Annotated in this window: 808 protein-coding genes, 11 tRNA genes, 3 rRNA genes, 3 other RNA genes, 6 pseudogenes and 1 riboswitch (2 of these 832 only partly in view); of the genes and pseudogenes, 442 read left to right on the plus strand and 389 right to left on the minus strand. The window is 39.5% G+C overall.

Annotated elements, in window-relative coordinates; all coding sequences use genetic code 11:
* Both xerD and U5907_00570 read left to right on the plus strand, forming a co-directional pair.
* Positions 1-91 carry the 3' portion of a site-specific tyrosine recombinase XerD gene (xerD, locus tag U5907_00565; protein WRQ33157.1) on the plus strand. The gene continues 818 nt to the left of window position 1, outside the view, so 91 of the gene's 909 nt are visible here — the last part of the coding sequence; its start codon lies beyond the left edge, outside the window; it ends in the stop codon at positions 89-91.
* Positions 92-128: 37 nt separating this feature from the next.
* Entirely contained in the window at positions 129-2,009 is a 1,881-nt protein-coding gene (locus U5907_00570) for a TonB-dependent receptor (GenBank protein WRQ33158.1), read from the plus strand.
* Between the two features lie 17 nt (positions 2,010-2,026).
* On the opposite strand, the gene guaA is transcribed toward U5907_00570, so the two are convergent.
* Positions 2,027-3,556: a glutamine-hydrolyzing GMP synthase gene (gene guaA / locus U5907_00575; protein WRQ33159.1), complete on the minus strand. Its 1,530-nt coding sequence runs from the start codon at positions 3,554-3,556 to the stop codon at positions 2,027-2,029.
* A 66-nt stretch (positions 3,557-3,622) separates the two neighbouring features.
* On the opposite strand from guaA, the gene typA reads away from it, so the two are divergent.
* The 7 genes from typA (at position 3,623) to wzx (ending at position 10,132) form a co-directional block, all read left to right on the plus strand.
* Entirely contained in the window at positions 3,623-5,428 is a 1,806-nt protein-coding gene (gene typA / locus U5907_00580; GenBank protein ID WRQ33160.1) for a translational GTPase TypA, read from the plus strand.
* Positions 5,429-5,475: 47 nt separating this feature from the next.
* Positions 5,476-6,000 (plus strand): DUF177 domain-containing protein, encoded by a 525-nt coding sequence (locus U5907_00585; protein ID WRQ33161.1) that lies wholly within the window; start codon positions 5,476-5,478, stop codon positions 5,998-6,000.
* 19 nt (positions 6,001-6,019) lie between these two features.
* A complete protein-coding gene (gene rpmF, locus U5907_00590; GenBank protein WRQ33162.1) occupies positions 6,020-6,202 on the plus strand; it encodes a 50S ribosomal protein L32 in 183 nt (60 codons plus the stop codon).
* A gap of 122 nt (positions 6,203-6,324) precedes the next feature.
* Entirely contained in the window at positions 6,325-7,317 is a 993-nt protein-coding gene (locus tag U5907_00595) for a beta-ketoacyl-ACP synthase III (GenBank protein ID WRQ33163.1), read from the plus strand.
* A 13-nt stretch (positions 7,318-7,330) separates the two neighbouring features.
* Positions 7,331-7,405 (plus strand) — tRNA-Arg (locus tag U5907_00600).
* A 105-nt stretch (positions 7,406-7,510) separates the two neighbouring features.
* Positions 7,511-8,776 (plus strand): DcaP family trimeric outer membrane transporter, encoded by a 1,266-nt coding sequence (locus U5907_00605; protein WRQ33164.1) that lies wholly within the window; start codon positions 7,511-7,513, stop codon positions 8,774-8,776.
* A gap of 9 nt (positions 8,777-8,785) precedes the next feature.
* On the plus strand, positions 8,786-10,132 hold the full coding sequence (wzx, locus tag U5907_00610) for an O-unit flippase-like protein (GenBank protein WRQ33165.1): 1,347 nt from the start codon (positions 8,786-8,788) through the stop codon (positions 10,130-10,132).
* Positions 10,133-10,164: 32 nt separating this feature from the next.
* On the opposite strand, the gene U5907_00615 is transcribed toward wzx, so the two are convergent.
* Entirely contained in the window at positions 10,165-10,296 is a 132-nt protein-coding gene (locus tag U5907_00615) for a hypothetical protein (protein WRQ33166.1), read from the minus strand.
* 123 nt (positions 10,297-10,419) lie between these two features.
* On the opposite strand from U5907_00615, the gene hydF reads away from it, so the two are divergent.
* Positions 10,420-11,649 carry a [FeFe] hydrogenase H-cluster maturation GTPase HydF gene (gene hydF, locus U5907_00620; GenBank protein WRQ33167.1) on the plus strand — a complete coding sequence of 410 codons (1,230 nt, stop codon included), beginning with the start codon at positions 10,420-10,422 and terminating at the stop codon, positions 11,647-11,649.
* Complete coding sequence (hydE, locus tag U5907_00625; protein WRQ33168.1) at positions 11,646-12,692, plus strand: [FeFe] hydrogenase H-cluster radical SAM maturase HydE; 1,047 nt, start codon at positions 11,646-11,648, stop codon at positions 12,690-12,692. Before hydF ends, hydE begins: the two co-directional genes overlap by 4 nt.
* 1 nt (position 12,693) lies before the next feature.
* Here the strand turns inward: hydE and U5907_00630 are convergent, their stop codons facing one another.
* From U5907_00630 to purL, 4 genes are all read right to left on the minus strand, one after another.
* On the minus strand, positions 12,694-13,215 hold the full coding sequence (locus U5907_00630; GenBank protein WRQ33169.1) for an FMN-binding protein: 522 nt from the start codon (positions 13,213-13,215) through the stop codon (positions 12,694-12,696).
* Between the two features lie 84 nt (positions 13,216-13,299).
* Positions 13,300-16,017: a pyruvate, phosphate dikinase gene (gene ppdK / locus U5907_00635; protein ID WRQ33170.1), complete on the minus strand. Its 2,718-nt coding sequence runs from the start codon at positions 16,015-16,017 to the stop codon at positions 13,300-13,302.
* A gap of 55 nt (positions 16,018-16,072) precedes the next feature.
* The gene (locus U5907_00640) at positions 16,073-17,404 is read right to left on the minus strand and encodes a PhoH family protein (protein WRQ34107.1); all 1,332 of its coding nucleotides are present in this window, start codon (positions 17,402-17,404) and stop codon (positions 16,073-16,075) included.
* Positions 17,405-17,419: 15 nt separating this feature from the next.
* Positions 17,420-21,130 (minus strand): phosphoribosylformylglycinamidine synthase, encoded by a 3,711-nt coding sequence (gene purL / locus U5907_00645; protein ID WRQ33171.1) that lies wholly within the window; start codon positions 21,128-21,130, stop codon positions 17,420-17,422.
* A gap of 66 nt (positions 21,131-21,196) precedes the next feature.
* On the opposite strand from purL, the gene U5907_00650 reads away from it, so the two are divergent.
* The 3 genes from U5907_00650 to U5907_00660 all read left to right on the plus strand — a co-directional run bounded on the left by U5907_00650 (position 21,197) and on the right by U5907_00660 (position 23,628).
* A complete protein-coding gene (locus U5907_00650; GenBank protein ID WRQ33172.1) occupies positions 21,197-22,534 on the plus strand; it encodes a Mur ligase family protein in 1,338 nt (445 codons plus the stop codon).
* A gap of 51 nt (positions 22,535-22,585) precedes the next feature.
* Positions 22,586-22,660 (plus strand) — tRNA-Val (locus U5907_00655).
* Positions 22,661-22,806: 146 nt separating this feature from the next.
* Positions 22,807-23,628 (plus strand): aldo/keto reductase, encoded by an 822-nt coding sequence (locus tag U5907_00660; GenBank protein ID WRQ33173.1) that lies wholly within the window; start codon positions 22,807-22,809, stop codon positions 23,626-23,628.
* Positions 23,629-23,652: 24 nt separating this feature from the next.
* Here U5907_00660 and U5907_00665 read toward each other — a convergent pair whose 3' ends face one another.
* Genes U5907_00665 through U5907_00690 form a run of 6 tightly spaced genes read right to left on the minus strand, consistent with a single transcriptional unit; the run spans position 23,653 to position 28,963 of the window.
* Positions 23,653-25,071 carry a glycosyltransferase gene (locus tag U5907_00665; GenBank protein WRQ33174.1) on the minus strand — a complete coding sequence of 473 codons (1,419 nt, stop codon included), beginning with the start codon at positions 25,069-25,071 and terminating at the stop codon, positions 23,653-23,655.
* A gap of 1 nt (position 25,072) precedes the next feature.
* A complete protein-coding gene (locus U5907_00670) occupies positions 25,073-26,173 on the minus strand; it encodes a HEAT repeat domain-containing protein (protein ID WRQ33175.1) in 1,101 nt (366 codons plus the stop codon).
* On the minus strand, positions 26,170-27,357 hold the full coding sequence (locus U5907_00675; protein WRQ33176.1) for a YaiO family outer membrane beta-barrel protein: 1,188 nt from the start codon (positions 27,355-27,357) through the stop codon (positions 26,170-26,172). Before U5907_00675 ends, U5907_00670 begins: the two co-directional genes overlap by 4 nt.
* 10 nt (positions 27,358-27,367) lie before the next feature.
* Positions 27,368-27,730 (minus strand): response regulator transcription factor, encoded by a 363-nt coding sequence (locus U5907_00680; protein ID WRQ33177.1) that lies wholly within the window; start codon positions 27,728-27,730, stop codon positions 27,368-27,370.
* A gap of 3 nt (positions 27,731-27,733) precedes the next feature.
* A complete protein-coding gene (locus U5907_00685; protein ID WRQ33178.1) occupies positions 27,734-28,081 on the minus strand; it encodes an Hpt domain-containing protein in 348 nt (115 codons plus the stop codon).
* Between the two features lie 39 nt (positions 28,082-28,120).
* Positions 28,121-28,963: an alpha/beta hydrolase family protein gene (locus tag U5907_00690; GenBank protein WRQ33179.1), complete on the minus strand. Its 843-nt coding sequence runs from the start codon at positions 28,961-28,963 to the stop codon at positions 28,121-28,123.
* A gap of 79 nt (positions 28,964-29,042) precedes the next feature.
* Between U5907_00690 and U5907_00695 the strand changes: the two genes are divergently transcribed.
* Positions 29,043-31,037: an HDIG domain-containing metalloprotein gene (locus U5907_00695; protein ID WRQ33180.1), complete on the plus strand. Its 1,995-nt coding sequence runs from the start codon at positions 29,043-29,045 to the stop codon at positions 31,035-31,037.
* An 18-nt stretch (positions 31,038-31,055) separates the two neighbouring features.
* Here U5907_00695 and ssrA read toward each other — a convergent pair.
* The 3 genes from ssrA to U5907_00710 form a co-directional block, all read right to left on the minus strand.
* Positions 31,056-31,454: a transfer-messenger RNA gene (gene ssrA / locus U5907_00700) on the minus strand.
* Between the two features lie 34 nt (positions 31,455-31,488).
* Positions 31,489-32,136, minus strand: coding sequence for a LysE family transporter (locus tag U5907_00705; GenBank protein WRQ33181.1), 648 nt, complete (start codon positions 32,134-32,136; stop codon positions 31,489-31,491).
* A 5-nt stretch (positions 32,137-32,141) separates the two neighbouring features.
* Positions 32,142-34,418 (minus strand): TonB-dependent receptor, encoded by a 2,277-nt coding sequence (locus U5907_00710; GenBank protein ID WRQ33182.1) that lies wholly within the window; start codon positions 34,416-34,418, stop codon positions 32,142-32,144.
* Positions 34,419-34,454: 36 nt separating this feature from the next.
* On the opposite strand from U5907_00710, the gene lnt reads away from it, so the two are divergent.
* Complete coding sequence (lnt, locus tag U5907_00715) at positions 34,455-36,080, plus strand: apolipoprotein N-acyltransferase (GenBank protein ID WRQ33183.1); 1,626 nt, start codon at positions 34,455-34,457, stop codon at positions 36,078-36,080.
* On the opposite strand, the gene U5907_00720 is transcribed toward lnt, so the two are convergent.
* Genes U5907_00720 through surE form a run of 7 tightly spaced genes read right to left on the minus strand, consistent with a single transcriptional unit; the run spans position 36,025 to position 45,899 of the window.
* A complete protein-coding gene (locus U5907_00720; protein ID WRQ33184.1) occupies positions 36,025-37,755 on the minus strand; it encodes a menaquinone biosynthesis decarboxylase in 1,731 nt (576 codons plus the stop codon). The genes lnt and U5907_00720 overlap by 56 nt on opposite strands.
* A 1-nt stretch (position 37,756) precedes the next feature.
* A complete protein-coding gene (locus U5907_00725; GenBank protein ID WRQ33185.1) occupies positions 37,757-40,576 on the minus strand; it encodes an FAD-binding and (Fe-S)-binding domain-containing protein in 2,820 nt (939 codons plus the stop codon).
* On the minus strand, positions 40,573-42,102 hold the full coding sequence (locus U5907_00730; protein WRQ33186.1) for a redoxin domain-containing protein: 1,530 nt from the start codon (positions 42,100-42,102) through the stop codon (positions 40,573-40,575). Before U5907_00730 ends, U5907_00725 begins: the two co-directional genes overlap by 4 nt.
* Positions 42,092-42,586, minus strand: coding sequence for a pantetheine-phosphate adenylyltransferase (gene coaD / locus U5907_00735; protein ID WRQ33187.1), 495 nt, complete (start codon positions 42,584-42,586; stop codon positions 42,092-42,094). Before coaD ends, U5907_00730 begins: the two co-directional genes overlap by 11 nt.
* 2 nt (positions 42,587-42,588) lie before the next feature.
* A complete protein-coding gene (gene dapF / locus U5907_00740; protein ID WRQ33188.1) occupies positions 42,589-43,455 on the minus strand; it encodes a diaminopimelate epimerase in 867 nt (288 codons plus the stop codon).
* Entirely contained in the window at positions 43,452-45,092 is a 1,641-nt protein-coding gene (gene lpxB, locus U5907_00745) for a lipid-A-disaccharide synthase (protein WRQ33189.1), read from the minus strand. Before lpxB ends, dapF begins: the two co-directional genes overlap by 4 nt.
* A gap of 21 nt (positions 45,093-45,113) precedes the next feature.
* The gene (gene surE, locus U5907_00750; protein WRQ33190.1) at positions 45,114-45,899 is read right to left on the minus strand and encodes a 5'/3'-nucleotidase SurE; all 786 of its coding nucleotides are present in this window, start codon (positions 45,897-45,899) and stop codon (positions 45,114-45,116) included.
* A gap of 137 nt (positions 45,900-46,036) precedes the next feature.
* Here surE and gap point away from each other — a divergent pair, with 137 nt between their 5' ends.
* From gap to U5907_00775, 5 genes are all read left to right on the plus strand, one after another.
* The gene (gene gap / locus U5907_00755; GenBank protein WRQ33191.1) at positions 46,037-47,041 is read left to right on the plus strand and encodes a type I glyceraldehyde-3-phosphate dehydrogenase; all 1,005 of its coding nucleotides are present in this window, start codon (positions 46,037-46,039) and stop codon (positions 47,039-47,041) included.
* An 84-nt stretch (positions 47,042-47,125) separates the two neighbouring features.
* Positions 47,126-47,896 carry a hypothetical protein gene (locus tag U5907_00760; protein WRQ33192.1) on the plus strand — a complete coding sequence of 257 codons (771 nt, stop codon included), beginning with the start codon at positions 47,126-47,128 and terminating at the stop codon, positions 47,894-47,896.
* On the plus strand, positions 47,893-49,335 hold the full coding sequence (locus tag U5907_00765; protein ID WRQ33193.1) for a potassium transporter TrkG: 1,443 nt from the start codon (positions 47,893-47,895) through the stop codon (positions 49,333-49,335). The genes U5907_00760 and U5907_00765 overlap by 4 nt, the downstream gene beginning before the upstream one ends.
* Positions 49,336-49,339: 4 nt before the next feature.
* Positions 49,340-50,773, plus strand: coding sequence for an AAA family ATPase (locus U5907_00770; protein ID WRQ33194.1), 1,434 nt, complete (start codon positions 49,340-49,342; stop codon positions 50,771-50,773).
* Between the two features lie 9 nt (positions 50,774-50,782).
* Positions 50,783-52,882 carry a DPP IV N-terminal domain-containing protein gene (locus tag U5907_00775; GenBank protein ID WRQ33195.1) on the plus strand — a complete coding sequence of 700 codons (2,100 nt, stop codon included), beginning with the start codon at positions 50,783-50,785 and terminating at the stop codon, positions 52,880-52,882.
* On the opposite strand, the gene U5907_00780 is transcribed toward U5907_00775, so the two are convergent.
* Both U5907_00780 and U5907_00785 read right to left on the minus strand, forming a co-directional pair.
* Positions 52,879-53,823, minus strand: coding sequence for a hypothetical protein (locus U5907_00780; protein ID WRQ33196.1), 945 nt, complete (start codon positions 53,821-53,823; stop codon positions 52,879-52,881). The two genes, U5907_00775 and U5907_00780, sit on opposite strands and share 4 nt — an antisense overlap.
* A gap of 83 nt (positions 53,824-53,906) precedes the next feature.
* Positions 53,907-54,779, minus strand: coding sequence for a YicC/YloC family endoribonuclease (locus tag U5907_00785; GenBank protein ID WRQ33197.1), 873 nt, complete (start codon positions 54,777-54,779; stop codon positions 53,907-53,909).
* A gap of 80 nt (positions 54,780-54,859) precedes the next feature.
* On the opposite strand from U5907_00785, the gene U5907_00790 reads away from it, so the two are divergent.
* Positions 54,860-56,530 (plus strand): glutamine--tRNA ligase/YqeY domain fusion protein, encoded by a 1,671-nt coding sequence (locus U5907_00790; protein WRQ33198.1) that lies wholly within the window; start codon positions 54,860-54,862, stop codon positions 56,528-56,530.
* A 6-nt stretch (positions 56,531-56,536) separates the two neighbouring features.
* Here the strand turns inward: U5907_00790 and U5907_00795 are convergent, their stop codons facing one another.
* Genes U5907_00795 through recG form a run of 4 tightly spaced genes read right to left on the minus strand, consistent with a single transcriptional unit; the run spans position 56,537 to position 61,834 of the window.
* On the minus strand, positions 56,537-57,904 hold the full coding sequence (locus U5907_00795; protein ID WRQ33199.1) for an MATE family efflux transporter: 1,368 nt from the start codon (positions 57,902-57,904) through the stop codon (positions 56,537-56,539).
* A gap of 44 nt (positions 57,905-57,948) precedes the next feature.
* Positions 57,949-58,845: a bifunctional methionine sulfoxide reductase B/A protein gene (locus U5907_00800; protein ID WRQ33200.1), complete on the minus strand. Its 897-nt coding sequence runs from the start codon at positions 58,843-58,845 to the stop codon at positions 57,949-57,951.
* A gap of 12 nt (positions 58,846-58,857) precedes the next feature.
* Positions 58,858-59,703, minus strand: a complete 846-nt coding sequence (nfo, locus tag U5907_00805; GenBank protein ID WRQ33201.1) for a deoxyribonuclease IV — start codon at positions 59,701-59,703, stop codon at positions 58,858-58,860.
* 22 nt (positions 59,704-59,725) lie between these two features.
* The gene (recG, locus tag U5907_00810) at positions 59,726-61,834 is read right to left on the minus strand and encodes an ATP-dependent DNA helicase RecG (protein WRQ33202.1); all 2,109 of its coding nucleotides are present in this window, start codon (positions 61,832-61,834) and stop codon (positions 59,726-59,728) included.
* A 64-nt stretch (positions 61,835-61,898) separates the two neighbouring features.
* Between recG and pdxA the strand changes: the two genes are divergently transcribed.
* Entirely contained in the window at positions 61,899-62,960 is a 1,062-nt protein-coding gene (gene pdxA, locus U5907_00815) for a 4-hydroxythreonine-4-phosphate dehydrogenase PdxA (protein ID WRQ33203.1), read from the plus strand.
* Complete coding sequence (rnhA, locus tag U5907_00820) at positions 62,953-63,423, plus strand: ribonuclease HI (protein WRQ33204.1); 471 nt, start codon at positions 62,953-62,955, stop codon at positions 63,421-63,423. Before pdxA ends, rnhA begins: the two co-directional genes overlap by 8 nt.
* On the opposite strand, the gene mqnC is transcribed toward rnhA, so the two are convergent.
* Positions 63,387-64,493, minus strand: a complete 1,107-nt coding sequence (mqnC, locus tag U5907_00825) for a cyclic dehypoxanthinyl futalosine synthase (protein WRQ33205.1) — start codon at positions 64,491-64,493, stop codon at positions 63,387-63,389. The two genes, rnhA and mqnC, sit on opposite strands and share 37 nt — an antisense overlap.
* Before the next feature lie 126 nt (positions 64,494-64,619).
* Between mqnC and U5907_00830 the strand changes: the two genes are divergently transcribed.
* Genes U5907_00830 through U5907_00845 form a run of 4 tightly spaced genes read left to right on the plus strand, consistent with a single transcriptional unit; the run spans position 64,620 to position 72,734 of the window.
* The gene (locus U5907_00830; GenBank protein ID WRQ34069.1) at positions 64,620-65,621 is read left to right on the plus strand and encodes an NAD(P)H-dependent glycerol-3-phosphate dehydrogenase; all 1,002 of its coding nucleotides are present in this window, start codon (positions 64,620-64,622) and stop codon (positions 65,619-65,621) included.
* Between the two features lie 2 nt (positions 65,622-65,623).
* Entirely contained in the window at positions 65,624-66,967 is a 1,344-nt protein-coding gene (locus tag U5907_00835) for a glucose-6-phosphate isomerase (GenBank protein WRQ33206.1), read from the plus strand.
* On the plus strand, positions 66,967-69,705 hold the full coding sequence (locus U5907_00840) for a PD-(D/E)XK nuclease family protein (protein ID WRQ33207.1): 2,739 nt from the start codon (positions 66,967-66,969) through the stop codon (positions 69,703-69,705). Before U5907_00835 ends, U5907_00840 begins: the two co-directional genes overlap by 1 nt.
* A gap of 2 nt (positions 69,706-69,707) precedes the next feature.
* A complete protein-coding gene (locus U5907_00845) occupies positions 69,708-72,734 on the plus strand; it encodes a UvrD-helicase domain-containing protein (protein WRQ33208.1) in 3,027 nt (1,008 codons plus the stop codon).
* Here U5907_00845 and U5907_00850 read toward each other — a convergent pair.
* On the minus strand, positions 72,727-73,623 hold the full coding sequence (locus U5907_00850; protein WRQ33209.1) for a DUF5106 domain-containing protein: 897 nt from the start codon (positions 73,621-73,623) through the stop codon (positions 72,727-72,729). The two genes, U5907_00845 and U5907_00850, sit on opposite strands and share 8 nt — an antisense overlap.
* A gap of 40 nt (positions 73,624-73,663) precedes the next feature.
* Here U5907_00850 and gnd point away from each other — a divergent pair, with 40 nt between their 5' ends.
* The 7 genes from gnd (at position 73,664) to U5907_00885 (ending at position 82,952) form a co-directional block, all read left to right on the plus strand.
* A complete protein-coding gene (gene gnd / locus U5907_00855) occupies positions 73,664-75,112 on the plus strand; it encodes a decarboxylating NADP(+)-dependent phosphogluconate dehydrogenase (GenBank protein WRQ33210.1) in 1,449 nt (482 codons plus the stop codon).
* Between the two features lie 11 nt (positions 75,113-75,123).
* Positions 75,124-76,623, plus strand: a complete 1,500-nt coding sequence (gene zwf, locus U5907_00860) for a glucose-6-phosphate dehydrogenase (protein ID WRQ33211.1) — start codon at positions 75,124-75,126, stop codon at positions 76,621-76,623.
* On the plus strand, positions 76,620-77,333 hold the full coding sequence (pgl, locus tag U5907_00865; GenBank protein WRQ33212.1) for a 6-phosphogluconolactonase: 714 nt from the start codon (positions 76,620-76,622) through the stop codon (positions 77,331-77,333). Before zwf ends, pgl begins: the two co-directional genes overlap by 4 nt.
* 39 nt (positions 77,334-77,372) lie before the next feature.
* Complete coding sequence (locus U5907_00870; protein WRQ33213.1) at positions 77,373-77,747, plus strand: response regulator; 375 nt, start codon at positions 77,373-77,375, stop codon at positions 77,745-77,747.
* A complete protein-coding gene (locus tag U5907_00875) occupies positions 77,744-80,170 on the plus strand; it encodes a prolyl oligopeptidase family serine peptidase (GenBank protein WRQ33214.1) in 2,427 nt (808 codons plus the stop codon). The genes U5907_00870 and U5907_00875 overlap by 4 nt, the downstream gene beginning before the upstream one ends.
* Positions 80,171-80,248: 78 nt before the next feature.
* The gene (locus tag U5907_00880) at positions 80,249-80,620 is read left to right on the plus strand and encodes a hypothetical protein (GenBank protein ID WRQ33215.1); all 372 of its coding nucleotides are present in this window, start codon (positions 80,249-80,251) and stop codon (positions 80,618-80,620) included.
* Positions 80,621-80,651: 31 nt separating this feature from the next.
* Positions 80,652-82,952, plus strand: a complete 2,301-nt coding sequence (locus tag U5907_00885) for a TonB-dependent receptor (GenBank protein ID WRQ33216.1) — start codon at positions 80,652-80,654, stop codon at positions 82,950-82,952.
* 8 nt (positions 82,953-82,960) lie between these two features.
* On the opposite strand, the gene U5907_00890 is transcribed toward U5907_00885, so the two are convergent.
* The 11 genes from U5907_00890 to mscL all read right to left on the minus strand — a co-directional run bounded on the left by U5907_00890 (position 82,961) and on the right by mscL (position 94,236).
* Positions 82,961-83,725 carry a patatin-like phospholipase family protein gene (locus U5907_00890; protein WRQ33217.1) on the minus strand — a complete coding sequence of 255 codons (765 nt, stop codon included), beginning with the start codon at positions 83,723-83,725 and terminating at the stop codon, positions 82,961-82,963.
* 5 nt (positions 83,726-83,730) lie between these two features.
* Positions 83,731-84,987: a response regulator gene (locus U5907_00895; protein WRQ33218.1), complete on the minus strand. Its 1,257-nt coding sequence runs from the start codon at positions 84,985-84,987 to the stop codon at positions 83,731-83,733.
* Positions 84,984-86,051 carry a chemotaxis-specific protein-glutamate methyltransferase CheB gene (gene cheB / locus U5907_00900; protein ID WRQ33219.1) on the minus strand — a complete coding sequence of 356 codons (1,068 nt, stop codon included), beginning with the start codon at positions 86,049-86,051 and terminating at the stop codon, positions 84,984-84,986. The genes U5907_00895 and cheB overlap by 4 nt, the downstream gene beginning before the upstream one ends.
* Before the next feature lie 7 nt (positions 86,052-86,058).
* Complete coding sequence (locus U5907_00905) at positions 86,059-88,194, minus strand: response regulator (protein ID WRQ33220.1); 2,136 nt, start codon at positions 88,192-88,194, stop codon at positions 86,059-86,061.
* 4 nt (positions 88,195-88,198) lie between these two features.
* A complete protein-coding gene (locus U5907_00910) occupies positions 88,199-89,692 on the minus strand; it encodes a methyl-accepting chemotaxis protein (protein WRQ33221.1) in 1,494 nt (497 codons plus the stop codon).
* Between the two features lie 2 nt (positions 89,693-89,694).
* Positions 89,695-90,198 carry a chemotaxis protein CheW gene (locus U5907_00915; protein ID WRQ33222.1) on the minus strand — a complete coding sequence of 168 codons (504 nt, stop codon included), beginning with the start codon at positions 90,196-90,198 and terminating at the stop codon, positions 89,695-89,697.
* Positions 90,195-91,646, minus strand: a complete 1,452-nt coding sequence (locus U5907_00920) for a CheR family methyltransferase (protein WRQ33223.1) — start codon at positions 91,644-91,646, stop codon at positions 90,195-90,197. The genes U5907_00915 and U5907_00920 overlap by 4 nt, the downstream gene beginning before the upstream one ends.
* Positions 91,636-92,103 carry a chemotaxis protein CheW gene (locus U5907_00925; GenBank protein ID WRQ33224.1) on the minus strand — a complete coding sequence of 156 codons (468 nt, stop codon included), beginning with the start codon at positions 92,101-92,103 and terminating at the stop codon, positions 91,636-91,638. Before U5907_00925 ends, U5907_00920 begins: the two co-directional genes overlap by 11 nt.
* Before the next feature lie 328 nt (positions 92,104-92,431).
* Positions 92,432-93,580: an iron-containing alcohol dehydrogenase gene (locus tag U5907_00930; protein WRQ33225.1), complete on the minus strand. Its 1,149-nt coding sequence runs from the start codon at positions 93,578-93,580 to the stop codon at positions 92,432-92,434.
* Between the two features lie 108 nt (positions 93,581-93,688).
* Positions 93,689-93,761 (minus strand) — tRNA-Lys (locus U5907_00935).
* A 49-nt stretch (positions 93,762-93,810) separates the two neighbouring features.
* Positions 93,811-94,236, minus strand: a complete 426-nt coding sequence (mscL, locus tag U5907_00940) for a large-conductance mechanosensitive channel protein MscL (GenBank protein ID WRQ33226.1) — start codon at positions 94,234-94,236, stop codon at positions 93,811-93,813.
* Positions 94,237-94,303: 67 nt separating this feature from the next.
* Here mscL and U5907_00945 point away from each other — a divergent pair, with 67 nt between their 5' ends.
* Positions 94,304-95,971, plus strand: a complete 1,668-nt coding sequence (locus U5907_00945; protein WRQ33227.1) for a putative transporter — start codon at positions 94,304-94,306, stop codon at positions 95,969-95,971.
* A 3-nt stretch (positions 95,972-95,974) separates the two neighbouring features.
* On the opposite strand, the gene U5907_00950 is transcribed toward U5907_00945, so the two are convergent.
* On the minus strand, positions 95,975-97,597 hold the full coding sequence (locus U5907_00950) for a WG repeat-containing protein (GenBank protein WRQ33228.1): 1,623 nt from the start codon (positions 97,595-97,597) through the stop codon (positions 95,975-95,977).
* A gap of 166 nt (positions 97,598-97,763) precedes the next feature.
* Positions 97,764-97,836 (minus strand) — tRNA-Lys (locus tag U5907_00955).
* Positions 97,837-97,930: 94 nt separating this feature from the next.
* Here U5907_00955 and U5907_00960 point away from each other — a divergent pair.
* Entirely contained in the window at positions 97,931-98,719 is a 789-nt protein-coding gene (locus U5907_00960) for a hypothetical protein (GenBank protein WRQ33229.1), read from the plus strand.
* Here the strand turns inward: U5907_00960 and U5907_00965 are convergent.
* Entirely contained in the window at positions 98,675-101,200 is a 2,526-nt protein-coding gene (locus tag U5907_00965) for an ATP-dependent Clp protease ATP-binding subunit (GenBank protein ID WRQ33230.1), read from the minus strand. The genes U5907_00960 and U5907_00965 overlap by 45 nt on opposite strands.
* Positions 101,201-101,321: 121 nt before the next feature.
* Here U5907_00965 and gyrA point away from each other — a divergent pair, with 121 nt between their 5' ends.
* Positions 101,322-103,814, plus strand: coding sequence for a DNA gyrase subunit A (gene gyrA / locus U5907_00970; protein WRQ33231.1), 2,493 nt, complete (start codon positions 101,322-101,324; stop codon positions 103,812-103,814).
* A 37-nt stretch (positions 103,815-103,851) separates the two neighbouring features.
* A complete protein-coding gene (locus U5907_00975; GenBank protein ID WRQ33232.1) occupies positions 103,852-105,165 on the plus strand; it encodes a tetratricopeptide repeat protein in 1,314 nt (437 codons plus the stop codon).
* Positions 105,166-105,243: 78 nt separating this feature from the next.
* On the opposite strand, the gene U5907_00980 is transcribed toward U5907_00975, so the two are convergent.
* A complete protein-coding gene (locus U5907_00980; protein ID WRQ33233.1) occupies positions 105,244-106,347 on the minus strand; it encodes an AI-2E family transporter in 1,104 nt (367 codons plus the stop codon).
* A gap of 89 nt (positions 106,348-106,436) precedes the next feature.
* On the opposite strand from U5907_00980, the gene U5907_00985 reads away from it, so the two are divergent.
* Positions 106,437-108,560 (plus strand): S46 family peptidase, encoded by a 2,124-nt coding sequence (locus tag U5907_00985; GenBank protein ID WRQ33234.1) that lies wholly within the window; start codon positions 106,437-106,439, stop codon positions 108,558-108,560.
* A 71-nt stretch (positions 108,561-108,631) separates the two neighbouring features.
* Here the strand turns inward: U5907_00985 and U5907_00990 are convergent, their stop codons facing one another.
* Both U5907_00990 and U5907_00995 read right to left on the minus strand, forming a co-directional pair.
* Positions 108,632-108,889, minus strand: a complete 258-nt coding sequence (locus tag U5907_00990; GenBank protein WRQ33235.1) for an RNA-binding protein — start codon at positions 108,887-108,889, stop codon at positions 108,632-108,634.
* Between the two features lie 93 nt (positions 108,890-108,982).
* Complete coding sequence (locus U5907_00995; protein ID WRQ33236.1) at positions 108,983-110,392, minus strand: amidophosphoribosyltransferase; 1,410 nt, start codon at positions 110,390-110,392, stop codon at positions 108,983-108,985.
* An 80-nt stretch (positions 110,393-110,472) separates the two neighbouring features.
* Between U5907_00995 and U5907_01000 the strand changes: the two genes are divergently transcribed.
* Positions 110,473-111,354, plus strand: coding sequence for an EamA family transporter (locus U5907_01000; protein WRQ33237.1), 882 nt, complete (start codon positions 110,473-110,475; stop codon positions 111,352-111,354).
* Here the strand turns inward: U5907_01000 and U5907_01005 are convergent.
* A complete protein-coding gene (locus tag U5907_01005; GenBank protein WRQ33238.1) occupies positions 111,347-112,768 on the minus strand; it encodes a ComEC/Rec2 family competence protein in 1,422 nt (473 codons plus the stop codon). The two genes, U5907_01000 and U5907_01005, sit on opposite strands and share 8 nt — an antisense overlap.
* A 113-nt stretch (positions 112,769-112,881) precedes the next feature.
* Here U5907_01005 and U5907_01010 point away from each other — a divergent pair, with 113 nt between their 5' ends.
* Genes U5907_01010 through buk form a run of 3 tightly spaced genes read left to right on the plus strand, consistent with a single transcriptional unit; the run spans position 112,882 to position 116,088 of the window.
* A complete protein-coding gene (locus U5907_01010; GenBank protein ID WRQ33239.1) occupies positions 112,882-114,084 on the plus strand; it encodes an acetate kinase in 1,203 nt (400 codons plus the stop codon).
* 22 nt (positions 114,085-114,106) lie between these two features.
* Positions 114,107-115,012: a phosphate acyltransferase gene (locus U5907_01015; protein WRQ33240.1), complete on the plus strand. Its 906-nt coding sequence runs from the start codon at positions 114,107-114,109 to the stop codon at positions 115,010-115,012.
* A gap of 5 nt (positions 115,013-115,017) precedes the next feature.
* Positions 115,018-116,088, plus strand: a complete 1,071-nt coding sequence (gene buk, locus U5907_01020; protein WRQ33241.1) for a butyrate kinase — start codon at positions 115,018-115,020, stop codon at positions 116,086-116,088.
* 60 nt (positions 116,089-116,148) lie between these two features.
* Here buk and U5907_01025 read toward each other — a convergent pair whose 3' ends face one another.
* The gene (locus U5907_01025) at positions 116,149-117,240 is read right to left on the minus strand and encodes an ABC transporter substrate-binding protein (protein WRQ33242.1); all 1,092 of its coding nucleotides are present in this window, start codon (positions 117,238-117,240) and stop codon (positions 116,149-116,151) included.
* 51 nt (positions 117,241-117,291) lie between these two features.
* On the opposite strand from U5907_01025, the gene U5907_01030 reads away from it, so the two are divergent.
* On the plus strand, positions 117,292-118,566 hold the full coding sequence (locus U5907_01030; protein WRQ33243.1) for an aminoacetone oxidase family FAD-binding enzyme: 1,275 nt from the start codon (positions 117,292-117,294) through the stop codon (positions 118,564-118,566).
* Here the strand turns inward: U5907_01030 and U5907_01035 are convergent.
* From U5907_01035 to dnaN, 3 genes are read right to left on the minus strand one after another with little or no spacing between them, the layout of a single operon-like run.
* Positions 118,533-119,105: a hypothetical protein gene (locus U5907_01035; protein WRQ33244.1), complete on the minus strand. Its 573-nt coding sequence runs from the start codon at positions 119,103-119,105 to the stop codon at positions 118,533-118,535. The genes U5907_01030 and U5907_01035 overlap by 34 nt on opposite strands.
* Positions 119,083-119,856 carry a 3'-5' exonuclease gene (locus tag U5907_01040; GenBank protein WRQ33245.1) on the minus strand — a complete coding sequence of 258 codons (774 nt, stop codon included), beginning with the start codon at positions 119,854-119,856 and terminating at the stop codon, positions 119,083-119,085. The genes U5907_01035 and U5907_01040 overlap by 23 nt, the downstream gene beginning before the upstream one ends.
* Positions 119,857-119,869: 13 nt before the next feature.
* Positions 119,870-120,997, minus strand: coding sequence for a DNA polymerase III subunit beta (gene dnaN, locus U5907_01045; GenBank protein WRQ33246.1), 1,128 nt, complete (start codon positions 120,995-120,997; stop codon positions 119,870-119,872).
* An 80-nt stretch (positions 120,998-121,077) separates the two neighbouring features.
* Here dnaN and U5907_01050 point away from each other — a divergent pair, with 80 nt between their 5' ends.
* The 10 genes from U5907_01050 (at position 121,078) to U5907_01095 (ending at position 136,210) form a co-directional block, all read left to right on the plus strand.
* Positions 121,078-122,508: a Do family serine endopeptidase gene (locus U5907_01050; protein ID WRQ33247.1), complete on the plus strand. Its 1,431-nt coding sequence runs from the start codon at positions 121,078-121,080 to the stop codon at positions 122,506-122,508.
* Positions 122,509-122,560: 52 nt separating this feature from the next.
* On the plus strand, positions 122,561-123,421 hold the full coding sequence (locus U5907_01055; GenBank protein WRQ33248.1) for an RNA polymerase sigma factor RpoD/SigA: 861 nt from the start codon (positions 122,561-122,563) through the stop codon (positions 123,419-123,421).
* 31 nt (positions 123,422-123,452) lie between these two features.
* Positions 123,453-125,561: a M3 family metallopeptidase gene (locus U5907_01060; protein ID WRQ33249.1), complete on the plus strand. Its 2,109-nt coding sequence runs from the start codon at positions 123,453-123,455 to the stop codon at positions 125,559-125,561.
* A 68-nt stretch (positions 125,562-125,629) separates the two neighbouring features.
* Entirely contained in the window at positions 125,630-126,847 is a 1,218-nt protein-coding gene (locus U5907_01065) for a potassium/proton antiporter (GenBank protein ID WRQ33250.1), read from the plus strand.
* 46 nt (positions 126,848-126,893) lie between these two features.
* Positions 126,894-128,252 (plus strand): alanine/glycine:cation symporter family protein, encoded by a 1,359-nt coding sequence (locus U5907_01070; protein WRQ33251.1) that lies wholly within the window; start codon positions 126,894-126,896, stop codon positions 128,250-128,252.
* 5 nt (positions 128,253-128,257) lie between these two features.
* Positions 128,258-130,036 carry an arginine--tRNA ligase gene (argS, locus tag U5907_01075; GenBank protein ID WRQ33252.1) on the plus strand — a complete coding sequence of 593 codons (1,779 nt, stop codon included), beginning with the start codon at positions 128,258-128,260 and terminating at the stop codon, positions 130,034-130,036.
* A gap of 3 nt (positions 130,037-130,039) precedes the next feature.
* Entirely contained in the window at positions 130,040-131,770 is a 1,731-nt protein-coding gene (locus U5907_01080) for a YgiQ family radical SAM protein (GenBank protein ID WRQ33253.1), read from the plus strand.
* A gap of 70 nt (positions 131,771-131,840) precedes the next feature.
* On the plus strand, positions 131,841-132,233 hold the full coding sequence (locus U5907_01085; GenBank protein WRQ33254.1) for a hypothetical protein: 393 nt from the start codon (positions 131,841-131,843) through the stop codon (positions 132,231-132,233).
* Positions 132,234-132,297: 64 nt separating this feature from the next.
* Entirely contained in the window at positions 132,298-134,073 is a 1,776-nt protein-coding gene (locus U5907_01090; protein WRQ33255.1) for a chloride channel protein, read from the plus strand.
* Positions 134,066-136,210 carry a Tex family protein gene (locus U5907_01095; GenBank protein WRQ33256.1) on the plus strand — a complete coding sequence of 715 codons (2,145 nt, stop codon included), beginning with the start codon at positions 134,066-134,068 and terminating at the stop codon, positions 136,208-136,210. The genes U5907_01090 and U5907_01095 overlap by 8 nt, the downstream gene beginning before the upstream one ends.
* Here the strand turns inward: U5907_01095 and U5907_01100 are convergent.
* The 3 genes from U5907_01100 to U5907_01110 are packed head-to-tail and all read right to left on the minus strand — an operon-like array spanning position 136,098 to position 139,175.
* Positions 136,098-137,111, minus strand: a complete 1,014-nt coding sequence (locus U5907_01100) for a DMT family transporter (GenBank protein ID WRQ33257.1) — start codon at positions 137,109-137,111, stop codon at positions 136,098-136,100. The two genes, U5907_01095 and U5907_01100, sit on opposite strands and share 113 nt — an antisense overlap.
* Positions 137,104-138,441 (minus strand): dihydroorotase, encoded by a 1,338-nt coding sequence (locus U5907_01105; protein ID WRQ33258.1) that lies wholly within the window; start codon positions 138,439-138,441, stop codon positions 137,104-137,106. Before U5907_01105 ends, U5907_01100 begins: the two co-directional genes overlap by 8 nt.
* The gene (locus U5907_01110; protein WRQ33259.1) at positions 138,441-139,175 is read right to left on the minus strand and encodes a polyprenol monophosphomannose synthase; all 735 of its coding nucleotides are present in this window, start codon (positions 139,173-139,175) and stop codon (positions 138,441-138,443) included. The genes U5907_01105 and U5907_01110 overlap by 1 nt, the downstream gene beginning before the upstream one ends.
* Before the next feature lie 366 nt (positions 139,176-139,541).
* Between U5907_01110 and U5907_01115 the strand changes: the two genes are divergently transcribed.
* The 6 genes from U5907_01115 (at position 139,542) to U5907_01140 (ending at position 147,173) form a co-directional block, all read left to right on the plus strand.
* Positions 139,542-141,065: ribosomal RNA gene (locus U5907_01115) — 16S ribosomal RNA — on the plus strand.
* Between the two features lie 246 nt (positions 141,066-141,311).
* Positions 141,312-144,186 (plus strand): 23S ribosomal RNA (locus U5907_01120).
* A 98-nt stretch (positions 144,187-144,284) separates the two neighbouring features.
* Positions 144,285-144,397, plus strand: a 5S ribosomal RNA gene (rrf, locus tag U5907_01125).
* The 16S, 23S and 5S rRNA genes sit together here, the layout of an rRNA operon.
* A 117-nt stretch (positions 144,398-144,514) precedes the next feature.
* Positions 144,515-144,970 carry a phosphate-starvation-inducible PsiE family protein gene (locus U5907_01130; protein WRQ33260.1) on the plus strand — a complete coding sequence of 152 codons (456 nt, stop codon included), beginning with the start codon at positions 144,515-144,517 and terminating at the stop codon, positions 144,968-144,970.
* Positions 144,971-144,981: 11 nt separating this feature from the next.
* A complete protein-coding gene (locus tag U5907_01135; protein WRQ33261.1) occupies positions 144,982-145,983 on the plus strand; it encodes an isoaspartyl peptidase/L-asparaginase in 1,002 nt (333 codons plus the stop codon).
* A gap of 5 nt (positions 145,984-145,988) precedes the next feature.
* The gene (locus tag U5907_01140; GenBank protein WRQ33262.1) at positions 145,989-147,173 is read left to right on the plus strand and encodes a dicarboxylate/amino acid:cation symporter; all 1,185 of its coding nucleotides are present in this window, start codon (positions 145,989-145,991) and stop codon (positions 147,171-147,173) included.
* Here the strand turns inward: U5907_01140 and U5907_01145 are convergent.
* Positions 147,151-149,817, minus strand: coding sequence for a 4-alpha-glucanotransferase (locus tag U5907_01145; protein ID WRQ33263.1), 2,667 nt, complete (start codon positions 149,815-149,817; stop codon positions 147,151-147,153). The genes U5907_01140 and U5907_01145 overlap by 23 nt on opposite strands.
* Positions 149,818-150,309: 492 nt before the next feature.
* Here U5907_01145 and U5907_01150 point away from each other — a divergent pair, with 492 nt between their 5' ends.
* The 12 genes from U5907_01150 (at position 150,310) to U5907_01205 (ending at position 168,901) form a co-directional block, all read left to right on the plus strand.
* Entirely contained in the window at positions 150,310-151,350 is a 1,041-nt protein-coding gene (locus tag U5907_01150; protein ID WRQ33264.1) for a histidine kinase, read from the plus strand.
* A complete protein-coding gene (locus U5907_01155) occupies positions 151,347-152,105 on the plus strand; it encodes a LytTR family DNA-binding domain-containing protein (protein ID WRQ33265.1) in 759 nt (252 codons plus the stop codon). The genes U5907_01150 and U5907_01155 overlap by 4 nt, the downstream gene beginning before the upstream one ends.
* 113 nt (positions 152,106-152,218) lie before the next feature.
* The gene (locus U5907_01160) at positions 152,219-153,559 is read left to right on the plus strand and encodes an MFS transporter (protein ID WRQ33266.1); all 1,341 of its coding nucleotides are present in this window, start codon (positions 152,219-152,221) and stop codon (positions 153,557-153,559) included.
* A gap of 29 nt (positions 153,560-153,588) precedes the next feature.
* Positions 153,589-156,585, plus strand: coding sequence for a TonB-dependent receptor (locus U5907_01165; GenBank protein ID WRQ33267.1), 2,997 nt, complete (start codon positions 153,589-153,591; stop codon positions 156,583-156,585).
* A 13-nt stretch (positions 156,586-156,598) separates the two neighbouring features.
* Complete coding sequence (locus U5907_01170) at positions 156,599-158,218, plus strand: RagB/SusD family nutrient uptake outer membrane protein (GenBank protein ID WRQ33268.1); 1,620 nt, start codon at positions 156,599-156,601, stop codon at positions 158,216-158,218.
* 11 nt (positions 158,219-158,229) lie between these two features.
* Complete coding sequence (locus U5907_01175) at positions 158,230-159,321, plus strand: SusE domain-containing protein (protein WRQ33269.1); 1,092 nt, start codon at positions 158,230-158,232, stop codon at positions 159,319-159,321.
* Positions 159,322-159,396: 75 nt separating this feature from the next.
* Positions 159,397-161,055, plus strand: a complete 1,659-nt coding sequence (locus U5907_01180) for an alpha-amylase family glycosyl hydrolase (protein ID WRQ33270.1) — start codon at positions 159,397-159,399, stop codon at positions 161,053-161,055.
* A complete protein-coding gene (locus U5907_01185) occupies positions 161,052-163,157 on the plus strand; it encodes an alpha-amylase family glycosyl hydrolase (GenBank protein ID WRQ33271.1) in 2,106 nt (701 codons plus the stop codon). The genes U5907_01180 and U5907_01185 overlap by 4 nt, the downstream gene beginning before the upstream one ends.
* A 14-nt stretch (positions 163,158-163,171) precedes the next feature.
* Positions 163,172-164,524 carry an alpha-amylase family glycosyl hydrolase gene (locus tag U5907_01190; protein ID WRQ33272.1) on the plus strand — a complete coding sequence of 451 codons (1,353 nt, stop codon included), beginning with the start codon at positions 163,172-163,174 and terminating at the stop codon, positions 164,522-164,524.
* A complete protein-coding gene (locus tag U5907_01195; GenBank protein WRQ33273.1) occupies positions 164,521-166,353 on the plus strand; it encodes an alpha-amylase family glycosyl hydrolase in 1,833 nt (610 codons plus the stop codon). The genes U5907_01190 and U5907_01195 overlap by 4 nt, the downstream gene beginning before the upstream one ends.
* 39 nt (positions 166,354-166,392) lie before the next feature.
* A complete protein-coding gene (locus U5907_01200; GenBank protein WRQ33274.1) occupies positions 166,393-167,169 on the plus strand; it encodes a nitrilase-related carbon-nitrogen hydrolase in 777 nt (258 codons plus the stop codon).
* Positions 167,102-168,901 (plus strand): bifunctional UDP-sugar hydrolase/5'-nucleotidase, encoded by a 1,800-nt coding sequence (locus U5907_01205; protein ID WRQ33275.1) that lies wholly within the window; start codon positions 167,102-167,104, stop codon positions 168,899-168,901. The genes U5907_01200 and U5907_01205 overlap by 68 nt, the downstream gene beginning before the upstream one ends.
* Here the strand turns inward: U5907_01205 and rny are convergent, their stop codons facing one another.
* From rny to U5907_01255, 10 genes are all read right to left on the minus strand, one after another.
* On the minus strand, positions 168,902-170,437 hold the full coding sequence (gene rny / locus U5907_01210) for a ribonuclease Y (protein ID WRQ33276.1): 1,536 nt from the start codon (positions 170,435-170,437) through the stop codon (positions 168,902-168,904).
* Between the two features lie 229 nt (positions 170,438-170,666).
* Complete coding sequence (locus tag U5907_01215) at positions 170,667-170,963, minus strand: cell division protein ZapA (GenBank protein ID WRQ33277.1); 297 nt, start codon at positions 170,961-170,963, stop codon at positions 170,667-170,669.
* 4 nt (positions 170,964-170,967) lie between these two features.
* A complete protein-coding gene (locus tag U5907_01220) occupies positions 170,968-171,261 on the minus strand; it encodes a hypothetical protein (protein ID WRQ33278.1) in 294 nt (97 codons plus the stop codon).
* A gap of 107 nt (positions 171,262-171,368) precedes the next feature.
* Entirely contained in the window at positions 171,369-171,920 is a 552-nt protein-coding gene (locus U5907_01225) for a 2-oxoacid:acceptor oxidoreductase family protein (GenBank protein ID WRQ33279.1), read from the minus strand.
* Between the two features lie 13 nt (positions 171,921-171,933).
* Positions 171,934-172,695 carry a thiamine pyrophosphate-dependent enzyme gene (locus U5907_01230; protein ID WRQ33280.1) on the minus strand — a complete coding sequence of 254 codons (762 nt, stop codon included), beginning with the start codon at positions 172,693-172,695 and terminating at the stop codon, positions 171,934-171,936.
* A gap of 11 nt (positions 172,696-172,706) precedes the next feature.
* Positions 172,707-173,786, minus strand: a complete 1,080-nt coding sequence (locus U5907_01235) for a 3-methyl-2-oxobutanoate dehydrogenase subunit VorB (protein WRQ33281.1) — start codon at positions 173,784-173,786, stop codon at positions 172,707-172,709.
* Between the two features lie 24 nt (positions 173,787-173,810).
* On the minus strand, positions 173,811-174,032 hold the full coding sequence (locus U5907_01240; protein ID WRQ33282.1) for a 4Fe-4S dicluster domain-containing protein: 222 nt from the start codon (positions 174,030-174,032) through the stop codon (positions 173,811-173,813).
* A 249-nt stretch (positions 174,033-174,281) separates the two neighbouring features.
* Positions 174,282-176,333, minus strand: a complete 2,052-nt coding sequence (locus tag U5907_01245; GenBank protein ID WRQ33283.1) for an acetate--CoA ligase family protein — start codon at positions 176,331-176,333, stop codon at positions 174,282-174,284.
* Positions 176,334-176,377: 44 nt separating this feature from the next.
* Positions 176,378-178,039, minus strand: a complete 1,662-nt coding sequence (locus U5907_01250; GenBank protein ID WRQ33284.1) for a radical SAM protein — start codon at positions 178,037-178,039, stop codon at positions 176,378-176,380.
* A 22-nt stretch (positions 178,040-178,061) separates the two neighbouring features.
* On the minus strand, positions 178,062-178,226 hold the full coding sequence (locus tag U5907_01255; protein ID WRQ33285.1) for a rubredoxin: 165 nt from the start codon (positions 178,224-178,226) through the stop codon (positions 178,062-178,064).
* Between the two features lie 102 nt (positions 178,227-178,328).
* Between U5907_01255 and U5907_01260 the strand changes: the two genes are divergently transcribed.
* From U5907_01260 to U5907_01285, 6 genes are read left to right on the plus strand one after another with little or no spacing between them, the layout of a single operon-like run.
* A complete protein-coding gene (locus U5907_01260) occupies positions 178,329-179,582 on the plus strand; it encodes an amidohydrolase (GenBank protein ID WRQ33286.1) in 1,254 nt (417 codons plus the stop codon).
* Between the two features lie 2 nt (positions 179,583-179,584).
* Entirely contained in the window at positions 179,585-180,406 is an 822-nt protein-coding gene (locus U5907_01265; GenBank protein WRQ33287.1) for a purine nucleoside phosphorylase I, inosine and guanosine-specific, read from the plus strand.
* An 11-nt stretch (positions 180,407-180,417) separates the two neighbouring features.
* Positions 180,418-181,089, plus strand: coding sequence for a class II aldolase/adducin family protein (locus tag U5907_01270; GenBank protein WRQ33288.1), 672 nt, complete (start codon positions 180,418-180,420; stop codon positions 181,087-181,089).
* Positions 181,082-182,143: an S-methyl-5-thioribose-1-phosphate isomerase gene (gene mtnA / locus U5907_01275; GenBank protein WRQ33289.1), complete on the plus strand. Its 1,062-nt coding sequence runs from the start codon at positions 181,082-181,084 to the stop codon at positions 182,141-182,143. Before U5907_01270 ends, mtnA begins: the two co-directional genes overlap by 8 nt.
* Positions 182,144-182,168: 25 nt before the next feature.
* The gene (locus U5907_01280) at positions 182,169-182,783 is read left to right on the plus strand and encodes an HAD family phosphatase (protein WRQ33290.1); all 615 of its coding nucleotides are present in this window, start codon (positions 182,169-182,171) and stop codon (positions 182,781-182,783) included.
* The gene (locus U5907_01285; GenBank protein ID WRQ33291.1) at positions 182,777-183,601 is read left to right on the plus strand and encodes an MBL fold metallo-hydrolase; all 825 of its coding nucleotides are present in this window, start codon (positions 182,777-182,779) and stop codon (positions 183,599-183,601) included. Before U5907_01280 ends, U5907_01285 begins: the two co-directional genes overlap by 7 nt.
* Positions 183,602-183,611: 10 nt before the next feature.
* Here U5907_01285 and U5907_01290 read toward each other — a convergent pair whose 3' ends face one another.
* From U5907_01290 to pckA, 3 genes are read right to left on the minus strand one after another with little or no spacing between them, the layout of a single operon-like run.
* Complete coding sequence (locus U5907_01290; GenBank protein ID WRQ33292.1) at positions 183,612-185,282, minus strand: M2 family metallopeptidase; 1,671 nt, start codon at positions 185,280-185,282, stop codon at positions 183,612-183,614.
* 6 nt (positions 185,283-185,288) lie between these two features.
* A complete protein-coding gene (locus tag U5907_01295) occupies positions 185,289-186,005 on the minus strand; it encodes a peptidylprolyl isomerase (protein WRQ33293.1) in 717 nt (238 codons plus the stop codon).
* Between the two features lie 2 nt (positions 186,006-186,007).
* Entirely contained in the window at positions 186,008-187,600 is a 1,593-nt protein-coding gene (pckA, locus tag U5907_01300; GenBank protein WRQ33294.1) for a phosphoenolpyruvate carboxykinase (ATP), read from the minus strand.
* Between the two features lie 75 nt (positions 187,601-187,675).
* Between pckA and U5907_01305 the strand changes: the two genes are divergently transcribed.
* Complete coding sequence (locus U5907_01305; GenBank protein ID WRQ33295.1) at positions 187,676-189,598, plus strand: RecQ family ATP-dependent DNA helicase; 1,923 nt, start codon at positions 187,676-187,678, stop codon at positions 189,596-189,598.
* Here U5907_01305 and U5907_01310 read toward each other — a convergent pair.
* From U5907_01310 to U5907_01330, 5 genes are read right to left on the minus strand one after another with little or no spacing between them, the layout of a single operon-like run.
* A complete protein-coding gene (locus tag U5907_01310) occupies positions 189,579-190,184 on the minus strand; it encodes a Maf family nucleotide pyrophosphatase (GenBank protein WRQ33296.1) in 606 nt (201 codons plus the stop codon). The two genes, U5907_01305 and U5907_01310, sit on opposite strands and share 20 nt — an antisense overlap.
* Positions 190,181-190,711 (minus strand): HAD hydrolase family protein, encoded by a 531-nt coding sequence (locus U5907_01315; GenBank protein WRQ33297.1) that lies wholly within the window; start codon positions 190,709-190,711, stop codon positions 190,181-190,183. Before U5907_01315 ends, U5907_01310 begins: the two co-directional genes overlap by 4 nt.
* On the minus strand, positions 190,704-191,525 hold the full coding sequence (locus U5907_01320; GenBank protein ID WRQ33298.1) for a DUF2520 domain-containing protein: 822 nt from the start codon (positions 191,523-191,525) through the stop codon (positions 190,704-190,706). The genes U5907_01315 and U5907_01320 overlap by 8 nt, the downstream gene beginning before the upstream one ends.
* 7 nt (positions 191,526-191,532) lie before the next feature.
* Positions 191,533-192,894 (minus strand): M28 family metallopeptidase, encoded by a 1,362-nt coding sequence (locus U5907_01325; protein WRQ33299.1) that lies wholly within the window; start codon positions 192,892-192,894, stop codon positions 191,533-191,535.
* 14 nt (positions 192,895-192,908) lie between these two features.
* The gene (locus U5907_01330; protein ID WRQ33300.1) at positions 192,909-194,183 is read right to left on the minus strand and encodes a hypothetical protein; all 1,275 of its coding nucleotides are present in this window, start codon (positions 194,181-194,183) and stop codon (positions 192,909-192,911) included.
* 109 nt (positions 194,184-194,292) lie between these two features.
* On the opposite strand from U5907_01330, the gene U5907_01335 reads away from it, so the two are divergent.
* Complete coding sequence (locus U5907_01335) at positions 194,293-195,168, plus strand: cation diffusion facilitator family transporter (GenBank protein WRQ33301.1); 876 nt, start codon at positions 194,293-194,295, stop codon at positions 195,166-195,168.
* Positions 195,169-195,218: 50 nt separating this feature from the next.
* Here the strand turns inward: U5907_01335 and U5907_01340 are convergent, their stop codons facing one another.
* Genes U5907_01340 through U5907_01355 form a run of 4 tightly spaced genes read right to left on the minus strand, consistent with a single transcriptional unit; the run spans position 195,219 to position 199,187 of the window.
* Positions 195,219-196,946 carry an acyl-CoA dehydrogenase family protein gene (locus U5907_01340; protein WRQ33302.1) on the minus strand — a complete coding sequence of 576 codons (1,728 nt, stop codon included), beginning with the start codon at positions 196,944-196,946 and terminating at the stop codon, positions 195,219-195,221.
* Between the two features lie 2 nt (positions 196,947-196,948).
* Positions 196,949-197,968 carry an electron transfer flavoprotein subunit alpha/FixB family protein gene (locus tag U5907_01345; protein ID WRQ33303.1) on the minus strand — a complete coding sequence of 340 codons (1,020 nt, stop codon included), beginning with the start codon at positions 197,966-197,968 and terminating at the stop codon, positions 196,949-196,951.
* 16 nt (positions 197,969-197,984) lie between these two features.
* Positions 197,985-198,860, minus strand: a complete 876-nt coding sequence (locus U5907_01350; protein ID WRQ33304.1) for an electron transfer flavoprotein subunit beta/FixA family protein — start codon at positions 198,858-198,860, stop codon at positions 197,985-197,987.
* A gap of 18 nt (positions 198,861-198,878) precedes the next feature.
* Positions 198,879-199,187: a DUF3467 domain-containing protein gene (locus U5907_01355; protein WRQ33305.1), complete on the minus strand. Its 309-nt coding sequence runs from the start codon at positions 199,185-199,187 to the stop codon at positions 198,879-198,881.
* Between the two features lie 81 nt (positions 199,188-199,268).
* Between U5907_01355 and U5907_01360 the strand changes: the two genes are divergently transcribed.
* The 7 genes from U5907_01360 to rlmB are packed head-to-tail and all read left to right on the plus strand — an operon-like array spanning position 199,269 to position 208,303.
* Positions 199,269-201,923: a valine--tRNA ligase gene (locus U5907_01360; protein ID WRQ33306.1), complete on the plus strand. Its 2,655-nt coding sequence runs from the start codon at positions 199,269-199,271 to the stop codon at positions 201,921-201,923.
* The gene (locus U5907_01365; GenBank protein ID WRQ33307.1) at positions 201,923-204,280 is read left to right on the plus strand and encodes a PCMD domain-containing protein; all 2,358 of its coding nucleotides are present in this window, start codon (positions 201,923-201,925) and stop codon (positions 204,278-204,280) included. The genes U5907_01360 and U5907_01365 overlap by 1 nt, the downstream gene beginning before the upstream one ends.
* Before the next feature lie 2 nt (positions 204,281-204,282).
* Positions 204,283-204,696: a thioesterase family protein gene (locus U5907_01370; GenBank protein WRQ33308.1), complete on the plus strand. Its 414-nt coding sequence runs from the start codon at positions 204,283-204,285 to the stop codon at positions 204,694-204,696.
* Positions 204,697-204,706: 10 nt separating this feature from the next.
* On the plus strand, positions 204,707-204,913 hold the full coding sequence (locus U5907_01375; protein WRQ33309.1) for a twin-arginine translocase TatA/TatE family subunit: 207 nt from the start codon (positions 204,707-204,709) through the stop codon (positions 204,911-204,913).
* Between the two features lie 8 nt (positions 204,914-204,921).
* Positions 204,922-205,662 (plus strand): twin-arginine translocase subunit TatC, encoded by a 741-nt coding sequence (gene tatC / locus U5907_01380; GenBank protein WRQ33310.1) that lies wholly within the window; start codon positions 204,922-204,924, stop codon positions 205,660-205,662.
* Positions 205,649-207,547 (plus strand): ABC-F family ATP-binding cassette domain-containing protein, encoded by a 1,899-nt coding sequence (locus U5907_01385; GenBank protein WRQ33311.1) that lies wholly within the window; start codon positions 205,649-205,651, stop codon positions 207,545-207,547. Before tatC ends, U5907_01385 begins: the two co-directional genes overlap by 14 nt.
* Positions 207,548-207,556: 9 nt before the next feature.
* The gene (rlmB, locus tag U5907_01390; GenBank protein WRQ33312.1) at positions 207,557-208,303 is read left to right on the plus strand and encodes a 23S rRNA (guanosine(2251)-2'-O)-methyltransferase RlmB; all 747 of its coding nucleotides are present in this window, start codon (positions 207,557-207,559) and stop codon (positions 208,301-208,303) included.
* Here rlmB and U5907_01395 read toward each other — a convergent pair.
* Both U5907_01395 and U5907_01400 read right to left on the minus strand, forming a co-directional pair.
* Positions 208,260-208,997 carry an RNA methyltransferase gene (locus U5907_01395; GenBank protein WRQ33313.1) on the minus strand — a complete coding sequence of 246 codons (738 nt, stop codon included), beginning with the start codon at positions 208,995-208,997 and terminating at the stop codon, positions 208,260-208,262. The genes rlmB and U5907_01395 overlap by 44 nt on opposite strands.
* Positions 208,997-210,388, minus strand: coding sequence for an arginine decarboxylase (locus U5907_01400; GenBank protein WRQ33314.1), 1,392 nt, complete (start codon positions 210,386-210,388; stop codon positions 208,997-208,999). Before U5907_01400 ends, U5907_01395 begins: the two co-directional genes overlap by 1 nt.
* 146 nt (positions 210,389-210,534) lie before the next feature.
* Here U5907_01400 and U5907_01405 point away from each other — a divergent pair, with 146 nt between their 5' ends.
* Positions 210,535-212,808, plus strand: coding sequence for a BamA/TamA family outer membrane protein (locus U5907_01405; GenBank protein ID WRQ33315.1), 2,274 nt, complete (start codon positions 210,535-210,537; stop codon positions 212,806-212,808).
* Positions 212,809-212,810: 2 nt separating this feature from the next.
* Here the strand turns inward: U5907_01405 and rmuC are convergent, their stop codons facing one another.
* The 4 genes from rmuC to rlmD are packed head-to-tail and all read right to left on the minus strand — an operon-like array spanning position 212,811 to position 217,716.
* Entirely contained in the window at positions 212,811-214,178 is a 1,368-nt protein-coding gene (gene rmuC, locus U5907_01410) for a DNA recombination protein RmuC (GenBank protein WRQ33316.1), read from the minus strand.
* A 35-nt stretch (positions 214,179-214,213) separates the two neighbouring features.
* Entirely contained in the window at positions 214,214-215,650 is a 1,437-nt protein-coding gene (gene mnmE / locus U5907_01415; protein ID WRQ33317.1) for a tRNA uridine-5-carboxymethylaminomethyl(34) synthesis GTPase MnmE, read from the minus strand.
* A gap of 4 nt (positions 215,651-215,654) precedes the next feature.
* A complete protein-coding gene (locus U5907_01420; protein ID WRQ33318.1) occupies positions 215,655-216,314 on the minus strand; it encodes a DNA alkylation repair protein in 660 nt (219 codons plus the stop codon).
* The gene (gene rlmD, locus U5907_01425; GenBank protein WRQ33319.1) at positions 216,307-217,716 is read right to left on the minus strand and encodes a 23S rRNA (uracil(1939)-C(5))-methyltransferase RlmD; all 1,410 of its coding nucleotides are present in this window, start codon (positions 217,714-217,716) and stop codon (positions 216,307-216,309) included. Before rlmD ends, U5907_01420 begins: the two co-directional genes overlap by 8 nt.
* 73 nt (positions 217,717-217,789) lie before the next feature.
* Between rlmD and U5907_01430 the strand changes: the two genes are divergently transcribed.
* The 10 genes from U5907_01430 (at position 217,790) to U5907_01475 (ending at position 230,491) form a co-directional block, all read left to right on the plus strand.
* Positions 217,790-219,037, plus strand: coding sequence for a carboxypeptidase-like regulatory domain-containing protein (locus U5907_01430; GenBank protein WRQ33320.1), 1,248 nt, complete (start codon positions 217,790-217,792; stop codon positions 219,035-219,037).
* A gap of 22 nt (positions 219,038-219,059) precedes the next feature.
* Positions 219,060-220,367 carry a replication-associated recombination protein A gene (locus tag U5907_01435; GenBank protein ID WRQ33321.1) on the plus strand — a complete coding sequence of 436 codons (1,308 nt, stop codon included), beginning with the start codon at positions 219,060-219,062 and terminating at the stop codon, positions 220,365-220,367.
* Between the two features lie 39 nt (positions 220,368-220,406).
* On the plus strand, positions 220,407-222,305 hold the full coding sequence (locus tag U5907_01440) for a glucosamine-6-phosphate deaminase (GenBank protein ID WRQ33322.1): 1,899 nt from the start codon (positions 220,407-220,409) through the stop codon (positions 222,303-222,305).
* A 115-nt stretch (positions 222,306-222,420) separates the two neighbouring features.
* Positions 222,421-223,512: a pyruvate dehydrogenase (acetyl-transferring) E1 component subunit alpha gene (pdhA, locus tag U5907_01445; GenBank protein ID WRQ33323.1), complete on the plus strand. Its 1,092-nt coding sequence runs from the start codon at positions 222,421-222,423 to the stop codon at positions 223,510-223,512.
* A 27-nt stretch (positions 223,513-223,539) separates the two neighbouring features.
* Entirely contained in the window at positions 223,540-224,517 is a 978-nt protein-coding gene (locus U5907_01450) for an alpha-ketoacid dehydrogenase subunit beta (protein WRQ33324.1), read from the plus strand.
* 4 nt (positions 224,518-224,521) lie between these two features.
* Positions 224,522-225,811, plus strand: coding sequence for a dihydrolipoamide acetyltransferase family protein (locus tag U5907_01455; GenBank protein ID WRQ33325.1), 1,290 nt, complete (start codon positions 224,522-224,524; stop codon positions 225,809-225,811).
* A 17-nt stretch (positions 225,812-225,828) separates the two neighbouring features.
* Positions 225,829-227,181, plus strand: a complete 1,353-nt coding sequence (gene lpdA, locus U5907_01460) for a dihydrolipoyl dehydrogenase (protein WRQ33326.1) — start codon at positions 225,829-225,831, stop codon at positions 227,179-227,181.
* 48 nt (positions 227,182-227,229) lie between these two features.
* A complete protein-coding gene (locus U5907_01465; GenBank protein WRQ33327.1) occupies positions 227,230-227,871 on the plus strand; it encodes a hypothetical protein in 642 nt (213 codons plus the stop codon).
* A 38-nt stretch (positions 227,872-227,909) separates the two neighbouring features.
* Positions 227,910-229,823 carry a PAS domain S-box protein gene (locus U5907_01470; GenBank protein ID WRQ33328.1) on the plus strand — a complete coding sequence of 638 codons (1,914 nt, stop codon included), beginning with the start codon at positions 227,910-227,912 and terminating at the stop codon, positions 229,821-229,823.
* Entirely contained in the window at positions 229,823-230,491 is a 669-nt protein-coding gene (locus tag U5907_01475) for an SOS response-associated peptidase (GenBank protein WRQ33329.1), read from the plus strand. The genes U5907_01470 and U5907_01475 overlap by 1 nt, the downstream gene beginning before the upstream one ends.
* Before the next feature lie 15 nt (positions 230,492-230,506).
* On the opposite strand, the gene U5907_01480 is transcribed toward U5907_01475, so the two are convergent.
* The 7 genes from U5907_01480 to U5907_01510 all read right to left on the minus strand — a co-directional run bounded on the left by U5907_01480 (position 230,507) and on the right by U5907_01510 (position 237,497).
* A complete protein-coding gene (locus U5907_01480) occupies positions 230,507-230,950 on the minus strand; it encodes an Hsp20/alpha crystallin family protein (protein ID WRQ33330.1) in 444 nt (147 codons plus the stop codon).
* Positions 230,951-231,089: 139 nt separating this feature from the next.
* Positions 231,090-232,451 (minus strand): alpha/beta fold hydrolase, encoded by a 1,362-nt coding sequence (locus tag U5907_01485; protein WRQ33331.1) that lies wholly within the window; start codon positions 232,449-232,451, stop codon positions 231,090-231,092.
* A 54-nt stretch (positions 232,452-232,505) separates the two neighbouring features.
* The gene (locus U5907_01490) at positions 232,506-232,676 is read right to left on the minus strand and encodes a hypothetical protein (GenBank protein ID WRQ33332.1); all 171 of its coding nucleotides are present in this window, start codon (positions 232,674-232,676) and stop codon (positions 232,506-232,508) included.
* 21 nt (positions 232,677-232,697) lie between these two features.
* Positions 232,698-234,014 (minus strand): carboxypeptidase-like regulatory domain-containing protein, encoded by a 1,317-nt coding sequence (locus U5907_01495; GenBank protein ID WRQ33333.1) that lies wholly within the window; start codon positions 234,012-234,014, stop codon positions 232,698-232,700.
* 176 nt (positions 234,015-234,190) lie between these two features.
* A complete protein-coding gene (locus tag U5907_01500; GenBank protein ID WRQ33334.1) occupies positions 234,191-234,919 on the minus strand; it encodes a YjbH domain-containing protein in 729 nt (242 codons plus the stop codon).
* Positions 234,920-234,940: 21 nt separating this feature from the next.
* Entirely contained in the window at positions 234,941-236,257 is a 1,317-nt protein-coding gene (locus U5907_01505) for a carboxypeptidase-like regulatory domain-containing protein (protein ID WRQ33335.1), read from the minus strand.
* Between the two features lie 28 nt (positions 236,258-236,285).
* Positions 236,286-237,497, minus strand: coding sequence for a hypothetical protein (locus U5907_01510; GenBank protein ID WRQ33336.1), 1,212 nt, complete (start codon positions 237,495-237,497; stop codon positions 236,286-236,288).
* Positions 237,498-237,669: 172 nt separating this feature from the next.
* Here U5907_01510 and umuD point away from each other — a divergent pair, with 172 nt between their 5' ends.
* Genes umuD through U5907_01525 form a run of 3 tightly spaced genes read left to right on the plus strand, consistent with a single transcriptional unit; the run spans position 237,670 to position 239,761 of the window.
* Entirely contained in the window at positions 237,670-238,110 is a 441-nt protein-coding gene (gene umuD, locus U5907_01515; protein WRQ33337.1) for a translesion error-prone DNA polymerase V autoproteolytic subunit, read from the plus strand.
* A complete protein-coding gene (locus U5907_01520) occupies positions 238,111-238,521 on the plus strand; it encodes a VanZ family protein (GenBank protein WRQ33338.1) in 411 nt (136 codons plus the stop codon).
* Positions 238,499-239,761, plus strand: a complete 1,263-nt coding sequence (locus U5907_01525) for a Y-family DNA polymerase (GenBank protein WRQ33339.1) — start codon at positions 238,499-238,501, stop codon at positions 239,759-239,761. Before U5907_01520 ends, U5907_01525 begins: the two co-directional genes overlap by 23 nt.
* Here the strand turns inward: U5907_01525 and U5907_01530 are convergent.
* A complete protein-coding gene (locus U5907_01530; protein ID WRQ33340.1) occupies positions 239,742-241,364 on the minus strand; it encodes an alpha-amylase family glycosyl hydrolase in 1,623 nt (540 codons plus the stop codon). The two genes, U5907_01525 and U5907_01530, sit on opposite strands and share 20 nt — an antisense overlap.
* 4 nt (positions 241,365-241,368) lie before the next feature.
* Positions 241,369-242,604 (minus strand): 6-phosphofructokinase, encoded by a 1,236-nt coding sequence (locus U5907_01535; protein ID WRQ33341.1) that lies wholly within the window; start codon positions 242,602-242,604, stop codon positions 241,369-241,371.
* 68 nt (positions 242,605-242,672) lie between these two features.
* Here U5907_01535 and ligA point away from each other — a divergent pair, with 68 nt between their 5' ends.
* From ligA to ispG, 9 genes are read left to right on the plus strand one after another with little or no spacing between them, the layout of a single operon-like run.
* A complete protein-coding gene (ligA, locus tag U5907_01540; GenBank protein WRQ33342.1) occupies positions 242,673-244,700 on the plus strand; it encodes an NAD-dependent DNA ligase LigA in 2,028 nt (675 codons plus the stop codon).
* A gap of 50 nt (positions 244,701-244,750) precedes the next feature.
* The gene (locus U5907_01545) at positions 244,751-245,923 is read left to right on the plus strand and encodes an FprA family A-type flavoprotein (GenBank protein WRQ33343.1); all 1,173 of its coding nucleotides are present in this window, start codon (positions 244,751-244,753) and stop codon (positions 245,921-245,923) included.
* A 1-nt stretch (position 245,924) separates the two neighbouring features.
* Complete coding sequence (locus U5907_01550) at positions 245,925-246,296, plus strand: thioesterase family protein (protein ID WRQ33344.1); 372 nt, start codon at positions 245,925-245,927, stop codon at positions 246,294-246,296.
* The gene (locus tag U5907_01555; GenBank protein WRQ33345.1) at positions 246,293-247,240 is read left to right on the plus strand and encodes a YihY/virulence factor BrkB family protein; all 948 of its coding nucleotides are present in this window, start codon (positions 246,293-246,295) and stop codon (positions 247,238-247,240) included. The genes U5907_01550 and U5907_01555 overlap by 4 nt, the downstream gene beginning before the upstream one ends.
* Positions 247,224-248,642 carry a [FeFe] hydrogenase H-cluster radical SAM maturase HydG gene (hydG, locus tag U5907_01560; protein WRQ33346.1) on the plus strand — a complete coding sequence of 473 codons (1,419 nt, stop codon included), beginning with the start codon at positions 247,224-247,226 and terminating at the stop codon, positions 248,640-248,642. The genes U5907_01555 and hydG overlap by 17 nt, the downstream gene beginning before the upstream one ends.
* 6 nt (positions 248,643-248,648) lie before the next feature.
* The gene (locus tag U5907_01565; protein WRQ33347.1) at positions 248,649-250,946 is read left to right on the plus strand and encodes a RelA/SpoT family protein; all 2,298 of its coding nucleotides are present in this window, start codon (positions 248,649-248,651) and stop codon (positions 250,944-250,946) included.
* Positions 250,947-250,952: 6 nt separating this feature from the next.
* Positions 250,953-252,758 (plus strand): Ig-like domain-containing protein, encoded by a 1,806-nt coding sequence (locus tag U5907_01570; GenBank protein ID WRQ33348.1) that lies wholly within the window; start codon positions 250,953-250,955, stop codon positions 252,756-252,758.
* The gene (locus U5907_01575; GenBank protein ID WRQ33349.1) at positions 252,755-253,378 is read left to right on the plus strand and encodes a hypothetical protein; all 624 of its coding nucleotides are present in this window, start codon (positions 252,755-252,757) and stop codon (positions 253,376-253,378) included. The genes U5907_01570 and U5907_01575 overlap by 4 nt, the downstream gene beginning before the upstream one ends.
* The gene (ispG, locus tag U5907_01580; protein WRQ33350.1) at positions 253,375-254,733 is read left to right on the plus strand and encodes a (E)-4-hydroxy-3-methylbut-2-enyl-diphosphate synthase; all 1,359 of its coding nucleotides are present in this window, start codon (positions 253,375-253,377) and stop codon (positions 254,731-254,733) included. The genes U5907_01575 and ispG overlap by 4 nt, the downstream gene beginning before the upstream one ends.
* Here the strand turns inward: ispG and U5907_01585 are convergent.
* Positions 254,687-256,030, minus strand: a complete 1,344-nt coding sequence (locus U5907_01585) for a nodulation protein NfeD (GenBank protein WRQ33351.1) — start codon at positions 256,028-256,030, stop codon at positions 254,687-254,689. The two genes, ispG and U5907_01585, sit on opposite strands and share 47 nt — an antisense overlap.
* Positions 256,031-256,094: 64 nt before the next feature.
* On the opposite strand from U5907_01585, the gene U5907_01590 reads away from it, so the two are divergent.
* The 8 genes from U5907_01590 to U5907_01625 all read left to right on the plus strand — a co-directional run bounded on the left by U5907_01590 (position 256,095) and on the right by U5907_01625 (position 267,392).
* Positions 256,095-257,702, plus strand: a complete 1,608-nt coding sequence (locus U5907_01590) for a C69 family dipeptidase (GenBank protein WRQ33352.1) — start codon at positions 256,095-256,097, stop codon at positions 257,700-257,702.
* Positions 257,703-257,773: 71 nt separating this feature from the next.
* Positions 257,774-258,844 carry a glutamine-hydrolyzing carbamoyl-phosphate synthase small subunit gene (gene carA / locus U5907_01595; GenBank protein WRQ33353.1) on the plus strand — a complete coding sequence of 357 codons (1,071 nt, stop codon included), beginning with the start codon at positions 257,774-257,776 and terminating at the stop codon, positions 258,842-258,844.
* A 2-nt stretch (positions 258,845-258,846) separates the two neighbouring features.
* Positions 258,847-262,074, plus strand: coding sequence for a carbamoyl-phosphate synthase (glutamine-hydrolyzing) large subunit (gene carB / locus U5907_01600; protein WRQ33354.1), 3,228 nt, complete (start codon positions 258,847-258,849; stop codon positions 262,072-262,074).
* 47 nt (positions 262,075-262,121) lie between these two features.
* Positions 262,122-262,571, plus strand: a complete 450-nt coding sequence (locus tag U5907_01605; GenBank protein ID WRQ33355.1) for a MarR family transcriptional regulator — start codon at positions 262,122-262,124, stop codon at positions 262,569-262,571.
* A complete protein-coding gene (locus U5907_01610) occupies positions 262,561-263,400 on the plus strand; it encodes a formate/nitrite transporter family protein (protein ID WRQ33356.1) in 840 nt (279 codons plus the stop codon). The genes U5907_01605 and U5907_01610 overlap by 11 nt, the downstream gene beginning before the upstream one ends.
* 4 nt (positions 263,401-263,404) lie before the next feature.
* Positions 263,405-264,676, plus strand: a complete 1,272-nt coding sequence (locus U5907_01615) for a cysteate synthase (protein ID WRQ33357.1) — start codon at positions 263,405-263,407, stop codon at positions 264,674-264,676.
* Between the two features lie 57 nt (positions 264,677-264,733).
* The gene (gene sulP, locus U5907_01620) at positions 264,734-266,473 is read left to right on the plus strand and encodes a sulfate permease (protein WRQ33358.1); all 1,740 of its coding nucleotides are present in this window, start codon (positions 264,734-264,736) and stop codon (positions 266,471-266,473) included.
* Positions 266,466-267,392 carry a DMT family transporter gene (locus U5907_01625; protein ID WRQ33359.1) on the plus strand — a complete coding sequence of 309 codons (927 nt, stop codon included), beginning with the start codon at positions 266,466-266,468 and terminating at the stop codon, positions 267,390-267,392. Before sulP ends, U5907_01625 begins: the two co-directional genes overlap by 8 nt.
* On the opposite strand, the gene U5907_01630 is transcribed toward U5907_01625, so the two are convergent.
* The 20 genes and pseudogenes from U5907_01630 to U5907_01725 form a co-directional block, all read right to left on the minus strand.
* Positions 267,372-267,833, minus strand: coding sequence for a low molecular weight protein-tyrosine-phosphatase (locus U5907_01630; protein WRQ33360.1), 462 nt, complete (start codon positions 267,831-267,833; stop codon positions 267,372-267,374). The genes U5907_01625 and U5907_01630 overlap by 21 nt on opposite strands.
* A 17-nt stretch (positions 267,834-267,850) precedes the next feature.
* The gene (locus U5907_01635; protein WRQ33361.1) at positions 267,851-269,056 is read right to left on the minus strand and encodes an acetyl-CoA C-acetyltransferase; all 1,206 of its coding nucleotides are present in this window, start codon (positions 269,054-269,056) and stop codon (positions 267,851-267,853) included.
* Between the two features lies 1 nt (position 269,057).
* Complete coding sequence (locus tag U5907_01640) at positions 269,058-269,717, minus strand: 3-oxoacid CoA-transferase subunit B (GenBank protein ID WRQ33362.1); 660 nt, start codon at positions 269,715-269,717, stop codon at positions 269,058-269,060.
* 17 nt (positions 269,718-269,734) lie between these two features.
* Positions 269,735-270,532, minus strand: a complete 798-nt coding sequence (locus U5907_01645) for an OAM dimerization domain-containing protein (GenBank protein WRQ33363.1) — start codon at positions 270,530-270,532, stop codon at positions 269,735-269,737.
* A 1-nt stretch (position 270,533) separates the two neighbouring features.
* Positions 270,534-272,087 (minus strand): lysine 5,6-aminomutase subunit alpha, encoded by a 1,554-nt coding sequence (locus tag U5907_01650; protein ID WRQ33364.1) that lies wholly within the window; start codon positions 272,085-272,087, stop codon positions 270,534-270,536.
* Positions 272,088-272,096: 9 nt separating this feature from the next.
* Positions 272,097-273,449 (minus strand): hypothetical protein, encoded by a 1,353-nt coding sequence (locus U5907_01655; protein ID WRQ33365.1) that lies wholly within the window; start codon positions 273,447-273,449, stop codon positions 272,097-272,099.
* Positions 273,439-274,461, minus strand: a complete 1,023-nt coding sequence (locus U5907_01660; GenBank protein WRQ33366.1) for a hypothetical protein — start codon at positions 274,459-274,461, stop codon at positions 273,439-273,441. Before U5907_01660 ends, U5907_01655 begins: the two co-directional genes overlap by 11 nt.
* 3 nt (positions 274,462-274,464) lie before the next feature.
* Positions 274,465-275,712: a lysine 2,3-aminomutase gene (ablA, locus tag U5907_01665; GenBank protein ID WRQ33367.1), complete on the minus strand. Its 1,248-nt coding sequence runs from the start codon at positions 275,710-275,712 to the stop codon at positions 274,465-274,467.
* A 6-nt stretch (positions 275,713-275,718) separates the two neighbouring features.
* Positions 275,719-276,753: a zinc-binding dehydrogenase gene (locus U5907_01670; GenBank protein WRQ34070.1), complete on the minus strand. Its 1,035-nt coding sequence runs from the start codon at positions 276,751-276,753 to the stop codon at positions 275,719-275,721.
* A gap of 7 nt (positions 276,754-276,760) precedes the next feature.
* A complete protein-coding gene (locus tag U5907_01675) occupies positions 276,761-277,801 on the minus strand; it encodes a zinc-binding dehydrogenase (GenBank protein WRQ33368.1) in 1,041 nt (346 codons plus the stop codon).
* A gap of 24 nt (positions 277,802-277,825) precedes the next feature.
* Positions 277,826-278,650 carry a 3-keto-5-aminohexanoate cleavage protein gene (locus tag U5907_01680; protein ID WRQ33369.1) on the minus strand — a complete coding sequence of 275 codons (825 nt, stop codon included), beginning with the start codon at positions 278,648-278,650 and terminating at the stop codon, positions 277,826-277,828.
* 16 nt (positions 278,651-278,666) lie between these two features.
* Complete coding sequence (locus U5907_01685) at positions 278,667-279,053, minus strand: hotdog fold domain-containing protein (GenBank protein ID WRQ33370.1); 387 nt, start codon at positions 279,051-279,053, stop codon at positions 278,667-278,669.
* A 10-nt stretch (positions 279,054-279,063) separates the two neighbouring features.
* Positions 279,064-279,714, minus strand: a complete 651-nt coding sequence (locus U5907_01690) for a CoA transferase subunit A (protein ID WRQ33371.1) — start codon at positions 279,712-279,714, stop codon at positions 279,064-279,066.
* Between the two features lie 137 nt (positions 279,715-279,851).
* Positions 279,852-280,994: a 1-acyl-sn-glycerol-3-phosphate acyltransferase gene (locus U5907_01695; GenBank protein WRQ33372.1), complete on the minus strand. Its 1,143-nt coding sequence runs from the start codon at positions 280,992-280,994 to the stop codon at positions 279,852-279,854.
* A 43-nt stretch (positions 280,995-281,037) separates the two neighbouring features.
* Positions 281,038-281,976: a hypothetical protein gene (locus tag U5907_01700; GenBank protein ID WRQ33373.1), complete on the minus strand. Its 939-nt coding sequence runs from the start codon at positions 281,974-281,976 to the stop codon at positions 281,038-281,040.
* Positions 281,969-282,469 (minus strand): annotated as a pseudogene (locus U5907_01705) (IS1595-like element ISBbi1 family transposase). Before U5907_01705 ends, U5907_01700 begins: the two are co-directional and overlap by 8 nt.
* Before the next feature lies 1 nt (position 282,470).
* Entirely contained in the window at positions 282,471-283,286 is an 816-nt protein-coding gene (sul2, locus tag U5907_01710; GenBank protein ID WRQ33374.1) for a sulfonamide-resistant dihydropteroate synthase Sul2, read from the minus strand.
* Between the two features lie 71 nt (positions 283,287-283,357).
* Positions 283,358-284,266, minus strand: coding sequence for an IS1595-like element ISBbi1 family transposase (locus U5907_01715; protein ID WRQ33375.1), 909 nt, complete (start codon positions 284,264-284,266; stop codon positions 283,358-283,360).
* A 19-nt stretch (positions 284,267-284,285) separates the two neighbouring features.
* Positions 284,286-284,843 carry an exonuclease domain-containing protein gene (locus tag U5907_01720; GenBank protein ID WRQ33376.1) on the minus strand — a complete coding sequence of 186 codons (558 nt, stop codon included), beginning with the start codon at positions 284,841-284,843 and terminating at the stop codon, positions 284,286-284,288.
* Positions 284,844-285,077: 234 nt separating this feature from the next.
* The gene (locus tag U5907_01725) at positions 285,078-286,244 is read right to left on the minus strand and encodes a tetracycline-inactivating monooxygenase Tet(X2) (protein ID WRQ33377.1); all 1,167 of its coding nucleotides are present in this window, start codon (positions 286,242-286,244) and stop codon (positions 285,078-285,080) included.
* A gap of 357 nt (positions 286,245-286,601) precedes the next feature.
* Between U5907_01725 and ere(D) the strand changes: the two genes are divergently transcribed.
* A complete protein-coding gene (ere(D), locus tag U5907_01730; GenBank protein WRQ33378.1) occupies positions 286,602-287,828 on the plus strand; it encodes an EreD family erythromycin esterase in 1,227 nt (408 codons plus the stop codon).
* Between the two features lie 200 nt (positions 287,829-288,028).
* Here ere(D) and U5907_01735 read toward each other — a convergent pair whose 3' ends face one another.
* Complete coding sequence (locus U5907_01735) at positions 288,029-288,892, minus strand: aminoglycoside 6-adenylyltransferase AadS (GenBank protein ID WRQ33379.1); 864 nt, start codon at positions 288,890-288,892, stop codon at positions 288,029-288,031.
* Between the two features lie 455 nt (positions 288,893-289,347).
* Here U5907_01735 and erm(F) point away from each other — a divergent pair, with 455 nt between their 5' ends.
* Positions 289,348-290,148 carry a 23S rRNA (adenine(2058)-N(6))-methyltransferase Erm(F) gene (gene erm(F), locus U5907_01740; protein ID WRQ33380.1) on the plus strand — a complete coding sequence of 267 codons (801 nt, stop codon included), beginning with the start codon at positions 289,348-289,350 and terminating at the stop codon, positions 290,146-290,148.
* Between the two features lie 202 nt (positions 290,149-290,350).
* Here erm(F) and U5907_01745 read toward each other — a convergent pair whose 3' ends face one another.
* The 5 genes from U5907_01745 to U5907_01765 all read right to left on the minus strand — a co-directional run bounded on the left by U5907_01745 (position 290,351) and on the right by U5907_01765 (position 295,564).
* A complete protein-coding gene (locus U5907_01745) occupies positions 290,351-291,175 on the minus strand; it encodes a class D beta-lactamase OXA-347 (GenBank protein WRQ33381.1) in 825 nt (274 codons plus the stop codon).
* A 220-nt stretch (positions 291,176-291,395) separates the two neighbouring features.
* A complete protein-coding gene (locus tag U5907_01750; protein ID WRQ33382.1) occupies positions 291,396-291,941 on the minus strand; it encodes a BRCT domain-containing protein in 546 nt (181 codons plus the stop codon).
* Between the two features lie 69 nt (positions 291,942-292,010).
* Positions 292,011-292,919: an IS1595-like element ISBbi1 family transposase gene (locus tag U5907_01755; protein WRQ33383.1), complete on the minus strand. Its 909-nt coding sequence runs from the start codon at positions 292,917-292,919 to the stop codon at positions 292,011-292,013.
* Between the two features lie 36 nt (positions 292,920-292,955).
* Positions 292,956-293,693, minus strand: a complete 738-nt coding sequence (locus U5907_01760; protein ID WRQ33384.1) for a M28 family peptidase — start codon at positions 293,691-293,693, stop codon at positions 292,956-292,958.
* Positions 293,693-295,564: an AMP-binding protein gene (locus U5907_01765; protein ID WRQ33385.1), complete on the minus strand. Its 1,872-nt coding sequence runs from the start codon at positions 295,562-295,564 to the stop codon at positions 293,693-293,695. The genes U5907_01760 and U5907_01765 overlap by 1 nt, the downstream gene beginning before the upstream one ends.
* Before the next feature lie 34 nt (positions 295,565-295,598).
* Between U5907_01765 and U5907_01770 the strand changes: the two genes are divergently transcribed.
* Positions 295,599-297,344 carry a DUF255 domain-containing protein gene (locus tag U5907_01770; GenBank protein WRQ33386.1) on the plus strand — a complete coding sequence of 582 codons (1,746 nt, stop codon included), beginning with the start codon at positions 295,599-295,601 and terminating at the stop codon, positions 297,342-297,344.
* Here the strand turns inward: U5907_01770 and U5907_01775 are convergent.
* Positions 297,330-298,541, minus strand: coding sequence for an S-adenosylmethionine:tRNA ribosyltransferase-isomerase (locus U5907_01775; protein ID WRQ33387.1), 1,212 nt, complete (start codon positions 298,539-298,541; stop codon positions 297,330-297,332). The genes U5907_01770 and U5907_01775 overlap by 15 nt on opposite strands.
* Before the next feature lie 522 nt (positions 298,542-299,063).
* On the opposite strand from U5907_01775, the gene U5907_01780 reads away from it, so the two are divergent.
* The 4 genes from U5907_01780 to U5907_01795 all read left to right on the plus strand — a co-directional run bounded on the left by U5907_01780 (position 299,064) and on the right by U5907_01795 (position 303,031).
* Positions 299,064-299,519 carry a helix-turn-helix transcriptional regulator gene (locus U5907_01780; protein ID WRQ33388.1) on the plus strand — a complete coding sequence of 152 codons (456 nt, stop codon included), beginning with the start codon at positions 299,064-299,066 and terminating at the stop codon, positions 299,517-299,519.
* A 37-nt stretch (positions 299,520-299,556) separates the two neighbouring features.
* A complete protein-coding gene (locus U5907_01785; protein WRQ33389.1) occupies positions 299,557-300,600 on the plus strand; it encodes a quinone-dependent dihydroorotate dehydrogenase in 1,044 nt (347 codons plus the stop codon).
* Positions 300,594-301,841, plus strand: a complete 1,248-nt coding sequence (locus U5907_01790) for a CinA family nicotinamide mononucleotide deamidase-related protein (protein WRQ33390.1) — start codon at positions 300,594-300,596, stop codon at positions 301,839-301,841. Before U5907_01785 ends, U5907_01790 begins: the two co-directional genes overlap by 7 nt.
* A 119-nt stretch (positions 301,842-301,960) precedes the next feature.
* On the plus strand, positions 301,961-303,031 hold the full coding sequence (locus U5907_01795; protein WRQ33391.1) for a serine hydrolase domain-containing protein: 1,071 nt from the start codon (positions 301,961-301,963) through the stop codon (positions 303,029-303,031).
* A gap of 5 nt (positions 303,032-303,036) precedes the next feature.
* On the opposite strand, the gene U5907_01800 is transcribed toward U5907_01795, so the two are convergent.
* From U5907_01800 to U5907_01820, 5 genes are read right to left on the minus strand one after another with little or no spacing between them, the layout of a single operon-like run.
* The gene (locus U5907_01800; GenBank protein ID WRQ33392.1) at positions 303,037-303,798 is read right to left on the minus strand and encodes an SDR family NAD(P)-dependent oxidoreductase; all 762 of its coding nucleotides are present in this window, start codon (positions 303,796-303,798) and stop codon (positions 303,037-303,039) included.
* Positions 303,799-303,805: 7 nt separating this feature from the next.
* Positions 303,806-304,885, minus strand: coding sequence for a dipeptidase (locus tag U5907_01805; GenBank protein WRQ33393.1), 1,080 nt, complete (start codon positions 304,883-304,885; stop codon positions 303,806-303,808).
* Positions 304,886-304,918: 33 nt separating this feature from the next.
* Positions 304,919-305,794, minus strand: coding sequence for a DUF2807 domain-containing protein (locus U5907_01810; GenBank protein WRQ33394.1), 876 nt, complete (start codon positions 305,792-305,794; stop codon positions 304,919-304,921).
* 60 nt (positions 305,795-305,854) lie between these two features.
* Entirely contained in the window at positions 305,855-306,388 is a 534-nt protein-coding gene (locus tag U5907_01815) for a hypothetical protein (GenBank protein ID WRQ33395.1), read from the minus strand.
* A complete protein-coding gene (locus U5907_01820; protein WRQ33396.1) occupies positions 306,351-306,890 on the minus strand; it encodes an RNA polymerase sigma factor in 540 nt (179 codons plus the stop codon). The genes U5907_01815 and U5907_01820 overlap by 38 nt, the downstream gene beginning before the upstream one ends.
* Before the next feature lie 81 nt (positions 306,891-306,971).
* Between U5907_01820 and pruA the strand changes: the two genes are divergently transcribed.
* The gene (gene pruA, locus U5907_01825) at positions 306,972-308,597 is read left to right on the plus strand and encodes an L-glutamate gamma-semialdehyde dehydrogenase (protein ID WRQ33397.1); all 1,626 of its coding nucleotides are present in this window, start codon (positions 306,972-306,974) and stop codon (positions 308,595-308,597) included.
* Here the strand turns inward: pruA and U5907_01830 are convergent, their stop codons facing one another.
* Both U5907_01830 and U5907_01835 read right to left on the minus strand, forming a co-directional pair.
* Entirely contained in the window at positions 308,598-309,578 is a 981-nt protein-coding gene (locus U5907_01830) for a D-cysteine desulfhydrase family protein (GenBank protein ID WRQ33398.1), read from the minus strand.
* 1 nt (position 309,579) lies between these two features.
* A complete protein-coding gene (locus U5907_01835) occupies positions 309,580-310,146 on the minus strand; it encodes a TlpA disulfide reductase family protein (GenBank protein ID WRQ33399.1) in 567 nt (188 codons plus the stop codon).
* A gap of 76 nt (positions 310,147-310,222) precedes the next feature.
* Here U5907_01835 and U5907_01840 point away from each other — a divergent pair, with 76 nt between their 5' ends.
* From U5907_01840 to U5907_01860, 5 genes are all read left to right on the plus strand, one after another.
* On the plus strand, positions 310,223-313,264 hold the full coding sequence (locus U5907_01840) for a xanthan lyase (GenBank protein ID WRQ33400.1): 3,042 nt from the start codon (positions 310,223-310,225) through the stop codon (positions 313,262-313,264).
* A 7-nt stretch (positions 313,265-313,271) separates the two neighbouring features.
* Positions 313,272-314,582 carry an L-serine ammonia-lyase, iron-sulfur-dependent, subunit alpha gene (locus U5907_01845; protein WRQ33401.1) on the plus strand — a complete coding sequence of 437 codons (1,311 nt, stop codon included), beginning with the start codon at positions 313,272-313,274 and terminating at the stop codon, positions 314,580-314,582.
* A 101-nt stretch (positions 314,583-314,683) separates the two neighbouring features.
* The gene (gene htpG / locus U5907_01850; protein ID WRQ33402.1) at positions 314,684-316,735 is read left to right on the plus strand and encodes a molecular chaperone HtpG; all 2,052 of its coding nucleotides are present in this window, start codon (positions 314,684-314,686) and stop codon (positions 316,733-316,735) included.
* 128 nt (positions 316,736-316,863) lie between these two features.
* Entirely contained in the window at positions 316,864-317,514 is a 651-nt protein-coding gene (locus U5907_01855; protein WRQ33403.1) for a DUF47 family protein, read from the plus strand.
* Position 317,515: 1 nt separating this feature from the next.
* On the plus strand, positions 317,516-318,544 hold the full coding sequence (locus U5907_01860; protein ID WRQ33404.1) for an inorganic phosphate transporter: 1,029 nt from the start codon (positions 317,516-317,518) through the stop codon (positions 318,542-318,544).
* On the opposite strand, the gene U5907_01865 is transcribed toward U5907_01860, so the two are convergent.
* A complete protein-coding gene (locus U5907_01865; protein WRQ34071.1) occupies positions 318,541-319,170 on the minus strand; it encodes a uroporphyrinogen decarboxylase family protein in 630 nt (209 codons plus the stop codon). The two genes, U5907_01860 and U5907_01865, sit on opposite strands and share 4 nt — an antisense overlap.
* Positions 319,171-319,256: 86 nt before the next feature.
* Between U5907_01865 and U5907_01870 the strand changes: the two genes are divergently transcribed.
* The 7 genes from U5907_01870 (at position 319,257) to U5907_01900 (ending at position 329,447) form a co-directional block, all read left to right on the plus strand.
* Positions 319,257-320,036 (plus strand): enoyl-CoA hydratase-related protein, encoded by a 780-nt coding sequence (locus U5907_01870; GenBank protein WRQ33405.1) that lies wholly within the window; start codon positions 319,257-319,259, stop codon positions 320,034-320,036.
* Positions 320,037-320,059: 23 nt separating this feature from the next.
* Positions 320,060-320,905, plus strand: a complete 846-nt coding sequence (locus U5907_01875; protein WRQ33406.1) for a 3-hydroxybutyryl-CoA dehydrogenase — start codon at positions 320,060-320,062, stop codon at positions 320,903-320,905.
* Between the two features lie 12 nt (positions 320,906-320,917).
* The gene (locus U5907_01880) at positions 320,918-323,884 is read left to right on the plus strand and encodes a PEP/pyruvate-binding domain-containing protein (GenBank protein ID WRQ33407.1); all 2,967 of its coding nucleotides are present in this window, start codon (positions 320,918-320,920) and stop codon (positions 323,882-323,884) included.
* Positions 323,885-323,890: 6 nt separating this feature from the next.
* Entirely contained in the window at positions 323,891-326,281 is a 2,391-nt protein-coding gene (locus tag U5907_01885; GenBank protein WRQ33408.1) for a TonB-dependent receptor, read from the plus strand.
* 22 nt (positions 326,282-326,303) lie between these two features.
* Positions 326,304-328,133 carry an amidophosphoribosyltransferase gene (locus tag U5907_01890; GenBank protein ID WRQ33409.1) on the plus strand — a complete coding sequence of 610 codons (1,830 nt, stop codon included), beginning with the start codon at positions 326,304-326,306 and terminating at the stop codon, positions 328,131-328,133.
* A gap of 73 nt (positions 328,134-328,206) precedes the next feature.
* Positions 328,207-328,947, plus strand: a complete 741-nt coding sequence (locus tag U5907_01895) for a helix-turn-helix domain-containing protein (protein WRQ33410.1) — start codon at positions 328,207-328,209, stop codon at positions 328,945-328,947.
* Between the two features lie 23 nt (positions 328,948-328,970).
* Positions 328,971-329,447 carry a GNAT family N-acetyltransferase gene (locus U5907_01900; GenBank protein WRQ33411.1) on the plus strand — a complete coding sequence of 159 codons (477 nt, stop codon included), beginning with the start codon at positions 328,971-328,973 and terminating at the stop codon, positions 329,445-329,447.
* A gap of 843 nt (positions 329,448-330,290) precedes the next feature.
* Here the strand turns inward: U5907_01900 and U5907_01905 are convergent.
* From U5907_01905 to U5907_01920, 4 genes are all read right to left on the minus strand, one after another.
* Positions 330,291-330,364, minus strand: a tRNA-Arg gene (locus U5907_01905).
* Positions 330,365-330,395: 31 nt separating this feature from the next.
* On the minus strand, positions 330,396-331,295 hold the full coding sequence (locus U5907_01910; GenBank protein WRQ33412.1) for a DUF368 domain-containing protein: 900 nt from the start codon (positions 331,293-331,295) through the stop codon (positions 330,396-330,398).
* 19 nt (positions 331,296-331,314) lie between these two features.
* Positions 331,315-332,589 (minus strand): tetratricopeptide repeat protein, encoded by a 1,275-nt coding sequence (locus tag U5907_01915; GenBank protein ID WRQ33413.1) that lies wholly within the window; start codon positions 332,587-332,589, stop codon positions 331,315-331,317.
* A gap of 6 nt (positions 332,590-332,595) precedes the next feature.
* Positions 332,596-333,099 (minus strand): hypothetical protein, encoded by a 504-nt coding sequence (locus U5907_01920; protein WRQ33414.1) that lies wholly within the window; start codon positions 333,097-333,099, stop codon positions 332,596-332,598.
* 134 nt (positions 333,100-333,233) lie between these two features.
* Here U5907_01920 and U5907_01925 point away from each other — a divergent pair, with 134 nt between their 5' ends.
* Complete coding sequence (locus U5907_01925; protein ID WRQ33415.1) at positions 333,234-334,853, plus strand: AMP-binding protein; 1,620 nt, start codon at positions 333,234-333,236, stop codon at positions 334,851-334,853.
* Here the strand turns inward: U5907_01925 and U5907_01930 are convergent.
* On the minus strand, positions 334,850-336,982 hold the full coding sequence (locus U5907_01930) for an AAA family ATPase (protein ID WRQ33416.1): 2,133 nt from the start codon (positions 336,980-336,982) through the stop codon (positions 334,850-334,852). The genes U5907_01925 and U5907_01930 overlap by 4 nt on opposite strands.
* Positions 336,983-337,099: 117 nt before the next feature.
* Between U5907_01930 and U5907_01935 the strand changes: the two genes are divergently transcribed.
* Genes U5907_01935 through U5907_01955 form a run of 5 tightly spaced genes read left to right on the plus strand, consistent with a single transcriptional unit; the run spans position 337,100 to position 342,848 of the window.
* Positions 337,100-337,723, plus strand: a complete 624-nt coding sequence (locus tag U5907_01935) for a 7-carboxy-7-deazaguanine synthase QueE (protein ID WRQ33417.1) — start codon at positions 337,100-337,102, stop codon at positions 337,721-337,723.
* A 53-nt stretch (positions 337,724-337,776) separates the two neighbouring features.
* Positions 337,777-338,970, plus strand: coding sequence for a C1 family peptidase (locus tag U5907_01940; protein WRQ33418.1), 1,194 nt, complete (start codon positions 337,777-337,779; stop codon positions 338,968-338,970).
* Positions 338,971-338,974: 4 nt separating this feature from the next.
* Positions 338,975-340,090, plus strand: coding sequence for a C1 family peptidase (locus U5907_01945; GenBank protein ID WRQ33419.1), 1,116 nt, complete (start codon positions 338,975-338,977; stop codon positions 340,088-340,090).
* A gap of 19 nt (positions 340,091-340,109) precedes the next feature.
* On the plus strand, positions 340,110-340,856 hold the full coding sequence (gene pssA / locus U5907_01950) for a CDP-diacylglycerol--serine O-phosphatidyltransferase (GenBank protein WRQ33420.1): 747 nt from the start codon (positions 340,110-340,112) through the stop codon (positions 340,854-340,856).
* A gap of 6 nt (positions 340,857-340,862) precedes the next feature.
* Entirely contained in the window at positions 340,863-342,848 is a 1,986-nt protein-coding gene (locus tag U5907_01955; protein WRQ33421.1) for a PAS domain S-box protein, read from the plus strand.
* Here U5907_01955 and U5907_01960 read toward each other — a convergent pair.
* Positions 342,826-344,568 (minus strand): phospho-sugar mutase, encoded by a 1,743-nt coding sequence (locus tag U5907_01960; protein WRQ33422.1) that lies wholly within the window; start codon positions 344,566-344,568, stop codon positions 342,826-342,828. The two genes, U5907_01955 and U5907_01960, sit on opposite strands and share 23 nt — an antisense overlap.
* Before the next feature lie 75 nt (positions 344,569-344,643).
* Here U5907_01960 and U5907_01965 point away from each other — a divergent pair, with 75 nt between their 5' ends.
* The 3 genes from U5907_01965 to U5907_01975 are packed head-to-tail and all read left to right on the plus strand — an operon-like array spanning position 344,644 to position 348,888.
* A complete protein-coding gene (locus U5907_01965; protein ID WRQ33423.1) occupies positions 344,644-345,993 on the plus strand; it encodes an MATE family efflux transporter in 1,350 nt (449 codons plus the stop codon).
* A complete protein-coding gene (locus U5907_01970) occupies positions 345,993-347,609 on the plus strand; it encodes a glycosyltransferase family 39 protein (protein ID WRQ33424.1) in 1,617 nt (538 codons plus the stop codon). Before U5907_01965 ends, U5907_01970 begins: the two co-directional genes overlap by 1 nt.
* A 1-nt stretch (position 347,610) precedes the next feature.
* The gene (locus U5907_01975; protein ID WRQ33425.1) at positions 347,611-348,888 is read left to right on the plus strand and encodes a hypothetical protein; all 1,278 of its coding nucleotides are present in this window, start codon (positions 347,611-347,613) and stop codon (positions 348,886-348,888) included.
* Here U5907_01975 and U5907_01980 read toward each other — a convergent pair.
* Entirely contained in the window at positions 348,843-350,396 is a 1,554-nt protein-coding gene (locus tag U5907_01980; protein ID WRQ33426.1) for an Rne/Rng family ribonuclease, read from the minus strand. The two genes, U5907_01975 and U5907_01980, sit on opposite strands and share 46 nt — an antisense overlap.
* 207 nt (positions 350,397-350,603) lie before the next feature.
* Positions 350,604-350,888 carry an HU family DNA-binding protein gene (locus tag U5907_01985; GenBank protein ID WRQ33427.1) on the minus strand — a complete coding sequence of 95 codons (285 nt, stop codon included), beginning with the start codon at positions 350,886-350,888 and terminating at the stop codon, positions 350,604-350,606.
* A 284-nt stretch (positions 350,889-351,172) separates the two neighbouring features.
* Here U5907_01985 and lon point away from each other — a divergent pair, with 284 nt between their 5' ends.
* On the plus strand, positions 351,173-353,581 hold the full coding sequence (gene lon / locus U5907_01990; GenBank protein WRQ33428.1) for an endopeptidase La: 2,409 nt from the start codon (positions 351,173-351,175) through the stop codon (positions 353,579-353,581).
* A gap of 1 nt (position 353,582) precedes the next feature.
* A complete protein-coding gene (gene ung, locus U5907_01995; GenBank protein ID WRQ33429.1) occupies positions 353,583-354,251 on the plus strand; it encodes a uracil-DNA glycosylase in 669 nt (222 codons plus the stop codon).
* A gap of 7 nt (positions 354,252-354,258) precedes the next feature.
* On the opposite strand, the gene U5907_02000 is transcribed toward ung, so the two are convergent.
* The 3 genes from U5907_02000 to U5907_02010 are packed head-to-tail and all read right to left on the minus strand — an operon-like array spanning position 354,259 to position 358,595.
* Positions 354,259-354,918: a YggS family pyridoxal phosphate-dependent enzyme gene (locus U5907_02000; protein ID WRQ33430.1), complete on the minus strand. Its 660-nt coding sequence runs from the start codon at positions 354,916-354,918 to the stop codon at positions 354,259-354,261.
* On the minus strand, positions 354,915-356,750 hold the full coding sequence (gene yidC, locus U5907_02005) for a membrane protein insertase YidC (protein ID WRQ33431.1): 1,836 nt from the start codon (positions 356,748-356,750) through the stop codon (positions 354,915-354,917). The genes U5907_02000 and yidC overlap by 4 nt, the downstream gene beginning before the upstream one ends.
* A 9-nt stretch (positions 356,751-356,759) precedes the next feature.
* On the minus strand, positions 356,760-358,595 hold the full coding sequence (locus tag U5907_02010) for a DUF349 domain-containing protein (protein WRQ33432.1): 1,836 nt from the start codon (positions 358,593-358,595) through the stop codon (positions 356,760-356,762).
* 83 nt (positions 358,596-358,678) lie between these two features.
* Here U5907_02010 and trmD point away from each other — a divergent pair, with 83 nt between their 5' ends.
* Entirely contained in the window at positions 358,679-359,365 is a 687-nt protein-coding gene (gene trmD / locus U5907_02015) for a tRNA (guanosine(37)-N1)-methyltransferase TrmD (GenBank protein WRQ34072.1), read from the plus strand.
* 18 nt (positions 359,366-359,383) lie between these two features.
* Here the strand turns inward: trmD and U5907_02020 are convergent, their stop codons facing one another.
* Complete coding sequence (locus U5907_02020; GenBank protein ID WRQ33433.1) at positions 359,384-360,901, minus strand: 4Fe-4S dicluster domain-containing protein; 1,518 nt, start codon at positions 360,899-360,901, stop codon at positions 359,384-359,386.
* A 5-nt stretch (positions 360,902-360,906) separates the two neighbouring features.
* A complete protein-coding gene (locus U5907_02025; GenBank protein ID WRQ33434.1) occupies positions 360,907-361,836 on the minus strand; it encodes a DUF362 domain-containing protein in 930 nt (309 codons plus the stop codon).
* A gap of 81 nt (positions 361,837-361,917) precedes the next feature.
* On the opposite strand from U5907_02025, the gene U5907_02030 reads away from it, so the two are divergent.
* The 3 genes from U5907_02030 to U5907_02040 are packed head-to-tail and all read left to right on the plus strand — an operon-like array spanning position 361,918 to position 364,908.
* A complete protein-coding gene (locus tag U5907_02030) occupies positions 361,918-362,136 on the plus strand; it encodes a DUF4492 domain-containing protein (protein WRQ33435.1) in 219 nt (72 codons plus the stop codon).
* Positions 362,137-362,157: 21 nt separating this feature from the next.
* Positions 362,158-363,732 carry a cytochrome ubiquinol oxidase subunit I gene (locus U5907_02035; protein ID WRQ33436.1) on the plus strand — a complete coding sequence of 525 codons (1,575 nt, stop codon included), beginning with the start codon at positions 362,158-362,160 and terminating at the stop codon, positions 363,730-363,732.
* A gap of 27 nt (positions 363,733-363,759) precedes the next feature.
* Positions 363,760-364,908 carry a cytochrome d ubiquinol oxidase subunit II gene (locus tag U5907_02040; protein WRQ33437.1) on the plus strand — a complete coding sequence of 383 codons (1,149 nt, stop codon included), beginning with the start codon at positions 363,760-363,762 and terminating at the stop codon, positions 364,906-364,908.
* Here the strand turns inward: U5907_02040 and U5907_02045 are convergent.
* Together U5907_02045 and U5907_02050 are read right to left on the minus strand one after the other, a co-directional pair.
* On the minus strand, positions 364,905-365,762 hold the full coding sequence (locus U5907_02045) for a hypothetical protein (GenBank protein ID WRQ33438.1): 858 nt from the start codon (positions 365,760-365,762) through the stop codon (positions 364,905-364,907). The two genes, U5907_02040 and U5907_02045, sit on opposite strands and share 4 nt — an antisense overlap.
* Positions 365,759-367,357: a M28 family peptidase gene (locus U5907_02050; protein WRQ33439.1), complete on the minus strand. Its 1,599-nt coding sequence runs from the start codon at positions 367,355-367,357 to the stop codon at positions 365,759-365,761. Before U5907_02050 ends, U5907_02045 begins: the two co-directional genes overlap by 4 nt.
* A gap of 113 nt (positions 367,358-367,470) precedes the next feature.
* Between U5907_02050 and U5907_02055 the strand changes: the two genes are divergently transcribed.
* The 4 genes from U5907_02055 to U5907_02070 all read left to right on the plus strand — a co-directional run bounded on the left by U5907_02055 (position 367,471) and on the right by U5907_02070 (position 372,006).
* Complete coding sequence (locus U5907_02055; GenBank protein WRQ33440.1) at positions 367,471-368,301, plus strand: ABC transporter ATP-binding protein; 831 nt, start codon at positions 367,471-367,473, stop codon at positions 368,299-368,301.
* Between the two features lie 6 nt (positions 368,302-368,307).
* Positions 368,308-369,114: a hypothetical protein gene (locus tag U5907_02060; GenBank protein ID WRQ33441.1), complete on the plus strand. Its 807-nt coding sequence runs from the start codon at positions 368,308-368,310 to the stop codon at positions 369,112-369,114.
* A gap of 5 nt (positions 369,115-369,119) precedes the next feature.
* Positions 369,120-369,455, plus strand: a complete 336-nt coding sequence (locus tag U5907_02065; protein WRQ33442.1) for a GntR family transcriptional regulator — start codon at positions 369,120-369,122, stop codon at positions 369,453-369,455.
* Positions 369,456-369,609: 154 nt separating this feature from the next.
* Positions 369,610-372,006 (plus strand): TonB-dependent receptor, encoded by a 2,397-nt coding sequence (locus U5907_02070; protein WRQ33443.1) that lies wholly within the window; start codon positions 369,610-369,612, stop codon positions 372,004-372,006.
* A 51-nt stretch (positions 372,007-372,057) separates the two neighbouring features.
* Here U5907_02070 and U5907_02075 read toward each other — a convergent pair whose 3' ends face one another.
* From U5907_02075 to lysA, 4 genes are read right to left on the minus strand one after another with little or no spacing between them, the layout of a single operon-like run.
* The gene (locus U5907_02075; GenBank protein WRQ33444.1) at positions 372,058-372,927 is read right to left on the minus strand and encodes a tetrahydrofolate dehydrogenase/cyclohydrolase catalytic domain-containing protein; all 870 of its coding nucleotides are present in this window, start codon (positions 372,925-372,927) and stop codon (positions 372,058-372,060) included.
* Positions 372,928-372,947: 20 nt separating this feature from the next.
* Positions 372,948-374,282, minus strand: coding sequence for a signal recognition particle protein (ffh, locus tag U5907_02080; GenBank protein WRQ33445.1), 1,335 nt, complete (start codon positions 374,280-374,282; stop codon positions 372,948-372,950).
* 21 nt (positions 374,283-374,303) lie between these two features.
* Positions 374,304-374,921 (minus strand): TetR/AcrR family transcriptional regulator, encoded by a 618-nt coding sequence (locus U5907_02085; protein WRQ33446.1) that lies wholly within the window; start codon positions 374,919-374,921, stop codon positions 374,304-374,306.
* A gap of 25 nt (positions 374,922-374,946) precedes the next feature.
* The gene (lysA, locus tag U5907_02090; protein ID WRQ34073.1) at positions 374,947-376,095 is read right to left on the minus strand and encodes a diaminopimelate decarboxylase; all 1,149 of its coding nucleotides are present in this window, start codon (positions 376,093-376,095) and stop codon (positions 374,947-374,949) included.
* Between the two features lie 94 nt (positions 376,096-376,189).
* Between lysA and U5907_02095 the strand changes: the two genes are divergently transcribed.
* Positions 376,190-377,263: a deoxyhypusine synthase gene (locus U5907_02095; GenBank protein WRQ33447.1), complete on the plus strand. Its 1,074-nt coding sequence runs from the start codon at positions 376,190-376,192 to the stop codon at positions 377,261-377,263.
* A 199-nt stretch (positions 377,264-377,462) separates the two neighbouring features.
* On the opposite strand, the gene U5907_02100 is transcribed toward U5907_02095, so the two are convergent.
* The gene (locus U5907_02100) at positions 377,463-377,870 is read right to left on the minus strand and encodes a hypothetical protein (GenBank protein WRQ33448.1); all 408 of its coding nucleotides are present in this window, start codon (positions 377,868-377,870) and stop codon (positions 377,463-377,465) included.
* A gap of 96 nt (positions 377,871-377,966) precedes the next feature.
* On the opposite strand from U5907_02100, the gene U5907_02105 reads away from it, so the two are divergent.
* Entirely contained in the window at positions 377,967-378,527 is a 561-nt protein-coding gene (locus U5907_02105) for a sigma-70 family RNA polymerase sigma factor (GenBank protein WRQ33449.1), read from the plus strand.
* On the plus strand, positions 378,520-378,918 hold the full coding sequence (locus U5907_02110; protein ID WRQ33450.1) for a hypothetical protein: 399 nt from the start codon (positions 378,520-378,522) through the stop codon (positions 378,916-378,918). The genes U5907_02105 and U5907_02110 overlap by 8 nt, the downstream gene beginning before the upstream one ends.
* Here U5907_02110 and U5907_02115 read toward each other — a convergent pair.
* Genes U5907_02115 through U5907_02130 form a run of 4 tightly spaced genes read right to left on the minus strand, consistent with a single transcriptional unit; the run spans position 378,915 to position 382,893 of the window.
* A complete protein-coding gene (locus U5907_02115) occupies positions 378,915-380,411 on the minus strand; it encodes a DUF4301 family protein (GenBank protein ID WRQ33451.1) in 1,497 nt (498 codons plus the stop codon). The two genes, U5907_02110 and U5907_02115, sit on opposite strands and share 4 nt — an antisense overlap.
* Entirely contained in the window at positions 380,398-381,504 is a 1,107-nt protein-coding gene (locus U5907_02120) for a 4-phosphoerythronate dehydrogenase (protein WRQ33452.1), read from the minus strand. Before U5907_02120 ends, U5907_02115 begins: the two co-directional genes overlap by 14 nt.
* Positions 381,505-381,517: 13 nt before the next feature.
* A complete protein-coding gene (locus U5907_02125) occupies positions 381,518-381,808 on the minus strand; it encodes a DUF721 domain-containing protein (GenBank protein ID WRQ33453.1) in 291 nt (96 codons plus the stop codon).
* Positions 381,805-382,893: a DNA replication/repair protein RecF gene (locus tag U5907_02130; protein ID WRQ33454.1), complete on the minus strand. Its 1,089-nt coding sequence runs from the start codon at positions 382,891-382,893 to the stop codon at positions 381,805-381,807. The genes U5907_02125 and U5907_02130 overlap by 4 nt, the downstream gene beginning before the upstream one ends.
* 98 nt (positions 382,894-382,991) lie before the next feature.
* On the opposite strand from U5907_02130, the gene U5907_02135 reads away from it, so the two are divergent.
* The 18 genes from U5907_02135 to U5907_02220 all read left to right on the plus strand — a co-directional run bounded on the left by U5907_02135 (position 382,992) and on the right by U5907_02220 (position 400,199).
* Entirely contained in the window at positions 382,992-383,660 is a 669-nt protein-coding gene (locus U5907_02135; GenBank protein WRQ33455.1) for a tetratricopeptide repeat protein, read from the plus strand.
* 31 nt (positions 383,661-383,691) lie between these two features.
* Positions 383,692-384,405 (plus strand): YebC/PmpR family DNA-binding transcriptional regulator, encoded by a 714-nt coding sequence (locus U5907_02140; GenBank protein ID WRQ33456.1) that lies wholly within the window; start codon positions 383,692-383,694, stop codon positions 384,403-384,405.
* A gap of 128 nt (positions 384,406-384,533) precedes the next feature.
* Entirely contained in the window at positions 384,534-384,956 is a 423-nt protein-coding gene (gene mce / locus U5907_02145; protein ID WRQ33457.1) for a methylmalonyl-CoA epimerase, read from the plus strand.
* Between the two features lie 26 nt (positions 384,957-384,982).
* Positions 384,983-386,536, plus strand: a complete 1,554-nt coding sequence (locus U5907_02150) for an acyl-CoA carboxylase subunit beta (protein WRQ33458.1) — start codon at positions 384,983-384,985, stop codon at positions 386,534-386,536.
* 20 nt (positions 386,537-386,556) lie between these two features.
* Positions 386,557-387,462: an OadG family transporter subunit gene (locus tag U5907_02155; protein ID WRQ33459.1), complete on the plus strand. Its 906-nt coding sequence runs from the start codon at positions 386,557-386,559 to the stop codon at positions 387,460-387,462.
* A gap of 21 nt (positions 387,463-387,483) precedes the next feature.
* Complete coding sequence (locus U5907_02160; protein ID WRQ33460.1) at positions 387,484-387,900, plus strand: biotin/lipoyl-containing protein; 417 nt, start codon at positions 387,484-387,486, stop codon at positions 387,898-387,900.
* 1 nt (position 387,901) lies between these two features.
* Positions 387,902-389,062: a sodium ion-translocating decarboxylase subunit beta gene (locus U5907_02165; protein WRQ33461.1), complete on the plus strand. Its 1,161-nt coding sequence runs from the start codon at positions 387,902-387,904 to the stop codon at positions 389,060-389,062.
* An 83-nt stretch (positions 389,063-389,145) separates the two neighbouring features.
* The gene (locus U5907_02170) at positions 389,146-389,760 is read left to right on the plus strand and encodes a hypothetical protein (protein ID WRQ33462.1); all 615 of its coding nucleotides are present in this window, start codon (positions 389,146-389,148) and stop codon (positions 389,758-389,760) included.
* A gap of 2 nt (positions 389,761-389,762) precedes the next feature.
* Positions 389,763-390,401, plus strand: a complete 639-nt coding sequence (locus U5907_02175) for a DUF2764 family protein (protein ID WRQ33463.1) — start codon at positions 389,763-389,765, stop codon at positions 390,399-390,401.
* A gap of 27 nt (positions 390,402-390,428) precedes the next feature.
* Positions 390,429-392,180: a V-type ATP synthase subunit A gene (locus tag U5907_02180; protein WRQ33464.1), complete on the plus strand. Its 1,752-nt coding sequence runs from the start codon at positions 390,429-390,431 to the stop codon at positions 392,178-392,180.
* A complete protein-coding gene (locus U5907_02185; GenBank protein ID WRQ33465.1) occupies positions 392,170-393,492 on the plus strand; it encodes a V-type ATP synthase subunit B in 1,323 nt (440 codons plus the stop codon). Before U5907_02180 ends, U5907_02185 begins: the two co-directional genes overlap by 11 nt.
* Positions 393,493-393,501: 9 nt before the next feature.
* Positions 393,502-394,104: a V-type ATP synthase subunit D gene (locus tag U5907_02190; GenBank protein WRQ33466.1), complete on the plus strand. Its 603-nt coding sequence runs from the start codon at positions 393,502-393,504 to the stop codon at positions 394,102-394,104.
* Positions 394,105-394,112: 8 nt separating this feature from the next.
* Positions 394,113-395,903, plus strand: coding sequence for a hypothetical protein (locus tag U5907_02195; GenBank protein ID WRQ33467.1), 1,791 nt, complete (start codon positions 394,113-394,115; stop codon positions 395,901-395,903).
* A gap of 29 nt (positions 395,904-395,932) precedes the next feature.
* Positions 395,933-396,391 (plus strand): V-type ATP synthase subunit K, encoded by a 459-nt coding sequence (locus U5907_02200; GenBank protein ID WRQ33468.1) that lies wholly within the window; start codon positions 395,933-395,935, stop codon positions 396,389-396,391.
* Positions 396,392-396,487: 96 nt separating this feature from the next.
* The gene (gene glmM / locus U5907_02205; GenBank protein WRQ33469.1) at positions 396,488-397,882 is read left to right on the plus strand and encodes a phosphoglucosamine mutase; all 1,395 of its coding nucleotides are present in this window, start codon (positions 396,488-396,490) and stop codon (positions 397,880-397,882) included.
* A gap of 1 nt (position 397,883) precedes the next feature.
* Positions 397,884-399,107 (plus strand): DUF1343 domain-containing protein, encoded by a 1,224-nt coding sequence (locus tag U5907_02210; GenBank protein ID WRQ33470.1) that lies wholly within the window; start codon positions 397,884-397,886, stop codon positions 399,105-399,107.
* A gap of 26 nt (positions 399,108-399,133) precedes the next feature.
* The gene (locus U5907_02215) at positions 399,134-399,886 is read left to right on the plus strand and encodes a Bax inhibitor-1/YccA family protein (protein WRQ33471.1); all 753 of its coding nucleotides are present in this window, start codon (positions 399,134-399,136) and stop codon (positions 399,884-399,886) included.
* A 61-nt stretch (positions 399,887-399,947) separates the two neighbouring features.
* Positions 399,948-400,199: a type B 50S ribosomal protein L31 gene (locus U5907_02220; protein WRQ33472.1), complete on the plus strand. Its 252-nt coding sequence runs from the start codon at positions 399,948-399,950 to the stop codon at positions 400,197-400,199.
* A 75-nt stretch (positions 400,200-400,274) separates the two neighbouring features.
* Here the strand turns inward: U5907_02220 and U5907_02225 are convergent, their stop codons facing one another.
* Positions 400,275-401,546, minus strand: coding sequence for a M56 family metallopeptidase (locus U5907_02225; protein WRQ33473.1), 1,272 nt, complete (start codon positions 401,544-401,546; stop codon positions 400,275-400,277).
* A gap of 2 nt (positions 401,547-401,548) precedes the next feature.
* Positions 401,549-401,926 (minus strand): BlaI/MecI/CopY family transcriptional regulator, encoded by a 378-nt coding sequence (locus U5907_02230; GenBank protein WRQ33474.1) that lies wholly within the window; start codon positions 401,924-401,926, stop codon positions 401,549-401,551.
* A 107-nt stretch (positions 401,927-402,033) separates the two neighbouring features.
* Here U5907_02230 and U5907_02235 point away from each other — a divergent pair, with 107 nt between their 5' ends.
* The 6 genes from U5907_02235 to U5907_02260 all read left to right on the plus strand — a co-directional run bounded on the left by U5907_02235 (position 402,034) and on the right by U5907_02260 (position 406,604).
* Entirely contained in the window at positions 402,034-402,723 is a 690-nt protein-coding gene (locus U5907_02235; GenBank protein WRQ33475.1) for a DUF2400 domain-containing protein, read from the plus strand.
* A 31-nt stretch (positions 402,724-402,754) separates the two neighbouring features.
* The gene (locus tag U5907_02240; GenBank protein ID WRQ33476.1) at positions 402,755-403,336 is read left to right on the plus strand and encodes a zeta toxin family protein; all 582 of its coding nucleotides are present in this window, start codon (positions 402,755-402,757) and stop codon (positions 403,334-403,336) included.
* Positions 403,317-403,472, plus strand: a complete 156-nt coding sequence (locus U5907_02245) for a hypothetical protein (protein WRQ33477.1) — start codon at positions 403,317-403,319, stop codon at positions 403,470-403,472. The genes U5907_02240 and U5907_02245 overlap by 20 nt, the downstream gene beginning before the upstream one ends.
* Positions 403,473-403,500: 28 nt before the next feature.
* Positions 403,501-405,018 carry a M14 family zinc carboxypeptidase gene (locus U5907_02250; protein WRQ33478.1) on the plus strand — a complete coding sequence of 506 codons (1,518 nt, stop codon included), beginning with the start codon at positions 403,501-403,503 and terminating at the stop codon, positions 405,016-405,018.
* 27 nt (positions 405,019-405,045) lie between these two features.
* A tRNA-Gly gene (locus tag U5907_02255) sits at positions 405,046-405,118 on the plus strand.
* A gap of 151 nt (positions 405,119-405,269) precedes the next feature.
* Positions 405,270-406,604 carry a site-specific integrase gene (locus U5907_02260; GenBank protein ID WRQ33479.1) on the plus strand — a complete coding sequence of 445 codons (1,335 nt, stop codon included), beginning with the start codon at positions 405,270-405,272 and terminating at the stop codon, positions 406,602-406,604.
* Positions 406,605-406,774: 170 nt separating this feature from the next.
* Here the strand turns inward: U5907_02260 and U5907_02265 are convergent, their stop codons facing one another.
* From U5907_02265 to U5907_02275, 3 genes are all read right to left on the minus strand, one after another.
* Complete coding sequence (locus U5907_02265; protein WRQ33480.1) at positions 406,775-407,101, minus strand: hypothetical protein; 327 nt, start codon at positions 407,099-407,101, stop codon at positions 406,775-406,777.
* Between the two features lie 7 nt (positions 407,102-407,108).
* A complete protein-coding gene (locus U5907_02270) occupies positions 407,109-407,276 on the minus strand; it encodes a hypothetical protein (GenBank protein WRQ33481.1) in 168 nt (55 codons plus the stop codon).
* Positions 407,277-407,378: 102 nt separating this feature from the next.
* Complete coding sequence (locus tag U5907_02275) at positions 407,379-407,750, minus strand: hypothetical protein (protein ID WRQ33482.1); 372 nt, start codon at positions 407,748-407,750, stop codon at positions 407,379-407,381.
* Positions 407,751-408,121: 371 nt separating this feature from the next.
* Between U5907_02275 and U5907_02280 the strand changes: the two genes are divergently transcribed.
* The 32 genes from U5907_02280 to U5907_02435 all read left to right on the plus strand — a co-directional run bounded on the left by U5907_02280 (position 408,122) and on the right by U5907_02435 (position 426,592).
* Positions 408,122-408,448: a hypothetical protein gene (locus U5907_02280; GenBank protein WRQ33483.1), complete on the plus strand. Its 327-nt coding sequence runs from the start codon at positions 408,122-408,124 to the stop codon at positions 408,446-408,448.
* A gap of 113 nt (positions 408,449-408,561) precedes the next feature.
* Positions 408,562-409,389 carry a phage antirepressor KilAC domain-containing protein gene (locus U5907_02285; GenBank protein ID WRQ33484.1) on the plus strand — a complete coding sequence of 276 codons (828 nt, stop codon included), beginning with the start codon at positions 408,562-408,564 and terminating at the stop codon, positions 409,387-409,389.
* A gap of 2 nt (positions 409,390-409,391) precedes the next feature.
* Positions 409,392-409,670, plus strand: coding sequence for a hypothetical protein (locus U5907_02290; protein WRQ33485.1), 279 nt, complete (start codon positions 409,392-409,394; stop codon positions 409,668-409,670).
* A 96-nt stretch (positions 409,671-409,766) separates the two neighbouring features.
* Positions 409,767-411,683, plus strand: coding sequence for an AAA family ATPase (locus tag U5907_02295; protein ID WRQ33486.1), 1,917 nt, complete (start codon positions 409,767-409,769; stop codon positions 411,681-411,683).
* Between the two features lie 2 nt (positions 411,684-411,685).
* Positions 411,686-412,582 (plus strand): recombinase RecT, encoded by an 897-nt coding sequence (locus U5907_02300; GenBank protein WRQ33487.1) that lies wholly within the window; start codon positions 411,686-411,688, stop codon positions 412,580-412,582.
* A gap of 19 nt (positions 412,583-412,601) precedes the next feature.
* Complete coding sequence (locus U5907_02305) at positions 412,602-412,772, plus strand: hypothetical protein (GenBank protein ID WRQ33488.1); 171 nt, start codon at positions 412,602-412,604, stop codon at positions 412,770-412,772.
* Positions 412,773-412,775: 3 nt separating this feature from the next.
* Complete coding sequence (locus U5907_02310) at positions 412,776-413,510, plus strand: MBL fold metallo-hydrolase (protein ID WRQ33489.1); 735 nt, start codon at positions 412,776-412,778, stop codon at positions 413,508-413,510.
* A gap of 1 nt (position 413,511) precedes the next feature.
* On the plus strand, positions 413,512-413,898 hold the full coding sequence (locus U5907_02315; GenBank protein ID WRQ33490.1) for a hypothetical protein: 387 nt from the start codon (positions 413,512-413,514) through the stop codon (positions 413,896-413,898).
* 49 nt (positions 413,899-413,947) lie between these two features.
* Entirely contained in the window at positions 413,948-414,223 is a 276-nt protein-coding gene (locus U5907_02320) for a hypothetical protein (protein WRQ33491.1), read from the plus strand.
* A gap of 3 nt (positions 414,224-414,226) precedes the next feature.
* Positions 414,227-414,658: a hypothetical protein gene (locus tag U5907_02325; GenBank protein ID WRQ33492.1), complete on the plus strand. Its 432-nt coding sequence runs from the start codon at positions 414,227-414,229 to the stop codon at positions 414,656-414,658.
* Positions 414,659-414,670: 12 nt separating this feature from the next.
* Positions 414,671-415,408 (plus strand): hypothetical protein, encoded by a 738-nt coding sequence (locus tag U5907_02330; protein ID WRQ33493.1) that lies wholly within the window; start codon positions 414,671-414,673, stop codon positions 415,406-415,408.
* Between the two features lie 53 nt (positions 415,409-415,461).
* Complete coding sequence (locus U5907_02335; GenBank protein WRQ33494.1) at positions 415,462-416,265, plus strand: hypothetical protein; 804 nt, start codon at positions 415,462-415,464, stop codon at positions 416,263-416,265.
* Complete coding sequence (locus tag U5907_02340) at positions 416,262-416,927, plus strand: hypothetical protein (protein ID WRQ33495.1); 666 nt, start codon at positions 416,262-416,264, stop codon at positions 416,925-416,927. Before U5907_02335 ends, U5907_02340 begins: the two co-directional genes overlap by 4 nt.
* Before the next feature lie 120 nt (positions 416,928-417,047).
* Positions 417,048-417,473 (plus strand): single-stranded DNA-binding protein, encoded by a 426-nt coding sequence (locus U5907_02345; GenBank protein WRQ33496.1) that lies wholly within the window; start codon positions 417,048-417,050, stop codon positions 417,471-417,473.
* A 194-nt stretch (positions 417,474-417,667) separates the two neighbouring features.
* Positions 417,668-418,228 carry a hypothetical protein gene (locus U5907_02350; protein WRQ33497.1) on the plus strand — a complete coding sequence of 187 codons (561 nt, stop codon included), beginning with the start codon at positions 417,668-417,670 and terminating at the stop codon, positions 418,226-418,228.
* Entirely contained in the window at positions 418,225-418,650 is a 426-nt protein-coding gene (locus tag U5907_02355; protein ID WRQ33498.1) for a hypothetical protein, read from the plus strand. Before U5907_02350 ends, U5907_02355 begins: the two co-directional genes overlap by 4 nt.
* A 2-nt stretch (positions 418,651-418,652) precedes the next feature.
* Positions 418,653-419,339 (plus strand): hypothetical protein, encoded by a 687-nt coding sequence (locus tag U5907_02360; GenBank protein ID WRQ33499.1) that lies wholly within the window; start codon positions 418,653-418,655, stop codon positions 419,337-419,339.
* A 2-nt stretch (positions 419,340-419,341) separates the two neighbouring features.
* Positions 419,342-420,976, plus strand: a complete 1,635-nt coding sequence (locus U5907_02365; protein ID WRQ33500.1) for a DNA cytosine methyltransferase — start codon at positions 419,342-419,344, stop codon at positions 420,974-420,976.
* Entirely contained in the window at positions 420,973-421,605 is a 633-nt protein-coding gene (locus U5907_02370; GenBank protein WRQ33501.1) for a hypothetical protein, read from the plus strand. Before U5907_02365 ends, U5907_02370 begins: the two co-directional genes overlap by 4 nt.
* A complete protein-coding gene (locus U5907_02375; protein WRQ33502.1) occupies positions 421,566-421,748 on the plus strand; it encodes a hypothetical protein in 183 nt (60 codons plus the stop codon). The genes U5907_02370 and U5907_02375 overlap by 40 nt, the downstream gene beginning before the upstream one ends.
* A 13-nt stretch (positions 421,749-421,761) precedes the next feature.
* Entirely contained in the window at positions 421,762-422,157 is a 396-nt protein-coding gene (locus U5907_02380; GenBank protein ID WRQ33503.1) for a hypothetical protein, read from the plus strand.
* A 24-nt stretch (positions 422,158-422,181) separates the two neighbouring features.
* On the plus strand, positions 422,182-422,673 hold the full coding sequence (locus U5907_02385) for a hypothetical protein (GenBank protein ID WRQ33504.1): 492 nt from the start codon (positions 422,182-422,184) through the stop codon (positions 422,671-422,673).
* A gap of 1 nt (position 422,674) precedes the next feature.
* Positions 422,675-422,926, plus strand: a complete 252-nt coding sequence (locus tag U5907_02390; GenBank protein WRQ33505.1) for a hypothetical protein — start codon at positions 422,675-422,677, stop codon at positions 422,924-422,926.
* Positions 422,923-423,459: a hypothetical protein gene (locus U5907_02395; GenBank protein WRQ33506.1), complete on the plus strand. Its 537-nt coding sequence runs from the start codon at positions 422,923-422,925 to the stop codon at positions 423,457-423,459. Before U5907_02390 ends, U5907_02395 begins: the two co-directional genes overlap by 4 nt.
* A 2-nt stretch (positions 423,460-423,461) precedes the next feature.
* On the plus strand, positions 423,462-424,262 hold the full coding sequence (locus U5907_02400; GenBank protein ID WRQ33507.1) for a radical SAM protein: 801 nt from the start codon (positions 423,462-423,464) through the stop codon (positions 424,260-424,262).
* Positions 424,263-424,271: 9 nt separating this feature from the next.
* The gene (locus U5907_02405; GenBank protein ID WRQ33508.1) at positions 424,272-424,481 is read left to right on the plus strand and encodes a hypothetical protein; all 210 of its coding nucleotides are present in this window, start codon (positions 424,272-424,274) and stop codon (positions 424,479-424,481) included.
* Positions 424,450-424,626: a hypothetical protein gene (locus U5907_02410; protein WRQ33509.1), complete on the plus strand. Its 177-nt coding sequence runs from the start codon at positions 424,450-424,452 to the stop codon at positions 424,624-424,626. The genes U5907_02405 and U5907_02410 overlap by 32 nt, the downstream gene beginning before the upstream one ends.
* A 12-nt stretch (positions 424,627-424,638) precedes the next feature.
* Positions 424,639-424,983 (plus strand): hypothetical protein, encoded by a 345-nt coding sequence (locus U5907_02415; protein WRQ33510.1) that lies wholly within the window; start codon positions 424,639-424,641, stop codon positions 424,981-424,983.
* A 38-nt stretch (positions 424,984-425,021) separates the two neighbouring features.
* Positions 425,022-425,192, plus strand: a complete 171-nt coding sequence (locus U5907_02420; protein WRQ33511.1) for a hypothetical protein — start codon at positions 425,022-425,024, stop codon at positions 425,190-425,192.
* A gap of 130 nt (positions 425,193-425,322) precedes the next feature.
* The gene (locus tag U5907_02425; protein WRQ33512.1) at positions 425,323-425,730 is read left to right on the plus strand and encodes a hypothetical protein; all 408 of its coding nucleotides are present in this window, start codon (positions 425,323-425,325) and stop codon (positions 425,728-425,730) included.
* A gap of 92 nt (positions 425,731-425,822) precedes the next feature.
* Positions 425,823-426,164 carry a hypothetical protein gene (locus tag U5907_02430; protein WRQ33513.1) on the plus strand — a complete coding sequence of 114 codons (342 nt, stop codon included), beginning with the start codon at positions 425,823-425,825 and terminating at the stop codon, positions 426,162-426,164.
* Positions 426,161-426,592 carry a hypothetical protein gene (locus tag U5907_02435; protein ID WRQ33514.1) on the plus strand — a complete coding sequence of 144 codons (432 nt, stop codon included), beginning with the start codon at positions 426,161-426,163 and terminating at the stop codon, positions 426,590-426,592. Before U5907_02430 ends, U5907_02435 begins: the two co-directional genes overlap by 4 nt.
* Before the next feature lie 134 nt (positions 426,593-426,726).
* Here the strand turns inward: U5907_02435 and U5907_02440 are convergent, their stop codons facing one another.
* The 13 genes from U5907_02440 to U5907_02500 form a co-directional block, all read right to left on the minus strand.
* Positions 426,727-427,179: a hypothetical protein gene (locus U5907_02440; GenBank protein ID WRQ33515.1), complete on the minus strand. Its 453-nt coding sequence runs from the start codon at positions 427,177-427,179 to the stop codon at positions 426,727-426,729.
* A gap of 199 nt (positions 427,180-427,378) precedes the next feature.
* Positions 427,379-427,795 (minus strand): M23 family metallopeptidase, encoded by a 417-nt coding sequence (locus U5907_02445; GenBank protein WRQ33516.1) that lies wholly within the window; start codon positions 427,793-427,795, stop codon positions 427,379-427,381.
* Positions 427,796-427,853: 58 nt separating this feature from the next.
* Positions 427,854-428,606 carry a hypothetical protein gene (locus U5907_02450; GenBank protein WRQ33517.1) on the minus strand — a complete coding sequence of 251 codons (753 nt, stop codon included), beginning with the start codon at positions 428,604-428,606 and terminating at the stop codon, positions 427,854-427,856.
* A 37-nt stretch (positions 428,607-428,643) separates the two neighbouring features.
* Positions 428,644-429,081, minus strand: coding sequence for a hypothetical protein (locus U5907_02455; protein WRQ33518.1), 438 nt, complete (start codon positions 429,079-429,081; stop codon positions 428,644-428,646).
* Positions 429,082-429,133: 52 nt separating this feature from the next.
* Complete coding sequence (locus U5907_02460; protein WRQ33519.1) at positions 429,134-429,394, minus strand: hypothetical protein; 261 nt, start codon at positions 429,392-429,394, stop codon at positions 429,134-429,136.
* Between the two features lie 8 nt (positions 429,395-429,402).
* Complete coding sequence (locus U5907_02465; protein WRQ33520.1) at positions 429,403-429,891, minus strand: hypothetical protein; 489 nt, start codon at positions 429,889-429,891, stop codon at positions 429,403-429,405.
* Between the two features lie 6 nt (positions 429,892-429,897).
* Positions 429,898-430,980: a hypothetical protein gene (locus U5907_02470; GenBank protein WRQ33521.1), complete on the minus strand. Its 1,083-nt coding sequence runs from the start codon at positions 430,978-430,980 to the stop codon at positions 429,898-429,900.
* 32 nt (positions 430,981-431,012) lie between these two features.
* Positions 431,013-434,756, minus strand: a complete 3,744-nt coding sequence (locus tag U5907_02475; protein WRQ33522.1) for a hypothetical protein — start codon at positions 434,754-434,756, stop codon at positions 431,013-431,015.
* A 15-nt stretch (positions 434,757-434,771) separates the two neighbouring features.
* Positions 434,772-436,577, minus strand: a complete 1,806-nt coding sequence (locus U5907_02480) for a hypothetical protein (protein WRQ33523.1) — start codon at positions 436,575-436,577, stop codon at positions 434,772-434,774.
* A gap of 2 nt (positions 436,578-436,579) precedes the next feature.
* Positions 436,580-437,191 (minus strand): hypothetical protein, encoded by a 612-nt coding sequence (locus U5907_02485; protein ID WRQ33524.1) that lies wholly within the window; start codon positions 437,189-437,191, stop codon positions 436,580-436,582.
* Between the two features lie 3 nt (positions 437,192-437,194).
* Positions 437,195-437,752: a hypothetical protein gene (locus U5907_02490; protein ID WRQ33525.1), complete on the minus strand. Its 558-nt coding sequence runs from the start codon at positions 437,750-437,752 to the stop codon at positions 437,195-437,197.
* 97 nt (positions 437,753-437,849) lie between these two features.
* Positions 437,850-439,181, minus strand: a complete 1,332-nt coding sequence (locus U5907_02495; protein WRQ33526.1) for a hypothetical protein — start codon at positions 439,179-439,181, stop codon at positions 437,850-437,852.
* Positions 439,182-439,201: 20 nt separating this feature from the next.
* On the minus strand, positions 439,202-439,993 hold the full coding sequence (locus U5907_02500; GenBank protein ID WRQ33527.1) for a hypothetical protein: 792 nt from the start codon (positions 439,991-439,993) through the stop codon (positions 439,202-439,204).
* Positions 439,994-440,143: 150 nt separating this feature from the next.
* On the opposite strand from U5907_02500, the gene U5907_02505 reads away from it, so the two are divergent.
* Together U5907_02505 and U5907_02510 are read left to right on the plus strand one after the other, a co-directional pair.
* Positions 440,144-440,434 carry a hypothetical protein gene (locus tag U5907_02505; protein ID WRQ33528.1) on the plus strand — a complete coding sequence of 97 codons (291 nt, stop codon included), beginning with the start codon at positions 440,144-440,146 and terminating at the stop codon, positions 440,432-440,434.
* A complete protein-coding gene (locus U5907_02510; GenBank protein WRQ33529.1) occupies positions 440,409-442,442 on the plus strand; it encodes a hypothetical protein in 2,034 nt (677 codons plus the stop codon). The genes U5907_02505 and U5907_02510 overlap by 26 nt, the downstream gene beginning before the upstream one ends.
* A gap of 46 nt (positions 442,443-442,488) precedes the next feature.
* Here the strand turns inward: U5907_02510 and U5907_02515 are convergent, their stop codons facing one another.
* The 6 genes from U5907_02515 to U5907_02540 all read right to left on the minus strand — a co-directional run bounded on the left by U5907_02515 (position 442,489) and on the right by U5907_02540 (position 459,454).
* Positions 442,489-443,022, minus strand: coding sequence for a hypothetical protein (locus tag U5907_02515; protein WRQ33530.1), 534 nt, complete (start codon positions 443,020-443,022; stop codon positions 442,489-442,491).
* Between the two features lie 67 nt (positions 443,023-443,089).
* A complete protein-coding gene (locus U5907_02520) occupies positions 443,090-443,590 on the minus strand; it encodes a hypothetical protein (protein ID WRQ33531.1) in 501 nt (166 codons plus the stop codon).
* 1 nt (position 443,591) lies between these two features.
* Positions 443,592-445,580 (minus strand): hypothetical protein, encoded by a 1,989-nt coding sequence (locus tag U5907_02525; protein ID WRQ33532.1) that lies wholly within the window; start codon positions 445,578-445,580, stop codon positions 443,592-443,594.
* A gap of 2 nt (positions 445,581-445,582) precedes the next feature.
* Positions 445,583-457,714: an LPD38 domain-containing protein gene (locus U5907_02530; GenBank protein ID WRQ33533.1), complete on the minus strand. Its 12,132-nt coding sequence runs from the start codon at positions 457,712-457,714 to the stop codon at positions 445,583-445,585.
* 4 nt (positions 457,715-457,718) lie between these two features.
* Positions 457,719-458,777: a hypothetical protein gene (locus U5907_02535; protein WRQ33534.1), complete on the minus strand. Its 1,059-nt coding sequence runs from the start codon at positions 458,775-458,777 to the stop codon at positions 457,719-457,721.
* Between the two features lie 2 nt (positions 458,778-458,779).
* Positions 458,780-459,454, minus strand: coding sequence for a hypothetical protein (locus tag U5907_02540; GenBank protein ID WRQ33535.1), 675 nt, complete (start codon positions 459,452-459,454; stop codon positions 458,780-458,782).
* A gap of 105 nt (positions 459,455-459,559) precedes the next feature.
* Between U5907_02540 and U5907_02545 the strand changes: the two genes are divergently transcribed.
* From U5907_02545 to U5907_02565, 5 genes are all read left to right on the plus strand, one after another.
* Entirely contained in the window at positions 459,560-459,973 is a 414-nt protein-coding gene (locus U5907_02545; protein ID WRQ33536.1) for a hypothetical protein, read from the plus strand.
* The gene (locus U5907_02550; GenBank protein ID WRQ33537.1) at positions 459,954-463,433 is read left to right on the plus strand and encodes a hypothetical protein; all 3,480 of its coding nucleotides are present in this window, start codon (positions 459,954-459,956) and stop codon (positions 463,431-463,433) included. The genes U5907_02545 and U5907_02550 overlap by 20 nt, the downstream gene beginning before the upstream one ends.
* A 314-nt stretch (positions 463,434-463,747) precedes the next feature.
* Positions 463,748-464,803 carry an adenine-specific methyltransferase EcoRI family protein gene (locus U5907_02555; GenBank protein WRQ33538.1) on the plus strand — a complete coding sequence of 352 codons (1,056 nt, stop codon included), beginning with the start codon at positions 463,748-463,750 and terminating at the stop codon, positions 464,801-464,803.
* Complete coding sequence (locus U5907_02560) at positions 464,800-465,894, plus strand: DUF262 domain-containing protein (GenBank protein WRQ33539.1); 1,095 nt, start codon at positions 464,800-464,802, stop codon at positions 465,892-465,894. Before U5907_02555 ends, U5907_02560 begins: the two co-directional genes overlap by 4 nt.
* Before the next feature lie 165 nt (positions 465,895-466,059).
* On the plus strand, positions 466,060-466,419 hold the full coding sequence (locus U5907_02565) for a hypothetical protein (protein WRQ33540.1): 360 nt from the start codon (positions 466,060-466,062) through the stop codon (positions 466,417-466,419).
* Here the strand turns inward: U5907_02565 and U5907_02570 are convergent.
* From U5907_02570 to U5907_02710, 29 genes are read right to left on the minus strand one after another with little or no spacing between them, the layout of a single operon-like run.
* Complete coding sequence (locus tag U5907_02570) at positions 466,416-466,673, minus strand: phosphopantetheine-binding protein (GenBank protein WRQ33541.1); 258 nt, start codon at positions 466,671-466,673, stop codon at positions 466,416-466,418. The two genes, U5907_02565 and U5907_02570, sit on opposite strands and share 4 nt — an antisense overlap.
* A gap of 16 nt (positions 466,674-466,689) precedes the next feature.
* Positions 466,690-467,964, minus strand: coding sequence for an ABC transporter permease (locus U5907_02575; protein ID WRQ33542.1), 1,275 nt, complete (start codon positions 467,962-467,964; stop codon positions 466,690-466,692).
* The gene (locus U5907_02580) at positions 467,957-468,718 is read right to left on the minus strand and encodes an ABC transporter ATP-binding protein (protein WRQ33543.1); all 762 of its coding nucleotides are present in this window, start codon (positions 468,716-468,718) and stop codon (positions 467,957-467,959) included. The genes U5907_02575 and U5907_02580 overlap by 8 nt, the downstream gene beginning before the upstream one ends.
* Entirely contained in the window at positions 468,711-469,721 is a 1,011-nt protein-coding gene (locus tag U5907_02585; GenBank protein ID WRQ33544.1) for a BtrH N-terminal domain-containing protein, read from the minus strand. Before U5907_02585 ends, U5907_02580 begins: the two co-directional genes overlap by 8 nt.
* A 1-nt stretch (position 469,722) precedes the next feature.
* Complete coding sequence (locus U5907_02590; GenBank protein ID WRQ33545.1) at positions 469,723-470,124, minus strand: hypothetical protein; 402 nt, start codon at positions 470,122-470,124, stop codon at positions 469,723-469,725.
* 2 nt (positions 470,125-470,126) lie between these two features.
* Complete coding sequence (locus tag U5907_02595; GenBank protein WRQ33546.1) at positions 470,127-471,263, minus strand: beta-ketoacyl-ACP synthase III; 1,137 nt, start codon at positions 471,261-471,263, stop codon at positions 470,127-470,129.
* A gap of 3 nt (positions 471,264-471,266) precedes the next feature.
* Positions 471,267-472,193 carry a hypothetical protein gene (locus U5907_02600; protein WRQ33547.1) on the minus strand — a complete coding sequence of 309 codons (927 nt, stop codon included), beginning with the start codon at positions 472,191-472,193 and terminating at the stop codon, positions 471,267-471,269.
* A 3-nt stretch (positions 472,194-472,196) separates the two neighbouring features.
* Positions 472,197-472,808, minus strand: coding sequence for an outer membrane lipoprotein carrier protein LolA (locus U5907_02605; GenBank protein WRQ33548.1), 612 nt, complete (start codon positions 472,806-472,808; stop codon positions 472,197-472,199).
* A 36-nt stretch (positions 472,809-472,844) separates the two neighbouring features.
* Positions 472,845-474,140, minus strand: coding sequence for an AMP-binding protein (locus U5907_02610; protein WRQ33549.1), 1,296 nt, complete (start codon positions 474,138-474,140; stop codon positions 472,845-472,847).
* A 1-nt stretch (position 474,141) separates the two neighbouring features.
* Positions 474,142-475,812 carry a C45 family peptidase gene (locus U5907_02615; protein ID WRQ33550.1) on the minus strand — a complete coding sequence of 557 codons (1,671 nt, stop codon included), beginning with the start codon at positions 475,810-475,812 and terminating at the stop codon, positions 474,142-474,144.
* Positions 475,809-477,251 (minus strand): NAD(P)/FAD-dependent oxidoreductase, encoded by a 1,443-nt coding sequence (locus tag U5907_02620; protein WRQ33551.1) that lies wholly within the window; start codon positions 477,249-477,251, stop codon positions 475,809-475,811. Before U5907_02620 ends, U5907_02615 begins: the two co-directional genes overlap by 4 nt.
* Positions 477,244-481,113 (minus strand): 1-acyl-sn-glycerol-3-phosphate acyltransferase, encoded by a 3,870-nt coding sequence (locus U5907_02625; protein ID WRQ33552.1) that lies wholly within the window; start codon positions 481,111-481,113, stop codon positions 477,244-477,246. Before U5907_02625 ends, U5907_02620 begins: the two co-directional genes overlap by 8 nt.
* Positions 481,110-482,252, minus strand: a complete 1,143-nt coding sequence (locus tag U5907_02630) for a DUF2062 domain-containing protein (GenBank protein ID WRQ33553.1) — start codon at positions 482,250-482,252, stop codon at positions 481,110-481,112. Before U5907_02630 ends, U5907_02625 begins: the two co-directional genes overlap by 4 nt.
* Complete coding sequence (locus U5907_02635; protein WRQ33554.1) at positions 482,237-482,626, minus strand: beta-hydroxyacyl-ACP dehydratase; 390 nt, start codon at positions 482,624-482,626, stop codon at positions 482,237-482,239. The genes U5907_02630 and U5907_02635 overlap by 16 nt, the downstream gene beginning before the upstream one ends.
* Positions 482,616-483,191: a hypothetical protein gene (locus tag U5907_02640; protein WRQ33555.1), complete on the minus strand. Its 576-nt coding sequence runs from the start codon at positions 483,189-483,191 to the stop codon at positions 482,616-482,618. Before U5907_02640 ends, U5907_02635 begins: the two co-directional genes overlap by 11 nt.
* A complete protein-coding gene (locus U5907_02645; GenBank protein ID WRQ33556.1) occupies positions 483,169-483,753 on the minus strand; it encodes an outer membrane lipoprotein carrier protein LolA in 585 nt (194 codons plus the stop codon). The genes U5907_02640 and U5907_02645 overlap by 23 nt, the downstream gene beginning before the upstream one ends.
* A gap of 46 nt (positions 483,754-483,799) precedes the next feature.
* A complete protein-coding gene (locus U5907_02650; GenBank protein WRQ33557.1) occupies positions 483,800-484,480 on the minus strand; it encodes a polysaccharide deacetylase family protein in 681 nt (226 codons plus the stop codon).
* Complete coding sequence (locus U5907_02655; protein ID WRQ33558.1) at positions 484,477-485,346, minus strand: beta-ketoacyl synthase chain length factor; 870 nt, start codon at positions 485,344-485,346, stop codon at positions 484,477-484,479. The genes U5907_02650 and U5907_02655 overlap by 4 nt, the downstream gene beginning before the upstream one ends.
* A 3-nt stretch (positions 485,347-485,349) precedes the next feature.
* Positions 485,350-486,537 (minus strand): beta-ketoacyl-[acyl-carrier-protein] synthase family protein, encoded by a 1,188-nt coding sequence (locus tag U5907_02660; GenBank protein ID WRQ34074.1) that lies wholly within the window; start codon positions 486,535-486,537, stop codon positions 485,350-485,352.
* The gene (locus U5907_02665) at positions 486,527-488,263 is read right to left on the minus strand and encodes a beta-ketoacyl synthase N-terminal-like domain-containing protein (protein ID WRQ33559.1); all 1,737 of its coding nucleotides are present in this window, start codon (positions 488,261-488,263) and stop codon (positions 486,527-486,529) included. Before U5907_02665 ends, U5907_02660 begins: the two co-directional genes overlap by 11 nt.
* The gene (locus tag U5907_02670; protein WRQ33560.1) at positions 488,245-488,691 is read right to left on the minus strand and encodes an acyl-CoA thioesterase; all 447 of its coding nucleotides are present in this window, start codon (positions 488,689-488,691) and stop codon (positions 488,245-488,247) included. The genes U5907_02665 and U5907_02670 overlap by 19 nt, the downstream gene beginning before the upstream one ends.
* Positions 488,691-489,137, minus strand: a complete 447-nt coding sequence (locus U5907_02675; protein WRQ33561.1) for a hydroxymyristoyl-ACP dehydratase — start codon at positions 489,135-489,137, stop codon at positions 488,691-488,693. The genes U5907_02670 and U5907_02675 overlap by 1 nt, the downstream gene beginning before the upstream one ends.
* A complete protein-coding gene (locus tag U5907_02680) occupies positions 489,113-490,480 on the minus strand; it encodes a lipid biosynthesis B12-binding/radical SAM protein (protein ID WRQ33562.1) in 1,368 nt (455 codons plus the stop codon). Before U5907_02680 ends, U5907_02675 begins: the two co-directional genes overlap by 25 nt.
* Positions 490,477-491,373 carry an acyltransferase gene (locus tag U5907_02685; GenBank protein WRQ33563.1) on the minus strand — a complete coding sequence of 299 codons (897 nt, stop codon included), beginning with the start codon at positions 491,371-491,373 and terminating at the stop codon, positions 490,477-490,479. Before U5907_02685 ends, U5907_02680 begins: the two co-directional genes overlap by 4 nt.
* A complete protein-coding gene (locus U5907_02690) occupies positions 491,351-491,611 on the minus strand; it encodes a phosphopantetheine-binding protein (protein WRQ33564.1) in 261 nt (86 codons plus the stop codon). Before U5907_02690 ends, U5907_02685 begins: the two co-directional genes overlap by 23 nt.
* A gap of 19 nt (positions 491,612-491,630) precedes the next feature.
* Complete coding sequence (locus tag U5907_02695) at positions 491,631-492,848, minus strand: beta-ketoacyl-[acyl-carrier-protein] synthase family protein (protein ID WRQ33565.1); 1,218 nt, start codon at positions 492,846-492,848, stop codon at positions 491,631-491,633.
* 6 nt (positions 492,849-492,854) lie between these two features.
* The gene (gene fabG / locus U5907_02700; GenBank protein WRQ33566.1) at positions 492,855-493,583 is read right to left on the minus strand and encodes a 3-oxoacyl-ACP reductase FabG; all 729 of its coding nucleotides are present in this window, start codon (positions 493,581-493,583) and stop codon (positions 492,855-492,857) included.
* Position 493,584: 1 nt separating this feature from the next.
* On the minus strand, positions 493,585-495,105 hold the full coding sequence (locus tag U5907_02705; GenBank protein WRQ33567.1) for an aromatic amino acid ammonia-lyase: 1,521 nt from the start codon (positions 495,103-495,105) through the stop codon (positions 493,585-493,587).
* Positions 495,106-495,161: 56 nt separating this feature from the next.
* Positions 495,162-496,061 (minus strand): WYL domain-containing protein, encoded by a 900-nt coding sequence (locus tag U5907_02710; GenBank protein WRQ33568.1) that lies wholly within the window; start codon positions 496,059-496,061, stop codon positions 495,162-495,164.
* Between the two features lie 66 nt (positions 496,062-496,127).
* Between U5907_02710 and U5907_02715 the strand changes: the two genes are divergently transcribed.
* The 4 genes from U5907_02715 (at position 496,128) to U5907_02730 (ending at position 500,917) form a co-directional block, all read left to right on the plus strand.
* Positions 496,128-497,549: a TldD/PmbA family protein gene (locus U5907_02715; protein ID WRQ33569.1), complete on the plus strand. Its 1,422-nt coding sequence runs from the start codon at positions 496,128-496,130 to the stop codon at positions 497,547-497,549.
* A 1-nt stretch (position 497,550) separates the two neighbouring features.
* A complete protein-coding gene (locus tag U5907_02720) occupies positions 497,551-498,891 on the plus strand; it encodes a TldD/PmbA family protein (GenBank protein WRQ33570.1) in 1,341 nt (446 codons plus the stop codon).
* 5 nt (positions 498,892-498,896) lie between these two features.
* On the plus strand, positions 498,897-500,321 hold the full coding sequence (locus U5907_02725; GenBank protein WRQ33571.1) for a Na+/H+ antiporter NhaC family protein: 1,425 nt from the start codon (positions 498,897-498,899) through the stop codon (positions 500,319-500,321).
* Positions 500,322-500,386: 65 nt separating this feature from the next.
* Complete coding sequence (locus U5907_02730; GenBank protein WRQ33572.1) at positions 500,387-500,917, plus strand: FKBP-type peptidyl-prolyl cis-trans isomerase; 531 nt, start codon at positions 500,387-500,389, stop codon at positions 500,915-500,917.
* Between the two features lie 69 nt (positions 500,918-500,986).
* Here U5907_02730 and U5907_02735 read toward each other — a convergent pair whose 3' ends face one another.
* From U5907_02735 to tsaD, 6 genes are all read right to left on the minus strand, one after another.
* On the minus strand, positions 500,987-502,489 hold the full coding sequence (locus U5907_02735; GenBank protein WRQ33573.1) for a RagB/SusD family nutrient uptake outer membrane protein: 1,503 nt from the start codon (positions 502,487-502,489) through the stop codon (positions 500,987-500,989).
* A 15-nt stretch (positions 502,490-502,504) separates the two neighbouring features.
* The gene (locus U5907_02740) at positions 502,505-503,584 is read right to left on the minus strand and encodes a TonB-dependent receptor (protein WRQ33574.1); all 1,080 of its coding nucleotides are present in this window, start codon (positions 503,582-503,584) and stop codon (positions 502,505-502,507) included.
* Between the two features lie 29 nt (positions 503,585-503,613).
* Positions 503,614-503,835 carry an integrase core domain-containing protein gene (locus U5907_02745; protein WRQ34075.1) on the minus strand — a complete coding sequence of 74 codons (222 nt, stop codon included), beginning with the start codon at positions 503,833-503,835 and terminating at the stop codon, positions 503,614-503,616.
* Positions 503,836-503,844: 9 nt separating this feature from the next.
* Positions 503,845-504,369 (minus strand): DDE-type integrase/transposase/recombinase, encoded by a 525-nt coding sequence (locus tag U5907_02750; protein WRQ33575.1) that lies wholly within the window; start codon positions 504,367-504,369, stop codon positions 503,845-503,847.
* Between the two features lie 50 nt (positions 504,370-504,419).
* Complete coding sequence (locus U5907_02755; protein ID WRQ33576.1) at positions 504,420-504,725, minus strand: transposase; 306 nt, start codon at positions 504,723-504,725, stop codon at positions 504,420-504,422.
* 135 nt (positions 504,726-504,860) lie between these two features.
* Positions 504,861-505,892, minus strand: coding sequence for a tRNA (adenosine(37)-N6)-threonylcarbamoyltransferase complex transferase subunit TsaD (gene tsaD, locus U5907_02760; protein WRQ33577.1), 1,032 nt, complete (start codon positions 505,890-505,892; stop codon positions 504,861-504,863).
* A gap of 17 nt (positions 505,893-505,909) precedes the next feature.
* Here tsaD and U5907_02765 point away from each other — a divergent pair, with 17 nt between their 5' ends.
* Positions 505,910-510,448, plus strand: a complete 4,539-nt coding sequence (locus U5907_02765; GenBank protein WRQ33578.1) for a hypothetical protein — start codon at positions 505,910-505,912, stop codon at positions 510,446-510,448.
* On the opposite strand, the gene mtaB is transcribed toward U5907_02765, so the two are convergent.
* From mtaB to U5907_02780, 3 genes are read right to left on the minus strand one after another with little or no spacing between them, the layout of a single operon-like run.
* A complete protein-coding gene (gene mtaB, locus U5907_02770) occupies positions 510,441-511,715 on the minus strand; it encodes a tRNA (N(6)-L-threonylcarbamoyladenosine(37)-C(2))-methylthiotransferase MtaB (protein WRQ33579.1) in 1,275 nt (424 codons plus the stop codon). The genes U5907_02765 and mtaB overlap by 8 nt on opposite strands.
* Positions 511,716-511,724: 9 nt before the next feature.
* The gene (folB, locus tag U5907_02775; protein ID WRQ33580.1) at positions 511,725-512,096 is read right to left on the minus strand and encodes a dihydroneopterin aldolase; all 372 of its coding nucleotides are present in this window, start codon (positions 512,094-512,096) and stop codon (positions 511,725-511,727) included.
* Positions 512,093-512,797: an SAM-dependent methyltransferase gene (locus U5907_02780; GenBank protein WRQ33581.1), complete on the minus strand. Its 705-nt coding sequence runs from the start codon at positions 512,795-512,797 to the stop codon at positions 512,093-512,095. Before U5907_02780 ends, folB begins: the two co-directional genes overlap by 4 nt.
* Before the next feature lie 42 nt (positions 512,798-512,839).
* On the opposite strand from U5907_02780, the gene U5907_02785 reads away from it, so the two are divergent.
* The 3 genes from U5907_02785 to U5907_02795 are packed head-to-tail and all read left to right on the plus strand — an operon-like array spanning position 512,840 to position 516,633.
* Entirely contained in the window at positions 512,840-513,646 is an 807-nt protein-coding gene (locus U5907_02785) for an MBL fold metallo-hydrolase (GenBank protein ID WRQ33582.1), read from the plus strand.
* 17 nt (positions 513,647-513,663) lie between these two features.
* Positions 513,664-514,527: a TIGR01777 family oxidoreductase gene (locus U5907_02790; GenBank protein WRQ33583.1), complete on the plus strand. Its 864-nt coding sequence runs from the start codon at positions 513,664-513,666 to the stop codon at positions 514,525-514,527.
* Positions 514,528-514,551: 24 nt separating this feature from the next.
* Positions 514,552-516,633, plus strand: coding sequence for a KamA family protein (locus tag U5907_02795; GenBank protein WRQ33584.1), 2,082 nt, complete (start codon positions 514,552-514,554; stop codon positions 516,631-516,633).
* Here U5907_02795 and mnmA read toward each other — a convergent pair.
* The 3 genes from mnmA to cdd form a co-directional block, all read right to left on the minus strand.
* A complete protein-coding gene (gene mnmA, locus U5907_02800; protein WRQ33585.1) occupies positions 516,630-517,832 on the minus strand; it encodes a tRNA 2-thiouridine(34) synthase MnmA in 1,203 nt (400 codons plus the stop codon). The genes U5907_02795 and mnmA overlap by 4 nt on opposite strands.
* Before the next feature lie 17 nt (positions 517,833-517,849).
* An RNA gene (gene ffs, locus U5907_02805) (signal recognition particle sRNA small type) lies at positions 517,850-517,949 on the minus strand.
* Positions 517,950-517,986: 37 nt separating this feature from the next.
* Positions 517,987-518,469, minus strand: coding sequence for a cytidine deaminase (gene cdd / locus U5907_02810; GenBank protein ID WRQ33586.1), 483 nt, complete (start codon positions 518,467-518,469; stop codon positions 517,987-517,989).
* Positions 518,470-518,530: 61 nt separating this feature from the next.
* Here cdd and U5907_02815 point away from each other — a divergent pair, with 61 nt between their 5' ends.
* Together U5907_02815 and mltG are read left to right on the plus strand one after the other, a co-directional pair.
* A complete protein-coding gene (locus U5907_02815; GenBank protein WRQ33587.1) occupies positions 518,531-519,469 on the plus strand; it encodes a glucosaminidase domain-containing protein in 939 nt (312 codons plus the stop codon).
* 3 nt (positions 519,470-519,472) lie between these two features.
* Positions 519,473-520,492 carry an endolytic transglycosylase MltG gene (mltG, locus tag U5907_02820; protein ID WRQ33588.1) on the plus strand — a complete coding sequence of 340 codons (1,020 nt, stop codon included), beginning with the start codon at positions 519,473-519,475 and terminating at the stop codon, positions 520,490-520,492.
* Here the strand turns inward: mltG and U5907_02825 are convergent.
* Genes U5907_02825 through rpsA form a run of 3 tightly spaced genes read right to left on the minus strand, consistent with a single transcriptional unit; the run spans position 520,479 to position 524,903 of the window.
* Complete coding sequence (locus U5907_02825) at positions 520,479-522,062, minus strand: S41 family peptidase (GenBank protein WRQ33589.1); 1,584 nt, start codon at positions 522,060-522,062, stop codon at positions 520,479-520,481. The genes mltG and U5907_02825 overlap by 14 nt on opposite strands.
* A gap of 4 nt (positions 522,063-522,066) precedes the next feature.
* Positions 522,067-522,993: a ribonuclease Z gene (locus U5907_02830; GenBank protein WRQ33590.1), complete on the minus strand. Its 927-nt coding sequence runs from the start codon at positions 522,991-522,993 to the stop codon at positions 522,067-522,069.
* Positions 522,993-524,903 (minus strand): 30S ribosomal protein S1, encoded by a 1,911-nt coding sequence (rpsA, locus tag U5907_02835; protein ID WRQ33591.1) that lies wholly within the window; start codon positions 524,901-524,903, stop codon positions 522,993-522,995. The genes U5907_02830 and rpsA overlap by 1 nt, the downstream gene beginning before the upstream one ends.
* Positions 524,904-525,034: 131 nt before the next feature.
* On the opposite strand from rpsA, the gene U5907_02840 reads away from it, so the two are divergent.
* On the plus strand, positions 525,035-526,321 hold the full coding sequence (locus U5907_02840) for an MFS transporter (GenBank protein ID WRQ33592.1): 1,287 nt from the start codon (positions 525,035-525,037) through the stop codon (positions 526,319-526,321).
* A gap of 6 nt (positions 526,322-526,327) precedes the next feature.
* Here U5907_02840 and U5907_02845 read toward each other — a convergent pair whose 3' ends face one another.
* Genes U5907_02845 through U5907_02885 form a run of 9 tightly spaced genes read right to left on the minus strand, consistent with a single transcriptional unit; the run spans position 526,328 to position 535,363 of the window.
* Positions 526,328-527,287, minus strand: a complete 960-nt coding sequence (locus tag U5907_02845; GenBank protein ID WRQ33593.1) for a CorA family divalent cation transporter — start codon at positions 527,285-527,287, stop codon at positions 526,328-526,330.
* Between the two features lie 60 nt (positions 527,288-527,347).
* Complete coding sequence (locus tag U5907_02850) at positions 527,348-528,115, minus strand: menaquinone biosynthesis protein (protein WRQ33594.1); 768 nt, start codon at positions 528,113-528,115, stop codon at positions 527,348-527,350.
* 11 nt (positions 528,116-528,126) lie between these two features.
* Positions 528,127-528,699 (minus strand): manganese efflux pump MntP family protein, encoded by a 573-nt coding sequence (locus U5907_02855; GenBank protein ID WRQ33595.1) that lies wholly within the window; start codon positions 528,697-528,699, stop codon positions 528,127-528,129.
* A 2-nt stretch (positions 528,700-528,701) separates the two neighbouring features.
* Positions 528,702-530,201 (minus strand): sodium:solute symporter, encoded by a 1,500-nt coding sequence (locus U5907_02860; protein ID WRQ33596.1) that lies wholly within the window; start codon positions 530,199-530,201, stop codon positions 528,702-528,704.
* A 16-nt stretch (positions 530,202-530,217) separates the two neighbouring features.
* Entirely contained in the window at positions 530,218-530,841 is a 624-nt protein-coding gene (gene recR / locus U5907_02865; GenBank protein ID WRQ33597.1) for a recombination mediator RecR, read from the minus strand.
* Complete coding sequence (gene murQ / locus U5907_02870) at positions 530,841-531,665, minus strand: N-acetylmuramic acid 6-phosphate etherase (GenBank protein WRQ33598.1); 825 nt, start codon at positions 531,663-531,665, stop codon at positions 530,841-530,843. The genes recR and murQ overlap by 1 nt, the downstream gene beginning before the upstream one ends.
* 21 nt (positions 531,666-531,686) lie before the next feature.
* Positions 531,687-532,523, minus strand: coding sequence for an ATPase (locus U5907_02875; GenBank protein ID WRQ33599.1), 837 nt, complete (start codon positions 532,521-532,523; stop codon positions 531,687-531,689).
* A 45-nt stretch (positions 532,524-532,568) separates the two neighbouring features.
* Positions 532,569-533,144: a nicotinamide riboside transporter PnuC gene (gene pnuC / locus U5907_02880; GenBank protein WRQ33600.1), complete on the minus strand. Its 576-nt coding sequence runs from the start codon at positions 533,142-533,144 to the stop codon at positions 532,569-532,571.
* A complete protein-coding gene (locus tag U5907_02885; GenBank protein ID WRQ33601.1) occupies positions 533,144-535,363 on the minus strand; it encodes a TonB-dependent receptor plug domain-containing protein in 2,220 nt (739 codons plus the stop codon). The genes pnuC and U5907_02885 overlap by 1 nt, the downstream gene beginning before the upstream one ends.
* 34 nt (positions 535,364-535,397) lie before the next feature.
* Positions 535,398-535,490: riboswitch (TPP riboswitch) on the minus strand.
* Positions 535,491-535,550: 60 nt separating this feature from the next.
* Between U5907_02885 and rnpB the strand changes: the two genes are divergently transcribed.
* An RNA gene (gene rnpB, locus U5907_02890) (RNase P RNA component class A) lies at positions 535,551-535,879 on the plus strand.
* A 175-nt stretch (positions 535,880-536,054) separates the two neighbouring features.
* On the opposite strand, the gene U5907_02895 is transcribed toward rnpB, so the two are convergent.
* From U5907_02895 to nusB, 10 genes are read right to left on the minus strand one after another with little or no spacing between them, the layout of a single operon-like run.
* A complete protein-coding gene (locus tag U5907_02895) occupies positions 536,055-537,029 on the minus strand; it encodes a DUF6340 family protein (protein WRQ33602.1) in 975 nt (324 codons plus the stop codon).
* A gap of 3 nt (positions 537,030-537,032) precedes the next feature.
* Positions 537,033-537,848, minus strand: coding sequence for a M55 family metallopeptidase (locus U5907_02900; protein ID WRQ33603.1), 816 nt, complete (start codon positions 537,846-537,848; stop codon positions 537,033-537,035).
* 25 nt (positions 537,849-537,873) lie between these two features.
* Positions 537,874-538,620 (minus strand): 3-oxoacyl-[acyl-carrier-protein] reductase, encoded by a 747-nt coding sequence (gene fabG, locus U5907_02905; GenBank protein WRQ33604.1) that lies wholly within the window; start codon positions 538,618-538,620, stop codon positions 537,874-537,876.
* Between the two features lie 30 nt (positions 538,621-538,650).
* Positions 538,651-539,973, minus strand: coding sequence for a 30S ribosomal protein S12 methylthiotransferase RimO (gene rimO, locus U5907_02910; GenBank protein WRQ33605.1), 1,323 nt, complete (start codon positions 539,971-539,973; stop codon positions 538,651-538,653).
* Complete coding sequence (locus U5907_02915) at positions 539,973-540,392, minus strand: DUF5606 domain-containing protein (protein WRQ33606.1); 420 nt, start codon at positions 540,390-540,392, stop codon at positions 539,973-539,975. Before U5907_02915 ends, rimO begins: the two co-directional genes overlap by 1 nt.
* Positions 540,393-540,411: 19 nt before the next feature.
* The gene (locus U5907_02920) at positions 540,412-541,146 is read right to left on the minus strand and encodes a TerB family tellurite resistance protein (protein WRQ33607.1); all 735 of its coding nucleotides are present in this window, start codon (positions 541,144-541,146) and stop codon (positions 540,412-540,414) included.
* On the minus strand, positions 541,146-541,748 hold the full coding sequence (gene coaE / locus U5907_02925) for a dephospho-CoA kinase (GenBank protein WRQ33608.1): 603 nt from the start codon (positions 541,746-541,748) through the stop codon (positions 541,146-541,148). Before coaE ends, U5907_02920 begins: the two co-directional genes overlap by 1 nt.
* 5 nt (positions 541,749-541,753) lie before the next feature.
* A complete protein-coding gene (locus U5907_02930; GenBank protein ID WRQ33609.1) occupies positions 541,754-542,740 on the minus strand; it encodes a YbbR-like domain-containing protein in 987 nt (328 codons plus the stop codon).
* Between the two features lie 15 nt (positions 542,741-542,755).
* Entirely contained in the window at positions 542,756-543,079 is a 324-nt protein-coding gene (gene yajC, locus U5907_02935) for a preprotein translocase subunit YajC (protein ID WRQ33610.1), read from the minus strand.
* A 32-nt stretch (positions 543,080-543,111) separates the two neighbouring features.
* Positions 543,112-544,059: a transcription antitermination factor NusB gene (gene nusB / locus U5907_02940; GenBank protein WRQ33611.1), complete on the minus strand. Its 948-nt coding sequence runs from the start codon at positions 544,057-544,059 to the stop codon at positions 543,112-543,114.
* Positions 544,060-544,154: 95 nt separating this feature from the next.
* On the opposite strand from nusB, the gene U5907_02945 reads away from it, so the two are divergent.
* Positions 544,155-544,502, plus strand: coding sequence for a DUF3276 family protein (locus U5907_02945; GenBank protein ID WRQ33612.1), 348 nt, complete (start codon positions 544,155-544,157; stop codon positions 544,500-544,502).
* Between the two features lie 69 nt (positions 544,503-544,571).
* Here U5907_02945 and U5907_02950 read toward each other — a convergent pair.
* From U5907_02950 to U5907_02990, 9 genes are all read right to left on the minus strand, one after another.
* Positions 544,572-544,642, minus strand: a tRNA-Cys gene (locus tag U5907_02950).
* A 44-nt stretch (positions 544,643-544,686) separates the two neighbouring features.
* Positions 544,687-545,586 carry a DMT family transporter gene (locus U5907_02955; protein WRQ33613.1) on the minus strand — a complete coding sequence of 300 codons (900 nt, stop codon included), beginning with the start codon at positions 545,584-545,586 and terminating at the stop codon, positions 544,687-544,689.
* Positions 545,579-548,017 carry a M1 family aminopeptidase gene (locus U5907_02960; GenBank protein WRQ33614.1) on the minus strand — a complete coding sequence of 813 codons (2,439 nt, stop codon included), beginning with the start codon at positions 548,015-548,017 and terminating at the stop codon, positions 545,579-545,581. Before U5907_02960 ends, U5907_02955 begins: the two co-directional genes overlap by 8 nt.
* Positions 548,017-548,508 (minus strand): GAF domain-containing protein, encoded by a 492-nt coding sequence (locus U5907_02965; GenBank protein ID WRQ33615.1) that lies wholly within the window; start codon positions 548,506-548,508, stop codon positions 548,017-548,019. The genes U5907_02960 and U5907_02965 overlap by 1 nt, the downstream gene beginning before the upstream one ends.
* Before the next feature lie 23 nt (positions 548,509-548,531).
* Positions 548,532-549,731, minus strand: coding sequence for a class I SAM-dependent rRNA methyltransferase (locus tag U5907_02970; protein WRQ33616.1), 1,200 nt, complete (start codon positions 549,729-549,731; stop codon positions 548,532-548,534).
* Positions 549,709-550,329, minus strand: a complete 621-nt coding sequence (locus tag U5907_02975) for a 3'-5' exonuclease (protein WRQ33617.1) — start codon at positions 550,327-550,329, stop codon at positions 549,709-549,711. Before U5907_02975 ends, U5907_02970 begins: the two co-directional genes overlap by 23 nt.
* Positions 550,319-551,677, minus strand: a complete 1,359-nt coding sequence (locus U5907_02980; protein ID WRQ33618.1) for a hypothetical protein — start codon at positions 551,675-551,677, stop codon at positions 550,319-550,321. Before U5907_02980 ends, U5907_02975 begins: the two co-directional genes overlap by 11 nt.
* Entirely contained in the window at positions 551,652-552,839 is a 1,188-nt protein-coding gene (locus U5907_02985) for an AIR synthase related protein (protein ID WRQ33619.1), read from the minus strand. Before U5907_02985 ends, U5907_02980 begins: the two co-directional genes overlap by 26 nt.
* Positions 552,840-552,857: 18 nt before the next feature.
* Positions 552,858-555,044: a glutamine synthetase III gene (locus U5907_02990; protein WRQ33620.1), complete on the minus strand. Its 2,187-nt coding sequence runs from the start codon at positions 555,042-555,044 to the stop codon at positions 552,858-552,860.
* 104 nt (positions 555,045-555,148) lie between these two features.
* On the opposite strand from U5907_02990, the gene dacB reads away from it, so the two are divergent.
* Both dacB and U5907_03000 read left to right on the plus strand, forming a co-directional pair.
* Complete coding sequence (gene dacB / locus U5907_02995) at positions 555,149-556,609, plus strand: D-alanyl-D-alanine carboxypeptidase/D-alanyl-D-alanine-endopeptidase (GenBank protein ID WRQ33621.1); 1,461 nt, start codon at positions 555,149-555,151, stop codon at positions 556,607-556,609.
* 19 nt (positions 556,610-556,628) lie between these two features.
* The gene (locus tag U5907_03000; GenBank protein WRQ33622.1) at positions 556,629-557,828 is read left to right on the plus strand and encodes a pyridoxal phosphate-dependent aminotransferase; all 1,200 of its coding nucleotides are present in this window, start codon (positions 556,629-556,631) and stop codon (positions 557,826-557,828) included.
* 8 nt (positions 557,829-557,836) lie between these two features.
* Here U5907_03000 and U5907_03005 read toward each other — a convergent pair whose 3' ends face one another.
* Both U5907_03005 and purD read right to left on the minus strand, forming a co-directional pair.
* Complete coding sequence (locus U5907_03005; GenBank protein ID WRQ33623.1) at positions 557,837-558,820, minus strand: DUF6427 family protein; 984 nt, start codon at positions 558,818-558,820, stop codon at positions 557,837-557,839.
* 1 nt (position 558,821) lies between these two features.
* Positions 558,822-560,105: a phosphoribosylamine--glycine ligase gene (purD, locus tag U5907_03010; protein ID WRQ33624.1), complete on the minus strand. Its 1,284-nt coding sequence runs from the start codon at positions 560,103-560,105 to the stop codon at positions 558,822-558,824.
* Between the two features lie 84 nt (positions 560,106-560,189).
* Here purD and U5907_03015 point away from each other — a divergent pair, with 84 nt between their 5' ends.
* From U5907_03015 to U5907_03045, 7 genes are read left to right on the plus strand one after another with little or no spacing between them, the layout of a single operon-like run.
* A complete protein-coding gene (locus U5907_03015; GenBank protein WRQ33625.1) occupies positions 560,190-560,825 on the plus strand; it encodes a DUF4296 domain-containing protein in 636 nt (211 codons plus the stop codon).
* Entirely contained in the window at positions 560,749-561,951 is a 1,203-nt protein-coding gene (locus U5907_03020; protein ID WRQ33626.1) for an amidohydrolase family protein, read from the plus strand. Before U5907_03015 ends, U5907_03020 begins: the two co-directional genes overlap by 77 nt.
* A 12-nt stretch (positions 561,952-561,963) precedes the next feature.
* Complete coding sequence (locus U5907_03025) at positions 561,964-562,740, plus strand: radical SAM protein (protein ID WRQ33627.1); 777 nt, start codon at positions 561,964-561,966, stop codon at positions 562,738-562,740.
* A gap of 2 nt (positions 562,741-562,742) precedes the next feature.
* Complete coding sequence (gene dtd, locus U5907_03030; protein ID WRQ33628.1) at positions 562,743-563,213, plus strand: D-aminoacyl-tRNA deacylase; 471 nt, start codon at positions 562,743-562,745, stop codon at positions 563,211-563,213.
* Positions 563,200-563,994 carry a deoxyribose-phosphate aldolase gene (gene deoC / locus U5907_03035; protein ID WRQ33629.1) on the plus strand — a complete coding sequence of 265 codons (795 nt, stop codon included), beginning with the start codon at positions 563,200-563,202 and terminating at the stop codon, positions 563,992-563,994. The genes dtd and deoC overlap by 14 nt, the downstream gene beginning before the upstream one ends.
* A 1-nt stretch (position 563,995) precedes the next feature.
* The gene (locus U5907_03040) at positions 563,996-564,460 is read left to right on the plus strand and encodes a hypothetical protein (GenBank protein ID WRQ33630.1); all 465 of its coding nucleotides are present in this window, start codon (positions 563,996-563,998) and stop codon (positions 564,458-564,460) included.
* A 7-nt stretch (positions 564,461-564,467) separates the two neighbouring features.
* Positions 564,468-565,820 carry a dipeptidase gene (locus U5907_03045; protein ID WRQ33631.1) on the plus strand — a complete coding sequence of 451 codons (1,353 nt, stop codon included), beginning with the start codon at positions 564,468-564,470 and terminating at the stop codon, positions 565,818-565,820.
* Between the two features lie 48 nt (positions 565,821-565,868).
* Here the strand turns inward: U5907_03045 and U5907_03050 are convergent, their stop codons facing one another.
* A complete protein-coding gene (locus U5907_03050) occupies positions 565,869-566,825 on the minus strand; it encodes a nitrilase family protein (protein WRQ33632.1) in 957 nt (318 codons plus the stop codon).
* Positions 566,826-567,138: 313 nt separating this feature from the next.
* Here U5907_03050 and U5907_03055 point away from each other — a divergent pair, with 313 nt between their 5' ends.
* Positions 567,139-568,113, plus strand: a complete 975-nt coding sequence (locus U5907_03055; protein ID WRQ33633.1) for a BF3164 family lipoprotein — start codon at positions 567,139-567,141, stop codon at positions 568,111-568,113.
* 15 nt (positions 568,114-568,128) lie between these two features.
* Here U5907_03055 and U5907_03060 read toward each other — a convergent pair whose 3' ends face one another.
* The 7 genes from U5907_03060 to tpiA all read right to left on the minus strand — a co-directional run bounded on the left by U5907_03060 (position 568,129) and on the right by tpiA (position 574,676).
* The gene (locus tag U5907_03060; protein ID WRQ33634.1) at positions 568,129-569,439 is read right to left on the minus strand and encodes a TonB-dependent receptor plug domain-containing protein; all 1,311 of its coding nucleotides are present in this window, start codon (positions 569,437-569,439) and stop codon (positions 568,129-568,131) included.
* 200 nt (positions 569,440-569,639) lie between these two features.
* Positions 569,640-570,875, minus strand: coding sequence for an ATP-dependent Clp protease ATP-binding subunit ClpX (gene clpX, locus U5907_03065; protein ID WRQ33635.1), 1,236 nt, complete (start codon positions 570,873-570,875; stop codon positions 569,640-569,642).
* The gene (gene clpP, locus U5907_03070) at positions 570,876-571,547 is read right to left on the minus strand and encodes an ATP-dependent Clp endopeptidase proteolytic subunit ClpP (protein WRQ33636.1); all 672 of its coding nucleotides are present in this window, start codon (positions 571,545-571,547) and stop codon (positions 570,876-570,878) included.
* A 10-nt stretch (positions 571,548-571,557) separates the two neighbouring features.
* Positions 571,558-572,886 carry a trigger factor gene (locus U5907_03075; protein WRQ33637.1) on the minus strand — a complete coding sequence of 443 codons (1,329 nt, stop codon included), beginning with the start codon at positions 572,884-572,886 and terminating at the stop codon, positions 571,558-571,560.
* Between the two features lie 69 nt (positions 572,887-572,955).
* Positions 572,956-573,037 (minus strand) — tRNA-Leu (locus tag U5907_03080).
* A gap of 29 nt (positions 573,038-573,066) precedes the next feature.
* The gene (gene prmA / locus U5907_03085) at positions 573,067-573,918 is read right to left on the minus strand and encodes a 50S ribosomal protein L11 methyltransferase (protein ID WRQ33638.1); all 852 of its coding nucleotides are present in this window, start codon (positions 573,916-573,918) and stop codon (positions 573,067-573,069) included.
* Entirely contained in the window at positions 573,918-574,676 is a 759-nt protein-coding gene (gene tpiA / locus U5907_03090; GenBank protein ID WRQ33639.1) for a triose-phosphate isomerase, read from the minus strand. The genes prmA and tpiA overlap by 1 nt, the downstream gene beginning before the upstream one ends.
* An 88-nt stretch (positions 574,677-574,764) precedes the next feature.
* Here tpiA and U5907_03095 point away from each other — a divergent pair, with 88 nt between their 5' ends.
* Positions 574,765-575,787 carry an iron ABC transporter permease gene (locus U5907_03095; protein WRQ33640.1) on the plus strand — a complete coding sequence of 341 codons (1,023 nt, stop codon included), beginning with the start codon at positions 574,765-574,767 and terminating at the stop codon, positions 575,785-575,787.
* Positions 575,784-576,542, plus strand: a complete 759-nt coding sequence (locus tag U5907_03100) for an ABC transporter ATP-binding protein (GenBank protein WRQ33641.1) — start codon at positions 575,784-575,786, stop codon at positions 576,540-576,542. The genes U5907_03095 and U5907_03100 overlap by 4 nt, the downstream gene beginning before the upstream one ends.
* Here the strand turns inward: U5907_03100 and U5907_03105 are convergent.
* The gene (locus U5907_03105; protein ID WRQ33642.1) at positions 576,539-577,753 is read right to left on the minus strand and encodes a PLP-dependent aminotransferase family protein; all 1,215 of its coding nucleotides are present in this window, start codon (positions 577,751-577,753) and stop codon (positions 576,539-576,541) included. The two genes, U5907_03100 and U5907_03105, sit on opposite strands and share 4 nt — an antisense overlap.
* A 161-nt stretch (positions 577,754-577,914) precedes the next feature.
* On the opposite strand from U5907_03105, the gene U5907_03110 reads away from it, so the two are divergent.
* From U5907_03110 to U5907_03145, 8 genes are all read left to right on the plus strand, one after another.
* Complete coding sequence (locus U5907_03110; protein WRQ33643.1) at positions 577,915-578,355, plus strand: 6-carboxytetrahydropterin synthase; 441 nt, start codon at positions 577,915-577,917, stop codon at positions 578,353-578,355.
* Positions 578,356-578,362: 7 nt separating this feature from the next.
* Complete coding sequence (polA, locus tag U5907_03115) at positions 578,363-581,014, plus strand: DNA polymerase I (protein ID WRQ33644.1); 2,652 nt, start codon at positions 578,363-578,365, stop codon at positions 581,012-581,014.
* Complete coding sequence (locus U5907_03120; protein ID WRQ33645.1) at positions 580,986-581,582, plus strand: sigma-70 family RNA polymerase sigma factor; 597 nt, start codon at positions 580,986-580,988, stop codon at positions 581,580-581,582. The genes polA and U5907_03120 overlap by 29 nt, the downstream gene beginning before the upstream one ends.
* On the plus strand, positions 581,551-582,195 hold the full coding sequence (rsmG, locus tag U5907_03125; protein WRQ33646.1) for a 16S rRNA (guanine(527)-N(7))-methyltransferase RsmG: 645 nt from the start codon (positions 581,551-581,553) through the stop codon (positions 582,193-582,195). The genes U5907_03120 and rsmG overlap by 32 nt, the downstream gene beginning before the upstream one ends.
* Positions 582,196-582,274: 79 nt before the next feature.
* Positions 582,275-582,427 (plus strand): 50S ribosomal protein L34, encoded by a 153-nt coding sequence (rpmH, locus tag U5907_03130; protein WRQ33647.1) that lies wholly within the window; start codon positions 582,275-582,277, stop codon positions 582,425-582,427.
* A gap of 89 nt (positions 582,428-582,516) precedes the next feature.
* Positions 582,517-583,572: a CofH family radical SAM protein gene (locus U5907_03135; protein WRQ33648.1), complete on the plus strand. Its 1,056-nt coding sequence runs from the start codon at positions 582,517-582,519 to the stop codon at positions 583,570-583,572.
* A 23-nt stretch (positions 583,573-583,595) separates the two neighbouring features.
* On the plus strand, positions 583,596-584,417 hold the full coding sequence (locus U5907_03140; protein ID WRQ33649.1) for a PASTA domain-containing protein: 822 nt from the start codon (positions 583,596-583,598) through the stop codon (positions 584,415-584,417).
* Positions 584,414-585,481, plus strand: coding sequence for an RluA family pseudouridine synthase (locus tag U5907_03145; protein WRQ33650.1), 1,068 nt, complete (start codon positions 584,414-584,416; stop codon positions 585,479-585,481). The genes U5907_03140 and U5907_03145 overlap by 4 nt, the downstream gene beginning before the upstream one ends.
* Here the strand turns inward: U5907_03145 and U5907_03150 are convergent.
* The 4 genes from U5907_03150 to U5907_03165 form a co-directional block, all read right to left on the minus strand.
* Positions 585,478-588,294: an outer membrane beta-barrel family protein gene (locus tag U5907_03150; protein WRQ33651.1), complete on the minus strand. Its 2,817-nt coding sequence runs from the start codon at positions 588,292-588,294 to the stop codon at positions 585,478-585,480. The two genes, U5907_03145 and U5907_03150, sit on opposite strands and share 4 nt — an antisense overlap.
* An 89-nt stretch (positions 588,295-588,383) precedes the next feature.
* Positions 588,384-588,935, minus strand: a complete 552-nt coding sequence (gene ruvC, locus U5907_03155) for a crossover junction endodeoxyribonuclease RuvC (protein WRQ33652.1) — start codon at positions 588,933-588,935, stop codon at positions 588,384-588,386.
* 14 nt (positions 588,936-588,949) lie between these two features.
* Complete coding sequence (serS, locus tag U5907_03160) at positions 588,950-590,218, minus strand: serine--tRNA ligase (protein WRQ33653.1); 1,269 nt, start codon at positions 590,216-590,218, stop codon at positions 588,950-588,952.
* 87 nt (positions 590,219-590,305) lie between these two features.
* Positions 590,306-590,473 (minus strand): 4Fe-4S binding protein, encoded by a 168-nt coding sequence (locus tag U5907_03165; GenBank protein WRQ33654.1) that lies wholly within the window; start codon positions 590,471-590,473, stop codon positions 590,306-590,308.
* Positions 590,474-590,579: 106 nt separating this feature from the next.
* On the opposite strand from U5907_03165, the gene U5907_03170 reads away from it, so the two are divergent.
* Genes U5907_03170 through U5907_03180 form a run of 3 tightly spaced genes read left to right on the plus strand, consistent with a single transcriptional unit; the run spans position 590,580 to position 593,955 of the window.
* Positions 590,580-591,674, plus strand: coding sequence for a DUF1573 domain-containing protein (locus tag U5907_03170; protein ID WRQ33655.1), 1,095 nt, complete (start codon positions 590,580-590,582; stop codon positions 591,672-591,674).
* Between the two features lie 11 nt (positions 591,675-591,685).
* Positions 591,686-592,783, plus strand: coding sequence for a methylmalonyl Co-A mutase-associated GTPase MeaB (gene meaB / locus U5907_03175; GenBank protein ID WRQ33656.1), 1,098 nt, complete (start codon positions 591,686-591,688; stop codon positions 592,781-592,783).
* Positions 592,780-593,955 (plus strand): putative manganese transporter, encoded by a 1,176-nt coding sequence (locus U5907_03180; GenBank protein ID WRQ33657.1) that lies wholly within the window; start codon positions 592,780-592,782, stop codon positions 593,953-593,955. The genes meaB and U5907_03180 overlap by 4 nt, the downstream gene beginning before the upstream one ends.
* 21 nt (positions 593,956-593,976) lie before the next feature.
* On the opposite strand, the gene rho is transcribed toward U5907_03180, so the two are convergent.
* The 3 genes from rho to U5907_03195 all read right to left on the minus strand — a co-directional run bounded on the left by rho (position 593,977) and on the right by U5907_03195 (position 599,106).
* A complete protein-coding gene (gene rho, locus U5907_03185) occupies positions 593,977-595,878 on the minus strand; it encodes a transcription termination factor Rho (protein ID WRQ33658.1) in 1,902 nt (633 codons plus the stop codon).
* 121 nt (positions 595,879-595,999) lie between these two features.
* A complete protein-coding gene (locus tag U5907_03190; protein ID WRQ33659.1) occupies positions 596,000-596,380 on the minus strand; it encodes a RidA family protein in 381 nt (126 codons plus the stop codon).
* 38 nt (positions 596,381-596,418) lie between these two features.
* Positions 596,419-599,106 (minus strand): putative LPS assembly protein LptD, encoded by a 2,688-nt coding sequence (locus U5907_03195; GenBank protein WRQ33660.1) that lies wholly within the window; start codon positions 599,104-599,106, stop codon positions 596,419-596,421.
* A gap of 58 nt (positions 599,107-599,164) precedes the next feature.
* Here U5907_03195 and U5907_03200 point away from each other — a divergent pair, with 58 nt between their 5' ends.
* The 5 genes from U5907_03200 to rpe all read left to right on the plus strand — a co-directional run bounded on the left by U5907_03200 (position 599,165) and on the right by rpe (position 604,891).
* Positions 599,165-600,277 carry an N-acetylmuramoyl-L-alanine amidase gene (locus U5907_03200; GenBank protein WRQ33661.1) on the plus strand — a complete coding sequence of 371 codons (1,113 nt, stop codon included), beginning with the start codon at positions 599,165-599,167 and terminating at the stop codon, positions 600,275-600,277.
* Positions 600,278-600,283: 6 nt separating this feature from the next.
* A complete protein-coding gene (locus U5907_03205; GenBank protein ID WRQ33662.1) occupies positions 600,284-601,201 on the plus strand; it encodes an MlaD family protein in 918 nt (305 codons plus the stop codon).
* A gap of 167 nt (positions 601,202-601,368) precedes the next feature.
* Complete coding sequence (gene dnaA / locus U5907_03210) at positions 601,369-602,784, plus strand: chromosomal replication initiator protein DnaA (GenBank protein WRQ33663.1); 1,416 nt, start codon at positions 601,369-601,371, stop codon at positions 602,782-602,784.
* Positions 602,785-602,792: 8 nt separating this feature from the next.
* Positions 602,793-604,229 (plus strand): aminoacyl-histidine dipeptidase, encoded by a 1,437-nt coding sequence (locus U5907_03215; GenBank protein ID WRQ33664.1) that lies wholly within the window; start codon positions 602,793-602,795, stop codon positions 604,227-604,229.
* A gap of 5 nt (positions 604,230-604,234) precedes the next feature.
* The gene (gene rpe, locus U5907_03220; protein WRQ33665.1) at positions 604,235-604,891 is read left to right on the plus strand and encodes a ribulose-phosphate 3-epimerase; all 657 of its coding nucleotides are present in this window, start codon (positions 604,235-604,237) and stop codon (positions 604,889-604,891) included.
* Position 604,892: 1 nt separating this feature from the next.
* On the opposite strand, the gene U5907_03225 is transcribed toward rpe, so the two are convergent.
* Positions 604,893-605,639 carry a biotin--[acetyl-CoA-carboxylase] ligase gene (locus U5907_03225; GenBank protein ID WRQ33666.1) on the minus strand — a complete coding sequence of 249 codons (747 nt, stop codon included), beginning with the start codon at positions 605,637-605,639 and terminating at the stop codon, positions 604,893-604,895.
* 71 nt (positions 605,640-605,710) lie between these two features.
* Between U5907_03225 and rsfS the strand changes: the two genes are divergently transcribed.
* Genes rsfS through U5907_03245 form a run of 4 tightly spaced genes read left to right on the plus strand, consistent with a single transcriptional unit; the run spans position 605,711 to position 609,580 of the window.
* A complete protein-coding gene (gene rsfS, locus U5907_03230; GenBank protein WRQ33667.1) occupies positions 605,711-606,136 on the plus strand; it encodes a ribosome silencing factor in 426 nt (141 codons plus the stop codon).
* Complete coding sequence (gene ftsH, locus U5907_03235; protein WRQ33668.1) at positions 606,133-608,073, plus strand: ATP-dependent zinc metalloprotease FtsH; 1,941 nt, start codon at positions 606,133-606,135, stop codon at positions 608,071-608,073. Before rsfS ends, ftsH begins: the two co-directional genes overlap by 4 nt.
* 1 nt (position 608,074) lies before the next feature.
* Positions 608,075-608,905, plus strand: coding sequence for a phosphatidate cytidylyltransferase (locus U5907_03240; protein WRQ33669.1), 831 nt, complete (start codon positions 608,075-608,077; stop codon positions 608,903-608,905).
* Positions 608,906-608,908: 3 nt separating this feature from the next.
* A complete protein-coding gene (locus U5907_03245; GenBank protein ID WRQ33670.1) occupies positions 608,909-609,580 on the plus strand; it encodes a phosphatidylserine decarboxylase family protein in 672 nt (223 codons plus the stop codon).
* A 1-nt stretch (position 609,581) separates the two neighbouring features.
* On the opposite strand, the gene pyrF is transcribed toward U5907_03245, so the two are convergent.
* The 4 genes from pyrF to hcp all read right to left on the minus strand — a co-directional run bounded on the left by pyrF (position 609,582) and on the right by hcp (position 614,030).
* Positions 609,582-610,376, minus strand: a complete 795-nt coding sequence (gene pyrF, locus U5907_03250; protein ID WRQ33671.1) for an orotidine-5'-phosphate decarboxylase — start codon at positions 610,374-610,376, stop codon at positions 609,582-609,584.
* Between the two features lie 12 nt (positions 610,377-610,388).
* Positions 610,389-611,474, minus strand: a complete 1,086-nt coding sequence (gene prfA / locus U5907_03255) for a peptide chain release factor 1 (GenBank protein ID WRQ33672.1) — start codon at positions 611,472-611,474, stop codon at positions 610,389-610,391.
* A gap of 54 nt (positions 611,475-611,528) precedes the next feature.
* The gene (locus U5907_03260; GenBank protein ID WRQ33673.1) at positions 611,529-611,993 is read right to left on the minus strand and encodes a hypothetical protein; all 465 of its coding nucleotides are present in this window, start codon (positions 611,991-611,993) and stop codon (positions 611,529-611,531) included.
* 387 nt (positions 611,994-612,380) lie between these two features.
* A complete protein-coding gene (hcp, locus tag U5907_03265; protein ID WRQ34076.1) occupies positions 612,381-614,030 on the minus strand; it encodes a hydroxylamine reductase in 1,650 nt (549 codons plus the stop codon).
* A gap of 137 nt (positions 614,031-614,167) precedes the next feature.
* Here hcp and U5907_03270 point away from each other — a divergent pair, with 137 nt between their 5' ends.
* A complete protein-coding gene (locus U5907_03270) occupies positions 614,168-614,845 on the plus strand; it encodes a Crp/Fnr family transcriptional regulator (GenBank protein WRQ33674.1) in 678 nt (225 codons plus the stop codon).
* A 104-nt stretch (positions 614,846-614,949) separates the two neighbouring features.
* A complete protein-coding gene (locus tag U5907_03275; GenBank protein WRQ33675.1) occupies positions 614,950-615,651 on the plus strand; it encodes a peroxiredoxin in 702 nt (233 codons plus the stop codon).
* 155 nt (positions 615,652-615,806) lie between these two features.
* Here the strand turns inward: U5907_03275 and nuoE are convergent, their stop codons facing one another.
* The 15 genes from nuoE to U5907_03350 all read right to left on the minus strand — a co-directional run bounded on the left by nuoE (position 615,807) and on the right by U5907_03350 (position 628,257).
* Positions 615,807-616,286 (minus strand): NADH-quinone oxidoreductase subunit NuoE, encoded by a 480-nt coding sequence (gene nuoE, locus U5907_03280; protein ID WRQ33676.1) that lies wholly within the window; start codon positions 616,284-616,286, stop codon positions 615,807-615,809.
* A 5-nt stretch (positions 616,287-616,291) separates the two neighbouring features.
* A complete protein-coding gene (locus U5907_03285) occupies positions 616,292-618,055 on the minus strand; it encodes an NADH-dependent [FeFe] hydrogenase, group A6 (GenBank protein WRQ33677.1) in 1,764 nt (587 codons plus the stop codon).
* Positions 618,056-618,066: 11 nt separating this feature from the next.
* Positions 618,067-619,860, minus strand: coding sequence for an NADH-quinone oxidoreductase subunit NuoF (locus U5907_03290; protein ID WRQ33678.1), 1,794 nt, complete (start codon positions 619,858-619,860; stop codon positions 618,067-618,069).
* 6 nt (positions 619,861-619,866) lie between these two features.
* Positions 619,867-620,268: a (2Fe-2S) ferredoxin domain-containing protein gene (locus U5907_03295; GenBank protein WRQ33679.1), complete on the minus strand. Its 402-nt coding sequence runs from the start codon at positions 620,266-620,268 to the stop codon at positions 619,867-619,869.
* A 103-nt stretch (positions 620,269-620,371) separates the two neighbouring features.
* Positions 620,372-621,058 (minus strand): NAD-dependent deacylase, encoded by a 687-nt coding sequence (locus U5907_03300; protein WRQ33680.1) that lies wholly within the window; start codon positions 621,056-621,058, stop codon positions 620,372-620,374.
* A gap of 11 nt (positions 621,059-621,069) precedes the next feature.
* Positions 621,070-621,612, minus strand: a complete 543-nt coding sequence (locus U5907_03305) for an ATP-binding protein (protein ID WRQ33681.1) — start codon at positions 621,610-621,612, stop codon at positions 621,070-621,072.
* Positions 621,609-622,343, minus strand: a complete 735-nt coding sequence (locus U5907_03310) for a PHP domain-containing protein (GenBank protein WRQ33682.1) — start codon at positions 622,341-622,343, stop codon at positions 621,609-621,611. The genes U5907_03305 and U5907_03310 overlap by 4 nt, the downstream gene beginning before the upstream one ends.
* The gene (locus tag U5907_03315) at positions 622,340-622,672 is read right to left on the minus strand and encodes a DRTGG domain-containing protein (GenBank protein ID WRQ33683.1); all 333 of its coding nucleotides are present in this window, start codon (positions 622,670-622,672) and stop codon (positions 622,340-622,342) included. Before U5907_03315 ends, U5907_03310 begins: the two co-directional genes overlap by 4 nt.
* Positions 622,673-622,696: 24 nt before the next feature.
* Positions 622,697-624,025 (minus strand): [Fe-Fe] hydrogenase large subunit C-terminal domain-containing protein, encoded by a 1,329-nt coding sequence (locus U5907_03320; GenBank protein WRQ33684.1) that lies wholly within the window; start codon positions 624,023-624,025, stop codon positions 622,697-622,699.
* Positions 624,025-624,435 (minus strand): ATP-binding protein, encoded by a 411-nt coding sequence (locus tag U5907_03325; GenBank protein ID WRQ33685.1) that lies wholly within the window; start codon positions 624,433-624,435, stop codon positions 624,025-624,027. The genes U5907_03320 and U5907_03325 overlap by 1 nt, the downstream gene beginning before the upstream one ends.
* 1 nt (position 624,436) lies before the next feature.
* Positions 624,437-624,781, minus strand: coding sequence for a hypothetical protein (locus U5907_03330; GenBank protein WRQ33686.1), 345 nt, complete (start codon positions 624,779-624,781; stop codon positions 624,437-624,439).
* Positions 624,782-624,791: 10 nt separating this feature from the next.
* A complete protein-coding gene (locus tag U5907_03335) occupies positions 624,792-625,907 on the minus strand; it encodes a hypothetical protein (GenBank protein ID WRQ33687.1) in 1,116 nt (371 codons plus the stop codon).
* A 40-nt stretch (positions 625,908-625,947) separates the two neighbouring features.
* On the minus strand, positions 625,948-626,691 hold the full coding sequence (locus U5907_03340; GenBank protein ID WRQ33688.1) for a tRNA threonylcarbamoyladenosine dehydratase: 744 nt from the start codon (positions 626,689-626,691) through the stop codon (positions 625,948-625,950).
* Positions 626,691-627,497, minus strand: coding sequence for a nucleoside triphosphate pyrophosphohydrolase (gene mazG / locus U5907_03345; protein WRQ33689.1), 807 nt, complete (start codon positions 627,495-627,497; stop codon positions 626,691-626,693). The genes U5907_03340 and mazG overlap by 1 nt, the downstream gene beginning before the upstream one ends.
* Complete coding sequence (locus tag U5907_03350; GenBank protein WRQ33690.1) at positions 627,475-628,257, minus strand: SAM-dependent chlorinase/fluorinase; 783 nt, start codon at positions 628,255-628,257, stop codon at positions 627,475-627,477. The genes mazG and U5907_03350 overlap by 23 nt, the downstream gene beginning before the upstream one ends.
* A gap of 108 nt (positions 628,258-628,365) precedes the next feature.
* Here U5907_03350 and U5907_03355 point away from each other — a divergent pair, with 108 nt between their 5' ends.
* Positions 628,366-629,670 (plus strand): acetyl-CoA hydrolase/transferase C-terminal domain-containing protein, encoded by a 1,305-nt coding sequence (locus U5907_03355; protein WRQ33691.1) that lies wholly within the window; start codon positions 628,366-628,368, stop codon positions 629,668-629,670.
* Between the two features lie 102 nt (positions 629,671-629,772).
* On the opposite strand, the gene U5907_03360 is transcribed toward U5907_03355, so the two are convergent.
* Complete coding sequence (locus tag U5907_03360; protein WRQ33692.1) at positions 629,773-630,750, minus strand: FKBP-type peptidyl-prolyl cis-trans isomerase; 978 nt, start codon at positions 630,748-630,750, stop codon at positions 629,773-629,775.
* A gap of 45 nt (positions 630,751-630,795) precedes the next feature.
* Complete coding sequence (locus U5907_03365; GenBank protein WRQ33693.1) at positions 630,796-631,821, minus strand: bifunctional oligoribonuclease/PAP phosphatase NrnA; 1,026 nt, start codon at positions 631,819-631,821, stop codon at positions 630,796-630,798.
* 107 nt (positions 631,822-631,928) lie between these two features.
* Between U5907_03365 and U5907_03370 the strand changes: the two genes are divergently transcribed.
* The 8 genes and pseudogenes from U5907_03370 to U5907_03405 all read left to right on the plus strand — a co-directional run bounded on the left by U5907_03370 (position 631,929) and on the right by U5907_03405 (position 637,285).
* Entirely contained in the window at positions 631,929-632,534 is a 606-nt protein-coding gene (locus U5907_03370) for a hypothetical protein (protein ID WRQ33694.1), read from the plus strand.
* 2 nt (positions 632,535-632,536) lie between these two features.
* Positions 632,537-633,346, plus strand: a complete 810-nt coding sequence (locus U5907_03375; protein ID WRQ33695.1) for a DUF3822 family protein — start codon at positions 632,537-632,539, stop codon at positions 633,344-633,346.
* The gene (locus tag U5907_03380) at positions 633,343-633,897 is read left to right on the plus strand and encodes an RsmD family RNA methyltransferase (GenBank protein WRQ33696.1); all 555 of its coding nucleotides are present in this window, start codon (positions 633,343-633,345) and stop codon (positions 633,895-633,897) included. The genes U5907_03375 and U5907_03380 overlap by 4 nt, the downstream gene beginning before the upstream one ends.
* Positions 633,898-633,954: 57 nt before the next feature.
* Positions 633,955-634,028, plus strand: a tRNA-Asp gene (locus tag U5907_03385).
* A gap of 298 nt (positions 634,029-634,326) precedes the next feature.
* Positions 634,327-635,499: pseudogene (locus U5907_03390) on the plus strand (site-specific integrase).
* A gap of 278 nt (positions 635,500-635,777) precedes the next feature.
* Positions 635,778-636,308, plus strand: a complete 531-nt coding sequence (locus U5907_03395) for an ORF6N domain-containing protein (protein ID WRQ33697.1) — start codon at positions 635,778-635,780, stop codon at positions 636,306-636,308.
* Positions 636,298-636,732, plus strand: coding sequence for a hypothetical protein (locus U5907_03400; GenBank protein ID WRQ33698.1), 435 nt, complete (start codon positions 636,298-636,300; stop codon positions 636,730-636,732). Before U5907_03395 ends, U5907_03400 begins: the two co-directional genes overlap by 11 nt.
* Before the next feature lie 25 nt (positions 636,733-636,757).
* A complete protein-coding gene (locus U5907_03405) occupies positions 636,758-637,285 on the plus strand; it encodes a hypothetical protein (GenBank protein WRQ33699.1) in 528 nt (175 codons plus the stop codon).
* Positions 637,286-637,742: 457 nt separating this feature from the next.
* Here the strand turns inward: U5907_03405 and U5907_03410 are convergent, their stop codons facing one another.
* Complete coding sequence (locus tag U5907_03410; protein ID WRQ33700.1) at positions 637,743-637,919, minus strand: hypothetical protein; 177 nt, start codon at positions 637,917-637,919, stop codon at positions 637,743-637,745.
* 38 nt (positions 637,920-637,957) lie between these two features.
* Here U5907_03410 and U5907_03415 point away from each other — a divergent pair, with 38 nt between their 5' ends.
* The 5 genes and pseudogenes from U5907_03415 (at position 637,958) to U5907_03435 (ending at position 640,838) form a co-directional block, all read left to right on the plus strand.
* Positions 637,958-638,950: a fusion protein gene (locus U5907_03415; GenBank protein WRQ33701.1), complete on the plus strand. Its 993-nt coding sequence runs from the start codon at positions 637,958-637,960 to the stop codon at positions 638,948-638,950.
* A gap of 43 nt (positions 638,951-638,993) precedes the next feature.
* Positions 638,994-639,587, plus strand: coding sequence for a hypothetical protein (locus U5907_03420; protein WRQ33702.1), 594 nt, complete (start codon positions 638,994-638,996; stop codon positions 639,585-639,587).
* Positions 639,588-639,607: 20 nt separating this feature from the next.
* On the plus strand, positions 639,608-640,087 hold the full coding sequence (locus U5907_03425; protein ID WRQ33703.1) for a hypothetical protein: 480 nt from the start codon (positions 639,608-639,610) through the stop codon (positions 640,085-640,087).
* A gap of 14 nt (positions 640,088-640,101) precedes the next feature.
* Positions 640,102-640,308: pseudogene (locus U5907_03430) on the plus strand (DUF3873 family protein).
* Positions 640,309-640,475: 167 nt separating this feature from the next.
* Positions 640,476-640,838 (plus strand): hypothetical protein, encoded by a 363-nt coding sequence (locus U5907_03435; protein ID WRQ33704.1) that lies wholly within the window; start codon positions 640,476-640,478, stop codon positions 640,836-640,838.
* A 139-nt stretch (positions 640,839-640,977) separates the two neighbouring features.
* Here the strand turns inward: U5907_03435 and U5907_03440 are convergent, their stop codons facing one another.
* From U5907_03440 to U5907_03465, 6 genes are all read right to left on the minus strand, one after another.
* Complete coding sequence (locus U5907_03440) at positions 640,978-641,148, minus strand: hypothetical protein (GenBank protein WRQ33705.1); 171 nt, start codon at positions 641,146-641,148, stop codon at positions 640,978-640,980.
* A 124-nt stretch (positions 641,149-641,272) separates the two neighbouring features.
* Positions 641,273-641,632, minus strand: coding sequence for a helix-turn-helix domain-containing protein (locus U5907_03445; protein WRQ33706.1), 360 nt, complete (start codon positions 641,630-641,632; stop codon positions 641,273-641,275).
* An 80-nt stretch (positions 641,633-641,712) separates the two neighbouring features.
* The gene (gene tet(36), locus U5907_03450; protein WRQ33707.1) at positions 641,713-643,632 is read right to left on the minus strand and encodes a tetracycline resistance ribosomal protection protein Tet(36); all 1,920 of its coding nucleotides are present in this window, start codon (positions 643,630-643,632) and stop codon (positions 641,713-641,715) included.
* Between the two features lie 432 nt (positions 643,633-644,064).
* Positions 644,065-644,931, minus strand: a complete 867-nt coding sequence (locus U5907_03455; GenBank protein ID WRQ33708.1) for a pirin family protein — start codon at positions 644,929-644,931, stop codon at positions 644,065-644,067.
* Between the two features lie 48 nt (positions 644,932-644,979).
* A complete protein-coding gene (locus tag U5907_03460) occupies positions 644,980-646,323 on the minus strand; it encodes a permease (GenBank protein ID WRQ33709.1) in 1,344 nt (447 codons plus the stop codon).
* Positions 646,324-646,327: 4 nt separating this feature from the next.
* Entirely contained in the window at positions 646,328-646,561 is a 234-nt protein-coding gene (locus U5907_03465; protein ID WRQ33710.1) for a thioredoxin family protein, read from the minus strand.
* Between the two features lie 293 nt (positions 646,562-646,854).
* On the opposite strand from U5907_03465, the gene U5907_03470 reads away from it, so the two are divergent.
* The 7 genes from U5907_03470 (at position 646,855) to U5907_03500 (ending at position 651,443) form a co-directional block, all read left to right on the plus strand.
* Complete coding sequence (locus tag U5907_03470; GenBank protein WRQ33711.1) at positions 646,855-647,604, plus strand: LiaF domain-containing protein; 750 nt, start codon at positions 646,855-646,857, stop codon at positions 647,602-647,604.
* 12 nt (positions 647,605-647,616) lie between these two features.
* Positions 647,617-648,387, plus strand: coding sequence for a LytTR family DNA-binding domain-containing protein (locus tag U5907_03475; GenBank protein WRQ33712.1), 771 nt, complete (start codon positions 647,617-647,619; stop codon positions 648,385-648,387).
* 31 nt (positions 648,388-648,418) lie between these two features.
* Entirely contained in the window at positions 648,419-648,733 is a 315-nt protein-coding gene (locus U5907_03480) for a metalloregulator ArsR/SmtB family transcription factor (protein WRQ33713.1), read from the plus strand.
* Positions 648,734-648,825: 92 nt separating this feature from the next.
* Positions 648,826-649,248 carry an arsenate reductase ArsC gene (locus tag U5907_03485; GenBank protein WRQ33714.1) on the plus strand — a complete coding sequence of 141 codons (423 nt, stop codon included), beginning with the start codon at positions 648,826-648,828 and terminating at the stop codon, positions 649,246-649,248.
* Entirely contained in the window at positions 649,245-650,288 is a 1,044-nt protein-coding gene (gene arsB, locus U5907_03490; GenBank protein WRQ33715.1) for an ACR3 family arsenite efflux transporter, read from the plus strand. Before U5907_03485 ends, arsB begins: the two co-directional genes overlap by 4 nt.
* A 9-nt stretch (positions 650,289-650,297) precedes the next feature.
* On the plus strand, positions 650,298-650,726 hold the full coding sequence (locus U5907_03495; protein ID WRQ33716.1) for a nitrophenyl compound nitroreductase subunit ArsF family protein: 429 nt from the start codon (positions 650,298-650,300) through the stop codon (positions 650,724-650,726).
* Positions 650,727-650,747: 21 nt separating this feature from the next.
* A complete protein-coding gene (locus tag U5907_03500) occupies positions 650,748-651,443 on the plus strand; it encodes an aromatic aminobenezylarsenical efflux permease ArsG family transporter (GenBank protein WRQ33717.1) in 696 nt (231 codons plus the stop codon).
* A gap of 25 nt (positions 651,444-651,468) precedes the next feature.
* Here the strand turns inward: U5907_03500 and U5907_03505 are convergent, their stop codons facing one another.
* On the minus strand, positions 651,469-652,326 hold the full coding sequence (locus tag U5907_03505) for an SDR family oxidoreductase (GenBank protein ID WRQ33718.1): 858 nt from the start codon (positions 652,324-652,326) through the stop codon (positions 651,469-651,471).
* Positions 652,327-652,516: 190 nt separating this feature from the next.
* Here U5907_03505 and U5907_03510 point away from each other — a divergent pair, with 190 nt between their 5' ends.
* The 3 genes and pseudogenes from U5907_03510 (at position 652,517) to trxA (U5907_03520) (ending at position 653,395) form a co-directional block, all read left to right on the plus strand.
* The gene (locus tag U5907_03510; GenBank protein ID WRQ33719.1) at positions 652,517-652,756 is read left to right on the plus strand and encodes a DUF6132 family protein; all 240 of its coding nucleotides are present in this window, start codon (positions 652,517-652,519) and stop codon (positions 652,754-652,756) included.
* A complete protein-coding gene (locus U5907_03515; protein ID WRQ33720.1) occupies positions 652,725-652,988 on the plus strand; it encodes a heavy metal-associated domain-containing protein in 264 nt (87 codons plus the stop codon). The genes U5907_03510 and U5907_03515 overlap by 32 nt, the downstream gene beginning before the upstream one ends.
* 38 nt (positions 652,989-653,026) lie before the next feature.
* Positions 653,027-653,395 (plus strand): annotated as a pseudogene (trxA, locus tag U5907_03520) (thioredoxin).
* A gap of 19 nt (positions 653,396-653,414) precedes the next feature.
* Here trxA (U5907_03520) and U5907_03525 read toward each other — a convergent pair.
* Both U5907_03525 and U5907_03530 read right to left on the minus strand, forming a co-directional pair.
* Complete coding sequence (locus U5907_03525) at positions 653,415-653,999, minus strand: acyltransferase (GenBank protein ID WRQ33721.1); 585 nt, start codon at positions 653,997-653,999, stop codon at positions 653,415-653,417.
* A gap of 29 nt (positions 654,000-654,028) precedes the next feature.
* Positions 654,029-655,084: a DUF6359 domain-containing protein gene (locus U5907_03530; GenBank protein ID WRQ33722.1), complete on the minus strand. Its 1,056-nt coding sequence runs from the start codon at positions 655,082-655,084 to the stop codon at positions 654,029-654,031.
* Between the two features lie 148 nt (positions 655,085-655,232).
* Between U5907_03530 and U5907_03535 the strand changes: the two genes are divergently transcribed.
* The gene (locus tag U5907_03535) at positions 655,233-658,466 is read left to right on the plus strand and encodes an FAD-dependent oxidoreductase (protein WRQ33723.1); all 3,234 of its coding nucleotides are present in this window, start codon (positions 655,233-655,235) and stop codon (positions 658,464-658,466) included.
* Positions 658,467-659,242: 776 nt separating this feature from the next.
* Here U5907_03535 and U5907_03540 read toward each other — a convergent pair.
* Positions 659,243-661,678 carry a UvrD-helicase domain-containing protein gene (locus tag U5907_03540; GenBank protein ID WRQ33724.1) on the minus strand — a complete coding sequence of 812 codons (2,436 nt, stop codon included), beginning with the start codon at positions 661,676-661,678 and terminating at the stop codon, positions 659,243-659,245.
* Between the two features lie 57 nt (positions 661,679-661,735).
* Between U5907_03540 and U5907_03545 the strand changes: the two genes are divergently transcribed.
* The 6 genes from U5907_03545 to nqrF are packed head-to-tail and all read left to right on the plus strand — an operon-like array spanning position 661,736 to position 667,569.
* A complete protein-coding gene (locus tag U5907_03545; GenBank protein ID WRQ33725.1) occupies positions 661,736-663,118 on the plus strand; it encodes a Na(+)-translocating NADH-quinone reductase subunit A in 1,383 nt (460 codons plus the stop codon).
* Positions 663,119-663,129: 11 nt separating this feature from the next.
* Entirely contained in the window at positions 663,130-664,290 is a 1,161-nt protein-coding gene (locus U5907_03550) for an NADH:ubiquinone reductase (Na(+)-transporting) subunit B (protein ID WRQ33726.1), read from the plus strand.
* Between the two features lie 15 nt (positions 664,291-664,305).
* Entirely contained in the window at positions 664,306-665,046 is a 741-nt protein-coding gene (nqrC, locus tag U5907_03555; GenBank protein ID WRQ33727.1) for an NADH:ubiquinone reductase (Na(+)-transporting) subunit C, read from the plus strand.
* 3 nt (positions 665,047-665,049) lie between these two features.
* Positions 665,050-665,670 carry an NADH:ubiquinone reductase (Na(+)-transporting) subunit D gene (locus U5907_03560; GenBank protein WRQ33728.1) on the plus strand — a complete coding sequence of 207 codons (621 nt, stop codon included), beginning with the start codon at positions 665,050-665,052 and terminating at the stop codon, positions 665,668-665,670.
* A gap of 15 nt (positions 665,671-665,685) precedes the next feature.
* Positions 665,686-666,303, plus strand: coding sequence for an NADH:ubiquinone reductase (Na(+)-transporting) subunit E (gene nqrE / locus U5907_03565; GenBank protein ID WRQ33729.1), 618 nt, complete (start codon positions 665,686-665,688; stop codon positions 666,301-666,303).
* 15 nt (positions 666,304-666,318) lie between these two features.
* On the plus strand, positions 666,319-667,569 hold the full coding sequence (gene nqrF, locus U5907_03570; protein ID WRQ33730.1) for an NADH:ubiquinone reductase (Na(+)-transporting) subunit F: 1,251 nt from the start codon (positions 666,319-666,321) through the stop codon (positions 667,567-667,569).
* A gap of 422 nt (positions 667,570-667,991) precedes the next feature.
* Here the strand turns inward: nqrF and U5907_03575 are convergent, their stop codons facing one another.
* Genes U5907_03575 through pyrE form a run of 4 tightly spaced genes read right to left on the minus strand, consistent with a single transcriptional unit; the run spans position 667,992 to position 672,252 of the window.
* Positions 667,992-669,386, minus strand: coding sequence for a hypothetical protein (locus U5907_03575; protein WRQ33731.1), 1,395 nt, complete (start codon positions 669,384-669,386; stop codon positions 667,992-667,994).
* A gap of 15 nt (positions 669,387-669,401) precedes the next feature.
* A complete protein-coding gene (locus U5907_03580) occupies positions 669,402-671,168 on the minus strand; it encodes a beta-N-acetylhexosaminidase (GenBank protein ID WRQ33732.1) in 1,767 nt (588 codons plus the stop codon).
* Positions 671,168-671,587, minus strand: coding sequence for a hypothetical protein (locus tag U5907_03585; protein WRQ33733.1), 420 nt, complete (start codon positions 671,585-671,587; stop codon positions 671,168-671,170). Before U5907_03585 ends, U5907_03580 begins: the two co-directional genes overlap by 1 nt.
* Before the next feature lie 29 nt (positions 671,588-671,616).
* Positions 671,617-672,252, minus strand: a complete 636-nt coding sequence (gene pyrE / locus U5907_03590) for an orotate phosphoribosyltransferase (GenBank protein WRQ33734.1) — start codon at positions 672,250-672,252, stop codon at positions 671,617-671,619.
* A 49-nt stretch (positions 672,253-672,301) separates the two neighbouring features.
* Here pyrE and U5907_03595 point away from each other — a divergent pair, with 49 nt between their 5' ends.
* Positions 672,302-672,922, plus strand: coding sequence for an NUDIX domain-containing protein (locus tag U5907_03595; GenBank protein WRQ33735.1), 621 nt, complete (start codon positions 672,302-672,304; stop codon positions 672,920-672,922).
* A 524-nt stretch (positions 672,923-673,446) separates the two neighbouring features.
* On the opposite strand, the gene U5907_03600 is transcribed toward U5907_03595, so the two are convergent.
* From U5907_03600 to U5907_03635, 8 genes are all read right to left on the minus strand, one after another.
* Positions 673,447-673,965: a GNAT family N-acetyltransferase gene (locus tag U5907_03600; GenBank protein WRQ33736.1), complete on the minus strand. Its 519-nt coding sequence runs from the start codon at positions 673,963-673,965 to the stop codon at positions 673,447-673,449.
* Positions 673,966-673,998: 33 nt separating this feature from the next.
* Positions 673,999-674,862, minus strand: coding sequence for a hypothetical protein (locus tag U5907_03605; GenBank protein ID WRQ33737.1), 864 nt, complete (start codon positions 674,860-674,862; stop codon positions 673,999-674,001).
* Positions 674,863-674,976: 114 nt separating this feature from the next.
* The gene (locus U5907_03610; GenBank protein WRQ33738.1) at positions 674,977-675,630 is read right to left on the minus strand and encodes an outer membrane lipoprotein carrier protein LolA; all 654 of its coding nucleotides are present in this window, start codon (positions 675,628-675,630) and stop codon (positions 674,977-674,979) included.
* Positions 675,631-675,807: 177 nt separating this feature from the next.
* Entirely contained in the window at positions 675,808-678,363 is a 2,556-nt protein-coding gene (locus U5907_03615; protein ID WRQ33739.1) for a DNA translocase FtsK, read from the minus strand.
* A gap of 40 nt (positions 678,364-678,403) precedes the next feature.
* Entirely contained in the window at positions 678,404-679,870 is a 1,467-nt protein-coding gene (locus U5907_03620) for a UDP-N-acetylglucosamine 1-carboxyvinyltransferase (protein ID WRQ33740.1), read from the minus strand.
* Positions 679,871-679,887: 17 nt separating this feature from the next.
* Positions 679,888-680,568: a DUF4290 domain-containing protein gene (locus U5907_03625; protein ID WRQ33741.1), complete on the minus strand. Its 681-nt coding sequence runs from the start codon at positions 680,566-680,568 to the stop codon at positions 679,888-679,890.
* A gap of 33 nt (positions 680,569-680,601) precedes the next feature.
* Positions 680,602-681,135, minus strand: a complete 534-nt coding sequence (locus U5907_03630) for a UpxY family transcription antiterminator (GenBank protein WRQ33742.1) — start codon at positions 681,133-681,135, stop codon at positions 680,602-680,604.
* Positions 681,136-681,144: 9 nt separating this feature from the next.
* Positions 681,145-682,512, minus strand: a complete 1,368-nt coding sequence (locus tag U5907_03635; GenBank protein ID WRQ34077.1) for a nucleotide sugar dehydrogenase — start codon at positions 682,510-682,512, stop codon at positions 681,145-681,147.
* Positions 682,513-683,522: 1,010 nt separating this feature from the next.
* Between U5907_03635 and U5907_03640 the strand changes: the two genes are divergently transcribed.
* The 3 genes from U5907_03640 (at position 683,523) to U5907_03650 (ending at position 685,902) form a co-directional block, all read left to right on the plus strand.
* Positions 683,523-683,960, plus strand: coding sequence for a hypothetical protein (locus U5907_03640; protein WRQ33743.1), 438 nt, complete (start codon positions 683,523-683,525; stop codon positions 683,958-683,960).
* The gene (locus U5907_03645; GenBank protein ID WRQ34078.1) at positions 683,957-684,817 is read left to right on the plus strand and encodes an IS3 family transposase; all 861 of its coding nucleotides are present in this window, start codon (positions 683,957-683,959) and stop codon (positions 684,815-684,817) included. Before U5907_03640 ends, U5907_03645 begins: the two co-directional genes overlap by 4 nt.
* Before the next feature lie 269 nt (positions 684,818-685,086).
* On the plus strand, positions 685,087-685,902 hold the full coding sequence (locus U5907_03650; protein WRQ33744.1) for a transposase: 816 nt from the start codon (positions 685,087-685,089) through the stop codon (positions 685,900-685,902).
* A gap of 601 nt (positions 685,903-686,503) precedes the next feature.
* Here the strand turns inward: U5907_03650 and rpmA are convergent.
* Positions 686,504-686,779 carry a 50S ribosomal protein L27 gene (gene rpmA, locus U5907_03655; GenBank protein WRQ33745.1) on the minus strand — a complete coding sequence of 92 codons (276 nt, stop codon included), beginning with the start codon at positions 686,777-686,779 and terminating at the stop codon, positions 686,504-686,506.
* A gap of 33 nt (positions 686,780-686,812) precedes the next feature.
* Entirely contained in the window at positions 686,813-687,121 is a 309-nt protein-coding gene (rplU, locus tag U5907_03660; protein ID WRQ33746.1) for a 50S ribosomal protein L21, read from the minus strand.
* 220 nt (positions 687,122-687,341) lie between these two features.
* On the opposite strand from rplU, the gene U5907_03665 reads away from it, so the two are divergent.
* Entirely contained in the window at positions 687,342-688,388 is a 1,047-nt protein-coding gene (locus tag U5907_03665; GenBank protein WRQ33747.1) for a hypothetical protein, read from the plus strand.
* Between the two features lie 402 nt (positions 688,389-688,790).
* Here the strand turns inward: U5907_03665 and U5907_03670 are convergent, their stop codons facing one another.
* From U5907_03670 to U5907_03690, 5 genes are all read right to left on the minus strand, one after another.
* Positions 688,791-689,204 (minus strand): hypothetical protein, encoded by a 414-nt coding sequence (locus tag U5907_03670; GenBank protein ID WRQ33748.1) that lies wholly within the window; start codon positions 689,202-689,204, stop codon positions 688,791-688,793.
* A 6-nt stretch (positions 689,205-689,210) separates the two neighbouring features.
* Positions 689,211-689,621 carry a helix-turn-helix transcriptional regulator gene (locus U5907_03675; GenBank protein WRQ33749.1) on the minus strand — a complete coding sequence of 137 codons (411 nt, stop codon included), beginning with the start codon at positions 689,619-689,621 and terminating at the stop codon, positions 689,211-689,213.
* Positions 689,608-690,114, minus strand: coding sequence for a hypothetical protein (locus U5907_03680; protein ID WRQ33750.1), 507 nt, complete (start codon positions 690,112-690,114; stop codon positions 689,608-689,610). Before U5907_03680 ends, U5907_03675 begins: the two co-directional genes overlap by 14 nt.
* Before the next feature lie 423 nt (positions 690,115-690,537).
* The gene (locus U5907_03685; GenBank protein WRQ33751.1) at positions 690,538-691,200 is read right to left on the minus strand and encodes a UbiX family flavin prenyltransferase; all 663 of its coding nucleotides are present in this window, start codon (positions 691,198-691,200) and stop codon (positions 690,538-690,540) included.
* A gap of 4 nt (positions 691,201-691,204) precedes the next feature.
* On the minus strand, positions 691,205-693,268 hold the full coding sequence (locus U5907_03690) for a PQQ-binding-like beta-propeller repeat protein (protein ID WRQ33752.1): 2,064 nt from the start codon (positions 693,266-693,268) through the stop codon (positions 691,205-691,207).
* Positions 693,269-693,444: 176 nt separating this feature from the next.
* Between U5907_03690 and U5907_03695 the strand changes: the two genes are divergently transcribed.
* The 13 genes from U5907_03695 (at position 693,445) to wecB (U5907_03755) (ending at position 709,864) form a co-directional block, all read left to right on the plus strand.
* On the plus strand, positions 693,445-695,436 hold the full coding sequence (locus tag U5907_03695; GenBank protein WRQ33753.1) for a nucleoside-diphosphate sugar epimerase/dehydratase: 1,992 nt from the start codon (positions 693,445-693,447) through the stop codon (positions 695,434-695,436).
* Between the two features lie 4 nt (positions 695,437-695,440).
* Positions 695,441-696,241 carry a polysaccharide biosynthesis/export family protein gene (locus U5907_03700; GenBank protein ID WRQ33754.1) on the plus strand — a complete coding sequence of 267 codons (801 nt, stop codon included), beginning with the start codon at positions 695,441-695,443 and terminating at the stop codon, positions 696,239-696,241.
* A gap of 2 nt (positions 696,242-696,243) precedes the next feature.
* Positions 696,244-698,613: a polysaccharide biosynthesis tyrosine autokinase gene (locus U5907_03705; protein ID WRQ33755.1), complete on the plus strand. Its 2,370-nt coding sequence runs from the start codon at positions 696,244-696,246 to the stop codon at positions 698,611-698,613.
* On the plus strand, positions 698,604-699,041 hold the full coding sequence (locus tag U5907_03710; protein WRQ33756.1) for a hypothetical protein: 438 nt from the start codon (positions 698,604-698,606) through the stop codon (positions 699,039-699,041). The genes U5907_03705 and U5907_03710 overlap by 10 nt, the downstream gene beginning before the upstream one ends.
* Positions 699,042-699,045: 4 nt before the next feature.
* Positions 699,046-700,215, plus strand: a complete 1,170-nt coding sequence (gene wecB / locus U5907_03715) for a UDP-N-acetylglucosamine 2-epimerase (non-hydrolyzing) (protein ID WRQ33757.1) — start codon at positions 699,046-699,048, stop codon at positions 700,213-700,215.
* A 6-nt stretch (positions 700,216-700,221) separates the two neighbouring features.
* Complete coding sequence (gene wecC / locus U5907_03720) at positions 700,222-701,421, plus strand: UDP-N-acetyl-D-mannosamine dehydrogenase (protein WRQ33758.1); 1,200 nt, start codon at positions 700,222-700,224, stop codon at positions 701,419-701,421.
* A gap of 37 nt (positions 701,422-701,458) precedes the next feature.
* Positions 701,459-702,784, plus strand: coding sequence for an oligosaccharide flippase family protein (locus U5907_03725; protein WRQ33759.1), 1,326 nt, complete (start codon positions 701,459-701,461; stop codon positions 702,782-702,784).
* Between the two features lie 16 nt (positions 702,785-702,800).
* The gene (locus U5907_03730) at positions 702,801-704,042 is read left to right on the plus strand and encodes an O-antigen ligase family protein (protein ID WRQ33760.1); all 1,242 of its coding nucleotides are present in this window, start codon (positions 702,801-702,803) and stop codon (positions 704,040-704,042) included.
* Between the two features lie 798 nt (positions 704,043-704,840).
* Positions 704,841-705,932: a glycosyltransferase gene (locus tag U5907_03735; protein ID WRQ33761.1), complete on the plus strand. Its 1,092-nt coding sequence runs from the start codon at positions 704,841-704,843 to the stop codon at positions 705,930-705,932.
* Positions 705,933-705,935: 3 nt separating this feature from the next.
* A complete protein-coding gene (locus tag U5907_03740; GenBank protein WRQ33762.1) occupies positions 705,936-706,577 on the plus strand; it encodes a CatB-related O-acetyltransferase in 642 nt (213 codons plus the stop codon).
* 3 nt (positions 706,578-706,580) lie between these two features.
* Positions 706,581-707,603 (plus strand): polysaccharide biosynthesis protein, encoded by a 1,023-nt coding sequence (locus U5907_03745; protein ID WRQ33763.1) that lies wholly within the window; start codon positions 706,581-706,583, stop codon positions 707,601-707,603.
* Positions 707,600-708,715, plus strand: a complete 1,116-nt coding sequence (locus U5907_03750) for an NAD-dependent epimerase/dehydratase family protein (GenBank protein WRQ33764.1) — start codon at positions 707,600-707,602, stop codon at positions 708,713-708,715. The genes U5907_03745 and U5907_03750 overlap by 4 nt, the downstream gene beginning before the upstream one ends.
* Positions 708,716-709,864 (plus strand): UDP-N-acetylglucosamine 2-epimerase (non-hydrolyzing), encoded by a 1,149-nt coding sequence (gene wecB, locus U5907_03755; GenBank protein ID WRQ33765.1) that lies wholly within the window; start codon positions 708,716-708,718, stop codon positions 709,862-709,864.
* Here wecB (U5907_03755) and U5907_03760 read toward each other — a convergent pair.
* Complete coding sequence (locus U5907_03760; GenBank protein WRQ33766.1) at positions 709,861-710,325, minus strand: hypothetical protein; 465 nt, start codon at positions 710,323-710,325, stop codon at positions 709,861-709,863. The genes wecB (U5907_03755) and U5907_03760 overlap by 4 nt on opposite strands.
* A 525-nt stretch (positions 710,326-710,850) precedes the next feature.
* On the opposite strand from U5907_03760, the gene U5907_03765 reads away from it, so the two are divergent.
* The 4 genes from U5907_03765 to U5907_03780 all read left to right on the plus strand — a co-directional run bounded on the left by U5907_03765 (position 710,851) and on the right by U5907_03780 (position 715,168).
* Positions 710,851-711,714: a GNAT family N-acetyltransferase gene (locus U5907_03765; protein WRQ33767.1), complete on the plus strand. Its 864-nt coding sequence runs from the start codon at positions 710,851-710,853 to the stop codon at positions 711,712-711,714.
* Between the two features lie 148 nt (positions 711,715-711,862).
* Positions 711,863-713,059: a glycosyltransferase family 4 protein gene (locus tag U5907_03770; protein ID WRQ33768.1), complete on the plus strand. Its 1,197-nt coding sequence runs from the start codon at positions 711,863-711,865 to the stop codon at positions 713,057-713,059.
* Positions 713,060-713,240: 181 nt separating this feature from the next.
* The gene (locus U5907_03775; GenBank protein ID WRQ33769.1) at positions 713,241-714,350 is read left to right on the plus strand and encodes an ATP-grasp domain-containing protein; all 1,110 of its coding nucleotides are present in this window, start codon (positions 713,241-713,243) and stop codon (positions 714,348-714,350) included.
* Positions 714,347-715,168, plus strand: coding sequence for a polysaccharide deacetylase family protein (locus U5907_03780; protein WRQ33770.1), 822 nt, complete (start codon positions 714,347-714,349; stop codon positions 715,166-715,168). The genes U5907_03775 and U5907_03780 overlap by 4 nt, the downstream gene beginning before the upstream one ends.
* Before the next feature lie 204 nt (positions 715,169-715,372).
* Here U5907_03780 and U5907_03785 read toward each other — a convergent pair whose 3' ends face one another.
* Entirely contained in the window at positions 715,373-715,762 is a 390-nt protein-coding gene (locus U5907_03785; GenBank protein ID WRQ33771.1) for a transposase, read from the minus strand.
* A gap of 187 nt (positions 715,763-715,949) precedes the next feature.
* On the opposite strand from U5907_03785, the gene U5907_03790 reads away from it, so the two are divergent.
* The 16 genes and pseudogenes from U5907_03790 (at position 715,950) to U5907_03865 (ending at position 737,145) form a co-directional block, all read left to right on the plus strand.
* On the plus strand, positions 715,950-717,125 hold the full coding sequence (locus U5907_03790) for a glycosyltransferase family 4 protein (GenBank protein WRQ33772.1): 1,176 nt from the start codon (positions 715,950-715,952) through the stop codon (positions 717,123-717,125).
* A 164-nt stretch (positions 717,126-717,289) separates the two neighbouring features.
* A complete protein-coding gene (locus U5907_03795) occupies positions 717,290-717,901 on the plus strand; it encodes a sugar transferase (protein WRQ33773.1) in 612 nt (203 codons plus the stop codon).
* Between the two features lie 6 nt (positions 717,902-717,907).
* Positions 717,908-719,137 carry an ATP-grasp domain-containing protein gene (locus U5907_03800; GenBank protein WRQ33774.1) on the plus strand — a complete coding sequence of 410 codons (1,230 nt, stop codon included), beginning with the start codon at positions 717,908-717,910 and terminating at the stop codon, positions 719,135-719,137.
* Positions 719,138-719,196: 59 nt separating this feature from the next.
* Positions 719,197-720,264 carry an NAD/NADP octopine/nopaline dehydrogenase family protein gene (locus U5907_03805; protein WRQ33775.1) on the plus strand — a complete coding sequence of 356 codons (1,068 nt, stop codon included), beginning with the start codon at positions 719,197-719,199 and terminating at the stop codon, positions 720,262-720,264.
* A gap of 117 nt (positions 720,265-720,381) precedes the next feature.
* Positions 720,382-722,244, plus strand: coding sequence for a hypothetical protein (locus U5907_03810; GenBank protein ID WRQ33776.1), 1,863 nt, complete (start codon positions 720,382-720,384; stop codon positions 722,242-722,244).
* Between the two features lie 231 nt (positions 722,245-722,475).
* Positions 722,476-723,578 (plus strand): IS3 family transposase gene (locus tag U5907_03815; GenBank protein ID WRQ33777.1). Its coding sequence is split into 2 segments (ribosomal slippage): positions 722,476-722,737 and positions 722,737-723,578, totalling 1,104 coding nucleotides; the frame shifts between segments, so codons are not numbered across the junction.
* A gap of 114 nt (positions 723,579-723,692) precedes the next feature.
* Positions 723,693-724,889, plus strand: a complete 1,197-nt coding sequence (locus U5907_03820; protein ID WRQ33778.1) for an aminotransferase class I/II-fold pyridoxal phosphate-dependent enzyme — start codon at positions 723,693-723,695, stop codon at positions 724,887-724,889.
* 370 nt (positions 724,890-725,259) lie between these two features.
* On the plus strand, positions 725,260-726,390 hold the full coding sequence (locus tag U5907_03825; protein WRQ33779.1) for an ATP-binding protein: 1,131 nt from the start codon (positions 725,260-725,262) through the stop codon (positions 726,388-726,390).
* An 8-nt stretch (positions 726,391-726,398) separates the two neighbouring features.
* Positions 726,399-726,749: pseudogene (locus U5907_03830) on the plus strand (sugar transferase).
* A 766-nt stretch (positions 726,750-727,515) separates the two neighbouring features.
* Positions 727,516-728,580, plus strand: a complete 1,065-nt coding sequence (locus tag U5907_03835) for a hypothetical protein (GenBank protein ID WRQ33780.1) — start codon at positions 727,516-727,518, stop codon at positions 728,578-728,580.
* 332 nt (positions 728,581-728,912) lie between these two features.
* Entirely contained in the window at positions 728,913-730,193 is a 1,281-nt protein-coding gene (locus U5907_03840; GenBank protein WRQ33781.1) for an ATP-binding protein, read from the plus strand.
* A gap of 2 nt (positions 730,194-730,195) precedes the next feature.
* The gene (locus tag U5907_03845) at positions 730,196-730,813 is read left to right on the plus strand and encodes an RloB domain-containing protein (GenBank protein WRQ33782.1); all 618 of its coding nucleotides are present in this window, start codon (positions 730,196-730,198) and stop codon (positions 730,811-730,813) included.
* A 12-nt stretch (positions 730,814-730,825) separates the two neighbouring features.
* The gene (locus U5907_03850) at positions 730,826-732,409 is read left to right on the plus strand and encodes a plasmid pRiA4b ORF-3 family protein (protein ID WRQ33783.1); all 1,584 of its coding nucleotides are present in this window, start codon (positions 730,826-730,828) and stop codon (positions 732,407-732,409) included.
* Positions 732,384-733,403 (plus strand): hypothetical protein, encoded by a 1,020-nt coding sequence (locus tag U5907_03855; GenBank protein ID WRQ33784.1) that lies wholly within the window; start codon positions 732,384-732,386, stop codon positions 733,401-733,403. The genes U5907_03850 and U5907_03855 overlap by 26 nt, the downstream gene beginning before the upstream one ends.
* Before the next feature lie 449 nt (positions 733,404-733,852).
* The gene (locus U5907_03860; protein WRQ33785.1) at positions 733,853-736,789 is read left to right on the plus strand and encodes an alpha/beta fold hydrolase; all 2,937 of its coding nucleotides are present in this window, start codon (positions 733,853-733,855) and stop codon (positions 736,787-736,789) included.
* A 20-nt stretch (positions 736,790-736,809) separates the two neighbouring features.
* Positions 736,810-737,145, plus strand: coding sequence for a hypothetical protein (locus U5907_03865; GenBank protein ID WRQ33786.1), 336 nt, complete (start codon positions 736,810-736,812; stop codon positions 737,143-737,145).
* Positions 737,146-737,248: 103 nt separating this feature from the next.
* On the opposite strand, the gene U5907_03870 is transcribed toward U5907_03865, so the two are convergent.
* The 6 genes from U5907_03870 to U5907_03895 all read right to left on the minus strand — a co-directional run bounded on the left by U5907_03870 (position 737,249) and on the right by U5907_03895 (position 742,273).
* Positions 737,249-738,508 (minus strand): hypothetical protein, encoded by a 1,260-nt coding sequence (locus U5907_03870; GenBank protein ID WRQ33787.1) that lies wholly within the window; start codon positions 738,506-738,508, stop codon positions 737,249-737,251.
* A 45-nt stretch (positions 738,509-738,553) separates the two neighbouring features.
* Complete coding sequence (locus U5907_03875; GenBank protein WRQ33788.1) at positions 738,554-740,008, minus strand: toxin-antitoxin system YwqK family antitoxin; 1,455 nt, start codon at positions 740,006-740,008, stop codon at positions 738,554-738,556.
* Between the two features lie 50 nt (positions 740,009-740,058).
* Positions 740,059-740,577, minus strand: a complete 519-nt coding sequence (locus U5907_03880; protein WRQ33789.1) for a hypothetical protein — start codon at positions 740,575-740,577, stop codon at positions 740,059-740,061.
* Positions 740,578-740,589: 12 nt separating this feature from the next.
* Positions 740,590-741,114 carry a hypothetical protein gene (locus U5907_03885; protein ID WRQ33790.1) on the minus strand — a complete coding sequence of 175 codons (525 nt, stop codon included), beginning with the start codon at positions 741,112-741,114 and terminating at the stop codon, positions 740,590-740,592.
* A gap of 270 nt (positions 741,115-741,384) precedes the next feature.
* Positions 741,385-741,987, minus strand: a complete 603-nt coding sequence (locus U5907_03890; protein ID WRQ33791.1) for a YiiX/YebB-like N1pC/P60 family cysteine hydrolase — start codon at positions 741,985-741,987, stop codon at positions 741,385-741,387.
* A complete protein-coding gene (locus U5907_03895) occupies positions 741,968-742,273 on the minus strand; it encodes a hypothetical protein (protein ID WRQ33792.1) in 306 nt (101 codons plus the stop codon). The genes U5907_03890 and U5907_03895 overlap by 20 nt, the downstream gene beginning before the upstream one ends.
* Before the next feature lie 157 nt (positions 742,274-742,430).
* On the opposite strand from U5907_03895, the gene U5907_03900 reads away from it, so the two are divergent.
* On the plus strand, positions 742,431-742,856 hold the full coding sequence (locus U5907_03900; GenBank protein WRQ33793.1) for a hypothetical protein: 426 nt from the start codon (positions 742,431-742,433) through the stop codon (positions 742,854-742,856).
* Positions 742,857-743,699: 843 nt separating this feature from the next.
* Here U5907_03900 and U5907_03905 read toward each other — a convergent pair.
* Both U5907_03905 and U5907_03910 read right to left on the minus strand, forming a co-directional pair.
* Positions 743,700-745,160: a RagB/SusD family nutrient uptake outer membrane protein gene (locus U5907_03905; protein WRQ33794.1), complete on the minus strand. Its 1,461-nt coding sequence runs from the start codon at positions 745,158-745,160 to the stop codon at positions 743,700-743,702.
* A gap of 19 nt (positions 745,161-745,179) precedes the next feature.
* Positions 745,180-748,221 carry a TonB-dependent receptor gene (locus U5907_03910; protein WRQ33795.1) on the minus strand — a complete coding sequence of 1,014 codons (3,042 nt, stop codon included), beginning with the start codon at positions 748,219-748,221 and terminating at the stop codon, positions 745,180-745,182.
* A 1,175-nt stretch (positions 748,222-749,396) separates the two neighbouring features.
* On the opposite strand from U5907_03910, the gene U5907_03915 reads away from it, so the two are divergent.
* The 5 genes from U5907_03915 to U5907_03935 all read left to right on the plus strand — a co-directional run bounded on the left by U5907_03915 (position 749,397) and on the right by U5907_03935 (position 751,800).
* Positions 749,397-749,969 carry a hypothetical protein gene (locus U5907_03915; GenBank protein ID WRQ33796.1) on the plus strand — a complete coding sequence of 191 codons (573 nt, stop codon included), beginning with the start codon at positions 749,397-749,399 and terminating at the stop codon, positions 749,967-749,969.
* Positions 749,962-750,240: a transcriptional regulator gene (locus U5907_03920; GenBank protein WRQ33797.1), complete on the plus strand. Its 279-nt coding sequence runs from the start codon at positions 749,962-749,964 to the stop codon at positions 750,238-750,240. The genes U5907_03915 and U5907_03920 overlap by 8 nt, the downstream gene beginning before the upstream one ends.
* A 152-nt stretch (positions 750,241-750,392) precedes the next feature.
* Complete coding sequence (locus U5907_03925; GenBank protein ID WRQ33798.1) at positions 750,393-751,073, plus strand: fibrobacter succinogenes major paralogous domain-containing protein; 681 nt, start codon at positions 750,393-750,395, stop codon at positions 751,071-751,073.
* 108 nt (positions 751,074-751,181) lie between these two features.
* Positions 751,182-751,391: a DUF5320 domain-containing protein gene (locus tag U5907_03930; protein WRQ33799.1), complete on the plus strand. Its 210-nt coding sequence runs from the start codon at positions 751,182-751,184 to the stop codon at positions 751,389-751,391.
* A 16-nt stretch (positions 751,392-751,407) separates the two neighbouring features.
* Positions 751,408-751,800: a DUF134 domain-containing protein gene (locus U5907_03935; GenBank protein WRQ33800.1), complete on the plus strand. Its 393-nt coding sequence runs from the start codon at positions 751,408-751,410 to the stop codon at positions 751,798-751,800.
* Positions 751,801-751,824: 24 nt separating this feature from the next.
* On the opposite strand, the gene U5907_03940 is transcribed toward U5907_03935, so the two are convergent.
* Together U5907_03940 and U5907_03945 are read right to left on the minus strand one after the other, a co-directional pair.
* Entirely contained in the window at positions 751,825-752,091 is a 267-nt protein-coding gene (locus U5907_03940) for a hypothetical protein (protein WRQ33801.1), read from the minus strand.
* Positions 752,092-753,145: 1,054 nt separating this feature from the next.
* A tRNA-Ser gene (locus U5907_03945) sits at positions 753,146-753,236 on the minus strand.
* Positions 753,237-753,775: 539 nt separating this feature from the next.
* Here U5907_03945 and metH point away from each other — a divergent pair.
* The 4 genes from metH (at position 753,776) to U5907_03965 (ending at position 761,059) form a co-directional block, all read left to right on the plus strand.
* The gene (gene metH, locus U5907_03950; protein WRQ33802.1) at positions 753,776-757,552 is read left to right on the plus strand and encodes a methionine synthase; all 3,777 of its coding nucleotides are present in this window, start codon (positions 753,776-753,778) and stop codon (positions 757,550-757,552) included.
* Positions 757,553-757,606: 54 nt separating this feature from the next.
* A complete protein-coding gene (gene metF / locus U5907_03955; GenBank protein WRQ33803.1) occupies positions 757,607-758,521 on the plus strand; it encodes a methylenetetrahydrofolate reductase [NAD(P)H] in 915 nt (304 codons plus the stop codon).
* 77 nt (positions 758,522-758,598) lie between these two features.
* Positions 758,599-760,002, plus strand: coding sequence for an adenosylhomocysteinase (ahcY, locus tag U5907_03960; GenBank protein ID WRQ33804.1), 1,404 nt, complete (start codon positions 758,599-758,601; stop codon positions 760,000-760,002).
* Between the two features lie 16 nt (positions 760,003-760,018).
* Positions 760,019-761,059 carry a sugar phosphate nucleotidyltransferase gene (locus U5907_03965; GenBank protein WRQ33805.1) on the plus strand — a complete coding sequence of 347 codons (1,041 nt, stop codon included), beginning with the start codon at positions 760,019-760,021 and terminating at the stop codon, positions 761,057-761,059.
* A 5-nt stretch (positions 761,060-761,064) separates the two neighbouring features.
* Here U5907_03965 and U5907_03970 read toward each other — a convergent pair whose 3' ends face one another.
* Positions 761,065-762,507, minus strand: a complete 1,443-nt coding sequence (locus U5907_03970; protein ID WRQ33806.1) for a hypothetical protein — start codon at positions 762,505-762,507, stop codon at positions 761,065-761,067.
* A 169-nt stretch (positions 762,508-762,676) separates the two neighbouring features.
* Here U5907_03970 and U5907_03975 point away from each other — a divergent pair, with 169 nt between their 5' ends.
* On the plus strand, positions 762,677-763,549 hold the full coding sequence (locus U5907_03975) for a restriction endonuclease (GenBank protein ID WRQ33807.1): 873 nt from the start codon (positions 762,677-762,679) through the stop codon (positions 763,547-763,549).
* Here the strand turns inward: U5907_03975 and U5907_03980 are convergent.
* Entirely contained in the window at positions 763,546-766,995 is a 3,450-nt protein-coding gene (locus U5907_03980; protein WRQ33808.1) for a hypothetical protein, read from the minus strand. The genes U5907_03975 and U5907_03980 overlap by 4 nt on opposite strands.
* Before the next feature lie 88 nt (positions 766,996-767,083).
* Between U5907_03980 and U5907_03985 the strand changes: the two genes are divergently transcribed.
* The 3 genes from U5907_03985 to sucD are packed head-to-tail and all read left to right on the plus strand — an operon-like array spanning position 767,084 to position 770,391.
* Positions 767,084-768,328, plus strand: a complete 1,245-nt coding sequence (locus tag U5907_03985) for an MFS transporter (protein WRQ33809.1) — start codon at positions 767,084-767,086, stop codon at positions 768,326-768,328.
* Between the two features lie 39 nt (positions 768,329-768,367).
* The gene (gene sucC / locus U5907_03990; GenBank protein WRQ33810.1) at positions 768,368-769,498 is read left to right on the plus strand and encodes an ADP-forming succinate--CoA ligase subunit beta; all 1,131 of its coding nucleotides are present in this window, start codon (positions 768,368-768,370) and stop codon (positions 769,496-769,498) included.
* 26 nt (positions 769,499-769,524) lie between these two features.
* The gene (gene sucD, locus U5907_03995) at positions 769,525-770,391 is read left to right on the plus strand and encodes a succinate--CoA ligase subunit alpha (GenBank protein ID WRQ33811.1); all 867 of its coding nucleotides are present in this window, start codon (positions 769,525-769,527) and stop codon (positions 770,389-770,391) included.
* 551 nt (positions 770,392-770,942) lie between these two features.
* Here sucD and U5907_04000 read toward each other — a convergent pair.
* Positions 770,943-771,458, minus strand: a complete 516-nt coding sequence (locus U5907_04000; protein WRQ33812.1) for a ferritin — start codon at positions 771,456-771,458, stop codon at positions 770,943-770,945.
* A gap of 122 nt (positions 771,459-771,580) precedes the next feature.
* Between U5907_04000 and U5907_04005 the strand changes: the two genes are divergently transcribed.
* The 7 genes from U5907_04005 to U5907_04035 are packed head-to-tail and all read left to right on the plus strand — an operon-like array spanning position 771,581 to position 777,497.
* Entirely contained in the window at positions 771,581-772,603 is a 1,023-nt protein-coding gene (locus tag U5907_04005; protein WRQ33813.1) for a patatin-like phospholipase family protein, read from the plus strand.
* Positions 772,604-772,622: 19 nt separating this feature from the next.
* Positions 772,623-773,501: a glucose-1-phosphate thymidylyltransferase RfbA gene (rfbA, locus tag U5907_04010; protein ID WRQ33814.1), complete on the plus strand. Its 879-nt coding sequence runs from the start codon at positions 772,623-772,625 to the stop codon at positions 773,499-773,501.
* Between the two features lie 15 nt (positions 773,502-773,516).
* Positions 773,517-774,083: a dTDP-4-dehydrorhamnose 3,5-epimerase gene (gene rfbC / locus U5907_04015; protein ID WRQ33815.1), complete on the plus strand. Its 567-nt coding sequence runs from the start codon at positions 773,517-773,519 to the stop codon at positions 774,081-774,083.
* Position 774,084: 1 nt separating this feature from the next.
* Positions 774,085-775,020: a dTDP-4-dehydrorhamnose reductase gene (rfbD, locus tag U5907_04020; protein WRQ33816.1), complete on the plus strand. Its 936-nt coding sequence runs from the start codon at positions 774,085-774,087 to the stop codon at positions 775,018-775,020.
* Entirely contained in the window at positions 775,017-776,114 is a 1,098-nt protein-coding gene (gene rfbB / locus U5907_04025; GenBank protein ID WRQ33817.1) for a dTDP-glucose 4,6-dehydratase, read from the plus strand. Before rfbD ends, rfbB begins: the two co-directional genes overlap by 4 nt.
* 13 nt (positions 776,115-776,127) lie before the next feature.
* The gene (locus U5907_04030; protein WRQ34079.1) at positions 776,128-776,532 is read left to right on the plus strand and encodes a WbuC family cupin fold metalloprotein; all 405 of its coding nucleotides are present in this window, start codon (positions 776,128-776,130) and stop codon (positions 776,530-776,532) included.
* Positions 776,529-777,497 carry a Gfo/Idh/MocA family oxidoreductase gene (locus U5907_04035; GenBank protein ID WRQ33818.1) on the plus strand — a complete coding sequence of 323 codons (969 nt, stop codon included), beginning with the start codon at positions 776,529-776,531 and terminating at the stop codon, positions 777,495-777,497. Before U5907_04030 ends, U5907_04035 begins: the two co-directional genes overlap by 4 nt.
* Here U5907_04035 and U5907_04040 read toward each other — a convergent pair.
* The 6 genes from U5907_04040 to U5907_04065 are packed head-to-tail and all read right to left on the minus strand — an operon-like array spanning position 777,494 to position 784,979.
* Complete coding sequence (locus U5907_04040; GenBank protein WRQ33819.1) at positions 777,494-779,428, minus strand: HAMP domain-containing sensor histidine kinase; 1,935 nt, start codon at positions 779,426-779,428, stop codon at positions 777,494-777,496. The genes U5907_04035 and U5907_04040 overlap by 4 nt on opposite strands.
* Positions 779,425-781,644: a heavy metal translocating P-type ATPase gene (locus tag U5907_04045; protein WRQ33820.1), complete on the minus strand. Its 2,220-nt coding sequence runs from the start codon at positions 781,642-781,644 to the stop codon at positions 779,425-779,427. Before U5907_04045 ends, U5907_04040 begins: the two co-directional genes overlap by 4 nt.
* Before the next feature lie 7 nt (positions 781,645-781,651).
* Positions 781,652-782,176: a DUF1858 domain-containing protein gene (locus tag U5907_04050; GenBank protein WRQ33821.1), complete on the minus strand. Its 525-nt coding sequence runs from the start codon at positions 782,174-782,176 to the stop codon at positions 781,652-781,654.
* On the minus strand, positions 782,173-783,447 hold the full coding sequence (locus tag U5907_04055) for a DUF438 domain-containing protein (protein ID WRQ33822.1): 1,275 nt from the start codon (positions 783,445-783,447) through the stop codon (positions 782,173-782,175). The genes U5907_04050 and U5907_04055 overlap by 4 nt, the downstream gene beginning before the upstream one ends.
* Before the next feature lie 21 nt (positions 783,448-783,468).
* Positions 783,469-783,786 (minus strand): GNAT family N-acetyltransferase, encoded by a 318-nt coding sequence (locus U5907_04060; protein ID WRQ33823.1) that lies wholly within the window; start codon positions 783,784-783,786, stop codon positions 783,469-783,471.
* Positions 783,787-783,803: 17 nt separating this feature from the next.
* Positions 783,804-784,979, minus strand: a complete 1,176-nt coding sequence (locus U5907_04065) for a proline dehydrogenase family protein (protein ID WRQ33824.1) — start codon at positions 784,977-784,979, stop codon at positions 783,804-783,806.
* Between the two features lie 91 nt (positions 784,980-785,070).
* Between U5907_04065 and U5907_04070 the strand changes: the two genes are divergently transcribed.
* The 8 genes from U5907_04070 to U5907_04105 all read left to right on the plus strand — a co-directional run bounded on the left by U5907_04070 (position 785,071) and on the right by U5907_04105 (position 795,623).
* Positions 785,071-785,805: a glycosyltransferase gene (locus tag U5907_04070; GenBank protein WRQ33825.1), complete on the plus strand. Its 735-nt coding sequence runs from the start codon at positions 785,071-785,073 to the stop codon at positions 785,803-785,805.
* The gene (locus tag U5907_04075) at positions 785,805-786,440 is read left to right on the plus strand and encodes a lipid-A-disaccharide synthase N-terminal domain-containing protein (GenBank protein WRQ33826.1); all 636 of its coding nucleotides are present in this window, start codon (positions 785,805-785,807) and stop codon (positions 786,438-786,440) included. Before U5907_04070 ends, U5907_04075 begins: the two co-directional genes overlap by 1 nt.
* Entirely contained in the window at positions 786,412-787,998 is a 1,587-nt protein-coding gene (locus tag U5907_04080; protein WRQ33827.1) for a hypothetical protein, read from the plus strand. The genes U5907_04075 and U5907_04080 overlap by 29 nt, the downstream gene beginning before the upstream one ends.
* A 12-nt stretch (positions 787,999-788,010) precedes the next feature.
* The gene (locus tag U5907_04085; GenBank protein WRQ33828.1) at positions 788,011-789,018 is read left to right on the plus strand and encodes an NAD-dependent epimerase/dehydratase family protein; all 1,008 of its coding nucleotides are present in this window, start codon (positions 788,011-788,013) and stop codon (positions 789,016-789,018) included.
* A gap of 88 nt (positions 789,019-789,106) precedes the next feature.
* On the plus strand, positions 789,107-790,420 hold the full coding sequence (locus U5907_04090; protein ID WRQ33829.1) for an OmpA family protein: 1,314 nt from the start codon (positions 789,107-789,109) through the stop codon (positions 790,418-790,420).
* Between the two features lie 4 nt (positions 790,421-790,424).
* Entirely contained in the window at positions 790,425-791,342 is a 918-nt protein-coding gene (locus U5907_04095) for a hypothetical protein (protein ID WRQ33830.1), read from the plus strand.
* 8 nt (positions 791,343-791,350) lie between these two features.
* Positions 791,351-792,520 (plus strand): hypothetical protein, encoded by a 1,170-nt coding sequence (locus tag U5907_04100; GenBank protein ID WRQ33831.1) that lies wholly within the window; start codon positions 791,351-791,353, stop codon positions 792,518-792,520.
* Between the two features lie 61 nt (positions 792,521-792,581).
* Positions 792,582-795,623, plus strand: a complete 3,042-nt coding sequence (locus U5907_04105) for a GH92 family glycosyl hydrolase (protein ID WRQ33832.1) — start codon at positions 792,582-792,584, stop codon at positions 795,621-795,623.
* Here the strand turns inward: U5907_04105 and U5907_04110 are convergent.
* Positions 795,574-798,498, minus strand: a complete 2,925-nt coding sequence (locus tag U5907_04110) for a M64 family metallopeptidase (GenBank protein ID WRQ33833.1) — start codon at positions 798,496-798,498, stop codon at positions 795,574-795,576. The genes U5907_04105 and U5907_04110 overlap by 50 nt on opposite strands.
* 216 nt (positions 798,499-798,714) lie before the next feature.
* Here U5907_04110 and U5907_04115 point away from each other — a divergent pair, with 216 nt between their 5' ends.
* Both U5907_04115 and U5907_04120 read left to right on the plus strand, forming a co-directional pair.
* On the plus strand, positions 798,715-798,963 hold the full coding sequence (locus U5907_04115; GenBank protein WRQ33834.1) for a GyrI-like domain-containing protein: 249 nt from the start codon (positions 798,715-798,717) through the stop codon (positions 798,961-798,963).
* Positions 798,964-798,979: 16 nt separating this feature from the next.
* Positions 798,980-799,441 (plus strand): hypothetical protein, encoded by a 462-nt coding sequence (locus U5907_04120; GenBank protein WRQ33835.1) that lies wholly within the window; start codon positions 798,980-798,982, stop codon positions 799,439-799,441.
* Here the strand turns inward: U5907_04120 and U5907_04125 are convergent.
* Both U5907_04125 and U5907_04130 read right to left on the minus strand, forming a co-directional pair.
* Complete coding sequence (locus tag U5907_04125) at positions 799,422-800,195, minus strand: class I SAM-dependent methyltransferase (GenBank protein ID WRQ33836.1); 774 nt, start codon at positions 800,193-800,195, stop codon at positions 799,422-799,424. The two genes, U5907_04120 and U5907_04125, sit on opposite strands and share 20 nt — an antisense overlap.
* Positions 800,196-800,936: 741 nt before the next feature.
* Positions 800,937-801,021 (minus strand) — tRNA-Ser (locus U5907_04130).
* A gap of 382 nt (positions 801,022-801,403) precedes the next feature.
* Here U5907_04130 and U5907_04135 point away from each other — a divergent pair.
* Positions 801,404-801,895, plus strand: coding sequence for an RNA polymerase sigma factor (locus tag U5907_04135; protein ID WRQ33837.1), 492 nt, complete (start codon positions 801,404-801,406; stop codon positions 801,893-801,895).
* Between the two features lie 100 nt (positions 801,896-801,995).
* Here the strand turns inward: U5907_04135 and U5907_04140 are convergent, their stop codons facing one another.
* From U5907_04140 to ileS, 4 genes are read right to left on the minus strand one after another with little or no spacing between them, the layout of a single operon-like run.
* The gene (locus U5907_04140) at positions 801,996-802,616 is read right to left on the minus strand and encodes a lipoprotein signal peptidase (protein WRQ33838.1); all 621 of its coding nucleotides are present in this window, start codon (positions 802,614-802,616) and stop codon (positions 801,996-801,998) included.
* Positions 802,617-802,619: 3 nt separating this feature from the next.
* Positions 802,620-803,027: a TraR/DksA C4-type zinc finger protein gene (locus U5907_04145; GenBank protein ID WRQ33839.1), complete on the minus strand. Its 408-nt coding sequence runs from the start codon at positions 803,025-803,027 to the stop codon at positions 802,620-802,622.
* A gap of 60 nt (positions 803,028-803,087) precedes the next feature.
* The gene (locus U5907_04150; protein WRQ33840.1) at positions 803,088-803,561 is read right to left on the minus strand and encodes a nucleoside deaminase; all 474 of its coding nucleotides are present in this window, start codon (positions 803,559-803,561) and stop codon (positions 803,088-803,090) included.
* A gap of 10 nt (positions 803,562-803,571) precedes the next feature.
* Positions 803,572-806,967 carry an isoleucine--tRNA ligase gene (gene ileS / locus U5907_04155; protein WRQ33841.1) on the minus strand — a complete coding sequence of 1,132 codons (3,396 nt, stop codon included), beginning with the start codon at positions 806,965-806,967 and terminating at the stop codon, positions 803,572-803,574.
* Between the two features lie 66 nt (positions 806,968-807,033).
* Between ileS and U5907_04160 the strand changes: the two genes are divergently transcribed.
* The 7 genes from U5907_04160 (at position 807,034) to tsaB (ending at position 813,597) form a co-directional block, all read left to right on the plus strand.
* The gene (locus U5907_04160) at positions 807,034-807,534 is read left to right on the plus strand and encodes a CvpA family protein (GenBank protein WRQ33842.1); all 501 of its coding nucleotides are present in this window, start codon (positions 807,034-807,036) and stop codon (positions 807,532-807,534) included.
* Positions 807,535-807,741: 207 nt separating this feature from the next.
* Positions 807,742-809,811 carry a peptidase domain-containing ABC transporter gene (locus U5907_04165; GenBank protein ID WRQ33843.1) on the plus strand — a complete coding sequence of 690 codons (2,070 nt, stop codon included), beginning with the start codon at positions 807,742-807,744 and terminating at the stop codon, positions 809,809-809,811.
* A 65-nt stretch (positions 809,812-809,876) separates the two neighbouring features.
* The gene (locus tag U5907_04170) at positions 809,877-810,065 is read left to right on the plus strand and encodes a hypothetical protein (protein ID WRQ33844.1); all 189 of its coding nucleotides are present in this window, start codon (positions 809,877-809,879) and stop codon (positions 810,063-810,065) included.
* Complete coding sequence (locus tag U5907_04175; GenBank protein WRQ33845.1) at positions 810,050-810,280, plus strand: hypothetical protein; 231 nt, start codon at positions 810,050-810,052, stop codon at positions 810,278-810,280. Before U5907_04170 ends, U5907_04175 begins: the two co-directional genes overlap by 16 nt.
* 68 nt (positions 810,281-810,348) lie before the next feature.
* On the plus strand, positions 810,349-811,671 hold the full coding sequence (locus tag U5907_04180; GenBank protein WRQ33846.1) for a TolC family protein: 1,323 nt from the start codon (positions 810,349-810,351) through the stop codon (positions 811,669-811,671).
* Positions 811,672-811,673: 2 nt separating this feature from the next.
* On the plus strand, positions 811,674-812,906 hold the full coding sequence (locus U5907_04185) for an efflux RND transporter periplasmic adaptor subunit (GenBank protein ID WRQ33847.1): 1,233 nt from the start codon (positions 811,674-811,676) through the stop codon (positions 812,904-812,906).
* Positions 812,890-813,597 (plus strand): tRNA (adenosine(37)-N6)-threonylcarbamoyltransferase complex dimerization subunit type 1 TsaB, encoded by a 708-nt coding sequence (tsaB, locus tag U5907_04190; protein WRQ33848.1) that lies wholly within the window; start codon positions 812,890-812,892, stop codon positions 813,595-813,597. The genes U5907_04185 and tsaB overlap by 17 nt, the downstream gene beginning before the upstream one ends.
* Here tsaB and U5907_04195 read toward each other — a convergent pair.
* The 12 genes from U5907_04195 to xseA form a co-directional block, all read right to left on the minus strand.
* The gene (locus tag U5907_04195; GenBank protein ID WRQ33849.1) at positions 813,578-814,720 is read right to left on the minus strand and encodes a TlpA disulfide reductase family protein; all 1,143 of its coding nucleotides are present in this window, start codon (positions 814,718-814,720) and stop codon (positions 813,578-813,580) included. The two genes, tsaB and U5907_04195, sit on opposite strands and share 20 nt — an antisense overlap.
* Before the next feature lie 8 nt (positions 814,721-814,728).
* Positions 814,729-815,127, minus strand: coding sequence for an HIT family protein (locus tag U5907_04200; protein WRQ33850.1), 399 nt, complete (start codon positions 815,125-815,127; stop codon positions 814,729-814,731).
* Position 815,128: 1 nt separating this feature from the next.
* Positions 815,129-815,602 (minus strand): transcription elongation factor GreA, encoded by a 474-nt coding sequence (gene greA, locus U5907_04205; protein WRQ33851.1) that lies wholly within the window; start codon positions 815,600-815,602, stop codon positions 815,129-815,131.
* 78 nt (positions 815,603-815,680) lie between these two features.
* Positions 815,681-816,070 carry a hypothetical protein gene (locus tag U5907_04210; GenBank protein WRQ33852.1) on the minus strand — a complete coding sequence of 130 codons (390 nt, stop codon included), beginning with the start codon at positions 816,068-816,070 and terminating at the stop codon, positions 815,681-815,683.
* 1 nt (position 816,071) lies between these two features.
* A complete protein-coding gene (locus U5907_04215) occupies positions 816,072-816,986 on the minus strand; it encodes a bifunctional riboflavin kinase/FAD synthetase (GenBank protein ID WRQ33853.1) in 915 nt (304 codons plus the stop codon).
* Complete coding sequence (gene glgP, locus U5907_04220) at positions 816,977-821,215, minus strand: alpha-glucan family phosphorylase (GenBank protein WRQ33854.1); 4,239 nt, start codon at positions 821,213-821,215, stop codon at positions 816,977-816,979. The genes U5907_04215 and glgP overlap by 10 nt, the downstream gene beginning before the upstream one ends.
* 21 nt (positions 821,216-821,236) lie before the next feature.
* On the minus strand, positions 821,237-822,481 hold the full coding sequence (locus U5907_04225; protein WRQ33855.1) for a glycoside hydrolase family 57 protein: 1,245 nt from the start codon (positions 822,479-822,481) through the stop codon (positions 821,237-821,239).
* A gap of 6 nt (positions 822,482-822,487) precedes the next feature.
* On the minus strand, positions 822,488-823,771 hold the full coding sequence (locus U5907_04230; protein ID WRQ33856.1) for a glycosyltransferase family 4 protein: 1,284 nt from the start codon (positions 823,769-823,771) through the stop codon (positions 822,488-822,490).
* Positions 823,768-825,702, minus strand: a complete 1,935-nt coding sequence (locus U5907_04235; GenBank protein ID WRQ33857.1) for a glycogen debranching enzyme N-terminal domain-containing protein — start codon at positions 825,700-825,702, stop codon at positions 823,768-823,770. Before U5907_04235 ends, U5907_04230 begins: the two co-directional genes overlap by 4 nt.
* 52 nt (positions 825,703-825,754) lie before the next feature.
* Positions 825,755-827,737 carry an alpha amylase C-terminal domain-containing protein gene (locus U5907_04240; protein WRQ33858.1) on the minus strand — a complete coding sequence of 661 codons (1,983 nt, stop codon included), beginning with the start codon at positions 827,735-827,737 and terminating at the stop codon, positions 825,755-825,757.
* Position 827,738: 1 nt separating this feature from the next.
* Entirely contained in the window at positions 827,739-827,948 is a 210-nt protein-coding gene (xseB, locus tag U5907_04245; GenBank protein WRQ33859.1) for an exodeoxyribonuclease VII small subunit, read from the minus strand.
* Positions 827,932-829,131 carry an exodeoxyribonuclease VII large subunit gene (gene xseA, locus U5907_04250; protein WRQ33860.1) on the minus strand — a complete coding sequence of 400 codons (1,200 nt, stop codon included), beginning with the start codon at positions 829,129-829,131 and terminating at the stop codon, positions 827,932-827,934. Before xseA ends, xseB begins: the two co-directional genes overlap by 17 nt.
* Positions 829,132-829,206: 75 nt before the next feature.
* Between xseA and yihA the strand changes: the two genes are divergently transcribed.
* From yihA to der, 5 genes are read left to right on the plus strand one after another with little or no spacing between them, the layout of a single operon-like run.
* On the plus strand, positions 829,207-829,803 hold the full coding sequence (yihA, locus tag U5907_04255) for a ribosome biogenesis GTP-binding protein YihA/YsxC (protein WRQ33861.1): 597 nt from the start codon (positions 829,207-829,209) through the stop codon (positions 829,801-829,803).
* Between the two features lie 10 nt (positions 829,804-829,813).
* On the plus strand, positions 829,814-830,764 hold the full coding sequence (locus U5907_04260; GenBank protein WRQ33862.1) for a ribose-phosphate pyrophosphokinase: 951 nt from the start codon (positions 829,814-829,816) through the stop codon (positions 830,762-830,764).
* 2 nt (positions 830,765-830,766) lie between these two features.
* The gene (gene nadE / locus U5907_04265; GenBank protein ID WRQ33863.1) at positions 830,767-831,612 is read left to right on the plus strand and encodes an NAD(+) synthase; all 846 of its coding nucleotides are present in this window, start codon (positions 830,767-830,769) and stop codon (positions 831,610-831,612) included.
* Between the two features lie 5 nt (positions 831,613-831,617).
* Positions 831,618-831,884, plus strand: coding sequence for a hypothetical protein (locus U5907_04270; protein ID WRQ33864.1), 267 nt, complete (start codon positions 831,618-831,620; stop codon positions 831,882-831,884).
* 8 nt (positions 831,885-831,892) lie between these two features.
* Positions 831,893-833,203 carry a ribosome biogenesis GTPase Der gene (gene der, locus U5907_04275; protein ID WRQ33865.1) on the plus strand — a complete coding sequence of 437 codons (1,311 nt, stop codon included), beginning with the start codon at positions 831,893-831,895 and terminating at the stop codon, positions 833,201-833,203.
* Here der and U5907_04280 read toward each other — a convergent pair.
* Positions 833,175-836,750 (minus strand): ATP-binding protein, encoded by a 3,576-nt coding sequence (locus tag U5907_04280; protein WRQ33866.1) that lies wholly within the window; start codon positions 836,748-836,750, stop codon positions 833,175-833,177. The genes der and U5907_04280 overlap by 29 nt on opposite strands.
* Positions 836,747-837,223 carry a 23S rRNA (pseudouridine(1915)-N(3))-methyltransferase RlmH gene (locus U5907_04285; GenBank protein WRQ33867.1) on the minus strand — a complete coding sequence of 159 codons (477 nt, stop codon included), beginning with the start codon at positions 837,221-837,223 and terminating at the stop codon, positions 836,747-836,749. The genes U5907_04280 and U5907_04285 overlap by 4 nt, the downstream gene beginning before the upstream one ends.
* Positions 837,224-837,296: 73 nt before the next feature.
* Here U5907_04285 and U5907_04290 point away from each other — a divergent pair, with 73 nt between their 5' ends.
* Positions 837,297-837,710 carry a DUF4783 domain-containing protein gene (locus tag U5907_04290; protein ID WRQ33868.1) on the plus strand — a complete coding sequence of 138 codons (414 nt, stop codon included), beginning with the start codon at positions 837,297-837,299 and terminating at the stop codon, positions 837,708-837,710.
* Positions 837,711-837,786: 76 nt separating this feature from the next.
* Here U5907_04290 and U5907_04295 read toward each other — a convergent pair whose 3' ends face one another.
* Together U5907_04295 and U5907_04300 are read right to left on the minus strand one after the other, a co-directional pair.
* Entirely contained in the window at positions 837,787-838,950 is a 1,164-nt protein-coding gene (locus U5907_04295; GenBank protein WRQ33869.1) for a sigma-54 dependent transcriptional regulator, read from the minus strand.
* Positions 838,951-838,954: 4 nt separating this feature from the next.
* Positions 838,955-839,878 (minus strand): hypothetical protein, encoded by a 924-nt coding sequence (locus tag U5907_04300; GenBank protein WRQ33870.1) that lies wholly within the window; start codon positions 839,876-839,878, stop codon positions 838,955-838,957.
* A 37-nt stretch (positions 839,879-839,915) separates the two neighbouring features.
* On the opposite strand from U5907_04300, the gene cmk reads away from it, so the two are divergent.
* From cmk to U5907_04335, 7 genes are read left to right on the plus strand one after another with little or no spacing between them, the layout of a single operon-like run.
* Positions 839,916-840,626: a (d)CMP kinase gene (gene cmk / locus U5907_04305; protein ID WRQ33871.1), complete on the plus strand. Its 711-nt coding sequence runs from the start codon at positions 839,916-839,918 to the stop codon at positions 840,624-840,626.
* On the plus strand, positions 840,623-841,504 hold the full coding sequence (locus tag U5907_04310) for a 4-hydroxy-3-methylbut-2-enyl diphosphate reductase (GenBank protein ID WRQ33872.1): 882 nt from the start codon (positions 840,623-840,625) through the stop codon (positions 841,502-841,504). The genes cmk and U5907_04310 overlap by 4 nt, the downstream gene beginning before the upstream one ends.
* Positions 841,505-843,499 carry a primosomal protein N' gene (gene priA, locus U5907_04315; GenBank protein WRQ33873.1) on the plus strand — a complete coding sequence of 665 codons (1,995 nt, stop codon included), beginning with the start codon at positions 841,505-841,507 and terminating at the stop codon, positions 843,497-843,499.
* A gap of 59 nt (positions 843,500-843,558) precedes the next feature.
* Complete coding sequence (locus U5907_04320) at positions 843,559-844,329, plus strand: AAA family ATPase (protein ID WRQ33874.1); 771 nt, start codon at positions 843,559-843,561, stop codon at positions 844,327-844,329.
* Between the two features lie 5 nt (positions 844,330-844,334).
* Positions 844,335-845,234: a ParB/RepB/Spo0J family partition protein gene (locus tag U5907_04325; GenBank protein ID WRQ33875.1), complete on the plus strand. Its 900-nt coding sequence runs from the start codon at positions 844,335-844,337 to the stop codon at positions 845,232-845,234.
* A 44-nt stretch (positions 845,235-845,278) separates the two neighbouring features.
* Positions 845,279-846,160, plus strand: a complete 882-nt coding sequence (locus U5907_04330; protein ID WRQ33876.1) for a DUF5683 domain-containing protein — start codon at positions 845,279-845,281, stop codon at positions 846,158-846,160.
* 1 nt (position 846,161) lies between these two features.
* Positions 846,162-847,787, plus strand: a complete 1,626-nt coding sequence (locus U5907_04335) for a LysM peptidoglycan-binding domain-containing protein (GenBank protein ID WRQ33877.1) — start codon at positions 846,162-846,164, stop codon at positions 847,785-847,787.
* Positions 847,788-847,795: 8 nt separating this feature from the next.
* Here the strand turns inward: U5907_04335 and U5907_04340 are convergent, their stop codons facing one another.
* Both U5907_04340 and purE read right to left on the minus strand, forming a co-directional pair.
* Positions 847,796-849,724, minus strand: coding sequence for a hypothetical protein (locus U5907_04340; GenBank protein ID WRQ33878.1), 1,929 nt, complete (start codon positions 849,722-849,724; stop codon positions 847,796-847,798).
* Between the two features lie 33 nt (positions 849,725-849,757).
* A complete protein-coding gene (gene purE / locus U5907_04345; protein ID WRQ33879.1) occupies positions 849,758-850,276 on the minus strand; it encodes a 5-(carboxyamino)imidazole ribonucleotide mutase in 519 nt (172 codons plus the stop codon).
* Positions 850,277-850,346: 70 nt separating this feature from the next.
* On the opposite strand from purE, the gene hpt reads away from it, so the two are divergent.
* Genes hpt through U5907_04370 form a run of 5 tightly spaced genes read left to right on the plus strand, consistent with a single transcriptional unit; the run spans position 850,347 to position 854,088 of the window.
* Positions 850,347-850,898 carry a hypoxanthine phosphoribosyltransferase gene (hpt, locus tag U5907_04350; GenBank protein ID WRQ33880.1) on the plus strand — a complete coding sequence of 184 codons (552 nt, stop codon included), beginning with the start codon at positions 850,347-850,349 and terminating at the stop codon, positions 850,896-850,898.
* Positions 850,898-851,482 carry an adenylate kinase gene (locus tag U5907_04355; protein ID WRQ33881.1) on the plus strand — a complete coding sequence of 195 codons (585 nt, stop codon included), beginning with the start codon at positions 850,898-850,900 and terminating at the stop codon, positions 851,480-851,482. The genes hpt and U5907_04355 overlap by 1 nt, the downstream gene beginning before the upstream one ends.
* Positions 851,475-852,473, plus strand: a complete 999-nt coding sequence (gene obgE / locus U5907_04360) for a GTPase ObgE (protein ID WRQ33882.1) — start codon at positions 851,475-851,477, stop codon at positions 852,471-852,473. The genes U5907_04355 and obgE overlap by 8 nt, the downstream gene beginning before the upstream one ends.
* Before the next feature lie 12 nt (positions 852,474-852,485).
* The gene (locus tag U5907_04365; GenBank protein WRQ33883.1) at positions 852,486-853,115 is read left to right on the plus strand and encodes a phosphatase PAP2 family protein; all 630 of its coding nucleotides are present in this window, start codon (positions 852,486-852,488) and stop codon (positions 853,113-853,115) included.
* Positions 853,099-854,088: a lipoate--protein ligase gene (locus U5907_04370; GenBank protein ID WRQ33884.1), complete on the plus strand. Its 990-nt coding sequence runs from the start codon at positions 853,099-853,101 to the stop codon at positions 854,086-854,088. The genes U5907_04365 and U5907_04370 overlap by 17 nt, the downstream gene beginning before the upstream one ends.
* Positions 854,089-854,096: 8 nt before the next feature.
* Here the strand turns inward: U5907_04370 and U5907_04375 are convergent, their stop codons facing one another.
* The 3 genes from U5907_04375 to rpsU all read right to left on the minus strand — a co-directional run bounded on the left by U5907_04375 (position 854,097) and on the right by rpsU (position 855,612).
* Positions 854,097-854,390, minus strand: a complete 294-nt coding sequence (locus tag U5907_04375; protein ID WRQ33885.1) for an HPF/RaiA family ribosome-associated protein — start codon at positions 854,388-854,390, stop codon at positions 854,097-854,099.
* 1 nt (position 854,391) lies between these two features.
* The gene (locus tag U5907_04380; GenBank protein WRQ33886.1) at positions 854,392-855,291 is read right to left on the minus strand and encodes a tyrosine-type recombinase/integrase; all 900 of its coding nucleotides are present in this window, start codon (positions 855,289-855,291) and stop codon (positions 854,392-854,394) included.
* Positions 855,292-855,420: 129 nt separating this feature from the next.
* Positions 855,421-855,612: a 30S ribosomal protein S21 gene (gene rpsU, locus U5907_04385; protein WRQ33887.1), complete on the minus strand. Its 192-nt coding sequence runs from the start codon at positions 855,610-855,612 to the stop codon at positions 855,421-855,423.
* A 106-nt stretch (positions 855,613-855,718) separates the two neighbouring features.
* On the opposite strand from rpsU, the gene U5907_04390 reads away from it, so the two are divergent.
* A complete protein-coding gene (locus U5907_04390; GenBank protein ID WRQ33888.1) occupies positions 855,719-857,758 on the plus strand; it encodes a urocanate hydratase in 2,040 nt (679 codons plus the stop codon).
* Here the strand turns inward: U5907_04390 and U5907_04395 are convergent.
* Positions 857,708-858,223 carry a lipocalin family protein gene (locus U5907_04395; GenBank protein WRQ33889.1) on the minus strand — a complete coding sequence of 172 codons (516 nt, stop codon included), beginning with the start codon at positions 858,221-858,223 and terminating at the stop codon, positions 857,708-857,710. The genes U5907_04390 and U5907_04395 overlap by 51 nt on opposite strands.
* 79 nt (positions 858,224-858,302) lie before the next feature.
* Between U5907_04395 and U5907_04400 the strand changes: the two genes are divergently transcribed.
* A complete protein-coding gene (locus U5907_04400; protein ID WRQ33890.1) occupies positions 858,303-859,202 on the plus strand; it encodes a 4Fe-4S dicluster domain-containing protein in 900 nt (299 codons plus the stop codon).
* Between the two features lie 9 nt (positions 859,203-859,211).
* Here the strand turns inward: U5907_04400 and U5907_04405 are convergent, their stop codons facing one another.
* From U5907_04405 to trxA (U5907_04420), 4 genes are read right to left on the minus strand one after another with little or no spacing between them, the layout of a single operon-like run.
* Positions 859,212-859,640 (minus strand): DoxX family protein, encoded by a 429-nt coding sequence (locus tag U5907_04405; protein ID WRQ33891.1) that lies wholly within the window; start codon positions 859,638-859,640, stop codon positions 859,212-859,214.
* A 7-nt stretch (positions 859,641-859,647) separates the two neighbouring features.
* Positions 859,648-860,040 carry a DUF302 domain-containing protein gene (locus tag U5907_04410; protein ID WRQ33892.1) on the minus strand — a complete coding sequence of 131 codons (393 nt, stop codon included), beginning with the start codon at positions 860,038-860,040 and terminating at the stop codon, positions 859,648-859,650.
* A 6-nt stretch (positions 860,041-860,046) separates the two neighbouring features.
* Complete coding sequence (locus tag U5907_04415) at positions 860,047-860,403, minus strand: winged helix DNA-binding protein (protein ID WRQ33893.1); 357 nt, start codon at positions 860,401-860,403, stop codon at positions 860,047-860,049.
* Positions 860,400-860,897, minus strand: a complete 498-nt coding sequence (gene trxA / locus U5907_04420) for a thioredoxin (GenBank protein WRQ33894.1) — start codon at positions 860,895-860,897, stop codon at positions 860,400-860,402. Before trxA (U5907_04420) ends, U5907_04415 begins: the two co-directional genes overlap by 4 nt.
* Positions 860,898-861,035: 138 nt before the next feature.
* Between trxA (U5907_04420) and U5907_04425 the strand changes: the two genes are divergently transcribed.
* The 4 genes and pseudogenes from U5907_04425 to U5907_04440 all read left to right on the plus strand — a co-directional run bounded on the left by U5907_04425 (position 861,036) and on the right by U5907_04440 (position 865,397).
* Positions 861,036-861,389, plus strand: coding sequence for a winged helix DNA-binding protein (locus tag U5907_04425; protein WRQ33895.1), 354 nt, complete (start codon positions 861,036-861,038; stop codon positions 861,387-861,389).
* Positions 861,390-861,392: 3 nt separating this feature from the next.
* Positions 861,393-863,042 (plus strand): annotated as a pseudogene (locus U5907_04430) (FAD-dependent oxidoreductase).
* Between the two features lie 63 nt (positions 863,043-863,105).
* Positions 863,106-863,666, plus strand: coding sequence for a 1-acyl-sn-glycerol-3-phosphate acyltransferase (locus U5907_04435; GenBank protein WRQ33896.1), 561 nt, complete (start codon positions 863,106-863,108; stop codon positions 863,664-863,666).
* Between the two features lie 36 nt (positions 863,667-863,702).
* Positions 863,703-865,397, plus strand: coding sequence for an AMP-binding protein (locus U5907_04440; GenBank protein WRQ33897.1), 1,695 nt, complete (start codon positions 863,703-863,705; stop codon positions 865,395-865,397).
* A gap of 32 nt (positions 865,398-865,429) precedes the next feature.
* Here the strand turns inward: U5907_04440 and U5907_04445 are convergent, their stop codons facing one another.
* The 7 genes from U5907_04445 to U5907_04475 form a co-directional block, all read right to left on the minus strand.
* Positions 865,430-866,272, minus strand: coding sequence for a metallophosphatase (locus U5907_04445; GenBank protein ID WRQ33898.1), 843 nt, complete (start codon positions 866,270-866,272; stop codon positions 865,430-865,432).
* Positions 866,262-867,029 (minus strand): 5'-nucleotidase C-terminal domain-containing protein, encoded by a 768-nt coding sequence (locus U5907_04450; protein ID WRQ33899.1) that lies wholly within the window; start codon positions 867,027-867,029, stop codon positions 866,262-866,264. Before U5907_04450 ends, U5907_04445 begins: the two co-directional genes overlap by 11 nt.
* 5 nt (positions 867,030-867,034) lie before the next feature.
* Positions 867,035-868,381, minus strand: a complete 1,347-nt coding sequence (locus U5907_04455) for an ABC transporter permease (GenBank protein ID WRQ33900.1) — start codon at positions 868,379-868,381, stop codon at positions 867,035-867,037.
* 15 nt (positions 868,382-868,396) lie between these two features.
* Entirely contained in the window at positions 868,397-869,302 is a 906-nt protein-coding gene (locus tag U5907_04460; protein WRQ33901.1) for an ATP-binding cassette domain-containing protein, read from the minus strand.
* A gap of 50 nt (positions 869,303-869,352) precedes the next feature.
* On the minus strand, positions 869,353-870,030 hold the full coding sequence (locus U5907_04465) for a helix-hairpin-helix domain-containing protein (protein WRQ33902.1): 678 nt from the start codon (positions 870,028-870,030) through the stop codon (positions 869,353-869,355).
* Positions 870,031-870,144: 114 nt separating this feature from the next.
* Entirely contained in the window at positions 870,145-870,816 is a 672-nt protein-coding gene (rsmI, locus tag U5907_04470) for a 16S rRNA (cytidine(1402)-2'-O)-methyltransferase (protein WRQ33903.1), read from the minus strand.
* Positions 870,809-871,501 carry a hypothetical protein gene (locus tag U5907_04475; protein WRQ33904.1) on the minus strand — a complete coding sequence of 231 codons (693 nt, stop codon included), beginning with the start codon at positions 871,499-871,501 and terminating at the stop codon, positions 870,809-870,811. The genes rsmI and U5907_04475 overlap by 8 nt, the downstream gene beginning before the upstream one ends.
* A 39-nt stretch (positions 871,502-871,540) precedes the next feature.
* On the opposite strand from U5907_04475, the gene U5907_04480 reads away from it, so the two are divergent.
* Entirely contained in the window at positions 871,541-872,107 is a 567-nt protein-coding gene (locus U5907_04480) for a thymidine kinase (GenBank protein ID WRQ33905.1), read from the plus strand.
* 3 nt (positions 872,108-872,110) lie between these two features.
* On the opposite strand, the gene U5907_04485 is transcribed toward U5907_04480, so the two are convergent.
* Positions 872,111-872,572 (minus strand): hypothetical protein, encoded by a 462-nt coding sequence (locus U5907_04485; GenBank protein ID WRQ33906.1) that lies wholly within the window; start codon positions 872,570-872,572, stop codon positions 872,111-872,113.
* 114 nt (positions 872,573-872,686) lie between these two features.
* On the opposite strand from U5907_04485, the gene alr reads away from it, so the two are divergent.
* Entirely contained in the window at positions 872,687-873,781 is a 1,095-nt protein-coding gene (gene alr / locus U5907_04490) for an alanine racemase (protein ID WRQ33907.1), read from the plus strand.
* Here the strand turns inward: alr and holA are convergent.
* Positions 873,778-874,827 (minus strand): DNA polymerase III subunit delta, encoded by a 1,050-nt coding sequence (gene holA / locus U5907_04495; protein WRQ33908.1) that lies wholly within the window; start codon positions 874,825-874,827, stop codon positions 873,778-873,780. The two genes, alr and holA, sit on opposite strands and share 4 nt — an antisense overlap.
* A 40-nt stretch (positions 874,828-874,867) precedes the next feature.
* Here holA and U5907_04500 point away from each other — a divergent pair, with 40 nt between their 5' ends.
* Both U5907_04500 and U5907_04505 read left to right on the plus strand, forming a co-directional pair.
* Complete coding sequence (locus U5907_04500; protein ID WRQ33909.1) at positions 874,868-875,314, plus strand: type I restriction enzyme HsdR N-terminal domain-containing protein; 447 nt, start codon at positions 874,868-874,870, stop codon at positions 875,312-875,314.
* Positions 875,301-876,701, plus strand: coding sequence for an HD domain-containing protein (locus tag U5907_04505; protein ID WRQ34080.1), 1,401 nt, complete (start codon positions 875,301-875,303; stop codon positions 876,699-876,701). Before U5907_04500 ends, U5907_04505 begins: the two co-directional genes overlap by 14 nt.
* Before the next feature lie 15 nt (positions 876,702-876,716).
* On the opposite strand, the gene U5907_04510 is transcribed toward U5907_04505, so the two are convergent.
* The gene (locus tag U5907_04510) at positions 876,717-878,216 is read right to left on the minus strand and encodes a hypothetical protein (protein ID WRQ33910.1); all 1,500 of its coding nucleotides are present in this window, start codon (positions 878,214-878,216) and stop codon (positions 876,717-876,719) included.
* Positions 878,217-878,244: 28 nt separating this feature from the next.
* Entirely contained in the window at positions 878,245-881,034 is a 2,790-nt protein-coding gene (locus U5907_04515; protein WRQ33911.1) for an outer membrane beta-barrel protein, read from the minus strand.
* 129 nt (positions 881,035-881,163) lie between these two features.
* On the opposite strand from U5907_04515, the gene U5907_04520 reads away from it, so the two are divergent.
* Positions 881,164-881,883 (plus strand): response regulator transcription factor, encoded by a 720-nt coding sequence (locus U5907_04520; protein WRQ33912.1) that lies wholly within the window; start codon positions 881,164-881,166, stop codon positions 881,881-881,883.
* Between the two features lie 7 nt (positions 881,884-881,890).
* The gene (locus U5907_04525) at positions 881,891-883,309 is read left to right on the plus strand and encodes a HAMP domain-containing sensor histidine kinase (GenBank protein ID WRQ33913.1); all 1,419 of its coding nucleotides are present in this window, start codon (positions 881,891-881,893) and stop codon (positions 883,307-883,309) included.
* Here the strand turns inward: U5907_04525 and folE are convergent.
* Entirely contained in the window at positions 883,278-883,877 is a 600-nt protein-coding gene (gene folE, locus U5907_04530) for a GTP cyclohydrolase I FolE (protein WRQ33914.1), read from the minus strand. The two genes, U5907_04525 and folE, sit on opposite strands and share 32 nt — an antisense overlap.
* 49 nt (positions 883,878-883,926) lie before the next feature.
* Here folE and mqnB point away from each other — a divergent pair, with 49 nt between their 5' ends.
* The 8 genes from mqnB (at position 883,927) to U5907_04570 (ending at position 892,098) form a co-directional block, all read left to right on the plus strand.
* Positions 883,927-884,604 (plus strand): futalosine hydrolase, encoded by a 678-nt coding sequence (gene mqnB / locus U5907_04535; protein WRQ33915.1) that lies wholly within the window; start codon positions 883,927-883,929, stop codon positions 884,602-884,604.
* The gene (locus tag U5907_04540) at positions 884,532-885,455 is read left to right on the plus strand and encodes a 1,4-dihydroxy-6-naphthoate synthase (GenBank protein ID WRQ33916.1); all 924 of its coding nucleotides are present in this window, start codon (positions 884,532-884,534) and stop codon (positions 885,453-885,455) included. Before mqnB ends, U5907_04540 begins: the two co-directional genes overlap by 73 nt.
* A gap of 29 nt (positions 885,456-885,484) precedes the next feature.
* Positions 885,485-886,192 (plus strand): ABC transporter ATP-binding protein, encoded by a 708-nt coding sequence (locus U5907_04545; protein ID WRQ33917.1) that lies wholly within the window; start codon positions 885,485-885,487, stop codon positions 886,190-886,192.
* On the plus strand, positions 886,192-886,737 hold the full coding sequence (locus tag U5907_04550) for a cob(I)yrinic acid a,c-diamide adenosyltransferase (protein WRQ33918.1): 546 nt from the start codon (positions 886,192-886,194) through the stop codon (positions 886,735-886,737). The genes U5907_04545 and U5907_04550 overlap by 1 nt, the downstream gene beginning before the upstream one ends.
* A gap of 85 nt (positions 886,738-886,822) precedes the next feature.
* Positions 886,823-887,044, plus strand: coding sequence for a DUF2795 domain-containing protein (locus tag U5907_04555; protein WRQ33919.1), 222 nt, complete (start codon positions 886,823-886,825; stop codon positions 887,042-887,044).
* A 10-nt stretch (positions 887,045-887,054) separates the two neighbouring features.
* Complete coding sequence (gene trkA, locus U5907_04560; GenBank protein WRQ33920.1) at positions 887,055-888,404, plus strand: Trk system potassium transporter TrkA; 1,350 nt, start codon at positions 887,055-887,057, stop codon at positions 888,402-888,404.
* Between the two features lie 100 nt (positions 888,405-888,504).
* Positions 888,505-889,935 carry an aspartate ammonia-lyase gene (locus U5907_04565; GenBank protein ID WRQ33921.1) on the plus strand — a complete coding sequence of 477 codons (1,431 nt, stop codon included), beginning with the start codon at positions 888,505-888,507 and terminating at the stop codon, positions 889,933-889,935.
* A 294-nt stretch (positions 889,936-890,229) separates the two neighbouring features.
* Entirely contained in the window at positions 890,230-892,098 is a 1,869-nt protein-coding gene (locus U5907_04570) for an ABC-F family ATP-binding cassette domain-containing protein (protein ID WRQ33922.1), read from the plus strand.
* Here the strand turns inward: U5907_04570 and ettA are convergent.
* On the minus strand, positions 892,088-893,764 hold the full coding sequence (gene ettA / locus U5907_04575; protein ID WRQ33923.1) for an energy-dependent translational throttle protein EttA: 1,677 nt from the start codon (positions 893,762-893,764) through the stop codon (positions 892,088-892,090). The two genes, U5907_04570 and ettA, sit on opposite strands and share 11 nt — an antisense overlap.
* 30 nt (positions 893,765-893,794) lie before the next feature.
* A complete protein-coding gene (locus U5907_04580; protein ID WRQ33924.1) occupies positions 893,795-895,060 on the minus strand; it encodes a peptidoglycan DD-metalloendopeptidase family protein in 1,266 nt (421 codons plus the stop codon).
* Between the two features lie 145 nt (positions 895,061-895,205).
* On the opposite strand from U5907_04580, the gene U5907_04585 reads away from it, so the two are divergent.
* The 14 genes from U5907_04585 to gltX are packed head-to-tail and all read left to right on the plus strand — an operon-like array spanning position 895,206 to position 911,906.
* Positions 895,206-895,652: a hypothetical protein gene (locus tag U5907_04585; GenBank protein ID WRQ33925.1), complete on the plus strand. Its 447-nt coding sequence runs from the start codon at positions 895,206-895,208 to the stop codon at positions 895,650-895,652.
* A gap of 12 nt (positions 895,653-895,664) precedes the next feature.
* Positions 895,665-896,576 carry a 16S rRNA (cytosine(1402)-N(4))-methyltransferase RsmH gene (rsmH, locus tag U5907_04590; protein ID WRQ33926.1) on the plus strand — a complete coding sequence of 304 codons (912 nt, stop codon included), beginning with the start codon at positions 895,665-895,667 and terminating at the stop codon, positions 896,574-896,576.
* A gap of 1 nt (position 896,577) precedes the next feature.
* Positions 896,578-896,898: an FtsL-like putative cell division protein gene (locus U5907_04595; GenBank protein WRQ33927.1), complete on the plus strand. Its 321-nt coding sequence runs from the start codon at positions 896,578-896,580 to the stop codon at positions 896,896-896,898.
* A gap of 2 nt (positions 896,899-896,900) precedes the next feature.
* Positions 896,901-899,018 (plus strand): penicillin-binding protein, encoded by a 2,118-nt coding sequence (locus tag U5907_04600; protein ID WRQ33928.1) that lies wholly within the window; start codon positions 896,901-896,903, stop codon positions 899,016-899,018.
* Complete coding sequence (locus U5907_04605; GenBank protein ID WRQ33929.1) at positions 899,005-900,462, plus strand: UDP-N-acetylmuramoyl-L-alanyl-D-glutamate--2,6-diaminopimelate ligase; 1,458 nt, start codon at positions 899,005-899,007, stop codon at positions 900,460-900,462. Before U5907_04600 ends, U5907_04605 begins: the two co-directional genes overlap by 14 nt.
* Positions 900,463-900,465: 3 nt before the next feature.
* The gene (gene mraY / locus U5907_04610) at positions 900,466-901,746 is read left to right on the plus strand and encodes a phospho-N-acetylmuramoyl-pentapeptide-transferase (protein ID WRQ33930.1); all 1,281 of its coding nucleotides are present in this window, start codon (positions 900,466-900,468) and stop codon (positions 901,744-901,746) included.
* Positions 901,747-901,748: 2 nt separating this feature from the next.
* Positions 901,749-903,083, plus strand: coding sequence for a UDP-N-acetylmuramoyl-L-alanine--D-glutamate ligase (gene murD / locus U5907_04615; GenBank protein WRQ33931.1), 1,335 nt, complete (start codon positions 901,749-901,751; stop codon positions 903,081-903,083).
* Positions 903,084-903,088: 5 nt separating this feature from the next.
* On the plus strand, positions 903,089-904,306 hold the full coding sequence (locus tag U5907_04620) for an FtsW/RodA/SpoVE family cell cycle protein (protein WRQ33932.1): 1,218 nt from the start codon (positions 903,089-903,091) through the stop codon (positions 904,304-904,306).
* Positions 904,303-905,418: an undecaprenyldiphospho-muramoylpentapeptide beta-N-acetylglucosaminyltransferase gene (gene murG / locus U5907_04625; GenBank protein ID WRQ33933.1), complete on the plus strand. Its 1,116-nt coding sequence runs from the start codon at positions 904,303-904,305 to the stop codon at positions 905,416-905,418. The genes U5907_04620 and murG overlap by 4 nt, the downstream gene beginning before the upstream one ends.
* On the plus strand, positions 905,415-906,788 hold the full coding sequence (murC, locus tag U5907_04630; protein WRQ33934.1) for a UDP-N-acetylmuramate--L-alanine ligase: 1,374 nt from the start codon (positions 905,415-905,417) through the stop codon (positions 906,786-906,788). Before murG ends, murC begins: the two co-directional genes overlap by 4 nt.
* Entirely contained in the window at positions 906,781-907,602 is an 822-nt protein-coding gene (locus U5907_04635) for a hypothetical protein (GenBank protein ID WRQ33935.1), read from the plus strand. Before murC ends, U5907_04635 begins: the two co-directional genes overlap by 8 nt.
* Positions 907,603-907,606: 4 nt before the next feature.
* Entirely contained in the window at positions 907,607-908,950 is a 1,344-nt protein-coding gene (gene ftsA / locus U5907_04640) for a cell division protein FtsA (protein WRQ33936.1), read from the plus strand.
* A 6-nt stretch (positions 908,951-908,956) separates the two neighbouring features.
* Positions 908,957-910,351, plus strand: a complete 1,395-nt coding sequence (gene ftsZ / locus U5907_04645) for a cell division protein FtsZ (GenBank protein WRQ33937.1) — start codon at positions 908,957-908,959, stop codon at positions 910,349-910,351.
* Between the two features lie 4 nt (positions 910,352-910,355).
* Positions 910,356-911,906: a glutamate--tRNA ligase gene (gene gltX / locus U5907_04650; GenBank protein ID WRQ33938.1), complete on the plus strand. Its 1,551-nt coding sequence runs from the start codon at positions 910,356-910,358 to the stop codon at positions 911,904-911,906.
* On the opposite strand, the gene galE is transcribed toward gltX, so the two are convergent.
* Together galE and U5907_04660 are read right to left on the minus strand one after the other, a co-directional pair.
* Positions 911,890-912,936 carry a UDP-glucose 4-epimerase GalE gene (gene galE, locus U5907_04655; protein ID WRQ33939.1) on the minus strand — a complete coding sequence of 349 codons (1,047 nt, stop codon included), beginning with the start codon at positions 912,934-912,936 and terminating at the stop codon, positions 911,890-911,892. The two genes, gltX and galE, sit on opposite strands and share 17 nt — an antisense overlap.
* Complete coding sequence (locus U5907_04660; GenBank protein WRQ33940.1) at positions 912,936-914,060, minus strand: DegT/DnrJ/EryC1/StrS family aminotransferase; 1,125 nt, start codon at positions 914,058-914,060, stop codon at positions 912,936-912,938. The genes galE and U5907_04660 overlap by 1 nt, the downstream gene beginning before the upstream one ends.
* Before the next feature lie 57 nt (positions 914,061-914,117).
* On the opposite strand from U5907_04660, the gene rpiB reads away from it, so the two are divergent.
* The 11 genes from rpiB to U5907_04715 all read left to right on the plus strand — a co-directional run.
* A complete protein-coding gene (rpiB, locus tag U5907_04665; GenBank protein WRQ33941.1) occupies positions 914,118-914,549 on the plus strand; it encodes a ribose 5-phosphate isomerase B in 432 nt (143 codons plus the stop codon).
* A complete protein-coding gene (gene truB / locus U5907_04670; GenBank protein ID WRQ33942.1) occupies positions 914,546-915,298 on the plus strand; it encodes a tRNA pseudouridine(55) synthase TruB in 753 nt (250 codons plus the stop codon). The genes rpiB and truB overlap by 4 nt, the downstream gene beginning before the upstream one ends.
* Positions 915,299-915,373: 75 nt before the next feature.
* Positions 915,374-916,423: a tRNA preQ1(34) S-adenosylmethionine ribosyltransferase-isomerase QueA gene (gene queA / locus U5907_04675; protein WRQ33943.1), complete on the plus strand. Its 1,050-nt coding sequence runs from the start codon at positions 915,374-915,376 to the stop codon at positions 916,421-916,423.
* Positions 916,424-916,538: 115 nt separating this feature from the next.
* Complete coding sequence (gene dprA / locus U5907_04680; protein WRQ33944.1) at positions 916,539-917,648, plus strand: DNA-processing protein DprA; 1,110 nt, start codon at positions 916,539-916,541, stop codon at positions 917,646-917,648.
* A gap of 14 nt (positions 917,649-917,662) precedes the next feature.
* Positions 917,663-918,439 (plus strand): TatD family hydrolase, encoded by a 777-nt coding sequence (locus tag U5907_04685; GenBank protein WRQ33945.1) that lies wholly within the window; start codon positions 917,663-917,665, stop codon positions 918,437-918,439.
* A gap of 14 nt (positions 918,440-918,453) precedes the next feature.
* The gene (locus U5907_04690) at positions 918,454-919,485 is read left to right on the plus strand and encodes a type I asparaginase (protein WRQ33946.1); all 1,032 of its coding nucleotides are present in this window, start codon (positions 918,454-918,456) and stop codon (positions 919,483-919,485) included.
* A 104-nt stretch (positions 919,486-919,589) separates the two neighbouring features.
* Complete coding sequence (locus tag U5907_04695; protein ID WRQ33947.1) at positions 919,590-920,360, plus strand: MotA/TolQ/ExbB proton channel family protein; 771 nt, start codon at positions 919,590-919,592, stop codon at positions 920,358-920,360.
* A gap of 5 nt (positions 920,361-920,365) precedes the next feature.
* Entirely contained in the window at positions 920,366-920,776 is a 411-nt protein-coding gene (locus U5907_04700) for a hypothetical protein (protein WRQ33948.1), read from the plus strand.
* A gap of 29 nt (positions 920,777-920,805) precedes the next feature.
* Positions 920,806-921,381, plus strand: coding sequence for a biopolymer transporter ExbD (locus U5907_04705; GenBank protein WRQ33949.1), 576 nt, complete (start codon positions 920,806-920,808; stop codon positions 921,379-921,381).
* A 19-nt stretch (positions 921,382-921,400) separates the two neighbouring features.
* Positions 921,401-921,877, plus strand: a complete 477-nt coding sequence (locus U5907_04710; protein ID WRQ33950.1) for a biopolymer transporter ExbD — start codon at positions 921,401-921,403, stop codon at positions 921,875-921,877.
* A gap of 87 nt (positions 921,878-921,964) precedes the next feature.
* Positions 921,965-922,746: the 5' portion of an alkaline phosphatase gene (locus U5907_04715; protein WRQ33951.1), read on the plus strand. Its footprint extends 439 nt past the window's final position; 782 of the gene's 1,221 nt are visible here — the first part of the coding sequence; it begins with the start codon at positions 921,965-921,967; its stop codon lies off the right edge, out of view.

Below are 922,746 nucleotides of genomic sequence, written 5' to 3' on the forward strand. Positions count from 1 at the left end.
GCACTCAAGTATTCTAACTACTGAGATATATACACACATAAATAGCGAGAGGTGGAGAGAGGGAATTTTAAAAGCACATCCCAGAAGATAGAGGAATTTCATATATTTGCCTATCAAAATATTTTTTAATGCGTATACTGACAATTTTTATTGCCATTCTCATGTCACTCTCTTCCGGGAGTTTATTTTCTAAAGACACAACATCCCAAAGGAATATTGATTCTCTTATAATAACCACCTCCAGAGTTTTGTTAAAACGGACACTCGTTCCAAACTCTGTTAATATTGTAAATAAATCAAAACTGGAGGCTTCTGCTAACTCAGCACTACTCCCCTCACTTGGAAGAGAGGTTCCGGGTCTGTTTGTTACTCAAAAAGGTGTTACAGGTTTTGGAGTATCTGAAGGCTCTGCCGGTGTTGTTAATATCAGAGGAATTGGGCAGGGAAACAAAGTTCTTCTGATGATGGACGGACAACCTCAGTTTGCGGGGATTTTTGGTCACGCTCTGCCTGATGTATATGTTGCCTCTGATGCAGAGAGAGTAGAGGTAGTAAGAGGGCCAGGCTCTTTGATTTATGGATCAAATGCAGCAGCTGGCGTAATTAATGTAATTACTCACAGACAGATGGAGGAGGGAGTCTCATTAAGAGGCCGGTTTATGTTTGGCTCTTACAATACTCAGAAGTATCTCCTTAACAGTGGTTTTTCAAAGGGCAAATTCTCAGGTTTTGTATCGTTAAATCATGATAGAACTGATGGTCACAGGGAGAATTCTGATTTTAGAATAACTAATGGATTTATTAAGACTGCTTATAATTTTAGCAAAACTTTTAAGTTACTGGCAGATTTCTCTGTTGCCAAAACAAATTCACAGAATCCGGGAAGAGCAGACAAACCAATTTATGATAATATAATAGATATTCTCAGAGGAAATGCCTCAATTTCCCTAGAGAACTCAAACGGAGATTTTACCGGCGCTCTTAAGGGGTTTTATGGTTTTGGAGATCATTACATTAATGATGGATATTTTACCGGAGAGCAACCCAGGAGTATGATGTTTAAGTCTATTGATCATAATTACGGATTGATGCTCTATCAAAGCTATTCAGGATTAAAAGGCACAACCGTGACTGTTGGCCTGGATTACAAAAACTGGGGGGGAAGAGCCTCCAATGTCCCGATACCAACATCGTCTGCTATAGAGGTTGAGCTTGTAAACAAAAGTGTATCAGAATTTGCCGCATATATAGTTGCTCAGCAAGAGCTGTTTAGCATACTCTCAATTAATGCCGGAATAAGGTATGAGAATAATTCTGTATTTGGAGGTGAGTGGGTTCCTCAGGCGGGTGCTAATCTCAATATTTTTAAAGGCACCACTGTTAAGTATATTTTTTCTAAAGGGTTCAGAAGCCCTAATATAAGGGAGATGTATATGTTTCCTCCTCAAAATCCCAATCTGCTGCCGGAGAGATTTTTTAACAATGAAATATCTATACTTCAGAACTTTTGGGGTGGAAGATTGACTGCAGAGGCTGCTGTGTTTCTGATTACAGGAGAGAACTTGATACAGTTTGCAATTGTTGATGGAAAACCAAGAAATATTAATTCCGGGAGAGTAAACAACAGAGGTTTTGAATTAGAGTTAAGAGGCAGAGTAACTGAAAATTTTGAGATCTCCTCAAACTACTCCTTTTTAAGTATGAAGAATCCTGTTTTAGCTGCTCCGGAGAGGATGTTTAACGCGAATATTCATTATTCTCCCGGGAAGTTTAAACTCTCAGCAGGAATACAGAGTATCAAAAATCTCTATCTTTCAATTGCTCCTGTACTTGAGATGGAGAGCTATACTTTGTTAAATGCATCAGTCTCCTATAGTGATAAAATTAAAAGATTAGGCTACACACTGTTTATAAAAGGAGATAACCTTACAGGTGCAAAATATTCAATTAATCCGGGATTCCCTATGCCGGGAGCAATGGTGTTTGCAGGTGTGAACCTGGATATTTAGCGATTAAGATTTTGGAGCTATTCCCACTCAATTGTAGCTGGTGGCTTGGAAGAGATGTCGTAAACAACTCTGTTTACCCCTTTAACCTTATTTATTATATCATTAGAAACTTTTGCAAGAAACTCATAAGGAAGGTGTACCCAGTCTGCTGTCATTCCATCTGTTGATGTAACAGCCCTGAGGGCTATTGTATATTCGTAAGTCCTCTCATCTCCCATTACGCCTACACTCTTTACAGGAAGAAGAATTGCAGCTGCCTGCCAGACTTTATCATAAAGTTCGCTCTCTTTCAGTGAGTTTATGAAAATATAATCGGCCTCTTTAAGTATATTAAGCTTCTCTTCATTTATTTCTCCCAAAACTCTGATACCTAGACCAGGACCGGGGAATGGGTGTCTTGAAATAAGAGAGTGTGAAATTCCAAGTTCTCTTCCAACCCTTCTTACTTCGTCTTTGAACAGGGACTTGAGGGGCTCTACAACTTTCAATTTCATATAAGCAGGGAGACCGCCCACATTGTGGTGAGATTTTATTGTTGCTGAGGGGCCGTTTACTGATACCGATTCTATTACATCCGGATAAATTGTCCCCTGAGCGAGCCAGCTTACATTCTCTATTTTATGTGATTCTGTGTCAAATACATCAATAAATGTCTTACCTATTGCTTTTCTTTTCTTCTCTGGGTCAGAAACGCCTCTTAATGACTCCATAAATCTTTCACCAGCTCTGACTCCAATGACATTTAGTCCCATATGTTTATATGAATCAAGAACTGACTCAAATTCATCTTTTCTTAAAAGGCCGTTATCTACAAATATGCAATACAAATTTTTCCCGATTGCTCTGTTAAGAAGAACTGCTGCAACAGTAGAGTCTACACCTCCGGATAAGCCTAATATAACTCTGTCGTTTCCCAGTTGTGATTTAAGGCTGTTAACGGTTGTTTCGATAAATGATGCCGGAGTCCAGCTTCCGGTACATCCGCAAATATTCATTGCGAAATTTCTAAGTATATCTAGTCCGTTTGTTGTATGATAAACTTCCGGATGAAACTGAACTGCATATGTCTTCTCTCCCTCTATTCTGTATGCTGCTGTTGCAATATCCTCTGTTGTGGCTACAGGTATTGCCCCTTTTGGCAACCTGGTGATTGTGTCGCCGTGTGACATCCAGACTTGAGAGCCGGATTCAATTCCACTGAAAAGGGGGCAGGTGGGATCGTCAATATTCAGGATTGCTCTGCCATACTCTCTTGTTACAGATGCATTTACATCTCCTCCGTAATGTTTTGCCAGATATTGAGCACCATAGCATACTGCAAGGAGGGGCAGGGTTCCCTTAACCAAACTCAGGTCCACCCGGGGAGCCATCTCATCTCTTACCGAAAAAGGGCTTCCGGACAAAATAACACCTTTAACATCTGAATCCAGTTGAGGAATTTTGTTAAAAGGAAATATCTCACAATAAACATTTAGTTCTCTTAATCTTCTGCCTATCAGTTGTGTAAACTGTGAGCCGAAATCAACGATAATGATTTTTTCTGTCATGGGGAGGAGTTTTTCTTGAAATCGGGGGCAAAAATAATATTTTATATCTACTTTTGCGGCCACTATATGCAAAAAATACGAAACATAGCCATCATCGCACACGTCGATCATGGCAAAACCACATTGGTGGACAAGATGATACAGCAGGCAAAGATTTTCCGTGATTCGGAAAAAGTTGTCGACCTTATCATGGACAACAACGATCTTGAGAGAGAGCGAGGAATAACGATACTTGCAAAGAATGTATCAGTACCATACAAGGATTACAAAATTAATATTATTGACACTCCCGGGCACGCCGATTTTGGAGGTGAGGTAGAGAGAGTTCTCAATATGGCAGATGGAGTTCTTTTACTGGTTGACGCCTTTGAAGGGACAATGCCTCAGACAAGATTTGTACTTCAGAAGGCTATCCAGATGGGCAAGAAGCCTGTTGTGGTAATTAATAAAGTTGATAAACCTAATTGCAGACCGGATGAGGTTAATGAGCAGGTTTTTGACCTTATGTTCAGCCTGGATGCTACAGAGGAGCAACTTGATTTTAAAACAATTTATGGTAGTGCAAAACAGGGGTGGATGTCCAGGGACTGGCGAAATCCAGCCCAGGATATTACTGCACTTCTGGATACTATTATAGACGAAATTCCCGAACCGGAAGAGCTTGAGGGAACTCCTCAAATGCTTATTTCTTCACTTGAATACTCTCCCTATGTTGGCAGAATAGCTATCGGCAGACTTCACAGAGGTATTCTAAAGGCTGGTATGAACCTGACCCTTTGTAAAAGAGACGGAGTAGGGATGGATAAGGTTAGAATAAAAGAGCTGATGGTCTTTTCAGGGCTTGAAAAAGCTAAGGTAGACTTTGTTAAAAGTGGTGATTTGTGCGCTGTGGTTGGAATTGAAGGATTTGAAATAGGTGACACTCTTGCAGATGCTGAGAAACCTGAGGCACTTCCTCCTATTGCAATTGATGAGCCAACAATGAGTATGCTCTTTACAATAAATGATTCCCCATTTTTTGGGAAAGAGGGTAAACTTGTTACATCAAGACACCTAAAAGAGAGGCTTGAAAAGGAGCTGGAGAAAAATCTTGCTTTAAGAGTTAAAGATGGACAGACTGCTGATTCATTTATTGTTTACGGCAGAGGTGTTCTTCACCTTTCAGTTCTTATTGAGACAATGAGACGAGAAGGTTTTGAGGTTCAGGTTGGCCAGCCAAAGGTTCTGGATAAAACAATTAACGGACTCAGATGTGAACCTGTGGAGCATCTTACTATTGATCTTCCTGAAGATATGGTGGGCAGGGCAATAGAGATGGTTACAAGGAGAAAGGGTTCACTGCTTCACATGGAGCACAGGGGAGAGAGGGTTCATCTGGATTTTGATATTCCATCCAGAGGTTTGATAGGGTTGAGGAGCAATCTTATGACTGCTACTCAGGGAGAGGCTGTTGTTTCACACAGGTTTAAGGCGTACGAACCATTTAAGGGAGAAATTGAGAAGAGAACAAATGGTTCTCTTATAGCAATTGAGACGGGTACTGCAATTGCATACTCGATGGATAAACTCCAGGATAGAGGTAAGTTTTTTATTCATCCGGGAGATGAGATATATGCAGGCCAGGTTATTGGAGAGAATTCCCGCGGAGACGATATGGGGGTAAACCTCTGTAAAACTAAAAAGCTTACAAACGTTAGAGCTTCAGGAACAGATGACAAGGCAGTTTTAACACCACCAATCATATTTTCACTTGAAGAGGCGCTGGAATATATTCAGGAGGACGAACTGGTTGAATTAACACCAAAATCTATCAGACTTAGAAAGATATATCTTGATGAGAATGAGAGAAAGAGGAGAAAGAATCAACAATAGGTTTGAATTTTGAAAAATTAGATTAACTTTGCAGGCTCATTTTGGACATGAGTAAAGCAGTTCATAACGATTTTTTGATACCTATAAAGGGACTTTCAACCGGGAAACACAATTATAATTTCACGCTTGATACTCCGTTTTTTAGTCAATTTGACAACTCTCTGGTATCAGAGGCTCTTTTAACTGCAGAAATTGTGCTTGACAAACAACCTTTGTGGATAGGGATTTCGGGGAGAATAAAAGGAGATGTTTTAACTGAGTGCGACAGATGTCTTGATGAGCTTAGAGTCCCTTTAGATGCTGAAGTGAAGCTGATAGTTAAGTTTTCGCGTACAGAGGGAGAAGAGGATAGTGATGAGGTGATGATTCTGGAACCTGGCGAAGCAGAGCTTGATCTGGAACAGTTCTTTTACGATTATGTTTGTTTGAGTCTCCCTTTACAGAGAGTTCACCCTGAGGGTAAGTGTAATGGAGATATGGAGAGAAAACTAAAGGCTCTTTCAGGCAGTAATAAAGTAAAAGAGGCTGATGATTATTCACCTTTTGGTAAACTTAAAGATTTGTTGAATTAAATAGATAAAAGATAGAAAAATGGCACATCCAAAACACAGAATTTCCAAGACACGCAGAGACAAGCGCAGAACTCACTATAAAGCTGAGGTGCCTACGCTGGGAACTTGTTCAAACTGTGGCTCCGCAGTACTTTATCACAGAGTATGCCCAGAGTGTGGCTTCTACAGAGGTCGTCTTGTAATGGAAAAATCAAACGCGTAACTACCAGGTAGTTCAAAGTTGCAGTGTAATTTTGTTAAGCGCGGTCGGTCTTTTGGCACAAATTATGTGCAGATTCACCAGACCACTTATTAATTTACACTACAAACCTAAACCTGAAATTTATGAGTACCAAAAGAGCAATCATAACCGGAATTGAGGCTTTTCTGCCTGAATATATTCTTACAAATGATGAACTTTCCACAATGGTTGATACAACCGATGAGTGGATAATGACTCGGATTGGAGTAAAGGAGAGGAGAATACTCAAGGAGGATGGACTCGGTACTTCATATATGGGTGCTGAAGCTGTCAGAAAACTACTTGAAACAACAGGTACAAATCCGGATGATATTGATATGGTGCTTTGTGCAACCGTATCCCCTGATATGTTATTCCCTGCAACGGCTAATATCATTTCTGACAAAGTTGGTATTACAAATGCGTGGGGTTATGATATAAATGCAGGTTGTTCAGGTTTCCTCTTCTCATTTGCAACAGCGGCTGCCTTTGTTCAATCCGGACAAGCTAAAAAAATGATTTTGGTTACCGGTGAAAGGATGTCGGCAATGACCGATTATACAGACAGAACTACTTGCCCTCTGTTTGGAGATGCTGCAGTAGCAATGCTAATAGAGCCATCTGAGGATGATAGTGTAGGTCTGTACGATCAGATTTTGCGTGTAGATGGAATCGGAAGGCATTATCTCTACCAAAAGGCTGGAGGTTCTGCTTTTCCCCCTTCTCCGGAGACTCTTAAAAACAGAGAGCATTATATTCATCAGGATGGACAGACCGTCTTTAAGTATGCAGTAAGCAGAATGGCAGATGTCTCAGTTGAGATAATGGAGAAGCACTCTTTAAAAGCTGAAGATATTGCATACCTGATTCCTCACCAGGCTAACCTGAGAATAATTGAGGCTACAGGAAAAAGAATGGGGCTAACACCTGAGAAGATTTTGATTAATATTGAAAAATACGGAAATACTGCCGGAACTTCAATCCCGTTAGTCTTATGGGAGTCCAGTAAACTCTTTAAAAAGGGAGATATATTGGTATTTTCAGCCTTTGGAGCGGGATTTACCTGGGGCTCAATGCTCTATAAATGGGCTTATTAATAGTAAAATTGCCGGCCCTATAGTTCAAGGGATAGAACGGAAGTTTCCTAAACTTCAGATTCGCGTTCGAGTCGCGGTGGGGCTACCAAGGAGTGAAGATTTATCACTCCTTTTTTTCTGCTTCTAAATTAGTAAAAGGTGATACTTTCTTTTAAATAATGTATATTTGAATTATAATTCAAACTTTCCAACTATGAAAAAATTTCTAATTGCTTTAAGTTTACTGCTTTTTGCAGGTTCCGCACCGGTGAAAGCTCAGGAGAATAAAATCACCTATAAATTCGGGGGCTTTATCGAGTTTAAAAGCTATTTTGATGATTACAGATCGAGGGTCTCCAGGTATGATCATATTTATTTCTATCCACTTGCTCCAAAACTTAATACAAGTGGTACAGATATGAACAGTACAGGCTCTCTCAATTTTTCAGTTGCTACTTCCCGCCTTACTTTCACTGTGTCTGGAATGCGTCTTCTTAATGCAAACATAACATCATATATTGAAGCTGATTTCACGGGGTCTGCAGAGAACTATATAGGAATGCTCAATCTCAGACACGCATATATAAATATGGAGTGGGAGAAGAGTTCTCTTCTCTTTGGTCAGACAGATCACCTTAATAGCGTTAAAGAGGTTGTCGGGCAGACAGTCGGCTTTGGAGCAGGTTACCCCTTTAATCCTCTTAACAGAAATATGCAAATTAGATTTACCCATAAACTTGCTAAAGGTGTTGATCTGATACTTGCAGCCCATATGTTTAGCGGCCATAACTCATTAGGCCCTGCAAAAGCTCAGGCTCAGGCAGGACTCCCGAATCTGCAGGCACAACTTAAATTTGGTAATCCCGATAAGATATTCGGTGGGGTTACATTTGGGTATAAATTATTAAAACCGAGAGTCTCTGATAATTCAAACTTCTATAAAGAGACTATCGGCTCTTATGATATAAATGCCTTTTTCCGGGCAAATATCGCAAAAGGTTACACTCTCCGTTTGTGGGGTATTTATGGTGAAAACCTGTCTCATTTAGGAATGATTGGTGGATATGGTAAATATGTTGATTATCTCTCAAGTTCAACATCTCCAATAGGTGATTATCCTTACGCAAATATTAAGGCATACTCTACATGGATAGATTTCGAGACACCATCTTTTAATAATTTCAAATTTGGAGTTTTTGCTGGTTATCAGAAAAATCTTGGTACAAGCAAGAGTATGGATATGACATTTGTTGGTGGTGACTATGCCTTTGGTTTTTATAAAGATCCTAAGCTCAACTGGTTTTCCAGAATTTCTCCACGGGTGACATATAGTCTCACAAAGAAGCTTATCTTTGGTCTTGAATACTCTCTTTCTCATGCCAGATGGGCAAAGAGTGTAGATATGTACTTTAAACCTGTTGAGCAGTTTGATGTTAATCATAACAACAGGATAGAGTTCATGGCAAAATACCTGTTTTAGTAAACAAGAATGGAGTTAGGCAGGAGAGACTTGCTTTGGAATTACGGCGCCAGTTTTATGAGGGTGGCTTCTGCCCTCATAATTCTGCCGCTTATTTTAAAGATGCTCTCCACTGAAGATTACGGTTTGTGGAGTATAATGCTCAGTATAAAGGCAATAACTGAGCTTTTAGATTTTGGCTTTTCACCAACATTTTCCAGGGCTGTCACTTATATTTACAGTGGGGCAAAAAGTCTAAAGGCAGTTGGATTTGATCCTGTTGTTGATGGAGGAGAGGTTAATTACTCACTTCTGGGTGGTTTAATAAAGGCAGTTAAAAGGTTCTACGGTGGCGTTGCAATAATACTGCTTCTCTTTCTAGGGAGTGCAGGTATCCTCTATTTGGAACATCTCCTTTCCGGATACGGAGGCGATTTAATGATGGCAAGGATCTCATGGTATGCATACGGGGCACTCTTGTGCTATCAGTTTTATACATACTATTACGACTCTATGCTGGTTGGCAGGGGAATGATCAGAAGAGCCAGGCAAATTGTTGTTTTATCCCAGACATTACATATTGTCGTTGCATCAATTATGCTAAGTTTGGGTTATGGAATTATATCAATGGTTGCAGGCCAGGTTGTATCTGTTTTAGTAAACAGAATATTAGCATATAAAGCATTTTATGATAACCAGACATTGTCTGATTTGCGATCGGCTTCACCTTATGATTGGAGGGTTACCCTAAGAAACTTGTGGAGTACTGCTTATAAATCCGGTCTTACTGGGCTCAGCTGGATTATTTCAAACAGAATGCTTGCTGCATTTGCCGGTTTGTATATTCCTCTCTCTGTTATTGGAGACTATGGTCTAAGCAAACAGGTAGCAGAGATTACCTATACTCTCAGTGTTGTATGGTTTGTTACTTTTTACCCCAAAATTACTCAGCATAAAATTTCAAATAACAAACAGCAGTTAAGACGGATGTATTTTAAAGCTCTTTTTATTGCCTCTGCTGTTTTTATAGTTTGTCTCTCAGGAGTTCTTCTTCTTGGAGATTTTCTGCTGAACTTTATTGGTAGTCAGACTCATTTTATTTCATTATGGCTTCTTATTTTATTGATGTTTTCTGCACTATTTGACGGATTTACCTATATATCAACTTCACTTCTGCTGGCAGGGAATGAAGTCCCTCATTATAAGGCACAACTGTTAACAGCAATTTTTACGGTTATCTTATTGTTTCTGTTTTTACACTTTACGGATCTTGGAATAATCGCAATTGTACTGGTTCCATTTGGCTCCAATCTTTTGTACAATCACTGGAAATGGGCATCTGTTGTAATTACTTCTTTTAAAAAAGAGACCGATTAATACAAGATTAACCGGTCCTCTCATTCATTTCATTATTCAGCCAGAGTTCTGCCGGCGTCAAATCCCGAGAGAAAAGCCTCCCAGTTGAAAAGTACAAACAGAACAATAATTGCTGCAAGAGCAATAGCTACCCATAGTAATACCATTTTTTTGCTGGTTCTCATAATTTTTGAATTTGTTAATCCATGTCAAAATTAACTCTCATATTACCATTTGGGTAAATTGGTTAACTTTGAAGTGACGATTTTTCCAAAAACGGAGAATATATATTCAATTCTGGAATTACTATGAACAAACCTAAATATATTGGTGTCTTTGGACGACGAAATTCTGGCAAAAGTTCAATTATTAATAAATTGACAGGAGAGGAGGTGGCAATCGTATCTGACACTCCCGGAACAACTACAGATCCTGTTAAAAAGAGGATGGAAATTTTTGGGCTGGGCCCTACCGTATTGGTTGATACAGCCGGAATTGATGATGAGGGGGTATTAGGTGTAAAGAGGGTGGAGAAATCCAGGCAGATTATTAAACAAATTGATTTAGCTCTTCTTATATATTCAAATAATCAGTTTGAAAAATTTGAAAAGGAGCTGGCCTATAGTTTTATTAACGCCGGAATACCCTTTATTATTATTCATAACCAGTCAGATATTGTCCCTATGGAGAGTGATATTGCTCTTGAGCTTACAACAAAGTTCAAATGTGATATCATAGAGTTCTCTTGTGCTGTTCTGGATGATAAGGAACAAAAAGAAATGGTTGAAAACCTAATCTCTTTATTGGTCAAAAATTTGTCAGACAGTGCTTTAGTTAAAAGAGGAATGTTTGATTATTTAGTTAATCCGGGGGATAATATATTATTGGTAACTCCTATTGATAGTGAGGCTCCCGAGGGAAGACTCATACTTCCACAGGTAAATGCATTGAGAGAGATACTTGATTTGGGCGGGGTGGCAACTGTTCTTCAACCAGACCAACTTCAGAGTTTTTTTAGTTCTAATAAAACAGTTGTTAAACTTGTCGTTACAGACAGCCAGGCATTTCAGAGAGTAAATGAGGTTATACCTCCTAATATTCCACTGACCGGCTTTAGCATTCTGTTGGCTTACAGTAAATCTGATTTTGAAAAATATCTTGTGGGTACTCCTGTGATAGACAAGCTGCAAAATGGAGAGAGAGTCTTAATTCTGGAATCATGTTCTCACCATAGTTCCTGTGATGATATTGGAAGAGTAAAAATTCCCTCTTTACTGAAAATGAGGAGTGGCGCATCTATAGAATTTGATGTAGTAGCCGGGCTTGACCAGATAGTAAAACCGGTAACGGATTATGCGCTTGTTATTCAGTGTGGGGGATGTATGGTTACTCAGAGACAGTTAAGGGCCAGACTTAAGGATGCAATTGATGCCGGTATCCCTGTTACAAACTACGGGATGACTCTTGCTTGGTGTATGGGTATTTATGAGAGGGCTATAGAGCCGTTGATGACAATTATTAAAAGAGATCAACAATGAAATTAAGGGGAATTTCCACCAAAGAGGAGATTATTGAAATATTAAACCAGAGGGAGCCTGATGTAATTAACCAGATAACACAAGAGGCTTATAAGGTTAAAGTTGAAAATATCGGGAGTAAGGTTTTTCTGAGAGGGTTAATTGAATTGTCAAATATTTGTGTTAAAAATTGTCTCTATTGCGGAATTCGCAAAGATAATAATCATGTTCACAGATATGAACTTACTGAAAACCAGGTGCTGTATGGAGCTGAGTTTGCAATGAAAGCCGGTTACGGATCATTAGTTCTTCAGGCAGGGGAGAGAACATCTCCTGAGTACACAAGGTTTGTAACAAAGCTTCTGCAAAGGATAAAAGAGATTTCAGCCGGTAAACTTGGTATTACACTTTCACTTGGGGAGCAGAGTATTGATACTTACAAAGAGTGGTTTGATGCGGGAGCTCACAGATATTTGCTCCGGATTGAGACATCAGATCCGGTTCTCTATTCAAAAATCCACCCAAACAATAGTACTCACTCTTGGGAGAGAAGGGTCCGTGCAATTAAGGATCTTATTAAGGTGGGCTATCAGACAGGAACAGGGGTGATGATTGGCCTGCCCTACCAGACTATAGACAATCTTGCAGACGATCTTCTGTTTATAAGAGATATGGGTGTTCATATGGTTGGAATGGGACCCTATCTCAAACATTCAGAGACCCCTTTAGGGCAGTTGGGTGTGAATTCTACTGATCTGGATATGACTTTGAAAATGGTATCGGCTCTAAGATTGCTAATGCCAAAAATTAATATTGCCGCAACTACTGCAATGCAGGTTATTGATCCTTACGGAAGGGAGAGGGCGGTATTGGCCGGTGCCAATATTATAATGCCTAATATGACAATAACTGAGGTTCGTGAAGATTACCAAATTTATGAAAATAAACCAGGCATAAAAGATGATGCAGATATCTCAAAGAGTAAACTTGAGGAGAATCTGTCAAAAATGGGTATCGAAATTGGATGGAATGAATGGGGAGATTCAAAAGCGTTCAAGAGCTGATTTAAAATCTATTTTCGTAAGCTTTTCTTAGAATTATATCAATGTTTCGCCTTATGGAAACGGCTGTGATAGTGGCGCCGGAGTAACTGTCGGGAGATGCCTTAGCATTCATGGCATCCTTAATGGTCTTACCCTCCCATGAGGCAAAAAATTTATTATGTTTGAGCATCTCAACATAGGATTGGGTTTCATAATGTGATAAAAGGGTAACTCGTTTGATTGTTTTCTCCTTATCCAGTATTATCAATACAGGAGTTGCTGAGTGATAACCTTTTATCCCTTCTGAGTATGGCTTACTGGAAATACAATAGCCAAGAGTTTGTTTTTGGTTATCGACTATTTTATGCCAAACATCGTTAATTTGAGCCAGCTCATGTGCTTGAGGAAATATTTTTTTAACCTCCTGGAATCCTGAAATCTCTTTTAATACAGGAATTTCATTTCCGTTTCCTCTGTGCTGAGAAAAGATAGGGTTAATAGATTGAGCTAAAATAAAGAGATAAAGCAGAGCGATTTTTTTCATTTTAATATTCATTTAGTATAGTTTTGACTAAAAGAGCCGGCAAAGGTTTACCCGGCCGGCTCAATTATTCAATAAAGAGTTCTTTTATTTGTACTCTTTGATAGCCGCCTGTGCAGCTGCCAGTCTTGCTATTGGAACCCTGAAAGGTGAGCAGGATACATAGTTCATGCCAATCTTATGGCAGAACTCTACAGATTCGGGATCTCCACCATGCTCTCCGCAGATACCTATCTTGAGTTTAGGATTGGTATTCCTGCCTCCCTTGATACCCAAATCCAGCAACTTACCTACAGATGATTGATCAAGAGTCTGGAATGGATCTGCAGTAAGCACTTTCTGAGACAGGTAACCTCCCATAAATGATCCAATGTCATCTCTTGAGAAGCCAAATGTCATCTGAGTAAGGTCATTTGTACCAAATGAGAAGAACTGAGCTGTTTTTGCCATTTCATCAGCTAGAAGAGCCGCTCTTGGAATCTCAATCATAGTACCATAGAGGTAAGAGATTTTAACTCCAAACTGTTTCTCAACTTCAGCGTGAACTTTGTCACATATAACTTTTTGATGATCAAGTTCGTTAACTGTAACAGTAACAGGAACCATAATTTCCGGCTGAGGATTGAATCCCTCCTTCATAAGTTCAGCAGTTGCTTCAAAAATTGCTCTGAACTGGATTTCAGAAATTTCAGGATAGGTAATCCCAAGGCGAACTCCTCTGTGACCCATCATTGGGTTAACTTCGTGAAGTGCCTCACCTCTTTTCTTAATCTCCTCAACAGTTATTCCAAGCTCTTTTGCAAGTTCTGCCTGCTTTTCACCTGCCTGAGGCACAAACTCATGAAGTGGCGGATCCAGTAACCTGAAGGTAACAGGTTTTCCGTCCATAACTTTCATTGTCCCTTTTACAGCTGCCTTAACATAAGGCTCAAGCTCTGCAAGAGCAGATTTGCGCTCATTGATGTTGTCAGCAAGAATCATCTTGCGTAATTTTGAAAGAGGAGCTTCTGAATTTAAACCGTAGAACATATGTTCAATACGGAACAGACCAATTCCCTCTGCACCAAAATTGATTGCATTCTGTGCATCCTCCGGAGTATCTGCGTTGGTTCTTACACCAAGAACTCTGTATTTATCTACAATATTCATGTATTCAACAAAACGAGGATTCTCGGTTGCAGACATTGTCTCAATCTTCTGATCATAAACAAATCCTTTTGATCCGTTAAGACTGAATACATCTCCCTCTTTATATGATTTACCGGCTATTGTAAGTGTCTTCTTGTGAAGGTCAATGTGAAGCTGATCGCAACCAACGATACAGCATTTACCCCATCCGCGTGCAACCAGTGCAGCGTGTGAAGTCATACCTCCGCGGGCTGTGAGCAGACCATCGGCAGCTCTCATACCCTCAACATCTTCAGGATTAGTCTCCTCGCGAACAAGTATTACATTTTTACCTGCAGCAGCCCATTCAACAGCATCTTCAGCTGTAAATACAATCTGACCCACTGATCCGCCGGGACCTGCAGGAAGACCTCTGGCAATTACTGTTGCTCTTTTTTCTGAAGCAGGGTCAAGTATCGGGTGAAGAAGTTCGTCAAGCTGAGCAGGTGCAACTCTCATTACAGCTGTCTTCTCGTCAATGAGTCCCTCGTGAAGCATGTCCATTGCCATATTAAGGGCAGCCAGACCTGTTCTTTTACCTACACGGCACTGGAGCATCCATAGTTTACCGTCCTGTATGGTAAACTCTATATCCTGCATATCACGGAAGTGTTTCTGAAGGCTGAGCTGTATTGTGTCGAGCTCTTTGTATACAACAGGCATTCCTGTCTCCAGAGACTGAAGGTGCTTGTTCTGATCGTTCTTTGTTGATTCGTTTAGTGGGTTTGGTGTGCGGATACCTGCAACCACATCTTCTCCTTGTGCATTAACAAGCCACTCTCCGTAGAATTTATTTTCACCGGTAGCAGGGTTTCTTGAGAAAGCAACACCTGTTGCAGAGTTATCACCCATATTTCCGAATACCATTGCCTGAACATTAACGGCTGTTCCCCACTCATCAGGAATATTTTCAATTCTTCTGTATGAGATGGCTCTCTTTCCGTTCCATGATTTGAAAACTGCACCAACACCACCCCAAAGTTGCTCGTATGCATTGTCAGGGAATGGCTTTCCAAGAACCTCAACTACACGGCCTTTAAAAGCATCACATAGCTGAACAAGATCCTCTTCTGTCAGGTCGGTATCGCTCTTGTAGCCCTTCTTTGCCTTCACATCGTGAAGCATTCTGTCAAGCTGAACGCGAATTCCTTTTCCCTCTTCAGGCTCCAGACCCTCTGCCTTTTCCATTACCACATCTGAATACATCATAATGAGGCGACGGTAAGCATCATACACAAATCTTGGGTTTCCTGTTTTTTTAATAAGGCCTGGGATAGTTTCTGAGCAGAGACCAATATTAAGAACAGTCTCCATCATCCCGGGCATTGAGCTTCTTGCACCGGAACGGCAAGAGAGAAGCAGCGGATTCTCCTTATCGCCGAATTTCATCTCCATCACCGCCTCTGTTTTTGCAAGGGCCTCATCTACCTCTTTTTTAAGTTCGGCAGGGAATTGCATGTTGTTCTTGTAAAACTCAACACAAGTCTCTGTTGTAATTGTGAAACCTGCAGGAACCGGAATATCCAGTTTGCACATTTCTGCAAGGTTTGCTCCCTTGCCACCAAGCAGATTCTTCATTGAGCCGTCTCCTTCAGCATCTTTGCCTCCGAAGAAATAAACTCTTTTTAAATCAGACATATTTATAATTATTTGGGTTATTTTTCATTGGGGGTGCAAATATAACAAAAAATCCTTACAATAGTTTGCCCGCTAGTTCTGACAGCTCGCTTCTCTCTCCTTTAGTGAGGTTTATGTGGCAGAAGAGTTCCTGACCATACATTTTTTCGCTTAGGTGAGTGAGACCATTTGAGTGAATATCGAGATAGGGTGAATCTATCTGATGAATATCACCTGTAAATACAAGTTTGGATCCCTCACCGGCTCTTGTTATAATTGTTTTTATCTCGTGAGGTGTAAGGTTCTGTGCCTCGTCAACAATAAAAAATACATTTGAAAGGCTACGACCTCTTATATATGCCAGAGGAGATATCAGAAGCTTCTCTGTTCTTAACATCTCTTCAATTCTTATAACCTCTTTGCTTGTGTCTCTGAATGAGTTTTTGATAACACTAAGGTTATCAAAGAGTGGCAGCATATAGGGTCCCAGTTTCTCTTTTATATCTCCCGGTAAAAACCCCATGTCCTGATTTTGTAAAGGGATTACGGGCCTTGATAAAAGTATCTGGTCATATCCCTGCTCCTGCTCAATTGCTGCAGCAAGTGCAAGAAGGGTCTTCCCTGTACCTGCCATACCAGTCAGAGAGACTAGTTTAATGTCAGGATTTAAGAGAGCTTCCAGTGCAAATGCTTGTTCGTCATTTCTTGGTTCAATTCCGTATGATTTGACTTTTTTGACTCCAATCAGAGAATCGGACTCATAAGAGTATCTTGCAAGAACAGGGTGAGAACCCTCCTCTCTCTCAATTTTGAAAAGCTGATTTGGAACCACCTTTTTGATTTTGAAATCTTTCAGAGGTGCTCCTCCTCCGTAAAAAAGTTTATCAACGGCAGTCTGTGGTATATCTTTCAGAGTTATTACCTCTTTATGAATACTGGCAACCTGCTCTTCAGTTACTTTGTCTGTCAGGTAATCCTCAGCCATTATCCTGAGAGCTTTGGCCTTCATCCTGAGATTAATGTCTTTGGTTACAAGAATAACACTCCTCTCAGGATAGCTCTCTTTAAGCCATTGTGTTGTTGCAATTATTCTGTGATCAGGTGTATCATCAAAAAAAGATTCGGCCATCTGTTCGCTAAAGGGGTGTCCAAGCTCAATCTTGATTAAACCTTTGCCTTTACCTATTCTTACTCCTTTGTCAAATAACTGGTTGTCAGTTATTTTGTCCATCTCTCTCACAAATTCTCTGGCATTGTAATTGATTGTATCATTACCCTTTTTGAATTTGTCAAGCTCTTCAATTACAGTAATGGGAATTACAATGTCGTTTTCCTGAAAATTGTGAATGGATTTGAAGTCGTGCAAAATCACATTTGTATCAAGCACAAAAATTTTAGGCTCTTTAATCTTTTTCATTTCAAACTATTTTTTATTCTCAATCCACTTTCTTGCATTGATAAACATTTCAAACCAAGGGGTTACCTCCTCCATCGATTTAGATGACGGGTAGTGTGCCCAATTATGAGGATGAATACAGCGTTCCGGATGAGGCATCATTGCAAGATGTCTTCCATCAGGGCTGCACACACCTGCAATTCCGTCAGGAGAACCATTAGGATTAGCAGGATAATCTGAATAGTTATATTTTATTGCAGTGACAAATTTATCCTTGCCTGCCGGAAAGGAAAATTTTCCTTCACCATGAGCAACCCAAATGCCAAGGGAGCATTTTTCAAGTGTTTTAAGCATTACTGAAGGCGACTCCTCAACAGTGACTCCTACAAAAGCACTCTCGTATTTGTGGCTGTCATTGTGAAGCATCTTTGGTGACTTCTCTCTGTCTTCAGGAGTGATAAGACCAAGCTCTGCCATTAGCTGACACCCATTACATACACCGAGGCTCAATGTATCCTCCCTTTTGTAGAAGCTGTCTAAAGCCTGTTTTGCTTTTAGATTGTACAGGAATGCTCCGGCCCACCCCTTTGCTGAGCCAAGGGTGTCTGCATTAGAGAATCCGCCAACAAACACAACCATATTCACCCCTGAAAGATTCTCTCTTCCTGTGATAAGGTCAGTCATGTGGACATCCTTTACTTTGAATCCGGCTTTATAAAGCGCCCACGCCATCTCTCTGTCTCCATTAGATCCTTTTTCTCTTATGATTGCAGCTGTTGGGGCTCCTTTCGCTGGATTTTCCGATATATTGTATTGTAGTGTTTTACCGGTAAAATCTTCAGGAAATTTATAAATAAGAGGCTGAGTTCCGTAGTTCTCATATCTTTTTAGAGCCAGTCTCTCTCCGCTCTGCCTGATATCGTGCAGATATGATGTTTTCATCCACAAGGAGCGCATATGCTCTATGTCAAAAACCTCTTTTTGTTTGAAAATAGTGACTCTTCCCTCTCTCTCATCAATCCGGCTTCCAATATTATATATCACAACACCATTATTATCAGAAATCTCTTCGATGCTTTCCAAATCTGAGTTAAGAACCTGAATGATTACACCGGGCATTTCAGAGAATAGGACTTTAACCGGATCTTTCTCTTCAAGAGCATTAAGATTCACTTCAAACCCACCATCTGTACTGGCAAAAGAGATCTCAAGAAGAGCTGTAACCAAACCACCTGAAGATATATCGTGTCCTGCCAGAACTACTCCTTTAGATATAAATTGCTGTAATGTCTCAAAACATTTTGCAAAGTACTCTGAGTCAATAATGTCAGGAGTGTTGTTTCCCAGTTGACCTGTAACCTGAGCAAATGCAGATCCTCCCAGTTCAAAGGATTTTTCGCTGAGCTGATTGAATGGTATGTAAACTATTGCAGTACCGGCCTCTTTAGCTAAAACCGGTTTTACTGTTACTCTTATATCTTTTGACTCTGCAACTGCAGATATTATTACTGTCCCCGGAGATATCACTCTCTCTCCGTCAGGGTATTTCTGAGTCATTGATAGAGAGTCCTTTCCTGTTGGGATATTTATCCCGAGTTCTGTTGCAAAATCACTTGCAGCCTTAACCGCTTTATAGAGCCTTGCATCTTCACCGGGGTTCCTGCAGGGCCACATCCAGTTGGCCGATAGTGAAACCCCTTTTAGCCCCATCTCAAGAGGGGTCCATACTATATTTGTCAATGCCTCGGCAATTGCAAGCCTGCTTCCTGCTGCTGCATTAATTATAGCAGGTGCAGGAGCATGTCCTATAGATGTGGCTATTCCCCTGTAGTCTTTATAGCCTATTGCTGTGACCCCCAGATTGTTCAATGGCAGCTGTATCTCACCTGCTGTCTGCTGAAGTGCAATAAGTCCGCTAACAGATCTGTCAACTTTATTGGTAAGCCAGTCTTTTGAAGCCACGGACTCAAGTTGCATAACCTGCTCAGTATAATATTGAATTTCTTCCGGATCATACTCAAGAGGATCAAATCTCTCCTTTAGATCAATATCCTCCATAACTGTTTTGGGAGTTGATCCCAGCAGATCTTTTACCTCCAGATCGAGTGGCTTCTCACCAGTTTCAGAGTTTACAAATGTAAAATTATTATTGCCTGTTGCCTCACCCACAACATACATAGGGGCCCTCTCTCTATCAGCTGCCCTTTTTGCTGTCTCAATGTCCTTCTCTTTCATTATCATTCCCATCCGCTCCTGAGATTCGTTGCCGATTATCTCTTTTGCGGAGAGGGTAGGGTCGCCTACAGGAAGTTTATTTATGTATATATCTCCGCCGGTCTCCTCAACCAGCTCAGAGAGTGAATTTAAATGTCCTCCGGCTCCGTGGTCGTGTACAGAAACAATAGGATTGTTATCACTCTCTGCAAGAGCCCGGATAGCATTATATACTCTTTTCTGCATCTCCGGATTTGAGCGCTGAACAGCATTTAATTCAATTGCATTTTCAAATTCACCGGTGGCAACAGATGATACAGCACCGCCACCCATTCCAATTCTGTAGTTGTCGCCACCCATAACAACAACTTTATCTCCCTTTTCAGGAGAGTATTTTAAGGCCGACCCCTTTTTTGCGTATCCAATACCGCCTGCAAGCATTATAACCTTGTCATAGCCGTAGTTTTTCCACCCCTCAGTATGCTCAAAAGTGAGCAGACTTCCGCAGATAAGCGCCTGTCCGAATTTATTGCCAAAATCACTTGCACCGTTAGATGCTTTTGTCAGAATCTCCTGAGGTGTCTGGTAAAGCCACTCTCTTTCCGGTGTTATCTCCCAGTCTCTCCCCTCAATCTCAAGTCTTGGATAGGATGTCATATATACTGCAGTTCCGGCAACCGGAAATGATCCTCTTCCGCCTGCCATTCTATCCCTTATCTCCCCTCCGGATCCTGTTGCTGCTCCGTTAAAAGGCTCTACTGTTGTAGGGAAGTTATGAGTCTCGGCCTTAAGAGATATAACGGTATCCTCCTCTTTGGTTATGAAGAGATCCGGTTTGTCCGGAGAGGCAGGATGGAACATATGAACTCTCGGCCCCTCAAGAAATGCACAATTATCTTTATAAGCTGATACAATCCTGTTTGGATTCTCTTTTGATGTTCTTTTAATAAGCTGGAACAGGGATGACTCCATTTCAACCCCGTTAATTATAAACCTTCCGTTAAAAATCTTATGTCTGCAGTGCTCTGAATTAACCTGGGAAAACCCAAAAATTTCACTGTCAGTAAGTTTTCTGCCAATTCTCTCGGATAGTTTCTCCAGATACTCAATCTCTTCACTATTGAGTGCAAGGCCCTCTTTATCATTGTATTCAGAAATATTATCCACAGAGATTATCGCTTCAGGTTTGTGTTCAATTGTAAATATCTCCTGGCTGATTCCGTGATAAACTCTCTGAAGCATTTTGTCATAGACAATTTCATCCTCTGAATTGAACGGGAAGAACTCCTCCATTCTTGAGATTCCCGATATATTCATATTTTGGGTGATCTCAACAGCAGTTGTGCTCCAGGGTGTGATCATCTCCCTTCTGGGTCCGGCAAAGAGACCCTCAATGCTCTCTGTTAAAATTTGTTCGGCCTCTCCAAAGAGCCATTTTAAAGCCTCTAACTCATTAGTGGTTAGTTCTTTGCCGGTTGAAACTGCAATAACTGTTTTCTGATTGGTTCTGAAGAATAGAATCATTTGATTTATAGATGATATGAATTGAGGCCATAAAATTACTGCTTTTTAACCAATGTGTAACAAAATATGACCATTTTTGTACTAATTAAATACCCAATGGATATGTTTGATATTGATATTTACAACAAAGAGATAGAGTGGATTTTTAATAAATTCCCATCTTATCAGAGGGTTGGAAACAGAGCCTATAAACCGGGATTGGAGACTATGAGTGAATTTGACTCCAATCTGGGGCATCCTCATAAAAAATATATGATTGTCCATATTGCAGGGACAAACGGAAAGGGTTCTGTTTCACATATGATTGCATCTGTTTTCGCAACAGTGGGTCTAAAAACGGGTCTCTATACATCTCCCCACCTGCTGGATTTCAGGGAGAGAATTAAGATAAACGGAGAGATGATTTCTAAAGAGGCAGTTCTGGAGTTCCTTTCAAAATGGAAACCATTTATGGAGGCGAGGAGTCCCTCGTTTTTTGAGATCACTACTGCCATGGCATTTGACTTTTTTGCCCGGGAAGGAGTTGATATTGCTGTTATTGAGACCGGGCTGGGAGGTAGGCTTGATTCAACTAATATTGTCTCTCCTGAGTTAAGTATTATTACAAACATTGCACTTGACCATTGCGAATACCTTGGTTATACTTTACCCGAGATTGCCGCTGAAAAGGGAGGAATAGTTAAAGCCGGTGTCCCGTTTGTAGTTGGTGAAGTGTTGAATAATACCAGACCTGTTTTTGATAAAATATCGGTTGATAAGGGCTCTCCTCTGTTCTATGCACAAGAGTCAAGATTCAAAGGGGTGATGCCCGGTGAATACGAAATTGATCTTAAGGGAGACTATCAGATACATAATATCAGAACAGTACTAACCGCTCTGAATGTTTTGGGCCATAACACAAGGTTCACAGCAAAGTGCGGAGTGGGCTGGAGTGATAAAAATATAAAGGAGGGTATTAAGTGTGCAGCCGGAAATACCGGTCTCAGAGGAAGGTGGGAGAGACTCTCAGATAGCCCTGAGATTATTTGTGACACAGGTCATAATGCTAATGGTCTCCGTATTGTTTTTTCTCAGCTAAGGAAGCAAAAATTTAAAAGGCTTTTTATTTTACTGGGTTTTGTTGCAGAGAAGGAGTTGGAGAAGATCTTGGGTTTTATGCCTCTTCACGCATATTATTTGTACTCCAAAGCAAATACAGAGAGGGCACTTGATCCCAATACCCTTATGACAAAGTGCAAATCTCTTGGTTTCCGGGGAGAAGTTCATAATTCGGTTGAGTCCTCACTGATGAAATTTAAATCTGTTCACAGGGAGGGAGACCTGCTCTTTATTGGAGGCTCTACCTTCATTGTAGCTGATGCAATAAATTTTTTAGAAAATAATTCTGATTTTTTTGCAAAATAAAAAAATGGGTATATCTTTGCACTCCCAAACGAAAAGAATGGGGCTTCAAAAGGGAGCATAGCTCAGTTGGTTTAGAGCATCTGCCTTACAAGCAGAGGGTCGGGGGTTCGACTCCCTCTGCTCCCACAAAGAGAAGATAAAGAGGTTGATCAATTTGGTCAACCTCTTTGTCTTTTTGAAACACAATTATCACACAATTTAATTAAGTATATTCCAGCTAAACCAGACGACCTCTGAATTGTTATAGTTAATAAAAATTAAAATTTAACTATATGTCTATACTTAATGAATCATATACTCTCAATAACGGAATCAAAATTCCTAAAATAGGATTTGGAACATGGCAGATTCCTCAGGATGTTGCAGAGAGAGCTGTTGCCGATGCCTTATCTGCCGGTTACAGACATATTGATACTGCACTAGCATACAACAACGAAGCGGGTGTTGGCAATGCTATCAGAGAATCTGCTCTTGACAGGGGGGATATATTTGTAACATCCAAACTTCCGGCTGAGATTAAGGGCTATGATAATGCTCTCTTTTCATTTGACAAGACTATGAAAAATCTGGGTCTGGAGACTCTTGACCTCTATCTGATTCACGCACCATGGCCATGGAGTGAAATGGGAAAGGATTATACAAAGGAGAATATTGAGTCATGGAGAGCATTTGTGAGAATTTACAAGGAGGGAAGAGTAAGGGCAATTGGTGTTTCAAATTTCTCAGTAAAAGATATTAAAGCAATTGAGGAGAGTTCTGATATATCCCCAATGGCAAATCAGATTGCATTTTATGCCGGAAGGACACAGGATGAGATCGTAGATTATTGTAACGAGAAGAATATTCTTGTGGAGGCCTACTCTCCTTTAGCTACAGGAAGAGCATTAAAAGATCCTCTGTTAAATCAAATTGCAGCTTCATACGGAGTATCAGTCGCTCAGTTGCTTATAAGATTTACACTTGAGAGGGGAACACTTCCTCTTCCTAAAACTGTAACAAGAGAGAGAATTATTGAGAACTCCAAAGTAGACCATTTTGAAATATCCAAATCGGATATGGAGAGGCTTAGTGCAATAAAAAACGAATACAGATAATCTGACTCTAAGGTTTTTAATAATTTACTTTTTTGCAAAACCCTTTCGCTCCATCTTACCCCAGGAGCGTACTCCTGTCATGTAATGATAGTTTCCTTTAAGTGAAAACCAGACATTCATGGGGTGATTGAAAAATGGTTCAATAAGCGAGATTGCAATAAGTTTTATTAAATCTGAGCTTTTTTTGTATTTAGGGTAAGAGAACTCCTCAAATACAACGGCCCAGACAGAAAAAAGTATTGAAAAAAGATATGTAAAACCAAAAAGGATTAGAAATATATTTATATCCAGCTGGCCTATCGCAATTTGAATAATCATATAGATTATACCTGCAGCCTCAACTATTGGTGTAAGCCATTCAAAAATAATCCAGTATGGTAATCCTAACATTCCAAGGTTACCATATTTATAGTCAAAAATGAGTTTTCTGTGTTTTTTTAGTGTCTCTATAGTCCCTCTGGTCCATCTGTTTCTTTGCCTTGAGAGTATCTTTACCGGCTCAGGAACCTCTGTCCAGCAGAGAGGATCAGGAATATATACAACTCTTGCTATCTCTTTCTGCTCAAACATATACCTTCTCATTCTAATTACCAGCTCCATATCTTCTCCAACTGTTCCGTGGTCATAACCCCCTGCCTTTAAGACTATCTCTCTGTCAAAAAGGCCAAAAGCGCCTGAAATCAGCATCAATCCATTTATTCTGCTCCACGCCAGCCGTCCCATCAAAAAGGCCCTGCTGTACTCAAGAACCTGAACTCTTGCTATCAAATTTTCAGGCAGGTTTACCTCAACAATTTTCCCATCTTTCACCTTGCAGGAGTTTGCAACCCTTATAACTCCACCAACTGCTATAACCCTCTCTTTGTAATCCTCCATAAATGGTTTAACCATTTTGAGGATTGAGTCCTCTTCAAGGATACAATCAACATCTATACAGGCTATAAGATGCTTTGAACTTATGTTTATTCCTGCGTTAAGTGAATCGGCCTTGCCCCCATTCTCCTTATCTACAACCGTTAGTTTTGAGAATGCCTTATTAGTTGATTTATAGACTCCTCTTACGGGTTTTGTTTTAATGTTATATACAACATGAAAATCTACTTTAACAAGGCTGTAATGGGCAATTACCTTCTCCATAGTGTTATCTTTACTGCCGTCGTTGATTATTATTACTTCAAAATCTCCGTAATGGAGCGATAGCAGAGAGCGGATATTCTCTATAATAGTATTGCCTTCGTTGTATGAAGGTGCCAAAATCGATACAGAGGGAGATATTGGAGAAGAGATAATTTTTGAGTAATCTGCAAAGCTGTTTTTTCTTTTGTATTTAATCAGTTCAAAACCTGACATCACTGACAATATGGTGTAGGATGAAAAAATGGCCATAACATAAATGAAGACACCATTTACAAAAAAGTCGTTAATTATGTTGATGATCTCCATGTTATATTCTGGTGTCTTTTGCGTGTGAGATAATTGAAAGTAATTCAGGATCTGCAGAGAGGGCTATCTGATCTAATGCCTTCTCTCCTGTATCTCCTTGCTTAATTATTGCCTTGGCGATTAATATCCTCAGGATAGAATCCTCCTCATAGAGCAGCTGAGACTCATAGAAATGCAGAGACGACGAATCGGAGATTGAGATCATTGCTTTAATAATCTCTCTTTTTATCTCATTACTCTCTTCTTCATAAATTGCAGTAAGCTTTTGAAGTGCCTCAGGTAGTGCCAGCATCTTTAAAGCTTTTACTGCCTCTTTTTTAATACCGGAGTCATTAGATTTCAAACAAAAGATTATTTTATCAAGACTCTCATATTGTTTGAACAATCCGCACATTCTTACTGAGAATTTTATCACATTTGGATTGCTATGCTCAATCCAGTTACCAAACTGAGGGATGACCCTGGTAGCTTTAAATACATCAATCGCATTAACTTGCCACCAATCAGATAATGTAACATTTGGCAAATCAAGAAAAATTTCAGGATTTCCCGGGTGTAAGTAGATCCAGGCGATTTGTGAGTGTGAAATAAGATATTTGTTTTTTGAACGCAGATGTTTTTTAATAATCTCTTCCCCATCCTCAATTTTCATTTGAAGAATTTCAGAAAACCCTTTAACCTTTATATCCCATCTTAAGGATTTTGCTTTTTTAATTGAGTATTTTTCAAGGCCTGCCATTTTAAATAGTACCTCCAGCCTTAATGCGCTGTCTCCGGATAACCCGGAGTGAAGAAGCAGTAACTCTTTAGTGAAAAAGTCCCGTTTTACTCTGCTTCTCAGATGTTTTGACATAATAACCGGGATTGATTCCCCAATATAAAGATTATATGCCCATTCAGTTATGAAATCGACACAGTATTCACTGAACAGATTCTCTTTTCTGATTTTTACTATTTTGGAGAGACGGTTAATTGTAACAACTAACGCAAGGAATATGGAACTGAATATAAATAGTATGCTAAGTAATATAACGCTCCTCACCAGTAATGGAGAGGTTTTGACATAGTCAACCAATTCTGCAGGTATAAATTCCGGCATCATAGTATAAATGTGAGACCAGCAATTAGTGTGAATCTGTTTTTTGCAATATTATTCTGAAACTCTTCTCTGGCATAGCCTGCACCCAAATTAAAAATGTACCAGTTTGCAAATTTTTGTTGATAATCTAATTGTAATCTGTTTGATTTAAGATATTGTAAATCAGGGTTATATGCATATTGCTGAAGGTCGGGTGAGAAGCCGGTACCTAAGTTAAGAGATATGAATGAGTCAGGATCAGAGAGATATCTTCTTGTCGTTAATGTGGCAGATGTGGACCAGTTATTGTCAGAGTAAGAGAAGTATGGTCTTACTGAAAACCACCAGTTACCAGAATACTTTCCTATGGTACCTGTTAATATAATAACCTCACCCTCTTTAAATGAGAGAAGACTCTCCTTTACGAAACTCATATATCTTATTCCGGCTGATGCTTCAAATCCGGCAGGGAGTTTTATATATGGTTCAACAGCTGCTCTCAGAAACGGGAAGTTTATGCTGTTTGAAAGACCGGCATTGAGATAAAGATAGATTCTCTTGCTTAAAATTGGATATGCATCTGCTTCAAACTGATGTCCGCTTTTTTGATATCTGTTAGCGTAATTGTACCTTAATGAGAGAGAGCCAGATTTTTTAAATTTTTTTGTGTAGGTGAAGGACCCAAATAGCCAGGGGTCGTTTCCCTCAATAAAATCACTCCAGAACTGAAGATGAATTCTGTTTGATTTTTGACCCCTCTTTAATTCTAAATCAGCACGAATCTCTTTACTCTTGAAAACCTCTTTATCAGGGAAGTGTTTCTGTGCAATTTTTGCGTATTCAATGGATGATTTATATCTGCCTGCAGCAAATTCATTGTCTGTGGCTGCTTCAAGGGCATCATAGCTGTATGGGTGCTTTTCCAATATCTCTGATATGATAGTTGCCGCAGAATCGTATTGTGCATTCCATGAGTATATTCTGGCAAGCAGAATAGCTGCATCTGTATTTAAACTGTCTAATGAGAGAATCTCTTTGCAATTTTTGGCCGCAAGTGTGTAGTTGTTCTCTGCGGCAAGCTCTCTGCTTTTTTCAAAAAGATACAGAATTCTTGACTCTTTATCGGCATTGTATTCTTGAGCCTTTAACTCAGAAAAGAGGAATAATGTTAATATAAAGAAAGATATTTGCCAGCTTAAAGACTTCATGATTAGTGTTTTATCTTTTAATTAAAAGTCTCTTTACTCTTATTGATAATTCATTTGGGCTGAATGGTTTTGAAATATAATCATCTGCACCTAACTGAAAGGCTTCAATAATTGTCTCCTCATTCCCTATTCTGCTTAACACAATTATTGGTGTACTAAGTTTTAGGTCATTTCTTACTTTGTTTACCAATTCCAGACCACTGCAGAAAGGCATCAGCATATCTGTCATGATAAGGTCATATTCGTTTGCCGATACCTTTTCAGAAGCCTGATTCCCGTCTGTGGCAACATCTATTGAGTAGCCATCGTTTTTTAATCTGTGTTCGATTGCTTTGGAAATAATTATATCGTCCTCGCAAACAAGAATCCTCATAAGCTATAGTTTTTTTAAATCTGCAATGCCCTGGTTGATCATCTCCTCTGCCTCCACAACCATCTCAGTTTCGATAATACCATTTGCTGCACTTTTTTCAATTTTTTCAACCACAGGAACTGCGTAGTTTAATCCAACAACAAATAGATCTGACATTATTTTATGAGCTGCAAACCTAAGTGCTGGTGCGTCATTAGCTTTTGCACTATCTGTGATTGATTTTAACATTGATGGGGCATTATCAATAAAAAGATTGACAATCTCCATAAAAAACTCATGATTTCCGTCTGACATCTCTTTTAAAAGAGACATATCAGGTTGAGGGTAAATTTTGTTTTCTGTCTGGGACATAATATTCTGTTTTAATCGTATAAATTTAAGAAATCTCTTTTAATATCCAAGGTGTTCACCCTGTGCAATTCTCTTAAAATGGAAAAGATGCAAGTCCAGTGAATAGACCCAGTGAACCCAGGTGTGGTTACCGGGACTTAAGAGAAGAATGTTCTTTATGTCTAAAGAATCACATTTGTCAGTAAAGTCGCGGGAACTTTTTGCCAGAGCATCACTTTTACCGCAACTTATCAAGATTATCCTCTCCTTTAGAAAGTTATTTTTTTCAGTCTGTTCTTTAAAACCATTAAGTCTGTTAAGAGCTGACTGCTTTGAATAGTTGTCGTTTTCCACAGAGTATGGCCCAAGGACTTTGGGAATGTCACTTGTTTTTAATCTGGTATCCTCAAGATTCAATACTCCGGACATACTTCCGGCAGCCCTGAATTTTGAAATATCATCCAGGAAAACATTTACAGCCCCGTGTCCACCCATACTTAACCCGGATATAAATGTCTTTTCAGGATCAAGGGAATAATCTTTCATTATCAAAGGATAAAGCTCTTCGTGAAAAAATGTTCTCCATTGCATTCCTCCGGAGACAGTGCTATTGACATACCAGCTGTTATAGAAACCATCAGGAGTAATAATTATAAATCCATATTTATCACTCATTTTTTGAAGGTCTGCTTTGTCATTCCAGTTGCGCCAGTTGCCACTCCATCCGTGAAGAAGGAATAGTGCCGGGATGCTCTCTCCTGAATAACCTGTAGGCGTATGAACAAGGATAGTATCATCGCAACCAAGGTGCTTAGATTTAATTATAATCTCTCTTTTTGAAGCATGTATCTGTGTGCAAAATCCCACTAACAGGAGAGTAATCAGAAGTTTTAGACCTTTCATTTTTTTACATTAATAATTATTATCCAAAATTAGCCTAAATTTGTACTAGTCACACATTTTTTTATTTATTCGCTATCAAATGATTTTTTCAGAGTGGTATAAAAAATATTACAGTATACTCTTCTTTGTTCTTGCAGCATTTACCGGCATGCTGATGCTCCCGGCAGAGGGGAAATTTAAATATGAATATCAGAAGGGCAGACCCTGGCTCTATGAAACTCTGATAGCCCCTGTTGATTTTCCCATATTAAAGAGCGAGCAGGAGTTAAGGGCCGAGAGAAGTATGGCTGCCTCCAAAAGTCCTGCATGTTATAATGTAGAACAGGAGGCCATGATTAGCACTAGAGAGGAGCTCCTCACTTTTTTTTCAAGCCTTTCTTCAGATTCTCTGATTTTACTTGATAGCAGAGTAGCATATCTTTACGACAAGGGGATAACTGAAAGAATGGATGGGGGAAATCCTCTTTCAAGAGTACTTATCTCAGATAATAATTTTACCCTGAAAGAGAGACCTGCGGCAGAGATTTTCTCTATTGAATCAGCGATAGCTTTTATTAACGAATTTGCCACACTCTCCAGAGATAAGTTAACCAAACTGGAGTCCCTGATTAAGCCTAATCTGATATATGACAAAGAGGCTACCGAGTTGGCAAGAAGAGAGGCTGTTCAAAAGATATCTCCAACAAAAGGAGTCCTTTATGCAGGCCAGGTAATAGTAGCCCAGGGGGAGACAATTACAGCTGAGATAGAACAACTTCTTGATTCATATAAAGCGGAATATGAAATTAGTATGGGCTTTTCAGGAAGCTTACTTGTGTTGAAATCCGGACAACTTCTTATCTGTTTAGCGCTGTTCTTGTTACTATATATTACTTTATACTTTACAAAAAGAGAGATTTTAAAAGAGAAGAGAAAACTTCTGTTTGTACTAATGCTGGTGCTTTTCTCAATTCTCGTTACAGTTGTTGTAAGAGGGATAAGCCCCTCATATCTCTTTATCATTCCTTTTTCTGTTTTTGCTCTTTATCTCTGCTCATTTTTCAATACAAAGATGGTATTGCCGGTATATATTGTAATAATACTTCCGGTTGTGACAATTGCACAGAATGGAGCCGAAATATTTATGCTTAACCTCTTTGCCGGCAGTATTACTATACTTGCATATACATACTGGGATAAAGGGTGGATGCAGTTTGCTGTTGCATTTGCAGTTTTTATGACACTTTCCTTGTCATATATAGCATTCAGAATGGTAGAAGATGGAACTCTGGTGGAGATCAGCTGGAATACAACGGCTTATTTTGCCTGGAATGCAATCCTTATTGTTGCAGCTTATCCCTTAATCTATCTCTTTGAAAAACTATATGGCCTGGTATCAAACCAGCGACTTAAAGATTTGGCGGATACTGACAGTAAATTACTAAGGGAGATGTCTGATAAAGCTCCGGGCTCTTTTCAGCACATTCTCCAAGTCGCAAGTCTTGCAGAGAGTGGTGTCTCTGCCATAGGAGGCTACTCTCTTCTTGCAAGGGTAGGTGCTCTTTATCATGACATCGGGAAAATTGAAAACCCTATGCTCTTTATTGAAAACCAACCTACTGGAGCTAAAAATATTCACGAAGAGCTTGAACCGGCAGAGAGCGCCAGACTTATTATTAAACATGTTCAGGATGGTCTTGATATCGCAAAAAGGGAGAGATTACCACAAATTATAAAAGATTTTATTCTCTCTCATCACGGAAAATCAAAGACACTATATTTTTATAAAAAGCATATTAATTCAGGCGGAGACCCCTCTGATGCCCATCTCTTCACTTATGAAGGGATTATGCCCAAATACAAAGAGCAGGTAGTAGTAATGATGGCAGATGCAGTTGAAGCTGCATCAAGATCGCTGCGGGATTACAGTGAAGAGTCAATCTCAGGGCTTGTTGAGAGGGTGGTGGAGGAGAGAATTTCAGATGGTCAGCTTCTGGAAGCAGAGATCTCTCTTAAAGAGATAAAGATGGTAAAGGATGTCTTTAAGCAGAGACTTTCAGGAATGTATCACAGCAGAATGGTCAAGCCTTTATAAGACCTGACCATTCATTTTTTGTGGAGATGGGCGGACTCGAACCGCCGTCCAAACAAACCATCCAAAAGCTTTCTACACGCTTATCCTCTCTTTAATTGTGGGTAATGAGCTGCCGGGAGGCAGGCTACTCAAAACTTATCCTCTGTTTCTTAAGACGCCTTAGAGGAGTAAACGCCGGCATCCTGTTTGTTTGATACCCCATATACAGAACATAACAGGAATAAAGTTCTGCGGGATACTCGTCACGGCCGGACCTAGCCGGCGGCGATAAAGCGATTAAGCATGGCTTAATTACGCAGCGAGTGCATAGTTGTTGTTGCCAGTTAAGGCTTGAGTTCCGGGATTTACGAGCCGGCTTCACGACGCTCGACGTGCTTACAATCCGATTGAGTATGCTGTCAAAACCAAAACATCCCCAATTAATAAGTTCGCAAACTTACATATAATTAATCTAATTCAAAAATGGAGCCAAAAATCTCCATACTCCTTCAAAAAAAGAGATCAGACCAATTACAATAATGATAATGCCTGAGATCCGGTTTATCATCAGAAGCTGACGAAGTCTGAATTTCTTTCTGAATATGTTAATACCTGTACTTAGTGCATACCACCAGGTTGCTGCCCCTACAAATACACCGCCAAGAGCGGCAGTAATCATCCTGTTAGCAGCCTGGGAGTCAACATCCAAACCAACAAAGGCAAACATTCCCAGAATCAGGAAAATAGCTCCGGGGTTGGTAATTGTCATTAATATAGCAGAGAAGAGATCTTCCATATGTCTGTTGTTACCCTGGGCTTTCTGTCTGATCTGTTTTACAGGGTTTGTCAGGTAAATCTTAAGACCAATCAGTCCAACCACTACGCCACCAAAGAGAAGTACACCTCTTTCGTAATCTTCAATGAAACTTTGGATATAGGCCAGCCCCAATATGGCAAGAGCAGCGAATATTGTATCAGTAATTGCTGCTCCTAAACCGGTAATGAATCCTGAATTTCTTCCTTTGCTAAGTGTTTTTTGCACACACATAACCCCCATTGGTCCAAGAGGTATGGAAGCACCCAATCCAACGAGAAAACCCTTAACAAAGTCAATAAGCATCTATTCTAAAATTTAATTTTTAATCCAGCTCCTACATTAAAGGGAACACCAGCCTGGGCAAAACCTTTTCCTGTTGTCTCAAAGTAGAATGTGTTATACTCACTGTCTGTGAAATTTCTCATCCAGACAGATATTTCAAAAATAGATATTTTTACTGAACTCTCAATATCAACTGTAGAGTAAAATTTCTGTGCAACATCATTCTGTTCAGTCCAGTATATCTTTCCGGCTCCATTATATCTGATAGCTGCATTAAATTGCCTGAAGTTGCCTCTGTTTATTTTTACAGAGTATAATATGCCGGCATTCAGTGTGTTACGCGGAACAAAAGGAACAAATTTTCCTGAATAGTCATTCTGATTGTCTGTATAATGAGTAAATTTTGAGTAGGTGTAACCCCAGTTTAAGAAGGCTTCCAGCTCTTTGGAAATTTTGTAACTGGATGATATTTCTCCCCCTGTACTATATGATTTACCAGCATTTTTTGCGACTCTTCCAAGTCCTGTTGCTCCTGCAAACTGAACCACCTGTTGGTCTCTGCTGTCAATATAAAAGAGAGATGCATTAAAGTTGAATTTTTCCGGAATTATCCATCCACTAAAGCCAATCTCATGATTCCAGTTATATTCAGGTTTATATGAAATTTTATCAGATATATCTCCTTCGATCTGAGCACCACCCGGCATTCCTCCCATAATTTTTGACTGTACTATGTCAGAAAACATTTGAATGTTGTATCCTCCTGCTTTGTAGCCCCTTGCAGAGGTGTAAAAGAGTTTCAGATTATTGTTTTTGCTGTATTGAACAGAAAATTTTGGCAAAAACTGACCGAATGACTGATTTTCGTTTCCGGTTACTTCAGCCGGTATTTCCATAGAAATTGGTCTGGGTACCCCGGGCCTTACAAAAGACAAAGAGAGATTCATTGCACTGTTGTAATCCAGTCTCTGTTTCTCATATTCGTATCTTAAACCAAGGGTTAGAGAGAGCCCTTCAGTAAATACTTTCCTCAATGTTACCTGATGAAATGCTGCAGCTCCCCATGATCTCTGATCATATTCACCACTTACAGGAATTGTGTTGTTTCCAACCTTCATATGAAATGGCATTACTCCGGTTGTGTAGAGCCTGTCAAAATTATCCTGGAAGAATCTCTTGACACCATCTTCTCCAAATAGCACAGGTGCATCTGTATAGTTATTCTGAATGAATGCAGATATTCCGGAAACAAACTGATAATTTTTATCATTTTCTGATTTGAAGACCACCTCCTGAGTAAAGTTGCCAAACTTCTGAGATTGACTCATAGTATAAACAGATTGTGGTGTGAAATCCTGATCAAGTCTCATTGTATCTTTCAGATACTGGTATGCCGATATTAGATTCATCCTCCATCCGGGTGCGTTATGAGTAACAACAAGACTAGTTGTGTTCAGAACACGCTTGTATGAAGAGGTGTCGTTGAATGACGGTGCAGCACTCTTTCCGGTCCCTTTATTGTACAAACCATATGGGTAAGCGCTGTGGTCGCTGAATTCAAATTGATTTGCAGCCTCTATCTTCCATCTTCTTGCAATATTATAAGCAACTCTTAACCTGCCTCCGGCTGAGTATCCATTGCCAATTCTCTTTCCGGTAGATTCGTTTTTAAAGAATCCTCCGTCACTGTTTAGAAATCCGCCAAGTGAAAATGCCAGTCTCTCATTTATCCTGTTTCTGGTAGTAAAACTTCCCCTGTACTGGCTAAATGTTCCTGCTTTTAGAGAAATTTCTGTGCCGGGATCAGAAAATGGTGATTTTGTTCTGATATGTACAATTCCTCCAAGAGCGTTTCTTCCATAAAGAGTACCCTGTGGTCCTCTTAAAATCTCTACTCTTTCAACATCAAGGAATTCAAAATCGAATGCACTTTTATCAATAAATGGAACATTATCTTCATATAGTCCGATAGATGGTGATGGAGAGAATCTGGAGCCAATTCCCCTTATATATATAGCTGATGTTATTTTTGATCCGTAATCCGGGATAAAAAGATTAGGCACGGAAGAGGAGAGTCCTTTAATTGAGTTTTTTCCTCCCGATTCAACCTCTGCTCCACCAATTATACTGGTTGATGCAGGAAGCCGGTTTAGAAAGTAAGTCTCTTTGGGAGCTGTGATTATTGTCACACCTTCAAGTTGATAATTCTTAATTGTAGTATCTTTGTCCGATACTTGACCATAAAGGTTTAGAGCTGAGAAGAGCAAGATAATAAGAGCTGCTCTTTTTGAAATGGTACTCATGTGTAATAATTGTTACAATATTTGATCGGCGAAATTATGCATTTTAGTGTTAATAAAAAAACAAAAAGCGTTATCAGGCTTATTCTGGCAGCGGTTACACTTCTGTCGCTTCCATTTCTTGTAAAGGGAGCTGGGATTTTGATACTATTTGCCCTTACTCCTCTGCTAATGCTCGAAAATTATATTGAGAACAATAAAATTCCCTTCAGCTGGCTGATTATTTTTGTGGTGTTTTTTATCTGGACAGCAGCTACAACATACTGGGTTGCTTATGCAAATTTTAAAGGTGCAATAGCTTCTATGTTGATGTACTCTTTTGCCTTAACAGTGATTACAAAATTATACGGGTGGTTTAAAAGTAGACAGGGAAGGGTCGTAGGGTATGCCTTTTTCATAACTGCCTGGCTATCCTGGGAGCATATAATGGCAGACGGGGAGATTAACTTACTCTGGCTTGCACTGGGTAATGGATTTGCTTCTCTGCACAGAGTTGTTCAGTGGTACGAATTTACCGGTGTAGCAGGAGGCTCTCTGTGGGCGTTGCTCTTCTCTGTTTTAGCCTATGATACAATTATTTCCAGAGGTAACTGTGCAGCACCTCAAATGAGAGCCAGAAACATAACACTTGTACTCTTGCTGATTGTCCCGGTATATATATCACATGCTTTGTATATTACATATGAAGAGAGTAGTGAGAATGCATCTTTTCTGATTATCCAGCCAAATATTGATCCATACAACGATAAATTTGGGGGTATGACACAGAGAGAACAGGATGAAATTCTTATTAACCTGCTTAATGAGGGCTATGACAAATCGTTAGACTTTGTTATTGGTCCAGAGACATTTACTGCAGGCATAATTGAAAACAATCCTTACGAAAGTGACTCCTTCACCAGATTTGCAAATGCAGCAAAAGGGCTGGGAGAGGCAAAAATTATAATAGGTGCCTCTACTCACTATCTCTACCCAAAAGAGGGTTACTCCCCTGATATTAAACCATTATCCTCTTCGCGAAAAATTGGTACAGGCTGGTACGACTCCCATAACTCTGCAATTTTACTTGATAGTTCAGGTCGTTATCAGTTTTATTACAAATCAAAATTAGTACCACTTGTTGAGTATATGCCTTTTCAGAAATATATGGATGGCTTAAGAATGTTTGTGATTGAGCTTGGTGGGTACTTTGGCAGTTATGGTGTACAGAAGGAGAGGAGTGTTTTTCATTCTTCTGACAGCGGGATAAGAATAGGAACAGCAATCTGTTACGAATCTGTATATGGTAACTTTTACAGAGAGTTTATACTTAAAGGAGCCAATGTTATGTCTATTATTACAAATGACGGCTGGTGGCTTAACTCTCCCGGATATAAGCAGCATTTATGGTTTGATAAACTAAGGGCAATAGAGACAAGACGGTCAATTGCAAGGTGTGGTAACACCGGTGTAAGTGCATTAATTAATCAGAAAGGAGATATTGTCTCACAGACAAAATGGTGGAGCAGGGGGTGGCTTAAGGGAACTCTCTCTCTAAATGAAAAAATCACCATATTCGTTAAATATGGTGATTATATTGGAAGGGCTGCATACTACTCTATGCTGATTTTTATTGCTCTTGCAATTTTTGTCCTGACAAATATTTCAGCGAGGGTGAGGCGATAAAGGGGCCTATACCCAGTTTCTCCCATTTTTTGTCAACAATCTCAATTGTCTCAGGAGAGGAGAGGGCTTTCTCAGGCCACTCTCTTTTGAACCCATTTTTCCCTTTATATTTTCGTCTGCTATCTGCAACAAGACGCCCGTCTGAAAAATCAGTGTCTCTTACCGGATCCCAGTTGCTTCCCCATAACCATAAACCGGAGTAAGAGTCATCTGTATCTTCCCATCTATCAAGTATAATATTGATGATTCCCTTTAAATCTTTTCCTGAGTGTGTAAAATGGATTGCTTTGTTAGACAGTGGAGTGTGAGCGCCTCCCTCCTCAGGTAGTTTTTTTGTAGCATCAATAAGAATTTTTCCGCCATATCCGCAAACCGGTGATGTGTGGTCAAGAACATCCATAGGTCCCCGGCTAAAATGAGTATCTCTTTCCGGATGATAGTTTCTGATTATTACCTCTTCTACTTGATGAATGTCTCTGATGTCAATATCTTCGTCAGTGATTATGATCGTTTTGCAAAACATCATCTGACCGGCACCCCATAGTGCGTGTCCAACTTTAATCCCCTGTCCCGGGTAACTCTTTTCAATTTTTACTATTGCCAGATTATGACCAATTCCCTCTTCCGGGAGGTAAAGATCCTTTAATTCAGGTACCATAGTAAACTGTATAGGTGTCAGGAATATACTCTCTGTTGCCATTGCAATATATTTGTCCTCCTGAGGTGGAATTCCAACTATTGTTGCCGGATATATTGCATCTTTTTTATGCGAGATGCAGGTAATATGCATTTTTGGATAAAGATCTTCAAGAGAGTAAAATCCGGTGTGATCTCCAAATGGTCCCTCGACTACCGGTGCCTCTTTTGTATCTATGTATCCCTCTATAACAAAATCACAATCGGCAGGAACCTGCAGAGGCTGTGTCAGACAATCTGTCAATGAGACCGGTTTGTTACGGAGAAATCCTGCAAGCATATATTCGTCAATACCCTCAGGCAGAGGAGCAGTAGCAGCGTATGTGTAGACAGGATCTCCTCCCAGTGCAACAGCAACCGGAAACTTTCCCTCTTTGCATCTTGAAAATTGTCTGGCCCCTGTTTTATGTCTGTGCCAGTGCATGCCGGTTGTGTTCTCACTGAATACCTGCATCCTGTACATCCCGACATTTCTGGCTCCGGTTACAGAGTCTTTTGTGTGAACCAGCGGGAGAGTAACAAAGGGTCCGCCATCCTGAGGCCAGCACTTCAGTACAGGCAGTCTGCCAATATCGGGCTGATGTAATATTACCTCCTGACAGGGGGCAACACCTTTATGAGCCTTTGGCATCCAGGAGGCAGCCCGGCCTAAAAGAGGGATTGCTTTAAGCTTCTCCTGAATAGTCCCTCTCTGCCTGGTGACCTCTTTTATCAAATCCCTCATAGATTCCGATATCTCATCAAACGAGGTTGCTCCTAATGCATAGAGAATTCTGTTTTTTGAGCCCAGCATATTGGTCAGAACAGGATATGCTGTTCCTGTATTTTCAAAAAGGAGTGCTTTGCCTCCTCCGGGCTGTTTACTTACTCTGTCTGTTATTTCGGTGATCTCTAATAAAGGGTCTGTAAACTCTTTAATACGAATGAGCTCTCCCTTTGATTCCAGAAATTCAATAAAATCTTTTAAACTTTTGTACATCTTATTCTCTGGTTGCCTCCTCAAGAAGGTAAAAAATTGATTTGTATGATATACCGCTATGTTTTGAGAGTCCTATTTCGCAGGTTCTTGATGTAGCGTATCCTTCTGAGCAACCTGCGCTCTGCTCCTTTATATTCCTCAATCCGTGCTTGTTAAGTTCAGGAAGCAAAAAACCTCTGTCCCCTGCAAATCCACAACAATTGCTGTCTATAACAACAACCTCCTCTGCACAAAGTTCTGCCAGCTTCTTCAGATGTTCTTCAACCTCCATCTTCTTAGCACTGCAGACAGCAAAAAGAGAGATCTTCCGGTTGAGTTTACGGATTTTCAATTTATCCACGAGGAATTGAGTTGCGAATTCAGCTGGTTCATATAGCTTAATTCTCTCTCCAAAGTTACTCTTCATTGTGTAAAGACAAGGGCTCATGTCGCACAGAACAGGGTGTTTACCATTTTCAGAGGCTATTCTAAGTGCCTCTTCAAGTTTGTCAGAGGCTAGTTTACCTGCTTCAACAAAGCCTTTGGAAGAGAAGGCCATACCGCAGCATAAAGAATCAAGATCATTTGGATAAATCACCTCCATGCCTGCTCTTTTTATCAGCATATCAGTTACTTTAGTAACTTCCATTGCATCTGCATACTCCTTTGATACCCCCATACTTCTTGTTATACAAGATGGAAAATAGACAACTTTCTGAATATCTGAAGATACATTAGGATGAGTCGGTTTGATTTTTGTTGCACCCTTTGGAAAGTATTCATTCCAGAGCGGGACTAAACCGCCGGTGGCTTTGTGCATACCGGTTGCTACGGCTCCAAAGAGTTTTTTTCCTGTAATAAGCCTCAGATAGTAAAGAGAGCTAAGCCCTATTCTCATTCCAGAAGTGACTCCACCCATACTTGCAGCAATTGATTTTGCAATCTTTTCTGCCCTCTGAGAGTGCCCTTCGTGTCTTAGTTCTTTGACAAGTTTTCCTGTGTCAATTTTTACAGGGCATTTCAGAGCACACAGCCCATCTGTTGCACAGGTGTCCAGCCCGGCATAGCTGTACAGTTTAGAGAGTTCTGCGGCAATATGTGGCTGTTCTCCACTCTTCTCAAGTCTGGATATCTCTCTGTATACTGTGATTCTCTGTCTCGGTGACAGGGTAAATCCTTCAGATACACAGCCACCTTCACAAAATCCGCACTCCATACATTTGTCAACAATCTCTTTTGATTCCGGAAGAGGCTTGAAATTTTTAAGGTGAATCTCAGAATCATCATTAAGTATAACACCGGGGTTGAGAATACCTTTAGGGTCAAAAATTTGTTTTATCTCCTTCATAATGGAGTAAGCCGTTGATCCCCACTCCATCTCAACATACGGTGCCATATTTCTGCCTGTTCCGTGCTCAGCCTTGAGGGAGCCGTCATAGTCGTTAACAACCATCTTTGCAATATCGTCCATAAAGGCTCCATATTTGTCTATATCCTCTTGTTTTGAAAAATCAGGATTAAACATAAAATGAAGATTTCCCTCCAGAGAGTGGCCAAAAATTACAGCTTCAGGATAATTATATTTTTCAAAGAGAGATTGAAGCTGAAGTGTACCTTCGGCAAGTCTTTCAATTGGAAAACAAATATCTTCAATAATTGGGGTTGTGCCACTCTCTCTCATAGCGGCTACTGTAGGAAGAGTCTCTTTTCTTATCTTCCAGAGTGACGCCTGAAGCTTTGGATCTGTTGTAAAAGTAAGGGGAAGCTCTGTGATTATTGAGGAGATGCTATCGGTGATTATTGATACATTCTGTTTAAGAAGCTCTTCATTTTCTGCTCTGGTCTCAACAAGGAGGGCAGCAGCCTTTTCTGAAATAGTCTTAATATAATCCGGTACCCCTTTAGTTGACTGAACAGACCTTACTGCAGCCCTGTCCATTATCTCTGCTGCATTAACCGGTTGTTTTTTAAGAATCTGTACTGCTTTACAAGCACTCTCAATATCCGGATAAATAATTAAAGCAAGAGCTTTGTATTTATGGTCAACAACAGTGTTATATGTGATATCTGAGATAAATCCAAGTGTCCCCTCAGATCCTATCATGAGGTGCTTAATAATATCAATGCCATCAGAATAGTCTGTAAGTGCATTAAGACTATATCCTGTTGTGTTTTTTATTTTGAATTTCTTTATAATCCGGTCGCTTAGCTCTTTATCTGCTTTTACTCTGGCCGATAGCTTCTCAATTCCACCGAGAAGCTCTTTGTGTGTTTTTCTGAAACTGTCACAACTTGATTTATCAGAGGTATCGAGTATTGTTCCATCGTGAAGAACTATTCTAATGTCTGCAATAGTTTTATATGAGTTTTCTGCTGTCCCGCAGCACATTCCAGATGCATTGTTTGCAGCTATTCCTCCTATCATCGCAGCATCTATTGATGCCGGATCGGGACCAATTTTTCTTCCGTATTTTACAAGTCTGTTATTAGCCTGTTGACCGCGAATACCACTCTGAAGCCTGATTTTGGTACCAGAATCAAGTACTGACCAATCTCTCCATCCGTGGGTGGCAACAACCAGCACAGAGTCAGTTATAGCCTGTCCGGACAAAGAGGTTCCCGCAGCCCGGAATGTTAACGGGATATTCATTTCTGAGGCAATTTTTATTGTGGCTGTTACCTCTTCTTCATTATATACTTTAACTATCAGCTTTGGAATAAGTCTGTAGAATGAGGCATCTGTTCCAAAGGCAAGGGTGCTCAGCGAGTCGTGGAGTAGCCTCTCTGCGGGTATCGCTTTAGAAAGGAGATTATAAAACTCCTGATATTTACCGGTAATCATTTGATTATATTTTTTAGGGTTGCAAAATCAAAATTCTTTGCCACTATCCGTCCTTTTCTGTCCAGAAGAAGAGTGTAGGGGACACTCTCTGTTTCATACAGCTGAAAGATTGAGCCGTTGTCGTTTTCTAAAGGAGAGAGTACATGCCATTTTATGTTTTCCAAAATTTTGTATTGGTTGGAGGAGGCAGGTGTCCCCATTGTATTAACTGCAATAATTTTTACCCCTTTTTTTCTGAGGTTTTTATACTCTCGCTTTAATATTTCTGTATATGTTTTACATGTGGCGCAGTGTTGGTCTGTGAAATAAATGAGTGTAAATTTTGAGCATTTTTTGCCAAGTGTTATTCTCTTTCCTGATGTATTTAACATTGTATGTTCAGGAAAGAGGGAGCCAACCTGGTTCATTTTAGTCCGTTTTACCATTGATGGTACCCATATTGCCGGATACTCTTTATTAATCCAGAAATCAGGATAGGGAATTATGAAATCCTCAGCAACAATAACAGAGGCCTCTCTCCGTTTCTCACTCTGAGAGTAGAGGAGCTCCTCATAAATATATGAAAATACACTACGGTAAAGCTCTTTGTCACTCGCTGAAGATAAATTTGAAAATAGTGATGAGATTGAAGTTTTCACAGATACTGAATCTTCAAAGTCTATTGCTTCAATATATGCAGCGGCAAATCTGGATGCCTGTTCACTGAATTCCTTATCATTTTCATACAACTTAGAAAGAAGCTCATCTAATGAAGATGAACTGAGATTTCTGCCTCTTATTTTCCCGGAGTTGTCTATAAGAAAAATCTGAGGTGTTTTAACAACATTATAAAGCCTGGGAAAATCTGTAGAGTAAGCCGGATCTGATACAAATGTCCAGTTTATTATGTCATTAACAGGCAATCCTGCTATAAAATTTCTAAGTCTGGATGTATCGGGATGTGTAAAAACTGCAAAAACAGATAAACCCTCATAATCTGCGAATTTTGAAATCTTTAGCAGCTCCGGAAGCTCTGTTTTGCAAATTGTGCACTGATCATCAAAAAACAGCAATACTGTATATTTGGAACCGAGACTCTCTTTTAAGGATTTGTGAATACCTGAGGGGGTTGTCATAACAAGATCAGGGGCATCCATCCCTATCAGTGAATGCTTGTTGAATTCAACGAATAGTAAAATCTCGGATTTATTTAAACCATCAGGAGGGGTAAGAGTGTCGCTAAGAAAATATTTCTGTGCTATATATACCGATACACTCTCAAGACCCATTATCCCGGAATCTTTGAAAATCATAAATAGTCTTCCGGCTATATATGAGGAAAGATTATTGCTTTCGCCAGCAGCTATCAGCCTGTCTGATGCGGCACTGAGAGAATCGGGATGAATCGGAATAGTGGACAGAAAGCTTGATATATGGCTGTCAACCTTTTGTCTTAAGGAATCGGCACCACTAATCTGCCTGGTTTGTGAAAAAAGACCAAGTGATATTGTAAGAAGTAAAAATAAGAGGGTTGCTTTAATGTTCATTCTTCTCTTCTCTCCTTAATCTGCCGGTTAGATCCACTCCGGGAGCCAGGAATATCCGGGCATCTCCGCCATTTAAGAGAAGGTCTCTTACAACAGTAGAGGTAATAAATGAGCACTCGGCAGAGGATGGGATAAAAACGGTCTGAATATTTGGAGATAATTTGTAGTTAGCTTGTGCAATAACCTGTTCAAAATCAAAGTCAGTGGTTGATCTGATTCCCCTTACAATAAAATCTGCTCCACAGGAGTTGCAAAAGTTTATAGTTAGTCCTGTGTAAGATTCTACCTCAACATTATTAAGATTTTTAACCGACTCTTTTATTATTTCTATTCTCTCTTCAATTGTAAAGAGTCCGCTTTTATTAATGTTGTATCCAACAGCAACAACAACTTTGTCAAATACTCTGAGAGATGACTGAAGGACATCAAGATGTCCTTTTGTGAAGGGGTCAAAAGATCCCGGAAAAACAGCTTTTCTCATCATATTCAGCACTCAATTACGCAACTGAAAACATAAGTTGCAGGGCCGGTTAGTTTAATGTCTGTATAGTTATCCTCTCCAGTATATGTGAATTCTACAGTTAGCTCTCCTCCTTTGGTCTCAATAATATTCTTTACAGTTTGAGGGATCTTAATATCTACTTTACTGTATGAAAACTTATTTCTGGTAAGCAGTTTATGATGAGCAATAGCCGATGCCGTTACTCCGGTTCCGCAGGAGAGGGTCTCGTCCTCAACACCTCTTTCGTATGTTCTTACTGATATTCTCTGCTCCTGCTCCTCATCAAATTTTGGTATATTGAATCTGCCCCAGCTTCCCTGAACAAAGTTAACATTAGTGCCTCCCGGAAAATGGGGGTGGTGTCTCCAAAGCTTCCCCTGCTCTCTTACATCATAATCACTTACATTCTCAACAAAAATCACCAAATGTGGTGATCCTGTATTTAACATATAGCTTTTTGGGGAGTAGTCCTTAACGCTTGTTACATCAGATATGCCAAGTTTAACTATGCAGGTTGAAGGTGAGTATTTAATAATTTCTGCCTCGTGAATACCATCAACAGCCTCAAAAGTAAAATCTTTAATTCCCTTATGTGCTGCAAAAGCCACTAATGAGCGTCCTCCGTTTCCGCACATAGTCCCCTCTCTTCCGTCTGCGTTGTAATAGACCATTGAAAATGAGTATTTTTTACTTCTATTGAGCAACATCAATCCATCTGCTCCAACTCCAAATCTGCGGTCACAAAGATGTTTAATCTGACTTTCGGTCAGTTCTAGCTGGCCCTCTCTGTTATCCAGGATAACAAAATCATTACCTGTTGCCTGGTATTTATATGCTGTTATTCTCATCATTTTTTCTCCTCTTCTTGAAAGAGGTTATTATCTGTTGTTAAATATGCTTTTTCCAATTCCAGTAAATAGCTCTTTTTATCTATTCCAATTGCAAAACCAGTAAGTTTATTATTTGCACCAACAACCCTGTGACAAGGGATTACAATTAAAAGGGGATTCATTTTACATGCTAATCCTACAGCTCTGCTGGCATCTCTGGATTCAACTATAGAGGCGATCTCTCCATATGTTTTTACCTCTCCGTATGGTATATTACTTAGCTCATGCCATACCCTTTTTTGGAATTCTGTCCCGTTTAATTTTACAGGGAGTTCAAAATTCTCTCTTTTCTCCTGAAAGTATTCGTCAAGTTGTCTTGCTGTCTCAGACAATATGGGGTGAGAGCGATTTGTCTCCTCAGAGAGGTTTTGTTCATCTTCACCAACATATTCTACTCCGATTAGATTTGAATCGTCACAGATTAGCTTTAGCCTTCCCATAGGGGTTTCGTGAATAGCCGAGAAAAGATTGTCCTCTTTATGAGATTTTATCTCTTTTAGCATAGATTTAGCCACTTTTTCAGAGGCTCCCTCACCACCAAGTAATTTTCTTACTCTTTTATATCCCGATAGAATCCTCTTTCTGTCTCTTCCAATAAGGATTTTTCCAATTTCTGCCGATATGTTTTCAGGAGTGCAATCCCATTGAAGGAGCTCCTTTACAAGCTCTTTGTCAAGAATTAAATTGACCAGGCTTGCGTATTTTACTTTGATAATTAATTTACCAAGCCATACAGTTACTGGATTCATTCCGTAACAAACAACCTGAGGAGTGTCAATTATTGCGCACTCAAGGCTGGCAGTACCTGAAGATACTGCTGCTGCATCAGAGTGTTTAAGAATGGAGTATGTCTCTCCAAAAAAGAGTTTTATTCTGCTGCCACTAAGATATTGCTGGTAGTATGATGGCTCTATCGAGGGGGCTCCGGCAAGTAAAAACTGATATTCGGGGTAATCATCCTCCAGCCCTCTTAACTTGGGAAGAAGATATGAAATTTCGTGTTTTCTGCTCCCGGCCAGCAAAGCAATAGTGGGTTTATTATCAATATGAAGACGAGAGGTAAATTCCTCTTTGGATTCTGAAAGTGCTTTGTCTGATATTATGCTGTCATATAATGGATTCCCAAAATATTTAACATCCATATTATGGCCTTTAAAGAACTCTTGTTCAAAGGGAAATATTATATATGTTTTATCAGTGTACCTTTTTAGTTTTTCAATTCTCGATTCCCCTCTGGCCCAGACTTTGGGCGGGATATAGTAAAATACTCTAAAACCTCTCTCTTTTCCAAATTTTGCAATACGCAGGTTAAAACCGGGATAGTCAATTAAGATAATAACATCAGGCTTCCAGTCCAGAATATCTTTTTTACAATGTGAAAGATTTTCTCTTATTTTTCCAAGTTTTGAAAGAACTTCAACTATACCCATTACGGCAGTATCGCTATAGTGTTTAACAAGACCATCATAAACAGATCTCATCAAATCACCGCCCCAGAATCTGAATTCAGCAGAAGGGTCTTCTTTAAGAAGACTTTTCATCAGATTGGAGCCGTGCAGGTCCCCGGACGCCTCCCCCGCAATGAGGTAATAACGCATATTGGTTTATTTAGAAGTTCATTACATTTCCCAGAGCCCGGATAATCTCTCCACCTCTGAGTAATCTGTTGTGTCAATTTTGTGAGGAACAATGCTAATGTATCCATCCTCAACCAAATTATGATCAGATTCCCTGTTATCAGGCTCCAGATTAAAAAACTCTCCAGTCATCCAGTAATAGTGGAACCCATAGGGATCTGTTCTCTCTTCAAACTCTTTTATCCACTGACCCTTTCCCTGATGACAGAATTTAATCCCCTTTATGGAGTTCAATGGTTTGTCCGGGAAATTTACATTTAAGAAAATCTCAGGTTTTGGAGGATTTTTCAAATATTGGTCAATTATAATTTTCCCGTAATGAATTGAAGCGGAGAAATCTGCATCTCTGTGATGAGATGAGAGAGAAAAGCCGACAGAGGGAATTCCGTAGACTGTCCCTTCAGCAGCGGCACCAAGTGTCCCTGAATAGAGAGAGGCAACCGAAGCATTTGATCCATGGTTAATTCCTGAAACAAGAAGATGTGGAGGATTTGATGAAAAAAGCTGATTCATAGCCATTTTTACACAATCTGCAGGCGTACCGCTGCATGCAAAAATCTTCAACCCCTCTTCTGACTTCAGCTCTGTAAGCCTTAAAGGTTTGCCTATAGTAAGTGCTGCTGACATACCTGACATTGCCTCAAATGGCGCTACGACTGTAATATCACCATATGGTCTCATCATATCAATAAGAGCAGAAATCCCTTTTGATTTTACTCCATCATCATTAGTTATCAGTATATTAAGCTTTTCTCCTGTAGTCTCCATAAAAAGATGAGTATATATTTGTCCTTACAATCCACAAAGTTAATAAATTTGGCACGATTTTGCATAAGTTCTATTTTTTGTAACTTTGTGCCGAAATTCTTTTGAAGTTTTATCAAACCAAAAATATTTTAAACAAAATGAGTAAAATTAAAGTAGGGATCAACGGTTTTGGCCGTATCGGAAGACTTGTCTTTCGTGCTGCCCAGGAGAGAAATGATATCCAGGTTGTTGCTATCAACGACCTTATAGATGTTGACTACATGGCATACATGCTTAAATACGACTCAGTTCATGGTCGTTTTAAGGGAGATGTTGAAGTTAAAGACGGGAAACTTATTGTAAATGGATTCCCAATCAGAGTAACTGCTGAAAAGAATCCGGCTGATCTGAAATGGGGTGAAGTTGGTGCAGAATATGTTGTAGAGTCAACAGGACTTTTTTTGACAAAAGAGAAATGTGAAGCTCACATTCAGGCAGGTGCAAAAAGAGTTATTATGTCTGCCCCATCTAAGGATGATACTCCAATGTTCGTATATGGAGTTAATCATAAGAAGTATGCCGGCGAACAGTTTGTTTCCAATGCATCTTGTACTACAAATTGTCTTGCACCTATCGTAAAAGTGCTTAATGAGAATTTTGGTATCATTGAAGGTCTAATGACAACAGTTCACGCTGCAACAAACACTCAGAAAACAGTTGATGCACCATCTGCTAAAGACTGGAGAGGCGGTCGTGCAGCTGGTGCTAACATAATTCCTTCTTCAACAGGTGCAGCTAAAGCTGTAGGCAGAGTTCTTCCGGAGATGAACGGTAAACTTACAGGTATGTCTTTCAGAGTTCCTACAGTTGATGTATCAGTTGTTGACCTTACCTGCCGTCTTGAAAAACCTGCAAGTTATGATGAGATTAAAGCAGCCATGAAGAAGGCTTCAGAGGGTGAACTTAAAGGTATCCTTGGTTACACTGAAGATGCTGTTGTTTCAACTGATTTTATAACAGACCCTCGCACATCAATTTTTGATGCTGAGGCTGGTATTTCCTTAAACCCTCATTTTGTGAAGGTGGTTTCATGGTATGATAACGAGTGGGGTTATTCAAACAAGGTACTGGATATGCTGGCACACATGGCCACTGTCAAGTAGTTTTCAGATTTCAAAATTTAATGAGGGTGGCTTTCGTATAGCCGCCCTTGTTTTTTTCATATATTTGTTTTCAAAACTTAAACTATGGGAATAAGAAAGAAAATCTCTCTTGGTTTCGTTGTCATTGGAGCCATTCTGTTTCTTTCAAGCTTGATTGCCATCTTTGAATTTAACAGAATGCGACATTCAGTTGCCGCACTTATGACAGACAATATAAACAGTATCAACACTTCAAGACTCCTTCTTGAACTGACTGATGAGTATAATTTTATGTTGCTGAGCAGCGTGATTCTGGATTCAACAATGAAGTCAGAGAAGATTGTGTACGATAACAGATTTGAAAGTTATATCTCTAACATAAAGAAGAAATTCGTCTCTTCAGCTGAAGCCTCTGTTGCCGACTCTCTGTCATCCGCTTACTCGGCCTATCTGGAGGTTATTGGAAAGGCCTCCGGTATAATGACTCTTAATAAAGCAGGAAGAGAGAAGTGGTACTCAAATGAACTGGTGCCGGCCTATTCTAATCTAAGGCGATACAAAGGTGAACTTGGCCTCTTAACACAGGGAGCTCTTGCCGAGAATACAGATCAACTTCAGGAGGGATTCTACCGGAGTATTATGCCGGGTGTAATTGCTGTTGCTGCAGGAATACTACTTGTTCTTCTTTTTAATTACTTTATCAATTTATATTTTATTTCACCACTTTTGTTGATTTCTAGAGGATTAAAGAGCTATAAGGAGTTTAATAAAAGTTACAATGTCCATTTTGATAACGATGATGAACTTCAGGATTTAAATGGTGAAATAAAAACATTGATTGACGAACATAAAAACATGAAAAAATCCAGAGAATGAACCTCAAATTAGTCAGTAGAAATATAGGCCTGGCTCTTTTGCTGAATGCAATATTTATGTTCATTTCAGCTGCTGTTTCCATTCTCTATGGAGTTGATGATTCATTCTCCCCTCTCATTCTAAGTGGAATTGTAACCTCTGTGGTTGCATCATTTCCACTTATCTTTGTCCATAAATCAGGCGAAATCAACGCTAAGGAGGGACTTGTAATAGTAGTCTTCTCATGGATCCTCTCCTGCCTTTTTGGTATGCTGCCTTATATATTATACGGTGGAGAATTTTCAATTATTAACTCCTGGTATGAGAGTGTATCGGGATACACTACCACAGGTGCAACAATTCTGGTTAATGTAGAGGCACTTCCTAAAGGGCTCTTATTCTGGAGAGCCTCCACACACTGGCTTGGAGGTATGGGGGTAGTTCTTTTTATGTTATTGATTCTTCCATCAATTTCATCTTCAAGAATGTTGAGCAAATTTGAAATTTCATCTTTATCAAAGGATAATTTCAGGTTTAGGGCACAGCAGACAGTAAGGGTCATTTCTACAGTATATTTGGGATTGACAGTGGTTGAAACTATCCTTCTTAACCTTGCCGGAATGTCTCTTTTTGATGCTGTATGTCATTCATTTTCAACTATTGCGACAGGAGGCTTCAGTACTAAAAATTTATCTCTTGCTTATTATGATTCAGTTACTATTGATATTATAGTGATGGTTTTTATGCTATTTGCAGGGATGCATTTTGGACTTCTTTATACTGCCTTTACAGGAAAAGTGCAATCATTATGGAGGTCACCTGTTGTCAGGTTTTATCTCTCTTCTATCATAATTGTATCATTAGTAGTATCTTTAAATATTAAATTTGCCGGTATTGAAACCGACTGGATTCATGCGTTAAGACACGCATTCTTTCAGGTTATCTCTGTGGGTACAACGACAGGATTTGCAAGTGCAGACTCCAGTATCTGGCCCTCCTTTTCAATTCTTCTACTAATATATTTTACTTTACAATGTGCCTGCTCCGGATCCACATCGGGTGGTATAAAAGTTGACAGAGTATTGATTTTCTACAAGGCTTTCAAAGCTCAAATTAAAAAACAGATTCACCCGAATGCAATTGTCTCTGTTAAATTGGGAGGGCATACTCTTGATAAAGAGATGGTAACCTCTACAGCACTTTTTATTGTTCTCTATCTATTTATTGTCTTTATTGTAACTGTAATTCTAACATTCCTAGGAGTAGAACTCTTTGATGCTTTTACCGCATCTGCTGCTAATATGGGAAATGTTGGCCCGGGGTTTGGGAGTGTTGGGTCTCTTGGTAATTATTCACAAATACCTGCACTGGGGAAGTTTGTCCTCTCTGTCCAGATGCTTTTGGGTCGTGTTGAAATTTATTCAATGTTATTAATTGTTCTTGTCTTCAGAAAAAGATAAACATATGTCACTTGCTGATTTTCTGGAGAACAAAATGATTGAAGGGCTCGGCTTTGAACCCACATCTTGCCAGTCTGATCTTATAAAAACTCTCTCAGATTTCATTCTCTCTCCCGGTGCTGTCTCTCTGCCTTCCTCAAGAGAGATTATGGTTGTTAATGGTTATGCCGGCACGGGTAAAACATCGGTTTTGTCATCCCTTGTTAAGGTATTAGAGTCATTTGAAAGAAAGTATGTACTTCTGGCACCAACAGGAAGGGCCGCAAAAGTATTATCCGGATACACATCCAGAATAGCATATACTATCCACAAACATATTTACAGACAGAAATCAATGAGTGACGGGATAGGCCTCTTTACACTCAATGTAAATCTTAGCAATGAAACTGTTTATATAGTGGATGAGGCCTCATTAATCTCAAATTATAGCGATACCTCTTCATTTGGATCAGGTCATCTTTTAGACGATCTGATCCAGTTTGTATACAGCGGAGAGGGTAATAAGCTTATTCTGGCAGGAGACTCTGCTCAGTTACCGCCTGTTGGACTCAACCATTCTGAGGCACTCGATGTTGATTCAATGAAAAGATACGGTCATATAATATTTTCCCGGTTAAGGAGTGTTGTGAGGCAGGCTGAGAGTTCCGGAATTTTGTATAATGCAACCTTAATAAGGGAGTTGATTGAAAAAGAGGACTCCTCAATTCCACAATTTGAACTGAATGGGTTTAATGATATAGTCAGAATCTCTGGGGGTGATCTTCTGGAGGAGCTGGAAAGCTCTTTTAGTAAATGGGGAGCAGACGAAACACTTGTTTTATGCAGATCAAATAAAAGGGCAAACAGGTATAATAAAGGGATAAGATCCACTGTGCTCTTCAGAGAGGAGCGCTTAAGCAGGGGGGATAAACTCATGATTGTTAAAAACTGCTATCAGTTTTTAGAGGATGCTCAGGGCATTGGCTTTATAGCTAACGGAGATGTGGCTGAATTGGTGAAGATTTCTAATTATGAAGAGAGGTACGGATTAACTTTTGCTGATGCTGTTCTTTCATTTCCGGATTATAATAATTTGGAGATAAAGGCAAAGGTGATTCTTAATACTCTGGAAAGTGAGACTGCCTCTCTGGGATCAGATCAGCAGAGGGAGCTCTTCACACAGATTATGGAGGACTACAATCATATTAAAACTAAAAGAAAAAGAGTTGCGGCTGTAAGAGAGGATAAATATTTTAATGCATTGCAGATTAAATTTGCTTCGGCAATTACTTGTCATAAATCTCAGGGTGGACAATGGTCTTCCGTATTTGTGGATAATCCGTTCTGGAGTGATGAACTAACCATAGATGATTTAAAATGGCTATATACTGCTATGACCAGAGCTACAGAGAAAATCTATTTTGTTAACTTTAAAGACTCATTTTTTAGAAAAACTTAACATTCAATTATGAAGAATTTTATCAGAAAGAGTATCGTAACATTGTTGGCAATTATCTTTATTGTGCATGTTAATGCGCAGGATATTAAGCAACTATCTATGGTTTTGTCGTGGAAAGATAATTCCACTCTTTTAATGGCAGGCTTTGATAAAGATAAGCGTATTTACAAAGAGTATAATATTATTACAGGAGTTTCTGCTGAAGTGGAGAAACCATCAGAGGTAAAGAGGGCTACAGTTTTTATTAAAGATGGTGATATAGTATATTCAGATGAAAACGGAGCTGAAAGCATAATTACAAAAACATCTTATGAAGAGAGGAATCCGGAACTTTCACCAGATGGAAAAAGGATTGCTTTTACCAGAGAGAATGATCTTTATTCTATTGCTATTGATGGAGCAGGGGAGATGCGTTACACTTTTGATGGCACTGAACTTATAATGAATGGCTGGGCCTCTTGGGTCTATTACGAAGAGATTCTTGGCAGACCATCCAGATATAAAGCTTTTTGGTGGTCTCCGGATAGTAAGTCAATTGCATTTATGAGATTCGATGATACCAATGTTCCGATGTTCCCAATTTACGAGGCATCAGGCAAACATGGAAAAATAGTTCAAACAAGATACCCTAAAGCAGGTGATGAAAATCCTCGTGTGAAGATCGGTTTTGCAGATGTTGATGCAGGAGGTGTAATATGGGGAGATTTTAATGATAATGAGGATCAATATTTTGGGACTCCATACTGGAATAGTAATTCCAACGAACTTCTGGTTCAGTGGATGGACAGAGATCAGAGTAATTTTGTTCTTTACTCTGTGAAAAAGGTTAGTGGAGAAAAGAGAGTAGTTTATAAAGAGCACCAGAATAGCTGGATTGACTGGCTTGAGGAGGTTAGATTCGGGAATGAGGGTTTCTATTTTGTAAGAGACTTTGAACTTTGGGAGCAAATATACTTCCAAAGTTATGACGGAAAAAAACTTATAAAACTCACAGATGGGAAAAACTGGGGTATTAGGTTTACAGATTTTAATGAACAAGAGAGAGTTTTATACTTTACTTCAAGAAGAGAGACATCAGAGAGAGGTGACTTTTATCAACTAAGCTGGAATAAGGGTATGAATAAAAGAGAGATTAAAAGACTCTCTAAAGGGAGCTGGAATTTTACATCTGTAATTCTATCTCCAGATAAAAAGCATTATGTTGCCAATGTGTCATCAGTTTCTGATCCAACATCAACTATAGTTGTATCTCTTTCAAAAAAAGGAGTTGTAAAGGAGGGAGAGCACATTGTAATTCAGGATGCTGCTGAAGGGGCAGATTTGTCAAAAATTCCAATAGCTGAAATGCTATTTATAACAACTGAAGATGGTTACAGATTACCGGCTTCCGTTATCTGGCCTGAAAATATGGATAAAAACAGGAGATATCCGGTTATTGTCAATATGTATGGCGGACCAAATTCCGGAACAGTAATGGATACATGGAGGAACCCGTCTGATGAGACAAAATTCTGGTATAAAAAGGGTGTGATTCAAATCAGTATTGATCACAGAGCTTCCGGTCATTGTGGAAAGGAGGGTCTAAATTTCATCCACAGAAACCTGGGTAAGCAGGAGATTGAAGATTATATACTATGGGCGAAGTATTTGCACTCGCTTCCATTTGTTAATAAGGAAAAAATCGGCATAACCGGCTTCTCTTACGGAGGAACAATGACTCTTCTTGCATTAACAGAAGGAGCTGAATATTTTAGATTTGGAGTTGCAGGAGGTGGTGTTTATGACTGGCATCTTTACGATTCTCATTATACAGAAAGATATATGGATACTCCTCAAGCCAATCCGGAGGGTTATAAAAACACATCTGTACTGGGAAAGGTTTCCAAGTACAGAAGTGAGTCTGGTTCAAGGTTGTATATTACTCACGGAACTTCAGATGATAATGTTCATTTTCAGAATACTCTCCAGTTAATTGATGCACTTCAGAGATCCGGCAAACAATTTGAACTTATGATTTATCCTGGAGGAATGCATGGTTACAGAGGAGCTCAGTCAATTCACGACAGAGAGGCTACAAGATCATTTTGGTTAAAGAATCTTTTTGATTAAAGCATTGCAAGAAGCATCATTTCGTCATATAGCTCCCATATCAGAGACTCTTCTCCGTTGATTTTTTTATCTGCGAGTATCTCAGATGCTTTAATTAGTTCTCCATGAGGGGTGGTTGTTAAAGGGTTATAACTTGTAACAACCAGCCCTGATGTGATACAAAAGTTATTGTTTGTACCTGTCTTCTTGTTTCTTACTTGCATGGATACATCTGATCTTGAAAAGTCATAGTACCATTTACCGTTATACTCTTTGTATCCAACTACATATTTGGCATTGGTAATTTTTACCTTAATATGAGATGGTTTGTTTTTAATAAATGAGAGGTATCCATCTCCTCTATCTTCAATATTCATATTGAACTCTACTTTGGAGATAGCGCGGGATTCAGATTCAATGTAAATTTTCCCTCTGTAAAGTATTTCATAACAAGCTACTTTCTGATCAAACTTTACAACATACATTATCTTTCCATCTTGTTCAACAGGAGTGTCGTATTCAAATGTATATAGATCTTCAATTTTCTTATTATCGCATCCCGGGAGTGAGTGTTTTACAACATCAAGTTTTGCTATATGGACAGGGCCCCCCTGAAGTTTAAATTTCAAAGGCTCCGGCATATTTGTTTCATTCTTTCTTATTTTCTTTACAAGAATCTTGTCATTTTTACCATTGAGGTATGAAGCCTTTTCGATATCAAGTAAAGCTTCGTTTAAAGAGATTGTTTGATTGTTCTTTGAAACATTCTCTTTGTAATAGGCTGAGACAAGTGATTCGTCATTAGAATAGTTCCTGGATATTTTGCTAAAGGCTTCTTTAACAAGTATATCAGCACTATATTTAGGGTTTTGAACATAAGGTGCATCAGTTGCTGCATATGCAGTCAGAGATGCTGAGGCCATCAAAATGGCTAGTGAAAAATTTGAAATTGTTGTTTTCATTGTAATGGGTTATTAATTGCATTTTTTTTCTGCAATATAGACGACCCCTTACTTGAAAAAGTTGCAAAAAACTATATGATATTTTATAATATGTTAAGAGTCTGCTCTTTAATCTTTTCGAGTTCCTCTTTCATCTCAACAACCAGCCTTTGAATTTCTGCATGATTTGCTTTAGATCCAAGAGTGTTAATCTCCCGGCCGATCTCCTGAGCTATAAAACCAAGTTTTTTTCCTGGCATTGATTCAGTCTTAATTGTTTGAATAAAGTACTCGCAGTGTTGTTTAAGTCTAACCTTTTCTTCAGTTATATCAAGTTTTTCAAGGTAGTAAATAATCTCTTGTTCAAATCTGTTCTGGTCTGCCATGAGTCCGGACTCTTCAAATCTGCTTAATAATTTGTTTCTGACAGATTCATTTCTTGAAGAATCCAGCTTCTCAGTCAACGACAGTGATGACAGAATATTATTTATTCTCTCTCTTATCTCTATCTCCAGTTTAGCCCCCTCAGAAGATCTGAATTCATCCATTGCAAGTGCTGCTCTTTTGATACAATCCGATAAATCTGACCAGAACGAGTCTGTTTCAAGAGGTTTTCTTGGTTCAGTTACATCTGGCATCTTCAGTACAATAGGAAGAAGATCTTCTTTGCTGACAGGAATATTCATATCAGATGCCAGTTGTTCAATTTGAGACCAGTAAGTTTTGAAAATCTCTCTATTCAGATGCTTTCCGGTATTTTCAACAGAACTTTCCAGAGATATGTATAAATCTATGCTACCTCTGCTTAGCATTGCTGAAAGTAGTTGCTTTGTTTCAATCTCCTTCTCTCTTGGAATAAATTGAGTCTTGAGATTAATGTCTGCGTTTTTTCCATTGACTGAACGAATCTCAACTGTGAACTTTCCCACTGAAGTAATTGTATCGGCTTTACCGAAACCTGTCATTGATTTAAGCATTGTATCTACTTTTATCTTGAGTTAACCTTTCGCAAAGTTACGCAAGAAATCTTATATTTGCGGTTCAAAATCTAAATAGTATGGAAGAGACAAAGGCAGCTGCGGCAGAGGAGAGACAACTTAATTTTATTGAGGAGATTGTTGAGAGGGATTTGCAAGAGGGAAAACATAAATCAATATTAACCCGCTTCCCTCCTGAACCCAATGGATATCTGCATATTGGACATGCAAAAAGTATTTGTCTCAATTTTGGACTTGCAAAAAAATATGGCGGAAAGACAAATCTTAGATTCGATGATACTAATCCCACTAAGGAGGATGTAGAGTATGTTGATTCAATAAAAGAGGATGTTAAATGGCTCGGCTTTGATTGGGCAGGTGAGTTTTATGCTTCCGATTATTTTGAGCAGCTTTATGAATGGGCTGTTCTTATGATTAAGAAGGGTATTGCATATGTAGATGATCAGACTCAGGAGCAGATAAGAATTAACAGGGGTACCGTAACTCGTCCCGGAATACCCAGTCCGTGGAGAGATAGGGCTGTAGAAGAGAACCTTGATCTTTTCCGCAGAATGAGAGATGGAGAGTTTGGTGATGGAGAGAGGGTTCTCAGAGCAAAAATTGATATGTCTCACAGCAATATGCTAATGAGGGATCCAATATTATACAGAATTATTCACACTCATCACCACAGAACAGGTGACTCCTGGTGCATATATCCAATGTATGACTACGCACATGGACAGAGTGACTCAATAGAGAAGATCACACACTCAATATGCACACTAGAATTTGATGTTCATCGCCCGCTTTATGACTGGTTTATTGAAAAGCTGGAGATTTTTCCGTCAAGACAGTATGAGTTTGCCAGGCTCAATCTTACATATACAGTTATGTCTAAAAGGAAGCTTCTTGAATTGGTGAAAAATGGTTATGTAACAAGCTGGGACGATCCAAGAATGCCTACTATATGTGGTTTGAGAAGAAGGGGGTATACTCCTGAAAGCATTAGGCTCTTTGCCGATAAGGTTGGCGTAGCCAAAAGGGACAATATTATTGACCTTTCACTGCTTGAGTGGTGTGTCAGAGAGGATCTTAACAAACGAGCCAACAGATATATGGCTGTAATCGATCCTGTTAAGCTAACCATTTCAAATTATCCTGAGGGAGAGACTGAGATTTTTAAAGCTCCGGTAAATCAGGAAAATAGCGAAGCAGGTTTCAGGGATGTCCCTTTCTCTAGGGAGCTGTTTATTGAAAGAGAGGATTTTATGGAGATCCCTTCAAAAAAATATTTCAGACTAAAGCCGGGAGGAGAGGTGAGACTTAAGTACTCTTATATAATTAAATGCGAAGAGATTGTTAAAGACTCAGAGGGCAATATTGTTGAAATTATTTGTACTTACGATCCTCAAAGCAGACCCGGAACCGGAGAGTGGAGATCTGTTAAAGGTACAATTCATTGGCTATCCGCTTCTCACGCAATTGAGGCTGAGGTGAGACTTTTTGACAGATTGTTCACTGAAGCTGAGATGGATTCAATTCCTGAAGATAAGAGCTACATAGATTTTTTGAATCCTGAATCCCTTGTGGTAAAGAGAGGATATGCCGAACCTTCGCTTAAGGAGGATATCTCTGAAATTGCCGTCCAGTTTGAAAGAAATGGCTATTTTGTTAAAGATTCAGATTCAACACCTGATAAGCTGGTTTATAATAAAACTGTGGGTCTTAAATCAACCTGGGCTCAATAACAATTTCTAACTCATTGCTGTCTTTACCCTGTGCTTTTTCCAAAGGCCTGAATTATAGTAAAGTATTGCTCCAATACATCCGATTGTCCAACCGGCCGGGATTGACCACCAAATCCCTTTTGCCCCAAAATAGTCTGACAGAATGTAGGCAAGAGGGATTCTTATAATCCATAATGATAATGTTGTTATAAGCATAGGAACAAATGTGGCGCCTGCTCCTCTGGTTACTCCATTTACCACAAACATTGTTGTAAAGAGGATGTAGAATGATGTTACTATTATCAAATACTCTTTACCGGTCTTTATTATCTCATCATAGTAAGGTGACCCTGAATCAACGAAGAGATGCATTATGTTTTCTCCAAAGAAGACAACAATAAGAGTAAGAAAAATACATATTACTGTCGAATATTTAAGGGTTGCCCATAATCCGTTTCTTATCCTGTCAAATCTTTCTGCACCAAGATTTTGACCAACGAATGATGAGAGAGCAGCTGCAAGATTCATTGCAGGCATTGATACGAACATATCTACCCTTCCCGCCGCTGTATAGGCCGCCAGAGTAGCTACTCCAAAGGGAGATACTATGCCGAGAAGTGCCATATTTCCCAGCCCGACTAAGGTTTGCTGAACTCCGGACGGAAGACCGATTTTTAAAGAGAGCCTGAAGTTATCCCAGTCAAATTCCCATTTTTTCCAGTTAAGATTAAATTTTATTATGTTTTCCTCTCTTTTATTCAGGTGATACCATAGAGCCAGCCAAGCCAAAACAGATGATATTCCCGTTGCCCAAGCTACTCCCTCAATTCCCCAATTGAACACAAGCACAAAGAGAAGGTCAAGTATCATATTGAGTATAATTGAACCAATGGTAAAATATATTGGGGTAAGAGAGTTTCCAACACCTCTTAGTATGGCTGAAATCCCAAAAAGCATAAAGGAGGGGAGCGTGGTTGTTACTATTACAATATCAAAATATCTTACTGCGTCAGGTAATACCTCATCAGGAATTGATAAAAATTGAAAAATGGGCTTACTGAATATGAAAAAAATAATTGTAAGTATAATAGAGCTTATAAGCAGAAATATCTGCAGAGTATCTGAAGTTATTTTAACTTTTTTTAAATTTTTTGCCCCAAAATATTGTGAAACAAGTACAGATCCTCCAATTGTAATTCCTGCTACAAGTGCAGAAAGTGTGAACAGGATGGGGAAACTGGCACCAACCGCAGCAAGAGCAACTGACCCCACAAATTTCCCAACGACAATACTATCTACAATATTGTATAGTTGCTGAAAAATATTACCAATAAACATGGGGATGGCAAAGAGTAAAATTTGTTTTCCCTCTTTCCCCTGTGTAAGATCCTTCATTTGCGAAAATTTGTGCGCAAATATAAGAATTTATAACGAACAGGCTAGAACCTTTTTGTATAGGTATGACAGTATGGCTGTGTCCCCTTTCTCAAATAGTAGTCCTGATGATACTTTTCTGCAGGATAGAATTTTTCTGCTTTAGTAATCTTTGTTGCAACTCTGTACCCTTTTGTCTTAAGCTTTTCAACTAGAGATTTTGCAACCTCTTTCTGTTGTTCGGAAGTGTAAAAAATTTCCGATCTGTATTGTGTCCCTATATCCGGTCCCTGACGGTTTACCTGGGTAGGGTCGTGAATTTCGAAGAATTGCATAGTAAGTTTTTCATAACTTATCAGAGAGGCATCATAAATAACCTCAACAGCCTCTGCATGACCACTTGTGCCACTGCTAACCTCTTCATATGTTGGATTTGAGAGACTCCCTCCTGTATATCCGCTCTCTACTGAGATTACTCCCGGAAGGCTCCTCAGAAGATGCTCTACACCCCAGAAACATCCTCCTGCAAAAATTGCTCTCTCTCTCTTCATTGGAAGAAACTCCATTGATATAGAGTTTACACAGTGGCGTATGTTTTTAGAAGTGAATCTTTCACCCAAAAAAACATGACCAAGATGCCCTCCACAATTTGAACATACAATTTCTGTCCGTATTCCGTCTGCATCTCGTTTTCTGGTTACTGCACCCGGGATCTCTTCATCAAAGCTTGGCCAGCCGCATCCAGCATCAAATTTTGATGTTGAATTGTAAAGTGGATTTCCACATTGCCTGCAGATATAGGTTCCCTTCTCCTCATGTTTGTAAAATTTCCCCGTAAAGGGAGCTTCAGTCCCTTTATGGATAATAATTTTTTTCTCCTGTTCTGTAAGCGGTTTCATATTCTGTGAGTCCATAGTGCTTGAGAAAATTATAAAAATCAATAATAGAGATAATATTTTCATGGCTTTAGTCATTTATATAATGCTCCAGCCTTTGAGCTGAGCAATCTCTTCTGGCCAGATCTCCTCGTCTGGGGTTTCAAGTATCAGCGGGATATTGTCAAATCTTGGATCTTTCATTAATAGTTTGAATGTCTCTTCGCCCAGCTGGCCTTTACCAAGTGAGTCATGTCTGTCAACCCTGGAGTTGAGACCTTTTTTTGCATCGTTTAGATGCATCCCCCTGAGATATTTAAATCCAACAATTTTATCAAAATGTTCAAAGGCCTCTTGAAATCCTCTTTCGTTTGAGAGGTCATATCCTGCAGCAAATGAGTGACATGTGTCAATACATACACCAACTCTTGATTTATCTTCAACCTGATCAATTATCTCGGCAATCTGTTCAAAAGTATGACCAAGATTACTCCCCTGACCGGCTGTATTCTCAATCACAGCTGTAACTCCTCTGGTCTTGTCAAGTGTAATGTTAATAGATTCAGCAATTCTGGAGAGACATTCACTAATTGATATTTTCCCAAGGTGGCTGCCAGGGTGAAAATTTAGTCTGTCAAGACCAAGTTGTTCACATCTCTGCATCTCATCCAGAAAAGCAGCTCTTGATTTATCAAGCCCCTCCTGTTCAGGATGTCCCAGATTAATTAGATAACTGTCATGAGGAAGAATCTGGAATGGTTTATATCCTAATTCAAGACATTTACTCTTAAAATTTTCAATGCTTTTTTGTGACAGAGGTGCCGAAACCCACTGCCTCTGATTTTTTGTAAATAGTGCAAAAGCAGTTGCTCCAATTTTATTTGCATTTACCGGAGAGTTTTCCACTCCCCCTGATGAGCTTACATGTGTGCCAATGTATTTCATTTTTTGTATGTTGTCAAAATTTTTAACTAATTCTGGAGAAATCCTCCTGTGCACCTCTGAGTTTAGCTAACTTATCGCGAAGCATCTGATTTGCCGGTCTCTCAATAAAAGGATCAGAGTCCAGGAGAGAGAGAGCAGTTCTTCTTGCCTCCTCCAGTATCTGTGAATCTTTTGCAAGATCTGCCAGCTTAAGATCTATAGGAAGTCCACTCTGCTGAGTTCCCTCTATATCCCCCGGACCGCGCATTCTCATATCGGCCTCAGCCAGCTCAAATCCATCCTGAGTGGAGCACATAAGGTCAATCCTTTGTTTTGACTCTTTTGTTAGTTTATGTCCTGTCATCAGGATACAATATGAGCTTTCTGCTCCTCTTCCCACTCTTCCCCTAAGCTGATGAAGCTGAGAGAGACCAAACCTCTCGGCACTCTCTATCATCATAACTGAGGCGTTAGGCACATCAACTCCAACCTCTATAACAGATGTTGATACCAGAATGTTTGCTTTACCTGAAGCAAAAAGTTCCATATCGTATGCTTTGTCTTCATTTTTTTGCTTGCCGTGAACAACAGCTGTTACATATTCAGGTGCAGGAAACTCGCGTATAATGTTTTCGTATCCCTCTTGAAGGTTTTTATAATCAAGCGTCTCGCTCTCATTGATAAGAGGATATACAATAAAGATTTGCCTCCCTTTTGAAATCTCCTCTTTCATGAATTCGTAAATCTTTTTCCTGTATGACTCGGTTGAGTGTATTGTCCTTATACTTTTTCTTCCCGGAGGTAGTTCATCAATTACTGAAACATCAAGGTCTCCGTAAAGAGTCATTGCAAGTGTGCGCGGTATAGGGGTGGCTGTCATCACAAGGACATGGGGAAGAGTATCGCTGTTTTTACTCCATAGCTTTGCTCTTTGTTCAACACCAAATCTGTGCTGTTCATCAATTACGGCAAAGCCTAAATTTCTGAACTGGACACTCTCTTCAATCAGTGCATGAGTGCCAAAGAGTAAATGTATTGTGCCATTGGTTAGCCCTTCAGCTATCTCTCGTCTCTCTTTTGCTTTAGTGCTACCAGTCAGGAGTGCTGTCTTTATTCCGGTATTTTCTAAAAGTTTAGCAGAGTTGTTATAATGCTGATTAGCAAGGACTTCAGTTGGAGCCATTATACAAGACTGATATCCGCTGTCAGCAGATAGAAGTGAACACAGTAATGCAACCATTGTTTTACCGCTACCAACATCTCCTTGTAGCAATCTATTCATTTGTCTTCCTGACTTGAAATCTTCACGAACTTCACGAATAACTCTTTTTTGTGCATTAGTGAGTTCAAAGGGGATATTGTTATAGCATTTATTAAAGAAGTCTCCAACTTTGTGCATGATTATACCCCTTGCATTTCGCTCTCTTATACTTTTTTGCCTTAGTAATGAGAGTTGGAGATAGAACAACTCTTCAAACTTGAATCTGAATTGAGCAGATGCAAGTTTTTTCATGTCAGAAGGAAAATGAATCATCTGAAGAGCCTCTTTTACCGGCATTAATTTTTTTTCGGCTGAAATATTCTCTGGAAGAGTCTCCTGTATTCCCTCAATACATTGCTTGAGAAGAGTGGCTTGCATTCTTGCAATAACCTTGTTCCCCAGTCCGCTGCTTCTGAGTCTCTCTGTCGAGGAGTAGACTCCTATCATATTCCCTATATAAAACGGGTTCTCTTCGTTAACGGAGTCAATCTCTGGATGGACAATGTTAAGACTTTGATTAAAAATTGTAGGTTTCCCAAATATTATATATTCATGATTTGTTTTAAGCCTCTCTTTTGTCCATTTAATTCCTTGAAAGAAGACAAGATCTATGGCACCAGTAGGGTCTGTCAGTGTTGCAACTAGTCTTTTTGCAGGCCCTTTTTCACCAAGCAGAGTAATTCTGGAAATTTTCCCCCTCAGTTGAATATAGCTCATAGAGGGTTCAATTTCGCTGATTGTATAGATTCTGCTGCGATCAATATATCTGAAAGGGAAAAAATAGAGCATGTCACTAAATGTTTTGATATTTAGCTCCTTCTCCAAAAGGGTGGCTCTTCTTGGACCAACACCACTGAGGAATTTTATGTCACTTTCAAGAATACCAGGCATATCGCAAAGTTAATAATCTTGACAGATTTTTGTATCTTGCGTCAAATTTGTTGAGATACATATTATGAGCAATAAAATCGTAGTTGGAATAACCCAGGGAGACAGTAACAGTATATCATACGAGGTAATTATCAAAGCACTTACAGATGCCAGAATACTGGAACTTTGCACTCCTGTAATTTACGGTTCCTCTAAACTATTTGGTTATTATAAAAAACAGATAAATGATGCAGATGGTATTGTCCCAAATGTTATCTCAGCCCCATCTGAAATTCATCATAAAAGGGTAAACATAATCAATTGTGTTCCTGAAAGTGTTACCGCAGAGCCAGGAAGATCAACCACAGAGAGTTCAAGAGGCGCTTTTCTATCTCTTGAGAAAGCGATTAACCATATAAAAAACGGAGAGATTGATGTTCTGGTTACAGGACCATTTAATAAAGCATCTATGAAAAGTGATGGCTTTATTTTTCCGGGACATACTGAGTATCTTACTAAAGAGTTCCAAAAAGAGGACTCTTTGATGTTTATGATATCTTCATCACTAAAAGTGGGCGTTGTTACAAATCATATACCTGTAAGCGAGGTTCCTCAAAATATTACAAAGGAGAAGATTGCAAAAAAGGCCAGACTGATGATAGATTCTCTAAAACGGGACTTTGGTATTGAGTATCCAAAGATTGCGGTTTTATCTCTCAATCCTCATGCAGGGGAGGAGGGTATGCTTGGCAGTGAGGAGATTGAAATAATCAGGCCATCAATAGCAGAGTTAAAAGAGGAGGGGCATCTTGTATTTGGTCCATTTGCTCCGGATGGTTTTTTTGCATCCCCTTCAATAAATAAATTTGATGCTGTGCTTGCAATGTATCACGATCAGGGTTTAATCCCTTTTAAGGCTCTCTCTCCTGATGATGGTATAAACTATACAGCGGGATTACCAATTGTCAGAACCTCTCCTGATCATGGAACGGCTTACGATATTGCCGGAAAAAACATTGCAAATCATACCTCTATCTTAAACGCAATATATAGTGCAGTTGACATTTTCAGAAAGAGAATTGAGTATGAGGAGTTAAGAAAGAATCCGCTTAAAGTAGAAATACCTGCTTCAAGAGGCAATGATTGAGCTTTACACAGATGGTGCATCCAGGGGTAATCCCGGTCCGGGAGGATATGGAGTAGTCCTTAAGAGTGGACATCACAGAAAAGAGCTCTCCGGAGGTTTTGAATTGACTACCAATAACAGAATGGAGCTTCTTGCTGTAATTACAGGCCTTGAGACTCTTCGCAAAGCTGGTTCTGAGGTGACTGTTTATTCAGATTCATCATATGTTTGTGATGCTGTTAATAAAGGTTGGCTTTTTGGTTGGGAGGCAAAAAATTTTTCAGGGAAAAAAAACAGCGATTTGTGGCTAAGATTCTTGAAAATTTACAGAAAACACAAAGTGAAGTTCGTTTGGATTAAAGGTCATGCAGGGCATCCGGAAAATGAAAGATGCGATACTCTGGCTGTAGAGGCCTCCAAGGAGCCCTTACTCAAAAAAGATGAAGGTTATATTGTTGAAGTTGTTAATACCCTGGGGTTATAATCCTGATCTCGCAGCCAAGGCTCAAAGCCAGCTTCTTTTATTGTATTAACCATTTCAGCCGAATCCAGTTTATGCTCGGCTCCTGCAGAAGAGACTACATTTTCTTCAATCATGATTGATCCCATATCATCTGCTCCCGAATGAAGCGCAAGCATTCCCGTCTCTCTTCCTGTTGTCAGCCAGGATGCCTGGATATGAGCAATATTATTAAGCACTATCCTGCTTATGGCTACCATCTTAAGATGTTCTACAATTGAAATCTCGCGGGTTTCATATCTTTCGACAAGCTTTGTGCCTTCTGTCTGCATTGGCCAGCATATAAATGCTCTGAAGCCGGGTGATTCTTTTGGACGCTTTGACTGGAGATCTCTGATTTTAATTAAGTGGTCAACTCTCTCTTCAATAGTCTCAATATGTCCGTATACCATTGTAGCAGTTGTTCCAAGTCCCATTTTATGAGCAATCTCCATAACTTCTAACCATTGTGAAGTGGTTGGTTTTCCAGGAGATAGCTGTTTTCTTACCCGATCTGTCAGGATTTCGGCGCCGGCACCCGGAAGAGTGTTTAAACCAGCATCTATAAGTCTTGTGAGGGTCTCTTCTATTGTAAGAGAACTTAATCTGGCAATATGCGAAATTTCAGGAGGGCCAAAGGCATTAAGTTTAATCGAAGGGTCAATGGATTTTATTGTTTTTAAAAGTTTTTCGTAATATGATATGTCATAGTGCGGATGAAGCCCTCCCTGAAGAAGTATCTGGTCGCCTCCCAGTTGCCGGAGATGTTTTATCTTCTCTTCTAACTCTTGAGAATTAATTGTGTATGACCTCTCTTTATCTGAAAGTTTACAGTGAAAATTGCAAAAGAGGCACCCGGATATACAGACATTTGTGTAGTTTATATTACGGTCAATTTGCCAGCTTACTCTCTTTTCCGGTATTTTTGCAAATCTGATTTTCTGAGCCAGTGAAAAAAGTTGAAAAGGGGGAGCTTCGTTAAAAAGCCTTACACCTTCATCTATTGTGAGATTAGTGAGAGAGAGGGCTTTTGTATATAATGTATTTAAAGTCATATTGTTAATTCTCTTATTGAATATTGCAAAAGTAAAAGAATTATTTAAGAAGTGTCGCAAAATAGGTATATTTGTATAATGATTTGTTGCAAATTAATTCACATTCAATAATAAATGGAAAATATTTTGGAGAGAGAGGGGCTGCGCTTTGCTCTTATAGGAGGTGGAAGCTGGGCCACGGCGCTTGCAAAGCTGCTGCTCAATCATCAGGAGAAGATTTCATGGTATATCAGAGACGAGGAGTCAATTGATATTCTAAAGAGTACAGGTCACAATCCGTTTTACTTGCAGGCGGTGCAATTTGATCCTAAAAGACTTGAACTCTCAACAGATATAAACGAGGTTATCTGTAATGCTGATGTACTGTTATTCGCAATTCCTTCCGCCTATTTTATGGATATGGCTGTCAATATCAAATGTATTCTTGATAATAAATTCATTATTACAGCCATTAAGGGTATGGTTCCGGTTGATAATATTTCTATTGCGGAGTATTTTCATATAAATCACAAAATTCCTTTCAGCAGAATTGGGGTTGTAAGTGGTCCTTGCCATGCAGAGGAGGTTGCTATGGAGAGACTCTCATATTTAACTCTTTCAAGCAAGCATATTGAGGTTGCTCGTAATCTGTGTGATATTTTTGCCTGTAGTTATATAAAAACTATACCGGGAACAGATATTTACGGAGTAGAGTACGCTGCAGTACTTAAGAATATCTATGCTGTAGCTGCAGGTGTATGTCACGCACTTGGTTATGGTGATAATTTTATGGCTGTATTAATCACTAACTCTTTTCATGAGATGAGAGATTTTCTGCATGCCAGTCATCCTGATAAAAACAGGCATACATCTACATCGGCATATCTTGGCGACCTCCTTGTAACATGCTATTCACAATTCAGCAGAAACAGAACTTTTGGTTCTATGATTGGTAAGGGATACTCAGTTCAATCTGCACAGCACGAAATGAATATGGTTGCAGAGGGTTATTATGGTACTAAATGTATTTATGAAATAAACCAGAAATATAAAATACATATGCCCATTGCAGAGGCTATGTACAAGATTTTGTATGAACATAAATATTCGGCATATATAATTAAGCAATTAACAGAACAACTGCAGTAAATATGAATAATATAATTAATATTGAATATCCCTCAGTTACTACTTTTCTTGGTGAGAAAAGTTTGTCAGACTCTTTGGACAGAGCTTTATCGGCTTTGAAAAAGCTGAATGGCAGGATGGGAGAGGGGAGTGAATTTCTTGGATGGATGGATCTGCCATCTTCTCTTGAAGAAGATGTAATTATTAATATTGAAAATATTGCAAAAGAGTGGAAAGAGAAGTGTGAAGTGGTAGTCGTAATAGGAATAGGAGGATCCTACCTTGGTGCAAAATCTGCATTGGAGGCGCTTTCTAATCCATTCAGGAACTTCATGGATAGGGGTTTGTCTCCTCAAATTCTTTTTGCCGGTCAGAATATGTCTGAAGATTATTTGTCTGAACTCCTGGAGCTATTGGATAATAAAAACTATGGAATAGTGGTTATATCAAAATCGGGAACCACTACAGAGCCGGCTGTTGCATTCAGGATTTTAAAAACCCATATTGAGAAAAAGTACGGAAAATCAGAAAGCTCTTCCAGGATCATTGCAATTACAGATAAGTCTAAAGGAGCTTTAAGAAGGCTTTCAGAGATTGAGGGGTACAGATCATTTGTTATTCCGGATGATGTGGGAGGCAGATTTTCTGTCCTCACTCCTGTGGGATTATTACCTATTGCTATTGCCGGTTTTAATATAAGAGAGTTGCTAAACGGAGCAAATAACGCTAATAGCTACACATCTTCAAGTGATAGAAATAATCCAGCCTTACAATATGCAGCAGTTAGAAATGCGTTATACCAAAAGGGAAAAAAAATTGAGATAGTTGTTAACTATAATCCAAAATTACAATATTTTGCTGAGTGGTGGAAACAACTGTACGGCGAGAGTGAAGGAAAAGACGGAAAGGGTATATTTCCGGCCTCTGTTAATTTTACAACTGATTTACACTCTATGGGTCAATATATTCAAGATGGTGAAAGGACACTTTTTGAAACAGTTATAAGTGTGGATAATTCAGATAGATTACTCACCATTGATAATGATCCCCAAAATTTGGACGGGCTCAATTTCCTTTCCGGGAAAAGGGTAGAAGAGTGTAATAAAATGGCTGAATTGGGGACGAGAATTGCCCATGTTGACGGGGGAGTCCCAAATATCAGAATATCAATAGAGAAAATTGATGAATACAATCTGGGATCGCTATATATGTTTTTTGAAAAAGCTTGTGGTATAAGTGCTTATATGCTGGGTGTAAATCCTTTTGATCAACCTGGAGTAGAGGATTATAAGGTCAATATGTTTGCACTCCTTGGTAAACCTGGTTTTGAAGAGAAGGCAAATGAGTTAAGATCAAGGAATATCTGATGAAATTTCTTGGAAACATAGCTAAAGCTTTCTACGAGAGAGAGAGAGAAGAGATTTCAAAAATCTGTTTTGTATTTCCGGGCAGGAGGGCTTCACTGTTTTTCCAAAGAGAGTTAAGTGCTTTAATTGATAAACCCCTTTTTTCTCCATCACTAATTACAATCAGTGATCTTTTTTCTGAACTGTCAGGGCTTAGAAATGCAGATAAACTTGATTGTGTATACAGATTGTATAGGTTATATTGTGATATCAATGAGAACCCTGAACCCTTTGATGATTTTGTTTACTGGGGAGAGACTCTTTTATCCGATTTTGACGACACAGATAAATTTCTGGCAGATCCTTACAGGCTTTTTGCAAATATTAAGGAGTTAAAAGAGCTTGATACAGACTACTCCTTTTTGTCTGAAAGGCAACTTAATTCAATTAAGAGCTTTTGGGCAAGTTTTCACAACGGAGAAGAGAGTGACAAGAAGTCAAAATTTAAGTCTCTTTGGTCATTGATGCTTCCGTTATACACAAACCTAAGGGTGAGTCTTGAGTCAGATGGGGCCGGTTATGAGGGGATGATATACAGGAAAATCGCAGAACAAATCAGTAACGGGGATACAGTAAATGTTGATTCACTTCTATCTAAATACAGTTATGTTGTATTTATAGGTTTTAATGCATTAAATAAGTGCGAGAAAACTTTACTCAACTACATCAAGCAGTCAGGGAAAGCTGATTTTTATTGGGATTATTGCGGAACTATGGTTAATGACCCAGATAATAAATCATCTTTTTTTATTAACGAAAACTTATCATCATATCCATCATCCATGGATATTGACTTCAATGAGGAGAGAATTGCTGAAATTGAGCTTATTGGCGTTCCCTCCGCTGTTGGTCAGGCTAAAATAGCAGGAGATATATTAAGTTCTTTGCCTACAGGCATAAATAGTGCTGTGATTCTGCCTGATGAATCACTTCTCACATCTGTAATAAGATCTTTAGATTATAATAAAGGAGAGATTAACATTACAATGGGCTATCCTTTAAGAGAGGCTTCGGTCGTCTCTTTTGCAGAGAGTTTGGTTGAGCTGCAGGGAGGCCCCTTCTATTTCAGACGAGTTCTTCCGGTTTTAAGACATAATTATGTAAAAGGTATTACAGGTGAACTCTCTGTTAGTCTTGAGAATAAGATAGTAACAGCAAACATGTTGTATGTAAGTCAGGATCTTTTTACGGGTAATCATTTGTTAGAAATGATTTTTAGGAGAGTTATCAAAGATGATGATTCAAATGTTGATAAAATCTCCAAAATTTCATCATATATTCTTGATGTACTTGATTACATAGTTAAGAATAAACAGGTTAATAAGTTTGAAAAGGAGCTGATTTACTATTTCTATACTCTTGTTGTAAGGATTAAGGATTTACAGATTCCAATGTCCGTAAAGACATATTTAAGGTTGTTAAAACAACTTGTAAATTCAACTTCCGTCCCTTTTAAAGGAGAACCACTAGCGGGTCTTCAGGTTATGGGAGTTCTTGAGGCTAGATGCCTTGATTTTGATAATATTGTAATATGTTCAATGAATGAAGGTGTTTTTCCCTCACGAAATCTCAGCACCTCATTTATCCCTTTAAATTTAAGAAAAGGCTTCTCTCTTCCTGAAAATGAGTATGCCGATGCAGTTTCAGCATATAGCTTCTATAGAACAATTTACAGGGCAAAGAGGGTCTGGATGCTTTATGATACCAGAAGCGAAGGCTTGTCTAGTGGAGAACAGAGCAGATTTATTTTACAGTTAAGATATCACTACAAGATTCCACTAAGAGATATGGTCTCATCCGGAGTTGTAACCAGAAACCAGAAATCTCCTATAATAATTGAGAAAAAAGGGGTGGTAGCTCAAGAACTGGAGAAGTTTAGAAGCGGTACGAAATTCTTTTCAGCATCTCTGTTATCAACCTATATCCTCTGTCCGTTGAAATTTTATTTTATGCATATTGAAGGTGTAAAGGATGAGGAGATAGTAAGCGAATCGGTGGAATCAAGAACTTTTGGTACCATATTGCATAACTCAATGGCAATTCTCTACAGGAGATTTGAGGGAAAAGATGTCTGTAAAAAAGATCTTTTGGCCATTCTGAATAATCAAAGTCTTATTGATGATATAATTTACAAAGAGTTCAAAAAGGAGAAGGGAGTTGAAGATGTTAAGGGGTATAATTATATAATATGCAATCTTATACAAAGATATATAATCAAAATTATCAAATATGATTTGGGCTTTAATTCATTTAGATATATCCAGTCAGAGAAGGATATAAGGAGCTCTTTAAAGCTTAGGGATGGTACGGAGGTTAAATTAAAAGCATATATTGACAGGATTGACAGAGTTAACGGTAAATTAAGGATTATTGATTATAAGACAGGTAGAAAACCTGATACAATGAAGAGTTTAAACCAACTATTTGAACAAAACTCTTCAAAGAATCTATCTGTGTTTTTTCAGCTATATCTATATGGTTTGATGCTCTCTCCTGAGGGGGAGTCGCTTCTCCTTCCATACTTTCTCAGAGAGTTGGATCAAAAATATCAGATAAACTGTACCGTTGAGGATTTAAATTCCTTCAGAGAGCTTCTCTCTTCAAAAATATCAGAGATACTTAATATAGAGATGCCTTTTATACAGACTGCCAGTCAAAAGAGTTGCGAATATTGTATTTTTAAACAAATCTGCAGATAACTATGGGAGAGGTTAAGATATTCAGAGCCTCTGCCGGCTCAGGAAAAACTCACAGGTTAACACTTGAGTATTTAAATCTTTTGTCCAGGGATGAAAGAGCATACAGGAGAATTCTTGCTGTAACTTTTACAAATAAGGCTACAGAGGAGATGAAGAGAAGAGTAATTGAGCATCTTCACAAAAAGTCATCTCAAGGTGATGAGAGAGCTTCTAAATTATTAAAAAATATTCTTCACGATTACTCCTCTTTTAATATCAGTACTATTGACCGATTCTTTCAGCAAACTCTTAGAGCATTTGCAAGGGAAATAGGCAAAAGTACTTCATACGGAGTTGAGTTAAACGAGGAGATGGTCAGGGCTCTGGCTATTGACAAAATCCTGTTTAACCTGGATACTTCAGATGATAATCGCCTCCTGGACTGGATAATGGAACTCTCTGTGCAGAGAATCGATTCCGGTAAAAGCTGGGATATCAGGTCTTCAATAAATAGTACCTCTTCTCAATTATTTAAAGAGGCATACAGGACAGCAATAATGGGAGAGGATTTAAACTTACTCAGCAAAGAGAGTATTGAAGAGTACTCTGGAATTATTGCAAACATTATCTCTGAATATGAGAAAAAGATGGTTGAGTTTGGAGAGAGAGGGGTTGAGATACTAGCTAAATCTGAATTGTCTCCATTTGATTTTTCTAATAAAAAGAGCTCTTTTGCTCAAAGATTCAGAAAACTTGTTGATGGAGATTTTTCGCTGTCAAATGTGACTTTCATTGATGCCGGAAAGGGAACGGAGAGATGGTTTTCTAAAAGTGCGTTAAAGGAGTCTCCTGACTTATTAGTAAAAGGTGCTAAGGCCGATTCTCTCTCTTTACGCTCCCTAATAAAGGAAATTGTAGATTATGAAGAGTCTTGTTCAAGAGACTACATTACTGCTGTTACTATATCAAAAAACTTGTATGCTCTCGGATTAATGTCAGACATACAGAAAAGTATACAGGATGTTTGTGCAGAAAACGGAGTAGTGCTTCTAGCGGAGACTACAGAATTGCTAAACGGAATTATTGATGGAAGTGATACTCCTTTTATTTTTGAAAAAATTGGAGCCAGAACTGATCACTTTATGCTTGATGAGTTCCAGGACACATCTCTTTTGCAATGGGAAAATTTTCGCCCCCTGATAAAAAACAGCCTCGCCTCAGGTTGTTCAAATCTGATTGTAGGAGATGAAAAGCAAAGCATATACAGATGGAGAGGTTCAGACTGGATGTTGTTAAACAAGAGGGTTTTTAGTGAATTTAATGAGGAGGAGATAAACTCATCGGCTTTACTGGAAAATTGGAGATCCGGAAAAGAGGTTGTTCAATTTATAAATGATTTCTTCCCAAGGGCTGCTGAAGCTTGTGATAATCTGTTAGAGAAAAATAGAGTTTTTGAAACAAGCGTGGCGTCAATATATTCTTCAGTTATTCAGACAATTCCAAAGCTCAATGAGAGTAAAAGTAGTTATGTTGAATTAAAATTCGGCACTAAGTCAGAGGAAAATAGTGATGAGAGTGAAGATATTCAAGACAACGAATCCTGTGAAGAGTCAGTTTTAAATTTTGTCAGGGAGAAAATTGAGTTACTTGTTACAAATGGTTCAAATTTATCAGATATTGCTGTTCTTGTGAGAAAAAACAAAGAGGGGGCAATAATTGCAAATCATCTAATTAAGTCAGGAATTAAGGTAATATCTGGAGATTCATTGTTTATTAAATCCTCCTCCTCTGTCTCTTCAATAATATCTCAACTCAGATATTTAAGTAACCCCCTGGATAGTGTTAATAATATACTAGCCCGGTTCTCAGGTATAGAGAATGTTACTAATAATAAAATATCTGCACTTCCACTATACGAGTTATGTGAATCTCTGATTGAGACTGTTCCTGAGGAGATAAAGAGAGCAGAATCTGCTTATATTCTTGCTTTCATGGATAATGTCAAAGAGTTTGTTAAGCAAAACAGATCAGATCTTTACGCCTTCTTAGAGTGGTGGGATGATTATTCAGAAAAATTAACTATCCCTGCTCCTGATGGAGAAGAGGCTGTAAGAGTAATGACTATTCATAAATCAAAAGGGCTTGGTTTTTCTTCAGTTATAATACCATTTTCTGATTTTGAATTTAAAGGTAAGCAGGATATTTTATGGTGTAAACCTGAAACAGCACCTTTTAACATTATGCCGGTTGTTCCGGTTAATTTATCAGAAAAATTGTCAAATACTCATTTTTCTCGTGATTATGAAAATGAGCGTTTTCTGGCAGTGGTTGATAATTTGAATTTGGCTTATGTTGCTTTTACAAGGGCAAAAGATAATCTCTTTATTTATATAACTGAGCCTTTAAAATCAAGCAAAAAGGCCAAGGGAGTAGGCGATATTCTCTCGTATGTTTACTCTGATAAAGCTATTGACAAAAGCCTCGTTTTTGGAGATTGTGTTGTTACCCCAAAACGAGATACTTCAATTTTATTAGAGAGAGAGATGCCTCTTATAAGGTCATACGATAATTCAGATAATCTAAGACTTACATTAAGATCTGAAGAGTTCTTCAATGAGAATGATAATTCCCGCACAAGAGGTGTGGTCATACACTCAATTATGTCAAAAATAATGAGACCTGATGATGTCTATGCCGCAGTCAATGATGCAGTAGCATCAGGAGAAATTGAACAGAGAGACAGGGAGAGCACAACGCAATTTATTCTCCGGTTAGTTAACGCTGTTGAAAAATATGGATGGTTTTCGAATAATGTCACAGTGATGAATGAGATAGGAATTATTCTGCCCGGGGGAGAAATTTACAGGCCTGACAGAATTGTAAAAGGAGAAGAGTACTCAGTTATTGATTTCAAGACTGGAAAACAGAGGAGCAGTTCCCACATTAAACAGATAGAGAGATATACATCATCAGTAAAGGAGATGGGGTTTGAAAATGTACACGGATACCTTTGGTACCTGGATGAAAATATTATAGAGAAAGTTAATTGATTTTTTCAATAATTTTCTCTGCGGTCGCTATATCTCCATCTTTAAGTAATACTCTTTTCTCTTTATCAAGCAGATAAACAGATGGAGATGCTCGTCTGTCGTAAAGTCTCTCTCTGGTAATCATGCTGTTGAGATCGCTCCCTACCCTCCATTTTTTACTAAAAAGAGACCCTCCTCTTTCTAAATAATATGAATCATTACCGGTATATATTGCCAGTGAAATATATCTCTCTTGAAATTTTTTAATAATTGCGGAGTTTTCTGCAAAGGATATGCTCTCTTTACATGCGTTGCAATCGGGCTCAAAAAAAAGTATCATTATAAAATCAGACTTAATATTATGTAGATTTGAAGAGGAACCATCTGAAAATAATATTGTGAAATCTTCTGAGATTTCTCCGATACGGTTTTTTAGAAGAATCTCTCTCTCTTCAATAAGTCTTTTTCTCTCTTCGCTATCTGCAGGAAAATATTGAATGTATGCATCGACAACATTAAGATAAAGAGCATCGTGTCTCATTGGAGAATTTGGATGGTTAAGGCTCTCTTCAAAAAGGATCAGAAAAGCGGATGAAATTGACGGTGTCGATTGTGAACTTTTTGATGCTAAATCATTTAGTAGTTTTCCAGCTTTTGAAACACCTAAGTCATTAATCAACTCCAAATATTCATAATAGGGTATCCGCAGATGCTTCTCTGTAATGTTCACCGTTGAGTCATCCCAGGGTAAATTATCCCAAAAATGAAGAGATAAATATTCTCTCTGCTCAGATTTTTCCTGAATAACTGATGGAATATGAGGATATTCAAATCTGTATTGCTTTACATTCTCTTTACAACCTGTTAAAAGGAGAAGCAACAATGGGATTGTAATTAAAACTTTTTTCATTGTTTTATGTCTATATTTATACAAAAGTAAAGAAATTAATATGGAAAAATCTGATATAGGATTAATCGGTCTTGCCGTGATGGGAGAGAATCTTGTGCTTAACATGGAGAGTAAAGGATTTAAGGTTTCAGTATATAATCGAACTTTCGAAACAACAGATAAGTTTATTAAAGGAAGAGCATCCGGTAAAAAAATAGAGGGCTTTCAGTCAATGGAGAGTCTGGTATTATCACTTAAATTACCTCGCAAAATTATGCTTATGGTGAGAGCGGGCTCAGCTGTTGACTCTGTGATAGAGCAACTGATTCCTCTCTTATCTCCCGGAGACATATTAATTGACGGTGGAAACTCTAATTTTAAGGATAGTGAGAGGAGAGAGAGTTACCTGGCTCACAAAGGACTTCTCTTTGTTGGATCAGGAGTATCAGGAGGAGAGGAGGGGGCATTAAAAGGCCCATCTGTTATGCCTGGAGGAGCTGAGGAGGCGTGGAGCCATATTAAGCCGATTTTTACATCTATAGCAGCTGTAGCAGAGGATGGAGAACCTTGTTGTGCCTGGACAGGTTCCGGAGGAGCGGGCCATTTTGTGAAGATGGTCCATAATGGGATTGAATATGGTGATATGCAGCTTATTTCAGAGGCTTATTCTGTTATGAAGAGTATGATGGGTATGTCTAACGAGGAGATTTCCAAAGTATTTGATGAATGGAACAGAGGAAAATTGCAGAGTTATCTTATAGAAATAACAGCTAATATTTTAAAACATAAAGATAGCGACGGGGGGTTTCTTTTGGATTACATTCTGGATGCTGCAGGGCAAAAAGGGACGGGAAAATGGAGTGTCGAGAGTGCTATGGATTATGGTGTCCCTCTTAATCTTATTGCAACCTCTGTTTTCGAAAGATCTCTATCGGCCTCAAAAGATTTAAGAATAGAGGCATCAAATCATTACTCAATTGACAAGATTTCAGATTCAAACCTTGTTCCCTCACTTGATGAAATAAGTGATGCGCTCTTTGCCTCTAAATTGGTTTCATACGCACAGGGTTTTGATTTGATGAAGAAAGTATCAGATGAGAAGAGCTGGAACCTGGACCTCTCTTCAATTGCAAAAATATGGAGAAATGGCTGTATCATCAGATCAACATTCCTAAATGATATAGCAAAATCATATTATGCCGGCCAAGAGCATAAATCTCTTCTTCTGTCGAATTTTTTCACAACAGAGTTAAAACTTGCTCTCAAAGGATGGAAATCACTGGTTTCAAAGGCATCTCTTTATGGAATTTCATTACCGGCTTTCAGCAGCGCACTAAACTATTTCTATTCATTTACTTCTGAAAATTTACCTGCAAATCTTATACAGGCTCAAAGAGATTATTTTGGAGCACACACTTTTGAAAGAAGAGATTCTCCAAGAGGGGTTTTCTTTCATGAAAACTGGACAGGTGAAGGAGGGGAGACAAAATCAGGAGTTTATAATGCTTAATCCTTCTTACTATGAAGAGTAATGTAATGGTGATTTTTGGAGGTTCAGGAGATTTGGCAAAAAGAAAGCTAATCCCGGCTCTGTATATGCTTCATAAACGCTCCCTCCTCGAGAATGATTTTAAGATTATCGCAACAGGAAGGAGTATATTGACATCTGACCGGTTTAGGGAGAGAGCAGAAGAGTCTCTGAGTAAATATATAAACAAAAGTGATTTTGAAAGTGGCTGGGTTGAATCATTTCTTCCAAGACTCTCATATTTTGTTTCAGACCCGGAAAGTATTAATGATGTAATGTCTCTTGGAGAGAATATCAAGGAGCTGGCTGGTAATGACTATAGAGTGCTATTTTACCTTGCTACCCCTCCATCATTGTACGAAATCATACCTGGTAATCTGAAAGAGGCAGGCTTGGTATCATCATCAACACGAATTATTGTTGAGAAACCATTTGGATATGATCTGGCTTCGGCAAAGAGAATGAATGATATTCTCAGATCTGTCTTCAAAGAGAAGCAAATTTTCAGAATAGACCATTTTCTTGGTAAAGAGACAGTCCAGAATATACTGGCTCTTCGTTTTGCTAACGGAATTTTTGAACCACTCTGGAACAGAAATTTTATAGAAAGAGTTGAAATTACAGCCGTCGAAAATATGGGCATTGAAACCCGTGGGGGATTCTATGACAATACCGGTGCTCTCAGAGATATGGTTCAAAATCATCTCATTCAGCTACTTGCACTTGTTGCTATGGAGCCACCCATTGCATTTAATGAAAAGGAGTTCAGGAATGAGGTTGTTAAAGTGTACAGATCCTTGAAGCCACTCTCTGAAGAAGAGATTGAAAGAGATGTAATCAGGGGACAATACATTGAATCACACTTAAAAGGAGGGAGGAGAGTTCTCCCTTACAGAGAGGAGAAAAATGTAAATTCTCAATCTATGACTGAGACTTTCCTCGCAATGAAGGTAAATATTTTAAACTGGAGATGGGAGGGTGTGCCATTTTACATAAGAACTGGTAAACAGATGCCAACAAAGGTGACTGAAATTGTAATTCATTTTAAGCCAACCCCGCACAGATTATTCAGTAGCAGAGATGAGTGTCCTGAACAAAATCAATTGATTATCAGATTACAACCCAACGAGGGAGCAGTTTTAAAATTTGATGTAAAGCTTCCGGGATCTGGCTTTCAAGTAAAACAGGTACCAATGGAGTTTACTTATGATAAACTTGGAGGTGTCCAGTCAGGAGACGCATATTCGCGACTAATAGAGGATTGCCTTAACGGAGAGTCGGTTTTATTTACAAGAAGCGATGCTGTAGAAGCCAGCTGGAACTATTTTGATCCAATATTAAAGCATTGGAGGGAGAATCCAGTAACTCCATTATACGGGTATCCTGCCGGAACATGGGGACCTGATATAAGCGACAGAATTATTGACGGAGGCAAAAAATGGAGCAATCCTTGTAAGAATCTTACAGATACTGATAAGTATTGTGAATTATGAAAACTCCTTCAGAATTACTTAGTGACAGGATAGTATCCTTGCTTGCATTAGAAGAGTTTCTCAATAGAAACCTCAATATAGCAATATCCGGAGGAACTTCGCCGGATAGACTTTTTGCACTTTGGGCTGGTCCCTACACTAATACCATTGACTGGCGAAGAATCAATATTTTCTGGGTTGATGAAAGGTGTGTGCCGCCGGATCATCCTGACAGTAATTATGGCAGGGCTTATCAAAAATTTCTAAAAGAGATCCCCCTTAATGAAAATAACATATTCAGAATAAAAGGTGAGATCAATCCAACAGAAGCAGCCTCCTCTTATGAAAAGATTGTTAAATCAGTATTGGGAGAATCAGGAGGATTTGACCTGGTCATCCTCGGTATAGGTGATGATGGACATACATCCTCTGTTTTTCCTGGACAGAGTGATCTATATTTTGCTCAAGAGCTATACAAAAACTCCGTAAACCCATATACCGGTCAGAACAGAATAGCCCTAACTTTGCCGGGTATACTTAAATCAAGAGAGATTATTTTCTATCTCAATGGATCCTCTAAAAAGAGTGTTTTGGAAAAAATGGAGGATAATATATCAGATAACCTTCTTCCGGCTGAATTCATAATTAAAAATGCAATTAAGAGCTTTGTTTACTGGGACAATGCTCCCGGAATTGCTTTTGTCAAATTAAATTCTATATTTGTAAAATAGATAGTCCAGTTTGGTAACATCTAACATAAATCATTTGAAATGGATACCCATATGAGAATACTAGTTGCCGAGGATGAAGATACAAATTTCCTATACCTCTCCGCTCTTCTCAGGAGATTTCACCACGATGTCCTCAGAGCATCCAACGGACAGGAAGCCATTGATATTGTTAAGACTGACAGTACACTGGATTTAGTACTTATGGATATTAAAATGCCAATTTTAAATGGCTTTGACGCTCTTAAACAAATTAAAATCATTAAACCGGCACTACCTGTAGTTGCACAAACAGCCTACGCCCTTTCTGATGATGAGCAGAATATCAGAGCAGCCGGGTTTGACGGCTATATTGCAAAGCCGATAATGAAAAATCAACTACTTAATATTTTAGAAACTATAACGAAGCATCTATGAAACTTTCCAATCTTAAATGGTTAATATTGCCATTACTTATTCTGTTTTCATCACTAAGTGGAAATGCACAAGAAAACATCAAGTACCAGACACCTCCAGCAGAGATAATGGAACTTGCCGATTATGAAAGAACTCCTTCTGTAATGCTTGATTCTCGTAACGAGTTTATGATTTTTACTTACAGAAGCACCTACAAAAGTCTGGATGAATTGAATCAGCCGGAGTTCAGACTTGCTGGTCTTAGAATTAATCCTGTTGTGAATATCTCATCTACAACCACATATGTAAATAATATTAAGATAAGAAAGGCCAGTGAAACTTCTGAGGTGCAGGTTACAGGTCTTCCTGATAATCCAAAAATTACAAGTCTCCAATTTTCACCAGATGAAAAAAACTTGATTTTTACCCATACTTCTGATAAGGGAGTTGAACTCTGGGTAGTAGATGTAGCAGGTAGATCAGCCAGAAAACTTTCAGACAGATATCTCAATGCTAATATGGGTAATCCGGTAACCTGGTCCAGAGATGGATTATATGTTCTGGTAAGACTTCTGCCTGAAGAGAGAAGAGCTCTTATTGACGAATCTAAGAGCCTGCCTGAAGGACCGATTGTTTCTGTTAGTGAGGGAAAGGTATCACAAAACAGGACATATCAGGATCTGCTTAAGAATAAAAATGACGAAGCAAATTTTGAAACTCTTGCCACTTCAGAATTATGGATAATTAATCTGGATGGGTCTAAAAGTAAGTTTCTTGATCACGCAATATTTGCAGGCGAGAGCTTTTCTCCTGATGGGGAGTATGTTATGGTTACAACAGTTGAGAAGCCTTTTTCATATATTGTCCAGCTGAACAGATTTCCACAGGTTACTAAAGTTTATACAAAACAGGGTGCATTGGTAAAAGAGGTAAATAATGTTCCATTAATTGAAATTCAACCAAAAGGTTTTAGCTCTACAAGAGTAGGTAAAAGATCAATGGACTGGAGAGCAGATAAACCAGCTTCACTCTATTATGTTGAGGCACTTGATGGCGGAGATCAGTCTGTGAATGTTGAGTTCAGGGATATGCTATATACCTGGGATGCACCGTTTAACAACGAACCTAAACCACTTGTAAAGGTTCCTCAAAGATTTGCCGGTGTTACATGGGGTGATGAGAATACTGCTGTTCTGAGAGATATGTGGTATGACACAAGAATGACATCTGTTTATCTTTTTTCTCCTTCACAAATGTCATCAGAACCTAAACTGATAAATAAGAGAAACAGACAAGATATCTACTCGGACCCTGGCTCTTTTGAAACAAAAAAGAATGAGTTTGGCAGATATGTTCTAGCGATTGAGAATGGCAATCTGTTGCTAATAGGAGATGGATATTCAAAGGATGGACAGTTTCCTTTTATTGATGAATTTAATCTAAAAACCTTAAAGACAAAAAGACTCTATCAATCATCATATACTGATAAAAAAGAGGATCTGGTATCAATAGTAGATTTTAAGAAAGGAACAGTATTAGTTCGTATTCAGTCCAAAACAGAATATCCAAACTATTTTATTAGGAATTTTAGAAAAAAAGCAGACTTACAAGTTCTTACAGATTTCTCAAACCCTTTTAAAAAATTAGAAAAGGTCCATAAAGAGGTTATTAAATATCAGCGAGCAGATGGAGTTATGCTGTCAGGTACACTATATTTACCAGAAGGTTATGACAAGAGCAGCGGGAAAAAGCTACCTCTTCTTATCTGGGCATACCCGGAAGAGTTCAAAGATGTAGCCTCTGCAAGTCAAAGCACTCACAATCCAAACGAATTCACAGCTCCTTCATACGGCTCATTTCTATACTGGGTTGTAAGAGGATACGCAGTCCTTGATGACGCTTCGTTCCCTATCATTGGCGAAGGTGATGCAGAGCCTAACGATACTTTTATTGAACAATTGGTTGCAAATGCAAAGGCAGCAATAGATGCTGTTGATGCTCTCGGTTATATTGACAGAACAAAAGTGGGAGTTGGCGGGCACTCATATGGTGCATTTATGACAGCTAATCTTCTTACTCACTCAAATTTATTTGCAGTTGGAATTGCAAGAAGTGGTGCATACAACAGGACTCTGACACCATTTGGATTCCAGAACGAACAAAGAAATTACTGGGATGCACCAGCCGTTTACAATACAATGTCACCATTCATGAATGCATCCAGGATGAAAACACCTATGCTCCTTGTACATGGTGAGGCTGATAATAATCCCGGAACATTTACCCTCCAGACAGAGAGGTATTTTCAGGCTCTGAAAGGTTTGGGAGCTCCTGTAAGAATGGTTATTCTTCCAAAAGAGTCGCACGGCTATGCTTCAAAACAAAACATCCTTCATCTGCTATGGGAACAGGATCAGTTTTTTGAGAAGTACCTTAAGAGGTAAATTTCTTATAAAAAAATTTTTTAAGGGCAATACCAAAAGTATTGCCCTTTATTATTATTTTTGCAGGCCGATAAGAAGATGGAGAGAGTTAGAAAAGGGGTTTTTAAATATTTGGTGTTAATCTCATTCGTTGCATACTATAGTGGTGCAACAATGTTTTACCATACACACAAATCAGACGATTTTGTTATCGTTCACTCGCATTTCTATTTTGGAGGAGAAGCTGCAGCACCAAATCATTGTCACAGCTCCTCATCAATAGCTTTAATTTCCCTTATTTCTGCATCTCTGCACTTTCTGGCAACCAGTTTAATTCTATACGCATTTATTTCCAAGCTGCTCTCTGTTTTACAATATTTAAATGATTGCAGTTTCATTGATCATACAATATTAAAAAGCTCTTCCAGGGCTCCTCCCTCAATCAGTTTTTCTTTTTATTCCGCATATTAGAAATAAATTAAGACTAACTGATTATTATTAAATGAATAAAAAATATTGTTCTGCAATTTTTATATTGCTAGTTCCTTCGTTACTGTTTTCACAAGCTACTTCTATTGGAGAATCAATTTCAACTATTAAGGGTCATATTCTTGAAAAAGAGACAGGGCTACATATTCCGTTTGCGACAATACATATTGAGGAGGCCAATATCTCTTTCCCGGCAGACGCAACAGGCCACTATCATAAAACAGGGATAAATTCGGGAAAATATAGAATTAAAGCATCCTCCCTTGGTTACATTTCAAAAGATACTCTGGTTGAATTAAAAAAGGGTGTGGGATATGTTATAAACTTTGAACTTGATGAGAGTTCTCTAAATATGAATGAAATTGTTGTAACAGCAACACGGAATGAATCTAAAAGAAGGGAGTCTCCGTCTGTTATCAATGTAATTGGAAAAAAATTATTTGAACAATCAGCATCAAATAATTTAAGTCAGGTATTGAATTTTCAGCCCGGTGTCAGGGTTGAAGTAAGTTGCCAGAATTGTGCAGTAACACAGGTTAGAATTAATGGTCTGGAGGGGCAATATTCTCAGATTCTTCTTGATAGCAGACCTATTTTCAGCTCGTTGGCAACAGTATATGGAGTAGAGCAATTGCCTTCAAGTATGATTGAAAGGGTAGAGGTTCTCAGAGGGGGCGGCTCTGCCGTTTTTGGATCAAACGCAATAGGGGGAGTAATTAATATTATTACTAAAGAACCTATCAGAAATATTGTATCTGTATCTAATCAGACAACCTCTCTTGGAAATGGATCAATGGATTACTCTACTTCTCTTAACAGCTCCTTTGTATCTAAAGACTTTAATACAGGAGTCTATTTATTCGGGATGATAAGAGACAGGGACGCATATGACAGAGATGGAGACGGATTCAGTGATATGCCTGTCTTAGAGGCTAGTACATTAGGCTTCAGAGGATATCATAAGTTTAATCCTAACGCAAAACTAACTTTGGAGTATCACCACATGAATGAATTCAGAAGAGGGGGGGATTCATTGAACAGGCCTCCACACGAATCAAATGTTGCTGAGCAGGTGAAACATAAAATCAATGGCGGCAGTGTTAAATTGGATCTTAATTCCAGTGATTACAGACAAAGGTTATCAATATTCTCTTCTGCTCAGAAAATTGGACGAGACAGCTATTTTGGAACAGATATGGACCTGAATGCATATGGGAGAACTGATGATATTACTCTCTCTGCGGGAGCACAATATTCACTTAATATCAAAAAGTTCCTTCTGTTACCGGCTGAGTTTACTGCTGGTTTTGAGTATAATCTTAATCATCTTAATGATGTTATGCTAGGATACTCAAGAACAATTGACCAGAGAGCAGTTACATATGGAGGATACCTTCAGAATGAGTGGAAAAATGAGAAAATCAGTATCTTACTTGGAGCAAGACTGGATAAAAATAATCATGTAAAGAATCCGATATTTTCTCCCAGATTAAATTTAAGATACTCACCTAAGGAAAATATTGCTTTCCGAGGGAGTTATTCAAGTGGTTACAGAGCCCCTCAGGCTTATAGTGAAGATTTACATGTTGAGGCTGTAGGAGGAAATGTAACTCTTATTGTTATAGATCCAGAGTTAAAACCAGAATATTCCAATAGTATCAGTGCCTCTGCAGATTATTATTTTTTTGCAGGAGCAGTGCAAATGAATACACTAGCAGAGATCTTTCATACAAATCTAAAGGATGTTTTTGCTCTTAAGCCTTTTGGGAAAGATGAGGCAGGCAATACTCTTCTGTTAAGAAAAAATGAGAGTGGTGCAATTATTTCAGGTGCCAATCTGGAAATAAAGGCAAATTATGGTAATTCACTATCTGCACAAGCAGGGCTTACTTTACAATCCAGCAAATACAAAGAAATCTATAAATGGTCAGACAATGATGACGTTATTGCTGACAGGAGAATGCACAAGACACCAAATATTTATGGTTATATAACACTATCCTGGAATCCAGTTTCTGCGATCAATCTGTCGGCAACCGGTGTTTATACAGGAGCAATGCTAATGCCTCATTTTGAAGGTTATATTCCGGAGGACAAGCTTGAGACTACACCATCTTTCTGGGATTTGGGATTAAAAATTTCCTATGATATTAAAATTGGAGTGGAACATACAATTCAAATTAATGCAGGTGTTAAAAATCTTTTAGACTCATATCAGAGAGACTTGGATAAAGGATCTTTAAGAGATGCCGGCTATGTTTATGGTCCGGGTACACCCAGAGCCCTCTTTGCAGGGATTAAGATAGACCTTTAATTTAAATGTTAATCAGTGAGCAGCGGATTCTTCTTGAGTTCGCTGCTCATCGCTTCATATCCCATTTGGAAAATAATGTCAACCTTGTTTAAATCAAAGGTTTTAAATTGCATTACACTTTCCACTTCAACAAGTATATCGCACATTCTTTTATCCTCCATTGTGTTAGCTCTGAACATAAAATGATAGGTTCTCTCTGCAATACCAACTATATTTTTTGAGTATTTCTCTGTAACAAGCGGACTGGCATTAATCCCTATTACCTTTTTGCATTGGTCTCTTATTATTGATACAGGAAAGTTTTTAAATATTCCTCCATCAGCATAAAGATGACCATTAATCTCAATTGGATTAAAAATCACAGGGACACATGCAGAGGAGGTAACTTTCTTGATTAGATCTCCTTCAGAAAAAACTTCATATCTACCCTCGTCAAGATTTGTAGAGACAACTTTTATGGGTATTTTTAATTCTTCAAATGTCCTGGCTTTAATATTAGATTTTAGCAGTTGGATGAATCCGGTAGGTTTGAATAGTCCGTTTTTTGGGATATTAAGTTCAACAAAATTATTGAAGGCCTTATCATTGAAAAGATTAACTATTTTTTCTGGAGAATTCCCTCCGGCATACAGAGCCGCAACAACTGCTCCGGCACTGGTTCCGGCAATAATATCCGGAATTATTCCTCTCTCTTCTAGTGCTTTAAGTGCTCCTGCGTGTGCAAAGCCCTTTACACCACCTCCTGATAACGCTAATCCAATATTGTATTTCATTATACTTAACTTAAGGTAAAAAAGAATTTTGCACCCTCTCCCTTTTTAGATTCTGCCCAAATTGCTCCTCCATGTCTGTCGATTATCCTTTTAACAGTAGAGAGACCAACTCCAGTCCCTGAATATTCTTTACCGTGATAACGGACAAAAGGCTTAAATAAATCATCTGCTTTCTCAGAGTCAAATCCGGAGCCATTATCTTCAATGCAGTACACTCTACTTCCAAATGACTCTTCAGCATAGAACTTAATAGCGGGTGAAGGAGTATTTGCACAGTATTTAAAGGAGTTACCGAGCAAATTATCAAGTACAATTCTCATTAAACTTTGGTCTGCATTTGCAACTATCCCATTCTGAATCTCCAGCCTTGGATTAAAACCTGGATATCTTAACAGAAGATTTTCAGTTTCCTCTCTTGCAATTTGAGATAGATCTGCACTCTCTTTTTGCAACACAACTATCCCGGATTGAGAGAATGCAAGCAAGTCTTTAATGAGTTGTGACATCTCATTGGCAGATAGTCTTATATGTTCCAGATACTCTCTCTCCTCACCATTAATTGAACTATCAGGATTGTCAAGTATTGCAGCTGCAAATCCCATAATAACAGATAAGGGAGATTTCAGGTCATGTGAAACAGATCTTGAGAATGAATCAAGATCATTGTTAGCTTGTTTAAGCTCTTCGTTAGATTTTTCAAGTTGCGACTTAATCTCTGAAAGTTCTGCATTTCTATTGGTTGCAGTTTCATATACTGAAATCAGCAAATCGATTATTTGCCTTTTGGAAGAGGAGATAAGATATTCATTACCCCTGAATTTCAGTTTAATCTGAGACCTGTCTTCAGTTTCATTAGATATTAATCTATTTTCAAGTAAATGTTCTACCCTAAGAAGTATCTCCTCCTCTTCATATGGCTTTGTAATAAAATTGTCTGCACCTGATTGAAGGCCTTTAATAATATCATCAGGATCCTGGAGTGCAGTAAGCAATATCACCGGTATATCTTTTAAATATTCATTAAGCTTAATTTTAGTGCAAAATTCAAATCCGCTTATACCTGGCATTATAACATCACTGATAATAAGTGCAGGCTTTGACTCCAGTATTGAGGAGTAGGCATCTGATGCATTATGATACATCTTGTATGCCATCCCATATTTCTTGAACAGATATTCCAGCCTTTTTGCTTGAACAATAGAATCTTCACAGGCAACTATATGTCTGTTATTAAGTAGCGTGGAAATCTTATTTTGGATCATTTCGTGTATATTAAATTTAATTTTTTTGCTATATCTACTGGCGAAAGTATCGCACAAGCTGCTCCCAATTTTTCTGCCTCGCCCGGCATCCCATATATAAGTGCACTAGTGCTATCTTGAATAAATGTAAAAGCTCCTGCGTTTTTCATTCTATTGAGCCCTTCCGCACCATCCTTTCCCATACCGGATAAAATTATTCCAATTGATTGTTCTTTGTAATATTTGGCAACACTATAAAACAGAACATCAACAGATGGTTTATGAAGGGTACTTATTTCGCTCTCTGTAATAATTGAAATCCTTCCATTTTTAATAATCATATGCCTATCAGGCGGAGGCATATATATATTACCTTTATATGGCTCCTCTCCCTCTTCTGAAATTACTGCTTTCAGACTTGAAAATGAGTTTAGCCAGGCAGTAAAACCGTGTGTGAAAGAGGAGTCTATATGTTGAACAAGGAGAATTGGCAGAGGGAAGCTTGGAGATAGTTCTGAAAGGAACAATTTTAATGCTTCAGGACCACCGGCTGATGAACCAATTGCAACAACCTTAGCATCAGTGCAAAATCTGCATACATCTTGTTTTAATGTAGTTTTAACATGAGAGGGGTTATGATTGTAGCCATTGTTCCTTCTTACTACCTTAACTTCTGCCATTAATTTTACTGCGTTGAGGTATTTATTGGCTGATGGCTCAAATGTTTCGTGACCGGGGCCATGAGGTTTTGGCAGCACCATAACAGCTCCTGCCTCCAACTCTTTTATAGCAGTCATAACATCGGCATCTCTGTAGATTGAACTTACTATAATAACGGGAACAGGATTGAAGCTCATTATTCTTTTTGTAGCCTCTATACCATCCATTACAGGCATATTGATGTCCATGCTCACAACATCCGGCTTGTGTTTTATAGTCATTTCAAAGGCCTCTTTGCCATCTGAAGCCATTGCTACAACCTCTATTGAAGGATCATCTGAAAGAATACTTGCCAAAAGTCTTCTTCCCACAGAGGAGTCATCCGCAATAAGCACTCTTATCTTTTTTCCCTCTCTCTTTTTCATAACAGTTTCAGATTAGTCGTCGGATTGTGTCGGTCAAGTTACTTTTCTCAAAACTTCCCTTTACAATATATGCATTAGCTCCTGCCTCCAACCCCTTCTGCATGTCCTTAGGAGACTCAAGAGTAGTAACAAGGATTACCGGCAGATCTGCCAGGTTTTCATCATCTCTGATTTTTCTGGTTAATTCAAAACCATTCATATTAGGCATTTCAATATCTGTAACAACAGCATCAAATGTATCTCTCTGAAGCTTTTCAAATGCGTCTGCTCCATCAATTGCTACATCAGTTTCGTATCCTGAATTTTCTACAATGCTTTTTAACATACTTCTTACAGTGATAGAGTCCTCAACAATAAGAATTTTTTGAATCTTATTAACTGGACCAACAACGGAAGAGGCTTCTCTGATCCGTCCGGATTCACCACCTAAGGTGCTTTCAATTAGTTCAGAAACATTGACTACTGGTATTAAAATACCATTGCCAACCATTGTTACACCGGTAATTTTATGAATGTTTTTCAATTGTTTGCCAAGAGGTTTAACAATCCCTTCAACCTCTTCAAGAATCTCGTCAACAACAAAGGCCATTTTCTTATTGTTTGAGTTTAGGATAAGAGATGGTTTCATTGATGACTCAACAATGCTCTCATTGTTCAACCCCAGAGATCTCCCCAAATCCATTAACCCAATATGCTCTCTGTTAATTATTATTGTTGACCTGCCTCCTGAAGTTATTACATCGGAGTCAAGTACCCCGATAACTTTATCAATAAAAATAGAAGGAATTAAAAACTTACCTGACCCGCAACGGATAAGTAAGCCTCTGAAGGTAGCAATGGTTTGAGGTATTTTAATATTAAAAGAGGTGCCAACTCTCTCTTGAGATGAAATGGTTACAGAGCCGCCTAGATTACATATTTTTTCAGCAACAATTGCCATTCCTAAACCCCTTCCTGATATTTCTGTAATCATTTCACTTGATGAAACTCCTGACGCGAAAATAAGGTTCATCTTCTCTTCATCGCTCATTAGCTTAACCCTGTCAGAGTCAATTATGCCATTTTTTATTGCAGACTTAACAACTTTGTCAAGTTTTATCCCCCCTCCGTCATCAGAAATAACAATATTCAATTTAGCATCAGCTCCTTTACTTACAATAATTCTTATCTTACCTGATGAGCTCTTACCTGCGGAAATCCTCTCATTTGTGCTCTCAATTCCATGATCTGCACAGTTTCTTATAAGATGTACCAAAGGGTCTTTAAGCTCCTCAAGTATTCTTTTGTCAATTTCAAAGTGATCCCCGGATATTTCAACAGTGATCTCTTTGCCTTTTTCCCGGGAGAGGTCGCGTACAATTCTGGGAACAATATTAAGTATTGTAGAAAAAGGCATTAATAAAGTTGATCTGACATCAATAATCAGATCATCTATCATTCTGTTTGCAACCTTTATAAACCGGGTGAGATCCCCATAAAGAACCTCCAGTCTCTCATTGAAATGAACTGTTTTAGCCTCCTCCAACTCATTTTTATAAAAGGCCAGTGTTGTTTTTATTGCTATCAGATCCTCTGATTGAGATAATATTCGGTTAAGCTTATTTAAAGATACTCTGATTGTCTCAGTTTCATTTTCGGAAACTTTGACAATTTCACGATCAAGAGCAGGCTCAGGTATAACCGGATGTTTCTCTTCTTTTTTATTAAGAGAATCATTGGACTTTCTGGAAATTGAGTCTTTTTGAACAAATTCGAGATTCTTAATTATTTGGACTAGATTTGGCAACTTCCGTTCATTACCGGTAGATTTGAGGTTTGAAAGCATAAACCTTAAGGCGTCGACAGATTTATGCATAACATCAAATAATGAGTCGTAAAGCACCCCATCCCCATTTTTAATAATACTCATTACACCCTCCATGGCCATGCATACCTTTTCTGTTTCAGAAAGATTTACAGCTCTTGCTGCACCCTTAAGAGAGTGAGTGTCTCTGTATACTCGCTCAAGAACAGAATAATCTGGCGCATGAATACTCTTTTCGAGTTCAATCAAGCCCTCATCTATAGAAGAGATGTGCTCATCTGCCTCCTGTCTGAAATCCTCAAGTAGCTCTTTAAGAAGATCGTCCTGATTTATTGCCATTAAACTATAAATTATACTTTAAAATAATTGTCTTAAGATTTCTGCCAAGCAGGTGAATCTTTTGAGCAGTATCTTGTGTATGACTGATACCTGTTACATTTTGCTCACTTGCACGCTTAATATTTTCCATAGCAGGAACAATCTGATCCATACCAGCCATTTGCTGTCTTGTTGATGAAGAGATCTGTATTGCCGCCTCAACTGCATCTTCAACATTATCAGCCAGTATGTCAATAACCTCCCCGCTCTCTTTAACTCTTCTAATACCCTCTTCAACGCTTCTCGCACCCTGATCAGTTACACCAACGGTAGAATTTACAGATTTGTTTATTTCATTTAGTATCTCTTTAACTTGCTGAGTTGCTTTTTTTGACTGATCTGCAAGTGATCGTATCTCCTGCGCAACAATTGTAAAACCTCTTCCGTGTTCTCCTGCTTTGGCCGCTTCAATAGCAGCGTTTACAGCTAAAAGATTAGATTGATCTGCAATATCGGCAACAGTAGAAGTAATCTCAGCAATAGTTCTGTTTTGATCAGAGAGCTTTACAACAGTCTGAGAGATAAGATTCATTTGATTGTCAATATGCTGAATAGCTTCAGTAAGCTTCTTAACAGATCCTCTTCCCTTGTCGGCAGAATCGGATGCCTTTTGAGAACTTTCCATTAGAGACTGAGCTTTCTGATTTGAAACCATAGCAGTCTGTCTGACCTCCTCTATAGTTGTAGTTGTTTCTGTTACTGCAGTAGCTGTTTCAGCAGCTCCTGCCGAAATTTCTGTAACAGCACTTAAAATGTCAGATGATGCATTTCCGAGAATCTCAATCCCTGCTTTAATTTCGTATGATATTTTCCTTACAATTCTGAGAGTCCATATTGCCATGGCTATTACCAAAAGAACAAGAATAGATCCAAGCACCTGAAGTTGCCATACAACTATCCTCTCTGCTTTTTTTGTCAGAGTCTCAATCATAGCTTTCTTTTCCAGCAGATTGGTCTCAATTGCAATAGATTTACTCCTTATCATTTCATAAAGAACATTCTGCTCCTTATCTACCAGTTGTTTTGCTTCAAGATTTTTTCCGTTAGACAAAAGATCTACCATAATATTCCGGTTTGAGACATATTTATGTACATCTTCTGTAAGATCTTTCATCATCTCTTTCTCTGCAGTGTAAGGAGTTAAAAGACTATCAAGCCCTTTAGTCTTTTGAATAATATCAACCTGCTTTTGTTCAATTTGGTCAATTATATCAGTTGTTGAAATTTTTTCAGGGTTAAAAAGAGCATCCAGACTAAGTGCTCTGAGTCTGTTTTCATCAGCTCTCAGGCCGGTTAGTTCATATGCAATGGTATCAAGAAGAGAATTCTCAACTATTACATTGGTCATTCTTTTATGATTTGTGTATGAAATTACAGAAAATAGTACAGTAGATACAACTATAACTGTAAAGCCAATGATCATCTTGCCTCTTGTTTTTAATTTAAAAATGTTTTCCATAGTTATTCAATAATTATCAATTTACTTTCTGTTAATGCTACACCATTAAGAATCAAAGCCCCGTTTGGACATATACCTTCAACAAACTCTTTGTATAGTTCACTGTAGTTATCAGGTATCTGAGATTTTAGTGAGATTAAACTCTCAGTAAATCCCATAACTTCATCAGCAATTAAGGCATATTCTATATCTCCGTTAGAAATAAGAATTAGCTTGTTCAATTCAGATAAACCATAGTCCTTTTGTGCCAAAAAGCTACTAATGTTAACAGTAGAATATATGTTACCTCTTACATTTACTACCCCCTTGACAAAATGGGGTACTCCGGGTATATCAGTGAAAGATGATGCTTTAACAACCTCTTTAACCCATTTCTGTTCAATTGCATATAATTGCTTTACTACTCTGAATAACAAGTATTTAGTCTCGCGTTGAGCTGTTTGATCAGAATGTACTAGAGCATTCTTAACAGCTCTTTCTCTCAATATATTTCGTGACTCTTTCATAGGCTATTATCAATAAATTTACTTATAAACTCACGAAGTCTCTTAATATTCATTCCGTGGAATAATCTTTCAACCTCCTCCTCTTTGATTCTGCCTGTTATATCCATTGCGTTTCTGTAATGTATCATTGCTGCTTTTGTATTCCCCTCATCTTTCAGAATATTACCAAGCATAAAATGAGAGAGTAAATTATCAGGATTTATATAAAGACCTTTCTTAAACATTGTTTTCGCTTTGTTAATCTCATTGTTTTCTGCCAGAATTGTCCCATACAAATAGTATGTGTCATCAGATGCAGGATTTTGAGATATAATCTTGTCAAGCACATCTGTAGCCAATTTATATTGGCCAGAATTTGCATAGCTTTTTGCAAGAATATTTAGTATGGTGAGATCGTCATTACCCTTATCAATCTCAGTGAGAGCTATCTTTATACACTCAATATACTTGCTCTCATTAAACAAGAGTTCAAGTTCATGAGAAACAGGTCTTGAGTAAGTTAACTCTTCTTTAACATCTCTTAATTGTCTCTTTTTATTTTTATCTAATGGGATTTTATTACTTACGCTCTCCTGGATTCTTTTACTAATTCTTTCATTCTGATTTTTCTTAATCAGATCACCTTTTCGGTAAAATATTCCATCATCACTGTATACTTTTGAAAATTGAGCAAAAAGTTCATCATTTAACTCTACTTGACTTGAAATAAACCAACCATCATCTTTAAGAATTTTATGGAATCTCTTAGAAATATTTTTAATATGATTATGGTTTAAGTACATAAGTACATTTCTGCAAAATATTATGTCAAGATTCTGGTATCCATCTGATTCTCCGGGATACATGTCAGAAACTAGATTCAGAATATCAAATTTCACACACTCTTTTATCTTGTCGGAGATTCTGAAATTTTCACCCTCTTTTGTAAAATATTTTTTTGTATATAAGTCCGGGATCTCTCTAAAAGACCATGGAGTATATAGCCCGTTGCGAGCTTTGGTTATAACATTAGGGTTTATATCTGTTGCAATAATTTCAAAGTCATTTTTTCTTAGTTGAGGAAAGTGCTCATTAATAATAATAGCTATAGTGTATGGCTCTTCTCCCGAACTGCAACCAGCACTCCAAATCCTAATCTTATCTTCTCTTTTATTTTTTATTAATTGAGGAAGGATTGTGCTAATAAACATAGACATGGCAGGTTTCTCCCTAAAGAAATATGTTTCGCTTACAGTCAGGTAAGCAGCCAATACCCTCTTCTCTTCTGAAGATAGTTTATTGCCAGATGCAGATACCTTTTCAGAAAAAGATTCAATATCTTCAAATCCAAGAGTAATAGCTGCTTCTCTCAGATTTTTAGAGTACTCTTCGAATTTTTTTTCTTTAAGAGAGAGTCCCAGAGTCTCCTCAATAATCCCTGTAATGCTGGTGATTTTATTATTTAACATCTTCAACAATCATCTTTCTAACCTCCTCTTCTTCAGCTTGAGAAAGAAGATTTTCTGTGTTGTAAATATAATAGATGCCCTCACTGTCAGAATAGAATTCAAGCTCACTCATCCCCGGCACAATCTCCTTATAAGTACGAATTGACCCCTTTTCAACGCTCTCTACACCAAAAATCATATCAGCAATTATCGCAATTTTAAGATGTTTAAAGGCCAGTATCGTAAAGAAATTCTCTGAAAGGATATCTCTGTCAGGTAGTGAGAATCGTCTCCTGAGAGAAATAACAGGAATAATTTCACCACGGAGATTTATAATGCCACAGATAAAGCTTTTAGTATTATCACCAGGGGTAACCTCTTGTGCCATAATTATACTATCTACCATCTTAACAGGAAAGGCAAATTTTAAATTATCAAGCCCGATAACAAGAACGGTAATATTCTCTTTGTTCATCATATTAATCAATTCAATTGTAAATATAGCTAAACATTTGTAAACTTTTCCTCCTGTCAGAGGTTGTTATTGTGTAAAATAATTTATGATATATATATATTTACTAATGATCAGAATTTGTCTTTTGTAACTTAGAATAATTTAAAGATTATATAATCCTTGAACCATTGGGAATTTGACCTGGTTTTGGTGAAAATGTATTAAAGATGTTTGTCTCTCAAATGATACTGTGATGTCACATAGAAAGAATAAAATTAAGAAGGCCGGAATAAATAGTATTTCCGGCCTTACAGTTTATGCACTTATTAATGGATTTATTGATAAATAGAAATTATAACACCCATTCAAGAATTTTTTTTGTGGTTTCAGATGTTACACTTCTGTTTTCTCCGTATTTTACGCCCCTTTCATTGAATCTTCTTACAATTTCTTCTATTGTTGCAACATCTCCTCCATTCTCTGATAGTTTAATTTTGAGGCCGAGTGATTTAAAAAACTCTTCTGTCTTATTTATAATTAGTTTAATAGTCTCTTCTTTGTTCTCGCCTTCAATATCAAAAACTCTTTTTCCATACTGAAGAATTTTGTCACCTTTTTCATCCCTTAATACCCACATTGTTCCAGGTAATACTATTGTAAGTGTATGACCATGTGTAAGGCCAAGAAGGGCTGTTAGTTCGTGCCCAATCATGTGAGTAGCCCAATCTTGAGTAACACCCATGGAGACAAACCCGTTCAGTGCCATAGTAGCTGACAACATGAATGATGACATAGCATTGTAGTTTGTCTGATCATTAAGTGCAACAGGAGCTGTTTCAAGAATAGTCTGAAGAATTCCCTCTGCCCAGCGATCCATCAAAGGAGATTGATCAGGAGTAGTCAGATATTGCTCCATTACATGTATAAAGGTATCAGCAAGTCCGCATGCAATCTGATGTTTGGGTAAAGTAAAGGTTGTTTCAGGATCAAGAACAGAAAAGACCGGATGCTTTGAATAGAATGCAAATTTTTCCCTTTTTTCCCTGTTTGATATGACTGCACCACTATTCATCTCTGAGCCGGTTGCAGGTAGAGTAAGAACAGAGGAAAGCGGAAGAGCGGGCTGATTTGTCCAGTCTCTTTTTAGCACAATATCCCATGCATCACCTTCATAAACAATCCCTGCAGCAATTAATTTTGAACCATCAATAACAGATCCGCCTCCAACAGCTAAAACATAGTCGCACTTTTCAATTTTGCCAAATTCAATTGCTCTTCTTAATGTAGAAATATCAGGATTTGCTTCAATTCCCCAAAATTCAACGAAATTATGCTGATCTAAGGCATTCACAACTTGATTGTACACCCCGTTTGATTTTACACTGCCTCCTCCAAATGTGACAAGTATTTTCTTCTCTTTGTTAATTTCATCTTTTATGGAAGAGATGGTTCCTTTTCCAAAAATTATTTTTGTTGGATTTTGAAATATAAAATTATTCATAATTGATTTTTGTATAGAACAGATGTAATGAGTCATTTGTTCATTAAAAACAGAGGCCTACATTTAGGTGAAAACACCAAGTAGACCTCTGTTTTAATATTTAATTTGTGGTCCCGGTGGGGATCGAACCCACGACCCCAACATTAAGAGTGTCGTGCTCTACCAACTGAGCTACAGAACCTTTTTACAGGCTGCAAAGGTAGATAAAAAAAGCTCTTAATGTCTCTTTTTTATTGTTTTTTTAGGAGATCTCTAATCTCTTTAAGTAACTGTATATCTTCCGGCGGAGGAGGAGGGGTGGCAGGAGCTGCAGGTTCAGCCTCTTTTTTCTTGCTAAGATTGTTCATAAATTTTATCATCATAAAAATAGCAAAAGCAATAATAACAAAATCAAAAGTAACCTGAATAAAGTTTCCGTAATTAATTGTTACCGCAGGAATAATCTCACCTGCAGCATTTACTATTTGCTCCTTTATTGTAATCTTCAGATCAGTAAAGTTTACTCCGCCAACAAGAAGTCCTATTGGTGGCATTATTACATCAGAAACAATTGAAGATACTATTTTCCCAAAGGCTCCGCCAATAATTATACCTACTGCCATGTCAACTACATTGCCGCGCATTGCGAACTGTTTGAATTCATTAAGCATTTTCATAGTCTAAAAAATTAATATTCATTTCAAATATAGATAATTAAATCCTATTTTTGAAAAAAAAGTCGCTATGGAATGGATAAGCAAACTTCTTTCCAGTGAGGGTATTGCTCAATCAGTATTAGTTTTGTCATTAGTTATCTCTGTTGGTATTATTCTCTCCAGAATTAAGATAAAAGGGATTTCTTTAGGCATTACCTGGATTCTTTTTTCAGGAATTATTTTTTCCAATTTGGGTTTTTTACCATCAAAAGATATATTGCATTTTGTAAAAGAATTTGGGCTTATCCTATTTGTTTATTCTATTGGCCTTCAGGTTGGACCCGGTTTTTTTTCATCGTTTAAAAAGGGTGGCTTAAAACTGAATATGCTTGCGGCTGCAATTGTTGTAACAGGTGTAATAGTAACAATTATAATTCATATTTTTTCAGATATACCTCTCCATACTATGGCAGGGATAATGTCAGGGGCAATCACAAATACACCTGGTCTTGGAGCTGCCCAACAAACATTTTTTGATCTGAACGGTGTAAGTGACCCTTCAATAGCAACCGGTTACGCAGTTGCTTACCCTCTTGGTGTTGTAGGGATAATATTATCAATAATATTTTTAAAGTCAATTTTTAGAATTGATTCAAAAGGGGAGTACGAAAAGTATATAAGCAATGAAGGGGATAATCCTGAGGAGACTATTAAGCAATCTTTTAAAGTGGCTAATCCGCAGCTGTTTAATTTAAAAATTAACCAATTAAAAAAATATTCAGATAAACCATTCGTGATTTCAAGATACAAAACTCCGGATGGCAGCATTACTATAGCAGGAGCCGATACACTGCTGATGAGTGGAGGGGAGGTCCTGGTAATACTTAGAAAATCAGATAAAGATGCCTTCTCTGCTCTTTTTGGAGGGGAGTCACTGTACAATGATGACGAGTGGATGACATATGATATGAATGTAATTCCAAGAAGAGTTCTTGTTACAAAAGAGGCAGTCCATGGTAAAAGTCTTGCCAGTTTAAAACTTGGAAAGGCATTTGGAATTATTGTAACAAGAATAAACAGGGCAGGAGTGGACCTTGTTCCCAGGCCTGATTTGAGACTTCAAATTGGAGACCGTCTTACAGTAGTTGGTTCTGCCGATTCTGTTGAAGCTGCTGCAAAAGTTATTGGGAATTCTCAGAAGAGACTTCGGGAGCCGAATCTTGCTGCAATTTTTATTGGAATTGCTGCAGGAATTCTTTTGGGGAGTATCCCATTTCTGATACCGGGAATTCCCCAGCCTGTAAAACTCGGACTTGCAGGAGGCCCCTTAATTGTGGCAATTTTGATAAGCAAATTTGGCCCAAAGTTCAAACTTGTAGCTTTTACAACAATGAGTGCAAATCTTATGTTGAGGGAAATAGGAATATCTCTTTTTCTTGCATGTGTCGGCCTGGAAGCAGGTAAAGGGTTTGTAGACACAATCCTTAATGGTAACGGATGGTTGTGGATGGTTTATGGTTTTGCAATAACAGTACTGCCAATTCTCATTGTTGGGTTTATTGCGAAAAGGTTTATTAAGCTTAACTTCTTTTCAGTAATGGGGCTAATTGCCGGAAGTACTACTGATCCCCCTGCACTGGCCTTCTCAGGAAAAACGGCAGGGAATGATATCCCCGCCGTGACTTACGCAACTGTATACCCGCTGACTATGTTTTTAAGAGTTCTTTTTGCGCAGTTGCTTATTATGTTCTCCTGATAACTATCTTAAAAGAAGGTTTAATCCTGCGTTTCTGGCATATTTCAGACTTAAAACCCTGTTGTTTCCGGCAGTGAGTATCAAAACACCCTCCTCCTGAGATTGTAATGTAAAACCTGACGCCTTTGCAATTTCAAGAATTGAATTAGCTACCTCCCTCTCTTTACCGGCAAGATCTCCAAATATCTTAATATTTGCACTTATGTCCTGCAAATATGAATTTTCATTAAATACATATCCTTTAACAACATTCTCCCAGTATGCTCTCCCCCACATATCTCTCAACATCTCTCTTTCAGTTATAGCAACCCCCATCTCAGAACTAAAGCCCAGTGAGATGATAGATTCCATGTCTGTTACTGATCTTTTAGTGCTTAGGGTTCTTGAAGATTTAAGCGTCTCCGCATTTCCTGAGCCTAGTAATTCTGCAACTTGTGATGCAGGGGCTTCAATTGAAAATTTCCATAATTTACCAGGAGCAATAACCTGAAAGAGTTCAGCAATATTTCTTTTAAAACTTTGAACTCCAAAAGAGACTTCAGAGGGTGGTATGTTTGCAACAACCTCAAAATAATCCTGCTCGCCTACTCGCTTTCCTTTAGAGTCTATTAGTATAAACCTATCCCTGACCTTTGCGAATATAAAGCCTTGATTATTCCCGGTATGATCTGTAAATTCAACATTTGAAGATTCTCTGTTTTCTGAGTCGATAACAAACCAGACATCTCCCTTTTTCACAATAAAAAATCCTTTGCCTGAATTCAGAATATTGTCGAATTCAGCAGGAATTATCCGTTTTCCTGTAATATCTGAAACACCCCATTTAGTACCATCAAAGTATGTAAATGTTTTAAATTTAGGGGGTGTTACTGAAACAAACTCTCTTGAAGGTTTAATTAATTCTTCGTTATTCTTTGAAACAAATCCCCATGCTCCATCATCAACAGATTTTAAAATTCCAATCAAACCTCCTGAAATAGATCCTGTTGTCTCTTTTATTTCATCATCAAGTTTTTGAATCTCCTCTCCCTTGTTATTTATAAGCAACCATTTACTTCTCTCTCCCTCATCAGATTTCACGATAGCCAGCCCTTCACTGAATGAAAAAGCTTCAGAATACTGAGGAGTTACAGCTATGTTGCCCTTTTTGTCCACATATCCTTTAAGTCCATCTTCATTTTGAATTACTGCAAGTCCTTCTGAAAAAAGTGAGCAGGATATTATCCTTTTACCACTCACTTTTTCAAGTTTAAAGACTACATCTCCTTTTGTATTAATAACTGATATAATCTCTTCATCTTCCATTACAGGTGCCATAGACTCTTTAAATGCAGCTGCCTTGTAATATTGAGATCCTATCCTCACTGGTTTTGGATCTGCTTTATAATATTCAAACAGACCATTCTCTTTTTTAACAATATATATGCCCTCCGTGGCAGCAAAAGGTGGAGAGGAATATTCATCAGAGATAATGGCTTTCCCATCTGCGGTTAACACTCCCCAAAGACCATTTTCGCTTTGGCGGAAGGGGAGATGAGTGAATGAATCATCCTTTGAAGAGGTACATGATATTGACAGCACTTGAGTAATTGCTGCAAGTACTGCCCATTTTAATAAATTTTTCATAACTAAGGAGTTTAGATATTCAAATTTAATAAAAAATTAAATATAATGATTTTAAGTTCCGGCTGTCGTGATTTGAAGCCCTGTCGGGCTAATGCGTAGTACACAATATCTTTTATCTTACCCACACAAAAACAGAAGCCAAGCTAATGCTTGGCTTCTGTTTTTGTGATCCAGCTGGGGCTCGAACCCAGGACCCCAACATTAAAAGTGTTGTGCTCTACCTGCTGAGCTACTGAATCTTCCGTTTTGGGAGTGCAAAGATATGCCAACAGAATTATATTTCCAAATTTCTTTTACAAATAATTGAGGAAACACTTAACTTTGCTGGCTGTTATGGATATTTTCTCTTTAGAATTCAGTAGTTTTCTTGAAGATAGCAATATTTGCTATCATATGGAAAATGAATCTCTTTTTTATCTCAATAAGGGGATGCTATGCATTAAACTAGTTCCTCTGGAAGATTATAGTATTATTCATTATACTCCTGATTTCACCGGAAGATATATCATACTTCATCAGGATCGATGGGTTGACAGGCGTGATATTGTTAAGAGTATTATAATGGGTTTGTCCGGTAAAAACAGAGTAATCTATGCAAGAAACACTATTCTGGAAAAAATTAACAGGGATGTGGCAGCTCAGTTTCACTCTACTCACCATCTGATTGGCTACACCAAAGCAAAATTTAACTATGGACTTAGAGATGTCTCAGATAATTCTCTGCTTGCTGTCTCTTCTTTTTCGTCATCAAGGAAGATGCTTAGGAGTGGGAGATATGTAAATTCGTACGAGTGGGTAAGATATACATCCGCTTTAGGTTTTAGAGTTGTTGGAGGGATGAGCAAAATGCTGTCACTATTTCTCAAGGAGCAAAATGTGGAAGAGGTTATGACATACTGTGATGCCGATTGGTCAAATGGAAAATCATATGAGAGCATGGGCTTTTCTTTAGAATCTAAAACTGGAGAGATAGAATATTTCATTGATAAATTGACTTATCAGAGAACAAGCTTAAAAAAAATCCGGAGAGATGAAAAATTCAACTCTCCGGATCTATTCAAACATAACGGCTATTTACTAAGAACCCAGGGTAACCTCAAGTTTATTGCCAGTTTCGAGTAGTTTCTCATCTTTCACTACATCAATTCTCAGCCTGTCACCTTGCTTGAATCTTCCACTGATAATTGCCTCTGCTACCAAATCTTCCAGATTTCTCTGTATTGCTCTTTTAAGAGGTCTAGCTCCAAATTGAGGATCATATCCCTCTTCAGCTACAAATTTCTTTGCTTCATCAGTTATATCAAGTTTGTAGCCGGCCAAATCAATCCTTTTAAGGAGATCGTCAAGTTCAATATCAATTATTTTACACAAGTCTTCTCGTCCAAGAGTGTTGAAGAGTATCTGCTCATCAAGTCTGTTCAGAAATTCGGGAGAGAATGTTTTCTTAAGAGCTTTTTCGATAATATGTTTGGTATTGTCGTTAATATTTCTCTTTGTAGCATTCGAGAATCCCAGACCGGCTCCAAAATCCTTGACCTCTCTGCTGCCAATGTTTGATGTCATAATCATGAGAGTATTTCTGAAATCAATATGTCTTCCGTTACTGTCAGTAAGTCTTCCCTCATCCATCACTTGCAGAAGAAGATTAAAAATATCCGGGTGGGCCTTTTCAATTTCGTCAAGAAGAACAACTGAATATGGTCTTCTTCTTACCTTTTCACTTAACTGACCACCCTCTTCATATCCAACATAGCCCGGGGGAGCTCCAATCAGCCTGCTTACTGCGAATTTCTCCATATATTCGCTCATATCAATTCTAATTAGATTATCAACCGAGTCAAACAGGTATTCAGTTAGTATTTTGGCAAGTTGAGTCTTTCCAACACCGGTGGGTCCAAGAAACAGGAAGCTCCCTATAGGTTTGTTGGGATCCTTTAGTCCTGCTCTGTTACGCTGAATAGCTTTTACGACTTTGTCAACGGCATCGTCTTGGCCAATTAACCTCTTTTTAAGATTCACTCCCATTTTGGCAAGTTTATCTCCCTCTTTTTCAGCTAACTTATGTATTGGGACGCTTGTTATCATCGAGAGAACTTCTGCAACATCGTTCTCGTCAACAAGCTGGGGATGAAGATTTTGTTCTTCATTCCATGCTTTTTGAGCAAGTTCAAGCTCTTCTAGTTTTTGTTTTTCAAGATCTCTTAGTTGGGCGGCCTTTTCAAATTGGCTATTGCTTACAGCCAGCCTTTTTTCAGTTTTTATAGGTTCAATCTCCTTTTCAATTGCAGAGATAAAATCTGGAACCTTAAGATGCATAAGGTGAACTCTGGATCCGGCTTCATCCAGAGCATCAATAGCTTTGTCAGGCAGACATCTGTCTGTGACATATCTCTGGGATAATCTGATACATGCTATGAGAGCCTCATCGGTGTATTTTACATTATGGTGCTTCTCATATCTCTCTTTTATGTTCTGTAGTATTATATGAGTCTCATCAAAGTTGGTGGGTTCAACCATTATTTTTTGAAACCTTCTCTCTAATGCCCCGTCTTTTTCAATAAACTCACGGTACTCATCAAGTGTTGTTGCTCCAATACACTGAATCTCTCCCCTCGCTAAGGCAGGTTTAAGCATGTTTGCGGCATCAAGAGAACCAGAGGCACCTCCTGCTCCAACAAGCGTGTGAAGTTCGTCTATGAAAAGAATAATGTTGGGATTTTTTGTCAATTCATTCAGGATTGACTTCATTCTCTCCTCAAATTGACCTCTGTATTTTGTCCCTGCTACAATTGAACCAATATCAAGTGATATAATTCTTTTATTCAGAAGAACTCTGGAGACCTTTCTCTGTGCTATTCTCAATGCGAGACCTTCCGCAATTGCAGATTTTCCTACTCCAGGTTCTCCTATCAAAACAGGGTTGTTCTTCTTTCTTCTGCCTAAAATCTGAGCCAGCCGTTCTATCTCTTTATCTCTGCCTACCACTGGGTCTAGTTTCGCTTCAAGTGCAGCTGATGTAAGATCAAATCCAAAACTGTCAAGAACCGGAGTGTCAGAAGTTGATTTTACTGCTCTGGCTGATTTAATTTTGGAATCTGCTTCGTTTTCATTATTTACATTATCATATATCTCACCATCAAATTGGGATCCTGATATCGGTTTTGCTGAGTCTTTGCCCTTTAATATTCCCTGTACTCTATCATAAGACAGGTTAAACTCTTTTAGGATTGGTATTGAAACCCCCTCATCGCTTCTTAATATTGCGAGAAAAAGATGAAGAGGGCCTGGTTTGGATTCCTTCAGAGATCGTGCCTCCAGGTACATTATCTTAAGTGAATTCTCGGCACCTTTAGATAAATTAATTTTATCTGCCTGATCATATGGAACCATCTGGCCATTTTTTAACTGCCCTTCAATCTTTACTTTAAGATCTTTATAGTCTATTCCAAAATTCATTATTATCTCAAAAGCAGCATTGTCCTGATGCCTGATTATTCCTAAAATCAGATGGTCAACACTTATTGTGTAGCTGCCCATTCGCATGGCCTCTTCTCTGCTGTAAGAGATTATTTCATTTAGTTCGTTGGAAAGTATAAGATTCATTTTGATTTGTGAAATTATTTGCAAATTTACTCAATTTAGACAAATAGAATTTCAATTTGTTCAATCTATTTTTTATTCCTAATTTTACACCTCTTTTTTTAAAAGGAAAGTTGAAGATATAATGATACAAGAATCTGAAAACAACCAAAGAATAATCAAAATTAACATAGAGGACGAGATGAAAAGCGCTTACATCGATTATTCGATGTCTGTGATTGTCTCTCGTGCCCTTCCGGATGTTAGAGATGGACTAAAACCTGTTCACAGAAGGGTCCTTTACGGCATGTCTGAATTGGGTCTTACATCAGGTGCCTCTTACAAAAAGTCCGCCCGTATTGTGGGAGAGGTACTGGGAAAATTCCACCCTCACGGGGACTCAAGTGTTTATGAGGCAATGGTTAGGATGGCCCAGGAGTGGAGTATGAGATACATGCTTGTTGATGGTCAGGGTAACTTTGGCTCAATTGACGGTGACTCTGCTGCGGCAATGAGGTATACCGAGGCCAGGTTTAAAAAGATTGCGGAGGAGGTACTGGCAGACCTTGAAAAAAACACAGTTGATTTTAAACTGAATTTTGACGACTCTCTTCAGGAGCCAACCGTTTTGCCTGCAAAGGCTCCTCTTTTATTACTAAATGGTGCTTCCGGAATTGCTGTAGGTATGGCAACAAATATGCCTCCTCATAATTTATCGGAGGTGGTGGATGCAATATCGGCATATATAGATAATAATGAAATCTCCACTGAGGAGCTTTTACAATATATAAAGGGACCCGATTTCCCTACAGGAGGTACAATTTTAGGGATGCAGGGGATCAAAGATGCTTTTGAGACAGGCAGGGGAAGAGTGGTAGTGAGAGCTAAATCAGAAATTGAGGTATCAGAAAGTGGCAGAGAGACTATTGTTATTTCCGAGATACCTTACATGGTTAACAAGAGGGAGTTAATTGAAAAAATTGCTGAACTTGTTGAGGAGAAGAGAGTTGAGGGCATAGCGTATATAAATGACGAAAGTGACAGAAGGGGAATGCGCATAGTGATTAAGCTAAAGATAGGAGCAGTTGCCAATGTAATTCTCAATACTCTCTATAAATACACACAACTCCAGTCTAGTTTCTCTGTAAATAATATTGCATTAGTTGACGGAAGGCCGAGAATGCTTAATTTAAAACAGCTTATTAAGTATTTTGTACGCCACAGGCATGATGTTGTTATCAGGAGAGCAAAATTTGAACTGGAACAGGCAGAGAAGAGAGCTCATATTCTTGAGGCACTTCTTAAAGCGCTGGATCATATTGATGAAATAATCAGACTGATAAGAGAATCTAAAACCGTTGACGAGGCAAAAAACAGACTTATTGAAAGGTTTGCTTTTTCTGAAATTCAGGCAACAGCAATTGTTGAGATGAGATTAAGGCAGTTAACTGGTCTTGAGCGCTCCAAACTTCAGGCAGAATATGATGAACTTGTTAAGTTGATTAATCACCTTAATGAGGTTCTGGCAGATCTCTCTCTGCAGATGCAAATCATTAAAGATGAATTGGCAGATTTAAAAGCAAGATTTGGTGATAACAGACGGACAGAGATTCAACCATCTGCAGAAGATTTTAATCCTGAAGATTTCTATCCAAACGAAGATGTCGTTATTACCATTTCTCACCTGGGATATATAAAACGCACTCCACTTGCTGAATATAGAATTCAGAACAGGGGAGGAGTTGGGGCAAAAGGCAGTACAACCCGCGAAGAGGATTTCATACAGCATATTTATGTTGCAAACATGCACAGTACAATGCTGTTCTTTACTCAAAAAGGTAAATGTTTCTGGCTTAAGGTTTACGAAATTCCTGAAGGGACTAAGGCCTCCAAAGGAAGAGCTATCCAGAATGTTCTTAATATTGATCCGGACGATAAGGTTAAGGCATACATTAATGTCGGTAAATTAAATGATGATGAATATATTAATTCAAACTTCATAATACTGGCTACCAAGAGGGGAGTTGTAAAGAAGACCTCTCTTGAAGCCTACTCAAGACCCAGGACTAATGGCGTTAATGCAATTACAATCAGGGAAAATGACGAATTACTGGAAGCTGTGCTTACTAATGGTAAGTGTGAAATACTATTGGCTGCAAGAGGTGGAAAGTGTGTCAGATTTAATGAAGAGGATGTAAGAGCCATAGGCAGAACTGCTTCCGGGGTTAGAGGAATCAACATATCAGAGGATGATGAAGTAATTGGTATGATTTGTGTAGATATCCTAAACAAAGAGACGGAAAAGAGGCATATTCTGGTAGTTAGTGAAAATGGATATGGAAAGAGATCTGATCTGGATGACTACAGAATAACCAGCAGGGGAGCTAAAGGCGTTAAGACGATAAATATTACAGAGAAAACGGGTTCTTTGATAGCAATAAAAGATGTTACGGATGAAAATGATCTTATGATTATCAATAAATCCGGAATTACCATCAGAGTTGCGGTTGCCGATATAAGGGTTGCAGGTAGGGCTACTCAGGGAGTGAAGCTCATTAATCTCAGAGAGGGAGATATGATTGCAGCTGTCTGTCGGGTTAATAAAAGTGAAGACAAACCTGTAGAAACCGAAGAATAAATAATTATTTAAGATTAATCAAATTTTCGAAATTCAAATGAAAAAATTATTACTTGCCCTTTCATTGATACTTTCTATCTCGTTGGGCGCACAGAACAAAGACGCAGAAAAGGGGATAAAGGACTTGGAAAAAGCACAAAAAGATGCAGCCAATCCTAAAAAGGCCACTAATCCTGCAACCTGGTTAAAAGTTTCCGATGCGTACGCAACTATCTATGACGCTCCAATTAAGTCAATTTGGCTGGGTGCATCTCAGCTGGAGCTTAAGGTAATTCTAAAAGATCAAAGGATTCTATCATCAGAAGCTAAATCTGTAAACGGAGTTCCTTACAATATCGATACCTATTCAGATAAGGATCTTTATTATGGACAAGATGGTACTCTTGCTGCATGGGTGGTTACAAAGCCATACCTTGGAGGAGACTTACTTAAACTGGCTATGGAGTCACTTGATAAAGCTGCAGAGACTGCAAACGGATCAAAGAACAAAGATATTGCTGAGAGGTTAACTCTTATGAAAGGACGCTACTTTAACGAAGGTATGAATAGCTACACTTTGGGAGATTTCAAAGCTGCATCATTAAATTTTGAAGAGGCAGCCAAAATCAGCGTTAACCCACTGGTAAATGCACCGGATACTACAATTATGTATTATGCAGGTATTACTGCAAATATGTATGGAGATTCAGACAGAGCTATCAAGTTTTTTGAAATGTCTCTTGCCAATAACTTTGATTCAAAAGGTGATTTGTTTTCCAATCTTTCAGAGTCATACAAAAAATCCGGTAATCTTGAGAAGGCAAAAGATGTTCTTTTGGCAGGTTTTACAAAATATCCTTTGAACCAAAGCATTCTTGTTTCTCTTATTAACATCTATCTTGAAACTAATGATGATCCAAATAAAGTTTTAGATTTGATAAGAAAAGCTCAGGAGAACGAGCCAAAGAACGCTTCACTCTATTACGCAGAAGGAAATGTTTGGAAAAAACTTGACAACATTGAGAAGGCAATTGAATGCTATAAGAAGTCTGTTGATGTAGATCCAAACTATGTATTTGGTTCATTTGCAGTTGGAACAACATATTATGATAAGGCTGTTGATATACAGACAAAGGCTGCAGACGAGATGGACGACAAGAAATACGAGGCTATGGTAAAACAACTTGAAGAGTATCTTGAACTTTCAATTGCTCCTTTTGAAAATGCATTCAATACAGCTCAGGATCAGGACATAAAAGCAATCGTTGCAGAGTACCTGAAGAACATTTACTTCCGTTTCCGTGAAAAAGGAGATAGCTTTATGGAGGGCTATAAGAAATACAACGCAATATTTGAAGCTAATAAGCAATAGTATTTACAAGTAAATATTTCAGAAGGAGGCCGACTGAAAGCAATTTTTAGTTGGTCTCTTTTTTTCTTGTATAATAATTTAGTCTATTTTCTCAGTTAGTTTTTGAACAAGTTTAAAGTTCGAAAAGAACTCTCTTGCGAATACCCTTATAACAGTGTAAGCAGGAATTGCTACAAGCATGCCAATAATGCCGCCAATACTTGAGGCAATAAGGATTACAATAAAAATTTCCAGAGGATGGGCCTGAACACTATTTGAATATATGTAAGGTTGAAAGAGAAAAACATCAATCATATGTGTAACAAAGAATATCATTCCCAGAGTAAATATCATAACACCCGCATCAGGAATATTTAAACCTATGTCAGTCATAGAAATCAGCACACCTATTATTCCTCCCAACCACGGTCCTATGTATGGAATGACATTCAATATCCCCGAAACTAACCCTAGAATGATAGCCATTGAAAAGTGTACACCCCCAATAAAATAGAGGCCAAATCCATTTAAAATTGTGATTAATACCGTCTCAAGAGAGATACCAATAAAATATCTGGCCAGAAGATTGAAAATTGATTCAAGTGCACGCTTAACATTACTCTCATATTTATCAGGAAATAAAGCAAGAACCATATTTGAAAACATCTCCTGCTCTTTGAGGAAAAAGAAAGTGATAAAAGAGACTACAAAAACACCAATAGCAAAATCAAAGAGAAAAGATGTAATTGATGTAAAAAAATTAGTTAAGGTCTCGGCGTTAATTAAGTTTTGGAACTCTTTGAAAATTATGTCCTCTATTTTAAAGTTTGAGGAGAGTCCGGGAAAAGTTTCCAGCATATAGCTGTTAAAATTTGCAAGCGGTTCACTGATCTTTTCATTAAGAGTATCCATATTCATGGAACTGACAGTTGAAATTAAATCTCCTGCAAGTGGGGCGATAAAGAAGAAAAAGCTGAAAAATATACCAAGAAGAGAGATCAAAGTTACTGAAGCGGTCACATTCTGAGGAAGAGTGTGACCTTTTATCCTGATTTTTGACATATAAATCATTAATGGCTTGCCAATTAATGAAAGTACTGCAGAAATAAGAATGTAAATTAATATGTCTGCAAAAAACCAGGCAAGAAATGCAATAATAACAGCACCTGCTATACCTGCTATATATTTAGCCAATTTATTCATAAACTCACTTTTCTTCAAAAGTAAGAAAATTTCGTAAGTTTGTAATTAGCGAAACAAGCATAATAATAATTTATAACTAATATTAAAAGATGAAGAAATTATTGCTATTTGTAGTTCTATTTTTTGTATCAATCTCAAACCTCAATGCAGATGAGGGTATGTGGTTACCCTCTCTAATCAAAGAGAGGATACCTGATATGAAAAAAAACGGATTCAAGCTTACTGCTAAAGCCCTGTATGATATTAATAAAGCTTCTTTGAAAGACGCAATTGTCCATTTTGGAGGCGGATGTACAGGAGAACTTATTTCCCCTGATGGTCTGCTAATTACAAATCATCATTGCGGATTTGGCCAAATTCAATCACACAGTAGCGTGCAAAATGATTATCTAAAAGATGGGTTTTGGGCTATGACAAGAGAGGCTGAATTGCCAAATAAAGGGCTAACTGTAAGGTTTTTAGTAAGAATGGATGATGTTACTGAAACCGTTTTAAAAGGTGTATCGAATAGTAGTGATGAGAAGGAGAGAGATAAAATAATCAGAGCTAATTCTGAAAAACTGATAGAACAGGCAAAAAAGGGAACTCACTATGATGCAAGAGTGGAGGGACTATATTACGGAAATCAATACTTCATATTCATTTATGAAACATTTACTGATGTAAGACTTGTTGGCGCCCCTCCTTCATCGATCGGAAAATTCGGCGGAGATACAGACAACTGGATGTGGCCCAGGCACACAGGAGACTTCTCTCTTTTCAGAATTTATGCTGGAAAAGATAACAAACCTGCTCCTTACTCAAAAGAGAATGTTCCGTATAAACCTAAAAAATTCTTTACACTTTCTGTTGCTGGCGTAAATGAAGGTGATTTTACTCTTGTATATGGTTACCCAGGAAGAACTCAGGAATATTTGCATAGTGAAGCTGTTAGGTATATATCAAATATTTCAAATCCACATAAAATAAATCTACGAACACTAAGACTTAATATACAGCAAGAAGAGATGTCTGCCAGTCAGGAGGTTAGGATTAAGTATGCATCTAAAAATGCCTCAGTTGCTAACGCTTGGAAAAAATGGCAGGGAGAAGCAAAGGGGATTTTAAAAATGAATACAGTTGAGACAAAGAGAGGTTTTGAGGCCGAATTTGCAAAATGGGCCGCTGACAGACCTCATTATAAAGGATTAACAGACAGCTTATTCAATATTTATAAAGTTTTGGAGCCTTACGCTTTTGCTAATGACTACCAGATGGAGGCTGTTAATGCCAATGAAATTATAAGATTTGCCGGAGTTATTAAGAATGCAATTCTTAGAAATTCAAAAATGAGCCCTGAGGTAAGTGCAAGAAATATCCAGGAAATAGTAAATGATCATTTTAAAAATTATCACTCTAATATTGATAAGAGATCATTTAAGGCTCTCATTAATGAATACAGCAAGAATGTACCCGCTGATTTCCAGCCGGAATATTTTAAAGATCTTTTAAAGAGACACGGCTCTACTGAAAAGATTGTTGAATCTATTTTTGAAAACTCTCTCTTTGCTTCTCAGGAAAAGATGAATGAGGCATTGAAAAATGGTATTGATGCCGGAGAGTTTGACAATGATCCGGCTCTTGTTTTTCAACAAGCATTTAATGACTTTTTCAACGAAATAATAAGGCCTAAGCTTGATAGTTATAATTCAAGACTTGCATTGTTGTACAGATGCTATATGAGAGGACAAATGGAATTTGATACAGAGAGAGATTTTTATCCTGATGCAAATTCAACACTAAGAATAACCTATGGGAAAGTTAGCGGCTATTCACCTTCAGATGCTGTATACTATAAACATAACTCCACTTTGGATGGGATTATGGAGAAGGATAATCCAAATATTTATGACTATGATATTCCTCAAAAATTGCGAGATGTATATAAAGCTAAAGATTTTGGCAGATGGGAGGTAAATGGAACAGTACCGGTTTGTTTTATTGCAACTAATCATACTTCAGGCGGAAATTCAGGAAGTCCAGTATTAAATTCATCCGGAGAGCTTATTGGAATTAATTTTGACAGGGTGTGGGAGGGGACAATGAGTGATATAGTATATGATCCTGAAATATGCAGGAATATATCACTTGACATCAGATATGTTCTGTTTGTTATTGATAAAGTAGCAGGTGCTGGACATCTTATTGAAGAGATGAAACTGGTTAATAATTGATTTAAAATCAATAGTATAATAAAAGGGGGAAGTTTTTACTTCCCCCTTTTATTTCAGATTGACAATATTTTCTATTCTTCTCTGGGTGGCCTTTCGTTTGCAATAGCAACATTGATTGTTCTACCCATATGCTCAGAACCGTTAAGTGCCGCAATTGCTGCATTACCCTCTGATTCGTTAGGCATTTCAACGAATCCGTAGCCTTTTGAGCGGCGGGTTTCGCGATTGAATATTATTCTGGCAGATATAACTTCGCCAAATGGTGCGAAAAGTTCGGCTAAATCCTCTTTTTTAGCTCGGAAACTCAAACTTGAAACAAAAATGTTCATAAGAACCGAAGTGAATAAGGTTAAGAAATTTAATTTTGTGCATAACAAAGATAATTAAAAATCTTAAATGCCAAAATTTTACGAGAGTTATTCTCAATCCCCACAACTTGTTCCGTCAAAACAATGAGTGCAAACCGAGGATTTATCAAGTCCTATTGATTTTATTAAATCATTAATGGAATTGAATTGAAGACTTGACAGTTTTAACTCTTTTCGAATGTACTCAACCATCTCTTTATATTCTAAGGAATTTTCATTTGAATATTTATCCAGATTTACCTCGTGTGATCCCTCTTTCTCCTGTATGTATCTTCTGGTAATTAATTCAAGTGGTGACCTTGAAGCAGAAAAATTTAAAAACGGACATGGGTAAACTAGTGGTGGACAGCTAATTCTAATATGGATTTCTCTTGCACCATAGTCCAGAAGTGTTTTAGCATTATCACCCAGCTGTGTACCTCTTACAATTGAATCATCGCAAAAAGCAATTTTCTTTTCCCTTAGTAAACTCTTATTTGGGATAAGTTTCATTTTTGCCACTAAGTTTCTGACAGACTGGTCAGATGGCATGAAACTCCTTGGCCATGTAGGTGTATATTTAACAATTGCACATCTGTACGGGATCTTTTTTCCTGAGGCAAAACCAATAGCCATACAAGTACCTGAGTCTGGAATTGCAGATGAAATATCTAGTTCTGTTTTATCTTTAGATCCTAATAAATAGCCCAGAGAATATCTCACATCGTCTACATTAATTTTTTCGTACGAACTTGTTGGGTAACCATAGTATACCCATAAAAATGAGCATATTTGCATTTTCTTTCCGGGAGGTGAAAGCTGTTTGTAACCATCTTCTGTTATTAAAACAATCTCTCCCGGGCCGAGATAATACTCCTCTTCATAACCAAGGTTTAAAAATGCGCATGTCTCTGAGGCAACAGCAGTAGAGCCATCTTTTCTTCCAATCACCAAAGGTGTTCTGCCATATTTGTCTCTTGATGCAATAATGCCATCTGAGCACAATAGTAATATTGAAGATGAGCCTTTGATTTTATCCTGAGCCACTTTAATCCCTTCTGTAAAACTCTTCCCTTCTGTTATTAAAATGGATGTAAGTTCTGTAGGATTAGTTTTACCTGAGCTCAGTTCAGTAAAATTTCTTCCTTTGTCAATGAGCTGTGTCTCTAGATCAATTATATTATTAATTTTCCCAACTGTGGCAATTGCAAATTTTCCAAGATGGGAGTTAATAATCATTGGTTGAGGGTCTGTATCGCTAATTACACCAATACCTGAGTTTCCGTCAAATTTTTTGAGTTCATCTTCAAATTTATTTCTGAAGTGAGAGTTCTCCAGATTATGTATTGACCTTGAAAAGTGACCCTCACTGTTTCTTGTAGCCATGCCTCCTCTTCTTGTACCCAAGTGGGAGTGATAATCTGTACCGTAAAAAAGATCTGTTGTACATCTCTCCTTTGAAACTACACCAAAAAGTCCGCCCATTGTTCTGAATTTTATTAGACGGTCACAAAAGTATATAATTTAAGTTTTATCTTCGTGCTTTATTTTTACAAAAACAGACAATGAATATTATATACCTGATAATCCATATTTTATTTGCAATAGGGATGTTTCTATCCCTAAAAATAATTAATTCCAAGAATGTCAATAAGTTTCAGGCAATAACTATTAACTACATTGTTGCATTTATAATGACATCAATTACTTATGACAAACCGGTATTGGATGCATTTGGAACGATGACACAGCCTTTGCTGATATCCTCTTTGTGGGTTGGTTTTTTGTTTATACTATCGTTTATTCTGATGTCATTCTCTACTGTCAATGCTGGTATCGGCATAACTACAGCATTAAATAAAATGGCTGTTGTAATACCTGTACTGGTAGGAGTATTCTATTTAGGACAAAGAGATAATATTATTCTAAAGACTACAGGTATATTCCTTGCTATAATCTCATTTATATTAATCCTTTTTAAGGAGAACGAAAGTAGAATAAAACTTAAATCCCTGTTATTACCTCTCTCTGTCTTTCTGGTTTCAGGTTTGATTGATACCTCAATGGAAGTGGTAAATCACAAATTTGTTAACACCGGGAATCCCCAGGAGCTCTTTCTTATGGGTATTTTTGCAACTGCAGCATTACTGGGAGTTGGCACTGTTATTTATGACTTAATGATAAACAGAAGTCACATGAAATTGAATTTTAAGCCAAGTTTATGGGGCTCGGTTATGGGAGTCTTTAACTTTCTTGTATCCAAAATGATCCTTGTAAATGTTGGATTAATGGGAGGGTCAGTCGTATTTCCTGTTCATAACGCATCAGTAGTAATGCTCACAGCACTTGCCGGAGTGTTTTTCTTCAAGGAGTACTTCACAAAAAAACAGTGGATTGGAGTTGTAGTTGCAATAGTCTCTGTCTTGATGATTGCAGTAACTATTTAATATAAATTGTTGAGAAGGGTAACCTTTCTATGTTTTTGACAGTCCAGATTAATACACTACTGGAGCTCTCAAGCAATTGCGCTATATACGGAGTTAATAGAGTCCCATCTGTCAGGATCAGCAAAAATGTCAGAATTATTATTATTGCGCTAAGCGGAATGGCTAAAAGATTGGATAACATAAAATACGACGGTATAAACCCAAAATAGAGGATTGACAATGGTAATGTTCCTAACTGACAACTAAGCGAAAGAGATATACTATTCCATATATACCCCCTGATTTTCCCGGCATCTGTTATAAGTTTTAAGAGAAGAGGATTAATTATCAATATTGATAGGGTAGCAGCAAACGATAACCTAAAACCGGGGTTAAAAAATGATATGGGGTTAAATACACAGATTAGCAGAAATGAAAAGCACAAAGTATTCAATCCAAAACTTCTTCTGCCTGTAATTCTTGATACTTCCGAGCAACTTATCATTATTGAAGCTCTTAAAATACTCTCCTGCATTCCGGTAAAAAAGGCATAATTCCACATGAAGTAAAGGATTGTTAAACATCGTATTCTTTTCATTATTTTAAAATTCCCCATCCACATCAATGAATAACTTAGAATCAGATGGATAAAATTTAAATGTAATCCGGAGACCGCCATCAAGTGCATAGCCCCTGATCTTGAAAATGCCTTAGTTGTCTCAAGTTCCATATCTTTCTTATAACCGGATGTTAATGCAATAATAACCGAAGATCTTTGTTTATTTGGAATTCTTTGGTTTAATAATTTTATAAATCTGTTTTTCAAATTTTTGAGATCTCTTTTTTCTCCGGAATAATTAGATGCTTTAATAGAAAAAGAACCAGAATACATATAGCATAGGGAGTATATACTCTTTAATGCCAGATACTTTTTAAAGCTTCTATTTGATCTGCTATCATTAACTGGATAAGAATAGCATGTGCCGGTTAATGTATCTCCGGGAGAGATGTCATTTACAAACATTTTAATTTTTAGTCGTTGTTTTTCATTGAATCTTAAGTTTATAACATTTAATGTTATTGAGCCCGAATCACTAGAGAGAATCTCATCAACAATCAATTCAGCATATTTTATTTTCCCTGAAGGAATTGAAGTTATTTTTGTAATTTTGTAGTGATAACCACTCAAATTTAGATTAAGCAGTGCCAGAAAGTAGACTGAAACAATTATTGACCAATTGTGAATGATTGATATATAATTATCTGCTTTTAAAATTGGGCTCTTTAATCTATAGTAATATATACCAAGGAAGGCGATTAGTATTGTTGATGTAGTTATAATTAACAGGGTGGAATCAGGAATGAATAAGGACCCCGTTGCAAGTCCTGCAAGATATGCGAGAGAGATTTTTAATAGCGGGTTTCTTCGACTCATTTGTAAGTAATAATTGCGAAATTTATTTCAAATTATAACTTAAATGAGCCTATTGTTGCTATATTTGTGCGATTTTAGATGATGATTTAACAAATTTATAAATATATCGAATAATGATAATTCTAGTATTGAACTGCGGGAGCTCATCCCTGAAGTATCAGGTGCTCGACATGCACACTGAAAATCAGTATCAATTGTTGGCTAAGGGTTTAGTTGAGAGGATTGGCCTTGAAGCCGGAATCCTGTCTCACAGAGCAGATGGTAAAGATAAATATGAGGTAGAAACTCCAATTCCAAATCATACAGTAGGTATTAAAAAAGTTTTAGATATTCTTGTTGATTCTAAATTGGGAGTTTTAAAATCTCTTTCTGAAATTAATGCAGTTGGTCACAGAGTTGCTCATGGAGGTGAACTTTTCAAGAAAAGTACTTTAATCGACAATCAGGTAATTGAAGGAATTAAACAATTATGTGAGCTTGCACCTTTGCATAATCCAGCAAATTTGCTTGGAATTGAAGCAGTTCAAACACTAATGCCGGAAGTGCCTCAGGTAGCGGTATTTGATACATCTTTCCATCAGACAATGCCTGAGTATGCGTATATGTATGCAATACCATATGAATATTATACACAGCATAAAATCAGAAGATACGGATTTCACGGGACAAGTCACAAATTTGTGGCAAAAAAGGCGTGTGATTTAGCCGGACTTGATTTTCATAAATCTAAAGTAATTACTTGCCATTTAGGTAACGGAAGTTCGATTACTGCTATAAAAAATGGAGAATCTATAGATACCTCAATGGGTTTTACTCCTCTGGAAGGATTGATTATGGGAACAAGGAGCGGTGACCTGGATGCGGGAATTATATCATATATAATGGAGAGAGAAAAACTTGATGCTGCTGGAATTAATGCTCTGCTCAACAAGAAGAGCGGATTCCTTGGTGTTTTTGGAAAGTCTTCAGATGCCAGGGATATTGAATCAGCTGCTTCTCAGGGAGATAAAAGAGCAATTCTTACATTAAATCTCCTGTACTATAGAGTTTTAAAGTATATTGGAGCATACACAGCTGCAATGAATGGATGTGATCTTATAGTCTTTACCGGAGGAATTGGAGAAAACGATCCTCATATCAGAGAGATGGTTGGAACTCACCTTGAATATCTGGGAGTAGATTTTGATCTGAATGCAAACAAAGGAGTAAGAGGTAAGGATGTAATTCTTACAAAACAAGGCTCAAGAGTAAAAATGGCAACTGTCACTACAAATGAAGAGCTTGTAATTGCTCAGGACACTATGAAATTAGTATAATTGATTATTTAATACAACATATATGATTACAACATTTGAGCAAATTTATGATCAACTTAGGAGTAAGCCAAAGAAAAGGCTTATTGCTGCCTGGGCTGTTGACGATCACACAATTAACGCAGCAAAACTCGCTGTTGAGGCTGGTATTGTTGAGGCAACACTGGTAGGAGATGAAAAGATGATTCGCCAAGTATGTGCCCATGAGAAGATAGATCCCTCTATTTTCAGAATTGTCCCTAATGATGATGAGATTAAAGCCGTTGCTATGGCAGTTGATTTGATTAATTCAGGCGAAGGAGATATTCTGATGAAAGGTTTGTGCAGTACTGACAAGTACATGAGAGCGATCTTAAATAAAGAGAAGGGTTTGCTTCCTCCAAAAGCTGTTCTAAGTCATGTTACTGTTCTTTCAAACCAGCAATATCATAAACTATTAGTTTTAGGGGACATTGCGGTTATACCGGCACCTGATCTTTCTCAAAAAATTGCTATTACAAACTATGTAGTTAAAACTGCTCACTCCTTAGGTATCCCCAAACCAAAAGTTGCTATAATTGCTGCAACTGAACAAATGCTACCAGGAATGCAAGCGTGTGTTGATGCCGCAATTATTTCAAAGATGGCTGACAGAGCCCAGATTGCAGGCTGTTTTGTAGACGGACCACTAGCATTAGATGTTGCCATTTCTCAAGAAGCTTGTGCTGTTAAGAAGCTTGTAAGTCCTGTCGCTGGGGATGCAGATTGTCTTGTTTTTCCTAATCTGGAATCTGCAAATGTATTTTATAAAGTTAATACTCAGTTATGTACAGGTAGTCGTCAGGCAGCTATTGTTGCTGGTGCAAAAGTTCCATGTGTTTTATCAAGCAGAGCAGATAGTATAGACACTAAGCTTAATTCAATCGCACTTGCTGCTTTAACCGCTAAATAATTTTTATGGGATACAAGATATTAGCCATTAATCCTGGATCAACCTCTACTAAAATTGCTGTTTTTGAAGGTCATAAACAGATATTCACGCATACTTTAAGACATACATCGGAGGAGATTTCTCTTTTTGAAAAGATATCTGATCAGTATCAATTTAGAAAGGAAGCAATTTTAAAAACTCTGGAAGATAATAATATTCATATAGGAGACCTCTCAGCTATTGTTGGTAGAGGCGGTCTTTTAAGACCAATAAAATCCGGTGTTTATGAGGTAAATTCTAAAATGATTGAGGACTTAAGAGTTGGGATATCAGGAGAGCATGCCAGCAATCTTGGAGGACTTATTGCTGCAAATATTGCTGAATCTGCTCCGGGATGCAAAGCCTATATTGCTGACCCTGTAGTTGTCGACGAGCTTGAACCAGTAGCCAGAATTAGCGGACACCCTCTATTACCCAGAGTATCCATTTTCCATGCTCTTAACCAGAAAGCTATAGCAAAAATGTATGCAGGCTCTGAGAGTAAAAGGTATGAAGATCTCAATTTAATAGTTGCTCATCTTGGAGGTGGTGTCTCTGTAGGTGTCCATAAGAATGGACGAGTAATTGATGTAAACAATGCTTTAAACGGCGAGGGCCCATTTTCACCTGAGAGATCCGGGACATTGCCGGTGTTAGCTCTAGCAGAACTTTGCTTCTCAGGTAAGTTTACTTTGCAACAAATTAAAAAAATGATTGCAGGGGAGGGTGGAATTGTTGCTCATCTGGGCACAAACTCTTTTAACGAAGTCGAAAAAAGAGTATCTGAAGGTGATGAACATTTTACTTTAATTTCAGACGCATTCGGTTATAATGTTGCAAAAGCGATTGGTGCTGCTGCAGCAGTTTTATCCGGAAAGGTGGATGCTATACTTTTAACCGGAGGTGTTGCATACAATACAAAACTTATGGAAAAGATATCAGATATGGTCTCTTTTATTGCCCCTGTAAAAATATATCCAGGTGAAGATGAGATGTCTGCGTTAGCAATGAATGGTTTAGCTATACTTGAAGGCAAAGAACAGCCGGCTGTATACTAGTTTGACACTTCATAACAATGACTCTCTGTTATTCTTTAACAGAGAGTTTTTTTTGGAAAATCATTGAAGGTTAAAATAGTATTTAAGTTCATGACTTTTAATTAAATCTGGATGGATTATTTTAATAAGATCCTTTAATATTATATCAGGCTCAATAACTCCCTTTTCCCAAAACTGGCTTCCTCCACCGGGAGTACTAAGTTTCGTATTATTGAATACTTTATGTTCAATAACTGGACTGATATTAGCAAAAAGTGGATTTACAGATTTCAACTCACTCATAGTCGCAATCGAGTTAGGATTTAACCAAATATCAGCATTAGATGAGAGTATAAAGACCTCTTCGATACTTAATGCTTTTGTATATGCAGATTTCTCAGTTGAACCAAGAACCCTTCCTCCTGCATCCTCAATAATTATATTCATATAACTATTTTTTCCGGGAATATACCAAACCTCTTTCCATGGAGCGTTAATCAATATATTTGTCTTATTTCTGTTTTTTGTTAATTCCTTTAGTTCTAAATATCTTAGCTTAGTAGAATTATATATTGAGTCTGCCAAATCCCTCTTATTTAACAACTGTCCAAAAAGTTTTAGGTATTCAAGTTTCCCGAGAGGATGATTTTCCAGGTAATCTCCCAGGGCTATAACTGGAATATTAAACTGTTTTATTTTCTCGATATATTGGTTGTTTTCTCCTTCAATGCCATAGGTAAGTACAAGGTCAGGCTGCAGAGATATTAGTAACTCATAATTAAGTGACCCCTCAAATCCAATATCAGATATACTCCCTTCATTTAAGCCTTTTTTAACCACTTCACTAGAAACATATTGACCTCCGGAAACTCCTACAATACGATTGGATTCACCAAGGGCATCAATATATGAAATATGACTTGTTGACATACAAACAATTCTCTTGTAATCTTTGTCTGAGGGAAGAACTAACCAACTGGACAATGAGTCGGCAGAATTTCTGCCAAATGGATTAATAAGTATTTTAATCCCATCTCTCTCTTCTTTGATTCCAAAAAAAGAGGCATATTCACATCCGGGAGCTGGTTCAAAGATTGTCAATTGATTGTTGTCACTTTTACATGAATGGAGTATTAAAGTGATTAACAATATATACAATAGGCTAATTCTCATATTGATTCATGAATTTTTACAAAGTTACTAATTATTGCCTTTCTTTGCATTATGGATAGATTTGATGTAGCAATAGCAGGAGCAGGTGCCTCGGGACTTATGGCAGCAATCTCTGCAGCCCGTAAGGGGATGAAAGTACTCCTTATTGAGAAAATGGAACGAGCTGGAAGGAAGGTCTTGATAACAGGTAAGGGTAGATGTAATATCACCAACACAAAAGACTGGAATGAGTTTTCAACCCATATCTATCCAAATTCAGGGTTTTTTAGATTTGCTTTTAGGGCTTTCTCTAATCTTCAACTTATTCAATTTTTCGAGGAGATTGGCCTAAATACTAATATTGAGAGAGGAGACCGTGTGTATCCGGAGTCAGGCAGGTCTTCTGATGTAGTAGATATAATGCTTAAAGAGGCATCAAGACTCGGTGTGAAATTTTTGTATAAATCAAGAGTAATTGATTTGGTGATAATCAATAACAAGGTTGATTCAATTACCTGTGAAACCGTATCCGTTGTAAACAGAATTTATGTGAATTCGCTAATCATTGCAACAGGTGGCCTATCTTATCCATCAACTGGTTCAACAGGTGACGGATATCTTTTAGCTGACAAAGCAGGACATAAATTATCAAAAAGATTCCCTTCTTTAACTGCATTAATGCCTGTAAAATATGATTTAAATATTAAAGGACTTATATTAAAGAATATTGGTCTTAAGCTGTTTGTTGGTAAGGATTGTGTTCAGGAAGAATTTGGTGATGCTGAATTTACAAATAACGGATTTGAAGGACCATTGGGGCTGCGAATAAGCAGGAAAGCTGTCCGTGCATTAATTGATGGAAATAAAGTATCCCTGAGAATCGACCTTAAACCGGCTTTATCAAACGAACAAGTTATTAACCGGATTGTAAGGGAGTTTGGAGATAGTGACACTTTGATAATAAAGGATCTGCTTAAAAAGCTGTTACCACTGCAATTGATACCATTAATTTTGAACGAATTAAGATTTAGTCCATCTAAGATATTATCAAAAAGACTGCCTGGAGAAATATATGCTGTTTCTGATTTGATTAAAAATTGGGTAATAAATATTGAAAATTTCACCGGATTTGAGAGGTGTGTAATAACAGCTGGTGGAGTAGAATTGAATGAAATTTTTCCTAAAAGTATGGGTTCCAGAATTATTGAGAACCTCTATTTTGCAGGAGAAGTTGTTGATCTTGACGGAGATACAGGTGGCTATAATTTGCAAATTGCATTTTCAACTGGATATCTGGCAGGTGTGTCGGCATCTTACCTGATTGAAAAATCCAGGAGTTTAATGTAATTATTGTCCAGCGCATCAATATACATTTTGAAACAGGACCCTTTTTGAGATTTTTGGTTTACCTCTGAAGTAACTGCAACTATATCTCCGCTCTTTAAGCTTATTTTTCTTGAAATCTCTTCGATAGCTGAGTCAATAATATTTTTTGGATCTGTGTAGGAAGGAGATATAACAATATCGTTTTCGGTATCCATGCTAATAATAAAACCTGTTGACAGTTCTGATATGTTTTTGTTATCAATTAAATAAAAGCTTTGCTCCATTGTGGAGTTTAAAGAATATTCTGTGACTGTAATTTTATCACTGTAAAAATTATCTGAAACGATATTTAGAGCAATATAAATTTCTGAATAGTATCTCTGAGCGAATTGAGAAGAAATATATTTCCCTGCCCTGTTAATTTTAACAGCAATTGCAGGCTCAATAATTATTGAATCAAAATTATCCGGAATATAGAAGTCCGAATTATCGCGACAAAGAGTCAAATCTGTTTTTACAAACAGAGATAATCCAAATTTATTTAGAATGAAAATATTCATTGTAAAGCCTTGTTAAAACTTGTTTTGTGTCCAGAGTAAAATCTCCGTTCATCATCCATGAGTAATAACTTGGATCACTTTTGAAAATTGAGAAAACAGTTTTCCCTTTGTGTTTGCCAAAATTAAAAACCGGTTCATCTTTATCGTTAATGGCAATTCTTCCTGCATAATCCAGTGAATTGTTTCTGATTGAAAACTTGGATAAAAATTCTACGCTGTTTTCTAGTTTGTCTGAATATTTGTCGAGCTGAGATTCTAGTATTTCAAATGTGGCGACTGTATCAGCTTCAGCTGAGTGAGCATTTTCAAGATTTTTATTGCAATAAAATGAATAAGCAGCACTCAGAGTCCGTTGTTCCATTTTATGAAAAATATTCTGGACATCAACAAGCTTCCTTTTGCGAAAATCAAAATCAATACCTGCCCTTAAAAATTCCTCAGCAAGCATAGGGATATCGAATTTGATAGAATTATATCCGGCAAAATCACATCCCGTCATCCAGGTCGAAAGACTTTTGGCAATCTCTTTAAAAGTAGGGCAATCTTTTACATCTTCATTTGATATTCCATGTATGGATTGGGCTTCAGGAGATATGGGAATGGTAGGATTTAATCGTCTGGTTTTAAGCTCCTGGTCGCCATTAGCCATTATCTTGAGTGCACTGAGCTCTACAATCCTGTCAGAAGCTATATTAAGCCCCGTACTCTCAATATCAAAAAATATAATTGGATTCTTTAGTTTAAGTTTCATTATAAATGATGGTTTATGCATTTACCATCATAGGCATAATTAAAGCAAGTATCTCCTCTTGAGGATCTACAGGTCCTGCTGCAAGAATCAGTGCTGCTCTTGACGGATCTGATAATTCAAGTGAAATATCAGTGTATGGTAAATTAGAAAGGATTTCAATAAGGAATGTAGATTTGAACGCAATCTCCATATTATCTCCCTCGTACTGACATATTAGATTTTCATTGGCAGAGATTGAGAAATCAAGATCTTGAGCAGATAGTGTCAGTGTATTATATGTAAGTTTTAACCTTACCTGGCTGCTGGCTTGGTTTGAACAGACAGCAACTCTTCTTGCAGAATTTAAAAGGTCTAGTCTGTTAATAACAAGTTTATTAGTATTGTTCTTTGGAATTACTGATTTGTATGCCGGGTAATTACCCTCAACAAGTCTGCAAATTAAATTGAAGGACTCAAACTCAAAAGTAGCATTTCTTGAGTCAAATCTGATTACCACATCTTCATCACCTTTCCCAAGTATGTTCTTTAAAACAGAGGATGGTTTTTTAGGGAGAATAAAAGATGATTTATTATCTGACTTTATGTCATGTCTTGTGTAACATACTAGTTTATGGGCATCAGATGCTACCAGGGTAGAGCTGCTATTGTCAATGTCAAAAAAGATTCCGTTCATTACAGGACGAAGCTCTTCTTCAGCAGTTGCATAAAGTGTTCTGTTAATACCCTCAAGAAGAACATGAGAATTAATACTTATAGTTGTGTAATTTTCACTGAGTTCAGGAACTGAAGGATAGTCGTCTGAGGTGGTACATGGTAATTTTGCATTTCCACTTGCCCATGTTATATCGAGAATTGAGCAACTATCATTTGTTTTAAATTCCAGTGGCTGGTCTGCAAATTCTCTTAACGAGTCAACAAGAAGTTTTGCAGGAACAGTAATCTCACCCTCTTCAGAAATGTTTTCAATTAACATTTTGGTTTTTAAGGTTGTCTCAAGATCAGAGGCTGTAATTGACAAAGTTCCATCTTTAAGAATGAACAGAAAGTTGTCAAGAATCGGAAGGGAGTTTTTGGTAGAGATGACCCTTGAAACCGATTGTAATCTTGTAAGAAGTTCAGTGCTCGATACAACAAATTTCATATGTTTTCAATTTTGAACAAAGATAATAAAAAATAGTTATGGCATATAATTTGATTTTGGGGTAAAAAAACATTAAGTGTATGAAAAAAGTATTTGTTTATTTTTTAGCTACAGCACTTGTAAGTAGCTTGACAGCATTTGCAGTTGTTAAACTAACAGACAAAGAAAGAGGAGATTATAATGAAAATTCAGCAACATTGCCTCTTCGTAATGTTACATTATCAGATCAGCTTTATCCTGATTTTACATTTGCTGCCGAGACCGCTGTTAAGGCAGTCGTTCATGTAAAAGTCACAAAAAAAGGGATGGAGCAACCATTCACAATTTATGATTTCTTTTTTGGCTATGGCAATCCAGGTATGTCGCCAAGGAATCAGGTCAATTCAGGTTCGGGAGTTATCATAACATCTGATGGATATATTATTACAAACAATCATGTAATTGAGGGAGCAGATGAAATTGTGGTTACTCTGGAAGACAATAAATCGTACAAATCCAGATTGATAGGAAGAGACCCGGTTACAGATATTGCACTTCTCAAAATAGACGCAAATAATCTTCCATATTTGACATTTGGAAATTCCGACTCTTTAAGACTGGGAGAGTGGGTTATAGCAATAGGTAATCCATATAACCTCAGATCAACAATTACTGCAGGTATAGTTAGTGCAAAGGGACGAAGTATGCCCGCAACCGGAGAAGAGTTCAAAATTGAGTCTTTTATTCAGACCGATGCTGCTGTTAATCCTGGTAATAGTGGAGGTGCTCTTGTAACTACACGGGGAGAGCTTGTGGGAATTAACACAGCCATTGCTACAAGGACAGGCTCATATACAGGTTACTCATTTGCAGTACCTTCATCAATTGCAAAAAAGGTGGTTGAAGATCTTATTGATTTTGGCAGCGTACAGCGTGCCCTATTGGGCATATCTATGCAGGAGATTGATGGAGATCTGGCAAAAGAGAAGGGTCTGGAGGGTACCAATGGTATCTATATAGCTGAAGTAGTCAGGGATGGTGCTGCAGACAGATCAGGCATTAAAGTGGGTGATGTGCTTCTTTCAATAAATGGGGTAAAAGTAAATTCGGGCCCGGCTGTTCAGGAGCAAATCAGTAAATACAGGCCTAAAGATAAAGTTGATATTGAGTTATTAAGAAACGGTAAACAAATTTCTGTATCTGTTGTTTTACAAAGCAAATCAGGAGATGATTCAAAAACTGATAATACAGGTAACGGAGTAATTAAAATATTCGGGGCTGAATTGAAAGAGGCACCAAAAGAGTTGTTGGAAAAATTATCTCTTAAAAGTGGTGTAGAGGTTTTATCGGTCTCAGAAGGGAAATTTAGGAGTACGGGTATAAAAAAGGGTTTTGTTATCACTTATGTTAATCAGAACCAAGTTTCAAAAGCAGCAGATATAAGTGCAATAATACAAAGTAGCAGAAGGTCAGTCCTTATAGAAGGAGTTTACCCTGATGGTACAGTAGTCTATTATGGTATGGGACTTTAAAATTTTGCTGCAATGCTCAATTTTTTATAGCTTTGCAAGATAATATGTATACATGAGACAACTTAAGATTACAAAATCAATCACAAACAGGGAGAGTGCCTCTTTAGACAAATATTTACAAGAGATTGGCAGAGAGGAGTTGATAACTGTTGAAGATGAAGTAGAATTAGCACAAAGAATAAGAAAGGGAGATCAAGAGGCCTTGGAAAAATTAACCAGGGCCAATCTTCGTTTTGTGGTTTCTGTTGCAAAACAGTATCAAAACCAGGGACTTAGTTTGCCTGATTTAATAAATGAGGGGAATCTCGGCTTAATAAAAGCTGCTGAGAAATTTGATGAGACCAGAGGTTTCAAGTTCATATCTTATGCGGTTTGGTGGATAAGGCAGTCAATTCTTCAGGCTTTAGCAGAGCAGTCCAGAATCGTAAGATTACCACTTAATCAGGTAGGATCTCTCAATAAAATAAACAAAGCTCTTTCAAAATTTGAACAGGAAAATGAAAGACTCCCTTCCCCGGAGGAGCTTGCTGTAATACTGGATATACCAAGAGAAAAAATTGCAGATACACTGAGAGTATCAGGCAGACATGTATCTGTTGACGCTCCTTTTGTTGATGGGGAAGATAATAATTTGCTTGATGTCCTTCCAAATACAGACTCCCCAAATGCAGACAGAGGTTTGCTAAATGAATCTCTGAACAAAGAGATTGAAAGAGCACTTTCAACACTTACGGAGCGAGAAAGAGACATTGTAAAATATTTTTTCGGAATAGGGACAACAGAGATGACTCTTGAAGAGATTGGTGAGCATTTTGGACTAACCCGAGAGAGAGTCAGGCAAATTAAAGAAAAAGCAATAAGAAGACTTAGGCATAGTGCTAGGAGCAAATTACTTAAATCTTACCTGGGCTAATTTTAAAACACCATAACCTGAATTAATAACTATGAAAAAATTTCTTTTTGCAATGATTGCTGCAGGTGCGATATTTACATCGTGCGGTCAAAAGACAGAATCTGGAAATCCATTACTGGAGGACTGGAATACTCCATTTGGTATTCCACCGTTTGAGAAGATTAAGATTGAGCATTTTATGCCAGCGTTTGTTGAGGCTATGACCCAGCATAAAGCAGAAATTGACTCTATTATAAATAATACAGAAGAGCCTACATTTGAAAACACCATTGTCGCTTATGATAATGCAGGTGCTTTACTGGATAAAATATCTCCTGTTTTCTCACACATTAGTGGCACAGACTCAAATAACGAAGTTCTTGCTTTGGAAAAAGAGCTCTCGCCAATCAGAAGCAAGCATTATAATGAGATAAGTCTTAATCAAGGCCTTTTTGAAAGAGTTAAAGCGGTCTATCTTAAAAAGGATTCACTTGGACTAAATCCTGAACAGATGAGGCTTCTTGACGAAATGTATAAAGGATTTGTCAGAAGCGGAGCAGATCTGCCGGAAGATAAAAAAACAGAACTGAAAAAGATCAACGAAGAGATCTCTGCCCTTCAACTTCAATTTGGACAGAATTTACTTGCTGAAACAGGTTCCTACAAACTGGTAATTGATAAAGAAGAGGATCTTGCAGGGTTGTCTGAAGCCTTAAAGACATCAGCATTCGCAAGGGGAGAGAAAGACTCTTCCACAACTGGAAAATGGGTTTTTGGACTTGATAATCCCAGTATAATTCCATTTTTACAACAAGCTGAAAACAGAGAGCTAAGAAAAGAGATTCTTAATGCGTATCTAAACAGGTGTAACAACAACAATGAATTTGATAACAAAGAGGTTATTAAAAAGCTAATTGATTTAAGACTTAAAAGAGCAAAAATACTTGGTTTTGAGAATTTTGCACAATATCAACTAGAGACCAGAATGGCGAAAACGGAGGAGAATGTTTACAACCTCCTAAATCAGCTTTGGAAACCGGCTTTAGAGTCTGCAAAAAAGGAGCTTGCTGATATGTCAGCAATAGCTAAAGAGAGTGGACTTGAAGGTGATCTTGAGGCAGCTGACTGGAGATTCTATTTTGAAAAGGCTATGGCGAAAAAATTCGACCTTAGTGATTCTCAGTTAAGACCATATTTTAAGTTGGAAAATGTAAGAGATGGAATCTTCTATGTAGCTAACAAACTTTATGGAATTACATTTACACAGCTGGATAATGTACCTATGCCTCATGCTGAATCAACTGTTTATGAGTGTAAAGATGAAGATGGTTCTCACCTGGGTATTATTTATATGGATATGTTTGCACGCCCAGGTGCTAAAAGAGGTGGCGCTTGGTGTAGTGGTTTCCGTTCACAAACATATAAAAATGGTGAGAGAGTTGCCCCACTTGTACTTATTGTTGGGAACTTTACAAGACCTAATGGTAATGAACCTGCTTTACTTAGTACAGATGAAACAGAAACTTTCTTCCACGAGTTTGGGCATGCTCTGGCGAGTCTTCTTAAAGATGTAAATTATTATGGTGTTGGCGGAATGACAAGAGATTTTGTTGAGTTGCCATCTCAAATTATGGAGCATTGGGCATTTGAACCTCAAGTTCTCAAAGAGTATGCAAAACACTACCAAACTGGTGAAGTAATTCCTCAGGAGCTTGTTGATAAAATTGTAAATGCTGGTAAATATGGTCAGGGATTTGCAACTACTGAATATCTTGCAGCCTCTCTGTTAGATATGGATTTCCATATTCTTAAAGAGATTCCTGCAGATTTGGATGTTAATGCATTTGAATCTAAAGTTCTTGGAGATAGAGGCCTTGTTTCTCAAATTCCACCTAGATACAGAAGTACTTATTTCAGCCACACATTCGGTGGTGGATATACTGCTGGATATTACTCATATATTTGGGCTGAAGTTCTTGATAGTGATGCTTACCAGGCATTTGTTGAGACCGGAGATATTTTTAATAAGGAGGTTGCAACTAAATTCCGTAAAGAGATTCTTGCAAGAGCAGGTCAGGATGAAGCAATGACCCTTTATGTTAATTTCAGAGGAAAAGAGCCGGGTATTGACCCACTTTTGAAAAACAGAGGTTTAAAATAATCAATTTTTATACTGGAAAAAGGGGCTGATAAAAAAATCAGCCCCCTTTTTTTTGTATATTTGCCTATATGCAATTGACAGCTGATAATATTTTACTGATAGGCTCAGTTTTGATATTTGTAAGCATAGTTGCCGGAAAAGCTGCTTACAAATTTGGAGTCCCGCTATTGTTACTGTTTCTTACAGTTGGTATGATATTCGGTAGCGATGGAATAGGTATTAAGTTTGAAAGTCCGTACATAGCTCAGTTTATTGGGAATGTTGCTTTAAGTATAATCCTTTTTTCAGGAGGTTTGGATACTAAGATTAAAGATATCCGTCCTGTCCTTGCACCTGGAATATTACTCTCAACACTAGGGGTTCTTTTGACCACACTTTTCACTGGGCTGCTCATATATCTGATTACTTCCGTCTTAACGGGCTTCCCTGGTCTGACAATTGCGGAATCAATGTTACTTGCTTCAATAATGTCATCAACTGATTCTGCATCTGTATTTTCGATTTTAAGGTCAAAAGGTATAAAATTAAAGGAGAACCTTAAGCCTCTTCTTGAATTAGAGAGCGGAAGTAACGACCCAATGGCATATATGCTAATGCTTATTTTTTTAAAGATGGTTATCTCTGGTGAATCTTCTGCATCATCATTTTTAATCTCTTTCCTTATACAATTTTCTGTTGGTGCTGTATGTGGATATGTTTTTGCACAAATTGCCATTTTTTTTATCAGACGATTAAATACCGAGAACAAATCTCTTTATCATGTACTTCTGCTTGCAACTCTTTTCTTTACGCAATCTGCAACAGGGCTAGTTGGAGGTAATGGATTCCTGGCAGTTTACATCGCTGGTCTTATTATTGGAAATCACAAAACACAATGTGATCCAACCGCTTATACCTTTTTTGACAGCATAGCCTGGTTAAGTCAACTTGTTCTTTTCCTTACTTTAGGCCTTTTTGTTAATCCTAATGAGTTAATTGACATTGCCCTGCCTGGTATTTTAATCGCTATTTCATTAACCGTAATATCAAGACCGTTAGCTGTATTTATCACTCTTACCCCATTTAAAAATTTCTCAAATAAGGCCAAACATTATATCTCCTGGATTGGTTTAAGAGGTGCTGTGCCTGTAGTATTTGCAACTTATCCTCTAATTGCCGGTATAAAAAATGGTCAAGCGATGTTTGATATAGTCTTCTTTGTCACAATTGTATCATTACTTCTTCAGGGAACTTCAGTCAGCTTATCTGCAAGAAAGCTATCTTTGTCAGATGAGGTTGAGAAATGATTGAATTCTTAATATTATCTTTGCAAAAATCTAATAAATCAAAAGTATGTCTCATTTCTTACACGAGGTAGGAGAGTTCATTGTTACCTTTGGCAATTGGCTCTGGGGGCTTCCCCTTTTTTTATTGCTTATCGGGGGAGGTTTCTGGTTCCTGGTGTATTCTGGATTCGTACCTTTCAGATACTTTGGAAGAGCTATTAAATCATTACGAAAGAAAGAGGATGATGCGCCAGGTCAGATAAGCTCTTTTGAGGCATTAGCAAGTGCGATTGCATCAACGGTTGGGATGGGTAATATTTCAGGTGTAGCAGTTGCTCTGACTATGGGTGGCCCGGGAACAATATTCTGGATGTGGGTTAGTGCTATTGTTGGTATGGCAACTAAGTTTTTTGAAGGGACACTTACGATAATGTTTAAAGGCAAAGATACCTCTGGAGAAGCACAAGGCGGACCGATGTATATGATAACAGAAGGTCTCGGTAAATCATGGAGACCACTTGCAGTTTTCTTCTCAGTTTTTGGTTTGATTGGAACACTTTGTCTGATGCAGGCTAATCAACTTACAGAAGCAATAACTACTGTTATAACTACACCTATGGGAATAGAAAACACAGGCTTCCTAAGATTTTCGATAGGTCTGGGCATGACCTTGATAGTTGCGGTTGTTGTTTTAGGAGGAATAAAAAGGATCTCCAGGGTGGCATCAAGATTAGTCCCCTCTATGGTTTTGTTATACTTTATTTTAGTTGGATATATTCTTATAACTCATATCAGTGCTGTACCAGAAGTTTTTGCTTCAATATTCAGAGAGGCATTTCAATTTAAAGCTGGCCTTGGAGGGTTAGCAGGGTCTGCAATTGTCATTGGAGCCAGAAGGGCTGCATTTGTTAACGAGGCTGGGGTCGGAACAGCATCAATGATGCATGGAGCATCAAAGAACAGTGAGCCGGTCAGAGAGGGACTTGTCGCAATGCTGGGCCCTTCAATTGATTCTGGGCTGGTTTGTACTCTTACCGCTTTAGCCATTCTGGTAAACGGGAATTATGAGGTTTCACAACTTCAGGGGATTCAGATGGCAATGAACTCATTTCAACTCTCAATCCCTGGAATGGGACACTATTTACTTTTAGGAATGGCATTTATTTTTGCATTTTCCACGATGTTCTCATATTCATATTATGGGGTAAAATGTACTAATTTTCTGTTTGGAGCTAAATATGCTCATCTTTATAATTATTTCTTCCTTGCAATGCTGGTTGTAGGCGCAATGATATCACTAGATGTTGTAGTTGGAGTAATTGACAGTGCGTATGCGTTGATGGCAATTCCTACAATGTTTACACTCCTTGTATTATCTCCAAAAGTTAAGAGGGAGATGAAAATTTATTTCAATAAACAAAAATAGATAGAATGGAACTAGAATTACTTATAAAACATAAGCTTGGTGAAGCAGTAAAAGATCTTTATAATTCAGATATACCGTTGACAGATTTACAGATACAGTCAACCAGAAAAGATTTTGAAGGTGATCTGACGGCTGTTGTTTTTCCATTTTTAAAGATTTCAAAAAAATCCCCCGAAAAAACGGCAGAAGAAATAGGCAAATATTTAGCAGATAATGTAAGAGAGATCTCTTCCTATAATGTAGTAAAAGGGTTTTTAAATATTACAATTTCTGATGATTATTGGATTGATACATTAAAATTAATTTCATCATCACCTGACTGGGGTGTTTTTCCAAAGTCAGGCAGAAGGGTGATGGTAGAGTTCTCCTCTCCAAATACCAATAAACCGCTGCATCTTGGTCACATCAGAAATAATCTGCTGGGATGGTCTGTTTCAAAACTTCTTGAGTGTAATGGTCACGAAGTAATAAAAGTAAATCTGGTAAACGACAGAGGTATCCATATTTGTAAATCTATGCTTGCATGGAAAAGAGAGTCTAATGGAGAGACCCCTTCAAGTACTGGTTTAAAGGGTGATCACCTTGTTGGAAAGTATTATGTTATCTTTAACGACCTGCTAAAAAAAGAGATTGAAGGTCTCGTAGACTCCGGAATGGAGAGGGAAGAGGCAGAAAAATCAAGTCAGATAATGAAAGAAGCACAGGAAATGTTACTTCAATGGGAGCAGGGAGATAAAGAGGTTGTAGATCTTTGGAGGAGGATGAATGGATGGGTATATGAAGGTTTTGATCAGACATATAAAAGAATGGGCGTTTCATTTGACAAAACATATTACGAATCAAACACCTACCTTCTGGGTAAAGAGTTAGTCAAGGAGGGGCTTAAAAAAAATGTATTTTTCAGTAAGGAGAATGGATCAGTATGGTGTGATCTTACACCCGACGGGCTTGATGAAAAATTACTGTTAAGATCTGATGGGACATCAGTATATATGACTCAAGATCTTGGAACAGCTAATCAAAGATTTTCTGAATACTCCTTTGACGAACATATTTATGTAGTAGGAAACGAGCAAAATTACCATTTTCAGGTACTGAAACTAATCTTGAAGAAATTGGGATTTGACTGGGCCGATTCAATTTATCATCTCTCTTATGGAATGGTTGAACTTCCTCAGGGGAAGATGAAATCTAGAGAGGGTACAGTCGTTGACGCAGATGACCTGATAGATAGTATGGTCTCTACTGCAAAAGAGACTTCCATTGAGTTGGGGAAGCTGGATAATATGAACCAGGAAGAGCAGTTTCGGCTTTTTGAAATGCTCGGTCTAGGAGCCCTGAAGTATTTTATACTTAAAGTAGATCCAAGAAAGACAATGCTTTTTGACCCCAAAGAATCTATTGATTTTAACGGTAATACGGGACCTTTTATACAGTATACTCATGCCAGAATCAAATCAATTTTAAGAAAAGCAGAAGAGCAAAATATTTCATCTCGTTTTACTAATGCACATTTGAATCCTGTAGAAGTTGAGATAATCAAAATGCTGAATTACTTCCCGGCAAAAATTTCAGAGGCAGGCGAGGCTCACTCTCCGGCCCTCGTAGCAAATTATTGTTATGATTTGGCTAAAGAATTCAACCGCTACTATCACGAAGTACCAATATTAAAAGAAGAAAACGAGTCAGTAAAGTCTCAGAGACTTATTCTGATTGATTCAATTTCAAGAATTTTATCCAGAGGAATGGGAATTCTTGGCATTGAGTTACCGGACAGAATGTAAGAGATGCAAAGCAATAACACATTTCCAATTCCTACGACAAAGAAAGAGATGGAGGCTCTTGGCTGGAGTAGTGCCGATGTTATCCTCTTTTCAGGAGACGCATTTGTTGATCATCCATCTTTTGGTACAGCTGTTATTGCCAGAGTATTACTTAATAATGGCTACAAGGTAGCAGTAGTTCCTCAGCCAAACTGGAGGGATGATTTGCGAGACTTTAAAAAATTGGGTGTGCCAAATTTGTTTTTTGGTGTAAACTCAGGTGTAATGGATTCTATGATTAATCATTACACTGCAAATAAGAGACTTAGAAGTAATGATGCTTACACACCCGGTGGAGAATCTGGAAGGAGACCAGATTATGCTGTATCTGTATATTCAAAAATTTTAAAACAATTATTCCCTGAAGTTCCCGTAGTAGTAGGTGGAGTTGAGGCCTCTCTAAGAAGATTTACTCATTATGATTATTGGCAAGACAAATTATTACCATCGATTCTTGTAGAATCCGGAGCTGACTGGCTTGTATATGGCATGGGTGAGATGCCGGTACTTGAACTTGCATACAAAATCTCTATTGGAGAGAGTGTCGAGATGATAAGAAGAACAAAGCAGATAGGGTACATTACAAATACAAAATCATCATTTTTTACCGATTCATTATTACTAAATTCCTATGAAGAGTGTTTAAAAAGCAAGGAGGCATTTGCGGCCAATTTTAATATTATCGAGTCAGAGTCTAACAGCTGGAGTTCCAAACATATTATTGAGCCTGTAGGAGATAAGTTTGTTCACATAACCTCCCCCTGGCCTTTATTAACTCAGCAAGAGCTGGACTCAGTCTACGATCTCCCATACACAAGAAAACCTCATCCCAGATATGGAGTTAAACCGATATCTGCATATGAAATGATAAAATTTTCAGTTAATACACACAGAGGCTGCTTTGGCTCATGTACATTTTGTACAATATCTGCTCATCAGGGGAAATTTGTACAATCAAGATCTGAAAATTCAGTTATTAAAGAGGTTGAGAAGATTGTCAGTATGGAGGACTTTCGAGGTAATATTTCAGATTTAGGCGGACCATCTGCAAATATGTATAAAATGGAGGGAAAAAATCTGCTTCAGTGCCATAAATGCAGAAGAGACAGCTGTATCTATCCCAATATTTGCAATAACCTTAATAACTCTCACACACCATTGCTTGACCTCTACAAAAAAGTTGCAGTTGTAAAGGGTGTCAAAAAAGCTTTTATCGGAAGCGGAATCAGATATGATCTTTTTATTAACGAGAGAGGATATCTGAACGATTCAGGAAAAACATATCTTGAAGAGGTAATTACAAAACATACTTCAGGAAGATTTAAAGTTGCTCCGGAACATACATCTGACCATGTTTTAAAAGCAATGGGAAAACCATCATTTAAATTATTTGAAAAGCTTAAGAGTGAATTTAAAATTATCACAAATAAGCATAACTTAAAATATCAAATTGTTCCATATTTCATTTCCAGCCATCCTGGTTGTAAAATAGATGATATGAAATCACTTGCTCAAAACCCACATTTAAAAGATATTAGTTTAGAGCAGGTGCAGGATTTTACACCAACACCTATGACACGCTCATCAATATCATTCTATACCGGAATAGATCCAAAAACAATGAAAAAAATCTTTGTTGAGAGAGATCCAAAAATGAAACAAAAACAAAAATCATTTTTTTTCAATAAAAAGTAAAAAAGCTTGTAGAAAACTTATTTTTTTGCACTATAATTGCAGCCCGAATTTTAACTCGAACATTATTTTTATGGAGAAAAAACCAAATACAACTAAAGACACATCAGTTAGCAAGACAGGCCCTTCTCAGTCAAAGCGCAGATCGGTAGTTAGTTATAATAATCTTAGTCCTGAACTTCTTGCTATTCTTAAAGAGAAGTATCCCAGAGGATATGCAGATTATATGGGAGAGATATTCAAGGTTGATAAGCCTGATGGATCTTTCTTCTACGCTATATCATTAGAAGTACCTGATGCAGTATATCTGGTTAAGGTAGATGTTAAAATTGACGATTATGAAGAGGCTGCCGATGAATTATTTGGTGGTGGATCATCAGAGGTAGACGGATCTGAACCGGACGAATTCCCGGAAGATGATTCGGTAGGTTCTTTCTCTGAAGAGCAAGAGGATTCAGACGAATAAATCGGATCTTAATTTCTTAAATTTTACAAGGCTGATTTATCAGCCTTTTTTTGTATTTTCGTGTATGTTTAAATGTAACTCCATTCAGAACAGGTTCCTTTGTAAAATCAGAGAGCTCCCGGAGAATAAGCTGCTTTTTATAATGTCTTTTGTTGTGGGCGTTGGAAGTGGTTTAGCTGCGGTTTTGCTGAAACACTCAATACATTTTGTAGCAGGATTGCTTACAAGCTGGTTTAACACTCCTGCTGAAAGTATCCTTTACATTCTCTATCCTGGTCTTGGGATGCTATTATCTTTACTTTTTGTTAAGTACTTAATCAAAGACAATATAGGACACGGGGTCACTAAAGTTTTGACTGCAGTTTCCAAAAATGATTCACGAATTAAGCCGCATAATATGTGGAGTTCCGTCTTCTCCAGTTCTCTTACTATTGGTTTCGGAGGCTCTGTAGGAGCTGAAGCCCCTATAGTTTATACAGGAGCAGCAATTGGTTCAAATGTAGCCCGATGGATGGGACTCTCGCCAAAACACATGACAATTCTTTTGGGATGCGGTGCAGCTGGTGCAGTTGCCGGAATTTTTAAGGCTCCATTGGCAGGAATACTTTTTACCCTTGAGATATTACTATTTAACATCTCAATGACCTCTATACTCCCTTTACTGGTTTCTGCAGTTACAGCCACGACAATATCTTATCTTTTTCTTGGAGATAAGGTTGTATTTGCAAATTCAATATTGCCTTTTTCAATGGGCAATATCCCTTTTTATGTTGCTTTAGGGATTGTATGTGGTTTTATTTCACTATACTTTATAAGAATGACCCTCAGAATGGAGGATCGAATCTCCTCAATTAAAGGTGACTACAAAAGATGGGCAATTTCTGCAATCTCTTTGGGATTATTGATTTTTATTTTTCCTCCTTTATACGGAGAGGGATATCAATCATTAACATCGCTGTTAAATAATGACACACAGGGAGCTATCGGTCCAAGTATTTTTTCGGTCATTATTGAATATAAATGGTTTATCCCACTTTTTTTTACTGCAATAATATTCTTTAAAGTTTGGGCGATGTCCTTTACAAATGCGGGTGGGGGTGTTGGAGGAACATTTGGACCAACACTTTTTATTGGTGGAGTGACAGGATTTGTCATATCCAGGGTGATTAATCTGACCGGTCTCTATGTTTTACCGGAAGCCAATTTTGCATTAGTTGGAATGGCTGGCCTTATGGCAGGGGTAATGCAAGCACCAATGACTGCAATTTTTTTAATAGCTGAGATTACCGGAGGATATACCCTCTTAATTCCTCTGATAATTACAGCAGCAATTTCATTTGCTACAATAAGAACATTCGAAACTTACTCAATCTATACAAAAAGAATAGCAAAAATGGGTGCTCTGCTGACTCATAATAGTGATCAGGCTGTATTAACTTTACTAAAGACATCTGATCTTGTTGAGAAAGATTTCATGCTTTTATCCATAAATGGATCTCTTAGAGATATAATTGAACAGGTAAGAAAATCTACAAGAAATATATTCCCTGTTATTGACGAGGATGGAAAGCTTCAGGGAATAATTCTACTAGACAATATTCGACAAATAATGTTTGATTCAGACAAATATGATAGTACTAAGGTTTCTCAATTGATGATATCAGTAGAACAACCTGTTTATGAAGAGGATTCAATGGAAGTTGTTATGGACAAGTTTGAAAAGAGCTTATCATGGAATCTTCCGGTAATATCATATGAAGGATTATATAAAGGATTTGTATCTAAATCAAAAATTTTCTCTGCCTACAGAGAACAATTGCAAAAAGTATCTCATGAATAAGTTATATATTGATTTTATAAGCAAAGAGCTCTCAATCCATAATTGGCAGGTAGAACATTGCACAGAACTTCTGGAAGAGGGGGCAACAATACCTTTTATATCTAGATACAGAAAAGAGAGAACAGGATCATTGGATGAAGTTTTAGTATCTCAGATAAAACATTATCATTCAAGATTTTCTGAGCTTGATAAAAGAAAAAAGGCAGTCCTATCATCAATAGATGAACAGGGCAAGCTTTCTAAAGAGCTGGAAGTGGAAATTTCAACTTGTGTAGACCAACAAAAGCTGGAGGATTTATATCTGCCTTACAGACCAAAAAGAAAAACCAAAGCATCTGTTGCCAAGGAGAGAGGTTTAGAGCCTTTAGCATTGACTGTTTTTTCGTTTAAAACAGAGGATCCATATTATGATGCTGAAAAATATTTGAGTGAGGATGTAAAGAGCCTGGATGAAGCACTTTCCGGCGCAAGAGATATTATAGCAGAATGGATTAGTGAAAACATCAAGATAAGAGAATTACTCAGAGAGCAATATCTAAAGTTTGGAAAGCTTACAGCAAAAAAACACAAAGATCTAGCTGATAACAATGAGAGTAAGTACAGTAATTATTTTTCATTTACGGGCTCTCTAAATAATATGCCTGCTCATAGAGTTCTTGCGCTTTTAAGGGGAGAGAGGGAAGGAGCTCTTAGTATTAAATTGGAGATTGATAGTCTTTATTCAATAGGATATATAAGAAATGTTTTGTTTCCAAACGGCGTTAGAGTTTCAAAAAAATGCAGAGAACAAATAGAAGAGGCAATAGATGATTCATATAAAAGACTTCTTCACCCCTCAATTGAGAATGAAACTCTCAATAGTGCAAAAGCCAGAGCAGATATAGAATCAATTAAAGTTTTCGGTAATAATCTTACTGCTCTTTTGCTGGCACCACCTGCGGGGCAGAAAAGAGTTCTTGCGTTGGATCCGGGCTTTAGAACAGGATGCAAAGTAGTGTGCTTAGGAGAGCAAGGCGAGTTACTCCATAATGATACTATTTATCCGCACCCTCCTCAGAACGAAAAAATCCAGGCGATTAAAAAGATATCAAATCTTGTAGAAGCCTATAAGATAGAAATCATAGCTATTGGAGATGGAACTGCTAGCAGGGAAACGGAGTCATTTATTAAAAAAATTCCTCTGCCAAAAGGAGTTCAGGTCTTCTCTGTTAGTGAAGATGGAGCATCAGTTTATTCTGCTTCTCCTGTTGCCAGAGAAGAGTTTCCGGACTACGATGTTACTGTTAGAGGTGCAGTCTCTATAGGCAGAAGAGTAATGGACCCATTGGCAGAACTTGTGAAAATTGACCCAAAATCCATAGGTGTAGGTCAATATCAGCACGATGTGGATCAAAATCTTCTTAAAGAGATGCTTGACAATACGGTTATAAGCTGCGTAAATAAGGTTGGAGTAAATTTAAATACTGCAAGCAAGCATCTTTTAAGTTATGTCTCAGGAATTGGACCATCCTTAGCTCAGAATATTGTGGATCACAGATCAGCTAACGGCCCTTTTAAATCCAGACTTGAACTATTAAAGGTTAAAAGGCTAGGCGAAAAGGCCTTTGAACAATGCGCCGGTTTTTTGAGAATTCCAAATGCTGCGAACCCTCTTGATAATACTGCTGTACATCCGGAAAGGTATCATCTTGTTAAGAGAATTGCAGATGACAGACGCGTTGATTTAACAGTTTTAATTTCTGACAGTAAATTGAGAGAGGGGATTACAATTGAAAATTACATTTCTGAGGATGTGGGTTTACCAACACTAAGGGATATAGTTGAAGAGCTCTCAAAACCGGGGCGAGATCCTCGAAGCATCGCAAAAGTTATGGAGTTCTCTCAGGAAATTCATTCAATCGATGACCTTAAACCAGGAATGATTCTTCCGGGAATTGTTACCAACATTACCAATTTTGGTGCTTTTGTAGATATAGGTATAAAACAAGATGGATTAGTCCACATATCTCAGATGTCAGATAAGTTTATATCCTCTCCGCAGGAAGTTGTGAAACTTCATCAACAGGTAATGGTAAAAGTTCTTGATGTTGATTTGAGAAGGTTGAGAATTCAGCTTGGTATGAAGTTGGTGGATTAGAGGATGTAGGTTTTTTCTCCCTCTGAGCAATAATTACTCCAGTTACCACTATTGTAATCCCTGCAATCTTGTATGTTCCAAGCCCCTCCTGGCCAGCCATATATGCGCCAAATGCAGAAATAGCAGGTACTAATGATGTGAAAATATTTGTTCTTGCTATTCCTAGTTTCTTGATTGAATTTATAAACAAAATAAAAGCAACACACGAGCATAGACCGGCTAAAAATAACAGTGGCTTTATTGAATCAAAAGTAAACATTGAGATACTGAATTCATTTAAGTCATAAATTATAAAAAGAGGCAGAAAATAGAGAGCACCAAGTAGGTGCTGATAAGTCGCAATTGTGTAACTATTATAGGTAAACGCAAGTTTCTTCACTACCATAGAGTATCCAACAGCTGAGAATACACCCATAAAGAGCAGAGCTATACCCCAGTAGTGATCAACAGATATTTTGCCACCATCAAATACAACTAGCAGGATACCCGGAAGAGTTATAAAGACTCCTATTATATTTATTGTAGTTATTCTCTCCTTATATATTAGAATACCGGGAATCAATGCAAATATTGGAATTGTAGCAATAATTATAGAGCTTAAGGTAGGAGAATTCACAATCTTAAGACCAAATGTCTCACCGATAAAATAGATAAATGGCTCCAATAATACTAGTAACAGAAACCATTTAATATCTTGCTTTTTTACCTTTTGAATTTTTCTTGCACTTATAGAAACCAGTATAAGAAATATAGCAGCAATTGTCATTCTGAAAAAAACCAACGCCATCGGAGGGAAATCCAGAATTAGCAATGAATTGGTCCATATAAATGAAAACCCCCAGAAAATAACAGCTGTAATAATTGATAAATAGACGATTATCGCCTCTGCTCTTTTATTCATATGTGAAAATTAATCGTTCTCCGGCTTTTAAACCTGTAAGTTCGCCGTTAGAAACAGCGTGCACACCATTAATGAAGGTGTGAATTATTGATGAGTTAAAAGTAGTGCCCTCAAAAGGAGACCATCCACATTTATATTTAATATTATTTTTATCAACCTTGGTTGGCTGATTTGGGCTGAAAATCATTATGTCTGCGAAAAATCCCTCTTTTATAAAACCTCTCTTTTCAATTCTGAATCTTCTGGCTGGTGAATGAGCCATCCTGTCCGCTATGTCAGTAATTGAAAAGAGTCCTTTTAAATGTAGCTCCCACATAATTTGAAAGCTATGCTGGATCAGAGGCAATCCTGAAGGAGCAGCGTTGTATCTGTTATTTTTCTCATCAATTGTATGCGGGGCATGATCAGTTGCAACAATATTAATGGTACCCTCTTTGACGGCTTCAATTATAGCATCTCTGTCAGATTTGCTTTTTATAGCAGGATTACATTTCATCTTGGATCCATAATCGCAGTACATTTTGTCATCCATTACCATATAATGAACACAAACCTCTCCTGTTATATTCGGATTAATTCTCCTCGCATTCTTAATCATCTCAACTTCCTCTTTTGTTGAGATATGGAGTATATGAAGAGAGGAATTATGTTTAATCGCAAGATTTATAGCTTTTGCAGTAGATTCTATACATGCCTCTCTGCTTCTTATTACAGGGTGTAAACTAAATGGAATCTCCTCCCCATACATTTCCACAGCACTAATAAGATTGGCTTTAATTATATTCTCATCCTCACTGTGAATGGCAATTAACATTTTTGATTTTGAGAAAATGAGATCAAGGGCTTTTTGATCATCAACTAACATATTTCCTGTAGAAGATCCTAAAAATAATTTAAGTCCACATATTTTTGAGCGGTCTGCTTGTTCTATTTCGTGGAAATTCTCATTTGTCCCTCCCAAGTAGAAAGAGTAGTTTGCAAAAGAGGTTTGTGAAGCAATACTGTACTTATTTTCTAATAAGGCTAAGGTAGTCGCTGGAGGATTTGTATTTGGCATCTCCATAAAAGAGGTAACCCCACCTATAACAGCAGCTGCACTTTCAGATTCTATATCACCTTTATGTATGTTTCCCGGTTCTCTGAAGTGAACTTGGTCGTCGATTAACCCCGGCATCATTATCAGTCCCTCTGCCTCAATGATCTTATCTGCCTCAGGAAGAGTTTCATTATCTCTAAATATTGCTGATATTATTTTACCGTCAATTAAGAGAGAGCCCTTGAAAACTTCTCCCTCATTAACGATCAAAGAATTCTTAATAAGAGTTTTCATTATAACGAGGTTTGTCTCGGTTTAATTCTCCTCAATCTCATTTTAAGTACCCCCCAAAATGCCTCTCCAAAGATCCCGCTACTCATTTTAGAAGTTCCTTCTGTCCTGTCTACAAATATAATAGGTACCTCCACAATTTTGAATCCCAATTTAAATGTGTTGTACTTCATCTCAATCTGGAATCCATATCCCTTCATCCTAATTTTGTCAAAATCAATTTTTTCTAGAACCTCTCTTCTATAGCATTTAAAACCAGCAGTAGTGTCAAAAATTTTCATTCCAAGAACTTTCCTTACATACGCCGATGCATAGTATGACATTATTACCCTTCCAATTGGCCAGTTTATTACGCTTATTCCTTTGCAGTACCTAGATCCTATTGCAAGATCAGCACCATTTGAACAGGCTGCGTATAGTTTAGGTAAATCCTGTGGATTGTGGGAAAAGTCTGCATCCATCTCAAATATATAGTCATACTTATGTGTAATTGACCAGTTAAAACCGGTTATGTAAGCTGTGCCAAGTCCCTGTTTTCCTGCTCTTTCAATGATATGCAAAGAGCCATTAAAATCATACTGAAGGCGCTTAACAATGTCTGCAGTTCCATCAGGGGATCCATCATCAACAACCAGTATGTGAAAAGATTCATCCAAAGAGAGTATCTCTTTGATTATTTTTTCAATATTCTCTTTTTCATTATAAGTAGGTATAATGACAATTTTTGAAGAATTCATTATGTGAAATTTCTATCCTGCAAAAGTATAAATAAATCCTCATATTATTTTTGGTTTAATTCAAAATCTGAATACCTTTGCAAACCCAAAAAACGGAGCAGGACTATCAAAAAAAAGAAAATTTTCTGCATTTTTTTTGGAATTGTAAAAAAAGTGCCTACCTTTGCACTCCCCAAACGGAACACCGGTTAACGAGGGGCAGGGACAAGAGCGATTAGTCCCGTTTTTTATCGGTAAGTTCATTGACATTTTGGAAGACAAGTACAATTTAAAGTAGTACGATAAATAGAGTAGAGCGTTAATTCTTTTATAGAATAAATGATAAATCAACAGTAGCAGGGAAAGCTTAACATTTAAAAAATTTTTACAATGAAGAGTTTGATCCTGGCTCAGGATGAACGCTAGCGGCAGGCTTAACACATGCAAGTCGAGGGGCAGCACGGGTAGCAATACTTGGTGGCGACCGGCGCAAGGGTGCGTAACGCGTGAGCAACATGCCCGTATCAGGGGGATAATCCATGGAAACGTGGTCTAATACCCCATAGTAAATTTTTGGGGCATCTCAAAGATTTTAAAGCTTTGGTGGATACGGATTGGCTCGCGTGACATTAGCTAGATGGTAAGGTAACGGCTTACCATGGCTACGATGTCTAGGGGTTCTGAGAGGAAGGTCCCCCACACTGGAACTGAGACACGGTCCAGACTCCTACGGGAGGCAGCAGTGAGGAATATTGGACAATGGATGGAAATCTGATCCAGCCATGCCGCGTGCAGGAAGACGGCCCTATGGGTTGTAAACTGCTTTTGTATGGGAGCAATAAGATCTACGTGTAGATTGATGAGAGTACCATACGAATAAGCACCGGCTAACTCCGTGCCAGCAGCCGCGGTAATACGGAGGGTGCAAGCGTTATCCGGATTTATTGGGTTTAAAGGGTGCGTAGGCGGTTTGATAAGTCAGCGGTGAAATATTTCAGCTTAACTGGAAGGGTGCCGTTGATACTGTCGAGCTTGAATTTAGTTGCTGTGGGTGGAATGTGTGGTGTAGCGGTGAAATGCATAGATATCACACAGAATATCGATTGCGAAGGCAGCTCACAAAGCTAATATTGACGCTGATGCACGAAAGTGTGGGGATCAAACAGGATTAGATACCCTGGTAGTCCACACTGTAAACGATGATAACTCGCTGTCGGCGATACACAGTCGGTGGCCAAGCGAAAGCGATAAGTTATCCACCTGGGGAGTACGACCGCAAGGTTGAAACTCAAAGGAATTGACGGGGGCCCGCACAAGCGGAGGAACATGTGGTTTAATTCGATGATACGCGAGGAACCTTACCCGGGCTCGAACGGTGCATGAATAGATCAGAGATGGTTTAGTCCTTCGGGACATGTATCGAGGTGCTGCATGGTTGTCGTCAGCTCGTGCCGTGAGGTGTCGGCTTAAGTGCCATAACGAGCGCAACCCTTGTCGTTAGTTGCCATCAGGTAATGCTGGGAACTCTAGCGAGACTGCCACCGTAAGGTGCGAGGAAGGGGGGGATGACGTCAAATCAGCACGGCCCTTACGTCCGGGGCGACACACGTGTTACAATGGCAGGTACAGAGGGCAGCTACCCAGCGATGGGGTGCGAATCTCGAAAGCCTGTCTCAGTTCGGATCGGAGTCTGCAACTCGACTCCGTGAAGTTGGATTCGCTAGTAATCGCGCATCAGCCATGGCGCGGTGAATACGTTCCCGGGCCTTGTACACACCGCCCGTCAAGCCATGGAAGCTGGGGGTGCCTGAAGTTCGTTACCGCAAGGAGCGACCTAGGGCAAAACTGGTAACTGGGGCTAAGTCGTAACAAGGTAGCCGTACCGGAAGGTGTGGCTGGAACACCTCCTTTTTGGAGCATAACTGTTACGTTGATTTTCTCTGCTCTATTTTGTCTTCCATTATTATATAGGCTGTTTACTATGATTTTGCTACGGCGGGATGGATAGTCTAAGGGTTCAAGTCCCTTAACAGTTCAGCAACGGAAGTTGTTAAAGTTCATTGACATTTTGAGAGAGATAATAGAGGTAAAGAAAAGAATTAAATATAAATTTAGTCTGTTAATTTTAGGATTAAGGGACTACAATTTCGAGCGTTTTAAGAAGTTACTTAAGGGCGAACGGAGGATGCCTTGGCTTCTATGGGCGAAGAAGGACGTGGTAAGCTGCGAAAAGCTGCGGGGATTTGCAAACTAGATTTGATCCGCGGATATCCGAATGGGGCAACCCGGCTGGCTGAAGGCCAGTCACGCAGAGATGCGTGCCAACGCAGGGAACTGAAACATCTTAGTACCTGCAGGAAAAGAAAGAAAAATCGATTCTCTGAGTAGTGGCGAGCGAAAGGGGAATAGCCTAAACCGGTTTTGTTGAGGCAAAACCGGGGTTGTAGGACCGCGACATTTGGTATAGATACGAAGTGGAACCATATGGGAATATGGGCCGTAGAGGGTGACAGCCCCTTACACGTATTTATCTGTACTGATAGCGGTATCCTGAGTAGGGCGGGACACGAGGAATCCTGTCTGAATCTACGGGGACCATCCCGTAAGGCTAAATACCAATAGAAGACCGATAGTGTACCAGTACTGTGAAGGAAAGGTGAAAAGTACCCCGAACAGGGGGGTGAAATAGAACCTGAAACCGTTCGCTTACAAGCGGTCGGAGTCCCGTAAGGGATGACGGCGTGCCTTTTGCATAATGAGCCTACGAGTTGTTTCTCACTAGCGAGGTTAAGTACTTCAGGTACGGAGCCGAAGCGAAAGCGAGTCTTAAAAGGGCGACTAGTTAGTGGGAACAGACGCGAAACCTTGTGATCTACCCTTGACCAGGTTGAAGGAGCCGTAACAGGCTGTGGAGGACCGAACCAGTTTCCGTTGAAAAGGATTTGGATGAGTTGAGGGTAGGGGTGAAAGGCTAATCAAACTGGGAGATAGCTCGTACTCCCCGAAATGTCTTTTGGGACAGCCTCAAGTAATAGCTTAACGGAGGTAGAGCTACTGATTGGATGCGAGGGCTTCATCGCCTATCAATTCCAGACAAACTCCGAATGCCGTTAAGTGTTTCTTGGGAGTGAGTCATCGGGTGCTAATGTCCGGTGGCGAGAGGGAAAAAGCCCTGACCAACAGCTAAGGCCCCCAAACGTGTGTTAAGTTGAAAGAACGATGTGTGGTTGCAGCGACAGCTAGGATGTTAGCTTGGAAGCAGCTATTCATTTAAAGAGTGCGTAACAGCTCACTAGTCGAGCGACCGTGCGTGGATAATAATCGGGCATCAAACACACTGCCGAAGCTATGGACTTTAGGAATAGAGTGGTAGGGGAGCATTCCATTCAGCGACGAAGGTGAACTGTGAGGTTTGCTGGAGCGTATGGAAAAGAAGATGTAGGCATAAGTAACGATAATGCAGGCGAGAAACCTGCACACCGAAAACCCAAGGTTTCCTGATCAACGTTAATCGGATCAGGGTTAGTCGGGTCCTAAGGAGTATCCGAAAGGAGAATTCGATGGACAAATGGTTAATATTCCATTACCTGTATATTGAGAGCGGGAGAGACGGAGTAGTGACACACACGCCAACTGACGGAATAGTTGGTTAAAGGCCGTAGGTATAGGAACTGGTTAAGAGCTGGTTTTTGCTGATGGTTTACAGTACACTGAGTCTTCGGATGAAGTGATAGTTGTGGTAAACAGACTTCCAAGAAAATCTTCCAATCGTTAATTGATATACAGCCCGTACCGTAAACCGACACAGGTGGGTGAGGAGAGAATCCTAAGGTGCTCGAGTGAATCATGGCTAAGGAACTCGGCAAATTAACCCCGTAACTTCGGGAGAAGGGGACCCTAGCGATAGGGCGCAGAGAAATGATCCAGGCGACTGTTTAACAAAAACACAGGGCTTTGCTAAATCGAAAGATGAAGAATAAGGCCTGACACCTGCCCGGTGCTGGAAGGTTAAGAGGGGATGTTAGCGCAAGCGAAGCATTGAATCGAAGCCCCAGTAAACGGCGGCCGTAACTATAACGGTCCTAAGGTAGCGAAATTCCTTGTCGGGTAAGTTCCGACCTGCACGAATGGTGTAACGATCTGGATACTGTCTCAGCCATGAGCTCGGTGAAATTGTAGTAGCGGTGAAGATGCCGCTTACCCGCAACGGGACGGAAAGACCCCGTGAACCTTTACTGCAACTTAGCGCTGATTTTGGGTAACAAATGTGTAGGATAGGTGGGAGACTGCGAAGCGGGTACGCTAGTATTCGTGGAGTCACTGTTGAAATACCACCCTTTTGTTACTTGGAATCTAACTTCGCGAGAAAGACACCGCTTGGTGGGTAGTTTGACTGGGGTGGTCGCCTCCAAAAGAGTAACGGAGGCTTCCCAAGGTGCACTCCGCACGAATGGTAACCGTGCATAGAGTATATTGGCAAAAGTGCGCTTGACTGTGAGACCGACAAGTCGAACAGGTACGAAAGTAGGGCAAAGTGATCCGGTGGTTCCGCATGGGTGGGCCATCGCTCAAAGGATAAAAGGTACTCCGGGGATAACAGGCTGATCGCTCCCAAGAGCTCAAATCGACGGAGCGGTTTGGCACCTCGATGTCGGCTCGTCACATCCTGGGGCTGGAGCAGGTCCCAAGGGTTCGGCTGTTCGCCGATTAAAGTGGCACGCGAGCTGGGTTCAGAACGTCGTGAGACAGTTCGGTCCCTATCTGTTGTGGGCGTAGGAAGTTTGAGGGGGTCTGACCTTAGTACGAGAGGACCGGGTTGGACGCACCGCTAGTTTACCGGTTGTGGCGCCAGCTGCACCGCCGGGTAGCTATGTGCGGTTTAGATAAGCGCTGAAAGCATCTAAGCGCGAAGCTAGCCCCAAGATGAGACTTCCCTTGAGGGTCGTGGAAGACTACCACGTCGATAGGCTGCAGGTGTAAAGGCAGTAATGTCAAAGCCGAGCAGTACTAATAACCCGATAGGCTTCTTATAAATGCGCGTGCGATACTTTAGTATTGCATATGACAGGACAGAGTCTTTATTGACTAAATCTCTCTCTTAATTATATACGCTGAAGAGCGCAACCTTATTAAGGTGGCTATAGCGGCGGGGTTCCACCTCTTCCCATTCCGAACAGAGAAGTTAAGCCCGCTTGCGCCGATGGTACTGCTATACCAAGTGGGAGAGTAGGTAGCCGCCATCTTTTACAAGAGTCTGATGATTTAATAACCATCAGACTCTTTTTTTTTGTCAAATTGTTTACAGATATAACTTTTAGAGGAATTTTTATTACTTTTATTAAATCTAAACAATAATGGTAATGACAAACTTTATTAAAAAATACGAGAGATATGTCTTTATTCTTCTCTCTGTAATTCTAATGCTTTACATTGCAGTAGAAATTTTTGAACTGGTTTATCAGTTTTTCTTTTCAATACTTTCACCGGAACAATCAAACGGAAGATTACTTGTTTCAAATTCTCTTCTTAAGGACTTTCTTCCGATATTCTTTAATATTTTAATTGCAATTGAGCTTATTGATACATTTCTTGTCTATATGCAGAAGCACACTATCAAAGTATTAAATATTCTTCTGATAGGCCTAATCGCAATTGGCAGAAAATTAATTGCTTTTGATTTTAATGATTTATCCGGGCTTTCAAATTTGGGATTAGCTGCATTAATTATTGCGCTTGCCGGTGGGTATTACCTAATTAAGACAGATGAATACAAAGAGAGGGAGTGTAAAGATAAGTTTGACAACAAAATAGATTAATCAATAAATTTATGAATTCAAAAAAAATTGGCCTTACAGCTTTAGCTGTCGTGGTTTCTCTTTTACTATCAGCCCAGCAAGCAGGAAAATGGACCTTGGTTATTCATGGAGGAGCAGGTGGAGCTCCTAAAAATCTGACAGAGGCAGCGAAAAAGAGCTACGAGAAGCATCTTGAGGAGGCTTTGAGAATAGGTGTTCTTATGCTTAAAAATGGAGAGTCTGCACTCAATGTTACACAAAAAGTCGTTAACTACATGGAGGATTGTCCGTTGTTCAATGCTGGAAAAGGTGCTGTAATGAATATCGATGGTATTCATGAACTGGATGCTGCTATAATGGACGGTTCGAATCTTAAAGCGGGTGCAATAGCCGGTGTAAGGGATATAAAAAATCCTGTAAATGCAGCCAGATTAGTTATGGATAGTACATCACATGTTCTTTTAATTGGTTATGGCGCATCGGTGTTTGCAAAGGAGATGGGTTTGGATATTGTTGATAATTCTTATTTTACAACAAATTCTCGTTCAAAACAGTTGAATGAGATTAAAAAAGGAGAAACAAAAAGTGATCCAAGAGGAACTGTTGGGTGTGTTGCGATGGATGTAAATGGAAACTTAGCAGCAGCAACATCTACAGGAGGAATGTCAGGAAAAAAATGGGGAAGAGTTGGTGATGTTCCGGTAATTGGTGCCGGTACATATGCAAATAATGCCACTGTTGCAGTCTCTGCAACAGGTCATGGAGAGTTATGGATAAGAAGAGTAGTTGCTTATGATATATCGGCTTTAATAGAATATAAATCATTATCCCTAAAGGATGCCGCTAACGAGGTAATATTTAATAAAATTGATCCTATGGGTGGATCTGGAGGAGGAATAATTGCTGTTGATAAGAGTGGTAATTTTGTAATGACTTTTAATACAGGTCTTATGCACCGTGCATGGGCAACATCTGAAGGAGATTCAGGTGTAGGAGTACTAAAAGGAGAAGAGAAAAAAGTTATTCTAAATTAATAACAATGAAGAGAATTAAAATTGGACTTCTTACAAAGGTCATTATTGCAATTATTCTTGGTATTACTTCATCTTACATAATACCTGATTCTATTGTAAGAGCTTTTGTTACATTTAATTCAATATTTAGTAATTTCCTTGGCTTCACTATACCTCTGATTATTTTGGGTCTTGTTGCTCCCGGTATAGCAGACCTGGGAAAAACGGCAGGAAAATTACTGGCAATAACTGCATTAATAGCATATTTATCAACAGTATTTGCTGGATATTTTTCTTTTTTTACTACTGAGTGGTCATTACCCTTATTAATTGACAAAAATGAAAATTTTCATGATTTAAGTCAATTATCATCAAATCAGATATTACACTATTTTACTGTTGATATGCCTCCTGTTATGAGTGTTACTTCTGCTCTTATTCTTGCTTTTGTAATTGGATTAGGTGTGTCAGGGATGAAAACCAATAATATAAAAAATATTCTTTCTGAATTTAGGGAGTTAGTTACTACGATAATAGTTAAGGCAATAATTCCACTTTTACCAATTTATATTTTTGGGATTTTCTTAAAAATTGCGTCAGAGGGACAGGCAACTATGATCCTGAAACTTTTCTTTAAAGTGATAATCGTAATTTTTGTCATGCATATTATTCTTCTGCTCACTCAATTTATTATTGCCGGATTTATTACGAAAAAAAATCCCTTCAGAGCATTAATTAATATGCTACCCGCATATATGACAGCTTTAGGCACTCAATCTTCCGCTGCAACCATACCTGTTACCCTTGCACAAGCAAAGAAAAATGGAGTGGATCCGGAGTTGGCTGATTTTGTAATACCACTCTGTGCAACAATCCATTTGTCAGGTAGTATGTTAAAAATAGTATCCTGTGCATTTGCAATAATGTGGATGATGAATATGCCATACTCTGCGGAGATGTTTTCAGGGTTTATTTTTATACTTGCCATAACAATGGTTGCTGCTCCCGGTGTTCCGGGAGGAGCTATAATGGCAGCAATTGGGGTACTGCAATCAACTCTGTTGTTTGATGAGCAAGCTATAGGTTTAATGATTGCATTATATATTGCAATGGATAGCTTTGGTACTGCATGTAATGTAACCGGAGATGGGGCGATTGCTATGATTGTAAATAAGATAAACAGAAAAATTACCGTCCGGAATCCAGTATAAGTGTTTTTAGTGTAGATACCAGATTTTTGTTACTGTTCATCTCTTCAATATTTAGGTGCATTCTGTATCTCCAATAGTGTTTTGGATTAGATGGAATGTTAATTCTTTCAGAATTTGGATTCTCTTTTCTCAACTCTGGAAATATTGATAACCAATCTTGTAATGGAAGGACTGTAAGCATTGAAGGCGAGTTGAGATGGTTTTTAATTATCTTAATGCATATCCATGGCTCACAGAAGATTGGTGACTCTCCTTTTTCATTAAGTATGTTATTATAATACTCTTGTGTAACCGAACGATTCTCTTCCCACCATCCTCTGAGTGTGCTTGTATCATGGGTTCCCGTTGTGCAAACTGACAGATATGGATATTCTGATGTTTTTCCAAACTTTGAATTTGGATCCTTAGGCATTCTTTCAATTTCAAGTGACAGGATGCTTAATGATTTCATTGCTGTAGGAACACAAGATGGGATCATGCCAAGATCTTCTCCGCAAACAAGCATATCTGTTGACGAAATTAGTGAGGGTAGTTTTTTCATAGCACTATTAAACCAATAACCATCATTTCTGTGATAAAAGAACAAATTATAAATCTTGTTGTATGATTCTTTTAACCACTCAGGGAGACTTTGATATGATCTGGTGTATTGTGCAGATATTCTGGGATGATATTTATTATTATCATAAGGATCCTGAATAAAAAGCACCTCTGTTATGAGAGAAAATAGAGACTCTTTGTGTCTAAGCAATCTGTGATTTGGGTTTGAAACGAAGTAATTATCAATTTGTCTTTGGTTGGAAAATTGGGGTTTAAATCTATAGACATCAAACTCAATATGGTCAAAAAAGCAGGAGATAATTTCAGTTGAATCATCTTTGAAATACTCTTTGATTATTGATTCTCTGATATATGGTGTACAGTCCCTTTCAAAGTTAAAATCGTAACCAAGTATTCTAATTTCATCTGCAGTGAATGGAAGAGATGGATTGAAAAATCCCATAAGTCCTTCAATTGAACTGGATGGGACCTCCCAAATTCTGAAAAAACCAAGTATATGGTCAATTCTGTATGCATCAAAGTATTCAGCCATTTTTTGAAATCTTCTTCTCCACCAATCATACCCCTCCCTCTCCATGTAATCCCAATTATAAGTTGGGAATCCCCAGTTCTGACCCTTAACTGAGAAATCATCAGGTGGTGCTCCTGCTTGTCCGTTAAAATTAAAGTATTGTGGCTCACACCATGCTTCAACAGAGCATCTGTTAATTCCGATAGGGATATCTCCTTTTAAAATGATGCCTTTGCTATTTACATATTCGTGTGCTATTTTTAACTGTCTGTCCAAATGATACTGTATAAAGTAATATAGTGAAATATCATTGTATGAATCACTTTCAGAAGATGTTAATATTTCAATGGCTAGTTTATCATAAATTGAATATTTATTCCAACTTGAAAAATTAGCTGTCCCATAAAGGTCGCGCAAGAATGAAAATGCGGCATAAGGCTTTAACCAAGATGAGTTATTGTTAAAAAACTGGTTAAATTCTTTTGAGCGGAGTGTTTTTAAACCATCTTGTATAAATAATTGTTTTAAATATCTCCATTTTAGTTTTGAAACTAAATCGTAGTCAATTTCTTCAAGTGCATTTATTCCCTCAATATCTCTGTTGAAATCTTGCATAAATTCATTATCCTTGATAGTGCCTGCCTCTTTAAGGTTGATGTAGAGAGGATGTAATGCAAATATTGATACTGCTCCGTAAGGATATGAATCCTCCCAATTATTGTTTATAGTGGTATCATTAACTGGAAGTATTTGAAGCACCCTCTGTCCGGTTTTAGATAAAAAATCGGCAAATGGAATGAGATCCATGAATTCTCCTATTCCACAGCTGTTAGTGCTTCTCAATGAAAATACTGGAATAGCTGTACCTGCAAATCTGGGTTTAGGTGATGAAAGGTTAATTGAGTTATTTAGTATCAATGAATAATTTTGAGCACTTAGTAATTTATAATCAGGTAAATTTCTGTTAATGCCATTTTCCCAGATGTAATAATTATCCCCTTTTCTTAGTATGAATTTATACTCTGAATATGGGGCCAGCTCTTCTCTTTTAAAAGTTAGGTACCAAACTCCGGGTGATTGAAGTTTCATCTCTAATGCTCTTTTTTCATTCCAATTGCCTAATTTATTGTTGTTCCCGGAAATTAAAACAACATCATTTTCACTTAGGTTGAATGCTGTACATGTAATTAATATTTCGTCATATTCAAATGATTCTATTGACTTAGTTCTGCAGAGAATCTTTTTAAATGCATCAGAATCAAAAGGAGTCTCATCATTGAAAGGTCTCCAGTTATCAAATAAGTAGTATGAGTCAAATGATCCGGGAATGAATGGTCTTACAGACCCTGCCTCTGGAACTATTTGACTATACTCATCTTTTAGAAAGTATGAATAGGTAAAACTCTCTTTCTTTTTTAATTCAATTTGAGCTTTCCATTTCCCTTCAAAATATTTCATTTCCATTGAGTTTTCTATTTTTCCGGAGCCTAATTGAGGAATGGTTCCAATAATGTGAATATTTTCTCCGGGTCTTGTGTTATAATGTATCTCAAAAGAAATTGTAGTTTTCATAACTGTAAATTATTTATTCTTTCATTATAGCAAACCTAATTTAAATTTTTGAAATAACCATATTCGGTAATATTTTGTATATTTACATATACCAGTAGATTAAATGAAATCATCTATACTTAAATCAAATGGAGACAAGAGACGAGATATACTTTTCGTTCATTTAACCATACATCTCTTTGCCCTGATTCATTCGTTTTTATGTTTTATTTTAAGACTTAATAATATTGATGATGGAATATTTTTAACTGTACTTACATTGTTAATGATATTGACATTAATCAATTTCTTTAACGGAACAACTGATGTTTTTGTATCACTATCCTTACTCTCTTTATTAGCTGGTTTTTATTTGGGAACAAAAGGGGCAGATTTGATTGGTTTGATAATTCCTAATTCACAAATTCTGACGCATGTTTTAGCGACATTTCTAGTCACTGAGTTTTTGGGGTGGCTGGTCTTTTTTGTCCTAAGGAAAAGAATAATTTGGCGATGAAGAGGTTTGGGTTAAAAAGAGTTGTTGAGTTTACTGCTTTAGCCCTATTTGTACTTGGCTTTAGAGTCCTTTTTCAAGAGTTAATACCTCTTTTTGAAGAGAAATTGAATTTAACATTTGGCAGGTTCCTTGTTAAACTTCTCTCAAATTATCCACTAACTCTCTTAATGTTATTGCTGGATCTGGGTGTTGTTTTTTCTCTTAACAGATTCTTCAGGAACAGAAATTCTTTTGAAAAAATAGTTATAACATTTTTCTCTTCTGCTTTGATTGCTTTAATATCTGCGCTTTGGATAAGAATTCCTGTGTGGACATCTTTTCAGGGATTAAGATTCTTCTCAGATATTTATTTCAATTTTACATTATTTACAAGTTTTGTTTTCAATCTTGTTATATTGTCATTGTTGCATCTTTATGCATACAATAATAATAAACAACAGAAAGCACTAAATATTGAAATTGGGAAGAAGAACAAGGCCAGATATCAATATATACAGTTAAAAAATCAGCTAAATCCACATTTTTTATTCAATAGTCTTAATGTTTTAGATTATTTGATATTTGAGGATCAAAAAAGAGCAAGTGAATTTGTCAGAAAACTCTCTTCTGTATACAGGTATTTACTCAAAAATGAAGAACTTAAATCTGTGAGTTTTGAAAAGGAGATCGATTTTGTAGTTCAATATTATGACCTTTTAAAAGAGAGGTTCTCTGACGGATTATTTCTGTATGTTGATATACCAAATGAATATTTTAACTACAGTATTATTCCTGGTGGCATGCAAATGTTGGTGGAAAATGCTGTAAAGCATAACAAAATTTGCATTGAATGCCCGTTGAGTATTAATATATATATTGAGGGTAATTTTATTGTTGTTAAGAATAACTTACAACTTAGACTAACAACAATTGAATCAGCAGGTTTTGGTCTTAAAAGCATTAGATCTCAATATCTTTACTTATATAAAAAGGATATAAAAGTAGAATCGGGTAAGGACTACTTTAAGGTATCTCTTCCAATAATTGATAAATTATGAGAATACTTATTTTAGAAGATGAAATTCCTGCTCAAATGCAGTTGAAGAAGCTAATTGAGAAGAATTTTCCTGAATTCGATATTGTTGGAGTTATGACTTCTGTCACTTCTGCTGCTGATTGGCTTAGGGATAATAGTGCAGATTTGATTTTTATGGATGTGGAACTTTCTGATGGAACTTGTTTTGAACTTTTCAAACTTGTAGAGATATCTTCTTGTGTCATAATAACAACTGCTTATGAAAGTTATGCTATTGAAGCCTTTAAAGTAAACAGTATTGATTATCTTCTGAAGCCTTTAAATGAAAGTGCGTTTATTAAGTCTGTTGATAGATGTATGAAAATGCGAAGTAATTTCGTAATCACAAAAGATGTTATTAATAAAATCACATCATCATCAAAAGTCTTCAAACAAAGGTTTACAGTTAAGTTAGGTGCTCAAATATTTGTTATTAACATAACCGATATAGCATATGTATTCTCAGAGAACAAATCAACATATTTTGTTACAAAGGATTCAAAAAAACTTCTTACTGACTTATCCTTGGACTCTATTGAAGAGCAGCTAAATCCAAATCTGTTTTTTAAACTCTCCAGATCCTGTATTGCCAGTATTAATTCGATTGAGCATATTACAAAACATTTTAATTCAAGGTTAAAGGTCCATCTTAATCCACCTCATTACGAAGATATCTTTGTAAGCAGGGCAAAAGTAACAGCATTTATGGATTGGCTTGAAGGTTCCATCGATAATTAATAATTCTATTCATTTACATATTATTGCTATTCGTCCTGTAAATTCAGCAGTTCGTCGGCAAAAAGGCTTTTATTATTATTGATTAATCTATTTTTATAGAAATAATTAATAATATGAAGCAAAAAAGAATGTCCTTCTGGGATATCTGGAATATGACCTTCGGATTTCTTGGTATTCAGTTTGGATTTGCACTTCAGAACGCAAATGCAAGCAGAATATTACAAACTTTTGGTGCTGATGTTGAGCATTTATCTTGGTTTTGGATTGCAGCTCCGCTTACAGGAATGATTGTTCAGCCAATAATAGGATACTACAGCGATAAAACCTGGACCAAACTGGGAAGAAGAAGACCATTCTTTCTATTTGGTGCAATTTTCGCCTCCCTGGCTTTGATCTTTATGCCAAATTCAGAGATGCTTGCACACATTCTGCCACCAATGATGGTGGGTGCAGGGATGCTGATGATTATGGATGCCTCAATTAATGTAGCAATGGAGCCATTCAGAGCTCTTGTTGCAGATCTTCTTCCTTCTGATCAGAGGACTTTAGGTTTTTCAATTCAAACATTTTTAATAGGTACAGGTGCTGTTATAGGATCATGGTTGCCATATATACTAGCCGAGTGGTTTGGTGTAGAAAAATCGGCTTTAGAAGGAAGTGTCCCGGACAATGTGGTCCTCTCTTTTTACATAGGTGCTGCTGTGCTTATAACATCAATAGTATGGACTATTGTTAAAACAAAGGAGTACCCGCCGGAAGATGGGGCATTTAAAGAGGAGAAGATTAAGAGAAATGGGTTAGTGGAAATTTTTAGTGATTTTATTGCAATGCCTAAGACCATGAAACAGCTTGGTCTTGTGCAGTTCTTCTCTTGGTTTGCCCTGTTTTCTATGTGGGTGTTTTCAACTCCTGCAGTAGCAGTTCATATTTATGGGACAGATATAAACGATACATCATCTCTAACTTATCAGGATGCAGCTAATTGGGTAGGAATTATTTTTGGAATATATAATTTGGTTGCTGCAATATATGCTCTATTCCTGCCTGCAATTGCAAAGAAAATAGGAAGAAGACTTACTCACTCTCTCTCTCTGTTATTTGGGGGGATAAGTCTGATATCATTCTATTTTATTAGTAATCCTACGATGTTAATTATTCCGATGGTAGGTATCGGAATAGCTTGGGGTAGTATTTTAGCGATGCCGTATGCAATTCTGGCAGGTTCGTTACCTGCAAAAAAAATGGGCATATATATGGGAATATTTAACTTTTTTATAACACTTCCTCAAATATTAAATGGTGTCATTGGGGGCCCAATTGTTAAAAGGCTCTATGATTCTCAGGCAATTTACGCGATAGTATTTGCAGGTGTTGCCCTTCTTATTGCGGCAATATCTGTTGTGTTCGTTGATGATAAAGACGACTTAGTACAAATAAAAATATTTAAAAAATAACCAATTATTAATTTCTTAAACTAAAATTTATGAAGCGATTACTATTGTTAATATCCATTCTGTTTATTATGACAGAGTCGGATATTATCGCTCAGCAAAGATTCTCGGTATCGGGAACCGTTGTTGACTCAAAAAACGCTCCATTGATAGGTGTTGCTGTAATAGAAAAAGGGACACTTAACGGAACTGAAACTAATCTGGATGGTAAGTTTTCAATCAATGTGAGTTCACAAAATTCAATATTGGTATTTACCTATATGGGTTTTATAACAAGGGAAGTACAGGCTAATCAGTCTGCAATTATTCAGATGGAAGAAGATGCCAGATTCCTTTCTGAAATTGTAGTTATTGGCTATGGACAAGTTAGGAAGGAGGATGCTACAGGATCAATAGTAGCTATTAAGCCTGAAACACTGAACAGAGGTGCTGTAACTGCACCTCAGGAGTTGTTAATAGGAAAAGTAGCAGGTCTTCAGATTACGCCGGGAGATGGTAGCCCTGGATCAGGCGCACAGATTAGAATTAGGGGAGGAGCATCTCTCAGAGCGAGTAATGACCCTTTGATTGTAATTGATGGTGTGCCTACTTCTAACGATGCATCACCTGGTATGAAAAATGGACTTGCTTCTATCAATCCGTCGGATATTGAGACATTTACAGTATTAAAAGATGCATCTGCCACTGCTATATATGGCGCGAGAGCTTCTAATGGAGTTATTATTATTACTACAAAAAAAGGAACAAAGCGATTCCAGGTTAATTATAATTCCACATATTCTGTAAACCAAAACATTAGAACGATTAACTCTCTTAATGCAACCGATTTCTCTTCAAAATTACTTCAGGCTTTTCCATTAAACACAACAGCAGGAGCAACTGCACGAAGTTTAATGGGGACTTATGATACAGATTGGCAAAAGGAGATATATCAACTTGGATTATCAACAGATCAGTCTTTATCATTATCGGGAACTCTGGCATCAATCCCTTACAGAGTTTCTCTTGGGTATAACAACCAGAAGGGTACTTTAAAGACATCTTCGTACGAAAGATTAACTGCTGGTGTAAATTTAACACCTTCATTATTTGATGATCACCTTAAGGTTACAGCGAATGTAAAGGCAGTCTTAAATAATAATGTTTATGCTGACGGTGGTGCTGTAGGGGCAGCTGCTTTCTATGATCCTACACAGGCTGTATATAACTATAAAAATGATAAATCCATAGATTATAACATTTTTAATGGTTTCCGTAACTGGGGAACTGCTCAGTTGCCAAACACACTTAGTGGAACTAATCCGCTCTCTTTGCTTTATGATAAATACGACTCAGGAAGATCAAACAGATTAATTGGTAACCTTGAACTTGATTACAAAATGCATTTTCTGCCAGATTTAAGAGCTCATATAAATCTTGGTTTTGACTATGGAGAAGGGAAAGGGACAAACGGAGTCAGACAAAACTCTTTCCAGGCCTGGAAAGATGCTGATTTTAAAGGAATCGGCAGAAAAACCGAGTGGAATAACAAAAGACAAAATACTGTTCTTGATTTCTATTTGAACTATTCAAAAGAGATAGAATCTATAGATTCAAAAATTGATGTGATGGGTGGTTATTCATGGCAACACTTCTATTCAAAAGATTATAGTAAAGAGATATCAAATCACGATACCAATCCTGTTGTAAAAAAAGAGACTACATATCCTACTGAGAGTTATTTAGTATCATTTTACGGAAGGCTAAACTATACTTTTAAAGATAGATATCTTCTTACATTAACTCTAAGAGACGATGCTTCTTCAAGATTTTCTCCGTCAACAAGATGGGGTCTCTTTCCATCAGCAGCATTTGCATGGCAAATTAATAAGGAGTCATTTCTGGCAAACTCTAAGACAATTAGCGATATGAAACTTAGAATAAGCTACGGAGTAACTGGTCAACAGGATTTGGGGCTTAATGACTACCCATACATAGCTCTCTACAATCAATCAACAGTCTATTCAAATTATATGTTTGGAACAAATTTTTATTCTCTTCTTAAACCAACAGGTTACGATGAGAATATTAAATGGGAAGAGACTGCATCATACAATATTGGGCTAGATTTTGGTTTTCTTAAAAATAGAATAACGGCCTCTGTTGATGCATATATGAAGAAAACAGACGATCTTTTAAATGAAATAGATGTAGCTGCCGGAACCAATTTTGCAAACAGAATAGTTACTAATGTAGGAAATCTTGAAAATAAAGGTGTTGAGTTAAATATTAACGCTATACCTGTTGATAATCCAGACTTTGTATGGGAAATTGGATTTAACGGAACCTGGAATGAAACTAAGATTACAAAGCTGACTGCAAATAATAATCCGGACTATGTTGGAATTCCTACTGGTGGGGTCTCTTCAGGAACTGGAGGTACAATTCAGATGCATAGTGTAGGACGCGCTCCAAATACCTTCTATACTTATAAACAAGTATATGATGTAAATGGTAATCCAATTCAGAATCTTGTTGTGGACCTTAATAAAGATGGACAAATTACTGAAGCGGACAGGTACTTGACAGATTATAGTCCAGCACCAAAATACTATTTTGGATTTAGTAATATGTTTACGATTCGTAACTTTGACCTGGGTTTCAACCTCAGAGCGAATCTTGGCAACTATATGTTTAACGATTTTGCAGCTGGTAACTCTACAACGTACAACTTCTCAAATCAGGGGTTCCTGACAAATATGGTTGATGTTGTAAACAGAACAGGGTTTACAAGAAGTAATTCTCCGCAGCAGATAAAATCTGACTACTTTATTGAAGATGCCTCCTTTATTAAAATGGATAACATAACTCTTGGATACAATTTCAACAAAATATTCAAGTCTTCAATCGCAGGCAGATTTGCATTCTCTGTACAGAATGTTTTTGTAATTACAAATTATACAGGTTTAGATCCTGAAGGTTGGGGAATTGATAATAATATATGGCCAAGACCTCGTATCTATACATTAGGAATGAATTTAACTTTCTAAAGCAAGATTTAAAATGAAAAAATTGAATATAATAATAGCAGTTTTGTCACTTTCAATCCTGGCTACATCATGTCTTAAAGATCTTGATACAAGGCCTTTGGATGAAAAAACCTTTACGGTTGACAAAGCATATGCAGACCAGGCAGCCTATCTGCAAGGCCTTGCGAAAATATACTCTGTTATGGCCGTATCTGGCCAGGATGGAGCCGGTAGTACTGATATAACAGGGTTGGACGCTGGTAACTCTCAGTTTCTAAGGAGTCTTTGGAATCTACAAGTTGTAACAACTGACGAATGCAAAAACGGCTGGGGAAATGACTCTTGGGTGCCTGAGCTTAATAATAACACTTGGAGTGATATCAAAAATGAATCTATTGATGGTGTATATTACAGGTCAATGTTTATTGTAGCTCTTGCAAACGAGTATCTTAAACAGACAACAGAAGAAAAACTTGTTCAAAGAGGTCATACTTCAATTAAAGCTGAAGTAGATAAATACAGACTTGAAGCAAGATTCATGAGAGCATTGGCTTATTCTATTCTCATTGATACTTACGGAAACCCTCCTTTTATTACCGAGGAGCATCCTATAGGCGGCTATCTGCCTGAGCAGATTGGAAGAGTAGAGATGTTTAAGTATATAGAGTCAGAATTGCTTGATATTGAGTCGAAAATTGCAGCCCCAAGAACAAATGAGTATGGAAGGGCAGATCAGGGAGCTGTATGGACTCTTCTGGCAAGATTGTATTTAAATGCAGAAGTTTATACTAAGACTGCAAAGTGGACTGAGGTAATTACTTATGCTAAAAAAGTAATTACTGCAGGATATACCCTCTCTAATCAGTACTCTCATCTTTTTATGGCTGACAATCATTCATCTGGAGCAAAAAATGAGATAATATTTCCAATTATTTTTGATGGTAATAAAATTCAGACATATGGTGGTATGACATACCTGGTTGCCTCTTCAAGATCCGGAAGTGAGAAAGACATAGTAGATAATGGTACTCAACAGGCTTGGGATGGTAACAGGGCAACAGAAAAACTTATTGATAAATTTACATATACAGATGTATCAGGAGATTATCCGGTGAGTGCAGATAAGAGAGCAATCTTCTTTAAGAAAGGTAGGAGTAAGGAGATTACTAATCCGCTTAACACTTTTACAACACAAGGTTGGTCTGTATTTAAGTTTACAAATAAGACCTCAACCGGAGGGAAGGGTTCTCATAATGATTTTCCTGACACAGATTTTCCATATTTCAGATTGGCAGATGTTTACCTTATGCTAGCTGAGGCAGTTGTCAGAGGTGGTTCCGGATCATCAACAACTGAAGCTATTGGATATATAAATCAGCTTAGAAGAAGAGCGTTTGGAAATAACTCAGGGGATGTAGCTTCGTTAACTTTGAATTTTATTATTGATGAAAGATCAAGAGAGTTATATTGGGAGGGTACCCGCAGATCAGATCTTATCAGATTTAATATGTATACAGGGTCTGCTTATAATTGGCCAATGAAAGGCGGTCAACCATCAGGAGTATCAATTGATACAAAATATAATTTGTTCCCGATTCCTGTGGCGGATTTAATGGCAAATCCTAATCTTGAACAAAATCAAGGTTACAATTAATAATAATGGTTATGAAAATTATAAAATATACATTATCTCTTCTGGTGTTGGTACTTGCAATTGTCTCTTGTACCAAGGATGAAAGCACAAATGTTGTTTTTAATCCATCTGATGCTCAGGCCGGAACTTTAGTTGCACCATCAGCAATTATTTTAACTGATGAAACAAAAGGAAATGATCTTCCTCCTTTCACATGGACAAAAAGCAATTTTGGCTTTGATGCAGCTGTGAATTATGTTGTTGAAATTGCTCTTGAAGGCACAAATTTCTCGAAATTAAGGGTTATCGGCTCTGTAACAACTAATAAGCTAGTTGTTAAGCAGCAGGAGCTACAAACTGCTGCTGAAAAATTAGGTGTTATTCTTGGAAACAAGGCAAATATTGAGATGAGAGTTAAATCTCAAATTGCAGATCAATTAGATCCAATAATTTCTAATGTTGTAAAATTTAGTTTAACAACATTTAAACCAGCAGAAAAGGTCTATCCTAAAGTATGGATTATTGGAGATTATTGTGGATGGAACCATTCTAAATCCCAATTTCTTTATGATATTAACGAGGATGGCCAGTATTTTGAGGGATGGATTGCTTTTAACGGAAAAGCTCAAAATGGGTTTAAAATTACCTATACAGGTGGGTGGAACGGAGATGATATCGGATCAAATGATGCTAATGTCGTAAATAATAAGATTAAGGTTGAGCCGGGCTCTAACATTAGTTTATTTGATGGTAAAATAATGTATCTGAAACTTGATAACAGAGATAAAAACAACAGAACATTAGAAAGAGTCAAAACAATTTCCAGAATAGGATTAATTGGATCAGCTACTCCAAACGATTGGAACAGCCCGGATACTGAACTTCTGTTTAACGAAAATACAAATAAGTTTGAAACAACAGTTACTCTTAAAGATGGCGAAATTAAGTTCAGAGCTGATAATGACTGGGGACTTAACTGGGGTAAATTTGATCCTTCTGAAGGGAAAAATCCGGATCAGCTAAAGCCTGGTGGTGCAAATATTCAGGTTTCAGCCGGTAAGTACAAGATCTCTTTTAACTTGAATAAAGTGGTACCTACATACGAATTGATTTCAGTAGAATAATTTGAAATTAAATGAAATATGGGGAGGGGTCATATTTGATTACTCCCCATTTTTTAATCACTTATATATTGATTTATGAAAAGGATAATAATACTAGTTCTTCTTTTTGTAATAATTTCTTGTAATAAAGATAATAATTCTATTCATGGAACAGATCCTAATCCTCCGGGCATAGAAAGAGATGATATATCTCAATACAATGCAAAAGAGTGGGATGGTATTAAAAGAGGAGGGGTTTTCTATGAAATATTTGTCAGATCATTTGCGGATAGTAATGGTGATGGGATAGGAGATCTTAATGGTATAACAGCAAAACTGGATTACCTTAATCAAATTGGAATATCGGGTATTTGGTTAACACCTATACATCCCTCTCCCTCGTACCACGGTTATGATGTAGAAGATTATTTATCTGTTAAACCGGAATATGGTACAATGAATGACTTTGAAGAGTTAGTTAAAAAAGCTAAATCTTTAAATATTAAAATTATCCTGGATCTGGTTCTAAATCACACCTCAAAAACTCATCCATGGTTTATTGATGCAATTAGTTCTCAGGAAAGCAGATACAGGGATTATTATTTGATCTCTCCATCTGATTTGGTAAGCAGTAATATCTCTTCCGGAAAAATTCCGATGACCCAGTCCTATATATCATCGCAATGGCATAATATTTCACAAGGCACAAGCGGTTATAACTATTTGGGCATGTTTTCAGATTGGATGCCAGATTTGAATTTTGGATCTATTGATACTTGTGAGGTTTCAGCACCATTTAAAGAGATGGTAGAGATTTCAAAATTTTGGATTGCTAAGGGAGTATCCGGGTTTAGACTTGATGCTGTTAAACACATTTATCAGAATGAAATATCAGAAGAGAATCCTCTTTTCTTAAAGAAATTCTTTGATTCTATTAAAAAAGAAAGAAATGATATATACGTAGTCGGAGAGAATTTGTCTGGAGACTACAGAGAAGTCTCTCCGTATTACACAGGACTTCCTGCATTATTCAACTTTGATGCTTGGTATAAGTTAATTTATGCAATTGAAAATTCTCATGCAAAATGGTATCCTAAGGATATTGTTGAGATGGAAGCCAGTTTCAGGTCATACAGAAATGATGCAATAAATGTAACTAAACTATCCAATCATGATGAAGACAGAACATTATCAAGGCTTGGAGGAGACATATCCAAAGCAAAAATAGCGGCTGCCATTTTACTTACAATATCAGGCTCTCCATATATTTACTATGGAGAAGAGATAGGAATGCTCGGTATGAAAAATGGTGGAGATGAAAATGTCAGAGAGCCTTTCCTGTGGTCATCAATTCAGTCTGATAACTATAGAACAAAATGGAGAAATCCTCTCTTTTCAACTGAAAGCTCAGTAAGACCTCTTGAATTGCAGAGAAATGATAAAAATTCAATTTTCAGGGTATATGAAAAATTTCTTAAGTTAAGAAACACTTATCAATCATTAGCTTATGGAGAGATGAGATATCCATCTAACTTAGATTCATATGATAAGAATTTTATGGTATTTTTCAGAGAGTATTCAGGAGAAAAATTAATGATAATACACAATGTCTCCTCAAATACTTCTACTATAGCAATCTCTGATCCAATTGTCAGGGCAGTTGCAGATATGGGCAGTGTTACCTATTCAAAAATTAATACTCAAAGTCACTCTGTTACAATGCCTCCATATTCAACTATAATATTTGAATTATGAAATATTTACGCATTATAATAATATCTTTTATTTTATATTCGTGTAGCAATAAAATAGAGATCAGCAAATTTGATAATTATGATATTGCTACAACAGTGAGACTATCACAAGATACTACTACAATTATTATTAAAGATTATTTCCCGCTTTGTGACAATTTAGATTCTGTAACATCATCATCATTAGAGATTATTGGTGATAAGACAATGGACACTATTCAAATAGTCAGAACAAAAAAGACGAAGAAATTGAATTTAATCAATTTAAGTACTAATAAGGGAGAGGGTGTTATTGTAGTATTAGATTATTGTCAACATAATAACTCCGGGAATCAAGTATATACTGTTACAAAAGAGTTTAACAAAAGCAAAGTAACTGCAGAGATTTTTGGCAATAACGCTGAATTTATTGTACTATGGCAAAATAGAGTTATAGATCCCTTTTATATAGAGGTTAAAAATGAAAACAAAAAGACCTCTTTAAATATTGAAATACCCTCTTCATCAAAAAATTTTGAAAGGTCTTTCATAAGAATATTTTCTTCGGGATCTGAACAAATTGCCAATGATGTATTAATTCCTCTAAACTTTGGAGAGGTAATTGAGTCATCTTTTAAAATAAGAAGAGAAGATAAGCATGCTCAGGTAATGTACTCTCTCTTGATTGATCGTTTTTTTGATGGAGACCCAAGTAATAGTAAGAAGCTTAATTCACCAAATGTTCTTCCAAAAGTTGATTATTTTGGAGGTGATTTGAAAGGAGTTCTGGAAAAAATTAAATCAGGCTTCTTTAACAATCTTGGTATTAATACAATCTGGCTCTCACCTATAACTCAAAATCCATATGATGCATGGGGTCAATATTCTGACCCTTCAACTCAATTCAGTGGTTATCATGGATATTGGCCAATATATCTGACAAAAATCGACAGGAGATTTGGAGATGAAAAAGTTTTAAAAGAGTTGCTCTCAGAGGCGCACGCCAGAGACATAAATGTAATACTGGATTATGTTGCCAATCATTTACATATTGATAGTCCTGTTTTGAAAGAAAACAAAGATTGGACAACCTCTCCCATAACACCTGACGGTAGACCAAATTTTGAGCTTTGGGATGAATTCAGACTAACAACTTGGTTTGATAAACATATTCCTTCTCTTGATCTAGAGAAAGAGTATGTAAATGAACCTTTGACTGATTCAGCTCTGTTTTGGATGGTTAATTATGACTTTGATGGATTTAGACATGACGCAACTAAGCATATACCTGAAGTATTTTGGAGAAAACTTACACAAAAAATAGCAAATTCACTACCAGATAAAAATATTTATCAGATAGGTGAAACATATGGCTCTCCATCACTTATTAATTCATATGTTAGAAATGGAATGCTGGATGGACAATTTGATTTTAATGTATATGACTCATTTATTTGGAGCGTTATTAATAATGATGGCTCATTTGTTAATGTAATGACAACTCTGATTGAGAGCCTAAATACTTATGGATATCATAATCTTATGGGTTATATAACTGGTAATCATGATAGGCCAAGATTCATATCTCTCGCAGGAGGAGCACTTCTGCCAGATGAAGATTGGAAAAAAGCCGGATGGAATCGCGAAATTGGAGTCGGAAAGAATGAATCGTATGATTATCTCTCAATTCTTCATGCATTCATATTCACTATACCTGGTATTCCTACTGTTTATTACGGAGATGAGTTTGGTGACCCTGGAGCAAATGATCCAGACAACAGAAGATGGATGCGTTTTGATAACTATAATGAACATGAAGCTAAATTGTTAAATAATTTTGTTAGCTTGTCAAAGTTCAGAAGATCTTCTATACCACTAATATATGGAGATTTCATTCCTTTAAAAGCAGAAGAGGATATTCTTGCATATTTGAGAGTATATATGGGTAAAATTGTTTTGATTGCTATTAATAAATCAAATGATATAAAAGAGGTAGAGATAAAAATACCCTTTGATTTTGAGGGGAAAAAATTCCAGTTACAATCAGGTAGAATTCTATCTTTAGATGACTATACTATAACAGTGGAAATAGAGCCAAGAAATTTTGTTTTGATTAATAATTAAATAATAATATTTATATGAATAAGCTTATTATAAGTCTGTTAACATTTGGATTAACTCTGTTTGTTTCTTGCACAGATAAAACAGAATTAAAATTAATTTCAAATGTAGAAAATCCTGAGTGGGTGGCTGATGCAGTTATTTATGAGGTTAACATAAGACAGTTTACAGAGGAGGGTACTTTTAATGCTTTTTATAATCATCTTCCAAGGCTTAACGAGATGGGTGTAAGAATTCTATGGTTTATGCCAATACATCCAATCGGGGAGGTTGAGAGAAAAGGTGCTTTGGGAAGCTACTATTCTATTAAGAATTATAAAGCAGTCAATCCTGAGTTTGGTAATATTGAAGATTTTAAGAGAGTCGTTGATAAAGCGCATGAATTTGGAATGAAAGTTATAATTGATTGGGTTGCAAATCATACATCAAGAGATGCTGAATGGATAAATAATAATCCCGAATGGTATATTATTGACAGCGTTACAAATAAACCTGTTGCCCCATTTGACTGGACAGATGTTGCTAAACTTGATTTCAATAATCAGGAGATGAGAGTTGCAATGATTGATGCTATGAAATTCTGGATTGAAAATGCAGATATTGATGGTTTTCGATGTGATGTTGCATCCGAGGTACCTGTTGACTTTTGGGAAAGTGCGGTAAAAGAGCTATATACAATTAATCCAGCTCTCTTCATGTTAGCAGAAGCTGAAGATCCATCACTTCAAATTAATGCATTTAATATGTATTATGGATGGAGATTCCATCATATAATGAATGGAATTGCATCAGGAAAATATAATACAGATACATTAAGAGCATATTTTTCCAGAGATATTCATAAGTTTCCCAATAATACAATACCTATGAATTTTACATCTAATCATGATGAAAACTCTTGGAATGGTACAGAGTTTGAGCGATTAAAGGATTATACCCGTCAAATGGCTGCATTAACATTTGTGATGCCAGGTATGCCTCTAATTTATAATGGGCAGGAGGTTGGATTCAACCGTAGATTAGAGTTTTTTGAGAAAGATATAATTGACTGGAAAGATAGCAGTGATTATACAGTTTTTTATAAAAAATTAATTGATTTGAGGAAAGAGAATCCGGCTTTAAGTGCGATAAAATTTAATGGTTTATCTGAAATTAAGACTTCTGCACCAGACAAAATTTTTGCTTTCATTAGAGAAGCTGGTGATAATATTGTTATTTCAATTTTTAATTTTTCTCAAGAATCTGTTGATACAAAATTTTTGAATTCAAAAATGGATTTTCAACTAACAGAGTTTTTTTCAGGTGAAAAGATTAATTTTTCTGACAATATTCAAATGAATCCAAATAGTTTTAAGATTTTAATAAGATGATTAAAGAATTGAAATTCACTATATCTATTTTTTTATTACTCTTTATATCAGTAAATCTATATGGTATAGAGATTTCTAGGGTAGAGCCACCAAGCTGGTGGATTGGTATGAACAATCCCAATCTGCAGCTATTGATTTATGGCAAAGATTTAAAAGACACAAAAGTTAAAACAAAAGAAAAAGGTATTAAGATATTGTCAGTAGAAAATGCAGATTCTCCAGATTATATTTTTGTAAACATAGCAATTTCATCCAAATTAAAACCTGGTACATTCGAGCTTACTTTATTTAGGGGAGATATGTCAAAAACAATTAATTATGAATTCTCCAAAAAAGGTCAGTCAGGAAAGTATACAGGGAAGGGGTTTGGGCCAGAGGATCTGATATATCTTTTGATGCCAGATAGATTTATTAATTCCGATATATCAAACGATAATCATCCAGAGGCAAAAGAGAAGGCTAATTATCTCCATGCATATGGCAGACACGGAGGCGACTTAAATGGTATGATTGAATCCCTTGATTATCTCAGTGAATTAGGAGTTACTGCCATTTGGTCTACTCCATTGCTTTTTGATAATGAGTCAAATGCATCTTATCACGGATATGCATGTTCTGATTATTACAGAATAGATCCCAGATTTGGAGACAACAATCTTTTTCGAGAATATGTCAGTAAGGCTGCAGATAAAGGAATAGGGGTAATTATGGATATGGTGCCAAACCACTCGGGCCTTGAACACTGGTGGATTAAAAATCTACCCTTTAATGATTGGATACATCAATTCCCTGCCTACACACAGTCGAATTATGCTATGTCCACACATGCTGATATTCATGCTTCAATTGTTGATAACAATAGATGTACAATGGGTTGGTTTGACAGAGCAATGCCAGATATGAACTTAAACAATCCATATTTACTTACATATTTTATTCAAAATGCAATTTGGTGGACAGAATGGGCAGGTCTTTCCGGTATTAGAGTAGACACATATCCATATAGTGACAAAAATGCAATTTCTCAATGGACAAAAGCAATAATGAATGAATATCCAACAATGAATATTGTAGGAGAGTGCTGGTTCTCAACACCACAGGAAATTGCATATTGGGAGGGAGATGCTAATAATAGAGATGGATATTCAAGTTATCTTACAAATGTAATGGACTTCTCCCTTCAAGAAGCATTTGGAAGAGCATTAAAGAATGATGGTCAACCTGGTTGGGGTGAAGGAATGTTCCAGATATACAAATCAATCTCTCTTGATTTTATTTACTCCAATCCTTTTGAACTTATGATTTTTTCCGATAATCATGACACAAACCGATTTTCTGAAGTAGTTAAAGGAGATAAAAAGAAGTTTAAAATGATGTTGACAATGCTTGCTACATTAAGAGGTATTCCACAACTCTATTACGGTACTGAGATTATGATGAAAACAGAAGACGGTAAATTGGGACATGGTGAAGAGAGAATGGGCATGATTAAAAAAGAGAGGTTTACAGAGAATCAAAAGGAGATTTTCAACTATACTTCTGAACTTTTTAACTGGAGAAAAAACTCTAGAGCAATTGCTTCAGGTAGCATGAAACACTACTGGCCGTACGATAATTTTTACATCTATTTTAGAATCCTTGACGATGAAAAGGTAATGGTTGTGATTAATAACAATACCAAACCGATTGAGGTTGACTGGAATAAAATCTCAGAATCAGTAAATACTGGTGAAGTTGGAACTGAATTATTTTCAAAGAATCAAGTAATATCAGGTAATATACTTACTGTAGAGCCTCAAAGCTCAATAATTGTAGAGTTTATGAATTAATTCAAGGTTTTAGTATATTTGTGCGCAGAATTTTTTATAATGAAAATTGCGCTTTGTAACATACCTATTCATTGGGAGCAATTTGATAAAAATTTAATCCTATCAGAAACTGTACTTAAATCTGTCTTTAATAATAATTCCGGCGTAGAGCTTTTGCTCTTGCCGGAATTTTTCACTTACGGCTTTAGTGTTGATAATAAGAACGCAGAGTCAATTGATGGTAATTCTCTCAAATGGTTGAAATATTCCTCTTTGTTTTACGGATCAGCTATATACGCATCTGTACCAGTTAAAGATGGATTGAATTTCTCTAACAGAGGATACTTTGTAAGACCAGATGGAACATGTGAAGTTTATGATAAAAGGCATCTCTTCTCGTATGGTGGTGAAGATAAAATCTTTACACCGGGTTCAAGAAGGGTTATCGTAAACTATCATGGATGGAAAATACTATTGCAGATCTGCTATGATCTAAGATTCCCCGTGTGGAGCAGGAATGTTAATCTTGAGTATGATCTTATTATTAATATTGCAAGCTGGCCTTCAAAAAGGGCAAATGTGATTAACCCATTAGTAAGATCAAGGGCAATAGAAAATCAATCATTTTATGCTTTCCTAAACCGATCTGGTTCAGATCCATATTCAGATTATAATGGAGAGTCCTTAATAATAAAACCTGATGGGAGTAGTTTAGAATCAATTCAAGAGAATAATAAAGACTACTATTCTATTTATAGTCTTAATATAGATGAACTATTATCATACAGGTCAAAATTCCAGTTTTGGAGAGATTCTGATAATTTTAAAATCATTTAATATTGACAAAATGAGGTATAGATTTCTATTTATAATTATTATATCATTTTTCATTCACTCTTGTGATTCAGATAAGTTAGCTGACGGAACTTACGAAATAACTATATTTTCAACAAATGATATACATGGTAAATTTTTCCCTTATGATTATGTTGACTCGCTTCCAATAAGATACTCATTATCTGCTGCTTCAACGGTTATCAATAACAAGAGGGAGGAAATAGGAAAAGAGAGAGTACTGCTTATTGATAATGGGGATCATCTGCAAGGAGATAATTCGGTTTTCTATTATAATTTTGTGGATACAACTTCTAAACACATTTTCTCAGAGATAGTATCATGGCTTGACTATGATGCAGTTGTTGTTGGTAACCATGATATTGAAGCAGGTCATCCTGTTTACGACAGGCTATATAAAAATGATGGAGTACCTTATATTGCAGCTAATATTATTAATCTTAAAAAGGGATTACCCTATTTCAATCCCTATAAAATTGTAGAAAAGAACGGATTAAGAATTGCTGTTATTGGCATGACTAATCCAAACATTAAGAAATGGTTGTCAGAAGATTTATGGTCTGGGATGGAGTTTGAAGAGATTTTGCCCTCTTTGCAAAATTGGGTTGATAAAGTTATTAAAGACGAGAAACCACACTTAGTTATTGCAGCTATTCATGCCGGACTTGGAGAAGAGAGTAAATATGAAGTTGAAAATCCAGCAAGATATGTTGCTGCTAATACAAAAGGAATTGATATAGTATTTGCTGCTCATGACCATAAAACAACATCAGAAAAAGTGTTTAATGGTAAAGATTCTGTCTTGATTATGGCTGGAGGAGGAAGAGCGGCTTTCCTGTCAGAAGCAGATGTCCGTATAGTAGTTAACAGTGGCGAAATTTCAGAAAAATATATTCAAGGTAATTCAATTTCTCTTCAAGATTTAAAGCCAGATAAAAACTTTCTTAGTTATTTCAAGAGTTATTATGACTCAGTCAGTTCTTTTACAAACAGAAAAATTGGGAGTCTGTTAAACAGAATAGATTCAAAAGATGCTTTTAAGGGCCCATCTGGATATATTGATATGATTCATAATATCCAGCTTGCAAATTCTGGTGCCGATATCTCTTTTGCTGCACCTTTAACTTTGAATGTAACAATTGAACCAAAAGAGCTCAATTTTCAAGACATGTTTAATATATATCCCTTTGAAAACCAGCTTTATGTGATAGCTATGACGGGGATTGAAATTAAGAATTATCTTGAGTATTCTTATTCAAAATGGATTAATAAGATCCCATCTGAGTCCGGACATCTGTTAAAACTTAACACAACAGGTAAAGGAGATAGAGGCAAATTTCAAAATCCATACTTCAATTTTGATTCAGCTGCAGGAATTATATATGAGGTAAGTACGGATAAGGGTGATGGAGATCGTATATCAATAAAATCATTGGCAAACGGAGAAGACTTTGTACTGGAAAAACAATATTTAGTTGCACTCTCCTCATACAGGGCAAACGGAGGAGGAGATCTCTTACTTAAAGGGTCCAATTTATCTAAAGATGTTGTTGAAAAAAGAGTTATTAAAAAGCTAGGTGATATCAGAGAAATTCTTTATGAACAAATAAAAAGGGACGGCTTTGTTAAAGCAGTCCCACTTAATCACTGGAAGTTTGTCCCAGAGAAAGAATCATTAAATCATCTTAATAGTGATTTAAAGTTACTATTCTGATTATTTTGCAAAACTTACAGATCTGGTTTCTCTGATTACAGTAATTTTTACCTGACCAGGATAAACAAGCTCCTCTTGTATCTTCTTTGCAATGTCAAGTGATAGTCTCTCTGAGTCCTGATCGCTAACTTGCTCGCTGCCAACGATTACTCTTAATTCCCGGCCAGCCTGTATAGCGTAAGTTTTGGTAACTCCTGGGTAAGAGAGGGCAAGATCTTCCATCTCTTTTAGTCTTTTTATGTAGGACTCAATAACCTCTCTTCTTGCTCCAGGGCGAGCACCAGAAATAGCATCGCTGACCAAAACCAGAGGAGCTATTAATGAATTCATTTCAACCTCTTCGTGATGAGATCCTATAGCATTACACACTTCAGGTTTCTCCTTGTATTTCTCAGCAAGCTTCATCCCGAGAACTGCGTGTGGAAGTTCTGGATCTTCGTCTGAAACTTTTCCAATATCGTGAAGAAGGCCGGCTCTTTTAGCTACTTTAGTATTCAATCCCAGTTCGGAGGCCATAGTGGCGCAAATATTTGCAACTTCTCTAGAGTGCTGAAGAAGATTTTGACCATAGGAAGATCTGTATTTCATTCTACCAATAAGTCTGATAAGTTCAGGGTGAAGTCCATGAATTCCAAGATCTATGCAGGTACGCTTTCCGGTCTCCATAATCTCATCGTCAAGTTGTTTCTGGACCTTAGTTACAACCTCTTCAATCCTTGCTGGGTGTATTCTGCCATCTGTGACTAGTTGGTGTAAAGCTAATCTCGCAACCTCTCTTCTTACAGGATCAAAAGCGGACAATAAAATTGCTTCAGGAGTATCATCTACAACTATTTCGACACCGGTCGCTGCTTCCAGTGCTCTGATGTTTCGTCCCTCTCTACCAATTATCCTCCCTTTAATTTCATCGCTTTCAATATTAAATACAGTTACTGCATTCTCAATAGCTGTTTCAGGTGCTATCCTCTGAATAGTATTAATTACGATTCTTTTAGCCTCTTTACTTGCTGTAAGCCTTGCTTCATCCATTACTTCACTTATGTAAGACATTGCCTCAGATTTTGCCTCTGATTTCATGGTATCGATCAGTTGATTTTTGGCATCTGATGCAGAAAGACCAGCAATATTTTCAATTTTCTGGATAGCCTCTTGTCTTAGCTTTTCATAATCTTCAACTTTTTTCTCAAGAATTTCTTGTTGAAGTTTTAATTGTTCTTTATGGTTGTCTAATTCTTTGTGTTTTTTTAGTAAATCTTGATTCTGCTGATTAAGGGAGATCTCTTTTTGCTTAATTCTATGTTCCTGTTGAATAATTACATTACTTTTCTCCAGTATTTGTTGTTCGTGCTCCGTTTTGAGTTGGAGAAATTTCTCTTTTGCCTGAAAAATCTTCTCCTTTTTGATATTTTCGCCGTCCTGTTCGGCACATTTTAGAATTTCTTCTCTTTTTCTTTTAAGTACGATATTGTTTCCTACATAATATGCTAAACCAAAGGCAACAATTGCAGGTAGAATAATTGATAGAATTATGTCCATTTGTATATATGTTGTTGAGTGTCAGTAAAAAGCCGTTGGTTGCTGTTTAGACAAAACCTTAATAAATTAAGATTTGAGCTCCGGCATATTGTCGCAAACTTCCAACGTCCTGTAAACAGAATCCCCCTTAGGGTAACCCAGGCCTGTTTTTGACAGCCGAGTAGGCTCGGTATTGTTTTAATGTTGATTTTGGCAAAGAGCTAAACCAACGGCATAATGTTGTGCTGTCTCACGAAAGATTGACACTTATATACTCATCTAGAAGATTACTGATGTTCTGTATCTCTTCAACAATTCTTGACGACTCTTCTCTCTGCTCGGCCTCAATCAATCTAATAACAAACTGTAAAAGCGTTATAGAGAGGGCATCCTGGATGTCTCTGTTTGTAAATCTTCTTCTGTAAAGATCTACTTTCTCATTAATAATTTTCACGGCAGCCCTAATCTTCTCTTCATCCTGAAGGGATACTTTCAGAGGATAGTATCTGTCTGCTATACTTATTTGTATTGACTGCTGGTCGCTCATTGTTTTAGTCGTTCAAAAGTGCTATACACTTATCTATCTCCTTGACTATTTTGCCAATCTTCTGTTTTGCCTCTTTAACATCCGTCGAAGATGTTTTAAAAGCTTCAGCAAGTTGTAAATTACTTATTCTTTGTTCTAGTTCTTTAACTTTGTTATTACTATTTTCCAATGCATTCTTTGTTTCAGTAAGCTCATCGACAAGACGAGAGTTATCAGAAGAGGCTTGCTCATATTTTGAGATTATTATCTCAATTTTCCTCTTTAGATTATTTAACGCTGATTGATAGTCTCTACTCATATTGAATGCACTATTGCAAAGATAGTAATTTATTAAAATCTCTTGCAAAAAAAAAGAACTCGCCAGAATATACTGTCGAGTTCAATTGTACAATTTATCCTGTTAAATTAAATAGTATTGTGCATCACAATTTTATTCATGCCTGCATCAATTGCCTTTTCATTCATAGGTATAAGTGAGTGGTGTCTCTCAGGAATAGATTTTTTTAACCCCTTTATAACATTCTCTAATGTAACAATTGGCCTTAATTTCAAATATGCACCTAGTACAACCATATTGTATGCCTTAGAATTTCCTAAATCAGCTGCAATATCTACTGCAGCTATTGAGCAAACTGTAATATCTTTTCTTTCAGGCAGTCTTGTGATTCCATTTGGATCGTATATAAGTAATCCGCCAGGTTTTACGCCAGCTTCAAACTTGTCAAGAGACTGCTGATTAAGAATAATCGCTACATCAAACTTGCTTAAAATTGGAGAGCTGATCTTCCTGTCGCTTAATATTACTGTAACATTAGCTGTTCCTCCTCTCATTTCAGGTCCGTATGAAGGCATCCAGGTCACCTCCTGTCCTTGCATAATACCGGAATATGCTAGTATTTTACCCATTGACAGTACACCCTGTCCTCCAAAGCCTGCAATTATTATCTCTTCTTTCATATTATAATCAATTTTATCTGTCCTTTAGATCTCCAATTGGGTATTCCGGAAACATGTTTTCTACCATCCATTCGTTAGCTTTAACAGGGGAGAGTTTCCATCCTGAATTACATGTACTAACAACTTCGACAAAGGAGGTACCCTTTCCTAGTGCAGAGTTTTCAAATGCCTTTCTGATAGCTCTTTTAGTTTTTCTTGCAGAGGCTGCATTGTGAACAGATTGTCTGGTTACAAAGCATGTGCCCTCTAACTGAGCTATGAGATTAGTTATTTTCAATGGCTGTCCGTGAAGTTTCGGATCTCTTCCATAAGGACTTGTTGCAGTTTTCATGCCGATAAGGGTGGTTGGAGCCATTTGCCCACCAGTCATCCCATATATAGCATTATTGATAAAAATTACAACTATATTTTCACCTCTGTTACATGCGTGCATAATCTCTGCTGTCCCAATAGATGCCAAGTCTCCGTCTCCCTGGTATGTGAAAACATATTTTTCAGGATGAAGCCTTTTTGTCGCTGTTGCAAGAGCCGGAGCCCTTCCATGAGCTGCCTGTTGCCAGTCAATATCAATATAGTTGTATGCAAATACTGCACATCCAACAGGTGAGATTCCAATAGTTTGTTCTTGAATGCCCATCTCTTCGATTACCTCAGCAATCAGTTTGTGAACAGTACCATGAGAACAACCAGGGCAGTAGTGCATTGTAGTACTTGTGAGAACAGGGGATTTTGAATAGACCCTGTTTTCTGGTTTGATTATATCTTTTACATCCATAATTGCTAAGGTTATTTGTTAATAGACTTCTTGAATGCCTCGTATACCTCTTCAGGAGATGGAACAATTCCTCCAAGCCTTCCAAAGAAGTTAACAGGTATTCTGCCGTTTACAGCAAGTTTCACATCTTCCAGCATCTGTCCGGTGCTTAGTTCAACAGACATCATTGATTTAAGATTTGGCACCATTCTGTCAATCTCTTTTGTAGGGAATGGGAATAGAGTTATAGGTCTGAGGAGGCCTAATTTAATGCCCTCTTTTCTTGCCATTTCAATTGTGCTTTCACAGATTCTAGCCATACAACCGTATGCTACAATTACATGTTCTGCATCTTCACATTGAATAGTTTCAAATCTTACATCTTCATCTTCCATCCTTTTATACTTTTCAATAAGAGTATGGTTGAGTCTTTCATGAACAGCTGCATCAAGTGCTAGTGAAGTAATTACATTCTGCTTCCTGTCTGGAGTCTTTCCCGTTGTTGCCCAAGGCATATTTTTAATAATCTCTTCATTCGTCCACCTTGGTTTCATAGGTCTCAGTTCAACTTTCTCCATCATTTGGCCTACAACACCATCTGCAAGTATCATTGCAGGATTACGATATTTGAAAGCAAGTTCAAAACCCAGATCTACGAAATCATACATCTCCTGAGCTGAAGATGGTGCCAGTACAACCATTTTATAGTCCCCGTGACCACCGCCTTTACAAGCCTGGAAGTAATCTCCCTGACCAGGCTGAATTGTACCAAGTCCAGGACCTCCTCTTACGACATTAACGACGAGACATGGTAGCTCTGCACCTGCTAAATAGCTTAAGCCTTCACACATTAAACTTAATCCTGGACTGCTGGATGATGTCATAACTTTTTTCCCGCAAGAAGCACCGCCATACAACATATTTATTGAAGAAGTCTCGCTTTCTGCTTGAAGGACAACCATTCCTGTTGATTCCCAAGGCTGTTCATCCATTAGTGTCTCCATAACCTCAGATTGTGGAGTAATAGGGTACCCAAAATATCCATCACAACCACACCTTATTGCGGCATGAGCAATGGCTTCGTTCCCTTTCATCAAAATTTGTTCTGCCATATTATTTCTCTTTATATTATATTCTCAGACTTTAATCCTGTAAACAGTTATACAGGTGTCAGGACAAACTGTTGCACAATTTGTACATCCGGTGCAACTTTCCGGAGACGCCATATAAGCGTAGTTATAGCCTTTGCTGTTTACCTCTTTTGCTAAGGCAATAGTATTAGTAGGACAATTGACAACACAAACGCTACAGCCTTTGCATTTCTCAGTATCTACTACAATAGCTCCTCTTAATGCCATATCTTGATTTTTTTAGTTTTTTGAATTTCTACAAATTTAGATGAAAATATTTTAAATTGAAAGAAAAAAGTAATGAATATTATAAATTTAGTTTGAAAAGTAGCGAAATCCTTTTATAATGTTATCGATAATGTAATTCCATCTTATGATAATACCGATAATTAAAATAATAATTAGCAGAAAATAGCCTTGTTGTGTCTGACTTAAGCTACTAAACCATTTATAAGATTTCTTAATTATATTTTTCATCTATTTCTCTATTCTGATTCTTGCATCAACCGCTATTACCTGCCTTGAATTGCCAAGCAGAGGATTAATGTCCATTTCAAATATCTCCGGTGCAGCAACACAAAGAGCAGATAACCTTCTAATTGCATCTCTGTAGATAGTTTCATTTACACCATCTTGCCCTCTTGTCCCTTTAATAATTTTATACCCTTTCAGAGAGGTAATCATATCGTTTGCCTCTCTGTTTGAAACAGGAGCAAGTCTGGAAGTAATATCACCCAATGCTTCAACAAATATTCCTCCTAATCCGCACATAATGATGTGACCATAATCATCTTCTCTTTTTGCACCTGCAAACAGCTGAGTTCCTGTAAGCATAGGCTGAAGCAGAACAGAGGTGGTATCGGGAATTTTCATCATTCTGTTAAATTCAGACACAAGAGTTTCATCATCAGTAATATTAAGTGCGACTCCTCCTACATCTGATTTGTGAACAGGGCCTATTACTTTCATAACCAAAGGATAACCAATTTCTCTAGCATACTTTCTCAAATTGTTCTGATTATCGGCGACAGCCTCTTTCGCCCTCTCAATACCTGCAGCATCAAGTAATTTCTGGACATCATACGGGGAAAGATATCCATTAGAAGAGTTATTTATTATCTTACGAATAAGCTTGTGATCTACCGGAGGTAACTCAATTTCTGACTCTGGTAAGTCTACAGCTAGAACTTTTGCTAAAGCAGACCCAAATGTAACTTCATCAGAAAAACTAATTCCTCCTTTTTCCTGAAATTGGGCAATCTCCTCTTTAACATTTACTATTGATGGTAATATAGGATAGATTGGCTTCGCTGAAGTCTTAATTTTTTCCAGCAGGATATTGTATACATCGTATACTGATGTGAGTCCGGGTGAACCAAAAATTACAGCCATTGAATCAACATCAAAATCTGTTTGACAACTGTCTATTATTGCAGAAAGCTGATCAGCTGTCCCGGTTGCAAGAAAATCAATAGGGTTTGCAACAGATGAGCCTGGGTAGAGTTGGCTTAATAGTAATTCGGCCTTAGCTCCTGAAAAGGATGGAATTTCAAGGCCATTCGATGATAAAATATCTGTTAACATAACTGCAGGCCCACCGGCATGAGTAATAATTGCTACTCTTTTCCCTTTTGGTCTGGGATACATTAAAATCGATCCAACGGTAACAAGTTCGCTTCTGCTGTTACATCTAATAATTCCAGCTTTGTTGAAAAGTGCTGAGACAGCTACATCAGGACTTGCCATAGCACCGGTATGAGAAGATGCAGCTCTGCTCCCGGCTTCACTTGATCCAGATTTAACAGCTGCAATTCTGGCTCCTTTTGAAATTAGAGATTTTGAGTGTTTAAGGAGTAGATCAGGTTTTGATATATTCTCTATATACAATAATTTTACTGGAGCGCTAATTCCATGGATATATGTTTCATCAAGGTGCTTTAGTAAGTCCTCGACTCCAATTTGAGCACTATTACCTACAGAAAACACAGATGAGAATTTTAAACCCATCTGCATTGCTGCCTCAAGAATAAAGACAACTGTTGCGCCCGAACCGGATATAATATCAACACCATCTTTACTTAGTTCTGGTATAGGTTGAGTAAAAAGGCCTGCATAATCAGGTGTCAGTACTCCAATACAGTTAGGCCCAATTAAAGATGCACCAGCTTGCTTTACCGACTCAACAATTTTTCTCTCCAGTATCGCCCCCTCTTCACTATCTTCATGAAATCCTGCTGAATAAATTATTACAGCTTTACATCCTTTATTTGAACATAGATAATCAACTGTTTGAGGACAAGCTTGTGCTGGAATTGCCAGAATTGCCAAATCAACTTGAGGTAACTCCTCTAGAGTCTTAAAGCTGGTAACTCCCTGAACAGTACTAGCCTTAGGATTTACTACCATTAGTTTTCCGCTGTAGCCGGTATTAATAAGGTTTCTCAGGGCGCTCCCCCCCGTTTTTTTTGTGTCGTCCGACCCTCCAACCACAACAATACTTTTTGGTGACAGTAGCTCTTTTGTTATCATTTGAATTAATAATTTTGATGCAAATATAATATAAAGTAATGTTTTTAATCAAATATCTTACTTTCTGTAATCATATTTAGTGATTTAGATAAAGAAATGTAATGTTTTAGTCTTTTTGAACTTTTGTTAAATGAATACCAATATGTATAATTTTGTTTGTCAATATAGTAATAAGAGTAATCCTCAAAATTGCTCTTCTCAAAAGGGAAATAGATACCCGTATAATATCGTTCAAATCTGTTTGCAATTTTCCCTGGCTCTTTATTAAGAGAGTAGCCATTTTTTAACCATAAATTTGAAATATCTTTAATATATTCCGGTAGAAACTTTTTAATAAAGTTGTATAGAATAAGTCCGCATTTTTCTGAACTTATATTTGATATGTCGATTTTAGAGATGTATTCAATAAAATTATCAAGAAACTCGCTTTGATTATTTATTAATAACGAAATCAAATATTTCCACTCAGAATTATTATACCATAAATCAGAGAATCTTGAAAGTGTCATAGCTTTTCTTGTTTGGTCAAAAGTCATAACATCTGATTCAAGGATTTCATATGGAGGAACTGGAGAGAATTTCAACCCATATTTTTTGTAATTAATACGGAACTCAGTTCCCGGTAGTAGTTTCAACAACTCTACCTGTATCTCATCAACATCCATTTTAACAAGAAATTTATAATCATTGAATAGCTCGTTGAGATTATATCCGGGTAGTCCAATAATAAGATCAGTGTGAATTTCAATAGTACCTAATGATTTTAGAAACCTGAGGCCTTCAATAGACCCCATGGAAGAGCCTTTTCTCCCGGATGTCTTTAAAACATTGTCATTTAAACTTTGAATGCCTACTTCAGCATGTATCAGACCAGCAGGGATTGTTTTTAATAAGCTCTTTAAAGAATCTGAGAGGAATGCAGGATGAACCTCAATATGAAAAGACAAGGAGCCTTCATATTGTTTCATAATTGTTAACAGTTCGCAAGCATGTTGAGAATGTGCATTAAAAGTTCTGTCCAGAATTCTTATGTGTCTGACTCCTCTTTTTTTTAGATTATCCAGCCTCCCTTTTAAAGAGTTATAGTCAATATAGGTAACCCTCTCTTTTAACCCGCTGACACAGAAGTTGCAAGTGTTAAAACAACCTCTAGATGTTTCAATCTGCACAAATGGCTTGCTATAATTAAAATAAATTGACTCTTCAGGGATTTTTAAGTGTGAAACAGAATCTGTAAATGCCCTTTTATTGTCGTAATAATTATCTTCAAAAAAGGTACAAACCCCTTCTAATTTATAAACAGGAATATTATTGATTATAGAATTAACTAATTTTGGGTAAAGTATCTCACCATCTCCTCTTACTACAGCTTCAATTTCAGGATTATTAAGAAGAAAATGATAGTTGTCTCCCAGAAATTCAGGACCGCCTATTATAATCCTTACTTCAGGGATTAATGCTTTAAGTTTTTTTAAAACAGTTAGGTTATAGTGAGAATTAAAAAGCCAGAATGTAGAAAAAATTACATCTGGCTTTCTAGTAATGACTTTATTAATAATTTCATAGTAATTGGCAGATAATGTGCCTGATACAACATCCCAAAAGGCTTTATCTCTGATACTGGATTCTAATTGAGCGTCAAGAGAGGGGATTGCCAGAGAGGAGTGGGAATATGAAGAGTTTATATCTAACCAAATAAATCGCATTTTTTGCGACAAAAATAGACAATTAATCTTCAATGGGTTCAAAATCCTCTTTGCCTACACCACAAACCGGACAAAGCCAATCTTCAGGAATATCTTCAAAAGCAGTTCCCGGTAAAATACCTCCATCCGGATCACCTTTTTCCGGGTCGTAAACATAATCACAAACGACACAAACATATTTTTTCATAAAATCAAATATTAAGTTATTTCTCCTTACAATAATAGTACTTTTTTCCGTTAAAATCTATTTTTTATCGTATAATTGTAAGATAAATTGAAACAGAGTAATATGAGATCTTTATTGATTAAAAATGCAATAAACGAGGGGAAAGAGGAAGATATTCTTGTTATTGATAACAAAATTCACAAAATAGATAGTGATATTATTTATCAAGCTGATAAAACTATTGATGGTAAAGGTAAATGGATAATACCTGGATTTATTAACATGCATACTCATGCTGCTATGACTCTCATGAGGGGAATAGGAGAGGATATGTATTTAAAAGAGTGGCTTGAAGATAAAATTTGGCCTGTTGAGCAGAAACTTGACGATGAATTAGTCTATTGGGGGACAAAACTTGCTTGTCTTGAGATGGTTAAAACTGGAACTACTACCTTTAACGATCAGTATTGGCGTGTCCCTGCAGCTATAAAAGCTGTTGAAGAGGCTGGGCTAAGATCTGTTCAGCCTTTTGTAATCTTAGATTTATTAGATTTATCAAAATCTTCAAAAATTAAAGAAGATTGCGAGGCTTTATTTCAAGAATCTAAAACATGGAGTGACCTCCATAAATTTGCCATTGGTATACATTCACCATACAGTGTATCCGAGGAGATGATTGTTTGGGGATCTGAATATGCCAGGAGCAGGGGACTGTTGCTTCATATTCATCTTTCTGAAACAGAATGGGAAAATTCTGAGTCAATAAAGAAACATGGTGTTTCTCCGACAGCATATCTTGACAAGCTTGGTGTTTTAGGACCAGAAGTAATAGCTGCCCATTCGTTATGGCTCAGTGATTCTGATATTGAAATACTTGCTAACAAAGGTGTTACAGTGGTGCATAATATTAATTCAAATTTAAAAATTGCATCCGGCTTCAAATTCCGATATAATGAAATGAGAGATGCCGGCATTAATGTAACTATTGGTACTGATGGATGTGCATCTTCAAATAATCTTGATATGCTAGAGGCTATGAAAACAGCTGCGCTTGTCCAAAAAGCCTGGAGATATGATCCAACATCTCTTCCAATTAATGAACTTATGAAATTATCCACAACAAATGGCGGAAAGGCTCTGGGTATAAAAACCGGAAAAATTGAAGAGGGTTGGCTAGCTGATTTCAGTCTGATAGATATTGATAATTATGCATTTACTCCCAATATAAATTTTTACGCAAATCTTATATACTCTGCGAACAGTTCATGCATTGATACTGTTATTTGTGATGGAAAGATTGTCATGGAAAATAGAATTGTCCCCGGTGAACTTGAGACAATTAATAATGTTAACAGATTATATAAAAAATTATTATAACTATGGACTTACTGAAGCGAATTGATGAATCATCAGAATATATTAAACAGAAATCGAATAATTTTTTGCCGAATATTGGTATAATTCTTGGCAGTGGACTTGGTGAATTAGCTGAAAAAATTGAAAACAGAATAGTAATCCCTTACTCTGAAATTCCAAATTTTGCAAAATCTACTGCTATTGGCCACAAGGGAAACCTTATACTCGGTCAACTGGGAGGTAAGAATGTGATTGCAATGCAGGGCAGATTCCATTATTATGAGGGATACGGAATGGATTTAGTTACTATGCCTGTCAGAGTTATGCAGAGACTTGGGATATCATTCCTGTTTGTATCAAACGCCGCAGGTGGTGTTAATCCAGCTTTTAAAGTAGGAGATTTAATGATTATCAGAGATCACATCAATCTTATGCCAAATCCTCTGATTGGGAAGAACATTGAAGAGTTTGGACCTCGCTTTCCTGATATGACAAGACCTTATGAACCGGAATTAATCAGACTTGCCGAGGAGACTGCAAACAGCTTAGGAATTAAATTAAAAAAAGGTGTTTATCTTGCAGGAACTGGTCCTACATATGAAACGCCTGCAGAATATGCTTTCTTTGGTAAAGCCGGAGCAGATGCCGTAGGCATGTCAACAGTTCCTGAAGTAATTGTTGCAAGACATTCTTCTATTCCTGTATTTGGCATGTCTGTTATTACTAACGAAGCTCACTCTTTTGAAGATGATTTTGTAAATGACGGAGAGGATGTTGTTAAAGCTGCAAATGAAGCTTCCGGAAAAATGACCCAATTATTTAAATTAATGATTGCTAAATTATAATTATTAAAATTATGACAGAATCCAGACCAATACCAAAATTATATTATGATCAAGCATTTGCCTTGTCATACTACTCAGAGATTCTGTGGCAGAAATCTTTTGTCGAGGGTAATGGGGGTAACCTCTCCATCAGATTAGACGAAGACCTGTTTATGATTACTCCATCAATGCACTCAAAGAGTGGATTAAACGAGACTGATTTTGTAATAGTCGACTCAAAAGGAAATACAATTTATGGGAGTAAAAAACCATCTACAGAGTTATTTACTCATTTGGCTATATATAGAAATAATCCGGAAACAGGTGGTATAGTTCACTCGCATCCTCCTTACACCTCTTCCTATGCTTTCAGTGATTCAGTTCCGGCAATTCCAATGAGTGCCGAATCTGTTATTTGGATGGGGCAATTAACTTTAGCACCTTACAATACCCCGGGGTCTGCCGAGTTGCTTGAACAAGTTGAAACTCTTTCAAAGGGAAGAAATGTACTTGTTCTTCAGAATCATGGTCTTCTTTCCTGGGGTAGGAATATTGAGGAGGCCTACTGGAGAACAGAGGTGGTAGAGGCACATTGCAAAATTTCCCACATAATGGAATCCAGAGGGGCAACACCTCGTCACTTTACATATAAACAGATGACTCAGCTCAATGAGCTTAGGGGCAAATTTCTGAAAAATGAATAGTATACCATTAGGTTACGATTCTGTAGAATTTCCTGTTGATTGCAGTTATATCAAGATTATTGATCAAACTAAACTTCCAATTAAAGAAGAATTTATCTACATCAGTTGTTACGAGGGATTGGCAGATGCTATTAACTCTCTGAAGGTCAGGGGTGCTCCCGCTTTAGGTGTAATTACAGCAGCGGGGATTGCTATGCTATTCAGATCATGCACAATGAATTCATTTTCAGAGGCCTTGCTTTTCCTGAAAAAAATATCACACTCCTTTGTCTCTTTAAGGCCTACAGCATTTAATACTAAGTGGGCAGCTGAAAGAATGCTCAGCTGTTTTATTTCAGAGTTTAACCCAGATTATTTTAATCTGGAAAAGAGTAAAGTAAGATTGGCTGAAGAGGCTAACAATATTAAAGCTGAAGATATAAGCATGTCTCTTGAAATAGCAAAAAACGGACTATCATTGCTTAAACCAGGAGATAAACTTCTTACTATATGTAATGCGGGTCATTTAGCAACAGCAAGATATGGAACAGCGCTGGCCCCGATATATATGGGAAACGAGATGGGATATTCATTTTCTGTTTATGTTACAGAGACAAGACCTTTGTTGCAAGGATCAAGACTAACTGCTTTTGAATTGTCAAAGTCTAATATTGATGTAACACTGATCTGTGACAATATGGTTGCTACTTTGTTGAAAAATGGCGAGATAAACGCAATTTTATCGGGTTGCGACAGAATAGCATTAAATGGAGATACGGCTAATAAAATCGGAACAAATTCTTTGGCTGTTCTTGCAAATTTCTACAAAGTGCCGTTTTATGTATTAGGTCCCAGGAGCACTATAGATAATAAAACAGAAAATGGGAACTTAATACAGATAGAAAATAGAGATGGGAGGGAGATAACCGATTTATGGTATAAAGAGAGAATGGCGCCTAAAAACATAAAAGTTTATAATCCAGCTTTTGATGTTACTGACTCTGCTTTGATAAGTGCAATCATTACTGATTTTGGTATATACAGATATCCTTATGATTTTTCTGTTGAAGATTAATAGACGATATTTACAAAAAAATTGAATGATAAAAAACATAATATTTGATCTGGGAGGTGTATTGGTTAGGCTTGATAAAGACCTATGCATAAAAGCTTTTGCTGAGATAGGACACCCGGATTTTGGCAGAATTATAAATGAGTATTTCCAAGAGGGATTCTTTATGGATTATGAGAAGGGTCTTATTTCAACAGAAGAATTCAGAGATAAGGTAAGAGAAAACATGGAAACTTTTGCTTCCGATATCGAAATTGATAAGGCTATGGCTGCTTTTTTACCGGAGTTACCACTAAATAAGTTGAAAGCTCTTCAAAATTACTCTAAAAACTATAGAATATTCCTTCTGAGTAATACAAACCCTATTGCAGTTGAGACTGTGAAGCCAATGTTTCTTCTAGGAGGTCAAGAGATGAGTGATTATTTTGAAAAAATGTACCTCTCATTTGAAATGAAGTGTGCTAAACCAGATCCTAAAATATTTTCAATGCTCCTGGAAGACGCTGGAATTAACCCCGAAGAGTCTCTTTTTGTTGATGATTCCATTACTAATCTTGAAGCAGCCTCTGAATTTGGAATTAAGACAGCTCATATAATCCAGGAAAATGATCTGATGAACGATCTTAAACCATTCTTATGTTAATTGATTATTCAGAAAAGAAAAATGTCAAATTCATCTCCCTTGCTAGTGGAAGCAGTGGAAATTGTTATTTTTTTTCTAATGGAGTTGTAAGCTTTGTAATAGATTTTGGGATAGGTTTAAGAACAGCCAGAAAGCGCCTTGCAGAGTATAATATGAAGCTTGAAGATATAGATTTTGTATTAGTAACTCACGATCACATAGATCATATTAAACATTTAGGGACTTTCGCAGAGAAGTTTAGTAAACCTGTTTATGCGACTGAATCGTTACATAATGCATTGTCTAATCATTTTGCAACTCGAGGAAAATTGACCTCATCAAGAGTATATATTGAATCTGAAAAAGAATTTTGTTTCAATGATGTATCAATTACTCCTTTTCAAGTCCCTCACGATGGAACAGATAATTATGGATATTTTATAAATATGTCCGGAGTTAAGATTGTTGTAGCTACAGATGTAGGCAGAGTTAATTCAAGCCTAATAAAATATGCATCAATATCCAATCATTTGATATTTGAATCAAATTACGACAGAACCATGTTAGAAGAGGGTCCCTACCCAAAGTCTCTTATTGACAGAATCAGTAACGGTAAAGGTCATCTAAGTAATGATGAAACTGCAAATGCAATTAAGGAATTTTATCATCGTGAAATTAAGTCTCTTCTTTTATGTCATTTGAGTGCTAATAATAATACTCCGGCTCGAGCGATTGAAACAGCAGGGATGGCTCTTCTTGAAGTAGGAGCCATCCCTGGAGTTGATTTATTACTTGAATGCCTTCCAAGAGGAAGTGCTTCAAAATTATATCAATTTTAAAGAAGCTGAATTACTCCACAAACTGTTTAGCATAGTATTTGGCAGTTAGTTTCTCACCGGTTGCTTTTTCTATCATTTCATTCCATTCAAGTTTCATTCCTATCTTGAATATGTTATCACTCATCCACTTCCCAATTGCTGGATTGCCAATATAGCATTCGTTTTTATAATCGCCGGACTTTGTTATATTATCGACTATATAGTAATGTATTTGAGAAGCCAGTAGTTCTCCAAGTTGATAATTATGATAATAACAAGGGTATAGTGCTATATGAATTTTTGTAGCCCAGTCTGGCATATCTCTGTTATGAGGTTTCTTTAACATCTGATATTTCTCAGCAAGATTCCACCATAAGGCATTTAAGTCTTGTTCAGGATTAGAATACATCTCTTTTTCAAATCTGTAAACTACTTGCACCCATCTGCTGAAAACAAGTTGTTGAAGTTTTAGAGATTTATAACAATCCTCCTCTATTTCACTTTTCTCAATGTCTGTAAGGCCCAAACTCAATCTCATCCACTCTGGGTTTCTAGATAATCTGCCGAATATCATAGCTATAGCTTCTGTAGTGAATGTATGTGCAGCATTCCTTAGGAAAAAAGGATTTGATGGATCATCATGCCCTAATGCATACACCGCGTGTCCAAACTCGTGAAGCATAGTACCCATCCATGATTCGTTGTCAGATATATTTGCCAATACTCTTACATCTCCATTTGCATTGATATCAATGCAATATGCATGTTGATTCTTTAGGGGTTTTTCATAAAGGTCGCTACTCTTCATTATTGAAGAGACATTCAGTCCTATACCTGAATAAAACTCTTCAGTAAGTTTCTCAAGATTCTTACCTTTATAGAATTTGTCAAGATCAACCGGATACAGTTTTGGCGACTCTTGAAAATATCTGCCTTGAAAGTGCCATGGCATTAACTCATTTTCAGAGATTCCGTATCTTTTTGAAAAGGCAATATCCATTTCTCTTTTTAATCTTTCAAATTCATCTTTGGTAAGAGAATCCAATTCGTCAAAAAGAGCTGATATCTCCTCCGGATTTTGCCCTGAAAGTTCAAGTGACATGGTATGAAAATTATCATATCCAAGAGAGTAAGCGAGTTTATTTCTTAATTTGATAATTTCCAATACATCATTTGCAACAAAAGTTCCAATTTCTTTGTGAGCTTTCCATACCTCTTCCAAGTCATTATTTTCAGTAGAATTCTGCAAGATAGACTCAACTTCATTATCAGAAATTGGTTTCCCTCTGAAATTAGCCCTGAACTCAGCATATTTTTGTTCAAGAGAAGTGGATTTGCTGATTATTTGTTCAAGTAACGAACTATCAGCCTGATTTGACAAAAAGGAGTTATAAACAACATCTAATTGTCTCTTTAATAAAGGGTCAGTAATATTGCCTCTTTCTTTAATGGCTTTTAGTTTTTCAAATACTTCAGTATTAGAATAGATCCTGGACATTGCAATATTTGCTTCTGAGTACTTTGCAAATTCGTCAGAGTCTCCAGAGATTGTACCATTCCAGTAAGCATTTGATGATTGAATGTAGAGTGGATGTATGCTACTCTCTGTACTGCTTAATATATCCTTTAAAACTTTTTCATCGTTATTATTGCAACCTGCTATCATAAATGCAAAAATTAATAAACAAATATACCTGTTCATAAAGTCTCATTTTTTTAATCGTTTCTTATATACTTGCGTTGAAATTATATAAACATCCTCAAGAGGCCTGTCGTTAGAATCTGTTTTTGACTCAGAGATCTTGAAAACTACATCCATGCCGGAAATCACCTCGCCAAAGACAGTATACTGAGTGTCTAAATGAGGAGTTCCGCCGTGTTTCTTATAGTATTCACGAATATGTTCAGGAAATCTATAAGAAGACTTCTTACCTATAGCTTCGTTTCTGTTATTTAACTTCTTTTCTGCTGATATAAGTGACTCCTCATCATGAATTTTCCCCTCAACAATATAAAATTGTGATCCTGAAGATTCTCTGTTGGGGTTTGTAATATCACCCTCTCTGGCTGCAGCAAGAGATCCTCTTTTGTGAAAAAGTTCAGGAACAAACTCTGCAGGGATACCCTTATCCGGACCACCATCCCCGTATAGTTTTCCAGGTTCTCTCTCTCTTGAGTCAGGATCTCCAGATTGAATCATAAAGTCGTTTATAACTCTGTGGAATAACACACCATTAAAGTATCCCTCCTTTGAGAGTTTAACAAAATTATCACGGTGGAGAGGAGTTTGATTATACAATAGAAGAATAATCTCCCCTTTGTTTGTATTCATCCTTATATGGAAATATCTTTGAGAAGAGTATCCACTAGCAGACGAAAGCAGCAAAGTAGAAATTACTAACATGATATAGTTAATCCTTTTCATATTTATAATTGTGGACCTGAAGAGATAAGAGCTTTTGCGGCATCGTTATCGCAATATTGATCAAAATTCTTAATATACTTTAATGCTAAAGATTTAGCCTTATCTTCCCATATCTCAGGTTTTGAATATGTATCTCTGGGATCAAGTATACCATCTGAAACATCATGCAGTTTAGCAGGAATAGTCAGATTAAGAATTGGAATATGCTTTTTTTCAGAATTTTCAATTGTTCCGTCAAGTATTGCATCAATAATAGCCCTTGTATCTTTAATGGAAATTCTTTTTCCTGTTCCGTTCCAACCTGTGTTAACAAGATAAGCTTTCGCTCCATGTTCGTCCATTTTCCTGGCTAGAGTGTTTGCGTAGACTGTTGGGTGAAGAGTTAAAAAAGCTTCACCAAAAGCAGGCGAAAAAGATGGTAAAGGCTCAGTTATACCTCTCTCAGTACCTGCAAGTTTTGATGTGTAACCACATAGAAAGTGATATTGAGCCTGATTTCTGTCTAATATTGATACAGGAGGCAGAACACCAAAAGCATCGGCAGAGAGGTATATAATTTTCTTTGGATGGCCTGCTTTAGAGGGTAATACAATCTTATTAATATGATATATAGGGTAGGAGACTCGTGTATTCTCTGTAACAGAGGAATCGTTAAAATCAATACTGCCATCTTCTCTTACGGTAACATTTTCTAATAGAGCATCTCTTTTAATTGCCTGCCATATATCAGGCTCATTCTCTTTGCTTAAATTAATGGTTTTGGCATAACAACCTCCTTCAAGGTTAAATACTCCATGATTGTCCCAGCCATGTTCGTCGTCACCAATGAGGTATCTTTTTGGATCTGCCGATAAAGTAGTTTTTCCAGTTCCTGAAAGACCAAAAAATATTGCGACATCTCCTTCTTTACCAACATTTGCAGAGCAGTGCATAGATGCAATCCCCTTAAGAGGAAGATAATAATTCATCATTGAAAAAATACCCTTCTTCATCTCTCCCCCATACCAGGTGCCTCCGCAAACAGATATTCTTTCTGTCAGATTAAACAACACAAATACATCTGAATGTAAGTTGTGCTCTTTCCATTTAGGGTTTGTTGCTTTTGAAGCATTAATAAAAACAAAATCTGGTTCTCCGTAATTATTTAACTCATAGTTAGATGGCCTTATGAACATATTTGTTACGAAATGCGCTTGCCATGCTACCTCCATTATGAAGCGGACCTTCATTCTGGTATCTTCATTGGTTCCGCAAAAGGCATCAACTACATAAAGAACATCCTTATTTGAAAGCTGATTTTGAGCAATTTCCTTACAATCATTCCATACATCCTTAGTAATTGGTTTATTAATTGTACCATCCCACCAGATTGTATTTTCGGTTATTTCATCTTTAACTATATATTTGTCCTTAGGAGAGCGTCCGGTAAAAACTCCGGTCATAACAGCCACCGAACCTGTATCTGTTAGTATACCTTTATCGTAACCTTCATTTCTTTCATCCATCTCTGCCTTGAACATCTCCTCATAGGTGGGATTGTACATAACCTTACCAACATTGGTAATGCCGTACTTTAATAAATCAGAAGTAATCATGTTTAGTTTAGTTAGTTTTATTTAAGTTTTGTATATTGAAACAAATTTAATGAATTATTTCTACAAAGTTCAAGAATGTCAAAATCATTGGAGATACTTGAGCGTTACTGGGGTTACACATCTTTCAGGAAAAACCAGGAAGAGATTATTAACTCTGCGCTTTCCGGAAAGGATACAATTGCATTGATGCCCACCGGGGGAGGAAAGTCGCTTACATTCCAAATTCCGGCTTTATTGACAGATGGAATTGCATTAGTTGTAACTCCATTGATTGCCCTTATTAAAGATCAGGCAGAAAATTTAAGAGCAAAGGGAATTCCTGTCATTGCAATCCATTCTGGATTAAGTTATGATGAAATTGATGCGCTACTTGATAATGCTATATTGGGTGAGTACAAATTTCTATATCTCTCCCCGGAGAGACTCAATAGCGACTTATTCAGGGCAAGGGCATCAAAAATGAAAGTTAATTTTCTGGTTATTGATGAGGCACATTGTATTTCACAATGGGGACATGATTTCAGACCGGACTATCTGAAAATTAAAGAGATAAAGAATATAATAGCCCCAATTGCAACTATAGCAGTTACAGCAACAGCAACTTCAGTAGTTGTGGAGGAGATTTCAAAAAATCTTGGAATGACTTCACCAAACATATTGCGCTCTAGTTTTTCAAGAGATAATTTATCTTATGTGTGCAGGGAGGATGAAGACAAGTACAGCCAACTGCTCAAAATTGCAAGAAATGTTAACGGATCTGGGATAATATATGTCAGAGAGCGACGGAAAACATTTGAAGTCTCTGATTTTTTAAAAGCTCATGGGATATCTGCAGAAGCATATAATGCGGCAATGCCTTCTGCATCAAGAGCACAAAGACAAGATGAGTGGAAAAACGGAGAACTCCGGATAATAGTTGCCACAAACGCTTTTGGAATGGGGATTGACAAAGCTGATGTTCGTTTTGTTTGTCATCTTGACCCTCCAGAATCGATTGAAGCATATTACCAGGAGGCTGGAAGAGCAGGTAGAGATGGTATTAAGTCATACGCAGTATTGTTATGGAATAAACAAGACTCTGGCAGGCTTAGAAGAATATTATCAACTACTTTCCCTGATGAAGTTTTTATCAGCACTGTCTATCAAAAACTATTTGTATATCTGGGCATTGCTTTTGGAGCTGGGAAGGGGAAGGTAATAAATTTTAGTCTTAAAGACTTTTGCTCAAATCTCTCTCTTCACCCTGTACCAGCATATCATGCATTAAAATATATTGAAAAGGAGGGTTATATAGAATTAACTGATGAGTTGGATAACCCATCCAAAGTCAGGTTTATCATTGGACGAGACGAACTTTATAATGTTCAGCTTCAGAACTCTTCACTTGATGCCTTTATTAAAACATTACTTAGATTGTATTCCGGACTCTTCTCCCTCCCTGTTGCAATTGATGAAGAGCATATTGCTAAAGTTACCAGAAACAGTAAAGCAGCGATTTCATCAAGTTTAATGAGGCTGTCCAGAATGGGAGTTATTTCATATCATCCGGCTGTAAGGTCTCCTCTTTTAATATTAAAGGAGGAGAGACTAGATGAAAAGAATTTCAGAATTGACAATACTCGTTATCTTGAGATGAAAAGTAGTATGGAATCAAAAATTGAAAGCGTCATCTCATATTTCCAGTGTAATACCTCCTGCAGAGAGAAGATTTTGTTAGAGTATTTTGGTGAGATTATTAATACAGATTGTGGAAGATGCGATTATTGTCTTAGTGCCGGAAGAAAAAGAGATAATTCTAACTACTATTACTCTATTGAAGAAAAAATATTTGAAATACTGGAAGGAGGGCCTAAGAGTATTGCAGAAATTTCTTTGGAAATTGATGATGACAGCAGACTATATATTGAGATACTAAGTGATTTAACTGACAGGGGAGCATTAAATGTAAAGGGTGATATTTTTTCACTTGGAGATAACATTAGTATCCCTGATCAATAAAAATCTGAAGCTCATTATATAATTTCTGGACAGGCAACCCCATCACATTAAAGTAGGAACCCTCAATTTTCTCAATAGCAATATATCCTATCCACTCCTGGGCTCCGTATGCACCAGCCTTATCATAAGGTTTATAGTGTTCCACATAATAATCTATCTCCTCTTCAGATAGGGTTTTAAAATAGACGACAGTGGAAGCCGAAAAACCTTTTTCTCCTTTAATGCTTCTTAAATACACTCCTGTAATTACATTATGAGCTTTACCTGAAAGTTTCATAAGCATTTTTGTAGCCTCCTCTCTGTTAGATGGCTTTCCCAGTATTTCACCTTCACAAATAACAAGAGTGTCTGCCGTAAGAAGGATCTCTTCTTCTTTAAGTTCTCTGCCAAAATAAAATGATTTCATTTTAGCAAGATAGAGAGGGACGCTATTAATATTAACAGAAGTATCATAAACTTCTTCAGTATGACCAGATATCTCAACATTGTAAGGAATATCAAGACCAGCAATCAGCTGATGTCTTCTGGGAGATGCGGATGCAACAATTAGGATGCGATCGGTCATCATATGAACTAAATTTCTCATCCTGAATATGCTTCAGGAGAGTCAGCCCACAAACCATGTACCTTTAGTGTCTGCTCAATGACATCTCTTGCACAGCCTTTACCACCACCTTGAATTGAAATATAATGGCAAACATCTTTTACTTCGTTCACAGCGTCAGAAGGGCAGGCTGCAATCCCGCATGCTTTAAGAATTCCGATATCAGGTATGTCGTCTCCCATATAAAGCACCTCATCTGGCGATAACTTGTATTTATTTATGAAATGTTCGAAATCGGGCATTTTAAAAATGGACTTTAAATATATATCCTCCCTGGGCACACCAATTTGCATAAATCTAAGTGCAATTGATTCTGAGGAACCGCCAGTTATAATTGCTACGGGGAATTTTTTTAGAATAGCAACTCTTACTGCATACCCATCTTTAGCATTGTGTGATCGAAGAAGATCACCGGTTTCTGTCGCTAAAACCTGACCATCAGTAAATACGCCATCAACATCAAAGGCAAATGCTTTGATTTTATGTAATTTAGCCTTAAAATTAGCCATTATTATTAATCTGTTTATTTTGATCAAGTATAAAATTGGATAGTAGTTTATAAACCGCTAAGTGCTCCTTAGTATCATTTAAAATTTCAAAATGCTTACTGATCGTTTTTAAGTCGCCTCGTGCAGCAGGTCCAGTCTGTACCATTTTGGGATTTCCGTAAAGAAACGCCTTCCTTATTGTTTCTATCGCAAGTGGCAATAAGTAAACATGGTGAGGAGTTGCAATGTCATAAGATAAAGAGGCCAGATAATTAATAAAATTACTGACGAAGACAGCCGACACATGCATCCTTAATCTTTCAGATGAGTCAATTACAGAGTACTCTGATCCCAATTTTTTACAGAGAGTAGACAACTTTTCAAAAGCAGCAGAATCTGATGATTCTAGTAAAAAAGGGACAATACTCATATCAACTGGTTTATTTTTACTAAAAGACATTAATGGATAAAATACACCATGTGATTTAAATTGATTCAAAACATCAACAGATGTAGCTCCACTGATATGACATACAGTTGAATACCCTGACTTAACTGATTGAATATTTAACAGATTTGGCAGAACAGTTTCCAAAGCATCATCAGATATTGCAACAATTATTATATCGCTGCCCTCCATTTTATCATAATTAACTGAAGGGTGTGTGTCGGGCAGATTGAAATGGTTGTATTCAGGCTTATTTAATATTGAAGATAGTTGTTTCGCAGATTGAAGAGACCTGTTAACTACAAATGGGATCTCAAATCCAGCTCCTTTTAATGCGATAGCAATTCTAAACCCTGCATTGCCTGTGCCCCAAATTGATATCTTCATATTATACTTATCTTGAGCCACCTAACGCAAGTACAGGAAGACTTTCGTTTCCCTCTTTGCTCACACTTTGAACAGAGAAGAGATGATTATCCTTACTAAATGGTAATTCAACTGAATTCCCTGTAATTAATATCTTTTTCTCCCACATTGATTTATCAGTCTCTCTAATCAACACATAATACCCTGCAGGGGCAGTTCCTGATTTTGGGGCCTCCCAGGTAAGATATGTAGATGATGAGAGTCCGGAGATATCAATCTTTACATTTTTTGGAACATCCGGAGCAAAAGCAAGATTTAATATTGTTGATAAATTTGCTTGCGTATTTTTTCTTACATATTCAATATCGACTCCTTTTATCAAATCACCATACTCAATTCCATCTTTTGTTTCCGGAATCTGGTGTGTTCTGTTATAATTTTCATAATATTCACACAACCTTACTGAAGGGAAACCCTCTTTGTTAAAAGGGGTATGGTCGCCACCTCTTCCGAATCTGTCATTTCTATAAATAAGTTTGATGAATAGATTGTCAACATATCTTTCTGAAACCTCTTTGATATATCGTGCAATCTGTCGAGACTCACTATCATTCTCTCCTGAATTAAACTCTCTTATTCTTCTTTTTTGATCATTTTCTGTGTAGGGAATATTTTCCGAAAAAACTCTTAATTGAGTATTTCCTGAAATTTCTGTTCCGCTTGATCGAGAGTTACCAATCATATCATTATTAATTACGGTAACAATATTCCAAGATTCTTTTTTTGCCATTTTTGCCATATGGGTAGCTCCAAGTAATCCATGCTCCTCTCCGGATAGGAAAACCAACTTAACAGAGATAGGAAGTGGTTTGACAGATAAGATTCTGGCAATCTCCATCAGGGCTGCAACTCCACTACCATTATCGTTAGCTCCTGGTGCAAAGGCCAGAGAATCGTTGTTATCATAAGATCTGCTGTCAAAGTGAGCCAATAGGATTATTTCTCTGTTATCTGAAGGATTATCACCTTTGAAATTGGCAACAATATTCATCAGTTTTACTTCACGATGTAGTCTGGAACCTTTGCCACCTGCAGGGTAGATAACACTCTGCACACTCATATGATTAGAATTCTTTGCAAAATCATCAAGTTTCATCTTAATGTACAGTGAAGCTGCTCCAATACCTGTTTTGGGCTCATTTTGAGTGCTTAGATTGTGTCTTGTGTAGAAAGATACCAAATCTTCTATTGTTTTGGTAATATTCTCTGATTTTACAAGTGACAAACAATCAGTAACTCTTTGATCTCTCACTATAATTTGTTGTCCGTTGAGATACAATGGAGAGAAAAATATAAAAGATATTAAAACTAAAAAATATTGTTTTTTCATTTTAGAAATATATTTCAATATAATTCAAAAAAAGCTTGAAGATCCTTTTTGTGGTTTCCTGGTAATAATACCACATGATTACCAAGGTGAGATGTTAAGAAAGAGTTCAGTTCTGATTGTGTATCAAACAAAAATTTAACTTGGGTTCTGCATCTCTCTTTTACGGAAGTATTGGCAATAATTTTTCCACTTGCGCAGAACATTTGATCAAGGCTCTCTCCGCCTAACTTAAATAGGGTGTATTCACCTTCTGAAAGAATAGCAGCAACCCCAATCCCAATGCCAGATTCATAATGCGATGGAAGAGTATAACTTTTTGCAAAAGATACCGGTGATGTACAATGCGCAAAATCAACAGTGTTTTCATTTTTATCAATTGAGGATGGATTAGCCATGAACACAGGTTTATTTAGAAGCGACCTGGCAATTATCATAGACCATAATGTTGGAATGTCTCCTTCGCAACCGGAAACCAACCCATTGTCATTTAATAATGATAAAGCTAAACATGCTGTTGTTTTACATGTACCAATAATATCAAAACACTTTATTGAAAGTGAGTTAATTTCATTGTCCTGAATTATTTGTTTAATTACATTGTATAATTTAACCGCATCAACTATATCTTCTTGAGTTCTGTCTTCTGTAGCCAGTTTGGAAAGATCATCAATTAGTTTCAAAGATTCATCTGAATTTAAGGTGTACTTACCATTGTATGATGAAATATTCTGATATCTCTCTTCAAGAGAAGAGATAGGTATGTCAATAAACTTAACTCCTAGTCTTGAAGATAGTGAATACTTATCAACATCTGAAGCAATAAGCCACGGAGAGGCATCCCCAATAAGGCCTATTTTTGTATTTGAAATCTCTTTAAAAGCTCTGTGGATATTATATAGAGATGAGATTTCAATATGTAATTCTTTCATATAAATTTCAGACGGGCTAATAGGAAAATTTAAATGCTTATGCTTTATATTCCTGAAATTAAGCCAGCTAGATATCTCCAATGATGCAGCCAGAGAGTTGTGAAACGAATCGCTTAAAATAACAAGTGGCCGTGAAATTTTTTGCCAATTGTTTAAAAAAATTTGTTCTGTTCCTCCTGTTGCAATAAAAGCAATAGCAAACTCTTCCTGCCCTTTGATTGGTTCGTACTCTTGAGCACTGACAATTTTTAGAGCGTATCTCTTTTTAAAATCATTATAGAGAGCCTCTCTGGATTTTGAGACTGAGTTGTTATCATGAAGATTTGAAGCAAAAACTATTAGAGTAAGATTAGGTTCCATAGAATAATTATATTGATGCAAAGATAGAAATTTTCATTAATATGAATTTTTGAAAACAATTTGTAGTAAAATCCGTTAATTATTTAACATACTTAATTACTATTATAAGATGAACAATGAGAATAATTCAGAAAGAAACATAATAACTGCATTTATTCTTAATCTTTTATTTGCTGTTATTGAACTTGTCGGGGGATTGATAACAAATTCTGTTGCAATTCTTTCTGATGCAATCCACGATTTTGGAGACTCACTCTCCCTTGGAGTTGCTTTATATTTACAAAAAGTATCAAAAAAGCGTGGAGATGATAAGTATACTTATGGTTATAGACGCTTTTCGCTTTTAGGCTCAGTCTTTATTTCTGTAATACTTTTATTTGGCTCTCTATATATGATTAAAGAGAGTTTAATCAGATTATTTCACCCACAAGAGGCAAATGCGGATGGGATGATGATTCTGTCAGTTTTAGGTATAATTGTCAATGGTATTGCCGTGCTTAAACTCAGAAAAGGGAGTACTCATAATGAAAGAGCTGTGACATTACACATGATGGAAGATGTACTTGGTTGGGTGGCGGTGTTAATTGGAAGTATCGTGATGAAATATACTGAGATATTTTATATTGATCCGATACTTTCAATATTAATTGCAATCTGGATTCTTTTCAATGTATACAGAAATCTAAGAGAGACACTTTCAATAATGCTTCAGCACTCTCCGGTAAATGTTAATATTTCACTAATTGAAAAACAGTTAAGGGGAATAGAGGGGATTGTTGATATTGCTGATTTACATATTTGGACTATGGATGGAGAGAAGAATGTTTCATCACTCCATGTCATTATAAAAGATAATGTTGATCAATATATTATCAAAAATGAAATTAGAGGGATTTTTGAAAAATTTCTGATCGGACACTCAACTATTGAATTTGATATGGAATCTAATATCGATAAATCCTTAGGGTCAGAGGAGTGCCGTTAAAAAATGCCGGACAAGATATTGTCCGGCATTAACTTAAATGAAAATGAAATTTAAGCCTCTATTGAAGTCTCGCCTTTAACAGACAAAAAAGAGCCTAATTTATAGTCTGTAAAATCATTAACATAGCTAAATCTTTCGTTATTCCAAGATTTTGCTTTATCAATAAAGATCTCCATTGAAGCTGAGTATGACTCATCTCTCTGAGTGTCTATTAAAAGCAGATATGACATTATAATATGCGAAGCCATTTCAACTAATCTCCTGGCATGGAAATCAATATATTCAGAATCTTTTCCATTTAGTAGTTCAACTGCTTTAGCGTACTGCTCTGTCATCTCAATAACCTCTTTTTTGTATGGTTCATATTCTGGTTTTACCGGAATAAGTTCATACTCTCTCATCTGAGCTAGATATGAACCATTGGTTACATACCTTTGGGCTGCAACAACCTGAAGCTGAGATGTTCCTTCATATATTGTTGTTATCCTTGCATCTCTGTATATTCTCTCAATAGGGTAGTCTTTCATAAAACCAGAGCCGCCATGTATTTGAAGAGAATCATATGCATTTTGATTACAATATTCGGAAGACATTAATTTAAGCATAGGAGTAAACATATCTGCCAGTTTCTGGAATTTTTTTGACTCATTCCTCTCTTCAGGAGATAATTTTCTCTCTTCAGCTAAAAATCCATAAGATTTATAAACATCTACAAATCTGGTTGTCTCATACAAAAGTGATCTTGATGCCTGCAGTTTGGCCTTGATAATTGCCAGCATTTCATATACAGCTGGAAATTGGATTATCGGTTTGCCAAACTGTGCTCTTTCGTGAGCATATTTTAATGCTTCTCTATAAGCTGCTTCTGAAATACCAACAGATTGAGCACCCACCCCAAGTCTGGCACCATTCATTAATGACATTACATACTTAATAAGCCCCAATTTTCTCTCACCAACAAGTTTTGCAGGAGCATTATTAAATACAAGTTCACAAGTAGGGCTTCCTTTAATTCCAAGCTTATTTTCAATTCTCCTGACAGTTACGCCTCCCCACTTTTTATCGTAGACAAAATATGATAGACCTCTGCCATCTGTGGTGCCCTCTTCAGATCTGGCCAGTACTAGCTTTATTTCAGCGTCTCCGTTTGTTATAAATCTCTTAACTCCATTTAAATACCACCTGTTTTCACTTTCGTTAAAGGAGGCCTTAAGCATAACAGCCTGAAGGTCTGAACCGGCATCTGGTTCTGTTAAATCCATAGAGCATGTTTCGCCACAGTTAATTCTTGGCAGAAACTCTTTCTTTATCTCTTCTGACGCATATTCATTAATGGTCTCGGCACAATCCTGCAATCCCCAAATATTTGCAAATCCAGCATCTGCTCTGGCAACCAACTCTGCCGACATAACATATGGTACCATTGAAAAATTGAGCCCCCCAAATTCCCTGGGAAGTGCCATTCCATACATTCCAGCCTGAGTTAAAACATCCTGATTTTGTTTTGTTCCTGATGCATAATAGACTCTGCCTTCATGATGAACCGGACCAGATTTATCAACATTTTCTGCATTTAGTGCGATTATGTTGCCGCAAATATCACCCATGATCTCCATTACTTTATCGTATGAGTCGATGGCGTCATCTGCTGTGCAGGGAGCATAATCAAATTGTCCTGAATCCTTAAAATCCTGCTCTTTCAGAGCAACAATCCTTTTCATAAGAGGATGATCGAACTGGAATCTAAGATCTTTATTGTCTTTATAAAAATTTGCCATCTCTATTTGCTATTGTTTTTATATGCTTTTATCATTCTAGGAATAACCTCTGTAAAATCTCCAGTAATAGTATAGTCTGCAATTTGGTTAATAGGAGCCAATGGATCTGTGTTAATGGAAATTATCATTGCTGACTGATCCATCCCTGCAGTATGTTGAATTTGACCAGAAATCCCTATAGCTATATATAATTTAGGTCTAACCGTAACACCTGTCTGACCGATTTGTCTTGCATGGTCTGCAAAACCAGCGTCAACTGCGGCTCTTGATGCACCAACTTCTGCACCCAAAACCTTAGCAAGATCAAAAAGCAGCTCAAAGTTTTCTTTTGAACCTACACCAAAGCCACCTGCAATGATTATTGACGAAGATTTAATATCAATTTTTCTCTCTTCAATATGTCTTTCAATTATTTTGACAACAAATTGGGAGTCATTTAGAATTTTATCTAAATCAACTTTTTGAGTTTTACACTCACCAGGGCGGGGTAGTGGTTCGCTTTTCATTACTCCCTCTCTTACTGTAGCCATTTGTGGTCTGTGATCGGGATTAATGATCGTTGCTATAATATTTCCTCCAAATGCAGGTCTTATTTGATAAAGAAGATTATCATACGTTTTTCCGGCTTTGTTATCAGAGTGAGAGCCAATTTCTAGAGAGGTGCAATCTGCAGTTAATCCACTGTTTAATGCACTTGAAACTCTTGGTGCTAAATCTCTGCCAATACTGGTTGCTCCAAAAAGAGCAATTTGGGGGTTCTCTTTTTTAATAAGAGAGATGGCTATTTCGGAATATGGCAGTGTTAGATAATTATTAAGTCTTTTGTCATCTGCCAGGTAAACTTTTGATGCTCCATAGCTTGCGAGTTCAGGTATCAAAGGTTCAACTTGATGGCCTATTAACATAGCTTCTAGCTTACATCCAAGTTGAGATGAGAGAGATCTTCCTTTTGTCAGAAGTTCCAAACTTACATCACATACCTTTCCGTTGTCTGTTTCTATATATACTAATATATTGTTCATATTACCAATTTAATTATTAACCAATAGTATGTGAGGCTATCAACTCTTTCATAAGTGAATCAATATCTGGCAGTGAAGAAGATAATTTCTTTGCCTCTTTTGCGTGAAATACAATGTTTTCTATCTTCTTAACCTTTGTAGGGGAGCCTGATAAACCATAGTTTTTTTCATCACCACCAATTTCGTTGACACCCCACTCCTCAATTTTTAAATAGTCCATTGTGTAAAGGGGTAAATATGAATTGTGTTCATTGTCGTGCTCCTCAGATGCTGTTCTTGCATGTTTGAATTTCATTAATGATTTTGCATTTCTGGGACGGCAATCCGCAGCAGTAGCATGAACAGTAATAACAGCAGGTAAATTTGACTCAACAATTTCAATACCTCTTTCGAGTCTCCTTTTAACCTTAATAGTGGAGTCGTTAATTTCCAGAACCTCCTCAGAATAGGTTATTTGAGGAATGTCTAATTTTTGAGCAACCTGAGGACCCACCTGGGCTGTATCACCATCTATAGCTTGCCTCCCGGCAAAAATAATATCAGGTTGCATTTTTTTCAGTGCCATTGAGAGAGCATAAGATGTTGCCAATGTATCAGCACCGGCGAACTTCCTGTCTGTTAGCAGAATTCCACCGTCAGCACCTCTGAAAAGGCCCTCACGGATAATATCTGCAGCACGACCAGGACCCATAGTAAGTAAGTATACTTTACTATTTGGGAATTTGTCTTTAATCCTTAGTGCTTGCTCAAGAGCATTCATATCCTCAGGGTTAAAAATTGCAGGAAGAGCCGCTCTGTTTACGGTTCCATCCTCTTTCATTGCATTTTTACCAACGTTTCTCGTATCTGGCACTTGTTTTGCCAGAACAACAATTTTAAATGCTTTATTCATACTTGTTTATTAGTGTTATCAGGCTTCGGCCGAATTATTGCCGAATGCCATTGGAATAGCCCCATCTTCATTAGTGTGAATCTCAATTTCTCCAAATTGGTTTTCAAACTTCTCTACATTATCTCGTAATGCCATTAATAACCGTTTAGAATTTTCGGCAGTCATAATAACCCTGCTGCTTACTTTTGGTTTTGGAACACCAGGCATCATTCTGACGAAATCAATAATAAATTCACTGCTAGAGTGAGTAATAATTGCTAAATTGGAATAAGAGCCCTGAGCTATATCTTCACTCAGTTCTATATTAAGCTCATTTACAGTATTCATATTAGTTCATCTATATAAATGGTACGCAAATATAAGATAAAAATTCATACATTTGTGGTTCGTTTAATCTTATAATATTATATGGACATTCCTGCAAAATACGATCCCGCCGGAACAGAGGATAAGTGGTACTCATACTGGCTTAGTAATAAATTGTTTCACTCGGAACCTGACCAAAGAGAGCCATACTCTATTGTAATTCCCCCGCCAAATGTAACAGGGGTTCTTCATATGGGGCATATGTTGAATAATACTATTCAGGATGTGCTTGTCAGAAGAGCAAGAATGCTTGGGAAGAATGCCTGCTGGGTACCCGGTACTGATCACGCCTCAATAGCAACAGAGGCAAAAGTGGTTGCTAAGCTCAAGGCCGAAGGGATTGAAAAAAGTGACATCTCAAGAGAGGAATTTCTTGAACATGCATGGGAGTGGAAAGAAAAACATGGAGGGATTATTCTTGAACAGTTAAAAAAGCTGGGTGCTTCCTGCGACTGGGATAGAACAAAATTTACAATGGATCCTGAGATGAGTAAGAGTGTTATTAATACTTTTGTTCATTTCTATAATAAAGGGTTAATATACAGGGGCGTCAGAATGGTCAACTGGGATCCTGAAGGGCAGACAGCTGTTAGTGATGAAGAGGTTATACGAAAAGAGACAAAATCAAAACTATATCACTTAAAATACTTTATATCTGAAAACGGATTGCCATCAAACAACTTTATTGTTGTTGCAACAACCAGACCTGAAACAATTATGGCAGATTCAGCAGTCTGTATACATCCTCAAGACGAAAGATACAAACATATTAAAGGCAAGAAAGTATTTATCCCATTAATTAACAAAGAGATCCCAATTATTGAGGACGAATATGTTACAATGGATTTTGGGACAGGATGTCTTAAAGTAACTCCGGCTCATGATATTAATGACTATGAGATTGGACTCAGACACAAATTACCAGTTACCGATATTATTGACAAATGGGGAAAATTAAACGAAGATGCAATCATTTTAGTAGGGACTGAACGATTTGAAGCCCGGAAACAAATTGTTAAAATGCTTTCAGAAAAGGGATTTCTGGAGAAAGAGGAGGATTACATATCACAAATTGGATATTCTGAAAGGACTAACGCCGTTATTGAACCTAAATTGTCACTTCAGTGGTTTATGAGAATGGAAGATTCCGCTTCTAAAGCACTAAAATATGTAGAAGAGGATAAAATCAAACTTATCCCTGAAAAGTTCAGGAATACATACCGCCATTGGATGGAGAATGTAAAAGATTGGTGTATTTCAAGACAGCTCTGGTGGGGTCAGAGGATTCCTGCCTGGTATTTACCTGATGGCAGCTTTGTAGTGGCTTGTGATGAAAACGAAGCATTAACAGAAGCAAGAAAAATTGATAAATCAATTGAACCAAATATGCTTAGTCAGGATCCTGATGTGCTTGATACCTGGTTCTCTTCTTGGTTATGGCCAATTTCCGTTTTTGATCCTTCAAAGCCCGGGTTTCCCGATAAAGAGCCAAACAAAGATCTTGCTTATTACTACCCAACAAATGACCTGATTACTGCTCCTGAAATTTTATTCTTCTGGGTTGCCCGAATGATAATGGCAGGTGACGAGTTTTGTGGAGAAATGCCTTTCAGAAATGTTTATCTTACTGGTATTGTACGAGATAAACTAGGTAGAAAAATGTCAAAATCTTTAGGCAATTCTCCTGACCCTATAGAGTTGATGAAAATATACGGTGCAGATGGTGTAAGGGTTGGGATGCTTTTATGCAGCAATGCAGGTAATGATGTATTGTTTGATGAAAGTCAAGTTGAACAGGGGCGGAATTTTTCAAATAAGATCTGGAATGCATACAGACTTGTCTCAGGATGGAAGTATAATAATGATATCAATCAAAGTGAAAGATCCGGGGCTGCTGTTAAATGGTTTGATTTTCTTCTGTCCAGCACAATTGAAAAAGTAGATGATCATTTTAGCAAGTTTAGGATATCTGATGCACTTATGACATTATACAAACTCTTCTGGGACGATTTCTGCTCATGGTATTTAGAAATAATTAAACCTGGCAGAGATGAAGAGATTGATAATCAAACATACAGGTCAACAGTAGAGTTTTTTGAAAAATTATTAAGACTTCTCCACCCGTTTATGCCATTTATTACAGAAGAATTATGGCAAAATCTTGACATCAAAAGTTCTGAAAAGAGCATAATGATTTCCAAAATGCCTTCTCCCTCATATTATGAACCAGAGTATATTAACAGCGCTGAAATCTGTAAAGAGGCAATTGTTAACATCAGAAGTATAAGACAATCAAAAAACATATCTCCAAAAGAGTCTCTTTTGTTATTTGCTAATAAAGATGCAGTACCTGCTGAATTGTTCTCCTTTATTAATAAAATGGCTAACATTAAAGAAATCCTTCCAATCTCTCAGAAAGAAGTAAACGGTGCAGGAGCCTCTTTTATGATTGGAACAATAGAATTTTTTATACCTCTTGATACTTATGTAAATAAAGAGGAGGAGATAGTCAAAATTGAGGAGGAGTTAAAGAGATTAAACTCATTTCTCAATGGTGTAAATAAAAAACTTGAAAATCAAAAATTTGTAGAGAGTGCTCCTAAAGATGTAGTAGAATTGGAATACAAGAAGCAAAAAGATGCAATAACAAAAATTGAAAAATTATTATCCTCAAGGGAAGAACTTATTAAATCCTGATGTTTCATAACATTGTCATATATAATAGAGTATTGCAGATGGTTATATTATCTGTACTCCTCTTCTCTTGTGATAAAGTCTCAAATCTTAGTGATTCAAATCAAATAGAAGAGGTTATAATTGAAGATGTACTACCGGCTCACGTCATTCTGGATAAACCTGCTCTAACAGAAGGGTTAATCACTATTCCCGTAAAACTAGGTAAATATTACTTTCCCATAAAAGTTAAGCTTGATATTAAAACAAGTCATAATGGTATAAAAATTTTAGGAATTGACAATGATGGATACATTGAATTTCAAGAGTATTCTTCGGTTAAATCAGTTTATGTTGTTTCTGAAAGTGGACTAACTAAAAGCTATGATATTAAACTGGATGTGTTACCATCAAACGAGATATCTGAGATTATAAGTTTCTATACAGGTGAAATTGCCGGCCCTGTCGGAACGGAAATTTCAGAAGAGGGGTATCCAAATCCAACGAACTCCACAGTGACATTGTTTTTGACAAGCTCACAGTTCCCGTTAACAATCAAGCCTTTAATTAAAATCTCAAAAGGAGCCAAAATTACGGGTTGGAGTACAGGTGAATCAATAACATTTATGTTACCCGAGGAAACAAAGAAATTAAAATTAATAAGTGAGAGCGGACGAGAAGAAGAGTGGAGAATCATAATAAAAAATGCCGTCCCGGACTACAAAGCAAACAAAGAGGAGCTGTTAACTGTATACGAAAAGCTTAATTCTCCTTTTATATCTTTGAATGCTCAATCTCTAAATGAAAATTTTCAAATTGATTCAGTTCATAAATCATCTGCTACTAATGAAATTACTATATTTTATAATGATATAAAACGATCATTTCCCGCAGATGTAAAAATTGACTTTCAGTTAAAAAATCAATTGTCCCTTTTGGGGACTCCACCCAGCAAAATATTTAAATTTCCTACTGATACTTCAACATTTTCGTTTAATATTATTGATATAATTAATGGAATTTATACAGACTGGAGGATTTGTTTAAAACCAAAGTCTTATAAGAATATTTTAAACAGTTTTGTATGGAATAACTATACCAGTAGTGACAACTTAGTAACTTTAGAGGGTGCTTATATTGATAATTCTAATAAGATAATTTCTATTCCGGTTATCTCTAACGGATCTTTCCCTCTTACCATTAATGGGATTACGGTATCTTCGGCAAATAACATTTCTTCCAGCATCCCTTCTACTATTACTTTCGCATCTATAGAGGATTTTAAAGTTTACTCGATAGAATATCTAGGATTATCCGAGTTTTGGAGAATAGAGTTAGTTAATAATTTTTCACCAAAATCCAATAAAGCAGATATAATTGATTTTGAATTAGGAAATACCTCTTATGGATATAATATTTCTGAAGCATACATTGAGCCGGAGAATTCTGAAATTGTCATATTAGCTGATAAGTTTATACCAAATGAGCCTTTAAAATTATCAGCCAAGATTAAAATTTCAGAGAATGCTATAATTGAAGATTTTACTGTTGGAGGTGTGCTTTCATTGTATTCTGGTACTCCTGTCAAGTTAAATGTAATTGCTCAGAACGGAGATGTTAAAGAGTGGCAAATCAGACTTGTTATTGCGCCTCAAATTCCAAATTCTGATATGGAGATATGGAGGGTACATCCTCAGTACACCACAATAAACACAATATTTCCAAGTGACGGATCTGGCTGGAACAGCTCAAACAATCCATCATTAACAGGGGTATTCAAAACTGAGGGATTCAATTCACAATATGCAGCAAAAGTTACCACAACTCTTTCTTCGATTAACTTTGCAGATATAATCAAGGTAACATCACTTGCATCAGGTAATCTTTTTCTGGGTAGATTCAGATACAGTACACTCGCTTCTGATGTTTACAATCCATCAAGCATGACATTGTTTGGCATTCCATTTTTATTTGAAGAGATACCCTTGCAGATGAATTTTATGTACAAATATCATAGAGGAGAGAAATTGCAAAGAACTACTCCGAAGATTTCTTCTACAATAATTCCGGCATTTAATCCTGTAGAGGATTTGCCAGGAACAGACAGAGGAAGGGCATTTATTGAACTTTGGAACGATAACAGGAGCCAACTTAACGCCTCCGGAGAAATTCTTCTTGATCAAAATAAAGATGAGTGGACTTTAGGTCAAATCAATATAGCAAATTATAATTATTTAAAAAAACCAAATTATATAGCTGTCGGTTTCACAGCTAGTAAAGATGGCGAGTTATTTACCGGTGCCGATGGTAGTTTTATAATAGTTGATGAGATTAAATTGATTTATCATAAACAAGGTAAAGGGTCCATTAAAATCAAGTAATTATGTTTATTTCCGAAATTACATTTGAGGTAAGATATTATGAAACAGATATGATGGGCATTGTACATCACTCTAATTACATTAGATATTTTGAAACCGCAAGAAGTAAAGCACTGAAAGATTTGGGATTGCCAATAGAAAAGATTGAAAGTTCTGGAATTATGATGCCAGTAATTCACATTGAATGTGATTATAAGATTCCTTTAAAAATGGGAGATGAGATTAAAATTATAAGCAAAATTAAAGAACTTCCTAAAGTTAAGTTTACTATAGATTCTGATATATTTAACGAAAAAGGAGAAAAAGTTGCCTCCGGAAGTGTAACTTTGGGTTTTATACATTCAGGCAACAGGAGACCAACGCGTGTTCCTGATTTTGTTCTTAGTGTATTTAGCCCATATTTTAAGAATAATTAAATTTTATTTTATGAATCATTTACTTTTTCTGGGTTCCATAGGAGCTACCGAGATTATTATCATTGCTCTTATCGTTGTCTTACTTTTTGGTGGTAAAAAAATCCCGGAACTGATGAAAGGAATTGGTAAGGGTGTGAAAAGCTTTAAAGATGGTGTTAAAGGAGTAGAAGATGAGATTAACTCTTCTGATAATGATAAAGATAAAGAGAAGAAGTGAGTATTGAGATGACCTTTTGGGATCACCTGGATGAACTGAGGAAAGTTCTGTTCAGATCTGTCATAGCAATATTTATCATTGCTGTGCCAGTTTTTCTTTGTAAGGAAATCCTATTTGGAGATATAATCTTTGCCCCAACAAAAGAAGGTTTTATTCTCTACAAATGGCTAAAAGGAACTTTTCCGGGAGATTTCAATTTAGAGTTAATCAACATTGATTTATCCGCTCAATTTTTTATACATATATCTGTATCGTTAACAATTGCCTTTATTCTGGCTGTACCCTATATTCTGTATCAATTCTGGTCATTTATCAAGCCAGGATTATATATAAATGAGCAGAAAGCTACGAAAAAAGCATTTTTATTTGGAGCCTTTCTATTTATTGCGGGGGTTATTGTAGGATATCTGTTTGTTTTTCCTCTGACACTCAGGTTTCTTGGTACATATCAAGTTAGTGAATCAGTTCCCAATCAAATTTCTCTCCAGTCATATATCTCAATGTTTACAAGATTGATACTCATTATGGGGATAGTATTTGAAATGCCTGCACTTGCTTTAATTTTATCAAAAATTGGTATAATTAATAAAGGAATGCTAAAAAAATACAGAAAGCATGCCTTCACAATTTTGTTGATTGCAGCTGCAGTTATAACCCCTAGCGGAGATGCTTTTACACTTATGGTTGTTGCCGCTCCTCTATATCTTTTATATGAATTCAGCATACTGATTTGCCGTGATATCAATTAATGATCTTAATGTATCCTTTGGTGGATATGACCTATTTAGTGATGTAAATTTTCACGTAGGAGACAAGGATAAAATCGGACTGGTTGGAAAAAATGGATCAGGCAAATCAACAATTTTAAAAATTTTAGCAGGTATTAACAAACCATCGTCCGGGAGAGTAATGATTCCTTCTACAGAGAAGATTGGCTATCTTCCTCAGGAGATGGAGCATAATAGAGATAAAAGTGTCATTGATGAAGCAATGATGGCTTTTTCGTACATTGACAAAATTAAGGCAGAAATAGAGTACATTTCATTACAATTAGCAGAAAGAGAAGACTATGAGAGTGATACATATCATAAACTAATAGTCAGCCTAAATGATTTTCATGATAAACTATCAATTGTCGAGACAGGAAATCCAAGAGGTGATGCTGAAAAAACACTTTCTGGACTTGGTTTCAGATCAGATGAGCTTAACAGACCAACCTCTACTTTTAGTCAGGGATGGAATATGAGGATTGAATTAGCAAAAATCCTTTTATCATCCCCTTCTACTCTTCTTTTGGACGAACCTACCAACCACCTAGATATTGAGTCTATCCAATGGCTGGAAGAGTACCTGATATCTTATCAGGGGGCCTTAATATTAGTCTCTCACGACAGAAGGTTTTTAGACAGAGTAACGAATAGAACTGTTGAACTGATGCTTGGGAAAATTCATGATTATAAAGTCCCATACACAAAATATCTTGGGTTGAGAAAAGAGAGGATGGAGCAACAGTTTGCTGCTTACGAAAATCAGCAGAGAATGATTGAAAAGAGTGAGGAGTTTATTGAACGATTCAGATATAAGGCGACTAAATCAAATCAAGTACAATCCAGAATAAAACAGTTGGATAAAATTGAGAGAATAGAGGTAGATGAAGAAGATACTTCATCAATTATTGTAAAATTTCCACCGGCTCCAAGATCAGGAAATGTTGTTGTAAAGACTAAAAATTTAACAAAATCTTACGGAGATAAGATTGTTTTTTCGAATGCAGATATTGTAATTGAGAGAGGAGAGAAAATAGCATTAGTGGGAAGAAATGGAGAAGGAAAAACAACCTTTATGAAATTATTGTGTAAGGACATTGATCCCACAAGTGGAAATATTGAACTTGGACATAATGTTAACTTAGGTTATTATGCACAGAATCAAGAGGAGCTCTTGGATTTGAATGATACTGTTTATGAAACACTTGATAAAATTGCTGTTGGAGATATCCGGACTAAATTGAGGGATATCTTGGGTGCGTTCCTTTTTAGAGGAGATGATGTAAATAAGAGGGTTTCTGTGCTCAGTGGTGGAGAAAAGTCAAGACTGGCTATGGCTAAATTAATTTTAAATCCATATAATCTCCTTGCATTGGACGAGCCAACAAATCACATGGATATTAGATCAAAAGATATATTAAAACAATCTCTCTCAAAATATAACGGAACTTTAGTTGTCGTTTCTCACGACAGAGATTTTCTGGATGGGCTTGTTACTAAAGTTTTAGAATTTAAGGAGGGAAGAATACGAGAACATATAGGTACTGTATCTGACTATCTTGACTCTTTGAAAAAAGAACAAAGTAATATAGATAAGCCTGTTCAATCGGCTTCAAAACCGAGCCATATTAAAATTGGAGAGAGTAAACAGAGAAAAGAGGAAGACAAAGATTCCCGAAGAAAAAAGCAATTGATTGAACGCTGCGAGTCAGTAATTGAAGATACAGAGAAGGAGATAAAGCTGGTTGAAATTGAATTAGCAGAATTACCCGATAAAAATAAACTTGCTGAACTAATCAATAAATATGATGTTTTAAAGGAGAAACTCTCTAAATTGATGGAAGATTGGGAGAAACTTCATAATTAATAATTTATAATGGAAAATAAAAACGAGTATCTCTTTGGAATGCATCCTGTTTTGGAGGCTTTGGAAGCTGGAAAGAGAATTGAAAAAGTAATGTTTCGTCAAGGGCTGGAGGGTCCTCAATTTCATCGCCTCTTAAAATTACTCCAAGAGGCAGGTGTAAATGTCCAGTTTGTTCCAGATGAAAGGCTAAACAGATTTACAAAGGGAAGACATCAGGGAGTTGTTGCAATGATATCCCAGGTAGAGTACACATCTTTGGAGAAGATGGTAGAAGATGCTCTCTCTTCCGATTCTGCGCCAATTATACTATTACTGGATGGCGTAAGCGATGTGAGAAATTTTGGAGCAACAGCCAGAAGTGCTGAATGCGCAGGAGCAAAGGGAATAATACTTCCCGCCAAGGGAGGAGCAGCAGTTAACGCAGAGGCAATAAAAACATCAGCAGGTGCCCTGTTAAGAGTTCCTGCAGCAAAAGTCCCAAATTTAAGAGCTGCAGTTTATTTTTTGATGGAGAGTGGTTTCCAGATTGTTGCCGCTACAGAAAGAGGAGACGAGAGTATTTACGAGATTAATTTTAAACAGCCAACTGCTGTAATTATGGGATCAGAAGAGAGAGGGATATCTGATTCTCTTCTTGCAATATCAGAACATAAGGCCAAAATACCTCAGGCAGGTAAAATAGGCTCACTTAACATATCAGTTGCTGCTTCTGTTATAATGTTTGAGGCTTTGCGCCAAAAAGCGATAACCGTCTGAACTCAGAGCATACTACAGCTGTTGCAACTGCAACATTTAGAGATTCACTTCTTTTAGAATCAGATGGAAATGGAGGTATTGTGATTTTATTTTTGATAAATCTCTGAACCTCTGTTGATATACCATCGGATTCACTTCCCATTACAATAATCCCTCGGGGTTCAAGATTTAAATCGTAAATTGATGGTGATCCCAGAAATGTTCCATACACCGGCATTGACTTGAAACAATTTTCTATAAGCTTGGAAAGATTTACATAATGTACCCTTACTCTGAATAATGCACCCATTGTTGATTGAACACATTTTGGATTATATACTTCAACAGATTCTGACGAGAGATAGATATCATCAATTCCAAACCAGTCAGCTATTCTGATTATTGTGCCCAGGTTTCCGGGATCCTTAATATTATCAATGGCAAGTTGCAGTTTCTCGGGATTTGGAGGTACTTCTGAAAAAGAATCATCCATTTTTACAACAGCCAGAAGAGGCGGGGGAGAAGATAGCTGAGATATTTTGGCCATATTATCAACTCCAATTTGGTCTCTGTAATAAACTTTAAGAATAGCTGCCCCAGACTTCTCTGCTTCAATCAGCATCTTCTCGCCCTCAATAATAAACATTGAGTTTTCATCTCTGAATTTCTTCTGAGAGAGAGATCTTACAAACTTAAGCTCCTGTTTTGAAATCATCAATAGCCTAAAATTTTCAACATTGATTTATATGTCTGCTCTTTGCTGAAAAGTTTTGTAAAATACTCGCCATTTTCATCAAGGTCAATAATTATATGTTTTGGGGCAGGTTGTAAACAATGTTGAATCCCTCCAAAACCTGCAATAGACTCCTGGTATGCTCCTGTATGGAAGAAGCCGATATAAAGCGGACCTTCTCCGTTAATTACAGGAAGAAAGATTGCATTGGCATGGGCCTCTGCATTATAATAGTCCTGACTATCACATGTTAGCCCCCCAAGAAATACTCTCTGATACTCGTCGTTCCACTTGTTGATTGGCAACAGAATAAACCTCTGTTTTAAACCCCATGTATCAGGTAAAGTGGTCATAAAAGAGCTATCTACCATATACCACCTCTCTCTGTCGTTTTGTTGCTTTTGACCCATTACCTGATATATTGTTGCCCCGCTTTCACCAACGGTAAAGCTCCCGAATTCTGTAAAAATATTGGGCTCCTGAATATTCCTTTGTTGACAAATACTCTTTATTTGAGCAATAATTTCCTCAGCCATATACTCATAGTCATAATCCTGCGCAAGAGAATTCTTTATCGGAAAACCACCACCAATATTAAGGGAATCAAGCTCAGGACAGATAGCCTTTAAATCACAGTATACAGAAACACACTTGCTTAATTCATTCCAGTAATATGCATTATCTCGGATCCCTGTGTTTATAAAGAAATGAAGCATTTTTAGCGAGAATTTCTTGTTCTTTTTGATTTTACTTTCGTAAAAAGGTATTATGTCACTGTACCTTATACCTAACCTGGATGTGTAAAATTCAAATTTAGGTTCCTCTTCTGCAGCTATTCTTATGCCTATCTTAATATTACTCTCTATGGCAGCATCAAGTTGGTCAAATTCGTTCATATTATCAAGTACCGGAATTGTGTTTTTCCACCCGTTAGTAATAAACCCGGCAATGTTCTCGATGTAAATATCCTTTTTATATCCGTTGCAAATAATATAATGGTCTTTACTAACGATATTCTGCTCTTGCAGAGCTTCAATGAGATTCAAGTCAAATGCTGAAGATGTCTCTATATGGATATCGTTTTTGAGCGCCTCCTCCATAACAAATGAGAAATGAGAGCTTTTGGTACAATAGCAATAGTTATAATCACCCTTATAATCCACCTTTGCCATAGCTACATTAAACATTCTTTTAGCTCTTTGTATCTGCGATGATATCTTAGGAAGATATGTGATTTTTAATGGTGTCCCATATTGCTCAATTAAATCCATCACGGGAATATTGTGGAAGTAGAGTTCTCCATCTTCTACTCTAAATTCGTCTTGAGGAAACTCAAATGACTGCTCAATCAAATCAATGTATTTGTTCTTCATTCTTATAATGTAACTAAGTTAGATTGGTAAAATATACCTAATGTAAGTAATTTGGATTTACATGCTGCAAATATATTTCTTTTTTATATTTTCTCTATCGAAAAAAATATAAATTAAGTTAATTTTGCATAAAATTGATTTCCAGAATGAAGTGCTGTTTTTTTAGAGTTTTCTTTACATTTATGATAATTATCTCATTATCATCGTGCAGCACTGTAAAAGTAGTTCCTGAAGGAGAATATCGGTTAAAGAAAAATTCAATTATTATTCCAGTAAATTCAAGGGTTAAAGAATCAGAATTAGTGCCATATATAAGACAAAAGCCTAATAGTGAATTTCTGTTTGGATGGAACCCTTTCTTAAGCATATATAACTGGAGTAACGGGACTGGTAATGGCTGGGATAGATTTGTAACCAGACTTGGTCAAGCTCCAGTCTTGTATGACAGTACTTTGGTTGATAAAAGCAATGATAATATTATAAGTCATCTTGAATCACTCGGTTACTATAATAGCACAGTGAATGATTCGGTAAGATTAAAAAGCAAACTAGCTGATGTTACATATTATGTATATCCAGGAAAAAGATATTCTATATCAAGTATATCTTACGATATAACTGATGACTCTCTGAGATTATTTATTTTATCAGACTCAATTAACTCTCTGGTTAAGAAAGGGAATTATCTCTCCGAAAAAAACCTGGAAGCAGAAAGTGAGAGAGTTACTCTACAACTCAGAGATTTAGGATACTATAATTTTACAAAAAGTTATTTCTCTTATATTGCAGACACTCTGATTCATTCAGATTCTGCAAGGTTAACAATAAAAGTTTTGAATTATACAAGAAACGAAAAACCTGAAGATTCCAGAAAGCATAATAAGTATTCAATCAGAAAAGTTAGAATCTACCCCTCTTACGATCCAACAGAGATATCATCGGTTATGTCAAGCATTAGTGACACAGTAATAATTAATGGAGTAGAAACAATAACGCCTAAAGAATCAATAATTAAGCCTTCTGTCCTATATAAGATGAACCAAATAAGGCCCGGAGACCTTTATAATGAGCATAAAGTTAATAGCACCTATGACAGGTTGGTTGCATTAAGACTATTTTCGGGTGTAAACATTCAATTTGACGAACTGGCTGAAAAAGAGAGAGATTCCCTGGGAAATCTTGGAGTAATCAGCACAATCAGGCTTACTCCTTCAAAAATGCAAGGTTATAAGATAAACATAGAGGCATCAAGTAACTCGAATGGTCTTTTAGGTATATCTCCCGCCATTTCATATTATCATAAAAATATTTTCAGGGGTGGAGAGTGGCTCAATTTAGGATTTATGGGAAATTTTCAGTTTAAATTCAATGATCCAATAAAATCAACAGAATTAGGTGTTTCAGCAGGTATTTCAACTCCAAATTTTTTGTTACTTCCAGATAAAATATTTAAATATTCAGTTCCCAGAACTGAAATAAACCTAAGTTACAATTATCAAAACAGACCTGAATTTACAAGGAATTTGATTTCAATTAATTACGGATACAACTGGAATAATGGAAAAATGTATTATAGAGTCAATCCGGTTCAATTGAATATTGTTAAACTTAATAATGTTTCCGAACAATTTTATAACAATCTGACTGACCCCTTTTTAAGAAATTCATATATGAATCACTTTGATATGGGTGCAGGAGCTACATTGTACTACACAACAGATCCCTCTCCATATCCTAAACAATCTTTCTTTTATATCAGATGGATCAACGATATATCAGGAAATCTTCTTAGTCTATTTAACAATAAATTGCCTGTTGACACAACTGGTGCCAGAAAAATTTGGAATACTCCATATTCTCAGTATTTTAGAACTGATTTAACTATTTCCAAAACCTGGAAAATTGATGATAAAAACGCTTTTTCAGCAAGATTAAATGGTGGTTTAGGAGTGGCATATGGTAACTCAAAATCCTTACCTTTTGAAAAACTCTTTTATGCCGGAGGTGCCAATAGTTTAAGGGGCTGGCAGGCAAGATCGGTAGGTCCTGGATCTTCTGTTGTTGATACAACTTTTTCAATTCCAAATCAAACAGGAGATATTAAACTTGAATTTAACGCTGAATTTCGTTTTCTAATGTTTTGGAAGGTAGAGGGTGCTCTTTTTACGGACTTGGGTAATATATGGACAATCAAAGCAGAACAGGGCAGGGAAGAGGGTTTGTTCAGAATCAATAACTTTTATAAAAGCATCGCATTTAACTGGGGATTCGGAGCAAGATTGAATTTAGATTTTGTAATTCTTCGTCTTGATTTAGGGATGGTTGCTTACGATCCTATTAAGCAAAACTGGATTAAACCATTTAATTGGTTTAAAAAAGATACATATAGTTTGCAGTTTGGTGTTGGCTATCCCTTTTAGAACTAATCTGATTCGTCTGAATCATACTCTTCAATATCAAATTTAATCTCTTTTTTTGTTTTAAGACCCAGTTTCTTCAGCTTCTCAGTCTGAAGGACCAAATTATCTTTACCTGTTGTTAATTGTTTATATGATTCATCGTATTTTTCAACAGCTTTTTCAAGATATACTCCCATATCCTTGAGATTGTCTACAAAACCAACAAATTTATCGTATAACTTTGCCCCTCTTTCAGCAATAGCAATCGCATTCCTGTTTTGATACTCTCTTTTCCAAAGATCAACGATGAGTTTCAATGAAGTTATAAGATTAGTAGGACTCATTATCAGGATTCTTCTTTCATATGCAAAACTCCACAAATCCGGGTCTCCTTTTATTGCAGCAATATAAGCAGGCTCGCTGGGAATAAACATCATTACAAAATCAAGAGATTTTTTATAATCATCATATCCTTTATTGCTTAATGCAATTATATGATTTTTAACGGCATTTATGTGGTCATCCAACTCCTTTTGCTGAACAAGTGGATCCGATGCTTCAATATGCCTTATGAATGCATTTAACGAAACTTTTGAGTCAATAATTACATTTCTGTTGTCAGGATATTTAACTATTGCATCTGGTCTCATTTTTGAGTCTAATGATTCTGATCTTAATGGCTTACCGGAATCATCGGTAAGTTGCTCTTCAATAGTGTACTCTTCATCTTTTCTTAAACCGGACATCTCAAGAATTTTCTCAAGAATCATTTCGCCCCATCTTCCTTGTGTCTTAGCTTCACCCTTTAATGCTTTAGTAAGGTTTTTAGCCTCTTCACTGATTGTCTGATTTAATAGAGCGAGCTCTTTGACTTTTTCACCAAGAGAGAATCTCTCTTTAGATTCCTTATCGTACACTTCGGTTACCTTTGACTTAAACTCATCTATGTTTTTTCCTAAGGGGTCAAGTATCGCTTTGAGATTTGTCTTATTTAACTCTGTGAATTTCTCGCTCTTTGTTTCAAAAATTTTATTTGCAATATTTTCAAACTCGAGATTGAACTTTTTTGACATCTCATCCATTTCAGTTTTTTGGTTCTTGAGCTTGTCGTTTAAAGCACTATTTACTGCCTGGGATGCGGCAAGTCTCTCATTTGTTAAGTATAGCTTCTCTTTTACTTGGTTAATTTCCTCTTTTAAAAGGGCTAAATCATTAATTTTATCGGTAATTATTTTATCAGCAGCTTCAAGCCGGACTCTGTTTTCAGTAACTGATGAAGCTAACTCCTGTTCAAGTTTATAGCATTTATTTGAAATATTATTATTTCCGAGAAACCAGCCGATTAAACCGCCAAGAAGTATTCCGGATAATATAAACACAATTATTTCCATAATAATGATTTTAAAGAGTCTGTTAAAGTTATCAATTATTTCCCGATACAAAATTTACTGAAAATATTGCCTAAAATCTCTTCCGAATTAATCTCACCAACAATCTCACCCAAATGGAAAAGAGACTCTCTTATGTCTTGTGTTAAGAGGTCAGTCGATATATTCATCAGTATGCCCTCTTCAACTCTTACTAAAGCATCAAGCGCTAAAATTAACGCCTGATGGTGGCGAATATTTGTTACTAAAAGTGAATCTGATGGCATATTTTTAATTTCGCCGGCAGAGGAGATAACCTCTTTAAGTTTGTCAATTCCTGTTTTATTCTTTGCAGAGAGAGGCAACACCGATACAGGTAATAACCCAATTTTTTTTGAGATTCCAATTACATTATTAATTATATGTTTAGAGGCCTCTTCATTTTGTAAAGAGTCAGTCTTATTAATAGCAATTATTAGTGGTTGTGACAGAGAATCTAAGGATTCTTTTATTTTAAGTAAACTATCATGAAACCCGTCAGGTCTCTCTGAATCAAGAAGCAATACAACTAAAGCAGCTCTTTTTATCTTCTCAAAAGTTCTTTCTATGCCAAGTATTTCAATTTTTTCTTCAGTATTTCTTATTCCTGCTGTATCAATAAACCTGAAAGATGTACCACCTATGTTAACAAGATCTTCAATGAAATCTCTTGTTGTTCCATGTATATCTGAAACTATGGCTCTATCCTCACCAAGGAGTGAGTTTAAAAGTGTACTTTTTCCTGTATTTGTGGCACCAACAATTGCAACAGGTACACCATTTTTAATTACATTACCTAAAGAAAAAGAGTCGATAAGTTTTTCGAGGTGATTCTTAACATCTTTTAAAAGATTATTTAAATGATTTCTGTCTGCAAATTCAACATCTTCTTCGCTAAAATCAAGTTCAAGCTCCATAAGCGATACTAAATTCAATAAAGAGGACCTCATTTGAGATAGTTCTTTTGAAAACCCACCTTTCATTTGATTTATTGCAACTTTGTGAGCAGCTGAAGTTTCAGATGAGATTAGGTCTGCAACAGCCTCTGCTTGTGAGAGATCCATCTTACCATTAAGAAATGCTCTTAAAGAAAATTCTCCGGGATCAGCTTGTCGTGCACCATATGAAAAGAGCAACATCATTATCTCTTTTCTAATATATGGAGATCCGTGGCAATAAATTTCCACAAGATTTTCTCCTGTGTATGAATTTGGAGAAGAAAAGAAAACAATAAGAACCTCATCAATTAATTCTTCTCCCTTTACAATTTTCCCAAATCTCATTTTTCTGGGCGCACTGTTAGTTAAAGATGGGCCGGAGATAGGTCTGAAAATATTATTCGAAATATCTATCGCTAAATCTCCGCTTACCCTGATTACTGATATAGCTGTGCTACCGCCAGAGGTAGCAATAGCACAAATTGTATCACCCTTTTTTAAGTTATTATTGTAATCCATAAAACTATCTATTAATAATTCTTAAAGCCTCTCTCTCACTTAAGTTACTTAATTTATTACTCTTAACAAATTCGAAAACCCATGAGGGATTGGTTTTTGAATATTCTCGCAGTGCCCAGCCGATGGCTTTATTAATAAAAAACTCATTACTGTTTTTATTATTAAGTATTGATTTAGATAATAATTCTATATTGGTATTATTCTTGTATTTAAGTTGAAATATAATTGATATTCTTATAAGCCAAAATATATCAGAGTTCATCCATTTATTGATAAATTTTTCAGAATAAATCGGATATTTAAGATAAACAAATCCAATCAGCGGAGACAAAGAGTCAATACTATCCCACCATGGACGGATTAAAGCTATTTGTTCAAACTTAGAAAGATCTTCCGGTAATATATTCTTTTTCAGTTTATCCAGATAACTAATCGCTAAGTAAGTGAACTCTCTCTCAGGAAGATTAAAACAGTAACACACAAACTCCCAGTCAATTTCCTCCTTTTTATCAATTTTTGATAAAAATATTCTGGATAAATCTGCTCTTTTTTGTGATCCAATACCTAAAAAAGGGAAATGATTTCTCATATATGCAGACATTTCCCGCCCTCTGTCAGCATCTTTATTTTTATAGAATAGCGAAACAATCTCTTTTTTATCCATTTTTCAACTCAAGTAAAACGACATTTTCTAAATGATGAGTGTGTGGGAACATATCCACAGGCTGAACTTTAGTAATTTGATAAAGATCCTTCATTATTGAAATATCTCTAGCCTGAGTAGCAGGGTTACAGCTTACATACACTATTTTAGAAGGTCTTACTTTAACTATTACATCAACTACATCCGGATGAACTCCAGCTCTAGGTGGATCAAGAATAATCACATCTGGTTTACCGTTTTGTTCTATAAATGACTCTGAAATTACATCTTTCATATCTCCTGCGAAAAAACGGGTGTTGTTTAAATTATTAATTGAAGCATTAATTTTCGCATCTTCAATAGCTTCGGGGACATACTCTACACCAATTACTTTTTTAACTTTAGAAGCTAAGAAAAGTGCAATTGTTCCTGTTCCAGTGTATAAGTCATATAAAATCTCACTACCATTTAATTCAGCAAATTCTCTGACAACACAATAAAGCTTATATGCCTGTTTGCTGTTTGTTTGAAAGAATGATTTAGGTCCAATTTTGAATCTTAACCCCTCCATCTCTTCATAAATTGAATCTCGTCCACAATATTTAACAACATCAAGATCATTAATAGTGTCATTCTTTTTACCATTAATAACATAGTTTAGTGATGTTATTTCAGGGAAAGTTGATATGAGGGCTTCCATTAAACTGTCTATCTTATCTTTATCAAAATAAAAAAATACAACAATAACCATTAATTCACCTATTGAAGATGTTCTGATTATTAAAGTACGCAGCAAACCATGCTGCTCTCTAAGGTCAAAAAAAGTATAATCGTTCTTGAAAGCAAAATCTCTTATAAAATTTCTAATATCGTTTGAGGGCTCCTCCTGCAAGTAGCATTTGTCAATATCAACTACTTTATCAAACATTCCGGAAATATGAAAACCTAATCCATATCTCTCTTTATCTGATAGTTTATCAGCCTCAGCCAAAGAATTAATCCATCTTTTGTTAGAGAAAGTAAATTCTAACTTATTTCTGTAATTGATTGTTTTTTCTGAGCCAAGTATTGGAAAAATCTCCGGCAAATCAAGATCTCCAATTCTTTTTAACTGATCAGCAACCTGTTGATGTTTAAATAAAAGCTGAAGGTGGTAGGGTAGAGGTTGCCATTTACAGCCTCCGCAAAGGCCATAATGAGAACAAAATGGATCTATTCTATCTTGTGATTGTTTAACAACTCTTTTAACAACACCCTCCATCCACCCACTCTTTTTTCTCTGTATCTCAACATCAACAACATCTCCCGGAATGGCAAAAGGGACAAAAAGAACTTTCCCGTCTATTCTGGCAATGGATCTTCCCTCAGCAGCAACAGATTCAATTACCACTCCTTCTAATACCTCTCTAACTTTTTTCTTCATTGTTTGTTAATATATGTCGCGAAATTAAGGTTTTTCGTAAATTCGTGAAAGAAACATTTAATAATAATTAAATATGAAGGCTTTTTACAGACTAATAACCATAATATTGATATTTAGTTTCAATATTATGAACGCCCAGGAGTTTTACTCCGTTTCAGGCAAAGTGCTGGATGCCTCCAGCAAAAGACAATTAAGTTATGCTTCTATACAGTTGATTTCAACAAATATCAGCAATGTAACAAACTCTGAAGGTAATTTTATATTAAAAGTGCCTGTAAATCTTAAGTCGGATACACTACTAGTATCATACCTTGGATATAAGACGCAGAAAATTGTTTTAAAACCTGGTATTGATCAAAGAATCAATATAATGCTTAATCCATCAGAAATAGATCTTAAACCAATAACGATAAGACCTCAGGATCCGTATGAGTTGGTAATGATGGCTATAAACAGAATTGACCGAAACTATCATGTTGATCACATGCAGGTAACTGCGTTTTATAGGGAGATGATTAAGAAAGGGGGGACTTATGTTTCAATAAATGAAGCTGTTCTGGATATCAATAAATCTGCTTATGGTAGTTTTAGAATGGATCAAATTGGAATATACAAGGCAAGAGGTAACTATGATTCTAACAGAATAGATACTCTGATGGTAAAATTTCAGGGTGGACCTCATTCAGCACTTGAGATAGATGTTGCAAGTGACCCGTTTCTAGGAGTGGAACCAATTGTTATTAAAGAATATTATGATTTTAAGATGGTAGCTCCGGTAACAATCGATAATAAGTATTTTTATGTAATTGAATTTGACCAAAAACCATATCTCACAGATATTCTATTCAGAGGCAGATTATATATTGAATCAGAGTCCATGGCCTTTGCAAGAATTGAATTCAATATGAATGTAGAGGATAACCCAAGAGCTAACTCATTTTTTATCAGGAAAAAACCATCAAATCTAAAAATGGATGTTGTATCTGCGGCATATCTTGTAAATTACAAAGAGATAAATGGAATATGGCATTTTGATTATTCAAGAACAGAAGTGAAATTTAATGCGAAATGGGATAAAAGATGGTTTCGTAATACTTATACAATTACCTCAGAACTAGCATCTACAGAAATTTCGGACAGGCAAAGAAAAATTGAAAATCTAAACAGGATTAAATCAAAAGACATTATGTCTAATAAAGTACAAGATTTTACTGATGAAAATTTCTGGGGAGCATATAATATCATTGAACCCGATGCTTCAATTGAAAGCGTTATATCTAGAATCATCAGACAGTTAAATAAAAGAGATAAAGATCTCTAATAACTGTAATACAATTTATATTATGTTAAATAGCTCCGAAGAAAATCAAAACTTTGTTACAGCACCACTAGCAGAGCGCTTGCGCCCTACTTCTCTTGACGAATATGTCGGGCAAGAGCATTTAGTTGGGAAAGATGCTGTGTTAAGAAAAATGATTGAGAGTGGAAATATATCTTCATTTATTCTATGGGGACCTCCTGGTGTTGGTAAAACAACCCTAGCCAAGATAATATCACATAAACTTGAGAGGCCATTTTATACCCTTTCTGCTGTAAATGCCGGTGTTAAAGAAGTGAGGGAAATAATTGATAAATCCAAATCAAAATCTCTGTTTACCAAAGGCAGGCCTATACTGTTTATTGATGAGATACACAGATTCAGTAAATCTCAGCAAGATGCACTTTTAGGTGCAGTTGAAGATGGAACAATTGTTCTGATTGGAGCAACAACTGAAAACCCCTCTTTTGAAGTTATTACTCCCCTCCTTTCAAGATGTCAGGTTTATATTCTAAAATCTCTGGAAAAAGATGATTTAATTAAGCTGACTGACAGAGCATTAAAGGATGATAATATTACTAAAAATTTTAAAATTGTCTTAAAAGAATCTGATGCTCTGTTTAGATTTTCTGGGGGAGATGCAAGAAAACTACTTAATATAATTGAGTTGATAACCTCGTCATACAATAAAGATGATGAGATTATAATCACAAATAGTCTTGTTACTGAAAAGCTACAGGAAAATATTGCTATTTATGATAAAAATGGAGAGCAGCATTATGATATAATATCTGCATTTATCAAGAGTGTAAGAGGTTCAGACCCAAATGCTGCAATTTACTGGCTTGCAAGAATGATTTCCGGAGGCGAAGACCCCTTATTTATTGCAAGGAGAATGATAATTCTGGCATCTGAGGATATCGGCCTTGCAAATCCAAATGCATTAATGCTTGCAAACTCCTGCTTTGATGCTGTAAGTAAAATCGGAATGCCGGAATCAAGAATAATTCTTTCTCACACTGTAATTTACCTTGCCACATCACCAAAAAGTAACTCTGCATATTTGGCAATTGACGCAGCGTTAGAAGAGATAACAAAGTATGGCTACAGGCCTGTCCCTTTGCATCTTAGAAATGCCCCTACAAAATTAATGAAGAGCATTGGATATGGAGAGGATTACAAATATGCCCACTCTTACGAGGGAAATTTTACAGATTTGGAATTCCTCCCAGAAGAGATGTCCGGAAGAAAATTTTATACTCCCGCTAACAATCCCAGAGAAAGAGAGATAAGTTCTACACTTGGCCGTCTCTGGAAAAAGTATGAATACTGATTACAATTTTAACTATTTTTGCAGTTCAATTCTAATGTTATGATAATTCACGGTGATTTCACAAAAAGGTACGAGAAGATTCCTGTAGATATCTACGAAGACTCTTCCGCAGCTTCGGTTCTCGTTGCAGAAACTATTGCAGAATTAATAAGAAGCAAATCAAGAAAAGGACAGAATTGTGTTCTGGCACTCAGCGCAAGTTCTTCAGCCATCCAAGTTTACGAAGAACTGGTTAACATTCATAAAACAAAAGATCTCTCTTTTAAGAATGTTCATCTTTTTTCCGTAGAAGAGTACTGGCCTCTGAATAAAAATGAATTACAAAGCCACTACCGTTTTTTTCAGGAATATATTCTGGAAGGCATTGATATACCAAAAGAGAATATCCATTTTTTAGATGGAGAAGTCGCAAAATCAAAAGTTCATGATTACTGCGAAAACTATGAATCCTCAATAAAAAAACTAGGAGGTATTGATGCCCTTATTACTGGCGGAATGGGGTTCAACGAGCCTGGATCTCCTTATAACTCAAAAACAAGGCTAATTACCCTCAACTACTCCTCCAGAGTCTCGGCAGCGTCAGAGTTCTTTGGTGTTGAATATGTGCCTTTCCATGCGCTCACAATGGGTATTGAGACTATTCTTTCCGCAAAAAAAATATTCTTCCTTGCATGGGGAGAAGGTAAGGCACCATCTATTGCTAAAATGGTAGAGGGACCGATAAACGAACAGACTCCCCTATCCTATTTACAGCAGCACGATAACCTGGAGGTGATTATTGACTTGCCTGCTGCTGCTGAATTAACCAGGGTTAAAACCCCTTGGCTAACCGGTTCTGTAGAGTGGACTGATTTTATGATAAGAAAATCAGTATTTTGGCTCTGCAAAAAACTTGATAAGCCAATTCTAAAATTAACTGACCGAGATTACAATGACAATGGGATGAGTGATCTTGTAACTGAAAATGGACCAGCCAGCAAGATTAACATAAAGGTATTTAATGATCTTCAGCATACTATATCCGGATGGCCGGGAGGAAAGCCAAATGCCGACGACTCTACCAGACCGGAAAGAGCCAAGCCTTTTCCTAAGAAAGTAATAATTTTCAGCCCTCATCCAGATGACGATGTAATATCAATGGGTGGAACAATGGCAAGGCTCTCTGAGCACGGCCACGAGGTTCATATAGCATATCAGGTTTCAGGAAACATCGCTGTCTTTGATCATGATGCTGTCAGATTCCTGGATTTTATAAGAGACAGCTCTAAGATATTTGACTATGACACTGTTAAAAGTGAAAATATTTACGAATCTGCTCTTAAGGAACTTAGTGTTAAACACCCAGGGCAACCAGACACTCCTAATATAAGAGCTGTAAAGGGTGCGATAAGAAGAGGTGAAGCCAAAGCCGCCTGCAGATATCTTAAAATTCCAGAGAACCGAGTTCACTTCCTTGACCTTCCGTTTTATGAAACCGGTGGAGTTAAGAAAAAACCAATCAGTAACGCTGATATTGAGATTGTGAAGAATCTCCTTCAACAGGTTAAACCTCATCAGATATATGCTGCCGGTGATCTGAGTGACCCTCACGGAACACATAGAGTTTGCCTTCAAGCTATACTTGCTGCTTTAGATGAACTTAAGGACGAAAAGTGGTTGAAAGACTGTAGAGTATGGCTATATCGCGGTGCATGGCAAGAGTGGGATGTTGCTGATTCCAATATGGCAGTTCCCCTTAGTCCGGAAGAGGTATTCATTAAAAGGGAGGCAATCTTCAAACACCAGTCTCAAAAAGACAGACCTCTTTTTCCAGGATCTGATAAACGAGAATTCTGGCAGAGGGCAGAAGAGAGAAACCATAACACAGCCTTGCTTTTTGACAAGTTGGGAATGGCAGAATACCAGGCAATAGAACTATTCGTCAGACACGATCTTTAATATTGATTAAATTGATAACCGGGGTGGCAAATTGCCACCCTTTTTTTTTGATTAATTGTTAAGTCAACAATATGTACAATTATTTGTTTTATAAAGACATCAATAATTAAAACATATGTTTAACGAATATAATCCAATCAAAAACAAGGAGTTTCAGATCATGGACCACAAGGGAAAGATAGTGGCTAAAGATCTGATGCCTGCTATAGATGATGATAAGCTTCTAAAGGCATACAAGGATATGCTTTTTGCAAGGACTGCAGATCTGCAGATAGTCTCATATCAAAGACAGGGAAGAATTTACACTTATCCTCCAAATTATGGTCAAGAGGCTATTTCAGGGGCTGTTGGAGCACTGATTCGAGAAGATGACTGGTTAGTACCTGCCTTTAGAGAGATGGGTGCTATGCTGGCAAAAGGAGTGACATTAAAAGAGCTGTTTTTATATTTTATGGGATACGAAGATGGCTCAAACTATAGTAAGGCAAAAAAAACATTACCTATCAGCGTCCCTATTGCATCTCAGTTTTTGCATGCTGCGGGACTTGGTTATGCTATTAAATACAACAAAGAAAAAGATCTTGTCTATGCTTTTGTAGGTGATGGAGGAACATCAGAAGGAGATTTTCACGAAGCAATAAACTTTGCAGGTGTATGGAAAATTCCGGTTATTTTTATCATACAGAATAATCAGTATGGTATATCTACCCCAACCCGGATGCAGACAGCATCTGAAAACCTGGCTGTAAAAGCAGTTGCATATGGGGTAAAAGGCATTAAAGTAGATGGTAATGACTACTTTGCTATGTACAAAACTATTCAGGAATCAATTAGAATCTGTGAAGAAGGTGAAGGTCCCGTGCTTATTGAAGCAGTTACTTACAGAAAGGGAGCACACACTACATCAGATGATCCTACTAAATACAGAACCAAGGAGGAGGAGGAACTTTGGGATATTAAGGATCCGTTAAAGAGGCTTAAGAGTTATCTTATTACCAAGAAACTGTGGAGTGAAAAAGAAGAGGAGAAGATTGTTGAACAGTTTAAGATTGAAGTTGACAGACAATTCATTGAAGCAGAAAATTATGGTCCGTATCCTAAAGAGGATATATTCAAGTATATGTATGCCGAGATGCCCGATGATTTGAAAGATCAGGAGAGGGAGTATGAAAGGTTTCTGGAATGGAAGGCATCAAAAGTTAAATAATAACATACCTAAAAAAGAGAAAGAGTAATGAAAATAATGAATATGGTCAATGCTATTAATGATGCATTGGATATTAAGTTAAGTGAAGACAGGAGCGTTGTTGTTTACGGAGAAGATGTTGGTGTTGAAGGTGGTGTTTTCCGGGTTACAGAGGGTTTGCAGCTAAAGCATGGTGCAGAGAGGGTGTTTGACTCTCCTCTGGCTGAGTCAGGTATAGTGGGTACTGCTATCGGTATGGCAATTGCCGGAATGAGACCAGTTGTTGAGATGCAGTTCTGTGGATTTATTTATCCAGCTTTTAATCAGATAATCAGCCATGCATCAAGAATGCATAACAGATCAAGAGGGCAACACAAAACTCCTATGGTAATCAGAATGCCATATGGTGGAGGAATAAATGCACTTGAACATCATAGTGAGAGTATGGAAGCAATTTTTGGTCATATTCCCGGGCTAAAAGTTATTGCCCCTTCAACTCCGCATGATGCCAAGGGTATGCTGATTTCTGCCATAGAAAGCAATGACACAATTCTCTACATGGAACCAAAGAGAATATACAGAGCTATTAAACAAGAAGTTGCGGAAGGCAAATTTACTATTCCTCTTGGAAAAGCAAATGTACTTTCTCAAGGGACGGATGTTACAGTAGTCTCATTTGGAGCGATGATAAGAGAGGTTCAGAAAGCAATGGTAATGGCAAAAGAGGCTGGGATAAGTGTTGAATTAATTGACCTTAGATCAATCTATCCAATAGATAAAGAGACAATTGCCAAATCGGTTAAGAAAACAGGACGGATTATTACAGTCACAGAGGGGCCAAAGTCGTTTGGGTTAGGGGCTGAGATAAGCCAGATTGCGATTGAAGAGGCATTCCTTCACCTTGAGGCACCACCTGCCCGGGTATCAGGTTACGATGTGATTGTACCACTTCCTAAAGGAGAGCATCACTATATGCAGGATCCTCTTAAAATTTTCTATGAGATTGAAAAAATTGTAAAATATTGAAATTATGAGATATATATTCAAATTTCCCGATATAGGCGAGGGTCTTGAAGAGGGGACTATTGTTGAATGGCATGTAGAGAAGGGACAGAGAGTTAAAATGGGAGATTCATTGGTAACAATGGAGACCGATAAAGTAGTCACAGCCATCCCCTCCCCCAGAGATGGTGTAATAGCTGCCAAATTCGGCAAAGTTGGAGAAACAATACATGTTGGCTCAGCTCTTGTTGAGATTGATATTGCAGGTGTTGAAGGAGAGGCCGCGGTTGAAGAGGCAGCTAAAACAGAAGCTGTTAACGAAGAGGGGGCTGGAGTAGTAGGTACTCTTGAAGTAGCAGGCAATAATGCCGTTCTATCGGCAAGTAAAGAGGGTGTAGAAACTTCATCTGCAACCTTATCCAGAAGCCAAAAAGTATTGGCTACACCAGTTGCAAGAGCTTTGGCAAAAGATAGTGGCCTGGATATCAACAATGTGAAAGGTACTGGTCCGGCAGGTCGTGTGACAAAAGATGATATTTTAAGAGAACTTTCGGATTCATCCAAGTCAAAAATTTCTTCTAAAAACTCACCGGTTAATGACAAAGCAGTATTAACAGAGCCTTTAGTTGAAATTGAACCTTTATCTCAGATTAGAAAAACTATTGCAAAGAACATGATTCAAAGCAAACATAATGCAGCTCATATGACTGTATTTGAAGAGGTTGAGATAAGTGAGCTGGATAAAGTAAGAAAGAGATATAAGGAGGTATACTCTCAAAATGGTGTAAAGCTTACATACTTAGCTTTTATAATTAAAGCTACAGCTTTGTCTCTCAAAAAATTCAGAGCTCTCAATGCAGAGATGGATATGGAGAGAGGAAATATGATCTATAAAAAGTACTATAATATTGGAATTGCAATAGATACCGCAAAAGGACTGGTTGTTCCAGTTATTAGAAATGCAGACAAGTTAACTATTAAAGAGATTGCTTTAGAAATTCAAAATTTTTCAGACAAAGCTAAAGATGGAAAACTTACTCTTGATGACATGAAAGATGGTACATTTACAATAACAAGTTATGGCAGCATTGGAGGATTATTTGCCGTTCCGGTAATAAACTATCCACAAGCCGGAATTCTAGGCATTGGAAGAATTGATAAGAAACCTGTTGTAAAGGGAGAGAATGTTGTCCCAGGACTCGTTCTTCCTCTTTCGCTAAGTGTAGATCACAGAATAGCAGATGGAGGAGAAACAGCAAGGTTTATAAACACAATAATGGGTTATCTATCAGATCCTGTAAGTATAATAATGGAATAACCAAAGAGGATATAATTATGTATGATTTAATAATAATAGGTTCAGGTCCTGCAGGTTATGTTGCAGCCATTAGAGCCGGGCAAGTTGGCCTTAAGACAGCAATCATAGAAAAGAACCAGATTGGAGGTATGTGCCTGAACTGGGGATGTATCCCCTCTAAATCCATGATGGAAAGCGTAAAACTATATCAAAGAATAACAAAAGATTCTGCAAGATTTGGTATTGAGGGTATAGATAAAAAGAGCGTATCTTTCAACTGGAGCAAGGGAATTAAAAGGGCAGACACTATTGTCAAAAGACTTACAGGAGGAGTTGAATTTCTGTTAAAGAAAAATGGAGTTGACATTATCAACGGAGAGGCAAAAATCATCTCCTCTAAATCAGTACTTGTAGACAATAGATTACTGGAGACTAAAAATATAATAATTGCAACCGGATCCTCTTCTCCAAAAATCGAAACAGAACACGATGATTTAGTAATTGAACCAAAAAAGCTATTCACAGAAAGGGAGGTCCCTCAGAATATAGTTGTACTGGGCAAATCTCCAGTTGCTATTGAGCTTGCACAACTCTTTAACATGATGGATAGAAAAGTTACTCTGATATCGGATACCACTTTTATCATGCCTAAAGCCGATACTTATGTCAGAAATTATATGGAGAGCAAATTAAAAAAAGATAGAATTGACATAATATATAACACTTCAATCTCCTCATTATCTGAAATATGGAAAGACAATAAGCTATTCCTTGCAGGAAAAGAGATTGACTGCGACCTGATAATAAATGCAAATGACAGAAAAGGCAATATCATTCCAACTGAAATTGATATCTCTGTCAAAGATGGGTTCATATCAGTAGACGAGAATTGTGAAACATCTGTTGAGGGTATATTTGCAGTAGGTGATGTAAACGGAACTGCTATGTTTGCCCATATTGGATCTGCTCAGGGTCTGTTTGTAATAAACAGACTTAAGGGAATAGAGGGGAAACTTGATATAAACAAGTTACCAATGAATATGTATACTGTTCCGGAGGCCGCTCAGATTGGTTTTACAGAAGATAAACTGAAAGAGGACGGAGTAGACTACAAGGTTAGTGAATTTCCTCTATCTGCAAATGGAAAGGCTCAAACAGAGGGATCTGCTGAGGGCTTTGTAAGAATCTTATCAGACAATAAACTTGGAGAGGTTTTAGGAGTACAGATTGTTGCCCCAAATGCGACAGATATGATTAATGAAGCTGCTGCATACATTCAACTGGAATCAACTGTATACGATATAGCTCAAACTGTCCATACTCATCCAACTGTTTCTGAAGTATTTATGGAAGCTGGATTTGAAGCAGTAGACAGAGCAATTCATAAATAGATAATAACACTTTTAGCAGGCCCACTTTTAGGGCCTGCTTGATTAATGATGCCAAACCAAATCACAGCACTCCCCTACTCTCTGCCTGATGCAGATATATTGTTGCCTGACAATAGCAACAGATATAAGATATGGGTACCGGATAGAATTTATATTGTTCTTGGTCGGTCAAACAATGTTGAGAATGCACTTATTAAAGAAAATGTATTACAAGATGATCTCATAGTGATGCAGAGGCCATCAGGAGGTGAAACAGTTATCCTTACTCCTTCAACATTGGTATTCTCAATAAAATTCCCCTTGTTAAAAAGGGTTGATCCGCAGATACTATTTAAGACAATTAATAACTCTCTTATTGAGGAATTCATATCAGCTGGAGTTGAGGGCGTATATTCAAAAGGGATCTCTGATTTGTCAATTGAAAATCAGAAAATCATGGGTTCATCAATGTATCTAAAAGATAATCAGTATTTTTATCATGCCGTTTTAAATATTTCTGAAGACCCGGCACTTTTTTCAAGGTATCTTAAGCATCCAGGCAAGGAGCCCGATTATCGGAAAGGAAGAAGCCACTCTGAATTTGTAACATCTCTGTGGAAAAAGGGATATATAATTAATGAAGACAAATCTATTGAAATTATAAGAAGAGCAATTGAAAAAACACTGAGAGTCATATCTTTTACAGAATAATTTTATACATTTGGCGCCGGATATCTCTTTTGCGCAGTATGGATCAAATAGCATTATCAAAATTTTTATTTGAAAACAATCCACAACCCATGTGGATTTATGATATCTATACTCTCTGTTTCCTGGAAGTAAACAATGCAGCAATAGCAAAATACGGGTACTCAAGAGATGAATTCAGTAAAATGACTATCAAAGATATCAGGCCCCATGAAGATGTTAACTCTCTGATTGAAGATATTCAACAATCCTCTGATGAAATTAATATTTCCAAAAATTGCTGGAGACATAAATTTAAGTCTGGAGAAATAATTTATGTTGAAATCAATTCACACAGATTATTATACAATGGGAAGGAGTCTAGACTCGTTATTGCAAATGAGATCACTGAACTTCTTGAGGCAAAAGCTAAAACAAAACTTCTCTCTAAACTATCTGCAGCTGTTAATGAGAGCAACTCATCCGTAATAATTACTGATGAGAATGGCTCTATAGAATATGTTAATCCTGCATATACAAAAATATCTGGTTTCGATATTAAAGAGGTAACAGGTAGAAAGCCATCCATAACCAAATCCCACCTTCATTCAGATAAATTCTACAGTGATCTCTGGGAAACTATTTTATCCGGAAAAAGCTGGAGAGGTGAAATTGCAAATAAAAACAGAGAAGGAAAAATATTTTGGGAAAATGTTACAATTGCTCCTATTCTAGACGATAAAGGTAAGATTTCAAACTTCGTTGCGATTAAAGATGATATAACTACCCAGAAACAGCTAATTGAGGATTTAATAAATGCTAAGAACAGAGCAGAAGAGAGCGACAGAATAAAGACCAGATTTCTCGCAACTATGTCCCATGAGTTAAGAACACCACTCAACGCTATTATTGGCTTTTCAGATTTGCTGTCTGATGATCTTACAAAAGATGATATTGATTCATATGCAACAACTATAAATAAAAGTGGAAGGCACCTTTTGAGTTTGATTGAAGAGCTGTTTGATATCAGCCTTATTGAGTCAGGACAGATAAAGCTTAATTATGAGGATGTAGAACTCGCTGATTTAATCAATCAAATATTCGCTGTTATATCAAGAGAGCAGAAATTAATGGGGCGGCAATCTGTTAAGCTATGTATCTCTACTCCATCAAAATCCAGGAGGGACAAAACAATTATTTCAACAGATCAGAAGAGGTTAAAACAAATTCTTGTAAATCTGCTTAAAAATGCACTTAAATTTACAGAAAAAGGATCTATCGAATATGGATATGAATCAATAATAGATAATGACTCAGGATTACTTAAGTTTTTTGTAAAAGACTCTGGGATTGGTATACCAAAAGAGAAGTTGAATTTAATCTTTGAAGAGTTCCAGCAAGGAGATACTTATCATACAAAAGCATTTGCAGGAGCTGGTCTGGGATTGGCTATCGCAAAAAAATTGGTAGAGAGTCTTGGAGGAAAGATATGGGTTGAATCTGAAGAAAATAGAGGCAGTATTTTCAATTTTACATTACCCTTAAAAAAGAAAAATTATTTTTATAAAATTGAGGAGGACAATATAGTGAACGAACGAATTTATGATTTTTCAGGAATAAGTATCCTCCTGGCAGAGGATGACGATCCTAGCTTTTTACTGATAAAGGCAATAATGAAGAAAACTAATATTGACATTTTTAGGGCTAAAACCGGATCTGAAGCTTTAAAAATTGTCCAGAATAATGAACATATTGCTCTAGTGTTGATGGATATTAACATGCCTGACATGAATGGTTATGAAGCAACAAGAGAGATTAAGAAATTAAAACCAGATATTCCTGTTGTTGCACAAACTGCATATTCAATATCAGGAGACAGAGAAAAGATTTTAGACTCAGGCTTTGATGACTACATTTCAAAGCCTATTAAGAAGGAGGATTTATATAATTTAATTGAGCGTTTCACAATTAAATAATGTGTTTCTACTTTAAACAATCTAAAGAGGCTCTAGAGGTGGCAAACAGGTTTAAACTCACTATTCCTGAAACTGATACTTATGTTAACCCTATAATTTATAATGCATTTTCTCATCCACTTTGCGAAACTATAACTTCAACTAATCCTTCTTGCATTACCCGGCTGTCATGGGGGTTAATTCCTCAAGGGGCTTCAGATAAATCAATCAGAGAGAAAACTCTAAACGCAAGGATAGAGACAGCAGATATAGTCAAATCTTTTAAAAATCACATAAATAACAGATGTATTGTTATTGCTGATGGATTCTTTGAATGGAAGCACTTAAAAACATTGGCAGGTAATAAATTACAGAAATTTCTGATTACATCTGCTGATGATACCCTATTTGCATTTGCAGGTATCTACTCTTTCTGGTATAGTGCTGAAAGTAATGAAAATATTGGTACATTTTCGATTTTAACCACAGCTGCAAACGAGCTAATGAGCGAAATTCACAATACAAAAAAAAGGATGCCGGTTATCCTGAAAAAAGTGGATGAGCAGAGTTGGTTACAGGGCACTGACCTCAGAGAGTTTGCATACCCATATTCCGTTAATTTGATAGCCAGTCAAGTTAAAGATGATTATAAAATAAAAAGAGGAGACAACAGCAGCCTCCTCTTCTAAAGTTTTATAATTTAATTACTTAATATCTATCAATCTAACAGGCTTAGGCTTAGCCTCTTCCCTTTTAGGTATAACAACTGATAATATCCCATTTTCATATTTAGCTTCAATCTTCTCGCTGTTAACAGAAAGCGGCAAGCTGAAAGATCTGCAAAAAGATTGGTAACTGAACTCCTTTCTGGAATAAGATTCTTCATTATTATCAGTTTCATTCTTTTTCTCCGATGAAATCTTAAGAGTACCTTGATTAATTTCAATAGAAAAATCCTTTTTGTCAAATCCGGGAGCTGCTACTTCAATTTCAAAATCATCAGAAGTCTCCTTAATGTTAACTGATGGAATGGTAGTATTTGTTTTGGAGTAATTTTTCAAACTCCAGTCGTTCCAGTCATTGTTTAAAAATTCATTAAACAAATTTGTCCAAGCCGGAACTGTTTCATTTCTTCTTATTAGTGTCATAGTAATACCTCCTATTAATTAATTGTTCTTTCATAAATATATCAAATGAAATACCAATTGTTATAAATTAATAAGATTAAGACATATTGTCATTTTAAGAATAAAAAATATGACAAAAATTCAGCTATGCAACTGACTGTCAGTTGTGTATAATCCAATTAACGATTGATTTCAATATCTCATCAGAGATTGTTGTATCAATTTTTGCATACTCTGCAGGTGAGCCTGAATCTGATGGCTGCAAAAGATGATTAAGGCCGGGTTCCCTAAGAATGGAGATTTTATTTTTGTCTCCGTACGAGTTCTTTATTATTTCCAAATTCTCCGGATCAACCTGCAGGTCCATTTCACCATTGATTGCAAGGGCCGGAATAGTACAATTTTTTAATGCAGGAACAGGATTATAGAAAAGAAACTCCAGCATCCATGGGTTTACTAAACTCCTTGCCTGAGCTTCTATTGCTGGTTTTTCTTCACCTTGAGATTCCCTTTGCATAAATTGATAAACCAGGTTGTATAACTCCGGATTCTCTTTGTTTTCTTCAACCAGCTCAAAAAGTTTTGAAGAGGTCATCTCATATTTATCCAGCTCCTCTTTAGTAACTCCGGCAGCAGATGCAATCATCCGTTGTTGCTTAAGAATAACATCTTTACCTCTCTGCGCAGGTGCTGCCAGCAGAATCATTAAATCGGCCAGATCTGTTGAGGAGGCAACCAGCGGGGCAATGAGCCCTCCTTCGCTATGACCAATCAATCCAAATTTTGAATTTGAAAACTCCTTTCTGCCTTTTAAATAGCGTAGAGCACTGATAACATCTTTTGCATAATCTTTTGTTGTAGAAAGTGCCGGATTACCTCCTGATTTGCCAATACCTCTGTCATCAAACCTAAGAGTTGCTATACCATTTCTTGCAAGATAATCGGATAAAACCAGAAATGGTTTATGACCAAATATCTCACTATCCCTGTTCTGCTGACCACTACCTGATATTAATACAAATACATACTTAATTGGATCTAAGCCGGGAGTAGACAATGTCCCTCCAAAAGTAATACTATCTGCAGAATTAGTAAAAGTCACCTCTTCAGTATTGTAAGGAAGTGGATCTTTGGGTTCTTGCGGCCTTTTAACGCGCTCAAATGGCCTTCTTGACAAATTCAACGGGAATGATAATCCGGCTTGTTTAAAAGTCCCCATAATTCTGTCCCCGGTAAATAATCCTGTATATTCAATTTGAGCATTAACAATTTCAATTTTTAACATTGAATTTCTGTATAAGACAGAACTAACTGGTATTCCAAATGCCTGCTGGTCCGGACTATCCATAGTTGCAATAAAAAGGGAGTCCTTTTTAACTACGTGAAATGCAAGTTTAATTCCAAGGCCTTGTGCATTAATAATACCAAACCAGGATCCTTCAGGAGTAGTTTTATCCTGAGAGAAACTTATTGACGAGCACAATAGTGATAAAAGGACAATGAATAGAAATTTAATTTTCATAAACAAAAGATAGAAATTCCAACAAAGGAGAGAGAGGTGATATTGATAAAGAAATTAAAGGAAATTACCCCCTGTTTTCACTGTCTTGTCCGATGACATTACAGCATTAGGGCTGTTTAACAAACCTGAGACACCTAAAGTGGTCTGAGAGTATAAAAAAGAAGATGTCAGGAATAAGAGAACTACTCCCAACATCTCTCTTTTAATAGTTAAAAAGACTCTCATTCAACTAATATAAGCGAAAACCTATATTGATCCACCGCCACCAAGTCCACTATCATGGTTATAATACTTGCCGTGAGCATGATTATCGTATGCTTCAGGTGTAAAGGTAAGCACTACAGATCCGGCTTCAATTATTTTGATTGGAATAAATGTAAACTTTTCTTTTCTACGATCGTAAAGAGTTATAGTAAAATCAATAGTCTTGAATGTTTGTTCTCCTTTTACAAAAAGCATTGTCATACTAGGAATGTTTTTTTGATTAAGGGCTGTTTCATCACTCAGTGCAAACGAGGTTCCGGATGATAAACCGTATGTAAGCATATTTGCTACTCCATTTATGTATAGAACTAGTAGATCTTTATCAGAGCCTGTATATCCCAGGTTTGTTAAAGTAGTTTCAAGCGGTTCTGAAAATACCCATCCGGATTTTTTTTGATATTTCCAGTTACTCCATGTTGCATTGGTAAGTCCCCTATTTATTTTAAGGCTATCATAAACTTTTAGTCCAGCAACTGAATATGAGCTTTTAAGTATATCTTGAAAAGTCAATCTGTATTTAGAGAAGTGAGAGATTGATGTAACATAATCATTGGAAACAGGATCATAAGTGACAGGTGTTGACTGAGTCTCCCAGGCATTGTTCTTAAAATACTGAAGCACTATATTTGAAAAATAATAATTTATGAGTGGATTGTCAACTTTTAGCTGAAGCGGAGGGGAGAATGTGTAACCATCAGGGCCAAAATTAAACACTTTAAATGGGATGTTATTGTCTGTCCCGACACCCGGATCATTTGTCTGAACTGCCTGAATCTGGAAAGAAGTCTTAATAGTTGCTCCTGATTCGTCTTTGGCAACTGTATTGGGAGCCATCACTAAATTAGCATCTGTTGCTCCTCCCTCAATAAATAATGTACCTCCGGTTGAAGGAGATATAAATGCCCCTCCGGGAACATAAGGCACCATCATTGCGCTTACAGTGAAAATATGAGCCTCATTAGGTCTTCCGGCAGGGAATTCCAACGATACAGTAACAGGCATAAAACCGGTTTTTGTGAGCTCTATTGTATATTTGCCGGCTGTTGTAAGATTTGCAAACTGGAACTTTCCGGCATTGTCGGTTGTCCCTGTTAATGTACCTATTTTAACAGCAACCCCTGAAATTGCCAAACCTGTATTATTATTATAAACTTCACCTTTTATTGTATAAGTTGCCGGATCCGGATCAGGTATAGGAATTGGTTCGTCTACTTTAGTACATGCTCCTGCAAAAAGAGAAGCCAGAAGAGTAGCTAAAGCCATTCCCCTTAGTTTTATAAATAATGTTTTTGCTTTCATAATTTCATGGTTAATTGTTAATATTTGGTTAATTTTCAAAGATTTGACTTAAATGAGTTATATAGATAAATAGTCACCGGATGTAACTCTAACAAATTTATTTCTATTATGTTTATATAAAGGTAGTGAAAAGCAAAAAAATCCTCCGTTGAGAGATAAATCGTTCGCAAGAAACTTCAAATTGTAAACTGAATGTGCATACCAAAAACAGGATACTTTAGCTCATTCATAAAAAACTGAAAATAGAGATGATTGAAAAGCAAAATGTTTGCTCCAATATTAAAGTCCCTTGTATCATATTCTGCTATTATGTTTAAAGGCTTAAAGAATGATGGAGAGAAAGAGATACCGCCTGAGACAGGAAACTCTTGTTTTACATGAACACTTACTGGGATATTGTATGCAGCATGAATACCCAAAGTGCTCTGCCCGATAGGAAAGTGCTTAGAAAGCGCTAAATAATGTGTCCCAAAATATTTATTACCTTCAGCATATCCAAATAGGCTTGTTGTAGAAATTATATCGTTTGAGCCTAAAACAACTGATGGCCAGTATTTTCCCTCTTTAATAGGTCTTACTCTAAGAGAAATAGACCTGTCGACATTGCTGAAATAATTCTGATTCCAAAGATCAAAAGCAGTGTTATTCATAGAAATTTCGACAAAAGAGAGAAAAGTGATATTTATGAAAAAATTGAAGGTATGGTAATCCCAGGTATCAGTAGTAAATTGCTTGGGAAGGAAATTACCCCCTATTTTCACTGTCTTGTCCGGTGACATTACAGCATTAGGGCTGTTTAACAAACCTGAGACACCTAAAGTGGTCTGAGAGTATAAAAAAGAAGATGTCAGGAGTAAGATAACTACTCCCAACATCTCTCTTTTAATAGTTAATAAGACTCTCATTCAACTAATATAAGCGAAAACCTATATTGTTCCACCGCCACCAAGTCCACTATCATGGTTATAATACTTGCCGTGAGCATGATTATCGTATGCTTCAGGCGTAAAGCTAAGCACTACATTTTTGGCTCCAGTCAATTTGATTGGAATTGATACTTTAGTATTACTATTTCTATAATAAACATTTAAGTTAAATGAATAAGACAGGAATGATTGTTCTCCTTTCACGAAAAGCATAGTCATGCTGGGAATATTTTTTAGATTAACTGCTGTTTCATCGCTCAATGTAAATGAGGTCCCCGGAGTGAAACCACCAGATAGTAATCTTCCTATTTGATTTATTACATCAGCTAATTGATCTTTATCAACGCCTGTAATTCCCAGGTTCGTTAAAGTAGTTTCAACCGGTTCTGAAAATATCCATCCGGATTTTTTTTGATATTTCCAGTTACTCCATGTTGCATTGGTAAGTCCCCTATTTATTTTAAGGCTGTCATAAACTTTTATACCTGCTGTAGAAGATGATTCCACTCTAACAAAATTAACAGCCAATCTGTAACTAGAGAAGTGAGAGATAGATGTAACATAATCATTTAAAACAGGATCATAAGTGACAGGTGTTGATTGAGTCTCCCAGGCATTGTTCTTGAAATACTGAAGAGCTATATCAGCAAAACGATAATTGGTCATTGGATTGTCTACTTTTAGCTGAAGCGGAGGAGAGAATGTGTAACCATCAGGTCCAAAATTAAACACTTTAAATGGAATGTTATTGTCTGTCCCGACACCCGGATCATTTGTCTGAACTGCCTGAATCTGGAAAGAAGTCTTAATAGTTGCTCCTGATTCGTCTTTGGCAACTGTATTGGGAGCCATCACTAAATTAGCATCTGTTGCTCCTCCCTCAATAAATAATGTACCCCCGGTTGAAGGAGATATAAATGCCCCTCCGGGAACATAAGGCACCATCATTGCGCTCACAGTGAAAATATGAGCCTCATTAGGTCTTCCGGCAGGGAATTCCAACGATACAGTAACAGGCATAAAACCGGTTTTTGTGAGCTCTATTGTATATTTGCCGGCTGTTGTAAGATTTGCAAACTGGAACTTTCCGGCATTGTCGGTTGTCCCTGTTAATGTACCAATTTTAACAGCAACGCCTGAGATTGCTAATCCGGTATTATTATTATAAACTTCACCTTTAATTGTATATGTTGCCGGATCCGGATCCGGTATAGGAATAGGTTCGTCTACCTTAGTACATGCTCCTGCAAAAAGAGCAGCCAGAAGAGTAGCTAAAGCCATTCCCCTGAGTCTTAAAAATAATGTTTTTGCTTTCATAATTTCTTGGTTAATTGTTAATATTTGGTTAATTTTCAAAGATTTGACTTAAATGAATTCTATTAAAAAAATTATATGATGAGTTTTCGTCAGGTGATGTTGTAAAATATCTTCCATATTGTCCGTAAGGTCTGGCAATATATTCCAGAGAGAAATAGTCACCGGATGTAACTCTAACAAATTTATTTCTGTTATGTTTATAGGGAGGTAGTGAAAAGGCAAAAAAGAATCCTCCGTTTACCGGATAATCCGGAATAGCCATAGATTGAACATAAAATCCCACCGCAGAATTTTTGAAATATCTGGTTACTTCTCCTCTTACAGATAAATCGTTCGCAAGAAACTTCTGAACAGATAAATTGAATATCATTTTCAATGGTTTATATGCATAATTAGCACCCACTTTCCATGTAAATTTATCTATTCCGGAGTAGAGCCAATCGTTAAACATCGGGAAAGAGTAAGAGGTAAGACTTGCCTGAGCATAAACCCCAATTTTTTTTGAGAGAGATTTATATAATTTTAAATCTGCGCCTCCCCTGAAGGTATTAAAATTGCCAATAGTTAAATTAGCATATATGTTGGATGGAAGTCTAAACTGTTGAGAAAGTGTTATAAAACCGGGTCTTATTGTTCCCTCCTCTACTGAATAATCATTTACAACAGGAAAAATAACCTGCGCAGTCATTTTAGCACCTCTCCACAAAGATATTTCTAATGTAGGGTTAATATTGAACTGGAGCAGATACATTACATCCAGCCTAGCATTCTTAAATCTGAAAACAGGATAAAATTTTAAATCAATCTTACCGAATGATTCATATTTAAAAGAATCATAATTATTAGATTTCAATTCATGCATCCCTTCATCAAAAACAAAATCAGACTTCCATACAGGTGTATTCTCTATTTTGTTAATACTGGTATACATCCTCAGTATCGGAATTTTTCTGTCAAGTAAAATCACATCAATATTTTGTGACTTGAACTCACTTGAAAGAGCTAAAACATCTTCTCGCAGTTTAAGTATTGATTTTTGAATATTAAGAGATGACCCGTTTTCAATAAATATAATCTCTTTTCCCGGTTTTGATATATGTCTCAGATTTTCATATCCTTCATTGTACAATGCTCTCTCTACAGTGTTCTGCGCACCAAGAAAATTTGATGCTGCTAACAGAATAGAAGTAGCTACAAATTTAATTAAACAGGACTTTAATATGAAATGCGTTGATTCCATTAGGATTAGCTGTTTTTTGCTCAGACTCACAAATTTAGCATTTTTAAATTATCAATCAAATTATTTTGAACCAATTATGAATTATTTAACAAAAATTTAACGAATAATGTTTTAATAGTAAATTTGTAAATACAAATTAAAAAAGAAATTGCAACACTTATATTACAGACCAATGACAAACAGAGATAAAACAATATTTGAGTTATTCCATCCGGAGGATAAAAGCACTTTAAACATTACAATTTCTGACTCTCCGGTTCATGCAGGTTTCCCCTCTCCCGCAGATGATCATATTGAACAAAAACTTGATCTGAACAAAGCTTTGGTAAAAAACCCCTCTACGACCTTCTTTGCTCGTGTCAAAGGAGAGAGCATGCTTGGTGATGGAGTTGATGACGGAGATATTCTTGTAATTGACAAATCACAGGATCCATACGAAAATTGTATTGCAGTTTGTTTTTTTGATGGGGAGTTTACTCTTAAAAAGGTTAGGATTGAAGGGGATAATATTGTATTAATGCCCTCTAACCCAAAATTTAAGCCGATAATTATTAAAAAAGAGAATGACTTTTATATCTGGGGAGTGGTTAAATATCTTATCAAAAAGCTTTAGATGAAAATTATAAGAGTAGTATTCAAAATATTGTTCATAATATATCTGGCTCTGGTCTTTTTTTTCTGTCTCTACTCCTTTAAAGATACAGGGGTCGATTTATCAAGTACCATATTCGGGATAAGAGCAGACAGAGTAGCGCACTTTATTATGTTTTTCCCATATCCTCTTTCTGCCTGGCTGGCTGTTAAAAAAGAGCTGAGGGAGAAGATGGGCAGATATTCACATCCGGTTATTCTGGGGTCGGGTATTTTGGTTGCAATCCTGGCTGAGCTTTTACAATCAACAACTCCCACAAGAGACTCTGATCCGTTTGATTTAATTGCTAATATTGCGGGGCTAATTTTAGCATCAATATTGATTTTCACATTGGAGAAGTATATCGACTATGTATGGCCTGACAGATTGTAATAATTTTTATGTAAGTTGTGAGAGGATTTTTAACCCCTCACTTGAGGGGAAGCCTGTTGTAGTGCTCAGCAATAACGATGGTTGTGTTATATCAAGATCATCAGAGGCTAAAACAATTGGTATAAAAATGGGAGCTCCCTTTTTTAAAATAAAGGAGTTAATTAATAATCACGGTGTAATAGCATACTCTTCAAACTTTCCTTTATACGGAGATATATCTGCAAGAGTAATGGAGATATTAAGACAATCCACACCTGCAATAGAGGTATATTCTATTGATGAAGCTTTTATTGATTTCAGAGGATTACCGGACAAAGAGATTCCCTGCATTGGCCACTCTCTAATTAGAAAAATCAGGAAAGGCGTAGGGATACCTGTCAGCATCGGCGTATCAAAAACCAAAACCCTTGCTAAAGTTGCGACAAAACTTAGTAAGCAATACCCTTCAACAAAAGGATTTTGCCTTATGAGCAAAGAGTCTGATATATCTCGTGTATTGAAAAAATTTCCAGTTGAAGATGTATGGGGGATTGGTCGCGCTCATTCAAAAATGCTTGCCTCTTATGGAGTATCTACTGCATATGAATTCATTTTGAAAGATGAAAAGTGGATCAGGGCAAAAATGGGAGTCACTGGTCTTAGAACATGGAGAGAGTTGCAAGGGGAGAATTGTATTGCTCTTGAAGATGGTGCTCCAGATAAAAAACAGATATGTACAAGTAGAAGCTTTGCTTCAGATTTGTCAGATTTTGAGGATCTATACAAAGCAATTGCGACTTTTGCATCCTCTTCTGCGGAAAAGCTTAGAAAACAAAAGGGTGTATGTCGAGAAATAGTAATTTTTATCCTGACAAATCCTTTTAAAGAATCCGGTTTAACACATAATCAGAGCGTATTGATTTCCTTGTCTGAATATACTGACAACTCTATGGTAATTGCATCAAATGCCTGCAATGGATTAAGAGCAATATTCAGAGAGGGTTATCAATACAAAAAATGCGGTGTGATTTTATCATCAATTATAAGAAAATCAGACCTTACTCCTACTCTATTTGAATCAATAGATGAACTCAAAAAAGAGAGTTCGCTAATGAGTGTAATGGACGAGATAAACTCAAAGTATGGAAATAAAAGTATTGTAACAGCTGCGGCAGGTATAGAAAGAATAAAGGCCAATCAAAATTTATTATCTAAAAGATATACAACTTCCTGGGATGATATTATTGAAGTGAAAGTTTAAATATTTTTACAAAATTTTGTTCTACTTTCAGAATTAACTTGTCGGTTGGACTCAAATCTGCTAAAAATTCTTCTCCACTCCACAAATCAATAAATTTCTGATTTGCTTTTTTTTGAATTTTCCAGTGAGTAAAAAAATGTTCGGGAATATTAAGTGCAAGGTTCTCTGTATGGACAGAGAAGTTGACAATAATAAATATAATATCATTGTTGTAATATCTTGCAAATGAGAATAATTTACTGTTATTGTAATTGTCGTTGGAAATGTTTGCATATTGTAAATCATAAGTTTCTCCATATTTAATCGCTTGCTCATTTAGCGAAACATTTAGGAGAAATTTATATTTATTATAAAGTGCATAGTCGTATATTCCTTTTCTGTAATTATTAAAAGATTCTAACGACCAGAAATCAAATATTGATGTTCTTCCGTCTAAACTACTGAAACCCTCACAATTCATACCCCTTTCCCCTATCTCCTGACCAAAATATAATAAAAAAGATGATTTATTAAGTAGAGCCGAAACTGCAGTTGCTGGTAATCCTCTCTCCGGCGACTTTGCAACAAAATCTGAAGCTACTCTTTGTTCATCATGATTCTCAATGAAGTTCAGCATGCAATCCTGAATATCTCCTAATGATTGCCAGCATTTTGTTATACTATCAGGAGTACTCTCTCCTTTTATGATTTCTATTAGTGTATCATAAAGTCCAACTTTATCATAAAGAAGGTCAAATCCTGAATTAAGATAAGTTCTGTATGAATCCGGATTGTATATTTCAGCTATAAAAACAAGTCCGGGAAATTTGGTTTTAACTTTATCTGTTAAATACTTCCAGAATTCAGACGGGACCATCTCCGCCATATCGCATCTAAAACCATCTACCCCTTTACCCGACCAGTATAAGATAATATCAACCATTTTGTCCCATAAAGGGGGTACCGGATCAAAGTATTTAGTACCATGATTAAAATAATCTACTCCATAATTTAGTTTTACTGTTTCATACCAATCTTGTAATGTCGGATTCTCGGTAAAACAATTGTTTCCGGTTGCCCTGGCGGGATACTCTTCGTAAATGTGTTTGATATTATTAACCGGCGATTTAAAATACTTTCCGGGTAAATAATAAAAATCATTTTCTCCAATATCCGGAACTAATCCCGGATTTTTATCTGACTTATATACTCTTGAAACATGATTTGGCACAAAGTCAATAATTACTTTAAGACCAGCATTATGACATCGAATAACAAGCTCTTCAAATTCTTCGACTCTTCTCTCATGATTATCTGCCAGATAGTGAGCTACATCATAATAGTCTTTTACTGAATAAGGTGAACCAGCAATCCCTTTTACAATTTCAGGCGGGTCAGGGACGCAATTACTACTTAAACACTGACTTTGGGTTGCATGCTCTAATATGCCTGTAAACCAAATATGTGTACATCCTAAGCTTTTAATTTCCGATAAATTAGAATCAGTAAAATCTGAGAATTTGCCGGTACCATTGATATCATAAGAATTTCCGGGAACAGGCTTAGAGACTCTGTTCCCGGAAATTCTTGGTAAAGTTTGATATATAATAATTTTCCCGCTCATGGCCCTATTGCCATTTGAGAATTTTTCTGAAATCGTATTCCTCCGGATCAGAGAGGTATTTTGATGCCTGTTCGTAATCCTCTTTAGTAATATATTGCATTATATTATTTATAACTGCCTGTACTCTGTCAGATTCAAGTGAGACAAGTCTTGGAGGTATCTTTCCTGTTTTAGGGTCTTGTATATCCTTGAGGTACAATGGTTCAACTTTTCCCAGATTGTCAATATAGACCATGCATCCGGTTTTACCTTCATCAAACAGCTGGTGTACAGCAATTCCAAGTTCAGTACAATATACCAAATCATAGGCAACAGGTGGCTGGCATCTTAGTTCATACCCAAGCTCTACGGGTCTGCATTTTGTTTTGAGACCCAGGTTACGAAGCTTAGTCTCTAAGAGTTCGTTAAAAATATGCGCCTTAGATACTTTTCCAAGCTCGGGATGGCCGTGGTCATCATATGAAAATATAACTCCGGACTCTTTTAATTCCTTCTCATCAAACTCATGGAAAACACCTTCAGAAATCATAACTGAACCATATTCAATTCCCATTATTAACCTTTTTACGATAGAGGAGACTGCAAGTCTTATGATTTTGTCAAGGGTAATAGTTGTTTTGTTGAACATCTCAGGAATAACAATCATTGGATAGTGAGCAGCAGAACCTATACCAAAAGCAAGGTGCCCTGCAGACCTTCCCATCGCACAAACAACAAACCAATTATTGCTTGTTCTCGCATCTTCATAAACTGTTGTGGCAAGTCTTGCTCCTTCCGATTTAGCCGATTCGTAGCCAAAAGTAGGTCTTGCTAACGGAAGTGGAAGATCATTATCAATAGTCTTTGGAACATGAATATTAGATATTGGAAAATTATGTTCAGTTAAAAATTTTGCTACTCTGTTAGCTGTAGATGCAGTATCGTCACCGCCAATAGTGACAAGAAGTTTAATATTATTCTCTTTAAAAAATTCAATATTGAAATTTTGTGCAAAATCCTCAGGAGTAGGTTTATACCTGCTCATAATGAGAAAAGAGCCGCCTCTGTTAAAAATAGAATCAGCAAGCAGAAAATCAAGTTCTGTATATTTTGGATTTTGAGAAAACAGTCCTTTATAGCCACCATGCAATCCAATAACACGATAACCATTTGCTATGAAGGTTTTTGCAATACTGCCCACTACAGTATTCATTCCTGGTGCGGGACCTCCTCCCGTTAAAATTACAATCGATTTTTTCATCACTTTACTTTATTGAGCCCGCAAAGTTAACAATAATTAAAAAATATGTAAATTTGTTGATTAAGATTATGAAGAAAATAATATCTGATGTCTCCAAAAGGATAACGGAGCTAAGAGAAGAAATCGAGAAACACAATAGGTGCTATTATATTGATAATCAGCCACTAATAACTGATTTCGAATATGATTTACTCATCTCAGAACTTCAGGCTCTTGAAAAGAAATACCCCCTGCTAATCGACTCTGACTCTCCAACTGTAAGGATTGGAAGTGATTTAGACTCTGAAAGCTCAAAAAAATCATTTGATCAAAGAGAGCATCAATTCCCAATGTTATCTTTAAGTAATACCTATGATAAAGTTGAGTTAATCTCTTTTAATGAGCGAATTATAAAAAGTTCTAACCATCCTGTTAACTATGTGTGTGAACTCAAAATCGATGGTTCTGCAATATCTCTTACATATCGTAATGGAGTTCTCGCCCATGCGGTTACCAGGGGAGATGGAGAGAAGGGAGATGACGTAACAAAAAATGTTCTTACAATAAAAGCTCTGCCAAAAATACTTAAAGGTAGCGGCTATCCTGAGGAGTTTGAAATCAGAGGTGAAATATTTATGCCTTGGGAAGCATTTGACAATCTTAACATTATACGAGAGAAAAATGAAGAGCAATTGTTTGCTAATCCAAGGAACGCAGCAGCAGGCTCTCTTAAACTAATTAACACATCCGAAGTATCACAAAGAGGACTGGACATTATTTTATACCATTTTGTCTCAAATCAAAATATCTTCCCTACTCATTATGACTCTCTGAATGCAGTTAAATCGTGGGGACTACCTGTATCTGAGCACATTAAGAGATGTTCTTCTATAGAAGAGGTTTTTGATTATTTAAACTATTGGGAAATTAACAGGAAGAATCTTCCGTACCCTACTGATGGTGCTGTAATAAAAGTAGATAGCATTCCACTCCAAAAGGAACTCGGTTTCACTGCAAAATCTCCAAGATGGGCTACAGCATATAAATTTAAAGCTGAATCTGCAATGACAAAACTTTTGTCAATTGATTATCAAGTAGGAAGAACCGGGGCAATTACCCCTGTCGCAAATCTTAAGCCTGTTCTACTTTCAGGAACAATTGTAAAAAGAGCCTCGTTGCATAACATGGATCAAATGTTGTCTCTTGATATCCATTTTGGCGACTATGTATATGTCGAGAAAGGAGGAGAAATAATTCCAAAAATAGTTTCTGTTGAATTATCTAAAAGGGAGGAATCTGCAGAAAGACCTGTTTTTCCGGTTTTTTGCCCTGACTGTAATACTTTATTAGTTAAAGAAGAGGGCGAGGCTAAACACTATTGTCAAAACTCAACCTATTGTCCAACTCAGATTAAGGGTAGACTTATCCATTTTTGCAGTAGAAAAGCGATGGATATTTTGGCTGGTGAAGCAACTGTTGAAATGCTATTCAAGGATGGGTTGCTCAAAACTCCTGCTGATTTTTATAAATTAAAAACAGATGATCTCATTAAATTTGAAGGATGGAAAGAGAAGTCAGCCGAGAGATTACTGAAGAGTATTGAAAAATCGAAGGACAAGCCTCTTTACCAAGTTTTATTTGCACTAGGTATAAGACATATCGGAGAGACAAGTGCAAAATCCCTGGCTAATCACTTTGGAAGTATTAAGAAGATTTCATCTGCTACAATTGAAGAGCTGACAGAAATTAATGATGTTGGTGAAATAGTCGCAAAGTCAATTCACAAGTTTTTCAATGACCAAAAGAATATTGAGCTAATTTCCCAGCTTGAAGAAGCTGGTGTTCAAGTGGAGGGGGGAAATGGATCTCTTAAGAACAAATTCTCAGAAATACTAACAAATAAAAGTTTCGTTGTTTCAGGAACCTTTTCTGTATCAAGAGATAGCATAAAAGAGATGATTGAGAAACATTCCGGAAAGATTATCTCATCAATTTCCTCAAAAGTCAATTTTTTGATTGCTGGTTCAGATGCTGGTCCATCTAAACTAGAAAAGGCAAAAACACTTGGTATTGAGATTATCACAGAAGAACAGTTCTTTAAACTAATTGAAAAATAATTGACTATTTTTACACTTTTAATAAATAAAATAACTAGAAATAAATATTTATGAAGCAAGTAGTTATAAGCAATAAAATCAATTATCTGGGAACTAATGACAGAAAAAAATCTCTTTTTGAGAATAACTGGCCTCTTCCCAAAGGTGTTTCTTACAACTCATATCTCATATGCGATAATAAAAGCGCCTTAATTGACACTCTGGAATTTGGTTCAAAAGATGATTATCTTGATCAGATAGCTGAAATTCTTGATGGGAATAATCTTGATTATTTAATAGTTAATCACATGGAACCTGATCACTCCAGTATGATTGGGATCCTTTTAAAATTCTATCCCCAACTAAAAATTGTTTCCAACATAAAAGCTTTTAAGATGCTTGAGGCCTATTTTGGGCTTACACAGAATAATTTTCTGGAGGTAAAGGATAATGAGATTCTTGACCTTGGTTATCATAAACTCTCATTCCATATTACCCCATGGGTACACTGGCCAGAAACAATGATGACTTACGATACAACTGACAAGGTTCTCTTTTCATGTGATGCCTTTGGAAGTTTTGGCACACTTGACGGGGGTATATTTGACGATGAAATCAATTTTGAGTGGTATGAAGACGAGATGAGGCGTTATTACTCAAATATCGTTGGTAAATACAGCAATATGGTTCAAAAAGCATTTGCTAAACTTAAAGATATTGACATCAAAATGATTTGCCCATCACATGGCCCTGTCTGGAGATCAAATCCTGTAAAAGCAATTGAACTGTATGATAAATGGAGCAGATACGAATCTGAAGAGGGAGTAATTATTGCATATGCATCTATGTACGGAAATACAGAGAAGATGGCGGATTATCTTGCCAGGCTTATTTCTGAAAAAGGGATTAAAAATATTCGTATCTATGATGTTTCTAAAACCCATGCATCATTTATTTTAAGCGACATATGGAAATATAAAACAGTTATTCTTGGCTCCTGTGCATACAACGCTGGTATGCATCCAATGATGGAACATCTGTGCCATGAATTATCAGTGCTCAATCCAAAGGATAAAAATTATGCCCTGTTTGGCTCGTATAGCTGGAACGGAGGTGGATTAAAATCTCTCCTTGCTTTTGCAGAGAAGATGACCTGGAATAAGATTGCAGAGCCAGTTGAATTAATGGGAGCGCCAACTCTTTTAAAAATGGAGGGATTTCAAAATATAGCTGAAAAGATCTGAAATGAGCATAGGTAAAACACTAAGAGTTGAGAAAACCGTTAGAACTGAGGATTCAGCGGCAAGTTATGGTTCAGGATTGTTAGATGTATTCTCTACGCCTGCAATGATAGCCCTTATGGAAAAAAGTGCTCACCTGTTGGCAAAAAGTATCCTTCCATCTGATCAGGATACTGTTGGTATAGAAGTTAATATAAAGCATTTGAGAGCGACACCTGTTGGAATGAAGGTATATGCTGAGGCAGAAATTTCAGAGATCGATGGCAGAAAAATAACTTTTTCTGTTACGGCTTATGACCAAAGTGGTGAAATTGGAGTTGGGAAACATACCAGATTTATAATAGATCCAAATAAATTCATGAATAAACTGATTTGAAAAAGTATAAAGAGATACAGCACACATATCAGAGAATCTTAAAATTCCTGATTAATGACATTTGGAGGCAGGACCTTTCTGAACTAAGCATAATGAAAGCCAGAATGGTACGCTATCTCAAGGTCTTAATTATTACTATTAAGGGATTCTCCAATGACAAGGTTGGCTTGCAAGCCGTCAATCTAAGTTTTTTTTCTGCAATGTCTGTTGTTCCTTTTGTTGCTTTGATGTTCACTATTACAAAAGGTTTTGGAATGGCAAAAAAACTGGAAGATTTATTACTCACTTATTTTGCTGAAAACGAAGAGATTATTGAGTACATTCTCCATTTCGCTAACAATGTTCTTAAATCTGCTGAAAATGGATTGTTTGGAATACTTAGTTTTCTTTTCCTCCTGTGGTCTGTGATTTGGCTAATGCTTAGTATTGAGAAATCATTTAACGATATCTGGAAGGTCGAAGACAGGAGATCATTCGGAAAAAGGGCACTTTATTATCCACTGTTACTTCTGGTATCTCCATTAATTATCCTGATATTTTTATCTCTTGCTCTGATATATACTAATACACTAAAATCGGTTGGCCTCCAGATAGATAAATTTATTCCAATTACATCTATTTTCACTTGGCTTACTTTTTACGGAATTGTAGCTTTAGTTTTTTCTGTCATGTACTATTTTATACCAAATGTAAAGGTAAAATTTGCTGCTGCGTTTAACTCCTCAATGGTAGTCTCTTTCGCATTTGTAGTAGTACAATTTTTTTATCTGGAGACACAGATCCTTGTCTCAGGATTAAATGCTGTTTATGGGGTTTTTGCTGCGATACCCCTATTTTTGGTCTGGATGAATATAAGCTGGACTATAATATTATTTGGAGCAGAACTTTCTCACGCTTATCAAAATGTAGATAAATACAAAATTCAAAATGAAAACGAATCTTGAACTAACTAAAGATGCTGTTGACTTCATAAATGATGATAAACTGCACAATCTAATAAATAACACCAAAGAAGATCCGGCAAAGATCAGAGACATATTCCAAAAAAGCAAATCAAAGCAAGCATTGACAGTTGAGGAGACTGCAGAACTACTTGCAATCAAATCACCGGAAATGCTTGAGGAGTTATTTCAGACTGCCCGAGACCTAAAGAGATCAATTTATGGTAACAGGATTGTCTTGTTTGCTCCCCTTTATATTGGGAACTTCTGCGTAAATAATTGTCAGTACTGTGGTTTCAGAAGCTCTCTTACCAAGGCTGTAAGAAGAACCCTCTCAGATCAGGAGTTGATTGCTGAGGTTGCTCAACTTGAGAAAGAGGGACACAAAAGATTAATTCTTGTTTATGGAGAACATCCTAAATATACCCCTGAATATATTGCACAGACTGTAAAAACCTGTTATAATGTAAAAGTTGGAAATGGAGAGATCAGGAGGGTTAATATTAATGCCGCTCCAATGACTATTGAAGGATTCAGAACTGTTAAAGAGGCAGGAATAGGAACTTTTCAGGTTTTTCAAGAGACTTATCATAAAGAGACTTACGCTAAATTCCATCCAGGGCCCGGTGTTAAAAGTAACTATATGTGGAGACTAAATGCAATGGATAGAGCATTTGAGGGGGGACATGACGATGTTGGTATTGGAGCTCTTTTCGGTCTTTATGACTGGAGATTTGAAGTGCTTGGACTTGTTGAACACGCTCATCATTTACAAAACCGTTACGGAGTGGGGCCTCACACAATTAGTTTTCCCAGAGTTAAACCTGCTTATGGTTTAGAACTTCACCTTCCTTATCAGGTTACAGATGAGCAATTTAAACAACTTGTGGCCATTTTAAGAATTGCGGTTCCTTATACAGGATTGATTATGACAGCAAGAGAGAGCGCTGAAGTAAGAGACGCTGTTATTGAATTTGGAGTTTCTCAAATTGATGCAGGGACAAGATTAGAAATTGGGGGATATCAGGAGGAGAGAGGGAAAAACCAAGAGCTTGACAGAGAGCAGTTTGAAGTTGGCGACAGAAGAGAATTAGACCAAGTAATTGAATGGCTTCTGACTAGGGAATTCATTCCAAGTTTCTGTACATCTTGTTATAGGGTCGGAAGAACCGGCGAGCATTTTATGGAGTATGCAATTCCGGGTTTTATCGGAAGATTTTGTACACCAAATGCAATGCTTACACTTGCCGAATATTTAGAAGATTACTCATCTGAGCAAACAAAAAAAGCTGGTTATGACTTGATAGAGAGGGAGCTCTCTTTTATCTCAGATGAGAAAAAAAGAAATGACGTAGCATCTAAACTGGCATTAATAAAAAGCGGAAAAAGAGATTTACTTTATTAATCAACTATGTTTACAGATAAGGATAACGAACTCATAGACAGAGAGTTTGAAGAACTAAGACTGGCAAGTTTAAAACGCTGTGCAAATCAGTCAGAATATGAAATTGTTCTTAAAGCTTTCGAATTTGCCAGAGCAGCACATAATGGTGTTAGAAGGCGTTCTGGTGAACCATATATATTGCATCCAATATCTGTTGCAAAAATTGTTGTCCAGGAGATTGGCCTTGGATACAAATCAATCGTCTCAGCTCTGCTTCATGATGTAGTAGAAGACACAGAGTATAATACTGATGATATTGAACGGTTATTTGGAGCAAAAATTGCCTCTCTTGTTGACGGGCTTACAAAAATCAAAAGTGCCTTTGATAGTGGAACAAGTAGTCAGGCAGAAAATTTTAAAAGAATTCTGCTTACTTTGAACGACGATGTGAGGGTAATACTGATTAAGCTTGCAGACAGACTCCATAATATGCGTACTATTGAGTACATGCCTGAGCATAAAAGGTCTAAGATTCTCAGCGAAACAATGTACATTTTTATTCCTCTGGCACATCGTCTTGGATTATACAGCATTAAATCAGAATTGGAAAATATTTGGCTAATGCATACATTGCCTTCAGAATTTGAGAGTATTCAAATAAAAATTTCTCAAACTATTGCCGAAAGAGGCATAGCAATGGATAGCTTCATGGAGCCCATTTCAGAGAGCTTAAAAAAGGCCGGGTATGAGTTTTCTGTCTCTAAAAGGACAAAAAGCCCCTACTCTATTTGGAGAAAGATGAATGCTAAGTCAATCCCTTTTGAACAGATATATGATCTTTATGCTGTAAGAATAATTTTTGAAGCCAAAGAAGATCAGCCGGAAAGGATTCAGTGCTGGCATATTTATTCACTAATTACAGAAATCTATCTTTCAAAAACAGACAGAATACGGGATTGGGTAAGCACACCTAAAATCAATGGTTATGAAGCTCTGCACTGTACTGTAATGGGGCCGCAGGGCAACTGGATTGAGGTCCAGATCAGGTCATCCAGAATGAATGATTTGGCTGAGAGAGGCGTTGCTGCACATTGGAATTACAAAGGATCATCACCCTCTGAAGGAGATATGGACAAATGGTTGAATCTTGTCAGAGAGGTTCTGGAGAATCCAGATGTGAATGCCTTAGAATTCCTTGATAAGTTTCATACCGGACTACTCTCGTCTGAAATATATGTTTTTACACCAAAAGGAGAATCGAGAGCTTTACCAAAAGGTGCAACCGCACTCGATTTTGCTTATGCGATACATACTGAAGTTGGTAATAAAGCGATTGCTGCAAAGGCTAATTTTAAACTAGTGCCACTTACTTACGAACTAAGAAATGGAGATCAGATTGAGATAATAACAGCCGAGTCACAAAGACCTCAAAGAGATTGGCTGGAATTTATTGTAACTCCAAAAGCAAAAGGACTAATACTTGATGCTTTAAAGTCAGAAATTAAGGACTCTCAGAAAAAAGGACAGGAGATCCTTGATGAAAGGCTTAAAGGGATGGGGATTAAGCCACAATCCAGAGTATACAGAAAACTTTCGGAAAATTATAAACTAAATAACAGAGAAGAGCTTTTTAGTAAAATTGGAGCAAATATTATCGACTTAACAGATCTATCCAAAGTTCTTAAGAAGAATACAACTAGTAAATTTGTTCGTTACTGGAGCTTACAATTCTCAAAGATTACAGGCGGTGATTCAGATGGTAGTGTTGAGTGGAAAGGAGAAGAAGAACTTTCGGACGAGTCATCAAATTTGAATTCTGCTGTTAAAGAGGAAAAGAGATCTAAGATTGACATAAAAAAGGATTTCCTTCTTAGGGAGAACCCAATTGAAAAGACTCTCTCATACCAGGTGGCAACCTGTTGCAGGCCAATCCCCGGAGATAAAGTTATTGGGTTTATTGACGACAATGATATCGTAATAGTTCATAAAAACAGCTGTCCCGAGGCAATTCATCTTGCAGCCCGTGATGGTGACCGTATTGTAAAGGCTAAATGGAGTAAGCATACAGTACTATCTTTTTTAGCCCGAATAAATATGAGGGGTATAGACAGACTCGGAATACTAAACGAATTGACTCAGTATATTACACTTGTTCTAAGCGTAAATATCAGAAAGATATTCATAGAGACCCACGATGGTATATTTGAAGGTTATATTGATTTGTATGTCCACAGCGTAGAAGATCTTGACAAATTAATGAAGCAGATGTCAAGTGTTAAAGGAGTTATGAGTGTAGTCCGCTCAGAGATAAAAGATAACCAATAAAAAAAGATGCAGATTAAAATTTTAAGAAGAGTACTATTAGGAATACTATTTTTATTTACAGTTTCCCAGTTACTTCCCTCTTGTGCCAATACAACAGCTCCCCCTTCCGGAGGAGAAAAGGATACTCTTGCACCTATTCTTTTAAAAGTTAATCCGGATACTAACAAGATTAACTTTCCTGTTTATGGTCAAAAAATAGAGCTAACATTTAACGAGTATGTAGTTCTTAAAGATGCTGAAAAAAATATTGTTGTCTCTCCTCCCGTTAAAAAAAGAATTGAGACTAAGGTAAGAGGAAAAAGTATTATTGCAGAATTTCCGGATTCACTTAAATCTGAGACAACATACAATATTGCATTCAATAGTTCAATTGCCGACAATAACGAAGGGAACTTGTTGCCCCCCTACAGGTACTCTTTCTCTACGGGTGCAAATATTGACTCGTTGATTGCAACTGCAGAAATACTGGATGCTTTTACTCTTTTACCTATTCCCAATGCGACTTTGGCTTTTTACGAAAATCATTCGGACTCTGTGCTTTACAACACTTTACCTTCTGCTATTGCAAAAAGTGATAAATGGGGCTATTTCACTATCACAAATTTAAAGCATGTTCCCTACAGAGTCATTGCATTCACCGATGACAATGGGAATAACATATATAATCCGGAAAACGAAAAGCTTGCTTTTCTTGATACGCTTTTCTCTCCTGTCAAGGTAATGAAGAGAGGGATGGAGGAACTTAAATATGTTGATCCAAAAGATACTACTGCCTCTCTGGCTAGAAAAAGTGATTTCAGACTATATCTTTTTAAAGAGGAGAATGACAAACAGTTTATAAAAAAACACGAAAGAGTATCTGAAAATTCTGGTTATGTTAAGTTTAATGCATCTGATGTAATGATTGATTCGTTAGGCTTTAAAGAAATTGACTCTGTTAATCTTATAAAGCAATTTAACATAAAACGCGATAGTCTGGTTTTGTGGATTAAAGGAGACATTAAAAGAATACCTGATACATTAAACCTTGATATTAAATATTATAAAACAGATTCAACAGACAAGTTAACATTGGCCAGAGAATCTCTGAGATTTCCTTTACCAAGGAAGGCCAAACAACAAGATCAGAGAGTTAAAGACAGACCGGAAAAAAGATCAAATCTTCTTGAGCTGAAGCTTGATGCAACTCCTGCTATGGTAGAGAAGGATGGTTACCAGATTATCTTTCCTGCTCCTATTGAAATAGTTTCCTCTGACAGCATAAAGTTTACTTCTTTAACGACTAAAGGAGTGGAAAAAGTAGAAAAATACAGAATAATTCCTGATAGTATTGAGATCCGAAAGTACATCATCAAGCCTGAAATAACTCTTCAACAGGGATTTGATTACATATTGTCATTAGGGAAGGGTGCATTCAAAGATATATCAGGTAATACAAATGACTCAACTGCCAACAAAATAATGCTTCCAAAAAGCGAACAGCTGGGAAGAATCGATTTAGATGTTTCTGGTATTAATAGTGGTTCTTTTGTTATTGAGCTGATAAATCAATCCAGGGATAAAATATTCAGGTCATATAAAATCTCATCCGATTCAAAAATTGAATTTAAATATCTGGACCCCGGTAAATATTCAATAAGGATATTCAGAGACACAAATGGAAATGGTATATTGGATTCCGGTATCTTAAAGGAGAGAAAACAACCTGAAATGGTTAGATTATATAAAATGCCATCCGGATCAGAAATTATTGACTTAAAAGAGGGAATGGAAATTATGCAGAGTATAAATCTTAATGAGATCTTTAAATGAAACGGATTGGGCTGGTTATTTTTTTAATTATTTCCATATCTGTGAATCTTCAATCTCAGAACAAGGTTCATATGGCCGGTGTTAGAATGGGCTATAATATAAGTAATGTTAATTATTCCCCTCCTAAAGATCACAGTCCTGTTAACACCATTAAAAACTACTCATTATTATATACTTATTATCATGATCTTTGGGGGGCTTCACCATATTTTGGATTTCAGACAGGGGTGTCTCACCTGGAGACAGGATTTGAAATGGGAGGAACCAGATATATCACAGAGATGTATCAAATTCCTTTAGTTTCACAGTTTCATATAGATTTCTGGAAAATGCGCCTTCTTTTAAATATTGGAGGATATGGTGCATACAGAAATAAAAGGCTAGAACCTGAATCATATACATTTGAACCTGATGATTACAGAATGGAGTTTGGAATAATTGCAGGAGGAGGATTAGCTGTTGTTTTAAAGCCCTTTGAAGTTCATCTGGAAGCGAATTATAACTACTCTTTTACCTATCTGCACGATCCAAGAAAAGGAGATTCTGCAAGACCTCTCTACTCCTACCCTAATCAGTTCATAATTAGTGCATCTCTTTTCTTCCATATTAAATCAAAATGAAAAAAGTAATTGTTAAAGTAGGTAATATCTATTTTGGAGGAGATTATCCAATTGTGGTTCAAACAATGTGCAACACTCCTACTCAGGATATTGATGCTTCTTTTAAACAGTGCGTAAATCTCTCTAATTCAGGAGCTCAGTTAATTCGCCTTACCACACAAGGGATGAAAGAGGTGGAGGCTTTATCGGAAGTTAAAAGAAGGCTCAGAGATTCAGGAATCACTACACCACTATCTGCCGATGTCCATTTTACTGCCGATGTAGCTATTGCCGTTGCCGAATATGCAGACAAGGTGAGAATTAATCCGGGCAATTTTGCCCGTGATATAAATGTAGCTAAAGAAAAATTCTCCAAACTTATTGAAATATGCAAAAAAAGAGGAGTTGCAATTAGGATTGGTGTTAATCACGGATCTCTGGGACCAAGAATAATTGAAAAATTTGGAGATTCACCTCTCGGCATGAAGGAGTCTGCAATGGAGTGGATAAAAATGGCTGAAGAAAATAATTTTGATCAGATTATTATCTCACTTAAGGCGAGTAATACTTTGATTATGACACAAGCATATCGCCTGCTCTTTTCCGAGTTTAAGGAGAGAGGAGTCTCCTATCCTTTACATCTTGGAGTAACAGAGGCTGGTAACGGAGAATCCGGAAGAGTGAAATCTGCTGTAGGATTAGCTGCCCTTTTATCTGAAGGAATTGGTGATACTATAAGAGTATCACTTACAGAAGATCCTGTCAGAGAGATTCCTGTCGCTGATTATATTGCAAAATATTTTTCAACCAGAAAAACAAATTACAGATATCATCCATCAAATTTTTCAGGCGAGAGCTTACCTGTTATTATTAGTGAGAATTATAGTGAAAGATCTTGGGATGAATTCATTATAAAAGCATCCTGCGAATTAGGACCCCTTCTTCTTGACAAACTGATTGATGATGTAAAATTGTCAGTAAATGTAGGCGGAAAAGAGGTATCAAGAGAGAGAGTGTCAAGTTTTCGTGATGAACTTCTTCAGGCTGCGCGGAGGGTGTTCACAAAACCAGAATATATAGCCTGCCCGGGTTGCGGAAGAACTCTTTTTAATTTAGAATCTGTTTTTGAGGAGGTAAAACGCAGAACAGCACATCTTAAAGGTTATAATATTGCCGTAATGGGATGTGTCGTTAACGGACCTGGTGAAATGGCTGATGCTGACTACGGTTATGTTGGTGAGGGTAAGAACAAAGTGAGTATCTACAGGGGAAAAGAACCTGTTTACAGATCAGTTCCACAAGAGGAGGCAATTAACAAATTGCTTGAGCTTATTGAGGAAGACGCTCGCAATAAACTCTTCCGCCCTCGAATTTAGTTACCACAAGTTCTTCACCTTTATCTGCCATCCCAAACTCAATTGTAGCGTCATACCATTTCCCCTCTATTTCAATCTTCCCGGCGGGACGAAGGCAGCTTGCAGCTATTCCAACCTTTCCAATTAAGTTGTTATTAATATCTTCAACGCCTATATAGCCTTTACTGGAATCTAATTTTGTCCTTAGTGCAAGATGGGAAAAACTTTTTCCGGGAAAAACTCTTCCTGCAAGCCATATTGAGACAACTAATGAAGATAGTGCAGAAACCATTACTATCGAGAGTGGCTTAACAATGACTATAAAATTCAAATTTCCTTTGAAGTAAAAAAGGTTATTGTCAATCATTGCAAAGACAAGTGCTAATATTGTTAAGGTTATTCCAGATATTCCTGCAATTCCAAACCCGGGGATTATAAAGATCTCTGCAATAATCAGCAGGATCCCTGCTGCAAAGAGAAGAATTTCCCAATTTTCAGCTAAACCCTCAAGATATAGTGGCGCAAAATATAGCAGAGCAGCAATAACTGCAGCTGCAGATGGAAAACCAATTCCGGGACTTTGAAGTTCAAAATAGAGCCCTCCTATTATAACCATAAGTAACAATCCCTGAATAACCGGTGAGAGCAGAAATGAAATAACTTCATCAGTAAATGAAATTTCCATCTCCTCTAAAATATAATTATCACCATTTGTGAGAAGGGTGGCTACATCCTGAATCTTTTCAGCAAATCCTTCACAGTAATTATTTTCAATAGCTTCTTCCATTGTAAAACTAAGTACTTTAAGGCTATCATCTCCAGTGCTTGATGCAACAATTGTGGGGTCAACCATTGCCTCTGCAATCTTTGGGTCCCTCCCGTTTGCCTGTGCTGTGGACCTCATCATTGCCCGCATAAATGACTGATATTTATCAGGCATTGGCTCTCCGTTCTGATTCACGACTGTAGCAGCACCAATTGTGCTCCCTGTTGTCATATAAATGGAATCACACGCTATACTAATTAAAGCTCCGGCCGATACAGCCTGATTATCAATGAAAGCAGCTATAGGAACAGGGAATCTGAGGAGAGCACTTCTCATACTATCTGCTGAAGCCACTGCACCACCGTATGTGTTTAATTGTACTATTACAAAGTCATAACCCTTTTCATCAGCTTGTTGAAGACCTTTAGATAAGGTACGCTCTGTTGCCTTAGAAATCTCTCCTTTTACAGGTATAACAAATATCCTCTTCTCCTGACTACTCGAGATGAAAGGAAGAAATATAAGAATTACTGAGAGAAGAACTTTAAACATAATATAGGTATTGGATTTGGTAAAGATAATGCTATTTTTGCATAAACAACAAACCTGAATTTCTATGAATTTTAAGAGACTATCCCTAATGTTGTTTGTAGTTCTGTTGAGCGGAATTACAACTGCACAGACACAATGGATCCCGGTTAATCCGGATGATGAGAATTTTGCAGAGAGTTGCACATCTATTATGGTTGGCAAAAAAGCGAGCACAGATGGATCTGTTATGACTGCCCACACTTGTGACTCTAACTATCGGACTTGGGTGGAGATGACAGCCAGAAAAAAGTTTAAACCGGGAGAGACAGAGCCTGTATATTGGGGGGTACTTCATAATGAAGAGCCGTGGGATACCAGAAATGTTACAGAGAAGGGCAGAATCCCAGCTGTTGAAGAGACTTTTGCTTTTTTAAATACAGCGTACCCTTGCCTGAACGAGAAACAGCTTGCAATGGGTGAGACAACAATAACAGGCAGAGATGTTCTGGTAAACAAGAACGGTCTGTTTCTTATAGAGGAACTGGAAAGAGTAGCCCTTCAAAGATGCAGTACGGCAAGAGATGCTATTAAACTAATCGGAAAACTTGCTGAAACATATGGATATGGTGATTCAGGTGAGTGCCTTACTATTGCTGATAAAAAAGAGGTTTGGCAACTGGAAATTTTTGGTTCCGGAGCCGGGAAACCATCTGCTATTTGGGTAGCACAAAGAATTCCCGATGACCATGTTGGAATATCGGCCAATATTCCACGAATCTCGAATGTTAATTTTAATGATCCCGAGAACTTCATGTATAGTTCAGATATCAAAGAGAGATGTATCAAACTCGGACTATGGGATGGAAAAGAGGAGTTTAAATTTTGGAAAATTAATAATGGCAGAAAGCCGTTCTCTATAAGAGAATTTTTTGTACTGAACTCTGTTGCTCCGTCATTGAGTCTTAAATATGATTCAGAAGAGCTCCCGTTCTCAGTAAAACCTGATAAAAAAATATCCGTAAGAGATGTTATGGCATTTTACAGACATACTTATGAAGGTACTGAGTGGGATCAGACAAAGAATCTGGTAGCAGAAGTTACAAGAAGAGATGCTAAAGGGAACGAGTACAAAGAACAGATCAGGCCTGTTTCAAATTTTATGAGTAATGAAATGAGAGCTCTCCTCAATACTATAAAACCTGGAGTTACTGAAAGAGTTAGGGGGATTGCCGTTATACAGTGCTCTTACTCTCATATAATACAATTGAGAGATTGGCTTCCAGATGAAATTGGTGGTGTTGCCTATTTCTCATTTGATAATCCAGCGCAAAGTCCTAGAATCCCAATTTATTCGGGAACAATTTCTCTTCCAAAGTCATTTCATATATGCGGACAACACAGGTATCGTGAAGACGCTGCTATATGGGCGTTTAGAGAGACAAACAGAATTGCAACAATAAACTGGGATAAGACTAGAGGAATTCTTGAACCAGAGATTGCCAGATTTGAAGAGGAGATGTTCAATAGTGCTCCATCGGTAGAAAAGCAAGCTGAAAAGCTTATAAAAGAGGGTAAAGTGGACAAGGCAAAAGAGATCCTTACAAACCACACAAACAGTTTTGCTCTCTCGACAATGAAGAGATGGCAGGATATGAAAGCCCAACTATGGTCGGTATTTGCCAGGGCAATGTAATTGATTAATGTTTTTTTGAATTTTATACATAACTTTGCACACATATAATTAAAGAAATTTAAGAAAAAGAGATGCACAAATACAAATCCGCAACACTCTTTCTTGAGGATGGAACAGAGTTTTCCGGCTACTCATTTGGAAACGACCAAGCCATTGATGGTGAGGTCGTTTTTTCTACAGCTATGGTTGGCTATCCTGAAAGTTTGACAGACCCCTCCTATTCCGGTCAAATCCTATGCGTAACTTATCCACTTGTAGGAAATTACGGAGTACCCGAAGAGACTATAACAAATAACCTATCTTCATTTTATGAATCAGAAAAAATTCATGTGAGAGGGTTAATCATATCTGATTATTCATTTTCCTACAGTCACTGGAATGCCTCAAGAAGCCTTGATGAGTGGCTAAAAGAACAAGGTATCCCGGGTATATTTGGCATTGACACAAGGGAGCTCACAAAAGTTCTGAGAGAAAAGGGATCAATGTTGGGTAAGATTGTTCCGGAGGGCACAACCTTGAACACATTAGAAGATCCTAATCTAATCAATCAGGTTGATGTAGTAAGCTGCAAAGAGGTACTCAAGTATGGGTCAGGATTAAAGAGAGTCGTGCTTGTAGATTGCGGAGTTAAACATAATATAATAAGGTGTTTTGTAAACCGGGGTGTTGAGGTTATCAGGGTTCCATGGAATTACGATTTCAGCACTATTGAATATGATGGACTGTTTATCTCTAATGGTCCGGGAGATCCCAATCATTGCGTTGAAGCTGTTATAAATATCCAAAAGGCCATAGAAAAAGAGAAACCTATTTTTGGTATTTGCATGGGTAATCAACTCTTGTCAAAAGCTGCTGGAGCATCAATTTTTAAACTTAAATACGGGCACAGAAGTCATAATCAGCCTGTAAGAATGTTTGGTACAAACAGATGTTATATTACATCCCAAAATCACGGTTTTGCAGTTGATGATTCTACATTGGGCAGTGATTGGGAACCATTGTTTATCAATATGAACGACGGGACAAATGAGGGGATTAAACATAAGAGTAAACCATTTTTCTCTTGTCAGTTCCACCCGGAAGCATCCAGCGGACCTACAGATACAGAATTCCTTTTTGATGACTTTATAAAACTCCTTTAGAGATGATTGACAATAACATAAAAAAAGCTTTAATTCTAGGATCCGGGGCTCTTAAAATTGGAGAGGCCGGTGAATTTGACTACTCAGGTTCTCAGGCTCTTAAAGCGCTTAGAGAGGAGGGAATTGAGACTGTATTAATAAACCCCAATATTGCAACTGTCCAAACCTCTGAGGGGGTTGCAGATAAAATTTATTTTCTTCCGGTAACACCATACTTTGTTGAAGAGGTAATAAAAAAAGAAAAGCCACAAGGAATTCTTCTGGCCTTTGGAGGTCAAACAGCACTTAATTGTGGTGTTGAATTATTCAGGTCGGGAGTTTTTGAAAAATACAATATTAAGGTACTTGGCACACCGGTTCAATCTATTATTGACACTGAAGACAGAGAGTTATTTGTTAAAAAACTGGATCAGATTGATGTCAAGACTATAAAAAGTCATGCAGTTGAAAATTTTGACCATGCTAAAACAGCCGCAGAAGATCTCGGATACCCGGTCATAATCAGAGCTGCCTATGCTTTAGGCGGTTTGGGAAGTGGTTTTTGCAACAATGAGCAAGAGCTTAAAGTCCTTTGTGAGAAGGCATTCTCTTACTCCCCTCAGGTCTTGGTTGAAAAGTCATTGAAAGGATGGAAAGAAATTGAGTATGAAGTAGTAAGGGATAGGTTTGACAACTGCATAACTGTTTGCAACATGGAGAATTTTGATCCACTTGGAATTCACACAGGTGAAAGCATAGTGGTCGCTCCTTCTCAAACACTTACAAATAGCGAATACCACCTGTTAAGAGAGCTTGCTATAAAAATTGTAAGGCATATAGGTATAGTTGGAGAGTGTAATGTACAATACGCTTTTGATCCATATTCAGAAGATTACAGGGTTATTGAGGTTAATGCAAGGCTAAGCAGGTCTTCTGCTCTTGCATCAAAAGCGACAGGATACCCACTTGCATTCGTTGCTGCTAAACTAGGTTTAGGATACGGATTATTTGACCTTAAAAACTCCGTCACTCAAACAACACCTGCTTTTTTTGAACCTGCACTTGATTATATTGTCTGCAAAATTCCAAGATGGGATCTCTCAAAATTTCAAGGTGTTTCAAGAGAGATTGGATCAAGCATGAAAAGTGTTGGTGAGGTTATGGCTATTGGAAGGACCTTTGAAGAGGCAATTCAAAAGGGACTGAGGATGATTGGACAAGGAGCTCATGGATTCGTTGCAAACAGGGAGATTTCTGTTCCTGATATTGACAAATCTTTAAGAGAACCTACTGACAACAGAATTTTTGTAATTTCAAAAGCTTTCAAAAAAGGCTATACTGTGGACGAAATTCACGAATTAACCAAAATAGACAGATGGTTTCTTGAGAAATTATACAATATTCACAATACATCTATTGAACTAACTGAATATAACAATATATCCCAATTACCTGTTGAACTCCTTAAAAAATCAAAACAACAGGGTTTTTCAGATTTTCAGATTGGCAGACTATTATACAAAGAATCTATAGATGTTGACGATGCTTCATCAATTGTAAGAGTCTTCAGAAAGGAGCACGGAATAGTGCCTGTTGTAAAACAAATTGACACATTAGCGGCTGAATTTCCTGCTGTTACAAATTATTTGTACCTGACATACAATGGTAAGTTTAACGATGTTAAATATCTCGGAGATAAAAGATCTATTATTGTTCTGGGCTCAGGAGCATATAGAATTGGGAGCTCTGTCGAGTTTGACTGGTGTAGTGTAAATGCTTTGGAAACAATTCGAAAGCAGGGATGGCGAGGAGTTATGATAAACTATAACCCAGAGACAGTATCAACTGACTATGATATGTGTGACAGGTTATATTTTGATGAACTCACTTATGAAAGAGTTATGGATATTTATGAGCTGGAAAATCCTGAAGGAATGATAATTTCAGTTGGTGGTCAAATTCCTAACAATTTAGCTATAAGATTAGATAAGAGCGATGTTAAAATCCTGGGGACAACTGCAAAAAGCATAGATAATGCAGAAGACAGGCATAAATTCTCATCTATGCTTGACAGACTTCAGATTGATCAGCCAAGATGGAAAGAGTTGACAACATTAAATGATGTATTTGAATTTGTCTCCATAGTAGGTTATCCGGTTCTTGTCAGACCATCATATGTCCTTTCCGGGGCTGCAATGAATGTTTGCTCAAATGACTCAGAACTGGAAGAATTTTTAAAATTGGCAACAAACGTTTCCAAAAAACATCCTGTTGTAGTATCTGAATTTATTCAAAACGCAAAAGAGATTGAATTTGATGCAGTTGCACAAAACGGAGATGTTATTGCTTACGCAATCTCAGAACATATTGAATTTGCCGGGGTTCACTCAGGAGATGCAACCATCCAGTTCCCTCCACAAAAACTATATGTTGAAACTGCCCGAAGAATTAAGAGAATTGCCAGAAAAATTGCAGGAGAGCTCAATATTTCCGGACCATTTAACATACAGTTTCTGGCAAAGGAGAATGACATAAAAGTTATTGAATGTAATCTGAGAGCATCCAGAAGTTTTCCATTTGTATCTAAGGTTCTTAAAATTAACTTTATTGAATTGGCAACAAAGGTGATGATTGGAGAGAAGGTAGAGGCGCCAAGTAAAAGTGCATTTGACTTAGATTATGTCGGTATAAAAGCATCACAGTTTTCCTTTACAAGACTTCAAAAAGCAGACCCGGTTCTGGGGGTAGATATGGCTTCAACTGGTGAGGTTGGTTGTATAGGAGATGATACAAACGAGGCAATCTTAAAAGCAATGCTTTCAGTTGGATACAAGCTCCCTCAAAAAGGGATTTTACTCTCAACAGGAGATGCAAAGCAGAAGGCAGAACTTCTTATGGCTTGCAGACTACTAAGGGAAAATGGCTTCCAGCTTTACGCTACCGGTGGAACTCATAAATACCTTGTTGAAAACAACATTGAATCAACCCTTGTATACTGGCCAAGTGAAAAAGAGAGTAAACCTCAGGCAATGGATCTTCTTCATTCAAGAGTGGTTGATTTTGTTGTTAATATTCCTAAAAACCTTACCCAGGAGGAGCTTGACAATGGATATAAAATAAGAAGAGCAGCGACAGATCTGAATATCCCTTTAATTACCAATGCAAGGTTGGCAACAGCTTTTATCAGGTCATTCTCTGCAATTTCAATAGATCAGATCCAGATTAAGAGCTGGGATGAATACAAATCATAATTATAATTACCTATATTTGTAGAGATTGGACAAATATTATTACTAATATGATTCTGAACAAACAGGTTGGAGTTTTTCTAAATCTTGTTCACTGTAAGTTCAAACAGTTTATGAATTCGATTTTTGCCGAACACGGATTCAATCTCACTGCTGAACAATTTTTGGTGATGGATACTCTTTGGGACGAAGGGATAATGTCACAGCAAGAGATAGCAGATATAATCCTGAAGGATAAAAATTCTGTGACAAAACTGATTGATGCCCTTGAAAAGAAGGGGCTTGTAATCAGAATAGCTGGAGAAGAGGATAGAAGACAGAAGATGATTCATCTTACTGAAAAGGCGGTTGAAGTTAAGGAGGCAATCACAAAAATTGCGCTTGAATCCACAGATCATATTATTAAAGATATACCAAAAGAAGAACTAATAAGTTTTATAAAAGTTCTTCATAAAATGGCAGACAATATTGATTCACTATCTTTAAATAATGAGCAATAACTATTTAACACCATCAGAGATTGTTGACTACACTGAGGAAACAGGGATAAAAAAGGCAGGAATGCCAGTTTTAAGAACTCTCCTTCTTGCATTCTTAGCAGGTGTTTTTATTGCTCTTGCATCTGTAGGGAGCAATATCATATCACATAATATTGAAAATATAGGGGTAGCTAAATATCTCGCAGGACTGATCTTCCCAACAGGTCTGATTCTTGTGGTTATTGCCGGAGCAGAACTATTCACCGGAAACAACCTTATTTCCATTGCTGCTCTATCTGGCAAGGTAAAATGGAGCAAATATTTTTGGAATTTAATAATGGTATGGCTTGGAAATTTAGTGGGATCAGTTTTTATCGCATTACTTATCTATTTATCAGGACAATTAAATTACACAGATGGTCTGCTTGGTGCATATACTATTAAGGTAGCAGCATTAAAAACATCTCTATCATTTACTGAGGCTTTTGCATCTGGTATTCTATGTAATTTATTGGTATGTCTAGCAGTATGGATGTCATATTCAACTAAGGATATCGCTGGAAAAGCCCTTGTAATATTTTTCCCCATATGGCTCTTTATTGCATCCGGATATGAACACTCGGTCGCAAATATGTACTATCTCACTGCCGGCCTTTTAGCTAAAAACAACCCTGACTTAGTTTTAAAAACAGGTGAGTTGATGAGTTTCTCCGCTGAAAATCTTAATAATCTTACAATATTAAATGCCTTTATGGACAATCTCGTCCCGGTGACCATTGGAAATCTTGTGGGCGGGGCTCTATTTATTGGAGCCTGGTACTGGTGGGCATATAAAAAGGTATCCAGATAAAATAATGACAGACTACAAATTAAGAAACCTTATAACAGGTAGAGTATTTGATGACACAGGATGGCTTCTCTCTGATCCTCTATATGAAAAGCCTACATTGATTAGAAGTGAGTATTCCGTAAAGCAAATTGATTTTTCAAATGAAAGTAGTGGTTTTTACAAGTTTTCTGATTGGCTGCCTGTTAACAGAAAACTAAAAAATTCTTCGTCTCCTGTAACATACAAAGCTGAAGAACTGGGAGATATTCTTGGTCTTGACAATCTTTGGATTACTTTTAACGGATACTGGCCAGAAAAAGGCGTCGGTATGACAACATGCTCCTTTAAGGAGACTGAAGCTTTTTCAGTTTGTGCAAGATTGGTTCCTTCAGATAAAGTCATGGTTGTTGCTTCAGCCGGTAATACAGCGAGAGCTTTTGCCAGGGTATGCTCTGATAATAATATTCCTTTATTGCTTGTTGTTCCTGAGGATAACCTGGATGCTCTGTGGTTTGATTCAAAAATTGAAGAGTGCGTAAAATTAATTTCAACACCAAAAGGTAGCGACTATTTTGATGCTATTGACCTCGCTTCAAAAATTTGCAAGTCCGGTAAGTTTTTTGAAGAGGGAGGTGCTAAGAATGTGGCAAGAAGAGATGGAATGGGTACTACAGTTCTGTCGGCAGCTACAACTATTGGAAGAATCCCTGACAATTACTTTCAGTCTATAGGGAGTGGAACTGGTGCTATTGCAGCATGGGAGGCTAATCTCAGGTTAATAGATGATGGCAGGTTTGGGAATAATAAGATGAAACTCCTTCCTTCACAAAATTATCCATTTACCCCAATGTATGATGCCTGGAGAGCTCATAGCAGATCTTTGCTCCCGTTTGACGATAACCTTGAACGAGAAAAAGCTCTTTTAATTAAAGCGAAGGTTCTATCCAACAGAAGGCCACCCTACTCAGTTCCCGGGGGGTTGTATGATGCATTAAAAGATACAGAAGGTGATATTGAAATAGTAGACAATCTTGAACTTGATGCTGCGTGCAGACTTTTTGAAGAGGTTGAAGGTATTGATATTCATCCTGCAGCAGGCGTTGCTCTGGCAGGAATGATGAAGAGCATTGAATCAGGTAAAGCTGATAAATGTGCATTAAATATGCTGAATATAACCGGAGGAGGTGAGCAGAGATTTAAAAAGGAGAATTCTATTGTCAATCTTAAACCAAATTTAATATTGGACAACAACACAAATATAGCCGATATTATAAATATGGCTGAATCTCTTTTTTAAATTGTATTGAAGCTTTTATTTTCTAAATTTGCAGCCTCTTATAAATTTCTCGGTGCAATGGATATTAAATTTGCTTCGACCTTCCGGCCGAAATTTTTCTCTCTTTTTAATAAGGGAGCCTATAATAAAAAGACTTTTACTTCAGACCTGATTGCAGGTATTATAGTTGGAATAGTAGCCCTTCCTCTGGCAATTGCATTTGGTATTGCTTCCGGAGTAACACCACAGCAGGGTTTAATTACAGCCATTGTTGCAGGATTGCTAATGTCTCTTTTTGGTGGCTCAAACTTTTTAATTGGAGGTCCTACAGGTGCCTTTATTGTAATAGTTTATGGCATAGTATCTCAATATGGAGTTTCAGGACTGATAATCGCAACAGTGCTTGCCGGAATTATCCTGGTTGCAATGGGTATTTTTAAATTAGGGAACATAATTAAGTTCATCCCCTATCCTATTGTCGTAGGCTTCACAAGTGGTATTGCTCTTGTTATTTTTTCCACACAAGTCAAGGATCTTCTGGGCCTTCAAATTGAAAATGTTCCTTCAGAATTTATTCCTAAATGGATTAGTTATTTTGAAAATATTTCCTCCATTAATTTCTGGGAGGCAGGTATGGGGATATTCAGCTTAATGGTTATTATATTTTGGCCAAAAATTACAGCAAAAATACCTGGATCACTTATAGCAATATTTGTGGGAACAATAGCAGCACTTCTTATCAGCAAGTTTGGGGGAGTGGAATTTGCAACAATTGGCAGTAAATTTCCAGAATTAGCCGGAGGAATTCCACTTCCAAAACCAGAGGCACCAAACATTGATTTTGAAGCAATAAAAATGCTTTTTCAACCTGCATTGACTATTGCTTTATTATGCGCTATCGAATCTCTTCTTGCAGCAATGGTTGCAGATGGAGTAACCGGCAAAAAACACGATTCAAACACAGAACTTATTGGACAAGGTATTGCAAACATAGTAACTCCATTTTTTGGAGGGATACCTTCAACGGGAGCAATAGCTAGAACAATGGCCAATATAAATAATGGTGGTAAAACTCCGGTTGCGGGTATAATACACGCTGTTGTTTTACTGTTAATCTTCCTCTTTCTTATGCCTTACGCTGTATATATACCATTGTCAGTACTTGCTGCTATATTGGTTATAGTAGCATATAATATGAGCGAGTGGAGGACATTTAAATATTTATTAAAAGGGCACAAAGCAGATGTTGCTGTTCTGCTCCTTACCTTCTTTCTTACGGTAATTATTGATCTGACTGTTGCTATAGAAGTTGGAGTTCTTCTTGCGATTATTCTTTTTGTCAAACGGGTATCAGAAACTTCAAGTATAACTCAGGTAGAGAAGGATTTCCTTCCTGCAACTGAAAGAGGTGAGTACACTTCTGATGTTGAAATTCTGGATATTCCAAAAGGGGTAGAGGTATACGAAATAGATGGTCCGTTTTTCTTTGGATTGGCAAGTAAACTTGATGAGATAGATGCTGCATCACATAACATAGTCAAAGCAAGAGTTATTCGAATGAGGAAAGTTCCGTTTATTGATTCAACAGGTTTGAATAACCTTAGAAATCTATGGAAAAGATCCAATAAAGAGAAAATACAAATGATTCTCTCCGGTGTTAGTGACAATGTAATGGATACTTTAACTAAATCCGGTTTTGCAGATGAAATGGGGAAAGAGAACATATATCCTCATATTCAGCTAGCATTGGAAAGAGCAGCAGATGTTGTCAGACAGCAGAACGAGCAAGCCTTAAGAAAAGGAGTTAGAAATGGGTAATATTCAACTTTCTCCCAAAACAAAAGGAGTTTTACTTATTCTGGCAGCAAATATTTTTTTCGCAATTAATATGCCTGTATCAAGAGAGCTCACCCCGGAGTGGATTAATCCTTTTGGACTCTCTCAATTCAGGATATCTTTTGCATTTTTATCGTTTCTACTACTATCTCTTTTTATAAAAGATAATTCAAACGGCTTTACACTTAAAGAGCACCTAATACTTATTCTGGCTGGATTGATGGGTACAGCTGCAAATCAACTCTCTTTTCTTGCCGGGCTATCAATGACATCACCTGTTGATGCTTCATTAATAATAACAATAACACCAATTATTACAATGCTCTTTGCAGCATTGATTATTAAAGAACCTATATCTTTCAAAAAAGCATCCGGAGTAATTATTGGAATGTCAGGGGCTGCAATTATATTATATACAGCCAGATATGGCCATTTTGAACAGAGCGGAACCTTAAAAGGTAACCTGGTAGTACTGATAAGCTGTTTTGTATATGCACTTTACCTAGTAATAATCAGACCTCTAATGGCTAAACACTCCCCTGTTCATATTATGAAATGGACTTTTTTCTATGGAGCAATTATAGCACTGCCTTTTACATTTGATAAACTTAGTATTAATCAGGGCGCATCAACAACTGAATGGATGCAGCTTGGATATGCTCTTGTATTTGGCACTTTCGCAGCCTATCTTCTTGTTGCTTTCTCATTAAAGTTATTAAGACCTACTACAGTTAGTATGTTTAACTATATCCAACCATTAATAGCCTCCTCTATAGCTATAGTTTTTGGTCAGGATATTCTAAACTGGACAAAACCGGTCTCTGCGTTTCTGATATTCATTGGTGTTTACCTGGTAATAACTTCTAGGTCAAGAGCTGATTTAGTAAAGAGAGGTAATTAGAGAAGGCATTCCATCTTCCAGGATATCAAGTACATTTTCAAAACCAGCATCTCCACCATAATATGGGTCAGGAACCTCTGTAAAAAGAGGATTTGTGCAATAGTGTGTAAATAACTCTATTTTACCTGAGGACAAACTATCAGGAGCTAATGATATAAGGTTTCGCTCAACACTTTTATCCATAGCTATGATAAGATCAAAATTATAAAAATCGTCTTTTGAAATCTTTCTGGAAAGTGATGTTATATTATAACCTCTGAGAAAGGCATGGGATCTCATTCTGCGGTCTGCATGCTCACCGGAATGGTAATCATGAAGGCCTGCTGAATCTGAGTAAGGAATTAAGAAATCCCCTTTTGCAGAGACCATCTTATTAAAGATAGCCTCTGCAGCAGGAGATCTGCAAATATTTCCAAGGCAAATAAAAATAACCTTTTTCACCAAGGGCTTTTATTAAACTATGCTCTTCTGAGAACAATTGCAGTACCCATTCCTCCGCCTATACAGAGCGATGCTAATCCAAGCTTTTTATCTTCTGCTATCAATTCATGAATAAGGGTTACAATTATCCTGTTTCCTGATGCACCAATCGGGTGTCCTAAAGCAATTGCTCCTCCATTAATATTAGTTACTTTATCTATCCATTCTTTTGTAACACCATGCTCATCAATTAGTTCTTTAATAACACCAAGTGACTGAGCAGCAAAGGCTTCGTTAAGTTCAACCAATTCCATATCAGAAAGAGACATTCCTGCATTTTTAAGAGCCTTTCTTATAGCCGGAACAGGACCCATACCCATTATTTCAGGCTCAACTCCCCCTTGACCAACTGCAACTATCTCAACCATTGGATTTAATCCAAATTTTACTACAGCCTCTTCAGATGCTACCATAACAAATGAGGCTCCGTCATTAACTCCTGAAGCATTTCCAGCTGTAACTGTTCCGTCTTTTTTAAACGCAGGTTTAAGCTGAGCAAGCTTTTCAGGAGAAGATGTTCTGTTAGGGAATTCATCTTTTGAGAAAATGGTTGTCTCCTTTTTTGTAACAATCTCAACAGGTACAATCTCTTTATCAAATTTTCCTGAATCAACTGCTTTAATGGCTTTTTGCTGAGAGTTGAACGCGAATCTATCTTGCTCTTCTCTTGTAAGACTATATTTTGATGCAATATTCTCTGCAGTTATCCCCATATGGTAATTGTTAAAAGCATCAGTAAGACCATCGGCTACCATATGATCCAGAGCCTGAATATTACCCATTTTGTTGCCGGTTCTTAGGCTTCCATTCATTACGAAACCAGCGTTTGTCATTGATTCAGTACCTCCGGCAATTATTATATCTGCCGAACCTGACAGTATCTCTGCGTAAGCGTTCATGACAGCCTTCATTCCAGATCCACACACCATATTAAGTGAATAAGCAGGAATTTCAACAGGAACTCCTCCCTTAACAGCTGCTTGCCTTGCAACTCCCTGAAGTTGACCTGCTGACAGAATATTACCAGCAATAACAGAGTCTATATTACTGGGTGAAATACCACTCTCCTTAATAATCTCTTTGATTACTAATGCGCCTAGTTCGCCCGGATTAAAGGGAGAAAGAGAGCCCATAAATTTCCCGATAGCAGTTCTTTTAGCTGCTACAATGTAAACCTTTTTCATATTAAAGTCTCATTTTAATTAAGTTGTCCGGAATAATAAGTTTGGCACCGGTTGCTTCCTGAACTTGTTCGACAGAGAATTCTGGATGTATCTCTCTTAGAACAATCCCATCCGGTGTTATATCCATTACCCCCATTTCAGTAATAATCATATCTACTTGTCCAGCCGCAGTCAGGGGTAAATTACATTTTTTCAATATTTTATGTGATCCTTTTGCAGTATGTTCCATTGCAAGAATTACTCTTTTTGCACCTGCAATTAAATCCATTGCCCCTCCCATTCCTGGCGTTTTCTTCCCGGGAATCATCCAGTTAGCAAGATTGCCCTCCTCGTCAACTTCAAGTGCACCAAGAAAAGTAACATCTACATGGCCTCCTCTGATAATTGAGAAAGACATAGAGCTGTCAAAAGCAGATGAGCCTGGAAAAAATGTTATATATCCACCACCTGCATTCGTGAAATTTTTATCTTCCTTGCCTTGTTCGGGCTCAGGACCCATCCCAAGCAAACCATTCTCCGACTGGAGAGTAACTTTTACCCCATCCGGAAGATAATTTGGGATTAATGTAGGCAACCCGATTCCCAGATTGACAACATCTCCGTCTTTGAGTTCGAGAGCAGCTCTTCTGGCAATAACCTCTCTGATCTGATTCTTGTCCATATAGTAAATTTTGAAATTTATAAATTCTTTGTTGAAGCTCTTTTTACATACTCTTGGGCAATAAAAGAGGCAACATCATCGGCATAACTGTTCATCCCAAATCCGGCATCATAGCCGAGCTCTTTTGCCAATTCGTGAGATATTCGGGGGCCTCCGCAAACCAGAATAACCTTATCTCTCAGACCCTCAGCTTCCAATAGTTCAACTAATTCAACAAGGTTTTTAACATGAACATCTTTCTGTGTAACTGTTTGGGAAACAAGCAGTGCATCTGCCTTAAGTTCAAGGGCTTTTGCAATAAACTCTTCATTAGGAACCTGAGATCCTAAATTATATGCCTCTATCATTTCATACCTCTCTAATCCATAATGACCTGCATACCCCTTCATGTTCATAATCGCATCAATTCCAACGGTGTGAGCATCTGTACCGGTACTAGCTCCTACAACAACCAAGGCTCTCCCAACATTCTCTCTGACATAACTGTCGGTTTCGTGCATGTCCATTACTCCTGATTCAACCTTAGGTACAGATATTGATGTAAAATCTACATTGTGAGTACAACTTCCGTAGCAATTAAAAAAAGTATATCCCGGCATGAGCTCTTTGTAAAAGACAATCTGAGGATTTTCCATCCCCATTTTTCTAATGAGCTGTTTGGCAGCTTCAATAGCTTCGTCTCCAACAGGAACAGGTAAAGTAAAACTAAGTTGAACTTTTCCATCATTCATTGTGTCACCGTAAGACTTTACACTCTTAAGATCAAGCGTTTTATCAAATTCTTTTGATTGCATTGAATATAATCCGCCACTCATTTTATTTACCTCCCATCATTAATTTAACATATGGATTCAAATAATTTGAACCCTTCTCTACAACTCCTTCAAGCCCCTTCCCGCCAGTTCTTGGTCTTTTAACATTTCCAAATATTCCCTTCTCCAGTGCGGAGAAAAGTCCTTCCTGATTAATTCTCTCAAGTAGTTCAATAGACATATTAACAACCTCCTCCGCTCTCTTTCTTGCAATACCACCCTCTTTAAATTCCATCTCCTCACCAATCTGTCTCATATTATTGAAAATGTATTTTGCATTCTCAATTGAAAGATATCTGTCTGACATAAATGGTGTATGTATAGCCTCTGTTGGCATACCCAACAACTGGATTCCCTGACCGGTCCAAATTCCAATCATATTAAAAAGAGCATCCTGAATGTGCCCTCTAAAAATATTACCAGTCATAAATTTTGTTGGAGGCATATATTTAAGAGGAGCATCAGGGAATATTTCCCTTGTCATCTGTGCTTGGGCAAGTTCATATATAAAACCATTTTCAAGATCAGGGTCCATCTCAAAGGCGTGGCCTAGTCCCATCTGTTTTTGAGGCAATCCTGCAATAAGAGCAAGTTGTTCATTTATTAAATCTGATGCAAGAACAGTATGAGCCTCTTCAAAAGCATCGGCAGTTGTAAGATAATTATCTTCTCCGGTATTTATTATAACTCCTGCAAATCCGTTAATTACTCTTGAAAAGAACTGATCAACAAGCGTTCTTTGCATATTAATATCTCTGAATAAGATACCGTAAAGCGCATCATTAAGCATAACATCAAGCCCTTCAAATGCACCCATCACTGCAATTTCAGGCATACATAAGCCGGAACAGTAGTTGCAAAGTCTGATGTATCGGCCTAATTCCTCACCTGTTCTATCAAGAGCAGATCTCATTATCCTGAAATTTTCCTGAGTCGCAAAGGTTCCTCCGAAACCTTCAGTAGTTGCTCCATAAGGGACATAATCCAGTAATGACTGACCGGTAGTTCTTATAACAGCAATAATATCAGCTCCCTGCCTGGCAGCAGCTTCTGCCTGGACAACATCTTCAAATATGTTACCTGTAGCGACTATGACATATAGATAAGGACGAGGCCCCTCTCCCATTGTTTTAAGATAGTGCTCTCTTCTATCTCTTCTATCATTAATTCTACTTATACTCTGCTCAATAACAGGTTTCAACACAGCCTCAATTTTCTCTTTTGAAGATAAGGCCAGTTTTGTAATATCAAGTTTACCCTCTGAAACTTTCTCAGCTATCTCCTGAGGTGTTAATCCTTCAGAAATCATAGCATTTCCAATGAAAAAAAGGATTCCTTCGCTTAAAAGTCCTCTCTCTTTTATAAAATCAACAAGAACATTGGGAAGAGGAACCATATTCTCATCAACTCCATCAATACCAACAAGTCTGCAAAGGGTTCTCTCAACTGCGACAGTTGAGTATCTCTCTACAAACCCCTGGACATCAACTGCGATTTTACCAGCCAATTTTCTGGCATGTTCCACTTTTTTGAAATCCAATCCTAATTTGCTCTGCATATCATTTTATTATATAGTTTCTTTGTAATTGTCCAATAATCTGGAGGCCTCCTCCAGCCATTCACTATCTATCCCCAGGGATTTAGCAATGTTTATCGCCTCTCTCGGTGCATCTGAGTCTTCTGTATGGATAAGCTCATAATTCATCTTTCCATTAACAAATCCCCTTACTCTCAATTTAAAACAACCTTTAGCAGTTACATTGTAATGAGAGGCTATCAATGTAAGAAGTTTTCTGCTTTTAAGCATTGTAATTAAAGACTCAACTAGTACTCTTCCTTCGTATGGATTTGTCGTTCTGGCGGGTTCATCCAGCAGCGCCAAAATTGAAGCTGTCTCTGTTGATTGTTTTAATAAGTTGTCAATCTTCCTCATTTCTGCTGCGAAGGATGAAAGACCCTTATTAACATCCTGATAATCCCCGCTTAAATAATGAATAAAATGGACCGGAACTATCTCTGCAGATCTTGCAGGTACTCCAAATCCAAATTGAAACATATATTGTGACAGGGCGAGTGTTCTCAATGTTACACTTTTACCGCCCATATTGGCCCCCATTAATACAACAGGAGACTCTCTTTCAAGAGAAACATCCACCGGTTGGTACTCCAGCCCCTGAAGGCTAAGCGCAGATGAAATCTCCGGATTAAATAATCCTTGATAACTTGTTCTCTCTTTGGAGATAGCAGGAATCGTAAGATTCCATTTTCTCACTAGCTCTGCTTTTGCAATAATAATATCAATTTCTGCAAGATTGTTCAAAGCTTTAACAAGATCAGGAAGTCTTCCCTTTAAACTATTCCCTAACTCTTTTCTAATCCTGTCTTCAATTAAGGAACACCTGGAGTGAAGATCCTCATCAAAAAATTCCAGCGACTTAAGCTTCTTTCTTAATTTTGAAAGTTCAGAGTCATAGCTGTCATAAATATAGAAAGAGGGTATTCTCTGTCCTTCAGGATCAAGAATAGTTACAACATCAGAAAGATCCGGTAATTTTGGGAAAGAGTCAGAGAATATTCTAATAACCGGTATTAGTGAATCTGATAACAGGGCAAGATTTTTAATTTCAAATAACTCAATGTCGTCTGGAATTTTTCCTTCCATCAGAGCATTCAGGGTATTCCTAATATCTCTGACTCCAAATAGAGATTCTTTAAGCTGGCTGACTTTTTTATAATTATCCGCCAGAGATAGTGAATTTAAGGTCTCTTCAAGCTGAATATATGTAGAAGCTAACTTACTGATTGAAAGAGACATCTCTCTCTCCAGCAGGATATGAGTAGATATAGATGAGGATAGCTCAAGGTTTGCAAAAAGGCTCCTCATACCTATTGGTAACTCTGTAACAGTTCTAAGCTTCATTTCTGATTCTCCTTATATCATAAACCGGTAAATTAATTGCTGAGGAGAGCCTTGAACATAATCTCTCTGAATCAAGTATGTATCCTTCCGGGGAAACGGGATTAGCACAAACTGCCAATAATTTGCTTCTGTTTAATACTGACAATCGCCCTCCTGATTTTTTAAAAGAGGAAAAATTGGAATGAGAGATAAAGGCTTTCGAGAAGTCTCTAATTATTATTTCAATGTCTTTATCCAAACACAAAGATCTTACCTGATTCAGGAATCTGTCAGTCAATGCACCGGAAATAAATATAGCCTTAGTATCAGATACATCGTCAGGATGTATTGAATCAGAATTAAACACCCCTCCTTTTAACAACAGAGAGAAATTGCTATTTGAATCTACACTCCATATTCCATTAGCCGGAATGCTATCTTCATTGTTACCAACAACTGATGTTCTTTCAAGATTAATAAGTTCAACCATAAAAGCTGTTTTAAAAACAAGATTATCAATGCTTGCAGATATGGCTGCTCCTGTGGATAATATAAGCCCTTCTGTTACAGCTGGTGATGCAATGCTAACTCTTGAAAGTGCTCCATCAATAATTGCAAGATCTGCCCCGAAGACCTCCATGGCTCTCTCTATCCATCTTTTAAGAGCATCTGTTGTAGGATGGCCGGATAACTGGCTTTTCCCATGTGATAGGGCTCTTGCTGTTACAACTCTTCCCAGGGATGTTTTTCTGTTGGAAATATCAATAAGTTCAGATAAGATCCTCCTCTCTCTGTAATGCTTTTCACTTGTAGCAAAAAGAGTCCCTCTTCTCAGAAAAATTTCAGGTTTTGAAGTGCCGGTTACTAAATCAAGTGTTTCACCATCAATGCCTGCAGAGCTTACGGCAACCGTAAAACCTTCTGCAGGCAACCGATTTAGAATATAGTTAAGACACTCCGTTTTGCCTGTGTTTTTTCCGAGACCTACAACAGAAATACTTCTGCAGTTAAGAATCTCCTGAACGAACGGCATATATTAATCTTTATGAGATCTCTCTTTTCTTAAAAGGTGAGCAGGTTCAATTGAAAGCCTTTGTCCTTTATGAAGAGATGCTACCCCCTCAACAGGATTGTTTGCCTTGCAATCTTCACAATCACAATGATTCGAGTAATTTTCAGGTTCTGAATAAGTTGTTATAACTCCCTCAAAATTCCTAAGAACAATTTTTCCAGGTGATTGTGAAATTATGTAAGTAGGCATAACAGGTGTTTTACCACCTCCTCCTGGTGCGTCAACAACAAAAGTAGGGACAGCATAACCTGATGTATGGCCTCTTAAACCCTCTATTATTTCTATACCTTTTGATACAGGAGTTCTGAAGTGTTCAAGACCCATAGAGAGATCACACTGGTAAATGTAATAAGGTCTTACTCTCATCTTTACCAGGCTGTGAACCAGTCTCTTCATTATATTCACACAGTCGTTAACTCCTCTTAGTAGTACCGACTGATTACCTAATGGAATACCTGCATTTGCCATTCTTTCACAAGCAGCGATTGACTCCTTGGTAATCTCATTAGGGTGGTTAAAGTGTGTATTAAGCCAAATTGGGTGGTATTGTTTGAGCATATCAACCAGTTTGTCAGTAATTCTTTGTGGGCAAACAACAGGTACTCTTGAGCCAATCCTGATGATTTCCACATGTGGAATAGCCCTAAGTCTCTTAATAATTGACTCCAACTTGGCATCCGATACCATAAGTGCATCTCCTCCTGAAAGTAGCACATCCCTTACCTGTGGAGTAGCAGCAATGTAATCAATTGCTTTCTGGATATAATCAGCCGGTGTTTCGTCATCTTTTTGTCCTGCGAAACGCCTTCTGGTGCAATGCCTGCAATACATTGAGCACATATCGGTAATCAATAACAAAACTCTGTCCGGATATCTGTGAGTCAGCCCCTTAACAGGTGAATCCTCATCTTCATGAAGAGGATCAAGTAGGTCTGCCGGAGATATATGTGTCTCTGAACCAGTGGGGATAGCCTGTTTTCTTACAGGATCATTTGGATTTTCAGGGTCGATCAGAGTTAAATAATAGGGTGTTATAGCCATTCGTAAAGTTTGAAGTGAGCGGCTTACCCCCTCCTCCTCCTCTTGAGTAAGAGGAATATATTTTTTTAAATCCTCAAGGGTCTCGATTCTGTTCTTGACCTGCCATTTCCAGTCGTTCCACTGTTCATCTGAAACTTGAGGAAAGAGAATTTTCCTTCTGCTTTCTGCCATAATTATTTAAATATATAGTTTTTCAAAAAGTTCCCTAATGGGTTTTGACTCCCTGATAATATTCAGGGTAAGATTTGCATGTCCCTTTGCATACCCGTTACCCACGATGAGATTAATATCTTTACCAACCCCCTCGGCTCCAAGAGCAGCCTTTGTAAAACTGGTTGCCATTGAGAAGAAGTATACACTACCCTGCCCCTTAGTAATAAGGATAGAGGTCATCTCAGTAGAGGGAACATTAACATTGTTAACAGTGACATCGCATCCCCTACCTCCGGTAATAGCCATTACCTTTGTGTAAACATCCATTACATTTGTTGCATCTGCTACAACTACATCAGTAGCAAGTCCAAGGTCTTTTATGCGTTGAGCATTCTCTTTTGAGTACTCAACAACAATAACCTTCCCCGACTTTCCTGCATTCTGCATAGCCTGATAACAACACAATATTCCGGATTTTCCGCCACCTCCAAGTATACATACAATATCACCCTCTGTCACCAATCTGTCAACCTGAGCCGGAGCACCTGCAACATCAAGCACGGCTAGTGCTAGTTTCTCGGGAATGTCATCAGGTAAAACAGCAAAGAGGCCGCTCTCAAATAGAATGGCCTCAGCCTGTACATCTATCTGGTCAGATTCAGGAGTAAGTTTTAATATTTGTTTAATCTTTAAAGGTGTAAGTGATAGTGAGACAAGTGTAGCAATTTTATCACCAACTTTAAGCTTATTTACAGGAAAAGCACTGCCTATCTGTTTTACAGTACCAATAAGCATCCCACCGGACCCGGTTACAGGATTTTGCATTTTACCCCTCTCTTCAACAATTGAGAGAATCATTTGCTTCATCTTCTCAGCATCAGATCCACAACTCTTCTTTATTTGAGTATACGAAGCTGAATCAATATTCAGTGTAGATACTTCAATGAGAACCTCGTTGTCGTATATCTCCATTGTATTATCGAGGCGATTAGCCGGCTGGGGAAGCGTCCCCGCCGGCTCAATTACCCTGTGAGTTCCGTATCTGCAACCTCTCTTCATCTGAAAATCAGGCATATAGTTCTTCAAAAACTTTTCTTAATTTATCTGATTCACGGAGTAGCTGAAGAGTGATCTCAGCGTGTCCTTTTGTGTACCCGTTTCCAACTATCATTGTTACATCGCTTCCGACACCCTCTGCTCCTAGTGCTGCTTTAGTAAAACTGGTAGCCATAGAGAAAAAGTAAACAAGTCCAGTATCTTTTGTACAAAGTATACTAGTCATCTCTGTATCTGTAATATTTACATTATTGATTGTAACATCACACATTTGCCCGCCTGTTAACTCCTCAATCTTCTCGAGTACAGAGACTGGCTGAGTAGCATCAGCAGAGAATACATAGTCACAGAAACCAAGATCCATAAGTCTTTTTGTACTTCTCTCACTATGGCACAGACCAATTACCTTTCCAGTAACTCCGGCTCTTTTTTTAGCTTCGTAACAGCATAACATACCTGATTTTCCTCCGGCACCTATTATCAGAACAGTATCTCCGGGTTTAACCAGTTTTGCGGTCTGTGCAGGTGCTCCGGCAACATCAAGAGCAGACAGAGCAAGATTTGCAGGCATATCATCAGGTATCTTGGCATAAATACCGCTTTCGAACAGAATTGCTTTTCCATCAATATCAACTTGATCAATGTCTGGACGGATATCCTTTATTTTATCAATCCTTAAAGGTGTGAGAGAGAGGGAAACAAGTGTAGCAATCTTATCTCCTACTTTAAGATCAGTTTTCCCAGCAAGAGCATCACCAATTTTCTCAACTGTACCAAGAAGCATTCCGCCTGAACCAGTAACAGGGTTTCTGTGCTTTCCTTGTTTCTCAACAATTCCCAACATTATTTCAGCGATTTTTGCTTTGTCTCCACCGGCCTGCTCCTCAATCTGAGTAAAACTGGCTGAGTCTATGTTAAGCGTCTGAACATCAATGAGAATCTCATTATCATAGATCTCATCCATATTATTATCAATCTTGTTTGCCGGCTGAGGAAGTACACCTTTAGGTTCAATCACTCTGTGAACACCGTATTTATTGCCTTTTTTCATATTAAAATTTGTTTGTTTGTTTTATTATCTTGGTTTTAAACCTAATATTTCACGAGCTTCAGCAGGGGAAGCAATATCTCGGCCCAGCTCTTTTGCCAATCTTACTACTTTCTCAACCAACTCACCATTAGATTTAGCGAGGACCCCTTTTGACAGAAACACATTATCTTCAAATCCTACCCTGACATGGCCTCCATCAACTATTGCAGCAACAGCAAGCGGGAACTCAAATCTTCCAACTCCGGCAACAGTATATGTTGCATCCTGAGGAATTGAACCCCTTAGGAAAACAAAGTCTCTCAGCTCACCCGAAATACCTCCGTTTACACCCATTACAAAATCAAAGTGCATTGGTTTTTGAATGAACCCTTTTTTATGAAGCCTTAAGGCCATATCAATCATACTCTTATCGAATACTTCAAGTTCTGGTTTAATTCCCCTCTCTATCATTCTTTGACCAAAGTATTTAATAGTGTTTTCAGTATTCATAAATACCTCATCACCACCAAAATTTAATGTTCCGCAATCAAGAGTAGCCATCTCAGGATTCAATTCTGTAGGCTGAAGCCTTTCATCATCAGTCATGCCGACAGCTCCGCCGGTTGATGGCTGAATTATTACATCTGGACACACCTTATAAATAGCGTCCATAACATCCTTGAATCTGTTTTTGTCTTGTGTCGGGGTACCATCATCCAATCTGACATGAAGGTGAATTATGGAGGCACCGGCATCGTATGCACTTTTTGCCTCTCTGACGCACTCTTCAATGGTATAAGGGACTGCCGGATTGTGCTCTTTGAGCACCTCGGCTCCGCATATTGCAGCAGTAATAATTAGTTTTTCCATACTATCTTGATTATAATTATTTTCTTTGACAGTTTTTTGGTGTCACACAAGTTCCGCTCGCTTTGCAAACAATTATTGGCTCTTCAAGAATATCCGCCGCAGATGGAGATATGTCAGGACGGGGAACAATAACCTTTTTAGCAACAAAGTTCATCTTTCTGGATGAGTTACCCTCTGAGACTATTTCACCGCTTGCTTCAATATAATCACCCGCATATACAGGAGCCATAAATTCTACATTATCATAAGCTTTAAAAAGTCCCTCATCTCCATCCCTTTGAATTAAAAGTTCTGTTGCAACATCTCCAAAGAGTTGAAGCATCTTTGCTCCATCCACGAGGTTTCCTCCATAATGAGCATCGTGAGAACTCATTCTCACTCTGATTTGTGCTGATTTTGACATATCAATTAATTTACTGGGTTTTACAAATAAAGTCAACAAGTATTGCAGGTGTATGAACATTCTCTGGAATAAAAGTTCCTACCTTAACAATCTCTTCTGTCTCAACAATTACATTGTCTGCAGCCATAGCAACAATTGGATTAAAATTTCTGGTTGTTCCCTTATAATAGAGATTCCCGGCCTCATCTGCTACAGACGCACCAACAAATGCTAAATCCGCATTAATAGGTTTTTCAAGAATATATTCCCTGCCATCAATCTCAATTACTCTCTTTCCCTCCTGAACAACAGTACCTAATCCAGTTGGAGTGAGAACTCCTCCCAGACCGGCTCCTTTAGCCCTGATTCTCTCGGCAAGAGTCCCCTGAGGAGAAAACTCAACTTCAAGCTCTCCTGCATTCATTTGATCTATTGCTGCAGAATTTGAACCTATGTAGGAAGTTACGATTTTTTTCACCTTCCTGTTTGCAATAAGTTTCCCAAGACCTTTGTCGGGATATGCAGCGTCATTACAAATAATTGTAAGATCTTTCACATCAGATTCTGCAATAATGTCCATAATTTTATTTGGACCACCATTTGTAAGAAACCCTCCAACCATAATAGTCATACCGCTCTTTACTTTTGATGCGGCATCCTGAAGAGAGATTAATTTATCCATGAAACGAATGTTTAATAAATTTTGTAAGCAAGAATGTAATTCTGCAAATTTATGAATTATATTACCTCCAAACAATACCTTAGTAGTAATAATAAACCCTGCTTTTGCAGGGTTAATTATAATTTGATATAAATTACTTATAACTTGATACCAAGCTTCTCTTTACTTATAATCGGATTTGCGTAAATTGAAAGAAATATCTCCTCTAACTCTTTAATATCACCTTCTGAATCAGCTATTTTAAAGGCAACATACTCTTGAAATTTTTGTTTTTGAATTTCTGTATATCTATCTGAAAATCTACTGCAGGAATTTAACAAATCATAAGCAATGAAATTATTAGGCCAGAGGTGAAATGTAGATAAAATCTTCCTGTCCATTATCTCGCCTAATGATTTAAATCTTTCGTTTTTCTCCATCAAAGAACAACCTTGTATCTCTTCTTCACTAATTAATTTACAGAAATTAAAATGGATTCCCCCCTTATATTGCATAATGCCTGTAAGTATGCTATTCAGATCTTCTCCCTCACTTTTTATGTATTTCTGTCGTTTGCTTATATAAAGTTCCCTTGCCTTCAGGATGTCACAAGGCTCATATTCATAAGATACAGAAACAGGAACAATTGATAGTTCAGAAAAGTCTTTTGTGAAGTTACCATTACCACTCATATCCAGCATCTTTAAAAGACCCTGTTCGGTTAGGTCAAACCCATCCTTTGTGCGTCCGTTTCTCTGGGCAATCCATACAGAACTCTCTTCGTTTGAAACCCTTTTTCTGATAAATTCAGATAGTAAAACAGAAGATGCATAGATTTCTCTTGGATTGGTATTTCTGACTACCTTAATCATCTTGTTTACCCTTGCAATATCCTCAAGAAAGGGATCTGTAATCAAGTTATCTCCAACAGCCATCTCAGAAGTACTCAAACCTGTCTCAAAGAGAATTGCCTGTAATATTGCAGAATCCAGCATTATATCCCTGTGGTTGGATATAAAAAGATACCTCTTCTCCTTATTAAGCTTATCAATGCCGGTATGGGTTAAGGTAGTAGATGTATCAGACAATATCTTTTTTATTGCCATCAACATAACTCTACCCTGAAAATCATAAACGCTGTCAATAGTTGAAATTAACTTTCCAAGTTCTGACTGATCTTTTCCCGGGAAAAGAAAAGCAGAGATCTTTGAAAGAACCGGATGTTTTGAAATTCTAGCCAAGGCTAAAACCGCCTCCTGATCATTGTATGGTCGAATATCTACATACTTATCGTCGTTCATTACTTTCTCTTTAGTTAAACAAAGTTACTAAATATTAATCCTATTAAGCAAGTTTTGTACTAACAGAGTAGAGCGCAGGGAGAATAGAAAACAGCAACAAAGTAAATATTGCTAATGGGATAAATATTGAACCTGTGTAAAGTGCAATATAAAGCGAATAAATAAATGGTATTACGATAAAAAGTAATAATACAACAAGGAATACTGTTGTAACAAGTTCAAATTTATACCCTTTAAGTGCTCTTGATATCAATGAAAAAATCAAAGGAAATAGCAGAAAAAAGTTCTCCCCTGTTATTGAAAAGATTATAATTGAAGAGACTAGCAGAATGAGCTCTGATGAAATTATATACTCTTTAAGCCTGTATATATTGTCTTTTATAATTTTTTTAAATGTCATTATTATCAGCAAGAATGTCAATATTAAACAAATTATTGAGAAAACCTCATCAAACCTTAAGTGCGCCAATCCAATAAGCTTGTATGAGGCTCCATTGATTAAAGCGATCAACCAGGAACCAGTCCAGGAGAATGCAACTACAAAAAATAATACTATGAGGAGCTTAATTATTGTTTTTAATACATTAAATATCCCAATTTTATTTGTTTTAAGTAAATATATAAAATTGAAGACGAAACATAATAATACTATAACATTCAATGTGTTATATCCTATAGCAGAAAAAACAACAATTCCAAAGAGAGGAAGTGTAAAGTAAACACTATCGGTTGATGATCTTAGGTAATTAATATCAGAATACCTATTCTCTTTCAGGTAGCTTTTTAGAATTGGAGTTAATTGCTCTCCATAATGCTGTATTGACGAAAGGGAAATATTTTCAAAAGAGTCCATTTCAGTATGGTAGTAATCAAGATTGTCAATTACAGCAATGTTTATTCCAGAGTACTCTTCTTTAATTAGTGAAAAGTCAGAGTAATTAGGAAGAATATTATAAACAAATCTGATTATCCGTTTATGCACCTGTTATATTCGCAATTACTAGTCTGTCAAAGAGTTTGTCTCCAAAATACCGTCTGTTTAATTTGTAAATAAACTCGTTGAGATACAACTGTAAGTATTTCCTTTTGATTTTATGGTAGTTGCCCAGCAATGTCCGTTTTGCATTACTGATTGCGATATGCACCCATTTGAGTGTTTCCTTGGTGGTTTTGGCGTCTGATTTCTCGGTGACGTGCAATTCCACCAGATCGGAGATGTCAACGTAAGAAGTGCTTTTGTCCGAAAATACGATGGCATCATCCTCCATGCAGTCCCTGACCACGCCGTTGATTCCTTCACTTTGATGGCTATCCAGTACCCTGGCCTTGAAATAACGCACATGCTTCTCCTTTTTGCCCGTTTCGATATCTTCCAACGGGGTGCTTTCGGCCATCACCGCAACGTTCTGCTTTCCCTCGGCTCCCCGGCCACGTGTACCCTTGCCTCGCTCGATTTCCTTACTGGCCACCGAAAAGTTAACGAATTCTTGCGGTTTCTTTCAGCGCCGCCAATACCGCCAGCCCGTCGCGCAAGGGGCGCGGCTCGTGTGTGCGGATGAAGTCAGCTCCACCTGCGGCGGCGGCAAGCTCTGCAGCGAGTGTCGCGGCCCCGACATCCCCCGGACCACGGCCTGTGAGCGCGCGCAGAAAGGATTTGCGCGAAACAGACAGAAGCACCGGCAAATCGAAGCGCAGCCGCAATTCATCGAACCGCGCCAGCACCGAGAGCGAGGTTTCGGGAGCAGCCCCCAGAAAAAACCCCATGCCGGGATCAAGGACAAGGCGGTTGCGTTTGATACCGGCACCCGTCAGCGCCGCGATGCGCGCGTCAAAGAACGCCGCAATGTGATCCATGATGTCGCCAGCGGGTGCCTCGCGCCGATCTGCCTGCCCGTCTTGCACCGAATGCATAACGACGAGTTTGGCAGATGATTTCGCCAATTGCGGATAGAACGCAGCGTCTGGAAAACCGCGAATATCATTGAGATAGGCCACACCACGCGACAAGGCATAGGCTTGCGTCGCGGGTTGATAACTGTCGAGCGAGACGGGAATGCCATCTGCCTTGAGCGCGTCCAGCACCGGCGCGATACGCGCGATTTCTGTGTCGGACGAAACAGGCGCGGCGTCGGGATTGCTGGATGCCGGACCGAGGTCGATCACATCTGCCCCCTCGGCCATCAGCTTACGCGCCTGCGCAATGGCTGCGTCTGGCGCCAGATACCGGCCTCCATCGGAGAAACTGTCCGAGGTTATGTTGACGATGCCGAAAATGATGAGCGATTTATTCATGGGGGCTTCTATAATAATACCTAAAATCCGCAGGTAGTTAATTAGGATGTTTAAAGATTCTGATTATCCGTTTATGCACCTGTTATATTCGCAATTACTAGTCTGTCAAAGAGTTTGTCTCCAAAATACCGTCTGTTTAATTTGTAAATAAACTCGTTGAGATACAACTGTAAGTATTTCCTTTTGATTTTATGGTAGTTGCCCAGCAATGTCCGTTTTGCATTACTGATTGCGATATGCACCCATTTGAGTGTTTCCTTGGTGGTTTTGGCGTCTGATTTCTCGGTGACGTGCAATTCCACCAGATCGGAGATGTCAACGTAAGAAGTGCTTTTGTCCGAAAATACGATGGCATCATCCTCCATGCAGTCCCTGACCACGCCGTTGATTCCTTCACTTTGATGGCTATCCAGTACCCTGGCCTTGAAATAACGCACATGCTTCTCCTTTTTGCCCGTTTCGATATCTTCCAACGGGGTGCTTTCGGCCATCACCGCAACGTTCTGCTTTCCCTCGGCTCCCCGGCCACGTGTACCCTTGCCTCGCTCGATTTCCTTACTGGCCACCGAAAAGTAACCCTCATCCAGTTCTATCATCCCTTCCAGTGTATACCTTGCATCCCGGTTGCCCATCGCCCTGCGGAGTTTGTGTACCATCGCCCATACCGGTTCGTAACGCTTCAATCCTAATTGCTTCTGGAGTTCGTTGGTGGAGAATCCCTTTTTTGTGCAACTCATCAGGAACATCGTTTTGTACCACACCAGAAACGGCAGCTTGGAGCTCTCCATGTTCGTACCGCTGCGCAACGAGGTGCGGAAACGGCAACCTTTGCATTCATAACTCCATTTACCCTGTAACCAATAATGGGAAGTGCCCCCGCATCGCTTGCAGACAACCCCTTCCTTATCACGCTGCTCCTTGAAATGCAAACGACAATCTTCCTCCGAACCGAAATGAGCCGTAAAACTGAATATGTTCATAATCCCTGCTTTTTGAGCGCTAATATACTAAAAATATTAGGTGTGTTTGCGGAGAATCAGATAGATTTTTCAAAACACTCAAGTCCATACTCGCATTATGAAAAATTAATAAATTAGATGAAAGATATTTAGAAAGTTCGTCTTCCCATAATTCTTGAAAATTAAGGGAAAATTCTACATCTTCATATGAAATTCCGTGTATTGAAGTATGAGTTTTTAAAAACTTTTCTGATTTTGGTGGATTTATATAGTGTTTTGTCGAATAAACTATTGTGTCATTTTTCACGAAGCATAATCCGATTGCACAAGCACTTAATCTACTGTTATTTGCTGTCTCAAAGTCAATAGCAATAAAATCAAATTTATTTTCAAAGTACTCAGGGAATGTATGAGGATTTTTAAATTGATTGAATTTCAATTTTTGCAAAATCGCTTGTTCGTATTGAGGTTTTACTTTATAACCAACTTGTTTTGCTTTTTTTAGCCAAGGTTCAAGAATATAGTTTGGTGTATTTTCGATAAAATTATAGAATAGAAATTCATTGTTTGTTTCAGGATTTATTCCCGAAACTTCCATTTCAATTTGATTTTTTGGTTTAGGTTTAAAAAAGTTAAACATAGTTCATTTTGTATAATTCAGACGAGTTTTGGTGTAATATGGCATATAACGTTTGGCAAATTGGCGATGGAGCCGACTTTTAGCACAAATGTTGAATAGAATTACTAATCTTCAACATTGCACAAAAGTTCAATAGAAGTACTTCACCGGCTCTATTGCCAATTTGTTTGTTATGTGCCGTTTTATTCCATTTTATACATTTAACAATTGCTGAAACGTAAAGTCGGGTTTAAACATTTCAATTTCGTTTTGAGTTGATTCTTCTTGTGCTTCTTTGCCATAGATAAACATTTGCTGTTCATAATTTTTAACAGCCTCTTCAATGCTATTAAATTTTCCATCGGCTAGATTATCAGACAATATCAAGGCATCCACCAACCCACTATTTACTCCCTGCCCTGCAAAAGGCGGCATCAAATGTGCGGCATCCCCAATCATTGTTATGGGTAATGGGCGCTTGCTTTTCCAAGGCTTTTCTAAAGGAAATATCCGTGTAGCCAATCCTACAAATGACAACGTCGTATGAATCAATTCTTTGTAGCGTTCGTCCCAATCGGAAAATTCTTTCAGAAGAAAATCAACGACACTATTTCTGTTTTGAAAATCTACCTGCGTTTGGTTTTTCCATTCATCAGGTGTTTTAAAACTTATTCCAAAATGCAATGCACCATTATTATTGGGGTTAGCAAATAATAAATTACCTTGGTGAGATGCCATTAGCCGGTTTCCATTGCATAGCTGAAAAAATCCAGGACAGTTTATCTCTGGTTGATGAATATCGGCTTGTATATTGAAAGTACCTGTTTCTTCAACTTCCGTGTCGGTAACAAATTTTCTTACCTTGGACATCCCGCCATTGGCAAGAATAACCAAATCTGCTGTTTCACTCGGTTTATTCTCAAAAGTTAGTGTCCACTTCTTCTTACCAGGTTCAAGCATAACAAGTTTTCTATCCCAAATAACCGTGTCGTTTTCTAAACTATTCAACAAGATAGCCCTTAAGTCATTTCTGTTTATTTCAGGATTGTCAAATCGATTTTCGGGCTTTACATTTTTTGTGGATAAAATATTGCCTTTTTCATCAGCAATATTTACACCCATTGGTAAGGCTAAGTCATAATAAGTTTGTAACAATCCCGCTTTTTTCATTGCTTCCTGACCTGAACCTTTGTGTAGGTCAAGGGTTCCACCAAAAATTCTTGCCTCTCGGTCGTTGTCTCTTTCGTAAACTGAAACGTCTATGCCGTTTTGCTGTAATAATTTTGCCATAGTCAGTCCAACGGGTCCACCACCAATTATTGCAACGTTCTTATCACTAAGTAAATTCATTTGTTTGTCTGTATCTATTCGCATTGTCATTCAAAAATGGCACATAACGGGAAACGCATTGGCGAAGTGGCGGATAAATTGGACAAAAAGTTCAATTTAGCGAGAACGTAGCCGATGTGTTTCCACAGAGCTAACTTACAAATAAAAAGCGAATGTGGAACACATTCGGCGGAATAAAATGCAGAAACTTTCAATTTAGCACTTAACCTGCCATTTTGCCAATGCGATGTTATGTGAAGGAATTTTTAGTATCTTTGTATTCAAATAATTCACATTTTATGTATTTCAGCAAGCCTTGGTAATTAAAAATTAAAGTAAATTATTAAATCGTCTTTTTGAGACGGTTGCTATTTGGTACGTTAATTTTTAATTTAAAATAAGGTAATAATGAAAAATATAAAACCCTTAACTTTTCCGTTTAATTCGGAAAATAATACATCCATAAAACAAAGTCTTTTTCGATTTCGAGAATATTTTGATTCTTCTACAATTGTTGGTTTAGGCGAAAACGCACATTTCATAAAAGAGTTTTTTACATTCAGGCATCAAGTTATTGAGTTTTTAGTAACTGAATGTGATTTTGACACCTTGGCATTTGAGTTTGGTTTTTCTGAAGGATTAGAAGTTGATAAGTGGATAAAATCACAAATTCCATTCGACGATTTGGATAAGTTACTGTCACACTTTTATTATCCAAATGAGTTTAAAGATACTTTGCTATGGCTTCGTCGGTATAATCAAGACAATAATAATCAAATTACCTTTTTAGGTGTGGATATTCCTAAAAATGGAGGTTCTTATTTTCCAAACTTTCGTATTGTATCTGATTATTTGCAAAGACTTTCAATCGTTTCTTCTGATGTCTTACAGAAGATTTTAAATCTTGCTGAGAAATTTGATTTCTATTCGACTTCTCAGCTTGCGTTAAATTTATCGCTTTTTGATGAAGCTGAACATAATGAATTAAAAGCATTGCTATTAAAAGTTTACATTCGTTTGATTACTCTTCAACCAAAATTAGAAAGTTTAGAATTTCAATCGATAGTTCATCAAGTTAAAGGCTTGATTTATATGAATTATAATGCTGATGCTATGGAAAGTTTCATTACTGAAAGGGGAATTGAAGGAGATATGGGAGCAAAAGACCAGTATATGGCAGAAAGCATTGATTGGTTTTTGAAAAATTCACTTGGTAAAAAGATTATTTTGGTTGCCCACAATGCTCACATTCAAAAAACTCCGGTAGATTTTGATGGATTTATTAGTTGTTATCCAATGGGGCAAAGACTTTCGATGACTTTTGGAGAAAAATATAAAGCATTTGCAATAACTAATCTACGTGGAGAAACTGCGGCATTGTATCCTGATAATGATTATCAATTTGGCTTTAGGGTTGATAAATTTCCACTTGATTTTCCAGAGTCGGATTCTGTTGAATTTATTATGCAAGAATTTGGAGGAAAAGAATGCTGTTTACTAATGAACAGAAGTACGGAATTAAAAAATTGTAATAAGATTCGATTTGATTCGATGTGCCTAAAAACTGAAATAGAAGAAGCTTTTGACGGAATTTTTCTAATAGAAAAATCAACTGTTTCAGAAGTAGTGGATTGAGAATTTATAAATTTAATTTCGAAACGGCACTTTCTTTTTGGAGGTGCCGTTTTATTCTTTCACATAACGTGCCGCGTATTGGCGATGGGCGGGATTTTTAGCACTGAACTTTAATCGAAGAACAGAAGTTGAATTTTGCACTTCCGTTGATACGAAGCCGTTCAGCCCGCCTATTGCCAATACGATGTTGTACGACGTAGTTATGTTTTGGGTTTTAGTCCAGCTAAATATTTTCGTATGTCATTTTCTAATTTATCCGGGTATTTGTACTCTAATTTTTTTGACAATTCAGTTCCTATTTCTGAAACTAAATCAGTCATTGAAAATAGAGCAGTCCAATTTTCCTTTATATCGCTCCCTGAAAATGTTTGTTCTGTTTTAGCCCACATTTCCTGGTTAAGATACTTTTTGAAAAGCCGTCCATATTTATTGGTCGTTATGTTCCAATTGTGTTCACTTGCAATGTGCCATTCAATTAAAGGAATTAAATATTCTGTGCGAATAACGGTTTCCGACATAAATTTCGCATAGAATATTTCATCTCTCACAAGACACTTTGCCACGTAAGTTGTGTCCCACCAAAAATCGTTTATTAGATTTTGAAACTCTTTTTCAGACGGTTTTTTGATAATGGAAATTTGATAAGTTGGTTTCAGCATTTGCTTTGTAATACCATCTTTATCAATTAAAATTTTATAACCAATATCCCAATCTTCTGGTAATTCTTTCTCTTGCGTTTCCTTTATAAATTTTGATTTGCTGTAAAGTTTAAAATCTACTTTCACACCGTCTTCATAAAGTAGCATTTTCATTGCGTGTTTATGGTTAAAACAACTTTCGTCTTCTTCAATCATAGCAATTGGATTTCCGAATTTAAGCGTCCAGCTTTTGTCTGAAATGTAATTTGTATTATCCTCAAAAACAAATTCAATGTCTAAATCACTAAATTCGTCAACAAGTGCTAAAGGATTTACAAGTGAACTTGTCAGAAGAAGAACTCTTACATCTTCGTTTTTCTCCGACCATTCTATAATTGTTCTTAACTTTTCTTCTCTGACTTTCATTTTGTTTGGTTCGGTTTTACTATGTCGTACAACGGTTCTCAGCTATACGCAGGCAGGGATTTTAACCACTGAACTTCCTACGAAGAACTGAACTTTAAATTTACCACTTAACTGTCCTACGAAGCACGAAACCCCTGCTTGCGTATAGGTGATGTTATGCGGTCGGTTTTCATTTTCTCTTCTTTCTCGTTAATTTGTCAAGCAAAGTTACTAAATTTGCAGTCAAGCAATTTCAATTTTTGAATTATGTATTTCAGCAGACCTTGGACTTCTATCTAAGTGATAGGCAGTCCTGAAAATTCCAATCTCTTTTAGGTCAAGACAATTAGTCTATGGGTTTCGTGTACCGACTTTTTTGTAAAGGCGTTACGTTGTCATAGTTGCTCTGTCGGGTAATACTGTCTATTCACTTCTCCACGATTTGAATTCAAGTATTCACCTGTAAGAAGTTACTAATGACAAAAAAGAAATTGCCCGTTCGTTTTACGGGTCAGCACTTTACTATTGATAAAGTGCTAATAAAAGATGCAATAAGACAAGCAAATATAAGTAATCAGGATACGGTTTTAGATATTGGGGCAGGCAAGGGGTTTCTTACTGTTCATTTATTAAAAATCGCCAACAATGTTGTTGCTATTGAAAACGACACAGCTTTGGTTGAACATTTACGAAAATTATTTTCTGATGCCCGAAATGTTCAAGTTGTCGGTTGTGATTTTAGGAATTTTGCAGTTCCGAAATTTCCTTTCAAAGTGGTGTCAAATATTCCTTATGGCATTACTTCCGATATTTTCAAAATCCTGATGTTTGAGAGTCTTGGAAATTTTCTGGGAGGTTCCATTGTCCTTCAGTTAGAACCTACACAAAAGTTATTTTCGAGGAAGCTTTACAATCCATATACCGTTTTCTATCATACTTTTTTTGATTTGAAACTTGTCTATGAGGTAGGTCCTGAAAGTTTCTTTCCACCGCCAACTGTCAAATCAGCCCTGTTAAACATTAAAAGAAAACAGTTATTTTTTGATTTTAAGTTTAAAGCCAAATACTTAGCATTTATTTCCTGTCTGTTAGAGAAACCTGATTTATCTGTAAAAACAGCTTTAAAGTCGATTTTCAGGAAAAGTCAGGTCAGGTCAATTTCGGAAAAATTCGGTTTAAACCTTAATGCTCAAATTGTTTGTTTGTCTCCAAGTCAATGGGTAAACTGTTTTTTGGAAATGCTGGAAGTTGTCCCTGAAAAATTTCATCCTTCGTAGTTCAAAGTCGGGTGGTTGTCAAGATGATTTTTCTGGTTTGGTGTCGTCTTTTAAGCTGCCGCATAACGAAAAATGGTAGCCGTAGTTGCCGGATTTACAGCACTTTCGTATCAATTTAGCACTTCGGTTCGTTAAAAGCACCAAAGTATCAAGTTGGCACGAAAGCCGGCAATTATCGGCTACCATATGTTAGTGGCATTTATCATTTCATTATATTCATTTGCTTTAACGCATTTTTTGTTACATTAATTCTCGATGAAATAAAATCATCAACATTCAATCCGTCTGTCGGAATTACATTTGTTGCAAAAAAATAAACATTAGATTTTGTTTCAACATAACCAACAAACCAACCATTATATTTTTCTTCTATCGAACTTAATCCAGTCTTACCGCTTAAAATGTAATTTTCAGTTCGCTCAATTTCCATAATATTTTTGACAATCTTTATTGTCCTATCAGAAATTGGAAATTTTGAAAAATAGAATTTCCTTAAAAAGTCGATTTGTTGTTTTTGAGATATTTTTGAATTTCCTTCAAGCCAAAAATTGTCAATCGTTAAACTGTCAAAAATCATATTTTTATACTCAAATTTTTCTAAATATTCTTTCATTTTAATTGTTCCGATTTTCCTTGCAATTTCCTGATAGCAAGGAACACAGGAAATTCTAAAAGCATCTTTAAATGATAAATCTTTTTCCCAAATATCCATTTTTCTCTGCTCGCCATTCCATTTTAAAATAGTTGTATCATTTTCAATAATGCCTAATTCAACAGCAATTATAGAATTTGGAATTTTGAATGTTGATGCAGGTAATTTTCCGTTTTTAGCCCAATCAAAGTCATTTGAGTAAAAAGTATTCTTGTCGTTATCATAAATTAGAATTGAACCATTTACTTGAAAACTATCTAAAATTTTGTCAAAATCAGAAATTTCTGTTTCAATTATGTTTTTATTCGTTGTTGTGTTACAGCAAACAAATAAAAATATCATTGAAATAAAAACTACAAATAAAATATTTTTCATTTATTGTCTAATTATCGTTTGTTTTTGTTGCCACTAACGGGAAACGCATTGGCGAAGTGGCGGATAAATTGGACAAAAAGTTCAATTTAGCAGTGACGTAGCCGATGTGTTTCCACAGAAGCTAAATTATTAAAAAAAGCTGAATGTGGAACACATTCGGCGGAATAAAATGCACAAAAGTTGAGTTTGGCACTTAACCCGCCATTTTGCCAATGCGATGTTATATGCCGTATTTTTTGATAAGATAATTTAAGTCAGCTTCGTTTAAAATTCTAATGTTTGCTTTTTTTGATTGGTTTAAGTCGTTTATTTTTTGGATTTTTGACCAACCACAATCTTCACCTGCAAAAACAAAATCTACTTTACCTGTTATTCCTGATTTTATTTGTCCACCAATTTTCATTAGAAAAGTTTTTATTTCTTCTCTTTCTATTGAAAAGTTGCCCGTAATAACTATTCCTTTTCCTATTAAATCAATGTTTTCAAGTTCGTTTTGAGTTATTTGATAATTTGATAAATGCTCTTCATTTTCTTCTAAAACATCTTCACTTGGTTGATTGAAATAATTATTATTTGTTTTAGGCTGGTCATCAATTTTTCTTATTAGTTCTTGATAACTTGGATACTTGTCAGTCAATTCGCCAAATATTAAAGCACAAAGTTTTGCATCGAATTCTGGGTCGTGATGATTTGTTACTTCTAAGTCCAAACTCTCTGCTAAATCTTTTATTTTTTTAGGCATCCCAAGTTTATCTGCAAATAACATTGTGTCAATATAACTTATGACATATGGTTTTAAATTATAATGTTCATATAGATTTTTCTGATTATCCGTTTATGCACCTGTTATATTCGCAATTACTAGTCTGTCAAAGAGTTTGTCTCCAAAATACCGTCTGTTTAATTTGTAAATAAACTCGTTGAGATACAACTGTAAGTATTTCCTTTTGATTTTATGGTAGTTGCCCAGCAATGTCCGTTTTGCATTACTGATTGCGATATGCACCCATTTGAGTGTTTCCTTGGTGGTTTTGGCGTCTGATTTCTCGGTGACGTGCAATTCCACCAGATCGGAGATGTCAACGTAAGAAGTGCTTTTGTCCGAAAATACGATGGCATCATCCTCCATGCAGTCCCTGACCACGCCGTTGATTCCTTCACTTTGATGGCTATCCAGTACCCTGGCCTTGAAATAACGCACATGCTTCTCCTTTTTGCCCGTTTCGATATCTTCCAACGGGGTGCTTTCGGCCATCACCGCAACGTTCTGCTTTCCCTCGGCTCCCCGGCCACGTGTACCCTTGCCTCGCTCGATTTCCTTACTGGCCACCGAAAAGTAACCCTCATCCAGTTCTATCATCCCTTCCAGTGTATACCTTGCATCCCGGTTGCCCATCGCCCTGCGGAGTTTGTGTACCATCGCCCATACCGGTTCGTAACGCTTCAATCCTAATTGCTTCTGGAGTTCGTTGGTGGAGAATCCCTTTTTTGTGCAACTCATCAGGAACATCGTTTTGTACCACACCAGAAACGGCAGCTTGGAGCTCTCCATGTTCGTACCGCTGCGCAACGAGGTGCGGAAACGGCAACCTTTGCATTCATAACTCCATTTACCCTGTAACCAATAATGGGAAGTGCCCCCGCATCGCTTGCAGACAACCCCTTCCTTATCACGCTGCTCCTTGAAATGCAAACGACAATCTTCCTCCGAACCGAAATGAGCCGTAAAACTGAATATGTTCATAATCCCTGCTTTTTGAGCGCTAATATACTAAAAATATTAGGTGTGTTTGCGGAGAATCAGATAAACAAAAGATGTAAGTGAATATCCTGCGGGGAATCTGGCTTTACTATACAGATTTACCAATTTTGAATTACCAGGAGATGTTTCAAATAAAAGAGCTGGCCCTTTAACTCCTCTTGCCTCAATGTTTATTATAAATCCAACATCTGACAAAAAATCGCCTCTTTTTGCAACGGCCATTTTTATTCCTTCAAGATTAGTCTCCTCTGCATCAGTAAAGAGGATCTTTACTCCCTGTGACCAATCATCTCTGTACTTAACAACACCTTTAGCCAACTCCAAAATGACTCCCAAGCCATATCCGTCATCAGCCGCTCCCTTTGAATAATGGGTTTTCCCATTTATGATATTCGCATGTCTGGAATCCAAATGAGCCATCAAGAGAACATATGTTGGTTCCTCGCCGGAAACTGAGTACAGCGGAGGTAATGATGCATAAATATTTCCTATAGAATCATAGTATTCAACTTCAACATCAAAGCCAATCTCTCTGAGCCTCTCTGCGAGAAATGAGCGAACTCTCTCCCTCTCCGCAGGGTGCTCTGAAGAGTGAGGCTCTTTACTTATAATTTTAATATCATCTGAGACTCTTTTTGCTGAGAAGCCGGATGATGATTGTGAATCGGGAACGGGTAGGATAAAATTACTTATTGAGAAATACGAAGTGATTAACAACAATAGCGTTATCCAGACAATCCGTTTATTACTTACCATTACCCTAGATTATATTTATTGTAGATATTTTTACCCTCTGGAGTATAAGCAAAGTTAATCTCCTCTCTGTATCTCTCTTCTACTTTTCCTCTGACCATCTTCATTGTTGAGTTAATCATCCTGTTATTTTCACTAAAAGGTTCAGATGTCAAAATAAAAGTAGATGGCAGCCATCTCTCAGGAAACATACCTGAGTATACCCCCTTTCCTTTATATTTTTCTATCTCATCCCATACGGCCTTAACAAGCTCTTTTCCCAAGAGTCCCGTGCTTCTATCGGCAGTAATTATTGCTATTGTATAAGGCGACTGATTGTTGTACAACATTACCTGTTGAATGATTCTTGATTGAGAAACCAGCATCTCCTCTATCTCCTCAGGAGCGTACTTCTCTCCATCAGAGCCAATAAGTAGGCTTTTGAACCTCCCCTTTACATAAAGGAATCCTTCAGGAGTCATATAACCCATATCACCGGTGTAGAGCCACCCATCCTTTATAGTTTCAGCTGTAGCTTTTGGATTTTTCCAATAGCCTGCCATTACATTTTCTCCTTTGACAACCATCTCACCCGGCACACCCATTGGAAGTTCTTTACCATCATTATCAACAATCTTAATGTCAAGTGGTTTTACCAATATTCCTGAAGAACCCAGCTTGTGTTTATGATCAGTATTTGTAGAAATTACAGGTGTAGCTTCAGAGAGACCATAACCCTGGTACATAGGTATTCCTATTGCATAGTAAAACCTCTGAAGTTCTTTATCTAACAATGCACCACCTCCAACAAAAAAATCGAGCTCTCCCCCCATTGCAAGTCTTACTTTTGAAAAGAGAATTCTATCAAAAAGGGCTTTAATTGGATAAAGAAGAATTTTAAAACCCTTCCCTCTGTCCCATCCCTCTCCATTATAGGAGTATGCAATCTTAAGGGCAAATTGATAAAGATTCCAGCTGAACTTTCCCTTTATTTTAACAGAGTTCTCTATGTTTTTTCTGAAACTTTTTGCCAATGCAGGTACTGAAAGAATAAGATTAGGCTTCACCTCCTTAATGTTAAGAGGAATATTTTTTAATGTCTCCATTGCACTCTTACCCTGCTGAACCGTAGCAACAATTGCACCGCTGGCTATCATTATATAAAAGCCGACAACATGAGCAAAACAATGATCCAGAGGAAGAATTATGAAATTTTTGTAACCAACAGGAATTGTCATGCAAGTCAAAGATTGCTCAACATTTGCAGTATAATTCCTGTGAGTAAGAACAACTCCTTTAGGATCAGCGGTTGTACCAGAAGTATAAGTAATAGTAGCAATATCATTGTTTTGAAGGCTTTTCCCAATTTCCAGAAAACTGGTATAATTATCTTCAAGATATTTTTTTCCAACTTCAAAGATATATTCAGAACTAAGTTCACCAATCTGAAGTTCACCTTCCGGTTCAAAAACAATAATATGCCTTAACATAGGCAACTTATCCTTTATTGCTCTGATTTTTGACAACTGCCTTTCAGTTACCATAAGCAATACAACATCTGCGTGGATGAGGCGAAATGACAAATCAGAGCTCTCCTCCAGCTTAACCGAGAGTGGAACATTAATACCACCAGCATAAAAAATTGCCAGTTCACCAATAATCCACATATTGCAACCTTCTGCAAGTATTGAAGCATTTTCTCCCTTTGAATAGCCCAGTGAACAAAGGCCTGCACCAAATTGTTGTGCTAGCAACTTGGTCTTTGAATAGGAAGTTGGACGAAATTCTCCATCCCTTTTTTCAAGAAGAAATGTTTTTTCTGAAAACTTGGCAACAGATTCTTCAAACAGATCCAGGAGAGTTCTTTTGGGAACTGAGTTAACTTCATTTTTCATAGCGGTGTATTTTTTATTACAAATTTAAAATTTAATGTCTAAGATTTGCTCTCCATATTTAAAGATATTGTCTGGCAAAGGAATCAACTGGTATTTTGCTTTGTCGCCAGATCTGATTGCAAGAGCAAAAAATGAGGACAGACTAATTTTCCTGCACATAGGATATCTTAGCAATGTAAGAGTTAGAGAGGAGTCTAAGAGGCTCTTTTCTGATCCGGAAGTAATTAACACTCTGAATAACAATTTTATATGTATTGCCGAAGATAAAGATGATAATCCAGAGTCATTCCTTGTTGCACTTGATATGCTTCTTATGAATCAGGATTATTCTTACGGACCTATAAATCTCTTTATTATGCCTGACAGAAGGCCTATCCTGTGCTCATCAGAAACTGACCCCGAACAATTTCTCAATGTAGCCAATAAAATTCTTAACGCAAAATCTACCCGGAGGGATTTGCTGGATAAGCTTGCTGATGAATTATCACACAGGACAAGATTATCAGGAGTTGTAACAAATATTGGGGAGAGAGAAAACAACGAGGCTGAGACACTTCACAAATATGTTAATAATTGGTATAATACAATCTTTCATTCTGATTTTACAAAGAATCTTAAACCATATACACCTAATCCCGGTAGTCTCTTTACCATAGTTGAATATTTAAGATACTTTCCTGATAAAAATATTGAAAACTCACTTATTTCTCTATTAGAATATCTTCAATTTTCCCCACTGTTTGATCCAATTGACGGAGGATTCTTCAGACAAGCTGACGACTACACGTGTGAAAATCCACTTTTTGAAAAGAATCTGGAAGATAACAGTCAATATTTGATACTCTACTCAAGTGCCTGGAATTTATTTGGCAAAGAATCATTCAGAGAGACAACTTACCATATTTCACATTTTATAAACAGAGAGCTCTCTTCTCCGGCAGGTGGTTATTATAGCAATACAACTATAACAGATAATATTCACGACGCTGTCTACTTTTCTTCATCTATAAATGAACTTAGAATACTATTTCCATCGAGATATCAGGAGATATCGCTTGCATTGGGGCTGGATACCAGAGAAGAGGGCAATAAGCAACAGCTGCCAATCAGAAATCAGGACACCTTTAGCATTTTAAAACACGATGAATTAGAAACACTTAGAGCCAGAAGAAAAGAGCATCGAGGATATTTAAAAGACACCAGGGTTATTACTTCTTATAATTCTCAATTAATAAAAGCCTTAACAATTTCATACAACTTTACCGGTGATGAATATATGTTAGAGGAGGCATCTGCTCTGTTTGATTACTTACTAAATCATAATATCAACTCAAAAGGCAGGTTATTAAGATATACATGCTGTTCTAATGGATGCCGGTTTGGATTTCTCTCTGATTACGCATATTTTATTGAATCATCTATCTCTTTATTTATCAGCACAGGAAAATCAGAGTATAAAAAGATAGCTGTTAATTACATGGATTTTGTAATAGACAATTTTTACAAACCTGAAAATGGCATGTTCAGTAAATCTGAAAAGGGATCGGAAGTACCTGTTGTGCCATTCAAAAGAGAGTCAAATATTGATCTGATAAAACCATCAGCCAATTCAATAATGGCAGGAAATATGGTTGAAATGTACAAGATTACAAAAGATGAGAGATATATTCAAATTGCCAGTCAGCAAATTGGCAATATTATACCATCACTCGGATTTTCAGGACCATTACTTTCCAGCTGGGCTCACAAAATAATGCTGTTTGCGCTACTTCCTAAATAAAATTGAACTGTCTCCATAGCTTAAGAATCTAAAACCATTATTTAAAGCATAGTTATATATATCCATCCACCTATCACCAACAAAGGCAGCAATTAAAAGCAAAAGTGTACTTCTTGGCTGATGAAAATTTGTTATAAGCACATTAATAATTTTAAAAGTGTAACCAGGGACAATAATAATACTTGTTCTGGAGCTGAATTGATCAATGGATCTGCTCTCCATCCAATCAGCAAGAGCATTAATGGCTTCTAATGAGGATAATGCGTATTCCCGCACATAGGGCTCCCACTGATCAACCTCAGAAGGATATGCTCCCTCATAACACTTTACACCTATATAATACAGACTCTCTAATGTCCGTGCTGATGTTGTACCCACAGATACAATTGATTTACCAGCCATTCCGGATGCCAGTTCTCTTAAGAATTTCAACGAAACAGAGAAGGGCTCTGAATGCATAGGATGATCTTTAATTGAATCGCTTTTTACCGGTTTAAAAGTACCTGCCCCCACATGCAGAGAAAGTTCACCTCGAACAACACCTTTAAAATCCAACTTATTCAATACACTATCAGTGAAATGCAACCCAGCGGTAGGTGCAGCTACAGAACCTCTGTAGCGAGCATATACAGTTTGATATCTTTCAGTATCACTCTCCTCGGTTTCTCTGTTCAGATATGGAGGTATTGGGACTTTTCCGCACAATTCCAATAAATGGGCAAATGAGAGGCCACCCTCCCACAAGAACCTGATTATTGAAGTCTCACCGTTATTAGACTCTCTTATAGCAGTAAATTTATAATCTTCAAGTTCCGGATGGCCGGTTGAGTCAAATAATATAACCCCGGACTTCCATTTTTTACTGTTACCAATGACACATTTCCATGTACATTGAGAAGTAGATTCAAATGAAGTGGTATAATCCGATGGGATTTCCGGTTCAATACAAAAGATTTCAATATGAGCACCGCTATCTTTCCGGAAAAAAAGTCTTGCAGGGACAACTTTTGTGTTGTTAAATATCATCAGAGAATTCTCAGGAACAAACTCTGCGAGATTTGAAAATTTATCATCTGAGACAACATTGTCTTTAAATATTAAAATTTTGGAATCATCTCTTGAGGGTAAGGGATATTTTGCAATTTTTTCTTCAGGTAGATTATAAGAAAAATCATCAATCTTAATTTCAGGCTCCACAATCAATTATTTTTTGCAAAGCTATATAATTATAGGTTTAAAGAAAAATGATCGGTTTTTGAATAATTGTTTACAAATGTGATTCACTTATCTAAACCAGCACAGAGACATTTGTAGATGCGCTAAATAGAATGTTGATTACATCCGTAATTATACATAAAGATCGAATATAGATGTTATTTATGAACCCTTTTCAATCATCTTTATAATTTGATTATCTGCACTTTATGCTTTTTATTTAAAGCTATATATAGCTATTTGTCACTTAAAACCAATAATTTCTTTATACAATCAATACCTATAATCATTTATCAGTCTTATTTGCTTTATATCCAAGCTTTTATAACGATTTTCTAAACTATATATTTAATTACTTAAGAATTATATAAAAATTTCTTAATTAATTGAATTAAAGTTGTATACACAAATAATAATAAATCAAGATTACATTTGTATAATTCGAATAATTAACTTATGTAAACAATATTTATATTACATTTGTAATTACTGAAGTTTACATTTATGAAAAGTCGTTTACAGCAATTTTTAGAGGTAGAGCAGCTCTCTCCGGCTAAACTGGCAGACATTATCGGCACTCAACGATCTGGCCTCTCTCACATATTATCAGGGAGAAATAAACCAGGTTTCGATTTTATTCAGAAGCTTCTTTTAAAGTTCCCTGCCCTTAATGCAGAATGGCTTATTACAGGAAAAGGAAAAATGTACAAAGAGAGTACTGAACGACCTCAACCAGACAAATCAACATTTAAAAGCAATCAAAGACCTGCTGATGAAGAACTCATATGTTCAGATAATGAGGATTTTACAGGTGATTTTCCGGAATATGAACTCACTGAGAATTCCGTAAATGATAAAATTCAGGAGATTCCCCGCGAAAAAAAGAATCTCAAAAGGATATTGCTGATTTATTCTGATAACACTTTTCAAGAGATAAGGCCTGCTAAAGTTGGTTTCTAGGTTTTATAATTTATATCTTTGTGCAAACAAAAAAATGATGTTCCGGTTACTAATCAAACCTCTTCTTTTTTCATTTACACCAGAAACAGCGCACAACATAGTTGCTAAATTGCTTCTGTTGCTTTCATACATTCCATTGTCAAAATATATAGTAAGAGCACTCTTTCATTTCTCCTCTCCCGCACTTGAGAGAGAGGTTATGGGTATAAAATTCCCTAATCCTGTAGGATTAGCAGCTGGATTTGACAAGAATGCAGAACTGTACAATCCTCTTTCTGATTTCGGATTTGGGTTTATTGAAATTGGATCAGTGACTCCTGTAGAACAACCCGGCAATTCAAAACCCCGAATTTTCAGGCTGGTAGATGATAAAGCTCTGATTAACCGCATGGGGATTAACAATAAAGGGGTAAAACATACCGTATCCAGATTAAAACAGATTAAGCCGAGGGTCATTATTGGAGGTAATATTAGCAAAAGTACAGCAAGCACTAATGATCAGGCGGCTCTTGATTACGAAAAGAGTTTTGCTCAACTATACGACTTTGTAGATTATTTTGTTGTTAATGTATCTTGTCCAAATGTAAAGGGATTAACCAAACTTCAAGATATAACTTCTTTATCAGAGATAGTGGACAGACTGACTCTTTTAAGAAAGTACTACGATGATTACAGACCTATATTACTAAAAGTATCTCCTGATCTATCAGAAGAGCAACTTGACGAAATTATTGAACTTATTTTGGTGTCGGGGTTGGACGGAATAGTTGCAACTAATACGACAATTTCAAGAGATAATCTTATTACAGAGAGAGCCAAAGTTGAGGTAGTTGGAGAGGGAGGTTTAAGTGGGGCCCCTATTTTTAACAGAAGCCTTGAGATGGTAAGATATATTAGTAAAAAAACCGGAGGTCAATTACCAATTATTGGGGTGGGTGGAATTATTACCCCTCACCAGGCAAAAATGATGCTGGATGCCGGTGCAAGTCTGGTCCAAATATATACTGGCTTTATATATAATGGTCCTGGTTTTGTCCGTCGAATATTAAGATACCTTAATAAACAAGAGCCAAAATGCTGACAGCCTCGATATTAACAATTGGAGACGAAATTTTAATTGGTCAAATTGTAGATTCAAATAAATCCTATATATCAGGGTTACTCAATTTAATTGGAGTAAAGGTAATAAGTCATCAATCAACCGGAGATGATGAGTTTACCATTGAAAGCTCAATTGTTAAGTTACTTAAAGAGAGTGATATCATTATAGTTACAGGAGGTTTGGGCCCCACTAAAGATGATATAACAAAAAAGGTTTTGGGAAAAATTTCCGGGAGCAATGATTTTAAGCTTGATAAAAAGCAACTTGAAATTATAAAGGCGATATGTTTGAAGAGGGGAATAGAACTCTCTTCATTAAATAAAGATCAGGCTCTTGTTCCTGAGAAGTGTACTGTGCTTGAAAACACACAGGGAACTGCTCCCGGGATGATGTTTGAGATAAATGGAAGACTTTTGTTTTCATTGCCAGGAGTGCCATATGAGATGCAATATCTTATGAAAGAGGTGCTTAATAAGATAAGTAGTTTACGCCAAACTGAAACAATATTTCATAAAACTATAAACACATTTGGAATTCCTGAATCAGAGCTTGCTACAAAAATATCAGCCTGGGAGGATTCACTGCCTTTCAACTATAAACTTGCCTATTTACCCAACCCTGCCAGAGGGGTCAAACTTAGACTCTCAGTGTATCAGGGTGTGGATAATAGTACGCCTGATAAAGTAAAACAGTTGTTTACACAGCTATATTCAATTATTGGTGATTCAATATATGGAGAAGAGGAGGAGACTTTAGAATCTGTCGTTTTTCAATCGCTGACCAAAAGAGGTGAAACATTGTCAATAGCAGAATCTTGTACAGGTGGTGAAATATCATCAATATTTACCACTTTACCAGGAGTCTCATCTGTTTTCAAGGGCGGAGTAGTTGCATACGATAATAAAGCAAAGATCAATATTCTGGGCGTATCTAAATCAATAATAGAGGAGTCGGGAGCAGTGAGTGAAGAGTGTGTAGTTGCTATGGCAGAGGGAGCTAAGAGATTATTTGGCACTGACTGGGCAATTGCAACTTCAGGAATTGCAGGTCCCAGTGGTGGTTCAGAAGAAAAACCTGTTGGCACATTATGGGTAGCAATATCGGGCCCGGGAATTACGACAACTAATAAAGCTATATTTTCAGGCGACAGAGAGCGAAATATTATCAGATTTTCGTCTGCCTCAATCAATTTACTGAGAAAGGCATTACAAAATTTATAAAAGCTTAATTTCCTTATTAAATTTGACTATAACATATTTGTTTGTTAATAACCTTAAAAAAAACTATCTAGTTATTTTATCTTATTATGAAGTATTTAATATTAATAATTTCGATATTTATGAGTTTTTCCTGTGCAAACAATAAGGCATATAATGATGCTGAAAAAATATGTAAAGATGTTGATTCATTGTTTAGTTCTCAATATCCTTCAAACGAACCGGGGGTCTCGGTTTTAATTATGAAAGAGGATTCTGTTATTTTCTCTCAAGGATACGGTATAGCTGATTTATCCACCGGGTTAACAATTGATGATAATACATTCTTTAACATCGCCTCCGTCTCCAAGCAATTCTCTGCTGTAGCAATTATGATGCTTGCAGAGGAGGGAAAACTATCTCTTGATGATAATCTAAAAAAATGGTTTCCGGATTTTCAGGCAGATTTTTTTAATGATATTAAGTTAAGCCATTTGCTTTCACATACATCAGGAATTCCTGATTCCAGGGATAGGAGTAACCGAGAATTTGTAACAAAAGCAACAGATGTGGAATCATATAGCTATATAGCAAAACTTGATTCATTAAACTTTAAACCAGGATCAAAATACGAATATATGAATCCCACATTTCAATTAATGTATTCTATTATTGAAATGGCCTCCGGAATACCGTTTGAAACATTTATGAAAGAGCGTATTTTTAATCCTTCCGGAATGGAGGAGACTCTATACTTTGAAGAGGGCCGGTTTATTCCCAGAATGGCTCATGGATATTTGCAAAATGGTGATACAAAAGTTTTTGAGGAATTTGATTATGGAGAGGAGAGTTTCTTTGCTACAAAGGCCGACGGTGGTATTTATACATCAGTCCGAGAATTCATCAATTGGGAAAAAGTTCTGCGTAAAAACATCCTTATAAGTGAGAAAATGACCAATGATGCTCACTCACCAAAAATTAAAATTGAGGAAATTGTTGATAACTATTATGGATACGGCTGGTTTATAGAGAAAAGAGCTGACTACCCTACCAAAATCTACCACACAGGAGATAATGGCGGCTTCCAGATATACGCAGCAAGATACCCTGAAGAGAACATTCTGATTCTTATCTTTTCCAATAGAAATGACAAGAACAGAGAGGAGAATGCATACTCTATAGATCAAATACTTAAAAAGGCAGGATGGTTGTAATTCTATTATTGCTTTCTATCAATTATTGATACACCTGCCTGAGCAAGTGGCATAACAGTAACATCACTTATGTTTACATGAGGAGGGGCAGTTGCAACAAAGAGCACGACATCTGCTATATCCTTAGCAACAAGAGGTTCAAACCCCTTATAAACATTGGTTGCCTTATCAGCATCTCCTTTAAAGCGTACCATTGAAAACTCAGTTTCAACAGCACCGGGACAAACCTGAGATACTTTTATGTTATGCTTATGCAGGTCCATCATCATTCCTCTTGAAAGTGCATCGACTGCATGCTTGGTAGCGCAATAGACATTACCATTAGGATATACATCTTTGCCGGCTATTGAACCAATATTGATTATCTGTCCGGAGCCTCTCTTTATCATTAGATTGGCAACAATTTTTGAAACATATAGCAGCCCTTTTATATTTGTATCAATCATCCTCTCCCAGTCGTCAATCACACCCTGCTGAATAGAGTTCAATCCTACAGCTAGTCCTGCATTATTAACCAATAGATCAATTTCCTGCCACCTTGACGGGAGGGCTCCCAAATAGTGTTCAACCTGACTAAGCTCTCTTACATCAAAACTAAGTGGCAATACTTTGTTTTTAAAATCATTCTCAATGTATTTGGCAACTCTTGTAAGTTGAGCTACTCTTCTTCCAGTAATAATAAGATCATACCCGGCACGAGCTAATGAAACAGCAACAGCCTCTCCTATTCCGGAAGTTGCTCCGGTTACCAACGCAATTTTACCCATATTCTATTTAATCTAATAATCTTAAGAAATTATCTCCCATTATTTTTTTAATATCTTCATCACTATATCCCCTGTTTATCAGCTCTTCAGTTAGAACAGGAAGTTTATCCACACCCTCTAACCCCTCCGGAGTCACCTCAATCCCATCGAAATCAGTCCCAATTCCCACATAATCAGCCCCAACAAGTTTAACAACATGATCAATGTGATCTGCAACCTCCTTATATGAAGGCCGTTTAAGGGCAAACATTTCCATTTTTGCCTTCTCGTAAGCATCATTGTGTTGATCAGGATTATCTTTCCATAGCTTCTCAACCTCTTCAAAGGCATCACATAATGGCCAGAATTCCTTTGCATATTCACTATTCAGGAACGGAGGATAAAAATTAATCTGGACAACTCCACCAGTAGCAGCGATATCTTTAATCATCTGATCTGTGAGATTTCTGGGATGATTAGCAATAGCCCTGCAACATGAGTGAGTTGCAACAACGGGTGATGAAGAGTATTTTATCACATCTCTAAACGAATCATCTGAAATATGAGAAACATCAATAAGCATACCCAACCTGTTCATCTCTTTTACTACCTCTATTCCAAAAGGACTAAGGCCGTTCCACCTCTTTTCCTTTGTAGCACATGAGTCGCAAATATTATTGTTTCCGGCATGTGTTAGTGTCATATATCTAACACCCATATCATAGAAAAGCCTCAGCAAACTAAGATCATCCTGTATTGGAAGCCCATTCTCCATTCCCAAAAAGACAGAGAGAACGCCGGTTTCAAAATTATCTCTTGCATCCTGAGCTTCAAGAGCAACTGCAACCTTCCCTTCACTAGCCTCGACGGCATCATATGTTCTGGCAATCATCTGCATAGCTCTTCTGGTTGCAGTATCGGCATTTATTGTATTTGGTGTATATATAGCAAAGAAGGCAGCATTGAGGCCGCCCTCTCTCATCCTAATGAAATCAAAATGTCCCTGATTAGATTTAATATTAATGTCAGCCCCCCCTAAAAGTCTGATTGGAGTATCACAGTGAGAATCAAGTACAAAGATACTTTCGTGTAAAGGTTTATTTTGCATGATATTTATGGAAATTTTCCATAAATATAGCAATTATTTTATTCTCTGAATTGAAGCTTGTGAGCTGGTTTCAATGTTTTTCATCGTTGGGTTACCCGCATATCTGAGTACAGAGCCCCCGGAAATTTCTGCAGATATAGTTCCTGTTACATTTGTTCTGATATTACTCACCCCACTAGCCTCAATCTCAACATCACGAACTATAAAATACTCAGCATCAAGCTGTGAGGCACCAGAAGCTTCAAAAGAGGCAGTTGTGGCAGAGCCTTTCAATTTTACATTGGTTGCACCTGAAATAGAGATATTAGCAATAGTTGAAGTGCCTGTGTATTCCATTTTTGATGCTCCACTTCCTCCTACCTTAATGTCTGTAGACTCATGTTCAATTGTTACAACAGAAGCTCCTGAAATATCGTATTTCACATTTTTAAACTTACCCTTAATTTCAACTTTTGATGCGCCACTAACCTGAACAGATGACTCTTCCGAGTTAATGACAAGACCATCTGCAATAACTGCTCCGCTGAAATCTCCTCTAAAAGTGGCAGGGTAAAAAGCTCCTGAGGATTTAAGTTTTGCCGCTCCTGATAAAAAAACTCTATCCAGTTGATTAATAGTGATCTGAGCTTTAATATATTTCGTATTTCTTTTTAACATAGCAGGCATAGAATCAGTATCCAAATCAAGTTTCAATATCCCGTTTTTGACACTCACATTAATATATTTGGCAATTTCCTTATTCGATGTGGTTGAAACCGAATTTAGTGATGACTTTGTAAGTGTGATATCAAAAATTCCTCCAGCTTCAATACCTGTAAAAAGGGGGACTTGATAGCTTCTGTTTATCTCCTGGCCAAGCATTAAAACTGAGACAAAAAGGGATAACAGTAATGTTAATATTTTTTTCATTTTTTTACTTTTTATTAGTTAGTTGTTTATAATTAAGATATTATGCATAATCTAGTTGTTCTATTTCCCGACTAATCCCAAAACATATTTTTCAAGCCTCTCAGCCCCATCAATCTTTTCAGTATAGTACTCCTTTAATATTTCTCTCCTCTCTCTTTTTGATATTGAATTAGGAAGTTGATCTGCAAGAGGAACTGACTCTTCATTAAGCTGCCTGAGTGTAGATTCAATATTTAGTTTTTCATAATCACCAAGATTTGAGGATAACTTCTCAATCTCCATGGTTTGTTTAGCAAGTATTTCAATATAGTACTCTCCAGAATCCAGCTTTGAAGACCTTTCAGATATAACGGCCGGCAAAGCAATCATGATAATTATTGATGATGCTACAGCCAATTTTGTCCAATAAGGCATTTTACGTAAAAGAGTCTTATTATTACCTCTGGAGATTTTGTTCATAAAACGCTCTTTGCTACCTTCAGGCAACAGATCCCTCTCGAATTCTGCTCTGTTGTGTTCAATATATTTTTTTAAGCTATCCATCTTCATCTCTCCTTTAATAATTGTTAATTCTGCCTTTTTCCAATTCTTCAATTACTCTTGCTTTTCCCCTAATAAACTGAGTTCTTACCGAAACCTCTTTTAATCCTGTTATCTGGGCAATCTCTTCGTAATCATAACCCTCAAAAAGAACCAGAGAAAGAACAAGTCTGTATCCATCTGCCAGCCTATTAATTGCCTCCTTTACCTGATTAACAGAGATTCCCTTAAATGAGTAGTCTTCATAAATATCATTATCATAACTTTGATTTCTTAACTCTTCGCTGTTCATTAAGTTATCGTTGGATTTTCTTTTTCTAAGCCTGTCAATTGATAGATTTATACACACTCTTGAAAGCCAGGAATCTCTCTCGTTTATACTATTGAATTCCTCTCTTGAAAAATATTTAAGAAGGGTATCGTGCATAACCTCTTCAGCCTCCATACTATTATTAAGTATTCTTAAGCTTATATAAAAGAGCTTTTTATGGCACTCATCATAAATCTGCTCCTCTTTGGATCTCCTGTGTTTAAAACTTTTAAAAATCTGAGTCATTTTCTCATTTTCCTATCATTTAAACGAAATCAATTTTTGATTGTTGCACGATTATAACTAATATTATTGAAAATTTACATAATGAATAATTCAATCTATAATTTTAAACTACCGGAAAATGAGCCGGTACTGGCATATCTGCCTGGCTCGCCAGAGAGAGCTGAGCTTGAATCAGAGCTTGAAAAACAGAGTAACACTAAAATTGAAATTCCATTAGTTATTGGTGGTAAAAAAGTATTTACCGGAAATACCGGAAAAGTTGTAATGCCTCACAACCATTCTCATACCCTTGCAATTTATCATAAAGCAGGAGAAAAAGAGATAAAGATGGCAATAGATGCTGCACTAGATGCTCATTCTGACTGGAATTCTCAGCACTGGACCACAAGGGCCTCAATAATGCTGAAAATTGCAGAATTGATAACCGTTAAATACAGGGCAAAACTCAATGCAGCAACTATGCTGGGCCAGAGCAAGAATATTTATCAGTCTGAGATTGATGCAGTTTGCGAAACAGCTGATTTTCTAAGATTTAATGTGTCATTTGCCTCCGAAGTATACAAAACTCAGCCCCTATCTTCTTTCAATCAGCTAAACAGGATGGAATACAGAGCACTTGAGGGGTTTGTGTTTGCCGTAAGCCCTTTTAATTTTACGTCTATAGCCTCCAATCTAAACATGGCACCAATCATGATGGGCAATACCACATTATGGAAACCGGCAACAACAGCCCTGTTATCCAACTATTATTTAATGGAAATTTTTATGGAGGCCGGGGTTCCTGCCGGAGTTATAAATTTTGTCCCGGGAAGCGGAGCTCTTATCGGCTCAACGGTAACTTCTGCCAAAGAGTTGGCTGGCATCCATTTTACAGGTTCCAACGGAACCTTCAATACACTTTGGAAGAGTGTAGCCAATAACCTGGAGCATTACAAATCATATCCAAGACTGGTTGGTGAAACAGGAGGGAAAGATTTTGTTTTTGTTCATCCAAGTGCTGATCCTGAAGAGGTTGCTGTTGGTGCATTCAGTGGTGCATTTGAATATCAGGGGCAGAAGTGTTCTGCAGCCTCAAGGATGTATGTACCTGAATCTTTATGGAATGAGGTAAAACAGAAAATGGTTGAATTAAGCAATTCAGTAAAGATTGGTGATCCAAGAGATTCGTCAAACTTTATAAATGCTGTTATTGATGAATCATCGTTTGATAATATTGTCAGCTATATAGAGTATGCAAAAAACTCAGAAAATGCAGAACTTGTTTTTGGTGGTTCATATGACAAGTCAAAAGGATACTTCATCTCTCCAACAATGTTTAAGACAAACGATCCAAATTTCAAAACTATGGAGGAGGAGATTTTTGGGCCTGTTTTAACTGCATATGTGTATAAAGATTCAGAGGTTGATAAAGCATTAGAAATGTGTGATTCAACATCTCCATACGGCCTTACAGGAGCAATATTTGGAAGAGACCGCATGGAAGTTGTAAAGGCTTGCTCAAAACTTCAGTACGCTGCAGGTAACTTTTATATAAATGACAAACCAACCGGTGCAGTTGTCGGGAAACAACCGTTTGGAGGGTCAAGAGGGTCAGGAACCAATGATAAAGCTGGTGGAGAGTTCAATTTAATAAGATGGGTTAGCCCCAGAACCGTAAAAGAGACCTTTATACCACCAAAGGATATTTTTTATGGTTATATGAAATAATCAAAACACAAACTGATCCTGTTTAGGGAAGAGCCCAAAAAGGCCTCCTGTATGAATAAAGAGGACATTGGACCCACAAGGTACTTTGCCCTCTTTTATTTCATTATAAAGCCCGTACATAGCTTTACCTGTATAAACAGGATCAAGTATTAAAGCCTCTCTTGATGCAATATGCCTGATGAATGCTAACTCTTCAGGACGACTGAGTGCATATCCAATTCCAATATATTTATCGTTTATCTCAATATCATCCTCTGTGAAAACCGATTTAAGACCGGCTATTTCTCCGGCTTCAACATTAATATTGTGTATTTTATTTGTAAAATACTCTCTGTCAGAAGCAACTGCAAAACCCAATACTCTCTTTCCAAGACTAAGTTCCTTATTAGCAGTACACAATCCTGAGTAAGTACCACCTGATCCAACAGCAACAACAACCGTGTCGAACACTGTTCCTGTAAGTTTTTCTTGTTTAGAGATCTCTGACATGGCCTCATAATAACCAAGACTACCCAATGCATTTGAAGCACCTTCAGGAATAATAAAACATTTACTGCCCCTCTCCTTAAATAGCCTCTCTCCTATTTTATTCATAATTTCATCCCTGGAATCCCTGTACTCATCGGCATTACAGAAATTAATCCCTGCACCTAAAAGCCTATCAATAAAATAATTTCCCTCAATTTTTGGATTATCTCCTGATCTTAACAAAAGCTCACACTTCAGACCAAGCATTGTAGCCGCAACAGCTGTTGCTCTGCAATGGTTTGACTGAATACCACCTGTAGTTATAAGAGTATCGTAATTGTTGTCAATTGCATGTTTCAGCAAATACTCCAGTTTTCTTATTTTATTGCCTGAGAGTTCAGATCCTGTCTGATCATCTCTTTTAATAAAAAGATTAATACCCCAATCTTCTGATAATCTTTCAAGTTTGTCTATCCTGGTAGGCAAATTGGCCAGAGAAATTTTTTGTATCATATTAAGAAATCTTATTAAGTTCGCTTGCAATCAGCTCAACCATTTCATTAAACTCCTCCTCTTCAAAGAGTCTGGTTAACATAATTATCTTTCCATCAGGAGCTACAATGATATTCCTTGTAACACCTGCATCAGGCCCGCAAAACAGAGAGAAGCGCTCTCCCTCTTTATCAAGGGTCAGTGGGTAGGTAATATTCATATCCCTGGAAAACTTTTCAGTTGTCTCTTTATCCTCTTTATAGTCTACCCCTATGAGCATAAAATTTGGATTGCCGGAGAATCTCTTCCATATCCTCTCTTCAATGTGAGGCATCTCTTTTCTGCAAACTCCACACCAACTTGCTGTAAATTGAATCATTATAATTTTCCCTTTATGTTCTGAAAGAGATTCAGTTTTACCATCTAAATATTCAATTTGAAAATCTGGGACACTATCACCCACTCCAACGATGTAGCCCCTGCTATCAGCTACTGGCTCCTGTATACTCTCAGGAGAGTTGATAACCCGGTTTTTGCAAGAAGAAATAATTGAAACTGCCAGTATTATTAAAACAAGACCTCTCTTCATAATTCTGTATTTATTGGTTATGGTTTAATGCAAATTTACTCTTTTATGATTACTTTTGCGTTCCAAAATTACAAAGATGAGAAAAATATTTTCCTTGTTTCTGGCCATAGCATTTTGCATAATATCCTTTTCAACACATGCACAAAGGCTGGACTCCAGGCTTTTTACTCCCGCAGCTGATTCTTTGCAATCTTTTTATAAAAATCAAGCTTATGTTTTAGGTAAAATTACTGTTTCAAAGGTAGTAAAGAGCGGGAACACATTAACTATTACATTCTCCTCGGCTTTATCTGAGTATCCTATGAGAGAAGAGAGCGTAGCCAAATCATATGAGATTGTAAGAGCCAGCATCCCTGAGCAATACAGGCAAATGGCTTTAATAATTGAATCTAATAGGTCTCAAATTGAGAATTTGATTCCACCATCATACAAATCATTGAGAAGAGTTGAATCTAAAAAGGATATAAGAGATCACCAAAAAGGATTACACGAATCTCCTCTTGTAAAAAAAGCATCTTCAATTGTTGAATTTCCTCACGGATTGGAGGGTAAACATATTGCTCTCTGGCAAAGTCACGGATTCTACTATGAGCAGAAATTACTTAGATGGGAGTGGCAGAGAGCAAGAATTTTTCAAACGGTGGAGGATCTTTACACACAGTCATATGTCCTTCCCTTCCTTGTCCCAATGCTAGAAAATGCAGGCGCCTATGTACTGATGCCCAGAGAGAGAGATACTCAATTAGAAGAGATAATAATTGATAATGATATACCAGGCTCCGGATACAGAGAGACAAATGGTTCAAGGAGATGGAACAATACAGATTCGATTGGATTCAACTCTCCCAAGGAGGTTTATATTTCAGGTGAAAACCCCTTCAGACTTGGAAGTGCAAGATTAGTAAGGAGCGTTGACAGTAAGGAAGAGGAGAGCAAAGCCATTTGGAGTGCACATATTGAAGAGAGCGGAGAATATGCTGTCTATGTATCCTACCAATCTCTGCCAAAAAGTACATCTGCTGCAAAATACACTGTATCACACTCTTCCGGAGAGACATCATTTATAGTTAACCAGAAAATGGGAGGTGGTACATGGATCTATCTTGGCACTTTTTATTTCAGTAAAGACAAAGAAAATCAGTTTGTATCGCTTACAAACAATACCGGGAATAATAGAGAATATATAACTGCCGATGCCGTTAAAATTGGTGGTGGCTTTGGTAATATTGCCAGAAAACCTTCAGAGGAGGGCTCTCAGCTGAATGTTAAAAGTTCTTCAACCGAACCTGTAGAGAAGATAAAAATAGATCTTGAAGTTGAACCAATAGTAAGCGGTTATCCAAGGTTTACAGAAGGAGCAAGGTATTGGCTCCAATGGGCAGGTTTTTCTGATACTATTTATTCACCAAACAAAAATGCCAATGACTATAACGATGATTATATGTCAAGAGGTAAATGGGTAAATGTTATTTCCGGAGGATCAAAAGTTAATCCGGATGAAAAAGGGTTGAAGATTCCTGTAGACTTATCATTTGCCTTCCATACGGATGCCGGCACTACCCTGAATGACTCAATTATTGGCACACTGGGTATATATACAAGGGCTTCCAACGGCTCTGATCTTCTTCCTGATGGCAGAGACAGAATAGAGGGAAGATACCTTACAGATTTGATTCAAACTCAAATTGTAGAAGATATTAAAACAAAATATGAACCCATCTGGCAACGCAGAGGTATTTGGGACAGATCATATTCGGAATCCAGATCTCCACAGGTTCCTTCAATGCTGCTTGAACTTCTCTCTCATCAAAATCTTGCAGATATGAGATATGGTTTGGATCCTGAGTTTCGTTTCACTGTTTCTCGTGCTATTTACAAAGGAATGTTAAAGTATTTAGCTACCTCACAAGGTAGAGAGTATGCAGTTCAGCCTCTGCCAATAAAAGATTTTTCAGTTTCGCTCCATAGTGATGTTGCTCTGCTAAGGTGGAAAGGTGTTGAAGATCCTTTGGAGATTACTGCAAAACCTGAAAAATATATCGTATACACAAGAAAAGGAGATAATGGATTTGACTCAGGAAGAGTAGTAGAGGGGAACTCTCTTGCTCTTGATGTTGAAAAGGGAGTATTGTATTCATTTAAAGTAACAGCAGTGAACGGCGGAGGAGAGAGTTTTCCTTCTGAAATCCTTTCACTCTACAATGCAAAGCAATCAAGAGGAACATTACTAATAGTAAATGGTTTTAACAGAGTATCTGCTCCGGCAAGCTTTGCAACACCTGATACAACTATGGGTGGTTTTATGGATTGGGATGACAATGGAGTTCCCTATAAAAAAGATATATCATTTATCGGAAGTCAGTACGAATTCAGGAGAGAAATTCCATGGATGGATGATGACTCTCCCGGATTTGGTGCATCATATGCAGATTATGAGACCAGAGTGATTGCTGGAAATACTTTTGATTACCCTTCTCTTCATGGAAGATTGTTTGCAAATCAAGGGTATAGTTTTGTTTCAGCAAGCCGGGAGTCTGTAGAGACCGGTAGTGTGGACTTAAAAGCCTATCCGATAGTGGACTTTATAATGGGTAAGCAGAGACAATACAGAATGGGAAGAGGACACGGAGATGTTAAATTTAAAGTATTCACACCAGGTATTATCAAAGCTATTGAAGAGTACTCAAAAGCTGGCGGAAATATTCTTATAAGCGGATCTTATATTGCTACTGATGTTTGGGATAGTATTGAAACTGACGACACAACTAAAAACTTTGTGAAAAATGTGTTAAAATATGAATGGAGGACAAATAAAGCCAGTAAAACAGGATATGTAAAAGCAGTCCAAAGTCCTTATAAATTTGGCGGAGAGTTCTCGTTTCACACAATTCCCAATGAGTACTCTTACACTTCTGAATCACCGGATGGAATTGAACCCTCAGGAGAGGGAGCATGGACAATATTCAGATATAAGGATAATAACATCTCTGCAGGTGTTGCATATAAAGGGAGCTATAAAGTAGTATCTTTTGGCTTTCCTGTAGAAACTATCAAGAATAAAACAGAGATGGAAGAGCTGGTTAAATCTGTTCTATTATTCTTTAATGAGGATAAATAATAAAAGCATGACTAAAATTAGTGATAAATCAATAATTGAACTTATTAAAAGGGAGGTCAAACCAGCTCTTGGTTGTACCGAACCAATTGCTGTCTCCCTTGCTGTTGCGATAGCATCTGAAGAGCTGGAGAAATTACAACTCAAGGTTGACAAGATTGATGTAGAAGTAAGTGCCAATATTCTCAAGAATGGTATGGGTGTAGGGGTACCGGGAACAGGAATGGTTGGGTTACACATCGCCGCAGCTTTAGGTGTGACCTGCGGAAAAAGTGCTTACAAACTTGAAGTACTTAGGGAAATTGATGCCGACTCTATCACCCGGGCAAAAAAGATGCTGGAAGATAACACTGTAAATATTTCTCTATCTGACTCTGAAAAAAGGCTTTTTATTAAGGCTATATGCTATTCCGGCTTGCATAAATCCGAGGTTACAATTGAGGATAATCACGATACTGTTACGAAAATCATAGTCGATGGAAAAGTGTTGTTTGAGAATTTTAAAATCGATAATAGTGATAGTAATAATGTAGAAGATAGTTCTACCAGTGGTGCCAGATACAGCCTTACAATAAAAAGAATATGGGAATTTGCATTAAGTGTAAATTACAGCGATATCTCATTTATTCTTGAATCTGTTACAATGAATCGGGCTCTTGCTAAAGAGGGGCTTGAAAACAGATATGGACTTAAAGTAGGAAGAACAATCCAGGATAATGTTCACAAAAACATCTTTGGCGATGGATTGCTAACCTACTCCATGGCTATAACAGCTGCAGCCTCTGATGCCAGAATGGCTGGCTGCACTCTGCCTGCAATGAGTAATTCAGGCAGTGGCAATCAGGGAATCACAGTAACTATGCCGGTCATAGCAGCTGCAGACAAATTTGGCTCAACAAATGAGGAACTGGCAAGAGCACTCGTTTTAAGTAACCTTGTGGCTATACATATAAAACATTATCTTGGTAGATTATCAGCGCTTTGCGGATGCGTGATAGCATCTACAGGTGCCTCATGCGGAATAGTATTTCTTAAAAATGGTAACTATGACCAAGTTACATATGCAATCAAAAATATGATTGGTAACATTACCGGAATGGTTTGTGACGGGGCCAAAGTGGGATGTGCCCTAAAGGTTGCATCCGGAGTGTCATCTGCAGTTCAGTCCTCAATTCTGGCTCTGGATAACATATGTATTTCAGAAAATGATGGTATAATTGATAAAGATATTGAAAAAACAATCAGAAACCTTGGTTCAATTGGATCTGAGGGTATGAGACATACTGATACTATGATTCTCGATATTATGGTATGTAAATAGCTCTTTATGACGAATTGTCAGATGAAGGCATACATTTTTTAAATGGTATGCCTTTTGTTTTTTTAGTTAAAGTAAATATTAACATTATAACAATAAATATTATGCAAAAAGGGACTATTGGTGTAACCAGTGAAAACATCTTTCCAATTATTAAAAAGTTTCTCTATTCAGATCATGAAATCTTTTTAAGGGAACTTGTTTCGAATGCCGTAGATGCAACTCAAAAACTAAAGGCCCTATCCTCCTCAGGAGAATTTAAAGGTGAGACAGGAGAGTTGAGGGTAAAAATATCAACAGATACAAAGAAGGGGACAATTACCATTAGTGACAATGGTATTGGAATGACTGAAGAAGAGGTAAACAAATATATTAACCAGATAGCCTTTTCAAGTGCAGGTGAATTCCTTGATAAATACAAAGATCAATTAAACAATATCATTGGCCATTTTGGACTAGGCTTTTATTCTGCGTTTATGGTCTCTAAGAGAGTTGAGATTCAAACACTTTCCTGGAAAGAGGGCTCTGAGGCTGTAAAATGGAGTTGCGAAGGAGATCCAAATTATGAAATTTCAAAGGGAAAAAGAAAAGAGAGAGGAACAGATGTTATACTATACCTGGATGATGAGTCTAAAGATTATGGTACAGAAGAGAAAGTAAATTTTCTTCTGAATAAATACTGCAAATTTTTACCTGTTGAGATTACATTTGGAAGAGAGACAGAGTGGAAAGATGGTAAACAGGTTGAGACAGGAAAAGATAAAATAATTAACAATCCGGCACCTTTGTGGACCAGAAAACCATCTGATTTAAAAGAGGATGATTATCTCAACTTTTACAGAGAGCTATACCCTATGCAAGAGGATCCTCTCTTCCATATTCATCTGAATGTTGATTATCCTTTCAATTTAACAGGAGTACTCTATTTTCCAAAAATTAAAGATAAAATTGAGGTTTCAAGAAATAAAATTCAACTCTATTGTAACCAGGTATTTGTTACTGATTCTGTTGAAAACATAGTGCCGGATTTCCTTACCCTGCTGCATGGAGTAATTGACTCACCGGACATTCCATTAAATGTATCAAGAAGCTACCTCCAGTCAGACTCAAATGTAAAGAAGATTTCTTCTCATATAACCAAAAAAGTAGCAGACAGGCTGGAAGAGATTTTCAAAAACGACAGAAAATCACTTGAGGAAAAGTGGGATAATCTTAAGATATTTATTGAGTATGGAATGCTCACAGACGAGAAATTCTATGAAAGAGCAGAAAAATTCTCATTGCTCAAAAACAGTGATAATAAATTTTTCAGCTATGAAGAGTACAGAAAATTAATCGAGAGTGAACAGACCGATAAAAATAAAAAACTGATCTATCTCTATACAACTGATTATCAGGAGCAGTTCTCATTTATTGAGAGTGCTAAAAACAGGGGGTATGATGTATTAATATTTGACAGCCAGCTGGATTCTCACTTCGTGAATCTTCTTGAATCAAAATTCAAAGACTCATCTTTTATGAGAGTCGATTCAGACCACATTGACAAGATTATTCAGAAAACAGAAAAAGAGAAACCATCAATTAGCGAGACAGAAGAGAGAGATATCGCTGCAATTTTTGAGTCAGTTCTTCCTTCAGGTAACCATTACAGCTCAAGTATTGAAAATCTTGGAGAGTCAGAGCAGGCAGTACTCATTACCAGAAGTGAATTTATGAGGCGTTACAGGGAGATGTCTGCACTAAACGGAGGGATGAATTTTTATGGGTCATTACCTGAATCGTACAATCTGATAATCAATTATAACCATCCGGCTATACAAAAGATAATTGAACAGAAAAACAAGAAACTCTCTGATGCACTTGCTGAGTTAGATTCAAAAATTGCTGTTCCTGAAAAATCATTAGAGGAGATAAAAGAGCGTCTAAAAGGGAAGAAAGAGGAAGAGATAGATATTTCAGAGAAAGATAATAAAGATAAACTGGAAAGGGAGGCAGAGAGTATTAAGGAAGAGAGGAGATCACTACTCTCAACTTTTGGAAAAGATAGTGATTTATTAAGACAGGTTTGTGACCTTGCACTCCTATCCAACGGAATGCTTAAGGGTGAGGAGCTTGATAAATTTGTAAAAAGGAGCCTCTCTCTACTAGGTAAATAATCTATTATACAAGCACTTCACAAAAGCGTAGCATAAAATGTTACGCTTTTGTTAATTTTTACCCAATTAAACAAGAATATGTAACAATTCATAAATTCTTGAAATAATTTTGCAGGAAATTAAATCATATGAAAATTGACAGATTTCTCCAACTATTTGTGGTAAAAGAAAAAAAATTCTACCCTTTGTATATCTCTCAAACAGAAAATATTGTTGTTGCAGCCGAGGAGCTGAAAAGACTTTATCTTGAAAGTAATTATGAACTTCAAAAAGAGAGCTACAGAAAGATTAAAGATCTGGAAACAAAGGGAGACCAAATAACTGCAAAGATTTACGAAGAGCTTAACAAAACTTTTGTCACCCCATTTGACAGAGAGGATATTCATGTCCTTGCTTCAAGAATTGATACATTCCTTGATTTTATTCATGACTCTGCCAGGAAACTGGCAATGTACAAACCACTATCCCCATCTAAAGATCTTATCACTATTGTTGATCTTATACTTGAGGATGCAAAGCTCATCAATGAAATAGCCAGAAACTTAGAATTTCTGGTAAAGAGAAATGGAGAAATTCTAAAACTATGTAAACGAATTAAGGAGATAGAGCATAAAGTTGATGAACTTTATGAAGACTACAATATCTTCTTATTCCAGAACGAGAAAGATGCAATAGAACTTGTTAAAAACAAGAACATAGTACAAAGTCTTGAGGATACAACAGACAGGGCTAAAGAGATTTCTGACAGTATCAGATCAATAATTGTAAAGCTTGCCTGATATGTTAACTGTTGTTATTGCGGGAATTATTATCGCTTTGCTGTTTGACTTTTTAAACGGAATGAATGATGCAGCAAACTCAATTGCTACTATTGTCTCAACAAAAGTACTCTCTCCCGGATTAGCTGTTTTATGGGCAGCTTTCTGGAATTTTGCAGCCTTTTTTATTTTTGGAATCCATGTTGCAAATACTATTGGGAAAGGCATTATCGATCCAAACATAGTAAATCCACAACTAATTCTGTCTGCTCTTATAGGAGCTGTAATCTGGGTATGGGTTTGTACTCATTATGGATTACCCATAAGTGTATCACATGCCCTTATAGGAGGCATGATAGGACCGGCATGGTTTGTTTTTGGAAGTAATGCACTTGTTACAACAGGAATATTAAAAATAGCACTTTTTATAGTTCTCTCTCCACTTATAGGCTCTCTTCTAAGCTTTATAATGATGACTTTAACTCTTTGGATTTTCAAGAGTAAAAATCCATTTAAAGTTGAGGGCACTTTTAAAGTGATGCAACTATTCTCATCAGCTGTTTTCTCACTGGGACATGGTGGAAATGATGCTCAGAAGACAATGGGTATAATTGCAATTTTACTTTTTAGTGTATCCGGAACAAACAGTTTTATAGACACCTATCTTTACGAAAATACAGGTGAATTCCATGTACCTTTTTGGCTTATTATAACCTGTTACTCTGTTATTGCCCTGGGAACAATTACCGGGGGTTGGAAAGTTATCAGAACACTTGGAGATGGGTTAGCTAAATTAAAGCCGGTTCAGGGATTTTGTGCAGAGACAGCAGGGGCAATGACATTAATTGGAACTGCATTAGGAGGTATTCCGGTAAGTACAACTCACACTATTACAGGATCAATTATTGGTGTAGGACTTACTAAAGGAGTATCTTCGGTAAAATGGGCCACTGCTAAGAATATCGTGGCTGCCTGGGTACTTACTATTCCAGCCACTCTGATAATATCAGGTCTTATTTATCTATTTATCTCATCGGTTTTCATGGCTTAAGGCCGATAGATTCCATACTTACCGACCAGGCAGGAGAGGAGTTCAATCCTTTTTGCGGTTACCATAGGGGCAATTGAACAGGCAGTGCTGAGGATGAATCCATCTCCTCTCCTGCCTGTCTCTATTATTTCCAACACATCTGCCTCTGCCTTTGCATCGTCTCCATAGAGAAGTGAGTATACCGAATCTATGTTTCCCTTGATGAACATACTCTTGCCAATTCTTTCAAAGGCATTCTTCAGGTCAACATTGCCAACAGGTGCAGGATCGAGACACTCGAGCCCCGATGCTCCGGAATCTCTCATAAGTTCAAGCCTGTCGTCAATATGTCCGCAGGTATGGATGTACACATGTTTTCCCTTCGCGCGGATTCTTGAAATGATTGCCCTTTCATAAGGAAGTACAAACTCTTCATAGTGTTCAGGAGAGATAAAACCCATTCCGGCAAACGGAGAGGATATCTTAATCGCGTCAATATCACAGCCACACATCTCCTCTGCAAGGTCACCAATGCCCACGGCAAATTTCTTAAGAATTATCTTACATTTATCCGGGTTCATTATCAGAGATATAAGTCCCTGTTCATATCCCAGCAAATCGAGCAGATAATCGAAAGGTGAAGTTATTTCTCTGTGAACTCTTCCATCATGCTTGTGTTTTCTACAAAATTAACTTAAAAGTGTTAACTTTATCCTTTAAATACTATGTTAAAATGAATCTCAAATTTGTTACACTTTCAGCAGAAAACCATGTGGGCACTATCAGAATAAATAACCCCACATCTCTCAATGCTTTAAACTCACAGATAATTTCAGAACTCTCCGCTGTTGCGCATCAGGCAGAAAATGATGATAATATTTATGCAGTTATTCTGACCGGTGAAGGAAGAGCATTTGTTGCCGGTGCAGACATATCTGAGATGGTCTCTCTCAGTGGTCAGGAGGGTGAGGAATTCGGCAGGAAGGGAGCAGAGGTGTTCAGGAAAATAGAGCAGATGAAAAAGCCCGTAATTGCCGCAGTAAACGGATTTGCACTGGGAGGCGGATGCGAGCTGGCAATGGCTTGTGATATACGCATAGCTGCAGATAATGCAAAATTCGGCCAGCCAGAAGTTGGGCTGGGAATCACTCCCGGTTTTTCAGGAACAGTAAGAATGACAAAACTTATTGGAGCGGCAAAGGCAAAAGAGCTGATATTTACCGGAAGGGTGATTGATGCTGCAGAAGCCCTCTCAATTGGGCTGGTTAACAAGGTGGTACCTGCGGCTGAGCTTATGCAGAGTGCAATGGAGATGGCATCTGCAATAGCTTCCAAGGCACCAGTTGCTGTAAGGTTCTCAAAGGAGTGCATCAATTTTGCAGTTGACAACAATACAGACGATTCAAATCATAAAGAGAATGTACTCTTTGGGAAATGCTTCGAAACCAGGGACCAGAAAGAGGGCATGGAGGCTTTCCTTGGAAAAAGAAAAGCAGTTTTTGAAAATAGATAAAAAATAAATAAACATATAAAAACATGAAAATTGCAGTAGTAGGAACAGGTACAATGGGCAGCGGAATAGTACAGGCGTTTGCTCAGGCCGGTTTTCCGGTAGTTATGAAAGGATATAACGACAGGGAACTGGAGACAGGAAACAAGATAATTGCTAAGAATCTTGCAAAACTGGTGGAGAAAGAGAAGATCTCTTCTGCCCAGAGAGATGAGATCATTGCAAGAATTGAGGGTACAACCTCTTATGAACCTTGTGCAGATGCAGATATTGTTATTGAGGCTATTCTTGAGACAATGGAGATCAAGAGAGAAGTTTTCGGAACTCTTGACAAAATTTGCAAGCCTGAGACCATTCTTGCATCAAACACATCGTCGCTTTCAATTACTGAGATTGCCTCTTCTACAAAGAGACCGGAAAGAGTTATAGGAATGCACTTCTTTAACCCTGCACCGGTTATGAAACTTGTTGAGGTAATCAAAGGCCAGCTCACATCTGATGATGTTCACTCATTTGTAATGGGACTTGCTCAGAAGGCAGGCAAAACCCCTGTAACAGTTAATGAGGCTCCAGGTTTTGTAGTGAACAGAATCCTTATTCCGCTGGTTAATGAGGGAGTATCAATCCTTGCAGACGGAGTTGCAACAAAAGAGGAGATAGACGAGGCCATGAAACTTGGAGCAAACCATCCTATGGGACCTCTTGCACTGGGAGACTTGATTGGCCTGGATGTATGTCTTGCTATCATGGAGGTGCTCTATAATGAATTTGGTGATTCAAAGTACAGACCGCATCCGCTCCTGAGAAAAATGGTCAGGGCTAACCTGCTGGGAAGAAAGACAGGTAAGGGTTTCTACGATTACTCCCGATAAATACTAACAGATATGCCTCATAACACCACAAATCAGAAAAGCACAAGGACCAACTACAAAGGTCTTATGCAGAGAAGAGTCCGCAGAGTACTTATGATTTGCAGTAGTTATGATGCATATACATTGGAAGAGGACGGAAGAATTGAGGTTCAGATTTATAAAGAGTATGTAGATTTGAACCTCAGTAATCCGCCATCATTTACCTGGGTTACATCTTCAAGTGCCGCAGCAAAAATACTCGCAGGAGAACATGACTTTGATTTAATAATAAGTATGTTCAATGTGGGTGAGCTGGATGTTTTCAGGTTTTCAAAGCAATTAAAAGAGGGAGGAACAAATATTCCCTTTGTACTTCTCACACATTTCTCAAAAGAGCTATACCGAATAATTGACAGTCAGGATAAGTCAGGTATTGACTATATATTCAGCTGGCAGGGAAATGCAGATCTAATACTAGCTATTATAAAACTGTTTGAGGACAGGATTAATGCCGATGATGATATTCTCGGGGCGGGGGTACAATCAATTCTCCTGGTAGAGGATTCTGTCAGGTATTACTCTACATATCTTCCTGCCCTATACAAGCTTGTACTGCAACAAAGCGCAGAATTTCTCAAAGAGGCACTTAATGAACAGCAGCAGAAGCTGCGTAAGAGGGCCAGACCAAAAATCCTACTTGCCACCAATTATTCTGAAGCAGTTGAGTTATATGAAAGATACAAGAAGAATCTGCTTGGAATAATATCTGATGTTGCTTTTGTAATTAATAAAAACGACCCCTCTCATACTGAAAAGATGGATGCCGGAGTTGATCTCTGTAAAATGATAAAGGCGGATGACCCTCATATGCCTATACTGATGCAGTCTTCTCAGGAGAGTATGAGGGATGTGGCAAAGGAGCTTGGTGTTGGTTTTATCCTGAAATACTCCAAAACTCTTCTGATAGAACTTAGCGATTATATTAGCGAAGAGTTCCTGTTTGGAGACTTTGTATTTAGAAATCTTGAAACCGGAGAGGTCATTGGAAGAGCGAGAGATCTGAGAGATTTACAAGATCTTGTGATGGATATCCCGGAGGAGGTTCTTCTATTTCACGGCTCAAGGAACAGACTCTCTAAATGGATGTATTCAAGAGGGCTTTTTACTCTGGCTTCAAAGATAAGGCGGGCCGATATGAGCCATTTTAAGGATACGGAACAGGTAAGGAAGTATATAGTACAATCAATTATTGACTACAGAATTCTTCTGGGACACGGAGTAGTAGCGAGATTTGATCCGGCATCTTACAGCAAGTATATATGGTTTGCCAGGATTGGAGAGGGCTCACTGGGAGGGAAGGCCAGAGGCCTTGCGTTTATTAATAATATGCTCCAGAAGTACAATCTGTTGAACAAGTATCCGGGTGTAAAAATTCTTATACCAAGGACTGCCGTTATAGCCACTGACTATTTTGATGAATTCATAAAGGTAAACGGACTACAGTATGTCATTAACTCAGATATTTCAGACGAAGAGATTCTTTCTGAATTTGTAAGTTCAAGACTTCCTGAGCCTCTTGTCCAGGATCTCAGGGTTTTTATTGACAACGCAACAAGCCCCATCGCAGTAAGATCAAGCTCAAAATTAGAAGATTCACACTATCAGCCCTTTGCCGGTATTTACTCAACATATATGATTCCACTTACACACAATAAGGATCAGATGTTAAGGCTCTTGGGAAAGGCTATAAAAAGCGTTTACTCTTCTGTCTATTTTTCTGCAAGTAGATCATATATTCAAGCTACCTCCAATCTGCTGAGTGAAGAGAAGATGGCCGTTGTTCTGCAGGATGTTTGCGGGACTGAGGATTCCGGACACTTCTTCCCCACCCTATCCGGCGTTGCAAGATCTATTAACTTCTATCCAATTGGGTCTGAAAAATCTGAAGATGGGATAGTTAACCTTGCATTCGGTCTGGGAAAACTTGTTGTTGAGGGAGGAAAGACTTTGAGATTCTCCCCAAAACATCCAAAGCATATTCTGCAACTCTCTACACCAACACTTGCACTCAGTGAGACTCAGAATGAGATGTATGCCCTTGATCTGAAGCCGGAGAAATTTAAAACATCTATTGATGATGCCGTTAATCTGGATAAGTTCAAAATTAACGATGCTAAACATTTCAGAAATATGAACAGGGTTGCCTCAACCTGGGATATGAATAATCAGAGAATAGTTGACAATAACTTTGAAGATGGCAGAAAAATCATAACATTCTCTCATATACTTAAATATGACACAATCCCTCTTGCCGGTATGCTGAGCGACCTGCTTGAAATTTGTCAAAAAGAGATGAGATCAGCAGTAGAGATTGAGTTTGCAGTTAATATGGATCTCCCTGCCGGAGAGGATGTAATTTTTAATTTTCTTCAGATAAGGCCAATCACAGAAAGTCTCGACAACAAATCACTTGAATGGGAAAAGATTGATGTATCTGACTCGATAATATATTCTGAAAAAGCTCTCGGAGCCGGATTGATAGAAAAGGTAGCTGATATTGTATATGTCAGAGAGGAGAATTTTGACAGTGCCAAAACAAATGAGATGACGAGTGAGATTGATCTGATAAATAAAAAATACCGGGATGAGGGTAAAAGTTACATTCTGATTGGCCCTGGAAGATGGGGCTCAAGCGACCCCTGGCTTGGGATTCCTGTAAAGTGGCCGCATATCTCTGAGGCAAAAGTGATCATAGAGTGTGGAATGAAGAATTTTCAGATAGAACCTAGTCAGGGAACCCATTTCTTTCAGAATCTGACATCATTTGGTATTGGTTATCTGACAATCAACCCCTTTAAAAAGGAGGGCATTATGGACTTTGAAAGACTCAACTCCATGGAACCGATATATGAGAGCAAATACCTGAGGGCAGTCAGGTTTGAAAAGCCTCTGTATATATTTATAGACGGCAGAAAAAGCAAAGGTATAGTCAGAAACTAGTAAATTATGAGATCCTGTTATAAACGGGTCATTCTCTATGCAATTCAATTGACAATATTATTGTTAATTTCATTTTCCTTTTACGGTCAGACATTCTCCTCTCTTCTTACAGGCATGGTAACTGACTCTGAGAGCAGAGTCCCTCTAAGTGGTGCTTTGATAAAACTCGCCAGCCATACTAATGGAGATAAAACAACTGTAACAGATTCACTCGGCAGGTTCAGATTAAACCTGCCTCCCGGGAGGCATACCATAAGTATTGAATATATGGGATATGACTCCAAATCTGTAAACGACATCTTGATTGGAACAGGAAGTGAGGTCTCTGTAGTGATTATGCTTACAGAGAGAGCCCGGCAGATTGGTGAGGCATATATTGGAGCAGATTCAAGAAAGACTCATAACAGTATGGCATCTGTAAGTGCCAGGAGACTTAAGAGTCAGGATGCAGCAAGATTTGCTGCAGGTTATTTTGACCCTTTAAGAATGGTGACATCAGTACCAGGTGTCTCTGCCGGAAATGATGATGATAATAATCAGATAATTATCCGTGGAAATTCTCCAAAAGGGATGCTTTGGAGAATTGAGGGTATTGAAGTTCCAAACCCCAATCACCTCTCCGCCGGAGAGGGTGGAACTGGCGGAGCATATTCGGTTATTACTACAAATTCCCTTTCAGGCTTTGATTTTTACACAAGTGCCTTCCCCGCAGAATATGGAAATGCTACATCAGGAGTTATGGATCTTAACCTAAAAACCGGAAGTAGTTCTAAACGCTCTTTTGCAGTTGGTCTAAGCGTTGTGGGTGCGGAAGCGTCTGCAGAAGGGCCTTTTGTGAAAGGGGGATCAGGCTCCTGGTTTGTGAATTTAAGGTATGCCAATTTTGACATCCTAAAGAGGTATGGTATAATCAGCAGCGATGAAATCGGCATTATACCAAGCTCATACGACTGGGCTGCAAAGGCTTCTTTAGTATCAAAGAGAGCTGGGACTTTTGAGTTTTTTTCTGCCGGAGGTGCCAGTCAGGTAGGAGACCTTGCATCGGAAAACAGAGACTCTCTTATTGCAGGAGCCGATAATGATGAATTTCTTGACAAACACCTTTTTGCTGTCGTGGGTGTAAAACACCTGCTCTCCTTGCCAAATGAAAAGACATATATAAAGACAACGGCCGGATTAACCTTGCAAAGATTGATATCACAGGAGAATTCCATAGACACTCTTTTAAATAAATCAGAGAATTCCTCCGAGAAGTTTTTATATCCGGCTTTAAGAGTATCGGTTCTGCTAAACCATAAATTCAACTCTTCAAACAGCTTAAGAATTGGAACTAATATAAATATTACCTCAGGAGATATGTTTGCCCGCAAAAGAGTCTCAAATGGCAAATACGACACATTGGTTAATAGTTTTGATAGTGGCTGGTATAATAGCTATTATGCACAATGGAAATATAAACCTGCGTCAAATATTGAGATTAATACCGGCCTCCATCTCTTCCATTCAGGTATTACATCTCAATTAATTCCTGAACCAAGGGTGGGTGCTGTACTCTATTTATCAGGCGATAGAAAAATAAGTTTTGGTGCAGGATTGCATTCCAGGCTCGAGCCTCTATCTATATATAATTACAGGGTCAAGATTTCAGGTAACGAGCGAGTTATTGCAAATAAAGATCTTAAAGCCACACAGGCCTTACATTTTGTTTTAGGATTAGGGAAAAAACTGACTGATGATTTAAATTTAACCATAGAGGCCTATTACCAATATCTTTTTAATGTCCCATCTGCAAAAGATAAAAAGAGCCAGTATTCAGTACTGAACGCATCCTATGGTCTGCCCGATATTCTCCTCGACAATAAAGGGAAGGGTTATAACTACGGAGGTGAGTTTATGATTGAGAAAGATTTTACAAAAAACTGGTATACAGTTATGTCTGCCTCTCTGTTTGACTCAAAATATAAATCTCCTGACGGAAAGGTATACCACACTTACTACAACGGAGGATACATATTCAACTTTACGGCCGGCAAAGAGTTTGCAGTTGGAAGAAAAGGGGTGAATTTCCTGGGGTTTAATGTTAAAGCTCTATTGCGAGGAGGATTCAGGTACACTCCCGTAGACTATCTTTTATCAAAATCCAGGAAAAGGATTGTTTATGATATCGGTGAGACCTATGGCAAAAATTTACCTGAATACAGAAGAATAGATGTAGGTATGAGTTATAAACTTAACACTTCTGCCAGTTCCCTGACAATATTGCTTGAGATCCAAAATATTACAAACAGACACAATATTGTGAGAAAGAGGTTCTCATACAGCAAAGGTTCTATTATTGAAAGAGAGTCATACAGTGTAGGGATTGTGCCTGTTGCCTCTTTGAGATTTGAATTCTGATCAATTTACCTATTTTTGCAATATGAGCGACATAATAAACCACGAATGCGGCATCGCATTAATAAGACTTAGAAAACCTCTTGAATATTACAAAGAGAGATATGGATCAGCTCTTTACGGGTTGAAGAGGCTCTATATTTTAATGGAAAAACAGAGAAACCGGGGTCAGGAGGGTGCGGGGATTGTTGGAGTTAAGCTTGATATGAACCCTGGGCTAAAATATATGGACAGGGTGAGATCCTGTGGATTAAATCCGATTCAGGAGGTATTCAATACTATAAACAATCAGGTTGACTCCTCTTTACTTACGGGATTGACAATATCCGAAGCCAAAGAGAGGTTCCCTTTTGTTTCTGAACTTTATCTTGGTCATTTAAGGTACTCAACATTCGGGAAAAATAATATTGATCTGGTCCATCCTTTAAAGAGATCCAGTAACTGGAGGAGTCGAAACCTTGCCCTGGCTGCTAATTTCAACCTTACAAATGTTGATGAATTATTTCAAAGCCTTATTGAAGTTGGACAACACCCCAGGAATTATTCTGACACAGTAACCATTCTTGAGAAAGTGGGTTACTATATGGACGATGAAATTCACGACAAATACAGATATTACAGAGATCTCGGTTTTTCCAGGGAGGAAATTTCAGTCCAAATCGAGAATAATATTGACTGGCAGAGTATCCTTTCAAAAAGCAGTTCTAACTGGGACGGAGGATACTCTGTAGCTGGAGTAGCAGGACATGGAGATGCGTTCGTAATGCGTGATCCATGGGGAATAAGACCGGCATTTTATTATCAGGACGATGAAATAGTTGTGGTTGCATCAGAAGCATCAGTAATAAGGACAGCTTTTAATGTTGATGATCTTGGCATTAAGGAGATTGAACCAGGTCACGCCCTCATAGTAAAGAAATCTGGAGAGATATCAGATTTAAAAGTCAGGGAGCCGTTTGAAAAGAGAAGCTGCTCGTTTGAGAGAATCTATTTCTCAAGAGGTAATGACCGGGAGATTTACAAAGAGAGGAAAAAACTTGGAGAGCTTCTGGCTCACCAAATTGTTGAATCGGTAAATGGTGATACAGAAAATACAGTTCTTACCTACATACCCAATACTGCTGAAACCTCATTTTTGGGAATGGTAGAGGGTATGGAATCTTTGTTGAATCAAGGGGTTATAGATAAGAAACCCAGAGTTGAAAAAATCGTTATCAAAGATGCAAAACTAAGAACATTTATCACATCTGATTCTGACAGAGACGAGATGGCAGCCCATGTTTATGATGTAACATATGGCGTAGTCAATCCGGAAGAGAATCTTGTTGTTATTGATGATTCAATTGTAAGAGGTACTACTCTTAAAAATAGTATTCTCAGAATACTGGATGGGTTAAACCCCAAACGAATTATAATTGTATCTTCTGCTCCTCAGATAAGGTATCCGGACTGCTATGGCATAGATATGACAAGAATGGGTGAGTTCATTGCCTTTAACGCTGCAATTGAATTATTAAGGGAGTGCAATAGAGAGGAATTAATTCAGGCGGTTTATGAAAAGTGTAAAAAACAGCAGTTCAACATAAAAGAGGATATACAAAATTTTGTAAAAGAGATTTACGAGCCCTTCAGCGATAACGACATATCCCATAAAATTGCTCAGATGATAAGAAACTCTTCTGTTAAAGCTGAGGTAAAAATTGTGTTTCAGACACTCAATAATTTGCATAAAGCGACACCTAATCATGTCGGAGACTGGTATTTTTCAGGAGACTACCCAACTCCTGGCGGCAATAAAGTTGTAAATACTGCATTTATAAATTGGTTTGAGGGAAGAGATATAAGATCATATTAAAAATTCAAATCCTATGGAGGTGAGTTTTAAAAAGCCATTATCAAATTATTCCTGGCTTGTCAAACAATACGAGATGATTAAGTCCTCCGATAGTCCGGATATTCTTGAGAAGTTTATTCCAAGGGAGGATCTCTCAATTGTTTTTCATTTTGGAAATCCTCCGTTTATGCTTCATCCTCATTATGGGGAGCTGCCTCCCTATTTTATTGCGCCGGTGGTTTCTAAACCTCAGCATATGAGAGTTAGTGAAACAAATATCTCCTTTATTGTAACCTGCAAACCATCCGTCTTTACCAGAATTTTTAACATCAATCTTCAAGTTTGCAAATATTCATATGTAGAACTTCCAGCGATACCTTTTGAAGCTCTTTGGAAGCAATTGTCAATATACAGCAATCTGGAAGAGTGGATAAAATGCTTTGAGGGCTTCATTAATAACTTTCAGGGTTCAGAATATGAAAAAGATCATATAGATATACTTTATGACAGAATAGTATCTCAAGACATTAATCAAGCGATTTCAAAAATTGAGATGGAGTTTCCTGTAAGTCAAAGAACTCTTCAAAGACAGTTTATCAGGAGGGTTGGGACATCTCCAAAGAGACTTGAGAGAATTAGCAGAATAAATAGAGTATGGGATTTAATAAGCTCTGATAAAATTATTGATTATCAAAATCTTGTTATTAAAGGATGTTATTATGACCAGTCTCATTTCATCAAAGAGTTTAAAGAGATAGTTGGAGAGACTCCTGATAATTTCTTTAAAAGAGACCTTGAGAATGTAAAGATAATGTCAGGAAAAACAGAGAGATAAAACTAAGTTTATATAGACTGAATATGGGCAGTATAGAAATACGATTAATCGGACAAAATGATATTGAAATTCTAACAAAATACAGAATTGATTACCTGACTGAAATGCAAGGTGATATATCTGATGAATACAAGTTAAGGCTTCATTCAGAATTATTACGATATTTTTCTGAAGTAATTAGAACGGATACATTTTTTGCATTTATGGCTGTTATTGATAACAGGGTGCTTGGGTTTGGCGGAATGATAATTAAAAGGATTCCGGGAGATATAAACAGGCCGTTTTATCTGGAGGGAGAGATTCTGAATATGTACACATTACCTGATGAAAGGAGAAAAGGATACTCATCTTTGATTTTAAAGGAGCTCCTTAATGAGGCTGAAAGGAGGGGAATAAGTAAGGTTTCTCTTCATACATCTAAAGATGGTGAGGCTTTATACAGAAGTTTCGGATTCAGTGATCCTATCTACCCAGTATTAGAGTTGGGATTACCTCGCTAAAGCTCTAAAGTTTCCCACATGTGCATTATGATATTATTCCTATAATTTACAGGTGAATTTATCGCATGACATATCACATGTCAAGTAAAAGTGCTTTTTGCAGATCTACTGAGAGTTACAGCGGTGCGAGTATGTCGTATAACCGGCCAGGAACCGGTAGTATAAACTGCGAAGTACCTTTTAGACTTGGCAGGAGGCGGTGGTTTGACAGGGATATTTGTTTATCTAACAGTAAGTTAGGTATTTAAAAATTGGTTTTATTAAAAGTTTTTCAAAAAGCAATTTCCAGTTACTTATCTTTAAAGCACATATACGAATATCCCTGTCAACCCGTGCCGGGCATGAGGCTTGGTGGATACCCGCCCGCCCGGCCTGAGTTGGCCATTCGGCAAATGATTTTTGCGAAACCCGTGCGGTTCTAAGTCTCAGATTATAAATGTATAGACAATCCACCTGTCAGGTCACCTGACAGGTGGATTGCTTATGTTTATGTAATCAGCATGTTACAGCAGTGCGGGTATATAGTTTACTTCTGGTCTTTGACGTGGGAAACTTTAGTAAAGCTCGGTGATCCCTGGTGGGGCACACACCATTTCTTTTTCTACCGTTGGGATTACCTCGCTGAAGCTCGGTGATCCCTGGTGGGGGGCATACACCATTTTTTCACCGTTGGGATTACCTCGCTAAAGCTCGGTGATCCCTGGTGGGGGGCTCTTACAAAGAAAAAACTAAATGGCTTTGCCATTTTTATTTACCGGTGAAGCCGCAGCAAATGCATTTGCATGCGGGCAGCACCGGTAAATAAAAAAAGCTGTGCAATGCACAGCTTTAGTTTTTTCTTTGTGATTCGGTTGGGATTCGAACCCAAGACCCACAGCTTAGAAGGCTGTTGCTCTATCCAACTGAGCTACCGAACCCTATTGAGGAGTGCAAAGATAGCAAATTTTTTTATTTCTTCAAGGATTTAGCCATAAATTCAATTATAAACACAATGGAAAAACCAATAGCTATAAAGAGAAAAGCAAGAGTGAGCCGGGCTGGTTCACCGGTAAGAGTTTCAAAATGACCGGGAAGAATAGGTCTGTCTATGTGAGAAGCTTCATCAATAACCCTTTTCCAAGGCCAAACTTTTACCAGGGAGCCAATCATAAACCCGGCAAGAATACATAAAGTTGGTTTATAATATTTTTTCAAAAGCCAGGTAAGGAAGTGGGAAAAGCTAATTATTCCAATTGCAGCTCCGGCGGCAAATGTTAATAATACTGGAATATTTAATTCTGTAACAGCTTTCATGATAAATGCGTATTTGCCCATTAGAAGCAGAATAAAGCTTCCGGAAATTCCGGGAAGTATCATAGCACATATAGCTATTGCACCTGACAGGAAAATAAACCAGTACGCCTCTGTTGTTTGGCTTGGAGAGACAAGGCAAATCCAGGCCGCAACAGCAATCCCTGCAATAAGAGACAAATAATGGGATAACTTCCATTTTCCTATCTCTCTTAGTACATATATTGCAGATGCTGCTATCAATCCCATAAAAAAGGACCAGAGAGGTATAGGTTGATGAACAAGCAAATATTGCATCAGTCTTGCTAATGAGAATATGCTTAATAGTATCCCCCCTCCCACGGCAAGCAGAAACTTTAAGTTTATTGATTCTGAAAACTCTTTAAACCTTCCGTTTAGAAGAAGCTTCAAATTTGTCCAGCTTATTGATTTAATTGAGTTTAACAATTCAGAGTAAATACCTGTAAGAAAAGCAATTGTTCCACCGGACACGCCCGGTATTACATCTGCTGCACCCATTCCTACTCCTTTAAGAAAGGTCAAAAAATATTTTCTCATTTATAGTTTTTGATAGAGGTTATTTTATTAGATACTTCCGCATTATTGCGGAGTAGTGTTTGTCACTTTTAAGCTTTGGAACTAGTTCTGTAATTTTTCTTACCCACAATTGATCAATTGAGGCAAGTCTTTCAACACTGATATTAAATTGCTCTCTGTTTCTGAGATAGTATTGTGAGATTGCATAAAAAAGAAGAAATTCCGGCAGGGAAGTTCTCTTGAATGTAATATTTAGCTGATGTGCAAGAAAGTTATAATCAGTCTCCTCTCTTCCAATGACTCTCCTCAGGAAGACAAGAGAGCTGAATTGATCGTGTCTCAGCATACTTATAAATGCAAGGCCGGTGTTTGCCTCATTATTGTCTTTATCGATTACCAGTGCCTCTCTGAAAAATTTATCGGCATCAACAAGATTATCCATAGCAAGAAAGGCATCTGCTATTCCGATAAGAGCGAATAAATTTCCAGGTTCCTGCGAAAGGAATTCTGTAAAAGTTTCAATCCCTTTCTGAAAGTTATCAGTATTGACATAAACGATTGCTTTGTTGTAAAGCACAGAAGAGTTGGATGGATTCAATGCTATTGCATAATCAAATGCCTCAATTGCCTTCTCAAACCTGAGATCTCTGGCATGAATCGTTCCAACATTGAACCAGACATTGTCATTAAAGGGATCTTCATCCAGATATCTCTCATAGTATCTGAGGCTTTTTGAAAAATCGCCCATTCGTTCATAACAAAATGCAATATCATTCAATAGTTCAGGAGTCTCTCCATCTATCTCTGCTGTTGATTTCAGATAATTGAGTGCACTTTGAAAATCATTCATATCGATACAGTCTTGTGCTGCTGTATGATACATATCTGAGGCATCCTCAGGTGATAAATCAGCTGCTTTCTTTAAAGAGATTGCTGCAAGGTCTGAGTTGCTCTCTCTAATAAATGCTCTTGCAAATAAGAAATAGATATCACCATTATGAGGTACTTTGTCAATTAAAACAGAGAGAATCTCTTTTGCCCTCTCTGTCTCCCTGTTAACAATAAGGACATCGGCATATTTCATTCCTATGTCTGCTGAGTAAGGATGTTGCTCATAAGCCATCCTTGAAAGTTCATAGAGAATCTGATCCTCAGCTTCATTAAGGAAGTGATTTATTAACAAATCAAACTCCTCTTCTGTAAATTTAAGAGAGTTAAGAGACCCTGAATTAAATGCCTCCACACAAAGATCCACTAACCGGGTTATATCCTCCAGCTCATCGTCTCCCCCAGTATTAAAAAAATCGTCAATCATACTTGATTATGCCGGTTTAATAGATTCTAGATAATGTATTGTTTGTTTAAGAAAACTTAATGGCGTTTGATCTGATGTTTTTGTAATCAAATCAAAAGGTGAGTCATCCCCGGAACAATATCTTCCAATCTTGAATTTAGCTGACACAAAGCGGGAAATATAACTTGAAGTAAACTCATTTTCAGTTGAGAAATCCAGCAAAATATCATACTCTGTATCTGCCGGAAATAGTTTTTCAATGTTTCGGGGAACACCGTTAAACCCAATCTCTTTCTTTGACACAAGAATAAAATCAGCTCTTGGAGAAAAATCAGCTCCCCTTTTATTACTTTTATCCAGTATTATACCTTTCCAGTTAATCCCCCTGCCTTTTAAAATCTCTTCAAGATAGTTAATGGCATCCTCAATACCCGTCTCATCAGGATCAAATATAAAAACTACTGATTTAGCTTTATTAAAAGGGGTAAAGCAAGAGACGCCTCTTTTTGGAAGCCTCCCGATTGCCTTCATTTGTAATTTCTTTTTAAAAAACATCCCCTCTTATAAATTATAATCCGAACAAATTTAACAAAAATCGGACCATTGGCAACCATTCTATTATATTGCTTTTTTCTATCTTTGTATAGATTCTAAAAGATGATGTTATGATAAGTGAGGTATTAGGAATGAGCCTGGCAGACATCTACACAAAAAGTTTAATAGACTTTAAAGAGAGAGATGCTTTTTCAACAATTAGAAAAGAGAGACTTACATATGGTCAGTTTGGTGAGAGAGTAGAGAGACTGACAGAACTTCTAAATAAACACGGGATAAATAAAGGTGAGAAAGTTGTAATTCTGGGAAATAATATGCCCAATTGGGCCGTCTCATATTTCGCAATTACTACCTCTGCAAGGGTTGCCGTTCCCATTTTACCCGACTTTACAGCTTTTGAAATCGCAAATGTTATTGAACACTCTGAGGCAACAGTTATAATAGTATCAGAAAAGCTCCATTATAAATTATCCAAAAACATTCTGGAGAGTTTTACACTAGTGGTTAATATGGATTCCCTTGAAGTGGTTTCGGCAAAAGATGACTTAAAATATGTTGTTAACGAGCTTCCTGATCCATCAGATGTAGCAACTATTATTTATACATCGGGGACTTCCGGTACATCAAAAGGTGTAACTCTATCGCACAGAAACCTGGTATCCCAAAATTATATGGCAAACAGATTACTGCCTATGTTTAAAGAGGATGTTTTCCTTTCAATTCTGCCTCTTTCTCATGCATACGAATGCAGTCTGGGATTAATTCTACCCTTCAGCAGAGGCGCTCAGGTTGTCTACCTCGACGGTGCCCCTACTCCATCTTTATTATTGCCGGCCCTCGCTGAGGTTAAGCCGACAATAATGCTCAGTGTACCGCTTATTGTTGAAAAACTGTATAAGAATAAGATCAGGCCAATGTTTACAAAGAACTGGATTATGCAGGTTCTCTATTCTATCCACTTTATCAGAAGAGCATTTCATAAAATTGCAGGGAAAAAACTTTGCCAGACTTTTGGGGGCAGACTAAGATTTTTTGGTATAGGCGGATCAAAGCTTGACGGTGTTGTTGAGCGATTTCTGGCTGACGCAGGATTCCCTTACGGTATAGGATATGGCCTCACCGAAACATCTCCACTTCTTGCAGGGGCAATACCGGGTAAGGTTACCTGGCAATCAACCGGACCTCAGCTTCCGGATATTGAGATGAAAATTCTTAATCCCAACAAAAAGGGTATTGGCGAAATAGTAGTTAAAGGGCCCAATGTTATGATTGGTTATTACAAAGATCCTGATACTACTGCAACTTGCTTTACAGAAGATGGATGGTTCCGCACAAAGGATTTGGGCTATATAGATAAAAAAGGGAACCTATACATAAAGGGGAGGAAGGACAACATGATTGTTGGGCCTAATGGAGAGAACATATACCCTGAGGAGATAGAGGCTGTTATAAACGAGCACGATCTGGTACTTGAATCTCTCGTTATAAATACAAAAGGGAAACTGACAGCTATGGTCCACTACAATTATGAGCAAATTGAAAAACTACATACCTTTAATGATGAGGCAATCATCAATATGGAACAAAGAGTAAGTGAAGTAAAAAAAGAGCTCTTAGAGTACGTAAATTCAAGAGTAAATAAATCATCAAGAATACTTGATATAATTGAACAAGCCGTCCCTTTTGAAAAGACGGCTACTCAAAAAATCAAACGATATTTATACTCTTAGTTTCTGAAAACCAAAAGATCGTCAAAATAGTCAACTATAACTGGTTTATCTTTATTTAGATCACCTTTAAGAATCTCTTTTGCCAGTTCATTAACAAGCTCTTTTTGAAGTACTCTTTTAACTGGTCTGGCTCCATATGCAGGGTCATAACCTTTACTGCAGAGGTACTCCATTGCATACTCGGAAAACTCTAGTCTTAACCCTTTTTCCAACATCATTGCACTTATACCCTTCAACTGCATCTTCACTATCTCTCTTATATCTGATTTGGTGAGAGGGTGGAACATGATGATTTCATCTATCCTGTTAAGAAACTCTGGCCTGACATTACTTTTTAATAACTCCATAACCTCAGCTCTGGTCTTATCTAAAAGCTCCTCCCTGTTTAAATCATTTAATCTGGAGAGGTTGTCCTGAATAATTACAGAACCTGCATTTGAAGTCATTATAAGTACAGTATTTCTGAAATCTGCCGTCCTGCCTTTATTATCGGTTAGCCTGCCCTCATCGAGTACCTGAAGAAGGATATTGAATACATCCGGGTGAGCCTTCTCTATTTCGTCAAGAAGAACAACAGAATATGGTTTTCTTCTCACAGCCTCAGTCAGCTGTCCGCCCTCATCATATCCAATATACCCAGGAGGAGCTCCCACAAGTCTTGAAACAGAATGTCTCTCCTGATATTCACTCATATCAATTCTTGTAATCAGATTTTCATCATTAAACATAAATTCAGCCAAAGCCTTGGCAAGTTCGGTCTTACCAACCCCTGTGGTCCCCAGAAAGAGGAATGATCCAATGGGCCTTTTAACATCCTGGAGGCCCGCCCTGCTCCTTCTTATTGCATCTGAAACAGCTTCTATGGCTTCGTCCTGTCCAACTATCCTCCTGTGCAGTGCATCCTCCATTCTAAGAAGTTTCTCCTTTTCACTTTCAAGCATTCTTCTGACGGGGATACCAGTCCATTTGGAGACAACCTCGGCAATATCCTCTGCCTCCACATATTCATTAATCATAGATAATTCAGATGCCGATTTTTCCTTCATCAAAGTCTCTATCTCTTTTTCTGCAGCCACTATTTTACCATACCTTAATTCTGCAACTTTTCCGTAGTCCCCTGATCTTTCTGCCTCCTGTGCCTTAAATCTCAGCTCCTCAATCTCAACTTTCTTCTTCTGTACCTGCTCTATCAACCCCCTCTCCTTTTCCCAAATTGCATTTTTAGAGCCCCTTTCTGCAGATAATCCATCTATCTCTTTGGTAAGCTCAGCAACTTTCTCTTTATCTCCCTCTCTTTTAATAGCCTCCCTCTCAATCTCCAGCTGCATTATCCTTCTGTTAAGTTCATCAATCTCTTCTGGGACCGAATTCATTGCCATCCTCAGTTTTGAAGCAGCTTCGTCAATCAAGTCAATAGCTTTATCCGGCAAATATCTGTTTGTAATATACCTGTGCGACAAATCCACTGCGGCAATTATCGCATCGTCTTTAATTTGTACTTTATGGTGGTTTTCGTATCTCTCTTTAAGTCCTCTAAGAATCGAGACAGCCTCTGAAGGAGATGGTTCATCAACCATTACTGTCTGAAAGCGTCTCTCCAAAGCCTTATCTTGCTCAAAATACTTTTGATACTCATTGAGTGTTGTTGAACCTACAGCCCTAAGTTCACCCCTGGCTAATGCAGGTTTCAGGATATTGGCCGCATCCATTGCTCCGTCGCTTCTACCGGCACCTACAAGTGTGTGAATCTCATCAATGAACATAATTACCTCGCCGGCACTTTCAATAACCTCTTTTACAACAGATTTAAGCCTCTCTTCAAACTCTCCTTTATATTTTGCGCCCGCTATCAAGGCACCCATATCCAGTGAGTAAATCATTCTTGACTTAAGGTTTTCAGGGACATCTCCCCTTACAATTCGTTGTGCAATTCCCTCGGCAATAGCTGTCTTTCCCACTCCCGGCTCACCTACCAGTATGGGATTATTCTTAGTTCTTCTGCTTAAGATCTGGAGTACCCTTCTGATCTCTTCATCCCTCCCTATTACAGGGTCAAGTTTGCCTGATGCAGCCTGTTTATTTAAATTTACAGCATATGTATCAAGCGCATTATAATTTTGCTTGTTCATTTTCAATTCTCCTCTGTTTTATTATCATTTATTACAACAAATCTGCCACCTGACTGTTTCTGACAAAACGGCACATATAATTATTCCATAAATATTAACTTTGCAAAAAAAATGACAATGAAGTTCCCGATACTTGAGGATGGAGCCCTTTTGCCACTTGTAGAAAGCTTTTACACTATTCAGGGAGAAGGCTTTAATACTGGCAGAGCAGCCTTTTTTATAAGACTTGGAGGATGCGATGTAGGGTGTAGCTGGTGCGACGCAAAAGAGACATGGAACCCGGCTCTTCATCCCCCGGTGGATATAAGAGATATCGTAACCCAGGCCTCCTCTTTCTCGGCTAAATCAATTGTATTAACAGGCGGAGAGCCTCTTAATTACCCTTTGGACAAACTATGTGACTTACTAAAGAAAGAGGGAATGGAGATTTTTCTGGAAACATCCGGTTCTTCACCTCTAAGCGGAACTTTTGACTGGATCTGTCTCTCTCCAAAAAAGAAGAAACCTCCTGTTGGAAATATTCATCAAGTGGCATCTGAGCTAAAGGTTATAATTGAATCAGAAGAGGATTTTGAGTGGGCAGAATTTAACAGGAAACGGGTAACTCCGGAGTGTCATCTCTATCTTCAGCCTGAATGGAGCAAAAGCCACAGCATGCTCCCGGTTATTGTGGAATTTATTAAATCTAATCCGGTTTGGAGAATATCACTCCAGACTCATAAATTCATGAACATTCCTTAATTCTTTTGTTGTTTTTTCATAACTTTGAGAGTTAAACAAAAAACTTACAAATTGTGAAAAAATCATCATTTTTACTCATCTTTTCATCTGTATTTATAATATTCTCAAACAATATTTACTCACAGATAAAAGGTTCCACAGCCTATGAGTTCTCCGTAATTAAAGAGCTCCCTGTAACATCCGTAAAAAATCAAAACCGCACCAGTACTTGCTGGAGTTTCTCAACAATCTCTTTTATTGAGTCAGAAATAATCCGTTTGGGGAGAGGGACTCATGACCTCTCTGAGATGTTTGTAGTATCAAACTCGTACTTTGATAAAACAGAAAAATATATCAGAACAGGAGGAAATATCAATATGGCTCCCGGAAGCTCTTTTGGTGATGCACTTTATGTTTGGAAAAATTATGGTATCGTTCCGGAGGAGGTTATGAATGGTCTTCAGTACGGAGAGGAGTCACATGTACATAACGAACTGGATGCAGCCTTATCCGGTTATGTTAAGTCAATAGTTAGAAACCCAAATGGAAAACTGTCAACAGCCTGGAAAAAAGGGGCAAAAGGGATAATTGATGCCTATTTGGGCGAGGTTCCAAAAGAATTCACTTACCAGGGGAAAAAGCATACACCTTCAAGCTTTGCCCAATCTCTGGGGATTAATGCCGATGATTATATTTCTCTGACCTCTTATACTCATCATCCTTTTTATTCATCATTTGCCCTGGAAATTCCGGATAACTGGAGATGGGACAAATCTTTTAACCTCCCTTTAGACGAGCTTATGTCCATTATAAACAACTCATTGGAAAACGGGTACACTGTTTTATGGGCATCCGATGTAAGTGAAAAAGGGTTCACAAGGAAGGGTATTGCTGTTATTCCCGAGACTGACACAAAAAATATGTCTGGATCAGATCAGGAGAGGTGGCTTGGGATGAGTAAAAATGAGATTGATTCAAAAATCTACTCTCTTGAGAATGTAGTTAAGGAAAAAATTATTTCTCAAGATTTAAGGCAAATTGGATTTGATAATTTGCAGACAACTGATGATCACGGAATGCATATCTATGGAGTTGCTAAAGAGAAGAGTGGCGATAAATTTTACATGGTCAAAAACAGCTGGGGCGAGGCAGGTGACTACAAAGGGTTATGGTTTGTATCAGAGACTTTCCTTCGCTATAAAACAATGAATATTGTTGTTCACAGAAATGCCATACCTAAAGATATACTTAAAAAACTTAATCTCTAATCAAATGAAAAAACTTCTTATTGCTGTTAGTATATTATTACTATCATCAGCTTTTACATCTTTTGCACAAGGTTATATTTTCACAGATGTAGTGAAAGTACCTGCTACGCCGGTTAAAAATCAAGCCTCAAGCGGGACTTGCTGGAGTTATGCAACCGCAGCCTTTATTGAATCTGAGCTCCTGAGAAATGGTAAAGGAGAGCACGATATCTCAGAAATGTTTGCTGTGCGAATTAACTACTTAAATAAAATGAACGATAATTACCTTAGAAGAGGGAATGGTAATCTTGGTCAGGGAAGCCTTGCCCATATGTTTACAAATATCGTAAAGAGACATGGTATGATTCCTCAGGAGGCATACAATGGGATTAATTATCAATCAGAATTAAATAATCACAGAGAACTTAATAAATATATCACTGCCTTTTCAGCAGCAGCTGTTGAGCTGAAACAGAAAAGCCCTCAATATGACATTCTTGCTGAGTCAATACTTGACACATATTTGGGTAAGGTTCCTGAAAAATTCAACTATAGAGGTAAAGAATACACTCCACTCTCATTCGCTTCAGAAATGGGATTAAATATGGATGACTATGTTGAAATTACATCTCTTTCTCATATTCCTTTCTATGAAAAATCCGTAATAGAAGTTCCTGATAACTGGGATTTTGGAAGATTTTGGAATGTACCTCTTGAAGATTTTATGGCAATAATTGACAACTCTCTGTCAAATGGTTATGCTGTTTGCTGGGATGGTGATGTAAGTGAGAAAGGATTTTCTCATAAGAACGGAGTTGCAATTAATCCAGTTCAGGAAAATATTGAAGAGGCTCTGAAGTTTGAAAAAATATGTAAAGAGATCTCTGTTGATCAAAAAATCAGGCAAACCGGTTATGAGAATTTCACAACAACAGATGATCACCTGATGCTTCTTACAGGTATAAGTAAAGACCAGAATGGGAATAAATACTATATCACTAAAAACTCATGGGGAACAGAAAGAAACTCAATGGGTGGCTATCTTAATATGTCAGAAAGTTTTGTCAGAGCAAAAAGTATTTCCATTATGGTTCACAAGAACTCAATTCCAAAAGAGATCAGAAAAAAACTCAATTTCTAATTAAAAATATTTCAACATAATGAAAATAAGGGGTTCTATACCAAACTTTATCACATCTCTTAATCTTTTATGCGGAGTATTAGCCGTCACTTTTTCTTTCAGGGGGGAAGAGATTTGGGCTGTATATTGTGTTTTAGTTGCCGCACTATTTGATTTCCTTGATGGGTTTTCGGCAAGATTATTAAAAGCATACTCCCCAATGGGAAAAGAGCTTGATTCTTTAGCCGATTTAATAAGTTTTGGTATGGTTCCGGCCGTTTTGATTATGAATCGCTATGAAAGAATTTTGGGAGTCGTAACTGATGGCTCTGCTTATCAAACGGCTCTCTCTTTTCTTTCTTATATTCCTGTGATAATTGTACTTTTTTCAGCTTTAAGACTTGCAAAATTTAATATAGACACCAGGCAGAGTTCGGGATTTATCGGATTACCTACTCCGGCAAATGCACTGCTTATTATTGGACTTATTCATTTTACAAATGTTAATAATGTTTTTGAAAATATTGAATACGACCTCTGGTTTTGGCCTCTTCTTTCATTAATACTATCCACATTGCTAGTTGCTGAAATTCCAATGTTCTCTCTAAAATTCAGGTCCTTGAAGTGGAGCGAAAATAAAACCGTTTACAGCTTTATCATCTTTGGTTTTATCTCTGCTGTAATATTTGCTTTTTTGTCTGTTATCTGGTCCGGATGGGTAGTTCTTATCTTCATCTCATACATTATATTTAATCTTCTTAACTATCTTATATCCAGAAACATCTGATTTATTGTGAAAGAACTAAACGCTGAATTGGAAAACATTAAACTTCTTATGAAGAAGAGGGAGTTAATGTCCATCCTGGACAATAGCTTCAACATGATTGCAAATATTGATCTTGACGGCAAGATAATCTTTTGCAATGAGGCATACCATGAAATCCTTGGTTTTCAGAAAGATGAACTAATTGACACTTCATTTTATAACCTTCTCCACCCATCTGAAAGAAGCAAGATTAAAGAGCAAATATTCACTCAGCTTATAAACGACAGCAAAGGCAGGGCAGAATCTTTACTCCTTACAAAAGAGGGTTACTATAAATTCGCTGAACATAAATACAGGCTCTTACCGGGAGGTACTAACGGAAAGGATACAATTGTAGTATCATCTCAGGATAATACTGAGAAAAGGCGTTCTGATATGGTTCTGAAGGTACAGAGAAATCTAGCAAACTCTGTGGTCTCGTCAAACTCATTCACTGACTACTACAACACAATTGTAAGAGAACTTAATACTGTAATGGAGGTAAATAATCTCTTTATTGCATTTTACGATGAGGAGAGAAAATTACTTAAGGTTGCAGGAATGACTGATGAAAATGAGAGAATTGAGTCTTTTCCCGAGAATATGTCTCTAACCGGATACATGTTAAGAGGTAAGAAAGCAGCAATATATTATTATGACGATATTATTGAACTTAGTAACGAGGGTAAAGTAGCTCTTATGGGAACCGTATCTCAGGTATGGCTTGGCTCACCAATTAAATGCGGAGATACCATAACTGGGGCTATTGTCATACAGAATTACAATTCAAAAGATGCATTTTCCAAACTTGACATTGAGATTATTGAAATTGTAGCAAATGAAATTGCAAATTTCATGGAAATTAAATCTGCAGAGGAGGCATCACACAAACTTAACATTGCTGTTATTCAATCTCCCGCATCAGTTTTAATAACTGACGCCTCAGGAAAAATTGAATTTGTTAACCCAAAATTCTCCGAACTAACAGGATATGAAATAAACGAAGTTATTGGATCAAACCCAAGGATTCTTAATTCAGGAACGCACTCAAAAGAGATGTATCATAATTTGTGGAGCACTATTTCTTCCGGGGGCGAATGGAGAGGAGAGATTAAAAACAAGAAAAAAAATGGAGAGTTCTATTGGGAAGATGTATCCATCTCTCCAATTTTTAACGATGAAGGTAAAATTATAAACTATGTAGGAGTTAAAGAGGATATTACTGACCGGAAAAAACTAATTGGAGACCTGATTGAGGCTAAGGAGAGAGCAGAGGAGAGTGATCGTCTGAAAACAGCTTTTCTTCAGAATATAAGTCACGAAATAAGAACTCCAATGAATAGTATTATGGGATTTATTGAACTACTTCAGGATCCGGATACCACTGGCGATGAGAGGAGGGAATATATTGAGATTATTGAAAAAAGCGGAAACCGAATGCTTGGAACAATAAATGATATTATTAACATTTCAAAAATTGAGGCAGGAATAGTATCCTTAAGTATCGGAGAGGTAGATATGAAAGGACTGTTATACGAAATAGCAGGAGTGTTTAAGCCCGAAGTTGAAAAAAAGGGGATGCATATTTTCACAGATATGCCAGATCTTTCACAAAAACATATTATCAGTGGAGATCAGGAGAAGATATATGCAATATATAGTAACCTTGTAAAAAATGCAATTAAATACTCTTGTGAAGGCACAATAACTGTTGGCTACAGGATTAAGAGAGATTATGCTGAATGTTTTGTCAGAGATACAGGGATTGGAATATCCAAAGACAAACAGGAGAAGATATTTGAGAGGTTCACAAGAGTTGATGAATCAAAAAGCGTTGAAGGTGCAGGTATTGGATTATCAATAGTAAAGGGATACCTTGATCTTATGAAGGGCAAGATATCCCTTAATTCAGTTCCCGGAACAGGTTCAGAGTTTATTTTTACAATCCCGTTCAGAGCTTCTCAATTTGACTAACCATTTTATTAAGTCTATCTTCTAAATTTTTACTTACTAAATCGTAGTCTTCAATTTTACTGAGGCTCTCTTTTACGCCAAAGTAATATTTTATCTTGGGCTCCGTACCTGAAGGTCTTACTGAGACAATGCTGTTATCTGAGCTAACATACTGCAGAACATTGGATTTTGGCAGATTTATCTTGAATCTTAAATCACTGATCATATCAACACTCTCTGATTTTAAATAATCATGAATCAAAACTATATCAGAATCCACAAGTTTTTGAAGAGGGCTCTCTCTCAGGCTTTTCATAATTTCAGAAATCTGCTCTGATCCATTTATACCCTTCTTGGTAACTGAAAGCAATCTCTCCTTATAGAGTCCAAACTTCGTGTAAATTTCCAATAATATATCATACAGATTTAAATCTCTCTCTGCTGCCCAGGCAGCAGCTTCAGCAATAAGAACGGCAGAGATGACAGCATCTTTGTCTCTTACGAATTCTCCAATATTGAAGCCATAACTCTCCTCTCCTCCACATATAAATGTCCTCTTTCCTTCGTGCTTTCTTACCACTTCAGCAATGTATTTGAAACCGGTGAGAACATTGAAAATTTCCACACCATAGTGGTCTGCCATACTCTTTAAAAGATCAGTAGTTACGATGGTCTTGACCATGTAAAAATCAGGATTATCTCCCTCTTTCAGTTTACCTGTATCACGCCACCTCTCCAAAATATAGTATGACAAAATTGAAGCCATCTGGTTTCCGTTAAGGAGAATCATCTCCCCTCTTTTGTCTCGCACTGCTATTCCAATTCTATCGGCATCAGGATCGGTTGCCATAACTAAATCAGCTCTCGTTTTCTCTGCCATTTCCAGAGCCATTTTAAGTGCTGAACTCTCTTCGGGATTTGGTGATTTAACTGTAGGGAAATTTCCATCACTAACATCCTGCTCCGGAATTGTTACGATATTTCTAAAACCTGCCTCTCTCAATGCCCTTGGAACAATCTTTACACCAGTTCCGTGCAAAGGAGTAAAAACAATTTTAATATCGCTATGCCTCTTAACCATCTCCTTCGATAAAGTGAGTGACAGAATTGATTTAAGGTAAGCCTCATCAAGTTCTCTGCCCACCAGGTGAATTTCAGAAAGAGGACCGGAAAATTTCACTTGTGAAATATCTGTAATCTTCTCAACTTCTTTAATAATATTTGTGTCATGAGGTGATGTGATTTGAGCACCATCCTCCCAGTAAGCCTTGTATCCGTTATATTCAGACGGATTGTGAGATGCTGTTATCATTACTCCTGCAACGCACGAGTAGTGTCTTATTGCAAAACTTAATACAGGCGTAGGTCTTATATCATCACAGAGAAAGACTTTGAACCCATTTGCAGCAAATACAGAAGCGGTTATCCCGGCAAACTCTCTGCTGTTATTCCTGGTATCATATGAGATAGCCACACTCAGATTTTCTCTTCCTTTTACAACACTCTTTATGTAATTGGCAATACCTTGTGTAGCCATACCTACAGTGTACCTGTTCAATCTGTTGGTCCCCACTCCCATTATACCTCTCATTCCTCCTGTCCCAAACTCAAGAGACTTGTAGAAGGACTCTTTAAGTTCCTCCGGGTTATCTTTCATCAATCTCTTGATCTCGCCCTTTGTCTCTTCGTCAAACGAGCCATCCAGCCACTGTTTGACTTTATCCATATAATTTGTCTCCATACTATTCATTTTCTAACAAATTTAATGATTACCATCCGATAATAAAAATAAGATAAAGAAGAGTATCTTTGCTGTATGTTTTTCAAAGAGTATATTCCCTATTATAAACGCAATCTTAGAGTTGCAATTCCTGTTATGCTTACTCAGGCAGGCCAAATCACAGTCAATCTCGCGGATAATATAATGGTTGGACATCTTGGTACTGCAGAATTGGCCGGTGTATCATTTGCGAACTCAATTTTTATACTGGGAATGGTATTTGGTATCGGATTTACCCAAGGTCTTACACCACATGTTGGACAATCATACGGGAGAGGTGATCACTCAAGGGTTGGCTTGTTACTTGAAAACTCACTTACACTTAATTTCATTGCCGGATTGCTCCTCACTTCAGCAATGTTTGGGATGGGGTTTCTGATGAACAATATGGGGCAAACAGAAGATGTAGTCATACAGGGGAAGCTCTACTATAATACACTTCTCTTTTCACTTTTACCCTTTATCGTTTTTTTTGGTCTCAGGCAATTTTCAGAAGGGATAGGCATTACAAAATATGCAATGTATATTACTCTTTTTGCAAATGCAGTGAATATTATCCTAAACTGGGCACTTATATACGGGCATCTGGGATTCAGTCCAATGGGCGTAAAGGGGGCAGCATTAGCTACCCTTATTAGCAGAGTAATAATGCTTATAGCATTTTTAGCTCTTTTTGTCAAGCTTGAGCCATATAACAGATATCTAAAGCATTTTTCGAGGAAGTTCATTAACAAAGAGATTCTCTCAGATGTTCTTAAAACCTCAGTACCCCTCTCCTTCCAGAATCTTGTTGAGATTACTGCATTCAGTCTTAGTGCAATTATGGTTGGCTGGAGCGGAAAGGTTTCACTTGCCGCTCATCAGGTGGCAATGAGCATGAGCAGTTTCTCATTCATGCTTGCTTTAGGAGTTGGAGCAGCATCAACAATCAGAGTATCTCACCAGTATGGTTTTGGAGATTATGTTGCAATGAGAAAGGCTGGCTTTGCTGCTGTACATTTAAGTGTCGCTTTAATGTCTGTAAGCGGGATTGCATATATTCTACTGAGAAATTACATTCCAATAATATATACAGAAGACATATTAGTAAGAGAGCTGGCGGCAAAACTACTTATAATAGCAGCACTCTTTCAAATTTTTGATGCAATGCAACTCTCAGGTCTTGCAGCATTAAGAGCCTTGGCAGATGTTAAAATTCCTCTAATTCTTTCAATTATATCTTACTATTTTGTATGTCTTCCTCTTGGATATTTTTGTGGGATTGTGCTGGGATTAGGAGCCATAGGAGTTTGGATTGGACTTTTACTCGGGCTTGTTTTTACAGCTGTACTATTTCTCTGGAGATTTAACAAGATTAGCAATAAAATAATTTCTGCAAACTCATAATGAAATCATTTTTACTGGAGAGCAATTCTATTAAGAAAAATTTATTCTGGTTAATGGCATTGTCATTTTTAATAAGAACAATGCTTGCCTGGATTTTGGATTTAGGTTCTAACGAAGCCTATTACTGGACTTACGGCAAATTCCCTGAATTAAGTCATATCGATCACCCTCCAATGATAGGATGGATAATACAGCTCTTTACTGTAAATCTTGCATACGAAAGTGAGTTAACCCTTAGGCTGGCATCAATTATTATTGGCACAATAAATACATGGATTGTATTTATAATTGGGAGGAGAATTAAGAATGACCGTACAGGATTATACGCAGCAATTTTATATACAGCCTCATTCTATTGCTCCATTTTTGCCGGAACATTTATTAATCCGGACACACCTCAGACACTATTTATACTCCTGTCAATATACTTTTTACACGAGGGGATAATTATTAAATATGAAACGTGTGAAGAGACCAGGACTCTTTGCAGACAGGCATTACTCTTAGCCGGAATTTTTCTTGGACTCGCAATGCTGTCTAAATACTCCTCATTTTTAATCTGGGCCGGGGCCTTTGTCTATATACTCTCGTCCAACAGGAAACTTCTAAAAGAGCCATTTCTCTATTTAGCTGTATTTATCACATCCCTTTTTCTGTTTCCGGTGTTGATATGGAATATTGAGACCAATTTTATTAGTTTCGAATTCCAGAGCTCTCGTTTGCCAATGAATATCAACAATTTCAATCTTTTACAATTTTTGAAAAGTATTGGTCTTGTGATGATTTACAATAATCCCGTAAGCATAATAATATTCGCATTTGCTATTGCAAGATTCAGAAAAGATAAGTTTATGACTGAATCTCAATATAAATTACTTTTATCTCTTTCACTCCCTTTTATCCTGTTTTTTACAGCTGTATCCCTCTTTTCTGAGGTTAAATCCAATTGGTCAGCACCCGGCTTCTTCCCACTAATGTTTATTGCAGCTGCATATTTAGAGAAAAACAGGAAACAGGATTTTGTTAATCCTAAAACTATCCCGTCACCTCTATCAAACTCATTGTTGTTTCTTCTTTTAACAATGTTTCTTTCATTTACACACTATTTTAGTGGTCTTCTTGTTCCAGATTTTAAAGTTGATAAAACAGAGAGAATTGGAAATCATGACTTTACATTGGAGTTTTTCGGATGGCGAACTCTATCAAATGAGTTCAGGGAAATAAGAGAGAGAGATCTTAAAGATAATATCATGTCTGAAAATTCATTTATACTATCCTCTGACTGGGCTAATGCTGCTCACTCTGACTTCTACCTTGCCTCCCCAAATAAAATGATTGTTAAGACAATAGGAGAAATTGAGGATACACGAAAGTATGCTTGGATTACAGGCGAGCATGGGACATTCAAATACGGCGAAAGCGCATATTATATTGAATCATCAAGAGATTTTCCCAATGCCGAGAATCTCGCCGGTCAGTATTTTTCTGAATATCAAAAGATAAAATCCATTTACATAAAAAAACTCGGTAAGCCTGTATTGCGATTTAATATTTATCGTTTAAAAAATCTAAACAGAATTCCTGACAGAAAGCTATCGTCATTCACAAAATATTAGTATGAGCCGATATAGCGAACGATTACTTGACTTTATAAATGAAAATCAGGATTGCGAACCTGACAAGCTCTTACTTACGCATTCCGGTAAACATGAGTTTGATGTAAAGCTTGCAGTTAACACAATTGAGGGGAGAAAAAGGATGTTAAAGAAAATGCCTGAATGGGCAAACAGAGAGATGATTTATCCCACTTCAATCTGCACCGAACAAAGCAGTTCATACCATACAGGTTTATTTAAACAAAAAATATTTCAAAATGCTTCTGTAATTGCTGATTTAACAGGGGGAATAGGCGTAGACTCATATTATGCATCTCAGGTGGCTGAGAGGGTTGTTATATTTGAAAAGAACAAGATTCTGGCAGAAGCAGCCGGTCACAATTTTAAAATATTAAAGAGAAATAATATTAGTGTACATAATACTGAAATTTCACAGTCAAATATTAGTGATCTCCTGAGCAAGGCCTTTGAAGGAGATACACAAAAAGAGAATAGGCTTGTCTTTGTTGATCCTTCAAGAAGAGGTGCTGAAGGCCAGAGGAGCTATTCAATAACCGACTATGAACCTAATATACTGGATATTAAGGATACTATTTTAAAATATTCTTCTCGACTTTTAATAAAAGTCTCCCCAATGGCTGATATTACAAAAACTTTAAATCAACTTGGAGAATGCAGTAAAGTTTTAGTTGTTTCTGTTTATAACGAATGCAAGGAACTGCTTTTTTATATAGATATAAATGATTATTCATTAAATACGGAAAATGTTCCCATAGAGGCGTGGAATTTAACTAAGTCAGGCAACTGGCAAACCCTCAGTTTTAGCATTAACGAAGAGAAGAACACCGGCATTGAATTTCAAAATCCATCCTCAGGTCAGTTTCTTTACGAACCTAATACTTCAATAATTAAAGCCGGAGGGTTTAAGATTACAGCAAAGAGGTTCTCTCTTTCCAAGATATCAGTTAATTCTCATCTCTATCTTTCTGATGAATATACAGCAGATTTTCAGGGAAGAGTATTTAATATTCTCGAAATATTCAATTTTGACAAAAGAGATATTAAAAAGATAACCAATTCATATCCTAAAGCCTCTGTAGCTGTAAGGAACTTTCCTCTGAGTGCTCAGGAACTCAGGGAGCGTCTTAAAATTGAAGAGGGAGATGAGTTCTTCCTTTTTGGTACTCATCTCCCTAACAATCAACGCAAAATTATTATTTGCAAAAAGCTTGATCAGCCCTCTATTTTCTCTCCGTTTGAGTCAAACCAGATTACTTGAAGTATCTGATTATCTGAAGACTCCTTCAGTTTTAATGTACATTTATACTTCATTGCTAGTTTAAATCTTAAACTGGCGAAACCCTTGGTCAGATAAGCTCCAAGTATTGGATTAACTTTTATCATAAGGGATTTGTGTCCTTTTTCTTTTACAAAATAGGCTAACTGCCTTTCAATAGTCTCATCTATCAGGAGTGATGATGAAATTTTTCCGGTCCCATTGCAAGATGGACAACTTTCTGAGGTATTAATCTCCATCGCCGGTCTAACCCTCTGGCGGGTAATCTGCATAAGACCAAATTTTGTAATAGGGAGAATATTGTGTTTAGCCCTGTCATTCTGCATTAGAGACTGCATATGCTTAAACAACTTAATTTTATTCTCATTACTATCCATATCGATAAAATCGATAATGATAATTCCTCCCATATCCCTTAGCCTTAGCTGGCGTGCAATCTCTTCTGCCGCATTCATATTGACATCAAATGCGTTTTGTTCCTGATCTGCACCTGACTTAGCGCGAATTCCGCTATTTACATCTATTACATGCAGGGCTTCAGTGTGCTCAATGATTAAATATGCACCTTGCCTGATTGTAATTACTTTTCCAAAAGAGCCTCTGATTTGTTTTGTAACATCAAAATTATCAAATATCGGAAGAGAGCCTTTGTATAATTTTACAATCTTCTCGTGCTCTGGAGCAATTATTGAAATGTAACCTTTTACCTCTTCGTAAATAGACTCATCATTTACATATACATTACTAAACGAATCACTCAGAAGATCCCTCAAAATTGTTGTTGTTCTGCTGTTTTCGGTGAAAAGGAGCTGAGGAGCACTCCCTCTGGCCAGTTTGACCCATGAATCTTCCCATTTTTTTATGAGAGATTTTAATTCACCATCAAGTACCGCAGCCTTTTTACCCTCTGCGGCTGTTCTGATAATCACACCAAAATTTGGTGGTAAAATACTATAAACTAAACGCTCTAACCTCTTTTTCTCCTCTTTGGAAGTGATTTTTTGGGATATGCTTACTTTATCGGAAAATGGCATTAATACCATATTCCGTCCAGCAATCGATATCTCAGAGGTTAATCTTGAGCCTTTGGTAGAGATAGGTTCCTTTACAATTTGTGCAACTATAAGCTGCCCGGGCTTAAGAATATCTGCAATTTTACCCTCTTTTTCGAGTATATCTCCAAGCTTAACACTTGAAAATAACTCACTGTGAGATAGCTTACTCTGGCCAATATGCCGTGTAAACCAATCCAAAGCCTTAAAGGCCATACCTAAATCAAGGTAATGGATAAACGCATCTTTGTTGTCTCCAATATCAACAAATGCCGCGTTTAACGCAGGCATTATTCTCTTAACCCTTCCCAGGTAAACATCTCCTACCGAGTAGTGACCATTGTTCTGCTCCTTATTAAGCTCCATGAGCCTATGATTTTCAAGAAGAGCAATCGAAACTTCGGTGGTGTTTACATCAATAATAAGATCTTTCTCCATCGACCATTCTTAAATAAATAAATCTAAAGCAAATCAATTGATTTGCTTTAGATTATCACGCACTCTAGACTAAAAAAGCAACTCTATTTTTTCTTTTTGTGCCTGTTTTTACGCAGACGCTTTTTGCGCTTGTGAGTAGCCATTTTGTGTCTTTTCCTTTTCTTTCCGCTTGGCATAATTGTTTATTTTTTACTTACTAAAGTAATATTACTTTACATTGTTCTTAACCTTGTTCATAAACACCTTTGCAGGTTTGAACGAAGGAATGAAGTGCTCAGGAATAACAAGAGTTGTGTTTTTTGAAATGTTTCTAGCAGTTTTCTTTGCACGTTTCTTAACAATGAAACTTCCAAATCCACGTAGATAAACATTTTTCTCTTTTGAAAGAGAATCTTTTACACTGTCCATGAAGCTTTCAATAACATTCTGTACAGCGATTTTTTCCATTCCGGTTGCTTTTGCAACTTCGTTAACGATATCCGCTTTTGTCATAATAATTAAATAAATTAAAGGGTTAGTCAATTTTTTGACGAACAAAATTACTATTATTTTATTGATTTACGCAAACTTTGGGGATTTTTTTTGCTTTTTGCACCAAAACATCAATATTGCTTGTCATTTTTTTATTATATTATGGTGTAATCAATTACATCTTCAGCAAAAATAATACCATTAAAGGAACTTGGCATAGAGATTGACACATTATATTAATGCGGAATTGTACCTTTACTAAGGATAATTCTCGTGACAAATTGACATAAACCAGCAACCATTATATGAAATTTAAAGATTTGATATTTCAGCAATCCATGGGAGATGATGTAAATATAATACCGGTAATGAGTTTTGAAGGCAATCAGGAGATTCGTGATATTAATATGCCTGACACTCTTCCAATACTGGCATTAAGAAATGCTGTTCTCTTTCCGGATACTATTATACCAATTACAGTGGGACGGGAAAAATCGGTTAAACTAGTAAGAGATGTATATAGTAAAGATAAAATTCTTGGAGCGGTAGCCCAGAAAGACGCAAGAGTAGAGGACCCCTCTCCGGAAGACCTTTTTGAGACAGGAACACTTGCACGAATTATTAAGATAATTGAGATGCCTGATGGAGGGACTACAATTATTCTGCAGGGGATAAAGAGATTTAAAATTCTTGATATACTTTTTACTAAACCCTATTTTACTGCAAGCGTTAAATATCTGGAAGAGGAGATTAGTAAGCGTGCCTCAAAAGAGCTTGATGCTATTGCCAGTTCAATCAAGGACAATGCCCTTCAGATTATCAAACTCTCACCCAATCTTCCTCAGGAGGCTGCATTTGCAATAAAGAATATTGAGGGACATAGTTTTCTTGTCAATTTTATTGCATCAAGTATGGAGATTGAAAATCCGCTTGACAAAATGTCGCTTCTCAGGGAAAATAAGCTCAAACAGAGGGCACTTAAACTTCTTGAACTTTTAAATAAACATATTGATCTGCTGAAAATTAAAGACGATATTCAACAAAAAGTAAGGACCGAGATTGATCAGCAACAAAGAGAGTACTATCTTAACAATCAGCTCAAAACAATTCAGGAGGAGCTGGGTATAAACAATAATATTCAGGAGTTCAATGATCTCAGACAGATGGCAAAAGATAAACTCTGGCCTAAATATGTTGCTGAGACTTTTGATAAAGAGTTGCAAAAACTTGAACGAACAAATCCCAACTCTCCAGATTACAACATTCAGCTCTCTTATGTAAAGTTCCTGATTGAACTTCCCTGGAATGAGACAAGCCAGGATAATCTGGACCTGCCACATGCAAAAAAGATACTGGATCAGGATCACTTTGGCCTGGAACAGGTAAAAGAGAGAATTATTGAGCACCTTGCTGTGCTCAAGCTTAAAGGTGATATGAAGTCACCAATCCTTTGCCTTTATGGCCCTCCGGGAGTAGGCAAAACCTCTCTCGGTAAATCTATAGCAAAGGCACTCGGAAGAAAATACGGGAGAATCTCTCTTGGAGGTCTACACGATGAATCTGAAATAAGAGGACACAGAAGAACCTATATAGGAGCTATGCCGGGCAGAATTATTAATGCAATTAAAAAATCCGGCACATCAAATCCCCTTATTGTATTAGACGAAATTGACAAAGTAAGCAGTGACTTCAGAGGAGATCCTGCATCTGCTTTACTTGAGGTATTGGACCCGGAGCAAAATACTACATTCCATGATAACTATCTGGATTTGGATTATGACTTGTCAAAAGTACTATTCCTTACAACAGCCAACAATATCCAGTCAATTCATCCAGCCTTAAGGGACAGAATGGAGATGATAAATGTAAGTGGCTATCTTGCTGAAGAGAAGAGATATATTGCTAAGGATCACCTATTGCCAAAACAGCGGGAGTCACATGGTCTCACTAAAGATCAGTTAAAAATTAGCAGTAAAGGACTTGATACCATAATTGATGAATATACAAGAGAATCCGGGGTTAGAGGTCTTGATAAACAGATTGCAAAGATTGCACGGGTTACAGCAAAGAAGATTGCGTTTAACGAGGAGCTCTCTCCAATTTTAGGATCTGCTGAGGTAAGGGAGATTCTGGGTATCCCAACAAATCAACATGATATGCAAAAAGGGAACGAAGCGCCTGGTGTTGTAACTGGATTAGCCTGGACACAAAACGGCGGAGAGATTCTCTTTATTGAATGCAGCACAAGTAAAGGCAAAGGAAATCTTTCCTCTACAGGTAATCTTGGTGATGTAATGAAGGAGTCTTCGGTAATTGCCTATCAGTATCTGAAGTCACATCCGGATCTGCTTGGAATGACTCACAAAGAGTTTATAGAGAGAGATCTTCACATCCATGTACCTGAAGGTGCCATCCCTAAAGATGGACCTTCTGCAGGCATAACAATGGTCAGTGCAATGGCCTCTGCCCTTATGAAGAAAAAGACCCGGAGCGGGATTGCAATGACTGGTGAAATAACATTAAGAGGCAGACTCCTTCCGGTAGGTGGAATAAAAGAGAAGATACTTGCGGCAAAAAGGGCCGGGATAAAAACTATTCTGCTTTCTGAGGAGAACGAAAAAGATATCAAGGAGATAAAAGAGATCTATATAAAAGGTTTAGAATTTAAATTTTTCAAGACTATACAAGAGGTTCTTGATTTCATATTCGTTTAAAATGTTTGTAAAGATTGAAAAATCCTGGGCTGACGCTCTTAAAGATGAATTTGAAAAGGAGTACTTCCAGAAAATAACTTCATACCTGAAGCATGAAATTGCCTCAGGTATTGTTGTTTATCCTAAAGGAGGAAATATATTTAAGGCTTTTGATTCCACCCCGCTTAACAGGGTTAAGGTGGTAATATTGGGGCAGGATCCATATCACGGAGAGGGACAGGCTCATGGTTTATCATTTTCAGTACAGGAGGGAGTTCATCAACCACCTTCACTACAGAATATTTTTAAAGAGCTTAGGGATGATTTAGGGATACCTTTACCAAATACCGGTAATCTGGAATTATGGGCCCAAAGAGGCGTATTTCTGCTTAATTCTGTATTAACAGTAAGAGCAGGATTACCTGCATCCCACTCAAAAATTGGATGGTCTCTTTTCACAGACAGGGTCATCAGTATTTTGTCTGAGAAAAGAGAGGGAGTGGTTTTTATGCTTTGGGGCAATTATGCAAGAAGTAAAAGAGAGCTAATTGATCATAATAAACATCTGGTACTTGAAGCTGCTCACCCTTCACCACTGGCCAGAGGAGCATTTTTCGGATGCAGACATTTTTCTAAAGCAAATGAGTACCTTATTGCTAAAGGTAAAGATCCTGTGAACTGGAGTCTCTAGCAAAAAATCACTCTCTCTCTCCAAAAATACTGGTACCTATTCTTACAATGGTACTCCCCTCCTCTGCAGCAATTTTGTAATCCCCTGACATCCCCATGGATATTTCACAAAACTCGGCATCATCTAAAAAGTACTTACTTTTTAACCTTTCAAATGTAGATTTTAATCGGCTGAACTCATCTCTGACTTTGTCAGAATTCTCTGTCAATGAGGCCATTCCCATAATACCCCTGAGCTTGATATTACCAAATCCCAGAGTTAATTCTACAGCTTCTTCCATCTCTGAATCAGAGAAACCCTGTTTGGAATCCTCGTCAGATATGTGCTGCTGAATAAGAATAGAGGGTTCTAATCCTCTTTTTGTTGCCTCTTTAGAAATTTCAGAAATTAGTTTAAAGCTATCGACAGAGTGTATCAAATATACTTTATCAATAATCATCTTAATCTTATTTGACTGGAGACGCCCAATAAAATGCCATCTGATATCTGAGGGTAATCGCTCCATTTTTGCCGAAAGTTCCTGTGGCCTGTTCTCACCAAAATCTCGTTGACCTGCATTGTAAGCCTCTAATATAAGGTTGTCAGGTTTAAATTTGGAAACTGCCACCAACTTAATTGTTGACGGCAGCTCCTCTCTAAAATATTTTAAATTATTCTCTACGCTCACTTCTTCCCTTTTATTTGTTGTTGCTGAGCTTTGTATGCTGCATCAAGTCTCTCCTGAAATTTTGACTTTTTCTTTGGTTGGGCAGCCTTTTCCTTAAGCTTTGCATATATTTTCTCCTCATCCACAAAGAACTTTCTTATTGCCCAGGTTTGAATCATTGTAATAAGATTTGAAAGCAAGTAGTAATAACTTAGTCCGCTTGAGAAGTTATTTCCCAGGAAAAGTAAAAACAGAGGCATAAAATAAAGTGTCATATACTTCATCCCTGCCATTTGAGGGCCAGAATTCATCTGGTCTATGTTCATCCTGGAGTAGAAGAAGGTTGAAACAGCCATCAATAAAGCGAAAAGACTAAGGTGATCCCCAAAAAGAGGTATCGTAAAACCAAAATCTAGTATTGAATCGTATGTACTTAAATCCTTTGCCCATAAAAAGCCCTCCTGCCTTAACTCAAATGAAGCAGGGAAGAACCGGAACATCGCAAACAGTATTGGAAACTGAAGTAGCATTGGAAGACATCCCCCAAACATACTCACACCTGTCTTGCTGTAGAGAGCCATAGTCTCCTGCTGCTTCTTCATTGCATCCTCGCTCTTAGGATACTTAGCACTGATTTTATCTATCTCAGGCTTGAGGACTCTCATTTTCGCAGATGAGATATATGACTTGAATGTCAGCGGAGATATTACCAGCTTAATGAGTAATGTTAGTATAAAAATAATCAGACCGTAATTACCAATGAATCTGCCAAGAAAATCGAATACTGTAATGATTATATATCGGTTTATCCATCCAATAAGCCATCCACCCAGTGGAACAATCTTCTCAAATCCCTTATCATATGATTTTAAAGTTTTGAAGTGGTTAGGACCAAAATAGAGACTTAAAGGTACTGAGACTTCATCTCCTTCAGAGTATGGAATTTGCATATGAGATTCACATCTCATCAAGGTATTGTCAGGATCTCCCTCCGGAACAAACAGGTAGTTCATTCTTGCATTACTAAAGCTATTTTCTGCAACAAGAATAGCTGAGAAAAACTGCTGCTGGAAAGCAACCCATTCAACCTTTGTTCTTATATCCTCTTCCGATTCATCCTTTCTAAGGCCAAGATCCTCTACTCCATTAACATTTGGAAATTTGTACACAATCGTAGAGTAGTTCTTTTCATTGTCATACCCCTTCTCAAGTCTTGGAATGTCCATTCTCCAAAACAGGTCCAGAGATGTTACATTTCTTGCAATCAAGCTCTTCATCCCAACGAATTTGACATCAAGAGATATCATATAACTATCCTCAGGGAGAGTATATTTGTATTGGATGAATGCAGAAGAATCCAGATGGAGTCTGTATGTAAGAGATGTATCGTCTCTCTCAGTCAAATCAAACGAGAATTTGTCGGTATGAATCTCTTGTCCTGCAAAAACGCTGATGGACAAGTTTCCAGACCTCTCTCTCAGGAGTACCAAATCTTGTTTATCATGAGTTGTAAAACCCTTTATAGTTGCTTTGTATGGCTGAGCTCCCAAGCTGGAAAAGTCAACATTGATCTTATCGTTCTGAAGGGTGGCAAATGTCTCCTCATTTGTACTGGCTTTGATAAGCATTGAGTCTTTGTATGGAGATGCATTTACAGGAGATATGCCTGTAGCAGTATCGCTTAAGACAATTGTGTCAGAAAGCGCATCTGTTTGAGTCTGTGAACTTACATTTGCAGAATCAGCTATGTTTTGCAGCTGAGTCTGATCGCCCATTATTTTTGAGTTATACCAGCTGAAAGCAATAAGTATGACTCCTATTATTACGAAGCCAAGAATGGAATTTTTGTTCATCGTGAAATTTTACTCCTGTTGGTTGTCAATTACTTTAATCTTCTCCTCTATCTGTGCAAGCTCCTCTTTTGCCCGGGCTATTTTCTTGTCAAGCTCAAGCAGCAAAGCATCTGCATTTTTAGATTTTGCAAAGAATCCCATATTATTCTCCCAAACTGCAATATCATTTTCCATCAGACGGAATTTCTGAACCAGCTTGTCTCTTTCGCTTCTTATACCTCTGTCACCTCTTCCGGAATTTTGAAGCTCCTTAATATGTTTCTTATACCTGTCTATCTTATGTTCATTTTCAGAAGATCTTATATCAGCAAATTTTGTGTCAATTGCATGTCTGTAAGCCGCCTGAACCCTCTCCTTCTCTTTGATGGGCACAAATCCCATTTCAGACCATCTTGTCTGAAAATCCTTAAGAGCATCAATATTTTCAGATGTCTTAGTGTCAAATTTATAGTCATTTATCTCCTGAATAAGGTCAAGTTTCTTCTTTAGATTTTCATCATATGATTCATCTACAGAGCTGAAATGTTTTGATTTATTTGCAAAAAACTCATCGCAGGCAGCACGGAATCTTTTCCATACTACATCAGATTGTTTTCTGGCAACAGGTCCAATCTCCTTCCACCTCTTCTGAAGATTAATTAACTGATCTGTAGTCTTCTTCCAGTCGCTACTATCTTTAAGAGCTTCAGCCTGCTCACAAAGAGCAATTTTCTTATCCAGATTATCCTGCATCTGAACCTTAAAGCTGGAGTAGAACTCTCTTTTTGCATCGTAAAACTTATCGCAGGCAGCACGGAACCTGTCATATATCTTTTGGTTCTCTTTTCTTGAAGCAAAACCAATATTTTTCCACTCTGTCTGAAGGGTCTCTATCTGTTTTGAGAGGCTGTTCCAGTCTTTTCCATCAACATTTTCCATAACAGCAATAGCCTCTGCCTTTTCGCAAATTTCTGCCTTCAATTCAAGGTTGTGCTTCTGGTCCTCTTTAAGCCTTTCGAAAAATTCCTGTTGTCTTTTATTAATGGCCGATGTAGCCTTTTTAAATCTCTCCCATATCTCCTCTCTCAACTCCTTTGGAACCGGACCTAACTCTCTCCACTCTTCGTGAAGCTTCTGTAGCTTTCTGAACGCCTCAACTACATTATTGTCATTAATTAGCTCTTCGGCTTTTGAGCATAACTCAATTTTTATTTCAAGATTCTTTTTTAAATCAAGATCTCTCAATTCATTATTGATTTTTACGAAATCGTAAAATTTCTCAATACTAAACTGATAACTTTCCCATACATCTTTGTTTGCAGACTGAGGAACCGGACCGGTTGCCTTCCACCTGTTTTGAAGCTCCCTAAAAGCAGGGAATGTATGATTAAGATCCTCTTGTTTTTCTAACAAGGATTTAAGTTCATCAATTATCTCAAGCTTAATCTTAAGATTCTCCTCTTTCTGCTTTTCAATGTTAAGGATAAAAGAGGATCTCATAGTCTTGTAATTCTGATACAACTCCTTAAAGCCTCTCTCGAGTTCAGCAAAAGGATTGTTGGAAACCAGATTCTCCTCACCCTCCTCTTCTGAGACTTCAGGAGAGTCAGACGGAGGTAAAAAGCCGGCTGCAATCTTTTCTCTTTTAAGGACTTTATAAAAAGCTGCCTTAATTATGTCTGCATTTTTGTAGAGCTCCTGCTGGTCTCCTCTTTCAAGCATCTGTTGAAAAATCTCAACGATCTCCATCAGACTCTTTGCAGAATAATCATGATAATCAGATACAGATTCCTCCTGTGTGATTTCAGTAAGGTTCTCTTCGCCTATTTGCTCGTTAAGAGCAGATGTGTTCAATTCCTGGTTCATTATTACAAGACTATTATGTTTAATAACCCGCAAATATAAAAAAAAATTTGCCAACGCGGTGATTTATGTAAATTTGCGACATGATACGAATTGATATATTATCTGTAGTACCGGAACTGCTTATAAGTCCGCTGGGTCACTCTATAGTTAAAAGAGCAGCAGACAAAGGTTTAGCACAAATAGTTGTTCACGATATCAGAAATTACGGGAAAGGAAATTACAGACAAGTTGATGACTACCCTTTTGGAGGAGAGGCAGGAATGGTTCTTATGATAGAACCTATTTTCAGATTAATATCAGATCTTAAATCTCAGCGGGAATACGACGAAATCATTTTTATGACACCGGACGGAGATTTGTTAGATCAGCCAATTGCCAATAAATTATCATGCAAGTCAAATTTAATTATCATTTGCGGCCATTATAAGGGAATTGATCACAGAATAAGAGAACATTTGGTTACAATGGAGATTTCAATTGGAAACTATGTTCTCAGCGGAGGAGAGATCCCCGCTGCTGTACTGGTTGACTCAATAGTAAGGCTAATTCCGGGTGCAATAGGTGATGAAATGTCTGCTCTAAGTGATTCATTTCAGGATGAGTTACTTGCACCTCCCGTTTATACAAGGCCAGCTCTTTTTAATGGTTGGAGCGTCCCTGAAATACTACTCTCCGGAAATCCTAAACTAATTGAAGCCTGGAAAGAGGAACAATCTGTCGAAAGGACAAAAAAACTTCGCCCCTCATTACTGAAGGGCGAAAAAGATTAATCAGAATAGGTTTGTGAATTAAAATCCAAATTCATCCACCACTACTTTCTCCTGTTTTTCTACTTTTGGCTTATCAGCCAATTTATGAACTGCTCTTGGTTCAACTATCATGGCCTTCTCAGCTGCAGGGCAAACATACTCACAACCTCCGCAACCAATACAGATATCTCTGTCAACAACCGGAATGGTAAGACCCTCATCATTGTATGTAACCATTGTGATTGCTTTTGTTGGACAGTGTTCATCACACGCTCCGCAAGCAGTGTTATCGGTTACTACAATACACTTCTCCTTATAGAATCTAACCTGCCCTATCTGAGTCAGCTTTTTCTCCTCAAGAGAGTGAGGGATAAGTGCCCCGTTTGGACAAACCTGAGCACACACATTACAATCATAACCACAGAAATGCTTTTCAAAACTCAAGACAGGCATCAATAAACCGTCAAAACCGTATTCTCCGGTTGCGGGCTTGATAATTCCGTTTGGACAGGCCGACACACAAGCCTGACAGGCAGTACAGTTACTTTTTAAATTCTTCACACTTATTGCACCTGGAGGAGCAATGCCATTTTCGCTTTCGTGAGGAATAGAAGAGCTCTTCCTTCCAATGGCCCTTGCAGCAACAAAAGAGCCGAGAAGCCCCATTGTCAGCAGGGCCTCTCTCCTTCCGTCTACGACTCTCTTTTCATTCTCGGATTTTATACCCCAAACTAATTTATATGAAATAGCATTTCTCTTACAAACAGTCATACAGTTAAAGCAGGTCACACATCTTGAAATATCAATATTTCCATTTTCTATATCAATGCACTCAGATTTGCAATTTGACACACAAAGTTTGCATTTGTTACAATTATCAATATTAATTACAGGTCTGAAAGCAGAAAATTTAGATATAAAACCAAGTGTTGTTCCAACCGGACATACTGAATTACAGTATAACCTACCTCTGAATGCACTCATAAAAATTACAATAAGAAGAAAGAAGAGTGCGAAAAAGAATGAAATTGCTATAAACTGGGAATAACTTCTGAAGAAAATAGTGTCAGGAAAAACAGAAGAGAGAATATTATGAATGAATTGCTCGCTCCTGCTTATAATTTCTGAAGAGATTTTTCCATAATTTGAGTATGGATCAAGTAGCGAAATTACAAATGATGATCCAAACAGAAGAGGAATTGCAGCAACAGATAGAAAGGAGTATCTGAGAATGTTATTAGCCTTGGAGAAGCTGAATCTTCTGTTTTTTTTGCTTCTGAACAGAGAGGAGATTCGCCATACAGAATCCTGCAATGTCCCTAATGGACAAATTGTTGAGCAGTACAATCTGCCAAACAAAAGCGACATCAGAACTAATAAAGCCAGGATTATTGCTGATCCTGTAAATACTCCAAGCAAAGCAGGAATAAATTGATATTTAAGCAGAGACGAGAAGAAAAAATTATCTCTGTTTGAAAAGAAAAGGAAAGCAAGGGTGATTAATACTGTTATTGTCAGTGACACAATCACCCTTCCCCGTTTTAACCACTTATACATTATTGTCAGATTTTAATTCTCTCAACTTTAATAGCATCCAGATTTGTAGTACCTATCTTAGCTTTTTCTGCTTTCTGAATATGGGAAACATCTTCAATTCTCATCTCTTTAAACTGATTGAAAAACCTAAGAGCAGCAGTATCTACAGCAACTATATCTGTTGAAAGGAAAAGTGCTTTAGCCAAAACCACATCCTCTGTTGTTTTCCCTTTAGGACCATTCTGTGTCATAATTCTGTATGCATCAACAATATTCAGAGATGGCATTTTTGAATAGGTAGAACAGTCTGCAATACATTGCTGAAGGTCATTTGCATGCCAGAATCGTCTGTCCCATACAATACCCATGAAATTCTTCATAGACATTGTCATCTTGGCTCCTCCGTGATTTTTCAAAACCGGAACATTTATCCACAAATCGCAATCTATAATAGACTCATGTATTTTAGCGCTTTTTAGTCTGACACCTCTTGGAAGAGATACCTCCCTGTAATATTTCTCGTCATGGGCAAATGCTATTTTAGCACCAGCAGCTTTAGCAGCAGCTTCTATACCACTATTCTTATAGCAAGCCTGCCACTCATCACATGTATGGTCAAAGACAACCACCTCTGAAGCTCCGGCAGATAGACAATCTTTTACAATTGCTGCAACCAGATCCGGATTAGTATTGGCAGCATACTCAGGTCTCTTGTCCCAGCCGATATTTGGCTTTACAACAACTTTATTACCTTTCTTGACAAATTTTGACATACCACCCATAGCAGAGATCCCCCTTTTGTACATCGCCACAGGTTCACCCCCCATAACTGCTACAAGGTCGTTTGATTGCTGAGCCTCTTTGCTTTCAGCTGCAAAAAGATTACCTGGCTTAAGTTGAACAGCCCCTGCTATACCTCCCAGAAGAGCCGATTTTAGAAAATTTCTCCTTTCCATATGTTCTGATTATTTAGACAAATATACCTTTTCACTTTTGCTCAAGCAAAAAATAAACTATATTAGAGCAAATTTTCATCTATGAGGGACAATATTTTCAAGAGAATTTGGAATTTTTACTACGAAGGGTTTAAAAATATGACCACACTTGGAAAAACTCTATGGATAATTATTGCAATCAAACTCTTCATAATGTTTTTTGTGCTGAAATTGTTTTTCTTCAAGTCAGATCTCAGGGAATATGACACAATAGAGGAGAAGAGCAATAAAGTAATAGAGAATTTGACTAATCCTAAATAATCTAAACTAATACCTTAAACCATGATTTTAGCTTCACTTGTTGATTTGTCAAGACTCCAGTTTGCCTTAACGGCAATGTACCACTGGATTTTTGTACCTCTCACCCTAGGGCTCGGGTTCATCATAGCAATTATGGAAACATACTATGTCAGAACCGGCAACGAATTTTGGAAAAGAACAGCAAAGTTCTGGATGAATATTTTTGCCGTAAATTTTGCCATAGGAGTAGCTACCGGCATCATCCTTGAGTTTCAATTCGGAACAAACTGGTCTAATTACTCCTGGTTTGTCGGTGATATTTTTGGAGCCCCACTTGCGATAGAGGGAATACTAGCCTTCTTTCTGGAGAGTACATTCTTTGCTGTAATGTTCTTTGGATGGAACAAAGTGAGTAAAAAAGCCCACTTAATTTCCACATATTTAGTAGCCATCGGCACAAACCTTTCTGCCCTGTGGATTCTGGTTGCAAATGCATGGATGCAATTTCCAACAGGAATGCAGTTTAACCCGGATACTGCCAGAAACGAAATGGTTGACTTCTGGTCAGTAGCCTTGTCTCCTGTTGCTATCAATAAATTTATTCATACCACAACAAACGGATATGTTCTTGCAGCTGTCTTTGTAATTGGAATTTCTGCCTGGTTTCTGATGAAAAAAAGGGAGGAGGAGTTTGCCAGGAAAAGCATTAAGATTTCTGCAATATTTGGTTTAATCTCCCTGATAATCCTGATTTGGTCCGGTGACGGATCGGCTACACATGTAGCTAAAAAACAGCCTATGAAACTGGCTGCTATGGAGGGACTGTATAAAAGTCACAATGGAACAGCAATTGTTGCATTTGGGGTACTAAATCCGGGAAAGAAAATTGAGGATTATTACGATAATCCATTAAAATACCAAAACGAGAAACCTTTCTGGATAAATATCTCCATACCTCAGGGGTTGTCACTGCTTGTAAACAGAAAAATGGACACATATGTTCCAGGAGTTGAGGACATTCTTGAGGGAGGATACATATATACAGATAGAAACGGCAATGAAAAGATTGCTCCTCCTGTTCAGGAGAGAATGGCTATGGGAAAACTGGCTATTGAAGGGCTTGCAGAGTACAGGAAGGCCAGTAAAGCCGGTGATGAAGAGGGAAAGGAGATCGCATACAAAAAGTTAATGGATAACTTTGACCACTTTGGTTATGGTTATATTGAAAAACCTGCTGATATAGTTCCCAATATTCCACTTACATTTTATGCTTTTCATATAATGGTTATCCTGGGTGGCTTCTTCCTCCTGTTCTTTGCGATAACAATTTACATGGAACAAAAGGGAATAATTGGCAAACACAAATGGTACCACTGGCTCGCACTGGCAAGCATACCACTCGTATATATTTGTTCTCAGGCCGGATGGGTAGTTGCCGAGGTTGGAAGACAGCCATGGACAATTCAGGATCTGCTCCCGGTTAATGCGGCGGTCTCAGGGGTTAGTACCGGTTCTGTACAAACTACATTGATAATGTTTTTTGTTCTCTTTACAGTTTTGCTCATAGCTGAGATTGGTATTATGATAAAAGTAATTAAAAAAGGGCCAGGAGCCTGAAATCACAAAATCTAAAACGAAAAAACCATGATATACATACTACAACAATACTGGTGGATTATTGTGTCCCTTTTAGGTTCTCTGCTTGTATTTCTTATGTTTGTTCAGGGAGGGCAATCTCTCCTCTTTGGAACTGCAAAAGAGAAAGATGAAAAGACCCTTCTTGTTAATGCACTAGGTCATAAATGGGAACTTACTTTTACCACACTGGTAACTTTTGGAGGTGCAATTTTTGCATCATTTCCCCTTTATTATTCAACTAGTTTTGGAGGAGCGTACTGGCTATGGATGGCTATCCTCTTCCTCTTTGTAATTCAGGCGGTCTCTTTTGAATTCAGAAGTAAAGCAGGAAATCTGCTTGGTGCCCGCACATATGAAACTTTCCTTTTTCTGAATGGTACATTTGGAACAATATTACTTGGAGTTGCAGTTGGAATGTTCTTTTCAGGTGGTGCGTTTGTTATGAACAAGAGCAGTATTGCAGACACTTTCCAGCCAACAATATCCTACTGGGCAAACGGGTGGCATGGATTGGAGGCAATAACCAACCCTTTTAACCTCCTTCTGGGAATAGTTGTTTATCTTGCAGCAAGGACACTTGGACTAATGTATGTTATGATGCAGATCGATTCTGAATCTCTGAACAAAAAATGCAAAAGTCAGATTAAGATTACCGGTCCTGCATTTGTTCTGGGGTTTGTTGCCTTTTTGATTGCTCTCTTTACAATGACAGGGTATCATGTAACACCTGAAAATGGCTTAATTACTCCTGTAAGGTATAAATACTTCTTTAATATGATTGAACTTATCTGGCCGCTTGTAATGCTTCTTGCCGGTGTATTACTGGTTCTGTCCGGACTGGGATTGAATATATTTGGGAAAAAAGGCAGAAAGAGCAGTTTCTTTCTTACAGGCGGAGGAGTTGTACTTGCAGTCTGGAGCATTCTTATATGCGCTGCCTTTAATAATACAGCATTCTTCGTATCTACCGTTGATCCGCAGTATTCACTGACGCTTGCAAATAGTTCTTCCAGCGAATTTACTCTTAAAACAATGGCATATGCATCTCTGATGGTACCATTTGTATTTGGTTACATCTACTATGTATGGAGAGCAATGACCAAAGTAAAAATGAGTACGGAAGATCTTTCAAAACCAGACACTCACAAATATTAACGACCTGTAACAACCTCCCCTTTTGTATGATCATATTCAGATCCTGCAGTACTGTGAGGAATAGAGTAAACCAGTAACATAACAAGGGCAGCGATTATATACATATATTTTCTGCTGCCCTTTTTCCTGTTTAACAGCCAGGCAACAACCCATACTATAAAAGCAACTAATGTTTTATTATCTGTCAGATCCTCCCCAAATGGCCAGCCTGTCCAGTATGCATCAAAAGCATATTTTTGAACCATAGGGCCCAAAATCAACCCTCCTACACCCAATAATATTATAACTGCCAAAGCATATCTCTCTATCCTGATTTTCTTAAAATATGCTGCTATCCCTGTAAAGTTTGAGAAGAGCATAGCAATAAACATGAACAAAATATGAGGGATCAAAACAGCTGCCGGAACAGGAGCCTTAAATCTCAGTATAACATCACCCTCTCCTATTAAAGTTTTGGTCTCTGAATCTGCTATTAATACAGAATACTTGATTTTTGAAGCGGCAGGCAGAGCCGGAACCTCAAAAGTAAACATATCATCCAATCTTGCAGCGACCAAAGTATCTGATTGCCAATCTCCAGGATAGAGAGAATATACCATCTCAAGAGATACATCCTGAGGGATATTTGAAATTTTTACGCTTAACGGAGAAGTTTTGTCTGTTTTTTTGTAATCACCGGAAGCCTCTTTATGTGTAAGAGTTGTCTCTGTACTTCTGAGGAGGAGTGCTGAACACTCAGCACCATTGTAATTAAAAGTAACATTTACAGGTTTTGTTGGGCCGGTTACTCTTTGAAAATAAACAGCAGATAATGTCACACAAATTGCTGCAATCCACAATAAAACTTTTTTCATAACTGTATCTCAAGTTTAATCAAATCCCCATCTCTTTCAATTTCAACAATAAGCTTTTCACCTTTTTTAAGTTCACCCAGCATTGCCATATATTCATAAATATTTAAGACTGGCTTATTATTCATCTTCTTTATAATATCTCCTGCTTTCATTCCAGCTTTATCAGCCGGTTTAGCATCGCTTACAGAACCGACTCTGAAGCCATCCCCCTTTTCATATGTAAAATCCGGGATTACCCCAAGGGTCACCTTGAAAGCAGCTCTGGACATAGTTGGAGGAGACTCAGTCTTTATATATTTTGGTGCTTCAGATGATGAAATAATAGTTATAACAGAGGCTACATACTCAGAAATTGAACCAATTCCATCAAAATTAATTAATTCTATATCATCATCAGGAGTATGATACTGTTTATGTACTCCAGTCGTAAGGTATAACACAGGAACCCCAACTGTATAAAAAGAAGAATGATCAGAGGGGCCAAATCCATCATTTGTCAGTGTCAGCACAAAGTCTCTCCCTTCATTTGCCTTTTTAACAATATCTGCGGCGTGAGCAAAAGTACCCACTCCACCAATCTGCAGTTTATTTTCCGATAGTCGTCCAACCATATCAAGGTTAATCATAAGATCTGGCAGAGTGCCCAATTTATTTAGCGTATCTGCAGCTGCTCTGGATCCGATAAGTCCCCTCTCTTCGGCTCCAAAAGCACCCACAATAATCCTCAGACCCAACGAGTCGGCATATGCCGATAGCAGCCTTCCTATTTCCATTGCTCCCGCAACTCCACTTGCATTATCGTCGGCACCATTATGAACGGCCATCTCTTTTGGTTTCATGCTTCCGGAACCGGCTCCCCCCATTCCCAGGTGGTCAAAATGGGCACCTACTATAACAGTCAAAGGGGCATCCTCTTTTCCGTAACTCATTAAAACATTATATGAATCTCCCTGAACTGCATTCGTAACTGTCTTAATATCCACATATTTACCAGATTTAGTTATGAGATCCGAATATACTTCATCAGATATCTGAAGCACCGGAATTGAGAGAGCTGTTGTTCCTCCAATTCTTGAATCAGAGATAGGCTCACCTGTGTTAACAAGCAATGCAGAAATCCCCCGGGATTTAAACATTGCAGCCAGTAATGGTATGCTATCCTGAGAGGTCTTGATGATAAGAACAGGATTGGGATGTTTTTCAGGATTACCGGATGGGTAAGTACATACACCATTTAGACTAAAAGATGGAGATTGTGGAAGAACTTTATAGTCCTTCCACTCTATGTACTTAATATTATCAGCAATAAGGTGAGAACCATATCCAACCTCTCTGTAAAAAGTAAGATTAAAGGGGACCAAAGGATTTTCACCCACTAAAGGCTTAAAGCCATAATCAGACAAGGTTTCAGCAATAAACTCTGCCGATTTCCTATCCTCGGCAGAGCCAGTCTCTCGTCCCTTCATTCTGTCATCAGCCAGATGGATTAAATTCTTTCTTACCTCATCAATATTATTAACAAATTTTTGAGAATATAAATTTTCAGCAAAAAAAAGTGAGAGAATAACACTCAGATATACAGGTAGTTTTTTCATTAAGTTTAAAATAATCTATTACAAAACTAACTTTTTTTTGGTAGAAAGAAAAAACCAATTACATTTGCAGTGCACTACTTCACTAATACACCAAGACGAAACAAAACCAAATAATGATGGTAACAATTGATAATCTTCAGTTTAATTATTCAAAACACATTGTGTTCAATGATGTTTCAATGAAACTAGAGGCAGGAAAGATATACGGCCTGCTAGGTCAGAACGGAGTTGGGAAAACTACTTTGCTCAAAATAATGAGCGGTTTACTAAAACTTAAAAGCGGAAGCTGCAGAGTTAACGGTTATAATCCCTATCTCAGAGAACCGGGTTTTTTAGGAGAGCTCTTTTACATTCCGGAAGATTTTATGGGTCCGGATCTGGTTGTTAATAAATTTGCCAGGCTAAGAGGAGAGTTTTATCCTAACTACGATCATAATAAATTCAGCAGACTAATGACTGAATTTGAAGTTAACGGAAACAGCAAGTTTACAAAACTCTCGTTTGGTCAGCAGAAAAAAGCAATCATTGCGTTTGCTCTCTCTACCAACACCAAACTTATTCTTATGGATGAACCGAGCAACGGACTGGACATCCCTTCCAAGGCCCAGCTAAGAAGAGTTATCTCACAAGCATCTACAGATGAGACCTGTATCGTTATCTCTACACATCAGGTAAGAGATCTTGAAAATCTTATTGATCCGATAATTATTCTGGACAGAAATGGAGTACTACTAAATGCATCAATAGATGAAATAAGTCAGAAATTGTGTTTTGAATTCAGTCCAACTGCCTCAGAAAATGCAATCTACAGTGAGCAAACATTAGGCGGATTTATCAATGTTAACAGAAATATCACTGGACGAGAATGCAAGGTTAATATTGAGGCTTTATTCAATTCTGTGTTGCAAAACAGAGAACTAATCAAGGATATTTTTAAAAAATAAAAAGAGATGAAAGAGTTTTTTAATATAAACAGATTTTTTAAACTGGTTCAGAAGGAGTCCTCTGAGAGATTTCATATGATGCTAAAGATTGCTGCAATTTTCGGAGCACTTCTGGCAGGATACTGGCTCAGTATTATTGTGTTCAGCTATGGGGAATCAACATCAATTGCGAGTAGCAGAGCAAGTTTCATATTTTTTGCTGCAATGTTGTCAATGCTTATTGCCCCTTTTAATTTGTATAAAAGTTACAATCACAAGAAAGGTGGTATAGACTATGTACTACTTCCGGCCTCTGTAATGGAGAAATACCTCAGTATGCTAATTAACTGTGTAATACTTCTTCCTGTTTTCACTTTTTGTACTGTTTTATTAACAGATACAATTATTACAACTGTAACACCTCAGATATTCAATGGTTATGCAATTTCCAGCTTAAATCTTGGAGAAAAATTTGCCAAGGGATATGCAGAGGCGCTTATAATGCAGCTAGGATTCATTTACTGTAATCTTCTTTTCAGAAAATATAAAGTAACCAAAACCCTGCTCTCGACAATAGGGCTATACATAGTATTTGCCATGACACTGGTATTTCTGGTCACAGTGGTTTTTAAAGAGGATTTCCTGATTATGGAGAAGATGAATATCAATATCAGCATAGATAAAATCAGTGATATATCTAAACTGGAAGAATTTGGTAACTTCTCCGCTCTCTTTAAAACTTTGTACTATACAAGTCAGATATTCTTTTACGGTGTACTCCCTGCCTGGTTCTTATTTGGATCATACCACAGGATGAAAACTCTCCAATACTAACTATTATGGAATTTAACGAACACAAACCGATATATCTTCAGATTTCCGATACCATTTGTGATCTAATTCTCACAAATGAGTGGAATGAGGAGGAGAGAATACCATCCGTAAGGGAATATGGAGGGATTCTGGGGGTCAATCCCAATACAATTATGAGAACATACGACCATCTGCAGGAGGCAGAGATTATTTACAATAAAAGAGGAGTTGGATATTTTGTTAAAACTGGTGCAAAAGAACAGATTATCACAATTCAAAGAGAGCAATTTATTCAGGAGGAGTTACCAAAAATTAAGCGCAGACTTGAACTTCTTGGATTAAATCCAACTGAAATATTCTGATTATTATAAAGATTTCTTGATTTTTTTCGTGAAGAGTGCAACTAATCAAGCTTAGTCTTCGTCTAAAGGTGTGAATAATATATTATGCTTTACAATGTATTCAATTTTCACAACAACTATGTATAACAAATTTCTTTCGGTTTTATTGATCTTAATGATCTCAATCAGCGCAACAGCTGCAAAAAACAACGGTATTATCACAGGTAAAGTCTCTGAAAAGGGGAATGGCTCTCCTTTATCATTTGCGACAATAAGCATTCAGGACAAAGAGAACAAAATCCTGGGGGGTGCTACATCTGGTGATGATGGTAAATTTCTTATAGACAAAGTGATCTATGGTGAATGTAAAATAAAGGTATCTTTCATAGGTTTCAGAGATACAACATTTACAGTTAATATCAATCAAAGCTCAAATACTGTAGATCTTGGTGAGATAAAGTTAGCAAGCAACTCAGTAACACTATCTTCAGCTATTGTTACTGCAAAAGTTCCGGTTATTGAGCAAAAACTTGATAAAATAATTTTCAATGTTTCAGAAGCAGTCTCTACACAGGGGAGCAATGCCCTTGATATTTTGAGAAAGGCTCCGGGTGTAAGTATTGACCCGGATGGCAATATCCTTCTCAACGGATCTGCGGTTCAGATTTGGATAGATGGAAGGCCCTCAAATATGACTGGTCAGCAGCTGGATATGCTTTTAAGCGGAACAGATGCTGCAACTATTGATAAAATTGAGATCCTTGCTCACCCATCTGCAAAATATGATGCTTCAGGTTCAGGTGGTATCATTAATATCAGGACAAAAAAGAATTTCGTTAAAGGGATTAACGGATTTGTAAAGGCCGGATACTCAGCCTCTCCATATTACAGTAAAAACTATGATGGAGTTGATGGAACTCTTAATCTCAACTACAGAGGTGAAAAGACAAATACATCTTTGTCGTACAGCCCAAGATTCGGAGAGAGGTTCAATGACTTTTATTCAACAACAGATATGGGAGGAGGCCTTATTTTGGATGGTTCAACAAAATCAGATGTTGCACAGAGATATCATAATCTGAGGCTTAGCAGCGATTTCTTTATCAACAAAAAGAATGTTGTAGGAGTAATTATATCAGGTCTTGACAGATCCGGTGAAGATATTACTGATGACAACATAACCGGAAACACTTTATTCAGGAACGGACAGATTATTGAGAAGACAGCAACTTCAATAGATAATTCAGATATGTTCAGAACATGGTCAGGTAACATTAACTACACCCATACAATTAAAGATGGTCAGGAGTTTACTCTTAACGCAGACTACGGCAGATATAAAACAGGTCAGTACAGCTTCCAGGAGAATCTTTTTACAGATATCAGCGGCCTTCCAACAAGAGAAGCAAATATATTCAGAAGCAACTCAGACCAGGTTATTGAGATTATCTCAGCAAAAGCAGATTATGAGCAAATAATGTTCAAAAATTACAAACTGGAGGCAGGGGCAAAATTTGCCAGAAGTCTTACTGACAACAACCTGCTCAGAGAGGATAAAATTGATGGTATATGGAGTCCTAATCAAAACCTGAGCAGTATATTCGGGTACACAGAAAACATCTCTGCTGCTTATGTTTCAGTTGCACGGCAATTTGGCCCTAAATGGAGCCTTAAAGCGGGTCTGAGAGGAGAGATGACAGATGCAACAGGTAACTGGACAAGTGCAGATACAACCACTCATAAAACTTACACAGACCTCTTCCCTACCCTTTTTGTAGGATACACTCCAAACAAAGATTTCAGATTTGGACTCTCTTACACAAAAAGGGTTAACAGACCAAGGTTCTTTCAACTTAATCCATTCAGAATTTATGTTGATGCAAACAGTGCTGTTGAGGGAAATCCGGAACTTATGCCTCAGTACAGCCATATGATGGGTCTTACGCTAGGTTATAAACAACACTATTCAATAAATCTTGTCGGACAGATAAACGAAGGTGTAATTATTCAGAATCCATACTTTAATCCGGAGACTGGTGAGAAATTATTAATATGGCAAAACTTTGGCACACAAGCATTTTTTGGAGGCTCATTTTCAATCTCTGAACTCCCTTTAACAAAATGGTTTGTACTGAATGCTAATGCAAATTTGTTAACAGTTACAAATACGACAGAGAATTTTAACAGCGGCTCTCTCTATGCAAACGGATATCTTAACGCAACATTCCTTTTACCAAAGGATTACAAAGTTGAACTAACAGGATCAATCCAATCTGGAATCCCATATGGATATTTTAAGATAAAACCTTCCGGAGATGTAAATATTGGTGTAAAAAAGAGCCTTTTTGCGAACAAAGGTACAGTTGCCCTTAATATTTCAGACATCTTCAATACCAGATCAAACAGGGCTGAATTGAATACTGATGTTGTTAACGGCTATAATTTCCATTCAAACTACAACAGTCGCCAGATTACAATTAGTTTTCAGTACAGATTCGGACAGAGTAAAGCAGTAAAAACAAGAAAAGTGGGCAATAACGAAGAGGCTTCCAGAACAGGAGCCGGAAATTAGTTTGAAATTTAGGTAGCCTCACTTTAGGCCGGTCTTTTAAGACCGGCTTTTTTATTTTTTTGACGCAGCTTTGAGAGTATTTTTCATAAGGGCTATTATTGTCATCGGCCCTACCCCACCCGGTACAGGAGTTATATAAGAGCACTTTGGAGCTACTTCGTCAAATTTAACATCCCCTAAAAGCCTGAAACCGATTTTATTCTCTGCCGGAACTCTTGTAATTCCAACATCTATAACAACAGCTCCCTCTTTTACCATATCTCCCCTGAGGAATTCGGCAACACCCAAAGCGGCAATAATTATATCAGCCTTTAAAGTGTGTTCCTTCAAATCTCTTGTCCTGCTATGACACATAGTAACAGTACAATCCCCGGGCTTTGCCTTTTGAGAAAGAAGGTTTGCCATGGGTCTTCCTACGATATTGCTCCGTCCTATTATTACACAGTTTTTCCCTGATGTTTCAATATTGTATCTGTTAAGCAGCTCAATTATTCCCCATGGAGTTGCAGATATAAAAGATGGAAGTCCAAGAACCATTTTACCAACATTCACTGGATGAAATCCATCAACATCCTTTTCAGGGTCAATTGCTTCAGTTACTAATTGTTCATTTATATGACCAGGGAGAGGCAGTTGAACTATAAGACCATCAATGTCATTGTTTTTATTAATACTATCAATTTCTGAGAGCAGTCTCTCCTCTGAGATATCAGCAGGAAATCTAAGCAGAGTCGATTTAAATCCCACCTGAGCACATGCCTTCTCTTTGTGTCCTACATATGTTTGGGAGGCACCGTCATCTCCCACAAGAATTGCTGCAAGGTGCGGAATTTTCCCTCCTTCAGAGGCGATTTTTTGAACTTCAATCGCTATTTCATTTTTAATTTTGTCAGCTGTTGCCTTACCATCCAGTAATTCCATCTCAGATTTAAATTATAGGTTTATCTTCTTCTTAAAGCAGCCATATTTCTCATCGCATTCTTACCACCTCCGCCGGCTACTGTCTTCATAACTTTTCTCATGTCCTCAAACTGTTTAACCAGTCTGTTAACTTCAGCAATTGAAGTGCCGCTACCCATTGCTATTCTCTTTCTCCTGTTTCCATTTAGTATAGCAGGATCGTTTTTCTCCTCTTTTGTCATAGATTGAATAATTGCCTCTATACTTTTAAATGAGTTATTATCCATATCCACATCTTTGATTGCTTTGCCTACACCAGGTATCATTGCAGCAAGATCCTTAATGTTTCCCATCTTCTTGATTTGCTGAATCTGAGAATAGAAATCTTCAAGTGTAAACTGATCCTTTGCTAGTTTCTTCTGTAATCTTCTTGCCTCCTCTTCATCATACTGCTCCTGAGCCTTTTCAACAAGTGAGACAACATCCCCCATTCCTAAGATTCTATCGGCAATTCTCCTTGGATGAAATACATCAAGGGCATCCATTTTTTCCCCCGAAGAGACAAATTTAATTGGTTTGTTAACAACAGCTCTGATAGAGAGAGCAGCACCACCCCTTGTGTCTCCATCCAGCTTTGTAAGAACAACTCCGTCAAAATTTAGTCTTTCATTGAATGTTCTTGCTGTTTCTACTGCGTCCTGTCCAGTCATCGAATCTACTACAAATAGAGTCTCGGTAGGGTTAACCGATTTTTTAACCGATTCTATCTCCCTCATCATCTCTTCGTCAATAGCAAGTCGGCCTGCAGTATCAATTATTACAAGCGAGAAGCCCTCTCTTTTTGCTTTTGAAATAGCATTCTTAGCTATTGATACAGGATCTTTCACCCCCTCCTCTGAGTAAACTTCAACTCCAACTTGCTCTCCAAGTACCTTTAACTGATCTATCGCGGCTGGTCTGTAAACATCACCTGCAACAAGCAGCGTTTTAAGCCCTCTTTTATTTTTACTGTTAAGAGCCAGTTTTCCGCAGAATGTTGTCTTACCTGAACCTTGAAGACCAGCTACCAGAACTACCCCCGGATTACCTTTAAGATTTATATCTGTCGCTTCATTACCCATAAGGGCCGTAAGCTCATCGTGAACAATTTTAGTCAGCATTTGTCCGGGACGAACAGCTTTAAGTACATCCTGACCCAGAGCTTTCTGCTTGACATCATCGCAAAAAGATTTTGCAATTTTGTAGCTCACATCTGCATCAAGTAAAGCTTTTCTGATATCCTTCAATGTCTCTGCAACATTTACCTCTGTTATCTTACCCTCTCCTTTTAAAAGTTTAAAAGAACTCTCCAGACGATCAATTAAATTCTCAAACATCTTTTATAATAATTTATAATATTACTTCCCTCTTTTATGAATAATCTCTCTCAGCACCTCTCTCCCCTGATCATTGACTATTGACTCCAAATGATATCTGACTAACTCTGAATGAAATACATAAGGATCTTTTAAAAATTTATAGGCTCCATTCCATGAGTAAATTCGGGACATAGCAGATGTAAAAAAGAGAGTTACAAGCTCTTTATTAAAATCTGTTCTGTAGAAACCTTCAGAGATACCCCTTTCGATATTTTCTGCAATGATCCTTGAGTAAAATGACATTCTGTTTGTATGATCCAGCAACTTAAGATCCGGGAGATAAACAGAGGAGTCACTTAAGAGCAATGGCCCAATTTCGGAGAGAGATTTGTTCATCATATCACTAGTATGGTAAAGGGCCTCTATGGCATCTCTTCCCTGTGACAGAGCCATGTTTATTTTGAATTCTATCTCTCCGAGAACATGCTGCATAACAGTCCTCATCAACTCGTCCTTACTGTTAAAGTTATTGTAAAGAGTCTTTTTGGTCAATTTGAGATGATCGGCAATTTCATCCATAGTCATTCTCAGCCCCTTCTTTCTGAAGAGCTCGTAAACCTCAATAACATACCTCTCTTTAGAACTTACTCTGCTCATAAAAATTAAGTTTCTTGATTAATAACTATCCGGAATAGTATTCAGGTGCCAAATCTCTCTGGTTATATTTCATAGCCATAACTTGTCCGTATGCTCCTGCTGATCGTATTGCAATTATATCTCCCCTGGATGTTTCAGGTAACAATATTGAACTGCCAAATCTGTCACTTGATTCGCATACTGGTCCAACAACATCGTATCTCATTTTTCTGCCTTGTGAGGTCAGATTGTCTATCTTATGTTTTGCCTGATAAAGAGCTGGTCTGATCAGATCATTCATTCCTGCATCAAGTATCGCAAATTTCTTCCCTTTACCAATCTTTACATAAAGTACTCTGGTAATCAAAGATCCACACTGGGCAACTATTGTTCTTCCCGGCTCAAAGTGGACATCCTGATTTTCACGGACTTCAAGCCCTTTATTTATTATTTGGAAATATGTGTCAAAGTCAGAGATTGGATTTGCATCAGGGTTTTCGTAATCAATTCCTAATCCTCCTCCAAGATTAATATTTCTTACCGGCAGACCATTGTCAAAAAACCATCGCTGAATATCATTAACCCTTCCGGTTAGCATCTCAAAAACATTTAGGTCTGTAATCTGAGATCCAACATGAAAATGGAGTCCGGCAAATTTAAGATTATCAGATTTCCTTAAAGTCTCTCTCACCTCCTGAAACATCCAGGTACTTATTCCAAATTTATCCTGTGATCTGCCTGTACTGATATATTTATGTGTATGCGCATCAATATCCGGATTAATCCTTAATGATACGGAGGCGATTTTACCCATTGAGGCGGCAAGAGAGTTAATAATCTCCAGCTCGGGCACAGATTCACAATTAAAACTAAAAATTCCTCCTTCAAGCGCGGTTTTGATCTCTTTATCTGACTTTCCCACACCTGCGTAGACTACCTTAGATGGATCAAAGCCAGACTTCAGTGCAAGGGCAACTTCATTACCGCTTACACAATCTGCTCCAAGTCCAAAGCTCCTGATTATTTCAAGAATTCTGTCATTAGCATTAGCCTTTAGCGCATAATGAGCGTGGTAGTTGTACCTCTTCAGGTTTGCAGTGTAATTTAAAAGGGTCTTTTTTAACAATTCAAGATTGTAATAGTAAAAGGGTGTATCCAGTTGCTGGAATTCGCGAATCTCTTTAGTATTGAACATCACAAATATCTATTGGGGTTTGAACCTGCAAAATTAGTAAAAAACTTGTACTTAATTTAAATTATCTATCTTTGCAAAAATTAAATATAAAAGGATGAAACCAACTAAAAAGGATCTCCTTCAGGAGACAATAAAGCACATTGACATTACAAAACTGGACTCTACCTATCTGATAGATTCCATGAGAGAGATGTCTTTTTCTTCCAGAGACACAGCTTCTGCAGCAGACATCCTTCAGCTGATGATTAACGATAAAGAGTCCACCAACTGGTTGATTCTTGCCGGAAGTACATCTGCAGGCGGATGCATGCAGGTTTATGTAGATATGGTCCGATTCAATATGATTGATGCGATTGTTGCAACAGGAGCCTCAATCATTGACATGGACTTTTTTGAAGCTCTTGGTTACAAACATTATAAGGGGACACAATTTATAGATGACACCCATCTCAGGGGCAACTATATTGACAGAATTTACGATACATTTATAGATGAAGAGGAGTTGCAAGCATGCGATTCAACAATCAAAACAATTGCAGACTCTCTGGAGGCAAGACCTTATTCATCAAGAGAATTTATACACGAAATCGGAAAGTGGCTCACTAAAAATTCAAAAAAGAAAAATTCTCTTATTCAGACTGCATATGAAAACAATGTTCCTATTTTCTGTCCTGCTTTTACAGACAGCAGCGCAGGCTTTGGACTTGTAATGCATCAGGTTGAAAGAATGAAACAAGGCAAACCATATCTTACAATTGACTCCATAGCAGATTTCAGAGAACTCACAGAGGTAAAGATGTCTGCAAAAACAAGCGGTCTCTTTATGGTAGGCGGCGGAGTGCCTAAAAACTTTGCACAGGATACAGTTGTTTGCGCAGAGTGCCTGGGATTTGATGTTCCAATGCACCAGTATGCTATTCAGATTACTGTTGCCGATGTCAGGGATGGTGCCTGTTCATCATCCACGCTTAAAGAGGCTAACTCATGGGGTAAGGTTAATACCGCACATGAGCAGATGGTTTACGCAGAGGCTACAACTGTTGTTCCGGTTATTGTCAGCTATGCATTCCACAAAGGAGACTGGAAAGCCAGAGAGGCTAAAAATCACTCACTTCTTTTTAAAGATGGCACACAAGGCACAGGCCTTCTTCTTCAAGATCCTGAGTAATAATTTATTGCATCATTATAATAAGAGGCCGACTAAAAAGCAATTTTTAGTCGGTCTCAATTTTTCTTGTAATTATCAGCTATCTGTATCAGCTAAGGAAAACATTGGCTCCCGAAGAGGGAGGGGACCCACCACATGGTGGGGAGGATTTTCCGTGCTGATACAGATAACTGATATAATAAAAAAGAGTAGTTTGATGCTACTTTTTCTTTAGTCTAATCTCCGCAATAAAACCGGCAATAAGACCCATACCACCAAACAACAGAGTTGAGGCACCATAAATAACACTTTGTGTTTCCCTTATCATCCAGGTGGCATCAGATACATTTCCCATTGTTGTGTTAACAATTATATAACCTATTAAAAGCCCCAAACCCAAGCCCACCAGTAGAGATCCAATTCTAAGGGTTAAATACTGGTTCTTAAACAACTTACCCTCTCCAAAAATTTCAGAGAGATTAATATTAGTGGTATTTACATTTTCCAGAGAGTTAAGTTTGTCAATAAGCAATAAGCGCTCTCTCTTTCTTACAAATAGCTCTATTACCTTATAAAAAGCGTATGCACCAACTCCAAAAGTAACAGGTATAGAAATAAAATCCATCATGGTTATAAATTTTTATTGTGTTTGCTCTTTTGACGAGTCTTTGAAATAAAGGTTACACAATGTAACTTTGAAACTTAGTCTGCGTCTAACAAAGTGATGAAAAGAGAGGAGGAATTAAGAATAATTGAGCGAATTAAATGTGGTGAAACGAGCTTGTTCAATCAGCTGGTTTTAGTGCATTCCCCTAAAATTCTTTCAATTGTAAGAGGAGTGGTCAGTAACAGAGAAGACGCAGAGGAGGTTGCTCAGGATGTGTTTGTAAAAGCATACTTCTCCCTATCAGGATTCAGGGGAGAGTGCTCATTTTCAACCTGGCTGTTCAGGATAGCATATAATATGTCAATCTCAAAAACAAGAAAACAAAAAAGAATAAATATTCCATTTGAAAATGCCGGGCAGATACCGGACACATCAAATGATGAGAGAGAGCTGATTTCAGAAAGAGAGAGAGTTACAAAATTATTGTATAATGCTATAGGAGAGCTTGACACAGGAGACAAATTCATTATTCTCTCGTTTTACAATCACGAAAAAAGCATTAGGGAGATTTCAGAAATCAGTGGTTTATCTGAATCAAACATAAAGGTAAAATTACACCGGATTAAAAAGAGGCTGAGTATATTAATTGGAGATAAAATTGATTTGTGCTATGGATGAACAGGATATAAATATTAAGAACTTACTCTCACAGATTGATGACCAATCTGTCCCATTCGGATTTGAAACTAAAGTTTTTGACAAGATAGAGAAGAGATCTATACAGCTTGAATCCACGAGAGAGACAATAAAAAACATAGTGATTGCTATGGTAACAGCTGCTGCTCTCTTCGCTTCCCTCTTCTGTATAAACCACTATTTTTTTAAAATAGATTTCTCATCTAACATAAATTTTTCATTTTTCACGAAAGCCCTCAACAGCATCTCGTCTGTATTTAAAACCGAAGGCTCATTTACATGGATGATCCTTGGAGCAAATATTGCTATACTCCTTATATGTGAAAGAGTTATCTCAGAAAAAATTAGTAAAAAGAGGAGTGACAAAAATTAAACTCTCTCCCCTGTATGCTGAGGTCTCAGTAGATCGTTTACTGTTTTTACCGGATTAAATGTAGATACGGGAACCTCAACGAAGATTGAATTCCAGTTGCTCATAGCACCATTCCACAAACCTGGGAGCTCAAGTGCTTTTAACGACTTACCCTTCAGACTCTTAACTGAAACGAATCCGGTCTCAACATCAATAAATTTATTAAGATTAAATTTATTGCCCTGATAATCAATTATAGAACACACGATATCCACCGGATTAAAATGAGTAGATTCCATACTCCATCTTCTGAAATCCGGATGTGATTTATCTAGCTGAGCAGATTCCAAAATCTGAAGAGATGTAGAACCATCGGCATCTCTTACTATAAAAGGTCCGCCACCTGGCTCTCCCTCATTTTTAACCATCCCGCATACCCTTATAGGTCTGTTAAGTTTAGCATACAAAAAGTCTCTTGTCAGCTCTTCTGGCAAATCAGGTATCTCAATACAAAACTCCTCCTTTAGATATTTTATAATTTCAAGATGAAGAGCTGAATCAAATTCTCCATCTAGTTTATTCAAATAGCCGAAACATTTCTCACGGGCTTGAATTAGCATTCCTGCCAGAGTTTGCTTCCAGGTAGTTGTATCATCCAACAACTCCTCTCTGGTAACATTGTCTATATTTTTAATAAAAATAATATCACTGTTAATCTCCTGCAGATTCCCTATCAGAGCTCCATGTCCTCCCGGTCTGAAGAGAATTGAGCCATCTTCGTTTCTGAATGGATTTCCCTCTAAATCAACGGCAATAGTATCTGTAGATTTTTTTTGAAGAGTAAAATCAACAGTCAAATTAATGCCTCTCTCCTTCAATATCTTCTCTTTAAGCTTTAAATAAAGATTGTTAAATGATTCAAGATGCTCCGCTGAAACTGTAAGCATCAACTTTGCTTCACCATCATTATTAAAAGCATATTTTACACTCTCAACAATTTGTTCTTCAAAAGCAGTCCTTGATTCTCCTGAGTAACGGTGAAATTTAAGCAACCCTTTAGGCTTGGAACCATAACCCAACCCATGATCCAATAATAGGAGCCTTATTACTGACAAGTAATCACCGGAATTAAATGATGGTAATCGTTTGAGGTCATCAATAAAAGGGAACCTGTCAAGGGAGGAGAGAAAAAGTGAGACAGGTGAATTGGGCTCCGGTTTCTCTCCTCTCTCCAGTAATTCGGCAGCCTCATATAGATCTTTAAACATTCTGGTAGCAGCGCCTGAGGCAGGGACAAACCTGGAGACAGAAAGGCGGGACGATTGGTATTTAGAAATATATCGGCTTTGCATCTCTTTGCTAACCATCCTTATCCCTTTTCCCGGAACAGACGGAGCTACAATATTTAAAAATGGGAATCCTCTGTTAATTGACTCTATTTGAGATTCAACCTCGGATACAGATATCTCCTGTCTATTAAATTGATCCAAATCGCTTTTACTAAATCTGCTCATCTCTGATTATTTTATCAAACATATATTTGACCTCCTCTGAATACTCCTCTCTGTATGCATAACCATTTCTTAAACTTTCAAACAATAGCGGAGACTCTTTCAGAGCTTTGGAATCTTCTCCGATATCATAAAGTGTAAAAATCAGATTACTCAAATTTATATAAGGATCACAATCCTCCATTGGCATAAAAGTTAACCTTGGAGGCTCTGTATGCTTATAAGTATACCCCGAGAGCGGATCAATATTAAAGAAACGCCCCAGATTATTAATTGAAATTACAGATGCATTAATCTTTCCCTGAATAGAATAACCGGCTATATGAGGTGTAGAGATATCGGCTTTATAGAGTATATCTCTGTTAATGTTTGGTTCATCCCTCCAAACATCAACAACTAATCCAGACAGATTATCTATTGCCTTTATTAAAGCTTTTTCGACAACCACCTCTCCTCTTGAAGTATTGATTAAAACCGCTCCATCCTTTAAACTACTGAAAAACGAATCGTTTGCCATATCTCTGGTAGATGAATCAAGAGGCACATGAAGTGATACCACATCAGAGTTTCTTAAAACATAATCCAAATCATAGTACTCAATTTTTGACAGAGAAGAGTCATGAGCCATCTTTAACGCTAACGGGGGGTCACATCTTAATACATTAAAACCCAGCTTTGTTGCAAGAGTTGCTAACCTCTCCCCTACATTTCCTGCTCCTATAACACCTAATGTTATCCCTTTGGGACTCTCCCCCTTTTTATCAAAAAGATAGAAAATTGATGTAATAACATATTGAACCACACCCCATGCGTTGCAACCGGCAGCATTTGTAAAATGAATTCCGTTTTCTCTGCACCAGTCAAGATCAACATGATCACTTCCTATAGTCGCTGAAGCAATAAACTTAACATTGGTATGTTCCAGCAGCTCTCTGTTGCATTTAGTTCTTGTTCTGATAATCAGAGCATCGCTATTTGCGATTTTCTCATTTGAAAATTCACCTCCCTTAAGATACTCAACTGAGGCATAAGGTTCAACAATACCTCTTATGAATGGGATGTCAGAATCAATAATCACTTTTATTGCCTTTTCCATGCAACTTATGTTATTACCTGAATACTATTTCTTTAACAATCTCCTCTCCAACAATTGAATTAATCCTCTCTTTTAGAGCGGTTTTGTACAAGGACAAAGAATCTCTTGCAACAGAAGAACTTAGCGTACAAAAAAGCTTGCCATTACTAAATTCTCTGCTAATTATATATTTGGTAAATCTGTTGTCTAATGCCTGATCAAAAGCAGTACAAACTGAATTTCCAACCAATCCCCTGGCAATACCCATTGATTGAATGTACTCAGGTATCAGATCTCCAATTTTCATATAATCCTTTCTTTTCATAGAATAACCCCTCCCTCTATTTCAACTGTTTTACTTTCGTTGCCTATCTCTGACAATATATTCTCTATTCTTACTTTGTTACTGTCAGTTATGAATATCTGACCAAAAGTACTGGAAGAGACAAGATTTAAAAGGAACTCAACCCTTTTTATATCCAGTTTATCAAAAACATCATCAAGTAACAAAAGTGGATTATGTTTAGTATTCTCCTTAAAAAGTGAATATTGTGCAAGTTTCAGAGATATTAAAAAAGATTTCTGCTGACCCTGAGATCCAACTTTTCTAATCTGTTCGCCATCCATTCCAAAAAGCAGTTCATCTCTGTGCACTCCCACAGTTGTATAGCCGAGACGGGATTCTCTTTCGAACGACTCATTTAAGAGTTCAATTAAGCTCCCTCTCTCCAGATCTGATTTATAATCAACTGATACCTTCTCTCTTCCACCTGAAATATCTTTGTAAAATTTGGTTACAAAAGGGACAAAATCTTTAACAAACTCACATCTGCAATTATAAATATAGACCGCATTCTCCTGCATTTTCTCAGAAATTGTATCCAATAGAAGTCTGTTCCTGAAATCTGTCTTTAAAAGTTTATTTCTCTGAGCAAGGAGGTTATTATAATTCTGAACCCTTCTTAGATACTCTCTGTCCAGCTGAGAAATGACTGCATTCAGAAACTTTCTTCTCTCATCTCCTGATTCATTAATTAAACAAGTATCGTATGGAGAGACCATAACGATAGGTATGATTCCGATATGATCTGACAATCGCTTGTAAAGTTTTCCGTTCCTCTTCATCTGCTTATCTCCGGATCTGTTAAGAGAGAGGGATATCTGGTCTGTAGAGCTGTCATCGTTCTTATACTCTCCCGATATAAATGCCACATCCTCTTCAAAAGAGATAGCCGTCTGGTCCTGTGAGGAGAGATAGCTTTTAGTCATTGAGAGATAGTATATGGAGTCCAGAAGGTTGGTTTTGCCTGCTCCATTCATTCCGGTAATGCAATTAAGCTTTTGCGAGAAGTTAACAGTAGCCTCGCCAAAGTTTTTAAAATTACTTAAGGAAATCTTTTTAAGATACATTTATTCGCTTTTCTTATACAAAGTTACTACTTTTATCTATTAATAATTTGTGATTAGACAAAATATTGTAAATTTGCACCCTGCTAAAAAAATTAGAGATGTCAAAGAAAAACCAACACCAGGATCCTGAACAATCTGTTGAACAGGCACTGAATACAACAGAGCATTTTATTGAGAAAAACAAAAAAACGCTTTTGTACTCTGCAATAGCAATTATAGCAATTGCAGCTATAGGATTTGCCTATCAGCACCTGTACCGCAAACCGCTTATTAATGAAGCTCTTGCTCAAACTTTTATGGCTGAACAACATTTTCGTTCAGACTCTTTTGCTCTGGCTCTTAACGGAGACGGCAATTCTCTCGGATTTGCCCAAATAATTGATGAATACGGAAGTAAGGCCGGCGAATCAGTTTATATGTATGCAGGCATCTCTGAACTCCAGCTTGGAAACTATGAGAATGCCATCTCATATCTAAAAAAATATGATGGTAATGATCCAATCATGAAAGCAAGATCAATAAGTAATATTGGTGATGCTTATGCAGGACTTGAAAATTACAAAGAGGCTCTCTCCTTCTATTTAAAAGCTGCCGACTTTGCTGATAACACTTTTGCTGCAGGATATCTTCTCAAAGCCGGAATTATGTACGAAGAGCTTGGAGATACTGCCAAGGCTGTTGAGACATACAAAACAATCAAAGATAAATATCCTCAAAGCGTTGAAGGTTACGATATAGACAAATATATTTCAAGACTTACTTTATAAGAGGTTTTGCAGCATCCAAAAATTACAGACTATGGGCAGAGCGTTTGAATTCAGAAAAGAGAGAAAGTTCAAGAGGTGGGGAAACATGGCAAAAATCTTTACTCGTTTAGCTAAAGAGATTACCATGGCTGCTAAATCAGGCGGAACAGATCCCGATAATAATCCCAGACTCAGAGCTCTCATTTCTAATGCAAGAAGTGAGAATATGCCTAAAGACAATATTGAAAGGGCTATTAAGAGATCTGTTGAAAAGGACCACTCTGACTATAAAGAGGTTGTTTACGAGGGATACGGACCTCATGGTATTGCTTTTCTCGTGGAGACAGCTACTGACAACACCACTAGAACGGTTGCCAACATTAGAAGTTATTTCAACAAATTCGGAGGATCACTGGGTACATCAGGAAGTGTTGAATTTATGTTTGAACGCAAATGCGTATTCAAAATTAAGACTAATGAAATTGACCTTGATGAACTGGAACTGGAGTTGATCGATTTTGGTGCAGAAGAGGTATTTGCAGATGAAGATTGCATATTGATTTATGGTGCATTTGAATCCTATGGATCTATTCAGAAATTCATTGAAGAGAAGGGATACGAGATGGTCTCAGGCTCTTTTGAGAGAATACCTACCGTAGAGTTAAAGAGTTTGCCCGACGATCAGAGAGCAGAGCTTGAAAAACTTATAGAACGATTTGAAAATGACGATGATGTACAAAATGTATATCATACTCTGGCAAACTAATATTAAAGTTTTTAATGAGTTAAAAAAGTAGTCAAAATTGGCTGCTTTTTTTTTGTTAAAACTCTTATTAATGCATACCTTTGCCTGATATTTACTTACAAATTTCAATCATCTAATTATAATTCGTTATGAAACTGTCGCATATTGAGCACATCGGTATTGCTGTAAAGTCATTAGAATCAGCCATTCCCTTTTACGAAGAGATGCTCGGTCTTAAATGCTATGCTGTTGAAGAGGTAGCAGATCAAAGAGTAAAAACTGCATTTTTTAAAATTGGCCAGACCAAGATTGAATTACTGGAGAGCACAGATCCGGAGGGGCCTATAGGTAAATTCATAGAGAAAAAAGGAGAGGGAATTCATCACATTGCTTTCGCAACTGAAGATGGAGTACAAAAGTCTCTTGAAGAGCTTGCTGAGAAAGGTGTTCAGCTAATTGACAAAACTCCTCGCAAAGGAGCTGAGGGGCTCAATATTGCTTTCCTTCATCCAAAATCTACAATAGGCGTACTCACTGAACTGTGTGAAGATCCTAAAAAAGCTAACTGCTAATAATAAATATCAAACATATAATACAAATGAGCCAGCAACTTGAACAGGTTAAGGCGCTTATTCAGCTTCGTGAAAAAGCGCGTCTGGGTGGAGGTCAAAAAAGAATTGACTCTCAGCATCAGAAGGGTAAATTCACTGCCAGAGAGAGAATCTCAATGCTATTAGACGAAGGAAGTTTTGAGGAGTTTGACATGTTTGTCACACACCGCTGCACAAACTTTGGTATGGAAAAGGAGAGATTCCTAGGAGATGGTGTTGTAACAGGATATGGTACAATTGAAGGCAGATTGGTCTATGTATTTGCCCAGGATTTTACTGTATTTGGAGGGTCACTATCAGAGAGCTTTGCAATGAAAATTTGCAAGATTATGGATCAGGCCATGAAAATGGGTGCTCCTGTAATTGGTGTAAACGACTCAGGAGGAGCCAGAATTCAGGAGGGTGTTAACGCACTTGCCGGATATGCAGAGATTTTCCAGAGAAATATTCTTGCTTCAGGTGTAATCCCTCAGATATCTGCAATTTTTGGTCCATGCGCGGGTGGTGCTGTTTACTCCCCTGCCCTTACGGATTTTAACATCATGACCAGAGGAACGAGTTATATGTTCCTGACAGGTCCTAAGGTTGTTAAGACTGTGACCGGCGAAGATGTAACTCAGGAACAGCTTGGTGGTGCGTCAGTTCACGCTACAAAGAGTGGTGTTGCTCACTTTGCAGTTGATACAGAGGAGGATGGCATCAGAATTATTCGTGAACTTATCAGCTTCCTCCCTCAGAACAATCTTGAGGAGGCACCTATTGTTCACACTAATGACCCAATCGACAGATTAGAGGACTCCCTTAACGAAATTATTCCTGACAGCCCTAACAAACCATACGATATGTATGAGGTAATCGGTGCTATTGTTGATGATGGAAAATTCCTTGAGGTTCACAGAGACTACGCTACAAATATTATAGTTGGCTTTGCAAGATTCAACGGAACATCTGTTGGTATAGTTGCAAATCAGCCTAAGGTTCTTGCAGGAGTTCTGGACAACAATGCATCCAGAAAAGCAGCAAGATTTGTTCGTTTCTGCGACGCTTTCAATATTCCTCTTGTAACACTTGTTGATGTACCTGGATTCTTGCCCGGAACACAGCAGGAGTATGGCGGAATTATTCTTCACGGAGCAAAACTGCTTTTTGCATACGGAGAGGCAACAGTTCCAAAAGTCACTGTTACTCTTCGCAAATCATATGGTGGAGCTTACTGCGTTATGTCCAGCAAGCACCTTCGCGGAGACATCAACTATGCATGGCCTACAGCTGAAATTGCTGTAATGGGACCTTCAGGAGCAATTGAGGTTCTCTACGGAAAAGAGGTGGCAGCTGCTGAAGATCCAGCAGCACTGTCAGCAGAGAAGGAGAAAGAGTACAGGGATGCTTTTGCAAACCCATACAATGCAGCTCGCTTTGGATATATTGACGATGTTATCGAGCCTAGAAACACCCGTTTCAGGATCATCAGATCACTCCAGCAGCTGGCTACAAAGAAGGTTACAAATCCGCCGAAGAAGCACGATAACCTTCCTCTATAAAAATCATAATCCGGAACAATATGAAAAGATTATTAAAGATATTTCTGTTGTCTGGGCTTATGTTAGCCGGCATCCAGCTGAATGGACAGAGCCAGGCCGATATGTGCATTAATGAATACCTTGTATACAATACAGATGACTTTGTTGATGACTTCGGACACAAGAGCGGATGGATTGAACTTTTCAACTCATCTTACGGCACTGTAAACATTGGCGGATGCTATCTGACTAATGACCCGAACAACCTTACAAAATATGTAATCCCAAAGGGTGATGTACTAACTAAAATTAAGCCCAGACAGCACATACTATTTTGGGCAGATAACCAGCCATACAGAGGAACATTTCATATAAATTTCACTCTTGAAGATTCAGACGAAGTTTTATTAGTCGCTTCTGATGGCAGAACCATAATTGACAGAATCAAAATCGTTAGGGATCTTGATACAAATGTTACTTACGGAAGAATAGAGGATGGAATCGGATCAAGAGATGGTAGCGATGGCTGGCAGGTTATGGCCAGAACCTCCCCCAGTACAAATAACTCAGGAGTTGACAAAGAATCTGCATCTGCAGTTTTCAAAAGAATTGACCCCTATGGAGTAATTATGTCACTTACCGCAATGTCTGTAGTATTCCTCGCACTTATTCTTCTTTATGTTGTATTTAAGCAAATTGGCAAATACAATGTAAAAAAGAATATGGAGAGAGCAGAGAAGACTCACGGAAAGAAAGCTGCACGGGCAGAAGAGGAGACATCTGCAGAGATATATGCGGCAATTGCGGCAGCAATGCATATGTATGCTATGGATGACGAATCTCACGACATAGAAAATACAATTCTAACCATTGCACGAGTTACTAAAAATTACTCACCATGGAGCTCAAAGATTTACACACTTCGTGAGAAACCTTGTAAAAAATAACCACATTAAGTCAATACAATTATGAAAGAATATAAACTAAAGATTAATGGTAACGACTATGCCGTAACTGTAAACGACATAGACGATACAATCGCAGAAGTAGAGGTGAACGGAATTCCATTCAAGGTTGAAATTGAGCGTCCTGCGAAGAAACAGGTAGTTGCAAAACCAAACAAACCAGCACCGGCTCCGTCAAATGTTGCCAAACCTACAGCATCAGGTTCTGAAACTGCTGTTACATCACCACTTCCGGGTGTTATTCTGGAGGTTGTCGTGAAAGAGGGAGATGTGGTTAAGAGAGGTCAAAAACTGATGGTACTTGAGGCTATGAAGATGGAGAATGTTATTGAGGCAAGTGCTGACGGAAAAATTATTTCAATCAAAGCAAACAAGGGCGACTCTGTACTGGAGGGTGCACCACTAATAATCATTGGATAAAATGGAAAATCAAGGATTATTTTCTCAATTAGGAGATAACCTGACACAATTCCTGCAATATACAGGTTTTGCCAATGCAACATGGGGTCACATCCTCATGATTGCAATAGGCCTTGTGTTTATTTATCTCGCTATAAAGAAGGATTGGGAGCCACTGCTCCTGGTGCCTATAGGGTTTGGTATTATTATAGGTAATATCCCTCTCTTTCCCGGGCTAAGTGTGGGTGTGTATGAAGAGGGATCTGTACTGAACATACTTTATCAGGGGGTTCAGCAGGGCTGGTACCCGCCTCTGATTTTTCTCGGAATTGGAGCAATGACAGATTTTTCTGCATTAATTTCAAATCCTAAATTACTCTTGATTGGTGCTGCTGCACAGTTTGGTATTTTTGGAGCTTATGCAATAGCTCTTTTAATGGGCTTTTCTGCTGCTGAGGCTGGTGCAATTGGTATAATCGGCGGTGCCGATGGTCCTACAGCAATCTTCCTGTCTTCCAGACTGGCTCCGGATTTGATGGGGGCAATAGCTGTATCTGCTTACTCCTATATGGCACTTGTACCTGTAATTCAACCACCGGTAATGAGACTGCTTACATCTAACAAAGAGAGACTTATAAGAATGAAACCTCCAAGAGCCGTCTCTCAGACCGAGAAAAAACTCTTCCCTATCATCGGTTTCCTTATGACGGCCTTTATTGTTCCCTCAGGTCTTCCTCTGCTTGGTATGCTATTCTTTGGAAACCTTCTTAAAGAGAGCGGAGTTACCAGAAGATTGGCAGAGACTGCCCGCGGACCGCTAATTGATGTAATCACCATATTGATTGGTGTTACAGTAGGTTGTTCAACTCAGGCAGACAAGTTTTTGCAATGGAAATCTGTCTACATATTTGGACTTGGAGCTTTATCATTCGTAATTGCCACAGCAGCAGGTGTAATGTTTGTTAAACTCTTCAATGTATTCCTTAAAGATGGAAACAAAATTAATCCACTTATTGGAAACGCAGGGGTTTCTGCAGTTCCGGACTCAGCAAGGGTATCAAATAATGTAGGTCTTGAATATGATAAAACAAACTATCTTCTTATGCACGCTATGGGGCCAAATGTTGCCGGCGTAATTGGAAGCGCGGTTGCCGCAGGTATACTTTTAGGATTTTTATCATAAATTATAGCATTTTTTTTAGAGAGCACCTGGTTCAGGTGCTCTTTTTTTTTGTAAATTTGTGAATTCACATTAATTTACATGGTATGCAAAACAAGTTGCAAGAGCTAACAGACAAATTGTACAACGAAGGTCTGTCAAAGGGTAAACAGGAGGCCGAGGAGATGGTGGCCAAGGCAAAAAAAGATGCCGCCGCAATTCTTGCAGATGCAAGAGCAGAGTCTGACAAAATAGTATCCGCAGCACAAAAAGATGCTCTGGATATTAAGCAGAAGATGGAGACCGAAATTAAAATGGCCTTCAGGCAGACAATAACCACCCTTAAAAATCAAATTGAGAATACCCTTATCTCTAACTCAATCAACAAACCTGTGACAGCAGTTTCAGACAATACCTCTTTTCTGAAGGAGTTAATTATGTCTGCAATATCGGCCTTTAATCCAAAAGGCAGCGATATGGTCTCTCTGTCACTTCTTCTTCCGGAAAATAAAAGGGCAGAGTTGGAGTCTTTCTTTAAAAGCGAAGCAACAAAACATATACAAGAAAGTGTCGAGATTAAGTTTGATAATAAAATCCAAAACGGATTCAAGATAGGACCTGCAAAAGAGGGCTATCATATAAGCTTTACCGATAAGGATCTTCAGCATCTTTTCAGTGAGTTTCTTAAACCAAAAACTCGTGAGTTTTTATTTAATGAATAGTTATGAATAACTATCCTTATCTTATAGCGGGACTCCCTGAAATTTTTCCTGATTTTGAAAAAAGCAGCCATAATATTGATCTACTTTTTGATCATATAAAAGAGAATATCAATCCAAAAGAAAAGAAGTATCTTGATTGGCTCTTGTTTGGATTAAAAGGTGAAAATCTCACTTCTCATTTCTACAGAGAGGTTTTTAAAACCCGCAACCGGTTTCTGAATGAATTTTTCAGATTCGACCTGGATATGCGTAACATCCAGACAGCCTATGTTTCTAAGCAAATGGGCTTAGATGTATCTGAATATCTTATTGGAGAGAACAACCTTGTTAACTCAATAAAAAGCAGCAGAGCCTCAGATTTTGGAGCATCAGATTTTTTTGGAGAATCTGCAAAACTTATTTCTCTCCTTTCAAGTTCCAATATTCTTGAAAAGGAACAGGGACTTGACCTTATGAGGTGGAATAAAGCCAGTCAAATAACAACATTCAACTATTTTGACATAGACTGGATTCTCTCATTTGCCACACGCCTTACACTAGCCAAAAGATGGGATGCACTTGACAAAAAGTTAGGTGCCGAACTTTTCAGAAAGCTTGTGAATGAGGTAAAGGAAACATATAAAAATGAGGATAAGGAATAAAAAGAGAAAAATAATATATTACAAGATATGAAAACCAGAGGAACAGTAAAAGGGATCATCTCAAACCTTGTAACCATTGAGGTTGATGGTCCCGTTTCCCAGAATGAGATCTGCTTTATTGACCTGGCGGGAACAAAGCTTATGTCAGAGGTGATAAAAGTAAATGGCAAAAATGCTTTTGTTCAGGTGTACGAAAGTACCCGCGGGATGAAGGTTGGTGATACTGCAGAATTTAATGGCCATATGCTGGAGGTCACTCTTGGCCCGGGTATTCTCTCTAGCAACTATGACGGCCTTCAGAACAACCTTGAAACAATGGAGGGGGTTTTCCTGACCAGAGGAGAGTACACCCAGCCTCTTGATCTTGATAAGGAGTGGGAGTTCACTCCGGAAGCCAAAGAGGGTGAAACAGTTACTGCTGCCTCGTGGTTAGGAGAGGTTAAAGAGGGATGGCTTCCTCACAAAATTATGGTTCCGTTCATTATGAAGGAGAGCTATATATTAAAATCTGTTGTGCCGGCCGGTAAATATAAAGTTACAGATACAATCGCTGTTGTTAAAGACGAGGCAGGAGTTGAGCATAAAATTACGATGATGCAAAAATGGCCTGTAAAAGTTGCAATTACCGCATATAAAGACAAACCCAGACCATTCAGAATAATGGAGACAGGTGTAAGAACAATTGACACATTTAATCCAATGGCAGAGGGTGGCACAGGATTTATCCCAGGCCCTTTTGGATGTGGCAAGACAGTTCTTCAGCACGCAATATCAAAACAGGCGGAAGCAGATGTAATAATAATGGCAGCTTGCGGAGAGAGGGCAAATGAGGTTGTTGAGATTTTTACAGAGTTCCCCGAGCTTATTGACCCAAGAACCGGCAGGAAGTTGATGGAGAGAACAACAATAATTTGTAACACATCCAACATGCCTGTTGCTGCAAGGGAGGCCTCTGTTTATACAGCAATGACAATAGGTGAATATTACAGAGCAATGGGTCTGAAAGTTCTTCTTCTGGCAGACTCAACTTCCAGATGGGCGCAGGCTCTCAGAGAGATGTCCAACAGAATGGAGGAGCTTCCCGGAGCAGATGCATTCCCTATGGACCTGCCGGCAATTATTTCAAGCTTCTACGCACGGGCAGGTATTGTTAATTTATACAATGGCAAAACAGGTTCAGTAACCTTTATCGGAACAGTTTCTCCCGCAGGAGGTAACTTGAAAGAGCCTGTTACCGAATCTACAAAAAAGGCAGCCAGATGCTTCTATGCACTAGCACAGAACAGGGCTGATAAAAAGAGATATCCGGCTGTTGACCCTATTGACTCTTACTCAAAATACCTTGAATATCCTGAGATTATTGAAGATCTTAAGAGAAGATTCAGTGATGACTGGGTTGAAAAAGTTTTAAAAGGGAAAAACATAGCCCTCAGAGGAAAAGAGGCTTACGACCAGATTAACATTCTCGGAGACGATGGAGTTCCTATTGAGTACCACACAAGATACTGGAAATCTGAACTATTAGACTTCATTATCCTTCAACAGGATGCATTTGACAAAATAGATCAGTCTACTCCTCTGGACAGACAAAAATTTATGTACAATCTGGTAATGGAGATTTGTGATCTTGAAAAGGAGTTTGACAATTTTGAAGAGTGTGCGGACTACTTTAAAAAGCTGATTAACACAATGCGTCAGATGAACTACTCTGAATATCAAAGCACAGAGTTCAACAAATATCTTGAACAACTTAAAAAAGAGATTGAAGATGGCAACTAAAGCATTTCAAAAGATATATACCAGAGTGGAGGCTATTACAAAAGCCACCATCTCCCTCAGAGCCTCCGGTGTGGCAAACGAGGAGCTTGCAACCGTTGCCGGAAGGTTGGCTCAGGTTGTTAAAATAAAAGATGATTTAATTACCCTTCAAGTATTTGAAGGTACTGATGGTATCGCTACAAATGCAGAGGTTGTTTTCTTTGGAGAACCTCCTACAATTCATGTTAGTGAAGAGCTTGCCGGAAGATTCTTCAACTCATATGGTCTTCCTATTGATAGCAGGCCTCCTGTAGAGGGAGAAAAGAGATATATTGGAGGTCCATCTGTTAACCCTTTCAGAAGGAAACAACCATCAGAGCTAATACCAACAGGTATTGCAGGAATTGACCTGAATAACACACTTGTATCCGGACAAAAGATTCCATTTTTTGCAGACCCTGACCAACCTTATAACCAAGTGATGGCTCAGGTTGCACTTAGGGCAGATGTTGACAAAATTATTCTTGGCGGGATGGGTCTTACAAACGATGACTATCTCTATTTTAAACAAATGTTTGAGAATGCCGGTGCACTTAATAAAATCATAAGTTTTGTAAACACTACGGAGCAGCCTCCTGTTGAGAGGCTTCTCATTCCCGATATGGCCCTGGCTGCTGCCGAATATTTTGCTGTTGATAAGAACGAAAAGGTTTTGGTTCTCCTGACAGATATGACGCTTTATGCCGATGCTTTAAGTATTGTAAGTAATCGTATGGATCAGATTCCATCTAAAGACTCTATGCCCGGCTCTCTCTATTCTGACCTGGCAAAAATCTACGAGAAAGCAGTGCAATTGCCAGATGGCGGCTCAATAACTATTATTGCTGTAACAACATTAAGTGGAGGAGATATTACACACGCTATACCTGACAACACTGGCTATATCACTGAGGGACAGTTATTCCTGAGGTCTGACTCTGATACAGGAAAGGTAATTGTGGATCCTTTCAGATCTCTGTCAAGGCTTAAACAATTAGTAATCGGCAAAAAGACTCGTGAAGACCACAATCAGGTGATGAACGCAGCCGTCCGTCTTTACGCGGATGCAGCAAATGCCAAGACCAAGCTGGAAAACGGATTTGACCTTAGTGACTATGATGTGAGATGTCTGGATTATGCAAAGGCATACTCAAGCAGACTTCTTGCTATTGATGTAAATATAAACACAACTCAAATGCTTGACACTGCCTGGGAACTATTCTCAAAATATTTCACAAGAGAAGAGCTTAGCATTAAAGAGGATATTTTGAATAAATACTGGAAAACCGCATAGATTTCTGTTATGGCTATAAAATTCCAATTTAATAAAACCTCTCTTAACGACCTTAACAAGCAGCTTAAGGTGCGCACAAATGCGCTGCCTACCCTTAAAAATAAGGAATCTGCGCTCAGAATGGAGGTTAAGAGAGCAAAATATCGTTCAGACGAACTTTTGGAACAATTGGCCTCTTCACTGAAATCTTACGACTATCTGGCAGGGTTATGGACTGAATTCGAACCCGGTTTAATCTCAGTAAAGGATGTGGAGTTAGAAACGGTAAAAATTGCCGGAATAAAAACACCATCTTTGAAAGAGGTTATTTACGATGTAAAGCCCTATAATTTTTTCAAAAAACCTGTCTGGTATGCAGACGGTATAAAAATACTTCAGCAACTTGCCCAGTTGGGCATTGAATCTGAAATATATCTTGAAAAGATGAGGCTGCTAGAGTTTGCCAGAAAGAAGACCACTCAGAAGGTTAACCTCTACGAGAAGGTCCAGATTCCAGGTTATAAAGAGGCTATTCTTAAGATTAAACGATTTATGGAGGATGAGGAGAACCTCTCCAAAGCCTCACAAAAAATCGTTAAAAACAGACAACTACAGGAGGAGGCTGCCTTATGATTACAAAAATGACAAAATACTCTTTTGTCCTCTTTCACAAAGAGGTATTACCATTTCTAGAGAGGGTACAGGAATTGGGAATGGTAGATATTACAAGAGAGAATAAGGCTGTTGATGAACACTCAAAGGAAAAATTTTCACTGCTTGAAAGATATGCCTCTGCCGAGAAAGCTTTAAAAGCTCTCTCCGAATCAATCCCTTCCAAGAGTATTTCATTAACAAATGACCTTGACTCTCTCTCCTCTGAAGAACTTCTTCAACTCGCAGAAAGAGCAATAAGCGACAGGGAGAATCTCTCTTCTGATCTTAAACTTCTTATCCGGGAAAGAGATGATGCATACCAGTGGGGAGCATTTACCAAAGATGATATTGACAAAATAACCTCTTTAGGATATCAGATGCACTTCTACATTATCTCTGAATCCAGTTATAATCCTGAATGGGAGAGTCAGTATATTATTCATACATTATCAGTTGAAGGAGGTAAAAGATATTTCGTTCTGCTGGTCCAAAACAATGAAGAGCTTCACTTCAAATATCCTGAGAGCAAATTCCCTGCTAATTCCTACAATTCAATTGATAAAGTAATAGAGAGCACTAAAGCAAAAATTGACTCAACAGAGGATCTGCTGCTCGCCCTGATTGCAAGGATTGATAAAATACACTCAGGGGCTGTGGCTGAAAGAGCAAATCTGGAATTACACCTTGCCGGTGTCTCCTCAGTAAAGGAGGCAGAGGGCACCATCGCTGTAATGACAGGCTTTTCTCCTGCAGATAAAAGAGATGAACTGCATGAATTCTTTGAAAGCACAGGAGTCTATTTTCTTGAGGAGAAAGCCAAAGAGGAGGACAATCCTCCAATAAAGCTGAAAAATAACTTCTTTACAAGACTATTTGAACCTATTGGAGAGCTTTATATGCTTCCAAAATATGGAGAGCTGGATCTAACCCCCTACTTTGCTCCGTTCTATATGTTATTTTTCGGGCTCTGCCTGGGTGACATTGGGTATGGGATTGTACTTTTTACAGCAGGTACAATTGGAAGATTCAAACTTCCAAAAATGAGGGGTTACATGATGCTGATTCAGTTTCTTGGAATAGGTGCCATGTTGATGCCTATGCTCAATGGCGTTTTCTTCGGAGCTAAGCTTCAAGATATAATCCCTATGCCTGACTCCATAAAAGAACTCTTCTTTTCTGACATCAAGATGTTCTGGTTTGCTATAATATTTGGTCTGTTCCAGATAGTAGTAGCCAGATTGGTTAATGCAATTGACTCTATGATAAGAAAAGGTTGGCAGCATGGTATGCACAATATTGGCTGGTCTATTCTTATAATATGGTTTTCAATAATTTATGCAGGGACTATGCTTCCTGATCTTGTTATCCCTGAATATGTAAGCTACATTGGTTACGCCGGTCTTGCTATGATTATCCTGTTCTCAAGTACAGAGGGTAATATTTTAAAAAGAGTTATGAAGGGTGCATTTTCTCTCTATGACATTACCGGTATTTTTGGAGATATGCTCTCGTATATAAGGCTGTTTGGTCTGGGTACAGCGGGTGGAATTTTGGGGCTGGTTGTAAACTCTGTTGCAATGAATATGTCAGGAATTCCTTATGTTGGATGGTTTTTTACCGGTTTAATGTTGCTTGTAGGCCACACTGCTGTTTTACTTCTTAATAGCCTTGGTGCTTTTGTACACCCTATGCGTCTTACATTTGTAGAGTTTTACAAAAATGCAGGTTTCGGCGGAGGAGGCAGAGCCTTCAGACCACTTACAAAAAATGAGAATTAATAAATTAAAACAATAAAACACAAAAAATTATGGAACAATTATTACCATTGACACTAGCCTATGTTGGTATGGGCATAATGCTTGCTGTATCCTGTATTGGAAGCACTATAGGGGTAACTATGGGCGGTAACGCAACTATTGGTGCTCTAAAGAAGAATCCGGATATGTTCGGCTCTGCAATGATTCTTTGCGCACTCCCTTCTACTCAGGGTCTTTATGGATTTGCCGGTTTCTTTCTTATGCTTAACAGGCTTCTTGAGATGCCGGTATTAAGTCTGGGACAAGGATTTGCAATTTTTGCGGTAGGTGTTGGTCTTGGAGTTGTTGGTTATTTCTCAGCCCTAAAGCAGGCATCTATTGTTGCAAACGGTATTGTTGAGATGAGTAATGGTCAGGATGTATTTGGAAAAACCCTTATTCTTGGAGTATTCCCTGAATTATATGCAATCCTTGCTTTTGCAGCTGCATTCCTTGCAATTCCTGCATAATCCTGTAAAATACACACTTAAAGAGAGTCTGAATGCTTATTTTCATTCAGACTCTCTTTTTTTGTATATCTTTGGTGAGAATAATAATTGCACAAAATGACACTAATTAAATCCATTTCAGGCATAAGGGGTACTATTGGCGGTGAGCCGGGAACTGCACTTACCCCTCCGGATGTAGTAAAATTTGTCTCGGCATACTCATACAGACTTAAGCTAAGGCTGCCCGGCAAAAGCCGGTATAAGGTTGTTGTGGGAAGAGATGCAAGGATATCCGGAGAGATGGTTGAAAATCTGGTCTGCGGAACATTAATGGCTTGTGGAATCGATGTTGTCAATGCCTCTCTTGCATCTACTCCTACCGTTGAGATGGCTGTTGTATTTGAAAAGGCTGATGGTGGGATCATTCTTACTGCCTCTCATAATCCAAAGCAGTGGAATGCTCTTAAACTACTTAATGAGAAGGGGGAATTTCTTGATGCAAATGAGGGTGAAAAGCTGCTTAAATTTGCAGAGGAGGGACTTTTCAATTACGCCGATGTTGACACACTGGGGATAATAACAAAAAGAGACTTTTCCAAACAGCATATAGAGGCGGTTCTCTCCCACCCTCTGGTGGATACAGAGGCAATCTACAGAGCCGGATTTACAGTTGCTCTTGATGCTGTTAACTCGGTTGGAGGCGTTATAATGCCTCAGCTTCTGGAGGCGCTGGGGGTAAAGTGTATAAAAGTAAACTGTGATCCTACGGGCAGATTTGCCCATAACCCTGAGCCTCTGCCGGAACATCTCACTGAACTCTCATCTGTTGTGGTTAAAGAGGGTGCAGATTTGGGAATTTCAGTTGACCCTGATGTTGACAGGCTTGCACTGATTTGCGAAGATGGAAATCCATTTGGAGAAGAGTACACACTGGTTGCTGTTGCTGACTTTATTCTAAGGAGCAGAAAAGGGGCGACAGTATCAAACCTTTCATCCTCCAGGGCATTGAGAGATGTTACTGAAGCTGCCGGATGTGAATATTTTGCTTCTGCCGTTGGAGAGGTAAATGTTGTAACAGAGATGAAGAGAGTTGGAGCCGTTATCGGCGGAGAGGGCAATGGAGGAGTTATTGTACCTGATCTTCATTATGGCCGCGACTCACTTATCGGCACAGCACTTTTCCTTAGCCTGCTGGCAACAGAGAGGTGCAGCGCCTCAGATCTTAAGGCAAAATATCCTCCCTACTCTATTTCAAAAAATAAAATTGAGCTCTCACCATCAATTGATGTAGACAAAATCCTGTCAGAGGTAAAAACCAGATATTCTCACAAAAGGGTAACTGATATTGATGGTGTAAAGGTTGATTTTGATGAGGAGAAAATGTGGGTACACCTCAGGAAATCGAATACTGAACCCATAATAAGAATATATGCAGAGGCCTCCACAGAGGAGAGAGCAGCAGCCCTGGCTGACGAGGTAATAAATTTAATTACAGAGATAACCGGAAAATAATATGTTTTCATTCAGAACAACATCTTTAACTGAACAACCGGATCTGGTGCTTAGGAGCGGTAAGATTGCCCTTCTATGCAATCAATCATCCTGGCATCCTGAGAGAGGAGAGTATCTGATAGAGACACTCTACAAAAAAGGGGTGTTAAAAAGAGTATTTATACCTGAACACGGATTATTTGGAGAACTGCAGGATCAGGTAAAACTTGATGAGGGCTCTGAGTATGATAGTATGGCTCCCGGTTGTGAGTTTATATCACTGTACGGTAGTAGTGAAGAGAGTCTTTCAGTTAAAAGGGATAAACTTGAAGATCTTGATGCTCTTATAATTGACATCCAGGATGTAGGGGCAAGATACTATACCTATCCTGTTACAATCTTTAACCTGTTTAAAGTGTTAAAGGCAGAGTCTGTCAATTTGCCTGTTTATGTAATTGACAGAGTAAATCCGATGGGGAGACAGATTGAGGGGACAATGTTAAAGGAGGGATACTCCTCTTTTATCGGAGAGACAGGTATACTTCATCGTCACGGTCTAACTCTTGGAGAACTGACAAATTACTTTTACAATGAGATAAATGCAAAGTTTCCGCTTCATATAATCTCATATGTTGCCGAATCGGTCAACAGAGAGATGCTTCCATGGAGCATACCTCCTTCACCAAATATCCCAGGCCTCTTTACCTGCCATTTTTACAGCGGGCAGTGCCTTTGGGAGGGAACCAATGTCAGTGAAGGAAGGGGAACAACAAGGCCTTTTGAAATATTTGGAGCCCCATTTATTGATGTATTGGCCGATTTTAACAGCAAAGAGGGTTACGAAAACTGGAATGATCCAGGAAATCCAATCTCAGATCCAAGTGTTTATATCAGATGGACAAGGTTTATACCTCAGTTCCATAAATTCTCAGGAGAGGTGTGCAGCGGATTTCAGCTTCATCCGGTACCCGGAAAGCAATACCATGCACTGGCACATAATTTGAGAATAATGAGGTTCATCAAAGAGAGCTGTGAAGGCTTCAGCTTCCGTCACGGCAAATATGAGGCAGGGAATGATAAGAGAGCAATTGAACTCTTGTGCGGAGACCCTCTTCTGGTAGATTATCTTGAAGGTAACACAGATTGGGATTCGGTTAGGGAGGAGATGAAGCACGAGGAGCAAAAATGGATACGAAAAGCGAAAAGGGTACTCCTGTATGATGATCAGCTCTTTCGATGTAAATAAATTAAATTTAAAAGAAAAAAGAGATTATGTCAAATCCGGTACTAAGCGAAAAAATTTTCAGGAGAGAGGCAGCTGCATCTTCCACAGGGGTAATGACAGTAAAGGGAACAGCAATGAAGGCCCTGGTTCTTGTACTTATGGTGCTTGCAGGTGCAGCATATACCTGGAAAATTTTTTATGAATCAATTAACCCTGCCTCTATCCAGCCTTGGATGTGGGGTGGAGTAATAGGTGGATTTATTGTAGCCATGATTATATCATTCAAACCAAACCTGGCACAGTATCTGGCTCCTGTTTATGCAGTTCTTGAGGGTCTGTTTTTAGGTGCAATATCGGCTATGTTTAATGCTGCTTTTGCAGAGAGTGCCCCCGGAATCGTTATGAATGCTGTTCTGCTTACTATGATGACAGCCTTTGTGATGTTCCTTCTATACAGAAGCAGATTAATTAAGGTGGATCAGAAATTTATGAGAATCATTACAGCTGCTGTTGGTGCTGTAGCTCTCTACTATTTTATTACAATCATACTGTCACTCTTTGGGGTGAATCTTGTTATGCTTCATAACAGCGGCCCTCTTAGCATAGGTATAAGTCTGGTGATTATAGGCGTTGCCGCATTCAGCCTTATGATGGATTTCCATTTTATTGAACAGGCATCGGCTGCAGGAGCCCCAAAACACATGGAGTGGTACGGAGCATTTGGCCTTATGGTAACACTGATTTGGCTATATCTTGAGATCCTTAAACTCCTTGCCAAATTTGCCGGTAACAGAGATTAATTTTGGATTCTTGAATTATATTTGTACTTTTGCAACCCCATAATAATTAACAACAATAGTAATGAAAAAAGGAATACATCCCGAAACCTACCGTCTTGTAGCTTTCAAGGATATGTCAAATGACCATGTATTTATCACACGCTCGTGTGCAAATACAAGAGAGACAATTGAGCACGAAGGAGTTGAATACCCTGTAATCAAAGTGGAGATTTCAAACACTTCACACCCATTCTACACAGGTAAGATGAAACTGGTTGATACAGCCGGCCGTGTTGATAAATTCCTCAACAGATACAAAAAGGTACAAAAATAATTTGTCCATAAAGTACACACACTTAAAAAAACCATCTGAATCATTCAGATGGTTTTTTTATTTAAATCTTTCTATTTATTTTTTCTTAGATGATAGGAAAAATATAACCGGAAATGTATATCTTACCTTTACAGGTTTTCCATCTTGCAAACCCGGTTCCCAGTCAGGAGATTGAGAAACAACTCTATGTGCCTCTTTATCAAGCAAGTTATACACTCCTTTCACTACCTTAACATCCTCAACTTTCCCCTTCTCAGATACAACAAATTGCAAAATAACACGTCCCTGAATGCTATCTTTTACTGCCAGCTCTGGATATACAAGTTGACTGGCTACCCATCTTGTAAAGTGATTTTCGTCTCCCCCCTGGAATTTTGGTTTGACATCAACAACTGTAAACGGGACAATTTTAGTGGTGTCTTGAGGTAATGCCACTGTAGAAGTCACTGCTTCATTGACTTTAGAATCATTTTTCTGAATCTTGATATCTGCTTTGCTGAATGAAGTTACAGAGAATAGCAGAAGAGCGGCAACAGAGAACAAGGCAATAAGCCTGGCTCCCACTTTTGATTGTTTTAGATTTTCCATTTTAATAAATCTTTTAAAAGTTAATGACTTGTGGAGGCTGTTTGATATATCCGGGGCTGAAGAAAATTGGGATGAAAAGATTAGCTCTCGGTACTCTGATATGTCTGCTCCGCAATTTAGAACATCCATATCTGCCTGAAACTCATGAATCTCAATCAGCTTAGATTTTAATATATATATAAAAGGGTTAAACCACTGAACAGAAATCAGAAGGTTAATAAAAATAATATCTGCAGAATGATTTCTTTTTATGTGAGATAGTTCGTGCCTGACAATCATCTCCCTATCACTGGAGTTAAAAGAATCTGGCAAGAATATCGATTTACCAAAAGAGAATGGTGTATCTATCTCTTTCTGCTGGTAAATTGAGTAAGATTTTGATTTGAAAACAATTTCAGATCGACTCTGGAGTATAAATATCATTACGAGTTCAATCAGGTATTTGAAAACAAAAAACAACGATATTAATCCAAAAAATAAAATTGAGTAGCTCATTAGATTGGGTCCACTCGTCTCCGTTGTCAGACCTGAAGAATAATCGCTGATTACATATGCCGGATTTAAAAGATACCCAGGAACAACAGCGTTTGAAACCGGAATACTAATTAGTGGAAATATCGCTGCCAATAGCGATGATACCAGTATTGATACTCTTTGAAATGAATAGTTATTCTCCTCTGAAAAAATCAATCTGAAAAGCAGAAAAAAAACGGCTCCGCAAATTAGCGATTCAACCATATAATTTATTATAGCATTCATGATTAATTACTTTTATTCTTAATAATTTTCATGAGTTTATCTGCCTCTTCAACTGATAATTGCTCTTTTTTAGACAGGAAAGAGACCATATTCGCAACAGATCCTGAAAAAAAAGAGTTTACAATTCCATGCATCAACGAGTTCAGATAAGAGTCTTTATCAACTACAGGAAAGTACTTATGAGTATTGCCATGAGATTCATGAGAGACAAACCCTTTTTTCTCAAGTATCCTAACAATAGTGGATACAGTATTGTACGCCGGCTTAGGCTCCGGCATCTCCTCCAGCAGGTCATTTACATATGCTCTCTCCTTGTCCCAAAGCAGTTGCATAATTTGCAATTCAGCTTTTGTCAGCTCTTTAACTTTTCTCTTATCCATATTCAACTATTTTAATAGTTATATAACTAATCTTTTAGTTGCAATATTTGTGCCAACATTTCATTAGCGATAAGATATTATCTTTGCATTTGATAATACAGACTCAAATGCCCACATTAAAAGAGTTAGCTCATAAATACAATCACACTGATTACTTCAAAAGTGATCCTGTAATATTTCCCCGTCATTTTAAAGAGTTATGGCAGAAAGGAGAAGCCTCTTTTATGGACATCGAGATATCAGGTATTCTCTGTGCCCATCTTGCGTGGGGAAGAAGGGAGATGATCGTCAGAGATTGCAGGAGATTGATGGATGAAATGGAATGGAGGCCATACGAGTATATTATGGCCGGTAAATACAGAAGTGATTCCGTTTCCCTCCACAGAACAATAAAGTGGTGTGAAATGTCGTTGATATTTCACAATCTCAGAGCATATTATTTATCAAATGACTCCTTAGAGACACTCACTCCTGAGGAATACAGAGTCAAAATATTTGGAAGAAAGCCGGACCCCAAAGCTGCTAACAAAAAGATCCATATGTTCAGAAGATGGATGGTAAGAGATGATGGAATTGTTGACCTTGGTGTCTGGAAACGCACATCTCCCTCATCTCTGATTATTCCGCTTGATGTTCATGTGCACAGAGCTGCTCTTGAACAGGGAATCACAAAGAGAAAGAGTTCAGATATCACTACTGCAATTGAGATTACAGAATTTCTAAAATCGGTATTTCCAGATGATCCATGTATGGGTGATTTTGCCCTCTTTGCATATGGCGCTTCCCAAAAAAAATAGTTATATTTGATAGATTCAAAAAAATCTGCCAATGCCTAATCTATATATTATTTCCGGCTGCAACGGGGCAGGTAAAACAACTGCCTCTTATACAATTCTTCCGGAGATGCTTGATTGCAAAGAATTTGTTAATGCAGATGAAATAGCAAGGGGAATTTCCCCTTTTAAACCGGAAAGCGTATCAATTCAGGCCGGGAAGATAATGATTGAGCGTATGGATAATCTTATGTCCAACGGCACGGATTTTGCGATTGAAACTACACTAGCCACAAGAATATATGCGAAAATAATTAAATATGCTCAGGAGAGAGGATATCGTGTTACACTTCTTTTTTTCTGGCTTTCTATGCCCAACCTTGCTGTTGAGAGAGTTAAGATGAGGGTGGCTTCAGGGGGTCATAATATTGAAGAAAAAACAATCAGAAGACGATACGATATTGGAATAAAAAACTTATTTTCGCTATACATTCCGCTATGTGAATACTGGATGATAATAAATAATTCAACCATCCCTCAGGAGCTGATTGCAGAGGGTGGCAAGAACATGGAACCTAAAATTTACAATAAACCTACCTACAACAAACTAATTAATTATGAGCGAATCAGAGACTAAAGAGCTACGACAAAGCATACTCAATGGTTTAAACCTCGCATTTCATAGACTTATTCAGGAGAAGAAAAAAAACAATTCTGAACTGGCCTTTTCAAACAAGGGAAAAGTGGTAAAAGTTAAAGCCACAGATCTCTAACAACTAACCCCAAACCATGGTAAAAAAAATGACTTTATTACTGCTGCTGGCATTGCTAAGCAGCAGTAATATTTTTTCACAGATAAGCTTCTCGGCAGAATTTGAATCGGGAAGCCTTGGTAAAACTACTCTTATTGATTCTGTATGGTTCAATACGGGAAAGGGAGATTCTACACTTTACATATCCTACAGGATAGATTCACGATTTGACCCTTTAAACCCTGTTGACACTTCATTAAGACCGAGTGCAAGATGGTACTACTTCAGAATTGAGGGTGTCAAAGAAAAAATGGTTCACCTGGCGGTTAATAACTCAGAGGCGATCAGACCATTCTACAGTTATGACGGAGAAAACTTCGCCAGGTTTTCACAAGGAGAGAATCCGGAAAAGGGTCTGATTGTGAAGAAATTTCAAAAAGACACTGTCTATATTTCTCACTTCATCCCTTATACATGGAGCAGGCATAAATCTAAGCTTGATGAATGGAGTGTTAAGCCTTTTGTAACCAGGGAGATTATTGGCTATAGTTCTAAGGAGTTACCAATTGAAATGATTACAATAGATGAATCTGATCTCCATAATAATGATAAAGAGAAGAGACAAATATGGATTCATGGTCGCTCCCACCCCAGTGAGCAGCCGGCGAGCTGGCACCTTGAGGCACTAACTGACCTTTTATTGTCAGACACTCGAGAGGCTAAAGATCTTAGAAGAAACAGCACAATCTATATTATCCCATTTATTAATCCTGATGGTGTTTACGGCGGTTTTTCAAGATCAACATCAACAGGGGTAAATATTGAGATTAACTGGGACAGGCCGGATTCTTTAACAATGCCGGAGGTTCTGGCTCTTAAAAGGACTCTTGAAAGGGTAACCGCTCAAAAGCCACTTGATATTCTTCTAAATATGCATTCTCAGATTGCAAATTACGCCTCTTACTGGATACACAATGCAGAGTCAACAACAAATAAATTTCTTGACAATCAGCTTTTACTTTCTGCTTTGACTATGGATGACAGGCGTTTCTACAGAGAGGAGGATCAGCAATTTTCTGCTGTAGCTTCCAGATATGCAGAGGGATGGATATGGAACAGATTTGGGGAGAGGACACTTGCAATTACATTTGAAACTCCTTATACATTCTATAAAGAGAGTCATGATGAAGAGTGGGTATCCCCGGATAACCTCAAAGAGCTTGCTGAGGATACATTCTATGCGATTTATGACTACCTTATGATCCCGGGAGAAAATCGCATTATAATTGAACCTGAGAGTTTAAAAGGAAAGGGATGGAGAAGAGGAGACAGAACATTAAGAACTTTTTTTGGTGATAACTATTACATAGACGAAACCGGAAATGGAAAAGCTATATTTAGAATTAACAATTTAGAAAAAGGCAAGTATCGTGTATTTAACTACAAATCTAACAGGTGGATGGAGATTGACAGCATTGTTAAAAAGAGATCCGGAAGATTTGTATACAAGGTAAAATCCTCTCTTTTGGGAGGAGAAGCAGATGCTATAATGCTGCAAAAGCAATAAATTAGTTATATTTGCAGCAGGATTTATGCGGTAGTAGCTCAGTCGGTAGAGCATCAGCTTCCCAAGCTGAGGGTCGTGGGTTCGAACCCCATTTACCGCTCAAACATAAAGCCCCTTAATTTCAAGCATCTACGAGAAATAAGCAACCTCGTAGGTGCTTTTTTCGTATCAAAAAATAACACATATAAACAAATATATTTGCTTATATTTGCACAAGAGTTGTACCAAAGTTGTACCAAGATTTCTAGGTTATGGCAAAAGCATCAATAGTTATTCTTGAAAAAAACAGAAGAGCTGACGGAACCTACCCTGTTCAGGTGAGAATCTTCAATAATGGCAAACATGCCTATATGGATACTGAGATTTCAGCGAACAACTGGGAATTAACGATTCAGAAGGATAGCTCTGTGCTGGGGATTAGTGACAGAAGGTTATACAGGAGAGCGGATGACTTCCTTAAGAGAGTAGAGGACGTGATGAACACCCTCGCTCTTGATGATCTCACTGCAAGGGAAATAAAAGAGGCTGTTATACTTGAGATACGGAAGAGTAAGCGCTCTGCAACGGGTATTAACCTAATTGATTTTCTTGAGATGCGAATCGCCGTTCTTAAAGCAAAGGGGAAAAGCGGGATGGCTGCTAATGTAAAAACTCTGAAAAACTCTCTCGTTAAATTCATTGAGCGCCCTATATTGTTTTCAAACGAGATCAAACCACGCTTCCTGGAGAAATATCAAGAGCATCTGAGGAATCAAGGATTAAACGAGACAAGTCAATACAATATGCTGAAAGAGTTGCGTACAACTTTCAATGCGGCAATAGAGGAATACAATGACGAAGACGAAGGCGATTTTGTAATTAAGAATTATCCTTTTCGGAAATACAAATTAAAGCAACCTCAAACAGAGCACCGAGGGCTATATGCGGAAGATATTATTCCACTATACCGGCAGTATGACAATTATAACAGTCTCTCAAGCAGAGAGCGACTGGCCCTTGATGTGTATTTCTTATCGTTTTTCCTGATTGGGATAAACTCTGTAGATCTATACAACCTTCAAGCAAATAGCCTTAAATCCGGAAGGCTGATATATAACAGGACAAAGGTTAAGAATAGAAGAGAAGATAAGGGGCGGACGAGTGTCCTAATTGAACCGGAAGCAATGAAGATCTTAAAAACATATCTCGCTAACAAGTCTTCCGGCATGCTGTTGCGTTTTTCAGAGACATACTCTACCCCTGCCAACTTCAATCACGCCATTTCTTCAGGTCTTAAGGGATTATGTGAGAAAGCGGGCATCACCCGTATTACTTACTACTCAGCCCGACACTCATGGGCAACTATTGCAAGAAATAATTGTGAAGTTACAAAAGACGACATTAACCTAGCACTAAATCATATCGAACAAAACAGGGCAATGCGAACAACGGATATATACATTAGACCGAGTTACACCCGCATTGACCAGGCGAATAGGAAAGTCATTGATCATTTCTTCGCTGAGCTGCAATCGTCTTTGGAGAAAGCATCTCCCCCTCCCCTATCAGAAGCCACCGTTCCTCAATCTCCGGAAGAAAAACAATAATTTTCTGCACCATTTCCAGATTAGCCGGCCGTATGTCATTAATACAAGCGTATAAACTTGCATAAGGAATATCGGCTACCCTTGCAAATTCCTTAATAGTTCTGCCTGAATATTTTACCACGCCTCTAATCCTCTGATTGATGCTATTCATTGTTTTGACTGTCGTGAATTTATATTAGCTGCATAAGTGAGTAGAAAATACTAATAAATAGCAAGAATGACAGCACCACAATCGGGACTGATGATGGACTTTCTCCTAGCTTGCGCAAATGCACAAAATTGATAATCACACCGGATAAAACGGCAGCGAGAAGACCTCCGCCGACAGCTGTTCCCTGATAATTACCAGGTACAACAGCAGTAGAGAGCAACACAAGGGCGATAAGCGCGAAGAGTGGAATAAAGATAGCTAACAATCGTGTTGTTTTTTTTGATTTTGGTTTAATGAGCAGGGTTGCTATCAGCGTGACCACTGCCAAAAATGGTATTGATATCATATTATTATTAATAATTACCGTATGGAGTAATGCTTTTTCCCTCCCATTTATCAAACGTTATGCCCATTGTGTTCGTGGGCTCGTGTCTGTTTAGTCTGACATATACATATAGCGATATGGCAAACATGAGTACAACAACCGCAAGACAGGTCCATTTAAACGCATCTCTTTTCATATCATTTAGTCTTTAATAGTTCCTCTTTTCTCAACGGGGAGCCCCTGATGTTGAATTTAATCACATTGACGTCTATGTGCTCCAGCTTCAGGGGCTCATAGGTTATGCGCTCTTCGCTTTTTTTGACACTTCAACAAGTGCCTCTATTGTCTTCTGTTGTGAAATAATCGTATCCGCCTGTCTCTGTATAAAAGTCAAGGCGTCTAGGTAGAGTTTTTGATAATTACTGTTTGTTTGATTTTCTTCTAACAATCTTTCGCCACGATCCATCCGCTCATAGGCTACCTCCTCGCTTTTCAATAGCTGTTCTGGAAGCGAAGTGTTTAATAGCTTCAAAAAATCATCAATCTCAATTAGGATTTTTTGATAACGGGACAGCGTGCGATTAACATTTGCGCGCTCTATTCCCATTTTTTGAGCGATTTCAGTTTTTGAAATCACTTTTTCTCTTAGGATCGCCTCAAAATTAATCATCTCAATATCTGTTTATTGCACAAGTGTATCAGATCTTTTCACAAATATTAATCACTTTTTGATACATGGTATCTATTTTTGATATATATTTGTTCTTAGGTAATCAAATATGATACACTTTGTACATTTATTTTAATTACTGACAAATCTATATTAAAAAATTGATATATGCGCATAAAGAGGTCAAAAACTTTATCCGAAAACCTCCGCTCCCTCCCCTTAGATGAGTGGGTGGTCATAAAAGAACAGGATTACAAAATAAATTCTGTGAAAAATATTGTCACCCGATTACGCAGGGAGGGCGTTAATCTTAAAACGAACCAGAGGGGGTGCATCGGATGTATTAAAGTTCAAAGGACGGAGGCGTAACCATGGACAACAGCGAACTCCTATCTGCAATATTCAAGCTGCAAAAAGAAGCGACAAAAGTAGCCCTGGCAGAGGTGGGGCTTGTTTCTCCTGTTATTAACAAGAGTCAGGCGTGTGAAATATACACCAGGACACAAGTTGAGGAGTGGGCTGCTAAAGGGCTTCTTAAGGCAACAAATAAAAAGAAAGGAAGGAGCTCAACAATATACTATTCAAGAGAAGACTTAGTAAAACTATCCCTTGGGGTTGCTGAGCATATGAACGTTTCGCCAAGCGGGGCGAAGGGTACGCGCAGGAATAAGTTGACAAAGGGCCCTCGGGGAACATGATATCTCTTTGCAACAGAGTGGCGACTTAGCGTAAAGTTATTCAAAGCCATTCCCGCGAATCGCTGACAGCCCGGAAAGACGGGCAATTTTGAAAACACTAAACACACAACTATATGAATACACAATTAGACAGACCTGTTCTCTCAACTTTTGAATACCAAGGCCATTTGGTGTCATTTTCAAAGTTTGATAATGTTATGATCAACGCAACTGAGATGGCAAAGGTGTTTGACAAAGAGCCAAAGTTTTGGTTGTTAAATAAATCTACATCGGAATTTCTCAACGAATTGGCCAAAGTAAGAAATCTAACTTTGGAAAAATTAGTAGTAGTAACAAAAGGTGGTGTTAACTCCGGCACGTGGATGCAAGAGGATGTTGCTATTGAATTTGCGCGATGGCTTTCTCCGGCTTTTGCCATATGGTGCAATGATCGGATTAAAGAGCTCGGGAAGTATGGCCTAACTGCGACACCTGAAAGACTTGAGGAACTAATCAACAATCCTGACCTCCTCATTAAAATTGCAACCGAGTTGAAAAACGAGAGGGCAGAGAGAGAGCGTATTTCAAAAGTCAATGAGTCTCTTAACGCCACTATACAACATCAGGCTCCGAGGGTACTATTCGCCAGAGCGGTTGAAACATCACAAAGATCTATCCTCATTGGCGAGCTTGCCAAAATCTTGAAACAAAACGGAATTGAAATAGGTCAGAACAGGCTCTTCACAGAGCTGCGCAACACCGGTTATCTATGCAGAAAGGGAGACTACTACAATACGCCTACACAACAAGCAATGGAGTTAGGCTTATTTGAGATCAAGAAGACCTCTATTACAAAGCCGGATGGAACGACCCTGGTTACTACTACCACAAAAGTAACCGGTAAAGGGCAAATATACTTTGTCAATAAGTTCCTCAAAAGAAAACAACATCAAACTGCATAATCATGACAGAACTTACATTAAATCAACAAGAAACGCTTATCTCAATAAGAGGGGATGTTATAAGCTCAATCGAGGATCAACTTAACTGCGAAATAAGGCTACTGATGCTCACATTCTATCCTATATCAAGACAATACGGATGCTCTGTACTGCTTAAGGACAGAGTTTACTTCGGCAAAGGGGAGAGTGTTGATGCAATGATTAATGACCTAATCAGGTCTAAGACAACAGAGGTATATATCCTCCCCTCAACGACAATTTTTGAGCGGCAAAGGGTATAAACACAAGGGCCGCGAGTACACGACAAGCAGCCCTTTAACACAACTATGAACACAGAACTAACTGCGAACACAGAACACAGCACAAATATAGCAATTATGAAACAAATCAAACTACGATCACTTGAACTATTGAATTTCAAAGGAGGGACAATGAGTATTAACTTCAGTGAGACCACTACTATTGAGGGTGATAACGGAACTGGTAAGACAAGGGTATTTGACGCATTTACCTGGCTACTATTCGGCAAAAACTCAGCCGGAGACTCTGTTTTTGACATTAAGACACTTGATGAAAACAACGAACCAATACACAGGCTCACACACGAAGTGAAGGGGCTGCTTGATGTGGATGGAAAAGAGGTTGTCCTATGCAGATCCTACGCAGAGAACTGGAAGAAGCCTCGCGGAAAAGAAGAATTGGTTATGGATGGTCACTCAACGACCTATTTTATCAACACAATTACCGTCTCTCAGGCGGAATATGAAAAGTTTGTCAGCGATATGTGCCTTGAATCTCAATTCAAGCTGTTGACTAATCCACTAGCCTTTAATTCTCTTTCTTGGGAAAAACAAAGAAGCGTGCTCTTTGATATGGCCGGGGGTGTTGATCCTAGAATGGTGCTAATAGGGAAGAATAGCTACCTGGACCTATTGGAGAGAATGGGAGATATGGAAGATAAGAGGTATCGTGAAATGCTAAGAAATAAAATCAGCAAGTGTAAAGAGACCCTAGAGAAGATAAATCCGGCCATAGAGGAGCTCAATCGTATGATGCCATCAGAGCTGAATTGGGCATCACTTGAACAATTGGTTCAGGACAAAAAAAAGGATGTAGAGACAATTACCGCATCCCTCTCCTCTTATACAGAGAAAATGAATGTCAGGAACCAGTCCATAATGGATAGGTCTAACAAGGTGTTAGAATTGAGGCAACAAATGGCAGAGATGGTGGCGATAGCTAAGAACAGAACGATGCAATCTTTCTACGAAGAGATGGATAAATGGACCAGATCGAAAGGGGAGCGCGATAAAGAGGCTATAAGAGCACAAGAATTAAAGCAGCAACAATCAAGCTTAGTTGCTATGATTGATGAAAAGCAAAAAGCAATAGAAGCAAAGACCCAGGAATGGTATAAGGTTAATGATGTCAAAGTGATTATTGACAAATCCAAGTTCGCTTGCCAGTATTGCGGGACTGAATTCACTCCGGATAAAATAATTTCAATTCAAGAAAAGGCTCTTGAGACATTTCAGCAAGAAAAAGCAATCAAACTAGAAAAGATCACAAAAGAAGGGAAAGCCCTAACTGCAGAAAGGGATGCCCTGAAAGAAAAGCTTGCAGCAATCGTATTAGAGCTAGGAGGGGTCAAACTCACTTCAGAGCTTCCTCCAAAGCCGGTGCAACCAGAGTTTGAATACACTCCTGACGATGTATACGCAAACCTTAAACAGAGAATTGAAGAATTATCAGCAGAAAACGACGAACAGATAGACACTGAAGAACAGTCAATGCTCAAAAAAAGGCTAGAAGAGACAATCGCTCAAATACAGGATCTAAACAAGACCCTACAGGATAAGGGACTGATAACTAAATATAAGTCTCGCATCAGGGAGTTAGAAGAGCAAGAAAAATCAATCAATCAGGAGTTATCAGGACATGAGGGAGAAGAGCAATTACTTCTTGAATACTCAAAACTAATGATGGAAGCTGTTGAGAGCGCTGTATCATCTAAGTTTGAATTTGTCAAATTCAAGCTGTTCAATAAGCAAATCAACGGAGGAGAAACACCTACTTGCCAAGCGATGGTAAATGGCGTCCCGTTTCAGTCGCTAAACAATGCAATGCGTATCAATGCAGGATTAGACATTATCAGAGCATTACAAAATCACATAGGCATAGCAGCCCCCATCTTTATTGACAATAGGGAGTCTGTAGTTAAGATTACCCCTATGAATTGTCAGATCATCAACCTAGTAGTCAACAAGGAATTTAAAACACTTAATATATCTTAATCATGGCAGAAAACACACCAATAAAAAAAACACGCGCTGACATAATCAAAGAGGCTATGAGCGCACAATCTGTTCAAGAACAGTTTAAAAACGCTCTTGATAAAAACGCAGGACCGTTCACTGCTTCTCTCATTGATCTTTATGTGGGAGATAATAAATTACAGGCTTGCGACCCTAAGGCTGTTATCATGGAGGCCCTGAAGGCTGCTGTGCTAAAACTCCCTATAAATAAGGCTCTGGGATTTGCATATATAATTCCATTCAATATAAGCGTCAAAAATCCCGACAACACCTATACATCAGTCCCTACTCCAACCTTCATTGTGGGCTATAAAGGTTTAATACAACTAGCAATGAGAACCGGTCAGTACAAGCACATCAACGCAGATGTTGTGTACGAGGGAGAACTTGGAGTGAAAAATAAACTCACCGGGGAAATTGACCTATCCGGAGAAGCCATATCAGACAAGATCATTGGTTACTTCTGCTATTTTGAATTGCTGAATGGTTTCTCAAAGACCCTGTATATGCCGGTTGAAAAGATGGCCGCATATGCTAAGAAGTACGCCCCTACAATTAAGTATAGCACAGATATCACTGTTGAAAAGCTCATAGCCCTTGGCACTTCGGGAGTTAGCGGCGGTTCGGTTGGATGGACCGGAGATTTTACCTCTATGGCTTTAAAAACTGTCACTAGGAACCTGCTTTCAAAATATGGCTACCTCTCTATTGAGATGCAACAGGCTATTGTCGAGGATAGGGACTATGATTATGAAGACGAACCTCGTACTAACAGACTGAACGAAGCAGGGAGTAAGGTAATTAACACTAAAAGCATTGAGTATACAGAGGAGGGACAACCCACTCAGTCCGAACCAGAAAAACCCAATTTTGGCTAATCAAAAAATACAAATACACATGAAGCGGAACGATCTTATAAATTTATTAATGACCCTGCCTGAGAATGTAGAAATAATTCTTGCGGATGCGAGTCGCGAAGACAATGCTCCAATCGAAATAACAAGCGTTGAGGAGATTGAGTGCGAAAAAGAACCAGGATCCATAGGTGTAATCTTCTTTAACAACTAGAAAATGAAATTAAATATACTCGGTAGCTCGTCAGCCGGAAATTGCTACATACTTCAATCCGATTCAGAGGCTCTTATTATAGAGGTTGGCTTAAGAATGACCGATATAAAAAAGGTCATTGGCTTTAACCTAAATAAGGTTGCCGGGTGTATTGTTTCTCATCTTCATAACGATCATGCGAGAAGTGTTGAGGGCATGTTGAAGGCTGGAGTTGATGTATATGCGCATAGCTCTGTATTTGAAGCCAAGGGTATTGAGCATCGTAGAGCAAAAATAATTATCCCTGAGAAGGGATTTGCGGTTGGACAATTTAAGGTTTACCCATTCCCTGTTGCTCACGATGTTCCTACTCTTGGTTTTTTGATTAATCATAGTGAAACCGGTAATATCCTTTTTTTAACCGACACGTTTACCTGTGACTATCAATTTACAGACCTGTCTCATATACTCATTGAGGCAAACTACTCAACAGATATACTTGATAAAAATATTGGTTCTGGGAGGACTAATAATGGCATGAAAAGAAGATTGCGCTACTCGCACATGGAGTTGCAGACAACAAAGAAGCTACTCTCTGCTCACGACCTATCTAATGTTAAAACCATAACTCTCATCCATCTCTCTAGTGACAATTCGGACGAGAAGAGATTCGTTGAAGAAGTAAGGGCATTAACAGGGATTGTGACAAGAGCCGCATCATCAGGTTTAGAAATTGAATTACTCTCAAAACCTTTCTGATATGATAACATCGTATGACGACCTACTGCAAGAGGCTCAGGCCCTGCAAGATTTTCTAGAGAGCGAAATCCCGGAGGATATCAACATTGTAGTTGAGAGAGGAAATCAGCTTTCATCATACCTGGCAAGAAGTGGGAAAATGACTGCAGACGCAAAATATTGGATGAACATCCATCAGAAGCAGTCAGCAGAGAGAGTAATTGACTTATTAAGGGAAGACCTGAAATTGTCCGCAACAGCTCAAAACAGCCTTGTAGAAGCCTATTCAGCAGACCAACGATACCTATACAACTGGACTGAGAGACTGAATAGGGCGTGCACCCATCAATTAGACTGGTGCAGAACACTTGTATCCAAGGCGAAGGCTGAATTACAAGCCGGAATATAGGCGATATATAAAACACTAACAATTAAATTAATTAAAACAAATTATTAAAATGAAAAACGCAGAAACAACAAGAGAAAGCAATAGCACTAGGTTGATGGGAGGCCTTAGTGAAATGCTTGAGTGCGCATCGGTTATGGAGGATAAGCTCAGAGACGCTGTCGCAAGATTTGACAACGGATGTCTATCTCTTGCTCCCGGCGATCCAGAGGAGGCAAACTCTAATGCAACTGGGCTTTTCCCAGAGGCTCAGCGCATTATTTACAGGACACGAAAAAGGCAGGACGAAGTACACCGGCTCATTAACATACTTCTAGAAATGTTGTAAGCTATGATTGAAAAAGATCTTGCAAGGGGAGCGAAAAACCCTATTGAAGTCAAGCAGATGCTTGAGGCAAACTGCTCCGGAGTTGAGAGATACGGCTACCATCAGGACCTGACTCAGGAAGAACTTGACGATTGTCGCACACAGCTCTCAGATGTGGCAATTGAACTCTCTCGTCTTGAGGATGAGAAAAAGAGGATTACAGACGAGATTAAGGCGAAAATTAAGCCAATATCCGGAGAGTACGGAAGACTACTATCCCTCATTAAAGAAAAGTCAATTTTCAAAGAGGAGGAGTGCTTTAAGTTCTTATACGAAGACCAGAAGATAATTGCCTATTACAACCAAGAAGGCAAGCTCGTGGGTCAAAGAAGAGCTAGAGCGGACGAATTACAAGGAAATATTTTCCGATTCAAGAAAGAAGGTACTAATGACTAATTAATACTAACAATGAACAACAATAACGAAAACAAATTTAACATCACACTAGCACCCGGCACAGAGAAGGCCGAGTTGATTATCAGGCAACTTGACGAGCCAAACGAGGTTCCGGTAAAAGCTCCTTTAGCACTATCTATAAGCGGAGTAATAGGTTCTGTAAAAACATTTCTTGAAACAAGAAAAATCCATGTTCCCAAGTCTCACATTCTTGTTGATCGGGAGAATATGACAATAACTCTCATTGTCAATGAGGACAACCACTACGAGAAATGTCAGATAGTTGGCAAGGTTGAGGTTCACCCATCTTTTCAAGCCTTTGGTATCAACACAGGCAAATCCTGGACTCCTGCTAAGCTAGGACTGTTCTGCAAGATGAACAGGGCTTTCTTCGCCAGTAAGGAAGATAACATGAGACTTGTAAAAGAACTCATGAACTTCAATGGCAAAGTCAACAGTAGTATTGAGACTTCTTTGAGAGAGAATGGTAGCAAGACAGACAACTTTGAACAGGTTGTAGAATCCAACATACCAGCGGCCTTTACTCTTAAAGTTCCCATTATCAAGGGCGGATCCGTTGAGACTCTTGAAATAGAGACTTTCGCAGATATTGATGGTCGGGATGTGTCATTCACACTTCTATCTCCAGGTGCTAATCAGGCAATAGAGGAAATCAGAAATGAGGTAATTGACCAGGAACTTGCGGGAATAAGAGCCCTCAACCTCGGGATTACAATCATTGAAGTATAAACAACAACAAAAAACCCTCTCTGAAAGAAGGGAGGGTTTAATACTAAACCACGATGGCACTAAGAGACCAACCATATTTACCACTATATGTTCAGGATTATCTGACCGATGAGAAGCTTAATATGTGCAGTACAGCCACTCAGGGCATATACATTAAAATCATGTGCCTTATGCATAAGTCGGAGCAATATGGTAAAATTTTGCTACGGCAAAAGTTCCAGCAACACGACAACTTTTGCTTGGATTTAGCTTCGCAACTTGTTAAGAATTTGCCGTTTTCTCAAGAGGAGATCTATGCAGCTCTATGTGAACTAACAACAGAGGGTGTTTGCTATATTGAAGATGGCTCCCTTTGTCAAAAACGCATGATTAGAGACAATTATATAAGTGAACAAAGAGCAAAGGCCGGGTCTAAAGGTGGTGTTAAAACTCGGTTTGCTAGAGCAAAAGAACAAGCAAACAATGTAGCAAATAATGCAGCAAACACTGAATATGAAAATGAATATGAAAATGAATATGAAAATGAATATGAAAATAATTTATCTAAAGGGGGTAAGGGGGGGAAGCGCTCTGCCAGGTTCAAGCCACCTACTCAGCAAGAGGTAGAGAGCTATATTTCTCTCAAGGGACAGTTTAAGGCTGAGGAGTTGACAATGCTCGCAACCCGGTTTATAAATTTCTACGAAAGCAAAAACTGGTTTGTAGGTAAAAACAAAATGACTAATTGGAAAGCAGCCGCCACTAACTCGTTGGCATGGGATAGGTCATTTGCTAGACCCACATCTCAGTCTCAGCAGCGCGGGACATCAATCGTACAGGTACAAGAAATATTCAACGAACTAAACGGAAAACAATGAGAGCAACGGACATCATAGAAGTACTTAAAACTGACAAACTGAAAGACCTAAGCACTGCCAGTATGATGGAGGTGGTAACATCGGCTATGCTAAGGATTTTCACCCTTTCCGGAGCCGCTAAGGGGTATGACAAACAGCAACTCAAAGAAGAGATTGGAATATTTTCAAGCACTTTGCTTTCAGATCTTCGCAATGAATTCAGCGAACTCCACTCAGGAGAGATAGGATATGCTTTCATGTGTGGACTAAAGGGCGATTTTCAAGAAAAGACCTTTGGGTTGAATTATAAGACTTTTTACACATGGTTGAGTTGCTATTACTTTTCTCCGGAAAGAGCAGAAGCAATTAATAACGCTAAGCGACTTTCTGCTTCAAGGCAGATAGCGCCAACTTCCTCGCTAACAGAATACGAGAAAGAGGAGATAATCAAGAATAACATACAGGCATCCTATCAACTATTCCTTGCTGGACCATATCAAGCCAGTGCGGGAACGATGGGCAGTGTGATAGCAGAGCATTACAACATCCAAGACCTAGGCGGAGCAATGAAGAGATACTTGGTAAGAGTTGGCAAGATGAATATCAGTGAAACAGTTGGAGGGTTCTTTATTCGGATGAAAAAACAATCAGTTAAAAACATATTTGAAAATGAGCGAGATTGACAAAGAGGCTGTAAGACTAGGGATTATCTCTCTAATATGCCTCGCCGGGCTTGTAGCCATATACTGTATAGGAAAAAGAAACAAAACAAACTATAAATAAAAACTTAACAACACACAATCATGCATTACGCAACGATAATTGGAAGACTAGGCTCAGATGCCGTTTTAAAAGAGATTAATGGAAGGCAATTCGTTTCTATGTCTGTGGCTAGAGACGAGGTAATTGGAAAGTCTGCAAGCGGAGAGCCGGTAAAAGAAGCTGTTTGGTACAATGTAACCCTATATGGCAATGGAGGAAACAGGTTGTCGCGACTTCTTAAGGGGACAATGGTAACAGTTATTGGAAGAGAAAGGGTGAATGTGTACCAAGATAGAAATGGTGCATGGAGAGCAGGGTTTAATATTAGTGCTTTTGATGTTTACCTATGCGGAGGACAGAAGCAAGAGCAGGTAGTTCCAACACAACAGGCCTCGGATGAAATAAGAACCGTAGAGATATTCCCTGGTAATAATTCATCAGACGGAATTGATGATCTGCCAATGTAGGAAATGGCGAAGAAACCAATTAGGGCCGAAAGCAAAAGAGAGTACTTCTGTCGGGACTGCAAATTATATTTTGGAGAATACTCCCACCCTGTTGTCAACGGGAAATACGACACAACACGATTCATCCTCTGCCGATGCCCTTACACTACGGATGCCAAGTTATTAGACCATGAAAATTGTAAAAGAATTGAACTATGAAAACAGGAATTGAACTTATTGCCGAGGAAAGGCAAAGACAAATTGAAGTTGAGGGATGGACAGTGGAGCGCGATAAAGAGGAGCACGCAATAGGAGAGTTGGCACTTGCGGCGTCTTGCTACGCCATGACCCCAGATCTTAGGCCAGCAGAACTACCTCCGTCTCACTGGCCATGGGTTAATTACTGGAAGCCTAGTCCTAATGACCGCATACGGGAACTGCAGAAAGCAGGAGCGTTGATTGCGGCAGAGATTGACAGATTGCAGGCGTTAAAAGAGGAGGGCGAGGAAACAAGAACAAAGGAGTCGCTACCAATAAAGCCTCTTAAAAAACGGGTGTTTGAGATTTTAGACGAGATGAATCTCGATGATGTGAAGAACAGCACGGGGCTCGTTAGAGTGAGCAATGCTTTTATCTCTGCTGATAAAATAAAGCAGGGAGGAAAGGTCTCTGTGGGTGTTGATGAGCAGGCTATGATTGACTTATTGTCTGGCAAGGTAACTCCCGTTTTAATATTAGTCAATAAGGATGAATTTTTCAAGAGAAAGGAATTATGAAAGCAACTGAATTAAGAATAGGGAACATAGTGTTCTACAACAGCGAAAATGACAATAACGAGCCAGTAAGATATTACTGCACGATTAACGGAGCGGACTTAAGGATTATGCAGGACGATGAAAACTACTTAAAGTCTCACGAGCCTATTCCGCTTACACTCGAATTGCTTGAATATTGCGGATTTTCAGATAAAGCTTATAAAAACGGATATGTTGGTATTGATATCAAGGCAGGAGGAATGATAACAGACTTTGTTTTAACAAAACCTCAGGTTCTTGGAGAGTTTCAGAAGCAATTTTGTTGGGAATACAGAGCCGGAAATATTCCCTTTTTTCTAAAATTAGAATACCTCCACCAACTCCAAAACCTCTATTTCGCTTTGACGGGTGAAGAATTAGAGATTAATCTTGAAGAGAAATAACTATGAAAGGAATATGTTTTATAGAACCCTTATTTCACAAGGTAGTGAAAGGGGAAAAGACTCAAACGAGAAGAATTATTGTGTCGAGAACAGGATATTTTCAGGTAGAAAGAGACTGCGTAAGTAGAGACATAATAGACATTTGGCAAACAGATGATAATGAATGGTGCGGGGAAAATCTCATTCCTGTTAATCCAAAATACAAGGTAGGCGAAAAGGTTTATTTGAAAGAGCCGTATGCTGAAACTTGTGATGAGTATGGAAGCCCTCTAATTGCATATAGATTTGATAATGCAGCTTTCTATTTGATTAGAAAGGATGAGAACGGAGACTATTATCAATTAAATACAATCAAAAAGCCTGTTAGCACAAACTGGACTCTTGATAATTTCCCTGCGTGTGGTGAATGGAAAAACAAACTCTTCATGCCTCAATGGGCAGCTCGTTACTTCATTGAGATTACAGCAGTCAGAGCAGAGAGGTTGCAAGACATTTCAGCGGGGGATTGTATGAAAGAGGGCATTCATACTATGACTGGAGGTCTTTTGTTTGTGAATGAGATTAATAACATAGTCTACCCTACTCCTCAAAGAGCCTATGCAGCCCTCATCAACAACATAAGCGGAAAGGGCACTTGGGAGAGAAACCCTTTCGTATGGGTGTATGACTTTAAATTAATTCAGGAGTAATAATGAACCAAGAAAACATCAAATTACTATACATTGACCTCTTCTCAGGAGCAGGCGGAACATCTACGGGGGTTGAGTTTACACAGGTGAACGGCCAAAAGTGTGCGAGAGTTGTCGCTTGTGTCAATCACGACATAAACGCAATTCTGTCACATTCCGAAAATCACCCGGAAACACTACATTTTACCGAGGATATTCGCACCCTTGAACTCTCCCCTATGGTTACTCACCTGAACGCAATGAGGGTGAAATATCCTGAAGCTCTTGTGGTATTATGGGCCAGTTTGGAATGTACGAACTTCAGCAAGGCTAAAGGCGGACAATCAAGGGATGCAGACTCCAGGACACTTGCTGAACACCTGTTCAGATATATTGATGCCATTGACCCCGATTTTGTACACATTGAGAATGTAGAGGAGTTTATGAGCTGGGGCGATGTGGACGAGAACGGGAAACCCATCTCTATGGATCGTGGGAGGAGCTATCTCCGTTGGGTAAAAAACATCTGCAAATACGGATATAGCTACGATTGGAAGATTTGCAACTCTGCTGACTATGGAGCCTACACAGCAAGAAAAAGATATTTCGGACAATTTGCAAAGAAAGGACTTCCTATCTCGTGGCCGGAACCCACTCATGCAAAGGTTGTAACAGGAGGAGGTCTTTTTGGTCGTTTAGAGAGATGGAAAGCAGTGAAGGAGGTCCTTGACCTCAAAGACGAGGGAGAGTCAATATTCACCCGGAAAAAACCTCTTTCCGAGAAGACTCTGGAGAGAATCTATGCCGGGCTGATAAAGTTTGTTGCGGGCGGAAAGGATAAGTGGATATTGAAGTATAACTCAATAAATGGAAAGACAGGTAAGCATATTCCCCCGAGCATTGAGGAACCATCTCCGGTTATTTCATGTCAAGGGAGACTAGGGATTGTTTCAGCAAATTTCCTTTCTGCATATTACGGAAATGGAGACAATGTTTCTGATATTGAAAGTCCGTCTCCTGTTGTTACCACAAAAGACAGACTGGCTTTGATATCCTCCCAATTTCTCTATTCGTACAACTTCAAAGATGCAGGGAAAGATATCAATGCACCTTGTCCCACTTTGCTCACAAAGGACCGCCTCGCACTTGCTACGCCTCAGTTTCTTGATATGCAGTACGGAAATGGCAGCCCTGCTCCGATTGACACTCCGGCCGGTACTGTTACCACAAGTCCAAAGCATAACCTTGTCACCCTGAAACCTTGGATAATGAACACCAACTTCAATAATGTTGGAGCATCTGTTGACGAACCATCACAAGTGATTACAGCGAACAGAAAGTGGCACTATCTGATGAATACTACCCTTGCAGATGGCAATGAGCTTTACATTAAAGTTTTTGAAACCGATACTCCGGCAATGGTAAGAATCAAAGAGTTTATGGCTCTGTACGGAATCATTGATATTAAGATGCGTATGTTGAAAATTCCTGAACTGAAACAGATTATGGGCTTTCCGAAGACCTACAAACTTATCGGAACGCAGGCGGAACAGAAAAAGTACATCGGCAACGCTGTTGAGGTGAATATGTCAAGAGCTTTATGTGCCGCCCTAGCAGAGGATATTTACAAATATGAACTTGAAAAAGTGGCTATATGACTATGATTGAAGTAGACATCATACAAGGCTTTAAGCAGAAACATCTGTTCATTTCAGACAAGGGAGTAAGCTCTGTTGTGTACCTAATGGACTGCATGGATGGTATGAAGCAGATGCCTGAAAATTATTTCTCTCTTGCAATAGTGGATCCTCCGTATGGAATTAATGCGCCAAGTATGCAAATGGGACACAACCCTAACCGCAAAGGGAAAGGTCAATATCCCGGAGAAAGCACAGCGGTTAAGATTAAAAGGGGAAGACTTAATTCAGGAGGAGGACACATGAAGAATTCAACTCTTGTAAATTCTGATTGCAGTTGGGATAGCGAGCCACCGACACCAGAATACTTCTCTTCGCTCATGTCGATATCGGAGAATCAAATTATTTGGGGAGGAAACTATTTTTCACTACCTCCGACAAGGTGCATGATATGTTGGGATAAACTTCAACCACGGGATAATTTCTCTCAGTTTGAACTTGCCTGGACCTCATTTGATAAACCAACTGCAATGTTTCGCTATTCAAACACAGGAGGATTGAACAATGAGAAAAAGATTCACCCAACACAAAAACCCATTAAATTATATGAATGGCTGATTTCCAAATACTTAATGGGGGGGGTATTTTAGACACTCATCTTGGAAGCGGTTCAAGCAGAATTGCAGCTCACAAGGCAGGAGTTCCTTTTATGGGATTTGAAAAAGATGAGAAATACTTTAAAGACTCAGTGAAGAGATTTGAAACATATACATCACAACTAAGATTATTTTAACACAAACACAACTATGAACACAAAAGAAGTACAAACGATTGATTTAGCTCCTCTATATAAGGCACTAAGGGAGTGTGGATTTGAGGACAAACTTTCCGAATGTAGGGAGCCGGTATTTGCATACTTTGAAATGAGAATGTATCACGGAACAGTCAAGGTATCATTAACAATACGCCGTGATAGTAGGGTTATTCTAGAGGTGGAGATTGGAAAGAAGATTTCAGGGGTATCAATAATCCAAGAAAGTGTTATTGCCTCAGTCACCCGCAGGGACCTAGTGAGGATGATCTACAAGACTACAAACCGTCTGATTGACGACACACGCAATGCTATCAACGGAGAGCTAGAGCACAGGTTGAGTAATCAGTCGCTACCAAAGACTGATTCAGTAAACTGGAAGGGCAGATAGATAATTATAAACGAGGTGAGAGGCATGGGAACGAGAGCTACATTGAAAGCATTACAGAAGTACAGGAATAAAATACCCAAGGAAGTATATCGCAATCTTAGAATGGCGGTTTTAGAGGCTGATTATGCATACGAGGGACCGTTTTATAATCACAACCCAATAACATGTGTCGCATCATTTAAGGCAATTGATAAGATAGTTACTAGATACTTTGGGTTTGAAGATGGAGTAATTATCAAGAGGGGAAGAAAGGGGCCAATAGTAGATGCTAAAACAATACTTATTTACGAAACATGGCAAAGGGGAATTTTCCAGTCACTTTATGGAATTGCAGAAATGTTCGAGGGGTTTAGTCATGTCGCGATAATTTATCACCTATCCAGATACAAAGCATTTATTGAAAACGATAAGAGGTTTAGAGCAGATGCAATTAAAATAACACAACTAATAAACAAGCATTATGAAAAAGTCGCAAAAAAAGAACAGTTGGTTCAGGACAACAATTTTGAAGATTAGGATGAATAGAATCCTGAAAGATGTAGAAAATGAGTTTAAAATTAAAAGGGGGGAGATCTCACAGAGGTTCCGCAACAACAAGACAATTGAATACGCAAGGTATGAATTTGTCCTAGACTGCTATCTCAGAGAAATCCCTGCCGACCTTGTCGCAAAGAGACTGAATATATGTAAAAAGTACCACGGAGAGATTCTTCGTCAAGCTCTTTGCTCATCAGATTGGCACAGAGAACTATTTATACAAACCCGATGAAAAAGTACAAGTACATAATAGGCATAGACCCGGATGCAAAGGCCTCCGGGGTTGCTAACCTTGATGTTGAGGGCAGGAAGCTCATTCGATGTGAAGTAATGAAATTCCCGGAGCTGATAAACTATGTAACAAGAGAATACACATTTCGAAGCGTGTTAGAAACGCCGTTAATAGTAGTTATTGAGGCTTCTTGGCTAAAAGAGAGCGCATCCGGAAACTCCTACAATTGGCACATTAAAGAAAAGGACTCAAAAAGAGTAGCTGCTGCAAAAGGAGCTGGAGTAGCAAGAAATCAGGAAACAGGCAGAAAGATAGTTGAGATGCTCAAATATCACGGTGTTGAAGTGGTGGAGATATACCCTTTACGCAAGTGTTGGAGCGGGCCTGATGGCAAGATTACGCAAGGCGAGATTGAGCAGTTCATACCTGAATTCCCTAAAAAAAGCAATCAGGAGACAAGGGATTCTGCTCTATTAGCGTGGAATTATGCTGAGTTACCAATAAGGATTAAAGTACAACCAAAACTGAAATAATCATGAAGAACTACAACGGAAAAGCAATTTATCAGCCAAAAGGCAAAGCTGCTGAGTATGCGAAATGGGCCTGCAATTTTTATGTTGGCTGCTCAAACGGCTGTACTTACTGCTATTTGAAAAAAGGCAGGGGGGCGAAGATCCTGGGGGGTGATAAGCCGACATTAAAGAAGTGTTTCAAAGACGAAAAACATGCAATAGAAGTATTTAATAAAGAACTCCAAGCGAACCTTCCGGAGCTGCAAAAACATGGCCTGTTTTTCAGTTTCACAACCGATCCGATGTTGCCGGAGACAATAGGACTTACCGAATACGCTATTGATATGGCAACAGACTTTCGTGTTCCCGTTAAAATACTAACCAAGCGAGCAGACTGGATAGATTGCCTATTACCAAGATTGCCGGTAAATATGCATAATATGTACGCTTTTGGTTTCACCCTTACCGGCCATGATGAGCTTGAGCTATGTGCGTCAACCAACCAGGAGCGTATTGAAGCAATGAAAAAGCTACATGATGCTGGATTTAAAACCTTTGCTTCCATTGAGCCGATAATTGATTTCAAGAGCAGTTTTAAAATGGTTCAACAAACAAAAGGGTTTTGCGACTTGTACAAGGTGGGGTTAGAAAGTGGGAAAAAGTACGATATAATTGATGCGCAGACATTCGTTGAGCGATTAAGTGAGATAGCGGAAGAGCCTAAAATATATCTCAAGGAGTCCCTGCAAAAGCTGACTCGGTATGCACCCGGAATGCTTGGAGAAAATTTCGTTTCAAAAGACTACAACATTTTTAATCAATAATAATAACCAATGAAAACCAAATACCGAGTAAAGCGAACAGCTATAAATGTATATCAGCCTCAGAAAAAATGGATGTTCTGGTGGGTAAACCTAGACAAAGCATATACAAGCCTGGGAGAGGCAACTAAAGCAATTAATATCCATCATGCCAAAATAATGGCTAAACACAATAAAAACACTTATAACAATGAACGCAAAAGTATTAATAACAGATTATAGAGACGGAAGGAAACCTATGCCTATCAGGGTTTATATGGAGAAAGACTTCTCTCAGGCAGAGAGAGACTTGCAATTAATGAAAACCTTTGGGGACGAATCAAGAAACTGGTTTCTTGAGGACGCTGAAGTTTATGGGACAGAATAACACTATAAAACAATGGAAGAGAAACTAACTATTTTGATTGAAAAACTGGCTGCCCAACTAGGCGAAACAACAGAGGCAACTTGGGGAATCCTAGTTGCACAGGCGAAGATAGCTGCAATAACAAATTTTGTTGCAGGAGGAATATTCATTTTACTAGCAATCGTTAGCATATGGCTTGGATATCGTATTCAGAGAGCGGAGAAGGTAAATAATGATCCAGAGAAGGTCGGAATTGGAATTGGGATTTTATTTGCATTAATTTTCCTCGCTCTTTCGCTTGCTTTTATTATTCCCGCAATTACAGCAACATTTAATCCCGAATATTGGGCCTTGTCTAAGCTGATTGGCTTGGACTGATTAGGGTCGTTTAAAACATACTTACAAACAAAACTATTATGACAACAGAAGAAATAATTAATGCAGCCATTGAATTAGTTGATTACGGAACTGGTCAACACAATGCAGATAGTCCAATTGAGTGCTTCAAAAAAGGGGCAGAATTTATGGACAACCACTGGCAAGAAAAACAAGGTGGATTCCAGTTGAGGAAAGATTGCCTGATATAAGAGAAAATGAGTACCCTATTTATGCAAAAAACGAGAAAGAAAAAAATGACTATGCCATTCTTGTAATTGATGACCAATTATCTCTTGAGTATCTTAAAAAAGTTTTTACCCATTGGAAAGAAATTGAATTATGAGTAAGCCAATCCAAATCCATAAGTTTGAACAACCCATTTACCCTTATACAATATGGGTTGCGATTAATAAAACACCGCAATTCATATCTGAGACATTCACTGAGGAAGATAAGAGTGAAATCGTGTTTATAGAAGAGGACAATCACAAAGCCCATGCGTTTACCATGACTGTAATGAGTAAGGATAAGAAAGAATACGGCACTTTGCTATATTTCAGAAGCAAAATTAGTATGACAAGCAAGGTTATCGCACATGAATCTGTTCATGCAGCGAAGAACCTCTTTAAACACATTGGAGCCGATATAGCCCCACATGAACCATTTGAATATATTGTTGGATGGATCGCCGAATGTTGCGATGTAGTAAGAAAATGGAAAAATAAAACAAAAGTATCTAGTGATTAACTAAAGAGCAAGGGCGGCCAAAATTATTGTTAAGTTTTGTGTATATGTTTAACCAGGTCGCCTTTGTTTTTGATATAAGAACAACAGTAACTATGAAAGAAAATTTAAAAAAGTTAATTGAAAAAATTCAAAGCCACATATACTTATATGATTGGCTTAAACCTATTGTATGCAGGTTTTTTGGCCATGATGTTATGGCTAGATACATGGTTTACCAGCAAGAGAAAATAATCAAGAATCACGACAAAACTCACATCAAGCTGATAAAGCACAGGTACGATCCGTATTTTGTATACTCATGTAAGAGATGTGGTAAGAAACTTGGATCTAAGAAACTTGCAAGACAACTAACCAGAGAGCAGGCTGAGAAATTCAGTAGAGAAAAATTACAACAAATAAAAGCGTACAAAGAGTATAAAAAGGAGGGGAAGTGAATACAGTAATAATTCCCGAATTCCTTTATCATATAACACCGCACAAAAACCTTGATAAGATTTTAGTAGAGGGGCTATTACCCGACACGAAAAATAGAGGAATATGTGTTTTAAATAGCAGAGAGCAGAAGCGGCGTTTGGCAAAGAAATATGGTATGCAACCCATATTTCTAACAACTAACCCCAAACTAGTAATAGGCACACAAGCTGGGTTGAAATGGGTAAAAACATACAATCCAGTGCTCCTTAAAATTGATACTGCAAACCTAATACTTGAAGATGAATTTGATTATCTTAAAGAGAAGTGGGACAAGCAATATATATCATACGAGGCAGCAATCAAGGCGCACCCGCTCGGAGTTCACTATATTTGCAGACATCCTATTCCCAAAGAGTCTATTAAGCAAGTGACGCCTATTTCGCTTTAACCACACCATTCCTGACAAAACGATTGTAGAGCTCCGGAAACGAAATCAAACCCGACAAGTGATTGTTAAGCCAAAAGCGATACAATTCTTGCCGGGTTATTTCTTTAATCTTTCCATCGGGGCCAATAACCATATTACAATGGTTTTTTAAACTTTAAATAAAACCTGATGACAAAATACACTGCCTGAGCAATAAAAATACCTAGTAACCACCAACACCATTCAGGCACAACCTCCCTTATAATCGTATCTCCCTTAACCGGGTATGGCCTATCAACACTATCAATCTGCTTAATGATTTTGTCTTTATAAGGGACCTTAAACGGAACATCCTGCTTCTTCTCTTCTAGGGAGTGATTTAAATACCCCGCAGAATCAACAGAAGCGGTTGTTTTTGCCCACTTATTCTCTAGGACAGATGTTGTGTCCTTTACTCTGTTGTATTGAATATTGCCCTCAATGGGCACGTAAATAGTTGTATCTCTCAGAACCTCCTTTTCAATATACTCAGTCCTGACTCTCTCGATCAGCTTTGGGCTACACCCTATTAGGAGTAAGCTAACTATAAACAAAATTATTTTTTTCATTACATGCACCATCTACAGGCATCCTTCTTATCTTTTTTGATTATTCTCATAGCTTTTCGCTTTGAGATATAGTGGCAGTTGCGCATAGTTTCAAATTGGCAACTTTGATGAATATTTTTGGTGTCATGCACCTCTCCTGTTTTCTTGTTATAAATATATCTATAACCAAGCGCTTCAAGCAAAATGTTATGTTTCATAATTATTTAATTTCAATTTTAGCAGTAGGATCCAAATATTTAAATTCAAGGCAAACGCCATTTTTCCAATAGCCGCCTGTTCCATAGCTGAAATGCAAGTGTGGCCCTGTGGATCTTCCGGTATTGCCGCTTTTAGCAATCAAGTGTCCTTTCTTAATAACTACTCCGGTTCTAACCAGTATCTCCCCAAGGTGGCAAAAGCCAAACCTGTCATTAGTAGCTATCTCTCTTAGGATTATAGTTTTACCTCCTGTTTCGTGGTCGTAAGTTTGTGCTACAACACAATCACCGGGAGAAAAAACAGGTGTTCCAATGGGACACGCAATATCAACTCCATTGTGAAAAGAGCTTTTTACTTTTGTGACCGGATGAACTCTATATCCAAACTTGCTCGTTATCCTCCCCTCGCAGACTTTCATAATCGTAAATATTAAGTAGGGGCCTATGGTTTAAACAGGCCCCATCGTCAATTATAAATTACTCCCATGTAGCAGTTACAAGGGCGGCTCTTTCCCATGTATTATCAGCAACACAATGGTATATAAACCCACCTCCAATGACAATTTGGCCAGCCTTTCCTGATGCTGTAGCAGATGCCGGCACAGGGGTAGCTATGTCTGGTTTCTTTGCTAGCTCAGCCTTTAGAAGTATTAAGTCAGGGTATTCATTCCCAGTAGGTTCTGCTGGCATCTCAGATACCTTGTTATTCAACAATTCTCTGTCTCCCAAGGTTTCCTCTTCAAAATTCTCTGCAAAGTCTCTTGCCGGCTTCTGTAGGAAAGCAAGGAATTCAGCCTGTGTGCCATCTGGGTTATCTTCAAGCCACATCTCAAACGGACTTAGAGGAACCTGTTTAAGGTCCAAGTTGAACGATATTGCTCCCACTCCCATATTTAGCACCATTTGGCCAGGATCATCAAGCTCTTCAACCGGAAGGGCAAACTTAGGATCTATACAAACTAAGTCAGAGTTTCTTCCAATCTTAGTAGTGCTATCCTTTCTCATGTAGATAACGATTGGGCAGGATGTGGTTATTAACTTCTCAGACTTCGCCTCTGGTAAAAAGAGCCTGAAAGTGTACTCGTCTATGGCCTCAATGACGGGAACCTGTCCCTGTATTGTTGCCTTGATGTCGTATCCTGTTATCTCCTGTCTTACTGCAGGGGCTTCAACTGTTGGGGTTGCAAAAACAATATTTAAGCTCTCCCCTCTAAAAAAATACTTGCTCATCTTATTTTAGTTTAAAAATTAATGTGTACTATCATTTTTAAGGCTTAAAAGTTCCTAGCTTTGGTTTTCTGACTCTGCACCCGGTGTTTATACATAGATTTTCCTCCGCATACTCAGCACGACCAAGTGTTTCGTTTAGCCTTTTCTCCATTTCTTTTACCTGATTTTTTAGCTCAGTAAGAGCGTCATCGTATTCCTCCATCTTTGCCCGGAGCTCGTCGTTAATAATTGAGATGGCCCTATTTCTTTGCTCGGACGCAACTAACTGCTCGCCTTGCAAGTCGAGGAGATTCCGGATATTGTCAAGGTTCAGACCGTCAGCTCTGGCTCCCTCCTGTTCTGCTTCCGCGCTTACCTTGTTTGCCTCCGCCCTTAACTTCTTCTTCATTGATCGAAGTGAGAAGAATTGGAAAATTGTTGTCCCTGCGAATAGCGACGAAGCTATAATTGAGATGATTGTTATTGTTGTCTCCATAACAGTGTTCAAATTAAGTACCCTACCATTAGGGATAGGCACAGATTTATAATTAGAGCATTACAATCAACTGTATTAAGAGTCCTCCTAAAATTGTTGCAACCAGGCCTGGCCAATTGTGTTTGCCGTTTCTTTTGGTAAATGCAATAACAATTAACCCCATCATCAAAGCCGGGAACAATGCAAATTCAATTTCCAACAAGACTCCAAACAGGAGAGAAATGTAGGTTGAGATAATAAAGCACCACAGTGTTCTTGACTCGTGAAGCTCTTTGACAAATGCCTCTAAAAAATTTAAAATAAAATTTTTCATGTTATTTATTAATTAGTGTTTGTAATATGTGATAGTGCGCTTAGATGCTCTGAGCTTAGGCGATTTTGCGCTACTATCTCTTTCTTCCCGCCTGTATCGATAATATCTTTTTTTGGCCTTAACAATAAATACAGTTCATCTGATGTGAGCAACTCAATACTGATAGGCTCCTCTTCCATGAGTATGTCCTTTTCGGCCTCACTATACCTGTTATTCCATATTTGAGATACTATTTTTATTCTGGATTGTAGATTGAGAACCATTTTGTCGTCTACTCGTTCTTGACACAACTGAGCCTGTAATTCGGCCTTTAACTCTTCCAGATTGCTAGGCTTAAGAGTTGCTGAAATCTTTGATAGTTGTCTGCTAATTCTATCTGCAGCGTCCTCAATTGCTATCTTATTTTTCATCATTTTTAGAACCAAATCAATAGGAGCGCTATCATAATTAAATAAGTTTAGCGCATCGTTTAATCTTAGTATATTCTTTTTGTTCATATATTATTAGTTTACTGTACATTCCCCTTGGATACTAATTGTTTGCCCCGCTTGATTATCAACAATCACCTGTATGATATACTCTATTAAAGCAGTGTCTGCTATGTCTTCATTCCTAAATATTGGAGTACCACCCGAATCAGTATTTGTTCCGTCACCTAGAGGGACATCAATTTGTTGATTTGCCAACACGGACCCTGAGCCGATATTCTGCATGGAAGTAATAAGGCCTCCCGAAGAGTTCTTCACATTGACATAAACAGTGTATGTATAGCTTCTTGGTTGGTTTTTTTCATCCTTAAGAGTGAGGCCTATATAAACATTTTTGCTTCCTGCTGTATAATGCCCACTCCCCCATGCTCTGAATAATAATACTTCTTGATTTGAGGCTTTTTTAACTTCCACTGTCCGATATGAATTTGGAACCAAATAAAATCTGTCGTTTGGCTTAAAAATAACCGCACATAATTCGATTGTCTCCAGGGAGTATGTCACTGGAACGATTATCTCGATGTCGGCCACTTGGCTTATCGGATAAATAACATTGAGATCATCAATTTCTCTACCTACATAATTTATTTGGGAGTCGTTTAACTTCCTCCATAATATACCCCATGAGCAATTTTCGTTAAACAGATCAAGGTCCTCAACATATATTTCACAATTAGCGCTTACCCTATTTTGGTCAATTGTATAATATATATAAGCATTTGGATTGTTCTCTGTCCCATTTGTCCCGGTACAGTTAATCGAAAACGGAGGCTCTGCATCATGATTGTAGTAGCTAAAATCATGGAGCCTACAAACATCAATTCCCGACCGAGGCTGTAAGTATGGCCAGTCCTTGTCACCAAATAGATCTGAAAGAACCGTGCTTGCTAATGACTCATTGAGTCTTAAATCAAATCCAAAGTCAACATTTTTATAATCACCTTCTGTCATCTCCCCTATCTTCTCATGTCTCACTGGTTTGATCCTAGACCATTTATTGACCTTGAAATGCGAACACAACACCTCAGCACTATCTGTTGAGAAGACTCCAAGTGCCTGCTTCACATTTGCAATTGATGGGATTTTTGGTAGTTTCATGGCAATTTTTACCCCCTTTCTTTTTTATTAGATTATGATAGTTGAGTTATTTCAATCAAACTTATTCCTGGGCGGCCTAACGCAACATTGCTATAGAAAGCAACTACTACATTGTCATTTGCAGTAGTAGCAACATTCAACGAGATTTCAGCATTGAAGCCAACATTATTAACTCCCGTGAACCCTGATGGGCCGCAAACGACCGGAGTCCCTTTAACCCCCCCCACATCAACTCTATAAAACGACTCAATACGAGAAGCCTCATCGACAGAGGCAGCAACTGCAGTAGACATGATAAACTTCATGACGAAAGAGCCAGCAGGCAATGTAAGAAATAGACGAGCCTTTTTTCTCGCTGAACTTACCCAGGTAGGGATCATAACCTTTGATATGAAAAGATCTTCGTATGGTCCTGTATTCCCTGACAGGGTTGGGTTGTAAGAAGCCCCATCTGTTATCTGAGACCCAACATCTGTGAACTCATCGTCTGTTGTCATTATATCTGTGTCAAAATTGATATACCACGGAAGGGCAACGTTTGACAAAGATTTGAGCTGCTTCGGTGTATACGAGGCATTGTGTCCTTTAGCGTTACATGTGTTGATGGTCTTCCCTGTTGAAGTGTCGTATACAACATTCCCATTTGCGAAGTTGTAACTAAAGGATAGTACAGCCTTAGTTTGCTGCGCTACTTCAAGAGTAATTGAATCATTGAGTATACTTGATTCAGAAGTAGCATCTTTTACTTGAACATAAACAGTTTTAACCCCTGTAGATTCTGTTAATGTAAAGCTAATAGGTGACGACACAAAAGCAGTCCAGGCAACTCCTGATAAGTCCGCTACCTCTCCCATTCTGTAGTGCGTTGGGGCTTTACTTGTTGCTATAGCCACACTTACCGTTCTACTTGTAGTAGATGCCACACCCGCATTAATACTTACTGAATTCAACACAATTGCTGCTACTGCTTCAAGAGTTATTGAATCATATTTAGAAGCTGATTCATTAGTAGCGTCTTTTATTTTCACATAAACCGTTTTCGCTCCTAATGCTTCTGTCATCGTAAAGGATAATGACGGACTAGAGTAAGTGAGCCATGAAGCTTCGGCGAAGTCAGAACTTTCTGATATCATATAATGAGTTGGAGAGCCAGTTAGGTTTAATGCTATGCTAATATTTCTGTCTGTTGTTGTCTCATTACCAGAGTTGATAATAATCGAATTTAAAACAACCGTAGTTGGATTAATTAATGTAATAGAGCCGGTTTTTGACAGACTTTCTCCAAAGCTATTTTTGATTTTCACATAGAATGTTTTACTTACAAAGCCTTCGCTACAAGTGTAATTTACAGTATTGCTACTGTTCTCTACCCAGGCAGCTCCGGAGAAGTTGGAAGTCTCGGATACCATTACATGCGTATGTACCCCTACCTTATTGAGCTGAATAGTTACATCTCGCGAACTAGTCTCACTATCTCCATTGTTAATCACAATGGAGTTTAGAACCGGCGATGCTCCAAACACATCTAACCTTGCCTGGTATGGAGCTCTTAGGTCATTTCTTATCTGCTGAACAAAATAAGCAGCATCATCATAAGCATGCTCTTGATTAGGATTTGTTTCTAGAATTGTCAAATACCTATTAGCACGCTCGATAACTGATTGACTTAAATCAAAATTAACAAGTAGTTTATTGTCGCTTATACCAAATGAACCTCCATAGCAGTTGTCAGAAAACGCAACTGAAACTCCGGTCAAATCTGAGATCCCGGAAGCTAATACTGATGCCGATTTAAACCAAAAATTATCACTAAAAGGCAAGTAGATTCTGAATTTGATAGTTTGACCAGTTATCGATTTGTGTATTGCACCATATCTGGTCATAAACCAGTACTCAAAAAACTCATCTAGAGATGGCATCCACATTGAGTCGTCTCCGCTCACACCGTATAACTCCTCCAGGTCAACTAATAATTGCCTTGTGTTTGCGGTTGGTCTGTGGATACCATAAATGCACCATTCTTTGTCTGCATCTGCCTTTGCCTGGTTGGTTGCTATAAAGTTTTTGAACTCAGCTTCTCCTGTATTATAAAATAGTCGACGAGTAATAAACTTTTGAAGTACTTTGTCATTCAAAACAATGTCTGAATTGTATTTAAAATACCGATTGTCAAACACTGTCGCCTCTGCATCCGGGAGTATAGCTGCTGCAACTTGATATTGTATTTCAGGCAACAGCCATGAGAGCTTAACGTAATTAGGATCTCCATTCGGAGTTACAATTACCTTTGGGGCGTAATCTATCAACGACTTACTAAGTGCAGCAGTGTCTTTTACTGCCTGAGCAAAAAATTCTTGCGATACATTTGTATTCCCGTTAGCTGTTTTGTATGCTTCGACTGCCTCTAAATCATGGTACGCCATTGTAGAGCCAAAATCAAAAGCCATCCTTGCCTCTGGAGGTGTTATCCAAGGCCACGCCCATGTACCAATATAGTCTCTCGCTCCCATCTTCCAAGGCCAGTAGGCGTTTGTGAAAGCTAGTCTCTTTCTTATCCCTGCTCCATCAGTGTATTCAAGTGCCTTGGTTGGATAAGCACCCTCAGACTTGTTGTATGTTACCCCTCCTGCAGTATAGGCGAAATCTTTATGATAGAAGAAGCTTCTTTCGTCACCAGGAATAAAGAATGACAGTAATTCATTATCTACCCATCTTTTGTTTATTGGTGAGAATACATTATTCCATGTTGAATAGCAATCGTCAACGGTAAGGGATATAACCTTATTCTTGTTGTATTTTAGCTTCGGAAAGGCTAGCGAAACATCTTGTGGGTTAATTGTTTCAGGTATGGTAATACTTAACTCTAGCATATCCCCGAATCCTTTAATGTATTCGGCCTGTATATACGCTACAACATCAACAGCTACTGCCTTAATGCACTTAATTGTGACCTTTGTTTTAAGATCTTCGTCTACAAACAGCTTGCTAATCTCATACGAGCTATTAAAATACTCAGAGACTATGCTTGATTTCTGAGCTACAACCAAAGAATCTACCTTAAGATACATATTCATGCCAACCGGTATGTCAGCGATGGTTACAGTAATTTCTTCATTAAGCACTTTCGGGATACCGCTTATTTCTATCCCTATCCTAAACAAGTCATAATCACTTCCAAGGATACCTATTTGCCCCACTTTTGTTTCAACCGTCTTTACAGAGTATTTATACGCCTCAATACCTGCTGCCAGCTGATCAAGCTGCTCCTGCGTAAAATCGGAAAATGTGAATGGCTCGCCTTTTAAATCTTGAAGAGGAACTAGATCTAGCCAGTCCCCGCTCCCCTCTGCTCTCCATTGAATATGTGTTGCTGATTTTTGTAATTGAATATTTAAACCTGGCTCTCCTTTCAAGTCAGCAATACTTACTAAATTTGTCCAACTTAAGGTTCCATATACTCTCCATTGTATATAAAGGTCAGTTTTTTGCATCTCAATGCTCGGCCCAACACCACCTTCTATTTCGGCTAAAGAAATAAGCTGATTCCATGTTCCTGTTCCTACAGCTCTCCATAGAATATGCGTTTCGTCTGCGCTCAGTTCTATAGGCACAGCAGGAGGCGCCTCCCCTCCAATTCCTCCAATCTCTTGAACAATATAACTGACAAGAGAAGCAATCGGAATAATAACATTCCCGTTGCTGGTTTCTATGCCGGCAAGAGATACATTTGCTATTGTATTAAATGCATTGAATTCGCTTATTTTTTTTAGTGCCATTGTCTGATAGTTTTATTAATTATAACCTAGGGCTGAAACACCTTTCTCTGAGTAGAAGTTAACTGTAGTATACAGGAAGCCTTCCCCTATTTTTAGTATATTCATCAAGCTAGCCAAATAGCTCTTTTCTGTGGATGATAAATGACTAGTATCGCCAATATGCTCTGAGAGAACATTTCCAGTCAGGTTCCACAAGCTTTTTTCTGAGTCTGACACAAATCTTCTAGTAGAGCTCTCTTCAATCATCGAGGCCGGATGACTTGATGGATGCGAGTAAGGAGCAACCCAAGACCTTGTACCGTATAACGAAGAAGACAATAAGTACCCTTCACCAATAGGGTTGCCCATATGTGGCTCTTTTTCTCCAATTAGGCTTAGTATTGTAGTCGAAAAATTAGGGTCATTACCAAGGGCTAGGGCCAGTTCTTTAAGAGTATCTAGTGTTCCGGGAGCCGAATTGACTAATTCACTTATCTTAGTAGTAACCCACTCTTCAGTTGCATAGCCCTCTCCTGGTCCACTTCCTGCAGACTGATAAAGAGCATATGCTAGTCCCGCAGATAGAACCCACCCTGCCCTTTCAGGGTTATATTGGTCCCACGAATCAAGTCTGTCATATCCTCCGCTGCTAGAACCTGCGCTAACCCCATTCCCCAAGGCAGACACTCCGCCAAGTGAATAGAGAGAATGTTTTGCTTCAATAAGGTAGGGATCCTGCTCAGTGCCTGCTCCCTTTCTTTCAAACATACCCAATAGAATATCAAGCGCACTCATTTTACTTGCTTTAATATGTCCAAGTGTTCCTCCTATTCCGTCTTCAATCGAATAGTCAGGGTGAGTATATGGGGTAAATGAGTCAATGTCTCTTATGTGGTGCCTGTGGCTGAATGGGGCGTAGGTATCTGGCGGGATAGCATCTTGCTTCCCCTGAACAGTTGTGTACAATGAATATGCTAGTCCTGCAGACAATACCCAATTAGACCTCTCAGGCAGATAGTCTGCCCAATCATCTAGCAAATCATACACAGCCCCTCCTGAACCCGGTTCTCCGGTTAAGGAGCCTGCACCAAGCGCTGCGACTCCTTTTTCAGAGTAGAAGTCAATTATTGAATACAGGTATTTTTCGTCCGGAGACACCTTCAGATACTTCTTTAGCATCTGCACATATGCACTCTCGGTGCTCTCTCCTCCAGTCATTGAGTCCCATTTTTCAATCTGAGCAGTAGAAACAAATCTCTTTTCTATTGTTTGGTCAATGGCGTCAGCCGAATGTCTATGATTTAAGATTAAATTATTGAGCCTTGCCAACTCTTCATCTAGGCCCGGATATCCCTCTGGAATCTCTTCGTCTTCACGAAAACCCAAGGCAGACACTCCACCTACAGAATAGAAAGAATAATTGGCTCTAATCCTTTTTTTAACAGGGTCAAATGTAAACATATGAGAGAGAGATACGGCTTCATCCCCTTTGTTAAGTATATCGTCAAACAAGCATATCACATTGTGCTTGTATGCCTCTGTAGGAGAAACAGAAGTCCACGTACTTCCTGTAAGAAGAGTTATTTCAGGAACAATGTTTTCATGCAGTGGATTGGTTGACGAGAATCGTACATCAATTTGCCACGAATCTCTATCTTCCTGAACCCGTAATTCAATGTAAAACTCAGGTGCTACATCCTGGCTTATCAACACGATGCTTGCTCCTGAATAGTCCACCAAGACATTAAATAAAGCGGTAGAGGTGTCAAATACAAAATTAATATCCCCCTGAGCGGGAATATTAACTGCCTGAGCAACCTTATACCACTTGTCTCTTATCATGGTTACATCATTAAACTGATTGCGTTTTTCTCTGCCATTTCTACTTTGCTTGTTTCGCCAATCGCAGCACAAACCCTGGAAGCACATATCCAACACAAAGCATCCTGTAATTGAACAGGAATATTTTCAGCCACATCTTCCTTGATATAAAGAAATCTACTTATAGAATGAGAATTATTAACAGAATAATATTCAATTACTTTCTTCCCCTCTCTGTGCGACAGGACTGCGACAGGCTTTGAGAGCCCTCCCCTGAGATATTTATTGGATTGTATTTTTGCTGTATAGCTACCTTGCAGATTCAGCTCTGTTACGGGTCGCTGCCATTCGAGCATCTTCAATTCAACAAGGCGCAAGAAGTCAGCGGGGAGATCTATTGTCCCTGTCTTTGGGTCTGTGCTTGAGGCTACCGCTTGCGTTGCACTAGAAGCAGGAGACAGTTTATATACAGGAGCCTTTAATAGTATCTCTCTAGCGCTCTCATCAAGTAGAGAAGTAATAATTGTATCAATAGGGTTGTTGTCGTCAACCCCTACATCTATAATTACAGAATCAGGTGCCGATATCTCGTCAATGATTGACTTTACTTTGTTTATAAGAGCTTGCCTGTTCATAGCTTAGCGTTCAAATTTTACAGATATATTCAGAGTCTCGGCAAGAGAGATTATACTAGCAGATGAACGCAATTTATACTTAGGGATATTGTAAGGCTCTTTCCCAAAATAATCCTGCGCCTCGGTTAGGTTTCTAAATACTATCCCCTCTTGCTCAGAAGTGCTTTCTATCACTACTTCCTTTGCTTGAGTCTCGGTAACGGTTGCCTCGGGATTGGGTGTTAGATTCGCTGGATCTTCTGATACTACCGGAGCATGTGGGCGAGGGCTATTTTGGCCTGACATTAAGTTATTATCCTTATAATCTTGGCCAAGGATAGTCCCTTCAATAGCTATCCCCGGGCCAACAAGTGGCGACTTCTGCTTAGGCATTAATATAGTCTTAAGTTTGTACAGCCTATTATACATGTCGCTTGATTCAAGCATGTGCTGTATTTTTGGATCATCTGTATGATAAACACCATTGTTGTTGGCGTCAGCTCCCGTAAATCCTATTCTATACTCTATATCACCCACATATAAGGAAATATATAGGTTTTTATCATATAGAGCTTGATACATCTTCATCATAATAAATTGATTTATTAATTATTAAAAAAAGGGGAACGAGCAGAAATACCACTCATCCCCCTGCTCTTTTATAGCGATTGAATATTATTTATTGAGGCTTAATTCTACGGTGAACATCAAGATTCTCTACAAACAGAGCATAGTTCTCAAGCAAACGCTGGGCCTTAACCCTCTTTTGTCCGGTATCGTCAAGAAGGAGGTCTTTAGTTTGTAGTGGCTCAAATATATATTTCACTATATATGACATATCAAGCACCATCCCGCACTCTGAGAAAGGTCCCACAAACAGACCGCTCATTGACTTAACCAAGAGCTCTCCAAAGTTGGTTATGATTCTATTGAAGCGTACACCATGCACTATTTCAACGGATGTGGCCTCAACTTGCTTACTGTAGGCATCAACCTGAGATAGCCATTTGATATAATCAGGCCCAGCAAGGAGCACTCTTCTTTCAGAGCCATTGTTGCCATCAAATATCTCCTTGGTAAGCTGTACAAATTCCTTATTTGTCGGAGTTTTCGATTTATCATAAGTAGATGTACCTGTAAGTTGATTCCATACACCATCAGAAGTATATATCCTCTCACCTGTAACAGGGTCAACAAATGTTGATTTTACTCCAAATAAGTTAGTGTACTCCATTGATCTCTTCATGTCCCAAATGGCGAGTTCCTTATGTGTAGAGAAGTCAAGGTTGACTTGTTTTTTAGCAAGCTCGGCAATAACACTCTGTTCAATTTGAGTCATATGTATTTGAGTGTAATTCTTCCTAGTGATAGGCAGAGCAGCAAAAGCATCTGTTTGAGCAGCAGTTTCACTCATGGCCTTACCAAGTCTCATAAGAGGAGCATTTTGGGCTATCACCGGAATCTTATCATTTACAGGATTAACAGCAACAACTTGCAAAGTCCCGGCAGCACTATCTTTTCCGGCTATATAAAGCATTAGAGGCTTACCGTCTCCGCCAAGTACAGTAGGCACAGAGATAGTGTCTTTGATTTGCCACATGCCTTTTTTACCTACAGCAATATTCGCAACATCAGAAAGTCCGTCAGTAGCAACAAGAACAGCGTCAAGTACATCTCGCGTACCTACTTCATAGCCACCGCACTCATTACTCTTTACTTCTCTCACATTGTTCAACTCTCTTGTTAGAGTATCCAGAGGAGTATCTGAAGGTCTTACTTTGACAATGAGTTTATTCAGATCATCATCCAGGATCTCGCCTGCTTCTTTGAGTGTTTCAAATGTTACAGCTCCCTCAGCAGCTGTCCCTGGTCCCACTATAGCCCCTGCCATAGCAAAGACTGTTGATCCTCCAATTAGGAAGTCGGCCATATTTTCAAGACCACCTCCAATCCCAACAGCCATAAGCAATACGGCCGTGATCATTAAAAATAATTTGATTTTTGTTTTCATTTTAAAAATGGTTTTTAATGTTATATTTTTGGTCTATTGCCGATTCCTTCAAAGAATTGATTAGTGCGCTTCGCAACTACATCCTTGGATTTTACACCAGCCGGAACAGGTACGCCATCTCCTTCCTTTTTGTCTTTATCGGTCTTTTTCTTCAAGTCGATTGACTCATTTCTCCCTTCAATTTTGCCTGCCTCTTCAGCTGCAAGTACCTCTTGATCGAAATTCATCATCTTGTGGAATGACAGTAGTAGCTCAGGAGATATCTCCTTCATTATTAACTTGTCAAATGTGTCGTTGATAAGAGAAATGAGAGCTCCTTTTTGATCTTCTGAATAGCCGTTTTCTTGAGCGAATGCGTCAATAGTCTCTAGTGTCTTTGCCTCATTAGCCTCGATTTGCTTATTACGCTCTTCCATTGCCTTGCTTTGAGACAGCCTTTCTGAGCGAACTTTCTGAAACTCTTCGTAATCAGGGTCTCCTTCGCCTGGGATAAGATCTTCTTGTGACAGGTGCTTTACAATTGCAATCCTAAAAGGCACCTTGTTTACGGCTATATCGTACGCAATTTCAGCGAATTCCGGCTCTGCCTTCATTGCCTCTGTCAAAGCTTCGTCAACTGATTTATATTTTCCGAGGTCGGCCTCTACCTCCTCGGCATATCGATCTTCCAAGTCATACCAATCCTCCTCTTTTTCAGGATTGACATCAGGATATCTAGCCTTTATCCTCTCCCTGTATTTTCTCAGAGATGGAGCTGGCGCTTGCTCAGCAATGCCTTCCCCTGTTTCTTTATCAATATTGTCCTTTTTCATTTGTCATAAATTTTACTTCCGTAAACTTTTTGTTTGTGACAAATGTGTTTATTTAAACATCAATAAATTGGTCATATTGCTCATATTTTAGGATTTTTAGAGTATATTTGCAATGAGCGAAGGATTGACTGTTGTAAATCGGGATTGTGGATGAGAGATAGCGACATCATAGAGGTGAGGAATTATGAAATCCGCGAGATGTACTTCATTGTTTACAAAAAAGCAATGAGCCTAGGGAAGAAATCCAAAGACGCAAAAATTGATGCCTACACAGCAATAGAACTTAGGTATTGCATATCTAGTGAGAGAGCAAGAAGAATTGTTAATGCGAGAATAAAATACAACACAACCAGACTCAACATTTTATTCAAAGAGAGGACAGAGCAGTTAATAGATCTGTTGAAGGAGGTGAGTGATGAGATCTGCAGAAAGCCTAGTTAAAGAAAATGCTCGAAGAAAAAAGCTCTACTTCCGCGATTACTCAAGATTAATTGGAGACAAAGAGTTTGAGGTCATTCCAAGAAGACAAATACTCATCAACAGAACAAAGTTTTATTTTCCGGAAGAGATGTTTTCTGTACCAGTTATCCCCAAGCTGGCTCAATACAAAGGGTCTATTAGTTCATTTTTAAAATCTTATAAGTATTCAGGTGATAAAGCAGAATGTATTTCCTTCCTAAATTCATTACACAAGGAGAGATTTAGGTACGACTTTGAATTTTGGTGCCTGCTATGTGTCAAGATACAGGACAAACAGACAAAAAAAAGAATCTCTTTTCGACTAAACAGAGGGCAGCGAAGATTAGTCTCTAAATATGAAAAAGCAAGACTTGCCGGAGAGCCAATAAGAACAATTCTTGTTAAAGCAAGGCAGTGGGGAGGCTCAACTGTAACTCAGGTATATATGTTATGGCTACAGTTATTTCATTACGAGAACTGGCATAGTGTAATTATATCCCAACTGAAAACTCAGTCTGTCAACATCCGGAACATGCTCAGCAAAACGATAAGTTATTATCCAAAAGAGGCGGGCGAATTTTCTTTTACCGCTGTTAGTGGAACACAGTCAATAAGACAGATACCACAGAGAGGGTGCGAGGTTCAGATTGGATCTGCTGAGATGCCAGACGCAATTCGTTCATTTGATATCTCAATGGCTCATTTATCTGAGATAGCACTCTGGCCGGAGACTCAATCGAAATCAGGTGACGATTTGGCGCAAGCATTATACGCAGCGATACCCAGCCATCAGCCAGGCACATTTATATGCCTTGAATCTACAGCAAAAGGGATAGGAAATTATTTTCACGAAAGCTGGTTAGCTGCTGAATCTGGAGAATCTGAACTCAAACCGGTATTTGTGTCTTGGTTCGAGATAGAGTTATATGTTAAGCCCATAAACAATCTTCAAAAGTTCGTTGATAGTATGACTCCTTATAACTGGTGGCAATGGGAACAGGGCGCAACATTCGAAGGGATAAACTGGTATAATTGGTATAAAAAAAGTAGAAGATATTCAGATTTTCAGATGAAATCTGAGTACCCAACTACTTCAGAGGAAGCCTTTCAAACCAAATCAGGGAGGTATTTCTCTCAGGAATACACCTCTCTTGCGCGCAAATCATGCAAGCAGCCAATATTCGTAGGAACTATCAAGGGTGATTCACACACAGGCCCGTCATCCCTTAAGAATATTAGACTGGTCGCGGGAGATACCGGTGCCTCAGAGTTGCTGAAAATATGGCAATACCCAGAAATCTACAGCGAAGAAAGAGTTTTGTATAGATACCTTGTTATTATTGATATTGGAGGGAAATCGTATACCTCTGACAACTCAGTAATATCTGTTTTTGACAGGATCGGTTTAATGGACCCTTTTGGGGCCTTAGAAAGGGTGGCTTTATGGGTTGGGCATGTTGATCATGATGTACTGGCTTGGCTTGGTGCGCAAATAGCCACTCTTTACGACAACGCTCTACTGGTTATTGAGAGCAATACAATAGACTCAAGAGATAAAAAAAAGAAAGACAGCATTACATTCGAAGGAGACCACTTTTATACTGTCATTGACGAGCTAGCAGAAGAGTACGACAATCTATACGCAAGAGGAGCTACCCCTGATAAGGTAATAGATAAAGGCGCAGAGGTTAAGTATGGATGGCACATGAATAAAAAGACGAAGTATCAGGCGTATGACAGATATTCTAATGCAATTAGAGACGGTGAATTTGTTGAAAGGGCACATGATGCTGTAAACGAGATGGAGTGGCTAGAAATTGATAAGTCAGGACTAATTAATGCAATTACCGGCAAGCGAGACGACATCCAGGATACAAATGCGATTGGTACTTACATTGCTTTTGAAGAGATGCCTCTGCCTCAGATTATCAATATCAATAAGCCTCGGAAATCAAAAGGCAGAGTCAGTTATGGTACAGCTACAATATAAAAGCTCGGCCTTTTTCAAAGCCGAACTCATATTTTATCAAGCTATTTTATGCATTATTAAGAGTGGCGACAAATGTTCTACGCATCTTTAGGGTAAACATTCTGGCTTTAAGTAACTCTTTTTTATCCTTAAATTTTGTTGTAACAAATGCTGTTAACTCACCTTGTGCGCGCAATCCAAACCACCCCTGAAGACAGCCATCAATAATGCAATCTTTAATTGCCATATCAATAAGGTCTAGGTCATTATCATTATATGCCGCATGGTCATTAATAGACATTGATATTTCACTCTCTGTTATCTTATAAGAGTCAGATATTCCATTTGTATGCTTTTTAAACACCTCGAATACTTCGCTTAATACCATCTCTAAGATGACTTCAAACGCGCTTTTTTCATCTGCAGAAAGAGCATATTCCTCTCCAATAACCTCCCCTTTCTCATTCTTCATGGACTTTGTCATAAAGCTTGAGTGCAGGGATACTGTGTCAAATAACTTATCTTTGGACTGTGTGAAAATAATCATCGCAGGAGACTCCGATCCCGGAGTAGTCACTGCATTTTGTTTTGTGTACGCCATTTTTTTTATTTTGTTTTTGTTAAAAATATAGTCTTGATTATCTTTTGCATGGTTATGTTAGCCATATCTACAAAAGCGGGTCGATCGGTAGTCTTACGCTTTTCTTTCTGTAATGGATGGAGGAGTTAAGCTTGTCAACAGCAGCCTCATATTCTAATCGCACTCCAATTAAATCAGCATCCCTCCCGAACCATTTGACGAGACAATTTTTCTCAATGACTTCCATTATATACCCAGCCATGGCGTACGAAACGGAATCCTTCATTTGCGGGGTTGGATGAATAACTATACTAAAGTCGCCGTCATCATTCATGCTTGAGGGAGTAATCTCATCTTGAAAATATCTTGCAAGAAGAATAATCAAGTCAGATATTGACTCCCTGTAATACTTGTTGAACATAGCCCTGTCCGGCTCTAATAGTTCTCTCCTTTCTCCTCTCTGTTCCTCGGGGAGACTATTGTTAATATACACAGTAGAAACGCTTACTCTTGCAAATACCTCTTCTTTTGGTATTGTAACTTTCCATGTCTTGATCTGAGCAGTTTCATCAATCTTAATCTCGATCATGTTATAATTGATTTATTGGTTGTTTTTGTGATCCTGTATAAAGCCTCTCCATGAGAGCTAGGTTTTGAGGAGAGGATTGAGGGATTTGCCCCTGTAGTTCTTGTATCATGTCAGGAGACATTCCTTCAGGCATTTGTCCCTGTTCAAGCTGCTCTTTCTGCGTTTTTATTGACGCAAGAAGCTTGTCAGAGAATGGGAAAGAGGAGTGTTCTAAGAACATCTCTATTGTTATAAATCTTCCATTAAGCATCTGCCAAAGCATATCATCTACAATCATTCGATATGTAGGGGTATCTGTACCCTTTGATATCTCATTATCAAACTCAATATTTCTAATCTTATCCGGATCATACCATTTAGCATCCTCAGAAACATTCTTATTGCCTGCAACTTGGTAATGCCTATCCTTATAGAACTGCTTAATTATTTGTATAATTTTATAATCTCTTCTTTTACAGAATGACGCAAATGTTTCTAAGTAGTCAAGGATATTGAGAGAAGCATTAGCTGTTTCTTGCGCATATAGCGCTGCAGGAGTACCGGCGGATGCTTGCTTACCTTGTATAGCAGAATGAACACCTGTGATATCCTGCATGAATTTTATCTGCAGGTTGATCATATCGTGTATACCAAGATTAGTCGCATTGGCAACAATTTGCTTAGGCAGCTGAATTCCCTTTTTTGTTTTGACTTTTATAACACCGTTATACTTAACCCATTCTTCAGCAAAATCTTCAATTGTCATATCATCAGGTATAGCTTCCTCAGGAACCAAGAGAACACCTTTTGCTGATGCCGATATGATGAAGTCCTGCAGAATAACCATTCTATTAACCATTTTTTGCTGGTCAATCATGTCTTCTACCATGCTCCATACAGCACCATCAAGCATAGGATAGAATTCAAATACATATGGATGGGAGTTATGATAATATGGATTTTCTGACTCCCATAGACAATGGCCAAATGGGGATAAATGATAATATTTCCATTCTTCTGAAAATACCTCTTCGTATTCAATAGGAGGAATTTCGACTCCACTTTCATCAGACAGCGCTTTTCTGGATATTGCCTCAGCATTAAGCAGTTCTTTCTCCTCTAATGGATAGAGTTCATATGTACCATCTGCATAGTCATGTACGCGAAGTTTCCATGAACCCTCTTTTACGCATACCTTTATTACCCGGCAAAGGCTAGACGACTGGGGGATTAATAAGGATATCGTTTCAAGTTTACTCTCGTCAAATGTTTGACCGTTGACAAAGTCTCTTACACTAGCATATATGTTTCGCAGTTCCTCTTCGTCTTTTTTAGTTTTTGCATATGTAGATATCAGTTCAAGCAGAGACATATCAACAGCCTCGCCAATTATCTTTATATCCTCTCCATTCACATCCTCCATGTTTGCATCACAGAAGAATCTATTAAGCGGAACAGATCTAAACTTAGGAATCGGCCTCATTCTTTCGTGGTCAAAAGAGTAGGAAGTATTGTATATTGCTGCTGACTTAATCAAAAAAGACTCAAGCATTCTTGCATCCCTTTTTTTCCCGTCATTCATTGAATATACCCCCTCAAGAGCAACCGTCATCATTTCAGAGGCAGCCTGATCCTCCTTATTTCTTGCATAAACAACAGATTTGAAAGGGGAGCTCCTGTATTGGCCGATTATATTACGAACTGGAGGACGGATTAGATTCTGTTTAAGAGGAGCCCTCCCCTGTAGTCGCAGGTACTGCTCCTCTGTCATCTTTGTTCCATTAACCTCAACTATATCTGACCACTGGTCTCCTCGGTAATATCTTTTATTCCTAGCAGAGCGCAACCTAAGATCTAACAGAGCATCATAATTAGCCTGTGACTGCTCAAGTATATTCAGGTATTTCTTACTGCTTTTAAAGGAGCCGTCATAAAGCGACGAGCTTCCGGTGCTAACCTTCGTTCTTACTTTGCTGACAAATTTGATGTCTGCTTTGCTTATTCTCTTCATGCCTATCTCCTCTTATTATGATTTGCATCAATGTATTTTATCTCCTCGTTAAACTTGTTTACGAGTTCATCCATTGCCTTCTCCGCCTGCTTTCTCATAGGGCTTTCTTCCGGCAATTGCTTAATATTGCTTGAGATATTTTTCATTATATCATTATATATCTCAAAAGTTGATATTAGAGTATTGTTATAGTAGTTATTCAGATTCATGTACTCCTCCATCATCCCCTCTTGCTTTGCTGCTTTCATGGCTTTGGTGATATCATTCACCCTGGATCTAGTCTCGTAATATTTTTGCCAAGCCAAGCTCTCGTATGGCTCTTGGTATAAACGCCGCACTACAGGGATATTTTGCTTTTCAGGAATATTGCCCTGAATTGCACTCCTGGTAGTCTTATACATATCGTTGATAAATCTGCCAAGGCCCCCAAAGTAACCTTCAAGAATATGCTCTGTGTATGCAGGACTTACATCTAATAACTCCCCGACTTTAGACCTGGATACATTGCCATCTTTATCAACTTTGACGCCGGCGCTCCTACTATCATTTCCTCCTCCTAATCGGTTTAATTCTTTTGCAAGGCCTACAAGGATAGGGTTTGTGCTTGAATAAGCATTCCGGAATCTTGGTAAATATCCATTGTCTGTCGCGAGGAAATTACCTCTTTCTATTGGCCTTGACATAAAGTCCATGTTGAGAGCTGTTTCAGCAAAAGGCCTTACAACAGTTGGCAGCATTGTCAACAGAACCTCGTCTGCTTTCCTTGGTATGAAAGCACTCTTGTCTAAGCCAACCAGGTTGATTGGAGACAACTCGGATATAATATTCTTAGAATATGTGTCCATTGCTTCAGCTGCGCTCTTCTTACCCATGACAACATCAAGTGCTAGCGGCCCAATATTGGTTAATGCTCTTGCTCCATGAGGCAGTGGAATGGTAATAAACTTACTATCTCCCGCCGGTATAACGAAGTTATTCTCCTTGATATAATCTGATAGGGCTAGATAACCTTTTTCATCATCGTCGTCACCAAAGAGAGAGAGACACCATGCTGCTAATGCCGTACGGATAGACATCATTGCCATGTTGTACAGAACAAATCCCTTTGGATTCTCCTTGGCTAGCTTGATATAGTTTGCGGAACCCTGAACAGATGCATTAAAGAAAGCATAGAAGGAGTTTACCTGAGAACTCCACTTTCCTTTTCTATTGAAGTTTGTTGTAACCTCTTTTGCCGCTAATGCGGCCTGTTTTTTCATTGTCTCGCTAGGCTGTTTGGTCCCTGCCTCTTTCGTTAGTCTTTCAACTTCTGTTAGATAAGTCGCAAACCTTACTGCATTTTCAGACATATGAGCAAGATAATCCAGACCATGATTAAGCACTTTGATTGTTTTCTTAGCATACACAGTCGGGCTTACACTTCCTGCTTTATTGGCCTCCTTAACAAGCTTCTCAACTTTTCTCTTATAATCTTGCTCTCCTAGCATATGAACATACCCGGTTTCACCACCACTCATCTTAAAGTCGTCATACATCTCTTTCAGGTAAGAGTCTTCCTTCCCTTTTGTGAAGTCTTTATGTATTGCAATCCATGCCCGACCAAGGTTTTTTGTCATTGTTAGTGAACTTCCTCCTCTTGCACTATAAGCCATTGTCCCAAAAAAGTAGTCGCGCAAAAAGTTTGTCAACATGAAGTCTGGATTCTTAGATGTCTTCAAAGCTGCCATTATTCTTGTCAGACGAGCAATACCCTCTGTTCTCTTCCATCTTACAACATCGTCTCCATTAATTGCAGCTGCTATTCTTGCGCCAATTGGCCCCTTAAATTCAATTAAAACCCTGCTCCCATCAATTAGTACTGGTACTTGATGCTTCTTGATATCTCCTCTTGACTTATGCCATTCATAGGTTTTATTGGGACTAAGCCTTCTTGCCATGCCGGCATCAATTAACTCTTGTGTCGGTGGCTCATATGTAGTCTCCCATATTGGCTCATCACCAATATCTGCTATGTTGACCTCCCACGCTTGTTTAATCAGGAACAAATCAGTCATGTGGTCATTGTTCTTAATCAGCCTCCATGCGTTTCTCCTGACTTCGTTTTTGCTTCCGGCAACAATAGATGTCTCAGCCATAGAAGCAATAAAGCCTAGCGGATTGTCAGCAAGAGAAGTACGACCCTCGGCATGCTTGTTGACAGGATTGAGTATCTCATGGCCCAAATAGTTGTCTCCAAACACGTCTTGATAGTCAATGTCCTCTTTCTCAGCCCAGCTCCTTAGTGGAACGTAAAACTCATACATATTAGACGTTGCAGCATGAACCTCCTTGCTTATAAGTCCATATTTCAAACTCTTGTCAAGCGAGAATCGGGTTGCTTTTCTAATATTATCCCAGAACATAACAACATCCTTAACCTCTTTCAATCCTTTCTCAAACTCATTGACGATATCCGCCGCCTCTTCATCTGACAGACCTGAGCGATTATTGCTCAACTCTGATTCGGCAACCTTGCTCAACATACTTATTGCTCGCTTCTGTATGTTTAGCGCAATCATATAGCTTAAAGAGTCCATTCCTTCAGGGAGAGGAGACCTGTTATCATGATTAAATGCAACATCATAGGCATTTCTCATTATCTCAGCAATAAGCCCGGCGTTTTCAGCAGAATTAATAAAATCAATCTGGCTCTGAATGTTTCTTATTGACTCGTCAATGGCTTTTATATCCTTTTCAGCGGTTGCACTCCTCCTCTTACCCTCGGCTTTGCGCAAATCCTTGTTAAACCCATAGAGGATTGATTCTCTTGCGTCCCTTATTACTATGTGTCTGTTGCGCTCTGGGGCGTGTTTTGCCATCATGTAGAGCGAAATCTCGTCTGCGGACTTGCCCTCCTTGGCCCACTTTGCAACTATATCAAGGATTGGTTTATAGTAGTTATCTTCAAAGTCATCAAGCTCAGCTTTTGCCCTTGATGAAGACCTGTTTTCCTCGGAAACGAAGTTTGAGAACACGCCTACCTTACCACCTCTTTTTTTAATCTCTTCAATAAGCTTTTTCCCGGATACCATCCTGTCCTGTAGTGCTTCAATTGTCTTTTCCCACTTGTTAAGAGTAATGTCATTGCTATCAAGAGTGAATGGCTCTCTCTCCTCTCTAAGTAGAACATCCGCCTCTGAGCGGAGTCTTGATTGTTTCTCCCTGCTCTTGACTATATCCGTCATTACCTCAATTGATGTAGCTTTCGCCTGGTCTTGCAATCTGTTTTTAGATCTCCAAAGCATGTATTTCATATCAGCATCACTCATATTAATGAAGACACCTACACTCCTAAGAGCATCACGAATAATTCCTTTTATCCTTTGCCACAAAGTTGGGTGTATATCGTACTTTGTAAGCTCTGAAAGATACTCTTCTGCAGCTGTAACTCGGTTATTGTACCTTGCAAAGTAATCAGCCTGAACACTCTTTGGCAGTGAAATAAATACCCTTTGCATGGTTTTCTTGAAGGTGTCTCCAAGTAAGTTTCTTAGGCCTTTATGCCCAACAACTTCATGAAGAATAGTTGTTTTAAGATCATTAATACTATTGTGTTTGCTAAGCACTATTGTTACCTCTCCACTTATTGGTCTAAACCACCCCTTGGCGCGACGATATCTACTATTGCTTGGATATTGCTGAGTATCGTATATAATTTTAACTTCTGTGTTAAGACTCCTGGCAAACTCTCTAACGGTATTAACAACTGTCTCAAGAGGTAAGCCCTTATAATCTACCTGTTCCATACCTGATTCAGGCATATATAAAGGCATTCCTATTGCAGCCTGTTCTTTAATTGCAGGAGTAATAGGGATGGATTGTACTGAGTATACCTCGCCCTTATATGTTTTCTTTAGATCTATTGGATACCCGGTCTCACTAAGCACAACTTCATAGCCAATATTCTCCATGTCGGAAACATATTGTTCAATAGGGTAAGAGCCATCGTCCTCTGCAACGGAATCCATATACTTTTGATACAATTCTTCTGCCTCCGGGGTAAGGTTTCTTTCTCCAGCGTCTTCATCATAAACTTTTTTGCCAATTGCTGGAATTTCAGTAGTCTCAACCTTTGCTCCAAACTTTTTACCAATCTTGTTAACCTGAGCCGGAATAATGTTGTCATAGAAAGCCTTCATGCCTGAACCGCCTACTTTGAGGTCGTTGCCTTCAAGCCTTGCTGGGTTGTGTTCTGTTGGATTTGATTTGTCATTTATTATTTTATTCGCTATATCCTTTCCTAAATAAGACTCTAATTCTGATTCTGTTAATTCAGACGGCTTGTTAAATTCAATAGATAATCCGAAATCATATGTTCCATTATCGTTTTTCCAATAATCAATAAAATCTGTTTGCTTACTCAGGTTATACCTATCAGCCTGCATCTCACCATTAGTCCACGCAATCCTGTCAAAACCATTCTCAGCAGCGTAAATCATCATTCTGCGGAGAGCGAGGTTTACCCATTGGTCGGTATTCTTGAAAGGCATATCGGGGACACCTTGTTCTTCAAGAATTGGATTTGTCTTAATTATTTCCTTTGCTTCTTCCTCGGTTTTAGCGTCAAGAAAAAATACACCAGCACCATCATAAACCTTATATATATCACCTTCTTTTTTATAATTAGGTTTGCCTGCAAACCCCTCTTTCTTCCCCTTCTGTGCCCAATCGGATTGTATCTCTTCAATAAACAGTACTCTCTCCCCTGATGGGGTTGTTCTCTCATTGAATCGGACATGAGCGAGGATGTTGGGTTCGTCGAAGTGGGAGGATTTGAATTGACTTTTATTGTCATAAGAATCCCTTCCTTTCTGCATTAGCACCCTAAATCTATCAAGGTCTTTTTGTGGAAAATCAATCTCATTATTCATTCTTCTTTGTAACACTTCTAACTCTTCCTTTTCAGCAATAGTAATCGTGTTTCCTTTAACCGGCATTGTCAACAACAACTCCTTGTAATTCTCTCCGCCGGGGAGTTGGTATTGGGAGTATTTGGTGTCTCCTTGTGGATAATAACCTTTGTAAATTTTGTTTTCAATATAATTTTTAGCTTCCTCAAACGTATTTTCCGCTGATAATTGTTTGCTTGTTAAGTCATTATATATTGCAAAATAATTATCTCTTTTGCGAATTGAATATAAAAAATTCATACCTGCCTTAGATGCGGAACCAATGGTATTACCGTCCTTTTCAGTCCACTTTATTTCTGGTTTTTCTGACTTCTCCACCTCCTGCACTTCAATCCTGTTCTGGTTTATCCAATCCTGTATTTCGGATTTGGTGATGATTAGCTTTACTCCCTGTCCTCCAATAGTCATTTTTGGATCAATATGGGCTACTCCAAATCGTTCCTCCCATCCCATCCACTCCATTTCAGCCTCTTTTGCGCCATTTTTCAATAGCATGGCCTTCCATTGTTCCGGAGTACCTTTTTCCTGTTTGATTGAATTCAGGGCCTGTTCTGTTGGGGAATAGAAGTAAGGTTGGCGGAACAACACAGTATTTCCAGTCTCTTCGTCAATTTTCTCGTCAATAGTGCTAAAGAAAGTATCAAAAGCATTGTTTATATCAAGCCTCTCCTGTCCTTCAGGGTATGGTTTAGCATCATATAAGGCTACATACACAGCGTTATTTACTGAGTGAACTAAATAGTCATTCTTAGCTCCTACTGCTTTTAGTTTATCATCAACATACGCCTCAAATCCCCTAGCGGCCATTTCAAGATTAGTGCTCCAATATGCGCTAGATCTTGATGCGTCCATGTCTTTACTCCCGTTATAGAATGTAGTGTTGACCTTCTTTAAATAGGTCTGGTCGCTCTTTGCATTCTCTAACTGGTCCTTTGCCATAACAACCCTATGGAAGGAGTAGAAATCAGCCCCTAGTGCGCTTCTGCCTGATATTACCTTTGTCAGCTCAGACAGTTGTTTTTGTACTTCATAAACGCTTTCAAATGAGTATTTCTTTTTTGTCTCGGCTTTTGAGGTAGGGCCAAAGTCATAGTTATTAACCCTTTCAATAAGAGCATCCCAACTCTTTAACTGTTCTGGGGTGGCTGCCTTTTTTCGTAGCCCCCACTTCCTGTCAACGGCTAACCATCCCCTAGTGTTCTGAAGAGCTCTAACTAAAGAATCCTTACTGCTCTCAAGTTTGTTTTCAAGCCTGGTAATGTCATATTCTGCCATTTCCTCCTTGTAGCGCATAGCTTTCCACACGCCATTCCAAGCTTTCACAACTTCATCTCTAACCTTCTTGTTATTATAGTAGTCTCCACTCAGGTAATCCCTGCTAGGGTCTGGCGATTTGATAACACCTTCTTCATTTGGAACAAATCCTTGATTCCCAAAAACACCAAAGTATGAATCCATCGCGTGAAACCATTCGTGCGCTAGTGCTCCGGCTCCGTTTATCTTCGTGAGGTTAATAACACCTCTATCTGCTTCAAAATGTGCAGCTGCATTAGACAGACCCTTACCCCTACTACCAAATCCAATTGCAAGTCTGCCTCCTAGCGACAGGGCTCTTGGAGATATATTTATTACTGCCGCTAGATCCACAAGCGCATCGTATGCATAATTGAGCATAGACTGTCTCTCATCGGAGGCCACCCAGTTGCCAAACTCTCCTCCTCTGAAGCCAAAAGTGTCCATAAACTGCTCTGGAGTAATATTGCCTTTGCGTATCTCTATGCCAATTCGTTCTATGTTGTCAAGGTGCGGCCTCTCAACTTTGACGTCCTTTGCTTCAATGATACTTACTGCGTTTACAGCCATGTGCAACATAGCCTCATCTCTTGACTTAAAGCCTTTTTTAATCTCCCAGAGCTTCCCGCTGCTCCATCTGCGATATATAGAATACTCATCATTGCTAGCTGACGAAGGGCGCACGTAATGATTTCTTGCAACCTCTAGTAATGGTATTGCGGATGCCGCCGCCTCAGGCGTGTCAAAGTTTTTCTGTACTATTTTAAAGAAGTTTCCGCTTACAATAGCAACTTCATACTTCCCATCTTTTGTGTCCCAGTCTGCGTAACTTGTACCTTTCTTTTGCTGAAATACTTTGTATTTTTTAGCCCATCCCGGTAATTCACTATCTTTTCCGGTACGGGTAAACCCTCTTTCAGCTACATCTTTACGGGCCATGCCAATTTTCTGACCAAAGTCTTGCAACTTCTCAGCAGTCTCTTGACTCTCTTTCAACTCAGCTTCTGACATCTCAGCACCCGGTTCTCCAGACTCGTTATCAACATCGGGCTGTAATACACCCTCCTCAATAGGAGTATCATTTTCAAGTTGCGCAAGTCTTTGCTTTCTCTTCTCTTCGACTCTTAGCTTGGCCTCATCTGCAGAAATAGTATTTCGCCTTTGTAGTTCGCTCGTTAGAGCAGTGAATTCTGAAAATTCAGCCTCGGTAAGGGTTCCTACCCCTGTATTACTCCCAGTTATAGGGGTGTTTGAACTCTTTAAATTCTCCTCCCTTTCATTTATTATGGATTCATACTCCGACACTCTTGACTCAATCTCCTCAATAGGAGCATCAACAAATGGCTGCTCAGATCGTATTTGCTTATACTCTGCAAACGGTTTAATCTTGCGAGTCTTATTCTCGGTCCACTTCTGGAAATCGTCAATAGATACCTCGGTGATATTACCAAGGCCCTGCCACCCCTCTTCGTAGTTTGCATTATAGGCCTTTGAAGCATCCTCAATAGAGTCAAATCCGAACATTACCTTGTGTTCATCAAATGAACCGTCCTGATTGACCTGGTCAACGACATATACTTTTTCAGATAGTGGATTCTCTCCCACGAAAACGTCTATATGCTCCCCATCCTTGCCTTTTGTACCAAGAATATAGCCATAGGTGTTATTCATAGTCACGCTCCACTCCTTGCCACCTTTGTCAACTCCTGACCTTGTAGATCCTTTTGGTTGCTCAATGGTAACATCGTAGCCAAGGAGCTTGATATGTCCCTTCTGATAATTACCTGCCTCTTTCTGTTTTTCGGTAGGCTCTGTGTTGACTCTTGCTTCTTCTTGCGCAATTTCCTCAATCTTCAACTGGCCCTGAGCTTCTCTCTCTCCTTGCTCAAGGTTTTTTGTTAAGACCTCAATTTTACGGTCTAATTCTGCAATGATTTTGTTTTGATTGTCAACAAGTGGCTGTGATGCTGATGGATCAAACCCCTCTCCCCCGAATAAGTCATTGGGGTCTTGTTTTGTGTCACCAAAGAGGCCGACACGTTCTGCACTATTAGCTATGAGTCTGTCTCTCTCTGCGATTGCTTCTTTCTTGGATTGATTGAGAGACTCTATCTCCTTTCTTAAAGGATTTACAGATTGTTCAGACTGTGCCAGCGCAGCACCTTGGAGAATAGTTTTATCCGTTCCTGTTCGTCCTCCTGGGCCTTCGTTGCTTCTTCCCTCGTTATTATACTGGCTTTGATTGCCAATGGCAGGGCCTCCCGAAACATCTGTACCAGCTCCTCGTTGGTATACTCCTTCTGCAATATTTCTTCCGGTTTCATCTTCAGGTAAATCTTCTGATTCGTTAATAATTCTCCATCTCTCCTCATCCTTTACAGAATCAGCTATTAAATTCAAGATGGTAGATGCATCTTGCTCTGATAAAGGTAGGTATTTTTCTGAGAAATAATCATCAATTATTTCTTCATATTCCTCTTCTGTGAGCTCTTCTTTAGAAGCTATATTTGATTTTATTTCCTCTGATTCATAGTAATCCTCTTCGTTAAAGCGTCGCTCCTGGTCCCTTCTGCTTGTCTCAATTATTTCAAAGAGAGTCCTTCTAGAGTATGCTTTTCGCATAACCTCTAGAACATCTGTAAATATATCAGAGTCCTCAAGGTTAACGAACAGACCATCATCGTCCATCTCTTTAATATAAAGAGCTAGATGCTCAGGGGACATCCCTGTTTTTTCATTTTGCAGACCAAAATATTTCCTATATTCCTTTCCTCCTTTCTTTAGACCTAGATGCCCGGCAAGTCCTTTTATCCCCTCGGCTTTATTGTCGTTCATCCTGAACTTAATACCGTCTCTTAGGATTGTCATTGCTATTGCCTCCTCTCTTGTAGTTGGCTCTCCAAATTTCATCAGGTCTTGCTGCATTGGTGTCAGCCTCTTTCCTCCAGGTCGTCTTGTTGGTTTCTGGATAGGCTTTGGATTGGAGATCTCTTGTGCTGATTCTTGTGCAACTTGTACAGAAGAAATATCTTGTTCAGGAGAGAGCATGGTTTTAGCTTGATTTAGTTTCGCAAGCTCTGTGTTAACAATCTTTATTTTTCTTCTGCGCTCAATTGCGTTTGTAGTCTTCTCAGCCTTTTTAAGGGCCTCCTTTTGCTCTGCTATCAAATCCTCAAGGACAGACAACGATTCGTCTGCAAACTCTGATTTAAGGGCCTCTGCGTACATCTTTGGCTCTGCTATCTGAGAGTAATCAATCTGACCTTGCTTGTCAACAGGAATTGATATGCCTCCGGTAATAGAATTGCCTGCTTCTGCTTGCTGTGCCTCTTCTATTGTTGCTGCTGATTCAGGCTCTTGGACTGGCTCAATAGGTAACTGCTGAACATCCTGAATTGGCAAATTGACTGCGTTAACATCTGCAGCGGGAGCCTCTTGTGTTACAGGAGGGACTCTCTGCAGGGACTCAATTTCAACTCTGTGTTCGTTGCCATCTCTGTCAACAACAAATATATCCTCCTCTGTTGCATCAATGACGGTTACTATCTCCTCTCCTATTGCAAACTCAGCTCCAGGTATTACCTCTGAAAGGTTTACTGGCTGACTCTGCGCACTCTCTTGTTGCTGAGCTACTTCATCGGCTATTTCTTGAGATTGAATGGCTGATTCAATAGGCTTAAGAGCATCCCTTGTTTTCAACCAATCATCTAGCCACGCTTTTGAATCAAATGTGCGAATATCTTCGATCTCATCTGAAAGGATGGTTTTTGATTCTCCGGTATTGACATTGCGAACAACCATCAATTCTTTTCCCAACTCAGACTTCAAGACATCGGTAATATACATTAACTCCTCGTTTGCGTTCTTGCCAATCGCAACTGTATCAGGAGACTTTCTCATTGTCACAGGGCCACCCATCTCTGCCTCTGCAACTGATAACAGACCCTCATATGCTCCTGCTCTCTCAGCGTTAATCAAAACAGCTTTTGATGCCGCGTCAATAACCGATTCAAGATCTTCATTAACCCCTTTCTTATTGATGACTTCTCTTAGATTTTGAAATGCTTGAATAACTGCACTCTCAGACTTATCTTCGTTGAAATATCCGTTTGAGTTTATTGAGTTCTGGACTCCTTCTATTGCTTGAATTATGTCCTGGTCATTAAGCTCTGATGCCTTAGTAGCCAGGTTTGCATTAGCGGTTTTTGCAGCAGAATTCAACCTCCCTTTTTCTACTGCATTAGCCACTCCTCCGGAGACTAATTGGGTGCCTTTGAAAATACCATTCATCAAAGCGGTATTCACTGCTATTGTGCCATAAAATTCAGGGTCTGCGAGTTGTTTATAGTCGTCTGAGCCTGTAAGAAGAGAGGATAAAAGAGCATTTGGAACCTCCTCAACGAAAATCTCTGTTGATATACCATGTATCTGAGCTTTGTCAAGAACACCACCCACCTTCTTATAAACAGGGTTAGCGGTAACTTTTTCAAGCGCACTCACATACTTAGACATCGGCCCAAGAATTCTCTTCTTTGCCAATAGGCTAGTAAGCGCACCCCTCCCAACAAGGTCACCAAACCCCTCTGTCATGTATTCAAGGGTGTTGGTTACATAGGACTTATAAAGGTCTCCTGCAAGCGTGTTGTCTCCCTTTTCAATTTGTCCATGTTCGTCTTGTGAGAAATTTCCGACTCTTCGTTTAGCCAGGTCTGTATAAAAAGTAGTCGTTAGAGGCGAGCGCAACATATTCCCTAGTACAATTGACCCTGTTTTCCTTACTGCATAATCAACAGCCTGTCTCTTACCCCCTTTAATGGCAGCCTTGAATGTCTCGGCTCCTGCTGCCTTACCAAGATTAACAGCCCCTGCAACACCTCCAGTGGCCATAATGTTGACGATAAAAGGGACCATCATCCTTCCTTGCGCTCCTGCCTTATACCAAAACCCATTATCCTTTGACTGCATCTCCTGCAACTTCATGTAAGAGTCAATGAGTTTTTGCTCTTCCGGGTTGATTGAGTTCTTATCCTTACTTGCCTTCTCAAGCAACTCAATCATATAGACATCATCCCTCATTGTCGATAGACCCATTGTCAGGAAGTCTTTGACGGTTCCTGATTTTGTCAGTCCATCCCAAAACTTTTTGATTCCCGGACTATTTGGATCTAGTGACTCTTGTTGTTCGGCAAGGTTAGCAACATCCCTACGGATAAGCATAGCCTTCATCTGTTTTTCTACATCTTCAAGCCTTTCCTTGTTCTTTTCATAGAACTCTCTCTCTTCCTTTGAAATTTTTGCCTTGCTCAGTAGTCCACCCAGCCCCATCATTCGACTTTCTCTTGCGTTATATCCTGTGAACGAATCCACATCGGGGATATTCATCTTCTGCTTAATTGCATTGAATTTTGCAAGCTCCTCCTTATGTCTATCATTCAGTTCCTTTAGCTCACCCTCAACATCACTAACAACGCTGTCTGCAGCTATAGGACTTGCCTGCTGAGCTACTTGATCAACACTCTTCGCAATAGGAGCATTCGCCTTGCTCATCAACGGCGCAGGAGCCTTATCTTGAATAACAAACGGATTCTGAGGCGCAAATGTAGTTTCCGCAGGCGATGGAAGTGGGAGGTTTCCTCCTGGTCTTCCGGCTGGAAATGGCCCGGTAATGTCTCTTAGAACATAATCGGTAAATTTCCTCTCATCCCCTATCTCCTCTTCGTCAAAAATTGTTTTGAGATTCTTGTACAAATAGGCTGCATCTGAGGCGCTTGTAATTGAATTCAGAAAGTCCTCTTTTTTGCCAAGCTCCTTTTCTGAAACCCTCCCTGTGCCTATGAGGTTGTTATACAACTTCTCCCTGCTATCAATTTGCTGAGCTTTTGAGTCTGTCATATCCTTATTCTTCTAAGAGATTTTTCTTTTGCTGTACTGACTTGCGAGGCAAAAATGATCCTGCTGATTTATCTGTGCTTTCTACCCCTGTATTTTCTGCGTCAAAATAATGTTGAAAATCTGCGTGGCCATCCTTCAGATACTTAAGCGCAACTGCACGAATGAGATTGTCTGTTGCTTCAAAATTACCTGTTCCCATCGCCCTGTTGATGTTAGAAATGTCATTCTTAATAGATCTCTCTAGTGGGGTCAGCTGATCATCAGGTTTAGTTTCAAGCCCCTTGTATCTGTCTGCGACATCATTGATTATCTGTTGAGCCTGCGACTTACCCATTGACCTCTGCTTCCCGGATGGGTCGGTATATACAAGAAAATTATTCTTTTTGACAGCTGTTTTGTCGGCTGTTGCTCTTGCCATTGAAGCATTTGCAGAAGTGGTAGATGCATTTGCTGATTGTTGTCTAATAGCCTGGTCTCTTGCTATCCTGTCAGCCTCAAATTGAGTGATGCCTTTTTCTTGAACTGTTGAAACATTAGCATTGAACTCATCTGATGCAGCAGAGTTAAGAAATCTGTTATTTTCTCTCTTGCGATTTTGATTGAGTGTTGCAAGTTTCTCTTGTTGCTCAATGTGATTTTTCAGCTGATTTTGATAATCCTCTTGCTTTGTCTTGCGAGCCAGCTCTTGATAGTACAGGTCTGACTTATATTTCTCATCTTGTATATTTGACAACTGAGATAACGACTGTTGAACAATAGGGAGGTGTTGATGCCTTGTCTGTGTATAGCCCCCTCCTGCCAGATTAGCAAGTGCGGAAAGGAAGTTTGTCCATCCCGCCATTTTCGCTGTTCTCGCTGTTCGTTGCTCCTTGTTTTCGAGCACGCTCTTATGCTGTCTTGCTTGCGCAATAGCATCTATGACTGATTGTCCCTCCTGATAGCGGAATGGCTGAAATTGCACCTGCTCATCATCAGTGAACACTTGTCTCTGCGCCCCTGGTTGCTTGCGTGTAATTGTAGCCTCAACCGGAATAATGCCTAGTTTTTCCTTATCTGTGCTCATAGCTATTCATAATTAAGTCTTCCGTTTGACTGATTGACATATACAGGTCCGTTGCTTGCCCCTGATACAGGTGTATTGAATAACTTCCCGTCACTCATCATATATGCAGAAGCTAGAGATCCGGCAGCAGAAGATATGCCTTGCGCTGTGTCTGCCCACGTCTGAGCCCTCTGAGAATTCATCCCCATCTGCGCACCTATCAGCCCTTGTTTTCTATTCAGGTACCCCTGCTTCACAGATTGTTGCCTAGTATCTTCTCTCTCAACAAGCCCCGCAATAGCATCTGACATTACGCGATTATTCGACTGCTTAGCCGCTAACACGTTTTCATGTGTTGCTCCTGTTGCTGCGGCTGTATTCTCAGTTGCTTTCGTATTATCCTCCATCACCGATTCCATCCTTTTCAGATAGGCTTTAGACCCTGGATTATCAAGTGCTCCTCTGTTATATTCACGAACATAGTCTGCATTAGCTTCGCTCTGCATATTATTAAGCAGCCCCTGATTTTTCTTGTTTTCCTTAGCTGATTTGACTGCTCCGTAGGCGGTTGAGGCAACTGCAAGTGCCCCTAAAATGATAGGAATAGCAGCTTGATTTGTCTGAATGTGTTCAGGGGAGATCAGATCTAAGACAACTGACAGGACGAGTAACATTAGTAATTGCGCAATTGCTTTCATATGTAATCATTTTGCACAATAGTAATAATTACGAGCTCCGCAAACTGTGCACAATGACCACAATTGCAGCTCTCGGGAGGCTACATTTGTTGAAAAATGGTCAGTATGGCAGTCAAACAACTAGGAGAGCCGGGCTTCAAGTACACAGAAGAGCTGAAAATAAATATTGTCTACTTATTATTTTCTCGATACAATGGAGATATAGATAAGTGTTCAAAAGGGGTTCTTGTCAATAAGGCATTACTTGCAAAATGGAGAGACGAGTTGCAGTCGCTGGTGAAGGGAATGCTACCCGGTGAAGACGAGGCAATAAATTCTGAACTGATATACAAGAGGGGGATGAAGAGACTTGAAGAGGTAATCAAATCTTCTAAGGATCCTCAGAAAATAACAAGTGCTCTCAAAATAATGAGAGAGCTTGAAGCCGGGAAAGAAGACAGAGAGAGGGAGAGTATATTCGCAGATATAAACAAAATGATATTAGAGGAGGAGGAACATGATGAAGAGAATAATAACTAATTTTCAAGGCATCAATAGAAATAACTCAGGACAATCAGCTGGGGATGGTGCGTGCGAAGAGCTAATTAATGTGCGTAATGACGGGAATATGCTTAGGGTTGTGCGTAAACATAAGGCTATACTGCAAAACTCTGATGCAATTGAATATTTTGAGCACCGGGTTGGAACTGTTAATAATCGTATATCTGTTGGTTTTGACAAAACTAATAACACCTACTATATCAGAGTATTTGAGATTATATACAATGGCAGCGAGGAGATAGTGACCGGTGCCTACACTCAGCTATATACATCAAGCGCAAGAATCAGCGTGAAGACATTAAATAATATGCTGATTATTAATGATAACGCAAGAGATAATACTATTGTCTATCATTACCTGAATGGAGAGTATAAGTTGCAATATGATGGGCTCCCTTCTCTTCCTGCTTTTTCTATTACTAAGAAAGATTATGATGGAGGCCTCCCTCCTGGATTATCAACGACCTATTACACATTCGCTGGGCAGCAGAAACCTATTGTAACGAGAATTGAAGATCTTAAATATGAAACTCCTGAAGGTCGCAAATATCTATACTCAACTCCATTTTCTCCAAAAAAAGAGGCATATCTCTCAGAAGAGGTATTTCGTGAAACTATCCTCTCTGCTATCAATGAAGCAAGGCAAAAGTCAGATAATTATTCAGAAGGGTATTTCTTACTATCACTTAATTATACGCTTGTGAATGGGGATGAAACAAAGATGACAGCTCCGGTTATGATTGAAGTTGGCAAGGCAGAACTATCTCCTATCATTGAACAGGTCGTTAATTTAAACGGGGGCGCTCTTGAGAATATAATTGCTGCGATCAAGGGGCAGGCTGTGGATATCACGCTATCTAATGTTGATTATTCTCAATACAAAGACTTGATTAAGTCTGTGAACATCTACACTACGGAGATAATGTCGCATTTGGACCTTGACGTAAAAAAAATGACACCTGCGATTACTCATCCTAATCATCCTTTGCAGTATACATACGAACAGCGAGAGTCCTTTGTGGTTGATAATAAGATAACGCATGAAACTCTTAAGAATAAGCTATTTTTCAGGCAAAAAGAATTACTTATTGAAAACCTCAGTGAAGTAGTAAGTCTTGTGTTCAATACAGGCAAGCTGACAACAGAGAAGACGATGAAAGTAGATAGCTCCGGATGGCTGCGCACTAAGGGAAAATCGTTCATCTACAATAATAGATTACACCTGTATGATTACGAGAGAAAATTCACCCCTGAAGCTTCTATTTTCAGCAACATGAATTATGTCAAAGGGGTTGCAAATACAGTTGCAGGAGCTCATGTGAGAGTAAGTAATTCAGACGGTAAGGCAATGTATATCAACGGGAGCGTGCAGATCTATTTTCTCCTAGACGATTTCACAGAGGATATGAAGGTGTGGCTTGCAGATCTAGTCTCTTTTCCTGATAGTAGGGCCGAGTATCTGTATATCTATTTCGGTTTTCAAGGCAAGAAATATGCTGGGAAATTATCCCTCTCCCCTTCCTCTACATATAACTATGCGTACAGCGTTAACATTACTAACGAGACAACTCCTACTATGATTTGCAAGGAGGTTGTAAGCTATGATCTAGTTGATGAGGATGTTGACGAATCTGTTCAAAATGCAATTATTGTTTCGTCACCGGGTGCTCCTTATCATTTCCCGGTTGAGCACTCTTACAGAATAAGCGGAAAGGTCAGGAATCTATGCGTTATGGCTGAGGACATCTCTGCGGCGCAAGTTGGTCAATACCCTCTGTTTGTTTTCACAGATGCAGGCATTTTTGCGCTGCAACAAGGCAGCGGGACGGTCCTATATAGCAACCTACTCCCTATTTCAAGCGATATAGCAGATTCTGTATGTCAAACAAAATATGGCATTGCATACAGCTCAGGAGGCAATGTATACTTCCTGAGCGGGAGGAATGGGAGTCTGCTCTCTCACGCTCTTGATGCAGTTCCGGATACCTCTGTACGCAGTGCACAGGGTTATAACGTAGCACACGGATCTATTGAGTTATATAGTGTTTCTTCATTCTTGTCTCATTCTAACTTCAAACTCTACGCAAAGCGAGCAAATCTGGTATATGATGCGATTGAGGAAGAGCTGATTGTCAGTAATCCTATTTTCAGCTACTCTTATGTGTTTAACCTGAGAAACAAGGCATGGCATAAGGTATCAGATACATACTTGAAAAATGATAGCTCAAGCAGGTATGTTACAAGAAGAAGTTGGGTGAGCTTCTCTCCATCTCAACCGGCGCGAGCGAAAATAAGTATCAATGCAATGACAGTAAGGCCTGCTATGACATTTGCATACCTCAACAGGTGTGAGTTTGCAAATGCGAATACGATTATCCCTGCTGGTAATCAAATGACTCTTGTAATAGGCACAAATAGGCTTGCTAGTTATTATACACAGACGGCAATGCCTCTGTATCTTGTAATAGAGATGATTTGCGCTTCTGTAAGCTTCATTGAACAGGAATATAATAGTTTCGAGAATGTATGCTACATATATACTAATCAGAAATCATACGACAATAAGATTGTGTTCGTGAAAAATGCCGATTCTACTATACTACACTCAGATGGACTAGTTGAGATGGTCGGCAATGTTATTATTGAGAAAAAAGGCATTGATGAACAGGTTATGATTAACATAGCGGGCAGAAGCATACCGGTTGTAATTAACTCTAATGACACTTATGTTAGTCTTGCCGGCAGGATTACAGACATGATTAGAGCAAGTGCAAGCGACATCGTAAGCGCTGAAAAATCAGGCAATATTATATATCTTACTAGCCGGGCGTATGGAAGTCAAGCGAATGATATAATTCTTACCTCTCAATCATCTCTATATTGTATCATTAATTCTTCTACCTTCACCGGAGGACAGGATGTAGGCGCTACAGACAATATACAAACTCAGCTTATAGACATATATCTTGCAACAGAAGCGGGCGAAATGGTCACTACAGAAGATGGCTATTATGTAATTCTAGAGCAGGTTCTCAATAACGAATATGATGACACAATAGGTTACTCATCGACAGATATTATTGATCTACACGAGCGAGAAGGAGAAGAGGACGATCAGGTGATGATACATATACAGTCAAGGCCTGTAATCCTAGGCTCGGCAGCCTATAAATCAATTAGGAGAGCATCTCTGAGGGCAGACATCCTTACATCCGGGAGGCCGTTTGGCGCCTACCTCTACGCCTCGAATGACCTGAAAAGCTGGAGACTCGTAAGCTATAAGCAGGTAGGCAAGGACACAGCAAACATAAGACTTGACAGGGTGCACACATCTTATAGGTATTACATAATCGCAGCTGGAGGATATGTCAGAGCGAATAGTAATATATCTTATTTCGAAATTGAAGCTGAAGAAAAATTATCAGGAAAAATCAGATAACAAAAGGCCCTGTATGCGAACTACAGAGCCTTAATGAACCTAAACTTAAACTATGAGAATACAATTGCAAATGTAATTGATGCTTCTGTTAATATGCGATTTCTTGTGTAATTGTTATTGACGAGTTATTTACAGCCATTATATTTTTGCTATCTATCTCATTATCTTTTATTTATACGAAACACATAAATTAGTATCCTTTGATTTACAAGCACTTATAATTCTTGTTAATTAAACTTAAAAGGTATTATTTAATATTGTCGCCTACTCATTTAATTTATAACTTTACAGTTTACACATATAAGTCATTAAAGATGAGTAAAACAAAGGCTCAAAATAAGAGTTTGCAATTAGCTAAAGAGCATAAAAAAGACGAGTTCTACACGCAACTTTCGGACATAGAAAGAGAGTTAAAGTATTACAAACATCACTTTAAAGATAAGGTTGTGTATTGTAATTGCGATGACCCAAGAGTGAGTAATTTCTTTCATTATTTTTCTTACAACTTCGAGAAACTTGGGCTAAAAAAGCTTATTACCACCTGCTACAAAAACCAAAACATGGATTTGTTTAGCCAAAACGACAGCGAACAAGCCATTTATTTGGAATATACAGGTGATAAGAATGGTAATAATGTTCCTGATCCAAATGAAATTGGGATTAAATACTTGAAAGGTGATGGTGATTTTCGTAGCAAAGAAAGCATCGAACTACTCAAACAAGCTGATATTGTTGTAACCAATCCTCCATTCTCTCTATTTCGTGAGTATGTTTCGCAACTTATAGAATATGATAAAAAATTTGTAATTGTAGGACACCAAAATGCAATAAAATACAAAGAAATTTTCCCTTTAATCAGGGATAACAAGATTTGGTTGGGTTACGGTTTTAAGGGTGGTGCAGGGCATTTTATCAATGAACATTATGAAGATTATGCAACTGCAACAGACCGAAAAGAAGGAATGATCAGAGTTTCAGGGGTTCATTGGTTTACAAACCTTGAAATCAATAAACGGCACGAAGATTTGATTCTCTATAAAAAATACACGCCTGAAGAATATCCTAAGTTTGAAAATTATGATGCGATTAATGTCGATGTTACCAAAGATATTCCTGTTGATTATGATGGAATGATAGGCGTTCCCATAACTTTTATGGATAAATACAATCCAGACCAATTTGAAATAATTGGAGTAGGCATAGCAAACTTGGGTCTTGAAATAGGAATACAGCCATATAAGCCTGAACATAAAAAATATAGAAAAGAAATTCAGAAAAGAGGTGCTGTTGATGGGGATTTATATATGATGATAGACGGTGTTGTTACTGTTCCGTATTCTCGCATAATTATTAAAAGAAAGAAGAAATGAAAATAGAGTTAAAAGAAATAACGGTTCGTGAGCTTACCAACGGTTATCAGGATAACGAAGAGAATGGAGTTGTCGGATTTGGTGGAAAATTAGATATACGCCCGCCTTACCAAAGAGAATTTATATACAAAGACAAGCAACGTGATGCTGTAATAAATACAATTACAAATGATTTCCCATTGAACGTAATGTATTGGGCTGTTCGAGAAGATGGCGGCTTTGAAGTAATTGACGGGCAACAACGCACCATTTCAATCTGTCAGTTTGTCGAGGGTGATTTTGCTTATAACAATCGCTATTTTCACAATCTACAACAAGATGAGAAAGAACAGATATTGAATTACAAACTGATGGTTTATTTGTGTTCAGGAACGGACAGCGAAAAATTAGATTGGTTTGAAACAATAAATATTGCAGGCGAAAAACTGACTCCCCAAGAATTGAAAAACGCAGTATATTCTGGCTCGTGGGTTTCTGACGCAAAACGCTATTTCAGCAAAAATGGCTGTGCAGCTTATAGCTTAGGAAGCGACTATCTAACAGGTTCACCAATACGTCAAGATTATCTGGAAACTGTAATCGGATGGATTTGTGGCAATGCTAGTGATGACGGTATAAAAAACTATATGGCAAAGCAACAGCACGAGCCAAATGCAAATGAATTATGGTTGTATTTTCAAAACGTTATAAACTGGGTAAAAGTTGTTTTTCCAAAATACCGTAAAGAGATGAAAGGAGTTGAATGGGGTATTTTATATAACCAGTTCAAGGAGAAAAAGATTGACCATATAAAGTTAGAGGAAGAAATCACTACACTAATGCAAGATGAGGACGTAACCAGCAAAAAAGGTATCTTTGAATATGTTTTAACTCGCAAAGAAAAGTACTTGAATATTAGAGCGTTTAGCGACAACCAAAAACGTGAGGCCTACGAACGGCAAAAAGGCATTTGTCCTGTTTGCACCGAAAACTATAAAATAGAACAGATGGAGGCAGACCACATCACTCCTTGGCACAACGGAGGCAAAACGATTACAGAGAATTGTCAATTACTCTGCAAAGAAGACAACAGAAGAAAATCCGGAAAGTAATTATTTATTAAAAAGCTAGTACTAGCTACACCAAAGTTGTACCGTGCGGATTTTGATACACACCTATATACCTTGTTATTAATTACTTATGTTGTGGTATCTTACAGCTTCCCAAGCTGAGGGTCGTGGGTTCGAACCCCATTTACCGCTCAAATTTTTAAGAGCATGAAAAGATTTGTTATTTATACGATCTGTATTCTTTTATGCTCAGTTTATGGTTTTTCCCAGAAACGCCAGATTGGACCTCAGTTTCCTGGTGGTATACAAGAGTTAAGGAAAGAGCTTAAAGAGAATCTCAAAAAAGAGTTTAAAGATTATAAGGAGCATCCTGCCACAGTAAGGATTAATTTCTCTGTTACAAAAAAAGGCAGACCTTTTAATGGCTCTGCCCCTGATTTAACCGATCCAAATGTTCAGAAAAAAATTGCCAAGGCTGTCCGTAGACTTCCACGATTCAAACCCGGAAGTGCAAACGGAGTGGCAATTCTAAGCGACATCAGCATTGAGATTGATTTGAAAAACTAAGCTTTCCTGTTCTGTTCAATAAATTCTGCCAGTGTTCTTACTGATCTGAAAACCTCCTTGTTTGCTTTTGGGTCTTCCATTCTTATTCCGTACTCTCTTTCCAGCAATATTACCAGTTCAAGAGCGTCTATTGAGTCTAAGCCAAGTCCTTCACCAAAAAGAGGAGCATCTGTATCAATATCCTCAGGAGTTATCTCCTCCAGATTGAGAGCTTCAATTATCTGCTGCTTTAGTTTGAGAATGAGTTCTTCCATAATATTGAGTTGTTAATTAAGAGTATATTTTTAATTTTTTTCTTGAGTATAGTGCAATAAGAAAGCATGTAAGACCAAAGATTAACAGGGCGATACCTTCAGGCAAAACCGATAAAAACCCTTCGTCTCTCAAAAAGATGCTGTAAAAGCCTGACATCCCCCAGTTCATAGGAGATAGTTTACTAATAAGCTGCATTTGAGGAGACATCAGAAAGAGAGGAATCCATACCCCTCCAACTGCAGCAAGGATAACAACAGAGACTGCACCAAAAACAGAGGCCTGCTGGTATGTCCTGGCCAGATTCCCTATGGCTACTCCATATCCAATAGCAGCAACAGCAACTGAAAATCCCATAAAGAAAAGAGCACTGTATGAATGGCCCAGTTCCAGAGATGGCAATCCTGTTAGTGGTAAAATTTTAACACCAATAAACAGCATAAGGGAAAATTGGGCAAGAGCTACAACTAAGTATACAATAGACTTGCTGATAAGATATTCGGCATATGTGCATGGCATTGTAAGAAGTCTTGTAAAACTTCCTCCCTCTCTCTCCTTAATAATATTTCCTCCCAGGGAGATAACAATAAAAAAGATTGCAAAGAGGCTCCAGGCAGGAACATTATGCTGAACCGAGTTTGGCATAATATCACTTCCCTCTCTGGTGACGAACTTGTCAACTATAGTAAACTGCTCTCCGGAAAAGTTTGAGGTATTAACTGCGACCGGAGAAATGTCATTTACCTGATTTGATATCTCTCTCATTATGTACTCAAACTGTACCTTTTGAGACCTCTCTCTCAGAGTACTCATAAGTACAGAGTGGAACGAGCCTTTGGCAGCAGGATCAACAAGTACATTTATGCTTACTATTTCATCCAGAGGAATCTCTTCAATACCATTAAAGGCCCCTACAACAAATTTCTGTACATTCCCCCTAATCCTCTGAGTTGCATCCTCTGGTATAAAAATTCCTATCATATTGTCACCCGGTGAGATTCTCCCCTCCATCATAACAGGGCTCTGATACTGAGAAGCAGAGTCATGCTCAATGGCAAATAATCCGGATGACTCTATCTCTTTAACAACGGCCGCCCCAAGTTCGCCGGAATCACGGTTAACGAGCAAAAGGGGGATTTTGTTCCCTTTTACAAAATTAAGTGTGCTGTCCTGCAAATTTGCCATTAAAATGACTAGCAGAACAGGCATAAGGAACATTAGGATAATCCCTCCTACATCCCTTTTTAGCATAAGGTAATCCTTATAGAGCAGGTATTTTATCCTTCTATTCATATGTGTCTCGCATCTGTTTTCCGGTTAACTTAAAATAGAGGGCTTCCAGATTTTTACACTCTGGATTTGATTTTCCAAGTTCAGCTGGATTCCCCTCAAGTACAATTTTACCTCCGTCAATAAGACCAACAGTATCGCATATACATTCAGCCTCTTCAAGATAGTGAGATATAAAAAGAACGGTTGTGCCTTCACGATTGATTCTGATAAGCTCCTCCAGTATTAAATTCCTTGACTGAGCATCAACTCCAACCGTTGGTTCGTCTAGTATCAGAATCTTTGGTGTGTGAAGGAGCCCTGCAAGCAAATTTATTCTTCTTTTCATTCCCCCTGAGTATTGACTCAAAGGTCTATCAGCACTGTTCTCAAGGCCAAATCTCTCTAACAACTCATCAACCCTGTCATTGAGGATTTTACCCTCAACCCCGTACATTCCACCAATAATTCTCAGATTCTCTTTACCGGTTAACATTGGGAAAAGAGCTATCTCCTGCGGAACTAAACCAATTATTTTTTTAATTTCAGAAAGTTCAGCAGGTACACTTAACCCATCAACCAATACTCTGCCGGAATCAAACCTCTTAAGTCCACACAAAATATCAATTGTTGTAGTCTTACCGGCTCCATTTGGAGCTAACAAACCATAAAGGGATCCCTTTAAGATTTTAAGATTGAGACCATCCAGAGTAGGATTGGTTTTTCCTTTATACTTTTTTATTAGTCCCTCTGTAAATATTGCATGTTTTTCAGGCATTCTTCATAAGTTTTTCAAGTCCCCTGAATATTGACTCCTCTTTGTCTGCAATATTCATCAGTTTATCTGCCAATAAATTATAAGTCATTGTATCTCCGTCCCTCTTTTTAAACATTCTGGCGGCATTATACGAAAAATCTCGCCATAAATCTCCGGCTGCTGTCATCTCTTCAGAGTAATGCCTAAGTTCCGGCTTGTTCATAACTGAGGCAGCCTCCTGCAGAAATGCTGCATAGATAAATCTGAATCCGGCACCTCCTGTTCCAATCTCTTCGTTCATCCTTATTACCTGTGCAAGATTTAGTGCTGCCCTCTTCTTACCCATGCTCCTCTCCCATCTCCTCATTCTTCTTGCAAGAAATCTTATCCCATTTACACCAAACATAGGAATGGGGATTTTTGTCATTCTGTTGCAGTTAAGCAGTATTGATTTGCGTATTGTCTCACTGTCAACATCTTTCTTATGGCTTACATCTGTTATGTGATACATCCTGCCACTGGGGGGATAGGTACCCTTGGCAAACCGGACTGTTTTAAGTTCTTCGTATGTTAAAGTGCATTTCTCTACTACAACCGGATCAGAGACAGTGTATAGATCTCCCTCCTTGCCTATTACACATATATTGTGAGCGTTGAAATGAAACCTGTATTCTGCAGGAAAGTAAGGAAGATTGTAAACCCCCACTAACATACCAACAGGAGTACCTGAGAACAGAACCTTGTCCAAAGCGGCCATCGACTTCTCTTTATCCCGAAATTTATAGCGCTTCATCTTTATTCCTAGCAGGGACATCACTCTTGAAAATATAGCTCCGGGAAGAGGTCTGAATGAAGTGACAGCCATTCCGTGGAGCTTTATAAATGGCATATGGGCAAAAAATAGTCCGGAGCCCAGCCCAAAAACCATTGCCTCACTAATATTTATTCCGTAAAAACCCAGTAAGTTACTTACTACACCATTCTCACAATGTCCGGAGGGTTTGTGTTTAAAATCAAGTTGCATATTAATCAACGGTAACTAATTTTTCCAAATCCATTTTTAACACCTGAGCAATTATTTCTAATTTCTCTTTATCCAACTTATTAAAATGCCTCGGTTTACACCATCTTTTAATCTCCCTTTTTGTAAAACCTGTATAGGAGGCAAGTATCTCCGGTGTCATTAGATTTTTGTGTATATGATAGGCCAGCGGGCTTAATTTACCTGCTTTAACATTACTTTTAATAGCCTCAGCCTCCTCTTCAATAAGGCTCCATGCAAATTTTATCGCCTCATTTTTAGGCTCCCAGCCAACGCTTATTATCTGCTTGTATTCACCATTTTCATCAACAGCATAGCAGACATCTCTTACCTCTCCGCTCTTCTCCAGTATATTGCCATCCTGTGGAACCTCATTTATCTTCATAATCAGCAAACAGTTAAATAGACATAAGCGTATGAAAATCTGGCACTTTCCGGAACCATAACCAGTATTTTCTCTCCCCTCTTAAGCCTTCCGCTTTTGAGCAGTTCATCAATCATAAGGAAAGCCGATGCTGCCGCTACATTTCCGAGTTTAGGTAGATTTACAAACCACTTCTCCTCAGGAATAGGGAATCCCAGATTTGAGAGTTCATCAAAAATCTTCTTTCTAAAATACATAGAAGAGAGATGAGGCAGAAACCAGTCAATATCATCAGGTTTAAGATTCCTTTTAGCTGAGATATCCATAAGAAACTTTCCACCTAGCTTAACAATATTAGCTCCCAGCAGTTTTGTATCCTGTTTTAGAGAGAAAAGGGATCTCTCAGTCCACTCTCTTTCAGGATATCTGGTCCAGCCCAGAAGCGTATCTCCATCATACTGAGCTCCTGCATACATACAGGCAGGCATTGTGTTAGCATAAGATGTCAGCTCTACCCATTCAACTTTAAGAGAAAGCCCTTCAGTGGCCGGCTTGCTGTTAATAAGAAGAGCCGATGCTCCGTCTGAAAGCATAAATCTTAAGAAATCCTTCTCAAAGGCAATCATTGGATCCTCCATAAGCCTTGCCAGGCTCTCGTACTCGTCATTAAAGAAAGAGGCTCTCATCCAGGCAGAAAACCTTTCAGAAGCAACTGCCACCGCATTCTCTCTCTCTCCTGATGATACTGCCATTAGACAATACTTAAGAGCATGTATACCACTGCAGCAAGATCCCGCGAATGAGACAACCTCAATATCCTTTACTCCGCCCATCTGTCCATGTATCTGAACAGCATGAGATGGCATTATCATCTCCTGAGAAGCAGTTCCGGCAGCAAGGAGATCAATTGTATCTGCATCCACTCCATTGCCGTATAGCCCCTCTATAGCCTCAACAGCCATATCAAATGCAGAGTGGGTAACTCTCTGCTCTTTGTCAAGTGCGTAATATCTTGTTTTAATTTGATTATTTCGTAAAATGAGCTCTTTTGCTCTGGAAGGTTTGCCGCCAATCATTCCCAAATACTCCTCAATCTCATGATTTTCAACAGGAGAATTGGGCATGAAGGAGGATGTCTTAGTTATATAAACAGGGCGCATAATTTATTGGTTAGGTTTTAAAAAAAGAATATTGCTCTTTATAGTCTCATATGAACCTCTTCTGAGAGGCCAGGTGAGCTTAAAGAAGAGCGAACCAAAGGGTGAGATGGCAAATATAAGAGTTAGTAAATACCACTTAAAAATTTTAAGTCTGGCAGCTCTTGCAGGATCTCCATAACTGCCCTTCTTGAGGACCCATCTTGCCCAGGCTCCCCATATTTTGTTACCGTTATTTTCAATAAAGTAGATATTTGGATTGAATTTTAATCCACCTTTATTAACAATTGACCTCTGCATCTCCTGAAAATCTTTAGTTTTCAGGGCCAGGCAGATATCCTCAGATATATTGGAAAGAGAGGCTATGTCTGCATCAGAAACACCGGCAGCCGGAAGAAATCTTGTTGCCTCCTTTTTGTTCCCGATAAGCCATCTGAATATTGTTAGAACACTCACAAGATTATTATGTTTGTCCTCAAGTGCTATGTGGCCGGAGAGTCTGGCACCCGAGCCGGCCAGGCTTTCTCTTATACTTTTAATAGCAGAAACCCACATGTTTCTTGTTCCCCCGACAGCTATAACATCTCTTCCCCTTAGATAGGCTTTAGTCTCCTCTAATCTCAGAAAAGAAGCGACAGGGATTGACGGTGCAAGAAACCAGGGCTGGTAACCTAGAACAACAAGGTCAGCATCCAGAATATCTGAAAAATCCATCGGAATAAGAGGAAAGGGAACTTCTGCTCTGGACTCGGGAAAGATGTCATAAAATTTCTCAGATGTCCATGGAAAATCGAATGGCTCAACAGGGACTATTTTTTTATAAACCAACTGGCATCCCATCATTTCCAGTGGTGAGAGAAGCGAACTAAGAATCTCAAAAAGCTGTCCTGTTTGAGTATAATAAAAAACTGCTATTTTGTATTTTCTCTCCATAAGTCAGGGTTTGAACATATTAGAGGCAAATCTGCTGTTTGTTGAGACTCCTCTGAATCTATAAATTGTTACATCATCATTTTTCTCATATAGGTGCAGCTCCTCAATTGAGTAGTCTGCAACAGACAGCCTGAGCTCAATTCTCTTATAAGGGTTGTTCTTTGATTTTGTTTTAGGCTCTATTACCAGAGAGTGGCTACCCTCTCCATCAATATAAACAACTCCATAAGAGTCAGGTATTGAAGATATATCACCACCCATACAGGCCTCCATAACTTTGGCTAAATCAGACAAAGCTTTCTGTTTGTCAAGAGAAAATGAGGTGGTTCCACTTTTAGACAAAATATGGATATTTGACGATGTCATAATAATTGACATCATCTTTGGAGAAGTATAGTCAAACCGGACATTCCCCGGTTTACTGAAGAAGAAATTACCTGAAGACTTAACTTTCTGATTAAGAACTTTAATCTCTTTCTCTTGCTCAAATGTTCCGGAGACTGTTTTAATTGATGCTGTATGACGGGCCATTGCAGAGAAGAACCTCTCGCCTGATTCGGGAGAGAACGAGCAGATAAAGAGATATAATATCAGTAACCCGGTAATCTTTTTCATACGCAATTAACTACAAATATAAAGAAAAAAGGGGTACTATCTAACATCTAAAAATTTAACAGCCTTTCTGCTCTGCAATGGCATTATGGCTTTTGAAAGAAGCTCCACAGGTTCAAAACTAATCTCCGGAGCAACTCTTATTCTTGCTCTGAAATGCTCTTTAATTCTGCGCTCAAATGAGTCAGTTGGGGTCTCTGTTCCTATCTTTATAAGTATTGAGTCTGTTCCAAGTGAATTTGTATAAACCTGAACCTGATAATTAATTATTCCGTCAATATTGTCAAGAATGTCATAAAGAGCAGAAGGATATAGTGTTGTCCCTTTATATTTAATCATCTGACCTTTTCTTCCCAAAATTGGGCTAAGTCTGGTGCTGTTTCTGCCACAACTGCATTGTTTATTAAATGCCCGGCAAAGATCTCCGGTTTTAAATCTTATCAAAGGCATCCCCTCTACGCCCAGAGTTGTGACTACCAACTCTCCTATCTCTCCTTCCTGTACCGGCATTTCATTTTCATCAAGTATCTCAATAATAATAAGATCTGGCTGATGGTGAGCGCCGCATAAATGTTCACACTCTGTAAAAGAGCTTTGCATTTCAGTTGATGCATAAGTTGAGTGAAGAGAGAGATTTGGCCAAAGTTGTTTAATCTTTCTGGTCAGAGTGTTATCTGACAGATCAATATCCCTTAGTGGCTCTCCAATACAGATCGCTCTTTTAAGAGATGCATCTCTGCACTCAATGCCATTCTTTGCAGCATATTCAGCTAACTTTATCAGAAAAGAGGGGACCACAATGCAGGACTCTGGTTTAACACTAAGAATCGAGCTCCATTGGAGTTCCGGTATTCCGTTTCCAACCCTTACTATTCCGGAACCAAGCGACCTTGCACCCAAAAAATAGGCGAGTCCAGCCATAAACCGTCTGTCAAGAGTGGTCATTATCTGTAACACCTCATTACTCTTCAGTCCTGCAGTTGTAAATGAGACCATTTCATTATATGCCAGCCTGTCCAGATCGCTCTCTGTAAGCATAAATGTAACCGGCTCCCCAAGCGTTCCTGAAGTTGTTACATAATCGATAACCCTCTCCCTTGGAACACAAAGAAACATTTCATTATGCATCTGCAGGTCCTGTTTATCTGTAGTAGGGAGCAGTGAGAGGTCTGATATGGATTTAATTTTTAAAGGGTCTACTCCGCAATTTTTAAAAAGATTGATGTAGTAGGGTGAACTGGATGCAACATTTGCCAGAGTCTCCTGTAACGAGCTAATCTGAAATTCTGCGATCTCCTCACGGGACTTGAATTGTATTTGAGGATCTCTTTTCATGTTATTTTAATTTTTCAAGTTTATTTATAATGTATCTCCTTGTCTCTTCAGACGGGAGCTTCATCTCAAGTGCTTTACTGAACATTGCTGAGGCTGAACTATAATCTCCTGAAGAGAGAAAATTCTCCCCCAAATTAGTATATGTCTGAAAAAAATATGGATTTATCATGATGTAAGAAGAGACAAACTCCTCATCAGCAGATATTTTTTCCGATGTTTTTTGAGATAATAATTTTGACATTTTTCTAAAATCTCTGACTTTAGGCTCAAATTCATTTATCTGAACTGAATCAGCAGGAATATCTTTAAAATCATCTTTTATATTATTGGCAGAGAGGTTAAAAAGCTCGTTTAAGTCATATTTAACCATCTTGCCCAATTGCCAGGGAGCTGTGCTAACCCAAACTACCCTTTGAACCGGTTTAAAAATTACTGAATGGTGAGATATATACTGGTTTATTGACATCTCGTTTCCCAATCCCAGCTCTTCATCTGATATACCATTTTTATTACGCAAAATCCGGGCAGATCTCTCTGGAGAGAGTGGTTTCATATCAGCAATAAGCTGTTTAAGTCTGTTATATCTATACTGAGAGTGACTCCCCTCAATTGCCTGTACAGCCTCTTTGTTCTGTTTGTCATTAAAAAAGCCTGCTGTCTGGAAGTGGTTAGTAGATATAATCAATTCCCCCTGAGTTGTGAATAATCGTGTATTGTCCGGGCTCTTTTCAATAATAGCAGCACGATTTTCAAGACCAGAACCAATTAAAAGAGACTCTGATACAAATGCATCTCTTTTTGATGCTATAATATATGCCTCTTCAATATTTGAAGCATATTGCAATATCTCTCTTGCAATTATTGAGATTGGAGTATTAGATCTTACCGGAGGTGAAGATTTTGCTGCATTCATTGTAATTGTCAGCCCCTTTTCATTCATCCCTGAGAGTACACCGGACATTCCTGCCCAGCCAACAGATAAAAACTTATAGCCTTTATCCGGCTCCATAATAGTTACTACCTTGTTTTTCGCAAAATCGTCACCAACCCAGAAATCAAAATTTCTGCCAATTATAAGTGTTGAATCGTCACTTTCAGAACCCCACGCAGCAAAGGAAGAGCAACCTACAAGCATATACTCCTGCATTGCATGGCCTAAATCATGTGCAGCGTGATAATTTAATTGTCTGTCATACGGAGATCCTATATAATCGAACTCACTGCTACTCCCAAGAGATGTCGCATATATCTCTTTTCTGAACTCCTCCTCAATATTTGACCGGATATTTCTGTTGTAAATAATTGTCAGATATTTCAGGAAAGATAGGTATCTCTCATTGGGAATGATAATTTTTATCTGATCAACAAATGCTCTCTCCTGCTCATGCATTAAAGATTTACACAACTGCCCAAAAGCAAGGCCTCTCTCCTCAGCATCACCTCTCAGCCTTAAATTCCATAAATCACCCTCACCCTTTTCAAGTGAAGATCTCCCAAAAAGCAAAACTCCTGCTGAGTCTCGGGTAGATGGTATTACCACTGGTAATGAATTATCCGGGATGCTCCTGTCAGCAGTTACATATAGTATAACTCCCGCAGCAGCCATCAAAAGAATCAGAGAGAGAATTGTCGCTGCAATATATTTTAAAATCTTCCCAAATACTTTTGTCATAATCCCATCTTATTTATAAAACCTGTACCAATAATCTCAGAGCAGGTGAGTAATGATGTAAATGTCACACCCATAACTCCATGAAGATTAACGCTCTGCCCTGCCAAATACAAATTTCCAACCTTTGTCTTTACCGGCAAAAATGTTGAAAGTGGTTTTTTGTAATCCTTCATAATTCCATATATTGAACCATCCGGAGATTTTACATAATCTCTGTATGTCAACGGAGTGGCAGAGCAGCTAAAATCCACAGACTCTCTGAATCCCGGCAGAACCTCCTCCACCCTTTCAATTAAAATATCAGAATATCTATTTTTAAACTCAAGGTAATCATCGCCCCTGTTACCCCGGGTGGTTTGGGACCATTTACCTACCTCGTCAATAGTCATTGGAGTCAAAAGAGTTATAACCTCTGCGAACTCACCTTTACCCTCAGGAGCCTGAAATGCAACCATAAGAGGTCTCTCGCCCTGTATATGCAAATTGCTGTTTATATACTTCATATGGTTAGGCTTAAGAATCAGATAAAGGGAGAACATACTGCAAGAGTTGTGTAATTGGTTAACCCTTCGCCTGTATGTCTCCTTAATACCTGATTCACCGTCAAGCATTCCCACAGTAAGGGATGGATGAATTGTAGAAATAACTCTCTTTGAGTAGAATCTTTCACCACTTTCAAGCTCAACTCCACTTACACAGCCATTTTCTGTAATAATTCTTTTAACATTTGCCCCACACCTTACCTCTCCACCATAGGACATAATAATTCCAGACAATGCTTCTGTGATTTTATAAGCCCCTCCCCTAACTCTCCATGATGATTCGATATATGAATTATTTGCCATTGCATGTACATAGTAGGGGGTAACTGCAGACTCTCCGCAATATATTATTGAATTGCCTGTTAATATACTTTTTAACCTTTCACTCTTTATAAATGCCGATATTGAAACCTCCACAGACTTGGTAACAGATTGCAGAGACTCTGCAGAGAATCCGTTACCCATTCTTACACTATCAACAGAGAGCATTGCTGTTCTCTTTATTGAATCCGCATATGCCTCCAGACCCACTCTCTCTTCCGGGAAAAAATCAGATAATTTATCTACAAAATTACTGTGCTCCATTGCAATTGGATAACTCTTACCATCAATGTAAACAACATCAAATGAGTCCGGATTCATCCTGACAAAGCCAACCCTGTCCATCAGATCTAAATAAGAGAAAAACCTCTCCATAAACTGACCCTTATCCAGACTTCCAATGTAGTGAACAGAGGAATCAATTACGACCCCCCTCCTTTTAAATGGTTGAAAATAGCCCCCCGTACTCTCCCCCTGCTCCAGAACAAGAACACCCAGACCCTCTTTAGCGAGAATTGCAGCGCATTCAAGTCCTGCAAGACCACCACCAATTACAATTGTATCAATTTTATTCATATGATGTATTTTTGGGCCTAATTGTAAATATTGTATTTGATGTTAAATTATCATTTCTTGTCTCCTCCACAACACAGTTTAACCTGCTGCTAATCTCCCTTATTTTACTGCCACTGGTGAAGCAGGGTGAGTGGCTTGCCTTATTGAATTTTAGAATTTTTATGGAAAACCACTCAGTAAGTTTTGTAATTCTATGGTCCCTCTCTCTCTCAGAGTCACCATCTCTTAATATAATAAATCCCCCCGGTTTTAATGAATTAACAGATCTTATGATTAAGGACTCCTGCTGTTCAGGGAGAAGATAATGCAACACATCATTAATAACAATTACATCACTCAACGGTAAATTGCAAGTGAGTGCATCTGCACAGGTAAAGTTTATATTACCTCCTGATATCCAAGAACTTTTGGCCATTTCAATCTTTTCCGAATCATAGTCTATCCCATTCACAACTCTGTCAGGAGAGAGGAGACCAAGCATAAAACAGAGAGGACCATATCCGCATCCTATATCAGTTACAACTGCCTCAGCAGGAATAATTGTATGAAAAGGTTTGTAGTAGTTCTCCATTCTCATTTTTATCCTTAAATACCACTCAGTGACAGGCCCTTTATAAATATATCCGGACATAATTTTTTGCATAAAAAAGAGATTGGATGGAGCATCATTTACTGATCTTAAATCTCTGTACTCCTTACGCATAAGAGCAACAACTGATTTACTGCGCTCTCTGTAGTCCAGACCAAAGCGAACATCTTGGTAAGAGATTCTCTCCAGAATTTTATAACCAATAACCCCTCTCTTGACATAAAATGGTTGTCTTTTTGAAACCAGATTACCATTACCATATATAATTATTGGAATTATATCCAGAGACAACTCCTCGGCAATTTTAAAGGCCCCTTTGTGGAATCTGTGAATCTCCATATCGGCAGAGCGAGTACCCTCAGGAAAGACAAGAAGGGAATACCCCTCTGAAATCTTTGGCTTTATATACTCTATATGATTTTCCACCCCATCCTTGTGATAAAGAAAGCCTGCAAACCTGACAATATGACCAAATACAGGAGAATTCCACACCCACTTATTTGTCATCATAATTATTTTTGGATGGAGGGAGAGTAACATTAAAATATCAATAAATGACTGGTGGTTTGCAACAATAACTGCAGGACGGTTAAAATCCTCATTAAATGGGTTCTCTCTGAATATTCTTACTGTTGGAGAGAGCTTCACCGGAAAAAATACCAGTACCCTCAGGATCTTTCTAAATAATAGAACTCTTTTGGAATGGTTAACCGGCAGAAGAGTTAAGATGGGTATAAAAGCAGCAGCAAAGAGACAGCCTGTTGCAAAGGCTGAGAATGTAAGCAACATCTGAAGCACCCCTGAGAATGTGTAAGGGTGTAATCCCCTTGAAGCCGGAGATGTGATAAAGAACCTGTAAACCAGAGGCTGTATTGTATAAGCAACTAACCATACAGCCGAAATGCCAACAATAGAGACAAGGGCAATTGATCTTAAAGCAGGATGAGTTGCAAATGCCATTGAGCCCACACCCGCAAGCACAGTAAACGTCGAAAAGAAAATTGCACTTTTATGTGATTCTAACGCGCCCTCTCTCCCCTGATATTCAGCAGATAGACCATCTAATACAAAAATACTGAAGTCATCCCCTATTCCAAATATAAATGTAGCCAGCAGAATGTTAAAAATATTAAACTCAATGGAAAAAACATTCATTAATCCCAGTATTATAACCCAGCTCACAGCCATTGGAAGAAAAGCCATAAGAGCCAGTTCAACTCTTCCGTACGAGATAAGAAGAGTAAGAAATACAAGGAGAGAAGATATAAGAAGGATTATGTTAAAATCCTCCTTAATAGTTATTGCCCAAACAGAAGAGAAATGGGCTCTGTCAAGAATCCCGAATGATGTCTCTTCCAGGAGCTCTTCATACAACTTCTCCTTTTGGACATCCTCAGAATGGAGCTGTGTTAAGAAAGTGTACAAACCATCCCGCTCCTCTGCCCACTCTTTAAAAAAATGCGGCAATGACTCTATTCCACCGGAATAATCAACAGGAGTGTACTCCTTCTCAAGTATTGAAATAAAACTGTCAAAGGCATCACTTGAAAAACCAATTTCTTCTCCATTTTGTACCAGGTCAGTTTTCAGTCTTTGGGACTTACCGTCATCCCAGAATTTGTTCCATCTCCCTATCCGCTCGGTTTGAATTGATTCAGGAGGAAGAAGCCAGGAGAGAGAGGCACTTCTTATTGATTGGCCGCTATTCCTGAGTGAGTCAAGTATGAGATTATCTATGTAATATGATTCTGCTGCATTTTTAAGACTTCCGGATGATGACAAGAGAAAAACCCTTGCATCTCCCCCTCCAAAATCCACGGAGAAACTCTTCTGAGCTTTTGACAGACTCTCCGGCTCATATCCCAGATTTGAGAAATCACTATCAAATTTTACTCCCGAAGCAAGAAAAATACCAGCAACAGCCATAGCAGCAATAAGCCATCTTAACCATATTACCTTTTCATATTTAAATGATGTTATTTTAACAATTGCCCTGTATAATCTAGTCTCTCTCTCCTCATTATTTACTTTTATAAAATGAGGTAAGAAAATAAGAGAAAAGAGGGTGGTTCCAGTTAGAGTCAAGGCGGAAAAGAGGCCAAAATCCTGTAAAAGAACTGAGTTTGTAAAAAGAAGCCCAACAAAGGCACCAATTGTAGTAAAACCTCCAACAGTTAGTGGATAGGCAAGCTCATCTATCAACTGTTCAATAGTCTTAACATGCTTTAAATGTGAAATAACATGTATAGAATAACTCAAAGCAATACCCATTACTGTCGCTCCGGCTCCAATTGCAATTGCAGAGACCGGTTCCCCTCTTAAAGCCATTATAGAAATGGCAAAAAGAGCACCAAAGAGGGCAGGCGCTATCAATATTGCCAGTGTTCCGGGATTTCTGAAAGAGATCCAAAAAAGCAAACCAATTATTATCAGAGCAATAAGACTTGTTGCCAGTGTATCTCTTTTTATAATTCTTGCATTGTAAACAGAGGCAAAAGGTGCACCTGAGAGCATTACATCAAGCTCCGGGAACTCTGCTTCAATTTTAATCTCTGCCGCTTCAAGTTGAGATACCAGATAATCGTTATTACCAGAATCTGAAGACTCTGCTGATGGTGTAATAATAAAAAACAGAGAGTACCAATTTTCAGAAAAAATATAATCTCTGTAGTTATTGTATGACACCCCCATTCTGAGAGAATCGAGTTTTGCAATCAGGTGTGTACCCAACGAAAGAGGATCTCTGGAGATCATCCCGGATACGGCTGTTCCGGCCGGAGAGTTTATAATTGCAAGTGAATTCTGAAGTTTTTCAAGTACTCTCTCACTCTCAATATTATCATCAATTCTCTTATAATCTGATTCCTCCAGAAACAGTGGAAGATTATTATATATATAGCTGATAAATTCGCTCTCTCCCTCATAGGCCGATTTTTGCATCGGCTCTATCGCTCCCCTCTCAATAAGAGGAATTATTTCAAGATTTAAACTGTCAGCCGCATCTGCAAGAAAATCAGGTGATATAAAAGCAGAGGTATCCCTGAATTTTATTAATGCAATGATTTTATCTTTTGCCTTTAGCCTTGAAAATGCTTTAGCACTTCCCGCACTCTCTCCCTCTGTGGGGAATAGCTGCAATGGATCTTCAGTAAATCTGATGTTAAGAGAAGTAATTGCCATTGAAACAGTAAGAAGAGAAAGCAGAATAAATAATAACCACCTCCTTTTCTTAAAACCACTATACAAAGCAACAAGAATTTTTCCAAGACTCATTTTTCACTCCTCCTGAAAATTTTTAAAATAGTATATGTTACAACCATTCCAATAAATCCGACACAAATTGCCAGAATTATACTGCCGGCCAGATATTGAGTCAGACTTCCCGATATTGCATCAAAAGTCAGATCAGATGGTATAACCTTCATTGACTCCCCAAGCAGAAGAGAACCTGCATAAAAACTTCCGTAAAGAATAAAAGGAATCATTGGAGGGATACTTATATTGGAGGAGACCAGAGTGAGCACTTTGTTCAGTTTGAGCAGATGTGCAGTTGCTACAGCTGTAATCATCTGATAGCCCCACAGAGGAGATACCCCAAAGAAGAGACCCAGTCCCACTGATCCGGCAATTTTAAAATTACTGTCAGATGATTCTGTAATATGATCTTTTATAAATGATTTTATATTCTCCTTGGTGAACCATTTAAAAAATTTATAGGGCCACCACCAAATAAGAGCGATCAGGACCAGAATAGAGTTGAGTATTGAAATTCTTGTAAAATCCAGAAACGGTTTAAAATGCGAAACTCTCTCTTCTTCAGGCGGATAATAGACCTTAACCGGAGTGTTCTTTACCGGGATACCCATCCAAACAGCTCTTACCAATATTTCCAGTTCCCACTCATATCGTCCGGAAAACATCCTTATTCCGGCTAACCTCTCCAGAGGATAGACTCTAAATCCCGATTGAGTATCTGATAATCTTATACCCGTTTCTGCCCAAAACCAAAAGTTTGAAAACTTGTTTGCAAATGTATTTCTCTCAGGCATATTCTCACACCCCATCTCCCTGGCACCAACCCAGAGTACATTTGGTTCGTTCTCAGACACTCCGGCCAGATTTTTAATATCTTCCGGATAGTGCTGACCGTCTGCATCAATTGTAACGGCGTGAGTAAAGCCAAGCTCCTTAGCTCTGATTAAAGCGCTACCCAAAGCAGGACCCTTTCCAATATTTTTATTATGTCTTATAAGGAGAACCCCTTCTAAATTCCCGGCAATATCTGCACCTTCAGGATCAGATCCATCATCAACTACAATAATATCTCTGCAAAATGGTTTTACCCCCTCAACTACATCTTTTAGAGTTAAAGGATTGTTATAAGTAGGTATGATTGTTACAAGGTTGAACATTTTCCCTTAAATTTTAGAATAATCCTGTCACAATCAGTAACTGATACTGTTGCATTAATAAGCAGAAGAGATTCAGAAATTTTCTTCTTTGATATATTAACTGATAATTTTTCATCAGCACAAGGATCCACCATTCCTGTGAATTTACATTGAGAGATATCACTAAACAAAAGAGATTCTCCTGTTAATGAGAAGAGACAATCTTTTAAAATCTGAAGAGTGCACACTCCCGGCAGCACAGGAGTTCCCGGAAAATGGCCGGTAAATATCCTGTGAGATTTATCAAGAGTTACCAGAAAACAAGCGGCAGATGATAAATCACTTTCATGTGAAATCTCTGATTTATCAATTTTGTATAAATTGTCAATTTTCATCTGATTTGCTTTTGGTCAATTTTAGTTTAATCTTGAGCCATGGATGAGTAATTAGCACCTCTTCCGGATACCCTTCTGAATATTTTCCAAATCTCATTAAAGTTCTGGTGATTCCATTACCCTGTTCCAAAGCAGCAATATTTCCGTTACTTTCAAACAGATACTTTGTTATAGGAGAGTGGTCCGGTTTAAAAAGAATTTCAAAGTCCTTCTTAAGGAGTAAAATTACCTTCTCTCTGTTTAACTGCTCTATGCAGTAATTTATCTTAATTGTTGCCCCATTTAACTCAAAGTCCAGAAAAGTCATTCCAAAAAAGGAGGTCATAACTACTCTTTTAGATGTATGACTGTCCGACTTTATAACAACTGTTCCTTCAATAGAGTCATCCCTTCTGGTAAGGATAAAATCAAAAAGAGTTATCTCCTTACTATGATTAAAAACAGATGGAATACCTCCTGTTGCATACTGAGTTGAGTGTAGCCAGACACCCTCTTTTAAGGAGGAGCATCCCGCCATTGAAATGAGTAAAACCACAAATAGGCTAATTAATCCTGAATATCTCATTATCAATATTTTGGTTAATTGTCTGATCAAAGAATCTGTAATTTGTGGTACCTCCTGATCCCTCCTTTACAGAGATTTCCAAAATGTCACCTGAATCTTTACTAAACACAATGTTAATAATTGATATTACTGATTGCAATCTGGCTGATTTAGGTTTTACAGAAGCGTTAATTTTATCGGCTGCCATGCTAAACACAATGTCATAATTGGCCGATTCCTTTAGCTCTCCGGTAAAGACAGCAGTTATGAGCTCCTGCATCTGCTTCATCACCGGATTTGCCGACAAATTCATTGTTGAAGTGCCGGAGGCTGTTACCATTTTCATATAAGAGCCGTTCATAATCATCGAATATTTACCTGGCTTCTCGTACATAAATGCTATTTTATTCTCCTTTGAATAGAGAAATTTACCATGAGAGACTAACTCTCCCTTTATCATCTCCATCCTTTTAACCTGTTCAAAACGGGCAGAGAGAGCAGTAACCTCTGAAGCCCTCTTAGCTAGCACATCAAGGAACACGGCAACTTCTGTATTACTAAGTATTCCATTCTGTGAGCGCATAGTATTTACATTTGTGATTAAAACTATAGCAGTTAATAATATTAATCTATAAAACCCTCCTGTACAATTTTGCCTCATATCCTGTTGTTTCTAAATAATCAAGTATTTTTTCAATTAGTTTTGCACTGAAAGGCAGACGATCATGCAAAAGAATAATTGCTCCATCGTGCATCCCCCTTTTAATCCTCTCCATAACCTTTTCTGTGTCTGAGTCAGCAATTGTATCAAAGCTTCTCAAACTCCAGCCTACGCTTAAAAGTCCCAAATCTTTAACTGCTCCTCCTATTGATGGATTAGTAACACCATATGGAGGTCTGAATAGTTTAATTTTCCCACCTGTCAACTCTTCGAGAATTTTTATTGTAGCATTAAGATCCCTTTTAACCAGCTTTTTTGATGATATGGTAAATTCCGGAGTGTGTCTTAATGAGTGTATACCTATCATGTGCCCCTCATCTGCAATTCTTCTTACTATCTGAGGATTCTCAATTGCATTCTCACCTATCAGAAAGAAAACTGCCTTTACACCTCTCTCCCTTAGAACATCAAGAACCATTGGAGTATAATCCGGATGAGGACCATCATCAAATGTAAGCATAACACTCTTCATCCCCTCGTTTCTCTCCCTGCAATAGGATCTTAGATATATACCCATATCCATTCTGAAAATTGCAGTAATCAGAAAGGAGAGAACCAGAGTAACAATTACTATCAGAAGGTATATCATTTTGTAACTTCAATCAGTGTGGCTGGATCCTTAACATATTTATTCACTAAAATTACTTTGGAGCATGATCCTGAAGATAGCCTTTCCAATGCTATTAAAAGAGCATATGCAGAAGCTGTCGGGTACTCCCCTGTAATCTCTTTGTAATTTTCAGTTTTACACCCTTCACTCTCTAATAACCCCCTTATTACCTCATTTCCACACATATAAAGAGCATCGAGATCCCTCACGGAGATTAGAGACTCAAAAATCTCTGTTTCGCTGTAATGCATAGGGAATATCTCAATGGATCTAATTATACCCCTGATATTACCCTCCGGAGAAGAGCCGAGCAGAAAGAAGGCAGCCCCCTCTCCCCCTTTATTATGCCTCCACATACCCATTCTGCCCAGAAGATGACTTTTGGTTGGAGTTAATTCATCAAAACCACCTGTCAAAACGCATCCTTTTCCCTCGTTTATCAAAAGCGAAGAGTCAAAAAGAGCAGATTCAAAAGAACTGCTCCCGTGAACATAGGTACTGTTATAGTGTTTATCTCCCCTCATTAACGCAATTTGAGCACCAACCGTATTTGAAGTGCTTTGAATAAAGGCAGATGGGTTAAGCAGTCTCTCCTGATTCTGTATAATTGATATAAGGAACTTTTCAGTATCGGCAAGGCAACCCCATCCTGTCCCTGTAACTATTGCATCAATTTTATCAATACCAGCATCCTTAAGTGTCATTATTGCAGCTGCAACACTCATCCGTATCACCCTGCTCATCCTTCTTCTCAAACCTGCATCCAGGATAAACTCCTTGTAATCAGGCTCAACTGAAGAGACTCCGGCTGCTCCGTGTATAACAAGATTTGTATCTATCTTCATAATCTAAACCTTATCAAAAATTAGCGTAGTACAATTCCCTCCAAAGCCAAACGAATTAGTCATCGCAGATCGGATGTGCACCCCTCTCTTAAGAGTTGTTTGAGGCGGAACATCACACTCATCCATCATCTCTGAGAAGTTTAGATTTGGCCATATATACCCCCCGTAAACTGAGAGAACGGTAAAGAGTGACTCAATACCGCCTGCTGCTCCAAGAGTGTGTCCGGTAAATCCCTTTGTAGAACTATAAGGGGGTATTTTATCCCCAAACAATCTCTTCATTGCTATTGCTTCAGAAGAGTCGTTGTTAGGAGTTCCTGTTCCGTGAACATTGATATACCCAATGTCACATTTATCAATATTACTCATCTCAATAGCTCCGCTCATTGCCATATAGGCACCCTCACCACTTGCAGAAGAGGCTGTTTGATGAAAAGCATCATTTGCATTTGAATAGCCAGCTACCCTGCTGTACCTTTTAACACTCATAATTTTCTCAGATACCAACAATAGATAACCTGCCCCCTCTCCAAGATTCAGCCCCTCTCTGGTTGCATCAAAGGGCCTGCAGTTTTTGCTGTCAAGAATACCCAACGATGAAAACCCATTTACTGTAAATCTGCATAATGCGTCTGTGCCACCTGCAATTACAGCATCCAGCATACCAGCCTTAATCATTCTGGTTCCCAGCATTATGGCATTATTAGCAGAAGAGCAGGCTGTATTAATTGTTGTACAAAAACTGTTAAGGCCAAGATGGTCATAAATAAACTGAGTTGATGCCCCGCAATCGTGTCCTATAAGCTGCCTCAATCTTCCTCTTCTGTTGTCCGGCAGGTACTCCCTGTAAAATTGCTCACTGACATCCATACCACCTACAGAGGTAGCAGAGATAAGACCGATTCTGTGTTCTGAAGGGTTCAGACCAGAATCTTCCAGCGCCTCTTTTGCTGCGGTAAGTCCCAGCAAAGTAGTTCTGGAATACTCCTTTCCGGGAGATAATCCCAGCATTTCACTAAGTTCTGTATTTGATAAAGCCACCTCACCGGCTACAACCTCATGCATAGTTTCAAAAAGAGTTAAAGGGACAATGCCACTCTCCCCTGAAACAAGAGACTCGATTTGCTTTCCTACTCCACAACCCAGTGCAGAGATGCATCCTAAACCTGCAACATAGACATTATTTACCATAAATTTCCCTTTTGAAGAGTTTAAAAGAGAGATCATAGCTCCCCCGGAGATACTCACACCATCCACACACTACCATTTCAAGTCTGGAACTCTCTGCCAGTTTAAGCTGGTAATCAAAAAGAGACTCCTCTCTCATATTATTACTTACAAAGAAAAGATTCTCCCCTTTGAATTTATTTCTAATTGAAATTTCCCCAATAACAATGTTTGGCAAGGTGTAAACAAAAACTGCAGGACTGGCGGCAAGATCTCCCCCCTGATCAATAAGTTTCTGATGTTTTATATCAGTCTCAAGAGATGAGGAGTTATTAGAAAGCATAAAACCAATATTAAAAGGGTCTGTTTCAGACAGATCTCCGGCAATTCTCAGGAGTGAAGCAGCTCCAATCACCCCAAGTCTTGACATACCATCCATTTTGAAGAACTTAATATCTTTCATATCAAGCTCCTTATATTTTTCACGGATAACAGTATCAAAATCGCTGTCACCACTAAGTTCAAAAGCGGCAATCTCCCTCCACCCGGATGCACCTGATCTGTATTTATTTACAGAAGATGACTCAAGAGCCATCACAATTGCTGCATTGCATCCTCCAAAACCCGAAGCGCTCTTTACACATCTGTACAAGGGCAACTCCTTATGGTGAGCAGTTAGTCTAAGCTCCATAGGAACCCCCGGTTCGCTGAATCCCAGAGTCCCAAAAAGCAGCGAGTTTCTGATTTGCCAGGCCGATGCAATAGCCTCCACCACACCTGAGGCACCCAGTGTATGACCAAAAAAAGGTTTCAGGCTCTGTACAGGTACATCTTGCAAAGATGCAAAATGGACTGCCTTAGACTCCATTTCATCATTATAAAGGGTTGATGTGCCATGAGCATTTATAAATGATATATTTTCAGGTGACACACAGGCATCCTCCATTGCCCTTATCATAGCTGTGCCAAGGCCATCTCCGCTTCTGGAGGGAGCAGAGAGATGATTTGCATCATTTGTAATCGCCCCCCCCTCTACTATCACAGGATCTGAATCTCTGCACAAACCCCTGTCAGATGAGAGTATGACTACTCCCACAGCCTCTCCCAGATTCAGCCCATCTCTGTTTATGTCATAGGGACGACAAATCTTAGAGCTAACAGATTTAAAAGATTCAAACCCAGAGATAACAAATCTTGTCAGGAGATCAGCTCCTACAACTACTACATTATCAGATAAATTATTCTCAATCAGCCTTGAGCCCTCTATAATTGCATTGACACCGGAAATACAGGCACTGGAAATTACTATCGGCTCCCTCTCCATCCCAAGCCATCCGGCTATTCTCTTTGCACTGTATCCCAAAAATGCCCTTTGATCTAAATCCTCTTCAATACCTGAAATAACATCAATATTGCCTTTTGTTGTAGCAAAGATTAGCTGGGAACGGGGTAGAATTTCATCACCTTTATCTGAAGAGAGCAATGAAGAGGCATTGTACACAGCTGCAATTACTCTCTTTTCCAGAATAGTTGCATCATCAGGAATTCCATCAACATTAAGGGCATTAGAATCATCAATTATCCTTGCAGCCATGAAGGGAGATGAGTAAAGTGATTTATCATCAATCTCCGTCACCCCGGACTGATAGAGTGAGACCCTTCTCATATTCTCATCGGTTCCCAAACCTAACGGAGAGAGAATTGAGTCAGATACGATATATGCCCTGTTTGTTACTCTTCCTTTATCCATTTTCTCTTCCAATTTAGGTAGAATTCGGGGTTATTCCACTCCAGATTACCATCTTTATCAAGAAAAACCTGCATGGAAAATCCCGTTGCAACTAATGTATTATCACTCTCTCTGAAAATATCATACTCAAACCTTACCTTAGCTGAGGGGAGATTAATGAATCTGGTCTCTATTACAGCAGAATCACCATATTTTAAAGGCTGAATATATGCACACTGCAACTCCACTACAGGTGCGGTATATCCTGCTGCGTAAATATCTAGATAACCAATACCATAGTGCTTTCCAAATGACTCTCTGCCATCTTCAAAAAACTTTACATAATTGCCATGCCAGACAATGTTCATAGAGTCAACCTCGGAGAACCTAATCTCAATTCTATGCCTGTGAATAAGCGCAGGCTTGTTGAGACCTCTGTTTTTTCTCATTATTCCTTTTCTTTATCAATAAATATCTTCAGTTTACCTTTTGCAAAGGTCTCACCATTCTGAAAACTCTCAGCCTCCACCAGTGATATACCCCCAAACTCTCCTGAGAATCTTATGTTTGTTCTTATCTCTGCACCACAGACTGGTAAATACTTCAATTCAAAATCGGCAACTGCACCAATAAAACCAACAGGGATCTTCTCCCCTCTCTCCCTGTAACTCCATCCGCTTGAAGCAGCGGCAGACTGCGCCATATGCTCAATAACTCCCGGCTCGGTAAGATATCCATCCACTACAAAGTAGTTACCCTCATCCGGAGTAAAACCAGCCTGAAAGAGGGTATTGTTCTCCCCGTAAAAAGCATCAACAAACACAAAAGGAGTTCTTTGCGGAATAAGTTCAACCATCTGCTCTCCAAATACTACGGCTTTCTCAAATACTCCCATATTAATCCCTTTTTCTTCTTAACAACTCTCATTCTCTCAATATCATCCGCAAGTGGATCATCCGGAAATATCCACGCCTTACCTGTCTCTGCTGCCATCCTTCTGCACTCTGCAAGATTAAAATCATCTGACAAATAATAGGTTGGTTCAAGCAGAGTATCCTCTGCCAATATCTTCCCATCTGCAATAGCCATCCTCTGAAGTGGAGTTCCGGGGTAAATTCTCATACCAATATAGGGAAAGAAAACGGAGTATTTTATCTTCAACGAGTTTTCCATAGTCTCCCTCAGCGTCTTATCAGTCTCACCAATTCCTCCAAGAATCAGAAAATGCGCATAAAAAACATTGTGTTTAAGGCATAATTCTGAGCTGAATAAAACATCATCAAATGAGAAATTTTTCCCATATCTGTGCATCTGCTCAGTACATAGAGATTCAGTGCCAAATTCAATATGTTTGAGGCCGGATCTTCTGAACAGCCCCATAAGATCATCTGTGAGATTATGAGGTGAGAAATAGGCCCCCCAGTTTATCTTTATTTCACTTTTAATAATTTTCTCTGCCAGTTCGGCATTATAACTGTTATGGATATTAAAAACCGAATCTGTGAAAAAAACATAGTTTATACCCTTCTCTTTATAGAGCCTAACTAAAGTATCTACGATAAGATCTGTATCAAGGGTTCTTACTTTTCTGCCGTCAATTATTGGATAAGAGCAGTAAATACAATTGTAGCAACACCCTCTTTTTGTTTGAATATTGAGCATCCCGCTCTTTTCCCAGTAAAAATCAGAGAGCCTTTCATCAAACGATAAATTAAGAGAGCTGAGGTACTTTGTGTGAGGATGCTGCACCTTTCCGGATGTACCGGCAGAGATAAGCCCCTCAATTCCATCTTTTGACCCTCCACTCTCTATAGCCTCAAGCAGTAACCTTAGACTCTCCTCTCCTTCACCAACAATACCATAGTCAGGAGAGAGAATTTTAAAAAGAATCTCGGGATATACAGAGAATCCTGCTCCACCGATAATTAACGGAGAATCCGATGTTTCCCTTACTGCTTTGACAATTTCACTGTAACCGGGGATGAAACTTGTTCTGTCCAGAGAGTTTGCCCCGTCAATATTTCTAAAAGAGATTCCAATATAATCCGGAGAGTACCCGGTTATCCTTTTTTTCAACCCTTCAATATCTGTCAGGTTCATATCACACAGTTCTGTCTCAATCCACGGAGCCCTCTCTTTGAGATAGGTTTGAAGGTATGATAATCCTATCGGGTAAACCGGATAGGGGTCTGCAAGTCTGTTTGCAGAGATAAAGAGTAATCTTTTAATCTCTCTCATAGCCAAAATTTATAAAAATTATACCACTGTTCCGGAGCAGAAATTACTGCCCTCTCCAGCTCATCCACATAGGCATTGAGGATAATCCTCTCACCACCCCTCTTTCTGCTCATCTCATCTCCTTTGAACAGCCTGAAAATGAATCTGTACTTTTTAAAACCCTCCCTGACAGCAAAATAAAAAATCACCGGAGAATCAGTTCTTGATGCCAGAACAAATGGTCCCAAAGGGAAATGCGCTCCCTGTCCAAGAAACTTTGCCTCCATATTTTTACCATTAGGTGTAAGCCTGTCACCCTGCATGGCAACATACCCGCCGCCTGAAATTGCATCTCGTATATGAAATATATGATCCAGAGAGTCTTCAGAGACCGGAATTACAGAGAAGGCTCCCAGTTTGTTCTCTCTATCCAGAATAGATTTAATATTTCTATACTCTTCATCCATCATAACCACGCTCATCTTTTTTCCATATTTGCCAAAATATGGCGCACCCACCTCCCAATTACCAAAATGGGCTCCAATTATTAATGCTCCTGAATCTCCGGACAATATCTCCTTCACATCATCAGGTTCATCAAAAAGAAAAGTGAATTTACTGTACAATCCTGAAGATGCCGCTGTTTTATCAATCAGAGCAATACCAAGATTGAAATAATTAAGATACAAAAACTTAAGGGAGGCTAATCTGCTTTTATGCAATATATGTCTGGAATAAAACCAGACCCATTTTGTTGATGAGGGTGCAAAGGGAATAAAATAGAGAGCAACAAATGAAAGTAATACATAAGCTGCCCCGAGACCAAATCTTTTTATCAGAAATACAAAGATAAGGTATCCGGCTGCTCCGCCACGGGATTTTCCATTCCAATCATTCGGGTGCCCCTTTTTCATTTAACCTGTTGTTGATAAAGTGATAAAAATCATTGAAGGTCTTAATACCAACAAAATCCTTGGCAACGACCGTAAAGCCAAAGTTATGCTCAATGAGAACCACCATATCCACTAAGTCCAGGCTGTCCAGATCAAGGGTCTGCATCAGGGGAGCCTCAGGTGAAATTGTTTCAATATCTACTTCAAACTCCTCTGCCAGTACATTGTTTATTTTTTCTATAAGGGCTTGATCTATCATCTTAGTTTAGGTCTATTACTTATAATTTCTTAATAATGAGCGACGAATTAGTTCCTCCAAAGCCAAAAGAGTTTGAGAGAAATGTTTCAAACTCAAAGTTAACTATCTTATTGTTAATATTAAGCTTTTCCGATGCTTCATCCGGATTTTCAAAGTTTATTGTTGGTGCTATAAATGAGTTTTGCATCATTAAAATGGAATAGACTACCTCACTTGCACCTGCCATCCACATCTCGTGGCCGGTCATACTCTTGGTTGAACCCACATATGGCCTCAAATCTCCGAACACCTCAGAGATTGCTTTTGCTTCATTAAAGTCACCAACAGGAGTTGAAGTAGCATGAGCATTTATATACTGAATATCAGAAGGATTAAGGCAGGCCTGTTTAAGTGCCATCTCCAGAGATCTTCTTGGTCCGTCAATATTTGGAACAGATATATGATCTCCATTCGAGGAGAAACCATAGGCAGTAATTTCTGCAAGAATAGGGGCACCCCTTTTTATGGCCGACTCGTAACTCTCCAGCACCAAACTTGCCGCTCCTCCGCTTGGAACAAGGCCATCCCTCTCAGCATCAAATGGTCTTGATGCTTCCTGTGGCTTATCATTTCTTACTGAAAAGGCATTTAAACCATCAAAGCTTGATACGGCATAAGCATTCACCTCCTGGGCTCCTCCACATATAATGCAATCCTGGAGACCATTCTTTATCATAATGTACCCCATGCCGATAGCATGAGAACCACTGGCACACGCTCCCGCAATTGTAAGATTAATACCTTTTAGCCTGTAAATAACAGAGAGATTCATACTCACTGTTGAGTTCATTGACTGAAAAACAGAACCTGATCCAACAAGCGTTGTGTTCTTCTTCTCCCTTATTATATCTACCCCATCTATCACTGCCTGAGCGCTGCTATCGTTTCCGTAAAGTATCCCAACCTCTCTGGAATTAAGAAATGCATCATCAATTCCTGCGTTTTTAAGCGCCTCCTCTGTCGCTAAATAGGCGTATGAGGCCTCTTCTGACATAGAGAGCCTTTTTCTTCTGTCTAATCTTTTTGTAAGATCAGGTTTTGGAAGGATTCCTGTAAGGTATGACCTAAAGCCCATCTCTTCCCTGGCAGGGTCAATCCCCACTCCTGATCTTCCACTCTTAAGAGACTCAAGTACAGTATCCAAATCCTGACCTATACAAGAGTAAATCCCCATTCCTGTTATAACAACTCTACTCATATTCAATTAAGTATAAAGCCCGCCATTAATGGAAATAATCTCTCCGGTAATGTAAGAGGCATCCTTTGATACAAGAAAACCCACAAGAGAGGCAACCTCTTCAGGTTTGCCGAATCTCTCTGCAGGAATTTGTTTTTTTAAAGCCCCCTCATCCAGATCTGCTGTCATGTCGCTTTTAATAAACCCTGGAGCAACTCCATTCACTGTGATTCCTCTTTTTGCAACCTCCTGGGCCAGGGCCTTGGTTGCAGCAATCACCCCGCCTTTAGCGGCCGAGTAGTTGGTCTGTCCCGGCAAGCCCTTTATTCCGGACAAAGAGACAACATTTATTATTCTGCCATATCTCTTCACCATCATATCCTTAACCAAAGGTCTGGTAACATTGTAAAACCCGTTCAGGTTTGTGTCAATTACCTCACTCCAGTCGCCGGCCTCCATCCATATTAATAAATTATCTTTTCTGATTCCGGCATTATTTACAAGCACTTCAACAGTGGCATCGTTATTTCTGCTCTTCCATTCACTTAGAGCTCTCTCTGTTTCCAATCTGTCAGAGACATCAAATTTCATTAATTCTGCATCTCCTCCCCTCTCTCTTATCTCCTTTAATGTATCCAACGCTGCATCACTATTAGAGCGGAAGTTAACAAGAACAAAATAGCCCATCTCTGCAAGTTTTAAAGAGATGGCCCTACCTATCCCCCTGGCGCCTCCGGTAACAAGAGCATATTTCATATTAATTATTTTTTAAATAATCAGTAATCCTTTCAATATCTCCGCACAATGGAGAGTCATCCACAAAGAGCGGAAATATCTCCCTGATCTCTGAATAGACTTTTTTGCTCTCAACAGAGATCTTATCTTTAATTTCAAGATAGTCAATCGCCTGCAAAAGCGCCATATACTGAATTGACATCACTTGGAATGCATTTTCAATAACCTTAGCAGTCATAAGAGCTGCGTTAGTCCCCATACTCACTATGTCCTGGTTGTCGTTGTTGTTTGGTATTGAGTGAATATACACAGGCATGCAAAGAGACTGCGATTCGGCTGTGGTTGAAGTAGCTGTAAACTGAGCAGCCTGAAGACCATAATTTAAACCAAGAGTTCCAAGATTGACAAAAGGTGGAAGAATTCCGTTTATTCTGTCGTGGAACAGATAGTTCAGTTGCCTCTCTGCCAACATTGTAAGCTTAGTTACAGCAATTTTTACCTTATCCATCTCAAGACTTACATAGTCTCCGTGAAAATTCCCGCCATGATATATACTTCCTGTATCAGGATCCACAACAGGATTGTCGCATACACTATTAAACTCTCTCTCAACTGTTGAAATCGCGTATTGTAATGTGTCATAAACGGGGCCCAGTACCTGAGGAACACATCTGAGAGAGTAATATCCCTGAACCTTATGCTCAAATATTCGCTCATCATTCTTTCCATTATAGAGAGAGTGCTCCCGTTTTCTAAGCCTTGATGATGTTGCAAAATGATCTCTCATTAATGATGCAACATAAACCTGACCCGGATGCGGCCTGCTCTCAGCAAGAGGTTCAGATACAAAATCATCATATGATTCAGCAATCTCATTCATAATAACAGATGCAAGAAGAGACCATCTGAATAATTTTTCTGCCATAAAAAGATTTACAGATGCAATTCCTGACATTACACTGGTCCCGTTTGCTATTGCAAGTCCCTCTCTTATTTTTATTTCAAGTGGTTTTAATCCGCAATCCTCCATTGCTTTTGAGGCTGGAACAACAAACCCCTTATAGGAGACATTTCCTTCACCAATTAGTGCCAGTCCTATGTGAGCCATCTGAACAAGGTCTCCGCTCGCTCCAACTCCTCCGTGCTCAGGAACAACCGGATAAATTTCGTTGTTTAGAAAATCTACAAGGAGCTCTGCAAGCTGTATTGTAATCCCTGATTTACCCTCTGAGAAATTTGCGAGTCTTGCAAGCATTGCAGCTCTTACAAACTTATTGTCAAGAGGCCTGCCCGCTCCACATGAATGAGATCTGATAATATTGAACTGAAGCTCCCTCAGATGATTGTCGTCAACTCTGTACTGAGCCATTGGTCCAAAACCGGTGTTAATACCGTATATTACTTTCTTCTCAGCAAATGAACCAAGAAAATTAAAACTCCGTAAAATTCTTTCAGACGCCTCAACGCCCAGCTCTACAAGTTCATTCTCTTCGACTGCTCTGGCAATCTTTTCGAATGTTAGTCCTTCAGATATATTTATCACCGTTTACAAATCATTTTAATTTGGCAAATTTATAAAAAATAATCGTTTGCAAATAATTAAAACTTACTGCTAAGGCGTTTTTCATTAAGGTATTTCAAGAATTCATCACTTTCAATAATTTCGATTTCATTACACAACCCCAGAACGAATCTCGCCGCTCCCTGATAATCAAACAAATCACACTCAAGTACAAATTCATTGTCGTTTAACTGAGTTAGATACTGTTCGCTTAAAGGAAACTCCTCTGTAAGAAGTGTTGCTGCCACCATGCTTAATTTAAGTTTAACCGGTTTAGGACTCTCTCCGGAAAACCTAAAGATATCTGTAGCCACACTCCTGTGTTGCCCTTTGTTCTGCCAGGAGACTTCAGAAACATCTACAGAGCCTATCCTTTCAACCCTGAAGTATTTGCACAAACCGGTTGAAACCTCATAACAAAATATACTAACCATATTCACTGAGAAGGAGATGGGTTCAACCAGCCTGTCAGTTACACCCCTGGTATTTATAGAGTGATAATCTTTGAGAGTGACCTGCCTCTCCTCTGCGATTGAGAAGAGCAAGCTGCTTATTACATTTTCACGGCCGGGCCTTGTTAAAAGTGTTGCAACTTCTGAGAAGTCATAGATATTGGCAAGTTTTCTTTTAACAGACTGAACAGCCTGACTATCCGGAGCAAAGACCTCCATAGCTCTCTTTATAATATAAGCCTCCTCTTTATTAAAATATGCAAGCTCAGATATCATTCTGAAATATTTCGAGTCTCTAGAGAGAGAGATTCTGCCACCCTCCCGCTCAAGCAAAAGACCTGCAGATTCAAATGTGTCAAGATACCTGTATGCTGTTCTCTGTGAAATATCCAGCGAATGTGCAAGAGTTTCAACAGTACAGACTCTGGACCTGTCTGTTAAAAGTTGCATTACTCTGAGAAGTCGTTCAATTTTGGGCTGATCCATAGGTTTGGGGATTATTCATTTTGCTAATTTAGCCATTTTTAGGTTACTTTGTCAAAAAGAGAGCCAATGAGCAAAACAGAAAAGATGTTGGCAATTTTCGGCGTAACTACAGATGAACTGAGGAGGCTGCTATCTGTTGCGCTGTCAAAAGGGGGCGACTACGCAGATATCTATTTTGAACACAGTATATCAAACGAACTTAACCTCAGGGATTCTGAGGTTAACGGAGCCGGCACCCATATAGACTACGGCGTTGGAATACGCGTTATAAGCGGAGAGGGAACAGGATACGCCTACACCGAGATTACAACTATGAAAGAGATGGAGAGAGCTGCCAGGACTGCTGCCGCCATCGCGACGCAAGGGATTGTAAAGAGTATACCTGAAGAGATAAAATCTCCCCTTTTTAAGGAGAGGTACAGAGCGGAGATACCATGGGAAGGGATAAATTTTTCTGACAGAATTCCCACACTTCTTGAACTGGATTCACTTGTATTTCAATCAGACAAAAGGGTTATCAAGGTTCTTGCAAAGATAACTGACTCAAACACTAAAATTCTATTTTTCAACTCAGAGGGACTACTTATATCAGATGAAAGGCCAATGGCTTCTCTTACTGTCACCTGTATAATGCAGCATGAGGGCAAAACAGAAAACAGCAGCTCATCCAGAAGCTTCAGGATGGGATACGAGATGCTCTCTAAAGAGATGGTAAAAGAGATGGCCGGTGAAGTAATTGCCAGAACATCTCTGCTTTTTGAAGCCGGAAGACCTCTTGGTGGCGAGATGCCTGTAGTAATGGGAGCAGGTAGCTCCGGAATACTGCTTCACGAAGCAATCGGGCACGCATTTGAGGCCGATTTTAACAGGATGGGGACATCCATATTTTCCGACAAACTTGGGAAAAAGATATGCTCAGAGAATATATCTGTAGTGGATGACGGGACTATTTTTGCAAACAGGGGGTCTATTACCTTTGATGATGAGGGGATAGAGTCACAAAAAACCTATATGGTTAAGGATGGAATCCTCAACTCATATCTTCACGACAGAATAAGTGCCTCATATTACAAAACCGCCCCTACCGGAAACGGGAGAAGAGAGTCGTTCAGATTTATGCCTCTGCCCAGAATGAGGGCAACATATATGGAATCCGGAAAATCAAAAGAGGAGGATTTAATTAAATCAGTAAAAACAGGTATTTTCGTTAATAATTTCTCAAACGGGCAGGTTCAGATTGGAGCTGGAGACTTTACATTTTTTGTAAAATCGGGTTATCTGATAGAGGGAGGAAAACTGACAAGGCCAATAAAAGATGTTAATATAATTGGTAACGGGCCGGAGGCTCTTGCAGATATTGTAGGTATTGCGGATAACTCTTTTATTGATAATGGAACCTGGGTATGTGGCAAAGAGCAATACTGCGCTGTCTCCTGCGGAATGCCATCAGTACTTGTAAACAAACTTACTGTAGGAGGGGTATCCTGATATGGAGGAGAATCTGAAAAACATAGTAAATATTGCACTGGAGCTGACAAAGGCTGCAGGATGCAATGCGACAAGGGCAGGAGCAGAAATATCTGTTCAAAGTTCATTCTCGGTAAGAAATAATACGCTTGACAGACTCCAGAGTTCAACAGGATCTACTCTTTTTATTCAACTTTTTATAGATGGCAGATTCGGTTTTTATTCAACAAACAGAACAGAAAAAGACGAACTTAAAGAGTTTATAAATAAAGCAGCTGAAGCAACAAGATTAATTGCGCCGGATCCTGACAGAATACTCCCTCCCAGGGAGCTGCTATTTTACGGAAAAGAGGAGGATTTAGGTCAGTTTGATTCAAAATATCATGACATTACTCCAGAAGAGAAGAGAGAGATTGCATTCGCCTGTGCTTCAGAAATTCACGGAAAAGATACCCGGATAATTTCATCAAACTGCGAATACGGAGATACCCTTGAATTATACTATATGGCAGATAGTGAAGGATTCTCCGGAGGATCATGCCAGACTTCATTTACCGTGAGTGCAGAGTGCTCTGTAAAAGACAAAGGCGGTTCCAGACCTGAAGCCTGGTGGTACGAGAGCTCAATGAAACTGGAAGATTTAAAAAGAGAGGGGTGTGGAGCGAAAGCTATGGAGCGTGCGCTTGCCAGGCTTGGCCCAAAAAAACTGAAATCGGGAAAATACAACATGGTTTTAGAGAACAGCGTAGCAAGCAGGGTTGTCTCTCCAATTATATCAGCCCTTAATGGTGGTGCAATTCATCAGAAAAACTCATTTCTTTCAGGCAAAATTGGAGAGAGAGTTTTTCCCGATAATCTTTTCATAATGGACAGGCCTCACCTTTTTGGTTACGAAGGCTCCCGATACTTTGACAGCGAAGGAATTGCAACAAAGTCTATGAATATTGTGGACAAGGGAGTTGTTACAAATTATTATCTGAGTACATATAATGCCAGGAAGCTTGGTATGACACCCACAATTGAGGGGCCTTCACTACTCTCAGTTTCAACTGACGGTAAATTCCCGGGTGATATTCCTAATACCAATCTTGAAAAGATTCTCAATCTTTCCGGAAAAGGGATTTTTGTAACAGGATTCAACGGTGGCAACAGTAACTCCTCAAGTGGGGATTTCTCATTTGGAATTCAGGGCTTCTATTTTGAGAACGGAATTATACTTCATCCTATTAAAGAGATGAATATTACCGGAAATATAATCGACCTTTGGGAGCGCCTTGCAATGGCAGGTGATGATCCAAGAAGAGCGAGCAGATGGCTGATCCCTACCCTCTTTTTTGAATCTGTAATATTTAACGGAAACTAAACTATATGAAAAAACCCGGACTTGCCCTCTCCCTTTTACCAATATTGGTGCTGGTTTCTATGATTTCTCTGGGAGTCAGAATATTTGGGGAGGAGATCTCTTCAGGAACATCTCAGATATCTCTTTTACTTACAACGGTCATTACTGCTGTAATCTCAATTGTTATACTAAAAATTCCCTGGAAGAAGATTGAGGAGGGGATGATGAATCATCTCTCCAAAACAGGTTCTGCTATTTTTATTTTACTAATGATTGGGGCACTTACAGGATCATGGATGATTAGCGGGGTTGTTCCTGCAATGATCTATTATGGCCTGAAATTAATACACCCATCCGTTTTTCTGACTGTTACATTTATCCTTACTTCAATTGTCTCCCTAATGGCAGGGAGCTCATGGACTACAGTGGGTACCATTGGGGTGGCTATGCTGTCGGCAGGGCAAATTCTTGGCATCCCTGCTCCGTGGCTTGCGGGTGCGATTATTTCAGGAGCCTATTTTGGTGATAAGCTTTCGCCTCTCTCTGATACAACAAATCTTGCTGCCGCAGTTGCAGAAGTAGATCTCTACACCCATATAAGATATATGCTCATTACTGTTACACCTGCCTTTCTTATTTCCCTTGTGATTTATACTGTAGCCGGATTTGTGATGCCTCTTAACAGCTCTGTTAATGTAGATGCAAATCTTGGTTCAATTTCATCTATATTTAATATTTCCCCGTTCCTGCTTCTTGTACCTCTTTTTACTATTGCAATGATTGTAAAAAAGGTATCACCATTTATTACCCTTTTTCTTTCTGCAGTTGCCGGTGCAGTTGTTGCCTGCCTCTTTCAACCCGGTTTATGCAGCCAGATAGCCGGAGATGGAAGAGCCGGAGGTGTAATGTATCTGGTTGCATCATTAAAGATGATGTATGGAAGTGTCTCTCTTGAGACTGGTGATGCAATTTTAAACTCTCTTACTGCAACAAAAGGTATGGCAGGAATGTTAAATACAGTATGGCTGATACTTTGCGTGGTGACTTTTGGAGGGGCTATGGAGGCCAGCGGAATGATACAGGTTATAACAGAAAGGATGGTTAAACTGGTTAAAAGCACATTCTCTCTGGTGGGTTCAACTGTTGCTACTACACTGTTCTGCAATATTACACTATCTGATCAGTATATGGCTATTCTGCTGCCGGGAAAAATGTTTGCATCAACATATAAAAAAATGGGGTACGAGCCGCAGTTGTTGAGCAGAACCCTGGAAGACTCTGGTACAGTTACCTCAGTACTTGTACCATGGAATACTTGCGGTGTTGCACAGTCAGGGGTATTAGGAATAGCAACATTAGCTTATCTTCCATATAGTTTTTTCAATCTTCTGACACCTTTGATGACTCTTATAGTTGCTGCAATTGGCTATAAGATAAAGAGAAAACTCTAGCATAATTTTTGCATAAAGCAATTTTTTTTATTAAAAAACAAACTATTCACATAATTAAATAAATAATGAAAATCGGTAAAGACAAAGTAGTATCTCTATCCTATACACTAACAGTAGATGGTGATGTAGTTGAAACTGTAACATCAGACAAACCAATGGACTTCATTTTTGGAACAGGATATCTTCTTCCTAAGTTTGAGCAAAATGTTGAAGGCAAAGAGGTTGGCGACACTTTTGATTTTATGCTTACTGCAACTGAAGGATATGGAGAGGTTAGCGAAGAGGCAATAATTGAGCTCCCAAAAGATATGTTTATGGTTGACGGTAAGGTAGAAGATGGTCTGCTTACAGTTGGCAATGTTCTTCCAATGCAGGATTCTGATGGGAACAAACTTAACGGAACAATTGATGAGGTTAAGGATGATGTAGTTGTAATGAATTTTAACCACCCGCTTGCAGGAGCAGACCTCAACTTTAAAGGAGTTGTAGTAGCTGTTCGCGAGGCTACCCAGCAAGAGATAGTTGGCGGTTTATACGGAGAAAAACTTCAATCATCTTGCAGCAGCGGAAGCTGCTCAGGTTGCAGCGGCTGCTAATCAAATTTGTATATAGAAAAAAAAGAGGATGGCAAATTGCCATCCTCTAATTTTTTGTATTCGTAAGAGTTAAGCAGGATTCTGCTCAAGTTCTTTGTTAGTGTCAACCTCAGCCTTTGGTATCATCCATACCCAGTTATTACTTCCTGCAGGTTCTGTTACCTTAACTGCAAAAGATTCAACATGTGATCCCTGACCTGCATTTGCAGCAGTTGGGCGTACCAATGGAAGATTTAACCTCTTAAGATCTGTCCAGTTTCTTCCTTCACCCCAAAGTTCAACTCTTCTTTGCGTAAGAATTTCATCAATAAGAGCCTGACCGCTGTTTGAAGACAATGTATACTGAGGGTCTCTGTTTTTAGCAAGAAGGAAAAGGACATCTCTAGCTTGAGCCTCTTTTCCGGTTTGCCTTGCCAAAGCTTCAGCCTCGATAAGGTACATTTCAGCAACTCTTAACCAAGGGAAGTCACCTCTACCATCAGCAGATGAAACTGCCTGGAACTTAGAGTTCATATAATTAAATCTAACACCAGTTGGTTGAACAAACGGCTGTTTATCTGCTACTGCATTTGGATACCAAAAGCCCTTCCTGATATCTGTAGAAGAGATCTTGTCATATAGTTCTTTGTTAATGGACTTAGGACTCTGACGGATTGCCGTAGAGTTAAAGTTATTTGACATATATGCGTAGAAGGAGTAGAAGTACATTGTCTGATCCTCCTGAACATAAGATGCCCACAGATTTTCAGGATTGTTCTGTTTGCTGTAACCCTCAAGGTGCTGCGCGGCTGACATAAAGCTGTAACCTTGTCTTGCCGCATTTGCAGATGTGGCAGCCTGTGCCCAGTTACCCTGAACAAGAGCAACTTGTGCCTGAATACCCTGTGCAACTGATTTGTTAATATGAGACTTGTTAGGTCTTGAATAGCCATCCAAAAGTGCAATCGCTTCAGTCAGGTCAGTGTTAATCTTAGCATAAACCTCAGCAACAGTATTTCTTTTCTGACCTTCAAATGTAACAGTCTCCATATACGGAACTCCCGGATGTGAATTTGCTCCACCCGGAACAAATCTTTGAGCATAAAGCTGTACCAACATAAAGTGTCCCCAGGCTCTGTAAGTAAGAGCCTGCCCTTTAATTGCTTTTTTCTCGGCATCAGCTCCCGGAATAGCATCAATCTGAGTAATTATTTGGTTAATATTACTCATCATTCTGTAAATGTTAGTCCAGTATAAAACCATAGAAGACCTGTCATTTCTGTGGTCTACCCACTGGTAAGCACTTCTGAACCATCCATTTGCGGTTGTGTTAAAAACAATATCTGTACCTAACATATCAATATACAAATACATTCCGGCCATTCCCCCGTGGGCCTGGCTACTGTTATATTGTATGTACATTGTTCTGTGAACACCATTCAGGGCTCCCCAGGCTCCCTTGACAGAGCTGAACACTAGATTTCCTGAAAGCTGGTCTGTAGGTGCAGTCTCCAGGAACTCTTTTGAGCAGGACTGAGGTACCATTAGTAAACCTGCAGCTAGCGTCAATATAAATAATTTAATTTTTTTCATCTCAAAAAATCTGAATTAGAAGTTAACATTTACACCCAAAGTTACTGTACGGTTGAATCCAACATCGTTGAATACATCACCATTAAAGCTCTGAGAAGGGTTCATACCCTTGCGGGCAGAGAATAGTGCAAGATTTTCAGCAGAAATATAAGCTCTTAAACCTTTCACATTAAGGGTTTTAAGAATATTCTCTCCAAAGTTGTATGAGATATTCACATTTCTGATTGCAAGATATGATGCATTAACAAGCCATCTTGTTGAGGCTGCGTTGAATGCAGTAGTTTTGGAGTTGTCCATTCTAGGAACATTTGTAACCTGTCCCGGAGTTGTCCATCTGTCAAGTATTTCAACAGCTTTAGCAGTACCAAATCCACCAGTAGACATTAGAGCGGCCCAGTTATAATCGTAAGCTTTTCCACCAATTGAATAGTTTAACTGCACAGAAACATCAACCCCAAAAATTTTAAATGAAGGGGTAACTGCACCAAACACCTTAGGAATACTTGTTCCTGCCCAGTCATATTTAGCTTTGGCCTGATTCGAAGTAACCTTGGTACCATCAGCAAGAGTTTTACAATCTGTATCAGCCCAAACCTGAGCATCATCAAATATATAAAGTGCATTTCCATTATCAGGATCAACTCCATGCCATTGACGAAGCCAATAGTCATAAATTGAACCACCTTCAACTCGTTTGAAATTACCAGAGATTATTCCACTCTCTCTGTTCTCTTCTGGAAGCTTGGTTATCTCATTTTTATAAGTAGTAGCGTTTAAATTTAGTGCTGCCTCAAAATTTTTGCATGAGTATATAACACCAGTCAAATCAAGTTCCAAACCTCTGTTAAACAGGTTACCAATGTTTCTGTCTTGTGATACATAACCAGTAGATGGTGAAAGTGGAACAGAGAAAATCAGATCTTTAGACTGTTTGTTGAACCAATCAAGAGAACCTCTTAACCTATTTCCAAAAAGGTTGAATTCAAGTCCAATGTCTGTCTGAACTGTAGTCTCCCATTTCAGGTTAGGGTTGCCTGGAACTGTTGACTGTATAAAGCCCGGCTCAGCAGAGTTATAATACTCCCCATCTTTCAACCACCGGGGATGTTTTTTATGTTTAAATCCTATGCTGCAATTTCATACCAGTCATAAGGTGTTTTTCTGTCCAGACCTTGGTGGGTTCTCTGATTATTGTAATAGTTCATGTATTCCTTTATACCACTTACAAGTGTGTTTCCATCCACAGCCGGCCAAATGTAAATGTACTCTTGTTTAATTGTTCTCCAAAATCTTTCTATATAAATGTTATCAAGTGCCCTGCCTCTGCCATCCATACTAATCGTGATTCCTTGTTCTTAAAGATACTCTGTCCACAATGGGCAGGTAAATTGCGATCCCTGGTCAGAATTTATAATCTCTGGATTTCCACAATCTTTAATAGCCTGCTTGAGAACTTTAAGAGTGCATTCGGCATTAAGAGTATTGGAAAGATTCCAGCCAACAATATAACGGCTGTAAACATCAATAATTGCTGTAAGATATAGAAACCCGCGCTCCATTGGAATGTATGTAATATCAATGCACCAAACCTGGTTTGAATGTGTTATGTCTAACCCTTTGAGTTTGTATGAATGAATGTATTTTGCCATCCCCAACTTGCTGAGATTTTTCCCTGGATAAATGGCCATAACTCCCATTTTTCTAAGGAGTCTTCTTACTTTCTTGGGACCAATCAATATGCCAAATTTCTTTATAAAGTCTACCATGCCAAGAACTCCTTTAGTAGGATATTGATGATACTCCTTATCCATCTTGAGCATCAGATCAAGATCTTCGGCACTTTCTTCAACAGGTTTATAATAAATAGAACTCCTGTTCAAACCAAGCAGTTCGCATTGTCTGCGGACACTAAGTTTACAATCTGGAGAGACTATTTTTTTGAGGACTTCAGTATCCCCAGTTTTTCTAAGGCCCTCTTGCAAAAATCCACCTCTACTTCCAATCTTCCTATCTTTTCATACAATGCCTGCTCTCTCCTTTCCGCCTCCTCATCTGGAGCTTTTGTTGAGAAGATCTCAGGACTGCGAGAGAGAAACTCTCTCTTCCAGTTTGAAATCATTTGCGGGTGGATCCCAAAGCGTTTAGACAGATCACTAAGAGTCTCCTGTTCCTTAATAGCTTCAATGGCTACTTGCGCCTTAAACGCGGCACTGTGTTTTTTCCTGCTTGTGTTCATACGAGTAAAATTAATCATTTTATTAAATTTACCCAGTGGTCTGAATTTGCGGGAGTATTATATTTGAATATTCAAAACATCTTTTTTCTTAACACAAATAAAATAGTCTGCAGACAAAAAAAGAGAAATAAGAAGCTACAAAAGGTAATCCATTGACCTGGAAACTGGTACAATATCAAGAGGTGATCTGTACCCGGATATATATTTATAGTATCCTGCTATTGCAATCATAGCGGCGTTATCAGTAGTGAACCTTAATTCAGGAATATGGCTTCTCCATCCCCTCTCAATCCCCTCACTAATTATACGCTCTCTAAGTCCGGAATTTGCAGAGACTCCTCCGGCAATTGTAATCTCATTAATACCTGTCATTACTGAAGCTTTGACAAGTTTATCCATAAGTATATCAATTAAGGTACTCTGGAAAGAGGCACATAAATCGGTTTTATTCTTATCAATAAATGCAGGATCCTCAGCGATTCTCTCTCTCAGAAAATATAGCAGAGATGTCTTGACACCGCTGAAACTATAATTCAATCCATCAACTCTGGGTTTAGAAAATTTAAAAGCAACCTTATTCCCCTCTTTTGCCAGTTTGTCAACAACAGGCCCCCCCGGGTAGCCGAGCCCCATAATTTTTGCACATTTGTCAAATGCCTCTCCCACTGCATCATCAATTGTCTCGCCAATAACAGTAAATGAAGAGTAGCTCTCAACCCTTACAATCTGAGTATGCCCGCCGGAGACTAAAAGAGAGAGAAATGGAAATGATGGCTGAGTGTTAACCTTCTTTTCAGGAACTTTTATAAAATGTGATAAAATATGCCCCTGAAGATGGTTTACATCAATAACCGGAATGCCGGTTGCAATAGATAAACCCTTAGTAAATGAAGTACCAACCAGTAGTGAACCCAGCAGGCCCGGGCCTCTTGTAAAGGCGATAGCATCAATATCCCGGATTTTTACTCCTGCAATTTTTAAGGCACTGTCAACTACCGGAAGAATATTCTGCTGATGTGCCCTTGAAGCGAGTTCAGGGACTACTCCTCCATACTTCATGTGAACATCCTGATTTGACATAACATTGGAAAGCAGAAATTCATCTCTGATAACTGCTGCAGAGGTATCATCACAAGAAGATTCAATTCCCAGAATAGTAATGCTCATTTTCAAATTTTAAAACTTTGCAAAATTGGCTTTTTTTTAACAAACTCCTTGATTTAATTGTTTATTTTTGCGCAAAAGGAGACACTATTAGAATCTTAAGAAAAATATTAACTGTATTGCTCTTCCTGGTGGCTCTGGCACCGGTTGCGGCGTATGTTGCCCTGCAAATTCCTGCTATACAGACCTATTCTGCCCGTAGAGTGGCCTCTGTACTCTCTGAAAAATTTAGTGCCGATGTTTCTATTGGAAGGGTCTATTACATCTTTTTTAACAAGCTCATTGTAAATGATTTCCACATTCTATATTCAGAGAAGGATACACTGGTCAATTGCGATAAACTATCCGTTTCAATATCAGCTACAGACCTGATAATGAATTCAGAAATAACTCTTAAAAGACTTCATTTACACGACGGGATAATAAATTTGGTCAACGAAACAGATTCATCAACAAACCTTTCTCGCATTTTCAATTTTAAAAAAGAGAAAAATGACACATCTGGTTTTAAACTTCCCGATTTCATTGCAGGAGAGGTTAAACTTCACAATTTCAGATTTAGTTACAGAAACCCTTATTCCGGAACAGAGACTAAAGATGGAGTGATAAATTTTTCCAACTTATATTTAAATAAAATCAATATTCATATAAGAGGTATCGAATCTCACAGTGATACCCTATACGCAGAGGTTAAGAATATATCATTTGAAGAGAGAAGTGGTTTCAATATAAAAAGTTTACAAGCCTCACTTAAATTCACATCTAATAATATTTTGCTGAGTGAGCTTGATATAGCTGAAAGTAATTCTCGGCTCACAGCACATAGCTTTAGTATGGGGTTCAACTCTTTTAAAGATTTCTCATCATTTACAACAAGCGTAAGGATGGAATCTGATTTTGACAAAGCTTTTCTTGACTTTGTCACACTATCCAAGTTTGCACCATCACTAAGTAAAAACAGACTCTCCTTCTATATAACTGGTTTGGTAAGTGGAACATTGTCAAACCTAAAAACTGACAATTTAAAAATCTCATCCCGGTCAGGGCTCACCTATCTTGACATTAAAGCAAGAATATCAGGATTGCCGGTAGCTGATGAGACGATGGCATTTGTAGATGTAGAATACTGTACAACAACATCAAATGATATTGCACAGATTGTTGCTTCAATAAACAGCACCCGCCCGGCAAAGTTTTTCTCTAACCTCTCTCCTCTTGTTAAATACAACTTTAGGGGAAGGCTGGCAGGACTGCTTGACGATTTTGTTGCAAATGGAAATATTACAACAAATATTGGAAATATATATATGGATGTATTGCTAAAAGGCAATGAAAAGCAGGGAGGAGTTTATCTTCAGGGAAATCTCAGGGCAAATGAGTTCAATGTTGGATCTCTTATAAAGAGTAAAGAGCCTGGCAGGCTCACCTTCAACAGCACTATGACAGCCCTGCTTAAGGAGGAGACAAAAGGGGGAAATGAGTTTTATATTGACAGTATATCTGTAAAATTGCTCGAATTCAATAATTATCCATATACAAACATCAGTGCTACCGGAAGTTATTTAAATGACAGATTTGACGGAAAGATTATTTGTCACGACCCAAATCTGGATTTCCTATTTCAGGGAATAGCCGGACTCTCTTCAAAGAGTGATTCATATTATGATTTCTATGCAGATGTCATGTATGCAAATCTCTTTAACCTGAATCTTGATAAAAGGGATTCTGTATCCTCTGCAAGCCTGAGGACACTTGCAAAATTTACACAGAAGATTAGCGGCGAGATTCTGGGTGATATACAGGTAAGAGATATGGAGTACACAAACAGCAACGGGAAATTTGACATTGGTGACATATTTGTAAAATCAAGCTCAGGAAGAGATATTTATGAGGCCTCCCTATCATCATCCTTTGCCAGAGCTACATACAAAGGGAGTCATTTTATAGACCGGTTCATAACAAGACTGACAGAGGATTTGATATATAAGCATATTCCAAATCTTGATTCAAGAGATGAAGAGGAGTTGGCAAAGAGAGGTGATAACAGAGGAAGTTATAATCTCAATCTTATTTTATCAGATACAAGATCAATTTCACAACTTCTTCTTCCTGGTTTCTTTATCTCCCCCGGAAGTAAATTAGACATCAATATAGCAAACGAAGGACCTGTGAAGATTAATCTCTTCTCAGGGACAGCCGGCTATATGTCAAATATTGCCAATACCATCAATATATCTGCCACTTCAGGAGAGGAGGGTGCTACAGCATTAATTAAGGCAGACCGAATAAAATCAGGTGGTCTGGAGATTAACAATCTAATGGCAGATGCAGAAGGGGTGAACAACTCAATTGGGCTTAGAATAGAATATAGCAATCAGACAAAACTTAAAAACAGTCTCTTGTTTGACTCAGATATATTTATAGGAAAAGGGGCTGACAATAAAAGTAATCTTTTCACCATAAACATAAACCCCTCTGAGCTTTACTTTAATGATTACAAATGGATTCTGGATAAATCTTCCGTTACAATCTCAGATTCTCTTTACAGCATAAAATCTTTTCTTGCCCACAATAACAAACAGCTACTTCATATTGATGGGACAATCTCTGATAATCCTGACGATTCACTCACTCTCTCCATGGCAAACCTGGACATCTCCCCTCTTAACTACTTTATAAATGGGGGACTGGGTGTAGAGGGCCTGTTCACCGGCAAAGCAACAGTTACATCCCTTTATTCAAACCCCAGAATCCTTGTCAATATAACAGGAGATAGTGTCAGGGTAAACAAAGCAAATGTTGGAGAGTTAGATTTATACAGCGAATGGGACAACTCCAGGCAGATATTCAATCTAATGGCGAGAAGCAGGTTGGAGGGGTCAATCCCGATGTATGCTACCGGGACTCTCTCTCCTTCAAAAAACTATCTTGACTTAAGTGCAAACCTTGACAGATTTCAGGTTAAATATTTTGAACCATTCCTCGATGATATAATTGGAGAGTCATCCGGCTCTCTATCAGGACTTCTCAGGTTAAACGGCACAATGGACAGATTGGTATTGTCAAGCAGCAGGGGTATGCTTAATAATGTCGGATTCACTGTGCTTTTCACAAAAGTTCCATATATACTTAACGGGCCCTTCTCAATTGAAGAGAGCAAACTGATTGTTGAAAATGCAACAATCAAGGACAGAGCAGGAAATAGTGGCAGAGTTAACGGGGGCCTAAGCTTTCCATACTTTAGTAATATTGCTTTTAACACAAAAATTGATTTTTCTAATCTGGAGTGCATAAATACAACTGAAAAAGATAACGAGAACTTTTACGGATTGGCTTACGGAACAGGAAATATATCTATTACCGGACCCGTTCAAAAAATACTGATGGATATATCTGTCACAACAAACAGAAATACAGCAATCCATATACCTCTTCCAAACACATCTGTAGCTTCAAGAACAAACCTGCTAAGTTTTGTTGCCCCTCCTGAGGAGAAGATAGAGAACGAGTATTATAACGAGTATGGCTATGTAATACCTGTAAAGAGTAAGGATGAAAAGAGATCTTCTGAACTGGAGGTCAAACTTAAAACCAGAGTCAATACAGATGCGGAATTGCTGATTGAGATTGATAAATCTGTAGGGGATGTTATCAGAAGTTACGGAAACGGGTTAGTTAACATTGATGTTAATCCTTCCAGGGATATTTTCACTGTTCACGGAGACTACATTATTAACAGGGGATTCTACACATTTGTTCTTCAAGGGATATTTAAAAGAGATTTTAGTATTAAGGATGGTGGTAACCTCTCATTTAACGGAGATATTCTTAAAACGAGACTAGATCTTACTGCCATTTATAACACTAAGGCATCTGTAAATACCCTTATTGCCGATACAAGCTCCGTAAGCAACAGAAGGAATGTTGAGTGTTCAATCACGATGCAGGGCGAACTGCTCAATCCAAGACTGGGATTTGGTATAAACATACCGGATATAGATCCATCTACCAAAGCAAGGGTGGATGCTGCCCTGAACACAGATGACAAAGTTGTAAAACAGGTAATGTCTCTTCTCGTATCCGGAAGTTTTATTCCTGACATTCAATCCAGCATTGTAAATAACTCCACTCTCCTCTATTCCAATGCCACAGAGGTTCTTTCCAATCAGATAAACAACATTTTCAATCAATTGGACATACCTCTTGACTTCAGCTTTAACTATCAGCCGGGACAAAACGGAAGAGATATATTTGACGCTGCTATTTCTGCTCAGCTCTTTGATAACAGGGTTATTGTGAATGGTAATATTGGCAGTTCCAGGTATACCAATCAGAATAGTGATGTTGTTGGTGACATTGATGTTGAGATAAAACTGGACGATAAAGGCAGATTCCGGGCTAAGGCATTTTCTCACTCGGCAGATCAATACTCAAACTATCTTGATAATAGCCAGCGAAGCGGTGTAGGCCTTGTTTACCAGGAGGAATTTAACTCATTCCGTGAACTATTCAACAGACTCTTCAGAAGCAAAAAAAAGAGAGAAAAAGTTACTAAATAACTACATCACAAATCTTCCCTATCAATGTCCTGTCATAGGGGGTCTCTATTCTAATATAGTTTCCTGTATAACCAAACATCTTACCACCCTTTACAGTGCTTTCATAGAGCACTTTCTCATCCCTTCCCCTGTTTTTTTCAACAAAACTATTGTAAAGAGAGTCAGAGAGGGCTGTTAATCTCTCTACCCGCTGGTGTTTTTCGCTCTCTGCAACCTGTCCGTTAAATCCGGCGGCAGGGGTGTTAGCCCTTTTTGAATAGGGAAAAACATGGAGAAATGATGGTGACACTCTCTTCAGAAAGTTGTAAGTCTCCTCAAACTCCTCATCTCCTTCACCAGGAAAACCTACAATAACATCTATTCCCAGAAATGCATAGGGCATTTTTTCTCTAATCAGCTCTATCCTCTCTTCAAAAAGTCCTGTATTATAGCGTCTTCTCATTAAAGCAAGAATTTTGTCGCTTCCGCTCTGCAGCGGGATATGGAAATGTGGGAGGAATTTACTTCCGGATGATATCCAGTCGATAATCTCGGGAGTTATAAGATTGGGCTCTATAGATGATATTCTGTATCGTTCAATACCCTCGACACTATCAAGCCTTTTTATCAGATCAATAAACCTCTCTCCGGTAGTTTTTCCAAAGTCCCCTGTATTAACACCTGTAAGCACCACCTCTTTAATCCCTCTGCCGGCTATTTCAGAGGCCTCTTTTACTATAAAATCAATTGTATGATTTCTGCTTTTTCCCCTTGCAAGTGGGATTGTACAATATGAGCAGTTGTAGTCACATCCATCCTGGACTTTAAGAAAGGATCTTGTTCTGTCATCAGATGAGTATGCAGGGAAGATTGTCTCAATGTTTGAGATTTCGCATGAGAAAGCCTTAGGGGCCGGTTTTGTTCCTGATTTATCTCTTAAATCAGAGACTCTCATAAAGAGATTCTGCTTTTGATCAGCACCTAGCACCAGATCAACACCCTCAATATCTAGTATTTCCTGAGGCTTAAGCTGAGCATAGCATCCGGTTACAGCAACTATCGCCTCCGGATTTTGTTTGTGCAGCTTTCTTATAGCATTCCGGCATTTCTTGTCAGCATGCTCTGTTACCGAACATGTATTGATAACATATATATCGGCCTCTTTTCCGGAAGGTACCTTCTCAAATCCGTGTTCTACAAACTGCCTCGCTATAGATGAGGTCTCAGAATAGTTCAATTTGCAACCAAGTGTAAGAAAAGCTACCCGGTTGCCTCTGTTTTCATTCATCTCCATTGATTAGTATGATATGGTTACTCTGGATGCCTCAACTTTGCCTCCTATTGGCGGATTCATCTTGGCAACAGAAATTGTTGCCTTTTGTATCTGCGGAAAAGTTGTTTTAGCTCTTTTAATAACTCTTAAAGCTACATTCTCCAGCAACTTAGAAGGAATTTCCATCTCCTCTTTAATGATGGTGTACAAATCCTGATAGTTAAGCGCATCCTCAAGTCTGTCCGACTCTCCGGCTTCATAAACATCGCATTCGGCAGAAAAGTTCACGATGAATTTGTTCCCAATAATTTGCTCCTCGCGGAAATGTCCGTGATATGCATAAAATTCCATGTTCACCAACTCTACCAATGATCTTTGAATATCCTCTTTTTTCATAATATAAATACACAGGGTTTTTTATTAAGATCAGGCCTCTCTGCCCTCCACTGAGATATTGTTCTAGTTACAACAAATGAATCTGGCAATGTAATATTTGCAGCAATACACAATTTTGTGTTTGAAGAGCAAACATCAAGAATATCAGAAAGTATTGAGTTATTTCTATATGGAGTCTCAATAAAAATCTGGCTGGCTCCTGTTGAGAGAGAGAGAGACTCAAGTTTTTTTATAGCTGTCCTTCTCACTTCAGATTTAACAGGAAGATAGCCATGAAAATGGAAAGACTGACCATTCATTCCGGAACCGGCAAGTGCCAGAATTATTGATGATGGACCGCTCATTGGAATTACCCTGATCCCTCTGCTATGCGCAAGCGCAACCAATGAGGAGCCTGGATCTGCCACGGCAGGAATTCCTGCCTCACTTAACAGCCCTGCATCATTTCCGTCCAAAAGGACTTTTATATAATTCTCAATTTGATCCTCTTTTGTGTGTTCATTAAGCTCATACAGGTTGAGACTCTCAACAGAGCCTTTGTGACCTGCAGCCGAAAGAAATCTTCGGCCACTCCTTAGCTCCTCTACAAAAAAGTGGGTTAGGCCGGGAATAACTCTTAATACTCCCTGGGGAATAACTTCATTAAGTTCCATACTTCCCAGAGGGGTTGGAATAAGATATAGTACTCCACTACTCTGCATCTTTTTTTTCGCAAAGGTATGAAAATTTTGTACCTTTAGGGAATGGAAGAGTTCAACACTGCAAGGCTCTCTTTTCTTGGAACCGGTACATCGCAGGGAGTTCCTGTTATAGGCTGCGAGTGTAAAGTATGTAAATCAGAGAATTCAAAAGACAAAAGACTCAGATCATCAGTTCTGATAGAGTATTTGGGATTCAAAATTTTAATTGACGCAGGACCGGATTTCAGGCAGCAGCTTTTGAGAGTTAAGATTAAAAATCTTGATGCAATCCTTTTAACGCATGAACACAAGGATCATACAGGGGGGCTTGATGATGTAAGGGCATTCAATTACATTAACGGCAGGGCACTTCCCATTTATTGCGAGGAGAGAGTTCTAAGGTCGCTGGAGAAGGAGTATTCATATGTTTTTGAAGAGAACAGATACCCCGGTGTCCCTGAGTTTGACATAAGAGTTATTGATGAGAACATATTTGAAATAAAGAGAGAGAATGGCAGATCAGGAGAACCTGGTGTGAAAGTTATTCCGGTAAGGGTAAGTCACTATAAACTACCTATTTTGGGGTTTAGAATAGGAGATATCACCTACATAACAGATGCAAATAAAATTGAAGATAAAAGCTACAAACTTCTTGAGGGGTCAAAAATCCTGGTCCTAAATACAGTCAGACACGCAAAGCACATATCTCACTTTAGTCTTGCTGAGGCCATTGAGGTAGCAAAAAAGGCAGGAGCTGAAAGAACCTTTCTTACACACTTATCTCATCAGATTGGAACCCACGAAGAGCTCTCTGCTGAGTTACCACCCGGTATATTTGCATCTTACGACGGTCTTACTGTTGAGATCTGATTAAAATATTAACATTTATGGCTACAATTAAGATTAAGACCGCAGGTATAAGAGGAGCATCCGGCCTTGTTGGTGTCGCTGTAAAAAGGGAGCTGGAGAGTGATGGGTGGATTGTTAAACAAATTCCAAGAAATTTCTCTTCAGAAGATTTTAAAGGTCTTGATGTTGTGATAAATCTTGCCGGTCATTCAATTAACTGCAGATGGAGAGAGAGTGAGAAGAGAGAGATAAGGGAGAGCAGGATTAATACAACATCAAAGATAGTAAATGCTATTAAAGAGTGTGGAGATGAGGCTCCTGCCCTGCTGATTTCTGCCTCAGCCGTGGGAATATATCCAGCCTCAGAGATTGCCTCTCCTGATAATGCATATGATGAATATTCAGAAGAGAGGGGATCCGGATTTCTCTCTGAGGTGTGTATTGGCTGGGAGACCGAAGCTTTAAAAGCCTCCTCATTTACCAGGGTGGCGGTAATAAGACTTGGAGTTGTAATCTCATCTTCAGGGGGAGCATTCCCAAAGCTATCTCTGCCATTCAAACTAGGACTATCTGTCAGATATGGGAGTGGTAAACAACCACTAAGCTGGATCTCCCTTGAGGATGTTACAGGAGCCGTTAAGCTAATAATCAATGATTCATCCATTAAAGGAGCGGTGAATTTGGTAGCACCACAGATTATTAATATGAGTGACGTAAAAAGCTTATTATCCGGCATATATAAGACGCTAATCCCTCTTCATCTTCCAGATTCTATTCTAAAAATTGCAATGGGAGGGTCTCACAAACTCGTAACTGAGGGTCAGAATGTTAAACCATCAGTACTGTTATCAAAAGGGTACAATTTTAAACACAAAACACTGGGAGAGACTCTCCGCAGGTGATACATATTTAAATAAACAAAAGAAATGGCAAAGACTTTATTAAACAAGTTCGTTAAATCTCTGCCAAATCTTTATAAGGCAGCAATTCAAAGCAACGACGAGGACAAATTTTTAAGTTCAATCCGCGCCTATGCTTCTTTGAAGATTGAAGAGAATATCTCTGCAGAATCTGTAAGGTGTGCTAAAACAATACTTACAATTGCAGAAAACGAAAACAAAACAATTTATGAACTATCCAAGGGTGAGAAGATCTTTATAGAGACCTTCTCTCTGCTATGGAGTTTTTTAAGAGAGAGTGGAGATTATCCATCCAATACTGATATTTACGAAGATTTGCTAAATCTCTTTCTTATTGCCGAGGGAGCTAAAATTATAAAGCAACCATCAGAGAAAAAAGTAAGAGAATGGATGAGGAGATGGCCCTCCGGAATTGAGAGAGAGGTCGCAGATAAAAGAGATGAGGTAAAGAGAAGATTAATAGTTCAGCTGGTTAAGAAAATTGAGAAGAGAGGAGCTGTTGGTTCAAGATACACCTTTTCAGAAAATATGACATATCAGGAGAAGGTTAAAATGGTGGAGATCTGGTGGAGTGACTTCCGTTTTCACCTCTCAATGGCAGCCAGGACACCTGGTGAATTAAACCACTATCTTGAGGAGTCACTACCGGTTAGAGTCATCAAAAACCTAAGCAAAGCCAGGAATAAGGGGATTCCCTTTTTTGTCACTCCATACTATCTCTCTCTGCTAAATACGGATGAGTCCGGTTTTGACGACAATACAATAAGGAGTTACATAATTTACTCAGAGGCTCTTGTTGAAACCTACGGTAATATAAAAGCCTGGGAAAAGGAGGATATTGTCCAGGCAGGAAAACCAAATGCTGCCGGTTGGATTTTACCGGAGAGCCATAGCATTCACAGAAGATACCCTGAGGTTGCCATAATGATTCCGGAGACCAGGGGAAGAAGTTGCGGAGGCCTCTGTGCATCTTGTCAGCGAATGTACGATTTTCAGAGAGAGCGTTTGAATTTTGAACTCGATGATCTTAAGCCCAAAGAGCAGTGGGAGGTAAGGATGAAAAAGCTTATGAACTATTTCAGGTCTGACTCACAGCTTAGAGATATTCTTATAACAGGTGGAGACGCTCTAATGACAAGCAACAAAAATCTCAGAAAGATACTTGAGGCTGTCTTATTAATGGCAAAGGAGAAGAGGGATGACAACAAAAACAGGGAACATGGCAAGAAGTACGCAGAACTCCAGAGAGTAAGACTCGGTTCAAGACTCCTCGCCTATCTTCCATCCAGAATTGACCAAGAGCTCATAACTATACTCAGAGAGTTCCGGGAGAGAGGCTCCGAGGCCGGAATCTGCCAGTTTGTTGTACAAACACATTTCCAATCGCCCCTTGAGGTTACTCCGGAAGCAAAAAAAGCTGTTAAAATGATTCTCTCAGCAGGTTGGACTATTTCAAACCAGCTTGTATTCAATGCAGCTGCATCACGGAGAGGACACACTGCAAAGCTTAGACAAGTTCTTAACTCTATTGGCGTTATAACATATTATACATTTTCAGTCAAAGGATTTGCTGAGAACAGAACTCTTTTTTCACCTAACAGCCGCTCAATTCAGGAGGCAACGGAGGAGAAGAGTATCGGAAAGCTATCCCCCTCTCAGGCAAAGGAGCTTAATCAGCTATTTCTCTCAGGTAAGAATTTTTCAAAAGAGATGAAAGAGTTTATGAGAAGAGACGATATCCCTTTTCTTCCAACCGACAGGAACGTTTTGAATCTTCCGGCCATTGGTAAAAGTATGACATTTGAGATGGTTGGAGTAACAAAAAGGGGTGAGAGGATACTAAAATTTGATCACGACAGGACAAGAAAACACTCCCCTATAATTGATACAATGGGTGATGTCTTCATTGCCGAGAACAGATCAGTTGCCTCATATCTTAGGGAGATTGAGGGTATGAGAGAGAACAAAAAAGAGTATGAATCAATCTGGAGCTACACAACAGGTGAAACTGAGCCGGTCTTCTGGCTATTCAAATACCCAAACAAAGGGCTTGGCTTTACAGATGAAATGACAAATATCGCTATTTAACTGATTACCCCTGAGCCGATTAGTTCGTCGCCATCATACCAGGCGGCGAATTGACCGGATGTTATCCCTCTCTGAGGTTCTTCAAAAATTATATAGATCCCCTCCTCTCTTCTGAAGAGACGGGCTCTCTGCAGGGGTTGTCTGTACCTTATCCTTACAAGATAATCTCTAACCTCTCCGGAGTACATTTTAAGATCTTCCCTTATATTATGGATTTCAGATGAGGAGATAAAGAGCCCCTTTCTGTATAGACCCGGGTGATTTTGCCCCTCTCCTGTAAATATAAGATTACTGTTTATATCGGTAGATATTATAAAGAGAGGCTCAATATGGCCCCCTATATTAAGCCCCTTTCTCTGACCAACAGTATAGAACTGAGCTCCCTGGTGTTTTCCTATCTTTTTACCTGATTTTTTATCGTATTGAAAAGGTTTGGACATCTCAGGAATATTTTCCTCGTCAATAATATCGTATCCCTTCACATTATAACCTGCAAGCCTGTTTCCCTCATAAAAATCTCTGAACACCTCAATTACATCTCCCTCGACAGAAACCAGTTTCTGCTGAAGAAAAACCGGCAGATCTATCTTGCCTACAAAGCATATACCCTGAGAATCTTTTTTATCGGCAGAGGGGAGTCCGGCTTTTGCTGCCAACTCTCTAACTTGTGGCTTAAGCAATTCTCCTATTGGAAAAAGGGCTTTTGAGAGCTGATTTTGGCTTAACTGGCAAAGAAAGTAACTCTGATCTTTATTAGGGTCTGTGCCTGCCAATAACCTGTGAATCTGGTTGCCGGAGGCATTAATTATTGTCTCTTTTCTGCAGTAGTGACCTGTAGCAACACAATCCGCTCCAAGTTCCAAAGCCATCTTGAGAAAGGCTTCAAATTTAATCTCCCTGTTACATAATACATCAGGATTTGGAGTTCTGCCCTTTGAGTATTCACTGAACATATAGTCTACCACCCTCTCTGAATAGGTAGCACTTAGATCCACAAAATGAAATGGAATATCAAGTTTTTTTGCAACCAGCTTTGCTATAGTAAGATCATCTTTCCAGGGGCAATCACCGTGCAGAGTACCTGTAGTATCATGCCAGTTCTGCATAAACATACCTATAACATCGTGCCCTGCCTCCTTCAGAAGAAGAGCTGCGACACTGGAGTCCACTCCTCCTGAAAGTCCCACTGCTATCTTCATAACTATTGAAAATAAAAAAGGGGCAAGCTGAATATATCGCACCGCTACAACCACCTACCCTTGCTGCCTTCCGGCCCTGGGGGAGTTCAGTGGGAGCTGGTCGTATATGACTTACCCCGGCACAAAGATAATACAAAAATTCAAAATGGTGAAATTATCTCTCAGGCAGATTGTCAAAAGAGAATGGAAGGAGAGATGAGACACTATCCATAACTTGTGTAATTCTATCTCCTCCAATAATAATCTTTATAGGCTTACCGGATCTGTTTTCAGACTCTGCCATCACCTGACGACATGCTCCGCAAGGATATGTGGGATCTTCACACAAATGTCCATCAACAGAGGCTGTAACAGCGATTGACTCTATATTTGAATCCGGATATCTGGCGTGTGCATAAAATATTGCCACTCTCTCTGCACACAACCCGGAAGGATAAGCAGCATTCTCCTGATTACTTGCAGCTATAACCTCTCCATTAGAGAGTCTCACGGCTGCACCCACATTAAAATTTGAATAGGGAGCATAGGCTGATTTTGCCGCATCTGCTGCCTTTTTGAGAAGTTCACTGTCCTGTTGTTCAAGTCCCGCCCCCTTGGGGAACTCCTCGTATGTTATGCTGATTTTCTTCTGACTCATCATTGAATTGTTTAGAATCACGCAAATTTAGTAAATTTGTGCGACTGAGAGATTTCCTGAAATGAATTATTTTAAAGGCTGTTTGCTTGTTCTTCTTTTCTCTGTGTTTTGCACTGCAGGTTTGCTGGCTCAAAAAGAGACAAGATTAAGATATATTGAGACATACAAAGAGCTGGCAATAAAAAACATGTCAACCTACGGAGTTCCTGCCAGCATCACACTGGCACAGGCTTGTCTTGAGTCAGGAGATGGAAATTCAAAACTCGCAAAAGAGGGCAATAACCACTTTGGAATTAAGTGTCACAACTGGGAGGGTGAGAAAATTTTCCACGATGATGACCAAAAGAATGAGTGCTTCAGGAGTTATCCAAAAGCCGAGGATTCATTCAGGGACCACTCAGAGTTCCTTAGATTCAGAGAGAGATATAAATTCCTCTTTGACCTTGATCCAAGAGATTATAAAGGGTGGGCCTATGGTCTAAAAAAGGCAGGTTACGCAACAAATCCGGCCTATCCTCAGCTTTTAATAACTATCATAGAAGATTACCAGCTCTACAAGTACGATTTATCCGGAGAGACCTTGCCTCCTCCCCCATCTGAGCTTGAGAAAGAGAGAGAGTATAGTGCTCCCGCAGGTACAAACCTGTTTCAAATTTCTTTGTCAAGAAAAATTATGGAAAGGAATGGCGTTCCGTACATAATTTCTGAAGTTGGGGAGACCTGGGAGTCTCTGTCAGAAGATTTCAATCTCTTTACCAGAGAGCTTCAGCGGTTTAACGATGCTGATAGAGAGACCACTTTAGTACCTGGTTCGGTTATATACATTGAGGCTAAGAAAAACAGGGGGGAAAGCCTTATAACAAGCCATGTTATTGAAGAGGGTGAAACAATAAAAGGGCTCTCTCAGAGATACGCCATAAAAGAGAGGTCTCTGCGAAAACTTAATAACCTAATGCGAGATGAGGAGCCTGTTCCGGGCGTAATCATAAAACTAAGATAATTGATGAAGAGAAAAGCGATTTACATAGCCGCAGCCATACTTCTGTTCTCTGCCTCCGCTGCCGTTTTTACAGTGTGGCATATTATGTACAGAAACAATACAATTAAGGAGAGCGTAATATATATAAATGAAAAATCATCTCCTGATGAGTTTTTTCAAATTGCAGAAGCATCCGGTTCTGTTAAAAATCTCACCACTCTTCGCTATACTTCAAAAATTGAAAAATTATCCGTTGCCGAACCCGGAAGATATATTATTAAACCGGGGATGGGCAACAGAGAGATTGTGAGGATGGTAAAATATGGCTGGCAAACTCCGGTAAAACTCACAATATCCGGAAATATAAGAACTAAAGAGAGATTAGCAGGTATTCTATCCAGGAACATAAGGCCTGATTCATTAAGCATACTGAATATGCTTAATAATGATTCTCTTGCAGAATCATTTGGGTTTAATAAGGCGACATTTATTGGAATGTTCATCCCTAATACCTATGAGGTCTTCTGGACAATCACATCTGAGGATATTGCCAGGCGTTTTAAGAGAGAGTTTGACTCTTTCTGGAGCGGTGAAAGAGTTGAAAAGGCAAAAAATATTGGTCTCACTCCTGTGCAGGTAATAACTCTTGCCTCAATAGTTACAGAAGAGAGTAATGTCAGAGAGGAGTATCCGGTAATAGCCGGGGTGTATCTAAACAGAATAAAGAAAGGTATGCCTCTCCAGGCAGATCCTACTGTTAAATATGCTGTTGGTGATTTTTCGCTAAAACGGGTATTGCATAAACATCTTGAGAGCAACTCTCCCTACAATACATATAAACATCCGGGGCTCCCCCCCGGCCCCATTACAATTCCCTCTGCTGAAGTGATTGATGGGGTTTTGAATCGTGCAAAACACAACTATCTCTACTTTTGCGCCAAAGCTACACTTGACGGAACACATGCTTTTTCAGAGACTCTTGCCCAGCATAACAGATACGCAAAGGCATATCAGGCGGCCCTGAACAGACTCAAGATCCGCTGACACTCTCGAGTGCTTTTTCAAAAACCGGATCACCTCCAAAATTGACAACTTTGAAATATCCCTCAGCGCCAAAGAGAGCTCTTGCTGCAAGGGCTTTTACAAAAATTTCTATTTCACCTCTTGAGACAGAAATCTGTTCATCATTTCTGGCAACACCTCTCTTTTGAGCATACTCAATAAGGGATTCAGTAACGGAGCCGTCTGAATTGAACATTTTTACAAAAGAATTAAAATCCGGATATTTTACCCTCCATTTCTCTCTGTTTTTGTCTGCCTCTTCATTCATGAAGTCAAGGATTATACCCTGTCTTGCAATAGTGCCGTAATATACTGAGTAACCTGTTGTATCGGCAGGGATAAAGATGTCCGGCATTATCCCTCCACCACCATATACAGTCCTCTCCTTTAGTAGTGTCTTATATTTAAGAGAATCAGGAAACTGAATACTGTCCCTGCTAAAATACTCACCCCTTGAGTATCTGTCGTATATGGCTTTGTAATATTTATCGGCAGCACCCTCCTCGTAAGGTGACTGGATTACTCTTCCGGATGGAGTATGATATCTTGCAATCGTAAGCCTGAGCTGAGATCCGTCAGGCAAAGGCATCATCTGCTGCACCAATCCTTTACCAAAGGATCTTCTTCCAATAATCACCCCTCTGTCCCAGTCCTGAACAGCACCGGCAAGGATCTCACTTGCTGATGCAGACCCCTCATCAATAAGTACCGCAAGATTGCCTTGTCTGAACACTCCGCTGCCATTTGCTCTCTCTGCCATTCTTGGTACATTTCTTCCCTCTGTGTATACTATCATCTGCCCCCTGTCAAGGAACATATTGGTTATTTCAAATGCTGTTCCCAGGTACCCTCCTGCATTTCCCCTGAGGTCGAGTATAATCCCTTTCCAGCTCTTTCTGCCCCGTTTATTAACTTCATCTGTAATCTCTTTTGCAGAAGTAGCTGAGAATCTGCTTAATTTAATATAAAGAATATCTTTTGAGGGCTCATAAATAACATCAACACTATTTATCGGAATCTTGTCCCTTATTACCTCAAAAGAGAGAACCTCATCAACCCCTTTTCTTGAAATACCCAACTTTACCCTTGTGCCTTTTGCTCCTCTCAGGTATTTATAGACTCTGTCATTAGTAAGATTAGTTGATGCGATAAACTCATCTCCAACTGAAACAATTTTATCGCCCGCTCTTATGCCCACTCTTTCACTCGGCCCTCCAACTACAGGATTTACAACTGTCAGAGTATCCCTGATTATTGAGAACTCAATTCCAACCCCTTCAAAATTTCCTTCAAGAGGTTCATTCATTGCTTTTACATCTGCTGCTGATATATATGAGGAGTGTGGATCCAGCTGACTAAGAGTCTCCTTAATTGCATTACCAACCAATTTTTCATTATTTACGGTATCAATATAATATTGGTTTATATAAAACAGAGCCTGTCCAAATGTATTAATATGATTACCAAGATTAGAGAGATTCTGAGCTTGTAAAAAAGTGCCGGATAAAAATGTTAAAGTTCCAATTATAAGAGAGATGTATCTGATTTTCATTATTTCAATTTTTCTTTAGTTCTATTTCAATAACCATGCCCTCCCTGGCAATATGACTCTCCGGGAAAATCTCTCTTGCCTCTTTCAGCGAAAGTTCGAGATCTTTATATCTGGAAGAGAAGTGTCCCATTAAAAGTTTTGCAACTCCTGCATCCAGTGCAATTGCTGCTGCCTGTCTGGCTGTGGAGTGAAATGTTGCCTCTGCTGTTTTTATATTATCTTCCAGAAAAGTTGCTTCGTGATAAAGGAGGTCCACATTTGCAATCCATTCAGGCAGTTGTTTAAATGGAGCAGTATCTGTACAGTAAGCAAATGACCTGGGGGTATAAGGGATGTAAGAGAGTTCTTCACAAGAGAGTAAATCTCCGTTATCTCTTACAATATCACTCCCCTCTTTAAGCCGTGCAATCTCCCATAATGAAAGAGAATATTTATCAATCAGATGTTTGTGAATATTTCTTTTTGGGCTCTTTTCCCTGAATAGGTAACCATAGCAAGTTGTTCTGTGATTAAGGGGAAATGATAGAACCTCACAGCTTTTTGTTTCAAAAATCTTTTCCGGGCTATTACCTGAGACTATTTTATGAACTACAGAATACTTAAACTGAGCTCCAAAATGGGTTAACAGTGAATTAAGAATCGGAGAGAAGTTCTCCGGAGCATATATAAACAAATCACTGCTTCTCCCGAGCAGGGACATTGTTGATAACAGACCAAACAGACCAAAAATATGGTCTCCGTGTATATGAGTTATAAATATCTCGTTTATCTTAAGAAAGGAGATCCCCTGTCTCCTCAGCTGCATCTGACAACCCTCTCCGCAATCAATTAAAAACAAGCGCTCATGAACATTCAGAACATGAGCGCTTGGAAACCTGTTCACCGTGGGAAGTGCCGAGGCAGTTCCCAAAGTTGTCAGTGTGAAATTCATTAATTGTTAGCGGCTTCTTCTTTGCTTTCCATCTCGCTCTTAAGAGCTGCAAGTTCGCTGATGTCGCCGAGAGTTGTCTTTTCAAGATTTGCTTTAAGCTTCTTTACCGCTTTTTGTGTAGAGTCGCCCTCATCAATTTTCTCTTTTACCTCTTCTCTGCGTGCCTCTTCGTTGATTCTTGTGTGTGAAAGCACAATTCTCTTTGTTGACTTATTAAATTCAAGAACCTTGAAATCTAATTTATCCTCCAGTTTTGCAGGTGTTCCATCCTCCTTTACAAGGTTTCTGGTGCTTACATAACCCTCTACACCGTAAGGGAGTGCAACAGCTGCACCTTTGTCAACAAAAGCAATCACAGTTCCTTCGTGAATTGAACCGGTTGTGAAAACTGATTCAAATACATCCCAAGGATTCTCCTCTAATTGTTTGTGTCCAAGGCTAAGACGGCGATTCTCCTGATCAACCTCAAGAACAACAACCTCAAGCTTCTCTCCTACTGCAGTAAATTCTGAAGGGTGTTTAACCTTTTTAGTCCATGACAGATCACTAATGTGAACAAGTCCGTCTACACCCTCTTCAAGCTCTACAAAAACGCCAAAATTGGTGAAGTTGCGAACTGTTGCAGTACATTTTGTTCCAACAGGATACTTTTCTGCGATGGTTGCCCAAGGATCATTCTTAAGTTGTTTGATACCAAGAGACATCTTCCTTTCATCACGGTCAAGAGTGAGGATAACTGCCTCAACTTCGTCACCAACTTTAAGGAAGTCCTGCGCGCTGCGTAGGTGAAGTGACCATGACATCTCAGATACGTGAATAAGACCTTCAACACCTGGCTGAATTTCAATAAACGCACCATAATCTGCGATGACAACAACTTTGCCTTTAACCTTATCACCAACCTGTAGCGTCTGATCAAGAGCATCCCAAGGATGTGCATTAAGCTGCTTAAGACCAAGAGCAATTCTCTTTTTAGTATCATCAAAGTCAAGAATAACAACATTGATCTTCTGGTCAAGCTGAACTACCTCTTCAGGGTGATTTATTCTTCCCCATGAAAGGTCTGTAATATGGATAAGTCCATCTACACCGCCAAGGTCAATAAATACACCATATGATGTGATATTCTTAACAACTCCCTCAAGGATCTGACCCTTCTCAAGTTTGCCAATGATATCGGCTTTCTGAGCTTCAAGTTCTGCCTCAATAAGAGCTTTGTGAGAAACAACAACATTACGGAACTCGTGATTGATCTTAACAATCTTGAACTCCATTGTTTTGTTTACAAATATATCGTAATCTCTGATAGGCTTAACATCAATTTGTGAACCAGGAAGGAATGCTTCAATTCCAAATACATCCACAATCATACCACCTTTGGTCCTGCACTTGATGTAACCTTTTACAATTTCATCTTTATCAAACGCTTCGTTTACTCTGTCCCATGAGCGGAGTGAACGCGCCTTTTTGTGGGAGAGGATCAGCTGACCCTTTTTGTCCTCTGCGTTTTCAACATAAACTTCTACTTTATCGCCTACAGCAAGGTCCGGATTGTAACGGAACTCATTGATGCTTATAACACCTTCACTTTTGTATCCGATGTTAACGATAACCTCTCTTTTGTTGAATGTAACAACAGTACCTTCAACTACCTCATTTTCGCTTACCTTTGAAAGAGTCTGGTCATACATATCTGAAATGACACTTTTGTCATTATCATAAACGTTGTCTGTTTCAAATGCATCCCAGTCAAATTTGTCAACAGGTACAGAGATATTACTCTTCTTTTTCTTTGGAGCAGCCACCTCTACAGCAGCATCATCCTCAATGAAAGCATCCAGCTTTTCATCATTTTTTGCGACGATCTCAATCTGATCTTCGTTTTCGATTTCTTTAATTTCTTTAGACATGTTAAATAAGTGTTTGTTCTACAAGTAGTTAGACTTTATTTATAATCCTGTTAAGGAAGACGCAAAATTATGAATTTTTTTTGATAAAAAGCACTTATCTTTGGCATTTTAACAAAATAACCAGTAAAGAAATGAAGAAAGAGAAAACATCTTCCATCAAATCATTCACCGGCAATTTCTGGACAGCTATCAGTATGGAGTTCCTTGAGAGGGGTGCGTACTACGGAGTAATGTCTGTTCTGGGTGTCTTTTTAATTCTTACCCCACTTGAGGGGGGGCTCGGATTCAGCAAAGAACAGGCGGGAGCCATACTCGGCACAATACCTCCTCTGCTTTATCTTTTACCCATTATTGCAGGAGCAATTGCAGACAGATACGGATACAGAAAGGTGCTGTTTTTTGCCTTCACCTGTATGATTCTTGGATATGGTTTCACCGGACTGTCAAACTCATATTTCCTTGTTTTCCTCTCCCTTATTCTTATGGCTCTGGGAGCAGGATTCTTTAAACCTGTAATTTCAGGGACTATTGCCAGAACAACTAATGAAAAAAACTCAGGTCTTGGTTTTGGAATATTCTACTGGTCAATTAACCTTGGTGCATTTCTATTTCCGCTTATTCTTGTTCCGATACTTAAGGCTCAGTCATACAGCTATATTTTTTACATGGCTTCTATTACAGCAATAGTGCTCTTTCTGATAAACTTATTTGTTTATAAAGAACCGGAAAGGGTTAAGAGCAATAAAACCATTGGAGTAGTATTAAGCGAAATGCTTATGGTACTTAAGGACTGGAGGTTTATACTTATGATTTTCCTTTACTCCGGATTCTGGATTCTTTACTTCCAGATGTTTGGGACTGTCCTCTGGTATGTCAGAGACTACCTGGATATGACACCGGTAAATAATGCAGTCAACTCTTTTCTTGGACTCTTCGTTGACAACCCATCCTGGAAGTTTGATGTTGAACATGTTACCGTTATTAATGCGGGTGTAATTATACTGCTTCAGCTTGTAATATCTTCCATTGTTAAAAACAGGCCCGCTCTCCCTACTATGATTACAGGTATAGGTTTGGGGACTATTGGCATGCTTATTCTGTCAGTATCAAATACACCGTGGATTTTTATACTTGGTATTATGACATTCACAATTGGAGAGATGACCACTCATCCAAAATTCATTTCATACATCGGACTGATAGCCCCTCCTGACAAAAAGGCTCTATACCTGGGTTACTCATTTCTCTATGGAGTAATCGGAAGCAGCATAGGTGGCTTCCTTGGGTCAAGATTATATATAAAATATGTTGACGAACTGGGAAATCCATCTGCTCTATGGACAATTCTCTCTGCAATCGGGCTGTTCAGTATGATTTCTCTATGGCTCTACAATAAATTTATTGTAAAGAAAAGCTAGAAAATGCTAGTATCTTCCACCCTTTCTTCTCTTCATCCTGAAGAGAAGAGAGGCGAAGAGTACTGATATTAGCATCACAACAATTAAGAGGATAAAATCATACATTCCCCCAAGTACAGGAAGCTCAATGTTCATCCCGTAAATACTTGCAATTAATGTAGGTGGCATTAGGAGAAGAGATACAAAAGTAAAAATCCTCATCAGTTTGTTCTGCTCCAGATTAATAAGACCGATAACAGTATTCTGCAAATATTCGAGACGCTCAAAACTGAAGTTAGTGTGATTAATCAGAGAGCTAACATCTCTCATCAGAATGTTGAGTTTGGTAAATACATCCCTGGGGAATTTGTCGCTTTTAAGAATACTTGATATCATCCTCTGTTTATCCACAATATTCTCTCTTACAAGCATTGTATTCTCTTGCAACTGAGTTATCTCAAGGAGGAACTCCTCATTCACAGCTCCCCCAAGGGAGACTGTTTTTGAATATTGGGCAATCTCCTTTGACATCAGCTCTATCATGTCGGCATCAAGGTCAATTCTGTTTTCAAGGATACCCACCAGAATGTGATAACCGGTTGGCATCAACCTGTAGTTGGCCATAAGTTTCCTCTGAATATCAGTGAAACTTCTGAGAGGAACATTTCTTATTGTCACAATAATTCCCTCGCAGAGAATAAAGGATACGGCCTCCATGCTGTAGTTATCCGGACCAGGAATCAGAAAGTTTGTGTTTGCAAATATAGATGTCTCATTTTCAGAGTATCTTGATGAACTCTCAATCTCCTCTGCCTGAGCACGACTCTGAATAGTAGTGTTTAGATAGGTTTCAATAGCACGCTTCTCGTCTCCGGAGGGAGACCAGAGGTCTATCCACAAAACATCATCATAACCAAGCTGGTCAAGTGCTGTTATTTCAGAAGTGGTTGTTACCTGTCCTTTGTTCTTGTAAAATATTTCAAGCATGATCTCATCCCTTTAATGGTTTTTAACTTCATTCAGATCTCCCTGTTAAAGGGAGAGAATTTAGCCAAACCATCGGACTCGGGATTTAAGTTCGTCAGGGGCCAGACTCCAGAATTCCGATAGTCCCTTTCGCTTATCTGCCGTTAAATTATATGAGATATTGTTTTTAAGGTACTCAAGAGCATATTCCCTGCTAAACTTGTCAGCAAAACGCTCTACACTCTTTTCAACATTATTGACTCCTAATGTCAGCGCTTCATTAAACATCTCTATGAAAGAGTCAGGAAGAGTTTTATTTGCCGTCCAGCAGGCAAATACAAATGGAAGATTTTTATACTCCATCCACACCTCTGCCAAATCATATACAAATTCAAATCGGCTGGCATTAAGAAGAGCTTTATCACCAATAAGTATATATGAGGAGCTATTATCAAGTGAACTATCTGAAAAATTAAAATCTACAAACTCAGGAGATATCATCCAGTAATTTTTACATAAAATTCTGGTAAGAATAACAGATGTTCTAGATTCGCTATCCAGGAAAATTCTCTCAATTTCGCTGATTCTCTTTCCACTGCACAGCAGAACTGAGGCTACTCTTCCCTCTGCTCCTATGCAATAATCAGATACAATTTGCGGATTTGTAATATATGGGATTGCAGCAACCGGAACCAATCCAAGGTCTGCATCTCCTGAAATCAGTTTAGATGCGGTAACAGCAGGTGGAACAAACTCGAGATCAATCAACCCGGATACAGGATGATTCTCAAGTCCGTAAACAAACGGAGCTGTATTGAGATAGGATATGGCGGAAACTCTAACCTTCATATCCTGCAAAGTTAGGTTAAAATTTCCAAATGCTCAACCAAAATCTTAAATCCTATAAAAATGAGGATTATACCCCCTGCTACACCCGCTCTTTTACCTGCCCTCACACCAACATACCTTCCCCACTTAATACCTGCAATTGAGGAGAGAAGTGTAAAAACAAATATAACTGAAGCTGTTACTGAAATATCCTTTAAGCTAAGGGTTGCCATTGCAAGCCCCACACCCACTGCAAGTGCATCAATACTTGTAGCAACTGCTGCTGTAATTAATACTTTTGGTTTTCTTATATCAAGACACACCTCCTCTGGATTTGCCAGACTATCCTTTATCATTTTAACTCCTGTGTATACAAGTATAACAAAAGCAATCCAATGATCAACAAATACAATAAGTGACTGCAGCCCTATACCGGCCAGCCAACCGGCAAATATAAAAAGAGACTGAACCACAGCAAATGTGGATACTATTCTGATAAAAGAGAGTCTTGGAATTTGAGGAAGGCACATTCCTGAAGACAACGACACGGCAAATGTGTCGAAACAGAGACCTAAGGCCAGAAGTATAAGTTCCGCCCAGGACATTGTCAGGCTCTCTTACCCTCTCTCAGAAGATACATTCCAATGAATGTAAAGAGACCATTAGCTATTAGTATCGTAAAGCCAAAACCAAAGCCAAGAAACTCCTTACCAACATAATCCAGTACAAAGCAAAGAATTGGTGATGCTATTGCTACTAGTGGCATATATCTATCCTTAACAGTATAATTTGTAAGAATTCCAAAGAAGAAGAAGCCCAGAAGCGGACCATAAGTGTATGCTGCAAGCAAATATACCAAGTCAATAACCGCCTGATTATTTACTTTATACAGTATCAAAATTATCAAAAAGAAGAGTATTGCAAATCCAGCATGAGCCTTTTGTCTGATGCTCTTTTTTCTCTCTTCAGACAAATCCGTTCTTTTACCAAACCCAATAAAGTCAATACAAAAAGAGGTTGTCAACGATGTTAAAGCACCTCCTGCACTTGGGTATGAGGCAGAGATCAATCCAATAATAAAGAAGAGACCAACACCAAGTCCAAGGTACTGGCTGGCAATTGTTGGAAACAATTTATCTGTCTGAGCTTTCGTAAATTCACCTAACTCATTTGCAAGTCCGATACCCTCCATTCCGCCTAGCTTTGAGCTTACAAAAATGGCGAGTACTGCTCCCATCAAAAGGAAGAAGAAGTTTACGACAACTATTGTTATACTGGTTGTATATATATTTTTTTGTGCCTCACCAATATTTTTGCAGGTAAGGTTCTTTTGCATCATCTCCTGATCAAGTCCTGTCATTACAATGGTGATAAAAATACCGGCTACAAACTGTTTGATGGCATTAGTAGAGTTGCTCCACTCCCAGTCAAGCCACTGAGCATAATCTGTGCCTGCAACTGCTCTTGCCATATCACCAATCCCCCACTGCATCTCTTTGGCAACAAAATATATAGTCAGTCCTACTGCCAGTAACATAAAGGTTGTCTGAAGAACATCTGTCCATATGATTGTCTTTACACCACCTTTAAAAGTGTAGAGAAATATCAGAAACATAAATATAAATGCAACTAACCAAAATGGGACAGAATCCTGAGGCAGAAATGTATGAAGCACTAAAACCACAACAAATATTCTTACAGCCGCCCCTAATATTCTTGATACCATAAAGACAGAGGCCCCGGTCTTATATGTAAAGAAGCCAAACCTGCTTTCAAGGTATCCGTAAATTGAGGTAAGATTCATCTTGTAATAGAGAGGGATCAGCACCTTGGCAATAACAAGGTAACCAACTACAAATCCTAATACAAGCGGCATATAGTAGAAATTTTGATTAAGAACATTTCCCGGTACAGAGATAAAAGTCACACCGGAAATTGATGTTCCAACCATTCCGTAGGCAACGATATACCATGGAGATTTCTTATTTCCGAGAAAATAGGAACCGCTGTCGGCCTTTCTGGATGTCAGCCAGGATATAAAGAAAAGAAGAGCCGTGTAGAGCGTAAAGGCTATCAGAAGCCACGAAAGTGGAAAGTCATGTTGCATATGATTTAATGTTAGATTATTTGCTTAATGGCACAAAAGGCTGCCTGTTCTGGATTGAACGCCCCAGAGTCACTTCGTCAGTGTACTCAAGATCATCACCAAAACCAACACCCCTTGCTATTGTACTTATTTTAATATCAAAATTGTTAAGTTTCTTGAACAGATAGTATGCAGTTGTCTCTCCCTCCATAGTTGTACTAAGGGCAAGAAAAACTTCATTAACCACTCCGGCTGAAACTCTGGAAATCAGATGATCAATCGATAAATCTGAGGGTCCTGTACCATCCATAGGTGATATTATTCCTCCCAGAACATGGTACAACCCATTGTACTGACCTGTGTTTTCAATACTTATAACATCTCTGATGCTCTCAACAACACACACAAGAGTCCTCTCCCGTGATGGAGAAGAGCATACCGGACAAATATCCGAATCTGAGATCATATTACACTCTTTGCAATATTTAATCTCACTCCTCATTCTGAGAATTGATTTACTGAATCGCTCCACATTCTCTCCCGGCTGCCTCATAAGATGTAGCGCAAATCTCAGCGCACTCTTCTTCCCTATTCCGGGAAGAGAAGAGAGTTCATCAACAGCATCCTGTAAAAGTGTAGATGTAAGGTTACTTCTGTACATTAATTTTTTGATTGAGTCTTTCCAAGATGAAAGTCAACTGCCTTTCTCACAGATCCGTGTTCAAGCAAAAGCGAGTTAGCCAGCTCGTAGTCTGTTATGCCGGCCTCCTCCATAATCATCAGGGTTCCTCTGTCAACAAGTTTGGCATTTGTAAGCTGCATATCCACCATTTTATTCCCCTTAACACGACCAAGCTTAATCATAGAGGTTGTAGATATCATATTCAACACCAGTTTTTGAGCAGTTCCTGATTTCATTCTTGTGCTGCCTGTTACAAACTCCGGCCCCACAACAACCTCAATTGGAATCTCAACCTCTGCTGCAAGTGGAGAGTTTGGGTTACAGGTTATACAGCCAGTAAGAAGACCTCTCCTTCTGGCCTCTCTTACTGCTCCAATGACATAGGGAGTAGTTCCGGAAGCTGCTATGCCAATTACCACATCGTTTTTATCAATCCCAAATTGCTGCATATCGCTCCATCCCATATCCCAGTTATCCTCAGCAGCCTCAACAGCTCTTCTTATTGCAGAATCACCGCCGGCTATCAGACCTATTACCAGATCATAAGGAGCTCCGTATGTTGGCGGAATTTCAGATGCATCCAATATACCCAGCCTGCCGCTTGTACCGGCTCCCAGGTAAAAGAGCCTTCCACCCTTTTTCATCCTTTCTACAATTCCGTCAACTATCTTTTCAATTTGAGGGATGCACTTTTCAACTGCTACAGGAACTGTTTTATCCTCTCTGTTCATATTCTGGAGCAAATCCAGGGTAGACATCTTGTCAAGGTCGCTATACCTTGATGGTTGTTCTGTAATCTTCATTATAGAGAATATTAAATACTTTTACAGTGATTTATGATATTGAACAAGCCCCTCAATAGGAGACTTAAGTATTGTGCCAAGTTTGACTCCAAGCTTTTCTGCCACCTCAGATATAATATCCTGATAGTAGTATGCAACTGACCCTACAAGATTTACCTTATACTTTTTATAGTCATACTGCATAATATTTCTGGTAAAAAACTCCTCAAAACTATCTCTCAGGAGTTTGTCAATATGTGGATGGTTCTTGTTATCATTTAGAAATACAGAGAAGGTTGCAAGGTATCTGTTTGGAAAAGGCTGGCGATAAACTCGTTCAATTACAGAACCATAAGTAAGGCCATATTTTTGATCAAAGATATCATTAAGATCTTTTGGTAATTGCCTCTTTAAATAATCTGAGATAAACTTTCTTCCAAGGACTGCACCACTCCCCTCGTCACCAAGAATATAACCGCACGCCGGAACATTATCTGCAATATTCTCACCATCGTAATAACAGGAGTTTGCACCGGTACCCAATATGGCAGCTATTCCCGGCTTGCGCCCGCAAAGAGCCCTTGCTGCAGCAAGAAGATCAGTGTAGGCGTTTGCACGAGATTTTGGGAAAACCTTTCTGAAACAATTCTGGAGCACCTGAATTTTTTCAGGAGAGGCCACACCAGCACCGTAGAAATGAATCTCGGTAACAGTAGCACTTATATCAGGAAGAAGATGTTGCTCCAGTTCATAAATTATCTGCTCTTCGGTTTGAAAAAAAGGATTAATACCTGCTGTTGTGATTTTCTGGACCGAACCGTCGCTGTGAATAGCTCTCCAATCTACTTTGGTTGAGCCGCTGTCTGCAATTAAACGCATATGAATGGGGTTTATATAATTGGCAAAGGTAACTATTTTGCCAGACTATTTCAACACCACAGGGAACTTTCTCCAATGCTTATAACCCGCCGCAGCAGCTATCAGATATACAAGATAAAGCAATGCAGTAACATAAAGACCTTGCCAGAAAAAGAGTAAGGCAGCAGCAAGGTCTGCTATAATCCAGAGTATCCAGTTTTCAATATGCTTACCTGATACCCACCAGGTTGCCAGCATACTTATAATTGCGACAAAGGCATCCATAGCCGGATATGGATCTTCACTATAATTTGAAAGAATATAATAAACAATGAAAAAACCACCCAGTGAAGCAATTGAGGATACAACACCCTTCCTGAAATCCAGCTTTACTGTTACCTCTCCTCCAATACTCTTAATATTTGAAGCGCTCTCCCCTCCCCATTTTCTCCATCCGTAAAAACTAACAATCAGGTAATATAGCTGCAGCAAAGCTGCAGCATTAAGTGAGGCCATGTAAAAAACGATAATATACATCAAGGCAGAGAGAGCACCAACTATCCACATTGCCCTCTTCTGCCTGATTTCAAGAATTACGTAAGCAAATCCTGTAATTGCCCCAACTATTTCAATCCAGTTCATTAAAATCTGAATGATGCTTTTAACATAAAATTAATACCTGCCTGAGGATATAACCCCTCCTCAATATAGGGAGATGAGCCATCTGCAAATTTAGCCATATACACCCAGGCATTTGAAAAATATTTTCTGTTAAGAATATTATCAATAAACAGACCAAGTTCCAGCTCAGAAATATCTTTTATTTTAAAACTCTTTATCCCTTTTAAACCCATTATAAAATAGGCCGGGACAGATCTTTCAACACTGGATGTATTGTCATAATACTGCCTGCCTACATGTTTACCATAAACCGATACTGATGACGACAGAGATGGCATAAAAGTAACCATACCCATTCCAACAGTAGACGGTGAGTACGGAAGATTGGTGATTTTGTAGAACTCACTCATTTGAGGAAGAGGAGTCCAGTCATCCTGATTGTCATACAAATCTGTCCAGTGAGTGTAGTCTTTAATTCTGTTAATACTTAATGACAGATTCCCGTCCAGTTTAATAAATGAAACAGGAGACCAGGAGGCAATCAGTTCTATCCCTCTTCTGAAAGAGAGGGGAACATTCTCCTTTATAACATACCCGGTTTCACTCAATCTTCCTGTGGGAACAAGCTGGTCCTTATACTCCATGAAATAAAAATTTGCAGAGAGAGCAACACTTCTTCCGGTGAAAGTATACCCTGCCTCAATGTCAATTAACCTCTCAGGCTTAATAAGGTCCGCCTTACCCGCCTTTATTGACTCTTTTATATCGGCCCTCCCCGGCTCCTTTCTTCCTACTGAGGCCGATGCAAACACTCTGCTGCTGCCTGAATTATATGTTATTCCAGCCTTAGGATTAAAGAAGTTGTATTTGTTGTCATTGTTTAACTTTATAAAATCCTTATCCTCCCCTCTGAGGCTATATGATATGTTTCTGTACTGAAGATCCGCAAAGGCTGTTATCTTCTCAGATATATTCAGCTCCGCCCTTGCAAACAGAGAGAGATCTCCTTTATATCCGTCATTCAGATACCACTGGTAATTTTCAGGAATATTTTCTCTCCATTTTGACCATATCAGATTGCCAAAATGTGATCCGTCATAATATGAATATGATATACCTCCTGTTGCCTTCAGGCTCTTCCTGTTTAATTGCAGTGTAGATGAAGCGGCATAATAATCATTTGCCAGCGCCTGTCTTATTATCACATCTGATCTTTTATACTCTTTTGAATCTATTATCTGGAGAGGTAATCCATACTCAGAAAATTTCCTGTTCATTTTATAATTTTCATAATAGCCCTCGCCGGCTGTATAGTGAAGCACACTATTCCATGTAAGGCCATCTGCAAGCTCTCTGGAAAAAAGAGCCTGAATATGATGCTGAGTGTAGTTATCGGTTTCATTATCATAGTACCTCTCGTTACCGGCCTCGTCATAGTAGAGACCTGCAGGGTTGTACCTTCTGTCAATCTCCATCATCTCCCTTGAGACACCCTCCCAGGTAATACCAGTTTTTTGGTCTCCATAAATGTAGTTTACTCTAATTGCACTCTTCCCGTGATACCATCCGGCAGTAGCAAAAAGAGAGGTTAGGTCACTCTTTGCATTCCTTATGTAACCCTTTCCCATATTTTTTGAATACCTGATATCAAAGGAGAATCCTTTTGAAGTTAGCCCTGTTCCGGCACCGGCGGTTGTAGTAAAACTGCTGTAACTCCCCACTCCCATCTCCGCCATTCCATAAGCCTCCGGAGATGTAAAGAGTGTTCGCATATTTAAACTCGCTCCAAAAGCACCCGGTCCATTTGTAGATGTTCCCACCCCTCTTTGCAACTGAATATCCTGAACAAAAGCAGAAAATGCAGGTATATTAACCCAAAATACCTCCTGTGATTCTGCATCGTTGATTGCAATTCCATTTACTGTAACATTTGTTCTTGATCCATCACTGCCTCTTACTCGCATTGATGAATACCCCAGTCCATTTCCTCCTTCCATAGTAGAGACAACAGAAGGCATCAGGGAGAGAGCCATTGGAATTGACTGAACAGGAGAGAGCCTTTTAATCTCCAATGGGGTGAGTTCTGAATGGCTTACAGGAGTATTCTTACCTGCACGCCAGGCCTCAACAACAATACTGTCCAGTTTATTGAAAACTGTCTTCTCTTTTTGCCCCTCTTGCTGGGCAAGTGCGATAAATGGTGAAAATAATACCCCGCACAATAAAGCTAATCTTTTCATTTAAAAGTTATTTTATATGCAGGGGGATACAGAGACACAGAAGAAGCGCTTTCCCTACGCCGGCATTATCCGGATCAGGTGAAAAGGGTGTGATCTCAGCCCGTAAAGGGCACCCCCAAGCATTTGTTAATGCATTGCAAATATAAATAAAATTCTGCCTGTGGAGCAAATATTCGTACATTTGCACCCGGTGGGTCGCTTTGTCGCTCTTCTTTTTGAGGGGAGGAAAGTCCGGACAGGGCAGAGCAAGACTCTGTGGAAATCACAGCTGGGGGTAACTTCAGGTAAATCGTAACAGAAAATAACCGCCCTTTAGGGGGTAAGGGTGAAAATGCGGGGTAAGAGCCCACAACAGATTATGGCGACATAATTTGGGTACGACCAGTCTCCTGCAAGGCCAAGTATACCGGCAGTCAAGAGCTGCTCGCTCGTTGCCGGGGGGTAGGCTGCATCAGATAAATGACAGAGGCCTCTCTTTGAGAGGTACAGAATCCGGCTTACAGACCCACCTTTTTTTTAGAATAGTGTCGGATGATCCTCGTCGAATCTTTTAAGTATAGTAGAGATTATTGCCTCTCTGCAGAATTTTGCATGAGAGCTTACTTTATAGCGTTTACAATAGAGCTGTATCGCCTCTAACTCCTTATCGTTAAACAATATAGTTTTCCTATGGCGTCTTACAGCCTTTTGTCTATCTTTTTTCAACTCTGGTCTCAAGTAGTGATTTATACCCCGGTATACCCTCCAAAGGATAATTCTTTGCTGCATAATCTATCCACTCCAGAGCAAGTTTATACTCATCCATCATCTCCAAAGCAACAGCAATATTGAATGCAGCCGATGCCCTCTTTACAGGGGTAGCTTCATTTGTAAGAGTCATCCAAATATCCATTGCCTCTTTCCATTTGAACTCCTGAGAAAGCCTGTATGCCTCCAGCCAGGGTCTGGATTCATAGTTATAGAGATATCGCTCAATTGGTTCCCAATTATCAAAGAATCTTGAAGAGAATGAAGCTCCAAGTTTTTTTGAGATCTCATACATTGAGGAGTAGAGTCTTGAGGCTATTATCTCATCTTTCATATCCATTCTGCTGATAACCTCCCAGTATATAGTATCAGCTACCTCCCTTCTGAACTCAGGTAATCCTGTGATCCCGTTATACAGACCAACCTCCATTGTGAAGGGGAGAGAGACATATGAGATATCGGAACTTCCGGGAAGGCCGTCACTGGCCACCTTATAAATAGTCATTGTGCCCATATCCAGATACTCAATGACAAACAACATATCTGCTGAAGAGTTGAGCGCTAGTCCCCTGACATATTCAGGATTATCGAGTTGAGATCTCTGAGTACCTGTTTGATTAAATACCATAATTGCTCCGGTGTCAAGCGACAAATTTGACTCAAGTCCCTCGGCAAGTCCTAAAGCCATATTAAGCATCAGAAGAGAGTCTGTTGTAAATCTCTCTTTGTCCAGACTGGCTGAATCCTTAATTGCATCAGTAGAAGAGAAAACAGATATACTCTTGTCTGTCAAATCTACCGGAAACTCAGCAGGTACACGCTGATCTATGTTAAAATACTGGATTACCGGGCCGCACGAGTTAAGCAATAAAGCAGCCATTAAGCCGGATACGGCAAATAGGATTAATTTTCTTTTCATAACCTACAAATATTCCCAGAATTTTTTCATTACATCGTAAAGCACATCTGACTCATATTCTACGAACAGAGGCTCAGCACTCTCCTCCTGAGTAACAATCAGCTCCATTTTATATGGCCCCTTCATGCTGAATACACAGCCATTCTGAAGATTATTAAGGGCGCGCTCTACGCTCTCCCTTATCTCTCCATATACAACCTGAGGAGATTTACTCATAGCGCAGTTTCTCCCATACGCAAACTTAGTCTCAACAGTCTCAATTGCTCCGAAATTCTCATGTGCCTCCTTACAGGCCATATTGTCACCTGCAACAAAAACAACAGGAACTCCAAACTGAGAAGCATACAAAGCATTAAAGGCCGGTTCAAAGAGAGGTTTCCCGTTGATTTTAAAATCTATTACTTTTAAAGACATTGTATGAGAGAGAGTTCCCATCATCTCACCTGCCCTTGCATGAGCACCAATGAACAGAAGAGCGTCAAATGTTGAGTCAATTCCTAGTACCATTGTGTGAGGTGTACCGGGTACACGGCCCTTGGTTAGCCTGGCTCTTGGATCGAGTAACAGTGGATTAACATTTATATTTCCAGAATGTCCGTCCCTGACAATAATCTCAGTTGCTCCTGCCGCTACTGCACCCTCAATTGCCGAATTTATCTCACCGGTAAGGATATCACAATTTCTGTCAAAATGAGGGTGCCCGGGGTATATCTCATCCCAGTTTACAACATTCGTGACACCCTCAAAGTCTACCTGAATCATTATTTTAAGACCATTTCCGCTTTTTCCGCGATTTAGAAATTCTTTTGAAGTACTCATGATTCCGGTTTATTTATTATTAAAATTACATTTTCATACCCCCGCAAACGGAGATAACCTGACCTGTTACATAAGAGGATAGATCAGAGGCAAGGAATGTACAAACATCTGCCACATCTTCCGGCTTTCCTCCTCTTCTAAGTGGAATCTGATCTGCCCATTGCTTCTTAACATCATCAGGCAATTTGCCTGTCATCTCGGTAATAATAAACCCCGGAGCAACGGCGTTAGCTCTTACTCCCCTTGACCCAAGCTCCTGAGCTATGGATTTTGTCAATCCAATCATACCGGCTTTAGAGGCCGAGTAGTTTGCCTGTCCTGCGTTTCCTCCAACTCCAACTACAGAGCTCATATTAATAATACTTCCACCTCTCTGACGCATCATTACCGGAGTAACAGCATGGACAAAGTTAAAAGCACTCTTAAGGTTAACATTGATAACTGCATCCCACTGCTGCTCACTCATCCTCATCATCAGACCATCTTTTGTTATGCCTGCATTATTGACTAATATATCAAGTTTTCCAAATTCCTTTACAACCTGCTCAACAACAGCGTGTGACTCTTCAAAATTTGCAGCGTTTGAGGCAATTGCGAGAGCCTTAACACCAAATGATTCAATCTCAGACTTTGTCTTTTCAGCATTTTCATCAATTGTAAGATCTGTGAATGCAATATTTGCACCCTCGGAGGCATATTTTAGAGCTATAGCTTTTCCGATTCCTCTTGCAGCTCCAGTAATAAGGGCTACCTTTCCTTCAAGTAATTTCATTACTTATCAATAAATTACGTTAATATTCATTTAAATTATCCGTGCAGTAAGATCATACTCCCCCGCACTCTCTATCTTTGTGTCAACAAATGTACCAATAATATCTTTTGTTGAAAAACCTTTTGGCATCTCTCCTTTTCCAATCAATATCTCACCATCAACCTCAGGGCTCTCTCTTCTGCTTCTGCCAACATAAACATCTTTGTCTTCGTAGTCAATAAGAACCTTTTCAACTGAACCAACTCTGGATAAATTATGTGCCATAGATATCCCTGACTGAAGTTCCATCAACATCTCATACCTCTCCTGCTTCTCTCTGTTCCTGATGGTATCTTTGAGATTTGATGCACCCCAGGTACCCTCCTCCTCTGAATAGGTAAATGCCCCCAGTTTCTCAAAACGGGCCTCCTCTACAAAACCTAACAGCTCCTTAAAAGCTCTTTTGTCTTCACCCGGATGCCCCACAATCATTGTTGTTCTCAAAGAAATTCCGGGAACGCTTTTTCTGAATTTCTCAACAAGTCTTCTTGTTTCTGCTCCATTAATTGATCTTCTCATATTTGACAAAACCTTGTCATTTACATGCTGAAGAGGAATATCAAGATACTTGCATATTTTATCGTTTGAGGCCATTACCTCCAGGACATCCTCCGGAAAACCGGCAGGATATGAATAGAGCAATCTTATCCACTCAATGCCCTCAACCTTGGATAAACTCTCCATAAGAGGTGCTAATGCCCTCTTTTTATATATATCAAGTCCATAATAAGTAGTATCCTGAGCAACAAGAATAAGCTCCTTAACACCCATTGAAGCGAGGTTTGACGCCTCTTCAACAAGCAGCTCTGAATGGACAGACTTATGAGATCCCCTGATTAATGGAATAGAACAGTAAGAGCATACCCGGTCACAACCTTCAGAAATTTTCAGATATGCATAGTGAGAGGGCGTGGTAAGAAATCTATGATTATCAAAAGATGAGTTCCACTCTTTACCAAGAGCCCTTAGCACAGACTTTGAGTCAAATGCTCCATAAAATCCATCAACCTCAGGTATTGACTCCTCTAATTCCAGCAGATATCTCTGGGAGAGGCACCCAAATACATGTATCTCCTTTATATAACCCCTTTTTTTTGCATCAACAGCAGAGAGTATTGCATCAATACTCTCTCTCTTGGCATCTTTAATAAAACCGCATGTATTGATTACAACAATATCTGCATTTGCAACAGTTAGGTCCTCCCCTTCAGGAGAGATAATCAACCCTGATTCAAAGATCTGTTTTAAGAGGTGTTCTGAATCGACTCTGTTTTTTGAACAACCCAGGGTTACAAGCTGAATCTTCTTTACCATTATTCAGCAACTTCCTCTTCCCCCTCCTGGAGAAATTCAAGAGTGGCAAACTCCTTCAGGTTATTATACCAGTCAACAACCTTCTTCATATGAGATGTGTAAAAACGATCTCTGTCATAGTCAGGAAGTACCTCTTCAAAAAAGCTCTTTAGTTTTGCAGCATCAGATTTACCGGATGGTGCACTCTCCTCTCCAAGTTTCTCCCTCATCTTTTCCAGTAGTTGTTGTAATTTCACCTCCCCTTCATCAGTAAAAACTGATATATCAGAAAGTGACGAGAGTTTGGCGCTCATTCCGCAAACCATTCTCTTGTTATCAGACAAGGATTCTACAACAACTCCTGCATTTGCCTGTGCTACATATTTATAAAGCCCCGGATAACCGGAAACCGTTAGAATTTTCTGTAAATTGGTTTTCATATTTTTTCAATCTGTTTATTTATACTATTCCTCTCTCCTTTTTAATCTTTTCGTAGGCAACACTTATTTTCTTGAACTTCTCCTCGGCTGCTCTCTGAACATCCGGACCCAGGCTTGAAACTTTATCAGGATGATGTTTAACCGCCATCTTTTTGTAAGCCCTCTTTATCTCATCGTCTGTTGCATTTTTATCTACCTCAAGAATCTGATAAGCTGCATCAATTCCTTTGTCAAACATAGCAAATACAGATTCGCTGTCCTGCAAAGGGATTGAGAGTGCTGCAGATATTCTTTTAAGCACAGCAATCTCATCGCTGCACACATCTCCATCTGCTCTTGCAATGCCTGTCAGATAGTGAAGCAACTGAAGCCTTGTTGCTGCGTTTGTGTTAATTCTGATTTGTGCGCATACAGATTCAATATTGACCTCTTGTTTTAAAAGGTCTCTTAAAAGCAGTGCTGCTTCAGAAGCGGCATCTTCTCCAAAATTTTCTGCGATAAACCTCTTAACATAATCAAGTTCACTTTTAAGAACTCTTTTATCTGCATTCATGATGGCAGAGGAGAGTACAAGAAGAGAGACCAAAAAACTATTCCTTTGTTCTACTCCGGAATAGACTCTTCTTCCTCTTCCTCCCTCTGTTACAACCTCGCCTTTATCAAAAATTGAGCCTACTGCAAAACCAAGTATTCCGCCAATCGGCCCACCAAGCGCCCATCCAAGCGCTCCTGTTATCCATTTTCCGTAACCCATCAAATTTCAGGTTTAAATCCGGTTTGATTAAAAATCTCCATCAGCTGGGGCAAGATTGCCCGCTTTCCGTCTGCAAATATAATGAAATCTGCCATTCTGATTCTCTCCTCATCACTCCACTGTCTCTCCATCCTTGCTCTGACCTGCTCCTCTGTTATTGAATCCCTCTTTATTACCCTTCTGATTCTCTCCTCTTCCGGAGCAACCACCACTATTATTTTGTCCGCAATTCCCCTGAATCCGGGAGTTTCAAGAAATATAGCCGATTCATATATTACAGCTTTATGTCCGTCCGCCTTAATACTCTCTCTCCATAAGAAAAAGTCCTTAAGAACCTCAGGATGAACAATATTATTAACCCTCTCCAGAAGAGATGGATCAGAGAATATCTTTGATGCCATAATATCTCTCCTTACACCATTTTCAGATAAAATATCATCACCCAATAAGTTTGCAAGTTTGGTTACAAGAAGCCGATTTGTGTTATACAGCTCTTTTGCTCTGATATCTGCAATATAGGCAGGTATACCCAGGGCAGACATAAGCCTCACCAGGTAGGACTTTCCGCTTCCGATACCTCCGGTTACCGCAAAACAAAACATAGAACTTATTTTAAAGTATCAACTGACGCAACGGAAACCTCAACAAAAGGGGGATCAGCTCTCCATGAGAGAACACCTTTATTGTTTCCGCTCAACAGAACCTTTACAACACCATTTATTGAAGTCTCAAAATCATGATAATCAACTTCCATCGTAACAGATGCAGCATCATTGGGAGCCTCCCCAAACTTCTCACGGAAATAGAGAGTCACCTCAGAGGGATTAGATTTTAATATTATACCATCGGGGACATTTACAAATGAGAGAGGCAGCTGAATGCTTTTTTCAACATATCTAACTATATCCATGGAGTATGATATATCTCCGGAAGAGAACCTTACACCCTTTTCCGGGATAAGCTCAACAACCCCCTGAACAGACTTGTCAAGATTTTGAAACTTCAGCTGTTTGGTAAAGACAGAGTCAATCTTTGAGAGGAGAGTACTCTCTCCATATAAAGTTACTGAGTCCGGTGACAGCTTAGGAGTTGAATTGAGAGTGTACTGTGGTGCATAGGAGATAATAAAATCCGGTTTGACAGGAACCCTTTTATTTGTCTGACCGGGGAAAAAATAAAACAATGTATCTGTAGCAAATGATTCAACAAAAAGAGTATTCCCGAATGACTGGATTAACCTGTCGTTAACATCCTTTACCAAAACATAAAAACCATCCGTAACACCTGCCCTCCTTCTGATCTCCCTCCTTTCCGGTGATATATATATTTTATTAATTGTTCCACTGTAACGATGCTGCAATATGTAAAACCCGGTTGCTTTACCCCTTACAATTAAATAATTTTCCGAATCAGCCTCTCCGCTTCTCCCTTCAAGGCCTGCTGATGCAGTAACTTTATACTGTAAATATACAGTGTAACTCTCTGACAACTTATGAATTGACCATATGACAAAAGCAAGAAAGAGACAGAACAAAAACAGTAAGATTTGTCTGCCCCTTTCGTAGGAAATATTGAAAATCCTGAGCTTTATCATAATAAAGCCAATGATTTATTTTTGAGGGATATCAGTAATATCCTTTACAATTGAAGATTTATCAACTCTTATCTTTACATTGTTGTCAATCTCAAGGAAGATAAAAGTGTCTTTGTCGTTAACCTCGGCAACTCTGCCATAGATACCGCCGGCTGTAATTACCTTATCGCCTTTTTGAAGTGACTGGCGGAACTTAACAAGCTCTTTCTGCTTCTTTTGTTGTGGTCGTATCATAAAAAAATACATCACAACAAAGATTAGACCCATCATTATAAGGAAACTCCAGTTACCCGATCCGGCACCTGCAGGCTGCGCCTGTAAAAATGTTAGAAAATTCATTTCTCTTTCTGTTAAAATTTATACAAAATTAATCATTCTGACGAGCCTACCAAACCCCGGCCCCTCTTCTCTATCTGCCCATCCTTCATAAGGGATGCTATTACCTTATCCAGAATTCCATTTACGAATACTTTACTGTTGGGTGTACTAAAGTATTTTGAGAGCTCTACATACTCATTTATAGTAACTTTAACGGGGATATCCTGAAATTCAAAAGCCTCTGCAATGCCCATTACAATCAAAGCAGTATCTGTTGCAGCAAGCCTCTCAATATCCCAGTTTTGTAAATGTTTTCCCATTAACTCCATATATTTATCGTAGTGAATCATGGACTTTTCAAGCAATCTTACTGCATAATCCCTGTCGTCCTCTTTAAGAAACACAGCAGGATGCTTAATTTTGGATGACTCTTTAAGAGTACTCAACCTTTTTGTTATAACATTTACAACATATTCAAGGTCATCAGTCCAGAATAGCGATAAATCCTCCAGAACATCATGAAGTTCGTCATTCTCCTCAAACTCCTCCTCAAAAAACCGGATAATTAGATTCAGATCATTCTCAAATGAGTTTTCTGAAGACTCCATATACTCTTTAAAGTATTCAGAAGCAGACATAGAGAGAAAAAACTTTTTCACCAATGACTGATAATCATTCCACAGAAGCCCCCTTTTTTCACAAAAAGTGAGAAGATCCGTGTTTTCTTCAAGCATAGCGATAACCCTGTTCTCTGCAAATCTCATATTCGGATTGCGCTCCTCATCACTGGGATGAAACTTCTTAAGACCTGTCTCAATTTTTGACTGTGCAATCTTCCTGACTGCAACGGGCAGGGTGAGCATAAAATAATATAATTCAAGACTCTTATCACAACTCATCATAAGATCACTCACCGCTCCGGAGAGAGAGAGAGTCTCTGAGTTTACTTTTCCGAAAAGAATTTTGAAAACCTTAACCCTAATAAGCCTTCTGTTAATCATAAAATTTTGTTGAATAAGCAAATATTTTACAAAGATAGGTTTTTGTGCACAAAAAATAATTTTATCTTTGTCAGGCAAATCTAAATTGAACTAAAATGTACTTCGAAGACTTTGACATTAATGATTCACAGGAGAGGAACGGGGATGATGTTTTTTCAAAACCGGTGAGAGCCGGAAAACGCACCTACTTCTTTGATGTAAAGGCAACCAAGAACAACGATTACTACCTCACAATAACAGAGAGTAAAAGAAGAGTTGACCGTGACGGCAGATTCGTTTATGATAAACACAAGATATTCCTTTACAAGGAGGATTTTGAAAAATTCTCTCAAGGTCTTGAAGATATTATTAAATACATAAAAGAAAATGCTCCTCAGACTCAGGAAAAACCTGTCAGAGAGGGTGCGGGCTCATTTTCTGATGTGAATTTTGAAGAGTTGTAAATAAACAATTTCAGAAAAAAAAAAGAGGCCAACTAAAAATTGCTTTTTAGTTGGCCTTCTCTCTGTTTGAGGTACCAAGCAGATTCGAACTGCTGTACACGGTTTTGCAGACCGCTGCCTAACCACTCGGCCATGGTACCGGTTAGGGGATGCAAATGTATGAATTTTTTTCATACATCCAAAATCAGCTATGTTGTAACACCTTTTTATGTTTCATGTTGCTCACCAGTATTCCTGAAACAATGAGGGCTAATCCTGCAATTGTCAGGAGTGTAATTCGCTCACCTAAAACACGGTTAATAATTAAAAAAGAGAGCATTGGTGCCAGATAAATCATCTGAGTTACAACAATCCTGTTTGTTGCAATATTAAGGGCCTTATTCCATAATATAAAAGTTATTCCCATCTCAAACAGCCCTACATATACAGCTGCATATAGAGGAACACCAAATTCTAAAGGTTCCGGTGATATAAGAAATGCTATAAGAAGGAAAACAGATCCGGCTAGAAAATTTCTGAAAAGCTCCTCAACCGGCTCTTTTGAATTGTCAATTTTTAACATCCAGTATACAGCCCAAATCACTGTGCTGGCCAATATAAATATAATACCGGCAATTGAAAGTGTGCCGGAAGAATCAGCACCATCATTAAGTGAAAGCATAACTATTCCGGCAAAGCTTATCAGCACACCCAATGCCTGAATAACTCCTATCTTTTGTTTCATAAAGATTGCCATCAGCAAAATGAGAACAACCTGCCAGGAAAAATTCATAGGTTGTGCTATTTGAGCAGGGAGGAGAGAATAACCCTTAAAAAGTATGAGATAATATATAAAGGGGTTCATTGCACCTTGCCAAAGAGAATTGAGAACAACCCTCTTATCTTTAAGAGTTTTAATAGTATTAATCAAATTTCGGGTGTACCCCAGATATATTGTGAATACAATTAAAGCAGTAAGAGATGAAATTAAAAGCAGTGTTACTGCAGCCATTCCGGCAAGTGCAAGCTTGAATGCAGTTGCTACCGTGGCCCAAAAGAAGACCACAAAAGAGGCCATAATAACAGCTTTTTTCTGCCTACTCATCTCTTTTTGCCTTATTAAACAAATGGTCTGCCTGCTGAAGTAACTTACCCTTCAGTAATGGGTGAATGTCTGCGCTGTTTGTGTAGTTCAAAACATAGTAAGCAGCCCTATCCCCTCTCTGTCCGGATAGCAACGCCTGGAGCCAGTTTCTTGGGAAAAAGATATCCCCGGTTCTCTGAATCTCCGGAAGAATCTCCAAAGCAGGAGTAATATATTCAACAGCATCTTCTGACCTGGAGTAGTGACACAGATAGCTGAGTGCATTTATTGTCCGCGGCTCTATTACTCTGTTCTCTTTCATTAAAAGAGCTCTGAACATTGAATCTCTTACAGATTTATCTGGTGAAATGGATTTGAATACAAAGTTGAATTCCTCTATTCTGTCCTTACCATTTATATAAGTGAGTGCAACCCTACCTATCTCATCATACAACAAAGGATTCCTGAGTGCCGTTTCGTATGCAAGATTGATAAAATCTCTCTCGCTGAGATTAAGTTCAGAATATTTAGCCGGATTTTTCAGAATATCATTAAGAAGCTTAGCCCAACTTTCACCCCATGCAAAACGGATAAGTGACCTGAAAGCTGTTAATCTTAAGTCTCCCTCTTTTGCTGATAAAGAGATCTTCCACAATAGGTCTGAGGCATGTTGAGATGCAATAGTTCCATGAAGATACCTGACATTTGTTGCGGCAAGGTAATTAACAGCCCTGTTAAAAACAATCCTGTCACTTTCAACAGGAAGAATATTGCATATAGCCTCTGAAAATTTCTCAGGGTTGATATAGCCTGCAACCATATTCTCGTATAGAGTTATTAAGAGAGAACCTCTTGTTAATGGGGTAAAAAGAGGCAATCTTTCCAGCAAAATATCATTATTAAAGGAGTTTGTTATAAAAAGACCATAAGCCTTACCGTCTACATTGGGATATATAAATCCATCCTCAGATACTATATTGAGTATCTCTTGCTCCCACTCTAATCCCCTGTTAAAAGGATCTTTCTGTAATAATTTAACACCCCCGTTCTCAGCCGCAGATATTTTATATTCAGGTCTGCCTCTCTCCTTAATCCATACATTGCTCCACATATTAAGGTCTGCCTCGGTATAGCTATCCAGTATCTCAATTAGATTATCCCAGGTGGCATTTGAGAAAGCATATTTCCTGAGATACTCCTGTATCCCCTTCCTGAAGTTCTCTTCACCAATCATCCTCACCATCATCTCCATAACGACAGGTGCCTTGTTATAGATTATATTTCCATAAACCAATCCGGCATTATTAAGGTTATCCAGAGGTTGTTGTACCGGATTTGCCCCAACAGTTCTGTCCTCTTCATAAGCCGGAGGAAAATAGCTATCTGTAAATGCAAGTTCATGGTCCATCTCCGGGAAAAGCGGAGTTACCATACGGGCAGCAAACCAATTGGCAAAGACCTCTTTTGTCCAGACATCGTCAAACCATTTCATAGTAACATAATCTCCAAACCACATATGAGCAGTCTCGTGAGCTATAAGTTTAGCTCTTGCAAATCTCTCGGCTACTGTGGGATTCTCGCTTATAAACAGAGTCCTGTCTGCATAAAGAGTTGCCCCGGCATGCTCCATCCCTCCATACTGGAAACCCGGAATAATAGCTATGTCGTATTTTAAAAAGGGGTAGTCAACTCCTGTATAATCCTCAAGCCATTTGACAGAAGAAAAAATCTGAGAAGCTATTGTATCGCACTGTGCAATTCTGTAAGGAAGAGTCTCTTTGTGAAATATCGAAATACTCCTTTCTCCTGATTTTACTGAATGCTCGTTAAAAAGACCCGCAACAAATGAAAAAAGATAGGTAGGCAGAGGATCAGACGGGGCAAATCGTATAAAATCTGCCTCTCTTGATGCCGATGGTGCATTTGACATAGCAACCCAACCTTCAGGCAAATCAAGAGAGAGTTCATATACTGCCTTAATATCAGGCTGGTCAAAACAAGGGAAGAGTGTTCTGGCCCTGTCCGGGACTAAAAGAGTGTACAAAAAGTCCTCTCTTCTGTTTAACGATTGTTCCCCGGCAAGGAAATCAACTTTAACCTCATTTTTCCCCTTTTTAAGTACCCTTTTGCTTAAAACAAGGTGCTCTTCAACAATCTCCGGCTTAACTTCTGTGCCATTAACAACTATACTTTTAACAGGATTGATTGAATCGTGAAAAAAATCGAGCCAGAGAGTCTCCCGGTTCTTGAGTTCAAAATTGATTTGAGCTTTACCATGCACTAAGGAATCAATATGGTCCGGTATTGAAAAATGGAGTTTGTATCTTACCTGGGAAATATTGTTAAATCTATTATCTGCCAACTCTTTGCTCACACCTGTACCTGGCCCTATTAAACCAGATGTACATCCGGCCAGGATAGTTACAATAAGTATGAGAAAATATCTGATCATCAGAGAGAGATATCAGAGGAGAGAAGCAACTCAAGCCACCTTTTGTCTCTTTCATCAAAATCCCCGAGCTTATCTGAGTCAATATCAAGAACAGCTATCACTTTTCCATCCTTCATTACAGGAAGAACTATTTCAGATTTTGACAGAGAACTGCAGGCTATATGACCAGGGAATTTATCCACATCGGGAACTATAATAGTCTCTCCCAATTTCCAGGAGGTTCCACAAACCCCTCTGCCATTAGCAATCCTTGTACAAGCCACAGGACCCTGAAAGGGACCGAGCACAAGTGAGCTGCCAAATGGGGAAGAGTCCTCCTTTACAATATAAAAACCAACCCACCAAAAGCCAAATGCCTCTTTAAGGGCAGCTGAAATATTGGCCATATTCGCAATGGGGTCCTGCTCCCCCTCTGTAAGTGCTAAAATTTGAGGCAATAGTGATTCGTATACCGAGTCTTTATCTCCTTTTAATATTGTCAATGATTCCATAAAAACGAACCTCTTTTATCAGTTTATTCAACATAAAGAACCAATCCTTTAAGGTACTCCCCCTCCGGATGATATATACTAACCGGATGATCTGCCGGCTGAGTAAGTCTGTGCAGAATTCTTACAACTCTGCCGGTAGCAGCCGCAGCAGAAAAAACAGCCTCGGCAAATGCAATTTTATCAACAACCTGAGAGCAGCTGTAAGTAAATATTATTCCACCGGGAGCGACTCTTGAAATCGCAGCTGCATTAAGTCTTTGATATGCCCTGAGGGCATTTTGCATAGCGCCTCTGTGTTTTGCAAAGGCAGGCGGATCAACAATTATTAGGTCATAGCGGTTGCCGGAAGATTCCCTTAGAAAGTCTATAGCATCTTCTGTAAACGAATTATGTACAATATCTTTGTCAATTAATCCTGCCTCTCTGTTAATTTCGATATTTCTCTCAAGCATCTTCATAGCTTTTGCAGAGCTGTCAACAGAGTCAACAGATTTTGCACCTTTAGCCAGGGAGTAGATTGAGAAACCTCCTGTATAACAGAAGAGGTTAAGAACCCTTTTTCCTGAGGAGTATTTACCTAACAATTCACGATTGTCTCTCTGATCAAGAAAAAATCCTGTCTTCTGGCCATGAATCCAGTCAACAGAGAAGAGCAAACCATTCTCCTTTACAATCTCTTCACCCTCCCTCTTTCCATAAAGATACTGATCCATCAGATCCAGAGAGGCTTTAAAAGGAGCAGTTGAAGAACTTTTATCGTATACCGCTGTGAGTTTATCTCCGTAAAGAACTCTAAGAGCCTCGGCAATCTCCTCCCTGGCAAGAAACATCCCTGCAGAGTGTGCCTGCATTACAGCAGTTTTGCCATATATATCCACAATAAGACCCGGCAACATATCACCCTCTCCGTGGACAAGTCTGTATGTTGTATTATCAACCCTGACAACACCGGCACTCACTCTCAAACTATAAGCTGCACTAAGTTTCTCTGTCCAGAATCTCTTTCCCGGTACATTTTCACCAAATGAGAGCATTCTTACAGCAATTGAACCAACCTGAAAATGGCCATAACCAAGTGTTCCACCCGCCGCAGATACAACCTCAACAATGTCTCCCTCTGCAATCTCACCCTCACTCCTGACAATAGCTCCGGAAAAGACCCATGGATGGAATCTCAGTATGGACTCCTCTCTTCCCCTTCTAAGTATTACTCTTTTTTTCATCTTCATTTTCCGGTTTAGGAGTACTCAGCAATTTCAGATACATCTGCCTGCAAACCCAGGCATCAATTGCAGCATAATTAACCTGCGCATCAGAAAGCACATCGGCCTCCCAGTTAGAGAGCTGCTGAGATTTGGATACTCTGACACCCAGTACTATCGCTGCCATCTTTCTCACACTCTTCTCTTTTATAAGCCAGTTATTACCTATGGTCTGAAGATCTACAAATCCCCTGGGAATAAACTTTGTATATCTCTGAAGCCCCCGAATATCTTCATTTACAGCGGCCCCAACCTTTATTATTTTTTTCGTCGAAAGCACTTTACACAAAGAGTCGGGCATTCCCAGTTCTGTGAGCCTGAATATAAAGGCCCTTGTTCCGCTTGCAAGCTGTAGTAAGGCAACACTGTTTCTTTTTACATTAGCCTGAAAAACAGGTTTGGTCTCTGTGTCAAAACCAATTATCTTCTGAGATGCAAGATATGCAATTGCACTCTCATACGATTCGTCATTTTTATCTATTATAGTCACCTCTCCGGTGAATTCTGCATTTTTTAGTTTCTCTATCTCCTCCGGAGAAATTGTGTTCTTAAAGATCATTTTTATCAGATAGTTTCATTATGCCAAATGTTGCAGGCAATCTTTTCTCAATTCTTTCAAGGCTCTCAGCCGGGATAAGATCTTTTGAGAGCTCCTTTATTACATAGGTCTCTCTTAAGCCTTCAAGCTCCCTCCCATATTTAAATTCAAATGTAAAACCTCCCCTGGGATCAAGTTTATCTGCAGGAAGAGCAGGATTTGGCAAACTTATAAAAGTTTTAAGAGATCCGTTATTACCCCTTTGAGAGAGCAATCCGGACTCCTTTAGAGCCTCGTATGTTTCAATAGCAACATATTTTGACGGGTCAATAAATCTAACCTCATCAGCCAGCAAATCTCTGTATGGATAGACATTACCCTCTTTAAAATCTCTCAGTTCAGTTATCATCAATTTCATTGTATCCAAAAGGTATGGATAGTGAGTACAACCTAGTATGATATTTTCAAGCTTTACTCCTGATTCCATTGTCCTGAACTTCTCAAGAAGCGATACAAGATGATATCTTGCATAGTTTCCGGAAGAATTAAGCTGAATATCAACTATTTTGCCATTCTCCACCTTTGTTAGTAAAGCATTTCCGGAATTATCAAAATTATAGGCACCAAGCAGCTTCAAATTAATGAAACCATCACCTTCGCCCATACGCGGCCCTCTGTAATTCTCTCTAGGCTCAAAAGCCGAGAGGTCTGTATAATCCCTTTCAAGATCAACAGATTCAGCAAAACCGGAGCCGGCCTGATTCACCACTACAGGAACCACAGCGCCGCCGGCTGAGAATATCTCATTTATTGTTCTTTCATAACCTCCGGATGCAATTGTCCCCTCCGTGGCCATAATACCCACTGCCGATAGTCTCTCTCCGCCTGAAGCTGAGAAAAGCTCCTCTGCTGCTGCATTAATAACCCCGATAACCCTTGTCCCCTCTCTCTCACTGTCAAGATATCCGGCAACCTCAGTTAAAGCATTTGCAGTAGCTGTATTACAGGCAATTACAATAATTTTTGAATTAAAAGGATCTGAGGCAAGAAATCTGGCATCATTAACCACAAGCTCTTTAAGGAGCTCCCCTTTCCCCTGAGAGTTGTATATACCATATGGCATATTGACCTGATCTGCAAGGAATACAAAATCCTCTTTAGAAAAGTCAAGAACTCCGTCAGCTCCGCGCTCGCCTGTTATATTGTTAAACTCATCCAAAGTAAGAAATGCCTCAAGCACTGTGAGTCCACCTGTGCCTGAATCAAACATTCCCACAGGATTGTTCCGCTTTCCGGAACAAGCCGGAAGTACAAAAATCAGAACTAAAATAAGAGTAATAACTCTACTTAACATACCTGAATGTACCATATTGTGAAATTATTGTAGTTTCAGTCTCGTCAGATGCCTCTACCCTTCCTATCACCCTGGCCTCAATTCCAAATTTTTCAGAAATTGAAATAATCCTCTCAACAGACTCGGGAGTTGTATAAATCTCCATCCTGTGCCCCATATTGAACACCTTGTACATCTCTTTCCACTCAGTCTTTGACTCCCTCTGAATCGCACGGAAAAGAGGAGGTACCGGAAACATATTATCTTTAATTACTGACAAATTTTTAATAAAATGCAGAATCTTTGTCTGACCACCACCTGAGCAGTGAACCATTCCGCTAATCTCTTCACCTGAAGCAAAAAGAATCTCTTTAATAACAGGCGCATATGTTCTTGTTGGAGACAAAAGCAGTTTCCCATATGTCATTCCGCTCTCCGGCTCAATATCGTCCAGTTTCAGAGAACCTGTATAAACATACTCTTCAGGAATCTCAGCATCATAGCTTTCCGGGTAGGATTTTGCCAGATAAGAGGAGAAGAGATCGTGTCTGGCGGATGTCAGTCCGTTACTGCCTGTTCCTCCGTTATACTCATCCTCGTACACAGCCTTTCCGTAGGAAGCCAGCCCAACTATAACATCCCCTGCCTTAATGTTTGAATTATCAATAACCTTAGATCTTTTAATCCTGGCACAAACTGTAGAATCAACAATAACTGTCCTTACCAGATCGCCTACATCAGCTGTCTCTCCTCCGGTAAGCCTTATATTAATTCCATAAGAGGCCATAAGTGATGCAAAATTTTCTGTACCCTTGATAATTTCAGAAATTACCTCTCCCGGAATTTTATTTTTATTTCTCCCGATTGTTGAAGATAGCACCATCTCATCTACTGCTCCCACACATATAAGATCATCTGTATTCATCACTACAGCATCCTGTGCAATCCCTCTCCAGACACTAAGGTCACCAGTCTCCCTCCAGTAAGCATAAGCAAGAGAGCTCTTGGTCCCTGCACCATCGGCGTGCATTACAAGTGCATACTCATCATCCCCGGTGAGATAATCGGGTACAATTTTACAAAAAGCACCAGGAAACAGGCCCTTGTCAATCTTTTCAATTGCCTTGTGAACATCTGATTTTGATGAGGATACCCCCCTCATTGCATATTTTTTAGCCTCTGTCTCTTCTCTGAGCATATTTCAAAATTAACATAATTATCTTAAAAAGAGGAGCTCTCTGTATTTAGGCAACGGCCAGAGCTCATCATCTACAACCATCTCAAGTTTATCCACAATCTTTCTGATACTCTCCATGTAAGGTAAAACCGTATTTGAATATATCATTGCCCTTTCAGGATAACTCTCAATTTTATTGGCCTCCTTCCTCGCCTCAACAAGATAATGAAAATCCTCACGCAACTGCTGAATATAACCTGAGATCTTTCTTATAGCCACCAACTGCCTTTCAGACATCACCTTGTACTCTTCAGGACCAAAAAGATCCTTTATCCCCCTTACATTATCGATTAAAGTATTCTGGAATTTAATTGCGGTTGGTATTATATGATTTACGGTAAGATCTCCAATCACCCTTGCCTCAATCTGAAGTTTCTTTATATATATCTCGTTCATCACCTCGTACCTGGCCTCCACCTCTCTCTCTGAGAGCACATCCATATCCTTCATAAGGGCAATACTCCCCTTCTCAAGAAAAGCCTTAAATGCCTCAGGAACATTTGATATACCCCTTAATCCTCTTCTCGCAGCCTCCTCCTGCCACTCCTTGCTATATCCGTTACCCTCAAATCTCACCGGAACAGACTCTGCAATAAACTCTCTTATTGTCTCAAGAATAGCCTCTTCACAAGTAGCTCCGCCATTTATCCTTACTGAGGCCCTCTCTTTAAATACAATAAGCTGCTGAGCCACGGCAGTATTTAAGATATACATTGAAGAGGCAACATTTACAGATGATCCAACTGCACGGAATTCAAACCTGTTGCCGGTAAATGCAAAAGGGGATGTCCTGTTTCTGTCTGTGTTGTCCGGAAGAATCTCAGGGATTTTCCCAACTACATTAAGGCTGCTGCTAATCTCTTCTGCCGAAATATTATCTGAAACCATTTTTTCAATTGAGTCCAGCACAGATGAGAGTGTTCTCCCCACAAAGACCGACATGACTGCAGGCGGAGCCTCATTTCCCCCGAGTCTGTGAGAGTTGTTAAGACTGGCAACACTAGCCATCAGAAGATGGTGGTGTTCATAAACTGCTTTTATAACCGACACAAAAAAGCTTAAAAACTGAAGATTTTTACCCGGTGTCTTTCCTGGGGAGAGAAGGTTAACCCCTTTGTCAGTTACCAGAGACCAGTTGCAGTGTTTGCCGGAACCATTAATTCCTGCAAAGGGTTTTTCATGAAACAGTACTTTAAGCTTATGTTTTTTTGCAATCTTTCTCATCAGAATCATCATCATAAGATTCTGATCAACAGAGAGATTTGCCTCACCGTGATAAGGAGCGAATTCAAACTGATTTGGAGCTACTTCGTTATGTCTGGTTTTAAGGACAACTCCAAGTTTGTAGGCCTCTGTTTCAAAATCCTTCATGAATGACATAACCCTTGATGGAATTGCTCCAAAATAGTGGTCCTCAAGTTGCTGATCCTTCGCTGCAGTATGGCCGATTAGTGTTCTGCCGCACAACATAAGATCCGGCCTTGCCCTGAAGAGGGCCTCATCCACCAGAAAATACTCCTGCTCAATACCCAGAACAGCATTTACCCTGCAGGCCTTCTGATCAAAAAGGTCAAGCAATTCAGATGCAGCCTTGTCAAGAGTCTGTAAAGATTTAAGGTGTGGTGTCTTCTGATCCAGAGACTCACCTGTATATGATACAAATACTGATGGAATACATAAAGTCTGATCAATAATAAAGGCGGGAGATGTTGGGTCCCATGCAGTGTAGCCTCTCGCCTCAAAGGTATTTCTCAAACCACCATTGGGGAAACTGGAGGCATCCGGCTCTTGCTGAACCAGAGCATCACCTCTGAAATTTTCAAACACCCCTCCGTTCTTTGAAGGATCTACAAAAGCCTCATGCTTCTCTGCCGTAGCATCAGTAAGAGGGTGAAACCAATGGGTGTAATGAGTAGCTCCGTTTTCTACAGCCCAGGCCTTCATTCCGGAAGCAATCTGATTAGCCACTTCACGGCCTATTCTTTTTCCTTCTGAAATTGCATCCTGCACAGCATCAAAGGCCTCTGCTGAAAGATACCTCCTCATTTTTTCAATATCGAAGAGGTTTTTACCAAAAAATTCTGAAACCGGTTGTTTCTCAACGAAAAATCGTTCGGGCTTGTGCATAGAAAACTCGTCTAGCGCCCTTTTTCTGAAGCTGCTCATATTATATTGACGGGGTTGGGGGTTATTTGCGGGCAAATGTAACTAAAATTTGAAAACACTCCCCCATTTTTATACATTTGCCACACACAAAAAAATCTCAAGAGATGAAACCTGCTAAAGCTTTTGCAACACTTCTGGTAATGTTCGCCATAACCGGCACCTCCTATGCACAAAAGGGGATAAGAACATACATTGAAAATTTAAAAAAAGACACCCTCTTTTCCAACGCAGTAGTTGGGATAATGGTTATGGACGAAAAAGGGAGAGAGGTAGCCTCCTGGAACCCTGATTACCCACTCCTTACCGCATCAACAATGAAGACAATTTCAACAGGCCTCGCCCTGAAAGTATTAGGGCCTGAATACAGATATAAGACCAGAATAGGTTATACCGGAATAGTAAAAGATGGTGTACTTAAAGGTGATCTCTATATTGTAGGAGGCGGTGACCCCACTCTTGGTTCAAAAGACACTGTTGCCTATCCCATTGATTCAATTTTTGGAGTTTGGGCAGATGCTGTAAAACTTGCAGGAATAAACAGAATTGAAGGGAACATAATAGGAGACGACAGATTCTTTGCAAATGAAATTGTTCCCGGAGGATGGGCAGTAAGCAATTTAGGCCCCTACTACGGAAGCGGAACATCCGGCCTCTCATTTATGGAGAACCTTCAGGAATTTACATTCAAGCCGGGAGAAAAAACAGGTGACCATGCAGAATTTGTATCTGTATGGCCTGTTGTTCCCGGAATGAAAATTATAAATAACATCAAAACAGGAATACAGAGCAGCCGCCCCTCAACCAGCCTCAGGCTTACAGAACTTGACAGAGTTGTGAAATACTCCGGATCTCTGCCTTTAGGCGGAGAGCCTGTAGTTTTAACCGGATCTTGTAAATTTCCGGCACTCGCTTGCGCAGAAGAGTTCAGACTCTTTCTCATGAGAAGGGGAGTAAGAAGCAACCCGCTCGTATATGATTCAGAGAGTTATAAACTTGAAAAAGAGGAGAACATTAATTTTATAGGTGAAACCCTCTCTCCTCCACTCGCATCAATTGCAAATGTTACCAACAGGATAAGCAATAATTTTTACGCAGAGACCCTTTTCAAGACTTTAGGTAAAGTTATCACAGGAAGCGGATCATACGACTCCTCTGCAGTTGCGGTAAGGAGACTTCTCTCCTCAATGGGGCTTCCTGACAGAGGCTTTGTACAGGATGACGGTAGCGGGCTATCAAGGCAAAACTATGTATCTGCAAGATTTTTCTCCAACTATTTCTCCAAATTGAAAGAAAAAAACGATAACTTTGAAGTGTTTTTTAACAGTTTGCCACAACCGGGAGGTCCCGGAACACTGGAAAATGTTATAAAAGACGCTACACCAGAGCAAAAGGCGAGGCTTCACGCAAAGAGCGGGTCGCTTTCAAGTGTAAGATGCTATGCAGGATATGCAGAGAGAAGAGATGGAGGAATGTATTACTTCGCTATTCTCACAAACAATTATCAGGCTAGAACTGCTCAGATGCAGCCAAAAATTGAGGGTTTTTTGAAAGAACTAGTGAAATAACCATATAAAACTAATAATAATGCTTACAATTTCCAATAAAGCTAAGGCTATGCCTGCCTCTCCAATCAGGAAACTTGTTCCCTATTCAGAGGCTGCTAAAAAAAGAGGTATTAAGGTATATCATCTTAATATCGGCCAGCCGGACATAGCTTCACCTAACGAAGCTCTGGATGCGGTAAAAAACAACACGCTTAAACTTGTTGAATATCCTCATTCAGCAGGTGTAATATCTTACAGAGAGGGACTTGCCAAATACTACCAGTCAATAAATATCGATGTAACTCCATCAGAGATCAATATTACAACGGGAGGGAGTGAGGCTCTTCAGATTGCTCTTGCTGTCACTTGTAATCCGGATGATGAAGTTATTGTAATGGAGCCATTCTATACAAACTACAACGCCCTTTCACTTCAGAACGATGTAAAGCTGGTTCCTGTATCTACTTCAATTGAAACAGGTTTTGCACTCCCTGATGTAAGCGAATTTGAAAAATATATAACTCCAAGAACAAAAGGTATCATACTTTGTAATCCCGGCAACCCTACAGGATCTCTCTACACCAAAGAGACCATTATCAAACTTGGTGAAATAGTAAAGAAACATCAGTTATTCCTTTATTCAGATGAGGTTTACAGAGAGTTCTGTTACACAGACGAACCTCACTTCTCTGCAATGCACCTTGAGGGTCTTGAGCAAAATGTAATTTTGCTTGACTCCGTATCAAAGAGATATAGCCTCTGCGGCGTAAGAATCGGCTGCATTGTTTCAAAAAACAAAGAGGTGATGAACGGCGTTCTGAAGTTTGCTCAGGCAAGACTCTGCTCTCCTGCTTACGGACAAATTGCAGCTGAGGGAGCACTTGCCACTCCTCCCGAGTATTTCAAAGCAGTCAGGGACGAATATATGAAAAGGAGAGATGTTCTTATAGAAGCCCTGAACAAGATGGAGGGTGTATTCTGTCCAAAACCTATGGGAGCCTTTTATGCAGTTGCAAAACTTCCTGTTGACGATAGTGATAAATTTGCTCAGTGGCTACTTGAGGAGTTTGAATACAATAAACAAACTGTTATGGTTGCACCTGCTGCCGGTTTCTATGCTACACCAGGCAGAGGAACAAACGAGGTGAGAATTGCATATGTTCTTAAAATTGAAGACCTTAAAGCTGCAATGGAGTGTCTTGAAGTTGCATTAAAACAGTATCCGGGCAGAAAGTTATAGAAAACTCTCTAGCGGATAATTTCCGATATTCTGGCAACAAGCATAAGTGCAAGTAGGATAATCCACTGAATCTTATGCTTGTTGCTTTTATCATAATTAAGAAGATACTCATTAATTACTACAGAAACAGGAATTGAGATAACCGGTGCAATTGAGAGTGAATTTACCGGGAACAGGAAGACTACAATAATAATTGTCAGTAACATAAGTGTAAATCTGGAGATTGCTCTTGCCTTCTCTATCTTGTAGCCTCTCATTTTCTGGAATATGTGCCATATGGCAGATATAAGAACAATACTTATCGCAACATAGAGCACCAGATCAGCAAAACTCTTTATGGTAAACTCCAGCGGAGATATATTTATAAACTCCTCAAAATAGAGCTCTGCAAAGAGGAGTGCATCGTCAAAAAGCAGATGCCTGATTGAAATCACAAATATCAATGGCAAAAAAACTGAAGTAAGCATCATTACCAGTGATCTTGCGTTAACTCCCCTTGAATAAAAAGCCACTGAAACAGCCAATAAAACCAGAAGACCAAGTGTAGGTTCAAAGAGAGCAGCTATTGAAGCAAGGAAACCGGAAATAAAGAAATGTAAATCGCTTTGCTTTGATGATACACTAAAGTAAAGAGACCACAAAACCAGGGGAGCTGCAGCTGCTGCCCCGGAGAATTTTAAGGAGGCCGGGGAAATCATCACAAAGAGCAGATATATTACCGGAAGCAAAAATTTATTTGCACCGGTTGTAAGACGCTTCAGACCAATAGCATATAAAGAGATTGCATTTGCAATCAGAAGCATAGTCGCTATATATCTTGAGAGAGACTCTCCCATTTGAGAGATATCAGCAAAAGAGATAACAGCAGGAATCCACTCCCCACCTGTATAAGGGACTGAAATAAATCCGGCAGATATCCAGGATGCAATCAACAGCACAAGAAGAACAGCCGGGTTAAGTATTACTGAATACCTCTTACCTCTTTTATTCATATCAATCTCTGTATTTCAGCAGATCCTCACCCAAATCCCTTCTGTAATACATCCCTTCAAAAGATATCTTTTTAACATCTCTGTATGCATTCTCAGAGGCCGATCTGATCTCTCCTCCCAATGCCGACACAACCATTACCCTTCCTCCGGAAGTAACAAGAGCTCCGTTTTCAAGAGCAGTACCTGAATGGAAAAGTGTTGATGAAATTCCATCTTCAATTGATATTGCCACCCCTTTTCTGTAATCCTCAGGATAACCACCTGACACTGTAACCACAGCAAGAGAACTCTCCTCAGAAATTTCAATCTTCTCACTGTTAAGTTTCCCCTCACCCATAGCGATAAAGTGTGCAAGCAGATCACTTTTAATTCTAGGTAAGACCGCCTCGGTTTCAGGATCCCCCATCCTTACATTATATTCAATTACATAAGGATCTCCTTTACAGTTCATCAAACCTATAAAAATAAAACCACAATAATTTATCCCCTCTTCAGAGAGACCTTTAAGCGTGGGTTTGACAATCCTCTCCTCCACCTTTTTCATAAATGCATCGTTTGCAAAAGGGACAGGAGATACTGCACCCATTCCACCTGTGTTTGCACCTTTATCCCCCTCGCCCACTCTTTTATAATCCTTGGCAGAGGGGAGCATAAGGTAGTTTTTTCCATCTGTCAGGACAAAAACCGAAAGTTCTATACCTTTCAGAAACTCCTCAATAACCACTCTATCACCCGCCTTACCAAACTTCCCGTTCATCATCTCGCTAAGTTCACGCCTTGCCTCCTCTATTGTCTCCGGAATAACGACACCTTTGCCGGCAGCAAGACCATCGGCTTTGAGAACATAAGGGGGAGAGAGGGTTTCAAGAAAATTAAAAGCATCACCAATTTCCTCCTTGCTGTATGTGTTGTAAGCTGCTGTTGGAACAGACCACCTTTTCATAAACTCCTTTGCAAACTCCTTGCTACCCTCAAGTTGTGCTCCATCCCTGCCGGGACCAACAAAAATTGTTCTCTCCAGCATCCCCTCTTCCTCAAGATAGTCTCTCAGCCCGTCAACCAGGGGATTTTCAGGACCCACAACAACAATATCAATATTTTCATCTTTAATCAGAGATGCAATAGCTTTAAAATCTGATATTTTCAAAGGGACATTTTCAGCCAGTAATGCAGTTCCGGGATTTCCGGGGGCGCAATACAATTTGTCCAGAAGCGGACTTTTAGAAAGGGCATAAACAAAGGCGTGCTCTCTTCCTCCGGAACCTAAAACAAGGACTCTCTTCATATTATATATGGATTGCATTTAAAGGAATATTAGGCAAAAATAATAATAAAAATTAACTTTGCATTTTGTCAGATTATCCCGTAAATGAAACTACCATTAGTATTACTGGCCTCGGTGCTACTGCTCTCCTCTTGCGACGGAGGATTGATTCCGCGCGGAAAAATGACCCGGATAGTTTCTGAGATATATCTGTCTGACAAATACATGAGCAGCAATATGGAGTTATCCGAGGGGGCTGATTCTCTTCTTATTTATGAACCAATATTAAACAAATACGGATATGATACGGAGGATTACCTCAGAACCATATCTTACTATGTAGAGCGCCCCTCAAAACTCAGAACTATATATACCGACGCACAAAATTTGCTTCAGAAGGAGCTGGAAAGAGTAAATAAAAGGCTTTCAGATGTAAGAAGAGTAGATTCACTTAGAATTGTAATCTCTACACAACTCATTGACTTAAAACCGGACGAGGAGAGAGATGCGGGAGTCAGATCCCTGAGATGGATACTCTTCCCTGAAATGGACGAAGCCTGGGAAAGGGCTGCTCCGGACACCTCTGCAGTCAGATACGATTCGCCTGTCTCTTTCCATTGGTGGAAAGAGAATATCAGGCTCAAAACAAAACCATTTTTTTTATATGAGAACGATCGCCGCAAAATACCTGTTGACCTCAAACTTGAATCTGCTCCCGAAAGGGTTCGTAAAGCTGGATGACGACGGCACAATAATAGAGACAGGGGCTCTGGAACAAGAGAGCGACTGCACAGAATTTTATGAAGGAGTTATTATTCCCGGATTTGTTAACTCCCATTGCCATATAGAGCTCTCTCACCTTGAGGGGGTTTTTTCGCAGGAGTCCGGAATGGCAGGATTTATTAAGCAGATCCGAGTTCAGAGAGAGAGTTCCCCAAAAGAGAGAAGAGTAGAGGCAATAAAGGCCCAAATGGATAAAATGCACAAAGAGGGAGTATCTGCTGTTGCCGATATTTCCAATTGTGACGAGAGTTTTGGCGTTAAAGCATCCTCTCCCGTGTATACAAGATCCTTTCTTGAGGTATTTGGCTCAGAGTCCGGAGATGCGACAAATATAATGAAGGGGCTTGAAGAGCTATTAAGCACGGCTCTCTCCTGCGGAATTGATGCCTCTCCATCTCCTCACTCATGCTATACTATGAGCAGGGAGTTATTAAGAAGATCTTCAATAGCAGCATTGGATTCGGGGTATATCTCCTATCACAACCAGGAGAGTTGGGAAGAGGAGGAGCTTATCAGAAGAGGAAAAGGGCCTCTGGCAGATGACTACAAAAGCCGGGGAATGAGTACTCCGGAGATAAATCCGGAGGGGCCGATGAGCTATTTTATTGATGTAATCAGGGGAAAAGGGGAGAATAGAATACCGGGAGAAAAAATTGAGGGGAATGCCCTCTTTGTCCATAATACCTTTACAGACAAAAACAGCATAGAACTTGCAACTAAAACTTTCAGCAACCCTTTCTGGGCTCTCTGTCCTCTCTCAAATATTTTTATCCATAAGGCATTGCCTCCTGTAGAGATGTTGAGACGGGAAAAGGCAGCTATTACACTTGGAACAGACAGCCTGTCAAGCAATAGAGTACTCTCAATGATAGAAGAGATGAAAATTATTCAGAGATATTTTCCCTCTGTTCCCCTGAATGAGATTATTGGATGGGCAACTATTAACGGAGCAAAATTCCTTGGAAAGGAGAGTGAGTTGGGCTCCATTGAAACAGGCAAGAGACCCGGAATAGTACTACTGGAAAATTTGGAAATTGAAAACTTCAGACTGCTGCCTGAGAGCACCAGCAGAAGATTGGCTTAAATAATTACAGAAATGGCTACAATTTTATTTGATCAGATTGTTTTTGGCCCCATTCACAGCAGAAGACTTGGATCTTCGCTGGGTGTTAACCTGCTGCCCAGACATGGTAAGGTGTGTAGTTTTGATTGTCTTTACTGCGAATGCGGATTCAACTCAGATGGTAAAGGGGATAACAGACTCCCCACTTACGAGGAGTTCTGTGAAGCCCTTGAATCTAAACTAACAGAGATAAGGAATCTAAATGAGAGAATTGATACTATAACATTCTCCGGAAATGGTGAGCCCACTGTTCATCCGCAGTTTCCGTCAATAATCAGTGAGGCCCTGAGGCTTAGAAGAAAACTCTTTCCGCTGGCTAAAGTATCAGTTCTTACCAACGGTAGCAGGATTCATATTCCTCAGGTAAAAGAGGCTCTTTTAAGTGTTGACAATGCTATAATTAAGCTTGATTCTGCCTTTGATCAGACAGTTATTGATATTGACAGACCTCAGTACAAATACAGCGTTGCTGAAATGGTCAAAAACCTTGAACCATACAAAGGTAAGTTTGTTTTACAAACAATGTTCCTCAGAGGAGAGCACGAAGGGGTTGTTATAGACAATACTACGCCTCAAGAGGTCTCTGCCTGGCGAAAGCTTGCTATTGAACTGGAGCCGAGAGAGATAATGATTTACACCATTGACAGGGAGACTCCCGCTAAAAATCTCTCAAAAGTTTCAGTTGAAGAGATGGAACAGATAGCAGCCCCACTTAAAAGTCTTGGGTTTAAAATCACCATAAGCGGTTAAACATGAGAGTTGTTATACAAAGAGTTGAGGAGGCATCGGTTGATGCAAATAACAAACTTGCCGGTAGCATCGGAAAGGGGCTGATGATTCTCCTTGGAATTGAGGAGGAGGATACTTTTGAAGATGCAGACTATCTGATAAAAAAGATCCCCTCACTTAGAATTTTTGATGATGCAGATGGTGTTATGAATTTATCACTAAAGGATATTCAGGGTGAAGTCCTGCTCGTAAGTCAATTTACACTCCATGCCTTAACCCGCAAAGGTAACAGACCATCATACATCAGGGCTGCAAGACCGGAAAAAGCTATTCCACTATACGAATATGTTGTAAATAATATCTCCGTTGAGTTGGGAAAAGAGGTAAAAACCGGTATATTTGGAGCAGAGATGAAGGTAAGACTGGTCAATGACGGACCTGTAACAATAATAATAGACACTAAAGAGAATTTAAACAAAAATGGAAGCATTTGAAAAATGGAATAACAGAGATGTACTATCGGCCTGTTTGGGGCTGATAGACCTAACCTCCCTCAATTCAACAGACACAAAAGAGAAAATTGAGAAAATGGTGGATAAGGTGAACTCATTTTCTGATAACTGGAATAAATATTCAAATGTGGCAGCAATTTGTGTTTACCCTAACTTTGCCTCTGCAGTTAAACAGAAGCTCACTGCTAAAGGGGTAAAAATTGCTGTTGTTGGTGGTGTTTTCCCCAGCTCACAAAGTTTTCTCTCTGTAAAGGCAGAGGAGTGCAGAATTGCCGTTGAGCAGGGTGCTGACGAAGTGGATATTGTACTTGCTCTAAGCCATTTTCTTGCCGGAGATATGGAGGAGGCCTCAAAGGAGATCAGAGAGCTTAAAAAGGCTTGCGGGGATGCACATTTAAAAGTTATTCTGGAGACAGGAGCCCTTACTATTGAGCAAATAGAGGTTGCCTCAATGCTTGCAATGGAAGCCGGAGCAGACTTTATTAAAACCTCCACCGGAAAAATGGAGCCTGCAGCAACTCCTCAGGCAGCTGAGGCAATGTGCAGAGCCATTAAAGAGTATCATAAAAAAACAGGAAGAATGGTGGGATTCAAGCCTGCCGGAGGGATAGTTACTCCTGAAGATGCTGTTAAATATTATGCAATCGTAGATTCAATTCTTGGTAAAGAGTGGCTGAATCCGCACTATTTTCGCCTTGGAGCAAGCAGACTGGCAAATAATTTGCTGTCTGAACTTGAAGATAAAACCGTAAACTATTTTTAACATGAAAAGAATAATTATAGCTGCAGCAGCGCTTTTAATTTCAACTGCTGCTTTTTCACAGAACTACAAAACAGCAATCGGTCTCAGAACAGGAACAAGCCTGGGAGCCAGTATTAAGCACTTTATAAGCCAGCCAGGAGCACTTGAAGCTATCTTGGATGTTGATATTGTTAAACAAGATGAGATGAAAATCAAAGCTACAGGACTGTATGAGTACCATTTTGATGTAAATGTTGACGGTCTCTATGTATACGCAGGGGCAGGTGCCTCCGCAGGGGTCCATGTTGCCGGACTGTACAGCAAACAGTTTATGATAGGGATTGATTTTATTGGAGGTGTTGAATACAAATTCAATAATATCCCCCTCGCTCTCTCAGCAGACTGGAATCCAAAAATCCAGCTGATATCAAATTCAGGATTAAAAGTACCAAACCTGGGATTTACAGTAAGATACATTATCAAATAAAACAAATATGAAAAATTACATTGACCGGAACAAAGAGAGATTTCTCTCAGAACTTTTTGAGCTCCTGAGAATACCATCTGTTAGTTCTATGGCCGCTCACAAACCGGATATGGAAAAAGCAGCTGCGAAATATGCAGAATTTCTCCTTGCAGCCGGATGCGAAAGAGCTCAGGTATACCCTACCAAAGGACACCCTGTTGTATTTGCAGAGAAGATAATTGACAAAAAGCTCCCTACTATATTGGTTTATGCTCACTATGATGTTCAGCCCGCAGATCCTGTTAACCTGTGGAAAACCCCTCCTTTTGAGCCGGAGATAAGAGATGGGGCAATCTATGCAAGAGGTGCAAATGATGATAAAGGACAAGGATTTATGCACGTTAAGGCTTTTGAATACCTTGTAAAGACAAATCAACTCAAGTGTAACGTAAAATTCATCATTGATGGGGAAGAGGAGATTGGTTCACCAAGCCTTCCTGAGTGGGCAGAAGCTCATAAAGATATGCTTGCATGTGATGATATTCTTGTATCTGACACAACTATGATTGATGAAAAGATTCCTTCAATAAATGTAGGCATGAGAGGGCTTGCCTACATGGAGGTTGAGGTTACCGGTCCTAACAAAGATCTTCATTCAGGTCACTACGGCGGCGCAATAGCAAATCCTATTAACGTACTTGCCGGAATGATAGATAAGCTTATTGACGACAAGGGCCGAATTACAATCAAAGGATTTTACGATGATGTTGTTGAACTCACTAAAGAGGAGCGCGAGATGCTTGCAAGAGCACCATTTGATGAGAAGGAGTACATGGAGTTCCTGGATATTGATGCCGTTACCGGAGAGGCCGGATACTCAACAATGGAGCGCACAGGAATCCGCCCATGCCTTGATGTAAATGGAATCTGGGGAGGATACACCGGCGAAGGTGCCAAGACAGTGCTTCCATCAAAAGCATTTGCAAAGATTTCCATGAGAATTGTCCCTAACCAGGACAATAAAAAGATTGCAAAACTCTTTGAAGAGCACTTTATGACTCTGGCTCCAAAAGGTGTTAAGGTTAAGGTTACACCTCACCATGGTGGTCAGGGCTTCCTCTGCCCTATATCTTCAAATGTATACAAATCTGCCCACAGAGCTATTCACGAAGTTTACGGCATTGAGCCGGTTCCTAATCGTGGTGGCGGAAGTATACCTGTTCTTGCAGACCTTCAGCAGATTCTGAATGCTAACCCACTACTAATGGGATTCGGCCTTGAGAGAGATGTAATCCACTCGCCAAACGAGAGCTATCTGCTGAGCCAGTTCTACAAGGGAATTGAGTCAATAGGTTTGTTTTATAAGTACTATACTGAATAGATCCTCATAGTATATTACATAAGCAAAGAGGCTGACCAAAAGTATTGGTTAGCCTTTTTTTTGCTCCATCCAGGCTACCTTCTGTTCTGAAGTATGGTCTTTACCAATAATTTCAGAATAGAGTTCCGGTCGCCTTGCTTTAGTATATCGATAACCACCTGCAAGAGTAAGCTTATCAGATGTCAACTCAGCGGTGACCATTGTATCACCAAGTTCACGGCACTCTGCAATAACCTCTCCGTATGGGTCCAGTATCATTGAACAACCATTTTTTAACTGGTCGTCATCCATTCCTATGGGATTAGAAAAAACTGCATAGATGGCGTTGTCATGCGCCCTTGAGGGGAGCCATCGCATCAGCCACTCCCTACCTTTGGGACCGTCAAACTCTCTCCTGAGAATTTCGGCATTCCCCACCCTATCCGTCCAAAGGGTTGCATCTACAAACCCCGATCCGGGCCTTGATGAAGGGGTACACATAGTCACGTGAGGCATAAAAATCAGATCGGCACCAAGCAGTTTGGTAGCACGCACATTCTCCACCACATTATTATCATAACAGATAAGAATCCCGCACTTCCATCCTCGCAGTTTGAAAATTGTAAAGGAGTTTCCAGGTTTGATAGCAGGATTAATAAAGGGATGCAGCTTTCTGTGGTTTGCAACCACCTCTCCTCCATCTACACACACATAAGCCTTATAAATATCGTTCACCTCATCACGTTCAAACAGACCTGCCAGCACAGCTATCCCGTACTTTGCAGAAATTTCTTTAAGCCGATTAACAGAAGGGCCGTCAGGAATTGGCTTCGAGATTTCGTACATCTCCGAGTGAGAAAGGTTTCTGGCAAAAGTATAGCCTGTCACAGAACATTCGTGAAAAGCTACTGCATCGGCCCCTTCAGCTGCCGCTTTTGCAGCAAATTTTTCAATAACTCCCAGGTTATACTCTTTATCGCCGGAGCGATTTTCAAACTGGACTGTGGATATTTTTACACTCTTCATAGTTGATCAAAAATAGTGAATATTCTAACTCCTTCTGCAAACTGCCTCTGCATATACGCCTCCCCGTAAACGGGGTCCCCTCCCTCCTCGGGCGCGAGGTATCTGCAGAGGCAGTTTGCAGAAGGAGTACAAAGCTTATATTTAGATGAATGTTAACAACATCCAGGAGGTGTAAGTATTATTGTCATTAAGAACTACATTTGAAAATAATTTTCACTATATTCGTTAGCTAGGTATAGAAACAATTAATTTTCATAAAATGAGAATATCAGTATTATTACTCCTCGGATTTTTCGTTATTCAATCTTGCAATATGAGAGAATCGAAATTTCCTATTGAGGAGAGAGTAACTCAGGAGCTGATGCCATTGGAGGGCTCTGTAGATCCTTTTATGATTGAGGTTAAGCAACCTTTTTTAGTTTTATTGAACTCTAAGAAGGAGGATAGCATCTTTCACTTTTACAATCTTTCTGAAAGAAAACTTGTAAACATCTTTGGTGTTAAGGGAGAAGAATTGAAAGAGAGTTCAACCCCATGGAAATACAAAATTGGTGAGTTCATTCTCCCGATACTCCATAATGTACAGAGTGGAGATATATTGATTAGTGATGATATAAGAAGAGTAATTTACAGATTTGGGATTAACAAAGATGGTGTTTTCAATTTGAAAGAGAGAAGAAATTACAGCGATTCGGTAGACAATATGTTTCCGGCGGCTTTCATAAACGACACATTATATGCACTTGATGCAGAATATCAGGCTCCCAGTTTGTGGCTTATGTCTATAAACAAAAAAGGTCCAATAATGGTTAAACAATATAGGAATCCTGATATATTTGACCAATATGCAGATCCCGATATGGGAAGAGTATATGCGAATGAGAGTCGTATTGCTCTGTGTTATGGCTGGAAAAAGAAGATTGACTTTCTGGATACTAACTTTAAACTCATAAGAAGCATTAATTATAAGTTTGATGATGCTGTTGATATAACAACGGAAAATGAAGATGATGTAAAAGCCACCTATGTTTATGGCTATTTTGGTAAGAGATATTTTTACACAGTATTTTTTGGAAAATCCTGGAAAGAGCACAGGAAGACATTTAGCGGAACGACACTGGAGGTTTACGATTTGGATGGCAATCCTGTTGCAAAATATATATTTGATGGAATAAGCCCATCCCGCTTTGTTGTTGATGAGAGTACATTCACTCTGTATGGAACAATTGACAGATACTCTGAGCTAAAGAATTTTCTAGTTGTGTACAAACTCAAGGGACTATCCTAGGTGGATAATTGAATATCACTGATATCCAAGAGGTGTATATATAAATAAATTGGGACGGGAGTTTGAGTCGCCGGGGCGGTATCTTCTGGTTGAGATCAAGACAACACCGGAGAGCGATTTGTAAAGGAGCCCGTCATTGCCGTTTAGGACAATCAGAGTCTCAACATCTCTTACATCCATCCCTTTTAGCGCAGGGAACTCCAGATCATCATCATTATATCTGACACCGTCAACATAGATGATTGTTTTATTATATGATGGAGAGCCACCACTTCCCTTTGTAGTAATTGATCTCCTTGAATATAGATAATCATTAAATGCAAAAAAAGAGGGGTAATTTGCAACAATGTATTCCAAAACAGATTTGTGGTCATCTCTCTTCAAATCCTCCCGCTCCTTTACGCTTCTCCTCTCAAAGGCGTTTCCAAATGGAGAGGGGTTAATCTTTGGTCTGTATAGTCCGTTAATCTGTTTTCTGTCAACAATAATCTTCACTGCATCCAGTTTTATAACTCCCGATGTGTCATACAGGATTACCGGAGATGAATTGTCTGATCTCTCTGTAATATTTCCCGATTCATTACTATAAAGAGACAAATAATCATAATAGGGCGCAAAAGTCTCTGGCAGACAAACCGGATAATATCTCTTTTTGCCGCTCAGGTCAGTAGCCTTGATAATATACTGAGTCCCTTCAGGAGTATCCAGTTCCGTAATCAGGAAATTGAATGGATTATTCTCCACAATAGCCTGCCTGGTAAAACCGGTCTGAGGAGAGAAAACATCCAGAATATAACTGTCAACTCTTTTGCCTGAAGCATTTTCTACCCACCCCTCAATATAGTGGGAAGACTCTTTCAAATAGGATTTTGGTTTATTCTCTTCAATTGACTTATTTGTAGTATAATCAGCAATGGAAAAAGTGCTCCTCCCCGGAGTAAATGGTTCATTCGGCTTAATTATACTTATTTTGGTAAAAAACAGATCTTCCGTTGGTTCGTTTAACATATACCGGGTGTAAGCTCTCAAAATATAATCACCATACGGCAAATCTCCCCTGAAAGGAAAATATCCGCTAAACCCATCTTCATCCCTCTTAATCTTCACTCTTGTTATGACACTATCTTTCAGAAGCTCTACATAGATATAGTTGCTTCTGATATTAGAAAGACCGGCATCGCTATCATAAACAGAGGCTTTAAACCTTATTGTATCTCCGGGAATATAGTATGCTCTGTTTAGCTCAAGAGTGAGAACCTCCTTTGCAGTGAGAGTATTTACAACAATGGAAAATACAGTAGAGGCAATTAAGCATATAGCTTTCACTTACGGTTTTTTAAAGTTTATGCAATTTAAACAAAAATGTTATAGATAGCACTAATCGCACACAGATTTTGCCTCAGAGGAAAAGTGTCAAACACTTGATATTCTATTGCTTACCAAATCTTGCAAATAGCTCTAATTGCTTAATTATGTGACATTTGACACTTTACCTCTGAGGCTGTAAGGCTGTAAAAAAAAGAGGCCTAAGCCTCTTTCATCATCTGCAATGCCCCGGTGAACTTGGCCACCTTATCTCTGGCATAGGGGAGTTTTATAGTCAAGCTTTTTTTGTTCTGAGATGGGGTTTCATACATTGCGTCAACCATTATGGCCTCGCAGATTGACCGCAATCCCCTCGCTCCAAGTCTAAACTCTATTGATGTATCTACAATATAGTCAAGTACCTCCTCTTCAATATTCAACTTAACACCGTCCATCTCAAAAAGTCTCTCGTACTGTTTTACCAGAGCATTCTTTGGTTTTGTGAGAATGTTTCTGAGAGCTGTTCTGTCAAGCGGCTCAAGATATGTGAGAACCGGAAGTCTTCCTATTATTTCAGGGATAAGGCCGTACGATCTAAGATCCTGAGGAGCAATGTATCTCATAAGATTCTCTCTGTCAATATGCTCGGTCTTCTGAGAGGCTCCGTAGCCCACCACCTGAGTATTCAATCTCTGTGATATCTTCCTCTCAATTCCCTCAAAAGCTCCTCCGCATATAAAGAGAATATTCTTAGTATCAACAGCTATCATCCTCTGCTCAGGGTGTTTTCTACCTCCCTGAGGCGGAACATTCACAACGCTACCCTCAAGCAGTTTAAGCATGGCCTGCTGAACCCCCTCCCCTGACACATCTCTGGTAATTGACGGATTATCGCCCTTTCTCGCAATTTTATCTATCTCATCAATAAAGACAATTCCCCTCTGTGCCCTTTGAACATCATAATCGGCCTCCTGCAACAGCCTTGTCAGGATACTCTCAACATCCTCCCCCACATATCCGGCCTCTGTAAGAACAGTAGCATCCACAATAGTAAAAGGGACATCAAGCATTTTTGCGATGGTTCTTGCAAGAAGAGTCTTTCCTGTTCCGGTACGGCCAACCAGAAGAATATTTGATTTCTCCAGATCCAGATCATCTCCGTTATTACCGTTAATTCTTTTGTAATGGTTATATACAGCAACAGAGAGATACTTCTTTGCCTCCTCCTGACCAATTACATAATCGTCCAGAAAGGCAGCAATCTCTTTTGGTTTGAGTAGAGGTTTTGCCGATGTTTTCTTCTTCCCCTTTTTTGCGGCAAGGGCCTCTCTGGAATAATCTACCGCCTGCTGAGCACACTCATTACAGATAGATGCAATTTCACCTGCAATTAGGACATCAACCTCGCTCTTACCCCTCCCGCAAAAAGAGCAATAATCTGTGTATTTGGAGGCCATCTACTTCTTAGCTTTAATAAGAATTTCGTCAATCATTCCGTACTCCTTCGCCTCCCTGGCATTCATCCAGTAATCTCTGTCTGCATCTTTTTCAATCTGCTTTAGTGATTTGCCAGAGTGAAGTGCAATTATCTCATACAACTCCTTTTTAAGAGTAACAATCTGTCTGGCTGTTATCTCAATATCACTTGCCTGACCCTCTGCACCTCCCATAGGCTGATGAATCATCACCCTGGAGTGAGGAAGTGCAGATCTTTTGCCGTTTGCACCTGCGGTAAGAAGAATGGCAGCCATTGAAGCGGCCATACCTGTACATATAGTTGCAACCTCAGAAGATACCAACTGCATTGTGTCATAAATACCCAGTCCTGCATAAACTCCCCCGCCGGGAGAGTTTATGTATAACTGAATATCGGCTTTTGATTCTGTAGAATCCAGATACAGTAGCTGAGCCTGGATTATGTTGGCTACATCGTCAGTGATGGGTACACCCAGAAAGATGATTCTGTCCATCATAAGACGGGAAAACACATCCATTGCAGCAACATTTAGTTGTCTCTCCTCAATTATTGTAGGATTGATATAGGCGCTGCTTATTGAGTTAAACCTGTGCAGTGAAAGACTGCTTATGCCTTTGTGATGAACTGCATATTTTTCAAAATCTGTAGCCATATATTTTTTATTAGTTTGTCATTTCACGAAGTTTCTCAACAGAGACACTCTTTTTGTCAAGTTTTACGACAGACCTTACATATCCTATCACCTTATCCTCCTCTACCTTGTCAAATATTCTTCTCCCCTCTTTCTCATTTGAAAGCAGAGACTCTGCATACTGATTAAGTTGCTCTTCCGGTACATTTGGAAGACCATACATAGCAAACTGGTATGCTGCTATGCTCTTTGCCTGGGCAAGCAGATCTTCACGGTTTACATCCAGTTTCTGCTCTTTAACAAAGTACTGCCTTATCATCTGCCAGCGGAAATCTTTAAGGAACAGGCCAAAATCCTTCTCAATCTCCTCCATAGAGAATTTACCCTCGTTAGCAGTGAAAAGCCAGCGTTTCAGGAAATTTTCAGGTACTGTAATGGCGGCTTTCTCGATAAGATAGTCACGCGCATCAAGCATAAACCTGTAGTCGCTCTCCTGAGCATATTCAGCCTTCATTCTCTCAACATTTTTTGCATCAAGCCCCTCTTCATTTGTTACAACACCCTCACCAAACATTTTGTTGAAAAGATCCTGGTTAATCTCAGGCTCAACAAACCGTTTCACCTCTTTAACAATTATCTTCCACATTGGCTCAACTGTTGACAGCTCCTCTTTTTTAATTTTAAGAAGAGCGGCTCTGTCGGCCTCATTTGTAAAGGTCTTGTTAACATCTACCTCAATTTCATCTCCTGCTCTCTTGCCCATAAACTGCTTCTTGATCTTTTTGTCCTCAATTGATCTAAGTGCAACATATGTTCCCTCTACTCTGTTTTCTCCCTGAATGAGATCTGCAATGATAAAGTCCTCCTCCTGATCAATTGATTCAGCAACACCCAGCTGACCAAATTGTCTCAGTACATTACTTTTATATTTTGCAATTTCATCTTTTGAAAGGTCAGCTTCGTAGTATACAATTTTGTCATCTGCAGAGAGAGCTATATCAACTTTAGGTGCAAGAGCTATATCAAAAATAAACTCCATATCTTCACCGGCCTTCCAGCTTACCGGCTTCTGCTCTGTCTCGTTTGCAAGAGGCTCACCAATAATGTTTAGTTTGTTATCATTGATAAAGTTGTTCAGCCCTTCTGAAATAAGATTATTCACAGCGTCCACCATTGCAGACTGACCGTGCATCTTCTCAATCATTGACATTGGAGCCATACCTTTGCGGAAACCTTTGATGTCTGCATTTCTGCGATAGTCTCCAAGAATCTTCTTAATTTTGGGAGCATAGTCATCGTTTCCTATGGTAAGAGAAACCATAAGCGTTAGATCTTCAGCTTGTTTCTGTGTAACTTTCATCGTTTATTTTGTTTTGTATTATCTCAAATAAAATCAAAGCAGACCACCCGATGGGTATCTGCTTTTGAGTGCGGGCAAAGGGACTCGAACCCCCACGCCTTTCGGCACCAGATCCTAAGTCTGGCGCGGCTACCAATTACGCCATGCCCGCTTTGGGGAGTGCAAAGGTAAAACATTTTTTTAAACTTCCAAAAGCATCTTAACAAATGCCCAGTTATCTTTTGTCTCTGAATATAAAAATTTCAATCCGCACCTCTCTCCCTCCTCTCTGACAATCTTAATATCCTCACTGTAGAAACCACTTAACAGAAGGTGAGCTCCGGGTAACATAGCCGCAACATATGTTTCCATATCTTTTACAATAATATTTCTGTTGATGTTTGCAAGAACGAGTGAGTATTTTCCGGTGCTGTTAAGTACTCCTGCATCACCGTGCAGCACTCTTATTTTGGAGGAGACTCCGTTTACTGCAGTATTTTCCAGAGAGGAGCTTACTGCATCAATATCGTTATCAACAGCAATCACCTCTGATGCTCCCATCTTTGCAGCCAGAATAGCCAGAATTGAGGTACCGCAGCCCATATCCAGAACCCTGATACCATTAACCTCCTCCTTCATCAGATTGGAGGCCACCAGGTGTGTTGTCTGGTGATGTCCGGTACCAAAGGCCATTTTTGGATCAATGATAATATTGTATTTGGTATCCGGAAGATCTTTATGGAAACTTGCCTTTACAGTACAGAGATTGTCCACCACCAAAGGGGGAAAATTGGATTCCCAAAGCGCATTCCAATTCTCTCCCTTTACCAGTGAATATTCAATTTTTGAAGAGAAGGCATCAAAAAGAGAGAGACTCTCCTTCAGAGCAGAAAAGTCATCATCTCTGAAAAGCTGAGCCTTTATGTATCCCTTAACAAAAGGTGACTCTGCAGAGAAACTCTCAAATTCATAATCTCCCATTACAGCAAGAACTATTTCAGAATTCTCTTCAGTAAATGGTCTTAGCTCAACTGATACCTCTGTGTAATCCATCAGAATGATTTAACAATTTCAATAAAGTCTTTTGCATCAAGAGAGGCTCCGCCAATTAAACCTCCATCAACATCATCTTTGGAGAATATCTCTTTTGCATTTGAGGGTTTGCAGCTTCCGCCATAGAGTATTGGAATTCTGTCTGAGTGATCTCCAAATTTATCACCAATTACTCTCCTTATATATGCATGCATCTCCTCGGCCTGGTCAGAAGTGGCTGTCATCCCTGTGCCAATAGCCCATACAGGCTCGTAAGCAACTATAACATTATCCAGCTCAACTCCTCTTAATCTGTAAAGAACATCTTTAATCTGTTGTGCAACAACTTCAAAATGTCTGTGAGCCTCTCTCTCCTCCAGTTTCTCACCTACACAGAATATTGGCTGCATACCCTCATTAATCACAAGATTAATTTTTTTGTACAGACTTTCGCTGTTCTCAGCATAATACTCCCTTCTCTCAGAGTGGCCCAGAATAATATATTTACAGCCGAGATTCCTCAGCATAGATGCAGAGACCTCGCCGGTAAAGGCACCTTTGTCATGATCTGCACAATTCTGAGCTGCGAGAGCAATTTTCATCCTGTTCTCTTTCATGTATTTCCCCAATACCGCAAGATGTGTGAAAGGTGGTGCAATTACTATCTCAACATCAGATTCCATCTCTCTTGTAAGAAATTCGAGTTGCTTAACAAGCACCTCTCCCTCCGGCATCAGGGTATTCATTTTCCAGTTGCCGGCAACAATTTTTCTTCTCATCGCTGTGATTTTTTTGGTTTTGTTTGATGACACAAAAATAACAATTTTTTTTGCACTATCTTCGCAGGGTTAAATTGATAACAGAGAGTTGAGACCAGGGAAATCATACTTCAGAATATACGCAGCAATTGCCGTTTCACTTGTTGTTCTGATAATAATGAATCTAATTCTGGGCTCTGTTATTATCCCTGTCAGAGAGTTATTTGCCTCTATAACAAACAGCTCATCAATATCCTATGTGAATGATATTTTGTGGAATTTCAGGATTCCAAAGGTTATTACGGCTCTTCTGGCAGGAGTTGCACTCTCAGTTTGCGGCCTTCAGATGCAGACCCTTTTCAGAAACCCTCTTGCTGACCCGTTTATACTGGGAATTAGTTCCGGTGCCGGACTAGGAGTAGCCCTCTTTGTAATGGGCTCATCGGCCTTTGGCATTACTATGGCCGGCAGCATTTTTTTTAACCTGGGAATTGCAGCTGCAGCCTGGGCAGGAGCTGCCGGAGTCACCCTTTTGATACTTCTTGTATCTCACCGTCTAAAGGAGAACTCTTCACTGCTTATTTTTGGCATCATGATTGGCAGTATTACAAGTGCAATAATTACTTTGATACAATATTTCTCATCCTCTTCTGAATTAAAGGCCTTTGTCACATGGACAATGGGGAGTTTCTCAGGCCTTACCAGTGCTCAGATCTGGATAATGTCCATGCTGGTTTTTCCCGGTATAGTGCTCTCTGTCTACAATATAAAAGAGTTAAATATCCTTCTTCAGGGGGAGGCCTATGCAAAAAGTCTGGGACTCAATCTTGAGAGAACACGCAGAAGAATACTTATTGCCACCACTCTTCTTGCCGGCAGTATTACTGCTTTTTGCGGTCCAATCGGCTTTATAGGAATAGCAGTACCTCACATTGCAAGGCTACTCTTCAGAAATGCAGATCATAAAGTACTGGTACCCGCCACAGCCCTTACAGGAGCAGCAATTATGGTATTTACAGATATGGTTGCTCAACTCCCCGGACAATCCGGAGTAATCCCGATAAACACAGTAAGTGCCCTTATTGGAGTTCCGGTAATTTTATATTTAATTATGAAAAGCAGATTTGCATGAGCGGAGAACTTCTCATAATGGAAAGCCTCAGGCTGGGATATGACAGGGAGATCTACGGACCTGTTGACGCCTCTGCTTCTCCCGGAGAGATGATAGCTTTGGTTGGGCCGAATGGTGTGGGGAAAAGTACTCTTCTTAAAAGTATTTCCGGTATCCAGCACTTCAGGTCAGGTGTGATCAGATTAGACTCAAGAGATATCAGAAAAATAGGCCACACAGAGATTGCCTCCCTCATCTCTTTTGTACCTTCTCAAAGCCCCAGGGCAAAGAACCTATCTCTTTTTGATATGGTATCATCCGGCTGTTTCAACAGAACAAACTGGCTGGGAGAGACCACAGAAGAGGACAGGATGCTGATTATTGAGACGCTTGACAGAGTTGGGCTAAACGGCTTTGCGGAGAGAGACTCCAGCCAGCTTAGTGACGGAGAGTTTCAGAGAGCTGCAATAGCCCGCTCTTTAGTTCAGCAAAGTGGTATAATTCTTCTTGATGAGCCAACAGCCTTCCTGGACATTGAGAATAAGCTGATAATAACAAGGTTGCTCAAAAAGCTTGCAACAGAAGAGAAGAGATGTATAATATTCTCAACCCACGACCTGCAACTAGCAATAAAACTGTGTGACAAAATCTGGCTTATGGGGAGCGATGGCTTTCACCAGGGAGCCCCTTCAGAATTAATAGAAAATGGAGCCTTTGATACTATGTTCAAAGACTCCACTCTAAAATTTGACAAAACCCTTTATACCTTTGTCTAGAATGTAGTTGGCGTTTCCGGTTTTGGCGCTGTCTCAAACATTTTTGCAATAGCTTTTGCCAGTCTCTTTACACCCTCCTCAGTTCTCTCTTCATTCATAAAAGAGAAGTTAATCCTCATTGTATTCTTACCTGAACCATCGCAGTGGAAGGCCTCTCCAATAACAAAGGCCACATCCTCCTTGATTGCAACATTAAACAGCTCAGTAGCATCATATCCCTCAGGAAGAGTTACAAAGAGGAAGAGGCCACCCTCAGGTGTTGTCCACTTAACCCCTTCAGGCATATATTTTTCGAAACAAGAGATCATATGGTCTCTCTTTATTCTGTACATATCAATTGTCTTCTTGAGATTTTTGTCAAAAAGGCCCTTCTCAAGATATCTTGCGGCAACTGCCTGATCAAAAACAGGAGCACAAAGGTCTGTAGACTGTTTTGCTACAATTAACTTCTCAATTATGTTTGTTGGAGCAATTATCCAGCCAAGACGGAAGCCGGGCAGGAAGGTTTTAGAGAATGTACCAAGAAGAACAACTCTTTCGTTATCCATAGAGTACATCATAGGCATCTCTACTCCGTCAAATCTAAGCTCTCTGTATGGACTATCTTCAATTACAAGAAGATCATATTTTTTTGCAACTGCCAGAACATCTTTTCTTTGCTGAACACTCATTGTTATTCCTGACGGATTCTGAAAATCAGGAATTGCATAAATAAATTTTGGTTTTTTACCACTTCCCATAAGAGCCTTAACAACAACATCAAGCTCTTCATCCTTTGTAATACCAATTGGTTTAGCCTGATATGACCAGAATGCCTGAAGCGCCCCAAGATAAGAAGGCAAACCGCAAATCAAAGTATCACCCGGGTCGATAAATATCTTTGTAACAAGGTCTATAGCCTGCTGAGAAGATGTTGTAATAAGAATATTCTCCTTTGAAATCTCCAGCCCTTGCTCACGGTAGCGTGTTGCCAGCAACTCCCTGAGTTTTGCGTTACCCTCTGTAGGTCCGTACTGAAGGGCAGATGTACTCTCCTGCTCCAGAACCTCCTGCATGATAACCTTTAAATCCTCAACCGGGAAGGTAGCAGGATTTGGAAAACCACCTGCAAAAGAGATTACTTCCGGTCTGTTTGCTACGCTTAAAAGGTCTCTGATTGCAGACCTTCTCATGCTCTTGGCATTGGCAGAAAGAATGTTTTGAATGTTCATGGCCATATATTAGTTAGTTTTTTACAAAAATAAAGAATTGTTATAAAAATTCAAAGTTTAATTTACTTTTTTAATTAATCAGGCGACATTTCATTACATCCCGTTAGCCAAACGGTCAAAAGGCAGATTCCCTAATTTTTAGTACTTTTGCAAAAAAATGTATGTCAACAATAAGAATAACCAAAGAATTTCGTTTTGAAGGGGCTCACGCTCTTCAAAACTATGATGGCAAATGCAGACATATACACGGCCACTCCTACAGACTATTTGTCACGCTCAAGGGAAGTCCCATTGCTGAGGCTTCAAGTCCAAAAAACGGAATGGTAGTTGATTTTGGCGATCTTAAGAGAGTCGTAAATAAATATATAGTTGATCCGTTTGACCACGCACTTCTGCTCAGAAGCGATGCTCCTGTTAAAGAGGAGATATCAGCAGCCTACCAGAATGTAATCATTCTTGACTTCCAGCCCACCTGTGAAAACCTGGCCATTTACTTTGCCGGGCTATTAAAGGATAATCTGCCTGACGGGACAACTCTCCATAGCATTAAGCTGTACGAAACACCTACATCTTTTGTAGAGTGGCTTGCATCTGAAAATTAGAAAAAATATGAAAAAGCTATACCTGATTGATGGTCACGCCCTGATTTTTCGTTCATATTATGCCTTTCTGAGAAGGCCGATGATAAACTCCAAAGGGGAAGATACATCTATTCTTTTCGGGTTTACAAAGACTCTGACAGATTTGATTATCCGGGAGAGACCATCACACCTGGCTGTAGCTTTTGACCCTCCGTCAAAGACATTCCGCCACGAACTCTACCCCCTTTACAAGGCAAACAGAGCAGAGACACCTGAGTTGATTAAAAGTGCACTGGACCCCCTGATTGAAATAGTCAGCTCAATGTCTATTCCTGTTTTGATGAGACCCGGATTTGAGGCAGATGATGTAATAGGAACGCTGGCAAAAAAGGCAGAGAGTGAAGGGTTCACAGTTTTTATGCTGACTCCTGATAAAGACTACGGTCAATTGGTTTCTGAAAAAATATTTCAGTGTAAGCCGGGAAAAAATGGTGGAGAGAATATAATAATAGGTCCAGAGCAGATTAAAGAGGAGTATGGAATTAATGATCCCCGGAGCGTTATTGATATTCTGGCAATTTGGGGAGACGCCTCTGACAATGTACCCGGAGTCAGAGGAGTTGGAGAGGTTGGCTCCAGAAAGCTGATTCAGAAATACGGAACCGTTGAAAACATTTACAAACATTTAGATGAGTTACCTGCCAAACAACAGGATGCATTCAGAGAGGCGGAGAGTCACATCTCCCTGAGTAAACATCTTGTCACAATTGAGACATCTGTGGATGTAGAGTGCAAAGAGGATGATCTTATCCTTGGCACTCCTCACTTTGCTGAGCTCAAAAAATTGTTTGACAAATATGAATTTCCATCTCTTAAGAGGCAGATTCCTCAACTTGAAGAGATTTTTATAACAGACAAAAGTATAACTCTTACAGAGGCAACAGCTTCTGAAGAAAAATCAGGCAATACCCTAAGTTTTTCAGTTGCAACACCAGATAAAGTGATTGAAGAGGCTATAATCAAGGGAATAGTGGGAGTCAGTGTCAGGGGGAATAAAATCTCAATAAGCTCATCAAATCTTGTTGCAAACCTCCGCCCTGATCAAAAGATTTTACTCAGAGATATCCTGCAGAATAGAGATGTTACCATATGCGGATTTGATATTAAATCGCTGCTCAATTCTATGTCTGCAATTGGTATAAAACCTCTTGGAAAATTGTGGGATGTTGAGCTTATGCACTATCTTCTCATGCCGGAGAGATCACATAAAATTGAGATACTATCCCAGTCATATCTTGGAATCAACCTGGAATCAGAGAAGGAGCTTGTGCAGGCAGATCTCTTTTCATCACAAAACATTGCAGCCGAGGAGGAGTCCGGAGAGAAGCTTAACGCAGAGGCATCAGTAATGATCCCCCTTGCTCAGAAACTTAGAGAGGAGCTGGAGAGGGGAGGTACTTTAAAGCTTTATGAAGATATTGAGATGCCCCTGATTTATGTACTTGCCTCTATGGAACAGGAGGGGATAAACCTTGACACAGCAATGCTAAAAGAGTATGGCATGGCCCTCTCAAAAGAGCTTGATGATATTGAAAAGAGGGTGAGGGAGATGGCTGAGGATCCCTCTCTTAATGTATCATCCCCAAAACAGCTCTCTGTCATTCTTTACGACAAGATGGATCTGGGATTAGGCAAAAAGGGAGGGGGAAGATCTACCGATGAGGAGACTCTGATGGAGATAATTGATAAACATCCTATTATTCCTGCAATATTGGAGTACAGGAATCTTAAAAAACTCATTTCTACATATATAGAGCCACTTCCGGCTCTTGTATCGGGAAGCAGCGGAAAGCTTCACACCACATACAATCAAGCTCTTACAGCAACCGGAAGACTTAGCTCTGTAAAGCCCAATCTTCAGAACATACCAATAAGAACAGAACGGGGCAGAGAGATAAGGAGGGCATTTATACCATCAAGACCAGATGGAGTGATACTATCTGCAGATTACTCCCAGATTGAATTAAGGCTGATGGCCCACATGAGCGGTGACCCCGATTTCATTGACGCATTCAGACAGGGCAGAGATATCCATTCGGCTACTGCATCAAAGATATTTGGTATACCGGAGGAGGAACTGACAAAGGAGCAGAGGGGAAGGGCAAAAACTGCCAATTTTGGAATTATATACGGGATCTCATCTTTTGGGCTCTCCCAGAGGTTGAATATTCCAAGGGCAGAGTCAAAAAAACTTATTGAAGATTACTTCAGAAGCTATCCTAAGGTGAAGGAGTACATGACCGGCATGACAGAGATGGCAAAAAAGGATGGATATGTAACTACTCTCTACGGAAGAAGAAGATACCTCCCGGATATTAATTCCAGGAATCAGGTGGTGAGAGGACTGGCAGAGAGGAATGCGGTAAACGCACCTATACAGGGGAGTGCAGCTGATATTATTAAAGTTGCTATGATTCGCCTCTGGAAAAGGTTGCAAAATGAGAATTTAAAGAGCAAGATGGTACTGCAGGTTCATGACGAACTGGTCTTTGATGTTTTTCCCGGTGAAGAGGAGATACTTTCAGTAATTGTCAAGGAGGAGATGGAGAGAGTAATTGAACTATCTGTTCCGCTAACCGTTGAATGTCAGTATGGGAGAAATTGGCTTGAAGCACATTAAGGAAGAATCGGACAAGTCACTTGCCAGACTCTCTGCCAGCGGGAGCCAGGAGGCATCGCGTGAGCTTGTAAAAAGATATTCTGAAAAGATAAAGAAGCATATAGGAACACTGGTCTCTGACACCCGCGATACTGAAGATATATCACAGGAGGTCTTTGCCAAAGCTTTCCAGATGATAGAGAGTTATAATCCGGAATTTGCATTCTCAACCTGGATATATACTATTGCAAGAAACAGCAGTATCGACTTTATAAGGCGGAAGAGGGTTACCACCAGATCCCTGGAACTATTTGAAGGTTCTGACGAGGCTTCCGGGGGAGATCATTGGGTACCAAGTCCGGAAGAGCACCTTATCTACGAACAGGAGATAGAGAAAATACAAAAGGCGATAAATCTGCTGCCAGATCTTTACAGGGTTGTTGCAGAGATGAGATTTATTCATGAATATGCATACGAGGAGATGGCCAAAGAGCTGGCTCTTCCGGTTGGAACAATTAAAAGCAGAGTAAGAAGAGCAAAAGAGAGATTACAGAAAGATGGAAACCTTAATATTCAACTACTTCCCTGACCTTACACCTAAGCAGAGAGAGCAAATTACTGCTCTCTTCCCTCTTTACAAAGAATGGAACTCAAAAATTAATGTTGTATCCAGAAAGGATATTGACAACTTGTATTTGCATCATGTTTTACATTCGATGGCAATAGCTAAGGTTCTTTCACCACCTCCCCTCTCCCGCATACTGGATGTTGGTACCGGCGGAGGCTTCCCCGGAATACCCTTAGCAATACTCTTCCCGGAAAGTCATTTTACTCTGTGCGACTCAATCGGCAAAAAGATACTTGTAGCTGAAAGTGTAGCCGGGGAGTTAGGACTCTCAAATGTTTCTGCAGTAAATAAAAGAGCCGAGGAGATTGAGGGCAGTTTTAATTTTGTTGTATCCAGGGCTGTTACTGAATTAAAGAGTTTTCTGCCATGGGTGTGGAGTAAAATTCTCAACGGGGAGAGAGATGGGATAGCCGGTGGCGTCTATTATCTCAAGGGTGGCGATCTTAAGATAGAGCTGGCTGAAGCAACCCAAAGAATGAAGCTCTCACCATCCCGGATTACCCAATACAGGATATCTGAGATATTTAAAGAGCCATTTTTTGAAGAAAAAAAGATAATATTCATAAAACGGTAGCATAAATATTTGCGTTTAAAAACATTTTGCATATCTTTGCACTCCCTTTTGCGAAAATAATAATAGTAGAATATATACCATGAAACGCACTTTTCAACCATCATTACGCAAGCGCCGCAACAAGCACGGCTTTCGTGAGCGCATGTCAACACCTAACGGCCGTCGGGTTCTTGCTGCACGCCGTCGTCGTGGACGCAAAAAACTGACTGTGTCATCTGAAGATCGTTTCTAATCTGTAAGAGGCATAAATGAGATTCATTTAAAGAGGCTCCATAAGGCCTCTTTTTTGTTATATTTGCCACTCAAAATAATATTCAGAAAATGGCAAGAAGAGTTGGATTTGAAGAGGCCCTCTCACTGTACAAAAACACAGATATGAACCTCATATCCCGTTTGGCTTCTGAGATAAGAGAAGAAATTAACGGGAACAGAGTATACTATAACAGAAATTTTCACCTTGAACCAAGCAATGTATGTCTCCACAGATGTACCTTCTGCTCATACAGAAGAGAGAGTGACCAGGAGGCCGGAGCCTGGTCAATGGATATAAATGATATCAGGGAGTATTGCCGGGATAAATACAAAAACGGAGAGACCGAGGTCCATATTGTGGGCAGTGTCCACCCTGACAGAGATTTTAATTATTATCTATCTGTTGTGGATGCAGTGAGGGAAGAGCTTCCTGAAACTGTAACAATTAAGGCATATACTGCAGTTGAGATTGATGATATGACAAAATCATCCGGCCTTTCACCTAAAGAGGTTCTCTCAAAATTAATGGAGAGAGGGGTAAAACTATTACCTGGAGGTGGCGCAGAGATTTTCAATCCAAAAATACGAGACCAGATATGTCCCGACAAAACTGATAGCAAAAGATGGCTTGAAATTCACAAAGAGGCCCACAAACTGGGGATGAGGACAAACTGCACCATGCTTTTTGGGCACATTGAGAGCAGAAGAGACCGGATTGAACACCTTATGGCCCTTAGAGACCTTCAAGATGAGACAGGGGGATTTGACGCCTTTATTCCGCTTCTGTTCAAACCCTCTAATAATCCCCTCTCCCACCTTGGAGAGTTGAACATAATTGAGGTGCTTAAAACATTTGCCATCTCCAGAATTGTTCTTGACAATATTCCTCATATTAAATCATACTGGCCTATGCTTGGAAAAGATATGTGCCAGCTGGCTCTATTATACGGAGCCGATGATATGGATGGTACAATAAACGACTCTACCAAAATTTATAGTATGGCAGGATCAAAAGAGAAAAACCCTCACATGACCACATCTGATCTGGAGCGTATGGCTGCTGAGACAGGTTACGAGGCCGTAGAGAGAGACAGTTTTTACAACATTATCATAAAAAAATCATAATTTTGTTTAAGAACAGGAAAAAGATGAAAAACAAAGGAGCAGAGAAACCCTGGTACAAAGGGTGGTTTATGATGGAATTGTACAAAATTTCTGCAATTCTTGTCGCATTTCTGATAGTTGTTATAATTCTCCTGAAAATTATTACCAGGCACAATTCAGAACTAGAGGTACCCGATTTCACCAGAATGACAGTATCAGAGGCAGAAGATGTTGCCAGAAGAGCAAATCTCAGATTGGAAGTTACGGACTCTGTTTTTCTCCCAAGGATGGGAAGAGGAGAAATTTTTCGTCAGAATCCTGTTGCCGGAAGTAATGTAAAAAAGAACAGAAGAGTACTTCTGACTATCAACTCTCTTCAGCCAAAGAAAGTGTCAATGCCATCAGTCACCGGCTATTCACTTCGCCAGGCAAAGGCAGAGCTTGTTGCAAGACAGCTTCGCGTAGGGAGACTCATATATGTTAGTGATATGGCCACAAATAATGTCCTTGCCCAGAGATACAACGGCTCTCGTGTGGCCCCCGGGACACTTATTGAGACAGAGAGTGAAATTGATCTTGAAGTTGGGATTAGCAGCGAGAGCGAGCGCACATTTGTACCTGATGTAATTGCCCTGCCACTTACAACAGCAAGAGACATTCTTATTGATAACTCCCTGAATTTATCAAAATTAAAATACGATAAATCTGTCCAAAATTACTCAGATTCAATATCCGGTTTTGTGATAAAACAGAGCCCGGAACCATCTCAGTCCATCTCCAGGGCGCTTGGCTCCTATGTTGAACTTACATTAAGCGTTGACAGATCACTGATTGACAGTCTTAAGAAGAGAGAGGAGAAAAAATGATTAATGAGGAGCTAGAAGATCAGTTTGAACTCGATCCGGATGAGATTGGTGATGACGAAGAGTCCGGGGGATCATTTGAACATTACAGATTTGTTGCTGACAAGGGTCAAAGCACCATAAGGGTAGATAAATATTTAACCGCCCATATGGAGAAGACCTCCAGGCACAGAATACAGCTTGCTATAGGTGCCGGTTATGTTCTTGTTAACGATAGAATTGTCAAAGCAAACTACACAGTAAAGCCAAATGATATAATAAGGATTGTCCTCCCATACAAAAGAAAAGGTATGGAGGTCAGACCTGAAAACATACCTCTTGACATTGTATACGAAGACGACTCTCTTCTGGTCTTAAACAAACCTGCCGGACTGGTAGTACACCCGGGACACGGCCATTTTTCCGGGACACTGGTAAATGCCCTTGCATATCATCTTAACATTTCTCAGGATGAGAAGGCCCCTGACGAGAGAATGGGAGTACTCGTTCACAGAATTGACAAAAACACCTCCGGTCTTCTGCTGGTAGCAAAAGATGATGAATCTCAGCTTTATCTGGCAAAACAATTTTTTGACCACACAATTGAAAGAAAATATATAGCTCTGGTTTGGGGGAACTTAAAAGAGGATTCAGGAACCATAACAGGCAATTTAGCAAGAGATCCAAACAACAGACTAAAATTCAAAGTATTTCCGGACGGAGAGACTGGCAAACACGCAGTAACTCATTATAAAGTAATTGAGAGATTCGGCTATACAACACTGGTAGAGTGTGAGCTTGAAACAGGCAGAACACACCAGATCAGAGTACATATGGATTGGATAGGTCATCCCCTTTTCAACGACGACAGGTATGGTGGAGATAAAATCCTAAAGGGAACTTTATACTCAAAATACAAAAAGTTCATTGACAATTGTTTTGAGATGCTGCCAAGACACGCCCTCCACGCAAAAACTCTCGGCTTTGTACATCCAAAAACAAAAGAGAACCTCTTTTTTGAAAAAGAGATTCCCTTTGATATGCTCTCAGTTATTGAGAAGTGGAGAAACTACTCCTCATCCCGCTAGCGGTGAAATCTTCCGCCACCCATTCCGGGTCCCCTCATTGGCTGGCTACCACCTTTTTGCCCTCCAAAACTACCAAATCTCCAGGTAAAGCTTAGCATAAAATATTGCTGAAGAGTGTTATTCTGGACATCTTCAATGTAGTTATCTGTGGTTGTTCTGAACACACTCTTAGATTGGTTGAGTATATCAAATACCTTTAATCTTAGAGTTGAAGAATTTTTGAAGAGTAGTTTGGAAATCTCAGCATTCCAGACAGCAGCGGGGGTGTTATATCCCTCTCCGTATCCTATGTAGAAGTTGTAGTCAAAGTCAGAAGCAAGGTTGAATCCGGCAGGTAATGTCCAGTTTACTGATCCGTTAACAGCATTATTCCAGGTAGCAGGCTGTGCATTCTGCTGAATAGTATACCATGCATAGTTGTATCTGGCTCTGCCTCCGATACTGAGCTCAATCTTTTCACCCCTGTACATAAATCTTAACATCTCACTAAAAGAGAGTGTTGTTGTAAAACCCTTCTGAAGTGTTTCCAGCGTTCTTCCTGAGAAGCTTACCCCTCTGTTAACACCGGCATTGGTAAAGTTCATGATTGAGAACTTTGATTTATTGATTGGAGTGTTGTACATCAGATTAAGATTTACTCCGTATGAACCTGATGCATTTACAGGCATTGTATATTGTACACCGGCCTCGTCATACCATCTCTGGGTTACAATTCTGTCCTGAGTGTAGTTTGCCCTTAAACCCGCATCTATAGTACGGAAAGTCTCTCTCTTTGTATCCCTGTAATTTGCCCACAATGAGTGCTCAAACTCCGGTAAAAGGTCTGTATTACCCATAGGAATAAGCAGAGGATTAGAGTTATCCCTTACAGGTTGAAGCTGATTTACAGATGGCTGCCTTGTTCTTCCGTTATACCTGAATCTTAGATTCTGAGTGTCAGAAAACTTTAAATCCAGTTGAGCAGAAGGGGCAAAATTAACGACAGATCTGTTGATAACAGTTCCATCACTCCTTATACTTCTTGTCAGAGAAGGCTGAGCATTTACACCAATTACATAGCTGTATTTCTCCTCATTCTTTCTCAGATTAATCTCTGCTCTGTGATTAATAAAGATATTCTCGAAATAGTTAGAGTAAAGAGTATCTAGTATATCATAGTTACCGGAAATGCCCTTATTATAGACTTTTTTATCTGAATCAGAGAATCTGTAACCAAATCTGTAGGCAAGCTCCATATAATAGTTCTTTCCCAGCGGCTCTGTATATGATGCTCTGGCAGATATATCGTAAGATTTTGAATCGGTTGTGTAATTCTGATCTGTTATTGTTGAGTCTGCCTTATCACCAATAATATTTCTTGACCTGTTTATTCCGTTAAAAAGTTCGTTATTTGAATATCCAAAATCCATGTTTACTGAGAAAGTTCTTCCGGGTTTTGAAAAACGATGTCTGAGCAACAGGTCTCCCTCGAATGACTGAGCACTGTTCTCACCTCTGAGAATGCTGCTTCCCTCATTGATTTTTGTGCCTGCTCCACCCCTGGTCCAAAATTCTCTGGTATCCTCAAATGAACCTTTTGTTATACTTACATTTGGTCTGAAGAGTATAGATGTCTTGTCATTGAATTTGTACTCAATATTGAGAGCTGCTCTGTGCCCATCTGAGAAATTGTTTGACACAGACTCCTCTGAATAGTTAAAAGTACTATCCTTCAGGAAATTCTGACGGAAGGTTTTGTTTTCTGAAAGTCTGTCGCTACCACTGTAAAGATAATTTCCTCCAATTTTAAGTTTACCGTCATTAATGTCTTTGTTTGCATTTATTCCACCCATCCAGGAAGTAGTAAGACCACTTCCGCCAAATCTCATTGTTGCGCCACCCATTCTTATAGCTCCTCCACCCATACCGGATGAGTTTCTCATTGCCGCCATCATTCCACCTGCAATGTCTGAGAATCCACGATTATTTGTGTTATTTATATTGGCAACTGCTGTAAGTTGACTGGTCTTTGTGAAATTTCCAACCATACCGGCAGCCTGATACCTATCCTCTGTACCATATCCGGCAGATGCGTTTCCAAACCATCCGTTCATCATACCCGGCCTGATACTCAAATCTATAACAGTCTCCTCCTCACCATCGTCTATTCCGGTAAACTCCGCCTGTTCAGATTTTTTCTCAAGTACCTTAACCTTTTCAATAATCTTTGCAGGAAGATTCTTTGTTGCCAGCTGAGGATCATTGAGGAAGAATGCCTTTCCGTCAATCATTATTTTATTAATCTCCTTACCATTTGCAGTAATCTTTCCATCCGCGTCAACCTCAATACCCGGAAGCTTTTTCAGCAGCTCCTCAAGCATATCACTGTCTGTTGTTTTAAAAGAGGAGGCGTTGTATTCAACTGTGTCCTTTTTAACAATTATCGGATTACCTACAGCCGATACTACCACAGAGTTAAGGGTATTAAGCTGCTCTTTAAGCTTAACCTCTCCAAGCTCTATTATTCTGTGTTCATCAAGAGTTATCTCTTTCAGATAAGTCTGATAGCCCAGGTATTCAATTTTTAAAAGGTATTTACCGGGAATGATACCTCTTATCTCAGCTCTTCCCCTTGCATCTGAGAGCGCATATTTAAAGGGAGTCTCCTCCCCTATCTTGGTGACGGAGGCAGTAGCAAACTCAATCGGCTCTGCTCTCAAACTGTCAAGTACCGCAACCCGTATTCTTATCTCCCTCTGCTCTTCACTGGCAAAGACATTGATAAAAAGAAGTGTAAAAAAAGTTAACAGGACAAATTGCTTAAAGGATTTCATATAGTTATTGATACGATTACTCTTGTTATTAAATATTCAACAACCCTTTGACAAACGAAAGGGCAAAAGGTTAAATGGACTTAAAAAAATTATTTGATTCTTTCAGGATGAGCCTTGACAAATGCTTCCCATCCCTTTCCACCGGTGGAGGACTTAACCGTGCGTTCAGATTCATAATAGTGACAAAGTGCAACAGCAAGACCATCTGTAGCGTCCAGATAATCCGGTATATCTTTTGTTTTTAGAATGTTTGTAAGTAAAGCAGCAACCTGCTCCTTAGAGGCTGCCCCCTTTCCAGTTATTGAGAGTTTTATTTTTCTTGGAGCATATTCAAAAACAGGCATATTTCTGTTTAATGCAGCTGCAATCGCAGAGCCCTGAGCTCTTCCCAATTTGAGCATAGACTGAATGTTCTTTCCGTAGAATGGGGCCTCTACAGCAAGTTCGTCAGGTTTATAATGCTCTATAAGCTCTGTAACCTCAATAAATATTTTTCTGATTTTGGCAAAATGATCCTTCTCCTTTCTTAAATCCACAACTCCCATAGCAACATACTTAGGAGATAAAGGGGTGGCCTCAACCACCCCAAATCCCAATATCTGCGTTCCGGGGTCAATCCCCAATATCACCTTATTTGCCATTATATATATCCGGCTCAGTCAATTATATCAAATCCGCAGTAATCCCTGAGAACCTCAGGTACTTTTATTCCTTCAGGGGACTGATTATTTTCAAGAATGGCTGCAAGAATTCTTGGAAGTGCAAGAGAGCTCCCGTTTAATGTATGAGCAAGAGCCGGTTTACCATTTTCGTCTTTAAAGCGCAATTTAAGCCTGTTAGACTGGAACGACTCAAAATTTGAAACAGAACTAACCTCAAGCCACCTTTGCTGAGCTGCGGAGTAAACCTCAAAATCGTATGTCAAAGCGGATGTAAAGCTCATATCACCTCCGCAAAGTCTAAGAATTCTGTATGGAAGCCCCAGTGATTTTACCAAACTTTCAACATGGGCAACCATTCCCTCCAATGCTTCGTATGAGTTATCAGGGTGTGAAATCTGGACAATCTCCACCTTGTCAAACTGATGCAATCTGTTAAGTCCCCTGACATCCTTTCCGTAAGATCCGGCCTCTCTTCTGAAACAAGGAGTGTAGGCTGTTACTTTTACGGGAAGTTCAGCAGCTGAAAGTATCACATCTCTGAAGATATTTGTAACAGGCACCTCTGCTGTAGGAATAAGATAGAAATTATCCAACCCGACATGGTACATCTGCTCTCCTTTATCCGGAAGCTGACCTGTACCAAAACCTGAAGCTTCGTTAACCATAAGAGGGGGCTGAACCTCTGTATAACCCGCTTTTGTGTTAACATCCAGAAAATATGAAATAAGTGCCCTCTGTATCCTGGCTCCTTTACCCTTATAGACAGGGAATCCGGCTCCGGTCAATTTCACGCCAAGGTCAAAATCAATAATATCGTATTTCTTTGCAAGTTCCCAGTGAGGGATAGCGTCAACAAGATGAGGTAAAGCCCCACCCTCTTTTACATTCAAATTATCCTCTGCGCTCTTTCCTGCCGGCACAGATGAATGGGGTAGATTTGGCAGCTGAACCAATAACTCATTTAACTCATCGGCAGATCTGTTCATTCTCTCCTCGAGAGATTTTGACTCCTCCTTCAAAGAGGCAACCCTGCTCTTGGCAACCTCGGCCTCATCTCTTTTACCGGACTTCATAAGAGCTCCAATCTCCTTCGCAAGTGTATTCTGTTCCGAGAGAATATTGTCAAGTTCTGTTTGTGAATTCCTTCTTGCAACATCAAGGGTATTAATTCTCCTGATAATTTCAGCAGCATCAAAGTTTTTTACACGCAGCCTCTCTGTTACATAATCAGGCTGCTCTCTTAAAAGTCTAATGTTTAACATAGGGTTAAATTATTGAGGCATCAAAGTTATGAAAAAAAAACAGACCGACTTAATTAATAAGTCGGTCTGTTCATATAAAAATCAGTATTAAGCCGGGCTAATAGCACCTACTGGGCAAACATCTGCACATGAACCGCAATCTGAACAGATATCCGGATCAATTTTATAGATATCGCCGGGAGAGATAGCTTCAACCGGACACTCATCAATACATGTACCGCAAGCGGTGCAATCTTCTGAAATTTTGTAAGCCATTATTGAAAATGTTTGAATTGGTTTATTATTTGCAAAGATATAAAAAGGTTGGAACAGAACAAATACAAATGTATCTTTGTTGTCTCAACCATAACAGGAAAGAGAGATGAGAGTAATAAGAATTTTCAGACCATTTGCCATTCTTGTACTGCTCTTGTTTACATTGACATCTGCAGCACAGAACAACATAAACGGCATTATTGAATTCAATAAACAGGTGCACGATTTTGGCGACATAACGCTAAGTTCCGGGAAGCACAAATACTCGTTTACATTCAGAAATGTTTCAAAGATACCTATTGTAATACAGACAGTAATTTCATCCTGTGGCTGTACTACTCCTGTATGGACCAGAAACCCCGTTAAACCGGGCGAGAGCGGGAAAATAGAGGTGACATTTCTTAATGACCAGGGCCCATATCCGTTTGACAAAGCTCTTACGGTATATGTGAGCGGGGTAAACAGGCCAATTATACTAAGAATTAAAGGGGTTGTCCACGAAAAGGCCAAATCACTCTCTCAGCTTTTCCCATATAAGATTGGAGAGCTCTCCTTCAGAGGCAGTTTTGCCGATATCGGTCAGATTGCACAGGGGGATACAAAGAGGGAGAGCATAACAGTAGCAAACACCGGAGGAAGGCCATTAAGAATAGGGTTCACAAACCTACCCGACGGACTCAGGATGTCTGCAAATCCCGCAATACTAGGCCCGGGCAAAAAGGGTGAAATTAATATTGAACTTGACACAAAAGCAGAGAAGAGATGGGGATCAGTAAATCTGTCTGGAGAATTAGTACTCGACGGAAATAGCATATCATCACCAAAATTTGAGGTAAGAGCAAGAATTCTTGACAACTTCTCATCTTTGACAGATGAAGAGGTTGATCAGGCACCCCTTCCAATGACAGACAACAATGTCTATGCATACGGAAGCGTTAAGCCTGGAACAAAAATTCAGCACACATTTGAGATCCGCAATCTTGGCCGCAAACCACTTACTCTCTACAAGTACGAATCTAACTTTGAAGGAGTTTCTGTCACACATCCCACTACAATAGCTCCCGGTGCCTCCGGTAAAGCCGTAGTAGTAGCGATTACCGGCAGTGAGACCGGAGACAAACTCTATCAAATAACTTTTATAACCAACTCTCCGGGAAGACCGGCCTTTAGCCTTCTCCTCTCAGGAGCAGTAATAAGATAACGAGATTTGAGATGCAGGATAAGAACCACATAAATCACGACAGTGCACTTATAGTAAACGAAGGGATAGAGCAACCCCCTATTGTTAACCCGTATATTGGTAACTTCTACAAAAAAAACAGAGTTAAAAACCTCTCCATTGATGAATATGTTACCGGAATCCAACAGGGCAATATTTCCGTTCTGAGCCAGGCAATAACACTTGTTGAGAGCAACAGGCATGAACACAGGATAATGGCGACAGAGATTCTTGAAAGATGCCAGACCCACAAAAATGAATCAATGAGGATCGGTATCACAGGGGTTCCGGGAGCCGGGAAAAGCACCTTTATTGAGGCCTTTGGAGGCATGATCACCTCTTTGGGCCATAAACTTGCAGTCCTGGCAATTGACCCAAGTTCTGAAAGGAGCAAGGGTTCCATTTTAGGCGATAAAACCAGGATGGAGACACTATGCTCAGACCCCAATGCATTTATCAGACCAAGTCCCAGCGGAGGATCTCTGGGCGGGGTTGCAAGAAAAACAAGAGAGAGCATTGCACTTTGTGAGGCAGCCGGATTTGATGTTATTTTTATTGAGACAGTAGGTGTAGGGCAATCAGAGACCACAGTCCACTCTATGAGTGATTTCTTTTTACTTTTAATGCTTGCAGGGGCAGGAGATGAGCTTCAGGGTATTAAAAGGGGGATTATGGAGATGTCTGACCTTATTGCCATTACAAAGGCCGATGGTAGCAACATCGATAAAGCCACTTTGGCAAAAGCTCTCTATTCAAATGCTCTTCATCTTTTTCCGCCATCTGAGTCAGGCTGGATTCCTACAGCATTGACATCATCCTCAGTTACTAAATCAGGATTAAAGGAGATTCTGGAAAAAATTGAAGAGTACTTTAAGATGGCTAAGGCAAACGGCTACTACTATAAAAAAAGAAAAGAGCAGTCCCGTTTCTGGATGTATGAAACAATTAACGAAGGACTCAGGGACAGATTTTTTGAAAACAGGGAGGTACTCTCCAAGCTTTCACATTACGAAGTTGAAGTAATGGAGGGGAGGCTTGGATCATTTGCAGCCGCCGCAGAACTGCTTAACATCTACAAAAACAATATATGAACATAATATTTGAGGCTCTTAAAAACAGCATCCTTATTACCGGACTTGTTATGGTAATGATGTTGCTCATAGAATACATCAATATTCGCTCGCATGGCGAGTCATTTAACAAACTAAAAAAATCTCCCGTAAAACAGGTATTTCTTGCAGCTCTGCTTGGACTTGTACCAGGATGCATCGGAGGTTTTGCCGTGGTATCACTATTTACCCATAACTTGTTAAGTTTTGGCTCATTGGTAGCTATGATGATAGCATCATCTGGAGACGAAGCATTCGTTATGATGGCAATGATACCAAAAACAGCCATTATACTTTTTATCATACTATTTATCATTGGGGTTGCAGCTGGTATCCTTGTGGATAAAGTTTACAAAGGAGATAAAAGACCTTTTGCCCCTGAAGAGTTCAAGTTGCACGATGAGTGCTGTCACGAAAAACACGACCACACTTCCCACCACCCTGTAAAAGAGACAAAGAGAAGTATGACAAGGGAGAGGATTATTATAATGGCAGGTATTGCTATTTTTATTGTAGCAGTTTTCGCGGGAATACTTGAGCACGATCATGCATCTCATGCTGCCGAAACTGTTACTGTTACTACTTCTGATGTTCATATTCATGACCATGATGGGGATCATAATCACTTACACGATCACGACCATGCTATTGCTGATGCAGAACACTCTCACCAGAGTTTTGATATCTTTTCAGAAAGGTGGATGAATCTGCTCTTTGCAGGAGTGAGTATATTTCTGCTTTTCCTGACAGCAAGAGCAGGAGACCATTTTATCAGGGAGCACCTCTGGGGCCATGTTGTAAAGAAACACTTTAAATCAATTTTCCTCTGGACATTTGGTGCACTTCTGATCATTCACTTTGGAATGCAGTTTCTGGATATTGAACACTGGCTCAGAGATAATATAATCCTAATGATTCTGCTTGCTGTTCTCATTGGGATTATACCAGAATCCGGGCCTCATATGGTGTTTATTACTCTGTTTGCAGGTGGCCTTATACCATTCTCGGTACTACTTGCCAGCTCTATTGCCCAGGATGGTCATACAGCCCTGCCACTCCTTGCAGAAAGCAAAAAAGGCTTTGTACTCGCCAAAGCCATCAATATTACAATTGGATTCGTTATTGGATTAGCAGTTCACCTGGCCGGATTTTAAACCCGGCCGGGCTTCTTACCGCTACTCCCCATTCATGGAGATTAAAAACTCCATATTATTATCTGTCCTCAACAGTCTTGTTTTCATAAACTCCATTGCCTCCACAGAGTTCATATCAGCAAGATAGTTTCTAAGGATCCATATCCTGTTAAGAGTCTCCTTATCAAAGAGAAGATCATCTCTTCTTGTACTACTTAAAGTAACATCAACAGCAGGGAATATCCTTTTATTAGAGAGTTTCCTGTCAAGCTGAAGCTCCATATTACCGGTTCCTTTAAACTCCTCAAAAATCACCTCATCCATTTTTGAACCTGTCTCTGTAAGTGCAGTAGCAATAATTGTCAGCGATCCTCCATTTTCAATATTTCTGGCAGCTCCAAAGAACCTTTTTGGTTTATGAAGTGCATTTGCATCCACACCTCCGCTGAGAACCTTTCCGGAAGCGGGCTGAACAGTATTAAAGGCCCTTGCAAGACGGGTAATTGAATCCAGAAGAATTACGACATCATGTCCACACTCAACCAATCTCTTCGCCTTCTCAAGTACAATATTTGCAACCTTTACATGCCTCTCGGCCGGTTCGTCAAAAGTAGAAGCAATAACCTCTCCCTTTACACTTCTCTGCATATCTGTAACCTCTTCAGGTCTCTCATCTATTAACAGAACAATCATGTAAACTTCCGGATGGTTATCAGCAATAGCATTTGCAATATCCTTCAGAAGAACAGTCTTTCCAGTTTTAGGCTGAGCTACAATCAGACCACGCTGCCCCTTACCAATTGGAGCAAACAGATCAACAACCCTTGTTGACATATTGTTATGACCATTTGATGTAATATCAAACTTCTCTTCCGGAAAGAGAGGTGTAAGAAAATCAAATGGGACCCTATCTCTTATGAATTCGGGACTTCTGCCGTTTATCTGCTTTACCTTTACAAGAGGAAAGTATTTATCCCCCTCTCTTGGTGGTTTAATCTCACCTGTAAGAGTATCTCCGGTCTTAAGTCCGTATAGTTTAATCTGAGATTGTGAGACATAGATATCATCCGGAGAGTTCAGATAGTTGTAATCTGATGACCTTAGAAATCCATACCCGTCCGGCATTATCTCAAGAACACCGGTAGCCTCAACCTCTCCCTCAAATTCAATTTTTGGTCTTACTTGATTCTCTTTAGGTTTTTTATCTCTGGCCTCATTATTATTTGGAGTATTTTGCTGCTGCCCCTGAACAGGTGCTACCTGAGAAGACTCATTATCAATCTTTTCAGTGATTTTTTCAGCTCTAACACTATCAGCCACAGGAGTGGCATCCTCTTTCACAGCTTTATTAACAAACTCCTTTACAGTCTTTGGTTTGTTGTTTTCCTCTCTAATCTCCTTAGTTACAGCAACAATAGCTGCAATCTCTGCATCTGATGCCACAGGATTAGGCAGAACCTTAACCTCTGACTCAGGAGCCCTTTTTCTTGCAGGTCTTCCTCTCTTTCTCTCCCCTTTGGAATCATCTCCCTTTTTAGCAGATGCATTCTGGGCACTCACTGAAGCATTTGATTGAGCTACAGCTGGAGTATTCTCCGTAGCAGGTGCAGGTGCAACTGAAAGAACCACCGAAGGAGAAGCTGAAGGTGCAGCTGAAGGGATAACCGATGCTGGCTTAACAGGAGCATCTGCAGCTGGTTTCTTTAAGTTATCCTCTCTCTTTTTAGGACCCCTTTTATTTTGTTTCTGATTAATTATTTGTGGCTGAGGTTTCTTTACAATCAACGGGGTGCCTGATTTGCTACCCACTCTGGCCTGCTCATCCAATATTTCATAAACAAGCTCCTCTTTTGAAAATTTTTTGAAATTGCTCAGCTTAAGCTCTTCAGCTATTGCAAACAGATCATCCAGACCCTTATTGCTTAACTCTTTTATATCGTACATTAAATTTGATTGGGAATTGTATTGTGGATTTATCTGAACTGTAAATCACCCGAATTCTCTGCAAATATAGATAAATTCTCTAAAAACACAAAAAAGTGGAGATAAAACTCCACTTTTCAATTTACTTTGCTGCTACCACATCTGCCTCAACAAGACCACCTTTGGGAAGTCCCTTTACAGCAAAGGCAACCCTTGCAGGAAACGGTTCCTTAAAGAATGTTGCATAAACTTCATTCATTGTGAGAAAATCTGCCATATCTGTAAGGTAAACAGTTGTCTTTACAACATTTTCAAAACCATACCCGGCTTCATTAAGGATATAGCCTATGTTCTTAAATACCTGAATACACTGCTCCTTTACTCCTCCCGGAACAAACTCACCTGTTGCAACATCAATAGGGAGTTGTCCTGATACATAAAGAAACCCGTTTATTTCAACCGCTTGATTGTAAGGACCCACTGCTTTTGGAGCAGCCGGAGAAGATATAATTCTCTTGTTCATAATTTATTTAATGATTAATAGTAAAGTTATAATAATTATTAGAAATTATCCCAATAACTTGACCCTTTTTTAAACTTGAGTAAATCTGCCAGAGCAGAAGCATTTGCACTTATCCGGAAGCTCCAGCTCTGCCATTGCCCCGTTGGAACCCATGATACAGACATGTTAAAACAGTGGAGATCATATGAAGCACTTAGCTGAGTTGTTGTTAGTGTAAAATTTGATAAGTCCACATTAGTATTAATATTAATGTTAAATGCCTTTGTAAGCCTGATCTGTCCGGACAAGCCCAGAGTCTGAGTATGCTGATGAAGTGTTTTAAGACTCTTCTCATCTGCATTGTACTCATATCTGCGTCCGTATGAATAGTGGTAATTAAAACTAACTGTCCATGGAACAGATGGATCAAGATAATATACCCATCCCCCCGGTATATACTCTCCTGTCACAGGATGATGATAAATTTTTGTATAATCTCTAGGCTCAGAAACAACACCTCCAAAGGTATCACCCTGAGTATTCTGCGTTGTGTTTGCACCCGGAAATTTTCTTACTCCACCCTCTCTCTCTCCCTTCCCGGATAATTGGTAAGACAGAGTCATACTGGCATTCTCCATTCTTGCAATTTTTATCCCGCCCTCCTTTACAATATTGAAAGTATTCATAACTCTTCCTCTATCATCTACTGCATAAGGATTTAAAGAGGCATTGGCACTCAGACCCAGTGAGCCGAAAATAGTAGTGTTCATATTAACAGAGATAGTTGAGAGTTTCAGTGAATCCGCCAGAAAATTATAAGACCCGCCTAATGCGAGGTTGTCAATAAGTTTAAGTTTGGTTGTTCCTGTCCCTGTTGTATCATCCAGATTTCTGATTTTTGCCTCTACATTGTTTCCTACAGAAAAATTGAGAGAAGCATTTCTTCCCGGAGCTGGTGGTGAATTAATCATCCCCTCGTAACGGTTATAGTTAACAAGGTGCTGTATCCCATTATCATCAACATAATCTAACACTCTGTAACCATTTGCAGGAGTTCCTAGCTCAGGCCTGTAACTCAGAGAGATCTGAGGTGTAATCATATGCCTTATGGCTTGCAATTTCCCTTTAGTTCCAAAGTTGAACATACCATACAATCTGGTATTCACCGAGAGTGATGCCGAAAAATCCTGTGTGAGTCCAAAATGGCTGAACATTTTGGAAACACTGCTCTCTACAACCTTTTTCTCCTCGTTATAATATTTATCGTTGGTCTGAAAATACCAGTTCATTCCATAATTAACACCAGGAGAGAAGTTTATATATTTTAGCAGAGTAAATGTAGGAAGCCCGATAGAGAAATTATGCTTCATCCCGCTTCTGAAGAGAGAGAGAAAATCAGGGGAGCTGAAATCTTTTAACTTAAAATTGACTTTATTCTCAAATGTTGTGTTATAGCTGAATGTAACAGATTCATAAAATCTCTCCTTTCCTACCCTGTCTCTCTTTTTAAAAGGATATATCCTGTTCATGGTGAGGGTAAAATTAGGTACGGTAAGCGCGTAAGAGCTATCGAGAGAATTCTGACTGTGTAATAGATTCATAGAGAGGCTGAATGGAGAATCTGCAAATGTCTTTGAATAAGAGATTGATGAAGAGACCTGATTTTGAAGACTCTGTTGAACATCCATTGAGTTAAACCTGTTATTCAATGGTGTAGAGAAGTTCACAGAGGCTCTGAAAGAGGCACCGGGCATAGATTTTGAATCCTGAGAGTGGCTCCACCTCACAGAGAAGTCCTTTGACTGAAAAAAGTCTGTACTTCCACTCTCACCTGTTTGATTATTTGAATAGTTAACAGAAAAATCCCCGTTAAATTTATACCTCTTTTTATATCTCGCAGTTAACATTGCATTCCAGGAGCCAAGGGAGTAAATATCTCCTGTGATAGAGACATCAAAATACTCGCCTATAACAAAATAGTATCCTAGTCCCTTTAGGCCGAATCCCCTTGCTGCCTCCTCCTGAAAAGAGGGAATCAACAGACCACCTGAGCGCTCAGGCTTTTCCGGAACAAATCCAAATGGAAGAGCAAGCGGCAGAGGGACATCCTCAAGTACCAGATAAGCCGGTCCAAAGACGGTAGTTTTCTTTGGCTCGGTAACCATGCGAGCTTTGGTCATCCTAAGATAGAAATGGGGGTGTTCGTGGTCACATGTAGTATATTTTCCCTGTGATATATTTATTGAGTTGTCAGCCATTTTCTTTATGTTGTATCCATGCAGAAAACCCTCTGACTCCTGAGTAATCATATTTGTAATTCTGGCCTTTCGGGAGGCAAAATTATAGTACACCTTCTCCATCTCGTATTTACTGCTGCCCTCAGTTAGCACCGGTCTGCCAATAACAGCACCTGTGCTGTCCTTGATACCAGTTGCAAAGACTGTTTTTGAATCAAGATCATACTCCATGTATTCAGCAGTCAACTCAATATTCTCGTAATTAACCTTCACATCACCGTAATAATAAATCATTTTCCTTCCATTTCTAAAATCCTCAACAATAGAGTCTCTTGCTACTGAAAAAGCAGGAAAATCTATCTGACTCTTCTTTGTAAGAGTGTCAGATTTAACTTTAAGGGTGTCTGTAATAGTCTTTAGAGTGTCTGGTTTCAAAGACTGGCCCTCCGCCTTTTGACTAAACATCAACAACCCCAAAACGGCCAGAATGGTATAAGTGATTCTCTTCAAAAACAAAATAATTGCTACTTTTGCAAAGTGCAAATTTAAATATTAATCAACATAAATAATGCTCTTCAGAATACTTTTGATCTTTTTTTGCCTGACCCTTCAGATACCTGCATCTGCACAGAGCAATTCAAGAGTTGCTATTAAGAAAGTTGTAATTGATCCCGGCCATGGTGGTAAAGACCCCGGAGCAGTCAGTATAAACAAAAGACACAGAGAAAAAGATATAACTCTGTCTGTTTCACTGATGCTTGGCAAACTTATTAAAGAGGCATATCCGGATGTTGAAATTATTTATACACGCTCAACAGACATTTTCATTCCTCTGGACAAAAGAAGCGACATAGCCAATAAAGAGAAGGCAGATCTATTTATATCAATTCATGTAAACTCCGCAAGGGCCAGGGCAGCATCCGGGACAGAGACATTTGTTATGGGTCTAGACAAAAGCAGTTCAAATCTGGAGGTGTCAAAACTGGAAAATAGTGTAATTGTACTTGAAGGAGATGATTATTCAAGCAAATATGAGGGATTTGACCCCAATGTTCCTGAATCTTACATTATCTTTTCACTATTACAGAACTCACATCTTGAACAGAGCCTCTCCTTTGCCTCACTTGTTCAGGAAAATCTCTCAAGAGGTCCAGTAAAGATAAACAGAGGTGTTAAGCAGGCCGGTCTTGTAGTATTATGGAAAACAACAATGCCTGCAGTTCTTGTTGAACTGGGATTTATTTCCAATAGTAATGATATGGCCATCCTTGTTCAGCAAAACAATCAGCAGAAAATGGCAAATGCAATCTTTAACGCCTTTTCCAAATATAAAAAGATATACGAAGGGGAAAACACTTATGCAGTTCCGGCCTCTCATCAACCAGAGTTAAAACCCACTCCTCAAGTCCCTGATACAATAAAAAGAGAGGCAATTGAAGCAACATCGGATTTTTACTCAATACAGCTGCTTGCTGTAACTAAAGCACTCCCTAAGGGTGCAGCGGATTTAAAAGGAATAAAAGATTACGATTATAAAAAAATTGGCGCATTCTATAAATATCATACAGGCAAATACACAACCCAAACAGATGCTTCTGAAGCTCTGAAAATAATCCGCAGAAAATTCCCTCAGGCATTTATAATAAGAATTCAAAATAACACAATAGTACCATTGAAATAAAACAAGATGAAAATAAAACTAACTAAGGAACAGAAGACAGGACTCTTTGCTCTGGTAACATTGATTGCAACATACTTTCTGATAAACTTTCTTAAGGGGCAGGACTTCTTTAACAAGAATAATATTTATTTAGTAGAGTATGAAAATGTTGAAGGGCTCACACCTACAGGACCAGTTTTTTTCAAAGGGCACAAGATTGGTACTGTAGAATCAATTGAGTACAAAGAGAATAGTGGCAATTTTATTGCAAAATTTAAAATTAATGCACAGTATCCTATACCATCCAACTCGGTTGCAATGATATACTCGGCAGATCTGCTTGGTTCAAAGGCTGTTAAGATTGTGCCGGGTGATTCTCAGAGACTACTTGCCAACAAGGACACACTAGCATCAGGTATAGAGGCCGGACTTGTAGATATGCTTGTTGCAGAGATACTTCCTCTTAAAGACAGCATCTCCACTCTCCTCACCTCTCTTAACACTACTGTAACAGGAATCAACCATATCCTTGACCAGGAGGGACAGGCCAATATAAAAGGTATAATTACCGGACTTAACAGAACTATCAAAAACTTTGAGAAAATTTCCGCAACACTAGGCGAAAGTACTCCTGAAATTGAATCTGCGCTGGAGAATCTAAAGAGTCTTACCGCTAAACTTGACAATGCAGCTGAGCCGCTTGGCACGACTATAGGTAATCTTTCAAAAATAACAGACTCTCTTGCGTCAGCAGACTTATCTGCAACAATTGGATCTCTAAAAATGCTGCTGGAGGATATGAGGAATCCTCAGGGATCTCTTGGCAAACTTATGACATCAGACTCACTCCATACATCGGTTAACACTTTGGTAAAAAATCTGGATGAGTTGATAGAGAATATCAATAATAATCCAAAAAAATATATAAAGATCACAGTATTCTAAATCAGCTACTTACAAAACAATAAAAAGTTGATTTAATCTTTCTAAAAATAATTTTATCTGAGTAACAAGCAATTGAAAAATTCTTGAAATTTGCAAGTGCTTTTTGATTTTTTTTTACAGAATTTATCCCCAATTTTGTAGGAGATCTAAACTTCAAACCATAAACCATGACCGATCAGAAACATATAGCTGTATGGGATAATTGTCTGCGAATTATAAAAGACAACATTCCGCCAAGCAGCTTCAAGACATGGTTCGTTCCAATAAAGGCGGTCAAATTTCTGGACTCAGTATTAACAATTGAGGTACCTTCTGACTTCTTCCGTGAATATCTGGAAGAGCAATTTATTGAACTTATAGGAAAGACACTGAGGAGAGTTGTGGGAAGCAGTGCTAAACTTGAGTACAATGTAAGAGTAGTATCCAACGAAGAGGCTGTTACCATGCCTCAGCAAGGGGTGCAGGAACTAACAAACAAAACAGTACCATTTCCGGCTCAGGCAGGAACATTTGCAAATCCGTTTGTTATACCAGGACTTCAACAGAGACAGATAGACCCACAGTTGAATCCTAACTTCAGTTTTCGTAATTTTGTAGAGGGAGAGTGCAATCGTCTGGCCAGAGCTGCCGGACTTAACATTTCATCCAGTCCCGGTAATAACTCTTTCAATCCGCTGTTCCTTTACGGAGGTTCCGGCCTTGGGAAAACCCACCTGGCACAAGCAATAGGAATTGAGATAAAAGAGCGGTTCCCGGATAAAATAGTACTCTATGTAAGTGCGAACAGGTTTCAGACTCAATTCATGGACGCTGCAAATGTCAAGAATAAGCTTACAGACTTTCTCCACTTTTATCAAATGATAGATGTGCTCATAATTGATGATGTTCACGAATTTGCAGGAAAACCCGGCACTCAAAATGCATTTTTTCACATCTTCAGCCACCTGCACAATATAGGGAAGCAATTGATACTCACATCAGACAAGGCCCCTTCTGAACTTCAGGATCTTGAACAAAGACTTCTCTCCAGATTTAAATGGGGACTCGTAGCAGAGCTGGTTCAGCCGGATTTTGAGACCAGAATTGCAATACTAAAAGCAAAGAGTTACAAGGATGGAATAGTACTTCCGGAGGAGGTCATAACATACCTTGCAAATAATATAACCAGCAATGTAAGAGAGATTGAGGGAACCCTTATTTCTCTGCTGGCACAATCAACATTAACCCACAGAGAGATTACTCTTGAATTGGCTCAGTCATTAACTGATAGATTTGTGAGCAGAACAAAAACTGAAATCTCTGTAGGTAAGATCCAGAAAATAGTTTGCGAATATTTTAAAATCAGCACAGAGTCCTTCCTTTCACAATCAAGAAAAAGAGAGTTTGTTCAAGCAAGACAAATTGCAATGTACATAAGCAGAAATATGACAAATAATTCGCTTGCATCAATTGGTGCTCAGATTGGAGGAAGAGATCATGCAACTGTACTTCACGCATACAATACTGTAAAGGACCTGATTGATACAAACAGATCTTTCCGCAAATATGTTTCGGATATTGAGGGACAGCTTAAATCAAACTAAGAAACACAATGGAGTCAGCAAGAGTTTTCTCGATTTTCAGTGAAATAACCAAAATTCCAAGAGAATCTGGTCACGAAGAGCACATTATTAAATACCTTCAAAATTTTGCCAGTTCAAGAGGATTGGAGTGCAAAACAGATAAAGCAAGGAATGTTGTAATAAAGAAGCCTGCAACTGCCGGAATGGAACAGGCACCAACTGTTATTTTGCAGAGCCACTCAGATATGGTTTGTGAGAAGAACTCCGGAACTCAGCACGACTTCAGAAAAGATCCCATCAAGGTAACTGAGGAGAATGGATGGCTAATAGCAAAGGAGACGACGCTGGGAGCCGACTGTGGTATAGGTATGGCAGCACAACTTGCCGTTCTGGAGAACGAAACCATTCCTCACGGTCCAATTGAGGCCCTCTTTACAACAGAGGAGGAGACTGGACTTACAGGAGCAAAATCGCTTGAAAAAGATTTTCTTAAAGGCACAATTCTGATTAATCTGGACTCAGAGGACGAGGGTGAATTGTTTATTGGCTGCGCAGGTGGAATTGATACTACCGGCAGATTCAGATACACTCCACGAAAGAGCAAAAACGGAGTAAAGTTTCTAAAATATGGAGTTTTTGGAGCAACCGGAGGGCACAGTGGAGACGATATTGAGAAGAACAGAGCAAATGCAAATCAGATTCTTCTCAGATTCCTTTTTGAGGCTTACTCTAAATTCCCTGTATCATTGTGTGAAATTGACGGAGGGAATAAAAGAAACGCTATTTCAAGAGAGGCTTATGCTATAATAGCTGTTGACCCTGCTGACGAAGATATTATAAACGAATTGTTCCAGAGAGTTGTTTCTGAAGCGCAAAATGAGCATTTTATATCTGACCCTCAGCTTGCGGGAAAAATTGGATATGCTCAGCCGTTTGAAACTTGTATAGATGACGAATCCTTTATAAGACTGGTCTGTTCTCTCTACGCAATGCCACACGGAGTAATTGCAATGAGTCAGACAATCCCCGGTTTTGTTGAGACCTCAACAAACCTTGCAAGTATTAAAATGGAGGGCGAAAACACAATTAAGGTTGCTACCAGCCAGAGAAGCTCAATTAACAGTGCTAAACATAATGCAGCTAAAAGAGTTGAAGCAGTCCTTAAACTTGCAGGCGCAGATGTCACTCATGAAACAGAGTATCCGGGCTGGCAGCCCAATACAGAATCAAAAGTTCTTAAGATAACTGAGAGCTCATACAGAGAATTATTTGATAATCCTCCGGTTGTAAGAGCAATACACGCAGGGCTTGAGTGCGGGATTCTTATTGACAAACTCCCTCATCTGGATATTATATCATTTGGTCCAACAGTTAAAGGAGCCCATGCTCCCGGGGAGAGACTGGAGATTGCATCAGTTGAAAAATTCTGGAAATTGCTGGTTGATGTACTGGCAAAATTAAAATAGTAATTATGGCTACTCTCATAGCACCATCTATGCTCTCTGCCAATTTTGGCAACCTTGCTTCCGATATTGAGATGGTAAATAACAGCGAAGCAGATCTCTTCCATTTAGATATAATGGATGGTCTGTTTGTGCCGAATATATCTTACGGATTTCCCGTTGTAAAGGCAATATCAGAGCTGGCAAAGAAACCTATGGATGCACATCTGATGATAGTTGATCCTGACAGGTACATAGAGAGATTTGCAAAAGAGGGTGTGAAATATCTAAGTGTGCACATTGAGGCATGTACTCATCTTCACCGTACCATCCAAAATATTAAAGAGTGTGGAATGAAGGCAGGAGTGGCACTTAATCCCCACACGCCTGCATATATGATTAAGGAGATAATTGCAGACACAGATTTTGTACTTGTAATGTCTGTAAATCCGGGATTTGGAGGTCAGTCATTTATAGCATCCTCTCTTAATAAGATAAGAGAAATAAGAGATATGGCTTCAAAAGCAGCTCCAAATCTTCTGATAGAGGTTGACGGAGGTGTTAGTAAAGAAAATGCCCCTCTCCTCGTTGAGGCAGGGGCAGATATTTTAGTAGCGGGAAACAGCATCTTCTCAAAGTCCTCTCCATCAGAAACAATAAAAGAACTCAAGCAGCTCACCCGTTAGATCAAATAATATATTTTATCTCTTTAAATGCATAAGAGACTGTAGAACCATCCAGTTTTTCAATCAAAATACAAGCATTTTTGTCTGTTCCAATAATTCTTCCTTCAAAAATTTCTCCGGAAGGTGTCTCCTGGAATTTGTGCAGCTCCTCATATCTGTATAAGTTTCTGTGGTACATTGAAGATATCTTTTCAGAGATACTTCCCCATGAAAAGTTTTTAAAAGGGATGTATAGGTCGTACAGATAGAAAGCAAGCTTCTCCAACTCCTCTTTGCGGTCATAATTTTCACCGGTAATAGCTTTTAAAGAGACAGGATTAGGAGCACCTGAATCAAATTTTTCCTGATTAAGATTAAGTCCAACCCCAACTATTGATTCTGACAAACTGTCACCCTCAATGAAGTTCTCAATTAATATTCCTGCAATCTTTTTGTCACCTACATATATATCATTTGGCCATTTAATCTTAGCATCAACACCTTTGCTTACAAGGTACTCATATACACCTACGGCAGCAATCTGAGAGATAATAAACTGGTTCTCAGCTTTTATCATATCTGGTTTAAGGACTAGAGAAAAGGTTAGGTTTGAACCCTTGGCACTCTCCCAGGATGTCCCTTTCTGTCCTCTTCCTTTAGATTGGTACTCAGCAGCAAGAATTGTAAAGTCAGTAAGGTCATCAGACCTTCTAAGTGCCTCTTTATTAGTGGAATCAATAGTTTCAAGCCAAATTATGTCAATTGCCATATCAATAAAAGTTTAAATTGGTCGCAAAATTGCAGTATTTTTACAGAAATTACGAAAAAACGACAATTATTGTGCCAGTAAAGAAGACAACAACCAAAAGATTTAAAGTTGCCCAAAGCAGCGCAGCTAAAGAGATTATCACAGACGAGATTGAACTGAAATGCATAACAGAAGCTATGCTTGACAAAAAAGCTCAGGCTGTATGTTCTATGGATTTAAGAAATATAGGAACAGCAATTACAGACCATTTTGTCATATGTCACGCAGATTCTGCACCACAGGTCATTGCTATAGCAGACAATGTAGAGGAGAAGATGTACACACAGTGCAACAGAAAGGTAGTAAGAGCACAAGGGAAGGAGAATGCATTCTGGATTATAATGGACTTCACCAACATTGTTGTACACATATTTAAGACAGAGTACAGACAATTCTACAGGCTTGAAGAGCTGTGGGCAGATGCAATAAAGACTAACTATCAAGACGACAAGCAATGAGCGAAGAAAATAAAAACAACCTCAACAAGAAATTATCAAATTTTAAGCCCCAGAAGTTTAACAACCTCTGGATTATCTTAATAATCCTTACCGGTATAGCCATAATGTGGAACTCATACCAGGGTGGTGAGCCGGTTAAAACAGAGTGGTTCTCAGTAAAGGAGAAAATGATCCCTGCCGGCGATATTGAAAAAATTATTTTCGTTACAAACGAGAATATGGCTGAAGTCTTCATAAGAAAAGATAGCCTGTCAAAATACAAAAATCAGTTTGGTGGCAAGGAGCCAAAATTTGGCCCTCAGTTCTACTTTATTGTATCAGGGAATTTTAACCTTGAAGAGCAGGTAGACGCAGTTATGGCAGGTGTTGAACCTGAAAAGAGATTTGCTGTTGAGACTGAGCAAAGAACAAACTATTTTGGAAAAATGCTTGAATGGCTCTTACTCCCTCTTATGTTAATCGGCCTTTGGATATTCTTCTTCAGAAGGATGAACAAATCCATGGGCGGTGGCGGATCCCAGGGAGGAGGTATCTTCTCTGTAGGGAAATCACAGGCTAAACTTTTTGACAGGGACAACAATGTTAAAGTAACATTTAAGGATGTTGCCGGACTTGAAGAGGCTAAGGTAGAGGTAATGGAAATTGTAGATTTTCTTAAGAATCCAAAAAAATACACCAACCTTGGAGGTAAAATCCCTAAAGGAGCTCTTCTGATAGGCCCTCCGGGCACAGGAAAAACACTTCTTGCAAAAGCAGTAGCAGGTGAAGCCGATGTCCCTTTCTTCTCCATATCCGGATCGGACTTTGTTGAGATGTTTGTAGGTGTGGGAGCATCCCGGGTAAGAGACCTCTTCCGCCAGGCAAAAGAGAAAGCACCCTGCATTGTCTTCATTGACGAGATAGATGCTGTGGGTCGTGCCAGAGGCAAAAATGCAGGCTTCTCATCAAACGACGAGAGAGAGAATACACTCAACCAACTTCTTACTGAGATGGATGGTTTTGGATCTAATTCAGGGGTAATCATACTTGCTGCAACAAACAGAGCAGATATTCTGGACAAAGCTCTTATGAGGGCAGGCCGGTTCGACAGGCAGATACATGTAGATTTACCGGAACTGAAAGAGAGGATGGAGATTTTCAAGGTACACCTGCGCAACCTGAAACTTGTTGAGGGATTTGACATTGAATTCCTTGCCAAACAGACTCCCGGATTTTCAGGAGCAGACATCGCTAATGTATGTAACGAAGCAGCTCTTATTGCAGCAAGAAACAATAAAGAGTTTATCGAGAAGCAGGACTTCCTGGACGCAGTAGACAGAATAATTGGAGGCCTTGAAAGGAGAAGCAAGATCATCTCTCCTGAGGAGAAGAGAACAATTGCATTTCACGAAGCCGGGCACGCAACTGTAAGCTGGATGCTTCCTCACGCAAACCCTCTTCTTAAAGTAACAATTATTCCAAGAGGCAGAGCTCTTGGTGCAGCCTGGTACCTTCCTGAAGAGAGACAAATCACAACCACCGAACAGATGATGGACGAGATGGCTGCTACGCTTGGGGGCAGGGTTGCCGAAGAGATAATCAACGGAAAAATCTCAACCGGTGCTTTAAGCGATCTTGAGAAGATTACAAAACAGGCCTATGCGATGGTCTCATATCTTGGAATGAGCAAAGAGGTTGGTAATATATCATTTTACGACTCATCTGAATCAGCCGGGTTTAATCTTGGGAAGCCATACAGTGAAAAGACTGCTGAGCTTATTGACTCTGAGGTGAAGAAATTCATTGAAGAGGCCCATAAAATGGCAAAAAAAGTTCTTACAGAAAACAGAGAGGGATTCACAAAACTGGCAGAACTACTTCTTGAAAAAGAGGTTATCTTTGCAGAAGATCTGGAAATTATTTTTGGTAAAAGAGCCGGCAAGCAACCTATAGAGTAATATGAACAATACAGTGGTGAGAACATTGAGCGGATTAGTCTTCCTTTTAATTATGGTAGGCTCTCTGCTCATAGGTCCCATTGCTTACGCAGCAGTAATACTGTTTATTATTGCAGTGGTAATGCACGAATACCTTGAAATTAGTCTTGGAAAGAGTTATATGTTTCCGCGTATTTTTGCAATATTAACAGGCCTCTCGCTCTTTCTTCTGCTTTTTCTGATACTGGAATACAAGCTTGAGGTGAAACTTCTTCTTCTGGTCCTGGTTCCTCTTGTAGCAACATATATTTCTCTTATATGGGAGAAAAACTCTGAAAATTACAACAGAAATCAGTATCTGGCCGGATCAATTCTCTACACAGCCCTGCCATTTGCCCTGACTACCCTGATAGTATACAAAGAGGATGGATCCTTTGACGGAACCACACTCCTCTTTTTCTTTATTATTCTATGGGTATCTGATATTGGAGCCTATGTATTCGGGATGCTATTTGGACAGAAAAACGGGCACAAGCTCTTTCCCTCAATATCTCCAAAGAAATCCTGGGAGGGTTTTTACGGAGGGCTGGGATCTGCATTAGCTTTTTCAATAATAATTTATTATTCCGGGTTCTCTGATTTTAACCTTACTCATACAATAATTATTGCTCTTATAATTAACGTAACAAGTGTTCTGGGTGACCTTGCAGAGTCTCAGTTTAAGAGAAACTTTGGAGTCAAAGATTCCGGTTCTCTAATGCCTGGTCACGGAGGTCTTCTGGACAGATTTGACGGAGCTCTTACATCATTCCCGCTTGCAATAGCTTATATTAAACTCCTATCACTATTCTAAAACATGAAAATACACAAAGAGGGTTATAAAATAATTACAAACAGTTTCTTAATACTGGCCATTCCTGTTGTTGCACTATATTTTATATTTCCGGATGATAATATATTCTGGTATGCTCTTATTGCTGCACTTCTGCTTTTTACTCTTGTCGTAAGATTCTTCAGGTTTCCGAATATTACACCTGCAATAAACGATAGTGTAGTGCTTGCACCGGCAGATGGTAAAATTGTTATTGTAAAAGAGGTATATGAGGGCGAATTTCTAAAAAAAGAGTGTCTGCAGGTATCTGTATTTATGAGTGTTTTCAATGTGCATATAAATTGGTTTCCTGTAAAGGGAGTAGTTAAATATTTCAAATACCACCCGGGAAGATACCTTGTAGCAATGCATCCAAAATCTTCAGAAAAGAATGAAAGAACAACCATAGTTGTTGAGAATGACAGAGGGACTGTATTATTCCGGCAGATTGCAGGATATCTGGCAAGAAGAATCGTCTGTTATGCGGAGGAGGGGAAATTTTATCAACAGGGTGAGCAGGCCGGATTTATAAAATTTGGTTCAAGGGTTGATCTCTTCCTTCCACTTGACTCAAGGGTTCAAGTCACAAAGGGTCAAAAGGTGAAAGGTTCGCAAACAATAATTGCCACCCTTCCGGAGCTTATCAATGAGAGTTAATTTATCTAATATAATTTGACATTTCAAGGGCGGCTTCGGCTGCCCTTTTCTCTGCCATAGCGGCAAAATCTTCACCACCGCCGGCAAAAATTATATTTCTTGAGATATTTACAAGCAGTCCACATTTGGAATTCATTCCTGCTTGGGCAACCTGAGAAATAGTACCCCCCTGGGCTCCCACACCGGGAACAAGAAAAAAGTGTTCAGGAGATATAGCTCTTATCTCTGCAAGCTTTTCAGGCCTGGTTGCTCCCACAACAAACATTAGATTATCGGGACTACCCCACTCCATCCCCTTTTTTATAACCTTTTCGTATATATCCAACTCAAAATCTTCAGCTGATGGATTTGAGGTTAGAGCAAGTATCACTGACCATTTGCCATCGTATTTCAAGAAAGGCTCAACAGAGTCCCTGCCCATATAGGGAGCCAGAGTAACTGCATCAAAATCCATTCTCTCAAAAAAGGCTTTGGCATATCTGTCGGCAGTATTGCCAATATCTCCCCTTTTTGCATCGGCAATAATAAATAGAGAAGAATCTACTCTGCGGATGTACTCCACTGTCATCTCCAGCTGTTCCCACCCCTTAGCACCCTCGGCCTCATAAAAGGCGAGATTAGGCTTATAGGCCACTGCATAGCCGTAAGTAGCGTCAATGATGGCTTTATTAAATTCAAAGATGGGATACTTTGCAGACAAAAGCGAAGTTGGGAATAAGGAAGGATCTGAGTCCAGCCCTACACAAAGGAAGCTCCTTTTTCTTAAAATATTTCCGTAAAGCTCTTCTCTGTTCATACTATCCGCGGCTTATTCTCCGGACTCTTTAAGTCTCTCGGCATTCTCAGCAATCTGAAGCAGGTCAATAACCTCCTGTACTGCTCCATCCATAAAGACAGGGAGATTATACATTGTATAGTTAATCCTGTGATCGGTTACCCTTGACTGCGGATAATTATAGGTTCTGATTTTTGCTGAACGGTCTCCAGTGGATACCATTGTCTTTCTCTTGGCAGAGATTTCGTTAAGGTATTTTTCATACTCTAAATTATAGAGACGAGTCCTTAGCTCTGCAAGAGCTTTTTCGTAGTTCTTTATCTGAGACTTCTCATCCTGACACTGGACAACAATACCGGTTGGCATATGTGTAAGCCTGATTGCAGAATATGTAGTATTAACCGACTGACCTCCGGGACCGGAAGAGCAGAAGGTATCTTTCCTTATATCACTAATATTAAGTTCAATATCAAACTCCTCTGCCTCGGGAAGAACTGCCACAGAGGCTGCAGATGTATGTACGCGACCCTGGGTCTCAGTTTGAGGAACCCTCTGTACACGGTGAACACCGCTCTCATATTTTAAAACGCCATATACACCCTGACCGGATATTTTACAAATTACCTCTTTAAAACCACCCGAAGTACCCTCACTCTGGCTGTTTATTTCAAGTTTCCACCCCTTCCTCTCAGCAAATTTAGCATACATCCGGAAGAGATCTCCAGCAAAAATTGAGGCCTCATCACCACCGGCACCCGCCCTGATCTCAACAATAGCATTTTTGGCATCCTGAGGATCGGCAGGAATAAGCAGAAGCTTAATCTCCTCCTCCATTGCCGGCATAGCCTCCTCTATCATAGTTATCTCCTCCTTGGCCATCTCTCTTAGCTCCTCATCCTTCTCATTCTGAATTATATCCTTTGCATTCTCCAGATCAATTACCATTTTGCGGTATTTGTTTCCAACCTCCACAAGTGGTTCAAGATCCCTGTACTCCTTGTTGAGAGAGACATACCTCTTCATATCAGACATTACTCCCGGATCTGATATCTGAGCTGCAATGCTTTCAAATTTCTCCTTTAGCCCCTCAAGTTTGGTATATAGATTATTATCGCTCATATTTCTTTGTCAAATTGGCTGCAAAATTAGTGAAATTAGTTGATTCCCGGAATTTTATTCTGAAGCCGCTCTTTTATATCTGATTCTCAAGACATTTCTCTCAGAATCAAAATCAGAAGATATAATTTTCACACCACCTATTTCAGATGTGTTCTCAACATGCAGACCAATACAGGGACATTTGTCATAGTCACCCACTGATATTATTCTTACAGTATCACCAGCCTCAGGTGGCAGTTTACTTGTGTTTACAACCCTTTCAGCCTCTTCTCTTGATATAAAGGACTCCTTAACTTCCAGATTCATCCCAATTACCCTGTTGACCTCCATCTCCAACCCTGCTATCTCCTCCTCACTCAAAGGCCTCTCAAAATAGTAATCAACTTTTGATTTCTTTTTCTCAATATGATTACTGAATGACCTTTCGGTCCCAAACATCCTGACCATTGTCTGGTTAATAATATGCTCAGCCGTATGCATAGGTGCGTTGTAATCCTTTTTGGCTTCGTTTAACTCCATTTAATTCCTCATTTATCCGTAAAGTTAATTATTTTGCGGCAGTTTTTCCTTCTCGCTCCCTTCGTTCGCTGTGGCGGAGACTCCTTCAAATCATATCTGGCAATCTTCCTGCATTCACAGAGTATCCGCATAACTTCCGGAGTTTTTCCTCCTCGCTCTCTGCGTTCGCTGTGGCGGAGACTCCTTCAGTTATGCGGACTACTCTGTGATAAGACATGCAGGAATTCTTGCCCAGTCATCCGCTGCCACGACGGAACCCCCGCCGCAGACGGCAAAGCCGGCGAGGAGGAATCGTTCCGGAGTGACAGTGGATAAGATGGACAAAAAAGAGGCTGCCTCTTCAGACAGCCTCAGCGGGGTTGTAAATGTAAATAACTAACCAAATACTTACTCGCCCAGGAACAGTTTCATATCCTCATCAACAGAGCCTATCGGAGCAATCCCAAAATTCTTTACCAGAACCTCTGCAACATTTGGAGAGAGGAAAGCAGGGAGTGTAGGGCCCAGGTGAATATTTTTCACACCCAGATAAAGAAGAGCAAGGAGAACAATTACTGCTTTCTGCTCATACCAGGCAATATTGTAAGCAATCGGCAGTTCGTTAATGCTGTTTGCATTAAACACCTCCTTAAGCTTAAGAGCAATTACAGCAAGAGAGTAAGAGTCGTTGCACTGACCTGCATCAAGTACCCTTGGAATTCCTCCAATGTCTCCCAATGGAAGTTTATTGTATCTGTATTTTGCACAGCCTGCCGTTAGTATGATTGTGTCCTTTGGAAGAGCCGATGCAAATTCAGTGTAGTAGTTCCTGTCCTTCATCCTTCCGTCACAACCTGCCATCACAAAGAACTTACGGATAGCACCACTTTTAACAGCCTCAACAACCTTGTCTGCAAGAGCAAATACCTGTGCATGAGCAAAACCACCAATCAGTTCACCAGTCTCAATCTCTTTAGGAGATGCACATTTTTTTGCATGCTCAATAATTCCTGAAAAATCCTTTGGTTTACCATCTTTTCTCTCCTCAATATGCTTAAATCCGGGGAATCCCGATGAGCCGGTAGTGTAGATTCTGTCGGCATAAGTAGATGACTTCCTTGGAGGTACAATACAATTAGTAGTAAACAGAACCGGACCGTTGAAAGTCTCAAAATCCTCAATCTGATGCCACCATGAAGAGCCATAGTTACCAACAAAATGGCTGTATTTCTTGAATGCCGGATAGTAGTTTGCAGGAAGCATTTCCGAGTGTGTGTAAACATCTACTCCCGTTCCCTCTGTTTGCTTAAGCAGCTCTTCCATATCCTTAAGGTCGTGGCCGGAGATAAGGATAGCAGGATTATTACGCACACCCAGGTTTACCTTTGTAATTTCAGGATTTCCGTAAGCCGATGTATTTGCCTTGTCAAGAAGGGCCATAACCTTCACACCATGTTCGCCTGTTTTGAGAACAAGTGCTGTCAGCTCGTCTGCCGATAGTGTATCGTTTGTAGTATCCACTAGCGCCTGCTGCATAAACGCATAAACATCCTTGTCTTCATGACCAAGGTTGAAGGCATGCTCAGCATAAGCAGCCATACCCTTTAGTCCATAAATAGTAAGTTCACGAAGAGAGCGAACATCCTCATTTTCTGTTGCAAGAACCCCAACCTCAAGGGCTTTTGCATCCATATCCGACTCCTCTTTAGAGGCCCAGAAAGCACCTTCAAAAGTAATATCAGAGATATTTCCACCCTTGGAAACATAAAGTGCTTTTACAGCCTCTCTCAGATCAATAGCCTGTTTAACTCTTGTAATAAATCTCTCTCTGTCAAAGTTTGCATTAGTGATTGTCATAAAAAGAGAATCCACAACGAACTTGTTTACTTCGTTACTCTCAACTCCCTTTTCTCTTAATCTTACTGTGTAGTGAGATATACCCTTGCACAGATAAATCAGCAAATCCTGAAGATTAGCCACATCTGCAGGTTTACCGCAGACTCCGTTTACTGTACATCCGGTGTTCTTTGCCGCCTCCTGGCACTGAAAACAAAACATGTTACTCATAAGTCAATTTTTATTTGGTTAATTATTACAGTACAAAAGTAGGGAACCTCAAAACAAAGAAGTGTAATTCTTGTTACACTAAAGATAATTATATTAAATTAGCATTACAAACAGAGTGTATGCAAAATATGGATTTTTCCCGATGCCCTATAATGGGCAATCTCGGCAATGAAAAAATAGGTAAACTTTTCAAAGACGCCCGCTTCAAAGTGGAGACATTTGACAAAGGTGAAGTTATAGCTATGCAGGGATCACCCTGCAAACACCTTTACATTCTGCTTACGGGATCTGTCCGTACAGAGATGACTACAGAGACAGGCGGCTTGATGACCATTGAGAACATAGAGGCAGTAAGACCATTAGCCTCCGCATTTCTTTTTGCCGAGGATAATACCTTCCCGGTTGATGTTACAGCAACAACACAGTGCCGAATTCTTATGGTTCCAAGAGATGAGGTAATAAGAATGTTTCAGAAGGATGGCCAGTTTCTTGAGAACTACATTAAATTCAATTCAAACAAGACTCAATTTCTCTCAAACAGGCTCAAAGTACTGAATATTAAAACCATTAAGGGGAAGCTTGCCTACTATATTATTGAAGGGCTTGACCAGGCAAGAGAGTCACTACCCAATACAGATTCTTACAGAATGGATAAGAATCAGACCGAATTAGCAAAGTTTTTTGGAGTTACCCGCCCAGCACTGGCCAGATGCATATCGGAAATGGAAGAGGCAGGCATAATTGAACTACAGAAAAAAGTGGTAAAAGTTAAAAACATTAGAGCGCTTAATAATCTGCTAGGATAGATTGTATTTATACAGGAATGTTTTTAATCTATTTGATTTATCAAACAAACCAAGGTATCTTTGTTACCATAATAAAAACATTAATAATATAAAAAAATAAAATTATGGAAGATCAAGTTTATTCTATGCCTAGAATTGGTGACAAAGCACCCGAGTTTAAAGCAGTAACAACACAGGGAGATATTAATTTTCCCGGAGATTATAAAGGAAAATGGGTAATTCTTTTCAGCCATCCGGCAGACTTTACACCTGTGTGTACATCTGAGTTTATGACATTTGCATCAATGGCAGATGATTTCAAAAAGATGAACACAGAGCTTGTTGGCCTCTCTGTTGACGGACTTTACAGCCACATTGCCTGGCTAAGGACTATCAAAGAGAAGATAGAGTACAAAGGGATGAAAGATGTTGAGGTTAAGTTTCCTCTTATTGAAGATATTACAATGGAGGTATCAAAAAGATACGGTATGTTACAGCCTGGAGAGAGCAGTACAAAAGCGGTAAGAGCAGTATTTTTCATTGATCCAAAAGGTGTGATTCGTACTATTATCTACTACCCTCTTGCAGTGGGAAGGAACTTTGATGAAATTAAGAGAGTACTTATAGCGCTTCAGACAGCAGACAATTTCAGTGTTGCACTACCTGCAGACTGGCGTCCCGGTGATGATGTTATTGTACCAACAGCAGGATCTTGCGGAGTTGCAAAAGAGCGTATAGAGAGTAAAGATGAGATGCATTGCTACGATTGGTTCTTCTGCACAAAGAAACTTGACAAGGAGAAAGTCCTTAACGCTCTGGGCAAGTAGGCAAGCAGAGATTACCTCAGGGGTAAATGGCCAAACACTTGAAATTAAGCCAGATACTCTATTTTTACGCTTTCTTTTAAATAATTGGCATTCAATCGTTTGGCCATTTACCCCTGAGGTAAAAAAAGAGGCTGACCATTTTGGTCAGCCTCTTTTTAGTCAGTATAGCTATCCAGAATCTCCTTGATCTGGCCAGGTTCAACTCTGCCGTATACCTTCTCTCCGATAAGCAATACAGGAGCAAGACCGCAGGCGCCAACACAACGAAGTGAATCGAGAGAGAATTTACCATCCTCAGTTACTCCACCCACTTTTATGTTTAATTGCTTTTTAAGTTCATCCAGAACCTTCTCGGCACCTCTTACATAACATGCAGTACCCATACAAACAGATATTGCATGTCTGCCTTTAGGTGTCATAGTAAAGAAAGAGTAGAATGTAACAACTCCATAAACTTTAGCCACTGAAATCTTTAGTTTCTTGGCAATCTCGCGCTGAACACTCTCCGGCAGATAGCCAAAATGTGTCTGAGCTGAGTGTAGTATCTTGATAAGATCTCCCGGATCGTTTTTGTATGAGTCACATATTTCGTGAATACTCTTAATATGGCACTCTTGTAGTTTCAAATTACTCATGACTCTTAGTTTTTATCTTTTTCAAAATAGTGTGTATGGAGCAAATGGTGAGCTTTTTCACTCATTGGATGGCCCAGGAATTCCTCATATAGTTTAATGATATAAGGATTCTCATGAGATTTACGCAGTTTTTTCTGTGAATCCTCTCTGTAGATAGCCTCAGACCTTGCTTTAATTATACTTGAGTCTCCATGGTGCAGAGGCTGACCAGCGCCACCGATACATCCACCCGGACAAGCCATAATCTCAATAGCGTGGAAATTGTACATTCCGGAACGGATTCCATCAAGAAGTTTTCTTGCGTTTCCAAGCTGATGAGCTATTCCGATATGAATAGGAGTACCATCAAAATCAATGGTTGCCATTCTGATTCCCTCAAGACCGCGAAGCTCTGTAAAGTCAACTTTATTAAGTTTCTTACCGGTATGAAGTTCGTAAGCAGTACGAACAGCAGCCTCAATCACACCACCTGTTACACCAAAGATAACACCAGCACCGGTTGATTCACCCAGCGGTTTATCAAACTCCTCCTCAGGAAGCTTTTCAAAGTTCATATTGCAGCTCTTAATAAGTGAAGCAAGCTCTCTGGTTGAAATTGAGAAATCTACATCCGGGTTACCGTCTACAATAAATTCTTCTCTCTGGCACTCATATTTCTTTGCCAAACAAGGCATTACAGAAACTACTACCAGATCTTCCCTCTTCACACCCATAAGCTTGGTGTAATAGTTCTTGGCAATAGAGCCGAACATCTGCTGTGGTGAGCGTGCAGTAGAAGGAATGTCAAGCATACAAGGGTAGTACTCCTCAAAGAAGTTAACCCAGGCAGGACAGCAAGATGTAAGAATTGGAAGTTTTACATCCTTATCACCTGCAAGATATTTTGAAATTCTTCCCAAAAGCTCTGTACCCTCTTCCATAATGGTAAGGTCAGCCGCAAAGTCGGTATCAAACACCTTGTCGAATCCAAGAGAGCGGAGTGCTGCAACCATTTTGCCGGTTACAAGGGTTCCCGGCTCAAGGCCGAACTCCTCACCCAGTGCAGCACGAACTGCAGGAGCAGTCTGAACAATAACAGTCTTTGTAGGGTCTGCAAGAGCTCTCAGCACCTTCTGAGTATCATCATAAGGAGTCAAGGCTCCTGTAGGACAAACAGCAACACACTGTCCGCAGAAAGTACAAGGAGAGTCAACCAAATCCTGCTCAAAAGCAGGGGCAACTACTGCCATAAAACCTCTGTTAACAGCACTTAGTGCTCCTACTGTCTGAACATCATTACAAATGGTCTCGCAGCGGCGGCACATAATACACTTATCCATATCTCTCTTAAGCGCAGGAGAGAAGTCCTTTCTGTAAGTTGACATCTCAGCATGCTCAACAGCGTGAATCTCTCTGATACCCATCTTCTGAGAGAGAGTCTGAAGATCACACTGACCAGATGAAGAACATGTAAGACACTCTTTAGGGTGGTCAGAAAGAATAAGTTCAAGAACTGTCTTTCTAGCATTCATAACTCTTAAGTTATGAGTATTAATTACCATTCCCGGAGTACATTCGGTAGAACATGAAGGGGCGAGGTTTCTTCTTCCCTCAACCTCAACCACACAAATACGGCAACCACCCGGGCGGTTTTCAATATTCAGGTGTTCAAGATTCAAATAGCAGAGAATAGGAATATCAATTCCCACCTTTTTAGCTGCCTGGTAGATGGTAGTTCCCTTTGCTACCTCTACTTCAATATTGTCAATTTTAATTTTGATATTTTCCATTGAGTGGGAGATTATTGAACATGAATAGCTGTGAACTTACACTTCTCGTAGCAGGCACCGCAGCGGATACATTTATCTGCATCAATCACATGAGGCTGACGCTTCTCGCCGGTAATTGCATCAACAGGACAAGCCCTGACACAAGCCGTACAACCGGTACATTTGTCTGCAATAATTGTATAAAGCTTAAGAGCTTTGCAACTTCCTGCAGGGCAAACCCTCTCTGTTACGTGAGCAAGATACTCATCATAGAAATTCTCAATAGTTGAGAGAACCGGATTAGGTGAAGTTTGTCCCAAACCGCACAAAGATGTATCCTTAATAACACGGCTAAGATTCTTAAGATATTCAATATCTTCAGGAACGCCCTTACCTGAGGTTATCTTCTCAAGCATCTCGTGCAATCTCTTGTTACCTACACGACAAGGAGCACACTTTCCGCAAGACTCCTCAACTGTAAATTCCAGGTAGAATTTAGCTACAGAAACCATACAGTCATCCTCGTCCATAACAATCATACCACCAGATCCCATCATAGAACCTGCAGCAAGAAGATTATCAAAATCAATAGGTGTATCAAGGTGCTTTTCAGTAAGACATCCGCCTGAAGGTCCACCTGTCTGAACAGCCTTGAATTTTTTACCATCCTTTATACCTCCACCAATTTCATATATTACCTCTCTTAAAGTAATACCCATTGGAACCTCAATCAAACCCACATTGTTGATTTTTCCGGCTAACGCAAAAACCTTTGTCCCCTTTGATTTTTCTGTTCCAATTGAGGAGTACCACTCGGCACCCTTTAGGAAAATAGCAGGCACATTAGCAAATGTCTCAACATTATTAACATTTGTTGGTTTGCCAAGATAACCCTTCTCAGCAGGGAATGGTGGCTTAACAGTAGGCTCTCCGCGAAGACCCTCCATTGAGTGAATAAGTGCAGTCTCCTCTCCGCAGACAAAGGCACCTGCACCATATCTCAGCTCAATATCAAATTCAAAACCGGAACCCAGTATCTCTTTTCCAAGAAGGCCATACTCACGCGCCTGTCTTGCAGCAACCTTAAGCCTCTTGATTGCAAGCGGATACTCGGCACGGATATAAACAATACCCTTAGTAGCGCCAATACAATACCCGCATATAGCCATAGCCTCAATTACAGAATGAGGATCACCCTCAAGGATTGAACGGTCCATAAATGCACCCGGGTCTCCCTCGTCTGCATTACAGACAACATATTTTTGATCAGCTTTATTTTTTGAAGCAATTTCCCATTTAAGACCTGTAGGGAAACCTCCGCCGCCCCTGCCGCGAAGACCTGCCTTTTTCAGCAGATCAATAGCCTCCTGAGGAGTCATATCAGCCAAAATATTTCCTAACGCTGCATATCCATCTCTTGCAATGTACTCATCAATATTTTCAGGATCAATAAAACCGCAGTTTCTAAGGGCAATTCTCATCTGTTTCTGATAGAATCCCATATGCTTTGAGTCCTCAATATGTTTCTGAGTCTCCGGATCTTCATACAGAAGTCTGTGAACTTTTCTTCCCTTAAGGACATGTTCACGAATAATCTCGGCACAATCCTCTTTCTTAACCTGAGTATAGAAAGTATTGTCCGGTATAATCTTAACAATCGGCCCCTTTTCACAAAAGCCAAAACAACCAGTTGTAACAACCTGAGCGTCGTTTTCCAGCCCAAGGTTCTTTATTTCCGATTTGAGATTCTCTACGATCTGCTCGCTCTCTGAAGCTCTGCAACCCGTTCCGCCGCAAACCAGAAGATGCAATTTATACTGTGCCATTTCTCCTTAGTTTTTGTCGTTAATAGTTTTGTAGTTAGTTGGTATTATACCATCCAGCAACTCACCGTTTACAATATATTTGTCAACGATTTCAATTGCCTTTGCAGTATCTACATAACCAAAGACAACAGGATCCTTGCCGGGAACCTTTACCTCAATTGTCGGCTCAGCATAGCAATAGCCCATACAACCACCCTGTGTTACAACCGCAGGAATTTTTTCCTTCTCGATCTTCTCCACAAGAGTATTCATTACCGTTCTGGCTCCTGATGCAATGCCGCAAGTAGCCATAGCAACACGGATCTGAACAAGAGACTCAGGCTCATTACTCTTTTCACGGATGTTCATTCCGTGTTCGAGATTTTGCTTCATCTTGCGCAAATCTTCTAGGGACTTGATTTTGTTCATATTTTATGATGTTATTGAAATTCCCTGTTTAAAACATAGGTAAAAATATATAATTTCCTACCATTTACAAAATTAAATAGTAGCGAAAGTGTAAAATTATAAGTTAAAAGTTTGAAATTAAAAGAGAGCACAATTCCGGCACCCCTTCGCAAGCCCTTTTCTTAATATGAGTAAACTCTCTGTATGAAGGTCTTACATCAGCAGGATCAACAAGAAAAGAGGAGACTCCGTGCCTTACATAATCAACAAGACCTGCAGCCGGATAGACAGCTAATGAGGTTCCCACAACAATAAAAATATCGGCAAGTGAAACTAACTTTGCACCACTCTCCAGCTCCGGAACCTCTTCACCAAAGAAGACTATATGAGGCCGCAGCTGTGAGCCATCAGGCGCAAAATCGCCAATATGCACATCGCCCGGTGTATCTACAATTAATGATGGATTTTTAATACTTCTGCTCTTCAGCAACTCCCCGTGCAAATGAAGCACATTTGAAGAGCCGGCCCTCTCATGAAGATTATCAACATTTTGTGTTACTATATCAACAGTGAAATATTTTTCAAGCTCCACCAAAGCAAAGTGAGCAGCATTAGGTTCAACTTTTGAAAGCTGTTCTCTTCTCATATTGTAAAAATTGAGAACCAGTTCAGGATTTCTCCTGAGTGCATCAGGAGTGCAGACATCCTCTATTCTGTAGTTAGCCCACAAACCATTTGAATCTCTGAATGTATCCAACCCACTCTCAGCACTAATACCGGCACCGGAAAGAACAACTACCCTCTTTTTCATCTTAAGCCTGTTTAACTCTTTAACTCAGCAATATTTTCCATTATCATCTCCTCCAGCATCTTGATAACCCTTACATCACTGAGAGGAATTTCACCAAGCACCTCAGCAACCTCAACACTGTCAAAAATATAATCATTATCATTGAATATATACCTGAATACAAAATGGATATCAGGATTTGCCGAGACCATCAGAACAAATGAGTTTGCAACATTCCCAAGAGGAGGCCTGTCAATATTTGAGTGTCCGAACCAAGCCTTTACAACGCTACCCTTACCAGGTTCGGAAGATATAGAAAGCCCGCCGCCACTTTGCAAAGCCGATTGTTTATAGAGAGGAATTCCCATACCCACTCTCCTTGTTGTTCTGGTGGTATAGAACGGATCCTCCAGCCTCTCTACCGTCTCTCTGCTCATCCCTTTACCGTTATCTTCAATAACTATTGTTAATGTATCGGCCGGAATATTCTCATCTACCATCAGGGTAATAAGGGTTGCCCCCGCACTTATTGAGTTCTGAATAATATCAATGATATGAAGAGATAAATCGTTCATCTTGTTTTGTACTGAGGTGGATTTTTAGTTGAAGAAAGAGCACTTTTTAGAGAGGAGAATGAAACATCTGATATATCAAGCAGAGTATATGCACCCCCAATTTGTTCAGGATAGTGAGCATCAGAACTTTTGATAAAATTGAACCCTCTGATGGATTTATCTTTTGCAGCCATAGCAGAGGCATCTGCATTCTGAGAGATCTCCAGGGCCTCAGCACTCAACCCAAAGGGCAAAAACCCCAGCTGGCTGTATACAGAGTTTGACCCCTTGTCAATATGAGCAGGAATAAAAATTCCGCCAAGAGAATGGACAAAACCGCCAACCTCCTCTATACTCTTGTCAATTGCATTTATAAGCAGATACTCTACCTCGGCAACAACCTCCTCATCAGAATTAACTGCAAGCTGGTAGCCGAATACATCCGGATCATTAGGAATCTTTACGATACTCTTTTCCAGGAAATCCTGAAGCTCTGAAAGGCGATTCTGCTCTACAAAACAGAGGAGATGAACCTCCTCACGAGTAGTAACCTCAGCACCACATAATACAAATATACCCCTCTCCTCTCCAACTCTGGAGATTTCCAAACAATTAAGAGTACTATTATGATCTGCAATCCCAATAACATCCAACCCCTCATCTGCAGCCCTCGAGATAATGTTCAGAGGGGTCATTTCAATATCTCCGCAGGGAGAGAGAACTGTATGTATATGGAGGTCTGCCCTTATCATTTTAACATTTCGTAGAGCCTGCCTGCAAGTTCAAAAGCCTGCATCTTTGTACCCATAACCGGAATGCCCTCCTTTACGGAGAGCTCAATTGTATCAGGATCAGGCTCAAAACCCTTTACAAGAATAATAGCAGCGATATCCTTCAGAGATGCCACTGCCATAATGTTTTTATGAGTTTGAAGAGTAATCCAGATATGCCCCTCTTGTGCATGACCCATTACATCTGAGAGTAAATCCGATGCATAACCACCTGTAACCTCTCTGTCAAGCCCCTCAGGCGCAGAAAAAACATTCAGAGACAAACTCTCTGCGATATCCCTTACTTTCATATCCTTTATAATGTAAAATTTAGTTTATTCCTTATCAAAACGGGCATCACCCCATATTCTCTCCATTATCTTAACAGCCTCATCCAGACCCAGCTCCCCTCTCTTTTCATATATTGTCCTGAGAAATATACAAGAGTTTATCTCTCCCTGCCCCTTGGCAATATCCTCCGCAAGTGCCTCACAGCTTGGAGCGCCACAGGCACCACAGTCGATACCCGGAAATAGATCTTTTAGCTCTCTGGCCTTCTCCATCTTCTGTAATGCAACTTCAATATCCCAGTCATATTTAACCATTGACCTGGGCTCAATCTGCTCCATATGAATCACAGCAGATGTGTATTTTTTATATTCATCAACTAATTTATGAATCTCAGGTGTTTGCGCAGCATATTTTCTCATTGTCTCTGCAGCAAGAAATCTGTTTCTGTGTGAAAGAATACCTCCTGCACAAGACTCATCGCAAGCCCTTAACTCAAGGAAATCAACATCCTCAATCTCCTCATTCTCCAGTAACTCAAGGAAATCTATGACATTTGCCATTCCGTCAATAGCCAGAGTTCTCCCTTCAATATGAGCAGCCTCGCCTCCTGTAGTAGGATAAAGAATTCCCTTTGAAGAGATTTCACTGTTAACTTTTACCGTTGTTGTGATTGGAATTCTCTGTTTATAAGCCAGAAAAACCTTGTTAAAGAAATAATCCATGTTAATAACACCCGTTATAGGAGAGGTGTAACCCCCTACAGGTGATTTAACTGCAGCTATTTTTCCAATGCAAGGTGTCAGGTAAAAAATCCCCAGATCTTCCGGGTTTCCGCCCTCCTGCTCGTGTTTTCTCTTATAATACTGAGCCGTAATCTCAAGGGGAGGAAGAAGAGTCATTATCTTGTCAACAAGAGAAGGGAATCTAACCTGAATAAGCCTGATCACAGCCGGACAAAAAGATGAAATAACCGGTTTTTCGGCATTTCTCACATACTCCTGCTCCTCCTCAAGAAGGGTATCAACACTCTGCTCAACAGCACAGACCTCAGTAAACCCAAGCTCTCCTATTATTTCAAATATTCTCTCTCTTGGAATAGCGTCATCAAACTGAGCAAAAAAGACAGAAGGGACAAGCAATAATCTTCTTTTGTAGCTGAAAATCTGCTTGAAGTCATCATCCATTACCCTTATAGCTCTGTTGGGACAAATTCTGTAACACTCCCCGCAATCAATACACCAGTCTATATGAATTTTTGCCTTTCCTCCGGTAACTCTCAGAGCCTCGGTAGGGCAAACCTTCATACAGTGCGAACACCCGATACATACATCGTTCAGGATCTCCAGCGCACGATTGTAGGTTGTACTACTCATCAGAAATTATAATTTATATATAGTGTTGTCCCTTTTCCAACCTCACTCTCTATCCTGAACTCATCGGCATTCTCGCTTATATTTGGCAAGCCCATCCCTGCTCCAAAACCCATCTCTCGCACCTGAGCAGATGCTGTAGAAAAACCGGGAGTCATCGCCTGCTCAATATCCGGAATACCAGGCCCCTCATCAGCAAGTTTAAGTCTCACTCCTGATGGAAGGATCTCTGCTGTGATGACACCCCTGTAGGCATGAGCAACAATGTTCACCTCAGCCTCGTAAAGAGCTATAACAACTCTTTTTACTACTCTTGGGTCAACATTGAGCTGCTTTAGCATCTTCTTTATTTGAGAAGAGGCATTCCCTGCAGCAGTGAAATCACCACCCTCCACCTTGAATTCCAGATTCATATTAATAAATAGGCTTTAAGCCGGCGGAATAAAGTATTCCGGCACATTTAAACATTGAAAAAGCAGAACTTATAATAAGCATATCGTTCTCAACAGCAAGGTCAAGCATCTCATTAGAAATCTCTTTGCCTCTGCAAATCAGCAAGTAAGGAGTATCAGACATCTCTGCGGTTCTTATTGCCTGAAGATTTGCCAATCCGGTAATAAGAATAAATTCATTTGTTTTAACCGTCAGAACATCACTCATCAGATCTGAAGCAAATGCCTGTTCAACATTTCCATCCAGATGCCCCTCTCCACAAAGTACGGTCCCCTCGACCAGTTTGCACAAATCCTTGATTTTCATCTTTTTTATATTACAAAGTCTTTATATAGCACCTTCTCTTCATATAGGGCTCAGAATTATATCTCTCCCACACTTTGAAAGCCGAGTTATTCTCTGCCTGAGGATTTGTAATTCCTACACTTACTCCCATCCTGTTCAGGTGAGCGCCTATATAAGTATGAAAAATAGATGTAACACCTTTATGTTGCCATTCGGGTGCAGCTCCAATCATCATAAAATCAATAGTATCATATTTCCTGAATGCCCTTAGAATATGAAGAAGGCCAAATGGAAAAAGTCTCCCCTTTGCCTTCTGAAAAGCCTTGCTTAAACTAGGAAAACATATTCCAAAAGCGGCAATATTATCATCTTTATCCAGGACAATGCTTGTAAGCTCCGGCTTAAGTTTTGGAAAATACTCCTTACCTATGCTCCTGATCTCTGCAGGAGTCATTGGAACAAAATTATCAATCTCCCTGAAACTACCATTATAGCTCTTGAAAAATCTATCTACCAATGAATCAATGTCTTTAATCTTCTTTATATCAAGAACTTTAAGGTTATACTTCTCAAGAAGCATATTGTTAATATTTACAATCCTTTTGTCAATAGGAGCTCCGGTAGCAATTTTAATCTGAATCCAGTCTAGCTGTTTGCCATATCCCATCCTCTCAAGGTAATCAGGGTAATAGGGATAATTGTATATACAATTTACCGGAGGTATATTTTCAAAACCTTCAATCATCATACCCTGTTTACCCCATGTATTAAAACTGAGAGGGCCGTGAATCTCCTCCATTCCCAACTCTCTTCCCCAATTTTCCACACAGTTGATAAGGGCCTCTGCCACCTCAAAATTTTCAATAAAATCTATCCACCCAAACCTCACCCTTTTTTCTGTATGAAATTCATTTGAGCGAGGATTAAAGATACCGGCAACCCGACCAATTACGACATTGTCTTCATCAGTTGCCAGCCACAGTTTAATTTTACAATACTCAAGAGAGGGGCTTTTAGTAAGGATTGAGATCTCATCAATATCAAGTGACGGAACATACTGTTTGTTTCCTTTAAATAGCTTGTGAGGGAACCTTACGAATCTTTTTATATCTGACTTTGATGTAATCTCTTTTACAGTAATTTTCATCAGGAACACAATTGTTTAGGTATAGGCAAAACAAATATAATCATTTTTTCTCATTAAGAGATAGCAGATCTTCAAGCACAACCTGGGCACAAAGACACCCAAACACAGCGGGCAGATATGAGATAGTTCCCACCATTGACTTTTTATTTTGCTCCTCAACAGGAACAATAGCGTCACTATCCGGCAGCTCCTCTGAGAAGACAACCCGGAAACCTTTGCTAATACCCTCTTTTCTCAATTTTTTTCTCAGAATATAGGCTAAAGGACAATTGTATGACTTAGAAATATCCTTAACAGTAACCTTTGTAGCATCACTCTTGGCTCCGGCCCCCATTGAACTTACCAGATTTATTCCGTTACTTACTGCATATTTAATTAGGGCAATCTTAGGTGATAAAGTATCAATGGCATCTACAATGAAATCAGGGTTGAATGGAGAGAGAAGTGTTTCAACATTCTCTTCTGTTAAGTACTCATTAATAGAAACAATATCAAGCTCAGGATTGATATCCTTCAGCCTCTCCCCCATCAGCTCGCTTTTATACCGCCCCATTGTACTCTCGAGTGCAAGTAATTGTCTGTTCTTATTGGTATGGGTAACAACATCTGAATCAATAATTACGATCTTTCCAACTCCAGCCCTTACAATCATCTCGGCAGCATAAGCCCCTACTCCGCCAAGACCTACAACAATCACCCCGGAATCTCTTAATTTTTGCATCCTCTCCTCGCCCAGAAAAAGAAGAGACCTCTCCTGCCATCTCCATTTATTTGAATACTCCATTATCCCACAATCTTTTTTGACTCTTCCCAAACCCTGTCCATCTCTTCTAGCGCCATCTCCTTGATATTCTGCCCATTCTCCACAGCCCATCTCTCTAAATATCCAAACCTTTTAATAAATTTCATATTAGTCATCTCCAAAGCAGTGTCCGGATTAATATCATAAAGCCTGGCAGCGTTGACAAGAGAAAATAGAAGATCTCCAAACTCTTTTTCCATTTCACCTCTCTCCTCTCCTTCAATACTCCTGGAGCTGACAGCCTCGGCCTCAAACTCAGATATCTCCTCTTTTACCTTACTCCAGACATCCTCTCTGTTTGCCCAGTCAAAACCTACTGCTCTCACTTTATCCTGGATCCTGTAAGCCTTTACAAGAGAGGGAAGCGAGGCAGGCACACCGGAGAGGATGGTTTTGTTTCCATCCTTCTCTCTCCTTTTAAGCTGTTCCCAGTTCTGAATCACCTCTCCGGCTCCGCTGACTTCAACATTGCCAAAAACATGAGGATGACGGAAAATCAGCTTCTCACAAATCAAATTCATTACATCTGCAATGTCAAAAAGCCCCTTCTCCTTACCGATTTTCGCATAGAAAACCATATGAAGCATCAGATCTCCCAACTCTTTGCTAACCCCTTTATAATCTTTTTCCAGAATGGAATCACTAAGTTCATAAGTCTCCTCTATAGTCAGTGGTCTCAGGCTCTCCATTGTCTGTTTCATGTCCCAAGGACATCTCTCTCTCAATTCGTCCATAACATCAAGAAGGCGGACGAAAGCCTTAATCTCATTTTCCCTGCTCATTATCAAATTTTATTCTAATTTCTGCCCCGGGGACAATACTCTCAAGTTTTGCCAGGGAGTCCATATAAACTGCTATCTCCAGAAAGCCCAAAGAGTTAAACAGGGCCATAATACCTCCGGGATTTCCCTGGTAATACCCCCTTGATATACTTCTGATCTTAATATGCGGCCCCTGAACATAAATTGTAAAGGCCCTTGCCTTGTGAACCCTGTCAAATGTACTCTTCTCAATATTACTTATCGCATTCCCAAAAGAATCAATATATAATACCTTTCCGGTAATTGTATTCTCATCGTATGCAACTCTTGCAAGAGACTCTTTCTTAAGATCACAAGCCTTTGTATTTGCCTCAAAAGAGTTTTCAAGAATAGTTTTCACCCCCTTTGCAAACAGAGAGACTGCAGTAAAAGTTGAAAAAGACTCTTCAACATTAATTGCAAATGCAATTGAAGGAGGATTTTCAAACAACTGAGAGAATCTACCATCATTAATACCAATAAAGTAGTGATTATTCGCGTAAACAATCACCATCTGACTATCCGGCAAAGGTTCACTCATCACACCCATAAGGTGAATTGAATTATGGGGGAAATGGGTATATGTGCTTTTTAAAATGAAAGTTTCCTGCAAAACATCAAAACTTGGAATGGAATTTGTTATCTCGAGCAGATTAATTTTTGACGAGACAGAAGCCAGCCTGCCCCTGAGAGCACCCAGATAGTAGTCATTTTTATTCCAATCACTTGTTAATGTAACAATTGTCATTCAGGGCCGGAAAAGTGTCTTACAAAGATAGAAAATTTTCATACATTTGCGCCGTTTTTAAAACAGGGATGTAACACATAATATATAACTAATTTCTAATTACTTATCATGCACACTAATTTCAAATTTATCAGCGCCGACGAAGCAGTAAAGGTAGTGAAATCAGGAGATCACATTCATCTGAGCAGCGTGGCAAGCGCCCCAAAAGTTCTTATAGATGCACTCATCAGAAGAGGAGACGCAGGAGAACTTAAAGATGTAAGAATACACCACCTGCATACAGAGGGTGAGGCTCCCTACACAGAACAAAAATACGAGGGAGTATTTTTCCATCAGGCCTTTTTCGTAGGAGCCAATGTAAGGAAGAGCGTTCAGGCCGGATACTCGGATTATATTCCTGTATTCCTCAGTGAGACACAAAAACTTTACAGAAGCGGAACCCTTCCAATTAATGTAGCAATGATTCAGGTATCATCACCTGACAAACACGGATTTGTATCACTTGGAACATCTGTAGACGCAACACTTGCTGCAATAGAATGTGCAGACTATGTTATTGCAGTTGTAAACAAGAATGTGCCAAGAGCCTGGGGCGATGCAATGATTCCTTTAAGCATGATCAACTTCTTTGTAGAGGATAACACTCCACTTGAGGAGGCTCACTTCTCCACACCGGATGAGATTGAGACAGCTATAGGAAAGCACTGCGCAAACCTGATTGAAGACGGAGCCTGTCTGCAAATGGGTATCGGAGCAATCCCCAATGCAGTACTCGCACAACTCGGAAATCACAAAAATCTGGGTATCCATACAGAGATGTTTGCAGACGGTGTCCTCCCTCTTGTAGAGAAAGGGGTAATTAATGGAGCAAACAAATCAATAGACAAAGGCAAAATGGTTGCAACCTTCCTTATGGGATCACAGAAATGCTACGATTTTATTGATGATAATCCAATGGTACTTATGCAAGATGTTGCATACACAAATGACCCATTCATCATTGCCAAAAATGCAAAAGTTACAGCAATAAACTCTGCACTTCAAATTGACCTTACAGGTCAGGTTTGCGCAGACTCAATAGGAACAAAATTCTATTCAGGAGTAGGTGGTCAGGTTGATTTTATTTATGGTGCCTCATTGTCACAAGGAGGAAAAGCGATGATTGCCATGCCTTCAGTTACAAACAAGGGACAAAGCAAAATCTCCCCAACTCTTACACTTGGTGGAGGCGTTGTTACTACAAGAAACCACATCCACTGGTTTGTTACGGAATATGGAGCTGTGAACCTTTATGGCAAATCACTTCAGGAGAGAGCAAGGCTGATTATATCAGTTGCCCATCCTGACCACCGCGAAGAGCTTGACAGAGCAGCATTCGAGAGATTCGGCCCTCACTTCCACTTTATTGGATAGTAATAACGGCTGTAACACACTGTTTATCTACGCATATTAACATTTAACCCCGCGGATAATCCGCGGGGTTAAATGTTAATATGCATTATATGGCTTTTAAGATTAGTTTTTCTTCACAACATAGATCTCAAAGAAAAGCGGCTGGAATACCCCAAAATTCTTCTCCTGGGAACCATAACCATATTCAGATGAGAAAAACGATACGGCCTTTTCACCGTACTTCATATTAAGAAATGTTTTTGCAACACCTTTAATCACAGAGTTACCACTACCATCATCAGAGGTGTTTTCCGGATCTGAAACTGTGTTATTAAGAGGAGTATATGTTTTGGAAGAGCTGTATATACCATACTTTCTTGCAGTATCCTCAATATTGGTATCAAATACAAAACCATTGAGAAGCTTACCTACATAATAATATTCAAGATTATCTCCAACCTTAACAGAATCTCCTTCAGTGGCTTTAATAATTTTAAAATAGTAATCCAACTCTGTTGAATCAATTCCTCCGTAATATAGATTACTGAAAGATCTCAAAGAGTCACGCTGAAATTTCTCAATATTTTTAACTACCCTGAGAATTTTAAAATCATAAATGGTTGGTGAAGTATGAGATTTATTGCTGCCGGTGTAACCATAATCAGATAACCAGGATGGAATAATCAAGCTGAAATCAGAGCCAACTCGTTTATTATCCATACCCTCCTCAACACCTCTTATAACAGTATTTGCTCCTGTCTGCATCAAATAGGGTCCGTAGTAATTTGCGGCCGAATATGAGCCGACTCTCTTTGCCACCTGTTCGTCAGTTGTTGTCAGGAAATTACCCTTAAGATCCCTTGTAGAATATGTTACATAAACATACGATGTATCCTCAATCAAAGTACCTGCCCCCTTTGCTCTTGTAATAGTGTACAATCCGGAAGCAGCTGGTTTCAAAGTATCACTGTGAACCACCTTGATATATGACTCAAGAACTCTTCTTTCAACATCTTCTGCAGACTCCTCCTTCTCTACTGCGCAGGAAAAAGCGCCAAGGAGAAGGCTAAGCATTACTGAAATTCTAAAATATCTATTCATTCTTCTATTATGTTGTCTTTAATAAAGCCGACAAAGTTAAAAAATTTAATCTGCCTCTAACTCCTTTCTTAGCGATTCTTCAAAATATTCGCCCACTTCACTGACAGGAATAAATAATCTCCCCCCGGCTGCCCTCTCGTGCCCCCCTCCGTTGAAATAATTTCTGGAGAACCGGTTCACAGAGAAATTATCTGATGACCTCAGAGAGACCCTTATATGTTCATCTTTTTCAGTAAAGAGAGCGGAGATTGTTATACCATATATGTTTAGCGGCAAATTAACAAAACCCTCTGTATCTCCCTCTGCAAACTGGAACTCATCTAGTTCATCCTTGGTAAGAACAATATATCCGGCACCATATTCAGGTAACAATTTCATCTTATTTAGCAGCGAATGGCCCATAAGTCTCATCCTCTCTTCAGAAAAACCGGCAAACACCTTCAGTTGCAAAGTCTCTTTATCAACTCCCCGCTGAAGCAGTTCATAAGACATCAGGAATGTTCCGGCATCCACAGAATTAGAGAAATTGTTAGTATCAGTCATCATTCCCACATACAACGATTGTGCCGCAATCTCAGGTACTCTCTCAATGGATCCCTCCTCAATCTCTCTGATAAGCCAGAAAAGTAATTCACAAGTAGAAGATACCTCTGTGTTGGAAATTACAAAATCAAATGCCTCTTTCTCTGGAAGTGGATGATGATCCACCAGAATCTTTTTTGCAGCAGATTCCCTTACCAGGGGCTCCAGATCATCAATTCTCTTAAGCTGATTAAAATCAAGAGCAATTATAAGATCAGCATTTATAACGGTTCTCTCCGCAGCCTCTCTTCTCCAGGAGTGGATAATTACATCACCATCCCTATCAAGAAATTTTAGATTTTTTGGGTAGGGATTGGGAACAACTATCCTGGAGTTGATACCCAAAGCGGCTAAATACCACTTGAGGGCAGTCACCGAGCCGAGAGCATCACCATCCGGATTTGTGTGAGTAAGTATGGCGATAGATTTCGCATTTTTTACAGCATTATGGAAATACGCTGCAGAATTCCTTTTCAAATAGCCCTTCATGGAAAAAATTGTTGGAACAAAAATAGAAAATATATTGTGGGGTCTGAATATTTATTTTAATTTTGTGGGAACTTTGCGAGAAAATTAATACAAACAGATAACCACTAATGAAAAAGGTCTTAACTATTGTTGTGCTGCCTATTATAGCTATCGTGATAGGCTATTTGATCTATACAAGCATCCAGGAGCCTGTGATTTTCGAAAAAGAGAGAAGATTCAGAGAGAAAATTGCCATTGAGAGGCTAAAAGACATTCGTACCCTCCAGGTAGCTTATAAATCAAAACATAACAAATTTACAAGCAACATTGACTCATTGATTGATTTTTACAACAATGGTCAAATTACAGTTATTAAGCAGGTAGGTTCTATGGATGACTCACTGGCAGTTGCTCAGAAGAGAGTATTCAGAGACAGTATCAGAATTGCCGTTCGTGACACACTACTTAAAAGAGAGGGCTTTATTGTCGACTCTATCAAGTACATTCCGTTCAGCGGCAAAAAAGAGATTGAAATGAAGGCCATTATTGGCAAAGTTTCAGGCGTAGATGTTCCTCTTTTTGAGGCAAATATTCCATTTGAAATACTTCTGAACGATCTTAACAGACAACTCCTTGTAAACCTTAAATCGGACCGCGAGCAGGTGGGGAAATATCCGGGCTTGAAGGTTGGTAGTATTGAAGCACCAAACAACAACGCAGGTAACTGGGAATAATAATGCCTGTAATTGTCAATAAACAGCTTGAGCTGGACAAGACAATTCAATACAGACTATCCATTCAAGCTGACTTGAATGGATTTTCTTTTTCAATTGTCAACGACGAGCATAAGAGATGTCATTTTCTCTACCAGTCTGACTTTGCCTACATTGAGGACCCTGACACCTACAATGTGGCAATTTACAAGATGGTTAAATCTTTTCCGCTCCTCTCAAAGAAGTTTGCCTCAACAGATGTTATAATCAACACCCACAAATTCACATCAATTCCAATAAGCAATTTCAGGAATGAAGATGCCGGACTTATACTTGGACAGCTCCATTTTCTGGAGGAGCTTGATGAGGTGGACACTATTATTGAAGAGAGTCAGGAGCTGGCCCTGCTGTTTGCTGTAAACAGCACGCTGCTCAACACAATTAAGAAAATCCAGCCGGAGTTTAAGGTTGTCCCATCTGTTTATCCTTTTATTAAAAACGCAAAATTTTTTCCTGATAATAACAAGCTGTTTGCCCAGTATCACAAAGGTCATGTTCATATTGTAATTACAAGTGGCACTAAAATGATATTCTGTAACTCATTTCCTGCACTGCAATTCAATACTGCCCTCTATTTTATGATACTTTCCCTTCAGCAATCAGGAATAAAGCAGGAGGAGGCATCTGTAATTTTGTCCGGAAACATAAGAGAGGAGGATGTAAACAGCCTTGTGAAATACTTCCCTAAAGTAAAATATTTCAGACATCCATCAATACTACTTGGCGGAGCCAATCTGGAGATGAAGTACGCATCAATGATGTTTCCGCTATGAGAATAATAGCTGGAGATCTAAGGGGAACGCAGTTCATACCCCCAAAAGGATATAAGGCAAGACCCACAACAGACTTTGCAAAAGAGGGTCTTTTCAATATTCTTGTAAATCAGTATGACTTTGAAAATATCGCCGTTCTTGATCTTTTCTCCGGAACAGGCAGTATCTCATTTGAATTTTCATCAAGAGGGTGCAAAGACATTACTGCAGTAGATATGAATCCTCTCCACTACTCATTTATTAAAAATACAGCATCCAAGCTTGGATTGACAGGAATGCAGGTTCTCAGAAATAATGTTTTTGATTTCCTTAATATCTGCAGAAAAGATTTTGATATAGTTTTTGCCGATCCCCCATATGATATATCGGGACTGGAGGGTATTCCAGATAAGATTCTCTCTTATCCTATATTTAAAGAGGGGGGAATCCTTATTTTTGAACATCCTGCCTCTTTTAACTTCAAGTCTAATGCTCGCTTTATCAAGGAGAAAAAATATGGTAATGTACACTTCTCATTTTTTTCTAATAAAATTGAGAATAAAACAGAGTAAAAATTTTGCAATTATTAAAAACATCCCTATATTTGCAGTCCCAATTGAAACACAAACGGTGTGGTAGTTCAGCTGGTTAGAATACCTGCCTGTCACGCAGGGGGTCGCGGGTTCGAGTCCCGTCCATACCGCAGAGAGCCTACGACAAGAGGCGCCAAAAGAAAGACAAGCCCTTCATATTCAGTGAATATGAGGGGCTTTTTTCGTTTATCATGTCTTAGTCTAAAGCCAAGAAAAAGACAAAAAACGACAAAGCATCTAACCTAAACTGTACCCCCTTTCCGAAAAAACGCAAGGGGGTACAGTAATTCGAAGCGAAAGGGGTACAGTTTGGTCAAAATTGGCAGGGAGTTGTCCTGATTTGGCACAGTGCATAAAGTTCATTTTGAGATAGTTCACAGTAATTTTGTAACATTAAAAAATGAGTTTATGAGAAGTACATTTCGCATTCTTTTCTATGTAAAGAAAGACAAAAAAAGAGCAGACGGCACTTATCCAATCATGTGTCGAATCACTATCGACGGAGAACCAAGTCGCTTCAACACTAAAGCAAATGTCAATCCCGATATTTGGGATGCAAAAACCGGAATCGCTATCGGCAAATCAAACAAAGCTGTTGAAGTTAATGCCTTATTGAATACTATAAAAACAAGTATTCATAACGTGTATCACGAATTACAGACAAAGGAAAACAACGTAAATGCCGAAAGAGTTAAGAATATCTTTTTAGGCACTGAAGTAAAACACCAAACTGTGCTCGAACTTTTTCAACGACATAATGATGATGTAAAAAAATTAGTTGGTATAAGTAAATCTAAAGAAACATTTCAAAAGTATGAAGTTGCTCGCAAGCGTATGGCAGACTTCATTAAGGAGTATTATAATGTATCGGATATTTCTTTGAAAGAAGTAAATCACATGTTTCTCCATAACTTTGAGATTTACCTGATGACTTCCTGCAATTGCAAGCAAAATACTACTGCTAAATTCCTACAACGTTTTCGTACAATTATTATCATGGCAAAAAATAACGGTTGGATACATATTGATCCATTTGCCAATTTCAAGATACGATTTAAGAAAACCGATCGTGGCTATCTAACACAGCAGGAAATTGACATAATTATGCGAAAGAAATTTGCTACTGAACGTCTTGAACGAGTAAGAGATATATTTATTTTCAGTTGCTTCACCGGACTTGCTTATATTGATGTTAAGAATCTACGCCAGTCCAATATTCGCACTTCTTTTGACGACGGATTGTGGATTATCGGCAAACGGGAAAAAACGGGAGTTAATTATAATGTTCCCTTACTTGATACTCCTAAGCAAATCATAGAAAAATATTCGGGTAAATTGCCAGATGAAAAGGTGCTTCCGGTTATGAGCAATCAAAAGATGAATGAATACTTGAAGGAAATCGGGACAGTCTGTGGAATTGATAAAAATTTAAGCTATCATCTTGCAAGACATACATTTGCAACCCTTACGCTTACAAAAGGCGTATCTATTGAAAGTGTATCGAAGATGTTAGGGCATACGAATATTAAAACCACCCAGATATATGCGAGAGTAACCGATGTTAAAGTTAGTACGGATATGGCTTCTTTTGCTGAAAAATTGGAAGATAAAAGAGTTAAGTCTAATTCCAAACTGGATAAACTATTTGAGTGTCTTTCTTTAGGCGAAAAGATGGCTTTATTTAATCTGCCACAAACGTTATCGAATGATCCTGAAAGGGTGAAACGAATATCTGTAATGTGGCACAGCCTTTCAGAGGAAGAAAAATCTTCTCTTTGGTCAAATACATTTGAACAAGAAGAATCCCTTTCTTTCAAACCTATGATGAAACTAGCAGTTAATCAATAAAAGATATAATTATGGAATTACAAATCATTCAAAATAAGATATACGATATCAGAGGTATGCGTGTCATGCTTGATTATGACCTTGCAAAGTTGTATGAAACCGAAACAAGGGCATTGAAACAAGCCGTTAAACGCAATATTCACAGGTTTCCGGAGCCTGACTTTATGTTTGAACTGACACGGGAAGAAAGCGATGCAGCAATCAAATTAGGGGTGTCACAAAATGTGATACCCCCCGGATACAACGTCGGCTCTTCATTAATAATGGCGTTCCCGGAACTCGGAGTAGCCATGCTTTCATCCGTATTGAAAAGTAAGAAAGCAATTCAAGTAAACATTTCTATAATGAGGGCTTTTGTTGCTTTACGCCAATATGCACTGGGATATGCCGACATAAATCGTAAATTGGAGGATTTTATGATAGAAACCAATATGCAGTTTAGCGATATTTACCAAGCGCTCACAGAACTGGCTTCCCAAAAGGAATTAGAGAATAAACCCCGCAAACGTATAGGCTTTAATGTTAAACAAGATGAAGAATAAGATTATGGAACGAGGATATATAAGAATAAAAGAAAATCGTGATAATCAGCTAACTGTTGAAGCGAAACTCGTAAATTGCACCCTTTGGATGACAAAGCATGAGATAGCTGACTTGCTAAACGTCTTTGTAAGCTCGGTCGGGAATAACCTTCAGGCTATATTCAAATCGGACATATTGCGGGAGGAAGACGTAACCCGGATACACAAATCCGAGAACAATGGTCGCCAGTGCGAAGTAACGGAATACAATCTTGAAGCACTGATTTTTGTCAGTTATCGTATTGCGTCCTATGAAGCACGGGTTTTTCGGGAGTGGGTAATGAAAGCTCTGACCGAATATACCCGGACGAAACCCAAAAGAGAAGCAGAAGTATTGATTATATATAACTTATCATCAAAACTCCCTGCCATAATATTAAATTAATTCAAACGTATAAATATATTCAAAGATGAAAAATGTAGTTTATGTATTGGTCGCCCTGTTAATGGTTTCTTGCGGCTCAAACTCATCCGGTAAAAAGTATGGACAAACCATTACTGATTATTTGTTGAAAGGCAAATCGGCTACCGACTTCAATTTTAAGATTGAGGAACTGGCGGAACATGGAACGATAACCGTTGCCGATAGTATCGCCTATATTACCGAAGAGTACCGGAAAGACAACGACCTTTTTGTCAAGCGGCTTGAACTGGCTAAAGATATGAGCAAGGAACTGCTGTCGAAAGCAAAGAAACAAGCCGACATTGATGAATACACGGCTAATATCGCACGAATGGATACCCGTATTGATTCACTTAAAAATGCTTCTCCCGACAATCTGAATGGTTATGATAAGCGGAGTGCAAATGACGTTCTTGCTGTACTCGTAAGATGTAAATATTCAGTAGAAGCGAAAGGACGTTCCGTCGCTGAAACATTTGATTTCTACTTATCTCCTGACGGTAGTAAATGCTATGATAAAACAAAAGCGAAATAAAAAATATCTCATTAACTCAAAGCAAGCCTGTATCTCAAAAAAAGTGATACGGGCTTTTTTTATGGCTTTCCTTTCTATGGGGAAAGTCTGCGTTTTAAGCAAACGCAAAGTATATCAATCAATTTTTCTTTTTACTACACTTCTCTCCTCATAATTTCTTCCTCTATTAGCTACTTATACTAAAGCGGCTAATTGTAATCGGTTACAGTGGCGAAAGTATTTCCGTGTTCTTCACGCCGCTTGCAAGTTCGAGCCTGTCGGTTTTGTGAAAAATCTTCCTCTTTCCCTCATGTTTTCGGGCGAGCGTATTTATTCCCAAAAAACTTGTCTTCGGCTAAACACTACTTTCCGATAGCCCCTGAAACTCGATCACAACTCACCGGCTCCGATACGGCAGAAAAAAAAAGTCAGAAATTATGAGAAGTATAGTAAAAAATAGGAAACAACGACCGACAATCTACCTTCCAATTAGCATAAAATTGGTTGTAAAAATCGTTTTGGTGGTTTTGGGATTCTGCGTGTGGGGAACAGGGTTTATTTGGGCTTTAGTTGGCCTGTATTTATTCTTTCCCATACTTCGGGCTATCCTCTCCGTGTTGGTAGGTTTTGGGGCTATAATCCTCTTTCTTTTCATTCTGCTGACCTTTTTATAATCCCTTAAAATTTAGAGTTATGAGTACAGTATTTTTATTAGGTGCAAACAAGAGCATAGACAGAAGTAAACAGGTAGTTGAAGTAAACGAAATCATCCAAATGGAGGGTTACAGTTATGACAGATATGTAGTGTACGACATTGTTAAAAATGATTGGGGACTGCATTACAAGTTGGTTAATCTTCGCACAAAGGACTATCAGACAGCCGACATTATCAGACCATTGAAAGAAAAATTCGGTATCGGTTACTACTACGACAGCGAAAATCCTCAATATATGGACAGCTTCGAGGTGGCAATACTTCTTCAGGAAGCACAGCAAAAGAAGAAAGCGGAGCAGGAAGAAGCCGAAAAAGAAAAAGTACGGGTAGAGGAAGTTAAGAAAATCGGACGTTTACGCATGATTGCCATTTTTCCCGAAAACGCTCAGGCGGTTATCGTGGCTCGATTGAAACAAAATGAAAGCGACAGCCAAACAGACTATTACGCAAGTAGCGTACAACGTACCGTTATTTTAGGCTTTTCAACCCACAAAAGGGACATCTTTTCCGAAATGCGTAAACACGCGCCCAACTTTGAGGAAACCGCCTATTTAGCCGAATTTAACGAGGATTACGAGCATCGGGAAAAGTACAGCATGGGAGACGGCTACTACTTAGGCGAAAGTAAGTACAGCGGTTGGATCATCGAAAAAACGCCTATTTACAAAAGGGAAAATACAATAGAAGAATTTGCCTATACCGCAGGGAATGAAGATAACATACATATCAGCAAACCAAATTCAACACCCCCAAGCAACCCAACAGGAGCAGGAAAAAACGGCTGTACATTGGTGGAATATTCAACAAAAGCGGTAGCGGTATTTGGAGATACCAAGAGTATCAAAGACGAACTTCGGGCGATGGGCGGACGGTTTAACGCCCGACTGACCTTTAACGGTAAAAAACTGGCGGGTTGGATATTTTCTAAATCACAGGAACAGCAGTTAGCCTGTTATTTCGGACTGGATTAAGTAGTAACACGGGGCAGTAACCCTGCCCCACAAAACAAAAATCATGGAATACAAAGAATTATCAATATACGAAAAATTGGAACGGATACAGGAAGTAAATTACTGCCGAGCCGAACGCCATGAGGTAGCGGTTTATCTGAATGCATTAAGACGTAATTACAGAGCGGTAATTGAAGAATACGAGAGCTTTGGAGATAGCCCACGCCAGTTGATTATGAATAAGCGAGATTACGACAAGCATCTGCTTTTCGGGTTTACAAAGAAAGAATTTAACCAATATGGTTGGTTGGAATGTCCCTGTTTTTTGGAACGGGAAGAAATAAAGTTCCCCCATCGGGACGGTTGGGCGGTATCCAATTATATCACAGTGGGCAAGGGTTTAAACGGCAAATGGAGTTACGGAGTAAGTTATTCCCATAGTACGGGCGGATCGGGTTACGGTTTAGGCGTGTGGGGTAAGATATTCGACAACCGAAAAGACTGCCTGAAATCGGCATTAAACGATATGCTGACAGGGCTTGAAAAAGACAGCAGTAAGACCGACAGATACGCCCTAAACGTACTTAAACAGGCAAAAGCCCTATTTGACGAGATTACAGGACGTAAGCCTGTACAGTTAGAATTATCATTCTTTTAATAACAAGTAAATCAATAGATATGAAAACGACAGAAGTAAACGAGAGCATAATAGGAAAACGTTGTAAGTGTATTTTTACAGGCTTAATGGTAACAGGAACGATCGAGGAAATAAAGATCGGGAAACATACCGCAGAAGTGAAAGTCCGTTACGATGAACCGCATCAATGGGGAAACTTAGAATATGAATATGGTTGGGCATTCGGAAGAGTGCATGATGAGTTCGGATCGCTCCGTCATTTGGAAATCATAGACGACCAGTATCAGGCAATAAAAGTAACATTTTCGCAGACCATTAAGGAGATAGACCGAATGTTTACCCGTGATTATGAGAACTGGCAGACGGTCAATCTGAAAGAATGGATTGATAATTATGAGAGTTCCCGATTTACACAGATTGACGAATATACTGCCATTATTACTTCTGAATACAACATGGATTGCGTAAAGGAATGGCTTGCGAAAAATACCCCAATGAGAATAATAGACAATTTGAACTAAAACAATATACAGCAATGAAAACAAATTCAATCAATAAAAACGGCTGTTCCGTCTGCGAACAGGGACAAGAGAATTACACAACATTCCGCCCTGCCTACCGTCCGAAGCAAGCATTTTACCAATATGATTATAGACATACGGACGGGGAACTATTCAGCATAGTAGCACCGACTTTGGAGGAATGCCGTTCCCGTCGGAATGAATGGATAGCCGAGAAAAGTAAAGATAAGTATATTTTATTCTTAGGCTTTCAACGACTGGGAGAGTTCGACACCATTAGTGAAGCTAAGAAATATGCACAGGATAGCGGATTAACAGGAGCATTTAACTTGTTAGGCGACAATTATCGGGACGCATGGTATGTATCACAATCAAAACAAGAACAAGTATGAAAATAATAAAAGACATCACAGGAAACAGCATCAAGGTAACAGACCTCGATGCTGCTATCAAGCAATGTAAAGACTGCATAGAAAGCCCTTATAAAATGGAATCAGGGCATACTGTTGGCGAAAATTATGCGTATATGCTAATTCAACTAATAGAAATCCGACAGGAACAAAGGCGGAACAACTGGTTGCCCGGTACTAAAATGCGTTATGAAGAAGGCAAACGTTTCACAAAATTAGATATTGCCTATGAAATCGGACGCCATGAACCATATCATCCTGCTTCCCTATATTGGGACAGCTTACACCGAAAGGAACTGGTAACTTTCTTCAATGATATGTTTGGAACTGATATAGCATGAACAGACGGCGGATTTTTCCGCCGTTACTTTTTCCATGACTAACTAAACGGACAGGGAGAAAAAGTAACAAAAAGCCTATTAAATAAACAATCCGAAACTTTTGGTAGGTTTCGGATTGACAATTATGCTGTATAAAAAACTATTCTGTCGTTATAGTTTCAAATAATTTAATCCACTTGTCTTTTAAGTCTGTGGGTATAGATTCCATCGTTTTTTCAAAACGATTTTGGATTGCACGAGCAATCTCAACTTTCCAACCATCATTTAATGTTACATTATATTTTTTAGCCCAATCTTCTATTTGATTCACAATGTATGTATCCGAGAAATTGTAATAGCTGCCACAAAACAACTCAGCTAAATTATATTATCGATAGAAATAGTGCCTATATATTCTTTGGATATATAAGCACTGTTTTTTATTTAAAGTCCATTTAGTCTTCATCTTCAGCATTAAACAACTCCTCATAGAACTTTCTATTTTCCTCGCCCCATTGGTCCAATGCGTCTAGAATAGGAAATGCGGAACGACCTAAATCAGTCAGAAAATACTCAGTACGAGGTGGTTGTTCTGCATAAATTTTTCTATCTATAATCTTATACTCCAACAATTCTTTAAGTTGTTGATTTATTACACGTTCTGTTGCATCAGGCACCTCCTTGAATATCAGACTTGGGCGTAGTGGCTTATCTCGAAGTGCTTCTATGATGCAAATTTTCCACTTTCCGCCAAGCACCTGCATAGCAATGCTATAACCACATTCTAGATATATAGGGATTTTTCTTTCAGACATAATTGTATAGTTAATTTGTAGGAACAAGATACAAAAATAGTGCGAGAATGCATTCTTTGATTATTTTGCTTATCATTCTCTTATCCTAATTCCTTCTCAAACATATACATCAATTTATCTTTTTCATTCAGTTCTACACTTCTGCTTACCTTTTTATTGGTGATTTGATAGCCCGAAAATCGAGTAACAAAAATGCCCAAGCCTTGAGTGTAGGAGCTGACTTCTGCTGAGTATTCTTTACTAGTATCTAAAGGAATTTCACCCAAAATAGTAGTCCAATCACCATCTGAAGTAATAGTAGATATTTCGCCTTGCATCTTGTTGATGTCTGTAATAGCCCTAGCATTCACAGCTATTGGAATTTGCAATTTAAAATCTAAGATTGGCTCCAACAACTCAACATCAGCTTGTTGTAAAGCCAATCGAAAAACATAGGGAGCTAAACTTCTAAAGTCGGCAGGTGTGCTCACTGGACTATAATAGATTCCGTGAGAAAAAGTGACTTTAAGGTCGGTTACTTCCCAGCCATACAAACCCGATTCACAGGCTTTCTTGACTCCATCGAATACTGCATTCTGAAAAGATTGATTCAAGTAGCCCAATGAAATATCGCTCTCTATCGTAAGTCCCGCACCGATTGGCAAAGGTTCTATAATCAAGCCAATAGATGCCCAATAAGGATTAGGTGGCACTTCGATATGAATGGTGTATTCCGATTTCGTTTTCAGACGTTCCTTATAAATCGTTTTCACCTCTTCAAAGTAAGCATCTACCGAAAATCGCTCCTCCAACAAAGTCAAAATAACTTCCCGTTGAGTTGCTCCATAAAGAGAAACTTCTAGCTCATTATTATCAGCATTGATACCAAACGTTAAAGATGGATCTTCTACCGATAATACATTCATAGCAGAAATTAATTTACTCCTATCCTCTACTTTGGCAGGATGTATAGATGATTTGAGAGCAGGACTAGGAATATTCAATTTATCAAATAAACTTGGCATTGTTCCTAAATAATCACCTACCATCAGACTTTCGGCATGGTCTAAAATTGCAATATCGTTTGTAGAAACTTCATCTACATCTATTTCGTTTCCAGCGTAAAAGGTCTTTAAACTTCTTATTTTCAGATTCTCATCTGAGCCATTGAGGTTGTATGATTTTCTTGTTCTAAGGCTTCCCCCTATAATCTTTAGATAGGCTCGTTTCTGTTCCTTCTTATTATGCTCAATTTTATAGACATAGGCAGATAAATCGTTCTCTTGAGGTAGAGATGTTTCAATAAAAGTAGTGATTGAGTTTAGCAAATCTTCGATACCAATGCCATACATTGCTGAGCCATGGTAGATAGGATGTAGTTTAGCGAATTGAACAAGATGAATCATTGAACTCCAATAGTCTGAATTTGAGAGTTGCGTATCGCTTAAGTATTTTTCAAGCAAAGAATCATCTTTCTCCAAAATTGTTTCTCTGTCCTTTTCTGATATGTTGTGTATTGTACAGCTAGAAGTTAAAATCTTGCCATCAACGGATTGCATAAGAAGAATATCTTTTGAAAGGCTATTTTGTATTTCGAAATAAAGCTGATTTAGATTTACTCCCTCTCTATCTATTTTGTTGATAAATAGAATGGCTGGAATTTCTAGTTGTTGCAAGACATTGAACAACAATCTCGTTTGAGCTTGAATACCCTCTTTAGCAGACACCACAAGAATAGCACCATCTAGCATTCTAAAAGTGCGTTCCACTTCTGCTAGAAAGTCCATGTGTCCAGGAGTGTCGATAATATTAATCTTTGTATCGTTCCATTGAATAGACGTTGTAGAAGCTCTAACGGTGATACCTCTTCGTTTTTCAATATCCATCGAATCGGTTGTGGTATTACCTTTGTCCACACTTCCACGTACCTCAGTTGCTCCACTAGCAAATAGCAAGTTCTCAGTAATGGAGGTTTTTCCTGCATCAATATGTGCAAGAATACCTATATTTATAGTTTTCATTTGATTTTGTAAATAATATAGCGGATGCTTTGTAGAAATGCATCACATAAAAAATACATCCTTGATGGTAGAATGTACCACAAGAACTTGAATTCGTATTTCTAATTATATTATTTACTGCCGCATAGTGTGACAAAGGTAGAAAATAAATTTTAAAATCAACTATCCTAAATCGTTATCTTAGAAAATCCGTTCATACCTATTCCTGACCGCAAGAATATAGTGGCTAAAGGAAAGCAAAATCTTCTTTACCTAAACTGTACCCCCTAAGGGAAATTAATAAAATAATCACTTAAAGTACAGCTTGTTAGGTCGTTTAGGTGGCTTTCCCGTCCATACCGCAAAACTTACTGAAATTCAGCAAGTTATAAAAAGAAGAGACCAAATCAGGGATTAATTTCCGGATTTGGTCTCTTTTTTTTATAGCAAAAGTTAATGTTTAATGAAAGTACCGGAATCAAGTTCATCAAATGCATGCTGAAGTTCCTCTTTAGTATTCATAACAACCGGACCTCCCCAGGCAACAGGCTCTCCAAGAGGCTTACCGGTAAGAAGTACAATCCTGGCCCCGTCTCTGCCTGCCTTTAAAACAACCTCCTCCTTTAAACCGGAATCTGCCTCAGATGGTCTGAATAGGATTGCGCAAGCCTTGTTTTCAAACTCGGAGAGATTATTATCTGCAGCAATAGTCCCATCTAAAAGGTAAATAAAAAGCGTCCTTTCGTTTGAAGCCTCATTGTAACGCCAGATACTATCTGGTGACAGCTTAACATCAAGATAGGTAACATCCACATATTTAGAACTAAACGCCCCTTTATCCGCCCCATAACTGCCTGCGATAATCCTAATTTCTGCCCCCTCCTCTTTAACCAGAGCTACCTGATCTTGAGTAATGTCACCATAAGAGGGATAAGTCATTTTATCCATTGCCGGAAGATTAAGCCAAATCTGACAACCAAGCATTCTCTCAGATGCAATGGGCATCTCCTGATGGATAATACCTGAGCCGGCTGTCATCCACTGGCACTCAAGGTCACGGATTGCCCCACTGTTACCAAGACTATCTCCGTGCTCAATTTTCCCGTTAATAAGATATGTTATTGTTTCAATGCCCCTGTGAGGATGCCACGGGAAACCCTTAATGTAATCATCAGGGTTTTGCGAATCAAAGCCGTCAAGCATTAAGAAAGGGTCAAAATCCTTTACATTTCTTAAGCCGAGAACTCTTCTCAGATGAACACCCGCACCATCAACAGCATTTTGCCCGCGTACTATTTGCGCTACCTCTCTTCTATTCATATAAAGCAGGATTAAATTTCCTACAATATAACAAATAAATGTAAAAAATTAAAAGAGCCAGCCATAGATCATACCTGAAACTGTAGCCATTGCCATAACAAGCAGAACAAAAATCACGGTCTTCTTTGTTCCCATTACCTCTCTTATAACAAGCATATTGGGAAGAGAGAGAGATGGACCGGCAAGCAACAGAGCCAGAGCGGGCCCCTTTCCCATTCCGGAAGCAAGTAAGCCCTGGATAATTGGAACCTCAGTTAATGTCGCGAAATACATAAAGGCACCAACAACACTTGCAAATAGATTTGAAAGTAAGGAATTTCCACCGACAGCCCATTCGATCCATTCATTTGGAACAACACCTGCTATTGATGTGCTTCCGTGCGTAGAGCCCAGAAGGAAACCAGCTGTTACAACACCTATCGCAAGAAGGGGAATTATCTGTTTTGCAAAACTCCAAGCAGAGAGTGTCCACTCACGATTATCATCATCCCCTTTATCAAAGAGAGTGATAACACTAAGCGATATAATACCCACAACCATAGGGATAAGAGGTCTGAAAACCGGGTTGCTAATTGCGGCATTTGTTGCAAAAACAGATGCTATGGTTGCAACAGCTGCCACTAAAACCCACTGCCATTTAATTTTAAGTATTTTAATCAAAGAGTAACAGAGCATAAGGGCGAATCCCCCGGTGATATACCATTTATATGTAAATATATAGTACCAGGCACTTGATGTATCATCAGCAGCTGGTCTTCCCCAGTTAGCAAAGACAAGTATAGCAACCAGCGTGAAAAAATGGAAGGCAGTTTGGCTCATCGCTCTTTTTTCAGGGATATCGGGAAAGTTCATCTGCTCCTCTCGCTTTGCCCTCTCCTCCTTCCTGAAAATAAATGCCATCGCTAATCCAATAATAACAGAGAAACTAACAGCTCCGATTGTTCTCGCTACACCCATCTCAAAACCAAGAATTCTGGCTGTAAGTATTATCGAAAGTATGCTTATGGCCGGACCCGAATAGAGAAAAGCCACTGCAGGGCCTAAGCCTGCACCTCTTTTATATATACTTGAAAAAAGAGGCAGAATTGTACAGGAGCAGACCGCCAGAATTGCCCCGGAGACACTGGCAATTGTATAGGCCACCCATTTTTTTGCATTCGCACCAAAGTATTTTAAAACAGCCCCCTGACTTACAAAAATTGATATAACACCAGCAATAAAAAATGCAGGAAGGAGACAAAGTATTACATGCTCCTGAGCGTACCATTTTGCAAGGTCAAGAGTTGCAAGTATCGCAGTCAAAAAAGTCTCATTGCCTACAGGCATAAAGAAGATAGCTGCAAATACAACCACAATCCATAAAAGGATTTTAAACTCCTTATTTTTCTCCATAACCTTATAAACCAAGAATCTGTTTAACCTCTTTCTCTGAAGGAATCCTGCCTTTAATCTTTACAATCTCATCCACCACAATCGCAGGAGTAAACATTACATTATACTTCATTATCTCCACTATATCCTCTACCTTGGTAATCGTTGCATTTAGACCACTCTCAGCAACCACCTTCTCAACTACAGCCTGAGCTGTTTTACATTTAGCACAACCTGTGCCCAGAATCTTAATTTCCATATTTTTTAGCATTTATTGTTCGCAAATATACGAACTAATTTAATACTCCATAATTTTTTTAAATTTGTCAAATGAAAACTTTTCTATCAATATTGACTATTTTATTTGCCGTTCCGTTAATGTCTCAAAACACATTTTCTTACAAAACGGCAAACTCACAGGAACGGAGAGATACCTTTTTACACCGGCTAAATAGAGGATTCACCGAAATATTTACCGGATTCGTCGGGAAGTTCTATTTTTTTCCTTACTATCGCTCCACTTTTGCAAAAACTTTTTAAAAACAGAAAAAGATGCATGTAATAAACAACGGAGGCAGCCCCCGCAGAGATGGACACGGTGCCATAATAGCTGCAGCAGCAATTATTATTTTAGGAGTTCTCTTCTTGGGGAGAAATCTTGGATTTATTAATCACGGAATCCTGAGAGTCGTAATCTCCTGGCAGATGTTACTTATATTCCTTGGAGCAGTAGCCCTTTCAAAAAGAAATAACACAGGAGGAGCTATACTTATAGGAGTAGGTCTGTTTTTTATTGTGCCGAGACTTACCGGAGCAGGAATGTACTGGGCAGCAACATGGTGGCCACTACTGCTTATTGCTGTTGGAGTTATTCTGGTTATCCGTTTTCTAAGACCTGATTCTCCCCTGAGAACAGGATTCAGAGGTCACAATTTTGCGAATGATGTAACCTATAAATCAGATAAAGGATATGTTGATTCAGAGGTATCTTTCGGATCAGTTAACCACATTGTTGTTGATCCTGTTTTTAAAGGAGCCAGAATAAGAAATAACTTTGGAGCAACAATTCTGGATTTGAGAAGAACAACCCTGGAGGAGGCAGATACATTCATTGATATAGACTGCAATTTTGGAGGAGTTGAAATTTTTGTACCTTACGGATGGACTGTTACATCTCAGATAAAAAATTTCCTGGGTGGCACGGACGACAAACGCTTCAGAGCCTCTGAGGCTCCCGGAGACGGGAAGAGACTTATTCTAAGAGGTAATGTATCTTTTGGAGGAGTAGAGGTTAAAGGATAGAGAATTATTTATATGCACCCTTTTGCCGAGACAAGAAGAGAGACTGTTAAAGGGGCTGCTTTCGCAATCACGGGAGCAGCTCTGCTCTCTGTACTCTTCATCAGATACGGAAAGCCGGAAACCACTCTTTGCGCAATACTCTCATCGGTATCATACACGGCAATTTTCTCCGGATCTGCATATTACTGGTGGTATGTACAACAGTATCTCAAGGCTCCGGGAGCAAAAGCAGCTGTGGCAGCTCTTGTTCAGCTGGCCTCATCCGCAGCAGGGGCGATAACAGTATCGGCATTATGCACAGAAGGAGCTCAATGGTTTTACGAGGTACTACCCATTGCTGTATCGCTCGGCATAATTGGATGGATATCGGTAACACTCTACTACAAAACGAGAGAGTTTGAAGAGATGGGTGAAGAAGAGGGCTCCCCCCAGCAACCTCGTGAGGCAAAGAGAAATACTCAGGAGAATATCTCAGTAAAGGAGGGTAACAGGATTCACATCATTCGGGCCGATAATATACACTATATACAGGCATATGGCGACTACGCGATGTTATATACTGATGAGGGAAAGTTTGTAAAGGAGGAGACAATGAAAAACCTGGAGGCCACTCTTCCGGAGCACTTTGTCAGAATCCACCGCTCCTCAATTGTCAATACCAGAATTGTTGTAAAGACAGAACTATACGGAAAGGAGAGCTATACCATTCATCTAAGCAGCGGAGATACACTGAGGGCCAGTGCCCCGGGGTATAAACTTCTTAAACAGAGGCTCTCCTTGTAAAAAAATTGAACAATATATATATATCAGAATAATGAAAGATTTCACAACTAAGCAGAAGCAGATAGCCAGATATGCAAAGGCACTCGCTCACCCCGTAAGGATAGCAATTTTAGAGCTCCTCTCAAGCCAGGCCTGCTGCTATCATGGTGATATGTCAGAGGTGATTCCTGTTGCAAAAAGCACTCTTTCCCAACATTTAAAGGAGTTAAAAGAGGCAGGTCTTATTCAGGGAACAATTACACCACCCACCATTAAATACTGCATAAACAGAGAAAACTGGGATGAGGCAAGAGGGATGTTTTCCCAATTTTTACATGATCTGAAAAACGACGGTTTTGTTTGTTAGAGATAAATGTTAAGTTTTTTTTAATATTAATGTTCGTCTATTTGCGAATTACTAATATTTCGTATTTTTGCGAATAACCAATCGGAATTCATATGAAAAAGATATTAATATTATGCACTGGAAATAGTTGCCGCAGCCAGATGGCTCACGGATTTCTGCAGTCATTTGACCAAAATCTTTATGTAAAATCTGCCGGGACTCAACCGGCAAAACAAGTCAACCAGACTGCGGCCAAAGTAATGAAGGAGCTGGGAATTGACATATACAGCCACACACCTCAGCTGGTTGACAAATATATTGGAGAGGAGTGGGATTATGTAATAACCGTATGTGATGATGCCAATGAGACCTGTCCCGCATTTCTGGGTAAAGTAAAAAAGAGGCTCCATATCGGGTTTGAGGATCCTTCACACAAAACAGGCGCACCTGAATATGTAATGAGCGAATACTACAGAATAAGAGATCTGATTAAAGAGCAGTTCCATAACTTTTACACAGAAAACATTGCAAAATGAATATTAAAGAGGGAATATCATTCTTTGACAGATATTTATCTTTATGGGTTGCTCTCTGCATAATTGCAGGAATTGCTGTTGGGAAGCTGCTTCCCCAAATACCTGAATTTCTTGGCAAACTTGAGTATGCAAATGTTTCAATACCAATTGCAATCCTAATTTGGATTATGATCTTTCCAATGATGCTTAAGATTGACTTTTCAAGTGTAGTAAATGCTGTAAAAATGCCAAAAGGGCTATCAATTACACTTATAGTAAACTGGCTGATAAAGCCATTTACAATGTTTGGAATTGCATGGCTCTTTTTTCATATTATTTTTAAACGGATCATACCATTTGACATTGCTAACGAATACCTGGCAGGGGCGGTACTATTGGGAGCCGCACCATGCACTGCAATGGTGTTTGTCTGGAGCCATCTGACTAAAGGTAATCCCGCCTATACACTTGTTCAGGTTGCAATAAATGATTTAATTATTCTTGTTGCTTTTATTCCAATTGTAACACTTCTGCTGGGGATAAGCGGTATAACTATTCCATGGAACACACTAATAATATCTGTAATTTTATTTGTTGTTATCCCTCTCTCTCTTGCTGTAATAACCAGAAGAGCTGTAACAAAGAGCAAGGGAGTAAAATATTTTGAAGAGAGATTTGTACCCAGATTCAAAAGCACAACAATCTCAGGGCTACTTCTTACTCTTATAATTATTTTCTCTTTTCAGGGAGAGACAATACTCAGGAATCCGTTTAACATTCTGTTGATTGCCATTCCACTTATAATACAGACATTTCTAATTTTCTTCTTAGCATACAAATGGGCGGAGAAATGGCGGTTACCACACGATATTGCAGCACCAGCCTCTCTTATTGGAGCCAGCAACTTTTTTGAATTATCAGTCGCGGTTGCAATAGTTCTCTTTGGACTCAATTCAGGAGCTACACTCGCTACAGTGGTTGGTGTTCTGGTAGAGGTGCCTGTTATGCTTACCCTTGTTAAATATGCAAACAAAACCCGAGATAAATTCAAAACAATATAATTTACAATTATGAGAAAACTTCTTCTATTCGCTTTCACTCTTTTTCTTGCCCTTTCCTGCGTAAACAGAAACTCTTCAGAAAACAATAATGGATCACAGAGCAGTCAATTTACAATTGATGCAAGTGAAAATGTAGTCAATGTTCTGTATTTTCACGGCACCCAAAGGTGCAAAACTTGTATTGCTGTTGGGAATATTGCAAAAGAGACACTTGACAGCCTATCATTAAATAATGATAGTATTGTTTTTTCAGAGATTAACACAGATGATCCAAATTTTAGTGAAATCACCTCAAAATTCCAGATATCCTGGAGCTCTCTGATTATCTCAAAAGGAGAAAATAGAGTTGATCTGACAGATTTCGCATTTGCAAATGCCATAAAAAATCCGGAATTACTCAAAGCTGAAATAGTTAAAACAATTACTTCACTGCAATAGCTAATAGTTTATTCAAAAGTTATGGAATTCCTGCAAAACCTTGCTGACAATTCACAAATACCTGTAATTACAGCATTTATCCTGGGATTAATTACAGCAATGAGCCCCTGCCCTCTTGCAACCAATATCACAGCAACAGCCTGGCTGAGCAGAGATATAACAAACAAAAGAGCAGTTTTACTTAACGGTGTAATGTATACACTTGGGAGGATGTTTACATATACATCTCTTGGAATGCTATTCTATTTTGGAGCAAGTAAATTTAAGATTGCACAGGCGCTTCAGAGTATTGGCGGTGTTTGGTTGGGAATAGCACTTGTCATATTTGGAATTCTAATGATGGATATAATAAAAATCCCCGGATTTCCGGGGATTGGTAAAATACTGGAGGGCAAAAATTTAAAAAGAGGCTTTCTAAACTCCTTTCTGCTTGGAGTGCTCTTTGCTCTGGCATTTTGCCCTTACAGCGGAGTAATATATTTTGTAGTTCTTATCCCTATGACAATCGCAGCACCATCAGGGCTTCTTCTACCTCCTGTATTTGCAATCGCAACCGGATTACCCGTTATTGCCATCTCCTGGCTTCTGGCCTACAGCGTAAACAGTGTAGGAAAGTTCTACAACGGCATCAAGAATTTTGAAAAATGGTTCAAGATGGTTGTAGCCTCTGTGTTTATTGTTACAGGATTATACTACATAATTATCAGTATAATTTAGAATAAATAAAAAGTCCAGATACTCTCTATTTTTTCTTACTCTTATCCTCACTTACATCTGAATACTCCAGACCCTCACGGTAAACGCTCATAGCTGCCAGACTCATACCCATGCTTGAGTAACCACCATCGTGGTAGAGATTCTGCATAGTCACCTTTTTGGTCAGGTCAGAGAAAAGTGTAATTACATAGTCGGCACACTCCTCAGCAGAGGCGTTTCCAAGAGGCGACATCCTCTCGGCAAAATCATAAAGTTTGTCAAAGCCCATAATACCACCACCAGCGGTAGTCATAGTTGGTGATTGAGAAACTGTGTTGATTCTTATATTCTTCTCACGACCATAAATATATCCAAAACTTCTTGCAATTGACTCCAGAAGAGCCTTTGCATCGGCCATATCATTATAACCATAAAGAGTGCGCTGCGCAGCAACATATGAGAGAGCAACAACAGATCCCCAGTCATTTATAGCGTCAACCTTTCTGCAGCTCTGAAGCACCTTGTGAAAAGATATTGCTGAGATATCGAGTGTCTGGTGGAGGTAGTGATAGTTAAGATCATCATAAGTTCTGCCCTTTCTCACATTTGGTGACATCCCAATTGAGTGAAGAACAAAATCAAATTTACCTCCAAGAAACTCCATTCCTTTAATAATCAGATTTTCCAGATCTTCAACATTTGTAGCATCTGCAGGAATAACTATAGATTCGCATTTTTCTGCCAATTGATCAATTGTACCCATCTTCATGGAAGCCGGTGTGTTTGTAAGCACAAATCTCCCCCCCTCTTCATACACTCTCTCTGCTGTCTTCCATGCTATGGAGCTCTCATTAAGGGCACCAAATATAAGCCCTCTCTTTCCTTTCAATAAATTGTACGACATAATTTAATATTTACACTTACATAAAACACCATATAGGAATAAATGTTTATTTGCAAGTATGGTTAAACCGACGGCAAATATAGGCAATAAATTAAAAGTCCACCCCATTTTATTTTCCATTGGAAAATTGTTTTATTAGAAAATATATTTAACTTTGCAGCATAATTATAAGGGATAAAAAAAAGAGAAAATGGACAAAGCTTTACAATATATTAAAAAGCAATGGATTATAATAGCAGGAGCTGCACTTGGCGCCTTGGGCGGATACCTTTACTGGTACTTCATCGGCTGCAACAGCGGAACCTGTCCCATTACATCATCACCGCTAAATAGCACCCTTTACGGAATCCTTCTGGGAGGCCTTATCGGAAGTATGTTCAAAAGAGACAAAAAGAGAGATGAGAACAATAATCAGAGTAGAGAGAGCTAACTGCTGCGTATTCAACAACTCAATAAACAGGGAGATTGCATCAATCAACGGAGTTTACGCAGTAAATGTAGATAACTATAAAAATGAAGTAACAATTGACCATACTGACGAAGTCAATTTCCCTGAGCTTTTTGCAAAGCTTCGTGAAAGCGGATACAATCCACTGGAAGAGGAGAAATACCTGAAAAACAACTATAACGAGAGAGACTACGATGGATTATTTCAAGAATAAAATAATTAGAAAACAAATAAAATTTATAAAAAATTAACAATATGAAAACAATACATTTAACAAAAGAGGAGTTCCTGAAAAAAGTAGCAAACTACGAAGCAAATCCAACAGAATGGAAATATCTTGGAGACAAACCTTGTATAATTGACTTCTATGCAGACTGGTGTGGTCCATGCAAAATGGTAGCCCCAATACTTGACGAACTCGCAAAAGAGTACTCAGACAAAATCTATATCTACAAAGTAGATACAGAGGCAGAGCAAGACCTTGCAGGAGCATTTGGAATCAGAAGCATCCCTACCCTTCTCTTCTGCCCAATGAATGAAGCCCCTCAAATGGCCCAGGGAGCACTGCCAAAAGCAAGCTTCAAGGATGCAATTGACAAGGTTCTTCTGGGAGGTAAGTAAGAGCTATAAACAGGTATATTCAAATAAGTTTCACATGGTTGTGCTCCAGCAGATAGTGCTCGCCGCTCTCAGGGCAGCGGGCCCTGCCGGATGTATCAAACTGCAGGCGATGGCCCATTCGGCTCATCCAGCCAATCTGAATACTTGGATTTCCAACAACCAGGGCGTATGGTTTAACACTCTTTGTCACAACCGCGCCCGCACCAATGAATGCATACTCACCAATGTCATGACCACAGACAACAGTGGCATTTGCGCCAATAGTTGCTCCCCGGCCAACCCTGGTGTGTGTGTATTCATGCCTTCTGTTGACGCCACTTCTTGGATTGACAACATTAGTAAAGACACAGGAGGGGCCTAAAAAGACTTCGTCTTCGCAGATCACTCCTGTGTAAACTGATACATTATTCTGGATTTTCACTCCATTTCCCAGAATCACTCCGGGAGAGATCACCACATTTTGCCCAAGATTGCAGTTCTTACCTATCTTGCAACCCTCCATAATGTGAGAAAAGTGCCAGATCTTTGTTCCCTCACCTATCTCACAGCCTGCGTCAATAATAGCCGATTCATGCGCAAAATATTTAATCTCTGCATTTTCCATAAGGGTAATTTTTCCCCTAATTTAGACAATTATTCCAAAATTGCCTCGGTTACAGGATTTATTCCCGGACCTCCCAGATAAGAGGATACAACTGTTCCCTTGACCCAAACTCTTCTACTTAAATGTTCGGGAAATGCAACAAGCGAGAACTGATCCTGAATTTTACCGGAGGGAAGACTAACTCCAAAGCATTTAGCCCTTAGTCTCTCGCCGGGCTCCTCAGCTATAGCCATATGGCTGGCCTTAGTAAAGGGAGAAACATATTTTACAGAATCGGCAGAGACATCCCCTCCAACAATATATCCCTTAACCCAGACCTTCATCCCCTCAAACTCACTAAGCCTGGACAATGAAATTGCTTTTGCCCTGGAGCTCCCGTCATTACCATCAATCAAAAGGGTGTCGAGCTTAAATGCGTATGTTGTGTCAATTGTAATCCCTCTGCCAAGGAAAGAGGAGTCTCCGGCAGCGAGCTTCAGGTTGATTGTGAGCATCTCCTTTGCCGATACACTCTTTGAGAATAGTGGAACTGGTGTTGCGGTGCTGAGGGAAGGCTTTAGCCGTACATAAAACTTACCCGGATTAACATAAAGAAACCGCTCCTCTCCATAGTTATAGAGCGACGCCCCCTCCGCAGTGTAAAGTTCAGGGGTATAAGCACTATACTTTGACATAAATTCAGAAGAAAATCCCAGACTTATACCTGCATTTACCTGGCGGATTTGAAGGTTCAGAGATTTTGTAGTGCCTGAAGTAAGGGTTACCTGGCGGGCATCTGCCCAGCAAGGAGAGTCAAAGGCAGGAGCTTTGTGCTTGTGGGAAAAGACCTCAACAAAGTACTCTCCAGCCTCAAGTTTCATCTCTTCAGGTCTGGCACCGTAGAGTCCATTATATAAGGTGTCATCGTAGGAGCTCCGGACAATAAGGCGCATCAAATTTGTGTCCGGCAAGGGTCTTAAAGACGCTTTAGTCAGCACATCCTCACTCGTGATGCGCAGGCGGAGAGTAGCCTCTCCCCCATCTGTTAATGTTAGCCCCTGACAGCCTGCTGCCAGGATAGCAACCAAAAAGATCACTCTCTTCATATCTCACTCTATTTTAATTGGTTTTCATCCCAAAAATATAACACTTCGCAAGCAAAAGAGTGTAAATTGATACAAACTTTAAAAAATATTCAATTTTAAAATTACGATTTAGAATTTTATTTAAATTTGAACAAATTTAAACTTAACTATGTACAGAATCACCGAGCACCCTATCCTCCCAATTCCTGCGGAAGATAGCGTAGAGTTCACCTTTGAGGGTCAGAAAATCACCGGTCAGAAGGGTTTTACCATCGCAGCAGCACTGCATCAGGCCGGAAAAGTTGTCCACAAACACAGTTTAGAGCACAGAGAGCGCACTATGGAGTGCGGTATTGGCAAATGCGGCGCCTGCGAAATGTTGGTTGACGGCAAAGTAAGGCGTATCTGCATTACAAAAGTTGACGATGTTAAAAATGTCAACCGGATTGAGGAGTCATACCTTCCTGAAGAGACTGTTCTTGTTGAAAAAGATGGAAAGGAGATTAAAATCAGAAAAACAACAGTTGTTATTATTGGTGCAGGCCCTGCAGGTCTTGCCGTAAGGGAGGAGCTTAACAAAGCAGGAATCCAGAATCTGGTAATTGACAATAACAGTAAAATTGGTGGTCAATTCCTTATGCAGACCCACCAGTTCTTCTTCTTTGAAAAGGAGAAACGATTTGGAGGGATGAGGGGATTTGACATTGCCAACACCCTTGCAGGTGAGGACCACAGCGGCATACTCCTTGACTCTGTTGTCTGGGATATACTTGAAGGCAAGAGGCTGGTTATAAAAGATATCGCAAAACAGGAGATCAGCTATGTTGATGCCGAGCATCTTGTTATAGCTACAGGAGCTGTTCCATTTATGCCGGCATTCAAAAATGACGACCTGCCGGGGGTATACACAGCTGCTGTTGTACAGAGGATGATGAATCAGGAGCTTACTTTACTGGGGAAAAAGATTCTCACGGTAGGAGCCGGAAATATTGGATACCTCACATCATACCAGGCTATGCAGGCCGGTGCAGAGGTTAAAGCTATAATAGAGGCAATGCCACGCGAAGGGGGATTCCCTGTTCAGGCAAACAGAGTCAGAAGACTCGGCATTCCTGTTATGACTTCTCATATTTTGCTGGAGGCAATTCCAAACGCAGACAGAACAGGTGTAACAGGTGCTATTATCGCTCAATGTGAAAACTTCAAACCAATACCTGGAACAGAGAAGATAATTGAAGATATTGACTGTATAAATATATGCACAGGACTCATTCCTGACAATCAGTTATTCAGGAAGGGAGTTGAGATTTACGGAAGACATTGCCACGGAGTTGGCGATGCAGTAAGGATTGGAGAGGGAACATCTGCCGTATTAAGAGGTAAGCAGTGTGCTTATGAGATACAGCAGGATCTGGGATTCAGATACAACTACAATGATTACCTGGCCGTTTCAAAAGAGTACATAGACTCTCAGCAGCACCCTGTAAAAGTAATTAATGAGCCATTCAGACCAACACCTGAAAGGATGAAAGAGAAAGGCTTTGTTCAGATTGACTGTCTCTACGGATTTGCCTGCAACCCTTGCTCTTTTGCCTGTGAATACGGAGCAATAACAAAATCATCAACCTCCACTGTTCCAAGAATTGATTTTGACAAGTGCGTTGGTTGTATGAGGTGCGTTTACCAGTGCCCGGGGCTTGCAATATTCGGCTACCAGTTCAACAAAAACTGGATCTTCCTGCCTATCGAATACAAGGCCGATGAGGGTGCCGATGTTTTCCTGGTTGACAATAACGGAAAAAAGGTTGGCGAGGGAGTTATTGAAAAGATCCTCAAAAAGGATAATAAAACCAATGTTGCAAGAGTAAAGGCTAAAGACCTCGAAGGGGAGGCTCTTCTGGCAGTCAGAGGATTTATTATCAAAGAGAAGTATCCACAGCCTGTAAAAATAAAACAACTTGACGGAGAGCACGATGCTAAAACATACATCTGCCACTGCGAAGATGTAACCGTTGAGAAGATGCTTGCAGCAATTGGTGACAGAAAGGTAATATCATCAGATGAGCTCAAGCACATTACGAGAATAGGTATGGGTCCTTGTCGCGGAAACAGATGCGTACCAAGAGCAAAAATGTACCTTAAACCATACGGAATAGAGGTTATTGGAGAGCCGACTCCTCGCGGGCCTATGTCAAACCTGGTTACACTGGGAGATATGAACCCTGTGGGAAAAAGCGAAAGCATCATACTTCCTAAAGGCAGCAAATGGGTAGAAAAAGTTCCCGCAATAATTGCCGGTGGCGGTATAGCCGGCAGCTCACTCTTCAGATATATGGCCGAGGCGGGTATGAAACCATACCTTATTAACGACGGACTCGGCAGTTCGTGGAGAAATATAGCAGGGGGGCGCCCGGCATTCTCTCTTCCTGCACTGGCGGACATTGCAAAACACAACCTCGAGATTTTCAGGAAACTTAACGACAAACACTCCATTGACTTCAAACTTATAAGATATGTAGGTTTTGTCCACGATCAGGCAACATACGACTCACTAGACATGTCCCGTAACTGGAGTGATGCCAGAATGGTAGAGAAAAAAGATTTCCGCAAAGAGATTTCTCCATACTTCAACCCTTCACTCGACACATACAGCCACGCTCTCATTACAAACGACTGCTGGCAGGCAAATCCGGGACTTACCCTTGATCTTGTAAGAGAGATGGGTCGTCAGAACGGAGGAAAAATTCTTGAAAACACAAAATTAGTTGATGTACAAAGGGATGGAAAAGAGTACAGAGTAATAGTACTTACCCCGGACAAAGAGTACGCCGAATACAGGACAGAGGTGTTTATAAACGCTTTGGGTGCTGAAGCCGATAAGTTTGCAAGGAAGCTGGGTATAGAGACCGGCCTCTTCCCAGTTAAGCATCAGGCATTTATCACAAAGAGACTACCAATGCTTGGCAAAGATGGAGCAAATCTTGATATGCTTATTGACAGGCGCAAATACAAAGGCTTCTCTGCAGTGTACGGACAACAGCTTGCAGAGACAGGACAAATCATTGGATGCGCCTCCCCAGCAATTGATGCTACCGAGACCGATAAAAACCTTAAGATAAACAGCCGGGAATTCATTGAGATAGCAACCGAGATCTTTACAAACTGGATACCTCAGCTTAGCGGAGTTGGATTCCAGGCAGTATGGAGCGGTTACTACATTGAGCCAAGATATATTGTAGATCCGGAACTTGGACTCTTTACCGGAATGCGCGGCCACGGATTCATGCTCTCCCAGTACATCGCAAAACTATATGTAGATTACCTAATGGGACGAGAGGTTCCTGAATACTTCCACGACCTAAAACTAAGCGGCAAAGGTCTCAGCGAGCAAGCATTTAAATAACGCAGAATCATAGCGCAGAACCGCACAGCCGTAAGTCTCTGTTAGATAGCACTTAGACACTTAATCCCGCGGATTAAAAAATCATAATGACAGCTGACATGTACTGCCGAATGGCTTAACCTGCGAAGCACCATATAAACTTTGCAGAAGGCGGTGAAGTATCAGACCCGTGCGGCTGCAACTTGCTTACTGATTGTACGTTAACACTTAATCCCGCGGATCCTGTGAGTTATAGCGGCACGGGTATATAGTTTACTTCTGGTTTTTGATGTGGGAAACTTTAGTTGGGTTGACAGGGATATTCGTTTATCTAACAGATAAACGAATATCCCTGTCAACCCAATTCTTTTGTCTCTGCTGCGGGGAGGAGGCAATTATATGGTGCCGGGCGTGAGGCCTGGCGGTTACCCGCCCGCCCGGCCTGAGCTGGCCATTCGGCAGATAATTTTTGGAGACCGGTTCAGGTCCGTGTGAACCCGTACCGCCACGGGCATACCCGTGCAACTGTAAATTATTGATTGACAGCGGAAAGACAATCCACCTGACAGATCACCTGTCAGGTCAATTGCTTATGTGTAGGTAATCAGTGTATTGCAGCGGGGCGGGTTAAGAAGAGGAGTGAAGAAAGTGGAGAAAGTGTGAAATTTGAGATCGGAATGAGACCGGTATAAAACTTCATGAGGCCTTATCCTTATTGGGATAAAACCTCACTACTTAACCTAAACTTAAACTATGAAAAACTTCACTTATAGAATATTCAAATCTTATGCCAAAGTTTATTCAACTATGCGAAGTTTTGCAAATTTTAGTAAAAGTGTCTTCTGTCCGCCATCGTTAAAGGCGACTACTGCTCTCATATTGAGGACATCACCCTCTAATAAAATAATTTTTCCGTAACCAAATCGTTCATGTTCAACATTCATTCCTACCCGCAACTTTTCTACGGGGTCAGGGAAAAAGTTTTCGCGTCTAGGGGGGGGCGGGGCCGTCGCAGACGGGCCGGCGGCTGCCGGGGAGGCGGGCCTTCTGAAGGCCTCGCCGGCAGACGGCTGGGCGGAGCGTGCGGGACGCTCGCTTCGCCCGGTCGCCCCCACTCCTCTGCCCGTACCTGACGAAAAGAGTCCTGATGAGTTTGAGCTATCGGTCCTGAAGATGGACATAACTCCATCCTCATAGGGCCAGTTGAGAAACTTGCGGTCCACCTCCTTCAAAAAACGACTTGGAGGATAGTTCACCTGTTGTCCCCAGCGAAATCTTGATTGAGCGTATGAGAGAGTAATTGCCCTCTTAGCTCTGGTAAGGGCTACATAAAAGAGGCGCCTCTCCTCCTCTATCTCCTGATCACTGCTCACACCATTAATACTTGGAAAGAGGTTATCCTCCATACCTATTACATATACATACGGAAACTCCAAACCCTTGGCTGAGTGCACAGTCATAAGACTTACTTTATTATTCTCCTCCTTGCTGTCTGCCCCTTCATCCACAGCACTCATAAGAGATATCTTCTCCAGAAACTCTTCAAGAAGAAGCGGTCCGGACTCCCTGTCAGGCATAAGGCCAGGATCTTCATCCGCAATCAAATCGCCATCTGAAATCTCACCGCCTGAAAGTTCTCCCTCCATCTCCTTTATTGAATTAAAGAGCTCCTCAACATTCTCCAGACGAGCCTGACCCTCGAGCGAGCTATCGGCCCTGAGATGCTCCATATAACCGGAACGCATCAGTATCTCCATTGTAATATCGTAGGCAGTAGCCGTTGAAGCCTTGCTCCCAACCTCGGCTATCAGAGCCGTAAATATTGAGAGGCGGGCGGCGGCGGCGGGCTTGATGCCAAAGGCATCAAGATCACCGGCGTGAAAGGCCTCCCACATAGAGAGGGAGGCCGCCCCCGCCGCCGCCGCCAGATAACCCATTGTCGTATCCCCGATACCCCTTGCAGGAACATTTACCACCCGTCTGAAAGCCTCATCATCCTTAGGATTAACGAGCAATCTCATATAAGCAAGCACATCCTTTACCTCCTGCCTCTCATAGAAGGAGTGGCCGCCATAAATCCTGTAAGGAACAGACCTTTTTCTCAACGCCTCCTCAACCACCCTGGACTGAGCATTAGTTCTGTAAAGAATTGCAAAATCAGAATACTCCGCTCTATCCGAGTATATTCTGTTCATAAGAGAGGAGACAACTGTAAAGGCCTCCTCCTGATCCGAATAGCCCCTTATAACCTCAATCTTCTCCCCCGCCTCAGCCTCAGAGAAGCACTCCTTGTTAAGTCTGTTGGAATTCTTTGCTATAAGAGAGTTTGCAGCATTCACAATTGTCTGCGTTGAGCGGTAATTCTGCTCAAGCTTAAACTCCTTAGCCTCCGGATAGTCCTTTCTGAAATTGAGAATATTCTCAATTCTCGCCCCCCTGAAGGCATATATACTCTGAGAATCATCCCCCACCACACACAAATTCCTGTGATTAGCAGACAACTTCTTTACAATCAGATACTGAGAAAAGTTAGTATCCTGATACTCATCCACAAGAATAAAAGAGAACCTCTGCTGTAACTTCTCCAGCACCTGAGGAAAATCCCTTATCATTATATTAGTATAGAGCAAAATATCATCAAAATCCATTGCACCCGCCTGCCTGCATTTCCTCTCATACAGAGCATAGATATCACCAATCTTAGGCTTCCTGGCAATTGCATCCCTCTGCATCAGCTCCCCATTTGCAAGGTATGCCTTAGCAGTTATCAAGTTGTTTTTTGCCATAGATATTCTGGAGAGTACCTCGTTTGGCTTGTACATCTTCTCATCCAGCCCCAGCTCCTTCACACAAACCCTTATTGCACTCCTGGAATCAGAGGTGTCATAAATTGTAAAACTCTTTGGGAACCCCAGAAGCTCCGCATCCTCCCTCAGGAACCTTATAAAGACCGAGTGAAAAGTCCCCATCCAGAGATATCTGGCAAGCCCCTCACCAACCATCCCTGCAATCCTCTCCTTCATCTCTTTAGATGCCTTGTTTGTGAAGGTAAGAGCAAGCACAGAGCTGGCTTTATGTCCGTGGTTTAATATATTAGCTATTCTACTGGTGAGAACCCTGGTCTTACCCGAGCCCGCTCCCGCAATGATCAACGATGGTCCTTCAAATTGCTCAACTGCCTGTTTTTGAGCACAATTCAACCCCTCAACTATAGTGGAAAAATCTCTTTTCATTAATGGCAAAATTACAAATAATGTGTATCTTTGCCGCAAATTTTTTATCCCTTTAAAATGTCAAACAAAATACTTTTACGCAAAGGTTTAAACATTCCGCTAAAAGGGAGTGCAATAAACCAGATCGCAAGAAGCATCTCACCGGACATTTTGGCTGTCAAACCAACAGATTTCAAAGGACTTAACCCAAAACTCCTTATAAAGGAGGGCGACCCTGTTAAGGCCGGAACACCAGTTATGGCAGACAAGAAAAATCCGGAGATCCTGATCTGCTCCCCCGTGAGCGGCATAGTGAAAGAGATTGTACGCGGAGAGAAACGCAAGCTTCTTCAAATCCTGATTGAATCAGACAAGAGACAGGAGTACGAACACTCAACAGCACCCGAAATACGAAAAAACGGATCCGCTGAGCAAATAAAATCGGCACTCCTCTCATCAGGGCTGTGGCCACTCATTAAGCAGCGACCATACGGAACCATTGCAGACCCTGCAAAAGAGCCAAAGGCAATTTTTATATCAGGCTTTGACTCGGCACCGCTTGCCGCAGATTTAGACTATGCGATGAAGGGTGATTTTGAGAACATGCAGGCCGGAATTGATGCACTTTCAAAACTTACACACGGCGGAGTACACATTGGTCTTCATGCAGACACATTTGCAGGAAGCCCCATGCACAGACTTGAGAGAGCAAAGATCCATATATTTGACGGCCCTCACCCTGCAGGAAATGTAGGAGTTCAGATCCACCATATCAGCCCCATAAACAAAGGGGAGACAGTATGGACACTTGACCTCTACACACTTGCAGCCATAGGCAGATTACTTATTAAAGGCACATTTGACCTTCGCAGAGTAGTAGCAGTAGCCGGCCCTAAAGTAAAGAACCCGGCTTATATCGAGACACTTCCCGGAATGGCTCTGAGAAGCATTGCCGACATGGCCGACACCACCTCTGAGGTTCGTTACGGAGACCATGTTGGAGTAAGATTCATAAGCGGAAATGTACTCACAGGAGATAATGTGGGAGTAGACGGATACACAGGTATTTTTCACAATACCATCACTATAATGGCCGAGGGGAACTACAGAGAGATGTTCGGATGGATTAAACCACTAAGAGCAAAGAAATTCAGTATTTCCAGATCATACTTCTCCTGGCTGATGCCTAACAAAAAGTACAACCTTGACACAAACCTCAACGGAGGAGAGAGAGCCTTTGTTGTTACAGGAGTATATGAAAAGGTGCTACCCATGGATATTCTCCCTATGTATCTGTTCAAGGCCATCCTCGCAGAGGACATTGACAAGATGGAACAACTGGGAATCTATGAAATTATTGAGGAGGATGTTGCATTGTGCGAATTTGTCTGCCCTTCAAAAGCAGAGATACAGGATATCGTATCAAAAGGCATCAACATAATGATTAAAGAAATGTCTTAACAGAACCGGCAATGAAAGTATTAAAAAAATTAGTAGACAACATAAAACCCACATTCAGCAAGGGTGGAAAGCTGGGATTCCTGCACTCCACATTCGATGCCTTCGAGACCTTCCTGTTTGTGCCGGACCATGTAACCAAGAAGGGAGTACATATAAAAGACTCCATTGACCTAAAGAGAACAATGACTATGGTCATTCTTGCCCTTATGCCTGCACTTCTCTTTGGAATGTACAACACAGGCTATCAGCATAACCTCTCAATTGGAGGCGATATGACATTCTGGGCAATGTTCTGGTTTGGATTCCTCAAAGTTCTTCCGCTTATCATAGTATCATATGTAGTGGGACTTGGAATAGAGTTCATAGCAGCACAAATAAGAGGGCACGAAGTTAACGAAGGCTACCTTGTAACAGGAATGCTTATCCCGCTTATTATGCCGGTTGATGTTCCGCTTTGGATACTCTCACTCTCCGTAATATTTGCGGTAATAGTTGGAAAAGAGGTTTTCGGAGGAACAGGAATGAACATCTGGAACCCTGCACTGCTTTCAAGAGCATTTGTATTCTTCGCATACCCTTCTCAAATATCCGGAGACAAAATCTGGATTGAGGGGCTCACAAAAGGAGAAGGTATTGTAGACGGCTTCTCCGGTGCAACCCCGCTTGCACACGCAGCTGCCGGCGAATTTGACAAAATGCCATCATTTATGGATATGTTCATCGGCTTTATCCCCGGCTCAATTGGAGAGACCTCCACACTGGCCATCCTCATTGGAGCAGTAATGCTACTTTGGACAGGGATAGCAAGCTGGAGGATAATGCTCTCCACATTTGCAGGAGGAATCCTGACCGGTCTGCTTCTCAATGCAGTAGGACCGGAAGGAAGCTATATGTCAATGCCGGCAATAAACCACCTGGTAATGGGAGGTTTTGCGTTTGGAGCAGTATTTATGGCAACAGACCCTGTAACCGGCTCCCAGACAGAGAGAGGCAAATGGATATACGGATTTTTGATAGGTGTTATGGCCATCCTCATTAGAGTATTTAACCCGGGCTATCCTGAGGGAATGATGCTCGCCATACTCCTTCTCAACACATTTGCACCATTCATTGACCACTTTGTGGTTCAGTCAAACATCAAACGCAGGCTCCGCAGGGCAGCCGTCAAATAACAGGGAGGAAAAGAGATGGATACAAATAACAATACATACACAGTAATTTACGCTACCGTAATGGTAGTAATTGTGGCAGCACTCCTTGCACTCGCCTCATACCTTCTTAAGGACCGTCAGCAAAGAAATGTTGCACTGGAGACCAAACAACAGATTCTTAAATCTGTTAAACTGGGCCAGGATGCAGAGACAGCAGACGACAAAGCAACCTATATTGAGGGTCTCTATGACAAACATATTGCCGAGACCAAGGTTACATCAGGAGCAGAAGAGCTTACACTCTACATCTGCACAATGGAGAGCGGAGAGAAACTCTACATAATTCCTGTACACGGAACAGGACTATGGGGTCCGGTATGGGGATATGTTGCACTCAAAAGTGATTTCAACACAATTTACGGAGCTACATACGACCACAAAGGGGAGACACCCGGTCTGGGAGCAGAGATTGCCACACCTGAATTCACAAAACAATTTGAGGGCAAACAGATATTCACCAACGGAGAATTCAAGTCAATACTTGTAGTAAAAGGGGGAGCCGATACCGGTTCAACCAACGAGGTTGACGCCATTTCAGGTGGAACAATTACATCCAAAGCTGTAGAGGATATGCTTTTCAAGAGCATCGGACACTATCTTGAGTATTTCAAGGTTGCAGCAGCAAATGCAACACCTGCAGAGAGTATCTCAACTGCAGATTCAACTGCAAAGAGTGACTCTGCTGCTACACCTACACCTAACCCAGTAAACCAGTAAGAGATGGACAAAAAGATATTTATAGAACCATTGTTCAGGAACAACCCCGTAACCGTACTGGTACTGGGTATATGCTCGGCCCTGGCAGTAACTGTCAAACTGGAGCCGGCAATTGTGATGGCCCTCTCAGTGACAATAGTAACCGGTTTTTCCGGATTTATTGTATCGCTGCTAAGAAATACCATTCCAAACAGAATCAGGATTATTGTACAACTTGTTGTTGTAGCAATGCTTGTTATCCTTGTAGACCAGATACTTAAAGCATTTGCATACGATGTAAGCAAACAGCTGTCGGTATTTGTAGGACTGATTATTACCAACTGTATCATTATGGGCCGTATTGAGGCATTTGCCCTTGGTAACAAACCTATTCCCTCACTGGTTGACGGACTGGCAAACGGACTCGGCTACGGTATTATCCTTATAATTATTGCTTTATTCAGAGAGTTCTTTGGATCAGGTACCATTTACGGAATACAGATAATTCCCGCCGAATGGTACATCAAAAACGGAGGCTTCTATGAAAACAACGGACTCTTTATCCTCCCTCCAATGGCACTTATCCTTGTAGGACTGGTAATCTGGGTTCAGAGAAGCATTCAAAAAGAGTTACAGGAAAAATAATAACACATATCCATTATGCAAGATTTAATCAGTTTATTCGTAAAGTCAATCTTTGTTGACAATATGGTATTTGCATATTTCCTTGGAATGTGTTCATACCTTGCCGTATCTAAAAATGTAAAGACAGCAATAGGTCTTGGAGTAGCGGTAATATTCGTGCTCGGAGTAACCCTGCCTGTCAACTACCTTCTCAATGAATATGTACTCACCCCTGCAGCACTGGCGTGGCTGGGACCTGATTTCGCAGGCATAGATCTGAGTTTCCTTAGTTTTATCATATTCATTGCAGTAATTGCCTCAATCACTCAACTTGTTGAGATGATTGTAGAAAAATACTCACCATCGCTCTATGCATCCCTTGGAATATTCCTTCCGCTTATCGCCGTAAACTGCGCCATTCTGGGAGGGTCACTCTTTATGCAGGAGAGAGGATACGAGACACTTGCTGAGGCAACAACCTTCGCACTGGGCTCCGGAATCGGCTGGTTCCTAGCCATTGTAGCACTGGCAGCAATCAGGGAGAAACTCGCATACTCACAAGTGCCTAAACCACTAAGAGGGCTTGGAATCACATTCATTGTTGTTGGTCTTATGGGCATCGCATTTATGAGCTTTATGGGTATTAAACTCTAAGAGGAGGAGAATAAGATGAATATTACACAAATTATAATTATTTCCATAGTAGCCTTTCTTGCGGTTACACTGGCACTTGTTGCCATACTGCTCTACGCAAAGGCTAAACTTATGCCTTCAGGCAAAGTGAAGGTAAATATTAATGATGGAGAGAAAGAGATAGAGGTATCACCCGGCTCTTCTCTTCTCAGCACACTGAGTAACGAAAAGATATTCCTTCCATCGGCCTGCGGTGGCGGCGGAACCTGCGGAATGTGCAAGTGCCGTGTAACCGAAGGTGGCGGAGAGATCCTCCCTACAGAGGTGGGCTTCTTCACCCGCAAACAACAGCAGACACAGTGGCGTCTGGGTTGCCAGGTAAAGGTTAAGGAGGATATGAAAATTGAGATACCGGAAGAGGTATTGGGTATAAAGAAATGGGAGTGTGAAGTTGTCAGCAACAAGAATGTGGCAACCTTCATCAAAGAGTTTGTGGTTAAACTTCCTGAAGGGGAGCACCTCAAATTCAAATCCGGAGGATATATCCAGATTGACATCCCTCCTTGCGAAGTTGACTTTGCAAAAGATATCGATGTTCAGCCTGAGTTCCACGAAGACTGGGACAAGATGAAAATCTGGGATCTAAAGATGAGCAACAAAGAGAACACATACCGTGCATACTCAATGGCCAACCACCCTGCCGAGGGCAATATCGTGATGCTCAACATCCGTATAGCAACCCCACCTTGGGACAGATCCAAAGGAGCATTTATGCCTGTTAACCCGGGAGTCTGCTCATCATACATATTCTCCCGTAAGCCGGGCGATAAAGTAATGGTATCTGGCCCGTACGGCGAATTCTTCATCAAACCTACAGATAACGAAATTGTATTCGTAGGTGGTGGAGCAGGTATGGCACCAATGCGCTCACACATTTTCCACCTTTTCCACACCGAGAAGACCACCCGCAAAGTAAGCTTCTGGTACGGAGCCCGCTCCCTCAGAGAGGTATTCTACGAAGAGGAGTTCCGCGCAATTGAGAAAGAGTTCCCTAACTTCAAGTTCCACATTGCACTCAGCGAAGCCAAACCTGAAGACAACTGGACAGGCCTTACAGGCTTCATCCACAAAGCACTTCTTGACAACTACCTGAGCAAGCACGACTCACCGGAAGATATAGAATACTACCTCTGCGGTCCACCAATGATGAACAGCGCCGTAACCAACATGCTGGACAACCTGGGCGTACCGGAAGAGAATGTCGCATTTGACGACTTTGGCGGCTAACCCGATTCAGCCGTAACCGCTCGGTGAATATTTATAAGGTATGGCTCCCCCACGGGAGCCATATTTTTTTATATGCTGGCTAACCGGCCGGGAACCGGACGTATAAACTGCGAAGCACCTTTTAAACTTGGCGGGAGGCGGTGAATTGGCAGGAGGCGGTGAATTGGCAGGAGGCGGGCTAGGGTTTGACAGGGATATTCGTTTATTTAACAGATAGTTAGATTATTAGAAATTGGTTTTTTGAAAAGTTTTTAAAATTGCAATTTGCAACTATTTATTTTTTAAGCATATATACAAATATCCCTGTCAAACCAATTTTGAACAGATGCGCGCTATATCCGAAAGGCTGTTACTTGCAATCAGACAGCGACAAGTTTAGAGAGTCAATTTCGAGTTTTTGACGTGGGAAACTTTAGTCAACCCTATTTTCGATTCAAAATCCTGAGGGAGGTTGGAAGCAGATTATTTGCACGGGTGCCGATGTTCTTGACAAAACCGAGACCTAATCCACAGTAAGTAACTCGCAGATAACCGGCTGGAGATTCAGGAAGTGAGAGAGAATCTCGGCATAAATAACTGATAGCTTGCTCCTTAGTCAGTTCAACAGAAGGGTATGGACCAGAGTAGTTAACCGAGTAAGCATCAGCATGATCCGGAGGTGCAACCATGTGTTTGCTATTGCCCTTAGCTTTAGAGTTGCCGTAAGCATTAGGTTTGGGGGCGGAACTGCGGCTGGAGTTAGAGTTTAAGTTTGATCTGGATTCAGTCTTGAGAGATGAGTTAGAATTTGAGGAAGAGGCGTCATCGGATTTACGAAGAAGGGCGAGGAAAATACCCTCTCCTTTTACCAGTCCAGGATGAAGACGAAGAGAGCCCCCTGGTGTGAGAATTATGCCAAGGTTGTTGTTATCAGGTGTTGCTGTGTGATGGAGGGCTGCCTGAAGGTATGGACCAAGGGGTACAATTTGAGCACCGAGTGTTTGGGAGAACCAGCTTATGTTCTCCTCGTTTTCATGCCGGTTCATTGTGCAGGTGGAGTATGCGAGGTGACCACCTGGCTCTAGTGTTTCCCAGATATCTTTAACAATTTTACGCTGACGTACAACACACTCATTTACAGCTCGCACAGACCACTCATTGATTGACTCGGGATCCTTTCTGAACATTCCTTCACCTGAGCAGGGGGCATCGACAAGGATGAAGTCGAAGCGGTGTCCAAGTTTTGCGAAGGCCGATGGGTCAAGCGAGGTGACGGTGATGCGGGGGTCGCCCCATTTGGTGATGTTCTCCCGAAGGGTGGCGGCGCGGGAGCGGATAATTTCGTTGGCGGTGAGGCCGCCAGCACGGGCGGCAGCCGGGCCTTCGGCCGGGCTGCCCGCCGCCCCGCCCATCATACTCGCAAGATGAGTTGTCTTACCTCCAGGCGCAGCACACAAATCCAGCAGCCTGGCAGCGCCGGCTGCAAGCGGGCGCAGCACCTCAATAATCATCGAACTAGGCTCCTGGACATAATAGGCACCTGCGTGAAAAGCGGGATCCATTGTGAAATTAGGGCGCTCGGCAAGATAGAGGCCGTCAGGGCACCATGGGATTTGGGCTGGCCCGCCGCTCTCTGCCGGCCACCCGCCTTCGGCGGGATGGCCGGCAGCAAGCGAGTGGCCGGCTGCGGCAAGCCGAGGCCATTTGGCCGGATTCTTGCGTATAGAAGTTACAGGCGGAGTGGTGAGAATAGCCTCAGTGATTTTACCTGCGAGGTCGTTGCCCACAGCCTCGCGCAGCATTTCAGAAAATTCCGGAGGTAGTACCCTTTCCGCCATCAATTAATCTTCTATTTATCTGATTCTGTTACCGGCATAATAGTTTGCACCCCAGAGGTCATACCTGGCGTACTGCTTCTGAAGCCTCTCTACAAAATTATCGAGATTTCGCACAAAAGGCAAAGACCAGTATACCTCGGCAATTGCACTTAGTCTGGGAAAAATACCATATTCAAGCCTCTGTCTGTGAGGAAAATACTCGGTCCACATACAACCCTGTCCACCAAGAATATTAGATGCAGTTTCAGCGCTTAGCTCCAGAGGAACAGGCTCAAAGTTATATACATCAGAAAGAGCAACCTTCCAGTCGCGATGACTCAGAGAATCCTCTTTGTCTCTCTGTTTTATATTAAAATAGCTCTGTCTCATTGGAGTAAGAATTGTTTTGTGTCCCTGTTCAGCAGCCTTATAGCCATTAGTCGCATTTCTCCAGCTCATTACAACAGAGCCCGGTACAAGACCATCGTCTATCATCTCGTCCCATCCTACAATCACCCGGCCTCTCTCACTCATCACTGCAGACAGCTTCTCTACAAAATGTTTTTGGAGCAGATTGAAATCGGCAATTCCCCTCTCCCTCATATACTGCTTTGTACTCTCAGACTCCTCCCACCAGCGCTTGGCACACTCATCGGCACCAATATGGATAAGTTTTGACGGGAAGATATCCATAAGCTCATTGAAGATATCCTTGAGAAAAACGAACAACTCTTCAGATGGGGCAAGCACATTATTCTGTCTGTTATAGATTCCCCAGGTTATTGCCGGTTGCTTCGGAATTTCAGGAGTTGTACTGAACTGCGGATAGCTTGAAATTATTGCCATTGAGTGGCCCGGAACATCTATCTCCGGAACCACTGTGATATACCTCTCAGAGGCATATTTAACTATATCCTTTAGCTGCTCTGCAGTATAAAAACCGCCATACCTTGTTGAATCCACACCGGTTCCAGGGAATACACCAATAATTGTCCCCGCTCTCCACGAGCCAATAGAGTTGAGTTTTGGATACTTCTTGCTCTCAATCCTGTAGGCCTGGTCATCAGTAAGGTGAATATGAAAATAGTTCATCTTATGAAGAGCCAGATAATCAATATATTGTTTAATATAATCAACAGACCATATATGCCTTACAACATCCAGGTGCATCCCCCTGTACTCAAATCTTGGAGCATCCTCAACCTCAGCAAAAGGGACCGAGAGAGATTTTATCTTGACACCTTCTGCTCTAGATGCAACTGGCACCTCTGATGCCTTTTTGCCAACAGTTACAACACCGGTAAGCGACTCGGGAACAGGCAATAGCTGTATAAACGACTGAACAGCATAGAAAACCCCCTGTCTTCCCTCCCCCTCCAGTACAACTCCTGCGTCAGATACCTTAAGCCGATAGCCACTTTCGGCAACACTACCGGCAGGATTGCCCGGATCAAATGAGCCTTCAGCAACTCTGCCGGCTCCATCAGGAGTAAGGGCGAGCACAATTGCCGATTTTTCCTTTTTAACTCTTTTGCTTCCCTTTACAACCTCAATTTCAAGACCGTAATACCTCTTAAGGTATCCGTATAAAAAACCGGCAGAGGGGTCAAGCGATGAATCGGTGACAACTATCTTAACCGAGCCGTCCAAATTGAAAAAGCCTCCACCCTGACTCACAATTTTTTGCGGCTGAGGGATAATTGATGTTTTTGACTGACCACTCATCTTGTTAGAAAAAAGAAAAAATGTATTTGCCGAAACCAGAATCAGAAAAGTCACGGCGTATTTTAGAATTTTACTCATTATTTTAAATTTAACGCAGCCTCTAATCTGTCAGTCAGCTGATTAACAGCCTCCTGCAACTTTCCGCCCAGCATCATCTTAAACATTCCACCAAGCTCAGCCTCCAGCTCAATATTAAAAAGACTCTGCAAAGCACCCCCATCCTCAATCCTCACAAAGATCCTGAACGGCACAGGCGACGGACCAAAAGACTCATATTTCACAACAGAAAAAGGAATCTTCTCGGCAATCCTTATTCCCAGCTCAAAACCCTGCATCTTACCCCTTATAGACTCAGAAGAAGACACAACACCAGCCTTCTCAAGCTGATCCAGCGGCATACCCCTGGTAAAATTTGTAAGATCAGAGAAAATCGCAAATAACTCGCTGGCAGGACGAGAAACCCTTATCTGTCTGCCTGTTGCATTTGTAGTACCCATGATTCAAAAAATAAAAAGAGAGCTGAATGCTACTCCACACCCCACATATCCGGGCGGAAACGCCATTCACGCAAAGTTTCAAGCTCCTCCTGCCTGATATAGCTGCAACTTACAGCCTCCTCAATAAGAGTATCATAATTTGTAAGAGTTCTCAACTCCAGATTTCTGTACTCAAAAGCGCGCCTGCTCTTATCAAAATTATAAGAGAAAATAGCAACCATACCAAGCACATGTCCCCCTGCCCTCTCAACAGCCTCCACTGCAGAAAGCGAGCTTTGTCCGGTTGATATCAGATCCTCCACCATCACAACATTAGCACCCTCAGGAAGATCACCCTCCACCTGAGCACCAGTACCATGATCCTTTGGTTTAGGCCTCACATAAACAAAAGGCTTACCCAGAAACTCAGCCACAAGCATTCCCCACGCAATAGCACCGGTAGCAACACCAGCAATATAATCGGCCTTAGGATAATTCTGCTCCACTATTCTCGCAAGACTCTTATATACAATCTCCCTTGCCTTTGGATAAGACAAGATCTTTCTGTTATCACAATAGATAGGCGCCTTCCAGCCCGATGCCCACACAAAAGGTTTATCAGGACTCAGCCTCACCGCTTTAATCTCCAGCAACTGTCTGGCTATAATTTTTTCAATAGACTCCATAAAAAAAAGTATCTTTGCACAAAGATAGTAATTTCATTCCTATTTTTTAATGTACAGAATCTACTTCAACCAGCGCTGCCTGGCAGTCTGCTCTCCAAAACATGCCGCATTAAGCGAACCGGACGCAGTAATATACTCTCCGGAGATCCACCCACCCCTCGCAGAGCTCGCAAGATACTTTGACCAAACCCCCACACTTGAGAAACTCTACATCTCAACAGAAGACAAGCCCGGTACCATAGCCCGAATCACATCTGACCTCACCCCCATCACAGCAGCCGGAGGAATAGTCACCAACAAAAAAGGCGAATACCTCATAATTTTCCACCACGGAGTATGGGACTTTCCCAAAGGCATGCAAGAGCCCGATGAAGAGATTGGCAACACAGCCATCCGCGAAGTAGAAGAGGAGTGCGGCGTTCACGACCTCAAAATACTCAACTACCTTAGCGACACATTCCACACCTACCACCGCAACGGCCTTTTCTACCTAAAGACCACCCACTGGTACCTGATGGAGTACCAAGGCAACGGCACCGAAACCCATCCCCAGCAAGAAGAGGAGATCGAACGCGCCATCTGGGTCCCCGCCCGCGAACTCCCCACCTACCTCGACACCAGCTACCCCGCCATCCGCTACCTCTACCAAAGAGCCCTCGCCACCACCTAGCCTGGCGGGCACCACCTAGCCTGGCGGGCACCACCTTGCCACAGTTTTTGGCAAGTTGTTGTTTTTCTTGCACTTACTAAGTGCATTTTCTTGACAAATTCAATGCTTCTAAAAAACGCATATGGTAAATATCTCTTTATAAGACACTTGCCAAAAACTGTGGCAAGGTGAAGCCGTGGATTGTCTAAATATTGATAATCTGGGACTTAGAACCGTGCGGGTTTCGCAAAAATCAACTGCCGAATGGCTAACATAAAGCCGGGCGGGCGGGTAACCGCCTGGCCTCCCGCCCGGCACCATATAAATGCCTCCGTTCCGCAGCAGGGTTGACAGGGATATTCGTTTATGTTCTTAAAAGACAAGCAATTGAAAATCATATTTTAAAAAACTTTTCAAAAAACCAATTTTTAAGTGTCTAACTCCCTGTTAGATAAACGAATATCCCTGTCAAACCGCCAAGTTTATAAGGTGCTTCGCAGTTTATACGGCCGGTTCCCGGCCGGTTTAAGTGGTGCTTCGCAGGCTTAGCCGTTCGGCAGTAAGATTTTCTGCATAAGAATGTCAGTCTGGAGATCCTGGCCAAGACGAAATGTGTGCTTGCCAAAGTACTGAAAGATATTTTGCTTGTAGAAATCGATAGCATTGTAGTTGCGCTCCCAGACACCCAGCCAGAGAATTGGGGCGCGCCTGGAGAGGGCAAGCTGAATAGAAAAATCAAGAAGGTATCGGCCTATACCTTTGCACTGAAACTTACTCAGAACATAAATTCTCTCAAGCTCCACATTAAGGAAATTAAGTTTCAGATAAGCAGCCGGTTCGAAATCAGTGGCAGACTCAGCATCAAGAAATAGAAAGTAAAACTCAGAATTCGGGTTCTCAAGTTCCCGGCTGAGAGCCTCAAGAGAGAGGCTATTCTCAAGATAATCAATAATATTCTGATGAGTATTACTCATCCAAAAGGTCTCATAAAATGTCCTGCGGCTGATTCGTTGGAGAGATTCAATCTCATCGGCCTTAACCCGCCTTACCAAAAACTTATCCATAACTTAATTTTCTTAATTAAAATTAATAAAAAATTAAGTTTTGCACACTTTTCTTATGTTTTCAAATGACCTGGGAACCAAATACTTAATTTGCGAGTAAGTCGCATGACAGTTAAACCTTAAAGACTTAATTATAAAAGCTACCTCTTCCCTATCTATATCCCTGATTATTCGGTTCTTAAGCAATGAATTAAAATAACTAAAAACCTTATCATCCGGTGTGCGTTTCCTTAGCGGAACCTTACCATCCTTAAAAATCGGCTTAAATTCATTTACCTCTTTGTTAAGTGTGTATGCCGATGAGTAGTTGGATAGTGCATAGGAGGCATCAACTTCAATGTATTTATCAAGAAGGTGTCTGCCACCGGAAAAATACTGGTTCGCCGAACTCCAGAAATACTCCTCGTGCACCCGGCACATATTCGCTCGTTTGGCATTGCTAAGCAGATAGAGAAAAGTCTCCTTGATTAAACTGCTTTTATAAAGCGGCGAGCTGCCGAAAGGTGTATCAAAGACCGATTTAATTACCGGATACTGTCTTTTATACCACATTGTATATCTGAACATTATCTGCCCCATAAGCCGGGTAATGTTCTCGGTTTTACACAAAAAATGGAAATGGTTATCTAATAAAATATACCCCAGCAGACTCGACCCTGTTTCCTTAAACACCTCATTAGTAATAATAAGGAACATAATTCTATCATCATCCTTTAGAAAAACTAACCGGCTCTGATAGCCCCTGACATAGACATGAAAAAAACCACTTAGAACTCTCTTCCTCCTCCTTGCCCTTCTTTTTCCTCCGGATCTGTTTCTATTAACCTCCTTTTGAACTTTTCTCTGCATAAGAAGACTCTCAAATTTCCTTTCTATCATCTCATTAAACTCCTCCACTGAAAAAATAAGTTTGAGCTAAGTTATGGATAAGAAAACAGACAAGCCGATTTTAAGTATTTAAAATCGGCTATAAATAATTAGCTTTTCTTCTGGCAAATTTATATTATTTGATCACCTTAAATCATTAATAAAATATCCGGAAGGGTATGGCTCCGCCAGGCGAAAAGAGGATGGAGCTAACGGCTGACCGGATGAAGTGAATTTTGATATAATAATTGTATATACAGTATTATCCTTAGCAGTGTATCTGACCAGTCTCGGATTATATGAACCAGATTCAATACCCAAAGTAATTGTTTTATATGCTGTATGTTTATTCTTTGGTTTCAACTCTATAGTATACAAGCCCTTATTATCCAGTGACGATTTTTCTGAAAAGGTATACCCTTTATCAATAGAGCCAAAAAAGCCCATAGGATTTTCAACTATATCAGTATGGCCGGGATCATGATGGAAAATTGAAATCTCTTTACCAGAATGGTTGACGATCCATTTAGTTTCACCATCACAAAATAACTCAAGTTCATTGTTTTCCATTTTATATGCACCACCTGATGCTACCACACTACCTTTATAACTACCTGAACCAGATATCATTTCAAACTCCATAGTTACCAAACTCTTGCTCTTGATATTGTTTGTAAAAGAGTTAAGCAGATCCTGCGTCTTTAAGGTTTTTGCTTGGGCTTGTATTTGGGTATGAGCCGACACTTGGATCAGTAAAAAAACAAAAAAGAAAAGAAAAGTGTTGACAGGGATTTTCATTTATATTACAGACAATCAGGTGTTTATAATTATGTTTTTATAAAACTTTTTCAAAATCACATTGCTAACAGCCTTACAATGTGATATTTATACGAATATCCCACTCAAACCCCCGGCGGGCGGGAAGGCGAGCGGGCGGGCGGGCGGCGGGCGGGCCGCCCGCCCGCTTCGCGGGTTCTAATCCAGACTCGCGAGTATGCGGTCAAGGGAGTTGAAGTCCGTGATGAGGACCTGGCGGGCCTTGCTACCTTCGCTTGGGCCGACAATGCCGGCGGCTTCAAGCTGGTCCATTATGCGGCCGGCTCGGTTGTATCCAAGGTTCATCCGTCTCTGGATGAGAGATGTAGATCCCTGCTGATACTGAACCACAAGTTTAGCCGCTTCGTCAAAGAGCTTATCTCGCTTGCCAAGGTCAACCTCGCCGGCCATGGCCTCTCCCTCCTCTCCTGCATATTCAGGCAAATAGTGTGCCGTTGAGTAGCCCCTCTGATCGCTGATAAACTGTACAACTCGGTCAATCTCTTTGGTCTCAATAAGAGCACACTGCACACGGGTGAGTTCGGCACCGGACATAAAGAGCATATCTCCGCGACCGATAAGCTGATTGGCACCGGTAGTATCGAGTATGGTGCGGGAGTCAATGCTTGATATAACTTTGAAAGCGATTCGGGCTGGGAAGTTTGCTTTGATAAGGCCTGTAATTATATTAGTGGTTGGACGCTGGGTAGCTATTACAAGGTGAATGCCGATAGCCCGGGCCAGCTGGGCGAGCCTGGTCAGAGGCTCCTCCACCTCCCGCCCGGCGGTCATAAGCAGGTCTGCATACTCGTCAATAACCACTACAATAAATGGCATAAACCTGTGTCCCTTAAGAGGATTCAGTCTTCTTGAGAGGAATTTTTCATTGTACTCTTTAATGTTGCGTACATGGGCAGTTTTCAGAAGATCGTAACGGGAATCCATCTCAATTGTCAGGGACTTGAGAGTATATACAACTTTCTGTGTATCAGTAATTATAGCCTCCTCTGCATCAGGAAGTTTTGCAAGGAAATGGTGTTCTATTTTAGAGTAGAGCGAGAGCTCAACCTTCTTTGGATCCACAAGCACAAATTTCATCTCAGAGGGGTGCTTTGTGTAAAGGAGGGAGGTAATAATTGCATTAAGACCTACAGATTTACCCTGACCGGTAGCACCGGCAACAAGCAGGTGAGGCATTTTGGCAAGGTCAAAAGTAAGAGGCTCGTTTGAAATGGTACGGCCGAGAACAATTGGGAGCTCGTAGCCGGAGTTTCTGAATTTATCCTCCATAAGCATAGTCTTGAGAGGTACTACACTCGGCTTTGAATTTGCAACCTCAATACCCACACTGTTGGTTCCCGGTATTGGTGCGATTATACGCACACCCCTTGCGGCAAGAGACATTGCGATATCATCCTCAAGTCTTTTAATCTGAGATATCCTGACACCCGCAGACGGGGTGATTTCATACATAGTAACAGTTGGGCCTGTTCTGGCTGTAATTCTGTCAATGCCTATTTTATAGTCGCCGAGAGTCTTAACAATTCTCCTCTTGTTCATCTCCAGCTCCTCCCTTGAGACCTCAAAGCGTTTGTCACGGTAGTCATCAAGCAGCTCTATGCCGGGTGATTTGTAACTTGAGAGGTCAAGTCTTGGGTCAAAAAGAGTATCAAGAGATCCGGGAGGTATATCCTTAAGGAAGTCCTGGGAGGAGTCATCTGTATCTTCAGTATTCTCGTCTTCCTGAATTGTCTCTTCACCTGAGATATCTTCGTTAAAAATATCGATTGGGGTCTCAAGTGGGATTTCGAGAGGAATTTCACCTGTGGCGGCTGCACCCGCAGCGCTTCCCGCTGCCGCCTCCGCCGCACCGGGACAGGCCGCCTCGCTCCGCTCGGCCGCCTCATCACCCGCAACACCCCCATCACCATCAATTATCAACTCAAACGGATCCTCCGGATCCTCACCCGCTGCCGCAGCAACATCGGCACCCGCAACTGCATCGGCCTCAAGCGGCTTCTCCTTTGGTTTGCGGTGGAAAATGGCAGCAATACCCATATTGAACCAGCTCACAAAACGGTAACTGCACAAAAAGAGCCACAGGACAAGGATTGTGGAGACCAGCAACCCGGCTCCGGTAGCGCCAATCATTGAGATAAGCCATTCATTCACATAGTAACCGTAAGAGCCCCCTGCGCCATTGCCAAACCAGTCCACAAAACGGGTAAAACCAAATATGTAGGAGAAAAATACTGAAATAATAATGGCGCCGAAAGCAGAGAGGAAAAAGAGTCTCAGAAGTCGCACCCTCTTAATTCTAAGAGAGAAAATAGCAACCGCACCAAAGAAAAATGGAATAACAAATGCGCCAAGTCCGAATAATTTTGAAATTAGCAAATTAGACCACAGAAAGCCCACCTTTCCACCACCATTCTCAACCGGAACAATATTATTCCAGAATTCAGGATTTGAAAGAAGCGACTGATCCTCGGCCCATGTGAAAATATATGATATCAGAGCTATAAAAGTATAGACCGAGAGCCCTCCAAAGAAGAGCCCCGTAATAAGGCGTGCTGCCTCCATCCCTTTGGGCGGGGGTGCGTTTTCACCTGTTTTTGAGCGTGAAGTCCTAACCTTTGGTTTAGAAGCTGTACTTTTTGAGGTACTCTCTTTTGCGCCATTTTCTTTTGTGCCGTTTTCCTTGTTGCTGGCCATATTCGTTTCTCTTCCTTAAAAATTTTAGAATTGACAATGATTAGAGACGCTCTATTTTTGCCCCTATTGCGTTTAGTCTTCTGTCTATATCCTGATACCCTCTGTCAATCTGCTCAATATTTTCAATTATTGAAGTCCCCTTTGCAGACATTGCCGCAATAAGCATTGCAATACCGGCCCTGATATCGGGAGAGACCATCCTGGTACCCCTCAGGCAAAACTCCCTGTTGTGACCAATAATTGTTGCCCGGTGAGGGTCGCACAAAATAATCTGAGCACCCATATCAATAAGCTTGTCCACAAAAAAGAGCCTGCTCTCAAACATCTTCTGATGAATAAGAACACTCCCCTTCGCCTGAGTAGCAACCACAAGGAATACCGAGAGCAGGTCAGGTGTAAGACCCGGCCATGGCGCATCCGCAATAGTCATAATTGAGCCATCCATAAAACTCTCAATCTCATAATGATCGTGCTGAGGAATATAGATATCATCTCCTCTTCGCTCAACAGTAATTCCAAGGCGGCGGAACTGAGCAGGTATAATACCCAGCTCATCGTAGGCTACATTTTTGATTGTGATCTCGCTGCCGGTCATGGCGGCGAGCCCTATAAAGCTGCCAACCTCAATCATATCAGGGAGGATGGTATGCTCTGTTCCGCCCAGCGACTCAACACCCTCAATAACGAGACGATTTGAGCTGATTCCGGAAATTTTCGCACCCATTCTCACAAGCATTTTGCAAAGTTGCTGAAGGTATGGTTCGCAAGCTGCATTATAAATAATTGTAGTCCCCTTTGCAAGAACAGCAGCCATGACAATATTTGCAGTACCGGTTACAGATGCCTCATCAAGAAGCATATAGGCACCATTAAGACCATCCTTTGCAGTGATCTCAAAATATGAAGCACCCTGCTGCCAGTTAAGTTTTGCACCAAGATTCTCAAAACCAATAAGATGAGTATCAAGCCTTCTTCTGCCAATCTTGTCACCGCCCGGTTTAGGCATATAGGCAAAGCCGAATCTTGCGAGCAGCGGACCGGTAAGCATCACAGAGCCACGAAGCGCGGAGGACTTCCTGCGGAACTCCTCGCTGCGGACAAAATCAAGATTGATGTTGCGGGCAGTGAAGGCGTATGAGCGGGAGATGAGGCGGGCGGCGCCGGCTTCGCCGGCAGGGCTGCCGTGGGCAGCCCCGGAAGCGGCTCGCGCCGCTTCCGCGCCGCCCGCTCCCCCGCCTGTCTCGCCTCCCCCGCCTGCGGCGGCAGGAGCCGGAGCTCCGGCCGCCGCTTCCGCCGCCGCCTCGCCCAGCTCCTCCACCACAACACCCAGATCCCCAAGCATCTCCACCAATTTCATCACATCCAGAATATCAGGCACATTATGCACAACCACCCTTTCCGGAGTAAGTAACACCGCCGATAATATTTGAAGCGCCTCATTCTTAGCACCCTGCGGAACCAACTCGCCCTTAAGCCGATGCCCGCCCTCAACTCTGAATACTGCCATATTTATATCTGATTTATTTATCCAATTTTATTTCTGCCCTTATTGTTATTGCGAAACTTCAGGTTACGATTCCTGTGCTGATTATCCCTGTGCTGAGGATTGTGACCACCCTCTTTGTTGAAGCTGTGGCCCCCCTCCTTAAAGTTGTGCACACCCTCCTTATGAATCCCGATATGAATATTTGGCCCTACAACAAGTTTTCCGCCGGACAACCTCTTGATGTCCGCAAAAATTGTCTCCTCAGTTACCGAATCCTTGTTCCATATAAGATACTGCTGTCTCATATAGTTAGCCAGAACCCTCACCATATTATCCTTAACCTCGCCATCCTCCTTGGCAGCCACCATATCAATCATATTCTGGATATTTCTTCCATAGTGAGCAGCCTTTAAAGGGGTAGTCTCAAGCGGAATAGGATGAGGTTTTGTTGAAAAAGTCTCCTTGGTGGGAGTTGGATAAGGTGATTCGATATCAATATCAAAATCAGAAATTATCTGGACATGATCCCACAACTTGTGTCTGAAATCACTGATATCCCTCAGCGAAGGATTTAAAATCCCCATAACCGTAAGAACAGTCTTAATCTGCTCATTGCGCTTCTCCTTGTCCTCTATCCCCTTCACATACTCAATCATCTTCTGGACATTCCTGCCGTACTCCGGCATAATAAGCTTTTTCCTTTGTGTATTGTAATCCATTTCTAGAATTGTTAATCAAATTTCTGATTCTATTTATTTTTTGCGGGTACTCCCGGCAGCCGCCGGAGCACCTTCGCCAGGCTTCTCCACCCGCCCAATATTCTCTAACTCAACACAGATCTTTGCACCAAGCTCCTCAAGATAGAGAGAGGCCACCTTACTATCGGCCCAAAGCACCCTACCCTCCCTCTTCTCAAAAGAGCCGCATAAAATCTGCACCCTGTCACCCGATGTTACAAGCTCCCTGTTTTCGGCATAAACAAGAAACTCCCTTATTGCCTCTATCTCCTCATCCCTTACCCTGGCGGGACGCCTGTCGTACCAAATAAAATTGGCAACACCGGGTATCTGCTTCAAATTATAGAGAGTATGCTCGTCGCACTTAACAAATACATACGACCTGAATAGCGGCTCCTCTACAACCTTGATTCTGTCACTCCACTTTCTTTTAAGTCTGTGAAGCGGGAGATATACCTCAACCCCCCCCTTTTCAACACCCTCCGCCTCAATCCTGGCAGCAACTTGTTTCTCCGCCCTTGCAGCAGTGTAAAGAACATACCAGCTCATAATTACCTCTTATAAAGACCAGTACATAAACTTCGCCTCCATCTCCCTGAAGAGTCCTCTAACATCAACAAAGAGTCCCCCCTCAGCAAGCAAGGCCGATAGCCCTTTCACCCCCATCTCTCTGTACTCTTTATGAGCAACAGCAAGAATTACAGCATCATACATCCCCTCCGCCTTTGGCTCAAGCACAATTCCGTACTCATCCAGCACCTCGGCACCATCCGCCTTAGGATCAACAACATCCACCTGTAAATTGTACGACTGAAGCTCATTCACAATATCAGCCACCCGAGTATTTCTTATATCAGAGACATTCTCCTTGTATGTGAAACCTAAGACCAGAACCCGCAATCCTGCCCTGCTGGCGGCGGGCGCAGCGGCCCCGGCCGCTGTGCCGCCCGGCCCGGCTCCTGACGGAGCCGCGCCCGCCGCCCCGCTCACCACTCGCGCCCCGAGCAACCGCTTCACCGTCTGCTTCGCAATATACCCACCCATCGAATCATTCACAAACCTCCCGCTCGCCACCATCTGAGTATGATACTTAAGCGCAGCAGCCTTATGTACAAGATAGTACGGATCCACGCCGATGCAATGTCCCCCTACCAGCCCCGGTGTAAACGGAAGAAAATTCCATTTAGTCCCCGCAGCCTTAAGCACATCATAAGTATTTATCCCCATCCTGTTAAACAGAATCGAGAGCTCATTCATAAGCGCAATATTAACATCACGCTGAGTATTCTCAATAATTTTTGCAGCCTCAGCCACCTTCATTGCCGGAGCCCTGTGCACACCCGCCTTCACAACCAGCTCATAGACACGAGCCACCAGATCAAGCGTCTCACCATCACACCCCGACACAATCTTCACAGTGTTCTGCAACGAATGCTCAGTATCACCCGGATTTATCCTCTCAGGCGAATACCCCACCTTAAAATCCACCCCACACTTCAACCCGCTGAGAGACTCAAGCACAGGCACACACTCCTCCTCGGTACACCCCGGATAAACCGTCGACTCATAAACAACCACATCCCCCCTCTTCAAATATTTACCCACACTTTTAGTAGCACTCAACAACGGCGATAAATCAGGCTTGTTATGCCTGTCAACCGGAGTCGGCACAGCCACCACAATAAACCGAGCCCCCTTCAGCTCCGCCGGATTTGTCGTAAACGAAATCCTCCTCCCCGAAAACGAATCGGCACCAATCTCCCCGTTAGGATCAACCCCCTTCCACAACTTCGCCACCAGCGCCTCATCCACATCCACCCCCACAACATCCACAAACCTCGCAAACTCCAGAGCCAGAGGCAACCCCACATAACCCAACCCCACAACCGCCAGCTTCACCCTCCCCTCCTTAAGTTCACCATAAATCTTACTATATAAAATATCCATCACACCATAATTTTCTCATACAAAGATAAAAAAAGAGACCGACTAAATACCACCTTCCCCCTCTTTTCTGCCACCTTGCCACAGTTTTTGGCAAGTTGCTGTATTCCTGACACATAATAAGAGCATTTTTTCGCTAAGCTCAACGCTTAGCAAAAAATCCTTATAGCAAATACCTCTATACCTGACACTTGCCAAAAACTGTGGCAAGGTGCCCCCTCCCCCCCCCAACCGCCTGTGAAGGATTTATATGGTGCCGGGCATGAAGCCCGGCCTGAGTTGGCCATTCGGCACAAAAAACCCCAACCCGCACCGCCACAACCCAACCAAACCACCCATACCCGCACCGCCGCAACCACCTCTACCCGCACCGCCGCAACCCTCTGTCGCTCTTCACCTTAACACTTAACCCCGCGGATCATCCGCGGGGTTAAGTGTTAAGCAACTCACACCCTGCGCATTACAGCCGCACGGGTCTACCTGTCTACCTGCCTGTCTACCTGCCTCCCTGGTACAGACTACACCGCCTACCCCAAAGTTTAAAAGGTGCTCCGCTTCTTACACGGCCGGTTCCCGGCCGGGCTTAAAAGGTGCTTCGCAGATTTAGCCATTCGGCAAAAGTTATTCTCGCAGCCCGGGTTATTCCCGCGCGCCGCAAGCCACCAAAGAGCTTGCGAAATGAGCGGGAAATAACCCGGACCCCAACTGCGGGAAATAACTTTTCTCATTCTGTCAATCAAATTCGCCTTCGGAGGAGTTTATAAGGTGCCGGGCGCTAATGGCGGTTACCCGCCCGCCCGGCCTGAGTTAGCCATCCGGCAAAAATACCCCAACCCGCACCGCCGCAACCCTCTGTCACTCTTCACCTTAACACTTAACCCCGCGGATGATCCGCGGGGTTAAGTGTTAAGCAACTCAAACCCTGCGCGTTACAGCCGCACGGGTCTACCTTGTGCCGTCCTGAAATAGGTTGACTCAAAAACTCAATTTTTATGAAAAAATTTACAGTCGAGGATGAGCAATCAATTTTTCAGAGAAAGCTCGAACAATTTCAACGCAGGATAGTCTCTGCAGTAGAGCACAAACGGATGACAATGCGAGATGTGATCCAGAAGTACAACATCAAAGATGAAGAGACGATATTACAATGGATGAGAAAATATGGTATTTTTAATCCTGATTACACAATCATTCATACCATGAAAAATGCCGGTGATCCCAGTAATGTCAAGCGTTTGAAAGATCAGCTCAAGGCTAAGGAAGATGAGAACGAGCGGATGCGAAAGGAGATATTTCTTCTCAAGCAAAAGGGTATTATGTTCGACGCTATCGTGCAGGTAGTCAAAGAAGATTACAACATTGACCTGTTAAAAAAAGTTATGCCCGGGCAGTCGACACCTACATCTCCAAAGGGGGACAAGGAGGAATAGTTTTTGGGTGCAGATTACTCGGGAAAACAAAACAAGCCTATTATAAACACAAGAAAAGTCTGAAGACAAAGAAGGTTCAGGCCTTCGTAGCGATATCGCTGGTTAAAAGCCAGCGGGAGTCATTACCACGAATAGGAACAAAGAAGCTACACCACATGCTTTCTCAACCATTAAAAGAAATCAAAATTGGAAGAGATAAGCTGAACGAGATTATTAAGGCCAACGGGATGTTGGTTCCTCCTCTAAGGCAATACAAAATAACAACAAACTCAAGACATCACTTTCCAAAATACAAGGATCTTGTTACCGGAACCAGAATTTTTCAACCAGAACAGGTGTGGGTTGGAGATATAACATACATCAATGCAAAGGATAAATACTACTACCTGTCAATGATTACTGACGCTTATTCGAAGAAGATTATGGGCTATTGCATTGATGAAAATATGAATGTAGAGTTAGTTATCAAGGCACTGGCAATGGCTTTTAATAACAGACAATATCAGACCAAGCTCACCCATCATACAGACCGGGGGTCTCAATATTGCTGCAAAGCATACCAGGAAAAATTAAGAAGAATGAGTGTCATTACAAGTATGACTGAAAACAGCGACCCTTATACCAATGCAATCGCAGAGAGAGTTAACGGGATAATCAAACATGAGTTCCTCATTGATGGCCAGCATCACTCTTTGCTTGAGTTAAAACTACTACTTGCTCAAGCAGTCCATTCTTATAACCACCTCAGACCTCACTTATCATGTCACATGTTAACACCAGACAACATGCACAATCAGAGACAATTAAGAAGGATAGAGTATCGAAACAAATTCCTAAACAAAAAAATCAAAGTCTGAATGAACTCGTTTACTTATATTTGTTAAAATCAGTCAACCTATTTCAGGACGGCACACCTGCCTGCCTGTCTACCTGCCTCCCTCCACACGGTTCACCTGCCTCCCTTCACCGGAGAATCAGGTACAATCCAGAATCCAGTACAATAAATCTAAAATCAAACAAATTTTAGTAACAATCAAACATTTAATAGTCTGAGACTTGAATCAAAATCAGCATTAGTATATATTCAACATTCAAAACCAAAAATTCAAAACTAAAAAAATATGTTATGAAATTTAAGAAAAAGAGGGCGAGAAGAGTACAGGATGGTTACATACATGTTTGCATCAGGGGTAACAGAAGACATAATGTCTTCTACGACAATTCTGACAGATATGAATTTTTGGCCAGGCTTAAGTGGGCAGCAGAGCAACACAGCACAACTGTAATGGAATTTGTTCTGATGGATAATCATGTTCACCTCCTTGTTTCAACTGATAAACTTTCAATGTTTGTAAGCAGCCTTCTGATAAGCTATGTAAAATGGTATAATTTAAAATACTCTACCTCAGGCAATTTATTTGAGAGTCCATTTTTAAGCGCTTCCAAGAATAAAACTGAATGGGCAATCAGAACATCAATGTATATTTTACAAAATCCGGTAAAAGCCGGAATTTGTAAACATCCTGCCGATTATAACTGGAGCTCATGCAGATGCCACTTTAAACGCTTCAACTCGTTTAACAAACACATTAAACTTGACACCTCTTTATGTGATTCAGTGTTTGAAACAGAAATCAAATTTTTAAAAGAAATAGGCGAAAAAATTATAAAAAGCAGCGAACTTACAGAAAAGGAAGAATCCATTAAAGCCAGAATTCCAGATAGTGAAGTTATTAACCACACAAATATTTATTTAAAAAAGAACCACAATTCTAAAAAAATCACTGAACTCAACAAATTGGAAAAGATAATATTAATCAAACATTTATCTCTTAAAACCCAGGCAACAGCCAGGCAAATTGCATCCATCACTCAAGAGAACTACAGGTGGGTGCTCACTCTCTGTAAATCAAATCCAGACAAGCTTTCGGAAGAAGATTGATACCGACACCCGTACCGCCGTAACCCTCTATCGTTCTTCACCTTAACACTTAACCCCGCGGATGATCCGCGGGGTTAAGTGTTAATCAACTCACAATCTGCGCGTTACAACCGCACGGGTCTGCCCGCAAACCGGCCTGAAACAGGCCGTGTAAACTGCGCAGCACCATATAAACTTGGCGGATGATGTGACGGGATGCAGCGATTGTCCCAGGGTTTGAGCATGACACTCAAATACCCTACTTGCCTGCGGAGGAATTTATAAGGTGCCGGGCGTGAACGGCGGTTTCCCGCCCGCCCGGCCTGTGTTGGCCATTCGGCAAGAAAATCCGAACACTTACCTCCAAACCCGTACCGCTACAACTCGCTATCGCTCTTCATGTTAACACTTAATCCCGCGGATGATCCGCGGGATTAAGTGTTAAGCAACTCACAACCTGCGCGTTACAGCCGCACGGGTCTGCCTCCCTCCACCTCCACCACACAGTTCACCTGCCTCCCTCCACCTCCACCTCACAGTTCACCTAACTGTTCACTCACAGTTCACTCCCCAACAAAAAAAGCACCCCGCGGGGTGCTTTTTTTCATTTGTTCAGAATCTGCTACGCTTCAGCTCCGGTAGAGGATACTGGAAGTACAGATACATAAGATTTGTTGTTTACTTTTTTCTTGAAAGTTACAACACCATCAATCAGTGCGAACAGGGTGTGATCCACTCCCATTCCAACATTTTCACCTGCTACATGAACAGTTCCCCTCTGGCGAACCAGAATGTTACCTGCTTTAGCATACTGACCGCCGAATAATTTTACGCCGAGTCGTTTACTGTGTGATTCACGTCCGTTCTTTGAACTACCGACGCCTTTTTTATGTGCCATAATCTAAAATTTTTTCTGCTGATTGGTTAGTAATTAAGCGATCTCCTCAATTTTGATCTGTGTCAGATACTGACGGTGACCATTTTTCTTGATATAACCTTTACGGCGTTTTTTCTTGAAGACAATAACCTTTTTGCCTTTAAGATGCTCAAGTACCGTAGCCTTTACAACCGCACCCTCAACATAAGGAGCGCCCACTTTGATTACACCATCATTGTCAACGAGAAGAACCTTCTCAAATGAAAGAGAAGCTCCCTCGTCTGCGCTGAGACGGTGAACAAAGATCTTACTCTCTTTTTCTACTTTAAATTGCTGTCCTGCAATATCTACAATTGCGTACATTTATAAAAATATTATAGTTAGTGACTGCAAGCGGCTTCATTAAGTAGCTCTTATTCAATAGCTTGACAATCTTATCATTTACTTTTTGGGAAGGCAAATATATAACAATCTTTTTTATTCTCCAAACACTTCGCTAAACACTTTAATAAATAACCAAAAACTTTGACAATCAAAAATAATTATTAAATTTGTAACACCCCTATTACTTAAACCTATTACTATGGACTCACCATTCATTTACAACACCATTGTATCCGGTACGGATTTTATTCCCCGGAATACAGAGTGCGACAAACTCTATTCGGCAATCAAAGAACACAGGTGCGCAGCAATTTATGAACCGCCCAAAAGCGGTAAGCAATCGCTAATCAACCATACATTAGAAAAAATCAAGGTTGAAAACTGGAAGCACCGAATCTGCAAAGTGGACCTCTTCAATGTCCGTACAGAAGAACACCTCTTCAGAAAATGCACGGAAGAGCTCGAGAAGACCCTTCCACTTCCTCCAGGCGAAAGGCAGCCCTTCAGCACACTTCCTGAATTTCTCCGCGAAGTACAGAGAAGAGCAGAATCGGCACAAACAAATCTAATCCTCATCTTTGACGAGTTTCATGAAATCCTCAGACTTGAAGATTGGGACACCCCGCTCAGGACCCTTGAGAAAGAGCTCGAGAAGCATCAGCACCCTAACACCTCCGTTGTTTTCTGCGGCTCCTTCACAAACGCAATGAGAGTGATATTTGACGATATCAAATTTTTCTACCATGTATGCGACCGTATCCGATTCTCAAAAATTGACGAAAAGTCCTTTACCGACTTCATCATACGCTCCTTTCTCAAGGCAGGCCGAGTAGTCTCCAAAGAGCTGGCCCTGCATATATATCGGCTTACAAACGGACAACCCTGGTACACACAGCAGCTGGCCGACATCGCCTACAGCCTTACTCGCGGATACCTTACAGAAGCCATTATTAATCAAGCGTTTGAACTCCTTATGGAGCTTCACTCATACCGATTCAAATACCTCACCGCCCGCCTGAGCAACTACCAGATCAGCTTTCTGAAAGCCATCATTGACGGGGTAGACCGATTCAGCTCGCTGGAGGCCCTCACCACATACAACCTCCAGTCATCGGCCAATGTAAACCGAATCAAAGACGCCCTCACCAAAAAGGAGATCATTGAATTCAGCACCAAGACCCACCGCATAAATCACTTCCTGGACCCACTTTACGAAACCTGGCTCAGGACAAGATACTTCGTCTAAACCCGTGGCCGGCGGGCAAGAGCCTGGAGGCCGGGCTTCGCCCCGCCTCCGGCCCGCAGACAGCGGCCGGCTTTCGCCCGCCGCTGTCTGCCGCGCCAGGACACCTTGCCACAGTTTTTGGCAAGTAATTGCTAATCTGAGATTTAGAATAAGCATTTTTATAAGCACCTCTTTGAGATCAACTTGCCAAAAACTGTGGCAAGGTGACCCTCTACCCGCACCGCTGTAACACGCTGATTACCTAAACATAAGCAATCCACCTGTCAGGTGACCTGACAGGTGGATTGTCTACACATTGATAATCTGAGACTTAGAGCCGCACGGGTTTCCCAATCTATACGGCCGGTTCCCGGCCGGTTTAAGTGGTGCTCCGCCTTGTTAAGCCGTCCGGCACAAAGTAGTTTATTTAATATCAATTAATGGTAGAATCGCGTTGTGCAAAAATGTTCCTTTGAATTGAGAGAACATAATCCCCCTTGTAGTGGATATAGAGACAGAGTTGATTTGGGCAATAACATTACCAGGGAGTTTAATAGTTTTACCCTCTTTAAACTTATGTATCCCTTTTACTTCAAACACACACGACGATGTGATTTTTCCATAAACAATATTCTCCACAGAATGCCCTATCTCAATTTTACATATTACGTTAAGTTGATCTTTTTCAACACTTACAAGATGTTCAACCGAAATTTTAAAATTGAATATAGTTGAGGGTTGAATCTCTTTTCCCTCTGGAAATATTGATGATTCAATCAGGTTGAGAGTAACTAGTTTTATGGTCGTTTCGCCCGAATTACTATCAGTTTTAGTCATTATTTGCTATGATTTTACAATTTGATTTGATCTAAAATTTATCATTTGGAAAGCAGAATTTTGTTCCAGATAGCTTTTTGGGACATCCGCTTTAATATTGACTACCAAATTATATGTTGCTACTTTAACCACTTCGTTTGATGACAGCGTATTAACCAACGAGATATCAAGAGCATGTTCAAGCTCAACTAAAGTATCTATTGTAAAGTTATGTGTGCCCGAAAGCCAACTAGTTATTATTGATGGACTATTTTTACCAACGGCATTCATTAAGTCACCTTTACTCCAACCCCTTCTGATCATTTCATCTTCAATTCTTGCTGCAATCTCCATTTTAGTCTCAATCTTAGCGAGCTCTAAAGACGATAACCTTTCCAATACTATATCCAAAGTAGCGTTTTTCCTATTTTTTTTCATAACAATCTATTTCAAAATCCAATTCACCCTTAAAATCATATGAATTATTACAAAACTTTATCTCATTCAGTAACATTTTATCTTTGATAGCTTTTGACACCCTCCTAAGCAAGTAATTTGCCTCTTTTAAACGCTCGTCTTCCTGTAAAGCTCTAATCCCCTTAGGTTTCACAGCTCCATCTCCTGCAATAATTAAAGTAGAACCATACCTTATACAGTAAAGTCTCAATTTACTACGCGGAATATCATACAATGCACAAACACCATCACCAATGCCCCCCTCAAACAATTTAAAAAAGCCCTCTCTTGCGCCACTTCTTTTACCGATTGTGTATAGCCTTCCAACAATATCATCAACCTCTTTTTTATGTATAACTTCGTTCTCCTCTATAAATTTATCCAATAAATTTAAACTTCCATTATCAATAATAATTGAGTACACCGATGCTTTACAACCACTTAATTGTTCAATTTTCACAACTCTGCACCTCATCAGTAATTAGTTTACAAAGATAAATAATTTTAGCTATAACTAAACTTCAAACCGTTTAATATTTTAACTAAATCAAATATAATTAAGCTGTGTAGGACTAGAAATACTAAGTAAAACTATTTTCTTTTTTTAGTTAAATAGTTTACAATTCTAAAAAAATCAGGCAAAAATGGTTTGACAGGGATATTCGCATATGTGCTTATAAATCTAGCAATTGCAAATTGCTTTTTGAAAAACTCTTTAAAAAACCAATTTCTAAACACCTAACTACCTGTTAGATAAACGAATATCCCTGTCAAACCCGGCCGGTTCACCTTGCCACAGTTTTTGGCAAGTTGCTTTCAAAGAGGTGCTTACAAAAAGGTTTTTTTGATAATTGTGGGAATGCCTAAAAAATGCTTATCCTAATTCTCAGATTAGCAATTACTTGCCAAAAACTGTGGCAAGGTGCATCCACCGCTGCTCTTCCGGCAGGGGATAGATCCGGGCGATTGAGAGGATGCGATATACAAATTGAGTAATAACTTGATTAATATCACTTTGCCCAACAGCATAAAATGCGGGGGAGGCGGGGGCAATTATGGCGCCGGCTTCGGTGAGGGTGGTCATGTTGCGGAGGTGGATGAGGGAGTAGGGTGTCTCGCGGGGGACGATAATCAGAGGGCGGCGCTCCTTCAGCTGGACATCGGCAACGCGACAAATGAGGTCATCAGAGGTGCCCGCGGCAATCCTGGCCAGAGTACCCATTGTGCATGGTATGATTATGAAGGCGTCAGGGGCGTTGGAGCCCGAGGCGTTTCTGTTGTAGTAGGTGTCGTTTGGGGTTAGGCCGAGAGGGAGGGGCAGTCCGGTTTCGTGGGGGTAGACCTGGCGGGCGGTGTCGGTGAAGATGAGGTCAAGGTCGATGCGGGGTGCGGAGGCGGGAGCCCCCGGGGCACCCGCCTCTGCACTAGCGGCGGTTTGCAGGTGGCGGACGACCTCAATTATGCGGGCGGCGTAGATCTGGCCGGAGGCACCGGTGACGCCAATCACCAGGCGGCGTGCCGCAGGCGCTGCGCCCGCGGCCGCAAGGGTGTTGCTTTCCATGGCGTTATTTTTTAGGCTGGATCTCGAGAAGGGCGACGCGGCCGTCCATTGAGCTTACAAGGAGGCGGCCGGCGCCTACGGGCTGCACAAGGTTGATGAGTGCACCGGAGAAAGGAATCACACCCGCAAGAGAGCCATCGGCCTCATTAAGAATAAAGATATTCCCCTTGTCGGTAGGTATGAAGATGTAGCCATAGGCGGCTGTGATGGGCGAAGGGGCAATCTCGTAACCGTAACCGGTGTGGGTGGACCAGAGACGAACCGATTTGTCTGCATTCGGAACCGGTCCATTAAATTCAGCATCGGTACGGTACGCGAAAACTGTGTCCTGCATGGTTTTGATGTAGAGGGTATTGCCATCCGGCGAGAGGCCGACAGATTCGCGTCCGCCTTTTGCACGCCAGAGCTCTTTACCGGTGGCAGCATCAATTGCGTGGGTCATACGCTCGGGAGTTGCAATAAATACCTTACCATTGGCTACAAGTGGCCATACAGCTGCAGGAGATAAACCCCTACCCTTGTTGTTTGTCCAGCTCCAGAGCAGTGAGCCCGATTTTGGATCCAGTTTGTAGAGGGTAGAGCCCCAGCTTCCAAAATAGACACCATCGTTATCAACAAAGGCCTTTGACTCCACAAAACTCTTAACATCGTTAAACTCCCATACAGGTTTGCCGGTATTTATGTCAAGAGCACGGAAGATGTTGTCAGAGGCACCTATGTATACAATATTGTTGTGAATAGTGGGCGAACCGAGAACAGACTTATTTGCTTTGGTTTTCCAGATAAGCTTTCCATTGTCTTTATCCAGACAATATATATAGGTATCGGTGGCACCGAAAATTATCTTGTTGTCGTGTATCGCAGGGGTGGAGAAGACCTTGGAGCCGGTGACAAAGCTCCAGCGGGGCTTCGCAGCTGCGGTAGCTGCAGGTGCTGCGGCCGGCGCCGCGCTTCGCGCGCCTTTGCTACCGGCTTTGCCGGTCGCGCCGGCCGCCGCATCAAACGCCTTCACCTCACCATTGGCATTCACCCAGTAAATTCTACCCTTAGCTGCACCTGAGGTAGCAGGATCCATAACAGCAGCAGAACCAATATCGGAGTTATCCTGGTAATTGAAAAGTACTTTGTGGGCAAATTTCGGGAGCGGAGTATTCATCTTAAGAGTGTGCCAGGGCTTTTTCTCTACACCGCCTGCCCTCTCGACAAATGATATATTACCGGAGCTCTTGTCAAAAGTTATGATGTTGTAGCCATGGGCCCCTTTCCCTGCACGCAGGTTCGAGCGGCCCATCACCCCGCGGATGTTTGTCAGCGGGAGATATTGCGCCCGGGAAATTTCTGCACGAAGATTTAAACCTGCAGGTGAGGCGGCCGGCTCTCCCGCCGCCTCCACCTTGTAATTATATGCCCTGTTATTGTGCCCGTGTCCGCACAAAGCAACCTCAACATTCAATCTTGAGAGAGATGTCAAAATATCAGAGTAGTTAAGCATTGCATCATCAAGCGGATAGTGATTTACAAAGACCACCGGGGTGGCGGGCGCGATTCGCTTAGACAAAGAGTCAAGCCACAGAACCGCATCCCTTGGCACAAGAGCCGGAGCCATCCTCATATTAGGCCCCGAATTTGTCCCGATAAAGCGAACCCCGCCCGCCTCAAAATCAAAAAACTCATACCCAAAAACCTCCTTAAAGGTATTACAGCCACTCTCGCTCCACTTTGAGTCGTGGTTACCGCCTACAATATACCATGGAATACGAAGCTCATTTATAATAGAATATGCTCTGGCTATCTCCTCATCACTTCCAAATTCAGTAATATCACCACCAAAAATCACAAAATCTACCGCACTTTCAGAACCGGAGGCGGCGGCGGCGTTGATATCTGCCACGGAGAGGCGTAAATCCTCAGAGTTTGTAGCAACATCAGATATATGAAGGTCAGTCAGAAAAGCAAATTTAACAAGTCCGGAATTATTTTCTTTAACAATTTTGTTTTGTGAAAAAGCTGCCGGTGAAATCAGGAAAACAAGCAGCAGTAATGAAATTAGAACGAACTTTTTTCTCATTGTGTAGTTATTAATAAATGAAACCTGTCACAAATATAGCGATTCGCTGTTAAATTAAAGTTACAAAACTTTGAAATTGAGAGCAGATATACTATATTTGCATGATAAACAGAGCTAAGGAGAGGCACAAAAAATGTGACTCACCGGACATCTCTGTTTCAATACCTAACTAAACTATGAACCAAATAAGGAACCGATTTAAGAGAATAGACCACCTATTCCTTAAAGTCATGGGCAGTTTTATGCCCCGCTGGACCATATTCCTCTTTGACGAGTTCATTGTTGTAATGGCATTCATCTCTCTCTGGTTCTTCAGAGACACCATTGCACCTGAGCCCGCACAGCACTTCACAATAAAGCTATTTATAGTGGCAGTTATTTTTGCTGCCACATCCATGTTTTTCCGGACATACCACGGCGTAGTGAGGTTCTCCACAATGGCAGACCTCAAAAGACTCGCCTACTCAGCAGGAGCCGGATCCGCAATCTACTTTGTTTTTGTTCTGATTTTCAACAACACCTACATTGAGGGTGAGACACACCTCACCTTCAACTACTGGTTCCCTCTGGTGATGGGGCTTATGACAATCGCCGGCCAGTTTATATTCCGCTTTACAGTCAGGAGCGTATTTGAAAGCATGGAGCAGAACTCAAACAGCAGTAAAAAGACACGCGCATTTATCCTGGGCAGCGACTACGAATCCATACTTCTCGGCAGCCATATATTATCAGACCGTACAAGCCGCTTCCACCCCGTAGCATTTATTGCTTTTCACAGCAACCAGGTGGGCAAAGTTGTAAGCGGCGTCCCAATAATCTCACTTGAAAAAGATCTCTCCAAACAGATGAAGGATTTCCGGACAAACACCCTCCTGCTCTACAAAAGCCAGCTGGATGCAATGCCAAAAGACTTCTACGACAAATGTATAGTTGAGGGAATGGATATATTCCTTGTGAGTATGTTCACAAAATATGACGGCAACGAAGCAACCCCGGTTCCTCAGATCAATAAAATCAAGATTGAGGACCTGCTTGGACGAAACACAATAAAGATGGACCGCAGCCGGATAGAGAACCAGTTTACCGGCCAGACAATAATGATCACAGGTGCGGCAGGCTCAATAGGGAGCGAAATTGCCCGCCAGGTCTCTCAGTTTGACTGCAAAGAGATTATCCTTGTAGATCAGGCCGAGACACCTCTTAACGACCTCTGGCTGGACCTCACAGCAAAGAACACAGGCATAAAGATTAAGCCCATAATAGGCAATGTGAGCAATCAGATAAAGATGAGGCAGATATTTGAGTGCGGAAAACCATCACTCGTCTTCCATGCAGCAGCATACAAACATGTACCCATGATGGAGTTCCACCCATCGGCAGCAGTAGTGACAAATGTAGGGGGGACCAAAGTTGTGGCCGACCTCTGCCTGGAGTTTGGGGTGAAGAGATTTGTAATGGTCTCCACAGACAAAGCTGTAAACCCCACAAATGTAATGGGGGCCTCAAAAAGAGCAGCAGAAATTTATATCCAGTCACTATACCTTAAACAACTGGAAACCGGAGTTGAGAATCCAACCGAATTTATAACTACAAGATTTGGCAATGTACTGGGCTCCAACGGATCCGTAGTCCCTCTGTTCAGAAAACAGATAGAGGCCGGCGGCCCCGTGACCGTCACACACCGCGATATTACACGCTACTTTATGACAATACCGGAGGCCTGTTCGTTAGTTTTAGAGGCAGGGTGTACCGGAAAAGGCGGAGAAATATATATCTTTGATATGGGCGAGGCCGTAAAAATTTACGACCTCGCTGAGAAGATGATCAGACTAAGCGGTAAAATTCCACACGAGGATATCAGAATCGTAGAGACAGGCCTCCGTGAAGGCGAGAAGCTCTACGAAGAGCTCCTCGCCACCACGGAGAACACCCTCCCAACCTACCACAAAAAAGTTCTCATAGCCAAGGTGCGCCGTTATGACTACGATCTTATCCACCCCGCAATAAAAGAGCTGCTCTATACAGCAAACAAATTTGTTTACCCCCTTGAGGTTGTAAAAAGACTCAAACTGATGATCCCTGAGTTTAAAAGCGCAAACTCAAAATATGAGGCGCTGGACAGAGAGCTTGAGAGAGCAGATTTAGAAGAAGTTAAAGCACAAATATGATAATATGAAAAAAGCAATACTATTAACCCTGATGGGGGCCCTGGCCATATCCTGCGGCACCCCGGAGAAGATACCATATATGGTGGGGGCAGAGAGGGTTGACGAGACCTATCTGCACAACAATGCAAAGATTTTTGAAGCGAAGATAATGCCCAAAGATGTTTTACAGATATCGGTAAACACCACAATCCCTGAGGCGGCAGCGCCGTTTAACCTGGGGTCAAGCGCCGGAAGCGGAGTAATGGTTCAGGGTGGGACAGTTCAGGGCGCAGAGCTCCAGACCTATATTGTTGACAACGAGGGGTTCATCAACTACCCTGTTGTGGGGGAGCTGAAGGTGGCCGGGATGACAAGGGTTGAACTTCAGAACTATATCAGGAGCCAGATTCACCCGCAGTATATCAAAGAGATTCCTGTTATTAATGTAAGGTTTAAAAACTACAAGGTATCAGTACTTGGAGAGGTTACCAGACCGGGAACATTTACCCTTGTAAATGAGCAGTGCACAATTCTTGACGCACTGGCAATGGCGGGTGACCTCACAATCTACGGAAAGAGGGAGAATGTCCTTATTATCCGCGAGAGCGCAAAGGGGGAGAAGGTCTTCCTCAGGGTAGACCTGCAGGACCCCTATATTGTTGCAGACCACAACAGATTCTACCTCCAGCAGAATGATGTGGTATATGTGGAGCCAAACAAGACCCGTTCAAAAGCTGCGGCAATAGGGACAGCTGAGACCCTGACAATATCAATAGTATCAACACTAATATCAATTGCAACATTGGTAATATCAATAGTAAGATAGCAATGGAACAACAGCACACAGAGGAGTCAATTGACCTAAGAGCCATAGTACACTCAGTAATTGATAACTGGTACTGGTATTTAATCTCAATAGTTCTGTGCACAGCCGCAGGGCTTGTATATCTTAAGATGGCAGACCCCATTTATGAGGTTACCTCATCAGTAATCCTTAAACAGGAGAAGTCTGCACCTGAGGAGATGCTTCTTCTTCAGGATTTTGGATTTGAGGGGGGGACAAACAATATTGACAATGAGATAGGGGTTTTTAAATCTTCAGACCTTATTACAAAGGTTGTAACAGCACAGGAGTTCTATATCTCCTACAGAGGGGAGAGGCGCTTCAACCTCTTCTACAGCCCTGAACTCTACAAAGAGTCTCCGGTATATGTAAGATGGGAGGATATTGAACCTGAAAACATTCCCTACACCGTTCACCTTGAACTCTCAAAAAAGAGGGATGGAATTGAGGTTTTGGCAAAATTCACAACAGATGGTAATGAGCATAGCGAAAAGGCTCTCCTCACCTCTCTGCCGGGTTATATTGAGATAGCACCGGGTAAATTCTACATAACAGCACAGGACTCAACAAATCAGGAGTGGAGCTATATTGTTGCTTCAATCTCAAACCCTGTTGCTGTAGCCAAAAACATCTCAAACAACCTCTCTGTAAGCACCAGAACAAAGACATCATCTCAACTTGAGATTACACTAAAGACAGCTAACAGTAGGAAGGGTGTTGACTTTCTTAAAGCACTCATAGAGGAGTACAACAGAGATGCGGTTAAGGATAAAAACCAGATTGCATACAACACAGCTGTATTTATTGAGGAGAGGCTAAAGGAGATCTCCTCAGAGCTGGGGGCTGTAGAGAGCCAGGTGGAGGAGTTCCAGCGCGCAAATGAGATTGCCGATATCCCTACCCAGGTTGCCGGCTATATTCAGAAGGATGAGGGGTACACCGTCAAGAGAAACGAGATTGAGACCCAGCTGAACCTAATTACATACATTGAGCAGTTTATAGTAAAACCTGAAAATAAAAACAAACTAATCCCCAACCTGGGGGTAAAGGATCCGGGCCTCTCTGCGGTAATCCACAACTATAACGAGCTCCTCATTGAGAAGAGCCGTGTTGAGAGCGCCTCCTCAGAGGCAAACCCTGCCCTTAAACAGATGAACGCAAGGGTTGATAATATGCTCCAGAGCATCCGCGCCTCACTTGCTAACGAGAAGAGCGCCTCACAGATTGCACTGAGGGATATGGAGAGGGAGAATGCAGTAAACAACCTCCAGATGAGGAGGCTCCCTACAGTATCAAGACAGTACAATGATATCCTGAGGCAGCAGGAGGTAAAGTCGAGCCTCTTTGTATATCTTCTCCAGAAGAGGGAGGAGACCAACCTGACCCAGGCGGCTGTTGCGCCCAAGGCAAAGATCATTGCGAAACCAATAGCCGGAACATCCCCCGTTGCCCCAAGAAAGATGATAATCCTCCTTGCTGCACTGATGATTGGTATAATAATCCCCGCAGGAATTTTATGGCTCAGGGAGATGTTCAAGACTAAAATTGAAAATATAAACGACCTGAACGACCTCAGGGATATAAGCATTATTGGAGATATCGCGGCAGTTAAAGATTTTGGGGCAGATGAGAGCAGGGTTGTTGTAAAGGCAAATGACCACTCCCCTGTCAACGAGATGTTCCGCACACTACGCAGCAACCTCCTCTTTATGATAAGCGAGAAGGATCAGAGCGTTATACTTGTAACCTCCACAATCTCAAAAGAGGGTAAGACATTTGTAGCCTCAAACCTTGCCAAGGTGCTCTCCCTTATGGAGAAAAAGGTACTTTTGGTTGGGGCCGATATCCGCAATCCGCAGATATCAAACACAATGACAATTAAAAAGTCATCAACAGGTCTCACCTCTTACCTGGCAGGAATCACAAACGACTACCACGAGATCATTGAGAAGGTTGATGAGCACCTCTATGTGATGCAGACAGGACCAATACCGCCAAACCCCAACGAACTCCTTGCCAAACCAAGAACAGGCGACCTTATCCAGAGGCTTAAGAAGGAGTTTGACTATGTTGTAATTGACTCGGCACCGGTAGGGCTGGTATCAGACACATTTACAATTGCAAAATATGCAGATGCAACCATATTTGTAATGAGGGAGAAATTCACTGAAAAAGACTCAATTCACTTCCTCAACAACCTATATGCAGAGAAGAGAATCCACAATGTGGCTGTTGTCCTTAACCAGACCGAGACCCTCACCAGGATGGGGAGATATGGCTACGGCTACAAATACTCCTACAGGTACAAATACGGCTACAACAATAAAGAGGAGAAAAAGAGCAGATGGTTCTAGCTGTAGATTTTGACGGAACAATTGTAGAGAACCGCTACCCTGCCATAGGGAGGGAGATTCCGTTTGCAATTGAGACTCTTATACTAATCCAGAAGGAGCTTAAACACACCCTTATTCTCTGGACCGTAAGGGAGGGGCGTGAGCTACAGGATGCCCTGGATTTCTGCAGAGAGCGCGGACTCACCTTCTACGCCGCCAACCGCAACCACCCGGAACCCATCCCCCCCGGCGAGGCAAGAAAGCTAAATGCCGATATGTTTATTGACGACCGCAACTTTGGCGGCGTCCCCGATTGGGGGTTTATATATCAGGCGCTAAAGAGGTATCCGGATGAGTGCCTGACACCGGAGATCTTCTGCAAGATGGTTGACTCAACTGTCAGGATAGTTGAGAAGGGAGGTATCATTAGCAGATTATTAAAAAAATAGAGTATTGAAAAAAGTTATGCTCGTCTTTGGGACCCGTCCTGAGGCAATTAAAATGGCTCCGCTTGTTAAGGAGCTGCAGCGCCGTTCTGATAAATTTCAAACAATTGTAGCAGTAACAGCCCAGCACAGAGAGATGCTTGATCAGGTATTAAATCTGTTTAAAATAGTTCCTGATTATGACCTAAATATAATGAAACCGGGTCAGGATCTCTACGATGTAACATCAAATGTATTGCTTGGGATGAGGGATGTGCTTAAAGAGTCAAAACCTGATATCGTTCTTGTGCACGGAGATACCGGCACCTCAACAGCAGCGGCACTTGCAGCCTTTTATGCCCAGATTCCTGTAGGACACATTGAGGCCGGATTAAGGACAGATAATATATATAGTCCCTGGCCTGAGGAGATGAACCGCAGAATTACAGGCAGGATATCTACACTTCACTTTGCTCCTACTCCACTTAGCAGAGAAAATCTTCTAAAGGAGAACACTTCTGAGAGCTCAATATTTGTAACAGGGAATACTGTTATTGATGCTCTCCACATGGTGGTTAATCAAATAAAAGATACAAAAGGTATCACTGAGGAGATACAAAACATTTTAATAAAAGCGGGAATTAATAAAGATAAAATATCATCATGGATTAGTGGTTCCCGAAAAATGGTACTTATTACCGGCCATAGAAGGGAGAATTTTGGTGACGGCTTTATTAATATATGCTCTGCAATAAAAGAGCTTGCTGAAACACACCCTGATACCGATTTTCTTTACCCTATGCACCTCAACCCAAATGTTAGAAGAGCAATCAAAGAGGTCTTCGGAGAGATAAAAGAGCAAGCTAGTAATACGATATTCATTGAACCGCTTGACTATTTACCATTTGTCTATCTAATGAACATCTGCACCATTGTTCTTACAGACAGTGGTGGAATTCAGGAGGAGGCACCCGGACTGGGAAAACCTGTCCTTGTGATGAGAGATACAACCGAGAGACCTGAGGCACTATCAGCAGGTACGGTAAAACTTGTTGGCACAAACAGAGATCTGATTATTGTAGAGACAAACAAGCTACTAACAGAAACAGATTATTACAATAAAATGAGTAAGGCAAATAATCCTTACGGTGATGGATTAGCCTGCATAAGAATCGCAGAGGAGTTAATTAAATTTTAAACATATATGAGGGCACTTTTTATGGGGTTGGGCTATATAGGCCTTCCCACAGCAGCAGTCGCCGCAAAAAGCGGAATAGATGTCACAGGAGTTGATATAAATCCAGAGGTTGTAGATACAATAAACCGTGGAGAGATACATATTATTGAACCAGGTTTAGGCGATGTTGTAAAGGATGTCGTTCTCAAGGGAAAGATGAAAGCCCAAACCACACCAAAAGAGGCAGATGTTTTTCTCATCGTGGTACCCACCCCGTTCAAACAAAACCACAGGGCAGACATCTCCTATGTAGAGAGTGCAACCAGGGCAGTAATCCCCTACCTCAAACCCGGCAACCTATTCATCATAGAAAGCACCTCTCCCGTAATGACCACCGAAAAGATGGCCGAGCTCATCTTCAAAACCCGCCCGGAACTTAAAGACAAAATATACATCGCCTACTGCCCCGAACGGGTCCTCCCAGGTAATGTGATTTACGAACTGGAGCATAACGACCGGGTTATAGGAGGCATCAACCAAGAATCATCCCAAAAAGCCACAGAGTTTTACAAACACTTTGTAAAAGGCAACCTCCATATAACCAATGCACGCACGGCCGAAATGTGCAAACTCACCGAAAACAGCTCCCGCGATGCACAAATAGCATTTGCCAACGAACTCTCAATAATTTGCGATAAAGCCGGCATAAATGTATGGGAACTGATAGAACTTGCAAATAAACACCCAAGGGTAAACATACTGCAACCCGGCAGCGGAGTAGGCGGCCACTGCATAGCAGTAGACCCATGGTTCATAGTAAGCGACTTTCCCGAACAAGCCCAAATCATAAAACGCGCCCGTGAAACCAACGATTACAAAGCCGACTGGTGCGCCAACAAAGTGATAGAGGCCTGCAATCAATTCGAAGCAAAATACAACCGAGAACCCGTAGTCGCCTGCATGGGACTAGCATTCAAACCCGACATTGACGACCTCCGCGAATCACCCGCCAAATACATCACCAGCCGCATAATCAGCGAAGCCCGCGCCCAGGTACTTGTGGTAGAACCAAACATCAAAACCCACAAAAGTTTCAACATAACAGACCACAAAGAAGCCTACCAAAAAGCCGACATCGTAGCCTGGCTGGTAAGGCATAAGGAATTCATTCACTACCCAAATACACCCGAAAAAGAAGAATACGACTTTTGCGGGGTAAGAAAATAGGTTTTTACATAATATAAATTACAAAACTTAATCAATATTGATTAATAAAGTGTTATCCAAGATTATTTTCCACATTTATGCTCTGAAAGAACGAATTTTTAGGAGTCTTTTTATACGAGATTCCTTTTGGGCATTGACTGGTAATACTCTTGGTAGTGGACTATCTTTAATAGCTGGTATATTTGTTGCCCGTTATCTTGGCAAAGATATATATGGAGAATATGGCATCATTAAAAATACAATAATATCATTATCCATTTTTTCAACATTTGGATTAGGATATACTTCAACAAAATATGTTGCAGAATATAAAGAAACCAGACCAGAGTTTTTAGACTTAATAATTAGATATTCGAAATTTATATCTTTAACTGTCAGCGGACTAGTAGCTTTATCTCTTTTTATTTTCGCAAAAACATTATCAGAACAAATCCTTGATGCACCACACCTGTACAAATCAATCAGAGTGGTTTCAGTTTGGGTTGTAATTAGATCACTTACAACCACTCAAATTGGTGTAATGGCTGGTTTTGGCCAATTTAAGAAAATGGCTTATATCGAAGGTATAGTTGGTGTATTAACCTTTACTTTAAGTATATTATTCACATATGAATGGGGTCTATTAGGTGCATTATTTGCCCTTTTGATTGCACAGATAATTAATTTAATTCTTAATTATCAGGTAGTATTAAAATTAAAGCCGAAATCAAAAGCTTTAACAAATAATATCCCAATATTAAAAGATATCATATCATTTTCAGCTCCAATTGCGTTACAAGAAATCACTTATTCAGTGATGAGTTGGATATTACACTTAATGCTTATTAAGATCACAAACTATGGTGAACTTGGTCTGTTTTCAGCAGCAATGCAATGGAATGCACTTATTCTTTTTATTCCAGGAGTGTTAAGAAATGTCCTATTATCACATTTATCTTCGAATTCAAATAATGATATAACACATAACAGAATACTGAAAAACGCTTTACTAATTAATTTTATAGCAACTTTTATTCCTGTTCTTGTTATATATTTTTTCAGCAACTTTATAATTCACATATATGGAAATTCGTTTATTGATTTGAGAAAAGTACTACAAGTATCCGTTTTTTCTACAATGTTTATCAGCTTAAGTAACGTTTACTCTCAAGCATATCTCTCAAAAGGAAAAAGTTGGTTGATGTTTTATATCAGATTTTTTAGGGACTTTGGTATGATAGCACTAGGTTACATATTGCTAACATACTCAAAAACTCTTGGAGGTGCAATTTCTCTTGCTTATTCTCAACTAGTTGCTAGCATCTTTTTTCTTTGTGTAATGGCTATTATATATAAAAACATCCGTCAGTTTAGCAAAACATAATCCTGAATTTAAGATAATGGGGAAATATAACTATACGAAGCTCAATGTTTTTTTTTCAACTCTGAATTTTATTTTGCTATTTGTAGGCTATCAACTTGCCACTAGTTTATTATTACCAATATCATCAAGTATTGAAGGGATTTCTCGTTCAGTAACGGTCCCATATAGAGGATTTGCATTACTTATATCACTTGTAGTTATTTTTCTTAACATCAAACGAAAAATAGGTAAGACTCCCGTTGCATTGAAAGTGCTATGGATATTTTGGATTGCTCTGATAATAAGGATTTTTTATGACACAAATATTCGTACTGATGTTCACTTGAACGATACAAGACAACTGTGGCTGTATGTGTTTGGCATATGTCTACCAGCAATGTTTTCTGTAATGAAGAGCATTAAGATGATAGATCTTGAGAAAGCGTTGAAATGGGTTTATTTTGGAACTGTTCTTACGCTATTTCTTTCTCTGTTCACCAATACATCGCTCTTATTAGATTCTGCTGAAGTTACAGGTAGAGCAGAAGCTAATTTAGCCTTTGATTCAATAGCATTTGGCCATTTGGGTACAACAGGCGTAATATTGTCTATGTTCTTGCTATCGAAAGCAGGTGTATCTCTAATTAGAAAATTCATCTATTTAGCTGTAATTTTATTATCTTTCTTTGTAATTGTGAGGGCCGGAAGTAGAAGCCCTGTTATGGCACTAACTGTTATTGTCCTTTTTTGGTTATTCGCTAGAGGTAGAAATATATTGTTTGGTACAGTGTTTATTGCAATAGCAACAACATTATTGGTTGTTTTCATTAAGCCAATTCTTAATTTCATGGGTAATATATCACCTGTGATGGAGTCTAGATTAAGACTTGGAATATATGAACAAGATTCAAGTGGACGTGATCTTCTTTATGAGAGAGCTATTAATTTATTTACGAAAAGTCCTATTCTTGGCGAGCAATTTGCTCTATTTGATAATTATGGTGGTTTTACATATTCACATAATATCATTTTAGATGCTTTTATGGGTTTGGGTATTTTAGGAGGATTATCGATGATTTATTTTTTGTGGAATTCTCTTAAAAAAAGCTATTTGGCTATAAAATATAATGATCCTATTTTTTGGGTTTCACTATTATTAATTCAACAGATTGTTCTCAATTTGTTTTCAAGTGCTTTCTATTATAATCAACTGTTAAATGCTTTGCTAGTTTTTATATTTCTATATTCAGTTAAGAGACCAACAAAAAAACTATATTGAAATAGATTGAAATAGATTGAAAAAGACTGATAAAGGAATACTCTACTCCATAGTTTTGGAGTTGTTTATAATACCCTAAAAAAATTGGACCATGTACTTAATTGAAAAAAAACACAAATTAACCCATGGAAAAAAGAGGAACCGACGCAAATTTAGCTCAAGTTTCAAGGCTTTGATAGCCATTGAGGCATTATATTGAGGCATTATAGGAGAGGAAAATCACTTTAGGAAATCAACGTAAGGTTTGAAGCTACCCAAATCATTTATCTCATAGAAAACAAGAGTTTCTATATAACCTTTCAAGTTTTTTTGGTAAATCGGTTGTAATAACAGCAAAAAAATATCCAAACTCATAGTATTACTAAAAATCATCAAGTACAAGTTTAATATATGACATTTTTTACAATAATTTCGTCTAATATATTGTTATTAAGGCAATTGTATTTGCAAAAGGCCCTAAAAATCAGTATTTTTAAGGAAAACTTATGACTTTATTCTATGAGTTATTGTATTGGTATTTACAGGAAAGAACATATTAGAAAGATAAGAATGTTAAAACCACAAACGGCGTGCAGTGAACTTGTTTAAATATGGACTTGACCTTGTATCTGACTACCTTTTAAACCCTTACTCAAACTGTAAAATTGATATATTTTAAATTTTTGTAATGTACTTAGAAGAACAAGTTCAAAATAATACGCTGTTGGATATTTGCTGTAATCATTTTGTAAGCTTCCTATGAGTAGGATGGTGCAACTTAAAATAGAATAGTTAGAAAATTGATTGAAATATGGAAATATGGAAATAGAATCAAAAATTCATAAAAAAAAGAAGTTATTAATTTTATACAATAAGTTATTTCATTATAGAATTCCAATTTTCAATCTTTTAGCTGAAGAATATGATTTGACTGTTGTTTATTCATATAATTCAAATGAAAAAATCATTTCTCAATGTAATTTTAAGACAAAGTTTATTCCAATAATTAAAATTTGGAAGTTTGTCTTTCATAAAACTAATATATCAAAATTTTGCGATAATTATGATATTGTTATAGCTTATGGTCAATCTACATGGTTAAGCTATTCGTCATTAGTATTAAAGAAGAATAGGAAATTTAAGCTTATATTTTGGACTATTGGAGCACCTGCTTCTTATACTAGAAATTATGGAGAAGCCGGACGTTTGTATTTTGCATTTAATGATTTTTTTGATCACAAAGCAGATGGATTGATTTTTTATTCAAATAATCCAATCGAAATGCATCATAAAAGAGGATATCCTAAAGAAAAGATGTTTGTAGCCGATAATACAGTAAAAGTCTTAAAACAAAATATCAATCCAGAAATAAAAAATGCAATTCTATTTATCGGTTCTTTATATTTAGAGAAAGGGTTAAATATATTATTGGATTCATATTTAGCTGCATATAAAGAAAATATTGCTATTCCAGAATTAAATATTGTCGGTGGAGGAAATGAATATAACAATATATTTGAGTGGATCAAGCAGAATAATTTATTAGATAAAATCCATCTTTTAGGTCCAATTTATGATGAGAAAACTAAAGCTGAAATATTTTCAAAATCTATAGCATCAATTTCTCCATTACAAGCCGGACTTTCTGTCCTTGAAAGTATGGGTTATGGAGTACCATATATTACAATGAAGAATGCTATTACGGGTGGAGAAGCATTTAATATAGACAATCATGTTAATGGATTAACTTTAGATGACATAAGTGAATTCAAAAACATCATATTAGATATTTCAATAGACAAGCCAAAATATATTCAATTTGGACTAAATGCTTATAATCACTATTGGAAAAATAGAAAACCTGAAGATATGGTTAAAGGTATTAGATACGCAATTGAACAAAAAATATAATATATGAAGAAATACATTTTAGGTTTATTAAAATATCTTTTCTACAAGAGGGTTTCATTGTTAGCACAAGTCACCTTTGATTCAAACATTTCAAGAAAATCAAAGGTTAATAGATTTTCTAAAGTTTATTCATCTAATATATTAGATTATTCATATATTGGTCCAAATACTGAATTAGTCTTAGTCAATATTGGAAAGTTTTGTTCTATCGCTCAAAATTGCAGTATTGGTTTGGCTACTCATACAATTGAAAACATTTCAACTTCTCCAATATTTACTGAAAAACATAATGGCACTTCTTTTTCATGGATTGAAAAAGATACTCTTAATTATAAACCAAAAATTGTAGAAATTGGAAATGATGTTTGGATTGGAAAAAATGCAACAATTCTTAGTAACATTAAGGTGGGTAATGGCGCAATTATTGGTACTGGTGCTATTGTTACAAAAGATGTTCCAGATTATGCTGTCGTTGCGGGAGTACCAGCCAATATTATCAAGTATAGATTTTCCAAGGAAATTATTAATAAGCTTTTAGAAATTAGGTGGTGGGATCTACCAGAGATAAGTTTGAAGAAAAACATTCATATATTTCAAAAAGAAAAAATAACTCTAGAAGATTTAAATAGGATTATCCTCAAATAAAATATGATACAATTTTCTAAGAAAACCCTACTAATAACTGGTGGCACCGGCTCTTTCGGTAACGCAGTTCTCAAACGCTTCATTAATGATGATCGTTTCAAAGAAATTCGCATTTTTTCCCGTGACGAAAAAAAGCAGGACGATATGCGTCACTCCATACAGAATCCAAAAGTCAAGTTTTATATTGGTGATGTACGGAATAAACGTTCGGTGGATGGAGCTATGCGGGGAGTGGATTATGTGTTTCATGCTGCTGCCTTGAAACAGGTTCCTTCTTGTGAGTTTTTCCCTATGCAGGCGGTTAGGACCAATGTGATAGGGACTGAAAATGTATTGGATTCGGCAATTGAACATGGTGTTAAGAATGTTGTGGTGCTTAGTACCGATAAGGCGGCCTACCCTATCAACGCTATGGGAATCAGTAAGGCTATGATGGAAAAAGTTGCTATTGCCAAAGGGCGTTCTTTGGGTGTTGATGCATCTACTACTATTTGTTGTACCCGTTATGGCAATGTGATGGCTAGTCGTGGGTCGGTGATTCCTTTGTGGGTGGAGCAGTTAAAAGCGGGCAAACCAATTACAATAACCGACCCTAAGATGACTAGGTACATGATGACTCTTGACGATGCTGTGGATTTGGTGCTTTATGCATTTGAGCATGGTAAAAACGGTGATCTTTTTGTGCAAAAAGCTCCTGCTGCAACATTAACAGTATTAGCTGATGCGTTAAAAGGTCTTTATAAATCTAATAATGAAGTCAGGGTTATTGGAACACGCCATGGTGAAAAGCTATACGAAACCTTGGTTACCCGTGAAGAGATGTTCAAAGCCCAGGATATGGGAGACTACTACAGGATTCCTGCAGACAGCAGGGATCTGAACTACGACAAGTTTTTTGTTGAGGGCGAAGAGGATATTTCTAAGGTCGAAGATTACCACTCCCACAACACAAAGCAACTGAATGTTGAGGAGATGACACAATTGTTGCTCAAACTTGAGTTCATACGTGAAGATTTGAAATTATGATTAGGGTAGGAATTACAGGGCAGGCAGGGTTTGTCGGGACTCATCTTTACAACCACCTTGGGCTGGCCCCGGATAAATACAAGCGGATACCATTTGAGGACCGCTTTTTTCGTGACTCTGCTTTGCTAAAGAGCTTTGTTAAGCAATGTGATGTTATTGTCCACCTGGCTGCTATGAACCGCCACCCCGACCCTCAGGTGATTTATGACACCAATATCGGGTTGGTAAAGCAGTTGATTGATGCTATGGAAAGCGAGGGGGTTACTCCGCATGTGTTGTTCTCCTCATCTACCCAGGAAGAGTTGGACAACCTTTATGGGCAGTCAAAGAAAGATGGTCGTGAACTATTGGAGCAATGGGCTTCAAGACATAATGCATCTTTCACCGGATTGGTGGTACCCAATGTTTATGGTGAGTTTTCCAGGCCAAACTACAACACTTTTATTGCCACATTTGCTCATAAGCTGGTCAATGGCGAGCAGCCTCAAATTATTACCGATAGCAGTGTGAAACTAATCTATGTGGGCTCACTCTGCAAGTTTATAATAGGTCAATTTGAAAACAAGGGAGTGTCAAGGGTTAACGTACCATTTGATTTTGAACGCAAGGTGAGCAGCATACTCTGTCTTTTTGAGCAGTTTAATTCATTGTATGCACACAATGGTTTCATTCCAAACTTGGCCGACATTAATGAGGTTAACCTTTTCAATACATTCAGGTCTTATCTTGATTATAAAAACAAATTCCCTGTCAAGCTGGTTAAACATTCCGACAACCGTGGGATGTTTGTTGAGACCATCAAACTTGGAGTTGGTGGCCAGGTATCCTTCTCCACTACCCTGCCGGGAATTACACGTGGCAACCACTACCATACCCGCAAGATTGAGCGGTTTACAGTTATAAGGGGGAAAGCCAAAATACAGCTTCGCAAGATTGGGAGCGATGAGGTAATGGACTTCTGCCTGGATGGGAACGAACCGTCATATGTGGACATGCCTGTATGGTATACCCACAACATCACCAATATCGGTAAAGAAGAACTTTATACACAATTTTGGATTAACGAATGGTACAATCCCGAGGATGGGGATACATTTTTTGAGGAGGTATAGATGAAAAAACTAAAGGTAATGACAGTTGTAGGCACAAGACCCGAGATAATCAGGCTTGCTTGTGTGCTGCAAAAACTGGATAAAAGCGAAGCAATACAACATACCCTGGTACATACAGGGCAAAATTACGATTACGAACTCAATGAGGTCTTCTTCGAAGATTTGGGTCTTAGAAAACCAGATTACTTTTTGAATGCAGCAGGTAAAAATGCTACCGAAACAGCAGGACAAATCCTGATTAATGTCGACCCGGTATTGGAGCAGGTTAAGCCCGATGCATTCCTTGTGCTGGGCGATACCAACTCATGCCTGTGTGCCATTGCAGCAAAGAAAAGACATATTCCCATCTTCCATATGGAAGCCGGAAACCGTTGTTTTGACCAACGTGTTCCCGAAGAGAGCAACCGTAAGATAGTCGACCACACTGCCGACATCAACCTTACCTATAGCGATATTGCCCGTGAATATCTGCTTGCCGAAGGGTTGCGTCCGGACAGGATAATTAAGACGGGTAGCCCAATGTATGAAGTTTTGATGCAATACCTGCCAAAAATTGAGAGCTCTGCAATAATAGAGAAATTGAATTTAGAGGAAGGAAAATACTTTGTTGTATCTGCTCACCGGGAGGAGAACATTAATTCCGAAAGGAACTTCAATAACCTGGTCCAAATCCTGAACGATATCTCTTCCAAATATGACTACCCTGTAATTATATCTACACATCCCCGCACCCGAAAGATGATTGAGGCCAAAGGGGTTACTTTCCATAAGAATGTACAGTTGATGAAGCCAATGGGGCTTAGCGACTACAACAAACTTCAAATGAAATCATTTGCAGTATTGTCTGATAGTGGCACCATCTCCGAAGAGTCATCAATATTGAATTTTAGGGCATTGAACATCCGCGAAGCCCATGAACGCCCCGAAGCCATGGAAGAAGCCTCAGTTATGATGGTTGGGCTAAACCCTGAACGAGTGATGCAAGGGCTTGTGCAGTTGCAATACCAGACAATTGGCTCTGACCGTAATTTTAGACCGGTTGCAGACTACAGCATGCCAAATGTTAGTGATAAGGTTGTCAGGATTATTTTGAGTTATACAGATTATATTAAAAGAGTAGTTTGGAGTGAATACATCTCACTTATTTAATCATAATTTAGTTTCGCAAGTAAAAAATCAAGTAAAATTTTTGCATAAAAAAAGGCATAGGGAGTATCTGTAATACACAGATTATTAGTATATTTAAGTGCTAAAACAAAAAATACTATAAGCCCTATGCCAATACTCAAAAATAGCACGATTTTATCAGAAATCAGCATATTCTTCAAAAAGAATGATTCAAACAACGCACTTCTTACCATCATGGAAATGCTAAATGGAATAAATATGTCAGAAAAGACCTTGCCGCCCGCTTTGTCAAGAAAAGGGATGAAGAATCTCCTGTAGAAGCGAGAATGTCTGAGTATAAACAAAGTAAGATCCATATGATGATTGTGATGATAACCCGAGCCATAAGGAAAGGGGTACGTTTTGATTACGTACTGGCAGACAGTTGGTTCACCTGTTCCGAAGTCGTTCGTTTCATCCGTTCCAGACACATCAAATGTCATTATTTGGGCATGATAAAAATTAGAGAAAAGGGCAAGACCAAATACGGCTTTGACAAAAAAGAGTTGACTGCTCCTGCTCTTATCAAGTTACTTGAAGCCAAGTGAGAGCGCCGATATAGTCGTAGGCTTGGTTGTTACTTGAGTGCGGACGTTATATTTGCCGACACAAAAGTCCGTCACTTTTTTGTAAAGAGAAACAAAAGAGGACCTTGGAACGGATTGATAATTGCTCTCCAATATAACATACTTTCTTTGGCCAAGAGGTTTTCTAGTTACGAAACAATAGGAGGTATCTTTAGGGATATGCAACGCAAAACAATTGAGCTTTCCGTTACAGATCGGATTTGGGGAATCATCCTGGAACTGGTAACAATTATAGCAGAAATATTCACCATTGAAGATCAAGATATCTTCGATGCAGTAATTAATAGATCGGATGAATTGGCTCACTTTATCGATTATTACAAACTAAAAACGGCAAGTTAGAAGCTTGCGAAACTTAAATCATAATTTAATCTACACAATATGGATTATAAAATTGAAAAAACAAATTTTGAAGGTAATCAGATGTTAAAACAATTAATCAACCTTCAAAATGCTGTCTATCCTAACAGAATTTTTACTGAAAAAAACTTTAATCATTGGTATAATCATAATCCAATGGGATCTGTTATATCGTTTAATGCTTTTTATGAGGATAAAATGATAGCTCATTATGCATGCATTCCAGTAAAAATGAATTTTGATGGACGTATTGTTAATGGTTTACTGGACATTGCAACTGTGACTCATCCAGATCACAGAGGCAAAGGATTATTTAAATCTTTAGCAAATGAAACCTTTAATTATGCAATAGAACAAAAATATGAATTTATTATTGGTGTAGCTAATGCAAATAGCTTTCCTGGTTACATGAAATATTTTAATTTTAAATACATTGGGCCATTGGATGTAAAGATTGGTTTTGGTAATAAAATTTACAACCAAATTAACAAAAAAAATTCATTATCTTGGAATTACGAAAGCTTAAAATGGAGATTGACAAGATCTTGTAATTATTTTGTCAATAGTAATACTATATACACAAAATTAAACTTTTGGAAGTTTCGTAGTATCTTAGGTATTAAAGCTATCATGGCTTATATCCCAAGTGATGTAATTTCAGAGGTAAAAACTTATGTTGTTAAATCAAGATACCGATGGATTAGGCCTTTTAATTTATATATTGGATTAGGTGCAAATTATAAAAAAGGTTTCTATATATCATTACCCAAATTTATAAAGCGATCTCCTTTCCATCTTATCTTTCTAGATTTAACAAGTGGAGAGTTGCCGGAACTCACAAAAGAGAACATTTTCTTTCAACTTATGGATTTTGACGTTATTTGACACATGATATTGGTTTAAAGGTTATACATGCAACTTCGTCAACTATTTAATAAAAAGCAGTATAAGTATCTATCAAATTATATTACGGCGTGCCTCATGAATTTGTTATGAATTTGTGAAGGTTATAAATTTTTTATAATAAATGACAATGAACATCCTATTTTTATTCTGTTCTCTTCCAAATCTTTCAGATGACAAATCGCTATTCTCATCATTAATACACGAATTCAAACATCAAGGACATAATGTTTTTGTTTCTGCAAAGGGTCAAAATACATCTAAAACCGAATTGGTTGAAGAAAATGGGATACCCGTTATTCGCATTCATTCGCAAGATTTCACAGGCGTAAGTAACAATTTCAAAAAGGCACTGGGATATATTGAATATTCCATTAAACAAGTATATTATACAAAAAAAAAACTAAGAAATCAGAAAATTGATTTAATTATATCTCACTCACTACCGCCAGAAATTGGATTAATTATTGGAAATCTGAAAAAGCACTTCATATGTCCGTTCTACTTGATTCATACAGATTTTACTTGGCAAGATGCTGTGGCATATGGTTATTTTGGCAAAAATAGCCCTATTGGCCTTTATTATCGTTACTGCGAAAGACGAATGCTCAAATTATCGAACTATATATGTGTACCACTTAAACATACAGTTAAGTATATATGCAATTTCTATCCATGGCTTCCTGAGAGCCGTTTCCGAGTTTGTCAGTTCTGGCAAAAATCTTTTGAAATGGTAAAAAATGATGAATCTCGTAAGAAACTTGGTCTTGAGGGTAAGTTTGTGGCCATTTACGGTGGTTCTGTAGGCCAGGCTCAAAAAATTGAATACATGGTTAACCTGGCTGAAGCGGTTAAAAACAATGAAATGATTATATTCTTGTTACTTGGCAAGGGTGCAAAATTAGATCAAATAAAGAATATGGTACACAACAAGGGACTTAAGAATTTCCTTTTTCTTGACTATATGCCAAAGCTAGAATATTTGCAATTACTATCCTCTTGTGATGCAGGTCTTATCATACTCAATGATATTCACGGTTCTCCTAACTTTCCTAGCAAAACTGCATCATACTTTAATTTGCAGGTACCAGTGCTAGCTGCAATTGATAGTGAGAAAGGTTACGGTGAATTCCTTGACGAAACTCAGACCGGATTATGGTCTATAAGTGGTGATATAGATGCTTTTAAATCTAATCTGCTCAAGATGTATAATAATCCAACGCTTTGCTCTAAGATGAAAGAGAATGAGCTTAATTACTTCCGGGGAAAAATGACTGTAGAATATGCATATAAGCTTATTAATGACCATATTAAATCTAGCATATAATTATTGTGCTATGTGCTATGTGCTATGTGCTATGTGCTATGTGCTATGTGCTATGTGCAATGTGCTATGTGCTATGTGCTATGTGCTATGTGCAATGTGCTATGTGCTATGTGCAATGTGCTAAGTGCAATGTGCAATATTTAAAAATGCAAATATTCAAAAAACAAGCAAACTATTGTAAATGAAGATACTCATCATAGGTGGAGGTCTCCAAGGATTGTCTTTTGCTTCTTCACTTTACAATAAGCACCAGATATCAGTAGTAAGTGATGATATTCAAACAAAATATTGTAGGTTTTATAAGAAGGTATATGACACTTCTTATAGTAACGGTGCTAAACTAATCGAGTTACTGAATTTGGAGCATTATAATGTACTTATACCGATAAGCGATATATCAGTGTCAGTAATTAGTCAGCAAAAGACTGAAATTGAGTCAAGAACAAAATGCAAGGTAGCAGTACCTGATTATGAAAAAGTATATAAGGTAGAAAGCAAAAGTCGCTTCATGGAGTTCTGCAAGAACAATGCTGTTCCACACCCAAAAACATTACAGCTTCCTTTAACTTCACATAGCTTTTCTTTCCCAGCTCTCATCAAACCCGATTATTCTGTTGGAGCTCGTGGTATTACCCGGATAAATTCCATCGTAGAACTGGATGAGAAATTTTCTGCTGTGGAAAAAAGGTTTGGATCATGTACAATCCAGGAGTTTATAGAAAATACTGATTATTACTATAATGTAATGCTTTATCGTAATCCAATAGGAGAGTTCCTAGGCCATACAATAACAAAGATTGTGCGTATGTATCCCGTGAATGCGGGGAGTAGTTCGTGTTGTATCACAGTGGAGAATGATGAGTTGTTGGACATTTGCAAGGATTGCCTGAATAAATTAGATTGGGAGGGCATGGCAGACTTTGATGTATTACAGCGTTTAGATAATGGAGAATACAAAATAATTGAAATAAATGCGCGTGTTCCAGCAAGTTTGAAGGCAGCAGAAATTAGTGGTGTAAATTTTCCAGAAATTATTGTATGTGACACAATGGGTTTACCAGTACCATCTTATTCATATAAACCTGGAAAAATTATGAGGTATTTGGGCATTGATATAATGTGGCAACTCAGATCTCCTCGCAGATTTTCGACAAAACCTAGCTGGTTTAAGTTCTTTGGAAAAAATATTTACTATCAAGACATATACAAGGCTGACCCTTCTACTTGGTGGACTTGGTTTGCTGAGGGACTTAGGAAGATGAGAAGTAGGATTAATAATTTAAAGAGATGAACATACTAACATTCGACATTGAAGAGTGGTACACTTACAAAGGTATTGGATCCGATTTGGAAACATCTAATCGTTTGGAGGGGTATTTGGATATTTTCTTGGATCTGTTTTGTGCTCAGGATATTTGTGCGACATTCTTTGTTTTGGGAGCAATTGTTCGTAGCCATCCACACATTATCAAAAAAATCCATGATGCCGGGCATGAAATCGGGTGCCATTCCGATGTACACAGATGGCTTACCGAGTTCAATGAAGCTCAGTTCGAAGAGGATACTCATAGGGCTATTTCTTCTATCGAAGATGTTATTGGCACCAAGGTTTTGTGTTACCGGGCCCCTGCTTTTTCGATTACCCCACAAAACAAATGGGCTTTAGAGATTCTGCATAAAAACGGTATAGAATATGACTGCTCAATATTTCCTGCCAGCAGGGATTTTGGTGGATTTGCCTGTTTCTCTGCCGACACTCCTTCCATAATTGAGTATGCTGGAATAGAGATGAAGGAGTTTCCTATGGGAGTAACTACTATCTTGGGTAAAAAAATTGCTTATTCCGGTGGGGGATACTTTAGACTACTACCCTACTCCAAAATAAAAAGCATTATCTCTGCACGTGACTACAATATGACCTATTTCCACCTTCGTGATTTCGATAAGGAACAGTCCCGGCAACTTACACTGAGATATTTCAAAAACTATTACGGCATCAACTCGGCAATGGACAAGTTCGATAACCTGATCTCTGACTTCAACTTTATAAACATAGCCCAAGCAAACGACAGAATCTACTGGCCCACGGTTCCGGTAATCAAGTTATAGCTAGTTCATCCCTCGGATATATTCACAACTTATTGACATTTTGAGATTTAAAGTCAAATACTTATTTCAAAAAATTACTATTATGTGGTAATAATGAAACACATCTCCATAAACACAACCTTAAATAGATGATATCCAATAAATAAAGAACACAACATGAATAAAGATTTTAGTGAAGAATATAAAAAGTGGATACAAAAATTGCTAAGTACATGACAAAAATTTAAATATATCAATTTTACGGTTAGAGTAAGGGTTTAAAAGATAGTCAGATACAAGGTCAAGGCCATATTTAAACAAGCTCACTGCACGCCGTTTGTGTTTTAACATTCTTATCTTTTTAATATGTTCATTCCGGTATATACCAATACAATAACACCAGGTAAAGGCTACAATTACGATCGAAAGGAGCTTTCCAATCCTTTCAATGTCGCTCAAATGGGTCTGTTCGATATTGAATCCGCTGGATTTCAGGGCTCTGAATGCCGTTTCTATTTGCCATCTTTTTTTGTAAGTCTCCAATGCTTTTTCAGGATTGCAGAATGATACAAGTATCTGTAGCTCGGGTTTACCATAGAACTTTATTCTTGCCATATTCATGCTTTTCCCAAAATGGGTGTACAGTTTATGGCTTATTTCATTATTTTTGTACCGGGCCCTGGAATTATATCTCATAGAAAAAAGTCAGAAGTTTTCCTTAAAGATACTAATTTTCAGGGCCCTTTGCAAATATAATTACCTAAATATCAACATAGTAAATGATGTTTTCTTAAAAAATGTCATGTACAAAAAATTAACTATTACAATATGGAATATACATATACTACATCTTATCAAAACAAGTCAAGGAGCTAGTTGGGCTCTCAATTTAATAAAGGAAATTACTATTCTAAAACCTGAAATAACATTTAGTGTTGCAATTCCAATAGGTGGAATACATACTAAAGAGTATAAAAAAATTTGCAGAAATGTATATCAACTTAATTATTCTATAGATGTAAATATATTCAACCAAGGCAAAAAGCTAAAAGAAATTGTAGAAATTGATAAACCCGATATCATCCATAGCTGGTTTGCACATACAACGCTATATGCCAGGCTGTTTCTACGGAACTCTAAAACTCCACGATTGTTTGAAGTTGTAGGGCCGCTTCATCTTGAAACATTTCTTTATCGATTTTTTGATGTGAAAAGTGCTCAAAACAATGATTATTGGAAAGCTACTACAAAATACACTTACAACAAATATTTGAAAAGTGGTGTTTTACCTCAAAAACTGTTTTTAAATTATATATGGATTGATCTTGATAAGGTCATGGAGTTTGAAAAAAGTAGTCCTATTCTTAACATTAGGAAACAATACTGTATCCCAGATCACATAAAAATAATTGGCACTGCTTCAAATATGTATCCTCCAAAGTTATTTAATAAAAAAGGAGTTAAAAATCACGAAACTCTTTTAAAGGTATTTAAAAGAGTTTTAGAGAAAAGAGATGATGTTGTCTTAATTATTGGAGGTAAAGCCTATGGAGAGAATAAGAATTATGAGGAGAAACTTAAGAAGAAAGCTAATAAAATTAGTAAAACTAAGATTATATTTACAGGCTTTGTCCCTAACTTGGGGAGGTTAATTACAGAGTTTGATGTCTTTGTTTTCCTTTCTTTATCAGAAAATCTTGGAGGCGTATATGAAAGCTTACTTTTTAAAGTTCCGACTGTAGCTTCTAATAGAGGAGGAATACCTGAGTTAGTCATTGATAACATTACAGGATATACATGTGATCTAAATTCAATTGATAAAATTGTCGAAAAAATAGAAATACTTTTAGATAATCATGAAATAGGTAGTCATTTCAGAGAAGAAGGCTACAAGCGAGTATTTGATATTCTTGATAAAGAAAAATCAATTGCAACATCTATTGATATCTATTACGAACTACATAATGATAAAAACTAATCTCAAGATCTTTCAAATGAAGTATTTGAAACATAATGCTTGAATTAAAGCAGCATGTAGTGAATTGTTTAACAATAACCAAAACCTAGTTTAACACTGACTTTCATGTCTTTTTTTCTAATTATTAAATTCACTTACTTCCATTTTATAAGAACTTAGAATATATGTACAACCGATTTATTAAACGTTTTTTTGATTTCACTATAGCATTCTTGGTGATTATTTCAATTAGTTGGATCCTGATAATCATAGCTATATGGCTTTATATTGTCAACAAAGGTACTAGTGTTTTATTTTTTCAGGAACGGCCAGGTAAGAGAGGAAAGATGTTTAAGGTCATTAAGTTCAAGTCTATGACCGATGAGCGAGATACCGAAGGGAACCTACTTCCCAATGATCAACGTATTACTAATATAGGAAATTTTATCCGTAAATATTCTATTGATGAACTTCCCCAATTGTTCAATGTACTCAAGGGCGACATGTCCTTAATAGGGCCACGTCCATTAATGCCTCGTTATCTACATTTATATTCTTCTGAACAGATGCGTAGACATGAAGTACGTCCAGGCATCACCGGATGGGCACAGGTTAACGGAAGAAACAATATAACGTGGACAGAGAAATTTAAGCTAGATGTATGGTATGTTGACCATTGCAACTTATGGTTAGATATTAAAATTTTGTGGATGACAGTTATAAAAGTTTTGGCAGGTAATGATACCAGGTATGAAGGTTCATCTGTCAACTCTGAGGGTTTTAATGGACACAATTGAATTTGAATGAAAAAGAAAGTGATGGTGCTAGCTGGTGGGAACGACCAGATTGCGTTAATAGAAGAACTTAGACTTTTTTTCCATGGCTATGTCGAAATAATACTTGTTGATGGTTCCGACAAAGTACGTGCTATCCCCTATGCCGATAAATTTCTGCATATCAGCACAATGGACAAATCAGCAGTATTACGAGCAGCTCGCAAAGAAAAGATAGCATATATATTGACAGCATGTGGTGATCAGCCTCTATCAACTATGGTATATGTTGCAACAGAAATGGGTCTGCCCACATACTTAACAGATCAAGATGTGCGTGACTTGACCAATAAACGATTTATGAAGGAAAAGATGATCAAGTCTGGTATACCAACAGCCAAGTATATTTATATTAATAAAAATTGGGATGGAAAACTCCCTGACTTTGATTATCCCCTAGTTGTAAAACCAGTAGATAGCAATGGCTCCAAAGGAGTAAAAAAGGTTTTTTCGCCTTCAGGGCTTAAACAGTCACTTAAAGAATCTTTCCAATATTCTTTATCTGGAGATGTTATCATTGAGGAATATAAAGCTGGAGTAGAGTTATCGATTGATTTATATGTTGAAGGGACATCTGCAAAACTTCTTTCTATCACAGCATCTAAAAAGATATCTGAGAATAAGGATTCCTTTACTATTGTTCAAAGTTTTTATCCAGCACCAACTGATTTCAATGAAAAAAGGGTACTCGAAATATGTCAGGCAATTGTAAATGCCTGGAATCTTCATGACACTCCACTTCTTGTACAAATGATCCATAATGGAAATCAATACAATGTTCTGGAATTTAGTGCTCGCATGGGAGGTGGATCAAAATATCGGCTTATACAGGTTTTGTCAAGTGTTGACATTATGAAAGTTTATGTTGAAATGATTATGGGGGGGAAACCTTACGTTACACCACAAAAACAGTATAATTATGCTATTATGAACTATGTATACTGCTATCCGGGTATTTTCAAATCTATTGAAGGAATTGACACATTAATGTCTGATGGAATTATTCTCGACTTCTTTAATTACAGAGTATCTGGATCATTAATTGAAAAGTCAAACACAAGTAGTGATAGGGTAGCTGGCTTTGTAGTTGTAGGCGCATCTAAAAAAGAAGTTGAAAAGAAATTAGAAAAAGCTAATAAAGCACTAAAAGTATTAAACGATGAAGGTAATGATATTATGCGGCATGATTTACTATCATAGCGTAGGATACATTTAGCTTACGTCTTCCAAATATAAATCAATTTAAAAATCAAATCCCAATGAAAACATGTGTAATAGGTACAGGTAATGGAGGACAAGCGATTGCAGCTTGGCTTTCATCGCAGGGCAATACTGTGTCATTATATGGTCGTAATTCCGACACTATCTCGGCATTATCGTCACGTGGAAGTATTCAGTTGATTGGGGCAGTTACAGGAGTTGGTCCCCTATCAGAAGTTACTACAAATATACATAAATCGGTTTCCGGGGCAGAATTAATTATGGTAGTAACAACTGCTAATGGTCATGGTTCCATTGCTGAGCAAATAGCTGGCGATTTAACTAATAACCAGATCATTATCTTGAATCCAGGACGTACAGGTGGGGCTTTGGAATTCCAACGTGCGTTGGAGGCAAATGGGTGCAAGGCCCGTGTTTACGTGGCCGAAGCGCAATCACTGGTTTATGCATGTCGACTAGTAGAGAATGGCATAGTCAACATAATTGGAGTGAAAGACAAGGTATTACTATCTGCTGCCCCAGCTTCTGATACATCTTTTGTATTGGAAAAAATTTCTACAATATATCGATGTTTTTGTGCGGCAGAAAATGTACTTCAAACTTCTTTGGAGAATATTGGTGCGATATTTCACCCGTGTGTTCTCTTGTTCAATGCAGCTACCATTGAGCGTAACGATGTATTTTGGTTTTACAGAGACATGACTCCAGAGATTGCCAATTTCATTGAAGAATTTGATCGCGAACGCTTGGCGGTAGGAAAAGCATATGGAATAGACCTCCTTAGTGTAAACGAATGGATTAGTTATGCCTATCCAGACACAAAAGGCACAACACTTTGTGAAAAAATGCGGAGTAATCCTGCCTATTACAATATTAAGTCGCCTTCATCGTTATATACTCGTCAGTTAACAGAAGATATCCCTACTGGTGTTCTTCCTATTATGGAGCTTGGGGAAGTAGCAGGAGTTGATGTATCTCTACTCCGCTCTATGGTTGATATCTGTAGTCGTTTATTAAGAAAAGACTTTCGTAAGGAAGGGCGCACTCTCAAACGATTGGGCTTGGACGGATTGTCAAAAGATGATATTATAAAAAGACTATCCTAAGAGCATTCAATTGTGAAAAAATTTGCTACTCTACGACAGAAGTTTAAAGGCAATTTATCATAAAATCATACATGCATCAAGGGGTGAAAGAGGAGTGATTAATAAAAATTGTAAACAATGAAAAAGAAAATAAATTGTTCCGACGTCTTCGGGTTCGTCAAGCCACTGGTTGATATTCATACATTAGGTTTATCCACTATCGCAAATCTACTTATGGATTGTGGTTATAAAGTATATATTGCAAATAATGATGTCAACGAGGCTGTTCAGAATCTCCGGAAGCTCAATAATTATGGATTATTTAAAAAGTGGATACTTGAAAAGCATATTACTAGACTAGGTGTTAGCTATCGACTTGACCCTGTTGAAGGATATAACTACTTTATGTCCATATATGAACATCTTCTTGTAGACAAGATGTTTACTGCAGATGGTGGTCCTTTGACCCAACTTATTTTTGCTGGTTTGCCAGAAACCTCTATTCGAGTTAAAGAAAACACTAATAGTACAGTTATTGTTTTCCCTGGAAACGAGACTCCAATTGAATCTTTGACAAAGTTAAATGTACCGCAAGAATACCTTCCTAACGAATTAATTCAGGATAATGCCTATGACAATATGCGATGGGATTTCGCCAAGAAACTTATTGAATCCGGTAAATGGCGCTTGGAGTCGTATCAAGACCATTACGGTTATCCATCATGTGGCTCAAATAGGGATCGCTATGAAGACCGATTGAATTATGCCAAAACAAAGAAATCTTTACCCATTATCCGTACTCATACTGGCCCATACAATCCAGATCGTTTGGAGGCATTAAAGGAGTATAATTCATGGGTAAAGGACCTTGCGCAGTCTAAATTATTGGATGTTCTTTCTATTGGCAGTTCTCAATTAACTCAATCACATTTTGGGGAAAATTGGAAAGACATGCCTAATGGAGGTGGGGTTCCTGTAAACTCCGATGTAGAATATAGCATTATCCGTGATAATGCTTATCCGATGCTAGTCCGTACCTATTCTGGAACCAAGAATATACCTGAACTTGCTAGAATTCATGAGCGCTCTCTCAATATTTCATGGCATGCCTTGTCATTCTGGTGGTTCAATGAATTAGATGGTCGTGGAAATAGCACTTTGTTGGACAACTTGAAGGAACATTTTGAGACGGTACGTTATGCTGTTTCTACTGACAAACCGGTTGAACCAAACGTACCACATCATTTTGCTTTTCGTGGAGCAGATGACATCACTTACATATTATCTGGTTATCTTGCTGCAAAAGCTTGTAAAAAAATGGGGTTGAGGCACTTGATACTCCAAAATATGCTTAATACCCCTAAATACACCTGGGGCTCTCAGGATTTAGCAAAGAGTCGAACAATGGTTAATCTTGTCCGTAGTCTTGAAGATACTAATTTCAAGGTTAGTGTTCAAACTCGCGCAGGTCTCGATTACTTTGCTCCTGACTTGGAAAATGCCAAGATTCAGTTGGCAGCGGTAACTTGTTTGATGGACGATATAGATCCCGGCAATAATAACAGTCCCGAAATCATCCACGTGGTCAACTACTCAGAAGCCGTATGTCTCGCTACACCTACTATTATCAAAGAAAGTATCCAGATAACTCTTTCAGCCCTTCACGAGTACCGTCTTGCCCGTAAACTTGGAAAAATTCCCGTTATGAGGTTTAATCCAGATGTAAAGGAAAGAACCGACTCGTTATATGAAGAATGTCGTGCATCAATTGAACTCCTGGAAAAAGCAATCCCTAATCTATACACTCCTGAAGGATTCTATAAGGTATTTGTTGAAGGATTTCTCCCAGTTCCTTATCTGATGGACCATAATCGTAAATACCCTAAAGCTACACAACACAAAACAGCTATAAAAAACGGTGGTATTCGCGTTGTAGATGATGAAAGTAATATCATCTATACTCCGACCCGATTCAAAAAGATTATTGAACAAATGCAGTAATCTTTATTGCATTCCTCTGATAATAAAGCAGCAACTGTTCCAAATAGTCTTTTCTGTAAACGGATTGATAATCGAAATATTCATACCCAAAAACATTTTGTAGAACTTTCTACAAAAACTGAAGCATTTAACAGGTTAATGTGTCGGACCCCCTATGAGTGTCGGACCCCTCTGAGTAGGACAGTGACTCTTTAGACAAATTTCAATAAATTTGTAAAGAGAAACGACAAGATGAAAAAGACAAGAATTAGCGAATCACAGATTATTAAAGCTCTCAAAGAGTATGAATCTGGCACATCAACAGAGATTATTTGCAGGGAGTATGGCATTTCAAGAGCTACTCTCTATCTGTTGAAGAAGAAGTATTCCGGGGTTGATGTAAGCCAGCTTAAACGATTAAAAGAGCTAGAGGAGGAGAATCGCCGGCTTAAGCATATGTATGCTGAACTATCAATAGATAACAAGATACTAAAAGAGGTCATTGAAAAAAAGCTCTAAAGCCCGAAGCTAAACGAGCAATAGTTGAAGAGATAGTATCGGAAAACGAAGCCAGCATCATTCGGGCGTGTAGATTACTAAATGTTCATAGATCCAGGTACTATTACAAAAAGAAGAGAGATGATAATGAGGTCATTGAAGCGATAAGGGAAAAAGCTGAACATTCAAAAGATGGTTTTTGGAAGATCTACTGCAGACTAAGGAATGATGGATATCCTTGGAACCACAAGAGAGTTTACAGGGTTTATAAATTAATGAATTTGAACTATAGGAGGAAACTAAAACGCAGACTGCCAAACAGAGAGAAGGAGACACTTTTAACGCCTAATGGGAAAAATATAAGTTGGTCTATGGACTTCGTTAGCAATGTTCTGACAAATGGAAGGAGATTTAGAGTTCTGAATATTATTGATGATTTTAACAGAGAGGCCGTTGCAATGGAAATTGGAACATCAATGCCAGCTGAAAGAGTGATCAGGATAATGGAGAAAGTAACCTGGTGCTATGGTAAACCTGAAAGTATAAGAGTTGATAATGGTCCTGAGTTCATTGCAGAGACATTTAAATCGTGGTGCAATGGTAACGATATTAAGATTAAATATATCCAGCCAGGTAAACCAACGCAGAATAGTTTCATCGAACGCTTTAACGGAAGTTACAGAAAGAGCATTCTTGATTCATACCTTTTTGACAACCTCAATGAGATTAGGGAATTAACCGAGCAGTGGATGGTAGATTACAATGAACACAGACCCCATGAATCCTTAGGTGATATATCACCTAAGGCCTATTTAGAAAAGATGAAATTAAACGAAACTATTAAAGAAGCAATTTAAACCAAAAAGTCTAATAAGTTAATGTACTAAAATGGGGATTTCGACAAAACGGGGATTTTGACATCAGTAAATTGAGAATATCATAATTATATTTTTTAATCCTTTAACTATCACATGATAAAAAAAATCTGGCTCTCACTGGCCCATATGGGCGGTATGGAGCAAAAATTTATACAATCGGCCTTTGATACAAACTGGGTAGTTCCGCTCGGCCCAAATGTGGATGGATTCGAAAAGGATCTGGAAGCTTATATCAGCGGCGATAAACATATAGTGGCTCTGAGTTCGGGAACGGCGGCTATACATCTGGCGCTTATTCAGTTGGGAGTGCAGTCGGGGGATGAGGTAATTTGCCAATCCTTTACTTTTAGCGCAAGTGCTAACCCAATTAAATATGTTGGGGCAACGCCTGTATTTGTGGATAGTGAGGAGGAGACATGGAATATGGATCCAAAGCTGCTTGAGATTGCAATTGAGGATAGGATTAAGATAACAGGTAAGAAACCTAAGGCGATTATTCCGGTGCATCTTTATGGAATGCCGGCAAAGATGGATGAAATCATGGGAATTGCCGACAGGTATGGGATTCCGGTACTTGAGGATGCGGCCGAGGCTCTGGGTTCAAAATATAAGGGAAGATGCTGTGGTACTTTTGGGGAGTTTGCTTGTCTCTCTTTTAATGGAAATAAGATAATAACTACTTCGGGTGGTGGGGCTCTGGTTTGCTCTAATGCCGAGGCCGCCGGTGTTACAAAGTTTCTGGCTACTCAGGCTCGTGATAATGCGCCGCACTATCAGCACTCTCATATTGGATATAACTATCGGCTTAGCAATATCTGCGCCGGAATTGGAAGGGGGCAGATGTTGGTGCTGGATGAGCATATCTCCGCAAGAAGGGAGATAAATAATAAATATAAAAAGTTGCTGCAGGGCTTACCAGGGATATCATTCCTTACAAACCCTTCAGATGAATTTGAATCAAATATGTGGTTAACCTGTATATTGGTTGACCCTAAAGTTACCGGCTTCACTCGTGAAGATTTAAGATTAGCAATGGAGGCTGCAAACATTGAAACCCGGCCTCTTTGGAAACCGATGCATATGCAACCTGTGTTTGAAGAGGCACCGTTTTATGGACACAACGACAGCAGCTGCTTTACCAGCTTTAACAAAGACTCAGATATAGAACCGGAGAGAGAGAATAGCGTTTGCGGACAGTTATTTGAGAAGGGATTATGCCTTCCCTCCCACCCTGGTTTGAGTGACGAAGATTTGGAGAGAGTTGTGGGGGTGGTGAACACCTTGCCATAGTTTTTGGCAAGTAACGCAATCTGAGAGGGTTGCGTTTTTAAGAATTTGGCTATTTAACATAATTATTATTGTTGGAGGTAAGCGGAAGGGGACACTTTGCCACAGTTTTTGGCAAGTGATTGATAAATAAAGATATCCTATTCTACCCTTAATATGTTGGACCAACATATTAAGGGTAGAATAGGTGGGACCTCGGCCTCTGCTGGTGCAGTACCTTCCGCTATATACCGAGAGGCAGGCGAGGGGGTCCAACACATTTAATAATTTCTTTGCAAATATGGAATCCTATTCCATATTTGCAAAGAAATTCAAAAATATAAATGTATCTTTGTGTATGATACGACGAGAAATCAGCAGTCAACTGCAGAAAATGGCAACCAAAATGCCTGTTATATCAATTACAGGTCCACGCCAGTCCGGGAAAACCACATTGGCCCGGATGTGTTTTCCGGAATATAGTTATGTAAACCTTGAAAGTCCGGATGTGTACGAAGCTGCTGTTTCTGATCCGCGTTTGTTCTTGTCGCAATTCCCCAGGGGTGTTATTATTGATGAGGTGCAGCGGTTTCCCGCTCTGTTTTCTTACATTCAAACTATGAGCGATGAGCGGAACAGGCCGGGAGAATATGTTTTGACCGGATTGCAAAACTTTCTGCTTTCTGAGAAAATTTCACAAAGTCTGGCAGGCCGAGTTTTTGTTACCCATTTGCTCCCTCTAAGCGTATCGGAGTTGCGCAGCACTGATGAAGTGAAGTCCACCGATCTGGAGGCGACTCTATTCAGGGGATTTTATCCGCGTATTCATCAAATGGATATTGAACCCGAATTATTCTTTCCATCGTATATCCAAACATACATTGAACGCGATGTACGACAAATAGTGAATGTCACTAATTTATTTCTTTTTCAGAAGTTTCTCCGAATAGCAGCAGGCAGAGTGGGGCAACTGCTTAATTACAATAACATAGCCAACGAGGTAGGCGTCGATTTGAAAACAATTAAATCATGGTTCTCTATTTTGGAAACTAGTTTTATCGTCTTTTTTCTTCAACCGCATCATCGCAATTTCTCAAAAAGAATTCTGAAAACACCCAAGCTCTACTTTTACGATACAGGATTGGCATGTAGCCTGCTAGGAATACGAAAAAAGGAAGAGCTATCGGCTCATTGGGCTAAGGGTGCATTGTTTGAAAATATGATTATTGCAGATTTAACAAAAGAGTATTTGAACCGATGTATTACTCCTCCTATCTATTTCTGGCGAGACTCTTCCGGCAATGAAGTAGATTGCCTGATAGATACCGGCGACAAAATCCAATGTATAGAGATAAAATCGGCTACCACCATATCATCCGATTTTTTCAAAGGGCTTGATTTTTATCGCAGGTTAAACTCAGAAGCAGAACCAATTTTAATATACGGTGGCGACACAAACGGCGTTCGGAAAAATGGAAAAATCCTGGCCTGGAATAATTCCGGCGAATTGACATCTTTAAATTAAAAATGTTGGTACGCTCTTTGTCCATTGATGAGCTTCCTCAGCTGATAAATGTACTGAAGGGGGATATGAGCCTGGTGGGACCTCGGCCTTTGCTGGTACAATACCTTCCGCTCTATCCCGATAGGCAGGCGAGGCGGCATGAGGTGAAGCCGGGAATGATCGTATGGGCGCAGGTGAACGGGAGGAATGCGATATCGTGGGAGCAGAAGTTTGAGTATGATGTGTGGTATGTGGATAATTTGAGTTTGTGGCTGGATATAAAAATTCTATTTTTAACTTTTAAGAGGGTCTTTTTCAGGGATGGGATTAATGCGGGGAGTGATGTAAAGGAGCACCTTGCCACAGTTTTTGGCAAGTAATTGATTTTCTGTTACATAAAAAGTACATTTTTCCTCAAGCACCAATTTTTGCAAAAAAATGGTTGAAGCAATTATCTCTATATCTGACACTTGCCAAAAACTGTGGCAAGGTGCCTTCCCGCCCCCAGGCGCAGCCCCCCCTGCGCAGCCCCCTTGCTCACCCCCCCCTGCTAACAGAACAGTGATGGCGAACAGCTAAACCGGCGGAGCACCGCTTAAACCGGCCGGAACCGGCCGTATAAAATGCGAAGCACCATATAAACTGGGCGGAAGACGGTGAATTGGGTTTGAGTGGGATATTCGTTTATCTAACTGATAATTTAATGATAAAAATTGATTTCTATAAAAGTTATTTCCCGCAGCGGAAAGGCGGGTTATTTCCCGCTCATTTAGCAAGCTCTTTAGTGGCTTGCAGCGCGCGGGAATAACCCGGGCTGCGAGAATAACTTCAGGGGAGGCGCTGTAACTTGTTGATTTTTTTGTTTATTGACACTTTATCCGAGGGCTCACCCCTCGGATAAAGTGTTAATGCATTGAAATACATTTCGTTGCAGCGACACGGGGTGTGAGGGTTTTTCTGCCAAAAGGCTAGACACTGCGGAGCACCGAATAAATTTGCGGAAGGCAATGCGGAAGGTGGGAAAGGCGAACGAAGGAGCCCACAGGCTCGCCTGTGGGCTGGCACCTTGCCACAGTTTTTGGCAAGTAGTTGTATTTCTGGTATTTGCGAACAGCATTTTTTGACAGCATCTGCGTTTCTCAAAAAATGGTTTCTGCAAATCACTCTAAACCTGATACTTGCCAAAAACTGTGGCAAGGTGCCCGTGGCAAGGTGCCCGCGGCAAGGTGCCTCCCCCCTCCCCGCGCCAAGGCGCCTCCCCTCCCCGCAGCAAGGTGTGGATTTTTTTGTATATTGCGGTTGAAATTTGTGGGAGGGATTGTGATGAGGGATTTTTCGTCTTTGGTTGGTGCGGCTGATAGGGCTATCTTTTCTGTTGGTAGTGAGAGTTTAGCAAGTGAATTTAAGAATCTGAAAATCAGGGAGGAGCCCAGGCGGGTTCAGGTCGGGTTTTTCCATGTGTGGATAAGGGGGAGTAGTCGGTATAATGTTTTTTACAATACCGATGATTTTGTCGGCTTTCTGGAAAGGTGCGACAGGGCGGCAAAAAATAATAAAACCTTTGTGTCGGCGTTTGTACTGATGGACAATCATGTTCATTTACAGATATATACGCATTGCCTGAATGATTTTATGAGGTCTTTGCTGATGAGTTTTAATCAGTGGTATAACCGGCGGAAGGGGCTCAGCGGGCAGCTTTTCAACAGTCCGTTTTGTAGCAAACTCATTGATGATGAGGATTATCTGAGGTATAATTATTTATACATACTTACCAACCCTGTGCGGGCGGGGATTTGCGAAAATATAACGAAGTATCGGTGGAGTTCGTATCATTTCACGAAGAAGGGGTATTATAATTACTTGAGTAAGTTTTTGGATATTAATTACTTGGTGAATGATTTTTTGTTTAAGTCTTATAGTGACTTGCATGCCGGTGCCGAAAAGCATTTGAGGGATTGGTGGTCTGCTGAAGAGGCCGGGAATGGTGTTAAAAATTATTCTAAGGAGCTGATTCGGCCTACTGATAATGAAGTCGCTAAGTACCTGAATTTCATTTTAAAAGGGAAGAGTCTGAGCGATATTAGTCGTAGTGAACTTGTTAAAACGATGCAAATTCTCCGGGAGCGAGGCGGGGCAACATATCGGCAGATCTCAGCCGTTACCCGAGTGAGTTTTTATGATGTGATCAGGATGCTGAGGGGGGAGCGGTGAGAGGCGGCCCGCCGGGGGGGACCTTGCCACAGTTTTTGGCAAGTAATTGTTTATCTGAAATTTGCGAAGAGCATTTTTTTGACAGCATCTTCGTTTCTCAAAAATGGTTGCAGTAAATAGCTCTAAACCTGATACTTGCCAAAAACTGCGGCAAGGTGCCTGCCCAAGGTGGGACTTGACTTGACTTGACTTGACGTCAGATTAGACATGACAAAACTTCATGTTATATTTGTATTTTTTGTATTTTTTATACATTTTTCATGTTTTCAGCATTGCTTTTATCATTTTTCTTTTCTATTTTTGCAATATAATTACATTAACCAGAATTAGCCATGATACTTGAGTTAAAATTCAAGAACTTCCTCTCTTTTAAAGATGAGGTAGTTTTTTCATTTGAAGCAACATCCGATAAATATCTTGAAGACTACTATGTTGCAGAACCGGAACCTGGTGTCAGAATCCTCAAAATGGCCATGATATACGGAGCAAATGCATCTGGCAAGAGCAATGTATTGCACGCCTTTGATTTCGTTAGGAGCTTTGTTAAACGAATCCCTACTCAATCTGAAAAGTCTACTGAATTTATTCCTTTTAAATTTGTTGATAATCAAGACTTGCCTGGTAGCTTTGATATGATTTTCTATATTGAAGGTACTAAATACAAATACTCCCTCGTTTTAGATGAAGAAAAAGTTCATTCAGAAATACTCCATTATTATCCCGGGACTCAACCTGCAATTATTTTTGAAAGAACTTTAGATATTAAAAACGATACTTCTATCCTAAAATTTGGCTCAAAAATAAAGTTGTCAGACCAGGCAATTGAGGCAATACAACTGAAAACTTTAAAGAATATGTCTGTATTTGCGGCATTTACACAAGTGAACATTTCGTTACCTCAATTAAACATTCCATTGAATTGGTTTAGAAAACAATTTATGCCAATGATTGATCCATATTCATCACTAACAAATTATTCAGATAGTTATATTAAAAAGGACGAGAGAGTTAAAAATCAAGCTCTTGACTTTATCAATAAGGCTGATTTTAATATATCTGCTGTTTCTTTCAAAAAACAAACAACTTGGCTGGATGATGAAGTCTTAAAATTGATAGAAGCTGGCTCAATGCCTGATGAACAAAAACATAAACTTCTAAATGAAAAGGCTATTCATATTGATAAAAGACTCTTTGAACACAAAATCATAATTAATAACAAAGCAAAATACTATTCGCTACCTGATGAACTTGAATCAAAAGGTACATTGAGATATTATGGATTGTCTGCACCGTTCTTTAATGCTATTTCTAATGATTCATTTTTATCAATTGACGAAATTGGAACAGCATTACATCCATTGCTTGTTATGCATTTTTTGAAAGAATTCTTAAAAAAGTCCAATAAAGCACAATTGCTATTTTCAACTCATAATGATTCTCTTTTAAGTGAAAAAGATATTATTAGGAAAGATGCCATCTGGTTTACAGAAAAAGATAAGCAAGGAATAACTTCTCTTTATTCATTATCGGACTTTAATATCCGGAAAGAGTTATCTTACTACAATGCATATAAGCAGGGTAAATTTGGGGCAATACCTAATTTAAATGAATAGTTATGGCTAGAAGATCTCAAAGAAGAGAGACAAGGAAAACCTTTGTCGTACTCGGAGACGGAATCACTGAGCAATACTACTTAAAGCATTTAAAAGAAATTAAAGGCTATAAGTATTCAATCCGTCCATCACTTTTTGAAAGGATAAATTTTGAAAAGGCCGAACGGATTATTGATGAATATTTGTGTGGAGGCTGCAATAATATTATTTACCTGACTGATTATGACACAATAATTAATCAGAATAAACTATATGATTTCAGGGCATTTAAATTAAAGTATTCCGCCTTTCCAGAAGTTCTAATATGCGAAACAATGCCCAGTATTGAATTTTGGTTTTTAATTCATTACGAATATACTACCAGTGAGTTTAGAAATTCTGGCGAAGTAGAAAGAAGGCTTAGAACATATATTTCTGATTATTCAAAATCAAAATCATTCTTAGAATCAAGAAGATGGGTAGAAAACCTTATGGCAGACAATAAACTTGAAAAGGCAAAAATAAATTCAAAGAGAATTATTAAACGAATGAGGGAAGAAGTACGTGGCCCCCATTTTGCTTTTTCTGAAGTTCATAATGCTATAAACCTATTTGAGAATAATGAAGAATCGGCAAGATAAAAAATGAATATTATGGGCGATTCAATGAAAGTATTGCATACAAACAGGTGGCTTCTGCAGCCGCATATTATTGATTTTATTATTCACAAAACATTTATCAAGGATGGACCTATTCGGCTTAACAAACTGTCTGCGGAGGAGTATTCGGCGATTCCTCTTTTCAGACAAGTTAAGTCTCTTTGCTCAATCGTTAAAAGCGAAGGCTATGTTAAATTAACGGCAACCGGGAATCTCCCGTTAAGGGTTGTTACTGAAATGTATAAACTTGGCGTTCCGTTTTATTATTATGAAAAGTATCCGACTCGGCTACGGAAGGAGACCGATTCAGGTACAGTGCATTTTGCAAGGCTGGTTGCCGAGATAGGCGGGCTGGTGAAGAAGAGGGGTAACAGCTTAACAGTAACAAAAAAAGGAGAAAATTGTCTGCTTGATAACCACCTTTTATTGCAATCCATACTCGTAACTTTGGGATACAAATTGAGCTGGGCTTATCTTGATGGATATGAGGATAAAAGAATCGGCCAGTATGGATTCGGCTTTTCGTTGATGCTTTTTGCTCTTTTTGGTGATGAGATAAGGGGCGGTCAATTTTATTCTAAAATTTATTTTGACGAATTCAGACATTTGTGTTATAGTGAAAGGGACTACACCTGCTATGCGTTCAGAACTTTTGACAGATTTATGGAAAATTTGGGGTTAATCAATATTGAGGGAGACAGATTCTGTTTTATGAAAGATGGATATTTGGTGAGTAAAACTGCTCTCTTTGACAAAATGATCACCATAGATGCCAACTTTGGTAAAATTGCATATGATTCTCAGTCCGGAACTCCTCTTTATAAATTTAGAATTACCATCATTGACTCTATACCAAAAATATGGCGTGAATTTATTGTCCCTTCCGATATTTCACTGGAACAATTTCACATTGTTATTCAAACCGTTATGGGTTGGACAAATAGCCATCTACACGATTTTATTAAAGGTGACGAGAGATATTCAAAAAAATATTCTGACTTTTTGGAATATGATGATTTAGGTAACATTGATTATGAAGGAATAAGACTCTGTGATTTAGTTCATAATGATTGCCGGTATATTGAGTATCTGTATGACTATGGTGATAGTTGGAGACATAAGCTTGAACTAATTGAGGTTATTAATGGTAGTGAGGAGTTTCTAACCGGCAATGACGGGTTTCTAACTTGCACAGCCGGTGAAAGGCGCTGCCCTCCTGAGGATTGCGGCGGAATAAGAGCATATACCCAAATTCTTGAAATTCTTAAAGACCCTGACAATGAAGAGTACGAAGAATACACAACCTGGCTCGGAGATAATTTTGATCCAGAGCACTTCGACTTGAAATCTGTGAGGGAAGAGCTTGCCGCTCTTTTAGACCTTGCCGCAGTTTTGCTCTTGCAAATTCAGGCCGGAAATTGTAGCTTGCAGAAAATCTCTGTCAAAATGTTTAAGATCAAACTAATGAAAAGCGAATCGGCCTTACCTGCGGGTGGGCAGATTCCTCCGGCTAAGGGGCAGACTCCTCCGGGTGTCCATTTTGTGGAGGAGAGTGGTCCGGATTTTTGGAGGGGGTGATTCGGCCCCGCTAAGCTATACGCTCTATTATTGCATATTCCTCTATTTTGCGAACGGAGGGTCTGAATGTGTGGTGGTCTCTGCGGGGGGGCTTGAGGGGGAGCGATATGCAGACGACCTGATAAAGGGGCTTTGGGCTTTGAAGGCCGACAGTAGTGCTGCGATTGTTGCTGTTCCGGAGGCTGTAATGTTGCCTAAAGTGGGAGATTGTCTTGCTGTTCAGAGGGAGATGCTCAGGTTTTGCGGAGAGAGTAATTATATGAGGTTTGCGATTCTGGATGTTTATGGCGGTGATGAGGAGATGGATACTTCTGTGAAAGAGTTCCGGGCCGGGATTGGGAATTCATATCTGGATTGCGGTGCGGCATATTTTCCGTGGGTTAAACTGCCTCTTTACAGAATAAACTCTGAGCTGATTCTGCCTGCCTCTCCTTTGGTTGCGGCTATTTATGGCAGGGTCGATAACTCCCGCGGGGTGTGGAAGGCACCGGCAAATGAGTCGGCCCGCAATGTGACCGGATGCAGTTTCAAACTTAGTCAGCCTCAGGTTTTGAATCTTACATCTCCTTCTGATGGTGGTGTTAATATTAATTCAATTATTCTTTCTCCGGGTAAGGGTGTTTTATTGTGGGGCGCGAGGACTCTTATTCCTGATGCTGTGCCGACTCGTTATATAAATGTGAAAAGGACTCTCGGTTTTTTGAAGAGCACTATCTCAAGCTCTCTGAACTGTTTCCTGTACGAGCCAAACACTCCTTCCACCTGGAAAAACATCGAAAAGACTATTGGTGCATATCTTGAGGGTTTCCGGCTCCGGGGAGGAGTTTATGGCCATAGCTATGCCGAATGCTTCAGGGTTTCTGCCTGGTCGCCGGCTGCGGCGACAGCGACTGCATCGACTGTGGCGGCGGCGCCTGCATCACCAGCGGATCAGACCATCCTCGTTAAAGTGGAGGTAGCCCTGGTCAAGCCAGGTGAGTTTATTGAGTTGTGAAGGAGGCGGGTGCAAGATAGCACCTTACAAACTTGGCGGGAGGCGGTGAGGTTTGACAGTGACATTCGTCTATCTAACAGGTTGTTAGATATTTAAAAATTGGTTTTTTAAAAAGTTTTTAAACACTCGATTTCTAATTGCTTGTTATCTAAGCACATAAACGAATATCCCTGTCAACACACTCTGTTGCGGGGAGGAGGCATTATAGGGTGTGTGTGTTAAACATTAATTACCGTCAATAATCACAGATAAACTACGAATAACATTGGCATAGTAAATTTTTTGTTAAAATTTTCTATAAATAATACTGTATTTTAAATTAAAATATTAACTTTAATAGCTGATTTTCAGTTACCAATAGCTCTTTTATTGCCCCAAAAATTAGCCGCTCGGGCTCCAGTATTGTTCCTGCAATTCTAAATTCATTATTTTATTTAATATTAAACACTATGGGTGTTGTAAAATTTTCATTTCAGAGAATTTTATCTTTTGTGATAATTCTCTTTGTGTTGTCTTTTTTATCTTGTAAGAAAGAGCCGGTAATTTCTTTACCCTCTCTCTCAACAACAGAGGCTTCTAGTATTACAAATGAGTCTGCTTCGAGTGGAGGGCAGATTTCAAATGATGGTGAAGCTGAAATATTATCAAGGGGGGTTTGCTGGAATACGAATCCAAATCCCACTACTGATAACGGCAAAACTTCTGATGGCAAAGGGAGTGGTTCATTCACTTCTGACGTAAGGGGGCTCTCTCCCGGTGTTAAATATTACCTTAGGGCTTATGCAACTAATTCTTTGGGAACCGCTTACGGTAATCAAATTGAGTTTTCTACCGAGTCCAGGCAGCCTGAGAAGTTTATAACAGCTTCTGTCGGGGGAACGATAACCACATACGAGTCAATTAAACTTGTGATTCCTCCTAATGCACTTACTAAAGATGGTATCGTTTCTATCGGCAGAACAGGAAACGAGCCAACAACAATGCCGAATAATCGGCTTGCCGTAACAGGAGTGCCCATTAGCCTAAAATTACCATCGGATACACTTAATAAACCGCTTATATTGTCATACCCTATTAATGAGAACATAGCTGATACAGCCTTGTATTCAGCCTATGCTTTTAATGGCACCTCTTATCTTCCATTAAAATGCAGTATTAAAGACAAAGTTGTTACTGTTGAAATTGAGTTTAACAAGATAGGTTCAACACCTGCCGGGACTAAGAGTGTTCTTGGGTATATTACAATTATTGGTGCTATGGTATCGCAGAATGCTGCCACTCTTTTTGGAGAGATGGGTTTAAAGGAGGTCAGTATAAACAACGGAAAGATGAGTTTGTCTCAAATTAATACTCAAAACATAACTGCTGACACAAAAATTCTGTTAATGATTCATGGTTGGTGCGGATGGCCTTCTACTTGGGAGTATTTTGCTAATCTTATTATGAACGATAATAGTGTCCTGAAATATGATAAGTTGTGGACTTTTGGTTATAATTCGTCTAAGCCGATTGATGACAATGGAGAGATTCTAAAAAATTTACTTCAGCAAAATGGTAATGGTGCCGCTATTGATATAGTTGCACATAGTATGGGAGGCTTGGTTGCAAGATCCATGATTGAGAAGAAGAGTGGTGCAAATTATGTTTATAGATTGGTTACTTTAGGAACTCCTCATAATGGGTCACCTCTTGCTGCATTAAGAGATGCAATTGGGTTAATTGTAGCTAGCGGAAGTTCGCTTGCACAGCTAATGTATAATTACGCGACAAGAGGTTTTGATGATTTATACACAAACTCGGACTTTATCAAGTCTTTAAGTACTTCTCCAAATACCAATGTGCCATACTATGTCGTTGCTTGTAAAAATAGCGTAACATCTCCTTTCATTGACGGGGAGGATGATGGAGTTGTATCTGTTGCAAGTGCGTTGGGCGTAATTAGTGCTGAGAAACCTGAAACCAATCTCATAATTCCTGTTTTTCTGGCTCATTTGGAGATGCGGGAGAGGGAAAGCATCTATCTGCAGGTAAAATCATTTTTGTTGAAGTCCAAGCCTGCGGTCAGTCTTTCTCAGATTGTTAATATAACATATAAATCTGCAAATATTACTGGAACAATAAGCAGCAATGGAGGCTATCCTATTACTGAGAGTGGGCTATACTGGGGAGAAAATTCTGATCCTCTAAATAATGGTAACAAAATAAAATTTAATAATAATACCGGACCTTTTACATCTATACTAAATGGGTTATCTCCAAGCACAAAATATTACATTGTAGCTTTTGCCAGAAATAAACTTGGGATATCGTATTCAGAAAAGATATCTTTCACTACTTCTCCTCTGCCTGCAAATTCTATCTATGTAACCTCTTTGCCACCGGGAGCAAGTATCTATTTGAACGGAGCAAATATGAATTTATTAACCCCTAATATTATTAATTCAGTCAACCCCGGAACTCATCATATTAGAGTATATAAATATGGTTATAACGAGTATAATAAAACTGTAACCCTTGAGACAGGCTCATCGGCATCTATACATGCAAACCTTGGGAATCCTTTGCCCCCTTTACCATTCTTTACAATAACAAATCCTTCTCAAAATATCAGTTACTCCCGAAATGTATTAACAGTTACCGGAACAGTTGTTTTAAAGAGTGCAACAGGTGCAACAACAGCATTTACAGGGAATAAGGCAATATTGACTTTAAACGGGGTGGATCAGGAGATTTATGTTAATAACGGAACTTTTAGCCAGGAGATTTTGATAAAATCCGGCCAAAATAAATTGAGATTAAGGGCTAATAGTCCAAACGGGGACACCGGAACTAGTGAGGAGATTGTATTCAACGGGGAATTTACAACACAAGACATTCAGATTCTGCTTAGGTGGAATAATGGAACCACTTATAGTCCAAAAGATGTAGACTTGCATGTTTTTGACTCATACAACAGACACACATACTGGCTTTGTACTGATAAATATAGTGATCACTCCGGTTATTATAATGCTATCTCTGGCATGATTCCTGGGAGTAATCTGGATTTTGACAACATAATTGGTTATGGTCCGGAAACATTCTCTTTAAACAGGAGTACAAATACAGTGTATACTGTTAAGGTTCATTTTTACCAGGGATATGATGCTTATAATCCCACTGATGCAAATATCCAGATAATCCTGGGTGGAACCGTACTGAAAACTTATGGTCCTTTCAGGTTTAGGAATAGTTATGCCGATACAGACACTTATTATGAAGACCCCGACTGTTGGTGGGATGTCGTGTCGTTCCGATATATTAATGGTGAATTTACTATCGTAAATAGTGCACAGACAAATAATAATGAACACACAAAAAAAACCTATAAAAAGGACTTAAAATAATAATCTTAAATTTTAATCTTATGAAAAAACTTCTTTTGCTTACTTTAGTATTGTCTTCGTTGTTCTTTCTCTCTTGCCAGAAAGAGAGCATAAAACTTTCCGGCACTGAATGGAAGTCTTTTGATGTTGATACTCGTTATGAAGAGTATATTTTAATTAAATTCAAAACAACTACATTTGAGATGTGGTATAAGGATATTGGAGATCCCATATTTATGGGATATCAAGGAATATATACTACAACAGACAATACTCTTACCTTGATGAAGGACGGGAATGAGCTTGTTGGAGTTATTAATAAAAACATTTTAACTTTTTCAGAAGACGGGGAGATATATACATTTACTAAGCAGTAGATATAAGGTAGTACCTGGTGCTTTTCATCAACATTATTGTTAAATAAAGAAGAGAGCCTCGCGGCTCTCTTTTTTATTCACACTGATTCTTAATTTTTTTTCTTTATTGTTTATTATTAATCGATTCTTCCATTTTCCTAACACTTCTCTGAATAGAAAGAAATGCCAGGAAAGTTCCTACAAATACAATCAAAATAATGCCCAAGCCTATTCCGGCTATACTTTTCATTCTAAGATTTTCCTTAGTTAACTTTCTAGAACTATACTCCATTTGTGCAATTATCTGATCCTCTTCAAATTTTTCATCTATTTGCCTCACTAATTCTTCATAATCAGTATCAATTTGCCTGATTTTCATATTTCTTGCATCATTCTTTCTAGCAAAAACAATATAATATTGAGAAAGTATGGTTGCCTGATTTTTGGGATCAATCTGACTTAACATTTGTATAAAAAGATCTGTAGCATCTTTCAATAAATTAATGTTACCATCAAAATGTCTATTGTAACCATTTATCATTAAACTTAATGTTTGGTATTGCTGAGCAGGAGCAAATTTATCAGCTATGCTTGTAACATATTCAATAAAAGATATACCATCGGCCCTCCTGTTACAAAAATTTAAAAGCATTCCAATTATCTTTATATTGTCATCAATATTAAGATCAATTTTTTTTGTAATTGGCACTATCGCATTCAAAGCATTGTTATTTAAAGAGAAGTCCTTTATAACATTAGAAGTAATTTGATCAAGAGACTGAATCCTTTTGCTTTCAGGAATGTTTTTCAGAAAATTAACATAACTCTTAAGTTGATCTCTTTTTAAGTAATAATTATTGGCATTAGTTTTAACATATGAGCTGTTTATTCTATCCATTAACCCCTCTTTTGTTATAACCCATTTGCGATAAATTTCTCTTTGATAGAATTCCCAGTATGCTTCTCCCTTAGGGTATATATAGTGTCCTTCACCTTCCCATTTATATTTTGAGGGAGGAATAAGTATCTTTAAAGTATCAACAACAGCATCATATTCTGTTTTTCCTCTCAAATCCTCTTGGGGTTTAACTTCTTTAGTCTCTTCCTGTATTTCTGTTTCTGCAGCATAACTTGGTTGAGCTGGTGGTAGTTTTTTTATAATTAATTCATTTAATGAAACAGAAACAGGTGAAGGGTATTCTACCTTCTCAGGATAAGGTGTCTTTTCAACCTTTGGTGATGAAGGAGGTATAAGCCCCCATAAGAAAACCAATAACGAAATAACAATGGCGATGGATGCTAGTGCAATAATCAGATGCCAGATTATAAGTGAAACATTGAATACATATTTGTTTTCAATTTTGGTAAAATAGTTAGTTTTCATTTGCTTATGTTTAAACTGATTTATAACAAGTTTTTAATAAGGGCATTACAATGTTCCTGTCATAATACCTAGAAACCCTATCCCCACAAGAAGGGCAACTCCCCCAATACCTTTAAGAACCCTATTCGTTGTTTTGTTTGCACCATATCTCTCTTGGACTACCCTCCTGCCATTTTTATAAACGCCAGCTACTTTTGGCTTTCCATTAGCATAATTTTCGTGAAAAGCTCCATTCTTCTGATTAAGAGAGTACAAGTAAGAACTTATTTCGAGTCCATTGTTGTAATTTGATTCTGAAACTATACCTCCCCTTTCATCATAGACAAAATATTGTCCGTCTACTACTTTACCATTTTTATATTTCATTGAACTAAGTACCTGTCCGTTTTTATGCCATTTTGTGTGACTTCCTTCTATTAAGGAATTTGCAAGGAATTTTTCCTCTTTATTCTGGCCGTTATCATACCACTCTTTGAAGTCTCCATTTATATTTTCTCCTTTGTTAAATACAATTTCAGATTTCTTAGAGCCATTGCTATAGTATGCTTTCCAGAGACCCTCTTTCAAGTTATTATCAAATTCACCCTCCTCCCACGATTTATCTGAAAAAGTAACGATAAATTTCCCATTCTTAACTCCAGATGTCCATTGCCCTTTGTATAATATTCTGCCATCCAGGAGCACACCATTTCCGTTTATTTTATCATTAGAAAACTCACCTTCCCATAACAGTTCTCCATATGAATTATATTCTTTTCCAAATCCCTCCCGAATATCATCTTTATATTCTCCTTCAAAAGAGATTTGTCCATTAGAGAATCTCTCAATCCAAAGCCCATTTTTACGATTATTTATAATTTTTCCCTCCTCTTTTTTGATATTTGAGCTATAATCATGATAGACGGTAAGTATTTTTTCAACAGTATTATACTTTGATTGAATTACCCCCGATCTTGCTTTAATCTCGATTATCTGAATTCCTTTATCGTCGTATTCTGAATAAGTTCCATCCTTAATTTTATCATCGAGATAATCAATAGCTAATTTAAATTGTCCATTTTCATAGTACTCCGAGCATAATCCAACTTTTTTCCCCAGCTTATAAATAGATTTTTTATTAATTTTCCCATTGTGATAAAATTCGATAAATTCTCCATCAAGTACATCCTGCCTGAAATTGGCTAATATTCGTTTTGTGCCGTTTTCATAGTAATCGATATGCAATCCATCTCTTAGTCCATTAATGAAGAGTCCTTCAAATTTTGTATTTCCGTTATCAAAATACTCTGTAAAATTTCCGTTTTTCAGGCCATTTCTAAATTGTCCCAGCGCTTTCTTTGTCTTTATATCAAAAAGAATTCCTGTAAATAATTCATTATCTACATAAGCCCTACCATTTCTGTAAGTAATATCATTAACTGTTGCCGGTTTTAAGTCTTGCTGAGCTGCAGCGGGGCATTCTAAAAGAAATACCATTAATATTGTAAATATTAGTCTCATAGCTATTAAGTATTAAGTTAAAAAATATTGTTATTAAGATATATTGTGATTTAAACTTTAGTTTCCATCAACCCCTCTTGAATCTTAAGCCATCCGAAAACGCTTACAATTAAAATTACTATTGAGAAGAATGACACTATCAATCCTGTCATCGGGAAAAGGTCTATGAAATTCACAAAGCCGGCGCCTATGGAAGCGCCTAAAAGCAGACCCGCTCCGTTGATTCCGTTAACTCCGATAACTGCCGATTGTTTTAAAGAGACAAATGCCATTATTTGCATTATGTAGGCGATTATGAACAGAATTCCGGTAAGTATTCCGGTCAAGGGGAAGAAATTTATTAAACCGGCAACTATTGATAATATTACGGAATTAAAAAGCAAACTCATCCCTTTGTTTCCCGGCTCGTCCAAATTTGTTTTTAATCTGGACAGGCCGATAAGCATCATTATCAGCCCAAAGAGTGTTATGATTTTAAGCTGCCACACATCGGCAATGAATATGAAATACTGCAATAGTGTTCCTACCAGTACATATGATACTGCTATAACTTTATCTTTCGTTTCCATACTATAGTATTATTAAAAGTTTACTCCTATTCGCAAATTAATAAGATTGGGGGACTCATAAGCCCTTAAATCGGTTTCAGTGAAATACTGAAACTGAAGTGCTATATTTAAGAAATTAAGGAGTTTAACTCCAACAATGGGCGAGATTGTAAAAAGAGGATCTATTTTGTTTTTTGCAAAGAGTGCCAATCCTGTTTTTAAGCCGGCATAGAAAATATTTCCAAAATAATAGTTGGCGCCTAATGTGACTGGAATTATACCAAAACCGTCGTTTAAATCGACAAAACTGTCTGAAAAATACATCAAGCCTGTATTGAAATTCACCCCAACCTGAGGTAACAGTCTGTACTCGGCATTTAAATCTAATCCTAATGATGGAAATTCATCTGAATAGTAGGAGGTAGACACAATACCAACTCCAATGTTAAGGCCAACTCCAAATGAGAGTTTTTTAATGTTTGAGGATGATTGCGCATTTGAGGAATTTACAAATAAGAGGAGCAGAACAGTGGAAATTAAAGCAAGTTTAGTTTTCATAGTGTAAGTTTTTGGTTAGAAGTTTAATGAATAATAAATGGATATTCCTTTATTATTATTTCAAATGCATATTATATTGTTTTATTAAGCTGCTTTACAAAACGGAGCCGAACGGCTATTTTCAAGAGAGCAGGTGGAAACTGAAAATCAGCTATTAAAATTAATAATATTTATTTCTATAACGAATATTTCCAACCTACTATTTATCACGAAATTGTAAAATATTCCATTTTATACTTTATTGTGATTTAGAATATTATATTATGATCTTTAGTTGGCACCTCTTGTTACTACTATTTGAAAGGAATCTTGCTCTAAAAATTTATAAGGATGAAAAGGCTTGTCAATTTCAAATCCAGTTAAGAAGAATGGAGATACTTTTCTGTAAATTATCCAAACTAATTCGGAACAGTATATCTGAGACTGGTCTCTGTTATTAAAGTCATAATCAAAAGGGACATTTAAATGTCTGAATCTGGAAATTTCTTCAGACAATATCTCTTTTTCGGTCTGATTTAAATTCGACAATCTAAGCACAGTGTATTTATTCACATCACTTAAATCAATAAACTTTTGAATTTCATCATATCTTATACCATTCTCTTTTGTCCCATCCGGAGTTGAATGCAAGACAAATATTTTATTATTCTCACATATTAATATACCTATATGGGAGTAATTATCCAACGAGAAATTATTTATATTTATTAACCTGCTATAAAAAGATTGGCCGCAAGTTATTATTATATCATAACTTTTGAAATAGGTAATATCATTCTCATTTATCTCAATTTTGTGATTTTTTAAACTGAAGATAAATAGAAAAACAAACAAAATGATGGATGTAACTAAACTAGTTTTTAGCGGTTGCATTCATTGAATCAATGATATAACCTAATATCGCACCAATAATTCCAAAAACAACTACTCCAAAAAAGACATTAATAGCTAAATCGCCTTCACTTAAAATATCTCCAAAGTTTTCCATGTACCCACCAATTCCACCAACTTTTGCTCTTACCATTTCTGATTGAAAATAGTAGCTCAATGGAATGCCAATTAGAGCACCCACAATAGCAAGTAAAGTAGTCATTTTTCTGTTTGATCCAGCACCACTCTGTTCTTCTGGTGTTTGAATTTGATTATCTTCTGTTCCCATAACAAACCATTTTTATTGTGTTTATAAAATGTAAATTCAACTTAAAAGATGGAGCCGACCGGCTATTTTCATGAGAGCGATTGAGTACTGAAAATCAGACATTAAAATTAATAATATTATTTTATCAATTTGCTATATTTAAAATAAATTTCATTTTATGCTCATTCGTGTTACATCTAAACTTTTGACCATTTCCAGAATTAGTGCTGAAAGGTGCGATTCGCTGCCGGCTGAGGGGTTCCCGGGCGAGTGGTACGCAAATCTGTATCCTGCTTTTCAGGCCGATACGGATTGTACTATTTATGCCACTTCAAGCCGAAGTCTTCTTGCTGTGATGTCTCAGATGGGGATTAGTATTGAGAGCGCATTCTGGGACTTGCGCGACTCTGTTGGCTGGGACCCTGACTGGGATCCCGCCGATTCAGATTTTGTTTCTCTTGAAAACCGATATCTTGACTATCTCATTGGTGGCCAGACAGCTAAACAACGCGGGGAAATGTATGTTAGCGCCAGAGAGCTGCTTGAGCACCTTGCCGTGCCCGGACACCTTGCCGGGCACCTTGCCACAGTTTTTGGCAAGTGATTATATATCTGATATTTGAGAAGAGCATTTTCTTGACAGCATCTTCGTTTTGCAAAAAATGGTTGCAGCAAATAGCTCTATATCTGATACTTGCCAAAAACTGTGACAAGGTCTCTCGGCCGGGCTGCACAAGTTATTTCCCGCAGCGGAAGGGCGGGTTATTTCCCGCTCATTTCGCAAGCCCTTTATGGGCTTGAGGCGCGCGGGAATAACCCGGGCTGCGAGAATAACTTCAGGGCAGGTGGCTGTAACTTATTGAATTTTTGGTTATTGACACTTTAACCGAGGGGTCACCCCTCGGATTAAGTGTTAATGCATTGAAATACACTTCATAGCAGCGACACGGGGAACTAAGGTTTTTCTGCCGAACGGCTGGACACGGCGGGGCACAACTTAAACCGGACGGGAACCGGCCGTATAAACTGCGAAGCACCTTTTAGACTTGGCGGGAGGCGGTGAATTGGCGGGAGGCGGTGAGGTTTGACAGGGATATTTGTTTATCTAACAGTATGTTAGGTGTTTAAAAATTAGGTTTTTAAAAAGTTTTTCAAAAAGCGATTTGCAATCACATGTTTTCTAAGCACATAAACGAATATCACTGTCAACCCGTGCCGGGCGTGAGGCTTGGCGGTTAACCGCCATCCCGGCTTTATGTTAGCCATTCGGCAGAAGACACCTTGCCACAGTTTTTGGCAGGTAGCTAACTAACTGCAAGTTGCAAAAATCGATTCTTTAAACACCTAAATTTCTGCTACTTGCAAAAAACTGCGGCAAGGTGTCTCCCGGGCGGGGCGCTCGCCGGGCGCCAAGCCGGGCGGGGGCCAGGAGCCGGGGCCGCGCCGGTTACTCAGTATACCCCGGATTTTGCTGGAGCTCGGGGTAGATTTTGCGTTCGGTGTGTGAGATTGGAAGGACTATTTTGTTGAAGTTCCAGTCGATGGTGCCGGGGCAGCCTGCCGATTGGGCGAAGTTGTGGCCGTCGCCGTCAAGGCGGGTTATGGATTTGCCCAGGCGCATCTGGTCAAAGAATCGGTGTCCCTCTCCTATAAACTCTTTGCGGCGCTCAATCTGGATGAGGTCGTCTGTGGCGGTGACTTTGGTCACGGCCGGATTAGCGCGTTTGCGGATCACATCAAGGTAGTTGCTTGCGGCGGTTGCTCCGGCACTCCCTTTGAGGGCTCCCTCGGCAGCAATCAGGTATGCCTCTGATAGTCTGAGGAGTTTAGGGTTGTTAAGCCTGAAGTTTGTTCCTCCGTTGCCCGGGAACTTGTTTAGCCAGGCTTTCGGTTTGTCGTATTGTGAGTCGTATCTGACAAACTGGGCGCGGATGTCGGCAGGGTCGGCCTCAATAATGTTTATCCAGGCAACGGTCGGGATAAGGGAGGCTCCGGCCGATGGGGCTCCGTGCCACAGGTTGTGCCAGTATGAGGCATATCCGCCGTCGGCATCTATATTGGATTGGGCCGATACAAATAGCTCCAGCAGGGTCTCTGGTGCGCCGGTCTCTTTCCAGTAGTTTATGTACTGGTCGCGGGTTGCGAGGGCGTATGGTGATTGGTCAATAACCTCTTTTGCTGCGTTGTGTGCATTATCCCACTCGCCTTTGTAGAGGAATACCCTTGCCTGGAGGAGTTTTGCTGCCCAGTAGTTGAAGTGTCCGGTATTCTTGGATTTTGAGAGGAGCGGAAGTGCTGTTGTAAGGTCCTGCAACACTTGTGTGTATGTTTGGGCTACGGTACTTCTAGGGAGTTTGGAGTTTGACGGGGCCAGGATCTCGGTAATGAGAACTGCTCCGAGTGATGCTCCGTTGTCTTTCATGTATGGGTATCCGTAGAGCCTTGCAAGGTCAAAGTAAACCAGTGCCCTTACAGCGAGTGCCTGTCCCAGAAAGTCGTTTTTCTTGGCTATGTCTGATGCTGTAGTGGCGTTGAGGTTGCCAATATTTGCAATTAAGGTGTTGCATCTCATTATGGTCTGGTAACATTTTTTCCAGATTTCAAAGTAGGTGTTGCTCTCTGATTCGTATCCGAATGTGTAGATCTGTACCCATCCTGTACTCATTACCCTTGGCTGGATATTGTCACCGCGCTGGTCTCCCATAAGCTGCATAAGGGTTCCGTAATAGTCGGAATATTTCATATCCACATAGAGTCCGTTTACCGCCACTCCTGCGTCGTATATGGTCTTCATTGCTGTCTCGGCTACCACTACATTGGTGGGTCTTGTATCCAGAAAGTCCTGACAGGATCCAAGAGTGAGTATCACTAGCGGAATGAGAATCAGTTGTTTTATTTTATTTTTCATAATTATCATTATTAGTGAGTTATAGTGATATCTCCAATCCAATTGTCACAGTCCTGAGTGCAGGGAATGTGAAGTTGTAGAATCCGTTTGACTGTACCTCAGGGTCAAAATTGAGTCCTGTGAATGTAAGCAGGTTATTGCCTGAGAGGTAGATTCTGGCGTTTGATACCTTCACCGCATCTGTGAGGTGTTTAGGGAAGAGGTATGATATTGTCATATTTTTTAACCTCAGATAGTCTCCCTTTTTAAGGGCTCTGCTTGAGTCGTAGTAACCACCCTGAGTATTTCCGGCTACACGGCGCGGAACATCGGTTATGTCTCCAGGTTTCTGCCATCTGCGGAGCTGCTCTTTAGATGTGTTTTTATATGAGTTGTAACCATCGTCCTCAATGTCGTCAACTGAGTTGTCAAAAACATAGTGTCCGTATTTGTAAGCCCAGCTGAATGCTGCCTGGAATGACTTCCAGCTGAATGAGGCGTTGAATCCGCCGAATCCTTTTGGTATTGCTGTCATTCCCTCCAGAATTGTTGAGGAGGCCTTAGCTCTGGAAACAAGAGTTCTGTCTCTGCTTCCGTCAGGGAGAGTTGCATTTGAGTAGTATTGCGGATTACCTGTTTGCGGGTCAACTCCTGCATACTCTCTTGTGTAGTACTGAACATAAGAGTAGCCGGCTTTCCAGATGTGCGGCCTGCTTACAATCTGCTCACCCTCTGCGGACAGAGAAAGCACTTCGTTGTGAAGTGTTGCCCAGTTGAGGCCGGCTGTAAGGGTCATATCTTTGTTCTTAATAATATCCACATTCACAGCTAGCTCTACTCCTCTGTTTTCCATTGAGCCGATGTTTGTCAGCGCGCTGCCGAATCCTGTTGTGGATGGTACGGTTGCGTTCATCAGCAGGTCTTTTGTTGTTTTATGGTAGTACTCTGCGGTTAGTCCAACCCTGTCAAAGAGTCTGGCGTCCAGACCTATATTCCAGTTGTTGTTCTTCTCCCAGGTGAGATCCTTGTTTGCAAGGTTACTTGGGTAGCCTGCCGCCCCGGTGTCATATATTCCATAGCCGAAAACTGCCATATACCCGTAAAAATCAGAAGGCAGGGTACCGCTGGTTCCGTATGATCCCCTTAGTCTAAGGTCGTTTATCCATTTAACATCTTTTATAAACGCTTCGTTGCTGAGTCTCCAGGAGGCTGCCACAGACCAGAAATTACCCCATCTTTTGTCCGGTCCAAGTCTTGAGGAGCCGTCCCTTCTGAAGGAGCCAGATATATAGTATCTTGTGTCATAGTCATAGTTTGCGCTTGAGACTGCCGATAGCAGGTTGGAGTTGCTTCTGTATGTGTATCCCGATTGGTAGTTTGTTGCCAGGGCCGATTCGGTTGCTCCGTAGTTGGAGAAGTCCATCTTCGCAAGGCGGGTATAGAGGAACTCCTCTTTCTCGGCCTCCCACCCTGCCATGATTGCAAAGTTGTGTTTCTTTATTGATTTGCTATAGTTTGCAATTGTGCTGCTTACTGTCCTTCCCACCATTCTGTATCGGTCCGATGCGTATCCCTGACCGTATGCGGTAAAGTTAATGTGGCCGTAAAGCCAGTGGAACCGGTCGTGCATCTTGAGGTAGTCGTGACTAACTATACTCTTTATTTTAAGATCTTTTGTGATTTCAAGTTCGGCCCAACCCTTTAAAAGGAGTCTGAGCTGATTAGCGTCATTTATCTGGAGATCAAATTGCGGAACAGGATTTACCCTTGTTCCTCCGTCATAGTACTCCATCCAGTATGAGCCATCATCATACTTAAAAGGCCAGCGCGGAGTAAGGTGTACCTTCCAGAGATAGAAGACATTATCCTTTGCCTGTCCATCCTGGTGACCGCTCTGATCCTGGCTTGAATATTGGAATGAACCGCCCACCTTAAGTCGGTTTGACATCTGATGTTCAGCATTAATACTTGCTGTAAGTCTGTCCAGATATTGTATTCTGTTAATACCTTTATCATCTGTGTATGCAACTGATGCAAATACCTTCGATCTCTCATTTCCGCCTGAGACGGATAGTTCATAATTTTGTGAAACTGCTGTTCTGAAGAGCTGCTTCTCCCAATCTTCATAAATCAGGTTAGATTTTCTTGAAGGGTAGTACTTCTCTGTCTGGGCGTTCACATAGTTCTCAAGAGAGCCGTATGACTGCCAGAATACCGGATTGTCCTTTCCATAGTTTGTCCAGGCCTCTCTGGTAAGCATCTCCCCTTCATCCTCTGACACCATTGGGTAGTTATTAACTGCAAAATATGAGACGGCCAGATTACCTTTAAATGTAGTAATCACTCTTCCTGCTTTACCCTTTTTAGTAGTAATCAGAATAACTCCGTTTGATGCCCTTGAGCCATACAGAGATGAGGCCGCAGCATCTTTAAGAACTGTAATTGTCTCTATGTCACCTGGATTCAGAAAATTCATTGAGCTGGTGTACATATTTCCCGAGCCCCAGTCACCGCTGGTTACAGGCACACCATCTATTACATAAAGAGGTTCGTTACCTGCATTGAATGATCCGAATCCCCTGATTCGTATCTCCGGTAGTGATCCGGGCTGTCCCGATTTTTGCGCTATCTGTACTCCGGGTACTGCTCCTACTATTGCCTGTTCAAAACTCACAACAGGGATATCTTTAAAGTTCTCCTGTTTGAGCTGGGTTGCCGAGCCGGAATATGAACCCTTTGTAACTGTTCCGTAGGCTACAACCATCACCTCATCAAGCCCCACCGCCTGCTGAACCAGAATAACATCAACCTCCCCTCTTCCGTTCACGGGCACCTCCTGTGTCTGATACCCTATAAAAGTGAATACAAGTGTTCCTGTTGATGGAACATTGTTAAGTGAGTATATACCTTTAATATCTGTTGCTGTTCCGTGTGAAGTTCCCTTCACCATAACAGAGACATAAGGTACAGGCGTTCCGTCGATCGCATCAGTTACCCTTCCGGTAACTTTAATCTGGGCATAGGAATAGCTGCATAGCGCAGACAGAATCCCCATTAATAGTAGAATCCGCTTAACCATCATTAATGTTTAATTAGTGTGGATTAATAGTTTAGATTAGTTGGAAAAAAAGTGGAGCAAATCTGCAAGTACATTCACAAATTTGAATTCAACATTCAGATTATAACACTCTGAATGCCAGTGTAGCATAGTTAAGTTAAGAAATAGGGTTAATTAAGAGCACATAAAGTTAATAAAACGCAGATATTTTTACAACTTTTTATACAAAAATTATAAAGATTTCCTCCACAAGTCTTTAATCTCCTTATTAATTGAGCATTAGCTAGTTTAATTTTTAAAGAAGCCCCGCGCTCGGGAGGTGGCGCGCAGGGCGGGCCCTGGAGACGGCGCGAGGGGCGGGCGGCGGGCCCGGGGGCCCGAGGGGCCCGAGGGGCACCTTGCCACAGTTTTTTGCAAGTAATTGTTATTCTTGCTCTTACTAATAGCATTTTTTGATAATTTCCATGCTTCTAAAAAAATGATTTCATTAAATACTTCTATATCTGATACTTGCCAAAAACTGTGGCAAGGTCTCTCGGCCGGGGCGGAGCGCGAGCCAGAAGCCGGGGCGCTGGCCGTGGCGGGGCGCTGGAAGCGCGGCGGGGCGCTGGAAGCGGAGCTGCTCAAGTTATTTCCCGCAGCGGAAGGGCGGGTTATTTCCCGCTCATTTCGCAAGCTCTTTAAGGGCTTGCGGCGCGCGGGAATAACCCGGGCTGCGAGAATAACTTCAGGACAGACGGCTGTAACTTGTTGATATTTTGTTTATTAACACTTAATCCGAGGGGTCACCCCTCGGATTAAGTGTTAATGCATTGAAATACATTTCATTGCAGCGACACGGGGAACTAAGTTTTTATGCCGAACGGCTAAACACGGCGAAGCACAACTTAAACCGGCCGGGAATCGGCCGGTTATCTTCCCCGGTTGTTCGTCTGCCCTACCCGCAGCGCTGTAACACGCTGATTACCTAAACATAAGCAATCCACCTGTCAGGTGATCTGACAGGTAGATTGTCTATGCGCTGATAATCTGGGACTTAGAACCGCACGGGTTTCGCAAAAATCATCTGCCGAATGGCTAATACGGGTAGCTCACCAGCTTGAGCATCACCTGCACATATGCGTCGCAGTTGTAAAAAATAAATTTGGTTTATATTATAAACTTATTTATATTTGCAACAACAAAACAACATTGAAATTATGGAAGAGAAAAATTTAACACAAAATGAGAGTCTGGAATTAATTTCCAGAATGATCAAAGAGACTCGGACAAATCTGGAAAAAAATGGTGGCGGAATTTATCTGCTATGGGGCTATTTATGGTTGGTTATTTCGCTGGCAATATATTTTTTGCTGGTGAAGAGCGGTGATTACAGGGTGCAGTGGTTATGGTTTGCCATGCCGATAATTGGCTATCCTTCAATGATATATATGATTAAGAAGAGGGAAAAGGGGGCCGTAACTTTTATCGGTAGAGTGATCGGCTGTGTATGGATAACTATCGGTGTGGCTGCCGGCTTGCTATCACTCTATATGTTCATTGATTACAGCGCATTTCCAATTTTGTTTGTGATGGCTCTTCTTATAAATGTGGGGGTGGCAATCAGCGGGCTTGTGATTAAATTCAAACCTGTTATTATTGCCGGATTTCTGGGTATTGCGCTTAGCTTTGTTATGCTGATGGTCTCAGGTCCCAGTCAGATTCTTGTCTCTGCGGGGTTTGCTGTTATTATGCTGATTATTCCGGGGCATATTCTGAATCGCCATGTTTAAAGAGCTGGACCCCCTACTCCACTCTCAGCTGCGGCTGGCGGTGGTTTCCATTCTGGTTTCGGTGGAGGAGGCCGATTTTGTCTTCCTCCGCGAAAAGACATCGGCAACGGCCGGAAACCTGAGTGTGCAACTGGAAAAACTGAGCGAGGCAGGATATATCTCTATTGAGAAAGGGTTCAGCGGCAAACGCCCCCGGACTACCTGCCGGATTACTGAAACGGGTAGGAAGGCGTTTGAGAATTATGTTGAGGCGCTGAAGAGCTATTTCTAAAATCCACAATTGGTAGTTAAAATAAATATTTTTTATAGATTTGTAAAAGACCTCATTAGAGAATTCCAGAAAGCTTTAAAGCTTGTCACCCTCACAGATCTGTCCAGGCATCGGCATTTACTTGCACTTATTATAAACTAAAATTTAAAATTATGAAAAGACTGATTAAATTTAGCTTTCAGCTATTTTTTGTGTCTGCCTTAGCTATGGCGACATCTTGTGGTGGTGGAAAAACCGGGAATGGTGGCAGCAAAAGTAAATCTGTGGTAATCGGAGAGCAGGAGTGGATGGTGGAAAACCTTAATGTAACCATTTTTAGGGATGGGAGTGAAATTGAGTACATTGAATATGAGGACGACTGGAACGATGTACATAAGGAGAAGAGTCCTGCATTCTGCTACTATGAATTTAATGAGGAGAACGAAAAGATTAGCGGGAAATTATATAACTGGTATGCTGTCTCAGATCCCAGGGGAATTTGTCCGGATGGATGGAGGGTACCTACTGATGCCGACTGGCAGCAACTAATTGAATTTCTTGGCGGAGCAGAATCGGCCTACGACAAAATGAAGTCGACTTCCGGCTGGGATAACGATGACAACGGGACCAACGAAAGTGGTTTTAATGCGAAACCTTCCGGTATAGTTGATATAGTTGGACAATCCGGATTGAAAGGCGTTGGGACTATTTGGTGGGCATCTGATCCTGTGGGTATTAAAAATGCTGCTACCAGGTTAATTTATCCGGGATACCGTTATATTTACACCGATGCGCTATCAAGGGGTCAGGGGCACTCAGTAAGGTGTATTAAGGAGAAAAGCTTAGATAGGTAATTAATATAAAAATAGTAAAAAAAAGGAAGCCTAAGTGAACATATGTTCATTTTAATTTATATCTTTGTGGCACAATTAACATTTATTAATATTATAAAATTTAAAATTATGCCAGGAAGAGACAAAACAGGTCCAATGGGACAAGGTTCAGGAACAGGAAGACAATTGGGCTTTTGCTCAGGTAGTGACACTCCGGGAAACAATGCAGGAAACGGAATGGGTAGAGGATTAGGCAGGCGAGGTGGTCGTGGCCTTGGTGCCGGAAATGGAGCCGGAAGAGGCTTAGGCAGACGAGGCGGGTCCAGAGGCCAGAGTTAATGATTGCGTTTGAAATATGCCAAACAGAAAAAGAGACAGACGAATAACAATGCCTCCCAGGATGGAGGGTTATAAACCATTTGGAATTCCGAGGCGTGAACTCGACAGTGTAACCCTTTTATTTGAAGAGTATGAAGCAATTAAACTTGCTGATTATGAAAATCTCACCCAAGAAGAGGCTGCCTTAAAGATGAATATTTCAAGACCCACATTTACAAGATTATACGACAAGGCCAGAAAAAATATCGCAAAAGCCTTTGTCGAGGGAAAGGTAATATTAATTCAGGGCGGAAACTATATTACTGACAGTAATTGGTATAAATGCCGAGTATGCAATGAAACAATGAACTCGACCAAAAGCGAAGATCACTGTATTAACTGCGATTCAGAAAATTTAGATAAATTCTGATTTTATAAATCAGCATTTCTAAAATCAGTACTTAACAAAACTATATTTCTCCCTTAACTCCTGTTTCTCTTCAGTGGTTAATGTGGAGAAATATCCTTTCCATCCGGGGCAGAAGTTGATGTGCCAACGCCAGAATCTACCGATAAATGATTTAGGATTATTGTCATACTTAGCTCTCATCGGGCACTCTTCAAATGTAGAAAGAGGGAGACCTTGCCACAGTTTTTGGCAAGTTATTGTATTTCTTATGTTTGCGAAGAGAATTTTCTTGACAGCATCTTCGTTTTTCAAAAAATGACTGCAGCAAATAGCTCTAAACTTGATACTTGCCAAAAACTGTGGCAAGGTGCCGGAGCTGAAGTTATTTCCCGCTCATTTCGCTAGCTCTTTGCGGGCTTGCGGCGCGCGGGAATAACCCGGGCTGCGAGAATAACTTCAGGTGAGAAAGAGAGACCCCGGTGAATATCAGGATAGTCAGGCAGCTGTAACTTGTTGTTTTTTGTTAATTGACACTTTAACCGAGGGGTGACCCGTCGGATGGAGTGTTAATGCATTGAATTACACTTCATTGCAGCGACACGGGGATTGAAGATTTTTCTGCCGGATGGCTAAACCGGCGGAGCACCGCTTAAACCGGCCAGGAACCGGCCGTATAAACTGCGAAGCACCTTATAAATTTGGCGGATGATGTGTCGGAAGGAGGTGAAGTGGTAGACCCGTGCGGCTGTATCTAGCTTACTGAGTGCGCGTTAACACTTAATCCCGCGGATGATCCGCGGGATTAAGTGTTAACTTGAAGATATACTGTGAGTTATAGCGGTGCGGATATATAGTTTACTAATGGTCTTTGATGTGGGAAACTTTAGGGGTTGAGTGGGATATTCGTTTATCTCACAGATAATTAGATAGTTAAAATTTAGTTTTTTAAAAAGTTTTTGAAAATATGATTTGCAATTACTTGTTTTCTAGTACTATAAACGAATATCCCTGTCAACCCAATTTCTCTTTTGTCTCTGCTCCGGAGGAATTCTGCTGCCGGGAGGAGGCATTTATATGGTGCCGGGCGGGAGGCCTGGCGGTTAACCGCCCGCCCGGCTTTATGTTAGCCATTCGGCAGATAATTCTGGGAGACTGGTGCGGGTCGGAACAGACGCGCGTGTATAGAGTATGCAACGGGCTCGGGGATTGCCTCGCAAAGCGAGGCGTTCCCCAAAGGTGGGAGCCTAAAACTAGCAAAATCCAACTGCCATAGGCAGTTTAACCAAAAAACAGACCGCCTTCAAGCTAGCTTGAGGCGGTTCTTTCTTTTTTGGTTATTACCACTTCGTGGTGGGTTTTGTCTATTTGGCGGAGAGAGGGGGATTCGAACCCCCGATACCCTTTTGGGGTATACGCGCTTTCCAGGCGGGCCAGTTCAACCACTCCTGCATCTCTCCAGTTTTGCGGTCCGGGGGTGCAAAGATATAATTTTTTAATTAATGTTGGTTGTGGCGAGCCCGAATGTTGGGGTTAGTGCTTCAAGCTAATGCTTAGTGTAGTCTCTGAGGTTAGTGGTTAAGGCAGGTGAGGCGTTCGCACTCGCATCGGTTGTGGGCACGGGCGAGAGCTTCGTTGATGGTTTGTTGGGCAAATGGTGGAGGTGGGGTTCCTTCATGAAGGATTGGCTCACCGGGTCCGGGGTTGTTTAGGGTGGTAATGTTTGAATAGCAAACGGAGCAAAGAACTTCTGCATTGTTTAGGTTGTTGCCGCCATCTCTTTTAATGTGGTGTACAACCAAATTGTGGTTACTGTTGCATCGTGCCATACGAGTGTAGTTTTAAAGGGGTTTGTGTAAATATAATATATTATATTTTTATGTAAAAGTGAGGCGGGAAAAATGTGGTGAATGGTTGAGTTGATGATTGATTATTTGAGTAATTTTGCGGATAATATTTGTATTGTGTTATTTATATAGTGTTATCTGGATTGAATATTATGGACAGGTCAAAATATAATTTGGTTGTAGGGTTACTGAATAAGAAAATTCTTGTGCTGGATGGTGCAATGGGTACAATGATTCAGCGCAGAGGTCTTACTGAGGAGGATTACAGAGGTGAGCGTTTTGCCAAATACGACCGGTCGCTGAAGGGGAATAATGATTTGCTGTCCATTACAAGGGCTGATGTGATTGCCGATATCCACCGGGAGTATTTTGAGGCTGGTGCGGATATAGTTTCCACTAATACTTTTAACGCTAATGCAATCTCTATGGCCGATTACGGGATGGAGGGGCTTGTCTATGAGCTTAATTTTGCCGGTGCTGAACTTGCTGCAAAGGTGGCAAAGGAGTTTGGAGGTAAACTGGTGGCGGGTTCAATGGGGCCGACAAACAGGACGGCAAGCATGTCGGCTGATGTAAATGACCCTGGTTCAAGGGGGGTAACCTTTGATGAGCTGGCGGAGGCATATGCAGAGCAGGCTCGGGGTTTGATTGATGGTGGGGTTGATATTTTGCTTGTGGAGACAGTTTTTGATACTTTAAATGCAAAAGCTGCTCTTTTTGGAATTGACAAAGTTTTTCTGGAAAAAGATATTTTTTTACCTGTAATGGTGTCCGGAACAATTACTGATGCAAGTGGAAGAACACTTACAGGACAGACTCTTGAGGCATTTCTGGTGAGTATTTCTCATTTTCCACTGCTGAGTACCGGACTCAATTGTGCACTTGGGGCGGAGCAGCTGAGGCCGTTTATCAGGGAGATTAGCGAGAAGTCGCCCTTTTTTGTGTCGGCGCACCCAAATGCGGGGTTGCCAAATGAATTTGGTGGCTATGATCAGAGTGCAGCCTACATGGCCTCTATTGCTGAAGATTTTGTGAAGAGTGGGTGGATTAATATTATAGGGGGGTGCTGCGGTACTACTCCTGACCATATACGGGAGATTGCAAAGGTTGCAGCCCGATACTCTCCCAGGGTGGTTCCTGAACTGCCTCCTGTCACAAGGCTGAGTGGGCTTGAGGTGCTTGAGATCAGGCCGGAGAGCAATTTTATAAATGTTGGTGAGCGGACAAATGTGTCGGGCTCTAAGAAGTTTGCCCGTCTTATAAGGGAGGAGAAGTATTCTGAGGCGCTTGCTGTGGCAAGGGAGCAGGTAGAGGGTGGTGCACAGGTGATTGATATCTGCATGGATGAGGCGATGCTTGACTCTGAGAGGGCAATGGTGAAGTTTGTAAATCTTATTATGTCTGAACCGGATATCTCAAGGCTTCCGCTGATGCTTGACTCATCAAGGTGGGAGGTACTTGAGAGTGGTCTTAAATGTGTTCAGGGTAAGAGCGTTGTCAATTCTATAAGTTTGAAGGAGGGTGAGGAGCTGTTTCTGGAAAGGGCAAATCTGATAAGGAGATATGGTGCATCGGCAGTAGTAATGCTGTTTGATGAGAGGGGCCAAGCCGATACATTTGAGAGGCGCAAGGAGGTGGCGGAGAGGAGCTACAGATTGCTGGTTGACAAAATTGGATTTCCTCCTGAGGATATAATTTTTGACCCAAATGTTCTCGCAATAGCTACTGGTATTGAGGAGCACTCAAATTATGCAGTTGATTTTATTAAAACAACGGCCTGGATTAAGGATAACCTCCCCTTCGCAAAGGTGAGCGGTGGTATAAGCAACCTCTCTTTTTCATTCAGAGGAATGGACAGGATTAGGGAGGCGATGCATTCGGTCTTCCTGTATCACGCTATAAAGGCGGGCCTGGATATGGGAATTGTTAATCCCGGTATGCTTCAGGTTTACAGTGAGATTCCTGATGATCTTCTAAAACTCACAGAGGATGTGGTCTTGAACAGGCGCAAGGATGCGACAGAGAGACTTATCAGATATGCAGAAATGAGCAAGGATGAGGCGGGAGCTGAAATGGGTGTAAAAAAATCTGACTGGCGTGACCTCCCGGTTGTTGAAAGGGTCAGACACTCCCTTGTAAAGGGGATTGATGATCATATTGATGAGGATATTCTTGAGGCGAGGACTCTCTTTTCCAGAAGTATTGAGGTTATTGAGGGGCCGCTGATGGGGGGAATGAACGAGGTTGGAGATCTCTTTGGTGCGGGAAAAATGTTTCTTCCTCAGGTTGTAAAGAGTGCAAGGGTTATGAAGAGGGCTGTTGCTGTCTTAGAGCCATACATCCAGAAGGAGAGCAGAGAGGGAGAATCAAGAAGTGCAGGAAAGTTGCTTCTTGCAACAGTTAAAGGTGATGTGCACGATATTGGAAAGAATATTGTTAGCGTTGTACTCTCTTGTAATAATTATGAAATTGTTGATCTGGGGGTTATGGTCCCTGCAGAGAAGATAATTGAGAGGGCATTAGAGGTTGGGGCCGATGCAATTGGTCTGAGCGGACTTATAACCCCATCTCTTGAGGAGATGGTAAATGTGGCTCAGGAGCTGGAGCGAAGAGAGATAAAGCTTCCTCTTCTTGTTGGGGGGGCAACCACCTCTGAGGTTCACGCAGCTGTGAAGATTGCTACTAAATACTCGGGGTCAGTTGTGCATGTTAAAGATGCATCAAAGGCTGCCGGGGTGCTCTCCTCTTTGCTGGGGAACTCCTCTTCTGACTATATTTCAGAGATGAGAAGGAGATATGAAATTATAAGGGAGCAGCATAGTTCATCGGCAAAAAAAGATAATTACATCTCTTTAGAGAGTGCTCGGGCAAACAAATTTATATGGGATGGATGGGTTGCCCCACCACCTGCAAAACATGGTCTTCAGGAGTTCCATGATATTGATTTTGACTCTGTCGTAAAGTATATTGACTGGACATTCTTCTTTTTTGCATGGAAGATGAGTGGTCGTTATCCTGCAATCCTGGAAGATCCGGTTAAAGGGGCTGAAGCAAAAAAACTTATGGCAGATGCACTTATCTATCTGGAGGAGATGAAACATAAAAACCTTGTCTCTATAGATGGTGTATGTGGTGTCTTCCAAGCCGTTTCTCTGGGTGATGACATAGAGGTGTGGCCGGCTGATGCCGGCAGCAGTGCGGGCCGCGAGGCCGCCGCTGCCGCGGCCGCCTCCGGCCTCCGCGTGGGCGCGGCCTCCGGCCCCGCCCCGCTCCGCCTCTGCTTCCTGCGGAATCAGGAGAAGAAGCAAGATGCCCCTAACCTATCTCTTGCAGACTTTATCGCTCCTGCCCGGAGCGAGGGCCAGGCAGCCGGTGGTGCCCCCGGCACCACCGGCCGCCTGGCCGCACCTGCCCGCCTGGCCGCACCGGACCACCTTGGTGCATTTGTTGTTACAGCCAGATTGGATGAGCAGAGGTGCGCAGCTTACAAAGAGGATGACTACGCATCAATAATGATAAAAATTCTGGCAGATCGTCTGGCCGAGGCGGCGGCTGAGTGGATTCATCACAAAATGAGATCTGAAATATGGGGATTTTCCCCTTCAGAAAGTCTCTCGTTGGAGCAGATGTTTAAAGCCGATTATCAGGGAATAAGGCCTGCTCCCGGGTACCCGGCATGTCCTGAACATACAGAGAAGGGAAAACTCTTCTCTCTTCTTGAAGCTCAGAAGCGTATAGGTGTTTCTCTTACAGAGAGCTTCACAATGGTTCCCGCTGCCTCTGTAAGTGCATATGTATTTGCACATCCTAAATCGGCCTACTTTAATGTAGGAAAAATTGGTGATGATCAGTTGCATGATTACGCAAACAGAAAGGGGATGACTCCGGAGGAGGCTGCAATCTGGCTTACCCCCAATATGAATAACTGATTAATGATAGTCTCCCGATATTTATTATATTTAAAGTTCATACTTAGTTAAAAAATGACAGTAATAGAGAAAATTAAGAGCTCAAAGAGCCCCCTTTTTACATTTGAGTTGCTGCCTCCGCTTAAGGGGCACAGTATTGAGAAGGTATATGCAACCATTGAGACTCTTCTCGATTTTAACCCCGCCTATATCAACTTTACATCTCACAGAAACGAAGTGCAATATTTTGAGCACCCGGACGGTACTCTTGAAAAGAGGACATCGCGTCTCCGCCCCGGCACAATTGCGCTTGCAGCGGCAGTTAAATACAAATACAATATTACTGTTGTTCCGCACCTCCTTTGTGGTGGATTTACCCGTGAAGAGACTGAGAATGCATTAATTGAGATGTCGTTTCTGGGTATTGAGGATGTTTTTGCTCTGAGGGGAGACCCTCCTAAAGGGAGCAGAAGTTTTATCCCTGAAAAGGGGGGCAATAACTATGCTTCAGATTTAGTAAAACAAATAAACGAAATGGCCGGGAGCCGATTTTGCACAGGAGTTGCTGGTTATCCTGAGAAACACTTTGAAGCTCCAAATCTTGAGATTGATATGGAGAACCTTAAGAAAAAGGTAGATGAGGGGGCGCACTACATTGCAACTCAAATGTTCTTTGATAACTCTGCATTTTTCCGCTTTAGGGACAATTGCCGTAAGGCCGGAATTGAAGTTCCGATTATTGCCGGAATCAAACCAATATCGGCAATGAATGATATAAAACTGCTCCCTCAGACTTTTCATATTGATATCCCTGCAGATCTGTACAATGCAGTTAATAAATGCAATTCTGATGAAGAGGTTCGTGAAGTGGGAATTGAGTGGACCACAATGCAGTCCCGGGAACTTATAAAAGAGGGTGTTCCCGGTATTCACTACTATACACTTGGCAGGGCAGACAATATTGCCAGAATTGTCAAAGCCTCATTCTAGAATCAGCAATTCAGGAAATAATTCAGGAAAAAATTCAAGAAAAAATTACAATAAACATAAATAAGAGCAATTTTAACATGAGAGCAAAAGAGTATAAAGTAGCCGATATCTCCCTTGCGGAGTTTGGCAGAAAAGAGATAGAGATAGCAGAAAAGGAGATGCCGGGCTTGATGGCTGTAAGAAAAAAATTCGGCAAATCTAAGCCTCTTGCAGGTGCCAGGGTGATGGGTTCTCTCCATATGACAATACAAACTGCTGTTCTAATTGAGACACTTAATGAGCTTGGAGCAGATGTACGCTGGTGCAGCTGTAATATTTACTCCACCCAGGATCACGCAGCTGCTGCAATTGCAGAGGCAGGAACTCCTGTTTTTGCCTGGAAGGGTGAGACTCTTGAGGAGTACTGGTGGTGTACAGAGAGGGCTCTCGACTTTGGAAATGGTCTTGGTCCAAATCTTATTGTTGATGACGGAGGGGATGCAACTCTTATGATACACAGAGGGTACGATGCAGAGAGCAACGCCTCTGTACTTGATGGCAAAGCCGATACTCAGGATGAGCAGGAGCTTAACAAAATCCTTAAAAAAATTCTTGCTGATACTCCAAAGAGATGGAGTGCAATTGCCCCTGAAATTAAAGGGGTATCTGAAGAGACAACAACCGGCGTGCACAGACTATACCAGATGCTGGAGCAGGGGAAACTTCTCTTCCCTGCATTTAATGTAAATGACTCTGTAACAAAATCAAAATTTGACAACCTTTATGGATGCCGTGAATCGCTTGCTGATGGGATCAAAAGGGCTACAGATGTAATGATTGCAGGTAAGGTTGTTGTAGTGTGCGGATATGGTGATGTGGGAAAGGGTTGTGCCCGGTCTATGAAGGGTTACGGGGCAAGGGTTATTGTTACAGAAATTGACCCTATTTGTGCTCTTCAGGCTGCAATGGAGGGTTTTGAGGTTAAAAGAGTTGAGGATACACTCTCTGAAGGGAATATTTTTGTCACTACTACCGGAAACAAGGATATAATCACTGCCGAACATATGGCAGGGATGAAGGATCAGGCAATTGTCTGCAATATCGGCCACTTTGATGACGAGATTCAGGTTGCCCGCCTTGAGCAGTGGCCTGGTATCAAGCGCCTGAACATCAAACCTCAGGTTGATAAATATACATACCCGGATGGTCACTCAATTTTTCTGCTTGCTCAGGGAAGGCTTGTGAACCTTGGTTGTGCCACCGGCCACCCATCGTTTGTTATGAGTAATTCATTTACAAACCAAACGCTTGCACAAATTGAACTTTGGTCTAAAAAATATGAGCTTGGTGTATATATGCTTCCTAAACATCTTGATGAGGAGGTGGCTCGCCTGCACCTGGAGCAACTTGGAGTTAAACTCACAGTACTAACTCAGGATCAGGCTGCCTATATAGGTGTTCCTGTGGATGGACCATTCAAGCCCGAGCATTACAGATACTAATCATTTATTAATGATTATGGACATTACTGTTCTGATAATGGCAGGCGGCTCAGGGGAGCGTTTCTGGCCGCTTAGCACAAAAGAGAGGCCCAAACAGCTTCTTAAACTCGTTGACCAGGAGAGGAGTCTGATCAGGATGACTGTTGACAGAATCCTCCCTTTGGTCTCTGCGGAAAGAGTATTCATTGCTACAAATGCCATTCAGGCCGAGGGGGTTCTTGAAGAGCTTCCTATGATTGATCCAAAAAACATTATAATTGAACCCGCTTTCAGGGACACAGCTGCCGCTGTGGGATTCGGTTGTGTTGTTATTAGAGAGAGATTTCCCGGTTCAACTATGATAGTACTTGCATCGGACCATCTGATAAAGGATGAGGAGGGTTTCAGAGAGGCTCTCTCTGTTGCTGTAGGGATTGCCGATAGCAGGATTGTGACTCTCGGCATAAAACCAACCCATCCGGAGACCGGCTACGGATATCTTGAGTGCGGAGAGCTTTTACAGGGTCAACCCGCCAGAGTTTTGAGATTTTGTGAGAAACCCGCTCTGGAAGTTGCTGAGAGTTACCTTGAAAGTGGTAGATTTTTGTGGAATAGCGGAATGTTTATCTTCCGGATTGAGACAATGATGAATGCCTTTAAAAAGCATCTTCCCGGACACTCAAACACATTGGAGAAAATTTCACAACTCCGGAAACAGAGCTCCATCTCGCCTGAATTTTATACTCAGTCGCTCAGGGAGCTTTTTGAAGAGTTTGTTAAGATCTCGCTGGATTTTGGGATAATGGAGAGGTTTGAGGAGACTTGGGTCATCCCTGTTGATATTGGATGGAATGATATTGGTTCATTCCCTGCCCTTGCGGAGGTTTTTGAGGCTAATCAGAACGGAACAATTTCAAGGGGTGCTGAGCTCAGGGAGTATAACTCATTCAATAATATAGTTATATCGGAAAAGCGTGTAGCCCTTCTGGGAGTTAAGGATCTTGTGGTGGTTGAGACCGATGATGCTCTGCTTATTTGCAGTAAAGAGGAGGCTCAGAATATTAAGAAGATCCTTTAAAAGGGCTATCCCTTTACTTTTATCTGCTTATTTCTTCTATCCTCTTTAGAACGGGAAATTTCAAAAACATCTGCATTTGTGTGCAGGTGTTTTTTTACTTTATCTTCAAGTGAAAGTAGTGAACTTCTAAGTCTCTTTTTGTGTGATTCGTAACTCATTTTCTGATCAAACATTGACATAAGATCAAGAAATTGAACGGGTTCAGGGTGTTTATCAACTATCATTCTGAGTATTTTAAACTCCTCTGATGTAAGAGTTTTTTCAAGGTCATCAATTGAAAAAATAATTTTATCGTATGGAGTCTTCTCTTTGCCTCTCTTTCTGTATCCGTAATAGAGGACAATTGATATAACCAGAAGAATAAGGCCAGCTATCAGATATATATTTTTGGAGACAGGTGGGTTAAAAAGAACGCTCTCTGATACTTCACTCCCCAGTATTCTGTCTGAGTTTACAACAAGGGGCATCCTGTATCCATCCTCTCTTAAAACCAGGAGTGTAAATTTGTCCGAGTTATTGTTATAAGATACATATACCGGTAAAGAGTAGTTATTTGCTGTCTCTCCAAGCATAATACCATCTACTGATGTGTAATGATATAGTTTATTGTCCCTCATATTAAAATAGAGAGCGTCTGAAAGGCCCAAAAGAAGAGCTCCGTCTTTGTAATTATTAATAATATGGTACTTCTGCAGATCTATCTCCTTGTTTAATCTACCCAGAAAACTCCACTCCCTGGTAATAAAATCAAATCTCCAAAAGTCATTAAGCTGAATCTGGTGTGATTCAGAGCTCTCCCGATCTTCGTCAACGCCTGTACCCGGACCTACAAATAACTGATTACCTGCGTAAGCGCCTGTCAGATTATACCTTGGCTGAGGATATCCGGAGATGGGAGTTTTTGGGAGCACTTTAGCCCAGTCTCTTTTAAGTTTATCAAAATAGACTATAATATTCTTATGGGTAAATAGTCCCAATCCTCCGAATATATGGGGGGTTTTTGCGTGTATAAAGGGAAGTGAGGAGTACTGGTTTCTTGATTCCTCTGTAGAGTGATACTCTTTGAAATCTGAACCATCGTAAGTGACAATTTTTCCTCCCGATTGGTGAAAAAGATACCCTGTTGTGTTCTCCTCTACAAAAGATAGTTTCATCTGACGGAGGCCAAATGTGTTTGGAACTGCCTGCCAGAGGATTCCGTCAATAGAGGAGTACAAAGAGTCCGGAGTTAAGACAAAATATTCATTTTTAAAGGAGAAAGAGAAGCTGTTATCCCTTATACTGAATAGAGGTTCCTGACCGCCAAGAGAGGTGGTTAATGTCAGAAAAGCCAATAGCAGCAACAAAATCCGTTTATATTTCACAATCAGTGAATTTGACCAAATATATGAATAATATTTATTATCACAAAATAGGGGAAGAATAGGGTCTTCACTAATTTTTTTCACCTATCCCCTAATTTATCCTAATTTCGTTTCCGCTTAGGGAATGAATTTTCAGGTTTAAGTAATTAAGGGGTTAGTTATAATACTATGAAGAACTCATTCAAGAAATCCGGACCGGCATTATTGCCGGCCCGGATTTTTCTTTAAATTGCATCATTAAAAAAACCCTGTTATGGATAAAGAGATATTTGTTAGGAAGGCCTCCGGCGAGCTGGAGCAATTCTCCGCCGAGAAGCTTAGAGGTTCACTTAAGCGCTCCGGTGCTGATGATGGTGTAATTGAAGAGATAATTGATGAGATTGTCGGGTGGATTGAGGAGCTTAACGGAAACTCAGCCCCTCCCACAACCAGAAATATTTACAATAAGGCATTCACTCTGCTGAGAAGAATGACGAGCGGCAATGCAGCAAGATACAAATTAAAGAATGCTATGATGGAGATGGGACCAACCGGGCATCCATTTGAGTATTTTATGGGAGAGGTATACAGGTTACTAGGTTATGAACACATTGAAGTTGCTCAGGTTTTAAGGGGGCACTGTCTCACCCACGAGGTAGATGTTGTTGCAACCAGACGCCTTGCAGGCGAAAAGATGGATCAACTTATTGTAGAGTGTAAGTATTACCAGAGCACAGGGAAAAATGCAAATGTTCAGGTCTCACTCTATGTACACTCAAGGATGCAGGATATTTTCGGAGTCCGCAAAAAGATGCCCGAATATGCAAATTATACCTTCAAGGGGGGTATTGCCACAAACACCAGGTTCTCTTCTGATGCAATTGCTTACGGAGAATACGCAGGTCTAAAACTTCTGAGCTGGGACTATCCCCGCGGTAATGGGCTCAGAGATATTATTGACAGAGAGCGAATCTATCCCATCACAGTCCTGACAACACTTACCCGCACCCAGAAAGATCTCCTTATGAATCGTGGTATTGTTATATGCCGTCAGCTAAAAGAGAATCCAGAAATAATAAACGAACTATCTCTTCCCCCAACCCGCCTCCGTAAACTACACGAAGAGCTTGCCGGGCTTTTACACTAGTGCCTGCGGATATTATCGCGCCCTATTGTTCCGTAAAGGAACTTGGCGTAATCGTATGAACAGAGATAGTCGTGAACAGACTTGGCTCCTTCAAGGCGTTGGGAGAGGTCTTCAACCATATCAGGGGTGAGATTTTTGTCCTCTCTCAGAATTTTCTCTATGTAGCGGATTCTCTCTGCCATCTGGGCGATGTCTGTCTGCTGCTTGAGCATAATTCTGGATTTATACCAGTCGCTCTCCACAAGGTAGTCGTAGGTGAACATTTTGCGTATCTCAGGTGAGTCAAGTCCCTTTCCTTCAAACTCGCCGTAGGCCATTATGTGGAGCAGTGCCTTTAGTGGCGGGCAGGCTGACTCAATGCTTCCGTCTCGGAAATATGATTCGGCAACCCTCTGCTGAGACTCAACAATATTGAGAACTCCGTCTGCAAATTGCTCCATTGACTGGAGTTCCGGTTTAAGCATATCTTCAGGGAAGATTACATTTGGATTTTCAAAAACTCTTCCAAAATATCCAATCACAAATTTGTCAGTAATCCTGTATCCTAATATTGATGCAGGTATCTTTTTACCTTCGTATTCAAAATCTTCTAGTTTCTCAAGTTCTCCCTCTGAAATCATCTTTGCGGGATCCTTTTCAAATGGCTGGAGGCGTGCCCACAGCTCCGGTATAAGGAGGCTGAGATCGTGGTCAACTCTGTATCTGTGCCCTATATAGCCGGCCGGGGTGGTAAATCCGTTGTAGCCGGTAAGAATAAATGACACCAATGCGTTGTTAAGGTCAATAATTGGGAGTAGGGCATTAAATGGTGCCTTTGTAAGTGCACCCTCTGATCCTGCGCCTGTTGTTGATGGGGACTTGCCGGTAAGTGAGCATACAAAGTCCATAAACAGTTCCGGAAGCTCCTGATAGTGTACAGGGTTATATACCGCAAGTGGGCGAATACCCTTCTCTGCCGGGTTGTTTCTTCTTCCCGGAAGGACTGCATTAACTGGCAGGTAAACCGGTTTGTCCATAGTTATTCCCCTTCCGATTCTTATACCTGTCTCCGCAATGTATTTTGTGCGGGGATTGATAATATCGTCACGTGTCTGAAGGTAACGTACATTTTTGCTTGGCTTTCCATCTACTATTCTTGGGTTTGCCGATGAGACAAAGTATTGAGGAGTATCGCTCTCTGCTACATCTGTTATAAGATCCCTCATTGGGTCTGTAAAGAGATCAAAATTAATTACATCCTCTACCATCTCTTTTGCATCCTCTGTTGTAAGAGGCTGAAAATTGGATATAAATGTGCATGGAGAGGCGAGATCTGACTCGGCCTTTTTGTCAAATCCTCTGTTAATTGCCTCATCAGGACGCTGGAAGAATCTGTATTCGCAATTCTCAAGGATTTTTACACTCTTGTTTGTTACAAGAGGGTTAAGGTCTGTTAGTGAGCTTGATGGCACTACTGTTGAGACTGTGATATCGTCCTCCATCTGAATCTTGTCTGCGTGGACATAGTCCTGGCGGAGTTTGAATGTTCTCCAGGCCCCTTTATCGTCGTAGCCTACCCTCAGATATCTTGCTGCTATCTTCTTGTTCTGATATTTAAGTTCGTTGCCCGGTTGTCCGTTAAGGATATCAACCGAGAAATGGCTCTTCCAGTCCTCTCCCCACTCCTCTCTGTAGAATCTCTTGACAATAAATGCAATACCTTTTATATACTGCGGAATTGATTCCAGCCAGCTGTTGTATTCAGGTGTAAATTCAGGGGATGGAGTGAGCATCTTTATTGCCGAGCCCATTGACCTCTTACTGCTGAGGAAACTTCTGCTTACCTTTTTCCCTTTTGCCGGGTCGATGAATCTTGAGAAGTAGTTGTAGTTAATTATCTCCTCTACCTTTTTGAAATCTGTCTCAAAATCTTTTATAAAGAATGAACCCGATATAATTGAGTCCTCAATGGATTTTGATATCTCTGATTTCCCTCCGCCGGAGACGGTGCAGGGCTTGTGAATAAGCACCCCCTCTGAATTTGTCTCTACAAGGCGGTAATTGAGTGTTCCTGCAGCCTTCTCCATACGGTATTTGTGTCCGTTGGGCATTATGTAGGTTTTGTTTGGAAGAAGCTTAATGCTGACCTCTCCGCTTTTGCCCTTTTTCCAGGATATTCTCTGGCTCTTTATATCAAATCTTGAGAGCTCCGGTATATAGTAGATGTCCGGGAAATTTTTGTCTACTCCGTAACCCTCAGGTTTCATATCTATCAGCTCCGGAAATAGCTTTGCTGTCTCATCCAGGGTTTTAATAAAATTCTCGGCTTTTGTAATCTGCCCCTCTCCCTGATTGTATGAGGGGAATATAAGTGCTCCGCCTGCGTGCTCCTCCTCGGCATTGCCCATAAGATTGGCGGCGAATGATATAAATGTTTTTATCTCCTTCTTTGAGTAGCCAAAGTAGTTATCTGCTATTACTGTAACAATAACTCCCTCATCTGTTCGCATAGTCAGTTTGAAGGCCGATCCGTCGTTGTAGAGCTCATTCTCATTTTCCCAGCACATTCCGTCTCTCTTCTGTCTCTCTGTTGCTTTGGAGATATGAGGAAGGCCCACCTCTTTTTTTGTAAGTTTTGTTAGCTGGGGTGCAAGTATTATACAGCCAGTGTGTCCGCTCCAGTTTTCGTAGTCAAGCCCTGCGTCGTTTGAAATATGGTATGGTGAGCCTCCGTTTCCAAAAATTGACTCTACAAAGTCAAGATTTGAGACAAGTGACCCTGGTGCAAAAAAGCGAATCTCCATTGTCTTTCCTGGAGAGATGCCTTTTATCTCCGGGCTGACTTTTGGTCTGAGTAGCAGGGATACAAATATTTGAGCCTTTTTGTTGCACTCTTCAGTAAATGGAAGATTAAAGATATCTCCCTCGATAGTAGTTGCTTTCTGGAGAAGTAGTGCTGCTGTCTTTTGGGGTACCGATTTTTTGTCGTCCGGGATTGGAAGGCCACCCTCGGCAATATGAAAAACTCCTTTTGTTGTGCGTCTGTCGTTGCGTGGGTTATGCAAAATCCCCTGTTTTACTCTGTATGAGGTGAGATACTCTGATGAGTAGTCGTTTCTCTTTTCCGGGATGGATAGCTCTCTTGCTATACCATAGAAATCCAGGGTGAATGTGAATGATGGGATGTGGATTTCCGGTGCATCTACACCTTTGAAGTATCCGTTTATGAAATTCTGTATTCTTTGGTCTGCAGGGCAGAGATAGTTCTTAAACTGACGCTCCCGCTCCCTGTAGTTAATAATGAGAGATTTTGCAAGGTGGAGGAAGCCGTCTGCTGCATCATCTTCAAAATCACCATCTACCAGGCCAAGGGCTTCAAGTCTGAGTTTTATGTATTGATGTATATACTCTTTTGAGTTTTGTCTGGTATCTTCAAAGAATCCCAGCGATTTAAGCTCTTTATTCATGTGGAGTCGTTTTTAGTCGCCATAAATTATGCAAAAATGGTTCCAAAAACACTTTATTACTATATTAGCGTGCGCAAAAATTTGATTGATGGAGAATATTGAAAATCGTTGGAGAAGAACCTTTGCTTTCATTTGGACCGGACAGCTTTTCTCTACCCTGAGCAGCAGCATGGTAAGCTTTGCAGTAATTTTCTGGCTGAGCATAGAGACCGGTTCTGCAGAGGTGCTTGCTTTTGCAACTATTGCCTCTCTTCTGCCTCAGCTGGTTCTGGGTCTCTTCACAGGAGTTCTTGTGGACAGATGGAACAGAAAGAGAACTATGATAATTGCTGATCTGTACATTGCCCTTATGACTCTTGTTATGGCTATGATTTTTTACCTGGGCCACGGAGAGGTGAGTGTAGGGATTTTATACCTTTTACTTGCATTGCGATCTATCGGCAGCTCTTTTCATATGCCTGCACTTGAGGCCTCTATTCCGCTTCTAGCTCCCAAGGATAAACTGATGAAGGTTGCGGGTGTAAATAATATGATTTTTTCAATGAGCTCTATAGCTGCTCCTGCAATTGCTGCTCTCTTTGTGGCTAACCTCAATATTGTATGGGTTCTTCTTTTTGATGTGTTTGGGGCTGCAATAGCAAGCTCCTCGCTCCTCTTTGTGAAAATTCCAAATCCGCAGAAGAGCATTGTTCTCCACAAGGAGGCCGAGGAGTTCAGGCGCTTCTTCAGAGAGTTGGGTGTTGCTCTTCAAGAGATTCGTCTCAGACCGGGTTTAATGTGGATGTTTATTTTTACTGTTTTTGCGAGTCTTGCAATGGTTCCTGTCTCTACCCTTTTTCCGCTTATGACTCTTCAGCATTTTGCAGGGGATACTTATATGATGAGTGTGGTTGAGGTTGCCTGGGGTATAGGGATGCTTGCGGGTGGAGGGCTGATGAGTCTTGACAGGTTTAATTTTAATAGGGTAATGCTTATTAATGCTATGTATGTAATCCTTGGAGTGACCTTTGCGCTCTCCGGATTCCTTCCGCAAGGGGGTTATCACTATTTTGTAATCTTCACATTTACAGGGGGTATAGCCGGGGCAATATTCTGGGGGGCCTTCTCTGTTGTGTTACAGAGCTCTCTTGACAGTGCCGTGCTTGGAAGAATATTCTCAATTCACAATAGTCTTATTATGATTCCTGCAATGGTCTCTCTTATGGCAACGGGTTTTATCGCTGATTCAATTGGTGTTACAAATGCATTTATTATTGCCGGTTTTATGCTTGCGGCAATTGGTGTAATCTCTTCGTTAATGCCTCAGATAAGGTCGTTTGCAAAGAGTCAATAATCTGAAAATTATATTATCTTTATAGGCAAATATAGGCTTATGAAGATTCACGAGTATCAAGGTAAGGAGCTTTTTGACAGAATGGGTATTCCCACTGCAAAGGGCAAGGTGTGCAGGAGCGTCAGTGAGGTGCTCTCTGCTTATGAAGAGCTGGGGCTTGAGAGAGCCGTGGTGAAGGCACAGGTCCTCACCGGTGGACGGGGCAAGGCCGGCGGAATCAAAATTGGAAACAACAGGGCTGAGATTGAGGCGGCTGCAAAGGCTATCCTTGGTATGGAGATCAAGGGGCTTATTGTGGACAGGGTAATGGTGGCTGAGGCTGTTGAAATTGCTGCTGAGTTTTACTTCAGTTTTGCTGTTGACAGAAATGCAAAGAGTGTTGTAATGATTTTAAGCCGGGAGGGTGGTGTTGAGATTGAAGAAGTTGCGGCAAAAACTCCTGAGAAGATTCACAAAATTCCAATTTTCCCTTTTGTAGGTATTCCTGATTTTCTTGCTAAAAAGGCTGCAGCGATGTTGTTTGATGAATGGAGTCTTGTTAATCAGGGGTACAAAATGATTCAGAATCTATACAAACTCATGGTTGCTACTGATGCCTCGCTTGTAGAGGTGAATCCGCTTGTTGTTACTAAGGATGGGAGGCTTATTGCCCTTGACGCAAAACTAAACTTTGACGATAATGCCCTCTTCCGTCAACCGGAGATTGAGTCTCTTTATGAGCCCGATGAGGAGGAGAAGAGAGAGCTTGAGGCTAAGTCAAATGGTTTCAGTTTTGTCCATCTGGGTGGAGAGATAGGCTGTATGGTAAACGGAGCGGGACTGGCTATGGCTACAATGGACCTTATTAAGCTATACGGCGGAAAGCCTGCAAACTTTCTTGATATCGGCGGCAGTTCAAACCCCCGGAAGGTAATTGAGGCTATGAAGCTGCTCCTCTCGGATAAAGAGGTAAAGGTGGTTCTTATAAATATATTCGGCGGTATCACCAGATGCGACGATGTGGCGAGAGGACTGATATCGGCCTTTAATGAGATAAAAACCGAAATTCCTATAGTTATCCGCCTCACCGGCACCAATGAGAAAGAGGGTCGGGAGATGTTAAAAGGGACTCCTTTCCACTCTGCCGAGACAATGGGAGAGGCAATAAAAAGAGCGGTGGAGCTGGTGTAATTAAAATTATTTAAAAGCAATTACAAATGAGTATACTAATAGATAAAAACAGTAAGATTTTGGTGCAGGGGATTACCGGAAGGGATGGTGGTTTTCACGCATCAAAGATGAAGGAGTACGGTACTCGTATTGTGGGAGGCACTTCTCCCGGGAAAGGGGGAGCTCTTCACGATGGAATTCCTGTGTTTAATACTATGACGCTTGCCGTTAAGGAGACGGCTGCAGATACTTCTATTATTTTTGTCCCTGCAGCTTTTGTAAAAGATGCAATTATGGAGGCGGCTGAGAGTGGTATTAAATTGATTATTGTAATTACCGAAGGGGTGCCTACCCTTGATTATATTGCGGCCAGACACTATGCCGTTGCAATGGGGGCAAGAATTATCGGCCCAAATTGTCCGGGACTTATATCTCCCGGTAAATCTCTTGTGGGGATAATGCCCGGCAATATTTTTACCCCCGGAAGGACAGGGGTTATATCAAGAAGTGGTACTCTAACATATGAGGTAGTATACAACCTTACCAGAGCAGGGATTGGGCAGTCAACAGCTGTTGGAATAGGTGGTGATCCTGTTGCCGGTCTCTACTATATTGATCTGCTGCAGATGTTTCAAGGGGATCCTGACACCGATTCCATTGTAATGATTGGAGAAATTGGGGGTGATGCCGAGGAGAGGGCTGCTGCATTTATTAAGGATCATGTAACAAAACCTGTTTTCTCATTTATTGCCGGACAGACTGCCCCGGCAGACAAACGGATGGGTCACGCCGGAGCCATTATCTCCAGCGGCACCGGATCTGCCCGCGAAAAGATTGCCGCCCTTGAGGCCGCCGGTGTAACAGTAGTTGACGAACCTGCTAAAATTCCGGCGAAAATCAAGGCGTTGGTGTAAGCGCTGTTCATTCGGTTTAATCTTGCAATTTTGCTGCATTCACCGAGTATCCGCATAACTTCCGGAGTTTTTCCTCCTCGCTCTCTTCGTTCGCTGTGGCGGAGACTCCTTCAGTTATGCGGATTACTCTGTGAAAGGGCATGCAGAAAAAGTCTTGCCGGGCGGCAGACCTGGCGGTTACCCGCCCGCCCGGCTTTAGTTAGCCATTCGGCAGATGATTTTGGGAGACCGGTTCTCGGTTGAAGATTCAGAAAGACCCATGCGGCTGTAACTTGTTGATTGTTATTTATTAGGCAATCAAACTGACATATCCTGTACATTCGAAATCCTCCCCGGTCAACCGAGCCACGAAGGAACCTCCGCCACAGCGAACAAAGTGAGCGAGGAGGAAAAGTTCCAGAGAGGCTGCGGTTGATCGGGGAAGGTGAGGATGTGAACAGAGAAGTGCAAGGAGGAGTGAACTGAGGGGTAACAGAGAAAAAGGCCACCCGTTTCCGGGCAGCCTCTGCTATTTAAAATACACGAATGAATTCGGTTTGAAATTTAAGTGGTTACGCTGTTTTTGTTGCGTCAACGAAGACTCTTGTTGAGAGCTCTTTGTTAAGCATAAAGACTCCCTGACCTTTGTCTCCGATTAGTTTGAGCTGGTCCAGAATCTCTATTACATTCTGCTCCTCCTCAACCTGCTCGTCGATAAACCACTGAAGCATGTTGGTGGTTGCGTGATCTTTCTCGGCTGCGGCTACATTGTAACAGTTGTGAATCATCTCGGTTACTTTACACTCATGTTTGTATGTCTCTTCAAACACCTCGGTAATATTTTTCCAGTCTGTAGGGACTGCATCAATAGCTGCAAGTTTTGCTTCACCTCCGCGGCTGATAATGAAATCATGGATTTTCATTGCGTGTGAAGTCTCTTCAAGGTACTGAACTCTCATCCAGTTTGCCATTCCTTTAAGGCCTTGGTTTTCAAACCAGGCAGACATTGAAAGATACATAAATGCAGACCAGAATTCTGCGTTAACCTGTTTATTGAGGATCTCCTCAACTTTTTTGTTGAATTTCATATTTTTCTCTTTATTAAAAGTTAATAATCAAGTGGATTCGTCTTAAATGACACGCTAAGTTAATCATTTTTTGTTAAATTTGGGCTAAGCTCTTTTGATAAATTTTATATATCAGCAAATAAATGAAAACAATTCTCACCATTGACGGAGGAGGAATCCGTGGTGTGATTCCGGCTGCCATCCTTGCAAACCTGGAGGAGCGGCTGCGAGTTGCCTCAAAAAACAGTGATCTCAGACTCGCAGATTGTTTTGACCTTATGTCAGGAACCTCAACGGGTGGCATTCTATCTATCCTCTACCTCACTCCAAAGCGCTACACCGGTGCGCAGATTCTTGAGTTCTACAGGGAGCTTGGGCCAAAACTATTCCACAGGAGTCTTTCGCAAAAGCTGATCTCCGGGTTTGGACTCTTCTCAAGCAGATACAAAGAGGATGCCTTGTATAATTTTGCCAGGGAGATTTTGGGTGATGCTACTATCTCTGAGGTGGCAAAAGATTGTCTTGTTACATCTTACGAAATGACCACAAGAAAGGCTCTGCTATTTACAAAGAGTGATGTAGGAAAATATGGCAGTCTGGCAGATTACAGACTCTGCGATATTGTCCGCGCCACATCGGCAGCTCCTACCTATTTTAAGCCGGCAAAAGTATATCCAAAGAGCTCTGAGGCTTTAAAGCGCGAGGGTATCTCAGAGGAGAACATCCCTTTCAGGAATCTGGTTGATGGTGGTATCTATGCTAATAATCCCTCTATGTGCGCACTTGTTGAGGCTATCAAACTCTGGCCTGAAGAGAGCGTTAAAGGGTTTATGATGATATCGGCAGGAACAGGAAAGGCGGATCGCTCTTACCCCTACGAGAAGGTCAGGAGATTTGGATTTATCGGGTGGCTTAGCCCAATCCTGGATATTATGCTCTCCTCAGTTGCAGAGACAGTGGACTACCAGATGAGACAGGTTTGTAAATCTTTGGATTGCTCGGGAAACTATATCAGGATAGAGCCTGCTCTTCTAAATGCCGATGTTGATATGGATCTTGCAACGGAGAAGAATATTCGTGAACTTTTTAATGCAGCTCAGCACTACATTGATCACAATGGTGACTTACTGGATACTATTGTAGATAATCTTCTGAAGAGACAATAAATTGGTTATTTTTGTATCTATGAAAGGAATTGTTTTAGCAGGGGGGTCGGGAACCAGGCTGTACCCAATAACAAAGGGTGTCTCTAAACAGCTGCTTCCCATTTATGATAAACCAATGGTTTACTACCCTATTTCGGTATTGATGCTTGCGGGTATAAGGGAGATTCTGATTATCTCCACCCCTGATGATCTTCCCGGTTTCAGGAGGCTCCTGGGTGACGGAAGTGATTATGGAGTAAGGTTTGAATATGCAGAACAGCCATCACCTGACGGGCTTGCTCAGGCATTTATAATTGGAGAGAAATTTATTGGAGATGATTCGGTCTGCCTGGTACTTGGAGACAATATTTTCTATGGTCAGTACTTTGTCAAAATGCTTAAAGAGGCTGTAAGAGCTTCAGAGAAGGATGGAGATGCATCGGTATTTGGATACTGGGTTAATGACCCTGAGCGTTACGGAGTTGCAGAAGTTAATGACAAGGGTCTGGTTATAAGTATAGAAGAGAAACCAAAGGAGCCTAAGAGCAATTATGCTGTTGTGGGGCTCTATTTTTACCCAAACAGAGTTGTTGAGATTGCAAAATCAATAAAACCATCGGCCAGGGGGGAGCTTGAGATTACAACAGTAAATCAGGAGTTCCTTAAAATGGAGAGGCTTAAGTTACACACTCTGGGACGGGGTTTCGCCTGGCTTGACACGGGGACTCACGACTCACTCTCTGAAGCTTCAACTTTTATTGAAGTTATTGAGAAGAGGACGGGTCTAAAGGTTGCCTGCCTTGAGGAGATTGCCTACAATTACGGATGGATTGATGCAGAGAGGCTCAGACAAATTGCAAAGCCAATGATAAAAAATCAGTATGGTCAGTATCTTGACAAAATGGCCGGGGAGAGATAATCCGGAGTGGAAATTATGAAAATTACAGAAACGGAGATTAAGGGGGTATTTCTTATTGAACCTGTAGTCAGGGGAGATTCCAGGGGATACTTTATGGAGAGTTTTCTTAAGGATAAATTTTGCAGAGAGGTTGCCGATACAGTTTTTGTGCAGGAGAATGAGTCCTTCTCAAACCGGGGCGTTGTTAGAGGATTGCATTATCAGCTGCCTCCTGCTGCCCAGTCAAAGCTCATTAGAGTTGTTACCGGAAAAATTCTGGATGTGGCGGTTGATATAAGAAGAGGATCTCCAACATTTGGAAGGCATATAATAACAGAGCTCTCATCTGAAAATAAATGCCAGCTTTTTATTCCCAAGGGATTTGCCCACGGCTTCTCTGTTCTGGAGGACAACACAATTGTTCAGTACAAGACCGATAACTACTACTCTCCGGAGAATGAAGCGGCTCTGTTGTGGAGTGATCCTGCACTGGGAATAGACTGGGGATTGGAACATGAAGAGATTATTCTGAGCGAAAAGGATAAAAATCATCCACCTCTCTCAGATGCAAAATTATTTGACTACAATACAAAATTGTACTGATATGGGAAGTGATATCAAGAGTGATTCAAGGAGCCGCATTCTGGTAACCGGTGGCAGCGGTCAGCTTGGAAGTGAACTCAAAAGGTTACTGGGTACAAATCCATCAATATTCTATACAGATGTAAATGAACTGGATATCACTAAAAGGGAGGCGGTTGAACGATTTTTGCTTGATAATGATATTGAGATTGTAATAAATTGTGCGGCCTACACAGCTGTAGACAAAGCAGAAGATGAGGAGACTGCTGCCGGTAAGGTAAATGCCTCTGCTCCCCGCAATCTGGCTGACTCTGCAATTGCCGTATGGCGGGCAGGTGCTTCGGCAAAGGGGGGGCCTTTGATTATTCACATCTCTACTGATTATGTGTTTGACGGGAAGTCAAATCGGCCTTATACCGAGGATTTTCCTACTGCTCCCGCCTCCGCTTATGGTCGGACCAAACTTGAGGGAGAGCAGGCTCTGATTAATTCAGGCTGCAACTATATCATTTTAAGAACCTCCTGGCTCTATTCAGCATTTGGTTCAAACTTTGTTAAAACAATACTACGCCTTACCGGCGAACGGGATTCTCTGGATGTGGTATTTGACCAGGTGGGTACCCCCACCTTTGCCGGGGACCTTGCCACAGTTATTTGCAAGGTATTAACCAAATGGGAGTTATCAACTGACAAAGAGAGGAGAGATCTTTGTGGTATTTACAATTTTTCAAACGAGGGTGTCTGCTCCTGGTATGATTTTGCAAAAGAGATTGTTAAAAGAGGGGGAAATAGCTGCAAGATAAATCCTGTTACCTCTGACAAATTCATAACTAAGGCTGTAAGACCTGCATACTCCGTCCTGGATAAAAGAAAAATAAAAGAGACCTTTGGTTTGGTTATACGACACTGGATGGAACCACTCGATGATGAAAAATTCTGGAAAAATATTCAAATATGAAAAACATACTTATAACTGGTGGAGCCGGATTTATAGGATCACATCTGGTTAGGCTGATGGTCAACAAATATCCCCAATACAATATTTTTAACCTGGACCTGCTCACTTATGCCGGGAACCTTGAGAATCTCAGAGATGTTGAGGGGATGACTAACTACAAGTTTATAAAGGGTGATATCTGTGATATTGAGTTTATAAGCAAGGTGATTACTGAAAACCAGATTGATGGGATCATTCACCTGGCCGCCGAGTCTCATGTGGACCGATCGATTCTTGACCCATTCTCATTTGCCAGAACTAATGTTATGGGTACCCTCTCCCTGCTTCAGGCTGCGAGAATGTACTGGAGTAAAGCCTGGGCTGAGCAAAAAAATGGGACAAAGGCTGGCGATTCGCCATTTGAGGGGAAACTGTTTTACCATGTCTCTACCGATGAGGTTTACGGCTCTCTTGAGGATGACGGCACCTTCTTTACCGAGGAGACCAAATATGATCCGCACTCGCCATATTCGGCATCAAAAGCCTCAAGCGACCATTTTGTGAGGGCGTGGCACGACACTTACGGGATGCCTGTGGTTATCTCTAACTGCTCAAACAACTATGGTCCCTATCAGTTTCCCGAGAAATTGATTCCTCTGTTTATCAATAATATATGCAACAATAAACCTCTTCCTGTTTACGGCAAGGGTGAGAATGTGAGAGACTGGCTCTATGTGGAGGATCACGCAAATGCAATTGACCTGATATTTCACGAGGGGAGTGTGGGTGAGACATACAACATAGGGGGCTTTAACGAATGGAAAAATATTGACCTCATAAAGGTACTTATAGCGACTGTTGACAGGCAGCTCGGCCGCCCTGCGGGCGCCTCGCTGCCGCTTATCACCTATGTCACTGACCGTGCCGGCCACGATCTTCGCTATGCGATTGACTCCGGTAAGCTACACCGGGAGCTCGGGTGGTCACCCTCGCTCCAGTTTGAAGAGGGCATTGAAAAGACCGTAAAATGGTACCTGGAAAACCGGGAGTGGATGGAGAGGATAACATCCGGAGATTACAAAAGCTATTACGACCAGATGTATAGAGGGCGATAGATATATGAAGAGAATTCTAAAAATAGACAATGCCCTCCTTGATCAAATTTCAGAATCGGCAAAATCATCCCCGAGGCTAAGGATGAACTATAATCTTCACGATTCACTTGATGCTCCTGCCCAACGACTTATGAATGCACTCGAGCCGGGGACAGTTTTACCTGTCCACAGACATAAACATACAGATGAGACCTACATCGTTCTAAGAGGGGCAATCAAAGTACTTTTCTATGATGAAAATGGGAAATTGATTGAAAAATTTATACTTGATCCTTGTGACGGGGAGTATGGAGTTAATATACCTGCCGGCACATTTCATACTCTGGAGGTTCTTTCAAAGGGGACTGTTATCTTTGAGGTAAAGGAGGGAGAATACACACCGGTTGAGCCTGAAGATATATTATATTTGCAGCAATGAAAAATTTTGCAATTATTGGAGTTGCGGGCTACATTGCCCCAAGGCACCTTAAAGCTGTTAGGGATACCGGAAATAAGCTTGCTGCTGCCTATGATGTTTTTGATAGTGTAGGAATAATGGATTCATATTTCCCTGATGCATCATTTTTTACAGAGTTTGAACTTTTTGACAGACACCTTTCAAAAATGAAAAGGGAGGTTAATGGTATTGAGTACCTCTCTATCTGTACACCCAACTACCTTCACGATGCCCATATAAGATATGGTCTAAGGCTCAATGCCGATGTTATTTGCGAGAAGCCTCTGGTTCTCAATCCCTGGAATATTGATGCACTTAGCGTTGCCGAAAGGGAGAGCGGAAAAAAAGTTAACACCATACTCCAGCTAAGACTGCATCCTGCTATACAAGACTTAAGGAAAAGAGTTGCCTCCGCTCCTGCCGGGAAAATTTTTGATGTGGATCTCACCTATATTACATCGAGGGGTAACTGGTACTATACAAGCTGGAAGGGTGATTCAAGAAAGAGCGGAGGGGTTGCAACAAATATTGGAGTCCACTTTTATGATATGCTAGCATGGGTTTTTGGCGCAGTTAAAAATAATGTAGTTCATATATCTTCGCACGACAGGGTAGCCGGACTTCTGGAGTTTGACAAAGCGAGGGTAAGATACTTCCTCTCAATAAATGAGGATACACTACCCAGAGAGGCAAAAGAGGCCGGTAAAAGAACCTACAGATCACTTCAGATGGAGGGTATTGAAGTTGAGTTCTCTGATGGATTTACCGAATTGCATACTGAGTCTTACAAAAAAATAATCGCCGGAGAGGGATTTGGTCTTGAAGATGCCAGAGCAGCTGTTGAAATTGTTCACGGAATAAGACACGCAAATCCTTTAGGATTAAAGGGTGACTACCACCCTCTTGCCGCTCTTAAGCCAGCTAACCATCCGTTTGGATGGATTTAAACAGGAAGTCTTACAGTAAATTTTGAACCAGAACCGTAAGTGGATTCAACATGTATTGACCCTTTGTGTTTTTGAATAATCGTATTACATATAGTAAGCCCAAGCCCTGTACCTTCAGAGAGGTCATTTAACTTTACAAATCTGTCAAAAATTGTGTCAACCTTGTCTGGAGGGATTCCCATTCCTGTATCCTCTACCTGAATAACAGCTATTTTCTCACCGTCAAACTCTTCCAGATGACAACTTACCTTAACATACCCTTTTTTGGTAAATTTTATAGCGTTATTAACCAGATTTGTCAGAACCTGGAAGAGACGCTTACGATCTGCAAATATCTCTAACTCGTGATATTTACACTCTACTATTAATTTTAGATCTGCCCTCTCTTTGTGGTGAAAAATCTGTCTGAGCTCTTCAATAAGTCCGCAAAGATCTACTCTTTCAAAAACAAACTCGTATGTACCCGCCTCAATTTTTGACAGGTCAAGAATATCATCTATAAGTCTCAGCAGTAAATCACTGCTTGATGATATTATTTTAATATATTGCCTGCGCTCATCTTCGTCAGATGTCTCTGAGAGTAACTCAGAAAATCCCAAAATTGAATTCAAGGGTGTTCTTATCTCGTGACTCATATTTGCAAGAAATGCTGATTTTAGCCGGTCACTCTCCTGGGATTTCCTTAAGGCTTTATACAGATTATCCTCAGAATCCATAAGCCTGATTCTTGACGCTCTGACCTGGAGATAACTCCTAAATACCAGTATTGCTGCTATTAAAAGTATTATAAAAATTGAGCCGACAATAATTATCTCCTCTTTAAACTTTCGCAGTAAATCAAGGGGTCTTGCATAAATAACAGATTTTTTAGGGATTGAAGATCTTTTTATTGATCTTTCACTGGCATTCTTCCAGTTTACATGGAAAACGCTGTCCCTGTATATTGATGGTTCTATATGTTTTGCACTTCCAAGTTTATCAACCTGTTCAATAAGCTTTACCGCTTGCTCTCCCCAGAAATTTTGGGGCATAAAATAACCTCCTGTAAAAACACCATCCTCAATAGCTTCGCCAACTACACCAAAAACAGGAAGTTTTGAGCTTTTTGATATTTGAGAGTAGGTGTAATTTACTGAGTACTTAAACCCAAATCCAGTAGTAAACCAGGAAGATAAAAATATGGCAGATGAGTCTCTGAAAGTTGGGACCATATGTAAGAGAGAGTCCGTATTCACATCATTGGAGCTAATAAAAATACCATTAGGATGCCCTCTCTCTTTAAGAATTTCTTTTGCCAAAAGTTTTGAGTAATAACCCTGAATTCTGAAATCTGTTAAAATATAAATATTCTTGAGAGGCTTAACCATATCCTCCATAACATCAAACAGGCCTTCAATATTTAGCTCTCTAAGGACTCCTGTAGCATTTAAATCATCAAATAATTCAACTGTTGGCTGGAGGTCTGCAAACTCTGTTGAATCTCCCGCTGATAACTGCTCCATTGAGAAAGAGAGGTTTTTGGCAGCAACAACAATTACCTGAGTTTTTTCAAATCCCTCCCTCTTTATTGAATATCTGTGTGAGAACCAAGCCTCATCCCCAATAAGAACCAGAATATCCGGAGGGTGATTTTTATATGCGCTTGTAATAATGTTATACCGGTATATCCATACCGTAAAATCCGGGTTATATTCAGAAGAGATGTGCTCTACACTAACATCAAAATGGTTGTGCGCTGTCATAAGCTGGCTGCCGATATGGTCAATTATCTCATCAGACCAGGTGTAGCCATTGTTGTAAGAACTTACAACAAGTATATTTTTGCTTTTAGAATCTAATGTATCTTTAACATGAGCCAGAGCATCAATTTCATGAAGCATTGCCGTAAAAAGCAATACTGCAAAAAGAAATTTAGTGCTCTGTTTTTTCATTTGCCGGACAATCTAAGACTGTTTAATACAACGGATACTGAACTGAATGCCATAGCTGCAGCTGCTATCATTGGGCTTAGCAGGGTGCCGTTTACCGGATAAAGCAACCCGGCAGCAATGGGGATACCTATCAGGTTATAAATAAATGCCCAGAACAGGTTCTGTCTAATGAGGCGCACTGTCTTTCCGGACAACTCTATTGCTCTTGGCAGGAGTCTCAGATCATTGGTCATAATAGTCATCATAGATACATCCATTGCTATGTCTGTTCCTCTTCCCATAGCAACGCTGACATCAGCCCTTGATAGTGCCTGAGAGTCATTTATGCCGTCGCCTACCATCGCAACCTTTGCGCCACTCTTCTGTAAAGATATAATATAATTCTCTTTATCAGAAGGAAGTGCGTCAGCAAAAAAGTGACTAATTCCGGCCTGATCTGCTATAAACTTAGCTGTCAATGAATTATCCCCGGTTAACATATGGACTTTTATTCCCATATTCTTAAGTCGCTCAACAGCAGATACTGAACCAGCATTAATTTTATCGGCAGCAGCAATTACAGCTAAAAGAGTATTCTCTCTTCCATAGTAAATAATACTAAGCCCTCTTCCCTGCCAATCCTCTGTTAAAGCCCTTATCTCTGCGGGTATATTACAACTTACCATATCCGCATTTCCGGCCCACCAGATATCTCCGTCATACTTACACTTAACACCCTTGCCGGTTATACTTTCAAAATCAGAGATATTTACTGAACCATCAGTAGCTCCAAGTTCAGATTCTGCCCACTCCACAATTGCCTCTGCAAGTGGATGTTCGGATTTTCTCTCCATCTCTGCCAGAACGGCAAGGTGGCCCTCCTCCCCGGTATATTTATAATTTGTAACTGAAGGGATCCCCTCAGTGATAGTTCCGGTTTTATCCAGGACAACATCATTAATGTTCATTATCTGCTCAAGTGCAGTTGCATCCTTTATAAGAATATGCTCCTCTGCAGCCTTTCCTATTCCAACCATAAGAGCAGTAGGTGTTGCAAGGCCGAGTGCGCATGGGCAGGCTATTACCAGCACTGAAACTGCAGAGAGTAGTGCGTGAAAAATGTGCTCGCTTCCGCCAATAATCAACCAAAGAATTAATGTTAACATTGAGAGAGCCAGTACTGAAGGGACAAAAACAGCTGCAATTTTATCAACAATTCTCTGGACAGGAGCTTTACTCCCCTGCGCCTCTTTAACCATTGCAATAATCTTTGATAAAACTGTCTCGCTTCCCACTCTGGTTGCTTCAAAATTAAAGCTCCCTTTTTGGTTTATGGTTCCTGCAAGAACGCTATCTCCTCTCCTCTTTAAAACTCCTATAGGCTCACCGGAAATCATACTCTCATCCACATATGAGTCACCCTCTGTTAATAATCCATCAACAGGGATTTTCTCACCCGGCCTTACAACTACAATCTCACCCGCCTTAATGGTTGAGACAGCCACCTCAATTCTTTCACCGTTTCTGATTACTGTCGCAGTTTGCGGAGCAAGTCCCATCAGCTTTTTTATTGATGCGGTGGTGTTCCCCTTTGCCCTCTCCTCAAGAAATTTGCCCAAAAGAACAAAGGATATTATCATAACTGCCGCTTCAAAATAGACTACGGGCTGCAATCCTCTTTCCAGCCAGAATGAGGGCCATATTGTATTAAATGTACTAAACAGAAATGCTATTGATGTGCTTAGTGCCACAAGCGTATCCATATTTGCCCTGCGCATTCCCGCCTGTTTGAATCCTGTTATAAAGAAACCTCTTCCAAAAACAGCCATCACCGGAAGTGAAAGAATCATTAACAGTATATTAACCAAATCAATGCCTGCATGTGCCGATGAGTGGTCCATAAAGAGCATTGAAATAATCATAACCGGTGTTGAGAAAACCCATGAAAGAATTGTATTCCTTTTAAGTTTTCTGAAATTGCTCAGCTCCCTCTCCTCTTTAATTATTCTCGCCTCATCCGGGTCCTCAATTATCATATCGTAACCCATTGCTCTGACAACATCTCTGAGTTTCTCAGGTGATGTAACATCTGAATCTGTCTCCAGTACAACACTGGAGTCGGCAAAATTAACAACTGCATAAATAACTCCAGGCTGTGCCTGAAGGGTCTTTTCAACCCCTGCCGCACACCCAGCGCAACTCATATTTGTTACCGGGTATACTCTTTTCATCACCATATCAGTTTTAATATTTTACAACAAAGTTTTCAATTATATCATCCTTTCGTCTGCTCCAGACCATAAAGTTCTTGTTGTGGAGAATTTCAATTATTGGTGCAGGTACAAATGGGGTGGTAAACAGATAAATCTCTCCGGGAAGCAGATTTTTACTCTCTTCAATTATTCTTCCCATTGGTACATTTCCCTCTTCAAGAACTCCGGATGCATCAAATTTTATTTTAACACTCTCCTCGTGAAACCACTCAGGGCAGGGCTCCTCAAGTAAACTACTTGCCTCTGGCGTCTCCTCTTTTTTTACAAGTGGCTCTAAACCTGCAGCTTTCCTAAGCATTGTAAGCATATGAGAAGCATCTATGCCTGCTATTGAGGCAGCCTGTTTTACAGAGGTCACTCTTGCAACCGTCCTTCTGAGAATCGGGCTCTGAAGCTTGGCAAAAGCGGGCGAGAGCTCGAACAGTGTATGCTCAAGCTCCGGCCGTTCGTTAAGTATCTCTGAAATCTTTGTCTCTAATGTTATGTCCTTCATCATTTTTTTGTGTAGGAGAGAAGCCGCTGATCACCCTCCAGTTTCCTGAACTCAGATATATCCTGGGTGATCTCAATCACACCAAGGTATTCACCATCTTTGCCTCTCAGAGCAGTATATTCAATATAAACAAACCTGCCCATAAAATTACTTATCCAGAATTTTGCCTGATGCTCCTTTCCGCTTTTAAAATCCGCCAGAATTTGCTCAACAATGTGAACGCTCCCCGGAGGGTGGCAAAGTCTCACATCCCTTCCAATTATTGACCTGTTTCGCTCAAAGACTCTGTTGGGGCTGTGAGAGAAAAACTTAACCTTGTCGTTGGCGTCAACATATGTAATATCAATAGGGAGGGTAACAAAGAGCGCCTCCATCTCCTTAATGTCAAAACTTCCTGAGGAGAGTCTTACCGGTCCTCCTGTTGTGTACTCTACTCCTGTTGCCGGTTTTGTGCCAGTATCGCTGTCACCCTCTTTTGGTTCAGGGTTCCATTCAATCTTTGGATCATATATACAGTAACCGTATATTCCGGTTTCATTGTATACCTGTATCCAATCCTCCTGAGTAAGAGTTTCCAGACACATTGGAAGAAGAATCTCCTCCTCCTTCATGATCATACTCTCTGTCTGTTCTATTGTGGGCCTTATAATCATATCTCCAAGAGAGTAGAGGTCACTGCCGGTTATTGGTGTGCCCGGCACAAGTGAATCATGAACAGCTCCAAGAATCTCCCTTATCTCATCGTGTTTACCCCACATTACCTTTGGAGGGCCGGTTATTCCTGCCTTTTCAAGGAAAGGAAAAAGAAGATACTCTTTGCGTTTATAGTGTTTATCCACATCAGAGAGCATATTGAACTCTCTTTTAAGATCAATAACCAATGCGTTGATAAAGTCTTTGTCGTCCGGCATTCCCTTGATAATCTCCATTCTTACCAGCAGGGTCCTTATCTTCTCAATAACCTTAGCTATCTCTCTGTTCTCCTTTTTGAAGGTGTCAACAGGGTGACCATCCGGTACAGGGGCATCATGACCGGTTAGGCTACCTTCAAGTACAGCGCTGTGAAGGTCACAAAATTTTAAAATCTCCTGCTCCGGAAGGCCCTCTGCAATCAACTCCTGTTCCACCTCAACCACTTCATTGTATGGTATTTGTTTAAGAAGGGATTTAACTCTCTCCTGAACCTGTTCCGGGGCCTCCCCTTTATGAAGTTCCAGAAGCATATGCTTCAGAAGCTCTTTTCTCTGACTTGAATTATTGATGTATTCGCTCATAAATGAAATATGATATAATGATTAAATTTCGCAAACGGGACCATTGTGAGAATCTTCAGAAATCTCAATTACAAGGTCCTGGTAATCTTTAAATTTTTTAACGAATTTATCTACAAACCAACATGTAGGAATAATCCTGAAGCCATTTGAACGGGCATAATCCAGGGCGTGTTTCACAAGTGCTCCGCCGAGCCCCCTCCCCTCAAGCAATTTGGGTACAATGGTGTGTGTAAGGTCCATTACTTTTTCTGAAATCTCATATTCAATATATGCTGTTGCTTCAGGGGTAATGTACTCAAACCTGTTTAACTCTTTGTTGTGAGTGATATTTTCTCCCATATTAAAAAATTTATATGTTAAACAAGTCTGATGCCTCTTCTGTTCATTTCCTCTTTTATCAGTCCAAGTTCCCTGCCTGTCTGCCCGGCCATTGAGGTATTCTCCTCAGCCCTTCTAAGCAGGTAAGGGAGCACCTCTTTTACAGGAGCGTAAGGGATGTATTTGCAAACATTGTATCCAGATTTTGCAAGTGCATATGTAATATTGTCACTCATACCATAAAGCTGTGAGAACCAGATTCTTTTATCATCTTTTGAGAGTCCCTTTTTAGTAATCAGCTCTGCAAGCAGGTAATTGCTGGCATAATTATGAGTCCCGCTGAAAAGCTCAATATCTTCAATATTATCTGTAACATATCTCAAACCATTGTCGTAGTTTAAATCTGTCTCCTCCTTAGTTGCACAGATTGGTGATATATAACCCATCCGGAGAGCTCTCTCACGCTCCTCCTCCATATAGGCTCCGCGGACAAACTTGATTCCAAGTTTATAACTTCCGGCCTTTGCATCGTTATGTATTCTCTTAAGGTAATCCAATCTGTCGTGTCTGTACATCTGGAGAGTATGAAAAACGATAACCTTTTCTCTGTTAAACTTCTCCATAGCCTCCTCAGTAAGTTTGTCAAAAAGATCCTGACAGTAGTAGTGTTCTGCATCAACAAGTATTCTCACTCCGTTCTCGGCAGCTCTTCTGCATAATGCAAAAAATCTTGTTTTGAAGTTATCAAGTTCCATCTTCTCTATATCATTCAGCTCAGCACCCTCCACTGAAGCTATCTCAAGAACATTCCCAACTATAAGGCCTGTCGGCTTAAAGACTGTAAATGCTATAGAAGAGTTCCCGCGGGCATTATCAATGGATCTCATTACCTCATTGTATGTCCTCTCTACATCTGAGAGCTCCTTGCCACCCTCTGCGGAATAATCAAGCACTGAGTAGATATTTTCACTCATAAGTCTTACAACTGTCTTAGAAGCCTCCTGAAGAGTTTCTCCTCCAACAAACTGTCTGTAAAGGGTGGGTTTAACAGCCCAGGAGAGAGGAAAGCCAATTCCTGTTGCAATTTTTGTAAGCCCCTTACTGCTCTTTACCAGTGCATTACTGGACATGGCTTTAAAAAGGATGTATGCGTTGCGCAAATCATTATTGCTTTTTGATGCAAAGGCAACTTGTGTATTATTGAAATCTAGCATGATATTTGTTTTTATTAGCAAAAGTTATCAAATTTAGTAAAATTCTGGATGCATCTCCCTATATTTGCACCCTCTTTTATCAATTATATTTATGAACAAAACCGGTGCTTACAAACTGACTGTCACCATTCCTGTCCTTAACGAAGAGGATAATATCCCGTCACTGGTAAAAAGACTTGACTCTCTGACATCCATTGTTAACAATTTCCCGGTCTGTTTTCTATTTATAGATGACGGATCAAAAGATGGAAGTCTTAATCTTATTAAGGATATTTGCAGTAAAAAGGAGAATTATTTTTTTCTGAAATTTAAAAAAAACTATGGTTTAAGTGCTGCTCTCAAAGCCGGTTTTGATTATGCCGAATCTGAATTCACAGGTTACATTGACGCTGACCTGCAGGTTGCTCCTGAGGACTTTTCACTCCTAATACCATTTATCAGTGATTACGAAATGGTTATGGGAATCAGGCAGCACAGAAAGGATACAGTTGTTAAAGCAATCTCCTCTAAAATTGCAAATGGATTCAGACGAATGATGACAGGAGATGGTATAGAAGATACGGGGTGTCCTTTAAAGATTATAAGGAGCTCGTATGCTAAACGCATCCCTATGTTCAACGGGATGCACAGGTTTTTACCTGCACTTCTTCTGCTTCAAAATGGCAAAATAAAACAGGTTCCTGTTGAACATCATCCCAGAGTTGCCGGTGTTTCAAAATTTCACCTTTTCAACAGGCTTGTTGGCCCCTTCCTGGATACCTTTGCATACCGATGGATGAAAAAAAGATATATTAATTATTCTGTCTCTGATAATAACTTAGGCTAATGCTTCTATATGCGATAGGTCTTACGGCTCAGCTCTTTTTTGGGGCCAGGACTCTCTTTCAGTGGGTTATGTCAGAGAGAGCCAGAAAAAGCCTCTCCCCGTCCATTTACTGGATTCTGAGTATGGTTGCCTCTTGGCTCTTCTTTATATACGGATGGATGAGGGAGGATTTTGCAATTATCCTTGGTCAGGTTGTCTCTTACTACATATATATATGGAATCTTGACTCCAAGGGGATCTGGAGAAAGATACCTGTTGAACTCAGAGTTCTCCTGGCCGGTACTCCCCCTGCCGCAATTATTCTTGCTTCAGGTGATGCAGCTACCTTTATCACCACATTCCTGCAGAACGAAAGTGTTCCAATATGGTTGCTGATTTTTGGAACAGCCGGTCAGCTTATTTTTACCTTAAGATTTGTATATCAGCTGATTTATTCATATCGTAAAAGAGAGTCGCTTCTCCCGCTTGGCTTCTGGATTATAAGTGTATCAGGCTCGGCGGTAATAATTGCTTACGGAATAATAAGGAGAGACCCTATTCTTCTCCTGGGACAAGTTCCGGGTATAATAACATATTTAAGAAATATTGCATTACATAAAAAATATTATGGAGCAGGCGGGCAGGTGGATTTATAAATACAGGTATCTTTTTTACATACTGGCACTTATTCCTATGTTCCTTACAAGGGACTTCACCAGAAACAATGAGTTAAGATATCTAAGTATTGCAGACGAGGCAATCAGAAACGGCAATATCTTCACTTTTACAAATCACGGCGTTCATTATGCAGACAAACCACCTCTCTACCTCTGGGTAGTGATGGCAGGGAAACTGATCTTTGGTACTCACAGTATGCTTTTCTTGGCTCTCTTCTCTTACATTCCGGCTCTTGTAGTAATCTGGTTAATGAGCAGATGGAGCATCGGGTTTGCAACCCCTAAAGAGAGGCTGGCGGGTGAACTTATGCTCCTTACATCTGTATTTTTCCTTGGATCTGCTGTGGTTCTGCGGATGGACATGCTAATGTGTATGTTCATAACTCTCTCCCTGTATACATTCTACAGAATTTACTCCGGCAATGAGAAAAAAAGGGATAGATGGACGTTCCCTGTTTATGTGTTTCTTGCTATCTTTTCAAAAGGGCCCGTTGGTATAATGGTACCGCTCATGACTACAATTGTTTTCCTCCTGATAAAAAGAGAGTGGCGATTGATTGGAAAGTACTGGGGATTAAGAACTCTTGGAGTTATAATTGCTCTTTGTGCAGTTTGGTTTGGGAGTGCCTGGGCAGAGGGAGGAAATGAGTATATAAATAACCTTCTTTTTAATCAGACAATTAACAGGGCAGTTGACTCTTTTCACCACAAAGAGCCATTCTGGTACTATATGGTTGCCATCTGGTACTCTCTTGCACCGTGGGTGTTTCTGATTGTTGGGATAATTACAGCCGGCCTGTCAAAAAAACTTATCAAGAGTGATACAGAGAGACTCTTTTTGATTGCATCTCTGGGGACATTTATAATGATGTCCCTTGTAAGCTCAAAAATTCAAATCTATCTGCTTCCCGCTTTCCCGTTCTTTGTGGGGGTAACTGTGCTCTGGATGGGCAGATTCTCAAAATCTGCCGTTTCAAGAGTTGCAATGTTTATACCCTCTCTGATTCTGCTCTTTGCTCTTCCAGGTGCTATTGCTGCAGGATATATGGAACTTTTCCCTGTTTTTGAATCGGTCTGGATATTGACAGCGGCAACTGTTTTATCTGTTACCGGTTTTTTTGCATTAAGGCTCCTTACCGGCAAATTATGGGAAAAAGAGGGTTCTCTGCAAAATAGCATTATAACTATTGGGGCCGGTATGCTGTTTGCTGTATTTATCATATCATTTTATGTTCCTGCCTATAATCCAAATATCGGTATGGCAGGAGTAACTTCTGTCGCAAAAGAGCTTGCAAATGAAAAAGGCTCTGAGGATTATTATGTATATGATATTCCCCGTGCAGAAAATGCAGATGTATATCTGGGAAGCGTTCCTGCTGACATAACTATTGAAGAGATAAGAGAGGTTATTTCAGGTGAGAGAAGAGCTGTACTGATTGTTAAAAAGAGCTCCCTTGAGGAGTCTCCTGAACTATCTCAGCTTTTGGAGGGATGCGAAAAGAGAGCCTCCGGATATTTCTTTTGTGTAACTTTGTAGAAACTAAAATCAATGAAGATCCTTGTAACCGGTTCGGCCGGATTCATCGGGTTTCATACAGCCCTGAAATTCATATCATCCGGTCACGATGTTGTTGGTATAGATAACCTTAACCACTATTATGACATCCGTCTTAAATATGCAAGAGGGGCTGAGTGCGGTTTTTCAAAAGAGATGTTGGAGTGTGGTGAAATAGTTCAGAGCAAAATTTATCCTAACCTGAGGTTTGAAAAGATGGATATATCTGAAAGGGAGAGGCTGGAGAGGTTGTTCAGTACCGAGAAGTTTGATTTGGTATGCAATTTTGCAGCACAGGCAGGTGTCAGATACTCTTTAGAAAATCCATTCTCATATATAAATTCAAATATTGAAGGCTTTTTATCTGTACTTGAGGCATGCAGAAAGTATCCCGTAAAACATCTGATTTATGCCAGTTCAAGCAGCGTTTACGGAATGAACAGTGAAGTCCCTTTTCGCGAAACAGACAGGACCGACTCTCCTGTAAGCCTTTATGCTGCGACAAAAAAGGCAAATGAGTTAATGGCTCACTCCTACTCCTCTCTCTACGGAATTCCTGCTACAGGATTGAGATTCTTCACCGTTTACGGCCCCTGGGGGAGGCCGGATATGGCTCCAATGCTATTTATGAAGGCTGCCGCAGAGGGGAAAATAATTAAGGTATTTAATAACGGCGAGCTGTACAGAGATTTCACATATATAGACGATATTGTAACCGGGATTTCTGCAGTTGCTGAGTCTGAACCAAAGGCTCCTCACTCAATTTATAACATAGGCAACAGTACCCCTGTTTCTCTTCCTGATTTTATTAACGCGATTGAATCTTGTATGGGCAAGAGTATAGAAAAGGAGTATGTTGAGATGCAGCCTGGAGATGTATACAAAACATATGCGGACACATCTGCTCTTGAGCGTGATTTTGGGTACTCTCCATCAACTCCCCTTCTGAAAGGGATATCCAGTCTCTATAGATGGTATATCTCCAACCCCTCTCTATTCTAATATTTTTTTCATTAGCAATAAATTAATTGTCGTTTTTTTACAATGACATCTCATTTTTCTATTCTAACTTTAGAAAAAATGCGCTGTCATGAAAAGATTAGTATTTATTCTGGTTATTATCCTGTTTGCTCTTAGTGATGCAAACGCACAAGGATGGGTTAATTCACTGGGTAACAAAGTAAAAGAAAAGGCTAAAGAGAAAGTTGAGCAGAAGGTGGAGGAGAAGACAGAGGAGGTTGTTGAGAAGGGTTTTGAGACTGTGGAGAAGGGGGTTAAAAAGAAAAAGGGTGTGAAAAACGAGGAGGAGGAAGAGGGTGTCAGCGAGGAGGGGGAGCAGGCCGATGAGAGATCGGCAGAGAAGAGAAGCGAAAACAGGAGCGTTGCTCCTCAACAGAAAAAGGCTCTTGAATCCTTCACCCAGTATGACTTTATCCCGGGAGACAAAATCCTTTTTTATGAGGATTTCTCGCAGGATGCTATTGGGGATTTTCCGGCTCTCTGGACATCAAATGGAAGCGGAGAGGTTAAGACAGTTAGCGTTTCTGAGGGTAAATGGCTGCATCTCAACGGAGAAGACGCTGTTTACTGTTATATGAGGAAAATTGATTTTCCTGGTAATTTTATAATTGAATTTGATATGATTCCGGACAAGGAGTATTCACTGGACGGAATAAAATTCACGATATACGAGGACCAGTCAGACAATACTGAAAGGGCAGATGATGATTTATACCCTGGCTTTGCCGGCATTCATATATTTCCGGGAAGTGATAAATGGTCAACTCTTGGTTACAGAGATACAGATGACTGGCTAACAGCCGAAGCCAGTAAAAACCCTGTTGTTCTTGAGGAGAGCAACCATATTATTATATGGGTTCAGAACAGAAGGGTTAGAATTTATCATGCAGGTGCAAAGGTCCTTGACGCTCCTACAAACATATATCCGGGAGTTAAATTCAACAGAATCCGCTTCTCCGGATGGGACAGAAACAGCCATCCGTACATTTCCAATATAAAAATCACTACAGCAGCACCAGATATGAGGAGCAAGCTGCTTACAGAGGGTAAGATTGTATCCTACGGAATATATTTTGATTCCGGAAAAGATGTGGTGAAGTCTGAATCTTATGGATCTGTTAAGGAGATTGCTGCAGTTCTTAATGAAAACCCAGATGTTAAAATAAAGATAGTTGGTCATACAGACAGCGATGGCAATGATGCCCTGAATCTTGATCTTTCAAAAAGAAGAGCCGCAGCAGTAAAGAGATACCTTGAGAAAGAGTTTGGAATAGCTCCTGAGAGGTTACAGACTGATGGAATGGGAGAGCAGCAGCCTGTTGCATCCAACGACAAACCTGAAAACAAGGCTAAAAACAGAAGGGTAGAATTCATTAAACTATAGAGTTATGAAAAATAATTATTGTTTGAGAGGGGCCGTTGCGGCTCTTCTTCTCTTGATTCTGTTTTCTTTTCAGACAACAGCACAAAGTACTCCGGAGGCATTTCTGGGACTACTTCCCGGAATACCATCATCACTCTGCACAAATGATGAATCTGAAGTTGCAGCTTTCAGTGATCAGATTATTCTTGTTAAGGGAAAAATTGGTGAGTATTCAGAGAGAGTTAGTCTCTCATCAGGTGTTAGTGAAAAACAGGCAAAAAAGGAGGCATATGCTTCTACATCTTCAATGACCGGTATTTCACAGGCGGAATTAATGAAACTGGCGAATATGTCTGAGGCCGAGCAGGAGCGCTGGGCTCAGGAGTATGCTGCAAAACAGGTTGCTACGGCAAAAGCCGGAAAACCTGTAGCCGGAGAAAATAGTGACAAGGCTAAGAGGTTATACTCTCTTAACCAGGAGAGGACTAAGATCAAAGGTGAGATTGATGCAATATATAACAGACTGAGTGTACTAAACCAGGAGATGATTGCAAGGGACACCGTTGAAACCCGTAAAAAAAACGCAAAGATTAAAACAATAGAGAAAGCGTGGGCTGATGCGCCCTGGCCACCAAGGGCACTGATGCAGGATCCTGCAGTTGATCTGAAATTCAAAAAACAGATATACCAGTGTGAAAGCGACTACTGCAGTACAATGTCTCCATTGATGCTGGATTATGTTACCAGGTATCTGACCGGACTTAAGTATGCTATCCCTCTTTACAGAAAGCTATGTGAAGTGGATAATGAGATATCAACTCTTCAGGGGCTCACAGCCGCTGTGATAAAGGATGAAAACCTGTATGCCGTAGCTGCAGTTGAAGATTATGCAGATGTATTAAGCAGTGTATATATGTACAGGTGCGGAAAGTTTGAAGAATAGTTTATACAATGAAAAGATTATTAAACATTGTTAAAACACTCGTTATCTCTTTAATACTGATTCTCTCTTCAACAGCATTTGGTCAGAATGGGTATAAATTTGCCACTGAAAGAAAGGGGAGTGTTACATCCAAAACAGATATCGGTTATTCGTTCCGTGAAATTTATCCGGATAAGTCTCCTGTTTATCTGAAGAGCATGCTTGAAAAAATCTCCTCTGTTTTGCTCTCCTCTGAAACTGTAAAGAGTGCTAAAGGTGTTGATATAGTTTCATATGGCACTCTGTCAGAGTTTACTAATGTGGATCTAACCTTCAGCAATCTTGCAAGAAGCGATGATGACCCAGCCGGAGAATATTATCACAAGGGCTCTTCCTCAATAAATGTTTATATAAATGACACTAAAACAGCCTCCGGAAATATATTACGCAGTAATTTTTTTGAACTTCCGGTGAATGCAGGTGAGTTTAACGGGTTCCCTGTTTATGATTGTGGTATTTACAAATATGTACTTGTAGCCCCGGGCATCAGCAATCCTTTTATTCCATGTACAAAGGAGGAGTATCTTAATACAATTATAAAGGAGGAGAGGGAGAAGCTCAAGATGTTTGAGTCTTCAGACAACAACGGAGTCAGGGATCAGGAGAATATGAAAGAGGGTCTTAAGGAGACTAAACAGCAGTATGAAGAGATGAAAAAGATGGCTGAATCTATGAAGAAGAGTGATCCTGAGACAGCTGCAAGTATAATGGAGGCGGTTAAAGGTCTTGAACTGGTAATTAAAGAGGCAGAGAAAAATGTTTCAAGGGATCTGAAATCTGAAACTATGGCAGACCCCACATATTTGCATTATAAAGAGGTTGTAGAATCCCTGGAAGAGGAGCTGGCTCTATTGTCTTCTGAAGATAGAGCATCACAGGCAATCTGGTCGCTCGGGGCACAAGAGATTACAGGCAAGTATTCAGACCTTATACCTGATAATATGAGGGAGCATGGCACTCCACTGTACAAACTGAATCCGGCTATTAAGCACAGCTCTGAAAGGATAATATTTATGGTTGTTATGTTTCTGGAGTCTAATCCGGGAATGGAGCGTACACCTGCAGATGGTTGTGTGGAAAAAATAAAGGGAGAGTCCCGGATATGGAGAGAAATTTTTTCTCTTGCAGGGGGTAGCTAGAATACCCTAAATGGGTATATTTGTGTAGCGACGGCCTCGTGGCGATAAATACTCTACACCTATGAAAAAATTTCTCTCAATGGTAACTGCATTTGCTTTACTGCTAATGCTTATTCCTCTGTCCGGAAAATCATTTAACGAGTCAAAGTCTGATAAAGATTTTGCAAAATTTGTTAATCCCTTTGTAGGGACTGATTTTCACGGCCACACATTCCCCGGAGCCACCTACCCTTTTGGTATGGTTCAGCTGAGTCCAGATACCAGGCTCACCGGATGGGACGGATGTTCGGGCTATCACTATTCAGACAATGCAATTTATGGCTTTAGCCATACCCACCTAAGCGGAACAGGGGTGGCAGATTATTGCGATATTTTACTAATGCCTGTCAGCGGTTACAACGGAGAGGAGATTATTAACGAGGAGTATAAATCTCCATTTCAAAAGAGCAGCGAAAAGGCATCTCCCGGCTATTATGAGGTATTTCTGGATAAATGGGGGGTAAAGGCGGAGTTGACAGCAGGAAGGAGAGTAGGCTTTCATAAATACTCATACAAACCGGGGAGCAGCAGAGAGGTGGTGTTGGATCTTGCCCACAGAGATCCTCTTATTGAGTGGAATGTGGAGATATCCGGCACAAATGCACTTAAGGGTTACAGGCGTTCCCGCTCGTGGGCGGCAGACCAGGTGGTCTATTTCTATATGGAGTTTTCTGAACCATTTTCAAAGGTGAAGATGCGTGAGATGAAGCGTAAAGTGCTGGTGCAATTTGCTGAGGGTTCAAACCCGGGGACCTCAAATGGTGTCAATCCCCTGATGGTGAAAGTAGGTATCTCATCGGTCTCAACAAATAATGCAAAATTAAACCTGGAGGCGGAGTGCAAAGGATGGGATTTTGAGGGGCTGAGAAGGGGAACCCAGAGGGCGTGGAACGATTTTTTGGGAAAAATTGAGGTGGAGAGCGAAAACGAGGAGCATATCAAAACTTTCTATACTGCACTTTACCATACTGCGATTGCACCCAATCTGCTCTCAGATGTTAACGGTGAATACAGGGGGATGGACAGGAAGATTCACAAGGCCGAGGGGTATGAGCACTATACTGTATTCTCTCTGTGGGACACATACAGGACACTTCATCCTCTTATGACAATAATTGAAAGAGAGCGGACTTCTCATTTCATTCAGTCTATGCTGGCGATGTTCAGACAGGGGGGCAAATTACCCATCTGGGAGCTGGCAGGTAATGAGACCAACTGTATGATAGGATACCATTCTGTCTCGGTTATTACTGATGCTGCTATTAAGGGTATTGGCGGTTTTGATAAAAGGGAGGCTCTGAATGCTATGGTTGAGAGCTCCAGAAAAGATGAATACGGAATCAGGGAGTACATGAAACAGGGATTTGTGCCGGCTGACCTGGAGCATGAATCGGTCTCAAAGACACTTGAATATGCATACGACGACTGGTGTATTGCCCGGATGGCTAAGGAGCTTGGCGAACAGGGAATCTATGCCGAGTACACAAAGAGGGCGCAATCCTGGAAAAACATTTTTGATCCGCAGACCGGGTTTATGAGGCCGAGGGTAAATGGTGGCTGGCTTACACCTTTTGACCCCTCAGAGGTGAACGTCCATTTTACCGAGGCGAACTCCTGGCAGTACAGTTTCTATGTGCCCCAGGATATTGAGGGTCATATTGAGAGGCTGGGCGGAGAGAGGGCCTATATTGAGAGATTGGACGCACTATTTTCAGCTCCTCAGCAGACAACTGGCAGGACTCAGGTGGATATAACCGGACTCATCGGGCAGTATGCCCACGGAAATGAACCGAGCCACCATATCGCCTACCTTTACAATTATGCCGGAGCACCATGGAAAACTCAGCAGATGGTGAGGCGGATAATGGAGGAACTATACACATCGGCACCGGATGGCCTGAGCGGAAACGAGGACTGTGGCCAGATGAGTGCCTGGTATGTGATGAGTGCACTCGGATTTTATCCTGTAACTCCGGGAGATCCCATTTACGCTGTAGGGTCACCACTGTTTAAAAGTGCAAAGATAAATCTGGAGAGTGGTAAAGTTTTTACTGTAAAGACTGAAGGGGAACTCAACAACGCGGACAAAAACATATATGTAAATGCACTTAAGTTGAACGGCAAAAACTACACTAAGAGCTATATAACTCACAAATACATTGAAAATGGCGGCGAACTGATTTTTGAAACCTCTGCCACTCCATCTTATACTTTTGGAGTTGAGAAAGATGACAGGCCTGTATCAAGGATGGCGGCAACCGGCCCTGGAATTGAGATTGAAGAGATTCCCCTTGTTCCCTGGTTTGAAGTATCTGAGTACATCTTTAAAGATTCAAGCGTTGTAAAACTTGTGGGCAGAGGAGAGGGTGAGAGGCTGTTCTGGAGGGTGGTTTCTGATAAATTTTCAGAGTACTCAATTCCTGTTATCCTAAAAGAGAGTGCAGTGCTTGAGGCATACTCCGTGAATAGTGCAGGTAGGCGAAGCCCATCCGTAACCTGCTCATTAAGAAAGGTAAACAGCGAATGGAAAATAACCCTCCTCTCAAAATACAACAGGCAATACAATGCGGGGGGAGACGAGGGGCTTATTGATGGGGTTCGCGGTACAGAAAACTTCAGGCTTGGCGGATGGCAAGGGTATCAGAATACAGATTTTACTGCTGTCATTGACCTTGGTCGTGAGCAGAAGATATCAAAAGTGGGCGCCGGCTTCCTTCAGGATGCCCGCTCCTGGATATGGATGCCAAGGTATGTTGATTTCTTTATCTCAGATGATGGTGTAAATTTTAAACCTCTAGGGCGGGTTGAGAATAGTATTGGTGAGCAGGACTGGAAGCTGCAGATTCAGGATCTGGTGCTTGACTTAACCAAAGCCGGAGAGACGGGCACTCCAGGCGCTACTGGTACTCCTGGTACTCCTATTTCCGCACGATATATTAAGATCTTTGCCAAGAACTATGGAACCATCCCGGATGAGGGGTGGCACGAAGGTGCAGGAGGTGAGGGTTTTATCTTTATTGATGAGGTACTTGTGGTGACAGAGAAACCTCATCATGCTTTATAAAGTTCTCAAATTTATACTCCTCTCCTGAACGCTCCATGATAAACTTATAAATTGCAAGTCTTGACGGAGCATTGAAAACTGTTGAGTATGAGTTCATCATACTGTTCTCTGATGGTCTGAATACATCATTTGTATAATCTACAAAAGCTCCTTCAAATATTCCGACAAAAGATTTGTACCTTTCGTCTGAAAGGAACCAGCTCCATCTGATTTTTTGCGGGTCGTTTGTAAAGTCAATATTTGAATACCATCCCCAGTTTTGGTAAAGAGATTTAAGTTCTTGCTGCTTCCATTCAGGCATATACCAGGGAGAACCAGGGGCATAATATTCATCCGCCAGCTTGCCAAGGCCGTGACCGACAGCTTCGTGTACTACGATATGCTTAAAATCATCTCCCTTCTCTACAGGGTGTGAACAGTGTGCTATTGTTCCTGTAAGGCCAGGGAACATATTTGCAGTACCGGCCCATACTGTGGAGTTGATTACGTTAATTATTATTGCTTTATTGGCATCTAAATGTGTACCTCCTCTTACTATCTTCTCTGCATATACCCAGCATTTATTGGCATCCCCACTTATCTTTCTTTGGTTCTCGCTTATCTCTGACCCAAATTTTGTACCCAGAGCTGTATGAGCCCCTGCAATAAGTTCCTGATGTTTTGACACAGCCTTAACAATATAAACATTGAACCTGTTACGGAAACTCTTTGTCGGCTCAACTGAGAAGAAATGTTCAATAGCCTCCTTGGTCCAGCTCTCATACTTTCCGTTTACTGCCATATCCTTGTCGGTAAAGCCATCTCCCATTACCACCAAATCTATCCCTCTTCCGACTGTAGCCTGCTGGATTGTTATAACCTTACCATCCTCGGAGAAATCGGTTGACTCATAAAATGGTGTGGAGATGCTTCCCAGCAAACCAGCAAGAAAAGGAATAAGCTCACTCTGTGTGTCCCTGCCAAACCTGCTGTCGCCACCCATCCCTTTAAGGTAAGAGAAGATGATATTCCCGTCTTTATCCAGAACTTCGGCCTGTACGCTCTTACATCCGCTGTTTTTGATTGCGTTGAATACCTCCTCACTGGGATCTCCCGGATTAAAGCTGCTATGGTCAAAACTCAGAAAATTAATAAAACTCTTTAGAGCTGAACTGCTCACAATGTTTTTGGTTGTACTCTCTATCAGCGACCCATTATCAAAGGCAATCACCTGCAAACCAGAATCTTTATACTCTTCAAGCGCTTTAGCTAGCTGGTACATCAGATAGTTCTCTTTGTCCCACTGGAGGAGAACAGTATATTTATTTTGTTTATAAATATCTGTAAGAATTTGATTTCTATGGTTTACATCCCTGAATGTAAAACTGTATCCGGCTAGTGGAACAGAATTCAGGTTAAGGCCATAACCATCCTGCTGTGGAACTACCCTCCTCCATATCTTTGCCCACTTTGGGTGATTAACCAAAGATTGGGGAATAGAACCCGATAATCTGTTGCCACAAATTCCTGTATTTACATAGTGGTATGAATTCCAGTCTAATTTATCAGCTATTTGGGTGAACTCCTCCGGGATTACTCCTGTTAGATTATTGTTATTAAAAGAGAGTCTGGCTATTTTTGTGGCATTGCCTATTGTAGCAGGTATTGAGCCTGAAAGCTGATTGTTTTCTAGACCTAGATTCTCAAGCTTTGGAAGGTTGAAAATTGCGGCAGGAATTGAGCCGGTTAACTGGTTTTTATTTAATATTATTGAGTAGATTTTTGTCAAGCTGGATATACTTTGAGGAATTGAGCCGGAGAGTGTGTTGTCCTCAAGGTGTAGATACTCCAGATTTGAAAGGTTTCCAATACTTAAAGGAATCTCTCCGCTAAATGAATTTGATGTTAAATCAAGATTCTTCAGATTTGACAGCGTGCATATTTCAGACGGAATAGGTCCTGAAAGTCTGTTTCCGGAAAGGTCTAAAAGAGTAATTGATTTAAGATTGCCTATCTCTTTGGGTAATTCACCAAACATTGTGCCGCTTCCACCCATCCTGAGCTCTCTGAGTTTTGCAAAGGTACATATCTCCTTAGGGAACTCTCCTATAAGCCAATTTGTTCTAAGATCAAGCCCTATTACTCTTCCCTCATTATCTGCAGTGACTCCCTCCCAGTCACCTACAGGCCTGTTTGTAAGCCAGTTTTGCTTAGAGGTCCATCTCTCCCCGCTCAGTTTATTGTAAATATTAACAAGGGCAGCTCTCTCCCTCTCAATCGCCAGGCCTGTCTGAAGTATTTTTATTGTATCGGCAAGATTTGAACTTTTTGCTTTAACTATTATTGATGTTTTTCGGCTCTCCTCCTGATTGCTACCGGAAATTATCAACTCTTTTGTGTATGTTGTTAATGCCTTGGTTGAGTTGTCGCGGACCCAGTCAACAGAGGGCATAATTACTTCATATTCAACATTTGTTTTAAACTCAACTATAATTTTTGCCTCTTTTGCATCTAGCGTATAATTTCGCTGTGTAAGGATTATTGCACCAGCTTCATTCTGATAGACCACGATCCTTACAGAGGCCTTTCCGCAATTGAGAGTAACATACCCTTTACGATCATAATGCTCCGTATTTGTGTTAACCTTTAGGATAATTTCTGCATCTCCGGCATCTCCCCTACTGTTAGACAAGTTCTGAATCCATGAAGCTGAGAGTGACACCCCCCAGGTAGATGATGAATTGAAATTAACAGAAAACTCTCCTCCGGCTGCACTTATTGCAAGTGAATCCGGGGTGCCGCCCCTTAAAGCGATTGAATCCGGCAGAGGAATCTCTTTTTTACATCCCAGGCAAAAGAACAAGATGAAAAGGGAGGCCACTGCAACTAACCTCATATAACCTTTCATAATTTTGAATATTTACTTACAAATGTAAGTATAAATTACACTAATTATAATTCATAATATAAAAAAGACTGTGTTGCCTCTGAGATAGTTACCCCTGATTACTGATGCTTACTCCAGGATTAATGAAGAGAGCTTTATCTTTAAAAGGATGTTTTCACAGAGGGTGAGATTGGAAAATTTGTTCTTTCCAGAGGAAAATATGCAGTGGGTAGATTTGAACTAAGAGAGACAGATTTTGAAAAGGCATGGAATACAATGTGTTCTTGGTTATCAGAAAGCGGATACCAGCCTGGAGATGGTTGCACATATGAGCTTTACCATAATCACTACAACCCTTCGCCTGAGCACATTTATATTGTTGACATTGTATCCCTGTTAAACCTCTTTAAAAAAACAGCTGCGTCTGAGATTCAGGCGCAGCATTTTCATCAGATTTATATTATATTGCGATAATTATCAATCTTTTACAATGAAAAATAGCAGTAAAAATTTTTATCGCAAAAAAGAGTTGCGAGATGAGGTTATTAAAATTAAAAAATCATTCTATGCATCAAATTCGTTAGGCGGTCCAAAGTGGATCCATCTGGGCAGCGGTAAAATGGAAGGGGGGTGTATAATATTTGGAGGATGGCTAAAGGTTATTCCATCATCCGGAGCGAAATATGCATATTGTGCATTTGGAGGAATAGGTGTTGCCGGATGGAACCACAGTTGTACAATAATATCAACATTTGAGCGGATTGAGGATCTCTACTCAAATGTTGAAACATGTATGATTTGCAGCGGAAGCAGTCTGCCGGATGACACATATATTGGTGCTGCGACAGACTGCATTTTATTTGACAAAAGCTCAAATATTGTTGCCGTTGCAAGTACAGACGCTGGTATTGCAGCCCTTGTAGGGGGTAGCGTTACCTGGAAGAACAAATAAAGAATACATAGCCGTAATACTCGCTGTATTTATCATAAAGGTACACCTCTCTGCGTTCGTTTGCCACGAGCTCCTCTGCTGTCTTGTTATTGGGGTATCTTTTCAGGAACTCTGCCTGAGAACTTCTCTGTGGCAGAAAGTAGTGGTCGATCCAACATGTTTCCGGAAGTATAAATGAGGCAACAGGCACATATCCAGCTTCCTGAATTTGAGCTATTTTTGCCGGAATAGTATCTATCTCGGAATAGGCCTCTACCCAAAACCTTTTGATCTCCTCCGGTCTCTCCGGAGTGAACCAGCAGGCTTCAGTTACCGCTAGATATCCCCCGGTTTTAAGAAATTGCTTCCAATAGCTCAGCCCCTTTTTAAAGCCGATGTTGTAAATAGCTCCCTCGGACCAGATAAGGTCAAGTTCCCCTTTCGCAAAAGGCAACTCATCCATAGAGCCGGTAATTCCCTTTACTCTGTTATGAAGGGATAGCCTCCTGGCATTATCATTGAAGATTTCAATAAATTTTGGAAAGAGATCTATCGCAGTAATTGTACCGGGTGCGTTTTGCGCAAGTACCATTGTCTGACCTCCGGTTCCGCAGCCAAGATCTGCAATTTTTGAATTTTCATTAAGGTTATCTATAAAACTCAAAGCCTTAATTGTCGCCTCGGGACTACCCGGCCCCTGTCTTTCAACTAATGAAAAATATTCGCAAATAAGGTCAAAGTCGAATTCTGTTATTGATTTTATTTCGTTACTCATGATGTAAGTTAATTTTATAATTGTAATTGTAATGCTATTGATCTGTTAATCAATAAAGCAAAGGATATCAGACGAAAGCTGCCTGATAAATAGAATTCAAATTTCTGTCAACTTAGGAGAGAATCCTCAGTTTGACAGTACTTACACCAAATCCGATATAGAAATAAACATCCAAAGATTTTGACTTGCAAAAGTATAAAAAAGTTTAGATTAAAATAGCAAATAAGGAAAACAATACAATCAACAAAATCTACCTTCATCCCGCGAATCATCTGCGTGGATATGTATAAAAGCGTACATAGTAAATGTGTTACAGCCGCACGGGTCTGTCCGGGGGCGCCAGGGTTTCGCAAAAATCATCTGCCGAATGGCTAACTCTAGCCGGGCGGGTAACCGCCAGGCCTCTCGCCCGGCATTGAAATTGGTTTGACAGGGATTTTCGTATATGTGCTTAAATAATAAGCAATTGCAAATTGCTTATAGAAAAACTTTTTAAAAAACCAATCTTCAAACACTTAACTATCTGTTAGATAAACGAATATCCGTGTCAAACCAAGCTTGCGCGGTGGGATTACGCCGCTACCGCGGCGTGATCCCTTTTGGGGGTGCTGTAAAAACAGAAAAACAGTTTGCCGTCTGGCAAACTGCTTTTTTCATTAAGAGGGTGCTTCTAAGCTAGCTTAGGCAGCCTCTTAATGAAAAAACCCGGCTGCTTTCGCTGCCGGGTTTTTCTGTTTTTAGCGGAGAGGGAGGGATTCGAACCCCCGGAACCTCGCAGTTCAACGGTTTTCAAGACCGCCGCAATCGACCACTCTGCCACCTCTCCGTTTGTTTAGGGTTGCAAAGATATGTATTTTTTTCGTGCGTGCAAAAAAAAGAGAGGCTGCCTCAGAGGAAAAGTGTCAAACATCTTTTTATCAAGCATATAGAGATTTATCCACTTTAGACTAACTTGCTCATTATATGGTGTTTGACACTTTTCCTCTGAGGTAATGGCGGGTTGGTGGTGGCACACCAGCCTACCATCAAGCACCCATTTAGGCAGGGTTTTTGCGAGTATATTTAAATTCTAATGCAAATTGATGCTAGTGGGAAGCAATAGACAATGTCTATATTTTGATAGATTGCTATTTAATTTATTTAATTGTAATTTTGACCCAGCAAACCACAGCAACCACGACTAATAATATTTAACACCACTCAAAGTTATGAAGTCGAAGACATTCGAGAAAGAGATACTGGAACTTGAGGATAACCTCTCCAGATACGCATATAGTCTTACCACCAACAGGGATGACGCAAAGGATCTTGTTCAGGAGACTTTTTTCAAAGCATTGAACAATCAGGATAAATTTAACGAGCATACCAATATAAAGGCTTGGGTGTATACAATAATGAAGAATACTTTCATTAATGATTACCGTCGCAGGAGCAAACGCCAGAGTCTTTTCAGTGAAGATGTTCATGAATATGTTATAAATAACAGACCGGGTGATATGGGTCCTGAACAGGAGTTTGGATTCCGTGAACTTACTTCAATAGTTAACGATCTTGAGCCTGAATTCAGAATTCCATTTCAAATGCATGATAACGGATTTAAATATCAGGAGATTGCAGAGGAGCTTGGACTTCACCTTGGTACTGTAAAGAGCAGGATTCACTTCTCTCGCAAAAAACTTATGGAGAAGATAGAGAGATAATAATTATAGAGAGATAATTTTGCAACACTTTTTATACTAAAAAAGAGGGCTATTCATTAATCTGAATAGCCCTCTTCTCTTTCAAATATTATTTCTAAATCTATTTTAATGCGTGTATAAGCTCTTTCCTTTTAAAAAGCAGCAGATAGAACACCCCTATTGTTATGCAAGAATCAGCAATATTGAATATTGGTCTGAAAAAAATAAATTGCTCACCCCCTTTAAAAGGAAACCATTGAGGAAGTGTCGTATCAATTATTGGGAAATAGAGCATATCAACAACCTTTCCAAACATAAAAGGAGCATAACCACCCCCTTCAGGGAAGAGTGAGGCTACCTGAGTAAAGTTTGATTCCGAAAACACAATGCCATATAACATGGAATCAATAACATTACCAATTGCGCCAACGAGAATAAGGGCCACACCTGTAAGAAAGGCGCGGGAGGAACCACTCTCAATAAGTTTCTTAACATAGTAAATTATTACTCCGATAAGCACCAGACGGAGTGCTGTCAGAAAGAACTTTCCGATAGCTCCGCCAAATTGCATACCAAAAGCCATTCCATTGTTTTCAATAAAATAGACTTGAAACCAGTCGCCAAAAACCGGAATACTCTCTCCAATAGTCATATGGGTCTTAATCCATATTTTGACCGCCTGATCAATTAGGAGGAGTACGAAAACTATTAGTGTTACCTGTTTTCCGGGGGTTAAACGCATTGGTTAGTCTCGTTTGTTCTTTGCCTCAACGCTTAGTGTTGCATGAGGTACAATGAGAAGTCTCTCCTTAGGGATGAGCTTTCCTGTCTCACGGCAAATACCGTAGGATTTGTTCTCAATTCTTACAAGAGCGGCCTCAAGAGACCTTATGAATTTATATTGTCTTTGTGCAAGCTGGCCTGCCTCCTCTTTTGACAGAGCGGAAGCGCCCTCTTCCAGAACTTTAAATGTAGGTGAGGTGTCCTCAGTATCGTTGCTGGAGCTGTGAGTAACAGCAGCTTTCAACTGCTCATACTCTGCCTGTGCAAGCCGAAGCTTCTGCTGGATAAGCTCCTTGAACATCTGCAGCTCCTCATCGCTGTAGCGAACTTTCTCTCTTACCTCTTCTGCAGGTTTGCTTTTCTTTGTCATAGCGTATAATAGTTATTTAAATGTGTAAAGATAATAATATTATCGATATCCCATACAGACTTAATAGGGTATCTTCTCATCATTGATCTTCCATAGATCAAAGGGTTTTTTACCCTCTTCCGGAAGTATCTGCTCGATGGGAATACTCCTCTCTTCCATCTTTTTGGAAAATTCATCATATATAAAAGAGTCGTTAAATCCTGCATCGGCAGCATCATCTCTGCCGGCTGCAAAATAGATCTTATCCACCTTTGCCCAGTAGGCTGCCGAAAGGCACATTGGGCAGGGTTCGCAAGATGTATAAAGCGTGCATCCTGAGAGGTCAAAAGTATCAAGTTTTTTGCAGGCTTCTCTTATTGCGTTCACCTCAGCGTGAGCTGTGGGGTCCTTATCAGGAGTTACACTGTTTGTTTGCGCAGATATAATCTCCTCCCCTCTGACAATAAGAGCTCCAAACGGGCCTCCTGTAACAGAACCGGCATTTCTTCCTGCCAGATCAATTGCCTCTTTCATAAATTTCTCAATCCTCTCCATATTTGTTGGATTAAATCCTTGTAACTTTGATTGTAATATGCCCCTCATCCCATTCAATCTCTGTGCCACTAACCACATTTTTAACCAGTTTAATCTCTTTTGCAAGAGTCTGATTACATACATATTCGCTAAACTGTGCTAAAGACTCTGCAATTTCAGGAATCTCCTCAATCTCAACCACTATTTTATCGGTAACATCAAATTTGCTCTCCTTTCTGAGATTTTGAATTCTGTTCACCAACTCCCTTGCAGTACCCTCTCTTTTCAAATCCTCGCTCACAGTAATATCCATAGCGATGGTGAGTTTTCCCTCAACAGCTACAAGCCATCCCGGCATATCTTCTGAAAGAATTTCATAATCCTCCCTATCAAGAATTACATCTCCGGTTGGTAAATTAAGGGTGTAACTTTCAGATGCCTCTATAGCATAAATCATCTCCTGATCAAAGGTTCCAAACAGTGCAGATATCTCCTTCATCTGTTTGCCGTATCTCTTCCCAAGAGTTTTAAAGTTAGGTTTTATCTTCTTAGTAATAAGACCTTTTGTATCATGGATATACTCAACCTCCTTAACATTCACCTCTCCCAGCACAATTCCCTTAATCAGCTCAAACTGCTCCTGAAGTCTGTTGTCAAGTACAGGAACAAGAATCTTAGCTAATGGTTGCCTTACTTTGATATTCACTTTACGCCTTAGAGCCAGAATCATAGATGAGGCCCTTTGGGCAAGCTCCATCCGCTCCTCAAGAGCCTTATCCAGTGCACTTTCATTGGCCTCAGGCATCATCACCAGATGTACAGAACTCTCTTTATGCCTTCCGGACACAACATTAAGATCAAGGAAAAGCCTCTCCATAAAAAACGGAGCAATTGGTGCCGATAGCAGAGCTACTGTTTCAAGAGCGTCATATAGTGTCTGGTATGCCGATAGTTTATCCCTGTCCATTGTCCCCCCCCAGAAGCGTTTTCTGTTCAGGCGGACATACCAGTTGCTGAGATTGTCATTGACAAATTCCTGAATCATTCTGCCCGCTGCCGTAACATCGTAATCTTCGTAAGCAGCTGTCACATCCTTAATCAGAGTGTTGAGCAGAGAGATTATCCACCTGTCTGTTTCAGGTCTCTGTGAAAGTTCAACCTGAGGCTTAGAGTTGTCAAATCCATCTACATTTGCATACAGTGCAAAGAATGAGTAAGTATTGTATAGTGTTCCAAAGAACTTTCGTTTAACCTCATCAACACCACTTGCATCAAACTTCAGGTTGTCCCAAGGCTGAGCATTGGTAAGCATATACCAGCGAAGCGCATCGGCACCATACTCACCAAGAGTCTTAAATGGATCAACAGCATTGCCTAGCCTTTTGCTCATTTTGTTGCCATCCTTATCCAATACAAGACCGTTTGACAAAACGGTTTTAAATGCAACCTTGTCGCTAACCATTGTTGAGATTGCGTGAAGAGTGAAGAACCACCCCCTTGTCTGGTCAACCCCCTCTGCAATAAAATCGGCACTCCTGCCAAAAGCCTCGTTTTCCAGTTTCTCAAGCCCCTCCTGTGCAAATGGCATAGCTCCGGAGTCAAACCAAACATCAATAAGATCACTCTCCCTTTTCATTGGTTTTCCACTCTGGGATACCAAAATATAATCATCAACATACGGTCTGTGAAGGTCTATCTTTTCGTAATTCTCCTTAGAGTAATCACCAGGAACAAAACCATTGTCTCTCAATGGATTTGACTTCATAAAACCAGCCTTGACTGATTTATCTAACTCTTCGAATAGCTCTGTTGCAGAGCCGATACAAATCTCTTCACCACCCTCCTCTGCTCTCCATACAGGCAGCGGAGTTCCCCAGTAGCGGCTTCTTGAGAGGTTCCAGTCCTGCAGATTCTCCAGCCACTTGCCGAATCTTCCGCTTCCTGTAGCCTCAGGTTTCCAGTTAATTGTCTTGTTAAGTTCAATCATCCTATCCTGAACTGCAGTGGTTCTGATAAACCAGGAGTCAAGCGGATAATATAGCACAGGCTTGTCTGTCCGCCAGCAGTGTGGATATGAGTGGGTATGTTTTTCAATTTTAAAAGCCAGACCCTGCTGCTTCAGCATCACAGCTATATCTACATCAAGGGTTGTGTCGTTTTCAGAAAGATTTGGATCGTAAGCATTCTTAACAAATCTGCCTGCAAACTCTCTGTAAGAATCATTCACACTCTCCTTAACAAATTGAGGATCCATATCCTCTATCTTATAGAATTTACCTGTTCTGTCAACAAGAGGCTGTCTCTGTCCGCCGGCATCTGTAATAATAAGAGGTGGAACCCCGTTTGCCTTGCCCACCTTATCATCATCAGCACCAAAAGTTGGTGCAATGTGAACAATTCCGGTACCATCACTTGTTGTAACAAAGTCTCCTGAAATAACACTCATTGCTCCTGAGGCCGGTTTAATCCATGGAATTAATTGTTCGTACTCTATTCCACAGAGTTTTGAACCGTAAATAACTTCACCAAACTTCTCAAATGGGACACTCTTGGCATTAAAATGAGCATCAACAAGCTCTTCTGCAAGAATATACACAGCCTTGCCATGAGTATACGGATTCTCAGAAACTACTGTAACATATTTAATGTTTGGCCCTACGCACAGAGCTGTATTTGAAGGAAGTGTCCATGGTGTTGTTGTCCAGGCCAGCATGAAGAGCGGAAGCTCTTCTCCTCTATCCTTTGCCACACTTTTAAAGAGACTCTCTGATGCCTGGTTTCTGATAACTTTAAACTGGGCAACACAGGTTGTATCTTTAACATCCCTGTAACAGCCTGGCTGATTTAGTTCATGAGTACTCAAACCTGTTCCGGCAGCTGGTGAGAATGGCTGTATTGAGTAACCTTTGTAAAGAAGCCCTTTGTTGTAAATTTTTTTAAGAAGATGCCACAGTGTCTCAATATATCTGTTGTCATAAGTGATATATGGGTTATTCATGTCTACCCAGTACCCCATCTGATCTGTAAGCGTCTCCCACTCTTTTGTATACTTCATCACCTCCCTGCGGCAGGCCGCATTGTACTCCTCAACAGTTATACTCTTTCCTATATCCTCTTTTGTTATACCCAGACTCTTCTCAACACCCAGCTCAACAGGGAGTCCGTGAGTATCCCATCCCGCCTTTCGCTGAACCTGAAAACCACTCTGGGTTTTGAATCTGCAGAAAACATCCTTTATTGCCCTGGCCATTACATGGTGAATACCGGGCATCCCGTTTGCTGAAGGTGGCCCCTCGTGGAACACAAAGAGTGGTGAACCCTCCCTCTCACTTATACTCCTCTCAAAACACTGCTCTCTTTTCCACCTATCCAGTATGGTATTATTTATCTCTACAAGATCAAGATTTTTGTACTCGGTGAACTTCATTTTTAATAAACTTTTTGAATTTGCAAAGATACGATTATTCACTACTTTTGAAAAAAATTGATAGCTATGTCACTTAATACCGCAGATCTTATTATTCTGATTTGCCTTATTCCCGCGATCTTCGCGGGTTTCATGAAGGGATTTGTGCGCCAGGCTGCTGCTGTGGCAGCACTAATCCTGGGCGTTTGGGCCGGGTATCACTTCTCAGATTTTGTAAGCACCAAACTGGCAAACTGGATTAATGTTGAGCAGAATATATTAAATATAATATCATTTGCAATAATCTTCATTGGTGTACTAATTTTAGTAAACCTTGCAGGGAGGGCAATTGAGGGTCTTGTCAAACTGGTTCTGCTCGGATGGTTGGACAAACTTGCCGGTATTATCTTTGCTCTGATAAAGTACGCTTTTATTTTCAGTATTCTAATATATCTTATAGAATCACTTGATGAACTTTTTAAATTTTTACCAAGGGAGACGCTTCAAAATTCAGTTTTATACGGGTACCTTTCAAAAATTGCCCCTGTTGTTTTTCCATACCTGAAAAATCTAGTTTCACACATCTGATTTCTGAATTTTAATTATCAGAATCGACAATCTCAGATAATTCAATAAACTGAGTAACTTTTTTACCATTTAGCACAACTTACCTGCTAATACAACTCAACTTTGCAATGCAGAGGGGGGTCGTGGCGAGGGTACTCCTGATGGGGCCGGGAGTGGAGAGTGAGAGGTACCTCCCTTTGCATTTTTAAATAGAGAGAGAGGTGAAAGATGGGTTATTCAATAAAAATCAGACAACATGATATAAGCGACTGTGGTGCCGCTTGTCTGGCATCAGTGTCGGCTTACTGGGGGCTCAGGCTCCCAATCGCCAGAATAAGGCTTTTCAGCAATACTGACAGCAGGGGGACAACCTTCAAAGGACTAATAGATGCTGCTAAGGCTTTTGGTTTCAATGCCGAGGGTTACAAAGCTCAGGAGAGGTCTCTTTACAAAATTCCAAAGCCTGCAATTCTTCATCTTGAAAAAAGCTCCGGCTTGCTCCATTTTGTTGTCCTTTACGGGATTAAAAATGGGCTGCTCAGAATAATGGATCCTATGGATGGTGAAATCCACAGTATCAAGATGGAGGAATTACTCAGCGAATGGAGTGGCAAGCTGGTAATGATATCTCCATCTGCGGGATTTACAAAGGGGGATCAGAGTGGCAGTGTTTCGCTCCGTCTTACAGAGTTACTGAGGGAGAATCGCTCTGCGCTTGTTAAAGCTTTGTCAGCGGCTCTTCTTCTAACTCTTACTTCGTTTGTAATTTCTCTTTTTATTAAGATAATTCTTGATTCAATTATCCCTTCAGGGGAGATTATTAATCTTTCAATAGCAGCATTGATTGTAGTATTGGTATTTGTTGCATCACTTATGTTATCCTGGATAAGAGGCACTATACTTGTAAAAGTGGGAATATCAATGGATAGTGAACTAATGGGGAGATACATCAGGCATCTTGTCAAGCTACCCGGAATTTTCTACGATTCAAGAGAGACAGGTGAACTTACATCAAGAATTTCAGATGCGGCAAAGATCAGAAGCTATCTTACAGTGACATTGTCCAGCCTGGCAGTATCGGCATTTATGCTTGTTGCATCTACCGGGGTTATGTTTGCCATATCTCCCGGAATGGCACTTCCGGCTCTGCTTATTATTCCTGTATACTCTCTGCTTTTCTACATAACAGACAGATACAATAAAAGAGCTCAGAGGAGAATAATGGAGAGAGGAGCAAAGTTTGAAAACAGAGTTATTGAGACTGTTAAATCTCATCTGGCAATAAAATACTCCTCAACCGAAAGCTACTTTGCAGGTAGATGCACATCTGCACTATCTTCATTTCTTGAGAGTGTTGAAGATTCTGCAAAATTTTCAATTTTCACAGGCTCTGCCGCAGACCTGGCTTCAAAGCTTCTCTTGGTAATAATTCTCTGGATGGGCGGTGCTGAAATGATTAAAGGAGATATTACTCCGGGGGAGCTTGTCGCCTTTTTCACCATAATTTCACTGTTTACAGCTCCTCTTTCTGAGCTGGTATCTGCCAGCTCAGAAATACGGGAGGGGACTGTTGCAGCCTCCAGACTCTTTGAAATTATGGATATGGAGTGCGAGCCCCTTGACGGAGGTATCGTCCACAGCACCGGAGCTCCGGAGTATATCAAAATATCAGATGTATCATTTTCTTACCCCGGAAGAGGGACCCTTTTAAAAGGGATTAATATGGAATTTCACAAAGGAGAGATATCTGCTGTAACAGGAGAGAGTGGTTGCGGGAAGAGCACACTTGTCTCTCTTATCACCAGGCTAAGAAGGCCTTCGTTTGGAGTAATAACTGCGGACAGACTTAACATAGAACATATCAATCTAAGAAACTGGAGAGAGATGATTGCAGTTGTACCACAGACGCCTGCCCTTTTTGCAGGTACTATTATGGAGAATATTGCTCCGGGAGAGGAGGATCCGGATAGTAAAATGGTGATTGAAATATGTGAGAGGCTGGGAATGACTGAGTTTATCGCATCACTTCCTCTGGGTTTGGAGAGCCCCGTTGGGGAGGGAGGTGCCTCACTGTCGGGTGGGCAGCAACAGAAAGTTTCACTGGCGAGAGCCCTCTATAAAGATGCACCTGTTATTATTGTAGATGAGGGGACTTCATCAATGGACCAGGAATCTGAGTTCCTTGCAGAGCGTGCACTTAAAATGGAGAGGGAGAAGGGAAAAATAATAATTATTATATCACATAAAGAGAGGTCAAAGTTAATCTCAGACAGAATATACAGAATGGAAAATAAATAGAATGGAGGGTGCACACTCCGGGCGGTGTCCGCTCGCCTTTTTGCGGATAATTAATAATTACGACTATGGAAAGAATAGAGTTGGAAAGATGGGGAGTTACTCCCCTTGATGAGAGAGAGCTTCTTGTACATGGCGGAGGCAGGCTAAAAAAGTTGCTTGAGGTAATTGATGAAGTTGTTAAACTCATTGAAAAGGCAGAGAAGTACTGGCCAAATTTCAAAGAGGGTTTTAAAGAGGGATGGGAGAAGGCATAATGGAAACAAAAGAGACAACTATGCTGCTCCTCGTTCATCTGGATGAGAACGAGTGCCTTTCAACAAGAGGTGGAGATGGGACCTGGGATAAAGAGGTCGTAAAATATGTTGGGTTTGGATTGGGATATGGAGCAAAAAAAATTGTAAAGGCTCTCCAGTTTCTAAGTAAAAATCTGTATGAATCACAGAGCCGGTCAATGGTTATATATAAATAATCAAAGAACTGCGTGAATTGCTTATATTTCGGGGAGTATTGAAAAAAATAATTTTACCTTTGTGTTCTATGAAAAGTTTTCTGAAACTCCCCGTTTTTATCCTCATCTTTATCCCTACCGTGATTTCTGCCCAGCAGAAGTTATGGAGTCTTGAGGAGTGCATTAGATATGCATGGGACAACAATTTGAGAATCAAGCAACAGGAGCTTGCTGTTGAACAAAGTGAGAATAACCTTTTTCAGGCAAAAATGAACTATCTCCCGTCGCTCAATGCCTCTCTTGGACACAGTATGAACTGGGGTCGCTCTGTTAATATGAATGACCTTCAGATTATTGAAAACAAGTTAAGCCAAAGCACAAATGCATCTGCAAGTGCAAACATCTCAATTTTTGAAGGATTTGTTAAAAACAATGATCTTAAAAGTAAAGGGGTGTTAAGGGAGATTGCCCGTCAGGAGGTAGGCCGAATAAGAAATGATATCTCTATTGAGATAGCCAGAGCCTATCTTCAGGTACTTCTTGCAAGAGAGATTCTTGAATCTGCAAACTCAAGTCTGGAAAATTCAGCAGTACAGGTTGAAAGAACAAGGAAGTTTGTTGATGCCGGGAGCCAGGCCTACAGTGCCCTTCTTGAAATGGAGGCTCAGTATGCCAGTGAACTTGTTCAGCAGACAAATGCTCAGAGCCAGGTTTCAAATGCTCTTCTTACACTCAGACAACTTCTGGATCTTCCGGCAGAACAAAGTTTTGATGTATCAACCCCGGGAGAAAACCTGAATATTGGACCATTTACAGCAGAGAGTCCTGATCAGCTTTTTGACGCATCTCTGGATTTACCGCAGATAGAGGTAGCAAGGCTCAATAAAAAGAATTCAGAATTGCAACTTGCTATTGCAAAGGGTCAGGCTTATCCCTCCCTCACTTTCAGGGCAGGTTACGGCTCCTATTATGCAGACAGCAGGGATGAAAGTTTCTTTGATCAGTTTAATGAAAACAGAAATCCTTCAATCTCTTTTGGAATAAACATCCCAATATTTAACTCATGGCGCACCAACACTGCTATTAAAAATGCAAAACTTGGAGTCAGGAATTCAGAGATCGAGACCAGAAGCAGGGAGCAATTACTCTACAAAGAGATCCAACAGTCTGTGAATGACGCAAATTCGTACTTTGCCCGCTACAAGGCAACTGAAAGAAATGTTAAGGCAATGGAGGAGTCCTTCAGATATGTACAACAAAAGTTTGATGTAGGTGTTCTAAATGCTACTGATTACTCGGTTGCAAAGAATAATCTTTTCAAAAGCAAGTCAGACTTCCTGCAGGCAAAATATCAGTTCATATTCCAGCAAAAGATAATTGATTTCTACAAGGGGAATCCCATAACTTTATAAAGATGAAGAAGAGTTTTAAATGGATAATCGGCGCAGCAGTTATAATAATTGTTGTGCTCGTAATTTTTGGAAGGAAAAATAGCAATAAAGGGGTGGAGGTGACTACTCAGATTGTTGCTAAGGGGACAATCACAGAGGTTATCCCTGCTAATGGAAAAATCAAGCCTGTTGTGGAGGTAAAGATCTCTCCCGATGTTTCCGGAGAGATTGTTGAGCTTAATTTTAAAGAGGGAGACAACATTAAAAGGGGTGAACTTATTATAAAAATAAAGCAAGATGTCTACATATCCATGAGAGACAGAGCCGAGGCATCACTTAACTCAGTAAAAGCTCAGCTGACACAACAACTTGCTCAATTTAAACAAATTGAACAGTCTTATCTTAGGAATAAAACCCTTTACGAGCAAAAGGCTATCTCTGAGGCAGACTATGAAAATGCTCTCTCTCAGTATAATGTTACTAAAGAACAGATAAAAGCTGCAGAATTTAATGTGAAAAGTGCTACAGCTGCTCTTCAGGAGGCACAGGACAACCTTGTCAAGACTACAATCTATGCCCCTATGGATGGCATAATTTCCAAAATGAATGTTGAGAAGGGAGAGCGTGTAGTTGGTACAAGCCAAATGGCGGGAACTGAATTACTAAGAATCGCTAATTTTGATCAGATGGAGGTTCTTGTTGATGTTAATGAGAACGATATTATTCGCATTCAGGAGAGGGACACTGCTATGGTTGAGGTTGACTCCTATCCCGGAAGAAAATTTACTGGGATGGTGACTCAGATTGCAAACTCTGCTAAAAACATTGGCTCTTCAATTGAACAGGTCACAAATTTTGAGGTAAAAATTCTAATTCTACCGGAATCATATCAGGACCTTGTTAAAGAGGGGCTGAATCCTTTCCGTCCCGGTATGTCTGCAACAGCTTCAATTCAAACTGAAAGAAGAGATAATATTATATCTATTCCTGTTCAGACGATTACAACAAGAAATGACCTCTTTACTGATACTCTTGCCAATAAAAAGAGCGATGAATTAAGTGAGCAGGTGTTTGTTGTAAAGGATGATAATACTCTTGAGGTTAGGAAGATTGAAACAGGCATTCAGGATATTACAAATATTGAAATTTTATCCGGGCTGAATGAGGGTGAAAGGATTGTAACCGGTCCATATTCTGCAATAAGCAAAACTCTTAAGTCCGGAGCTAAGGTCTCTTGGGATGACAAGAAAAAATAGTGTTACTCTACTGCTGCTTGAAACCAGTACAGAAGTGTGTTCTGTTGCTCTCAGCATTGACGGAGAGTTGACAGCTCAGAGGGAAATTCAAGAGCACAAAGCTCATGCAAGAGTTATTGCAGATTTTATTAAAGAGGTACTTTCAGATGCATCTTTATCAATTAATGATTGCAATGCTGTAGTTGTCAGTGAAGGGCCGGGATCATACACAGGTCTTCGTGTTGGCGTATCTGTTGCCAAGGGTATATGTTATGGTGCAAACCTCCCGCTTATAGCAGTTAGCTCGCTTGAGCTTATTGCCAGGTTGGCACTGGAGAATAGTCCGGCTCCTGAGGGTGATTTCAGAATAGTTCCAATGATTGATGCCAGAAGAATGGAGGTTTACACAGCTCTGTTTGATTCCAAGTACAATCAACTGACAAAAACCGAGGCTCATATTATTACCGAGGAGAGTTTTACAGAAACATTGTCAGAAGGAAAGGTCATCTTTACAGGTGATGGTTCTGAAAAAGCTAAATCAGTGATTACACATCCAAATGCAATTTTTACCCAAACTCACGCCTCTGCAAGAGGAATGATTGATCCGGCAATGCAAAAATACAAAAGGTCCGAGTTTGCCGATGTAGCTTACTTCGAACCTTTTTATCTCAAGGATTTTATTGCCGGAATATCTAAAAAATCGCTGCTATAGCCTTTTCCAGTTTAGAATCAAAAATATCTCTGGCTACAATTGTTCCGCTCTTGTCAATCAGAAAGACAGAGGGAACTTCTCTGATATTGTATGTGGTTACTGCCGGTGAAGCCGACCCTAGTCCATCACACACATTTATCCATGGGAGCTCTTGATTGGCAACAGCCCCTGACCAGGCTGTCTTATCAGTATCTACGCAAACCTGATATATTTCAAATCCCAAAGAGGAGTATCTGTCATAAATATCAAGCAATTCTCTGTTAAATAGCTTCTGATTTACGTCAGTAGTTGACCAGAATACTAAAAGAATAGCTTTTCCTGACAAGTCAGAGAGTGATCTCATCTGTGATTTAAGATCCGGAAGCTTAATATCAGGAAATCCAACCTCTGATGCATCCAGTAACTTTGAAGATATTGCATCACTCTTTTCTCTAAGGGTAATCTCATCCAGCAGAGGATTCAGGTAAACAGATCCGGGGTATGTAACACTAAGGGAATCGTAAACTCTTCTGAAAAGAAGAACATCTCTCATATCTCCAAAAAGAGGCAGTTCTCCCGGCATCTTTTGATAGAGAAGGTATACATTGGTTAGAGAGTTTGGATTTAAATAGAGATGTTTTATAGCAGATTGTTTATTTTTCACAAAAAGTGCTCCTAATGAATAGTTAAGAGAATCTGCCAATACTGCATCTCCTGAATTTATTGCCTCTGCCCTTTTAAGGAGAAGGGCTTCAAACTCTTTGTTTCTTGACTCCAGATCTTTTTCAAGGTTACTCAAAAGAACGCTTTCCGGAGATCCTTCAACAGAGCTGGAGATGCCAAGGGTATCTGTAGTCAGATAAACTGTTTCACCTGCAGCAATAAGAAGTGATGCAATCTTTCTCTCTTTATAATACAAGTAGTAGAATTCAGGCTGTGATGAGAGTTTGCGGGTTTTGTAAATAAATGAGCCCTCGCTGTCTGTCTTAATAGTATCAACAACTCGCTGACTGTTAAGCTGAAGAATCCTCAGGGTTAGCTTGCCCTCACCCATCCCCTCTACCTTCGCTTTTATTATTGTTTTGTTTGAATTGCAGGATACAACCAGAAATGCTGTAAACGCTATCAGGAGAATCTTTCTCATATTGTTTTTCAAAGTTGAATTTTTGATGCGATTGCTTTTGCTATGCTCTCCATAGTCTCTTTATCCAGACTAAGCTTAGGCTTTCTAAAGTCAATGTCCGATTCTGAATTTATTGGAACCAGGTGTATATGTGCGTGAGGTACCTCAAGCCCGATAACTGCTACCCCTACTCTTTTGCATGGTATGGCTTCACCAATCCCTTTTGCCACCTTCTGAGCAAATGCAAAGAGTCCTTTTAGCTCCGCCTCTTCAATGTCAAATATGTAATCTGTCTCTCTTCTGGGTATTACAAGTGTATGCCCCTGAGCAAGCGGATTTATATCAAGAAATGCATAGAAATCTTTATCCTCAGCAATCTTGTATGAAGGGATTTCGCCGGATGCAATTTTAGAGAATATTGATGACATCTTACTTTGAAATTTCAAGAATTTGAAATTTTACAACTCCTGATGGAACCATTACCTCAACCACATCTCCCTTGCTTTTTCCAATCAGGGCTTTTCCAATTGGCGTTGCTGCCGCAAGCTTCCCCTCTCTGAGATTAGCCTCGGTCTCCCCAACTAAAGTATAAACCACCTCGGTATTATTTGAAAGATTTTTAAGTTTTACCTTGTTCATAATCTGAACATGGGTTGTGTTAATTTTGGATTCATCTATAATTCGCGCATTGGCAATCATATCCTCAAGTTTTGAAATCTTGAGCTCCAAAAGACCCTGTGCCTCTTTAGCAGCATCGTACTCTGCATTCTCAGACAGGTCCCCCTTGTCCCGGGCTTCAGCTATCTGTCTTGAAATTGCTGGTCTCTCAACAGAGACCAGTTGCTGGTATTCCGCCTTAAGTTTCTCCAGCCCCTCTGAAGTTAAATAATGAATTTTTGACATAACTTAAAAAATTAAAAAAGAATCCAGCAGGACTGGACTCTTTGTTACAAAGATAAAAAATTTTCTTTAATAATAAAATTACTCTCTGAATTTTGGAGCCATAATTTCCGAGTAGAGAACTAGATTGCGGGGGTCAATCGCAAACACCGGTCCATCTTTAGCCTCTTCCTGTTCAGGTGCCTCATTAACCGAATGTTTGAAAGAACTTATCCCCTCTTCTGACTCTGAAGAGAGAGGAATATCTATCATCTGATATTCCGAATGCCTAACAGTATCTGACAATGGTGGTAAGAGGCTCTCTGATGAAGGCTCTTCGTGAAAATCCATCTCTTCATGGAAACCAATCTCTTCATGAAAAGACTCCTCTCTCCTCTGCTTAACCTGTTCCTTCTTTTTCTTCTCCATATATCCCTGCAGAATAAGTGCTCCAAGGCCGAGAATTATGTATATTATTGTACTGGCATCCATATTATCTCATTGTGATGTTATTCTCAGGGAGGTAAAGATAGGAATTTTCCCTGTCTTTGTGAAGCTGAGCCTTGAGATCATCAAGAGAGGAGAATGTTACTTCATCTCTCATCTTTGCAACAAACTCAAGCTTAATACTTAACCCGTAAATATCCTCATCAAAATCCAGAATATGGGTCTCGATTGTCCTTTCATTATTAATTCCAACTGTTGGCCTGATACCAATATTTGTTATTCCTCTGTATGTCTTTCCGGAGGTCTGTACCCAAACTGCATAAACGCCATCTGAGGGCAGTACCTTTAGTGGCTCATAGAGTCTCATATTGGCTGTGGGAAAGCCGATGCCCCTGCCTATCTTCATCCCCTCGACAACTACCCCCTCTACACCATAACGGTAACCCAGCAGGTTGTTTGCTGTTCCCATATCACCGGCCAGAAGCATCTCCCTGATTTTTGTTGAACTTATAATAAGGCCTGATTCATTTTCGGTATACTCATCAACCCTTACCGGATTAATTCCAAGATTTCGTGCAATTGCCATCATCTCATCCTGTGTCTGGTTGATATCACTACCAACCCTGTGATCGTATCCTATCACAAGAGTCCTTACATTTAGCCTTCTGATGAGATAATCCCGGAAATACTCCTCAGTGGTTTGTGAAGCAAACTCCTTGTCAAACTTTAAAGTGAAGACCTCGTCTATACCAAAGGATTTAATAAGTGAAATCTTCTCCTCAAGCGAGTTTAGAAGTCTGAACTTTGCGGCATCTTGTTGTAGTACTGTTCTTGGGTGTGGCCATAATGTGATGACTGCAGAGGTATCTCCCTGCTCTTTTGCAAGAGCGGAAATTTTTTCCAGTACTGCACGGTGTCCTCTGTGAACACCATCAAAAAACCCTGTAGCTGCTACAACCATCTTACTAAATCAAAATCTTGCCTGTGAGGAAGGTTAGGATGCTTTGCAAACATTCTTACAGCAACGCTGTAAGCACCTGCCTTCTCCGGAAGCATATTGCATATGTACCTTACATCTCCCCCCTCTGTTTTTTCAGGTGAAAACTCGTGCCTCTCTGCAATAACCATCCTCTTCTGAACCTGATCGAATGTAGCAAGGACAAATTCCACCCCTATCTCTTCAGCTGTAAGAGAGCCTAAGGATAGAACAACCTCAGCATGATATTTATTGCCAATTGAAAGGTTTAGTCTTGTATTATCAGGTTTGTTTATACTTCTTACCTCTATATTAGGCCACTCTGTTCGCATCTTTCTTTTCCAGAATGCCATCTCTCTTGCAAATGAGTAATCATCTGCCACTGCTTTTGTATGCCTGATTGCCAAAGGCTTGTAGTATTGCTCTACATAATCTGTTATCATCCTGTTTGTAGTGAAATTACCGGCTACTTTGGCTATGGTATTCTTAATAATATTAACCCAGTATCTCGGGATACCTGTCTCTTTATCATTGTCGTAAAATACCGGGGCAATTTCGTTCTCCAGCATATTATAAATTGTGGCAGCATCAAGCTGATCCTGGTAGTTTTGATTTTCGTAGGTCTTCTCCATTGGGAGTGCCCAGCCCGCTCCCTCTTTATAACCTTCAACCCACCATCCGTCAAGTACTGAAAAGTGCATTACACCATTCATAACTGCCTTTTCTCCGCTTGTACCGGAGGCCTCGAGTGGCCTTGTAGGAGTATTCATCCATATATCCACTCCCTGAACCAGCCTCTTGGCAATTGTCATATCGTATCCAGGAACAAAGAGAATTTTTCCGATAAACTGAGGCATAAGCGACACCTCAACAATATGTCTTATCAGGTCTTGTCCTGCTTTGTCTGCAGGGTGAGCTTTTCCGGCAAAAATAAATTGTACCGGCTGTTTTGGATTGTTTACAATTTTATCCAGTCTTACAAGATCTGTAAATAGAAGGTGAGCCCTTTTATAAGTGGCAAACCTTCTTGCAAATCCTATTGTAAGTATATCATCTCTTAAACTCTCTTTGATTTGTACAATTTGCTGAGGTGTATAATGAGCTGTAGAAACAGGATTTGAAAGGGTATCTTTTATTTTGTCAATTAATCTTCTGCGAAGTTTATTTCTAAGTGACCAAATTCTTTGGTCATCAACAGAATATATTCCTTCAAAGCAACTCTTGTCATAGTTATGAGACTGAAAATCATCTCCAAAAACCTCCGAATGTATCTGCTTCCATTCGCTGGATGTCCAGGTTGGATAGTGAACTCCATTAGTAACATGACCAACATGAAGCTCTTCAGGTAAATATCCGGGCCAAAGCGGAGCGAGTATATCCCGGCTTACTTTTCCGTGCAACCAGCTAACGCCGTTTATCTCTTGTGAGAGATTACAGGCAAGATTACTCATTGAAAATTTTTCTCCTGTGTTTGACGGGTCAATCTTTCCCAAGGACATCATCATCTCCCAGGAGATCTTTAGTCTTGACGGATAGTGTGACATATATCCCCTGAGAAGATCCTCCGGGAAGGCATCGTGTCCGGCAGGAACAGGTGTGTGTGTTGTGAAAAGAGATGATGCACGCACTATCTCAAGTGCCTCCCCGTACGAGAGATTTTTATCGTTAATGTATTCCCTTAATCTCTCAAGACCAGTAAATGCAGCATGCCCCTCATTGCAATGATATACATCTGTCTCAACTCCCAACATTCTTAGGGCTCGTATACCTCCTATTCCAAGAAGCATCTCCTGCTTTAGTCTGTTTTCCAAATCACCTCCGTAAAGATGGTGGGTTATGGACCTGTCCTCCCAGGTATTGTCTTCAAAATCTGTATCTAAAAGATAGAGGGGAGTTCTGCCTACATCGGCTCTCCACAACCTGGCTTTCAGAACCCTTCCCGGCATAGCTACACTTACTATCAGCCAATTTCCCTCACTATCACGCATTGGGCTGACTGGCAGTTTAGTAAAATCCTGGGCCTCGTAATCGGCTACCTGGTCACCGGATGAAGATAGTTTCTGAGTAAAGTATCCATATCTGTAAAGTAAGCCCACACCTACAATTGGAACTAGTTTATCACTTGACTCTTTAAGATAGTCTCCCGCAAGTATCCCCAAACCTCCTGAGTAAATTTTAAGTGACTGATCCAATCCGTACTCCATACTGAAATATGAAATTGTCGGATGTTCAGGGTCTGGTTTAGCAGAAACATACTCCTGGAAATTGGAGTAAACCGAGTCAAGTTTTCTCAGAAATTTTGTGTCTTTTTCAAGTTCTCTTGCTTTACTGAGGGTAACAGCATCCAACATCATAATAGGGTTTCCGTGACTTGCTCTCCAAAGCTCCAGATCAACCATTTTAAATAGTTCAATGGCCTCTTCATTCCAGCTCCACCAAAGGTTTTTTGAAATGATGTCGAGCGCTTGTATCCTCTCCGGAAGCTGCTTGTTAATTATGATTGACGACCAGTTGGGAGAGTTTGCCACATTAACCTTGAAGCTTAGCTTATCTCTCTCATCCTGGATTTGTACGAATCCGCTGTTATTTCCTGATATATTTTCCAATGCCATTGAATATGCTTTTGTGTATTTATCTATTTGATTTTTCCATAAGGCCGTCTCTGATGCTTTTTTTGCTCCGGCTCTTCGCTTTTCTCTATCCTGCCGGGAATCGCCAATCATATCCTCAATAAGAGTGGCGATCTTATCAGCAGCCTCTGTGTAGTTGTTATCGTCTCTCTCAACAATCTCAACTCCGGGGTGCCCCTCTCTCATATGATCCTTTATCCACAAGCCAAATCCAGCCAGATTTGTGGTAATTGCAGGAACGGAGAAAGCAAGGCTCTCAAGCGGAGTATAGCCCCACGGCTCATAATATGAGGGGAATAGTGAGAGATCAAGTGCAGATAAGAGGTCGTAATATTTTTTATTAAAAATGCCATCGGTTCCGTTAAGGTATGATGGGACAAAAAGCACTATAACCTTATCTTCCGGACTATTATTTAATCTTAGTTCCCTAACTCGTTTAACAATTGGATCCCACTCCGGTTCACTAAGTGTATGTGAAATATTTGTCTTATAATCTCCCCCATTTTCCAGTTTTGCCAGAAGTTCTTTGTTTGGACCGTTGTTTCCTGCAGGAACAAATATAAAGGCAACTACCTCTTTTGATGGTTTTCTGTCTCTTAGAATTGCAAGAGAATCAAGGAAAAGATCCAGCCCTTTATTCCTGAATTCATATCTGCCGCTGGTTCCAATAATTTCTGCATCGTTGCCGATAGCCCTGCCCGTCATTGACTGAGCAATCTTAAGCAGAAGCTCTCTTGAATCTTTTCTTAGATTATTTAAATCCTCTCCCTGCGGAGCTATTTGGGGATCAAATCCATTTGGCGTTACTATATCGGGCTCTCTGTCCAGAAAGTGTTTACACTCCATGGCAGTAAGGTCACTTACTGTTGTAAATACATCAGCTTCTCTGGCAGATATCTTTTCGAGTGAGTGTTTGGCCGTAACATTTAACTCCTTTGCGGTTTGATCCGGGTTACCCCACTTCCCGTTTTCATAGAGATGAAGATTATTTCCCGCAATAGATCTTCCAACTGTTGTTGCATGAGTTGTAAAGAGTGTCGCTACGGAAAGTTTGCTCTCTTTAAGATGAAGCAATCCTGCTCCGGTCATCCATTCATGAAAATGGGCTGCAATTTTATGCGACGGAGATAAATTGTATTTTATAAAACTCTCAATTGCTCTGCCTGCCGCGTAACCAAAAAGAGCGCTCTCTATATAGTCCCAGTGGCCGGTAAGCGAATCAAGACCAAATCTCTTCCAAAAATTTGTAAGTATTTCATCTTTTCTTGTAATAAGCGGACTGAAATCCACCAATATTGAGAGAGGACTCCCCGGTATATTCCATCTTCCTGTCCTTACCCTGATCCCCTCCTCTAAAGCTTTTGCTTTCCAGGATCTAAAAAGATTCTGATCTTCTGAGAACTCAGGATTGTTTGCAGTCTCCCGCCATACATCCGGCCCAATGTAAATATGATTCCCCTCCTTTATTCCGGAGAGATAGGGTGCCTTGGTCGCGATAACCGTATGTATTCCGCCCACCTTATTGCACACCTCCCAACTCACCTCAAAGAGATAGTCGGGGTGCATTATCTTTTTTTCTGACATAACTGTTTATCTGCCTTTTAACTATTTTGAGCCCTTTTTAGCTGCAATTTTTGTTCCACTTTTTACCCTGACTGCAAGTGAGCGTTTTTGAACTCTAACAAGAAAATCACTCAAGACATTCATATAGTTAATAAAGGCCTCATATGGAGTCTCATAGGGGTTAAAGTACTTATGTACTGCTCCGTCTGAGAAGAATTTTGTACACATATAATAAAAGTGATCGCTCTCCTGAAGTTTAAGAAAGTCTGCCGAGAGAGTGTCGTCTGCCGCCTCTTTTACAAGCTCCCTCACTTCGTATAATTTACTGAAGGCCTCGTTTTGCAGTTCATTTCCTAACCATGCACTGGTATCCCGCTCCTCATCTGCCCAGGAGATTGGGTATGGAACATGTAATGGTGCCACAGGCTGATGCTTTTTACAGGCCTCGGAAGGTGTTAAAAATTCAAAATTTGTTTGTGATAAAACGGCTGATGGTAAATGTTTAAGGAAATCAAATATTCCTGTGGTTTCGTGCTGATGCTCTCCAAAAGTTTCGTAATCCATAAAGAGATTAACAATCTCCTCTTTCTCCAGAGATCTGGACAGCCAGGTAACATATTTATCTGCAGTGAGCGGCCAGTTGCTCCATGATCTGTCAGAAAACCTAAATGCTATATCGTCGCTGAGCTGAAAATTTTTAAGAAGTAATTTGAGTCTTGGGTTAAGAGCATTTGTGTATAAATAGTTGGGGCTCTTCCAGGCCAGAACATGTTTTGCCCCCTCAGTGAGCATACCTTTAAATCCTAAATCAGCAACAACAGAGCCTATTGAATCTGAATATATTAACTCTGTATTTCTGAATATAACAGGTTTTTTACCAAAGAGTTGCTCAATTTTTTCCGAGTGCATTTTAACCTGCCCGGTAAATTCGTCTTCATTGATAAGTGAAGATAGAGAGTGTGCATATGTTTCAGCTAAAAATTCAACACAGCCTGTTCTTGCCAGCTCTTTAAAACTCTCAATAACTTGAGGTGCATATTTTTCAAACTGATCGAGTGCCACTCCTGAAATTGAGTAGGCAAGCTTAAACGCCCCCTTGTGCTCTTTTATAAGATTAAGAATTATCTTATTTGCTGGCAGATAACATTTCTCTGCTACCCTTTGAAGAATTGTCCTGTTATTAAAATCGTCATAGTACCAGGACTCTTTACCTATATCAAAAAATCTGTAAAGTCTTAATCTGTCTGGTTGGTGTACCTGGAAGTATATGCAAATGCTCTTTTTCATAACAGCTTATTTTTTCGACAATTGAGTGTAAATCTCTTTAATTTTAAATGCGGCGTTGTCCCATCTCAGGGCATTAACCTCGTTCAGTCCGTTTTTTACTGCCGTTGAACTTAAAGCAGGGTAAGCCAGAAGACCATATATTGAGTCAGCCAGTGCATCAATGTCCCAGAAATCAACTTTAATGGCATGATGAAGAACCTCAGCCACTCCACTCTGTTTTGAAATGATTGTTGGCACATTTGATCTCATTGCCTCTAACGGAGAAATTCCAAATGGCTCTGATACAGAAGGCATTACATAAACATCTGAAAAAGCAAACATTCTTTTCACATCCTCTCCCCGCAAAAAGCCGGTAAAGTGAAATTTTGTTGCAATCCCCAGCTTTGCCACCCGTCTGATAGATCTGTTAAGGAGATCTCCGCTTCCAGCCATAACAAATCTTACATTGGGATATCTTTTCAGAACCTTGGCAGCTGCCTCAATAAAATATTCAGGCCCCTTCTGGTATGTTATCCTGCCAAGAAATGTAACTATCTTCTCGTCAATTCTGCTGTCAATCTCCATCTGTTCGAATCCGTCAAAATCAACAGCATTATGCACTGTTACAACTTTTGAGGGGTGAATTCCGTATTTGCTTATAACAATATTTCTGGTAAGGTTACTTACAGCAATTACCATATCGGCCTCCTTCATACCCCTCTTCTCCAGATCGTAAACCAGTGTGTTGATATTCTCTCCGCTTCTGTCAAACTCAGTCGCGTGGACATGTACTACAAGGGGTTTTCCGGTTAGTTTTTTTGCAGCTATCCCGGCAAGGTATGTAAGCCAGTCGTGAGCGTGAATTACATCAAATTCCTGAGTCTTGGCAATCTCTGCTGCAACCATTGCATATCTGGATACCTCTTCCATAAGGTTTGAGCCATACTTTCCGGAGAACTTATACTTCTGACCAAGAAAACTTTTATAACTCTTAACCTGACCCTTCTTACTCTTCTCCACCATTTCAGTAAACTGTTCAGGATCTAGATAAGGAACCATATTTGTCCCCACTCTTAAAAACTGCACATTTTCCAGAAAGGTTTTTACATCTCCCACATTATGTGATATCTCAATATCGCTGGCATTAATAATTTTCACAGATTTCTGATCTTCGTCTCCCGAGGCTGATGGCATAACAAAAAGAACCTCCACATCCATATTTGAGAGCCCCTTTGTAAGTCCAAAACAGGCTGTACCCAAACCTCCGGAAATGTGTGGCGGGAATTCCCATCCAAACATCAGTACTTTCATATCTTTTTGTTTTTATGGTTCAAAACAAGTCTCATTGACCAAAGCAGGGATGCAACACTTATTGAATACGAGGTGCACCCGTGAGGCTGATGAGGCGGATCACCATCATACACCTCTGATACAGAGCCAATACAGTGAATCTGCACATCCTCCTCAAAAGCAGATATTAAATCCTCTGCTCTCTGGATAAATGAATCTCCGTGCAATTTAAGATTTGCATCAATGTAAAATCCAAGCAGCCAGGGTCTGGCTGTACCCATATGATAGGCTGAGTTTCTGCTGAACTCATCTCCATCATACTCCCCTTTATAATGCGGGCTTTGGGGAGAGAGTGTCCTTATCCCCCTCTCTGTAAGTAACTCCTGCTGAATTCTCTTAAGAACCTTTGATTTCTGTACATCTGTAATGGGAGAGTAAGGGAATGAACAGGTAAATAGTTGATTTGGCCTGACACACTTGTTTTGTCCTTCGTGACCAACATAATCTGCCAGGTAATCACCCTGCTCAATCCAAAAAGCTTTGTTAAAACTCTTAGCAATCAGTTTCTGAACAGGCTCCCACTCATCAACAAATGCTTTGTCTCTTGATCCCCTTGCCAGTTCTATTGCAAATGAGACTGCATTATACCAAAGAGAATTAAGCTCCACCTGATAACCCTCTCTCTCTGTAACCGGTTTTCCGTTTACATACGCGTCCATCCAGCTCAGAGCGGTACCTTTTTTCTCTGCCCACAAAAGTCCGTTACCGTGTAAAACTACAGAGTCCCCCTCCTTTGTGTTTTTATAGTGATTAAGAATTGCCTTTATTGTTTCCGCACTCTCTTTCCATACAGTGGTCTTACTTCTCTTATAAATAGTCAGTTGCTGAATATTCCATATTAACCAAAGGGGAACATCCGGCTTGGACCCTCCGGAGTCCGGGATAAATCCCTCTCTTTTAACAAAATCTTCAAGAACTTTTCTAAATCTTTTTTTATCATCAAGGCCAGACAGTGTAATGCCTGGAAGAGCCAGGAGCGTCTCTCTGGAATTTTTATCAAGCCAAGGATATCCTGCATAGATAGACATACTCTCTCCATCAGATATCAAAAACTGTTTGGAAGCAATTTTAAGACAACTTTCAAAGCTATCCCTTGCGCTTCTTGCTTCAAGATAATTTTCAAACTTGGTATTGAGGCCAGCAGGAGACTCTGCATTGGTTGATGCCGAGAAAACTACTGACTGACCCTTCTTAAGAGGGAACTCAAAATATCCGGGAACAAACAGATCCTCTGCAGATTCGTAAGCCCTTCTCCTCTCCTCTTTATACTCAATATTGTAGTACCAATCAGGGTTAGAGACATAATCTGCCTTTACTGAGAGTTGCAGGTTGAGTTCAGGAAATCCTTCATACATTTTAAAGGCTCGTCCCCCCTGAATCTCAATGGCAGACCTATCTGCATTAAGATTTGATTTTGAAAGGGAGTGGATATGCCTGAAAGCAAGAAAAGGTTTTAGCTGAAGAGTTGTTGGAGAGTTAGCCTCAAGAAGTGTGTATCTGGCAAAGTACTGACCTTTGTTATGAGCAAGCATCATCTCTTTTTTTAAAACCATACCCCCAACTCTGTAGGTAATAGAGACACACTTGTCAATTTCAAATTCTCTAATGTACTTGTGGCCTCTGGGTTCGTATATATCTCCATATCTGTGTATACCCAGATTAAATGCCTTGCCGTGCTGAATCAGAGACTCATCAAGTGATGAGAGTAGTACAAATTTTTCATTATTGAAGTTAGCAACGGGGAGTACCAGAAGGCCATGATACTTTCTGGTATTACAGCAAACAATGGTTGTGTTCATATAGCCGCCGGCGTGGTTTGTGGAGAGGAGCTCACGCTTAAGCGAGTATTCCAGATTCACCAGCTCTCCCTTGTTGAATTTTAAATAGGCCATAGGGTTAATATTTATCTGTGCAATTTAACAAAAAAAATGTTAAGAATCAGTTTCATCTGACCTTTTTGAAAACAATTCCGCACCGTGAAGGGAGGTATATCTTTATGAAATTTGAATCCCCCTCTTGCATTGAAAAATGAACGCACCCCTTTTCTACTCTTCCATATCCTCCGAAAATTTTCATATCAGTATCAATAAGATGTTTATATTCTCCCGCAGGAGCATCAACTCTCAGGTCTGTATATGAATTTAAGGGGCTGAAATTGAATGCAAACAGGTAATCGCCCCTTAAATAGGCTATAAGCTGTCGCTCGTTGTGCTGAAGCACCTTAGTGGGCCTCTTTCCAAAAAGAGAGCCTCTCTTAAGAAGAGACAACATCTCCTTTTCAAATTCAAGAAGCCACGAATATTTTAGCCTTTTATCAAATGCCAGATTCCACTGCCTTCTGGCGTAATGGTAGGACCAACCGTTTCCCTCTCTTGGGAAATCAATCCACTCAGGATGGCCGAATTCATTACCCATGAAGGTTAAATATCCATTCCCTGCTGTAGATGATGTTATAAGTCTTATCATTTTATGAAGGGCTATACCTCTGTCAAGTGTAATACTTCTCGTCTCTCTCTCCATTGATGTGTACATCTCAGCATCAAGAAGCCTGAATATAATTGTCTTATCACCAACCATTGCCTGATCGTGACACTCGGCATAACTAACAGTTTTCTCATCATCTCTTTTACTGGTTAGCTCGTGATAGAGCTCTTCCATGTTCCAGTCTTCGTCTCGTCTCTCCTTTATCAGCTTAATCCAGAGATCAGCTATACCCATACTCATTCTGTAATCAAATCCCACTCCCCCTGCTGTAAATGGTGCTCCCAGCCCCGGAAGTCCGCTAACATCTTCAGCAATTGTTATTGCTGAAGGATTGCACTCTTTTATCACTCTGTTTGCCAATACCAGGTATATAAAAGCATCGTTGTCTATGTTGCCTGAGAAGTAACTGGAGTAGTCTGTGAAGCTCTTTCCTAGTCCATGATCATAGTAAAGCATACTGGTTATACCGTCAAAGCGGAATCCGTCAAAATTAAATTCCTCGAGCCAGTATTTACAGTTTGACAGCAAAAACCTAATAACCTGGTCTTTCCCGTAATTGAAGCATCTTGAGCCCCAGGCAGGATGATCTCCTCTCTCACCTGAGTGAAAATAGAGATCTCTTGTCCCGTCAATTTCAGACAACCCCTCCAGTGTGTTGCTTACTGAATGGGAGTGTACAATATCAAGAATAACAGATATCCCGTAGCCGTGAGCTTCATCTATCAGCATTTTAAGTTCATCAGGAGTTCCAAATCTTGAACTGGGAGCATAAAAGCTGGAAACCTGGTAGCCAAATGAACCATAATACGGATGCTCCTGGATAGCCATCAGCTGTATTGTATTGTATCCTGTTTTAGCTATATATGGGAGAATATTCTCTCTGAAATGATTGTAAGAGCCAACACCTGACTCTTCTGTGCTCATCCCGATATGAGCTTCATAAATCAAAGGTGTTTCACTCTGAACAGGCCTCCTGTTTTTCCATTTATAATCTCCTGTATCCCATACCTGAGCTGCAAACAATTTAGTGTCAGGATCCTGCACAACTCTTGTTGCATAAGCCGGTATTCTCTCTCCCTCCCCTCCATTCCACTGGACAAGCCATTTATAATTATCTCCGTGAGCTAACAAGTCTGCATCCAATCTAAGCTCCCAGTTTCCATCTCCAACGGAGTTAAATAAAAAAGCAGAATCTTTTTTCCATCCGTTTTTATCACAAAGCAGGTATATGGCAGAGGCATTTGGTGCCCACTCTCTGAAAATTCTCTTGCTACCCTCCAGATATGTGCAATAATACAAATGATTGTTTATTGCATCGGCAAGCCTGAGCTCTCCCTGAGACATCTCGGCCATCCTTATCGCTGCAATTTCGTGCCTGCTCCAGATGTCTCTTTTCCAGGGTTCAAGCCACGGGTCATCCCTCCATAGTTTTAACTCTTCCATATTACTTGTTTTGAAGCTTATCTATATCCTCTCCGTATTTCCTAAGTTCCTCCCTGCATATACCTGCCAGTTCAAGAGATCTTTTTACCATAGGTGCAATATCCTCAATTTTTGTAGAGGGATCCTCAATTTTTGCAACAAGCAACTCCAGCTCTGCCAAAGCCTCCCTGTAACCGGGAAGAGCTTCGTTTTCACTATTTCTCCTCTTCATATTTATATATTTTTACTATTTTACTTTCTACTATTCCATCTGCTAAAATAATCCTGATGGAATCATCTTCTTTGAGGCCTTTAACGCTGTTTATCCTTCTGTTATTGAAAGCAGGTATTGCATAACCTCTCTCAAGAAGAAGCAGCGGATTTCCTGAATTTATCCGTTGAATAAACAGTTCAACCTTATGATATTCTGCCGTTATTCTCTCTCTGGCTTTTGAAATAATCTTTGCTTCAATTTTGTCAATCAGAGCAGTCTCCTCTGCATTTCTTCCCCTTACAGCAAGATTAAGTCTCTGTATAAGATAAGAGAGACGCTGCTCCTCTGAGGCAAAAATATCAATAATAAAATCAGCTACGGCAGTAGGTGTTTTAAGACCGGCAAATGCAACCATATCGGCCACATGGACATCGTGGTCGTGGCCAATACCTGTTATTACAGGGAGAGGAAACTGAGCAATGTTGGCAGCTAATTCGTAATCATCAAAACAGGATAAATCCTGAACAGAGCCTCCTCCCCTGACAATGACGACAAGATCAAATTCATCTGCTCTGAGAGCTACTCTTTCGAGTGCTGCTATGATCTCAGCAGAAGCCGCAACACCTTGCATGGAGGAGGAGAAGAGTTCTGCAGTGAATTTGAATCCATAATCGTTATTATGAAGATGCTTTATAAAATCTCTGTATCCGGCAGCTCCCTCTGATGATACTACAGCTATCCGGCCGGGCAAGTCTGCCAGTTCAAGAGTACTGTTCATATCAAACATCCCCTCATCTCTCAGCCTCTGAATTGTCTTCTGTCTCTTAAGCTCCTGCTCTCCTACTGTGTATGAAGGATCAATATCAGATATAATAAGGGAGAGTCCGTAGAGTGGAGTGTACTGTACCTGGGCTTTGATCAGAATCATCATTCCTCTTGTAAGCTCCTCTCCTGTTGTGGTTGAAAAATAGGGTCTCAGAATTCTGTAGGTAGAGGACCAAATTATTGCCTGTGCTCTTGCTGATATTCCCTCTTCACCCGGCCTTTTTTCTACAAGCTCAAGATAGCAGTGTCCGGTTGATTGATGCTTAATTTCACTAATCTCTGCTCTGATCCAGTAACTTCTCTGAAGTGCTCTCTCCAAAGCTCCCCCTATCTCCTCCTGCATCTCCAGCAGCCCTATGCTACTCCCTTCTCTCATACTATCTTGGATTTTTTATTGGTCACCATACAAATATAAGCATAAAATTGTACCTTTGCGGCATAATTCCAGAGTATGAAAATAAGCAAAGCGGTATTTTCCGGCAGCTCCGGGAGAGTGAGTGAAAAACCCTCCCTTAGGTTGCCTGAGTTTGCATTCATTGGCAGGTCCAATGTAGGCAAATCATCGCTTATCAATGCGTTGTGTATGCAGGGAAAGCTTGCACACACCTCTTCCACCCCCGGAAAAACACAATTGGTAAACCACTTTTTGATTAACGACTCCTGGTACCTGGTGGATTTGCCCGGCTACGGCTACGCAAAGCTATCCAAGAGTATAAGAGCCAAGCTAAGCGAGATTGTAACTAATTACATCAACGAATCTGAAGAGCTCCGGTTCTTGTTTGTACTGCTTGATTGCAGACACGCTATTCAGAAAATTGATCTTAGTTTCCTTATTGAGCTTGGTAAAGCCGAGGTCCCTTTTGCCATAATATACACAAAGGCAGATAAACTCGGCAAAGTTGCTCTGCAAAACAGACTTGAGGAGAACTCAAAAGTTTTGCTGGAGTACTGGGAAGAGCTTCCAATGACTTTTGCCTCCTCAGCCGAGAGCGGGCTGGGAAGAGAGGAGATCCTCTCCTGTATTGCAACAATTTTGGACAGAAAATAAAAACAGAATAATGGATCATCAACATCAGATTAAGATTTTCGCCTGCAGAAGCTCCAGATACCTTGCAGAGAAAATTGCCAGTTCCCTGGGACTTGAACTGGGAAGGTCATCAGTAACAGTATTCAGCGACGGAGAGTTTCAGCCGGCTCTTGAAGAGAGCGTAAGGGGGGCAACCGTTTTCATTGTTCAGAGCACCATCCCGCCTGTAGAGAATATTTTTGAATTACTCCTTATGATAGATGCTGCAAAGAGAGCATCGGCATATAAGGTAATAGCAGTAATGCCTTACTTTGGATGGGCAAGGCAGGACCGTAAAGACAGGCCAAGAGTTCCGATAGGGGCAAAAATGGTTGCAAATCTTTTGGAGGCTGCCGGTTGTGACAGGGTTATGACTGCCGATCTTCATGCAGATCAGATACAGGGATTTTTTGATATCCCTGTAGATCACATATATGCCAGTTCAATTTTCCTTCCTTACCTGAGAGATCTCAAACTTGATAATATGTCAATAGCAGCTCCTGATATGGGTGGAGCTAAAAGAGCAAATGCTTACTCAAGAATACTGGGATGCCCTCTGATTATTTGCCACAAATCCAGGGAGAAGGCCAATGTTGTTGGCTCAATGACTGCGATTGGAGATGTAGAGGGAAAAAATATTATCATAATTGATGATATGATTGATACGGCAGGAACAATAACAAAGGCTGCCGATATGTTAATGGAGAAAGGAGCGTTAAGCGTAAGAGCCCTTGCAACTCACGCAGTATTATCCGGTCCGGCATTCGAAAGAATAGAGGGCAGTGCGCTTAAAGAGGTCATTATATCTGATACAATTCCTTTAACACTTCGTCCGGACCAGGAGGCTTCAAAAATCAGAGTGCTTTCAGTAGCTGAAATATTTGCAGATGTTATTGACAAAGTATATAACTACAAATCAATTAGCACAAGCTTTATATTCTGATTATGATAAATCTTAATCCCAAACCTCTTCACGACAGAATTGTCAGCTCCATTAAATTATTTTTCAGGGAAGCAGGCAGAGAGTGTGCTGTTCTTGGACTTTCAGGCGGTATTGACTCCGCACTGGTTGCTGCACTTGCTGTTGAGGCTCTTGGGAAAGAGAATGTCCATGGAATTCTGATGCCATCACCATTCTCTACTCTTCACTCAGTTACTGACGCTGTTGAGTTGGCTGATAATCTCGGAATTTCATACGGGGTTTTACCCATAGAGGATATATATGAGAGGTTCCATTCTGAACTTAAAGAGTTGTTTGAAGAGGAGCCTAAAAGGATTGTTCTGGAGAATCTTCAGGCGAGAATCAGAGGCGTTGCATTGATGGCATGGACAAACCAAAATGGCTCTCTTTTGTTAAATACTTCAAACAAGAGTGAGATTGCCATGGGGTACGGAACTTTGTACGGAGACCTTACCGGAGCACTTATGGTGCTGGCTGATCTTTATAAGTTACAGGTATACTCTGTTGCTCGTTATATTAACAGAGACAAAACTATTATCCCGGAGTCTATACTTGTTAAAGAGCCCTCTGCGGAGCTGAGTATAAATCAGAAAGACAGCGACACTCTTCCTGAGTACTCTGTACTGGACCCAATTCTTCACTCTCTCATTGAGGAGAAGAGAAGTGGTTCTGACCTTATAGAGGATGGCTGCGACATAAGCCTTGTAAACAGGATTATGCATTTAATGAATGTATCCTCTTTTAAGGCTCATCAGCTTCCTCCTATGATTCAGATTGGAGATTCACCTCTTCTTCCTGACTATAAATGTATTTTTTATAAAATTGATTAAACAAGATGACAGTAATACTTTTTTCACTTCTGCTCGTTGGGCTGGCTGTGTTCCTGCTCTCTTTCAATATAATTTTCAGAAAAAACGGCAAGTTCCCTCAGTCTGAAATTGGTGCCAACAAAGAGTTGCGCAAAAAAGGGCTTATGTGTGCAAAATCTGAAGAGAAGATTCTTTGGAAACAGAAGAACACAGGCATAAAAACAAATATTAAATATGACCCTCTATCTGATGGTTGCGGAGGTTGCTCCTGCGGCTCAGACGGGTGTCAATAAGGATTAAAATGAGTATAGTAGCCATAGTAGGACGCCCGAATGTGGGCAAATCAACTCTCTTCAACCGTTTGGTTGGGATGAGGAAGGCCATAGTAGACGAAATCTCAGGAGTTACCAGAGATCGTCACTACGGAAAGTGCGAATGGACCGGGAGAGAGTTCTCGGTAATAGACACAGGAGGATATGCAATTAATTCGGAAGATGTCTTTGAGGCTGAAATTCGCAAACAGGTTCTTCTTGCAATTGACGAGAGTGACCTTGTTCTCTTTCTTTGTGATGTGGGAACAGGTATAACCGATTATGATGAGGTTATCGCAGATATTCTGAGAAGAAGTAAAAAACCTATTATACTTGTTGCAAACAAAGTGGATACTGGAGATAAAATGTTTGACAGCCATATCTTCAACTCTTTCGGCCTTGGGGAACCATTCTGTATATCATCAGCGAGTGGAAGCGGTACGGGAGATCTGCTTGACAAGGTACTGGAACTTCTCCCTCCTGAAGAGGAGGTTAAGGAAGAGGATAAGGTGATACCCCATATTGCAATTGTTGGAAGGCCAAATGTTGGCAAGTCCTCTCTTACAAATGCTCTTCTTGGTGAAGAGAGAAATATTGTAACACCTGTAGCAGGCACCACCCGTGACTCAATTTCTACATATTACAATAAGTTTGGTCACGAATTTATCCTGGTTGATACTGCCGGATTACGGAGAAAAACAAAGGTTAAAGAGGATCTTGAGTTTTACTCTGTGATGCGTTCAATAAGGGCTATAGAGGCTGCGGATGTATGTATTCTTATGATTGATGCATCTCTGGGAGTTGAGGGTCAGGATATGAACATTTTTAACCTTATTATCCGTAATAAAAAGGGGTGTGTTCTTGTAGTAAACAAATGGGACGCTATTGAAGGAAAGAGCGCCAATACAATGAAAGACTTTACCAAGGAGATTAGGGAAAAGACTGCTCCATTTGTAGATATTCCAATCATATTCACTTCAGTAATTAATAAACAGAGAATCCTTGATGTACTTGACTCGGCAGCAAAAGTTTATGCAAACCGCTCAAAAAAAATATCAACTTCAAAGCTTAACGAGGTAATGTTAGAGGAGATATCAAACTATCCACCTCCGGCAACTAAGGGAAAATATATCAAAATCAAGTATATAACTCAACTGCCTACACCGGCTCCCTCATTTGCATTTTTCTGTAATTTGCCACAGTATGTAAGGGAGGATTATAAGAGGTTTCTTGAGAATAAACTCAGAAAGCACTTTGACTTTACCGGTGTACCTATACAGATTTTTCTGAGGCAGAAATAAGAGGAATTCTTACTGTAAAGTTTGCCCCTCCAAGCTCTGTTGATCTGGTGTATGATATCAGACCGTGACTTTGGTCCAGTATGCTTTTGCATATTGCAAGTCCGAGTCCTGTTCCGCTGCTTTTAGTGGTAAAATTAGGCTTAAACAGTCTGTGAGTTAGGTTATCCGGAACGCCGGGACCATCATCCTCTACCGATGTAACATATTGATCCCCCTCTCTGCCTAGAGTTACCACAACACTACCCCCCTGTTGTGGCTCTATGGCCTGCAGGGCGTTTGACAGCAGATTGACAAATACCCGTGTAATCTGAGTCTTCCTTACAGCAACCATAGCCTCTTTCAACTCACTTTTAAATTTGATGGTAATGTCATCCCTGGTATTAAACAAGACAATCTGCTCCCTTATAAGTTTATTAAGATCAACTACTGTTATCTCCTCAGAGTAGAACCTGGAGAAACTTGAGAATTCACTGGCAACATCTGAAAGAATATCAATTTGTTCAATAAGCGAATTGGCCAGCCTCTCAAATTTCTCCTGCCATCCGTCAACATTCTGCTGTTTGAGCCTTACAAGATGCTGAATACTAAGCCTCATAGGGGTCAGTGGGTTCTTAATTTCGTGGGCAATCTGTCGGGCCATCTCTCTCCATGCCTGCTCCCTCTCTCCCTGAGCCAGCCTGTTTGTGCTCGATTCCAGGTCATCAACCATCTTATTGTAAGCTGCAACAAGAATACCCAGTTCATCTTTGTTGTTATAATCAATGTGTTCCGGATGCTGAGAGATGTCCAGCAATTGCATTTTTCTGCTAATCTCTGCAAGTGGTTTGGAGAGTGAGTTTGAAAGTGCAAAACCACCAAATACAGCACCAATAAGCAATAAGAGGTATATATTAATAATTGCTGCGATAATGCTTGATGCATCTGCTCTAAGTTCTGATTGTCTTGAAAAGTATGGTATGTTTGCAATGGCAATCATATTACCATCTGCGTTAAAGAGCGGGGCGTAGAGTGAAAAATAGTCAAGATTCGCAATTTTCTCCTTGTTTACAAACTGCTTCTTTTTATTGTAAACAATCTCGTTGTAGGCAACAGGATGCATCCTTGAACCAAGAATGTAATTATCATATATTTCCGGCTGAGTAGTTCTTAACAACTGACCATCAGGCCTGTAAATATTAATATCTATCTGGGTATTGTCTGATAACCTGTTCATAGCCTCAAACAACCTTATGTTATTGAACTGAGGATCATTGTATCTTTTTGCCAGCCTGCTGTAATATGAGAGAGTTGATTGAACCGATTGCATCTTCTCCTCCATTTGCATTCTGTTTGTCTCATCAAAATAGTTAAGTGAAAACCAAATGCTTCCTGCTCCCATAAAGAAGAGGGCAAAAACGAGAGATGCAATTATAAGAATGGTAATTTTCCATCTGAAAGAGTTTCTCGGCATTTTTGGAAGGATCCCCTTGTGCCTTGTCCTTACAATAGAAAATGTAACGAGTGAGAAGAAGAGCATAATATATGAGAATGTTACTATATATGGAAAGGGACTCCTCTCAGGTCTGCTTATCATAATTACATTTTCCCCGGACAATTTGTTTACAAAATGAATCTGACCATCCTCTCTTACTGCCTTATAGCCTATTTCATAATTATCTTCAAGCACTGTTGGGTAGTTATACCTGCCGGAGTAGGAGATCATTCTGTTATTCAAATACTTAGCAAATGAATAACTTGATCCCAAATTAATTGTTCCGGCATTTTTATGATCAAGCAACAGCTCCGTATAACCTGCATTTGCTCTCATAAACTTTGAATCCAGTTCGATATAGAGATTTCTGTTTCCTCCAAAACCTTGGTAAATAAAGTATCCAAGATAACTGATTCTTCCGTTGTAGTTATTCATGAAGAAGAAGTGGGAGTTGGAGTAGAGCGGAATTCCATACCTCATTATTTCATTGTCAAAAAAGGCTCCGCAGGGCTGAGGCTGAGATTCACTGTCAACAAGCAGAGCATCATCTCTCCTGCATACAGTTATTTTAATGTCATACTTTTGAAGAATACTCCAAAAATATTGTTCAGTCAGAATACTGTTAATCATCTCCTCCCCCTGTTCCACCTGTACCCACAGTGAGAGCAGCGGATCTGTCTCAATCATTCTTTCAGCTCCTCTTAATAACAACTCAATGTCAAGATCTCGCTCAACTGACATTTTGGTTGTAAGAACTCTGTTTGTTTCAAACTCTTTACTGTATCCGTATCTGCTTACTGAAACAAGTGAATATAATGAGATTAAGAATATAAAAATCAATAGATTCCTTGGTTTCAAAAATGAGAATCCCCCTTTGAGCCTGAGAAGAGGTCTCAGCATTTGCAGAGAGAAAAGAAGAGAGACAAAAAGAAGAGAGTAGATAACATATGCAAGAACAGTATATGCCGATATCTCATCAATCATATATAGCTCAAGTACAATACTCGAGTTCATGGCAAGTGACTCCAGAGTAATATGAATATAGAGAATCAGTAGAAGAGGAATAAGAAACAAAATTGATTTCAGCAAGAATCTTTTAGCTCTGCTGCCTCTTAGAAATGCAAGTGCAAGACTTTTTCTAACTGAAAAAAGTGCCAGGATAACAAGAAATATATAGAGGTGGCATATTATCATATCAGCCAGTGAGCCGAATAGTCCAAAATCTGCATAGAGAGATGGCGAGAAGAGTTTGGAATTGCCGGAAGTGTACTCAGCCATATAGAGTGAGAGAATCAGGACTATTGTCAGACCACCCCAGGCCAGGAAAAACTGTTTTATTCTTTTTCTTCTTGCAAGGTCACTGAATAGTGCTGCTATAGCAAAAAGCATTGACAGGAGTCTGAGGGTTTTGCCCGCATCTCCTCTCTCAGTTGGAAGATTTTTCAAAACAGAAAACAGAATCTCCCCATTGAGCCCTTTGACAATATATGACTCGTCATGAGTTACAGGTACAATTGAAAGCCTTTTGCTCAGAGAGAGATTTGGATTTATTTCACTCCTGAGAACAGAGTTTTCTGAATTATAATCTGTCTGGATAAGCAGAGCTGCAACTACGGATACATTACTCTTAAAATATGTGCTGACGATATACCATCCCGATCCCAGGTTAACATACTGCTCGCTGGCAGTAAGGTAGGCAAGAGGTGTATTAGTAATCCCTCTGCTTGTAAGGTGATTTAATGTATAACCAAATGGGAAGAAATCAATGTCATCGTTTGATACTGGAAGTTGATTAACCCAGGACTGAAGAGTATCTGCACAGTACCTGTATATAACCATATCAGACGGAAGTCTGGGAAAACTAAGGAATACAGAATCCGGCTCCTCCAGAGCCTTTTCTGCGTACTGTGCCATTACCTGCTGACGCTTGTGAATTGTCTCCTCAAGACTCTCCACCTCTCTGTCCATTGAATTGGGAGAGGAGAACTCCATAAATGAAGAGATGGCCATAAGTACCATCAGTACCCACAATATTGTAGTCCTCCAGGCTATCAGCTTTTCCGTAAGTTCGTTCATCCTCCGTGGTGATAGGGCTCTCCCCTGATTATGGTAAATGCTCTGTATAATTGCTCAAGGAACAAAAGTCTTGCCAGCTGATGAGAGAAGGTCATTGGGGAGAGTGAGAGTTTAAAATCTGCTCTCGCATAAACTTCTTCAGAAAAGCCATATGCCCCCCCTACTACAAAAACAAGATTTCTTGCTCCATAAACACCTCTCTTCTCAATAAAAGTGGCAAACTCTTCAGATGTCTGGCAACGGGCTGCCACATCCAGCAACACTACCTGATCCTGTTGCTTAATATGCTTAAGAATAATCTCTCCCTCTCTCTGTTTTATCTCCTCCTTACTAAGGGAGGCCACTTTTTTAAGCTCAGGTATCTCTATTCTTGAATAGGCAGAGTATCTCCTGATCCTCTCCTCATAGATCTCCATCTCTTTAATTAGAGACAAACTCTCTGTTTTGCCTGTCAGCAGAAAAGATATCTTCATTGCTACAAAAATAAGATAATTTTAGGAGCAAGGCAATTTCTTTATGGCTTGATTTTTGCTTGAATTATTTGCATTGGATAACAAGAAGAGAGATATGAGATTGTTTCTTATTTCATTATTTACGTTTTTAGCCACTACTCTTCAGGGTCAGGCGAAGGTGGAGCAGGATGTTTTTGTCCCAATTGCAAAGTATATGCAGGCGGGAGATTCTGAAAAGCTATCTGCCTGGTTTGCTCAGAATCTGGAGCTGGATGTGATGGGATCTGTAAATGTATGCAGCAAAGCACAGGCAAGGCAAATTCTTAAAGAGTTCTTTACGAACTACACCCCCAGGAGTTTCAACATTGCTTACCGCAGCGGCAAGGCACCTATGAAATATGCCATTGGCAATCTCAACGCAGGGGGAGAAAAGTTTAGGGTTACATTGTTTGTTAAAACCCAGGAGGATGGAAATTTCATCCAGCAACTCAGAATCGAGAGAGAGTAAATCTTTCGATTTAGCAATCCTGGCTTAATTCACCAGGGCCGGCCGGTATCTACCAGCCGGCCCTTTTTTTTGGATGCTATCTGAATATCGGCTTAGCAAAGGCAACCACATCAGATTTAGTTATCTTGTTATTCCCTAAAATAAGCAATCTCTCAATAACATTCCTGAGCTCCCTAATATTGCCTGTCCATGGATAAGTAGCCAGTTCCTCCAGAGCATCTCTCTCAATCTCCCTTGGAACCATTCCACTCTCATCACATATTTGTCCAATGAAGTGATTTGCAAGAAGAGGAATATCCTCCTTTCTCTCAGAGAGAGGGGGCACATTTATTACAATTACACTAAGTCTGTGGTATAAATCTTCTCTGAAAGCACCTTTGGAAATCTCTTCCGTCAGGTTTTTATTTGTTGCTGCAACAACTCTTACCCTTACATTAATATCCTTATCGCTTCCCACACGGCTTATTTTATTCTCCTGAAGCACTCTCAGTACCTTTGCCTGAGCAGCAAGGCTCATATCTCCAATCTCATCCAGAAAAAGGGTTCCCCCATCTGCCTGCTCAAACTTGCCTTTATGCTGTTTTACTGCCGATGTAAACGCCCCTTTCTCATGACCGAATAATTCACTTTCAATTAGCTCCCCGGGAATTGCAGCACAGTTGACCTCTACAAAAGGCATTTCATTACGAGAGCTTTTTTCGTGAAGCCATCTTGCAACCAGCTCTTTTCCTGTTCCATTGGATCCTGTTATCAGAACTCTTGCTTCAGTAGGTGCTACTCTGTCAATCATCTGTTTAATTCTGGAAATCGCCGGAGAGACACCAACAATTTCCGGAATTTTTGAGACCTTCTTTTTTAAAATTCTGGTCTCCTTAACCAGTATGGTTTTGTCCGTGGCATTTCTAAGAGTTATCAATATTCTGTTAAGATCAAGCGGCTTCTGGATAAAATCAAATGCCCCCTTTTTAATACACTCAACAGCTGTATCAATAGAGCCGTGACCTGAGATCATAACAACAGAGGAGTCAATATTAGCCTCTGAAAGTTTATCCAGAAGCTCCATTCCATCCATATTAGGCATTTTGATATCTGAAAATATGACTTCGTAATTGTCTGAAGTTGCCATCGCAAGCCCCTCAACCCCATCAGAAGCAAGGTGTACCTCGTGCCCTTCGAATTCAAGTATATCCTTCAATGTGTTTCTGATACTCTTTTCGTCGTCAATTATAAGAAGTTTCATGTTTTTAATTTTTCATTTTAAGCGATTCATATATCTCTGCCATACACCCCTCCTTTAAAGAGTATGAACTTTGACATATCTCCTGCGGATTTAACTCAGAGATTACCAGGTTAACAAGAATTGAGCCAATAACAATATAATCAACTCTTATCGGAGACATTCCCTTCATTGCTGCCCTCTCCTCTCTGCTGGATCTAAGAAGGGTTTGATGCAGAGAGAGCATTTTCTCACTATCCATTGTTAGTGAAGGTATTGAAAAGTCATCTTCCGGGTAAATTAACTCCCTGAGGGTATCAAAAGAGCCGGAGCAACCTATAAGGAGTGTTGGTTTAAAGTGAGCCAGTGCCTTCCATAGGCTCTTCATCCCATCTCTGTAATAATTCTCTAAAAAGAGTGCTTCCGATTCCGTTACCGGCTCAGATAGTGTATAGCTCTCTCTTACCCTTACAACTCCCATATCAAAACTCTCTTTCCAGAAAATTCTGTTTTTATCGGCAATTATAAATTCATTACTCCCTCCACCAATATCCATTATCAGAAAAACCTCGTCATAGAGCAACATAGATTCGCGAACTCCTTTGTATATAAGCTCTGCCTCCCTCTCTCCCTTAATAATTTCAACATTAAAGCCTCTCCCCTCTGCAATCTTAACAAAGTCCGATGAGTTTGCCGCACCCCTTACTGCGCTTGTTGCAATAGCCAGTCGTCTCTCCACTCCTCCTATCCTCATTATTATTTCTTCAACCCTCTCCATAGCATTCGCTGCAGATTGGAATGCCTCTTCAGTAAGAACCCCTTTTGTTATCCCCCCCTCTCCAATTTTTGAGGGGATTTTTTCTACATCAAGTATCTCATATCCCTCCTCGTTTACACGGGCAATAAGAAGACTGAACACATTGGTGCCCATATCAAGAATGGCTAATCTCATCTGTACATTTTTTACAAAGATAAACTATTTTTTGCGTATGTTTGTTGATGATATGACTATGATAAAAGAGAGAACAATCATTGCGGTAGACGGTCATTCATCAACCGGAAAAAGCACATTTGCAAAGCTTATAGCCTCCAGATACGGGCTCATTTATGTTGATACCGGAGCTCTTTACAGGGGGGTCACTCTCTTTGCAATCAAAAATTCGATAATAGACTCAGAAAATAGAATTGACACTAAGGCTTTGAGTGAAAAACTCCCGAGTCTTGAACTCGTTTTCCGCCCCACCGGAGCGGGTGGAGCGACAGAACTCTATATGGAGAACGAGAATATTGAGAGGATAATCAGAGGTCTTGAAGTCTCATCAAAGGTAAGCTTTATAGCAGCTCTTCCTTTAGTAAGGGATTATGTGGATTCCAAGCTTCAGCGATACGGAACTGAGGGAGGTGTTATTATGGATGGAAGAGACATTGGAACTGTGGTTTTTCCAAATGCTGACATTAAAATTTTTATGACAGCTTCAGCAGAGGTGAGGGCTAAAAGGCGATTTAAAGAGATGATTTCAAGGGGTGAAAATCCTGATTTTGAGAGCGTCCTTGCAAATGTCAAAGAGAGGGACTTTATTGACGAGAACAGGGAGGCAGCACCTCTGAAGAGAGCAAAAGAGGCATTTTTACTGGATAACAGCAATATGACGGTAGATGATCAGCTCAGGTGGTTTGAAGAACTTATTGCAAAAAAATGAAACTAAAGATTGATATAGATACCCACTCCGGCTTCTGCTATGGAGTCGTAAGGGCAATTGAACAGGCGGAAAAATATCTGGAGAAGAACAGCGAACTGCACTCTCTGGGCTCCATTGTTCATAACAGCACTGAGATCTCCCGGCTGAAGGAGAAGGGGCTCAACACAATAAATTATGATGAACTATCTCGGATGAGGGATAGCGTAGTGTTCATAAGGGCTCACGGAGAGCCACCCTCAAGCTATAAAACAGCCCGAGAGAACAATCTTACAGTAATAGACTGTACCTGTCCTGTTGTTCTTAAACTACAGGAGAGGGTAAAAAATAATTACAAAGAGCTTAAAAAGGTCAACGGCCAGCTTGTGATATTCGGAAAAGTGGGACATGCAGAGGTAAACGGATTAATAGGACAGGTAGAGGGAGACGCTGTGATAATTGAAAAGATGAAGGATATTGAAGTTTTGGATTTCAAAAGGCCCATTTACATTTTTTCTCAGACAACCAAGGATCCTGAAATTTACAAACAGGTCTGCGATGCCATAAAGGAGAGAGTCGCATCAGTGGAAGGTCCTGTTGAAAGTTTTAAGGCATTTAACACTACTTGTGGTCAGGTATCTTCCAGACACCCTCATCTAAAAGAGTTTTCCAAGAGCCACTCTGTTATCATATTTGTTAGCGGTAAAGAGAGCTCTAACGGGAAAATACTGTACGATGTTTGCCTTAAAGAGAACCCCAGAAGTTATAAGATTGAATCAAAAGATGAGATAGATCCATCCTGGTTCCGTGATGGAGATAGTATCGGAATTTGCGGTGCTACATCAACACCTAAATGGTTACTTGAAGAGATTGGCGAACATCTGAGACAATTCTCATCCTGAATGGAGATAGAAAATCAAATATTTGTTACTGTTATTCTGCCTCTAAGGCTGAGGATGGAGATTTCATACTCGGTCCCTCAAGAGTATATTAATGTTATAACCAGGGGAAGCCGGGTAAAAGTGCTGTTTTCAGGAAGAGAGTATATAGCTGTAGTCTATTCACTGAAGAAGAATTGCGGAGATTACAGGGGGAGAGTACTGGATATTTCAGGATTAGCTGATGGTCCTAAGGTAACAGAGGAGCAGCTTAGTTTCTGGGAGTGGATATCCCAATACTACATGTGCTCAATAGGAGAGGTTTACAAAGCAACCTACACTGCTGCAGGAGAGGTTCCGGCAACCGGAACAAGAGCCAGGAAAACAGGCAAGGAAGAGGAGAGAAAATTTATCCTCTCTGATGCTCAGCAGAGGGCAAAGGATGAAATCAGAGATAGTTTCAGTGAGTCTAAACCGGCCCTTCTTGCGGGAATTACCGGTTCAGGCAAAACAGAAATATATATGAGTATTGCAAAGGATGAGATTGCCTCAGGAGGAGTTGTATTATATATGGTTCCGGAAATTGCCTTAAGCAGGCAACTGGAGGAGAGGTTACATCAGGTTTTTGGAGAGAGACTGGTGACTTTTCACTCGGCCCTGACCCCCGCAAAAAGAAGAGATACAAGTCATAGAATATCCGGCATTAAAGATGGTGAGGGATTAGTTGTTCTTGGACTAAGGTCATCAATCCTACTCCCTTTTAAAAGACTGAGTCTTATAATAATTGATGAGGAGCACGACCCATCTTACAAGCAGAACGAACCTGCTCCAAGGTACAGTGCCAGGGACGCGGCAATCGTACTTGCAAATATTTACAAAGCCAATGTCCTTTTAGGAAGTGCAACACCATCGTTTGAATCAATTTACAACTCAAAATCGGGCAGATATAATATTGTTTATCTGAAAGAGCGCTATTTTGGAGCAGGAGAGCCTGAAATTGAGATAATTGATATGATAAAGGAGAGAAAAGCAAGAAGGGTAAACGGAATCTTCTCTGTTAAAACTCTCAGTGAAATAGATGAGAGGATATCTCGGGGAGAACAGATACTTATATTCAGAAACAGAAGATCTTACTCACCAATGGTTCAATGCAGTGAGTGCGGATATATTCCTCTTTGCAGCCATTGTAACACATCTCTGAGCTACCACAAAAACCGACGCGAGTTGTGCTGCCATTACTGCGATTTTCATATCCGCTTCACTCCCGTTTGCCCGCAATGTGGCAAGGGTACATTAACAGAGAGAGGGACAGGAACAGAGCTGATTGCTGAAAAAATTTCTGAACACTTTCCAAACGCTAAGGTTGAAAGATTTGATGCAGAGACTACAACCAGGAAGAGCGAAGAGAAAAGGATGCTTAAAGATTTTGCAGCAGGGAAAACCGATATACTGGTTGGAACTCAGATGATAAGCAAAGGCTTTGATTTTAAGGGATTATCTCTGGTCGTTATTATTCATGCAGACTCAATGCTTGCTTTGGATGATTTCAGAGCTAACGAGAGAGCATTTCAGCTTCTGGAACAATTATCCGGCAGAACAGGGAGAGGCTCCTGTAAAGGGAAAATAATAGTACAGACAGCCCTTGGAGAGCACCCTGTATATGAATCATTTTCCGGAAGAAACAATCTTCTTTACGAACAGCTCAGTGAACGGAGAGATTTTGGATATCCTCCGTTTGTAAGGATGTTAAAACTAACAGTCAGAAGCAAAGAGAGAAGTATTGTGTCAATTGCATCTCAATACCTCGGTGAGAGATTGCGTATGATAAATGGTGTTGAGAGCAGCGGGCCATTCACTCCTGTTGTTGATAAGATAAGAGGTGAGTATATCTCTTACTTCTGGATAAAATTACCAAGAGCAGGTAATAACAAAGAGAAAAGAGGTATTGAAGAGATAGTCTCTGAAACAGAAAAAAAATTCTCCGGTGTGACTCTCATACCGGATGTAGATCCTCAATAGAAATAAAAAAGATTTTGTAGATTTGCAGTTTGAGGAAAAGGCATTCAGATAGTACATATATGGGAAAAATAATAGCAATAGCAAACCAGAAGGGTGGAGTAGGAAAAACCACGACAGCAATTAATCTTGCAGCATCACTTGCTGTTCTTGAAAAAAGGGCACTTCTTGTTGATGCGGACCCTCAGGCGAACTCAACTTCAGGACTTAACTTTGATCCTGATTCAAGTTCCAAGAAGACCCTTTACGAGGTTCTTATTGGTAAAGAGGAGATTGCATCTATATCACTTGAAACAGCTATTCCTGGTCTGAAGCTTGTTCCCTCGCATATTAACCTTGTTGGTGCAGAGATTGAAATTTTAAATGTGCCTGACAGAGAGCTGGTTTTGAAAAAATCTCTTGAAAGGGTCAAAGATGATTATGATTATATAATCATAGACTGCTCACCATCGCTTGGTGTAATAACCATAAACGCTTTAAGCGCTGCAGACTCTGTTCTCATCCCTGTACAATGTGAATATTTTGCACTTGAGGGGCTGGGAAAGCTTCTCAATACAATTAAACTTGTTCAGAACAGACTAAACACACAACTTCAGATTGAGGGATTTCTGCTTACTATGTTCGATGGCCGTCTGAGACACGCAAACCAAGTGGCAGACGAGGTAAGAAATCACTTTGGAGAGATGGTTTTTGGAACTGTTATACAAAGAAATGTAAGATTACAGGAGGCTCCGTCATTTGGGAAGCCGGTTATTCTTCACGACGCTATATCGGCCGGTGCTAATAACTACCTTAATCTTGCCAAAGAGATTGTTAAGAAGAACTCAAGGTAAATAAAATGAAGAAATCTGCCCTAGGAAGAGGACTCGGTGCTCTGATATCTGACGCAAATAGCCTGAATCTCGGCAGGCAGCATACAGGAGAGGGAGAGCCCGGCTTTGCCTCTATATCAGAAATTTCTATAGGAAAAATTGTTGCAAACCCTTACCAGCCAAGGAGCTCTTTTGATAAAGAGGCTCTTGATGAACTTGCCGACTCAATTAAGACACTTGGATTAATTCAACCTATAACAGTAAGGCAAATAGAAGACGGCACATTTCAGATAATTAGCGGTGAGAGAAGATTCAGAGCTTCTCAACTTGCTGGTCTTACTACTATCCCTGCGTATATAAGGAAAGCAGACGATCAGGGAATGCTTGAAATGGCTATTGTTGAGAATATACAAAGGGAGAATCTGGATTCTATTGAGATAGCGCTTAGTTTTCAGAGGCTAATTGAGGAGTGTAGCCTTACCCAGGAGGAGATGGCAGATAGAGTTGGGAAAAAAAGAGCAACAATAACCAACTATCTTAGACTTCTGAAATTACCTGCAGAGATACAACTTGCAATCAGGGCCGGAAAGATTACAATGGGCCACGCAAAAGCCCTTTTATCACTGGATACTCCTTCAAAGCAGCTCAAAATTTGCAGTACAATAATTGAGAAGGATTTGTCTGTAAGGGATGTTGAAGAGAGGGTCAAAAAGTTGGGAATGGCTAAAGAGGAGAAAAAATCTTCTGAGTCAGCCGAGGAGTTGAGCGAATCCTATTTCAGGGTTTTGGAGATTGTTGGCAAATACTTCAACAATAATATTTCGCTGAAAAAAGATGTAAAAGGTGGCGGCTCTTTAACTGTAAGATTTGGAAGTGACAAAGAGATAGAGGAGTTTAGAGAGGCTCTGGAGAAGATTAACCAATAGAGAATTGTCCTGTGCGAAAATTTGCTGCAATCATATTATTCTTGATGTTATCTCTGTATGCACAGGGTCAGTTTGTAGGTAATATGTCAAGAACAGGTCCTCCGGGCAGCTCTCAGTCAAACCAGAACGAACAGAAGGATGAGGAGGGAAAATACAGGCCTCCTGAATATACTCTTAAGAGGTATTTCAGAAGTATCGCCGGAAAAGATTCTATAAATCTCTCAAGATTATGGATAGGCTCTTTGATTCTGCCGGGAACTGCCCAGATCTACAACAGAGATTACTGGAAGCTCCCTGTACTTTATGGAGGAATTGCTGGCTTTACATACGGAGCAATCCACAGCAATAAAATGTTTCAGGAGAGTGGAGATAGCAAATATAAAACGCAAAGAGGTCTCTTTTACGCGGCCGCTGCAATAACCTGGTGGGGTGGAGTCCTTGATGGTGCGGTATCTTTCAAATATAACAAACCGGTACTTCCCGCCAGAGCATCAATATATTCAGCTATGCTGCCAGGGCTGGGGCAGGCTTACAATGGAGACTACTGGAAAATTCCAATTATTTATGGAGGTTTTATAACAGTCGGTTATTTTATTTCAAGTAACAACTACCAATACAGATATTACAAGGACCTGCACAACCAGGCTACAACTCCGGGCTCTGGATACAGTGGAACAGCAAGTGCAGAGACATTAAAATACTACAGAGATGAATACAGGCGCTTCCGTGACTACTCCCTCCTTGCAGGGGTAATCGTTTATGCTCTGAATATTATTGACGCAAATGTTTTTGCTCATCTTCAGGATTTTGACATGAGTGATGACATTACTGCATCTCTTCTTCCAACTGTAATTGAGCCTCTTGATTACAAATTTACCAAAAACACGACTCCCTCTTTGGGTTTGTCACTTAACATCAGATTCTAAAATGAAAATCAAACACAGACTCAAATCTATAGCTATATCGGCTTTATTGACAAGTTCGCTATTGCTTTCACCCCTTCAATCTGAAGCTCAGTGGTTTAAAAAAAAGAGGCCAAGCCGTGAATCTATGGAGCAAGAGATTGAGACTCTACGCTTCAGAGTTGATTCTCTTAAAAGGGAGATTGAGCAAAACTCCATCCCATTTTCTGACACATTAAGTGAAAATGACACTATAAATCCGGGGGGACTCAGTTTCTTTGAAACAGAAGACCTGCTTGACCCATCAGCCAACACGGACTCCTTGCTGAATCTCTGGTATGTTCAGCGCAGCCTTACACTTGATGAAGGGATATCTGTTAACCTTGAGACTGAAAATCTAACTTCAGACACTCCTGACTCAATTCTCATAAAGAGATTAAAGGCCATAAATTCGTTTATACCTCTTCCGTACAACAATATTATAAAGAATCACATAATATATTATACACAAAGAATCCCCAATAAAATTGACCTGATTCTTGGACTTTCAAGTTACTATCTTCCAATTTTTGAGGAGATTTTTGACCAGTATGACATGCCTAAAGAGCTGAAGGCTATGGCAATTATTGAATCTGCATTAAATCCGGTGGCCACCTCAAGAGTAAATGCCAGGGGCATCTGGCAATTTATGTACAGAACAGCCAGACAATACAATCTTGAAATTAACACCTATGTTGATGAGAGGCTTGATCCTGTGGCATCTTCACACGCAGCGGCAAAATATCTGAAGGATGCGTATACAATATTTGGAGACTGGTCGCTGGCAATAGCATCATACAACTGCGGAGCAGGAAATGTAAACAAAGCAATACGCAGAGCCGGCGGATCAAGAGATTTCTGGACAATATACCCATATCTTCCGAGAGAGACCCGTGGCTATGTTCCCTCTTTCGTAGCTGCTCTGTACACACTTGCATACTACAAAGATCACGGAATTACCCCCAGAGCAATTGCAATGCCTGCTCATGTTGATACATTTGAAATAAGAAGGCCCCTTCATTTTGGACAGATTTCTGAACTAATCGGAATTACAAAAGAGGAGATTGCAGATCTCAATCCGCAATATGTAAAAGAGATTATACCAGGAACTGAAAACAAAACATATCTACTTAAATTACCATTCAACTACACTGCCCAGTTTGTTGATCACGAAAAGGAGATCTACTCTTTTAAAGACTCAGTATTCTTTAATCCAATTGTGCTCAATGATGCTAAAAGCGTTCAGACACAGAGCACAACATATCACACAGTCAGAAGAGGTGAAACACTGGGAAGAATTGCACAAAGATATGGTGTTAGACTCTCTGATCTTCAGAGATGGAATGGAGTTAAAAGCAACATACGAATTGGTCAGAGACTCACTATTCATAAAAACGGTGCTCCTGCAGCATCTGCTAAAGCCTCTTCGGCTTTAGCTTCAACTTCCAGAGCGGGTGAATATTTGATGTATACTGTTAAAAAGGGAGACACCCTATGGGAAATCTCCAGAAAATTTGAAGGGGTGAGCTTGAATGACATAATGAAGCTCAACGGATTCTCAAAGAAAAGTAAGATTATGCCCGGTAAAAAAATCAAAATTAAACCTTTGTAAACTACCGATCAGAATCTAAGTCTTACTTCCCCTTTAATTTCTACCGATGAGGGTCCCTCCATTTTAGTGGGACCCTCTCCTGTACTCTCCCTGTCAAGATAATGCCACATTGACCCTTTAAGCCAAATATCCATCCATTTAAATATCTGGAAGTGCATATTCAAATAACATCGGAATCCTTTTCCGTAAAGGGCAGGGATTGAAAACCCGTATAGCAAATCCCTCTCATATGCATAAATACGGTTATCCCATTTTGGAGTAGAAAAGAATGCAATCCTTGCCGAACCATTCACAAATCCGGATGACTCTCTTGCAAAAAGCTCCGAGTACACCATCCAACCCGTTGTTAAATCCTTACCAAACCCTGCCAGAGTACCCTCTCCCCTGGTTGAAAAAGTAACAGCCCCTCCGTTTGACCAGTCAACCTGAAGCCTTAGTGCACCCCTCTCCTCCCTTATATCAGATTTAATTTTAATTTTAAATGAGTTTCCGGCAGGCAACTCAGCCTCGGCCCCGATCCTTGGAAAATTCATTCCATAAATCCAGGATATCCATCCTCTTATTTTAGACTCCCCCTTTCCTCTCCAGTTTACAACAAAATCGGCCCCCTCCTCATTCCGCATGTTTCCGCTTTTGGATATAGCACCTCCAAAAGGAGAGAGATGAAAGGGAGAATAATATCTCCCGGCAACAGAAAAATCTAGATTGTAACCCCTCCGCCACAAAACTCCTGCAAGTAATGCAGGATGAAAACCAATATCTGAAGAAATCTCACCAAAGAGTCTGAAATTACCTGCAATGGCATATATGTCCGCTCCAAAGTTACCTCCAAAGTTACCGAATCTCATTTGGCGATTAATCTGAACGGAATCCCTCCCTGCATAGGGAGAGGAGTATCTGTACACGGCAAGAGTCAATCCTGTTTTGATTTTGTCTGCTCCATATGATATATTCAGACCTGCTAAGGATAAATTAAGATTTCTCCTTCTCTCCCTGGTAGTAACAGTATTATGGAGTCCGGTATTCAGAAGGGAGGTAAATCCGTCATTTACAATTCTGGCGTCAATTTTTCTGGATGAGGCAATTAAAGATATACTTATTCTCCCTTTTCCAGTTGTTATTCCAACCCCACGGAAAGCTCTGTTTTCGTCGGTTGATGAATAGGAGGAGATTCCAAACTCCTGCTTTATAAGTGATGATGAGCCCGATGATGAAAATAGCGAAGGTGCATTCCACAGAACCAGCCCCTGTCCAAATCTTGCTGTAAAATCTCCAGCAATAATCTTAACTATTGGTCCCAGACCCTCTGCCTGAAGAGAGAGACCAGCATAATCCCCAATCTTTTCACCCGGATCTTTCTCTGTTGTAGCAGAGAACCTGATAACTCCCGGCACCTCAAATTTATACTGAGCATAGACCCTTCCCGGTGGCCCAAGATATCTGCTGTTTGGCCTCTTCTTCCACTCCTCGGCAGAAATCGGCAAAAACCCCTCCTGCCTTTTTGTATAGGCCGATCCCCTTATAAGTAATTGAGATCTGCCCCCCTTCAGCATCTTTGACAGTTCTCCAATCCGCAGCCTTCTCTTTTCAGAGAGGTCGAGAAAAGGGGCCAAAGCCTCAGCCACCTCTTTATTAAAGCCAGGTACCGCAGACAACTCGTAGAGTGAAAGAACAGCGCCATTCCTCTTTATATAATCGTAGAGAGAGGCGGCCATAAATCTTGTAAAAAGAGGGAACTCCTCCAATCGTGAAAGAGCAACCTCATTAATTCTTAAGGGATTATCCAGCAAATCATCAAAGACCTCCTCTCCAAGCCCCTCTTCCATGTTCTCAATCCTTCCCTGCAGTATTCTCTCCGGATCAAATACCTTTTGTGCATAGCACAAGTTTAACCTGCCACACAATATGCACAGCAGGACAAAAATCCATCTCCTCATATCTCCCCCTCATTTTAAAAAATTATGATTTATTTATCCCCTGGGAACCTTAAAGCTATACTTTATCTGGTCCAGTTCTTCGTTTGCCTTTACAATCTTTTTTGCAAGTTCGTTTTTAAAATTAACCATTTGCTCCATTCTCTTTTCATCCCCTGTTGCCAGAATTTGTAAAGCCAGGATAGCTGCATTTCTTGCACCATCAAGGGCTACCGTAGCAACTGGTATGCCTGCAGGCATCTGGAGTATTGACAAGATTGAATCCCACCCGTCAATTGAGTTAGATGAATTAACCGGAACACCAATAACAGGTAATGGTGTAATAGCTGCTACTACACCGGGAAGGTGGGCTGCTCCTCCCGCACCGGCAATAATAACCTTAACTCCTCTTGAAGCAGCATTGTTTGCAAAAGCCATAACCTGCTGAGGGACTCTGTGGGCAGAAAGGGCATTTATTTCAAATGGAATCTCCATCTCATTAAGAAAATCTGCAGCCTGTTTCATTACACCCATATCAGAGGTGCTTCCCATAATAATGCTAACTAATGGATTCATTGTATATTTGAGTAAAATTGGTTAATGACAAAATTAATACTTAATTTCGCGGGCACAAATATTTTTTGAAATGGAACGCATAGACCTACACGACAAGTCTTTCCGTATTTTTATCCCTCACGATAAGATTCAAAAGAGCATTGAGGAGCTTGCGGTTAAATTGAACAACGATTTCAAAGGTGTTCATAAACCTCTGTTCCTATCCGTACTGAACGGCTCCTTTATGTTTACTTCTGACTTGCTTAAAAATCTTAATTTTCAATGCGAGCTTTCGTTTATAAAGGTCTCTTCATACTCAGGAACAGAGTCAACCGGTGAGTTGAAACAGATAATAGGACTCGGCACAGAGGTAAAGGGTCGTACTGTTGTCCTTGTTGAAGATATAGTAGACACCGGGGCAACAATTGTGGAACTTCATAAAATGCTTACAGATGCAGGAGCAGACAGAGTTATTGTATGCACTCTTCTTCTTAAACCAGATGCATACAAAAGAGATATTCCAATAGAGTATGTTGCGATGGAGATTCCCAACGACTTTATTGTAGGATATGGACTTGATTACGATGAACTTGGAAGACAGTACAAGGACATTTATGTATTGGATACACCTTCAAATCAGTAATGAAATACTTTTTAATATTCGGCCCTCCGGGCGCAGGAAAGGGTACCCAATCTACCCTGATAGCCAAAAGATATAATTTTAGGCACATCTCAACCGGTGAGCTTCTCAGAAACGAAATTGCCAAAAAGAGCGAAATTGGTAAAATTGCAGCAGAGCTAATTGAAAAAGGAGAATTTGTTCCTGACCAATTAGTAATTGGTATTGTCCGAGAGGAGATTTGCAATCCGGAAACCCAAGCTAAGGGATATATCCTGGATGGATTTCCAAGAAATACTGTTCAGGCAATTGCTTTAGACACAATGCTGGAGGAGTTTGGATACAAAGTAGACGCTGTTTTATCACTTGAGACAACAGATAGCGTTAACATCAAAAGGATTCAACACAGAGCTAACATTGAGGGCAGAAAGGATGATGCTGATTTTGAGACAATCCGCACAAGAATAAAGACATACCATAAGGTCACCGAACCTCTTATAAGTTATTATAAAAACCAAAGCAAATATATGCCTGTAAATGGCGATCAGTCTGTTGAGGAGAACTTTGTGGATATTTGCAAAATCATAGATAAAACATTAGATGAGTAATTCAAACTTCGTAGATTATGTAAGGCTTTTTTGCGCCTCCGGAAACGGTGGAAAGGGCTCTATGCATCTCCACAGAGAGAAATTTGTGGCTAAAGGCGGACCCGACGGAGGCAATGGAGGCAGAGGCGGCCACATAATTTTACGGGGCAACTCTCAGTACTGGACACTGATCCATTTGAAATACAGAAAACATATCAAGGCAGACCACGGCGGAGCCGGAAGCGGCGCCCTTTGTACAGGAGCAGATGGAGAAGATATAATCCTGGATGTACCGCTGGGGACAGTTGCTAAAGTAGCAGATACCCAGGAGGTGCTTTTTGAGATAACAGAAGAGGGAGAGGAGAAGATAATTGTGAAGGGTGGCAGAGGAGGAATGGGTAACGCCTTTTTTAAAACCTCAACCAACCAGACACCAAGATATGCACAACCGGGAGAGCCCGGAGAGGAGAACTGGTTTGTACTTGAACTTAAGATTCTTGCAGATGTAGGTCTCGTAGGATTTCCAAATGCCGGGAAGTCAACACTTCTCTCTGTTGTATCTGCAGCCAGACCTAAGATTGCAGACTATGCATTTACAACCCTGGAGCCAAATTTAGGAATCGTTGAGTGCCGTGACCATAAATCTTTTGTGATGGCTGACATTCCGGGTATTATTGAAGGGGCTCACGAGGGTAGAGGTTTGGGATTGCGATTTTTACGGCACATTGAAAGAAATTCAATGCTTCTGTTTATGATTCCAGCAGACAGCAATGATATCAAACAAGAGTACAAAATTCTCCTTAACGAACTTAAGCAGTACAACCCGGAGCTTCTTGATAAAGAGCGTGTTCTGGCAATATCAAAATCTGATATGCTGGATGATGAACTCATTAAAGAGATAAAAAGAACTCTTCCCAGAAAAATTCCACATATTTTTATATCTTCGGTGACCGGAAAGGGCATAGTTCAATTAAAGGATATGCTCTGGGAAATGCTCAACAGAGAGCTGTAATTAACCTAAACGATGCTTGACAAGATAGAGGAACTGGACAGGAACCTCTTCCTGTTTTTCAATAATCTTCACTCGGCATTTTTTGACTGGGTGATGACTCTTTTCTCTTCCCGTCTGCCATGGCTCCCTCTGTATATAGCAATTATATTTTGTATTATTTGGTCCTGCAATTTTAATAAAGAGCTTGACGAATCTGGTAATTACAGGCGTAAAATCAATTTCCATAAGAGAGATACAAGGACCGTACTTATTATCATTTTTGCAATAATTGCAACTTTTGTTGTTACAGATTACTTCTCAAATCAGATTAAATATTTTGTAAGCAGACTAAGGCCGGGATGGGACCCATTTACATGTAATCTTGCCAGGGTCATTGAGGACAACAGGTTCAGCTATGGATTTGTTTCAGGTCACGCTTCAAATGTATTTGGCCTGGCAATGCTTACATCTGCAATTTTTAAGAGAAGATGGTATACAATACTGATCTTTTCCTGGGCAACAATTGTTTCATATAGCAGAATATATGTGGGGAGACATTTTCCTGGAGATGTTCTTTTTGGAGCTCTTTTTGGGATAGCAGTAGGGTATTTGACATACAAGATTTTACAACTTATTTTTCAAAAAAATGTACTTCGTAATTGACAATAATACAGATCCCTGGTGGAATCTGGCAGCTGAAGAGTATCTATTTAAAAATATTGACAAACCGATTTTCAGATTGTGGCAAAATGATAATGCAATCATTATTGGCAACCATCAGAATGCATATGCAGAGATTAATACAGACTATGTAAGAGAGAGAGGGATAAAAGTTGTCAGGCGTCTTACCGGTGGAGGTGCAGTTTTCCACGACCTTGGTAATGTAAACTTTACCTTCATAGATAATGCAGAGGCGAATGAGGAGAGTGCCGTTATGTTTGCAAGATTTACAAAGCCAATTATTGATGCATTGAAGTCAATAGGAGTCGATGCCTATCTGGAGGGAAGAAACGATTTACTTATTGACGGAAGAAAGTTCTCAGGAAATGCTGTTGCCAGATATAAGAACAGGTTACTTCAGCATGGTACTCTTCTCTTTTCTGCCTCAATGGCAGATCTCTCAAATGCACTTGCCGCCAGATCAGAGAAATTCACAGGAAAATCTGTGCAATCTAACAGAAGCCGGGTAACAAACATTACAGAGCACCTTAAAACACCTCTCTCTATTAAAGAGTTTATTGATTTTCTTCACAACTTTGTTGCAGGATCCGGTTCAGGCTACAGCCGGTACGAATATTCCAAAGATGATATTGAGGCAATAACTAAGCTTAAAGAGACTAAATACTCTCTTGACAGCTGGAATTACGGGAAATCCCCCTCATATACATATTCCAAGGTAAAGAAATTCCCGGCCGGGCTAATAGAGATCTATCTTCAGGTTGAGAAGGGTAAAATTGAGGAGATTAAAATTTTTGGAGATTATTTTTTCAACAAGGAGACAGAGGAGCTGGAAAATTTAATCAAAGGTTGTAATCACTCACATAACCAATTAACTGAAAGAGTAGAAAAGATAAACCTCTCTGACTATATATCAAATATAGAGAGAGAGGAGTTTCTGTCATTATTCTGGGAGTAAGAGAGAGGCTATGGCTCTTTTCTCTTCTCCTTGGCTTTAACGAGAAGGTCCTTCAAGACATCAACGCAATCTACTGCAGCGTTCTCAAATGTTTTAGAGTGCCTCTCCACTAGTATCTGGTTGCCCGGCACCTCTACCATTACCTTTACATTTTTGTTTTCGTGATCAGGAAGAAGGCTGAGAACAATCTCAACATTTGAAATTTCGTCATAGAACTTTGGTAGTTTGGAAAATTTCTTCTCAATGAAGTCGATTAATTTCTGATCTGCGTCAAACTTTAGTGACTGAATCCTGATGTCCATATTATCCTCCTTTTTTTGCTCTTGGATGAGCGGTTAGAAATATCTTTTTCATTTGCTCGAACGAGTTGTGAGTATAAACCTGCGTGGCAGCCAGTGAGGAGTGTCCGAGCACCTCCTTTATGCTATTAAGGTCAGCTCCGTTGTTCAGAAGATGGGTTGCAATTGAATGCCTCAGAACATGGGGCGACTTCTTTCCGGTAAACCCCTTAACTGAACTAAGCTCTCTTTTTACTACTTTATTAACAAACGAGAGATATAAAGGTTGCCCCGAGTCAGTAAGAAAAAGTTTGTCAGATCTATTCTCTGAATAAAACTCTTTCATCTCTGCTTCATAAATTTTAAGCGCTTTATCCAACTCCTCTGTAACAGGAATCTCCCGCTCTTTATCACCTTTCCCGCTAACCCTGATAACTCTCCTCTCTTTATCCCACTGACTGATATTCATAGAGGCCAGTTCTGCCCTTCTTATTCCTGTGGTGTACAACAATAGTACCATTGTTCTATCCCTCAGAGAGAGGAAATTTCCTTTCTCTACCTCATTACTAAGATAATTTGCAAGTGAATTTTCAGTATAAAAAAGAGGTAATCTTGCAGATGACTTAGGCCTGTGAACCTTTTTCACAGGATTTGCCTCAATTTTCCCTGCCCTTTGTAGATAATTACAAAAACTACTGATCGCTGATAATTTAAGATTTACTGTTCTGCTGCTCAGCCCTGATTCAAGACCTGCAGATATAAACCCTCTTATGACCTGTGGTTTAAGCTCACCCAAAAACTCATCATCTCCTTCAGGAGAAATGAATTCTCTAAGCTCTTTTACATAATCACTATAGAGATGAAGAGTCCTCTTTGAGTATCTCTTTTGAATTCCTATGTAATCAATGAATTCCTCCACCACCATCTTCTCATAATTTGCACCTAATTTACAAAAAAGAGATTAATAATCCAAGTAAAAAAAAGATGTACAGGGAGTAAAATCCCTATACATCTCTCTAACTGTCCGAATCTACGGCAGGGGTGTTAACGGGGATTACTCCTCGTTTATCCTCAGCGACTGAACATAGATGGCTTTCTTCACCTCATCGCGACGCCTCACAGAATTTTTAACAAAAGTCTTTCTGCTTCTTAGTTCACGAATCGTTCCTGTCTTTTCGAATTTACGCTTGAATTTCTTCAGCGCCCGTTCAATATTTTCGCCCTCCTTAATTGGTACTATAATCACGCTAAAACACCTCCTTTTTTAAGAGGTGCAAAAGTAGGGATAATTTTCATAAACGACAAATCAACAGCCCTTTTTTTATAACTTTGTAAAAACAACAAAATCAAATATGAGTCTAACAGAGTTTCAGAAGTCAATACTGGATGGGATTCCGGCAACCCTTCCGGACAACCTCCCTTATGATCCGGAGGTTAACCACGCACCCAGAAGAAAGGATATTCTCTCCAGGGAGGAGAAAATTCTGGCAATTAAAAATGCTTTGAGGTACTTTCCTGAAAGGCATCACGCTCTCTTAGCAGAGGAATTTGCCGGGGAGCTTGTTGAATATGGCAGGATATATATGCACAGATTAAGACCCAGATATGAGATTAAGGCAAGAAGTATAAATGACTATCCTCACAAATCAAAACAGGCTGCAGCAATAATGCTTATGCTAAGCAACAATCTTGACCACGCCGTTGCTCAGCATCCTCATGAACTAATTACCTACGGGGGAAATGGTGCAGTTTTTCAAAACTGGGCTCAGTACCTCCTTACAATGCAATATTTGGCAACAATGACGGACGAGCAAACACTCGTGCTCTATTCCGGGCATCCTATGGGGCTTTACCCCTCTCACAAGGAGGCTCCAAGGGTAATAGTAACCAATGGAATGGTTATACCCAATTACTCCACAAAAGATCACTGGGAAAAGTTCAATGCACTCGGAGTATCTCAATATGGCCAGATGACAGCAGGATCATTTATGTACATAGGCCCTCAGGGAATCGTTCATGGCACAACAATAACAGTTCTCAATGCCGCTAGAATGAGGCTGAGGCCGGGAGAAACTGATTTAAGAGGAAAAGTTTTTGTAAGCTCAGGTCTTGGCGGGATGTCAGGTGCACAGCCAAAAGCAGCTGTTATTGCCGGTGTAATTGGAGTTGTTGCTGAGATTAATCCCAAGGCAGTCCATACTCGCCACTCTCAGGGGTGGGTTGACGAAGTGTATACAGACCTGGATTTGCTTATGCAAAGAATTGTTAAGGCAAAGGAGAATAAAGAGGCTGTCTCAATTGCTTACCAGGGGAATATAGTAGATCTATGGGAGAAATTTATTGAATCCGGCATTGACCCTGATCTGGGCAGCGACCAGACATCTCTTCACAATCCCTGGGCAGGCGGATACTACCCTGCCGGAATTAGTTTTGAAGAGTCAAACAGGATGATGGCAGATGAGCCTGAAAGATTCAGGAGAGAGGTGCAGACAACACTGGTCAGACATGCTGAGGCAATAAATAAGCTCTCTTCAAGAGGCATGTATTTCTTTGATTATGGTAATGCATTTCTTCTGGAGGCATCCAGAGCTGGTGCAGACATTCTCCGCGAGGATGGCACTTTTGTATATCCTTCCTATGTTCAGGATATAATGGGTCCTCTCTTTTTCGATTACGGATTCGGCCCATACAGGTGGGTATGTACATCCTCTAATGCCGATGACCTTGCCGTCACAGATCAGATTGCAGCAAGTGTCCTGGAAGAGATAGCCACGAGTGCCCCGGAAGAGATTAAGAATCAACTCCTGGATAACATTCACTGGATAAAGGAGGCCGGTGCCAACAAGCTGGTAGTGGGTTCACAGGCCAGAATACTTTATGCCGATTCTGAGGGAAGGATAAAAATTGCCCTCGAGATGAACCGGGCTATAAGGGAGGGCAGGGTATCTGCTCCAATTGTACTTGGCAGGGATCATCACGATGTCTCAGGAACAGACTCTCCATACAGAGAGACCTCAAATATATACGACGGCTCATCCTTTACAGCCGACATGGCAATTCAGAATGTAATAGGAGACTCTTTCCGCGGTGCTACATGGGTATCAATACATAACGGAGGAGGTGTTGGCTGGGGAGAGGTTATCAACGGAGGTTTCGGGATGGTAATAGACGGAAGCGAAGAGGCAGACAGAAGAATAAAAAACATGCTTCACTGGGATGTAAATAACGGAATCTCAAGAAGAGCCTGGGCAAGAAACAGCGGGGCTATTTTTGCAATAAAGAGGGAGATGGAGAGAACACCTGAACTCAGGGTCACTATTCCCAATATTGCAGATGACTATTTAGTCCGCAAGGCCGCTGACCATATTTTCGACAGCATACCCAAGGCTTGAGGCGTAAGCCTTCAGTTCACTCACTACCTTTGGATCAGGGTCTCTTTCGCGAGCCAGGATCCAGAGGTATTCTCTTGATGGATCTCCAACAAGCGCTATTGAGTAATCCCGGTCTACTCTGAGCACCCAGTAGTCTCCGGCAAAGGGCCAAAAGAAACTCACCTTTAGCTTGGATGGTTCGTTTGCATCCGGAATCCATGCCCTACCTTTAACCTCTTTATACCGGCTTTTATCGGCAACTACTCTTCCCTGATTTATTACAGTCACATCCCCGTTCTCTCTAAGTTCATAAAAAGCAGTATTCTCCTCTAGTCCCTCTTCAAAGCTATTTGGCAATCTGGCAATTTCGTACCATTTGCCCATATATTTCTTTATATCAAAAGACTCCTGTGGTTCAAGAGCAATATGCGGGGCAGCACAGGAAAAGCCTAAAAAGGAGAGAAAAAGGGACAAATATTTTTTCATTTGTTACAATTGTTTCAAATATCACACTTTTAGCAAAAATTGCAAGCTATTTTTGCACCATTAAAATTAACTAAAAAAAATGAAAAGAACAGTAATTAAAATAGATGAAGAGCTTTGCAACGGTTGCGGAAATTGTGTGGAGGGGTGTCATGAAGGTGCATTACAGCTTATTGACGGTAAGGCGGTGATGATAAGCGACCTCTATTGCGATGGTCTTGGAGCATGTATTGGTGATTGCCCTGTTGGGGCAATTGAGCTTATTGAGAAAGAGACTGAACCATATAATGAGATTGCTGTAATGGAGAGAATACATGTAAAGGGTGAAAAAGTAGTTCTTGCTCATCTTCAGCATCTCAAAAATCACGGAGAGATGGAGTGGTTCAATCAGGGCGTTGAGTGGTGCCGGAAAAATAATCTCTCAATAGATTTATCAAAAATTACCGGTCCCGATAAACCAGCAACAACCGAACACAAAATCCCTGTTTCTACAGAGGGTAAAGGAATGGCTTGCGGATGCCCGGGATCAATGGAGAGAGATTTCAGAAGCATAGCACCTGCTGCTCCTTCCACTGTCACCTTCCAGCCCTCCGGAAATGTAAGTGAACTTAAACAGTGGCCTGTACAGTTACATCTGCTTAATCCTTCAGCCGGATACTTTCAGGGAAGCGATGTATTACTTGCATCTGACTGCTCATCCTTTACTCACGGATCTTTTCATCAAACTTTTCTGAAAAACAAGACACTTGCTATAGCTTGTCCTAAACTGGACAGTAATCTTAACAGCTATGTTGAGAAACTAGTCTCTATGATTGATCAGTCAAAAATAAATACCCTTACGGTTCTGATTATGGAGGTTCCTTGCTGCGGAGGACTTCTTCAAATCGCAAAGAGGGCAAAAGAGATGGCATCAAGGAACATCCCGCTGAAATTACTTGTGATGTCAATCAAAGGAGAGATAATAAAGGAAGAGTGGGTCTGAACCCCACTCTTATTTATTTCTGAAAAGTATTGAATCAAGAGAGTATTTGCCTGCTCCGGTTATCATCAATGATGCAAAAATTGTCAGATATATCAGAGAAAGCTCTTTTACCTGTAAAGGGTCTGATGCGTGTGCAACAAATGCAGCAACGCTCATTGCCACAATAAGAGGAACAGCAGAGAGTCTTGTAAGCAAACCCAGAACTATGAACAGTGCAGCAATAAACTCGGCACCAATCAGCATAACAACTGAGAGGGTGGCACCCATTCCAACAGGGTCAAAACCACTCTCTACCATACCTTCAAAATTCTGAATTTTTGACCATCCGTGTGTCATCATCAAAACCCCGGCTGCAACTCTGAGAATCAGCAAACCTAAAGATGCCGTACCCTCACCGGTTGACTTTCCAAAAAGAAAAAAATTAAGTAATTTTTTCATAATCATTTTATTTAATTATTGGAGCCAGTATCTTTTCTATTTCATTAAATGCTATTGTCATTACCTCCTGTGTTATACCCCCTGCCTCTCGGGCAACTGATCCCGAATTCATTCTGGATATCCATGTTTTACCGTCTGATGTCTCATACAGTGAAATTCTGCAAGGCATCAGAGATGAAAACAATCGTTCATCATCAAGAGATAACATTTTAACTGAATACTCCGGGCGACAAACCTCCATAACGACCACAGGAAGAACATCAAATCCGTGATTTTTCAGAGAGTTATGAAGATGATGCGTGTGCATAATTTTCCAGTTAGCCTCAAGAAGCGACTTCTCAATTATTTCTACAGTATCTGTAAGGTTGTGATTACTCTCATTTTTTATAAACATATCCATAATAAATCAAATTAAAGGTTTAATCATTGAGTTGAGAGGCTCTGAAAGTTGAATATTATCGTGTTCAATCTTTTCAAGCTTCTCCATCCCCGTTTTTGTAAGTTCAAAATACATCTGCCTTTTATCTCTCTCTCCAAGCACCCTGCTTATATACCCCTTCTCCTCAACAGATCTGAGCAATTTTGATGTGTTAGAACAAGTTAGATTTATTTCATCTGCTATTTCACCTGAAGATAGCCTCTTATCCCTTAAACAGCAAAGCACCATACCCTCGTTAAGGCATATTGAATGCTCATTATGAAACTTATGCTCGTAATCTGTTAGTGAGCGGAGGAGATCTCTAATGGCGCACAGTTTCTTCATAACTTAAGCAGCGTTTTATTTATAGCATCTTTTATTACATTCTTTGGAAGTGCCCCCTGAGCTACCTGTGGATCCTCCCCCATCGGGATAAAGATCATTGTAGGAATGCTTCTTATTCCAAATGCTGATGCAAGTTCTCTCTCTGCCTCTGTATCTACTTTATATATGTATATCTTACCCTCATATTCAGCTGCAAGCTGCTCCAGGACAGGGGCCAGAGTTTTGCATGGTCCACACCAGTCTGCATAAAAATCTACTATTGCCGGTTTATCTCCAAGATATTTCCATTCGTTAGGGTTCTCCTCATAGTTTACTACGAGTTTTAAAAACTCTGCCTTTGTAAGTTTAATAGTTTTTGTTTTTGAGTTTATAGCTGCCTCTGCAGAATTTAAACTATTGCTGACTTTAACATCTTCTCCCCCTTTTCCTGATCCGCAAGCAGGCAAAGTCATTATAAGAAGCAGAAGTATTATTGAGAGACTCTTTATTTTCATATCTTTTATATTAAAATTATTTCACATGCAAAAATAATAATTATTTCCATTAAAACAAATTTCCATTGGAAATTATATTTTTGTTAAATCTGTAAATTTTGTATTATTTTGTAAGATTATTTATAATAGCAAATAATTATGGAGGAGATTTGTAAAATTAAAGATCTGTACAGGACCTTGTACCTCTTTGAAAGAGAGTTCCAGACAAAGAATGATATTACAATTAACGAGGCTATGCTGCTGTGTGCTCTAAAGGACGACACCCCAAGAAGCGCTAACGATATTTGTGAATTTATTGGTCTTTCCAGCTCACGAGGCTCCAGAATAATAAATACTACAGAGCAGAAAGGATTTATTACCAGAACAATGGGAAAAGAGGACAAAAGACAGATGATCTTTACACTTACAGAGGAGGGCAAGGCAAAAATAACAGAGATGAGCAGCAAAAGTTTGGGAATTGGAAAGGAGCTGCAAAACCTATTAAATTTGTAATAAATGAAGTATGTAATTATCGGAGGGGTAGCAGGAGGTGCTACCGTAGCTGCAAGAATAAGAAGAGTTGACGAAAAGGCTCAAATTGTATTATTTGAAAGAGGAGATTATATATCATATGCAAATTGCGGTTTACCCTACTACATAGGGAATATAATCCCTGAAAGAGAGCAACTTTTTGTTCAGACAGTTCAGGGAATAACAAGCAGGTATGATATAGACATAAGAGTAAGAAGCGAAGTAATCTCAATTAACAGGGAGACCCGGAGAGTTGAGGTTAAGGATAATCTAAACGGAGCAATATACTCTGAAAGTTATGACAAGCTTGTTCTTTCACCGGGTGCGGAGCCCTTAAAGCCACCTCTTCCCGGGCTGGACAATCCACGTCTCTTTACAATGAGAAATGTTCCAGATACTGACAAAATTAAAGAGCATATAAAGAGTAACAGTATAAGAAGTGCAATTATTGTCGGAGGAGGTTTTATTGGTCTTGAGATGGCTGAAAACCTCAGACATTTAGGGATTAAAGTTAATCTGATTGAGATGGCACCTCAGGTAATGGCTCATCTCGATTTTTCAATGGCCTCTATTGTTCACCTTGAGCTAAAAGCAAAAGGAGTTAAGCTACATCTCTCTAAAAGTGTTAAAGAGTTTAAAGATAGTGGTTCATACATTGAAGCTCTTCTCGACGACGGTACAAGTATTTTTGCAGATATGGCAATATGGAGCATCGGGGTAAGGCCGGAAGTGAGCCTGGCTAGGGAGGCTGGTCTTGAAATTGGAACTACCGGAGGTATAAAAATCAATAAATATCTCCAAACATCTGATGAGAGCATATATGCTATTGGCGACGCAGTTGAGGTTACTCACCTTGTAAGCGGCAAGCCTGTACTTATACCTCTTGCAGGTCCTGCCAATAAAATGGGGAGGATTGCTGCAGATAATATGGTATTCGGAAACAGGTCAGAGTACAAAGGATCAATAGGCACAGGAATAGCTAAAGTATTTGATCTTACTGTGGCATCCACAGGTATGAGTGGAAAGTGGCTGGAAAAAGAGGGTATTAAACATATTGACTCATATACCCACTCTGCCTCACACGCAGGTTACTATCCAAATGCTCTGCCTCTTTCTGTAAAAATTACATTTGCTCCCGATACCGGAAAGCTCCTTGGTGCTCAGGTTGTAGGTTTTGAGGGTGTTGATAAGAGAATTGAGATGTTTGCATCTGTACTCGGCAGAGGTGGCTCTGTTTATGACCTTATGGAGCTTGAACACGCCTACGCCCCACCATTTTCATCTGCAAAAGATCCGGTAAATATGGCCGGATTTGTTGCTGACAATATACTCTCCGGTAAAGTTAAAATTACTACCTGGAGAGAAATTGAATACCTAAATCCTGAGAGAGATATACTTATTGATGTAAGGACTGCTGAGGAGCACATGGAGTCAGCCATACCCGGATCTGTTAACATCCCTCTTGATGAGATCAGATTAAGACTGGATGAGATACCTGCTGACAAAAGAGTAGTAATATACTGTGCCGTTGGTTTAAGAGGCTATCTGGCTGCAAGAATTCTGTCACAGAACGGATTTAAGAATGTTTTCAACCTCAGTGGAGGATACAAGACATATTCAGTTGCAACCGGACAAGAGTCAGCTTACAAATATTTCTCAGTAAGAATAACTTCCGGAGACGAGATAGAATAAACAGAAATGCAAAAATTTTACAAATTTCTATTAAAAGTAATGGGATGGAAGGTGATGGAACCTCCTGTTCCTGAGCCTAAGTGCATCATTTTGGGCGTGCCTCATACCTCTGTATGGGATTTTATAATCTCTCTGCTTTACTATAACTCAGAAGGGCACAAAGCCTATATCATGGTTAAAGAGAGTTTTTTTAAATGGCCGTTTGGCAAATTTCTTAGATCTGTGGGTGGAATTCCTGTAAAACAGGGCAAAGGGGCAAATCTGGTTCTTCAGGTAATCAAAGAGTTCCAGACAAGAGAGGTTCTCCATTTAGCCATTGCTCCCGAGGGAACCAGAAGTGCAACAGAGAGATGGAAAACCGGCTTCCATACCATAGCTAAGGCAGCAAATGTTCCTGTCTATTTAGGATACTTTGACTGGAAGAGAAAAGAGGTGGGAAGAGGCGTTAAGTTTGAACTTACCGATGATGTTCAGGCAGATTTAAAGAGAATTCGTCAATGGTATAAAGATAAAGGTGTAGAGGGAAAATTTCCTGAGAAATTTACAGTTGGTAAAGATTTGGAATGATTCTTGTTGTATTACACCCGTACATTAAAAAAGCAGATGGATAATATCAGGGAATTTGAAACATTAAAAGACCTATTTAACTACAGTATAGATAAATACAAGGACAACAAAGCATTCGCATACATAGACGGTCTTAATTACACTTATAAAGAATTTGGAGAACAAACTAATAAATTAAATAACACTTTACTCAGTTCCGGAGTAGGAGATAATGAAAAAGTAGCAATTCTAGGCCAGAATATGCCAAACTGGCCTGTAGCTTATTTTGCTGCTGTTGCATTTAATCGTATTGCAGTACCTGTTCTTCCTGACTTTTCGGAGGCAGAAATAGAGAATGTGCTGGAGCACTCAGAGAGCACTGCTTTACTGATTTCATCCAGGTTAACTTCCAAAATTTCTGCTGAGAGAATCTCAAAACTTAAAGTGGTTATTAATCTTGACACTCTTGAAGTGATTCAATCACAGAGTTTTGCTTCAGTGGAAAACACAAATCCTCCTGTAAGAGAAGAGCTTGCTGCCATTATATATACATCGGGCACAACCGGCAATTCCAAAGGGGTGATGCTCAGTCACCGAAATCTGTGCACACATCTCTATGCAGCTTATAAGCTCAGGCCAAGTTTTGAGTGGGATGTGTGGCTATCAGTTCTTCCACTCTCTCATACAATGGAGAATAGTCTTAGTATGATGCTTCCTATGATGAGTGGTGCATCAGTATACTATATGGAGAAGGCTCCCACACCATCCCTGCTTGTTCAGGCTCTTGCTAAGGTAAGGCCGACAACAATGCTTAGTGTCCCTTTGATCATTGAAAAGATATACAAGAACAGTGTCCTTCCTAAATTTACATCATCCAGCCTTATGAGGTCTATTTACGGCACATCTGCGGGAAGAAAACTTCTTCACAAGGTTGCCGGTAAAAAACTGATGAAAACATTTGGTGGAAGGATAAGATTTTTTGGAATAGGTGGAGCAAAACTTGACGGAACTGTAGAGAGGTTCCTTCTTGAGGGGAAGTTTCCTTATGCAATTGGATATGGACTTACCGAGTCCGCCCCGCTTCTGGCAGGCGCAGTGGGAAAATGGGTAAAGTGGCAATCCACAGGACCTGCTATACACGGAGTTACACTGAGAATCGACAATCCAAATCCGGAAAACGGAGAGGGAGAGATTGTCGCAAAAGGGCCTAACATAATGATGGGTTACTATAAAAACCCCGAGGCAACTGAACAGGTATTTACAGAAGATGGTTATTTCCGCACAAAGGACTTAGGGATTGTTGACAAGAAAGGAAGACTCTACATTAAGGGAAGGTTAAACAATATGATTCTTGGCCCAAGCGGAGAGAACATTTATCCGGAAGAGATAGAGTCTGTTATCAACGCTCACCCTATGGTTTCTGAGTCGATAGTAACATCTTACAAAGGAAAATTAGTAGCACTCGTCCACTTTAATCCTGATAAGATTAAAGCACTCCAGGACATTAAAGAGGAGGCTATCGCAATGTATTACGAGAAAAAAGACATCCTTATTAATTCATACGAGGAGACAAAAGATGAGGCAACCAAAATCTTTAACGAGAAGATGGAGCATCTTAAAAAAGAGGTATCCGAATATGTGAACTCAAGGGTAAATAAATTCTCCAGGATTGCTCTTATAAAGGATACGCCTCAACAGTTTGAAAAAACTGCTACACAGAAAATTAAAAGATACCTCTACATAAAGAAGTAGAGGTATCTTTTAATTTAAATTTAATTAATTCTTTAATTAGGGAATGTAATACCAATCCTTCCTACAAATACACCGGCAGCTCCTGTCTGGTTTATTATCATACCCTTTCCATCCCTGTTAATTACTCTCTCCGGACTCTCCATAAATGTGTGAGAGTGGCCTCCGATAATTATATCCACATTTGAAGTAAGTGCAGCCAGCTCCTTATCTGCAGGTTTTTCAGGGGTACCACCATCATATCCAAGATGGCTTACAACAATTATCAGGTCACAGCCCTTTTTGTTTCTCAGCATCTCAGCCAGCTCGTTTACTATTGGAACAGGATTTTTATACTTGATTCCCTTACGAGAATTTTCTGCTACATAGCCTTTTAAATCGAGCATTACACCAATTATTCCTATCTTCTTACCTCCCCTTTTGATTATAGTGTATGGTTTAATTATCCCGGCCAGAGGAGTACCTTTAAAATCGTAATTTGCACATAGAGTGGCGTATTTTGCTTTCTTCAGTCTGTTTGCCAGATGATCTACTCCGTTGTCAAATTCATGATTACCAAGCGAAACAGCATCATAACCCATTGCATTATTGAGCTCTATCTCAACCTCTCCTCCAAAAAGAGTGAAATATGGAGTTCCCTGGTTATAGTCGCCTGCATCAAGCAGCAATACATTTTTATTTTCAGCTCTTACTGAAGCTATGTAATTAGCTCTTCTCTGGACTCCACCCAAACCGGCATTTCTTCCTGATGTAAGAGGTTCAATATTACTGTGTGTATCATTCGTGTGGAGTATTACCAAATTCTGCGCCTCAACTCCACAGGAGGTTGAGAGCATAAGAGCAGCGACAAATATTGATATTAAAGTTCTAGTCTTCATATTTAACCCTCCCTGTAATTGATGAAGAGATCTTCTCCCCTTTTTCAGTCTGTTTCTTTATCTTTTCAATAATGGCATCCCTTATTAATGCACCGGTCTCCTCAATCTTAACAGCATCTTTAAGAGCTACAACATTATCTCCTCCGCTAAGCAGAAAATCTATTGTTGCCACTCTGTAAACAGCATCTTTATCTATCTCCTTGCCATTAATAAGCAACTGCTCAATCTCTCCATCCTCCTTATCAATTACAAGCCTTACGCTGTCAGAGAATGCCTCAACCCTGTTTCTTGCAAAGGAGGCAAATAACTTTAACACACTTTTGCCATCCATATCCAGAATTACTATATAATTTTCAAAGGGGAATATTGAGAAAACATCATACAGCCTTACATTGCCTCCTGGCAAAGATGCTCTTATACCACCAAAATTTGTTACTGCAAAATCAACCCTTCCTTCGCTTTTGCTTTGTGCGAATTCAAACAAAGCATCAACTGCAAAATTTGAAAGCAGAGACTCAGGCCTCCCGGATCTCATCTCTGCCTCTGATACACCTATTACCTCCTGCATCTTTGCATCAAGAGATGGTTTGTATTTTGAGATTATTGCCTTGACCTTTGGCTCTTCCGGATAGTTAAGAGTACTATCCATTGCGACTCTGCTACCGCTCCATTCAAATCTCATCTCCTGAGCAAAAGAGAGGGAGCTTGAAAGGGCGGTGATTGCCAAAACTATAATAAATTTTGATAAAGTCTTCATTTCTGTTAGTATTTCAACCACTTAATAATTTCTTTCCAACTAGGCTTCTTACCATACATAAGTATACCGACTCTGTAGATTTTTGCCGAAACATATGTCATAAAGAGGAAGGTTCCCAGGAGGAGAGCAAGTGAAAGCGCAAGCTCCCATAGAGGCACATCTCCAAAAGGGATTCTGGCCATCATAACCATAGGAGATGTAAACGGAATCATCGAGCCCCAGAATGAGAGAGAGCTTCCCGGATGCTGGAATGTATGCATCATAAGAAAGAGTCCAATAATTAGAGGCAGTGTTACCGGAAGAACAAGCTGCTGAGTATCTGCCTCGTTATCAACTGCTGAACCTACTGCTGCAAAGAGAGCAGCATAGAGCAGGTAGCCGAGAATAAAATATGCAAGAAAAGATAAAATAACTTCAACAAAGTTTACACTTCCAAGAGCACTCATAATCTCTTGAAAAGGGGTTGAGTCTTCAGAAATAGCCATTGTTACATTATCCAAATCTGTCACCTGTGATCCTGCTATCGTTTGAGTCATCTGAGCAGTTGATGCGAGGCTATCTTCTCCTAAAAAAGTTTGCGCTACAGAAACAATACCTACAGATAGTAATATCCATATTGTAAACTGAAGAAGGGCAACTGATCCTACTCCCAGAATCTTCCCCAGCATCAGTTCAAATGGTTTAACAGAAGAGACAATTACTTCAATAATTCTTGTAGTCTTCTCCTCTATTACACCCCTCATAACCATAGACCCAAACATAAATATAAACATATAGATCAGCAGACTCGCTACATAAGCTATAACCATGTATATCTCAACCATTGATCTCTTCTCACCCCCCTCTTTGTCCAGAGTGAAGGTTTTGACAGATACATTGGTGTTTAAATCCTTAATAATCTCATTGAGATTTTCAATATTATACCTTTGAAGTTTCTTTTTCTCAATTGCATCTTCCACTCCCTTCTCAATAGCCTCGATGGCATCTACATTGAGTTGTTTGGAGGAGTAGGCAGAGACACTGACATTAAAAAGAGAATCCGGAGATGAGATATCTACTAGTGCAATAAAACCCATTCCGGAAAAAGTTTTCTTAAGGTCATCTACTGGGGTATCGTTATCATAAGACCAGATAAACTCTTCATTATCTGCAAAAAAGCCCTCTGTTACGCCACTTTTATCGGATATAATAATTTTCTGGCCCTTCTCACCCTCTGACATCATCATTATGGCAGTTGGAAGAATCATCAGGGAGGCAAAGAAGATAGGAGTAAGCAGTGTAAGAAATATAAATGATTTCTTTTTAACTCTGATTAAAAACTCCCGTGATATAATAAGAAATAATTTGTCCATTTTCATAGTTTTGCTCTAGCTTACAAGTTTGATAAATATGTCATTCATCCTTGGGATTAACTCTTTATAAGAGACAATATCTGCCCCCTTAATAAGCTCTCCAAGTACTGCTGCAGAGACAACATCTCTGTTAACCTCCAGAACGGCTCTCCTCTCCCCCTTATTCTCCTCGTCAGATACTATTTTGTAAAGCGAATCCATTTGAGCAATTGAATCTCTCTCTCCTCTGTATATAACCTCAACCTCATTTTTCCCATGCTCTCTCCTTATCTGATCAAGCGCTCCTGTTAGTATCAGTTTTGATTTGTTTATCAGTGCTATATTATCACAAAGCTCTTCAACAGATTCCATATTATGGGTAGAGAGTATTATAGTAGTTCCGTTTGCCTTCATGTTCAGAATCTCATTTCTTATAATCTGAACATTAACCGGATCAAAACCGCTGAATGGTTCGTCCAGTATAAGCAATGATGGTTTGTGAAGTACTGTTATTATAAACTGTACCTTCTGAGCCATACCCTTTGAGAGCTCTTCAACCTTTTTATTCCACCAGGCTTGTATCCCAAATTTAACAAACCACTGTTTAAGCTCCCTGGAGGCATCGGCGTGGCTCATTCCTTTCAGTCTGGCCAGATACATTGCCTGATCACCCACCTTCATTTTTTTATACAATCCCCTCTCCTCAGGAAGATAGCCGATATACGCAATGTCACTAGGTTGAATAGCTTTACCCCTGAAGAGAACCTCTCCGCTATCCGGTACAGTAATCTGATTAATTATCCTGATCAGTGTTGTCTTTCCTGCCCCGTTGGGACCAAGAAGTCCAAAGATTGATGCTTCTGGGACATCAATGGAAACACTGTCAAGTGCGGTAAACTGGTTAAATCTCTTAACCACATTGTTACATTTGACAATACTCATTAAAATGAAGATTTTTTGGTTAGTTGGTGACAAAGATATTAAATCCTTGATTACTCAAAATAATATTTAAGTATTTTCACCAATTCTGCCTTTATTATTCTGTTGGCAACCAGCGCTGCAAGTGTAGCTGCTCCTGACCCCTCAATCTCACGGAACTTAATAATCGCCCTCGCTGCATAAGAGCCTATATAAGGATTTTCCGATAGTTCATCCTGAGTAGCCTCAGATAGATTAATCCTGGAAATGAGAGTGGTGTCGGCCCAAACCCTATCCCCAAAAACAGAGAAACGCTCCCTGTCTATACCATAAACCTCCATCAGCTGCTCCTTGAAAGCAAATCCCCCTAGCCTCCGCCTGTAATCCAATATTTTTGACGCAAAAAAGGGTCCAATTCCAGGAAGGGATACAAGGTCCGATGAATCGGCTGAGTTTAATTCCAGCTTAGCTCTTGATGATATTGACTTCAGGTCTATTGGAACATAGACATCAGAATGGGAACTCTTTTCAGGTTTCTGCTCTTCTCTAATCTCCTCAGGTTTTGTTGAAACATATGCCTCATTTCTGCGTTTTGGCTGATAGGCAGAACTATTTTTAACAGGATTAGCTGTTTCTGACACTTCCGGTTTTTCCGCCTTATCGGACTCAGGTGATAGTGCACCTGAGACACTTTCACCTTGCAAAACTACTGTTTTGGTATTTTCATAGCTCTTAATAGTAAAAATTGCCACTTGTACCGCGAGTACAAAAAAAATCAAGGTCACTACGCCCCTGGCATAAGACCTCGTCTTTCTAACATCCCTGCTCATCTCTCACCTCCTTAATAATTTGTTATTAATTCCTGTTCACTTTAATCCCTCAACCACCAAAACAATTTCACCCTTTGGCTCTTTAACAGTATACCACTTCGCAAGCTCCTCCAGAGTCCCCCTTCTGTTCTCTTCGTGAATTTTTGTAAGTTCTCGTGACACTGAAGCCATTCTCTCTGACCCAAGATACTCTCCAAGTTGAGTGAGTGTCTTTACCAATCTGTATGGTGATTCATAAAAAATCATAGTCCTGCTCTCCTCAGAAAGCTCCTTTAGCCTTGTCTGTCTTCCCTTCTTCAGTGGAAGAAAACCCTCAAAACAGAATCGATCCATAGGCATTGCTGAGTTTACAAGTGCCGGCACAAACGCTGTAGGTCCGGGAAGAGTCTCGACATCAATACCTCTCTCTTTGCATATTCTAGACAACAGAAATCCGGGATCAGAAATACCTGGTGTACCTGCATCTGAAATAAGAGCAATAGTGAGCCCCCCTTCTATTCTGTCAGCTACTGACGATATGGTTTTATGTTCATTGAACTTATGATGGGACTCCATTCTTGTTGTAATAGAGTATCTTTTTAAGAGTACAGAGCTTGTCCTTGTATCCTCCGCAAGTATAAGATCTGCCTCCTGCAAAACCCTCACGGCCCTGAAGGTCATATCTTCAAGATTTCCAATAGGAGTTGGTACTATATAAAGTTTAGGCATCAAATCTTCTTCTTAGAATCATAAGGAACCTGTAAACACTTGGAGAATCTTCATCCCACTCCGGGAATGCTCCTCTGATATAATCCACCGCCTCTTCCAGATTTCTCATTTCGTTTATTCTTTCTATACTTAGTCTGTACTGCTCCTCATCATCATTGAAGAGCTCTTTTATGTAGAAAAGCTTATCGTTAAGAGTAATGGCATGCTTAATGTCATCCACATGGCTCCCCGGCAAATCTGTCCTCCACGAGTGCTTTGAAGAACGGGCAGAGTCCAGTATACTCGTTGTATCATCATCAGTAAAGAGCTCTATCTCCTCACCTTCATCTTCAAACAATACTGAGTTTGGCTTCTCTGTAAAATCTTCAGATTTTTTATGGCTGGAAGAGGGTACGGGTATTACAGACTTTGATATATTAAGCTGAACATCAGAAAATGCTCTTTTAAGTTCAGCAAAAGATTGAACTAACCTCTTTGTCTCCTCTGCCGCAGAGATTTTCTCAATCATCTCCCTAAGCTCCCTGCTTCTTAATGTAACAAGTTTCTCTCTTATTATATCAGCCTGAATCATTAGCTCTTCCCACTTTGATTCAGGAATCTGAGCTCCTTTTTCTATCTGTTCAAGGCTCTTAAGCATAGCGGAAACTGTTGCTTTAATTTCCGATACTTTTTCAATATTTTGCATCCTTCTTACTATCTTTGTATAGTCACAAAAGTAAGCAAAATGTTTTTAGAAAGTGCAAAAAAAGCGGGCTGGATAGAGGTAGTCTGTGGCTCTATGTTCAGTGGTAAAACCGAGGAGCTTATAAGGCGTCTTAAGAGGGCCAAATTCGCAAATCAGAGGGTTGAAATTTTCAAACCCATGATTGATGTACGCTATTCAGAATCTGAAGTTGTATCGCACGATTCTAATGCAATAAGATCTACTCCTGTTGATTCTCCTGCCAGCATTTTGCTTTATTCGGCAGATGTTGAGGTAGTAGGAATTGATGAGGCGCAGTTTTTTGATAACTCAATAGTTGAGGTGTGCCAGCAATTGGCATCAAACGGAGTAAGGGTAATCATTGCCGGGCTTGATATGGATTATCTTGGCAACCCTTTTGGGCCGATGCCTTCATTAATGGCAGTAGCTGAGTATGTAACCAAAGTTCACGCTATCTGCGTAAGGTGTGGGAATCTGGCTCACCATTCACACAGGACAAAAAAAAGCGACAAATTGGTTGTACTTGGTGAAAAAGACACCTACGAACCAATTTGTCGCCACTGCTTCAATGCAATAGCTAAAGGCTAGTGATTACTGAACAGGAGCAGCCTCAACAACTTTGCGAACTACAAGAGCTTTACCTTCGTGAGTAATGCCAGCTTCAGTGTTAACACCTGTGTAGTTAAGAACAAGAGTGTCTTTTCCTTGAAGAGTCAATGTACCAGATACCTCAAGAGTTTGAGCGCAAGTCATGCTTCCGGTAAAGTTTACAAGAGCATCAGCTACAGTAGCAACTGCACCTAGAGCAACATTTGTGCTGTCATTTACCATAACAACAGCTGTGAATGTGCTGTCTGCAAGGTATTCAAGCTCAATTGGAGCTTCCATAGTCTGAGTCATTGGAGTTCCGGTTGAATCAAGAACTGTAACAGTTATTGCATCCATTCCGGTCCACTGACCAACTAGTTGTTCTGATACAGGAGCCTCTTTGGTTCCACAAGAAACAAGAGCTACGCTAAGGGCAGCAATTGCGAAAAATGATTTTACTTTCATTTTATAAAATGTTTTAGGTTTGTTTGTTAATTCGGCCGCAAATGTAGAAAGTTTTTTGATAATTGAAACTTTTTTTTAAACATTTTATAACTTTGCAACTGAAATTTTTTTCCAATGCATCATTCTACCCTCAGAATTAGCAGAACAAACCTGCTTCACAACTACAACTACTATCATTCAAAACTCTCAGAATCAACTAAATTACTAATCCTTGTCAAAGCAAATGCTTACGGACACGGCGATGTTGAAATTGCACGGCTTGTCGAGGAATTTGGAGCCGATTATTTGGGCGTAGCCTTCCCTTGTGAGGGTATAAAACTTAAAAAAGCAGGAATTAAGTTACCAATTATAATCCTAACACCCGGAACAGGTGGTTTTGAAGAGATAATAGAGCATGGCCTTGAACCTAGCTTAGCCTCATTTGAAACGGCTTCTGAGTTTGTTGAGGCAGTTAAAAAGTCAGGAAAAACCAACTATCCTGTTCATATAAAGATAGATACCGGGATGAGCAGGGTTGGATTCACCTCTTTGCAAATTCCTTTGCTTACAGATTTCCTTAAAGGGACAAACACAATTTCTGTTAAATCTGTATTCTCACACCTCTCTTCTGCCGAGTATATAATCCATGATACATTTACCTTTAATCAGATTGACGAGTTCTCATCAGCTTACAAATTGATTTCAGAAGGAATCGGATACAAACCAATTAAACATATCCTTAATTCCTCCGGTATACTAAGGTATCCTCAATACCAGTTTGATATGGTCAGACTGGGAATCGGTCTTTATGGCTCCTCTTATGTGGATGGAAGCAGCTACCTTATGCCGGCAGCAGAACTAAAGGCTCCGGTAATCAATGTAAGCAAAATTCACAATAGGAGCGTTGGTTATGGCAGATATGGCCGGATAGGTGATCAGGAGAGAGAGATAGCCACAATACCTCTGGGATATGCAGACGGGATAAACAGACACCTTGGAAGAGGAAACATATCATTCAGTATAAATGGACATATGGCCCCTACTATTGGAAATATATGTATGGATATGTTTATGATGGATGTAACCGGATGTAATGTAAAAGTAGGCGATATAGTAACTATATTTGGAGAGAACCCATCTGCCATTTCTCTGGCAAACTCTCTGGATACAATTACCTATGAAATCTTTACATCTGTATCTTCAAGGGTTAAGAGAGAAGTTTGCGATTAAACAAGGATTCTGGCAACCATCTCCTGAAGAAGTTCACCGTCAGAAGCCTCCCCCCTTTCGTTGCTTTTGCCCATTTGATCATACCTCCTGATAATTGCCATTATTGACATACATCTTTTTAACGGATAATTTTGTGCGGCTGTCTCAAACTCTCTGAGAGCGAATTTGTATATCCCAATTTTCATAGCCTCAAATTCACTTACTCTTCCGTTTCCGGTCAATGCAATAGAGTGGTATTTGAGCAATCTTGAGAAATGGCTGAATAGGCCTGCCAATATCATAACAAGAGGGTATTGTTTTTCGTTAAGCGCAAAGTGTTTGACGATTTTAAATGCCTTCTCTCTGTTCTTTACAGATATGGCTCCGTTAAGTTCAAACACATTGTAATCTCTGCTTATACCAACATCTCTTTCTACATCTTCAGAAGTAATATTGGTAACACCTTCTCCAACATTGAGCAAAATTTTGTCCAGTTGTACTGTAAGTTTTCTAAGTTCAGCTCCGCTGTACTCTGCAAGCATGGCTGCAGCTCTGCTCTCTATTGTCAGATTTCTCCCTGCCAGGTAGTTAACTATCCAGCCGGGCACCTCATAATCTCTCAGCTGAACAGACTCCAGCAGATAACCATCTCTGGAAGAGGTTGCGCTTTTATAAAACCGGGTTCTCTTATCAAGTTGCTTGCCGGTAAACAGCAGCACAAGAATAGTTGAGGGAAGCGGCTGCTGGATATACATCTCAATAGGGTCAAGATTTTTAAGTAGCTGAGCCTCGCGTACTACAACAAGTTGTCTTTGTGCCATCATTGGGTATCTTCTGGCAGCCTCTGCGACCTGCCTGGAATCTGTATCATTCCCGTAAAGAAGAAGCTGATTAAATCCCTGTTCTTCCGGAGTAAGTGCTCTGTCCATTATCTCCTTTGATATGATATCTCCATAATAGGGTTCATCCCCTGAGAGAACATAGAAATATCTGAACTTTCCCGCTTTTATTTCAGACAATATCTTGCTGAAACTATCTGAAACAGATTGTGCTGATGATTTTGCCATATGGATGTATGAATTGATAAAAATAGTCAAAAAGGGTATAATGGGCAAATTTTATATCTTTGTCCCGGTAAGCAGCAACCTGATAATGAGAGCAACATTTTTTGATCCGGTAAGAAAAAAGAGAGTAGTTCTTACTCCGGAAGAGGATGTAAGACAGCAGTTAATCCGGATGTTATCAGAGCATAAAGGATACCCGGTATCACTTATGAGTTGTGAGTTTTCTATCTCTCTTAATGGTAATAAATACAGGGGTGACCTTGTAATACACGGAAGAGACGGAACCCCTTTACTGCTGGCAGAGTGTAAAGCTCCCTCAGTAAAGATTGGCAAGGATGTTTTTGATCAGATTCTGACCTACAATTCATCTTTGGGAGTAAAGCACATACTGCTTACTAACGGCCCGGAGACATATTTTGCTTCTTTGAATGAAGCTTCCGGCAAATATGAATATAAAACGGAGATCCCCTGTTACAATGAACTTTCTTAAGAATAAAATATTTAAAACGGTAAGTGAGGAGGCCGCGCTGAGTGGAGTGAGAGCCTTTGTTATTGGTGGTTTTGTAAGGGATTCACTACTGGGAAGGGATAGTAAAGATATCGATATTGTGGTTGAGGGAAGTGGGATTGAACTAGCAGAAAAAGTTGCAAAACGGCTGAATGTGAATGTAACAATATTTAAGAGTTTTGGCACTGCTATGCTTAGAAGCGGTAGTAAAGAAGTTGAGTTTGTTGGTGCAAGAAAGGAGTCATACAGAGCTGATTCAAGAAAACCGATTGTTGAAGATGGCACCCTGGAGGAGGATCAGAAAAGGCGTGATTTTACTATCAATGCACTGGCATTTAGCCTACAAAAAGAGGACTTCGGGAATTTAATTGACCCCTTCACGGGAGTAAAAGATCTTCAAAATGGATTAATAAGAACCCCCCTTGATCCTGATCAGACATACTCGGATGACCCCCTGAGAATGATTCGTGCAATCAGATTCGCATCACAATTATCATTTCATATAGTAGAGGAGTCTCTCTCTTCTATTAAAAGGAACAGAGATAGAATAAGCATTCTTTCTAAAGAGAGGATAGCAGAGGAGCTGAATAAAATACTCCTTTCGCCAAAACCATCCGTAGGCTTTTACCTGCTTGACCAGACAGGGCTGCTTGAACTCATACTGCCTCAAGTTGTCAAGTTAAAGGGGGCAGAGTCTGTCGAGGGCAATGGTCATAAGGAGAACTTTTCCCACACATTACAAGTTCTGGATAATCTCTCTGAAAAGAGCGATGACTTATGGCTTCGGTGGAGCGCTCTTCTCCACGATATAGCAAAGCCGGCCACCAAAAATTATGAGCCAGGTGTAGGATGGACTTTTCATGGTCACGATTTTCTGGGAGGGAAGATGATTCCGGGAATATTCAAGCAGCTAAAGCTACCTCTTAACGAAAAGATGAAGTATGTTCAAAAGATGGTTCAGTTACATTTAAGGCCAATAGCTCTTGTTCAGGAGGAGGTCACAGATTCTGCTGTAAGAAGGCTCCTTTTTGACGCCGGTGATGATATTGAAGATCTTATGACACTTTGCGAGGCCGATATTACATCTAAAAATGACAGGATTGTAAAGAAGCACCGATCCAATTTTGAGATGGTCAGAAGAAAACTTGTTGAGGTTGAAGAGAAGGATGCTGTCAGAAATTTCCAGAATCCTGTAACGGGTGAATTGATAATGGAGATATACGGAATATCCCCTGGCAAAGAGATTGGAATTATTAAGGAGTTTATAAAAAATGCCATTCTTGATGGCAAAATCGGCAATAATATAGATGAGGCCAAAGCTCTGATGGAGGATAAGGCATCAGAACTTGGCCTCTCTAAGAGGAGCTAACCCTTTTTATAATTACTAATAACTGGTCTGCTGAGGATTAAAATTGGCCCATCCTGCAATCCAGTTATCTGCCTGACTATCACTTCTGAAGGCTCCAATAAAATCTACTTTGTCAAAAAATGTTGATGCAAGAAGAGTCTCACTGAAAAGTCCTGATTTTCCTGTTAAAGGAGAGCCTGCCACCGGGCCCCAGTTTGGATTACCCGATATAGAGACTGGCTGTTTAAGTCCAAGCTGACTCTGCGATGAGAATATCTGATTTTTATTTGCCGCAAGTTTAAAGAAGGAAGAAGAGAATGATTCGGCTGCACTCTTGTCAAATGTCGATGAATTTGTTGACAGAGAATCTTTAAAAGATGCATCTTTATCGCTGCCCAAAATACCGGCCTGTGCTATGATATTATTTTTAAAGCCGATTCTTCCGTCCGATGCTGCACTCTGTGTCTGGGATCCCTTGTCATTACATATCATAAGCCCAACAGGAAATCCGGATATTACTGAATTGTAGATATGAAGATTCGAGCCCCTTCTTATTTGTATACCGGCCTGATGTTGTCCAAGCTTGGATCCGTTATTGGGATTATAAACCCCTCCGTCAATATATGCTGTAGTGTTTAAAAACTGTGGATCCTGGCCTGTTGCACCAATTAAGGTAATGTTTGAGAATACCGGTCTTGTTATTGGTAGTTGATTAGGCGCGTCACTGTTATTATCCGATTCAAATCCATTGGATATAGATTTATCTGCAATTTTTGGATTTCTCACAATAAGGCCAAACTGAACATTTCCTCTAAAACCTGAATCGGTATCAAAGTCATCGTCCCATCCATGATAGGAGATGAGATATTTTGCATTGACTGTACCTCCAAACCACTCAAACGAATCATCGTTTGAGTATGAGACTTGAATATGGTCAATCTTTGTACCGCTTCCAACTGAACCAAGTGTCAAACCATTAATTTCCTGGTCTGCTTTAAATGGATATCCCGCAAACTCAATCCTTACATAAGACAATACCCCTGAATTATCTGCATCATCACTCCCTCCATGCTTTGATCTTGGACCACCTTCAATAATCATCTCATTTTTATTATTGGATGCTTTTCCACAAACTATCAAACCACCCCAATCCCCCGGCTTTCTTGAACCAGCAGGCTGAGCTGAGGTGAAGACTATAGGAAGATCTTTTGTCCCCTGAGCAATTATCTTGGCTCCCCTCTCAATAATAAGTGCTGCTTTTGTATCCTTATCTCCCTTAATAATAGTCCCTGGTTCAATCGTAAGTGTTGCACCGGAAGTAACATATACCCATCCCTTAAGAAGATATGTTCCCTTTTTGATGGTGTTGCTCTTTGTGATTTCAAATTCCTGAATTCCGCTGCCAATCTGGTTTCCACTAAAGATAATCTGCTCCTCTTCCGGTTTTACAACCGGAGGAACTACCGGATCTTTGTCACAGGCTGTAGCCGTAACAATAAGCGCAAATGCTGATAAAATTAGATTTTTTGTTTTCATCTCTCTTTAAATTATAATTATTTAAATGTTAGAATTTACATAGTACTCCAAGGAATATTCCTGCTCCCGGATTAAAGCTTTTTGCAACCTGTCTTCTGTTCTGAATCACACCGTTGCCATCAATGTATCTTGGATATTGTTCAAAGATCACAGGTTGATTAAGCAGATCTCTCAGACTTAATTTTACCTCAATATTTCTCCCAATGCTTTTTGTTGCAACAAGGTCAACAACATCTCTTGGTAACTCATATGTATCCGGCACATCATTATTTATGCTTGCACCTGATCCGGTATCTACTCTTCCAATACCTACAATCCTCCTTCCTATTCTGTTGTAGAGCAGACCCAGGCTTAAACCAATATTTGAATTGTCGTAGTAGAGTGTTGAGTTTACTATATATGGCGACTGACCCTGCATAGCCCTGTCCTTTTCAAGTGAGTACTCCTGGTCAAAATCTACTATACTTGATATGAGAGCAGCATTAATTCCAAAGACAAAGTTCTTGAGACCAATAAAATCAAGCCTCTTTTTTACATCTATCTCTACACCATAATTTTTTGCAGAGAGTGCATTTTCAAAGGTGTAAGTGTACGAGCCCCCGGCATCAAGATATGTCCACTCTATCGGGTTTTTGAAATATTTATAGAATAATGCCAGTGTTATATACTCATCGTCTGAGGGGTAGTGCTCAAACCTGATATCAGCATTGTGAATCTTTGCCTGTTTTAGATCAGGATTACCCTTAACATCAGAAAACAGATTAAAATCATAATAGACTGATGGAGATACCTCTCTGAACTCCTGTCTGTTAACTGATGACCCGTAAGCAACTCGCACAAGGTTTTTTCTGTCAATATTATAGGAAATATTAAGAGAAGGGAAAAGATCTCCATGATTATATTTCTTATCATAAGTACTAAATTCGTAAATCTTATCATAGAGAGTAAGCTTCATTAAACCCTTTTCATACCTTAGACCGGCAAGAAAATTAAACCTGCCCGCAGGTAGTTTAAACGAGAGGTAAGCAGCACCTATCCCGTTGCTTCCTATATAGCTGTTTCTGTTATCTGTATCTTCAAAAATATAAAGTTTATCATAGGAGTAATTCTCATCCTGAAGTATCTTCTCAACCACATCTCTGTATACAAAATCACTTGGAAGGCCATAGTTGTTAAATCTGTAAAAGAACTGCCTGTTTGAATAATTCCGGGTCTTATATTCTGCGTAGATCCCGGTTTTAAGCTCTGCCGGTGATGGTAGCGATCTGAAAACCGGAATAGTGTAGTTTGCTGCTCCTGCAAAAATATGTTCGTCAAGTTCTGAGAAATCTCTGGTAATCTCATTCTGATCAATTGCCATATGGCCAAAGAACTCATCTCCGTAAATATTATTCTCCTCACGGTTAATGATTCTTCTGTCCGGCTGTTCCATACCGGCAAATGAATAACTTACATTCCAGTCATATTCTCCCCTTCCCAACTTTCCTGAGCCCAAAAACTGTCCTGTATATGTTGTTCTGGATGAGTTAAAGTACTCCTGCTTCTCCTGAATATACATTGCACTTATATTTTGCCACCCCTCCCTGGTTGTGTATCTCGTCTTGTCCAATCTGTTTAAGATGTTTCTGAACTCAATCTTTGTCTCTTTGTCAAGCAGTGTAAGATTAAGCATCACACCAAGCTTATCATCTATACTGTATTGATTGTCTACATAATTATATATGTACTCAGATTTATCACTTACAGAGTTATAAACTCCAAATCTGGCATTAAGCATATCTTCATATGTCTGATATCCGTGAGAGTAGTTTACAGCTGCAACCATTCCCAATGAAAGATCACTGCCAAAAGCCCAGTTTCTGTTCATCATCAGATTAAGTCTCTGATCTGGAAAGGGCTGATGGCTCTTTACTCTCCAATTATTTTTAAACCCATTTTTAGTGATATGAGTAACTTGTTCTGGATCGTTATTATCCATACTCTCTCCAAAAAGGGGTCTCTTCGTTGGTGCAGATCCATTGAAGAGATGGTCGTTAAACTGTGTTGCAGTATTAAAATTCATACCATAAGAGATTGATAAGTCGTTGACATCAGGCATACTCTTGGTAAGAATCTTTACAAATCCCCCGGAAAAATCAGAGGGAATCTCTGCAGATGGAGATTTAACAATCATGATACTCTCCAGCTGAGAACTGGGAAGCAGGTCAAAGGAGAAAGAGCGAGTATCGGCATCTGTGCTTGGCACTGCCGAGTTGTTAATCCATACATTATTGTATCGGCCTGACAATCCCCTGACAATAATATACCGGTCATTCAGAATTGAGACTCCGGGAATCCTCTTTACAACCTCTGCTGCACTCCTGTCCTGAGATTTAGATATCTGTCTGCCGGATATCCCACTCATTACAACACCGGCACTTCTTGTTGCCTGGACAATTGCAATATCAGAATTCATCCTTTTTGCCGATGTAACAACAGCCTCCTGCAGAAGTGTAGCATTCTCCTCAAGCATTACATCCAAATTATTAATTCCTGAAGAGATCTTTATCTCTTCAATAATTACACTCAAATATGAGATACAGTCAATCCTTGCACTGTAAGTCCCGGAAGGAATTCCCTCAATTGAATATTTACCTTCTAAATCAGTTGATGCTCCCTTCTTAAGGGATTCAATAAATATTGTTGCCCCTATCACAGGTTCTCCGCTTTTTTTATCAAGAATTACTCCTGAAAGAACAGCTGCATTCTGAGCAGTTGTTATTGTTGTCATCAAAAGTGCTGCAACAAAAATTGTAAGTTTAAAGATGTTTTTTCTCACCGTAAATTATTTAAAATCGATGGCAAAAGTATCCTTATAGTGTTAAGCGAAAGCGACAAAAAAATTAAGATATTATTACAAAATGGCAGGTATCTTAATAAATTTGAAACAATCATTTACATTTGCATTATGGAAAAAAAGAGAATCCTTGTAGTTGATGATGAAGAGGATCTTTGCGAGATTCTCAGGTATAATCTTACATCTGCCGGTTATTTAACCGATGTTGCTTATTCTGCAGAGGATGCATTCGCTCTGCTCAAAACAGGATACGACCTCCTCCTTCTTGATATTATGATGGGAGGAATCTCCGGAATTAAGTTGGCGGAACTTATAAGGAATGAGTACAAAAATGATGTCCCAATCATTTTTATCACGGCCAGGGATAGCGTAGAGGATAAACTAAAGGGATTTGGTGCAGGTGCAGATGACTATATCCCTAAACCATTCTCTGTTAAAGAAGTATTGGCAAGAGTGCACGCTGTACTGTTAAGAAGCAAGGAAAAAAAGGGAGAGACAACTCCTTCATCTTCTTTTGCAGATACATCTGTTGAAAAAACTGAGATTATACACAGAGGTGATATGGTAATTAATCTGCAGACAAAAGGTGTGGAGATCTCAGGAAAAGTAGTTAAACTTACTAAAAAGGAGTTTGAAATTCTCTCCAGATTAGCCCTTAATCCAGGTAAGATATTCTCAAGGGGGGATATTCTTGATGCCGTATGGAACAATGAATCTTATGTCCTTGACAGAACTGTTGATGTTCATATAGCGAGACTAAGGAAAAAACTGGGAGAGATGGGATCCGCAATAGTAAACAGATCCGGATATGGTTATTGTTTTGAATTGTAATATTTAAATGAAGAATAAACTTGCATACAGATATAGAGTAGTTGCATATTTCACATTGCTGCTTCTTTCTGTAACTCTTGCATTTGCACTAATCTACACCCACAGGGAGAGGGTTTTCAAAATTGAACTGTTAAAAAATGAGATGGTTCCTTATCAGAGGTTTATCCACTCTCATTTATCAAAAAGTTTAGCCTCCGGAAAAGGTATTTCTGAATCAATGGCTGAAATTGAGTCAGCCATTCCACAAAAAATAAGAGTAACTATTCTTTCAGAAGATTCATGGGTACTTTATGATAACTTCTCTGAATACGAGAATATTACAAAGAGCCATCTTGACAGGCCGGAGCTTATTGATGCAACCTCTCACGGGAGCGGCTCTGCTGTTAGATACTCAAATACACTAAAGGCTCAGTATCTCTACCATGCCACAAAATATCCGGACATCTATATAAGAACTGCCCTTGAGTATAATGAGTCTGTCCTTCCTTTCGTTATCAGGGAGAACAGATATATGGCCATAATTATAATTGTGCTGCTTATTTCAGTGGCAGCAATAATTTTCATGGCAAGAAGAATCAACAAACCGGTTGCTGCACTCAAGGAGTTTATGGAGGCAATTCAGAATGGTGAGCTTGAAAGTAAAGAGATTATTTTTCCCAATGATGATCTTGGAGATGTAGGTGAAAAGATAATGAAGGCCTTCACCCAAATGGAGGAGAATAAAAAATATAAACAGGAGCTCACTCATAATGTTGCACACGAGTTAAAAACTCCTGTAACAGGTATCAGAGGCTATCTTGAAACAATGATCAATCAGGAGAATATGGATCCTGACCAGAGGCGATTCTTTCTTGAGAGAGCTTACGCTCAGACACTGAGACTGGCATCAATAATTAATGATATCTCTATCCTCAATAAAATGGAGGAGTCACCCAGGGCCTTTCACACAGAGATTGTGAATATAAAACGATGTGTTGAAGAGATAAAGAGTGATCTCTCCTTTAAACTTGATGAGAGAGGAATTAAGATGGAGATTACAATTCCGGAAGAGCTTCAGATTAAAGGTAGTTATATGCTAATCTACTCTCTGTTTAAAAATTTAACGGACAATTCGCTTGAGCATGCCGGGGAAAATGTATCCATTATAATAGAGTGTTCACAAATAGCCGGGAAAGATGCATTTTTCAGGTATAGTGACAACGGAAAGGGAGTTCCTGACCATCAAATCGAAAAGATATTCGAAAGGTTTTACCGGGTTGAAAAAGGGAGAAGCAGAAGAAGCGGTGGCTCCGGGCTTGGTCTCTCTATAGTTAAGAATGCTGTTAAAATGCATAATGGGGAGATAAAAGCAGAAAACCTCCCGGGGGGAGGTCTTCTCTTCAGCTTTTCACTCTCTAATGTAGTTTTACCCCAATCAGGTGCATAAACTCCTCTCTTGTTCTTATATCTTTTAAAAAGGCACCTGTAAAGGCAGAAGTTGTTGTTACAGAGTTCTGTTTCTGGACACCTCTTATCTGCATACACATGTGGGATGCCTCTATTACAACTGCAACTCCCAGCGGATTCAGTGTTTGCTGAATACAATCCCTTATCTGAACAGTAAGCCTCTCCTGAACCTGTAATCGTCTTGCAAATGCATCAACGACCCTTGCGAGTTTACTAAGTCCGGTTATATATCCATTTGGAATGTAAGCTACATGAGCCTTACCGTAAAAAGGCAACATATGGTGTTCGCACAGTGAGTACATCTCAATATCCTTAACTATTACAATCTGCTGATACTCCTCCTTGAATTTTGCCGAATTAAGAATAGCTGCAGGATCCATCTCATATCCCTGTGTCAGAAACTGAATAGACCTGGCAACCCTAACGGGGGTCTTCTCAAGCCCCTCCCTGTCAGGGTCCTCACCAATTTTAGCAAGTACTCCTTTATAGAGTGCTGCCAGCTCTTGAGTTACCTCCTCATCATACTGCTCTATCTTTGTATATGCCATAATAATTCTCTAATTTCGTGCAATATTACAAAAAAATCACCAACCACACATGAGAATACTCATTACAGCTGCCGAAGAGGAGGAGCTTATTACAGCAAGACAAGCCTTCAACTCTCTCTCAAAAAGCGAGCAAAACGCGCTGGATATCACATATATGCTTACAGGGATAGGCACAACCTCAACAAGCTACAGACTTACAAAAATGCTTACTGAGAGTAATCCCCCCTTTGCTCTGGCTTTGAACATCGGGATAGCGGGCTCTTTTAGTGACGAATACCCAATAGGGAGTGTCGCCAGAGTTGAAAAGGAGTTTTTTGGAGACCTGGGATTTGAAACATATTCGGGTTTTCAGACTCTTTTTGATTACAAAATACTCGATGCCGATACATATCCCTACAAAGGGGGAGCTCTGATTGCGCCAACTCTCTCTGCTGAGGCCGAAAGTGTATTAAAACAATACGGAAGTGCTGCCGCTGTTACAGTACAAACAGTCAGCGGACTGCCGGAAAAAAAAGTGCAGCTCCAGCACGATTTCAAACCTCAGATTGAGAGTATGGAGGGAGCCGCATTTTTTTATGTGTGTCTGCTGGAGAGGATCCCTTTTGCTGAGTTAAGGTCTGTATCAAATGAGGTTGGAGAGAGAGACAGAGGGAAATGGAATATTCCGCTGGCACTCTCATCTCTGAGAGATGCCGTAAGGAGTCTTATGGAGGCAATTGCAAAATGAGTATAAAGCTGGCTTACTCACCCTGTCCCAATGACACTTTTGCATTTCACGCCATGGTGCATGGTTTGGTGGATTGTGAAGGACTTGAATTCGAAGTCACTCTTGGAGATGTTGAACAACTTAATCAGGGTGCCGCCAAAGATGCTTTTGATGTCTGCAAAATGAGTTATCACGCCTTTTTTAAAATGGCGGACAAATATAAAATGCTCAGAAGCGGAAGCGCACTTGGATACCATAACGGACCACTTTTGGTTACTCCGGAGGGGAGCAAACTCTCTGCATTATCCGGGTCTGAGTTAAAGAGTGCTCTCTCAGAGTGTAAGATTGCAATTCCCGGAGATATGACAACAGGAGCTCTACTTCTGAAAATAGCTTTCCCAGAGGTGAGAGAGACAACTCCTGTTCTCTTTTCTGAGATTGCAGATGAGGTTATATCCGGAAATTTTGATGCCGGTGTTCTTATACATGAAGGGCGTTTTACTTACAGGGAGAGAGGACTTCACCTAATAATGGATTTAGGCGAAAACTGGCATAATATATCGGCCTTACCGGTGCCGCTGGGGGGGATAGCAGTATCTGACAGGATTGAGAGGGAGATCGCCCGGAAAGTAGGAAGAGTTCTGAAAAGGAGCATACTATTTGCAATAAAAAATCCGGGTCTTTCAGGGGAGTATGTATCATGCAACGCTCAGGAGATGGATATTGAGGTTCAGCGCAAACATATCGGACTTTTTGTAAACGAAAACACTCTTGAGATTGGAATTGAGGGAGAAAAGGCTGTCTATGAACTTTTCAAACGGCTCTCCCTGACAGATTCAAAAATTATTTACAGAGATAAACTCTTTATTTAGTAGTTTTGTTCCACATAAACAGATAAAAGATGAGCAACGAGGTCATTAACATCAAGGATATCAAAAAAATCTACAAAGTGGGAAACCAGGAGGTAAGAGCACTTGACGGAGTAGATCTTCACATAGGAAGAAATGAATATGTGGCAATTATGGGACCCTCCGGTTCCGGCAAGTCTACAATGATGAACATACTTGGTTGTCTCGACAGCCCCTCATCAGGCCAATATATCCTCAATGGCACAGATGTCTCCTCAATGGCAGACTCCCAGCTGGCAGAGGTAAGAAACAAAGAGATTGGTTTTATCTTCCAATCCTTTAATCTCCTGCCAAGGTACTCTGCTCTGGAAAATGTTGCCCTCCCTTTGATCTATTCAGGTGACACCAGAACAGAGAGAGAACGGCGAGCAGAAGAGGCCCTGGAGAGTGTTGACCTTACAGACAGAATGCACCACAAACCAAACGAGCTCTCCGGTGGACAGAGACAAAGGGTAGCTGTTGCAAGAGCGCTTGTAAATAACCCTTCAATGATACTTGCAGACGAACCTACAGGTAATCTTGATACAAAAACATCTGTGGACATTATGAAACTCTTTGCAAAAATCCACAACAAAGGGAATACTATTATTGTTGTTACACACGAGGAGGATATAGCCAGACACGCACACCGTATAATAAGACTAAGGGATGGTAAGATTGAGTCTGACGAAATAAATCATAATCCGGTAAAATATTCCTGATGAAAGAGATGAACATATATACAAAAACAGGTGACAAAGGGACAACCTCACTTGTTGGAGGGGCCAGAGTAAGAAAGGATGATCCAAAGGTTAACGCCTATGGAAATGTAGATGAACTAATATCTCACATAGCTCTGATAAGAGCTGATGCATCAGGAGAACCTCTGTATGAGAACCTGAGAAGAGTTCAGGCAAATCTAATGCATGTAGCAGCCCATTTGGCAGCTGACGACCACGGAGCTAAAAGGCTGAAAGAATTTGACACTAAAGAGATTGAGTTTCTTGAGAGTCAAATAGATTTAATGGTGGCAGAGCTTCCGGAACAGATAGCCTTTATTCTTCCTGCAGGCCCCCGTGCAGCAGCTCAGTGTCATATTGCAAGAACAGTTTGCCGCAGGGCTGAGAGGTCTTGTATATCTCTGATGGAGGAGCCAAGGATAGAGCAAGTGGTTAAATACCTTAACAGATTATCTGATTACTTGTTTGTATACGGAAGGTATATAGCTTTTAAAAATGGTATTGGAGATGATTTTTGGTATCAATAGTGTTATAATTAAAATATATTGATTATCTTCGCACACAATTTTCGCAAGAGAATCTTAAGTACTTAATATTTAACATTTTAACACTATGTATTGGACACTTGAACTTGCTTCCAAGCTCGAAGATGCTCCATGGCCGGCCACCAAGGAGGAGTTGATTGATTACGCAACCAGATCCGGAGCCCCCTTAGAGGTTATTGAAAATCTCGAAGATCTGGAGGATGATGGAGAGATCTACGATAGCATTGAGGACATTTGGCCGGATTATCCAAGCAAGGAAGACTTCTTTTTCAACGAAGAGGAGTATTAATTAATACTTTATGAAGATTATCATCGCCGGTGCGGGTGATGTGGGTACGCATCTCGCAAAGATGCTCGGAAACGAAGATCACGAACTAACCGTTATTGACAACGACGAGGCTCGTCTTGCTCATGTTGGTGAGATTGCAGATATTATACCCATATACGGTTCTCCTACTTCAATTGCCACACTTGAAAAGGCAGCTGTAAGGAGATCTGATCTTTTTATTGCTGTAAGTCCCGCACAAGAGCAGGATGTAAACATTATCAGCGCTATGCTGGCCAAAAAAATGGGAGCCGGCAAGGTTACTGCAAGAATCAACAACGATGAATATCTGAAGAACGAGAACAAACTCCTCTTTACAGAGATGGGGATTGATCTGTTGTTCTATCCTGAGAAGATTGCATCTCACGAAATTATTGATCTTCTTAAACAGACAGGCACCTCTGAGTTTATGGACTTCTCCGGGGGCAAGCTACAGCTTATTGTTTTCCGTCTGGATGATGGTGCCCCATTAATCAACAAAACCCTTTCTGACTATTCAACTCCCGGGATTGAACCTCTTTACAGGGCTGTTGCAATTGCCCGTGATGGACATACCATCATACCAAGGGGCTCCACTAAATTCAAGGAGAGAGATCTGGTATTTGTTATCTCCAGAAGAAGCGGGGCACAGGAGGTGATGACCTACTCCGGAAAAAACAATATTGATGTAAAAAGGCTTATGATTGTTGGCGGCGGAAGAATTGGCGAGATGGTAGCCAAAAAACTTGAACCAACAGTTGATTATATTAAGCTTATAGAAAGAAGAAGAGAGAGATGCGATGTTCTTAATGAGAGCCTGACAAAAACCCTTGTAATTAACGGAGATGCAAGGAATACCGACCTTCTTATTGAAGAGGATGTCAATGATTTTGATGCATTTGTAGCAGTCACAAGCAGCTCAGAAACAAATATTCTATCTTGCGTTATGGCTAAAAAGATGGGGGTCGCCAAAACAATCGCAGAAGTAGAGAATATTGACTATATAAAACTCGCAGAAGGGATGGGAGTTGATGCTGTTATTAATAAAAAACTCATAACAGCGAGCCGTATTTTCCGTTTTACCCTGTCAAACAAAGTACAGTCCATCAAATGTCTTAACGGATCAGATGCAGAAATTCTTGAATTCATAGTTAATCCAAACAGTAAGATTACCCAGGATAAACTCAGGAACCTAGGATTCCCCAAAGATGCGATAATTGGGGGAATTATCAGAGGCACCAGCAGCTTCATTGCATTAGGGGATACAGAGATTAAACCATACGACAGAGTTGTAGTTTTTGCACTTCCAACTGCTCTTGCAAAAGTCAACAAGTTTTTTGCATAACACTCCATTTTAATTACAGATTTTTACTTTTTATGGCGTAATAAATTATAATTTATTACCTTTGCGCCACATTTTAAAAACTATAAAAATTAGTGCGATTATGAGCAAAAACAGTATCAAATCGGGCGCAAAAACCAGATTGGAACACGATTTACTGGGTGACAAACAGGTTCCTGCAGAGGCATTATACGGAGTTCAAACACTCAGATGTATTGAGAATTTTGATATAAGCAGACAGACTCTTTCACAATTCCCACACTTTATCAAGGCTTTGGGTATTGTAAAGATGGGTGCAGTCATGGCTAATCATGAACTGGGACTTATTCAGGAGGATGTTAAAAATGCAATTGTAGATGCTTGTCAGGAGCTGATGGATGGCAAACATCTGGACCAGTTCCCAATAGATATGGTACAGGGCGGAGCAGGTACATCTGTGAATATGAATGCAAATGAGGTAATTGCCAACAGAGCCCTGGAGATAATGGGAAAAGAGCGCGGAGAGTATCAGTTCTGCAGCCCTAACGACCATGTTAATATGGCTCAGAGCACAAATGACGCCTACCCGAGTGCAATGCACATTGGTATGTACATTACTCACTTTGAAGTAATAGAGGCTCTTGACAAACTGATTGAATCATTTGAAGTAAAAGAGCGTGAGTTCGCCAATATCATTAAGATGGGCAGGACACAGCTTCAGGATGCCGTTCCAATGACACTTGGTCAGAGCTTTGGTGCCTTCGCTTCAGCCATGAAGCACGAAAGACGCAGACTGGACAAGGCCGCGCGCGAACTGCTCTATATAAACATGGGTGCCACTGCAATAGGCACAGGTATAACTGCTGAGCCCGGTTATGCCGAGGCGTGTATCTACCATATCAGAAAAATCACAGGATTTGATCTGAAGCTTGCATACAATCTTGTTGAGGCTACCCACGACACATCTTGTTTTGTGGCATACTCATCGGCACTTAAATCTCTTGCAATCAGAGTTTCAAAAATTTGTAACGATCTTCGTATCCTCTCATCTGGACCGAGAACAGGTATTGCCGAGATAAAACTTCCTCCAAAACAACCGGGATCATCAATTATGCCGGGTAAAGTTAATCCTGTAATCCCAGAGGTTATGAATCAGGTTTGCTTTAAAGTCATCGGAAACGACCTTGCAATTACAATGGCATCTGAGGCTGCGCAGCTTGAACTCAATGTGATGGAGCCTGTACTTGTACAGAGCCTTATTGAGTCAGCCGACTGGATGCGCAGAGGAATGGATACACTAAGAGTTGAATGCGTTGATGGAATTGAGGCAAATCCTGAACACTGCCGCGAAATGGTTGAACACTCAATAGGTATCGTTACTGCTCTTAAACCATTCATCGGTTACTCAAAGTGTACCGAGATTGCCCAGGAGGCCCTTGAGACAGGCGGAAGCGTTTACAAACTTGTACTTGATAAAGGAATCCTTACCAAAGAGCAACTTGACAAAATACTTGACCCTAAACATATGATCAGACCGGTTAAGATTACTATTTAACTGCACGATTCAATAAAATAAAACGAGGCTGACCATTATTGGTTAGCCTCTTTTCGTATTATCAGTTATCTGTATCAGCCCGGAAAATCCTCCCCACCATAAAGACTGTCAGAAAAACCAGAACATCTCAGCGGAGCTCCTTTAGTCATGCAAACTACTTAGTCAAAAGATAGCACAATCCCTCCCCGTTCAACCGAGCCAAGAAGGAACCTTCGCCGGAAGGAGCGAAGCGGATGAGGAGGAAAAGTTCCTGAGTGGGCGCAGGATGACAATAGTAGTTCGTATATTTGCACAATGGCAAGCATACTACAGGCAGCAGGACTGTCAAAATCATACGGCATAAGAACCCTGTTTGAGAATTTATATATAAACATAAATGAGGGTGATAAAATTGCCCTGATCGCTCCTAACGGAAGCGGCAAGAGTACCCTCTTAAGAATTCTGGCAGGCAAAGATTCATCTGATGGTGATGGTTCGGTTAAGCTGATGCAGGGGGCAAAGGTAGCCTGGCTGGAGCAGGACCCGGAGCTGGATCCTGATAAAACAATTTTTCAGGAGGTATTCAGAGCGTCAGAGATTCTATCTTCAGTTATTGTGGAGTACGAAGCTGCTATTGCGGCAAACGACCACAAAAGGGTTGAAAATGCTGTCCATAATATGGATATTCACAACGCCTGGCAGTATGAGCAGAAAATTAATCAGGTTTTAAGCAGACTCAACCTTCCAAATTCGCAAAGGCAGATCTCCACACTATCCGGGGGGGAGAGGAAGAGAGTTGCTCTGGCTTCAATTATGATAAATGAGGCCGATCTTATTGTGCTGGACGAGCCCACAAATCATCTTGATCTTGAAATAATCGAGCAGCTTGAGGAGTACTTAAAAAGAACCGCTTCATCCCTGCTAATGGTTACTCACGACCGCTACTTTCTTGACAGGGTATGCAACCATATACTGGAACTTGATAATGGTGTCCTCTACACCTACAAGGGGAACTACTCCTACTTCCTTGAAAAAAGAGATGAAAGGGTAGATATTTTTAATACAGAGACAGAGAGGGCAAGAAATCTCCTGCGAACTGAATTAGACTGGATGAGAAGAATGCCCCAGGCCAGAGCTACAAAGGCAAAATACAGAATAAATGCCTTTTACGAATTAAAGGAGAGGGCAGATAAGAGAGTGGTTCAAAAACAGATGAAGATAGATGTAGGCGCATCCAGACTGGGAACCAAGATAATAAACTGCAAAAATCTCACCCATTACTGGGATAATTACTGCACTGTAAATGAGTTTACTTACAACTTTACCAAAGGGGAAAAGGTTGGTATTGTTGGTGCTAATGGTGCCGGTAAAAGTACTTTTCTCAAACTGCTTACAGGTGAAATCGAAAACTATAAAGGAGAAATTGACAGAGGGGAGACTCTTGTAATTGGCCATTACAGACAGGACGGACTCACTTTTGATCCTGAAGAGACTGTAATAGATGCTGTCAGAAGGGTTGCAGAGGTAGTTACACTTGCAGATGGTTCAACTATTCCGGTGACACAATTTCTCTCCAGATTTCTCTTTCCTCACTCATCTCACAATACTAAAATTGAGAAACTTAGCGGAGGAGAGCGGAGAAGGCTGTATCTGGTAACAATTCTTATGAAAAGTCCTAATTTTCTCATACTGGATGAACCTACCAACGACCTTGATATTGTTAGTCTAAATGTGCTTGAGGAGTATCTCCTGGCCTTCCCCGGATCTCTTATTATAGTCTCTCACGACAGATATTTTCTGGACAAACTTGCAGATCACATTTTTGTATTTGAAGGTGATGGTCTCATCAAAGATTATGTTGGAAAATATAGTGAGTACCGTGAAATGGTTAAAGAGCTTGAGGCTGCAAAAGAGAGAGAGCTGATAAAGACAAAAGAACCCGCCATCATTAAGAATAATGACGAAAAAAAAACTGCGGGAAAGTTATCATGGAAAGAGCAGAGGGAGCTCGAGGAGATTGATGAGAAGCTAGATGCTCTTGAAAAAGAGAAGAGCAGCCTTGAAGCTGCCCTCTCATCAGGTTCTCTTTCACCTGAGGAGCTTACAAAATACTCATTGCGAATAGGTGAAGTTATTTCAAATATTGACCGGCTCAGCGATCGATGGCTGGAGCTTACTCCATAAGTTTTTTATACTTGAATCTTTTTGGAGTTAAATCACCAAGTCTCTTCTTCTTGTTCTCCTCATATTCTGAATAGCTTCCCTCAAAGAATACCACTTTTGAGTCACCCTCAAATGCCAGTATATGTGTTGCAATCCTGTCCAGGAACCATCTGTCGTGTGATATAATTACCGCACACCCCGCAAAATTTTCCAGGCCCTCTTCCAGAGCTCTGATTGTATTCACATCCACATCGTTAGTTGGTTCGTCAAGAAGCAGAACATTTGCCTCCTCTTTCAAAGTGAGTGCCAGGTGAAGTCTGTTTCTCTCACCCCCTGAAAGAATTCCGCATTTTTTCTCCTGATCTGCTCCTGAAAAGTTAAATCTGGAGACATATGCCCTTGCATTTACCTCTTTGTTCCCAAGCTTTACAAAATCCGAGTTTTGAGCTATCGTTTCATATACGGTTTTATCCGGATCAATGTGTCTGTGCTGCTGATCAACATAGGCAACCTTAACTGTCTCCCCTACCATAAAAGAGCCTGCATCCGGTTTTTCGAGTCCCATAATAAGGCGGAAGAGAGTCGTTTTTCCAGCTCCGTTAGGGCCGATAATCCCCACAATTCCTGCAGGCGGGAGGCTAAATTCCAGACCTTCATATAACAGTTTATCACCAAATCCTTTTGTTACTCCTTTAGCATCTATCACCCTGTCTCCCAGGCGGGGACCATTCGGAATAAAGATCTCCAGTTTCTCCTCTTTTACCTTCCCATCCTCATTCAGCATCTTTTCGTAAGCAGAGAGACGGGCTTTTGATTTGGCCTGACGGGCCTTGGGAGACATCCTAACCCACTCAAGCTCTCTTTCCAGAGTTTTACGCCTTTTACTCTCCTGCTTCTCTTCGGTTGCCAGTCTTGTAGATTTCTGATCAAGCCAAGAGGAGTAATTTCCCTTCCAAGGAATTCCCTCGCCTCTGTCAAGCTCTAAAATCCATCCGGCAACATTATCCAGGAAGTAACGGTCGTGAGTAACTGCAATTACAGTACCCTTGTACTGCTGAAGGTGCGCCTCCAGCCACTGAATTGATTCAGTATCCAGGTGGTTGGTTGGCTCATCTAATAAGAGAACATCTGGTTCACGGAGAAGAAGCCTGCAAAGAGCAACCCTGCGGCGCTCACCACCGGAGAGGTGTTTTACAACAGCATCCGGTTCCGGGCATTGAAGCGCATCCATAGCCCTTTCAAGTTTGGAGTCAATATCCCATCCGTTTACATGCTCTATTTTTTCGGTAAGCTCGCCCTGGAGGTCAATGAGTTTTGCCATCTCATCGTCATCCATAGGCTCTAGAAATTTATTATTAACCTCTTCGTACTGCTTTAGCAGGGACATCACTTCGTGAACCCCCTCCTGAACAACTTCAAGAACTGTCTTATTATCATCAAGATGAGGCTCCTGTTCCAGAAACCCAACCGAGTAACCGGGTGCCCATACCACCTCTCCGTCGTAAGCATTTTCAACACCTGCAATAATCTTTAAAAGAGTTGATTTACCTGATCCGTTAAGACCTATGATGCCTATCTTAGCTCCGTAAAAAAAGGAGAGGTAGATATTTTTAAGGATTGCCTTGTTGTTCGTGGGTAATATTTTTCCCACACCATTCATTGAAAATATTATCTTCTCGTCTGCCATAAATTATTATAATTTGCGGCAAAGATAATATTAAACATCAGATTTCCCTGCTCCAAGCTTTATAACAAGAGAGTCAAGATATTGCACTGACCTGACAGAGTCTGCGATCTCAGCCGATCTAAGAAGCTGAACCCTATAGGCCTCCATATTCTCCTTCTTAATTGGATCTGCAGGCGGTGCCTCCATCTTAAGCGGATTTATCGGCTTTCCGTTTTGCCAAATACGGAAATCCAAATGGGGTCCGGTGGAGAGTCCTGTACTCCCAACATATCCTATCACCTCACCCTGTCTTACCCTCTTTCCTACCTTAAGCCCCGGCGCAAATTTTGAAAGGTGCAGATAGGCTGACGAGTAAGTTGAATTATGTCTGATCTTAACTGTGTTGCCCCCTCCTCCGGCGTAAGCCCTCTGTATGACAACCCCATCTCCAATGCTCATAACAGGTGTCCCCGTTGGAGCAGCATAATCAACTCCTGTATGTGGCCTTACCACCCTGGTAACAGGGTGTCTCCTTGCATAACTGAATCCAGATGATATTCTGGAAAATTTGAGTGGAGCCTTTAAAAAAGCCTTCCTTAAATTTTCACCCTTTTCATTCCAGTAGTTTGGTGATTCATCCTGTACAAATCTGTGGGCTTCATACATCACTCCATTGTGCCTGAAATATGCAGCGTGAATAGTCCCAATATCCAGGAGTTCATCACCGGCATAAATCTCGTCATAGACAACCATAAATGAGTCTCCCTTTTGTAATCCAAAGAAGTCAATCGTCCATGCGTATATATCAGATAATCTGTTTGCAATCAGAGGACTCATTCCTGAATTGATACAATCGTTCCAGAGAGAAGAGTTAATGGTAGCCTCTCCCACTCTGGTTTTAACGGTTACATTCAGTTCGTGGATCTCTACAAAAATTGAGTCGTGAACACCAAATGTAACAAACGAACTCTTTGTGTCCTGATAGACCAGATATGCTAGTTTTGGATTTTCATCCATTGTATAGTAAGCTTTATAGCCATTCCCAATCCTCATTTTTTTCAAATCAAAAACTGTTCTTGCAGCCTGGGTAAGAGCATAAATATCTGCATTTTCCGCACCCAGATCTGTCAGAAGATTTGTAAAGAACTGACCTCTCCTGATTGTCCCCTCCCTGACATCAAATTCAGATACTGGTATCCCAAATTCAGTTATTACTTCAAGACTGTCCCTTTGATTTGTGTTTACTACAGAATCTGTTCGCCCATTTTTACATGCAACTATCAGAAAAAGAAATAAAAATAGCTTCAAATATCTCATACCATTCATTTTTTCACCACTAAGATAGGGATTTCAAATTTGTGTGTTGATAAAATTGTGGAAAAAAATGTAAAATAATGTAACAAAGTGGAAAACATTTTATATTTTTGCATAGGTTGTAATGCGACTTGTAAAAGCTCTTAAAATGGTCAAATTCATAGGTGAATATAATGCTAAGGTTGATGACAAGGGAAGACTTATTCTCCCCTCTTCATTCAAGGCTTCTATCACACCCGGAGGAGACATGAGACTGGTCCTGAAAAAGGATCTCTTCTCTGATTGCCTGGAGATGTACACATACGAAGAGTGGACACAGGAGAGCGAACAAGTTAAATCCAGATTAAATTTCTTTAACAGGGAGCATGCCAGTTTCTGGAGAGAGTATATGAGGGAGAGGGCTATCGTAGAGCCGGATGAAAAACTCGGAAGAATAACAATTCCAAAAAAACTGCTGGAGCAGATAGGGGTAGAGAGAGAGGTGACATTTGCCGGAAACGGGCATAAGATCGAGATCTGGGCAAGAGAGGCGTATGAATCCCACAAACTCACTGACAACGACTACCTGGCGCTCGCCGAAAAAATATTAGGATAGGGAGGGTTGCATATGAGTGAGTATCATACACCGGTTCTGCTAGAAGAGAGTGTATCCGCGATGGCTATTCGTGACGGAGGCACCTATGTTGATGCAACATTCGGCGGAGGCGGACACAGCAGGGAGATTCTTTCAAGAATGGGGAAAAATTCAAAGCTTGTTGTTTTTGACAGGGATCCCGATGCTATTGCAAATATACCGGAAGACAAGAGGATATTTTTTGTAAATAATAATTTCAGGTTTATTCAAAATCATCTGAATTATTTAGGCATATCACAGGCTAACAGCATCCTGGCAGATTTAGGAGTATCCTCCCATCAGTTTGACACAGAGGAGCGAGGTTTCTCATTCAGATTCCATTCAAGACTTGATATGAGAATGAATCCGTTAACAAGAGAGGGAGCAGACGGAATAGTTGCAAAGAGATCAGAGGACGAACTGGATAAGATATTCAGATTATATGGTGAAGTTGACAACAGCAGACGGGTTGCAAAGATTATATGCAGAGAGAGAGAGATTGAGCCAATTGAGACTACGACAAGGCTTAATCAGATTTTGGAGCCTGTAACTCCCAGAACAGGAGGTCATAAATATCTGGCAAAAATATACCAGGCTCTGAGAATTGAGGTTAACGGAGAGATGAAATCTCTGGAGGGTTTTCTTTCAGGCTCTCTGAATGTGTTAAAACCGGGAGGAAGACTTGTTGTAATAACCTACCACTCTCTAGAGGACAGGATGGTTAAGAACTTTTTAAAGACAGGGAATGTCTCCGGAAAAATTGAAAAGGATTTTTACGGAAAGCAGAGTTCACCTTTTACAGTAGTTTTCAGAAAACCGATGGTGCCTGCAGAGGAGGAGATTTCAAGAAATACAAGGGCAAGAAGTGCAAAGCTGAGGGTCGCAGAAAAGATGGAGATTAACTGAAATGGCAAAAAAGAGATGGGTTTCAGAGATAATGGGTGGTCAGATTCTTATTCACAGCGGAATTCTGCAGCAGCTTGGTTTTGTATTATATCTCTTTGCGCTTGTGATTTTTTACATATCTCTCAATTTTAACATTGAGAGCAAATTAATAACTGAGAGACATAACCAGAGGGAACTTAAAAACCTTAAGGCAGATTACACAGGAAAAAGGGCCAGACTGCTTTATATGAGTAAAAAAACCGAGATAGAGAGAAGGCTTACAGAATCAGGCTCCGAGTTGAAATCTCCGTCTAACCCACCTGCTTATATCAAACTTGACTGAATATGAAGGACATAATATCAAGGATTGGTGTAATATACTTCTTTATGGTACTGTTTGGCCTGATTGTAATTGGCCGGATAGTACATCTGCAGTTTTTTGCAGATCTTCCTGTAAGTTCTGAGGAGATATCATTCAGAACCGAGGAGATTGAGGCTGTAAGAGGAAGTATCCTTGCAAGGGACGGCAGATCCCTGGCCAGTTCTGTACCATATTATCAGATAAGGATGGATTGCGTTTTCCCGGAGGAGACACTTTTTAACAACAATATTGATTCTCTTTCAATTGCTCTCTCCGGCTTCTTTAAGGATAAGAGTGCAGCCCAGTATAAAAGCGACCTGCTCTCTGCAAGAAAAAAGGGAAACAGATACAAGGCAATAGGCAACAGGCTTGTTGACTACTCGGAAATGATGGAGGTGCGGATGTTTCCTTTGTTTAGAGAGAGAAGCAACAGAGGAGGATTTATCAGCGAACAGAAAAATAAAAGAAATAATCCTTACGGAAGACTGGCATACAGAACCATCGGCTTTATAAACTCAAATGGTGTTGGTGTGGGGATTGAGGGTAGCTACGACTACTACCTTAAAGGGATACCCGGAAAGCAGACTGTTCAGCGACTACTTGGAGGTGAGTGGATGCCTGTAAACGAGGAGGAGACTATTATGCCTCAGGATGGCATGGATGTCAGAACTACCATTGACATTGAAATCCAGGAGGCTGCAGAAAATGCGCTGAGAAATCAGCTCTCACTGTCAGATGTTTTTGAAGGTGCTACTGCAATAGTTATTGAAGTAAAGACAGGTGCTGTCAGAGCAATTACAAATATGAAAAAAATGGACAACGGTGAGTTTGATGAGTCATTTAACTATGCTATAAGTCAGGCAACTGAGCCGGGTTCTACTTTTAAGCTTGCAACTCTGGTAGCCCTTATAGAGGATGGTTATGTAAATCTTGAGACTCCTGTTGATGCAGGAAACGGCAGATGGAAATACAGTACAAAAGAGTTTACTGATGTTACAAAGGGTGGTTACGGACTGATAGATGTAAGAAAGGCCTTTGAGAAATCATCCAATGTTGCATTTGCCAAACTTGCAGTTGAATATTATGCAAACAACGAAAAGAAGTATGTGGACAGACTTCACAATATGAAGATTGGAGAAAAATTCAATCTAGATATTATGGGTGAAGGCAGATCGGTTATTCACTCACCTGGAGATGCTATGTGGAGTAAGCTTACCCTTCCGATGATGGCAATGGGTTATGCCTCTCTTATTACTCCTCTTCACACTCTGGCATTTTACAATGCGATAGCTAACGGGGGAAAAATGATGAAGCCATATTTTGTGGAAAGTTTACAGAAACATGGTGAAGTTGAAAAGATATTTGAGCCTCAGGAGATGAGTGGTTCAATTTGCTCTCAATCTACAATTAAGCTTGTACATGAAGCCCTGAGAGGAGTTGTTGAGCATGGCACAGGAAAAGGGATTAATGATCCAAGATATAAAATCTCAGGAAAAACAGGTACTGCGCAAATAGCTTTTGACGGAAGATACATAGATTCCCAGGGATACAGAAAGCATCAGGCCTCATTTGCCGGATTCTTTCCAAGTGATGACCCAAAATACTCTGCAATAGTGGTCCTCTACACAAATAAAACTAGGGCAAACTTTTACGGAGGTTCTTGGGCTGCTCCTGTATTCAAACAAATTTCTGACAGAATATTCGTTAACAATCCTCAATGGGGAGAGCCCGTTAAAGGTGATGGGAAAAGTACTCCATCATACGCAAAGGTTTTGTCTGGAAATAGTGAAGAGATTAAGAAAATTGCAAAACAAATCCCTTCAACCAAAGTAAATTTCGCACTCCCCGGAGAGTGGGTCAATATTGAAAAAGACTCGCTTGAAAGAGTTGTTGCCAGGGAGTTAAGGGAGGTTGCAGATAGTGTTCCAAGTGTATTGAATATGGGGTTAAAAGATGCTCTTTATCTGCTTGAGAACAAGGGTTACAGAGTAAAATTCTCCGGAAAGGGAAGAGTAATTACTCAAAACCCACTTCCGGGAAGCGGCCTGGAAAAAAACGGAATAATTAACATAGAACTTTCTGAGAGGTATGAAACTGACTAATATATTAAATGGCATTGATCTAATTGAAGTTACCGGAGGTTCACCTGAGATGTGTGAAATTACTGGTATATGCTTTGATTCAAGATGTTGTACACCTGGTTCACTTTTCATTGCTCAGAGAGGCTCTGCATCTGACGGACATCTGTTCATTAACGCAGCACTTGAGAGTGGCGCTGCTGCTGTTTTGTGCGAAGAGATGCCATCAGAGAGATCCAATGGAGTTGTTATAAAAATTAAAGATACTCACTCTGCTCTGGGTATTGCATCTTCAAATTTCTATGACAGACCTTCAGAGAAGATGAAAGTTGTCGGTATTACAGGAACAAATGGCAAAACCACAACAGCAACTCTTTTATTCAGAGTATTCAGAGCTCTTGGATATAAATGCGGGCTTCTCTCTACAATAGCAAATTATATTGAAGAGAGAGAGGTGAGTGCAACTCATACAACTCCTGATCCTGTACAGCTAAACAGATTAATGGCAGAGATGGCATTTGAGGGTTGTGAATTCTGTTTTATGGAGGTGAGTTCTCACTCCCTTGATCAGAAGAGGGTGGCAGGTATTGAATTTGCGGGAGGCCTCTTTTCTAACATTACACACGACCATCTTGACTATCATAAAACCTTTGCTGAATACATCAGAGTTAAGAAGAGTTTCTTTGATAATCTTAGTCCAAATTCCTTTGCATTGACTAACATTGATGACAAAAATGGTATGGTAATGCTTCAGAACTCTGCAGCATCAAAATATACATACTCATGTCAATCTCCGGCAAATTTTAACTGCAGAATAATTGAAAGCACACTGGACGGAATGCTTTTGAATATTGGCGGTAAAGAGGTCTGGACAAGATTCATAGGCGGTCACAATGCTTACAATATTCTGGCAGTATACTCAGCAGCCATTCTGCTGGGAGCAAAGGAGGATGAACTCCTTGTTGAGATTAGCAATCTCTCCAGCGTTGCAGGAAGGCTCGAATATCTCAAGGGGGGTGAAGAGATTACTGCTGTTGTAGACTATGCCCACACACCTGATGCACTTGAAAATGTTCTTAAAACATTAAAAGATTGCGCTGAAGGCAAAGAGATTGTAACTGTATTTGGATGTGGAGGAAACAGAGACAAAACTAAAAGGCCAGAGATGGCAGAGGTCTCGGCAAGATACTCTGACAGAGTAGTTGTTACTTCTGACAATCCAAGATTTGAGGAGCCTGAAGCCATTATTGATGATATAAGAAAAGGATTCTCTGTAAAAGATATGGGAAAGACTCTATTCATAACTGACAGAAGAGAGGCTATAAGAACAGCTTTGATAATGGCTAAGCCTGGCAGTATTGTACTGATAGCCGGTAAAGGGCATGAAAACTACCAGGATGTCAAGGGTGTGAAGCACCATTTTGACGATAAGGAGGAGATTAATAACCTATTCAATCAAAAAAGTTAGAAGATGATTTACAATTTGTTTGATTATTTGCAAGAATCTGTTGATTTCCCCGGCTTGGGTTTGTTTAGGTATATTTCATTCAGAGCTATATCTGCAGTAATTCTTTCTATGCTTATTGCTCTGTTTGTTGGGAAAAGGATTATAAACAAACTTGCAAAAAGGCAGATTGGCGAAAGTATCCGGGACCTGGGACTGGAGGGTCAGATGTCAAAGAAGGGAACTCCAACAATGGGGGGTATTATAATACTTGTCTCTCTTCTTATTCCTGCTGTTCTTCTGGGTGATCTTACAAATATTTATGTTCAGCTGATGATTCTTACAGCCGTATGGCTCGGCTTAATCGGATTTATGGACGACTACATAAAAGTATTTAAAAAGAATAAAGAGGGGCTGCAGGGGAAATTTAAGATATTCGGGCAGGTAGGACTTGGTCTTATAGTGGGAGTAAGCCTCTACCTGAGTGATCAGGCTGTTGTTAGGGTCCCTTCAAGTGAATTGGTAAAGGAGGCTCATGCTGAGGTAATTTCACAGGAGGGGTTTACAGACAAGGTTGAGTATTTCAAAGATGAAAAAAGCACCAAAACTACAATCCCTTTTGTGAAAGACAACGAGTTTGATTATGCCTGGCTCTCTCCGGTGAAGGGAGAAATAGGACAGAAAGTGGGCTGGGTTATCTATGTTCTAATGGTCATTTTCATTGTAACAGCTGTTTCAAATGGCACCAATTTGACAGACGGGATGGACGGGCTCACAACTGGAATATCTGCAATTGTTGGAGTAACTCTGGCAATTCTTGCCTATCTGTCAGGTAATATAATTTATGCCAATTATCTCAATATAATGTATATACCAAATACAGGAGAGCTTGTTGTGGTTCTTGCCGCGTTTATTGGCGCGCTCGTAGGCTTTTTATGGTATAACTCCTATCCTGCTCAGGTTTTTATGGGAGATACAGGCTCACTTGCAATAGGTGGTATCATTGCTGTAGCGGCAATAATGATAAGGAAGGAACTTCTGATTCCTGTTCTGTGCGGAATTTTCTTTGTAGAGAGCATCTCTGTAATAGTACAGAGGCTCTACTTCAAATATACAAGAATTAAATACGGAGAGGGCGTAAGAATTTTCAGGATGGCTCCTTTGCACCACCACTTTCAGAAAGAGGGTGTACCTGCTCTGATCCAGAGACCAAGAAGAGCACTTCCTGAGGCAAAAATTGTTGCCCGCTTCTGGATTATTGCAATAATTCTTGCTGTTTTATCAATAGTAACTTTGAAAATTAGATAGATATGTCAAAAGTAGTAGTTCTTGGCGGAGGAGAGAGTGGTGTTGGAGCAGCTGTATTAGCAATAGTTAAGGGACACGAAACATTCCTTTCTGACTGCAATATGCTGCAGGACGATGCTAAAGCAATGCTTGAGCGGTTTAACATCCCTTACGAAGAGGGCGGTCACACAAGAGAGAGGATCCTTGATGCCGATGAGGTTATTAAAAGCCCGGGGATTCCTGATACAGTGCCTATTATGGATGAAATTTTCTCTGTGGGAATTCCGGTTATTTCAGAAATAGAATTTGCAGGAAGATATGACAGCTCCAAGAAAATATGCATTACCGGAAGTAACGGCAAGACTACCACAACATCAATTATATACTTTTTAATGAAAAATGCCGGTCTTAATGTTGGTTTAGCCGGAAATATCGGTCAAAGCTATGCATTCCAGGTGGCAACGAAGAAACATGACTACTATGTACTGGAACTCAGTAGCTTCCAGCTGGAGGGTATGTATGAATTCAAGGCAGACATTGCTGTTCTGCTAAACATAACACCCGATCATCTGGACAGGTATGATAATAAAATGGAGAATTACATTAAGGCAAAATTCAGGATAACAAGAAATATGTCTTCAGATGATTGTTTCATATTCTGTGCTGATGATGAAATAAGCATATCTCACCTTAATAAAATTGTACTGCAGGCAAAGCAACTACCATTCAGCCAGACTACAGAGGTTGAGGAGGGTGCATACATGAAAGACGAACAAATGCATGTAGTTTATAACAGCGAAGAGTACACAATGTTTGTAAATGAGCTCTCTCTTCAGGGAAAACACAATATATACAACTCAATGGCTGCTGCCATCACAGGCAAAGTACTTAAAATCAGCAATAATGTACTCAGAGAGAGCCTCTCCAGTTTTAAAGGAGTTGAGCACAGGCTGGAGAATGTTCTAAAAGTAAAGAATGTACTTTATATCAATGATTCAAAAGCGACAAATGTAAACTCAACCTGGTATGCCCTTGAAAGTATGAAGACAAATATTGTATGGATAGCAGGTGGAAAAGACAAGGGAAATGATTATACTCCGCTGTACGACCTTGTAAAAGACAAAGTACGGGTTCTTATTTGTATGGGAGTTAATAATACCCGCCTTCACGAAGAGTTCGGAGAGATGGTTGATGAAATATATGATGCGGGATCTGCCAAAGAGGCTGTAGAGATAGCATACAGATGTGCTAAACCCGGAGAGAGCGTACTTCTCTCTCCTGCCTGTGCAAGTTTTGATTTGTTCAGGAATTATGAAGACAGAGGAAAACAATTCAAGGAGGCTGTAGCCTCACTTTAAAAGTTATGGGTGATACATTTGTAAAAAGGCTCAAAGGGGATAAGGTGATATGGGTAATAGTAATTGCCCTCTCCCTGATATCTATTGCAGCTGTCTATTCATCAAGCAGTTCGCTTGCGTTTAGAGAGGATAGGAGTACATTTTTCTATCTGATGAAGCAACTTAGATTTGTAATTTTGGGTCTTACTGCATTGTATATATGCTCCAGAATTCCATTGGGATGGTACAGGATGCTCTCATATATGGGCATGATTCTCAGTATTGGGCTGCTTATTGCGACAATGCTTATTGGAAGTAAAATTAACGATGCAGAGAGATGGATCACAATCTTTGGAGTCTCTTTTCAACCCAGTGAGATCGCAAAAATCACCACAATGCTCTACCTGGCTAAGGTGCTGGAAGATCACAAATTTGAGACATTCAAAGAGTTTTTAATATGGGTTGTTGCTCCTCTGGGTCTGGTACTTGTGCTGATTCTAAATGGCAGTGCATCAACTGCTCTTGTACTCGGAGGGCTCTCTTTTCTGGTTCTGATTGTAGCTGGAATAAAAAGCTCTCATCTGTTCAAGTCAGCCGGTATAGCAACTGCTCTTATTGCAGTGATTTTCCTTGCCCATATAGCATTTGGATTCTTCCCAAGGATATCAACAATGATATCCCGTGTTAAGAATTTCACCAACGAAAAGCAGATTGAAGACCACCTCTCACCTCAGGAAAAACAGCGGATTCTGGACAAAACTTTCCAGGCAGATATGGCCAAAATAGCCATTGCATCATCAAAAGGTATAGGGAAGGGTCCCGGTAAAAGCACCCAAAGATATGTCTTGCCTCACCCCTATTCAGATTTTATATATTCAATCATTGTTGAGGAGTGGGGTCTTGCAGGCGGAATAACTGTTCTGCTTTTGTATATATCTTTTCTTTACCGGTGTATTGCGATTGCACGGGGGTGCACAAAAATCTTCTCAGCCATCACGGTAATCGGCCTGGGGCTTCTTATAACATCTCAGGCAATGCTGCATATTTTGGTCAATGTCAGTATACTTCCTGTGACAGGACACACCCTGCCGTTAATCAGTCTGGGGGGAACATCCCTGATAATTATGAGCTCTGCTTTTGGAATTATTCTGGCAGTTAGCAGAAGTGTAGAAAACACCAAATGCGTTACGCCGGACCAGCCAATCACAGAACTACAAGAGGGAGAGGAGGCCCTTGAGCTATGATGAGTCCAAAAAGAATAATAATTAGCGGAGGAGGAACAGGTGGCCATATTTTTCCTGCAATATCGATAGCCAATGAGATTATTAAAAAAAGTCCTGAAAGTAAGATTCTCTTTGTTGGGGCTTTGGGGAAAATGGAGATGGAGAGAGTTCCGGAGGCTGGATATGAGATTGAAGGGCTACCTGTTGCAGGGTTGAAAAGAAAATTTTCCTTTTCGAATTTAATGTTACCATTCAAAGTAATGGAGAGTTTAAGAAGAGCGGGTAAGATACTTGACAGATTCAAACCGGATGTTGTGGTGGGAGTTGGTGGTTATGCCAGTGCTCCTCTTCTTTGGATGGCAGGAAAAAGAGGCATCCCCTATCTTATTCAGGAGCAAAACTCGTATGCAGGACTGACAAACAGAATCCTTTCAAAAAAGGCCTCTGTAATATGTACTGCTTACGAAGGGATGTCAAAGTTTTTTCCTGAAGATAAGATTTTGGTCACAGGAAATCCTGTCAGAGAGGGCATCAAACTAACAACTGCAGAACTCAAGGCTCAGGGGAAAATACATTTTGGAATAGCTCCTGAAGAGAGACTCCTTCTTGTAACGGGTGGTAGTCTTGGAGCAAGAACTCTGAATACAGCTGTTCAGGAGTGGATTAAACAAAACGAGAAGTGCCGGTTCAGAATACTATGGCAAACGGGAAAGTTTTATAAAGAGGAGATGGACAAATTCATTAATGAACACCAGAGAGATTATGTAAAACACTATGCTTTCCTGGAGAGGATGGATCTTGCAATTGCAGCAGCCGATGTTATTATAACAAGAGCGGGTGCAGGGACAATATCTGAGTTGAGTATAGCCGGTAAAGCCTGCATATTTGTCCCCTCCCCTATGGTTGCTGAAGATCATCAGACTCACAACGCTATGACATTAGTCAACAATGGAGCAGCTATGATGATTAAAGACTCTGAATCAGATGTTTATTTAATGAAAACAGCATCAGAACTTATTGAAGACAAACTAAGAATTGAGGAACTAGAGGAGAAGATTAAGCAGATGGCATATACAGATGCTTCCTCAATTATTGTGAATGAAGTATTTAAACTTGCAAAAAGAGACAAATGAAAAGAGTCTATCTTATAGGTATCGGAGGCATTGGGATGAGTGCACTGGCGCGTTATTACAAACACGCAGGATCTCTGGTAGCGGGGTATGACCGTACTCCCGGTAAAATTACTGCAGAACTTGAGAAAGAGGGAATAGACATACACTTTGAAGATAATATTGATCTTATTCCTTCAGAGATAAGATTCAATACAGATGATACTCTGGTGATATATACACCTGCCGTACCGGCGGATCTTAAAGAGCTTGTCTATTTCATAGATGGCGGATTCAGGCTTGTAAAGAGGTCACTGGCACTGGGTGAGGTAGCTGCATCAAAAAAAACTCTGGCAGTTGCCGGAACACACGGCAAGACATCTACATCTACTCTTCTTGCTCATATAGTCACATCTTCCGGGAAGGGCTGTACAGCATTCCTTGGTGGAATATCCAAAAACTACCACACTAATCTGCTCCTGTCAAAAGGGGAGTTTCTTGTGGCTGAAGCTGATGAGTTTGACAGATCATTTTTGCAATTGTGGCCTGATACTGCAATAATAACTTCAACAGATGCAGATCACCTGGATATATACAGCAATCATAAGAATATAAAAGAGGCCTTCTCAGAATTTGCATCCCAGATAAAACCAGGGGGGAATCTGATTATAAAAAACTCCCTGGAACTTGATAAGAGTCTGAATGAAGGTGTAAAGCTCTATACATACTCTTTTGACAAAGGAGGAGATTTTCATGCAGAGGATATTAAACTGCTGAGCGGTGGATACTTCAGCTTTACGCTGGTACACCCTGAAGGCAGAATAACAGATTGCAGGGTAGGCATTCCGGGCTGGGTTAATGTAGAGAACGGCATAGCAGCATCCGCTGCCGCATTACTTAATGGTATTGATGAAGAGAGCGTAAAGATTGCTCTTAATTCATTTGCAGGGGTGGAGAGGAGATTTGACATACATATAAACACCCCTTCAATAGCATATATCGATGATTATGCACACCATCCAAATGAAATATCAGCAGCAATCAGTTCAATAAGAGACATTTTCCCCGGGAGAAGACTTACAGGGATATTCCAGCCACATCTTTACACCCGAACCCGTGATTTTGCAGAAGAGTTTGCTAAAAGCCTGGACAAGCTTGATGAGCTGATTCTTATGGATATTTATCCGGCCAGGGAGCTTCCAATAGAGGGGGTAAATTCGGAAATGATACTAAATATGATGTCCCTTGAAAAGAGAAGAGTTGTAAAGAGAGAAGATTTACTGGATTATGTCAGCTCAACAGAGCCGGATATACTCATAACATTTGGTGCTGGAGATATTGACAGATTTATTGACCCGCTGACAGAGATGCTCAAAAAGAGATACAATGTTTAAAAAGATTCTCATATATACAGGATATACTCTGCTGTTAGCAGCACTCTCTGCTTACTTCTTTTTCTCGTATAAACTGGAGAAGAGCGAAAGCGACAAAGTTGTTTGCAAAAGGATTGATATTTCAATCCTGGATAGTACTGTAAACAGATTTGTAAGCAGTGAAGAGATTGGGGAGCTGATACGAGAGCAGGGAATTACCGCTGGAGAGAGCAAAATAAAACACATTAATCTGCACGAACTTGAGAATATGCTTAACAACAGAACAGCTGTAAGAGTATCTCACACAAACTATAATGGTAAAGGAATTCTGTTCGTTAAAATTGAACAAAGAAGACCGGTTTTAAGGCTCGAAACAGAGAACGGAGGGTTCTACCTGGATGATTCCGGATATATTTTCCCTCTTGTTAAGACATTTACCTCATTTGTGCCGGTTATTACAGGAAACATTCCTCTCTCAATTGTACCGGGCTACAGAGGCAGAGTTAAAGAGAACAAGGAGTGGTGTGATCAGATACTGGCTCTTGGAAAATATATTGACAAAAATGAACTGATCAATGCACAGATAGAGCAGATTGATGTTGACGAAAAGGGGGATTTATTTATAATTCCAAGAATAGGGCAGCATGAGATTGCCTTTGGAAAACCTGACAATATTGAGTCAAAATTTAAAAAATTAATGGCATTTTATGAACACATAATTCCAAATGCCGGATGGGACATGTACAGTACAATAAACCTTCAGTACACAGATCAGATTGTATGTACTAAAAGAGATATTAAAAATACCAAAACGATAAATAAAGAAAATACCTGAATATATGAAAACTTACACAGCAGCAATTGACCTGGGCACAACAAAGGTTGTGAGCCTGGTTGGAGAGAAGAGCGAATCCGGCTATAAAATTATCTCTTTTCATGAGGCACCCTCTAAGGGAATAATGAGAGGGGAAGTTGTAAATATCCAGAATGTTCTGGATTCACTGATGCCCACTCTTGATGAAATAAAGAGCGAGTGCAGCGTAGATATTAAGGAGGTGTATGTTGGAATAGCAGGTCAGCACATCAGGTGTTCAGATGAGGGTTGTAAAAGGAACAGACAGAGGCCTGATAATCTTATCACCCAGGAGGAGATTGATGAGATGAAGGAGGAGATGTACAAAACAAGAGTAAATGCAGGGGAGAAAATTCTGCATGTAATTCCACAAAGCTACAATGTTGATGACCACATTGGCCAGACAGAAGTTGTGGGTATGGTTGGCAGCCAGATAGAGGGGAACTATAAGCTTTTCATAGGAAGGACAAATTCTGCCGAACATAGTAAGTCAGTAATAAACAGAGCAAATCTTAAACTAAAGGAGCTGGTTCTGGAACCTGTCGCATCTGCCCTGGCAGTACTTTCTGAAGAGGAGATGGAGATGGGTGTTGCAATGATTGATATCGGAGGGGGAACAACTGATTTGTTGGTGATAGAAAATAATATAATCAGGCATACTGCAGTAATACCTTTTGGAGGCAACTCAATCACAGAAGACCTAAAGCAGGGGTGCGGAGTCTCCTCAAGAAATGCTGAGCAGATGAAAATACAGTATGGATCTTGTATCACCGAATATGCTCCTGATAATAAAACGGTAATTATCCCCGGCATGAACGGAGCAAACTCAAGAGAGGTATCATTTAAGGTTATTGCCAGCATAATAGAAGCGAGAGTTGCCGAGATTGTGGAAGCTGTTATGTATGAAATAGAGCGTTCAGGTTTCCAGGAAAAATTACACGCCGGCATCGTTCTCACAGGCGGCGGATCTCAACTTGCTCATATCTGTAACTATGTGAGTTACAAGACAGGATACGAGACAAGGATTGCCTCTCCAAATAATAATATTACCTTTGACTCGCCTGAGGGTGTTAACAAGCCGAGCTCATCAACAGCGGTGGGACTCCTTATATATGGCTGTGAAAAGATGAGAGAGGCGGAGAATGATTTTGCAAGTGCAAACATTATGAAAGAGACTACACTCTTTAGTGAGGAGCAGCTTGTAAGTGCAGTAGTTGAGCAAAAGCCGGCACAAAAAGCACCTCAAAAGAAACAAAAGAGAGGACGGTTTTTTGACAACTTTAAGGTTAATATTGGCACCTTCTTTGATTCAGGAGACAACGAAGCATAAGTAAAGATGAAAGATTATATACCGGTTAATTGGGAATCTAACGGCTCAATCATTAAGGTGATTGGTGTTGGGGGCGGCGGTGGAAATGCCGTTAGCCAGATGTTCCAGCAGGGCATCAAGGATGTGGATTTTATGATCTGCAATACAGACACTATGGCTCTTAAGAACAGCCCTGTCCCTGAAAAGATTCAGCTGGGCCATGACCTTGCAAAGGGTCTTGGTGCAGGGTGTGATCCTGAGAGAGGAAGAAGCGCCGCTCTTGAGTCTATTGACACAATTAAAGCATCTCTCTCCGGACAGACTGAGATGGTATTTATAACTGCAGGAATGGGAGGTGGCACCGGCACAGGAGCCGCTCCGGTAATTGCAAAACTCGCTAAAGATCTTAATCTTCTTACAGTAGGAGTTGTTACCTTGCCTTTCAGAGATGAGGGGCAGGAGTTTCTTAAGAGAGCTGTTGTGGGGATAAAGGAGCTGGAGAAATATGTAGACTCGCTTCTTATTATTGATAACCAGAAAATCTATAAGATTTTTGGAGAACTTAATATATTTGAGGCCTTCCCAAAATCAAATTCAGTTCTTAATTCAGCTGTAAAAGGTATAGCAGAAATTATTACCAGACCAGGGTTCATCAATGTTGACTTCGCAGATGTTAAGATGATTATGCAGAACAGCGGAATGGCCTTGCTTGGAACCGGCACTGCAGAGGGAGACAACAGAGCAATAAGAGCAGTTGAGGAGGCATTCTCCTCTCCTTTGCTGAATGATTATGACCTTAAAACTGCAAAGGGTGTTCTTGTAAATATAACTTCAAGCAGCAACAATGGCCTTACAATGGCGGAGCTCTCCCAGATTATGGACTACATTAAGGAGTACACAGGGGAGAATGTTCTTAAATTTAAGAGAGGCGTTGTTAACGATCCTGAAATCGGAGAGGCTATCAGCGTAACAGTAGTTGCTACAGGATTTGATATGCATTCGTTGCCTCAGATCTCAACAGAGGGGGACAAAATAGTTGAGACTGTTACATTAGGTGATTCTCTCAACAGTCAGCAACAACCGGGACAGGTTATTATTGATATCAAGAGTAATCCAAAAATACAGATTGAGCCTATTTCCAGAACTGAAAGAGCAAAACAACCAGCTGCACAATCTTCTCCTGCACCAGGGAGTGTGAAGACAAAACCGGCTCTGATACTGGCCCCGGAAGAGAATATAGTTGATCTGGAAAATCAGCCGGCATACATAAGAAGAAAGGTAATGATTAACAAGGAGGAGAAGGCCCCAATGCATCAGGAGAGACCAGATAACAGAGGGGCAGATTCAATGAGGCTTGAGGAGAGAGATGGCAAGCAACATCTTCTTTCAGACAACTCATACCTCCATCAAACACAAGACTAATAAAATGGCGGAAAGAACAAGAGTTCGTTTTGCACCAAGTCCAACAGGTCCACTGCATATAGGTGGGGTGAGGACAGCACTTTACAACTATCTCTATGCAAAACAGAGAGGCGGAGACTTTATTCTCAGAATTGAAGACACAGATTCTCAAAGATTTGTACCCGGAGCTGAGGAGTATATTATTGAGGCTCTTGCATGGTGCGGAATCTCTCCCGATGAGGGGGTAGAGAATGGGAAGATTGTTGAAAATCCATCTGAAAAACATAGTCATGCTCCTTACAGGCAATCACAAAGAAAACCTCTGTACAGGAAATATGCAGAGGAGCTGGTTGAAAAGGGTTTTGCATATTATTCATTTGACTCATCTGAGGAGCTGGATAAATTAAGAGCAGAGTGTGAATCAAGAGGAGAGACCTTTACATACAACTATCAGGTCAGGGAGAGCCTGACAACCTCATTAAGACTCTCTGCTGAGGAGACTTCAAAAAGAGTTAAAGAGGAGAATCACTGGGTCATAAGATTTAAAATGCCTGTAGACAGAGTGGTTAAAATGGTTGATATGATCAGAGGAGAGATTGAGGTGAACACCAATACACTTGACGACAAAGTGCTGTGGAAAGCCGCAGATGAACTTCCAACATATCATCTTGCCAATATTGTTGACGATCATCTTATGGAGATTACTGATGTAATCCGCGGGGAGGAGTGGCTCCCGTCACTGCCCCTGCACTATCTACTTTATGAGGCCTTTGGCTGGGATAATGAACAGCCAAAATTTGCACATCTCTCTCTTCTTCTTAAGCCGGACGGAAAAGGGAAATTGAGCAAAAGGGATGGAGACAGACTCGGCTTTCCGGTATTTCCGCTTGAGTGGACTAACAGCGAAGGGGAGAAATCGAGAGGATACAGAGAGGATGGCTACTTTCCTGAAGCATTTGTAAATCTACTTGCATTTCTTGGATGGAATCCGGGTACAGAACAAGAGATTTTTTCACTTGAAGAGTTAGCAGAGTCCTTCTCTCTGGATAGAGTAATAAAATCAGGTGCAAAATTTAATCCTGACAAAGCTCGCTGGTTTAATCAGGAGTATTTAAGAATGAGGAGTCCGGAAGAGTTAGCCGGTGCCTTCTCCGCTCATCTGTCAGAGAAGGGTATCTCCAGGAAAATGGATTATATTACCAATGTAGTATCCCTTCTTAAGGAGAGAGCTGTTTTTACTAAAGACTTCTGGGATCTTGGAGAGTATTTCTTTGTAAGGCCGGAAGAGTATGATCAAAATGTAAAAACAAAATACTGGAAAGAGGAGACCCCCGGAATCCTTAAAGAGATTTCAGGAATGCTAAACTCTCTGGATGAGTTTAACAAAGAGAACATTGAGCACACACTGCCCGTGCTTATAAAAGAGCGTGGCTGGCAAATGGGGGCAGTAATGAATACGCTAAGGCTGGCACTTGTAGGTGCTTCAAAGGGTCCCGGTGTTGCCGACATCATTTCCCTGCTGGGAAAAGAGGAGAGCATAGCCAGGATTGATAAAATTATTAAACTTTTTGCCTGATCTTTTTCTCCCAACCCCAGGCAGATCTGAAAACATCTTCAAGCGGAGTGTCGGCTTTCCAGCCGAGCACTTCGTTTGCTTTTAAAGGGTCTGCCCACACTTTTTCAATATCGCCTGCCCTTCTTCCAACAATTTTATAGGGCACCTTAACACCTGTAGCCTCCATAAATTTGTTTACCACCTCCAGAACAGAGAGACCTCTGCCTGTGCCAAGATTGAAATACTCAATCTCTCCCGGCCTTTCACTATTCTCAATAATTCTTTCTACAGCTTTTACATGTGCCTTGGCAAGGTCACATACATAAATGTAATCTCTTATACAAGTTCCGTCCGGTGTATTATAGTCATCTCCAAAGATGCTCAACTCATTTCTGACTCCAATTGCTGTCTGGGTTACGAAAGGGAGTAAATTCTGAGGAATCCCAATAGGCAACTCCCCTATCAGCGAAGATGGATGAGCTCCTATTGGGTTAAAATACCTTAATGCTATTGCCTTTAGCGCCCCCTTTGAGGCTTTAACAGTATCGGCCAGAATATCTTCACATATCTGTTTTGTTCTTCCGTAGGGTGAAGTAGCCGGCTGAAGCGGAGCACTCTCGTTTACAGGTAGATGCTGATTATCCGGCTGTCCGTATACAGTACAGGAGGATGAAAAAACAATACCTCCATCTCTTCCATCTCTCTGCAATTGCTCAAGAAGATATACAAGAGATCCAATATTGTTTCTATAATATTCCAGCGGTTTATCTACACTCTCCCCTACTGCCTTAAAGGCTGCAAAATGGATTGCAGCCGTAATATCAGGATGTTCAGTGAAGAGCTTTTCCATATCACCTCTGTCAGCGCAGTCAAGCTCCATAAAAGGGTGTCTTTTCCCTGTGATTCTCTCTAATCTGGCAAGTACATCTGCAGATGAGTTGGAGAAGTTATCAACTATTACAACACTATATCCTGCTGCATCAAGTTCAACAACAGTATGAGCACCAATATAACCGGTTCCTCCCGTAACAAGTATCTTTATTTTATCCATTATTGTCTGCAAAAGAAGTTTTTAATACTATCTGCTATATATTTAATAACCGGGGATTTAAGCTCTGTATGCATCGGAAGAGATAGAACCTCCCCGGACAATCTTTCAGCCACCGCAAGATCACATCGGATTGCAACCCTCTCTGCAAAAGCCGGCTGATGATGGATTGGAAAAGGGTAGTATATCATTGTTGGAATCCCTTGTCTCATAAGGTGTTCCTTTAGCTCATCTCTTCTGCTGCACCTTATGGTAAACTGGTGATATACATGAGTTGAGTAGGGCATCTCTTTGGGTATGACTATCTCTTCAACTCCATTAAGTAATTCACAATATGCCTTTGCAGCCATATTTCTTGATGATGAATACTCATCAAGTTTTGAAAGCTTTACCTTAAGTATTGCGGCCTGAATCGTATCAAGTCTGGAATTACAGCCAACCACATCATGCCTGTATTTAATCCTCTGACCATGATTAGCAATCATTTTTAACCTCTCTGCAATCTCCTGATTCTGTGTAAACATAGCCCCTCCATCTCCGTAGCATCCAAGATTCTTAGATGGGAAGAAGGATGTACACCCAATATCCCCAATAGTTCCACAATTAATTCTCTCTCCCTCATCTGTCAGAAATTTTGAGCCAATTGCCTGGGCGTTATCCTCAATAACCTTCAATCCATATCTTTTTGCCATCTCCATGACTTTTGCCATCTCTGCGGATTGACCAAAAAGATGAACGGGCATAATAGCTTTGGTTTTTTCAGAGATAACCTGTGGTATCTGAGAGGTATCTAAATTAAAATTGTCCGGATGAACATCAACAAGTACAGGAGTGAGGCCGAGAAGGGCTACTACCTCAGCAGTAGCGGCGTATGTAAATGCAGGTATAATCACCTCGTCCCCTCTTTCCAAGCCAAGCGACATAAGAGCAATCTGCAAAGCATCCGTACCATTTGCACAAGTGACTACAAACTTTGAAGAGAGATATTCAGAAAGAGCTGTTGCAAATTCAGAGACCTGGCGACCACCAATGAACTGAGTCTCTTTCAAAACATTTTCTATCTCCAGATCAATCTCCTCTTTTATCTTTATGTATTGACCCTTAAGGTCAAGCATCTCTATTTTCATAATGGTACAAATGTAATAATTTAAAATGCTAACTTTGCCCGCGAAAAAATAGAATTTATGAAAATAGGTATTGCTTCTGACCACGCAGGATACGAACTTAAAGAGATTTTAAAAGAAGAGCTGACAATATTGGGCTACCAGACTGAAGACTTTGGAACTAACTCTCCGGCGAGTATGGACTACCCGGATGTAGCTCACCCTCTTGCAAAAGCTGTTGAAAATGGAGATCTGCCACTGGGAATTGCAATTTGTGGTTCAGGGAATGGTATAAGTATGACAGTTAACAAATACCCGGGTATAAGAGCCGCTCTATGCTGGAACGAAGAGCTGGCAAAACTTGCAAGAAATCACAACAATGCAAACATCCTTTCACTTCCGGCAAGATTTATTACTCATCAAGAGGCAATAGCAATTCTTAAATCTTTTCTTGCAGCATCATTTGAAGGAGGAAGACACGAAACCAGAATTAACAAAATTCCCTGCAGATGAAAAGTCAGGAGAATTTTCACATACTTGACAAAAGAAATATTAGTATAAAACTTTCAAGAAACCTGGAGGATTATCCCGGAGGTATTGTTCTTGTCCTTGATAAACCTTTGAAATGGACATCGGCAGATGCTGTAAGGAAATTAAAATTCAGACTCCAGCGATTTTTCAACCAGAAAAATATTAAGGTAGGGCATGCAGGCACTCTCGATCCGCTGGCAACAGGAATTCTCCTTATTTGCATCGGGAAAGCAACGAGAGCAGCAGAAACTCTTCAGTCAGAAGAGAAGGAATATATAGCTGATATATGTTTTGGAGCAACTACTCCATCCTATGATCTTGAGAAAGAGATTGACGCCACTTTTCCATTTGACCATATAGATCAGGAACTGGTTGAATCTCTGCTTGAAAATCTCAAAGGAGAGATTGATCAGATACCCCCTATTTTCTCTGCAAAACTTATTGATGGCCAAAGGGCATATGATATTGCACGAGCAGGAAAAGATGCAGAGATGAAGCCTGCCAGGATAAAAATTCATGAACTGGAGGTGATATCATTTAACAAACCTCTTCTTAAGATTGCGATAAGCTGCAGCAAGGGTACATACATCAGGTCATTTGCCAGAGATATCGGAGTTGCTGCGGGAAGTGGTGCACACCTTACCGCTCTTGTAAGAAGTGCATCCGGACCTTTTAGAATTGAAAATGCACTTAACATGGACGAAGCTGAAAGAATTTTTGAAATTTTATAATTTTCTATCAATTTTTGAAACTTTTTTTAAAATAATCCGTATAAGAAAGAGTCGTCAACTTTTTTTTATACAATTATGAAATTATCCCAGTTTAATTACAACCTTCCGGCAGAAGCAATTGCCAAATACCCTTCAAAATACAGAGACGAGTCCAAACTATTGGTAATGCACAGAAAGACAGGAGAGATAGAGCATACTACCTTTAAAGAGATTCTAAAATACACAGATGAGAATGATGTATTTGTCTTTAACAACACCAAGGTTTTTCCGGCAAGGTTATATGGAAATAAGGAGAAAACAGGGGCCGAGATTGAAGTATTCCTTCTGAGAGAATTAAACAGTGACCAGAAATTGTGGGATGTTCTTGTTGATCCTGCAAGAAAAATCAGAATCGGAAACAAGCTCTACTTTGGAGAGAATGACAGCCTGGTGGCAGAGGTTATTGACAATACAACCTCCAGAGGACGCACATTAAGATTTCTTTTTGATGGCACTCACGAGGAGTTTAAATCTACACTCTTTAGAATGGGTGAAATGCCTATTCCCAAATGGATAAGAGCTAAAGCTGAGAGCGTAGATTCCGAAAGATATCAGACAATTTACGCAGAGAACGAGGGGGCAGTTGCTGCTCCCGCTGCAGGGCTTCACTTTAGCAGAGAACTCATTAAAAGGATGGAGATAAAAGGTGTTAATACAACAAGTATTACTCTTCATATGGGGTTAGGGAACTTCAGAACTGTTGATGTTGAAGACTTAAGCAAGCATAAGATGGACTCTGAGCAGATGGTAATTTCTGAACAGGCTGCAAATGATATAAACAGCGCAAGAGAAAACGGGAAAAAGGTATTTGCAGTTGGAGTTACGGTTCTGAGAGCAGTTGAAACATCCGTTACAACACAAAACAGAATTAAGCCGTTTAACGGATGGACAAATAAATTTATTTTTCCTCCTCATAATTTTGCCGTTCCTGATGCTCTCATTTCCAACTTCCACCTGCCTCAGTCAACAATGCTTATGACTGTTGCAGCGTTTGGAGGATATGACAATGTTATGAAGGCATACAATGTAGCGCTGAAGGAGGGTTACAGATTTGGCACATACGGCGATGCAATGCTGATAATATAAGGTATACCTTATAAGGGAACTTTTCTTTCCAATCATTTATAAAAATTATCTCTTTCCTTAAAGAAAGACAATTTCATCGGGATAACTAACTCTAACTTTATAAAAAAAGTTGAGAATGTATCCCGATGAAATTATTTATGCAATTGCTCTAAGTTCAATTTTTAGGTACAAGGTTGAGATGCCAAGAAAGATTATTGACACATTTGGCTCAGCCGCCTCTCTGTTTACAATGAACAAAGATGAGCTGGAGGACTTATTCGGAAGGGGGAGCAGATATGCAGGGGAGATTATAACAGGCAAAGAGCTTGATAGCGCAGAAAAAGAGGTGTGCTGGTGCAAAGAGAAGGGGATAAAAATTCACCTGCTTGGATGCCATAACTATCCTGAACAACTACTATCCTGCCAGGATGCCCCAGTTGTTTTCTATTCAATAGGTACCGCAAATATCAGCAGTGATAAAATCATTGCTGTAGTTGGGACCAGAGAGGCTTCTGCAAGAGGGACAGAGGAGTGTAGGATGGTTGTAAAGGGGCTTTCAGAGAGCGGACTATCCCCTGTTATTGCGAGCGGACTGGCTTACGGTATTGATATTACAGCTCACAAAAGCGCTCTTGAATTCAATCTTGAAACAATAGCAGTTCTCGCAAATCCTCTGGATAGAATCTATCCCAGGGCTCATACCTCATATGCCAGGGCAATAATAAAAAATGGAGCTCTGGTCACTGAATTCCCAAGGGGAAGCATAGACTTTAAAATAAATTTTGTACAGAGAAACAGATTGATTGCCGGATTATCAAAAGCCACAATAGTAGTTGAATCAAGAAAAAAGGGGGGTGCTCTTACCACAGCTGAACTTGCAGATTCATATTCCCGTGAAGTCTTTGCCCTTCCCGGAAGAATAACGGATATAAGATCTGAAGGATGCAACAAACTTATTGCAAATAATGAAGCTACTATTTACACAGGGACTGAAGCTCTTCTCTCAGCTCTGAACTGGCATAGTAAAAATTCTATCAAGGGAGAAAGTACGGGATACCTCTTTTATAACGGAGATCCCGTTAAAGAAAAAATATTAGTAGCTTTGAAACTTAATCCCGGCATATCCCTGGACGAACTTTGCCATATTACTGCTATTTCTGTTAAGGATCTGACAGCTGCCATGCTGGAGCTGGAGATAGATGGATTTGTCGTTCAGACAGCCGGGAGGAGATTTTTAGCCAAATAAATCATCTTAATTGAATGTTTAAATTAATAGATACCCATACTCACCTATATGACGAGGCTTTTTTACCGGACTGCCAAGAGGTTGTTGAGAGGGCCAGGGAGGTGGGTATAAAAGCCTGTGTGCTTCCGGCAATTGATAAAGAGGCTCACAAATATTTACTCGACTGTGAGGCAAAGTTTAAAGGATATGCATTTGCGGCTTCAGGCCTGCATCCTACATCAGTAAACAGCAACTGGAGAGAAGAACTTGAGTATGTTTTTAAAGAGACATCATTAAGAGATTATATTGCCATTGGCGAAATAGGTATGGACGGGTACTGGTCCAGAGAATTTATGGAGGAGCAGGCTATTGTGTTTCAGGAGCAACTTAACCTGGCCTCTTCACTTAATCTCCCTGTAATTATACACTCAAGGGACTCCTATAATGAAATTTTTAAGGTTCTTGAAAATTGCAAAAATCTTAATTTAAAGGGGGTCTTTCATGCATTTTCAGGGAGCAGGGAGATATTCAGCCGAATCAGAAAATATGGGGATTTTAAAGCAGGTATAGGGGGAGTTATTACATACAAAAATTCGCATATCGCCAATACTGTAAAAGAGATAGGGCTGGAGAACATAATTCTTGAAACTGACTCACCTTGGTTAACTCCTGTTCCTCACAGAGGAAAAAGAAATGAACCCTCTTATATCAGGATTGTCGCCGATAAACTTGCTGAGATTTTCAATCTTCCGGTGGAAGAAATTGCTTCAATTACATCAAATAGTGCGACAAATTTATTTAACTTGCAATAAGAAAACCCTATCCGATGAATTCTTCAATACTTTTAATCTATACAGGTGGCACGATTGGGATGAAACAGGATCCTGCAACAGGAGCCCTCAAGCCATTTAATTTTAATCAGATTTTGCAAGAGGTCCCTGAATTAAGAAAATTCGGATGCAAAATTGACACCTTTTCCTTTGAACCGCCTATTGACTCTTCCGATGTTCAGGTAGGATTTTGGATAGAGATAGCAGAGCTAATTGAGCAAAATTATCATAACTATGATGGTTTTGTAGTACTCCACGGCACAGACACAATGTCCTATTCCGCATCTGCTCTGAGTTTTATGCTGGAGAACCTCACTAAGCCTGTTATATTTACCGGAAGCCAGCTTCCGATAGGTATGCTAAGAACTGACGGCAAAGAGAATCTGATATCATCAATAGAGATTGCAGCTGCCAGGGATAATAATGGAAAGGCTATTGTACCTGAAGTATGTGTTTACTTTGAAAGTCAACTTTACAGAGGAAACAGAACAACAAAATACAATGCAGAAAATTTCAGGGCATTCAGATCCGCAAACTTTCCGGTACTGGCAGATATCGGCATACATATAAGATACAACGACTCCCTGATTATCAGGTCTCCGGAGGAGAACCAATTTAAAATACACACAAATCTTGATACATCTGTTGCAATTCTAAAAATTTTCCCGGGGATCACTGAGGAATTTATAAAATCATTCCTTTCAATAAAAAACATTAAGGCAATAATTCTGGAAACTTACGGTTCAGGAAATGCACCCACATCTGAATGGTTTATTAATGCTCTTAAAGAGGCTATTAACAGAGAAATTATAATTCTTAATGTCACTCAGTGTCACGCAGGTAAGGTAGATATGGAGGCATATTCAACAGGGATAATATTAAAAGAGATTGGGGTCGTCAGCGGATATGACAGCACCACAGAGGCGGCTCTGACAAAATTATTTTTTTTACTTGGGCAGGAAAATGAAATTCAGAATGTTAAAAAGAGACTATCGGAAAATTTGCGGGGGGAAATTACAATCAATTAGCGCGAATTAAAAAATTCTTTTTAAATTGCACGATATTTGGCGATAATAGAAAACAAATAACTATTTAAAATACATTGTTTAATACTTTAATCATTCAAAAATTTATGAAAAAACTTTTCATGTTTTTGGCAGTAGTTGGCTTCATGACCATTTCTGCACAGTACCTTGCTGCTCAAACTCCGGAGGAGACAGCCGCTCCAGCCGCAACTGAGACTGTTGATCAGTCTGGAACAGTTCAGCAGGAGATTCCGATTCACCAGCAACTTAAGGCTAAGTTCATTGAGGGGGGCGCAGGATTTATGGCTTCCATTCTTATCGTTCTTATTTTAGGTCTTGCAATTGCCATCGAAAGAATTATTTATCTGAACATGGCTACAACCAATACAGAAAAACTTTTAAAAGAAATTGAAGAGGCTTTTGCAACAGGTGGTGTTGAGGCTGCTAAAGAGGTTTGCCGTAATACAAAAGGTCCGGTTGCTTCAATTTTCTATCAAGGTATCTCTCGTATGGACGAGGGTGTTGAGGTTGTTGAAAAATCAGTTGTTTCATATGGTGGAGTTCAAATGAGCCAGATGGAAAGTGGTCTTACCTGGATCTCTCTTTTCATTGCAACAGCTCCTATGCTTGGCTTCCTTGGAACAGTTATCGGTCTTATCCAGGCTTTCGACTCTATTGAGGCAGCCGGTGATATCTCCCCTAACGTTGTTGCCGGTGGTATGAAAGTGGCTTTGATCACAACTGTAGGTGGTCTGGTAGTAGGTATTATTCTTCAGATTCTGTATAACTACATTGTGTCTAAGATCGACTCAATCGTAATCTCTATGGAAGATGCCTCTATCTCACTTATTGATATCCTGGTAAAAGCTAAAAAATAACAACTATGTCAAAATTTACTAAATATTTACTATATATACTGTTTGCAGTATCATTAGTATTTATCATAGGCTTCTTTGTCAATCAGGATGCAATGCTGGATTCTTTCCTGTATTACACATACGCCCTGGTTGCAATAGCATTGGTGGCAGCGTTCATACTTCCTATGATCAAGCTGTTCAGCAATCCTAAGGGGCTTAAGAAGATGCTTATGTTCCTGTTAATTGCAGTTGTATTAATAGGAGTCTCCTACGCTCTTGCGTCAAGTGAGCCTCTTGTTGTTAAAACAAATATTGAGGCTTCTGAGAATGCACTTAGACTCACAGATGCAGGCCTCATACTAACTTACATCCTTTCAGCATTTGCATTCCTTGCAATTCTGCTTGGTGGCGTTGTAAAAATGGTTAGAAACCGCTAATAAGTAACAGATTAATAAAAAATAAAGATATGGCTAGACCAGCACAGCAATTACCGTCATCTTCACTGGCTGATATTGCCTTCATGGTTCTCATATTCTTTCTGTTGGTATCAACAATGGATCAGGAGATGGGTCTGCAGCGTCGTCTGCCACCTATGCCGGATCCAAACCAGAAGACAGACGATGTTCAGATAAAACGTCGTAATATTATGGTTGTTAGAATCAACGACGCAGACCGTCTGCTTGCAGGGGGTGTGCCGATGGATGTGAGCATGCTAAAGGAAAAGGCTAAGGAGTTCCTTCTTAATCCGATGAATGATGAGAATCTTCCGGAAAAAGAGGACAAGGTGATAGAGGGTTTTGGCTCTTATCCGATCTCAAAAGGCGTTATCTCGTTACAAAATACCCGCGGTACTAGTTACAATGCATATTTAAAAGTTCAGAACGAACTTGTAAAAGCAGTTAACGAAATCCGTGATGAGTTTGCACTGGCTAACTTCGGCAAAATTTATTTGAAACTGGATGAAGACAGGCAGAGAATAGTAAGAGATGCAATTCCTCAGAATATTTCGGAGGCAGATCCAAAAGATACAGGTAGGAAATAATAAAAAATAACAAAGAACAATGGCAAAATTTTCAAGAAAAGGTAAGGGAGGTACACCAGAACTTAGTACCTCATCTCTTGCGGACATTGTGTTCATGATTCTGTTGTTTTTTATGGTTACCACCAGTATGAGACAAACAGAAAGAATGGTTGCTATAAAGATGCCGGCGGCTTCTGAAATAGCAAAACTTGAAAGAAAAGACTTGGCTGCATATATTTATGTAGGTTCACCTATGCCTCATTTACAGGCACAGTTTGGAACGGACTCAAGAATTCAGCTAAACGACTCTTTCAAATCAGTTGACGATATCCGCGACTTCATTGCTGCAGAGCGTGAAACATTAAGCGAAGCAGACCGTCAGTTTATGACAATTTCTATCAAAGCAGACGAGAATGTTCGTATGGGTATTATTACAGACATTAAACAAGAGTTAAGAAGAACTTCTGCTCTTAAGATAATGTATGCAGCCAGAAAGGCTACGCCTTCTGGAATGTAATACCGGTAGAAACAAAGGAGGGAGAGGGTGTCTTTTAAACAAAAGGACACCCTCTCTTGTATTAATAGTAGAAAAAATTATATTGCAATGAAAAAATCACTTTTAAATCTTTTTACAATATTTCTGACACTTATGATATTTGCCGGAAATAATGCTCAGGCACAACACAGAGGTGGTGCCAAAACCCCCAAATATATATTTCTATTTATCGGTGATGGTATGGGTCAAGCACATATATCATTAACTGAGGCTTATCTCTCAAATAAAAAAGGTGTTATTGGTAATGAATCGTTCTCATTTACTAAATTTCCGGTAACCGGGCTTGTAACAACATTCTCAGCAAACTCTTATATTACTTGCTCCTCTGCAGCCGGAACAGCAATTGCCACCGGGACTAAAACAAATAACGGGATGCTTGGTATAGATCCACAGGAAAATAATCTTACAAGTTTTACATATAAACTTAAGGACAAAGGATATAAAATTGGGATTCTTTCTAGTGTTTCAATTGATCATGCAACACCTGGTGCTTTTTACGCAAGCAGTAAATCCAGATCAAGCTACTATGATATTGCAAGACAACTTCCTGCCAGTGGTTTTGATTTCTTTGGAGGTGGCGGATTTGTAAATCCGGACGGGGAAGATAAAATGCAACCAAATATTTACACTCTGATCGAAAAGGGTGGTTATAAGGTTGCAAAAGGAATAGAGGAGATGAAAACCATAAAGTCTAAGGATAAGGTTGTCCTTGTACAAAAGGATGGAAAGGGTTCAGACTTACCTTATGCAATTGACAGAGAGGAGGGGGATCTAACTTTAAAACAGATTGTATCATCTGCTATTAAACATCTGTATAATGACAAAGGATT

It is taken from the genome of Bacteroidales bacterium MB20-C3-3 (genome assembly GCA_035609245.1).
Lineage (GTDB): Bacteria > Bacteroidota > Bacteroidia > Bacteroidales > UBA932 > Bact-08.

What these genes read in the sequence shown, in the direction of transcription:
- U5907_00570 (WRQ33158.1), top strand. Translation starts at nt 129, where the DNA reads ATGCGTATACTGACAATTTTTATTGCCATTCTCATGTCACTCTCTTCC.
- guaA (WRQ33159.1), bottom strand. Translation starts at nt 3,556, where the DNA reads ATGACAGAAAAAATCATTATCGTTGATTTCGGCTCACAGTTTACACAA.
- typA (WRQ33160.1), top strand. Translation starts at nt 3,623, where the DNA reads ATGCAAAAAATACGAAACATAGCCATCATCGCACACGTCGATCATGGC.
- U5907_00585 (WRQ33161.1), top strand. Translation starts at nt 5,476, where the DNA reads ATGAGTAAAGCAGTTCATAACGATTTTTTGATACCTATAAAGGGACTT.
- rpmF (WRQ33162.1), top strand. Translation starts at nt 6,020, where the DNA reads ATGGCACATCCAAAACACAGAATTTCCAAGACACGCAGAGACAAGCGC.
- U5907_00595 (WRQ33163.1), top strand. Translation starts at nt 6,325, where the DNA reads ATGAGTACCAAAAGAGCAATCATAACCGGAATTGAGGCTTTTCTGCCT.
- U5907_00605 (WRQ33164.1), top strand. Translation starts at nt 7,511, where the DNA reads ATGAAAAAATTTCTAATTGCTTTAAGTTTACTGCTTTTTGCAGGTTCC.
- wzx (WRQ33165.1), top strand. Translation starts at nt 8,786, where the DNA reads ATGGAGTTAGGCAGGAGAGACTTGCTTTGGAATTACGGCGCCAGTTTT.
- U5907_00615 (WRQ33166.1), bottom strand. Translation starts at nt 10,296, where the DNA reads ATGAGAACCAGCAAAAAAATGGTATTACTATGGGTAGCTATTGCTCTT.
- hydF (WRQ33167.1), top strand. Translation starts at nt 10,420, where the DNA reads ATGAACAAACCTAAATATATTGGTGTCTTTGGACGACGAAATTCTGGC.
- hydE (WRQ33168.1), top strand. Translation starts at nt 11,646, where the DNA reads ATGAAATTAAGGGGAATTTCCACCAAAGAGGAGATTATTGAAATATTA.
- U5907_00630 (WRQ33169.1), bottom strand. Translation starts at nt 13,215, where the DNA reads ATGAAAAAAATCGCTCTGCTTTATCTCTTTATTTTAGCTCAATCTATT.
- ppdK (WRQ33170.1), bottom strand. Translation starts at nt 16,017, where the DNA reads ATGTCTGATTTAAAAAGAGTTTATTTCTTCGGAGGCAAAGATGCTGAA.
- purL (WRQ33171.1), bottom strand. Translation starts at nt 21,130, where the DNA reads ATGATTCTATTCTTCAGAACCAATCAGAAAACAGTTATTGCAGTTTCA.
- U5907_00650 (WRQ33172.1), top strand. Translation starts at nt 21,197, where the DNA reads ATGACCATTTTTGTACTAATTAAATACCCAATGGATATGTTTGATATT.
- U5907_00660 (WRQ33173.1), top strand. Translation starts at nt 22,807, where the DNA reads ATGTCTATACTTAATGAATCATATACTCTCAATAACGGAATCAAAATT.
- U5907_00665 (WRQ33174.1), bottom strand. Translation starts at nt 25,071, where the DNA reads ATGGAGATCATCAACATAATTAACGACTTTTTTGTAAATGGTGTCTTC.
- U5907_00670 (WRQ33175.1), bottom strand. Translation starts at nt 26,173, where the DNA reads ATGATGCCGGAATTTATACCTGCAGAATTGGTTGACTATGTCAAAACC.
- U5907_00675 (WRQ33176.1), bottom strand. Translation starts at nt 27,357, where the DNA reads ATGAAGTCTTTAAGCTGGCAAATATCTTTCTTTATATTAACATTATTC.
- U5907_00680 (WRQ33177.1), bottom strand. Translation starts at nt 27,730, where the DNA reads ATGAGGATTCTTGTTTGCGAGGACGATATAATTATTTCCAAAGCAATC.
- U5907_00685 (WRQ33178.1), bottom strand. Translation starts at nt 28,081, where the DNA reads ATGTCCCAGACAGAAAACAAAATTTACCCTCAACCTGATATGTCTCTT.
- U5907_00690 (WRQ33179.1), bottom strand. Translation starts at nt 28,963, where the DNA reads ATGAAAGGTCTAAAACTTCTGATTACTCTCCTGTTAGTGGGATTTTGC.
- U5907_00695 (WRQ33180.1), top strand. Translation starts at nt 29,043, where the DNA reads ATGATTTTTTCAGAGTGGTATAAAAAATATTACAGTATACTCTTCTTT.
- U5907_00705 (WRQ33181.1), bottom strand. Translation starts at nt 32,136, where the DNA reads ATGCTTATTGACTTTGTTAAGGGTTTTCTCGTTGGATTGGGTGCTTCC.
- U5907_00710 (WRQ33182.1), bottom strand. Translation starts at nt 34,418, where the DNA reads ATGAGTACCATTTCAAAAAGAGCAGCTCTTATTATCTTGCTCTTCTCA.
- lnt (WRQ33183.1), top strand. Translation starts at nt 34,455, where the DNA reads ATGCATTTTAGTGTTAATAAAAAAACAAAAAGCGTTATCAGGCTTATT.
- U5907_00720 (WRQ33184.1), bottom strand. Translation starts at nt 37,755, where the DNA reads ATGTACAAAAGTTTAAAAGATTTTATTGAATTTCTGGAATCAAAGGGA.
- U5907_00725 (WRQ33185.1), bottom strand. Translation starts at nt 40,576, where the DNA reads ATGATTACCGGTAAATATCAGGAGTTTTATAATCTCCTTTCTAAAGCG.
- U5907_00730 (WRQ33186.1), bottom strand. Translation starts at nt 42,102, where the DNA reads ATGAACATTAAAGCAACCCTCTTATTTTTACTTCTTACAATATCACTT.
- coaD (WRQ33187.1), bottom strand. Translation starts at nt 42,586, where the DNA reads ATGATGAGAAAAGCTGTTTTTCCGGGATCTTTTGACCCCTTCACAAAA.
- dapF (WRQ33188.1), bottom strand. Translation starts at nt 43,455, where the DNA reads ATGATGAGAATAACAGCATATAAATACCAGGCAACAGGTAATGATTTT.
- lpxB (WRQ33189.1), bottom strand. Translation starts at nt 45,092, where the DNA reads ATGCGTTATTACCTCATTGCGGGGGAGGCGTCCGGGGACCTGCACGGC.
- surE (WRQ33190.1), bottom strand. Translation starts at nt 45,899, where the DNA reads ATGGAGACTACAGGAGAAAAGCTTAATATACTGATAACTAATGATGAT.
- gap (WRQ33191.1), top strand. Translation starts at nt 46,037, where the DNA reads ATGAGTAAAATTAAAGTAGGGATCAACGGTTTTGGCCGTATCGGAAGA.
- U5907_00760 (WRQ33192.1), top strand. Translation starts at nt 47,126, where the DNA reads ATGGGAATAAGAAAGAAAATCTCTCTTGGTTTCGTTGTCATTGGAGCC.
- U5907_00765 (WRQ33193.1), top strand. Translation starts at nt 47,893, where the DNA reads ATGAACCTCAAATTAGTCAGTAGAAATATAGGCCTGGCTCTTTTGCTG.
- U5907_00770 (WRQ33194.1), top strand. Translation starts at nt 49,340, where the DNA reads ATGTCACTTGCTGATTTTCTGGAGAACAAAATGATTGAAGGGCTCGGC.
- U5907_00775 (WRQ33195.1), top strand. Translation starts at nt 50,783, where the DNA reads ATGAAGAATTTTATCAGAAAGAGTATCGTAACATTGTTGGCAATTATC.
- U5907_00780 (WRQ33196.1), bottom strand. Translation starts at nt 53,823, where the DNA reads ATGAAAACAACAATTTCAAATTTTTCACTAGCCATTTTGATGGCCTCA.
- U5907_00785 (WRQ33197.1), bottom strand. Translation starts at nt 54,779, where the DNA reads ATGCTTAAATCAATGACAGGTTTCGGTAAAGCCGATACAATTACTTCA.
- U5907_00790 (WRQ33198.1), top strand. Translation starts at nt 54,860, where the DNA reads ATGGAAGAGACAAAGGCAGCTGCGGCAGAGGAGAGACAACTTAATTTT.
- U5907_00795 (WRQ33199.1), bottom strand. Translation starts at nt 57,904, where the DNA reads ATGAAGGATCTTACACAGGGGAAAGAGGGAAAACAAATTTTACTCTTT.
- U5907_00800 (WRQ33200.1), bottom strand. Translation starts at nt 58,845, where the DNA reads ATGAAAATATTATCTCTATTATTGATTTTTATAATTTTCTCAAGCACT.
- nfo (WRQ33201.1), bottom strand. Translation starts at nt 59,703, where the DNA reads ATGAAATACATTGGCACACATGTAAGCTCATCAGGGGGAGTGGAAAAC.
- recG (WRQ33202.1), bottom strand. Translation starts at nt 61,834, where the DNA reads ATGCCTGGTATTCTTGAAAGTGACATAAAATTCCTCAGTGGTGTTGGT.
- pdxA (WRQ33203.1), top strand. Translation starts at nt 61,899, where the DNA reads ATGAGCAATAAAATCGTAGTTGGAATAACCCAGGGAGACAGTAACAGT.
- rnhA (WRQ33204.1), top strand. Translation starts at nt 62,953, where the DNA reads ATGATTGAGCTTTACACAGATGGTGCATCCAGGGGTAATCCCGGTCCG.
- mqnC (WRQ33205.1), bottom strand. Translation starts at nt 64,493, where the DNA reads ATGACTTTAAATACATTATATACAAAAGCCCTCTCTCTCACTAATCTC.
- U5907_00835 (WRQ33206.1), top strand. Translation starts at nt 65,624, where the DNA reads ATGAATAATATAATTAATATTGAATATCCCTCAGTTACTACTTTTCTT.
- U5907_00840 (WRQ33207.1), top strand. Translation starts at nt 66,967, where the DNA reads ATGAAATTTCTTGGAAACATAGCTAAAGCTTTCTACGAGAGAGAGAGA.
- U5907_00845 (WRQ33208.1), top strand. Translation starts at nt 69,708, where the DNA reads ATGGGAGAGGTTAAGATATTCAGAGCCTCTGCCGGCTCAGGAAAAACT.
- U5907_00850 (WRQ33209.1), bottom strand. Translation starts at nt 73,623, where the DNA reads ATGAAAAAAGTTTTAATTACAATCCCATTGTTGCTTCTCCTTTTAACA.
- gnd (WRQ33210.1), top strand. Translation starts at nt 73,664, where the DNA reads ATGGAAAAATCTGATATAGGATTAATCGGTCTTGCCGTGATGGGAGAG.
- zwf (WRQ33211.1), top strand. Translation starts at nt 75,124, where the DNA reads ATGAAGAGTAATGTAATGGTGATTTTTGGAGGTTCAGGAGATTTGGCA.
- pgl (WRQ33212.1), top strand. Translation starts at nt 76,620, where the DNA reads ATGAAAACTCCTTCAGAATTACTTAGTGACAGGATAGTATCCTTGCTT.
- U5907_00870 (WRQ33213.1), top strand. Translation starts at nt 77,373, where the DNA reads ATGGATACCCATATGAGAATACTAGTTGCCGAGGATGAAGATACAAAT.
- U5907_00875 (WRQ33214.1), top strand. Translation starts at nt 77,744, where the DNA reads ATGAAACTTTCCAATCTTAAATGGTTAATATTGCCATTACTTATTCTG.
- U5907_00880 (WRQ33215.1), top strand. Translation starts at nt 80,249, where the DNA reads ATGGAGAGAGTTAGAAAAGGGGTTTTTAAATATTTGGTGTTAATCTCA.
- U5907_00885 (WRQ33216.1), top strand. Translation starts at nt 80,652, where the DNA reads ATGAATAAAAAATATTGTTCTGCAATTTTTATATTGCTAGTTCCTTCG.
- U5907_00890 (WRQ33217.1), bottom strand. Translation starts at nt 83,725, where the DNA reads ATGAAATACAATATTGGATTAGCGTTATCAGGAGGTGGTGTAAAGGGC.
- U5907_00895 (WRQ33218.1), bottom strand. Translation starts at nt 84,987, where the DNA reads ATGATCCAAAATAAGATTTCCACGCTACTTAATAACAGACATATAGTT.
- cheB (WRQ33219.1), bottom strand. Translation starts at nt 86,051, where the DNA reads ATGAAAAAGAGAGAGGGAAAAAAGATAAGAGTGCTTATTGCGGATGAC.
- U5907_00905 (WRQ33220.1), bottom strand. Translation starts at nt 88,194, where the DNA reads ATGGCAATAAATCAGGACGATCTTCTTAAAGAGCTACTTGAGGATTTC.
- U5907_00910 (WRQ33221.1), bottom strand. Translation starts at nt 89,692, where the DNA reads ATGGAAAACATTTTTAAATTAAAAACAAGAGGCAAGATGATCATTGGC.
- U5907_00915 (WRQ33222.1), bottom strand. Translation starts at nt 90,198, where the DNA reads ATGAAAGAGTCACGAAATATATTGAGAGAAAGAGCTGTTAAGAATGCT.
- U5907_00920 (WRQ33223.1), bottom strand. Translation starts at nt 91,646, where the DNA reads ATGTTAAATAATAAAATCACCAGCATTACAGGGATTATTGAGGAGACT.
- U5907_00925 (WRQ33224.1), bottom strand. Translation starts at nt 92,103, where the DNA reads ATGATGAACAAAGAGAATATTACCGTTCTTGTTATCGGGCTTGATAAT.
- U5907_00930 (WRQ33225.1), bottom strand. Translation starts at nt 93,580, where the DNA reads ATGAATAATTTTATATTTCAAAATCCAACAAAAATAATTTTTGGAAAA.
- mscL (WRQ33226.1), bottom strand. Translation starts at nt 94,236, where the DNA reads ATGAAAATGCTTAATGAATTCAAACAGTTCGCAATGCGCGGCAATGTA.
- U5907_00945 (WRQ33227.1), top strand. Translation starts at nt 94,304, where the DNA reads ATGGAATGGATAAGCAAACTTCTTTCCAGTGAGGGTATTGCTCAATCA.
- U5907_00950 (WRQ33228.1), bottom strand. Translation starts at nt 97,597, where the DNA reads ATGAAAAATTTATTAAAATGGGCAGTACTTGCAGCAATTACTCAAGTG.
- U5907_00960 (WRQ33229.1), top strand. Translation starts at nt 97,931, where the DNA reads ATGGATATTTTCTCTTTAGAATTCAGTAGTTTTCTTGAAGATAGCAAT.
- U5907_00965 (WRQ33230.1), bottom strand. Translation starts at nt 101,200, where the DNA reads ATGAATCTTATACTTTCCAACGAACTAAATGAAATAATCTCTTACAGC.
- gyrA (WRQ33231.1), top strand. Translation starts at nt 101,322, where the DNA reads ATGATACAAGAATCTGAAAACAACCAAAGAATAATCAAAATTAACATA.
- U5907_00975 (WRQ33232.1), top strand. Translation starts at nt 103,852, where the DNA reads ATGAAAAAATTATTACTTGCCCTTTCATTGATACTTTCTATCTCGTTG.
- U5907_00980 (WRQ33233.1), bottom strand. Translation starts at nt 106,347, where the DNA reads ATGAATAAATTGGCTAAATATATAGCAGGTATAGCAGGTGCTGTTATT.
- U5907_00985 (WRQ33234.1), top strand. Translation starts at nt 106,437, where the DNA reads ATGAAGAAATTATTGCTATTTGTAGTTCTATTTTTTGTATCAATCTCA.
- U5907_00990 (WRQ33235.1), bottom strand. Translation starts at nt 108,889, where the DNA reads ATGAACATTTTTGTTTCAAGTTTGAGTTTCCGAGCTAAAAAAGAGGAT.
- U5907_00995 (WRQ33236.1), bottom strand. Translation starts at nt 110,392, where the DNA reads ATGGGCGGACTTTTTGGTGTAGTTTCAAAGGAGAGATGTACAACAGAT.
- U5907_01000 (WRQ33237.1), top strand. Translation starts at nt 110,473, where the DNA reads ATGAATATTATATACCTGATAATCCATATTTTATTTGCAATAGGGATG.
- U5907_01005 (WRQ33238.1), bottom strand. Translation starts at nt 112,768, where the DNA reads ATGAGTCGAAGAAACCCGCTATTAAAAATCTCTCTCGCATATCTTGCA.
- U5907_01010 (WRQ33239.1), top strand. Translation starts at nt 112,882, where the DNA reads ATGATAATTCTAGTATTGAACTGCGGGAGCTCATCCCTGAAGTATCAG.
- U5907_01015 (WRQ33240.1), top strand. Translation starts at nt 114,107, where the DNA reads ATGATTACAACATTTGAGCAAATTTATGATCAACTTAGGAGTAAGCCA.
- buk (WRQ33241.1), top strand. Translation starts at nt 115,018, where the DNA reads ATGGGATACAAGATATTAGCCATTAATCCTGGATCAACCTCTACTAAA.
- U5907_01025 (WRQ33242.1), bottom strand. Translation starts at nt 117,240, where the DNA reads ATGAGAATTAGCCTATTGTATATATTGTTAATCACTTTAATACTCCAT.
- U5907_01030 (WRQ33243.1), top strand. Translation starts at nt 117,292, where the DNA reads ATGGATAGATTTGATGTAGCAATAGCAGGAGCAGGTGCCTCGGGACTT.
- U5907_01035 (WRQ33244.1), bottom strand. Translation starts at nt 119,105, where the DNA reads ATGAATATTTTCATTCTAAATAAATTTGGATTATCTCTGTTTGTAAAA.
- U5907_01040 (WRQ33245.1), bottom strand. Translation starts at nt 119,856, where the DNA reads ATGAAACTTAAACTAAAGAATCCAATTATATTTTTTGATATTGAGAGT.
- dnaN (WRQ33246.1), bottom strand. Translation starts at nt 120,997, where the DNA reads ATGAAATTTGTTGTATCGAGCACTGAACTTCTTACAAGATTACAATCG.
- U5907_01050 (WRQ33247.1), top strand. Translation starts at nt 121,078, where the DNA reads ATGAAAAAAGTATTTGTTTATTTTTTAGCTACAGCACTTGTAAGTAGC.
- U5907_01055 (WRQ33248.1), top strand. Translation starts at nt 122,561, where the DNA reads ATGAGACAACTTAAGATTACAAAATCAATCACAAACAGGGAGAGTGCC.
- U5907_01060 (WRQ33249.1), top strand. Translation starts at nt 123,453, where the DNA reads ATGAAAAAATTTCTTTTTGCAATGATTGCTGCAGGTGCGATATTTACA.
- U5907_01065 (WRQ33250.1), top strand. Translation starts at nt 125,630, where the DNA reads ATGCAATTGACAGCTGATAATATTTTACTGATAGGCTCAGTTTTGATA.
- U5907_01070 (WRQ33251.1), top strand. Translation starts at nt 126,894, where the DNA reads ATGTCTCATTTCTTACACGAGGTAGGAGAGTTCATTGTTACCTTTGGC.
- argS (WRQ33252.1), top strand. Translation starts at nt 128,258, where the DNA reads ATGGAACTAGAATTACTTATAAAACATAAGCTTGGTGAAGCAGTAAAA.
- U5907_01080 (WRQ33253.1), top strand. Translation starts at nt 130,040, where the DNA reads ATGCAAAGCAATAACACATTTCCAATTCCTACGACAAAGAAAGAGATG.
- U5907_01085 (WRQ33254.1), top strand. Translation starts at nt 131,841, where the DNA reads ATGGAGAAAAAACCAAATACAACTAAAGACACATCAGTTAGCAAGACA.
- U5907_01090 (WRQ33255.1), top strand. Translation starts at nt 132,298, where the DNA reads ATGTTTAAATGTAACTCCATTCAGAACAGGTTCCTTTGTAAAATCAGA.
- U5907_01095 (WRQ33256.1), top strand. Translation starts at nt 134,066, where the DNA reads ATGAATAAGTTATATATTGATTTTATAAGCAAAGAGCTCTCAATCCAT.
- U5907_01100 (WRQ33257.1), bottom strand. Translation starts at nt 137,111, where the DNA reads ATGAATAAAAGAGCAGAGGCGATAATCGTCTATTTATCAATTATTACA.
- U5907_01105 (WRQ33258.1), bottom strand. Translation starts at nt 138,441, where the DNA reads ATGAAAACTCTTATTAAGAATTCTTTGATCGTTAATGAGGGAGAAGTT.
- U5907_01110 (WRQ33259.1), bottom strand. Translation starts at nt 139,175, where the DNA reads ATGAATTCTTCAAAAATTGTCATTATACCTACTTATAATGAAAAAGAG.
- U5907_01130 (WRQ33260.1), top strand. Translation starts at nt 144,515, where the DNA reads ATGACAAACTTTATTAAAAAATACGAGAGATATGTCTTTATTCTTCTC.
- U5907_01135 (WRQ33261.1), top strand. Translation starts at nt 144,982, where the DNA reads ATGAATTCAAAAAAAATTGGCCTTACAGCTTTAGCTGTCGTGGTTTCT.
- U5907_01140 (WRQ33262.1), top strand. Translation starts at nt 145,989, where the DNA reads ATGAAGAGAATTAAAATTGGACTTCTTACAAAGGTCATTATTGCAATT.
- U5907_01145 (WRQ33263.1), bottom strand. Translation starts at nt 149,817, where the DNA reads ATGAAAACTACAATTTCTTTTGAGATACATTATAACACAAGACCCGGA.
- U5907_01150 (WRQ33264.1), top strand. Translation starts at nt 150,310, where the DNA reads ATGAAGAGGTTTGGGTTAAAAAGAGTTGTTGAGTTTACTGCTTTAGCC.
- U5907_01155 (WRQ33265.1), top strand. Translation starts at nt 151,347, where the DNA reads ATGAGAATACTTATTTTAGAAGATGAAATTCCTGCTCAAATGCAGTTG.
- U5907_01160 (WRQ33266.1), top strand. Translation starts at nt 152,219, where the DNA reads ATGAAGCAAAAAAGAATGTCCTTCTGGGATATCTGGAATATGACCTTC.
- U5907_01165 (WRQ33267.1), top strand. Translation starts at nt 153,589, where the DNA reads ATGAAGCGATTACTATTGTTAATATCCATTCTGTTTATTATGACAGAG.
- U5907_01170 (WRQ33268.1), top strand. Translation starts at nt 156,599, where the DNA reads ATGAAAAAATTGAATATAATAATAGCAGTTTTGTCACTTTCAATCCTG.
- U5907_01175 (WRQ33269.1), top strand. Translation starts at nt 158,230, where the DNA reads ATGAAAATTATAAAATATACATTATCTCTTCTGGTGTTGGTACTTGCA.
- U5907_01180 (WRQ33270.1), top strand. Translation starts at nt 159,397, where the DNA reads ATGAAAAGGATAATAATACTAGTTCTTCTTTTTGTAATAATTTCTTGT.
- U5907_01185 (WRQ33271.1), top strand. Translation starts at nt 161,052, where the DNA reads ATGAAATATTTACGCATTATAATAATATCTTTTATTTTATATTCGTGT.
- U5907_01190 (WRQ33272.1), top strand. Translation starts at nt 163,172, where the DNA reads ATGAATAAGCTTATTATAAGTCTGTTAACATTTGGATTAACTCTGTTT.
- U5907_01195 (WRQ33273.1), top strand. Translation starts at nt 164,521, where the DNA reads ATGATTAAAGAATTGAAATTCACTATATCTATTTTTTTATTACTCTTT.
- U5907_01200 (WRQ33274.1), top strand. Translation starts at nt 166,393, where the DNA reads ATGAAAATTGCGCTTTGTAACATACCTATTCATTGGGAGCAATTTGAT.
- U5907_01205 (WRQ33275.1), top strand. Translation starts at nt 167,102, where the DNA reads ATGAACTATTATCATACAGGTCAAAATTCCAGTTTTGGAGAGATTCTG.
- rny (WRQ33276.1), bottom strand. Translation starts at nt 170,437, where the DNA reads ATGGACATAATTCTATCAATTATTCTACCTGCAATTGTTGCCTTTGGT.
- U5907_01215 (WRQ33277.1), bottom strand. Translation starts at nt 170,963, where the DNA reads ATGAGCGACCAGCAGTCAATACAAATAAGTATAGCAGACAGATACTAT.
- U5907_01220 (WRQ33278.1), bottom strand. Translation starts at nt 171,261, where the DNA reads ATGAGTAGAGACTATCAATCAGCGTTAAATAATCTAAAGAGGAAAATT.
- U5907_01225 (WRQ33279.1), bottom strand. Translation starts at nt 171,920, where the DNA reads ATGAAAGAAGAGATAATAATTGCAGGCTTTGGAGGACAGGGTGTACTG.
- U5907_01230 (WRQ33280.1), bottom strand. Translation starts at nt 172,695, where the DNA reads ATGGATGTAAAAGATATAATCAAACCAGAAAACAGGGTCTATTCAAAA.
- U5907_01235 (WRQ33281.1), bottom strand. Translation starts at nt 173,786, where the DNA reads ATGGCAGAACAAATTTTGATGAAAGGGAACGAAGCCATTGCTCATGCC.
- U5907_01240 (WRQ33282.1), bottom strand. Translation starts at nt 174,032, where the DNA reads ATGGCATTAAGAGGAGCTATTGTAGTAGATACTGAGAAATGCAAAGGC.
- U5907_01245 (WRQ33283.1), bottom strand. Translation starts at nt 176,333, where the DNA reads ATGATAACAAAAGAGCTACTGTCACCAAAAAGTATTGTTGTGGTTGGA.
- U5907_01250 (WRQ33284.1), bottom strand. Translation starts at nt 178,039, where the DNA reads ATGCGATTTATTTGGTTAGATATAAACTCTTCATATTCCCACTCCTCT.
- U5907_01255 (WRQ33285.1), bottom strand. Translation starts at nt 178,226, where the DNA reads ATGAAAAAATATGTTTGTGTCGTTTGTGATTATGTTTACGACCCGGAA.
- U5907_01260 (WRQ33286.1), top strand. Translation starts at nt 178,329, where the DNA reads ATGAGATCTTTATTGATTAAAAATGCAATAAACGAGGGGAAAGAGGAA.
- U5907_01265 (WRQ33287.1), top strand. Translation starts at nt 179,585, where the DNA reads ATGGACTTACTGAAGCGAATTGATGAATCATCAGAATATATTAAACAG.
- U5907_01270 (WRQ33288.1), top strand. Translation starts at nt 180,418, where the DNA reads ATGACAGAATCCAGACCAATACCAAAATTATATTATGATCAAGCATTT.
- mtnA (WRQ33289.1), top strand. Translation starts at nt 181,082, where the DNA reads ATGAATAGTATACCATTAGGTTACGATTCTGTAGAATTTCCTGTTGAT.
- U5907_01280 (WRQ33290.1), top strand. Translation starts at nt 182,169, where the DNA reads ATGATAAAAAACATAATATTTGATCTGGGAGGTGTATTGGTTAGGCTT.
- U5907_01285 (WRQ33291.1), top strand. Translation starts at nt 182,777, where the DNA reads ATGTTAATTGATTATTCAGAAAAGAAAAATGTCAAATTCATCTCCCTT.
- U5907_01290 (WRQ33292.1), bottom strand. Translation starts at nt 185,282, where the DNA reads ATGAACAGGTATATTTGTTTATTAATTTTTGCATTTATGATAGCAGGT.
- U5907_01295 (WRQ33293.1), bottom strand. Translation starts at nt 186,005, where the DNA reads ATGAAAAGGATTAACTATATCATGTTAGTAATTTCTACTTTGCTGCTT.
- pckA (WRQ33294.1), bottom strand. Translation starts at nt 187,600, where the DNA reads ATGATTACTTCTGATTTATTAAAGTACGGCATTACCAATGTTGGTAAG.
- U5907_01305 (WRQ33295.1), top strand. Translation starts at nt 187,676, where the DNA reads ATGTCAAAATCATTGGAGATACTTGAGCGTTACTGGGGTTACACATCT.
- U5907_01310 (WRQ33296.1), bottom strand. Translation starts at nt 190,184, where the DNA reads ATGAGAAATTTAGTTCATATGATGACCGATCGCATCCTAATTGTTGCA.
- U5907_01315 (WRQ33297.1), bottom strand. Translation starts at nt 190,711, where the DNA reads ATGGCTAATTTTAAGGCTAAATTACATAAAATCAAAGCATTTGCCTTT.
- U5907_01320 (WRQ33298.1), bottom strand. Translation starts at nt 191,525, where the DNA reads ATGAAGATATCAATTTGGGGCACAGGCAATGCAGGGTTTAGAATTGCT.
- U5907_01325 (WRQ33299.1), bottom strand. Translation starts at nt 192,894, where the DNA reads ATGAAAAAACAATATTTTTTAGTTTTAATATCTTTTATATTTTTCTCT.
- U5907_01330 (WRQ33300.1), bottom strand. Translation starts at nt 194,183, where the DNA reads ATGGAACCTAATCTTACTCTAATAGTTTTTGCTTCAAATCTTCATGAT.
- U5907_01335 (WRQ33301.1), top strand. Translation starts at nt 194,293, where the DNA reads ATGAACAATGAGAATAATTCAGAAAGAAACATAATAACTGCATTTATT.
- U5907_01340 (WRQ33302.1), bottom strand. Translation starts at nt 196,946, where the DNA reads ATGGCAAATTTTTATAAAGACAATAAAGATCTTAGATTCCAGTTCGAT.
- U5907_01345 (WRQ33303.1), bottom strand. Translation starts at nt 197,968, where the DNA reads ATGAACAATATATTAGTATATATAGAAACAGACAACGGAAAGGTATGT.
- U5907_01350 (WRQ33304.1), bottom strand. Translation starts at nt 198,860, where the DNA reads ATGAATAAAGCATTTAAAATTGTTGTTCTGGCAAAACAAGTGCCAGAT.
- U5907_01355 (WRQ33305.1), bottom strand. Translation starts at nt 199,187, where the DNA reads ATGAATACTGTAAATGAGCTTAATATAGAACTGAGTGAAGATATAGCT.
- U5907_01360 (WRQ33306.1), top strand. Translation starts at nt 199,269, where the DNA reads ATGGACATTCCTGCAAAATACGATCCCGCCGGAACAGAGGATAAGTGG.
- U5907_01365 (WRQ33307.1), top strand. Translation starts at nt 201,923, where the DNA reads ATGTTTCATAACATTGTCATATATAATAGAGTATTGCAGATGGTTATA.
- U5907_01370 (WRQ33308.1), top strand. Translation starts at nt 204,283, where the DNA reads ATGTTTATTTCCGAAATTACATTTGAGGTAAGATATTATGAAACAGAT.
- U5907_01375 (WRQ33309.1), top strand. Translation starts at nt 204,707, where the DNA reads ATGAATCATTTACTTTTTCTGGGTTCCATAGGAGCTACCGAGATTATT.
- tatC (WRQ33310.1), top strand. Translation starts at nt 204,922, where the DNA reads ATGACCTTTTGGGATCACCTGGATGAACTGAGGAAAGTTCTGTTCAGA.
- rlmB (WRQ33312.1), top strand. Translation starts at nt 207,557, where the DNA reads ATGGAAAATAAAAACGAGTATCTCTTTGGAATGCATCCTGTTTTGGAG.
- U5907_01395 (WRQ33313.1), bottom strand. Translation starts at nt 208,997, where the DNA reads ATGATTTCAAAACAGGAGCTTAAGTTTGTAAGATCTCTCTCTCAGAAG.
- U5907_01400 (WRQ33314.1), bottom strand. Translation starts at nt 210,388, where the DNA reads ATGAAGAACAAATACATTGATTTGATTGAGCAGTCATTTGAGTTTCCT.
- U5907_01405 (WRQ33315.1), top strand. Translation starts at nt 210,535, where the DNA reads ATGAAGTGCTGTTTTTTTAGAGTTTTCTTTACATTTATGATAATTATC.
- rmuC (WRQ33316.1), bottom strand. Translation starts at nt 214,178, where the DNA reads ATGGAAATAATTGTGTTTATATTATCCGGAATACTTCTTGGCGGTTTA.
- mnmE (WRQ33317.1), bottom strand. Translation starts at nt 215,650, where the DNA reads ATGGATTACAATAATAACTTAAAAAAGGGTGATACAATTTGTGCTATT.
- U5907_01420 (WRQ33318.1), bottom strand. Translation starts at nt 216,314, where the DNA reads ATGGATAAAAAAGAGATTGTTTCGCTATTCTATAAAAATAAAGATGCT.
- rlmD (WRQ33319.1), bottom strand. Translation starts at nt 217,716, where the DNA reads ATGAAGAAAAAAGTTAGAGAGGTATTAGAAGGAGTGGTAATTGAATCT.
- U5907_01430 (WRQ33320.1), top strand. Translation starts at nt 217,790, where the DNA reads ATGAAGGCTTTTTACAGACTAATAACCATAATATTGATATTTAGTTTC.
- U5907_01435 (WRQ33321.1), top strand. Translation starts at nt 219,060, where the DNA reads ATGTTAAATAGCTCCGAAGAAAATCAAAACTTTGTTACAGCACCACTA.
- U5907_01440 (WRQ33322.1), top strand. Translation starts at nt 220,407, where the DNA reads ATGATAATTCACGGTGATTTCACAAAAAGGTACGAGAAGATTCCTGTA.
- pdhA (WRQ33323.1), top strand. Translation starts at nt 222,421, where the DNA reads ATGTTTAACGAATATAATCCAATCAAAAACAAGGAGTTTCAGATCATG.
- U5907_01450 (WRQ33324.1), top strand. Translation starts at nt 223,540, where the DNA reads ATGAAAATAATGAATATGGTCAATGCTATTAATGATGCATTGGATATT.
- U5907_01455 (WRQ33325.1), top strand. Translation starts at nt 224,522, where the DNA reads ATGAGATATATATTCAAATTTCCCGATATAGGCGAGGGTCTTGAAGAG.
- lpdA (WRQ33326.1), top strand. Translation starts at nt 225,829, where the DNA reads ATGTATGATTTAATAATAATAGGTTCAGGTCCTGCAGGTTATGTTGCA.
- U5907_01465 (WRQ33327.1), top strand. Translation starts at nt 227,230, where the DNA reads ATGCCAAACCAAATCACAGCACTCCCCTACTCTCTGCCTGATGCAGAT.
- U5907_01470 (WRQ33328.1), top strand. Translation starts at nt 227,910, where the DNA reads ATGGATCAAATAGCATTATCAAAATTTTTATTTGAAAACAATCCACAA.
- U5907_01475 (WRQ33329.1), top strand. Translation starts at nt 229,823, where the DNA reads ATGTGTTTCTACTTTAAACAATCTAAAGAGGCTCTAGAGGTGGCAAAC.
- U5907_01480 (WRQ33330.1), bottom strand. Translation starts at nt 230,950, where the DNA reads ATGACACTAATAAGAAGAAATGAAACAGTTCCGGCTTGGACAAATTTG.
- U5907_01485 (WRQ33331.1), bottom strand. Translation starts at nt 232,451, where the DNA reads ATGAAAATTAAATTTCTATTCATTGTCCTTTTATCACTATTGTGCTCG.
- U5907_01490 (WRQ33332.1), bottom strand. Translation starts at nt 232,676, where the DNA reads ATGAGAGTCTTTTTAACTATTAAAAGAGAGATGTTGGGAGTAGTTCTC.
- U5907_01495 (WRQ33333.1), bottom strand. Translation starts at nt 234,014, where the DNA reads ATGAAAGCAAAAACATTATTTATAAAACTAAGGGGAATGGCTTTAGCT.
- U5907_01500 (WRQ33334.1), bottom strand. Translation starts at nt 234,919, where the DNA reads ATGAGAGTCTTATTAACTATTAAAAGAGAGATGTTGGGAGTAGTTATC.
- U5907_01505 (WRQ33335.1), bottom strand. Translation starts at nt 236,257, where the DNA reads ATGAAAGCAAAAACATTATTTTTAAGACTCAGGGGAATGGCTTTAGCT.
- U5907_01510 (WRQ33336.1), bottom strand. Translation starts at nt 237,497, where the DNA reads ATGGAATCAACGCATTTCATATTAAAGTCCTGTTTAATTAAATTTGTA.
- umuD (WRQ33337.1), top strand. Translation starts at nt 237,670, where the DNA reads ATGACAAACAGAGATAAAACAATATTTGAGTTATTCCATCCGGAGGAT.
- U5907_01520 (WRQ33338.1), top strand. Translation starts at nt 238,111, where the DNA reads ATGAAAATTATAAGAGTAGTATTCAAAATATTGTTCATAATATATCTG.
- U5907_01525 (WRQ33339.1), top strand. Translation starts at nt 238,499, where the DNA reads ATGTATGGCCTGACAGATTGTAATAATTTTTATGTAAGTTGTGAGAGG.
- U5907_01530 (WRQ33340.1), bottom strand. Translation starts at nt 241,364, where the DNA reads ATGAGCGGGAAAATTATTATATATCAAACTTTACCAAGAATTTCCGGG.
- U5907_01535 (WRQ33341.1), bottom strand. Translation starts at nt 242,604, where the DNA reads ATGAAAAAATCGATTGTAATTTTAACGGGAGGAGGTCCCGCACCAGGA.
- ligA (WRQ33342.1), top strand. Translation starts at nt 242,673, where the DNA reads ATGAAGAAAATAATATCTGATGTCTCCAAAAGGATAACGGAGCTAAGA.
- U5907_01545 (WRQ33343.1), top strand. Translation starts at nt 244,751, where the DNA reads ATGAAGCAAGTAGTTATAAGCAATAAAATCAATTATCTGGGAACTAAT.
- U5907_01550 (WRQ33344.1), top strand. Translation starts at nt 245,925, where the DNA reads ATGAGCATAGGTAAAACACTAAGAGTTGAGAAAACCGTTAGAACTGAG.
- hydG (WRQ33346.1), top strand. Translation starts at nt 247,224, where the DNA reads ATGAAAACGAATCTTGAACTAACTAAAGATGCTGTTGACTTCATAAAT.
- U5907_01565 (WRQ33347.1), top strand. Translation starts at nt 248,649, where the DNA reads ATGTTTACAGATAAGGATAACGAACTCATAGACAGAGAGTTTGAAGAA.
- U5907_01570 (WRQ33348.1), top strand. Translation starts at nt 250,953, where the DNA reads ATGCAGATTAAAATTTTAAGAAGAGTACTATTAGGAATACTATTTTTA.
- U5907_01575 (WRQ33349.1), top strand. Translation starts at nt 252,755, where the DNA reads ATGAAACGGATTGGGCTGGTTATTTTTTTAATTATTTCCATATCTGTG.
- ispG (WRQ33350.1), top strand. Translation starts at nt 253,375, where the DNA reads ATGAAAAAAGTAATTGTTAAAGTAGGTAATATCTATTTTGGAGGAGAT.
- U5907_01585 (WRQ33351.1), bottom strand. Translation starts at nt 256,030, where the DNA reads ATGTTTAAAGTTCTTCTCTCAGTAATTCTTATATTTCTTCCTTTCATC.
- U5907_01590 (WRQ33352.1), top strand. Translation starts at nt 256,095, where the DNA reads ATGAATTTTAAGAGACTATCCCTAATGTTGTTTGTAGTTCTGTTGAGC.
- carA (WRQ33353.1), top strand. Translation starts at nt 257,774, where the DNA reads ATGCACAAATACAAATCCGCAACACTCTTTCTTGAGGATGGAACAGAG.
- carB (WRQ33354.1), top strand. Translation starts at nt 258,847, where the DNA reads ATGATTGACAATAACATAAAAAAAGCTTTAATTCTAGGATCCGGGGCT.
- U5907_01605 (WRQ33355.1), top strand. Translation starts at nt 262,122, where the DNA reads ATGATTCTGAACAAACAGGTTGGAGTTTTTCTAAATCTTGTTCACTGT.
- U5907_01610 (WRQ33356.1), top strand. Translation starts at nt 262,561, where the DNA reads ATGAGCAATAACTATTTAACACCATCAGAGATTGTTGACTACACTGAG.
- U5907_01615 (WRQ33357.1), top strand. Translation starts at nt 263,405, where the DNA reads ATGACAGACTACAAATTAAGAAACCTTATAACAGGTAGAGTATTTGAT.
- sulP (WRQ33358.1), top strand. Translation starts at nt 264,734, where the DNA reads ATGGATATTAAATTTGCTTCGACCTTCCGGCCGAAATTTTTCTCTCTT.
- U5907_01625 (WRQ33359.1), top strand. Translation starts at nt 266,466, where the DNA reads ATGGGTAATATTCAACTTTCTCCCAAAACAAAAGGAGTTTTACTTATT.
- U5907_01635 (WRQ33361.1), bottom strand. Translation starts at nt 269,056, where the DNA reads ATGAAAAAGGTTTACATTGTAGCAGCTAAAAGAACTGCTATCGGGAAA.
- U5907_01640 (WRQ33362.1), bottom strand. Translation starts at nt 269,717, where the DNA reads ATGGACAAGAATCAGATCAGAGAGGTTATTGCCAGAAGAGCTGCTCTC.
- U5907_01645 (WRQ33363.1), bottom strand. Translation starts at nt 270,532, where the DNA reads ATGAGTGGCGGATTATATTCAATGCAATCAAAAGAATTTGATAAAACG.
- U5907_01650 (WRQ33364.1), bottom strand. Translation starts at nt 272,087, where the DNA reads ATGCAGAGCAAATTAGGATTGGATTTCAAAAAAGTGGAACATGCCAGA.
- U5907_01655 (WRQ33365.1), bottom strand. Translation starts at nt 273,449, where the DNA reads ATGAAGCTTAGAACTGTTACAGAGTTACCAATAGGTATGAGGAGCCTT.
- U5907_01660 (WRQ33366.1), bottom strand. Translation starts at nt 274,461, where the DNA reads ATGCCGTTCGTTCAGGAGATTCTTAACTGCAGAAGTATTTCTGTTGTA.
- ablA (WRQ33367.1), bottom strand. Translation starts at nt 275,712, where the DNA reads ATGGCAGAAAGCAGAAGGAAAATTCTCTTTCCTCAAGTTTCAGATGAA.
- U5907_01670 (WRQ34070.1), bottom strand. Translation starts at nt 276,753, where the DNA reads ATGAAGAGAGGTTGCAGATACGGAACTCACAGGGTAATTGAGCCGGCG.
- U5907_01675 (WRQ33368.1), bottom strand. Translation starts at nt 277,801, where the DNA reads ATGAAAAAAGGCAATAAATACGGTGTTCACAGAGTGATTGAACCTAAA.
- U5907_01680 (WRQ33369.1), bottom strand. Translation starts at nt 278,650, where the DNA reads ATGGAAAAACTAATTATTACTGCTGCAATATGCGGAGCCGAGGTGCTC.
- U5907_01685 (WRQ33370.1), bottom strand. Translation starts at nt 279,053, where the DNA reads ATGTCAAAATCAGCACAAATCAGAGTGAGAATGAGTTCTCACGATGCT.
- U5907_01690 (WRQ33371.1), bottom strand. Translation starts at nt 279,714, where the DNA reads ATGGATAAATTAATCTCTCTTCAGGATGCCGCATCAAAAGTAAAGAGC.
- U5907_01695 (WRQ33372.1), bottom strand. Translation starts at nt 280,994, where the DNA reads ATGAACGACGATAAGTATGTAGATATTCGACCATACAATGATCAGGAG.
- sul2 (WRQ33374.1), bottom strand. Translation starts at nt 283,286, where the DNA reads ATGAATAAATCGCTCATCATTTTCGGCATCGTCAACATAACCTCGGAC.
- U5907_01715 (WRQ33375.1), bottom strand. Translation starts at nt 284,266, where the DNA reads ATGAACATATTCAGTTTTACGGCTCATTTCGGTTCGGAGGAAGATTGT.
- U5907_01720 (WRQ33376.1), bottom strand. Translation starts at nt 284,843, where the DNA reads ATGGAAGTTTCGGGAATAAATCCTGAAACAAACAATGAATTTCTATTC.
- U5907_01725 (WRQ33377.1), bottom strand. Translation starts at nt 286,244, where the DNA reads ATGACAATGCGAATAGATACAGACAAACAAATGAATTTACTTAGTGAT.
- U5907_01735 (WRQ33379.1), bottom strand. Translation starts at nt 288,892, where the DNA reads ATGAAAGTCAGAGAAGAAAAGTTAAGAACAATTATAGAATGGTCGGAG.
- U5907_01745 (WRQ33381.1), bottom strand. Translation starts at nt 291,175, where the DNA reads ATGAAAAATATTTTATTTGTAGTTTTTATTTCAATGATATTTTTATTT.
- U5907_01750 (WRQ33382.1), bottom strand. Translation starts at nt 291,941, where the DNA reads ATGTTATTTGCAGATAAACTTGGGATGCCTAAAAAAATAAAAGATTTA.
- U5907_01755 (WRQ33383.1), bottom strand. Translation starts at nt 292,919, where the DNA reads ATGAACATATTCAGTTTTACGGCTCATTTCGGTTCGGAGGAAGATTGT.
- U5907_01760 (WRQ33384.1), bottom strand. Translation starts at nt 293,693, where the DNA reads ATGGTAAGTAATAAACGGATTGTCTGGATAACGCTATTGTTGTTAATC.
- U5907_01765 (WRQ33385.1), bottom strand. Translation starts at nt 295,564, where the DNA reads ATGAAAAATGAAGTTAACTCAGTTCCCAAAAGAACTCTCCTGGATCTG.
- U5907_01770 (WRQ33386.1), top strand. Translation starts at nt 295,599, where the DNA reads ATGTCTAAGATTTGCTCTCCATATTTAAAGATATTGTCTGGCAAAGGA.
- U5907_01780 (WRQ33388.1), top strand. Translation starts at nt 299,064, where the DNA reads ATGAAAAGTCGTTTACAGCAATTTTTAGAGGTAGAGCAGCTCTCTCCG.
- U5907_01785 (WRQ33389.1), top strand. Translation starts at nt 299,557, where the DNA reads ATGTTCCGGTTACTAATCAAACCTCTTCTTTTTTCATTTACACCAGAA.
- U5907_01790 (WRQ33390.1), top strand. Translation starts at nt 300,594, where the DNA reads ATGCTGACAGCCTCGATATTAACAATTGGAGACGAAATTTTAATTGGT.
- U5907_01795 (WRQ33391.1), top strand. Translation starts at nt 301,961, where the DNA reads ATGAGTTTTTCCTGTGCAAACAATAAGGCATATAATGATGCTGAAAAA.
- U5907_01800 (WRQ33392.1), bottom strand. Translation starts at nt 303,798, where the DNA reads ATGGGTAAAATTGCGTTGGTAACCGGAGCAACTTCCGGAATAGGAGAG.
- U5907_01805 (WRQ33393.1), bottom strand. Translation starts at nt 304,885, where the DNA reads ATGCAAAATAAACCTTTACACGAAAGTATCTTTGTACTTGATTCTCAC.
- U5907_01810 (WRQ33394.1), bottom strand. Translation starts at nt 305,794, where the DNA reads ATGAAAAAAATATTAACATTACTGTTATCCCTTTTTGTCTCAGTTTTA.
- U5907_01820 (WRQ33396.1), bottom strand. Translation starts at nt 306,890, where the DNA reads ATGACTCAGATTTTTAAAAGTTTTAAACACAGGAGATCCAAAGAGGAG.
- pruA (WRQ33397.1), top strand. Translation starts at nt 306,972, where the DNA reads ATGAATAATTCAATCTATAATTTTAAACTACCGGAAAATGAGCCGGTA.
- U5907_01830 (WRQ33398.1), bottom strand. Translation starts at nt 309,578, where the DNA reads ATGATACAAAAAATTTCTCTGGCCAATTTGCCTACCAGGATAGACAAA.
- U5907_01835 (WRQ33399.1), bottom strand. Translation starts at nt 310,146, where the DNA reads ATGAAGAGAGGTCTTGTTTTAATAATACTGGCAGTTTCAATTATTTCT.
- U5907_01840 (WRQ33400.1), top strand. Translation starts at nt 310,223, where the DNA reads ATGAGAAAAATATTTTCCTTGTTTCTGGCCATAGCATTTTGCATAATA.
- U5907_01845 (WRQ33401.1), top strand. Translation starts at nt 313,272, where the DNA reads ATGACTAAAATTAGTGATAAATCAATAATTGAACTTATTAAAAGGGAG.
- htpG (WRQ33402.1), top strand. Translation starts at nt 314,684, where the DNA reads ATGCAAAAAGGGACTATTGGTGTAACCAGTGAAAACATCTTTCCAATT.
- U5907_01855 (WRQ33403.1), top strand. Translation starts at nt 316,864, where the DNA reads ATGAAAATTGACAGATTTCTCCAACTATTTGTGGTAAAAGAAAAAAAA.
- U5907_01860 (WRQ33404.1), top strand. Translation starts at nt 317,516, where the DNA reads ATGTTAACTGTTGTTATTGCGGGAATTATTATCGCTTTGCTGTTTGAC.
- U5907_01870 (WRQ33405.1), top strand. Translation starts at nt 319,257, where the DNA reads ATGAATCTCAAATTTGTTACACTTTCAGCAGAAAACCATGTGGGCACT.
- U5907_01875 (WRQ33406.1), top strand. Translation starts at nt 320,060, where the DNA reads ATGAAAATTGCAGTAGTAGGAACAGGTACAATGGGCAGCGGAATAGTA.
- U5907_01880 (WRQ33407.1), top strand. Translation starts at nt 320,918, where the DNA reads ATGCCTCATAACACCACAAATCAGAAAAGCACAAGGACCAACTACAAA.
- U5907_01885 (WRQ33408.1), top strand. Translation starts at nt 323,891, where the DNA reads ATGAGATCCTGTTATAAACGGGTCATTCTCTATGCAATTCAATTGACA.
- U5907_01890 (WRQ33409.1), top strand. Translation starts at nt 326,304, where the DNA reads ATGAGCGACATAATAAACCACGAATGCGGCATCGCATTAATAAGACTT.
- U5907_01895 (WRQ33410.1), top strand. Translation starts at nt 328,207, where the DNA reads ATGATTAAGTCCTCCGATAGTCCGGATATTCTTGAGAAGTTTATTCCA.
- U5907_01900 (WRQ33411.1), top strand. Translation starts at nt 328,971, where the DNA reads ATGGGCAGTATAGAAATACGATTAATCGGACAAAATGATATTGAAATT.
- U5907_01910 (WRQ33412.1), bottom strand. Translation starts at nt 331,295, where the DNA reads ATGAGAAAATATTTTTTGACCTTTCTTAAAGGAGTAGGAATGGGTGCA.
- U5907_01915 (WRQ33413.1), bottom strand. Translation starts at nt 332,589, where the DNA reads ATGATTGACGATTTTTTTAATACTGGGGGAGACGATGAGCTGGAGGAT.
- U5907_01920 (WRQ33414.1), bottom strand. Translation starts at nt 333,099, where the DNA reads ATGAAGGCAATCGGGAGGCTTCCAAAAAGAGGCGTCTCTTGCTTTACC.
- U5907_01925 (WRQ33415.1), top strand. Translation starts at nt 333,234, where the DNA reads ATGATAAGTGAGGTATTAGGAATGAGCCTGGCAGACATCTACACAAAA.
- U5907_01930 (WRQ33416.1), bottom strand. Translation starts at nt 336,982, where the DNA reads ATGAACAAGCAAAATTATAATGCGCTTGATACATATGCTGTAAATTTA.
- U5907_01935 (WRQ33417.1), top strand. Translation starts at nt 337,100, where the DNA reads ATGAAGTTCCCGATACTTGAGGATGGAGCCCTTTTGCCACTTGTAGAA.
- U5907_01945 (WRQ33419.1), top strand. Translation starts at nt 338,975, where the DNA reads ATGAAAAAACTTCTTATTGCTGTTAGTATATTATTACTATCATCAGCT.
- pssA (WRQ33420.1), top strand. Translation starts at nt 340,110, where the DNA reads ATGAAAATAAGGGGTTCTATACCAAACTTTATCACATCTCTTAATCTT.
- U5907_01960 (WRQ33422.1), bottom strand. Translation starts at nt 344,568, where the DNA reads ATGGAGACAAATTATATGGATAAAGTCAAACAGTGGCTGGATGGCTCG.
- U5907_01965 (WRQ33423.1), top strand. Translation starts at nt 344,644, where the DNA reads ATGTTTTTCAAAGAGTATATTCCCTATTATAAACGCAATCTTAGAGTT.
- U5907_01970 (WRQ33424.1), top strand. Translation starts at nt 345,993, where the DNA reads ATGAAATCATTTTTACTGGAGAGCAATTCTATTAAGAAAAATTTATTC.
- U5907_01975 (WRQ33425.1), top strand. Translation starts at nt 347,611, where the DNA reads ATGAGCCGATATAGCGAACGATTACTTGACTTTATAAATGAAAATCAG.
- U5907_01980 (WRQ33426.1), bottom strand. Translation starts at nt 350,396, where the DNA reads ATGGAGAAAGATCTTATTATTGATGTAAACACCACCGAAGTTTCGATT.
- U5907_01985 (WRQ33427.1), bottom strand. Translation starts at nt 350,888, where the DNA reads ATGACAAAAGCGGATATCGTTAACGAAGTTGCAAAAGCAACCGGAATG.
- lon (WRQ33428.1), top strand. Translation starts at nt 351,173, where the DNA reads ATGAAATTTAAAGATTTGATATTTCAGCAATCCATGGGAGATGATGTA.
- ung (WRQ33429.1), top strand. Translation starts at nt 353,583, where the DNA reads ATGTTTGTAAAGATTGAAAAATCCTGGGCTGACGCTCTTAAAGATGAA.
- yidC (WRQ33431.1), bottom strand. Translation starts at nt 356,750, where the DNA reads ATGAACAAAAATTCCATTCTTGGCTTCGTAATAATAGGAGTCATACTT.
- U5907_02010 (WRQ33432.1), bottom strand. Translation starts at nt 358,595, where the DNA reads ATGAACCAGGAATTGAACACATCTGCTCTTAACGAGCAAATAGGCGAA.
- U5907_02020 (WRQ33433.1), bottom strand. Translation starts at nt 360,901, where the DNA reads ATGTATAAGTGGTTAAAACGGGGAAGGGTGATTGTGTCACTGACAATA.
- U5907_02025 (WRQ33434.1), bottom strand. Translation starts at nt 361,836, where the DNA reads ATGGAAAGGAGAAATTTTCTAAAATCGGCTCTTCTGGGAGGTATAGCA.
- U5907_02030 (WRQ33435.1), top strand. Translation starts at nt 361,918, where the DNA reads ATGAGGGACAATATTTTCAAGAGAATTTGGAATTTTTACTACGAAGGG.
- U5907_02035 (WRQ33436.1), top strand. Translation starts at nt 362,158, where the DNA reads ATGATTTTAGCTTCACTTGTTGATTTGTCAAGACTCCAGTTTGCCTTA.
- U5907_02040 (WRQ33437.1), top strand. Translation starts at nt 363,760, where the DNA reads ATGATATACATACTACAACAATACTGGTGGATTATTGTGTCCCTTTTA.
- U5907_02045 (WRQ33438.1), bottom strand. Translation starts at nt 365,762, where the DNA reads ATGAAAAAAGTTTTATTGTGGATTGCAGCAATTTGTGTGACATTATCT.
- U5907_02050 (WRQ33439.1), bottom strand. Translation starts at nt 367,357, where the DNA reads ATGAAAAAACTACCTGTATATCTGAGTGTTATTCTCTCACTTTTTTTT.
- U5907_02055 (WRQ33440.1), top strand. Translation starts at nt 367,471, where the DNA reads ATGATGGTAACAATTGATAATCTTCAGTTTAATTATTCAAAACACATT.
- U5907_02060 (WRQ33441.1), top strand. Translation starts at nt 368,308, where the DNA reads ATGAAAGAGTTTTTTAATATAAACAGATTTTTTAAACTGGTTCAGAAG.
- U5907_02065 (WRQ33442.1), top strand. Translation starts at nt 369,120, where the DNA reads ATGGAATTTAACGAACACAAACCGATATATCTTCAGATTTCCGATACC.
- U5907_02070 (WRQ33443.1), top strand. Translation starts at nt 369,610, where the DNA reads ATGATCTCAATCAGCGCAACAGCTGCAAAAAACAACGGTATTATCACA.
- U5907_02075 (WRQ33444.1), bottom strand. Translation starts at nt 372,927, where the DNA reads ATGGAATTACTGGATGGTAAGGCAACAGCTGACAAAATTAAAAATGAA.
- ffh (WRQ33445.1), bottom strand. Translation starts at nt 374,282, where the DNA reads ATGTTTGAGAATTTAATTGATCGTCTGGAGAGTTCTTTTAAACTTTTA.
- U5907_02085 (WRQ33446.1), bottom strand. Translation starts at nt 374,921, where the DNA reads ATGAGCAGAGTAAGTTCTAAAGAGAGGTATGTTATTGAGGTTTACGAG.
- lysA (WRQ34073.1), bottom strand. Translation starts at nt 376,095, where the DNA reads ATGTTCAATACTAAAGAGATTCGCGAATTCCAGCAACTGGATACACCC.
- U5907_02095 (WRQ33447.1), top strand. Translation starts at nt 376,190, where the DNA reads ATGAAACCAACTAAAAAGGATCTCCTTCAGGAGACAATAAAGCACATT.
- U5907_02100 (WRQ33448.1), bottom strand. Translation starts at nt 377,870, where the DNA reads ATGATGGATTTTATTTCTATACCTGTTACTTTTGGAGTTGGTGCATAC.
- U5907_02105 (WRQ33449.1), top strand. Translation starts at nt 377,967, where the DNA reads ATGAAAAGAGAGGAGGAATTAAGAATAATTGAGCGAATTAAATGTGGT.
- U5907_02110 (WRQ33450.1), top strand. Translation starts at nt 378,520, where the DNA reads ATGGATGAACAGGATATAAATATTAAGAACTTACTCTCACAGATTGAT.
- U5907_02115 (WRQ33451.1), bottom strand. Translation starts at nt 380,411, where the DNA reads ATGAGCAGATTTAGTAAAAGCGATTTGGATCAATTTAATAGACAGGAG.
- U5907_02120 (WRQ33452.1), bottom strand. Translation starts at nt 381,504, where the DNA reads ATGGAAAAGGCAATAAAAGTGATTATTGATTCTGACATCCCATTCATA.
- U5907_02125 (WRQ33453.1), bottom strand. Translation starts at nt 381,808, where the DNA reads ATGAAAAGAAAGGATTATATGAAAATTGGAGATCTGATACCTGAGTAC.
- U5907_02130 (WRQ33454.1), bottom strand. Translation starts at nt 382,893, where the DNA reads ATGTATCTTAAAAAGATTTCCTTAAGTAATTTTAAAAACTTTGGCGAG.
- U5907_02135 (WRQ33455.1), top strand. Translation starts at nt 382,992, where the DNA reads ATGTCAAAGAAAAACCAACACCAGGATCCTGAACAATCTGTTGAACAG.
- U5907_02140 (WRQ33456.1), top strand. Translation starts at nt 383,692, where the DNA reads ATGGGCAGAGCGTTTGAATTCAGAAAAGAGAGAAAGTTCAAGAGGTGG.
- mce (WRQ33457.1), top strand. Translation starts at nt 384,534, where the DNA reads ATGAAACTGTCGCATATTGAGCACATCGGTATTGCTGTAAAGTCATTA.
- U5907_02150 (WRQ33458.1), top strand. Translation starts at nt 384,983, where the DNA reads ATGAGCCAGCAACTTGAACAGGTTAAGGCGCTTATTCAGCTTCGTGAA.
- U5907_02155 (WRQ33459.1), top strand. Translation starts at nt 386,557, where the DNA reads ATGAAAAGATTATTAAAGATATTTCTGTTGTCTGGGCTTATGTTAGCC.
- U5907_02160 (WRQ33460.1), top strand. Translation starts at nt 387,484, where the DNA reads ATGAAAGAATATAAACTAAAGATTAATGGTAACGACTATGCCGTAACT.
- U5907_02165 (WRQ33461.1), top strand. Translation starts at nt 387,902, where the DNA reads ATGGAAAATCAAGGATTATTTTCTCAATTAGGAGATAACCTGACACAA.
- U5907_02170 (WRQ33462.1), top strand. Translation starts at nt 389,146, where the DNA reads ATGCAAAACAAGTTGCAAGAGCTAACAGACAAATTGTACAACGAAGGT.
- U5907_02175 (WRQ33463.1), top strand. Translation starts at nt 389,763, where the DNA reads ATGAATAACTATCCTTATCTTATAGCGGGACTCCCTGAAATTTTTCCT.
- U5907_02180 (WRQ33464.1), top strand. Translation starts at nt 390,429, where the DNA reads ATGAAAACCAGAGGAACAGTAAAAGGGATCATCTCAAACCTTGTAACC.
- U5907_02185 (WRQ33465.1), top strand. Translation starts at nt 392,170, where the DNA reads ATGGCAACTAAAGCATTTCAAAAGATATATACCAGAGTGGAGGCTATT.
- U5907_02190 (WRQ33466.1), top strand. Translation starts at nt 393,502, where the DNA reads ATGGCTATAAAATTCCAATTTAATAAAACCTCTCTTAACGACCTTAAC.
- U5907_02195 (WRQ33467.1), top strand. Translation starts at nt 394,113, where the DNA reads ATGACAAAATACTCTTTTGTCCTCTTTCACAAAGAGGTATTACCATTT.
- U5907_02200 (WRQ33468.1), top strand. Translation starts at nt 395,933, where the DNA reads ATGGAACAATTATTACCATTGACACTAGCCTATGTTGGTATGGGCATA.
- glmM (WRQ33469.1), top strand. Translation starts at nt 396,488, where the DNA reads ATGACACTAATTAAATCCATTTCAGGCATAAGGGGTACTATTGGCGGT.
- U5907_02210 (WRQ33470.1), top strand. Translation starts at nt 397,884, where the DNA reads ATGTTTTCATTCAGAACAACATCTTTAACTGAACAACCGGATCTGGTG.
- U5907_02215 (WRQ33471.1), top strand. Translation starts at nt 399,134, where the DNA reads ATGTCAAATCCGGTACTAAGCGAAAAAATTTTCAGGAGAGAGGCAGCT.
- U5907_02220 (WRQ33472.1), top strand. Translation starts at nt 399,948, where the DNA reads ATGAAAAAAGGAATACATCCCGAAACCTACCGTCTTGTAGCTTTCAAG.
- U5907_02225 (WRQ33473.1), bottom strand. Translation starts at nt 401,546, where the DNA reads ATGAATGCTATAATAAATTATATGGTTGAATCGCTAATTTGCGGAGCC.
- U5907_02230 (WRQ33474.1), bottom strand. Translation starts at nt 401,926, where the DNA reads ATGGATAAGAGAAAAGTTAAAGAGCTGACAAAAGCTGAATTGCAAATT.
- U5907_02235 (WRQ33475.1), top strand. Translation starts at nt 402,034, where the DNA reads ATGCCCACATTAAAAGAGTTAGCTCATAAATACAATCACACTGATTAC.
- U5907_02240 (WRQ33476.1), top strand. Translation starts at nt 402,755, where the DNA reads ATGCCTAATCTATATATTATTTCCGGCTGCAACGGGGCAGGTAAAACA.
- U5907_02245 (WRQ33477.1), top strand. Translation starts at nt 403,317, where the DNA reads ATGAGCGAATCAGAGACTAAAGAGCTACGACAAAGCATACTCAATGGT.
- U5907_02250 (WRQ33478.1), top strand. Translation starts at nt 403,501, where the DNA reads ATGACTTTATTACTGCTGCTGGCATTGCTAAGCAGCAGTAATATTTTT.
- U5907_02260 (WRQ33479.1), top strand. Translation starts at nt 405,270, where the DNA reads ATGGCAAAAGCATCAATAGTTATTCTTGAAAAAAACAGAAGAGCTGAC.
- U5907_02265 (WRQ33480.1), bottom strand. Translation starts at nt 407,101, where the DNA reads ATGATATCAATACCATTTTTGGCAGTGGTCACGCTGATAGCAACCCTG.
- U5907_02270 (WRQ33481.1), bottom strand. Translation starts at nt 407,276, where the DNA reads ATGAAAAGAGATGCGTTTAAATGGACCTGTCTTGCGGTTGTTGTACTC.
- U5907_02275 (WRQ33482.1), bottom strand. Translation starts at nt 407,750, where the DNA reads ATGATTAATTTTGAGGCGATCCTAAGAGAAAAAGTGATTTCAAAAACT.
- U5907_02280 (WRQ33483.1), top strand. Translation starts at nt 408,122, where the DNA reads ATGGACAACAGCGAACTCCTATCTGCAATATTCAAGCTGCAAAAAGAA.
- U5907_02285 (WRQ33484.1), top strand. Translation starts at nt 408,562, where the DNA reads ATGAATACACAATTAGACAGACCTGTTCTCTCAACTTTTGAATACCAA.
- U5907_02290 (WRQ33485.1), top strand. Translation starts at nt 409,392, where the DNA reads ATGACAGAACTTACATTAAATCAACAAGAAACGCTTATCTCAATAAGA.
- U5907_02295 (WRQ33486.1), top strand. Translation starts at nt 409,767, where the DNA reads ATGAAACAAATCAAACTACGATCACTTGAACTATTGAATTTCAAAGGA.
- U5907_02300 (WRQ33487.1), top strand. Translation starts at nt 411,686, where the DNA reads ATGGCAGAAAACACACCAATAAAAAAAACACGCGCTGACATAATCAAA.
- U5907_02305 (WRQ33488.1), top strand. Translation starts at nt 412,602, where the DNA reads ATGAAGCGGAACGATCTTATAAATTTATTAATGACCCTGCCTGAGAAT.
- U5907_02310 (WRQ33489.1), top strand. Translation starts at nt 412,776, where the DNA reads ATGAAATTAAATATACTCGGTAGCTCGTCAGCCGGAAATTGCTACATA.
- U5907_02315 (WRQ33490.1), top strand. Translation starts at nt 413,512, where the DNA reads ATGATAACATCGTATGACGACCTACTGCAAGAGGCTCAGGCCCTGCAA.
- U5907_02320 (WRQ33491.1), top strand. Translation starts at nt 413,948, where the DNA reads ATGAAAAACGCAGAAACAACAAGAGAAAGCAATAGCACTAGGTTGATG.
- U5907_02325 (WRQ33492.1), top strand. Translation starts at nt 414,227, where the DNA reads ATGATTGAAAAAGATCTTGCAAGGGGAGCGAAAAACCCTATTGAAGTC.
- U5907_02330 (WRQ33493.1), top strand. Translation starts at nt 414,671, where the DNA reads ATGAACAACAATAACGAAAACAAATTTAACATCACACTAGCACCCGGC.
- U5907_02335 (WRQ33494.1), top strand. Translation starts at nt 415,462, where the DNA reads ATGGCACTAAGAGACCAACCATATTTACCACTATATGTTCAGGATTAT.
- U5907_02340 (WRQ33495.1), top strand. Translation starts at nt 416,262, where the DNA reads ATGAGAGCAACGGACATCATAGAAGTACTTAAAACTGACAAACTGAAA.
- U5907_02345 (WRQ33496.1), top strand. Translation starts at nt 417,048, where the DNA reads ATGCATTACGCAACGATAATTGGAAGACTAGGCTCAGATGCCGTTTTA.
- U5907_02350 (WRQ33497.1), top strand. Translation starts at nt 417,668, where the DNA reads ATGAAAACAGGAATTGAACTTATTGCCGAGGAAAGGCAAAGACAAATT.
- U5907_02355 (WRQ33498.1), top strand. Translation starts at nt 418,225, where the DNA reads ATGAAAGCAACTGAATTAAGAATAGGGAACATAGTGTTCTACAACAGC.
- U5907_02360 (WRQ33499.1), top strand. Translation starts at nt 418,653, where the DNA reads ATGAAAGGAATATGTTTTATAGAACCCTTATTTCACAAGGTAGTGAAA.
- U5907_02365 (WRQ33500.1), top strand. Translation starts at nt 419,342, where the DNA reads ATGAACCAAGAAAACATCAAATTACTATACATTGACCTCTTCTCAGGA.
- U5907_02370 (WRQ33501.1), top strand. Translation starts at nt 420,973, where the DNA reads ATGACTATGATTGAAGTAGACATCATACAAGGCTTTAAGCAGAAACAT.
- U5907_02375 (WRQ33502.1), top strand. Translation starts at nt 421,566, where the DNA reads ATGGCTGATTTCCAAATACTTAATGGGGGGGGTATTTTAGACACTCAT.
- U5907_02380 (WRQ33503.1), top strand. Translation starts at nt 421,762, where the DNA reads ATGAACACAAAAGAAGTACAAACGATTGATTTAGCTCCTCTATATAAG.
- U5907_02385 (WRQ33504.1), top strand. Translation starts at nt 422,182, where the DNA reads ATGGGAACGAGAGCTACATTGAAAGCATTACAGAAGTACAGGAATAAA.
- U5907_02390 (WRQ33505.1), top strand. Translation starts at nt 422,675, where the DNA reads ATGAATAGAATCCTGAAAGATGTAGAAAATGAGTTTAAAATTAAAAGG.
- U5907_02395 (WRQ33506.1), top strand. Translation starts at nt 422,923, where the DNA reads ATGAAAAAGTACAAGTACATAATAGGCATAGACCCGGATGCAAAGGCC.
- U5907_02400 (WRQ33507.1), top strand. Translation starts at nt 423,462, where the DNA reads ATGAAGAACTACAACGGAAAAGCAATTTATCAGCCAAAAGGCAAAGCT.
- U5907_02405 (WRQ33508.1), top strand. Translation starts at nt 424,272, where the DNA reads ATGAAAACCAAATACCGAGTAAAGCGAACAGCTATAAATGTATATCAG.
- U5907_02410 (WRQ33509.1), top strand. Translation starts at nt 424,450, where the DNA reads ATGAACGCAAAAGTATTAATAACAGATTATAGAGACGGAAGGAAACCT.
- U5907_02415 (WRQ33510.1), top strand. Translation starts at nt 424,639, where the DNA reads ATGGAAGAGAAACTAACTATTTTGATTGAAAAACTGGCTGCCCAACTA.
- U5907_02420 (WRQ33511.1), top strand. Translation starts at nt 425,022, where the DNA reads ATGACAACAGAAGAAATAATTAATGCAGCCATTGAATTAGTTGATTAC.
- U5907_02425 (WRQ33512.1), top strand. Translation starts at nt 425,323, where the DNA reads ATGAGTAAGCCAATCCAAATCCATAAGTTTGAACAACCCATTTACCCT.
- U5907_02430 (WRQ33513.1), top strand. Translation starts at nt 425,823, where the DNA reads ATGAAAGAAAATTTAAAAAAGTTAATTGAAAAAATTCAAAGCCACATA.
- U5907_02440 (WRQ33515.1), bottom strand. Translation starts at nt 427,179, where the DNA reads ATGAAAAAAATAATTTTGTTTATAGTTAGCTTACTCCTAATAGGGTGT.
- U5907_02445 (WRQ33516.1), bottom strand. Translation starts at nt 427,795, where the DNA reads ATGAAAGTCTGCGAGGGGAGGATAACGAGCAAGTTTGGATATAGAGTT.
- U5907_02450 (WRQ33517.1), bottom strand. Translation starts at nt 428,606, where the DNA reads ATGAGCAAGTATTTTTTTAGAGGGGAGAGCTTAAATATTGTTTTTGCA.
- U5907_02455 (WRQ33518.1), bottom strand. Translation starts at nt 429,081, where the DNA reads ATGGAGACAACAATAACAATCATCTCAATTATAGCTTCGTCGCTATTC.
- U5907_02460 (WRQ33519.1), bottom strand. Translation starts at nt 429,394, where the DNA reads ATGAAAAATTTTATTTTAAATTTTTTAGAGGCATTTGTCAAAGAGCTT.
- U5907_02465 (WRQ33520.1), bottom strand. Translation starts at nt 429,891, where the DNA reads ATGAACAAAAAGAATATACTAAGATTAAACGATGCGCTAAACTTATTT.
- U5907_02470 (WRQ33521.1), bottom strand. Translation starts at nt 430,980, where the DNA reads ATGAAACTACCAAAAATCCCATCAATTGCAAATGTGAAGCAGGCACTT.
- U5907_02475 (WRQ33522.1), bottom strand. Translation starts at nt 434,756, where the DNA reads ATGGCACTAAAAAAAATAAGCGAATTCAATGCATTTAATACAATAGCA.
- U5907_02480 (WRQ33523.1), bottom strand. Translation starts at nt 436,577, where the DNA reads ATGATAAGAGACAAGTGGTATAAGGTTGCTCAGGCAGTTAATATTCCC.
- U5907_02485 (WRQ33524.1), bottom strand. Translation starts at nt 437,191, where the DNA reads ATGAACAGGCAAGCTCTTATAAACAAAGTAAAGTCAATCATTGACGAG.
- U5907_02490 (WRQ33525.1), bottom strand. Translation starts at nt 437,752, where the DNA reads ATGTATCAAGCTCTATATGATAAAAACCTATATATTTCCTTATATGTG.
- U5907_02495 (WRQ33526.1), bottom strand. Translation starts at nt 439,181, where the DNA reads ATGAAAACAAAAATCAAATTATTTTTAATGATCACGGCCGTATTGCTT.
- U5907_02500 (WRQ33527.1), bottom strand. Translation starts at nt 439,993, where the DNA reads ATGAAAAAGGACAATATTGATAAAGAAACAGGGGAAGGCATTGCTGAG.
- U5907_02505 (WRQ33528.1), top strand. Translation starts at nt 440,144, where the DNA reads ATGAGAGATAGCGACATCATAGAGGTGAGGAATTATGAAATCCGCGAG.
- U5907_02510 (WRQ33529.1), top strand. Translation starts at nt 440,409, where the DNA reads ATGAGATCTGCAGAAAGCCTAGTTAAAGAAAATGCTCGAAGAAAAAAG.
- U5907_02515 (WRQ33530.1), bottom strand. Translation starts at nt 443,022, where the DNA reads ATGGCGTACACAAAACAAAATGCAGTGACTACTCCGGGATCGGAGTCT.
- U5907_02520 (WRQ33531.1), bottom strand. Translation starts at nt 443,590, where the DNA reads ATGATCGAGATTAAGATTGATGAAACTGCTCAGATCAAGACATGGAAA.
- U5907_02525 (WRQ33532.1), bottom strand. Translation starts at nt 445,580, where the DNA reads ATGAAGAGAATAAGCAAAGCAGACATCAAATTTGTCAGCAAAGTAAGA.
- U5907_02530 (WRQ33533.1), bottom strand. Translation starts at nt 457,714, where the DNA reads ATGACAGACTCAAAAGCTCAGCAAATTGATAGCAGGGAGAAGTTGTAT.
- U5907_02535 (WRQ33534.1), bottom strand. Translation starts at nt 458,777, where the DNA reads ATGAGCACAGATAAGGAAAAACTAGGCATTATTCCGGTTGAGGCTACA.
- U5907_02540 (WRQ33535.1), bottom strand. Translation starts at nt 459,454, where the DNA reads ATGAAAGCAATTGCGCAATTACTAATGTTACTCGTCCTGTCAGTTGTC.
- U5907_02545 (WRQ33536.1), top strand. Translation starts at nt 459,560, where the DNA reads ATGGCAGTCAAACAACTAGGAGAGCCGGGCTTCAAGTACACAGAAGAG.
- U5907_02550 (WRQ33537.1), top strand. Translation starts at nt 459,954, where the DNA reads ATGAAGAGAATAATAACTAATTTTCAAGGCATCAATAGAAATAACTCA.
- U5907_02555 (WRQ33538.1), top strand. Translation starts at nt 463,748, where the DNA reads ATGAGTAAAACAAAGGCTCAAAATAAGAGTTTGCAATTAGCTAAAGAG.
- U5907_02560 (WRQ33539.1), top strand. Translation starts at nt 464,800, where the DNA reads ATGAAAATAGAGTTAAAAGAAATAACGGTTCGTGAGCTTACCAACGGT.
- U5907_02565 (WRQ33540.1), top strand. Translation starts at nt 466,060, where the DNA reads ATGAAAAGATTTGTTATTTATACGATCTGTATTCTTTTATGCTCAGTT.
- U5907_02570 (WRQ33541.1), bottom strand. Translation starts at nt 466,673, where the DNA reads ATGGAAGAACTCATTCTCAAACTAAAGCAGCAGATAATTGAAGCTCTC.
- U5907_02575 (WRQ33542.1), bottom strand. Translation starts at nt 467,964, where the DNA reads ATGAATAGAAGGATAAAATACCTGCTCTATAAGGATTACCTTATGCTA.
- U5907_02580 (WRQ33543.1), bottom strand. Translation starts at nt 468,718, where the DNA reads ATGCCTGAAAAACATGCAATATTTACAGAGGGACTAATAAAAAAGTAT.
- U5907_02585 (WRQ33544.1), bottom strand. Translation starts at nt 469,721, where the DNA reads ATGCAACTTGATTTTAAACACAAACCCTCCGGACATTGTGAGAATGGT.
- U5907_02590 (WRQ33545.1), bottom strand. Translation starts at nt 470,124, where the DNA reads ATGAAGATAAATGAGGTTCCACAGGATGGCAATATACTGGAGAAGAGC.
- U5907_02595 (WRQ33546.1), bottom strand. Translation starts at nt 471,263, where the DNA reads ATGCGCCCTGTTTATATAACTAAGACATCCTCCTTCATGCCCAATTCT.
- U5907_02600 (WRQ33547.1), bottom strand. Translation starts at nt 472,193, where the DNA reads ATGGAGAGAAAATACAAAATAGCAGTTTTTTATTATACTCAAACAGGA.
- U5907_02605 (WRQ33548.1), bottom strand. Translation starts at nt 472,808, where the DNA reads ATGAAAAAGATTACCGGGTTACTGATATTATATCTCTTTATCTGCTCG.
- U5907_02610 (WRQ33549.1), bottom strand. Translation starts at nt 474,140, where the DNA reads ATGAAAAGAGATCCTCAAATACAATTCAAGTCCCGTGAGGAGATCGCA.
- U5907_02615 (WRQ33550.1), bottom strand. Translation starts at nt 475,812, where the DNA reads ATGACAAAAGTATTTGGGAAGATTTTAAAATATATTGCAGCGACAATT.
- U5907_02620 (WRQ33551.1), bottom strand. Translation starts at nt 477,251, where the DNA reads ATGAATAAAATTGATACAATTGTAATTGGTGGTGGTCTTGCAGGACTT.
- U5907_02625 (WRQ33552.1), bottom strand. Translation starts at nt 481,113, where the DNA reads ATGAGTCTTGGAAAAATTCTTGTTGCTTTGTATAGTGGTTTTAAGAAA.
- U5907_02630 (WRQ33553.1), bottom strand. Translation starts at nt 482,252, where the DNA reads ATGTTCAACCTTGTAACAATCATACCTACTTATAACAATCCTTTAACT.
- U5907_02635 (WRQ33554.1), bottom strand. Translation starts at nt 482,626, where the DNA reads ATGAAAATTGACAATTTATACAAAATTGATAAATCAGAGATTTCACAT.
- U5907_02640 (WRQ33555.1), bottom strand. Translation starts at nt 483,191, where the DNA reads ATGAGATATTCAGGATTAATTAGCCTATTTGTGGTTTTACTCATTTCA.
- U5907_02645 (WRQ33556.1), bottom strand. Translation starts at nt 483,753, where the DNA reads ATGCGCTCACAGAATGGAATACTTAGTAATACAGAAGTTGCCGTGTTC.
- U5907_02650 (WRQ33557.1), bottom strand. Translation starts at nt 484,480, where the DNA reads ATGATATACCTTCTGATAGTAATTGTTACTCTGGTTCTCTCCTTTCTG.
- U5907_02655 (WRQ33558.1), bottom strand. Translation starts at nt 485,346, where the DNA reads ATGAAGATAGATACAAATCTTGTTATACACGGAGCAGCCGGAGTCTCT.
- U5907_02660 (WRQ34074.1), bottom strand. Translation starts at nt 486,537, where the DNA reads ATGGTAAATAATGTCTATGTTGCAGGTTTAGGATGCATCTCTGCACTG.
- U5907_02665 (WRQ33559.1), bottom strand. Translation starts at nt 488,263, where the DNA reads ATGGATAAAGGAAGAGTAACAAACAGGGCATATATCGTATCTGACTCA.
- U5907_02670 (WRQ33560.1), bottom strand. Translation starts at nt 488,691, where the DNA reads ATGAGAAAAAACAGAGGTCTCAACAAGCCTGCGCTTATTCACAGGCAT.
- U5907_02675 (WRQ33561.1), bottom strand. Translation starts at nt 489,137, where the DNA reads ATGGGAGTATTTGAGAAAGCCGTAGTATTTGGAGAGCAGATGGTTGAA.
- U5907_02680 (WRQ33562.1), bottom strand. Translation starts at nt 490,480, where the DNA reads ATGAGAGAGATTAAAAGATTACTCTTTATCTCTGCAAACAGACTTGCA.
- U5907_02685 (WRQ33563.1), bottom strand. Translation starts at nt 491,373, where the DNA reads ATGAAAAAGGGGCACCCGAATGATTGGAATGGAAAATCCCGTGGCGGA.
- U5907_02690 (WRQ33564.1), bottom strand. Translation starts at nt 491,611, where the DNA reads ATGATAGATCAAGCCCTTATAGAAAAAATAAACAATGTACTGGCAGAG.
- U5907_02695 (WRQ33565.1), bottom strand. Translation starts at nt 492,848, where the DNA reads ATGAGTAGAGTTGTTATAACAGGAATGGGGATTTACTCTTGTATAGGT.
- fabG (WRQ33566.1), bottom strand. Translation starts at nt 493,583, where the DNA reads ATGAAATATGCTCTTGTTACCGGAGGCGCCAGGGGGATAGGTAGGGCC.
- U5907_02710 (WRQ33568.1), bottom strand. Translation starts at nt 496,061, where the DNA reads ATGGATCAGCCCAAAATTGAACGACTTCTCAGAGTAATGCAACTTTTA.
- U5907_02715 (WRQ33569.1), top strand. Translation starts at nt 496,128, where the DNA reads ATGAGCAAAACAGAAAAGATGTTGGCAATTTTCGGCGTAACTACAGAT.
- U5907_02720 (WRQ33570.1), top strand. Translation starts at nt 497,551, where the DNA reads ATGGAGGAGAATCTGAAAAACATAGTAAATATTGCACTGGAGCTGACA.
- U5907_02725 (WRQ33571.1), top strand. Translation starts at nt 498,897, where the DNA reads ATGAAAAAACCCGGACTTGCCCTCTCCCTTTTACCAATATTGGTGCTG.
- U5907_02730 (WRQ33572.1), top strand. Translation starts at nt 500,387, where the DNA reads ATGAAAATCGGTAAAGACAAAGTAGTATCTCTATCCTATACACTAACA.
- U5907_02735 (WRQ33573.1), bottom strand. Translation starts at nt 502,489, where the DNA reads ATGAAAAAAATTAAATTATTTATATTGACGCTAGCTGCAGGTTTACTA.
- U5907_02755 (WRQ33576.1), bottom strand. Translation starts at nt 504,725, where the DNA reads ATGAACACAAGCAGGAAAAAACACAGTGCCGCGTTTAAGGCGCAAGTA.
- tsaD (WRQ33577.1), bottom strand. Translation starts at nt 505,892, where the DNA reads ATGAGCATTACTATTCTGGGAATTGAATCTTCTTGTGATGATACCTCT.
- mtaB (WRQ33579.1), bottom strand. Translation starts at nt 511,715, where the DNA reads ATGAATGAAAACAGAGGCAACCGGGTAGCTTTTCTTACACTTGGTTGC.
- folB (WRQ33580.1), bottom strand. Translation starts at nt 512,096, where the DNA reads ATGAAAAAAGAGGATATTCAAAGATCATTGGTAGAGTTGGTGAACATG.
- U5907_02780 (WRQ33581.1), bottom strand. Translation starts at nt 512,797, where the DNA reads ATGCAGAGTAGTGGAGTACTATATCTTATTCCAACCCCTCTGGGAAGT.
- U5907_02785 (WRQ33582.1), top strand. Translation starts at nt 512,840, where the DNA reads ATGGAAGAGTTCAACACTGCAAGGCTCTCTTTTCTTGGAACCGGTACA.
- U5907_02790 (WRQ33583.1), top strand. Translation starts at nt 513,664, where the DNA reads ATGGCTACAATTAAGATTAAGACCGCAGGTATAAGAGGAGCATCCGGC.
- U5907_02795 (WRQ33584.1), top strand. Translation starts at nt 514,552, where the DNA reads ATGGCAAAGACTTTATTAAACAAGTTCGTTAAATCTCTGCCAAATCTT.
- mnmA (WRQ33585.1), bottom strand. Translation starts at nt 517,832, where the DNA reads ATGAAGATAGCAGTGGGACTTTCAGGAGGAGTGGACTCCAGTGTCGCA.
- cdd (WRQ33586.1), bottom strand. Translation starts at nt 518,469, where the DNA reads ATGAGTCAGAAGAAAATCAGCATAACATACGAGGAGTTCCCCAAGGGG.
- U5907_02815 (WRQ33587.1), top strand. Translation starts at nt 518,531, where the DNA reads ATGAATTATTTTAAAGGCTGTTTGCTTGTTCTTCTTTTCTCTGTGTTT.
- mltG (WRQ33588.1), top strand. Translation starts at nt 519,473, where the DNA reads ATGAAGAGAAAAGCGATTTACATAGCCGCAGCCATACTTCTGTTCTCT.
- U5907_02825 (WRQ33589.1), bottom strand. Translation starts at nt 522,062, where the DNA reads ATGAAAATCAGATACATCTCTCTTATAATTGGAACTTTAACATTTTTA.
- U5907_02830 (WRQ33590.1), bottom strand. Translation starts at nt 522,993, where the DNA reads ATGAATTTCACACTGACAACTTTGGGAACTGCCTCGGCACTTCCCACG.
- rpsA (WRQ33591.1), bottom strand. Translation starts at nt 524,903, where the DNA reads ATGTCTAAAGAAATTAAAGAAATCGAAAACGAAGATCAGATTGAGATC.
- U5907_02840 (WRQ33592.1), top strand. Translation starts at nt 525,035, where the DNA reads ATGAAGAAAGAGAAAACATCTTCCATCAAATCATTCACCGGCAATTTC.
- U5907_02845 (WRQ33593.1), bottom strand. Translation starts at nt 527,287, where the DNA reads ATGCTTGAAATATTTTACAAGAACAAAGGACAGGTAACAACCACTTCT.
- U5907_02850 (WRQ33594.1), bottom strand. Translation starts at nt 528,115, where the DNA reads ATGAAGGTTAGAGTTTCCGCCATATCCTATCTCAATACAGCTCCGTTT.
- U5907_02855 (WRQ33595.1), bottom strand. Translation starts at nt 528,699, where the DNA reads ATGTCCTGGGCGGAACTTATACTTCTGGCCTTAGGTCTCTGTTTCGAC.
- U5907_02860 (WRQ33596.1), bottom strand. Translation starts at nt 530,201, where the DNA reads ATGCAACATGACTTTCCACTTTCGTGGCTTCTGATAGCCTTTACGCTC.
- recR (WRQ33597.1), bottom strand. Translation starts at nt 530,841, where the DNA reads ATGTACAGAAGTAACCTTACATCTACACTTTTACAGGATGCTGTTGAT.
- murQ (WRQ33598.1), bottom strand. Translation starts at nt 531,665, where the DNA reads ATGAAGATTACAGAACAACCATCAAGGTATAGCGACCTTGACAAGATG.
- U5907_02875 (WRQ33599.1), bottom strand. Translation starts at nt 532,523, where the DNA reads ATGCGTTTAATTGCAGACAGCGGCTCAACCAAAGTAGATTGGAGAGCT.
- pnuC (WRQ33600.1), bottom strand. Translation starts at nt 533,144, where the DNA reads ATGAACTGGATTGAAATAGTTGGGGCAATTACAGGATTTGCTTACGTA.
- U5907_02885 (WRQ33601.1), bottom strand. Translation starts at nt 535,363, where the DNA reads ATGAAAAGATTAGCTTTATTGTGCGGGGTATTATTTTCACCATTTATC.
- U5907_02895 (WRQ33602.1), bottom strand. Translation starts at nt 537,029, where the DNA reads ATGAAAAGAAAATTAATCCTATTTGCCGTATCCGGCTTAATGGCTGCT.
- U5907_02900 (WRQ33603.1), bottom strand. Translation starts at nt 537,848, where the DNA reads ATGAGTACTTCAAAAGAATTTCTAAATCGCGGAAAAAGCGGAAATGGT.
- fabG (WRQ33604.1), bottom strand. Translation starts at nt 538,620, where the DNA reads ATGAAATTACTTGAAGGAAAGGTAGCCCTTATTACTGGAGCTGCAAGA.
- rimO (WRQ33605.1), bottom strand. Translation starts at nt 539,973, where the DNA reads ATGGTAAAGAAGATTCAGCTTGTAACCCTGGGTTGTTCAAAAAACAGA.
- U5907_02915 (WRQ33606.1), bottom strand. Translation starts at nt 540,392, where the DNA reads ATGAAAACCAATTTACAGAAAATTCTAACGGTTTCCGGTTATCCGGGG.
- U5907_02920 (WRQ33607.1), bottom strand. Translation starts at nt 541,146, where the DNA reads ATGGGTTACGGAAAATGGATAACAGGAGCGCTTGGATGGGCGCTTGGT.
- coaE (WRQ33608.1), bottom strand. Translation starts at nt 541,748, where the DNA reads ATGTTTTGTTTTGCGGTAACCGGAGGTATCGGAAGCGGAAAGTCCTAC.
- U5907_02930 (WRQ33609.1), bottom strand. Translation starts at nt 542,740, where the DNA reads ATGATAAAGCTCAGGATTTTCAATATTTCCTACGAAAGGGGCAGACAA.
- yajC (WRQ33610.1), bottom strand. Translation starts at nt 543,079, where the DNA reads ATGAATTTTCTAACATTTTTACAGGCGCAGCCTGCAGGTGCCGGATCG.
- nusB (WRQ33611.1), bottom strand. Translation starts at nt 544,059, where the DNA reads ATGATTAACAGAAGGCTTATTAGGGTTAAGGTTTTCAAAATTCTTTTC.
- U5907_02945 (WRQ33612.1), top strand. Translation starts at nt 544,155, where the DNA reads ATGTACTTCGAAGACTTTGACATTAATGATTCACAGGAGAGGAACGGG.
- U5907_02955 (WRQ33613.1), bottom strand. Translation starts at nt 545,586, where the DNA reads ATGAGTAGGCAGAAAAAAGCTGTTATTATGGCCTCTTTTGTGGTCTTC.
- U5907_02960 (WRQ33614.1), bottom strand. Translation starts at nt 548,017, where the DNA reads ATGATCAGATATTTTCTCATACTTATTGTAACTATCCTGGCCGGATGT.
- U5907_02965 (WRQ33615.1), bottom strand. Translation starts at nt 548,508, where the DNA reads ATGGAATCATTGACAATATTAAAAGGAGATAAAGACTCGGTATACGAA.
- U5907_02970 (WRQ33616.1), bottom strand. Translation starts at nt 549,731, where the DNA reads ATGAAAAAAAGAGTAATACTTAGAAGGGGAAGAGAGGAGTCCATACTG.
- U5907_02975 (WRQ33617.1), bottom strand. Translation starts at nt 550,329, where the DNA reads ATGATCTTTAAGAACACAATTTCTCCGGAGGAGATAGAGAAACTAAAA.
- U5907_02980 (WRQ33618.1), bottom strand. Translation starts at nt 551,677, where the DNA reads ATGGTACATTCAGGTATGTTAAGTAGAGTTATTACTCTTATTTTAGTT.
- U5907_02985 (WRQ33619.1), bottom strand. Translation starts at nt 552,839, where the DNA reads ATGCTCAGAGAAGAGACAGAGGCTAAAAAATATGCAATGAGGGGGGTA.
- U5907_02990 (WRQ33620.1), bottom strand. Translation starts at nt 555,044, where the DNA reads ATGAGCAGCTTCAGAAAAAGGGCGCTAGACGAGTTTTCTATGCACAAG.
- dacB (WRQ33621.1), top strand. Translation starts at nt 555,149, where the DNA reads ATGAAACCTGCTAAAGCTTTTGCAACACTTCTGGTAATGTTCGCCATA.
- U5907_03000 (WRQ33622.1), top strand. Translation starts at nt 556,629, where the DNA reads ATGCTTACAATTTCCAATAAAGCTAAGGCTATGCCTGCCTCTCCAATC.
- U5907_03005 (WRQ33623.1), bottom strand. Translation starts at nt 558,820, where the DNA reads ATGAATAAAAGAGGTAAGAGGTATTCAGTAATACTTAACCCGGCTGTT.
- purD (WRQ33624.1), bottom strand. Translation starts at nt 560,105, where the DNA reads ATGAAGAGAGTCCTTGTTTTAGGTTCCGGAGGAAGAGAGCACGCCTTT.
- U5907_03015 (WRQ33625.1), top strand. Translation starts at nt 560,190, where the DNA reads ATGAAACTACCATTAGTATTACTGGCCTCGGTGCTACTGCTCTCCTCT.
- U5907_03020 (WRQ33626.1), top strand. Translation starts at nt 560,749, where the DNA reads ATGAGAACGATCGCCGCAAAATACCTGTTGACCTCAAACTTGAATCTG.
- U5907_03025 (WRQ33627.1), top strand. Translation starts at nt 561,964, where the DNA reads ATGGCTACAATTTTATTTGATCAGATTGTTTTTGGCCCCATTCACAGC.
- dtd (WRQ33628.1), top strand. Translation starts at nt 562,743, where the DNA reads ATGAGAGTTGTTATACAAAGAGTTGAGGAGGCATCGGTTGATGCAAAT.
- deoC (WRQ33629.1), top strand. Translation starts at nt 563,200, where the DNA reads ATGGAAGCATTTGAAAAATGGAATAACAGAGATGTACTATCGGCCTGT.
- U5907_03040 (WRQ33630.1), top strand. Translation starts at nt 563,996, where the DNA reads ATGAAAAGAATAATTATAGCTGCAGCAGCGCTTTTAATTTCAACTGCT.
- U5907_03045 (WRQ33631.1), top strand. Translation starts at nt 564,468, where the DNA reads ATGAAAAATTACATTGACCGGAACAAAGAGAGATTTCTCTCAGAACTT.
- U5907_03050 (WRQ33632.1), bottom strand. Translation starts at nt 566,825, where the DNA reads ATGAAGAGTGTAAAAATATCCACAGTCCAGTTTGAAAATCGCTCCGGC.
- U5907_03055 (WRQ33633.1), top strand. Translation starts at nt 567,139, where the DNA reads ATGAGAGAATCGAAATTTCCTATTGAGGAGAGAGTAACTCAGGAGCTG.
- clpX (WRQ33635.1), bottom strand. Translation starts at nt 570,875, where the DNA reads ATGGCCTCCAAATACACAGATTATTGCTCTTTTTGCGGGAGGGGTAAG.
- clpP (WRQ33636.1), bottom strand. Translation starts at nt 571,547, where the DNA reads ATGGCTACAGATTTTGAAAAATATGCAGTTCATCACAAAGGCATAAGC.
- U5907_03075 (WRQ33637.1), bottom strand. Translation starts at nt 572,886, where the DNA reads ATGAAAGTTACACAGAAACAAGCTGAAGATCTAACGCTTATGGTTTCT.
- prmA (WRQ33638.1), bottom strand. Translation starts at nt 573,918, where the DNA reads ATGGATTACACAGAGGTATCAGTTGAGCTAAGACCATTTACTGAAGAG.
- tpiA (WRQ33639.1), bottom strand. Translation starts at nt 574,676, where the DNA reads ATGAGAAGAAAAATTGTTGCCGGCAACTGGAAAATGAATACCCTGATG.
- U5907_03100 (WRQ33641.1), top strand. Translation starts at nt 575,784, where the DNA reads ATGAGCGGAGAACTTCTCATAATGGAAAGCCTCAGGCTGGGATATGAC.
- U5907_03105 (WRQ33642.1), bottom strand. Translation starts at nt 577,753, where the DNA reads ATGAACATTCAAAACATTCTTTCTGCCAATGCCAAGAGCATGAGAAGG.
- U5907_03110 (WRQ33643.1), top strand. Translation starts at nt 577,915, where the DNA reads ATGTCAACAATAAGAATAACCAAAGAATTTCGTTTTGAAGGGGCTCAC.
- polA (WRQ33644.1), top strand. Translation starts at nt 578,363, where the DNA reads ATGAAAAAGCTATACCTGATTGATGGTCACGCCCTGATTTTTCGTTCA.
- U5907_03120 (WRQ33645.1), top strand. Translation starts at nt 580,986, where the DNA reads ATGGGAGAAATTGGCTTGAAGCACATTAAGGAAGAATCGGACAAGTCA.
- rsmG (WRQ33646.1), top strand. Translation starts at nt 581,551, where the DNA reads ATGGAAACCTTAATATTCAACTACTTCCCTGACCTTACACCTAAGCAG.
- rpmH (WRQ33647.1), top strand. Translation starts at nt 582,275, where the DNA reads ATGAAACGCACTTTTCAACCATCATTACGCAAGCGCCGCAACAAGCAC.
- U5907_03135 (WRQ33648.1), top strand. Translation starts at nt 582,517, where the DNA reads ATGGCAAGAAGAGTTGGATTTGAAGAGGCCCTCTCACTGTACAAAAAC.
- U5907_03140 (WRQ33649.1), top strand. Translation starts at nt 583,596, where the DNA reads ATGAAAAACAAAGGAGCAGAGAAACCCTGGTACAAAGGGTGGTTTATG.
- U5907_03145 (WRQ33650.1), top strand. Translation starts at nt 584,414, where the DNA reads ATGATTAATGAGGAGCTAGAAGATCAGTTTGAACTCGATCCGGATGAG.
- U5907_03150 (WRQ33651.1), bottom strand. Translation starts at nt 588,294, where the DNA reads ATGAAATCCTTTAAGCAATTTGTCCTGTTAACTTTTTTTACACTTCTT.
- ruvC (WRQ33652.1), bottom strand. Translation starts at nt 588,935, where the DNA reads ATGGCAAATAAGGTGATATTGGGGATTGACCCCGGAACGCAGATATTG.
- serS (WRQ33653.1), bottom strand. Translation starts at nt 590,218, where the DNA reads ATGTTAAACATTAGACTTTTAAGAGAGCAGCCTGATTATGTAACAGAG.
- U5907_03165 (WRQ33654.1), bottom strand. Translation starts at nt 590,473, where the DNA reads ATGGCTTACAAAATTTCAGAAGATTGCACCGCTTGCGGTACATGTATT.
- U5907_03170 (WRQ33655.1), top strand. Translation starts at nt 590,580, where the DNA reads ATGAGAGTAATAAGAATTTTCAGACCATTTGCCATTCTTGTACTGCTC.
- meaB (WRQ33656.1), top strand. Translation starts at nt 591,686, where the DNA reads ATGCAGGATAAGAACCACATAAATCACGACAGTGCACTTATAGTAAAC.
- U5907_03180 (WRQ33657.1), top strand. Translation starts at nt 592,780, where the DNA reads ATGAACATAATATTTGAGGCTCTTAAAAACAGCATCCTTATTACCGGA.
- rho (WRQ33658.1), bottom strand. Translation starts at nt 595,878, where the DNA reads ATGTACGATATAAAAGAGTTAAGCAATAAGGGTCTGGATGATCTGTTT.
- U5907_03190 (WRQ33659.1), bottom strand. Translation starts at nt 596,380, where the DNA reads ATGAACAAGAGAATTATATCTTCTCCGGCTGCTCCAAAAGCAGTGGGT.
- U5907_03200 (WRQ33661.1), top strand. Translation starts at nt 599,165, where the DNA reads ATGCTCTTCAGAATACTTTTGATCTTTTTTTGCCTGACCCTTCAGATA.
- U5907_03205 (WRQ33662.1), top strand. Translation starts at nt 600,284, where the DNA reads ATGAAAATAAAACTAACTAAGGAACAGAAGACAGGACTCTTTGCTCTG.
- dnaA (WRQ33663.1), top strand. Translation starts at nt 601,369, where the DNA reads ATGACCGATCAGAAACATATAGCTGTATGGGATAATTGTCTGCGAATT.
- U5907_03215 (WRQ33664.1), top strand. Translation starts at nt 602,793, where the DNA reads ATGGAGTCAGCAAGAGTTTTCTCGATTTTCAGTGAAATAACCAAAATT.
- rpe (WRQ33665.1), top strand. Translation starts at nt 604,235, where the DNA reads ATGGCTACTCTCATAGCACCATCTATGCTCTCTGCCAATTTTGGCAAC.
- U5907_03225 (WRQ33666.1), bottom strand. Translation starts at nt 605,639, where the DNA reads ATGGCAATTGACATAATTTGGCTTGAAACTATTGATTCCACTAATAAA.
- ftsH (WRQ33668.1), top strand. Translation starts at nt 606,133, where the DNA reads ATGAGCGAAGAAAATAAAAACAACCTCAACAAGAAATTATCAAATTTT.
- U5907_03240 (WRQ33669.1), top strand. Translation starts at nt 608,075, where the DNA reads ATGAACAATACAGTGGTGAGAACATTGAGCGGATTAGTCTTCCTTTTA.
- U5907_03245 (WRQ33670.1), top strand. Translation starts at nt 608,909, where the DNA reads ATGAAAATACACAAAGAGGGTTATAAAATAATTACAAACAGTTTCTTA.
- pyrF (WRQ33671.1), bottom strand. Translation starts at nt 610,376, where the DNA reads ATGAACAGAGAAGAGCTTTACGGAAATATTTTAAGAAAAAGGAGCTTC.
- prfA (WRQ33672.1), bottom strand. Translation starts at nt 611,474, where the DNA reads ATGAGCGATAATAATCTATATACCAAACTTGAGGGGCTAAAGGAGAAA.
- U5907_03260 (WRQ33673.1), bottom strand. Translation starts at nt 611,993, where the DNA reads ATGGAGTTAAACGAAGCCAAAAAGGATTACAACGCACCTATGCATACG.
- hcp (WRQ34076.1), bottom strand. Translation starts at nt 614,030, where the DNA reads ATGTTTTGTTTTCAGTGCCAGGAGGCGGCAAAGAACACCGGATGTACA.
- U5907_03270 (WRQ33674.1), top strand. Translation starts at nt 614,168, where the DNA reads ATGGATTTTTCCCGATGCCCTATAATGGGCAATCTCGGCAATGAAAAA.
- U5907_03275 (WRQ33675.1), top strand. Translation starts at nt 614,950, where the DNA reads ATGGAAGATCAAGTTTATTCTATGCCTAGAATTGGTGACAAAGCACCC.
- nuoE (WRQ33676.1), bottom strand. Translation starts at nt 616,286, where the DNA reads ATGAGTAATTTGAAACTACAAGAGTGCCATATTAAGAGTATTCACGAA.
- U5907_03285 (WRQ33677.1), bottom strand. Translation starts at nt 618,055, where the DNA reads ATGGAAAATATCAAAATTAAAATTGACAATATTGAAGTAGAGGTAGCA.
- U5907_03290 (WRQ33678.1), bottom strand. Translation starts at nt 619,860, where the DNA reads ATGGCACAGTATAAATTGCATCTTCTGGTTTGCGGCGGAACGGGTTGC.
- U5907_03295 (WRQ33679.1), bottom strand. Translation starts at nt 620,268, where the DNA reads ATGAACAAAATCAAGTCCCTAGAAGATTTGCGCAAGATGAAGCAAAAT.
- U5907_03300 (WRQ33680.1), bottom strand. Translation starts at nt 621,058, where the DNA reads ATGAAAAAGAGGGTAGTTGTTCTTTCCGGTGCCGGTATTAGTGCTGAG.
- U5907_03305 (WRQ33681.1), bottom strand. Translation starts at nt 621,612, where the DNA reads ATGAACGATTTATCTCTTCATATCATTGATATTATTCAGAACTCAATA.
- U5907_03310 (WRQ33682.1), bottom strand. Translation starts at nt 622,343, where the DNA reads ATGATAAGGGCAGACCTCCATATACATACAGTTCTCTCTCCCTGCGGA.
- U5907_03315 (WRQ33683.1), bottom strand. Translation starts at nt 622,672, where the DNA reads ATGAAAGTAAGGGATATCGCAGAGAGTTTGTCTCTGAATGTTTTTTCT.
- U5907_03320 (WRQ33684.1), bottom strand. Translation starts at nt 624,025, where the DNA reads ATGAGTAGTACAACCTACAATCGTGCGCTGGAGATCCTGAACGATGTA.
- U5907_03325 (WRQ33685.1), bottom strand. Translation starts at nt 624,435, where the DNA reads ATGAATCTGGAATTCAAGGTGGAGGGTGGTGATTTCACTGCTGCAGGG.
- U5907_03330 (WRQ33686.1), bottom strand. Translation starts at nt 624,781, where the DNA reads ATGAAAATCAAGGATTTGTGCAAACTGGTCGAGGGGACCGTACTTTGT.
- U5907_03335 (WRQ33687.1), bottom strand. Translation starts at nt 625,907, where the DNA reads ATGAAAATTACTGTAAAAGAGATTACATCAAAGTCAGATATAAAAAGA.
- U5907_03340 (WRQ33688.1), bottom strand. Translation starts at nt 626,691, where the DNA reads ATGGAGTATTCAAATAAATGGAGATGGCAGGAGAGGTCTCTTCTTTTT.
- U5907_03350 (WRQ33690.1), bottom strand. Translation starts at nt 628,257, where the DNA reads ATGACAATTGTTACATTAACAAGTGATTGGAATAAAAATGACTACTAT.
- U5907_03355 (WRQ33691.1), top strand. Translation starts at nt 628,366, where the DNA reads ATGCACACTAATTTCAAATTTATCAGCGCCGACGAAGCAGTAAAGGTA.
- U5907_03360 (WRQ33692.1), bottom strand. Translation starts at nt 630,750, where the DNA reads ATGAATAGATATTTTAGAATTTCAGTAATGCTTAGCCTTCTCCTTGGC.
- U5907_03365 (WRQ33693.1), bottom strand. Translation starts at nt 631,821, where the DNA reads ATGAAGGGCTATTTGAAAAGGAATTCTGCAGCGTATTTCCATAATGCT.
- U5907_03370 (WRQ33694.1), top strand. Translation starts at nt 631,929, where the DNA reads ATGAAAAAGGTCTTAACTATTGTTGTGCTGCCTATTATAGCTATCGTG.
- U5907_03375 (WRQ33695.1), top strand. Translation starts at nt 632,537, where the DNA reads ATGCCTGTAATTGTCAATAAACAGCTTGAGCTGGACAAGACAATTCAA.
- U5907_03380 (WRQ33696.1), top strand. Translation starts at nt 633,343, where the DNA reads ATGAGAATAATAGCTGGAGATCTAAGGGGAACGCAGTTCATACCCCCA.
- U5907_03395 (WRQ33697.1), top strand. Translation starts at nt 635,778, where the DNA reads ATGGAATTACAAATCATTCAAAATAAGATATACGATATCAGAGGTATG.
- U5907_03400 (WRQ33698.1), top strand. Translation starts at nt 636,298, where the DNA reads ATGAAGAATAAGATTATGGAACGAGGATATATAAGAATAAAAGAAAAT.
- U5907_03405 (WRQ33699.1), top strand. Translation starts at nt 636,758, where the DNA reads ATGAAAAATGTAGTTTATGTATTGGTCGCCCTGTTAATGGTTTCTTGC.
- U5907_03410 (WRQ33700.1), bottom strand. Translation starts at nt 637,919, where the DNA reads ATGAAAAGAAAGAGGATTATAGCCCCAAAACCTACCAACACGGAGAGG.
- U5907_03415 (WRQ33701.1), top strand. Translation starts at nt 637,958, where the DNA reads ATGAGTACAGTATTTTTATTAGGTGCAAACAAGAGCATAGACAGAAGT.
- U5907_03420 (WRQ33702.1), top strand. Translation starts at nt 638,994, where the DNA reads ATGGAATACAAAGAATTATCAATATACGAAAAATTGGAACGGATACAG.
- U5907_03425 (WRQ33703.1), top strand. Translation starts at nt 639,608, where the DNA reads ATGAAAACGACAGAAGTAAACGAGAGCATAATAGGAAAACGTTGTAAG.
- U5907_03435 (WRQ33704.1), top strand. Translation starts at nt 640,476, where the DNA reads ATGAAAATAATAAAAGACATCACAGGAAACAGCATCAAGGTAACAGAC.
- U5907_03445 (WRQ33706.1), bottom strand. Translation starts at nt 641,632, where the DNA reads ATGTCTGAAAGAAAAATCCCTATATATCTAGAATGTGGTTATAGCATT.
- U5907_03455 (WRQ33708.1), bottom strand. Translation starts at nt 644,931, where the DNA reads ATGAATAGAAGAGAGGTAGCGCAAATAGTACGCGGGCAAAATGCTGTT.
- U5907_03460 (WRQ33709.1), bottom strand. Translation starts at nt 646,323, where the DNA reads ATGGAGAAAAATAAGGAGTTTAAAATCCTTTTATGGATTGTGGTTGTA.
- U5907_03465 (WRQ33710.1), bottom strand. Translation starts at nt 646,561, where the DNA reads ATGGAAATTAAGATTCTGGGCACAGGTTGTGCTAAATGTAAAACAGCT.
- U5907_03470 (WRQ33711.1), top strand. Translation starts at nt 646,855, where the DNA reads ATGCATGTAATAAACAACGGAGGCAGCCCCCGCAGAGATGGACACGGT.
- U5907_03475 (WRQ33712.1), top strand. Translation starts at nt 647,617, where the DNA reads ATGCACCCTTTTGCCGAGACAAGAAGAGAGACTGTTAAAGGGGCTGCT.
- U5907_03480 (WRQ33713.1), top strand. Translation starts at nt 648,419, where the DNA reads ATGAAAGATTTCACAACTAAGCAGAAGCAGATAGCCAGATATGCAAAG.
- U5907_03485 (WRQ33714.1), top strand. Translation starts at nt 648,826, where the DNA reads ATGAAAAAGATATTAATATTATGCACTGGAAATAGTTGCCGCAGCCAG.
- arsB (WRQ33715.1), top strand. Translation starts at nt 649,245, where the DNA reads ATGAATATTAAAGAGGGAATATCATTCTTTGACAGATATTTATCTTTA.
- U5907_03495 (WRQ33716.1), top strand. Translation starts at nt 650,298, where the DNA reads ATGAGAAAACTTCTTCTATTCGCTTTCACTCTTTTTCTTGCCCTTTCC.
- U5907_03500 (WRQ33717.1), top strand. Translation starts at nt 650,748, where the DNA reads ATGGAATTCCTGCAAAACCTTGCTGACAATTCACAAATACCTGTAATT.
- U5907_03505 (WRQ33718.1), bottom strand. Translation starts at nt 652,326, where the DNA reads ATGTCGTACAATTTATTGAAAGGAAAGAGAGGGCTTATATTTGGTGCC.
- U5907_03510 (WRQ33719.1), top strand. Translation starts at nt 652,517, where the DNA reads ATGGACAAAGCTTTACAATATATTAAAAAGCAATGGATTATAATAGCA.
- U5907_03515 (WRQ33720.1), top strand. Translation starts at nt 652,725, where the DNA reads ATGAGAACAATAATCAGAGTAGAGAGAGCTAACTGCTGCGTATTCAAC.
- U5907_03525 (WRQ33721.1), bottom strand. Translation starts at nt 653,999, where the DNA reads ATGGAAAATGCAGAGATTAAATATTTTGCGCATGAATCGGCTATTATT.
- U5907_03530 (WRQ33722.1), bottom strand. Translation starts at nt 655,084, where the DNA reads ATGAAGAGAGTGATCTTTTTGGTTGCTATCCTGGCAGCAGGCTGTCAG.
- U5907_03535 (WRQ33723.1), top strand. Translation starts at nt 655,233, where the DNA reads ATGTACAGAATCACCGAGCACCCTATCCTCCCAATTCCTGCGGAAGAT.
- U5907_03540 (WRQ33724.1), bottom strand. Translation starts at nt 661,678, where the DNA reads ATGAAAAGAGATTTTTCCACTATAGTTGAGGGGTTGAATTGTGCTCAA.
- U5907_03545 (WRQ33725.1), top strand. Translation starts at nt 661,736, where the DNA reads ATGTCAAACAAAATACTTTTACGCAAAGGTTTAAACATTCCGCTAAAA.
- U5907_03550 (WRQ33726.1), top strand. Translation starts at nt 663,130, where the DNA reads ATGAAAGTATTAAAAAAATTAGTAGACAACATAAAACCCACATTCAGC.
- nqrC (WRQ33727.1), top strand. Translation starts at nt 664,306, where the DNA reads ATGGATACAAATAACAATACATACACAGTAATTTACGCTACCGTAATG.
- U5907_03560 (WRQ33728.1), top strand. Translation starts at nt 665,050, where the DNA reads ATGGACAAAAAGATATTTATAGAACCATTGTTCAGGAACAACCCCGTA.
- nqrE (WRQ33729.1), top strand. Translation starts at nt 665,686, where the DNA reads ATGCAAGATTTAATCAGTTTATTCGTAAAGTCAATCTTTGTTGACAAT.
- nqrF (WRQ33730.1), top strand. Translation starts at nt 666,319, where the DNA reads ATGAATATTACACAAATTATAATTATTTCCATAGTAGCCTTTCTTGCG.
- U5907_03575 (WRQ33731.1), bottom strand. Translation starts at nt 669,386, where the DNA reads ATGGCGGAAAGGGTACTACCTCCGGAATTTTCTGAAATGCTGCGCGAG.
- U5907_03580 (WRQ33732.1), bottom strand. Translation starts at nt 671,168, where the DNA reads ATGAGTAAAATTCTAAAATACGCCGTGACTTTTCTGATTCTGGTTTCG.
- U5907_03585 (WRQ33733.1), bottom strand. Translation starts at nt 671,587, where the DNA reads ATGGGTACTACAAATGCAACAGGCAGACAGATAAGGGTTTCTCGTCCT.
- pyrE (WRQ33734.1), bottom strand. Translation starts at nt 672,252, where the DNA reads ATGGAGTCTATTGAAAAAATTATAGCCAGACAGTTGCTGGAGATTAAA.
- U5907_03595 (WRQ33735.1), top strand. Translation starts at nt 672,302, where the DNA reads ATGTACAGAATCTACTTCAACCAGCGCTGCCTGGCAGTCTGCTCTCCA.
- U5907_03600 (WRQ33736.1), bottom strand. Translation starts at nt 673,965, where the DNA reads ATGGATAAGTTTTTGGTAAGGCGGGTTAAGGCCGATGAGATTGAATCT.
- U5907_03610 (WRQ33738.1), bottom strand. Translation starts at nt 675,630, where the DNA reads ATGAAAATCCCTGTCAACACTTTTCTTTTCTTTTTTGTTTTTTTACTG.
- U5907_03615 (WRQ33739.1), bottom strand. Translation starts at nt 678,363, where the DNA reads ATGGCCAGCAACAAGGAAAACGGCACAAAAGAAAATGGCGCAAAAGAG.
- U5907_03620 (WRQ33740.1), bottom strand. Translation starts at nt 679,870, where the DNA reads ATGGCAGTATTCAGAGTTGAGGGCGGGCATCGGCTTAAGGGCGAGTTG.
- U5907_03625 (WRQ33741.1), bottom strand. Translation starts at nt 680,568, where the DNA reads ATGGATTACAATACACAAAGGAAAAAGCTTATTATGCCGGAGTACGGC.
- U5907_03630 (WRQ33742.1), bottom strand. Translation starts at nt 681,135, where the DNA reads ATGAGCTGGTATGTTCTTTACACTGCTGCAAGGGCGGAGAAACAAGTT.
- U5907_03640 (WRQ33743.1), top strand. Translation starts at nt 683,523, where the DNA reads ATGAAAAAATTTACAGTCGAGGATGAGCAATCAATTTTTCAGAGAAAG.
- U5907_03650 (WRQ33744.1), top strand. Translation starts at nt 685,087, where the DNA reads ATGAAATTTAAGAAAAAGAGGGCGAGAAGAGTACAGGATGGTTACATA.
- rpmA (WRQ33745.1), bottom strand. Translation starts at nt 686,779, where the DNA reads ATGGCACATAAAAAAGGCGTCGGTAGTTCAAAGAACGGACGTGAATCA.
- rplU (WRQ33746.1), bottom strand. Translation starts at nt 687,121, where the DNA reads ATGTACGCAATTGTAGATATTGCAGGACAGCAATTTAAAGTAGAAAAA.
- U5907_03665 (WRQ33747.1), top strand. Translation starts at nt 687,342, where the DNA reads ATGGACTCACCATTCATTTACAACACCATTGTATCCGGTACGGATTTT.
- U5907_03670 (WRQ33748.1), bottom strand. Translation starts at nt 689,204, where the DNA reads ATGACTAAAACTGATAGTAATTCGGGCGAAACGACCATAAAACTAGTT.
- U5907_03675 (WRQ33749.1), bottom strand. Translation starts at nt 689,621, where the DNA reads ATGAAAAAAAATAGGAAAAACGCTACTTTGGATATAGTATTGGAAAGG.
- U5907_03680 (WRQ33750.1), bottom strand. Translation starts at nt 690,114, where the DNA reads ATGAGGTGCAGAGTTGTGAAAATTGAACAATTAAGTGGTTGTAAAGCA.
- U5907_03685 (WRQ33751.1), bottom strand. Translation starts at nt 691,200, where the DNA reads ATGGAAAGCAACACCCTTGCGGCCGCGGGCGCAGCGCCTGCGGCACGC.
- U5907_03690 (WRQ33752.1), bottom strand. Translation starts at nt 693,268, where the DNA reads ATGAGAAAAAAGTTCGTTCTAATTTCATTACTGCTGCTTGTTTTCCTG.
- U5907_03695 (WRQ33753.1), top strand. Translation starts at nt 693,445, where the DNA reads ATGAACCAAATAAGGAACCGATTTAAGAGAATAGACCACCTATTCCTT.
- U5907_03700 (WRQ33754.1), top strand. Translation starts at nt 695,441, where the DNA reads ATGAAAAAAGCAATACTATTAACCCTGATGGGGGCCCTGGCCATATCC.
- U5907_03705 (WRQ33755.1), top strand. Translation starts at nt 696,244, where the DNA reads ATGGAACAACAGCACACAGAGGAGTCAATTGACCTAAGAGCCATAGTA.
- U5907_03710 (WRQ33756.1), top strand. Translation starts at nt 698,604, where the DNA reads ATGGTTCTAGCTGTAGATTTTGACGGAACAATTGTAGAGAACCGCTAC.
- wecC (WRQ33758.1), top strand. Translation starts at nt 700,222, where the DNA reads ATGAGGGCACTTTTTATGGGGTTGGGCTATATAGGCCTTCCCACAGCA.
- U5907_03730 (WRQ33760.1), top strand. Translation starts at nt 702,801, where the DNA reads ATGGGGAAATATAACTATACGAAGCTCAATGTTTTTTTTTCAACTCTG.
- U5907_03735 (WRQ33761.1), top strand. Translation starts at nt 704,841, where the DNA reads ATGGAAATAGAATCAAAAATTCATAAAAAAAAGAAGTTATTAATTTTA.
- U5907_03740 (WRQ33762.1), top strand. Translation starts at nt 705,936, where the DNA reads ATGAAGAAATACATTTTAGGTTTATTAAAATATCTTTTCTACAAGAGG.
- U5907_03745 (WRQ33763.1), top strand. Translation starts at nt 706,581, where the DNA reads ATGATACAATTTTCTAAGAAAACCCTACTAATAACTGGTGGCACCGGC.
- U5907_03750 (WRQ33764.1), top strand. Translation starts at nt 707,600, where the DNA reads ATGATTAGGGTAGGAATTACAGGGCAGGCAGGGTTTGTCGGGACTCAT.
- wecB (WRQ33765.1), top strand. Translation starts at nt 708,716, where the DNA reads ATGAAAAAACTAAAGGTAATGACAGTTGTAGGCACAAGACCCGAGATA.
- U5907_03760 (WRQ33766.1), bottom strand. Translation starts at nt 710,325, where the DNA reads ATGACATTTGATGTGTCTGGAACGGATGAAACGAACGACTTCGGAACA.
- U5907_03765 (WRQ33767.1), top strand. Translation starts at nt 710,851, where the DNA reads ATGGATTATAAAATTGAAAAAACAAATTTTGAAGGTAATCAGATGTTA.
- U5907_03770 (WRQ33768.1), top strand. Translation starts at nt 711,863, where the DNA reads ATGAACATCCTATTTTTATTCTGTTCTCTTCCAAATCTTTCAGATGAC.
- U5907_03775 (WRQ33769.1), top strand. Translation starts at nt 713,241, where the DNA reads ATGAAGATACTCATCATAGGTGGAGGTCTCCAAGGATTGTCTTTTGCT.
- U5907_03780 (WRQ33770.1), top strand. Translation starts at nt 714,347, where the DNA reads ATGAACATACTAACATTCGACATTGAAGAGTGGTACACTTACAAAGGT.
- U5907_03785 (WRQ33771.1), bottom strand. Translation starts at nt 715,762, where the DNA reads ATGGCAAGAATAAAGTTCTATGGTAAACCCGAGCTACAGATACTTGTA.
- U5907_03790 (WRQ33772.1), top strand. Translation starts at nt 715,950, where the DNA reads ATGTACAAAAAATTAACTATTACAATATGGAATATACATATACTACAT.
- U5907_03795 (WRQ33773.1), top strand. Translation starts at nt 717,290, where the DNA reads ATGTACAACCGATTTATTAAACGTTTTTTTGATTTCACTATAGCATTC.
- U5907_03800 (WRQ33774.1), top strand. Translation starts at nt 717,908, where the DNA reads ATGAAAAAGAAAGTGATGGTGCTAGCTGGTGGGAACGACCAGATTGCG.
- U5907_03805 (WRQ33775.1), top strand. Translation starts at nt 719,197, where the DNA reads ATGAAAACATGTGTAATAGGTACAGGTAATGGAGGACAAGCGATTGCA.
- U5907_03810 (WRQ33776.1), top strand. Translation starts at nt 720,382, where the DNA reads ATGAAAAAGAAAATAAATTGTTCCGACGTCTTCGGGTTCGTCAAGCCA.
- U5907_03820 (WRQ33778.1), top strand. Translation starts at nt 723,693, where the DNA reads ATGATAAAAAAAATCTGGCTCTCACTGGCCCATATGGGCGGTATGGAG.
- U5907_03825 (WRQ33779.1), top strand. Translation starts at nt 725,260, where the DNA reads ATGGCAACCAAAATGCCTGTTATATCAATTACAGGTCCACGCCAGTCC.
- U5907_03835 (WRQ33780.1), top strand. Translation starts at nt 727,516, where the DNA reads ATGGTTTCTGCAAATCACTCTAAACCTGATACTTGCCAAAAACTGTGG.
- U5907_03840 (WRQ33781.1), top strand. Translation starts at nt 728,913, where the DNA reads ATGATACTTGAGTTAAAATTCAAGAACTTCCTCTCTTTTAAAGATGAG.
- U5907_03845 (WRQ33782.1), top strand. Translation starts at nt 730,196, where the DNA reads ATGGCTAGAAGATCTCAAAGAAGAGAGACAAGGAAAACCTTTGTCGTA.
- U5907_03850 (WRQ33783.1), top strand. Translation starts at nt 730,826, where the DNA reads ATGGGCGATTCAATGAAAGTATTGCATACAAACAGGTGGCTTCTGCAG.
- U5907_03860 (WRQ33785.1), top strand. Translation starts at nt 733,853, where the DNA reads ATGGGTGTTGTAAAATTTTCATTTCAGAGAATTTTATCTTTTGTGATA.
- U5907_03865 (WRQ33786.1), top strand. Translation starts at nt 736,810, where the DNA reads ATGAAAAAACTTCTTTTGCTTACTTTAGTATTGTCTTCGTTGTTCTTT.
- U5907_03870 (WRQ33787.1), bottom strand. Translation starts at nt 738,508, where the DNA reads ATGAAAACTAACTATTTTACCAAAATTGAAAACAAATATGTATTCAAT.
- U5907_03875 (WRQ33788.1), bottom strand. Translation starts at nt 740,008, where the DNA reads ATGAGACTAATATTTACAATATTAATGGTATTTCTTTTAGAATGCCCC.
- U5907_03880 (WRQ33789.1), bottom strand. Translation starts at nt 740,577, where the DNA reads ATGGAAACGAAAGATAAAGTTATAGCAGTATCATATGTACTGGTAGGA.
- U5907_03885 (WRQ33790.1), bottom strand. Translation starts at nt 741,114, where the DNA reads ATGAAAACTAAACTTGCTTTAATTTCCACTGTTCTGCTCCTCTTATTT.
- U5907_03890 (WRQ33791.1), bottom strand. Translation starts at nt 741,987, where the DNA reads ATGCAACCGCTAAAAACTAGTTTAGTTACATCCATCATTTTGTTTGTT.
- U5907_03895 (WRQ33792.1), bottom strand. Translation starts at nt 742,273, where the DNA reads ATGGGAACAGAAGATAATCAAATTCAAACACCAGAAGAACAGAGTGGT.
- U5907_03900 (WRQ33793.1), top strand. Translation starts at nt 742,431, where the DNA reads ATGCTCATTCGTGTTACATCTAAACTTTTGACCATTTCCAGAATTAGT.
- U5907_03905 (WRQ33794.1), bottom strand. Translation starts at nt 745,160, where the DNA reads ATGAAAAATAAAATAAAACAACTGATTCTCATTCCGCTAGTGATACTC.
- U5907_03910 (WRQ33795.1), bottom strand. Translation starts at nt 748,221, where the DNA reads ATGATGGTTAAGCGGATTCTACTATTAATGGGGATTCTGTCTGCGCTA.
- U5907_03915 (WRQ33796.1), top strand. Translation starts at nt 749,397, where the DNA reads ATGGAAGAGAAAAATTTAACACAAAATGAGAGTCTGGAATTAATTTCC.
- U5907_03920 (WRQ33797.1), top strand. Translation starts at nt 749,962, where the DNA reads ATGTTTAAAGAGCTGGACCCCCTACTCCACTCTCAGCTGCGGCTGGCG.
- U5907_03925 (WRQ33798.1), top strand. Translation starts at nt 750,393, where the DNA reads ATGAAAAGACTGATTAAATTTAGCTTTCAGCTATTTTTTGTGTCTGCC.
- U5907_03930 (WRQ33799.1), top strand. Translation starts at nt 751,182, where the DNA reads ATGCCAGGAAGAGACAAAACAGGTCCAATGGGACAAGGTTCAGGAACA.
- U5907_03935 (WRQ33800.1), top strand. Translation starts at nt 751,408, where the DNA reads ATGCCAAACAGAAAAAGAGACAGACGAATAACAATGCCTCCCAGGATG.
- metH (WRQ33802.1), top strand. Translation starts at nt 753,776, where the DNA reads ATGGACAGGTCAAAATATAATTTGGTTGTAGGGTTACTGAATAAGAAA.
- metF (WRQ33803.1), top strand. Translation starts at nt 757,607, where the DNA reads ATGACAGTAATAGAGAAAATTAAGAGCTCAAAGAGCCCCCTTTTTACA.
- ahcY (WRQ33804.1), top strand. Translation starts at nt 758,599, where the DNA reads ATGAGAGCAAAAGAGTATAAAGTAGCCGATATCTCCCTTGCGGAGTTT.
- U5907_03965 (WRQ33805.1), top strand. Translation starts at nt 760,019, where the DNA reads ATGGACATTACTGTTCTGATAATGGCAGGCGGCTCAGGGGAGCGTTTC.
- U5907_03975 (WRQ33807.1), top strand. Translation starts at nt 762,677, where the DNA reads ATGGATAAAGAGATATTTGTTAGGAAGGCCTCCGGCGAGCTGGAGCAA.
- U5907_03980 (WRQ33808.1), bottom strand. Translation starts at nt 766,995, where the DNA reads ATGAATAAAGAGCTTAAATCGCTGGGATTCTTTGAAGATACCAGACAA.
- U5907_03985 (WRQ33809.1), top strand. Translation starts at nt 767,084, where the DNA reads ATGGAGAATATTGAAAATCGTTGGAGAAGAACCTTTGCTTTCATTTGG.
- sucC (WRQ33810.1), top strand. Translation starts at nt 768,368, where the DNA reads ATGAAGATTCACGAGTATCAAGGTAAGGAGCTTTTTGACAGAATGGGT.
- sucD (WRQ33811.1), top strand. Translation starts at nt 769,525, where the DNA reads ATGAGTATACTAATAGATAAAAACAGTAAGATTTTGGTGCAGGGGATT.
- U5907_04000 (WRQ33812.1), bottom strand. Translation starts at nt 771,458, where the DNA reads ATGAAATTCAACAAAAAAGTTGAGGAGATCCTCAATAAACAGGTTAAC.
- U5907_04005 (WRQ33813.1), top strand. Translation starts at nt 771,581, where the DNA reads ATGAAAACAATTCTCACCATTGACGGAGGAGGAATCCGTGGTGTGATT.
- rfbA (WRQ33814.1), top strand. Translation starts at nt 772,623, where the DNA reads ATGAAAGGAATTGTTTTAGCAGGGGGGTCGGGAACCAGGCTGTACCCA.
- rfbC (WRQ33815.1), top strand. Translation starts at nt 773,517, where the DNA reads ATGAAAATTACAGAAACGGAGATTAAGGGGGTATTTCTTATTGAACCT.
- rfbD (WRQ33816.1), top strand. Translation starts at nt 774,085, where the DNA reads ATGGGAAGTGATATCAAGAGTGATTCAAGGAGCCGCATTCTGGTAACC.
- rfbB (WRQ33817.1), top strand. Translation starts at nt 775,017, where the DNA reads ATGAAAAACATACTTATAACTGGTGGAGCCGGATTTATAGGATCACAT.
- U5907_04035 (WRQ33818.1), top strand. Translation starts at nt 776,529, where the DNA reads ATGAAAAATTTTGCAATTATTGGAGTTGCGGGCTACATTGCCCCAAGG.
- U5907_04040 (WRQ33819.1), bottom strand. Translation starts at nt 779,428, where the DNA reads ATGAAAAAACAGAGCACTAAATTTCTTTTTGCAGTATTGCTTTTTACG.
- U5907_04045 (WRQ33820.1), bottom strand. Translation starts at nt 781,644, where the DNA reads ATGGTGATGAAAAGAGTATACCCGGTAACAAATATGAGTTGCGCTGGG.
- U5907_04050 (WRQ33821.1), bottom strand. Translation starts at nt 782,176, where the DNA reads ATGATGAAGGACATAACATTAGAGACAAAGATTTCAGAGATACTTAAC.
- U5907_04055 (WRQ33822.1), bottom strand. Translation starts at nt 783,447, where the DNA reads ATGAGCGAATACATCAATAATTCAAGTCAGAGAAAAGAGCTTCTGAAG.
- U5907_04060 (WRQ33823.1), bottom strand. Translation starts at nt 783,786, where the DNA reads ATGGGAGAAAATATCACTCACAACAAAGAGTTAAACAGGTTTGAGTAC.
- U5907_04065 (WRQ33824.1), bottom strand. Translation starts at nt 784,979, where the DNA reads ATGCTAGATTTCAATAATACACAAGTTGCCTTTGCATCAAAAAGCAAT.
- U5907_04070 (WRQ33825.1), top strand. Translation starts at nt 785,071, where the DNA reads ATGAACAAAACCGGTGCTTACAAACTGACTGTCACCATTCCTGTCCTT.
- U5907_04075 (WRQ33826.1), top strand. Translation starts at nt 785,805, where the DNA reads ATGCTTCTATATGCGATAGGTCTTACGGCTCAGCTCTTTTTTGGGGCC.
- U5907_04080 (WRQ33827.1), top strand. Translation starts at nt 786,412, where the DNA reads ATGGAGCAGGCGGGCAGGTGGATTTATAAATACAGGTATCTTTTTTAC.
- U5907_04085 (WRQ33828.1), top strand. Translation starts at nt 788,011, where the DNA reads ATGAAGATCCTTGTAACCGGTTCGGCCGGATTCATCGGGTTTCATACA.
- U5907_04090 (WRQ33829.1), top strand. Translation starts at nt 789,107, where the DNA reads ATGAAAAGATTAGTATTTATTCTGGTTATTATCCTGTTTGCTCTTAGT.
- U5907_04095 (WRQ33830.1), top strand. Translation starts at nt 790,425, where the DNA reads ATGAAAAATAATTATTGTTTGAGAGGGGCCGTTGCGGCTCTTCTTCTC.
- U5907_04100 (WRQ33831.1), top strand. Translation starts at nt 791,351, where the DNA reads ATGAAAAGATTATTAAACATTGTTAAAACACTCGTTATCTCTTTAATA.
- U5907_04105 (WRQ33832.1), top strand. Translation starts at nt 792,582, where the DNA reads ATGAAAAAATTTCTCTCAATGGTAACTGCATTTGCTTTACTGCTAATG.
- U5907_04110 (WRQ33833.1), bottom strand. Translation starts at nt 798,498, where the DNA reads ATGAGGTTAGTTGCAGTGGCCTCCCTTTTCATCTTGTTCTTTTGCCTG.
- U5907_04120 (WRQ33835.1), top strand. Translation starts at nt 798,980, where the DNA reads ATGAAAAATAGCAGTAAAAATTTTTATCGCAAAAAAGAGTTGCGAGAT.
- U5907_04125 (WRQ33836.1), bottom strand. Translation starts at nt 800,195, where the DNA reads ATGAGTAACGAAATAAAATCAATAACAGAATTCGACTTTGACCTTATT.
- U5907_04135 (WRQ33837.1), top strand. Translation starts at nt 801,404, where the DNA reads ATGAAGTCGAAGACATTCGAGAAAGAGATACTGGAACTTGAGGATAAC.
- U5907_04140 (WRQ33838.1), bottom strand. Translation starts at nt 802,616, where the DNA reads ATGCGTTTAACCCCCGGAAAACAGGTAACACTAATAGTTTTCGTACTC.
- U5907_04145 (WRQ33839.1), bottom strand. Translation starts at nt 803,027, where the DNA reads ATGACAAAGAAAAGCAAACCTGCAGAAGAGGTAAGAGAGAAAGTTCGC.
- U5907_04150 (WRQ33840.1), bottom strand. Translation starts at nt 803,561, where the DNA reads ATGGAGAGGATTGAGAAATTTATGAAAGAGGCAATTGATCTGGCAGGA.
- ileS (WRQ33841.1), bottom strand. Translation starts at nt 806,967, where the DNA reads ATGAAGTTCACCGAGTACAAAAATCTTGATCTTGTAGAGATAAATAAT.
- U5907_04160 (WRQ33842.1), top strand. Translation starts at nt 807,034, where the DNA reads ATGTCACTTAATACCGCAGATCTTATTATTCTGATTTGCCTTATTCCC.
- U5907_04165 (WRQ33843.1), top strand. Translation starts at nt 807,742, where the DNA reads ATGGGTTATTCAATAAAAATCAGACAACATGATATAAGCGACTGTGGT.
- U5907_04170 (WRQ33844.1), top strand. Translation starts at nt 809,877, where the DNA reads ATGGAAAGAATAGAGTTGGAAAGATGGGGAGTTACTCCCCTTGATGAG.
- U5907_04175 (WRQ33845.1), top strand. Translation starts at nt 810,050, where the DNA reads ATGGGAGAAGGCATAATGGAAACAAAAGAGACAACTATGCTGCTCCTC.
- U5907_04180 (WRQ33846.1), top strand. Translation starts at nt 810,349, where the DNA reads ATGAAAAGTTTTCTGAAACTCCCCGTTTTTATCCTCATCTTTATCCCT.
- U5907_04185 (WRQ33847.1), top strand. Translation starts at nt 811,674, where the DNA reads ATGAAGAAGAGTTTTAAATGGATAATCGGCGCAGCAGTTATAATAATT.
- tsaB (WRQ33848.1), top strand. Translation starts at nt 812,890, where the DNA reads ATGACAAGAAAAAATAGTGTTACTCTACTGCTGCTTGAAACCAGTACA.
- U5907_04195 (WRQ33849.1), bottom strand. Translation starts at nt 814,720, where the DNA reads ATGAGAAAGATTCTCCTGATAGCGTTTACAGCATTTCTGGTTGTATCC.
- U5907_04200 (WRQ33850.1), bottom strand. Translation starts at nt 815,127, where the DNA reads ATGTCATCAATATTCTCTAAAATTGCATCCGGCGAAATCCCTTCATAC.
- greA (WRQ33851.1), bottom strand. Translation starts at nt 815,602, where the DNA reads ATGTCAAAAATTCATTATTTAACTTCAGAGGGGCTGGAGAAACTTAAG.
- U5907_04210 (WRQ33852.1), bottom strand. Translation starts at nt 816,070, where the DNA reads ATGGATGCCAGTACAATAATATACATAATTCTCGGCCTTGGAGCACTT.
- U5907_04215 (WRQ33853.1), bottom strand. Translation starts at nt 816,986, where the DNA reads ATGGTTGTAGCAGCTACAGGGTTTTTTGATGGTGTTCACAGAGGACAC.
- glgP (WRQ33854.1), bottom strand. Translation starts at nt 821,215, where the DNA reads ATGTCAGAAAAAAAGATAATGCACCCCGACTATCTCTTTGAGGTGAGT.
- U5907_04225 (WRQ33855.1), bottom strand. Translation starts at nt 822,481, where the DNA reads ATGAAAAAGAGCATTTGCATATACTTCCAGGTACACCAACCAGACAGA.
- U5907_04230 (WRQ33856.1), bottom strand. Translation starts at nt 823,771, where the DNA reads ATGAAAGTACTGATGTTTGGATGGGAATTCCCGCCACACATTTCCGGA.
- U5907_04235 (WRQ33857.1), bottom strand. Translation starts at nt 825,702, where the DNA reads ATGGCCTATTTAAAATTCAACAAGGGAGAGCTGGTGAATCTGGAATAC.
- U5907_04240 (WRQ33858.1), bottom strand. Translation starts at nt 827,737, where the DNA reads ATGGAAGAGTTAAAACTATGGAGGGATGACCCGTGGCTTGAACCCTGG.
- xseB (WRQ33859.1), bottom strand. Translation starts at nt 827,948, where the DNA reads ATGAAGAGGAGAAATAGTGAAAACGAAGCTCTTCCCGGTTACAGGGAG.
- xseA (WRQ33860.1), bottom strand. Translation starts at nt 829,131, where the DNA reads ATGAGAGAAGGGAGTAGCATAGGGCTGCTGGAGATGCAGGAGGAGATA.
- yihA (WRQ33861.1), top strand. Translation starts at nt 829,207, where the DNA reads ATGAAAATAAGCAAAGCGGTATTTTCCGGCAGCTCCGGGAGAGTGAGT.
- U5907_04260 (WRQ33862.1), top strand. Translation starts at nt 829,814, where the DNA reads ATGGATCATCAACATCAGATTAAGATTTTCGCCTGCAGAAGCTCCAGA.
- nadE (WRQ33863.1), top strand. Translation starts at nt 830,767, where the DNA reads ATGATAAATCTTAATCCCAAACCTCTTCACGACAGAATTGTCAGCTCC.
- U5907_04270 (WRQ33864.1), top strand. Translation starts at nt 831,618, where the DNA reads ATGACAGTAATACTTTTTTCACTTCTGCTCGTTGGGCTGGCTGTGTTC.
- der (WRQ33865.1), top strand. Translation starts at nt 831,893, where the DNA reads ATGAGTATAGTAGCCATAGTAGGACGCCCGAATGTGGGCAAATCAACT.
- U5907_04280 (WRQ33866.1), bottom strand. Translation starts at nt 836,750, where the DNA reads ATGAACGAACTTACGGAAAAGCTGATAGCCTGGAGGACTACAATATTG.
- U5907_04285 (WRQ33867.1), bottom strand. Translation starts at nt 837,223, where the DNA reads ATGAAGATATCTTTTCTGCTGACAGGCAAAACAGAGAGTTTGTCTCTA.
- U5907_04295 (WRQ33869.1), bottom strand. Translation starts at nt 838,950, where the DNA reads ATGAAACTTCTTATAATTGACGACGAAAAGAGTATCAGAAACACATTG.
- U5907_04300 (WRQ33870.1), bottom strand. Translation starts at nt 839,878, where the DNA reads ATGAGATTAGCCATTCTTGATATGGGCACCAATGTGTTCAGTCTTCTT.
- cmk (WRQ33871.1), top strand. Translation starts at nt 839,916, where the DNA reads ATGTTTGTTGATGATATGACTATGATAAAAGAGAGAACAATCATTGCG.
- U5907_04310 (WRQ33872.1), top strand. Translation starts at nt 840,623, where the DNA reads ATGAAACTAAAGATTGATATAGATACCCACTCCGGCTTCTGCTATGGA.
- priA (WRQ33873.1), top strand. Translation starts at nt 841,505, where the DNA reads ATGGAGATAGAAAATCAAATATTTGTTACTGTTATTCTGCCTCTAAGG.
- U5907_04320 (WRQ33874.1), top strand. Translation starts at nt 843,559, where the DNA reads ATGGGAAAAATAATAGCAATAGCAAACCAGAAGGGTGGAGTAGGAAAA.
- U5907_04325 (WRQ33875.1), top strand. Translation starts at nt 844,335, where the DNA reads ATGAAGAAATCTGCCCTAGGAAGAGGACTCGGTGCTCTGATATCTGAC.
- U5907_04330 (WRQ33876.1), top strand. Translation starts at nt 845,279, where the DNA reads ATGTTATCTCTGTATGCACAGGGTCAGTTTGTAGGTAATATGTCAAGA.
- U5907_04335 (WRQ33877.1), top strand. Translation starts at nt 846,162, where the DNA reads ATGAAAATCAAACACAGACTCAAATCTATAGCTATATCGGCTTTATTG.
- U5907_04340 (WRQ33878.1), bottom strand. Translation starts at nt 849,724, where the DNA reads ATGAGGAGATGGATTTTTGTCCTGCTGTGCATATTGTGTGGCAGGTTA.
- purE (WRQ33879.1), bottom strand. Translation starts at nt 850,276, where the DNA reads ATGAATCCATTAGTTAGCATTATTATGGGAAGCACCTCTGATATGGGT.
- hpt (WRQ33880.1), top strand. Translation starts at nt 850,347, where the DNA reads ATGGAACGCATAGACCTACACGACAAGTCTTTCCGTATTTTTATCCCT.
- U5907_04355 (WRQ33881.1), top strand. Translation starts at nt 850,898, where the DNA reads ATGAAATACTTTTTAATATTCGGCCCTCCGGGCGCAGGAAAGGGTACC.
- obgE (WRQ33882.1), top strand. Translation starts at nt 851,475, where the DNA reads ATGAGTAATTCAAACTTCGTAGATTATGTAAGGCTTTTTTGCGCCTCC.
- U5907_04365 (WRQ33883.1), top strand. Translation starts at nt 852,486, where the DNA reads ATGCTTGACAAGATAGAGGAACTGGACAGGAACCTCTTCCTGTTTTTC.
- U5907_04370 (WRQ33884.1), top strand. Translation starts at nt 853,099, where the DNA reads ATGTACTTCGTAATTGACAATAATACAGATCCCTGGTGGAATCTGGCA.
- U5907_04375 (WRQ33885.1), bottom strand. Translation starts at nt 854,390, where the DNA reads ATGGACATCAGGATTCAGTCACTAAAGTTTGACGCAGATCAGAAATTA.
- U5907_04380 (WRQ33886.1), bottom strand. Translation starts at nt 855,291, where the DNA reads ATGGTGGTGGAGGAATTCATTGATTACATAGGAATTCAAAAGAGATAC.
- U5907_04390 (WRQ33888.1), top strand. Translation starts at nt 855,719, where the DNA reads ATGAGTCTAACAGAGTTTCAGAAGTCAATACTGGATGGGATTCCGGCA.
- U5907_04395 (WRQ33889.1), bottom strand. Translation starts at nt 858,223, where the DNA reads ATGAAAAAATATTTGTCCCTTTTTCTCTCCTTTTTAGGCTTTTCCTGT.
- U5907_04400 (WRQ33890.1), top strand. Translation starts at nt 858,303, where the DNA reads ATGAAAAGAACAGTAATTAAAATAGATGAAGAGCTTTGCAACGGTTGC.
- U5907_04405 (WRQ33891.1), bottom strand. Translation starts at nt 859,640, where the DNA reads ATGAAAAAATTACTTAATTTTTTTCTTTTTGGAAAGTCAACCGGTGAG.
- U5907_04410 (WRQ33892.1), bottom strand. Translation starts at nt 860,040, where the DNA reads ATGGATATGTTTATAAAAAATGAGAGTAATCACAACCTTACAGATACT.
- U5907_04415 (WRQ33893.1), bottom strand. Translation starts at nt 860,403, where the DNA reads ATGAAGAAACTGTGCGCCATTAGAGATCTCCTCCGCTCACTAACAGAT.
- trxA (WRQ33894.1), bottom strand. Translation starts at nt 860,897, where the DNA reads ATGAAAATAAAGAGTCTCTCAATAATACTTCTGCTTCTTATAATGACT.
- U5907_04425 (WRQ33895.1), top strand. Translation starts at nt 861,036, where the DNA reads ATGGAGGAGATTTGTAAAATTAAAGATCTGTACAGGACCTTGTACCTC.
- U5907_04435 (WRQ33896.1), top strand. Translation starts at nt 863,106, where the DNA reads ATGCAAAAATTTTACAAATTTCTATTAAAAGTAATGGGATGGAAGGTG.
- U5907_04440 (WRQ33897.1), top strand. Translation starts at nt 863,703, where the DNA reads ATGGATAATATCAGGGAATTTGAAACATTAAAAGACCTATTTAACTAC.
- U5907_04445 (WRQ33898.1), bottom strand. Translation starts at nt 866,272, where the DNA reads ATGAAGACTAGAACTTTAATATCAATATTTGTCGCTGCTCTTATGCTC.
- U5907_04450 (WRQ33899.1), bottom strand. Translation starts at nt 867,029, where the DNA reads ATGAAGACTTTATCAAAATTTATTATAGTTTTGGCAATCACCGCCCTT.
- U5907_04455 (WRQ33900.1), bottom strand. Translation starts at nt 868,381, where the DNA reads ATGGACAAATTATTTCTTATTATATCACGGGAGTTTTTAATCAGAGTT.
- U5907_04460 (WRQ33901.1), bottom strand. Translation starts at nt 869,302, where the DNA reads ATGAGTATTGTCAAATGTAACAATGTGGTTAAGAGATTTAACCAGTTT.
- rsmI (WRQ33903.1), bottom strand. Translation starts at nt 870,816, where the DNA reads ATGCCTAAACTTTATATAGTACCAACTCCTATTGGAAATCTTGAAGAT.
- U5907_04475 (WRQ33904.1), bottom strand. Translation starts at nt 871,501, where the DNA reads ATGCAAAATATTGAAAAAGTATCGGAAATTAAAGCAACAGTTTCCGCT.
- U5907_04480 (WRQ33905.1), top strand. Translation starts at nt 871,541, where the DNA reads ATGTTTTTAGAAAGTGCAAAAAAAGCGGGCTGGATAGAGGTAGTCTGT.
- U5907_04485 (WRQ33906.1), bottom strand. Translation starts at nt 872,572, where the DNA reads ATGAAAGTAAAATCATTTTTCGCAATTGCTGCCCTTAGCGTAGCTCTT.
- alr (WRQ33907.1), top strand. Translation starts at nt 872,687, where the DNA reads ATGCATCATTCTACCCTCAGAATTAGCAGAACAAACCTGCTTCACAAC.
- holA (WRQ33908.1), bottom strand. Translation starts at nt 874,827, where the DNA reads ATGGCAAAATCATCAGCACAATCTGTTTCAGATAGTTTCAGCAAGATA.
- U5907_04500 (WRQ33909.1), top strand. Translation starts at nt 874,868, where the DNA reads ATGGGCAAATTTTATATCTTTGTCCCGGTAAGCAGCAACCTGATAATG.
- U5907_04505 (WRQ34080.1), top strand. Translation starts at nt 875,301, where the DNA reads ATGAACTTTCTTAAGAATAAAATATTTAAAACGGTAAGTGAGGAGGCC.
- U5907_04510 (WRQ33910.1), bottom strand. Translation starts at nt 878,216, where the DNA reads ATGAAAACAAAAAATCTAATTTTATCAGCATTTGCGCTTATTGTTACG.
- U5907_04520 (WRQ33912.1), top strand. Translation starts at nt 881,164, where the DNA reads ATGGAAAAAAAGAGAATCCTTGTAGTTGATGATGAAGAGGATCTTTGC.
- U5907_04525 (WRQ33913.1), top strand. Translation starts at nt 881,891, where the DNA reads ATGAAGAATAAACTTGCATACAGATATAGAGTAGTTGCATATTTCACA.
- folE (WRQ33914.1), bottom strand. Translation starts at nt 883,877, where the DNA reads ATGGCATATACAAAGATAGAGCAGTATGATGAGGAGGTAACTCAAGAG.
- mqnB (WRQ33915.1), top strand. Translation starts at nt 883,927, where the DNA reads ATGAGAATACTCATTACAGCTGCCGAAGAGGAGGAGCTTATTACAGCA.
- U5907_04540 (WRQ33916.1), top strand. Translation starts at nt 884,532, where the DNA reads ATGGAATATTCCGCTGGCACTCTCATCTCTGAGAGATGCCGTAAGGAG.
- U5907_04545 (WRQ33917.1), top strand. Translation starts at nt 885,485, where the DNA reads ATGAGCAACGAGGTCATTAACATCAAGGATATCAAAAAAATCTACAAA.
- U5907_04550 (WRQ33918.1), top strand. Translation starts at nt 886,192, where the DNA reads ATGAAAGAGATGAACATATATACAAAAACAGGTGACAAAGGGACAACC.
- U5907_04555 (WRQ33919.1), top strand. Translation starts at nt 886,823, where the DNA reads ATGTATTGGACACTTGAACTTGCTTCCAAGCTCGAAGATGCTCCATGG.
- trkA (WRQ33920.1), top strand. Translation starts at nt 887,055, where the DNA reads ATGAAGATTATCATCGCCGGTGCGGGTGATGTGGGTACGCATCTCGCA.
- U5907_04565 (WRQ33921.1), top strand. Translation starts at nt 888,505, where the DNA reads ATGAGCAAAAACAGTATCAAATCGGGCGCAAAAACCAGATTGGAACAC.
- U5907_04570 (WRQ33922.1), top strand. Translation starts at nt 890,230, where the DNA reads ATGGCAAGCATACTACAGGCAGCAGGACTGTCAAAATCATACGGCATA.
- ettA (WRQ33923.1), bottom strand. Translation starts at nt 893,764, where the DNA reads ATGGCAGACGAGAAGATAATATTTTCAATGAATGGTGTGGGAAAAATA.
- U5907_04580 (WRQ33924.1), bottom strand. Translation starts at nt 895,060, where the DNA reads ATGAGATATTTGAAGCTATTTTTATTTCTTTTTCTGATAGTTGCATGT.
- U5907_04585 (WRQ33925.1), top strand. Translation starts at nt 895,206, where the DNA reads ATGGTCAAATTCATAGGTGAATATAATGCTAAGGTTGATGACAAGGGA.
- rsmH (WRQ33926.1), top strand. Translation starts at nt 895,665, where the DNA reads ATGAGTGAGTATCATACACCGGTTCTGCTAGAAGAGAGTGTATCCGCG.
- U5907_04595 (WRQ33927.1), top strand. Translation starts at nt 896,578, where the DNA reads ATGGCAAAAAAGAGATGGGTTTCAGAGATAATGGGTGGTCAGATTCTT.
- U5907_04600 (WRQ33928.1), top strand. Translation starts at nt 896,901, where the DNA reads ATGAAGGACATAATATCAAGGATTGGTGTAATATACTTCTTTATGGTA.
- U5907_04605 (WRQ33929.1), top strand. Translation starts at nt 899,005, where the DNA reads ATGAAACTGACTAATATATTAAATGGCATTGATCTAATTGAAGTTACC.
- mraY (WRQ33930.1), top strand. Translation starts at nt 900,466, where the DNA reads ATGATTTACAATTTGTTTGATTATTTGCAAGAATCTGTTGATTTCCCC.
- murD (WRQ33931.1), top strand. Translation starts at nt 901,749, where the DNA reads ATGTCAAAAGTAGTAGTTCTTGGCGGAGGAGAGAGTGGTGTTGGAGCA.
- U5907_04620 (WRQ33932.1), top strand. Translation starts at nt 903,089, where the DNA reads ATGGGTGATACATTTGTAAAAAGGCTCAAAGGGGATAAGGTGATATGG.
- murG (WRQ33933.1), top strand. Translation starts at nt 904,303, where the DNA reads ATGATGAGTCCAAAAAGAATAATAATTAGCGGAGGAGGAACAGGTGGC.
- murC (WRQ33934.1), top strand. Translation starts at nt 905,415, where the DNA reads ATGAAAAGAGTCTATCTTATAGGTATCGGAGGCATTGGGATGAGTGCA.
- U5907_04635 (WRQ33935.1), top strand. Translation starts at nt 906,781, where the DNA reads ATGTTTAAAAAGATTCTCATATATACAGGATATACTCTGCTGTTAGCA.
- ftsA (WRQ33936.1), top strand. Translation starts at nt 907,607, where the DNA reads ATGAAAACTTACACAGCAGCAATTGACCTGGGCACAACAAAGGTTGTG.
- ftsZ (WRQ33937.1), top strand. Translation starts at nt 908,957, where the DNA reads ATGAAAGATTATATACCGGTTAATTGGGAATCTAACGGCTCAATCATT.
- gltX (WRQ33938.1), top strand. Translation starts at nt 910,356, where the DNA reads ATGGCGGAAAGAACAAGAGTTCGTTTTGCACCAAGTCCAACAGGTCCA.
- galE (WRQ33939.1), bottom strand. Translation starts at nt 912,936, where the DNA reads ATGGATAAAATAAAGATACTTGTTACGGGAGGAACCGGTTATATTGGT.
- U5907_04660 (WRQ33940.1), bottom strand. Translation starts at nt 914,060, where the DNA reads ATGAAAATAGAGATGCTTGACCTTAAGGGTCAATACATAAAGATAAAA.
- rpiB (WRQ33941.1), top strand. Translation starts at nt 914,118, where the DNA reads ATGAAAATAGGTATTGCTTCTGACCACGCAGGATACGAACTTAAAGAG.
- truB (WRQ33942.1), top strand. Translation starts at nt 914,546, where the DNA reads ATGAAAAGTCAGGAGAATTTTCACATACTTGACAAAAGAAATATTAGT.
- queA (WRQ33943.1), top strand. Translation starts at nt 915,374, where the DNA reads ATGAAATTATCCCAGTTTAATTACAACCTTCCGGCAGAAGCAATTGCC.
- dprA (WRQ33944.1), top strand. Translation starts at nt 916,539, where the DNA reads ATGTATCCCGATGAAATTATTTATGCAATTGCTCTAAGTTCAATTTTT.
- U5907_04685 (WRQ33945.1), top strand. Translation starts at nt 917,663, where the DNA reads ATGTTTAAATTAATAGATACCCATACTCACCTATATGACGAGGCTTTT.
- U5907_04690 (WRQ33946.1), top strand. Translation starts at nt 918,454, where the DNA reads ATGAATTCTTCAATACTTTTAATCTATACAGGTGGCACGATTGGGATG.
- U5907_04695 (WRQ33947.1), top strand. Translation starts at nt 919,590, where the DNA reads ATGAAAAAACTTTTCATGTTTTTGGCAGTAGTTGGCTTCATGACCATT.
- U5907_04700 (WRQ33948.1), top strand. Translation starts at nt 920,366, where the DNA reads ATGTCAAAATTTACTAAATATTTACTATATATACTGTTTGCAGTATCA.
- U5907_04705 (WRQ33949.1), top strand. Translation starts at nt 920,806, where the DNA reads ATGGCTAGACCAGCACAGCAATTACCGTCATCTTCACTGGCTGATATT.
- U5907_04710 (WRQ33950.1), top strand. Translation starts at nt 921,401, where the DNA reads ATGGCAAAATTTTCAAGAAAAGGTAAGGGAGGTACACCAGAACTTAGT.